General features: G+C 43.2%; 954 protein-coding genes, 3 tRNA genes, 2 other RNA genes, 5 riboswitches and 12 other annotated features (2 of these 976 running past the window's edge). Of the genes, 769 read left to right on the top strand and 190 right to left on the bottom strand.

Features of this window, described 5'->3' with window-relative positions; genetic code table 11:
* On the bottom strand, window positions 1–18 hold the 5' portion of the coding sequence (hisJ, locus tag QNH36_RS18410) for a histidinol-phosphatase HisJ (protein ID WP_283903942.1). It extends 822 nt beyond the left edge of the window; 18 of the gene's 840 nt are visible here — the first part of the coding sequence; it begins with the start codon at window positions 16–18; its stop codon lies beyond the left edge, outside the window.
* A 161-nt stretch (window positions 19–179) separates the two neighbouring features.
* Here hisJ and ezrA point away from each other — a divergent pair, with 161 nt between their 5' ends.
* The 7 genes from ezrA (at window position 180) to rarD (ending at window position 7,919) form a co-directional block, all read left to right on the top strand.
* Window positions 180–1,871: a septation ring formation regulator EzrA gene (gene ezrA / locus QNH36_RS18405; protein ID WP_283903941.1), complete on the top strand. Its 1,692-nt coding sequence runs from the start codon at window positions 180–182 to the stop codon at window positions 1,869–1,871.
* Between the two features lie 130 nt (window positions 1,872–2,001).
* Window positions 2,002–3,147: a cysteine desulfurase family protein gene (locus QNH36_RS18400; protein ID WP_283903940.1), complete on the top strand. Its 1,146-nt coding sequence runs from the start codon at window positions 2,002–2,004 to the stop codon at window positions 3,145–3,147.
* Entirely contained in the window at window positions 3,144–4,352 is a 1,209-nt protein-coding gene (gene thiI, locus QNH36_RS18395; protein ID WP_283903939.1) for a tRNA uracil 4-sulfurtransferase ThiI, read from the top strand. Before QNH36_RS18400 ends, thiI begins: the two co-directional genes overlap by 4 nt.
* 91 nt (window positions 4,353–4,443) lie before the next feature.
* Window positions 4,444–4,650, top strand: coding sequence for an alpha/beta-type small acid-soluble spore protein (locus QNH36_RS18390; RefSeq protein ID WP_125479516.1), 207 nt, complete (start codon window positions 4,444–4,446; stop codon window positions 4,648–4,650).
* A gap of 195 nt (window positions 4,651–4,845) precedes the next feature.
* Complete coding sequence (mbcS, locus tag QNH36_RS18385) at window positions 4,846–6,426, top strand: acyl-CoA synthetase MbcS (RefSeq protein ID WP_283903938.1); 1,581 nt, start codon at window positions 4,846–4,848, stop codon at window positions 6,424–6,426.
* Window positions 6,427–6,557: 131 nt separating this feature from the next.
* The gene (locus QNH36_RS18380; RefSeq protein WP_144477302.1) at window positions 6,558–6,878 is read left to right on the top strand and encodes an iron-sulfur cluster biosynthesis family protein; all 321 of its coding nucleotides are present in this window, start codon (window positions 6,558–6,560) and stop codon (window positions 6,876–6,878) included.
* 105 nt (window positions 6,879–6,983) lie between these two features.
* Window positions 6,984–7,919: an EamA family transporter RarD gene (gene rarD, locus QNH36_RS18375; RefSeq protein ID WP_251541144.1), complete on the top strand. Its 936-nt coding sequence runs from the start codon at window positions 6,984–6,986 to the stop codon at window positions 7,917–7,919.
* A 44-nt stretch (window positions 7,920–7,963) separates the two neighbouring features.
* On the opposite strand, the gene QNH36_RS18370 is transcribed toward rarD, so the two are convergent.
* Window positions 7,964–8,764 (bottom strand): NAD kinase, encoded by an 801-nt coding sequence (locus QNH36_RS18370; protein WP_144477308.1) that lies wholly within the window; start codon window positions 8,762–8,764, stop codon window positions 7,964–7,966.
* Between the two features lie 144 nt (window positions 8,765–8,908).
* On the opposite strand from QNH36_RS18370, the gene sppA reads away from it, so the two are divergent.
* The 10 genes from sppA (at window position 8,909) to QNH36_RS18320 (ending at window position 18,236) form a co-directional block, all read left to right on the top strand.
* Window positions 8,909–9,919, top strand: coding sequence for a signal peptide peptidase SppA (gene sppA / locus QNH36_RS18365; RefSeq protein ID WP_251541143.1), 1,011 nt, complete (start codon window positions 8,909–8,911; stop codon window positions 9,917–9,919).
* A gap of 401 nt (window positions 9,920–10,320) precedes the next feature.
* A complete protein-coding gene (locus QNH36_RS18360; RefSeq protein ID WP_283905437.1) occupies window positions 10,321–10,770 on the top strand; it encodes an RDD family protein in 450 nt (149 codons plus the stop codon).
* 71 nt (window positions 10,771–10,841) lie between these two features.
* Entirely contained in the window at window positions 10,842–11,540 is a 699-nt protein-coding gene (locus QNH36_RS18355; RefSeq protein WP_349654826.1) for a DUF2953 domain-containing protein, read from the top strand.
* A gap of 18 nt (window positions 11,541–11,558) precedes the next feature.
* Window positions 11,559–12,083, top strand: a complete 525-nt coding sequence (gene ytfJ, locus QNH36_RS18350) for a GerW family sporulation protein (protein ID WP_283903937.1) — start codon at window positions 11,559–11,561, stop codon at window positions 12,081–12,083.
* 140 nt (window positions 12,084–12,223) lie between these two features.
* Window positions 12,224–12,724 carry a thiol peroxidase gene (tpx, locus tag QNH36_RS18345; protein WP_144477317.1) on the top strand — a complete coding sequence of 167 codons (501 nt, stop codon included), beginning with the start codon at window positions 12,224–12,226 and terminating at the stop codon, window positions 12,722–12,724.
* Window positions 12,725–13,133: 409 nt separating this feature from the next.
* Window positions 13,134–14,123: a class I SAM-dependent methyltransferase gene (locus QNH36_RS18340; RefSeq protein ID WP_283903936.1), complete on the top strand. Its 990-nt coding sequence runs from the start codon at window positions 13,134–13,136 to the stop codon at window positions 14,121–14,123.
* A 259-nt stretch (window positions 14,124–14,382) separates the two neighbouring features.
* The gene (locus tag QNH36_RS18335; RefSeq protein WP_144477323.1) at window positions 14,383–15,570 is read left to right on the top strand and encodes an acetate kinase; all 1,188 of its coding nucleotides are present in this window, start codon (window positions 14,383–14,385) and stop codon (window positions 15,568–15,570) included.
* A 98-nt stretch (window positions 15,571–15,668) separates the two neighbouring features.
* The gene (locus tag QNH36_RS18330) at window positions 15,669–16,505 is read left to right on the top strand and encodes an EcsC family protein (protein WP_144477326.1); all 837 of its coding nucleotides are present in this window, start codon (window positions 15,669–15,671) and stop codon (window positions 16,503–16,505) included.
* 3 nt (window positions 16,506–16,508) lie between these two features.
* Window positions 16,509–17,021 carry a MogA/MoaB family molybdenum cofactor biosynthesis protein gene (locus QNH36_RS18325; protein ID WP_144477329.1) on the top strand — a complete coding sequence of 171 codons (513 nt, stop codon included), beginning with the start codon at window positions 16,509–16,511 and terminating at the stop codon, window positions 17,019–17,021.
* Window positions 17,022–17,723: 702 nt separating this feature from the next.
* Window positions 17,724–18,236 (top strand): GNAT family N-acetyltransferase, encoded by a 513-nt coding sequence (locus QNH36_RS18320; RefSeq protein WP_283903935.1) that lies wholly within the window; start codon window positions 17,724–17,726, stop codon window positions 18,234–18,236.
* A gap of 195 nt (window positions 18,237–18,431) precedes the next feature.
* On the opposite strand, the gene QNH36_RS18315 is transcribed toward QNH36_RS18320, so the two are convergent.
* Window positions 18,432–18,749 (bottom strand): hypothetical protein, encoded by a 318-nt coding sequence (locus tag QNH36_RS18315; protein ID WP_283903934.1) that lies wholly within the window; start codon window positions 18,747–18,749, stop codon window positions 18,432–18,434.
* A gap of 198 nt (window positions 18,750–18,947) precedes the next feature.
* Here QNH36_RS18315 and QNH36_RS18310 point away from each other — a divergent pair, with 198 nt between their 5' ends.
* Together QNH36_RS18310 and argH are read left to right on the top strand one after the other, a co-directional pair.
* Window positions 18,948–20,153, top strand: coding sequence for an argininosuccinate synthase (locus tag QNH36_RS18310; protein ID WP_283903933.1), 1,206 nt, complete (start codon window positions 18,948–18,950; stop codon window positions 20,151–20,153).
* Window positions 20,150–21,526, top strand: a complete 1,377-nt coding sequence (gene argH, locus QNH36_RS18305) for an argininosuccinate lyase (protein ID WP_144477337.1) — start codon at window positions 20,150–20,152, stop codon at window positions 21,524–21,526. The genes QNH36_RS18310 and argH overlap by 4 nt, the downstream gene beginning before the upstream one ends.
* Before the next feature lie 42 nt (window positions 21,527–21,568).
* Here argH and QNH36_RS18300 read toward each other — a convergent pair whose 3' ends face one another.
* Window positions 21,569–22,018: a universal stress protein gene (locus QNH36_RS18300; protein ID WP_144477340.1), complete on the bottom strand. Its 450-nt coding sequence runs from the start codon at window positions 22,016–22,018 to the stop codon at window positions 21,569–21,571.
* 105 nt (window positions 22,019–22,123) lie between these two features.
* Between QNH36_RS18300 and QNH36_RS18295 the strand changes: the two genes are divergently transcribed.
* The 3 genes from QNH36_RS18295 (at window position 22,124) to QNH36_RS18285 (ending at window position 24,883) form a co-directional block, all read left to right on the top strand.
* Window positions 22,124–22,279 carry a hypothetical protein gene (locus QNH36_RS18295; RefSeq protein WP_186326762.1) on the top strand — a complete coding sequence of 52 codons (156 nt, stop codon included), beginning with the start codon at window positions 22,124–22,126 and terminating at the stop codon, window positions 22,277–22,279.
* Window positions 22,280–22,672: 393 nt separating this feature from the next.
* Complete coding sequence (ald, locus tag QNH36_RS18290) at window positions 22,673–23,794, top strand: alanine dehydrogenase (RefSeq protein WP_251541133.1); 1,122 nt, start codon at window positions 22,673–22,675, stop codon at window positions 23,792–23,794.
* Window positions 23,795–23,953: 159 nt separating this feature from the next.
* On the top strand, window positions 23,954–24,883 hold the full coding sequence (locus QNH36_RS18285) for a manganese-dependent inorganic pyrophosphatase (protein WP_283905435.1): 930 nt from the start codon (window positions 23,954–23,956) through the stop codon (window positions 24,881–24,883).
* A gap of 80 nt (window positions 24,884–24,963) precedes the next feature.
* On the opposite strand, the gene QNH36_RS18280 is transcribed toward QNH36_RS18285, so the two are convergent.
* From QNH36_RS18280 to deoC, 3 genes are all read right to left on the bottom strand, one after another.
* Entirely contained in the window at window positions 24,964–25,578 is a 615-nt protein-coding gene (locus QNH36_RS18280) for an AmiS/UreI family transporter (RefSeq protein ID WP_283903932.1), read from the bottom strand.
* Between the two features lie 134 nt (window positions 25,579–25,712).
* Window positions 25,713–26,135: a cytidine deaminase gene (locus tag QNH36_RS18275; protein WP_144477349.1), complete on the bottom strand. Its 423-nt coding sequence runs from the start codon at window positions 26,133–26,135 to the stop codon at window positions 25,713–25,715.
* 36 nt (window positions 26,136–26,171) lie between these two features.
* Complete coding sequence (gene deoC, locus QNH36_RS18270) at window positions 26,172–26,846, bottom strand: deoxyribose-phosphate aldolase (RefSeq protein ID WP_283903931.1); 675 nt, start codon at window positions 26,844–26,846, stop codon at window positions 26,172–26,174.
* A 265-nt stretch (window positions 26,847–27,111) separates the two neighbouring features.
* Window positions 27,112–27,158: riboswitch (PreQ1 riboswitch) on the top strand.
* Between the two features lie 95 nt (window positions 27,159–27,253).
* Here deoC and queF point away from each other — a divergent pair.
* Complete coding sequence (gene queF / locus QNH36_RS18265) at window positions 27,254–27,751, top strand: preQ(1) synthase (RefSeq protein WP_251541123.1); 498 nt, start codon at window positions 27,254–27,256, stop codon at window positions 27,749–27,751.
* A gap of 290 nt (window positions 27,752–28,041) precedes the next feature.
* Here queF and QNH36_RS18260 read toward each other — a convergent pair whose 3' ends face one another.
* Window positions 28,042–29,139: a M24 family metallopeptidase gene (locus tag QNH36_RS18260; protein ID WP_144477358.1), complete on the bottom strand. Its 1,098-nt coding sequence runs from the start codon at window positions 29,137–29,139 to the stop codon at window positions 28,042–28,044.
* 210 nt (window positions 29,140–29,349) lie between these two features.
* On the opposite strand from QNH36_RS18260, the gene QNH36_RS18255 reads away from it, so the two are divergent.
* The 3 genes from QNH36_RS18255 to QNH36_RS18245 all read left to right on the top strand — a co-directional run bounded on the left by QNH36_RS18255 (window position 29,350) and on the right by QNH36_RS18245 (window position 31,850).
* Window positions 29,350–30,030, top strand: coding sequence for a metal-dependent hydrolase (locus QNH36_RS18255; protein WP_251541119.1), 681 nt, complete (start codon window positions 29,350–29,352; stop codon window positions 30,028–30,030).
* A gap of 102 nt (window positions 30,031–30,132) precedes the next feature.
* Window positions 30,133–30,381, top strand: coding sequence for a hypothetical protein (locus QNH36_RS18250; protein ID WP_251541118.1), 249 nt, complete (start codon window positions 30,133–30,135; stop codon window positions 30,379–30,381).
* Between the two features lie 149 nt (window positions 30,382–30,530).
* A complete protein-coding gene (locus tag QNH36_RS18245; RefSeq protein ID WP_144477366.1) occupies window positions 30,531–31,850 on the top strand; it encodes a CBS domain-containing protein in 1,320 nt (439 codons plus the stop codon).
* Window positions 31,851–31,912: 62 nt separating this feature from the next.
* On the opposite strand, the gene QNH36_RS18240 is transcribed toward QNH36_RS18245, so the two are convergent.
* Both QNH36_RS18240 and QNH36_RS18235 read right to left on the bottom strand, forming a co-directional pair.
* A protein-coding gene (locus tag QNH36_RS18240) for an IS3 family transposase (RefSeq protein ID WP_283903930.1) occupies window positions 31,913–33,249 on the bottom strand; the annotation gives its coding sequence in 2 pieces (ribosomal slippage) (window positions 31,913–32,836 and window positions 32,839–33,249; 1,335 coding nt in all).
* Window positions 33,250–33,367: 118 nt separating this feature from the next.
* Window positions 33,368–33,664: a YtpI family protein gene (locus tag QNH36_RS18235; RefSeq protein WP_251541115.1), complete on the bottom strand. Its 297-nt coding sequence runs from the start codon at window positions 33,662–33,664 to the stop codon at window positions 33,368–33,370.
* 369 nt (window positions 33,665–34,033) lie between these two features.
* Here QNH36_RS18235 and QNH36_RS18230 point away from each other — a divergent pair, with 369 nt between their 5' ends.
* On the top strand, window positions 34,034–34,969 hold the full coding sequence (locus QNH36_RS18230) for a DHH family phosphoesterase (RefSeq protein WP_283903929.1): 936 nt from the start codon (window positions 34,034–34,036) through the stop codon (window positions 34,967–34,969).
* A gap of 38 nt (window positions 34,970–35,007) precedes the next feature.
* Here the strand turns inward: QNH36_RS18230 and QNH36_RS18225 are convergent, their stop codons facing one another.
* The 3 genes from QNH36_RS18225 to ytrH all read right to left on the bottom strand — a co-directional run bounded on the left by QNH36_RS18225 (window position 35,008) and on the right by ytrH (window position 37,139).
* Window positions 35,008–35,331 (bottom strand): hypothetical protein, encoded by a 324-nt coding sequence (locus QNH36_RS18225; protein WP_144477375.1) that lies wholly within the window; start codon window positions 35,329–35,331, stop codon window positions 35,008–35,010.
* Between the two features lie 973 nt (window positions 35,332–36,304).
* Window positions 36,305–36,808 carry a sporulation membrane protein YtrI gene (ytrI, locus tag QNH36_RS18220; protein WP_144477378.1) on the bottom strand — a complete coding sequence of 168 codons (504 nt, stop codon included), beginning with the start codon at window positions 36,806–36,808 and terminating at the stop codon, window positions 36,305–36,307.
* A 1-nt stretch (window position 36,809) separates the two neighbouring features.
* Window positions 36,810–37,139: a sporulation membrane protein YtrH gene (gene ytrH / locus QNH36_RS18215; protein ID WP_144477380.1), complete on the bottom strand. Its 330-nt coding sequence runs from the start codon at window positions 37,137–37,139 to the stop codon at window positions 36,810–36,812.
* 169 nt (window positions 37,140–37,308) lie between these two features.
* Between ytrH and dnaE the strand changes: the two genes are divergently transcribed.
* From dnaE to QNH36_RS18175, 8 genes are all read left to right on the top strand, one after another.
* The gene (gene dnaE / locus QNH36_RS18210; RefSeq protein WP_283903928.1) at window positions 37,309–40,668 is read left to right on the top strand and encodes a DNA polymerase III subunit alpha; all 3,360 of its coding nucleotides are present in this window, start codon (window positions 37,309–37,311) and stop codon (window positions 40,666–40,668) included.
* A gap of 221 nt (window positions 40,669–40,889) precedes the next feature.
* On the top strand, window positions 40,890–42,128 hold the full coding sequence (ystJ, locus tag QNH36_RS18205; RefSeq protein ID WP_251541111.1) for an NADP-dependent malic enzyme: 1,239 nt from the start codon (window positions 40,890–40,892) through the stop codon (window positions 42,126–42,128).
* Window positions 42,129–42,135: 7 nt separating this feature from the next.
* Window positions 42,136–42,759, top strand: coding sequence for a FadR/GntR family transcriptional regulator (locus QNH36_RS18200; RefSeq protein ID WP_144477389.1), 624 nt, complete (start codon window positions 42,136–42,138; stop codon window positions 42,757–42,759).
* A 219-nt stretch (window positions 42,760–42,978) separates the two neighbouring features.
* Window positions 42,979–43,857: an acetyl-CoA carboxylase, carboxyltransferase subunit beta gene (gene accD / locus QNH36_RS18195; protein ID WP_144477392.1), complete on the top strand. Its 879-nt coding sequence runs from the start codon at window positions 42,979–42,981 to the stop codon at window positions 43,855–43,857.
* Window positions 43,842–44,819, top strand: a complete 978-nt coding sequence (gene accA / locus QNH36_RS18190) for an acetyl-CoA carboxylase carboxyl transferase subunit alpha (RefSeq protein ID WP_144477394.1) — start codon at window positions 43,842–43,844, stop codon at window positions 44,817–44,819. Before accD ends, accA begins: the two co-directional genes overlap by 16 nt.
* A gap of 381 nt (window positions 44,820–45,200) precedes the next feature.
* Window positions 45,201–46,160 carry a 6-phosphofructokinase gene (gene pfkA / locus QNH36_RS18185; RefSeq protein WP_251541107.1) on the top strand — a complete coding sequence of 320 codons (960 nt, stop codon included), beginning with the start codon at window positions 45,201–45,203 and terminating at the stop codon, window positions 46,158–46,160.
* A 33-nt stretch (window positions 46,161–46,193) separates the two neighbouring features.
* Window positions 46,194–47,954, top strand: coding sequence for a pyruvate kinase (gene pyk, locus QNH36_RS18180; RefSeq protein WP_144477400.1), 1,761 nt, complete (start codon window positions 46,194–46,196; stop codon window positions 47,952–47,954).
* A 502-nt stretch (window positions 47,955–48,456) separates the two neighbouring features.
* The gene (locus tag QNH36_RS18175) at window positions 48,457–48,843 is read left to right on the top strand and encodes an FxsA family protein (protein WP_144477403.1); all 387 of its coding nucleotides are present in this window, start codon (window positions 48,457–48,459) and stop codon (window positions 48,841–48,843) included.
* A gap of 97 nt (window positions 48,844–48,940) precedes the next feature.
* On the opposite strand, the gene ytvI is transcribed toward QNH36_RS18175, so the two are convergent.
* The gene (gene ytvI, locus QNH36_RS18170) at window positions 48,941–50,068 is read right to left on the bottom strand and encodes a sporulation integral membrane protein YtvI (protein ID WP_251541100.1); all 1,128 of its coding nucleotides are present in this window, start codon (window positions 50,066–50,068) and stop codon (window positions 48,941–48,943) included.
* Window positions 50,069–50,364: 296 nt separating this feature from the next.
* Between ytvI and QNH36_RS18165 the strand changes: the two genes are divergently transcribed.
* The 22 genes from QNH36_RS18165 (at window position 50,365) to thrS (ending at window position 75,024) form a co-directional block, all read left to right on the top strand.
* Window positions 50,365–50,823 carry a DUF441 domain-containing protein gene (locus QNH36_RS18165; RefSeq protein ID WP_283903927.1) on the top strand — a complete coding sequence of 153 codons (459 nt, stop codon included), beginning with the start codon at window positions 50,365–50,367 and terminating at the stop codon, window positions 50,821–50,823.
* 372 nt (window positions 50,824–51,195) lie between these two features.
* The gene (gene citZ, locus QNH36_RS18160; RefSeq protein ID WP_144477412.1) at window positions 51,196–52,311 is read left to right on the top strand and encodes a citrate synthase; all 1,116 of its coding nucleotides are present in this window, start codon (window positions 51,196–51,198) and stop codon (window positions 52,309–52,311) included.
* Window positions 52,312–52,482: 171 nt separating this feature from the next.
* Window positions 52,483–53,751: an NADP-dependent isocitrate dehydrogenase gene (icd, locus tag QNH36_RS18155; protein WP_283903926.1), complete on the top strand. Its 1,269-nt coding sequence runs from the start codon at window positions 52,483–52,485 to the stop codon at window positions 53,749–53,751.
* A gap of 91 nt (window positions 53,752–53,842) precedes the next feature.
* Window positions 53,843–54,781, top strand: a complete 939-nt coding sequence (gene mdh / locus QNH36_RS18150; protein ID WP_283903925.1) for a malate dehydrogenase — start codon at window positions 53,843–53,845, stop codon at window positions 54,779–54,781.
* A gap of 180 nt (window positions 54,782–54,961) precedes the next feature.
* Window positions 54,962–55,438 carry a MaoC/PaaZ C-terminal domain-containing protein gene (locus QNH36_RS18145; protein WP_144477421.1) on the top strand — a complete coding sequence of 159 codons (477 nt, stop codon included), beginning with the start codon at window positions 54,962–54,964 and terminating at the stop codon, window positions 55,436–55,438.
* A 135-nt stretch (window positions 55,439–55,573) separates the two neighbouring features.
* A complete protein-coding gene (locus QNH36_RS18140) occupies window positions 55,574–56,290 on the top strand; it encodes a response regulator transcription factor (protein ID WP_144477423.1) in 717 nt (238 codons plus the stop codon).
* Window positions 56,287–58,053, top strand: coding sequence for a two-component system histidine kinase PnpS (gene pnpS / locus QNH36_RS18135; protein ID WP_144477426.1), 1,767 nt, complete (start codon window positions 56,287–56,289; stop codon window positions 58,051–58,053). Before QNH36_RS18140 ends, pnpS begins: the two co-directional genes overlap by 4 nt.
* A gap of 73 nt (window positions 58,054–58,126) precedes the next feature.
* On the top strand, window positions 58,127–58,693 hold the full coding sequence (locus QNH36_RS18130) for a DUF4256 domain-containing protein (protein WP_395883515.1): 567 nt from the start codon (window positions 58,127–58,129) through the stop codon (window positions 58,691–58,693).
* A gap of 285 nt (window positions 58,694–58,978) precedes the next feature.
* The gene (gene hflK / locus QNH36_RS18125) at window positions 58,979–59,947 is read left to right on the top strand and encodes an FtsH protease activity modulator HflK (protein ID WP_251541092.1); all 969 of its coding nucleotides are present in this window, start codon (window positions 58,979–58,981) and stop codon (window positions 59,945–59,947) included.
* The gene (hflC, locus tag QNH36_RS18120; protein WP_144477799.1) at window positions 59,940–60,875 is read left to right on the top strand and encodes a protease modulator HflC; all 936 of its coding nucleotides are present in this window, start codon (window positions 59,940–59,942) and stop codon (window positions 60,873–60,875) included. The genes hflK and hflC overlap by 8 nt, the downstream gene beginning before the upstream one ends.
* 115 nt (window positions 60,876–60,990) lie before the next feature.
* Window positions 60,991–63,621: a DNA polymerase I gene (polA, locus tag QNH36_RS18115; protein ID WP_251541089.1), complete on the top strand. Its 2,631-nt coding sequence runs from the start codon at window positions 60,991–60,993 to the stop codon at window positions 63,619–63,621.
* 38 nt (window positions 63,622–63,659) lie between these two features.
* Window positions 63,660–64,487 (top strand): DNA-formamidopyrimidine glycosylase, encoded by an 828-nt coding sequence (gene mutM, locus QNH36_RS18110; RefSeq protein WP_283903924.1) that lies wholly within the window; start codon window positions 63,660–63,662, stop codon window positions 64,485–64,487.
* Window positions 64,488–64,572: 85 nt separating this feature from the next.
* On the top strand, window positions 64,573–65,205 hold the full coding sequence (gene ytaF, locus QNH36_RS18105; RefSeq protein ID WP_251541076.1) for a sporulation membrane protein YtaF: 633 nt from the start codon (window positions 64,573–64,575) through the stop codon (window positions 65,203–65,205).
* Window positions 65,206–65,230: 25 nt separating this feature from the next.
* Window positions 65,231–65,827, top strand: coding sequence for a dephospho-CoA kinase (gene coaE / locus QNH36_RS18100; protein WP_144477445.1), 597 nt, complete (start codon window positions 65,231–65,233; stop codon window positions 65,825–65,827).
* 347 nt (window positions 65,828–66,174) lie between these two features.
* Window positions 66,175–67,206: a glyceraldehyde-3-phosphate dehydrogenase gene (locus QNH36_RS18095; RefSeq protein WP_283903923.1), complete on the top strand. Its 1,032-nt coding sequence runs from the start codon at window positions 66,175–66,177 to the stop codon at window positions 67,204–67,206.
* Between the two features lie 385 nt (window positions 67,207–67,591).
* Window positions 67,592–67,972, top strand: coding sequence for an adenosylmethionine decarboxylase (speD, locus tag QNH36_RS18090; protein WP_144477460.1), 381 nt, complete (start codon window positions 67,592–67,594; stop codon window positions 67,970–67,972).
* A gap of 105 nt (window positions 67,973–68,077) precedes the next feature.
* Window positions 68,078–68,482 (top strand): hypothetical protein, encoded by a 405-nt coding sequence (locus QNH36_RS18085; protein WP_251541072.1) that lies wholly within the window; start codon window positions 68,078–68,080, stop codon window positions 68,480–68,482.
* Window positions 68,483–68,609: 127 nt separating this feature from the next.
* Window positions 68,610–69,068 carry a transcriptional regulator NrdR gene (nrdR, locus tag QNH36_RS18080; RefSeq protein ID WP_144477801.1) on the top strand — a complete coding sequence of 153 codons (459 nt, stop codon included), beginning with the start codon at window positions 68,610–68,612 and terminating at the stop codon, window positions 69,066–69,068.
* Between the two features lie 303 nt (window positions 69,069–69,371).
* Window positions 69,372–70,787: a replication initiation and membrane attachment family protein gene (locus QNH36_RS18075; protein WP_251541071.1), complete on the top strand. Its 1,416-nt coding sequence runs from the start codon at window positions 69,372–69,374 to the stop codon at window positions 70,785–70,787.
* A gap of 5 nt (window positions 70,788–70,792) precedes the next feature.
* Window positions 70,793–71,725, top strand: coding sequence for a primosomal protein DnaI (gene dnaI / locus QNH36_RS18070; protein WP_251541070.1), 933 nt, complete (start codon window positions 70,793–70,795; stop codon window positions 71,723–71,725).
* Between the two features lie 133 nt (window positions 71,726–71,858).
* Window positions 71,859–72,734 (top strand): sporulation protein YtxC, encoded by an 876-nt coding sequence (ytxC, locus tag QNH36_RS18065; RefSeq protein ID WP_251541069.1) that lies wholly within the window; start codon window positions 71,859–71,861, stop codon window positions 72,732–72,734.
* Between the two features lie 358 nt (window positions 72,735–73,092).
* Window positions 73,093–75,024 carry a threonine--tRNA ligase gene (gene thrS / locus QNH36_RS18060; RefSeq protein WP_283903922.1) on the top strand — a complete coding sequence of 644 codons (1,932 nt, stop codon included), beginning with the start codon at window positions 73,093–73,095 and terminating at the stop codon, window positions 75,022–75,024.
* A 407-nt stretch (window positions 75,025–75,431) separates the two neighbouring features.
* On the opposite strand, the gene QNH36_RS18055 is transcribed toward thrS, so the two are convergent.
* Entirely contained in the window at window positions 75,432–75,635 is a 204-nt protein-coding gene (locus tag QNH36_RS18055) for a hypothetical protein (RefSeq protein ID WP_144477483.1), read from the bottom strand.
* 255 nt (window positions 75,636–75,890) lie between these two features.
* Window positions 75,891–76,017 (top strand) — a sequence feature (ribosomal protein L20 leader region).
* A 131-nt stretch (window positions 76,018–76,148) separates the two neighbouring features.
* On the opposite strand from QNH36_RS18055, the gene infC reads away from it, so the two are divergent.
* From infC to QNH36_RS18030, 5 genes are all read left to right on the top strand, one after another.
* Window positions 76,149–76,652 carry a translation initiation factor IF-3 gene (infC, locus tag QNH36_RS18050; RefSeq protein ID WP_144477486.1) on the top strand — a complete coding sequence of 168 codons (504 nt, stop codon included), beginning with the start codon at window positions 76,149–76,151 and terminating at the stop codon, window positions 76,650–76,652.
* 16 nt (window positions 76,653–76,668) lie between these two features.
* Window positions 76,669–76,869: a 50S ribosomal protein L35 gene (rpmI, locus tag QNH36_RS18045; RefSeq protein ID WP_023627047.1), complete on the top strand. Its 201-nt coding sequence runs from the start codon at window positions 76,669–76,671 to the stop codon at window positions 76,867–76,869.
* Window positions 76,870–76,906: 37 nt separating this feature from the next.
* Entirely contained in the window at window positions 76,907–77,266 is a 360-nt protein-coding gene (rplT, locus tag QNH36_RS18040; protein WP_102263819.1) for a 50S ribosomal protein L20, read from the top strand.
* Window positions 77,267–77,652: 386 nt separating this feature from the next.
* A complete protein-coding gene (locus QNH36_RS18035) occupies window positions 77,653–77,928 on the top strand; it encodes a DUF1294 domain-containing protein (RefSeq protein WP_313959720.1) in 276 nt (91 codons plus the stop codon).
* 57 nt (window positions 77,929–77,985) lie between these two features.
* Window positions 77,986–78,558, top strand: a complete 573-nt coding sequence (locus tag QNH36_RS18030) for a TVP38/TMEM64 family protein (RefSeq protein ID WP_283903921.1) — start codon at window positions 77,986–77,988, stop codon at window positions 78,556–78,558.
* Window positions 78,559–78,619: 61 nt separating this feature from the next.
* Here QNH36_RS18030 and QNH36_RS18025 read toward each other — a convergent pair whose 3' ends face one another.
* On the bottom strand, window positions 78,620–79,018 hold the full coding sequence (locus QNH36_RS18025; RefSeq protein ID WP_144477492.1) for a sigma-w pathway protein ysdB: 399 nt from the start codon (window positions 79,016–79,018) through the stop codon (window positions 78,620–78,622).
* A gap of 175 nt (window positions 79,019–79,193) precedes the next feature.
* On the opposite strand from QNH36_RS18025, the gene QNH36_RS18020 reads away from it, so the two are divergent.
* A complete protein-coding gene (locus QNH36_RS18020; protein ID WP_144477495.1) occupies window positions 79,194–79,685 on the top strand; it encodes a dUTP diphosphatase in 492 nt (163 codons plus the stop codon).
* A 75-nt stretch (window positions 79,686–79,760) separates the two neighbouring features.
* Window positions 79,761–80,846, top strand: a complete 1,086-nt coding sequence (locus QNH36_RS18015) for a M42 family metallopeptidase (RefSeq protein WP_144477498.1) — start codon at window positions 79,761–79,763, stop codon at window positions 80,844–80,846.
* Window positions 80,847–81,132: 286 nt separating this feature from the next.
* Here the strand turns inward: QNH36_RS18015 and sspI are convergent, their stop codons facing one another.
* Window positions 81,133–81,345 carry a small acid-soluble spore protein SspI gene (gene sspI, locus QNH36_RS18010; protein ID WP_144477501.1) on the bottom strand — a complete coding sequence of 71 codons (213 nt, stop codon included), beginning with the start codon at window positions 81,343–81,345 and terminating at the stop codon, window positions 81,133–81,135.
* A 124-nt stretch (window positions 81,346–81,469) separates the two neighbouring features.
* Between sspI and QNH36_RS18005 the strand changes: the two genes are divergently transcribed.
* The 3 genes from QNH36_RS18005 to pheT all read left to right on the top strand — a co-directional run bounded on the left by QNH36_RS18005 (window position 81,470) and on the right by pheT (window position 86,066).
* Window positions 81,470–82,225: a TrmH family RNA methyltransferase gene (locus tag QNH36_RS18005; protein ID WP_144477504.1), complete on the top strand. Its 756-nt coding sequence runs from the start codon at window positions 81,470–81,472 to the stop codon at window positions 82,223–82,225.
* A 70-nt stretch (window positions 82,226–82,295) separates the two neighbouring features.
* Window positions 82,296–82,539: a binding site (T-box leader), on the top strand.
* Between the two features lie 55 nt (window positions 82,540–82,594).
* Complete coding sequence (pheS, locus tag QNH36_RS18000; protein ID WP_144477507.1) at window positions 82,595–83,632, top strand: phenylalanine--tRNA ligase subunit alpha; 1,038 nt, start codon at window positions 82,595–82,597, stop codon at window positions 83,630–83,632.
* A 19-nt stretch (window positions 83,633–83,651) separates the two neighbouring features.
* Window positions 83,652–86,066, top strand: coding sequence for a phenylalanine--tRNA ligase subunit beta (gene pheT / locus QNH36_RS17995; RefSeq protein WP_283903920.1), 2,415 nt, complete (start codon window positions 83,652–83,654; stop codon window positions 86,064–86,066).
* A 339-nt stretch (window positions 86,067–86,405) separates the two neighbouring features.
* Here the strand turns inward: pheT and rnhC are convergent, their stop codons facing one another.
* Complete coding sequence (gene rnhC, locus QNH36_RS17990; RefSeq protein WP_283903919.1) at window positions 86,406–87,335, bottom strand: ribonuclease HIII; 930 nt, start codon at window positions 87,333–87,335, stop codon at window positions 86,406–86,408.
* A gap of 132 nt (window positions 87,336–87,467) precedes the next feature.
* Here rnhC and zapA point away from each other — a divergent pair, with 132 nt between their 5' ends.
* The 21 genes from zapA (at window position 87,468) to QNH36_RS17885 (ending at window position 112,182) form a co-directional block, all read left to right on the top strand.
* On the top strand, window positions 87,468–87,728 hold the full coding sequence (gene zapA / locus QNH36_RS17985; protein ID WP_144477805.1) for a cell division protein ZapA: 261 nt from the start codon (window positions 87,468–87,470) through the stop codon (window positions 87,726–87,728).
* Window positions 87,729–87,735: 7 nt separating this feature from the next.
* Window positions 87,736–88,278: a CvpA family protein gene (locus tag QNH36_RS17980; RefSeq protein ID WP_283903918.1), complete on the top strand. Its 543-nt coding sequence runs from the start codon at window positions 87,736–87,738 to the stop codon at window positions 88,276–88,278.
* A gap of 147 nt (window positions 88,279–88,425) precedes the next feature.
* Window positions 88,426–90,147, top strand: a complete 1,722-nt coding sequence (gene polX, locus QNH36_RS17975) for a DNA polymerase/3'-5' exonuclease PolX (RefSeq protein WP_283903917.1) — start codon at window positions 88,426–88,428, stop codon at window positions 90,145–90,147.
* Between the two features lie 424 nt (window positions 90,148–90,571).
* Window positions 90,572–92,926: an endonuclease MutS2 gene (locus tag QNH36_RS17970; RefSeq protein ID WP_283903916.1), complete on the top strand. Its 2,355-nt coding sequence runs from the start codon at window positions 90,572–90,574 to the stop codon at window positions 92,924–92,926.
* Window positions 92,927–93,314: 388 nt separating this feature from the next.
* A complete protein-coding gene (locus tag QNH36_RS17965) occupies window positions 93,315–93,719 on the top strand; it encodes a DUF350 domain-containing protein (RefSeq protein WP_283903915.1) in 405 nt (134 codons plus the stop codon).
* Window positions 93,720–94,002: 283 nt separating this feature from the next.
* The gene (locus QNH36_RS17960; RefSeq protein WP_283903914.1) at window positions 94,003–95,706 is read left to right on the top strand and encodes a long-chain-fatty-acid--CoA ligase; all 1,704 of its coding nucleotides are present in this window, start codon (window positions 94,003–94,005) and stop codon (window positions 95,704–95,706) included.
* A 212-nt stretch (window positions 95,707–95,918) separates the two neighbouring features.
* Window positions 95,919–96,521, top strand: coding sequence for a fatty acid metabolism transcriptional regulator FadR (locus tag QNH36_RS17955; RefSeq protein WP_144477531.1), 603 nt, complete (start codon window positions 95,919–95,921; stop codon window positions 96,519–96,521).
* A gap of 122 nt (window positions 96,522–96,643) precedes the next feature.
* The gene (locus tag QNH36_RS17950; protein WP_144477534.1) at window positions 96,644–97,417 is read left to right on the top strand and encodes an enoyl-CoA hydratase; all 774 of its coding nucleotides are present in this window, start codon (window positions 96,644–96,646) and stop codon (window positions 97,415–97,417) included.
* Between the two features lie 87 nt (window positions 97,418–97,504).
* Entirely contained in the window at window positions 97,505–98,278 is a 774-nt protein-coding gene (locus tag QNH36_RS17945) for an electron transfer flavoprotein subunit beta/FixA family protein (RefSeq protein WP_144477537.1), read from the top strand.
* 38 nt (window positions 98,279–98,316) lie between these two features.
* The gene (locus QNH36_RS17940) at window positions 98,317–99,294 is read left to right on the top strand and encodes an electron transfer flavoprotein subunit alpha/FixB family protein (RefSeq protein WP_144477540.1); all 978 of its coding nucleotides are present in this window, start codon (window positions 98,317–98,319) and stop codon (window positions 99,292–99,294) included.
* 161 nt (window positions 99,295–99,455) lie between these two features.
* The gene (gene trxA / locus QNH36_RS17935; RefSeq protein WP_144477543.1) at window positions 99,456–99,770 is read left to right on the top strand and encodes a thioredoxin; all 315 of its coding nucleotides are present in this window, start codon (window positions 99,456–99,458) and stop codon (window positions 99,768–99,770) included.
* Window positions 99,771–100,003: 233 nt separating this feature from the next.
* Window positions 100,004–101,197 (top strand): hypothetical protein, encoded by a 1,194-nt coding sequence (locus tag QNH36_RS17930; protein WP_283903913.1) that lies wholly within the window; start codon window positions 100,004–100,006, stop codon window positions 101,195–101,197.
* A gap of 110 nt (window positions 101,198–101,307) precedes the next feature.
* Complete coding sequence (locus QNH36_RS17925; RefSeq protein WP_283903912.1) at window positions 101,308–102,261, top strand: NAD-dependent epimerase/dehydratase family protein; 954 nt, start codon at window positions 101,308–101,310, stop codon at window positions 102,259–102,261.
* Window positions 102,248–103,189 (top strand): lysylphosphatidylglycerol synthase transmembrane domain-containing protein, encoded by a 942-nt coding sequence (locus QNH36_RS17920; protein ID WP_251541055.1) that lies wholly within the window; start codon window positions 102,248–102,250, stop codon window positions 103,187–103,189. The genes QNH36_RS17925 and QNH36_RS17920 overlap by 14 nt, the downstream gene beginning before the upstream one ends.
* Before the next feature lies 1 nt (window position 103,190).
* A complete protein-coding gene (locus QNH36_RS17915; protein WP_283903911.1) occupies window positions 103,191–104,666 on the top strand; it encodes an alkaline phosphatase family protein in 1,476 nt (491 codons plus the stop codon).
* Window positions 104,653–105,432 (top strand): glycosyltransferase family 2 protein, encoded by a 780-nt coding sequence (locus QNH36_RS17910; RefSeq protein WP_283903910.1) that lies wholly within the window; start codon window positions 104,653–104,655, stop codon window positions 105,430–105,432. Before QNH36_RS17915 ends, QNH36_RS17910 begins: the two co-directional genes overlap by 14 nt.
* Before the next feature lie 50 nt (window positions 105,433–105,482).
* A complete protein-coding gene (locus tag QNH36_RS17905; RefSeq protein ID WP_144477561.1) occupies window positions 105,483–106,235 on the top strand; it encodes a hypothetical protein in 753 nt (250 codons plus the stop codon).
* Window positions 106,236–106,270: 35 nt separating this feature from the next.
* Entirely contained in the window at window positions 106,271–107,200 is a 930-nt protein-coding gene (locus tag QNH36_RS17900; protein WP_144477564.1) for an FTR1 family iron permease, read from the top strand.
* Between the two features lie 94 nt (window positions 107,201–107,294).
* Complete coding sequence (locus tag QNH36_RS17895) at window positions 107,295–108,755, top strand: hypothetical protein (protein WP_283903909.1); 1,461 nt, start codon at window positions 107,295–107,297, stop codon at window positions 108,753–108,755.
* 15 nt (window positions 108,756–108,770) lie between these two features.
* On the top strand, window positions 108,771–110,543 hold the full coding sequence (gene uvrC, locus QNH36_RS17890) for an excinuclease ABC subunit UvrC (RefSeq protein ID WP_283903908.1): 1,773 nt from the start codon (window positions 108,771–108,773) through the stop codon (window positions 110,541–110,543).
* Between the two features lie 69 nt (window positions 110,544–110,612).
* A riboswitch (Lysine riboswitch) is annotated at window positions 110,613–110,790 on the top strand.
* 159 nt (window positions 110,791–110,949) lie between these two features.
* The gene (locus QNH36_RS17885) at window positions 110,950–112,182 is read left to right on the top strand and encodes an aspartate kinase (protein WP_283903907.1); all 1,233 of its coding nucleotides are present in this window, start codon (window positions 110,950–110,952) and stop codon (window positions 112,180–112,182) included.
* A 246-nt stretch (window positions 112,183–112,428) separates the two neighbouring features.
* Here the strand turns inward: QNH36_RS17885 and QNH36_RS17880 are convergent, their stop codons facing one another.
* Entirely contained in the window at window positions 112,429–112,881 is a 453-nt protein-coding gene (locus tag QNH36_RS17880) for a YslB family protein (RefSeq protein WP_283903906.1), read from the bottom strand.
* 455 nt (window positions 112,882–113,336) lie between these two features.
* Between QNH36_RS17880 and QNH36_RS17875 the strand changes: the two genes are divergently transcribed.
* The 28 genes from QNH36_RS17875 to yihA all read left to right on the top strand — a co-directional run bounded on the left by QNH36_RS17875 (window position 113,337) and on the right by yihA (window position 146,148).
* Window positions 113,337–113,945 carry a succinate dehydrogenase cytochrome b558 subunit gene (locus QNH36_RS17875; protein ID WP_144477578.1) on the top strand — a complete coding sequence of 203 codons (609 nt, stop codon included), beginning with the start codon at window positions 113,337–113,339 and terminating at the stop codon, window positions 113,943–113,945.
* Window positions 113,946–114,039: 94 nt separating this feature from the next.
* On the top strand, window positions 114,040–115,797 hold the full coding sequence (gene sdhA, locus QNH36_RS17870; protein ID WP_144477581.1) for a succinate dehydrogenase flavoprotein subunit: 1,758 nt from the start codon (window positions 114,040–114,042) through the stop codon (window positions 115,795–115,797).
* Window positions 115,798–115,803: 6 nt separating this feature from the next.
* Window positions 115,804–116,565 carry a succinate dehydrogenase iron-sulfur subunit gene (sdhB, locus tag QNH36_RS17865; RefSeq protein ID WP_144477583.1) on the top strand — a complete coding sequence of 254 codons (762 nt, stop codon included), beginning with the start codon at window positions 115,804–115,806 and terminating at the stop codon, window positions 116,563–116,565.
* A gap of 190 nt (window positions 116,566–116,755) precedes the next feature.
* The gene (locus QNH36_RS17860; RefSeq protein ID WP_144477586.1) at window positions 116,756–117,337 is read left to right on the top strand and encodes a class D sortase; all 582 of its coding nucleotides are present in this window, start codon (window positions 116,756–116,758) and stop codon (window positions 117,335–117,337) included.
* 213 nt (window positions 117,338–117,550) lie between these two features.
* Entirely contained in the window at window positions 117,551–119,839 is a 2,289-nt protein-coding gene (locus QNH36_RS17855; protein ID WP_251541043.1) for a DUF8508 domain-containing protein, read from the top strand.
* A gap of 130 nt (window positions 119,840–119,969) precedes the next feature.
* Window positions 119,970–120,437: an acyl-CoA thioesterase gene (locus QNH36_RS17850; protein WP_144477591.1), complete on the top strand. Its 468-nt coding sequence runs from the start codon at window positions 119,970–119,972 to the stop codon at window positions 120,435–120,437.
* Window positions 120,438–120,695: 258 nt separating this feature from the next.
* Window positions 120,696–120,920, top strand: coding sequence for a spore germination transcription factor GerE (gene gerE, locus QNH36_RS17845; protein WP_019154738.1), 225 nt, complete (start codon window positions 120,696–120,698; stop codon window positions 120,918–120,920).
* 189 nt (window positions 120,921–121,109) lie between these two features.
* The gene (locus QNH36_RS17840; protein ID WP_144477617.1) at window positions 121,110–121,568 is read left to right on the top strand and encodes a MarR family winged helix-turn-helix transcriptional regulator; all 459 of its coding nucleotides are present in this window, start codon (window positions 121,110–121,112) and stop codon (window positions 121,566–121,568) included.
* A gap of 10 nt (window positions 121,569–121,578) precedes the next feature.
* Window positions 121,579–122,376 (top strand): glutamate racemase, encoded by a 798-nt coding sequence (gene racE, locus QNH36_RS17835; protein ID WP_251541041.1) that lies wholly within the window; start codon window positions 121,579–121,581, stop codon window positions 122,374–122,376.
* Between the two features lie 127 nt (window positions 122,377–122,503).
* Window positions 122,504–123,574 carry a GerMN domain-containing protein gene (locus tag QNH36_RS17830; protein WP_144477623.1) on the top strand — a complete coding sequence of 357 codons (1,071 nt, stop codon included), beginning with the start codon at window positions 122,504–122,506 and terminating at the stop codon, window positions 123,572–123,574.
* 113 nt (window positions 123,575–123,687) lie between these two features.
* The gene (rph, locus tag QNH36_RS17825; protein ID WP_144477626.1) at window positions 123,688–124,443 is read left to right on the top strand and encodes a ribonuclease PH; all 756 of its coding nucleotides are present in this window, start codon (window positions 123,688–123,690) and stop codon (window positions 124,441–124,443) included.
* 13 nt (window positions 124,444–124,456) lie between these two features.
* The gene (locus tag QNH36_RS17820) at window positions 124,457–125,050 is read left to right on the top strand and encodes an XTP/dITP diphosphatase (RefSeq protein ID WP_251541039.1); all 594 of its coding nucleotides are present in this window, start codon (window positions 124,457–124,459) and stop codon (window positions 125,048–125,050) included.
* 5 nt (window positions 125,051–125,055) lie between these two features.
* Window positions 125,056–125,580, top strand: coding sequence for a metallophosphoesterase (locus tag QNH36_RS17815; protein ID WP_251541037.1), 525 nt, complete (start codon window positions 125,056–125,058; stop codon window positions 125,578–125,580).
* A 120-nt stretch (window positions 125,581–125,700) separates the two neighbouring features.
* Window positions 125,701–125,777: transfer RNA gene (locus QNH36_RS17810), tRNA-Arg, on the top strand.
* Window positions 125,778–126,104: 327 nt separating this feature from the next.
* Complete coding sequence (gene ilvE, locus QNH36_RS17805; protein ID WP_251541034.1) at window positions 126,105–127,007, top strand: branched-chain-amino-acid transaminase; 903 nt, start codon at window positions 126,105–126,107, stop codon at window positions 127,005–127,007.
* Window positions 127,008–127,081: 74 nt separating this feature from the next.
* Window positions 127,082–127,318, top strand: a binding site (T-box leader).
* Window positions 127,319–127,403: 85 nt separating this feature from the next.
* Window positions 127,404–129,119, top strand: coding sequence for an acetolactate synthase large subunit (ilvB, locus tag QNH36_RS17800; RefSeq protein WP_144477635.1), 1,716 nt, complete (start codon window positions 127,404–127,406; stop codon window positions 129,117–129,119).
* A complete protein-coding gene (gene ilvN / locus QNH36_RS17795) occupies window positions 129,116–129,631 on the top strand; it encodes an acetolactate synthase small subunit (protein ID WP_144477637.1) in 516 nt (171 codons plus the stop codon). Before ilvB ends, ilvN begins: the two co-directional genes overlap by 4 nt.
* A gap of 38 nt (window positions 129,632–129,669) precedes the next feature.
* Window positions 129,670–130,692, top strand: a complete 1,023-nt coding sequence (gene ilvC / locus QNH36_RS17790; RefSeq protein ID WP_144477639.1) for a ketol-acid reductoisomerase — start codon at window positions 129,670–129,672, stop codon at window positions 130,690–130,692.
* Window positions 130,679–132,217, top strand: coding sequence for a 2-isopropylmalate synthase (locus QNH36_RS17785; protein ID WP_283903905.1), 1,539 nt, complete (start codon window positions 130,679–130,681; stop codon window positions 132,215–132,217). Before ilvC ends, QNH36_RS17785 begins: the two co-directional genes overlap by 14 nt.
* A gap of 33 nt (window positions 132,218–132,250) precedes the next feature.
* The gene (gene leuB / locus QNH36_RS17780) at window positions 132,251–133,363 is read left to right on the top strand and encodes a 3-isopropylmalate dehydrogenase (RefSeq protein ID WP_144477643.1); all 1,113 of its coding nucleotides are present in this window, start codon (window positions 132,251–132,253) and stop codon (window positions 133,361–133,363) included.
* Between the two features lie 73 nt (window positions 133,364–133,436).
* Window positions 133,437–134,846 carry a 3-isopropylmalate dehydratase large subunit gene (gene leuC, locus QNH36_RS17775; RefSeq protein WP_144477645.1) on the top strand — a complete coding sequence of 470 codons (1,410 nt, stop codon included), beginning with the start codon at window positions 133,437–133,439 and terminating at the stop codon, window positions 134,844–134,846.
* A gap of 209 nt (window positions 134,847–135,055) precedes the next feature.
* Complete coding sequence (gene leuD, locus QNH36_RS17770; RefSeq protein WP_283903904.1) at window positions 135,056–135,652, top strand: 3-isopropylmalate dehydratase small subunit; 597 nt, start codon at window positions 135,056–135,058, stop codon at window positions 135,650–135,652.
* A gap of 155 nt (window positions 135,653–135,807) precedes the next feature.
* A complete protein-coding gene (locus QNH36_RS17765) occupies window positions 135,808–136,830 on the top strand; it encodes a tetratricopeptide repeat protein (protein WP_283903903.1) in 1,023 nt (340 codons plus the stop codon).
* Window positions 136,831–136,987: 157 nt separating this feature from the next.
* Window positions 136,988–138,277, top strand: a complete 1,290-nt coding sequence (tig, locus tag QNH36_RS17760; protein ID WP_144477651.1) for a trigger factor — start codon at window positions 136,988–136,990, stop codon at window positions 138,275–138,277.
* 597 nt (window positions 138,278–138,874) lie between these two features.
* On the top strand, window positions 138,875–140,140 hold the full coding sequence (clpX, locus tag QNH36_RS17755) for an ATP-dependent protease ATP-binding subunit ClpX (protein ID WP_144477655.1): 1,266 nt from the start codon (window positions 138,875–138,877) through the stop codon (window positions 140,138–140,140).
* Between the two features lie 1,108 nt (window positions 140,141–141,248).
* The gene (lonB, locus tag QNH36_RS17750; protein WP_144477659.1) at window positions 141,249–142,916 is read left to right on the top strand and encodes an ATP-dependent protease LonB; all 1,668 of its coding nucleotides are present in this window, start codon (window positions 141,249–141,251) and stop codon (window positions 142,914–142,916) included.
* Between the two features lie 323 nt (window positions 142,917–143,239).
* Window positions 143,240–145,567 (top strand): endopeptidase La, encoded by a 2,328-nt coding sequence (lon, locus tag QNH36_RS17745; protein WP_283903902.1) that lies wholly within the window; start codon window positions 143,240–143,242, stop codon window positions 145,565–145,567.
* On the top strand, window positions 145,564–146,148 hold the full coding sequence (gene yihA, locus QNH36_RS17740) for a ribosome biogenesis GTP-binding protein YihA/YsxC (RefSeq protein WP_144477663.1): 585 nt from the start codon (window positions 145,564–145,566) through the stop codon (window positions 146,146–146,148). The genes lon and yihA overlap by 4 nt, the downstream gene beginning before the upstream one ends.
* A gap of 57 nt (window positions 146,149–146,205) precedes the next feature.
* Here the strand turns inward: yihA and QNH36_RS17735 are convergent, their stop codons facing one another.
* The gene (locus QNH36_RS17735) at window positions 146,206–146,691 is read right to left on the bottom strand and encodes a LiaI-LiaF-like domain-containing protein (RefSeq protein WP_283903901.1); all 486 of its coding nucleotides are present in this window, start codon (window positions 146,689–146,691) and stop codon (window positions 146,206–146,208) included.
* A 258-nt stretch (window positions 146,692–146,949) separates the two neighbouring features.
* Here QNH36_RS17735 and hemA point away from each other — a divergent pair, with 258 nt between their 5' ends.
* From hemA to ysxE, 8 genes are all read left to right on the top strand, one after another.
* Window positions 146,950–148,296, top strand: a complete 1,347-nt coding sequence (hemA, locus tag QNH36_RS17730) for a glutamyl-tRNA reductase (RefSeq protein ID WP_283903900.1) — start codon at window positions 146,950–146,952, stop codon at window positions 148,294–148,296.
* Between the two features lie 14 nt (window positions 148,297–148,310).
* Window positions 148,311–149,144, top strand: a complete 834-nt coding sequence (locus QNH36_RS17725) for a cytochrome C assembly family protein (protein ID WP_144477669.1) — start codon at window positions 148,311–148,313, stop codon at window positions 149,142–149,144.
* A gap of 13 nt (window positions 149,145–149,157) precedes the next feature.
* Entirely contained in the window at window positions 149,158–150,093 is a 936-nt protein-coding gene (hemC, locus tag QNH36_RS17720; protein ID WP_144477671.1) for a hydroxymethylbilane synthase, read from the top strand.
* Window positions 150,090–150,866, top strand: a complete 777-nt coding sequence (locus QNH36_RS17715; protein ID WP_251541017.1) for a uroporphyrinogen-III synthase — start codon at window positions 150,090–150,092, stop codon at window positions 150,864–150,866. The genes hemC and QNH36_RS17715 overlap by 4 nt, the downstream gene beginning before the upstream one ends.
* 3 nt (window positions 150,867–150,869) lie before the next feature.
* Window positions 150,870–151,850: a porphobilinogen synthase gene (gene hemB, locus QNH36_RS17710; protein ID WP_283905434.1), complete on the top strand. Its 981-nt coding sequence runs from the start codon at window positions 150,870–150,872 to the stop codon at window positions 151,848–151,850.
* Between the two features lie 77 nt (window positions 151,851–151,927).
* Complete coding sequence (gene hemL / locus QNH36_RS17705; RefSeq protein ID WP_144477675.1) at window positions 151,928–153,220, top strand: glutamate-1-semialdehyde 2,1-aminomutase; 1,293 nt, start codon at window positions 151,928–151,930, stop codon at window positions 153,218–153,220.
* A gap of 337 nt (window positions 153,221–153,557) precedes the next feature.
* The gene (gene spoVID, locus QNH36_RS17700; protein ID WP_283903899.1) at window positions 153,558–154,727 is read left to right on the top strand and encodes a stage VI sporulation protein D; all 1,170 of its coding nucleotides are present in this window, start codon (window positions 153,558–153,560) and stop codon (window positions 154,725–154,727) included.
* 162 nt (window positions 154,728–154,889) lie between these two features.
* Window positions 154,890–155,927, top strand: coding sequence for a spore coat protein YsxE (gene ysxE, locus QNH36_RS17695; protein ID WP_144477679.1), 1,038 nt, complete (start codon window positions 154,890–154,892; stop codon window positions 155,925–155,927).
* An 18-nt stretch (window positions 155,928–155,945) separates the two neighbouring features.
* On the opposite strand, the gene QNH36_RS17690 is transcribed toward ysxE, so the two are convergent.
* Window positions 155,946–156,140, bottom strand: a complete 195-nt coding sequence (locus QNH36_RS17690) for a hypothetical protein (protein ID WP_144477681.1) — start codon at window positions 156,138–156,140, stop codon at window positions 155,946–155,948.
* A 180-nt stretch (window positions 156,141–156,320) separates the two neighbouring features.
* Window positions 156,321–156,565, top strand: a binding site (T-box leader).
* A gap of 54 nt (window positions 156,566–156,619) precedes the next feature.
* On the opposite strand from QNH36_RS17690, the gene QNH36_RS17685 reads away from it, so the two are divergent.
* From QNH36_RS17685 to QNH36_RS17675, 3 genes are all read left to right on the top strand, one after another.
* On the top strand, window positions 156,620–159,262 hold the full coding sequence (locus tag QNH36_RS17685; protein ID WP_144477683.1) for a valine--tRNA ligase: 2,643 nt from the start codon (window positions 156,620–156,622) through the stop codon (window positions 159,260–159,262).
* 63 nt (window positions 159,263–159,325) lie between these two features.
* The gene (locus QNH36_RS17680) at window positions 159,326–160,636 is read left to right on the top strand and encodes a bifunctional folylpolyglutamate synthase/dihydrofolate synthase (RefSeq protein ID WP_283903898.1); all 1,311 of its coding nucleotides are present in this window, start codon (window positions 159,326–159,328) and stop codon (window positions 160,634–160,636) included.
* A gap of 82 nt (window positions 160,637–160,718) precedes the next feature.
* Window positions 160,719–162,437: a sensor domain-containing diguanylate cyclase gene (locus tag QNH36_RS17675; protein WP_283903897.1), complete on the top strand. Its 1,719-nt coding sequence runs from the start codon at window positions 160,719–160,721 to the stop codon at window positions 162,435–162,437.
* A 29-nt stretch (window positions 162,438–162,466) separates the two neighbouring features.
* On the opposite strand, the gene QNH36_RS17670 is transcribed toward QNH36_RS17675, so the two are convergent.
* Genes QNH36_RS17670 through QNH36_RS17660 form a run of 3 tightly spaced genes read right to left on the bottom strand, consistent with a single transcriptional unit; the run spans window position 162,467 to window position 164,303 of the window.
* Complete coding sequence (locus QNH36_RS17670) at window positions 162,467–163,441, bottom strand: hypothetical protein (RefSeq protein WP_283903896.1); 975 nt, start codon at window positions 163,439–163,441, stop codon at window positions 162,467–162,469.
* A 12-nt stretch (window positions 163,442–163,453) separates the two neighbouring features.
* On the bottom strand, window positions 163,454–163,882 hold the full coding sequence (locus QNH36_RS17665) for a PilW family protein (protein ID WP_283903895.1): 429 nt from the start codon (window positions 163,880–163,882) through the stop codon (window positions 163,454–163,456).
* A 4-nt stretch (window positions 163,883–163,886) separates the two neighbouring features.
* Window positions 163,887–164,303, bottom strand: coding sequence for a PulJ/GspJ family protein (locus QNH36_RS17660; RefSeq protein WP_283903894.1), 417 nt, complete (start codon window positions 164,301–164,303; stop codon window positions 163,887–163,889).
* A gap of 331 nt (window positions 164,304–164,634) precedes the next feature.
* Between QNH36_RS17660 and QNH36_RS17655 the strand changes: the two genes are divergently transcribed.
* From QNH36_RS17655 to pheA, 27 genes are all read left to right on the top strand, one after another.
* Window positions 164,635–165,987, top strand: coding sequence for a VanW family protein (locus QNH36_RS17655; protein ID WP_283903893.1), 1,353 nt, complete (start codon window positions 164,635–164,637; stop codon window positions 165,985–165,987).
* A 25-nt stretch (window positions 165,988–166,012) separates the two neighbouring features.
* Complete coding sequence (locus tag QNH36_RS17650; RefSeq protein ID WP_283903892.1) at window positions 166,013–167,674, top strand: GspE/PulE family protein; 1,662 nt, start codon at window positions 166,013–166,015, stop codon at window positions 167,672–167,674.
* Window positions 167,675–167,687: 13 nt separating this feature from the next.
* Window positions 167,688–168,728 carry a type IV pilus twitching motility protein PilT gene (locus QNH36_RS17645; RefSeq protein ID WP_283903891.1) on the top strand — a complete coding sequence of 347 codons (1,041 nt, stop codon included), beginning with the start codon at window positions 167,688–167,690 and terminating at the stop codon, window positions 168,726–168,728.
* Between the two features lie 2 nt (window positions 168,729–168,730).
* The gene (locus QNH36_RS17640; protein ID WP_144477701.1) at window positions 168,731–169,936 is read left to right on the top strand and encodes a type II secretion system F family protein; all 1,206 of its coding nucleotides are present in this window, start codon (window positions 168,731–168,733) and stop codon (window positions 169,934–169,936) included.
* Window positions 169,937–170,062: 126 nt separating this feature from the next.
* Window positions 170,063–170,527, top strand: coding sequence for a type II secretion system protein (locus QNH36_RS17635; protein ID WP_144477703.1), 465 nt, complete (start codon window positions 170,063–170,065; stop codon window positions 170,525–170,527).
* Window positions 170,528–170,531: 4 nt separating this feature from the next.
* Complete coding sequence (locus QNH36_RS17630) at window positions 170,532–171,284, top strand: prepilin peptidase (RefSeq protein WP_283905433.1); 753 nt, start codon at window positions 170,532–170,534, stop codon at window positions 171,282–171,284.
* Window positions 171,285–171,300: 16 nt separating this feature from the next.
* Window positions 171,301–172,296, top strand: coding sequence for a type IV pilus biogenesis protein PilM (gene pilM, locus QNH36_RS17625; RefSeq protein WP_283903890.1), 996 nt, complete (start codon window positions 171,301–171,303; stop codon window positions 172,294–172,296).
* Window positions 172,293–172,934, top strand: a complete 642-nt coding sequence (locus QNH36_RS17620) for a PilN domain-containing protein (protein WP_283903889.1) — start codon at window positions 172,293–172,295, stop codon at window positions 172,932–172,934. The genes pilM and QNH36_RS17620 overlap by 4 nt, the downstream gene beginning before the upstream one ends.
* Entirely contained in the window at window positions 172,931–173,752 is an 822-nt protein-coding gene (locus QNH36_RS17615) for a hypothetical protein (RefSeq protein WP_283903888.1), read from the top strand. Before QNH36_RS17620 ends, QNH36_RS17615 begins: the two co-directional genes overlap by 4 nt.
* Window positions 173,753–173,869: 117 nt before the next feature.
* Complete coding sequence (locus QNH36_RS17610; RefSeq protein WP_186326769.1) at window positions 173,870–174,991, top strand: SPOR domain-containing protein; 1,122 nt, start codon at window positions 173,870–173,872, stop codon at window positions 174,989–174,991.
* A 191-nt stretch (window positions 174,992–175,182) separates the two neighbouring features.
* Entirely contained in the window at window positions 175,183–175,755 is a 573-nt protein-coding gene (locus QNH36_RS17605) for a Maf family protein (protein ID WP_283903887.1), read from the top strand.
* A gap of 82 nt (window positions 175,756–175,837) precedes the next feature.
* Complete coding sequence (radC, locus tag QNH36_RS17600) at window positions 175,838–176,509, top strand: RadC family protein (protein WP_186326775.1); 672 nt, start codon at window positions 175,838–175,840, stop codon at window positions 176,507–176,509.
* Between the two features lie 161 nt (window positions 176,510–176,670).
* Complete coding sequence (locus QNH36_RS17595; RefSeq protein ID WP_283903886.1) at window positions 176,671–177,693, top strand: rod shape-determining protein; 1,023 nt, start codon at window positions 176,671–176,673, stop codon at window positions 177,691–177,693.
* Window positions 177,694–177,769: 76 nt separating this feature from the next.
* A complete protein-coding gene (mreC, locus tag QNH36_RS17590; RefSeq protein WP_283903885.1) occupies window positions 177,770–178,660 on the top strand; it encodes a rod shape-determining protein MreC in 891 nt (296 codons plus the stop codon).
* A complete protein-coding gene (gene mreD, locus QNH36_RS17585) occupies window positions 178,657–179,175 on the top strand; it encodes a rod shape-determining protein MreD (protein ID WP_144477721.1) in 519 nt (172 codons plus the stop codon). Before mreC ends, mreD begins: the two co-directional genes overlap by 4 nt.
* A gap of 330 nt (window positions 179,176–179,505) precedes the next feature.
* A complete protein-coding gene (gene minC / locus QNH36_RS17580) occupies window positions 179,506–180,186 on the top strand; it encodes a septum site-determining protein MinC (protein WP_144477723.1) in 681 nt (226 codons plus the stop codon).
* Window positions 180,187–180,188: 2 nt separating this feature from the next.
* Complete coding sequence (gene minD, locus QNH36_RS17575; RefSeq protein WP_144477725.1) at window positions 180,189–180,992, top strand: septum site-determining protein MinD; 804 nt, start codon at window positions 180,189–180,191, stop codon at window positions 180,990–180,992.
* A gap of 429 nt (window positions 180,993–181,421) precedes the next feature.
* Window positions 181,422–182,198, top strand: coding sequence for a M23 family metallopeptidase (locus QNH36_RS17570; protein ID WP_251541007.1), 777 nt, complete (start codon window positions 181,422–181,424; stop codon window positions 182,196–182,198).
* The gene (locus QNH36_RS17565; RefSeq protein ID WP_251541005.1) at window positions 182,191–183,057 is read left to right on the top strand and encodes a M50 family metallopeptidase; all 867 of its coding nucleotides are present in this window, start codon (window positions 182,191–182,193) and stop codon (window positions 183,055–183,057) included. Before QNH36_RS17570 ends, QNH36_RS17565 begins: the two co-directional genes overlap by 8 nt.
* A gap of 64 nt (window positions 183,058–183,121) precedes the next feature.
* Window positions 183,122–184,594 (top strand): Rne/Rng family ribonuclease, encoded by a 1,473-nt coding sequence (locus QNH36_RS17560; protein WP_283903884.1) that lies wholly within the window; start codon window positions 183,122–183,124, stop codon window positions 184,592–184,594.
* A gap of 70 nt (window positions 184,595–184,664) precedes the next feature.
* Window positions 184,665–184,744 (top strand) — a sequence feature (ribosomal protein L21 leader region).
* A 15-nt stretch (window positions 184,745–184,759) separates the two neighbouring features.
* Window positions 184,760–185,068 (top strand): 50S ribosomal protein L21, encoded by a 309-nt coding sequence (gene rplU / locus QNH36_RS17555; RefSeq protein ID WP_144477733.1) that lies wholly within the window; start codon window positions 184,760–184,762, stop codon window positions 185,066–185,068.
* Between the two features lie 16 nt (window positions 185,069–185,084).
* Window positions 185,085–185,417, top strand: a complete 333-nt coding sequence (locus tag QNH36_RS17550) for a ribosomal-processing cysteine protease Prp (protein WP_144477735.1) — start codon at window positions 185,085–185,087, stop codon at window positions 185,415–185,417.
* Window positions 185,418–185,429: 12 nt separating this feature from the next.
* A complete protein-coding gene (rpmA, locus tag QNH36_RS17545) occupies window positions 185,430–185,720 on the top strand; it encodes a 50S ribosomal protein L27 (protein ID WP_079509900.1) in 291 nt (96 codons plus the stop codon).
* Between the two features lie 168 nt (window positions 185,721–185,888).
* Window positions 185,889–186,428 carry a Spo0B C-terminal domain-containing protein gene (locus QNH36_RS17540; protein ID WP_283903883.1) on the top strand — a complete coding sequence of 180 codons (540 nt, stop codon included), beginning with the start codon at window positions 185,889–185,891 and terminating at the stop codon, window positions 186,426–186,428.
* Between the two features lie 49 nt (window positions 186,429–186,477).
* Entirely contained in the window at window positions 186,478–187,770 is a 1,293-nt protein-coding gene (obgE, locus tag QNH36_RS17535; RefSeq protein WP_144477739.1) for a GTPase ObgE, read from the top strand.
* An 89-nt stretch (window positions 187,771–187,859) separates the two neighbouring features.
* Window positions 187,860–188,312: an ACT domain-containing protein gene (locus QNH36_RS17530; protein ID WP_144477741.1), complete on the top strand. Its 453-nt coding sequence runs from the start codon at window positions 187,860–187,862 to the stop codon at window positions 188,310–188,312.
* 26 nt (window positions 188,313–188,338) lie between these two features.
* Window positions 188,339–189,184, top strand: a complete 846-nt coding sequence (pheA, locus tag QNH36_RS17525; protein WP_144477812.1) for a prephenate dehydratase — start codon at window positions 188,339–188,341, stop codon at window positions 189,182–189,184.
* Window positions 189,185–189,220: 36 nt separating this feature from the next.
* Here the strand turns inward: pheA and QNH36_RS17520 are convergent, their stop codons facing one another.
* Window positions 189,221–189,763, bottom strand: coding sequence for a transcription repressor NadR (locus QNH36_RS17520; RefSeq protein ID WP_144477743.1), 543 nt, complete (start codon window positions 189,761–189,763; stop codon window positions 189,221–189,223).
* A gap of 57 nt (window positions 189,764–189,820) precedes the next feature.
* On the bottom strand, window positions 189,821–190,960 hold the full coding sequence (locus QNH36_RS17515) for an IscS subfamily cysteine desulfurase (protein ID WP_283903882.1): 1,140 nt from the start codon (window positions 190,958–190,960) through the stop codon (window positions 189,821–189,823).
* A gap of 446 nt (window positions 190,961–191,406) precedes the next feature.
* On the opposite strand from QNH36_RS17515, the gene nadB reads away from it, so the two are divergent.
* The 13 genes from nadB to yajC all read left to right on the top strand — a co-directional run bounded on the left by nadB (window position 191,407) and on the right by yajC (window position 204,783).
* A complete protein-coding gene (gene nadB / locus QNH36_RS17510; RefSeq protein ID WP_283903881.1) occupies window positions 191,407–192,990 on the top strand; it encodes an L-aspartate oxidase in 1,584 nt (527 codons plus the stop codon).
* A complete protein-coding gene (gene nadC, locus QNH36_RS17505; RefSeq protein ID WP_283903880.1) occupies window positions 192,959–193,840 on the top strand; it encodes a carboxylating nicotinate-nucleotide diphosphorylase in 882 nt (293 codons plus the stop codon). The genes nadB and nadC overlap by 32 nt, the downstream gene beginning before the upstream one ends.
* On the top strand, window positions 193,812–194,918 hold the full coding sequence (nadA, locus tag QNH36_RS17500; RefSeq protein ID WP_144477751.1) for a quinolinate synthase NadA: 1,107 nt from the start codon (window positions 193,812–193,814) through the stop codon (window positions 194,916–194,918). Before nadC ends, nadA begins: the two co-directional genes overlap by 29 nt.
* Before the next feature lie 166 nt (window positions 194,919–195,084).
* Window positions 195,085–197,007, top strand: a complete 1,923-nt coding sequence (safA, locus tag QNH36_RS17495; RefSeq protein ID WP_283903879.1) for a SafA/ExsA family spore coat assembly protein — start codon at window positions 195,085–195,087, stop codon at window positions 197,005–197,007.
* Complete coding sequence (locus tag QNH36_RS17490) at window positions 196,997–197,980, top strand: aminoglycoside phosphotransferase family protein (protein WP_283903878.1); 984 nt, start codon at window positions 196,997–196,999, stop codon at window positions 197,978–197,980. The genes safA and QNH36_RS17490 overlap by 11 nt, the downstream gene beginning before the upstream one ends.
* A gap of 100 nt (window positions 197,981–198,080) precedes the next feature.
* Window positions 198,081–198,791 carry a YhcN/YlaJ family sporulation lipoprotein gene (locus QNH36_RS17485; RefSeq protein ID WP_283903877.1) on the top strand — a complete coding sequence of 237 codons (711 nt, stop codon included), beginning with the start codon at window positions 198,081–198,083 and terminating at the stop codon, window positions 198,789–198,791.
* A gap of 553 nt (window positions 198,792–199,344) precedes the next feature.
* Window positions 199,345–199,875: a BofC C-terminal domain-containing protein gene (locus tag QNH36_RS17480; RefSeq protein WP_395883516.1), complete on the top strand. Its 531-nt coding sequence runs from the start codon at window positions 199,345–199,347 to the stop codon at window positions 199,873–199,875.
* A 420-nt stretch (window positions 199,876–200,295) separates the two neighbouring features.
* Entirely contained in the window at window positions 200,296–200,904 is a 609-nt protein-coding gene (gene ruvA / locus QNH36_RS17475) for a Holliday junction branch migration protein RuvA (protein ID WP_251540983.1), read from the top strand.
* A 64-nt stretch (window positions 200,905–200,968) separates the two neighbouring features.
* On the top strand, window positions 200,969–201,970 hold the full coding sequence (ruvB, locus tag QNH36_RS17470; protein WP_144477761.1) for a Holliday junction branch migration DNA helicase RuvB: 1,002 nt from the start codon (window positions 200,969–200,971) through the stop codon (window positions 201,968–201,970).
* Window positions 201,967–202,173: a DUF2905 domain-containing protein gene (locus QNH36_RS17465; protein ID WP_144477763.1), complete on the top strand. Its 207-nt coding sequence runs from the start codon at window positions 201,967–201,969 to the stop codon at window positions 202,171–202,173. Before ruvB ends, QNH36_RS17465 begins: the two co-directional genes overlap by 4 nt.
* Before the next feature lie 45 nt (window positions 202,174–202,218).
* Window positions 202,219–203,247, top strand: coding sequence for a tRNA preQ1(34) S-adenosylmethionine ribosyltransferase-isomerase QueA (queA, locus tag QNH36_RS17460; protein WP_144477765.1), 1,029 nt, complete (start codon window positions 202,219–202,221; stop codon window positions 203,245–203,247).
* A 48-nt stretch (window positions 203,248–203,295) separates the two neighbouring features.
* The gene (gene tgt / locus QNH36_RS17455) at window positions 203,296–204,435 is read left to right on the top strand and encodes a tRNA guanosine(34) transglycosylase Tgt (protein ID WP_144477767.1); all 1,140 of its coding nucleotides are present in this window, start codon (window positions 203,296–203,298) and stop codon (window positions 204,433–204,435) included.
* Between the two features lie 75 nt (window positions 204,436–204,510).
* The gene (yajC, locus tag QNH36_RS17450) at window positions 204,511–204,783 is read left to right on the top strand and encodes a preprotein translocase subunit YajC (RefSeq protein ID WP_144477769.1); all 273 of its coding nucleotides are present in this window, start codon (window positions 204,511–204,513) and stop codon (window positions 204,781–204,783) included.
* An 85-nt stretch (window positions 204,784–204,868) separates the two neighbouring features.
* On the opposite strand, the gene QNH36_RS17445 is transcribed toward yajC, so the two are convergent.
* Window positions 204,869–205,255: a TIGR04086 family membrane protein gene (locus tag QNH36_RS17445; protein ID WP_144477771.1), complete on the bottom strand. Its 387-nt coding sequence runs from the start codon at window positions 205,253–205,255 to the stop codon at window positions 204,869–204,871.
* Between the two features lie 191 nt (window positions 205,256–205,446).
* Between QNH36_RS17445 and QNH36_RS17440 the strand changes: the two genes are divergently transcribed.
* Window positions 205,447–206,100 (top strand): DUF421 domain-containing protein, encoded by a 654-nt coding sequence (locus QNH36_RS17440; protein ID WP_144477773.1) that lies wholly within the window; start codon window positions 205,447–205,449, stop codon window positions 206,098–206,100.
* A 26-nt stretch (window positions 206,101–206,126) separates the two neighbouring features.
* Here the strand turns inward: QNH36_RS17440 and spoVB are convergent, their stop codons facing one another.
* Complete coding sequence (gene spoVB, locus QNH36_RS17435) at window positions 206,127–207,689, bottom strand: stage V sporulation protein B (RefSeq protein WP_283903876.1); 1,563 nt, start codon at window positions 207,687–207,689, stop codon at window positions 206,127–206,129.
* Window positions 207,690–207,807: 118 nt separating this feature from the next.
* Here spoVB and QNH36_RS17430 point away from each other — a divergent pair, with 118 nt between their 5' ends.
* The 8 genes from QNH36_RS17430 to dtd all read left to right on the top strand — a co-directional run bounded on the left by QNH36_RS17430 (window position 207,808) and on the right by dtd (window position 218,050).
* A complete protein-coding gene (locus QNH36_RS17430) occupies window positions 207,808–208,107 on the top strand; it encodes a post-transcriptional regulator (RefSeq protein ID WP_283903875.1) in 300 nt (99 codons plus the stop codon).
* Between the two features lie 220 nt (window positions 208,108–208,327).
* Window positions 208,328–210,598: a protein translocase subunit SecDF gene (secDF, locus tag QNH36_RS17425; RefSeq protein ID WP_283903874.1), complete on the top strand. Its 2,271-nt coding sequence runs from the start codon at window positions 208,328–208,330 to the stop codon at window positions 210,596–210,598.
* Window positions 210,599–210,760: 162 nt separating this feature from the next.
* The gene (locus QNH36_RS17420) at window positions 210,761–211,684 is read left to right on the top strand and encodes a cation diffusion facilitator family transporter (RefSeq protein ID WP_144476090.1); all 924 of its coding nucleotides are present in this window, start codon (window positions 210,761–210,763) and stop codon (window positions 211,682–211,684) included.
* 19 nt (window positions 211,685–211,703) lie between these two features.
* Window positions 211,704–212,021: a LapA family protein gene (locus QNH36_RS17415; RefSeq protein ID WP_144476091.1), complete on the top strand. Its 318-nt coding sequence runs from the start codon at window positions 211,704–211,706 to the stop codon at window positions 212,019–212,021.
* A 156-nt stretch (window positions 212,022–212,177) separates the two neighbouring features.
* A complete protein-coding gene (gene recJ / locus QNH36_RS17410) occupies window positions 212,178–214,547 on the top strand; it encodes a single-stranded-DNA-specific exonuclease RecJ (RefSeq protein ID WP_283903873.1) in 2,370 nt (789 codons plus the stop codon).
* A complete protein-coding gene (locus tag QNH36_RS17405) occupies window positions 214,538–215,050 on the top strand; it encodes an adenine phosphoribosyltransferase (protein WP_144476093.1) in 513 nt (170 codons plus the stop codon). The genes recJ and QNH36_RS17405 overlap by 10 nt, the downstream gene beginning before the upstream one ends.
* A gap of 316 nt (window positions 215,051–215,366) precedes the next feature.
* A complete protein-coding gene (locus QNH36_RS17400) occupies window positions 215,367–217,559 on the top strand; it encodes a RelA/SpoT family protein (RefSeq protein ID WP_144476094.1) in 2,193 nt (730 codons plus the stop codon).
* Between the two features lie 50 nt (window positions 217,560–217,609).
* The gene (dtd, locus tag QNH36_RS17395) at window positions 217,610–218,050 is read left to right on the top strand and encodes a D-aminoacyl-tRNA deacylase (protein WP_144476095.1); all 441 of its coding nucleotides are present in this window, start codon (window positions 217,610–217,612) and stop codon (window positions 218,048–218,050) included.
* A gap of 46 nt (window positions 218,051–218,096) precedes the next feature.
* Here dtd and QNH36_RS17390 read toward each other — a convergent pair whose 3' ends face one another.
* Entirely contained in the window at window positions 218,097–219,854 is a 1,758-nt protein-coding gene (locus QNH36_RS17390; protein ID WP_251540977.1) for an N-acetylmuramoyl-L-alanine amidase family protein, read from the bottom strand.
* A 182-nt stretch (window positions 219,855–220,036) separates the two neighbouring features.
* On the opposite strand from QNH36_RS17390, the gene QNH36_RS17385 reads away from it, so the two are divergent.
* From QNH36_RS17385 to QNH36_RS17365, 5 genes are all read left to right on the top strand, one after another.
* Window positions 220,037–220,213 carry a hypothetical protein gene (locus QNH36_RS17385; RefSeq protein WP_186326742.1) on the top strand — a complete coding sequence of 59 codons (177 nt, stop codon included), beginning with the start codon at window positions 220,037–220,039 and terminating at the stop codon, window positions 220,211–220,213.
* A 61-nt stretch (window positions 220,214–220,274) separates the two neighbouring features.
* Window positions 220,275–220,510, top strand: a binding site (T-box leader).
* Window positions 220,511–220,743: 233 nt separating this feature from the next.
* Window positions 220,744–222,021, top strand: coding sequence for a histidine--tRNA ligase (gene hisS, locus QNH36_RS17380; RefSeq protein WP_251540975.1), 1,278 nt, complete (start codon window positions 220,744–220,746; stop codon window positions 222,019–222,021).
* Window positions 222,022–222,034: 13 nt separating this feature from the next.
* Entirely contained in the window at window positions 222,035–223,810 is a 1,776-nt protein-coding gene (aspS, locus tag QNH36_RS17375) for an aspartate--tRNA ligase (RefSeq protein ID WP_144476097.1), read from the top strand.
* A gap of 62 nt (window positions 223,811–223,872) precedes the next feature.
* A non-coding RNA gene (ssrS, locus tag QNH36_RS17370) (6S RNA) lies at window positions 223,873–224,060 on the top strand.
* Between the two features lie 489 nt (window positions 224,061–224,549).
* Entirely contained in the window at window positions 224,550–225,311 is a 762-nt protein-coding gene (locus tag QNH36_RS17365; protein WP_144476098.1) for a tRNA threonylcarbamoyladenosine dehydratase, read from the top strand.
* 68 nt (window positions 225,312–225,379) lie between these two features.
* On the opposite strand, the gene QNH36_RS17360 is transcribed toward QNH36_RS17365, so the two are convergent.
* Window positions 225,380–226,654: a replication-associated recombination protein A gene (locus QNH36_RS17360; RefSeq protein ID WP_144476099.1), complete on the bottom strand. Its 1,275-nt coding sequence runs from the start codon at window positions 226,652–226,654 to the stop codon at window positions 225,380–225,382.
* Window positions 226,655–226,872: 218 nt separating this feature from the next.
* On the opposite strand from QNH36_RS17360, the gene cymR reads away from it, so the two are divergent.
* The 22 genes from cymR (at window position 226,873) to QNH36_RS17250 (ending at window position 249,313) form a co-directional block, all read left to right on the top strand.
* Entirely contained in the window at window positions 226,873–227,295 is a 423-nt protein-coding gene (gene cymR, locus QNH36_RS17355) for a cysteine metabolism transcriptional regulator CymR (protein ID WP_144476100.1), read from the top strand.
* Between the two features lie 85 nt (window positions 227,296–227,380).
* Window positions 227,381–228,535, top strand: coding sequence for a cysteine desulfurase family protein (locus QNH36_RS17350; protein ID WP_144476101.1), 1,155 nt, complete (start codon window positions 227,381–227,383; stop codon window positions 228,533–228,535).
* A gap of 41 nt (window positions 228,536–228,576) precedes the next feature.
* On the top strand, window positions 228,577–229,692 hold the full coding sequence (mnmA, locus tag QNH36_RS17345; RefSeq protein WP_283903872.1) for a tRNA 2-thiouridine(34) synthase MnmA: 1,116 nt from the start codon (window positions 228,577–228,579) through the stop codon (window positions 229,690–229,692).
* Window positions 229,693–229,790: 98 nt separating this feature from the next.
* On the top strand, window positions 229,791–230,450 hold the full coding sequence (locus QNH36_RS17340) for a tetratricopeptide repeat protein (protein WP_144476103.1): 660 nt from the start codon (window positions 229,791–229,793) through the stop codon (window positions 230,448–230,450).
* Window positions 230,451–230,483: 33 nt separating this feature from the next.
* On the top strand, window positions 230,484–232,919 hold the full coding sequence (gene recD2 / locus QNH36_RS17335) for an SF1B family DNA helicase RecD2 (RefSeq protein WP_144476104.1): 2,436 nt from the start codon (window positions 230,484–230,486) through the stop codon (window positions 232,917–232,919).
* 125 nt (window positions 232,920–233,044) lie between these two features.
* Window positions 233,045–233,521 carry a PRC-barrel domain-containing protein gene (locus tag QNH36_RS17330; protein WP_283903871.1) on the top strand — a complete coding sequence of 159 codons (477 nt, stop codon included), beginning with the start codon at window positions 233,045–233,047 and terminating at the stop codon, window positions 233,519–233,521.
* A gap of 9 nt (window positions 233,522–233,530) precedes the next feature.
* Window positions 233,531–233,722 carry a hypothetical protein gene (locus QNH36_RS17325; protein WP_144476106.1) on the top strand — a complete coding sequence of 64 codons (192 nt, stop codon included), beginning with the start codon at window positions 233,531–233,533 and terminating at the stop codon, window positions 233,720–233,722.
* 23 nt (window positions 233,723–233,745) lie between these two features.
* A complete protein-coding gene (locus tag QNH36_RS17320; RefSeq protein WP_251540968.1) occupies window positions 233,746–233,880 on the top strand; it encodes a YrzQ family protein in 135 nt (44 codons plus the stop codon).
* A gap of 280 nt (window positions 233,881–234,160) precedes the next feature.
* Complete coding sequence (locus QNH36_RS17315; RefSeq protein WP_283905432.1) at window positions 234,161–235,240, top strand: AI-2E family transporter; 1,080 nt, start codon at window positions 234,161–234,163, stop codon at window positions 235,238–235,240.
* 65 nt (window positions 235,241–235,305) lie between these two features.
* Window positions 235,306–235,518, top strand: a binding site (T-box leader).
* Between the two features lie 75 nt (window positions 235,519–235,593).
* Complete coding sequence (gene alaS, locus QNH36_RS17310; RefSeq protein WP_251540967.1) at window positions 235,594–238,227, top strand: alanine--tRNA ligase; 2,634 nt, start codon at window positions 235,594–235,596, stop codon at window positions 238,225–238,227.
* A gap of 80 nt (window positions 238,228–238,307) precedes the next feature.
* Complete coding sequence (locus QNH36_RS17305; protein ID WP_023627198.1) at window positions 238,308–238,577, top strand: IreB family regulatory phosphoprotein; 270 nt, start codon at window positions 238,308–238,310, stop codon at window positions 238,575–238,577.
* A 1-nt stretch (window position 238,578) separates the two neighbouring features.
* On the top strand, window positions 238,579–238,995 hold the full coding sequence (ruvX, locus tag QNH36_RS17300; protein ID WP_186326743.1) for a Holliday junction resolvase RuvX: 417 nt from the start codon (window positions 238,579–238,581) through the stop codon (window positions 238,993–238,995).
* A gap of 15 nt (window positions 238,996–239,010) precedes the next feature.
* On the top strand, window positions 239,011–239,298 hold the full coding sequence (locus tag QNH36_RS17295) for a DUF1292 domain-containing protein (RefSeq protein ID WP_023627201.1): 288 nt from the start codon (window positions 239,011–239,013) through the stop codon (window positions 239,296–239,298).
* Window positions 239,299–239,769: 471 nt separating this feature from the next.
* On the top strand, window positions 239,770–240,921 hold the full coding sequence (gene mltG, locus QNH36_RS17290; protein ID WP_144476109.1) for an endolytic transglycosylase MltG: 1,152 nt from the start codon (window positions 239,770–239,772) through the stop codon (window positions 240,919–240,921).
* A gap of 285 nt (window positions 240,922–241,206) precedes the next feature.
* On the top strand, window positions 241,207–241,845 hold the full coding sequence (locus QNH36_RS17285; RefSeq protein WP_283903870.1) for an O-methyltransferase: 639 nt from the start codon (window positions 241,207–241,209) through the stop codon (window positions 241,843–241,845).
* Between the two features lie 5 nt (window positions 241,846–241,850).
* Window positions 241,851–242,780 (top strand): peptidase U32 family protein, encoded by a 930-nt coding sequence (locus QNH36_RS17280; protein WP_283903869.1) that lies wholly within the window; start codon window positions 241,851–241,853, stop codon window positions 242,778–242,780.
* 27 nt (window positions 242,781–242,807) lie between these two features.
* The gene (locus QNH36_RS17275; protein WP_283903868.1) at window positions 242,808–244,076 is read left to right on the top strand and encodes a peptidase U32 family protein; all 1,269 of its coding nucleotides are present in this window, start codon (window positions 242,808–242,810) and stop codon (window positions 244,074–244,076) included.
* Window positions 244,077–244,079: 3 nt separating this feature from the next.
* Window positions 244,080–244,715, top strand: coding sequence for a uridine kinase (udk, locus tag QNH36_RS17270; protein WP_144476113.1), 636 nt, complete (start codon window positions 244,080–244,082; stop codon window positions 244,713–244,715).
* Between the two features lie 204 nt (window positions 244,716–244,919).
* Window positions 244,920–245,396 carry a transcription elongation factor GreA gene (gene greA, locus QNH36_RS17265; RefSeq protein WP_144476114.1) on the top strand — a complete coding sequence of 159 codons (477 nt, stop codon included), beginning with the start codon at window positions 244,920–244,922 and terminating at the stop codon, window positions 245,394–245,396.
* 57 nt (window positions 245,397–245,453) lie between these two features.
* On the top strand, window positions 245,454–247,235 hold the full coding sequence (locus QNH36_RS17260) for a peptidoglycan D,D-transpeptidase FtsI family protein (RefSeq protein WP_283903867.1): 1,782 nt from the start codon (window positions 245,454–245,456) through the stop codon (window positions 247,233–247,235).
* Between the two features lie 85 nt (window positions 247,236–247,320).
* Window positions 247,321–247,995 (top strand): YrrS family protein, encoded by a 675-nt coding sequence (locus tag QNH36_RS17255; protein WP_144476116.1) that lies wholly within the window; start codon window positions 247,321–247,323, stop codon window positions 247,993–247,995.
* Between the two features lie 160 nt (window positions 247,996–248,155).
* Entirely contained in the window at window positions 248,156–249,313 is a 1,158-nt protein-coding gene (locus QNH36_RS17250) for an acyltransferase family protein (protein ID WP_283903866.1), read from the top strand.
* An 82-nt stretch (window positions 249,314–249,395) separates the two neighbouring features.
* On the opposite strand, the gene QNH36_RS17245 is transcribed toward QNH36_RS17250, so the two are convergent.
* The gene (locus QNH36_RS17245) at window positions 249,396–249,614 is read right to left on the bottom strand and encodes a YrzA family protein (RefSeq protein ID WP_251540960.1); all 219 of its coding nucleotides are present in this window, start codon (window positions 249,612–249,614) and stop codon (window positions 249,396–249,398) included.
* A gap of 184 nt (window positions 249,615–249,798) precedes the next feature.
* Between QNH36_RS17245 and QNH36_RS17240 the strand changes: the two genes are divergently transcribed.
* The 3 genes from QNH36_RS17240 to QNH36_RS17230 all read left to right on the top strand — a co-directional run bounded on the left by QNH36_RS17240 (window position 249,799) and on the right by QNH36_RS17230 (window position 251,471).
* Window positions 249,799–250,503, top strand: a complete 705-nt coding sequence (locus QNH36_RS17240) for a 5'-methylthioadenosine/adenosylhomocysteine nucleosidase (RefSeq protein WP_251540959.1) — start codon at window positions 249,799–249,801, stop codon at window positions 250,501–250,503.
* A gap of 181 nt (window positions 250,504–250,684) precedes the next feature.
* Window positions 250,685–250,939, top strand: coding sequence for a YrhC family protein (locus QNH36_RS17235; protein ID WP_251540958.1), 255 nt, complete (start codon window positions 250,685–250,687; stop codon window positions 250,937–250,939).
* Window positions 250,940–251,333: 394 nt separating this feature from the next.
* Entirely contained in the window at window positions 251,334–251,471 is a 138-nt protein-coding gene (locus QNH36_RS17230; RefSeq protein WP_144476120.1) for a YrzI family small protein, read from the top strand.
* Window positions 251,472–252,027: 556 nt separating this feature from the next.
* Here QNH36_RS17230 and sigK read toward each other — a convergent pair.
* On the bottom strand, window positions 252,028–252,750 hold the full coding sequence (gene sigK, locus QNH36_RS17225; protein ID WP_144476121.1) for an RNA polymerase sporulation sigma factor SigK: 723 nt from the start codon (window positions 252,748–252,750) through the stop codon (window positions 252,028–252,030).
* 273 nt (window positions 252,751–253,023) lie between these two features.
* On the opposite strand from sigK, the gene QNH36_RS17220 reads away from it, so the two are divergent.
* From QNH36_RS17220 to QNH36_RS17205, 4 genes are all read left to right on the top strand, one after another.
* The gene (locus QNH36_RS17220; RefSeq protein ID WP_283903865.1) at window positions 253,024–253,425 is read left to right on the top strand and encodes a DsrE/DsrF/DrsH-like family protein; all 402 of its coding nucleotides are present in this window, start codon (window positions 253,024–253,026) and stop codon (window positions 253,423–253,425) included.
* A gap of 117 nt (window positions 253,426–253,542) precedes the next feature.
* The gene (locus QNH36_RS17215; protein WP_023627220.1) at window positions 253,543–253,782 is read left to right on the top strand and encodes a sulfurtransferase TusA family protein; all 240 of its coding nucleotides are present in this window, start codon (window positions 253,543–253,545) and stop codon (window positions 253,780–253,782) included.
* 112 nt (window positions 253,783–253,894) lie between these two features.
* On the top strand, window positions 253,895–255,031 hold the full coding sequence (locus QNH36_RS17210; protein WP_251540957.1) for an NAD(P)/FAD-dependent oxidoreductase: 1,137 nt from the start codon (window positions 253,895–253,897) through the stop codon (window positions 255,029–255,031).
* Between the two features lie 14 nt (window positions 255,032–255,045).
* Complete coding sequence (locus QNH36_RS17205; RefSeq protein ID WP_283903864.1) at window positions 255,046–255,606, top strand: helical membrane plugin domain-containing protein; 561 nt, start codon at window positions 255,046–255,048, stop codon at window positions 255,604–255,606.
* 30 nt (window positions 255,607–255,636) lie between these two features.
* Here the strand turns inward: QNH36_RS17205 and QNH36_RS17200 are convergent, their stop codons facing one another.
* Window positions 255,637–255,993 carry a group I truncated hemoglobin gene (locus QNH36_RS17200; RefSeq protein ID WP_283903863.1) on the bottom strand — a complete coding sequence of 119 codons (357 nt, stop codon included), beginning with the start codon at window positions 255,991–255,993 and terminating at the stop codon, window positions 255,637–255,639.
* A gap of 78 nt (window positions 255,994–256,071) precedes the next feature.
* Window positions 256,072–256,743 carry a response regulator transcription factor gene (locus QNH36_RS17195; RefSeq protein ID WP_283903862.1) on the bottom strand — a complete coding sequence of 224 codons (672 nt, stop codon included), beginning with the start codon at window positions 256,741–256,743 and terminating at the stop codon, window positions 256,072–256,074.
* Window positions 256,744–256,930: 187 nt separating this feature from the next.
* Here QNH36_RS17195 and QNH36_RS17190 point away from each other — a divergent pair, with 187 nt between their 5' ends.
* Together QNH36_RS17190 and QNH36_RS17185 are read left to right on the top strand one after the other, a co-directional pair.
* On the top strand, window positions 256,931–257,077 hold the full coding sequence (locus QNH36_RS17190) for a hypothetical protein (protein WP_186326744.1): 147 nt from the start codon (window positions 256,931–256,933) through the stop codon (window positions 257,075–257,077).
* Window positions 257,078–257,218: 141 nt separating this feature from the next.
* A complete protein-coding gene (locus QNH36_RS17185; protein WP_283903861.1) occupies window positions 257,219–258,997 on the top strand; it encodes a M3 family oligoendopeptidase in 1,779 nt (592 codons plus the stop codon).
* A gap of 108 nt (window positions 258,998–259,105) precedes the next feature.
* On the opposite strand, the gene pssA is transcribed toward QNH36_RS17185, so the two are convergent.
* The gene (gene pssA / locus QNH36_RS17180; protein WP_283903860.1) at window positions 259,106–259,645 is read right to left on the bottom strand and encodes a CDP-diacylglycerol--serine O-phosphatidyltransferase; all 540 of its coding nucleotides are present in this window, start codon (window positions 259,643–259,645) and stop codon (window positions 259,106–259,108) included.
* Window positions 259,646–259,948: 303 nt separating this feature from the next.
* Here pssA and QNH36_RS17175 point away from each other — a divergent pair, with 303 nt between their 5' ends.
* Entirely contained in the window at window positions 259,949–260,737 is a 789-nt protein-coding gene (locus tag QNH36_RS17175; protein ID WP_251540954.1) for a phosphatidylserine decarboxylase, read from the top strand.
* A gap of 88 nt (window positions 260,738–260,825) precedes the next feature.
* On the opposite strand, the gene QNH36_RS17170 is transcribed toward QNH36_RS17175, so the two are convergent.
* A complete protein-coding gene (locus tag QNH36_RS17170) occupies window positions 260,826–260,966 on the bottom strand; it encodes a sporulation histidine kinase inhibitor Sda (RefSeq protein ID WP_079510333.1) in 141 nt (46 codons plus the stop codon).
* Between the two features lie 427 nt (window positions 260,967–261,393).
* Between QNH36_RS17170 and QNH36_RS17165 the strand changes: the two genes are divergently transcribed.
* The 8 genes from QNH36_RS17165 to QNH36_RS17130 are packed head-to-tail and all read left to right on the top strand — an operon-like array spanning window position 261,394 to window position 266,435.
* The gene (locus QNH36_RS17165; RefSeq protein WP_251540953.1) at window positions 261,394–261,909 is read left to right on the top strand and encodes a YqeG family HAD IIIA-type phosphatase; all 516 of its coding nucleotides are present in this window, start codon (window positions 261,394–261,396) and stop codon (window positions 261,907–261,909) included.
* Between the two features lie 2 nt (window positions 261,910–261,911).
* Window positions 261,912–263,015 carry a ribosome biogenesis GTPase YqeH gene (gene yqeH / locus QNH36_RS17160; protein WP_144476131.1) on the top strand — a complete coding sequence of 368 codons (1,104 nt, stop codon included), beginning with the start codon at window positions 261,912–261,914 and terminating at the stop codon, window positions 263,013–263,015.
* Window positions 263,016–263,057: 42 nt separating this feature from the next.
* Complete coding sequence (gene aroE / locus QNH36_RS17155) at window positions 263,058–263,888, top strand: shikimate dehydrogenase (RefSeq protein ID WP_144476132.1); 831 nt, start codon at window positions 263,058–263,060, stop codon at window positions 263,886–263,888.
* Window positions 263,889–263,891: 3 nt separating this feature from the next.
* Entirely contained in the window at window positions 263,892–264,185 is a 294-nt protein-coding gene (gene yhbY / locus QNH36_RS17150; RefSeq protein WP_144476133.1) for a ribosome assembly RNA-binding protein YhbY, read from the top strand.
* A 19-nt stretch (window positions 264,186–264,204) separates the two neighbouring features.
* Window positions 264,205–264,774, top strand: a complete 570-nt coding sequence (locus tag QNH36_RS17145) for a nicotinate-nucleotide adenylyltransferase (protein WP_283903859.1) — start codon at window positions 264,205–264,207, stop codon at window positions 264,772–264,774.
* On the top strand, window positions 264,764–265,330 hold the full coding sequence (gene yqeK, locus QNH36_RS17140) for a bis(5'-nucleosyl)-tetraphosphatase (symmetrical) YqeK (RefSeq protein ID WP_283903858.1): 567 nt from the start codon (window positions 264,764–264,766) through the stop codon (window positions 265,328–265,330). The genes QNH36_RS17145 and yqeK overlap by 11 nt, the downstream gene beginning before the upstream one ends.
* A gap of 4 nt (window positions 265,331–265,334) precedes the next feature.
* Entirely contained in the window at window positions 265,335–265,688 is a 354-nt protein-coding gene (gene rsfS, locus QNH36_RS17135) for a ribosome silencing factor (protein WP_144476136.1), read from the top strand.
* Window positions 265,689–266,435 carry a class I SAM-dependent DNA methyltransferase gene (locus tag QNH36_RS17130; protein ID WP_283903857.1) on the top strand — a complete coding sequence of 249 codons (747 nt, stop codon included), beginning with the start codon at window positions 265,689–265,691 and terminating at the stop codon, window positions 266,433–266,435.
* A 106-nt stretch (window positions 266,436–266,541) separates the two neighbouring features.
* Here the strand turns inward: QNH36_RS17130 and comER are convergent, their stop codons facing one another.
* Entirely contained in the window at window positions 266,542–267,363 is an 822-nt protein-coding gene (gene comER / locus QNH36_RS17125) for a late competence protein ComER (protein ID WP_283903856.1), read from the bottom strand.
* A gap of 89 nt (window positions 267,364–267,452) precedes the next feature.
* Between comER and QNH36_RS17120 the strand changes: the two genes are divergently transcribed.
* The 3 genes from QNH36_RS17120 (at window position 267,453) to QNH36_RS17110 (ending at window position 270,923) form a co-directional block, all read left to right on the top strand.
* Window positions 267,453–268,052, top strand: coding sequence for a helix-hairpin-helix domain-containing protein (locus QNH36_RS17120; protein ID WP_260983575.1), 600 nt, complete (start codon window positions 267,453–267,455; stop codon window positions 268,050–268,052).
* A 99-nt stretch (window positions 268,053–268,151) separates the two neighbouring features.
* Window positions 268,152–268,562 carry a deoxycytidylate deaminase gene (locus QNH36_RS17115; protein WP_144476139.1) on the top strand — a complete coding sequence of 137 codons (411 nt, stop codon included), beginning with the start codon at window positions 268,152–268,154 and terminating at the stop codon, window positions 268,560–268,562.
* A 21-nt stretch (window positions 268,563–268,583) separates the two neighbouring features.
* Window positions 268,584–270,923: a DNA internalization-related competence protein ComEC/Rec2 gene (locus QNH36_RS17110; protein ID WP_283903855.1), complete on the top strand. Its 2,340-nt coding sequence runs from the start codon at window positions 268,584–268,586 to the stop codon at window positions 270,921–270,923.
* A 106-nt stretch (window positions 270,924–271,029) separates the two neighbouring features.
* Here the strand turns inward: QNH36_RS17110 and QNH36_RS17105 are convergent, their stop codons facing one another.
* Window positions 271,030–271,164 carry a YqzM family protein gene (locus QNH36_RS17105; protein WP_023627242.1) on the bottom strand — a complete coding sequence of 45 codons (135 nt, stop codon included), beginning with the start codon at window positions 271,162–271,164 and terminating at the stop codon, window positions 271,030–271,032.
* Between the two features lie 314 nt (window positions 271,165–271,478).
* On the opposite strand from QNH36_RS17105, the gene holA reads away from it, so the two are divergent.
* The gene (gene holA / locus QNH36_RS17100; protein ID WP_251540943.1) at window positions 271,479–272,498 is read left to right on the top strand and encodes a DNA polymerase III subunit delta; all 1,020 of its coding nucleotides are present in this window, start codon (window positions 271,479–271,481) and stop codon (window positions 272,496–272,498) included.
* Window positions 272,499–272,566: 68 nt separating this feature from the next.
* Here holA and rpsT read toward each other — a convergent pair whose 3' ends face one another.
* The gene (rpsT, locus tag QNH36_RS17095; protein ID WP_144476142.1) at window positions 272,567–272,827 is read right to left on the bottom strand and encodes a 30S ribosomal protein S20; all 261 of its coding nucleotides are present in this window, start codon (window positions 272,825–272,827) and stop codon (window positions 272,567–272,569) included.
* Window positions 272,828–273,049: 222 nt separating this feature from the next.
* On the opposite strand from rpsT, the gene gpr reads away from it, so the two are divergent.
* The 3 genes from gpr to QNH36_RS17080 all read left to right on the top strand — a co-directional run bounded on the left by gpr (window position 273,050) and on the right by QNH36_RS17080 (window position 275,826).
* The gene (gene gpr, locus QNH36_RS17090; protein WP_144476143.1) at window positions 273,050–274,174 is read left to right on the top strand and encodes a GPR endopeptidase; all 1,125 of its coding nucleotides are present in this window, start codon (window positions 273,050–273,052) and stop codon (window positions 274,172–274,174) included.
* Window positions 274,175–274,268: 94 nt separating this feature from the next.
* Complete coding sequence (gene spoIIP / locus QNH36_RS17085) at window positions 274,269–275,474, top strand: stage II sporulation protein P (protein WP_283903854.1); 1,206 nt, start codon at window positions 274,269–274,271, stop codon at window positions 275,472–275,474.
* Window positions 275,475–275,505: 31 nt separating this feature from the next.
* Window positions 275,506–275,826, top strand: coding sequence for a YqxA family protein (locus QNH36_RS17080; RefSeq protein WP_349654825.1), 321 nt, complete (start codon window positions 275,506–275,508; stop codon window positions 275,824–275,826).
* Window positions 275,827–276,702: 876 nt separating this feature from the next.
* On the opposite strand, the gene QNH36_RS17075 is transcribed toward QNH36_RS17080, so the two are convergent.
* Window positions 276,703–276,888, bottom strand: a complete 186-nt coding sequence (locus QNH36_RS17075; protein WP_283903853.1) for a hypothetical protein — start codon at window positions 276,886–276,888, stop codon at window positions 276,703–276,705.
* A gap of 23 nt (window positions 276,889–276,911) precedes the next feature.
* The gene (locus QNH36_RS17070; protein WP_283903852.1) at window positions 276,912–277,607 is read right to left on the bottom strand and encodes a nuclease-related domain-containing protein; all 696 of its coding nucleotides are present in this window, start codon (window positions 277,605–277,607) and stop codon (window positions 276,912–276,914) included.
* Between the two features lie 191 nt (window positions 277,608–277,798).
* Here QNH36_RS17070 and lepA point away from each other — a divergent pair, with 191 nt between their 5' ends.
* The 9 genes from lepA to mtaB all read left to right on the top strand — a co-directional run bounded on the left by lepA (window position 277,799) and on the right by mtaB (window position 289,033).
* Complete coding sequence (gene lepA, locus QNH36_RS17065) at window positions 277,799–279,634, top strand: translation elongation factor 4 (protein WP_144476147.1); 1,836 nt, start codon at window positions 277,799–277,801, stop codon at window positions 279,632–279,634.
* Between the two features lie 79 nt (window positions 279,635–279,713).
* Entirely contained in the window at window positions 279,714–280,853 is a 1,140-nt protein-coding gene (hemW, locus tag QNH36_RS17060; RefSeq protein WP_283903851.1) for a radical SAM family heme chaperone HemW, read from the top strand.
* A 76-nt stretch (window positions 280,854–280,929) separates the two neighbouring features.
* Complete coding sequence (hrcA, locus tag QNH36_RS17055) at window positions 280,930–281,961, top strand: heat-inducible transcriptional repressor HrcA (RefSeq protein ID WP_144476890.1); 1,032 nt, start codon at window positions 280,930–280,932, stop codon at window positions 281,959–281,961.
* A 159-nt stretch (window positions 281,962–282,120) separates the two neighbouring features.
* Window positions 282,121–282,714, top strand: a complete 594-nt coding sequence (gene grpE / locus QNH36_RS17050; RefSeq protein ID WP_283903850.1) for a nucleotide exchange factor GrpE — start codon at window positions 282,121–282,123, stop codon at window positions 282,712–282,714.
* Window positions 282,715–282,750: 36 nt separating this feature from the next.
* On the top strand, window positions 282,751–284,583 hold the full coding sequence (dnaK, locus tag QNH36_RS17045; protein WP_144476150.1) for a molecular chaperone DnaK: 1,833 nt from the start codon (window positions 282,751–282,753) through the stop codon (window positions 284,581–284,583).
* A 183-nt stretch (window positions 284,584–284,766) separates the two neighbouring features.
* Complete coding sequence (gene dnaJ, locus QNH36_RS17040; RefSeq protein ID WP_144476151.1) at window positions 284,767–285,891, top strand: molecular chaperone DnaJ; 1,125 nt, start codon at window positions 284,767–284,769, stop codon at window positions 285,889–285,891.
* Between the two features lie 19 nt (window positions 285,892–285,910).
* Window positions 285,911–286,849: a 50S ribosomal protein L11 methyltransferase gene (gene prmA, locus QNH36_RS17035; RefSeq protein ID WP_283903849.1), complete on the top strand. Its 939-nt coding sequence runs from the start codon at window positions 285,911–285,913 to the stop codon at window positions 286,847–286,849.
* 76 nt (window positions 286,850–286,925) lie between these two features.
* The gene (locus QNH36_RS17030; protein ID WP_144476153.1) at window positions 286,926–287,675 is read left to right on the top strand and encodes a 16S rRNA (uracil(1498)-N(3))-methyltransferase; all 750 of its coding nucleotides are present in this window, start codon (window positions 286,926–286,928) and stop codon (window positions 287,673–287,675) included.
* A 5-nt stretch (window positions 287,676–287,680) separates the two neighbouring features.
* Complete coding sequence (mtaB, locus tag QNH36_RS17025; protein WP_144476154.1) at window positions 287,681–289,033, top strand: tRNA (N(6)-L-threonylcarbamoyladenosine(37)-C(2))-methylthiotransferase MtaB; 1,353 nt, start codon at window positions 287,681–287,683, stop codon at window positions 289,031–289,033.
* A gap of 247 nt (window positions 289,034–289,280) precedes the next feature.
* On the opposite strand, the gene QNH36_RS17020 is transcribed toward mtaB, so the two are convergent.
* Window positions 289,281–290,207, bottom strand: a complete 927-nt coding sequence (locus QNH36_RS17020; RefSeq protein ID WP_144476155.1) for a Na/Pi symporter — start codon at window positions 290,205–290,207, stop codon at window positions 289,281–289,283.
* Window positions 290,208–290,418: 211 nt separating this feature from the next.
* On the opposite strand from QNH36_RS17020, the gene rpsU reads away from it, so the two are divergent.
* The 26 genes from rpsU (at window position 290,419) to QNH36_RS16890 (ending at window position 316,009) form a co-directional block, all read left to right on the top strand.
* A complete protein-coding gene (gene rpsU, locus QNH36_RS17015) occupies window positions 290,419–290,592 on the top strand; it encodes a 30S ribosomal protein S21 (RefSeq protein WP_015595024.1) in 174 nt (57 codons plus the stop codon).
* A 17-nt stretch (window positions 290,593–290,609) separates the two neighbouring features.
* The gene (locus QNH36_RS17010) at window positions 290,610–291,056 is read left to right on the top strand and encodes a GatB/YqeY domain-containing protein (RefSeq protein WP_144476156.1); all 447 of its coding nucleotides are present in this window, start codon (window positions 290,610–290,612) and stop codon (window positions 291,054–291,056) included.
* Window positions 291,057–291,303: 247 nt separating this feature from the next.
* Window positions 291,304–292,623, top strand: a complete 1,320-nt coding sequence (locus QNH36_RS17005) for an NfeD family protein (RefSeq protein ID WP_481825285.1) — start codon at window positions 291,304–291,306, stop codon at window positions 292,621–292,623.
* A 146-nt stretch (window positions 292,624–292,769) separates the two neighbouring features.
* The gene (gene floA, locus QNH36_RS17000; RefSeq protein WP_144476157.1) at window positions 292,770–293,765 is read left to right on the top strand and encodes a flotillin-like protein FloA; all 996 of its coding nucleotides are present in this window, start codon (window positions 292,770–292,772) and stop codon (window positions 293,763–293,765) included.
* 34 nt (window positions 293,766–293,799) lie between these two features.
* A complete protein-coding gene (locus tag QNH36_RS16995; protein ID WP_144476158.1) occupies window positions 293,800–294,360 on the top strand; it encodes a YqfB family membrane protein in 561 nt (186 codons plus the stop codon).
* A gap of 116 nt (window positions 294,361–294,476) precedes the next feature.
* Window positions 294,477–294,761, top strand: coding sequence for a sporulation protein YqfC (yqfC, locus tag QNH36_RS16990; RefSeq protein WP_079509795.1), 285 nt, complete (start codon window positions 294,477–294,479; stop codon window positions 294,759–294,761).
* A gap of 17 nt (window positions 294,762–294,778) precedes the next feature.
* Entirely contained in the window at window positions 294,779–295,966 is a 1,188-nt protein-coding gene (gene yqfD, locus QNH36_RS16985; protein WP_283903848.1) for a sporulation protein YqfD, read from the top strand.
* Between the two features lie 2 nt (window positions 295,967–295,968).
* Complete coding sequence (locus QNH36_RS16980; protein WP_283903847.1) at window positions 295,969–296,928, top strand: PhoH family protein; 960 nt, start codon at window positions 295,969–295,971, stop codon at window positions 296,926–296,928.
* Window positions 296,929–297,131: 203 nt separating this feature from the next.
* On the top strand, window positions 297,132–299,312 hold the full coding sequence (locus QNH36_RS16975; RefSeq protein ID WP_283905430.1) for an HD family phosphohydrolase: 2,181 nt from the start codon (window positions 297,132–297,134) through the stop codon (window positions 299,310–299,312).
* The gene (ybeY, locus tag QNH36_RS16970) at window positions 299,309–299,779 is read left to right on the top strand and encodes an rRNA maturation RNase YbeY (RefSeq protein ID WP_144476161.1); all 471 of its coding nucleotides are present in this window, start codon (window positions 299,309–299,311) and stop codon (window positions 299,777–299,779) included. The genes QNH36_RS16975 and ybeY overlap by 4 nt, the downstream gene beginning before the upstream one ends.
* On the top strand, window positions 299,763–300,146 hold the full coding sequence (locus QNH36_RS16965; protein ID WP_144476162.1) for a diacylglycerol kinase family protein: 384 nt from the start codon (window positions 299,763–299,765) through the stop codon (window positions 300,144–300,146). The genes ybeY and QNH36_RS16965 overlap by 17 nt, the downstream gene beginning before the upstream one ends.
* Window positions 300,147–300,568: 422 nt before the next feature.
* Window positions 300,569–301,498 (top strand): GTPase Era, encoded by a 930-nt coding sequence (gene era, locus QNH36_RS16960; RefSeq protein WP_283903846.1) that lies wholly within the window; start codon window positions 300,569–300,571, stop codon window positions 301,496–301,498.
* Window positions 301,499–301,668: 170 nt separating this feature from the next.
* Window positions 301,669–301,812: a YqzL family protein gene (locus QNH36_RS16955; protein ID WP_144476164.1), complete on the top strand. Its 144-nt coding sequence runs from the start codon at window positions 301,669–301,671 to the stop codon at window positions 301,810–301,812.
* 31 nt (window positions 301,813–301,843) lie between these two features.
* Window positions 301,844–302,596, top strand: coding sequence for a DNA repair protein RecO (gene recO / locus QNH36_RS16950; protein ID WP_144476165.1), 753 nt, complete (start codon window positions 301,844–301,846; stop codon window positions 302,594–302,596).
* Window positions 302,597–302,668: 72 nt separating this feature from the next.
* Window positions 302,669–302,841, top strand: a binding site (T-box leader).
* 91 nt (window positions 302,842–302,932) lie between these two features.
* Window positions 302,933–303,823: a glycine--tRNA ligase subunit alpha gene (glyQ, locus tag QNH36_RS16945; protein ID WP_144476166.1), complete on the top strand. Its 891-nt coding sequence runs from the start codon at window positions 302,933–302,935 to the stop codon at window positions 303,821–303,823.
* A complete protein-coding gene (gene glyS / locus QNH36_RS16940; protein WP_283903845.1) occupies window positions 303,816–305,891 on the top strand; it encodes a glycine--tRNA ligase subunit beta in 2,076 nt (691 codons plus the stop codon). Before glyQ ends, glyS begins: the two co-directional genes overlap by 8 nt.
* Before the next feature lie 292 nt (window positions 305,892–306,183).
* Complete coding sequence (ccpN, locus tag QNH36_RS16935; RefSeq protein ID WP_144476168.1) at window positions 306,184–306,816, top strand: transcriptional regulator CcpN; 633 nt, start codon at window positions 306,184–306,186, stop codon at window positions 306,814–306,816.
* Between the two features lie 31 nt (window positions 306,817–306,847).
* Entirely contained in the window at window positions 306,848–307,666 is an 819-nt protein-coding gene (locus tag QNH36_RS16930) for a pyruvate, water dikinase regulatory protein (protein ID WP_144476169.1), read from the top strand.
* Between the two features lie 520 nt (window positions 307,667–308,186).
* Window positions 308,187–308,636, top strand: coding sequence for a YaiI/YqxD family protein (locus QNH36_RS16925; protein WP_144476170.1), 450 nt, complete (start codon window positions 308,187–308,189; stop codon window positions 308,634–308,636).
* A gap of 15 nt (window positions 308,637–308,651) precedes the next feature.
* Window positions 308,652–310,457: a DNA primase gene (gene dnaG, locus QNH36_RS16920; RefSeq protein WP_144476171.1), complete on the top strand. Its 1,806-nt coding sequence runs from the start codon at window positions 308,652–308,654 to the stop codon at window positions 310,455–310,457.
* A 43-nt stretch (window positions 310,458–310,500) separates the two neighbouring features.
* On the top strand, window positions 310,501–311,631 hold the full coding sequence (rpoD, locus tag QNH36_RS16915; protein ID WP_144476172.1) for an RNA polymerase sigma factor RpoD: 1,131 nt from the start codon (window positions 310,501–310,503) through the stop codon (window positions 311,629–311,631).
* Between the two features lie 88 nt (window positions 311,632–311,719).
* Complete coding sequence (locus tag QNH36_RS16910; RefSeq protein WP_144476173.1) at window positions 311,720–312,247, top strand: hypothetical protein; 528 nt, start codon at window positions 311,720–311,722, stop codon at window positions 312,245–312,247.
* A gap of 98 nt (window positions 312,248–312,345) precedes the next feature.
* On the top strand, window positions 312,346–313,485 hold the full coding sequence (locus tag QNH36_RS16905; protein WP_144476174.1) for an acyl-CoA dehydrogenase family protein: 1,140 nt from the start codon (window positions 312,346–312,348) through the stop codon (window positions 313,483–313,485).
* Between the two features lie 182 nt (window positions 313,486–313,667).
* Window positions 313,668–314,030, top strand: coding sequence for a cytochrome c550 (gene cccA / locus QNH36_RS16900; RefSeq protein WP_144476899.1), 363 nt, complete (start codon window positions 313,668–313,670; stop codon window positions 314,028–314,030).
* A 156-nt stretch (window positions 314,031–314,186) separates the two neighbouring features.
* Window positions 314,187–314,897, top strand: coding sequence for a tRNA (adenine(22)-N(1))-methyltransferase (locus tag QNH36_RS16895; RefSeq protein ID WP_144476175.1), 711 nt, complete (start codon window positions 314,187–314,189; stop codon window positions 314,895–314,897).
* On the top strand, window positions 314,894–316,009 hold the full coding sequence (locus QNH36_RS16890) for a Nif3-like dinuclear metal center hexameric protein (protein WP_144476176.1): 1,116 nt from the start codon (window positions 314,894–314,896) through the stop codon (window positions 316,007–316,009). Before QNH36_RS16895 ends, QNH36_RS16890 begins: the two co-directional genes overlap by 4 nt.
* A gap of 107 nt (window positions 316,010–316,116) precedes the next feature.
* On the opposite strand, the gene QNH36_RS16885 is transcribed toward QNH36_RS16890, so the two are convergent.
* Together QNH36_RS16885 and vrrA are read right to left on the bottom strand one after the other, a co-directional pair.
* Window positions 316,117–317,070 carry a 4-hydroxy-3-methylbut-2-enyl diphosphate reductase gene (locus QNH36_RS16885; RefSeq protein ID WP_144476177.1) on the bottom strand — a complete coding sequence of 318 codons (954 nt, stop codon included), beginning with the start codon at window positions 317,068–317,070 and terminating at the stop codon, window positions 316,117–316,119.
* A gap of 107 nt (window positions 317,071–317,177) precedes the next feature.
* Entirely contained in the window at window positions 317,178–317,819 is a 642-nt protein-coding gene (gene vrrA, locus QNH36_RS16880) for a VrrA/YqfQ family protein (protein WP_283903844.1), read from the bottom strand.
* A gap of 246 nt (window positions 317,820–318,065) precedes the next feature.
* On the opposite strand from vrrA, the gene QNH36_RS16875 reads away from it, so the two are divergent.
* Window positions 318,066–319,382: a DEAD/DEAH box helicase gene (locus QNH36_RS16875; protein ID WP_144476178.1), complete on the top strand. Its 1,317-nt coding sequence runs from the start codon at window positions 318,066–318,068 to the stop codon at window positions 319,380–319,382.
* A gap of 21 nt (window positions 319,383–319,403) precedes the next feature.
* Window positions 319,404–320,294, top strand: coding sequence for a deoxyribonuclease IV (locus QNH36_RS16870; RefSeq protein WP_144476179.1), 891 nt, complete (start codon window positions 319,404–319,406; stop codon window positions 320,292–320,294).
* A 354-nt stretch (window positions 320,295–320,648) separates the two neighbouring features.
* On the opposite strand, the gene QNH36_RS16865 is transcribed toward QNH36_RS16870, so the two are convergent.
* Window positions 320,649–320,903 (bottom strand): DUF2624 domain-containing protein, encoded by a 255-nt coding sequence (locus tag QNH36_RS16865; RefSeq protein ID WP_144476181.1) that lies wholly within the window; start codon window positions 320,901–320,903, stop codon window positions 320,649–320,651.
* 151 nt (window positions 320,904–321,054) lie between these two features.
* Here QNH36_RS16865 and QNH36_RS16860 point away from each other — a divergent pair, with 151 nt between their 5' ends.
* Genes QNH36_RS16860 through zur form a run of 3 tightly spaced genes read left to right on the top strand, consistent with a single transcriptional unit; the run spans window position 321,055 to window position 323,110 of the window.
* Entirely contained in the window at window positions 321,055–321,849 is a 795-nt protein-coding gene (locus QNH36_RS16860) for a metal ABC transporter ATP-binding protein (RefSeq protein ID WP_144476182.1), read from the top strand.
* Complete coding sequence (locus QNH36_RS16855; RefSeq protein ID WP_144476183.1) at window positions 321,842–322,684, top strand: metal ABC transporter permease; 843 nt, start codon at window positions 321,842–321,844, stop codon at window positions 322,682–322,684. Before QNH36_RS16860 ends, QNH36_RS16855 begins: the two co-directional genes overlap by 8 nt.
* 12 nt (window positions 322,685–322,696) lie before the next feature.
* Window positions 322,697–323,110 (top strand): zinc uptake transcriptional repressor Zur, encoded by a 414-nt coding sequence (gene zur / locus QNH36_RS16850; protein WP_144476184.1) that lies wholly within the window; start codon window positions 322,697–322,699, stop codon window positions 323,108–323,110.
* A gap of 57 nt (window positions 323,111–323,167) precedes the next feature.
* Here zur and QNH36_RS16845 read toward each other — a convergent pair whose 3' ends face one another.
* Window positions 323,168–323,737, bottom strand: coding sequence for a 5' nucleotidase, NT5C type (locus QNH36_RS16845; protein ID WP_283903843.1), 570 nt, complete (start codon window positions 323,735–323,737; stop codon window positions 323,168–323,170).
* 159 nt (window positions 323,738–323,896) lie between these two features.
* Here QNH36_RS16845 and QNH36_RS16840 point away from each other — a divergent pair, with 159 nt between their 5' ends.
* The gene (locus QNH36_RS16840; protein ID WP_251540905.1) at window positions 323,897–324,451 is read left to right on the top strand and encodes a DUF308 domain-containing protein; all 555 of its coding nucleotides are present in this window, start codon (window positions 323,897–323,899) and stop codon (window positions 324,449–324,451) included.
* A gap of 49 nt (window positions 324,452–324,500) precedes the next feature.
* Here the strand turns inward: QNH36_RS16840 and ispG are convergent, their stop codons facing one another.
* From ispG to QNH36_RS16825, 3 genes are all read right to left on the bottom strand, one after another.
* Window positions 324,501–325,589, bottom strand: a complete 1,089-nt coding sequence (ispG, locus tag QNH36_RS16835) for a flavodoxin-dependent (E)-4-hydroxy-3-methylbut-2-enyl-diphosphate synthase (RefSeq protein WP_186326755.1) — start codon at window positions 325,587–325,589, stop codon at window positions 324,501–324,503.
* Between the two features lie 126 nt (window positions 325,590–325,715).
* Complete coding sequence (locus QNH36_RS16830; protein ID WP_251540903.1) at window positions 325,716–326,063, bottom strand: LysM peptidoglycan-binding domain-containing protein; 348 nt, start codon at window positions 326,061–326,063, stop codon at window positions 325,716–325,718.
* A gap of 174 nt (window positions 326,064–326,237) precedes the next feature.
* The gene (locus QNH36_RS16825; protein ID WP_251540901.1) at window positions 326,238–327,020 is read right to left on the bottom strand and encodes a DUF1189 domain-containing protein; all 783 of its coding nucleotides are present in this window, start codon (window positions 327,018–327,020) and stop codon (window positions 326,238–326,240) included.
* 215 nt (window positions 327,021–327,235) lie between these two features.
* Between QNH36_RS16825 and QNH36_RS16820 the strand changes: the two genes are divergently transcribed.
* Both QNH36_RS16820 and QNH36_RS16815 read left to right on the top strand, forming a co-directional pair.
* On the top strand, window positions 327,236–328,867 hold the full coding sequence (locus tag QNH36_RS16820; RefSeq protein ID WP_251540900.1) for a Na/Pi cotransporter family protein: 1,632 nt from the start codon (window positions 327,236–327,238) through the stop codon (window positions 328,865–328,867).
* 79 nt (window positions 328,868–328,946) lie between these two features.
* Entirely contained in the window at window positions 328,947–329,426 is a 480-nt protein-coding gene (locus QNH36_RS16815) for a DUF456 domain-containing protein (RefSeq protein ID WP_251540898.1), read from the top strand.
* 60 nt (window positions 329,427–329,486) lie between these two features.
* Here the strand turns inward: QNH36_RS16815 and QNH36_RS16810 are convergent, their stop codons facing one another.
* Window positions 329,487–330,179 (bottom strand): Crp/Fnr family transcriptional regulator, encoded by a 693-nt coding sequence (locus tag QNH36_RS16810; RefSeq protein ID WP_251540896.1) that lies wholly within the window; start codon window positions 330,177–330,179, stop codon window positions 329,487–329,489.
* 660 nt (window positions 330,180–330,839) lie between these two features.
* On the bottom strand, window positions 330,840–331,103 hold the full coding sequence (locus QNH36_RS16805) for a hypothetical protein (protein WP_144476198.1): 264 nt from the start codon (window positions 331,101–331,103) through the stop codon (window positions 330,840–330,842).
* A gap of 577 nt (window positions 331,104–331,680) precedes the next feature.
* On the opposite strand from QNH36_RS16805, the gene QNH36_RS16800 reads away from it, so the two are divergent.
* The 8 genes from QNH36_RS16800 to phoU all read left to right on the top strand — a co-directional run bounded on the left by QNH36_RS16800 (window position 331,681) and on the right by phoU (window position 340,696).
* Window positions 331,681–332,289, top strand: a complete 609-nt coding sequence (locus QNH36_RS16800; protein WP_144476201.1) for a superoxide dismutase — start codon at window positions 331,681–331,683, stop codon at window positions 332,287–332,289.
* 140 nt (window positions 332,290–332,429) lie between these two features.
* Window positions 332,430–333,647 carry an MFS transporter gene (locus QNH36_RS16795; protein WP_283903842.1) on the top strand — a complete coding sequence of 406 codons (1,218 nt, stop codon included), beginning with the start codon at window positions 332,430–332,432 and terminating at the stop codon, window positions 333,645–333,647.
* A gap of 179 nt (window positions 333,648–333,826) precedes the next feature.
* Window positions 333,827–336,007 (top strand): peptidoglycan D,D-transpeptidase FtsI family protein, encoded by a 2,181-nt coding sequence (locus QNH36_RS16790; RefSeq protein ID WP_481825284.1) that lies wholly within the window; start codon window positions 333,827–333,829, stop codon window positions 336,005–336,007.
* 220 nt (window positions 336,008–336,227) lie between these two features.
* A complete protein-coding gene (locus QNH36_RS16785; RefSeq protein ID WP_144476210.1) occupies window positions 336,228–337,181 on the top strand; it encodes a PstS family phosphate ABC transporter substrate-binding protein in 954 nt (317 codons plus the stop codon).
* Between the two features lie 114 nt (window positions 337,182–337,295).
* Window positions 337,296–338,270 (top strand): phosphate ABC transporter permease subunit PstC, encoded by a 975-nt coding sequence (gene pstC, locus QNH36_RS16780; RefSeq protein WP_144476213.1) that lies wholly within the window; start codon window positions 337,296–337,298, stop codon window positions 338,268–338,270.
* A gap of 1 nt (window position 338,271) precedes the next feature.
* Window positions 338,272–339,156, top strand: a complete 885-nt coding sequence (gene pstA, locus QNH36_RS16775; protein WP_144476216.1) for a phosphate ABC transporter permease PstA — start codon at window positions 338,272–338,274, stop codon at window positions 339,154–339,156.
* 18 nt (window positions 339,157–339,174) lie between these two features.
* Complete coding sequence (gene pstB / locus QNH36_RS16770) at window positions 339,175–339,999, top strand: phosphate ABC transporter ATP-binding protein PstB (protein WP_283903841.1); 825 nt, start codon at window positions 339,175–339,177, stop codon at window positions 339,997–339,999.
* Between the two features lie 37 nt (window positions 340,000–340,036).
* Window positions 340,037–340,696 carry a phosphate signaling complex protein PhoU gene (phoU, locus tag QNH36_RS16765; RefSeq protein ID WP_144476222.1) on the top strand — a complete coding sequence of 220 codons (660 nt, stop codon included), beginning with the start codon at window positions 340,037–340,039 and terminating at the stop codon, window positions 340,694–340,696.
* Window positions 340,697–340,946: 250 nt separating this feature from the next.
* On the opposite strand, the gene QNH36_RS16760 is transcribed toward phoU, so the two are convergent.
* Both QNH36_RS16760 and QNH36_RS16755 read right to left on the bottom strand, forming a co-directional pair.
* On the bottom strand, window positions 340,947–341,444 hold the full coding sequence (locus QNH36_RS16760; RefSeq protein ID WP_144476224.1) for an endolytic transglycosylase MltG: 498 nt from the start codon (window positions 341,442–341,444) through the stop codon (window positions 340,947–340,949).
* On the bottom strand, window positions 341,441–341,815 hold the full coding sequence (locus QNH36_RS16755) for a hypothetical protein (RefSeq protein ID WP_144476227.1): 375 nt from the start codon (window positions 341,813–341,815) through the stop codon (window positions 341,441–341,443). The genes QNH36_RS16760 and QNH36_RS16755 overlap by 4 nt, the downstream gene beginning before the upstream one ends.
* A 329-nt stretch (window positions 341,816–342,144) precedes the next feature.
* Here QNH36_RS16755 and QNH36_RS16750 point away from each other — a divergent pair, with 329 nt between their 5' ends.
* The 9 genes from QNH36_RS16750 to QNH36_RS16710 all read left to right on the top strand — a co-directional run bounded on the left by QNH36_RS16750 (window position 342,145) and on the right by QNH36_RS16710 (window position 349,380).
* Window positions 342,145–342,588, top strand: a complete 444-nt coding sequence (locus QNH36_RS16750) for a DUF4912 domain-containing protein (protein ID WP_144476230.1) — start codon at window positions 342,145–342,147, stop codon at window positions 342,586–342,588.
* Window positions 342,585–343,820: a glycosyltransferase family 4 protein gene (locus QNH36_RS16745; protein ID WP_251540891.1), complete on the top strand. Its 1,236-nt coding sequence runs from the start codon at window positions 342,585–342,587 to the stop codon at window positions 343,818–343,820. Before QNH36_RS16750 ends, QNH36_RS16745 begins: the two co-directional genes overlap by 4 nt.
* Window positions 343,792–344,424: a hypothetical protein gene (locus tag QNH36_RS16740; RefSeq protein ID WP_144476236.1), complete on the top strand. Its 633-nt coding sequence runs from the start codon at window positions 343,792–343,794 to the stop codon at window positions 344,422–344,424. The genes QNH36_RS16745 and QNH36_RS16740 overlap by 29 nt, the downstream gene beginning before the upstream one ends.
* Window positions 344,425–344,480: 56 nt before the next feature.
* Window positions 344,481–344,630, top strand: coding sequence for a 50S ribosomal protein L33 (gene rpmG, locus QNH36_RS16735; protein ID WP_084221782.1), 150 nt, complete (start codon window positions 344,481–344,483; stop codon window positions 344,628–344,630).
* Window positions 344,631–344,877: 247 nt separating this feature from the next.
* Window positions 344,878–345,447, top strand: coding sequence for a 5-formyltetrahydrofolate cyclo-ligase (locus QNH36_RS16730; RefSeq protein ID WP_251540888.1), 570 nt, complete (start codon window positions 344,878–344,880; stop codon window positions 345,445–345,447).
* Window positions 345,437–346,225 (top strand): DUF92 domain-containing protein, encoded by a 789-nt coding sequence (locus tag QNH36_RS16725; RefSeq protein WP_251540885.1) that lies wholly within the window; start codon window positions 345,437–345,439, stop codon window positions 346,223–346,225. The genes QNH36_RS16730 and QNH36_RS16725 overlap by 11 nt, the downstream gene beginning before the upstream one ends.
* Window positions 346,226–346,388: 163 nt before the next feature.
* Complete coding sequence (locus tag QNH36_RS16720) at window positions 346,389–347,339, top strand: L-lactate dehydrogenase (protein ID WP_144476242.1); 951 nt, start codon at window positions 346,389–346,391, stop codon at window positions 347,337–347,339.
* A 155-nt stretch (window positions 347,340–347,494) separates the two neighbouring features.
* Window positions 347,495–347,692, top strand: a complete 198-nt coding sequence (locus QNH36_RS16715; RefSeq protein WP_144476247.1) for a hypothetical protein — start codon at window positions 347,495–347,497, stop codon at window positions 347,690–347,692.
* A 149-nt stretch (window positions 347,693–347,841) separates the two neighbouring features.
* The gene (locus tag QNH36_RS16710; protein ID WP_349654824.1) at window positions 347,842–349,380 is read left to right on the top strand and encodes a rhomboid family intramembrane serine protease; all 1,539 of its coding nucleotides are present in this window, start codon (window positions 347,842–347,844) and stop codon (window positions 349,378–349,380) included.
* Here the strand turns inward: QNH36_RS16710 and QNH36_RS16705 are convergent.
* Window positions 349,352–350,233 carry a hypothetical protein gene (locus tag QNH36_RS16705; protein ID WP_283903840.1) on the bottom strand — a complete coding sequence of 294 codons (882 nt, stop codon included), beginning with the start codon at window positions 350,231–350,233 and terminating at the stop codon, window positions 349,352–349,354. The two genes, QNH36_RS16710 and QNH36_RS16705, sit on opposite strands and share 29 nt — an antisense overlap.
* A 166-nt stretch (window positions 350,234–350,399) precedes the next feature.
* Here QNH36_RS16705 and QNH36_RS16700 point away from each other — a divergent pair, with 166 nt between their 5' ends.
* The 6 genes from QNH36_RS16700 (at window position 350,400) to QNH36_RS16675 (ending at window position 357,108) form a co-directional block, all read left to right on the top strand.
* Window positions 350,400–351,860, top strand: a complete 1,461-nt coding sequence (locus QNH36_RS16700) for a spore germination protein (protein WP_144476914.1) — start codon at window positions 350,400–350,402, stop codon at window positions 351,858–351,860.
* A gap of 166 nt (window positions 351,861–352,026) precedes the next feature.
* The gene (locus tag QNH36_RS16695; RefSeq protein ID WP_144476256.1) at window positions 352,027–352,242 is read left to right on the top strand and encodes a YqgQ family protein; all 216 of its coding nucleotides are present in this window, start codon (window positions 352,027–352,029) and stop codon (window positions 352,240–352,242) included.
* Window positions 352,243–352,248: 6 nt separating this feature from the next.
* Window positions 352,249–353,226 carry an ROK family glucokinase gene (locus QNH36_RS16690; protein ID WP_283903839.1) on the top strand — a complete coding sequence of 326 codons (978 nt, stop codon included), beginning with the start codon at window positions 352,249–352,251 and terminating at the stop codon, window positions 353,224–353,226.
* Between the two features lie 272 nt (window positions 353,227–353,498).
* Window positions 353,499–355,388, top strand: a complete 1,890-nt coding sequence (locus tag QNH36_RS16685; protein ID WP_144476262.1) for an LTA synthase family protein — start codon at window positions 353,499–353,501, stop codon at window positions 355,386–355,388.
* A gap of 229 nt (window positions 355,389–355,617) precedes the next feature.
* Window positions 355,618–356,769, top strand: a complete 1,152-nt coding sequence (locus QNH36_RS16680; RefSeq protein WP_283903838.1) for a YqgU-like beta propeller domain-containing protein — start codon at window positions 355,618–355,620, stop codon at window positions 356,767–356,769.
* Between the two features lie 24 nt (window positions 356,770–356,793).
* Entirely contained in the window at window positions 356,794–357,108 is a 315-nt protein-coding gene (locus QNH36_RS16675; RefSeq protein WP_251540881.1) for an MTH1187 family thiamine-binding protein, read from the top strand.
* A gap of 62 nt (window positions 357,109–357,170) precedes the next feature.
* On the opposite strand, the gene QNH36_RS16670 is transcribed toward QNH36_RS16675, so the two are convergent.
* Together QNH36_RS16670 and QNH36_RS16665 are read right to left on the bottom strand one after the other, a co-directional pair.
* A complete protein-coding gene (locus tag QNH36_RS16670) occupies window positions 357,171–357,344 on the bottom strand; it encodes a DUF2759 domain-containing protein (protein WP_144476271.1) in 174 nt (57 codons plus the stop codon).
* Window positions 357,345–357,459: 115 nt separating this feature from the next.
* Complete coding sequence (locus QNH36_RS16665; protein ID WP_283903837.1) at window positions 357,460–357,939, bottom strand: hypothetical protein; 480 nt, start codon at window positions 357,937–357,939, stop codon at window positions 357,460–357,462.
* Between the two features lie 150 nt (window positions 357,940–358,089).
* On the opposite strand from QNH36_RS16665, the gene QNH36_RS16660 reads away from it, so the two are divergent.
* Entirely contained in the window at window positions 358,090–358,725 is a 636-nt protein-coding gene (locus QNH36_RS16660) for an MBL fold metallo-hydrolase (protein WP_283903836.1), read from the top strand.
* A gap of 170 nt (window positions 358,726–358,895) precedes the next feature.
* Window positions 358,896–359,987, top strand: coding sequence for a class I SAM-dependent methyltransferase (locus QNH36_RS16655; protein ID WP_283903835.1), 1,092 nt, complete (start codon window positions 358,896–358,898; stop codon window positions 359,985–359,987).
* Between the two features lie 56 nt (window positions 359,988–360,043).
* Here the strand turns inward: QNH36_RS16655 and QNH36_RS16650 are convergent, their stop codons facing one another.
* Window positions 360,044–360,289 carry a DUF2626 domain-containing protein gene (locus tag QNH36_RS16650; protein WP_079509735.1) on the bottom strand — a complete coding sequence of 82 codons (246 nt, stop codon included), beginning with the start codon at window positions 360,287–360,289 and terminating at the stop codon, window positions 360,044–360,046.
* 79 nt (window positions 360,290–360,368) lie between these two features.
* Entirely contained in the window at window positions 360,369–361,070 is a 702-nt protein-coding gene (locus tag QNH36_RS16645; RefSeq protein ID WP_144476282.1) for a helix-turn-helix transcriptional regulator, read from the bottom strand.
* 193 nt (window positions 361,071–361,263) lie between these two features.
* On the opposite strand from QNH36_RS16645, the gene QNH36_RS16640 reads away from it, so the two are divergent.
* Window positions 361,264–361,617, top strand: a complete 354-nt coding sequence (locus QNH36_RS16640; protein ID WP_144476285.1) for a Spx/MgsR family RNA polymerase-binding regulatory protein — start codon at window positions 361,264–361,266, stop codon at window positions 361,615–361,617.
* Window positions 361,618–361,807: 190 nt separating this feature from the next.
* On the opposite strand, the gene QNH36_RS16635 is transcribed toward QNH36_RS16640, so the two are convergent.
* Window positions 361,808–361,879 (bottom strand) — tRNA-Gln (locus QNH36_RS16635).
* Window positions 361,880–362,038: 159 nt separating this feature from the next.
* Here QNH36_RS16635 and comGA point away from each other — a divergent pair.
* From comGA to QNH36_RS16590, 9 genes are read left to right on the top strand one after another with little or no spacing between them, the layout of a single operon-like run.
* Complete coding sequence (gene comGA / locus QNH36_RS16630) at window positions 362,039–363,088, top strand: competence type IV pilus ATPase ComGA (RefSeq protein ID WP_283903834.1); 1,050 nt, start codon at window positions 362,039–362,041, stop codon at window positions 363,086–363,088.
* Window positions 363,075–364,106 carry a competence type IV pilus assembly protein ComGB gene (gene comGB, locus QNH36_RS16625; RefSeq protein ID WP_283903833.1) on the top strand — a complete coding sequence of 344 codons (1,032 nt, stop codon included), beginning with the start codon at window positions 363,075–363,077 and terminating at the stop codon, window positions 364,104–364,106. Before comGA ends, comGB begins: the two co-directional genes overlap by 14 nt.
* 36 nt (window positions 364,107–364,142) lie before the next feature.
* Window positions 364,143–364,448 (top strand): competence type IV pilus major pilin ComGC, encoded by a 306-nt coding sequence (comGC, locus tag QNH36_RS16620; RefSeq protein ID WP_283903832.1) that lies wholly within the window; start codon window positions 364,143–364,145, stop codon window positions 364,446–364,448.
* Window positions 364,445–364,897, top strand: coding sequence for a competence type IV pilus minor pilin ComGD (comGD, locus tag QNH36_RS16615; RefSeq protein ID WP_251540862.1), 453 nt, complete (start codon window positions 364,445–364,447; stop codon window positions 364,895–364,897). The genes comGC and comGD overlap by 4 nt, the downstream gene beginning before the upstream one ends.
* A complete protein-coding gene (locus QNH36_RS16610; protein WP_144476299.1) occupies window positions 364,881–365,216 on the top strand; it encodes a hypothetical protein in 336 nt (111 codons plus the stop codon). Before comGD ends, QNH36_RS16610 begins: the two co-directional genes overlap by 17 nt.
* Window positions 365,134–365,643 (top strand): competence type IV pilus minor pilin ComGF, encoded by a 510-nt coding sequence (gene comGF / locus QNH36_RS16605; protein ID WP_144476302.1) that lies wholly within the window; start codon window positions 365,134–365,136, stop codon window positions 365,641–365,643. The genes QNH36_RS16610 and comGF overlap by 83 nt, the downstream gene beginning before the upstream one ends.
* Before the next feature lie 29 nt (window positions 365,644–365,672).
* On the top strand, window positions 365,673–366,014 hold the full coding sequence (comGG, locus tag QNH36_RS16600; RefSeq protein WP_144476305.1) for a competence type IV pilus minor pilin ComGG: 342 nt from the start codon (window positions 365,673–365,675) through the stop codon (window positions 366,012–366,014).
* A gap of 15 nt (window positions 366,015–366,029) precedes the next feature.
* Complete coding sequence (locus QNH36_RS16595; RefSeq protein WP_251540860.1) at window positions 366,030–366,530, top strand: shikimate kinase; 501 nt, start codon at window positions 366,030–366,032, stop codon at window positions 366,528–366,530.
* Window positions 366,531–366,571: 41 nt separating this feature from the next.
* Window positions 366,572–366,757 carry a YqzE family protein gene (locus QNH36_RS16590; RefSeq protein ID WP_144476310.1) on the top strand — a complete coding sequence of 62 codons (186 nt, stop codon included), beginning with the start codon at window positions 366,572–366,574 and terminating at the stop codon, window positions 366,755–366,757.
* A gap of 72 nt (window positions 366,758–366,829) precedes the next feature.
* Here the strand turns inward: QNH36_RS16590 and QNH36_RS16585 are convergent, their stop codons facing one another.
* Together QNH36_RS16585 and QNH36_RS16580 are read right to left on the bottom strand one after the other, a co-directional pair.
* Window positions 366,830–367,621, bottom strand: a complete 792-nt coding sequence (locus QNH36_RS16585) for a YqhG family protein (protein WP_144476312.1) — start codon at window positions 367,619–367,621, stop codon at window positions 366,830–366,832.
* Window positions 367,599–369,287: a DEAD/DEAH box helicase gene (locus tag QNH36_RS16580; RefSeq protein WP_144476315.1), complete on the bottom strand. Its 1,689-nt coding sequence runs from the start codon at window positions 369,285–369,287 to the stop codon at window positions 367,599–367,601. The genes QNH36_RS16585 and QNH36_RS16580 overlap by 23 nt, the downstream gene beginning before the upstream one ends.
* A 172-nt stretch (window positions 369,288–369,459) precedes the next feature.
* Window positions 369,460–369,547, top strand: a riboswitch (glycine riboswitch).
* A 205-nt stretch (window positions 369,548–369,752) separates the two neighbouring features.
* Between QNH36_RS16580 and gcvT the strand changes: the two genes are divergently transcribed.
* The 3 genes from gcvT to gcvPB are packed head-to-tail and all read left to right on the top strand — an operon-like array spanning window position 369,753 to window position 373,684.
* Complete coding sequence (gcvT, locus tag QNH36_RS16575; protein ID WP_144476318.1) at window positions 369,753–370,859, top strand: glycine cleavage system aminomethyltransferase GcvT; 1,107 nt, start codon at window positions 369,753–369,755, stop codon at window positions 370,857–370,859.
* A gap of 22 nt (window positions 370,860–370,881) precedes the next feature.
* The gene (gcvPA, locus tag QNH36_RS16570; protein ID WP_144476321.1) at window positions 370,882–372,228 is read left to right on the top strand and encodes an aminomethyl-transferring glycine dehydrogenase subunit GcvPA; all 1,347 of its coding nucleotides are present in this window, start codon (window positions 370,882–370,884) and stop codon (window positions 372,226–372,228) included.
* Window positions 372,221–373,684: an aminomethyl-transferring glycine dehydrogenase subunit GcvPB gene (gene gcvPB, locus QNH36_RS16565; protein ID WP_144476324.1), complete on the top strand. Its 1,464-nt coding sequence runs from the start codon at window positions 372,221–372,223 to the stop codon at window positions 373,682–373,684. Before gcvPA ends, gcvPB begins: the two co-directional genes overlap by 8 nt.
* A gap of 605 nt (window positions 373,685–374,289) precedes the next feature.
* Here gcvPB and QNH36_RS16560 read toward each other — a convergent pair.
* Entirely contained in the window at window positions 374,290–374,670 is a 381-nt protein-coding gene (locus tag QNH36_RS16560) for a rhodanese-like domain-containing protein (RefSeq protein ID WP_144476327.1), read from the bottom strand.
* Window positions 374,671–374,842: 172 nt separating this feature from the next.
* Between QNH36_RS16560 and QNH36_RS16555 the strand changes: the two genes are divergently transcribed.
* The 5 genes from QNH36_RS16555 (at window position 374,843) to QNH36_RS16535 (ending at window position 381,912) form a co-directional block, all read left to right on the top strand.
* Entirely contained in the window at window positions 374,843–375,679 is an 837-nt protein-coding gene (locus QNH36_RS16555) for a lipoate--protein ligase family protein (RefSeq protein ID WP_144476330.1), read from the top strand.
* 354 nt (window positions 375,680–376,033) lie between these two features.
* Window positions 376,034–378,592, top strand: coding sequence for a vitamin B12-dependent ribonucleotide reductase (locus QNH36_RS16550; RefSeq protein ID WP_283903831.1), 2,559 nt, complete (start codon window positions 376,034–376,036; stop codon window positions 378,590–378,592).
* A gap of 154 nt (window positions 378,593–378,746) precedes the next feature.
* Entirely contained in the window at window positions 378,747–379,757 is a 1,011-nt protein-coding gene (locus QNH36_RS16545; RefSeq protein ID WP_283903830.1) for a DUF1646 family protein, read from the top strand.
* A 118-nt stretch (window positions 379,758–379,875) separates the two neighbouring features.
* On the top strand, window positions 379,876–380,901 hold the full coding sequence (gene splB, locus QNH36_RS16540) for a spore photoproduct lyase (protein WP_283905428.1): 1,026 nt from the start codon (window positions 379,876–379,878) through the stop codon (window positions 380,899–380,901).
* A gap of 126 nt (window positions 380,902–381,027) precedes the next feature.
* On the top strand, window positions 381,028–381,912 hold the full coding sequence (locus QNH36_RS16535; RefSeq protein ID WP_283903829.1) for a patatin-like phospholipase family protein: 885 nt from the start codon (window positions 381,028–381,030) through the stop codon (window positions 381,910–381,912).
* Window positions 381,913–382,129: 217 nt separating this feature from the next.
* Here QNH36_RS16535 and QNH36_RS16530 read toward each other — a convergent pair whose 3' ends face one another.
* Complete coding sequence (locus QNH36_RS16530) at window positions 382,130–382,495, bottom strand: SA1362 family protein (protein WP_283903828.1); 366 nt, start codon at window positions 382,493–382,495, stop codon at window positions 382,130–382,132.
* 310 nt (window positions 382,496–382,805) lie between these two features.
* Here QNH36_RS16530 and QNH36_RS16525 point away from each other — a divergent pair, with 310 nt between their 5' ends.
* The 4 genes from QNH36_RS16525 to efp all read left to right on the top strand — a co-directional run bounded on the left by QNH36_RS16525 (window position 382,806) and on the right by efp (window position 385,495).
* Window positions 382,806–383,321, top strand: coding sequence for a YqhR family membrane protein (locus QNH36_RS16525; protein ID WP_283903827.1), 516 nt, complete (start codon window positions 382,806–382,808; stop codon window positions 383,319–383,321).
* Window positions 383,322–383,400: 79 nt separating this feature from the next.
* Window positions 383,401–383,838, top strand: coding sequence for a type II 3-dehydroquinate dehydratase (gene aroQ, locus QNH36_RS16520; protein ID WP_283903826.1), 438 nt, complete (start codon window positions 383,401–383,403; stop codon window positions 383,836–383,838).
* 15 nt (window positions 383,839–383,853) lie between these two features.
* Window positions 383,854–384,915: a M24 family metallopeptidase gene (locus QNH36_RS16515; protein WP_283903825.1), complete on the top strand. Its 1,062-nt coding sequence runs from the start codon at window positions 383,854–383,856 to the stop codon at window positions 384,913–384,915.
* Between the two features lie 22 nt (window positions 384,916–384,937).
* Window positions 384,938–385,495, top strand: coding sequence for an elongation factor P (gene efp, locus QNH36_RS16510; protein WP_144476353.1), 558 nt, complete (start codon window positions 384,938–384,940; stop codon window positions 385,493–385,495).
* Window positions 385,496–385,586: 91 nt separating this feature from the next.
* On the opposite strand, the gene QNH36_RS16505 is transcribed toward efp, so the two are convergent.
* From QNH36_RS16505 to QNH36_RS16495, 3 genes are all read right to left on the bottom strand, one after another.
* Window positions 385,587–385,949 (bottom strand): rhodanese-like domain-containing protein, encoded by a 363-nt coding sequence (locus QNH36_RS16505; protein WP_283903824.1) that lies wholly within the window; start codon window positions 385,947–385,949, stop codon window positions 385,587–385,589.
* 189 nt (window positions 385,950–386,138) lie between these two features.
* Window positions 386,139–386,810 (bottom strand): SIMPL domain-containing protein, encoded by a 672-nt coding sequence (locus QNH36_RS16500; RefSeq protein WP_283903823.1) that lies wholly within the window; start codon window positions 386,808–386,810, stop codon window positions 386,139–386,141.
* A 96-nt stretch (window positions 386,811–386,906) separates the two neighbouring features.
* Window positions 386,907–387,059 carry a hypothetical protein gene (locus QNH36_RS16495; protein ID WP_186326749.1) on the bottom strand — a complete coding sequence of 51 codons (153 nt, stop codon included), beginning with the start codon at window positions 387,057–387,059 and terminating at the stop codon, window positions 386,907–386,909.
* A gap of 169 nt (window positions 387,060–387,228) precedes the next feature.
* Between QNH36_RS16495 and spoIIIAA the strand changes: the two genes are divergently transcribed.
* From spoIIIAA to QNH36_RS16455, 8 genes are read left to right on the top strand one after another with little or no spacing between them, the layout of a single operon-like run.
* Window positions 387,229–388,152: a stage III sporulation protein AA gene (spoIIIAA, locus tag QNH36_RS16490; protein ID WP_144476920.1), complete on the top strand. Its 924-nt coding sequence runs from the start codon at window positions 387,229–387,231 to the stop codon at window positions 388,150–388,152.
* A complete protein-coding gene (spoIIIAB, locus tag QNH36_RS16485; RefSeq protein WP_144476362.1) occupies window positions 388,153–388,668 on the top strand; it encodes a stage III sporulation protein SpoIIIAB in 516 nt (171 codons plus the stop codon).
* A 19-nt stretch (window positions 388,669–388,687) separates the two neighbouring features.
* Window positions 388,688–388,894, top strand: a complete 207-nt coding sequence (spoIIIAC, locus tag QNH36_RS16480; RefSeq protein WP_009794945.1) for a stage III sporulation protein AC — start codon at window positions 388,688–388,690, stop codon at window positions 388,892–388,894.
* 14 nt (window positions 388,895–388,908) lie between these two features.
* Complete coding sequence (gene spoIIIAD / locus QNH36_RS16475) at window positions 388,909–389,298, top strand: stage III sporulation protein AD (RefSeq protein WP_186326758.1); 390 nt, start codon at window positions 388,909–388,911, stop codon at window positions 389,296–389,298.
* 32 nt (window positions 389,299–389,330) lie between these two features.
* Window positions 389,331–390,530 (top strand): stage III sporulation protein AE, encoded by a 1,200-nt coding sequence (gene spoIIIAE, locus QNH36_RS16470; protein WP_251540839.1) that lies wholly within the window; start codon window positions 389,331–389,333, stop codon window positions 390,528–390,530.
* A gap of 12 nt (window positions 390,531–390,542) precedes the next feature.
* On the top strand, window positions 390,543–391,172 hold the full coding sequence (spoIIIAF, locus tag QNH36_RS16465; RefSeq protein WP_144476370.1) for a stage III sporulation protein AF: 630 nt from the start codon (window positions 390,543–390,545) through the stop codon (window positions 391,170–391,172).
* On the top strand, window positions 391,162–391,821 hold the full coding sequence (spoIIIAG, locus tag QNH36_RS16460; protein WP_144476373.1) for a stage III sporulation protein AG: 660 nt from the start codon (window positions 391,162–391,164) through the stop codon (window positions 391,819–391,821). The genes spoIIIAF and spoIIIAG overlap by 11 nt, the downstream gene beginning before the upstream one ends.
* A gap of 3 nt (window positions 391,822–391,824) precedes the next feature.
* Window positions 391,825–392,370, top strand: a complete 546-nt coding sequence (locus QNH36_RS16455; protein ID WP_144476376.1) for a SpoIIIAH-like family protein — start codon at window positions 391,825–391,827, stop codon at window positions 392,368–392,370.
* A 36-nt stretch (window positions 392,371–392,406) separates the two neighbouring features.
* On the opposite strand, the gene QNH36_RS16450 is transcribed toward QNH36_RS16455, so the two are convergent.
* On the bottom strand, window positions 392,407–393,888 hold the full coding sequence (locus tag QNH36_RS16450) for a methyl-accepting chemotaxis protein (protein ID WP_283903822.1): 1,482 nt from the start codon (window positions 393,886–393,888) through the stop codon (window positions 392,407–392,409).
* Between the two features lie 208 nt (window positions 393,889–394,096).
* On the opposite strand from QNH36_RS16450, the gene accB reads away from it, so the two are divergent.
* From accB to spo0A, 14 genes are all read left to right on the top strand, one after another.
* Window positions 394,097–394,603 carry an acetyl-CoA carboxylase biotin carboxyl carrier protein gene (gene accB, locus QNH36_RS16445; protein ID WP_144476382.1) on the top strand — a complete coding sequence of 169 codons (507 nt, stop codon included), beginning with the start codon at window positions 394,097–394,099 and terminating at the stop codon, window positions 394,601–394,603.
* Between the two features lie 12 nt (window positions 394,604–394,615).
* Window positions 394,616–395,971, top strand: a complete 1,356-nt coding sequence (gene accC, locus QNH36_RS16440) for an acetyl-CoA carboxylase biotin carboxylase subunit (RefSeq protein ID WP_144476385.1) — start codon at window positions 394,616–394,618, stop codon at window positions 395,969–395,971.
* A gap of 14 nt (window positions 395,972–395,985) precedes the next feature.
* Entirely contained in the window at window positions 395,986–396,396 is a 411-nt protein-coding gene (locus tag QNH36_RS16435) for an Asp23/Gls24 family envelope stress response protein (RefSeq protein ID WP_144476388.1), read from the top strand.
* 657 nt (window positions 396,397–397,053) lie between these two features.
* Window positions 397,054–397,446, top strand: a complete 393-nt coding sequence (nusB, locus tag QNH36_RS16430) for a transcription antitermination factor NusB (protein ID WP_144476390.1) — start codon at window positions 397,054–397,056, stop codon at window positions 397,444–397,446.
* 53 nt (window positions 397,447–397,499) lie between these two features.
* Complete coding sequence (folD, locus tag QNH36_RS16425; protein ID WP_283903821.1) at window positions 397,500–398,372, top strand: bifunctional methylenetetrahydrofolate dehydrogenase/methenyltetrahydrofolate cyclohydrolase FolD; 873 nt, start codon at window positions 397,500–397,502, stop codon at window positions 398,370–398,372.
* 162 nt (window positions 398,373–398,534) lie between these two features.
* On the top strand, window positions 398,535–399,890 hold the full coding sequence (xseA, locus tag QNH36_RS16420) for an exodeoxyribonuclease VII large subunit (RefSeq protein ID WP_251540826.1): 1,356 nt from the start codon (window positions 398,535–398,537) through the stop codon (window positions 399,888–399,890).
* On the top strand, window positions 399,883–400,116 hold the full coding sequence (locus tag QNH36_RS16415) for an exodeoxyribonuclease VII small subunit (RefSeq protein WP_144476399.1): 234 nt from the start codon (window positions 399,883–399,885) through the stop codon (window positions 400,114–400,116). The genes xseA and QNH36_RS16415 overlap by 8 nt, the downstream gene beginning before the upstream one ends.
* 2 nt (window positions 400,117–400,118) lie before the next feature.
* The gene (locus tag QNH36_RS16410; RefSeq protein ID WP_283903820.1) at window positions 400,119–401,012 is read left to right on the top strand and encodes a polyprenyl synthetase family protein; all 894 of its coding nucleotides are present in this window, start codon (window positions 400,119–400,121) and stop codon (window positions 401,010–401,012) included.
* 301 nt (window positions 401,013–401,313) lie between these two features.
* Entirely contained in the window at window positions 401,314–403,206 is a 1,893-nt protein-coding gene (dxs, locus tag QNH36_RS16405; protein ID WP_144476405.1) for a 1-deoxy-D-xylulose-5-phosphate synthase, read from the top strand.
* Window positions 403,207–403,209: 3 nt separating this feature from the next.
* On the top strand, window positions 403,210–404,058 hold the full coding sequence (locus QNH36_RS16400; RefSeq protein ID WP_144476408.1) for a TlyA family RNA methyltransferase: 849 nt from the start codon (window positions 403,210–403,212) through the stop codon (window positions 404,056–404,058).
* A gap of 168 nt (window positions 404,059–404,226) precedes the next feature.
* Window positions 404,227–404,676: a transcriptional regulator AhrC/ArgR gene (gene ahrC, locus QNH36_RS16395; protein WP_144476411.1), complete on the top strand. Its 450-nt coding sequence runs from the start codon at window positions 404,227–404,229 to the stop codon at window positions 404,674–404,676.
* A gap of 16 nt (window positions 404,677–404,692) precedes the next feature.
* A complete protein-coding gene (recN, locus tag QNH36_RS16390; RefSeq protein ID WP_283903819.1) occupies window positions 404,693–406,384 on the top strand; it encodes a DNA repair protein RecN in 1,692 nt (563 codons plus the stop codon).
* A gap of 124 nt (window positions 406,385–406,508) precedes the next feature.
* A complete protein-coding gene (gene spoIVB, locus QNH36_RS16385; protein WP_283903818.1) occupies window positions 406,509–407,795 on the top strand; it encodes a SpoIVB peptidase in 1,287 nt (428 codons plus the stop codon).
* Window positions 407,796–408,059: 264 nt separating this feature from the next.
* Window positions 408,060–408,854: a sporulation transcription factor Spo0A gene (gene spo0A, locus QNH36_RS16380; RefSeq protein WP_144476419.1), complete on the top strand. Its 795-nt coding sequence runs from the start codon at window positions 408,060–408,062 to the stop codon at window positions 408,852–408,854.
* Between the two features lie 202 nt (window positions 408,855–409,056).
* On the opposite strand, the gene QNH36_RS16375 is transcribed toward spo0A, so the two are convergent.
* Complete coding sequence (locus QNH36_RS16375) at window positions 409,057–409,197, bottom strand: YycC family protein (protein WP_283903817.1); 141 nt, start codon at window positions 409,195–409,197, stop codon at window positions 409,057–409,059.
* A 39-nt stretch (window positions 409,198–409,236) separates the two neighbouring features.
* Between QNH36_RS16375 and QNH36_RS16370 the strand changes: the two genes are divergently transcribed.
* Window positions 409,237–409,971, top strand: a complete 735-nt coding sequence (locus tag QNH36_RS16370) for a glycerophosphodiester phosphodiesterase (RefSeq protein ID WP_251540808.1) — start codon at window positions 409,237–409,239, stop codon at window positions 409,969–409,971.
* A gap of 5 nt (window positions 409,972–409,976) precedes the next feature.
* On the opposite strand, the gene QNH36_RS16365 is transcribed toward QNH36_RS16370, so the two are convergent.
* A complete protein-coding gene (locus tag QNH36_RS16365) occupies window positions 409,977–410,240 on the bottom strand; it encodes a DUF2627 domain-containing protein (protein ID WP_144476427.1) in 264 nt (87 codons plus the stop codon).
* Between the two features lie 213 nt (window positions 410,241–410,453).
* Between QNH36_RS16365 and QNH36_RS16360 the strand changes: the two genes are divergently transcribed.
* From QNH36_RS16360 to QNH36_RS16280, 17 genes are all read left to right on the top strand, one after another.
* A complete protein-coding gene (locus QNH36_RS16360) occupies window positions 410,454–412,514 on the top strand; it encodes a sigma 54-interacting transcriptional regulator (RefSeq protein ID WP_283903816.1) in 2,061 nt (686 codons plus the stop codon).
* A 134-nt stretch (window positions 412,515–412,648) separates the two neighbouring features.
* The gene (yqiS, locus tag QNH36_RS16355; RefSeq protein ID WP_144476433.1) at window positions 412,649–413,554 is read left to right on the top strand and encodes a phosphate butyryltransferase; all 906 of its coding nucleotides are present in this window, start codon (window positions 412,649–412,651) and stop codon (window positions 413,552–413,554) included.
* 28 nt (window positions 413,555–413,582) lie between these two features.
* The gene (bcd, locus tag QNH36_RS16350; protein WP_041967922.1) at window positions 413,583–414,677 is read left to right on the top strand and encodes a branched-chain amino acid dehydrogenase; all 1,095 of its coding nucleotides are present in this window, start codon (window positions 413,583–413,585) and stop codon (window positions 414,675–414,677) included.
* A gap of 203 nt (window positions 414,678–414,880) precedes the next feature.
* Window positions 414,881–415,966, top strand: coding sequence for a butyrate kinase (gene buk, locus QNH36_RS16345; RefSeq protein WP_144476436.1), 1,086 nt, complete (start codon window positions 414,881–414,883; stop codon window positions 415,964–415,966).
* 56 nt (window positions 415,967–416,022) lie between these two features.
* Window positions 416,023–417,444 carry a dihydrolipoyl dehydrogenase gene (lpdA, locus tag QNH36_RS16340; RefSeq protein ID WP_144476439.1) on the top strand — a complete coding sequence of 474 codons (1,422 nt, stop codon included), beginning with the start codon at window positions 416,023–416,025 and terminating at the stop codon, window positions 417,442–417,444.
* A gap of 66 nt (window positions 417,445–417,510) precedes the next feature.
* Window positions 417,511–418,506: a thiamine pyrophosphate-dependent dehydrogenase E1 component subunit alpha gene (locus QNH36_RS16335; protein WP_283903815.1), complete on the top strand. Its 996-nt coding sequence runs from the start codon at window positions 417,511–417,513 to the stop codon at window positions 418,504–418,506.
* A gap of 12 nt (window positions 418,507–418,518) precedes the next feature.
* Entirely contained in the window at window positions 418,519–419,502 is a 984-nt protein-coding gene (locus QNH36_RS16330) for an alpha-ketoacid dehydrogenase subunit beta (RefSeq protein ID WP_144476445.1), read from the top strand.
* Window positions 419,503–419,548: 46 nt separating this feature from the next.
* The gene (locus tag QNH36_RS16325; RefSeq protein ID WP_283903814.1) at window positions 419,549–420,847 is read left to right on the top strand and encodes a dihydrolipoamide acetyltransferase family protein; all 1,299 of its coding nucleotides are present in this window, start codon (window positions 419,549–419,551) and stop codon (window positions 420,845–420,847) included.
* Between the two features lie 185 nt (window positions 420,848–421,032).
* The gene (locus QNH36_RS16320) at window positions 421,033–422,988 is read left to right on the top strand and encodes a methylmalonyl-CoA mutase family protein (protein WP_283903813.1); all 1,956 of its coding nucleotides are present in this window, start codon (window positions 421,033–421,035) and stop codon (window positions 422,986–422,988) included.
* The gene (gene scpA, locus QNH36_RS16315; RefSeq protein WP_283903812.1) at window positions 422,975–425,155 is read left to right on the top strand and encodes a methylmalonyl-CoA mutase; all 2,181 of its coding nucleotides are present in this window, start codon (window positions 422,975–422,977) and stop codon (window positions 425,153–425,155) included. The genes QNH36_RS16320 and scpA overlap by 14 nt, the downstream gene beginning before the upstream one ends.
* Window positions 425,155–426,285, top strand: a complete 1,131-nt coding sequence (meaB, locus tag QNH36_RS16310) for a methylmalonyl Co-A mutase-associated GTPase MeaB (RefSeq protein ID WP_283903811.1) — start codon at window positions 425,155–425,157, stop codon at window positions 426,283–426,285. Before scpA ends, meaB begins: the two co-directional genes overlap by 1 nt.
* A gap of 215 nt (window positions 426,286–426,500) precedes the next feature.
* On the top strand, window positions 426,501–426,938 hold the full coding sequence (locus tag QNH36_RS16305) for a BrxA/BrxB family bacilliredoxin (RefSeq protein WP_144476459.1): 438 nt from the start codon (window positions 426,501–426,503) through the stop codon (window positions 426,936–426,938).
* Between the two features lie 218 nt (window positions 426,939–427,156).
* On the top strand, window positions 427,157–427,954 hold the full coding sequence (locus QNH36_RS16300) for a transporter substrate-binding domain-containing protein (protein ID WP_144476461.1): 798 nt from the start codon (window positions 427,157–427,159) through the stop codon (window positions 427,952–427,954).
* 83 nt (window positions 427,955–428,037) lie between these two features.
* The gene (locus tag QNH36_RS16295; protein ID WP_144476464.1) at window positions 428,038–428,697 is read left to right on the top strand and encodes an amino acid ABC transporter permease; all 660 of its coding nucleotides are present in this window, start codon (window positions 428,038–428,040) and stop codon (window positions 428,695–428,697) included.
* Entirely contained in the window at window positions 428,690–429,412 is a 723-nt protein-coding gene (locus QNH36_RS16290; RefSeq protein ID WP_144476467.1) for an amino acid ABC transporter ATP-binding protein, read from the top strand. The genes QNH36_RS16295 and QNH36_RS16290 overlap by 8 nt, the downstream gene beginning before the upstream one ends.
* A 165-nt stretch (window positions 429,413–429,577) precedes the next feature.
* Window positions 429,578–430,567 (top strand): aromatic acid exporter family protein, encoded by a 990-nt coding sequence (locus QNH36_RS16285; protein WP_283903810.1) that lies wholly within the window; start codon window positions 429,578–429,580, stop codon window positions 430,565–430,567.
* Window positions 430,568–430,593: 26 nt separating this feature from the next.
* Window positions 430,594–431,109, top strand: coding sequence for a L,D-transpeptidase (locus QNH36_RS16280; protein ID WP_144476473.1), 516 nt, complete (start codon window positions 430,594–430,596; stop codon window positions 431,107–431,109).
* Window positions 431,110–431,154: 45 nt separating this feature from the next.
* Here the strand turns inward: QNH36_RS16280 and prli42 are convergent, their stop codons facing one another.
* A complete protein-coding gene (prli42, locus tag QNH36_RS16275; protein WP_186326750.1) occupies window positions 431,155–431,250 on the bottom strand; it encodes a stressosome-associated protein Prli42 in 96 nt (31 codons plus the stop codon).
* Between the two features lie 219 nt (window positions 431,251–431,469).
* Here prli42 and mce point away from each other — a divergent pair, with 219 nt between their 5' ends.
* The 4 genes from mce (at window position 431,470) to QNH36_RS16255 (ending at window position 435,723) form a co-directional block, all read left to right on the top strand.
* On the top strand, window positions 431,470–431,883 hold the full coding sequence (gene mce / locus QNH36_RS16270) for a methylmalonyl-CoA epimerase (RefSeq protein ID WP_283903809.1): 414 nt from the start codon (window positions 431,470–431,472) through the stop codon (window positions 431,881–431,883).
* Window position 431,884: 1 nt separating this feature from the next.
* Window positions 431,885–433,435, top strand: coding sequence for an acyl-CoA carboxylase subunit beta (locus QNH36_RS16265; protein WP_144476479.1), 1,551 nt, complete (start codon window positions 431,885–431,887; stop codon window positions 433,433–433,435).
* Window positions 433,436–433,509: 74 nt separating this feature from the next.
* Window positions 433,510–434,631, top strand: a complete 1,122-nt coding sequence (locus tag QNH36_RS16260) for a tripeptidase T (protein ID WP_283903808.1) — start codon at window positions 433,510–433,512, stop codon at window positions 434,629–434,631.
* Between the two features lie 609 nt (window positions 434,632–435,240).
* Window positions 435,241–435,723, top strand: a complete 483-nt coding sequence (locus QNH36_RS16255) for a chemotaxis protein CheW (protein WP_144476485.1) — start codon at window positions 435,241–435,243, stop codon at window positions 435,721–435,723.
* Window positions 435,724–435,769: 46 nt separating this feature from the next.
* Here QNH36_RS16255 and QNH36_RS16250 read toward each other — a convergent pair whose 3' ends face one another.
* On the bottom strand, window positions 435,770–437,482 hold the full coding sequence (locus QNH36_RS16250) for a methyl-accepting chemotaxis protein (protein ID WP_144476488.1): 1,713 nt from the start codon (window positions 437,480–437,482) through the stop codon (window positions 435,770–435,772).
* Between the two features lie 180 nt (window positions 437,483–437,662).
* Here QNH36_RS16250 and QNH36_RS16245 point away from each other — a divergent pair, with 180 nt between their 5' ends.
* The 4 genes from QNH36_RS16245 (at window position 437,663) to QNH36_RS16230 (ending at window position 442,120) form a co-directional block, all read left to right on the top strand.
* Window positions 437,663–438,955, top strand: a complete 1,293-nt coding sequence (locus QNH36_RS16245; protein WP_283903807.1) for a DNA polymerase IV — start codon at window positions 437,663–437,665, stop codon at window positions 438,953–438,955.
* Between the two features lie 134 nt (window positions 438,956–439,089).
* Window positions 439,090–440,499, top strand: a complete 1,410-nt coding sequence (gene gndA / locus QNH36_RS16240; protein WP_283905427.1) for an NADP-dependent phosphogluconate dehydrogenase — start codon at window positions 439,090–439,092, stop codon at window positions 440,497–440,499.
* Window positions 440,500–440,681: 182 nt separating this feature from the next.
* Complete coding sequence (gene tnpA, locus QNH36_RS16235) at window positions 440,682–441,152, top strand: IS200/IS605 family transposase (RefSeq protein ID WP_144481521.1); 471 nt, start codon at window positions 440,682–440,684, stop codon at window positions 441,150–441,152.
* A 224-nt stretch (window positions 441,153–441,376) separates the two neighbouring features.
* A complete protein-coding gene (locus tag QNH36_RS16230) occupies window positions 441,377–442,120 on the top strand; it encodes an alpha/beta hydrolase (protein WP_144476494.1) in 744 nt (247 codons plus the stop codon).
* A 41-nt stretch (window positions 442,121–442,161) separates the two neighbouring features.
* Here the strand turns inward: QNH36_RS16230 and QNH36_RS16225 are convergent, their stop codons facing one another.
* On the bottom strand, window positions 442,162–442,896 hold the full coding sequence (locus tag QNH36_RS16225) for a YwaF family protein (protein WP_144476497.1): 735 nt from the start codon (window positions 442,894–442,896) through the stop codon (window positions 442,162–442,164).
* Between the two features lie 134 nt (window positions 442,897–443,030).
* Here QNH36_RS16225 and QNH36_RS16220 point away from each other — a divergent pair, with 134 nt between their 5' ends.
* Window positions 443,031–443,237: a zinc ribbon domain-containing protein gene (locus tag QNH36_RS16220; protein WP_144476500.1), complete on the top strand. Its 207-nt coding sequence runs from the start codon at window positions 443,031–443,033 to the stop codon at window positions 443,235–443,237.
* Between the two features lie 37 nt (window positions 443,238–443,274).
* On the opposite strand, the gene zwf is transcribed toward QNH36_RS16220, so the two are convergent.
* Window positions 443,275–444,741 carry a glucose-6-phosphate dehydrogenase gene (gene zwf, locus QNH36_RS16215; RefSeq protein ID WP_222125067.1) on the bottom strand — a complete coding sequence of 489 codons (1,467 nt, stop codon included), beginning with the start codon at window positions 444,739–444,741 and terminating at the stop codon, window positions 443,275–443,277.
* Between the two features lie 352 nt (window positions 444,742–445,093).
* On the opposite strand from zwf, the gene rnz reads away from it, so the two are divergent.
* From rnz to QNH36_RS16195, 4 genes are all read left to right on the top strand, one after another.
* Complete coding sequence (gene rnz, locus QNH36_RS16210; RefSeq protein WP_251540790.1) at window positions 445,094–446,023, top strand: ribonuclease Z; 930 nt, start codon at window positions 445,094–445,096, stop codon at window positions 446,021–446,023.
* An 18-nt stretch (window positions 446,024–446,041) separates the two neighbouring features.
* Entirely contained in the window at window positions 446,042–446,590 is a 549-nt protein-coding gene (locus QNH36_RS16205) for a histidine phosphatase family protein (RefSeq protein WP_144476509.1), read from the top strand.
* 87 nt (window positions 446,591–446,677) lie between these two features.
* Window positions 446,678–446,962, top strand: a complete 285-nt coding sequence (locus QNH36_RS16200) for a hypothetical protein (protein WP_144476512.1) — start codon at window positions 446,678–446,680, stop codon at window positions 446,960–446,962.
* Window positions 446,963–447,264: 302 nt separating this feature from the next.
* Window positions 447,265–447,894, top strand: a complete 630-nt coding sequence (locus QNH36_RS16195) for a class I SAM-dependent methyltransferase (protein WP_313959716.1) — start codon at window positions 447,265–447,267, stop codon at window positions 447,892–447,894.
* 271 nt (window positions 447,895–448,165) lie between these two features.
* Here QNH36_RS16195 and namA read toward each other — a convergent pair whose 3' ends face one another.
* The 3 genes from namA to proC form a co-directional block, all read right to left on the bottom strand.
* Window positions 448,166–449,188, bottom strand: coding sequence for an NADPH dehydrogenase NamA (gene namA / locus QNH36_RS16190; RefSeq protein ID WP_251540788.1), 1,023 nt, complete (start codon window positions 449,186–449,188; stop codon window positions 448,166–448,168).
* 80 nt (window positions 449,189–449,268) lie between these two features.
* The gene (locus QNH36_RS16185; protein ID WP_283903806.1) at window positions 449,269–450,417 is read right to left on the bottom strand and encodes a glycosyltransferase family 2 protein; all 1,149 of its coding nucleotides are present in this window, start codon (window positions 450,415–450,417) and stop codon (window positions 449,269–449,271) included.
* Window positions 450,418–450,474: 57 nt separating this feature from the next.
* A complete protein-coding gene (gene proC, locus QNH36_RS16180) occupies window positions 450,475–451,320 on the bottom strand; it encodes a pyrroline-5-carboxylate reductase (RefSeq protein WP_144476519.1) in 846 nt (281 codons plus the stop codon).
* A 524-nt stretch (window positions 451,321–451,844) separates the two neighbouring features.
* Here proC and QNH36_RS16175 point away from each other — a divergent pair.
* The 4 genes from QNH36_RS16175 to QNH36_RS16160 all read left to right on the top strand — a co-directional run bounded on the left by QNH36_RS16175 (window position 451,845) and on the right by QNH36_RS16160 (window position 455,578).
* Window positions 451,845–452,810, top strand: coding sequence for an MBL fold metallo-hydrolase (locus QNH36_RS16175; RefSeq protein ID WP_144476522.1), 966 nt, complete (start codon window positions 451,845–451,847; stop codon window positions 452,808–452,810).
* Window positions 452,811–452,821: 11 nt separating this feature from the next.
* Window positions 452,822–453,613: an SDR family NAD(P)-dependent oxidoreductase gene (locus QNH36_RS16170; RefSeq protein ID WP_144476525.1), complete on the top strand. Its 792-nt coding sequence runs from the start codon at window positions 452,822–452,824 to the stop codon at window positions 453,611–453,613.
* A 101-nt stretch (window positions 453,614–453,714) separates the two neighbouring features.
* Window positions 453,715–454,236, top strand: coding sequence for a sigma-70 family RNA polymerase sigma factor (locus QNH36_RS16165; RefSeq protein ID WP_283903805.1), 522 nt, complete (start codon window positions 453,715–453,717; stop codon window positions 454,234–454,236).
* The gene (locus tag QNH36_RS16160; protein WP_283903804.1) at window positions 454,229–455,578 is read left to right on the top strand and encodes a DUF4179 domain-containing protein; all 1,350 of its coding nucleotides are present in this window, start codon (window positions 454,229–454,231) and stop codon (window positions 455,576–455,578) included. Before QNH36_RS16165 ends, QNH36_RS16160 begins: the two co-directional genes overlap by 8 nt.
* Before the next feature lie 30 nt (window positions 455,579–455,608).
* Here the strand turns inward: QNH36_RS16160 and QNH36_RS16155 are convergent, their stop codons facing one another.
* Window positions 455,609–455,800 carry a YqzH family protein gene (locus QNH36_RS16155; protein WP_283903803.1) on the bottom strand — a complete coding sequence of 64 codons (192 nt, stop codon included), beginning with the start codon at window positions 455,798–455,800 and terminating at the stop codon, window positions 455,609–455,611.
* A 223-nt stretch (window positions 455,801–456,023) separates the two neighbouring features.
* On the opposite strand from QNH36_RS16155, the gene QNH36_RS16150 reads away from it, so the two are divergent.
* Window positions 456,024–457,283 carry a Y-family DNA polymerase gene (locus tag QNH36_RS16150; protein WP_283903802.1) on the top strand — a complete coding sequence of 420 codons (1,260 nt, stop codon included), beginning with the start codon at window positions 456,024–456,026 and terminating at the stop codon, window positions 457,281–457,283.
* 21 nt (window positions 457,284–457,304) lie between these two features.
* Entirely contained in the window at window positions 457,305–457,643 is a 339-nt protein-coding gene (locus QNH36_RS16145) for a YolD-like family protein (protein WP_144476534.1), read from the top strand.
* Window positions 457,644–457,696: 53 nt separating this feature from the next.
* Here QNH36_RS16145 and QNH36_RS16140 read toward each other — a convergent pair whose 3' ends face one another.
* Window positions 457,697–457,921, bottom strand: coding sequence for a CDGSH iron-sulfur domain-containing protein (locus QNH36_RS16140; protein ID WP_415816162.1), 225 nt, complete (start codon window positions 457,919–457,921; stop codon window positions 457,697–457,699).
* Between the two features lie 136 nt (window positions 457,922–458,057).
* On the opposite strand from QNH36_RS16140, the gene QNH36_RS16135 reads away from it, so the two are divergent.
* Together QNH36_RS16135 and QNH36_RS16130 are read left to right on the top strand one after the other, a co-directional pair.
* On the top strand, window positions 458,058–458,387 hold the full coding sequence (locus QNH36_RS16135) for an iron-sulfur cluster biosynthesis family protein (RefSeq protein WP_144476540.1): 330 nt from the start codon (window positions 458,058–458,060) through the stop codon (window positions 458,385–458,387).
* An 85-nt stretch (window positions 458,388–458,472) separates the two neighbouring features.
* Entirely contained in the window at window positions 458,473–459,018 is a 546-nt protein-coding gene (locus QNH36_RS16130; protein ID WP_144476543.1) for a hypothetical protein, read from the top strand.
* A 162-nt stretch (window positions 459,019–459,180) separates the two neighbouring features.
* Here the strand turns inward: QNH36_RS16130 and QNH36_RS16125 are convergent, their stop codons facing one another.
* From QNH36_RS16125 to QNH36_RS16115, 3 genes are all read right to left on the bottom strand, one after another.
* Window positions 459,181–460,116: an alpha/beta hydrolase gene (locus QNH36_RS16125; RefSeq protein ID WP_283903801.1), complete on the bottom strand. Its 936-nt coding sequence runs from the start codon at window positions 460,114–460,116 to the stop codon at window positions 459,181–459,183.
* Window positions 460,117–460,287: 171 nt separating this feature from the next.
* Complete coding sequence (locus QNH36_RS16120) at window positions 460,288–460,419, bottom strand: hypothetical protein (RefSeq protein WP_260983579.1); 132 nt, start codon at window positions 460,417–460,419, stop codon at window positions 460,288–460,290.
* A 73-nt stretch (window positions 460,420–460,492) separates the two neighbouring features.
* Entirely contained in the window at window positions 460,493–461,395 is a 903-nt protein-coding gene (locus tag QNH36_RS16115) for a hydroxymethylglutaryl-CoA lyase (RefSeq protein ID WP_283903800.1), read from the bottom strand.
* Between the two features lie 149 nt (window positions 461,396–461,544).
* On the opposite strand from QNH36_RS16115, the gene QNH36_RS16110 reads away from it, so the two are divergent.
* The 6 genes from QNH36_RS16110 to QNH36_RS16085 all read left to right on the top strand — a co-directional run bounded on the left by QNH36_RS16110 (window position 461,545) and on the right by QNH36_RS16085 (window position 465,922).
* A complete protein-coding gene (locus QNH36_RS16110; protein WP_283903799.1) occupies window positions 461,545–462,732 on the top strand; it encodes an acetyl-CoA C-acetyltransferase in 1,188 nt (395 codons plus the stop codon).
* A gap of 82 nt (window positions 462,733–462,814) precedes the next feature.
* Window positions 462,815–463,504 carry a CoA transferase subunit A gene (locus tag QNH36_RS16105; RefSeq protein ID WP_283903798.1) on the top strand — a complete coding sequence of 230 codons (690 nt, stop codon included), beginning with the start codon at window positions 462,815–462,817 and terminating at the stop codon, window positions 463,502–463,504.
* A 29-nt stretch (window positions 463,505–463,533) separates the two neighbouring features.
* On the top strand, window positions 463,534–464,202 hold the full coding sequence (locus QNH36_RS16100) for a 3-oxoacid CoA-transferase subunit B (RefSeq protein ID WP_283903797.1): 669 nt from the start codon (window positions 463,534–463,536) through the stop codon (window positions 464,200–464,202).
* A gap of 152 nt (window positions 464,203–464,354) precedes the next feature.
* Window positions 464,355–464,603 (top strand): YqkE family protein, encoded by a 249-nt coding sequence (locus tag QNH36_RS16095; RefSeq protein WP_283903796.1) that lies wholly within the window; start codon window positions 464,355–464,357, stop codon window positions 464,601–464,603.
* Window positions 464,600–465,124, top strand: coding sequence for a GrpB family protein (locus QNH36_RS16090; RefSeq protein WP_144476564.1), 525 nt, complete (start codon window positions 464,600–464,602; stop codon window positions 465,122–465,124). The genes QNH36_RS16095 and QNH36_RS16090 overlap by 4 nt, the downstream gene beginning before the upstream one ends.
* Before the next feature lie 63 nt (window positions 465,125–465,187).
* Window positions 465,188–465,922 (top strand): ZIP family transporter, encoded by a 735-nt coding sequence (locus tag QNH36_RS16085; RefSeq protein ID WP_251540773.1) that lies wholly within the window; start codon window positions 465,188–465,190, stop codon window positions 465,920–465,922.
* 65 nt (window positions 465,923–465,987) lie between these two features.
* Here the strand turns inward: QNH36_RS16085 and QNH36_RS16080 are convergent, their stop codons facing one another.
* Window positions 465,988–466,899, bottom strand: coding sequence for an aldo/keto reductase (locus QNH36_RS16080; RefSeq protein ID WP_283903795.1), 912 nt, complete (start codon window positions 466,897–466,899; stop codon window positions 465,988–465,990).
* Window positions 466,900–466,959: 60 nt separating this feature from the next.
* Window positions 466,960–467,106, bottom strand: coding sequence for a Z-ring formation inhibitor MciZ (gene mciZ, locus QNH36_RS16075; RefSeq protein WP_144476573.1), 147 nt, complete (start codon window positions 467,104–467,106; stop codon window positions 466,960–466,962).
* Window positions 467,107–467,181: 75 nt separating this feature from the next.
* On the opposite strand from mciZ, the gene QNH36_RS16070 reads away from it, so the two are divergent.
* From QNH36_RS16070 to QNH36_RS15980, 19 genes are all read left to right on the top strand, one after another.
* Window positions 467,182–467,733, top strand: a complete 552-nt coding sequence (locus QNH36_RS16070) for an NUDIX hydrolase (protein WP_144476576.1) — start codon at window positions 467,182–467,184, stop codon at window positions 467,731–467,733.
* On the top strand, window positions 467,734–468,900 hold the full coding sequence (locus QNH36_RS16065; RefSeq protein WP_283903794.1) for an endonuclease Q family protein: 1,167 nt from the start codon (window positions 467,734–467,736) through the stop codon (window positions 468,898–468,900).
* Between the two features lie 121 nt (window positions 468,901–469,021).
* Complete coding sequence (spoIIM, locus tag QNH36_RS16060) at window positions 469,022–469,663, top strand: stage II sporulation protein M (protein ID WP_251540769.1); 642 nt, start codon at window positions 469,022–469,024, stop codon at window positions 469,661–469,663.
* Between the two features lie 115 nt (window positions 469,664–469,778).
* A complete protein-coding gene (fur, locus tag QNH36_RS16055; protein ID WP_144476933.1) occupies window positions 469,779–470,237 on the top strand; it encodes a ferric iron uptake transcriptional regulator in 459 nt (152 codons plus the stop codon).
* A gap of 284 nt (window positions 470,238–470,521) precedes the next feature.
* A complete protein-coding gene (locus QNH36_RS16050) occupies window positions 470,522–470,749 on the top strand; it encodes a YqzK family protein (RefSeq protein ID WP_144476585.1) in 228 nt (75 codons plus the stop codon).
* Window positions 470,750–470,754: 5 nt separating this feature from the next.
* A complete protein-coding gene (gene xerD / locus QNH36_RS16045; RefSeq protein WP_144476588.1) occupies window positions 470,755–471,648 on the top strand; it encodes a site-specific tyrosine recombinase XerD in 894 nt (297 codons plus the stop codon).
* A gap of 237 nt (window positions 471,649–471,885) precedes the next feature.
* Entirely contained in the window at window positions 471,886–473,067 is a 1,182-nt protein-coding gene (gene deoB, locus QNH36_RS16040) for a phosphopentomutase (protein WP_251540768.1), read from the top strand.
* A gap of 12 nt (window positions 473,068–473,079) precedes the next feature.
* Window positions 473,080–473,904 carry a purine-nucleoside phosphorylase gene (locus QNH36_RS16035; RefSeq protein ID WP_251540767.1) on the top strand — a complete coding sequence of 275 codons (825 nt, stop codon included), beginning with the start codon at window positions 473,080–473,082 and terminating at the stop codon, window positions 473,902–473,904.
* Window positions 473,905–473,945: 41 nt separating this feature from the next.
* The gene (locus tag QNH36_RS16030; protein ID WP_144476936.1) at window positions 473,946–475,250 is read left to right on the top strand and encodes a pyrimidine-nucleoside phosphorylase; all 1,305 of its coding nucleotides are present in this window, start codon (window positions 473,946–473,948) and stop codon (window positions 475,248–475,250) included.
* A 135-nt stretch (window positions 475,251–475,385) separates the two neighbouring features.
* Window positions 475,386–476,564 carry a D-alanyl-D-alanine carboxypeptidase family protein gene (locus QNH36_RS16025; protein ID WP_222125066.1) on the top strand — a complete coding sequence of 393 codons (1,179 nt, stop codon included), beginning with the start codon at window positions 475,386–475,388 and terminating at the stop codon, window positions 476,562–476,564.
* A gap of 143 nt (window positions 476,565–476,707) precedes the next feature.
* Complete coding sequence (spoIIAA, locus tag QNH36_RS16020) at window positions 476,708–477,058, top strand: anti-sigma F factor antagonist (protein ID WP_144476600.1); 351 nt, start codon at window positions 476,708–476,710, stop codon at window positions 477,056–477,058.
* A 3-nt stretch (window positions 477,059–477,061) separates the two neighbouring features.
* Window positions 477,062–477,502, top strand: a complete 441-nt coding sequence (gene spoIIAB, locus QNH36_RS16015) for an anti-sigma F factor (RefSeq protein WP_144476602.1) — start codon at window positions 477,062–477,064, stop codon at window positions 477,500–477,502.
* A 13-nt stretch (window positions 477,503–477,515) separates the two neighbouring features.
* The gene (gene sigF, locus QNH36_RS16010; protein ID WP_144476605.1) at window positions 477,516–478,274 is read left to right on the top strand and encodes an RNA polymerase sporulation sigma factor SigF; all 759 of its coding nucleotides are present in this window, start codon (window positions 477,516–477,518) and stop codon (window positions 478,272–478,274) included.
* A 646-nt stretch (window positions 478,275–478,920) separates the two neighbouring features.
* Complete coding sequence (locus QNH36_RS16005; protein ID WP_144476939.1) at window positions 478,921–479,538, top strand: stage V sporulation protein AA; 618 nt, start codon at window positions 478,921–478,923, stop codon at window positions 479,536–479,538.
* Complete coding sequence (locus QNH36_RS16000) at window positions 479,528–479,950, top strand: stage V sporulation protein AB (RefSeq protein ID WP_144476608.1); 423 nt, start codon at window positions 479,528–479,530, stop codon at window positions 479,948–479,950. Before QNH36_RS16005 ends, QNH36_RS16000 begins: the two co-directional genes overlap by 11 nt.
* Before the next feature lie 29 nt (window positions 479,951–479,979).
* Window positions 479,980–480,558: a stage V sporulation protein SpoVABEA gene (gene spoVAEA / locus QNH36_RS15995; protein ID WP_144476611.1), complete on the top strand. Its 579-nt coding sequence runs from the start codon at window positions 479,980–479,982 to the stop codon at window positions 480,556–480,558.
* On the top strand, window positions 480,542–482,020 hold the full coding sequence (locus QNH36_RS15990; protein WP_144476614.1) for a spore germination protein: 1,479 nt from the start codon (window positions 480,542–480,544) through the stop codon (window positions 482,018–482,020). Before spoVAEA ends, QNH36_RS15990 begins: the two co-directional genes overlap by 17 nt.
* A 204-nt stretch (window positions 482,021–482,224) precedes the next feature.
* Window positions 482,225–483,544: a diaminopimelate decarboxylase gene (lysA, locus tag QNH36_RS15985; protein ID WP_283903793.1), complete on the top strand. Its 1,320-nt coding sequence runs from the start codon at window positions 482,225–482,227 to the stop codon at window positions 483,542–483,544.
* Between the two features lie 426 nt (window positions 483,545–483,970).
* Window positions 483,971–484,348: a GNAT family N-acetyltransferase gene (locus tag QNH36_RS15980; protein WP_251540765.1), complete on the top strand. Its 378-nt coding sequence runs from the start codon at window positions 483,971–483,973 to the stop codon at window positions 484,346–484,348.
* A 43-nt stretch (window positions 484,349–484,391) separates the two neighbouring features.
* Here the strand turns inward: QNH36_RS15980 and QNH36_RS15975 are convergent, their stop codons facing one another.
* Entirely contained in the window at window positions 484,392–484,916 is a 525-nt protein-coding gene (locus tag QNH36_RS15975) for a DUF309 domain-containing protein (RefSeq protein ID WP_144476623.1), read from the bottom strand.
* 130 nt (window positions 484,917–485,046) lie between these two features.
* Window positions 485,047–485,142 (bottom strand): YjcZ family sporulation protein, encoded by a 96-nt coding sequence (locus tag QNH36_RS15970; RefSeq protein ID WP_144476626.1) that lies wholly within the window; start codon window positions 485,140–485,142, stop codon window positions 485,047–485,049.
* A 188-nt stretch (window positions 485,143–485,330) separates the two neighbouring features.
* Between QNH36_RS15970 and QNH36_RS15965 the strand changes: the two genes are divergently transcribed.
* The 17 genes from QNH36_RS15965 to QNH36_RS15885 all read left to right on the top strand — a co-directional run bounded on the left by QNH36_RS15965 (window position 485,331) and on the right by QNH36_RS15885 (window position 501,832).
* A complete protein-coding gene (locus tag QNH36_RS15965) occupies window positions 485,331–486,074 on the top strand; it encodes a segregation/condensation protein A (protein WP_144476942.1) in 744 nt (247 codons plus the stop codon).
* A 4-nt stretch (window positions 486,075–486,078) separates the two neighbouring features.
* Window positions 486,079–486,672 (top strand): SMC-Scp complex subunit ScpB, encoded by a 594-nt coding sequence (gene scpB, locus QNH36_RS15960; RefSeq protein ID WP_283903792.1) that lies wholly within the window; start codon window positions 486,079–486,081, stop codon window positions 486,670–486,672.
* 136 nt (window positions 486,673–486,808) lie between these two features.
* Window positions 486,809–487,228: a hypothetical protein gene (locus QNH36_RS15955; protein ID WP_144476632.1), complete on the top strand. Its 420-nt coding sequence runs from the start codon at window positions 486,809–486,811 to the stop codon at window positions 487,226–487,228.
* Window positions 487,229–487,309: 81 nt separating this feature from the next.
* Window positions 487,310–487,798, top strand: a complete 489-nt coding sequence (locus tag QNH36_RS15950; protein ID WP_144476635.1) for a YpuI family protein — start codon at window positions 487,310–487,312, stop codon at window positions 487,796–487,798.
* A gap of 165 nt (window positions 487,799–487,963) precedes the next feature.
* Window positions 487,964–489,103 (top strand): D-alanyl-D-alanine carboxypeptidase family protein, encoded by a 1,140-nt coding sequence (locus QNH36_RS15945; RefSeq protein WP_283903791.1) that lies wholly within the window; start codon window positions 487,964–487,966, stop codon window positions 489,101–489,103.
* The gene (locus QNH36_RS15940; RefSeq protein ID WP_144476642.1) at window positions 489,096–489,683 is read left to right on the top strand and encodes a nucleoside recognition domain-containing protein; all 588 of its coding nucleotides are present in this window, start codon (window positions 489,096–489,098) and stop codon (window positions 489,681–489,683) included. The genes QNH36_RS15945 and QNH36_RS15940 overlap by 8 nt, the downstream gene beginning before the upstream one ends.
* A 6-nt stretch (window positions 489,684–489,689) precedes the next feature.
* Window positions 489,690–490,223: a spore maturation protein gene (locus tag QNH36_RS15935; protein ID WP_144476645.1), complete on the top strand. Its 534-nt coding sequence runs from the start codon at window positions 489,690–489,692 to the stop codon at window positions 490,221–490,223.
* Between the two features lie 425 nt (window positions 490,224–490,648).
* A complete protein-coding gene (gene rluB / locus QNH36_RS15930; protein ID WP_283903790.1) occupies window positions 490,649–491,374 on the top strand; it encodes a 23S rRNA pseudouridine(2605) synthase RluB in 726 nt (241 codons plus the stop codon).
* A 64-nt stretch (window positions 491,375–491,438) separates the two neighbouring features.
* Entirely contained in the window at window positions 491,439–491,960 is a 522-nt protein-coding gene (resA, locus tag QNH36_RS15925; RefSeq protein ID WP_144476651.1) for a thiol-disulfide oxidoreductase ResA, read from the top strand.
* Window positions 491,961–491,986: 26 nt separating this feature from the next.
* On the top strand, window positions 491,987–493,612 hold the full coding sequence (gene resB / locus QNH36_RS15920; RefSeq protein WP_283903789.1) for a cytochrome c biogenesis protein ResB: 1,626 nt from the start codon (window positions 491,987–491,989) through the stop codon (window positions 493,610–493,612).
* Window positions 493,613–493,624: 12 nt separating this feature from the next.
* Window positions 493,625–494,812 (top strand): c-type cytochrome biogenesis protein CcsB, encoded by a 1,188-nt coding sequence (gene ccsB, locus QNH36_RS15915; RefSeq protein WP_144476657.1) that lies wholly within the window; start codon window positions 493,625–493,627, stop codon window positions 494,810–494,812.
* A 112-nt stretch (window positions 494,813–494,924) separates the two neighbouring features.
* Window positions 494,925–495,641, top strand: a complete 717-nt coding sequence (locus QNH36_RS15910; RefSeq protein ID WP_079509602.1) for a response regulator transcription factor — start codon at window positions 494,925–494,927, stop codon at window positions 495,639–495,641.
* Window positions 495,638–497,425: an ATP-binding protein gene (locus tag QNH36_RS15905; protein ID WP_144476660.1), complete on the top strand. Its 1,788-nt coding sequence runs from the start codon at window positions 495,638–495,640 to the stop codon at window positions 497,423–497,425. Before QNH36_RS15910 ends, QNH36_RS15905 begins: the two co-directional genes overlap by 4 nt.
* Before the next feature lie 556 nt (window positions 497,426–497,981).
* The gene (gene sigX / locus QNH36_RS15900; protein ID WP_144476663.1) at window positions 497,982–498,533 is read left to right on the top strand and encodes an RNA polymerase sigma factor SigX; all 552 of its coding nucleotides are present in this window, start codon (window positions 497,982–497,984) and stop codon (window positions 498,531–498,533) included.
* Window positions 498,508–499,749, top strand: a complete 1,242-nt coding sequence (locus tag QNH36_RS15895; protein WP_283903788.1) for a GerMN domain-containing protein — start codon at window positions 498,508–498,510, stop codon at window positions 499,747–499,749. The genes sigX and QNH36_RS15895 overlap by 26 nt, the downstream gene beginning before the upstream one ends.
* A gap of 239 nt (window positions 499,750–499,988) precedes the next feature.
* A complete protein-coding gene (locus tag QNH36_RS15890; protein ID WP_283903787.1) occupies window positions 499,989–500,951 on the top strand; it encodes a peptidoglycan DD-metalloendopeptidase family protein in 963 nt (320 codons plus the stop codon).
* A gap of 68 nt (window positions 500,952–501,019) precedes the next feature.
* Window positions 501,020–501,832: a histidinol-phosphatase gene (locus tag QNH36_RS15885; protein ID WP_283903786.1), complete on the top strand. Its 813-nt coding sequence runs from the start codon at window positions 501,020–501,022 to the stop codon at window positions 501,830–501,832.
* A gap of 63 nt (window positions 501,833–501,895) precedes the next feature.
* Here the strand turns inward: QNH36_RS15885 and serA are convergent, their stop codons facing one another.
* Window positions 501,896–503,470: a phosphoglycerate dehydrogenase gene (gene serA, locus QNH36_RS15880; RefSeq protein WP_283903785.1), complete on the bottom strand. Its 1,575-nt coding sequence runs from the start codon at window positions 503,468–503,470 to the stop codon at window positions 501,896–501,898.
* 288 nt (window positions 503,471–503,758) lie between these two features.
* Window positions 503,759–503,890: riboswitch (FMN riboswitch) on the top strand.
* Window positions 503,891–504,053: 163 nt separating this feature from the next.
* Between serA and QNH36_RS15875 the strand changes: the two genes are divergently transcribed.
* Window positions 504,054–504,635 carry an ECF transporter S component gene (locus tag QNH36_RS15875; RefSeq protein WP_144476679.1) on the top strand — a complete coding sequence of 194 codons (582 nt, stop codon included), beginning with the start codon at window positions 504,054–504,056 and terminating at the stop codon, window positions 504,633–504,635.
* A gap of 110 nt (window positions 504,636–504,745) precedes the next feature.
* Here QNH36_RS15875 and QNH36_RS15870 read toward each other — a convergent pair whose 3' ends face one another.
* Window positions 504,746–504,994 carry a ferredoxin gene (locus QNH36_RS15870; protein WP_079509594.1) on the bottom strand — a complete coding sequence of 83 codons (249 nt, stop codon included), beginning with the start codon at window positions 504,992–504,994 and terminating at the stop codon, window positions 504,746–504,748.
* Between the two features lie 367 nt (window positions 504,995–505,361).
* Here QNH36_RS15870 and QNH36_RS15865 point away from each other — a divergent pair, with 367 nt between their 5' ends.
* The 5 genes from QNH36_RS15865 to QNH36_RS15845 all read left to right on the top strand — a co-directional run bounded on the left by QNH36_RS15865 (window position 505,362) and on the right by QNH36_RS15845 (window position 509,803).
* Window positions 505,362–506,393 carry a YpbB family protein gene (locus tag QNH36_RS15865; protein ID WP_260983580.1) on the top strand — a complete coding sequence of 344 codons (1,032 nt, stop codon included), beginning with the start codon at window positions 505,362–505,364 and terminating at the stop codon, window positions 506,391–506,393.
* The gene (locus tag QNH36_RS15860) at window positions 506,384–507,886 is read left to right on the top strand and encodes a RecQ family ATP-dependent DNA helicase (RefSeq protein WP_144476684.1); all 1,503 of its coding nucleotides are present in this window, start codon (window positions 506,384–506,386) and stop codon (window positions 507,884–507,886) included. The genes QNH36_RS15865 and QNH36_RS15860 overlap by 10 nt, the downstream gene beginning before the upstream one ends.
* The gene (locus QNH36_RS15855) at window positions 507,883–508,485 is read left to right on the top strand and encodes a CPBP family intramembrane glutamic endopeptidase (protein WP_144476687.1); all 603 of its coding nucleotides are present in this window, start codon (window positions 507,883–507,885) and stop codon (window positions 508,483–508,485) included. Before QNH36_RS15860 ends, QNH36_RS15855 begins: the two co-directional genes overlap by 4 nt.
* Entirely contained in the window at window positions 508,478–509,218 is a 741-nt protein-coding gene (locus tag QNH36_RS15850) for a LysM peptidoglycan-binding domain-containing protein (protein ID WP_144476689.1), read from the top strand. The genes QNH36_RS15855 and QNH36_RS15850 overlap by 8 nt, the downstream gene beginning before the upstream one ends.
* Window positions 509,219–509,344: 126 nt before the next feature.
* On the top strand, window positions 509,345–509,803 hold the full coding sequence (locus tag QNH36_RS15845) for a YpbF family protein (RefSeq protein WP_144476692.1): 459 nt from the start codon (window positions 509,345–509,347) through the stop codon (window positions 509,801–509,803).
* A 31-nt stretch (window positions 509,804–509,834) separates the two neighbouring features.
* Here QNH36_RS15845 and QNH36_RS15840 read toward each other — a convergent pair whose 3' ends face one another.
* From QNH36_RS15840 to QNH36_RS15830, 3 genes are read right to left on the bottom strand one after another with little or no spacing between them, the layout of a single operon-like run.
* Window positions 509,835–510,404, bottom strand: coding sequence for a manganese catalase family protein (locus QNH36_RS15840; RefSeq protein WP_144476695.1), 570 nt, complete (start codon window positions 510,402–510,404; stop codon window positions 509,835–509,837).
* A 26-nt stretch (window positions 510,405–510,430) separates the two neighbouring features.
* The gene (locus QNH36_RS15835; protein WP_144476697.1) at window positions 510,431–510,691 is read right to left on the bottom strand and encodes a spore coat protein CotJB; all 261 of its coding nucleotides are present in this window, start codon (window positions 510,689–510,691) and stop codon (window positions 510,431–510,433) included.
* A complete protein-coding gene (locus QNH36_RS15830) occupies window positions 510,688–510,918 on the bottom strand; it encodes a spore coat associated protein CotJA (RefSeq protein WP_144476699.1) in 231 nt (76 codons plus the stop codon). The genes QNH36_RS15835 and QNH36_RS15830 overlap by 4 nt, the downstream gene beginning before the upstream one ends.
* 144 nt (window positions 510,919–511,062) lie before the next feature.
* Between QNH36_RS15830 and QNH36_RS15825 the strand changes: the two genes are divergently transcribed.
* The 7 genes from QNH36_RS15825 to QNH36_RS15795 all read left to right on the top strand — a co-directional run bounded on the left by QNH36_RS15825 (window position 511,063) and on the right by QNH36_RS15795 (window position 517,166).
* A complete protein-coding gene (locus QNH36_RS15825) occupies window positions 511,063–511,695 on the top strand; it encodes a CBS domain-containing protein (protein WP_144476701.1) in 633 nt (210 codons plus the stop codon).
* Between the two features lie 59 nt (window positions 511,696–511,754).
* Window positions 511,755–512,147, top strand: coding sequence for a hypothetical protein (locus QNH36_RS15820; RefSeq protein WP_144476704.1), 393 nt, complete (start codon window positions 511,755–511,757; stop codon window positions 512,145–512,147).
* Between the two features lie 18 nt (window positions 512,148–512,165).
* On the top strand, window positions 512,166–512,954 hold the full coding sequence (locus QNH36_RS15815) for a metallophosphoesterase (RefSeq protein ID WP_283903784.1): 789 nt from the start codon (window positions 512,166–512,168) through the stop codon (window positions 512,952–512,954).
* 63 nt (window positions 512,955–513,017) lie between these two features.
* Window positions 513,018–513,929 carry a MerR family transcriptional regulator gene (locus QNH36_RS15810; protein WP_144476707.1) on the top strand — a complete coding sequence of 304 codons (912 nt, stop codon included), beginning with the start codon at window positions 513,018–513,020 and terminating at the stop codon, window positions 513,927–513,929.
* 66 nt (window positions 513,930–513,995) lie between these two features.
* Entirely contained in the window at window positions 513,996–514,574 is a 579-nt protein-coding gene (locus tag QNH36_RS15805) for a genetic competence negative regulator (RefSeq protein ID WP_144476710.1), read from the top strand.
* A 232-nt stretch (window positions 514,575–514,806) separates the two neighbouring features.
* Complete coding sequence (locus tag QNH36_RS15800) at window positions 514,807–516,084, top strand: Glu/Leu/Phe/Val family dehydrogenase (protein ID WP_144476713.1); 1,278 nt, start codon at window positions 514,807–514,809, stop codon at window positions 516,082–516,084.
* A gap of 110 nt (window positions 516,085–516,194) precedes the next feature.
* A complete protein-coding gene (locus QNH36_RS15795; RefSeq protein ID WP_283903783.1) occupies window positions 516,195–517,166 on the top strand; it encodes a YpdA family putative bacillithiol disulfide reductase in 972 nt (323 codons plus the stop codon).
* A gap of 280 nt (window positions 517,167–517,446) precedes the next feature.
* Here QNH36_RS15795 and QNH36_RS15790 read toward each other — a convergent pair whose 3' ends face one another.
* The gene (locus tag QNH36_RS15790; RefSeq protein WP_283903782.1) at window positions 517,447–518,418 is read right to left on the bottom strand and encodes an asparaginase; all 972 of its coding nucleotides are present in this window, start codon (window positions 518,416–518,418) and stop codon (window positions 517,447–517,449) included.
* Between the two features lie 104 nt (window positions 518,419–518,522).
* Between QNH36_RS15790 and prsW the strand changes: the two genes are divergently transcribed.
* The 9 genes from prsW to fni all read left to right on the top strand — a co-directional run bounded on the left by prsW (window position 518,523) and on the right by fni (window position 526,628).
* Window positions 518,523–519,194, top strand: a complete 672-nt coding sequence (prsW, locus tag QNH36_RS15785) for a glutamic-type intramembrane protease PrsW (RefSeq protein ID WP_144476720.1) — start codon at window positions 518,523–518,525, stop codon at window positions 519,192–519,194.
* 146 nt (window positions 519,195–519,340) lie between these two features.
* On the top strand, window positions 519,341–520,087 hold the full coding sequence (gene sleB / locus QNH36_RS15780) for a spore cortex-lytic enzyme (protein WP_260983585.1): 747 nt from the start codon (window positions 519,341–519,343) through the stop codon (window positions 520,085–520,087).
* Window positions 520,088–520,099: 12 nt separating this feature from the next.
* On the top strand, window positions 520,100–521,449 hold the full coding sequence (gene ypeB / locus QNH36_RS15775; protein WP_144476726.1) for a germination protein YpeB: 1,350 nt from the start codon (window positions 520,100–520,102) through the stop codon (window positions 521,447–521,449).
* Between the two features lie 487 nt (window positions 521,450–521,936).
* A complete protein-coding gene (locus QNH36_RS15770; protein ID WP_283903781.1) occupies window positions 521,937–522,596 on the top strand; it encodes a flagellar brake protein in 660 nt (219 codons plus the stop codon).
* 66 nt (window positions 522,597–522,662) lie between these two features.
* Entirely contained in the window at window positions 522,663–522,845 is a 183-nt protein-coding gene (locus QNH36_RS15765) for a YpfB family protein (protein ID WP_144476731.1), read from the top strand.
* Between the two features lie 156 nt (window positions 522,846–523,001).
* Window positions 523,002–523,676: a (d)CMP kinase gene (gene cmk / locus QNH36_RS15760; protein ID WP_283903780.1), complete on the top strand. Its 675-nt coding sequence runs from the start codon at window positions 523,002–523,004 to the stop codon at window positions 523,674–523,676.
* A gap of 2 nt (window positions 523,677–523,678) precedes the next feature.
* The gene (locus tag QNH36_RS15755; RefSeq protein WP_144476951.1) at window positions 523,679–524,260 is read left to right on the top strand and encodes a lysophospholipid acyltransferase family protein; all 582 of its coding nucleotides are present in this window, start codon (window positions 523,679–523,681) and stop codon (window positions 524,258–524,260) included.
* Window positions 524,261–524,415: 155 nt separating this feature from the next.
* Complete coding sequence (rpsA, locus tag QNH36_RS15750) at window positions 524,416–525,555, top strand: 30S ribosomal protein S1 (RefSeq protein ID WP_283903779.1); 1,140 nt, start codon at window positions 524,416–524,418, stop codon at window positions 525,553–525,555.
* An 11-nt stretch (window positions 525,556–525,566) separates the two neighbouring features.
* Window positions 525,567–526,628, top strand: coding sequence for a type 2 isopentenyl-diphosphate Delta-isomerase (gene fni / locus QNH36_RS15745; RefSeq protein ID WP_144476739.1), 1,062 nt, complete (start codon window positions 525,567–525,569; stop codon window positions 526,626–526,628).
* A gap of 72 nt (window positions 526,629–526,700) precedes the next feature.
* On the opposite strand, the gene QNH36_RS15740 is transcribed toward fni, so the two are convergent.
* Complete coding sequence (locus tag QNH36_RS15740) at window positions 526,701–526,844, bottom strand: YpzI family protein (RefSeq protein WP_144476742.1); 144 nt, start codon at window positions 526,842–526,844, stop codon at window positions 526,701–526,703.
* Window positions 526,845–527,060: 216 nt separating this feature from the next.
* Here QNH36_RS15740 and QNH36_RS15735 point away from each other — a divergent pair, with 216 nt between their 5' ends.
* The 13 genes from QNH36_RS15735 to QNH36_RS15675 all read left to right on the top strand — a co-directional run bounded on the left by QNH36_RS15735 (window position 527,061) and on the right by QNH36_RS15675 (window position 538,355).
* Window positions 527,061–527,672 (top strand): YphA family membrane protein, encoded by a 612-nt coding sequence (locus QNH36_RS15735; RefSeq protein WP_144476745.1) that lies wholly within the window; start codon window positions 527,061–527,063, stop codon window positions 527,670–527,672.
* The gene (locus tag QNH36_RS15730) at window positions 527,669–528,562 is read left to right on the top strand and encodes a YIEGIA family protein (RefSeq protein WP_144476748.1); all 894 of its coding nucleotides are present in this window, start codon (window positions 527,669–527,671) and stop codon (window positions 528,560–528,562) included. The genes QNH36_RS15735 and QNH36_RS15730 overlap by 4 nt, the downstream gene beginning before the upstream one ends.
* The gene (locus tag QNH36_RS15725) at window positions 528,559–528,744 is read left to right on the top strand and encodes a capping complex subunit for YIEGIA (RefSeq protein WP_144476751.1); all 186 of its coding nucleotides are present in this window, start codon (window positions 528,559–528,561) and stop codon (window positions 528,742–528,744) included. The genes QNH36_RS15730 and QNH36_RS15725 overlap by 4 nt, the downstream gene beginning before the upstream one ends.
* Before the next feature lie 207 nt (window positions 528,745–528,951).
* The gene (der, locus tag QNH36_RS15720) at window positions 528,952–530,262 is read left to right on the top strand and encodes a ribosome biogenesis GTPase Der (protein WP_144476754.1); all 1,311 of its coding nucleotides are present in this window, start codon (window positions 528,952–528,954) and stop codon (window positions 530,260–530,262) included.
* A 19-nt stretch (window positions 530,263–530,281) separates the two neighbouring features.
* On the top strand, window positions 530,282–531,328 hold the full coding sequence (locus QNH36_RS15715) for an NAD(P)H-dependent glycerol-3-phosphate dehydrogenase (protein ID WP_283903778.1): 1,047 nt from the start codon (window positions 530,282–530,284) through the stop codon (window positions 531,326–531,328).
* 257 nt (window positions 531,329–531,585) lie between these two features.
* On the top strand, window positions 531,586–531,786 hold the full coding sequence (locus tag QNH36_RS15710; protein WP_144476760.1) for a DUF2768 domain-containing protein: 201 nt from the start codon (window positions 531,586–531,588) through the stop codon (window positions 531,784–531,786).
* A gap of 27 nt (window positions 531,787–531,813) precedes the next feature.
* A complete protein-coding gene (locus tag QNH36_RS15705; protein WP_144476763.1) occupies window positions 531,814–532,524 on the top strand; it encodes a YphF family lipoprotein in 711 nt (236 codons plus the stop codon).
* Between the two features lie 295 nt (window positions 532,525–532,819).
* Window positions 532,820–534,298, top strand: a complete 1,479-nt coding sequence (gene spoIVA, locus QNH36_RS15700) for a stage IV sporulation protein A (protein WP_144476766.1) — start codon at window positions 532,820–532,822, stop codon at window positions 534,296–534,298.
* Between the two features lie 799 nt (window positions 534,299–535,097).
* Complete coding sequence (locus QNH36_RS15695) at window positions 535,098–535,370, top strand: HU family DNA-binding protein (RefSeq protein ID WP_079509561.1); 273 nt, start codon at window positions 535,098–535,100, stop codon at window positions 535,368–535,370.
* A 190-nt stretch (window positions 535,371–535,560) separates the two neighbouring features.
* Window positions 535,561–536,127 (top strand): GTP cyclohydrolase I FolE, encoded by a 567-nt coding sequence (gene folE / locus QNH36_RS15690; protein ID WP_144476769.1) that lies wholly within the window; start codon window positions 535,561–535,563, stop codon window positions 536,125–536,127.
* 173 nt (window positions 536,128–536,300) lie between these two features.
* Window positions 536,301–536,534, top strand: a complete 234-nt coding sequence (gene mtrB, locus QNH36_RS15685) for a trp RNA-binding attenuation protein MtrB (protein WP_144476772.1) — start codon at window positions 536,301–536,303, stop codon at window positions 536,532–536,534.
* 278 nt (window positions 536,535–536,812) lie between these two features.
* Window positions 536,813–537,649, top strand: a complete 837-nt coding sequence (locus QNH36_RS15680; RefSeq protein ID WP_144476775.1) for a heptaprenyl diphosphate synthase component 1 — start codon at window positions 536,813–536,815, stop codon at window positions 537,647–537,649.
* Window positions 537,650–537,653: 4 nt separating this feature from the next.
* Window positions 537,654–538,355, top strand: a complete 702-nt coding sequence (locus QNH36_RS15675) for a demethylmenaquinone methyltransferase (RefSeq protein ID WP_144476778.1) — start codon at window positions 537,654–537,656, stop codon at window positions 538,353–538,355.
* Between the two features lie 26 nt (window positions 538,356–538,381).
* Here the strand turns inward: QNH36_RS15675 and QNH36_RS15670 are convergent, their stop codons facing one another.
* Window positions 538,382–538,513, bottom strand: coding sequence for a hypothetical protein (locus QNH36_RS15670; RefSeq protein ID WP_260983581.1), 132 nt, complete (start codon window positions 538,511–538,513; stop codon window positions 538,382–538,384).
* 90 nt (window positions 538,514–538,603) lie between these two features.
* Between QNH36_RS15670 and hepT the strand changes: the two genes are divergently transcribed.
* From hepT to QNH36_RS15575, 19 genes are all read left to right on the top strand, one after another.
* Window positions 538,604–539,566, top strand: a complete 963-nt coding sequence (gene hepT / locus QNH36_RS15665; RefSeq protein ID WP_144476782.1) for a heptaprenyl diphosphate synthase component II — start codon at window positions 538,604–538,606, stop codon at window positions 539,564–539,566.
* A gap of 90 nt (window positions 539,567–539,656) precedes the next feature.
* Window positions 539,657–540,103: a nucleoside-diphosphate kinase gene (gene ndk, locus QNH36_RS15660; RefSeq protein WP_144476785.1), complete on the top strand. Its 447-nt coding sequence runs from the start codon at window positions 539,657–539,659 to the stop codon at window positions 540,101–540,103.
* A gap of 860 nt (window positions 540,104–540,963) precedes the next feature.
* Window positions 540,964–541,737, top strand: coding sequence for a CheR family methyltransferase (locus tag QNH36_RS15655; RefSeq protein WP_144476788.1), 774 nt, complete (start codon window positions 540,964–540,966; stop codon window positions 541,735–541,737).
* A gap of 227 nt (window positions 541,738–541,964) precedes the next feature.
* The gene (aroC, locus tag QNH36_RS15650; protein WP_144476791.1) at window positions 541,965–543,137 is read left to right on the top strand and encodes a chorismate synthase; all 1,173 of its coding nucleotides are present in this window, start codon (window positions 541,965–541,967) and stop codon (window positions 543,135–543,137) included.
* Window positions 543,138–544,232, top strand: coding sequence for a 3-dehydroquinate synthase (aroB, locus tag QNH36_RS15645; protein ID WP_144476794.1), 1,095 nt, complete (start codon window positions 543,138–543,140; stop codon window positions 544,230–544,232).
* Window positions 544,225–544,581 (top strand): chorismate mutase, encoded by a 357-nt coding sequence (aroH, locus tag QNH36_RS15640; RefSeq protein ID WP_144476797.1) that lies wholly within the window; start codon window positions 544,225–544,227, stop codon window positions 544,579–544,581. Before aroB ends, aroH begins: the two co-directional genes overlap by 8 nt.
* Window positions 544,582–544,693: 112 nt before the next feature.
* The gene (gene hisC / locus QNH36_RS15635) at window positions 544,694–545,797 is read left to right on the top strand and encodes a histidinol-phosphate transaminase (RefSeq protein WP_283903777.1); all 1,104 of its coding nucleotides are present in this window, start codon (window positions 544,694–544,696) and stop codon (window positions 545,795–545,797) included.
* Window positions 545,798–545,810: 13 nt separating this feature from the next.
* Window positions 545,811–546,917: a prephenate dehydrogenase gene (locus QNH36_RS15630; protein ID WP_283903776.1), complete on the top strand. Its 1,107-nt coding sequence runs from the start codon at window positions 545,811–545,813 to the stop codon at window positions 546,915–546,917.
* Between the two features lie 17 nt (window positions 546,918–546,934).
* The gene (gene aroA, locus QNH36_RS15625) at window positions 546,935–548,227 is read left to right on the top strand and encodes a 3-phosphoshikimate 1-carboxyvinyltransferase (protein ID WP_144476806.1); all 1,293 of its coding nucleotides are present in this window, start codon (window positions 546,935–546,937) and stop codon (window positions 548,225–548,227) included.
* A 323-nt stretch (window positions 548,228–548,550) separates the two neighbouring features.
* Entirely contained in the window at window positions 548,551–549,456 is a 906-nt protein-coding gene (locus tag QNH36_RS15620) for a hypothetical protein (RefSeq protein WP_144476808.1), read from the top strand.
* A gap of 68 nt (window positions 549,457–549,524) precedes the next feature.
* The gene (locus tag QNH36_RS15615; RefSeq protein WP_283903775.1) at window positions 549,525–550,787 is read left to right on the top strand and encodes a tetratricopeptide repeat protein; all 1,263 of its coding nucleotides are present in this window, start codon (window positions 549,525–549,527) and stop codon (window positions 550,785–550,787) included.
* Between the two features lie 39 nt (window positions 550,788–550,826).
* Window positions 550,827–551,381 carry a ReoY family proteolytic degradation factor gene (locus tag QNH36_RS15610; protein ID WP_144476816.1) on the top strand — a complete coding sequence of 185 codons (555 nt, stop codon included), beginning with the start codon at window positions 550,827–550,829 and terminating at the stop codon, window positions 551,379–551,381.
* A gap of 240 nt (window positions 551,382–551,621) precedes the next feature.
* On the top strand, window positions 551,622–552,077 hold the full coding sequence (locus tag QNH36_RS15605) for a YpiF family protein (protein WP_251540684.1): 456 nt from the start codon (window positions 551,622–551,624) through the stop codon (window positions 552,075–552,077).
* A gap of 155 nt (window positions 552,078–552,232) precedes the next feature.
* Window positions 552,233–552,739 (top strand): Rieske (2Fe-2S) protein, encoded by a 507-nt coding sequence (locus tag QNH36_RS15600; RefSeq protein WP_144476822.1) that lies wholly within the window; start codon window positions 552,233–552,235, stop codon window positions 552,737–552,739.
* A gap of 3 nt (window positions 552,740–552,742) precedes the next feature.
* The gene (gene qcrB / locus QNH36_RS15595; RefSeq protein ID WP_102263395.1) at window positions 552,743–553,417 is read left to right on the top strand and encodes a menaquinol-cytochrome c reductase cytochrome b subunit; all 675 of its coding nucleotides are present in this window, start codon (window positions 552,743–552,745) and stop codon (window positions 553,415–553,417) included.
* Between the two features lie 68 nt (window positions 553,418–553,485).
* On the top strand, window positions 553,486–554,244 hold the full coding sequence (locus QNH36_RS15590) for a menaquinol-cytochrome c reductase cytochrome b/c subunit (protein ID WP_144476825.1): 759 nt from the start codon (window positions 553,486–553,488) through the stop codon (window positions 554,242–554,244).
* A 514-nt stretch (window positions 554,245–554,758) separates the two neighbouring features.
* Window positions 554,759–555,361 carry a lipoprotein heptaprenylglyceryl N-acetyltransferase LhaT gene (gene lhaT, locus QNH36_RS15585; RefSeq protein ID WP_251541255.1) on the top strand — a complete coding sequence of 201 codons (603 nt, stop codon included), beginning with the start codon at window positions 554,759–554,761 and terminating at the stop codon, window positions 555,359–555,361.
* Window positions 555,362–555,431: 70 nt separating this feature from the next.
* Window positions 555,432–556,226 (top strand): sporulation protein YpjB, encoded by a 795-nt coding sequence (gene ypjB, locus QNH36_RS15580; RefSeq protein WP_144476828.1) that lies wholly within the window; start codon window positions 555,432–555,434, stop codon window positions 556,224–556,226.
* Between the two features lie 61 nt (window positions 556,227–556,287).
* The gene (locus QNH36_RS15575; RefSeq protein WP_144476831.1) at window positions 556,288–556,962 is read left to right on the top strand and encodes a zinc metallopeptidase; all 675 of its coding nucleotides are present in this window, start codon (window positions 556,288–556,290) and stop codon (window positions 556,960–556,962) included.
* Between the two features lie 184 nt (window positions 556,963–557,146).
* Here the strand turns inward: QNH36_RS15575 and QNH36_RS15570 are convergent, their stop codons facing one another.
* On the bottom strand, window positions 557,147–558,019 hold the full coding sequence (locus tag QNH36_RS15570) for a YitT family protein (protein WP_144476834.1): 873 nt from the start codon (window positions 558,017–558,019) through the stop codon (window positions 557,147–557,149).
* Window positions 558,020–558,336: 317 nt separating this feature from the next.
* On the opposite strand from QNH36_RS15570, the gene QNH36_RS15565 reads away from it, so the two are divergent.
* From QNH36_RS15565 to QNH36_RS15480, 18 genes are all read left to right on the top strand, one after another.
* Window positions 558,337–558,666 (top strand): nucleotide pyrophosphohydrolase, encoded by a 330-nt coding sequence (locus QNH36_RS15565; RefSeq protein WP_283903774.1) that lies wholly within the window; start codon window positions 558,337–558,339, stop codon window positions 558,664–558,666.
* A gap of 16 nt (window positions 558,667–558,682) precedes the next feature.
* On the top strand, window positions 558,683–559,483 hold the full coding sequence (gene dapB / locus QNH36_RS15560; RefSeq protein ID WP_283903773.1) for a 4-hydroxy-tetrahydrodipicolinate reductase: 801 nt from the start codon (window positions 558,683–558,685) through the stop codon (window positions 559,481–559,483).
* 10 nt (window positions 559,484–559,493) lie between these two features.
* The gene (gene mgsA, locus QNH36_RS15555; protein ID WP_144476843.1) at window positions 559,494–559,925 is read left to right on the top strand and encodes a methylglyoxal synthase; all 432 of its coding nucleotides are present in this window, start codon (window positions 559,494–559,496) and stop codon (window positions 559,923–559,925) included.
* Window positions 559,906–560,622, top strand: a complete 717-nt coding sequence (gene bshB1 / locus QNH36_RS15550; protein ID WP_144476957.1) for a bacillithiol biosynthesis deacetylase BshB1 — start codon at window positions 559,906–559,908, stop codon at window positions 560,620–560,622. Before mgsA ends, bshB1 begins: the two co-directional genes overlap by 20 nt.
* A complete protein-coding gene (gene bshA, locus QNH36_RS15545) occupies window positions 560,619–561,773 on the top strand; it encodes an N-acetyl-alpha-D-glucosaminyl L-malate synthase BshA (protein ID WP_283903772.1) in 1,155 nt (384 codons plus the stop codon). Before bshB1 ends, bshA begins: the two co-directional genes overlap by 4 nt.
* Complete coding sequence (locus QNH36_RS15540) at window positions 561,754–562,962, top strand: CCA tRNA nucleotidyltransferase (RefSeq protein ID WP_251541253.1); 1,209 nt, start codon at window positions 561,754–561,756, stop codon at window positions 562,960–562,962. Before bshA ends, QNH36_RS15540 begins: the two co-directional genes overlap by 20 nt.
* A complete protein-coding gene (locus tag QNH36_RS15535; protein WP_144476848.1) occupies window positions 562,923–563,918 on the top strand; it encodes a biotin--[acetyl-CoA-carboxylase] ligase in 996 nt (331 codons plus the stop codon). Before QNH36_RS15540 ends, QNH36_RS15535 begins: the two co-directional genes overlap by 40 nt.
* A 238-nt stretch (window positions 563,919–564,156) precedes the next feature.
* Complete coding sequence (panB, locus tag QNH36_RS15530; RefSeq protein WP_251540680.1) at window positions 564,157–564,993, top strand: 3-methyl-2-oxobutanoate hydroxymethyltransferase; 837 nt, start codon at window positions 564,157–564,159, stop codon at window positions 564,991–564,993.
* Window positions 564,990–565,838 carry a pantoate--beta-alanine ligase gene (gene panC, locus QNH36_RS15525; RefSeq protein WP_283903771.1) on the top strand — a complete coding sequence of 283 codons (849 nt, stop codon included), beginning with the start codon at window positions 564,990–564,992 and terminating at the stop codon, window positions 565,836–565,838. The genes panB and panC overlap by 4 nt, the downstream gene beginning before the upstream one ends.
* Window positions 565,839–565,860: 22 nt before the next feature.
* Window positions 565,861–566,247 carry an aspartate 1-decarboxylase gene (gene panD, locus QNH36_RS15520; protein ID WP_144476855.1) on the top strand — a complete coding sequence of 129 codons (387 nt, stop codon included), beginning with the start codon at window positions 565,861–565,863 and terminating at the stop codon, window positions 566,245–566,247.
* 272 nt (window positions 566,248–566,519) lie between these two features.
* Window positions 566,520–569,312, top strand: coding sequence for an ATP-dependent DNA helicase DinG (gene dinG, locus QNH36_RS15515; RefSeq protein ID WP_283903770.1), 2,793 nt, complete (start codon window positions 566,520–566,522; stop codon window positions 569,310–569,312).
* Between the two features lie 168 nt (window positions 569,313–569,480).
* On the top strand, window positions 569,481–570,311 hold the full coding sequence (locus tag QNH36_RS15510) for a ComEC/Rec2 family competence protein (RefSeq protein ID WP_283903769.1): 831 nt from the start codon (window positions 569,481–569,483) through the stop codon (window positions 570,309–570,311).
* A gap of 181 nt (window positions 570,312–570,492) precedes the next feature.
* Window positions 570,493–570,663 (top strand): YpmA family protein, encoded by a 171-nt coding sequence (locus tag QNH36_RS15505; RefSeq protein ID WP_283903768.1) that lies wholly within the window; start codon window positions 570,493–570,495, stop codon window positions 570,661–570,663.
* A 54-nt stretch (window positions 570,664–570,717) separates the two neighbouring features.
* Complete coding sequence (locus QNH36_RS15500) at window positions 570,718–571,230, top strand: cell wall elongation regulator TseB-like domain-containing protein (RefSeq protein ID WP_283903767.1); 513 nt, start codon at window positions 570,718–570,720, stop codon at window positions 571,228–571,230.
* 48 nt (window positions 571,231–571,278) lie between these two features.
* Complete coding sequence (locus tag QNH36_RS15495) at window positions 571,279–572,460, top strand: pyridoxal phosphate-dependent aminotransferase (protein WP_283905426.1); 1,182 nt, start codon at window positions 571,279–571,281, stop codon at window positions 572,458–572,460.
* A gap of 223 nt (window positions 572,461–572,683) precedes the next feature.
* Complete coding sequence (locus QNH36_RS15490) at window positions 572,684–573,391, top strand: DnaD domain-containing protein (protein WP_144476867.1); 708 nt, start codon at window positions 572,684–572,686, stop codon at window positions 573,389–573,391.
* 109 nt (window positions 573,392–573,500) lie between these two features.
* On the top strand, window positions 573,501–574,151 hold the full coding sequence (nth, locus tag QNH36_RS15485; RefSeq protein WP_283903766.1) for an endonuclease III: 651 nt from the start codon (window positions 573,501–573,503) through the stop codon (window positions 574,149–574,151).
* A gap of 38 nt (window positions 574,152–574,189) precedes the next feature.
* Window positions 574,190–574,525, top strand: coding sequence for a YpoC family protein (locus QNH36_RS15480; protein WP_283903765.1), 336 nt, complete (start codon window positions 574,190–574,192; stop codon window positions 574,523–574,525).
* A 51-nt stretch (window positions 574,526–574,576) separates the two neighbouring features.
* Here QNH36_RS15480 and QNH36_RS15475 read toward each other — a convergent pair whose 3' ends face one another.
* Together QNH36_RS15475 and recU are read right to left on the bottom strand one after the other, a co-directional pair.
* On the bottom strand, window positions 574,577–577,213 hold the full coding sequence (locus tag QNH36_RS15475; protein ID WP_283903764.1) for a penicillin-binding protein 1A: 2,637 nt from the start codon (window positions 577,211–577,213) through the stop codon (window positions 574,577–574,579).
* Window positions 577,214–577,245: 32 nt separating this feature from the next.
* The gene (gene recU / locus QNH36_RS15470) at window positions 577,246–577,863 is read right to left on the bottom strand and encodes a Holliday junction resolvase RecU (RefSeq protein ID WP_144481458.1); all 618 of its coding nucleotides are present in this window, start codon (window positions 577,861–577,863) and stop codon (window positions 577,246–577,248) included.
* Between the two features lie 123 nt (window positions 577,864–577,986).
* On the opposite strand from recU, the gene QNH36_RS15465 reads away from it, so the two are divergent.
* The 3 genes from QNH36_RS15465 to QNH36_RS15455 all read left to right on the top strand — a co-directional run bounded on the left by QNH36_RS15465 (window position 577,987) and on the right by QNH36_RS15455 (window position 580,469).
* A complete protein-coding gene (locus tag QNH36_RS15465; protein ID WP_144481461.1) occupies window positions 577,987–578,973 on the top strand; it encodes a DUF2515 domain-containing protein in 987 nt (328 codons plus the stop codon).
* A 404-nt stretch (window positions 578,974–579,377) separates the two neighbouring features.
* Complete coding sequence (locus QNH36_RS15460; protein WP_283903763.1) at window positions 579,378–579,632, top strand: hypothetical protein; 255 nt, start codon at window positions 579,378–579,380, stop codon at window positions 579,630–579,632.
* A 459-nt stretch (window positions 579,633–580,091) separates the two neighbouring features.
* Window positions 580,092–580,469, top strand: coding sequence for a YppE family protein (locus QNH36_RS15455; protein WP_283903762.1), 378 nt, complete (start codon window positions 580,092–580,094; stop codon window positions 580,467–580,469).
* A gap of 89 nt (window positions 580,470–580,558) precedes the next feature.
* Here the strand turns inward: QNH36_RS15455 and QNH36_RS15450 are convergent, their stop codons facing one another.
* Window positions 580,559–580,756 (bottom strand): YppF family protein, encoded by a 198-nt coding sequence (locus QNH36_RS15450; protein WP_144481454.1) that lies wholly within the window; start codon window positions 580,754–580,756, stop codon window positions 580,559–580,561.
* A 191-nt stretch (window positions 580,757–580,947) separates the two neighbouring features.
* Between QNH36_RS15450 and QNH36_RS15445 the strand changes: the two genes are divergently transcribed.
* Complete coding sequence (locus tag QNH36_RS15445) at window positions 580,948–581,493, top strand: YppG family protein (RefSeq protein WP_144481453.1); 546 nt, start codon at window positions 580,948–580,950, stop codon at window positions 581,491–581,493.
* A 42-nt stretch (window positions 581,494–581,535) separates the two neighbouring features.
* Here the strand turns inward: QNH36_RS15445 and QNH36_RS15440 are convergent, their stop codons facing one another.
* Window positions 581,536–582,006, bottom strand: coding sequence for an Hsp20/alpha crystallin family protein (locus tag QNH36_RS15440; RefSeq protein WP_144481452.1), 471 nt, complete (start codon window positions 582,004–582,006; stop codon window positions 581,536–581,538).
* 224 nt (window positions 582,007–582,230) lie between these two features.
* Here QNH36_RS15440 and hcp point away from each other — a divergent pair, with 224 nt between their 5' ends.
* Entirely contained in the window at window positions 582,231–583,532 is a 1,302-nt protein-coding gene (hcp, locus tag QNH36_RS15435; protein ID WP_283903761.1) for a hydroxylamine reductase, read from the top strand.
* A 54-nt stretch (window positions 583,533–583,586) separates the two neighbouring features.
* Here hcp and QNH36_RS15430 read toward each other — a convergent pair whose 3' ends face one another.
* Window positions 583,587–584,279: a Crp/Fnr family transcriptional regulator gene (locus QNH36_RS15430; RefSeq protein ID WP_144481450.1), complete on the bottom strand. Its 693-nt coding sequence runs from the start codon at window positions 584,277–584,279 to the stop codon at window positions 583,587–583,589.
* Window positions 584,280–584,470: 191 nt separating this feature from the next.
* Here QNH36_RS15430 and QNH36_RS15425 point away from each other — a divergent pair, with 191 nt between their 5' ends.
* From QNH36_RS15425 to QNH36_RS15390, 8 genes are all read left to right on the top strand, one after another.
* Window positions 584,471–586,747 (top strand): DEAD/DEAH box helicase, encoded by a 2,277-nt coding sequence (locus QNH36_RS15425; protein WP_283903760.1) that lies wholly within the window; start codon window positions 584,471–584,473, stop codon window positions 586,745–586,747.
* 14 nt (window positions 586,748–586,761) lie between these two features.
* Complete coding sequence (locus tag QNH36_RS15420; protein ID WP_144481448.1) at window positions 586,762–588,069, top strand: ribonuclease H-like domain-containing protein; 1,308 nt, start codon at window positions 586,762–586,764, stop codon at window positions 588,067–588,069.
* A gap of 384 nt (window positions 588,070–588,453) precedes the next feature.
* Entirely contained in the window at window positions 588,454–588,762 is a 309-nt protein-coding gene (locus QNH36_RS15415; protein ID WP_144481447.1) for a CotD family spore coat protein, read from the top strand.
* Window positions 588,763–589,065: 303 nt separating this feature from the next.
* The gene (locus QNH36_RS15410) at window positions 589,066–589,626 is read left to right on the top strand and encodes an SLOG family protein (RefSeq protein WP_144481446.1); all 561 of its coding nucleotides are present in this window, start codon (window positions 589,066–589,068) and stop codon (window positions 589,624–589,626) included.
* A 183-nt stretch (window positions 589,627–589,809) separates the two neighbouring features.
* Entirely contained in the window at window positions 589,810–590,109 is a 300-nt protein-coding gene (gene gpsB, locus QNH36_RS15405; protein ID WP_144481460.1) for a cell division regulator GpsB, read from the top strand.
* 83 nt (window positions 590,110–590,192) lie between these two features.
* Window positions 590,193–590,581: RNase P RNA component class B (gene rnpB / locus QNH36_RS15400), an RNA gene on the top strand.
* A gap of 134 nt (window positions 590,582–590,715) precedes the next feature.
* Entirely contained in the window at window positions 590,716–591,867 is a 1,152-nt protein-coding gene (locus QNH36_RS15395) for a THUMP domain-containing class I SAM-dependent RNA methyltransferase (protein ID WP_144481445.1), read from the top strand.
* 127 nt (window positions 591,868–591,994) lie between these two features.
* A complete protein-coding gene (locus QNH36_RS15390) occupies window positions 591,995–592,162 on the top strand; it encodes a hypothetical protein (protein WP_186326895.1) in 168 nt (55 codons plus the stop codon).
* 241 nt (window positions 592,163–592,403) lie between these two features.
* Here QNH36_RS15390 and QNH36_RS15385 read toward each other — a convergent pair whose 3' ends face one another.
* From QNH36_RS15385 to QNH36_RS15365, 5 genes are all read right to left on the bottom strand, one after another.
* Window positions 592,404–592,709, bottom strand: a complete 306-nt coding sequence (locus QNH36_RS15385; protein ID WP_144480011.1) for a metal-sulfur cluster assembly factor — start codon at window positions 592,707–592,709, stop codon at window positions 592,404–592,406.
* 13 nt (window positions 592,710–592,722) lie between these two features.
* Window positions 592,723–593,967 (bottom strand): hypothetical protein, encoded by a 1,245-nt coding sequence (locus QNH36_RS15380; protein ID WP_283903759.1) that lies wholly within the window; start codon window positions 593,965–593,967, stop codon window positions 592,723–592,725.
* Between the two features lie 5 nt (window positions 593,968–593,972).
* Window positions 593,973–594,188, bottom strand: coding sequence for a DUF2249 domain-containing protein (locus QNH36_RS15375; RefSeq protein ID WP_144480007.1), 216 nt, complete (start codon window positions 594,186–594,188; stop codon window positions 593,973–593,975).
* Window position 594,189: 1 nt separating this feature from the next.
* Window positions 594,190–594,429, bottom strand: a complete 240-nt coding sequence (locus tag QNH36_RS15370; RefSeq protein WP_144480005.1) for a DUF2249 domain-containing protein — start codon at window positions 594,427–594,429, stop codon at window positions 594,190–594,192.
* Window positions 594,430–594,534: 105 nt separating this feature from the next.
* On the bottom strand, window positions 594,535–595,224 hold the full coding sequence (locus QNH36_RS15365; RefSeq protein ID WP_144480003.1) for a Crp/Fnr family transcriptional regulator: 690 nt from the start codon (window positions 595,222–595,224) through the stop codon (window positions 594,535–594,537).
* A gap of 220 nt (window positions 595,225–595,444) precedes the next feature.
* On the opposite strand from QNH36_RS15365, the gene QNH36_RS15360 reads away from it, so the two are divergent.
* The gene (locus tag QNH36_RS15360) at window positions 595,445–597,808 is read left to right on the top strand and encodes a nitric-oxide reductase large subunit (protein ID WP_283903758.1); all 2,364 of its coding nucleotides are present in this window, start codon (window positions 595,445–595,447) and stop codon (window positions 597,806–597,808) included.
* Window positions 597,809–597,919: 111 nt separating this feature from the next.
* On the opposite strand, the gene QNH36_RS15355 is transcribed toward QNH36_RS15360, so the two are convergent.
* Complete coding sequence (locus QNH36_RS15355; protein WP_260983649.1) at window positions 597,920–598,054, bottom strand: hypothetical protein; 135 nt, start codon at window positions 598,052–598,054, stop codon at window positions 597,920–597,922.
* Window positions 598,055–598,248: 194 nt separating this feature from the next.
* Between QNH36_RS15355 and QNH36_RS15350 the strand changes: the two genes are divergently transcribed.
* The 4 genes from QNH36_RS15350 to asnS all read left to right on the top strand — a co-directional run bounded on the left by QNH36_RS15350 (window position 598,249) and on the right by asnS (window position 602,927).
* Window positions 598,249–598,482, top strand: a complete 234-nt coding sequence (locus tag QNH36_RS15350) for a DUF2249 domain-containing protein (RefSeq protein ID WP_144479999.1) — start codon at window positions 598,249–598,251, stop codon at window positions 598,480–598,482.
* A gap of 164 nt (window positions 598,483–598,646) precedes the next feature.
* A complete protein-coding gene (locus QNH36_RS15345) occupies window positions 598,647–600,155 on the top strand; it encodes a carboxypeptidase M32 (protein ID WP_283903757.1) in 1,509 nt (502 codons plus the stop codon).
* A 95-nt stretch (window positions 600,156–600,250) separates the two neighbouring features.
* Window positions 600,251–601,156: an EamA family transporter gene (locus tag QNH36_RS15340; protein ID WP_144479995.1), complete on the top strand. Its 906-nt coding sequence runs from the start codon at window positions 600,251–600,253 to the stop codon at window positions 601,154–601,156.
* Window positions 601,157–601,247: 91 nt separating this feature from the next.
* Window positions 601,248–601,481, top strand: a binding site (T-box leader).
* 54 nt (window positions 601,482–601,535) lie between these two features.
* Window positions 601,536–602,927, top strand: coding sequence for an asparagine--tRNA ligase (gene asnS / locus QNH36_RS15335; RefSeq protein ID WP_283903756.1), 1,392 nt, complete (start codon window positions 601,536–601,538; stop codon window positions 602,925–602,927).
* A gap of 521 nt (window positions 602,928–603,448) precedes the next feature.
* Here the strand turns inward: asnS and QNH36_RS15330 are convergent.
* From QNH36_RS15330 to QNH36_RS15320, 3 genes are read right to left on the bottom strand one after another with little or no spacing between them, the layout of a single operon-like run.
* Window positions 603,449–605,104 carry a b(o/a)3-type cytochrome-c oxidase subunit 1 gene (locus QNH36_RS15330; RefSeq protein WP_144479990.1) on the bottom strand — a complete coding sequence of 552 codons (1,656 nt, stop codon included), beginning with the start codon at window positions 605,102–605,104 and terminating at the stop codon, window positions 603,449–603,451.
* Window positions 605,104–605,580 carry a cytochrome c oxidase subunit II gene (locus tag QNH36_RS15325; RefSeq protein WP_251540641.1) on the bottom strand — a complete coding sequence of 159 codons (477 nt, stop codon included), beginning with the start codon at window positions 605,578–605,580 and terminating at the stop codon, window positions 605,104–605,106. The genes QNH36_RS15330 and QNH36_RS15325 overlap by 1 nt, the downstream gene beginning before the upstream one ends.
* 27 nt (window positions 605,581–605,607) lie before the next feature.
* Window positions 605,608–605,757: a cytochrome c oxidase subunit 2A gene (locus tag QNH36_RS15320; RefSeq protein ID WP_144479986.1), complete on the bottom strand. Its 150-nt coding sequence runs from the start codon at window positions 605,755–605,757 to the stop codon at window positions 605,608–605,610.
* Window positions 605,758–606,354: 597 nt separating this feature from the next.
* Between QNH36_RS15320 and QNH36_RS15315 the strand changes: the two genes are divergently transcribed.
* From QNH36_RS15315 to QNH36_RS15285, 6 genes are all read left to right on the top strand, one after another.
* On the top strand, window positions 606,355–607,128 hold the full coding sequence (locus QNH36_RS15315) for an SDR family NAD(P)-dependent oxidoreductase (RefSeq protein WP_144479982.1): 774 nt from the start codon (window positions 606,355–606,357) through the stop codon (window positions 607,126–607,128).
* Window positions 607,129–607,426: 298 nt separating this feature from the next.
* Complete coding sequence (locus QNH36_RS15310) at window positions 607,427–608,512, top strand: type III polyketide synthase (protein ID WP_283903755.1); 1,086 nt, start codon at window positions 607,427–607,429, stop codon at window positions 608,510–608,512.
* A gap of 1 nt (window position 608,513) precedes the next feature.
* Window positions 608,514–609,083, top strand: a complete 570-nt coding sequence (locus QNH36_RS15305; RefSeq protein WP_144479978.1) for an isoprenylcysteine carboxyl methyltransferase family protein — start codon at window positions 608,514–608,516, stop codon at window positions 609,081–609,083.
* Between the two features lie 325 nt (window positions 609,084–609,408).
* Window positions 609,409–613,077: a dynamin family protein gene (locus QNH36_RS15300; protein ID WP_283903754.1), complete on the top strand. Its 3,669-nt coding sequence runs from the start codon at window positions 609,409–609,411 to the stop codon at window positions 613,075–613,077.
* A 185-nt stretch (window positions 613,078–613,262) separates the two neighbouring features.
* Window positions 613,263–614,108, top strand: a complete 846-nt coding sequence (locus QNH36_RS15290; RefSeq protein ID WP_313959735.1) for a sulfurtransferase — start codon at window positions 613,263–613,265, stop codon at window positions 614,106–614,108.
* Between the two features lie 274 nt (window positions 614,109–614,382).
* Window positions 614,383–615,273: a 5'-3' exonuclease gene (locus QNH36_RS15285; RefSeq protein WP_144479971.1), complete on the top strand. Its 891-nt coding sequence runs from the start codon at window positions 614,383–614,385 to the stop codon at window positions 615,271–615,273.
* Between the two features lie 42 nt (window positions 615,274–615,315).
* Here the strand turns inward: QNH36_RS15285 and sspL are convergent, their stop codons facing one another.
* Window positions 615,316–615,447 carry a small, acid-soluble spore protein L gene (sspL, locus tag QNH36_RS15280; RefSeq protein WP_023627620.1) on the bottom strand — a complete coding sequence of 44 codons (132 nt, stop codon included), beginning with the start codon at window positions 615,445–615,447 and terminating at the stop codon, window positions 615,316–615,318.
* A gap of 153 nt (window positions 615,448–615,600) precedes the next feature.
* Here sspL and QNH36_RS15275 point away from each other — a divergent pair, with 153 nt between their 5' ends.
* Window positions 615,601–616,062, top strand: a complete 462-nt coding sequence (locus tag QNH36_RS15275; protein ID WP_144479969.1) for a divergent PAP2 family protein — start codon at window positions 615,601–615,603, stop codon at window positions 616,060–616,062.
* Window positions 616,063–616,117: 55 nt separating this feature from the next.
* Window positions 616,118–616,399, top strand: coding sequence for a DUF6123 family protein (locus tag QNH36_RS15270; protein ID WP_251540633.1), 282 nt, complete (start codon window positions 616,118–616,120; stop codon window positions 616,397–616,399).
* Window positions 616,400–616,575: 176 nt separating this feature from the next.
* On the opposite strand, the gene QNH36_RS15265 is transcribed toward QNH36_RS15270, so the two are convergent.
* On the bottom strand, window positions 616,576–617,514 hold the full coding sequence (locus QNH36_RS15265) for a DMT family transporter (RefSeq protein WP_251540631.1): 939 nt from the start codon (window positions 617,512–617,514) through the stop codon (window positions 616,576–616,578).
* The gene (locus tag QNH36_RS15260; RefSeq protein WP_283903752.1) at window positions 617,515–617,922 is read right to left on the bottom strand and encodes a reverse transcriptase-like protein; all 408 of its coding nucleotides are present in this window, start codon (window positions 617,920–617,922) and stop codon (window positions 617,515–617,517) included.
* A gap of 186 nt (window positions 617,923–618,108) precedes the next feature.
* On the opposite strand from QNH36_RS15260, the gene QNH36_RS15255 reads away from it, so the two are divergent.
* Together QNH36_RS15255 and QNH36_RS15250 are read left to right on the top strand one after the other, a co-directional pair.
* On the top strand, window positions 618,109–618,765 hold the full coding sequence (locus QNH36_RS15255; RefSeq protein ID WP_283905425.1) for a reverse transcriptase-like protein: 657 nt from the start codon (window positions 618,109–618,111) through the stop codon (window positions 618,763–618,765).
* Window positions 618,766–618,780: 15 nt separating this feature from the next.
* The gene (locus QNH36_RS15250) at window positions 618,781–618,954 is read left to right on the top strand and encodes a zinc-finger domain-containing protein (protein ID WP_144479963.1); all 174 of its coding nucleotides are present in this window, start codon (window positions 618,781–618,783) and stop codon (window positions 618,952–618,954) included.
* Between the two features lie 523 nt (window positions 618,955–619,477).
* On the opposite strand, the gene cspD is transcribed toward QNH36_RS15250, so the two are convergent.
* The gene (gene cspD / locus QNH36_RS15245) at window positions 619,478–619,678 is read right to left on the bottom strand and encodes a cold-shock protein CspD (RefSeq protein ID WP_144479961.1); all 201 of its coding nucleotides are present in this window, start codon (window positions 619,676–619,678) and stop codon (window positions 619,478–619,480) included.
* 338 nt (window positions 619,679–620,016) lie between these two features.
* Here cspD and QNH36_RS15240 point away from each other — a divergent pair, with 338 nt between their 5' ends.
* The 4 genes from QNH36_RS15240 to mntR all read left to right on the top strand — a co-directional run bounded on the left by QNH36_RS15240 (window position 620,017) and on the right by mntR (window position 624,168).
* Window positions 620,017–621,003: an HD-GYP domain-containing protein gene (locus QNH36_RS15240; RefSeq protein WP_283903751.1), complete on the top strand. Its 987-nt coding sequence runs from the start codon at window positions 620,017–620,019 to the stop codon at window positions 621,001–621,003.
* 59 nt (window positions 621,004–621,062) lie between these two features.
* Window positions 621,063–621,359, top strand: a complete 297-nt coding sequence (locus tag QNH36_RS15235; protein WP_144479959.1) for a hypothetical protein — start codon at window positions 621,063–621,065, stop codon at window positions 621,357–621,359.
* A gap of 138 nt (window positions 621,360–621,497) precedes the next feature.
* On the top strand, window positions 621,498–623,675 hold the full coding sequence (locus QNH36_RS15230; protein WP_283903750.1) for a DNA topoisomerase III: 2,178 nt from the start codon (window positions 621,498–621,500) through the stop codon (window positions 623,673–623,675).
* Between the two features lie 70 nt (window positions 623,676–623,745).
* Entirely contained in the window at window positions 623,746–624,168 is a 423-nt protein-coding gene (gene mntR, locus QNH36_RS15225; protein WP_144479955.1) for a transcriptional regulator MntR, read from the top strand.
* A gap of 38 nt (window positions 624,169–624,206) precedes the next feature.
* Here mntR and QNH36_RS15220 read toward each other — a convergent pair whose 3' ends face one another.
* Window positions 624,207–624,425, bottom strand: coding sequence for a DUF3892 domain-containing protein (locus QNH36_RS15220; RefSeq protein ID WP_144479953.1), 219 nt, complete (start codon window positions 624,423–624,425; stop codon window positions 624,207–624,209).
* Window positions 624,426–624,542: 117 nt separating this feature from the next.
* Here QNH36_RS15220 and QNH36_RS15215 point away from each other — a divergent pair, with 117 nt between their 5' ends.
* Window positions 624,543–625,226 carry a class I SAM-dependent methyltransferase gene (locus QNH36_RS15215; protein ID WP_251540627.1) on the top strand — a complete coding sequence of 228 codons (684 nt, stop codon included), beginning with the start codon at window positions 624,543–624,545 and terminating at the stop codon, window positions 625,224–625,226.
* Between the two features lie 38 nt (window positions 625,227–625,264).
* On the opposite strand, the gene metA is transcribed toward QNH36_RS15215, so the two are convergent.
* Window positions 625,265–626,173, bottom strand: a complete 909-nt coding sequence (gene metA, locus QNH36_RS15210; RefSeq protein WP_283903749.1) for a homoserine O-acetyltransferase MetA — start codon at window positions 626,171–626,173, stop codon at window positions 625,265–625,267.
* A gap of 181 nt (window positions 626,174–626,354) precedes the next feature.
* Here metA and QNH36_RS15205 point away from each other — a divergent pair, with 181 nt between their 5' ends.
* From QNH36_RS15205 to QNH36_RS15155, 11 genes are all read left to right on the top strand, one after another.
* The gene (locus QNH36_RS15205; protein WP_283903748.1) at window positions 626,355–628,043 is read left to right on the top strand and encodes a formate--tetrahydrofolate ligase; all 1,689 of its coding nucleotides are present in this window, start codon (window positions 626,355–626,357) and stop codon (window positions 628,041–628,043) included.
* 91 nt (window positions 628,044–628,134) lie between these two features.
* A complete protein-coding gene (locus QNH36_RS15200) occupies window positions 628,135–628,668 on the top strand; it encodes a hypothetical protein (RefSeq protein ID WP_283903747.1) in 534 nt (177 codons plus the stop codon).
* A gap of 165 nt (window positions 628,669–628,833) precedes the next feature.
* Window positions 628,834–629,682 carry a DegV family protein gene (locus QNH36_RS15195; protein WP_283903746.1) on the top strand — a complete coding sequence of 283 codons (849 nt, stop codon included), beginning with the start codon at window positions 628,834–628,836 and terminating at the stop codon, window positions 629,680–629,682.
* A 504-nt stretch (window positions 629,683–630,186) separates the two neighbouring features.
* Window positions 630,187–630,831 (top strand): HD domain-containing protein, encoded by a 645-nt coding sequence (locus QNH36_RS15190; RefSeq protein ID WP_283903745.1) that lies wholly within the window; start codon window positions 630,187–630,189, stop codon window positions 630,829–630,831.
* On the top strand, window positions 630,828–632,708 hold the full coding sequence (locus QNH36_RS15185; protein ID WP_283903744.1) for an ABC-F family ATP-binding cassette domain-containing protein: 1,881 nt from the start codon (window positions 630,828–630,830) through the stop codon (window positions 632,706–632,708). The genes QNH36_RS15190 and QNH36_RS15185 overlap by 4 nt, the downstream gene beginning before the upstream one ends.
* Window positions 632,709–632,807: 99 nt before the next feature.
* Window positions 632,808–633,938, top strand: a complete 1,131-nt coding sequence (locus QNH36_RS15180; protein WP_283903743.1) for a conserved virulence factor C family protein — start codon at window positions 632,808–632,810, stop codon at window positions 633,936–633,938.
* A gap of 162 nt (window positions 633,939–634,100) precedes the next feature.
* The gene (gene ilvD / locus QNH36_RS15175) at window positions 634,101–635,813 is read left to right on the top strand and encodes a dihydroxy-acid dehydratase (RefSeq protein WP_283903742.1); all 1,713 of its coding nucleotides are present in this window, start codon (window positions 634,101–634,103) and stop codon (window positions 635,811–635,813) included.
* 81 nt (window positions 635,814–635,894) lie between these two features.
* Window positions 635,895–636,329, top strand: coding sequence for a BrxA/BrxB family bacilliredoxin (locus QNH36_RS15170; RefSeq protein WP_283903741.1), 435 nt, complete (start codon window positions 635,895–635,897; stop codon window positions 636,327–636,329).
* A gap of 156 nt (window positions 636,330–636,485) precedes the next feature.
* Entirely contained in the window at window positions 636,486–637,283 is a 798-nt protein-coding gene (locus QNH36_RS15165; RefSeq protein WP_144479931.1) for a class I SAM-dependent methyltransferase, read from the top strand.
* 369 nt (window positions 637,284–637,652) lie between these two features.
* The gene (locus QNH36_RS15160; RefSeq protein WP_144479929.1) at window positions 637,653–638,234 is read left to right on the top strand and encodes a YpjP family protein; all 582 of its coding nucleotides are present in this window, start codon (window positions 637,653–637,655) and stop codon (window positions 638,232–638,234) included.
* A gap of 164 nt (window positions 638,235–638,398) precedes the next feature.
* Entirely contained in the window at window positions 638,399–639,187 is a 789-nt protein-coding gene (locus tag QNH36_RS15155) for a TerC family protein (RefSeq protein WP_144479927.1), read from the top strand.
* A gap of 167 nt (window positions 639,188–639,354) precedes the next feature.
* On the opposite strand, the gene QNH36_RS15150 is transcribed toward QNH36_RS15155, so the two are convergent.
* Window positions 639,355–639,615: a hypothetical protein gene (locus QNH36_RS15150; protein WP_144479925.1), complete on the bottom strand. Its 261-nt coding sequence runs from the start codon at window positions 639,613–639,615 to the stop codon at window positions 639,355–639,357.
* A 206-nt stretch (window positions 639,616–639,821) separates the two neighbouring features.
* On the opposite strand from QNH36_RS15150, the gene QNH36_RS15145 reads away from it, so the two are divergent.
* The 6 genes from QNH36_RS15145 (at window position 639,822) to QNH36_RS15120 (ending at window position 645,903) form a co-directional block, all read left to right on the top strand.
* Entirely contained in the window at window positions 639,822–641,459 is a 1,638-nt protein-coding gene (locus QNH36_RS15145) for a YceG family protein (RefSeq protein WP_283903740.1), read from the top strand.
* Between the two features lies 1 nt (window position 641,460).
* Window positions 641,461–642,363 (top strand): toxic anion resistance protein, encoded by a 903-nt coding sequence (locus tag QNH36_RS15140; RefSeq protein ID WP_283903739.1) that lies wholly within the window; start codon window positions 641,461–641,463, stop codon window positions 642,361–642,363.
* Between the two features lie 502 nt (window positions 642,364–642,865).
* Complete coding sequence (locus QNH36_RS15135; protein ID WP_144479919.1) at window positions 642,866–643,567, top strand: anthrax toxin lethal factor-related metalloendopeptidase; 702 nt, start codon at window positions 642,866–642,868, stop codon at window positions 643,565–643,567.
* Between the two features lie 143 nt (window positions 643,568–643,710).
* Window positions 643,711–644,505 carry a thymidylate synthase gene (locus QNH36_RS15130; RefSeq protein WP_144479917.1) on the top strand — a complete coding sequence of 265 codons (795 nt, stop codon included), beginning with the start codon at window positions 643,711–643,713 and terminating at the stop codon, window positions 644,503–644,505.
* Window positions 644,502–644,987: a dihydrofolate reductase gene (locus QNH36_RS15125; RefSeq protein WP_283903738.1), complete on the top strand. Its 486-nt coding sequence runs from the start codon at window positions 644,502–644,504 to the stop codon at window positions 644,985–644,987. The genes QNH36_RS15130 and QNH36_RS15125 overlap by 4 nt, the downstream gene beginning before the upstream one ends.
* A 184-nt stretch (window positions 644,988–645,171) precedes the next feature.
* Complete coding sequence (locus QNH36_RS15120) at window positions 645,172–645,903, top strand: lysophospholipid acyltransferase family protein (RefSeq protein WP_283903737.1); 732 nt, start codon at window positions 645,172–645,174, stop codon at window positions 645,901–645,903.
* Between the two features lie 93 nt (window positions 645,904–645,996).
* Here the strand turns inward: QNH36_RS15120 and QNH36_RS15115 are convergent, their stop codons facing one another.
* Window positions 645,997–646,218 (bottom strand): hypothetical protein, encoded by a 222-nt coding sequence (locus tag QNH36_RS15115; RefSeq protein ID WP_144479911.1) that lies wholly within the window; start codon window positions 646,216–646,218, stop codon window positions 645,997–645,999.
* Between the two features lie 165 nt (window positions 646,219–646,383).
* Here QNH36_RS15115 and ilvA point away from each other — a divergent pair, with 165 nt between their 5' ends.
* From ilvA to QNH36_RS15065, 10 genes are all read left to right on the top strand, one after another.
* Entirely contained in the window at window positions 646,384–647,652 is a 1,269-nt protein-coding gene (gene ilvA / locus QNH36_RS15110; RefSeq protein WP_283903736.1) for a threonine ammonia-lyase IlvA, read from the top strand.
* Window positions 647,653–647,824: 172 nt separating this feature from the next.
* Window positions 647,825–648,028, top strand: coding sequence for a twin-arginine translocase TatA/TatE family subunit (locus QNH36_RS15105; protein ID WP_079509461.1), 204 nt, complete (start codon window positions 647,825–647,827; stop codon window positions 648,026–648,028).
* A 105-nt stretch (window positions 648,029–648,133) separates the two neighbouring features.
* On the top strand, window positions 648,134–648,898 hold the full coding sequence (gene tatC / locus QNH36_RS15100; protein ID WP_144479907.1) for a twin-arginine translocase subunit TatC: 765 nt from the start codon (window positions 648,134–648,136) through the stop codon (window positions 648,896–648,898).
* A 238-nt stretch (window positions 648,899–649,136) separates the two neighbouring features.
* A complete protein-coding gene (locus QNH36_RS15095; protein WP_144479905.1) occupies window positions 649,137–649,388 on the top strand; it encodes a DUF2535 family protein in 252 nt (83 codons plus the stop codon).
* 204 nt (window positions 649,389–649,592) lie between these two features.
* Complete coding sequence (locus QNH36_RS15090) at window positions 649,593–650,435, top strand: DegV family protein (protein WP_144479903.1); 843 nt, start codon at window positions 649,593–649,595, stop codon at window positions 650,433–650,435.
* A 257-nt stretch (window positions 650,436–650,692) separates the two neighbouring features.
* Window positions 650,693–652,261 carry a sensor histidine kinase gene (locus QNH36_RS15085; RefSeq protein ID WP_260983647.1) on the top strand — a complete coding sequence of 523 codons (1,569 nt, stop codon included), beginning with the start codon at window positions 650,693–650,695 and terminating at the stop codon, window positions 652,259–652,261.
* 73 nt (window positions 652,262–652,334) lie between these two features.
* On the top strand, window positions 652,335–653,309 hold the full coding sequence (locus tag QNH36_RS15080) for a nucleoside hydrolase (RefSeq protein ID WP_144479899.1): 975 nt from the start codon (window positions 652,335–652,337) through the stop codon (window positions 653,307–653,309).
* A 96-nt stretch (window positions 653,310–653,405) separates the two neighbouring features.
* The gene (locus QNH36_RS15075) at window positions 653,406–653,990 is read left to right on the top strand and encodes an SCO family protein (RefSeq protein ID WP_395883525.1); all 585 of its coding nucleotides are present in this window, start codon (window positions 653,406–653,408) and stop codon (window positions 653,988–653,990) included.
* 159 nt (window positions 653,991–654,149) lie between these two features.
* The gene (locus tag QNH36_RS15070; protein WP_260983646.1) at window positions 654,150–654,956 is read left to right on the top strand and encodes an SGNH/GDSL hydrolase family protein; all 807 of its coding nucleotides are present in this window, start codon (window positions 654,150–654,152) and stop codon (window positions 654,954–654,956) included.
* A 27-nt stretch (window positions 654,957–654,983) separates the two neighbouring features.
* Window positions 654,984–655,568: a YpmS family protein gene (locus QNH36_RS15065; RefSeq protein ID WP_144479897.1), complete on the top strand. Its 585-nt coding sequence runs from the start codon at window positions 654,984–654,986 to the stop codon at window positions 655,566–655,568.
* A 91-nt stretch (window positions 655,569–655,659) separates the two neighbouring features.
* Here QNH36_RS15065 and QNH36_RS15060 read toward each other — a convergent pair whose 3' ends face one another.
* Entirely contained in the window at window positions 655,660–656,421 is a 762-nt protein-coding gene (locus QNH36_RS15060) for a DUF4397 domain-containing protein (RefSeq protein WP_144479895.1), read from the bottom strand.
* A gap of 331 nt (window positions 656,422–656,752) precedes the next feature.
* On the opposite strand from QNH36_RS15060, the gene rsgA reads away from it, so the two are divergent.
* From rsgA to QNH36_RS15040, 4 genes are all read left to right on the top strand, one after another.
* Complete coding sequence (gene rsgA, locus QNH36_RS15055; protein ID WP_144479893.1) at window positions 656,753–657,820, top strand: ribosome small subunit-dependent GTPase A; 1,068 nt, start codon at window positions 656,753–656,755, stop codon at window positions 657,818–657,820.
* Between the two features lie 135 nt (window positions 657,821–657,955).
* Window positions 657,956–658,495: a peptide-methionine (S)-S-oxide reductase MsrA gene (msrA, locus tag QNH36_RS15050; RefSeq protein WP_144479891.1), complete on the top strand. Its 540-nt coding sequence runs from the start codon at window positions 657,956–657,958 to the stop codon at window positions 658,493–658,495.
* On the top strand, window positions 658,492–658,926 hold the full coding sequence (gene msrB, locus QNH36_RS15045; protein ID WP_144479889.1) for a peptide-methionine (R)-S-oxide reductase MsrB: 435 nt from the start codon (window positions 658,492–658,494) through the stop codon (window positions 658,924–658,926). The genes msrA and msrB overlap by 4 nt, the downstream gene beginning before the upstream one ends.
* A gap of 31 nt (window positions 658,927–658,957) precedes the next feature.
* Window positions 658,958–659,458 (top strand): PTS sugar transporter subunit IIA, encoded by a 501-nt coding sequence (locus QNH36_RS15040; protein ID WP_144479887.1) that lies wholly within the window; start codon window positions 658,958–658,960, stop codon window positions 659,456–659,458.
* 20 nt (window positions 659,459–659,478) lie between these two features.
* Here the strand turns inward: QNH36_RS15040 and QNH36_RS15035 are convergent, their stop codons facing one another.
* Together QNH36_RS15035 and QNH36_RS15030 are read right to left on the bottom strand one after the other, a co-directional pair.
* On the bottom strand, window positions 659,479–660,084 hold the full coding sequence (locus QNH36_RS15035; protein ID WP_144479886.1) for a DUF502 domain-containing protein: 606 nt from the start codon (window positions 660,082–660,084) through the stop codon (window positions 659,479–659,481).
* Between the two features lie 126 nt (window positions 660,085–660,210).
* Window positions 660,211–661,305, bottom strand: a complete 1,095-nt coding sequence (locus QNH36_RS15030) for an SGNH/GDSL hydrolase family protein (protein ID WP_144479884.1) — start codon at window positions 661,303–661,305, stop codon at window positions 660,211–660,213.
* Between the two features lie 237 nt (window positions 661,306–661,542).
* Here QNH36_RS15030 and QNH36_RS15025 point away from each other — a divergent pair, with 237 nt between their 5' ends.
* The 16 genes from QNH36_RS15025 (at window position 661,543) to QNH36_RS14950 (ending at window position 677,740) form a co-directional block, all read left to right on the top strand.
* Entirely contained in the window at window positions 661,543–661,704 is a 162-nt protein-coding gene (locus QNH36_RS15025; RefSeq protein ID WP_144480049.1) for a YjcZ family sporulation protein, read from the top strand.
* Window positions 661,705–661,904: 200 nt separating this feature from the next.
* Complete coding sequence (locus QNH36_RS15020; protein ID WP_251540602.1) at window positions 661,905–663,371, top strand: NAD(P)/FAD-dependent oxidoreductase; 1,467 nt, start codon at window positions 661,905–661,907, stop codon at window positions 663,369–663,371.
* 91 nt (window positions 663,372–663,462) lie between these two features.
* A complete protein-coding gene (locus QNH36_RS15015; RefSeq protein ID WP_283903735.1) occupies window positions 663,463–664,443 on the top strand; it encodes a S66 family peptidase in 981 nt (326 codons plus the stop codon).
* Window positions 664,444–665,112: 669 nt separating this feature from the next.
* Complete coding sequence (locus QNH36_RS15010; protein WP_283903734.1) at window positions 665,113–666,474, top strand: aspartate aminotransferase family protein; 1,362 nt, start codon at window positions 665,113–665,115, stop codon at window positions 666,472–666,474.
* Window positions 666,475–667,167 (top strand): CoA transferase subunit A, encoded by a 693-nt coding sequence (locus QNH36_RS15005; RefSeq protein WP_144479876.1) that lies wholly within the window; start codon window positions 666,475–666,477, stop codon window positions 667,165–667,167.
* Entirely contained in the window at window positions 667,152–667,817 is a 666-nt protein-coding gene (locus tag QNH36_RS15000) for a 3-oxoacid CoA-transferase subunit B (protein WP_144479874.1), read from the top strand. Before QNH36_RS15005 ends, QNH36_RS15000 begins: the two co-directional genes overlap by 16 nt.
* Before the next feature lie 13 nt (window positions 667,818–667,830).
* Window positions 667,831–669,099: a peptidase gene (locus QNH36_RS14995; RefSeq protein ID WP_283903733.1), complete on the top strand. Its 1,269-nt coding sequence runs from the start codon at window positions 667,831–667,833 to the stop codon at window positions 669,097–669,099.
* A 130-nt stretch (window positions 669,100–669,229) separates the two neighbouring features.
* The gene (gabT, locus tag QNH36_RS14990; protein WP_144479870.1) at window positions 669,230–670,567 is read left to right on the top strand and encodes a 4-aminobutyrate--2-oxoglutarate transaminase; all 1,338 of its coding nucleotides are present in this window, start codon (window positions 669,230–669,232) and stop codon (window positions 670,565–670,567) included.
* Between the two features lies 1 nt (window position 670,568).
* Window positions 670,569–671,990 (top strand): aldehyde dehydrogenase family protein, encoded by a 1,422-nt coding sequence (locus tag QNH36_RS14985; protein ID WP_283903732.1) that lies wholly within the window; start codon window positions 670,569–670,571, stop codon window positions 671,988–671,990.
* 68 nt (window positions 671,991–672,058) lie between these two features.
* A complete protein-coding gene (gene ablB / locus QNH36_RS14980) occupies window positions 672,059–672,925 on the top strand; it encodes a putative beta-lysine N-acetyltransferase (protein WP_251540596.1) in 867 nt (288 codons plus the stop codon).
* A 46-nt stretch (window positions 672,926–672,971) separates the two neighbouring features.
* Window positions 672,972–674,369, top strand: coding sequence for a sigma-54 interaction domain-containing protein (locus QNH36_RS14975; protein ID WP_144479864.1), 1,398 nt, complete (start codon window positions 672,972–672,974; stop codon window positions 674,367–674,369).
* A 155-nt stretch (window positions 674,370–674,524) separates the two neighbouring features.
* The gene (gene kamA / locus QNH36_RS14970) at window positions 674,525–675,961 is read left to right on the top strand and encodes a lysine 2,3-aminomutase (protein WP_144479862.1); all 1,437 of its coding nucleotides are present in this window, start codon (window positions 674,525–674,527) and stop codon (window positions 675,959–675,961) included.
* Complete coding sequence (locus tag QNH36_RS14965; RefSeq protein WP_251540594.1) at window positions 675,961–676,242, top strand: YokU family protein; 282 nt, start codon at window positions 675,961–675,963, stop codon at window positions 676,240–676,242. The genes kamA and QNH36_RS14965 overlap by 1 nt, the downstream gene beginning before the upstream one ends.
* A 130-nt stretch (window positions 676,243–676,372) precedes the next feature.
* A complete protein-coding gene (locus QNH36_RS14960; protein ID WP_144479858.1) occupies window positions 676,373–676,564 on the top strand; it encodes a hypothetical protein in 192 nt (63 codons plus the stop codon).
* A gap of 117 nt (window positions 676,565–676,681) precedes the next feature.
* Entirely contained in the window at window positions 676,682–676,903 is a 222-nt protein-coding gene (locus QNH36_RS14955) for a YozE family protein (RefSeq protein ID WP_144479856.1), read from the top strand.
* 138 nt (window positions 676,904–677,041) lie between these two features.
* Window positions 677,042–677,740 carry a hypothetical protein gene (locus QNH36_RS14950; protein WP_144479854.1) on the top strand — a complete coding sequence of 233 codons (699 nt, stop codon included), beginning with the start codon at window positions 677,042–677,044 and terminating at the stop codon, window positions 677,738–677,740.
* On the opposite strand, the gene QNH36_RS14945 is transcribed toward QNH36_RS14950, so the two are convergent.
* A complete protein-coding gene (locus QNH36_RS14945) occupies window positions 677,737–677,907 on the bottom strand; it encodes a hypothetical protein (RefSeq protein ID WP_186326834.1) in 171 nt (56 codons plus the stop codon). The genes QNH36_RS14950 and QNH36_RS14945 overlap by 4 nt on opposite strands.
* Before the next feature lie 136 nt (window positions 677,908–678,043).
* Here QNH36_RS14945 and QNH36_RS14940 point away from each other — a divergent pair, with 136 nt between their 5' ends.
* Both QNH36_RS14940 and QNH36_RS14935 read left to right on the top strand, forming a co-directional pair.
* A complete protein-coding gene (locus tag QNH36_RS14940; RefSeq protein ID WP_144479852.1) occupies window positions 678,044–678,217 on the top strand; it encodes a YozD family protein in 174 nt (57 codons plus the stop codon).
* A 169-nt stretch (window positions 678,218–678,386) separates the two neighbouring features.
* Complete coding sequence (locus tag QNH36_RS14935) at window positions 678,387–679,157, top strand: sporulation protein (protein ID WP_251540589.1); 771 nt, start codon at window positions 678,387–678,389, stop codon at window positions 679,155–679,157.
* A gap of 41 nt (window positions 679,158–679,198) precedes the next feature.
* Here the strand turns inward: QNH36_RS14935 and QNH36_RS14930 are convergent, their stop codons facing one another.
* Entirely contained in the window at window positions 679,199–679,330 is a 132-nt protein-coding gene (locus QNH36_RS14930; protein ID WP_260983645.1) for a hypothetical protein, read from the bottom strand.
* 185 nt (window positions 679,331–679,515) lie between these two features.
* Here QNH36_RS14930 and deoD point away from each other — a divergent pair, with 185 nt between their 5' ends.
* The 7 genes from deoD to QNH36_RS14895 all read left to right on the top strand — a co-directional run bounded on the left by deoD (window position 679,516) and on the right by QNH36_RS14895 (window position 688,408).
* Window positions 679,516–680,220, top strand: a complete 705-nt coding sequence (gene deoD / locus QNH36_RS14925; protein WP_144479849.1) for a purine-nucleoside phosphorylase — start codon at window positions 679,516–679,518, stop codon at window positions 680,218–680,220.
* 737 nt (window positions 680,221–680,957) lie between these two features.
* Window positions 680,958–681,830 carry a M15 family metallopeptidase gene (locus QNH36_RS14920; protein ID WP_481825283.1) on the top strand — a complete coding sequence of 291 codons (873 nt, stop codon included), beginning with the start codon at window positions 680,958–680,960 and terminating at the stop codon, window positions 681,828–681,830.
* Window positions 681,831–682,049: 219 nt separating this feature from the next.
* Complete coding sequence (locus QNH36_RS14915) at window positions 682,050–684,446, top strand: heavy metal translocating P-type ATPase (RefSeq protein WP_144479847.1); 2,397 nt, start codon at window positions 682,050–682,052, stop codon at window positions 684,444–684,446.
* A gap of 27 nt (window positions 684,447–684,473) precedes the next feature.
* On the top strand, window positions 684,474–684,680 hold the full coding sequence (gene copZ, locus QNH36_RS14910) for a copper chaperone CopZ (RefSeq protein ID WP_144479845.1): 207 nt from the start codon (window positions 684,474–684,476) through the stop codon (window positions 684,678–684,680).
* 208 nt (window positions 684,681–684,888) lie between these two features.
* Entirely contained in the window at window positions 684,889–686,391 is a 1,503-nt protein-coding gene (locus QNH36_RS14905; protein ID WP_285847897.1) for a lmo1851 family serine protease, read from the top strand.
* 111 nt (window positions 686,392–686,502) lie between these two features.
* Entirely contained in the window at window positions 686,503–687,417 is a 915-nt protein-coding gene (locus QNH36_RS14900) for a CobW family GTP-binding protein (RefSeq protein WP_144479843.1), read from the top strand.
* A gap of 160 nt (window positions 687,418–687,577) precedes the next feature.
* On the top strand, window positions 687,578–688,408 hold the full coding sequence (locus tag QNH36_RS14895; protein ID WP_251540583.1) for a hypothetical protein: 831 nt from the start codon (window positions 687,578–687,580) through the stop codon (window positions 688,406–688,408).
* A gap of 77 nt (window positions 688,409–688,485) precedes the next feature.
* Here QNH36_RS14895 and QNH36_RS14890 read toward each other — a convergent pair whose 3' ends face one another.
* Complete coding sequence (locus QNH36_RS14890) at window positions 688,486–688,725, bottom strand: DNA alkylation repair protein (protein WP_144479840.1); 240 nt, start codon at window positions 688,723–688,725, stop codon at window positions 688,486–688,488.
* 113 nt (window positions 688,726–688,838) lie between these two features.
* Here QNH36_RS14890 and QNH36_RS14885 point away from each other — a divergent pair, with 113 nt between their 5' ends.
* The 11 genes from QNH36_RS14885 to QNH36_RS14835 all read left to right on the top strand — a co-directional run bounded on the left by QNH36_RS14885 (window position 688,839) and on the right by QNH36_RS14835 (window position 696,578).
* The gene (locus tag QNH36_RS14885) at window positions 688,839–689,123 is read left to right on the top strand and encodes a hypothetical protein (protein WP_251540582.1); all 285 of its coding nucleotides are present in this window, start codon (window positions 688,839–688,841) and stop codon (window positions 689,121–689,123) included.
* Window positions 689,124–689,340: 217 nt separating this feature from the next.
* Window positions 689,341–689,667: a rhodanese-like domain-containing protein gene (locus QNH36_RS14880; RefSeq protein WP_144479838.1), complete on the top strand. Its 327-nt coding sequence runs from the start codon at window positions 689,341–689,343 to the stop codon at window positions 689,665–689,667.
* A gap of 12 nt (window positions 689,668–689,679) precedes the next feature.
* Entirely contained in the window at window positions 689,680–689,943 is a 264-nt protein-coding gene (locus QNH36_RS14875) for a metal-sensitive transcriptional regulator (protein WP_144479836.1), read from the top strand.
* 121 nt (window positions 689,944–690,064) lie between these two features.
* Entirely contained in the window at window positions 690,065–690,430 is a 366-nt protein-coding gene (locus QNH36_RS14870; protein ID WP_144479834.1) for a rhodanese-like domain-containing protein, read from the top strand.
* 20 nt (window positions 690,431–690,450) lie between these two features.
* A complete protein-coding gene (locus QNH36_RS14865) occupies window positions 690,451–690,744 on the top strand; it encodes a rhodanese-like domain-containing protein (RefSeq protein ID WP_144479832.1) in 294 nt (97 codons plus the stop codon).
* Between the two features lie 171 nt (window positions 690,745–690,915).
* Window positions 690,916–691,398: an IS200/IS605 family transposase gene (tnpA, locus tag QNH36_RS14860; RefSeq protein ID WP_283903730.1), complete on the top strand. Its 483-nt coding sequence runs from the start codon at window positions 690,916–690,918 to the stop codon at window positions 691,396–691,398.
* A gap of 454 nt (window positions 691,399–691,852) precedes the next feature.
* Window positions 691,853–692,818 carry a YncE family protein gene (locus QNH36_RS14855; RefSeq protein ID WP_283903729.1) on the top strand — a complete coding sequence of 322 codons (966 nt, stop codon included), beginning with the start codon at window positions 691,853–691,855 and terminating at the stop codon, window positions 692,816–692,818.
* A 4-nt stretch (window positions 692,819–692,822) separates the two neighbouring features.
* Window positions 692,823–693,503 (top strand): response regulator transcription factor, encoded by a 681-nt coding sequence (locus tag QNH36_RS14850; RefSeq protein ID WP_144479828.1) that lies wholly within the window; start codon window positions 692,823–692,825, stop codon window positions 693,501–693,503.
* Window positions 693,500–694,900 carry a sensor histidine kinase gene (locus QNH36_RS14845; protein WP_283903728.1) on the top strand — a complete coding sequence of 467 codons (1,401 nt, stop codon included), beginning with the start codon at window positions 693,500–693,502 and terminating at the stop codon, window positions 694,898–694,900. The genes QNH36_RS14850 and QNH36_RS14845 overlap by 4 nt, the downstream gene beginning before the upstream one ends.
* 103 nt (window positions 694,901–695,003) lie before the next feature.
* Window positions 695,004–695,471 (top strand): FixH family protein, encoded by a 468-nt coding sequence (locus tag QNH36_RS14840; RefSeq protein WP_251540577.1) that lies wholly within the window; start codon window positions 695,004–695,006, stop codon window positions 695,469–695,471.
* 363 nt (window positions 695,472–695,834) lie between these two features.
* Entirely contained in the window at window positions 695,835–696,578 is a 744-nt protein-coding gene (locus tag QNH36_RS14835; RefSeq protein WP_144479822.1) for a CAP domain-containing protein, read from the top strand.
* 227 nt (window positions 696,579–696,805) lie between these two features.
* On the opposite strand, the gene QNH36_RS14830 is transcribed toward QNH36_RS14835, so the two are convergent.
* A complete protein-coding gene (locus tag QNH36_RS14830; protein WP_144479820.1) occupies window positions 696,806–697,279 on the bottom strand; it encodes an Hsp20/alpha crystallin family protein in 474 nt (157 codons plus the stop codon).
* Window positions 697,280–697,450: 171 nt separating this feature from the next.
* On the opposite strand from QNH36_RS14830, the gene QNH36_RS14825 reads away from it, so the two are divergent.
* Both QNH36_RS14825 and QNH36_RS14820 read left to right on the top strand, forming a co-directional pair.
* Window positions 697,451–698,224 (top strand): SDR family oxidoreductase, encoded by a 774-nt coding sequence (locus QNH36_RS14825; RefSeq protein WP_144479818.1) that lies wholly within the window; start codon window positions 697,451–697,453, stop codon window positions 698,222–698,224.
* A 496-nt stretch (window positions 698,225–698,720) separates the two neighbouring features.
* A complete protein-coding gene (locus QNH36_RS14820) occupies window positions 698,721–698,885 on the top strand; it encodes a hypothetical protein (protein ID WP_283903727.1) in 165 nt (54 codons plus the stop codon).
* A gap of 139 nt (window positions 698,886–699,024) precedes the next feature.
* Here the strand turns inward: QNH36_RS14820 and QNH36_RS14815 are convergent, their stop codons facing one another.
* On the bottom strand, window positions 699,025–699,585 hold the full coding sequence (locus QNH36_RS14815) for a GNAT family N-acetyltransferase (protein WP_283903726.1): 561 nt from the start codon (window positions 699,583–699,585) through the stop codon (window positions 699,025–699,027).
* A gap of 272 nt (window positions 699,586–699,857) precedes the next feature.
* Window positions 699,858–700,982 (bottom strand): amidohydrolase, encoded by a 1,125-nt coding sequence (locus QNH36_RS14810; protein WP_144479814.1) that lies wholly within the window; start codon window positions 700,980–700,982, stop codon window positions 699,858–699,860.
* Between the two features lie 366 nt (window positions 700,983–701,348).
* Between QNH36_RS14810 and QNH36_RS14805 the strand changes: the two genes are divergently transcribed.
* The 7 genes from QNH36_RS14805 (at window position 701,349) to QNH36_RS14775 (ending at window position 706,717) form a co-directional block, all read left to right on the top strand.
* A complete protein-coding gene (locus tag QNH36_RS14805; protein ID WP_251540569.1) occupies window positions 701,349–701,669 on the top strand; it encodes a DUF4870 domain-containing protein in 321 nt (106 codons plus the stop codon).
* 110 nt (window positions 701,670–701,779) lie between these two features.
* Window positions 701,780–701,980 (top strand): PLD nuclease N-terminal domain-containing protein, encoded by a 201-nt coding sequence (locus QNH36_RS14800; protein WP_144479810.1) that lies wholly within the window; start codon window positions 701,780–701,782, stop codon window positions 701,978–701,980.
* Window positions 701,980–702,888: an ABC transporter ATP-binding protein gene (locus tag QNH36_RS14795; RefSeq protein WP_283903725.1), complete on the top strand. Its 909-nt coding sequence runs from the start codon at window positions 701,980–701,982 to the stop codon at window positions 702,886–702,888. Before QNH36_RS14800 ends, QNH36_RS14795 begins: the two co-directional genes overlap by 1 nt.
* Window positions 702,885–703,664 (top strand): ABC transporter permease, encoded by a 780-nt coding sequence (locus QNH36_RS14790; protein WP_251540565.1) that lies wholly within the window; start codon window positions 702,885–702,887, stop codon window positions 703,662–703,664. Before QNH36_RS14795 ends, QNH36_RS14790 begins: the two co-directional genes overlap by 4 nt.
* 274 nt (window positions 703,665–703,938) lie before the next feature.
* The gene (locus QNH36_RS14785; RefSeq protein WP_283903724.1) at window positions 703,939–705,327 is read left to right on the top strand and encodes a S8 family peptidase; all 1,389 of its coding nucleotides are present in this window, start codon (window positions 703,939–703,941) and stop codon (window positions 705,325–705,327) included.
* Window positions 705,328–705,515: 188 nt separating this feature from the next.
* Window positions 705,516–706,307, top strand: coding sequence for a hypothetical protein (locus QNH36_RS14780; RefSeq protein ID WP_251540561.1), 792 nt, complete (start codon window positions 705,516–705,518; stop codon window positions 706,305–706,307).
* Between the two features lie 86 nt (window positions 706,308–706,393).
* Complete coding sequence (locus QNH36_RS14775) at window positions 706,394–706,717, top strand: four-helix bundle copper-binding protein (protein ID WP_283903723.1); 324 nt, start codon at window positions 706,394–706,396, stop codon at window positions 706,715–706,717.
* A 107-nt stretch (window positions 706,718–706,824) separates the two neighbouring features.
* On the opposite strand, the gene QNH36_RS14770 is transcribed toward QNH36_RS14775, so the two are convergent.
* Window positions 706,825–707,721, bottom strand: coding sequence for an IS3 family transposase (locus QNH36_RS14770; RefSeq protein ID WP_283905374.1), 897 nt, complete (start codon window positions 707,719–707,721; stop codon window positions 706,825–706,827).
* Window positions 707,722–707,732: 11 nt separating this feature from the next.
* A complete protein-coding gene (locus QNH36_RS14765) occupies window positions 707,733–708,041 on the bottom strand; it encodes a transposase (protein ID WP_283903722.1) in 309 nt (102 codons plus the stop codon).
* Window positions 708,042–708,313: 272 nt separating this feature from the next.
* Between QNH36_RS14765 and dapF the strand changes: the two genes are divergently transcribed.
* Window positions 708,314–709,294, top strand: coding sequence for a diaminopimelate epimerase (gene dapF / locus QNH36_RS14760; RefSeq protein WP_283903721.1), 981 nt, complete (start codon window positions 708,314–708,316; stop codon window positions 709,292–709,294).
* 46 nt (window positions 709,295–709,340) lie between these two features.
* Here the strand turns inward: dapF and QNH36_RS14755 are convergent, their stop codons facing one another.
* Window positions 709,341–711,173 carry a DNA ligase D gene (locus QNH36_RS14755; protein WP_481825326.1) on the bottom strand — a complete coding sequence of 611 codons (1,833 nt, stop codon included), beginning with the start codon at window positions 711,171–711,173 and terminating at the stop codon, window positions 709,341–709,343.
* 138 nt (window positions 711,174–711,311) lie between these two features.
* Here QNH36_RS14755 and ku point away from each other — a divergent pair, with 138 nt between their 5' ends.
* The 6 genes from ku (at window position 711,312) to QNH36_RS14725 (ending at window position 715,404) form a co-directional block, all read left to right on the top strand.
* The gene (gene ku / locus QNH36_RS14750; protein WP_283903719.1) at window positions 711,312–712,166 is read left to right on the top strand and encodes a non-homologous end joining protein Ku; all 855 of its coding nucleotides are present in this window, start codon (window positions 711,312–711,314) and stop codon (window positions 712,164–712,166) included.
* 126 nt (window positions 712,167–712,292) lie between these two features.
* Window positions 712,293–713,195 carry an NAD-dependent epimerase/dehydratase family protein gene (locus tag QNH36_RS14745; protein WP_251540551.1) on the top strand — a complete coding sequence of 301 codons (903 nt, stop codon included), beginning with the start codon at window positions 712,293–712,295 and terminating at the stop codon, window positions 713,193–713,195.
* 27 nt (window positions 713,196–713,222) lie between these two features.
* Window positions 713,223–713,720 (top strand): GreA/GreB family elongation factor, encoded by a 498-nt coding sequence (locus QNH36_RS14740; protein ID WP_251540550.1) that lies wholly within the window; start codon window positions 713,223–713,225, stop codon window positions 713,718–713,720.
* Window positions 713,721–713,906: 186 nt separating this feature from the next.
* Complete coding sequence (locus QNH36_RS14735; RefSeq protein ID WP_251540549.1) at window positions 713,907–714,428, top strand: hypothetical protein; 522 nt, start codon at window positions 713,907–713,909, stop codon at window positions 714,426–714,428.
* Between the two features lie 58 nt (window positions 714,429–714,486).
* Window positions 714,487–714,984, top strand: coding sequence for a metallophosphoesterase family protein (locus QNH36_RS14730; protein WP_144479789.1), 498 nt, complete (start codon window positions 714,487–714,489; stop codon window positions 714,982–714,984).
* A 24-nt stretch (window positions 714,985–715,008) separates the two neighbouring features.
* Complete coding sequence (locus tag QNH36_RS14725; protein WP_251540548.1) at window positions 715,009–715,404, top strand: cytosolic protein; 396 nt, start codon at window positions 715,009–715,011, stop codon at window positions 715,402–715,404.
* A 36-nt stretch (window positions 715,405–715,440) separates the two neighbouring features.
* On the opposite strand, the gene QNH36_RS14720 is transcribed toward QNH36_RS14725, so the two are convergent.
* Window positions 715,441–715,752, bottom strand: a complete 312-nt coding sequence (locus QNH36_RS14720) for a DUF6509 family protein (protein ID WP_144479785.1) — start codon at window positions 715,750–715,752, stop codon at window positions 715,441–715,443.
* Between the two features lie 98 nt (window positions 715,753–715,850).
* Window positions 715,851–716,471 carry a LysE family transporter gene (locus tag QNH36_RS14715; RefSeq protein WP_144479783.1) on the bottom strand — a complete coding sequence of 207 codons (621 nt, stop codon included), beginning with the start codon at window positions 716,469–716,471 and terminating at the stop codon, window positions 715,851–715,853.
* A 405-nt stretch (window positions 716,472–716,876) separates the two neighbouring features.
* Between QNH36_RS14715 and QNH36_RS14710 the strand changes: the two genes are divergently transcribed.
* Window positions 716,877–717,083, top strand: a complete 207-nt coding sequence (locus QNH36_RS14710) for a cold-shock protein (RefSeq protein ID WP_144479781.1) — start codon at window positions 716,877–716,879, stop codon at window positions 717,081–717,083.
* 1,018 nt (window positions 717,084–718,101) lie between these two features.
* Here QNH36_RS14710 and QNH36_RS14705 read toward each other — a convergent pair.
* Window positions 718,102–718,185 (bottom strand) — tRNA-Leu (locus QNH36_RS14705).
* Window positions 718,186–718,323: 138 nt separating this feature from the next.
* On the opposite strand from QNH36_RS14705, the gene QNH36_RS14700 reads away from it, so the two are divergent.
* The 7 genes from QNH36_RS14700 to QNH36_RS14675 all read left to right on the top strand — a co-directional run bounded on the left by QNH36_RS14700 (window position 718,324) and on the right by QNH36_RS14675 (window position 724,573).
* On the top strand, window positions 718,324–718,665 hold the full coding sequence (locus tag QNH36_RS14700) for a LysE family transporter (RefSeq protein WP_349654823.1): 342 nt from the start codon (window positions 718,324–718,326) through the stop codon (window positions 718,663–718,665).
* A gap of 175 nt (window positions 718,666–718,840) precedes the next feature.
* Window positions 718,841–719,593, top strand: a complete 753-nt coding sequence (locus tag QNH36_RS14695; RefSeq protein ID WP_144479777.1) for a DeoR/GlpR family DNA-binding transcription regulator — start codon at window positions 718,841–718,843, stop codon at window positions 719,591–719,593.
* Entirely contained in the window at window positions 719,590–720,504 is a 915-nt protein-coding gene (gene pfkB / locus QNH36_RS14690; RefSeq protein ID WP_283903718.1) for a 1-phosphofructokinase, read from the top strand. The genes QNH36_RS14695 and pfkB overlap by 4 nt, the downstream gene beginning before the upstream one ends.
* A gap of 11 nt (window positions 720,505–720,515) precedes the next feature.
* A complete protein-coding gene (locus QNH36_RS14685) occupies window positions 720,516–722,375 on the top strand; it encodes a PTS fructose transporter subunit IIABC (RefSeq protein WP_283903717.1) in 1,860 nt (619 codons plus the stop codon).
* A 126-nt stretch (window positions 722,376–722,501) separates the two neighbouring features.
* Window positions 722,502–723,299 (top strand): DUF2935 domain-containing protein, encoded by a 798-nt coding sequence (locus QNH36_RS14680; protein ID WP_283903716.1) that lies wholly within the window; start codon window positions 722,502–722,504, stop codon window positions 723,297–723,299.
* 102 nt (window positions 723,300–723,401) lie between these two features.
* Window positions 723,402–723,557, top strand: coding sequence for a putative holin-like toxin (locus tag QNH36_RS23990; protein WP_395883524.1), 156 nt, complete (start codon window positions 723,402–723,404; stop codon window positions 723,555–723,557).
* 245 nt (window positions 723,558–723,802) lie between these two features.
* A complete protein-coding gene (locus QNH36_RS14675; RefSeq protein WP_283903715.1) occupies window positions 723,803–724,573 on the top strand; it encodes an alpha/beta fold hydrolase in 771 nt (256 codons plus the stop codon).
* 32 nt (window positions 724,574–724,605) lie between these two features.
* Here the strand turns inward: QNH36_RS14675 and bcbE are convergent, their stop codons facing one another.
* Window positions 724,606–725,877 carry a bacillibactin exporter BcbE gene (gene bcbE / locus QNH36_RS14670; RefSeq protein ID WP_144479767.1) on the bottom strand — a complete coding sequence of 424 codons (1,272 nt, stop codon included), beginning with the start codon at window positions 725,875–725,877 and terminating at the stop codon, window positions 724,606–724,608.
* 178 nt (window positions 725,878–726,055) lie between these two features.
* On the opposite strand from bcbE, the gene QNH36_RS14665 reads away from it, so the two are divergent.
* From QNH36_RS14665 to trpA, 8 genes are all read left to right on the top strand, one after another.
* Window positions 726,056–726,697, top strand: coding sequence for an MOSC domain-containing protein (locus QNH36_RS14665; protein WP_144479765.1), 642 nt, complete (start codon window positions 726,056–726,058; stop codon window positions 726,695–726,697).
* Window positions 726,698–726,757: 60 nt separating this feature from the next.
* Window positions 726,758–727,005 (top strand) — a binding site (T-box leader).
* A gap of 75 nt (window positions 727,006–727,080) precedes the next feature.
* Window positions 727,081–727,335 (top strand) — a binding site (T-box leader).
* Window positions 727,336–727,392: 57 nt separating this feature from the next.
* A complete protein-coding gene (trpE, locus tag QNH36_RS14660; protein ID WP_283903714.1) occupies window positions 727,393–728,787 on the top strand; it encodes an anthranilate synthase component I in 1,395 nt (464 codons plus the stop codon).
* Window positions 728,771–729,373, top strand: coding sequence for an anthranilate synthase component II (locus QNH36_RS14655; RefSeq protein ID WP_283903713.1), 603 nt, complete (start codon window positions 728,771–728,773; stop codon window positions 729,371–729,373). Before trpE ends, QNH36_RS14655 begins: the two co-directional genes overlap by 17 nt.
* Window positions 729,357–730,382 (top strand): anthranilate phosphoribosyltransferase, encoded by a 1,026-nt coding sequence (trpD, locus tag QNH36_RS14650; protein ID WP_144479747.1) that lies wholly within the window; start codon window positions 729,357–729,359, stop codon window positions 730,380–730,382. Before QNH36_RS14655 ends, trpD begins: the two co-directional genes overlap by 17 nt.
* Before the next feature lies 1 nt (window position 730,383).
* On the top strand, window positions 730,384–731,178 hold the full coding sequence (gene trpC, locus QNH36_RS14645) for an indole-3-glycerol phosphate synthase TrpC (protein WP_283903712.1): 795 nt from the start codon (window positions 730,384–730,386) through the stop codon (window positions 731,176–731,178).
* Window positions 731,168–731,797 carry a phosphoribosylanthranilate isomerase gene (locus tag QNH36_RS14640; protein WP_144479743.1) on the top strand — a complete coding sequence of 210 codons (630 nt, stop codon included), beginning with the start codon at window positions 731,168–731,170 and terminating at the stop codon, window positions 731,795–731,797. The genes trpC and QNH36_RS14640 overlap by 11 nt, the downstream gene beginning before the upstream one ends.
* The gene (gene trpB / locus QNH36_RS14635; protein ID WP_144479741.1) at window positions 731,787–732,992 is read left to right on the top strand and encodes a tryptophan synthase subunit beta; all 1,206 of its coding nucleotides are present in this window, start codon (window positions 731,787–731,789) and stop codon (window positions 732,990–732,992) included. The genes QNH36_RS14640 and trpB overlap by 11 nt, the downstream gene beginning before the upstream one ends.
* Entirely contained in the window at window positions 732,992–733,762 is a 771-nt protein-coding gene (gene trpA, locus QNH36_RS14630; RefSeq protein ID WP_144479739.1) for a tryptophan synthase subunit alpha, read from the top strand. The genes trpB and trpA overlap by 1 nt, the downstream gene beginning before the upstream one ends.
* Window positions 733,763–733,873: 111 nt before the next feature.
* Here trpA and QNH36_RS14625 read toward each other — a convergent pair whose 3' ends face one another.
* Window positions 733,874–734,473: an SAM-dependent methyltransferase gene (locus QNH36_RS14625; protein ID WP_144479737.1), complete on the bottom strand. Its 600-nt coding sequence runs from the start codon at window positions 734,471–734,473 to the stop codon at window positions 733,874–733,876.
* Window positions 734,474–734,873: 400 nt separating this feature from the next.
* Between QNH36_RS14625 and QNH36_RS14620 the strand changes: the two genes are divergently transcribed.
* From QNH36_RS14620 to odhB, 5 genes are all read left to right on the top strand, one after another.
* Window positions 734,874–735,452: a hypothetical protein gene (locus tag QNH36_RS14620; protein WP_283903711.1), complete on the top strand. Its 579-nt coding sequence runs from the start codon at window positions 734,874–734,876 to the stop codon at window positions 735,450–735,452.
* A gap of 142 nt (window positions 735,453–735,594) precedes the next feature.
* A complete protein-coding gene (mnmH, locus tag QNH36_RS14615) occupies window positions 735,595–736,662 on the top strand; it encodes a tRNA 2-selenouridine(34) synthase MnmH (protein WP_251540517.1) in 1,068 nt (355 codons plus the stop codon).
* Window positions 736,663–736,787: 125 nt separating this feature from the next.
* Window positions 736,788–737,024: a hypothetical protein gene (locus QNH36_RS14610; protein WP_144479731.1), complete on the top strand. Its 237-nt coding sequence runs from the start codon at window positions 736,788–736,790 to the stop codon at window positions 737,022–737,024.
* Window positions 737,025–737,298: 274 nt separating this feature from the next.
* Complete coding sequence (locus tag QNH36_RS14605) at window positions 737,299–740,154, top strand: 2-oxoglutarate dehydrogenase E1 component (RefSeq protein WP_283905424.1); 2,856 nt, start codon at window positions 737,299–737,301, stop codon at window positions 740,152–740,154.
* Window positions 740,141–741,430, top strand: coding sequence for a 2-oxoglutarate dehydrogenase complex dihydrolipoyllysine-residue succinyltransferase (gene odhB / locus QNH36_RS14600; protein WP_283903710.1), 1,290 nt, complete (start codon window positions 740,141–740,143; stop codon window positions 741,428–741,430). Before QNH36_RS14605 ends, odhB begins: the two co-directional genes overlap by 14 nt.
* 930 nt (window positions 741,431–742,360) lie before the next feature.
* On the opposite strand, the gene QNH36_RS14595 is transcribed toward odhB, so the two are convergent.
* Both QNH36_RS14595 and sda read right to left on the bottom strand, forming a co-directional pair.
* On the bottom strand, window positions 742,361–743,167 hold the full coding sequence (locus tag QNH36_RS14595; RefSeq protein WP_283903709.1) for an NERD domain-containing protein: 807 nt from the start codon (window positions 743,165–743,167) through the stop codon (window positions 742,361–742,363).
* A 606-nt stretch (window positions 743,168–743,773) separates the two neighbouring features.
* Window positions 743,774–743,908, bottom strand: coding sequence for a sporulation histidine kinase inhibitor Sda (sda, locus tag QNH36_RS14590; protein ID WP_144479725.1), 135 nt, complete (start codon window positions 743,906–743,908; stop codon window positions 743,774–743,776).
* Between the two features lie 298 nt (window positions 743,909–744,206).
* Between sda and QNH36_RS14585 the strand changes: the two genes are divergently transcribed.
* From QNH36_RS14585 to QNH36_RS14545, 9 genes are all read left to right on the top strand, one after another.
* A complete protein-coding gene (locus QNH36_RS14585) occupies window positions 744,207–745,340 on the top strand; it encodes an MBL fold metallo-hydrolase (RefSeq protein WP_283903708.1) in 1,134 nt (377 codons plus the stop codon).
* A gap of 306 nt (window positions 745,341–745,646) precedes the next feature.
* Entirely contained in the window at window positions 745,647–746,216 is a 570-nt protein-coding gene (locus QNH36_RS14580) for an FAD-dependent oxidoreductase (RefSeq protein ID WP_283903707.1), read from the top strand.
* A 148-nt stretch (window positions 746,217–746,364) separates the two neighbouring features.
* Window positions 746,365–748,005 (top strand): AMP-binding protein, encoded by a 1,641-nt coding sequence (locus QNH36_RS14575; RefSeq protein ID WP_283905423.1) that lies wholly within the window; start codon window positions 746,365–746,367, stop codon window positions 748,003–748,005.
* 238 nt (window positions 748,006–748,243) lie between these two features.
* Window positions 748,244–748,795: a GNAT family N-acetyltransferase gene (locus QNH36_RS14570; RefSeq protein ID WP_283903706.1), complete on the top strand. Its 552-nt coding sequence runs from the start codon at window positions 748,244–748,246 to the stop codon at window positions 748,793–748,795.
* A 173-nt stretch (window positions 748,796–748,968) separates the two neighbouring features.
* Window positions 748,969–749,238 carry a hypothetical protein gene (locus QNH36_RS14565; protein WP_144479717.1) on the top strand — a complete coding sequence of 90 codons (270 nt, stop codon included), beginning with the start codon at window positions 748,969–748,971 and terminating at the stop codon, window positions 749,236–749,238.
* A 115-nt stretch (window positions 749,239–749,353) separates the two neighbouring features.
* On the top strand, window positions 749,354–750,022 hold the full coding sequence (locus QNH36_RS14560; RefSeq protein WP_251540510.1) for an SOS response-associated peptidase: 669 nt from the start codon (window positions 749,354–749,356) through the stop codon (window positions 750,020–750,022).
* A 553-nt stretch (window positions 750,023–750,575) separates the two neighbouring features.
* Complete coding sequence (locus QNH36_RS14555) at window positions 750,576–750,779, top strand: hypothetical protein (RefSeq protein WP_144479713.1); 204 nt, start codon at window positions 750,576–750,578, stop codon at window positions 750,777–750,779.
* Between the two features lie 70 nt (window positions 750,780–750,849).
* On the top strand, window positions 750,850–751,056 hold the full coding sequence (locus QNH36_RS14550; RefSeq protein WP_251540508.1) for a DUF6501 family protein: 207 nt from the start codon (window positions 750,850–750,852) through the stop codon (window positions 751,054–751,056).
* A gap of 165 nt (window positions 751,057–751,221) precedes the next feature.
* The gene (locus QNH36_RS14545; RefSeq protein ID WP_251540506.1) at window positions 751,222–751,800 is read left to right on the top strand and encodes a GNAT family N-acetyltransferase; all 579 of its coding nucleotides are present in this window, start codon (window positions 751,222–751,224) and stop codon (window positions 751,798–751,800) included.
* 95 nt (window positions 751,801–751,895) lie between these two features.
* Here the strand turns inward: QNH36_RS14545 and abc-f are convergent, their stop codons facing one another.
* From abc-f to QNH36_RS14530, 3 genes are all read right to left on the bottom strand, one after another.
* A complete protein-coding gene (abc-f, locus tag QNH36_RS14540; protein ID WP_283903705.1) occupies window positions 751,896–753,614 on the bottom strand; it encodes a ribosomal protection-like ABC-F family protein in 1,719 nt (572 codons plus the stop codon).
* A gap of 413 nt (window positions 753,615–754,027) precedes the next feature.
* Window positions 754,028–754,798, bottom strand: coding sequence for a membrane protein insertase YidC (yidC, locus tag QNH36_RS14535; RefSeq protein ID WP_144479705.1), 771 nt, complete (start codon window positions 754,796–754,798; stop codon window positions 754,028–754,030).
* A 26-nt stretch (window positions 754,799–754,824) separates the two neighbouring features.
* Window positions 754,825–755,103 (bottom strand): hypothetical protein, encoded by a 279-nt coding sequence (locus QNH36_RS14530; protein WP_144479703.1) that lies wholly within the window; start codon window positions 755,101–755,103, stop codon window positions 754,825–754,827.
* A gap of 177 nt (window positions 755,104–755,280) precedes the next feature.
* Here QNH36_RS14530 and QNH36_RS14525 point away from each other — a divergent pair, with 177 nt between their 5' ends.
* Together QNH36_RS14525 and QNH36_RS14520 are read left to right on the top strand one after the other, a co-directional pair.
* Window positions 755,281–755,598 (top strand): hypothetical protein, encoded by a 318-nt coding sequence (locus tag QNH36_RS14525; RefSeq protein ID WP_144479701.1) that lies wholly within the window; start codon window positions 755,281–755,283, stop codon window positions 755,596–755,598.
* A gap of 119 nt (window positions 755,599–755,717) precedes the next feature.
* Window positions 755,718–757,301, top strand: coding sequence for a cation:proton antiporter (locus QNH36_RS14520; RefSeq protein WP_283905422.1), 1,584 nt, complete (start codon window positions 755,718–755,720; stop codon window positions 757,299–757,301).
* Between the two features lie 29 nt (window positions 757,302–757,330).
* Here the strand turns inward: QNH36_RS14520 and QNH36_RS14515 are convergent, their stop codons facing one another.
* From QNH36_RS14515 to QNH36_RS14500, 4 genes are all read right to left on the bottom strand, one after another.
* Window positions 757,331–758,062 (bottom strand): urease accessory protein UreH domain-containing protein, encoded by a 732-nt coding sequence (locus tag QNH36_RS14515; protein WP_144479699.1) that lies wholly within the window; start codon window positions 758,060–758,062, stop codon window positions 757,331–757,333.
* Window positions 758,063–758,154: 92 nt separating this feature from the next.
* A complete protein-coding gene (gene pflA, locus QNH36_RS14510) occupies window positions 758,155–758,895 on the bottom strand; it encodes a pyruvate formate-lyase-activating protein (RefSeq protein ID WP_251540501.1) in 741 nt (246 codons plus the stop codon).
* 76 nt (window positions 758,896–758,971) lie between these two features.
* Window positions 758,972–761,197 carry a formate C-acetyltransferase gene (pflB, locus tag QNH36_RS14505; RefSeq protein ID WP_251540499.1) on the bottom strand — a complete coding sequence of 742 codons (2,226 nt, stop codon included), beginning with the start codon at window positions 761,195–761,197 and terminating at the stop codon, window positions 758,972–758,974.
* A 343-nt stretch (window positions 761,198–761,540) separates the two neighbouring features.
* Entirely contained in the window at window positions 761,541–761,990 is a 450-nt protein-coding gene (locus QNH36_RS14500) for a cupredoxin domain-containing protein (RefSeq protein WP_251540497.1), read from the bottom strand.
* A gap of 162 nt (window positions 761,991–762,152) precedes the next feature.
* On the opposite strand from QNH36_RS14500, the gene QNH36_RS14495 reads away from it, so the two are divergent.
* The 4 genes from QNH36_RS14495 (at window position 762,153) to QNH36_RS14480 (ending at window position 767,342) form a co-directional block, all read left to right on the top strand.
* Window positions 762,153–763,352 (top strand): DHH family phosphoesterase, encoded by a 1,200-nt coding sequence (locus QNH36_RS14495; protein WP_144479692.1) that lies wholly within the window; start codon window positions 762,153–762,155, stop codon window positions 763,350–763,352.
* Between the two features lie 564 nt (window positions 763,353–763,916).
* Window positions 763,917–765,080, top strand: a complete 1,164-nt coding sequence (locus QNH36_RS14490; RefSeq protein WP_251540496.1) for a D-alanyl-D-alanine carboxypeptidase family protein — start codon at window positions 763,917–763,919, stop codon at window positions 765,078–765,080.
* A gap of 156 nt (window positions 765,081–765,236) precedes the next feature.
* The gene (locus QNH36_RS14485) at window positions 765,237–766,622 is read left to right on the top strand and encodes an alkaline phosphatase (RefSeq protein ID WP_144479688.1); all 1,386 of its coding nucleotides are present in this window, start codon (window positions 765,237–765,239) and stop codon (window positions 766,620–766,622) included.
* Window positions 766,623–766,688: 66 nt separating this feature from the next.
* The gene (locus tag QNH36_RS14480) at window positions 766,689–767,342 is read left to right on the top strand and encodes a DUF4352 domain-containing protein (RefSeq protein WP_251540492.1); all 654 of its coding nucleotides are present in this window, start codon (window positions 766,689–766,691) and stop codon (window positions 767,340–767,342) included.
* Window positions 767,343–767,469: 127 nt separating this feature from the next.
* Here QNH36_RS14480 and modB read toward each other — a convergent pair whose 3' ends face one another.
* The 3 genes from modB to QNH36_RS14465 form a co-directional block, all read right to left on the bottom strand.
* Window positions 767,470–768,126 (bottom strand): molybdate ABC transporter permease subunit, encoded by a 657-nt coding sequence (gene modB, locus QNH36_RS14475; protein WP_251540490.1) that lies wholly within the window; start codon window positions 768,124–768,126, stop codon window positions 767,470–767,472.
* 6 nt (window positions 768,127–768,132) lie between these two features.
* On the bottom strand, window positions 768,133–768,906 hold the full coding sequence (gene modA / locus QNH36_RS14470) for a molybdate ABC transporter substrate-binding protein (RefSeq protein ID WP_283903704.1): 774 nt from the start codon (window positions 768,904–768,906) through the stop codon (window positions 768,133–768,135).
* A 177-nt stretch (window positions 768,907–769,083) separates the two neighbouring features.
* Window positions 769,084–769,335, bottom strand: a complete 252-nt coding sequence (locus QNH36_RS14465; RefSeq protein WP_251540479.1) for a YkuS family protein — start codon at window positions 769,333–769,335, stop codon at window positions 769,084–769,086.
* Window positions 769,336–769,430: 95 nt separating this feature from the next.
* Between QNH36_RS14465 and QNH36_RS14460 the strand changes: the two genes are divergently transcribed.
* Window positions 769,431–769,565, top strand: a complete 135-nt coding sequence (locus tag QNH36_RS14460) for a YuzL family protein (protein WP_251541238.1) — start codon at window positions 769,431–769,433, stop codon at window positions 769,563–769,565.
* A 46-nt stretch (window positions 769,566–769,611) separates the two neighbouring features.
* On the opposite strand, the gene QNH36_RS14455 is transcribed toward QNH36_RS14460, so the two are convergent.
* On the bottom strand, window positions 769,612–771,231 hold the full coding sequence (locus QNH36_RS14455; protein WP_144479678.1) for an ABC-F family ATP-binding cassette domain-containing protein: 1,620 nt from the start codon (window positions 771,229–771,231) through the stop codon (window positions 769,612–769,614).
* A gap of 325 nt (window positions 771,232–771,556) precedes the next feature.
* Between QNH36_RS14455 and QNH36_RS14450 the strand changes: the two genes are divergently transcribed.
* Window positions 771,557–771,694: a hypothetical protein gene (locus QNH36_RS14450; protein ID WP_023627787.1), complete on the top strand. Its 138-nt coding sequence runs from the start codon at window positions 771,557–771,559 to the stop codon at window positions 771,692–771,694.
* A gap of 131 nt (window positions 771,695–771,825) precedes the next feature.
* Here QNH36_RS14450 and QNH36_RS14445 read toward each other — a convergent pair whose 3' ends face one another.
* Window positions 771,826–772,425, bottom strand: a complete 600-nt coding sequence (locus QNH36_RS14445) for an SCO family protein (RefSeq protein ID WP_283903703.1) — start codon at window positions 772,423–772,425, stop codon at window positions 771,826–771,828.
* A gap of 200 nt (window positions 772,426–772,625) precedes the next feature.
* On the opposite strand from QNH36_RS14445, the gene QNH36_RS23985 reads away from it, so the two are divergent.
* Both QNH36_RS23985 and QNH36_RS14440 read left to right on the top strand, forming a co-directional pair.
* Complete coding sequence (locus QNH36_RS23985) at window positions 772,626–772,823, top strand: LrgB family protein (RefSeq protein WP_481825325.1); 198 nt, start codon at window positions 772,626–772,628, stop codon at window positions 772,821–772,823.
* A gap of 201 nt (window positions 772,824–773,024) precedes the next feature.
* Window positions 773,025–773,213 (top strand): LrgB family protein, encoded by a 189-nt coding sequence (locus tag QNH36_RS14440; RefSeq protein ID WP_283903702.1) that lies wholly within the window; start codon window positions 773,025–773,027, stop codon window positions 773,211–773,213.
* A gap of 88 nt (window positions 773,214–773,301) precedes the next feature.
* Here QNH36_RS14440 and QNH36_RS14435 read toward each other — a convergent pair whose 3' ends face one another.
* Window positions 773,302–773,976 carry a Crp/Fnr family transcriptional regulator gene (locus QNH36_RS14435; protein ID WP_283905421.1) on the bottom strand — a complete coding sequence of 225 codons (675 nt, stop codon included), beginning with the start codon at window positions 773,974–773,976 and terminating at the stop codon, window positions 773,302–773,304.
* 487 nt (window positions 773,977–774,463) lie between these two features.
* On the opposite strand from QNH36_RS14435, the gene QNH36_RS14430 reads away from it, so the two are divergent.
* Together QNH36_RS14430 and QNH36_RS14425 are read left to right on the top strand one after the other, a co-directional pair.
* Entirely contained in the window at window positions 774,464–776,383 is a 1,920-nt protein-coding gene (locus QNH36_RS14430; protein ID WP_283903701.1) for an endonuclease MutS2, read from the top strand.
* Window positions 776,384–776,734: 351 nt separating this feature from the next.
* On the top strand, window positions 776,735–777,574 hold the full coding sequence (locus QNH36_RS14425; protein ID WP_283903700.1) for a formate/nitrite transporter family protein: 840 nt from the start codon (window positions 776,735–776,737) through the stop codon (window positions 777,572–777,574).
* A 61-nt stretch (window positions 777,575–777,635) separates the two neighbouring features.
* Here QNH36_RS14425 and QNH36_RS14420 read toward each other — a convergent pair whose 3' ends face one another.
* A complete protein-coding gene (locus QNH36_RS14420; protein WP_144479672.1) occupies window positions 777,636–777,806 on the bottom strand; it encodes a XapX domain-containing protein in 171 nt (56 codons plus the stop codon).
* Window positions 777,807–778,011: 205 nt separating this feature from the next.
* Here QNH36_RS14420 and QNH36_RS14415 point away from each other — a divergent pair, with 205 nt between their 5' ends.
* The 3 genes from QNH36_RS14415 (at window position 778,012) to QNH36_RS14405 (ending at window position 779,714) form a co-directional block, all read left to right on the top strand.
* Window positions 778,012–779,187, top strand: coding sequence for an MFS transporter (locus QNH36_RS14415; protein ID WP_144479670.1), 1,176 nt, complete (start codon window positions 778,012–778,014; stop codon window positions 779,185–779,187).
* Window positions 779,188–779,326: 139 nt separating this feature from the next.
* Window positions 779,327–779,536: a YozQ family protein gene (locus QNH36_RS14410; RefSeq protein ID WP_313959736.1), complete on the top strand. Its 210-nt coding sequence runs from the start codon at window positions 779,327–779,329 to the stop codon at window positions 779,534–779,536.
* A 19-nt stretch (window positions 779,537–779,555) separates the two neighbouring features.
* The gene (locus QNH36_RS14405) at window positions 779,556–779,714 is read left to right on the top strand and encodes a hypothetical protein (RefSeq protein WP_283903699.1); all 159 of its coding nucleotides are present in this window, start codon (window positions 779,556–779,558) and stop codon (window positions 779,712–779,714) included.
* 266 nt (window positions 779,715–779,980) lie between these two features.
* Here the strand turns inward: QNH36_RS14405 and QNH36_RS14400 are convergent, their stop codons facing one another.
* The 3 genes from QNH36_RS14400 to yhfH all read right to left on the bottom strand — a co-directional run bounded on the left by QNH36_RS14400 (window position 779,981) and on the right by yhfH (window position 781,445).
* Window positions 779,981–780,232: a transcriptional regulator SplA domain-containing protein gene (locus QNH36_RS14400; protein WP_144479666.1), complete on the bottom strand. Its 252-nt coding sequence runs from the start codon at window positions 780,230–780,232 to the stop codon at window positions 779,981–779,983.
* A 56-nt stretch (window positions 780,233–780,288) separates the two neighbouring features.
* Entirely contained in the window at window positions 780,289–780,453 is a 165-nt protein-coding gene (locus QNH36_RS14395; protein WP_186326832.1) for a hypothetical protein, read from the bottom strand.
* Window positions 780,454–781,313: 860 nt separating this feature from the next.
* A complete protein-coding gene (yhfH, locus tag QNH36_RS14390) occupies window positions 781,314–781,445 on the bottom strand; it encodes a protein YhfH (protein WP_285847893.1) in 132 nt (43 codons plus the stop codon).
* Window positions 781,446–781,769: 324 nt separating this feature from the next.
* Here yhfH and QNH36_RS14385 point away from each other — a divergent pair, with 324 nt between their 5' ends.
* The 3 genes from QNH36_RS14385 (at window position 781,770) to QNH36_RS14375 (ending at window position 787,366) form a co-directional block, all read left to right on the top strand.
* Window positions 781,770–783,929, top strand: coding sequence for a PAS domain S-box protein (locus QNH36_RS14385; protein ID WP_144479662.1), 2,160 nt, complete (start codon window positions 781,770–781,772; stop codon window positions 783,927–783,929).
* 214 nt (window positions 783,930–784,143) lie between these two features.
* On the top strand, window positions 784,144–786,204 hold the full coding sequence (gene fdhF / locus QNH36_RS14380; protein ID WP_283903698.1) for a formate dehydrogenase subunit alpha: 2,061 nt from the start codon (window positions 784,144–784,146) through the stop codon (window positions 786,202–786,204).
* Window positions 786,205–786,601: 397 nt separating this feature from the next.
* Window positions 786,602–787,366 (top strand): 3D domain-containing protein, encoded by a 765-nt coding sequence (locus tag QNH36_RS14375; protein ID WP_144479656.1) that lies wholly within the window; start codon window positions 786,602–786,604, stop codon window positions 787,364–787,366.
* Between the two features lie 42 nt (window positions 787,367–787,408).
* Here the strand turns inward: QNH36_RS14375 and QNH36_RS14370 are convergent, their stop codons facing one another.
* Window positions 787,409–788,188 carry a hypothetical protein gene (locus tag QNH36_RS14370; RefSeq protein WP_144479653.1) on the bottom strand — a complete coding sequence of 260 codons (780 nt, stop codon included), beginning with the start codon at window positions 788,186–788,188 and terminating at the stop codon, window positions 787,409–787,411.
* A gap of 150 nt (window positions 788,189–788,338) precedes the next feature.
* Here QNH36_RS14370 and QNH36_RS14365 point away from each other — a divergent pair, with 150 nt between their 5' ends.
* Entirely contained in the window at window positions 788,339–789,094 is a 756-nt protein-coding gene (locus QNH36_RS14365) for a TraR/DksA C4-type zinc finger protein (RefSeq protein WP_144479651.1), read from the top strand.
* Between the two features lie 117 nt (window positions 789,095–789,211).
* The gene (locus QNH36_RS14360; RefSeq protein WP_144479649.1) at window positions 789,212–790,075 is read left to right on the top strand and encodes a YihY/virulence factor BrkB family protein; all 864 of its coding nucleotides are present in this window, start codon (window positions 789,212–789,214) and stop codon (window positions 790,073–790,075) included.
* A gap of 57 nt (window positions 790,076–790,132) precedes the next feature.
* Here QNH36_RS14360 and QNH36_RS14355 read toward each other — a convergent pair whose 3' ends face one another.
* Window positions 790,133–790,384, bottom strand: coding sequence for a sigma-G-dependent sporulation-specific acid-soluble spore protein CsgA (locus QNH36_RS14355; RefSeq protein WP_144480027.1), 252 nt, complete (start codon window positions 790,382–790,384; stop codon window positions 790,133–790,135).
* Between the two features lie 3 nt (window positions 790,385–790,387).
* Window positions 790,388–790,588 carry a hypothetical protein gene (locus tag QNH36_RS14350; protein WP_144479647.1) on the bottom strand — a complete coding sequence of 67 codons (201 nt, stop codon included), beginning with the start codon at window positions 790,586–790,588 and terminating at the stop codon, window positions 790,388–790,390.
* 147 nt (window positions 790,589–790,735) lie between these two features.
* Here QNH36_RS14350 and QNH36_RS14345 point away from each other — a divergent pair, with 147 nt between their 5' ends.
* The 4 genes from QNH36_RS14345 to QNH36_RS14330 all read left to right on the top strand — a co-directional run bounded on the left by QNH36_RS14345 (window position 790,736) and on the right by QNH36_RS14330 (window position 794,191).
* The gene (locus tag QNH36_RS14345; protein ID WP_283903697.1) at window positions 790,736–791,869 is read left to right on the top strand and encodes a zinc-dependent alcohol dehydrogenase; all 1,134 of its coding nucleotides are present in this window, start codon (window positions 790,736–790,738) and stop codon (window positions 791,867–791,869) included.
* Between the two features lie 162 nt (window positions 791,870–792,031).
* Window positions 792,032–792,625, top strand: coding sequence for a class I SAM-dependent methyltransferase (locus QNH36_RS14340; protein ID WP_186326831.1), 594 nt, complete (start codon window positions 792,032–792,034; stop codon window positions 792,623–792,625).
* 61 nt (window positions 792,626–792,686) lie between these two features.
* Window positions 792,687–793,115 (top strand): ferritin-like domain-containing protein, encoded by a 429-nt coding sequence (locus QNH36_RS14335; protein ID WP_144479641.1) that lies wholly within the window; start codon window positions 792,687–792,689, stop codon window positions 793,113–793,115.
* Window positions 793,116–793,258: 143 nt separating this feature from the next.
* Window positions 793,259–794,191 carry a c-type cytochrome gene (locus QNH36_RS14330; RefSeq protein ID WP_144479640.1) on the top strand — a complete coding sequence of 311 codons (933 nt, stop codon included), beginning with the start codon at window positions 793,259–793,261 and terminating at the stop codon, window positions 794,189–794,191.
* A gap of 43 nt (window positions 794,192–794,234) precedes the next feature.
* Here QNH36_RS14330 and QNH36_RS14325 read toward each other — a convergent pair whose 3' ends face one another.
* The 5 genes from QNH36_RS14325 to QNH36_RS14305 all read right to left on the bottom strand — a co-directional run bounded on the left by QNH36_RS14325 (window position 794,235) and on the right by QNH36_RS14305 (window position 798,378).
* Entirely contained in the window at window positions 794,235–795,011 is a 777-nt protein-coding gene (locus tag QNH36_RS14325; RefSeq protein WP_251540452.1) for an energy-coupling factor transporter transmembrane component T family protein, read from the bottom strand.
* Window positions 795,001–796,671 carry an ABC transporter ATP-binding protein gene (locus QNH36_RS14320; RefSeq protein WP_251540450.1) on the bottom strand — a complete coding sequence of 557 codons (1,671 nt, stop codon included), beginning with the start codon at window positions 796,669–796,671 and terminating at the stop codon, window positions 795,001–795,003. Before QNH36_RS14320 ends, QNH36_RS14325 begins: the two co-directional genes overlap by 11 nt.
* Window positions 796,655–797,251, bottom strand: a complete 597-nt coding sequence (locus QNH36_RS14315) for an ECF transporter S component (protein ID WP_251540449.1) — start codon at window positions 797,249–797,251, stop codon at window positions 796,655–796,657. Before QNH36_RS14315 ends, QNH36_RS14320 begins: the two co-directional genes overlap by 17 nt.
* Window positions 797,251–797,853 (bottom strand): YkoF family thiamine/hydroxymethylpyrimidine-binding protein, encoded by a 603-nt coding sequence (locus QNH36_RS14310; RefSeq protein WP_144479631.1) that lies wholly within the window; start codon window positions 797,851–797,853, stop codon window positions 797,251–797,253. The genes QNH36_RS14315 and QNH36_RS14310 overlap by 1 nt, the downstream gene beginning before the upstream one ends.
* Before the next feature lie 100 nt (window positions 797,854–797,953).
* A riboswitch (TPP riboswitch) is annotated at window positions 797,954–798,052 on the bottom strand.
* A 77-nt stretch (window positions 798,053–798,129) separates the two neighbouring features.
* Window positions 798,130–798,378 carry a hypothetical protein gene (locus tag QNH36_RS14305; RefSeq protein WP_144479629.1) on the bottom strand — a complete coding sequence of 83 codons (249 nt, stop codon included), beginning with the start codon at window positions 798,376–798,378 and terminating at the stop codon, window positions 798,130–798,132.
* Window positions 798,379–798,598: 220 nt separating this feature from the next.
* Between QNH36_RS14305 and QNH36_RS14300 the strand changes: the two genes are divergently transcribed.
* Both QNH36_RS14300 and QNH36_RS14295 read left to right on the top strand, forming a co-directional pair.
* Entirely contained in the window at window positions 798,599–798,787 is a 189-nt protein-coding gene (locus QNH36_RS14300) for a hypothetical protein (RefSeq protein WP_144479627.1), read from the top strand.
* A gap of 122 nt (window positions 798,788–798,909) precedes the next feature.
* Window positions 798,910–799,152: a hypothetical protein gene (locus QNH36_RS14295; protein WP_144479625.1), complete on the top strand. Its 243-nt coding sequence runs from the start codon at window positions 798,910–798,912 to the stop codon at window positions 799,150–799,152.
* 42 nt (window positions 799,153–799,194) lie between these two features.
* Here QNH36_RS14295 and QNH36_RS14290 read toward each other — a convergent pair whose 3' ends face one another.
* The gene (locus QNH36_RS14290) at window positions 799,195–799,353 is read right to left on the bottom strand and encodes a hypothetical protein (RefSeq protein ID WP_186326830.1); all 159 of its coding nucleotides are present in this window, start codon (window positions 799,351–799,353) and stop codon (window positions 799,195–799,197) included.
* 178 nt (window positions 799,354–799,531) lie between these two features.
* Here QNH36_RS14290 and QNH36_RS14285 point away from each other — a divergent pair, with 178 nt between their 5' ends.
* The 6 genes from QNH36_RS14285 to mug all read left to right on the top strand — a co-directional run bounded on the left by QNH36_RS14285 (window position 799,532) and on the right by mug (window position 805,523).
* Window positions 799,532–799,954 carry a hypothetical protein gene (locus QNH36_RS14285; protein ID WP_251540447.1) on the top strand — a complete coding sequence of 141 codons (423 nt, stop codon included), beginning with the start codon at window positions 799,532–799,534 and terminating at the stop codon, window positions 799,952–799,954.
* Between the two features lie 190 nt (window positions 799,955–800,144).
* Window positions 800,145–803,102, top strand: coding sequence for a formate dehydrogenase subunit alpha (gene fdhF / locus QNH36_RS14280; RefSeq protein WP_251540445.1), 2,958 nt, complete (start codon window positions 800,145–800,147; stop codon window positions 803,100–803,102).
* Window positions 803,095–803,649: a helical membrane plugin domain-containing protein gene (locus QNH36_RS14275; RefSeq protein WP_144479619.1), complete on the top strand. Its 555-nt coding sequence runs from the start codon at window positions 803,095–803,097 to the stop codon at window positions 803,647–803,649. Before fdhF (QNH36_RS14280) ends, QNH36_RS14275 begins: the two co-directional genes overlap by 8 nt.
* A gap of 130 nt (window positions 803,650–803,779) precedes the next feature.
* Window positions 803,780–804,604, top strand: coding sequence for a formate dehydrogenase accessory sulfurtransferase FdhD (gene fdhD / locus QNH36_RS14270; protein WP_251540443.1), 825 nt, complete (start codon window positions 803,780–803,782; stop codon window positions 804,602–804,604).
* Window positions 804,605–804,723: 119 nt separating this feature from the next.
* Entirely contained in the window at window positions 804,724–804,966 is a 243-nt protein-coding gene (locus tag QNH36_RS14265; RefSeq protein ID WP_283903696.1) for a hypothetical protein, read from the top strand.
* Window positions 804,967–805,004: 38 nt separating this feature from the next.
* Window positions 805,005–805,523 (top strand): G/U mismatch-specific DNA glycosylase, encoded by a 519-nt coding sequence (gene mug / locus QNH36_RS14260; protein ID WP_144479612.1) that lies wholly within the window; start codon window positions 805,005–805,007, stop codon window positions 805,521–805,523.
* A gap of 125 nt (window positions 805,524–805,648) precedes the next feature.
* On the opposite strand, the gene QNH36_RS14255 is transcribed toward mug, so the two are convergent.
* Together QNH36_RS14255 and QNH36_RS14250 are read right to left on the bottom strand one after the other, a co-directional pair.
* Complete coding sequence (locus QNH36_RS14255; protein ID WP_251540441.1) at window positions 805,649–806,122, bottom strand: GNAT family N-acetyltransferase; 474 nt, start codon at window positions 806,120–806,122, stop codon at window positions 805,649–805,651.
* Window positions 806,112–806,603 carry a VanZ family protein gene (locus QNH36_RS14250; protein WP_283903695.1) on the bottom strand — a complete coding sequence of 164 codons (492 nt, stop codon included), beginning with the start codon at window positions 806,601–806,603 and terminating at the stop codon, window positions 806,112–806,114. Before QNH36_RS14250 ends, QNH36_RS14255 begins: the two co-directional genes overlap by 11 nt.
* A 272-nt stretch (window positions 806,604–806,875) precedes the next feature.
* Between QNH36_RS14250 and QNH36_RS14245 the strand changes: the two genes are divergently transcribed.
* The 4 genes from QNH36_RS14245 to QNH36_RS14230 all read left to right on the top strand — a co-directional run bounded on the left by QNH36_RS14245 (window position 806,876) and on the right by QNH36_RS14230 (window position 810,636).
* Window positions 806,876–807,313, top strand: a complete 438-nt coding sequence (locus tag QNH36_RS14245; protein WP_144479606.1) for a peptidylprolyl isomerase — start codon at window positions 806,876–806,878, stop codon at window positions 807,311–807,313.
* Between the two features lie 183 nt (window positions 807,314–807,496).
* Window positions 807,497–808,231 carry a helix-turn-helix domain-containing protein gene (locus tag QNH36_RS14240; protein WP_144479605.1) on the top strand — a complete coding sequence of 245 codons (735 nt, stop codon included), beginning with the start codon at window positions 807,497–807,499 and terminating at the stop codon, window positions 808,229–808,231.
* Window positions 808,232–808,254: 23 nt separating this feature from the next.
* On the top strand, window positions 808,255–809,124 hold the full coding sequence (locus QNH36_RS14235) for a DUF3307 domain-containing protein (protein ID WP_144479602.1): 870 nt from the start codon (window positions 808,255–808,257) through the stop codon (window positions 809,122–809,124).
* A gap of 123 nt (window positions 809,125–809,247) precedes the next feature.
* Window positions 809,248–810,636 (top strand): FAD-binding domain-containing protein, encoded by a 1,389-nt coding sequence (locus tag QNH36_RS14230; protein ID WP_283903694.1) that lies wholly within the window; start codon window positions 809,248–809,250, stop codon window positions 810,634–810,636.
* On the opposite strand, the gene QNH36_RS14225 is transcribed toward QNH36_RS14230, so the two are convergent.
* The gene (locus QNH36_RS14225) at window positions 810,619–811,536 is read right to left on the bottom strand and encodes a DMT family transporter (RefSeq protein WP_283903693.1); all 918 of its coding nucleotides are present in this window, start codon (window positions 811,534–811,536) and stop codon (window positions 810,619–810,621) included. The genes QNH36_RS14230 and QNH36_RS14225 overlap by 18 nt on opposite strands.
* 112 nt (window positions 811,537–811,648) lie before the next feature.
* Between QNH36_RS14225 and pdxR the strand changes: the two genes are divergently transcribed.
* The 12 genes from pdxR to QNH36_RS14165 all read left to right on the top strand — a co-directional run bounded on the left by pdxR (window position 811,649) and on the right by QNH36_RS14165 (window position 827,648).
* The gene (gene pdxR / locus QNH36_RS14220) at window positions 811,649–813,058 is read left to right on the top strand and encodes a MocR-like pyridoxine biosynthesis transcription factor PdxR (RefSeq protein WP_144479596.1); all 1,410 of its coding nucleotides are present in this window, start codon (window positions 811,649–811,651) and stop codon (window positions 813,056–813,058) included.
* Between the two features lie 57 nt (window positions 813,059–813,115).
* Window positions 813,116–813,871, top strand: a complete 756-nt coding sequence (locus QNH36_RS14215; protein ID WP_144479594.1) for an exodeoxyribonuclease III — start codon at window positions 813,116–813,118, stop codon at window positions 813,869–813,871.
* A 284-nt stretch (window positions 813,872–814,155) separates the two neighbouring features.
* Window positions 814,156–814,803 carry a transcriptional regulator CcpN gene (gene ccpN / locus QNH36_RS14210; RefSeq protein ID WP_144479592.1) on the top strand — a complete coding sequence of 216 codons (648 nt, stop codon included), beginning with the start codon at window positions 814,156–814,158 and terminating at the stop codon, window positions 814,801–814,803.
* A 14-nt stretch (window positions 814,804–814,817) separates the two neighbouring features.
* A complete protein-coding gene (locus QNH36_RS14205) occupies window positions 814,818–815,630 on the top strand; it encodes a pyruvate, water dikinase regulatory protein (RefSeq protein ID WP_144479590.1) in 813 nt (270 codons plus the stop codon).
* A 4-nt stretch (window positions 815,631–815,634) separates the two neighbouring features.
* Entirely contained in the window at window positions 815,635–818,307 is a 2,673-nt protein-coding gene (gene ppdK / locus QNH36_RS14200) for a pyruvate, phosphate dikinase (protein WP_283903692.1), read from the top strand.
* Between the two features lie 228 nt (window positions 818,308–818,535).
* The gene (locus QNH36_RS14195; protein ID WP_144479586.1) at window positions 818,536–818,916 is read left to right on the top strand and encodes a hypothetical protein; all 381 of its coding nucleotides are present in this window, start codon (window positions 818,536–818,538) and stop codon (window positions 818,914–818,916) included.
* A gap of 105 nt (window positions 818,917–819,021) precedes the next feature.
* Window positions 819,022–821,598, top strand: a complete 2,577-nt coding sequence (locus QNH36_RS14190) for a DEAD/DEAH box helicase (protein ID WP_144479584.1) — start codon at window positions 819,022–819,024, stop codon at window positions 821,596–821,598.
* Window positions 821,599–821,715: 117 nt separating this feature from the next.
* Window positions 821,716–822,975, top strand: coding sequence for a LysM peptidoglycan-binding domain-containing protein (locus QNH36_RS14185; RefSeq protein ID WP_144479582.1), 1,260 nt, complete (start codon window positions 821,716–821,718; stop codon window positions 822,973–822,975).
* A gap of 828 nt (window positions 822,976–823,803) precedes the next feature.
* Window positions 823,804–824,187, top strand: coding sequence for a phasin family protein (locus QNH36_RS14180; protein ID WP_283903691.1), 384 nt, complete (start codon window positions 823,804–823,806; stop codon window positions 824,185–824,187).
* Between the two features lie 14 nt (window positions 824,188–824,201).
* Window positions 824,202–825,878 carry an ABC1 kinase family protein gene (locus QNH36_RS14175; protein ID WP_283903690.1) on the top strand — a complete coding sequence of 559 codons (1,677 nt, stop codon included), beginning with the start codon at window positions 824,202–824,204 and terminating at the stop codon, window positions 825,876–825,878.
* An 80-nt stretch (window positions 825,879–825,958) separates the two neighbouring features.
* A complete protein-coding gene (gene glsA / locus QNH36_RS14170) occupies window positions 825,959–826,885 on the top strand; it encodes a glutaminase A (protein WP_144479576.1) in 927 nt (308 codons plus the stop codon).
* Between the two features lie 106 nt (window positions 826,886–826,991).
* Complete coding sequence (locus QNH36_RS14165) at window positions 826,992–827,648, top strand: hypothetical protein (RefSeq protein ID WP_283903689.1); 657 nt, start codon at window positions 826,992–826,994, stop codon at window positions 827,646–827,648.
* Window positions 827,649–827,774: 126 nt separating this feature from the next.
* Here QNH36_RS14165 and QNH36_RS14160 read toward each other — a convergent pair whose 3' ends face one another.
* Window positions 827,775–828,149 (bottom strand): hypothetical protein, encoded by a 375-nt coding sequence (locus QNH36_RS14160; RefSeq protein ID WP_144479572.1) that lies wholly within the window; start codon window positions 828,147–828,149, stop codon window positions 827,775–827,777.
* 5 nt (window positions 828,150–828,154) lie between these two features.
* Window positions 828,155–829,345, bottom strand: a complete 1,191-nt coding sequence (locus QNH36_RS14155; RefSeq protein WP_251540431.1) for a ParM/StbA family protein — start codon at window positions 829,343–829,345, stop codon at window positions 828,155–828,157.
* A gap of 201 nt (window positions 829,346–829,546) precedes the next feature.
* Between QNH36_RS14155 and QNH36_RS14150 the strand changes: the two genes are divergently transcribed.
* The 3 genes from QNH36_RS14150 to QNH36_RS14140 all read left to right on the top strand — a co-directional run bounded on the left by QNH36_RS14150 (window position 829,547) and on the right by QNH36_RS14140 (window position 832,581).
* The gene (locus tag QNH36_RS14150; protein ID WP_283903688.1) at window positions 829,547–830,317 is read left to right on the top strand and encodes a CsxC family protein; all 771 of its coding nucleotides are present in this window, start codon (window positions 829,547–829,549) and stop codon (window positions 830,315–830,317) included.
* A 298-nt stretch (window positions 830,318–830,615) separates the two neighbouring features.
* The gene (locus QNH36_RS14145) at window positions 830,616–831,395 is read left to right on the top strand and encodes a CsxC family protein (RefSeq protein ID WP_144479567.1); all 780 of its coding nucleotides are present in this window, start codon (window positions 830,616–830,618) and stop codon (window positions 831,393–831,395) included.
* 145 nt (window positions 831,396–831,540) lie between these two features.
* Window positions 831,541–832,581 carry a hypothetical protein gene (locus tag QNH36_RS14140; protein ID WP_283903687.1) on the top strand — a complete coding sequence of 347 codons (1,041 nt, stop codon included), beginning with the start codon at window positions 831,541–831,543 and terminating at the stop codon, window positions 832,579–832,581.
* A gap of 122 nt (window positions 832,582–832,703) precedes the next feature.
* Here the strand turns inward: QNH36_RS14140 and QNH36_RS14135 are convergent, their stop codons facing one another.
* Together QNH36_RS14135 and QNH36_RS14130 are read right to left on the bottom strand one after the other, a co-directional pair.
* Window positions 832,704–833,438, bottom strand: a complete 735-nt coding sequence (locus tag QNH36_RS14135; protein ID WP_144479563.1) for a CsxC family protein — start codon at window positions 833,436–833,438, stop codon at window positions 832,704–832,706.
* 228 nt (window positions 833,439–833,666) lie between these two features.
* The gene (locus QNH36_RS14130; RefSeq protein WP_283903686.1) at window positions 833,667–834,707 is read right to left on the bottom strand and encodes a CotY/CotZ family spore coat protein; all 1,041 of its coding nucleotides are present in this window, start codon (window positions 834,705–834,707) and stop codon (window positions 833,667–833,669) included.
* Window positions 834,708–834,900: 193 nt separating this feature from the next.
* On the opposite strand from QNH36_RS14130, the gene QNH36_RS14125 reads away from it, so the two are divergent.
* From QNH36_RS14125 to selB, 7 genes are all read left to right on the top strand, one after another.
* Complete coding sequence (locus tag QNH36_RS14125; protein WP_283903685.1) at window positions 834,901–835,476, top strand: branched-chain amino acid aminotransferase; 576 nt, start codon at window positions 834,901–834,903, stop codon at window positions 835,474–835,476.
* 163 nt (window positions 835,477–835,639) lie between these two features.
* Window positions 835,640–836,074 (top strand): histidine utilization transcription antiterminator HutP, encoded by a 435-nt coding sequence (gene hutP / locus QNH36_RS14120; protein ID WP_144479557.1) that lies wholly within the window; start codon window positions 835,640–835,642, stop codon window positions 836,072–836,074.
* A gap of 101 nt (window positions 836,075–836,175) precedes the next feature.
* Window positions 836,176–837,696 (top strand): histidine ammonia-lyase, encoded by a 1,521-nt coding sequence (gene hutH / locus QNH36_RS14115; protein ID WP_144479555.1) that lies wholly within the window; start codon window positions 836,176–836,178, stop codon window positions 837,694–837,696.
* Window positions 837,697–837,726: 30 nt separating this feature from the next.
* Window positions 837,727–839,388 (top strand): urocanate hydratase, encoded by a 1,662-nt coding sequence (hutU, locus tag QNH36_RS14110; RefSeq protein ID WP_144480023.1) that lies wholly within the window; start codon window positions 837,727–837,729, stop codon window positions 839,386–839,388.
* Window positions 839,389–839,591: 203 nt separating this feature from the next.
* On the top strand, window positions 839,592–840,791 hold the full coding sequence (gene hutI / locus QNH36_RS14105) for an imidazolonepropionase (protein WP_222125082.1): 1,200 nt from the start codon (window positions 839,592–839,594) through the stop codon (window positions 840,789–840,791).
* Window positions 840,763–841,704: a formimidoylglutamase gene (gene hutG / locus QNH36_RS14100; protein WP_313959732.1), complete on the top strand. Its 942-nt coding sequence runs from the start codon at window positions 840,763–840,765 to the stop codon at window positions 841,702–841,704. The genes hutI and hutG overlap by 29 nt, the downstream gene beginning before the upstream one ends.
* A 245-nt stretch (window positions 841,705–841,949) precedes the next feature.
* Window positions 841,950–843,836 carry a selenocysteine-specific translation elongation factor gene (selB, locus tag QNH36_RS14095; protein ID WP_144479551.1) on the top strand — a complete coding sequence of 629 codons (1,887 nt, stop codon included), beginning with the start codon at window positions 841,950–841,952 and terminating at the stop codon, window positions 843,834–843,836.
* Between the two features lie 74 nt (window positions 843,837–843,910).
* Here selB and QNH36_RS14090 read toward each other — a convergent pair whose 3' ends face one another.
* A complete protein-coding gene (locus QNH36_RS14090) occupies window positions 843,911–844,417 on the bottom strand; it encodes a DUF3231 family protein (protein WP_144480019.1) in 507 nt (168 codons plus the stop codon).
* 614 nt (window positions 844,418–845,031) lie between these two features.
* A complete protein-coding gene (locus tag QNH36_RS14085) occupies window positions 845,032–845,235 on the bottom strand; it encodes a thioredoxin (protein ID WP_144479549.1) in 204 nt (67 codons plus the stop codon).
* Between the two features lie 238 nt (window positions 845,236–845,473).
* Here QNH36_RS14085 and QNH36_RS14080 point away from each other — a divergent pair, with 238 nt between their 5' ends.
* The 6 genes from QNH36_RS14080 to QNH36_RS14055 all read left to right on the top strand — a co-directional run bounded on the left by QNH36_RS14080 (window position 845,474) and on the right by QNH36_RS14055 (window position 849,588).
* Window positions 845,474–846,079 carry a class I SAM-dependent methyltransferase gene (locus QNH36_RS14080; RefSeq protein WP_251540429.1) on the top strand — a complete coding sequence of 202 codons (606 nt, stop codon included), beginning with the start codon at window positions 845,474–845,476 and terminating at the stop codon, window positions 846,077–846,079.
* A gap of 105 nt (window positions 846,080–846,184) precedes the next feature.
* Window positions 846,185–847,294 (top strand): DNA polymerase III subunit beta, encoded by a 1,110-nt coding sequence (dnaN, locus tag QNH36_RS14075; protein ID WP_283903684.1) that lies wholly within the window; start codon window positions 846,185–846,187, stop codon window positions 847,292–847,294.
* Window positions 847,295–847,315: 21 nt separating this feature from the next.
* Window positions 847,316–848,029, top strand: a complete 714-nt coding sequence (locus QNH36_RS14070; RefSeq protein WP_283905420.1) for a class I SAM-dependent methyltransferase — start codon at window positions 847,316–847,318, stop codon at window positions 848,027–848,029.
* Between the two features lie 196 nt (window positions 848,030–848,225).
* Complete coding sequence (locus tag QNH36_RS14065) at window positions 848,226–848,681, top strand: NUDIX hydrolase (RefSeq protein ID WP_251540428.1); 456 nt, start codon at window positions 848,226–848,228, stop codon at window positions 848,679–848,681.
* A gap of 63 nt (window positions 848,682–848,744) precedes the next feature.
* On the top strand, window positions 848,745–849,125 hold the full coding sequence (locus tag QNH36_RS14060; protein ID WP_144479543.1) for an HIT family protein: 381 nt from the start codon (window positions 848,745–848,747) through the stop codon (window positions 849,123–849,125).
* Window positions 849,106–849,588, top strand: a complete 483-nt coding sequence (locus QNH36_RS14055) for an NUDIX hydrolase (RefSeq protein ID WP_144479541.1) — start codon at window positions 849,106–849,108, stop codon at window positions 849,586–849,588. Before QNH36_RS14060 ends, QNH36_RS14055 begins: the two co-directional genes overlap by 20 nt.
* Window positions 849,589–849,805: 217 nt before the next feature.
* Here the strand turns inward: QNH36_RS14055 and QNH36_RS14050 are convergent, their stop codons facing one another.
* The 3 genes from QNH36_RS14050 to QNH36_RS14040 all read right to left on the bottom strand — a co-directional run bounded on the left by QNH36_RS14050 (window position 849,806) and on the right by QNH36_RS14040 (window position 851,336).
* Window positions 849,806–850,549, bottom strand: coding sequence for a class I SAM-dependent methyltransferase (locus tag QNH36_RS14050; RefSeq protein ID WP_395883526.1), 744 nt, complete (start codon window positions 850,547–850,549; stop codon window positions 849,806–849,808).
* A 126-nt stretch (window positions 850,550–850,675) separates the two neighbouring features.
* Window positions 850,676–851,101 (bottom strand): hypothetical protein, encoded by a 426-nt coding sequence (locus tag QNH36_RS14045; protein WP_144479538.1) that lies wholly within the window; start codon window positions 851,099–851,101, stop codon window positions 850,676–850,678.
* Between the two features lie 97 nt (window positions 851,102–851,198).
* Window positions 851,199–851,336 carry a hypothetical protein gene (locus QNH36_RS14040; RefSeq protein ID WP_251540422.1) on the bottom strand — a complete coding sequence of 46 codons (138 nt, stop codon included), beginning with the start codon at window positions 851,334–851,336 and terminating at the stop codon, window positions 851,199–851,201.
* Between the two features lie 199 nt (window positions 851,337–851,535).
* On the opposite strand from QNH36_RS14040, the gene QNH36_RS14035 reads away from it, so the two are divergent.
* The 6 genes from QNH36_RS14035 to argS all read left to right on the top strand — a co-directional run bounded on the left by QNH36_RS14035 (window position 851,536) and on the right by argS (window position 856,119).
* A complete protein-coding gene (locus QNH36_RS14035) occupies window positions 851,536–851,736 on the top strand; it encodes a hypothetical protein (RefSeq protein ID WP_186326826.1) in 201 nt (66 codons plus the stop codon).
* On the top strand, window positions 851,737–852,006 hold the full coding sequence (locus tag QNH36_RS14030; RefSeq protein ID WP_144479536.1) for an OsmC family protein: 270 nt from the start codon (window positions 851,737–851,739) through the stop codon (window positions 852,004–852,006).
* 115 nt (window positions 852,007–852,121) lie between these two features.
* Window positions 852,122–852,673 (top strand): RNA polymerase sigma factor, encoded by a 552-nt coding sequence (locus QNH36_RS14025; protein WP_251540421.1) that lies wholly within the window; start codon window positions 852,122–852,124, stop codon window positions 852,671–852,673.
* Window positions 852,657–853,565 (top strand): hypothetical protein, encoded by a 909-nt coding sequence (locus QNH36_RS14020; protein ID WP_251540420.1) that lies wholly within the window; start codon window positions 852,657–852,659, stop codon window positions 853,563–853,565. Before QNH36_RS14025 ends, QNH36_RS14020 begins: the two co-directional genes overlap by 17 nt.
* An 86-nt stretch (window positions 853,566–853,651) precedes the next feature.
* Window positions 853,652–854,128, top strand: coding sequence for a GNAT family N-acetyltransferase (locus QNH36_RS14015; RefSeq protein ID WP_144479530.1), 477 nt, complete (start codon window positions 853,652–853,654; stop codon window positions 854,126–854,128).
* 39 nt (window positions 854,129–854,167) lie between these two features.
* Window positions 854,168–854,381, top strand: a binding site (T-box leader).
* Window positions 854,382–854,421: 40 nt separating this feature from the next.
* On the top strand, window positions 854,422–856,119 hold the full coding sequence (argS, locus tag QNH36_RS14010; RefSeq protein ID WP_283903683.1) for an arginine--tRNA ligase: 1,698 nt from the start codon (window positions 854,422–854,424) through the stop codon (window positions 856,117–856,119).
* Window positions 856,120–856,190: 71 nt separating this feature from the next.
* On the opposite strand, the gene QNH36_RS14005 is transcribed toward argS, so the two are convergent.
* Window positions 856,191–856,487 carry a HesB/YadR/YfhF family protein gene (locus tag QNH36_RS14005; RefSeq protein ID WP_144479526.1) on the bottom strand — a complete coding sequence of 99 codons (297 nt, stop codon included), beginning with the start codon at window positions 856,485–856,487 and terminating at the stop codon, window positions 856,191–856,193.
* Between the two features lie 208 nt (window positions 856,488–856,695).
* Window positions 856,696–857,862 (bottom strand): TIGR04053 family radical SAM/SPASM domain-containing protein, encoded by a 1,167-nt coding sequence (locus QNH36_RS14000; protein WP_144479524.1) that lies wholly within the window; start codon window positions 857,860–857,862, stop codon window positions 856,696–856,698.
* A gap of 212 nt (window positions 857,863–858,074) precedes the next feature.
* On the opposite strand from QNH36_RS14000, the gene QNH36_RS13995 reads away from it, so the two are divergent.
* The 9 genes from QNH36_RS13995 (at window position 858,075) to gloA2 (ending at window position 863,333) form a co-directional block, all read left to right on the top strand.
* On the top strand, window positions 858,075–858,536 hold the full coding sequence (locus QNH36_RS13995) for a hypothetical protein (RefSeq protein WP_144479522.1): 462 nt from the start codon (window positions 858,075–858,077) through the stop codon (window positions 858,534–858,536).
* A gap of 149 nt (window positions 858,537–858,685) precedes the next feature.
* Window positions 858,686–858,889, top strand: a complete 204-nt coding sequence (locus QNH36_RS13990) for a DUF1657 domain-containing protein (RefSeq protein ID WP_144479520.1) — start codon at window positions 858,686–858,688, stop codon at window positions 858,887–858,889.
* A gap of 57 nt (window positions 858,890–858,946) precedes the next feature.
* Complete coding sequence (locus QNH36_RS13985) at window positions 858,947–859,150, top strand: DUF1657 domain-containing protein (RefSeq protein WP_144479518.1); 204 nt, start codon at window positions 858,947–858,949, stop codon at window positions 859,148–859,150.
* 11 nt (window positions 859,151–859,161) lie between these two features.
* On the top strand, window positions 859,162–860,022 hold the full coding sequence (locus QNH36_RS13980; protein WP_144479516.1) for a DUF421 domain-containing protein: 861 nt from the start codon (window positions 859,162–859,164) through the stop codon (window positions 860,020–860,022).
* Window positions 860,023–860,126: 104 nt separating this feature from the next.
* The gene (locus QNH36_RS13975) at window positions 860,127–860,561 is read left to right on the top strand and encodes a hypothetical protein (protein WP_144479514.1); all 435 of its coding nucleotides are present in this window, start codon (window positions 860,127–860,129) and stop codon (window positions 860,559–860,561) included.
* Window positions 860,562–860,954: 393 nt separating this feature from the next.
* Window positions 860,955–861,965 carry a C40 family peptidase gene (locus tag QNH36_RS13970; RefSeq protein WP_251540415.1) on the top strand — a complete coding sequence of 337 codons (1,011 nt, stop codon included), beginning with the start codon at window positions 860,955–860,957 and terminating at the stop codon, window positions 861,963–861,965.
* A 158-nt stretch (window positions 861,966–862,123) separates the two neighbouring features.
* Entirely contained in the window at window positions 862,124–862,528 is a 405-nt protein-coding gene (locus QNH36_RS13965) for an STAS domain-containing protein (protein ID WP_144479510.1), read from the top strand.
* A 4-nt stretch (window positions 862,529–862,532) separates the two neighbouring features.
* Entirely contained in the window at window positions 862,533–862,934 is a 402-nt protein-coding gene (locus QNH36_RS13960) for an anti-sigma regulatory factor (RefSeq protein ID WP_283903682.1), read from the top strand.
* A 12-nt stretch (window positions 862,935–862,946) separates the two neighbouring features.
* The gene (gloA2, locus tag QNH36_RS13955; RefSeq protein WP_144479506.1) at window positions 862,947–863,333 is read left to right on the top strand and encodes an SMU1112c/YaeR family gloxylase I-like metalloprotein; all 387 of its coding nucleotides are present in this window, start codon (window positions 862,947–862,949) and stop codon (window positions 863,331–863,333) included.
* A gap of 240 nt (window positions 863,334–863,573) precedes the next feature.
* Here gloA2 and QNH36_RS13950 read toward each other — a convergent pair whose 3' ends face one another.
* Complete coding sequence (locus tag QNH36_RS13950) at window positions 863,574–863,714, bottom strand: BA3454 family stress response protein (RefSeq protein ID WP_144479504.1); 141 nt, start codon at window positions 863,712–863,714, stop codon at window positions 863,574–863,576.
* 270 nt (window positions 863,715–863,984) lie between these two features.
* On the opposite strand from QNH36_RS13950, the gene QNH36_RS13945 reads away from it, so the two are divergent.
* From QNH36_RS13945 to QNH36_RS13930, 4 genes are all read left to right on the top strand, one after another.
* A complete protein-coding gene (locus QNH36_RS13945) occupies window positions 863,985–864,134 on the top strand; it encodes a hypothetical protein (RefSeq protein ID WP_186326825.1) in 150 nt (49 codons plus the stop codon).
* Between the two features lie 291 nt (window positions 864,135–864,425).
* The gene (locus QNH36_RS13940; protein WP_283903681.1) at window positions 864,426–865,031 is read left to right on the top strand and encodes a hypothetical protein; all 606 of its coding nucleotides are present in this window, start codon (window positions 864,426–864,428) and stop codon (window positions 865,029–865,031) included.
* Between the two features lie 645 nt (window positions 865,032–865,676).
* The gene (locus QNH36_RS13935; protein ID WP_186326824.1) at window positions 865,677–865,814 is read left to right on the top strand and encodes a hypothetical protein; all 138 of its coding nucleotides are present in this window, start codon (window positions 865,677–865,679) and stop codon (window positions 865,812–865,814) included.
* A 120-nt stretch (window positions 865,815–865,934) separates the two neighbouring features.
* A complete protein-coding gene (locus tag QNH36_RS13930; protein ID WP_283903680.1) occupies window positions 865,935–866,417 on the top strand; it encodes an STAS domain-containing protein in 483 nt (160 codons plus the stop codon).
* Between the two features lie 18 nt (window positions 866,418–866,435).
* Here the strand turns inward: QNH36_RS13930 and QNH36_RS13925 are convergent, their stop codons facing one another.
* The gene (locus QNH36_RS13925; protein WP_144480499.1) at window positions 866,436–866,861 is read right to left on the bottom strand and encodes a CBS domain-containing protein; all 426 of its coding nucleotides are present in this window, start codon (window positions 866,859–866,861) and stop codon (window positions 866,436–866,438) included.
* 255 nt (window positions 866,862–867,116) lie between these two features.
* Here QNH36_RS13925 and ltaE point away from each other — a divergent pair, with 255 nt between their 5' ends.
* Complete coding sequence (gene ltaE / locus QNH36_RS13920; protein ID WP_144480501.1) at window positions 867,117–868,142, top strand: low-specificity L-threonine aldolase; 1,026 nt, start codon at window positions 867,117–867,119, stop codon at window positions 868,140–868,142.
* 36 nt (window positions 868,143–868,178) lie between these two features.
* On the opposite strand, the gene QNH36_RS13915 is transcribed toward ltaE, so the two are convergent.
* Window positions 868,179–868,961, bottom strand: a complete 783-nt coding sequence (locus tag QNH36_RS13915) for a GNAT family N-acetyltransferase (protein ID WP_251540407.1) — start codon at window positions 868,959–868,961, stop codon at window positions 868,179–868,181.
* 165 nt (window positions 868,962–869,126) lie between these two features.
* Between QNH36_RS13915 and QNH36_RS13910 the strand changes: the two genes are divergently transcribed.
* The 10 genes from QNH36_RS13910 to QNH36_RS13865 all read left to right on the top strand — a co-directional run bounded on the left by QNH36_RS13910 (window position 869,127) and on the right by QNH36_RS13865 (window position 878,461).
* On the top strand, window positions 869,127–869,432 hold the full coding sequence (locus tag QNH36_RS13910; RefSeq protein WP_144480509.1) for an antibiotic biosynthesis monooxygenase family protein: 306 nt from the start codon (window positions 869,127–869,129) through the stop codon (window positions 869,430–869,432).
* Entirely contained in the window at window positions 869,429–869,782 is a 354-nt protein-coding gene (locus QNH36_RS13905) for a hypothetical protein (RefSeq protein ID WP_144480511.1), read from the top strand. Before QNH36_RS13910 ends, QNH36_RS13905 begins: the two co-directional genes overlap by 4 nt.
* Window positions 869,783–869,804: 22 nt before the next feature.
* Window positions 869,805–870,464: a cobalamin B12-binding domain-containing protein gene (locus tag QNH36_RS13900; RefSeq protein WP_251540405.1), complete on the top strand. Its 660-nt coding sequence runs from the start codon at window positions 869,805–869,807 to the stop codon at window positions 870,462–870,464.
* Window positions 870,451–871,197, top strand: a complete 747-nt coding sequence (locus QNH36_RS13895; RefSeq protein WP_251540403.1) for an STAS domain-containing protein — start codon at window positions 870,451–870,453, stop codon at window positions 871,195–871,197. The genes QNH36_RS13900 and QNH36_RS13895 overlap by 14 nt, the downstream gene beginning before the upstream one ends.
* A gap of 388 nt (window positions 871,198–871,585) precedes the next feature.
* Entirely contained in the window at window positions 871,586–872,860 is a 1,275-nt protein-coding gene (locus QNH36_RS13890; protein ID WP_144480516.1) for a S8 family peptidase, read from the top strand.
* Between the two features lie 197 nt (window positions 872,861–873,057).
* Window positions 873,058–874,278 (top strand): tetratricopeptide repeat protein, encoded by a 1,221-nt coding sequence (locus QNH36_RS13885; RefSeq protein ID WP_144480518.1) that lies wholly within the window; start codon window positions 873,058–873,060, stop codon window positions 874,276–874,278.
* Between the two features lie 347 nt (window positions 874,279–874,625).
* A complete protein-coding gene (locus tag QNH36_RS13880) occupies window positions 874,626–874,754 on the top strand; it encodes a hypothetical protein (protein WP_283903679.1) in 129 nt (42 codons plus the stop codon).
* 110 nt (window positions 874,755–874,864) lie between these two features.
* Complete coding sequence (locus tag QNH36_RS13875) at window positions 874,865–877,153, top strand: ATP-dependent DNA helicase (protein ID WP_283903678.1); 2,289 nt, start codon at window positions 874,865–874,867, stop codon at window positions 877,151–877,153.
* 161 nt (window positions 877,154–877,314) lie between these two features.
* Entirely contained in the window at window positions 877,315–877,839 is a 525-nt protein-coding gene (locus QNH36_RS13870) for a sigma-70 family RNA polymerase sigma factor (protein WP_283903677.1), read from the top strand.
* Window positions 877,829–878,461 (top strand): hypothetical protein, encoded by a 633-nt coding sequence (locus tag QNH36_RS13865; protein ID WP_283903676.1) that lies wholly within the window; start codon window positions 877,829–877,831, stop codon window positions 878,459–878,461. Before QNH36_RS13870 ends, QNH36_RS13865 begins: the two co-directional genes overlap by 11 nt.
* A gap of 78 nt (window positions 878,462–878,539) precedes the next feature.
* On the opposite strand, the gene QNH36_RS13860 is transcribed toward QNH36_RS13865, so the two are convergent.
* A complete protein-coding gene (locus QNH36_RS13860) occupies window positions 878,540–879,289 on the bottom strand; it encodes a hypothetical protein (protein ID WP_283903675.1) in 750 nt (249 codons plus the stop codon).
* 614 nt (window positions 879,290–879,903) lie between these two features.
* Here QNH36_RS13860 and QNH36_RS13855 point away from each other — a divergent pair.
* The 3 genes from QNH36_RS13855 to QNH36_RS13845 all read left to right on the top strand — a co-directional run bounded on the left by QNH36_RS13855 (window position 879,904) and on the right by QNH36_RS13845 (window position 882,113).
* Complete coding sequence (locus tag QNH36_RS13855; RefSeq protein ID WP_283903674.1) at window positions 879,904–880,662, top strand: MerR family transcriptional regulator; 759 nt, start codon at window positions 879,904–879,906, stop codon at window positions 880,660–880,662.
* A 229-nt stretch (window positions 880,663–880,891) separates the two neighbouring features.
* Window positions 880,892–881,167 carry a YkvA family protein gene (locus QNH36_RS13850; RefSeq protein WP_283903673.1) on the top strand — a complete coding sequence of 92 codons (276 nt, stop codon included), beginning with the start codon at window positions 880,892–880,894 and terminating at the stop codon, window positions 881,165–881,167.
* Window positions 881,168–881,282: 115 nt separating this feature from the next.
* Complete coding sequence (locus QNH36_RS13845; RefSeq protein WP_283903672.1) at window positions 881,283–882,113, top strand: STAS domain-containing protein; 831 nt, start codon at window positions 881,283–881,285, stop codon at window positions 882,111–882,113.
* Window positions 882,114–882,165: 52 nt separating this feature from the next.
* Here QNH36_RS13845 and QNH36_RS13840 read toward each other — a convergent pair whose 3' ends face one another.
* Window positions 882,166–883,908, bottom strand: a complete 1,743-nt coding sequence (locus QNH36_RS13840) for an AAA family ATPase (RefSeq protein WP_283903671.1) — start codon at window positions 883,906–883,908, stop codon at window positions 882,166–882,168.
* Between the two features lie 325 nt (window positions 883,909–884,233).
* Between QNH36_RS13840 and QNH36_RS13835 the strand changes: the two genes are divergently transcribed.
* The 6 genes from QNH36_RS13835 (at window position 884,234) to QNH36_RS13815 (ending at window position 890,631) form a co-directional block, all read left to right on the top strand.
* Complete coding sequence (locus tag QNH36_RS13835) at window positions 884,234–885,469, top strand: MFS transporter (RefSeq protein ID WP_144480536.1); 1,236 nt, start codon at window positions 884,234–884,236, stop codon at window positions 885,467–885,469.
* 438 nt (window positions 885,470–885,907) lie between these two features.
* Window positions 885,908–886,396 (top strand): CBO0543 family protein, encoded by a 489-nt coding sequence (locus QNH36_RS23980; protein ID WP_353056075.1) that lies wholly within the window; start codon window positions 885,908–885,910, stop codon window positions 886,394–886,396.
* 99 nt (window positions 886,397–886,495) lie between these two features.
* On the top strand, window positions 886,496–888,166 hold the full coding sequence (locus QNH36_RS13830; RefSeq protein WP_144480538.1) for a DUF6044 family protein: 1,671 nt from the start codon (window positions 886,496–886,498) through the stop codon (window positions 888,164–888,166).
* Window positions 888,167–888,184: 18 nt separating this feature from the next.
* Window positions 888,185–889,219 (top strand): glycosyltransferase family 2 protein, encoded by a 1,035-nt coding sequence (locus tag QNH36_RS13825; RefSeq protein WP_144480540.1) that lies wholly within the window; start codon window positions 888,185–888,187, stop codon window positions 889,217–889,219.
* Entirely contained in the window at window positions 889,176–889,670 is a 495-nt protein-coding gene (locus tag QNH36_RS13820; protein WP_144480542.1) for a GtrA family protein, read from the top strand. The genes QNH36_RS13825 and QNH36_RS13820 overlap by 44 nt, the downstream gene beginning before the upstream one ends.
* A gap of 133 nt (window positions 889,671–889,803) precedes the next feature.
* Window positions 889,804–890,631 (top strand): undecaprenyl-diphosphate phosphatase, encoded by an 828-nt coding sequence (locus QNH36_RS13815; protein WP_251540377.1) that lies wholly within the window; start codon window positions 889,804–889,806, stop codon window positions 890,629–890,631.
* 70 nt (window positions 890,632–890,701) lie between these two features.
* Here QNH36_RS13815 and QNH36_RS13810 read toward each other — a convergent pair whose 3' ends face one another.
* Window positions 890,702–890,854 (bottom strand): YpzG family protein, encoded by a 153-nt coding sequence (locus tag QNH36_RS13810; RefSeq protein ID WP_079509236.1) that lies wholly within the window; start codon window positions 890,852–890,854, stop codon window positions 890,702–890,704.
* A gap of 199 nt (window positions 890,855–891,053) precedes the next feature.
* Between QNH36_RS13810 and QNH36_RS13805 the strand changes: the two genes are divergently transcribed.
* From QNH36_RS13805 to QNH36_RS13795, 3 genes are all read left to right on the top strand, one after another.
* Complete coding sequence (locus QNH36_RS13805; RefSeq protein ID WP_144480546.1) at window positions 891,054–891,995, top strand: ABC transporter ATP-binding protein; 942 nt, start codon at window positions 891,054–891,056, stop codon at window positions 891,993–891,995.
* On the top strand, window positions 891,992–892,936 hold the full coding sequence (locus QNH36_RS13800; protein ID WP_144480548.1) for an ABC transporter permease: 945 nt from the start codon (window positions 891,992–891,994) through the stop codon (window positions 892,934–892,936). Before QNH36_RS13805 ends, QNH36_RS13800 begins: the two co-directional genes overlap by 4 nt.
* Before the next feature lie 69 nt (window positions 892,937–893,005).
* Window positions 893,006–893,566 (top strand): GNAT family N-acetyltransferase, encoded by a 561-nt coding sequence (locus QNH36_RS13795; RefSeq protein WP_144480550.1) that lies wholly within the window; start codon window positions 893,006–893,008, stop codon window positions 893,564–893,566.
* A gap of 56 nt (window positions 893,567–893,622) precedes the next feature.
* Here QNH36_RS13795 and QNH36_RS13790 read toward each other — a convergent pair whose 3' ends face one another.
* Together QNH36_RS13790 and QNH36_RS13785 are read right to left on the bottom strand one after the other, a co-directional pair.
* Window positions 893,623–895,737, bottom strand: a complete 2,115-nt coding sequence (locus QNH36_RS13790; RefSeq protein WP_283903670.1) for a transglycosylase domain-containing protein — start codon at window positions 895,735–895,737, stop codon at window positions 893,623–893,625.
* A 1,196-nt stretch (window positions 895,738–896,933) separates the two neighbouring features.
* The gene (locus QNH36_RS13785) at window positions 896,934–897,239 is read right to left on the bottom strand and encodes a hypothetical protein (RefSeq protein WP_283903669.1); all 306 of its coding nucleotides are present in this window, start codon (window positions 897,237–897,239) and stop codon (window positions 896,934–896,936) included.
* Between the two features lie 530 nt (window positions 897,240–897,769).
* Here QNH36_RS13785 and QNH36_RS13780 point away from each other — a divergent pair.
* Complete coding sequence (locus QNH36_RS13780) at window positions 897,770–898,708, top strand: magnesium transporter CorA family protein (protein ID WP_283903668.1); 939 nt, start codon at window positions 897,770–897,772, stop codon at window positions 898,706–898,708.
* Window positions 898,709–898,871: 163 nt separating this feature from the next.
* Complete coding sequence (spoIIP, locus tag QNH36_RS13775) at window positions 898,872–900,002, top strand: stage II sporulation protein P (RefSeq protein WP_283903667.1); 1,131 nt, start codon at window positions 898,872–898,874, stop codon at window positions 900,000–900,002.
* A gap of 216 nt (window positions 900,003–900,218) precedes the next feature.
* Here the strand turns inward: spoIIP (QNH36_RS13775) and corA are convergent, their stop codons facing one another.
* Together corA and QNH36_RS13765 are read right to left on the bottom strand one after the other, a co-directional pair.
* Window positions 900,219–901,169, bottom strand: a complete 951-nt coding sequence (gene corA, locus QNH36_RS13770; protein WP_144480561.1) for a magnesium/cobalt transporter CorA — start codon at window positions 901,167–901,169, stop codon at window positions 900,219–900,221.
* Window positions 901,170–901,265: 96 nt separating this feature from the next.
* A complete protein-coding gene (locus QNH36_RS13765; protein ID WP_283903666.1) occupies window positions 901,266–901,778 on the bottom strand; it encodes a CBO0543 family protein in 513 nt (170 codons plus the stop codon).
* A gap of 89 nt (window positions 901,779–901,867) precedes the next feature.
* On the opposite strand from QNH36_RS13765, the gene QNH36_RS13760 reads away from it, so the two are divergent.
* The 8 genes from QNH36_RS13760 to QNH36_RS13725 all read left to right on the top strand — a co-directional run bounded on the left by QNH36_RS13760 (window position 901,868) and on the right by QNH36_RS13725 (window position 907,706).
* A complete protein-coding gene (locus QNH36_RS13760) occupies window positions 901,868–902,251 on the top strand; it encodes a VOC family protein (protein ID WP_144480565.1) in 384 nt (127 codons plus the stop codon).
* A 91-nt stretch (window positions 902,252–902,342) separates the two neighbouring features.
* Window positions 902,343–903,071, top strand: a complete 729-nt coding sequence (locus QNH36_RS13755) for a ZIP family metal transporter (RefSeq protein WP_144480873.1) — start codon at window positions 902,343–902,345, stop codon at window positions 903,069–903,071.
* Window positions 903,072–903,192: 121 nt separating this feature from the next.
* Window positions 903,193–903,426, top strand: a complete 234-nt coding sequence (locus QNH36_RS13750; protein ID WP_251540365.1) for a group-specific protein — start codon at window positions 903,193–903,195, stop codon at window positions 903,424–903,426.
* 174 nt (window positions 903,427–903,600) lie between these two features.
* A complete protein-coding gene (locus QNH36_RS13745) occupies window positions 903,601–904,854 on the top strand; it encodes an MFS transporter (RefSeq protein WP_144480569.1) in 1,254 nt (417 codons plus the stop codon).
* Window positions 904,855–904,960: 106 nt separating this feature from the next.
* The gene (locus tag QNH36_RS13740) at window positions 904,961–905,521 is read left to right on the top strand and encodes a glycerol-3-phosphate acyltransferase (RefSeq protein WP_186326862.1); all 561 of its coding nucleotides are present in this window, start codon (window positions 904,961–904,963) and stop codon (window positions 905,519–905,521) included.
* Window positions 905,522–905,642: 121 nt separating this feature from the next.
* On the top strand, window positions 905,643–905,831 hold the full coding sequence (locus QNH36_RS13735; RefSeq protein ID WP_144480573.1) for a hypothetical protein: 189 nt from the start codon (window positions 905,643–905,645) through the stop codon (window positions 905,829–905,831).
* 116 nt (window positions 905,832–905,947) lie between these two features.
* The gene (locus tag QNH36_RS13730; RefSeq protein WP_144480574.1) at window positions 905,948–906,946 is read left to right on the top strand and encodes an NAD(P)H-dependent flavin oxidoreductase; all 999 of its coding nucleotides are present in this window, start codon (window positions 905,948–905,950) and stop codon (window positions 906,944–906,946) included.
* A gap of 190 nt (window positions 906,947–907,136) precedes the next feature.
* On the top strand, window positions 907,137–907,706 hold the full coding sequence (locus QNH36_RS13725) for an MEDS domain-containing protein (protein ID WP_144480576.1): 570 nt from the start codon (window positions 907,137–907,139) through the stop codon (window positions 907,704–907,706).
* A gap of 50 nt (window positions 907,707–907,756) precedes the next feature.
* On the opposite strand, the gene QNH36_RS13720 is transcribed toward QNH36_RS13725, so the two are convergent.
* A complete protein-coding gene (locus QNH36_RS13720) occupies window positions 907,757–908,731 on the bottom strand; it encodes a LacI family DNA-binding transcriptional regulator (protein WP_144480578.1) in 975 nt (324 codons plus the stop codon).
* A gap of 86 nt (window positions 908,732–908,817) precedes the next feature.
* Between QNH36_RS13720 and QNH36_RS13715 the strand changes: the two genes are divergently transcribed.
* The 7 genes from QNH36_RS13715 to QNH36_RS13685 all read left to right on the top strand — a co-directional run bounded on the left by QNH36_RS13715 (window position 908,818) and on the right by QNH36_RS13685 (window position 913,180).
* The gene (locus QNH36_RS13715) at window positions 908,818–908,943 is read left to right on the top strand and encodes a hypothetical protein (RefSeq protein ID WP_260983665.1); all 126 of its coding nucleotides are present in this window, start codon (window positions 908,818–908,820) and stop codon (window positions 908,941–908,943) included.
* 230 nt (window positions 908,944–909,173) lie between these two features.
* Window positions 909,174–909,614 (top strand): aminotransferase yhxA, encoded by a 441-nt coding sequence (locus QNH36_RS13710; RefSeq protein ID WP_144480580.1) that lies wholly within the window; start codon window positions 909,174–909,176, stop codon window positions 909,612–909,614.
* Window positions 909,615–909,629: 15 nt separating this feature from the next.
* The gene (locus QNH36_RS13705) at window positions 909,630–910,028 is read left to right on the top strand and encodes a DUF350 domain-containing protein (RefSeq protein WP_144480582.1); all 399 of its coding nucleotides are present in this window, start codon (window positions 909,630–909,632) and stop codon (window positions 910,026–910,028) included.
* Window positions 910,029–910,043: 15 nt separating this feature from the next.
* A complete protein-coding gene (locus QNH36_RS13700) occupies window positions 910,044–910,508 on the top strand; it encodes an RNA helicase (protein WP_144480584.1) in 465 nt (154 codons plus the stop codon).
* Between the two features lie 10 nt (window positions 910,509–910,518).
* Window positions 910,519–911,751 (top strand): glutathionylspermidine synthase family protein, encoded by a 1,233-nt coding sequence (locus QNH36_RS13695; protein ID WP_283903665.1) that lies wholly within the window; start codon window positions 910,519–910,521, stop codon window positions 911,749–911,751.
* A gap of 16 nt (window positions 911,752–911,767) precedes the next feature.
* Complete coding sequence (locus tag QNH36_RS13690) at window positions 911,768–912,796, top strand: ion channel (RefSeq protein ID WP_144480590.1); 1,029 nt, start codon at window positions 911,768–911,770, stop codon at window positions 912,794–912,796.
* Between the two features lie 183 nt (window positions 912,797–912,979).
* The gene (locus QNH36_RS13685) at window positions 912,980–913,180 is read left to right on the top strand and encodes a cold-shock protein (RefSeq protein WP_144480592.1); all 201 of its coding nucleotides are present in this window, start codon (window positions 912,980–912,982) and stop codon (window positions 913,178–913,180) included.
* 90 nt (window positions 913,181–913,270) lie between these two features.
* On the opposite strand, the gene QNH36_RS13680 is transcribed toward QNH36_RS13685, so the two are convergent.
* Window positions 913,271–913,792 (bottom strand): MerR family transcriptional regulator, encoded by a 522-nt coding sequence (locus QNH36_RS13680; protein ID WP_144480595.1) that lies wholly within the window; start codon window positions 913,790–913,792, stop codon window positions 913,271–913,273.
* Window positions 913,793–914,092: 300 nt separating this feature from the next.
* Between QNH36_RS13680 and QNH36_RS13675 the strand changes: the two genes are divergently transcribed.
* From QNH36_RS13675 to QNH36_RS13655, 5 genes are all read left to right on the top strand, one after another.
* Window positions 914,093–914,623, top strand: a complete 531-nt coding sequence (locus QNH36_RS13675; protein ID WP_260983666.1) for a YdcF family protein — start codon at window positions 914,093–914,095, stop codon at window positions 914,621–914,623.
* A 29-nt stretch (window positions 914,624–914,652) separates the two neighbouring features.
* Entirely contained in the window at window positions 914,653–915,357 is a 705-nt protein-coding gene (locus QNH36_RS13670) for a hypothetical protein (RefSeq protein ID WP_251540356.1), read from the top strand.
* 1 nt (window position 915,358) lies between these two features.
* On the top strand, window positions 915,359–916,108 hold the full coding sequence (locus tag QNH36_RS13665; protein WP_144480603.1) for a hypothetical protein: 750 nt from the start codon (window positions 915,359–915,361) through the stop codon (window positions 916,106–916,108).
* A 372-nt stretch (window positions 916,109–916,480) separates the two neighbouring features.
* The gene (locus QNH36_RS13660; RefSeq protein WP_283903664.1) at window positions 916,481–917,401 is read left to right on the top strand and encodes a DUF1002 domain-containing protein; all 921 of its coding nucleotides are present in this window, start codon (window positions 916,481–916,483) and stop codon (window positions 917,399–917,401) included.
* Between the two features lie 61 nt (window positions 917,402–917,462).
* Window positions 917,463–917,960 (top strand): GNAT family N-acetyltransferase, encoded by a 498-nt coding sequence (locus QNH36_RS13655; protein ID WP_283903663.1) that lies wholly within the window; start codon window positions 917,463–917,465, stop codon window positions 917,958–917,960.
* Between the two features lie 235 nt (window positions 917,961–918,195).
* Here QNH36_RS13655 and QNH36_RS13650 read toward each other — a convergent pair whose 3' ends face one another.
* Entirely contained in the window at window positions 918,196–918,759 is a 564-nt protein-coding gene (locus tag QNH36_RS13650) for a GNAT family N-acetyltransferase (protein WP_144480611.1), read from the bottom strand.
* Between the two features lie 436 nt (window positions 918,760–919,195).
* On the opposite strand from QNH36_RS13650, the gene QNH36_RS13645 reads away from it, so the two are divergent.
* Both QNH36_RS13645 and QNH36_RS13640 read left to right on the top strand, forming a co-directional pair.
* Window positions 919,196–919,666 carry a GNAT family N-acetyltransferase gene (locus QNH36_RS13645; protein WP_260983667.1) on the top strand — a complete coding sequence of 157 codons (471 nt, stop codon included), beginning with the start codon at window positions 919,196–919,198 and terminating at the stop codon, window positions 919,664–919,666.
* A 158-nt stretch (window positions 919,667–919,824) separates the two neighbouring features.
* Window positions 919,825–920,325, top strand: coding sequence for a hypothetical protein (locus QNH36_RS13640; protein ID WP_144480613.1), 501 nt, complete (start codon window positions 919,825–919,827; stop codon window positions 920,323–920,325).
* Between the two features lie 37 nt (window positions 920,326–920,362).
* Here the strand turns inward: QNH36_RS13640 and QNH36_RS13635 are convergent, their stop codons facing one another.
* Complete coding sequence (locus QNH36_RS13635) at window positions 920,363–922,453, bottom strand: peptidoglycan D,D-transpeptidase FtsI family protein (protein ID WP_481825282.1); 2,091 nt, start codon at window positions 922,451–922,453, stop codon at window positions 920,363–920,365.
* A 239-nt stretch (window positions 922,454–922,692) separates the two neighbouring features.
* On the bottom strand, window positions 922,693–922,746 hold the end of the coding sequence (locus tag QNH36_RS13630) for a VanW family protein (RefSeq protein WP_283903661.1). The gene runs 855 nt beyond the window's last position; the window shows 54 of its 909 coding nt (coding positions 856–909); the start codon falls outside the window, past its right edge; it ends in the stop codon at window positions 922,693–922,695.

Genomic DNA, 922,746 nt, shown 5'->3' with positions numbered 1-922,746 from the left:
TCTTTTGTAAGAATTCAAGTTAAATCGGCCTAATTCGGACAATTTCAACAAAAAATATGAATTTAATAGTCAAAAATTGTCGTTAACATGGTAATATAATTACATTATACACGCATTTATCAAGAGATTTTATATAGAAGGATTCAGAACTTGGAATTTGTGAGGCCAGGGGGATAATAATGGAGTACATAATTGGCGGTATCGCGATACTAATCATTCTTTTTTTAATCGGCTATTTTATGAAACGAAAATATTACAGTGAGGTCGATCGCTATGAGTCCTGGAAAATCGATATCATGAACCGGCCTGTACTGGATGAAATGTCAAAGGTAAAACAGCTGAACATGACCGGGCAAACAGAAGAGCTTTTTGAGCGCTGGCGCCAGGAGTGGGACGAGCTTGTTACTTCAAAGCTTCCGGGCATCGAGGATTACCTGTTTGACGCGGAGGAGTATATCGATAAGTACAGGTTCAAGAAGGCGAAGGAATCTCTGGAAGTCATTGACCGAAAGCTGACTGAAACAGAAGATAAGATCAAGAAGATTCTAGGCGAGTTGAATGAACTTGTAGGAAGCGAAGAAAAGAACCGTGAGGAAATCGATGGTCTTAAAGAGAATTATCGAGAGAATAAGAAAAACCTTCTCACGCATCGCCATAGCTATGGAAGTGCAGAAGCCAGCCTCGAGGCTGTGCTTGAAGAGATTCAGGCAAAGTTCATCGAGTTTGACGAGAAGACCGAAAACGGAAATTATCTTGAAGCAAGGGAAACGGTTCTGTCCATCCAGTCATTGCTTGAACAGGTATCCGCGAAAATGGAATCCATTCCTGCACTTCTGCATGATTGCCAGTCGGCCATCCCGGCCCAGGTCAGCGATCTGAAAGATGGCGTAAGAGAGATGAAGGAACAGGGCTATGTATTGGATCATCTGAATGCCGATAGTGAAATCGAGGAAATAAGCAATGAATTGGCGAGCTATCTTGGTTCTCTTGAAAAAGGTGATGTCGAGAACGCCGAACAGGGCATCCAGGGTTTGAAGGAGCGACTTGAAAAACTGTTCGACATGCTTGAAGAAGAAGTCCTGGCTAAACGATATATTACAAACACGGAACATGTTGCTAAAGAAGTACTTGTGAAAGCAATCACTGAAAACAAGACACTTAAGGAAGAAACAAAGCATATACAGGAGAGTTATCATCTGACTGAAAAAGATCTTTCGGCACAAACTCATGTTGAGCAGCAGCTCAAGGGCCTGCTAAAGCGCTTTGAACTGATCGACCATAGAATTACCGAAAACGATACAGCACAAAGCATGATCAAATTGGAGCTTCAAGAAGCGAAAGAACAGCTTGATCAGCTAGTAGTAGAGCAAAAAGAATTGATGGAAAAGCTAAGCGCCCTGAGAAAGGATGAATTGGCAGCACGTGATAAAGTAAGGGGACTTTCTAAAAAGATTTCCGAACTGATCCGCACTGTCTCCAAAAGCAATATGCCTGGCCTTTCACAGGAATACAAATACCTGCTGGAAGATGCGCATGAAAGCATCAAGCAGGTCAATGATAAGCTTGAGGAAAAGCCGCTGGATATTCCTGCTGTTCAGCAATATCTGGAAATCGCCGTCCTGACAGTTGAAAAGCTTGAAACCTCGACTGAGGAAATCGTCGAGACAGTCATGCTGGCTGAACGCGTCATCCAGTATGGCAACAGATACCGCAGCCGTTACCCTTCCGTCGAAAGAGGGTTACGTGAAGCAGAAGAGCATTTCCGGAATTACGATTATCGCGAAGCACTTGAACAGGCAGCTACATCTATTGAAGAAGTGGATCCAGGTGCAATAAAGAAAATAGAGCATATGCTCTCAGATAAAAAGTGATAAAGCATGGTCTCCGATTGGAGGCCTGTTTTTTTGGGAATGGATTTTAGAATTTTTCATCATTTCTCATTGAAATGTTATTATGATATGATTTTTAGTTAGCAAGGTCTTGGAGCAAGGGGGAACACTGATGATCTATCTTGACAACAGCGCAACGACCAAACCTTATAAACAAGTATTGGATTCATTTATAAAAGTCTCAGAGGATTTCTATGGAAACCCATCTTCACTCCATAAAATCGGAGGACAGGCAGAAAAGCTGCTTCAGCAGGCAAGGTCCCAGGTGGCCAGGCTGCTGAGGGTCAAAGAGACGGAAATCCTTTTCACCTCAGGAGGAACAGAGAGCAATAACCTTGCCATCAAGGGGATTGCGATGGCTCACCGGGAGAGGGGCAGGCATATCATCACGACAAGCATTGAACATGCATCTGTCCAAAACGCCATGGTACAGCTCGAATCGCTCGGGTATGAAATAACATATGTGAAACCAGATTCCACCGGTTTTGTCAGTGCGGATTCAATCCAGAAGGAACTTCGTGAGGATACAATCCTTGTGTCTGTCATGCATGTCAATAATGAAGTCGGCACAATCCAGCCAATCGAGGAAATCGGGATAGTTTTGAAAAAGTATCCAAAGGCATTTTTTCACGTTGATTTCGTCCAGGGAATTGGGAAGGTGCCATTGGACTTATACCATTCGGGGGTCCATTTAGCGACGATTTCCGGACATAAATTCCATGGGCTGAAAGGGACGGGGGCCTTGTTTATGAAAGAAGGGGTCCGGCTGTCTCCTTTATTATCCGGCGGCAATCAGGAATGGAAGCAACGGAGCGGGACCGAAAACGTTGCAGGAATGGTAGCCATGGCAAAAGCGCTCAGGATGACGCTTGAACTGCGGGCAGAAAAGCTGGATCAAATGAAGTCAGCAATGGAAATATTAAGAAACGGCATCAGCCATATCAAGGAAATTACCATTCACACGCCGGAGGAAAAAAGCGCTCCCCATATCCTGAATTTCTCCATCAGCGGATTGAAGGCCGAAACATTCGTTCATGCTCTTGAAGAGAAGGATATTTATGTTTCAACGACAAGTGCCTGTTCCTCGAAGAAAAAGGCTGCCAGCAAGACACTCCTGGAAATGGGAATTCCTGTCGCAGAAGCGGAAAGTGCGATCAGGATCAGCCTGACCTACAGCAATACAGCAGAAGAAGCAGAAATAGCGGCAAAGGCAATTGCCGGGACTGTAAAACATTTAAGCGAGGTTATAAAGAAATGATGTATGACCGTATATTGGTTCGGTATGGTGAAATATCGACCAAAGGAAGAAATAGAAATAAATTCATTGACCGCCTAAGAAAAAATATCAAAAGGGCATTGAGCGACTATCCAAACGCTGTCATCAAAGCGGAACGCGACAGGATGTTCATCCTGCTTAATGGTGAAGTCAGCGATGAAATTGGAAAGAAGCTCAAGGAAATATTCGGGATCCAGTCCTTCAGCCCCGCCGTTAAAGTGGACAAGGACCTTGAAAAAATGAAGGATGCTGCTCTGGAGCTTTTCAAGAAAATCCACCAGCCAGGACAGACCTTCAAAATATCCGCCAAACGATCTGATAAGACTTTTGAATTGGATACGAACGGAATCAATTCGGAATTTGGCGGCCATATACTGAGGAATGTGGAAGGCCTGAAAGTTGATGTGAGGAATCCTGATATCAACCTTCAGATTGAAATCAGAAAAGAAGCAGCCTATATTTCAGCGGAAACGATCAAGGGCGCAGGAGGGCTGCCTGCCGCGTCCGGAGGCAAAGGGATGCTGATGCTTTCCGGCGGGATTGACAGCCCGGTTGCCGGCTACCTGACCATGAAGAGAGGCCTTGAAGTGGAAGGGGTCCATTTTTTCAGTCCGCCTTTCACAAGTGAACGCGCCAAGCAAAAGGTAATCGACCTTTCTGAGAAGCTTGCCGAAGTAAACGGACATTTTGCGCTTCATATCGTACCTTTTACTGAAATCCAGCAAGCCATTCACAAGCAAATACCGGAAAACTATACGATGACTACAACAAGAAGACTAATGCTGCGTATAACGGACGCAATCAGGGAAAAGCAGGGAGGACTTGCCATCATAACTGGCGAAAGCCTTGGGCAGGTTGCCTCTCAGACACTTGAAAGCATGTACGCCATCAACGAAGTGACAACAACTCCCATTATCCGGCCGTTAATCACAATGGACAAACTGCAGATTATGGATATCGCCCATGAAATCGATACCCATGATATATCAATCCGCCCATATGAAGATTGCTGCACGGTCTTTGTCCCTTCATCGCCTAAAACGAAGCCTAAGCTGGATAAAGTCCAGAACTTTGAAAGCTTCTTCGACTTTGAAGAACTGATTCAGAGAGCTGTTGAAGGAACAGAGCGGATTATCGTCAAACCGGCTTCTGAAAGAGAAGATAATCCGGTGGATGATCTATTCTAACTTGTTAAAGATTTGTGAACATTTACCAATTAAAGTTTTGAATTAAGCCATGTGTTTCTACACACTCTATACTCACAAGGAGGTGAAACACATGGCAAACAACAACAACTCAAACCAACTTCTAGTTCCTGGAGTACAACAAGCTCTTGACCAAATGAAGTACGAAATCGCTACTGAATTTGGAGTACAGCTTGGCGGAGAAACTACTTCTCGCGCTAACGGTTCTGTAGGAGGAGAGATCACTAAGCGTTTGGTTCAAATGGCTGAACAACAACTTGGTGGCGGATTCTCTCGCTAATCAAAAAAAGAATAACATGGCTACAAAGAGCAGGGCGGATGCCCTGCTCTTTTTGTTGTGTAAAATTATTTCAGAATAACATTGTCATATAATTTTAAATTTTTTGAATAATTTAGTATAATGGGTTATGGGGATATGAAAGCTTGTTTTCTCATTCAAAGACAAGCGAAAAAAATGATAATCAGGGGGAAGAGTATGAAAAGGGAACAATTGATTGCACCTCAAAAGTATAATCTTGTATCAGAAATGGAGCGATTCGCCCAGGACCCGGCGAGAAAAGCGATTCTCTGGGAAAATGAAGCAGGAAGTACAAAAGAAATTACATACCAGGAGCTGCTAAAGAACGCCAATAAAATTGGAAACGTTTTCTTAGGAAATGGTTTGGCCAAAGGGGATGTAGTGCTTGTTGTCGTGCCAAGACTTATTGAAGCGTATCAGGTTTATATTGCCTCACTGAAAATGGGACTTGTTGTCATTCCAAGTTCAGAAATGCTGAGAAAAAAAGATTTTCAATATCGAATCAACCATGGCGATGTAAAAGCTATCATCAGTTATGCTCCTTTTACCGGCGAGTTCGATGGAATCGACGAAGTGGAAAAGCTGCCTAAGTTCATTATTGGGGCAGAAAAAGAAGGCTGGATTCAACTTGATAAAGAAATGGAAACTGCTTCCGAAGAGCTTCAGCTTGCCGACACCGATCGTGATGATATGGCATTCCTCAGCTATACTTCCGGTACGACGGGCAATCCGAAAGGTGTTGTCCATACACATGGATGGGCATATGCTCATTTGCGGACAGCGGCAACAAATTGGCTCGGCATAGAGGATGGGGACACTGTCTGGGCTACTGCCGGTCCTGGCTGGCAAAAATGGATCTGGAGTCCGTTCCTGTCCGTCATGGGAACGGGAGCTACAGGCCTCGTTTATCAAGGTAAATTCGAGCCGCAAAAATATTTATCGCTTTTGCAAAAGTATCATGTAAATGTTCTATGCTGCACCCCAACTGAATACAGGCTGATGGCCAAAGTCGAAAATATTGGTGATTACAGTTTGCCTGGTCTTCATAGCGCGGTATCCGCAGGAGAACCGCTGAACCGTGAAGTCATCGACACATTCAGAAAGCATTTTAATGTTGAGGTGCGCGACGGCTATGGCCAGACAGAAAATACACTGCTTGTCGGTGTAACAAAGGGCATGGAGTTAAAGCCTGGATCAATGGGTAAGCCTACACCTGGCAATCGGGTTGAAATTATCAATGAAAACGGAGAACCATGTGCACCGGGTGAAGTTGGTGATATCGCTGTCCATATTGAAACACCTGCTTTATTCAAAAACTATTACAAGGATCCAGAGCGGACAGCCATGCAGTTCCGCGGGGATTATTACGTAACAGGCGATAAAGCGAGTAAGGATGAAGAAGGATATTTTTGGTTTGAGGGACGCGGCGATGATATCATCATCAGTTCAGGGTATACGATTGGTCCTTTCGAAGTCGAGGATGCACTCGTTAAGCATCCATATGTAAAAGAATGCGCAGTTGTCGCGTCACCTGACGAAATCCGCGGACATATCGTCAAGGCTTTTGTCGTCCTGCGTGACGGTGTCAGCCCCGAACTGGAAAATCTAGTTTCTGATTTGCAGCAGCACGTCAAGGATTTGACCGCTCCATATAAGTATCCGAGGAAAATAGAGTTCCTTGAAGAACTTCCAAAGACAACTTCAGGTAAAATCCGCCGCATTGAGCTGCGCAAGAAAGAATTAGAAGGCGCAAGATAATAGAATGCCATGAAAAAGCAGGCCAAAAGGTCTGTTTTTTTGTTGGCATTCTCAAGATTTTACTTTTAGATTGAGAGATGAGTGACACAACAAAACTTGGGTATATTTTTAATAAGAAAGGGTGAGGCAATTTGAAAATCGATATAAAAGAGGCTGCATTGGAACAGTTAAAAAAAGTCCAATTCGGTAATGGAGAAGGCATAAGAATATTAGCGGAGTTTGTAGGCACCTGTTCCATCGCGACAGATATCCAGCTTCAAATCGAAGAAAAGCAGGAAGATGATGAAGTGATATCAGAATCAGGTATCCATTTTTTCGTTCCAAAGAAATCAGTTGAGTCCCTTCCAGGCAGAATCTTTTTGGATTTCAAGCAGGGGCTGGGCTATAAGATTTCCTCCCCGGAAGAAACATTTGGCTACAACTTTAAATTAAACCCACGAACCACGAAATAATTCCGGCTTTGAATATATTGATTCAAAAAAAATGATTGTCAGCCCGGAGCATCCCCCTTATAATTGATATTATTTCGAGTCTAGAAAGATTAGGGGGATGTTCGGATGAATAACAGGACCGAACAACAGGCTGGCGTCTTGTACGCAGCCTTTTCATATATACTATGGGGGATTCTTCCGGTTTATTGGAAGCTATTGCAACATGTGAATGCTGATGAAATTCTTGCAAACCGCGTGTTTTGGTCATTTTTCGTTGTTGCATTCATATTGCTCCTGAATAAAAAATGGAGTCTTTTTACAGGGACCCTCCGCGGGCTTTCGCAAAACAAAAAACAGCTGGCGGCACTGACAATCGCATCAATCCTGATCAGCATCAACTGGTTCATCTATATTTGGGCTGTCAATAGCGATCAAATGATCGAGGCAAGTCTCGGTTATTATATCAATCCGCTTGTCAGTGTGCTTTTAGGAATGGTTTTCCTTAAGGAAAGACTGTCCCTGCCGCAGTACCTGTCATTTCTCCTTGCAGCCATCGGTGTGCTGATCATGACGATTTCTTACGGGCAATTCCCGTGGATCGCTTTATCACTGGCCATTTCATTTGGCCTGTATGGACTTGCAAAGAAATTGATCAAAGTTGATTCTTCGGTCGGCCTCGCGCTAGAAACGCTGGTCGTGATGCCGCTCTCCGCCATTTACATTGGCTATCTAGTTGCCCAGGGGACAAATTCGCTGTTCTCAGGTTCGTGGACAACAACGCTGCTGCTTGTCGGAGCAGGAGCAGCAACGGCGGTTCCTTTGCTGTTTTTTGCGAAAGGTGCACAGAGAATCCCACTTGCTACACTTGGGATCTTGCAATATATCGCACCAACTTTGACACTTATTTTAGGGGTATTCGTTTATCACGAAACATTTTCGGCGGTCCATCTGCTTGCCTTTACCTTTATCTGGTCGGCACTGATCCTGTACTCACTATCCCGGACAAAACTGGCAGCGGCCCTGACCCTCAAGTTAAAAAAAGAAAAAGGCATGCATATGTAAAAAAGAGAGCTGCGGGGGATCCGCAGCTCTTTCTTAATAGGATTTTATAAAAATGTCCTTTTCACTTTTTCCCAGAAAGAATTGTCCTTGAGCTTAATTGTCTTGATGAATTTATTGCTCAATTTTACATCGAATTTTTCAACATGCTGGATGCTCAGCGCTTCGTTATCCATCCCCATGATTGGATAATCGTTGCCGTCCTGGGCAACCTTGAAGGTAAGCTTGCGGTCACCGCTAAGGATGAAGGATGAGCCGAGTGTCCGGTAATGATTATTGTTCACTGACGCAAGCTCACTCACCTGCATGCACGGCAGCAGCGGGTCCACAACCGCTCCGTTCACGGACTTGTTATAGGCGGTGCTGCCTGTTGGGGTTGCGACAATCATTCCGTCACCACGGAAGGTTTCAAAATGGTTGTCATCGATGAATACATCCATTACGAAAGCCTTTATAATCGCGGAACGGACGCTGAATTCGTTCAAGCATTCAAACGATGTTTCTCCGTCGATGGTTACCTCGATCGTCGGATAGCGCCTTACCTCAATTTCTGAATTCGTACTGGCCTGGATCATTTTATCAGTATCTTCAAGATGGAAATCACAGTACATATTGAGGGAGCCAGTGACTGATATGCCTGCGTACAGACAGTCATCGCGGAAACCAGTTTTCCTTACTGCCTCCAAAAAGGTACCATCGTTACCAATGCTGACAATGATATTGGCATTCTTGTGGTCAGTGACAATATTGAAATCATATCTGCGGGCTAGTTCGTAAAGGGGCTGTACTTTTTCCAGCATAGTTGTGTCAGGGGTATGGTGAAAATAAATATTGCGGCGATCTGGCATTACTGATTCCTCCAAACATTATGTATTTCTTCCAAATTTTTACCCACAATAAAAAACTTTTGCTAAAATATAGGTTATTGACATTAGTTTATCATTTTTTCATAAGGTTTTGAAAGTACAAGGAATTTTCAAGGGGGATTCAAAATGAATGGTAAAAGGTGGGCGGCATTAGGAATAGCCGCTGGTTTATTTATTGCGTCAATTGTGATTAATCTACTATCAACATTCGCATTCAGCGACGCGGAAAATGCGTTTGAAGATATGTTCGCTGTCTCGGAAGAAATGTTTGCTGAAGAAGTCATCGAAGAGGGTGACATGCTGAGCAAAATTGCGGTATTGACCATTAACGGAGTCATCCAGGATACCGGGGATGCACAATCGTTCTTTGAAAGCCCACTCTATAATCATCGGGTATTCATGGAGCAGCTTGATTATGTAAAAGAATCGGATGATGTGAAAGCCATTATCCTCCAGGTGAACTCTCCAGGCGGGGGTGTTGTGGAAAGCGCAGAAATCCACGATAAGATCAAGGAAATCCAGAAAGAAACGAAAAAGCCGATTTATGTATCGATGGGTTCAATGGCAGCATCAGGAGGATATTATGTGTCTGCTCCTGCCGATAAAATCTTTGCAAGTCCCGAAACACTGACAGGCTCACTTGGCGTCATCATGCAAGGCGTGAATTATGCAGGGCTTGCAGAAAAATACGGTGTCGAATTCACGACAATTAAGAGTGGTCCATACAAGGATATCATGAGCCCAACAAGACCGATGACGGATGAAGAACGGGAAATCCTTCAGTCCATGATCAACAACTCTTATGAAGGATTCGTCAAAGTCATTTCTGAAGGACGCGGCATGTCTGTCGAGCAGGTCAAAAAAATTGCCGATGGCCGCATCTATGATGGACGCCAGGCCAAGCAGCTGAACTTGATCGATGGATTCGGCTATCTGGAAGATGTCATTGACAACGTCAGGAAAGATGAGAAGCTTGGGGATGCGACTGTAGTAAAGTATACGGAAAGCATGGGCTTTGGTTCGTTTTTCAGCATGGGGGCACAGAAAATCATGGGGAAAGACGCAGAAATGGCAGGCCTGATGAAACTATTATCCCAGCCTAATTCTCCACGTCTAATGTACTTATACGCTGAATAAGGGGGGGACAAAAAATGAATTCCAAAGAATTTGATAAAGATGAAACGAAAGATTCGGCAGAACTTGGGCGGAATGATGTTCAAGGAGAATCTGGCGGCATCCCGTCTGATGCTGATCGTTTAGATCCAGAACGCGATAACAAACCTACAGACGCAGATCGTTTAGATCCAGAACACGGCAACATCCCTCCAGATGCGGATCGTTTACATCAAGAACATGACAGCATCCTAATGGATGGTGATCGTTCAAATTATAGAGAACATGACAGCATTGCGACAGATACTGATCGTACAAACCATAAAGAACATGAAAACATCCGACTTAAAGGCGACAGTACTCGTTATGCAGAATCTGAAAAATCGGCACCACAGGCAGATTATGCAAATGCCGTTAATGATGAAATAGGCAGGCCAACTGGAGAGAATCATTTATTCGCTGGCCAATATGCCGGATTCTGGACGCGTTTTTGGGCCTATTTGCTGGATTTGATTGTCATTGGGAGTATTAACAGGCTGATCATCAATCCTGTTTTCCGGGCATTGGATATCCCATTACTGGAGGAAGGGGTCTTTTCACCGATGACCATCGCCACGGCTGTTGTTTTCTATTTGTATTTTGTTCTGATGACAAAATATCTCGGCCAGACTCTAGGGAAAATGGTGTTTGGACTGAAAGTGGTGGAACTGGATGGCACAAGCCTGACATGGGGCACTGTCATTTTCCGCGAGTGGATCGGCCGCTTCATTTCAGCAACAATTTTTGTGCTGTATATTGTCGTTGCTTTTACAAACAAGAAGCAGGGATTGCATGACCTGTTCGCTGATACCACTGTCATATATGAACCACGCTAAAATGAACCTGCTGCGGCAGGTTTATTTTTTTGCCTTTTTGTTGATAATAATAGGCTGAAAGGTTGTGGAGGATGATGAAATGGATGCTGCTTGCCATACTGCTCTTAACAGTGCTGGCCATTGTAATCCTTTTTACTAGAGTTAAGATATTTCTGGATTATTTCCACGGCAATGATAATGATCATCTAAAAGTGACTTTAAAAGCCTGGGGTGGACTCATTAAATACAAAATTGACGTCCCGGTCATAAAAATTGATGACAATTCCCCTTCTATCGTTGCCGAGAAAAAAACGGAAACAGGTCCTGGTGAAACCCTCAAAAAAGATCAAACCACTCAAGTAGACAAAAATGATATTCTGAACAGCATCCATGATATCAGGCAGCTCCTTACACATATTGCTGGCTTCCACAAAATCATCAGGGGGTTTCTGAAGAAAGTAACGATCCGCAATATAGAATGGCATACAATGGTTGGCGTGGGTGACGCAGCAGCCACGGCAGTGATCACCGGTGCTTTTTGGGCGGCCAAGGGCGGTGTGATCGGGATTATGAGCCAGTATATGAAACTAAAAGAGATGCCGGTCATGACAATCACGCCAAGTTTTCAGCAAACCATTTCAATTACTAGTTTTAAATGTATGTTTCAAGTCAGAGTCGGGCATGCTATTTTAGCAGGAATAAAGCTGGTTAAATATTGGAAAGGCGGCTGGCCTGACTTCAAATCAAAGCAATTGTCCGCACTTTCCGGTGACAATACTAATTCTGTCTAAAATAAGGAGGAAACAGGAATGTCCGACCATCCAATTCAAGGACTAATGACAACTGCTATGGAAAGCTTAAAGGAAATGATTGATGTCAACACAATCATTGGGGACCCTGTAGAAACACCGGATGGAAGTGTAATCCTGACAGTTTCAAAGGTGGGTTTCGGATTTGCGGCTGGAGGCAGTGAATTCGTTTTGGAAAGTTCAAAGGGAGGATCCGGCGGCTCAGGCGGTTCTGGTGGCTCAGGCGGCTCAGGTGGCTCAGGAGGACAGCAAGGAGGACCACAGCACCCGTTCGGCGGCGGTAGCGGCGGAGGGGTTTCCATTACGCCAATCGCTTTCTTGATTGTAAGTTCAAGAGGCGTCAAGATGCTCCACCTAGATGAAAGCACGCATCTATACGAAAAGATTCTTGATCTGGCACCACAAGCAGTGGAAAAAATCCAGCAAATGATGTCCAAGAAAGATCAGGGCAGCCAGGAAGGCAACCAGAACAAGAGCCAAAACCAAAACGACTACAACGGACCAAAAACTGACCTAGAGTTTTAAGACCATGCTGCCTTTTCAAATTGAAGAGGCAGCTTACTTATGTCATTGGTGACGTCAGTACATTTTAAAATAATTGCAAAAAAATTCTTTAAAAGATATATTAACACTGTACATAAAATGGACAAGGAGGATGAGCAGGTATGGCATCTGTTACATTTAAGGGGAATCCAGTTACATTATTAGGAAATGAAGTAAAGGTAGGAGACCAGGCACCTGATTTCAAAGTGCTTGCAAACGACCTTTCTGAAGTCACTCTCCAGGATTCAAAAGGACAAGTACGACTAATCAGTGTGGTACCATCACTTGATACAGGTGTTTGCGACGCACAGACTCGCCGTTTCAACGAGGAAGCTGCGAACCTTGATAACGTCAAGATTCTTACCGTAAGCGTTGACCTACCATTTGCACAAAAGCGCTGGTGCGGAGCCGCAGGAATCGAGAACGTCCAGACTCTATCAGACCACCGCGAACTTTCTTTCGGTGAAGCATATGGAGTAGCGATCAAGGAACTTCGCCTGCTGGCTCGCGCAGTATTCGTTGTTGACTCAAACGACAAAGTAACTTACACAGAATATGTTAGCGAAGCAACAGACCACCCGAACTACGAAGCCGCAGTAGAAGCTGCAAAACAAGCAAACTAAAACAATCAGTCATCATGGAACAAGCCGCAGAATAAAACTGCGGCTTGTTTTGTTATTATTATGATTAAATAGACGGAATGCTGGAATCGAGAAAAAGGTCCGATAACAGGTCTTTAATGGACAAACGGAAGGCTGAAAAGGTGAAAAATGTCCGATAGAAGGTGTCTAACGGACAAGCAGAAGGCTGGGAACGAGAAAAGTGTTCGATAGAAGGTCTCTAACGGACAAACAGAAGGCTGGGAGCGTGTAGGATTTTCAAAAGAGAGTCATTTATGGATATACAGAAGACGAATCACGGAACTCTCATGACAACGCTATATGGCTTGAGACATTCCAGCCATATACCTTGTACAGAACAAGAAACATGGCTAAAATAGATAAATATCTATTCAAATCGGGAGGAAGTAAATTGAGTATGACTCCGGTCGAACAATTATTTACCGCATTCAATACTACAGCGGACATTTTAAAAGAAGAACTTTCATGTACATATTTAGAGGCGCTTGCTGAAACAGGGGAAAATATTTTCCAGGGCACGGTGCTTCAGGACGAATTAGATGAAGTCACAAAGAAAAGGCTTGAAAAAGCATACAAAGATATCAATCTTGATTCTTTTAGCAAAGAGGAAATTCGCAAAGGCTTCCAGTTGGCAATCCTGAAGGGCATGAAGGAGCATATTCAGCCTAATCACCAGATGACGCCAGATTCTGTCGGCATGTTCATCGGATATCTCGTCAGTAAATTTGTTGACAAGAAATCATTCAGGCTGCTTGATCCGGCTGTCGGCACGGGGAATCTGCTGGCCACGGTTTTGAACCAGCAGACCAATAAAGAAATTGAATCTGTAGGTGTTGAGATTGATGATCTCCTCATCCGCCTCGCATTCGTCAATGCCAATCTGCAGAAGCATCCGGTTGAATTTTTTAACCAGGACAGTCTTGAACCATTGTTTGTCGATCCGGCGGATGTGGTCATTTGCGACCTTCCGGTTGGCTATTATCCAAATGACCTAAGGGCTGCGGATTATGAGGTCAAAGCAGCAGAAGGACATACGTATTCGCACCATTTGTTCATTGAGCAAAGCACAAGGCACCTAAAAGATGGCGGGTACTTGTTCTTCATGATCCCGAATGGACTTTTTGAAAGCGAGCAAGCTCCAATGCTGCATGAATTCATTAAGGATCATCTGATTGTTCAGGGTGTTTTACAGCTTCCAGCTTCTTTGTTCAAAACCAAGCAGGCTGCTAAGAGCATCCTGATTCTTCAGAAAAAGGGTGACGAAGTGAAGCCTCCAAAACAGGCTCTCCTTGCCGAGCTGCCGAAATTCTCAGATGGGCCAGCAGTCAATCGGGTTCTGGATAAAATTGACCAATGGTATAAAGAGAATAAAAGGCAGTAAAATAACGAAAAGGACCGGTTATTGCCGGTTCTTTTGTCGTTCAAAAGGGTAAATACACCATGATAATATTTTTTTCTAATCCTTAGAAGTATCAGAATAAAAACTCATTTTGCGTTTAAGCAAGCTTTTCTTGAAATGTGAAAAAGACAGTGTTTAAATGGGGTATTGAGAGATATATTCACGGCCTGTGGCACACAATAAAGGTGTACTATTTCATTGGATTTTTAATAAGGTTGTTATATAAAAGGAGCGGTACAAAATGGCAAAAATCATTGCAATCAATGCCGGCAGTTCTTCACTTAAGTTCCAACTGTTCGAAATGCCGAGCGAAGAGGTTATCACAAAAGGAATCGTCGAGAGGATCGGTCTGAAGGACTCAATTTTCACAATCAGTGTGAATGGAGAAAAAAACAAAGAAGTTACCGATATTCCGAATCATGAGGTTGCGGTAAAAATCCTTCTTGATAAACTGACTACACTGGGAATTATCAAGTCATTGGATGAAATCGAAGGAATCGGACATCGTGTCGTTCACGGCGGCGAGGAATTCAGTGATTCTATCTTGATCACAGAAGAGGTTTTACAGAAAATTGATCAGCTTTCCGAGCTGGCACCGCTGCACAATCCAGCAAACTTGACTGGTATCCGTGCATTCCAGCAGGTACTGCCGAATGTTCCGGCGATTGCTGTGTTTGATACGGCATTCCACCAGACGATGCCTGAAAACTCATTCCTTTACAGCCTTCCTTACGATTACTATAAAAAGTACGGTATCCGTAAATACGGCTTCCATGGAACTTCACACAAGTATGTATCCCAGCGTGCTGCAGAAATGCTTGGCCGTCCTGTGGAGCACCTTCGCCTGATTTCCTGCCACCTTGGAAATGGAGCTAGTATTGCGGCAATCGAAGGCGGAAAATCTATCGATACATCCATGGGATTCACACCTCTAGCAGGTGTGACGATGGGAACTCGTTCAGGAAATATTGACCCTGCATTGATTCCGTACATCATGGAAAAAACAGATAAGAGTGCGGATGAAGTATTGAATGTCCTGAATAAAGAGAGCGGTATGCTAGGTGTATCCGGATTCTCAAGTGACCTTCGCGACATCGAAGACGAAGCCGAAAAAGGAAATGACCGTGCAGAGCTTGCGTTGAAGGTGTTTGCTGACAGAATCCATAAATACATTGGATCATACGCAGCCCGCATGTGCGGTGTGGACGCCATCATCTTTACAGCTGGTATCGGTGAAAACAGTTCAGCAATCCGTGCCCGCGTATTGCAGGGACTGGAATTCATGGGTATCTACTGGGACCCAGCTTTGAATAAAGTGCGCGGGGAAGAAGCATTCATAAGCTATCCTCACTCACCAGTGAAAGTAATGGTCATTCCGACAGATGAAGAAGTCATGATTGCACGTGATGTTGTGCGTTTGGCGAAATAAATTGATTTCAGGCAGGAGCTGAGTGCTCCTGCCTTTTAATGTTGAATCCGAATTTATGCTATACTGGAAGAAAATTCACACTAGCTGGAGGGTTTTCGATGCCTTTGACTCAACGGGAACAAAAGGTGCTGGATGAATTGAATGCTTGGGAAAACAAGCTGTATGACTATGAACCGAATGACTTTGAACTGGCATATGACCGATATCTTGAACGTTCTTTTACATCATTGCCAGTCGAGGTCCAGGAGCGCTTTTTTACGTTGTTCGACAGCTGGCTTTTCCACCTTCATTCTTTGATCCAGGGTTCGCAATTGCAAATGGATGCCAAGGAACGGATTCTTTCTGCTGGACGGGTATTCGATCCGGACTTAGATACGATCAAAGACCTGAGAGAACTGCCTATTGAGCAGCTGGAATTCATCGCCAAGCAGCAAATTGCCCGCCATAGACTCTATTCCTTTGTACAGGGAGGAATGTCAGGAAGCGGCGGAAACCTTGTGCTGGGGGTCGATATGCCGGCGATGGCGGTCATCAATCTGCGAATTGTTCAGCTTGTTGCGATGACATACGGTTTCGAGGTGAATACACCGTTTGAGATGATGGTCGCGCTGAAGGTCTTCCATACTGCCACAATGCCTTCGAGGATGCAAAGTGCCGGCTGGGAAGAATTGAAAAATGACCTTGACCAGGCAGAAGACTTCTATTTTTACGAAGGAAATGACGATCTTACAGACGTAACATGGCTTGAACAGCCAATTAAGCAAGTCTTCAAGGGTATGGCAATCTTGATGTTCCGCAAAAAGCATGTCCAGGGGATGCCGATCATCTCGATGGCAATCGGCGCAGGGGCAAACTATCAATTGACAAGGAGAGTCACCGATTTTGCCCATAGATTTTACCAAATGAGATATTTCAAAGAAAAAGGGGCATTGTAGGAAATGAGCATACAAGAGCATAAGCAGGCTGCACCAAGCCAAGTGCGCTGCAAAGTCATAACAGTAAGCGATACAAGGACACCCGAAACCGACAAAAGCGGAAAGTTGATGATGGAGTACCTTGAATCAGCAGGCCACAAAATCGTCGACTATGTGATTGTCAAAGATGAAGCAGAACCAATCAGGTCCGAAGTCCTGAAAGGCTCCGCCAACCCAGAAGTGGATGTCATCCTGACAAACGGCGGTACTGGAATCGCCAAACGTGACGTCACGATCGAAACGGTCCAGAGCCTCTTTGAAAAAGAAATCCCGGGATTCGGTGAGATCTTTCGGATGTTAAGCTATCAGGAGGATATTGGCTCAGCTGCATTGCTGTCAAGGGCCGCAGCAGGAGTCGTGAACGATCGGGCGGTCTTTTCAACACCAGGCTCAACAGGAGCAGTCCGCCTGGCCATGGAAAAACTGATTATCCCAGAGATTGGGCATGTTGTGAGAGAATTGAAGAAGGATTTATAATTACTAAGTGGATGGAATCTTAACGGATTTCATCTTTTTTTGTGGTGAAAAGGGATTTGGTAAAAATTGTAGAATTAAGTATAGAAGTTTCCAGAGAAAAGGAAGTTGAAGTGTTGATAAAAGGAGACTCTAAAGCCGACTGAGGTAGTCAATCATTTGATAGGTTAGAGAGAAAAACGGGGAAGCTGTAAAAAGAGCCTGGATTCTGACAGGTTTGGACCATTTGGTGTTATAACTGTCAAAATAAGTTCGGGATTATGACAGGTTTGAAGCAATAAGGGGAGAAGTTGTCAAAAAAAGTCCTGTATTCAGACAGGGTTGAAGCATTCAGAGGAAAAGCTGTCAAAAAAAGCCCTGGATTCAGACAGGTTTGAAGCATTCAGAGTAAAAGCTGTCAAAAAAAAGCCCTGAATTCAGACAGGTTTGAAGCATTCAGAGTAAAAGCTGTCAAAAAAAGCCCTGGGTTCAGACAGTTTTGAAGCATTCAGAGGAAAAGCTGTCAAAATAACCGCTGAATTTAGACAGGTTTGAAGCATTCGGAGGAAAAGCTGTCAAAAAAAGCCCTGAATTCAGACAGGTTTGAAGCATTCAGAGTAAAAGCTGTCAAATAAAGCCCTGAATTCAGACAGGTTTGAAGCATTCGGAGGAAAGGCTGTCAAAAAAACACTGGAATAGGTTGAAGGGAACAAGGGGGAACTGGGAATGTTTAAGTTAAGAGAAATAAATAAAGATAAAGAGTTATTAAACCAAGTAGCGGACTTATATCAACAAGTATGGGCTCAAGAGGACCTTTCAATCAAGGAACGAGTTACGAGGCATGCAGGCTATGCTGACTACAGAGGGTTTGTGGCAATTTCCAATCAGGGGGAAATTGCTGGATATGCATATGGCTATTCTTCTCTACCGGGTCAGTATTATCATGGATTACTCTCAGAAGCGTTAAATCCAGAAGAGGAACAAACCTGGCTGACAGATTGTTTTGAATTCGTTGAATTGGGTGTGCTTCCGGCATTCAGGAATCAAGGACTGGCAAAAGAGCTGGTAAATCACTTACTGGATGGAGCAGGTCATAAGACAGCGGTATTAACAACACAACTTGATAACGACTCTGCTAGGGGTTTATATGAAACATTGGGATGGCGCGTCATTAAACAGCCGTTTTACCCAAATGAAAATGGACAGCCTTATGTCATAATGGGAAAGCAATTGAGATGAAACTAATCATTGCGTTATTCATTGCCGTAATAGGAAATATTTTGATTGGTTCCTCTGTCAATGAACTCGGCCTGATGGGAAATGGCTGATTAAGGGTACGACTGTTCTTATTAGCGCGATCAATATAGGCAAAAAGCAGAGACACCAAAAATAGCCTGAGGCTCACCCAGGCTATTTTTTATGGAATTGAATGTGTTATCCGTGAATCTTCTCTGATGTAATATCCTGATGTGTTCGGTACCAGAGCCAGAGGTCGTTGATGATGGATGCGAGCTCGGCAATTTCGCTGTTTAATTCACAGGAGCGGATAAAGTTACTCTCATTTGAAAGCTCTGCTTGTTTATGGTTGATTGTTTTTTCGAGCTGGGCAATCCGGTCTGGAATGCTCCCGCGTATTTTTTCCCAGTGAAGCAGGATGGCGTGCTGTGTATCCAGGTCATATTCTTCCCAGTTCTTCTTAAAATCAGGCAGGGGTATGCCCAGTCGGCTGTTAAAAAGAAAATATTGATCCATTCGTGAAGCCCCCATTCCGGTAAACATGCTTACATTCTACTATACTTTTATTTCCTCTTCTACATTAGCCAATCAGAAGTTTTTTGGAAAATTAAAATTTTGCCTTGAAAAGTTCGATAAAACCTGTTAATTTTATAAACATGAATAAAAATTTATACACATGTATAAATATCCGAATTGGAAAAGGAGATCAACAAAATGACTGAAAACAAAGTGGTGCTTGCCTACTCTGGCGGGCTTGATACATCTGTTGCGATTAAATGGCTAAAGGATCAAGGATACGCGGTAGTAGCGTGCTGCCTTGATGTCGGTGAAGGTAAGGACCTTGATTTTATTAAAGAAAAAGCTTTGAAAGTAGGGGCAGTTCAATCATACGTTTTGGATGTCAAAGAAGAGTTTGCCACCGAATATGCACTTTTCGCCCTCCAGGCACATGCGTTATACGAAGGGAAGTATCCGCTTGTTTCGGCACTTTCTCGCCCGCTTATTTCTAAGAAACTAGTAGAAATTGCAGAAATGGAAGGCGCTGTTGCTGTAGCCCATGGCTGCACGGGCAAAGGGAATGACCAGGTTCGATTTGAAGTATCCATCAAAGCATTGAATCCTGAACTTAAGGTGATCGCTCCAGTACGTGAATGGAAATGGTCACGTGAAGAAGAAATTGCTTATGCGGCCAACAATGGCATACCGATTCCCATCAATCTGGACAGTCCATTCTCTATCGACCAGAACTTATGGGGGCGAAGCAATGAGTGTGGAATCCTGGAAGATCCATGGCAGGCACCTCCAGTCGAGGCATATGAATTGACTGCTGAGCTGGAAGATACACCTGATACCCCTGATGTCATCGAGATTGAGTTTGTTGAAGGAGTGCCGACTGCCATTGACGGCAAAGCATATCCTCTTTCAGAATTGATCCTTGAATTGAATGCCGTTGCAGGCAAGCATGGTGTTGGAAGGATTGACCATGTGGAAAACCGCCTTGTTGGCATCAAGTCGCGCGAGGTGTATGAAGCACCTGCTGCGATGACTCTGATCAAGGCACATAAAGAATTGGAAGATATCACACTTGTAAAAGAAGTGGCCCATTTCAAACCGGTAATTGAGAAAAAAATGACAGAATTGATTTATGAAGGCTTATGGTTCTCCCCGCTTCAGGAAGCGCTGGCTGCATTCCTGAAGTCAACCCAGAAGCATGTCACTGGCACAATACGCGTCAAGTTATTCAAAGGCCACGCCATCGTCGAGGGCAGAAAATCACCTTATTCTCTATACAATGAGAAATTGGCGACATATACTGCAGATGACGAGTTTGACCACAATGCTGCGGTTGGTTTCATCAACCTTTGGGGACTGCCAACAGTTGTCCACAGCATGGTCCAGGGCAAGAAGGTGACAGTGTGAAAAAATTATGGGGCGGCAGATTCACCGGATCTGCAGAAGAATGGGTAGATGAGTTCGGTGCATCGATCGGCTTTGACCAGGAATTGGCGAAGCAGGACATCGAGGGAAGCGTCGCTCATGCTACAATGCTTGCTGCCTGTGGAATCATCACAGAAGCGGAGGCGGACGAAATCATTCAAGGATTGAAAAAACTTGCGCAGCAAGCTGAGCAAGGTGAACTGGATTATTCAGCTAAACTGGAAGATATTCATTTAAATCTGGAGCATCACCTGACAGAATTGATTGGTCCGACTGGCGGGAAACTCCATACAGCAAGAAGCAGGAATGACCAGGTTGCAACTGATATGCATTTGTACCTGAAAGAGCAGGTGTCGGAAATCATTGCACTGATCACTGATTTCCAAAAAACACTCGTCGATCAGGCTGAGCAAAATATCGAGACACTGATGCCAGGGTACACCCATTTGCAAAGAGCACAGCCTATCTCGTTTGCACATCATCTCATGGCTTATTTTTGGATGCTGGATAGAGACAAACAGCGTTTTATCGATAGCCTGAAAAGGATCAATCTTTCGCCTCTTGGTGCCGGGGCACTCGCTGGGACTACTTTTCCGATTGACCGCCATATGACAGCTGAAATGCTGGGGTTTGCCGGTATTTATGAAAATAGTCTTGATGCGGTTAGTGATCGTGATTTCATTCTTGAGTTCCTGTCGGACAGTTCGATCTTGATGATGCACCTTTCAAGATTATGTGAGGAAATCATTCTCTGGACCAGCCAGGAATTCCAGTTCATCGAGCTCTCCGATGCTTTTACTACTGGAAGCAGCATCATGCCGCAGAAGAAAAATCCTGATATGGCCGAATTGATCCGGGGAAAAACTGGCCGTGTGTATGGCAGCCTGATGGGTCTGCTGACCGTATTGAAAGGTTTGCCTTTAGCCTATAACAAGGATATGCAGGAAGATAAAGAGGGAATGTTTGATACAGTCAAGACAGTCAGAGGCTCCCTGAAGATTTTTGCTGGGATGATCAGTACGATGAAGGTTAAGAAAGAGAAGATGGAAGGCTCTGTAAAAAATGACTTCTCCAATGCAACGGAATTGGCTGATTATCTAGCGGCTAAAGGAGTTCCTTTCAGGGAGGCCCATGAAATCGTCGGCAAGCTTGTGCTGACTTGCATACAAAAAGGCTGTTACCTTGCGGATCTCCCGTTAGAGACATATAAAGATATGAACCCTTTATTCGAGGAAGATATCTATCATGCATTGAATCCGTATAATGCGGTAGAACGAAGGAAGAGTGCTGGAGGCACCGGTTTTTCACAGGTCGAGGTTCAAATCGGAAAAGCAAAAGCGTCCATTAAAATGTAAGAAGCACGCAGCTTTTGCTGCGTGCTTTATTCATGATGGTAATTAATCATTTTTGTCTGTTCTAACAACCAGGACATCACAAGATGCATAGCGGGTAATATGTTCAGACACACTTCCTATAAAGAAGCGTTCCACTGCGTTCATTCCTGTTGCCCCGCAAATAATCAGGTCGGCGTTGTATTTTTTCGCAACATCCTTCGCAATCTTGACCTTGGGTGAACCATAATCGATTTCGTAGCTTACATCTTTAATGCCGGCATCGGTTGCCTGTTGTTTGTAGCTTTCCATCAGCTCAGTGGCAAACTGGTTCGCACGCTCAGAGATTGTGCGGTCATATGCCTCAACAGTGGCAAATGTGCGCAAATCGATGATATGGGTCATGACCAGTCTGGCATCGTTCCTTTTTGCGATTTCAATGGCTTTCTTGAAAGCCCATGCTGCTTCTTTAGAACCATCAACGGCAACTAAAATATTCTTATAATATAGCGCCATAGTTCTCGCCTCCTTTACCTATATTATACAACAGTTTCCTTGGTATAGCTGTGACAATCCAACGAAAACTATAAATGCAAGCATCACATCAAAGGAGGAACCAATATGGATAAAAAGGAGAGACAAGGCCGGTCATCCTATGATTATGATGACCAGGGTATTATGCAAGTCAGCCAGCAGATCATGGATTCCTACAACAGCGGAATAGTACCCCAGGAACAGATGAAAGCAGCCGCAGAAGCCGATGAGGAAATGAGATAGTTTTTAGGGAAAACAGCCTGAAAGGTCCTGCAAATTATAGAAAAAGTAGTAAGGGCTTGCTAATCTAGTGTTCTTAGCAAGCCTTTGACTTTTAAAAGGATAGCAATTTTTTTGCAAACGGAAGATGGCTGCAGTTGGAATAATGTAAAAGAGAGTGATTTTAAAAGTTAACCGTCAATATGAAATATAATTAAGAGAGATAATATCTTTAATATTCAGAATAGTATATTTTAGGGGAGTTCATACGAATTGTTTTGCCAAAAGCTCTTTTTTCTACTAAAATGAAAGTGTTTTCAATCTTGTTTCTTTTTACTTTTTTCCACTTCTTTTAAAATAGTATGAAGAAGCAGCTTGAAATGGAAGAGCAATCTAATACATAGGAGGTATGCAAGAATGCGTATCGGTGTACCTAAAGAGATAAAGAATAATGAAAACCGTGTGGCGATGACGCCTGCAGGAGTCGTCAACCTTGTGAATTTCGGGCATGAGGTTTATATCGAAACAGGTGCCGGAATCGGCTCAAGTTTTACGGATGAGGATTACAAAGCTGCTGGCGCTTTAATCGTCGAGAGCGCTCAAGAAGCATGGGCACAGGATATGGTCATGAAGGTTAAAGAACCTCTGCCAGAAGAATACGGATATTTCCGTGAGGGTTTAATTTTATTTACATATTTACACCTCGCTCCAGAACCTGAGCTGACAAAAGCATTGATCGAGAACAAGGTAGTCGGTATTGCTTACGAAACAGTTCAGCTGGCAAACGGCTCACTTCCATTGCTGACGCCTATGAGTGAAGTGGCTGGCCGTATGTCCACACAAATCGGCGCTCAGTTCCTTGAAAAGGTACATGGCGGAAAAGGAATCCTTCTTGGCGGAGTTCCTGGTGTACAAAGAGGAAAGGTTACCATTATCGGCGGCGGTGTAGCCGGGACGAATGCAGCGAAAATGGCAGTCGGACTTGGTGCTGAAGTTACTATGATCGACTTGAATCCTGACCGTCTTCGCCATTTAGACGATATTTTTGGATCTGATATTACAACTTTAATGTCCAATCCTTTGAATATTGCTGAAGCAGTTAAAGCTTCTGACTTAGTGATCGGTGCTGTGTTGATTCCTGGCGCTAAGGCTCCTAAGCTTGTGACTGAAGAAATGATTCAGTCCATGAACCCGGGATCAGTCGTTGTTGATATCGCGATCGACCAGGGCGGAATTTTTGAAACAACTGACAGAATCACGACTCACGACAACCCAACTTATGAAAAGCATGGTGTTGTGCACTATGCAGTTGCCAATATGCCTGGAGCAGTTCCACGGACAAGCACAATCGCACTGACAAACGTAACAGTGCCTTATGCTGTGCAGATTGCGAACAAAGGGTACAAGAAGGCTTGCCTGGATAATGAAGCGTTGCTGAAAGGAATCAACACGCTTAATGGCTATGTAACATACCAGGCGGTCGCTGAAGCGCATAACCTTGTATATTCTGAAACAAAAACATTATTGGAACAAATCTAATGATTCACTGAGATCCGGAGCCAAGCATCCGGATCTTTTTATATGGGCCAATTTTGGACAAAGCTGTTTAAAATCTTTCAATTTTAGCGTATATTATTTATGGGATACGGGTTCTTTAATGGAATGTCCGTGATAAATTGTAACTTGAGGAGTGTCATGATGGAAAAAGTACTTGTTTTTGGCCATAAAAATCCTGATACAGATACAATCTGCTCTGCGATTGCGTATGCAAACTTAAAGCAAAAGCTTGGTGTCGATGCAGAAGCAGTCCGACTGGGCCAGGTCAATGGAGAAACTCAATATGCACTAGATTATTTCAAGGCTGAGGCACCTCGCCTTGCTGGAAGGGTTTCTGAAGAAGTGGACAAGGTCATCCTTGTCGACCATAACGAACGTCAGCAAAGTGCGGAAGATATTACTGATGTACAGATCGTTGAAGTAATTGACCACCACCGTGTGGCCAATTTTGAAACAAGCGATCCACTTTATTTCCGTGTTGAGCCAGTTGGCTGCACAGCGACAATCCTGAACAAGATGTACAAGGAAAACAATGTTGAAATTGATAAGAACATTGCCGGATTGATGCTGTCTGCAATCATTTCCGATTCCTTGCTGTTCAAATCACCAACCTGCACAGACCAGGACGTGGCGGCTGCTCGTGAACTGGCTGAAATTGCTGGAGTGAATGCAGAAGAATACGGCCTTGAAATGCTGAAGGCTGGCGCTGATCTTAGCAGCAAAACGATTGAAGAGCTCATCTCCCTTGACGCAAAGGAATTCCAAATGGGTGAGTCAAAGGTTGAAATCGCCCAGGTGAACACAGTGGACGTCAATGATGTTCTCTCACGCAAGGTGGAGCTTGAGGATGCATTGAACAAGAAAGTGGCTGAGAAGAAGCTTGGTTTATTCTTGCTGGTCATCACGGATATTTTAACAAATGATTCTGCTGCACTTGCGATTGGTGAAAAGGCTTCAGCAGTCGAAGAAGCATTCAATGTGACGCTTGAAGACAATACAGCGACACTTAAAGGCGTCGTTTCCCGCAAGAAGCAAGTCGTTCCAGTACTGACAAACGTATTGGCTAAATAATCGCCAACAAAAGAAAACCGTCCATGCCAAATCGGCAGGACGGTTTTTGCTTTTTTGGGGGTCAGATAAACCCATCTTGGCTAAGCGAATCTCTCAGATCTTGCAGTTGCTTTTTTCAGCTTGAATGTAATATAGGCAAAATAGACAAAAGCTGCAATCGAGAAATAGATCCATGCTTGCGCTACCTGATCAGTCTTCCATAGGCCGGTCATGGACAGCAATGCCGGGAAAGTCAAAGTCAGCCATGACTGAACCATTGCTACCTTGCCGACGTACGCATCGATTTTTTTGTTTATTCCCATCGACAGGAAGAACAGGAACCAGAGATAGGCCCACATCAGCCAAGTAAGCGTATTGACGATGTCTCCAAAATGGATATATGCAACGAATGCGTAAATAAGGGCTATGACAGCCACCCAAAGAGAGTACCAGCCCAGTCCGCTGCCATCAAGGTCCTTCAATATGGTCATGCCAACATATAAATAAGTAAAGCCAAACAGAAAGATGCTGGCAAGACTGTATATAGTCCAATTGCTTTGGTCAGATGCGATGATTAAATAGAATGGAACGATGACCTGCATGGCTCCGATAAATAAATTGAATACTGCTACACTTTTCGCATTCGCTTTTCCCAGAAGCATCAAGCTGTTCAGGAAAAGTGCTGCGCCTGATAATAATAAACCTGCGTCTCCCATGATGTATGCCGTCCTGATGAATGGACGGCTCTTTCCTCCTTTATCGAGCAGCGATAGATTAAATAAGAAAGAGCAATTCCAAAACCCTATTTTCGAGGATGAAAGGAATTGCTCCTTATGTTAACTTGCAGCTATTAAACCATTTTCTTCGACTGATCGACTTTGTCCATATCCTTGGATGTAAAATATCCCGGCAGGATCTCATCAATTGTCGTTTCCTTCACATCACCGTTCAGGTTCGAAAGATAGATTTTAGTATCCTCAGTCGCAAATTCTGCAATAACCTGGCGGCAGGCACCGCAAGGAGAAACAGGACCTTCAGTATCAGCGACTACTGCAATCGCCTTGATTTCTGTATCACCCTCGGATACAGCCTTAAAAATGGCAGTTCTTTCGGCACAGTTTGTCAGTCCGTAAGAGGCATTTTCAATATTGCAGCCAAGATAGACATTGTCATTGCTCGTAATGATTGCTGCGCCAACCTGAAACTTAGAATATGGAACGTATGCTGTGCTTCTTGCTTCTATAGCTTTTTCAACAAGCGTCTTTTTATCCATCGTCCATTCCCCATTCCCAAATGGTATTTTTGTTGCTTAGTATGAAGAGTCAGAAGACAATCCGTTGACAATTGCTACGCCAGAGCTTGCACCAATTCTTGTTGCACCAGCTTCGATCATGCTTTGTGCATCCTCAAGGCTTCTAACGCCACCTGATGCCTTAACGCCGATATCAGGGCCCACTGTTTTTCTCATCAAAGCGATGTCCTCCACAGTTGCTCCTCCTGTTGAGAATCCTGTAGATGTCTTGACGAAATCAGCTCCTGCACTAACAGAAAGCTTGCAAGCCATTTCTTTTTCCTCATCAGTAAGAAGGCAAGTTTCGATGATCACCTTAGTCAATGCTTTGCCTTTTGCTGCGTCAACAACAGCTTTGATATCTTTTTCAACAAGGTCATACTGCTTGTCCTTCAAAGCACCAATGTTGATGACCATGTCAACCTCAGTCGCGCCATTTACAATTGCATTTTTTGTTTCGAATGACTTTGTTTCAGAAGTTGCAGCTCCAAGAGGGAAGCCGATTACTGTACAAACTTTTACACCTTCAGCATCCTTAAGAATTTCAGCAGCAGTCTTTACCCATGTTGGGTTAACACAGACAGAAGCGAATTTATATTCTTTTGCTTCCTCAGCCAGCTTTACAATCTCTGCTTCAGTTGCATTTGCTTTAAGCAATGTGTGATCAATCATACCCGCTAAATCTTTAATCATATAATTCATTCCCTTTCCAAAAAAATGTAATGAAACGCTTTCATAATGAGCAAAAATATATAGCACAAAGTTATTATGTGTTACTTACATGAATAATATATCAGGTGGTTGAACAAATGTAAATAACCTAATGAACATATGTAAAAATAAAAACTGGAAATACACGGGATTGTCATAACTCCTTTTGTCTTTGTAAAATTTTCTTTTGACTTTAACAGGACATTTCTTTATAGTGGCAATATAAATTGAATACAAATCCTGCATCGCGGGAGAGGTTCATAGCGGACACCCTCTATAAAAAACTATGGATTTGAATAATTTCAACCATATCCATGAGGATGTGGTTTTTTTATTAGCAGGGTTTTCGGCCTCGTTTAGCGTTTGCGGACATTAGTGGAGGCTTTATAATGGCAGGAAGAAAAGATGAGGAAATGAAAGATTTGACGTTACTTGGAAACCAGGGGACCAAATACTTATTCGAATACAGCCCTGAAATATTGGAAACCTTCGAAAACAAGCATCCATACAGGGATTATTTTGTAAAATTCAATACACCGGAATTTACGAGCCTGTGCCCGATCACAGGACAGCCGGATTTTGCTTCGATTTATATCAGTTACATCCCGGATAAGCTGATGGTAGAAAGCAAGTCCTTGAAATTGTATCTGTTCAGCTTCAGGAACCACGGTGATTTCCACGAGGATTGCATGAACATCATCATGAATGACTTAATCAAGCTGATGGATCCAAGATATATCGAAGTCTGGGGAAAATTCACGCCAAGAGGCGGAATCTCGATCGATCCGTACACAAACTACGGAAAGCCAGGAACAAAATACGAGGAAATGGCTAACTACCGGATGATGAACCACGATATGTACCCGGAAAAAGTCGATAATCGCTAATTAGGAAAAAGAGCAGCTGCAGATGCTGCTCTTTTTTAACTGGAAAAAAACACGGATTTTTTCCAACTCGCTACAAAAATTCAAAAGTCGCTATATAAAAAAGAAAGTCGCTATAAAAAAGAAATTTTCGCTATATAAACAGGAAAGTCGCTATAAAAAATTTTTTCGCTATATAAAAAAGGAAATTTCCGCTATAAAAAATTGAAACTCGCTAAAAAAGAAGCTTCCTCAATGAAAATCAAAAACAAACCGCCTGGATCACATGACAGCAGGCGGTTTTTGGGCTTATTTTACGATACAAATACCAATTCTTTAGGGTATTTCGTTAAAATTTCAATTCCATCCTCGGTGATGACCACATCATCTTCAATTCTTACGCCCGCGACGCCTGGCACATAGATTCCCGGCTCTGCAGTGAACACCATTCCTTTTTCCATTAGTAATGGATTCGTGCTAGTCAATGATGGATACTCGTGGACGCTGACTCCGAGTCCGTGGCCTAGGCGGTGCGGGAAGTAGTCGCCGTATCCCGCTTCTTCAATCACTTTGCGTGCAGCAAGGTCAACCTCTGAGCAGGCTATGCCGGCACGAGCTGTATCCAAAGCTTTCAGCTGTGCTTTCAACACGGTGTTGTAGATTTCTTCCTGCTGTTTATTAATCTCGCCATAGGCAACGGTCCTTGTGATATCTGAGCAGTAGCCATCCATCACAACGCCAAGGTCGAATAAGACGAGGTCGCCTTTCTTGATCTTTGTCAGCCCTGGAGTGCCATGCGGAGCTGCAGCATTCTTTCCTGTGAGTACCATTGTTGAAAATGACATTTCTGTAACGCCTTTTTTCTTCAATTCATACTCAATTGCAGCAAGGACATCCAGCTCGGTTTTGCCTTCCTTGATCTCGCTGACTCCTGTCTCAATCGCAAAATCAGCCAGTTCACAAGCTTTTCTGAGCTTTTGCAATTCTTCTTCAGTTTTCACCATCCGCATCAGGCGCAGTTTTTCCTCTGCTGAAACGAATTCACCATTGCCTACAAGTCCAGTCAGCTTCTCATAACGCTCGACATTCAGCTGTTCCTTCTCAATTGCAATCTTCTTGATGGAAGAAATACGCTTCTTCATCGCATTGAAGGCAAGTTCCATTGAATCATCTGTGTCGCTGTAGCCAAGGATTTCAAGCTCCCATCCGGCATTCTTGGCATTTTCCTTATCCATAGCCGGGCAGATCATGAAAGGCTCAGCATCCTGGAACACGGCAACAGCCAGTAATCTTTCGTGTGGATCGCTTAAAAATCCGCTCAAATAAAATACATTATCAGGGGATGTAATAAATGTGACATCCACATCATTGTCCTTCATCCATCCTGATAACGCAGCCAATCTTTCAGTCATAGATATTCCTCCTCTATATGTACATCACACTATGAGAGTAGCAATTACCTGGTCAAAAGTAAAACTTTTAATGATAAGAGTTGTTGGGTAAAAAGAAAATGGAAGCAGGAGATTGTCAAAGGGTGTTGAAATAGTTTATTTATATGGCTGATTTTTGCAAGGTTTCTAACGTGATTTTTGTGAAAATAGCCCAATGAAAGGAGCGATAATATGAAAGTATCTTATCACGGCCATTCTGTTGTTAAAATTGAATCGAATGGGAAAACCATCCTGATTGATCCATTCATTACTGGAAATGACCTGACCGATCTGAAGGTGGAGGATGTGAAGCCAGATGTGATTATCCTCACCCATGCGCATGGAGACCACCTCGGGGATACCCTTGAATTGGCGAAGAAACATGATGCTCTGGTAATCGCCAATTTCGAAGTCGCTACATATTTAAGCTGGAAAGGCCTGAACACACATGGGATGTCGATTGGCGGCGCGTATGAATTTGATTTTGGCAAAGTCAAGATGACCCAGGCCTTCCATGGAACAGGTATGGTCACGGAAAACAATGAAGTGATTTATGGAGGCATGCCTGCTGGCATCCTGTTCATGGCAGAAGGAAAAACAGTGTTCCATGCGGGCGACACTGGTCTGTTTTCTGACATGAAGCTGATTGGCGAAAGGCATCCAATTGACCTGGCATTCCTGCCGATTGGCGACAATTTTACGATGGGACCAGAAGATGCGGCACTGGCTGCTGAATTTCTAGGCGCAAAGCAAGTTGTGCCAATCCATTTCAATACGTTCCCGCCAATCAAGCAGGATCCCCATGCCTTCGTAAAAATGCTGAAAAACAATCAAGGTCGTGTCCTTGAAGCGGGAGAAGCGATCGAATTGTAATACCCATGGCTGCACAAAATTTGTGCGGCTTTTTTATTTACCATGCTTTTTTCTGCCTGTTAAGCATAGATATGAATTAAGACAACCTATAGGAGGGCAAGAATGAAGAAGAACCGTTACTTATTGTACCTGCTGTTATGCGGCGTCATGCTTTACATCGCATTGCCGGAGATTAATCTCCAGGCGGGAGGAAAGGAAGCCCTGTTTGCAGGCTCCTGGCTGTTTCTCGCTCTGCTGGTTTTTGCCGGGAATCTGGCGGCTTTCTTATACACGGCGAAAAAGAAGGCCGGCACAGGAAGCGGAAAAATGGGAAGCAACCAGAAAAGAAAATCGCGCGTCTACACTGGCTGATTTTAATCGGCCAGTTTTTCTTTTTAAGAGTATCATTCTTCTAAATTATGGCCTTGACCCTAATACAATTGAATCAAACCCTTTAAAACCTTATAATGTAAATGGATAGAGCTACATTGAACGGAAAATTATGATAAAGGGTGAAAGTCTTGGCAACTAAGCATGAACAAATACTTCAATATATAGATGAATTGCCAATAGGTGAAAAAATATCGGTGCGCCAAATCGCCAAGGCACTTAACGTAAGCGAAGGAACTGCATACAGAGCCATAAAGGAATCGGAAAATAAAGGGTATGTCAGCACGATTGAACGTGTCGGCACCATCAGGATTGAGCGGAAAAAGAAAGAAAATATCGAGAAGCTTACGTTCGCAGAAGTCGTCAACATCGTTGATGGACAGGTCCTTGGGGGACGCGGAGGGCTTCATAAAACATTGAATAAATTTGTCATCGGGGCGATGAAACTGGAGGCGATGATGCGCTATACGGGCGCGGGCAACCTGCTGATCGTCGGGAACCGCGATAAAGCGCACGAGCATGCGCTAAGAGCCGGAGCAGCCGTATTGGTGACTGGCGGTTTCGATGCCGAGGACCATGTCAAAAAGCTGGCCGATGAATTGCAGCTGCCGATCATCTCAAGCAGTTATGATACATTTACAGTCGCGACGATGATCAACCGTGCGATTTATGATCAACTGATCAAAAAAGAAATCATCCTTGTCGAGGATATCCTTACTCCGGTAGCCGAAACGGTTTTCCTTAAGGCGAATGACACTGTATCAGATTGGTATCGCCATAAGGACGAAACGCTGCACAGCCGTTTTCCTGTCGTCGACCACAATATGAAAGTGATTGGGATGATCACTTCAAAGGATGTCATGGGCCATGAACAGGATACCTTGATCGAGAAAATCATGACGAAAAGCCCAATGACCGTCAGCGGGTCGACGAGTGTTGCTTCATCTGCCCATATGATGGTGTGGGAAGGAATTGAGGTATTGCCAGTTGTTGATGATGGAAACAAGCTTCAGGGCATCGTCAGCAGACAGGATGTATTGAAAGCCCTTCAGATGGTCCAGCGCCAGCCGCAGGTAGGGGAGACGCTGGACGATACAGTGACGAACCAGCTTGTCCTGGCAAAAGGAAAAACCAAGGATGAAGATATTTTCCGCTGCCAGGTGACTCCGCAGATGACGAACCACCTTGGGACCATTTCATACGGTGTTTTTACAACCATCGTGACAGAAGCAGCGAACCGTGTGTTGCGAGGATATAAAAAAGGTGACCTGGTCGTTGAGAATATGACGATTTATTTTATCAAGCCTGTACAAATTGACAGTGTCATAGAAATTTATCCGAAGGTTCTCGAGGTAGGAAGGAAGTTTGGGAAGGTCGATATTGAAGCCTTCAATGACGGAGTTCTTGTCGGCAAGGCGATGATGATGTGCCAGCTGATCGACAGACATTAATAGATTAAAAAGCCGATCCGTGATTAATCTGTACCCCTTGTAAAGGACATTTTAAAAAAAGGCTAGGCTTCTACTTTAAGAAGGTGATCTCTGTATTGAACAGGGGTCATCTTATTCATATTCCATTGATATCTGTAGTGATTGTAGTAGTGGATGGCAGCTTTCACTTCTTGTTTTAGCTCTTCTAAGGTTTCACATGGTTTTATATCAGCCAGGTCCTTAAAATGACCAAAGAAAGATTCCTGTGGAGCGTTGTCCCAACAGTTTCCTCTCCTGGACATGGATTGTCCTAATCTGAATTTTTTAACCAGCTTTTGATAAACAGGGCTGGTGTAGTGACCTCCCTGATCAGAGTGGATATAAGCTCCTTTAGCCAGTTTGATTCTCCTGTTTTTCTTTAACTTCTTAAGTGTATCCGTAGCGATATCAAGAGTAACTCGATCAGAGACCTGATGAGCTAGGACTTCATTGGTGGAAGCGTCAATAATGGTTGATAAATAAGCCCTTTTTCCTTTTCCGAAATATAGATAGGTAATATCGGTAAGGAGGACCTTGAAGGGGATTCCTTGTTTGAATTCCCTGCTAAGCACGTTCGGGACGACCTTGTGTTCTTGGGTAGCCTTCATGATGCGCTTATAGGGATTCGCTCTCCTAAAAGGACTCTCAATTCCATACTTCTTCATGATTCTTCTGATTCGCTTGAGATTGAAGACAACACCAAACTGACCTGCCAATACCATCTTAATTTGGCGAGCGCCTTTCTTACGATTCTTAAAATTGTATGCTTTTAAAATCAGGTCCCGTAGGGATTCATCCTGTTTCTCCCGATCCTTCCTTCTCTCAACTTGTTTAGCTGAAAAGTAGTTATAGTAACCCTGACGGGACACGCCAGCTACTTTACAGAGGTAGGAAACCATTCCTTTTAGGTTGTATTTCTCAATGACGGAATGAATAAGGTTGAATTTCTGGTCAGCCGATAACTTTATTTCTTCTTCATCCCCCTTTCGGCAAATCGAATCTTTTTTAATAGTTCGTTCTCTGCTTTCAACAGGTTTGTTTCTGCCTCTAACCTTGCATATTTTTCTTCAAGGGAAAGCTCTCGTTCACTTGGTCTACCTGTGTTTACAGGCCTTGTATCACGAAGGCCAAGCAATCCATTTTTACGATAGGCTTCACGCCATCTTTTTCCCGATGAACGAATACGGCCAATACCAATGACTTCTTCATCAAAACCACACTCATCAAAGATTTCTCTAGGCGTCTTTCCCTGTTCATTTTGTGCAATGAATAGCTCCTTAAACTCATCAGTATAAGTAATCCCCTTTGAAGATACTGATTTGACATAAGTATTTTTAGAAAGTATTTGAATCTCTTTTTCCGTGAATAATTTTTTACTCATAATTGTTCTCCCATCCCCATTTTTTATCTATTGTACATAAAAAGACCCTGTGCAGTGGACTTTTTTAAAGTGTCTACTACACAGGGTACAGTTTAGATTGGATCGGCTTTTTTGAACGTTAATTTTCCTGCGCTTCCTTCACGGCATGGGGAAGATAGAACTTGTAGGCTTTAATCCCGCCCCATACACTCAATGAACCTATGGCAATGAATATAGCACCAACGATGTAGGTGACAGTTGTCTGGAAAAGGAATAGCTGGTTAATCCCGAAAAATGCGACGAAAAGTCCCAGGGCGATGCTGGATTTGGCAGAAAGCCATTTACGCTCCGCAGGACGTTTGCTGCGGACATATTTAATCTTGTAAAAGATATAAAAGACGAATGAAAGAACGATCAAAAGTACGAGAATAGGCATTGCAATTCCTCCAAATTCAATAATCTACTCTATTTTACCGTTTATTTAAGCAGAATGCCATACAGTTGTCCTTGTAGCGGCCTTATATAAAGGTTAAAATCTATTATTTTCGAATTAACTCCTTCCCACATAAGCAAAAGAAATAATTATGTCACGAAAAAATTATTTATTCGCAAAAAGATAATTTTAATCGCAAAAAAAGGACTTTAATCGCAAAAAAGAATTTTATTCGCCAAAACCACCATTCGCAAATTGGAAAAAAACACGGCTTTTTTTCAGCTCCACACTCCCCGTAAAATGTCTTCATGCTTTTCTTTTCCAAAAAATATGTTCATAATTGAGATATGAAAAAGGTGAAGGAGCATTTAAATGAAAGAGCAAATACTTGAGGCAATTGAAAATTATGAGACCATCATTATCCACCGCCATGTGAGGCCTGATCCTGATGCGTACGGTTCCCAGGGGGGACTTGCCGAGATTTTAAAGGCTTCCTATCCTGAAAAGAATATTTACACTGTTGGCGCAGAGGAACCCTCACTTCATTATCTGCGAAGGCTTGACTCTGTTCAGGACGATATTTTTAAAGGTGCGCTTGTCATTGTCTGTGACACCGCTAATGCCGAGCGGATTTGTGACGAGCGTTACCGCCTGGGAGAACAGCTTGTGAAGATTGACCACCATCCAAATGAAGATCCATATGGTAACCTTCAATGGGTTGATACTACAGCAAGTTCCACGAGTGAAATGATTTATGAATTTTACCTTACTTTCAAGGATAGGGGCTTAAGGATGTCTGATGAGGCAGCAAGATTGCTTTATGCCGGTATTGTCGGAGACACGGGCCGATTCCTTTATCCAAGCACGACCAATAAGACATTTGCCTTTGCGGGAGAACTGATTCACTACAATTTCTCACGCACAGAGCTATATGACAGAATGTATGAACTCGCACCTAATGTGGTGAAGTTGAACGGATACATCTTACAGAACTTTGAGTTGCTCGAAAATGGTGCTGCGAAGGTCGTAATGAAGCAGGAATTACTGGACCAGTATTCCGTGAAACCTTCAGAAGCATCGTTGCTTGTCAGTGAACTGGGCAATGTTGGGGGAATCAAAGCGTGGGTGTTCTTTATCGAAGAAGAAGACCAAATCCGTGTGCGTCTCCGCTCTAAAGGACCTGTCATCAATACGATTGCCAGGAAATATAATGGCGGCGGACATCCGCTCGCTGCAGGGGCGTCAATTTACTCATGGGATGATGTCGACCGTGTCTTGGCTGACCTTATCGAAGCTTGCAGAGAATAAAAATATGGTGCGTTTCATTCAGAAACGCACCTTTCCAATCATCTATTGTTAAAATAAACCCGCAAAGCATCAGCAATATCGGCATCCATTCCATCGGTTCTGATTGTATAATGGTCACCATCGAGGGACGAGGTAAAATCAGCGATGCCCTGCAGTTTTAAAAAGTCATCAATGTCGGATAGATGCTCACCCTGGTTCTTAAGGCTTTTTTGTCCGATAAAATCATCATTCACATAAACATCATACTGATCTTCATTTAGTTTTACCTGATTATCAGAATCAGCATTGTTCATCGCATAAGGCGGGAATAAACCACCTCCGACGCCGCTACCACTATTTCCAGCTCCGTTGTTAAAACTCATCTGAAATCCCTCCTGTCTATACTTGCTCTGATAATGTATGATTCCCGTATCTTGCAAGAGTCACACGAGTAGATAACGAATGGAATAAATTACCTTTGTTTATGGATATCGGGTGGGAAGCCCAAAACTGTCAAGAAAACGCGGTGATTGTGACAGGTTTCCGGGTTCAGTACCCAAAGCTGTCAAAAAAACGTAGTTATTGTGACAGGTTCCCGAGTTCAGAGGCCAAAGCTGTCAATAAAACGTAGTTATCGTGACAGGTTTCTGGGTTCAAAGGCCAAGGCTGTCAAGAAAAGGTAGTTATTGTGACAGGTTTCAAGGTTCAGAGGTCAAAGCTGTCAATAAAACGTAGTTATTGTGACAGGTTTCCGGGTTCAAGGGCCAAAGCTGTCAAGAAAACACGGTAATTGTGACAGGTTCCAAGGTTCAAAGGCCAAAGCTGTCAAGAAAACCTAGTTATTGTGACAGGTTTCAGGGTTCAGCGGCCAAAGTTGTCAAGAAAACATCGGTATTGTGACAGGTTACAAGGTTCAAGGGCCAAAGCTGTCAAGAAAACACGGTAATTGTGACAGGTTCCAAGGTTCAAAGGCCAAAGCTGTCAAGAAAACCTAGTTATTGTGACAGGTTTCAGGGTTCAGCGGCCAAAGTTGTCAGGAAAACACGGTTATCGTGACAGGTTACAAGGTTCAAAGGCCAAGGCTGTCAAGAAAACGTAGTTATTGTGACAGGTTTCCGGGTTCAAGGGCCAAAGTTGTCAAGAAAACATCGGTATTGTGACAGGTTACAAGGTTCAAAGGCCAAAGTTGTCAAGAAAACCAAGTTATCGTGACAGGTTACAGGGTTCAAAGGCCAAAGCTGTCAAGAAAACGCGGAATCGTGTCGGGTTTCCAGCCATCTTCCTATTCTTGTCCTTCAAGCTGTATCCTCCAATGAGGTGTCCGAGCTCTAACCAAAAACTGTCTCGCAAACCCGGTCAATCCAGACTGATTTCCACCAGTATGCTGACTGATGTATAAATGACCATTGATTTGATTTTCAGTTTATAGCGTTTGTCACTGATTCTGATTGATTTATTTTCAATCACCTTTGTAATCAGTTCCCTGCTTTTGAAAACAGAATCGAGGTCTTTGGCGAGGAGCATGTTTAATTGTCCTTTGGTCTCCTCCTCGATTTCGTAGATGCTGAGTGTATCCAGCTGTTTATACTTTTTATCATTGACGATTTTCACCTTGATTTCCTGCACGGTGAGCTTTTCCTGGTTCTTTTTGTTTAATTCTTCATAATCCTCCATCCAGATTTCGATGTCACTTTTCAAGTCTGCGATTTCATCTTTTTGCTGCTCGATCGTTTTCGCGTGTTTTTCCATCCATGCGCCATTCATATATAAAAACAAAACCCAGCTTACGAGTGCGCCAACTGCTGCACCGGAAAAGAATCGCTGCCATTCTGGCTTTCGGTAATAAGGAGGAACCCTCATATCAGACATGCTCCTGTGTCAGCCAGTCAATGAGAAGGGCCCCAGTCTGGGCACCGCCCATGGCAGTGAGGATCAATAGAAACTGTTTGAAAATATCCTTTGTTTCTCCGTGCAAAAGTCCCTTTTCAAAGCTGTAGACAGTATCAAATGTGCCGCCAATCGCAGCGATGATGGCCCAGATCCGAATGGAGCTGGAGAAACGGGCGATTTCCGTCATTAAAGGCTGTCCTGTTAAAAAAGCCGCTAACCCTCCGATCAAAGAGCCGCCCAGCAAAACGCCTAGCGCAATGAAATATGCTTCAAACAAACCCGGGATAAATGGCTGGTTCATCGTATACACCCTTTGTAAAAAGTCGATTTTTTACCTCGTACTTCATCATATGGACAATCAGCCTGCGATATGTTTAAACTTACGTGAATAAAGGAGAACATATTTTCTTTTTTGGTCTTAAAAGCCTATAATGAAAGAAGATGAACCTTACCTAAAGGGTGTGAGAGATATGCCGTTTATTCACCTTCATGTCTATAGTGCATTCAGCCTGCTCACCAGTACGGCTACAGTCGAGCAGCTTGTCCGCGATGCAAAGGCAAAAGGCTTTTCCGCACTCGCACTGACAGATCATAATGTAATGTACGGAACGGTTGCATTTTATAAAGAATGCCTGAGGAATTCAATCAAGCCATTGCTTGGCCTGACAGTTGATGTCGTCAGTACCTCTCTGGAAAATGAATCCTTCCCGCTTGTTCTCCTTGCGAAAAACAATGAGGGATTCCAGAATCTGATCAAGATTTCAAGTGCTGTACAGACGAAATCCCCCGAAGGAATTCCGGTGAAGTGGCTGAAGCATTATGCCGCAGGACTATTTGCGATGACACCAGGTACCAGGGGTGAAATAGAATATTATTTGGCAAATGAAGAAAAAGACCAAGCATTAAATACAGTTGCTTCATATAAACAAATCTTTGGAAACGATAACTTTTACCTGGCCATACAGGATCACGGTCTCCCCGGGCAGAAGGAGCTGGTCAAACAACTGGCTGGTCTAGGTTCGGAAACAAACACGCCATTGGCTGCTTCGAACCAGGTGCATTATCTGGACAAGGAGGATTCCTTTGCCCAGGAATGCCTGCTTGCGATCAAGAATGGCGATAAACTTCAGGATGATGCCCGCGAAAGGCTTGGCAGCAGCGAGTATTACCTGAAACCCTCAAAGGAAATGGGCGATTTGTTTTCGGAGTATCCAGAAGCCTTGGAAAACACGCTGAAAATAGCGGAAGAGTGCAATGTCATGCTTGACTTTGGTACAAGGCATCTGCCGAAGTTTCCGGTCGAACCGGGGAAAAGTGCCGATGGGATGCTTGAGGAACTCTGTTTCCAGGGACTCGAAAAACGTTACGGAAACCCGTCACGGCAGCATGTGGAAAGACTTGAATATGAATTATCCATCATTAAGAAAATGAACTTCAGCGACTATTTCCTGATTGTATGGGATTTCATCAAATATTCGAGAGAAAAGGGGATTCTGATCGGTCCTGGCCGTGGTTCAGCAGCGGGATCGATTGTATCCTATGTGCTGTTCATTACCGATGCCGATCCGATTGAACATAATCTTCTCTTCGAAAGGTTCCTGAATCCGGAACGAATTTCCATGCCCGACATCGATATCGATTTTCCTGATAATCGCAGGGATGAGGTTATAGAATATGTTGCAGCAAAATATGGGGAGCTGCATGTCGCGCAGATCGCTACCTTCGGAACACTTGCAGCCAAGGCGGCGGTCAGGGACGTAGGCCGTGTTTTCGGTCTGAACACTAAGGAACTCGAGAGGCTCTCCAGGCTTGTTCCATCACGATTGGGAATCACTCTGAAGGATGCCATCAATGAATCTGGCGGACTTAGGGAGTTTATCGAAGAATCTTCAAAGAATAGGAGAATCCTTGAAACGGCGATGAAACTGGAGGGCTTGCCGCGACATACTTCCACTCACGCTGCAGGTGTCGTCATCAGTGAACAGCCGCTTACGAATGTCGTTCCGATCCAATCAGGCCAGTCAAGAGTGTTCCTTACCCAATATTCAATGGATCATCTTGAAGAAATAGGTTTATTGAAGATGGACTTCCTTGGCTTAAGAAATCTGACTTTAATTGATTCCATTCTGCATTCGATCCAGCATAAAACCGGGCAAAAGCTTCTTGTCCATGATATCCCGGGTGAAGATAAACAAACGTTTCAATTGCTCGGCAGAGGCGAGACGACAGGTATTTTCCAGCTTGAGTCTGAAGGAATGCGGAAAGTACTGACAAGGCTGGAACCAACACGATTTGAAGATATCGTCGCAGTCAACGCCCTTTATCGTCCGGGCCCAATGGAGAATATTCCTTTGTTCATTGACCGCAAGCATGGGAGACAGGATATCGATTATTATCATAAGGACCTTGAACCAATCCTGCGCGATACATATGGAGTCATTGTTTATCAGGAGCAAATCATACAGATTGCCTCTAAGATGGCTGGTTTCTCACTCGGAGAAGCAGATCTGCTCCGAAGAGCGGTCTCGAAGAAAAAGAAAGAAGTCCTGGCTCAGGAACGGGAACATTTTGTGAATGGCGCGTTAAGAAAGGGATACGATACACAGACCGCGAATCTGGTCTATGATTTAATCGTCCGTTTCGCCAATTATGGCTTCAACCGCAGCCATGCTGTCGCGTACAGCATGATCGCCTATCAGCTGGCCTATCTCAAAACACATTATCCGCTTTATTTCATGGCTTCCCTGCTGACATCCGCCATCGGCAATGACACCAAAATTGCCCAGTATGCAAGGGAACTTCAGCAAATGGAAATCAAGCTTTTGCCTCCATCCATCAACAGAAGCGCTTTCAGCTTCCAGCCGGAAGGGGACAGTGTTCGATACAGCCTTGCAGGAATCAAAGGCGTGGGGATCGCATCACTAAAGGAAATATTTCAGGCGAGAAGAACAGGGCATTTCAAGGATATCTTCGACTTTTGCATCCGTGTGCCGCAAAAGGCCGCAACAAGAAAAGTGGTTGAAGCTCTGATCTATTCAGGTGCTTTCGATGAATTCGGGCAGGACCGTGCCGTCCTTTTAGCGACTATAGATGTGGCGCTTGAACACGCACAGCTCGTAGCTCCGGATGACAACGGGCAAATCGATATGTTCGCAGAAGCAGAGTTTTCCCTAAAGCCGAAGTATATAGAGGTTGACCCGATGCGAATAGAAGACAAGCTCAGCCTTGAAAAAGAGGTCCTGGGAGTCTATCTCTCCAGGCATCCTGTTTCCATCCATGAGAAGGAGTTCGAGGCCGCCGGGGTTAAAAAGATTGCGTCAAAGGCTCCAGGGAGCAAAATAAGGCTTGGCGTCTATATAACGGAACAGAAGAAAATCCGCACAAAAAAAGGAGAAGCCATGGCCTTCCTCACTCTCAGTGACGCAAGCGGAGAAACAGAAGCTGTTGTTTTCCCAACTGTCTACAAGCAGTATGGACATGTCTTGAAGCAGGGTGGGATGGCGCTTCTGGAAGGAAAGTTCGATGAACGGGATGGAAGGAGCCAATTTATCGTACAGCAAGTGCTTGACCTTGAAAAAGAAGCGAAAAACGGACAGAAAAAGCCGGTCTTGTATTTGCGAATCGCGAAGGGTGCCGAAAGCGCCGGTAAAATGAATGAACTTAAAGCTTTATTGAAAAAACATCAAGGCACTGTTCCGGTTATTGTGTATAACGAAGAGAACGAGAAATCGATGCTGTTGCCAAATGAGTTCTGCGTGAATCCCGAACGGGGAAGTGTGGGAGAATTAAAAAAGATATTGGGTGACAAGAATGTTGTCCTGAAAAATTAGTTCTTTACAAGTATAATAGATGTGTTATATTGGAAAAGGATATGTGTGGTCAGACCACTGAAGTAGGCAGCTTTTTTAAATAATCAGGCCGTTCGCCTATTATTGTGTCGCTGATCTTTCGCATTTTTCATCGAAGAGAATCTGCCGTAGTCAAGAGTGCGGAATATGATGAATGCAATGATATTGTCGGAGAGAGCCCATAATTAAGGAGTGGACCTGAGTTGACTTTACGTGAAGAAGCTTTGCACATGCATCGTGTGAATAAAGGGAAATTAGAGTCGAAATCGAAAGTGCCTGTAAGGAATGCCAGAGATTTAAGCCTTGCCTATTCTCCGGGTGTCGCGGAGCCTTGCAAGGAAATATATGATAAGCCAGAAACTGTTTATGATTATACAATGAAGGGCAATATGGTGGCGGTCGTATCCGATGGCACTGCTGTCCTTGGACTTGGAAATATCGGTCCTGAAGCCGCGCTGCCTGTAATGGAAGGAAAGGCTGTCCTTTTCAAAAGCTTCGCTGGTGTAGATGCTTTTCCAATCTGCCTAAACACAACGGATGTAGATAAAATTGTTGAAACGGTGAAGCTGCTTGAACCAACATTCGGCGGTGTCAACCTGGAGGATATAGCTGCACCAAACTGTTTTGCAGTAGAAGAACGTTTGAAAAAAGAGACTAATATCCCTGTTTTCCATGATGACCAGCATGGAACGGCAATTGTGACTGTGGCAGGTCTCGTCAATGCGCTGAAAATCGTCGGGAAAAAAATGAATGAAATCAAGGTGGTTGCCAACGGAGCAGGAGCTGCAGGAATTGCCATCATCAAGCTTCTGTATTCATACGGTGTCCGTGACATCATTATGTGTGATACTAAAGGCGCGATTTACGAAGGACGCCCAAACGGCATGAATGCAATCAAGGACGAAGTAGCGAAATTCACTAACCGCGACAATGTTGAAGGTTCCCTGGCTGATGCGATCAAAGGTGCAGATGTTTTCATCGGCGTTTCTGTTGCTGGAGCACTGACATCAGAAATGGTCGCAACAATGAATAATGATTCAATCATCTTTGCGATGGCTAATCCGGTGCCGGAAATCATGCCAGAGGAAGCAAAGGCTGCCGGGGCTGCTGTAATTGGTACTGGCCGCTCCGATTTCCCTAACCAGGTGAATAATGTTCTCGCCTTCCCTGGAATCTTCCGTGGAGCGTTGGATGCAAGGGCTACCCATATCAACGAAAAGATGAAGGTGGCTGCAGTGGAAGCAATCGCTGGGTTGATTGAGGAATCAGAACTCTCAAGCGATTATGTGATCCCCGGCCCATTCGATCCTCGTGTAGCACCTGCTGTTGCAGCAGCTGTCGCGAAAGCCGCGATGGAAACAGGGGTTGCACGAATCAAAGTGGATCCTCAGGAAGTCAGGGAGCGTACTGAACGCCTTGCATTGATTGGAAAAGGTGAGTGATTTCTTAGTGGCACAGCCTGAAAAGAGCACGAAAGTATATGTTGAAATCGTCAGGCAGCTAAGGGAAATGATTAATAAAGACGGCTTGAAGCCCGGAGATAAAATTCCTTCCGAACGTGAACTCTCAGAGCGCCTGAATGCTGGGCGCTCCTCTGTTCGCGAAGCCTTGCGCGCCCTTGAACTCCTCGGGCTGATCGAGACAAGAAGGGGAGAAGGAACCTTTATAAGGGACTTCCGCGGCAACCAGCTGGTCCAATTATTAAGTACCTTTATTCTGCAGGATAAAAAAGCCAAAGATGATGTGGTGGAAACGAAAAACATGATCGAGGCAGATTGTCTATATCTGGCTGCTGAAAAGATCCGGGAAGATGAAATCAGAAGATTAAAGGTCTGGATTGATGACCATAATTTTGAGGACGAGGAATTTTTCAGGAAAATTGCCGAACTTGCTGACAATCACCTTTTTTATCGAATTTGGTATATATTGAATGATTATTACAAGGCACTTGAGCTGAAAGCAATTCCAGCTGAAAAAGAAGAATACCATCTGTTGCTGGACTCGCTTGCAACAAAAAATGGAGAACTGATTCTGAATAGGCATCGCATGCTGCGGAAAATGTCGACGGAATGACGACATGAAGTAACATCTTTCGAAGAGAGGATGTTATATACTTGTGGACATGCTTATGGTGCCAGGATGGCAGTCTCTCTTTCTTTTTTGCTGTAGTGGTCTGACCACCTGGGGCTTTATGACTAAGGCTCTTTTCGCAACTGAAAAAACAAGTGGAAGATAAGCCTTACAATTTAGGATATTACAAAACAACCAGTATTATTCGGAGGGGGTTATACATTGCTTAAGGAACTTTTTACGAAAACGAAAAAGAAAAAGTACGCGACAATTCCTTCTGAAGCAGCAAAGCAGGATGTTCCTGAAGGAATCATGACAAAATGCCCGAACTGCAAAAAAATCATGTATACGAAAGAACTAAATAAAAACTGCAAGGTTTGTATACAGTGTGGTTATCATCATCAAATGAATTCTGCAGAACGAATCGAAAGTTTCCTGGATTCAGAAAGCTTCCGTGAACTGGATCGGGAAATGGTATCCGGCAATCCGCTCGGATTTCCTGGATACGAAGAAAAGCTTGAAAAGGACCGGGAGAAAACGGGTCTAAATGAGGCAGTAGTTACTGGCATAGGCACTGTGAACGGATATGATGTCGCCATCGCGATCATGGATGCTACTTTCAGAATGGGAAGCATGGGATCGGTTGTAGGCGAAAAGATTACGAGAGCGATCGAGAAGGCTGATGAATTGTCCATTCCATTCATCATCTTTACCGCATCAGGCGGAGCAAGAATGCAGGAAGGTGTATTAAGCCTGATGCAAATGGCGAAAACCAGCGTGGCTTTGAAAAGATTCAGCGATAACGGAGGGTTGATTATCTCCATCATGACCCACCCCACCACTGGAGGAGTTTCTGCAAGTTTTGCCAGTCTGGGGGACTATAATTTCGCCGAACCAGGAGCACTGATCGGCTTCGCAGGACGAAGGATCATCGAGCAGACAATTCGAGAGGAACTGCCGGAAGACTTCCAGACAGCCGAGTTTTTGCTGAAGCATGGGCAGCTTGATGCAGTGATTTCGAGAGTCGATATGAAGGAAAAGATTGCGGGAATACTTGAAATCCATCAGCCAGGAGGGACGTTCGAATGGCAGGAGAACTAGAATTCGAGAAACCGGTATTGGAATTAAGGAAAAAAATCAGTGAGCTAAAGGAATTCACCAAAAATACGGATGTGGATCTCACATCAGAAATAGATAAACTTGAAGCAAGACTGCAAAAGCTCGAATCAGAAGTTTATGAGAACATGAAACCGTGGGACCGGGTGCAGATTGCCCGTCACCCAAATCGTCCGACGACCCTTGAATATATCTCATTGCTGTTTACCGACTTCTTCGAATGTCACGGCGACAGATTATATGGAGATGATGAAGCGATTGTTGGGGGAATTGCCAAATTCCATGGCTATCCCGTGACAGTCATTGGCCATCAGCGTGGGAAAGATACAAAGGAAAATATCCGCAGGAATTTTGGTATGCCGCATCCTGAAGGTTACAGAAAAGCTTTGCGTTTGATGAAGCAAGCGGAAAAATTTAAGCGTCCGATCATTTGCTTCATCGATACTAAGGGTGCTTACCCTGGTAAAGCAGCAGAAGAGCGTGGGCAAAGTGAAGCGATCGCCCGTAATCTATTCGAGATGGCTGGACTTACCGTTCCAGTGATCTGTGTGGTCATTGGCGAAGGTGGAAGTGGCGGAGCACTGGCACTGGGTGTAGGCAATTATATTCACATGCTGGAAAACTCCACATATTCCGTTATCTCTCCAGAAGGTGCGGCAGCGATTCTTTGGAAAGATTCTTCGCTGGCGAAGAAAGCTGCTGAAACGATGAAAATCACTGCTCCTGACCTTAAAGGACTGGGGATCATTGATGAAATCATCCCAGAAGTAAAAGGCGGGGCACATAAAGATTTAAAACAGCAGGCAAAGTATATGGATAAAATTCTAAAAGACTCGATGTCAGAACTTCTGGTTTTGGATGAAGAGACATTGCTGAGCCAGCGCTATGAGAAATATAAACGAATTGGCGAGTTTTCGTTTCCAACGGAATTTATCGGGGTAAAATAAAACGTGCTATCGTGCACGTTTTATTTTTTTTTTGAGAAGGCTGCCAGGGCAGAATAAGGCGCTTTCGCGTTTCTTTTTCCATACAACCCTATAATAAAGCGCTTGCAATTACGTGATAATTCCAACTTATTGTCAATATTGAGGATTCAGTTGAGATACCGCACCCTACATGTTATTTTAGAAATATTCCCGGGTATTCTGTTCATAATAAGAGAAGCTAACAGAATACACAGTAATTAGTTTTATGTATGTTTTTCCGGATTCGTTGCTTTTATATTCAAGAGTAAATAATAGACTTCGATGAACTTTACAGTTGAAATATGGAAGGAACCATTCGAAAGAGCAGCAAAGTACATAGATATACCGAATGAGGTGAATGAAATGAAAAGAATTGGTGTTTTGACGAGCGGCGGGGATGCGCCAGGGATGAACGCTGCGATTCGTGCTGTAGTAAGAAAAGGTATTTATCATGATGTCGAAGTTTATGGCGTAATCGGCGGTTACGCTGGATTGATGAATGGAAATATCGAAAAGCTGGAGCTTGGTTCCGTAGGTGACATTATCCATCGCGGAGGAACATTCCTTTATTCCGCACGCAGTGAAGAATTCAAGACCAAGGAAGGCCAGCAAAAGGGAATTGAACAACTAAAGAAATTTGACATTGATGGCCTGGTCGTCATTGGCGGCGACGGATCTTATCGTGGTGCAAAGGCCCTGACAGAGCAAGGCTTTCCATGTGTCGGAGTTCCAGGGACAATTGATAATGATATTTCAGGCACGGAGTTTACAATCGGCTTTGATACTGCACTTAACACAGTAATCGATGCAATTGATAAAATCCGCGATACCGCCTCTTCACATGAAAGAACCTTTGTCGTGGAAGTTATGGGACGTAATGCTGGAGATATCGCACTGTGGGCAGGTTTGGCAGGCGGAGCTGAAACGATCCTCATCCCTGAAGACCCTCATGATATGAAGGATATTGCCAGCCGTCTTAAAAAAGGCCATGAACGCGGTAAGAAGCACAGCATCATCGTTGTGGCTGAAGGCGTCATGAACGGCTACGAATTCGCGAAGAAATTAAAGGAAGAGACAGATTTCGATACGAGAGTAACGGTTCTTGGACATGTCCAGCGCGGAGGCTCTCCGACTGCATTTGACCGTGTACTGGCCAGCCGTCTTGGCGCCCGTGCTGTAGAGCTTCTTTTGGAAGGAAAAGGCGGACGGGCTGTTGGTATGGAGAAAAACCAGCTGGTGGATTATGATATCATTGAAGCACTGGCAAAAGAACACACTCTTGATTTGAACTTATATAAATTATCAAAAGAGCTTTCTATTTAATTTCTTTTACAGTAAACCAGGAGGTTGCAATCTATGCGCAAAACAAAAATTGTTTGTACGATTGGTCCCGCAAGTGAAAGTGTAGAAAAATTAACTCAGCTGATTGAAGCAGGAATGAATGTATCCCGCTTGAATTTCTCTCACGGAAATCATGAAGAGCATGCAGCACGTATCAAAAATATCAGAGAAGCTGCGGAGAAAACAGGGAAGAAGGTAGGGATCCTGCTTGATACTAAAGGCCCTGAGATCCGCACAAATGATATGGAGAATGGTGCAATTGAACTGAAGACAGGCCAGGAATGCATCGTATCAATGACAGAGGTTCTGGGTACAGTTGATAAGTTCTCTGTTACTTATGACCAGCTGATCGATGATGTCCATCCAGGAGCCAAAATCCTCCTTGATGACGGCTTAATCGGTCTTGAAGTTATCAGCATCGACAAGGAAAATAATGAGATTAAAACCAAAGTCCTGAACACGGGTACGCTTAAAAATAAAAAAGGTGTAAACGTGCCGGGTGTTTCTGTGAATCTTCCAGGAATCACGGAGAAGGATGCTAAAGACATCCTATTCGGAATCGAGCAGGGAGTGGACTTCATTGCAGCATCATTTGTGCGCCGCGCAACTGATGTATTGGAAATCCGCCAGCTATTGGAAGAAAACAACGGATCACACATCCAGATCATTCCTAAGATCGAAAACCAGGAAGGCGTTGACAACATCAACGAAATTCTTGAAGTTTCCGATGGTCTTATGGTTGCTCGTGGTGACCTAGGAGTGGAAATTCCTGCAGAAGAGGTACCACTCGTTCAAAAAGACCTGATCAAAAAGTGCAATACACTAGGAAAGCCAGTCATCACTGCTACACAGATGCTGGATTCGATGCAGCGCAACCCGCGCCCGACTCGTGCAGAAGCGAGTGACGTTGCGAATGCGATTTTCGATGGAACTGACGCAATCATGCTATCTGGCGAAACAGCAGCTGGGCAATACCCAGTAGAAGCTGTTCAGACCATGCATAATATCGCTTCTCGTGCAGAAGAGGCGCTTAATCATAAAGAATTGCTGTCATTCCGCAGTAAAGAGACGGACCACAATATCACCGATGCCATCGGACAATCGGTTGCACATACGGCTCTTAATCTTGAAGTGAATGCCATCATCACACCAACTGAAAGTGGGCATACTGCACGTATGATTTCAAAGTATCGTCCAAAGGCACCGATCATTGCGGTTACTTCTAATGATCATGTGGTCCGCCGTCTTGCCCTTGTATGGGGAGTGTATCCACAGCTTGGAGAAAAGGCAGAAACAACGGATGAAATGCTTGCGAGCGCAGTCGAAGAAAGTGTCAACAGCGGACATGTTTCCCACGGTGACCTGGTAGTCATTACTGCAGGTGTACCAGTAGGTGAAGCAGGCACAACGAACTTGATGAAGATCCATGTGGTTGGCGATATCCTGGCAAAAGCACAAGGTATTGGCCGCAAATCTGCATATGGAAGAGTAGTCGTGGCAAAAGACGCACAAGAAGCGATCAGCAAGGTAAAACAAGGCAGCATCCTTGTAACAATTGGCTCTGACCGCGAAATGGTACCTGCTCTTGAAAAGTGCAGCGCGTTAATCACGGAAGAGGGCGGTTTGACCAGCCATGCTGCTGTTGTCGGGCTGAACCTCGGAATCCCAGTCATCGTAGGTGTAGAAAATGCGATGAGCCTGTTCAAGGATGGACAGGAAATCACCGTTGATTCTGCTAGAGGTGTCATATACAAAGGACATGCAAGCGTACTATAAGTAAAATAATCCTTCAAAAATATTTAGCGTGAAATCTACAGATTTCACGCTTTTATTTATAAAGGCTCCTTTCTCAAACTTTGTTGCTATTGACTACTAAATTGGATTGAATGACCTAGTTTTCTTTATAAAATTCAAGCTTATTATGAGAAAAGAGCTTGCACACTTAAAAACGAACTGCAAAATTGCTTATAGCACGTTAAAATCGCCTTTAAGATTTTAACAACAATCTTTACTAAAACAGCCTTTATAAATAACTCAATTCACTAAAGGACCCGAAAAAAATAGAGGGGTTCCATCGAGTGAATTGCTGGTCAAGGTTCGGACAAGACGGCAGCGGATTTTTGGGAAAGTATCCGAAGTCACCTCGCATTATATCTTTCTTGGAATCTAATACCAGTGTTCACCAAGCTTTCATGTCTGGGCAATCATATTATTGTATTATCGCCAGTTCGCCACGTATAATAGAAGGACAGCCTATTCCAACACATTGAGGTGGAAAATGAAGTACATTTTTATGTTTTTAATTATTATTCCGGCGGCTGAAATCGCTGTCCTGCTGCTTTCAGGGCAAACAATCGGCATTTGGCCTACGATTTTACTCATTATCCTTACAGGCTTCCTTGGCGCTTACCTTGCTAAGCAGCAAGGATTGGAAACCATCAGAAGAACACAGGATCAATTAAGGAGAGGCATGATGCCTGGAGATGTTATTCTCGATGGAGTAAGCATCCTTGTTGGCGGAGTCCTGCTTCTGACACCGGGATTCATTACTGACATTCTGGGAATTTTACTTCTGGCGCCACCTACAAGGAAATTTTTTAAAGCATTGATGTTAAAGCTGTTCCGTAACTGGATGGATAAAGGAACCATAAAGGTTATACGCTAATATAAAAACGCCAACATCTATTGTTGGCGTTTTGTTATTTACACGGTGAAAATTCCTGCTCTTCGGAATAAAAGCACGCAAGTCCCCTGTAATATAATTATTTGATAATCACTTCATCCTTCCCTTTGATGAATGTCCATACATCCTGGAATACATTTGCTCGTTGCAGGGTATTAAAGACAACCAGGACGACAGGACCGACAATCAGACCAAGGAAGCCGATGGTCTTGAATCCGACAAAAAGGGCAATCAAGGTTGCGAGCGGATCCAGCCCAATGCTGGAAGACAGGATTTTCGGCTCCATGACCTGCCTCTGCACGAGGACGACAATATATAAAACACCCAAACCAATTGCGGTAGCCATATCACCGGCGATTGCTTCATAGATGATCCATGGAACAAAAACAGCACCTGTGCCTAGATAGGGAATAATATCGACAATCCCTGTAACAAGGGCAATTGTGATGGCATAATCGATACGAAGGATCAGCAAGCCAATCAGGATGATGACCGTTGTGATCGATATCAGGGTAGCCTGAGCCTTCACAAAACCAAATAACGCCTTTTTTAAATCGATAAAAACGGTTCTGCTGCTTGTCCTTGCACGGTTCGGCAGCAGCCGGTTACTCAAAGCGGATAGTCTGTACCAGTCTTTGCTGATGAAGAAAGTCCCCAGCAGTGAGAAAATAAGAACGGTAGCTGCATTGGGAAACCATGAAAGGATGTTGGGAATTTTTTCGAAAAAGTTCTTGATGAAATTCCCTGCAGTGGTCCCGATGTTGGCGCCGACATTCTGGATATTACTCATGATCGTATCCTGCTGGTCCGCTTCAAGGTTCTGGAACATTCCAGCCAACTGGTTATAAAGCGGAATGAGCTGTGCAGCGAATAAGTGCTCTACGTAATCAATCAGTGTAACAAGGTGTTCGGGAACAACCTTCGCGAGATATTCGGCTCCAGAAGCGATTTCGACAATAAGCAAAGTAATCAGTCCGGCAAACAATGACATAATCAGGGCAAGGGCAATAATCACTGCCAGGGCCCTGGGCATTTTCACCCGTTCTTGAAAAAAGTTGACGAGTGGGTTCATCATAAATGCAATCAGAAACCCGATGATGAATGGATATGTGACCTTTGAGACAAAAAATAAGGCTAATGCTCCTGCGACAATCACGCTGATGACCAGAATAAAGCGCAGTGTTCGATGAAGATATACGAGGTTCAAGCAGGTTCCTCCTTTTGGAATGGCCAATCTGGCGGGGGTGTTTCCAATTGTACGTCCTGCAAACTTGATGCCAGTCCTGAAAGTTTTTCTACAATATACGGTCTGTCCATAAAAAAGATTCGACCTCTATATGAAAATCCCTTTAAAAACCTCTTCTGCATGAAGAATATAATAGTGAATACGGACAAAGAATTGCAGCGTATATTAATAGATGCAATGCCAGGGATACTACTTGCTTGGTGCAATATTTTAAATTATGTTACAATAGTTTTAACCGTGGAAGGATGACAAATTTTATGCTAGAGCCTATGCTATTTTTACTAACTTTGCTGGTGATTGCCTTTGTGGCCAAGAACCAATCATTAATCATTGCGGTATTGGTCCTCCTTGTAATGAAGATTGCTGGATTTGAGGGTAAAACGTTTTCACTTTTACAGGGAAAAGGAATTAACTGGGGAGTTACCGTCATCACGATCGCCGTCCTGGCTCCGATTGCGAGCGGGGATATTGGCTTCAAGGATTTATCAGGTGCGTTTAAATCGCCATATGCATGGATTGCCCTCATTTCAGGAATGGCAGTTGCTTTGCTTGCAAAAGGCGGGGTTACGTTGCTGGCTGAAGATCCGCATATCACTACTGCACTCGTCCTTGGAACGATACTGGCGGTTTCAATTTTCAAAGGTGTAGCTGTCGGTCCGCTGATCGGCGCAGGGATTGCCTATGCTGCAATGAAAATCTTTGATTTTCTTAAATAGCCTTTTTTTAAAATAATATTTTCTGCTGAATTAAGTTGTTTTCATTCACAAATGTCAGATAATTGTTTATAATAGGACTTGTAACTGCTTCCATTCTCTTATATAGGCTAAGGAGAGAAGCGGAATCCACGGTTTTATTCATTTCATAAAATGTAAGCATTTTCTTTTTTTTGACGGCTGCCTGAGCAAGCGCTCGATACCATCTTGTGTATGGCAAATCCGGTCGGAATCGGTCTGTCGCCGGCGTATGATTCGGCTTTTCGTATAAAGTGTCAGAAATTTCTTTTTTCTGATCGCTGTTCTGAACAGCAATTCAACATACAGACAAATTATGGGATATGGGGAAATTAAACTACAAAGGAGAGATTGAGTATGACAGTAACACGTGGTCTTGAAGGGGTAGTGGCAACAACATCTTCTATCAGTTCTATCATCGATGATACGCTGACTTATGTTGGCTATGACATTGACGATTTAGCTGAAAATGCTAGTTTCGAAGAAGTGATTTACCTATTATGGCACCGCAAGCTTCCTACAGCGGCAGAGTTGGACGAATTGAAGAAGCAGCTCGCAGAGAATGCAGCATTGCCAAAGGAAGTGCTTGAGCATTTCAAGATGTACCCGATCGATAAAGTCCATCCGATGGCTGCAGTTCGCTCGGCAGTATCTCTTTTAGGATTATATGATGATGAAGCAGATGTCATGGAGAAAGAAGCGAATTACCGCAAAGCAATTCGTCTTCAGGCGAAAATGCCAGCTATTGTTACCGCTTTTGCAAGAGTTAGAAAAGGCCTCGAGCCAATTGCTCCAAGGGAAGACCTTAATTTCGCAGCAAACTTCCTGTATATGCTGACAGGCGAAGAGCCTGAAGATGTAGCTGTAGAAGCTATGAACAAAGCTCTTGTCCTGCACGCTGATCATGAGCTTAATGCTTCAACATTCACAGCACGCGTATGTGTTGCGACACTATCAGATGTTTACTCTGGTGTAACCGCTGCTATCGGTGCATTAAAGGGACCTCTTCACGGAGGAGCTAACGAAGCAGTTATGAAAATGCTGACTGAAATCGGCACACTTGAAAATGTAGAGCCGGCAATCCGTGAAAAGCTTGCGAACAAGGAAAAAATCATGGGCTTCGGCCACCGTGTATATCGCCAGGGCGACCCTCGCGCAAAGCACTTGAGAGAAATGTCCAAGAGATTGACTGAACTTACTGGCGAACCACATTGGTACGATATGTCCACTAAGATCGAAGAAATCGTCACAGGCGAAAAGAACCTGCCGCCGAATGTGGATTTCTATTCTGCATCCGTATATCACAGCCTTGGCATCGACCATGACCTGTTCACGCCAATTTTTGCTGTGAGCCGTGTATCCGGATGGCTTGCGCATATCCTTGAACAGTATGACAACAACCGTCTGATCCGCCCTCGTGCTGATTATACAGGTCCTGGAAAGCAAGAATATGTTCCCGTTGAAATGAGATAATTTTTAGAAATAGAGGAGCAATATTTTACTTTTGGGTGAAAAATTGCTGTAATAGGAGAGTGAGGGCAGTCAGTCATTATTGCCTGGCTTCCCTGAGAAAAGGTTAGAGGCATACAAGCCTGCTAACCTTTGATTATGAATTGAATGAGGATTTTGGAGGGAGAGAAAACAATGCAAGGTGAAAAAATCACAGTCAAAGATGGAGTTTTAAACGTACCAAACAATCCAGTCGTTCCTTTTATCGAAGGTGACGGCACAGGTCCGGATATCTGGGCAGCTTCTGTCCGCGTTCTTGATGCAGCTGTTGAAAAAGCATACAAGGGTGAACGCAAGATTGTCTGGAAAGAAGTATTAGCTGGAGAAAAGGCATTTAACCAAACTGGCGAGTGGCTTCCAAGTGAAACATTAGAGTTGATCAATGAATACCTGATCGCAATCAAGGGTCCACTGACAACACCGATTGGCGGCGGAATCCGTTCTTTGAACGTTGCTTTGCGCCAGGAGCTTGACCTGTTTGTATGCTTGCGCCCTGTACGCTGGTTTGAAGGTGTTCCATCACCTGTAAAGCGTCCTCAGGACACTGACATGGTCATTTTCCGTGAAAACACTGAAGATATCTATGCGGGCATCGAATATGCAAGCGGATCTGACGAAGTCAAGAAGCTTCTTGAATTCCTGCAAAACGAAATGGGCGTAAATAAAATCCGTTTCCCTGAAACTTCAGGTATCGGTATCAAGCCTGTTTCCAAAGAAGGAACAGAGCGCCTTGTACGTTCAGCGATCAATTACGCCATTACAGAAGGCCGTAAGTCATTAACGCTTGTACATAAAGGCAATATCATGAAATTCACAGAAGGCGCGTTCAAAAACTGGGGTTATGAACTTGCTGAAAAAGAATTTGGTGATAAGGTTTTCACATGGGCTCAGTATGACAAGATTAAGGAAGAACAAGGTACGGATGCAGCAAACAAAGCTCAGTCTGATGCAGAGGCTGCTGGCAAGATCATCGTTAAAGATGCGATTGCTGATATCTTCCTTCAACAGATCCTTACACGTCCGAAAGAGTTCGATGTTGTTGCAACAATGAACCTTAACGGCGACTACATTTCAGATGCACTTGCAGCACAGGTAGGCGGTATCGGTATTGCTCCTGGAGCAAACATCAACTATGAAACTGGCCACGCTATTTTCGAAGCGACTCATGGTACAGCTCCTAAGTATGCTGGTTTGGATAAAGTTAACCCGTCTTCAGTAATCCTTTCAGGCGTCCTGATGCTTGAACACCTTGGCTGGACTGAAGCAGCTAACCTGATCGTCAAGTCAATGGAAAAATCAATCGCTTCAAAGGTTGTAACATATGACTTCGCACGTTTGATGGATGGCGCTACAGAAGTCAAGACTTCTGAGTTCGGCGATGAACTGATCAAGAACATGGGCTAAAAATGTACGGAAGGCTATCCTTTTATAGGATAGCCTTTACATAAATAACATATATTTTATTAAAATATATTCGTTCTGAGGAGGAAGCCTTATGTCATTGAAACGCAAAAAGATTTCGGTCATTGGTGGAGGATTCACAGGAGCAACAACAGCATTCTTGCTTGCACAGAAGGAACTTGGGGATGTAGTATTGGTTGATATCCCGCAAATGGAAAATCCGACAAAGGGTAAAGCGCTTGATATGCTAGAAGCAAGCCCTGTCCAGGGATTTGATGCGAACATTACCGGTACATCCAGCTATGAGGATACGAAAGACTCAGACATCGTTGTTGTCACAGCAGGCATTGCCCGCAAGCCAGGCATGAGCCGTGATGATCTTGTCCAGACTAACCAGAAAATCATGAAAAGTGTAGCCCAGGAAATCGCCAAGCATTCTCCTAATAGCTTTATCGTCGTTTTGACTAACCCTGTTGATGCGATGACTTATACTATTTTCAAAGAATCAGGTTTCCCTAAGAACCGTGTAATCGGCCAATCGGGTGTATTGGATTCTGCTCGTTTCCGTACATTCGTAGCCCAGGAATTGAACCTTTCCGTAAAAGATGTTACTGGTTTTGTCCTTGGAGGCCATGGAGATGATATGGTACCACTTGTGCGTTATTCATATGCAGGAGGCATTCCTCTTGAGACATTAATTCCAAAAGAACGCCTTGAAGAGATTGTAGAGCGCACTCGCAAAGGCGGAGGCGAAATTGTCAACCTTCTTGGAAATGGCAGCGCTTACTATGCACCTGCAGCTTCGCTGGTAGAAATGTGCGAAGCAATCCTTAAAGACCAGCGCCGTGTTCTTCCGGCGATTGCCTATCTTGAAGGCGAATATGGATATGAAGGAATCTATCTGGGAGTTCCAACGATTCTTGGAGCCGGGGGAATCGAGAAAGTAATTGAACTTGAACTGACAGAAGATGAAAAAGCTGCCCTCGATAAATCAGCAGAATCAGTCCGTAATGTGATGGCTGTTTTGGCATAATACGGTCATTCATTCGGGAAACTTTTTACATCACATGCTATGACTCAATCGGTTCGAAAACAGCCTAAAAAGAATCGGGGAACCTTCCCCGATTTTTTTCCAATATGGGACGTATATTGTTTTCGGACAGGGGAATATAATGCAACTAAATCGAACTTCTATTGCAAAGGGGTAAGTGCTATGCTGCTTGGAAGAAAACGTAAGCTTGGCAGGAAAATAGAAGAAATGACTGTCGGAGAAAAATTGACATTAACAGAAAAGATTGAGGATAAAGACCTTCTGTTGTATTTGGGTTTGACGAATGATGCGAATCCTTTGTATATCCAGCATGATTATGCTTCACAAACACCATATGAAAAGCCGATTGTTCCTGCAATCATGCTGAATGGGATCATCACTTCGGCTGTTTCCAAATATCTTCCGGGACCTGGAAGCCATATTCTTAAGCAGGATATAGAGTATTTGAAACCTGTCTATCATTATGGGACAGTGCAATTCTTGTTTGAAGTGACCGAAGTCATCAAGAGCAAGCATAATGTTGAGATCACGGTTACTGGAAAAAATGAAGATGATGAGACAGTGGTAAAAGGCCGGATGCTCGTCTGTCCGCCATATCCAGTACAGCGCTTGGACGGTAAGGCATTGGAGAATTTTTGAGTTTTGGGATGTACATTCATTTGTACATCCTTTTTCATTTTATTCTAAAATTTGATTTTAGACAGCGGGTTGATATTATAATGTAGATAGAGCTAATTGGATGAATCAGGGGTAATAACTTTTTTGGAGGCTTATATGAACAAGAAGGTCTTGGTTGTGGATGATGAACAATCTATTGTGACACTGCTGAAGTATAATCTGGAGCAGGCTGGTTATTCCGTTGTGACAGGAATGGACGGTGAGGAAGGGATTCGCCTTGCTGCTGAAGAAAAACCCGATTTGATGGTCCTGGACTTGATGCTTCCGAAGCTTGATGGCATGGAAGTGTGCAAGCAGCTTAGGCAGCAGAAAATCAATGTACCGATATTAATGCTGACGGCAAAGGATGACGAGTTTGACAAAGTACTTGGCCTGGAGCTGGGTGCAGATGATTACATGACGAAGCCGTTCAGCCCGCGGGAAGTTGTTGCAAGGGTAAAAGCCATTCTTAGAAGGGTGCAGGCAGTGCCGGATCCCGTCGAGGAGAAGCCTGAGGACGAAGCCCAGATCAAAATAGGCGAACTCAGGATCATGCCGGATTTCTATGAAGCCTATTTCATGGAAGACTTGCTCGAATTGACACCGAAGGAATTCGAATTGCTTCTCTATCTGGCCAAAAGCAAAGGCCGGGTACTGACGCGTGACCAGCTGTTAAGTGCGGTCTGGAATTATGATTTTGCCGGAGACACAAGAATTGTAGATGTACATATAAGCCACTTGCGCGAAAAGATCGAACAGAATACAAAAAAGCCGTCCTATATCAAAACCATTCGTGGTCTTGGCTATAAGCTGGAGGAACCGAAGGGAGAATGACAAAGTACCGGACACGACTTTTATTTGCCCTCATTTCCTTGATCATCATCGTGTTAATAGGCCTGGGCCTTGTGTTGGGGCAATTATTCAAGAATTATTATATCAATTCATTCAATGAACGCCTGATGATTGAAATGAATCTTTTAACTTCCAATATCGAGCAAAACGGAGGGCTTGATTCGCTGGATAAAGAAGAAATTTTAAGGATGAGCCGGTTGTTGAATTCAAGGATCACCATCGTTGATCTGGACGGCGATATTCGTTACGACACTGGTGAACTATCAAGTACCAAAATCAGCAGGCATAGGGATATTATTGGGGATATTGTGGAAAATCCACCGAAATCAGAGAGCGACCTTGAAGTAGGCGGAGGCTTCGACCTGCATTATTATTGGAATCCGCTCAGCCATGAAGGTAAAAAAGAAGGCTATGTATTTCTAACTACAAAAATCGATGAGCTGCAGAAAGCATATCGCCAAATCTGGTGGATTCTTACCGTTAGTCTTGGCTTGGCCTTGGTTGTGATCATCCTCCTCGGTACAAGGATTACGAACCGCTATACGAAACCAATCGAGTCTGCGACAAATGTAGCGATCGAACTGGCAAAAGGGAACTACCGTGCAAGGACTTATGAAGATCATATAGATGAAACGGGGATGCTCAGTTCGTCCATCAATATCCTGGCCAGAAACCTTCAGGAACTGATGAAGCTAAAGGAATCCCAGCAGGATAGACTGACAACATTGTTAGAAAATATGGGCAGCGGTCTGATCCTGATTGACAGCAGGGGATTTATCAACTTGATCAATAAGCCCTACAAGGAAATTTTCAATGTGGAACCTTCTGAGTATCTGTATAAACTTTATTATGAAGTCATTGACCATGAGGAAATAATCAGGATGGTCGAAGAGATTTTCATGACTGAGCAAAAAGTAAGGAAGCAAGTTGTTCTTCCGATTGAGATTGAAAGACGCCATTTTGAAGTTTACGGAGTGCCAATCATCGGGACAAACAATGTCTGGAAAGGAATTCTCCTTGTCTTCCATGACATTTCGGAACTGAAAAAACTCGAGCAGATGAGGAAAGACTTTGTGGCCAACGTTTCGCACGAGCTTAAGACGCCCATCACTTCGATCAAGGGCTTTTCGGAAACACTTCTGGATGGCGCGATGCATGATAAAGATACATTGGAAGCTTTCCTTGAAATCATCTTGAAAGAAAGTGACCGCCTGCAAGTATTGATACAGGAGTTGCTTGACCTTTCCAAGATTGAACAGCATGGTTTCCATCTGTCAGCTGGAAGTGTGGATCTCCGCCAGCAAGCAGCTGAAGTCATTGAGATTTTAGAAGGAAAAGCTGCACAAAAGGATATCGTGCTAACGCTTGACCAGAAAGACCGTCAGGCAGTCATTGAAGGAGATGCTGACAGGCTGAAGCAGGTACTGATCAATCTCATCAGCAATGCCATAACGTATACACCAAATGGCGGCCGTGTGGAAATCTCTTTAATTGATCAGGATGACACTGTGTCTATTCTGGTAAAAGATTCAGGTATCGGTATTGAAAAAAGTGAGATTCCAAGGATCTTTGAACGCTTTTACCGTGTGGATAGGGCAAGGAGCCGGAATTCTGGGGGAACAGGCCTTGGCCTTGCCATCGTCAAACATATCGTGGAAGCCCATAGAGGACAAATTGAGGTAACCAGTCAAGTCGGCAAAGGAACCACCTTTACCATCAAGCTTTATAAGAAGCTGCCTCAATAAGGAAATGGTTGAAGGTGTTCATTGCCTGCTTGGGAGAAGTGAAAGCAGAAACTTAATGAATAGGAGGATTGAAATGACAGACAAATCGAAGAAATTGCCTCTGGAAGAGCAAGAGCAACTGCTACTGATTTTAAAAACACGTTTTGAAAAAAATATGAATCGGCATAAAGATATTGTCTGGGAGGATGTACAAGCCAGGCTTGAATTGAACCCGGAAAAAATATGGTCACTCAACGAGATGGAAAGAACAGGCGGAGAACCGGATGTTGTTGGCACTGAGAAAGAGACAGGAGCATACCTTTTCTACGACTGCTCAGCTGAAAGTCCAAAAGGCCGCAGAAGTGTTTGTTATGACCGTGAAGCGCTTGAGTCCAGGAAAAAGCATCCACCTGAAAATAACGCCATGGATATGGCAGCTGACATGGGAATTGAACTTTTAACAGAGCAGCAATATAGAAAGCTGCAAGAGCTCGGGAATTTCGATTTGAAAACATCGAGCTGGGTGCAAACACCTGATCATATTAGAAGCCTTGGAGGCGCAGTTTTCTGTGACCGCCGCTACAATATGGTGTTTTTATATCACAATGGAGCAGATTCGTACTACGCTGCAAGAGGATTCCGCGGAGTCCTCAAGGTGTAAGTTCGCAATTGGCCAAAAAGCTTTGGTGAAGAGAGGTTTTTCCAAATTTACATAGTCTTAACAAGGGATTTAATTTTTCTTAACACTTTCTTGTTATCATCATTAGTGAAAACCCCTTCATCCAAGGAGCCGAAAGAAGCACAAGCAGACCCCGCTTGTGCTTTTTTCATACCCAAAAATTCCACTCCGGCAAAATAATATTACAAATCTCATGCATTTTGAAACTTTTCTGACTTATAAACGTAAAAATCAACATAGACAGAAACACAGGAAGAGGGGAATCAGATGGTGAGCCTAAAAAAGATTTACGTGACGAGCGGGATTGTCGTTCTTGCCATTATTTTAGGACTTTCTGCTTTTACGACCTGGTATACGGTCGATGAATCAGAACAGGCGGTCATTTTGACATTTGGCAAGGTGGAGGAAGGAATCAGCGAACCTGGCTTGCATTTCAAGCTTCCTTGGCCGATTCAGAGTATTGAGAAGTTATCGAAGGAAACATTCAGCCTTCAGTTCGGCTATGAAGAGAAAAATGGAGAAATCGTCGAGTTTCCAGATGAAACGAAAATGATCACCGGTGACGAGAATATTGTGCTGGCCGACCTAGTTGTTCAATGGAAAATTACTGACCCGGCAAAATATTTATACAATGCGGATAATCCTAGAGAAATTTTGTATGATTCAACTTCAGCGTCTGTCAGAAGTATCATTGGCAGTTCCAAAATTGATGATGCCCTTACATCCGGGAAGGCACAAATTGAAGCAGATGTCCGTGACTTATTGTCATCATTGATTGAAAAATACGATATGGGGATTTCCGTCCTTGGTGTAAAACTTCAGGATGTTGAACTGCCAAACCAAGAAGTCCGGAAAGCTTTTACCGATGTAACGGATGCCCGTGAGACGATGAATACCAAAATAAATGAAGCGAAGAAGTACCGTAACCAGAAACTGAACGAAGCACAGGGTGAAAAGGATGCGCTCATTTCAAGGGCAGAAGGTGAAAAAGCTGCAAGAATAGAAAGGGCGCGCGGTGACGTGGCCGTATTCAATAAGCTGTATGTTGAATATAAATCGAATCCGGAAATCACCAGACAGCGTCTAATATTGGAAACACTTGAGCAGGTTCTGCCGGGAACGGAAATATACATCATGAATGATGACGGAAATACAATGAAGTACTTCCCGATTCGCCCGCTTGAAACAGAAAAGCCTAAGTCAGAGAAGGAAGGCAGTGAGAAGAATAATGGCTGATCAAAAAGTGATTGATTTGAAGGAACGAGGCGGCGGTTCGTTCAATTGGAGAAATTATACCAAGATGGGGATTTTCCTGATTATTCTCATTGCCCTTCTTGTTTTCATTTTCACCAACGTTTTCGTGGTAAAACAAGGCGAGTACAAGGTCGTCAGACAGTTCGGTGAGGTCGTTCGGATTATTAAGGAACCTGGGCTTAACTACAAAGTCCCGTTTATCCAGAGCGTATCCACTCTGCCAAAGTATCAAATGACCTATGATGTCTCGCAGGCAGAAATCAATACAAAGGACAAAAAAAGAATCCTCATTGATAATTACGCGATCTGGCGAATTGAAGATCCGAAAAAAATGATTTCCAATGCAAGGACGCTTGAAGGTGCGGAATCGCGCATGGAAGAATTCATCTACTCTGTTGTCCGTTCTGAACTGGGGCAGCTAGACTATGATGAAATCATCAACGATGAAAAATCCTCACGTGGTTCATTGAATGACAGGGTGACTGAAAAGGTCAATGAATTGCTGGCTGGCGGCAACTATGGTGTCGTTGTTACAGATGTCCGGATGAAAAGAACAGATCTTCCTGCGGAAAACGAGAAATCGGTCTTCACTCGTATGATCTCCGAACGTGAAACAAAGGCGCAGGAATATCTATCAATGGGTGATGCTGAAAAGAACAGGGTCATTGCCCAGACAGACCGTGAAGTAAAAGAGATTTTGGCAAAGGCGACAGCTGACGCAGAAACCATCCGCGGTGAAGGAGAAGGGGAAGCCGCAAAAGTATATAATCAAACATTCTCAAAAGATCCAGAGTTTTATACCATGTTCCGTACCCTGGAATCCTATAAAAAGACAATCAACGGCGAGACCGTCATTGTCCTCCCATCTGATTCACCTTACGCAAGGATGCTGATGGGTTACACAGATTAATAGAAGGCTGACAAAGGCCGTTATTTTTCTTTCTATCATCTCTCATGATAAAATAGGAAGGAATCTAACGGTCTTTTTTTATATAAAATTCCCATGATACTGGAGGAGGAATGACATGTCCAAGAAGCTTGTATTGATTGACGGCAATAGTATCGCCTACCGCGCATTTTTCGCTTTGCCGCTGTTGAATAATGAAAAAGGGATACATACAAATGCAGTTTACGGTTTTACCATGATGCTGATGAAGATTCTCGAGGATGAAAAGCCTACTCATATTCTCGTTGCGTTCGATGCAGGAAAAACGACGTTCAGGCATAAAACATTCAGTGAATATAAAGGTGGCAGGCAAAAGACGCCGCCGGAGCTTTCCGAGCAATTCCCATTCATCCGTGAATTACTGACAGCATACGGGATCGCCCAATATGAGCTGGAAAATTATGAAGCCGATGATATCATCGGTACATTAAGTTTGTTTGCTGAAAAAGAAGGGTTTGAAACGAAGGTCATATCTGGTGATAAGGACTTGACTCAGTTGAGTTCTGACAAAACGACAGTCAGCATCACCCGGAAGGGCATCACGGATATCGAGGAGTACACCCCGGAGCATATCCTGGAGAAATACGGGCTGACAGCACAACAAATCATTGATATGAAAGGACTTATGGGGGATGCATCAGATAATATACCCGGAGTTCCTGGTGTAGGGGAAAAGACGGCTATCAAGCTGCTGAAAGAGCATGGCACGCTTGAAAAGCTGATTGAATCGATTGATCAGGTCAACGGGAAAAAACTCAAGGAAAAGCTTGAGGAATTCAAAGACCAGGCGATCATGAGCAAAGAACTTGCGACCATCACCCGTGAAGCTCCGGTGGGAATCGAGTTAAGCGAACTTGAATATGAAGGCGCAGAGAACGAGAAGCTGGTGAAGATGTTCAAGGAACTGGGATTCAACTCGTTATTGGACAAGCTTGGCGCGGAAGCAGTGACTGAAAATGTCGAGCTTGAAGACATTGAGTTCAAACAGCTCGAGGCAGTCGATCCAAACATTTTTGCGAAAGACAACGGCTTTTATGTCGAGGTGCTTGAGGATAACTATCACTATGCTGATATCATCGGTTTTGCGGTGGTGAATGAAAACGGGCACTATTATCTGCCTGTGCAAACCGCTTTGGAGTCTGAAGAGTTCAAAAAATGGGCAGAAGATGAGTCCAGCAAAAAGACAGTCTATGATGCGAAACGTTCCGAGGTTTCCTTGCGCCATCACGGAATCCATCTGAAAGGCGCCGAATTCGATGTATCACTAGCATCCTATATCATCAATCCTTCCGAATCGCCGGACGACCTGGCTGCCATAGCCAGGCAGCATGGCTTCATAAGCGTACAGTCTGATGAAGCGGTCTATGGAAAAGGAGCCAGACGGAAGATACCGGATGAAGCAATACTAGGGGAACACCTGGTGCGCAAAGCAGATGTTCTGGTGTCCTTAAAGGAAAAGCTTGAGCAGGAACTGTTGGATAACGACCAGCACGATTTGTTCAGCAGCCTGGAAATGCCATTGTCACTGGTGCTGGCGGATATGGAATACCTTGGCGTCAAGCTTGATATGGTCCGCCTTGAAAACATGGGCGAAGAAATCAAAGGGCGTCTTGCTGAAATCGAAATGAAGATTTTCGAAATGGCAGGAGAACAATTCAATATCAATTCACCGAAGCAATTAGGTGTCATTCTGTTCGAAAAACTGGGTCTTCCTGCTGCCAAAAAGACGAAGACCGGTTATTCAACTTCAGCAGACGTACTGGAAAAATTGGCGCCTAAGCATAAAATCATCGAAGAAATCCTAAATTATCGCCAGCTTGGCAAGCTGCAATCAACCTATATTGAGGGGCTGCAAAAGGTTGTAAATAAGGAAACCGAAAAAGTCCATACAAGGTTCAACCAGGCCCTCACCGCTACAGGGAGGCTCAGTTCAACGGACCCTAACCTGCAGAATATTCCGATTCGACTTGAAGAAGGCCGGAAAATCAGGCAGGCATTCGTTCCTTCAGAGAAAGACTGGGTGATTTTTGCGGCTGACTATTCGCAAATTGAATTGCGTGTCCTTGCCCATATAGCCGGGGACGAAAAACTGATCGATGCATTCCGCCATGACATGGATATTCATACTAAGACAGCGATGGAAGTTTTCCATGTCGGAAAAGATGAGGTCACTTCAAATATGCGCCGCCATGCGAAAGCGGTAAACTTCGGGATTGTTTACGGAATCAGCGATTATGGTTTATCCCAGAGCCTGAACATCACGAGGAAGGAAGCCGGAGAATTCATCGAACGCTATCTTGAGAGCTACCCTGGGGTAAAAGACTATATGGATGAAATCGTGATAGATGCGAAGGCGAAAGGGTATGTCCAGACATTGTTGCACCGACGCAGGTATATACCGGAAATCACTGCGCGCAACTTCAACCTGAGAAGTTTTGCGGAACGGACAGCGATGAATACGCCTATACAGGGAAGCGCTGCTGATATCATCAAAAAAGCGATGATCGATATGGCTGAAAGGCTGCGTGAAGAAGGCTTGAAGACTAGGCTGCTCCTCCAGGTGCACGATGAATTGATTTTCGAGGCGCCGCAGGATGAAATTGAGCAGCTGAAGAAAATAGTCCCGGATGTCATGGAAAATGCAATCGAATTAAAGGTTCCTTTGAAGGTGGACTTCTCATACGGTCCAACCTGGTATGATGCGAAGTAAAGGAAAGACAAGAGAGAAAAAAAGAAAGGCGGGATAGGATGCCTGAGCTTCCAGAAGTAGAAACCGTCAGGGGCACGCTTGAGGTACTTGCAGTTGGCAAAAAAATTAGCCAGGTGTCGGTTTTTTGGCCCAAGATGATCAAAAAGCCGAGTGAAGTTGAGCAATTTAATGATGCCCTACGCGGTCAGACAATCAGTGAAATCGGCAGGAGAGGCAAATTCCTGATATTTTATACAGATGACTATGCGCTTGTCTCCCATCTTAGAATGGAAGGGAAATACGGTTTGTTCAGCGCAGATGAACCTGTTGAAAAACATACCCATGTCATTTTTCATTTTACCGATGGGAAAGAATTGCGCTATAAGGATGTCCGCAAATTTGGGACAATGCACCTTTACGCCAAAGGGACGGAATTCGATTCGCAGCCGCTCGCTGATTTGGGACCTGAGCCATTTTCAGGAGACTTCTCAGTAGAATGGCTTTCGGAAAAGCTTAAAAGGACCAACCGGAAAATAAAGCCTGCACTGCTTGATCAAAAGATCCTTGTCGGTCTCGGGAATATTTATGTCGATGAGGCGCTTTTCCGGTCGAAAATCCACCCGGAACGAATTGCGAACTCATTGTCTCGGGAGGAAGAAGCTGTCCTCTACCGGGAAATTGTCAGTACTCTCTCTGAGGCTGTAGAGAAGGGCGGCAGCACAATCCGATCCTATGTCAATTCACAGGGGCAGATCGGCATGTTCCAGCTACAGCTGCTGGTGTATGGCCGAAAAAATGAACCATGCAAGGTGTGTGGCACACCACTGGAAAAAACAGTCGTCGGAGGACGGGGTACCCACTTCTGTCCAACATGCCAAAAACTGTGAACATATAATCGCCTGTTGATTTTCTCACCATATCTAGGCTCCTTCCATATACTAACGTAGCGATTGACAGGAAGGAGCTCAGTTTATGGCACAAATAATCTCCCTGCTTTTACTTGCATTCGCTGTCAGTCTTGACAGTTTCAGTGTAGGGTTAACGTATGGATTGCGGAAAATGAAAATCCCGGTTAAATCGATTGCTGTTATTGCGGTCTGTTCAGCGGCCGTTCTGATGGCTGCCATGATGATCGGACATTTTCTTGAGAGCTTTTTTTCACCTGAATTGGCAGAGACAATTGGTGGCACTGTCTTGATAGTATTGGGCGGATGGGTGTTATTCCAGTTTTTTCGCAATGACCAGTCAGAGATGCTCTGTCATGAAAAAATCATCCTGAATTTTGAGATTAAATCACTTGGCATTGTTATCAATATTTTGAAGAAGCCGATGTCGGCAGACTTTGACCGATCGGGTACAATCAATGGAATCGAAGCCGTCATGCTCGGTCTCGCCCTGTCTCTTGATGCATTCGGAGCCGGGATCGGTGCTGCCTTATTGGGCTTTTCGCCCGGCTATCTGGCTTTGACGGTTGCCTGTATGAGTTCATTGTTCGTCTATGCCGGCATGAGAATGGGCAGCTATTTTTCAGAGAGGAGCTGGCTGCAGAAGTTCTCATTCGTACCTGGAATCTTATTGATCATAATTGGACTGCTCAAGCTTTAGCGGTCTGTTTGAAAGGATAAAACAAATGTCATTAATCATTGGATTAACCGGAAGTATAGCGAGCGGGAAAAGCACGGTATCGGCCATGTTCACTGAGCTTGGCATCACTGTGATCGATGCTGATATCGAAGCGAGGCTTGCTGTTGAGCCAGGAGAAAAAGCATACAATGATATTGTCAGCCATTTTGGCACAGAAGTTTTAGAAGAAGATGGCACTATCAATCGCCCTGCCTTAGGGTCGATCATTTTTAACAATGAGGAAAAAAGGTTGCTGCTCAACTCAATCGTCCATCCCGCCGTACGTGAGAGGATGGCCATGAAAAGGCAGCAAGCTGAAGCTGCCAATGAAAAAGCAGTGGTCCTGGACATACCATTGCTGTTTGAAAGCAAGCTCACAGGCCTGGTCGAAAAGATCATCGTTGTCTACGTGGATGAGAAGACCCAACTGGAGAGGCTGATGTCCAGGAATGGTTTCTCCGAAGATGAAGCACTTTCAAGGATCAAGTCGCAGATGCCTTTGAAGGATAAAGTGGATTTGGCAGATGAAGTCATCGACAACACAGGAACAATTGAGCAATCAAGGCAGCAATTGAAGAAAATCCTGAATAAATGGGGAATCTAAAGAGCCGAATAGGCTCTTTTTTCTTTTGCCGTTAACCTGGTTATTGCCATATTACTAAAAGCCCTTCTGGTCAGTACACCTTCCGCTATGGCCGAGCTTCCGGTTATACCCCTGTTACAGCCCAAATAAATACCTGTTGGCTCAATATCATCTTTGTTTCAGGATTTTTAATCTTTGTTTCAATAAAATCCACTCAAGAAATACTTGTCTTTACTGATAATTATTATCAGAATTATTTTAAATTTTAAATGTGTGCAATTATATATCACAAATAATTTTTAATATGTTATACTAATACCATAACAAAGGGTTATTAAGTATAACACTAATTCGGAAGGGGCCGTACAATGAAGGCGAGAATAGCGATAAACGGTTTTGGGAGAATTGGCAGAATGGTATTCAGAAGAGCCATTCTTGAGGAAAATCTTGAGGTTGTAGCGATTAATGCGAGCTATCCGGCTGAAACACTGGCGCATTTGATTAAATATGATTCAACCCATGGTCAATTTGCAGGTGAGATTATCCCTGCTGATGATCACCTAGTAGTCAATGGGAAAACTGTCAAACTTTTGAGCAATCGCAATCCTGCTGAGCTTCCGTGGAAAGAAATGCAGGTTGATATTGTCATAGAGGCCACAGGAAAGTTCAACTCACGTGACAAGGCTGCACTTCATCTGGAAGCAGGCGCAAAGAAGGTCATTATAACAGCACCGGGCACAAATGAAGATATTACGATTGTGATGGGCGTAAATGAAAGCGCATTAAAAATTGAAGAACATGAGATCATTTCCAATGCTTCATGCACAACGAACTGCCTGGCACCTGTCGCAAAAATTCTGGATGATACTTTCGGAATTGAAAACGGATTGATGACAACTGTTCATGCCTATACAAATGACCAAAATAATATCGATAATCCGCACAAGGATTTGCGCAGGGCGCGTTCTTGCGGCCAATCAATCATCCCTACTTCAACAGGGGCGGCAAAGGCGCTTTCCCTTGTTCTTCCGCAGTTGAAAGGAAAGCTTCACGGCATGTCATTAAGGGTGCCGACGCCAAACGTTTCACTTGTAGACCTGGTTGTTGACTTGAAGCGAGAGGTAACTGTGGATGAGGTGAACGATGCGTTCTATTCTGCCGCAAAAGGAAAGCTTAAGGGTATACTGGATATTACAACAGATCCACTTGTATCCATCGATTTCAACACAAATGAGCACTCAGCGATCATTGATGGACTGTCTACAATGGTCATTGGCGCCAACAAAGTCAAGGTACTTGCGTGGTATGACAATGAATGGGGATACTCAAGCAGGGTGGTAGACCTGACAAAGCATGTTGCCCAGGCAATGTCGGCTTCACCCGCCGTGAAAGTTGGATAATTAGAATAGTCATTAAACAAGCCTGCCGCTCCCGGCAGGCTTGTTTAATGACGCTTTCGTGTTGTATCAGATTACCGTCTTCCCTCTTCAGAAAAACCTCTTTAATCTTACAAAGGTAATCAATCGATTCCCGGGGATATCCTTAAAATAGCTATCTAAAAACCTTTTGATATAGCATGCTGAAATTCATTGAAAAAATTTTATTTTCATGTGTTGCAAAAAAAATATAAACAAAGTATACTAGTCATCGTGAACTTCTTAATAACGGTACCAATTGGCTACTTAAAGGGTTAGGACCTCTCTGGACTAACTTTCCCCCGTGGTAGTTAAGATACCATTGAAACTAGGAATTTCATTCTAATATTGTTAGAGGGGGAAATTGAATATGGAAACAATGGGTCGTCATGTAATTTCTGAACTTTGGGGTTGCGACTTTGAAAAATTGAATGATATGAACTTTATTGAACAAACTTTCGTTTCAGCAGCTTTGAAATCTGGTGCTGAAATCCGCGAAGTGGCTTTCCACAAATTTGCACCACAGGGTGTAAGCGGAGTTGTCATTATCTCTGAATCTCATTTAACTATTCACAGCTTCCCGGAGCACGGGTACGCCAGCATTGATGTTTACACTTGCGGCGATCTCGATCCTAATATTGCAGCTGACTATATTGCTGAAGCTCTTAGCGCTCAAACACGTGAGAATATCGAAATCCCACGCGGCATGGGTCCAGTGCATGTGAAACAGGCACAAGCGAAGGCTCTATAATTGAAAATATGAAAAATTACAAGGGGTGTAGTGATACACCTCTTTTTATTTTGTGCGAAAATTAAGGTAAACTGTAAATAGAAATAATCTGCAGGAGGATTTTTGATGTCTTTTTTGAAATCCATAACAGGAAGATACGAGAAATTCAGCGGGACGAGTGAAAATAACAGCGATGAACAATTGCGGACCCATTACTATAAAGCAAATTTTAATCAGGTTTTCCAATCAGTCGAGGATCTGCTTAAAGCTGACCCTGCAGCCCGGATCACAAGTGTATCAAAGGAACATGGAGAAATCTCAGCTGAGCTAAACGGCAGGGTCAGGAGTTTTTTAACCGCGACTGTCATTACGACAAAACCCTTTGAGACAGCGGTCGATTTACATATCTCCACGGAAAAGTTTTCTATGGCAGGAATCAATCCTGCATTGAGACAAGAAGTAATCAAGGTATATGGAAAATTGGATAAAACACTTACGTTCATCGGTTCAGGTAAATATGGGAATCAATAGTCCCTCTTGTCCCATCAGCTTCTTTTTTATAAGATAATAGTAAGGATAATGCTTATGGACGTATTGGTGGATAAAGCGAATGGTCCTTCGCTCATTCTATATTTCAAAATATTCGGAGCTGATCGAGATGAAATGTCCAACTTGCCAAAATAACTCTACCCGGGTTCTTGATTCAAGACCGGTTGACGATAGCCGATCAATTCGACGCAGACGTGAATGTGAAGCTTGCGGATTTCGCTTTACCACTTTTGAGAAAGTTGAAGAAATCCCATTGATTGTTGTAAAAAAAGAAGGTACTCGCGAGGAGTTCAATCGGGAGAAACTCCTTCGCGGTTTGCTGAAAGCGTGTGAAAAAAGACCGGTCGCCCTAAAAGAGCTTGAGGATCTGGTCTCCGAGGTGGAAAAAGAATTGCGAAGCCATGGAGTATCCGAAGTCAAGAGCGAAGCAGTGGGCGAGATGGTGATGGACAGGCTGGCTAAGATCGATGAAGTCGCCTATGTCCGTTTCGCCTCTGTTTACCGGCAGTTCAAGGATATCAATGTATTCATCGATGAATTAAAAGAGTTATTGAAGAAAGAACAATGATAAAGCTGGGGTCCAGACCAATGAAGTATATTTACCAGGGCGCTTGCGCTTTATAAATTTTCACTTAGAGAATTGTCTAGCTCCAGCGCCTAGCCCCTCGAGACGTTTCGGTCCTGTCAATGAAGTCAAAGAGCGACTTCACTGCCAGGCCCCAACGCTTGTCGGGGCTGATCAGGCGCTTACGCTTTTCCATGAGGGAGCTGAAGGAAACTTCGGCTCTTTTTAAGGCGCGCGTGAACGATTTGATTTTCAGCATAGTGGTATTGTTATAGTTTTTAACCGGATAGAGTGGAGGGGAATAGGATGGCTCAGCATTGGCAGGAGACTTTGCCTGTAGACCAATATATTGTTGCATCCGGCGGCCTGCTGCATGATTATGATCGCAAGGTGCTCACCTTTTTGTACCAGCCGTTGATTGGGCCAGCTTGTTTGAGCCTTTATATGACCTTATGGGCCGAACTTGAAGAGAATCGGCTATGGTCACAGTCTGGTACCCATCATAACCTGATGACAATCATGGATATGAATTTGAAGGAGATTTATCACGCCCGCCAGAAGCTTGAGGGGATGGGTTTGCTGAAGACATATGTCAAAAATAGTGAAGATGGCCGTTCATTCATTTATGAATTACAGCCGCCGTTGACTCCTGAACAATTTTTCCTGGATGGCATGCTGAATGTCTATCTGTATCGAAAAATCGGAAAGAATCAGTTTTTGAGGCTTAAACGGTTTTTCAGTGACAAGCTGCCCGAGGCAGAGGAGGGATATTCTGAAATTACCCGGGCTTTTCAGGATGTGTTCCTGTCTGTTCCTCCTCAAGCACTCATGCATAATAGTGATTCAGCTGCCGACCTTGGAGAGGATGAAGCACAATCCTTCATCGGCAGGAGGGAGTCTGACAAAATACAGATTGACCCTTCGGAATTTAATTTCGATCTGTTATTGGGAGGTCTTCAGGATTCTTTGATCCCCAAAAAAGCTTTTACAACGAAGGTCAAAGAAGCGGTCAGCAATCTCGCCTTCCTTTATGGAATTGATGCGTTGAAGATGAAGAATATCGTCTTGAGTGCCGTAACAGCTGATAATGAAATCGATATCGAGGAGCTGAGAAAGGCGGCCCGGGACTGGTACCAATTTGAATACCAGGACCAGTTGCCGGCACTCTTGGACCGGACCCAGCCTCTTCAGCACAAAGCTGGAATCGAGAAGCCAAAAACAAAAGAAGAGGAATTGGTTCTCTATTTTGAAAAAACATCACCAAGACAACTGCTGATCGACTTATCAGGCGGTGCCGTGCCTTCAAAATCTGACCTGCAGATCATCGAAGAAGTGATGTTCAAGCAAAAGCTGCTTCCGGGTGTCGTGAATGTTTTGGTCCAATATGTTATGATCAGAACGGATATGAAGCTGGCCAAAGGCTATATTGAGAAAATCGCCAGCCACTGGTCGAGGAAGAAAATCTCGACTGTAAGGGATGCCATGGAGCTGGCGAAAAGTGAGCACAGGCAATACCTCGATTGGGCAGAAGGAAAGAAAACGACCGCTGCTTCAGGAAAACGGAAACCTGTACGCAAGGAAGTCTTGCCGGACTGGTTTGAGAAAAAGAGCGAGAATGGACCAGACCAGCAGCAAAGTTCTGCTGCCGGAGTGGACCCTGACTTTGAAATAGAAAAGAAAAAGCTTGAAGAAGAACTGAAAAAATACAAATCCGGGAGGTGATTCAGTTGCAAAACATAAATGAAACGCTGAAGAAGCTTGCTAATAACCAAAACTTCCAGGAACGTTATGAAACACTTAAAAGACAGGTCATGCAGGATCAGCATATAAAGCAATTCCTCGATGAAAATGCGGACTATATCACCAGGGAAATGCTTGACGGCAGCATGTCCAAACTGTATGAATTTTCTACCCAGAGCAAGGACTGTGATAAATGCGAAAGTCTCGCAGCCTGCAAGAATATGATCAAAGGCTATGAACCACAGCTTTTCATCAAAGGGAATTACATTGATGTCAAATATGACCGCTGTAAAAAGAAGGTCATGTACGATGAGCAGCAAAAGAACGCCCGGCTGATTAACAGCATATATGTGCCGAAGGAAATCCTGAAAGCGTCATTCGGGGATATTGAGCTTGATGACGCGGGGAGATTCAAGGCCATAAAAATGGCGAAGGATTTTGTTGAGAATTATGAATCCGGCCAGAAGCAAAAAGGTTTGTTCCTGCATGGGCCGTTCGGAACGGGTAAGTCATACCTGCTTGGCGCCATTGCGAATGAATTGGCACAGAAACAGGTCAGTTCCTTGATTGTATATGTTCCGGAGTTTTTCAGGGAAATGAAGAATGCGATCGGGGATCATTCGGTCAACGACAAGCTGGAAGCAATCAAAAAATCTGATGTCCTGATGCTTGATGATATCGGAGCGGAAACGATGAGCAGCTGGGCGAGGGATGAAATCCTTGGAACAATCCTGCAATTCCGCATGCTTGAGAACCTTCCAACCTTCTTTACTTCCAACTTCGACCTTAGCGGGCTTGAACACCATCTGACCCACAGCCAGCGGGGAGAAGAGGAACAGCTGAAGGCAGCGAGGATCATGGAACGGATCAAGTACCTGGCACAGCCGGTTAAAGTAGAAGGAAAGAATCGAAGAGTATAGCAATAGGCTGCAGCGAAACAGGCTGCAGCCTATTTTTTTTGCGCTTTAATCATCCAGCGGCGATATGGATACTTCTAAATTGTCCAAGTCCCCCATATATATAATCAGGGATTATTTAAAAGGGGGGATATGGTTGATTGAAATCATCTTCCAAAAAAAGCAGGATGCCTGGAATTTATACCATCACTTAGTCGCCAGGCTTGCTTCGTTGCAGGAAAAGAATTCAATTCTTCTTAATGAAGATCAAAATAGAGTCCTGATTCCAGAAGATTTTTTTATGAAAGAAAAAATACCGGAACTGAAGAAATGTGTATATGATTTTATTCTTAAGCTGAAACGGGATGACTGGTTAAGAAACATCCTTGCAGAATCTTTTTATTACACGGAAAGTGAAGAGCAGGATCAAATCCTTGATATCATTTACTCTGTCATGGAAGGGAACCGAAAGGATCTGGCACCTTTTATGGAGGGTGCCGAAGAACCAGGGATCGTTAAAAAAGCAATCAATGAAATACTTGATGAGAGAGTCTCATTTTCATTCGATTCCTTTGTCGTATTCAGGCTAAAATCATATTTTGAGCAGCTTTCGAATTGGGCAGAGGTCGCAATCGATGAGTATAAAATGGAACAGGAGTATCAGGTGTTCCTTCATACATTGAGAAGTTTTCTGAAAGGCAGAAAACCGCAAATGCCATATTTGTACTTGGTCATCGAAGAAAACATGACATTTTTTAATCAAGAGTTCACGGAAATGAAGCGGAGCGAGCTGTTTAAAACGATTGACCGGAGGCTGCTTGTCAATCACCCGGTCTACGTCGATTCCGGAACGATTGCGCCGCTCCTGTCGATCGCGCCACAGACGATTTTCCTGTATACCGATGATTCGCACCAGCCATTAGTGCGGACCATTATCAACCTTTTTGAAGAGCGGGTCAAGATTAAGCCAATTTCCGTTTTCGAAGAGGAAAGATTGGATTTTTTCAATGAGGATCATGAAAATATACGATAGCCCACTTGATTTTCAAAACATTACAAACTATAATTACGTACATACTAAAACAATAGTAAATGTAATGATGAGGATATGGGCATTCTTGAAAGGTTTGCAGAGAGGGAAGGCACGGCTGAAAACTTCCTAACACTAAAGAAACGCTTACCACCTCTGAACTCCAGCTATGAACGCCTGTAAGGCAAGTATTGGCTGGCGGCAGAAGCCGTTATCGCAACCAGAGCCATTCCTGCGTTCTTTATGCGCAAGAGTGGGAATTGGGTGGAACCACGTGTGATCAAACTCGTCCCTGTTTCAGGGACGGGTTTTTTTATTTTTTGCGCAAATATGCGCCACATTTCAAAAGGAGGAAAAGCCAATGGCAGACATGTTGAAAATATCGTTTCCAGACGGAGCAGTGAAGGAGTTTCCTGCAGGCACAACAACTGAAGACATTGCCGGTTCAATCAGCCCGGGCCTTAAGAAAAAAGCCATTGCCGGTATGGTGAATGGAAATCCGTATGATTTCAGGAGACCAATCGAGGAAGATGCTTCAATTGAAATCATCACTCCGGAACACCCGGAAGCACTAGAAATCCTGCGCCACAGTACAGCCCACTTAATGGCACAGGCAGTCAAACGCCTGTATAAAGATGTGAACCTCGGAGTAGGACCGGTGATTGAAGGCGGATTCTACTATGATATCGATATGGAGCATTCCCTTTCACCGGAAGATTTGCCGGAAATTGAAAAGGAAATGAAGAAAATCATCAATGAGAACATTGAGATTGTCCGTAAAGAGGTAAGTCGTGAGGAGGCTGTCAAATTCTTCAAGGAGCTTGGTGACCCATATAAGCTTGAATTGATTGAAGCAATTCCGGCCGATGAAAAAGTCACTCTTTATGAGCAGGGCGATTTTGTAGACCTTTGCCGCGGAGTCCATGTTCCATCAACTGGCAAGCTGAAGGAATTTAAATTGCTGAGCATTGCCGGTGCCTACTGGCGCGGCGACAGCGATAACAAGATGCTGCAGCGTATTTACGGAACAGCATTTTTCAAAAAGGAAGACCTGAAAGAGCACTTAAGACTGCTTGAAGAAGCGAAGGAACGCGACCACCGCAAGCTTGGCAAAGAGCTTAGCCTGTTCACAAACTCGCAGAAGGTTGGACAGGGACTTCCGCTTTGGCTTCCGAAAGGCGCGACGATCCGCCGCATCATTGAGCGCTATATTGTCGATAAAGAAGTCAGCCTCGGCTATGACCATGTTTACACTCCGGTAATGGGAAGTGTCGAGCTTTATAAAACTTCCGGCCACTGGGACCACTATCAGGACGATATGTTCCCGGTGATGGATATGGATAATGAACAGTTAGTATTAAGACCGATGAACTGCCCTCATCACATGATGGTGTACAAAAACAGCATCCATAGTTACAGGGAGCTTCCGATCAGGATTGCTGAGCTTGGAACAATGCATCGTTACGAAATGTCAGGCGCGTTGGCTGGCCTGCAGCGTGTCCGCGGAATGACATTGAATGACGCTCACATTTTCGTCCGTCCTGACCAGATCAAGGAAGAATTCAAACGTGTTGTGCAGCTAGTGCTTGAAGTCTATAAAGATTTTGACATGAATGATTATTCGTTCCGTCTTTCTTACCGTGATCCTGAAGACAAAGAAAAATACTTCGATGACGACCAAATGTGGGAAAAGGCACAGGCAATGTTAAAAGAAGCGATGGATGAAATAGGACTCGACTATTTCGAGGCAGAAGGCGAAGCGGCATTCTACGGTCCGAAGCTTGATGTCCAGGTCAAGACTGCGCTTGGCAAAGAGGAGACACTGTCAACTGTACAGCTCGACTTCTTGCTACCTGAACGCTTCGACCTGACTTATATCGGTGAAGACGGCAAGCATCACCGTCCGGTTGTCATCCACCGCGGCGTAGTATCGACTATGGAACGTTTTGTAGCCTTCCTGATCGAAGAATACAAAGGAGCGTTCCCTACATGGCTGGCTCCAGTCCAGGCGCAAATCATCCCGGTTTCACCTGCAGTCCACTATGACTATGCCAGGGAAATCCAGGATAAGCTGAAAGCAGAAGGCTTCCGTGTCGAAATTGACTGCCGTGACGAAAAAATCGGCTACAAAATCCGTGAAGCGCAAATGCAGAAAATCCCTTACATGCTGGTTGTCGGTGACAATGAAGTTGCAGACAAAGCAGTCAATGTCCGTAAATACGGCGAACAGAATTCAGAAACTATCTCCTTCGATGAGTTCCTTGAATCATTCAGGAAAGAAGCGAAGAAATAAGAAAAGCGGAGGGCGCCTTGATCAGCCCCGACAAGCGCTGGAGGGCCGCTCAGTGAAGTCGTTCTTTGACTTCATTGGGCGGACCGAATTCGAAAAGTATAGCCGACTGCCCAGAAACGCAGAAACTGGAGACTCCGACAAAGAAGCGCTTTTTGCTTCTGCCGGCGGAGTTGAAGTTTCGGAGTTTCTAGGAGGCGACACTAGACAATTCGAAAAGCGGAGGCGACTGCCCAACTCCGACAAGCGTTGGAGGGCCTGACAGTGAAGTCGTTCTTTGACTTCATTGGCAGGACCGAAACGTCTCGAGGAGTTAGGAGCCGCAGCTAGCCAAGCGTCTCAAGGGGCTAGGCGCTGGAGCTGGACAAAAAAATAAGAGGGGCCAACTGGCTCCTCTTATTTTTATGGGATTATTCAATAGGTTTGGAACAGGTGGGACATAGATTTTTTGTATAGCTGCGCTGGATTCTTTCACCGCAATTCCGGCAGGATTTTATATTAACAGGCGTGTTATCAATATCATTTGAAAAACCATAGCCAGTCCTGAAAAACTTCAATGCAGTACCAGCGAGCAGTCCAGTGACCACACCGGTAATGATAATTGCGATCAGCATTTGTACACCAGCTTTCTTGTATAATTCTACCAATCATTATAGCAAGAAAGAAGCAATTAGGCAGTGACAAATTAACGTATTGTTATGATCCTTCGACATATTTTTTTTCGGATAAATTTAATTTCGCCTGAAAAAAGTATTGCAGCCTTAAATCCTATCTGATACAATACTTTTTGTTGCAGTTAACGAAAAGTGATTCGTTTGACACATCAATTTCTTTATGCTATATTAGCAAGAGTGAACTGAATACAAGTTTTAGGAAAGAAGAAGCACCCGCTTCTCACCTGGCTGACGCAATAATGCTGTTGGCAGGTAATACGTAAACGTCTAATTATTTTGTTTCCGTAAGTGTGGGTGTCGTCGCCTGCACTTTTTTTATTGCAAAATAAAAATGGACCATATCGTATGTCATTGTGTGAGCAAGATAAAGGCTTTGTCCTTTCAATGTACTTCTTCTCCTTGACAATGTATTCGATAAAACCCTGGAGGTGGCTAATTATTAGCAAAGATGCGATGTTATTAAACGAGGGAATTCGTGCTCGCGAAATTCGTCTGATCGATCAAAACGGCGAGCAATTAGGAATCAAATCCAAAGCTGAGGCTCTTGAGATCGCAGCGCGCGTCAATCTTGATCTTGTGCTTGTTGCTCCGAACGCGAAGCCTCCTGTAGGCCGAATCATGGACTACGGAAAATTCAAGTTCGAACAGCAAAAGAAAGAGAAAGAAGCACGTAAGAACCAAAAAATCATCACAACTAAAGAAGTCCGTCTTAGCCCGACAATTGATGAGCATGACTTCAACACGAAGTTGCGCAATGCCATCAAGTTCCTGGAAAAAGGCGATAAAGTTAAAGCATCAATCCGTTTTAAAGGCCGTGCTATCACTCACAAGGAAATCGGTCAGCGTGTTCTTGATCGCTTCTCTGAAGCTTGCAAAGATGTAGCGACAATCGAATCACATCCAAAGATGGATGGCCGAAGCATGTTCTTGGTACTAGCACCTAAAACTGAAAAGTAACGAGGAGGAAGTCCCTATGCCAAAAATGAAAACACACCGCGGCACTGCCAAGCGTTTCAAGAAAACTGGAACTGGCAAGCTTAAGCGTTCACACGCTTACACTAGCCACTTATTTGCTAACAAATCTACAAAAGCTAAGCGTAAGCTTCGCAAATCTGCAATTGTTTCAAAAGGCGATTTCAAACGTATTCGTCACATGCTTGACAACATTAAGTAAACTCGAGGAATCTCGATTTATATAGGAGGGAAATTACATGCCACGTGTAAAAGGCGGTACAGTTACGCGCAAGCGTCGTAAAAAAGTCATCAAATTAGCAAAAGGTTATTTCGGTTCTAAACATACATTATACAAAGTTGCTAACCAGCAGGTTATGAAATCCCTAATGTATGCATTCCGCGACCGTCGCCAGAAGAAGCGCGACTTCCGCAAACTTTGGATTGCTCGTATCAACGCAGCAGCTCGCATGAACGGCCTTTCTTACAGCCGTATGATGCACGGCCTTAAGCTTGCAGGTATCGAAGTAAACCGCAAGATGCTTGCTGAACTAGCAGTAAGCGATGCAGCAGCATTCGCTCAATTGGCTGAAACAGCTAAGCAACAGTTCAACAAGTAATTAAACGATAAGATGAACCATTCTCATATTGAGGATGGTTTTTTCTTTTTAGATACATAAGCATTCGCGTATTTTTATCTGACAAGTGGAAGCGAAGTTTTGGGGAAAATGTCCGATAGAGAGGCTCTAATGGACAAACAGAAGCGAAGTCGTATGGAAAGTGTCCGATAGAAGGGCTTTAATGGACAAACAGAAGTGGAAGCACCAGAAAACTGTCCGATATAGGAGGTCTAAAGGACAAACAGAAGTCGAAACACGAGAAAAATATCCGATAGGCGGCCTCTAACGGAAAAACAGAAATGGAGTCTCGTGGAAAATGTCCGATACAGATGGATGGCGCGTTATAATGAAGCAGTACTAACATCATTTTAAGAGGACGTGAAGACGTGGAAATCTGGATATTGGCTGGTCTGATCATCGTAATGAGTCTTGCTGGCTTTTTGATTATGGGCATGGATAAAAAGCGGGCAAAAAACCATGATTATCGAATCAGCGAAAGAACGTTATGGACCATAGCTTTGCTTGGAGGGGCAATCGGGGCCACTGCAGGCATGAATCATTTCAGGCATAAGACGAAGCATGTGCAGTTCAAGTATGGCTTGCCGGTGCTGGCTGTTTTAGAGATTGGTATTTTTATATATTTATTTATGCTGTTGGCATAACAGCTTGGGTGATTCTATATGCTAGTAGCAACAGAGATTCGCAGGCAGGTGACATAAATGGATGATGCGTGGTCGATGCTGCTGATTATTGTGGAATCTGGAAGCTGGTTTGCACCAGTTTTGTTTGTATTTCTTCATGTTTTCCGTCAGTTTATACTCATTCCGCCTGCAGTTGTCTGCGTCGCGGGCGGTCTGCTTTTTGGGGTGGTTCCGGGAATCATCTATTCAATGCTTGGTTTGACGGGGGCCAGTATATTATTCTATTTCTTGATGGAAAAAATTCCGGACACCATGCAAAAGTTAAGCAGGTTGAAAAAGCGTCTGATGGGGCGATTCAGGGATCTGACCGTACTGCAGGTTGCGTTGCTGAGACTGATCCCGCTGATTCATTATCAGCTACTGAGCTTTTGCCTTTATGAGCGGAAAAAAGAGTTTAAGGAATTTATGATGGCATCTTTTTTAGCGAACATTCCATTCGTAATCTTTTTTACCATATTCGGGGAGCGCATTGGACGTTTTGATGCGCTTGCGGGCAGCTTTGTGGTTATTTGCCTGTTGCTGCTCACCTATCTGTTCAGAGAAAAGAGTACCCTCATTAAATGGCGGAAGTTTTTCGATACGACACCTTGAAGTAGGAATTTATGCACAAAGGAAAAGCGCCCGACTCATGTTCGGACGCTTTTATATTTGATTATTCCTCATCCTGTTCATGATTAGCCATAAATTCCTTGATCGGGCTTTTCCAGTCGATTTTGGCGACAGGATAGTTCTCGCGGATTTTTCGTTCGATGAATTGGAAGTCTTCAAGCACGAGTCCCTTCAAGGCAGACGTTTTTTTAGGCCAAATGAAAATGGAAACGACCTCAAACGCAGACGGAGTCGTACCTAAATACTTTTCACCCTCGAACAAAACACCCTTATAAGTGATCAAGAAGTTTTTGCGGACATTGTCCGGGTCATCCAGTAAAAAGAAGCGCTTCTGCTCATGAGCAAGCTCAAGCTTCCGTTTCGGGTGGAATAAATACTTTACCCCGCTGTATATCAGGAAAATGAATAATAGCAAGAAAATAAGACGTAAAAGCAGAATCATGACTGCCCCTCCAATGCGAACTTTCCTTATTTACGGATGAGATTCCAAATAGTTTCAACAAATTTATAATTAATATATACTTTTTATTGCAGAGCTGTGTTGTTAAAAGGAGAAAACCTGAATGGCGGAATCCAGAAGCCTGCTTTTAGTGATAATAAAACGATGGAGCTGAATCATGAATACAATAACACTATTTAAAATGCAAAAAGCACTCGACAGTCATATTGAAACGCAGCACAAGTTAGAGAATGATGATTTAATTGACAGAAAGGTCCTGGCGCTGCTTGTTGAAATCGGGGAACTTGCTAATGAGACAAGGTGCTTCAAGTTTTGGAGTGTGAAACCTTCATCTGAAAAGGATGTAATCCTTGAGGAATTTGTGGATGGAGTACACTTCATCCTGTCACTGGGAATTGAGTGCGGTTATGAAGATATTGAATACATTACCCCAGACAGACCAACGGTGACAGACACAAGCAACCAGTTCCTTGCAGTATATGAGTCGGTACAAAAATTCAGGGACAGCCGCAGCAAGGAAGACTATGTCCGACTTTTTGAAAGTTACATGAGACTTGCGGAACTGCTTGACTTGCACGAAGATCAAATTGAACAGGCATATATTCAAAAAAATGAAGTAAATTATGATAGGCAGCGAAAAGGGTATTAGGCAGAATTTTTTGTACATTGCACCTCTTGTCTAGTATAATAGGTTTCGGAAATACATATTAAGGGAGTCGAAATAATGGCTAAATTAGATGAAACATTAACAATGCTAAAAGATTTGACCGATGCCAAAGGCATTCCCGGCAATGAGCGTGAGCCAAGGGAAGTAATGAAGAAATACATAACTCCATTTGCTGATGAGGTAACAACAGATGGCCTGGGAAGCTTGATTGCGAAGAAGGTTGGAGATGCAAACGGCCCTAAAATCATGGTAGCTGGCCACCTTGATGAAGTAGGATTCATGGTGACAAGCATCGATGACAAAGGATTCATCCGCTTCCAGACAGTCGGCGGCTGGTGGAGCCAGGTTATGCTTGCACAACGTGTGACAATCGTAACCCGCAAAGGTGAAATAACTGGGGTGATCGGTTCTAAACCGCCACATATCCTTCCTGCTGAAGCTCGTAAAAAGCCTGTTGATATCAAGGATATGTTCATTGATATCGGTGCATCAAGCCGTGATGAAGCGAAGGAATGGGGAGTCACTCCTGGCGACATGGTCGTTCCTTACTTCGAATTCACAGTTATGAACAACGAAAAGATGCTGCTTGCAAAAGCATGGGATAACCGCATTGGTTGTGCGATCGCCATCGATGTCCTAAAAGGTCTAAAAGATGCTGAGCATCCAAACGTTGTCTATGGCGTAGGAACCGTTCAAGAAGAAGTTGGTCTTCGCGGAGCGAAAACATCTGCCCAATCAATCGAGCCTGATATCGGTTTTGGTGTCGATGTAGGTATTGCCGGCGACACTCCAGGTGTTACTGAAAAAGAAGCTCTAAGCAAAATGGGTGACGGTCCGCAAATCATCATTTATGATGCATCAATGGTGTCACACAAAGGCCTTCGTGATTTTGTAACGGATTTGGCAGACGAGCTGAACATTCCATACCAGTTTGACGCAGTAGCTGGCGGCGGCACAGACTCAGGTGCGATCCACCTTACACACCGCGGTGTACCTGCGCTGTCCATCACAATCGCGACACGCTACATTCATTCACACGCAGCGATGCTTCACCGTGATGACTACGAGAACGCAGTTAAATTGATCATTGAAGTCATCAAACGACTTGATAAAGAAACAGTTGAAAAACTTACTTTTGAATAAAAAATGAGATTTAGTTGTCCAGAAAATGTTTTCTGGACAATTTTTTTTGCCTATAAACGAAAGTTCTCTTTCATCACTACATTTTGGACCGGTATTTACTCCTGAGTTAGGGAAAGTCACTACGCAAATGACTATATTCTCTACGGAATTAATAATAATCTCTACAAAAACAGCCAGAATCTCTACGGAAATAACCTTATTCTCTGCTTTTTCCATAAAATAGAAAACGAGATGTTTACTTTATAAAAAAAGAACCCCTCAAACATTAAGGAGTCCTTCCAAAAAACTATTTCCCTTTTAAGCCTGATTCCAGAGCATCCAGCATTTCCTGCTTTTCTTGTTCAGAAGCATTCTGCCAGATGACTTCGAACAGCACTCCAAGTCCAGGAAGCATTTTTTCCTCGCCGTTCTGGATGGCATCGACGATTGTATCTTTAAGCTCGTCTTGCGTATTTCCTGCTACATTTGAAATTACAGCGTTTCTAAGGTTAAGGTTCATCTTTCCTCAAACTCCTTTCAAATTTCCATTGCTGGTTATAGCTTTAACAATTTTGGTTTTATTATGTATCCGTTTTGAGCTATAATAGTAAAATTGAACAAGCCATAATAAAGGAGAGCCAGAATTGAAGTACATTCAATCTGATAAAAATCCGCAAGTTAAACAGTGGAAGAAATTGCTTACGCGCAAGGAACGCGATAAGACCGGCATGTTCCTTGTTGAGGGCTTCCATTTAGTTGAAGAAGCACTATCGAAAAAAGAAGATGTTGAAGAGATTATTTTAAGCGAAAAAACGGAGTTGCCTTCCAGCCTGGATTACGGTTCCATTCCTGTTACGGTGGTAACGGATGAAATCAGCAGGCAGCTTGCTGACACTGAGACAACTCAGGGCATATTTGCTATATGCCGACAGCCAAAGAACCCGCAAACAAATGGAAAAACCTATTTACTTATTGATTCTGTCCAGGATCCGGGCAACCTTGGGACGATGATCCGCACGGCTGATGCTGCAGGGATTGATGCAGTCATTGTTGGGAAGGGCAGTGTCGATATGTATAATCCGAAGGTATTGCGCTCTGCGCAGGGAAGTCACTTCCATTTGCCGGTTATAAGTGGAGACCTTTCAGAATGGATTTCTGAACTTCAGTCTGAAAACATCCCAGTCTTTGGAACGGCTCTAGAAAATGGAGTTGTTTTTACAGAGGCTGAAAATAATGATGCCTTCGCCCTGCTCGTTGGAAATGAAGGAAGCGGCGTTAATAAAGAGTTGCTGGATAAAACAACGCAAAATCTTTATATCCCAATCTACGGCCAGAGCGAATCGCTGAATGTCGCAGTCGCAGCAGGTATCCTGCTATATTATTTGAAAACAGCAAAATAGGCTCGTTTTTTCATAAAACCATTTGATACTGCGGAAAGAATATACTATAATTAACAGCAAAATTAATATTTCAAAAACGATGACGGAGAAAAGTAGCTTGAAGATGGCCATTCAGGGAGAAAATGCCGGTGACTGGAAGCATTTTTATGGAACAGACAAGCGAAGTTCACCTCCAGAGTTGGCATCGGGACCGCTTTTTAGCGTAAAGATGCATCGGCACAAGCCGTTATCTCAATGAAGCGAACACGTAATACATAACTGTATTGCCTGTTAAAAAGGGTGGTACCGCGATAACCATGAACCTCGTCCCTTTATCCGGGATGAGGTCTTTTTGTGTTCAAAAAAGAGAAAATGAAGGAGGATTTACCAATGCAGGATCGGTTAAAAGAACTGCAGGCTGAGGCGCTTGAAAAAGTGGCCGCAGCTGCTGACCTAAAGGAATTGAATGATATTCGCGTTTCCTATCTTGGAAAAAAAGGTCCAATCACAGAAGTCTTGAAAGGGATGGGCAAGTTATCGGCTGAGGAAAGACCGAAGATGGGTGCCCTGGCCAACGAAGTCCGCGATGCGATTTCCGGCCAGATCGAAGTAAAGCAAAAGGATCTTGAGGAAGCAGCCGTCCAAAAGCAATTGGCAGCTGAAGAAATCGATATTACTCTTCCAGGAAGACCTGTTAAGACGGGCAGCCATCATCCGCTGACAAGCATCATCGAGGAAATCGAAGATCTTTTCATCGGCATGGGCTATACAGTTGAAGAAGGACCTGAAGTCGAAAAAGACTACTATAACTTTGAAGCGCTGAACCTTCCGAAAGGACATCCGGCACGTGACATGCAGGATTCCTTCTACATCACCGAAGAAACATTGATGCGCACACATACATCTCCTGTCCAGGCAAGGACGATGGAAAAACACCAGGGCAAGGGTCCTGTAAAAATCATCTGCCCAGGGAAAGTGTATCGCCGCGATAACGACGATGCAACTCACTCCCACCAGTTCATGCAGATTGAAGGCCTTGTCGTCGATGAGAATGTCAGAATGAGCGATCTGAAAGGAACGCTTGAAGTTTTTGCGAAGAAAATGTTCGGCGAAGACCGAGAAATCCGTCTGCGTCCAAGTTTCTTCCCTTTCACTGAGCCATCTGTCGAAATGGATATCTCTTGTAAAATTTGCGGCGGCTCAGGCTGCAGCGTATGTAAAGGAACTGGCTGGATCGAAATCCTTGGAGCAGGGATGGTCCATCCTAATGTACTTGAAATGGCTGGATACGATTCAAAGAAATACACTGGATTCGCGTTTGGTATGGGGCCTGAGCGTATTGCGATGCTCAAGTATGGCGTCGATGATATCCGTCATTTCTACACGAACGATGTCCGCTTCTTGAAGCAATTTTCGGTTGAAGAATAAGGATTAGGAGGGTAAAACCATGTTGGTATCATATAAATGGCTGCAGGAATATATCGATTTGGAAGGCGTATCTGCTGAAGAGCTTGCCGAAAAAATCACCAAAAGCGGCATCGAAGTAGAAGGCGTAGAAAAATTGAATGAAGGCTTGAAGGGCGTCGTTGTCGGGCATGTTCTTGAATGCGAGAAGCATCCAAATGCTGAAAAACTGAACAAGACACTTGTTGACATCGGTACAGGTGAACCGGTACAAATCATCTGCGGCGCACCGAATGTCGGCAAAGGCCAAAAAGTGGCGGTTGCAACGGTTGGTGCTGTTCTGCCGGGCAACTTCAAAATTAAAAAAGCAAAACTTCGCGGAGAAGAATCCCACGGGATGATTTGCTCACTTCAGGAACTTGGCATTGAAGGCAAGCTTGCGCCGAAAGAGTATGCAGAAGGAATCTACAATTTCACTCCTGAGACAGAAATCGGCCAGGACGCTCTTGAAGTCTTAAACAGGGATGATGAAATCCTTGAGCTTGGTCTGACGCCAAACCGTGCTGATGCGATGAGTATGCTTGGTGTTGCATACGAAGTTGGAGCCATCCTTGGAGAAGAAGTTAAGCTGCCAAATCCACAGCCTGAAACTTCATCAGAACAAGCAAGTAACTATATCAATGTGACAGTGGATGCAAAAGAAGATAATCCTCTATACGTTGCGAAAGTAATCAAGAATGTCAAAGTCGGTCCATCTCCAGTTTGGCTGCAAACAAGGCTGATGGCTGCAGGCATCCGTCCACACAATAACGTAGTTGATATCACAAACTTCATTTTATTGGAGTACGGACAGCCGCTACACGCATTCGATTACGATAAATTGGGCTCAAAAGAAATCCTTGTGCGCCGTGCGAAGGATGGCGAAGTGATTGAAACGCTTGATGATGTAAAACGTATGTTGACTCCGGACCACCTGGTCATCACAAACGGTACTGAGCCAGTAGCTCTTGCAGGTGTCATGGGCGGAGCGAATTCAGAGGTCAGCAGTGACACAACGACTGTCATGTTAGAGTCCGCTTATTTCACAGGAGGAGCGATCCGCAAAGCTTCAAAAGACCATGGCTTGCGCAGCGAAGCAAGCTCTCGCTATGAAAAAGGTGTGGATCCTGAGAGAGTCCGTCCTGCTGCAGAACGTGCTGCTGAACTAATGATCGAGCTTGCCGGCGGTGAAGTACTAGGCGGAGTTGTCGAAGCTGATGCTTTGGAGGTTAAGCCTGCAGTTGTTTCAACCACTCTTGGAAAAATCAATAAAGTTCTCGGTACAGAACTTGAAATGAAGCAGGTCGAAGAAATTTTTGCCCGACTGAAGTTCGAAACTTCCGTCGACAATGAGACAATCACGGTGACTGTGCCGACGCGCCGCGGCGACATCACCATCGAGGAAGATTTAATCGAAGAGGTAGGCCGTCTGTATGGCTATGACAATCTGCCGACTACTCTTCCTATAGGTCCATCCACACCTGGGCATCTTTCTGAATACCAGAAAAAACGCCGTGTGGTCCGCCGTTTCATGGAAGGAGCAGGCTTGTATCAGGCAGTCACTTATTCACTTACAAGCGCTGAAAAAGCAACACAGTATGCGTTGGACCAGCGCGAACCGGTTGAACTGGCAATGCCGATGAGTGAAGACCGAAGCCTTCTACGCCTGAGCATCGTGCCTCAGCTGCTGGAAGTGTTGAAATACAATAATGCTCGCCAGATTGATAGTGTCGCTGTTTATGAAACAGGAGCAGTCTTCCTGAAGAACAGCAATGACGAGCTGCCTGAAGAGCGAGAGCACCTGGCTGCCGCGATCACTGGCCTGTGGGAAAGCCATCCATGGCAGGGCGAGAAGAAGCCTGTTGATTTCTTTGTTCTCAAAGGAATCGTTGAAGGTTTGTTTGCCAAGCTTGGCCTAGAGAGCCAGCTTGGATTCCAGAAGGCTGAGCTTGATGGATTGCACCCAGGACGTACGGGTGAAATCTTGTTGAACGATAAAGTGATCGGCTTTATCGGCCAGGTTCACCCAACCATGCAAAAATCACTCGACCTGAAAGAAACATATGTTTTTGAATTGTCGCTTAAAGCTCTGTTGGAAGCTGAAACGGCACCGCTTCAATACACAGCAATCCCGCGCTACCCATCGATCACAAGGGATATTGCCCTTGTTGTTGACAAAGGGACGGCAGCCGGTGACCTGGAGAAGATCATCACCGAAGCTGGCGGATCACTTTTAAAAGAAGTAAATGTTTTCGATCTTTACGAAGGTGAAAAAATGGAGCAAGGCAAGAAGTCACTTGCGTTCTCCTTGAAATACTTTGATCCAGAAAAGACACTGACAGATGAAGACATTGCAAAAGCACACAATAAAGTCCTTGCTGCACTTGAAGAAAAAGCTGGAGCAGTATTAAGAGGATAAATGTTAAAAAGGCAGCCCGCGGGCTGCCTTTTTATTATGGGATTCTGAGGGAGAATCGCGAAAATATAATCCAATGACCAGGTGGAAATCTTGGTGAATAGCTAATCAACCGAGAAAATCAACGTGATTACAGTCAATTATAGCGTTTGAACTCTGCTAGCGATGGGATTCCGCGATCCAGCTAGGGATTCCCGCGAAACTTGATACTAATTCCGTGAAAATCCAGCATAATTCCGCGTACTGGAAAAAACAGCTCATTTTTTCCAGTTTCCAGGTCAACACCCGAGTGATTTTCCAATTACCAGGTCAACACCCGAGCAAAAAATTCCAGCTTTCGTTTTACACCCGCGCAATCTTCTTCGCTTTTTCAGTATTAGCAAAATGAAGTTTGACGAACTCGGGCAGCACATCCACACCTTTTTCAAGAATCAGCCTGGCCGCTGCCTTATCAACTGCAGCGCCGGCGCCTTTTGGAATGGTGAAACCTGCGCGTTTACTAAGGTTTTCAAAATGTCGAACAAAAGCATAACGGGCAATCATCGATGCGGCTGCGACCCCTAGATGGATTCCTTCTGCCTTTGTGCTGAACAGGACATTTTCCCGGATGATTTGACGTTGGCCTTTCAAATGTGCAAAATAAATAGGTTCTTTAGCGAATTCATCAATCAGGATCGCTTCCGGTTTTTCTGGGGCGATTTTATCAAGAACATGGTTGATGGCCTGATTGTGCAGCAGGGCTTTCATCTTCCCTTGTGACATGCCCTTCATTTGCATCTGGTTGTATTTTTCATTATGTAAGGTCAGCAGGCTGTGAGGCAAAAAGGTGACTAGCTGTCTCGCAATCTCAATGATCTTATCGTCCTTGAGATTCTTGGAATCCTGGACTCCAAGCTCTTTCAGCACAGGTATATCCTGTCTCCTGACATAGGCGGCGACAACCGTGATTGGACCGAAATAGTCGCCGGTGCCCACCTCATCGGAACCGATGATCGCCATTTCCCCGATATTTTTCGGCAAATGGGCACCCGGTGCTGGCGCAGCACTCTTTTTGGCTGCAGGTGCTGTTACAGTGCCCCACTTTGCTGCTTCACTTTCTCCGTCCTTTCCCTGGAATAAAACTTTCCCGGATTTATAGGCAGTGATCGCACAGGAAGGTGTTTTTGCGGCAAAAACACTGCCGGGCGGAAGTTTATCGATCAGGAACTTGCTGTAATACTCTTTCATCTTTCTGATTTCTTCCGGTCTTTTTTGAAGGACACTATTTCCCATGGCTCTACACTCCTTGTTAAAGTTAGACATTTTCTTCCAAAAACCATATCAATCTGACAGGCAACTACTTCCCAGCGTTTTACGTTCATGATATAGTATAGAATAGGATTCTTATGAATGGGGGCATAAATGTTGTCAGACACAAAAAAAAATCGGTCGACTGTCGATATATATGGACAGCAATATACAATAGTCGGCATAGAAAGCACCAGCCATATCCGGCTCATTGCCTCAATGGTAGATGATAAAATGCGGGAAATCGGTTCAGCGAATCCTTCACTTGATACTAGTAAATTAGCTGTGTTGACGGCTGTGAATGCTGTTAATGATTACATAAAAATGAAAGATCGTGTTGAATCGCTCGAAGCGGAAATTAAAAGGTTAAAGGACTGAATAATTCATGCTTGATCTTGCTGTTTTGGCTATATTGGTCATGGGCTTCATTGTAGGACTGAAGAGGGGGTTCATCCTGCAAACCATCCATTTGGCCGGTTTCATCGCAGCTTTCGTTGTTGCGTACCTATATTACGACCAGCTTGCTCCCAAGCTGACTCTATGGATTCCATATCCGAACCTCGGCAGCAATTCTACATTGAATCTCATATTTGAGAATGCCAATTTAGAAGATGCCTATTATCGGGCTATCGCGTTTGCGGCTATCTTTTTCGCGGTGAAAATCCTGCTCCAGATTATCGGATCCATGCTTGATTTTGTGGCACACCTGCCAATCCTGAAGCAGTTGAATGTCTGGGCAGGAGGGTTTCTAGGTTTTATCGAAGTTTACCTGCTGCTGTTCCTCGTTCTTTACATTGCAGCCCTGCTGCCAATCCAGGCGATCCAGGGACCATTGAACGATTCAATTCTAGCCGAAAACATCATAAAAAATACCCCGGTATTCTCTCAGCAAATCAAGCAACTCTGGATTGAATACATGGCTGCATAACTTCTCTATTGCGGAGAAGTTTTTTTTATCCGGCCGAAAAGTTTTCATTTAATTTCACAGTGGGGCTTGTTTTCTATAAAATAGAAGACAATGACCAAGTCGGGGTTATAAAAACCGGTCGAGAAATCGAGAAGGCAGGTGGAGTTCATGTCTGTTAATAAAAAGGATATCGTGCAATTACTTGAAACCATTGCTATATATATGGAATTAAAAGGTGAAAATCCATTTAAAGTATCCGCGTTCCGAAAAGCTGCGGCAGCTCTGGAGGGCGATGAACGGAGCATGTCGGAAATAGGCGATCTGACTGAACTCAAAGGAATTGGCAAAGGCACTGCAGGAGTCATCCAGGAGTTTATGGAAACAGGTCAGTCGACCGAGCTGAAAGAATTACAGGAAGAGGTACCGAACAGTCTCATTCCGTTGCTGCAGCTGCCTGGAATGGGCGGCAAAAAAATCGCCAAGCTGTATAAAGAACTGGGTGTGGAGAGTATCCATGACTTGGAGGAAGCTGCGAAGGCGGGGAAAATCCGGGACCTCGCAGGATTTGGCAAAAAATCAGAAGAAAAGATTCTCGCTGCGGTTGAAAATTTTGGAGTGAGACCGGAAAGGCTTCCGATTGCCTATATGCTTCCGGTTGCTGAATTAATTGAATCGTATCTTCAAAAGATAAAAGATATCGACCAATTTTCAAGAGCGGGCAGCTTGCGAAGGATGAGAGAGACAATAAAGGACCTGGATTTCATCATCGCTTCCACTGATCCGTCTGCTGTTAAGGACGAGCTGGTCAGGCTTCCAAAAATCAAAGAAATCATTGCTGCAGGCGATACGAAGGTTTCTGTTACCCTTGGGCTTGATTATGATGTCAATGTGGATTTCCGTCTTGTTGATCCTGAGGAATTCGCGACAGCCCTCCACCATTTTACCGGCTCAAAGGACCACAATGTGAGAATGCGGCAGCTGGCGAAGGAAAACGGAGAGAAAATCAGCGAATATGGTGTGGAGAACGTAGAGACGGGGGAAGTCACCACATTCAAGTCAGAAGAGGAATTTTATCAATATTTTGGGCTTCCTTTCATTCCGCCAGAATTACGGGAGGACGGCTCGGAAGTTGAGTTATACAAAAAAGATCTGGAACTCATTACACTTGATGCCATCAATGGGGATCTTCATATGCACTCAACATGGAGCGATGGCGGCCATTCAATTGAAGAAATGGCGATGGAATGTATCGCGAGAGGCTATAAATACATGGCCATCACCGACCATTCACAGTATCTGAAGGTAGCGAACGGCTTGACGCCGGAACGCTTAAGGAAGCAAATGGAAGAAGTGAAGGAACTGAATAAGAAATTCGATGACTTCACGATTTTGACGGGAATTGAAATGGATATTTTGCCGGATGGAACACTGGATTTCGAGGATGAACTGCTTGCTGACCTGGATTTGGTTATCGCGTCGATCCATTCCTCTTTTTCACAGCCTGTAGAAAAAATCATGAATCGGCTGAAGACTGCTTTAGAGAATGCACATGTTGATATCATCGCCCATCCAACTGGACGGCTGATTGGCCGCAGGGAGGGGTATTCTGTTGATATCGAGATGCTGATCAAACTCGCGAAGGAAACGAATACGGCGCTTGAACTGAACGCCAATCCTAACAGGCTTGATCTTGCGGCGGAGTACCTAAGAAAAGCGCAGGACGAAGGCGTTAAAATCGTCATCAATACGGACGCACATAAAGTGGACACGCTGGAACACATGGAAATTGGCGTAACGGCCGCCAGAAAGGGATGGATCAAGAAATCATCTGTCCTGAATGCTTTGGACTTGAAAGGTTTGCTAGATTTCCTGCACGGCCGGGATCAATAAGGGAATTTTAATTCTTTTGTAGAAATGTCTAGCTCCAGCGCTTAGCCCCTCGAGACGCTTGGCTAGCTGCGGCTCCTAACTCCTCGAGACGTTACGGTCCTGCCAATGAAGTCAAAGGACGACTTCACAGTCAGGCCCTCCAACGCTTGTCGGAGTTGGGCAGTCGCCTCCGCTTTTCGAATTGTCTAGTGTCGCCTCCTAGAAACTCCGAAACTTCAACTCCGCCGGCAGAAGCAAAAAGCGCTTCTTTGTCGGAGTCTCCAGTTTCTGCGTTTCTGGGCAGTCGGCTATACTTTTCGATTTCGGTCCTGGCAATGAAGTCAAAGAGCGACTTCACTTCCAGGCCCTCCAGCGCTTGTCGGGGCTGACCAAAGCGCTTACGCTTTTCTATTAACCTTCGCTTAGGAAGAAGGAGGAAATTTTTGTGCAGCAACGAGTTTTGAAAACATTGGAATTTGATAAAATCAGGAGCCAGCTGGTAGAACATACATCATCCACATTGGGGCGGGAAAAGGCAGTAGCCCTATTGCCTTCGGTCGATTTTGACGAGGTATCCCGTTTGCAGGAGGAAACAGATGAAGCAGCAAAGGTTCTAAGGCTAAAAGGGAATGTACCGTTAGGCGGCATTCACGACATCAGGCCACATGTGAAAAGAGCGCAGATTGGCGGGACGCTCAGTCCCCTTGAACTGGTGCAGGTGGCAAGCACGGTGCATGCCAGCAGACAGATGAAGCGTTTCGTCGAAGACCTTCAGGAAGTGACCGAAGTGCCGATATTGCTGAGCTACACTGAAGGCATCATCGTACTGGCGAACCTGGAGGAGTCGATCAGGAATGCAATCGATGAAGGCGGCGAAGTTCTTGATGGTGCGAGTGAAGCGCTTAGGTCGCTCCGCCAGCAAATGCGGACAAGAGAAGCAAGGGTACGGGAGAAACTGGAGAGCATGATCCGCTCATCAAGTGCTTCAAAAATGCTCTCTGATGCCATCATCACCATCAGAAATGATCGATTCGTCATTCCGGTCAAGCAGGAATACCGATCCCATTACGGCGGCATCATCCATGACCAGAGTTCTTCCGGCCAGACGCTGTTCATCGAACCACAATCGGTTGTCCAGCTGAATAATGAGCTGCAGAACATCCGGGTAAAAGAACAGCAGGAAATTGAACGGATTTTGTCTGAGCTTTCAGCCCTGACCGCTGAGCATCATGATGAGCTCCTGGAGATCGTGGTCATCATGGCCGAGCTTGATTTCATGTTTGCGAAGGCCCGATACGGAAGCAAGATCAAGGGTTCGAAGCCAATCGTCAATGACGAAGGCCGAATCAATCTTTTTCAGGCAAGGCACCCATTGATTTCAATAGACGAAGTTGTCCCGAACAGCATCACTTTAGGAAGTGACTATACGACGATTGTCATCACCGGCCCAAATACCGGGGGTAAAACTGTTACATTGAAGACAGTCGGCCTTTGTACACTCATGGCCCAGGCTGGATTGCAAATCCCCGCACTTGATGGGTCGGAAGTCGCTGTATTTGGTTCAGTATACGCGGATATCGGGGATGAACAATCAATTGAGCAAAGCTTAAGTACCTTTTCGTCCCATATGGTCAATATCGTTGAAATCCTTAATAAGGTGGACTATAACAGTCTTGTGCTTTTCGATGAACTTGGAGCTGGAACCGACCCGCAGGAAGGTGCTGCCCTGGCAATCTCAATCCTCGATGAAGTATACAAGCGCGGAGCAAGAGTCATTGCGACGACCCATTATCCAGAGCTGAAGGCATATGGCTATAATCGTGAGGGTGTCATCAATGCCAGCGTAGAGTTCGATGTCGAAACACTGAGCCCGACTTATAAACTCCTGATTGGTGTACCGGGACGAAGCAATGCCTTCGAGATTTCAAAGAGACTGGGACTGAAGGATTCTGTCATCGAAACAGCAAGGTCTTATATCAGCGCTGACAGCAATGAGGTTGAAAATATGATTGCTTCCCTGGAATCCAGCCGCAAGCAGGCGGAAAAGGACAGGGATGAGGCCCACCAGCTTCTAAAGGATGCCGAAAACCTTCATAGAGACATGCAGAAGCAGATGGCTGAATATTATCAGAAAAAAGAGGAACTTGCTGATAAAGCAAAAGTCAAAGCGGCATCCATCGTGGAAAAAGCAAAGGATGAAGCAGAAGAAGTCATTCGTGAGCTCCGGAAGCTGAGACTGGAAAAAGGGGCTGAAATCAAAGAGCATGAATTGATTGATGCCAAAAGGCGCCTAAGTGAGGCAACACCAGAGCAAAGCCAGGTAAAGAATGCTGGCAAAGCGAAGTCTGCCCGCCATGAATTCAAGCCTGGGGATGAGGTCAATGTTCTGACCTTTGGCCAAAAAGGGCACCTGGTGGACCGCGTAAATGATAAAGAATGGCAAGTACAGATTGGCATTCTTAAAATGAAAGTGAAAGAGTCTGATATGGAATATATCAATACGCCTAAGCCGGTGGAAACTAGACCGGTTGCCACCGTGAAAGGGAAGGACTTCCATGTAGGCCTTGAGCTTGACCTAAGAGGAGAGCGCTATGAAGATGCGCTTATGAGAGTCGAGAAATATATTGATGATGCCCTGCTTGCCGGCTACCCGCGCGTTAACATCATCCACGGAAAAGGAACAGGAGCCTTAAGGCAGGGAGTCCAGGAATATCTGCGCAACCATCGCTCCGTCAAGAAAATCCGCTTCGGAGACGCTGGAGAAGGCGGAACAGGTGTAACGGTAGTGGAATTCAAATAATGACACGATAAAGAAATGGCTCTGTTAAAGCCCAATGTTGATTTTGCACCTGTTGATTGTAGTGGAAGGCGCGTAGACTCCTCCGAAAATGCTAACGCATTTCCATCGTGCGTGGGCAGATTCGAGGAAGCTGTTCAGTGTCCTGCGGGCGCAGCTGGTCAGGTGAGACCCCGCAGGAGCAAAGCGACGAGGAGGCTCAGCGCCAGCCAAGAAGAATTTGGTCTTTGAAAAAGCTGGCACTTGAGCTTTTTCATAATTCTTCCCCCGCGGAAAGCGAAGCGCCTGGAACGAAAATCAACAGTCTTGTTTAACAGAGAAAAAAATATTAATCCACTCCAGAAACCATTATAATAGGCTTAGGGGTAAAATATATTCAGGGAGATTGGACATGAAGCATTTCTGGGAAAATGAATATGTAGTGACAGCAGGTTATTACAGTGTGGCGATTCTCTGCATGGTTGTATTCCTGGCTGTCTTTGAATTGGTCACTAAATACCGGAACTGGGATGAAATCAAAAAGGGGAATATTTCAGTCGCGATGGCGACCGGAGGGAAAATCTTCGGTGTAGCCAATATCTTCCGCCATTCTATCAACCAGCATGATTCACTTCTCACAATGGTCAGCTGGGGAGTTTTCGGCTTCTTGCTGCTTTTGATTGGATACTTTATTTTTGAATTCCTGACACCGAAGTTCAACATCGATATAGAAATAGAAAATGACAACCGTGCAGTTGGCCTGATTTCCATGGTCATCTCTATCGGCCTGTCGTATATCATCGGGGCGGGAATTTAAACAGGAGGATCTGAACAGATGGAAAAACTGGCAAAAATCTTGCTGATCCTATGCGGAGTATTTCTGTTGGTCGGCATCATCTATATGATGTTTTTTGCATAAAACTGTAGAAAACCGCCTTTTATGGCGGTTTTTTTAATGGGCAAATTGATTGCTATCTGATTATTTTTTGGGTGTTTGTCCCTATTATCCTACAAAAAACTATTCTAATTGTCATAAAAAGACCATTATATTATAATGGGAGATAGAATTTTCAAAAAATTTTAAATAAGGAGGCGTCAAGATGGAAGTAGAAAAGCCGTGGCTGTCGCAATACCCTCCGGAAATCCCTGCTCATTTGGATCTCCAAAAAGCAACTGTCCAGGATTACCTTAAGCAAACAGCTGAGAAGTACCCCGAGAAGGTTGCCATCCATTTCATGGGCAAAGAACTGACGTATAAGCAAGTCTACAACTATGCGAAGAAACTGGCTGCCTATTTACAAGACTTAGGAATTGAAAAAGGGGACAGAGTCGCGATCATGCTCCCAAATACTCCTCAGTCAATCATCAGTTACTATGCAATCCTGATGGCCGGCGGAATCGTTGTCCAAACAAATCCGCTGTATATGGAAAGAGAGCTTGAGTACCAGATGAAAGATTCCGGTGCCAAAGCAATTATCACCCTGGACATTTTATTCCCTAGGGTGTCAAAGGTCATCGCCAATACGGATTTAGAGAATGTAATTGTAACCGCTATCAAAGATTATCTTCCATTCCCAAAGAATCTCGTCTATCCTTACATCCAGAAAAAACAGTATGGCCTCATCGTGAACGTGAAGCATGAAGGGCAGAACCATCTTTTTACCGAGATTATGAAAAAGCCTGCGGGCAAGATTAAGGAATACGATCTTGATTTCGAAGAAGACTTGGCTCTATTGCAATATACAGGCGGAACAACCGGGTTTCCGAAAGGGGTCATGCTGACTCATAAAAACCTGATAGCGAATGCGGCAATGAGCAATGCCTGGCTGTATAAATGCAAAGAGGGACAAGAAACCGTCCTGGGGATCCTTCCGTTTTTCCATGTGTATGGGATGACAGCTGTTTTGATTTTGTCTGTCATGCAGGGACAAAAAATGGTGCTTTTGCCGAAATTCGACGCTGAAACGACGTTAAAGACGATTCAAAAACAAAAGCCGACACTTTTTCCTGGCGCGCCAACCATTTACATTGGGTTGTTGAATCATCCTGATATTAAGAAATATGATTTGTCCTCGATTGATTCCTGTATCAGCGGCTCTGCGCCACTGCCTGTGGAGGTCCAGGAAAGATTCGAGGAAGTAACAGGCGGGAAGCTCGTTGAAGGATATGGCCTGACTGAATCGTCACCGGTTACTCATGCTAACTTCCTGTGGGATAAAAAACGTGTGAAAGGAAGTATAGGCGTCCCGTGGCCGGATACAGATGCCGCTATATTCTCTATGGAGACTGGCGAGCCGCTGCCGCCTGGTGAAATCGGCGAATTAGCTGTAAAAGGTCCGCAGGTGATGAAGGGTTACTGGAACAGGCCTGAAGAAACAGAGCAGGTCCTAAAGGATGGCTGGCTGCTGACTGGCGACCTTGGCTATATGGATGACGAAGGTTATTTTTATATCGTCGATCGGAAGAAGGACATGATCATTGCCGGAGGCTTCAATATCTATCCGCGTGAAATCGAGGAAGTCCTCTACGAGCATCCTGCGGTCCAGGAGGTTGTAGCGGCTGGTATACCAGATCCTTACAGAGGAGAAACGGTAAAAGTCTATATTGTGCTGAAGGAAGGTGCAGAGGCGACCGAGGAAGAACTCAACGAGTATTCACGCAAGCATCTGGCGGCCTATAAGGTACCAAGACTTTATGAATTCAGAAAAGAATTGCCGAAAACAGCAGTGGGCAAGATTCTCAGAAGAGCACTTGTAGACGAAGAAAAAGCAAAAAGTTTAGAAGATCAGCAAAAGCGAGCTTAACACTAAAAGCCGGCTTAATCGGCTCTTTCTTTTTGACAAAGAAAGCTTGTCCAATTGAAACACATTTCCTTGACAGAAATGTGAGTGAATACTATTATAAAAATATGAATGACGATTCATTCAGTAAAAAGTAATGCAGACAAAATCGTAATCGGGAGTGTGCCACTTTAGCATTTATTGCTTGTGCTTTTCCTGGAGCGGGAGTGAGTGAATTGAAAAAAAACAGGCCGAAGTATATGCAAATAATTGATGCAGCAGTCGTCGTTATCGCAGAAAACGGCTATCACCAGGCGCAAGTGTCTAAAATAGCGAAGCAGGCTGGAGTGGCTGACGGGACCATTTATTTGTATTTCAAGAATAAAGAAGACATACTGATTTCTCTGTTCCAGGAGAAGATGGGTTACTTCGTAGAAAATATCGAAGAAAAAATTGCAGGAAAAAAGACAGCAACAGAGAAATTATACATGTTGGTCGAAACGCATTTCAAAATGCTTTCCCAGGACCGGCATCTTGCAATTGTGACCCAGCTGGAGCTAAGGCAGTCGAATAAGGACCTCCGTCATAAAATCAACGAGGTGCTGAAAGGCTACTTAATGCTGATCGACAAAATCATTTTGGAAGGCATAGAGAATGGAGAGTTTTCAGGCTCCCTGGATTTGCGTCTTGCTAGGCAGATGATTTTTGGTACGGTGGATGAAACTGTGACTTCATGGGTAATGAATGAACAGAAATACAATCTGCCAGACCTGGCTGAAGCGGTACACCAGCTGCTGATCAACGGCTGCGGTTACCACGGTGCCAAACCGGTCCTTTAATCAAGTCCTTTCCATCTTCCTGTTTATCAGGTCTTATGGAAACGGTACGTAAAAAGGCATGTATCGCACATGGGGCCCATCCCTTGTGCGAAACCTGTCTTAATGTAAAAGGAGGGGAAAATGTGGAGTATCTTAAATGGTCTACGGAGGACAGGATTGCAACAATTACGATTGCCCGTCCGCCAGCGAATGCCCTTGCTTCAGGACTGCTAAAGGAAATATCGGCAGTGCTTGATGAAATCGAGGGAAATGAAGAAGTCAGGGTCATCCTGATCCATGGTGAAGGGAGATTCTTCTCTGCAGGAGCAGATATCAAGGAATTCACCACAATCAAAACCGGTGAAGACTTTGGGAAGCTCGCAGAGTATGGACAAGATCTTTTTGAGCGCATGGAATACTTTCCGAAGCCGATTATCGCAGCTATCCATGGTGCTGCACTGGGTGGAGGACTGGAGCTTGCAATGGCTTGCCACTTCAGGCTTGTCGCAGAAAATGCTAAATTAGGATTGCCCGAATTGCAGCTCGGATTGGTTCCTGGATTTGCAGGGAGCCAGCGTCTTCCAAGATATGTTGGTGTTGCCAGAGCAGCGGAAATGCTGTTCACAAGCGATCCGATCACAGGGGTGGAAGCAGTACAATACGGCCTCGCCAACCACGCCTACCCAGAAGAGGAATTGCTTGAAAACGCATACAAGCTGGCCGGCAAGATTGCGAAGAAGAGTCCTGTATCCATTGGGGCAGCTATCAAACTCTTAAACTATACGAAGCATGAAGCCTTTTACAAAGGGGTCAAAGATGAGGCGAAACTCTTCGGCGATGTCTTCCTGTCAGAGGATGGCCAGGAAGGAATCAAGGCATTCCTTGAAAAAAGACAGCCGGAGTTTAAAGGCAGATAAGCAAACTTTTAGCATCAAAATTTTTTGTTATAAATTTTTCTAATCTTTAGAACAGCTAAAATGTTTGAATACTTAGGAGGGGAACAAATGAATATTTACGTTCTAATGAAGAGGACATTCGATACAGAAGAAAAAATCACGCTCTCAAACGGCAAAATCAATGAAGATGGTGCGGAATTCATCATCAACCCTTACGATGAATATGCAATCGAAGAAGCTATCCAGGTCAGGGATGCCCATGGCGGAGAAGTAACAGTTGTTTCTGTCGGAAACGAGGAAGCAGAGAAGCAGCTTCGTACAGCCCTGGCAATGGGAGCGGATAAAGCAGTATTGATCAATATCGAAGATGACATAGAAGACGGAGACCAGTTCACAACTTCAAAAATCCTTGCTGAATACCTGAAGGATAAAGAAGCCGACTTGATCCTTGGCGGAAATGTCGCAATCGATGGCGGATCCGGACAGGTAGGACCACGAGTTGCTGAACAACTTGGTATGCCTTATGTAACGACCATTACTAAACTGGAAATCAACGGAACTACTGCTACAATCACTAGAGACGTAGAAGGGGATTCTGAAGTCATTGAGACAAGCCTGCCGGTTCTTGTAACAGCGCAGCAGGGCTTGAACGAGCCGCGTTATCCATCTCTTCCGGGAATCATGAAAGCGAAGAAAAAGCCTCTTGAAGAGCTAGAACTTGATGATCTTGATCTTGATGAAGACGATGTGGAAGCTAAGACGAAAACAATCGAAATTTATCTTCCTCCGCAAAAAGAGGCAGGAAAAGTCCTTCAAGGTGAGTTAGCCGACCAGGTTAAGGAACTTGTCAGCCTGCTTCACACAGAAGCAAAAGTCGTTTAAGACATATAGGAAGAATAAATACGCAGGAGGTAAATCAAATGGCGAGAAAAGTATTAGTATTGGGAGAAGCGCGTGACGGACAGCTTAGGAATGTTTCTTTTGAAGCGATCGCGGCTGGAAAAACAGTTGCTGAGGGCGGAGAAGTAGTTGGAGTCTTGCTTGGCGAATCTGTAAGTTCTTTAGGCAATGACCTATATCAATATGGTGCCGACAAAGTTGTGGCTGTAGAAGATGCCAAACTGGCACAATATACACCAGACGGGTTTTCACAGGCATTGATGGCTGTCATCGAGCAGGAAAATCCTGAGGGCATCATTTTCGGACATACATCCCTTGGAAAAGACCTTGCACCGAAAATCGCAAGCAAACTGGGCTCTGGACTCATTTCAGATGCGGTAGCGGTAGAGGAAGCGGGAGGCAATCTTGTATTCACTCGCCCAATCTATTCAGGTAAGGCTTTTGAAAAGAAGATTGTCACTGATGGATTATTGTTTGCGACAATCCGTCCAAACAATATTGCTCCTTTGGAAAAAGATGCAGGCAAATCCGGTGAAGTATCAACTGTTTCAGCAGAAATCAAGGATTTAAGAACAATCATCAAGGATGTTGTCCGCAAAGCAACTGAAGGCGTAGACCTGTCAGAAGCAAAGGTCGTTGTAGCTGGAGGACGCGGTGTCAAGAGTGAAGATGGCTTCGAACCTCTCAAGGAACTGGCAGACGTCCTTGGCGGAGCGGTTGGCGCTTCCCGCGGTGCATGTGACGCTGACTATTGTGATTATTCACTTCAGATTGGCCAGACAGGCAAGGTTGTAACACCAGACTTATATATCGCTGCTGGTATCTCTGGAGCAATCCAGCACCTTGCAGGTATGTCAAACTCCAAAGTCATCGTAGCGATCAATAAAGATCCGGAAGCAAATATCTTTAAAGTGGCAGACTACGGAATCGTTGGTGACTTATTCGAGGTCGTTCCAATGCTTACTGAAGAGTTCAAAAAACTCAAAGTCAATGCTTAAAATAATACATTAAAACGGACGTGAACAGCGTCCGTTTTTTCATTTTTTAAAGAATATTCAAATGCAAAGAGGGTAAATTACAACAAGAGCATATAGATAGCATCAATTGGTAAACGATGATATACTGACGATATTATTCAGATTTTTTAGGAGGCATTCAAATGGCTATTACACATGCTACTGACGCAACTTTTGCTAACGAAACAGGATCAGGCCTAGTGCTTGTTGATTTTTGGGCACCATGGTGCGGCCCTTGTAAGATGATCGCTCCTGTGCTTGAAGAATTAGATTCAGAAATGGGCGACAAAGTGAAAATCGTGAAGCTTGATGTGGATGACAACCAGGAAACTGCAGCACAATACGGCATCATGAGCATTCCGACATTGCTTGTCCTTAAAGATGGACAGCCGGTTGATAAAGTAATCGGTTTCCAGCCAAAAGAAGCACTTGCAGGACGTCTTCAGCAGCATATCTAATCAACTAGCAACAAAAAAATCCCGCCATCTCATTGATGGCGGGATTTTTTTGCGTTGATGAAGATTCATCAGAAATTCTAACAATAGGGCATGATAATTTCAATGTTCATTAGTTTGTCAAAGTTTTCTCACAAAGTTCGTTGACAGTGAAAATCATTCTCGATTATAATAACAACTGTGATTGAAAATCATTATCATTTAAAAAAGAAATTATCAATTGGGGGCATACAATCATGAAAAAACGAGATCTTAAAATAGTTTTTGCTAGTTTCATAATGGCGAGTGCTGTATTGGCTGGATGTGGCGCGGATAAAGATACAGCTTCAAAGCCTGAGGATAAAAAGCAAGAAGAAACCGTAAAAAAGGAAGAAACGACAGAAGCTGAAGAAGCGGAAACAGAAGTCGAGTATGGTGATGTATATAAGGAAGCTGTCACCGAGCTTGAAAAAGCCAAGGAAAACAAGGATGTCGACTTTGATAAAGTAACAAAGCTTTATAACGAAAATCTTCAAAGTCTAGTCCAGAAGAGAGATCAGGAATTTGAAGATACAGTTGACCAGCACATCACGACAGCATTACAGGCTGGAAAAGATGGTTCAATGGATAAGGTAGTTGTTAAACAAATTTTCGATAAGCTTATGCAAAAAGTATTTTATACTACGATGAAACATGAATTTATCGAAGTGGCTGAAAACTGGGATGATAAAGAAGCAGTGAAGGAAGAAATTGAAGAGGCAAAAGAATTTTACGCAATCATTGAAGGTACAGTCCAAAAACGCGATGATGCTAATGGCACGAACATGAAGGATGCAATTTCCGGCGGGTTCGCTGAAATGGAAAAGGCTGTTGAGGCAGATGACCAATTAGCATTCAAGCTTGGACAACAAGTTGTCGATAAAACGTTAATGAAGACATTCTACCTTGCAACTGCTGCAGTTCCAAATGGTTATGCTACTAAAGCCGCAAATGAGGCAAAAGAAGATGCCGAAGCGGCTAAAGTTGAACAGGCAGAAGGATGGGCCTTCTACCAGTCAATTGCCAGCTACCTTGTAAAGAACGCACCGGAAGAAGCAGAGATTATTGAAAAACAGTTCAACCTGGAAACTGATGTGAAGACGATTGACCCGGCAGCTGTAAATAATGCTGCAGTCAGAGGTTTTGCGAAAATTGCTCTCCATGAATTAGAAGAAAGCGAAGAGAACTGGGGCGAGGATAAAGGGGTAATCACAGCTCTTGAAGGCGCTCTGTTCACTGACCTTATTGGTGAAGACATTAAGCGCCTGGTCGGTGAAGAGGTATATGCTTCACTTTCAGAGAACGCCCAAAAATATTACGAAGCTGCCAAAGCAAAAGATAAAGAAAATGGAGAAGCTTTGAGGAAAGAAGTAGAAGCAGCTCTTCAGACTGTAATCGATTCAGCAAAATAATGCTTGCCGGAAGAACCTTGTACCCTGACAAGGTTTTTCCTTTTTTACTCTGCTTCTAAATTTCTCTATAATATAGAATGGCAGAGACAATCGTGACTGAGGTGTATTCTTTGAAAATAATCGTTACAGGCGGTGCCGGTTTCATCGGCTGCCACCTATCAAGAAAGTTAGTGGAAGAAGGCAATGAGGTACTGGTCATAGATGCAATCCATCCTTATTACTCAAAAAAAAGGAAATTGGACCAGCTGCATTACATTGGAGAAGCGGGACCGTATCGATTTGAGGAAAAGAACCTGCTGGATGATGAGGAGGATATCCGGAGAATTTTCCTTGAATTTCAGGCAGACTGTGTAGTTCACCTGGCAGCATTGCCTGGAGTCAGCTACTCACTTGAAGCCCCCGGGCAATATGTCGATTATGACGTAAAAGCGACCGTCAACGTCCTGAAGTTCTCCGGCGAGTCGAATGTAAAGAAGGTCATTTACGCTTCCTCATCTTCTGTATATGGAGAACAGGCGAATAAACCATTAACAGAAGCAATGGCAACTGGCAAAGTGATCTCACCCTACGCTGCAGCTAAATATGGTGCCGAATCCTTTTGCCATGCATTCGCTAGCATGTACAAGTATGATATGACAATCCTTAGGTTCTTTACAGTGTATGGTCCATGGGGCCGGCCAGATATGGCGATCACAAAGTTTATAGAAAGAATTTTGAACGGTGAAGAAATCACGGTTTATGGCAATGGGACATCACGTGATTATACTTACATAGATGATATAATTGAAGGGATTTATGCAGCAATCCATAAAGCGCCTGGAACGAATATTATGAATTTAGGATCTTCCTGCCCAGTTTCCATCGAGGAATTGATAGAGGCTATCGCAAAACATTTTCCAGATATGAAGATTCACCATGCAGGGTTCAGGCAGGGGGATGTGACATCGACCTGGGCTGATACCTCCAAAGCCAAGGAACTGCTGGGTTTCCAGGCCAAAGTTCCTTTCGATGAAGGGTTGGCCAGAACAGTGAAGTGGGCAGTTGATTACTATGGCAAGGAATAAGTCCTTACTTTTTAAAATCGTTGGAATGATTCTCGTGATCATTTTTGCGATCCTATCATTCAGATACTTCCATATCGGCACATTGATAGACGAGAGCATCCATTTTTGGAGGTCAGGTTTTCTGTTATGGGGTGCCGCATTTACATACCTCCTTGCATTTCTAATCAGGGCCCTGGCATGGAAAGTATATATTCCGAAACAAGTGAAGTACTTGAACTGTGTGCAGGGTATATTTTTAAGTTTATCCATCAATCATATTACGCCTGTCAAAGCAGGGGATTTTTTTCGTGCGGGGTTCCTGGCCGCCAAGGAACAAGAATTGACCGTCGATGAATCCGCCAATTCCGTGATTTTTATGCGGTTCCTCGATATAGTTACATTGGCATCCATTACCGGAGCAGGATTATTGATCTTAGGCAAAGATCTTGTCTTCAATCTCTCCTTGCCATTATTGGCAGCTTTCGCGATTCTCGCTGTCATCGGAATTATGCTTCTAAACCGTTTTTTTTCTGGTTTTGTCCAAAAGCATCTGATAATGTTGAAGGATGCTTTGTCCCAAAAAAGGAGTCTCTATCTATTCCCATTGGTCATCATCAGTTGGGTATTGGAGAGCTTCGTCATCTGGAATGTCGCAAAGTCCATGGGGATCTCTCTTTCTTTCATTGAAGGCTTGTGGGTTAATTCCCTTACTGTTGGAGGCCAGGTTTTCCAAATTACACCTGGCGGAATATCAACGTATGAATCAGTTATGACATCCGCTTTGGCCATTTTGGGGATTGGGACCAGGGAGGCCTATACAGCTTCCATTTTAAGCCATGGCTTTAAATTTGTTTTTTCATATTTTACTGGCCTGCTGTTATTGATTTCCTCTCCTGCATATTTTCGCAGGGAACTAAGGAATTTCAGGTCAGGGAGAAAGAAGGATTAAAATGAAAAGCGCATCTAAATTTGAAAAATTTGCGGCCCGAAGCTGGAATCTGCTTAATGAGGGGAAGCCATTCACGCCAATTTTCACGATTGGCACCATGGTATTATTCCACCTCGGCGATTTGGGCAGCGCGGGAAGGTTCACAGAGTTCCTTTTCGCCCTGCTTACAGTCCTGCCGCTGTTTATCATGTATTTTATTTATGATTTTCCGTTGTTTTTGAGAAACTATCTATGGATTCCGTTTATCGTATTTATCGTTTTTTGGCCCGATCTTAACTTAAGTTTGCTGCTGTTTGCAGCTGGCCTTTATTTTTTCTTTACCGTGTTTTTCTGGGGGACGTTTTATTACCACTTAAGAATTGGCACTTCCTGGCTGAACTTCACGAGATTTTGGAAGCTCGTTTTAAAGAACAGTGATTCGACAAGCGGTAATGCCCAGGAGCAGCTTCCGAAGTTCTTGCTGCTGCTCTCCGTATGGGAATTGTCATATACCGCGATTTCTGGCGGCTCTGGTCTTCCCCTGGCGGATTTAGTGATCTTTTATGGCTTCATATTATTGTTTGCCTTTATTTTGCACAAATATTTATTCGACTGGAAACCAAAGGCTTATGAAACATATACAAAGGATGAGGGGCCTGATGTTCCTCAAAATGGCCTTTCCGATAAGGTGATTGTCATCGTCATTGATGGAATGCGCAAGGAACGTTTTTACGAGGCGAATACGCCTTTTCTCGACCAGTTAAAAGAGAATGGCACGGAATATCTGAATATGGAAACATTGTACCCTGCGAGAACCGTGGTGTGCTTCAGTTCAATGTTTACCGGTACCTATCCGTTTGAGCATGGCATAAAATCCAATATGGTCTATAAGCTTGGGGTCAATACGGAAACGATCTTTGACTCGCTGAGGAAAGTTGGCAAAAGGGGAAGACTGCTTGGCATAGCCCATCTGGTTGATGCAATGGGAAGCGATGTCGAGACCGTGACGGCTGTGATGCATAAGGATAAAGCTGACACTAATATGCTGGCCAGGGCAAGAAAAATCATGGACGAGCAGGACCCTGACATGTTTGTCGTGCAAATGATTGGGACAGACCAGGTTGGACACAGCCGCGGAGTCCTCTATGATGATTATATTGAAAAAATCGAGGAAGCCGACGCACTGATTAAGGAGTTTGTTGAATGGCTCGAGGCAGAAGGAAAAATGGAGAACACTACGCTTGTCGTTTGTGCAGACCATGGGCAGGCTGACGGAATCGGGGGCCATGGCCACCTTGATGAAGGTGAAAGATTTGTTCCATTTTTCATGCATGGGCCGCATATCAGGAAGGGAAATAAAGTCCAGGAAAAGCATAGCCTCGTCTCACTTGCTCCGACGATTTCCTATCTGATGGGAGCGCCGTATCCAGCAAGCAGCAGGGGCAAAGTCTTAATGGACGCAATCAAAGCAGAGAAGGAAGAGAATGAATTTGAATAAAGTGATCGTATTTTTACCGGCTTTTAATGAGGAAGAGTCAATAGCTGAAGTGATTGGCAATATACCGCGCAGTTTTGCCGGTGCTGCTCAGGTGGAAGTGCTGGTCATTGACGATGGATCTACCGATGGAACAGTTGCTGAAGCAAAAAAGGCAGGGGCAGACCATGTCATCAGCTTTGAAAAAAACCGCGGCCTGGGTGCCGCGGTCCGAAAGGGAATACAAGAGTGCTATAAGATGGGTGCAGATGTCGGTGTAATGATCGATGCAGATGGAGAATATCCAGCCTGGCAAATTCCAGACATCGTCAAGCCAATCATAAATGGAGAAGCTGATTATACGATGGGCTCTCGATTTATGGGCACAATAAAAGGAATGAAATTTCACCGCAGGATGGGGAATTATTTTTTTACATTTTTGCAAACCTTATTATTAAGAAAATGGCTTTTTGACGGACAATCGGGAATGAGGGCATTTTCGAGGCAGGTACTTAAGCATGCAGAAATCATCCATGATTACAATTATGCGCAAGTATTGACACTGAACCTTGTCCGAAAAGGCTTCAGGGTGCTGGAGGTGCCAATCCAATACCGCGTGAGGACAACGGGCACATCCTTTATTTCGTTCAAAAAATATATGACGAATGTGGTGCCTGCCGTCTACCGGGAAATGTCCAGGCCGGTATCTAAACTTGCTGGAGAAGAGATTTTTCAACGTAAAGGCAGTAAAAAAAGTGACAAAAAGGTGACGGTTATCAAATATGATTGACATACATAATGATAATCATTATCATTATCATTGTAGGAGGGAAACAACGAATGAAAAGAGCCATATTTTTTTGTTTTTCACTGATATTGATTCTCAGTAACATTCCGCTGTCTGCCAGCGCATATTCATATGGGGATCCCAATGAAGAAAAGGTTGCAGAAGTCTATAAGGAAATGCAATTGAAGCTGGATGAGAACCCTCCGAATTTCACAGCGGCAAAATCCCTGTTCGGAACAGTCAAGGAAGAAATTGACATGCATATGGGAACTGAGCCAGGAGAAGTCATCATGAAAAGCCTGGATGATGAAGATAAAGAAGCAACCATTGAGAATATGGAAAAACTCCTCGTATTGAATATAGCGAGAAGACTTGAAAGCATCGAAAAGAATTTTGAGGAATTTGACAACTCCAAAAAGCTCCTTGCGAAAGGATTTGCTACATATCAAGCGTTATCGCCAAAGGTAGAGGCGCAAAATGCTGAAGTGGACCAACAGATCAAAGCTGATTTTGATGCTGCACTGGAAGCATTGGGGAATCCCGGATTGTTTGGCGTCGGGAAAAAACCATCGGACATCGAGACTTTTAAAGAAAAAAAAGAAGCAATCCTCGATTCATTACAAAAGGAGTTCAATCTCGCCAGCCTGGAAGTAGGTCACTTTGCTGAAAGTGCAACTGAACAAGAAGGTACGGGCAAAAAGGATTGGACGGATTTATCGAATTTCCGCAACTGGATTCCAATCATCATCATCATTGGAGTGATTGCGGCAGTAGTGGCCATTGGCATAAAGAGAAGAAGAGCATAAATTTTGATGACACCTTGGAGAGGGGAGAATCAGCAATGGAAGTTCAAGCGTTATTGATTACTTTTCGTGAAGTATTGGAAGCATTATTAATTATCGGGATCATCACAACCTATCTAAAAAGGATGGATCATTCCAAATATACGAAGTATGTGTGGCTGGGAGCGGGTCTTGCCGTTCTTGCGAGCATCGGGGTAGCGATCCTGTTCCAGGTCGTGTTCACCGGATTCGCAGCGATGGGCAGCGAGATCTACCTCAAGATCGGAATCATGATTGTATCGACGGTCCTTCTGACCCAGATGGTATTTTGGATGGCGAGCCACAGCAAAAACCTTAAAGGCAATATGGAAGGGAAAATGAATAAATTCATCTCGACAGGCAATATTGTCGGTATGGTCATCCATTCATTCCTCGTTGTCTTGCGTGAAGGAATCGAGACAGTGTTCTTTTTTGCAGCGATCACCGGCGGTAACATCGGTGCTGCAATGCAGGGATGGGGAGCGATTACCGGAACACTGATTGCTGTAGTCGTTTCCTATATGTTCTTCAAAGGCACAATGAAGGTGAATCTCAAGACATTCTTCCAGATTACAGGAGCTTTCATCATCCTGATATCTGCCGGTTTGCTTGTACAGGCAATCTCAATGATGCAGGACATTAACTTGATTGGAAGCGTCATGTACCATGTTTACGATATTACATGGCTGTTGCCTGAACACCCGATTGATTATGCACACTATCTCCGGGACACCGGTGCAGCACCGCTCATATCCGGTGATGTCGGAATCTTCCTGAAGGCGTTGTTCGGATATTCTTCAATGCCATCCATCGAGGAAGTCATTGCTTATATTGGCTACTTTGCGGCAATTTTCCTGCTGACATCATCACGCAGCTCCAAGAAACAGCAGGCTGCTGAAAAAACGGCAGAAGCGAAGCAGGTCAATGTACTGAAGCCACAAGTAAAATAAAAGTTTTGAGGTGTAACTCTCCTCTCTCCAGAAAAAGTACAGGGATATTCCTTGTACTTTTTTCATACGTAAAAACAAAGTTGGTGTTTGTAAGATGAATTTCGCAAAAATAAACCGAGTCCTGATCTCAGGAGTGAGTTTGCTTGCTATCCTATATGTTTTCATGACGCAGCTTGGCAATCTGAATCCCTTCGTCTCATCCTGGGATCAGGTAGACTTTACCCTAGCGCTTGATCGATATGATTTAAGGGCAATGCAACCCCATTTTCCTGGCTATCCTTACTTCATTTTAGGTGGATTGCTCACGGATAAATTCGTGCAGAATCCAGGACAGGCGCTGGTAGCATTCAATGTGCTCGTATATGCGAGTTCGATACTGCCCGTGTACCTGCTGGCGTCAAAAGTCGTTTCAAAGGAAAATGCCTTTCTCGTTGCAGGCATTATTTACACAGCGAGCTATCCGTTGATTATCGTCAATCAGCCGATGTCTGAAGGTGCTGCACTCGCCGCATTCTGGTGGTACTTCTGGAGCATAGCAGCCGCAGAAACAAAACCTTCAGGGAAATGGATGCTCCTTCCCCTGTTTTTATTCAGTGTGCTATTGGGGATCAGATTGAGTTATATCCCGATGGGGATTGGCCTCATTTATCTTTTTTATAAAAAATGGAGGGAACAAGAGCTTACTTTGCCAGGTATGATAAAACTTACGGCCATTGCCGGCTTGTTCCAGTTGATTTGGGTTGGAGGTCTGATTCTCACCGAAGGAAGTGTCGCCAATTTCCTGGAGCTGGCATTCGGATTCACCGGCGGTCATTTTCAGGAATGGGGTGGCACCTCGGCATCGAATGAACTTTCCATTTTTGCAAGGTTGAAAGCATTCGTGTTTACCAACATTTTGTGGTGGGGAATATTTTCACGAACAACTGTTTTGATGGTATTATATATAGTTATTGGCAGCATTATTTTATGGCCATCCCGCAACAGCGGAATTTTTAAAGAAGGCAATGTCCAATTAAGTCTGCTGCTGTTGCTGGCTTATGGAGGCTGGGCGCTTTTTGCCCAGAATATTGACAAGCCGAGGCATATATTGCCCGTAGCGCTGCTGATTGTATTTTTTTGCTTGCTCGTCTTTTTTAAAAAAAGAGCAGAGAAATTTACACGCTATCTAGCGCTTGCTGTAATCATTGCCCAGGCAATTGTTTCATCAAGCTATGTGCAGGAACAGGCTGAGTTATCACCCGCTGTCTACCAGCTCGCGAATTATCTCGAGGAACAGCCTGATGAGTTTGTCCTTTATACATGGGAGGAAACAAGGGTGCTTCAGTTTTTGGGAATGCCTTATCCCCATAAACGAATCTATACTTATAAGATTTTTCTTCATGACCAGGGATTATATGAAGGAAAAACGATCTATTTAACAAATAGTGTAATAGACGGCTTCCGGTCCCAGGGTATCAATCCAGGCGGAAAGCTTGAAGAAGTGAAAACATTTTCGTCAAATGAAATTTTTGACCCGGTCTATCATGAGATTGTTTTATATAAATGGACACCGTAACAGGAGGTGAATGGCATGAATGAGCAAATCAGAAATAAGCTTGCCCTTCTCCCTGCGCAGCCAGGATGTTATTTAATGAAGGACAGGCAGGGAACCATCATTTATGTGGGGAAAGCCAAGGTCTTGAAAAACAGGGTGCGCTCCTATTTTACCGGATCGCATGACGGCAAGACACTTCGGCTAGTGAATGAAATCGAGGATTTCGAGTATATTGTCACCTCATCCGATATGGAGGCACTGCTGCTTGAAATCAATCTGATCAAAAAACATGACCCGAAATACAATATCATGCTCAAGGATGACAAGAGCTATCCTTTCATCAAGCTGACGGCAGAACGGCACCCAAAGCTGATCATCACCCGTAAGGTCAAAAAAGACAGCGGCAAATATTTTGGGCCGTATCCGAACGTCCAGGCAGCGAATGAGACGAAGAAGCTGCTCGACAGAATTTATCCGCTCAGGAAATGCTCGACGCTGCCGGACCGCGTCTGCCTCTATTACCATATGGGACAGTGCCTAGCACCCTGTATTAAGGACGTCGGCAAGGAAGAGTATAAGCAGATTACCGATGAAATCACAAAATTCCTGAATGGCGGTTATAAGGACATCAAGGTTGATTTGACGGCAAAAATGGCTGCCGCTGCCGAGGAACTGGATTTTGAGAGGGCAAAGGAATTCCGCGACAAGATTGCCCACATCGAGGCAACGATGGAAAAGCAGAAGATGACCACGACAGACTTTACCGACCGGGACGTGTTTGGCTATGCTGTCGATAAAGGCTGGATGTGTGTCCAGGTATTTTTTATCCGCCAGGGGAAATTGATTGAAAGGGAAGTTTCGATGTTCCCGATCCATAATGAACCTGAGGAAGATATTCTCACATATCTTGGCCAATTTTATTCGAAAAATGAGCATTTCAAGCCAAAAGAGATATTGGTGCCCGAAAGCGTCGATCTCGAAATGGCAGAGGGATTGCTTGGTGTAAAAGTACTTAAGCCTCAGCGCGGCAAGAAGAAAGAGCTTGTCCACTTGGCTTCAAAAAATGCCCGGATCGCCCTTCAGGAAAAGTTCTCCCTGATCGAGCGCGATGAGGAAAGGACCATCAACGCAGTTGAGAACCTTGGAAAACAAATGGGGATCTATACACCGCATCGGATCGAATCATTTGATAACTCCAATATCCAGGGAACTGACCCGGTTTCAGCGATGATCGTATTCATTGATGGGAAACCGGAGAAAAGGGAGTACCGGAAATATAAAATCAAATCAGTGAAGGGGCCAGATGACTACGAGTCGATGAGGGAAGTCGTCCGCCGCCGGTATACCCGGGTGTTGAGAGAGGGTTTGCCGCTGCCGGATTTGATCATCATCGATGGCGGAAAAGGGCATATCGAGTCCGCCCGGGATGTCCTGGAGAATGAATTAGGTCTTGATATTCCGATTGCCGGCCTGGCCAAGGATGATAAGCACAGGACTTCCCAGCTGCTATATGGCAATCCATTGCAGGTGATTGAATTGCCGCGGAACAGCCAGGAGTTTTACCTGCTGCAAAGGATCCAGGATGAGGTGCACCGCTTTGCCATCACCTTCCACCGGCAGCTGAGAGGAAAAAGCGCTTTCCAATCGATCCTCGATGATATCGGAGGCATTGGCGAAAAGCGGAAGAAAGCGCTGCTGAAACATTTCGGTTCAGTCAAAAAAATGCGAGAAGCCTCTGTTGAGGAATTGAGTGCAGCCGGGCTGCCGGCGAATGTTGCTCAGGAACTATATCAGAAATTACAGGATTAATGTAGCAATCTATTTTTTTGTATGCTATAATGATGGAAATTTCATATTGCTATCACTTTAGAGTATTAAAGTGAAGATAGAGGTGCAAGCTTCAAGAGTAAAAGGCCGGAGAATTATAGGATTCTGGGAAGGGCTTTGAAAGGGGATGCTTGCCGAAGTGGGGAGATGCCTATCCATTTTCTCGCTGGTCCTTCGTTGAATAAACGCTGGATTGTCAAGATTGCCATCTTGGAGTGCTATCTCATGTTGCAGCGTATATACACGTTTATTAAGCAATGGGAGCCACTTCCATTGCTTTTTCTGTTTTTACGGCTCTTTTTTTAAAAGGCTCGGGGAAAATACATATGCAGATAAGCCATGAAGCTCTTACAGAGGCAAAATACTGAAAAAGAGGCAGGGGAAACAAATGGGATTGATTGTACAGAAATTCGGCGGAACATCGGTTGGCAGTGTTGAAAAGATCAGGAATGCTGCCTCAAGGACAGCAGAAGAATTGAGGAACGGCAATAATGTTGTTGTAGTCGTATCAGCAATGGGCAAGACGACCGACCACCTAGTCGATATGGCGAACGATATTTCAAGGGCGCCATCCAAAAGGGAAATGGATATGCTTTTGACGACGGGAGAGCAAATCACCATCGCGCTTTACTCAATGGCTCTTGCACAGAGCGGAATAGAGGCCGTTTCTTTTACTGGCTGGCAGGCTGGAATCAAGACCGAAGGCATCCATGGAAACGCCCGGATCATCGATATTGATACAGAAAGGATTTCCAAAGAGCTGGAGTCAGGAAAGGTGGTCATTGTCGCCGGATTCCAGGGTGTAACAGAGGACGGGGAAATCACCACACTTGGAAGGGGCGGATCAGATACAACAGCCGTCGCGCTTGCAGCCGCATTAAAGGCTGACAAATGCGATATTTATACAGATGTAACGGGCGTGTTCACGACCGATCCAAGATTTGTGAAAAGCGCAAGGAAGTTACTGAGCGTCTCATATGACGAGATGCTTGAGCTGGCGAACCTGGGAGCAGGTGTGCTCCACCCGCGTGCGGTCGAATTCGCCAAGAATTACGGACTGCCGCTTGAAGTAAGATCCAGTATGGAAAAAGAAAGAGGCACAATGATCGAGGAGGAGAATGAAATGGAACAAAATCTAGTTGTACGTGGAGTAGCATTTGAAGACCAGATTACGAGAGTATCAGTACTGGGAGTAAGCACTTCTTTAAAAGGGCTTTCTACGATCTTCACAACACTTGCCCAAAATCATATCAATGTGGATATCATCGTCCAGAGCCGCACAGAAGCAGGCACGGCCAATATTTCATTCTCCATCAAGAGCAATGATCTGCCAGAAACACTGGACGTTCTGGAACGGAATAAAGAATCATTGAATTATCAATCCGTCGAATCAGAAACAGGCCTGGCAAAGGTATCGATCGTCGGATCAGGCATGGTATCAAATCCCGGAGTTGCCGCGAAAATGTTCGAAGTCCTCGAAGGAAACGGCATCCAGGTCAAAATGGTAAGCACATCCGAAATCAAAGTTTCCACAGTCGTAAACGAAAAACAAATGGTCCATGCCGTCGAATCACTCCATGAGGCATTCGAGCTTTATTCAGGAGCAGTTAAGACGAACTAATAAATCATGCTTAAAGCTTTCCTGGGTGCCCTCCAGGAAAGCTTTTATATATGCTGCTGTGTGATCGTAAAAGTGTCCCTCAAGAGTTTATAGGCACATTAGAGACGATTATGTGCGGATAAAAGGGCAGAATGAGAGTTTATCGTTACATTTAAGCGGATTATGTGCGGATAAAGGGCAGAAGAGAGTTTATCGTCACATTAAAGCGGAAGGGCACAGTAACGGTTTCACTGTGCCCTCTTATATTTACTCAATAATATCAGTCTTATCCCACTTGATTGTAAACTGGACTTTTGATGCTTTCTTATTGGGGTGCTCGAATGCTTCTGCTGTAAATTTTTTCTGGTGTTCCATTTGCTGGGCGATGAAACCGGCTTCCAGCTGGAATTTGGTATTTGGGTTTTTTTTCAGTCGGGAGGAAATCAGTTCACTGCTGAGTTCCAGCAGTATTTCTCTTCTGGATTCTTCTTTGATGGTGAGACGGCCCCAGCCGGCGTCCTGGAAAAACTGGATGGTCTCCTCCAAGTTGGACAAAAGATGTTTGCGGGCGAGGCGTTTACCGGCCCAGTAAAGGATTTCTGGAGTATCTTTGCCAAGCAGTTCGTTCAATAATTCTTCCCTGATCAATTCATATCCGAAAGCGCTGACAGCGAGTGGCTCGCTTTCGGTTTTTGGCTCTGAAGTTGTTATTTCGCTCATGTTCTCCCCTCTTTCTATGAATCTATTATAAACAATTTGCCAAAAAAACACTGGCGTTGATAAAAATAAATAACTGTTAATTTTTGTTTCCATAAAGAATTTTATAAATTTTTTCCATGTTTATACCATACCCGTAACTTGGAATTTCAAAAATTAATTTTGTGTCATTCGGCTGCAAAGGGCAATAGTATTATTTTAATATACTCTTTCTGAGGTGGGAATAAATAAAAAGTGGGATTTTTACGATATCAATATATTTTAAAAATTTTATTTATATAAGCATTTTTATGTATACGTTTTCTTGACGCTCCAATATGATGGGAGTAAAATGAACATGTCACATAATTGTAAGAAATGCTTATATTTTTGATGTGAGGCTGTTTCAATCTCTTAGGTTAATAGGGATGGGGAGAGAAGTCTTAACATCACGGCCAAATTTCAAGGGGGGTATACATATGGCAGGTAGACAAGAGTTTTATTGGCGGAGGCTGCATTCATTGCTGGGTGTAATTCCGGTAGGTCTTTTCCTCACGCAGCACCTTGTAGTCAACCACTTTGCTACTGGGGGAGAGGAATCATTCAACAATGCAGCACATTTCATGGAGCAGTTGCCTTTCAGGTATTTTCTAGAAGTTTTCATTATCTTCTTACCATTATTATTCCATGCTATTTACGGTCTTTATATTGCTTTTACAGCTAAAAACAATATAGGCCAATATGGCTATTTCAGAAACTGGATGTTCATGCTTCAGCGTGTGTCCGGGGTGATCACTTTAATCTTCGTTGCATGGCATGTGTGGGAAACTCGTATTGCTGCGGCTTTCGGTGCTGCTGTTAACTTCCAGATGATGGAGACAATTCTTTCAAGTCCATTCATGCTATGGTTCTACTTGATTGGTATCATTTCTACTACTTTCCACTTTGCTAACGGATTATGGTCATTCTTCGTAAGCTGGGGCATCACTGTTACACCGCGTTCTCAAGTGATTTCCACTTATGTCACAATCGGTGTATTCATTGCGCTTTCCATCGTTGGTGTCCGTGCGATCCTGGCATTTGTATAAGATTTTTTAAAAAATGAACAAGCTTATGCTAAAAAATAGATTTACCCATGAACGGATATGAAAGACAGACTTGGATTTAAGGGAGTGAGTCACGATGAGTAAAGGTAAGGTTATCATAGTCGGCGGCGGTTTGGCTGGCTTAATGGCTACTATAAAAGTTGCAGAAACAGGAACTCCTGTTGAACTGTTTTCTCTTGTGCCGGTAAAACGTTCCCACTCTGTTTGTGCACAGGGCGGAATCAACGGTGCAGTAAATACAAAGGGTGAAGGTGACTCTCCATGGGTGCACTTCGATGATACAATCTACGGCGGTGACTTCCTTGCGAATCAGCCTCCTGTAAAAGCAATGGCTGAAGCAGCACCGGGAATCATCCATCTTCTTGATCGTATGGGTGTAATGTTCAACCGTACACCTGAAGGATTGCTGGACTTCCGCCGTTTCGGAGGTACACAGCATCACCGTACAGCTTTCGCTGGTGCGACAACAGGCCAGCAGCTATTATACGCTTTGGATGAGCAGGTTCGCCGCCATGAAGTGGCTGGTTTGGTTACCAAGTACGAAGGATGGGAATTCCTCGGAATAGTTAAGGATGAGGAAGGTGTGTGCCGCGGAGTTGTAGCACAGAACCTGACTTCAATGGAAATCAAATCATTTGCTTCAGATGCCGTAATCATGGCAACTGGAGGCCCTGGCATTATTTTCGGTAAAACGACTAACTCGGTTATCAATACTGGTTCAGCAGCTGCGATCGTATACCAGCAGGGTGGTTATTATGCAAACGGTGAATTCATCCAGATTCACCCAACGGCAATTCCTGGCGATGACAAACTTCGTCTGATGAGTGAATCTGCCCGCGGTGAGGGTGGACGAGTATGGACTTACAAAGATGGTAAGCCATGGTACTTCCTTGAAGAGAAGTATCCTGCTTATGGCAACCTTGTACCGCGTGATATCGCTACACGTGAAATCTTTGACGTGTGTGTAAGCCAGAAGCTTGGCATCAACGGCGAAAACATGGTTTACCTTGACCTATCACACAAGGATCCTAAAGAGCTTGATATCAAGCTTGGCGGAATCATTGAGATCTATGAAAAATTCATGGGTGATGACCCAAGAAAAGTTCCGATGAAAATCTTCCCTGCTGTTCACTATTCCATGGGCGGACTGTGGGTTGATTATGATCAGATGACCAATATTCCTGGCCTGTTTGCTGCCGGTGAAGTTGATTACTCACAGCACGGTGCAAACCGTCTTGGCGCCAACTCATTATTGTCCGCAATTTACGGCGGAATGGTGGCAGGACCGAATGCAATCCGCTACATCAACGGGCTTGAAAAGAGCTCAGATGCTGTTTCATCAGCTCTGTTTGATGATGCAATCAAGATGGAACAGGAAAAGTGGAACAATGTTATGTCATTGGATGGAACTGAAAATGCATACGTCCTTCACAAAGAGCTTGGCGAATGGATGACAGACAATGTCACAGTTGTCCGCTACAATGACAGACTGAAGAAAACCGATGATAAAATCGTTGAACTGATGGAGCGTTACAAAAATATCAATATCAACGATACTGCAAAATGGAGCAACCAGGGTGCGGTGTTCACACGCCAGCTTCAAAACATGCTTCAGCTTGCACGTGTTATCACAATCGGTGCCTATAACCGTAATGAAAGCCGCGGAGCACACTATAAGCCAGAGTTCCCTGACCGTAATGATGACGAGTTCTTGAAGACGACTATGGCTAAGTTTGTTGATGCAAATTCAGCACCGGCTTTCCATTATGAAGATGTTGACGTTTCCTTAATCAAACCGCGTAAGCGCGATTATTCCAAGAAGAAAGGGGAGTAATAAGGTATGTCAGAGAAAAAGACTGTCCGTTTTATCATCAGCCGCCAGGAGACTCCTGATTCAGCCCCTTATCAGGAAGAGTTTGAACTTGAGTATCGTCCAAATATGAATGTCATTTCCTCATTGATGGAAATTCGCCGTAACCCGGTTAATGCTAAAGGTGAGGCGACAACACCAATTGCCTGGGATATGAACTGTCTTGAAGAGGTATGTGGTGCATGTTCGATGGTCATCAATGGCCGTCCGCGCCAGTCTTGTTCAGCGCTGGTTGACCAGCTTGAGCAGCCAATCAGACTTGAGCCAATGAGAACATTCCCGGTTGTCCGTGACCTTCAGGTTGACCGCAGCCGCATGTTTGACTCGTTGAAGCGGGTAAAGGCATGGATTCCAATCGATGGAACGTATGATCTTGGACCAGGACCTCGTATGCCGGAGAAAAAGCGTCAATGGGCATATGAACTTTCGAAATGTATGACTTGCGGTGTCTGCTTAGAGGCTTGCCCTAATGTAAACAGCAAATCAGACTTCATTGGTCCACAGTCATTATCACAGGTTCGTCTGTTCAACGCTCATCCAACTGGAGCATTGAACAAAGGCGAGCGCCTTGAAACCATCATGGGAGACGGTGGACTTGCAAACTGCGGTAACTCCCAGAACTGTGTCCAGTCCTGCCCTAAAGGCATTCCATTGACGACATCAATTGCTGCCTTGAACCGTGATACAACATTCCAATCTTTCAAGAACTTCTTCGGAAGCGACCAGGTGTAAAGAAAAGCCAAAGCGCCTTGGTCAGTCCCCGGCAAGTTCTGGAGCTGGAGTCTAATTGGATTTGAAAACTTTATCCATTGTAAAGCACAGCCTCCCTTTCTTTATGGAAGAGGAGGCTTTTCAATTTATGCTTTTTTTACATAAGTACAGCTTGGTATACTGAGACTAAGAACTCAATTAGGAGCAGTATATGAAACTAACAAAATTGTTGGCTATTGTAATTGTCATCAGTGGAATCTTGGTTCTCGGAATTGGTTTGTTCCAATTATGGGATATGAAGCGCCAGGAGCAGGCTTCGCTAAAAGCTGCCAGAGAATTGGTTAAAGAAGATCGAAAGTCCGTGAAAAATGAAGAATTTAAGCCGGAAACAGGTGAGACATCAGGCCTGCTATTAATCCCAAAAATTGAAGCAGAACTGCCGATTGTAGAAGGAACGGAACCGGATGATCTTGAAAAAGGTGTAGGCCATTTTAAAGACTCTTTTTATCCTGATGAAAATGGTCAAATCGTGCTTTCGGGTCATCGTGATACTGTTTTCCGAAAAGCAGGTGATTTGAAAGTGGGGGATCTTTTGACAGTGAAAATGCCGTACGGAGATTATTCATACGAGATCGTCAGCACAAAAATTGTCAGCGCAGATGATACCAGCATCATAACACTTCAGAATAATGAAGAAGAACTCGTGCTGACAACTTGCTACCCTTTCAGTTATGTTGGGGATGCTCCTGACCGGTATATTATCTATGCCAAGAGAATAGCAGAAGGTAATTAATCTAACAAAAACTGTCCAGGATCAAAAGTCCTGGACGGTTTTTAAAATGGTAAGATGGTAACTATAGGAATTGATAGCGTTTTCATACTATTGACTCATTTTTCAAAAAATAGTCATAATTTACAGTACCTTCATGGAATAGCTGATTTATCCATGTTATATTCCTTCTGACAAAGCTTTATATTTCATAAAAAAATCTGAGGAGGAATACATGTGGGGAAGATTCGACAGAAACTTTTTTCATTGCTGACAGCTGTTATTTTGGTGATCAGTATTGGTATGCCCTTTACAGGCCAAACATCTGCAGAAGGCATACTGACTGTCCAGCAGGCAATAGAAAATAATAGCGGTACCGGAACGGTTGAAGGATACATAGTTGCCCATACAACAGGAACTAATTCGTATGATTTTGAAGCTCCTTTCAAAGATGATTACAACTTTGCGCTTGCAGACAGCCCCGATGAAAAAGATGCATCAAAGATCCTGCCAGTCCAGATTAAGACTACTTTCAGGGCTGAATTTGGTTTAATGTCAAATCCGGATCTCATCGGTAAAAAAGTTCAGGTTACAGGCTCTCTCGAAGCTTATTTCACTGTACCTGGCCTCAAATCCCCAACAGCGATGCAATTTGCAGATGGCAGCGGCGGGAACCCTGGTGACCCAGGAGAACCTGAGCCCCCGGCTGTTACTAATTTAAAAATCCATGATATTCAGGGTGAAGGTCATATCTCTCCATATAAGGACCAGAATGTTGCCGGTGTAACAGGTGTCGTGACAAAAATAGAGGGTAATAGCGCCTTCTTTATGCAGGAACCACAAGGAGATGGGAACCCTAATACTTCTGAAGCTATCTACGTATACAAAAAATCTCATGGGCTTGCTGTGGGTGATTTGGTAAAAGTGGATGGACTCGTTAAGGAATGGGTTCTTGATGGGTACGGCGATAAGCTGCAAACGGATCTGGCGATGACTGAAATCAATGCGACTGCCGTAACAAAGCTGGCTTCAGGCACGGAGCTCCCCGAGCCGGTCATCATTGATCAAGATAGAATGCAGCCAACCAGGGTCATTGACAATGATCAGTTTGGTGTTTTTGATCCAGAAGAAGATGGGATCGATTTTTATGAAAGTCTTGAAGGCATGAGGATCGGGGTTGAAAGTCCCCAGGTAATCGGCCCTCAAAAGTATGGCGAAGTACCTGTCATCGCCAATCAGGTTGAAGGGAAGGTATATAGCCCTCAAGGCGGAATTTTGCTGACGAAGGAAAGCAGCAACCCTGAAAGATTGTTCCTGCTGATCAATCGAGACTTTATCGCAAAGGCAGGAGACCGTTTTGATGGATTGGTCACAGGTGTTGTAAGTTATAGCTTCTCCAATTTTAAGATATTGGTGGACCAGGAAACTCTGCCTGAGTTAAATGAAGCTGAATTTGTAGAAGATTATTCGGAGTTGGAAGCGGGAAAAGATCAACTGACAATCGCCAGCTATAATATTGAAAACTTCTCCGCTGAAACTGACGCAGCTAAGACAAAAAGAATTGCTGGTTCAATCATCCAAAATTTGAACTCGCCTGATATCATTGGATTGGTAGAAGTTCAGGATAATGACGGCCAGACAGCTAGCGGATCCGCAGATGCATCCCAGAGTTACCAGACACTGATCGATGAAATCGCGGCGCAGGGCGGGCCTGTATACAAGTGGACGGATATTGCTCCTGAATACAATCAGGACGGAGGGGCACCAGGCGGAAATATACGTGTCGGATACTTATTTAACCCGGAACGAGTGCAATTGAAAGATGCCCCTAAAGGCACTTCGACAGAAGCAGTTGCCTATGAGAATGGGGATCTGACATTGAACCCAGGAAGAATCGATCCGCAGAATTCTATTTTTGAAGACACTAGAAAACCACTGGCAGCAGAGTTTGAGTTCAAAGGGGATGATGTGGTTGTCATTGCCAACCATTTTAACTCTAAAGGCGGAGATGACCCAATATTCGGCAAAACGCAGCCGCCAGTACTTGATAGTGAAGTGAAAAGAATCGAGATTGCCAGATTGCTGAATGAATTTGTGGCGGGGATACACGCTCAAGATCCTGAAGCAAATGTAGTCGTACTTGGTGATCTGAACGACTTCGAATTTTCAAATCCAATTGATGCCCTTGAAAACGGTCAACTAACCAATATGATTGAAACATTGCCATCTGGGGAAAGGTTCACGTACAATTATCAAGGGAATTCACAGGTGCTGGACCATATTCTCGTATCCAACCACCTTGCAGGCAGCAGTGTTGCTGATATCGTCAATATCAATTCTTTGTATATGGAAGAACATGGACGTGCAAGCGACCATGATCCAGTATTGGTACAAATCGATTTTGGACAGAATCAGTGTCCGGAACAAAGTGGTAACCCTGCGAAAGACAAGGTAATGGATAATAACGGAAAACACTTGGGACACGATAAAAAAGCAAAGGCTTGCGGGTATAGAAGCGCAGGCTAATGAAAAGGAAGGATTGGGACTCCCAATCCTTCCTTTTCGTTTTTTCATCTATTTTTATTTCCAAAATTCATAAAAATACTTATAATAAAGAAAAGAATGAATGTTCATTCAGTTTTCGGGAGGTTTCAACATGAAGAAGATGGAATATATTGATGAGATTGTCAGCTGGGAAAAGGAATTTGATTTTTTTTACCAGGTGAAAGTGCGCTTTTCTGAAACAGATATGTTCGGACATTTAAATAACACCGTTCCGTTTACATATTTTGAACAGGCGAGGATTGAATATTTCAAGAGTCAGGGATTCATGCAGGATTGGGTAAAGCCGGAAAACAAAACAATCCCGGTTGTAGCAGATCTGCAATGCGATTATTTAAGCCAGATCTTTTTTGATGAAGACCTGAGGATTTTTGTCAAGGCCAACTCAGTCGGCAATTCCTCGGTAGACCTTCATTATATGGCAAAGAAAGCCGATGGTTCCATTTGCCTTACTGGCAGGGGGACGATTGTCCAGATTTCCAAGAAAACAGGCAAGGGCGAACCCTGGACAGAAGAAATGAGGGAGCTATTTTTAAAAAGCAAAAAATCCACCGTTCAATAAGGTGTTGTGAAATTAATTTTTCGTAAAGCTTAAAAAATTAATTTGCAGAGATTTTAAGTCTGCTGCTAGCGCCTGGTAAATCAATAAAATAAGGTATTTGAAAACGAATATGGACTTGGAATTTAGCCTAATTATAAAAATTGGCTGAAGTCCTTTAATTATTGTCACTCCACTACTTTCCTTCACATATGATATTTTGACTAAATTTATACCCACCCCGCAGTTCACAGCTGGCGAAGGCAAGGAGGGTTACAATACTTGAAGGAAAATGAATATACTCACAAGCCATTACTCACTAAACGCGAAAGAGAAGTTTTCGAACTGTTAGTACAAGACAAAACAACAAAAGAGATCGCTAGTGAATTATTTATCAGCGAAAAAACAGTTCGGAACCATATTTCAAACGCCATGCAAAAGCTTGGTGTAAAGGGGCGTTCCCAAGCTGTTGTAGAGCTCCTGCGAATGGGAGAGCTAGAACTTTAATCATGACCGGCCAACCCTAGAGGTGGGCCGGTTAAGATGTTTATAGGGGTAAAACAGGCGAGTATCGGAATTCTTTCTTGAAATTTGCTCGAAAAAAGTAGAAAATAAGGGCAATAGTAAAAATCATCTCGGCTTGGATACCAAGTTTTAATTGATTATAGAATTAGATTTTTTTAGGAGTTGTTACGGATGAAACTTGAAGGGGTAGAAAAAAATAAAGGGCTGGAGACGGTAGCTGGTATTGAAAAGGATCTAAGGTACATATCAGGAATCATTAAGCAGAAGGGCCGGGAGATCCTCAGCAATTACACCATTACACCACCCCAGTTCATTGCCCTGCAATGGCTGTTTGAAGACGGAGATATGACAATCGGGGAATTGTCGAACAAAATGTTCCTCGCCTGCAGCACGACGACGGACCTTGTTGACAGGATGGAAAAGAATCAGCTGGTTGTAAGGGTGAAGGACCCGAATGACAGGCGTGTGGTCCGCATCCATCTTCTGGAGGAAGGCGAAAGGATCATCGATGAAGTGATCAAGAAACGCCAGCTGTACCTTCAAGAGGTTTTGAAGGATTTCTCCGGCGAAGAAATCGTGTCGCTTAAGGAAGGCCTGGCAAAATTACATCAAGAAATGCGTGGAGAATGAGGCGAGTTTTTTGAATCGACCAATCGGAATCATTGATTCAGGAGTTGGCGGGTTAACCGTTGCCAAGGAAGTCATGAGACAGTTGCCATACGAACAGATCATCTACGTCGGTGATACTGCTCGTTGTCCCTATGGACCAAGGCCTGTTGAGGAAGTGAAAAAATTCACCTGGCAAATGACCCGGTTCCTGCTTGAGAAGAATATTAAAATGCTAGTCATCGCGTGCAATACAGCGACCGCGGTGGTTCTGGAAGAAATCAGGGAAGAGCTCTCCATACCGGTACTGGGTGTCATCCAGCCGGGCGCAAGGACAGCCATCAAGGTAACGGATAATTACAAAATCGGGATTATCGGGACGGAAGGCACGGTTAAAAGCCGTGCCTACGAGCATGCTTTGAAATCAATCAACCGAAAGACTGCGGTTGAAGCACTCGCCTGCCCAAAATTCGTGCCTCTGGTGGAAAGCGGGGAATTTGATGGCCGTGTTGCCAAGAAAGTCGTAACGGAAACCCTGAAGCCATTGCAGGGACAAGGACTCGACACATTGATCCTTGGCTGCACCCACTACCCTTTGCTTGAGCCGCTCATCAAAGAAGTCATGGGACCTGAAGTGAAGGTCATCAGTTCTGGAGAGGAAACCGCACGCGAAGTAAGTACGATCCTTGGCCACAACGATATGTTTGCAGACCGGGACGAGCTGCCTGAGCATTCATTTTACATGACTGGATCCAGAACGATCTTTACCACGATCGCTTCACAGTGGCTCGAACGGCCAATCGAGAACGCGGAGAAAATCAAATTAGGATGATGTTATAGACCTCCAGAGATGGAGGTCTTTTTGTTTTCAGTTTATACTAAAAATCTTACCAAAGAGGGTCTAAAATATCGAAAGGCTCGTATACATGATAGTACAAACTGTCTTTGGAGGGATTTATATGTCAAAAAATAAAAAGGCTGTGGTCGTTACAGCTGCTACATTGGCAACTACTGTATTCCTGTCAGGCTGTGGTCTATTCGGGGGCGAGGAGAAGAAGAAGATCGACCCGCCTCAGGACGTGACTCTCATGGAGAATGGGGAAGCGCTTGATGAAAATGTTACGACTGAAACAAAAGAGAATGGTAAAGAAGCGGTGGAGACATCCATCCAGACAGAACTGTACCTGATTGATAAAAATGGATATGTCGTCTCCCAGACGATGGAACTTCCAAAAACAGAGAGTGTCGCCAAGCAGGCATTGGAATACCTCGTGGCCAATGGCCCTGTGGAGCAAATGCTCCCTAATGGCTTCAGGGCCGTCCTCCCAGCTGACACGCAAATGACACTGAACATCAAGGACGGGACAGCAACGGTTGATTTTTCAAAGGAATTCGCAACCTACAAAAAAGAGGATGAGAAAAGAATCCTTCAAGCGGTGACCTGGACGCTTACACAATTTGATTCCATCGATGAGGTGAAACTCCAGATGAATGGCACGCCGCTCGAAGCGATGCCTGTGAATGGAACTCCAATCGGCGAAGAGTTGAGCCGTGCTGATGGCATCAATGTCGACAATTCAGATGTCGTAGATATCACTAATACGAAAGCAGTGACCGTTTATTATATTGGCGGTGAAGAAGGCGCGTACTACTATGTTCCGGTAACCAAGCGTGTCAGCAATGATCAGAAAGATAATATCACTGCCATTGTCAATGAGCTTGTTGAGGGTCCAGCATATGCTTCGAATCTGCTGTCGGATTTCCAGTCCGGTGTGAAGCTGCTTGATGAGCCAAAGATCGAAGATGGCAAGGTAACGTTGAACTTCAACGAATCTATTTTCGGAAGCCTGGAAGAAAAAATGGTATCTGAACATCTGCTGAATTCTCTTGTGTTGTCACTGACAGAGCAGGAAGGTGTCAAGAGTGTGGCACTGACGGTGAATGGAAAGGCAGATGTGCTGTCAGAAAAGGGCGAGAAACTGGCAGAGCCAGTCACAAGACCTGAAAAAGTAAACACAGGTAGTTTTTAATAACAAAATTTTGATATACTAATTAAAGACATTCAAAGAGGCAGGCGATTTTCCTGCCTCTTATTTATTGTTGTTCCAGGCAAACTGCTTGAACATGCTAAGGAGGGCTTTAAATGAGATACGATGGGCGAGAACCCTTACAATTAAGACCAATACATATAGAAACCGATTATTTAAAACACCCTGAGGGCTCTGTGCTGATTTCTGTGGGCGATACGAAAGTAATCTGTACCGCGAGCATTGAGGATCGGGTGCCGCCATTCATGCGCGGCGAGGGAAAAGGATGGATCACGGCTGAGTATTCCATGCTGCCTAGAGCGACAGAGCAAAGGAATATTCGTGAGGCGGCAAAAGGGAAAATTTCTGGAAGAACAATGGAAATCCAGCGTCTGATTGGCAGGGCTTTGCGCGCGGTCGTGAATCTGGAGGCTATTGGCGAGCGGACGGTCTGGGTTGACTGTGATGTCATCCAGGCAGATGGAGGCACCCGGACGGCATCGATTACAGGAGCATTTATTGCCATGGCACAGGCTCTTGAGAAGCTTAGTAAGCAAAAGAAGCTGTCTGCTTTCCCGGTAAATGATTTACTGGCAGCAACAAGCGTTGGTGTCTTGAAAGATGGAAAAGTTGTTGTGGACCTGAATTATGTAGAAGATTCGGCTGCCCATGTCGACATGAATGTGGTGATGACGGGCAATGGAGAATTCGTTGAATTGCAGGGAACAGGAGAGGAAGCTACATTTTCCTACAGTCAGCTGCAGGAGCTATTGAAGGCTGCACAGGATGGGATTACGGAATTATTCGAATTGCAAAAGTCTGCACTCGGTGAGGAATTGGCCGCAAAGATCGAGAGAGCAAAAAAGCGCTAGGGGAGATCTAAAAATGGAATCAGTTATTATCGCAACAAAAAATAAGGGGAAAGCAAAGGAGTTCGAGAAGTTATTTTTGCCTAAAGGACTTACTGTAAAAACACTGCTTGACTACCCGGAGCTTGAGGATGTTGAAGAAACTGGTTCGACTTTCGAGGAGAATGCAGTCCTGAAAGCCGAGACAATTGCCAGAGTACTCGGAGTCCGGGTGATCGCAGACGATTCAGGACTTGAAATTGACGCGCTGGATGGCCGCCCTGGTGTCTATTCGGCACGATATGCAGGAATTGAAAAGAATGACGAAGCAAACATCGACAAAGTTCTCGATGGACTTCAAAATGTGCCAGAAAACGAACGGACTGCCAGATTTTGCTGTGCATTGGCGATGGCTGAGCCAGGCAAGGAAACATTGACGGTTTTCGGGACATGTGAGGGGAGAATCCTTCGTGAACGAAGGGGCAGCAATGGGTTTGGCTATGACCCGATTTTCTTCGTTGAGACAGAAGGGAAAGGCATGGCAGAATTGACTTCAGAGCAAAAAAACAGCATCAGCCACCGGGCCAATGCGATCAGGAAACTGGATGAAGTTCTCAAGGAACGGGAGTAAACGATATGAGTAAAGTGCTGATTGTCAGTGACAGCCATGGGTCAACAGAGGTGCTGGAAGGAATCGAAAGAGAGCACGGAAGGGATGTAGACCTGATGATTCACTGCGGTGATTCGGAGCTTTCCGAGAAGGATCCTGCCATTATGAATTTCAGGTCAGTCAAAGGGAATTGCGATTTTTACGGCAATTATCCTGACAATGAAGTCCACGACTTAAGCGGCCTGAAAATTCTTGTGACACACGGGCATTTATACTCAGTGAAATCCACACTCGTGAACCTGTACTATAAGGCCAAAGAAGCAGAGGCAGATATTGTTTGTTTTGGACACTCGCATATTCTCGGTGCTGAAATGGTCGATGATGTGCTTTTCATCAACCCGGGAAGCATCAGACTTCCTCGCGGCAGAATTGAAAAGACCTATGTGATCCTCGAGCTGGACAGTAATAAAGTCTTATTAAGGATCTTTGACTATGGTAACGGAGAATTATCCGACTTAAGGCAGGAGTTTACACTTCACAAAAAAGACTGATACTACTATAATAGTTTTCTGAGGGGAATCAATCTTTCCCCTCGGAAAAAAGTTTAGGTTTCATATTGACATTTTGTTATTAGCCTAATATAATAAATCTTGTCTTTAAAAAACAACTATGTCCCAGTAGCTCAGCCGGATAGAGCATACGCCTTCTAAGCGTACGGTCGGGAGTTCGAATCTCTCCTGGGACGCCATTTAAACTACATACCTTAACTCACCTTCATGGAAGGTGAGTTTTTTTTATGCTCAGGAACCCTAAAGAGAAAAAAAATTAAAAAATTATAAATGTGAATATATCAACAATGTAAGCGTATACAGATTGGTCAACAAGTCAAAATTATCAAATAATTTAGAAAAAGGGTGTTGACGAGGCTGATAAATGGGCGTAAGATAATCCTCAAATATAAAAATACAAGTTTCACCAATGCAGTTTTTGCAACAGCCCATTGTGTAAAATTGTATTTTTTTTAAACCTAATTTTATTCATTTAAAGCGTCTATTCATTAAAGGAGTGTTGTGTTGTGCCCGAGCAGTGGATCTACTTAAACGGGGAATTCGTCACCAAGGAAAATGCTAAGATTTCGGTATATGATCATGGATTTTTATACGGAGACGGTATTTTTGAAGGGATACGGGTATACAGCGGCAATATTTTCAGGATGGAAGAACATATGGACCGTCTTTACCGGTCAGCTAAATCCATCATGCTGAATATGCCACACTCTAAAGAGGAGTTCACTGATCTTGTAGTAGAGACAGTAGAACGGAACCGATTAAGAGATGCCTATATCCGGGTGGTCGTGTCACGGGGTGTTGGTGACCTGGGACTGGATCCGTATAAGTGCCCTAATGCGAATGTCGTTATCATTGTGGAGCCGCTGTCCATCTTCCCGAAGGAATTGTATGAGAGCGGACTTGAGATTGTTACGGTGGCGACTAGAAGAAACCGTCCTGATGTTTTAAGCCCGAAAGTGAAGTCACTGAATTATTTAAATAATGTCCTCGTAAAGATTGAGGCGCATCTGGCCAATGTGAGCGAGGCTCTGATGCTGAATGACCAGGGCTATGTTGCCGAGGGGTCCGCGGATAATATTTTTATCGTAAGAGGCAACACTTTCCTTACCCCGCCTAGTTATGTAGGGGCCCTTGAAGGAATCACAAGGAGCGCGGTGATTGAAATTGCTTCTAAACTAGGATACGAGGTGAAGGAAGAACCGTTTACCCGCCATGATGTTTACACGGCAGATGAAGTGTTCCTTACCGGAACTGCAGCCGAAGTGATCGCCGTTGTCAAAGTGGATGGAAGAGTCATCGGCGATGGGATGCCAGGCGAGCATACCCAAAACATCCTGAAGGAATTCAGGGCTACTGTTGTAGCCGATGGCATCCAGGTCTATCCGGAGACAGCCCATCAAGTCAGTTAAATATAGTTTTATGTCAAGCTTAGTTGATTATGTTGCAAACAACATCAACCTATCTGGGTTTTTAATCGAATATAGATAAAGCGAAGACAGGGACAAGTAATTCAATGCGATCAGCATGCACAGAGAGCCGGGTTAGCTGGAAGCCGGTGATGCCGTATTGAATGAACTCACCCTGGAGCGCCAGTTTGAAAGGATACTAGTAAAACTGGTCGAGTGCAACGCACTTGTTATCAAAATCACGAGCGCACGCGTTAAGCGTGAAGAAGGGTGGTACCGTGGAACAAGGAGATAAAGCCTATTCCATCCCTTTGCCTGGGAAACCTTAGGCATATGGAGATGGATGGGCTTTTTTATTTTGAAAAAATACAGTGAATCCAAATATGGGAGGTTCGATAAATGGAAGCTGCCTTGAAGGAAACAAAGGCTAAAACGAGTAAAGTGAGCGGCGCAGATTTGCTGCTAAAGGCTCTGGAAAAGGAAAACGTCGAAGTCATTTTCGGCTACCCAGGAGGAGCTGTCCTCCCGATTTACGACAAACTCTATGATTCTAAGATCCTTCATGTGCTGCCAAGGCATGAACAGGGAGGAATCCATGCGGCTGAAGGATATGCGCGGATCAGCGGGAAACCGGGTGTGGTCATCGCAACTTCTGGACCGGGCGCGACCAACATCATCACCGGCATTGCCGATGCGATGATGGATTCGCTGCCGCTGGTCGTTTTCACCGGCCAGGTGGCGACAGGGGTCATCGGTACAGATGCCTTCCAGGAAGCTGACATTCTGGGAATCACCACCCCAATCACGAAGTATAACTATCAGGTCAGGGAGATCAAAGACATCCCACGGATCATCAAGGAAGCTTTTTATATTGCGACAAGCGGCAGGCCTGGTCCGGTGGTCATCGATTTTCCAAAGGACCTTGCGTCGGGAATACTGGCAGAACCGGAGTCGGCAGATCAGGAAATTTATTTACCAGGTTATCAGCCGACAACGGAGCCGAATTTCCTGCAAGTCAGAAAGCTGTCAGAAGCAGTCAGCAAGGCAAAAAGACCAGTCATCCTCGCTGGAGCTGGCATCCTTCATTCAAAGGCATCAAATCTATTAAAAGAATACGCTGAACAGCAGAACATTCCGGTGGTCCACACACTGCTGGGCTTGGGTGGATTTCCCGCAGGACATAAACAGTTTATGGGGATGGCGGGGATGCATGGCTGCTATACGGCCAACATGGCTCTCTATCATTGTGACTTGCTGATCAATATCGGGGCACGCTTTGATGACCGGCTGACAGGCAACCTGCAGCACTTTGCGCCAAAAGCAACTGTCGCCCATATTGATATAGACCCTGCGGAAATCGGGAAGAACGTGCCTACGAAGATTCCGGTTGTAGGAGATGCCAGGGAAGCTTTAAAACAGCTGCTCAAGCTCGAAGGGAAACCTCCGCAGCAGCAAGAATGGATTGAAACTCTGGAGTCCTGGAAAAATGAATTTCCTTTTCATTACGAAGACAATGAAATTCTAAAACCGCAAAAGGTCATGGAACTGCTATATGAAAAAACAGCAGGCGAAGCGATTGTCGTTACCGATGTCGGTCAGCATCAAATGTGGGCTGCTCAATACTATCAGTTCAAAACAGCTGATCGATGGGTCACCTCAGGAGGGCTCGGAACAATGGGATTTGGTCTTCCAGCCAGTATAGGCGCACAGCTGGCAGACCCGCAGGCTTGCGTAGTCGCCGTTCTCGGTGATGGCGGTTTCCAGATGTCAACCCAGGAGCTGGCTGTGATTGCCGAATTCCAGCTGCCGATCAAGATTGCGATTTTCAATAACAAGGCACTTGGGATGGTAAGGCAATGGCAGGAGATTTTCTACCAGGAAAGGTATTCTCACAGCAAAAATCCGATACAGCCATCCTTCGTAAAACTGGCTGAAGCATATGGCATCAAAGGGTTTGAAATCCACTCCGAAGCTGAAGCGCATGCCATCCTGGATGAAGTGCTCAATGACAATGAACCGGTGCTGCTCGATTTCAGGGTCGATGGAGCTGAAAATGTATATCCAATGATTGCCCCAGGAAAAGGAATCCACGAAATGGTGGGAGTGAGGAAATGAAGCGAATCATAACGATGACGGTCCTGAACCGGCCCGGAGTCTTGAACAGGATCACCAATCTTTTTACAAAACGAAATTACAATATTGAAAGCATTTCGGTTGGTCTTACAGAGCAGGAAGGAGTCTCCCGGATGACCTGTGTTGTCCATGTGGAGAATGACGGGATGGTTGAGCAGATCACGAAGCAGTTGAACAAGCAGATCGATGTGCTGAAGGTGGCGGATATCAGCGACCAGGCGATAGTCGCCCGTGAGCTGGTTCTTGTGAAAGTGCCGGTCCTTCCCCAGAATCGGGCAGAAATCTACTCCATCATAGAACCATTCCGGGCATCGGTGATTGATGTGAGTAAGGATAGCATCATCATCCAATTGACAGGTGAAACGGAAAAAATCGAGGCATTTATCGATCTGATCAAACCATATGGAATCAGGGAGCTGGCCCGGACTGGAACGACTGCATTCCCGCGGGGGAACCAGCGGACCAGCCAGCAAAAAACATTTTCTTTTGTCTGATCAAAAACCAATTTTTTAAATAGAAAGGGAGAGAGAATATGGCGAAAATGTACTATAACGGTGATGCAAATGAGGCTTATTTCAACGGAAAGAGGGTTGCGGTTGTCGGTTATGGCTCACAGGGACATGCGCACGCACAGAATCTCCGCGACAGCGGCGTTGAGGTTGTTGTTGGCTTAAGATCAGGAAAGTCATGGGAAAAGGCTGTTGAAGATGGCTTTGAGGTCAAGACAGTGGCTGAAGCAGTTGCCTCATCAGATGTGGTCATGGTACTGCTGCCGGATGAGCGGCAGACAGCAGTATACAAAAATGAAATTGAACCCCAGCTTTCAAATCAGGCTTTGATGTTTGCCCACGGATTTAATGTCCATTTTAACCAGATCGTTCCGCCGGAAACTTGTGATGTATTGCTGGTCGCTCCAAAAGGGCCGGGACATCTTGTCAGAAGGACATACGAAGAGGGGGCAGGCGTTCCAGCGCTTTTCGCCATCCATCAGGATGTATCGGGAGAAGCAAGGGAACTAGCGCTCGCTTATGCAAAAGCAATTGGAGCATTAAGGGCCGGAGCATTGGAAACAACCTTCAAGGAGGAAACGGAAACAGATCTATTCGGGGAGCAGGCTGTGCTTTGCGGCGGGTTGACTTCACTCGTTAAATCGGGCTTTGAAACACTTGTCGAAGCAGGATACCAGCCGGAGCTGGCATATTTTGAAACGATGCATGAACTGAAGCTGATCGTTGATTTGATGTATGAAGGCGGATTGGAAGGAATGCGCTATTCCATTTCTGACACGGCACAATGGGGCGATTTTGTCAGCGGGCCAAGGGTTGTAAATGATCAGGTGAAAGCGGAAATGAAAAAAGTTTTGACAGACATCCAGGAAGGAACCTTTGCAAAAGGCTGGATTGAAGAAAACGAAAACAACAGACCGGTCTTCAATGCGATCAATGAAAAAGAAAACAGCCACCAGATTGAAGAGGTGGGAAGAGAACTAAGAAAGATGATGCCGTTTGTCAACAAACAAAAGCAGAGAGAAGTGGCTGCCAGTGCGAAAAATTAAAATTTTTGATACGACATTGCGTGATGGGGAGCAGTCAGCCGGGGTCAATTTGAATTTCACGGAAAAACTAGAGATTGCCAGACAGCTTGAGCGGCTGAATGTCGATATCATTGAAGCCGGGTTTCCGGCCGCTTCCAAAGGGGATTTTGCCTCAGTTGCGGAAATTGCCCGTGAGATCAAAGGCTGTTCGGTGACAGGGCTCGCGCGCTCGGTTATAACGGATATTGACTCTGCGTGGGAAGCCTTGAGGCATGGTGCAGAACCAAGATTGCATCTTTTTATCGCAACTTCGCCTATTCATAGGGTCCACAAGCTGAAGCAGACCAAAGAAGAAGTGATCGAAACAGCGGTAAGAACGGTGAAATATGCGGCAGCCAAATTCCCGGTCATTCAATGGTCTGCTGAGGATGCTTGCCGGACTGAGCTTGATTTCCTGGCTGAGATTGTTGAAGAGGTGATCAGGGCAGGTGCAAATGTGATCAACATTCCAGATACTGTTGGATATATCTCTCCGCAGGAATATGGACAGATTTTTACTTACTTGCAGGAACATGTTCCTTCTATTAGTAAGGTCGAACTTTCAGCGCATTGTCATGATGACCTTGGGATGTCAATCGCCAACTCCCTTGCCGCTGTATCTGCGGGTGCTTCACAGGTGGAAGGAACCATTAACGGAATTGGCGAGCGGGCCGGGAATGCAGCACTCGAGGAATTCGCTGTTGCCCTCCATATCCGCAAAGATTTTTACGAGGCGGAAACAAGGATGAACCTCAAGGAAATCAGCAGAACAAGCAGCCTTGTCAGCAAGCTCACGGGTATGGCGGTTCCGGCGAACAAAGCGGTGGTCGGCCGGAATGCCTTCGCGCATGAGTCGGGAATCCACCAGGACGGAGTGCTGAAAGAGAAAACGACTTATGAAATCATTTCTCCAGAGCTGGTCGGCCTTCAGAAAAACTCGATGGTACTCGGAAAGCACTCCGGACGACATGCATTCCGAAACAGATTAAATGAAATTGGGCTATCTGTTCCAGAACACGAGATCAATCACTTATTCTCTGTATTCAAGGAGCTGGCAGACCGGAAAAAGGAAATGACTGATGATGACCTTGCAGCCATCATCCTCGAAGAGAAGCTGTCTAAAGAACAGCAGTATTACCGGCTCGATTCCATTCAGGTACAGTACGGGACCAACCAGGTACCTACTGCGACGGTCACCCTGTCTGGCTGTCAGAATGAAAAAATCCAGGAAGCTTCAACAGGCTCCGGAAGTATCGAAGCTTTATATAATACGCTTGAAAAATGCATGGAAGAAACAGCGAGCTTGTTAGATTACAGGATCCAGTCAGTCGGGGCGGGCAGGGATGCTCTTGCGCAGGTTTACGTGAAACTGGATTTCGGGGGAATCGAGACAAGCGGAAGAGGCCTCGCACAGGATGTGCTTGAAGCTTCTGCGAAGGCGTATCTCAATGCTGTCAACAGAGTCCTTTATATGGAAGAAACAAAGAAGGTTGCCGTTAACGGCTGATCAACAACTACTAAAAAAGTGGAGGCGAGTGTAATGGAAAAAAGGATCGCAATCCTGCCAGGAGATGGCGTAGGTAAAGAAGTAAGCAAGGGGGCGGTCACGATCCTCCAGGCAGTAGCCGAGCTTTTCGGGCACAAATTCCATTGTGTGTATGGAGAAATTGGCGGCGCAGCCATCGATGAGTATGGAACCCCGCTTCCGGAGCACACCCTGGATCTTTGTAAAACCAGCGATGCTGTTCTTTTAGGGGCAGTAGGCGGACCGAAATGGGATGGGATGCCCGGGCATCTGCGTCCTGAAAAAGGGTTGTTGAAAATCAGGAAAGAGCTTGGATTGTACGGGAATGTCCGGCCAGTCCAATATTACTCCAGTATTTCCGGTGTATCTCCGCTTCGCGAGGAAGTCGTCGAGGGTGCTGATATGGTCGTAGTCAGGGAACTGACAGGCGGGCTTTACTTCGGGAAACCGAGTGAGCGGACAGTCCAAAAAGGTGAAGCTTCTGTAGTAGATACTTTGTTTTACCAGAAAAAAGAGATGGAGAGAGTCATTCGCTACGCGTTCGAGCTGGCCGCAACGCGCAAAAGCAAGGTCACTTCAGTGGATAAGGCCAATGTCCTGGAATCAAGCCGAATGTGGAGGGAAACAGCTGAAGAAATCGCGAGAGAGTTCCCGGATGTGCAGCTTGACCATATGCTCGTGGATAACGCAGCAATGCAGCTGATCAAAAATCCTCGGCAGTTCGATGTAATTGTAACAGAAAACATGTTTGGAGATATTTTAAGTGATGAAGCCTCGGTGCTGACCGGATCGCTTGGCATGCTGCCGTCAGCCAGCGTTTCAGTCCAGGGACCATATTTATATGAGCCGATCCATGGTTCAGCACCAGATATCGCCGGAATGAATGCTGCCAACCCAATCGCGATGATCCTTTCAGCTGCGATGATGCTGAGAATGTCTTTTGGGCTGGATGAGGAAGCAGAAGCAGTCGAGAACGCCGTGAAGCAGGTTCTTGAATCAGGAAGCAGGACACGTGATATCGCTGTAATGGGAAGCTTCCCGGTCACAACTGAACAAATGGCCGAAGAAATCAAAGCTGCCCTTCTCGATAATGAAGCAATTTTCAATATCATGGGTGCTTATGCTTAAACCGGTGTTAATGATTCTAAGATCTTAACTGAGTATAAATCTATCTTATATACAAATGAAAGGGGAGGTTATTTTGGGAAAAACGATCATTGAAAAAATCTGGGAGAAGCACGTCGTCCATATGGAAGAGGGCAGGCCGGACCTATTATACATTGACTTGCATCTTGTCCATGAAGTGACCTCCCCGCAGGCTTTTTCAGGGCTGAGGATGAAAAATCGGACAGTAAGGAGGCCTGACCTGACATTTGCGACGATGGACCACAATGTTCCCACCCTTAATCGCCGGGAGATCAATGACCAGGTTGCCAGGAACCAGATGGACACATTAAGGAATAATTGCGAGGAGTTCGGAATTCCGCTCGCTGACCTTGACAGTCCGGAACAGGGAATCGTCCATGTCATCGGGCCTGAGCTCGGTTTGACGAAGCCAGGGATGACCATCGTCTGCGGAGACAGCCACACATCGACACACGGAGCCTTCGGTTCACTTGCCTTCGGGATAGGAACAAGTGAGGTTGAACATGTTCTTGCTACGCAAACGCTCTGGCAGACAAAACCGAAAACATTGAAAATCGAAGTTTCCGGCTCACTCGGGCCTGGAGTCAGCGCCAAAGATGTCATTCTGTTTATTATCGGTCAATATGGCGTCAAATTCGGTACAGGATATGTTATTGAATTTTGCGGCGATGTGATCAGGAATATGTCGATGGAAGAAAGGATGACGCTTTGCAATATGTCAATCGAGGGCGGGGCAAAAGCATCAATCGTTGCTCCTGATGAAAAGACTTTCGCCTACCTTAATGGAAGGAAGTATGCACCACAGGGAGATGCGTTTCTTGATCATATCCTTGAATGGCAGAAGCTTGCCTCTGATGAAGATGCGGAGCATGACGATGTGATTGAAGTTGATGGAAGAGAAATCGCACCGATGGTCAGCTGGGGAACGAACCCAGCGATGACGGCCCCGGTTACGGAAAGAGTGCCATATTTAGCAGAATGTGAAACGGATGCAGAAAAGAAATCCGTTCAAAGAGCCTTTGAATATATGGGACTTGAGGAAGGTCAGCTTATCAAAGATATCCACGTGACGAAAGTATTCATCGGTTCCTGTACGAATTCAAGGATCGAGGACCTCCGTGCTGCCGCCGAGATTGTCAAAGGGAAGAAGGTCGCTGCAGGAGTAAATGCGATTGTCGTACCAGGTTCCCAGCAGGTGAAAAAGGCAGCAGAAGAAGAAGGCATAGCCGCTATTTTTATCGAAGCAGGATTTGAGTGGAGGGAATCAGGCTGCAGCATGTGCCTCAGCATGAATGCTGATATCGTACCAGCCGGGGAGCATTGCGCCTCCACTTCAAACCGGAACTTTGAGGGAAGACAGGGTGCTGGAGCACGGACGCATCTAGTGAGCCCGGCTATGGCAGCTGCAGCTGCGCTTAACGGACACTTTGTTGATGTCAGGTCGATGGCTGGAGTAACGGTTTAGTGTTTATACCAAATAGTGACTGATGGCGCAATTAATGACCATGAGTATTGCAATTAACGGCACGAAAGACACTATTCTCGCTATCTTTTAATGCAAAGTCTTCCAGAAGAAAGAATAGCTTAAAAAATAGTCCGGAACTCTACGCAATTTCCGGCCGCTTCCTAAAAGTTAATTCGCAAGGAAAAATTTTACGATGAAAGGAGCCTGAAATGTCCAGTTTTAAAGAAATGACAGGAAAAGCTGCTGCAATGGACCGGACCAACGTAGATACAGACCAGATCATTCCGAAGCAATTCCTGAAAAGAATCGAGAAGACCGGGTTTGGTCAATATTTATTTTACGACTGGCGCTTCAAGCAAGATGGTGAACCAGATGAAAGGTTCGAACTCAACCACCCTGCCAGCCAGGGAGCATCGATTTTAATCGCCAACGAAAATTTTGGCTGTGGCTCCTCCAGGGAACACGCGCCATGGGCATTGCAGGATTATGGGTTCCGGGTGATCATTGCTCCATCATTCGCAGACATATTTAAGCAGAACTGCCTTAAAAATGGAATTCTCCCTGTGGTATTGTCTGAAAAGGAAGTAACCTGCCTGCTTGGAAAAGCAGCCGGGCAGGAGTATGAGATGACTGTTTCGCTTGAGCAGAAATGTGTTTATGATAATGAGGGTTTTAGGGCAGAATTTGAAATTCACCCTTACTGGTATAATATGCTACTGAACGGATGGGACGAAATCGAATTGACCCTCCAGCTCGAAGGAAGCATTAAGGAATATGAGGATGCGGTTGCGAAGATAGGATGCTAGTTTTGGCAACTAAACTTTATAGAAATTAGAAGATTCACAGGCTCTGCTTGTGAATCTTTTTGTTTTTTCCAGAAATCGTGCTACACTTTCTAAAAAGCTGAAGTGCAAAACGGATTACCAAATAGATATTTTTTTATAAGTAAGGCGGTATGTGTATGAAAAAACGGGATTCAAATAAGGATAATCTGATCCTGTTTCCCGGTCTGGGAAAGAGGCTTTTGGAAAAAGGCCTGGATTATTTAAAACAGCAAAAGTACAGGGAAGCCATTCAATGTCTGGAGCAAGCCCTGGAGCACGAACCTGAGAACAGCGATATATATGTAGGACTCATACTCGTCCATTATGAAACGGGCAACCTAAAGATGGCCAAGGAAATCGCGGCGGATATGCTAAAGAGCGGCCGAGGTGATTATATCCAGGTGATCGAAATGTATTTGATGATCCTCGTCCAGTTGAATGAGTACAGTGAAGTAGTTACTGCGATTGAAGCATTGCTCGAAGATCGGGAAATCCCTGTTGATAAGCATGAGCATTTTATGAAAATGCTTGAGTTTGGCCGAAAGATGAAAGATGGGACAGAAAAATATGAGACTGCTGAGATGGATGATGAACAACCAGAAGAACAGGAACTAGATCTGTTTGAATCGGAAGACATAAATAAGCAGGTTTTGGCTTTAGGAAGTCTCACCAATGTGAACATTCGTCCGTTCATCAAGGTTTTGAAAAAATTTGCAGGTTCAGAAGAGGGCCATCCCTTTATAAAAACCATGCTGGTCAATATATTGAGAGAACAAGAGTATTCAGAGGAAATTGGTGTAAGTAAATTCGACTGGAATGAATCTTTTACCCCCACTCATTTACCTGATGTGAAGGAGTACATTGAGGACAGCGGAGTGCTTCAGTTATTAGCCGATGAGATTGAAAATGATGATCCTGTATTGTATGAACAGGTGCAAAGCCTCGTTGAGCGGTATTTTTTTCTGGTTTATCCGTATAAAACTCCTGTCGGCAAGCCTGCTGCCTGGGCTGCTGCAGTTCATTTCACTGCCAACGAGTACTATGGATTTGATGATCCGCTTGAGGAGTTTGCTGATCTTTACGGCAGTCACCATGTTGAAGCAGCAAAGGTTCTTGAGTTTATCAGAGAGTTAGAAGAAATTTCTTACCCGATAATATAGTCCAAGCTGTTGAAACGAAATAAACCTGTGTTATAATGTAGTGGTTGTATTATGTAAAAATCATTCTATTTTACATTTAATCTGGAATATTGCTTGGTTAACAAGAGTATTCATCGTCGAATGAAAATGACAATAGATTATTGTTGGAGGGAACTGTATGTCTGCAAAGGTAGAAAAAAGAGAAGGGAACCAAACGGTTCTAACAATTGAAGTAGATGCAGAAAAGGTCAACCAGGGTCTTGACGCTGCATTCAAGAAAGTCGTTAAGCAAATTAACGTACCAGGATTCCGTAAAGGAAAAATGCCACGCCAAATGTTCGAAAAGCGTTTCGGCGTAGAATCTTTATATCAGGATGCAATTGATATCCTTCTTCCAGAAGCATATGCAAGTGCAATCGACGAAACTGGAATCGAGCCAGTTGACCGTCCTGAAATCGATGTAGAACAAATCGAGAAGGGCAAGAGCCTGATCTTCAAGGCAACTGTAACAGTTAAGCCGGAAGTGAAGCTTGGCGAATACAAAGGACTTGAAGTAGAAGCATTCGACACAAACGTTACAGATGAAGAAGTAGAGAACGAATTGAAAGCAATGCAAGAAAAGCAGGCTGAGCTTGTTGTTAAAGAAGAAGGCACAGCTGAAAATGGCGACAATGTTGTCATCGATTTCGAAGGATTCGTTGATGGCGAAGCTTTCGAAGGCGGCAAAGCTGAAAACTATGCACTTGAACTTGGTTCAGGTTCATTCATTCCAGGTTTCGAAGAACAACTAGTTGGAACAGCTACTGGCGAAGAAAAAGATGTAGAGGTTACTTTCCCAGAAGAGTACCATGCAGCTGAACTTGCTGGTAAGCCTGCAACTTTCAAAGTGAAAGTTCACGAAATCAAAGGAAAAGAACTTCCAGCTCTAGATGACGAGTTCGCTAAAGATGCTGACGAAGAAGTTGAAACTTTAGATGAGCTTAAAACAAAAATCAAAGATCGTCTTGCACACGACAAAGCGCACCAGAAAGAACATTTCGAGCGCGACACTGTTGTTGAAAAGGCAGCAGCTAATGCTGAAATCGAAGTTCCTGAAGCGATGATCGACACTGAAATCGACCGCATGGTGAACGAATTCGAACAGCGCCTGCAAATGCAAGGCATGAACCTTGACCTGTACTACCAGTTCTCAGGACAAGATGAAGCTGCTCTTCGCGAACAAATGAAAGAAGAAGCTGCTACACGCGTTCGTGTGAACCTGACTCTTGAAGCAATCGCAAAAGCTGAAAACATCGAAGTAACTGATGAAGAAGTAAATGCAGAGCTTGAAAAGATGTCTGAAATGTACAATATGACTGCTGACCAAATCCAGGCAGCACTAGGCGGAAGCCTTGAAGGAATCAAAGGCGATCTTCAACTGAAAAAAGCAGTTGATTTCCTTGTAGAAAACAGCAAAACTGTTGCATAATATTAGAAAAGCGTAAGCGCCTTGGTCAGCCCCGACAAGCACTGGAGGGCCGACCGGTGAAGTCGTTCTTTGACTTCATTGGGCGGACCGAAATCGAAAAGTATAGCCGACTGTCCAGAAACGCAGAAACTGGAGACTTCGACAAAGAAGCGCTTTTTGCTTCTGCCGCGGAGTTGAAGTTTCGGAGTTTCTAGGAGGCGACACTAGACAAGTGACTCGAGGGGCTAGGCGCTGAAGCTAGACATTTCTCAAAGTGAATTTTATACTTAGTATAAAAGATAGAAACAAGGCGCGAGTAAATCGTGCCTTGTTTTCTACCATTATCACCAATATACATACATAATTTTTTAGCAATTTCCTGTAAGCCGATTTAATGGCCGGATTTATGGTTAAGATGAGTTAGTACATATTTTTTTTTCGATTCATAAGCGCGAACCTGAAATAGCCGAGGGTTATTATTTCCTGTACCCTGGCAAAATATGATACAATGCAATACATACCTGCTACAATGCAGCAGAAAAACCGTCACTTAACTGTTCGTTTGCTTATGAATCGCAGCTTTATATATGTTTTAGAAGTTCTCAAGGGGTGAAGGCATTGTTCAAATTTAATGATGAAAAAGGACAGCTCAAATGTTCTTTCTGCGGCAAGACTCAGGATCAGGTCCGCAAGCTGGTAGCCGGTCCAGGTGTCTATATCTGTGACGAGTGTATTGAATTATGCACAGAAATCGTTGAAGAAGAACTTGGTACTGAAGAAGAAGTTGAGTTCAAGGATGTTCCGAAGCCACAGGAAATCCGTGATATCCTTAATGAGTATGTAATTGGCCAGGACCAGGCGAAGAAAAACCTTTCTGTAGCCGTTTACAACCACTATAAGCGTATCAACTCAAACAGCAAGATTGATGATGTTGAACTGTCAAAGAGTAATATTGCGATGATTGGGCCGACAGGTAGCGGAAAAACCTTACTTGCCCAAACATTGGCTCGTATTCTTAATGTTCCTTTCGCAATCGCGGATGCAACATCATTGACTGAAGCAGGATATGTCGGTGAAGACGTTGAAAATATCCTGTTGAAACTGATCCAATCAGCTGACTATGATGTGGAAAAAGCTGAAAAAGGAATCATTTATATCGATGAAATCGATAAAATCGCAAGAAAATCCGAAAACCCATCTATTACAAGAGATGTGTCCGGTGAAGGCGTGCAGCAGGCGCTCCTTAAAATTCTTGAGGGAACAGTTGCAAGCGTTCCGCCACAAGGTGGACGAAAGCATCCTCATCAGGAATTCATCCAGATTGATACAACGAATATCCTGTTCATTTGCGGCGGGGCATTTGATGGTATCGAACAAATTATCAAACGCCGCCTTGGCCAGAAAGTAATCGGCTTCGGCGGTTCTGATAAAAAAGAAGAAGACCTAGACAAGAAGGAATTGCTGTCAAAAGTGCTTCCTGAAGACTTGCTGAAGTTCGGTTTGATCCCTGAATTCATCGGCCGTCTTCCAGTGATTGCGAGCCTAACTCCGCTTGACGAAGAAGCACTGGTTGAAATCCTGACAAAGCCGAAGAACGCACTTGTGAAGCAATATCAGAAAATGCTTGAGCTGGACGATGTCGAGCTTGATTTTGAAGATGATGCTTTAATCGAGATTGCGAAAAAGGCAATCGAGCGCAAGACAGGAGCACGCGGACTGCGTTCCATTATTGAAGGCATCATGCTTGATGTCATGTTCGACCTTCCATCACGTGACGATATTGTTAAGTGCATCATCACGAAGGAAACAGTCGAGAACAACATGCCGCCAAAGCTAGTCCTAGAAGACGGTACAGTCCTGAAAGACGAAAGAAATTCAGCTTAATGCTTCCTAAATCCCGGTGAGTGCTCACCGGGATTTTTTAGTGTGAAAAATTCCGATTGCTGGAACGATCGGAGGTGAACTTCGGACAGGTTTGGTGGTAGAAGAGTAAAAGCTGTCCGAACTAGAGCCACCTTCGGACAGCTTGGATGGTGGAAGAGGAAAAGCTGTCAGAATCAGAGCCAACTTCGGACAGGTTTGGAATGAATAGAGGAAAAGCTGTCCGAACCAGAGCCACCTTCGGACAGCTTGGGTGGTGGAAGAGGAAAAGCTGTCAGAATCAGAGCCGACTTCGGACGGGTTTAGCGGTAGAAGAGGAAAAGCTGTCAGAATCAGAGGCAACTTCGGACAGGTTTAGCGGTGAAAGAGGAAAAACTGTCAGAATCAGAGGCAACTTCGGACAGGTTAAGTGTTAAGAGAGGAAAAGCTGTCAGAATCATGGCGAACTTCGGACAGGTTAAGTGTTAAGAGAGGAAAAGCTGTCAGAATCAGAGCCAACTTCGGACAGGTTTAGCGGTGGAAAGGGAAAAGCTGTCAGAATCAGAGCCGACTTCGGACAGGTTTAGTGGTAGAAGAGGAAAAGCTGTCCGAACTAGAGCCAACTTCGGACAGGTTTAGCGGTGAAAGAGGAAAAGCTGTCAGAATCAGAGGCAACTTCGGACAGGTTTAGTGGTAGAAGAGGAAAAGCTGTCCGAACTAGAGCCAACTTCGGACAGGTTTAGCGGTGAAAGAGGAAAAGCTGTCAGAATCAGAGGGAACTTCGGACAGGTTTAGCGGTGAAAGAGGAAAAGCTGTCAGAATCAGAGGCAACTTCGGACAGGTTTAGCGGTGAAAGAGGAAAAGCTGTCAGAATCAGAGCCAACTTCGGACAGGTTTAGCGGTGAAAGAGGAAAAGCTGTCCGAACTCGGGTCACCTTCGGACAGCTTGGGTGGTGGAAGAGGAAAAGCTGTCCGAACTACCTCAAACCCTCCCGGCAAAATGTCTACAATCCGCTATAAAACCCGGTCACTTCAGGCGGAAAAATTCACTTGAAAATATTGTTTATTCCAACACGCTCAGGGGGATACTAGGTGAAAGCGAATAGTATCAACTTACGGGAGGGAATGTATATTGAGTTGGACCGGAATCGCCTTATTTATACAGCTGTTTTTCGGTATCATCATTGGGCTGTATTTCTGGAATCTATTAAGGAATCAGAGGACGCAAAAGGTATCAATTGATCGGGAATCCCGAAAGGAAATGGAACAGTTAAGAAAGATGAGGTCGGTGTCACTGAGTGAGCCGCTTGCTGAAAAGGTCAGGCCTTCAAGCTTCAATGATATTGTCGGACAGGAAGATGGAATCAAGGCTTTGAAAGCAGCCTTGTGTGGTCCTAATCCGCAGCATGTCATCATTTACGGACCTCCTGGAGTAGGGAAAACAGCGGCAGCGAGACTGGTTTTGGAAGAGGCTAAGCAAAACCAAAAATCCCCCTTCAAAAAATCATCGGTATTCGTTGAACTGGATGCTACTACTGCCAGGTTCGATGAAAGAGGGATTGCAGATCCTTTAATCGGTTCGGTGCATGACCCGATCTATCAAGGAGCTGGAGCAATGGGACAGGCCGGTATCCCTCAGCCTAAGCAAGGGGCGGTCACCAATGCACACGGTGGAGTTTTATTCATCGATGAGATCGGTGAACTGCATCCAATCCAGATGAACAAGCTTTTAAAAGTACTGGAAGACAGGAAGGTATTTTTAGAGAGTGCGTATTATAATGAAGAAAACACGCAAATCCCGAGTCATATCCACGACATCTTCAAAAATGGGCTCCCGGCAGACTTCCGCCTTGTAGGCGCGACGACGAGAACTCCAAGCGAAATCCCTCCGGCAATTAGGTCAAGATGCATGGAAGTATTTTTCCGTGAGCTAACTCAAGAGGAAATTTCTGAAGTAGCGAGGAATGCAGCTGAAAAAGTACAGCTGTCGATGAGTGAAAAAGCGATTGAGATTTTGTCAAACTATGCACGGAATGGCCGTGAAGCAGTCAATATGGTGCAAATCGCCGCAGGGCTTGCCATAACAGATGACCGGACATACATCAAGGAAGAGGAAATTGAATGGGTCGTCCATTCAAGCCAGCTGACACCGAGGATGGAAAGAAAAATTAATGAAAAGTCAGCGGTTGGTCTGGTAAATGGCCTGGCTGTATATGGACCAAACACCGGCGCTCTTCTTGAAATCGAGGTAACGGTCATCAAGGCGAAGGAAAAAGGGTCCATAAATATCACCGGCATCGTAGATGAAGAAAGCATCGGCGGACAGGGAAAATCAATCCGCAGAAAAAGTATGGCGCGGGGTTCGATTGAAAATGTCATAACTGTCCTGAGGTCGATGGGCGTACCGGCAGATGAGTTTGACATCCATGTGAACTTCCCTGGCGGTACACCGATTGATGGGCCATCTGCCGGAATTGCCATGGCGACTGGAATTTATTCAGCCATCTATAAAATCCCAATGGACAATACCGTTGCGATGACTGGAGAAATCAGCATCCATGGAAATGTGAAGCCGATTGGCGGTGTCTATCCAAAAGTGAAGGCAGCGAAAAAAGCAGGCGCCACGAAGGTCATCATTCCAAAGGAAAATGTCCAGACCATCCTGAATGAGATCACGGGAATTGAAATCATTCCTGTTACCCATCTGGATGAGGTTTTTGAAATCGCTCTTTTAAAAGATCATCCGCGAGAGCAGATCATCAAGGCTGCGAGTGATCTAGCCCAAAAAGAGACTAGCTAATTGGATAATGTAAAAGAACGCGTGTCTGCGTTCTTTTTTTATGGAGCTTTTGTCTCATCATTTAAGTCTAGCAGCTAAATGTGTTTATTTTTGCCTGAAAAAGGAAAAGGTTTTGTACCAGTATTTATAGTGAAAGAAACTTCAATTTGAACCATAAAGTCAATCATGATTCGGACATATTTTAACAGGAATATCAGGATACTAATCATTAGAACTAAAACAGGGCAATCCGCTCTAGATATTAGACACTTGAAAACAAATACGATAGAATTGAACAACAAAGTATTATGGTTTGATACAATGCATGTTGGAGGTGCAATGTCATGGCGAACAAGAACGAGTACACAGTCCCACTCCTGCCGTTGCGCGGTCTGCTTGTGTATCCGACGATGGTCCTGCATTTGGATGTAGGGCGGGAAAAATCGGTACAGGCACTGGAGAAGGCGATGGTGGATGACCATTTGATCTATCTAACTACCCAAAAAGATATATCCATAGATGAGCCGGGAGAGGAGGACCTTTACCAGATGGGCACGCTAACCCGCGTCAAACAAATGCTGAAGCTGCCTAACGGAACAATCCGCGTACTGGTTGAGGGTTTATCCAGAGCTGAAATTATTGAGCTTTTCGACGAAAATGATCACTTCTCCTGTAAAGTCAGAACGTTTGAAGACGATGACAGCAAGGATGTCGAAGATGAAGCATTGATGAGAACGATGCTTGAGTATTTCGAACAATACATAAAAATGTCCAAGAAGATTTCTGCGGAAACGTATGCATCCGTTTCAGATATAGAGGAGCCTGGAAGGATGGCGGATATCATTGCTTCGCATCTTCCGCTGAAGTTGAAGGAAAAGCAGGAAATCCTTGAGACGATCGACATAAAGGACCGGATGAACCGAGTCATCGAAATCATCCACAATGAAAAAGAAGTGCTTGGCCTTGAGAAAAAAATCGGCCAGCGCGTAAAACGTTCAATGGAGCGGACCCAGAAGGAATATTACCTTCGTGAGCAAATGAAAGCCATCCAGAAGGAGCTTGGTGATAAGGAAGGGAAAACGGGTGAAATATCCGAACTTACCGAAAAAATCGAGCTTGCCGGAATGCCTGATCATGTGAAGGAAACAGCGTTGAAGGAGCTTGACCGTTATGAAAAGGTTCCAACAACCTCTGCTGAAAGCGCAGTGATCCGGAATTACATTGAATGGCTGGTTGCTTTGCCGTGGTCTAAATCCACAGAGGATGACCTCGATATCAGCAAGGCTGAGAGAATCCTTGATCAGGACCATTACGGACTTGAAAAAGTAAAAGAAAGAGTTCTTGAATATTTGGCTGTCCAGAAATTGACTAATTCCTTGAAAGGACCGATCCTTTGCCTGGCTGGACCTCCAGGGGTAGGGAAAACGAGTTTGGCGAAGTCGATTGCCAAGTCCCTGAACAGGAATTTTGTCCGCATCTCGCTGGGCGGAGTGCGTGATGAGTCTGAAATCCGCGGCCATAGAAGGACCTATGTAGGTGCGATGCCGGGACGGATCATCCAGGGCATGAAAAAAGCAGGAACCATCAACCCTGTTTTCCTTCTGGATGAAATCGATAAAATGTCCAGCGATTTCCGCGGCGATCCATCTTCAGCGATGCTAGAGGTGCTGGATCCGGAGCAAAACCATAACTTCAGCGACCACTATATTGAAGAGACGTATGATCTTTCAAAGGTCATGTTCATTGCTACTGCCAATAACCTCTCCACTGTTCCAGGGCCCTTGCTCGACAGGATGGAGATCATCAATATCGCTGGCTATACCGAGCTGGAAAAGCTGCATATTGCCAAAGACCATTTGCTGCCTAGACAGATCAAAGACCATGGACTGTCAAAATCCCAGCTTCAAATGAAAGATGAAGCGATCACAAAAGTGATTCGTTATTATACCCGTGAATCAGGTGTCCGCTCTCTTGAAAGACAGCTTGCCTCAATCTGCAGGAAAACGGCTAAAATTGTAGTTTCCGGCACGAAAAAGCGCGTAATTGTTAGCGAGAAGAATGTAGAGGAATTCCTGGGGAAATCCAAGTTCAGGTATGGACAGGCAGAATTGGAAGACCAGGTTGGAGTGGCAACCGGCCTTGCCTATACAACGGTCGGCGGAGATACGCTGCAGATCGAAGTTTCTTTATCTCCGGGCAAAGGAAAACTAGTGCTGACAGGAAAGCTTGGTGATGTCATGAAGGAATCTGCGCAGGCAGCATTCAGCTATGTCCGTTCTAAAGCGAAGGATCTGGACATCGATCCGGATTTCCATGAGAAAAATGATATTCACATCCACGTCCCTGAAGGAGCAGTCCCTAAAGATGGACCTTCTGCGGGGATTACGATTGCTACTGCACTCGTTTCGGCTTTATCAGGAAAGCCGATCCGCAGGGAAGTAGGAATGACAGGAGAAATAACATTAAGAGGACGGGTTCTGCCGATTGGCGGCCTCAAGGAAAAATCTTTGAGCGCACACAGGGCGGGTCTTACAAAAGTTATTTGTCCAAAAGATAATGAAAAAGATATTGATGATATTCCTGAAAGTGTACGTAAGGAGCTTGAATTTGTGTTAGTTTCACATGTAGATGAAGTATTGAAGCACGCTCTTGCCAGCGGTGATTATCAATGAAGGTAAACAGTGCAGAAATCGTAATCAGTGCTGTAAGGCCGAACCAGTATCCGGAAGGTAATCTTCCGGAGTTCGCTCTTGCAGGACGCTCTAATGTTGGTAAATCTTCTTTTATCAATAAAATGCTGAACAGAAAGGCTCTTGCCAGGACTTCCTCGAAGCCGGGCAAGACCCAGACCTTGAATTTTTATTTGATCAATGAAATGCTGCATTTTGTTGATGTTCCAGGGTATGGGTACGCGAAAGTATCTAAATCTGAACGTGAAGCATGGGGGAAGATGATCGAAACCTACATCACATCGCGTGAGCAGCTTAAGGCTGTGCTGCTAATCGTAGACCTCAGGCATCCGCCTTCAAAGGACGATGTCATGATGTATGATTTCCTAAAGCATTATCAAATCCCTGTCATTATCATTGCGACCAAAGCCGATAAAATCCCAAAGTCCAAGTGGCAAAAGCACTTGAAGATCACGAAAGAAACACTTGATTTAGACCCGGAGGATTCAATCATTCTTTTTTCGTCTGAAACAGGTGAAGGGAAAGACAAAGCATGGTCAGTCATGGGAAGCTTCATGAGATAAAGTGAATCTGAACAAAAAGAAAAACCCGCACCGTGATGGACCACAGTGCGGGTTTTCTTATTTTTTCTTAATGAATAACAAGTACAGTCCAATCACTATTAATGCCGCAGGCCAGAATTTCCATGCCGTCGCAACCCCATTTTCCAATAAACCGAGCCATGCAGTGACTCTGTCATAAAACAGCAGCAAACCTGCTAAAATGAGAAAGAGGACTCCATGGAACAACCCATTGCCGGTTTTCTGATAACGCAGCAAGAACCCAAGGGCGATGATCAAGATAAAGGCTCCAAGATGATCGGGCCACAGCTTGAACTTATTGACCACGTGAAAATGAACACCAAAGCCAACCAGGATCACGCCTGGGAAAATCGATTCATAATCCCTGCCCCAATATCCCTGGACTAAAAAGGCGGCTCCGACGATGATCAACAGTGTCGGCCACGTATAAAACTCGTTGAACAGTGAAATATTTTCCTGCTGGAGATAGAAATAGACCCCAAAACCTATGAGGATTATTCCGGGTATGATTTTCTGATTTTTCATTCTTCCACCACTTCCAATAAGGCTCACTTGAATTAAAGGACAAACTTTGATAAGGTACATTAGGGAGTATGTTTATTTGCTTAGTAGATAGTATAAAAGTATAACAAACATACAGGAAAAAATAGTTCAATTTAATCAATGCAATTATATAAATGTAATTTCAAGAGTTGTTCACATTTACAACGTTAAAAGTGGAAAAACTCATGTATAATTGCCTTAGCCAATTATGCAATTTCTCTGTGGGGGTGTCAATTCATAATGCATATTATCGTTGTCGGTCTTAACTATAAAACTGCCCCTGTCGAAATCCGCGAAAGGTTGACATTCAATGAAGCGAATCTTGGAGAAGCAATGAGCGCACTCCAGCAAAAGAAAAGCATCCTTGAAAATGTTATCGTATCAACATGCAACCGTACAGAAATATACGCCGTCGTGGATCAGCTTCACACTGGCAGATATTATATCAAAGAGTTTTTATCTGAATGGTTCGGGATCCCTCAGGCAGAATTCACGCCATTCCTGTTCATCTACGAACAAGATGGAGCAATTGAACACTTATTCAAGGTATCATGCGGCCTGAACTCAATGGTACTAGGTGAGACCCAGATCCTTGGACAGGTACGTTCAAGCTTCATGCTTGGACTCGAAGGAAACACGACTGGAACTGTTTTCAACCAGTTGTTCAAACAGGCTGTCACGCTCGCAAAGCGCGGCCATTCCGAAACGGATATTGGTGCGAACGCTGTGTCGGTCAGCTATGCGGCTGTTGAATTAGCCAAAAAGATTTTCGGAACTCTTGACGAGAAGCATGTGCTGATTCTCGGTGCCGGCAAAATGGGTGAACTTGCCATCCAAAACCTTCATGCAAATGGAGCGAGGAAAGTGACGGTCATCAACCGTACTTACCAGAAAGCGGAAGACCTGGCAAACCGTTTTTCTGGGGTTGCCAAAAGCTTGGATGAACTCCAGACTGCGCTGGCGGATGCGGATATCCTGATCAGTTCCACAGGAGCCAAGGATTTTGTTGTCACAAAGGAAATGGTGGCGATGGTGGAGCAAAAGCGGAAAGGGAAGCCGTTATTCATGGTGGATATTGCTGTTCCGCGTGACCTGGATCCGGAAATCGCAACATTGGAAAATATCTTCCTATATGATATAGATGACCTTGAAGGAATTGTCGAAGCGAACCTTCAGGAACGCCAGAAAGCAGCCGAGAAGATCCTGATCATGATTGAAGGGGAAATTGTCCAATTCAAGCAATGGCTGAACACTCTTGGTGTTGTACCGGTCATTTCCGCATTAAGAGTTAAAGCCCTCTCAATCCAGGAAGAGACAATGAATAGCATTGAACGGAAATTGCCGCACCTATCTGAACGGGATAAAAAGGTGCTTAACAAGCATACGAAGAGTATCATCAACCAGCTTCTGAAAGACCCAATCCTGCAGGCTAAGGAGCTAGCGGCAGGGCCGGATGCGGAAGATGCTCTGGACCTTTTCGTCAAGATTTTTAATATTGAACAGCTCGTCGCAGAACAAGAAGGAATGAAAACGGCTGAGACTAAGCAGGTAAAAGTTCCTTCGCCTCAGGCTTCTTTTCAGCCATAAGAGAGGTGTTGCCCATGGGTGATCTTTATATAACGCGTCTCCATGAAATAACCATTGTGATTTATGCGGCCAGCGTGCTCTTATATTTCATCGATTTTCTTAACCGTAACCGGAGGGCGAATAAAGTTGCCTTCTGGTTACTTGCATTTGTATGGGTATTCCAGACGGTTTTCCTGGTGTTTTACATGGTCGACACAGGCCGATTCCCGGTACTGACCCTTTTTGAGGGGCTCTACTTTTATGCATGGGTGCTGGTCACACTGTCGCTGGCAATCAATAAACTGCTGAAAGTGGATTTCATTGTTTTTTTTACGAATATCCTGGGGTTCATCATCATGGCGATCCATACCTTCGCACCGGTGCAATACGACTCCAATGTCATGTCTGAACAGTTGGTATCAGAGCTTCTGCTCATCCATATCACGATGGCGATCCTGTCTTATGGGGCTTTTTCGATCTCATTCGTCTTTTCGCTGTTATATCTCATCCAATATGACCTTTTAAAGAGGAAAAAGTGGGGTAAGCTGTTATGGAGGATATCTGATTTATCACGGCTTGACTACTGGTCTTACATATTGAACGTCATTGGGGTGCCGATGCTGCTCCTTAGCCTGATCCTTGGGCTGCAATGGGCATGGATCAAGGTTCCTGATCTTGCCTGGTATGATGCCAAGCTATTAGGCTCCTTCATCGTCCTTGCAGTTTATAGCATCTACCTGTATTTGAGGGTTGGCAAGGAGATGTATGGGAAAGCGCTGGCACTATTAAATATTGCGTCTTTCCTGATCGTACTGATTAACTTCTTTCTTTCTGGGAAATTATCATCTTTCCATTTTTGGTATCAATAAATAGGAGGCTGTCATGAGAAAAATTATCGTTGGCTCCAGACGGAGTAAGCTGGCATTGACACAAACAAACTGGGTAATACAGCAGTTGAAAAATTTAGGTGCTCCTTTTGAATTTGAAGTGAAGGAAATCGTGACCAAAGGAGATAAAATCCTTGATGTCACTCTTTCTAAAGTCGGAGGAAAAGGGCTTTTCGTAAAAGAGATCGAGCAGGCCATGCTTGATAAAGAGATTGATATGGCTGTACATAGCATGAAAGACATGCCTGCAGTATTGCCAGAAGGACTTGTCATCGGTTCTATCCCCGAGAGGGAGGATCACCGTGATGTCTTGATTTCAAACGGCCATGTTCCTTTCAAAGAATTAAAACCAGGTTCGGTTATCGGAACAAGCAGCCTTCGCAGGAGTGCCCAGCTTTTAGCTCAGCGTCCTGATCTTGAAATGAAATGGATTCGCGGAAATATCGACACAAGAATTTCAAAGCTGGAAACAGATGACTATGATGGCATCATCCTCGCAGCTGCTGGATTAAAACGGATGGGATGGGCAAGTGATGTCGTCACTGAATTCATCGATCCGGAAATCTGTGTGCCGGCAGTCGGCCAGGGAGCGCTTTCGATTGAGTGCCGCGGCGATGATACAGAACTTCTTGAGCTTCTTGAAAAATTCACTTCCGCAGAAACAAATGCGACAGTGAGAGCAGAAAGGTCATTCCTTCACAAGATGGAGGGCGGCTGCCAGGTTCCGATTGCAGGATATGCGCACATCAATGACAAGGAAGAAATCGTCCTGACAGCCCTAGTTGGATCTCCTGATGGAAAGACAATCTTCAAAGAGCAGGTAACTGGAACGAATCCAGAGGAGCTTGGAGAACTTGCTGCAGAAAAATTGATCAGCCAGGGTGCGAAAGAGCTGATCGACAAGGTAAAACAGGAGCTTGATAGTGAATGATAGCACCTTTTTCGCTGCAAAATAGAACAGTAATGAATCCAAGGGGAAAGGCACATTCTAAGCCTTTCTCCGAATTGGTTGCTAGAAATGGAGGGATTCCTGTGGAAATCCCTCTTATTGCCTTTCAGCCGGTTGCAGCTTCGGAAAAATTGGTTCATGCACTTGCAGGATTACATAATTATGATTGGATCATCTTCACCAGCAATGTAACGGTTGAAACCTTTTTTTCCTTTTTTGAAAAAAATAGGCCGTCCCTTCCTAAAATAGCGGTAATTGGTGACCAAACGAAAGCTTCCCTTGAAGAAAGGGGAGAACAGGTGGAGTTTACGCCTGAAGAGTATGTCGCAGAAGGATTCGTGGAAGAGTTTTTGCCTTATGTGAAAGCTGGCGACAAAATCCTCATCCCAAAAGGGAACCTTGCCAGGGACTATATCTCTAAGTCCTTGAAAGAAAAGGGAGCCATTGTCGAAGAACTCATTATCTATGAAACCTATCTTCCAGGAGAAAGCCGGGACAAGCTCGTTCAGATGCTAAGTGATGAAAGACTTGATATACTTACATTTACAAGCCCTTCTACCATTAATCATTTTATGGGAATCGTAGAAGAACATAATTTAAGAGGCAAGCTGGAACGTTGCCTCATTGCCTGCATCGGCCCTGTGTCTAAAAGGAAAGCAGAGCAATGGGGATTGACGGTCCATGCTATGCCTGAGAAATACACTGTAGAAGAGATGCTGAAAAGCGTTGCCGAGTATATACAAATTGGAGGGTAAATGATGAAACACCTTGAATTCAGCCGCCATCGCCGTCTTCGCCAGTCAGCGAATATGCGCGCACTAGTACGTGAAAACTATCTTCGAACTGAAGACCTGATCTACCCGCTTTTCATCGTTGAAGGAGAGAATGTGAAAAACGAAGTATCTTCAATGCCGGGAGTCTATCAATTATCTCTTGATAATTTAAAAGAAGAAATGACTGAAGTGGATTCTTTGGGCATTAAGTCAGTGCTGCTTTTCGGCGTTCCTGACGAAAAAGATGAAGTAGGCTGTCAGGCGTATCATGACCACGGTATTTTGCAGGAAGCAATCCGGGTCATCAAAAAAGATTTTCCTGAGATGATTGTCATTGCGGATACATGCCTTTGTGAATACACAAGCCATGGCCACTGCGGCGTCATCGAGGATGGCAAGGTTTTGAACGATCCATCTTTGGAGCTGCTTGGAAAGACAGCTGTCAGCCAGGCGAAGGCCGGAGCAGATATCATCGCACCATCAAACATGATGGACGGATTCGTTGCCGCGATTCGCTTTGCTCTTGATGAGGCAGGATTCCAGGATGTGCCCATCATGTCCTATGCAGTAAAATATTCTTCTGCATTCTATGGTCCATTCCGCGAAGCAGCAGAAAGCACACCGCAGTTTGGTGACCGCAAATCCTACCAGATGGATCCAGCAAATCGCATCGAAGCAATGCGCGAAGCTGAATCCGATGTAGTGGAAGGCGCTGACTTCCTGATCGTGAAGCCGGGCATGCCATACCTTGATATCGTCCGTGACGTGAAAAACAACTTCAACCTTCCAGTTGTCATCTATAATGTCAGCGGGGAATATTCCATGGTCAAAGCAGCAGCACAAAACGGCTGGATTGATGAGAAGAGCATCGTCATGGAAATGCTGACAGGAATGAAGCGTGCCGGCTCTGACCTGATCATCACTTACCATGCGAAGGATGCAGCGCGCTGGCTGAAAGAACAGTAATCAAGCTTCTTGCTGCAGGACATCAGATTAGCTGATGCTGTAAAAAAGAGGCACAATCAAAAGAAATGAGGGATATTATGCGCTCATATAATAAATCGATTGAAGCTTTCAAAGAAGCAAAGGAACTTTTGCCAGGCGGGGTGAACAGCCCGGTCCGCGCGTTTAAATCTGTCGATATGGATCCAATTTTCATGGAAAAAGGCAAGGGTTCAAAAATCTATGATATTGACGGCAATGAATATATTGACTATGTATTATCATGGGGACCACTGATCCTTGGCCACACAAATGATAGGGTCGTGGAAGGAATCAAGAAGGTAGCTGAGCTTGGTACAAGCTTCGGTGCACCAACTGTTGTCGAGAATGAGCTTGCACAGCTTGTCATTGACCGTGTGCCATCGATCGAAATGGTCCGGATGGTATCATCGGGAACTGAGGCAACGATGAGTGCATTGCGCCTTGCACGTGGATATACAGGCCGTAACAAAATCCTGAAATTTGAAGGATGCTACCACGGCCATGGCGACTCGCTGCTCATCAAAGCTGGCTCAGGGGTTGCTACACTTGGTTTGCCTGACAGCCCAGGTGTTCCTGAGGGTGTTGCTAAAAACACGATTACAGTGCCTTATAACGATCTTGAGAGCGTTCGTTACGCATTCGAACAGTACGGAGATGACATCGCCGGCGTCATCGTAGAACCAGTAGCGGGAAATATGGGTGTCGTGCCGCCAGTGGGAGGCTTCCTTGAAGGCTTGCGCGAAATTACTAGCCAGTACGGAACAGTATTGATCTTTGATGAGGTCATGACAGGCTTCCGTGTAGGCTATAACTGTGCTCAGGGATACTTCAATGTAACGCCTGACCTGACCTGCCTTGGAAAGGTAATCGGCGGAGGGCTTCCAGTAGGAGCTTACGGCGGAAAGCGGGAAATCATGGAGCAAATCGCCCCGAGCGGACCGATTTACCAGGCGGGTACACTATCTGGTAACCCGCTGGCCATGACAGCCGGACTCGAGACTTTAAAGCAGTTGACTCCAGAATCTTACAAGGAATTTGAGCGCAAAGCCGATATTCTTGAAACAGGACTAAAAGCAGCGGCAGAAAAATACGGAATTCCGCATACCATAAATCGCGCAGGCTCGATGATCGGCATTTTCTTCACCAACGAAAATGTCATCAACTACGAAATTGCCAGGACATCGAATCTGGAATTCTTCGCGGCCTACTACCGTGAAATGGCAAACGAAGGAGTATTCCTGCCGCCATCACAATTTGAAGGCCTGTTCCTGTCAACAGCACACACAGACGAAGACCTGCAAAAAACAATCGAAGCAGCCGAAAAAGCATTTGCCAAGCTGCAGAATAAATAAGCTCATTAGACACCTTTCAATTGAAGGGTGTCTTTTTCATTTTGCAGTAAAATTGAGGGGTTAGGAATATATTTTATTTTTAAGGAATATAATCGGTTTCTAAGGAATATATTTATTTTTTAAGGAATAAATTATCGGTTTTAAGGAATATATCATTACTTTTTAGGAATATAGCATTCTGCGTTATAAATTGGACCATATTCTTTCGAGATAGCAGTGTGGCTACGGCCACTACATCTCATTTTTATGTTCTAAATTATCATAAAAGCAAATACAGACTCATAAAGTGTTAATGACATAGTGATTTTACGTTTAAGGAATGAAAGGAGGAGTCGCTTTGTCTCAGGGGAATCAATCGTGCCTGCGATTTTCACTAGAGGAGTCAGTGTGGTTTCAAAGAGGACAGGAAGTCGCGGAGCTTGTCTCGATTTCACTCGATCCCAATATAACGATCCAGGAAAATGAGCAATATGTATCCATTCGCGGATCTCTGGAATTGACAGGGGAATATACTTGCTATGAACAGCAGCATGAGGAAGATGGGGAGGATCAGCTATCGACTCTAAAGTACGTCCATTCTGTCATGGAGAGGGATGAAGGAGTTTATGAATTCCTTCACCGGTTTCCGGTGGATATCACCATTCCGAAAAACCGGATTGAAAGCATCTATGACATCGATATCCAGGTAGAGGCTTTCGACTATGTTTTTCCGGAAAAGGAGCGTCTGAAGCTGAATGCCGATCTGGCGATTACCGGTCTGTACGGGGATCAGCAGCATGAAGCAGAACAGGACGGTGTTAACGAAGAAGCCCAGGAACTGGAAATCAGTTACCGGGAAGAAGCTACAGCAGAGTTGGCGGGAACAGACGCAGAGACAGACAATGATTATTCAGGAGAAGCAGTTGAACAGGATTTCCCGGATCCTCCGGCGTATTCCTTCGTTCAGCAGAATGAAACCTTGAATCATCAAGAAGAAGATTCCTATGAAGAAGAATTGTATGCACCGTTCAGGGCTGAAGCGAAGAAAACAGCTGCAGCGGAAGAGGCATCACAACCGGAACTGCAGGCCCAAAGGGAGCCCGAGCCAGAGTATGCTTTCAGTGATTTTAGAGGCGAGCAAGAGCCGGTTGCGGAGGTCGAGGTTGAGCAAGAGGAAGCAGAAGTGGAGGTCGAGCTGGAGGCTGAAGAAAAGGCCGTACCAGAAAGTATGCCTGCTGAAGTGGAAGAATCTCCTGAAAGCTCATCTTCTCCTTTACTGAAAAAGAAAAAGCCGAACATGAAAAAAGGGATTTCCATTGCCGAATTTTTAGCGCGGAAGGAAGAGGTTTCGGAGGTTGCCAAAATAAGAGTGTGCATCGTCCAGCAGGGAGATTCGCTTCAATCGATTTCGGAACGCTATGATGTGCCGGTACAGCAGCTTTTGAGAGTAAACCATCTGAGCATCGACCATGAAGTACATGAAGGCCAGGTATTATATGTTCCCGGTGTGGCTATTCACCAATCATAATCTTTAAAATGGAGCAATGCCTTGTCCAAAAGGAAGCTGGTTGTCAGGGCTGGCTTGGCTGCTGGCTGGGATTGTGACAGCACTAAGTATGGGCAGGTGTTTACAAGCACCTGCCCAACTCTATTCATGCATACGAGTTCCAGAAAGTAGGCGAGTGTTCCGATGGATGATCGCAATTTTTTAAAAGAAGAATCGGCAGTGTTGAAGCATTATCCAATCGAGCCGTATTTTGCGGAAGACTTTGGAAAAATAAAAAAGGTCTATACCAAATCAGGACCCTTTGCATTGAAGAAAATCCATCCATATGAAGGGACGGATTTTATCAAACATATCCAGACTCTTTATCAAAAAGGCTATAACAGGATTGTTCCCGTCTATCCGGCAAACGACGGCCGCTATGGAATTTTGCATAATAATTCACTGTATTATTTAATGCCCTGGATGCCAAATGCCATAAGGGAGGATCAATCTGAAAGGCATAAGCAGCTGTTCAGAGAGCTGGCAAGAATGCATACCCTGTCAGCCAAGGAGCTGGAAATCAGCCAGGAAGTTAAACAGGAGCATTATGAACAGACTTTGAAGGAATGGGAAAAAGAAGAAGAGTTTGTCAATGGTTTCCTTGAAAGCTGTGAGAACAGGGTATATATGTCCCCATTTGAACTGACTTTCTGTCTGTATTACATCCAGATTCGGCAGGCGATGCAGTTTGCCAGACAAAAGCTTGAGGCGTGGAGTGAAAAAACGAAAGATCAGAAGAAAACGAGGACTGTGACGCTTCATGGCAAAGTCTCGCCTGAGCATTTTCTGTTCGATGAAAGGGGATACGGTTATTTCATCAACTTTGAAAAGGCAAGGAAAGGTTCTCCAATTCAGGATTTGCTGCCGTTTCTGGCCAGGTCGTTAAAAACACAGCCGAAGTATGGTGATGAAATCATAGACTGGATTTATGTATACCTGAAGCATTTCCCCTTCCGTGATGATGAAATGCAGTTATTCATGAGTTATCTTGCCTTTCCGTCAGGCATTATCCGTGTCGCAGAAACCTATCATCAACGCAAGAAAGAAGTGGATGAAAGGAAATTTGTGCAAAAGCTTCAGCGCCAGTATTGGCTTTTGAGCAATACAGGTTATGTAGTTACCAAGATGGACGAACTCGAAAGGCAGAAGGAGCAGGCCAAACAAGAGGGAGCCCAGAGCTGAAAGCGGCTCTAAGGCTCCCTAAAATATTTCGAATTTGATTGCCAAAGCAATCAGGATGAAAATCGTTAACAGAAAGACATCGAAGGTCGACGGGAAGAAAAGGGTTCGTATTCCTTGAAATACACAAAAAGGAATGATCAGCTGTGCGCACACTGCCCTCGCCGTCCTCGCCCATCTGGGGAGTGAATACGGATTATACCTCTTTCTTTTCATTACCATCCCTCCAAGCATGTAAGATATCCCTTTTTTATTCTATGAGACATGGGCCTAAAATGTGCTGATTATTGTCACAGGATGTGGCATGAAGTATAAAATAATGAAAAATAGGAAATGATGATTGACGTCAATCATCTTTTTTAGGTAGTATAACTAATATACAAAAACCAAAAATAAAGCAAAGCATTGACAGGGAAGAGTACATGAGCAGCCAGCTTGAAGAGAGGAAGTCCAATTGCTGGGAGGACTTCTAAGCGGGAACCATGGAAGGTCGCCCTTGAGCATCGCCTGGGAACGGGATACTCTCAGTAACAGGCGACGGTGAAGAGCCGTTATCCATATTTGAGCCAGCAGCTGATCTCTGTTTTTACCGTTGCTGGGAAAAAAGGTGGTACCGCGAACATACTCCATTCGTCCTTTTATGGCGAATGGAGTTTTTTATTTTTCCAAAGAAAAGCATTTGAATGGAGGAAAAAATGATGGAAGAGAATTTGTCGATGCCGACCAAATATGATCCGTCTTCGATTGAGCAGGGACGCTATGAATGGTGGGTCAAGGGGAAGTTTTTTGAAGCAAAAGATGATGAAACAAAGAAACCTTATACAATCGTGATTCCGCCGCCAAACGTAACCGGGAAGCTGCACCTTGGCCATGCGTGGGACACAGCTCTCCAGGATATCCTTACGCGAATGAAGCGTATGCAGGGCTATGATGTTCTTTGGCTTCCAGGAATGGACCATGCCGGGATTGCCACCCAGGCAAAGGTTGACGAGAAGCTGCGCAGCCAGGGCATCAACCGCTACGAGCTTGGCCGCGAAAAGTTTTTAGAAGAAGCATGGAAATGGAAAGAGGAATATGCGCAGCATATCCGCAAGCAATGGTCAAAGCTTGGACTTGGACTTGATTACAGCCGCGAGCGCTTCACATTGGACGAAGGACTATCAAAGGCTGTTAAAGAAGTATTCGTTTCTTTATACCGCAAAGGATTGATTTATCGCGGCGAATACATCATCAACTGGGACCCGGCTGCTAAAACAGCTTTATCGGATATTGAGGTTATCCACAAAGACGTCCAGGGTGCTTTCTATCATATGAGATACCCTCTGGCTGATGGCAGCGGCCATATTGAAATCGCTACGACAAGACCGGAAACAATGCTTGGTGATACGGCAGTTGCTGTCCATCCGGAAGATGACCGTTACAAGCATCTGATCGGCAAGACGGTAATCCTGCCAATCGTGGGACGCGAGATTCCGATCGTCGGTGATGATTATGTTGACATGGAATTCGGTTCTGGTGCTGTAAAAATCACGCCTGCACATGACCCTAATGACTTTGAAATCGGCAACCGCCACAATCTTGAAAGAGTCCTTGTCATGAACGAAGATGGCTCAATGAACGCAAAAGCGGGCAAGTATCAGGGCATGGACCGTTTCGAGTGCCGCAAGCAAATCGTCAAGGACCTTCAGGATGCTGGCGTTTTGTTCAAAATTGAAGAACATATGCATTCAGTAGGACATTCTGAGCGCAGCGGGGCTGTAGTCGAGCCATATCTATCGACTCAATGGTTCGTTAAAATGCAGCCGCTTGCTGATGAAGCTATCGCACTTCAAGGCAAGGAAGACAAAGTAAACTTCGTTCCTGAGCGCTTTGAAAACACCTATATGCGCTGGATGGAAAATATCCGCGACTGGTGTATTTCCCGTCAGCTCTGGTGGGGCCACCGCATTCCAGCCTGGTACCATAAAGAAACAGGCGAAGTATACGTTGACCACGAGCCGCCAGCAGACCCTGAAAATTGGGAACAGGACAACGATGTTCTTGATACATGGTTCAGCTCTGCGCTATGGCCTTTCTCAACTATGGGCTGGCCGAACGAGGAAGCAGCTGACTATAAGCGCTATTATCCGACAGCTGCATTAGTAACAGGCTATGATATTATCTTCTTCTGGGTTTCAAGGATGATTTTCCAGGGACTAGAGTTCACGGAACAGAGGCCATTCGAGGATGTATTGATTCACGGACTCGTTCGTGCCGAAGATGGCCGGAAGATGAGTAAGTCACTTGGAAACGGTGTGGATCCAATGGATGTCATCGACCAGTATGGTGCCGACTCACTCCGCTACTTCCTGACAACAGGAAGCTCTCCAGGTCAGGACCTTCGTTACAGCACTGAAAAGGTTGAGGCAACATGGAACTTCGCGAATAAAATCTGGAATGCATCTCGTTTTGCGTTGATGAACATGAACGGCCTGAAATATGAGGAAATCGATTTGAGCGGTGAAAAATCTGTTGCCGACAAATGGATTTTGACAAGGCTGAATGAAACAATCGAGACGGTTACAAGACTTTCAGACCGATATGAGTTTGGCGAGGTTGGCCGTGCCCTTTACAACTTCATCTGGGATGATTTTTGTGACTGGTATATTGAAATGGCGAAACTGCCGCTTTACGGCGAAGATGAAGCAGCCAAGAAGACGACAAGATCCATACTTGCATATGTACTTGATAACACGATGCGCCTGCTTCACCCATTCATGCCATTCATTACAGAAGAAATCTGGCAGAACCTGCCTCATGAAGGTGAATCCATCACGGTTGCAAGCTGGCCACAGGTTGATGCAGCTCTTACAGACCAACAGGCTGCAGAAGATATGAAGCTGCTCGTTGAAGTCATCCGTTCTGTAAGGAATATCCGCTCTGAGGTGAACACGCCGCTCAGCAAAAAGGTTGATATGTTCCTGAAGGTGAAGGATGAAAAAACATTAAGCATGCTAGAAAACAACCGTGGTTACATTGTCCGTTTCTGTAATCCAGAGAACCTGGAAATCGGGCTTGAAGTCAACGCTCCTGAAAAAGCGATGACAGCGGTCGCTACAGGACTCGAAATCATCATGCCGCTTGAAGGCCTGATCAATATCGATGAAGAAATCGCCCGTCTTCAGAAGGAAAAAGAAAAGCTGGATAAAGAAGTAGAACGTGTCCAGAAGAAGCTTTCCAACGAAGGCTTCGTTAAAAAGGCTCCTGAGAAAGTCATTGAAGAAGAGCGCGCGAAGGAAAAAGACTACGTTGAAAAGCGTGCGGCAGTGGAAGCTCGCATCAATGAATTGAGAAGCTAATAAATGAAATACTGAAGACGAACCATTTTTGGTTCGTCTTCATCATGAATTGAGGTGTTTTACATGTTTGAAACATATGAGCAAGCGATAAATTGGATCCATGCAAGACTGCGTCTGGGCATGAAGCCAGGACTATCAAGGATGGAATGGATGCTTGAGAGACTGGAGCATCCTGAAAGAAGGATCAAGACAATCCATGTCGGCGGTACGAACGGAAAAGGCTCTACTGTCACCTTCCTTCGTTCGATTCTGCAGATAGCAGGCTACCGTGTCGGCACCTTTACCTCGCCCTATTTCGAACAATTCAATGAGCGGATCAGCATCAACGGGCAGCCTATCAGTGATGAGGAACTGGTTGAATTGACGAATGTGATCAAGCCGCTCGCAGACGAACTGGACCAGACGGAATTGGGCGGACCGACTGAATTTGAAGTAATCACCGCCATGTCGATCTATTATTTTGCAAAAATGTCTCCCGTTGACGTTGTCATTTATGAAGTGGGGCTTGGCGGACGTTTTGATTCGACGAATGTCATCCATCCGCTGTTGTCGATTATCACAAGCATCGGGTTGGACCATACAGCGATACTGGGTGATACATATGAACAAATCGCTTTTGAAAAGGCGGGCATCATCAAGAACGGTGTGAGTGTCATTACGGGAGTGAAACAGCCGGAAGCGCTCGAAGTGATCAAGAAAAAAGCGCAAGAAGGAAAATCACCGCTGTATGTGCTGGAAAAAGATTTTTCAACAAGTTCCAGGGAATCCTTGCAGCAAGGCGAGCGATTTTCCTTCTCAAGCATGTTCGGCCAGTTTAAAAATCTGGAAACTTCCATGATTGGTTCTCATCAGGTCGACAATGCGGCATGTGCTGTCATGGCGGCCCAGGTTCTTGCAAACTACTACTCCTTCATTATTGAGGGAAATGATGTCCGGGAGGGACTCACCAAAGCTTACTGGCCGGGACGTCTCGAAATCCTTAGTGAGGCACCATATGTCTTGATTGATGGTGCGCATAATGAGGAAGGAATAAATGCCCTTGCCAGTGAAATAAAATCTCGCTATGCCGATAAAAAGATTACCATCTTATTCGCGGCTCTCAAAGACAAGAAGTTCGACAAGATGATTGCAACACTGGAAGATGCAGCGGACTCGCTGGTATTCACAACATTCGATTTTCCGCGGGCAGCGTCTGCTGAAGAGCTAATAGAGGTTGGAAACAGCAAGAACCTTAGCATTGCTCCAGATTATCCTGACTTCCTTCAGGAGAAAATAAATGAGATAAAAACCGATGAAATCTTAATCGTGACAGGCTCTCTGTATTTTCTTTCTGACGCAAAGCCCAGGATTATCAACCTGCTGAAAAATAAATAAGAAAATTATGACATTCGACAAAAAGTTTGCTAAAATATTTAAAAAGTGAGACTTTTTACCCAGGGAGAAAGGAGGTGGATAGATGAAAATAACCCCTATGTTCAAAAACTCAATATGGTTTGCATGGCTGATGGCCGTTCCAGTGGGAATCTGGGTGATTTATCAAGTCTATCCACCTCCCAATATGAGCATCTGGGAAGTCATTCCCTTTCTTGTTCTGATGGCCGTGGTGGCTTCCATGCCGATGGTCGTCAACAATACGCCAATCTTCCTGATCCAATGGGTTTCACTCGCGGTATTCCTGAACTATGGAATTTTCATCGAAATGGTGCTAATGCAAATTTCGGTCTTGATCCTTCTAATGAGGCTGCGTGTACAAAAATCAGATATATACAGGTTTCCACTAAACTCGTTAATGTTCTTTATTGTATCATTGGTGAGCGGCCTGCTGTTTTATGCGCTTGGTGGTCGTGAAGGTGTTGATCTGGCAAAGAACCCATACACTTATGTCCTCGGAACTGTTTATGGCATTAGTAATTACGGGGTAAACACCCTATTCCTGTTATTTTTGCAAGCGGTAATCTTTAAACAGAAGGGTCAATATTTCGGGAAAGACTTCATATGGGAAACAGTCACAACATTTATTACATTCCCGATTGGCTTCGTGCTATATGAGCTGTATTTAAGTGAAATGGGACATTATTCGTTATTGTTCGTAGGGATTCCGTTCGCAAGCCTGTCTATCATTCTCAGTCTCTATTACTCCAGCGGCAAGGTGAACCAATTTTTACAGAATGCGGCGGAAATCGGACATCAGCTGGCAGAAAGATTAAAGGCGGATGAAGTGCTTGATCTTTTCGTCAAAAAGCTGATTGAAATGCTGCCGGTAGACTATGCTTACATATTGGATGTAGTGGAAGATAAGGAATTGAAACTGATCCATAAGGTTGAATTCGGGGAAGTACTGGAACCGATTGCGGAACCGCTTGAAAAAGGCAAAGGAATCAGCGGACTCGTCTGGGCAGGGAAAAAACCTATGCTCTTCCATTCCAGAAAAGAATGGAGCCACATAAATTCCGGCTACGTCCCAGCGGGAGCTGAAAGCATACTTGGCGTTCCCATTGTCCGGAACAACCAGGTTGTCGGTGTACTCGTCCTCGCCGCAAACAAAAAAAGAGCATTTGAAAAATCACAATTGATGATTGTCGACATCCTCTGCTCCCACTTCGCGATTGCCGTGGAAAATGCAAGGCATCATGAAAAAACGAAGGAAAACAGCGAGCGATGCGCGCTCACTGGATTGTATAATTACCGTTACTTCGAAAATAGGCTTACAACCGAATTCGAAAAATTGCAATTAGGCCAAAGGGAACTCCTATCCCTCATTCTCCTAGACATCGACCATTTCAAATCCGTAAATGATACATACGGTCATCAAAGCGGAAACGAAATCTTAATACAACTAGGGGAACGACTCAGGAAAAAAATCGGCAAAATCGGAACCCTTGCACGTTACGGCGGGGAAGAGTTCGTCATCCTGCTGCCCGACATGATGAAAGGTGATGCACTTAAACTCGCAGAACAAATCAGGCTGCTGATTGCCGATGAGGCTTTTATCCTCCTGCAATCAATGGATGAAGAAGGAAAGCAGCTGCATGTCAATATCACCGCCTCAATCGGCGTGGCAACAGCACCACAGGACGCCGATGATTCACTGGCATTGATCAGGCATGCTGACAGGGCCTTATATGTTGGAGCAAAGCGGTCCGGACGGAATCGGGTTGCGGAATATGTGAAATGAAGAAGGCTGATCCCCGTGGGATCAGCCTTTTAGTATTTTACATCTATACCTTCGTCAGGGTTGATGTACCATTGATCGTCATTTGGTCTTGGGCAGGATTTGTTTTGGCCTGAAGGGAAATCTGTGTATTCAATGAGTTTATTATTTTCGTCAATTTTATAGATGTTGCCGTAAATGCAAAATGAATAAGCATTTCCATTAAATTCAGGTGGGACAGCGAAAATTGCATCTCCGAATACTAAAATGTCTGCTGTACCAGAGAAGAGAACTTTTTCTTTAAAGTAGGCATTACCATTCACTTTGATAGCACGGTTACCTTGGATTTCAATTTTCTTTTCAAAGTAAGTGGATTGGTCAAAGGTCAGATGCTTATCCTGTCCTTTTAAGTTGATTTCCGTTGAATTCACGATTTTATAATCGGTTGGCAATGGTTTAGTTTCCCCAACCAGACTTTCGCCGTTCTTTTCAATAGTAATCATACTTTCCAAAACTTTATTTTCTTTCTTAGTTTTGCCATAACTTTTAAAGTTAACTGCGATAGTATCATCCGCCTTAATGTCTGAAATGGTAATATCCTTGACCTCGTATACATTATCTCCTTCAACGGTTCTTAAAAGAGAATTGTTGAGTGCATCAATTCTGAGTTTCAGATTTTTCAGGAAGTATTCATCATATTCGACAGTGCATCGGATTGTGTTTTTCTTACAAGTTTTTACTTTGCCCAGAGGGTGAGGTTTTTTGTTCCCGTTATTGTTCTTAATTGCTGTATCAGCCTGGGATTCCGCGTAGATGTTTGCCCGGCTAACAGCATTGGCAAGCCATGCTTCGTAGTGGGCGACTCCCATTTCTGCGATGTCGGTAGCCTTATTGGCCTCGTCTGTCTTATTAAATTGTTTGCGGGCAGACAATGCCATTCCACTCAATGAAAGAGCCAGGGTAAAGGTGATGGTGATAATCACCAGGACAAGGACAAGTGCGTATCCTTTTTGATTTTTTACTTCCAAAACGAGACCTCCCTAATATCTTTTTACGGTCGTTTCAACTTCATATGTCTGCCCCTTTTTATCGGTTAAGTTTAGATGAACTGTAAGTGGTTGATGAGCGTCTACTTTTATATTATTTATGGAAGCTGGTGCAGGATAGCCTGCCTTTAATTCAAGATCATAATTGGTTTCGCCAAGCAGGGTATCTGCAGAATCTTTGCCAATGTAGGCTCTCTTGTCTGAATCATCATAATTTATCCAATAGGAATCATTTTTCTGGTGATACTCCTTAATAGTTGCCAGGATCAGATTGGCTGTCTGACCCATGCTATTTTTATCGGAGATTTGATCGTAATTATTATTAAAACTGAAAAACACTCCGTATATTACTCCTGATATGATGAAAAGCACAGTAATTGCAGCGAGAAGTTCTACCAATGACAATCCCTTTTGGTTATTCATGTACTCACCTTCTTATATACGTATATGTTTCAGAGGAACTTTCAGGATCATCGTTGTCAAAGATTGTTACTTTGGTTTTAATCAAATTTTCTTCACCAAGCTTAAAAATTGCCGATATAGTATATGCACTATTGATAGCTTGGCCGGAAAGTGCTTCCAAGCTTTCTTTATTTAAGGCACAATCAAAATCAACACAATCAGTTACCGTTTGCAACCTACTCTTAGATATATATACTTCGATTAAATTTACAATTTGCTGGGCAGTCTGAGATGTTGATAGTTTCTCTTCATTTTTTTTGACGAATAATGCTGATTGGCTGAAGAAGCCAGCAAAAGAAGTAAGAACTATTGTAAGAATTACGATTGACAATAAGACCTCTAGCAACGTCAAACCACGCTGGTCATCCAACTTTTTTACCAAGACTTTCTTCCTCCATCTTCTAAATCTAGTAATTTTATTATACAATATTACTATGTGAAAATTGTCTAATTTTGAGAATCCAAGCAGAATATTCATATGAAATTTGTTGTAATCAGCGATTTATAGAAAAAAAGAAAATAATAGCATGTTTTTTTATAGGTATTTTGGTTCATAGTCATTCCAGGGATGATTAAGCTTCCGAGATAGCTACCTGGTAATTGAAGGCAATAAACCCTTTAGGTATGAGATCTCCTGCTTCAATCAAAAATCGGAAATACATAAGATTACACTCTTTAAATCTATTAAATTAATCTGCGGGGAGAAAAAATACATGAGAAAGCAGCAAATCATTAAATTTTCGCTAATCCTCTCTGTTTTTTCTGTGTTTATATTTAGTTTCGCCTATTATGGAATACCCGCATTCGGATTCCGCGCATCCAGTAACCAGGCATTCTCTGAAAAAACATACATAGGCACCGTGGACGTATCTAATAAAACACATGAGCAGGCAAAGGCAGCGGTTGAAGCGAAAGTGAACGAGTGGGCAGCAGCGACCAGAATCAGTCTGGTATTTAAAAGTGATACCTTTGCTGTTGATGCATCACAATTCATTTACTTAGTTGATGAATCGGTTGCTGACGCTAAAAGCGGAACTCAAAATGAGCTTTATGTAGAAATGAACGAAGGTATTCTAAGCAGGTTGACCCTGCCTGAAACTATAGTCAGGCATATAGAAAAAGAAATGCTTATGAATGAATTGCGTGCAGCCGGCCAACGTTTTTTACCATCATTGGAGATCAGCCTGGAAAACTTTCTTCCGGAAGAGGAGCCAGTAACGATATCAAAAACTTCCATTGATCTTCCTGATGAGAGCAATGAAATTAAAGAACTCGTGGAAGTGATTCAAAAAATAGAAATAGCTTCCGAATCTCCAGTCTCTTTAGTTAAAACTGCGTATGAAAAAGGGCTGATCGAAAAGTCTTCTTTTGCTTACAGTCAAATTGCATCTGCGATCTATAAAGCGGTATTGCCAACAAATTTTACAATTACAGAGAGACATATCAGTTCTGTATTGGCAGATAATATTGAGCTTGGTTTCGAGTCAAAGGTTGATTTTGCGAAAAGCCTTGATTTGAAATTTTATAACCCCAACAAAACACCCTACAGGATAGAGCTTACTATTGTTAATGAAGAATTGCAGGTAATGATTAAAGGAGCTCCTCTACTATATGAATATAAGGTTACAGCATCTGGGAAGCAGGAGTTCAAACCAAGAACAATAAAACAGTACTCCCCACTTTTACAGCCGGGTCAAAAGTCGGTAGAGAAAAAAGGTAAAGCAGGATACCTGATTACAGTCAACCGTGAAAAGTACGGGCAAAAAGGAGAGCTCCTTGAGTCCCAATTCCTTTCAGAAGATTTTTACCGGCCTGAACACAGAGTGGAAATACTGCCGGTGGCCCCTGCAGTTCAGCCTGCTAGCCCAGACAATAACAGCATTGGCACTGTAGCAGGACCGGCTGAAAACAAAACAACTACAACTGTTCTGCCCGGTGTTCCAGCAGGAGCGGACAGCACCGCACCAACTCAAGATCACAGCAATGACTCTCCAGGACAGGATACAAGCGCCGAAGTGGAAGACGATAGCAGTCTCTGGGGAAAGCCGAATGAGGAGCCAAAATAATCAGTAGGACCGGGAGCGAAAGAAGATGAGACAAACACGTAAGCGGCTTGGTGATTTATTAGTCGAAACAGGGATGCTTACAGCTGAACAGCTGCAGGCAGCCCTTGCTGAAAAAGCTGATGGCCAGAAGCTTGGTGATGCATTGCTCCAACAGGGCCTTATCACCGAACAGCAGCTGATTGAAGTACTGGAATTCCAGCTAGGCATCCCGCATATCAGCTTATATCGCTATCCGTTTGATACCAAATTGTTTACCCTCGTGCCAAAAGAATTGGCGACAAGGAAATTGGTCATTCCGCTGAAAAAAGAAGGCGATAAATTATTTGTCGCGATGGCAGATCCAATGGACTTTTTTACAGTAGACGATCTCCGGCTTTCGACAGGCTTTCAAGTCGAAACTGCTATTGCAACAAAGGACGATATCCTCAGGGCAATCAATAAGTACTACGATAGCAATGAAGGGTTTAAAGAGTTCATGGAGCTCAATGCTCCGGTTGAAACGATAAAGGAAGAAGTGCTGACTGAAGCAGATTCGCCGATCATCCGGCTGGTCAACCAGCTGCTTTCTGGTGCTTCCACTCTAAAAGCGAGTGATATTCATATAGATCCTCAGGAAACAAGAATAGTCGTCCGTTATCGAGTTGATGGAATACTCAGAGTTCAAAGAGTATTGCCTAAGCATATGCAAAATGTGCTGATTGCCAGGATTAAAATCATGGCGAACCTGGACATTACAGAGAATCGCATTCCGCAGGACGGGCGCATCAAGGTGAATATTGACTTCCATCCTGTTGATTTGAGGGTTTCGACAATGCCGACTGTATTTGGTGAAAAGGTTGTCATGCGGATCCTTGATATGGGAAGCACATTGAATGATATAGAAAAGCTTGGATTCAACAAGCAGAACGTTGATCGGTTCTTGAAGATGATTACTAAGCCAAATGGAATCGTATTAATTACGGGTCCAACAGGATCAGGAAAATCATCGACATTATATGCAGCTCTTAACAAGCTAAACAGCGAGGAAGTCAATATCATCACGATTGAAGACCCGGTAGAATACCAGCTTGAAGGCATAAACCAGATCCAGGTGAACCAGAATGTTGGAATGACATTTGCAGCAGGGTTAAGATCCATTCTCCGGCAGGATCCTGACATCATCATGGTTGGGGAAATACGGGACAAGGAAACCGTTGAGGTATCTGTTAGAGCATCCCTGACAGGGCATCTTGTTTTAAGTACGCTCCATACGAATGATGCACTAAGTTCAGTGACACGAATGCTTGATATGGGTGTAGAGCCTTTCCTGGTTGCATCATCTTTAAGTGGAGTAGTCGCCCAGAGACTTGTCAGAAAGGTCTGTCGGGATTGCGCCAAAGCACAAGAGCCAACAAAGCGGGAAATCGATATTTTCGCAAAAAGAGGAATTCAAATCGATACCGTCTGGAAAGGCAGTGGCTGCTCTTCCTGTAATATGACAGGATATCGCGGCCGGATTGCCATCCATGAGGTATTGGACATTAATGAAGAACTTCGTAAAGCTATCATGAATGAGGAGCCTGTCACCGTTCTTCGTGAAATTGCCGTTAAAAACGAGACCATCTTTCTTATTGACGATGGCTTGCTGAAGGTAAAGCAAGGTCTTACGACTACTGAGGAAGTATTAAGGGTGGCAATTACAGAGTAAGCGGGGATCGAAAATGAAAGAAAAAATCGAACATTTGCTGAGTACCGGATTTGAACGTAAGGCCTCTGACATCCACATTACAGTCGGTGTGCCACCCATATTGAGAATCAACGGTGAATTACAAAGATTTGGCACAGAGGCGATTTTGCCTGAAGATACAGAGGGAATGGCAAAAGCAATCATTCCTGCAAAACTATGGGACGACTTCAAGTCCAAGGGGGAACTGGATTTCTCCTACGGCATACCTGGCTTATCGAGATTCAGGGTCAATGCTTATCACCAGAGGGGAGGTGTCTCCCTCGCAGCACGTGTTGTCCCAACCACAATTCCTACTCTTGAGGAACTGGAACTCCCCTCGGTCTTGAAGAAGATTGCCGAGAAGCCACAGGGACTTGTACTCGTTACCGGGCCAACAGGAAGCGGGAAGTCAACAACACTGGCAGCAATGATACAGTACATAAATAAAAATATGTCGAAGCACATAGTCACACTAGAGGACCCAATTGAGTATTTGCATAAGCATGGGAACAGCATCATAGACCAGCGTGAAGTGGGCTTCGATACTAACAACTTTGCCAACGGATTGCGTGCCGCGCTCAGACAGGATCCTGACGTAATCCTGGTAGGGGAAATGCGTGACCTTGATACAATCCAGACGGCTATTACTGCTGCTGAAACAGGCCATCTCGTGCTGGGTACATTGCATACATCAAGTGCTCCGGCAACCATCAACCGGATTATCGATGTGTTTCCATCCGCCCAGCAAGCGCAAATCCGGATCCAGCTGGCTTCAGTCCTGGTTGCTGTTGTTTCACAGCGATTGTTTCCGACGGCTGATAAAAGAAGCCGCCGCGGAGCAACTGAAATCCTGATCAATAATGCGGCAGTGGCCAATTTGATCCGGAATGAAAAAATCCACCAAATCATCAGCATTATGCAAACATCAAAAGCATTTGGCATGCACACGCTTGAGATGAGCATTAAGGAACTGGTCATGCAGGGGATTATCTCGAGGGAATCAGCTGAACCATACTTACTGGAGAAGTTGGTGTAAGAATGGCGAGATTTAAATATTCCGGACGTGACCGGACAAAAAAACGCTCAGGGACCATTACTGCTGGCTCCAAAAGAGAAGCGCTCGAGAAGTTGCGGGCAGAAGGAATCCGCACTACAGATATCATCGAGGTTCCCGAGACACTGCTGACTAAGGAAATTTCATTTGGTAATCCTGTCAAACTCCAGCATCTAGTCATTTTTTTGCGCCAGTTCGCCACTTTGCTTAAAGCAGGAGTATCGGTTGTCGAATCGACGAAGATTCTTGCCCACCAGACAGACAGCAAAGCATTAAGGAAAGCACTGTTAGATATTGAAGCAGAGTTAAGAGAAGGAAACCAGTTATCCCAGGCTTCTAGCAGACATAGCAAAATTTTCTCTCCTATGTATATAAATATGATCAAAGCTGGTGAGGCCGGCGGCAATATGGATGAGACACTTGAACGTCTTGCCGATCATTATGAAAAACAGCATAGCACCAGGCAGAAGATTGTAGCCGCATTGACATATCCTGCAGTGATCGGCCTGATCGCTGTTGGCGTCGTAATCTTCCTGCTTGTTTCAGTAGTCCCAACATTTGTAGGGATGTTTGAAGATTTTGGCGGGGAACTTCCAGCTATCACAATGTTCGTACTTAAGGCAAGTGAGTTCATGCAAAGTTTTTGGTGGTTGCTCCTTCTGTTTTTTATTGGGTGTACTGTTTCACTAGTTTTAGCGAAGAAAAATAAGAAAAGTAAATATTACCTTGATTACGCCATGTTAAGAATGCCGATTTTTGGGAAGCTGATGCAAAAAGCAGTGCTTGCAAGGATGACCCGTACACTAAGTTCATTGTTCACAAGCTCAGTACCGATCTTGCAAGCGTTGTCCATTGTAGAAAATGTCGTCGAGAATGAAGTGATTGCCCGTGTCGTACGCGATTCCCGTGACGCTATGGAAGTCGGAGAATCCATGACTGGACCAATGCGCAGGCACTGGGCTTTTCCGCCACTCGTCACCCAGATGATTGCAATCGGAGAAGAAACCGGTTCACTTGACGGCATGCTCGGAAAAGTCGCAGATTTCTATGAAAAGGAAGTAGAGACAAGCACCGACCAGCTAAAGTCACTAATCGAGCCGATCATGATTGTCTTACTCGCTGGACTCGTCGGAACGATTGTCACCTCCATCATGGTCCCAATGTTCGACATATTCAATCATGTGAACTAGGAATTGGCAAATAAAGACAAAAAACAACCTAATTTATATATTAATTTAAAAGTCAATCAATTATAATACTGGTAGATACATAGTTCTTTTGTACCGGGAAAATAAAACTAAAAAGGAGAGGTTCGAATGTTAAAAGCGATTAAGAAAAAAATGAAAGATCAAAGAGGTTTGACACTTGTCGAACTTTTGGCGGTTATTGTTATTTTGGGGATTATTGCTGCGATTGCTGTGCCGAGTGTAGGTAGTATTATAGAAAATTCTAAAAAAGATGCTCACATCGCTAATGCTAAACAAATGGCAAATGCTGCTAGGTTGGCAGTAACTAATGGCACTATTACTGTCCCAAGTAGTGGATCAGTGAATATTGATTTAGGAGACTTGAAAACCGGTGGCTACATTGAGAATATTAAAAACCCTAGTAATAAAAGTGTTAATTACAATGACGATGCGAGTCTTGTAACCATTACCAAGGTTACTGGAGGATATAAATATAGAGTAACTTTAAAAAGTGGTTCTGATGCTAGTTTAATAAACCACATTACTGATGATGTAGACGCAAGCGAACTTGAAAGAACAAACGTTTCTTTATAATAATATGTATATTTTCTTATTTAGTTACGGCCTCCTTCTAGGCTCCTTCTACAACGTTGTAGGACTGCGAGTGCCGGAAGGCAAATCCATCGTAGCACCGCGCTCTTCCTGTCCGAAATGCGGGCACCAGTTGATGGCACTTGAGTTAATTCCTGTTCTATCATATCTATTCCAAAGGGGGAAGTGCCGCCAGTGCAAGGTCGGCATTTCTCCCGTTTATCCTTTCTTCGAGCTTTTGACGGGCTTGCTTTTTGCCGGAGCATTTCTGTTAAAGGGCTGGAACTATGAGCTTTTGATCGCTCTTACGCTCATCTCTTTGTTTATTATTATTACGGTCTCTGATCTGGCTTATATGATCATCCCTGATAGGGTGCTGCTGGTGTTCGCAGGGATTTTTGCTCTCGAGCGAATCAATCAGCCTCTTATGCCTTGGTGGGCTTCTCTTATCGGTGCAGCTGCTGGATTCATTCTCCTCCTATTAATCGCTTTCGCAAGTAAGGGTGGCATGGGCGGCGGTGATATCAAGCTTTTTGCGTTGATTGGTTTCGCTGTTGGTTTTAAATCGATGCTGCTCTCCTTCTTTTTTTCCACCTTCTTTGGGGCTTTTTTCGGAATCATCGGCCTGCTATTTGGTCTGGTAAAGAAGAAGCAGCCCATTCCATTCGGGCCATTCATCGGCATTGGCACGCTGACTGCATATTTTTTCGGAGAGAAAATAATAGATTGGTATCTGAATCTATTGCTTACAGTTTTTTAATAAGGAGTTTTTTGAAATGGCATTTCCTTTTTTTTCTGGCAGAAGCAAAGTTGTCAATATTGTCATCAATGACCATGCTATTCGTTATGTTGAATTAAAACAGAAGAATCCAGCCATTCCGCTTCATTATGGACAGCGCTTTTTGCCTCCGGGTGTCATTTCGGACGGAAAGATTCAAGATTTTGATACATTGGAGAATATCCTTGACGAATGCATTGAAGATTGGAAGATTGCTAAAAGGGAAGTTCGGTTCATAGTACCCGATTCCCTGGTGATGATCAGAAAGGTTTCTATTCCCTCTGATGTGAAAGAGGATGAAATCCATGGTTACTTATATTTGGAGTTAGGGACTTCAATCCACCTGCCTTTTGAGGATCCGGTGTTCGATATTGTAACCCTTGGCTCTGAGGGCAAACAACAAGAAGTTCTAGTTTTTGCTTCTCCTGAAAAATATGTGACTGAATACGCAGATTTGTTCAAAGCTGCCAGACTTAAACCGATTGCTGCCGATATCTCCCCGCTGGCGATATACAGGCTATATCACCAATCTGATTTATTCCGCAATCATGATGTCCTGCTGTCGGTCCGGTTTGACCTTGATGTTATCAGCATGTGTGTATTTGAGGAACATATCCCTGTTTTTATGCGTCATGTCCCTGGTGACTTGAAAGATAACTGGAAGGTCAAGTTGAGTAAAGGTGAAGTTTCTGAACAGACAATGGTGTATGAAGGAGAAATTTCCGAGCTATCCTTTCAGCTTGAGGATATTTACCGCGATATCATAAAGTTGATGGATTTTTACCGTTATTCACTTACCCAGGGTAAAAAAGAAGTAACAAAAATCCTGGTAACTGGGGACCATCCAATGCTTGAACGTGTAATTGCAGACATGAAGGAACAATTTGAAGTCCATGTGGATACCTTGAGTATCAATTTACCTGGAAGTGAGCAGGGTATCTTCCCTGATTCTTTTCATCTGGCGCTGGGCCTTGGATTAAAAGAGGTGCAATGATGCTTGTAGAGATTAATCTTTTACCTAAAAAAGAACATAAGAAATCCTCCGTACTCTTTATGGCACTGGCAGGAATTCTTTTAGTATCGGTAAGTGCCTCGGTTATTTTTTTTCAGGGAAGCAGCTACGAGGACAGGATGGCTTCTCTTAATCAACAGATTGTGAATGTTCAAAAGCTGAATGAAGTCCAACAGGCAAAATTAGCTGATGGAGATACAGGCAGTTCTGCTGCGATGCTTCAGCAAGCGGTGGAGTGGGCAGAACAATACCCAGTTGAAACGGTTCCGCTTCTGCAGAGGGTCATCGGACTTTTGCCGGAGCGAGGATTTATCCAGGAACTTGAATACGGTAATGCAAACTCTGTAGTGATTAAGATTCAGTTTGATGCCTCAAGAGATGCGGCATTTTATTTGAGTTCATTAAAAGACTCGGAGTGGGTTGAGAAAGTGATACTTTTGAATATTGTGGCAGAAACTGATGACCAAGTAACAAGTACCGCAGGAGCAACACTTTCTTCTTCTCAAGCGAGAGAAGAGGAAACCCTTCCGCGCTATAGTGCGGAATACGAAATCTTTTTCAAGCCTGAACAATTCAAAGGGCACAAGGGAATTGCTTCTAAAGAAGGAAGTGGCACATGAACCTCCAACTTGAAAAGAAACATATCATGACAATGCTTGCTACAGGATTGTTGGCAATATTGATCTATATAGGTGGTTTTGTTCTTTACATATCTCCTTTGAAAGGCAGCATCGCATTAAAAGAAAGCCAGCTTAAAACAGAGCAAAAGCTGAGCAAGACATTGGAGAGCCGTATATCCACAGCTAGTGGGAGTGATTTTAATAGTACTGTTGAACTTCAGAAAAAGCTCCCCGTCGACCCGATGACCGAACAGCTCGTGTTAGACCTTGAGAAGGCGGAGGTCATATCTGATAGTTATATCACTTCGATGGAATTCAATCATGACGGAGAAATCGCCAGTCACGAACAGGCTAGTAACAGCGGGAAGCAAAGTTCAGAGGAGGAAACTGCCAATGGCCAAAACCAGGGGGTGGAAACCATTTCTGCAAACAATGCGCCGCAGGTAAATCTTCCTAAAGGGGTTTCTAAATCCTCTGTGACGGTTACAGTTGAGTCCCACGGCTATTTTTCCCTCGAAAAATTCCTGGCCACTATGGAGGACTTACAGCGAATTGTTATGATTGAAGCCATGTCATTCAGCGGTCCTGAGGAAATTACTTCTCTTTCGGATAAAAATAGTAAAATTACGATGACCGTTACAATAAACACGTTCTATCTGTCAGGTGTTGATGACTTAAAGGCTGAAAGCACTAAGATCGAAACCCCAGCCCCGGCCAACAAGCGCAATCCGTTCCCGACTTTCGGAGATTATTCAGAAGATAATCTTATAGAGTCAGAAAAGTCTACTGATGAAACTAGTGAAATGGATGGCAACTAATCTAGTAAAAAAATTGACGAAAGCATTCTATAACAAGACGACAAAAGTCTTGTTATTTTTTTTTGTCTGTATGATAGGATGAAGCAAAACAGGAACGGGCAGGGGGAGGTACAAGCTTTGGACAAGCATGGCAAAACGATTACAATCAAGATTAATGGCAAGAACCGTCCGGTTCAGGAAGACAGGCAGGATCACCAAAACGGCATCGAAAAAAAGAAGCAGAAAGAAGATAAGGTTGAAAATAGTAAAATTGAAAAAGAAAATAGCGGCAAGTTCCCGATTAATGATCTTCGTGATGATCGGGGCAAGGTATATCCACTGGATAATGAAGCAGCGTTAAATGAAACTGCGGCTGCCCAGGAAAAGACTGAGGAAGACTTTGACTGGATTTTACCTGATCCCGTCGAACAGGAGATTGTCAAAGAATATAAAATCGCGCCAAAGCAGCAGAAGAAGAAAAAGAAAAGTCTGGGGATATCGGTTTGGAACACAAAAACAAAACGTAGCAACCGGTTTTACACGACAATTTTTGTGACGGTCTTTTTGGCGGTGTTGCTGGGAACGGCGTTTGGGATTACTTTCCTTAAGTTTGTCGCATCTGAACAAGACACGACTGCACTACCGACTGTGAGTGCCCCGAAAGAAGGCTCACCAGCGAAAAATCCGGCGAGCGGCGGGGAAGAGCTAAAACTAAAACCAATTCCAGTGTTCATCGTCCAGAACGGAATTTTCACGACCGAGGATGGTGCGAAGGAACGAGTGAAGCTGCTTGCAGATAAAGGAGTCACGGCTGAGCAGTTTTCTGTAAATGGCCAATTCGCTGTCTATTTAGGAACAGCCGGCAGCATCGAGGCGGCGAAACAACAGGCTGAGGCCCTCAAAGCCAAAGGTGTGGAGGTTTTTGCGAAGCCATTCGAAATTCCGGGAGGAACAGCCGCCGGTTTGAACGCAAATGAGGCAAAGTTCCTCCAACAAGCTCCGGAACTGTATTCAATCATGGTGAGCGGATCACAAGCTTCACCAGAGGAAGTGAAAAAGGCAGAAGATTTTAACGCACTCCTCGGAAAAATTGCGGACAAAAATATAAAGGATCAAAATATCTTAAAAGCGAAGGCCAGTATGGAGAAGGCAAGTGCTTCTTTCGCCAGCTACCAGAAGTCGAAGGACGCCAACCAGCTTGAGGAAATGGAGAAAAGCCTACTCTCATTCCTATCTGCCTATCAGGCCATTGGAAAATAAGCCATAGTAGTAACGAAGCCCCAAAAGAATATTTTCCGGGAAATTGTACAAATTAACAGAGCCTTCGCCATTTTGCGGCAGGCTCTGATTTTTTTTGCCAATTACTTGGCTAATTATTGTCGCAAATGGTGAACTCTGATAGTATTAGCTTGTGTCTCCCTTTGACGCAATAAGAAAAGAAAGGTGATTTTATGCAACGCCTCATTTTAGCCTCTTCTTCTCCACGGCGAAAAGAACTTCTTGAAAACCTCCGCTTGGAATTCGAAATCTCGAGCAGTGATGCAGATGAAAGTTTCAGTGAGACCCTAAGCCCATCTGAAGTAGTGATGGAGCTTGCTTCAAGGAAGTCAGGGACAGTAGCTCAACATTTTCCGGATTGTTTTGTGATTGGCTCAGACACTGTTGTGGTCCATGATGGAATGATTCTTGGAAAACCTGAAAGCGGACAAGAAGCTTCAAAGATGCTCAAAACGCTGTCTGGGAATACTCATTCAGTCTACACCGGAGTATCAATCATCTCCCCTGAGAAGGAAACGCGTTTTTATGAAAAAACAGATGTGACATTCTGGGATCTGTCAGATGAAGAAATCGACACCTATATAAAGAGCGGTGAACCATTCGATAAGGCGGGCGGCTATGGAATCCAGGGATTCGGCAGCATGCTTGTCAGGGAAATCAGTGGAGATTACTACACAGTTGTTGGACTGCCTGTATCAAGATTGATCAGGGAGTTAAGAAAAATCGGTTACAACCTTCCTTATTAAAAGAAAACCACAGAAACTTCTTCTACACTTCCCTCGTCATAATTATGACCGGGAGGAAAATGTATTGTCTACACATTCATTAATGATCAGAGATTATCCGCAAAATGAGCGGCCGAGGGAGCGCTTTGTCCAGAATGGCCCCCAGAGCCTTTCCAACCATGAATTACTTGCCCTGTTATTAGGCACGGGATCGCGGGATGAATCGGTCCTCCAGCTTGCGAACCGGATGCTTTCCCAGTTTGAGGGGCTGCGCCTGTTAAAGGACGCGACCCTCGAAGAACTGACCCAGATTAAAGGGATCGGCCAGGCAAAAGCGATCCATGTTCTCGCTGCCGTTGAAATCGGCAGGCGTATCGCCAATCATACCCTTGATGAACGCTATGTCATCCGCTCCCCGGAGGACGGTGCAAAATACCTCATGAATGATATGCGCTTTTTGACCCAAGAGCATTTCGTCTGCCTGTATTTGAATACGAAAAATCAGGTGATACACAGACAGACAATATTCATCGGCAGTCTTAACGCTTCGATTGTCCATCCGAGAGAAGTGTTCAAGGAGGCAGTCCGCAGGTCGGCGGCTTCAGTCATTTGCGTCCACAATCATCCATCCGGCGACCCGACCCCGAGCAGGGAGGATATCGAAGTCACCAAGCGGCTTAGTGAGTCGGGGAAAATAGTCGGAATTGAATTGCTAGACCATTTGATAATTGGGGAAAATAAATATGTTAGTTTGAAGGAAAAAGGGTATGTATGATACTAGGATTTTGATTGACGTTACGATATAATATAATTTATGATTTTTGCGGACGAGCTTAAAAACTCGTCGGAAAATCCGCCTATGAACATTCAACTAATTTTGTTATAGATTGCCTGTTCTTTTATTGCATTTTTTTGTTAAGAAAGGGAGATACAAATATGTTTGGGATTGGAACAAGAGACCTGGGAATCGATCTCGGTACTGCGAATACGCTTGTTTTTGTTAAAGGAAAAGGGATTGTTTTAAGAGAGCCATCCGTTGTGGCCCTGCAGACAGATACAAAAAACATCGTCGCAGTGGGAAATGACGCTAAGAACATGATCGGACGTACGCCTGGTAACGTCGTAGCATTAAGGCCGATGAAGGACGGCGTCATCGCGGATTATGAAACAACAGCGACAATGATGAAGTATTATATCAAGCAGGCTACGAAAAACAAAGGTTGGTTTGCCGGCAAGCCTTATGTAATGGTCTGTGTTCCATCAGGAATCACTGCGGTTGAAGAGCGCGCGGTAATCGACGCAACTCGACAGGCTGGCGCAAGGGATGCGTTCACGATTGAGGAACCGTTTGCAGCGGCCATCGGTGCCAACCTTCCAGTTTGGGAACCGACAGGAAGCATGGTGGTTGATATCGGGGGTGGAACAACAGAAGTCGCGATTATTTCCCTCGGCGGAATTGTTACATCCCAGTCTGTCCGCATTGCCGGTGATGAGATGGACGACGCAATCATCAACTATATCCGTAAAACGTATAACCTTATGATTGGTGAGAGAACGGCAGAAACGATTAAGATGGAAGTAGGTTCAGCAGGTGACGCCGAAAGAATCGAAAACATGGAAATCCGCGGCCGTGATTTGTTGACCGGTTTGCCGAAAACAATTGAAATCACTGCAGAAGAAATTGCTAAAGCACTTCACGATACAGTATACGCGATTGTCGATGCTGTTAAGCTGACACTTGAAAAAACACCGCCGGAACTTGCTTCCGATATCATGGACCGCGGAATTGTCCTGACAGGCGGAGGCGCATTGCTCCGTAACCTGGATAAAGTCATCAGTGAAGAAACAAAAATGCCAGTATTGATTGCTGAGGATCCTCTGGATTGTGTCGCTGCCGGAACAGGCAAGGCGTTGGATCATATCGATCTATTCAAGAGCAAAGCAAAAGAATCAAGATAATTTGAAGAAGGGAAGCGGAAATCATCCACTTCCCTCATCTTCTGTCATCCATATTTTTAGATTAGAGGTGTGAATCATGCCACAGTTCTTTTTTAATAAACGCCTGATAATGCTTCTTGTGAGCATTATAGTCCTCGTGGCATTGATTGGTTTTTCTTTGAGGGAAAGAGAAGAATTAACATGGCCGGAGCAATTTGTCAAAGACTCGACCAGCTGGGTGCAATCCATTGTATCCAGACCAGTTAATTATGTTGCAGGCTTTATTGAAAACCTTCAAGACTTGCAAAATACATATCAGGAAAACAAAGAGTTGAAGAAACGCGTTGATGATATGGCCCACCTTGAAGCCAAAGTATACTCCCTTGAAAAAGAAAACGAGGAGCTTCAGGAAATTTTAGATAAAAGAGAATCGCTTGCAGACTATGAACCAATCCAGGCCGTCAGGATTGCCAGAAGCCCTGAACGCTGGAATGAATTAATCATCATCAATAAAGGTGCGTCCAACGGTGTGGAAAAAAACATGGCTGTCATCACGTCTAAGGGGCTGATTGGCAAAGTAAAGAGCACAACGCCGTTTTCAGCCACAGTCCAATTGGTCAGCTCGATCGATCCTACCAACAGGATATCCGCCATCCTTCAGGCAGATAAGCCGCTTTACGGCACAATTGAAGGATATGACAAGAAAAAAGAACTGCTTTTACTGAAAGGCCTTCCGTACAATGCCAAAATCGAAAAAGGGCAAAACGTCGTTACGACAGGAATGGGTGGTATCTTTCCAAAAGACTTGCCGATTGGCAAGGTCGTCGATGTCGTCCCTGATCAATTTGGCTTGAATCAAACAGCCTATATAAAACCGGAAGCAAATCTCTATGATTTGGAACATGTCATGGTTGTCAAGAAATCCATGGTCTCTGTAGACCTTGAAGAAAGCTTGGAAGATAGCGAAGGTGAGGAGGAAGGCAATTGATCCGTTTCCTGCTCCCCGCGCTTTTCGTTTTCTTATTCATTCTGGAAAGTTTGTTTGTTGAACTGCTGCCAGCTGAATTATTTAATAGTGACCGTATCCTCGTGCCGCATTTCCTGATGGCTGGGATTTTGTTTCTTACCGCATATCTGAGTCCGAAACATGGAATTCTGTACGGAATCATTTTTGGACTGCTTTTTGATCTAGTATACACAGAAATTATCGGGATTTATCTTTTCATGTTTCCGGTCATTGCCTATTTGTTCACATACATGATCAGGATTCTTCAAACCAATGTGCTGGTTGTTTCCATCCTGTCTCTTCTGGGGATTGCGTTATTGGAACTCGGGGTCTATGAGATGATGCTGTTAATAAAAATTACTGACCTGGACTTTTCGACCTATGTTAAAATAAGACTAGTCCCTACCTTGATTTTGAATCTGGCCTTTATCATTTTGGCTGCCTATCCGTTCAAAAAGCAATTCGAGAACGCCGCAGACAGACTCAGGCATGATTAAGGGATCCATACGGAGATTTCAAAGGGACTTTACCATGGAATAGAAGCATTATGAAGAAAAAAGCAATCATGGATATGGAAATAAAGGAATTTGGCAGGCGATTGTCGAATTCCTTTTAGGTACTATATGAAATTTATTTTTTTAGCAGACAATTGTCTTGCGTTTTAAGTTTTACTTTTACACTTAGATTAGTGTCTAGCTCCAGCGCCTAGCCCTTCGAGACGTTTCAATCCAATCATTGAAGTCAAAGAACGACTTCAGTGGTAGGCCTTCTAACACTCGTCGAGGTACCAAGGTGCTTGCGCTTTTCGTTTGAGGTGAACATCCAGTATGAAGAAAACACAAAATGTGACAATTAAAGGGACAAAAGACGGTCTTACGCTCCATTTGGATGATACTTGTTCTTATGACGACTTGAAAAAAGAGTTGGAGAGGAAGTTATCGAATTCCACTCGTGTCCAGGAGGAGCAGCAGCTGCTTTCTGTTAAGGTGAAGGTAGGGAACAGATACCTTACGAAGACCCAGGAAGAAGAGCTGAAAGACTTGATCCGGCAAAAGAGGAATTTGATCGTTGATGACCTTGAGACGAATGTCATTTCCAGGGATGAAGCCGAAAAACTTCGCCAGGAAACGGAAATCGTTCCGGTTGCCAAGGTAATCCGCTCAGGCCAGGTCCTTGAAATAACGGGTGACTTGCTGCTCATTGGTGATGTTAATCCCGGGGGAACAGTCAAGGCTACCGGAAATATATTTGTCATGGGTGCGTTAAAAGGGATTGCACATGCAGGTTCGGCCGGCAATGATGAAGCAGTGATTGCTGCTTCTGTCATGAAGCCTTCGCAGCTTAGGATCAGTGACTGCATAAATCGCGCTCCGGACGAGGTGCCTGAGGACGAAAATCGTGCAATGGAATGTGCGTACATATCAGATACAAAGCAAATCGTTGTTGATAGATTGCAAGTTTTAATGAAAAAAAGACCTAATTTAACTAGATTCGAAGGAGGCCTTTAAAAGTGGGAGAAGCGATTGTAATTACATCCGGAAAAGGCGGGGTCGGCAAAACGACAACCTCTGCCAATATAGGTACAGCTTTGGCCCTTCAAGGCAAAAGAGTCTGTCTGATTGACACAGATATTGGGTTGCGCAACCTGGACGTTGTCATGGGACTTGAAAACCGCATCATTTATGATCTTGTCGATGTCATTGAGGGCAGATGTAAAATCCATCAGGCACTTGTAAAAGACAAGCGCTTCGATGATCACCTTTATTTGCTTCCAGCTGCACAGACAAGTGACAAAACAGCGGTCCAGCCTGAGCAAATGAGGAAATTGGTCAATGAACTTAAGCAGGATTATGATTATATCGTCATCGACTGCCCGGCTGGAATCGAGCAAGGCTATAAGAATGCTGTTGCCGGTGCAGACAAGGCAATCGTTGTCACTACACCTGAAGTTTCGGCTGTAAGGGACGCTGACAGGATCATCGGCCTGCTAGAAAAAGAAGAGAATGTTGAATCGCCGAAACTGGTCATCAACAGGATCCGCAGCCATATGATGAAAAATGGCGACATGCTTGATGTCGATGAAATCACCACACATTTATCCATCGATCTCATAGGGATCGTAGCGGATGATGATGAAGTCATCAAAGCATCCAATCACGGCGAACCAATCGCACTGAATCCAAACAGCAAAGCTTCCATCGCTTACAGGAACATTGCCCGAAGGATCCTCGGCGAATCCGTACCATTGCAACAGCTTGATACTGAAAGCAAAGGCGTATTTTCGAAGATCAAGAAATTCTTTGGTGTACGCTAAATATAAAGCACCTGCTTCCTCCCGGCTATCACGGGACAGTAGGTGCTTTTTACTTTTGTGGGGAGTAGTCCTCAGCTAGAACCAGTTCTCCCCCCGAAAAAGGACAAGTGGCCGGAATACGGTCGCAGCACAACCAATTCTCCGCCCGAAAAAAGACAAGTGGTGGAAATATGGTAGCAGCACAACCAGTTCTCCGCCCAAAAGAGAGCAAGTGGCTGGATTACGGTAGCAACCATAATGGTTTCTATTATGAAAAGTGTCAGAGTCAACCCACTTTTCTTACCCAAAGGGTCTCCAGCAGAAAAACTGTGAATTGATATTGGTTATTGAATTTTCTAAGCCTTCCATTCCCCCAAAAATGTCATACTCTTGTGGGACAGGTCATAAACTTGTACTAACATTGAGTACAAGGGGATTGGTGGGGATTGGATGAACTCGAGAGCTGACGATATACGAAGAAGGATGATGAAGCGGAAACGGGAGCGGGAGAGGATGGAGAAAACGAACCATAACCGTTTTTTCTCTACGGAGGAAGAACGGCATGGTTTTGACAGGCTCCCATCCTATGATATGGGTCCAGGGGAAGGGGGCCATCCGTTATTCAAGAAGGAAGTGTTTTTGTTCAAGGTGCTTGCATCTGCTTGCCTTGTTTTGATTGTGGCGATTATTTACCGGAGCCCTTCTGAAAAAGCTGTGTCGGTCCAGCAATACGTGAATCATACGATGGAGCAGGAGTTCCAGTTTGCTGCTGTTTCAGATTGGTATGAGGATCAATTTGGCAAGCCATTGGCACTTCTTCCGGCAAAAAATGCTGATGAAGATAGCGAGAATGAGGTTGCATCTGGCAGCCAATATGCGCTTCCTGCCTCTGGGAAGATTCTTGAGGATTTTGGCGACAATGGACAGAGGATCATGATTGAAATTGGCAAGGGTGCGGGTGTTGAGGCGATGAATGAAGGCCTTGTCCATTTTGTCGGCATGAAAGAGGGATTTGGTAAAACGGTGATTGTCCAACATGGGGACAAGAGTGAAACCTGGTATGGGAACCTGGACAAAATTGATGTGAATCTTTATGAGTACATTTCCAAAGGTGCGAAGGTGGGAACAGCGATGGACAGCGAGGACGGTCTTAAAGGTTCATTTTATTTCGCTATTAAAAAAGGGGATGATTTCGTCGATCCCGTCCAGGTGATCAAGTTTGAATAAAAACTTTGAATTATTGCGGAAAGTACAGATTCATCCTTTACTCTGGGTGGTCATCGCCCTTGCTGTTGCGACTGCGCATTTTATAGAGCTGATGATGGTGCTGCTGATAATTTTTGTTCATGAAATGGGACATGGTGCTGCAGCCTCTTTTTTTTCGTGGAGAATCAAGAAAATCGCCTTGCTGCCATTTGGCGGTGTCGCTGAGGTGGATGAGCATGGGAACAGGCCGCTAAAAGAAGAACTGGTTGTCGTGCTCGCAGGACCATTACAGCATGTCTGGATGTTGGGGCTTTCCTATTTGTTCTTCATCGCAGGGGTTTTCCCCGAAAAATGGCATACGTTGTTCATGGAGTATAATCTGATGATCCTGGTCTTCAACCTCATACCGATTTGGCCATTGGACGGCGGGAAGCTGATGTTCATTCTGCTATCGATGAACACCTCTTTCCAGGAAGCCCATCTGCGTACCTTATATGGTTCAGTTGCAGCGCTGCTGATCTTTTCTGCTTCCCTGCTGTTCATCGCACCGCAGACGTTGAATGTCTGGGTCATCATAGGCTTCCTGGCATTTTCGCTGTATTTTGAATGGAAGCAGCGGCGCTTTACATTCATGCGCTTCTTGATGGAAAGACACTATGGCAAGCAAGTGGATTTGCGCGAGCTGAAACCCATCAATACCAGTGAGAATGAAATGGTCGGCCATGTGCTCGAAAGGTTCCAGCGCGGCTGCAAGCATCCGATCATCGTCAAGCAGCAGAATGGAAAGGAAATGGTGATTGACGAGAATGAATTGCTCCATGCTTTCTTCAGTGAAAAATTACTGACCGCCAAAATAGGAGATTTGCTTTACACCTATTAAAATAGGATAATGAATGCAGCGCAGACACCTTTTGCGCTGTATTTTTTGTGAGTAGGGAGAAACGATGGACCAGTTAATCATCAATGCAAATTTAAGAGAGAAGCGCTTCGCTTTGGTTAAAAATGGTGAAGTTGAAAAAATATATATCGAGCAGCCGGGCCAGCAATCGCTGGTCGGAAATATTTATCTTGGTATTGTCGAAAAAGTGATTCCGGGAATGAATGCGGCGTTCGTCAACTTTGGCGAAGGAACAAGCGGATTTTTACAAAAAGACAAGCTATCTTCCTATGTTCTGTCAGACAAGGAAAACAAAGCGAATATCCCGCTTGGATCTTATGTCCATCAGGGCGAAAAGCTGCTAGTGCAGGTGGAAAAGGATGCGGCCGGGACCAAAGGAGCAAGACTGACAGGGGTCATCGAACTGCCGGGAGAGAATATTGTCTATATGCCGAGGGGCAAATACATAGCTGTTTCCAAAAAGGCAGATTCCAGTGAAACGAGAGCCAGATGGAAAGAATTTGCGAGCCAGGTAAAAACGGATGAAGAAGGACTCATTTTCCGGACTGAAAGCCTGAACCAGCAAGAAGAAGTGATAATCAGGGAGCTCGATCAGCAGCGAAGCCTGTATGCTGAATTAGAAAAGTCTGCTTCAGGAATGAAAAAGCCAGGTCTTGTTTTTAGCCGGGATTATTTTTTTGAACAGGCATTGTCCGCACTGGCAGCTGTTAAAAATGGAACTGTCATCGTGGACTGTCTTGAATTCAAGAAGAAAATTGACCTCCATGTTCCAGAAGGGGTTGAGCTTGAATTTTATAATGGAAAAGAACCTGTTTTTTCTTTTTATAAAATCGAGCCGGAGATTGAGCGGCTGCTGAAGCGAGTCGTCTGGCTGGATAAAGGCGCCTACATGGTTATCGACCAGGGTGAGGCGCTGACGATGATTGATGTGAACACGGGGAAGTTTTCAGGAAAAACGGATTTGCGTGACACGGTCATAAAAACGAATATAAAGGCGGCAGTGGAAGCAGCACGACAGATCAGGCTCCGGGATCTGGCTGGCATCATTCTGATTGATTTCATCGATATGAAGAATAGCGGAGAGCGTGACAAGGTGTTGAAAGCCATTCAGAAAGAACTGATCCATGATGATCGCCGCAGCCGGATTGTCGGTTTTACTGAACTTGGCATCCTTCAGCTGACAAGGAAGAAGACAAAGCAGTCAGTGGCCGAGACACTGACGGAAAAATGCGGGACATGCGGAGGAACGGGGCAGGTGCTCAGCTCGGAAACAGTGGCTTACAAGCTTGAGCGTGAGCTGTGGGAATATAAAAATTCCGATTACGAAGAAATGCTTATTTCCGCTACTGATGAAGTGATTCGCCATTTTTCCGGTGAAGCTGATATCCATAAATTGAGGCTTGAAAAAGCGCTTGGTTATAAGATAAAATTCTCGGTGTCAGACGCGGCGAGACCTTTTTTTGAAATTCTTCAGGCTGGTGCTTCGACAGAACAGGATCGAACCAAAGCTGGCCATTAAAAGAACATGGATTATATGTTGACACTTTTGCTCGGCATATGATAGTATTTTAATGTTATTGTTTGTAGCACCCGTGCTACAACCGCTCACAACAGGTAATTAAGCTTTGCAATCTGCAAACGCCTGCTGATGGCGAGTCTGAGTCTAATGAGGAGGTGCACTGGAATGTACGCAATTATCGAAACTGGCGGCAAGCAAGTAAAGGTAGAAGAAGGACAAGCAATCTACATTGAAAAGCTAAACGCTGCTGAAGGCGAAACTGTAACTTTTGACAAGGTTCTTTTTGTTGGTGGCGAGAACGTTAAAGTTGGAAGCCCTGTAGTTGAAGGCGCAACTGTAACTGCTAAAGTTGAAAAGAATGGCCGTCAAAAGAAAATCATCGTTTTCAAGTACAAAGCGAAAAAGAACAATCGTAAGAAGCAAGGTCATCGTCAGCCTTACACTAAAGTAGTTATCGAAAAGATCAACGCTTAATTAAAGGCGGATTGCTATGATTCGTGCAACGATTAATCGTACAAAATCCGGACGCATCCAGTCGTTTACAATCAGCGGCCACGCTGGATATGCTGCCCATGGCAGCGACATTGTCTGTGCAGGTGTTTCCACCATCTCGATTGGGACAGTCAATTCCATTATTGGATTGACAGGTGTCACCCCAGACATTGAACAAGGTGCCGATGGTTTTCTTCGCTGTGAAATTCCCGACAATTTGCCGGAGGAGACACAGGAGAAAATCCAATTACTCCTTGAAAGCATGGTCATTACATTGCAATCGATGGAACAAGAGTACGGAAAGCACATAAAATTAACCTTCAAAAAGTAGGAGGTGGAACAAATGTTAAGATTAGATCTTCAATTCTTCGCTTCTAAGAAGGGTGTAGGTTCAACTAAGAACGGACGTGACTCTATCGCAAAGCGTCTAGGCGCTAAGCGTGCAGACGGTCAATTCGTAACTGGTGGTTCTATCCTTTACCGTCAGCGCGGAACTAAAATCTACCCAGGTGTAAACGTGGGTAAAGGTGGAGATGACACTCTATTCGCTAAGGTTGACGGCGTCGTTAAATTCGAACGTCTTGGCCGCGACCGCAAGCAAGTAAGTGTTTATCCAGCAGCTCAAGAAGCGTAAGCTAAAGAGAAGCCCTAACCACTTCGGTTAGGGTTTTCTTTCGTTTTATGGCTTAGTGCTCTATAAATAAAAAAGGATCCAACTAACTTAAATACATAATTAGCTTACGCAGAATGGCTTTTTTGTTATACTTACACCAAGCAAGTCTTATGAGTAGGGAGTATGTGTATGAAAAAAGAGTGGGATACAATCGAGGTTTTGCGCCATGAGCGCCATGATTGGATGAACAAGCTTCAATTAATTAAAGGGAATTTATCGCTGAATAAAGTGGACCGGGCTAAAGAGATCATTGAAGAAATCATCATGGAAGCCAGGCAGGATGCAAAGCTATCAAATTTACGTCTTCCCCAGTTTGCCTCTACATTGTTAACCTGCAATTGGGAGAGTAATCATTTCCAGCTGGACTACGAGGTTATGGACTCCCAAAACTTCCACAGATTAGATGACCAGCTTTTGACAGACTGGACTAAGCAGCTTTTTGAAACATTGAATTCTTCAATTGAACCATATCAGGAAAATCATCTCTCCGTTACAATTGAACCGCAGGAGAAAGGAATCGGGTTCTTTTTTGATTTTAGCGGAATAATAAAGGATAAAAATCGCTTAGAAAGCTTCCTTGACCAGAAGCCGGGAAACAAGATAAAAATCATTTCCGATGGCGTGGTTGAAGGAGAACTGACAATCGAAGTTTTCGTAGAAACACTCTAGGGAAACATAAAAAGCGAATAACAAATTTAAGACAGGTGGTAATGACATAATGTTTGTCGATCAGGTTAAGATTTATGTAAAAGGCGGCGACGGCGGCGATGGCATGGTCGCGTTCCGACGCGAAAAATATGTGCCGAAGGGCGGCCCGGCTGGCGGCGACGGCGGTAACGGCGCAAATGTAGTCTTCCAGGTGGAAGAAGGGCTGCGCACGCTGATGGACTTCAGGTACCAGCGCCATTTCAAGGCACCGCGCGGCGAGCACGGAATGTCCAAGAACCAGCATGGCAAAAACTCCAAGGATATGATTGTCAAGGTTCCTCCAGGGACAATCGTATCTGATGCTGAAACTGGCGCGATCATTGCTGACCTGGTGGAGCATGGCCAGCAGGCTGTCATCGCTAAAGGCGGACGCGGCGGACGTGGCAACTCACGTTTCGCTACACCTGCCAATCCGGCTCCTGAACTTTCCGAAAAAGGGGAGCCAGGCCAGGAACGCGAAATCATCATGGAATTAAAGCTGCTTGCCGACGTAGGGCTTGTAGGTTTTCCAAGTGTAGGAAAATCGACATTATTATCCGTTGTGTCAGCAGCCAGGCCGAAAATCGCTGAATATCATTTCACGACTATCGCTCCAAACCTGGGCATGGTTGAAACAGAAGACGGAAGAAGCTTTGTTTTAGCTGATTTGCCAGGTCTTATTGAAGGAGCGCACTCCGGAGTGGGACTCGGACATCAGTTCCTGCGTCATATCGAACGTACAAGGGTCATCATCCATGTAATCGATATGGCTGCGACGGAAGGCCGCGATCCATATGAAGATTATCTGACAATCAATAATGAGTTGAAGGAATATAATTTAAGGCTGACGGAAAGACCGCAAGTCATCGTCGCCAATAAAATGGACATGCCAGATGCGGAAGAGAACCTTAAAGTGTTCAAGGAAAAAGTCGGGGATGAACATCCTGTTTTCCCAATTTCAGCTGTGACGAGGGAAGGCCTGCGTGAATTGTTATTCGCAGTAGCTGACCTGATTGAAAAGACGCCGGAGTTCCCTCTTATTGATGAAGAGGTATTGGAAAAAGACGAAAACCGCGTTATGTACAAGCATGAAAAAGCAGAACAGGAATTCCAGATTACTCGCGAACCGGATGGAACATTTGTTATCTCGGGTGACAGTATAGAAAGGCTGTTCAAAATGACTGATTTTTCAAGAGATGAATCTGTACAAAGGTTTGCCCGCCAGATGCGCGGCATGGGTATTGATGATGCTCTCCGTGAAAGAGGAGCAAAAGATGGAGATACGGTCAAGCTTCTGGAATATGAATTTGAATTCGTAGAGTAGGCCTCAGGTGGTGACAGGGAGTCGATTAGCCAAAAGGTTAATCGGCTTTCCTCTTTAAAGTAGGAAGCATTCTGATGGGGTGATTTGAGATGAAGGAAAATCAAGATAAAAAATTCTATCTCGTTCGGGAAGATGTCCTGCCGGAAGCAATGAAAAAAACGCTTGAGGCAAAGGAAATGATTGAACGGGGCAAAGCGGAGTCGGTCTGGGATGCAGTCCAGAGGGTCGACTTGAGCCGGAGCGCCTTTTACAAATACCGTGATACTGTTTTTCCGTTCCATACGGTTGTGAAAGAGCGGATCATTTCACTGTTTTTTCAGCTTGAAGACCGATCTGGGACACTATCGGAATTGCTGAGCACTGTTGCGGCTACTGGCTGCAATGTTTTGACCATCCATCAGACCATTCCTCTGCAGGGAAGGGCGAATGTGACGCTAAGCTTGAATATCACCGAAATGAGAGTCGAAATGGACGAGATGCTGACAAGGCTGAGAAAAATGGAATTTGTAGAAAAAGTTGAAGTGCTGGGAACAGGCGCTTAAAGATAACAGCAGGGGGAGGTATGGATTTGAAAGTAGGATATCTTGGACCAGAAGCGACGTTTACAGATTACGCAGCCAGGCAGTTGTTTCATGAAGCGGAGCGGATTCCGTTCGTCAGCATACCAGAATGCATGGATGCGGCCACAGAAGGGGAGATTGACGCAGCGATTGTCCCATTGGAAAATTCAATCGAAGGTTCTGTTAACTTAACAGTCGATTACCTTGTCCATGAAACAGATCTCCAGATTGTTGGTGAAGCGGTGGTGCCAATCAGGCAGCATTTGCTGGTACACCAGGACAATTTGGAAAACTGGAGAAATGCGGAGCTAATTTGCAGCCATCCGCACGCACTTGCACAGTGCCATAAGTTTTTACATAAAGAATTTAAAAAAGTACCGCACGAACATATGGCTTCAACAGCCGCAGCGGCCAAATTTGTCAAAGATCATCCGGAACGGAATATCGCGGCGATCGCAAACAGTCTTGCTGCACAAGAATATGAAGGACTGGCCATGGCTCAGCAAAATATCCATGATTATAGTTATAACCATACTGTCTTCGCAGTTCTCACAAAGCCGGAAAACAAGCTTCAACTCGACAAGGGCGAAGATTTCAAGACCAGCTTGATGATCACCCTGCCTTCAGATCAGGCAGGAGCATTGCATCAGGTCCTGTCGGCATTTTCATGGAGGAAGCTCAATCTTTCCAAAATTGAATCCCGCCCGATGAAAACCGGTCTCGGAAAATATTTTTTCATTATTGATATCAATTTTAAAATGGATGACGTCTTGATTCCAGGGGCCATAGCCGAACTGGAGGCACTGGGCTGCACCGTTAAAATGCTCGGAAGCTATTCCAGCCATAAAATATAAAAAGATCCATCAGCCACTGATGGATCTTTTGCATTTCTACTGTTCTAAATCAATAAGGAAATTTGCTTTTCTAAGCGTTTCTTCCGCTTCATCCAGTGCTTTTTCCGTCGGGGCTGAAATGCTGTGCAAGTGGATGCCGTCGGTCAATTCTGATAAATAGGAAGCATTGGTGGATTTTATTTTTTCCATGAACTGCTTCACTTCGTAACGGTTCGAGACCATGATGGAAGCGGTCAGGTCGCCATACACAGGATGCTCGATTTTCACGTCTTTTACCGTTACACCATGATCGACAAGGAGCAAAAGTTCTTCTTCAGTCCTTTCAGGGCCGTGTGAGCAGGCAATGATCCGTTCCGCCTCTGTTGGCCGGGAGGCGTGCATGTATAAATAACCCTGGCTTGTAGCGATGATAGGTTCATTTTTTGCTTTTAGCAGGGTGATATCACCGACAATGACTTGTCTGCTTACGTTCGTAATGGCTGCCAGCTCGCCGCCGGTAATCGGCTCACGGCTTTCCTGCAGGCGCTTCAGGATGAATTCCCGGCGTTCATCCCCAAGGATTTTCGTAGGTTCCTTCATAACCGATCTCTCCTTCGACTTCTTCATTCGTGAATTTTACCATAAATCAGCCTGAAGTTAAACGGCTGCGACCTTTCCAGAGATGACCGCCAGGAGTTTCCCAAGTTCGACCACATCATCGGCTGCAGTAGTCCGCCCGAATGAAATCCTGAAAAATTCCTTTGCTTCTTTGCCATTGATGCCCATTGCCGTCATGGTTCTGGCAGGGCTTAATAGTCCTGTGTGACAGGCTGTCCCGGTTGAAATCGCGAATCCCCTACGGTCACATTCCAGCAGGACAAATTGCCCCTCCACGCCTTTTATAGCCATTCCCACGATTCCTGGGAGCTGAGCGTCCCCTTCTATGCCAAAAATCTTATATGGGTTTTTTGATCCTGCAAGAAGATCAACAAGAATAGTCCTTAACTCTTTAAGTCGATCATTCTCCGTTTTGATCAGTGACTGCGCTTTTTGGGCAGCAACGGTCATGGCGGCTATTCCCGGGACATTGACAGTGCCGGGCCTGAAGCCTTTTTCATGCACGGTCCCATCAATATATGGCTTCCAGGCAAGCTTCGGATTGACATAGGCGACTCCAGTTCCTTTTGGTCCGTAAAACTTGTGGCCCGAAATAGACAGGGCATCCACGGAACGTGCAAGAGAGTCCATTGGTATCTTTCCAAAGGTTTGCACGCAATCTGTGTGGATCAGGATTCCATTGGTCCTGCAGTATTCAGCGATGTTTTTGACCGGCTGGAGGGTTCCGATTTCCGGGTTGCCATGCTGAATGGAAACGAGCACTGTTTCAGGCCGAACAGCTTTGATAAAGGTGTCAATCTTAATTCTTCCGTCCTCGTCCAATGGCAGGAATGTGATTTCCCAGCCTTCTCCCTCCAGCTTTTTCATCAAATTATAAACTGAGGAATGTTCAGCAGCACCGGTAATAATGTGGCGGCCGTTTTTTCTTTTTGCAGAGAGAAGCGCCATAATCCCAAGAAAATTCCCTTCAGACCCTCCGCTTGTAAAATATATCCCTGCTTCTTCGACATCAAGCAACCTGGCAAATTCCTGTCTGCAGCTCTCAAGGAGATTAGCCGCTGCAGAGCCCGCTTCGTGAAGACTCTGGCTGTTTCCAAAGTACTCTGCCGATGCTTTGATAAAAATATCTGCAGCATCCCGGTCAAGCGGGCATGTAGCAGCATAATCGAAATATTTCATAGGTTCGCTCCTCCGATTTGTTTTAATGATCATTCCCAGGGTCTGTTTCCAGGAAAGTGAAACATGTGCCCCCAAAAAAAAATCCCCGGCATTTCGGTCACAAAAAGCCGGAACATGTGCCCGAAAAGGAAAAATCCCCGGCATTTCGGTAACAAGAAGCCGGAACATGTGCCCGAAAAAGAGAAATCCCCGGCATTATGGTCACAAGAAGCTGGAACATGTGCCCGAAAAAGAAAAATCCTCGGCATTACGGTCACAAGAAGCTGGAACATGTGCCCGAAAAAGCGGTATCCTCAGCTATACGGTCACAAGCTGACAACACGTGAACTGCTTTGCCCCTTTTGCTTTCCTGTATTAGTTTCAAAGAATAAAAGTTCTTGTCAATAGTGTAAAACTGTGTAAATATAGATGTCAAGACACCTGTTAATCCAGGAGGCTATCAATCTATGAAACAATATGATGTGATTATTATTGGCAGCGGCATTGCCGCACTGCAATTGGCCAATAAGTTAACGAAGGATTTAAATGTGATGATTCTCACAAAAGAAAATCTGACAAAAGGAAATTCCTATCTTGCACAAGGCGGGGTGGCCGCAGCCGTTGCTCCGGGGGACGATCCTTACTTACATTATCTCGACACAATGGAAGCGGGAGCGCACCACAATAATGCCAAAGCTGTATTGGAAATGACGAAAAAGGCTCCTGAGCTGATCAATGGTTTATGGCAGTCAGGTTGCCGTTTTGATGAAGATGAAAATGGTAATCTGCTTTTGGGAATGGAAGGAGCACACAGTGAAAAGAGGATTGTCCACAGCGGGGGTGACGAGACAGGCAGGCATATGGTCGAGTTTCTGATTTCTGATCTGGCCTCCAATATAACCGTTGAACAATCGACTTTTGTTTATGACCTTATTTTAAATCAGGAAAAATCAAGATGTATCGGGGTGAAGGCGAAGCTGCCAGATGGATCAAATGAGATTTACCTTGCTCCACATGTGGTGCTGGCAACGGGCGGTTGTGGCCAGATTTTCTCTTTTACTTCCAATGCAGAAACGGCAAGCGGTGATGGAATTGCCCTTGCCTATAGAGCAGGGGTTGAATTGGCGGATATGGAGTTTGTCCAGTTCCACCCGACACTGTTATATGTGGATGGAAAGACGAGGGGGCTTATTTCGGAAGCAGTCAGGGGCGAAGGTGCGCTGCTGGTCACTGAAGATGGCAAACAAATCATGGCAGGCATTCATCCTTTAAAGGACCTGGCACCGAGGCATATTGTTTCGCAAACAATCTATGATTATTCTCGAAGAGGAATTCAAATTTATTTGGATATATCCTACATTGAGGATTTCAGCTCGAGGTTTCCCACGATCAGCAAGCTATGCACTCAGCATGGGATAGACATGGAAAAAGGTCTGATTCCTGTCGTTCCCGGCAGTCATTTTATCATGGGAGGAATTAAGACAGATTTGCAGGGACGAACAAGCATCCCAGGATTGTATGCAATCGGTGAGGCAGCGTGTACCGGCATCCACGGGGCGAATAGACTGGCAAGCAATTCTCTATTGGAAGGAATGTTTGTCGGCGGCAATCTCGCTGATTGGATCAACAGCCAACGGGCTGACAAGGAGACTGGCAACAATCTGCCTGTTCATGTAAAAACCTTTTTCGCTGGTAAACTGCCGGTTCCTGACATGCTAAAACAAACCATGATGGACAGAGCCGGGATTGTAAGGACTAAGGAACAGCTCACCCTTCAGGCTGAATGGCTTGCTCAATTTAATCACGATAAGTGGCTGGACGCTGACCTGGACCACTTATCGCCAGCACAATTAACCAGCCTGTTTATGTATATTACCGCCACCTTGGTCACCCAGTCTGCATTGGAGCGGACAGAGAGCAGGGGCGGTCATTATCGTGAAGATTTTCCATATGAAGATAATGCCAATTGGATGAAAAAACAAATCATCCATCAGCAAAAAAACCGAAAGGATGGTAAGCATGAATTCAATCAAACTGCGCTTGCTACTTGAACAATTTTTCATTGAAGATATCGGCGAGCGTGACGTCACCAGTGAATTGATTTTCGGAAATGAAAGTAAGGGAATCCTGGTGTTCATTGCGAAGGATGAAGGGGTTTTCTGCGGAGAGCAGATTATCGATCTTGGTTTCAGGCTGATGGATGAGAACAGCCAGGTTACCATGAAGGTAAAGGATGGCGAAAAGGTTGGCAAAGGTCAGGAACTGGCGTTGATTACCGGCAAGGTTTCCGCACTATTAAAAGCGGAAAGAGTCGTTTTGAACCTCGTGCAGCGAATGAGCGGAATAGCCACAAAAACAAACGAAGCTGTAAAAGCATTGGACAGCACGAAGACAAGGATTTGTGATACACGAAAAACAACCCCCGGCCTGCGGATGCTTGAAAAATATGCAGTTCGATGCGGTGGCGGGTTCAATCATCGTTACGGCTTGTATGACGCGGTTATGATCAAGGACAACCATATCTCTTTTGCGGGCTCGATCAGCAAGGCAGTGGAAGCAGTCAGGTCAAACCTTGGACATATGGTGAAAGTAGAGGTGGAAATCGAAACAAAGGAGCAGCTGCTTGAAGCGATTGAAGCGAAAGCAGATTGCATCATGTTCGATAACCGCACGCCGGAACAAATTGAAGAATGGATTGGCTATGTACCGGAAGGAATAGCAACCGAGGCCTCCGGCGGCATCACGCTCGATAGACTGCATAGCTACAGGAGTTGCGGAGTTGATTATATATCACTGGGATTCCTCACGCACTCTGTAAAATCATTGGATATTAGCGCAAAGGTCATGGCCGAAACGAAAGGGGATGTACAATATGAATATATTGGAGGCGCTCGAAGCTAAATCAAAAATGCTCCCTGAGAAATACCGGAACATGTCGGTTCAGGAGCTTGAGGGCATGATTAAGGACATTAAGGGCAAAATGGGCAAAAAGCTGTTCATACCTGGTCATCATTATCAAAAAGATGAAGTCATCAAATTTGCCGATGCGACAGGCGATTCACTGAAACTTGCCCAGCTGTCTGCCGATAACAGGGAAGCGGAGCATATTGTTTTTTGCGGAGTTCATTTCATGGCCGAGACGGCTGACATTTTAACAACTGAAAATCAGAAGGTCTACCTGCCGGATATGAGAGCCGGATGTTCAATGGCAGATATGGCTGATATTTACCAGACAGAACGCGCCTGGGATTACCTGCAGGTGCTGTTTGGAGATACGATTTTGCCATTGACCTATGTCAATTCTACTGCAGCAATTAAATCATTTGTCGGCGCTAATGGCGGAGCTACCGTTACATCCTCAAACGCCGAGAAGATGGTTCGCTGGGCTTTTTCAAAAAAAGAGCGTCTGCTTTTCCTTCCAGATCAGCACTTGGGCCGGAATACGGCTTTTAACATTGGAATTGGGCTTGATGAAATGGCCGTTTACAATCCGATTGAAAATATTCTTGAGTATGATGGCCCTCTTGAAAAGGTAAAAGTGATTCTTTGGAAAGGACATTGTTCGGTACATGAAAATTTCACGGTGGAAAATATCGCGGATGTTCGGGCAACATATCCTGATATGAAAGTCATTGTCCATCCAGAATGCCGTCATGAGGTAGTGGCATTGTCAGACATGGCAGGATCAACGAATTATATTATTGAGGCAATTGAAGCGTCGCTTGCAGGCTCATCGTGGGCGATTGGTACCGAAATGAATCTGGTAAACCGGCTGATTTCCCAGCATCCAGATAAAAAAATCATTTCATTGAATCCTCATATGTGTCCGTGCTTGACGATGAACAGGATTGACCTCCAGCACCTTGCCTGGAGTCTGGAATCGGCTATCCAGGGTCAGGAAATCAACCTCATAAAAGTCGATGAAGAAACAGCATTCAACGCAAAGCTTGCCCTGAATCGCATGCTTGTGCAATCATAATTGAAGTCCTTCCCATATCGGGAAGGATTTTTTTTATGGGAAAAGCTTAATCTTACGGCGAAAAACATATTTATTTACATAGAAGCATAAGTTTTTTTGAAGATTGTTAGCAATTTGCCCACACCAACATAGAATATATGGACTTATGCCATAGGAGGGAATCAGAGTGAAAATCCATATCGTACAGAAAGGGGATACTCTTTGGAAGATCGCCAAAAAGTACGGCGTGAACTTTGAAGAGCTGAAACAGATGAACGCCCAGCTCAGCAACCCTGATATGATTATGCCCGGTATGAAAATAAAAGTTCCAACTGGTGGAGGCACAATAAAGAAAGAAGCTCCCATCGCAGGTGGAACGCCTCAAGCAAAAATCAATATGGGTGGCAAAAAGGAAATGCCGATTGCCAAAGAGAAACCAATGCCAATTCCAGAAGTAAAGAAAGAAGCACCAAAAGAGGCTCCTGTTAAGGAACAGCCGAAGGTGGAAATGCCTAAACCTGCTCCAAAGGAAGAGCCAGTTAAACCATATAAACCTAAAATGCCTGTACAAATCAAGCCGGAAATTGATATTAACAATTACTATATGATGAATATGGCTAATATGCAGCTCCCGCCACAGCCAAAACCACAGCCAAAACCACAGCCAAAGCCACTGCCAAAAGCCCAGCCAAAAGCGGAGCCGCAGCTCCCGCCAAAACCAACTAACATTTTCCCGGAAGTTAAACCAGAGGCTAAGCAAATCAAACCACAGGTAAAATCGGAACTTAAGCCCCTGCCTCCAAAAGCAGAGGTAAAGCCAAATGTAAAATCAGAAATTAAACCAGATATAAAAATTGAAAAGAATGCTTACATGGATGAATCACCATCAATGATGCCATTCGTTCAAGGAGGTTACCAGCAGCCTATGATCCCATACCCATATAATTGTTATCCAGGTGCACCTTCAATGTCAGGTCCTGCTTATGGTTATCCAGGAACCCAACAAATGCCATACCCTCAGGTGCAGGGAATTTCCCAGTATCCAGATATGATGCCTAACATGGCATTGCCGGCAGAGGACATGGAATCCTCATCTTTCGCAAATATGCAGAGCCCGGTAATGGGTGAAAACATGCCACATTATGCTCCACCGCAGATGACTGGACCGACTTTTTATGGGGTGCCTATTTCACCTGTTATGCCTGGCCCAGGCTACATCCCTCAGCCGCAACAAATGCCATATATGCCGCAGGTCGGCGGAATGATGGATAATCAGCCAATGCCACAAGTAGGCGGCATGATGGAGGATGAATCATCTGAAATGCCAATGATGCCTCAGATGCCGCAAGTCGGCGGGATGATGCAGGGTCAGATGCCGATGATGCCGCAGGTCGGTGGAATGATGGAAAACCAAATGCCGCAGGTCGGCGGGATGATGCAGGGTCAGATGCCGATGATGCCGCAGGTCGGTGGAATGATGGAAAACCAAATGCCGCAAGTCGGCGGGATGATGCAGGGTCAAATGCCGATGATGCCGCAGGTCGGCGGGATGATGCAGGGACAAATGCCAATGATGCCACAAGTCGGTGGAATGATGGAAAACCAAATGCCGCAGGTCGGCGGAATGATGCAGGGACAAATGCCGATGATGCCACAAGTCGGTGGAATGATGGAAAACCAAATGCCGCAGGTCGGCGGAATGATGCAGGGACAAATGCCTATGATGCCGCAGGTCGGTGGAATGATGGATAATCAAATGCCGCATGTAGGCGGAATGATGGATAATCAAATGGCACCTCAAGTCGGCGGAATGATGCAGCCTCCAATGATGCCTAAGCAAGTTCCAGGTGCTGTTGCTGGAGGCGATTGCGGGTGTGGCGGCACAATGGGCAGCCATTATGGTATGATGGGTCCTGGAATGAACCCATACCAAATGATGCCTTACGGCGGCTATCCAGGTGCACCAGGAATGCATATGTACCCTCACCTTGGCAACCCAATGGGCATGGGACCACAGGGATTTATGAACCCTTATGAAGCAGGTCCAATGGGTGGAGGATACGGAATGCCAATGCCTAGATATAATGACGAAGAGAGCAATGAATATTAACATCAGGAGAGGGGGAGACGATTATTTTTTCAATCGTCTCTTCTCTTATTTCAACAGCGAACTGGATGTCAAAATTCATGGCATGAAACAGTTGAGGGGCAATGTCTATCTTGTTGAAACAGAGGACACCCGCCTCATTTTAAAAGGATATAAAGATTTACGAAAATTAAAGATCCATGAGGCATTTGCTTCCTCATTGAGGCAAACCGGCTTTGACTCCTCATACAGATTTTTAAGGATGAACACAACTCTTCAATTCAAGGGTTTATTTTACGGCTGTATTGAGTATATTGACCATCATGAAAATCGATTTGATTATGGGGAACAGGCGGACAGAAAAGAAGGAATCACGCTCCTGGATAAATTCCATGAACATACTTCATTGCTGGCACCTTCCTATGCAGGGATGCTTCCTAAAGCGGATTTGGCAAGAAAATGGGATCATCGAAAGAACGAATTCACCAAAAATTTGCAAGCTGTCCATTTTTATGTGAACAACGCCATCACAGATGAGCTCCTGGATTGGGCCGATGTTTCGTTAACACATTTTGATGCTTCAAAAAAAGAGCTTGAACAAGAACCGCCAGCAATCCTTCATGGCGATGTTGCCCATCATAATTTTCTTCGATCAAAAGAGGGAAAGCTGTATTTAATTGATTATGATTTGATCAGCCTGGGCCCGAGAGCGTACGATATGCTCCAGTATGCCAATCGAATCCTCCCCTTTCTGGACTGGGAATTTGACTCTCTGAAAAAAATCGGACATTTTAAAAAATGGCTCGGTTATGAATCGTTTTTATACGGCCTATTGTACCCGGCAGATATCCTGAGGGAATGGAACAGGATGTTCAGAGAAAGAAATCATTTATCACCAAACAGACTTTCTCCTCTGATTGATATGACGATAAACCAGTTCCAGCAAAGAAAAAAATTTCAGGTAGATGTTAAATCCCAGCTTAATACTTGGAAGTGATTTGGACGTATCTGTCAGAATGAAAACCCATCCCCATCCGCACTCTAATAAATGAGCATTAAGAAGAATGCTCATTTTAGCTAGGATGGGGGTTTTTCGTTTGAACAAGAAAATGATGTTCGTTCCTTTAGCCTCACTGCTTGCGTTAGGTCTGACAGCCTGCAACGGAAATAATGAGGCATCTGTTCAAAGTACGAACAGGAACCAGGCCCAGCCACTTGGTTATTATTCGAATGAAAAAGGAAACGAAGTCGATGTAATGGATGACAGGGAAGGGGCACTTACGGAGCTATTTGACCATAATTTTGGCAAAGAAGGTGCCGCTGAAGAAGATCGCAAGCGAAAGATGCTTCAGTCGAGGGATGAAAATGGGAATCCTCCAAACCCGACCGTTCCGCGTTCAGACCATGACCATAATTTTTTTCAAAAAGACAATAAATACAGCCGTGGAGATCTGAATTACCATGGACATTTAAGTGAGCACAGAGGGAGCGGCAAGGCAGGTATTTATTCCAATACCGGACAGGATAACAAACTTGCACGCAAGGTCTCGCTTGCAGCAGAGTCTGTCGATAATGTCGATAAGGTGAGGTCCGTACTGTTCGGCCGCGAAGTTGAAATTGCGGTATCCTACAAGGATAAGTCGCTGAAAAAACAAACAGATAAGAAAATTAAAAAAGCAGTACTGCCATATACCGAAGGCAGGGAACTTCGCATCATCGAGGATGAGGGAACCTTCAGCAGGACAAGGAATATTGATTATGACCGAAAAAATGGCAATCCGCGTGAAAGCATCAATATCAATCCTTGATAAATAATAGAAGGCAGATCACGATCTTGCCTTCTATTTTTATGCTCAAAGAAACATTTTTTGATTGAGCTTGGACAATAATCACATCAATGAGCAGATAAATAAGGCCAGAGCCGATTTATCATAACAATAATCGCATTAATGAGCAGATAAACAAGGCCAGAGCCGAATTATCGATACAATAATCACATTAATGTGCAGATAAACAAAGTCAGAGCCGAATTATCGTCACAAAAGTTCCATATATTCCTTCAATGTACCGATAATTTAAGTTAATTCTGCTTTTTCTTCATAATTAACACTTTTAAACTCCGATAATTTGTGGACGTGCCTTTATCTACCCTTAATGTCCGCTAATCTGCAAACAAACACTAGTTTTTTCAACATCATCCTCATTCAACCCAATCCTTCTATAACGGTATTCAAAAGCAATTATTCCAAGCAATACAGCAAAGGGATAATTAAAAGTCGATTGGCTATACTAGTAGTGAAAAAGAATTTAAACACTTTTGGCAAATAAGAGAGGTGGACGGCAATGGCTTCAATCAATTTAATCAAAGCGTTCAGCACTGCTGTATTGCTCCTAATCAGTTTATCAGGGGCTGGTCCAGTACTTCCCCCAGGGCAGGTTCATGCTGAGAAGCCTGGTGAAGCAGTCCATGAATTCAATGAACCTCTTAAGGTCACAATCATTTTGCAGAGAATCTATCTTGATGGTGAAATGAGTGAGGAAAAGGTCGTGGAGACGGTTTGGTCGTTAGAAGATTTTTGGGCTAAATATGATAAATGGCAGCTTGTAGATATGGATGCAAAGATGGCGGTATTCAGGCAGGATGTTGATGATATTTCACCGCTTCTGAAGGCAAATGGATATTTCGGCCTGTCAGATGAAGGGGTACTGACTATTTTTAATGGAAGGCCTGATGGTTCGAATATTATTCAATCGTTCTTCCAAATCGACCTTGGCAGACTTGAGAGCATCAAGCGGGATCAATTGAAAAAGGGAATTCCGATCCGCAGTAAACAATGCTATGAGGAGGTCTTGGAGACCTTTAAACCATATACGGTGAAAGACTTACATTGAAGAGCCGGGATGACTGGCTCTTATTTGCGTTTTCCAAGGTTTCTTAGAGATTTTATTACTGGATAAGAAAGTATAAATATATCCACTTAGATTAGAGCAGCTCGAGACGTTTGTCTAGCTGCGGCTCCTAACTCCTCGAGTCGCTTCGGTCCTGCCGATGAAGTCAAAAGAACGACTTCACTGTCAGGCCCTCCAGCGCTTGTCGGAGTTGGGCAGTCGCCTCCGCTTTTCGTTTTCGGTCCGCCCGATGAAGTCAAAGAGCGACTTCACCGGGCGGCCCTCCAACGCTTGTCGGGGCTGACCAAGGCGCTTGCGCTTTTCTTATAAATGATCATACGTTCGCCTTTTTGCATATTTTTGTTCATACCTTTAAAAAGAGTATGTTAAAATGAGTTACAGCAAAGCAGAGGGGCGAGAGTATTGTATGAATTCATAAAAGGTACCGTCGATTTTGTCGGTCCTGAATATATAGTGGTTGAAAACGGGGGTATTGGCTATCAAATAATGACGCCAAATCCTTTTGTGTTCACAAAAGAAGCAGGCAAAGAGGTTTGTATTTTTACATATCATTATGTCCGTGAAGACCTCATTTCGCTTTACGGGTTCAAGACCCGGGAAGAAAAGGCGCTTTTCACCAGGCTTTTGAATGTTTCCGGCATCGGGCCGAAAGGGGCACTGGCCATCCTTGCGTCGGGAGAACCGGGCCAGGTGGTCCAGGCGATAGAAAATGAGGATGAATCGTTCCTGGTCAAGTTTCCTGGAGTAGGCAAGAAGACTGCGAGACAAATGATTCTTGATCTAAAAGGAAAATTGCATGACCTGGTTCCAGATTACTTCCCTAATCTATTCAATGCTGATGAGGTGGCTGCGACAATTTCCCAGTCCAATGAGTTCGATGAAGCGCTACTGGCATTAAAGGCACTTGGTTACTCGGAAAAGGAAATCCGCAAAATCACACCAGATTTGAAAAAGGAACAATTGACAACAGACCAATACATCAAAAAAGCATTGCAAAAGCTTTTAAAGTAAACTAAGTGATAACAGACCAGTTGACCAGCAGGTTCGATTATCCAGCATAAAGAGGTGAAAACAGATGGAAGAACGAATCATCTCCAGTGAAGCGGGCGACCAGGATCTTTCATTTGAGCAAAGCCTGCGTCCCCAGACTCTAAGACAATATATCGGCCAGGATAAAGTGAAGGCCAATCTTGAGGTGTTTATTAAAGCGGCAAAAATGAGGCGTGAAACGCTTGACCATGTACTCCTCTATGGGCCACCCGGCCTGGGAAAGACTACACTGGCAGCGATCATCGCCAATGAAATGGGTGTCAATCTAAGGACAACCTCAGGGCCGGCGATTGAAAGACCTGGTGATTTAGCGGCTATTTTGACTGCTCTGGAACCTGGCGATGTTCTGTTCATTGATGAAATTCACAGGCTGCCGAGAACGATTGAAGAAGTGCTTTACCCAGCAATGGAGGATTTCTGCCTTGATATCGTCATCGGAAAAGGGCCGAGTGCCCGTTCTGTCCGGCTTGATCTGCCCCCATTCACGCTCGTTGGTGCGACAACCCGTGCTGGTTCTCTGTCAGCACCATTAAGAGACAGGTTTGGAGTATTGAGTCGTTTGGAATACTATAATGAGGTACAGCTAACTGATATTGTGGTCAGGACAGCTGAACTTTTGGAGACGGAAATTGACTGGCTTGCGGCCCAGGAACTCGCGAGAAGATCGCGGGGGACACCAAGGATCGCCAATCGCCTGTTGAAGCGTGTGCGTGACTTTGCGCAGGTGCGGGGCAATGGTGCGGTCGAGGAAACACTTGCCCGGGAAGCATTGGAGCTCATGCAGGTCGACCGTTTGGGCCTTGACCATATAGACCATAAATTGCTTAAGGGCATCATTGAAAAATACCGAGGCGGCCCGGTCGGTTTAGAGACGATTTCTGCTACGATCGGAGAAGAATCTCAGACCATAGAAGATGTTTACGAACCCTACCTATTGCAGATCGGGTTTTTGCAAAGGACCCCAAGGGGAAGAATTGTAACGGAGGCTGTATACCGACATTTTGAAATGGAGGTGCCAGAACGATGACAGGAGCAGCGAAATTCGTCATGATCGCCGGAGCAGTCATCTTCATCATTGGCTTCATTATGCAGTTTATCAATATAGGAAGATTGCCAGGGGACATTGTCATTAAAAAAGGAAACACAACCTTTTACTTTCCAATTGTCACTTCCATTCTGGCAAGTATCATCTTATCAGCGATCTTTTACTTGATCGGCCGATTCAGATAATCAAGGATCATTAAAAATTTATAGAAACTTAGTAAGGGTGACATCATGAAAGTAGATATGTTTGATTTTCATTTGCCGGAGGAACTGATTGCCCAGACTCCGCTTGAACAAAGAGCGGAAAGCAGACTGATGGTTTTGAATAAAGAAACGGGCAGCTTGGAACATGATATTTTCAAGAACATTAAAAACTATCTTATGCCAGGTGATTGCCTCGTCCTGAATGATACCAAGGTGCTTCCTGCAAGGCTTTTTGGCTTGAAAGAGGATACCGGAGCAAAGATTGAAGTGCTGCTTCTGAAACAGCTTGAGGATGATGAGTGGGAAACGCTTGTTAAACCGGCGAAAAGAGTGAAGGAAGGCACGAAAATCACTTTTGGCGACGGCCTTTTGACAGCGGTATGCACCGGAGAAGCCGAGCATGGCGGCAGGAACATGAAGTTCTCCTATGAAGGCATTTTCTATGAAGTACTCGAACAGCTTGGAGAAATGCCGCTTCCTCCTTATATCAAAGAGCAGCTGGAGGATAAGGACAGGTACCAGACGGTTTACGCAAGGGAAAGAGGATCTGCTGCGGCGCCGACTGCAGGCTTGCATTTTACAGAGAGCCTGTTGGAAGATATCAAGGAGATGGGCGTCCATATCGCTTTTATTACTCTCCATGTCGGACTGGGAACGTTCAGGCCTGTGAGTGTTGATTCCATCGAGGAGCACGATATGCACTCAGAATTTTACCAGGTAACCGAAGGTACGGCATTGCTTTTAAACACAGTTCGTGAACAGGGCGGCAGAATCATCACAGTGGGAACGACATCGACTCGGACACTGGAAACGATCGCCACAGCGAATGATGGTAAATTTGTCGCTGAAAATGGCTGGACAAGCATCTTCATCTATCCTGGTTATGAATTCAAGGCTATCGATGGGATGATCACCAATTTCCATTTGCCGAAGTCTACACTGATCATGCTGATCAGCGCTTTGGCTGGACGGGAAAATGTCCTGAATGCCTATAATAAAGCAGTTGAGGAAAAATATCGCTTTTTCAGTTTCGGAGATGCGATGCTGATTCTATAGTAAAAAACACATTAAATGAACTTTGGACTTCTGGAAGGAGCTTGAACATTGTCAGCAATCCGTTACGAATTAATTAAAACTTGTAAGCAGACAGGAGCGAGGCTAGGGCGGGTGCATACACCTCATGGCTCTTTTGAAACCCCTGTCTTCATGCCCGTTGGAACCCTGGCGACAGTCAAAACGATGTCACCTGAGGAATTGGTCCAGATGGGTGCCGGGATTATCCTGAGCAACACCTATCATCTTTGGCTGAGACCAGGCCATGAAATCGTCAAAGAAGCTGGAGGCCTCCATAAATTCATGAACTGGGACCGCGCGATTCTCACTGATTCAGGTGGTTTCCAGGTATTCTCTTTAAGCGAGTTCAGAAAAATCGAAGAAGAGGGCGTCCACTTCCGCAACCATTTGAATGGTGACAAGCTATTTCTTTCCCCTGAAAAGGCGATGGAGATTCAGAACGCTCTTGGATCCGATATCATGATGGCTTTTGATGAGTGCCCGCCATATCCAGCGGAATATGATTATATGAAAAAGTCAGTCGAAAGGACATCCCGCTGGGCCGAGCGCTGCCTGACAGCACATCAGCGTCAGCAGGACCAGGGATTATTCGGGATTGTCCAGGGCGGTGAATACGAAGAACTGAGGAAGCAGAGTGCAAAGGACCTGGTTTCTATGGACTTTCCTGGCTATGCAGTTGGCGGCCTGTCAGTCGGAGAACCGAAGGATGTCATGAACAGGGTACTAGAATTCACCACTCCATGGCTGCCATCCGACAAGCCTCGCTACCTGATGGGAGTTGGCTCACCGGATTCCTTGATTGATGGCGCCATCAGAGGTATCGATATGTTTGATTGCGTATTGCCTACACGTATCGCCCGGAATGGCACGCTGATGACAAGCGAGGGCAGGCTGGTTGTCAAGAACGCCAAGTTCGCGCGTGATTTTGGCCCATTGGATCCGAACTGTGACTGCTATACTTGCAAAAATTACAGCAGGGCATACATCCGTCATTTGATTAAAACGGATGAAACATTCGGAATTAGACTTACTTCTTATCATAATCTTCATTTTCTGATAAACTTAATGGAGCAGGTCAGACAGGCGATTCGTGAAGACCGTCTGGGGGATTTTAGAGATGAGTTTTTTGAGCAGTATGGTTTCAATAAGCCTAACGCCAAAAACTTCTAAATAAACTGCTTTTTAATGAGGCTGTTCTGGCATCAAAAGCTTCGGCAGCCTTGACCATGAAAGGAGGGGAAACGAATGGAAGGATTGGTAGGTACAGTATTCCCGTTATTGCTGATGTTTGTATTATTTTACTTCTTGTTGATCCGCCCGCAGCAAAAGAGGCAAAAAGCGGTTCAGCAAATGCAGAGTGACCTGCAAAAAGGGGATAAGGTAGTCACGATCGGCGGTTTGCATGGAATCGTTGATGGAATTGATGAAGGTACTGTTGTCATCAAATGTGGTGACGGAAGCCGTCTTACATATGACCGCGCGGCAATCCGCGACGTCAAAGAATCAGCGGGCGTATAATGTAAAGCGGATGCGCTCTTAACAGATTCAGAATGTAAAATGTTTTACTTGCGAAAAAAGAAGCGGACTTTTGCCCGCTTCTTTTTTATGCTTTAGAGGTGCCGCCTACGATGTTCACCCCGAGTATGCCGCCCATCATCGCGGTGAGGATGTAACAAACATGGTAGATGACTTGTTCCAGCGAAAATAGACTGTCATATCCCAGATACTGAAACAAGAAAATAATCAGGGAATAAGCCAGGCCTGTTCCTCCTCCAATTATCCACCCTTTCTCTTTGCCGTTCCCGCCGGTGATAAATCCCCCGATAAAAATCGATAAAAATGAGATGGATGTCATCACGTATTGAAGCGATGATTCCTGGACTGAAGTGAATTTCAGCAGAAGTGAAAATATAAAACTGCTCACGATTGCCAATAAAAAAATGGCAATCACTCCGTAAAGGACGGCCCTGCCCAAACTTTTCGATTCCATTAACCCCTCTCCTCTCTAGTCTCTGTTCCCCTGCAACCGGGAAAACCCTAGTACAAGCATATTCAGGTAAATGGACAATTAGAATCAGATTTTCATTAACAGTCAGTTGAAAAAGCAGAAACTGTCAGTATTTTTTCAGCGGAAAATAAAACACTAAGGAGGAATGCTTTAAGAAGAAGGGCGGGGGAAAAGTGGAACAGTACTTCATCATCCTTTTTAGGACATTGCTCCTTTACTTATTAATCCTGTTGATTTTTCGTTTAATGGGAAAAAGGGAAATCGGTGAATTGAGCATCCTTGATTTGGTTGTCTATATCATGATCGCTGAGATGGCTTCCCTGGCCATAGAAAACACGAAAGATCCGTTGATTAATACCCTTCTCCCAATCAGTATTCTTGTCATTATCCAGATTACATTGGCACTCCTTTCTCTCAAAAGCAAAAAGTTCAGGGATATTGTAGATGGAAAGCCGACAATCATTATTAATAATGGGAAGATTGATGAAAAGGCAATGCGATCGCAAAGGTATAACTTTGACGATCTGCTGCTTCAATTACGGGAAAAAGATGTTGGAGACATTTCCGATGTGGAGTATGCCATATTAGAGCCGTCTGGTACCCTATCTATATTCCAGAAAAATTATGATGATCAGCAGGACAACAGCAGTCTTGCCCTGCCGCTGATCATCGATGGCGAGGTTCAGGAAGATAATCTTGATATGATCGACAAATCAAGATCCTGGATGCTGGAGAAACTTAGGAATAAGGGGTATGAAGATCCCGGCGAGATCTCTTTTTGCAGCTACCAAAACGGAAAATTTTATATCGATCTCAAAGATAAATAAAAACGTGGATTCATTGTCCACGTTTTTTAACTATACGTCCTTCTAAAAAAAGACATTAGGACTGACCGCAGTTTCATAAGCTCATTTTTCCTGATTAAACCAAGAGCAACTGACAGTGATAAATAGAGGGTTGTAACCGCTCCAGCATTGGCAAGAATTCTTAATGATAGTCCCAGCTCTTCACCCTGCCAATCCCAGAGCAGGAAACCCAATGAGCCAGAAAGAATGATGATGGTAAATAACTTTAAATAATCTTTTACATAAAAGCTGAAGGAAACAGCCTTAAGCATCGTCGCAAAATGGAGAAGGGTAATCAGGACGATTCCCATGACCATTCCCAGGGCGACTCCATTGATGCCAAACGCAGGCTGGCTTGCCAGAAGGAAGATGACTGCGGTTTTTGCCAGGTTTCCGATCAGGCTGTTAATCATCGCTGCCCTTGCCAAATCAAGAGCCTGCAGTGCTGCCTGCAGCGGACCCTGGAAATAGTAGAACAGGAAGAATGGAGCCATCAGCTTGATGAATTGAGAACCATTTGAACTCCCGTACATTAACGTCATCAAAGGCTCAGCAAGTACATATAACACCACGATCGCAAGGCCGCCTGTTAATAAGGAGAAGCGCAATGATTGCTGAAGGAGGTGCTCAATCACCTTCATGTTCTTTTTTGAGTTCGCTTCACTGATTGCCGGAACAAGGGATGTGGACAGAGAATAGGTGATGAAGGAAGGCAATAACAGCAGCGGCATTGCGAAACCTGTCAATGCTCCATATTGTTTGGTAGCAGCAACAGCTGCCACACCGGCTATCGCAAGACTGTGAGCAACTACGATAGGTTCGAAAAACCAGGAAACTGAGCCAATCATTCTTGAACCGGTTGTTGGCAAAGCAATCCTCATTAATTCATTGAAGGTCGATTTTCCAGAATGGACAAACCCGAAAAAATTCTTCCGCAGCCGGAACTTTTTCCTGAGCTTAAAGGTGGTCATTAAATAAATCAAGGAAATTAGCTCCCCAATCACTGAAGCGATCATGGCACCTGCCGCAGCATATTCAATCCCATAAGGCATGAAGGTTTTTGTCAAAACAGCGATCAAGGTGATCCTTACAAGTTGTTCGATTACCTGGGATATGGCAGATGGCCTCATATTCTGCCGGCCCTGGAAGTAGCCGCGAAGAACGGAGGATACGGCCACAATCGGAACTATCGGCGCAATCGCCAATAGCGGCCACTGCGTTCTTGGATCTGTGAACAATGTTTCCGATAAGTATGGTGCAAGCAGGATGAGAGCAGGTGTAAATAAGATGGACAGTGAGACGGTCGTAGCCAGAGAAACGACAAGAATCTTCTTGATTTTTCGGGAATCACCCTTTGCCTCAGCTTCTGCCACATTTTTGGAAATCGCGACCGGGAGGCCCAGCTGGGTAATCGTCACAACGAGCACCATGGTAGGGAAGGCCATCATATAGAGGCCAACACCCTCTTCGCCAATAAAGCGGGCAATGACAATTCGATTTATAAAACCAAGGACCCTTGTGATGAGCCCGGCTATAAGTAAAATAAATGTTCCTTTTAAAAACTTCGACATTCCGCTCCCTGCCTTCTCAAAAATGCATATTTCATATACAATTAACTATATGCAGGAAAGTGGACAAAGCATGACAAGGTTAAAACATTAAACCAGAAAATTTGAACGAGGAGGCCAGATGATGGAAAAAAGCCATCAGTATGGACGGTATTACAAGCAAGTGAAGCCGGCTCTTGAAAGCAAAATCGAAGAATTCAAAATATTCGGTTATGACCAGGTGAATGGACCTGATCTATGGGCATACCTGACCAAGAAAAAGTGGAAAAAACCAAAAGAAGACATCCAACTATATGAAATTGTTGCTGATATCTTATCTGCAAAAATCGGTGACGTCATGAATTTCACAACAGTTGAAGCTTTCAAACTTGGAGATATTGCATTCGATAACGAAGAAGAGATGAAGGAATTGTTGAAGTAGCATTAAGTTTGTAATAGAACCCGAAAAAGACGGAACCCGATTTTTTCTTCTCATGTAAAGCTTTCTGATGAAGAGAACGGAAAAAGCCTAATTGACAGTTTTTTTAAACTGATACATAATTAGTATGCTATAAATTGGTTAAAGTTTTTTCATTAAGTCTTTTTTTTATTTGTCTGGCAGCATGTGTTTTTGTGCGAAGAATAAGGAGGATTTATACATAATGGTTAAACGCAGCCGCATCTTGGCCTTCTTTTTGCTGGTTATTTTAATCGGAAGTGCCATGGGTGCAACAACCCAGAATATATTGAAGAATATCAACCTTGGTCTTGATCTTCAGGGAGGCTTTGAAGTTCTTTATGAGGTCTCGCCTCTGCATGGAAAAGAAGGACAAAAAGTTGACCGGGAAACCTTGAAGAGTACTGCGGAAGCACTTGAACGCAGGGTTAACGTTCTAGGTGTCAGTGAACCGAACATCCAGATAGAAGGGGATGACCGGATCCGCGTCCAGCTTGCTGGTGTCAAGGATCAGAACAAAGCCCGTGAAATCCTTTCTACCGAAGCGAATCTTACCTTCCGTGACGTGAACGACCGCATCATGATGGATGGAAGTGACCTGGAGGAAAACGGTGCAAAGCAGAGCTTTGACCAGCAAAACAAACCTAGTATTTCAATCACTTTAAAAGATGGGGACCAGTTCGGTGAAATCACGAAGCAAATTCGTGATATGGCTCCTGAAAATCAACTGATTATCTGGCTTGATTTCGAGGAAGGAAAGGATTCCTACAAGGAAGAAAGGATGAAGCCTGATCCTAAATTCCTTTCCAATCCTAATGTAGATAAAATCCTGAATCAGAAAAATGTTGAAATTACCGGTAATTTCACAATCGAAGAAGCCCAGCAGCTTGCCTCTTTGCTGAACGCAGGCTCATTGCCGGTCAATCTAAAAGAAACATACTCAACATCTGTAGGCGCCAAGTTCGGTGAACAGGCATTGGATGAAACAATATTCGCAGGAATCATCGGTGTCCTTGCTGTATTCGTCTTTATGCTGGTTTTATATCGTTTGCCTGGTATAGTGGCAGCTATTACTTTATCTATCTACGTTTACCTGATCCTGCTCGTATTTGACTGGATGCACGGCGTCCTCACACTTCCGGGTATTGCCGCATTGATCCTTGGTGTGGGAATGGCTGTAGACGCCAATATCATCACCTATGAACGGATCAAAGAGGAATTGAAGGTTGGACGGAATATTAAAGCGGCTTTTGAAGCGGGAAGCAAAGGCTCCCTGTCGACGATATTCGATGCCAACTTGACAACATTGCTTGCTGCAATCGTATTGTTCGCATATGGGACAAGCTCTGTAAAAGGTTTTGCGACAATGCTGATTATCAGTATCCTGGCAAGCTTCATCACCGCAGTCTTCGGAGCCCGACTTTTCCTTGGCCTGCTCGTTAACAGCGGACTATTTAAGAACAAACCACAATGGTTCGGGGTAAAGCCAAGTGAAGTCCATGATATTTCTGAAGGTGTGGATACACTGGATTTGAAAACTAAATTCGACCGTTTTGATTTCATAAAAAACAGGAATAAATTCTTTACGGCTACAGCTGTATTAGTCATCATAGGTTTGATTGCGCTTTTCGCATTCCGACTCAACCTTGGGATCGATTTTGCGAGCGGGACCAGGGTGGAACTCCTATCTGACAGCAAGCTGACAGCTGAACAGGTTAAGGATGAGCTGAAAAAGGTAGACCTCGAGACGGATGATATCGTCATATCTGGCGAGAACGGCGAAATCGGTGTGGCCAGGTTCAAAGGAGTTCTATCAAAGGAAGAGATTTCTGAGCTGAAATCCCACTTTAAGGACGTTTATGGAGCAGAGCCGAATGTCGGGACTGTATCGCCGACAATCGGAAAAGAGTTGGCTAAAAACGCCATGATTGCTGTTGCCATCGCTTCCGTGGGGATCATTATCTATGTAACAATCCGTTTTGAAATTTACATGGCATTGGCAGCTGTCCTTGCACTGCTCCATGATGCATTCTTTATCATTGTTTTATTCAGCCTGACCAGGCTCGAGGTGGATATCACCTTCATCGCCGCCGTCCTGACGATTGTTGGTTATTCAATCAACGATACCATTGTTACTTTTGACCGGATGCGCGAGAATATGGTGAAGAAGAGACGTTTGAAGACACCGGAAGAAATTGCGGATGTCGTCAATTCTTCGCTTCGGCAGACACTAGGCCGCTCTGTCAACACAATTATGACTGTTGTCATAACTGTCGTTGCGCTGTTGATTTTCGGAAGTGCATCCATCTGGAATTTCTCATTCGCGCTTCTTGTTGGTTTGATTGCCGGTACTTATTCTTCCATTTTCATCGCGGCACAGCTGTGGTATTTATGGAAGGTCAAAGAACTTAAGAAAAAAGGCACCATCAAGACTTACAAGGAAAAGAAAGTCTACTCAGATGAGCCGCAAGTTTAATATAAGCTATAAAAAAATACCACGGGGTTTCCCGTGGTGTTTTTTCGTTTTTGGTTAGAACACCCAGTTTACAGGATAAAATAAAACGAATACCGAAAGAATAAAGATGGCAGAAAAGTATATCGATTGCATCAAAAGTCAGCGCAGGGAGGAATTTTCACATTGGAAAAAGATGTTCGATTTAAGAAGGCAGAGTTTGCTGCAATGGTTGGCGTGGTAGGTAATATTATACTTGCTGCACTGAAGTGGAGCATTGGCATATACGCTAACAGTAAGGCTCTTGTTGCGGATGCTGTCCATTCTGCCTCGGATGTTGCCGGATCACTGGCTGTATACATAGGTTTGAAGGCGGCGAAGGCTCCACCTGATGAAGATCATCCTTACGGACACGGTAAAGCTGAATCCATTGCGGCCATCATCGTAGCCGTCCTATTGATGCTTGTGGGTGTTGAAATCGGCAGATCGTCCTTTGAAGCCTTCTTCAAGCCCATCGAAGCACCTAAATCCATTGCCATAGTAGCTGTTATCGTTTCGATTATCGTAAAAGAGGGAATGTTCAGATATAAATATAGATTGGGGAAACAGCTGAAAAGTGATGCGTTGATTGTCAATGCATACGAGCATAGGTCAGATGTTTATTCCTCTATTGCCGCTCTTATTGGAATCAGTGCTGCTGTCCTGGGAGGCAAGTTTGGGATTGGCTGGCTTGAGTATGCCGATCCAGTGACAGGCTTGCTAGTTGCTTTGCTAGTTATCAGGATGGCCTGGAAGCTTGGCAAGGAGTCTATCCATAACACACTTGACCATGTACTGCATGATGAGGACACAGAGGAATTCAAAACCATCGTCCAATCGATCCCGGAAGTAAAGAAACTGGATGAGTTGCATGCAAGGGAGCACGGACACTATGTGATTATTGATTTGAAGATATCTGTCGATCCGCATATCACCGTTGAACAGGGCCACCGGATTGGAAAATGTGTGAAAAAGAAACTGATGGAGAACAAGAATGTCCAAAATGTCATGGTCCATATAAATCCATACAGTGAAAGTGGAACATTCGATGATAACGTAGAGATTCAATAGCAAAAAGGGAGGGGAAAACATGAAGTTTCAATGGACGTTGCTGCTGGGGTTTGCTTTTGCATTGATTGTTGCCGTATTTGCGGTCATCAATGTCGATCCGGTAACAGTGAACTATTTGTTTGGGGAAGCTAAATGGCCGCTGATCCTGGTCATTCTGGGTTCGGTATTGATGGGAGGACTCATTGTTGGTTCAGTGGGCCTGTTCAGGATGTTTGTCCTTCAACGTGAGGTAAAAACATTGAAAAAGAAAAACAGGTCATTGGAAGAACAGCTGGCCCAAAAGGAAACAGCTCAAGAGGAACAAGTACAAGAACAACAAATACAGGATATTCATTGATATCCGCAAATGGCAGCATGAAAAAGGCTGCCATTTTATATGCTTTTTTTAGGAACCGATGCATTCCGTGACACGAAATAATAAGCCGGTTAGCATTCATTGTCATTGAAACAGTCCTTTCGCTTTTGTATAATGATAAAGCTGAGAGGTGAACGTATGTTAAAGCCAAAATCAAGATGGATTGTTAAAGAATCCGATATGATAAAAATAGAGTCACTTGCAAAAGACCTGAACGTAACTCCTCTGACGGCTTCATTGCTAGTCAATCGCGGACTGGATACCGTGGAAGATGCCCGGTATTTTTTATTTGCGCAAAAAGGTGAGTTTCACGACCCTTTTTTGCTGAAGGATATGGACAAGGCAGTTGAGAGAATCAATAAGGCAGTTGAGACACAGGAGCCCATCTGGGTGTTTGGAGATTATGATGCTGATGGTGTAAGCAGTACGACGGTCATGATGAAAGCATTGGTTGAATTGGGTGCCAACGCCGACTACTACATACCGAACCGTTTTACAGAAGGATATGGCCCAAACGAAAAAGCTTTCAGAGCTGCTTCTGAAAAAGGTGTCGGGCTGATCATCACTGTCGATACCGGCATTTCAGCTCTTCATGAAGCAAATGTGGCCAGGGAATTAGGCATCGACCTTATCATAACCGATCATCATGAACCAGGTCCTGTCTTGCCTGATGCGTTTGCCATCATTCATCCAAAACTGGAGGACAGTGCTTATCCTTTTAAGGATTTGGCCGGGGTCGGCGTAGCGTTCAAGGTTGCCCATGCATTGCTTGGCCGACTTCCTGAGCATTTGCTGGAGTTTGCTGCCATAGGTACGATTGCCGATCTGGTGCCGTTGCTTGGGGAAAACAGGCTGATCGCAATTAAAGGCATTGAAAAACTGAAGTTAAGCCAGACGCCAGGTTTGAATGCGCTGCTTAAGCTCGCCAAAACAGACCGGTCATCAATTGATGAAGAAACGATCGGTTTCATGATCGGGCCGCGGGTCAATGCAGCAGGCCGTTTAGGAAGTGCAGACCCGGCAGTACAATTAATGATGACATCGGATTCTGAAGAGGCAAAAATGCTGGCCGAAGAAATTGATTCAATCAATAAAGAGCGGCAAAGTATTGTTGCCCAGATTGCAGAAGAAGCTATTGGTGAAGTGGAACAGCGTTATCCTATCGAAGATAATCCAGTACTCGTTGTGGGCAAGGAAGGCTGGAATGCCGGTGTAATCGGAATCGTAGCCTCCAAGCTGGTAGAAAAATATTATCGGCCGACGATTGTACTCAGTTTTGATGATGAAAAGGGGCTTGCGAAGGGATCTGCCCGAAGTATTGCCGGATTTGACCTCTTTAAAAATCTATCAACATGCAGGGATATCCTTCCACATTTCGGCGGTCATCCTATGGCTGCCGGCATGACACTGGAGCTTAAAAATGTCGATGAATTAAGGTCCAGGCTGAATGCGCTGGCAAAAGAGCAGTTGAAGGAAGAAGATCTGATTCCGGTGTCACATATAGATGCCAGAATAGATGTTAAAGAGATTACAATAGAAACGATCAATGAGCTTGGCCTCCTTTCTCCATATGGTGTCAGCAATCCCAAGCCAAAGGTGCTGGTTGACGGGGCGAACATTTCTACCCTCCGAAAAATAGGAGCGGACCAATCCCATCTGAAATTGGCGCTTGAGGAAAATGGTACGGTGATTGATGGAATCGGATTTGGGTTTGGCCACCTGCATGAGCATATTTCACCGAGCTCCAAACTATCGGTAATTGGAGAATTATCGATCAATGAATGGAACAATATCAAAAAGCCGCAGATTTTCCTTAGGGATTTAGCCGTAAGGTCATGGCAGCTATTCGATTTCCGCGGACTGAAAAGAATTGAAAAGCTTCCAGACATGATTCCAGGTGATCAGCCTGTTCACTGGATCCACTTCAATGCTGAATCGACAAATAAGTTTTCTCCGATTATCGGAGATTCATTGCAGCTTGTAGCGACCGATGAACAAGCAGAGCAGATTGTGCTGAACGATTCATTCGTTGTCTTGCTGGATCTGCCGCCTTCCAAGGATATTCTCGAAAGGTTATTCGCCAAAAAGAATCCAGAAAGAATCTATGCTCATTTTTACAAAGAAAATAGCGATTTCTTCACGACAATGCCGACCAGGGAACATTTCAAATGGTTTTATGCTTTTCTTTCCAAGAAAGGTCCCTTCGACCTCAAACGGTATGGTGATGAATTGGCCAAGCATAGGGGATGGACAAAAGAAACAGTAGAATTCATGTCGCAGGTGTTTTTTGAACTAGATTTTGTTAAAATAAACAATGGGTTTATTTCACTAAAAGAAAATGTCCCCAAAAGGGATCTTTCTGAATCCAAAACATATCAGCACAAGGTGCAAGCATTCACTCTTGAAAATGAATTGCTCTATTCATCCTATGAGCAGTTGAAGAACTGGTTTGACCAGTTCATTCAAGAGTCGGTGAAAAATGAGGAGGCAATTATTCAATGGATTTGAAACAATTCGTAACAATCGTTCCCGATTGGCCAAAGCCCGGCATTAAATTCAAGGACATCACTACCTTAATGGACAATGGTGATGCTTATAGATATGCTACAGACCAAATCGTGGCCTATGCCCGTGAAAAAAACATCGACCTTGTTGTCGGACCCGAAGCCCGTGGATTCATCATCGGCTGCCCGGTTGCCTATGCACATGGGGTAGGCTTTGCACCGGTAAGGAAGGAAGGAAAGCTTCCGCGCGAGACAATCAAGGTCACTTACGGACTTGAGTATGGCAGCGATGTTTTAACGATTCACAAAGATGCAATCAAGCCAGGGCAAAGAGTCTTGATCACCGACGACCTGCTCGCAACTGGAGGAACGATTGAAGCGACGATCAAGCTAGTTGAAGAACTGGGCGGGATTGTGGCTGGTATCGCATTCCTAATCGAGCTGACTTATTTGGATGGCCGCGAGAAACTTGAGGGCTATGATGTCTTAACCCTTATGGAATTTTAATCAAACGGGCGCTTCCTCGCGAAGTGCCCTTTTCTTATTGGGAATTGAGACACGGATAGAAAAGCTTGAGAATGGCTTTATAGGGCTAAATTGCCAGAAATTAAATATCTTTCGACAATTTTTTTAATTTCTGCTGTAAAATATCTTCCTTTCTCTTTACATCTTCGATTTTTTCTTTGATAATAGTAACAATCCTTTATAAGAATAATTATTGTATATAAAGGATTTTCATGTATATGTGTCGATTTTTTCCTTGGTGCCCGCTGGTGAATATAAAGCGGGTTAATATATAAAGAAATCTAAATTAGGTGATCCTATGGCGAATGACCAGGTAATGACAGCTGAACAAGTCATTGACTGTACAAAATCATATTTAAATGATCAACATGTTGAATTGGTAAGGAAGGCATATGAGTTCGCCAGGCAGGCTCATCACGATCAATTCAGGAAGTCGGGTGAACCGTATATCATCCATCCAATCCAGGTAGCGGGCATCCTTGCCGACCTTGAGATGGACCCGGCAACTGTTGCTGCCGGTTTTCTTCACGATGTCGTCGAAGATACGGAAGTGACTCTTGATGATTTAAGAGAGGCCTTCAATGACGAAGTGGCGATGCTTGTTGATGGCGTCACAAAGCTTGGTAAAATCAAGTACAAGTCCCATGAAGAACAGCAGGCTGAAAACCACCGGAAAATGTTTGTGGCGATGGCACAGGATATCCGTGTCATCCTGATCAAGCTTGCTGACCGCCTTCATAATATGAGGACTCTGAAACATTTGCCAAGTGAAAAGCAGCGCAGGATTTCCAATGAGACACTGGAGATTTTTGCTCCGCTCGCTCACAGACTTGGTATCTCCAAGATCAAATGGGAACTTGAAGATACGGCATTGCGCTATCTCAACCCTCAGCAATATTACCGGATCGTCAATTTGATGAAAAAGAAAAGAGCAGAACGCGAACAGTACCTTGATGAGGTCATTGATGAGGTAAGGGAAAGGATGAAAGAGGTTTCAATCAAGGCTGAAATTTCGGGAAGGCCGAAGCATATTTACAGCATTTATCGAAAAATGGTGCTGCAAAACAAGCAGTTCAATGAGATTTATGACCTGCTGGCTGTCAGGATTGTCGTTAACAGCATAAAGGACTGTTATGCCATCCTTGGAATCATCCATACCTGCTGGAAACCGATGCCTGGAAGGTTCAAGGACTATATTGCGATGCCAAAGCCTAATATGTACCAGTCGCTGCATACAACAGTCATTGGTCCGAAAGGGGATCCGCTCGAAGTCCAGATCAGGACCGATGAAATGCACCGGATCGCCGAATTCGGGGTGGCTGCACACTGGGCGTATAAAGAAGGCAAACCTGCTGACGGTTCCAATTTTGAAACGAAGCTATCATGGTTCAGAGAAATCCTTGAATTCCAGAATGATACCGCGAATGCCGAAGAATTCATGGAGTCTCTCAAAATTGACCTATTCTCGGATATGGTATTTATTTTCACCCCAAAAGGCGATGTCATCGAATTGCCTGCTGGTTCCGTCCCGATCGATTTCGCCTATCGGATCCACTCCGAAATCGGCAACAAGACGATTGGTGCGAAAGTCAATGGCAAAATGGTCACGCTTGATTACCAGCTGAAGACAGGGGATATCATTGAAATCCTGACGTCGAAACATTCTTACGGTCCAAGCAAGGACTGGCTCAAGCTGGCTCAAACTTCCCAGGCCAAAAACAAGATTCGCCAGTTCTTCAAAAAGCAGCAGAAGGATGAGAATGTTGAAAAAGGCCGGGAGCTTTTAGAAAAAGAAATCCGCAATATGGACTTCGATGTCAAAGAAATCCTGACCTCTGAAAATCTTAAAAAGGTTTCAGAGAAATTCAATTTTACCAATGAAGAAGATTTATTCGCTTCAATCGGCTATAACGGCATTACTGCGCTCCAAGTGGCGAACAGGCTGACGGAAAAGCTTCGCAAGCAGCGTGACCTTGAGCAGGAAAAGGATATCTCAAATGCCGTATCCGAGCTTAAGGCTTTCACACCTGCGAAGAAACGTGAATCTGGTGTCCGGGTCTCTGGCATCGACAATCTGCTCATCAGGCTTTCCCGCTGCTGCAACCCTGTACCTGGGGATGATATTGTTGGATTCATCACAAAAGGCAGGGGTGTATCCGTTCACCGTTCCGATTGCACGAATATCCACACAGAGGATGCGCAAGCAAGGCTGATTCCGGTTGAATGGGAAACCGCCCTTAACGACCGGAAAGAATACAATGTTGACATCGAGATCAGCGGCTATGACCGCAGAGGATTGCTGAACGAGGTACTTCAGGCCGTTAATGAAACAAAGACGAACATTACAGCCGTTTCCGGCAAGTCAGATAAAAATAAAATGGCGACCATCAATATGTCGATTGCCATCCATAATGTCAGCCACCTGCAAAAGGTCGTGGACCGGATCAAGCAGATTCCGGATATCTACGCTGTCAGAAGGGTCATGAGTTAATCCCTGATGCTAATGCGTTAAGGGAGACTTGACATGTAAGGAGAATCATAATGCGTTTAGTAATACAGAGAAGCAAAGAAGCAACAGTTACTGTTGATGGAGAAGTAAAAGGCTCCATTGAAAAAGGATTTGTCATCCTGGTGGGGGTTACCCATGAGGATACTGAAAAAGATGCTGCTTTCCTTGCTGAGAAGGCAGCGAATTTAAGAGTATTTGAAGATGAAGCCGGTAAGATGAATCTTTCCCTGCTTGATGTGGGGGGAGAGGTTCTTTCTGTTTCCCAATTTACCCTTTATGGAGATTGCCGCAAAGGGCGCCGTCCGAATTTCATGGATGCAGCAAAGCCGGACCATGCAGAAACAATCTATGAAGCATTCAACCGTTTTGTTGCCGAAAAGGGATTGAAGGTTGAAACTGGCGTATTTGGCGCCATGATGGACGTTCAATTGACCAATGACGGTCCGGTAACCTTGATCATCGACAGCAAATGAATCCAGGCGAAAAGAAGGGATCCCGAATTAGCGGGATCCCTTCTTTTTAATTGTTTTTAAAATAACGAGCCAGTCCTTCAAAAATACCATTCGCCACAGCTTCCTGGTACTGCTGTGTATTGACGAGCATTTCCTCTGCAGGGTTGCTCAAATAGCCTAATTCAAGAAGTACGGCTGCCTGTCTGTTTTCCCTGATGACATGATAGTCACCAAAACGGGAGCCGCGGTCTTTAAGCATCGTTTTGCTTACAACCGAGGAGTGGATTTGGTCGCCCAGGGGCTTTTGCTTTGAATTATAATAATACGTTGTCATCCCCCTGACAGTCCTGTCATTGATGCTATCATAATGAATGCTGATAAATGCGTCGGCGTTATGGTAATGCGAACTGCTGACTCTGGACCCCAGTGAGATGTATTGATCATTATTCCTGGTAAGGACGGCGTTCGTGCCAGCTGCTCTTAGCTTTTCGTATAGAAGCTGTGCTGTTTTCAAGGTGATCGTTTTTTCCAAAGATCCTCTCACGCCGGTTGTACCATTGTCACGGCCTCCGTGCCCGGGGTCAATGACAATCGTTTTATTTTTTGTATGCTTTTCTGCACCTGGCTTTTCTATTTGCGGTGCATTGCCCTGTACTGAAACGATCCATCCTGCTACAAAGCCTGTTGCTCCATTTGGAAGAGCGATTTTATACCAGTCCTTTTCGACACTTATGATTTCAAAGCTGTCTCCCTGGTTTGCACGAAAAATCACCGGTGTTCCTGTGCTTGGGCCTTTACGGATGTTTGTCCCATCATGGAGCATGGAAACGTTGCTGTTTTTTACTGGCTGGCTTGGCGCAGCCGTGGGGCCGCTTTTCTTGATATCGAAAAACCAGCTGGCAGCCCAGCCTGTTTTCCCTGACTGATATTCAATTTTGACCCATTTATTTTTTTCATCAAGGATCTTGAAATTCTGCCCCTTGGAAACAGAACCGATGACCGAGCCATTAAGTGAATTTTTGTCACGGACATTCAGGTTAGATGCCGTTACCGTACCCGTGAATTGATCAGCAGGGGCGGGCGAGGCACTGCCTGATGAAGGTGTTCCGCTGATTTTTAAATAATCAGCGCTTACCCAGGCCTTTTTCCCTGCATATGTAATCTCTGCCCAACCGTTGGACTGAGAGTGGACGGGAACTACAGCTCCATTGTTCAATTGTCCGACTCTGCTGGCGTTTAAAGATGGTTTCTCCCTTACATTCAGGGAGGTGGCAGTGACCGTCCCGCTTGATACAGCAGGTTTGGATGGTTGTGCCGTCGTTTCATTCTTTTTCGAATTTATGTACTCCATGGCAACCCAGCCTTGTAAAGCGGCAGTGCGCACTTCTGCCCAATTGCCTTTTGAACTGAGGACCTCGACAGCCTGTCCACGATTAAATGATCCAATTACATCATAATTGGTGCCCGGGCCTTTCCTTACACGCAGTCCATCGGCCGTAACGCTTCCCGAGTTGCCTGCTGGCTTTTGGGTAACTGCTGGCTTGACACCTTCCCTGACAGTGAACCACTGTGCTACCCAGCCTTTTTTGCTGCCTCCAAGACTGAGTTGGATCCAATCGCCTTCTTCTTTTATGATTGGAAATTTTTCGCCTTTTTTAACCGACCCTGTAACAGGGTAACTCAGTCCAGGACCATTTCTGACATTCAGGCTTGTGGCAGTAATCGATACACTGCCATTGTCTGCTTTGGCCGTCTCTAAAACGGGCAGGTTCCCAAATATAAGCATCAGGCAAAGGATGACAGGAACCATTTTCTTTCTGGGCATGATCTCCCTCCCTTATTCTTTATAGAGTCTTATAAAAATATATTACCGGAATTTACCGGCAAAATCACGAAGACTTTTTTCTTATATCGGAACCAATTAAGAAAATTCAATAGGAAAAAGCGTATATAAAATCGAAAAATGGTGGGAAGAATAATAGGCAATAAACAATGGAAGGTGATACCATGCGTTTCAGTGATAAAGGAATTTCCGCAGCAACCGGTGAGAACCAGCTATTCGGGGTGGATTTCCACGATTTCATTCAAAAAGAACAAAACGCACACGTCGTGGAATTGGCGTCGGAATTTGGCCTTTCACTCCGTGACGTGAGAAAATTGAAAAAACAGCTGGAACGTTATTGAATTGTGCTTGACATTGCTAATTGGACTCCGTATTATAATATAAATAAAATGTCATACGGAAAACATACCGTTGATGGAGCATAGTAGCCAGGAGACAATGGCAAGAGAGGAAATGCCGCGGCTGGAAGCATTTCTGCATGATGACCTGGTGAATGAACACTCCGAAGGATTTTCTCTGAACATCGGCAATGCCGTCAGTAGGAGAAGACGTAGGCAGGCGTTAACTGTTAAAGAGGAAGTGCCGATTGGCGCTTCAATTAGGGTGGCACCACGGGAATCAAAGCTCTCGTCCCTTGTTATTATAGCAAGGGATTGGGGGCTTTTTTGCATTCTTTTTTACGGGATAAGAAAGTATACAATTCACTTTGAGAATTGTCCAGCTCCAGCGCCTAGCCCCTCGAGACGTTTCGGTCCGCCCAATGAAGTCAAAGAACGACTTCACCGGTCGACCCTCCAACGCTTGTCGGGGCTGACCAAGGCGCTTGCGCTTTTCTATACATAAAGACCTATTGAATGGAGGAGGATGAACTGTGTCTAACCAAATCAAAATTCCACGCGGAACACAGGACATTTTGCCAGGCCAGACTGAAAAATGGCAGCTTATTGAGGCGAAAGCAAGAGAACTTTGTGAAAGATACCAGTATCGGGAGATCAGGACACCGATTTTTGAGCATACAGAATTATTCCAGCGAGGCGTTGGGGATACGACAGATATCGTTCAAAAAGAAATGTATACATTCACTGACAGAGGAGATCGAAGCTTGACACTGCGCCCGGAAGGAACAGCAGCGGCTGTCCGCTCTTTTGTCGAGAATAAAATGTTCGGAAATCCGAACCAGCCAGTAAAGCTTTATTATATGGGGCCTATGTTCCGTTATGAACGTCCCCAGGCAGGACGCTTCCGCCAATTTGTCCAGTTTGGCGTAGAAGCAATGGGAAGTGCGGATCCTGCGATTGATGCCGAGGTAATCTCGCTTGCGATGGGAATCTATCAGGAGCTGGGGCTAAAAAAGCTGAAGTTGGTGGTTAATAGCCTCGGAGACAAGGAGAGCCGTACTGCACACAGAGAGGCACTTGTGAGCCACTTCAAACCGCGGATCGGGGAATTCTGCAGCGACTGCCAGAACCGCCTTGAAAAAAATCCGATGCGGATCCTCGATTGCAAAGCGGACCGTGACCACGAGCTGATGAAGTCAGCACCATCCATCATTGATTACTTGACGGATGATTCAAGGGTATATTTTAACAAAGTCACAAAATACCTGACAGACCTGGGAATTGAATTCGAAGTAGATGCCAACCTCGTGCGCGGTCTGGATTATTACAACCACACGGCTTTTGAAATCATGAGCAATGCTGAAGGGTTCGGCGCGATCACCACGCTTTGCGGCGGCGGCAGATACAATGGCCTGGTTGAAGAAATCGGCGGTCCGGAAACACCGGGTATCGGTTTTGCACTGAGTATTGAGAGATTGCTTGCAGCCCTTGATGCAGAAGGTGTCGAACTGCCGGTCAAGGAGGAAATCGATTGCTATCTCGTTTCACTCGGCGATGAGGCAAAAGATTATACGGTAGGCCTGCTTCACAAGTTAAGGATGGCAGGATTCTCGGCAGAACGCGATTATCTTGATCGTAAAATCAAAGCTCAATTCAAGGCTGCAGACAGGGTCAATGCTAGGTACGTGGCCGTTCTGGGCGAAAATGAACTGAAAGAAAATAAAATCAATCTAAAATCAATGGCGGACGGGGAGCAGAAAGAACTGCCGCTTGAGAGCTTTATTGAAAAATTCAAGGAAATCTGCAGATAGTGGGGGAGTTTACATGTTTGGGAGATCATATTTTTGCGGTGAAGTAACAGAAAAGGCAGTTGGTGAAAAGGTTACGCTAAAAGGCTGGGTGCAAAAGCGCCGTGATCTGGGAGGACTGATTTTCATCGACCTCCGGGACAGAACCGGCCTTGTCCAGATTGTTTTCAATCCTGAAGTATCACCAGAGGCGCTTTCCATCGCCGAGAAGGTCCGTACAGAGTACGTCCTTGATGTAAAAGGGACTGTCATTGCCCGCGAAGCAGGCAGTGTGAACGAAAACCTTAAAACTGGAAAGATCGAAGTCCAGGTAGACGACCTGACCATTATCAATGAAGCGAAAACAACGCCGTTTGTAATTGCAGACAAAACGGATGTATCTGAAGATGTGCGTTTGAAATACCGCTATCTGGATCTTCGCCGCCCGGTCATGTTCGAGACTTTTAAAATGAGGCATCAGGTAACAAAAGCGATTCGCGATTACCTGGATGGCGAAGGGTTCCTGGATGTTGAAACACCAATCTTAACAAAGAGCACGCCTGAAGGAGCGAGGGACTATCTCGTACCAAGCCGTGTGCATCCGGGTGAATTCTACGCTCTTCCGCAATCTCCGCAGATTTTCAAGCAGCTGATGATGGTTGGCGGCTTCGAGCGTTACTACCAAATCGCCCGATGCTTCCGTGACGAGGACCTGCGTGCTGACCGCCAGCCAGAATTCACGCAGATTGATATCGAAACAAGCTTCATGAGCCAGGAAGAGATCATGGGCCTAACTGAAAAAATGATGCAAAAAGTCATGAAGGATGTAAAAGGATTGGAAGTGACATTGCCATTCCCTCGCATGAGTTACCAGGAAGCAATGGACCGCTTTGGATCCGACAAGCCGGATACACGCTTCAGCATGGAGCTTGTTGACCTTTCCGAAACAGTCAAGGATTCAGGGTTCAAGGTATTCGCATCTGCTGTCGCAGGAGGTGGCCAGGTCAAGGCAATCAATGTAAAAGGTGCGGCATCCAATTACTCACGCAAGGATATTGATGGCCTGACTGAATTTGTGGCTGTATACGGAGCGAAAGGCCTGGCTTGGCTGAAAGCGGAAGAGGATGGCCTAAAAGGGCCAATCTCAAAATTCTTTGGCGAAGAAGAGCAGGCTGATCTTCAAGCTAAGCTTGATGTCACGGCGGGTGACCTTCTGCTGTTCGTAGCGGACAAGAAAAATGTCGTGGCAGATGCGCTTGGTGCATTGCGCCTGAAGCTTGGAAAAGAGCTCGGACTGATCGACCAGAGCAAATTCAACTTCCTCTGGGTGACAGACTGGCCACTGTTGGAATTCGACGAAGAAGCAGACCGTTACTTCGCTGCACACCATCCATTTACGATGCCAGTCCGCGAAGACCTTCCAATGCTTGAGAGCGATCCAGCGAATGTAAAAGCACAGGCATATGACCTTGTTCTGAACGGCTATGAACTTGGCGGCGGATCCTTAAGGATTTTTGAAAGAGATGTCCAGGAAAAAATGTTCTCAGTGCTGGGATTCACTAAAGAACAGGCATATGAACAATTCGGCTTCCTGCTTGAAGCCTTTGAATATGGCACACCGCCACATGGAGGCATAGCGCTTGGACTAGACAGAATGGTGATGCTGCTTGCGGGCAGGTCAAACCTCCGCGACACAATCGCCTTCCCGAAAACAGCAAGCGCAAGCGACCTTTTGACAGACGCTCCTGGAGAAGTTAGCGGAGCCCAGCTGGATGAATTGCATTTGTCATTAAATGTTAAAAAAGACCAGTAATATCCAGCACCCATTTTCTTGAAGTTGATTCAAGCGTGTGATAATATAATAACAACAGATGAAGAGTCCTGATGTGTTCGTTGTTTAACCTGAAGTTTTGACCTAACATCTATCCTTCGGGAGCACGAGTTTTCGGGCCGCGTAAATGCCTCTGGCTAGAGGACTTACAGAAACCCGGAACAGGGCACCCACCTGCTGAGAGCGGGTTCAAGACGAAGGCATCCAACACGACGGCACGATTGGGACTCTTCCTACATACGTACACCAAAGCCATGCATCCGCATGGCTTTTTTGTTTTTATGGAACTTGGGTTTGGGGATTGCTTTTTTGATCTGGAATTTAGATGTTAATAGATTTTCGCCTAACGTAAAGTTATGACCGAGATAGGGTGTCTAATGGACAGATATCCGGGTTTTGGACTTACGTTTGTCCGATAGAGAGGGTCTAACGGACAGTTATCCGGTTTTTGGACTTGCGTTTGTCCGATAGAGAGCGTCTAATGGACAGTTATCTGGGTTTTAGACCTAAGTTTGTCCGATAGAGAGCGTCTAACGGACAGTTATCCGGTTTCGAACCTACGTTAGTCCGATGGAAAGGCTATATCTTTGCTAGAACTCTTCCATCACCATGCCAATACACATTAATTCCTATAAAAATACTTGAAATTAACGATAGGTATGTTATATTCGAAAGCGGGTATAGATAGTAACACCAATCTTAATATTTGGAGTGAGTCTGGATGCTTCATCAATTTTCTAGAAATGAACTGGCCATCGGCAAAGAGGGCCTTGATATAATGAAAAACAGTACGGTAGCTGTATTAGGAATTGGCGGTGTCGGTTCATTTGCGGCAGAAGCACTGGCACGGTCTGGAGTTGGCAAACTAATTTTGATTGACAAGGATGATGTTGATATCACGAATGTCAACCGCCAGTTAATTGCGCTGCTTTCGACAGTCGGCAAGCAAAAGGTCGAAGTGATGCGTGACAGGATTATGGATATTAATCCCGAATGCGAAGTTGTAGCGCTGAAAATGTTCTATACTGAGGAAACCTATGAAGAGATCTTTGGCTACGACCTTGATTTTATTGTCGATGCTTCAGATACGATTTCTTATAAAATCCATCTGATCAAGGAATCCATCAACAGGGGCATTCCGATGATTTCAAGCATGGGTGCGGCTAATAAAATGGATCCTACGCGTTTCCAGATTGCTGATATTTTCAAGACCCATACCGATCCGCTGGCGAAAGTCATCCGTACCCGCCTGCGAAAAGAAGGAATCAAAAAAGGAATCCCTGTTGTCTTTTCAGACGAAAGCCCGATTGTCATCAGGGAGGATGTACGGAAAGAGGTAGGAAATGACAATGCCGAAATCCGCAAGGCTAAAATGCCTCCGTCTTCCAATGCGTTCGTTCCTTCAGTAGCGGGACTCATCATGGCCAGCCATGTAGTCAGGGAATTATTAAAAGACATCGAAATTGAGCGAGTGAACAGCTAAGGAAAAATCGATTTCAGACCTATAAACAGCTGAAAAAGCGGCAAGGACCTCTAAAAAGGTCCTGCCGCTTATTTTTTGTGTCCGGTGATTTTTTCATAGATGGAGGCAATGGCCTGTTCGAACTTCCCGGTTTTCTTTGGTTTATAGTATACCTTGTTTTTGATTCTGTCCGGGAGATACTGCTGTTTGACCCAGCCACCCTCGTAATCATGCGGGTACAGATAGTCCACTCCTCTCCCAAGGTCCTTTGCCCCTTTGTAGTGGGCATCCTTTAAGTGATCAGGCACTTCTCCGCTGATGCCTGAGCGGATATCAGCCAGTGCTGAATCAATGGCGGCATAAGCAGAGTTCGATTTAGGGGACAGGCATAACTCGATCACCGCATTAGCGAGTGGAATCCTTGCCTCCGGTAAGCCGACTCTTTCGGCTGCTTCAATTGCTGCAAGTGTCCTTTGCCCAGCCTGTGGACTTGCCAATCCGATGTCTTCATAGGCAATCACCAGAAGTCTTCGGTTGATGCTGACAAGATCGCCTGCTTCAATCAATCTTCCAAGATAATGGAGAGCCGCATTCACATCGCTGCCCCTGATGGACTTCTGGAAACCTGACAGGACATCGTAGTGTGCATCACCATCTTTATCGTGAGAGAGACTCTTTTTCTGCATGCATTCTTCTGCTGCGCCCTCATCGATATGGATGATACCTTCTCCATTTGGTTCAGTGGATAAAACAGCAAGCTCCAGGGCATTCAAGGAGCTTCTCACATCTCCGCCGGAGGCTGTGGCGAAATGGGTAAGTGCCTCTTCTGTCAGCTCGATCTTCAAGTTGCCGAGGCCTCTTTCTTCATCGGCAATCGCTCTTCGCAAAGCTGTTTTTATATCCTCTGGTTCAAGCGGCTTCAATTCAAAAATCTGGCATCTTGAGCGGATGGCAGGATTGATCGCATGGTACGGATTGCTGGTTGTGGCACCAATCAGGACGATCATCCCATTTTCCAGATATGGAAGCAGGAAATCCTGTTTTGCTTTGTCAAGCCGGTGCACCTCATCAAGCAGCAGGATGACTTTCCCTGACATCTTCGCTTCTGCAGCTACTACTTCCATATCTTTTTTATTGTTCGTGACGGCATTCAGTGTCCTGAATGCAAAATTCGTGCTCCCGGCAATCGCACTGGCAATCGAAGTTTTCCCGATGCCAGGCGGTCCATATAGAATCATTGACGATAATTGTCTCGCCTTGACCATTCTGTTTATGATTTTTCCTTCAGCTACCAGGTGGGACTGGCCGATCACTTCCTCGATCGTCCGCGGCCTCATCCTGAAAGCAAGAGGTTTAAGGTTCATGCTCATCGCTCCAATAAAACGGAATTTCGTGTATATATACAATAACATGAACGGGGGACTTGCGCATTGTACATGCAATTTATGCTATAATGTCAAAAGCCTACCTATTGACTAAGGATTTTGTTAAAATTTATAGTGTGAGAATGCCATATGGGGCATTATGAATATATCAAATAAATATCAACCCATTTTAAAGAACTATGGAATAGAGGTGCAATATGAAAATATCCACGAAAGGGCGCTATGGACTGACAATTATGATTGAGCTTGCCAAAAAGTTTGGCGAAGGGCCAATTTCTTTAAAGTCGATTGCGCAAACGAATGATTTATCAGAGCACTATTTAGAACAGCTGGTGGCTCCCCTGAGGAATGCCGGACTGGTAAAAAGCATCAGAGGAGCGTATGGAGGATATATTCTTGGTTCTGAGCCTTCGCAGATCTCAGCAGGCGATATCATCAGGGTCCTTGAAGGCCCAATCAGTATTGTCGAAGGCATTGAGGATGAAGAACCTGCAAAACGCGAACTGTGGACCCGTATCAGGGATGCAGTAAAAGATGTCCTGGACAACACCACGATTGAAGATCTTGCCAATCACACCGATAATTTTGGCGAGTCTGATGCGTACATGTTTTATATATAAAAGCTGTTTTTACATTGACTTTTGAATGCAAAGCTGACGAACAGAGCCTATATAAACTAAAATATTCTGAAGAGAGGGTAAAACTTTGGATAGAATCTATTTGGACCATGCGGCCACAACACCGATGCATCCAGAAGTCCTGGCTGAAATGGTTAAAGTCATGGAATCTGAGTTTGGGAATCCTTCAAGCATCCACCATTTCGGGCGCGAGGCGAGAAAAATCCTGGATGATACTCGAGATGAACTAGCAAAAAGCATCGGGACAAAAGGGAACAATATCATTTTCACAAGCGGCGGAACGGAAGCTGATAACCTCGCTATTATTGGCTATGCCGAACAAAACCGCTCAAAAGGGCAGCATATCATTACGACGCAGGTTGAACACCATGCTGTACTGCATAGCTGTGAGGAGTTGGAAAAACGGGGCTTTGAGGTCACTTATCTCCCTGTTGATGAAAATGGCCTTGTTTCCATTAATGCTTTTGATGATGCGCTGCGGGATGATACGATTCTTGTGACCATCATGTACGGAAATAATGAAGTGGGGACAATTCAGCCGATTGCAGAAATAGGGAAGCGACTTGCCGGACACCAGGCCGTTTTCCATACGGATGCAGTCCAGGCTTATGGAATCGAGAACTTCAGCGTAGAAGAATTGAACGTGGATATGCTTTCTGTTTCGGCGCATAAAATCAATGGACCAAAAGGAATTGGTTTTCTGTATATCCGAGGTGGAATTAAGCTGGCTCGCCAGCTTTTCGGCGGGGAACAGGAGAGGAAGAGGCGTGCAGGCACTGAAAATGTTGCAGCAATTGCCGGATTCCGGAAAGCTGTTCGGCTATCGCAACAAGAGCTTGAGCGCAAGCGCGCCTTATATCGGGATTTGCAGAAGCGTTTCATCAGCAAGCTTGAAGAGAGCGGAATCTCTTTCCAGCTGAACGGATTGCTTGATAATTCACTGCCTCATATTTTAAACTTAAGCTTTCCTGGTACAAATGTCGAAGCCATGCTTGTCAATCTCGACCTGGCCGGAATTGCGGCATCAAGTGGTTCAGCATGCACAGCAGGTTCCATTGACCCATCACATGTGCTGGTTGCAATGTTCGGAAAAGATTCTGACAAGCTGACGAACTCAATCCGTTTCAGTTTCGGATTAAACAATACACCAGAACAGATTGACAAAGCAGCTGCAGATACAGCTAATATTGTCCAGAGGCTCGCGAAAAACCAACGGGCATAAGGGTAGACTAGTTTTAAAGGAAGAGAGTGAGGTGAAGCATAATGGAAAAATCACCGAAGGATACTAGAGTGGTGGTTGGAATGTCCGGGGGAGTCGACTCATCCGTCGCTGCGCTGGTCCTCAAGGAGCAGGGCTATGATGTGATTGGCATCTTCATGAAGAACTGGGACGACACCGATGAAAACGGCGTCTGTACAGCCACGGAGGATTATGAAGATGTCATCCGCGTGTGCAACCAGATCGGCATTCCGTATTATGCAGTCAATTTTGAGAAACAATACTGGGATAAAGTTTTTACTTATTTCCTGGATGAATATAAAGCAGGCAGGACGCCAAACCCTGATGTCATGTGCAATAAAGAAATCAAATTCAAAGCATTCCTTGAGCACGCGATGAATCTTGGAGCGGATTATCTTGCGACAGGCCATTATGCCCGCGTGGAAGACCGGGACGGCGAGCGGAAAATGCTTCGCGGACTTGATGAGAACAAAGACCAGACATACTTCTTGAATCAGCTGAACCAGAGCCAATTGGAAAAAGTATTGTTCCCCATTGGCGATATGGAAAAGTCCCGCGTGAGGGAACTGGCAAAGGAAGCAAATCTAGCCACAGCAACGAAAAAAGACAGCACTGGCATTTGCTTCATCGGCGAAAGGAATTTCAAGGAGTTCCTTGGGAATTACCTTCCAGCCCAGCCGGGAAATATGGAGACCATGAGTGGTGAAGTAAAAGGCAAGCATGACGGTCTGATGTATTATACAATCGGCCAGAGACAAGGTCTTGGAATCGGCGGTGCAGGCGAACCATGGTTCGTGGTTGGAAAGGACCTTGAACGCAATGTATTGCTAGTTGAACAAGGATTCCATAACGATCTGCTCTATTCAGACAGCATTACGGCTGTGAATATCAGCTTCGTATCCGACAAGCCAAAGCCAAAGACCTTTGAGTGCACGGCGAAATTCCGCTACCGTCAGCCTGATAATGCTGTAACGGTTGAGCTTCAGGACGATGGAACCGCAAAAGTGATTTTCAAAGAACCAATCCGAGCTGTTACCCCAGGACAAGCTGTCGTTTTCTATGATGGAGAAGAATGTCTTGGCGGCGGAACGCTTGATGAGATTTTCAAAAACGGAAGCAAATTGACATATGTCGGTTAATTCTGATTGATCCCCGGCGGGCCAGCTTCGCCGGGGATTATTTTGTGAGTTTGATTACATGATTGTGGTATACTGGCATGGAGAATGGAGTGTTCAAAATGGATAAAAACCAGACAGGTATTGATTTAATGAGAGAAGGAAAATGGGAAGAGGCTGCCAAGGCTTTCGCTGAAGCGATCGAAGAACAGCCAAAGGATCCTGTTGCATACATAAATTTCGGGAATGTCCTGACAGCAGTAGGTGATACCGAAAGAGCAATGAATTTTTACGATAAAGCAATCGATCTTGATGAAAATGCCCCTGCTGCCTATTACAGCAAGGGTGGCGTTTATTTTGACCAGCAAAATTTTGCTCAGGCTAAAAGTATGTTTGAACTAGCCCTGAAAAAGGGTCTCGAAACCGGGGATAACTTTTTCATGCTTGGCATGAGCCTTGCGAATATGGAAAACAGCAAGCTGGCATTGCCATATCTGCAGCGAAGCACTGAACTTCTTGAGGATGATGCTGAAGCGCATTTCCAATACGGGCTCTGCCTTGCGAGGGAAAACTTTATTGATGAAGCAATAACCGTACTTGATAAGTCAGTTATGCTTGACCCTGGACATGCCGATGCACTCTATAATCTTGGGGTTGCCTACGGTTTCAAAGAAGATGGCAAAAAAGCGCTTGAAATGTTCAATCGCGCATTGGAAGTACAGCCTGACCATCTGCTGGCCGGCCACGGAAAGAAATTGATTGAGGGACAAGAGAACCAGTAAATACGATGGATCAGCGGAAAGGGGGAAGGAACTTTGGATAAGCAGGACTCTCTAGATTTGTTTTCAGAGCAGGGGAAGTTCATGAAAGGAAAGCATTTAGTCACCATTTTCCATAATGAACAAAACCTTTACACCGTACTGAGAATCAGGGTCGAGGAAACAAATGAACAGTATGATGATAAAGAGGCAGTCATTACCGGGTACTTCCCCAGGATTCATGAGCAGGAGACATATATTTTCTTTGGTGAAGTAAAAGAACATCCCAAGTTTGGCGCCCAATTTCATGCAACGCATTTCAGAAAAGACCTTCCCCAGTCCAAACAGGGAATCATCAGCTATTTGTCCAGTGACCTTTTTAAAGGAATCGGAAAGAAAACGGCTGAAAAAATCGTTGAGACTCTTGGTGAAAAAGCCATCACGAGGATCATCGAGAATCCCTCTGTTCTGGACCAGATTCCGAAACTGGCACCTGAAAAGGCAAAGGACTTGTATGATACTCTGATGGAGCATCAAGGCCTTGAACAGGTGATGGTCGCTTTGAACGATTATGGTTTTGGCCCGCAGCTGTCGATGAAAATATATCAAGTATATAAAGAACAGGCCATTGAAGTGATCCAAAACAATCCCTATAAACTTGTTGAAGACATTGAGGGCATCGGTTTTGGCAGGGCTGATGAACTTGGAAGCCAACTGGGCCTGACGGGTAACCATCCTGACCGGATCAAGGCTGCCTGCCTTTATACCCTGGAGAATTCAAGCATACAGGGCGGACATGTCTTCATGGATGCGGAAGCACTGCTTGTAGATGTGAAAAAGCTGCTTGAAGACAATCAGAATTTCCAGATTGAATTTACGGATATCTCCAGGGAAATCATCAAGCTTGGTGAAGAAGGAAAGCTGATTGCCGAAGAGCAGAGAATCTATTTGCCATCGCTCTTTTATTCTGAAAAGGGACTTGTGGCGAATATCAAAAGAATCCTTGAGCAGACGGAGTATGAAAATCAATTTCCTGAATCCGAATTCCTCCTTGCGCTCGGGAATCTTGAAGAGCGTCTCAATGTCCAATATGCTCCGAGTCAAAAAGAAGCCATCCAGACAGCACTGATGTCGCCAATGATGATCCTGACAGGCGGTCCTGGTACAGGGAAAACGACCGTAATAAAAGGAATCGTGGAATTATACGGAGAACTCCATGGCTGTTCCTTAGAGCCAAAAGATTATAAAAAGGAGGAGCCGTATCCGTTTTTGCTTGCAGCTCCTACCGGCAGGGCCGCAAAACGAATGACCGAGTCCACGGGTCTGCCTGCCGTAACCATCCACAGGCTGCTTCGCTGGAATGGCGCTGAAGGCTTTGAACATAATGAGGATCAGCCGCTTGAAGGGAAAATCCTGATTATTGATGAGACCTCAATGGTCGATATCTGGCTGGCCCATCAATTGTTCAAATCACTGCCTGATAATATTCAGGTTATCATTGTGGGCGATGAAGACCAGCTTCCTTCCGTTGGTCCAGGGCAGGTATTGAAGGACCTGCTTGATTCCGGCAGGATTCCTACAGTGAGGCTGACCGATATTTACAGGCAGGCAGAAGGTTCATCAATCATTGAACTTGCCCACCAAATCAAAAAAGGGTATCTGCCTGAGGACATTTCTGCCCAACAGGCTGACCGCTCTTTTATAAGATGTTCGACAAACCAGATTCCCCAAGTAGTCGAAAAAGTTGTCGCAAATGCCAAGAAAAAAGGCTATTCGCCAAGAAATATCCAGGTTCTGGCTCCTATGTACCGGGGACCTGCAGGGATTGACCGGCTAAACGAGCTTTTGCAGAATTTATTCAATCCGAATGCAGACGGCACAAGGAAAGAGCTGGCCTTCGGCGATGTGAAATACCGGATCGGCGATAAGGTCCTCCAGCTGGTCAACCAGCCGGAAGCAAATGTGTTCAACGGGGATATGGGTGAGGTCGTCGCGATTTTTTACGCAAAGGAAAACACAGAAAAACAAGATCAGTTGATTGTTTCCTTTGACGGGATCGAAGTAACTTATAATCGTCCAGATCTTTCACAAATTACCCATGCTTACTGCTGTTCGGTGCATAAATCACAGGGGAGTGAATTTCCGATTGTCGTACTTCCGGTTGTGAAAAGTTATTACAGGATGCTGCGAAGGAATTTAATCTATACGGCCATCACAAGAAGCAAGCAATTTCTGATTCTCGTTGGCGAAGAAGATGCCTTGAAAATGGGCATCGAACGCGGAGAAGATACAGAGCGGAATACAACGCTTGTTGAAAAGCTAGTCGAGATGCTTCCTGATTTGAGCGGTAAGCAGACAGAGAAGGTAACTTTACCGGCTACACAAGAGGACAGTAAGCAGGTTGACTATCTGGAAATGATGAAGAGCGCGGACCCGATGATCGGAATGGAGAACGTGTCTCCTTATGATTTTATGGAAGAGAATAATGCATAAGAATCCGCAGCTATGTGGATTCTTTTTTATTTTTACAGACAGTGAAACGCTTTGGAAAACCTTACACATCATGATTTGCCCGAGACGGAGGAAACTAAGAGTGTTCGGAAAGGCGGGACACACTTTTGCGGACATTTTCACTTTTAAAGGGATTGCCTGTATATGAATTGGCGAGTGGTCAAAAACTGGGCGAAGTTTGTGATGTGAGCATTTCAAGCAATGGAAGCGTTGTAGGCTTACTTGTAAAAAAGGGTGCATTCATCAAGAAAACGTTTCAGGTCAAGATAGGTCAGGTTGAATCCTTTGGCTGGGATGGTGTAATGGTAAAAGACAAAGCAGCGTTGGAGCATTTGGAGGCAGAGCCTGAATATACGTTCGAGCATAATGATGGACTTGCTGGCAAGATCCTGTTATCAAGGGATGGAGAACAGCTAGGTTTGTTGGAAGACGTATATTTCATGGAAGAATTGGGCACGATTGTAGGGTACGAACTAACGGATGGCTTTTTTTCGGATATTATGAATGGAAAGCGTGTCGTCAAGACAACCGGTCCGCCTGCAATCGGAAAGGATGCCATCATCGTGACAGTTAAACCGAGATGAGGTGTCCTTATGTTAAGTTGTCCCAATTGCAGAAGCAAGGATATTGGCAAAATTGGCATCAACCAATATTATTGCTGGAATTGCTTCATAGAGCTGTCTTTGAATAAAGGTCTGATCCATACCCATCAAGTCGAAGAGGATGGAACCCTCAGCTCCCTTGATGACTTATTCGACGAAGATCAACGTCAATACGGCATGTAAAATAAACCGAAGAGGTGAAACACATGAACAAAATGTTAACCTCCGTGATCGCATTTGGCGCAGGTATGGCAGCCTATAACTATGCTTCCAACAACAATATGGTGTCTGGCAGGAAAATGAAGAAGCTAGGCAGAAAAATGACAAAAGCATTTCTTTAAAAAAGGAACCAATCCCCTGTAGTTTTTTATGCAGGGGATTTTCTAGTTGGGGAAATGGAAAAAAACCTCCGGAATTTTCAGTTCGCTATATTATGGCGAAAGTCGCTATAAATAGTAAAAAGTCGCTATAAAAACTAAAAAGTCGCTATAAAAAGCAAAAACTCGCTATAAAAAGTAAATTATCGGTCCTTTTTATTTAAAAAAATCCCGCCTCGGTACCAATAAAAGGTATAATCCGCTTCCTTTCTTTCAAGAATAAACAGGAGGGAGGGCGAACATGGTGAATATCCAAATGAAATGGTACTACCGGCTTGGATTTCTTCTCCTTTTGTTTATTGTACTTTTTGTTTTTATCAAGCTTCAATCTCTATGGGTACCTGTGCTTCAAATATTAATATCATTGCTGATTCCTTTTTCGATAGCTGCTTTCATTACATATCTGCTTCACCCGATTGTTGAATCCCTTCACCAAAGGGGCTTGCACCGGGGAGTATCGATTTTGATCATTTATATTTTATTTTTTGGCGGCGCAGGTTTTGCTTTTTATAAGGGTATTCCTGCTTTAATCCGCCAGCTGCGTGATTTGACGGAGAACGCCCCATATTTCGCCGAACAATATAAACAGATGGTTAACAATGTGGTTGACCAGACCTCGACATGGCCAGCAGGGATACATGAGAGGATCGAGGATGGAATCAACAGTATGGAGCAATGGCTTGATGGAGTGCTTGAAGGAACGATGTCTGTTTTGATGGGAATCATTAATTCCATTTTGACGATTGCGGTGATTCCGTTCATTGCCTTTTACATGCTTAAGGACTTCGATGCAATGAAAAAGGCAGCCTGGTACTTAACCCCCAGGCAATGGAGGCAGCCGGGCGCAAGATTTCTTCATGAAGTCGACAAGTCGCTCGGCAGCTATATACGCGGCCAGCTTCTCATCTGTCTGATCATCGGTGTGCTCTCCTCGTTGTTTTTCTGGCTTGCGGGTATTAAGTATTCGCTCCTTCTTGGAGCCATTGTCGGAATTACGAATGTGATCCCGTATTTCGGTCCGATCATTGGGGCAATACCGGCTGTCATCATCGCCGCAACAATGTCTATGAAAATGGTACTGCTGTCACTTGTGATCGTCTTTTCACTGCAATTTCTGGAAGGTAACATCCTATCCCCGCTGATTGTCGGAAAAAGCCTGCATATGCATCCTTTGATGATCATGTTCGCGCTTCTGGCAGGAGAAGAAGTAGGCGGCATCCTTGGGCTGATTTTGGCCGTTCCCGTACTGGTTGTTTTGAGGGCGGCACTGATCCACGCAAAAGACCACATCATTCTTGAAAGAAAAAAAGCACGTCCGACATAAATTTATGCCAAGTCGTTTGACAAACGCAATCCAGCTATATATAATTCGGCTATAGATTAATAATTCGAAAAATGTAGAAGGAACGAGTATGTTATAGACCATCGTCCAGAGAGGGATTGCCCAGGCTGAAAGAATCCCCGGTGAAGGATAACAGAAGGCTATTCCGGAGTGCAGGCAAAACCTGCCGTAGCAGCTGCGTTAAAGCGTCATTGAGAGATGGGCGTGCGTTTTTGCGTCCATAATCAGGGTGGTACCGCGAGCAAGCTCTCGTCCCTGTCCAGGGATGAGGGCTTTTTTTGTTGCCTAAAATCCCTGAAAGCTAAAATTTCACAAGGATTTAGGAGGTTTGTTTCATGAAGAAACTGACAGGTTCTGAAATCAGAAGAATGTATCTTGAATTTTTTAAGGAAAAAGGCCATGCCATAGAGCCAAGTGCTTCACTTGTTCCGCACGATGATCCGTCCTTGCTTTGGATCAACAGCGGTGTAGCGACATTGAAGAAGTATTTTGACGGCCGTGTTATTCCGGCAAACCCGCGTATCACCAATGCGCAAAAATCGATTCGTACGAATGACATCGAAAATGTCGGCAAAACAGCACGCCACCATACCTTCTTTGAAATGCTCGGCAACTTTTCGATCGGTGACTACTTCAAGGTAGAAGCAATTGAATTTGCATGGGAATTTCTAACGAGTGAGAAGTGGATCGGATTTGATCCTGAAAAATTATCCGTGACGATTCACCCTGAGGATGATGAGGCGTTTAACATCTGGAAAGATAAAATCGGCATTCCTGAAGAGCGGATCATCCGTCTGGAGGGTAACTTCTGGGACATCGGTGAAGGCCCAAGCGGTCCGAACACAGAAATCTTCTATGACAGAGGTCCTGAATACGGCAACGACCCTGAAGACCCGGAGCTTTATCCTGGCGGTGAAAATGACCGTTACCTCGAAGTATGGAACCTTGTGTTCTCTGAATTCAACCATAATCCGGATGGCACATACACGCCGCTTCCGAAGAAAAATATTGATACTGGTATGGGACTGGAGCGTATGGCTTCTGTAGTCCAGGATGTTCCAACAAACTTTGAAACAGACTTGTTCATGCCAATCATCAATGCAACTGAGGAAATCTCCGGTGAAAAATACGGACAGTCCAAAGAGAAGGATGAAGCATTCAAAGTTATTGCTGACCACATCCGTACTGTAGCTTTCGCTGTCGGTGACGGTGCACTTCCTTCCAACGAAGGCCGCGGGTATGTACTTCGCCGTTTATTGCGCCGTGCTGTACGTTATGCAAAAAAGCTGAACATCAACCGGCCATTCATGTTTGAATTGGTGCCGGTAGTGGGCGAAATCATGCATGATTTCTACCCGGAAGTAAAAGAAAAGACCGACTTTATCCAGAAGGTCATCAAAAATGAAGAAGACCGCTTCCATGAAACGCTGCACGAAGGCCTCGCTATTCTCTCTGAATTGATTAAGAAGGAAAAGGAAAAAGGCAGCGGCAAAATCCAGGGTGAGGATGTCTTCAGACTATACGACACATATGGATTTCCAGTTGAACTGACCGAAGAGTATGCAGAAGAAGAAGGTTTGAAGGTCGACCACGAAGGCTTTGAAAGAGAAATGGAACTCCAGCGTGAAAGAGCTCGTGCGGCACGCCAGGATGTTGGTTCCATGCAGGTTCAGGGAGGCGTTCTGGGGGATATTAAAGAAAGCAGCGAGTTCGTCGGATATGATAACTTTGAAACGAACAGCAAAATCGTTGCATTGATTAAGGAAGGCGAGCTTGTTGAGGAAGCGAATGCTGGCGACGAAATCCATTTCATCCTTGATGTCACACCTTTCTACGCTGAAAGCGGCGGACAGATAGCTGATAAAGGTACAGTCGAAGCAAATGGCGTCAAGCTGTCAGTGAAAGACGTCAAGAAAGCTCCGAATGGTCAAAACCTCCACAATGCAGTGGTGGTGGAAGGAACTGTTTCGAAAGGACTTGAAGTCACTGCAAAAGTCGATCAGGATAACCGTGCAAAAATCATCAAGAACCATACTGCAACACACCTGCTGCATCAGGCGTTGAAGGATGTACTGGGCACGCACGTCAATCAGGCAGGGTCACTTGTCGAGCCAGACAGACTCCGATTCGACTTTTCTCACTTCGGCCAGGTAACCGCTGAAGAACTTGAGCAAGTAGAAGCTATCGTCAACGAAAAAATCTGGAGAAGCATCCAGGTGGAGACGAGCTTCAAGCCAATTGCTGAAGCGAAGGCAATGGGTGCGATGGCATTGTTTGGCGAGAAATATGGTGATATTGTCCGTGTCGTAAAAGTTGGCGACTACAGCCTCGAGCTTTGCGGCGGATGCCATGTTCCTAATACATCTGTCATCGGGCTTTTCAAGATTGTATCCGAAGGCGGCATCGGTGCTGGAACAAGAAGGATAGAGGCTGTAACCGGCGAAGCGGCTTACAAGGTGCTTAACGACCAGATCGGCATACTGAAGGAAGCTGCTGGTAAGCTGAAGACTTCTCCGAGGGAAGTGGCGAACAGGATCGATTCACTGCTCACAGAAATGAAGCAGCTGCAGCGCGAAAATGAATCCCTTGCTGCTAAATTGGGAAATATTGAAGCAGGGAGCCTAACATCACAGGTCAAAGAAATTAACGGTGTCCAACTGCTTGCTGCACGCGTCCAGGCTTCTGATATGAACAGCCTGCGAAATATGGCTGATGACTTAAAGCAAAAACTTGGTTCTGCAGTCATCCTGCTTGGCATGACAGATGGCAGCAAGGTCAACCTGATTGCAGCTGTTACAGATGATTTGATCAAGCAAGGCTATCAGGCTGGAAAATTGATCAAGGAAGCAGCAGCCATTTGCGGCGGCGGCGGCGGAGGCCGTCCGGATATGGCCCAGGCTGGCGGAAAAGACCCATCAAAACTCGACAATGCGCTTCAATTTGCCGAAGAATGGGTAAAATCAATTTGATATAAAAGTAAAGTAGTGTAGAATGAAGGTATCTTGAAAGAAAATTTTACCTGCCATTTCTTAAAAGTGAGGTGCATTCGATGAGCTCTTTTGATAAAACGATGAGATTTAATTTTCCCGAAGAGCCTTTTGAGCATGATGCCAATGAAGTCCTGCTGCAGGTGTACGAAGCGCTGCAGGAAAAGGGATATAACCCGATCAACCAAATCGTCGGATATTTGCTCTCTGGCGACCCGGCCTATATTCCCCGCCATCGGGATGCCCGCAACATCATCCGCAAGCTGGAGCGGGATGAAATTATCGAGGAACTGGTTAAATCCTACTTAAGGAACCATCGAGAGGGGAAATAAATTGCGGATCATGGGACTGGATGTCGGATCGAAAACGGTCGGCATAGCCCTGAGCGATGAACTCGGCTGGACAGCTCAGGGACTTGAAACATTGAAAATCAACGAAGAAGAAAATGTGTTTGGTTTCGATGAAATTGGTAAAATAATAAAAGAGAACGAAGTCGGCAAAGTAGTCGTAGGTTTGCCGAAGAATATGAACGGGACGATTGGCCCGCGCGGCGAAGCAAGCCAGTTCTATGCCCGTGAGCTTGAAGAACGGTTTGGGGTTCAAACCATTTTATGGGACGAGCGTCTGACGACAGTGGCTGCCGAGAGAGTTTTGCTTGAGGCAGATGTAAGCCGCAAAAAAAGAAAGAAGGTCATCGATAAGATGGCCGCAGTAATGATCTTACAAGGCTATTTGAACAGCCAAAATTAAATTGAGGTGACTACAATGGATCACGGTGAAAACAACATTACAGTAGTAGACGAAAACGGCAACGAACAATTATGCGAAGTACTTTTCACATTTGATTCCGAAGAGTTCGGAAAATCATATGTACTTTATTATCCAGTCGGAGCAGAAGATAACGATGATGAGGAAATCGAAATCCACGCATCTGCTTTCACACCAACAGAAGATAATGAAGATGGCGAGCTCATGCCAATCGAAACAGATGAAGAGTGGGACATGATTGAAGAAATGCTCGAAACATTCCTTGCCGAGCAAGACGAAGAATAAGATTGTCAAATCTGGACCAGGCGAATGAAGCCTGGTCCTTTTATTTTTTGCCGGAAAAATATAAATGGACAATCAGTGGCATGATTCTTAGGTATGCGTCCGATAGAAGGCTCTAACGGACAAACAGGATGCTGTATCCCGAATAAGTGTCTGATAGAAGGGCGCTATCGGACAAACAAGGAGAAGAATCCTGAAGAAGTGTCCGATAGAAGAACTCTAACAATCAAACAAAGCTAAATCTTAAAATGTGTAATCAATATTTGCCTTCCACAATAGCACCTTCCATAAAAGGCACTGCATATGGGTGTCAGAACATATCTAACATCATTGTCGAATTTTTGGTTTGTTTGTCGTTCAAGGTATTTTTTCGTAATTATTTGCAAATAGAAATAGAAAATATAGTATAATGGTTCGAGATGTGATAATAGAGAGTATCCAGGAAGTATGTTTTGTTATCTGGAGGGGGAACTTATGTCTGACGAAAAGAATATACAGGATCCGAAAAAAGATAAGAAAAATTTGATTACTGAAAAGCTGATTGAGCAGCAGAAAGAAGCGAAAATTGTGAGGAAGATTGTTTTCATTACTGCAATCGTGGCCATCTTGCTCATCGGAGCGATCGGCGGCGGCGGCTATTATTACATAAAAGAAGCCATGAAGCCTGTCGAGGAAAACAGCAAGAAAACCATCGATGTCACGATTCCTATTGGTTCTTCTACTACAGGTATCGGGCAGATTCTTGAGGATAAAGGGGTCATAAGGGATGCCCGAGTCTTCAAATATTATGTGAAGTTCAAAAATGAAGCCGGCTTCATGGCCGGAGATTATAAAATGAAACCGTCAATGACGCTGCCTGAAATCATCACAAGCTTGAAAACAGGTAAAGTCATGCAGGATGTGGTCATGAAGATCACAATTCCTGAAGGTAAACAGCTGAAACAAATTGCCGGGATCATTGCTGAAAAAACACAGCAGGATGAAGCAGAAGTTTTCAAACAGCTGAACGATAAAGAATTCATCAAAAAAATGATGGAGAAATATCCGGATGTCCTTACTGATGAAATCCTGAAAGAGAATGTGAAGTACCCGCTAGAAGGCTATCTATTCCCTGCTACTTACCCATTTTACTCCGAAAAACCAACAATCGAGGAAATTGTCACTGTCATGCTGACAAAGACGAAGGAAGTGCTTGGTGAATTCAGGGGACAGATGGAAGAACAGGAAATGTCGACGCATGAATTAATGACGATGGCATCACTAATCGAAGAGGAAGCAACTGAGAAAGCAGACCGCGATAAGATTGCCAGCGTCTTCTACAATCGCCTGGAAGACGGAATGATGCTGCAGACAGACCCAACTGTCCTGTATGCCCACGGCGAACATAAAGAACGCGTGTATTTTAAGGATCTTGAAATCGATGACCCTTATAATACCTATAAAATCCAGGGGCTGCCACCTGGACCTATCGCCAATCCCGGGATCATGTCAATTGAAGCCGCACTGGCTCCAGCTGACACTGATGATATGTATTTCATCGCGACATCCACAGGTGAGGTGCTCTTCTCGAAGACTCTGGATGAGCATAATCGCAAAGTGAATGAACATATCACCAATAAAAAATAACAGCAATAAAAGGGAAATGCAGAAAGGTTCGCATTTCCCTTCTTATTGTGGTAAAATAATTCAAGTGTTTTTTTATAGTCATGTTACTGTCTGGCGGATGCTCTATTTGGGCGTCAGTGTTTATTCGATAGCGTGCATTGCAGATGAAGGAGTTTAAGCTTTTTAGCTAATGGACCTGTTTGGTTTTCTCTTTTAACCTGTGAACGCTATTTTTTTCATGCCTGTACAGTCATGTCAAAACCTACTCTGGCTTTCTTTAGAGCCTTTGAATAGAGGTGAGGCAGCTTGCTGAACGAAGAGCTGCAGAATTATATAGATTCTCTCATACAGCCCAGAGATGGCATACTATCCGAGATGGAAGAGTATGCGTTGCTTAACGGTGTACCCATTATGGAGCAGGCCGGCATAGAAACAATGCTCCAGCTTCTAAGAATCCAGCAGCCGGAAACAATCCTGGAAGTCGGGACTGCAATCGGCTATTCCGCAATGAGGATGGCATTTGCCCTGCCGCAGGCTAATATCATCACACTCGAGCGTGATGAAGACCGGTACGAGCTTGCCGTCGATTATATTAAAAGATCGGGCATGCAGGACCGAATCACCCAAATCAAAGGGGATGCGCTTGAGCTTGAAGTGGAAGTCGCGGCCCATGCTCCATTTGACGCTATTTTCATTGATGCGGCAAAAGGACAGTACAAACGATTTTTCGAACTGTACTCGAGTTACTTGAAACCCGGGGGAATGATCATCACGGATAACATCCTTTTTAAGGGGCTTGTATATAACCAGGAAGCAGAAAGCAGAAGAGTCCGCAGCCTGGTAAAAAAAATAGACGAATTCAACCGCTGGCTTGCAGCCAATGAGGAGTATGACACGATCATACTTCCGATTGGCGATGGCGTAGCGGTTAGTAAGAAGAGGTGAACGGAATGAAGAAACCTGAATTATTGGTAACGCCAACTAGTATAAATGATATTATCCCATTGGCAGAGGCTGGAGCTGATGCATTCCTGATTGGAGAGCAAAAATTCGGTCTTCGTCTTGCTGGTGAGTTCAACCGTGAAGACGTAAAACAGGCAATTGAATTGGCACACTCTAAAGGCAAAAAAGTATATGTAGCCATGAATGCGTTGTTCCACAACGAAAAAGTGGACTTGCTAGGCGACTACCTCACATTCCTCCAAGATGTAAAAGCGGATGCAGTTACTTTTGGTGACCCTGCTGTTTTGATGGCTGCTAAGGAATATACACCCGACATGAAGCTGCATTGGAGCACCGAAATGACAGGGACGAACTGGTATACGTGCAACTATTGGGGCAGGAAAGGTGCAAAGCGCGCTGTCCTTGCAAGGGAAATCAATATGGATGCCATCGTAGAAATCAAGGAAAATGCCGAGGTGGAAATCGAGGTACAGGTTCATGGAATGATGAACATGTTCCAGTCAAAGCGCCCGCTTCTTGGCCATTATTTTGAGTATCAAGGCAAGGCACTGGAGGTAGAAAATCGTAAGCAAGAACGTGATATGTTCCTCCACGATAAAGAGCGTGAGAATAAATACCCTATTTTCGAAGATGAAAATGGCACGCATATCATGAGTCCTAATGATATTTGCATTATTGACGAACTGACGGAGCTTTTGGAAGCAGGCGTCGATTCTCTTAAAATCGACGGTATCCTGAAGAGCCCTGAATATATATTGGAAGTTACAAAGCTCTACCGCCAAGCCATTGATTTGGCAATTGAAGATCCTGACCAATACGACGAAGAAAAAGATAGCTTGCTGGAAGCGGCAGAAGAACTGCAGCCGCCTAATCGCCCGCTGGATACAGGATTCTTTTTCAAAGAGACGGTTTATTAACAGGAAGAACTATGAGGAGGTTGCGTAATGGCAGCAGTAGCAGATAAAATTTCGCAAATTATCGATGGTAAACGTGTCATCGTGAAAAAACCAGAACTGCTAGCGCCGGCTGGAAATCTTGAAAAACTTAAGATTGCCGTCCACTACGGTGCAGATGCCGTTTTCATCGGCGGACAGGAATATGGTTTGCGTTCTAATGCGGATAATTTCACCTTTGAGGAAATGAAGGAAGGTGTCGAGTTCGCCAAGAAATACGGTGCAAAAATATATGTTACAACAAATATCTTCGCACATAATGAGAATATTGATGGACTAGAAGATTATATGATGGGGTTGAAGGAAGCAGGGGTACACGGAATCATCGTGGCTGATCCGCTCATCATCGAAACTTGCCGAAGGGTCGCTCCTGAGATCGAGGTCCACTTAAGCACGCAGCAATCTCTATCAAACTGGAAAGCAGTCCAGTTCTGGAAGGAAGAAGGACTCGAGCGTGTCGTACTGGCGCGTGAAACTGGTGCTGAAGAAATCAAGTTAATGAAGGAAAAGGTCGACATTGAAATAGAAACCTTTGTCCACGGAGCAATGTGTATTGCTTATTCCGGACGTTGTACTCTGAGCAATCACATGACTGCACGTGATTCAAACCGCGGCGGCTGCTGCCAGTCATGCCGCTGGGACTATGACTTATATAAACTCGAAGGAAGCGATGAGAACCCATTGTTCAATGATGGGGATGCTCCGTTCGCTATGAGCCCTAAAGACCTTAAGCTGATTGAATCAATTCCGCGTATGATTGAAATTGGCATTGACAGCCTAAAAATTGAAGGCCGCATGAAGTCGATCCACTATATCGCAACAGTAGTCAGCGTATACCGCAAAGTGATTGATGAATATTGTGCGGATCCTGAAAACTTCGTAATCAAGCAGGAATGGCTTGAAGAATTAGACAAATGTGCGAACCGCGAGACAGCAACTGCCTTCTTTGAAGGGGTTCCTGGGTATAAAGAGCAAATGTTTGGAAACCATAGCAAAAAGACCACTTTCGATTTTGCCGGTCTTGTGCTTGATTACGATGCTGAGACACAAATGGTGACACTCCAGCAAAGGAACTACTTCAAGCCTGGCGACGAGGTTGAATTCTTTGGACCGGAAATCGAGAACTTCACTCATGTGATTGACAAGGTCTGGGATGAAGATGGCAATGAACTGGATGTTGCCCGCCATCCGCTTCAGATCGTGAAGTTCAAGATGGACAAGCCTGTCTACCCAAATAACATGATGCGGAAGGAGAAGTAATAAATGGACCGCAAACCTGTTGTAATTGGTGTAGCCGGCGGCTCCGGCTCAGGAAAGACAAGCGTGACAAAAGCTATTTATGATAGCTTTAAGAGTCAATCAATTCTTATGATTGAGCAAGACTACTATTACAAAGACCAGAGCCACCTGCCTATGGAAGAGCGTTTAAAGACAAATTATGACCATCCACTGGCTTTTGACAATGATCTTTTGATAGAGCATATCCAGAAACTGCTTCAGCACGAGGCAGTAGAGAAGCCGGTTTACGATTATGCCATCCACACTCGCTCAAACGAAGTCGTACATGTCGAACCGAAGGATGTTATCATTCTTGAAGGGATTTTGATCCTCGAGGATCAGAGATTGCGGGATTTGATGGATATCAAACTCTATGTAGACACGGATGCAGATTTGCGGATCATCCGCAGGCTCCTGCGCGACATCAAGGAGCGAGGGCGCTCAATGGATTCGGTTATTGAACAGTACGTGAACGTTGTCAGGCCGATGCATAACCAGTTCATTGAGCCGACTAAGCGTTATGCGGATGTAATTATACCTGAGGGCGGTCACAACCATGTTGCGATTGACCTGATGGTAACAAAAATTCAAACAATTCTTGAACAAAAATCATTTTTGTGACACAATAGCATAGATAATATGGACATGGGAGTACTTGCAAAAAGTGCTTCCTTTTCTCCAAAGGTAAATAAATGGCCTGAAATGGCCCTGTTTAAACTGCGCGCCCTGATATAGGACGCGCTCCTGTATATTTTTCAGGATACATAATATAATATTACACAATCTATTTTGGGGATTTGTGAAGACTAGAAGGAGTGAAGTATTTTGGCTACAGAAAAAGTTTTTCCTATGACACAGGCAGGGAAAGAAAAGCTGGAACAAGAATTGGAACAATTGAAGACAGTTAAACGAAAAGAAGTGGTTGAGAGAATCAAGATCGCCCGCAGCTTTGGTGATCTTTCAGAGAACTCTGAGTACGATTCTGCAAAAGAGGAACAAGCTTTTGTTGAAGGCCGTATCACGACTCTTGAAAATATGATCCGAAACGCAAAAATCATCCAGGAAGATGAGTTGAGCACAGATGCTGTCAGCCTTGGCCGCACGGTTACATTTGTCGAGCTTCCTGATGGCGATGAAGAATCTTATACAATCGTTGGAAGTGCAGAAGCAGATCCATTTGAGGGCAAAATTTCAAATGACTCTCCGATTGCGAAAAGTCTGATGGGCAAAAAAGTGGGCGATCAAGTGGCTGTCCAGACTCCTGGCGGTGAAATGAGCGTTCGCATCACTTCTATTAAGTAATGATCTATAGGTTTGAAATTCCGGCACCTCGTCAACACTTTTGACGAGGTGTTTTTTATGCGTAAAAAAAGAATGGTAGCCTGGATTTCCATCTGTCTGGCAGGCTTTGGCCTGCTAATATTCCGGCTGGCTCAGCTGCAGCTGATCGATACAGAATCATTTTCAAAACATAGGATCAATTTAATCGAAGCAAGCGTCAAGCAAAGGTCACAGGAAATGGTCGTAGATAATGGCAGAGGAAATTTCCTCGACCGTCGGGGTGAACCATTAACCTATGAGACCTCGTCAGTGTTGGTTCTGTTTCCATTTTTAAAGAAAATGGACTGGGAGGCTGATAAGGTCGCACGAGCCATTGGTGTTTCTGAATACGCATTAAAAACTGCAGTTGAAGATTCCAAGGAACCATTTGCTTTTGGAGATCCAGATCCTGTAATCCTGACCAGAAGCCAAATGGAGGTCATCAATGGACTGGAAATCCCTGGTGTATTTGCTGTTGAGCGAAAATACCCTATGGAAAAAGTGCCAGCCACGCAGCTTGTGGGAATCATAGGCGAAAATGAAGATGCCCTGAGATCGAGGTATGGTGAGAAGGAGTTCCTGCCTAGGACCCTGATTGGCCTATCAGGTCTGGAAAAAAGCTTCGATGAATTCCTCGTAGCGGAAGGGAAGTCAAAGCTTGTTTACCATGTGGATGGAGAAGGGGCTCCATTATTCGGAATCAATGTGAAATATATCGAACCAGCCAACCCGTTCTATCCAATCAATCTGCAGACATCGATTGATAAGGATTTGCAAATGATCCTTGAGGAAAAAGTGGATCAGCATAAAATCAAAAAAGGCGGAGTCATCCTGCTGGATATTGAAACAAACAGCATTTTGGCAATGGTTTCGAGGCCAGTCTTAAACCCATCCAAACCCTATACGGATGAAGGGGTTGAAAATATGATGGTCAAGCAGCATATTCCAGGGTCGGTGTTTAAAACGGTGGTCGCTGCGGCTACGATTGATAAGGGGCTGGATGACCCGGCCAGGAAGTTTGATTGCAGCAAGACCATCAATGGTGAAAAAGATACGAAATATCAACACGGGATGCTCAATTTTCCTGAAAGCTTCGCAGTCAGCTGCAATCGAACATTTGGAGAAGTGGCCCAGGAATTACAGAAAGAGGATCCACATATTTTGGAAAGGTATGCTGAAATGCTTTCAATGACAGGCGGTACAGGCTGGACTGGAAATATTTTTCATATAGAGGGTTTCAGACAGCTTCAGGATGAGGAAACAGGAAGGGTTTTCCTGTCGGATGAAGCGAGGAAAGATAGGAATTTTGCCGCATTGTCAGGAATTGGCCAGCATGAAGTCAGGGTGTCTCCGCTTGCAGTCGCCAACATGATGGCGACAATCGCCAGGGGTGGTGAAAAAGATATGGTCAGGGCTGTCTTGTCGATCCAGTATCAAAATGGGACGAAAATGACCGAATTTCCCAAAGATAAACTTCCAGGGGAGCATATTTCCCCTTATACGGCCATGAAACTCCAAAAGCTTTTACGGGAAGTCGTTGTGAATGAAGAGGGTACTGGCAGGTGGTTCCGGGACTTGCCATATGATGTTGCGGGAAAATCCGGAACTGCTGAAACAGGCAGATACGAAAGCAAAAAGCAATTGCACAATAAGTGGTTCGCCGGATATTTTCCTTTTGAAAAGCCAAAGTATGCACTTGTGACTGTCAATTTAGGGGTCTTCGAGGATGAGGGCGGTGTTAACCCTCTTTTTGCAGATATAGTAAAGGAGGTCTATAATTTCAACCATGGAACACCCGCTGAAGGTCCTGAAAATGAGTGATACCAGATTAGACGAATATAAAATCCTTCAAGTTTGCCCCGAGTCATGGTAGAATGTTGACAACCTTGAAAGGGAGGGAAAGATTTTGAAGAATGATTATGACAGCCTAAATGAGGGGATGCGCTCTCAGAAAAGGGCGAAGCGCAGAAAAACGAACCTTATTTTAAATAGCTTGATTGTTATTGTGATTTTGTTAATTGGCATTGTTTCATTTAATATCTTTTTCAGCAATGATGAAAGCGCAGCTGACCAAAACGATGTAGCGACAGAAAAGAGTCAGTCCTCAGATTCTCCAGAGAAAAAAGAGGATAGCAAAGGCGCTGGCTCTAAAGATGATAAAGACTCCGAAAAAAATGCTGAGGAAAAATCCGATTCGGAAGAAGCAGATGAAGAGTCTGCCGAGGAACAGGCAGAACCGATCGTGACAGAGGGCGGCAGTGATGCCAACGTGAAACAAACGATTGAAAATCCTGAATGGAAGCCGGTTGGCACTACCCAAACCGGCGAACATAATACTGTATTCGACCAAAATGCAGCAGATTGGCAGGAAATGATTCTTGCCTATTCTTATGCAACCGGGATTGATAAAAATAACATGACGGTATGGTGGAATGAAAATGGCGGTGCGCCTAATACAGCAGTCGGAACGATCTCTGAAAAAGGCAGCGACCAGACATTCAGGGTGTGGATTCAATGGGTGGACGGCGAAGGCTGGAAACCGGTCAAGGTAGAAGAATTGATCCAAAATGATAAACGCTAACAACGATTCGTTATACGTCTAAAAAAGAATAGCGAAAGAGTTAATCATTAGCACTCTAATACACAATTTGGCAATGGAAGTTGTCACTTGTATTAGACTGCTATTTTTTTGTGCATTTTCCTTCAAAAAGATATATAGTTAACGTAAAGGGAGGGAATTTATGGAAGATAAAAATGTGTCCATCAGACATTTTTACCTTGACTGGATAAAGGTCTTGGCAATGATGATTGTGTTTCTTTATCATTGTTCAATGTTTTTTAATTCATTTGACTGGCACATTAAGAACAACATAATAAATCATACATATGTTGAGTTTTTTTCACTCTTAGTAGGAAATTGGATCATGCCAATCTTTTTTGTGCTTTCAGGAATGTCTACTTATTACGCATTAAAAAGAAGGGATTCTACAAGTTTTATAAAAGAAAGACTTTTACGATTGGGCATCCCCTTACTTTTAGGAATCTTTCTATTATCACCTCCTCAAGTGTATATTGAGAGAATCACGAATCTTCAATTTAATGGGTCATTCATGCAGTTCTATCCCCATTACTTTGATGGACTCTATTTGGAAATAGGGGGAAATGGAAATTTCGCTTTTTTTGGACATCATCTTTGGTACCTTTTAATGCTGCTGCTTTTTTCCGGCATCACGCTGCCGTTTTTTCTGAAAATAAGGCAGGACGCAGGGCGAAAGGAATTTAGTATCCTCCATTATTTGCTCATACCCATTCCTTTATCAATCGCTGCCTTGACTGTTAACAGCATTGTGAATTTAGGAAGTTGGGGAATTATCTTTTATTTATTGCTCTATATTTCCGGATTTTATTTTTTTGCTAGAGAATCATTAAGGCAGTTCGTGCGTAAAACAGGCCTTTTTGCGGGTGGGTTTAGCATCCTTTTTACAGCGATCTATCTAAATTGGGTTATCTTCTATGGGTTCCCGCTGAAAACAGGAGTGAGTTGGGCGATTTTTATGATTGTTCGTGTCTTATTGGTATGGAACACGCTATTCTTTATGCTTTTCCTGGGAGATAAATATTTGGACTTCACTAATCGAACATTAAAATATGCTAGTGAAGCCTCGATGCCTTTTTATATTCTTCATCAACCGATTATAATCGTAATAGGATACTTCATATATAGCATAGATTGGCCCATTCCATTGAAGATAATAGTATTGGTATCCTTATCATTTGCCCTCATCATGTGCATTTACCATTTTATGATTCGGAGAGTAAACTATCTGCGGCTTTTGTTTGGATTAAAAGAAGTCAAAGAAGTAAATATAGGAGAAACCACAAAGACGATTAAATTATAAATGTAGTTGGCCTCAATAGAAAAAACTTGGGATATCCCAAGTTTTTTTGTGTGCTTATTAGTGTAAATGCATAGGAAGACTCTTAGTTGTTCCTTTCCTTTTTAGCCTTGAAATGGACCGCTGCAGAATAGAACAGCCTGCCTTTATCATCAAGATGCATTTGATGGGACACATGATGGACGGATAGCATGATTGCTTTATTGATCTCGATTTGTTTGTTGATTTTTTGCTCAAGGGTTTTTAAATCGACCGCTTCGAAAAATTCAACTTTGTCTTCAATTAGTTCAAATTGGAAATCCATAGATTTTGCTCCTTTTGCGTACAAGAATTCTATACACAATAAAATAGCAAATTCTCTATAAAAATGATACGTTTTTTGATAAATTAAAACGATAGGCATATTTCGGGGGTTAACACCGAATTCTAGTAGTGCGTATGCGTAAAAGTATTTATACATAGTAGTAAATTTTTGGGAGGACGCAGTTATGAGCAGAATTGGTATTATTGGTGCAATGGATGAAGAAATAAAGCATATTCTTGATGCAATGAAGGATTATGATGAGAAAAAGAAAGCGGGCATTACTTTTTATGTCGGCACATTTAACGGATATGACGTTGTACTTTGTAAGTCAGGAGTAGGAAAAGTGAACGCGAGTGTATGTACACAAATCCTGATTGATGAATTCGCCGCTTCTAAAATTGTTTTTACAGGAGTAGCGGGAGCGGTGAATCCGGAATTAAGAATTGGCGATATCGTCATTTCAACAGATTGTGTGCAGCATGATATGGATGTCCGCGCACTAGGCTTCAAACTAGGGGAAATCCCTTATACGGAAGTCTCTGTCTTTAAAGCGGATAAGCAATTAATTGATTTGGCGTTAGCAGCAAGCAAAGAAATCGTTGAAGACAAGAAAATCGTCAGCGGCAGGATTTTATCAGGTGACCAATTCATCGCAGACCGGAAAAAAGTGAGATTCCTTCATGAGGAGCTTAATGGCTATTGCACAGAAATGGAAGGGGCAGCCGTCGGACAGGTATGCAGCATGAACAACATCCCATTCGTGATCATCCGTTCGATGTCCGACCAGGCAGATGGTTCAGCAGACGTGAACTTCCTGGAATTCACAAAGCTTGCCTCAAAGAATTCTTTTGAAATCGTCAATGAAATGGTGAAAAACTGGAAGCTTTAATGTCCGGATACATCAGGGGAAAAGGTTTTAATAGCGTGGAGCTTAATTCCACGCTATTTTTATGTTATCAGGTATGGAATAAGTTTGGACCTGGCAGTTTCCAAAATTTACATACCGTTAATATATTTAAAACATGTTAAAGTAGGGATGTGGTTAAGTCTAATAAATGCAGGTGATTAAAATGAAGGCTAAACAACTCTATGAAAAAATGGTTGATTACAAACAGTTTGGAACGATCCTCCTTGCTGTGGGAGTTTTCTTTTATCTTGGGACGATTCTTCCGTCAGAAACGAAAGTGATGACAGATATATATATTGCTATTGGTGCTTCAATGGGCTTCCTTGCTAGTTCGATCCTATTCTTTGCTGCTGCGAAAAAATACCGCAACCAGCTGATTGAATCAGAGGAAGGCCAGGAATTATTGATGAAGAAATAAGGATGGCTTGCTGAACTGCATTCCGGTTATTGGATTGATCCGATAACAGGAATGCAGTTTTTTTTGTTGAAATATGGCGAATGTTTTTTTGGAAAAAAAGGCCAAAAAAGGTTTACAAAGTATTGAACAGTGGATATACTTACCAATGTGAGTTAATAATTCAGAAGGAGGTCGAGTGAAATGATAATGAATGGATACTGGGAAAACGCACAAACTTCATATCGTAATACGCATTCGACCGGATCGGACTGGATTATTTAAGTTGCTTTATTGACTAATACATCCAAAGCCGCAGGGAGAATCGTGCCCTGTGGCCTTTTTGTGCCCATTTAAGCTGCAGGGGAGGAATCCTTGCGGCTTTTTGGGGTGGAATCAAAAGGAGGTGAACCCGATTATGACCTTAAATATCTTGTTTTTCACAATTACAATTAAAAAACGCCAAATGACTTTAGAAGAAATTCGCCATAATGAAATGGTTGAAAAAATGGTTGAAGAAAACAAAACTCGTCAATCAATGCTGCGCCAGTTTTAATTCATTTGAAAAATTAACGAAGAAAGGTGGAAAGAAAATGATTTATTTAATTCAAAGAAGACTGGCTAGCTTATGGGTGGAGAAGGACACCACCTAACGACGGAGTTGGGAGGTAATTTGATGTCATTGCATATATTGTTGTTAACGCTTGTTTTCAGGAAAAAGAAATTCCATCGTTAACAAAATGTTCACAACCCCGCCCTTTTAACACCGTACTTATATGATAAATTTGGTGTAACAATGGGTCTGTTAAAGGGGTGATGGGCATGTTCTTAATCGTCATGGGATTGGTGATCTGCGGCGCTGTCGGTTTGGTAGTGGCTGCAGAAGTGAGCGTGGAGTAGAAAGTCTAAGGGCATCAGCCATAAGTGGTTGATGCCTTTGTTGTTATAAAGGGGTGCATGCGTATTGCGTTTTTTTGCACCCACACCCTTATACCATTGAAGACTATTCCGGAGAGAAAAAAGCGGGAATATTGATGAACCGGAAAGCTGTTTTTACAATTTACGAAGTAGCATTCCATAAAAAAACCCGGAGCAACTGTCCGGGTTTTTCCTCATTGTCCTTTATTTTTCTTCTTTTCCTTTTCCGCACGGTAAAATTCATGGAACATTTTCATCAATGCCCGTTTTTCGATCCTTGATACATAACTTCTTGAGATCCCGAGTTCTTTGGCAATTTCCCGCTGTGTTTTCTCCTTTTTCAAATCAAGTCCAAAACGGCCAACAATGACCTCTTTTTCACGGTCATCGAGAACATCGATATATTCTTTCACTTTTTCAAGCTCCATATTGAGCTGGATCGTGTCAATTACATCCTCCGATTCAGACTTCAGGACGTCGATGAGCGAGATTTCGTTTCCTTCTTTGTCCTGGCCAATCGGGTCATGCAGCGAAACATCCTTTTTTGTTTTCTTCAATGCCCTCAAATGCATAAGAATCTCATTTTCTATACATCTTGCAGCATAGGTGGCAAGCTTGGTGCCCTTTCCTTCCGAATAACTTTCAATGGCCTTGATCAGGCCGATTGTTCCGATTGAAATCAAATCCTCAGAATCCTCGCCAGTGTTTTCGAATTTCTTCACGATATGCGCGACAAGTCTCAGGTTGTGTTCAATCAGCATGTTTCTTGCGTGTGGGTCGCCATTCGCCATCAACCTTAAGTACTTTCGCTCATCAGCAGCAGATAACGGTTGAGGAAATGCATTGTTTTTAACATACGAAACAAGAAGGATGACTTCTTTTACTAGATACCCGAGTGCTGTCAGTATGCCAGACATGTTTCCACCCCCGCTTTTTTAGGCTTTCGCCTATAATAAATTCCTATGTCTGATTAAGAGGGATTGTGTCTGTCCCAATAAATATTTTCTGTTGGAAATTAATACCATAAATTTGTTTTTGAGAAGGAATAGATAACCCTATGGACATTTTGTTTTGTCACTTTTTAGACCAATAACGTTCACATAAAAGAAACAGACATAGATATGGGGGTATGGGTATAATTCAAGTGTAAGGTAAATCAATCGAAAACATTTATTAGGAGGCAATAAATTATGGAACAGCAAACACCATCTTTAGCGGTTATTTTATTATCTGAAGATCTAGAAAAATTGCATGCTGGAGCACTTGTTGGATCGGTCGCATCTATGTCAGGAATGACAGTAAACGTGTTCGTGACAATGAATGCTCTTAAATCTTTCCGTAAAGACAGCTTCGACAACACAGACTTTATTACAGGAACAATCGGTAAGGAAATGCTTGCAAAGAAAATCCCATTATTCGATTCATTATTGCAGGAAGGCAAAGAGATGGGTGAGTTGAATATTTACGGATGCGCATTGGCAATGGACATCATGGATTGGAAAGAAGAAGATATGCTGGATGTATTCGATGGAGTCATCGGGGTAACGAAATTCCTGGGAATGACCCAGGGAGCAACAGTCATTACAATGTAACTGCAGAAGCAGGAAAAGTGATTTGGCGTGCAGGCCTTTCACACTTTCCCCTTCATGCAAAAATAAAAAATCTTTTCTTATTTTAACATAAAAATGAACTTACAGGAGGAATAAATCATGAGTGAAGTACAAGTAACAAAATCAATCGATGCAAGAGGAGCATATTGCCCTGGACCATTAATGGAATTGGTAAAAGGCATTAAAACAGCACAGGTCGGAGATGTAGTAGAAGTCCTTTCCACTGATAAAGGTTCAGCAGTCGATATCCCTGAATGGGTCAATAAAATGGGCCACGAAATTGCCTACCTCGAAAATGAAGGCGATGAATTCAAGATTGCGGTTAAAAAAGTAAAATAATTGATCGCTGTTTGACACAGGCTCTTTACGGTAACTTTAGTGTTTCAAGCCGTAAAAAAGTCCAGAAAAAACAACAGCCTTGATCAAGGAATCCAGTAAAGAGGTGGACGAAATGACAAAAAAAATCGTGGTTCTTGGAGCAGGCAGCGCGGGTACAATGGTTGCAAACAGGCTAGCCCGTCAGCTTGGCGAAGAAATTAAAAAACGGGAAGTCGAAGTCACTTTGATTTCCAATACAGAAAAACATATTTACCAGCCAGGATACCTATTCATTGCTTTTAATGAAAAACCGTCCGAGCATTTTATCAGAAAGCAGGATGCCCTTGTACACAGACATGTGAACCTTGTTTATGATGATGTTGAGAAAATCGATGTAGAGAAGAAGACGGTCAAAGGCAAAAAGCAGTATCAATATGACTACCTAGTCATCGCAACAGGATCACATCCTGACTTTGACAGTGTTCCAGGTTTACGGGAAGGTGCGCATAACTTCTATACACTCGAAGGAGCAGAACGCCTGCGTGATGACCTTGCAGCGATGGAAAAAGGGAAAATCCTGATCACCATCGATGTGCCGCACAAATGTCCAGCAGCTCCGCTTGAACTAGCATTGATGCTGGATGACTATTACCGCAAAAATGGAAGACGTAAGGATATTGAAATCAAATACGCCTATCCGATCGGCCGGATCCATTCATTGGTTCCAGTTGCAGAATGGGGACTGCCGCAGTTTGAAAAACGGGATATCAAGTATGAAACATTCTTCAATCTGGAAGAAGTGGATCCAAAGCGCAAAGTCGCGATTACAATGGACGGCTCCGAACATGAGTATGACATGCTCATTACGATTCCGGCGCATACAGGCGCCAAAGCTGTGATTGAATCCGGCATTGGCGATGAATCAGGCTTCATTCCGACAAACCGGACAACATTGAAAATGATTGGCCAGGATGATGTCTATGTAATTGGTGATGCAACAAACCTGCCAATCAGCAAAGCTGGATCAACTGCACACTATCAATCTGAATCCCTGGTTGCCAATATCATCAGCAGATTATCGGGGCGTCCGGAAACAGCTGTCTATAACGGCAAGGTGGCCTGCTTCCTTGAAAACAGCCTTGAAGATGCCAGCATGATTACGTTTGACTACAATAACCCACCGCAGCCAGCAGAGACTTCTGACCTGCTGCACTGGTTCAAAGCAGTATACAATGAGCTTTACTGGTTAAATGCCAAAGGGATTTTATAGAAGGGGTGGTTGAGATGGTTACAGAAACACCTCAAATACAGAAAACGGAACAACATAAGCTAGTCAGCTTCACTGATGCAGCCATGAATGCAGTAACCGGGGAAATGGTCTCGACCATTGCCGAAACAGGTGTCAAGATGGTCGAGATGGCTGATGACCTGCTTCAGCCTGAAACGATCTCACTATTAAAGGCCCTGCCTGAAGTAGCCGAGAACCTCGAGCGGACATTGATGGAAGTAAAACGAATGGAAGAAACAGGAGTCCTGAAATCACTGATGCAGCTTGCGGATATGGCTGCTGCCATGAAGGGAGCGATGACAGGACCGATGGTGACCGATATGGTGGAGAAGGCAATCAAAGGTGTAGAACTTGCGGATTCCTTCATCCAGCTGGGTGCCATCGACCTTGTTGACGGTATGCTGACTGCGTTCCATCATGCTCAAGAGGAAACGAAAGATAAAGAGCCTCTGACCTCCCTGCAGCTGATGAGAGCTGTCACACAGAAAGAAACAAGGGAAGGCATGACTCTGATGATTTCCTTCCTGCAAAACCTGCCAAAGCAATTAAATAAATAGAAAAAGAGAAGGGGCATCCCTTCTCTTTTTCTATTTATAAAGGATGTCATTTTTCATTTCTCTCAGTTTTGTGAGAACTCCATCGATATCTTGTTCCGAGACATTAAATTCCCTTAGGCTTTCTGCAAGGTGATTGGCGATCGCGCCAAAATGTTCATCATTAAGGTTCATGCCTTTATGCGCGAGCTCCATGCTTCTTCCGGAATACTGGTTTGGTCCTCCTAATGCCCAGCTGATGAATAAGGACTGATGTCGCCGCTGTTTTTCCATGTCTGTTTCCTTGAAAAACTGGTTGACCGTTTCATCAGCAAGCACCTTTTCGTAAAAAACATCAACAACTTTCGTAATTGCATCCTGTCCGCCAAGTCGGTCGTATAAAGTTTCCATTCAAGTATTCCTCCCTTTTGAGAATGACTTGCTTATTATCTCTTTTTATCCATAAGAATATGAATGAAACTTTTTTTCCTAATCAATCCACTTATATCCTACTCCCCAGACGGTAGCCAGGTATTCATCTGCGGCAAATCCGGCTTTCCGAAGCTTGTCCCTCAGATTCCTTACATGTGAATCAATCGTACGGTCTTCCGTTGCGACACCATATCCCCATATTGTAGAAATCAGATGTTCTCTTGTGAATACCTTGTTTTTGTTTTGCAAGAAAAGGCTTAATAATGAGAATTCCTTTGGTGTCAGTGGGATCAGGATACCGTCATGCTGAACTTCATACGATTCCATATTCAGATTCAGTCCTTTGAATGTAAGCATTTGGCTTTTGGATGAATGTCTTCTTAGCAATGCCTCAATTCTTGCAAGAAGTTCTTCTTCATCAAAAGGCTTGGTGATATAGTCATCAGCACCGATCTTTAAACCTTTGACGATATCCGGTTTCTCGCTCCTCGCGCTTAGCATGATAATCGGAATATCCCAGTGTTTCCGTATTTCCCCGCATGCCTCCCAGCCGTCCATCTCGGGCATCATCAGATCGAGTATGATAAGGTCTGCTCCATGATTCTCGAGGAAATCAATAGCCTCACTGGCGGATGTCTTCTTGATGCATTTATGGCCAGCCGGCTCCAGGTAAAGAGCAAGTAAGTCAAGCATCCTCATTTCATTATCTATTAGCAATATTGTCGGCATTATAATAATTACCCCTTGAAAATTTGAATTATCTTCATCTTACACTAAATAAGTGAAGAAATTGTGCACGCCACTCGTGCTTCGCTGATAAATTTGCAAATTTAACGGGAAGCTGCCCCAGAGCCCAAACCAAAATGGACAGAAACCCATAACCTGATAATAGGATAAAGAAAAGGAGGTTGAAAGTATGCCATACGGTTATTATCCGCCATACGGAGTTCCTTATGGAGGTTATCCCGGCTTTTACGGCGGGGGTGGTGCGTGGTTTGCACTATTCATCATTTTGCTTGTAATCGTCCTTATTTTCGGAGGATGGTGGTATTTCACTTGTTAAGAAGGTAAAGGGTTTATCCTGGATGGGATAAACCTTTTAATATGCCTTTTCTTGAATAGGGCTGGACTTGGTTTATGAAAAAATAGAAATTTTAGAAAAGTAACATTATAATAAATTAATATACATAAAGGGGGAAATGAAATGGCAAATACATATTCTGATGTTTGGGACCTCGAGGTGTTTTTTAAAGGGGGAAGCAGTTCTCCGGAATTCGCAGACCATTTAAAGGCCGCAGGGGGGCAAATCGAAAAGTTTAAAAAGGAAGTAGAGGGCTGGGAGCCAGTAAATCAGTCAACCGAGAGTGCGATGCTGGCAAATCTCGTAGGGCTGTTCGATGGAGCAGCGAAGAAGGTAAGGCAGGCTGGTGCATTTGTAAGCTGTTTGCATGCTCAGAACACGGATGATAAGAAGGCTGGGCAATTGAAGGCGACGGTCACCGAACTCAGTGCTTCATTGCAAACTGCACTGACTATTTTCGATCAGAAGCTTTCCAGCTTTTCAAAGGATGTTTGGGATGAACTGTTGCAGGACGGACTATTGAAGGAGCTCCGTTTTGTGCTTACAGAGCGGCGGGAACGTGCAGCTGAAAAACTTTCCGAAAGAGAGGAGTCGGCCATAAATGCATTAAGTGTGGACGGCTATCACGGCTGGGGCCAGATGTATGACCTTCTTGTGGGAAATACGAAAGTCCAGTATAAAGAGGAAAGTCTTTCTGTCGGCCAGGCTGCCAATAAGCTGTCAGACGCAGACCGTTCTGTCCGTAAAGAGGTTTTCGCGGCATGGGAAAAAGCATGGGGAGAGAAAGAGGATTTTTACGCAAAGACACTCAATCATCTCGCGGGCTTCCGTCTGAATGTTTATAAGCTGCGGGGCTGGGAGGATGTCTTGAAGGAGCCGCTTGATATCAACAGGATGAAAAAAGAAACACTTGATGCTATGTGGGAGGTTATTTCCGGCAACAAGGAGCCGTTTGTCCGGTTTTTGAACAGAAAAGCAGGGCTCCTGGGACTTGAAAAGCTGAGCTGGTTTGATTTGGATGCGCCAATTGGCAGTGCTGAATCGAAAATGTCCTATCAGCAAGGAGCTGGTTTTATTGTCGATAACTTCGCGCTATTTGGCAAAGAAATGGCCGATTTTGCAAAAATGGCATTTGAGGATAATTGGATTGAGGCTGAAGATCGTCCCGGCAAGGCTCCTGGCGGCTTTCATACCTTCTTTCCTGAGAGCAGCCAATCCAGGATCTTCATGACCTACTCTGGTACGCCGTCCAATGTCTCAACCTTGGCACATGAACTTGGACATGGTTTCCACACTTATGCAATGAGGGACCTGCATTTGCTGAATCGGAATTATGCGATGAATGTGGCAGAAACAGCTTCTACATTCGCTGAAATGATTGTTTCAGATGCTTCCGTGAAAAACGCACAGACTAAGGAAGAGAAGCTGGGTTTATTGGAGGATAAAGTCCAGCGTTCAGTCGCACTCTTGATGAATATTCATGCCAGATTCCTGTTTGAAACTAGGTTCTACGAAGAGCGCAAACAGGGAGTGGTCAATCCGGAAAGATTAGGGGAATTGATGAAGAATGCGCAACAAGAAGCATATGGAGGGGCCCTCGAGGAGTATCACCCACTGTTCTGGGCGTCCAAGCTGCATTTCTTTATAACTGGAGTACCATTCTATAACTTCCCGTACACATTCGGTTACTTATTCTCCCTTGGAATTTATGCAATGGCCCTGGAAGAAGGCAAGGGATATGAAGAAAAGTATATTGCTCTTTTGAAGGATTCAGCATCGATGACAGTAGAGGAACTGGCACAGAAACACCTGAACGTCGATCTTACGAAAAAGGATTTCTGGGAAAAAGCCGTACGCATGTGCGTGGATGATGTTGAGGAATTCATGGCTTTGACGGAATAGGCTTTAGTATCACTTTAGGTGCAACAGAGTCAGCATTTTAATAATATGGTGTAAGCAGGTTTAGCCAGAATCAGACAAACGAAAACCCAGCCCTTTTGAGGCTGGGTTTTATACTTTTCTTAGCTTGAATGGACTGATCATCAGCAGGCTGAGGAACAGCATAATGAATAAGAATGTCTGCGGGGGAATATGGGGGATGGCCAGAAAACTCAGCGTTGCCAGCACTCCTGCTGCGGTGATCGGCAATCCTGTGAAGTAGCCGTTATTCTCGGTAATATTGAATCTAGCCAGTCGGAATGCGCCGCAGCCTATATAAAAAACAATGAAAAACGCACCGGGAGCGCCAAACTCGGACAAAATTCCCTGATAGATTAATAGTGCAGGAGCCACACCGAATGATATAATATCACTCATGGAATCCAATTGCTTTCCAAGTTCAGATTCAATATTAAGCTTTCTGGCAACCATTCCGTCAAACCGGTCTGCCAGGGCAGCGATGAAAATCAATAAAAGGCTTAAGTTTAAATTGCCTTCCATGCCAACGATGATTGCAAATCCACCTAACGAAAGATTGGCCAGTGTCAGCACGTTTGCAGTCTGAGATTTTACTTTTTTGACAGTTGAGTCTAGTACATCGTGAAGAAACATATAATTCACTCCTCTTACTGGAAGACAGTTTCTGCATCGTTCTGCTTTCCGAAAGTATTCGGACACAATTTCAAATTTGCATCGAACCTTTTGAGCAGATTCATTCATAATCGTTTCAAAAAGATAAGAGCCTTATTGAAAAGGGAACTAGCACATTGGGTTATTATATAATAATATATAATTCTAAGCTGATTATGCTCTTTCGTAAAGATTTCTTTTTGGTATTTCCCGGAATTTTTAATCAATTACATTCATCAAAAAAAACAAAGCTAAGTCCCAATAATTTAATCGGAGGTATGTTCATTGCTCCAGTCTATATATCGCCTGCTTATAGAATTGACAAATGGGAAATGGACTTCGGCCATTTTGCATAAATTCGCAAAATCTAAAAACAGCAAAGTCATTATCCCTTCGTTTGCCAAAACTTATAACATCAATCAGGACGAAATGGAAAAATCGATAGAAGAGTACGAGAGCCTGCATCAATTTTTCATCAGGAACCTGAAAGAAGGATCAAGAATAGTAGATGAAGAGCCTTTGTCTGTTGTAAGTCCTGTAGACTCAGTGATTGAAGATATAGGTGAAATTGAGGCTGACAAAACGATTAACGTAAAGGGGAAAGTGTATTCGATTTCCGAGATGCTTGGTAATGATGAAGCGATGGCAAGGTATGAACAAGGCACGTATATGATATTTTACTTGAGCCCAAGCCATTACCACCAAATTCACAGCCCTGTTGCAGGCAATGTAGTAAATCAGTGGACCTTGGGAAGGAAGTCGTATCCTGTTAACAAGATGGGGTTGAAATACGGAAATTATCCATTGTCCAAGAACTTCCGTAAAATAACTGAAATCAGGCATGATTCAGGCATGATGGCAGTTATAAAGGTTGGCGCCATGTTCGTCAACTCGATTGAAACCACCCACGCCGGAACGAGCCTCGAAAAAGGCGAGCAAATGGCGTATTTTACCTTCGGCTCGACTGTTGTGCTTCTATTTGAAAAGGGGACAGTGAATCTACTGCCGAACATCACAGCGCCATATCCTATTAAATATGGCGAGAGAATCGGTACCAGGAATGGACAAGGATGACCAGCGAGGCACAGGTTTAATCTGTGTCTTTCGTTTTTGTTTTGTATTTATGCCACACAAAGCAAAAAAAAGAGCCCTTTTGGGGCTGTCAGGAAGAGACTTTGATTCGGTTAGATAATGACCGCCGGTGGATTTCCGTTTCAATCAAACGAATAAACTCATAGCTAAGGTTCAGTTCTCTTGCCTTGAAATAGGATTCGATCAACAGCTCGTCCGATAGCTTGCGCATTTCAGTCATTCACCCCCAAAAGGATCTTCTAAATCAGATTTTAACTGCATATAATTGTAAGTTGTTTCGTTTCTACCCTTACTCTAGCAGATTGAAACTTGCAGAACAACCGTTCTGATTATCCACAATTAGCAGTGGATAACCTGTGATTAAATTGTTTATAAATGGGAAATTTGTAAGAGAATCAATGTGTATATTGTGCATAAGGTTATCCACAGGATTGGAAATCGCTGGATTTTGTCGAAAAGTTTTTTGTAATACTTCGAAAATTTAACGCTTATAGCAGAAAATCGGTTGTTTTTGTCAATTTTAATCAGCAGACAGCTGTTAATTCGGGGAGATCTGTATGTTTGTTTTGAATACGAGGATAAAATTGGGTATGATGTTAACGGTATGATAGGAATTTAATTAATGAGGTGTTATAAAATTGCTAAAGCATTTTTTGCCTGACCAGCATGTGAAAAATATATTTGAAATCGAGCCGGATAGCCTGAAGGAAAAAGGCGTCAAGGGAATCATAACGGATTTGGACAATACCCTCGTAGAATGGGATCGGCCGACTGCGACCCCGAAGCTGATCGAGTGGTTTGATAATATGAGAAGAAATGAAATACTCATAACGATTGTTTCAAATAATAATGAGAAAAGAGTCAAGGCATTCTCTGATCCGCTTCAAATCCCTTTTATATTTCAAGCGAGGAAGCCAATGACCAAGGCGTTCAATAAAGCTTTGAAGCAGATGGGCTTGCGTAAAGAAGAAACAGTCGTGATTGGCGACCAGCTGCTGACAGATGTCCTTGGCGGCAATAGAAGCGGATTCCACACGATTCTCGTTGTACCGGTTGCCCAGACAGATGGGTTTGTGACCCGATTCAACAGGAAAGTGGAAAGAAGGATTTTAAATTGGTTCAAGAAGAAAGGAAAGCTGAATTGGGAGGACTAGATTTGAGTGAACAATTAATCTGTACAGGCTGTGGTGTGAAAATCCAAACTGAAAATCCTGAAGAACTGGGGTATGCCCCTGCTTCTTCCTTGGAAAAAGAGGCTATCGTCTGCCAGAGATGTTTCCGCCTTAAAAACTATAACGAAATCCAGGATGTAAGTCTCACCGATGATGACTTCTTGAAAATATTGAATGAACTAGGGAGCAGGGATGCCCTGATTGTAAAAATCGTCGATATTTTCGACTTTAACGGCAGCTGGCTTCCCGGGATCCAGAGATTCGCTGGAAAGAATCCGGTATTATTGATTGGCAACAAGGCTGATCTTGTGCCTAAATCGGTCAAGCAGCGCAAGCTGATTGACTGGATGAAGAAAGAATCCCGGGAACTTGGGCTCAATCCGATCGATGTCTTTCTTGTAAGTGCGGCAAAAGGGTATAACATCAGAGAAGCTGCGGCGGCAATAGATGAATACCGGAATGGCAAGGATGTTTATATTGTTGGCTGCACAAATGTAGGGAAATCTACTTTTATTAATCGAATCATTAAGGAAGTGACAGGCGAAGGAGACATCATCACCACTTCACATTTTCCGGGAACAACCCTTGATATGATCGAAATCCCGCTAGAGGACGGCAAAGCGATCGTCGATACTCCGGGAATCATCAACCATCACCAGATGGCTCATTATGTGGATAAGCGTGATTTGAAGTACATTACGCCTAAAAAAGAGATCAAGCCAAAGGTTTACCAGCTGAACGAACAGCAGACATTATTTTTCGGCGGCCTGGCACGGTTCGATTATCTGGCAGGAGGCAGAAGGTCTTTTTCCTGCTATGTACCGAATGAAATCAATATCCATCGTACAAAGCTGGAAAATGCGGATGAGCTGTATAAGAACCATGCGGGTGAATTGCTGACCCCGCCTCGGCCTGAGCAAATGGATGAATTCCCTGAACTTGTCCGACATGAGTTCACGATTAAGGAAGCCAAAACAGATGTCGTTTTTTCAGGGCTTGGCTGGGTGACAGTCAATGATGCGGGCGCAAAAATTGCAGCATATGTTCCGAAAGGGGTTCATGTGATGCTGAGAAGGTCTCTGATTTAAACTCTTCGAGATCCAAAAACTATGAGGAAAGGCGGGAGAAGCATGAAAAAATTGTTCGGCGTCATCGGTGATCCAATTGGCCATTCCATGTCTCCTGCCATGCATAATGATCTCTTTGATTTTTATGGAATCGATGCAGTCTATCTTCCCTTTCATGTCACCAAGGAAAATCTTGAGGCAGCAGTAAAAGGGTTCAAAGCATTGGGTGTTAGTGGCTTCAATGTGACAATCCCGCATAAAACTGATATCATGGCCTATCTCGATCAAATCGATCCTTTGGCAGAAGCGATCGGAGCCGTCAATACGGTCAAAAATGAACATGGCATTTTAACAGGCTACAATACAGATGGACCCGGCTTCGTCAAAGGACTTGAATCAATGGATGCTGATCCTGGTTCAAGGTCAGCTTTGATTATTGGAGCAGGTGGTGCTTCAAGAGCGATTTACTTCTCAATGGCCCAGGCAGGAATTCAGCGGATTGACCTGTATAACCGGACAGCCGGGAAGGCTGAGGAATTAGTCAGCTCCTGTCCCTTCAAGGTCCGTTCAAAGGTCCTTGACAGAAAAACAGCTGAAAAGTCACTGCATGAATATCAGTTGATCATCCAGACCACTTCCATTGGAATGTCACCTGACCTAGAAGGTTTGCCGCTTTCACCTGAGAATATTTCCAGGGATGCAATCGTCAGTGATATCATATATAATCCTCTGCAAACAAAATTTTTGGAGGAAGCGTCTAAAAAAGGAGCCGAAATCCAGAATGGCGTCGGGATGTTCGTTTTGCAGGGGGCACTTGCTTTCGAAAAATGGACCGGGATTTTTCCGGACACCGAGAGAATGAGAGCCAATGTTTTAAGAAATTTAGGAGGTTAACACATGTTAACAGGTAAGCAAAAACGTTTTTTAAGGTCAAAAGCCCATCATCTGACTCCGATTTTTCAAGTCGGCAAAGGTGGGGTAAATGAAAATATGATCAAGCAAATCGCGGATGTGCTTGAAGCAAGAGAGTTAATCAAGGTAAGCATCCTCCAGAACTGTGATGAGGACAGGGATACTGTTGGAGAGCAGCTTTCACGCGGAGCAAAAGCGGAGCTTGTCCAGGTCATCGGGAATACAATTGTTTTGTATAAAGAATCACGCGAGAATAAGCAAATCGTTCTTCCAAGATAAACAACTGGGAGGTGCCTGTTTGATGAAGGTTGGCATATTGGGCGGAACCTTCAATCCGCCGCACACCGGACATTTGGTCATTGCGAATGAAGTACTGCATGCTTATGGGCTGGATGAAGTTTGGTTCATGCCCAATCAGGTTCCGCCGCATAAAACAGTCAACATGCCTATCAGCAATTCAGACAGGCTTGAAATGCTCGAGCTTGCTATTGCCGACAACCAGAAATTCCGGGTGGAAAAAGCAGAACTCGAGAGAAGTGGTCCTTCTTACACGTATGAAACGATGAAAATATTAAAAGCTAAGAATAAAGAAATTGATTTTTATTTCATTATTGGCGGCGACATGGTTGAGTACTTGCCAAAATGGCATAAAATAGATGAGCTGCTGGAGATGGTGAAGTTCGTGGGGGTCAGCAGGCCGTCGTACACGACGGAAACGGAATATGATATTCTGTATGCAGAAACGCCACAGATGGACATCTCTTCTAGCATGATCAGAGAGAGAGTAAGGGACGGTATAAGCATTCGCTATCTGCTGCCCGAATCTGTCAGGCTTTATATAGAGGAGAATGGTTTATATGGATCGTGAACAAGCACTTGAGATTGTGAAGCCGCAGCTGACTGAACATCGATATGTGCATACTATTGGAGTGATGGAGACTGCCATCAGGCTGGCAGAAAAATACGGCGCAGACTGGAAAAAAGCAGAACTGGCCGCCATTTTCCATGATTATGCCAAATTCAGGCCAAAAGAGGAAATGAGGCAGATTATCGTTGACCAAAAAATGCCGGCCATCCTGCTTGAGTTCAACAGTGAGCTTTGGCATGCCCCTGTAGGAGCCTTTCTTGCCGAAAAAGAAGCAGGCATAAAAGACGGGGAAATCCTTGATGCCATCCGATTCCATACGTCAGGCAGGGTAGGCATGACCCTCCTTGATAAAATCATTTATCTGGCTGATTATATTGAGCCGGGCCGGCATTTTCCCGGGGTCGGTGAGGTAAGGGATTTGGCAGAGAAAGATTTGGACATTGCGCTGATCCAGTCAATGAAAAATACCATCCTATTTTTGATGAAAAAAAACCAGCAGGTTTTTCCAGATACATTTAACGCATATAACAGCATTGTAAAAAACTCAGGAGGGTGATTGAATGAACGATCGACAACTATTGATGACAGCTGTAAAAGCAGCAGACGATAAAAGGGCAGAAGATATTATGGTATTGAATATGAAAGGCATCTCGCTGATTGCCGACTATTTCATTATCTGCCATGGTAACTCGGACAAACAAGTGCAGGCAATTGCACGTGAAATCAGGGAAAAAGCAGAAGAACAGGGATATGGTCTGAAAAGGATGGAAGGGTTCGATGAAGCAAGATGGGTCCTGATTGATATTGGCGATGTGGTTGTCCATGTCTTCCATAAAGAAGAAAGAAGCTACTATAATTTGGAACGTCTCTGGGGAGACGCACCAATCGAGAATGTTCAAAGTGAGCTGAATTAAGTGTCCTACGAAAGATTCGCTTATTTGTATGATGAGCTCATGCAGGACGTTCCCTATGATGAATGGGTCAAAATCGTCGAAGCGTACAAAGAGAAATATCAAGTGAATGGAATGAAGCTTCTCGACCTCGCATGCGGCACCGGGGAGCTTTCTGTCAGATTTGCGCAAAAAGGCTATGATGTTACTGGCGCGGACCTGTCTGGCGATATGCTTTCGGTAGCCCAGATGAAGGCCCAGGCACAATCTATGCCTATCCAATTCTTCCAGCAGGACATGACAGAACTAGAGGAATTAGGTGAGTTTGATATCATCGGCATCTTTTGCGATTCCCTGAATTATTTGAAGGATGAACATGCAGTAAAGAAGACCTTTGAAGGCGTATACCGTCTTTTGAAAAAGGGCGGCTTGTTCATTTTTGATGTCCATTCCGTTTATAAGATGCGCGATATTTTTGCGGATGCTACATTCACATGGGATGACGAAGAGATCACCTATATCTGGAACAGCTTCAAGGGAGACGACCCGCATAGCGTTGAACATGAACTGACTTTTTTTGTACTCGATGAAAGAACCGGAAAATATGATCGTGTTGATGAAGTGCATTACCAGCGTACATATCCGGAAGCAATATATGTAGAATTGCTGAAGCAGGCAGGCTTTGAGAATATCGAAATCACCGGTGATTATTCACTTAAGGCTCCTGACTCAACAACTGAGCGATTATTTTTTGCTATGATCAAGTCATAATAGGATTTATATTCATTAGAAAAGCTCCCGATTCACACGGGAGCTTTTTTGTACCATTTCTGTCACAATTTTAAGGAAGGATTTTCGGGTTAAATGGAGAAAACTTTTAAGGACCGAATTGTTCCTTAATGCTTTCTAATTCTGTTGCGTATTTTTTATGTGTTGCCTGGAACAGCTTTTCAAACATATCTCCTGTTTCACGATCCAGTACCTTAATTCCTTCTCCAGTTATTCCGCCTTTCACGCAAACCTTTTCCTGCAAAGTCTGTAATGTATAATGATTTTGACTCAATAGTTCCCCTAAACCAATTAACATTTCGCTTGCTAGTTTGGTGGCGGTTTCCTGATCAATCTCCGTTTCTTTGACAGCACCATTGATAAAGCTCTGGACAAGGTGACTGAAGAAAGCTGGACCGCAGCTGACAATATCTGATGCTACTCTTGTAATGTTCTCCTCTATTACCAGCGGGACAGATACCTTTTTAAAAAGAGTAAACATAGCTTCCCGCCATTCCGTTGTGCATCGGGTGCCAAACGAGAAAAGCGATACCCCGGCAAGTGCTCTGCTTGTAATGCTTGGAATGATCCTCATGACTGAACAATCCACTTTGCTTTCAATTTGTTCCACACTGATTGGGCTTGTAATGGAGATTACACATTTATTCTTCGTAAGCACAGGATTGATGGTTTCAAGGACTCCCAATACATTATGAGGCTTCACGCATACGAAAATGGCATCGGCTTTTTCAGCTACTTCTATCGCATTCTTTCCAATGGCTAAGCCTGGATATATTTTTTGAGTCTCTAAAGCTTTTGATAAGGTCCTATTCGTAATCATCATTGAAGAAGGGGAAACGGCATTCCCATCAATGAGAGCTTCGGCGAGAATTCTCCCCATATTCCCTGTGCCTATTATCCCTATTTTCATAACCCTTCCCTCCTTCGTACATTTATTCTCCTATATCCATATGATTTTAATTTTTATTTTATGCCAATGAAGAAAGGTGTTGATGCTGCTTGGAATGGATCAAGGAAAACAAAATCTTTGTAATTGCAGGAATTGCGGCTTTGTTATTTTTTCTTTATTCATCATTCGATGAAGGGGATGAACTCACCGAGGAAAATGCCGTGGCGATGGTTACAGAACTGGAACCTGAGAAAGAGGCGGAAGTCGAGGAAAAAGAAATCATCATGATGGCAGAGATAAAAGGAGCTGTTGTTCATCCCGGTGTATATGAGGTAAAAGAGGGAGGGAGGGTGATCGACCTGATTGAGGTGGCTGGAGGGCTTGAAAAAGAGGCTGACGCGGCCGCGATTAATTTTGCCATGTATGTCCAGGATGAAATGTCAATTTATGTGCCGCGCATCGGAGAAGAAGTTCCTTCATCTTTGCCGGTACAGAATGAGGGTGAGGCGGCAAAGGGAAAGCTGGATTTAAATACTGCCCAATCAGCCGACCTCCAGACCTTGCCAGGAATCGGTCCGGCCAAGGCTGAAGCAATCATTGAGTACCGCGAAACGAACGGGCCGTTTAAAGCAATCGAGGATTTAAAAGAAATCAGCGGGATTGGGGAAAAAACTTTTGAAAAGTTAAAGGACTTGATTTCGGTTAAATAGCTGCCGTTGAAATTGAACTCTTTCAGCCAAAGACTTAAAATGGAGGATATAAAAAGGTTATAATAAATTATATTGAGTGTTTTTAAGGGGGATTACAGCATGGAACGAAAGAGTTGGGATGATTATTTTTTGGATATCGCCGAAGAAGTAGGCACGCGTTCTACCTGCCCAAGGCTGCATGTCGGGTGTGTCATTGTCAAGGACAAGCATATCGTTTCGACCGGATACAATGGATCAATCCACGGTCATGACCATTGTGAGGATGCCGGCTGCCTGATTAATGAGCAGGGTCGCTGCATCAGGACTTTGCACGCGGAGGAAAATGCGGTCCTCCATGCGGATAGAGGACTATTAAAAGGAGCAACGGCGTTCGTCACCCATGAGCCATGCGAAAAGTGCTCCAAGACCCTTGCACAATCAGGAATTGCCCGTATTGTTTATAAATCTGCGTATCCTAACAAATACAATGATCTCTTTTTAAGGGATGTAGAGGTTGTACATTTGCCATAATAAATCTAAAGGATTAATGACATGAAGTTTATACGGATTGCACCCATCAGGGGACAGTTGCTTTACTTTGCCGCTGTCTCACTGCTGGGCTTGCTGACAATTAAACAGAATCCACTTCTGTACGGGGCGTTGTTTTTGCTCACCCTCTTCTTTCTAAAAGAATTTAAGAAACTCCATGCATCACTCCTGGTGCTTATGAGTGCCTGTTATGCTGTATTTATGGCTGCCGGGTACTTTGATGATTTTGAAACAGTGTATACGGGCAGCGAAAAGAACTTCCTTGTTTTATTTGATGATGAAATCAAGGTGGATGGTGATTTGCTTTATGCCTATAGCAGATCACTGCCGGCCGATGAAAAACTTATCATCAAATACAGAATCAAAACCATTGCTGAAAAAGAAATCATCCAGAATCTCCTCAATCCGGGAACAGCCTGTTCAGCCTCCGGAATCCTCTCAAGCCCGCCGCCTGCCACAAATCCAAATGCTTTTGACTACAAAAAATTCCTTGAACGAGACAAAATATCATGGATTCTTGAAGCCGACCAGCTATCTTTGGCTACCTGCCATAAAAAGTCGCAAAGTATCTTGACAATGCTTAAAGGCTTCAGGCAAAAAGAAGTGCTGAGAATCAATCAGATTTTCCCTGACGAGACCTCAGCGCTTGCGGCAGCACTGATTTTTGGCGAAAGAGATTTCTTTAATCCCGAAACAGAACGATCCTACCAGAAAATAGGCATTGTTCATTTATTGGCGATTTCAGGACTGCATGTAGGCCTGCTTACTGGAATGCTCTACTTCATTAGTATCCGGCTTGGGGTGACGAAGGAAAAAACGGAGATGCTGCTGATGGCCTTCCTGCCGTTGTATACGGTCATGACTGGACTCGCACCACCGGTCATCCGGGCTTCCGCTATGCTTCTTCTATTGATTGGTTCAAAGCGCTATTCGGTCAAGATGAATCCGCTAGATGCCATTTCAGCTGCATTTATGATCATGGCGTTATTACAGCCAGGCATCATTTATGACACAGGTTTTCAGCTCTCTTATAGTGTCAGTTTCTCATTGATCCTTTCGGCGCCGGTTATCATGAAAACCTTCACATCACTTGCCGGGCAAACTGCTGCAGCTTCTTTTATCGCCCAAACCTCCAGTCTCCCGATCATCATTTCGTCCTTCCATGAAGTCTCTGTCATATCCATGCTCGCCAATCTTCTTTTTGTCCCTCTTTTCTCATTTGGATTGCTTCCAATTTTGCTGTTAACCTATATTTCCATCTTTTGGGCTTCACCGCCTTCGTTTTATTTAATCCTTCTGGAAACGCTGATACACAATGTTAACCTTTTTGCAGCGAGCCTTGCTGAGCTTCGGATATCGACCCTCGTGATTGGTAAGCTGGAGCCGATCCTCCTGATATTGCATATCCTTTTGATTCCGATTTTCTTTTATATGTGGGAAGGATTTTTAATAAGGAAGGCCAAACTGCCATTATGGATTTTTGCGCTTCCTCTCATTCCTCTTTTCATGCAGATTTTATGGCCCTATATGAGCCCATATGGAAAAATCGTATTTCTGGATGTTGGCCAGGGCGACAGCATTTTCATCAGGCTTCCGCATAACCAGGGGAATTATCTTATTGATACTGGCGGTGTCATCCCTTTTGCAAAGGAAGATTGGCAGCAGGGAAGGAGCCAGTATGATCCAGGCAAAAAAATCGTCGTCCCATTTTTGAAAAGCGAAGGAATCAGAAGCCTGGATAAATTGATTTTGACACACGGGGATGCCGACCATATTGGAGGGGCCAGGGCGCTGTTCGAAGAGCTGAAGGTCAAACAGCTGATTCTCCCGCGTGTCCCTGATCGATCGGACTTGGAAAACAGGATAATTGATGTTGCACACAAGGAGGGAACAGAAATCCAAGAAGCTGAGATGGGCACAACGTGGAGTTCCGGTGGAGGGGAATTCCTGATAATCAATCCAATTCGATCTCCAGCAGACCGTAATGACGGGTCAATTGTATTGCTCGCTGATCTTGGCGGGAAAAAGTGGCTTTTCACTGGAGATCTTGGTTTGGAAGGGGAAAGGCTAATGGAGCAGACCATTAAGGGACTTGATATCGATGTGTTAAAGGTTGGCCATCACGGCAGCAAATATTCCAGTTCGGAAAGCTTTCTGGAATGGACAAAGCCGGAATACGCGATCATTTCTGTCGGGAAAAAGAACAGGTATGGCCATCCAGGGAAGGAAGTGCTTGAAAGGTTGAAGGAAGCTGGGGCGGTTATTTACAGGACAGATGAAGGTGGTGCCATCACTTACAAGTTCAAAGGCAATTCAGGAACCTTTGGCATGCAATTGCCATAGTATAGAACAAAGAGCAAATACGTCTCTCCCCTTATAATCACATGAAAACGAAAAGAGACTGCATCTAAAAATGCAGTCTCCACAACTTTATCCTATGTAGCCGTGATTAACTCCCGATTAACTGCACGACTGTCGCAATAATGAACATTGTTGCAAAGAATCCAAAAGAAACGATGAATCCAACACCTGAGTCAACAGCGTCATTGCGATTGCTTTGGACATTCTCTTCGAATTGATTCACAGTCAATCCCCCCTATTAATTCTATAATAGTATAAGCGATTCAATTTAAAAAATCCAGTCTTCTCTTTACAGCTTATTTACCCAATGTACCAAGAGTTGACACAAATACTTTTCCCGGTTGGGGCTAAAATAATCTTAACTTCGATGCACCGCTGCCATATAAGTATCCTAGGCCTTATACAGCAGCGTTCAATATAGATAGGGGAATTGGCCGAGATAGTCGGAGGCCAATTCCCTTAGAATGCTTGTCAAAATGTCCAAGCTTCTTTACGATAGACATATGGGAAAACTGGAACTGAACGGAGCGGAAAAAAGTGGTATTGGACATTTGGAAAAAGATAAGCAAAAAACAGGTGGATTCTGTTTATTTATTGTATGGGACAGAAGCATTCCTAATAAATGAAACAAAACAGCTGCTGGTCGACAATGTTTTGGATGAAGAAGAAAAAGATTTCAATTTTTCGGTATACGATCTTGAGGAAACTCCCATCGAGGCAGCATTGGAAGACGCTGAAACCTTCCCGTTCATGGGAGAAAAGCGATTGGTCATCCTTCAGAATCCCATGTTTTTGACATCTGAAAAGTCAAAAGGAAAGATTGAACATAATCTCGCCAAACTGGAGGATTACCTTTCACAGCCTGCTCCCTACTCCATCGTCGTATTTTCTGCGCCATACGAAAAACTGGATGAACGCAAAAAAATAACCAAGGAGTTAAAGCGGAAAGCAACAGTAGTAGAAGCCAAAAAGCTGAATGAGCAGGAAATTAAATCCTGGGTAAAAGAGCGCGCTGAAATGCATGGGTCCGTCATAGAAAATGATGCGATTGAGCTATTGCTCGCACTTGCAGGGACGAACTTATTCATGCTCACTTCTGAAATTGATAAACTGGCTCTTTATGCGGGCGATAACCAGCCGATCACCAAGGACATTGTGGACCGTCTGACTGCAAGGTCTTTGGAACAAAATATTTTCACTCTGGTCGACAAGGTTGTCCACCGGAATGTAGAGGCTGCCTTGAGGATTTATTACGATCTTTTGAAGCAAAATGAGGAACCAATTAAAATCCTTGCGGTCATCACTGGCCAATTCAGGCTGATTTACCAGGTAAAGGAGCTTGCACGGAAAGGATATGGCCAACAGCAGATAGCCGGGACGCTGAAAATCCATCCTTTCAGGGTAAAACTTGCTGCAGGACAAGCAGGGGCATTTTCGGATGAAGAATTGACAAGGATCATGAAGCTTCTGGCAGACGCAGACTATCAAATGAAAACAGGCGGCATGAAAAAAGAAATGCTGATTGAAATGATCCTGTTCCAGATCAAAGGCAGGTAACTTACATAGAATGCAAAATAAAAAAACGACCCTGACAGGTCGTTTTTTTATTAGCAGTATGAAAAAAATTAGCCGTTAGCGTTCAATTTTTTCATAAGACGGGCTTTTTTGCGGGCAGCTGCATTTTTGTGGATAAGACCTTTAGCTGCTGCTTTATCAAGCTTGCTTGCTGCTTGAGCGTAAGAAGCTTTTGCTTCAGTATCGTTGTTCACGATTGCTGCTTCAGCTTTTTTAACTGCTGTACGCATAGTTGATTTAACAGTAATGTTGTGAGCTCTGCTCTCTTCACTTGTTTTTACACGTTTAATTGCAGACTTAATGTTTGGCATTCCGTTCACCTCCTAAAAAGCATCGAGATTTTATGGAACTCGACATTTCCAGTACATTTCTTATTTATTAAGAACAAATGATATTTTATCAAACAGGGGTGAATAATGCAATACTCTGCTTTAATTTATGTCCAGAGCTGCGTGAATGTTTTTTGATATAAAAGGAAAAGATAGGCAATAGTATGCTGTTTAGCAGCCAAACTGTTTGGGAGGAATGCGACCATGAAGGAACCAATCGACTTGAGCATGTATTCAATCAGGACTGACCTGGCTGTGGAAGCGAGGGAGATGGTGCTTGCAGACCAGGCATCAACCGTCCATACCGAGGAGAATCTCTCTCAAATTGAAGGCGTCATTATAAAAGAAAAAGAGGAAAATGATATAAAGATTTCTCTCGTTGAGGTAACCGCCGAGGGTGAGAAGAGCCTCGGTAAAAAGCAGGGGCAGTATTTGACAATCGAAGTTGTCGGCATCCGCCAGCAGGATACCGAGCTGCAAGGGAAAGTAGAGAAAGTCTTCGCCAATGAATTTGCCCAGTTTATCAAACAATCCGGGATTAAGGAGGATGCATCCTGCCTTGTTGTTGGGTTGGGGAACTGGAATGTGACCCCCGATGCTCTCGGACCGCTCGTTTGTGAAAATTTGCTTGTGACCAAGCATCTATTCGAACTGCAGCCTGAGTCTGTCGAGAAGGGGTACCGCTCTGTCAGTGCGCTTTCTCCTGGTGTGATGGGATTAACGGGAATCGAAACATCGGACATTATTTTTGGCGTAGTCGAAAAGACGAAGCCGGACTTTGTGATTGCAATCGATGCGCTTGCGTCACGCTCTATTGAAAGAGTCAATTCAACAATCCAGATATCCGATACGGGAATCCATCCCGGCTCTGGAGTAGGGAATAAAAGGAAGGAACTCAGCAAAGAGACGCTCGGGATCCCGGTAATTGCGATCGGCGTTCCGACAGTCGTCGATGCTGTTTCGATTACAAGTGACACAATTGATTTTATCCTGAAGCATTTCGGAAAGGAAATGAGGGAAGGAAACAAGCCTTCGAGATCACTTGTGCCTGCGGGGATGAGTTTTGGGAAGAGAAGGAAGCTGACGGACGAAGACTTGCCTGAGGCAGAACAACGTCAGACATTCATGGGAATGATCGGCACACTTGAGGATGAAGAAAAAAGGAAGCTGATTTATGAGGTTCTTTCACCATTGGGCCACAACCTGATGGTCACTCCAAAAGAAGTGGATGTTTTCATCGATGATATGGCGAATTTGATTGCCAGCGGACTCAATTCTGCGCTGCATTCGAACATCGACCAGGATAACACTGGTATGTATACACATTAGGTTATATTTCAAAATGATTACGATTGGAATCCTGGTTCTATCTTCTCTAGCAAAGTCATAACATTTACTAGACTTGCATGAGAGAGGTGGAGCAATGAGACTTAATAAACGTTCGGGAATAATTGTAGCTGTCCAGGGGACTCAAGTTGTAAAAGCCGCACTAGCATTTGTATTCTTTCTCATTGGGATTTTTTCGATAAGCGGGGCCATGACGACGCTGAGGCCGGAGCTTAGGCTTTCCTCCGATTCTGTCAATCAGGCTGCAACTAACCTGAACGGCCAGCTGCTGTTCAGCTTGATGGGGTGGGAAAATCATCAGTTCCTGCAGGCGCTGCCAGAGGAATATGAAGCTCCAAAGCTGACCAATGTCATTTTCAAGCTTACTACCAATATCAATCTGGATGATCCCAGAAGCATGCTGGGAAGGGAACTGCCTGGTTTCTCGCTTTTTGATGGGAAAATTCTGGTTGCGGGTAAGGGAACCAATTATACAAACATGCCGATGGAATCTGCTCCTCCGCTAGATGTGTTGAAAGCGGAGCAGGAGGCAGCCTTGCAAAATACCGAGGATCTTCCAGGTGCTTCGGAAGGAAGTACGGCAGCTCCGCCACTGTCAACCGGCGACCGTAAAGCTGTATATATTTATTTTACCCATACAAGAGAATCGTATCTTCCGTACCTTAAGGGTGTAACCGATCCGAATCAGGCATATCATTCACAGGTAAACGTGACCAGGATTGGTGATCATCTGAAATCAGGTCTTGAACAGCGGGGAATCGGAACGACGGTTGATAAAACCGATGTCATGGGAAACCTGAACAAGAAAGGGCTTGGATTTGGAAAAGCCTATCAGGAAGCACGCCCGGTAGTTGAAGCGGCCATGTCAGGAGACCGGAATCTGCAATACTTCATAGATATCCATCGGGATGGTTACCGAAAAGATAAAACAACCATACAAATCAACGGAAAATCCTATGCTAAACTGGCGTTTGTCATTGGCGGGGAAAATGCGAATTATGAGAAAAACCTAGCACTCGCACGCGAACTGCATAATCTCCTTGATAAAAAGTATGGCAAAGGACTCAGCAGGGGCGTCATAGAGAAAAAGGGTGCGTCAACCAACGGGAAATTCAATCAGGACCTTTCAGGGAATGCATTATTGATCGAATTCGGCGGTGTCGATAATACATTCGAGGAATTAAATAGGTCCGCGGATGCTTTGGCAGATGTATTCAGCGAATTTTACTGGCAGGCCGAAAAAGTAGGAGCGCCAGCCCAACAGCCTCCAGACAAGAAATAAAACCAGTCAGGTGATCGAGATGAAAATGTTCATGCTAAAAAGCTTAATGCTCGCTTCTTTAATGTTCATATCCGTATTGTTCGGCATGCAGCAGGCAAACGAAGGAATCCATAAAATGAAAGGGTATGATGATCCCGAATTCAAAAGTGCCCTCAGTGTAAAAGAAAACGAAAGTGGCAGCTTCGAGACCGCAATCCTGGGCAACGACATTTCCAGCCATGACCTTGAACAAAAGCGAAAAAAGCTAGAAGAAATGAAAGCATTCAACCTCTTTTCATCAATCGGAAAAAAGCTGGCAGACGGAATATCCGTTGTTATGGAAAAAACAGTAGAATTGATTACCGGGAAGTAGCGAGGACAGCGGGCTTGGGGCCTGCTGTTTTTCTTTTGTAAGGCGTGTTTGGGACTGTAAAACTCCATATAATGGAAAAAAAGTATCGTCAATAGACCATATTGGGACTGTGAAACTCCAGATAATGGAAAATAGTATCGTCAATAGACCATATTGGGACTGCTGAACTCCAGATAATGGGAAAAGGTGTCACCAATAGGGTGTATTGGGACTGTGAAACTCCAGATAATGGAAAATGGTGTCATCAATAGATCGCATTGGGACTGCGAAAATCCATATAATGGAAAATGGTGTCACCAATAGACCGCATTGGGACTGCTGAACTCCAAATAATGGGAAAAGGTGTCACCAATAGGGTGTATTGGGACTGTAAAACTCCAGATAATGGAACATAGTATCGTCAATAGACCATATTGGGACTGCGAAAATCCATATAATGGAAAATGGTGTCACCAATAACCGAATTGGGACTGCTGAACTCCAGATAATGGAAAATGGAGTCACCAATAGATCGCATTGGGACTGCTGAATTCCAGGTAATGGGAAATAGTGTCGCTAATAGACCACATTGGGACTGCAAAACTCCAGATAATGGAAAATGGTGTCACCAATAACCGCATTAGGACTGCTGAACTCGAGATAATGGAAAATAGTGTCACCAATAGAGCGCATTGGGACTGCAAAAATCCAGATAATGGAAAATGGTGTCCAATAACCGCATTGGGACTGCCGAACTCCAGATAATGGAAATTTGTGTCACCAATAGACCGTATTGGAACCCCTTTAACTCCAAAAAAAGAACGGAGCATCATTAAAGCTATGGACGCCCTAATACAAAATAATAGTCACCAATGAAAACCATTGGTGACCAAAAATTCATTCATAATATGACCATTGGCCATATCCTGAGACTATTAAATTCTCCTTCAATGTCTGTCTGATGGTTCTCTTGGGAAATAAATCACCAGTCCATTCATAGATTGTATTGGTGGATAACTTTTCAGACGGATATAGAACTTGATAATCCTCAATGCTTTGCACCAGCGCGCTTTTAGTATTCACAGGTTTTCCGCATTTTGGGCATGTTAGTATATGTGAATGATATTCTCCATTCCTGTCCCGCATTTCTGACAAAATACACCCTTTCTTAGCTGTGAATACTCAAAATGAGGCACCTTGCTAAAAGGGGATTTCGTAATATGGGATGCTAATAACTTTTCGGATAATCTTACATGCTGATGGTTCAAAGTAGTCTGCTGGTTATTCAATTGATGGATAAAGCGGTTCAGGTTTGTCGGGAGGATGATTTTCCTGTTAAGCGGGGCATGGTACAAAGTAAATTCGGGATTGACAAATACGAGATACGGCTCAATGGGGATTTTAATTCCGGAACTATTAAAAAATTGTCTTAGGAGTGAAACGTTCCTGTCTAGTTGCAGCAGTGGGTTTTTAACTTCGTTCCCGTTAATGGTTTTGAATGTATCACCTTCGAAATAATACTCTCCTTCAAAATTTTTAACTTCAAATAGGTAGGAAAGTCTCTGTATGATCATCAACGAGTCAATCTGGAAATGAGAATGATTCTGCTCAAGCAGCAAGTCATTTAAAATATATGACTGCATGGTTATTTGTTGCAGGTACCCGTCAAACATCACCTCGCCTTCAAATCCCTTTTGTAAATTTAAATAGTATTGTTTCTCTTTTTCGGATAAAACCATCCGTGTGTTCAATGCCTTCAAAACTTTTAATTCTTCAGACTCATAACGTTCTTTTAAAAACATAATTCATCTCCCTTCTACCATTCATTTTACTTAATAAGTTCCTAATATTCTGTGAACAATATATGGACGCAATCCTGCCGTGATAAGGCACCCTCCACGAGACTCTTCCTCCATTATTTATTGAATCTTGATATTCCTGCTGATATAATCAACAATAGTGTACATGCGCGAGTATAGTAGGAGTGAACGCAATGAGCAGAGAAGATAGACTTAATAGACAAAGTAAAATACGAAATTTTTCGATTATCGCCCATATTGACCATGGAAAGTCCACGCTGGCTGACCGGATCCTTGAAAAGACGAATGCCTTGACTGCGCGTGAAATGAAGGATCAGCTGCTGGATTCGATGGATCTTGAGCGTGAACGTGGAATCACGATAAAGCTGAACTCAGTACAATTGAAGTACCAGGCGAAAGATGGAGAGATCTATACTTTCCACCTTATCGATACACCTGGACACGTAGACTTCACTTATGAAGTATCTCGAAGCCTTGCAGCATGTGAAGGTGCTGTCCTTGTTGTCGATGCAGCACAGGGAATCGAGGCACAGACGCTGGCGAATGTTTACCTTGCAATCGATAATGACCTGGAAATCGTGCCGGTCATCAATAAAATCGATCTGCCGAGTGCGGATCCTGAACGTGTCAGAAACGAAATAGAAGAAGTGATCGGCCTGGATGCTTCTGAAGCTGTCCTGGCGTCCGCAAAAGCAGGAATCGGGATTGAAGATATCCTTGAGCAAATCGTCGAGAAAGTTCCTGCCCCTCAGGGAGATCCTGATGCTCCATTAAAAGCATTGATTTTCGACTCTTTGTATGACGCGTACCGCGGCGTAGTTGCATATATCCGCGTTGTCGATGGAACGGTCAAAGTCGGCGACAAAATCAAAATGATGGCGACAGGCAAAGAGTTCGAAGTAACTGAAGTCGGAGTATTCACACCAAAGGCCACCCCTTCACCTGAGCTGACTGTCGGAGATGTAGGTTTCCTGACAGCGGCAATCAAGAACGTCGGCGACACACGTGTCGGTGATACGATCACAAACGCGAAAAACGGTGCTGCCGAAGCACTTCCTGGATACCGTCGCTTGAACCCAATGGTATATTGCGGTCTGTATCCGATTGACTCAGCGAAATTCAATGACCTGAGGGAAGCACTTGAAAAACTTGAGCTTAACGATTCAGCGCTTCAATTCGAACCGGAAACATCACAGGCATTAGGCTTCGGTTTCCGCTGCGGATTCCTGGGACTTCTTCATATGGAAATCATCCAGGAGCGCATCGAGCGTGAATTCAAGATTGACCTGATCACTACTGCGCCAAGCGTTATTTACGATGTCATCATGACAGACGGCACTGAAATTAAGGTGGATAACCCTTCCAATATGCCTGATCCGCAAAAGATTGACCGTGTAGAAGAGCCATATGTAAAAGCAACAATGATGGCGCCGAATGATTATGTCGGAGCGATCATGGAGCTTTGCCAGGAGAAACGCGGTATCTTCATCGACATGCAATATATGGATGAGACACGCGTCAGCATCGTGTATGAAATCCCGCTGTCTGAAATCGTCTATGATTTCTTTGACCAGCTGAAATCAAGCACGAAAGGCTATGCTTCGTTCGATTACGAGCTGATCGGCTACAAGCCTTCCAAGCTGGTGAAGATGGACATCCTGCTTAATGCTGAAAAAGTAGATGCATTGAGCTTCATCGTTCACAGGGACTTTGCTTATGAACGAGGAAAAGTAATCGTGGATAAGTTGAAAGACCTTATTCCACGACAGCAATTCGAGGTGCCAATCCAGGCGGCCATTGGCCAGAAAATTGTTGCCCGTTCGACCATCAAGGCGATGCGCAAAAACGTACTGGCCAAATGTTATGGCGGGGATATCTCACGTAAGCGTAAGCTCCTTGAGAAACAAAAAGAAGGTAAGAAGCGCATGAAGCAGGTTGGTTCTGTAGAAGTGCCGCAGGAAGCCTTCATGGCAGTCCTGAAGATGGACGATAACAATACAAAGAAATAATATAGAGGGGAGGCTGGATGTGCTTGTTAACCAAGCGATTCTGGCCTCTTTTTTCAATAAACCAGGGAAGTGAAAATCAATGAAATCAGCATATATCCATATTCCGTTCTGCCATCATATTTGCCACTATTGTGATTTCAATAAAGTCTTCATGAAAGGACAGCCTGTTGATGACTATCTTGATGCCCTTGCAAAAGAAATGGAGTTAACAGTAAAACATGATCAGCATGTCCTTGATACGATTTTCGTGGGCGGCGGTACTCCGACTGCATTGGATGAAAGGCAGTTAGGCAAATTGGTCAAGTCAATCCAGGCAAAGCTGAACTTCAATAAAAACACAGAGTATACATTCGAAGCGAATCCAGGCGACTTGTCAAAAGAAAAGTTGGCCATCCTGAAAGATGCCGGTGTTAACCGCCTGAGTTTTGGAGTACAGACATTTAATGATGAACTTCTGAAAAAAATCGGCCGCAGCCACCGGGCGAGGGATGTATTTGAATCAATCGAAAATGCGAAAGCGGCAGGCTTCGATAATATCAGCATCGATTTGATATACAGTCTTCCCGGCCAGACGAAGGCTGACTTCATCGAATCCATCGAAACGGCCCTTTCTTTGGGCCTGGTCCATTACTCTGGTTATTCATTAATCATTGAACCAAAAACAGTATTTTATAATTTAATGCAAAAAGGGAAACTGCCAATCCCTGGCGAGGATGCCGAAGCGGAAATGTATGAAACGCTTATGGATCATATGGAAACAAACGGCTTCCATCAATACGAAATCAGCAATTTTGCGGTCCCGGGATATGAAAGCAGGCATAATCTAACCTACTGGAACAACGAGGAGTACTATGGTTTTGGTGCAGGAGCTCATAGTTATGTAAAAGGAATGAGACAGTCGAATTACGGCCCACTGAAAAAGTATATGGAACCGATCGACAGGGGAGAGCTGCCGCTTATGGATGTGCATAAGGTTACCCTTGAAGAACAAATGGAAGAAGAAATGTTCCTTGGATTAAGGAAGACAAAAGGTGTTTCCATTCGACATTTCGAAGAAAAATTCGGCCGCAATCCAATGCAATTTTTCGATGGACAAATTGAAGATTGGACCCGGAAAGGGCTGCTGGAAACCGATGATGACCGCATCTTCCTGACAAGGCAGGGACGTATGCTTGGCAATGAAGTTTTTCAATCATTCATTGGGGTATCAAATCATTGACATCCTTATCGATTACTGATAAATTATTTTTAGAATTAGCACTCGTTATTATAGAGTGCTAACAGAGGTGATGATGTTGTTAACAGATCGTCAGGTGCTTATTTTGCAGGTGATTGTTGATGACTTTATTCGTTCAGCTCAGCCGATAGGTTCGAGGAGCTTGTCGAAAAAAGAGGAAATTAATTTCAGTTCGGCGACAATCCGGAATGAAATGGCAGATTTGGAGGATATGGGATTTATTGAGAAGACCCATACATCCTCAGGGAGGATTCCTTCCGAAAAGGGCTATCGTTTTTATGTTGATAACCTTCTGCTGCCGCAAAAAGTGAACCGTTCTGATATGGCGGCGATCAAATCAATTTTTGCTGAAAGAATATACGAGCTTGAGAAAATCGTCCAGAAATCGGCAAAGATTTTATCTGAAATGACCAATTATACATCAATCGTTTTAGGACCGGCTGTAAAAGACAACAGGCTGAGAAAGCTGCAGATCGTTCCGTTGAATAAAGATACGGCGATCGCCATTATCGTGACTGATACAGGGCATGTGGAAAACAGGATGTTCCATTTCCCTACCAGCATTGATCCGTCTGATGTAGAAAAAATGGTCAATATCCTGAACGAGCGATTGGCCGGCGTCCCGCTTACCAATCTTAATTCCAAGATCTACAAGGAGATCGCTATGCTGCTGCGCCAGCATATCAGCAGTTATGACACACTCCTTAATACAATCATGGACACTTTGAATATGCCAGCCCATGAAAAAGTTTTCTTTGGCGGGAAGACGAATATCCTCAGCCAGCCGGAATTCAACGATGTTGAAAAAATCCGCAACCTGATGAATATGATCGAGCATGAGGATGGCTTATATAACCTCATCAGGAAAAACCCGGCCGGGATCAATGTCAGGATTGGTACGGAAAACGATAATTCAGCAATGGAAAATTGCAGTCTGATCACTGCCACTTATTCCATGGGTGAAGAAAAGCTGGGATCCATTGCAGTTTTAGGTCCGACACGGATGGAGTACTCACGGGTCATCAGCTTGCTTCAGTTGATCAGTACGGATTTGTCCAAGGTACTTACACAGCTGTATCAAAATAAATAAGCATGGAAATATTGATTAAGGGTGGAGCAGCCTGTTCCATCCTGAATCGTCATGTGTTTTCTACTGAAGCGATTATGCTTCGTTGAAATATATCCAGATTAACCTGGACAAAGCGGCCCGTGGATCCTTGCCGCGATACTTTTAGGGAGGTGAGTTGACGTGACAGAAGAGAGAAACAACACTGAGCAAGAATTGAACAGCCAGGCAGAAGAAGAAGCGGTTGAAGAGGTTTTTGCTGAAAATGAAGCTTCTGAACAGACTGAAGATATTCCGGCTCAAGAGGAAGGGCAACAAGATCCAATGGTGCAGAAAATTGCTGAATTGGAAGGCAAGCTTGAAGAAGCCGATAACCGTTACTTGCGCCTTCAGGCTGATTTTGACAACTTCCGCCGCCGTTCAAGGATTGAACTTGAAGCGAGCGCTAAATATAGAGCCCAAAACATTATTACAGATCTGCTTCCGGCCATCGATAACTTCGAGCGTGCATTGAAGATGGACGTGGATAATGAACAGGCGAAATCCCTTAAACAGGGAGTGGAAATGGTTTACCGCAGCTTGCTTGACGCCCTTAAGAATGAAGGCGTTGAAGTAATTGATGCAGTTGGCAAAGAATTTGATCCGCATCTTCACCAGGCAGTGATGCAGGCTGAAGATGAAAATTACGGTCCAAACATTGTTGTTGAAGAATTCCAAAAAGGCTATATACTGAAGGACCGCATCATTCGTCCAGCGATGGTAAAAGTGAACCAATAACAGTGGTTACATAAAAGATCCAGGAGGTAATTGAATATGAGTAAAATCATCGGTATTGACTTAGGAACAACAAACTCTTGTGTAGCCGTATTAGAAGGCGGCGAACCAAAGGTAATCCCGAATCCAGAAGGCAACAGAACAACTCCTTCTGTCATCGCGTTCAAAAACGGCGAACGCCAGGTGGGTGAGGTGGCTAAGCGCCAGGCAATCACTAACCCAAATACAATCATTTCCATTAAGCGTCACATGGGAACAGACCATAAAGTGGAAGTTGAAGGCAAGGAATACTCACCACAGGAACTTTCTGCTGTCATTCTTCAATACTTGAAATCTTATGCTGAAGACTATCTTGGTGAGCCAGTAACAAAGGCAGTCATCACTGTACCAGCGTACTTTAATGATGCTGAGCGTCAGGCAACAAAGGATGCAGGCAGAATCGCTGGCCTTGAAGTTGAGCGTATCATCAACGAGCCGACAGCTGCAGCACTTGCATACGGCCTCGATAAAATGGACGAAGACCAGACAATCCTGGTTTATGACCTTGGCGGCGGTACTTTCGACGTTTCCATCCTTGAACTTGGTGATGGCGTATTTGAAGTAAAATCTACTGCAGGTGACAACCGTCTTGGCGGTGACGACTTTGACCAGGTCATCATTGACTATTTAGTAGAACAATTCAAGAAGGAAAACGGAATCGACCTTGCTAAAGACAAAATGGCCCTTCAGCGTCTTAAGGATGCAGCAGAGAAAGCAAAGAAGGATCTTTCTGGTGTCACTTCAACACAGATTTCCCTTCCGTTCATCACTGCAGGGGAAGCTGGACCGCTTCACCTTGAATTGAACCTGACTCGCGCTAAATTCGAAGAGCTTTCTGCAGGATTGGTAGAGCGTACTATGGGACCTACTCGCCAGGCACTTAAAGATGCTGGCTTAAGCCCATCTGAACTGGATAAAGTTATCCTTGTCGGCGGATCTACACGTATCCCGGCTGTTCAGGAAGCAATCAAGAAGGAAACTGGAAAAGACCCTCACAGAGGCGTAAACCCTGATGAAGTTGTTGCAATGGGTGCTGCAATCCAGGGCGGTGTTATCTCTGGTGATGTTAAAGATGTCGTTCTTCTGGACGTTACTCCGCTTTCACTTGGTATTGAAACAATGGGCGGCGTATTCACAAAGCTGATCGATCGTAACACAACAATTCCTACTTCTAAATCACAGGTGTTCTCTACAGCTGCTGACAACCAGACTGCTGTTGACATCCACGTGCTGCAAGGTGAGCGATCAATGGCATCTGCCAATAAGACGCTGGGACGCTTCCAGTTGACGGATATCCCGCCGGCACCACGCGGAGTTCCTCAGATCGAAGTAACATTCGATATCGACAAAAACGGTATTGTAAACGTTCGTGCGAAAGATCTTGGCACAAACAAGGAACAACAAATCACCATCAAGTCTTCTACAGGATTGTCTGATGATGAAATCGACCGCATGGTTAGAGAAGCGGAAGAGAACGCAGAAGCTGACAAGAAACTCAAAGAAGAAGTAGAACTTCGCAATGAAGCTGACCAACTTGTCTTTACTGCCGAAAAGACCTTGAAGGATCTTGAAGGCAAGGTAGATGAAGAAGAAGTCAAGAAAGCAAACGAAGCAAAAGACGAACTGAAAGCTGCAATCGAAAAAGGCGAAATTGAAGAAATCCGCACTAAGAAGGATGCTCTTCAAGAAATCGTTACAAACCTGAGCGTCAAGCTATACGAAGAAGCTGCAAAGCAGCAGCAGGCTCAGCAAGGCGCTGAAGGTCAAGAAGGAACAAAGAAAGACGACAACGTCGTTGACGCTGAATTCGAAGAAGTAAATGACGACAAGTAAAAAAAATAAATAGAAATCAAAAAGTCAAAGTCAGGTATAACTTGGCTTTGACTTTTTTCATGTAATAGAACGTCAGCTAAAAAGGGAACTAAATTACCGCATAACAGATATTTTAATTATTGCGTATGAATATATGGAAATGTTAAAATTACCTTTATGTGAAAAGATTCGGGAGTGGTAATCATGAGTAAACGGGATTACTATGAAGTCCTCGGTGTCAGTAAATCGGCTACCAAGGATGAATTAAAGAAAGCCTATCGCAAGCTTTCTAAACAATTCCATCCGGACATCAACAAAGAGCCGGGAGCAGATGAAAAGTTCAAAGAAGTTAAAGAAGCATACGAGGTCCTTAGTGACGACCAGAAGCGCGCCCAGTATGACCAGTTCGGCCATGTGGACCCTAACCAGGGTTTTGGCGGAGGTGATTTCGGCGGAGGGTTTGGCGGTTTCGAAGACATCTTCAATTCCTTCTTCGGCGGAGGAGGCGGAAGACGCCGTGATCCGAATGCACCAAGACAGGGTGCTGACCTGCAGTACACGATGACATTGAAATTCGAGGAAGCTGTCTTCGGCAAGGAAACAGATATCGAGATTCCTCGTGAAGAAGAATGTGACACTTGTGACGGAACAGGTGCAAAACCGGGTACAAAAGTGGATACATGTAAACACTGTCATGGCAGCGGACAGATCAGCGTGGAACAAAACACGCCATTTGGACGTATTGTTAACCGCAGAGTGTGTCATTACTGTAATGGAACAGGCAAGGAAATTAAAGAAAAATGCACAACATGTTCTGGTACCGGGAAGGTTACGAGAAGAAACAAAATTCATGTTAAAATCCCGGCGGGTGTCGATGATGGCCAACAGTTGAGAGTGGCTGGAAAAGGGGAAGCTGGAATCAATGGCGGACCTTCAGGAGATCTTTATATTGTCTTCCATATCAGGTCGCATGAATTTTTCGAGCGTGACGGCGATGACATTTATTGTGAAATGCCAATCACATTCGTCCAGGCATCGCTTGGTGACGAAGTGGAAGTCCCGACACTGCACGGCAAGGTAAAGCTTAAAGTACCTGCAGGAACACAAACTGGAACCAAATTCCGCTTGAAGGGCAAAGGGGTTCCCAATGTCCGCGGCTATGGTACAGGAGACCAGCATGTCCTGGTACGAATCGTGACTCCGACAAAGCTGTCTGAAAAACAAAAGCAGCTGTTGCGCGAGTTTGCGGAAGTAAGCGGGCAATCTCCTCTTGGAGAGCAAGAGGAAAGCTTTTTTTCAAAAGTGAAACGCGCCATTAAAGGTGATTAATCGAATGGAGTTGGTATAAATGAAATGGTCCGAAATCAGCATTTTAACAACAAATGAAGCGGTTGAGCCGATTTCAAATATCCTGCATGAAGCAGGCGCAAGCGGCGTCGTGATTGAAGATCCACTTGAGCTTGTGAAGGAAAGAGAGGACCAGTTCGGGGAAATATACCAACTCAATCCAGATGATTATCCTGAAGAAGGCGTCATCGTCAAGGCGTATCTCCCTGTAAACAGCTTCCTGGGAGAAACAGTCGATGAAATCAAAGAAGCAATCAATAATCTGATCATCTACAATATTGATATCGGATTGAATAAAGTATCAATCAGCGAAGTGAATGAGGAAGAGTGGGCAACTGCCTGGAAAAAGTACTATAATCCTGTGAAGATTTCCGAAAAGTTCACGATTGTCCCTACCTGGGAGGAGTACACTCCAGTGAATACGGATGAACTGATCATCGAGCTTGATCCAGGCATGGCTTTTGGGACCGGGACCCATCCAACTACCGTCATGTGTATCCAGGCGCTGGAAAGAACAGTTCGTCCTGGCGACCGGGTCGTTGATGTTGGAACAGGTTCAGGTGTACTTAGTATTGCCGCAGCGAAACTGGGTGCTGAAAAAGTGGAAGCGATGGACCTCGATGATGTAGCGGTCCAGGTGGCAAAACTCAACCTTAAGCTGAACAAAGTCCATGATGTTGCAACCATTTCACAAAACAACCTTCTTGATGGAGTTGCAGAAGGGGCCGACATTGTTGTCGCTAATATTCTCGCAGAGGTCATCCTGCGTTTTGCGGACGATGCCGGAAAGATTGTCAAGAGTGGCGGTCATTTCATAACTTCAGGGATCATCCAGCAGAAGAAAGAAGTCGTCAAGGATGCAATGATCAATGCTGGCTTTGAAATAGAAGAGATTATGACAATGGAAGACTGGGTTGCGATTATCGGGAAAAAGAAATAATGAAGAAAAAAGGGGAACAGCTTAACCCCTTTTTTCTGTCTTTTTAAAACAGCTTTTTTCGAAAGCGGGTGCTGTGATGCAGCGTTACTTTATTGACGATCTAGAAAGTCAGGAGCAATTCCGTATTATCGGCGATGATTTTCATCACATTGTTCGAGTGATGAGGATGAAGACTGGGGATGAAATCATCTGCGTCAGTCCCAATGGCAAAAGCGCAGTTTGTCAGATTGAAGAAATTACCGATGAAATGGTTGTGGCAAACGTTGTAAAATGGGAGGAAGGGACGAGGGAGCTTCCCGTCCATGTCGTGATTGCGAGCGGTCTGCCCAAAGGGGATAAGCTCGAATTGATCATTCAAAAAGGCACTGAACTGGGTGCCTATGAATTTGTCCCCTTCACCGCATCCCGCTCGATTGTGAAATGGGACAGCAAGAAGGCTGGCAAAAAGGTTGAACGCTGGCAAAAGATAGCCAAAGAAGCGGCAGAACAGTCCCATCGCAATATTGTACCGTCGGTTAAGGAGCCGGTCAGCCTAAAACAATTAGTCAAACTTGCTGATGATTATACTTATAAGCTAATTGCCTATGAGGAAGAGGCGAAGGCCGGGGAAGCATCTGTCCTGTCTGCGACTCTCGCGAAAATGGAGAAAGATCAAAGTCTCCTGATTGTTTTTGGCCCAGAAGGGGGATTGACCGCTGAGGAAGTCACCCTTTTAACTGAAAATGGATTTTTGGCTTGTGGTCTTGGACCACGCATTTTACGTACTGAAACAGCACCGCTTTATGCATTGTCTGCTGTTTCCTATCATTTTGAACTATTGAGGTGAAGATCATGCCTGCAGTTGCTTTTCATACATTAGGTTGCAAGGTTAACCATTACGAAACAGAAGCCATCTGGCAATTATTCAAGGAACAAGGATACGAAAGAGTGGATTTTGAATCTACCTCTGATGTTTACGTCATCAACACATGTACGGTAACGAATACTGGGGATAAAAAGAGCCGCCAGGTCATCCGCCGCGCTGTCCGCAAAAATCCGGACGCTGTTATTTGTGTTACCGGCTGCTACGCCCAGACATCTCCAGCTGAAATAATGGCGATTCCTGGAGTTGATATTGTTGTCGGAACTCAGGACCGTGTGAAAATGCTTGAATATATCGAGCAGTACAAGCAAGAGCGACAGCCAATCAATGCTGTCGGCAACATCATGAAAAACCGTGTATATGAAGAGCTTGACGTACCTGCCTTCACGGATCGTACAAGAGCTTCATTGAAAATCCAGGAAGGCTGCAACAACTTCTGTACTTTCTGTATCATTCCATGGGCACGCGGTCTGATGAGATCCCGTGATCCGCAGGAAGTCATTCGCCAGGCTCAGCAGCTTGTTGATGCCGGCTATAAGGAAATTGTTCTTACAGGCATCCATACAGGCGGCTATGGTGAAGATATGAAGGATTATAATCTTGCAGCATTGCTTAGAGATTTAGAGGCACAAGTAAAAGGGATTAAGCGTCTGCGTATTTCTTCTATCGAGGCAAGCCAGATTACAGACGAAGTGATTGAAGTAATCGACCTGTCCAATATCATTGTCCGTCACCTGCACATTCCGCTTCAATCCGGCTCTGATACCGTTTTGAAAAGAATGCGCCGCAAGTACACAATGGAATTTTTCGGGGAGCGCCTTGATCGTCTGAAAGAAGTCTTGCCAGGTCTGGCGGTCACTTCTGATGTCATCGTAGGATTCCCTGGTGAAACAGAAGAAGAATTTATGGAGACTTACAACTTTGTGAAAGAGCACCAATTCTCAGAGCTTCACGTCTTCCCATATTCAAAACGAACAGGCACACCTGCCGCAAGAATGGAAGACCAGGTCGATGAAGAGGTAAAGAACGAACGAGTTCACCGCTTGATTGAACTATCTGACCAGCTTGCAAAGGAATATGCTTCACAGTTTGAGGACGAAGTACTGGAAGTAATCCCTGAAGAACTTTACAAAGAAGCTCCAGAAAGCGGGCTTTATGTAGGGTACACAGACAACTATTTAAAGGTTGTTTTCCCTGCTGCCGAGGATATGGTCGGCAAAATTGTCAAGGTGAAGATCGCAAAGTCGGGATATCCTTACAATGAAGGCCAGTTCGTACGCGTGCTTGAAGATGAAAACGCAGCAGAACAAGCTGTTATATAAGGGAAATGCAAAGAGCTGGCCAAATGCCAGCTCTTTTTGTTTTTACGCTAACTAAAGAACAAGAGTAATTCAGGTTTATTGTCCCTTATTAAAAAGATTTTGGCGAAAGTTTAATTATATCGACCACATTCCAAGTTTTATCGTCGGATTCTGAAATATATCGACCACATTTTAAGTTTATCGTCGGATCTTTAAATATATCAAACACATAGGGGTTAAAGTACATTTTACAGATGAATCGACCATCTCACCGACCCTTCCCATGAATCACTTCAATCATCACCCCGAATTTCTCCGCGACAGGCAGAACCAGCAATGAAGCGATTAGGTTATAAATGACGCTGACATGCGCCAGCTGGACATCTGGCCTTTCGGCAGTAAAAGGGGCCAGTGCTGCAATCTCGCCGATGAAGGGGAAAAATAAAGCGGCTCCTGCAATGTTCAGCCATACATGGGCAAAAGCTGTCAGTCTTGCCTCTTTGCCTGCGCCAATCGACGCAAGCAGGGCGGTAATGCAGGTCCCGATATTGGCGCCAAGCATGGCAGCTATGGCTGAGTCCATCGATAATGTTCCTTCAGACAGGAATCCCATCACGATGCCGGTCATTGCAGTACTGGACTGGATCATCCCTGTCACAATGGTACCAGTAAATATGCTGATCCAATGACTGTTGTTCAAGTTGGCGAGTGCATGTTCAACTGCCGGCAGACTTGTTACAGGGTCGGCGAGAAAGGTGAAACCGCGCATGGCTGCAAAAATAGCAGCGATGCCAAAAGAAATCGCGCCAAGATTTTGCCATGTCCGGTTGCGGAAAACCAATAGAATTGCCCCGATGATCGCAAAGGGCACAATGAAGGCATCAATATTGAAAGTTATGATTTCAAGAGTGAAGGTTGTCCCGATATTCGATCCAAGAATGATGCCGATTGATTGCGAGAATCTTAGCAGCCCAGCAGAAATCAAGCCGATAGTAATGACCATGACAGCAGAACTGCTGTGCAAAAGTGCGGTCACTGTCATTCCGGCTATCATACCCTTTATTGGTGTATCAGTCATGAGAGCCAGCCAGTTTTTCATCCTGCTTGCCGAAAGCTCGAATAAGCCTTTACGGAGCAGCGTCATGCCTCCGATAAATACAGCGAGGAAAACAATAAATAATAGCAGATAGACCATAAGCACCATCCTTTCATTTAAATGTATGAAAAGGAAAAAGGGACATGCATGGATTTTCTTTTTTTAAGGATCGTTGAGGGCGAAAATACATAATTTAAAACAAGGGCCAATTACAGTTGACCTCCTGCCAGTGATATATTATAATTGCAAGGTACATGGTTTCCCATGTGTTTTGGTGTTAGTGTGTTGTGCTCGGAGGGAGGGAAAGAGAATGTCTAAAACTGTCGTTCGTAAAAACGAATCGCTTGAAGATGCTCTTCGACGCTTCAAACGTACTGTATCTAAATCAGGTACTATCCAAGAAGCTAGAAAGCGCGAATTCTACGAAAAACCTAGTGTAAAGCGTAAGAAAAAGTCTGAAGCTGCTAGAAAACGCAAGTTCTAAGAGAGGGTGGAATTAACTTGAGCCTGCTCGAGCGTTTAAATAATGATATGAAACAAGCGATGAAGAACAAAGAAAAGGACAGACTCACGACGATTCGGATGGTAAAAGCTTCCTTGCAGAACGAAGCGATCAAGTTCGGCAAGCAGGAATTATCCGAAGAAGAAGAGTTAACTGTACTTTCTCGTGAAGTGAAACAACGCAAAGATTCCCTCCAGGAATTTGAAAAAGCTGGTCGTCAAGACCTCGTTGAAAAGATACAAACAGAACTAAAGCATGTCGAAATTTACATGCCACAGCAGCTTAGCGAAGAAGAAGTGACGGAAATCGTCAAAGAAGCTATCGCGGAGACCGGTGCGGCATCAAAAGCCGATATGGGTAGAGTAATGGCTGTCCTTATGCCTAAAGTAAAAGGTAAAGCAGACGGATCTCTCGTTAATAAACTTGTACAACAACACCTTTCATAAAAAGCTCGAAGGCCGCAGGATACTCTTGCGGCCTTTTTAGCGCATATTAAAAGATGTGCCAGCATGATTCATGTGTTATGTTTGTTGCGTGGTTCCCAGGACATTCTGCACTTCGGTTGGCTGGGATTCAAGAGGCCCCCATTCCAAAATACATAATTAACAAATCTGTAAAAAACATTGAAACCTTTTGGTGTACCTATGCGTATTACCAATATGGCCTTATTTTTTACAGAATGGAGGTGCCTAATTGAAAATCAAATCAGTGATTGCCAGCATCATCATCCTCTTGTCACTGGCCAGTCTGGTCAATCCTTTCACTGCGGATGCTGACCAAAAAGTGGTCTATGTCGTTCCGATTGAAGAAACAGTGGAAAAAGGCCTGCTTGCCTTCTTGAAGAGAGCTGTGGGAGAGGCGGAAGAGGCTGGTGCGGAAGCAATCATTTTTGATGTGAATACACCTGGCGGAGCTGTCGATGCCGCTGATGGGATTGGAAAATTGTTGACGGGAACTGACTTAAAAACGGTGTCATTCGTCAATAAAAAGGCGTTATCAGCGGGTGCCTATATTTCCCTGAATACAGATGAAATTTATATGGTTCCCGGAGCTACAATGGGATCGGCTGCGATCATCGACCAGCAGGGCAACACTGCTGGAAAGAAGGCGGAATCTTATTGGTTTGCAGCCATGAAAGCTGCGGCTGTCGAAAGTGGCAGAGATCCGATCTATGCCCAGGCGATGGCTGACGAAAGCATCGACCTTCCTGAACTGGGTGCAGGAAAAGGGAAGTTGCTTACCCTGACGGCAGAACAGGCACTTGAAGTGGGATATTCGGAAGGAACAGTCAAAAACCTCAATGACTTGCTTAATAAACTGGGCTATGAGGATGCCGAAGTCCGGAATGTAAATGAAACTTTCGCTGAAAAGCTGGCGAGGTTCATCACACATCCTATAGTGATCCCAATCCTTATGACAATAGGCAGTCTTGGTTTGGTCCTTGAGCTTTACTCACCTGGATTTGGCCTGCCGGGAATTGCTGGGTTGTCAGCGCTGCTATTATTCTTCTATGGACATATGGTTGCCGGACTGGCCGGTTTTGAAACACTGATCCTGTTTGCGCTCGGAGTCGGGCTAATCCTGTTCGAGTTGTTCATCCCAGGCGGAATTGCCGGAGTCATTGGTTTACTGGCCATTGTCGCGAGCTTTTTTATGGCATCGGATAATGTGGTCCATATGGGAATCTCTTTATTGGTTGCCCTGACAGCGTCCATTGTTTTATCTATTTTGATGATAAGGGTGTTTGGAAAAAAGATGAAATTTTTCAAAAGAATCATACTGACCGATTCAACAAGCACTGAAAAAGGCTATGTGTCTAACAAGAACCGTCTGGAACTGATTGGAGTAGAAGGGGTGACGCTGACACCTCTCAGGCCTTCAGGCACCATCATCGTGGAAGATGAGCGCATTGATGTGGTGAGCGAGGGCGGCTTTGTTCCAAAAGGAAAGAAAGTAAGGATTGTTAAAACGGAAGGCTCAAGAATCGTGGTAAGAGAAATTAATGAGATCTAATTTGTTTTTTTTCATTGTCATGTTCCAAAGCAAAACAATGAAAAACCATAACAAGTAGAGATAAAACCAAAGGTATTTGATCGATTGATTTTCTAACACTGAAAGATCAAAAGCCTGGGTAATATAATTCTTAGGAGGCAGTTCAAATGGATGCAGGTACAGCGTTTGTATTGATTGCGGTTGCACTTGGGATCATTTTCCTTGGTGTATTGCTGACATTCGTGCCGGTAATGCTATGGATTTCAGCATTGGCAGCGGGTGTAAGGGTCAGCATTTTCACGCTGATCGGAATGAGATTAAGAAGGGTAATCCCAAGCAGGGTCATCAATCCGATGATCAAGGCACATAAAGCAGGTTTGAATGTAACGACTAACCAGCTGGAAAGCCACTACCTTGCAGGGGGTAATGTTGATAGGGTCGTTAATGCCCTGATAGCTGCACACCGTGCGAATATTGAGCTTTCATTCGAGCGAGCGGCTGCGATTGACCTGGCAGGCCGTGACGTACTGGAAGCCGTACAAATGAGTGTTAATCCGAAGGTCATTGAAACTCCATTCATCGCAGGTGTAGCCATGGATGGAATCGAGGTAAAGGCAAAGGCGAGAATCACAGTAAGAGCGAACATCGACCGACTCGTCGGGGGTGCTGGTGAAGAAACGATTGTTGCCCGTGTTGGTGAAGGGATCGTATCGACAATCGGTTCTTCCGACAACCATAAAAAAGTGTTGGAAAATCCTGATATGATTTCACAAACCGTCCTTTCCAAAGGTCTTGATGCAGGAACAGCATTTGAAATTCTATCGATTGATATCGCGGACGTTGATATCGGCAAAAACATCGGTGCTGAGCTGCAGACTGAGCAGGCGGAGGCAGACAAGAAGATTGCCCAGGCGAAGGCCGAAGAGCGCCGTGCGATGGCTGTTGCACAAGAACAGGAAATGAAGGCGCGCGTCGAAGAAATGAGAGCGAAAGTGGTCGAAGCGGAAGCTACTGTACCATTGGCAATGGCCGAAGCGCTTCGTGAAGGGAACATTGGTGTGATGGACTATATGAATATCCAGAATATCGAAGCCGACACAGATATGAGAGGTTCCATCGGCAAGCTGTCAAACGGTAAAAAAGACGATAAGAATAATCAATGATGAGAGAACCCGATAAAAGAAAGGGGGGCTCCACATGCAAATTTTATTAGAATTATTCAGTAATCCAATAGCCCTGTTCATTCTGATCGGGGTAATCTCAAGTCTGTTCAATCAAAAAAAGAAGGATGGCAGCCAGCAACAGCAGCGCCGTCCTGTCAGGCCGCCCGGACCAGTCCAGCAGCCACGTCCGGCGCCTGTGAGAAGACAGCAGGCCGAAGCAAAAAGGGAGCCGCTCCGTCCTGAGATTGAAAAAGCTGATGATTACTATCCCCGGTCCGAGAACCGCAGACCTGCAGAACCAAGCAGGGACAAGAGAAGTCAGAGCCCGGCCGATTCAGGAGTTGAAGTCCTGACAGATATTCAAAAGAAATATCAAGAACGAAAGCATCAAACTGAAGAATCTGCAAAAAAACAGCAAACTGGCAGGATGTCGTCCAGTCAAACATCTGGCCGGCTGAACCAAAAGAGAGAACAGGTACAAACCGATGTCGTATTCCAGCCGGATAAAGACACTCTGTTAGAGGGATTGATCTGGGCTGAAGTCCTAGGAAAGCCCCGTGCGAAAAAGCCTTACAACCCGTCGAGGAGATATTAGGCAAAGGATTTTGACCGCTCCTGCTGGTTTGAAAGAATGCTTATGATAAAGTTAAAAATGGTGCTAGAACCTCCCTTTTTCTCATACATATGAGATGAAAGGGGGTTCTTTTTTTTATGGCAAAAAAATGGGGCCAGTATGTACGCAAATGGATGACACAAAAAATGGATCTTCCTCAAGATGTCATGATGGATCTCCCTAGAATCACGATGATTGGGCAAGTCCATATTTATATAGAAAATCATCGGGGCCTGCTTGCTTTTTCAGATGGTGAAGTGAGGCTTATGATCAAAGGCGGCCAGCTTCTGGTCAAGGGCAAGGCGTTCGTGATCAAGACAATATTGCCTGAAGAGATACTGCTCGAAGGAAAAATCGATCAGGTTCTATATATAAATGATTGAAGTTGAGGGGGAGCCAAATGAAAAACCAATGGATACACACCTTTTCTGGCACTGTGAAGGTGAAATTGACAGGCAGGGGCATAGAAAGATTCCTGAACCAGCTGACACGTAATGGCGTGTCAATTTGGAATGTGAAGAAACATGGTTCTGAGGCGGTTACTTTTTATGTCAATCTGCAGGACGTGAAAAAGCTGCGGATCCCGGCGAGGGACAGTCACTGCAAGATCAGGTTCCTGGAGAGGGCGGGTGGCCCTTTCTTTTTAAAGAAGTTATGGACAAACAGTGGGTTTTTAGCAGGAGCAATTTTGTTTTTTGCGTTGATCGTGCTCCTCTCAAACATGGTTTGGGGAATTGAAATAAACGGTGCCAGCCCCGCGACTGAATATCAAATTCGCAAGGAATTGGACAAGATGGGAATAGGTGTCGGTAAAATGCAGTTTTCGATTGACAATGTCGAAAGCATCCAGAAGGAACTGACAGATAAGGTAGGGGCTTTGACGTGGATTGGTGTGGAGCTGAAGGGGACGACCTATCATTTTCAGGCTGTCGAGAAAAGTGAGCCGGAAAAAGCGGAAGCAATTGGTCCAAGGCATTTAGTTGCGAAAAAGAAGGCGGCCATTGTCAAAATTTTCGTGGAGAAAGGGGATCCGGTGGTGGAAGTGAATGATTTTGTGCAGCCCGGTCAGCTCCTTGTATCAGGCTTGTATGGTAAGGAGAATGAGCAAAAAGTGGTAGCGGCCACTGGTGAAATCCTTGGGGAGACCTGGTATTCAACCAAGGTGGAATTGCCTTTAAAAAGTACATTCCAGGTCTATAACGGAAATGAAAAAAGAATTTATTCTCTGAAAATAGCCGGAAAAGCAATACCTGTATGGGGTTTTGGGAAGAATGAATTCAAGGAGTATGAAACCGAAGTCTCAGAGCAGCCAATAAAATTTTTCAAATGGGAGCTTCCGGCTAAAATCGAAAAAAGGACGATCAGGGAGCGGGAACAGGTTACCCGCATCTATACAAGGGAAGAAGCGATCGAAAGTGCAAAAGAACTTGCCAGGAAGGATATAAAAAACACGCTGCCTGAAAATGCTATCATAAAAGGGGAAAAAATTTTACATCAGTCAATTGAGAATGATAAAGTAAGACTAATCACACATTTTACAATCATTGAAGATATTGCAGAAGGACAACCAATTATCCAAGGAGACTGAGAATGACAGAAGACCTAAAGACGACTGAAATCCAACTAGCGAATCCAACTGAAGCCGTTTCATTATTCGGCAATGCAGATATCAACCTGAAATTGATTGAACAGGAGCTTGGAGTCTCGATTGTGACACGCGGTGAGACGATAGGGATTTCCGGGCCTGAGGAGCAGGTGGCACTGGCCCAGGCCGTTTTGGAAAACCTGCTTGCGGTGATCCGTAAAGGCATTAGTGTTAGCCAGAGAGAGGCTGTTTACGCTATTCAAATGGCTGAAAAAGGGACCTTGGATTATTTCAGGGATTTATACGATGAAGAAATCAGTAAAAATGTAAAAGGTAAATCCATCAGGGTCAAGACACTTGGCCAGAGACATTATGTGAATGCCATCAAAAGCCGCGACCTTGTTTTTGGCATCGGACCGGCTGGTACTGGGAAAACATATCTAGCTGTCGTGATGGCCGTCACGGCGCTGAAAAATGGAACGGTATCCAAAATCATTTTAACAAGACCGGCTGTAGAAGCAGGAGAAAGCCTCGGTTTCCTCCCTGGGGACTTGAAGGAAAAGGTCGACCCTTATCTCCGTCCGCTGTATGATGCTTTGCATGATATCCTGGGCACTGAACATACATTGCGTCTGATTGAAAGAGGAACGATCGAGATTGCACCCCTTGCTTATATGAGGGGAAGGACTCTTGATGATGCGTTCGTCATTCTCGATGAAGCCCAGAACACGACACAGGCTCAGATGAAGATGTTCCTGACGCGTCTGGGATTTGGATCCAAAATGATCATAACAGGTGATACCACCCAGATTGATTTGCCGAAAGGCGCTAAGTCAGGCCTGGTAGAGGCGGAGAATGTATTGCAGGATGTCTCCGGAATCTCTTTTGTGCACCTTGAACAGGCTGATGTGGTGCGTCATCCGCTTGTCGGACGGATCATTGAAGCATATGGAAAAAATGAATGAACAACCTCAGTCCGCTCCTGAAAAAATTGTGAGCGGACTTTTGCTTTTGCATGGAAAAGTACAATTTTACTCCTGTAAACGGCGGTTATTTCAATTAGTGATGAAACTTTGGATAAAAACTGATATGATGGTACTTAAAGTCAGGTGATTTCCCAGTTATTCTCAAACTGGCTCGATTTGTTTAGCGGGAGGGCAGTATGGATATGGAAAAGCTGCAGGTCCAATTAACAGCGATTTTAGACTTGTTGAATATAAAGATTTTCCGGGTTTTATTATTCTTGCTTATTGGTATTGTTATGTATTCTGCTATGTTCACCAATGTGAAGCCTGAAAAGCTTAATCTCGAGTTATTCTCTGTGGCAGAGAAAACCATCAGGTCCCCTATTACGATTGAGGATAAAGAAAGCACAGAAGCGAACCGCAGAGAAGCGGTCGAACAGGTCAATGACGTTTATCGGGTCAAGAGGGAATATGCCCAGAACAGGGTGGATCTGGTCACTTCGATATTTGGTTCTGTGTCTGAAGTCAATGCAGAAGCACAGGAAGAAATTGATAAACAGAAGACAGCCGCCGAGGCGGATGGGAAAGACGTTTCCGCACCTCAGGTCCCGACGATTGAGGAGAAAATCGAAAAGCTGAAAACCAAATTGACCGACAGTGAAACGAAGAGTCTTTCAGATGACGTATTCATTGCTTTACTGCAAGCCCCAAAGGAAGAACTGCAAGCTGCAAAGGACCTCACCGTCACGGCGATCAATAATACAATGAAGCATAGTGTTCCCGCGGATGAAGTGGAGAATGCAAAATTGAATGTTGAGGAAGAATTGAAGTATACCAGTCTAAACGGCAGCTTGAAAAGGGCTGTCATCGAAATTGGCCGTTATGCTGTCGTCCAGAATGAATTTTATGATCCTGAAGCTACCGAGGACCTGCGCCAGCAGACAATGGATAGTGTGGAACCAGTGAGGATTCTTGAAGGTCAAATTCTCGTGGATGAGGGACAACTGATCAGCAGGGATATCTATAAGAAACTGCAACTGGTCGGCCTGCTGGAAAGTGAAAATTCATATAAGCCGTTCATCGGGCTAGGGATGCTTACTGCATTAACCTTGTTTGGACTTTATGTCGTTTTTAATGAAATGGAAAACGCTGATAAAAAACAAAAGAACCTGTTGATTTTCAGTATTATTTTTATTACCGCGATTTTATTGATGAAACTGGTCAGCCTGTTCGATGAATTTGAATACTCCGAGATTGGATATATTTTCCCTGCAGCTATGGGAGCGATGCTGATCAAGATCCTGATCAACGAAAGGCTTGCCCTGCTGCAGGTGGCCATTCTTGCGGTGATCGGCACGATCATATTCAACGAAGGCATTACCGGGACATTGAATGTCTCCCTGGGAATTTATATTTTATTGAGCGGTTTGGCGGCGATCCTGTTTTTGCAAAAACAGAATCGGAGGTCCAAAATACTCCAGGCAGGTTTATTTGTCTCGGTGATCAACCTTATTGTCATTCTTTCAATTTTGTTCCTGAGGAATAGCCAGTATTCTGGATTGGAATATGGGTTTTATATTACTGCCGCGTTCGTTTCCGGAATTGTCTCGGCTGTACTGACAATTGGTCTGCTGCCGTTTTTTGAAGCGGGATTCGGCATTCTTTCTACCTTAAGGCTGATTGAACTGTCCAATCCTAATCACCCGCTCTTAAGAAAGATTCTTACTGAGGCTCCGGGAACATACCATCACAGTGTCATGGTCGCCAATCTATCGGAAGCCGCATGTGAGGCAATCGGTGCAAATGGCCTTCTTGCAAGGGTTGGATGCTATTATCACGATATCGGGAAGACGAAACGCCCGCAGTTTTTTATCGAAAACCAGATCAATATCGATAATCCTCATGATAAATTGCCAGCGCTGACAAGCAAAAATATCATCATCGCCCATGCGACGGATGGCGCAGAGATGCTTCGCAAACATCGTATGCCTAAAGAGATAATTGATATCGCTGAGCAGCATCATGGGACTACTTTGCTGAAATTCTTTTATCATAAAGCAAAACAAAATGGCCATGAAGTGAAGGAAGAAGATTTCCGCTATCCAGGGCCAAAGCCGCAGACAAAAGAGTCTGCGGTCATCGGAATTGCCGACAGTGTCGAAGCAGCCGTACGATCGATGAACCATCCAACCCATGAGCAGATCGAAACACTGGTCGACAACATTATCAGGGACCGGCTTCAGGATGACCAGCTGAGTGAATGTGATATCACCTTAAAAGAGCTGGACAACGTTGCTGATACTTTATGTGAGACATTAAAGGGGATTTTTCATTCCAGAATTGAATATCCAGAAATGAATAAACAGAAGGTGAAGCAGGCATGAGTTTAGAAATCGATTTTTTGGATGAAACAAATGAATTGGCAGAAGAGCAGATGATTGAAATTGAAAAACTTTTGAATCATGCTGCGGTGAATGAGAATGTCCAGGACGGAAGCGAGCTTTCTGTAACTTTCGTTTCAAATGAACGCATTCAGGAAATCAACAGGGAATATCGGGATAAAGACCGGCCGACAGATGTCATTTCTTTCGCATTAGAGGAAATGGGCGAAGGTGAATTGGAGATTGTCGGGGAGGATATCCCCCGCATCCTGGGGGATATCATCATCTCCATTCCTAAGGCAAGGGAACAAGCAGAGGAATACAACCATTCATTCATGAGAGAGCTTGGCTTTCTCACAGTCCATGGTTTCCTCCACTTATTGGGCTATGATCATATGAATGAAAATGATGAAAAACAGATGTTTGACAGGCAAAGGGAACTGCTCGAAGGATATGGCCTTGGACGCTGATAAACGGAGGAAGCATCCGTTGACTTCCTCCTTCAAATTTGGTTTTGAAGGAATTGCAGCAGCAGCCAGGGAACGAAATGTACAAATCCATTTCGGTATTTCAGTTTTCGTCGTTCTGTCTGGCTTCATTTTTGAGATTAACAAATACGAATGGATTGCGATTATTCTGTGTATTGGCGGAATGGTGTCGTTGGAGATGATGAATACGGCAATCGAGAGAACGGTTGATTTGTATACAGAAGAATTCCATCCGCTTGCGAAGCAGGCGAAAGACATTGCTGCCGGTGCTGTGCTCATTTTTGCGATTGCCAGCGTCATTATTGGTATGATCATCTTTTTGCCGAAAATTCCAGCATGGTTCAGTTAGTTGTCCGAACAGGGCAACTTTTCTTTTTTAAAGGCTGTTTTCGTAAAGATTGTTGTTAAAATCTTAAAGCCGATTTTAACGTGCTATAAGCAATTTTGCAGTTCGTTTTTAATTGTGCAAGCTCTTTTCTCATAATAAGCTTGAATTTTATAAAGAAAACTAGGTCATTCAATCCAATTTAGTAGTCAATAGCAACAAAGTTTGAGAAAAGAGCCTTTTTAAAAGGCTCCTATCGCGACAATAGCCAGTTACATGTTAGAACGATTTGAAAATAGGAAAGAACTTGAGTAAAATATCATCACAGTGTACAAACAGTGCTTGAATGTTTTTAGAAAATTTAAAAATTTATATTTCATTTTCGCTACAAACGATGAAATCACACTGGAAATAAGTTAAAATAAAGTGGAGAAGGGAATTACAGGATGAACTTTAATAATCAAGACTCAAATAATAAATCGCACAAATCAGGATTCATATCAATCATTGGAAGGCCAAATGTAGGAAAGTCGACCTTTCTTAACAGGGTAATCGGGCAAAAAATTGCGATCATGAGCGATAAGCCCCAAACGACCCGGAACAAGGTGCAGGGAGTATTGACACTCGATGATTCACAATTGATTTTCATCGACACTCCAGGAATCCATAAACCAAAGCACCGTCTTGGCGATTTCATGATGAAGGTTGCACAAAATACTTTAAAAGAAGTCGATTTGGTGTTATTTATGGTCAATGCCCAGGAAGGATATGGCCGCGGAGAAGAATTCATCATTGAAAAACTCCAAAATGTGAAGACGCCTGTTTTCCTTGTCATCAATAAAATCGATCTTATTCATCCGGATGAGCTGTTGAAACTGATCGAGTCCTACCAGCAGAAATTCAATTTTGCAGAAATTGTTCCGATTTCTGCGCTTGAAGGGAATAATATAGATCGGCTGCTTCAGCAAATCAAGGAAAAAATGCCGGAAGGACCACAGTTCTATCCAGCCGACCAGGTAACAGATCATCCGGAACGCTTCATCGTTTCTGAACTGATCAGGGAAAAAGCGTTGCACCTGACAAGGGAAGAAATTCCTCATTCACTCGCTGTCGTGATCGAAAAAATGGAACGCCAGCCTGAAAAGGAAATGGTGCATGTCATGGCAACGATCATTGTTGAGAGGGACTCCCAGAAGGGAATCATCATCGGCAAGCAGGGAGGCATGCTGAAGGAGATTGGCAAACGAGCCCGTCATGATATCGAAAGCCTCCTTGGATCAAAGGTATTCCTGGCGTTATGGGTCAAGGTCCAGAAGGATTGGAGAAACAAAGCCACTCAGCTTCGTGATTTCGGTTTCAGGGAAGACGAATATTAAGCCTGTTTGGCAAATGCTCCACCAATAACATATTAACGGATTCCAAATATTATTCATAAACAGGATTTACAATTTTTGCGTAACATGAAAATCTGATTGACAGGCTATGATATTCATAAGGATTTGGGATAGATGCATTGCTAGTGAAAAAATGAAAGGTGGGGTTTTCGATGTTGGATTTTACCTGGAAGGTGTTTTCGCAAACAGGTAACATTGACACGTATCTTCTCTTTAAGGAATTAGAGAAAGACAATCAAGAAATACCCGGTTATCAGGAGGATGAACTAGCACAAATTGATTTTCCAATCTCATAGGTTTGTCTGTAGTAATGGATGGTGACAACAGATGCTGCAGAAATGCGAAGGCATTGTCATTAGGACAACTGATTATGGCGAGAACAATAAAATTGTAACTTTATATACCAGGGAATTCGGAAAAGTTGGTGTGATGGCAAGAGGTGCGAAAAAGCCCAGCAGCAGGCTCGCTGCCGTCACCCAGCTTTTTGCGTATGGCCACTATCTTTTCCAGGCAAGCTCAGGACTGGGCGGATTGCAGCAGGGAGAGATGATTTCATCCATGCGGTCAATCCGGGAGGATATTTTTCTGACAGCCCATGCCAGTTATGTTGTAGATTTGACGGATAAAGTGACTGAGGATAAAAAATCGAATCCTTTTATGTTCGAATTGCTCCTTCAGACCCTCAACTATATGAATGAGGGCTATGATATGGAAATCCTCACATTTATCTATGAAATGAAAATGCTCAATGTCCAGGGACTGTATCCGGTTCTGGACAGGTGTACAAATTGCGGCAGCACAGAAGGAGAGTTCCACTTTTCAATCAGAGAGGGAGGGCTCCTGTGCCATCGGTGCTTTGAAACGGATCCGTACAGGATTAAAATCTCTCCTGGCACAGTCAGGCTGCTGCGGCTTTTTTATCTGCTGGACTTAAGCCGGCTGGGCAATATTTCGGTCAAACCAGAAACAAAAGCTGAATTGAAAAAGGTCATTTCCGCATACTATGATGAATATTCAGGTCTTTATCTAAAAACAAGAAAGTTTCTGGACCAAATGGATTCATTCAGGGACCGCCTTTAACTATTGACATTGCTGAATCTTTTCGCTATTATTCAAATCAATAGCTTTCTCAGATTTTTAATGACAATTACATATGTTGCTGTGAAGGAAAAGAGTACTTAACTCCCTCTGCATTAGCGAGTCCGGGTATGGTGTGAGCCGGGTGGCAGAAAGTAAGGAAGGCGTTCCGGAGCGACATCACTTTTAAAGTGGCTGCTTTCTGGCAGCAAATAGGGTGGAACCGCGGGTAAACTCTCGTCCCTATGCATGAAAACGATGCATAGGGGGCGGGAGTTTTTTTGTTGTAAAGATAATCGATCCATAAACTTGAACTGAAAATTTTCCGGAGGTGTAAAGATGAATATCCAAAACATGATTTTAACACTGCAAAAACACTGGTCTGAACAGGGATGCGTCCTTATGCAGGCTTATGACACCGAAAAAGGGGCAGGAACGATGAGCCCATATACTTTTTTGCGGGCAATTGGACCTGAGCCATGGAATGTCGCTTATGTAGAGCCATCACGCCGCCCGGCAGACGGCCGCTACGGAGAGAACCCGAACAGGCTTTATCAGCATCATCAATTCCAGGTGATCATGAAGCCTTCTCCAGACAATATCCAGGAACTTTACCTGGATTCCCTGAAAGCGCTCGGAATTGATCCGCTGGAACATGATATCCGTTTTGTAGAAGATAACTGGGAAAACCCGTCACTTGGCTGCGCTGGTCTTGGCTGGGAAGTATGGCTGGATGGAATGGAAATCACCCAATTCACCTATTTCCAGCAGGTAGGCGGGCTTGACTGCAAACCAGTATCTGTTGAAATTACTTACGGAATCGAACGCCTTGCGTCTTATATCCAGGATAAAGAAAATGTTTTTGACCTTGAGTGGACAAACGGTTTTACAGTGAGGGACATATTCGGTCAGCCTGAATATGAGCATTCCAAGTATACATTTGAAACTTCTGACAAAGATATGCTGTTCAACCTTTTCAATATTTACGAAAAGGAAGCGAATCGCCAGATGGATGAAGGGCTTGTCCATCCTGCCTATGATTATGTCCTGAAGTGTTCGCATACTTTTAACATTCTTGATGCGCGCGGTGCTATTTCCGTAACAGAAAGAACGGGTTATATTGCCCGTATCCGCAACCTTGCCAAGAAAGTTGCGAAGACTTTTTATGAAGAAAGAGAGAAACTGGGCTTCCCAATCATTAAAAGGAAGGAGCAGGTTAAAAATGACTAAACGGAATTTATTGCTTGAAATCGGTCTTGAAGAAATGCCTGCAAGATTCATTACCGACTCCATTAACCAGCTGGCTTCCAAAGTAGAGAACTGGCTGAATACAAATAATATTGGATTTGAGGGCATCAGCATCTTCTCGACACCTCGCAGGCTTGCCTTGCTTGTCGCGAATGTCGATGAGCGTCAGGAGGACAGCGAGGAAGAGGCAAAAGGACCTGCGAAAAAGATCGCTTTAACTGAGGATGGCAAGTGGTCCAAGGCAACAATGGGCTTCACACGCGGACAGGGAATGACGGTCGAAGATATTTATTTCAAGGAAATCAACGGCGTAGAGTATGCCCATGTAAAGAAATTTATCAAGGGGCAGGAAACCTTTGATCTTCTTGTTGAGTTAAAAGCGATTATCACAGGGTTGACCTTTCCGAAAAACATGCGTTGGGCAGATCTTGAACTTCGTTATGTCCGCCCGATCAAATGGCTTGTGGCTATGTTCGGCAACGACATCATTCCTTTTGAAATAGCCGGTGTTCAAACAGGCAGTACGACAAGAGGCCATCGCTTTCTTGGAGAAGGGGAAATTCAGTTATCAGCTCCTGAAGAATATGAAGAAGTATTATTGGGCCAGTATGTGGTCGCAGATGCACAAAAGCGCAAAGACGCGATTACTTCCCAGCTTGAAAAAATTGAGGAAGAAAACGGATGGGTAATCCCAGTAGATGAAGACTTGCTGGAAGAGGTCAATAATCTGGTCGAATATCCAACAGCCTTATATGGCCGTTTTGAAGAAGAATTCCTCGAAATCCCGAGTGAAGTCCTGATCACATCCATGAAGGAGCATCAGAGATATTTCCCTGTCAAGTCAGCAGAAGGGGAGCTTCTTCCTCATTTCATCACTGTCAGGAACGGTGACCACCTCCATATCGAAAAAGTGGCCCGCGGAAATGAAAAAGTATTAAGAGCAAGATTGGCTGATGCTGCGTTTTTCTATAAAGAAGATCAAAAAATGCAGATCGAATCAGCTTTAGAAAAATTAAAGAATATTGTCTATCACGAAGAAATCGGCACAATCGCTGAAAAATCAGATCGTGTCCGCAAGCTTGTCAGATTGATTGCTGAAAGAATGGATTTTGCACCTGAGATCGTAAGCGCCGCAGACAGAGCAGCGGAAATCAGCAAATTCGACCTGGTTTCACAGATGGTCTACGAATTCCCGGAACTTCAGGGAATAATGGGAGAAAAATACGCTTTGCAAAAAGGCGAAAGCCGGGATGTGGCAACTGCAATCAACGAGCATTATATGCCTCGCAATGCGGATGACTCTATTCCAGGATCACCTGCAGGTGCACTGGTTGCAATCGCCGATAAACTTGACACGATTGTTGCGTTTTTCTCACTTGGCATCATTCCAAGCGGCTCACAGGATCCTTATGCATTAAGGAGACAGGCGGCAGGTATTGTCCAGACGCTTATGGAAAAGAAGTGGGACATCACCCTTGAAAACCTTGTCGGCTTATCGCTTAACCTTGTGTCTGAAGCAGGAATCGGCAAGCGCTCTGAAGAAGAGGTATACCATGACCTTATCCAGTTCTTTAAGCTGAGAGTCAAGCACATGCTGCAGGAGCGGGGAATCCGCTACGATCTCATCGATGCCGTACTTGGCGGGGAAATTGGTATCGTTTCTGCCCTTATGGATAAAGCAGCGGCACTTCAGGATGCCAGCGGCAAGGAAGACTTTAAGGAAAATATGGAAGCATTGAGCCGGGTCTTGAATATTGCCAGCAAGAAAGAAGTGCTTGGTGAAATCGAACCGGAACGCTTCGAAAATGAGTATGAGCAAAAGTTATATGAAAAGTATCTTCAACTCGGCAAGAAGGCTGAAGATGGAATGGATGCAGCTTCCTATTATCAGCTGCTGGCTGAAATCAAGCCGGAAATCAATGATTATTTTGAGCATACCATGGTTATGGCAGAAAACCCTGATGTCCGGGAAAATCGCCTGAATCAAATGGCAGCACTAGCGGTTCTGATCATGAAACTTGGCAAGGTGAATGATATCGTCGTAAAATAGCATGCTTTATTCACAGAAACAGATCGGTGAACTGAAAGAGTGCCTTCCTGCATGGGAAGGCACTCTAATAAGTACTTTTTTATTAGGTATGATCTGTGAGAAGAGAAAAAGTCATTAGATTGATAAGAAGGTTATAAAAATTCTTTCTTTTGGTTACCTCATGTAGTATATAATAATCTTATTAAGCTTTTTTCGGGAAACCTGTAATACATAAATCCTCAGTGTCAGCTAATGAGGCTATCTCGGAAAAGCTGAAAACCAAGAATACGGGATAAATAGAAAATCCCGATGGGTGGTGAGGACAATCGAACTGAATAAACGACAGGAGCAGATCCTGCAAATCGTAAAGGATAACGGACCGATCACCGGAGAACATATAGCAGAAAAACTTAATCTGACCAGAGCTACCCTCAGGCCTGATCTTGCCATCCTGACGATGGCGGGATATTTGGATGCCAGACCTCGAGTCGGGTACTTCTATACCGGAAAATCCGGTAATCAGCTGCTTTCTGAGAATCTTAAAAAAATCCTTGTCAGGGATTATCAGTCCATTCCGGTCGTCGTCCCTGAAAATGTATCTGTCTATGATGCGATTGTTACGATGTTCCTTGAGGATGTAGGTACATTATTCGTGGTAGATAAGACTTCGAAACTCGTAGGTGTGCTGTCCCGGAAAGATTTATTGAGGGCAAGCATCGGGAATCAGGAGCTGTCCACGCTGCCAGTGAATATCATCATGACAAGGATGCCGAATATAACAGTTTGCAGGCGGGATGATCTGCTGATTGATGCTGCAAAGGAATTAATTGAAAAACAGATTGATGCCCTGCCGATCATCAAGGATACAGATGAAGGATATGAGATTGTTGGAAGATTGACAAAGACAAACATTACAAAGGCTTTTGTTGCCTTGGGAGAAGAATAAGAATCAAGGCGGAGAAGGGGTTGATTGGAGAATGAATAAAACACCTATTATTTATGTGGTTTCTGACTCTGTCGGCGAGACAGCAGAGCTCGTGACAAAGGCTGCCATCAGCCAATTCGAACATTTGGATGTATCTCTAAAAAGATTTCCTTATGTTGAGGATAAAATACATATCGATGAAGTCATCTCCATGGCCAAGCATGATGACGGAATGATCGCTTACACATTGGTTAAGCCTGAAATCAGCGATTATTTGCAGGAGTCTGCCAGTAAAGAGGGAATTTATGCATGCGACATCATAGGTCCGCTCATGCAGCAGATCCAGGTAGTTAGCGGCGAGACACCATTATATGAACCTGGTCTTGTCCGTAAACTTGACGAAGATTACTTCAAGAAAGTCGAAGCCATCGAGTTTGCGGTTAAGTACGATGACGGCCGCGACCCAAGGGGCATACTTAAAGCAGATATCGTCCTTGTGGGGGTTTCAAGAACTTCCAAGACGCCTTTATCACAATACCTGGCCCATAAGCGATACAAAGTGGCGAATGTGCCGCTTGTACCTGAAGTTGATCCTCCGGAAGAATTATTCCTTGTTCCAAAGGAAAAATGCTTTGGCCTTAGAATTACGCCTGATAAGTTAAACCAGATCAGGCGAGAAAGACTGATTTCCCTTGGATTGAATGACCAGGCAATTTATGCCAATATCGAGAGAATAAAAGAAGAAATACAGTATTTTGACGGAATTGTTGAAAAAATCGGATGCCCAGTAATCGATGTGACAAATAAAGCCGTAGAAGAAACGGCCAATGTCATCCTCCATACCGTCCGAAACAGGCAGATAGGCAATTAGCACATATTTTGTATGTGCTTTCTTTTTGCTCTGTTAAATTTTATGTCCTGTTAATTTAGTGCAGCGCGGAGACTCCTCGAAAAGGTTTACGTATTTTCTTCGTTCGTGGACAAGTTCGTGGAAGTTTCTCATTGTCCTGCGGGTTAAGCGCCACCCTGAGGACAACTAAGTGGCTGGATTAAGAATCAACAGTCTTGTTTAACAGAGCATTCTTTTTATGAAGCCATTTTGTTCTCGAAAATTTCGCGCACCTCAGCTTCCACTTCTAAACACTGATGATTTTCGAGAAAAAATAATGGAAAAATAGGCGTTCTTATACTATAATAAAAAATTGTGATAAAAATGTATCTGTTTAGGTTTAGACTTGACAGATTACGAATAAACTATTTACTATCAGTTGTCAAGATGTAGACCGCGAAAAAATTCGACAAAATTCCCTGTAAAAAATACATTCCTGAAGAAGGAATATGCGGAGTGATGTAGAATTAATACTAGTGAAATCAACAGTCAGTCCCTTTTTGTGGATGCAGACTCTTGCCCGGTCATAAAGGAAATTGTCGAAATTGCTTCGAAGTTTTCCATCGAAGCTGTTTTTGTGGCTTCATACGCTCATATGAAGAATGATCTTCAGGGGCAGAACTGGGTTTTTGTCGATTCCTATAAGGAGGCTGTAGACCTTTATTTAATGAATCACGTTAAGAAAGGTGATTTTGCAGTGACGCAAGACATTGGGCTTGCATCTACACTCATTGCGAAAGGGGTTTACACAATCTCCCCGAGGGGAAGTTTATACGAAGAAAAAGGAATCCAGACTGCACTTGAGCTTAGGCATATTTCTGCCAAGGCCAGGAGGCAGGGTTTTTACGGGAAAGGCCCAAAACCTTTCACCGAAAAAGACAGAGAAAAATTCATGAAGGAATTGAACATGCTTTTGTCGAATTTTAAGATATGTTCAAGGAATCACAACTAATATGGGGTCATGCATATGGCAGAGAGGATTGCCGAGGAAAAAGTAAATGAAATCCGGCAGGCGGTTGAAATAGTCGATGTCATTGGTGATTATGTCCAATTGAAAAAGCAGGGCCGGAATTATTTTGGGCTTTGTCCATTTCATGGAGAAAATTCCCCATCATTTTCGGTTTCACCTGACAAGCAGATTTACCACTGCTTTGGTTGTGGAGCTGGAGGGAATGTGTTTTCATTCCTGATGGATATCGATGGACTGTCTTTTCAGGAAGCTGCAGTAAAACTTGCCGAATTGGCAAATATTGAACTGAAGCTAGAAGGCACAACAGCCAGCAGGAATCCGCAATTGCCTGAAGGTTCGAAGCAAATGATCGACGCGCATGAACTCTTGCGTAAATTCTACCATCATTTGCTGGTAAACACAAAAGAGGGCCAGGATGCCCTGGAGTACCTTCTGAATAGGGGATTCACCGAGGAATCTATAGACAGGTTCCAAATAGGCTATGCATTGCCGTCCTGGGATTTTGCAGTGAAACTTCTTGAAAAAAGAGGTTTTTCGCCTGGGGTGATGGCTAAGGCAGGATTGGTCATCCAGAGGGAAAACGATGGGACATACTTTGACAGGTTCCGGAACAGGATTATGTTCCCAATCCTGGACCATCAGGGTAATACGATTGCGTTTTCAGGGAGAGCAATGGGGGACGAAGAGCCCAAATATTTGAATAGTCCCGAGACGCAGATCTTTAATAAAAGTAAAATTTTATATAATTTTCATCTTGCGCGCGGCTCGATCCGGAAACAGCAGCAAGCTGTTCTATTCGAGGGATTCGCGGATGTCATCTCCGCCAACCGTGCAGGGGTAGAAAACGGAGTCGCCACGATGGGGACTTCGTTGACCGAAGAGCATATTTCCTTGCTCAAAAGAAATGTGCAGGCTGTAACGCTATGTTATGACTCGGATAAAGCCGGTATTGAAGCGGCATTCAGGGCCTCTAACATGCTGTCGAAGGCAGGGTTCGCTGTCAGGGTAGCGACCATGCCGGACGGGATGGACCCGGACGATTTCATAAAGATGCATGGCGAAGAAAAGTTCAGGAACGATATTATTGGGTCCAGCTCCACTTTGATGGCATTTAAATTACTATATTACCGTCGAGGAAAAAACCTTCAGAATGAAGGAGATCGCCTTCAATATATCGAAGAAGTACTTAAAGAAATCAGCAAACTTGATAAGGCAGTAGAAAAAGATTTGTATCTGCGTCAGCTGGCAAATGAATTCTCGCTGTCGCTTGATGCTCTGATCCAACAGCTTAACCAGTTGGAACAGGCTTCAGCTCCCAGAAAACAAAACCAGCCACGTCCCGAAACAAGACCAGCGGCCTATACAAGGAAAGCAGAGCTTAAGCCGGCATACCATACGGCTGAGAGACGGCTGATCTTCCATATGATGAGAGACGCAGACGTCACCTACAAGGTCCAGGGAATGCTGGCAGGAAGCATGATGAATATTGATGAACACCAGGCTATTATTACTTATTTATTTGCATACTATGAAAAAGGACATGACCCTGATCCAAGTGCGTTCTTAAATTATCTTCAGGATAATAAGCTAAAAAGGGTTGTTGCTGATATTGAGATGATGCCTCTGAACGAGGAAATCAGCGATCAGGAATTATCTGATTATATCAAGCAGGTCTTGAATTATCAAAAAATGTTAAAAATAAAGGAAAAAATGGCAGAACAAAAACAGGCAGAACGTCAAAACGACATTTTGCGCGCTGCGGCAATCGCAACAGAGATTATCCAATTGCGCAAGACATTATAAAGCTTATGCTGATTGTTTTTGATTTTTGGAAGGAGGGGGACATATGGCTGAAAAGTCAGCCCGTTCTAAAGAAGTCACCGAAAATGAAGTGACAGTTGAACAAGTGAAAGACCAGTTAACGGCACTGGGCAAGAAAACAGGTGTCCTTGCTTATGATGATATTGCAGAGAGGCTTTCAAGCTTCGAACTGGATTCCGATCAAATGGATGAGTTTTACGAATTCCTCGGTGAACAGGGAATTGAACTTGTCGGCGAAAGTGATGAAGAGGAAGATCCGGACATCAAACAGCTTGCCAAGGACGATGAAGAATTCGACCTGAATGATTTAAGTGTTCCTCCCGGTGTCAAAATTAATGACCCGGTAAGAATGTACCTGAAGGAAATTGGCCGAGTAGACCTTCTTTCTGCAGAGGAAGAAATCAACCTCGCTGAAAGAATCGAGCAGGGCGATGAAGAAGCGAAAAGACGGCTTGCTGAAGCAAACCTTCGACTTGTCGTAAGTATTGCGAAACGCTATGTAGGCAGAGGCATGCTATTCCTTGACCTGATTCAGGAAGGGAATATGGGCTTGATCAAGGCAGTTGAGAAATTCGACTACCGAAAAGGGTTCAAGTTCAGTACCTATGCTACCTGGTGGATTCGCCAGGCTATCACTCGTGCGATCGCTGACCAGGCGAGGACAATCAGGATCCCTGTCCATATGGTCGAAACAATCAACAAATTGATCCGTGTGCAAAGACAGCTCCTGCAGGACTTAGGACGCGAACCAACACCTGAAGAAATTGGTGAAGATATGGACCTTTCACCAGAAAAAGTCCGTGAAATCCTTAAAATCGCCCAGGAGCCGGTCTCACTTGAAACACCAATCGGTGAAGAGGATGATTCACACCTTGGAGATTTCATTGAAGACCAGGATGCTACATCTCCTTCAGAACACGCAGCATATGAGCTGCTGAAGGAACAGCTGGAGGATGTCCTAGATACGCTTACAGACCGTGAAGAGAACGTCCTGAGATTGCGTTTCGGCCTGGATGACGGGCGCACACGTACGCTTGAAGAAGTAGGTAAAGTTTTCGGGGTTACACGCGAACGGATCCGTCAGATCGAGGCTAAGGCTCTGCGTAAGCTAAGACACCCTAGCCGAAGCAAGCGATTAAAAGACTTTTTAGAATAGGATTGCCAAGGAATAATTTACTTTTTAAAATAAGAGTAAATTATTCCTTTTTTTCTGTATAAATGTTTGAGACAGGATGTGCCGATAAATGGATGACCATCGCAGGAAAATCATTACGAATGAAATCAAATACTGGAAAGAAAGCAGGCTGCTGCCGGATCATTATTGTGACTTTCTCCTGAACCTATATACTGAAGGAGGTTCAGAGGGGGAGCCAATCAGCAAAAATAGCCATAGACCTTTGAATCTTCTTAGGATAATTTTGATTGGATTGTTATCGCTTTCAGTTTTTTTATTTTATTTTACTGAATTGTCCCTTTTTTTGCAAATCGGTTTGACAATATTTTTTGGAATAACATCCGTTTTAATCGCTGTTTATATGCTGAAGAATTCTTATCTTGATTTAGTCATTTTGCTATCTTCGGGACTCCTCTTATTGATCACATCCATTCAGGCGGGTGAAATACTATTTCCAGACAAACATGCTATTCTCTATTTGATCACTGCTCTCAACTGTCTGTTATGGCTTGCTGCAGGCATGAAGTGGAAGATGGTGTCATTCAAAGTTTCGGGAATTGCAGGATTAATTGTCCTGCTAGTTGCTATATTCATATAATAATTCAAAATTTAAAAGTTTTTAAATGTTGAGAAAATTGTCTGTTCACCTTTATAATGTAGAATGTAAACGCATTCAATGTCTTGAGGGGGATGGAAATGAATTTTGATTTAACATCAGAACAGGCGATGATTAAAAGGACGATTAGAGAATTTGCCGAGGAAGAAGTAGCTCCTGGAGCGATTGAGAGGGATAAAACGAAACAGTTTCCGACAGAAATTTTTAAGAAGCTGGGTGAACTCGGTATGCTCGGGCTGCCTTTCCCTGAGGAATATAGTGGAGCAGGCGCTGATACGGTCAGCTTTGCCATTGTAACCGAGGAGTTGAGCAGGGCATGTGCTTCCACCGGCATTACTTATTCAGCACATATATCCCTTGGCGGAGCTCCTATTAACCTATTCGGCACAGAAGAACAAAAGCAGAAATACCTGACACCTATTTGTACAGGTGAATCTTTGGGCGCATTTGGGCTTACTGAACCTAATGCTGGCTCGGATGCAGGCGGGACACAGACTACAGCCAAAGAAGTGGATGGTGAATACATCATCAATGGAAGCAAGAACTTTATCACTAATGCAAGTTATGCCAAACATCTTGCAATGACTGCCATCACAGGCAATAAGGATGGAGAAAAAGAAATCAGTGCAATTATTGTGCCTACAGATGCACCTGGCTTCACTGTCATCGATAATTATGAAAAAATGGGCCTGAATGCCTCGAATACAACACAGCTGGTGATGGAGGATGTCCATGTCCCGGTTGAAAACCTGCTTGGAAAGAAAGGGGAAGGCTTCAAGCAATTCCTTGTGACACTTGATGGCGGCAGGATTGGCATTGGTGCTATGGCAGTGGGAGTAGCACAGGCTGCTTATGAAAAGGCTTTGAAATATGCAAAGGAAAGACAGCAATTTGGAAGATCGATTTCCCAGTTCCAGGCAATCCAGTTCAAGCTTGCTGACATGGCAATGAAAATTGAACTTGCACGCAATATGGTCTATAAGGCGGCATGGCTGAAGGACCAGAAACGTCCGTTCTCGAAGGAAGCTTCGATGTGTAAGCTATATGCTTCAGAAATCGCGATGGAAGTTGCTGACCAGGCTGTACAGATTCATGGTGGATACGGATATATGCGGGAGTATGAGGTCGAGCGCTATATGCGGGATGCGAAATTGCTGGAGATTGGCGAAGGAACATCTGAAGTCCAAAGAATGGTGATTGCAAGATTAATTGGCTGCTAAAAGGGAAACCTAAATATGCCTTAATCATCAAAACTTCATCAATTGATGGAGTTTTTTGTCTAAATTGTGAACATGTGTGACAAAGTTTGCTTTTTTACTTTCCCTGTAAACGTTTTTCAAGTAAAATAATATCTGTGTGAAATCATTATTTAGTTGATGTTGTACATAAAGGAGGGTATATGATGAATCGTAATCCAATTATCCCGTTTGTATTGATCATGGTAATGGGGATCGGCTTGATGTTCCTGCTTTCTTTCAAAGGTCTTGGTGACGCTAAGGATCTTACGAAGGAAAAAGAAGGCGGCGGAAAGACCGAAGAAACTGCTGAAGTGAACCCAGAGGAGTTTTACCAGCAAACTTGTGCAGGCTGCCACGGCAACCAGTATGAAGGTGTATCTGGTCCCGCGCTAAAAGGTGTAGGCAGCAAGTACTCCAAAGACGAAATCAAAGACATTCTGACAAATGGTAAAGGCAACATGCCTCCTGGAATGGCTGCAGGCAAGGAAGAACAAATGGCTGAATGGATCGTAAAAGAATTGAAGTAATTTTTTAAAGGCTCTTTGCTTTTTGCAGAGGGCCTTTACTATTTTAAATAGTCCGCAATCCAGTTCTCTGCCGTCAGCTTTTTTCGATGATTGGACAAGGGGCGGGCGGTTTTCATATACTTATAAAAGTAAAATATGATTTAGTAGGTGACTTTTATGAATGCTGAAAAGCTCTCAGACCGGCTGAATGCCGTTGCAAACAATATTCCGCAAGGTGCCAGGCTTGCCGATATCGGCTCCGATCATGCCTATCTTCCTTGTTATGTAGTTAAAAAGGGGGCCGTTCCGAAGGCCATTGCAGGAGAGGTCGCCAATGGACCGTTCCAATCTGCCCTTGAGCAGGTTCGAGAGGAAAATCTAACAGACTGGATCACCGTCCGTAAGGGTGACGGACTCGAAGTGATTGATCCAGGAGAAGTGGATTGCATTACGATTGCCGGCATGGGCGGAACATTGATCTCATCTATTTTGGAAAAAGGGAAATCGAAGCTCGAAGGAGTCACCAGGCTGGTGTTACAGCCAAATGTGGGAAGCTTTGCAGTGCGCAGGTGGCTGATTGACAACGGATGGGAGCTTGTAGAAGAAGAAATCCTGAAAGAAGATGGAAAGATCTACGAAATCCTTGTTGCCGAAAAAGGCGAACCATTAAAAGCATATCAGGGCTTCAATCTCGAAAATGGCATTCTGTTTGGCCCAATTTTATTGAGGGAAAAATCTGCAATATTCATGGAAAAATGGAACGCAGAGATAAAAAATTGGCAGCGGATATTAAAGCAGCTGGATGAAGCTGTACAAAATGAAGAAACAGAAAGCAAGAAGAGGGAATTAGAGAAGAAACTTAAAATGGCAGAGGAGGCGTTCCAGTGAAAAAAGTAAATGGGCATGAAGTGATCCAGCTTTTCGAACAATTTTCACCCAAAGCCTTCGCGATGGAAGGCGACAAGATTGGCCTGCAAATTGGGGCATTGAACCAGCCGGTTGAAAATGTCCTGATCGCTCTCGATGTTACAGAGGAAGTGGTAGAAGAGGCGATCACAAAGAATGTTCAGTTAATCATTGCCCACCACCCGCCGATTTTCCGGCCATTGAAAAAAATCGCGACGGACACACCGGCAGGCAGAATGATTGCCAGGCTGATCAAACATGACATCGCGGTTTATGCTGCACATACAAATCTTGATGTCGCAAAAGGCGGAGTGAATGACCTGCTTGCGGAGGCACTTGGCCTTAAGGATCCCCAGGTACTGGTTCCGACTTATGAAGACCAGCTGAAAAAACTGGTTGTTTTTGTACCTGAGGAAAATGCAGAGCAAATCCGTGAGGCATTAGGAAATGCAGGGGCAGGGGCGATCGGTGATTATAGACATTGTTCCTTCACAGCCTCAGGAAAGGGACGATTCCTGCCCGGGGAAAACACGAACCCTCATATCGGCGAACAGGGAAAGCTTGAAGCAGTTAATGAAGTCCGGATTGAAACGGTTTTTCCGCAGAGTATCGAAAAGAAGGTAATCCAGGCTATGATCAAAGCGCACCCTTATGAAGAGGTCGCCTATGATGTATATAGACTGGAGAATAGCGGAGAACAGCTTGGACTGGGCAGAATCGGAAAAGTCGAGGAGACAACCCTGGGAGATTATGCAAACTTTGTGAAGGAAGCGCTTGGTGTCAACAAAGTGCGAGTAGTCGGGGACTTGAATGCTAAAGTGAAAAAAGCAGCTGTCCTTGGCGGTGACGGGAATAAGTACTTCACTCAGGCAAAGTTCCGGGGAGCTGATGTGTACATAACAGGCGATATCTATTATCACACTGCACATGACGCACTGATGGACGGCTTGAACATGATTGATCCCGGACATAATGTTGAAAAAATCATGAAAAAAGGAACCGCCAGCGTCATGGAAAGGCTCTGTAAGGAAAAAGGGTATGATGTCCAGTTCTTGGCTTCAGAAATTGACACTGACCCTTTTACTTTTATCTAATGCATCTTTTGCAGAACTAGGAGCTAACCCAAATCCAGAATGGAAGTCGGAAGCAGTAGCCTCTCGTACCAAAAAAGCAGCCCGAATTCTTTCGGGCTGCTTTCATCTTATACACTTGCTTCGGTTTTCTTAACCTTCGGCAGAATTTTAGAGAGTGGCACCTTTTTCTCTTTTACCCAGGTTGCTTCGTTTTCCTGGTCAAACTGTTCAAGGAAAGTGATGACTTCTTTTGTGATTGGTGTCGGAGTCGATGCGCCGGAAGTGACGGCTACTGTTTCGGCATCCTTGATCCAATCAATTTCAAGTTCGGTAATATCGGCAATCCGATAGGCTTTAGTACTGGCGATTTCTTGTGATACCTGGGCAAGGCGGTTGGAGTTATTGCTCTTTGGATCACCCACGACAATCAGGACATCCGCTTCTTTCGCCTGCTCTGCCACGGCCTCCTGCCGTACCTGTGTTGCCATGCAGATTTCTCTGTGCACCTCTGCGTGTGGATACTTTTCTTTTACTTTTTCCATAATCTCGGCAACGTCCCACTGGCTCATGGTTGTTTGATTGGTAACAATCAATTTCTCAGCATGTAAATTCAATGCTTCCACATCAGCTTCTGTTTCTACAAGATGGACGATTCCGGGAGCAACGCCAACGGCACCCTCTGGCTCTGGATGCCCTTTTTTGCCAATGTAAATGACTTCGCAGCCTTCTTTTTCCTTATCGCGAATCAGGTTATGGGTGTTCGTGACATCCGGACATGTAGCATCAATCGATACCAGCCCTTTTTTCCTGGCAAGCTCCCTGACCTCAGGGGAGATTCCATGCGCAGTGAAAATAACTGTCCCGCCCTCAACTTTTTCGAGGATCTCCTTACGGTTGTTTCCGTCCAGAGTGATGATGCCTTCTTCTTCAAATGCATCGGTAACATGCTTGTTATGGACAATCATTCCCAGTATATATATAGGTCGCGGCAAGCTTTTATCCAATGCAGCATTGCGGGCAATGACCATTGCGTCGACAACGCCGTAGCAATAGCCGCGCGGCGAAATTTTAATTACATTCATTGAGTCATCCTCCTAAGAATACCTCTGATTCTTTCTTTTATTATATAAGACTTATAGAAAGATTACAAAAGAGGATTTCCGGAAGGAAGAATTAACTATTCTTCAGACTAAATGAAAAGTTTTGGTGTTGATGCCCCGTTCTGCTTTTGGGCTGGTTTGTCTGATACAGCTGTGTTTTCGGCTTTCACTGGCTTCTTCTTGTTCTTACTCTTGCTCTTACTCTTGTTTTCGTTCTTGTTCTTTTCTGGCTGATTTGTCTCCGCTTCAGTTGTTTGTTCATCTGCATCCGGAAGATCCTTCAATCCTCGATAAAGTTTCCACATCGATGGCAGATTGCGGACAAGCGGACCATATTGCTGGATCATCGGACCGAACTGCTGTGCCGTGCCTAATACCTTTTGCGTGTTTGTAAGAAACCCGCTCAGTGCGGATGGGTCAGCGAGTGATTTAAGGATTCCGCCGCCTGAGCCGGCTCCCCGTGTCGCTGTATTGGCTCCAGTTAAGAAACCTGCTGGACCATTTTGCTGGCCGGTGCCTCTTCCCAATATCTTCGAGAGCAGTCCGCCTCCCTGGCTTGAGCGCATATTCCTGCCCCCCATTCGCGGCATCTGGCCTGGCGGCATCATTGGGCCTTGGGCGAATGGATTGGAATACATCTGACGCTGGCCCATCCCCGGCCCTCCCATCATGCGGGGGCCTTGAAAGCGATTCGGCATTCCGCGTGGATTCATATGGGGTCCTTGTAGCATTGAGACCCCTCCTTTCCCAATATATCTTCTCCTATTAGACTATGCGGGAAGTCCGGAATGGTTTAAGGAAAAAGTATGTAATGAAACAGGTTTGTTTTTTTCATAGGAAAGGTTAAGATAGTACTGATTGGAGATTTTCTGCAATCTTTATTATAATTACAGGATGAACCTGAAAAAGAACAGCTTACGGAACAGGCTGTAATCCCGGAAACACTTGCGGGACAGGGGAAAAAAAGGAGATTTTCAATGAGTGAAACGAAATTTACACGTTATGAACTGAAGCCGTTCATTATAGATGCAATCAATAAATTAGGCTTTTACGAGCCGACTGAGATTCAGGAACGTCTGATCCCGACTGTGCTGAAAGGTGACAGCGCGATCGGTCAATCACAGACAGGGACGGGAAAGACGCATGCCTATGTCCTGCCGATCATGGACAAGCTTGATCCTTCGCGCAATGAAGTACAGGCAGTCATCACGGCACCGACTCGTGAACTTGCCAACCAGATTTATCATGAAGTCCTTAAAATAGCTGAACATGCTCCGGAGGGAGAGCAGATCACTGCCCGCTGCTATATTGGCGGAACGGATAAGCAAAGAACCATCGAGAAGCTGAAGACCCAGCCGCAAATCGTGATTGGCACGCCAGGCAGGATCAACGACCTCGTGAAGGAAAACGCTTTGTTTGTGCATACAGCCAATACCCTCGTTATTGATGAGGCAGATTTGATGCTCGATATGGGATTCATCGAGGACATCGACCAATTTGCATCCCGCATGCCGGAAAAGCTTCAGATGCTCGTATTCTCGGCTACCATTCCTGAAAAACTTAAACCGTTTTTGAAAAAGTACATGGAAAACCCTAAATACGTCCAGATCGATCCTAACCAAGCTACAGCGGCGAAGATAGAACACATTCTCCTTCCTTCAAGGCACCGGGATAAAATTGGCCTTGTGCACTCTGCATTGCTGGCATTCAATCCATATTTGGGGATTGTATTCGCGAATACAAAGAAAAAAGCGGATGAAATTGCGGATGGTCTGATTCAAAAGGGCATGAAGGTCGGCAGGATCCATGGTGATCTCAGTCCGAGGGAACGTAAACGGGTCATGAAGCAAATCAAGGACCTTGAGTTCCAGTACCTGGTTGCGACAGACCTCGCTGCAAGAGGAATCGACATCGAGGGCATCAGCCATGTCATCAACTACGAGCTGCCAACGGACCTTGATTTTTATATCCACAGGGTCGGAAGGACTGCGCGTGCCGGGTCATCAGGGGTTGCATTGACAATCTACGAGCAGAGCGATGAAGATGCACTGGTTCGCCTGGAAAAGATGGGCATCACTTTCAAACACATCGACTTGAAAAAAGGTGAATTTACCGAAATAGAAGAGCGAAACAGAAGACAGAACCGCAAGAAGAAGGAAACAGCAGGCGAGGCGAAGGCAAAGACGCTTGTCTCCAAGCCTAAAAGGGTAAAACCAGGCTATAAAAAGAAGATGAAATATGAAATGGATAAAATCAAAAAACGCGAAAACCGTATCCAGAAGAGAAATAAATAAAGGGATTTAGGAGAGATCTAGATGTTAATTGGCTCACATGTTTCAATGAGCGGCAAGAAAATGCTGCTAGCAGCGAGCGAAGAAGCTGTCTCATATGGTGCAAATACTTTCATGATCTATACTGGAGCACCTCAGAATACTAGAAGGAAGAAAATCGAGGACCTGAATATTGAAGCAGGGCGCCTGCATATGGAGCAAAATGGCATCAGCGAGATTGTTGTCCATGCTCCATATATCATCAATATCGGGAACACCCAGAATCCTGACACCTTCGATTTGGGAGTCAGGTTTTTGCGGAGTGAAATCGACAGGACTGAAGCCATTGGAGCGAAGCAAATTGTGCTGCATCCAGGTGCACACGTAGGTGCAGGTTCAGACAAAGGAATCGAGAAAATCATTGAAGGCCTGAACGAGGTCCTTAGCGCAGAAGACAAAGTCCAAATCGCTCTGGAAACCATGGCCGGAAAAGGATCAGAATGCGGGAAGTCTTTTGAGGAGCTTGCGATGATCATCGACGGTGTCAAATACAATGACAAGCTTTCTGTCTGCTTTGATACCTGCCATACCCATGACGCAGGTTATCGAATCGTCGAGGATTTCGATGGCGTGCTGAACGAATTCGATAAAATCATCGGACTCGACAGGCTTAAAGTCATGCACATCAATGACAGCAAAAATGAGTTCGGGACAAGGAAAGACCGCCATGAAAATATCGGTTTCGGCCATATCGGCTTTGAAGCATTAAACTACATCGTCCATCACCCGCAACTGACGCAAATACCAAAAATCCTTGAAACCCCATTTGTCGGTCCTGACAAGAATAATAAAAAAGCGCCATACAAACATGAAATCGCGATGCTGAAAAACAAGAAATTCGAAGAAAACCTGCTAGACACAATCATGAATGACTAAACAAAAGCTGCGGACACTCCGCAGCTTTTTTCTTTTTGTTGAGGTTAAACGATAATGAGTATTACCTTTTAGAGGAAATAATAACAGTGATGATGGACATAGAGGGTGGAAGTGTCCGTCCTCGGGTTGATGATGGACAGAAATAGTGGAGAGAAGGAGAAAAGTGTCCGTCATCGGGTTCATGATGGACAAAAATGCCGGAGAGAAGGGAAAAAGTGTCCGTCATCAGGGTCATGATGGACAAAAGTGCTTGAGAGAAGGGAAAAAGTGTCCGTCATCAAGCCCATGATGGACAAAAACCCTAAAGAAAGACGAAAAAATGTCCGTCATAGATTTCTACGACGGACACAAACCCTATTTCGTGAATTTCACAAACAATTTATTGACTTCCCTTGCGGTTTCCGGGTTGGTGATTCTGGCAATTTGCTTAATGAGTGCCGTTCTTTCTGAATCATTAAAGATATTGACCTTTTTACCGCGTAAGTATCTGGCGATCTTATCTGCTTGTGCCTCTGTTATGGATATATTGAATTGAGAGGCGTATCTCAGCAGCTCATCCGCCGTTATGCTGCTTATTTTATGGTTAATGATATTTTCAAAAATAGCCAAAGATCATCACTCCTTCATAGTAGGGTATGTGCCCAGTTCTAAATTCGTGACAATTTTCTTGAGTGGAAAGTTCTTTTGTTTACTTTATGGGCAGTAAGAGATATACTACTTAAAGTAAATCGGAATGATTCTTATTTTGCAGGTGATAAAAGTGGATACGAATGATTACATCGTCCAGGTACAGGATGTTTATTACCGATACGATAAAGAAAATGTACTTGAAAATATAAATCTGTCTATTCTTCGAGGGAGCTTTTTGGCAATCGTTGGTCCTAATGGATCTGGAAAGTCGACGCTGCTGAAGCTGATGCTTGGTCTCATCAAGCCACAAACAGGCACTATCCGACTGTTTGGACAGGATATCAATAAGTTTAGGGAGCAGCATAAAATCGGGTTTGTGTCGCAAAAGGCCAATTCCTTCAACACGGGCTTCCCTGCTACTGTTTTTGAGGTGGTGGCCAGCGGGTTGACGAAAAAACTCGGGCTGTTCCATTTTTTAAAGAAGACAGACCATGCAAAGATTAAACTGGCGATTGAATCTGTCGGGATGGGAAAATTCCTGGACAGGAATATCGGTGAGCTATCCGGGGGCCAGCAGCAAAGAGTGTTCATTGCCAGGGCACTTGTGAGCGAACCTGAATTGCTGATTCTGGATGAGCCGACGGTCGGTGTCGACGTGCAGAATGTAAACTCCTTTTATGAAATGCTCGAAACACTTAACAAAGAGAAGGGAATTACTTTGCTTCTGGTGACACATGATATCGGCACGATTTCCGAAAAAGTCACAAATGTAGCATGCTTGAATAAAAATATGCATTTCCATGGAAGTGCCGAGGAATTCGAACAATTGAAGCTGAATGATGTATCAGAAATATATGGGCATGATGTGCATGTTTTGACTCATGACCATGATCATCATCACGGGGGAGGCCACCATCATGATTAGTGGACTGATGCAATACGAGTTTTTGCAGAATGCCTTTTTGACCGGCATGATCATTGGTGTGATCGCTCCCCTTCTCGGCGTTTTCATTGTTGTAAGAAGGCTTTCCCTTATAGCTGATGCCCTTAGCCATGTTACCTTGGCGGGAATCGCAGCAAGCCTGCTGCTTGAGAAAAAGTTCATGGTTTTCAGCGGCCTAAATCCGCTTTACATGGGGATGGCTTTTTCGGTTGGCGGATCGCTGTTCATTGAAAAACTCCGCACAGTTTATAAGCATTATCAGGAACTGGCAATTCCGATTATCCTTTCGGGTGGAATTGGACTCGGCGTTATTTTTATTTCACTTGCCGACGGCTTCAATACAGATTTGTTCAGTTATTTATTTGGAAGCGTCAGCGCTGTAAGCAGAGCGGATTTATGGACCATCCTGATTATTAGTATCCTGGTGATCGCACTCGTTGCTTTGCTGTACAAAGAACTGTTTCTGTTATCATTTGATGAAGAATATGCTAGGGCAACCGGAATTGCTGCAAAGTCATTGCACTTTATTTTCATCGTCATGGTGGCACTGGTGATTGCAGCTTCCATGAGGATCGTTGGCATCCTGCTTGTTTCGTCCCTTATGACTTTGCCGGTGGCAGCAAGCATCCGGTTCGCCAAAGGATTCAAGCAGACGATTTTCTTCTCCATCCTGTTCGGTGAAATTTCGGTGCTGGGGGGCTTATTCCTGTCATACTACATGGATCTCGCTCCCGGCGGAACCATTGTCATGATTGCTGTATTCATCCTTGTGCTGGCTATCTGGCTAAAAAAACGCAGTGCAACAAGATCCATTTAAAGAGGTGTTATCATGAATGTGAATGAAGCAATGAACCTGCTGAAGGAACAGGGGTATAAACATACAGGTAAGCGTGAGGACATGCTCCAGCTATTTTCCGAACATGATAAATATTTGACGGCACGTGATGTCCTTGAGCAAATGAAGGAGAATTACCCTGGGTTGTCGTTTGATACGATCTATCGTAATTTAAGTGTGTTTGTAGAGCTGGGGATTCTGGAGATGACTGAGCTGTCAGGAGAAAAACATTTCCGTTTTACCTGTTCACATAAAGAGCATCATCACCATTTCATCTGCCTTGACTGCGGAAAGACAAAAGAGATTGAGACCTGCCCAATGAGGAATATCGAATCAAGCTTTAAGGGCTATGATATTTCGGGCCATAAGTTTGAAATATACGGAAGATGCCCTGATTGCATACACTAGTGCCTCTATTATCAGTTCAATATTGAAATGGAAAAACGGCCATCCTCAAATGGCCGTTTAACTGTTTTCTATCCAATTTCTTACCCATTCATTGGCTTCCTGCCAGTTGTTAACTCGAATGACGCCATCAGGGATTGGCTCCTGGTTATACGGGGTGTCAAAAAGGATGACTGGAATTTTCAGTTCTTCATGCAGATTGACCGCATTATCATGTTTATCCTCAAAGAAAATATCTACATCATACTTCCGTGCTGCCTGAATTTTATCATGTGAACCAATCAGGTGAATATCATGATATTTAAGCTCATTGGCATTAAACCACTCTTGAGTTAGTTCAAGTAAATGTGTGCCCCTCGCGCTGATGAAATACAATTCATGTTCATTTTCCCAGCTCTTCAGGATTTCCTTTGCTCCTGCTGCTAAAGGGGATTTGGAATAGATAACCGGTTCCATTTTTTTGAACCAGGCTGCAAACTCTTTTTCACTTACTGTTACAAGCGGCATAAAATCATACTGCTTGATATCATCAAGGGTAATATCCAAATCGAATGCTTCGTTCAAATACGGTACAAATGTGGTGGGACAGGTGACTGTTCCATCTATATCTATGCCAAAACGTCTTTTCATCAGTCTGCTCCTTAACATTGATCTCCTATTAATTTTACCAAATATGGATAGCACGCAAAAGATTAACTTTTTCGTGCATCAGTCAAACATTGCCATGATGAAAATCAATCCACTCGTAAACAATAATAAATGCTCCACTTAAGAAAGCGAGGGATTAAAGTGGCAGACCAAGAGCGAAAACAGATTGGTACCGAATATATTACTGAACCTAAGCAGGATGTCATTACTATAAGGGATGCGCGTGACGAGATCTACCAGGAGGAAACAGCAACAGAGCTGTATACTCCTGAACGTGATGAGCATTATCAGGAAATGACGGCAATCGCCGGACCTGGACGTGATGAGCACTACCAGGAAATGACGGCTATCGCCGGAAGTGATCGTGATGATCACTATCAGGAGATGACAGCGATTGCGGTGCCTGTTCGTGAAGAACATTATCGTGAGGAGACAGCGGCTGAAATTGCTGCTCCTGCACCCCCTGCGATCAGAAGAAGGTCAGAAGAAGAAAGTACAACTGGAGGACGGGGGCTTGCATACTCGGCTCTTGCCCTATCGATCTTGTCGCTGTTTATTTTGCCTGTTCTTTTCGGAGCAGCTGGAATTGTCCTTGGCTTCATGGCCCGCCGTCGGGGTTCCGCTATCGGCAGCTGGGCGATTGGAATAGGGATAATCTCCATTCTGGTCGGCATCTTTATTCTTCCGTTCTTTTGACGGAAAATGCCAAAAAAATGCCCGGGATTCCCGGGCATTTTTTATATGCTTATTTTTGGAGGGCAGCTTCCTGAAGCTTCTCCTCGGCGATTTTATCGATTTCTTTCTTTAATTCTTCTACCATTGTTTCTTCAGGTACTTTACGGACAATTTCTCCTTTGCGGAAAAGCAGTCCTTCCCCTCTGGCGCCGGCAATACCGATGTCGGCTTCCCGTGCCTCACCAGGACCGTTTACAGCGCAGCCGAGCACGGCCACTTTGATCGGTGCTTTGATCTTTGAGATATATTCTTCCACCTCATTGGCGATGCTGATCAAATCGATCTCGATTCGTCCACACGTTGGGCACGAAATCAATGTTGCGGCATTGGCAGCCAGGCCGAAAGATTTTAACAGCTCTCTTGCTACCTTTACCTCCTCTACCGGGTCTGCACTTAGTGACACCCTAACCGTGTTCCCGATTCCTTTGCTAAGGATCGCCCCAAGGCCAGCGGCACTTTTTACAGTTCCGGCAAATAAAGTTCCTGATTCGGTGATTCCAAGGTGCAGCGGATAATCGAAGGCCTTTGCTGCTTTCTCATATGCTTCAATTGCAAGGTTCACGTCTGAAGCCTTCATGGAAACAATGATATTGTGGAAATCAAGATCCTCAAGGATTTTGATGTGGTGCAAAGCACTTTCCACCATGCCATCTGCAGTAGGGTAACCGTATTTTTCGAGGATTCGTCTCTCTAGTGATCCGGCATTTACACCGATTCTAATAGGGATACCCTTCTCTTTTGCTGCCTTTACAACAGCTTCTACCTTTTCGCGCTTGCCGATATTCCCGGGATTGATCCTGATCTTATCAGCTCCCCCTTCGATTGCTTTAAGCGCCAGGCGGTAATCAAAGTGGATATCAACTACCAAAGGTATATTGATTCGTTTTTTTATTTCAGAAATCGCATTAGCTGCTCTTTCATCCGGACATGCAACCCGGACAATCTGGCAGCCTGCTTCTTCAAGGCGTTTAATCTCGGCAACAGTCGCTTCGACATCATGTGTCTTGGTAGTTGTCATACTCTGGATGACAACTTCATTGTTACCGCCAATTGTTAAATTCCCAACCTTTATCGGGCGGGTTTTAGTACGATGTATGATTTCACTCAACAGTGATTCGCTCCTTTAAAAAATGGAATTCATGATAAATTTCCTTAAGATGCACAACCCCATTTTATCAATCTTTTGTTCAAATTGACAAGGAAAGACTTTCTTAGTTAGGCTTTGTTAATTTCGACTGCTGTAATCCGGGAATTTATAGGTATTGCCAAATTTGATTTTTTGGGGATCTGTCCCTCCATTAAGCTGTTTAAAGTCTTCTACCGCTTGGGAAACCGGGATTGCGAGAGGTTTTTTGGAATTGCTGTCGAGGACAGACAGTACTGTATCGCCAGGCTTGACTTCATGCTCGAAATAAGGAATCTTCTCCTCAGCCTGGCTTCCTGCTTCTTCCGATTCCGCTTCTACTAAAACTGGTTCTGACGTTCTCGCTGCGGGAAGCGTTCCTATGCTTAAATCATTATAAATCGCATATGCTAATACCAGGAAAACCAGGAATCCTGCCAATTTTTTCATGGAACCTTCCTCCTAAACAGCTTATACCATTATTTATGCAGGAAAAATAGAGTTAAGAACCAATTTGCTAGAAAAAATACCTATTAATTTATTTGGTCAGGAAGAAAGTGATTAAGATTTATTAAATCAGGGGAGATAGGTAGAAACTAAAAAAAATGCGCCCTTGGCGCATTTTTAAATCTCTTCATTCTTCTGTACAGTTGGTATTTCCTTTATAGCTAATAGAAGAATCATCGATGCTACAAACCAGTTAATCGCAAAACTAAATGGCACCGTCGTTTTAAGGAATGCCATCAATGTAAAAAATAGAGTAGGGAGAGTTGTACTATAGGCAGACATTCTCCATAAATGTCTGTATTGAAGTTTCCTTTCGGCAAGGTTTTTTAATAGTAAACCGAAAAGTGCAAGTATCGAGACCTCTATGAATTTCATTCCTGCAGAAAAGACAAAAATGATGATAAACAGTAATCCGAGCATGACTGGGAGAGAAGATTCCGCCGTTTCAATGAGGGATTGAACATCCTCTTTGGATAAGTTCCCAGTCGAGAAAAGGGAATAGGGCACCGTATGGGTTTGGCCGCCCGCACTAAGGACAACCTCATGCTCCAGCATTCCGATAGTAGTCTCCATATTTTTCATATCCTTTTCCTCTACGGCGCCCGTTGGATCGAAAATAATCGTGTAAAGATCTCTTTTCAAGGTGATCGGCGCCTTAATATCCGATTTTAGCACGCCTTCCTCTATGGAAAAGGGAGGCAGGTCATTTGAGACAACTTGCTTTGCCGAGTCAATTGCTCCAGAAATGGCAGTAAACATATAAAAAATAACTGGCAGAATGGATAGTAACGTTAATAAGAAAACAAATAGAATGGTTTTTCCGATGCCCTGAAAGCGGGTAATCGCAATATCTTTAGGTGAATACAGGCTTTTTGCCATTTGGGTAATAAGATTCATCATTACACGTCCTTTAATAGATTCCATTGTCTATTTTAGCTTTTTAAAGGAGATTATAACAAGCAATTCAAACTTCTCTTGTAACATTTCTGTAATATTACTCCTGAATGTTAAGGTATTGTAAATTCGGCTCTTAAACAGTTTACTTTTTATTAATAATTCCTTCATAATGATTGTGTTTGTAGATGTTTGTCGAAATAAATCTAGGGGTTGAAAAAATGGAATTGAATTTACAAGAAATGCTGTTTGAATTCTTTGGGGGTCTTGGAATTTTCTTATACGGCATTAAATTCATGGGAGATGGGCTGCAAAAATCAGCAGGGGATCGACTAAGGGATGTCCTGGACAAGTTCACGACCAACCCGGTAATGGGTGTACTGGCTGGTCTGATTGTTACGGTTTTAGTACAGAGCAGTTCAGCGACCACAGTTATTACGGTTGGACTGGTAAGTGCCGGTTTCATGACATTGCGCCAGGCAATTGGAGTCATCATGGGTGCGAACATTGGTACGACAATCACTGCATTTATCATCGGAATTGACGTAGGTGAATATGCGCTTCCAATCATTGCCGTTGGTTCAATACTTTTATTCTTCTTTAAAAGTAAAAAAGTCCATAACATCGGACAGATTGTTTTTGGATTCGGTGCGTTATTCTATGGATTGGAACTGATGAGTGGAGGAATGAAGCCTTTAAGGAGTCTTGAATCATTCCACGACTTGACTGTGGAATTAAGCTCAAATCCATTCCTTGGGGTTGTAATTGGTACTTTATTCACAGTGATTGTTCAGAGTTCGAGTGCGACGATCGGTATTCTTCAAGGTTTGCACGCTGAGAATCTGATCAATCTTCAGGGAGCTCTCCCTGTATTATTTGGTGATAATGTTGGGACAACCATTACAGCTGTGCTTGCTGCCATCGGTACTTCGGTTGCGGCAAAAAGAGCTGCTGCTACCCATGTATTATTCAATTTGATAGGTACAACGCTGTTTTTAATATTATTGAAGCCATTCACACTTTTAATAGAAATGCTCAGGGATCAACTTTCTCTTAACCCTGAAATGACAATAGCTTTTGCTCACGGTATTTTCAACTCAACGAATACGATAATTCAATTGCCATTTATTGCGGTTTTGGCTTTCATTGTGACAAAGCTGATTCCGGGAGAAGACTCAATTGTCGACTACAAGGCACAGCATCTTGATCCGGTATTCATCGAGCAATCACCGTCTATCGCTCTTGGCCAGGCTAAAGAAGAAGTTCTTCGCATGGGTAAGTTCGCATTAAAGGGACTTGAAGAAACGAATGAGTTTTTGAAAACAAAAAATACAAAGCATTCCGGGAATGCCTATCAGCTTGAGGAAGCCATCAATAATCTTGACCGCAAGATTACAGATTATCTGGTGGATCTTGCCACAAGCTCTCTATCTGAGCATGAGTCAGAAGAACACAGCATGTTGATCGACACTGTTCGGGATATTGAAAGAATCGGTGACCATTTTGAGAATATCATCGAACTTATTGAATACCAGCAGGCTAATAAAGTGAGAATGACAGACACAGCCATGGATGACCTGGAAACAATGTTTAACTTGACTGTCAGTACGGTCGAAGAGGCATTGCAGGCACTAGATCAGAAGAATCTTGATGCAGCCCGGGCTGTTGTAACAAAAGAAGATGAAATTGACGGCATGGAACGCAGATTAAGAAAGCAGCACATTATGCGTATGAATGAAGGTCAGTGTTCGGGCCAGGCTGGTATCGTGTTCGTCGATATCATCAGCAACCTTGAACGGATCGGCGACCATGCAGTAAATATCGCAGAGTACGTTTTGGGAGAACAAAAATAGTGGTAAAATAAGCAAGGGGAAACCCTTGCTTATTTTTTATCATTAGATTTCATAGTTTGCAGTGAAAAGGATGGATTGTATGGATGCATTATACTGGTCAATAATAGGGCTATTATTCGCAGGCGCATTTGCGAGCCTGGTAATACCGATTTTGCCTGGTGTTCTTTTCATGCTGGGCGGTTTTATTTTATATGGCGTTTTTTATTCCTTTGACCCATTTAACTGGTTTTTTTGGACGATTCAGGGTGCGTTCGTCGCCTTGTTGTTCGGTGCTGACTATATTGCGAACATCATAGGTGTGAAAAAGTATGGGGGAAGCAAGGCTGGTATCTGGGGAAGTACAATCGGACTGATCGTTGGACCTTTTGTCATCCCAATTGTCGGTATCCTTGTCGGTCCGTTTATCGGAGCGGCGATTGCGGAGTTGCTGGTCAATAAAAAGAACCTGAATGACGCGATCAAAATCGGTTTCGGTTCAGTGGTAGGATTTGTCAGCAGCGTAGTGACGAAAGGAATCATCATGGCAGTCATGCTTGTTTATTTCTTCCTGATCATATAAAAAAATCGTGCTGATGCAGCACGATTTTTTTATTCCATTTAGGTTGACCTGGCGCAGAGGTCAATTTAATCCGCAGATTTCAAATGAACAATTCTGGCAATCGACTTCCCGCTTTAAATAGCTAAGGTTTTTAACAGTGAATTTTAGCTGGTCGTAGGCAATGATGTCTTTTTCGCGCAATTCCTTCAGCATCCTTTGGATTACTTCACGCGTTCCATAGGTCAGATTGGCAAGTTCCTGGTGTGTGAGCGGCAAATCAATCAGGATGCCCTCATCTGTCATCACTCCGTAGCTGTTGCACAGCCTGATCAAAATGGAATACAATCCGCCTTTTTTACCGTTCATGATCAGATCCTGGCACTTCATTTGCGCCTTGAGGTATCTTGTGCTCAGCCAATTCACCAGTGCATTCATGGCGGTGTTATCATTAAGGACGAATTCCTCGAACTGTTCCCTTTTGATCATCAGGACCTCACAGTCTGTGAGAGTTTTTGCAGAAAAATGGTATCGTGGAGTATGTTTGAACAATTCATATTCTATGATCATTTCTTCGCCGTTCAGGATTTTGAGGATGAATTCCTTTCCCTTCATGTGGACGCGTCCGACAGAGACACTTCCGCTCAGGATAATATAAACGTTCTGAACATTTTCGTCTTCCTGAAAAAGGAGGGTATCTGCTTTAATTTTTTGGATTGTTTCCTTATCAATGAAGTTTTGTAAAATTAAACTGTATAATGATATATTTTTGTCCATCAGGATCGTCTCCTTATTATTCCTCTCTATACTTTGATTTAAAAGAATTGTTGCTACTGTGTCAATTGTGTTTTGGAAATAAATGGGTGTGTTTTTGGTGAGGTGCGACAAATATCGTTGACACGACTGCATTCGGGGAATATTGACGATTTTCTGAAACTTGTTTTAATTGGCTCAGGTAAAGATGAATGTAGATTTATAAACCCTGTGGATTGAAAAGAAAGGTGCGTAGACTGCTCCAAAAATGAACCTGTCTGAAATTAACTCTGCTTCGGACAGGTTTTCGCTGGTTTCCCCCAAACCTGTCTGAAGTTAGCTCTGGTTCGGACAGCTTTTCGCTGGTTTCCCCCAAACCTGTCTGAAGTTAGCTCTAGTTCGGACAGCTTTTCGCTGGTTTCCCCCAAACCTGTCTGAAGATGCCTCTGGTTCGGACAGCTTTTGCTGCTTTTCCCCCAAACCTGTCTGTAGATGCCTTTAGTTCGGACAGGTTTTGCTGCTTTTCCGCCAAACCAGTCCTAAGTTAGCTCTGGTTCGGACAGCTTTTCGTTGTTTTCCCCCAAAGCTGTCTAAAGTTGCCTCTGGTTCGGACAGGTTTTCGTTGATTTCCGCCAAACCTGTCTGAAGTTGCCTCTAGTTCGGACAGCTTTTCGTTGTGTTCCCTCAAACCTGTCTGAAGATGCCTTTAGTTCGGACAGCTTTTGCTGCTTTTCCGTCAAACCTGTCAGAAGATGCCTCTAGTTCGGACAGCTTTTCGTTGATTTCCCCCAAAGCTGTCTGAAGTTGCCTCTGGTTCGGACAGCTTTTGCTGCTTTTCCCCCAAACCTGTCTGAAGATGCCTCTTGTTAGGACAGCTTTTGCTGCTTTTCCGTCAAACCTGTCTGAAGGTGCCTCTAGTTCGGACAGGTTTTCGTTGATTTCCTCCAAACCTGTCTGAAGTTAGCTCTAGTTCGGACAGCTTTGCTGCTTTTCCGTCAAACCTGTCTGAAGATGCCTCTAGTTCGGAAAGGTTTTCGTTGATTTCCTCCAAACCTGTCTGAAGTTGCCTCTGGTTAAGACAGCTTTTCGCTGTTTTCCCTCAAACCTGTCTGAAGTTAGCTCTACTTCGGCCAGCTTTTGTATCCTTTCTCCCAAACCTGTCTGAAGTCGCCCCTGGTTCCTTATTTTCCTCGTGCGTGGGCAAGTTCGAGGCAGCTTCTTAATGTCCTCGGTGCAGCAGCTCTAGTGGGACTCCACAGGAGGAAAGCGGCGAGGAAAATCCGCTCCAGCCCTGCGGAACGCGAAGCGACTGGAGAGAAAATCATCAGCCTTGTTTATTAAAACCTTATGAATAAAAGTAGGGGGATCGGGGAAGTTTAATCTCGTTAAGCCAAAGCATTTTATTTGAAACCATTACCGTTCTTTGGTAATCTAATCATGAAGCACTTTTAGAACAATTCTAATTACTGAATTGTATGAAAGATTGTTCCGAAAGTGAAACACGATACATAGGAGGATGTTAAAAATGGCATTTGAATTACCGCAATTACCTTACGCATATGATGCACTTGAGCCACACATCGACAAGGAAACAATGAATATCCACCACACAAAGCACCACAACACTTACGTTACAAATCTTAACAACGCTTTGGAAGGAAACGAAGAGCTTCTATCTAAATCTGTTGAAGAAGTCGTTTCTAACCTGGATGCTGTTCCTGAAGCAGCACGTACTGCAGTTCGCAACAATGGCGGCGGCCATGCGAACCACTCTCTATTCTGGCAAGTCATTTCTCCAAACGGAGGCGGCGAGCCTACTGGAGAATTGGCTGAAGCAATCAACTCCAAGTTCGGCGGCTTTGAAGGTTTCAAAGAAGAATTCTCAAAAGCAGCAACTACTCGCTTTGGCTCTGGCTGGGCTTGGCTAGTTGTTAACAATGGCGAGCTAGAAGTGACTAGCACTCCAAACCAGGACTCTCCTTTAATGGAAGGCAAGACGCCTATCCTTGGATTGGATGTTTGGGAGCATGCTTACTACCTGAACTACCAGAACAGAAGACCAGAATACATTGGTGCATTCTGGAACGTCGTTAACTGGGAAGAAGTTAGCAAGCGTTTCGCTTCTGCGAAATAATAGAGTGAATATGCGAGAGGCTGCAGTTATTGCAGCCTCTCTATTTGTTTTGTCAGGTTTTCCTTTCAAAGACCCTTCAGAAAACTGAATAACCCCGATTGCTTTGTAAGAAACTACCCAAGAGAAAAGGGGAGTCGATCATGAGCAAAGTAAACAAATTATTAGGAGACATTGAACTGACAAAGGATTTGGCGCTCCTATTGATTATTGGGGGTTTGTACTCATTAAGCATTGCCCTTTCCAATACTTTTGTTAATATCTATTTATGGAAGCAATCCGGCGAGCTAGCGGATTTGGCAATGTATAATCTATCGATTGTCGTTGCCCAGCCTCTCACCTTTATCCTTGCTGGGAGATGGGCAAAGAAGGTCGACAGGGTCATTGTGCTCCGCATTGGTGTCATCTTTCTCGCGCTTTTTTATGTCACGGTATTGTTTGTGGGCACAAAAGCGTCCGACTTTTTATTGCTGCTTGGTGTCCTTTTGGGAATCGGCTATGGTTTCTATTGGCTTGCTTACAATGTCCTCACCTTTGAGATCACCGAGCCGGAAACACGTGATTTTTTTAATGGATTTCTTGGAATTCTAGGTTCTGTTGGAGGCATGATCGGACCGGTGGCTGCAGGTTTCATCATTTCAAGATTAGAAAAGCTGACAGGTTATACAGTGGTTTTTGGACTTTCACTGGGATTGTTTTCAATCGCTGTTTTATTGAGTTTTTTCCTAAAGCGCCGGCCAGCCCATGGCAAGTATTGGTTCAGGCGGATTATTACTGAAAGGAAGCATGACAAAAATTGGCGGATGGTTACGAATGCGCATTTCTTCCAGGGACTTAGAGAAGGGGTATTTGTATTCATCGTATCCGTTTTTGTTTTCATTGCCACAGACAGCGAAATGGCTTTAGGTACTTATGGATTGATTAATTCCGGGATATCCTTTCTTGCTTATTACTTTGTATCCCGTACTCTGAAAAAAGAATATCGGAAACAGTCAATACTGGTTGGCGGACTGATTCTGTTCCTGGCGATTTTCTTGATTATATTTGATATTAGTTATTTCCGGCTTCTATTATATGCTGCCATGATTGCAGTTGCTTACCCGCTGCTCCTTGTTCCATATGCTTCAATGACTTACGACGTGATTGGGCGCGGCTGGAAAGCGGCTGAAATGAGGGTCGAATATATTGTCGTCCGGGAATTATTCTTGAATCTAGGCCGTGTCTCTTCGATTTTATTATTTCTGCTGGCAACTCACCTGTTCAGCGAAAAACAGGCTATCCCCGTCCTTTTGGTCATCCTTGGAAGCGGGCATACAATGATTTACTTCTTTATAAGGAAAATTCATTTAAAACCTGCATAGCGGGGAGACTTATGAAATTACAAGCAAATGAACCGGGCGTAAAGCCCGGTTTTTCATTCTTTTGAAAAATGGAAAAATATTCTGCAGTTGTTTATTGATAGAAAATGATGAGGATTTTAGTTAAAATAAAGGATAGTGAATAAAGCCATGGACATACAGACTGAAGAGGTGGGAGAGGCTTGAACAAAAAGAAAAAGAAGAAAACGCATGTGCCATTCAGGCTGAATATGGTGTTTTTTGCGGTGTTTGTGTTATTTTCGATGCTGATTCTAAGGCTTGGTATCGTTCAGATTGTTTACGGTGAGGACTTCAAAAGGGAAATTGAACGGACAGAAGATGTGACCGTTAATAATCCTGTTCCAAGAGGGAAAATGTATGATCGGAATATGAAAGCTATTGTCGACAATACGCCGAGCAATGCAATCACGTATACAAAGAGCCAGAGCACCCAAACGAAGGAAATGCTAATGGTTGCAGAACGACTAGCAAAATTAATCGTCAAGGATACAGAAAATGACCTAAAGAAAGTCCGTGAAAGGGATAAAAAGGACTACTGGATTTTAAGGAATGAAGAGCGCGCACGAGAAAAAATCACAGAAAAAGAATGGGCGCAGTATGAGGAAAAAAAACTTGATGATAAAGCAATATACAATCTTCAGCTTGAGCGCATCACTGAAAATGAATTGAAAGAGTTAAAGAAGGATGATCTGGAAATCCTTGCAATCTTACGCGAGATGATGAGTGGATATGCTTTGTCCCCTCAAATCGTCAAAAAAGATTTAACACCTGAAGAGTTTGCCATTGTAAGCGAAAATCTTGAAATGCTGCCTGGTGTGGACACCACTACAGACTGGGAGCGTCAATATAGCTATGATAAAACACTCAAAACAATCCTGGGGAAGGTTAGTGATTCCGAAAAGGGACTTCCTAAAGAAAAGCTTGAGTATTATCTTGCCAGAGGCTATAGCAGAAATGACAGGGTAGGTTTAAGTTATATCGAGCAGCAATATGAAGATGTCCTGCACGGACAGAAAGCAAAGGTAAAGAACATCACCGATAAAGGCGGCAATGTTCTTGATACCCAGGTGATATCCGAAGGACAGCGGGGAAAGGATCTTGTGCTGACAATTGATATGGATCTGCAGCTTGCTGTTGATAAAATTATTGAAGAAGAATTACGGAAGGCGAAGCAGACATCAAGAACAGGGCTTCTTGACAGGGCATTTGTCGTGTTGATGGATCCCAATACTGGGGAAGTTTTGACACTTGCAGGGAAACAGATTGTCAAGGATGAAGATACAGGCAAGGATGTCATGCAGGATTTTGCGAGCGGCAATTTCACGACTTCATATAATGTCGGGTCTGCAGTAAAAGGTGCCACGATATTGACAGGTTTTAGCACCGGTGCGATCAGTCCGGGAACACAATTTTATGACACGCCTATAAAAATTAAAGGTACGAACCCGAAGAAGTCCTGGAAAGCGGGATTGGGTACTCTTGATGACCGTAATGCATTGAAGGTTTCCTCGAATGTATATATGTTCAGAACGGCGATCAATATTGGTAAAGGAAATTATAAGTATGATCAGCCATTGTATCTAGAGCCCGAGGCTTTTGATACCATGAGGAATCATTTCAGCCAATTCGGACTTGGTGCAAGAACCGGAATCGACTTGCCAAACGAAATGATCGGTTTTAAAGGAACAGAGAAAAGGCCAGGTCTCTTGCTCGACTTTGCCATCGGCCAGTATGACACGTATACTCCGCTGCAATTGGCACAATATGTTTCAACGATCGCAAATGGCGGAAATAGAATCCAGCCGAGAATTGTCAAGGAAATCAGGGAACCGGTCATGAAAAATGATGAGGTAGGTCCTGTCGTGAATGAATTTGAGCCTGTCATCCTGAATAAGGTCGATGCCAAGCCTGAATGGTTTGACAGAGTGCAGGAAGGTTTCAGGAGAGTCATGCAGGAACCGGGCGGTACGGCATATGGAGCATTTCATTCTGCGGAATATAAGCCAGCGGGAAAAACAGGGACTGCACAGGCATTCTATGATGGCCCAAAAAGGAAAAATTATGACATGCCGCCAGAAGTCATGAACTTAAGCCTTGTTGGATATGCCCCCTATGATAATCCTGAAATTGCCCTGGCAGTCATGGTCCCATGGGCGTATGAAGGCAATACGGGTCACCATGCAAATAATGATATAGGCCGAAGAGTCCTTGATACGTATTTTGATTTGAAAAAGAAACGTATGGAAGGGAACATGAACCCGGAACAACCGATACAGGAAGTTGAAAAGAAGGAAGCAGGAACTGAACTTTTAGAAGAAATTGCAGAAGATACCGAGCAATAAGAGTTTTTAAAAACTGTCTCACATGAGGCAGTTTTTTTTATCGTTTGGGAATACTATGCTTAACCGGCAAACCATACAATGCTTGTTTTTCGTCAATAGTATGCATCAATCCCGCAAATTTACAAAACCTTTACATTAAGTTAAAACATCCTTAAAAGAAAAACAGTATTCTTGGTCTTGTAGGACAAAACAACCACATCTCGTAGGGGGAATTCAAGAAATGAAGAGTCTTAAAAAGATGAGCCTGTTTTTAATGCTTGCAGCTGTTATGGTATTCACGGCAGCCTGCGGCGGTGGAGATAACGAAGGTGGAAACGGAGAAGAACTTGAAGGCAGCGTCGTAATAGACGGATCTGGCACAGTTTATCCTTTAATGGCACGTATGGCTGAGAACTATATGGGTGAACAGGAAAACGTATCAGTAGAAGTTAGCCGCTCCGGAACTTCAGCAGGTTTCAAGAAATTCCTTGCTAAAAACGGAACTGACTTCAACGATGCTTCCCGTCAGATTAAGGATGAGGAAAAAGCAAAAGCAGAAGAGCTTGGCATCGAAGTACAGGAAATGAAGGTTGCGCTAGATGGTATCACAATCGTCATCAATAAAGACAATGATTGGGCTACAGACCTAACTGAACAAGAAGTGAAAGATATTTTCCTTGCAAGTGCTGGAAAGAAGAAATGGTCTGATGTTCGCGCTGATTTCCCGGATGAAGAAATCAAGACTTATGGACCTAATGAAAACCACGGAACGTACGAATTCATGTTTGAAACAATCCTGGAAGAGCAGGATCTGCCGGAAAACATTAACTTACAGCAAGATTACTCTACTTTAGTAGACCTAGTTTCAAAAGATAAAAACGCGATTGGTTTCTTCGGATATGGTTACTATGAAAGCAATAAAGACAAGCTTTCAGCGGTTAAAGTAGACTTTGGCAACGGTCCTGTTGAACCTTCACTCGATACGATCAAAGAAGATGGCGACTATGCACCATTCACTCGTCCAGTGTTCACATATTTGAATGTAAATCAAGCTAAAGAGAAGCCACAAGTGCTTGATTATGCAATCTATACAATGAACAATGCACAGGATGTAGCAAAAGAAACTGGTTTCGCACCATTATCTGATGAAGACATCAAATCAACACTGGACACATTGAACGGCCTTAAGAAGTAAAGCCTTTACTAACGGGAGATGAGAGGTAAGACCTTCTCATCTCTTGCGTGTGTTTTTAATTATTAGATGGTCCCTGGGGTACTATAAGGGAAAGTTCTTTCTTGGATGAGAAGGATGAAAGGGGTTTTTTGCGTGGCAAAAAGCGTTGTTCACGAAGACGGCAAAAAGTTGAATGTTCGTGAAATGATATCAGAAAAGAAAAAGACAAAGAGCTTTACAAATTATACTGAAAAGTTCATACCAAAAATATTATTAGGGATTGCAGCAATCTCTGTCCTGACGACAATCGGAATTGTTCTTACATTATTAACGGAAACTATCGCCTTTTTTAAAGACGTTCCATTCATAGATTTCTTTACTGGCACTAAATTGAAGCCGCTAGGGGAAAATGCGGTATTCGGTGTTTTGCCTTTGCTGACCGGAACTCTCATTTCAACTGCTATCGCGATGCTTGTCGCGATTCCTGTTGGATTAATGACCGCCGTGTTCCTGAGTGAGTATGCTTCTGAAAAGACTCGAAGGCTGCTAAAACCAATTCTTGAAATTCTGGCAGGTATTCCAACGATTGTATATGGTTTCTTTGCCTTTACTTTCGTAACACCTTTATTAAGGTCATTCGTACCCGGACTGGAACCAACGAATATCCTTAGCCCGGGAATTGTCATGGGAATCATGATCATCCCGATGGTTGCTTCACTGTCGGAGGATGCAATGAGTTCAGTGCCAAATGCGATGAGGGAAGGAGCATTGGCCCTTGGTGCAACCAAGCTTGAGGTAACCTGGAAGGTTGTCATCCCTGCTGCGATTTCTGGTATTATTGCATCGTTCGTCCTTGGAATTTCCAGAGCTATAGGTGAGACGATGATTGTGACAATCGCGAGTGGCAGCTCCAAGAATTTTACTTTTGATGTCACGCAATCGATGCAGACAATGACAGCCTATATTGTAGAAGTAACCGGCGGAGAAGCAGCGGCAGGCTCAACTTTATACTACAGCCTATATGCAGTTGCCATGACTTTGTTTGTTTTTACATTGATCATGAACCTGGTCGCCCAGTTTATCTCTCGAAAGTTTAGGGAGGAATATTAATATGAAATATGTAGATTCCACTCAAGTCCAGAAAAAAATGGGCACACGGCTATTAGCGAATAATCTGGCAAAGGCACTCTTTTTCCTTGCGACCATGTTCGGACTTATGGTACTGATCGTTTTGATTTATCGAGTTCTTAAAGACGGATTACCTTGGATCAATATGGATTTTCTTATGAATCGATTATCGACTGATCCAGAAAGAGCAGGTATTTGGGGAGCAATCACAGGCACGTTTTGGCTTATGCTCGTAGTTGCCCCGGTAACAATGCTGCTTGGTATCGGTACTGCGATTTATCTGGAAGAATATGCGGCAAAAGGCCGTATAGCATCTTTCATTAAAACGAATATTTCCAACTTGGCCGGTGTTCCTTCCGTTGTGTTCGGAATCCTTGGATTAACAGTCTTTGCCAGAGCTCTCGATTTGGGATCCGTAGTTCTTGCCGGAGGATTGACAATGGCATTGCTGGTACTGCCAGTAGTAGTTGTGGCAAGCCAGGAAGCCATTCGCGCAGTACCACAATTCCTGCGGGAAGCTTCTTACGGTATGGGCGCCACAAAATGGCAGACAATCAAAAATGTTGTTTTGCCAGCTGCAATTCCGGGAATTCTTACTGGTGTAATACTGGCGCTTTCACGGGCAATCGGAGAAACAGCGCCACTTGTTGTTATTGGTATTCCAGCACTGTTAATACCTATTCCAGACGGAATCTTTGATAAGTTCACGATTCTGCCGGTGCAAATTTATTATTGGACAATTGACTCTGCCCTTGTTGCCGAATATGCCAACCTGGCAGCTGCGACAATTGTGATTCTGTTACTAGTGTTATTTGTGATGAATTCAATTGCCATTTTAATACGCAATAAATTCCAAAAGAGATATTAGTCTGGGAGGTTTTAACTTATGTCAGCAGTGACAGAGAAAACAAAAGCAACAGTACAATCCGACGCGGTGAATAATGCGCCAGAAAATTCAAAGGTTGTATATGAAACAAAAGACCTTAATCTTTGGTATGGTGAAGGACACGCATTAAAAAATATCAACTTAGTGATCAACGAAAATGAAGTAACGGCAATCATCGGCCCTTCCGGATGTGGTAAGTCAACTTACATCAAAACTTTGAACCGGATGGTTGAACTGGTTCCTTCTGTCAAGATTTCCGGTGAGATTTTATACAGGGGACGGAATATCCTTGAAAAGTCCTATCAAGTTGAGGATCTTAGGACGAGTGTAGGGATGGTCTTCCAAAAACCGAATCCATTCCCGAAATCAATCTATGACAATATTGCATATGGACCAAAAATCCACGGGATCCGTGATAAGAAAGTACTAGACGAAATTGTTGAGAAAAGCTTGCGAGGTGCCGCAATCTGGGATGATGTAAAAGATCGTCTGAATCAGAACGCATACGGCCTGTCGGGCGGACAGCAGCAGCGTATCTGTATCGCAAGGGCACTGGCAATTGAACCGGATGTCATCCTCATGGACGAACCGACATCAGCTCTTGACCCAATTTCGACCTTGAAAGTAGAGGAACTTGTACAGGAATTAAAGAAGGATTACAGCATCATCATTGTTACGCATAATATGCAGCAGGCTGCGCGTATTTCCGACAAGACTGCATTCTTCCTGAATGGAGAAGTCATCGAGTTTGCTGAGACGGATAAGATTTTCTCAAACCCGTCAGATAAGAGGACGGAAGATTATATTACAGGCCGTTTTGGTTGATGAACTAACTTGAAATTTGATTGGAAGGATGAGGACAATGGTAGTAAGAGGGAAATTTGACGAAGACCTGAAAACACTGCATGGAAAATTGCTTGAGCTCGGGAATTTTGCTGTCCATGCGCTAAACCAGTCACTGGTGGCACTTGAAAACAAGGATATCGAACTTGCACTGAAAATCCTTGAAGATGATGCTGAAGCAAATATCATGGAAGAGGAAATCAATGATTTTGCGATTCTGTTAATCGCAAAGCAACAGCCGGTTGCTGTCGATTTAAGAAGGCTGATTGTTGCGATCAAAATCGCGACTGATATTGAGAGAATGGCGGATTTCGCGGTAAATATTGCGAAATCGACAATCAGGATAGGAAAAGAACCGCTTGTAAAACCGATTGAGCACATCAAACAGATGCATCAATTATCAGTTGAAATGCTTAAACTTTCATTGGAAGCTTATAATGAAGAGGATCTCGGTAAAGCGAGACAGGTTGCGCAGATGGACGATCAAGTCGACGACCTGTATGGACAAACAATCAAGGAGCTGTTGAGCCTGGCCCAGACCAAGCCTGAACAGCTGGCCCAAATCACACAACTTTCATTCATCAGCCGTTATCTCGAACGAGCAGCTGACCATGTTACAAATATAGCAGAAAATGTTTTTTACTTAGTCAAAGGTAAGAGATATGATCTGAATCAATAAGGCGAAAGAGCAGGGGAATCCTTGCTCTTTTTATCATGGCTCTGTAAACAAGACTGTTTGATTTTAGTTCAAGGCTTCACTTTCCGTGAGGCTGCGCTAAGCCTCCACGAACTTGCCCACGCACGATGAAAATGCTTTGATTTTCGGAGGAGCCATTGCCTTCCACTACAAGCAACATTGGGCTTTAACAGTGCCTAAGCATAAAAAAAGACCCTCTAAATTGAGGGTCTTTTGCGTTTGTGGATTGTTATTATCTGTTTTTTGTAATGATCTTGGCAATTTGGTCGTAATCAAGACCGCTTTTTAATTCGTACTTGCCGATTTGTACCTTTGTATGGTAGCCCTTATCAATCAGGAATCTCTCGAATTTATTCTCATCATCGACGATTCCCTGGCTTGCTAGCATCGTGGCTACATCACCTGGTGACATGCCGCCTGCAATGATCAGTGTGAATGGTTTCTCCTCTTTTACTTCTTCCGCCTTCTCTGCAGGGGCTTCTTCTTTAGTTGTTTCTTCTTTTGGCTTATCTTCTTTAACAACTTCTGTTTTCTTTTCGTTAAGCTTCGCAAATTCGTTGTTGTTCAGCACCTTGTATCCTTTTTCTTCAAGAATCTTCTTAGCGTCTGAAACGGCAACTTTCTTTTCAGGTTCTTTTTCTTTTCCAGCGATCACGCTGCTGCCGGCCCATAGGAACACGGCTGCGAAAAGCAATCCTAATGCAAATGCTTGAGCTGTTCGTTTATTCATACGATCTGTCCTTTATCAACGAATTCATTAATGATTTCCTGAACTTCCTGAGTTGAAAGTGATGATTGCTTTGCGATCTGATTCAGATCCATCCCCTGCTGGGCAAGCGACCATACCTGGTTTTTGATGATCTCGTGAATTTGCTTTTTTCCTGTATTAAATGAAGATTGCCTGTCCAGGTTCGCATCGCCTACGAGCAATTCTTCTTCCAGTACTTTTAGTTTTTTCTTGATCTGGTAAAGATCTTGAATTTGCTGGATTGTCAGCTGGTCGATTTCCTCGCGCAATTCCTTGTATGGATCTTTCAAAAAGAAAGAAAGAGCGAAAAGGAGCGCGGCCAGGACAACCAGGCTAATGATGATGTAGCCCATCTATTATTCCTCCCGAGCTGTTATTAGAACACATAGAATAAGTTTACCATTCAAAATTCGAAAATTCGATTGATATTTTTTTCCTGAAAAAAAATGATAGTTTTGTCTTATTATGATTTCCATTCGTTGTAAACACTGTCGAATCACCGCCATATTTGTAATTCTAAATGACTATGGAAAAATAAATGGGCGTTTCTGCAAAGTGGATAAAGGACGCTGCAAATTACGACAATTTGCGTTCATTGTAGCAGTCATGAGAACGTGCTAACATAAATTTAATGAATATAATTCAATTTTCAATCATATAATGATGGTTTTGGAGGTCTGTCGTGACAAATAGCAATCAACAACTAAACAAGATTGAGGATCATTTAAAGGCGAAAATCCTCTCACCAGGCAAGTTATTTGTTTACTGGCACCTGCAGGAGGAAAAAGTACGTTTCATAGGCAAGTATTTTCTGATACCTGATGAACAGCTGATTCTGGCTTTACGCTTATCTGATCATGGCTCCCGAGCTGTCATCCATGAAGCAATCCTTCGCCCAGGAGTATCAAGCTGGCTGTTCAAGGGAGTCAACGCAACAAGCAACTACCAGGTTGAGTTGGGGCTCAGACACCAAACAGAAACATTCTTTCCAATGCTTCGATCAAATGTCATTATACAAAATCCCAACATCCAGATAGAGGAAGACAAACCGCTTTTGCCTGGATGGTCTGGAAAGGTGAGCACTTATACTTATTATGAAAACCTTGAAGGGAGCATCAACAAGTGAAGGGGTGGGGAGATCATGAAAAGAAAAAGATCCTTATGCTCACATGGGAGTATCCGCCGCAGATTATAGGCGGACTTGCGAGACATGTCCATGCTCTCGCAACAGAACTGGCAGCCATCCATCAGCAAATTCATGTTGTGACCAGCAAACAATCCTTCCAGTCAGATTATGCAAGAGATGGCCGTGTCCACATTCACCGTGTAGCACCACTAAATGCCCAGGATCCTGATTTCCTTTCATGGATAGGCGGATTCAATCTGGCTGTCATCGAAGAAGGATTGAAGTTGGCTAAACATGTTCAATTCGACCTTGTCCATGCTCATGACTGGATGACAGGTCCTGCAGCGGAATTTATCAGCAAAAAATTGGGGATTCCACTGATCGCAACAATCCATGGTACGGAATATGGCCGAAATAAAGGCATCTTTTCTGATCTCCAGCAATTCATATTCAAAAAAGAAAATGAACTCTGCCATCAGGCTGATGAAGTCATTGTCTGCAGCGATTATATGGAAGATGAGGTTAATACATTATTTAAAGTTTCAAAGGATAGAATCAATGTTATTCCGAATGGGACTAGATTAGAAGAAAAGCACAATCAGGATGTCGAGATTACAGAGATGTACCCATTTTTAACCAGAAAGAAACTGATATTTTCAATGGGAAGGATCGTCACGGAAAAAGGATTCGATACATTGCTTTCTGCGGCTGGACTTATGAGAAAGCATCATGATGTGTGTTTTGTGATTGCGGGGAATGGACCTTTATTGGAAACCTACAGGGATCAAGCAAGTAAGCTGGGACTTAAAGATTCTGTTCATTTTATCGGCTTCGTAAATGAAACAATCCGTGATGCGTTACTTATGAAAGCGGATATCGCTGTTTTTCCAAGTGAATATGAACCATTCGGACTTGCAGCAGCTGAGGCCCTTACCGCAGGGGTCCCGACTGTCCTGGCGAAAACAGGAGGCATGCAGGATCTGATTGAAGATTATAAAACCGGATTTTATATGCAGCCGGGTAATGAAAAAGATCTTGCGCTAACACTGGAATGGATTCTTGAAAATCAAACTGCGGCAAAGGAAATCGCCCGGACAGGAAGGATGAAAGTCCTTGAGAGGTTCAGCTGGGCACAAAATGCAAAGTCAACAGATAGTCTATATAAAAAGGTATTATCAAACAATCACAGAAGGAGGGTATTTAATGAAGATGAATGCTTATCTCCAAATTGACAATGAAGAGACTTACGAGCCAATCAAGAAACCATTGATATTCAGCCCTGGTTTATGGGTCAATGGAAAAGTGTACTGGCTAGGGAATATGTCGGAAAAACTTTTACCGCAGGAAGAATTATCAATAAAAATCAAGCTTGCAAATGTTCATTCAAAGGTTGAATTTTTTGAACTTTATGTTACGAACCATTCCAAAACTGAAAAGGAAGCCAAGCTGATCCTGATGCAGCGCCATGCTGAAAGTGCAAATGAACAATTCAGCTTTGTATCGCCGAATGAGAATGTCATTTATCACTTTGCGGATAAAAGAATCTACCTTGTCAATGGACTGAACAGCAGTGGCAGGATGAAGCAGTGCACTGTCCAGCCGATTTGGAATGTAAGCACTGAACGCCTTTGGAATTGCAGGGAGTCAGGGAAACTGAACTATCAACCAATGGCAAAAGGTTCTGCAGCCAGCCTGTTCTCGCTTGATCTGAAAATGAACCCCCGGGAAACCCAAAAAAGCAGCTGTTGGATCATTGAAGGAACGGAAAAAAACGCCGTTGTTCATTTGAATGCGCTCCTTTTAAAAAACACACTAGCAATCCCCGACAAAAAGTGATATTATAGAAAAGTCGTATGCACGAACCTAGCTTGAATAGTTTGGAGGGAAAATACATGCGTGTAAACATTACATTAGCTTGCACAGAATGCGGAGAGCGCAACTATATTTCTAAAAAAAATAAGCGTAACAACCCAGATCGTCTTGAGCTTAAGAAATACTGCTCTAGAGATAAGCGCGCGACAGTACATCGCGAAACAAAATAAGCAGCGGGATTTTTCCCAGCTGCTTTTTTGTTTGCCAAATTTCCATAGAGTGTTGGTCTTCCATGCACCATCGCATTTTAGGGTTTCAAGGCAAATACCGAAAGACTTCTGAACTGAACTATCTAAAAAGGCAGTCAATTTGCACATGAGCCTATCCAAAACCCTTTTTCCCACATGGTGTGAATGGTATTGTTAATACATAGATGTCAGGTACAAACAAAATAGCAAAGGGTTGGGGGAAAGAAGCATGGATACCAAAAAAAATCTCAGACAGTCGACAAAGGAAAAACTGTCAAAACTTAACCTGCCAGAATATGAAGATCAGTCCTATCAAATCGCACAGCAGCTGTTTCGTTCTGATGAGTGGATTTCAGCGACAACAGTAGCTCTCACTGTGTCGAAGGCTCCTGAAGTTGATACTTTTCAGCTCATCAGGAAGGGCTGGGAGCAGGGCAAAAGAATCGTTGTCCCTAAATGTGAACCTAAAACGAGGGGCCTTGATTTCAGGGAACTGAAGCGATTCTCACAGCTCGAAACCGTTTTTTATGGGCTGTTGGAGCCAATTGTCTCCGAGACCGTTTCAGTGGGCCGGGGAGAAATCGATTTGGTTGTGGTTCCTGGACTTGCGTTTTCGCATAACGGTTATAGACTTGGTTTTGGAGGAGGTTACTATGACCGTTTCCTGGCAGACTTCCAGGGAATGACAGTCTCCCTGGCTTTTAAAGATCAACTGGTTGATGAAGTCCCCGTTGAAAGCCATGACATACCCGTACAGAAAATCATTCACAGCGAAGGGGTAATCCATATTGGGAATTGATCAGATTTTGATCATAGGGTTTATCGCAGGAGTTGCTGGCATGTCTGCCTATTTTCAGCTTCTTAAACCATCTGGGGCTTTCGCGGCTTTTTTGACGGGTATATTGATATGGGCGGGATTTGGAATTAAGGGAATGATGTTATTGGGGGTTTTCTTCCTCACCTCCAGCCTGCTGTCCAAATATAAAAGCCAGCGCAAGGAACAATTGGGTGAATTACATGAAAAGGGCTCGGCAAGGGATTGGGCGCAGGTAGCAGCGAATGGGGGAACTGCAGCATTTGCTGGTCTGGCTAATTTCATATCCCCCGATCCTGTGTGGTTCATTGTTCTGGCGAGCTCCCTTGCCAGTGCTAATGGTGATACATGGGCTTCGGAATTAGGCGTATTGAGCAAAGTACAGCCATTATCGATCAAATCTTTTAAAAGGGTGCCAAGAGGAACTTCAGGTGCGATTTCAACTGTTGGAACAGCTGCAGCTGCGGGAGGTGCCTTGTTGATTGCCCTGACTGCTGATTACCTGTTTGCGATGGGCGCAGGGTGGACAGTGGCGGTTTTTCTGTTGGGTGTGACGGGAACGATGATCGATACCCTGCTCGGGGCTTATGTCCAGGCGGGATTCACATGCGTCAAATGCAATTTGCTCACAGAGAAAATACAACATTGCTCGGAACCAACCCGTCATGTTTCCGGGCTGGTCATGATGAATAATGATGCAGTCAATTTTCTCTCATGTTTTACAGCGGCCTTGGGGGGAATGTTATTATATAGCATCCTCTAACACACAGCTGAAAAGCTTTGATTTTTCTTCCTTAAATAAACTGGATTGAATTGTAACAAAGTGTTTATAATGATAACGTTTACTCTGTATAACAGCAATACATAATCATTGTGAAAAAAAGTACAATTAAGTCATCAATTATAATCTTAGGGGGAGATGCGATATGAAAAATCGTGTAAACCGTGTTGTTCTGGTTGGTACCGGCTTCGTTGGATCGAGTTATGCATTTGCGATGGTCAACCAGGGTGTAACAGAGGAATTAGTTCTTGTCGATCTGAATAAAGAAAAATCTGAAGGGGACGCAATGGACTTAAATCACGGGATGGCGTTCGCTCCTTCACAGACGAAAATATGGTTCGGTTCCTATTCTGACTGCAAGGATGCAGACCTGGTGGTACTCTGTGCAGGCGCAAACCAAAAGCCTGGCGAAACAAGACTGGATCTTGTGGAGAAAAACACGAGGATTTTTAAAAGCATAGTAGATGAAATTATGGCCAGCGGTTTTGACGGTATTTTTCTTGTCGCGACCAATCCGGTTGATATCCTTACCTATGCTGTCTGGAAATACTCGGGACTTCCAAAGGAACGAGTCATTGGCTCAGGGACCATCCTTGATACAGCCAGATTCAGATTCTTGCTTGGGGACTACTTCAAGGTGGATTCACGTAATGTCCATGCTTATATCATAGGGGAACATGGGGATACCGAACTGCCAGTATGGAGCCATGCGGATATTGGCGGGAAGCCGATTGCCAAGATGATTAAAGATCAGGAAGATTACAGGCATGATGACCTGGAGGAAATCTTCACGAATGTACGGGATGCCGCCTATCACATCATCCAGCGTAAAGGCGCAACCTATTATGGAATCGCCATGGGTCTTGTTCGATTGACAAAGGCCATCCTGCAGGATGAGAACTCCATCCTGACTGTATCCGCCCATCTGGATGGCGAGTACGGACACGATGATATCTACATTGGTGTACCAGCGATCGTCAATCGTAATGGAATCAGGGAGATCGTTGAATTGCCGCTGGAAAAAGAAGAACAGCAAAAATTTGACCATTCTGTAGAGGTTTTAAGAAAGGTCATGGATCCTGTCCTGAAGGCGTAAAAAAATGGGCTGTCCGTAAAGCAGCCCTTGTAACTTTTTTAAAAATTGAAACCGCTTTCTTCTATTATATATGGAACATTTTCTAACCCATCTTTTTTTGGTATGAAAGGATAAAAATGTGCTTTTATTCCTAAAATAAAAAGGGAGGGATATATATGGCAAGAAAAGTGGTTTCGATTTTTATGCTTGGCCTGGCGGGATACCTTGTATTCGGTAATAGATACCGGGTCATGAATATGCTTCTGGGAAACAGGTTCCTGCGCCGGGTGGCAGTGGGTTCGATCATGGGACTGCCCGGAATCAGAAGCAAGATGATGGGTTCATTATTTTCAGGACCTTCGGAATTCCAGTAAAAAGACCTTAAAAGGTCTTTTTCTGCTTTAAAGGCCTCTTTATATCTGGTATGAAGTTATTTGGTTTATAATAATTTTGGAGAGGAAAAAATATAGATAATACATAGTGGCCGGATTTTGGCGGGAAAGTAGGGGAGAAGTTGGCTTTTTTGGAAGAGTATTTGTTTTGGAAAGTTGCTGAATTCCTGATTGTAAAAAAGGAATACCGTATCCTGCAAGCATCACAGGATCAGGGAGAATTGTGGCTGGAGAAGACAGAAAACAAGCAAACGCAGGTTATTCGCCTGCTTCAATATAATCTTGACTGGAGCAACTGGCTTCAACGTGACATCATTTTGATTGCTGAAAATGGCGAGAGAATCCGCAGGAAGTTTGCTAAAAAGGACTTAAAGATCCTAAACCTATACTTTAGTGCATATCCACCTGTGGATGATTATGAATTCCGTCTTGCGGAGCCTTATCTTTCTGTAAATGGAAAGGTGACTGTTGAGTCCATTTTGGTAGAAAGGGCCAAGGCGGAGGAAGCTTTAGGAAAACTTGAAAGCAGGTTCAATGACCAATTAAGAATTGATCTTGCTGAGGAACATTCTGGAGAAGTAATCGAGGCCATTAAAAAAAATGCCCTTTTAAACGCAGTAGAAAGGGCAAAGGAAGAACAATCTGTTTTTCACTATGGAAAACCCTTTTTCACCTATATATTCATTGCCATCCAGGTACTAATGTTTCTCGTCCTTGAGGCAGCGGGGGGAAGCACGGATACTTCCACCCTGATTAAGTTTGGCGCAAAATTCAACCCTTTGATTCTTGAAGGTGAATGGTGGCGCTTTTTCACGCCGATATTCATCCATATAGGCCTGCTCCATTTGTTCATGAATACACTGGCTTTATATTATTTAGGAACAATGGTTGAAAGGCTGTATGGTAATTTTCGATTTTTGGTTATTTACATCCTGGCAGGATTCAGTGGAGTGCTTGCCAGTTTTATATACAGCCCGAATCTTTCGGCTGGTGCAAGCGGAGCGATTTTTGGCTGCTTTGGTGCCTTGCTTTATTTCGGTGTAGCAAAACCAAGGTTGTTTTGGCGGACACTGGGCCTGAATATACTTGTCGTACTTGGCATCAACCTGGCATTCGGATTTACCATTCCAGGAATCGATAATGCGGGCCATATAGGAGGCCTGATTGGAGGATTTGCAGCAGCAGGCATCTTCCATCTGCCAAAGAAAAGACGTATTTTGCTTCAAACCACCTTTCTGGCAGTGACGATTGGGGCTATCTTTTTCTCATTACAATATGGTTTTAGCGAAAAAGCAGATCTGGTCGATGAAAGGTCCATTTTAGTGCTTGCCCAGCAGCATGTTAAAGAAGAGGAATATCAGCAGGCAAATGACCTGCTTACAGAGTATGGCAAGTCGGAGCAGCTCTCATCAGAATCCTTATTCATGCTTTCTTTTACCGAAATCAAGCTGGGAAGGCTGGAAGAGGCCAAATCGAATCTCCTTAAAGTAATCGAGATGGAACCGAATTTCCATGAAGCGTACTATAATCTTGCCTTAATCTTTTTTGATGAAAAAAATCTTGATCTGGCACGTATATACGCTAAAAAAGCAGTAGAGCTGAATCCTGGAAAAGAAAGCTATAAAAAGACACTTGAGCAGATTAATTTCTATCTTGAAGAAGCTGCTTGAGGACGATGCTTTCTCCGGTCCTTGTCTGGGTGACAACCAGCAGATGGCTTTTATCCTTCGCAATCAAAATCAATGGCATGGTACTTCCATTTGGGTCAATGGCAGTGCCATCGCTTTTTTTTATGCCCAGATAATAATTCTTATACAATCCTTCCCACAATTTTCCCAGTATGTTGGCGGTTTCCTTTTTCGTAAAACCTGTTATAGACTGATCTTCATATTTCCTGATTGTGTCCAGGGGGACGGATAGATAATCTGCCGCCTTGAACCTGAAGGTGTTTTCAGCTATTTTCAAACTTCGGTTAAGCCTGTTCCTTACACTTTGGTCAAGCACTCTTTTCCATTCCTTCTCCTGCTTGCTTTTGGCGATGGTGAATGATTGGAGCGGGCTGAAATGAGAGTCGACCACATAGATCATGTCATCAGACATTTTTTGGGCACTTGTGATCCGGTTCCCGTCACCATGCAGCTCAGCATAGTGAAAAGAAATCGCGTCATATCTGGCGCTTTCTCCATATGAGATGAGTTCTTCCTGGGATAAATCTGACGTATCCTGCTCCCATTTGGCAAATTTCCCTTTTAAAAGCCCATTGACGAACAAAAGTCCCATATCCTGCCGGAGGTAAGCCTCACGGTCCAAACTTGAATGGACCTTCCAGTCAACCTGATGCTGATTGTTTACTTTATCTTTTAAAAGCGTTAGTGAGGTACTGGCACTTTTATACTTAACCGCATCATTCAAGGGGAAAAATGTGATTGTCTCGATGGAAGTGTTGCCAATCTGGAATTGGATCAAAAATGCAGAGACCATAATTGCCAATACACTTATACTCAAAAACCATAACTTTTTCATCCTGCTCATCCTTTTCCGATAATAGGGTATGTCGGTATAACCACTATATGATACTTGTCCGGATCACATGCCTTTAAGTATTTTTTTAGATTCTTTTGGCTAAGATGGAAAAAGGAATCGACAGGAAAATAATGGTCGGTGGTAATGAGAGGTGTTAGTAGATTATATGGCAGAAAAAAAGAAGCATCCGGTCCATACGAACTTGAAAGAAAATATCGCTTACTTAAGAGAAGAATTAGGAGTCGATAAAAGTTTCGACGTGATCCAGCTTGATGTCGAATATGCCGGAAGAGATATGGCGCTGTTCCTTGTAGATGGATTTGTCAAGGACGACATCATGCTCTATATCATGCAGTTACTGGCCAAGCTGGAACCAGGCGCCCTTGAAGCTGATACATTAAAAAAACTGGTCAAGACTTATATTCCATATGTAGAGGTGGAGACGACTGACAACCTTGATAAAGTTGTCGATATGGTACTGGCCGGCCCGACCGCTCTTGCAGTGGACGGGTTAACAGAAATCATCCTGATTGATGCGAGGACATATCCTGTACGCGGTCCACAGGAGCCCGATACAGAAAGGGTAGTGCGAGGGTCCAGGGACGGCTTCGTGGAGACTTTGGTCTTCAATACGTCGCTTACGAGAAGGAGAATCCGCGACCGTACATTGAGAATGGAATACATGCAGGTCGGCAGAAGATCTCAAACAGATATTGTTATTTGTTATATTGAGGATATCGTTGATCCTGAGATGGTAGAGAAAGTAAAAGACTCAATCAGCAAAATTGATACGGACGGGCTGCCAATGGCTGAGAAAACCATCGAGGAATTTATCTCGGGACGACATTGGAATCCATTTCCGACGGTAAGATACACGGAACGGCCTGATACAGCAGCTACTCATTTATATGAAGGGCATGTTTGCATTATCGTCGATGGTTCACCAAGCGTACTGATTACACCAACAACATTCTGGCACCATCTGCAGCATGCGGAGGAGTACCGCAATAAGCCTCTCGTCGGCGCGTATTTAAGGATGGTACGCTTCCTGGCAGTATGGTCTTCCTTATTTCTGCTGCCGTTATGGTATTTATTCGCCGTCAAGCCGGAACTGCTGCCAAAAGCGATGTCATTTATCGGACCAAATGACACCGGAGAGATTCCGCTGTTTTTACAGTTTTTCCTGATTGAAATTGGTATAGATGTTCTAAGAATGGCGGCCATCCATACACCAACCTCGCTGGCAACTGCCCTTGGCCTGGTGGCTGCGCTGATGATCGGGCAGGTGGCCGTGGAAGTAGGGCTCCTGACAAATGAAGTTATTCTGTATCTGGCTATCGCAGCGATTGGTACATTTGCGACGCCAAGTTACGAAATGAGTCTTGCAAACCGGCTCGTGAGGATTTTCTTATTGGTCATGACTGCGGCATTCCATCTTTATGGTTTCCTGATCGGCATTGTGATTTTCATCCTTTTACTGGCCAGGATGAAATCGTTTGGTGTACCGTATCTCTGGCCATTCATTCCCTTCAATCCACGGGCATTCAGGGATGTCCTTATCCGGTCACCGATCCCTCTGAAAAACAGGAGACCAAGGATATTGAAACCGCAGGACCCAGACCGTTAAACTATTTCTGTGAGAAGCAGCAATTCCGATTGCTGCTTTTTCCTTTTGCAAACTTGTGCAGGTTTTGTCAGAAAATCTTGTCCAGCCTACTTGAGAGGGCAAAAGGTATCCTTTATACTTAGTATGGTAACGCATGCTCTTATTTTCACAAATAGAGGGGATTAAGTTGAAGACAATTTATGATATCCAGCAGTTCCTTAAAAATTACGGGACATTCATTTACATAGGCGACAGGGTGGCGGATTTGGAACTCATGCACGCGGAGCTGAAGGAACTTTATAATTCCCAATTGATTGAGACGAAAGAATACCAATCTGCGGTTTTGCTCTTGAGGCAGGAAATTCGGATGGAACAAGAAAAAAAAGCAAAAGAGAAAAGGTGACGTTTGATGGCTGAAAAATGGCTTGTTGGTGTAGATTTAGGAGGAACGACAACGAAACTTGCTTTCATCAGTTTGTATGGAGAAATTCTTCATAAATGGGAAATTCCCACTGATGTTTCTAACGAAGGGAAAAACATAACTGTCAATATCGCAAAAACTATTGACACGAAATTGGAGGAGCTAGGGCATTCTAAAAGTGAAATCCTCGGAATTGGCATGGGAGCCCCTGGCCCTGTTGAGCTGGCTACCGGCGTTATTTTTGAAGCGGTGAATCTTGGGTGGCGAGAGCCTTATCCGCTAAAGGACTTGCTTGAAGTGGAAACCTCGCTTCCGGCAGTAATCGATAATGATGCAAACTGTGCGGCTCTTGGTGAAATGTGGAAAGGCGCCGGGAATGGCGCAAAGGATCTGGTATGTGTAACCCTTGGTACAGGTGTTGGCGGAGGAGTCATTACCAATGGCGATATTGTCCACGGAGTGAGTGGCGCTGCAGGTGAGATTGGCCATATTACTTCACTTGCAGAAGGCGGGGCTCCTTGTAACTGCGGAAAAACTGGCTGTCTTGAAACCCTTGCATCGGCTACAGGCATTGTAAGAATCGCTGTTGAATTATTGAATGCTCATTCTTCTAAAGGTGATCTTGCAGCAGTGTTCAAGGAAACGGGCATTGTAACGGCCAAGGACGTATTCGATTCAGCGAAACGGAATGATGAGTTGGCCCTGAAAGTCATTGATACAGTTGCCTTGCATTTGGGAATCGCCCTTGCAAATATAGCCAATACCCTCAATCCGGAGAAAATCGTTCTTGGGGGCGGAGTTTCAAAAGCTGGGGATGTCTTGCTCAACCCAGTAAAAGAACAATTCTTGCGTAATTCCTTTCCGCGTGTAGCGCAATCGACCGAAATCAGCATCGCTACCCTGGGGAATGATGCCGGCGTGATTGGTGCTGCCTGGCTTGTTAAAAATAAAATTGGACATAACTAAAATGTTGAAGGAGTTTTCTAGGAGAAAACTCCTTATTTTTTTGTGTTAAAAGTTTCAATTTTCGGAAATTGAACATATTTGAAACTTTTCCATGTTTAAGTCGTCTATAATAGTGGAAAATTACAATGAATGGTCTACGCTTTTTTAGCGTCTAATTTTGTTTGCTTTTTAGGAAAAAAAGTATTAAGATTATCTTTGATTCTTGAGAGAATGGAAAAATAAACCTAAAAATTCCCGGATCTGTTTATTATTAACAGGGAGGTACCAATCGGATGAAAAACAATAAATGGCCTAAAGTTTCTTTAGTTGCCATCGCCACAATCCTGCTTTGGCTGAAGACTTATATAGCCTATAAGACCAGCTTCGATATTAAAATTGAAAATTGGAGACAGGAGCTTATCCTGTTCATAAATCCATTGAGTTTCCTAATGATACTTTTCGGACTCAGCATGTTCATGAAAGAAAAAGCGCAGAAACGCTATATCATGGTTACTAGTTTCATAGTATCAGCAGTTTTGTTCGCAAATGTCGTGTTTTACCGCTTTTTCAATGACTTCCTGACCATTCCTGTGCTTTTCCAAACAAGCAATATGAGCGATCTGGGAAGCAGTGTGACCGAGCTGATCAACTTCAGTGATTTATTTTATTTTGCGGATATAATCCTTTTAGCCGTCCTCATGAAATTTAAACCAGCTCTTTTGGGATGGCGGGAATATAGCAAAGTGGACCGCCGGGCCTATTTCCTTGTTGCTGTCGCAATTGCTTTATTCAATATGGGAATGGCTGAAACAGAGCGTCCACAACTCTTGACAAGAACTTTCGACAGAGAAATGCTGGTCAAGAATATCGGGACATACAATTACCACCTTTATGATGCCTTCCTGCAGTCGAAGTCTTCTGCGCAGCGTGCAATGGCCGACGGAAGTGAACTGGCTGACATCGACAACTATGTGCGAGCCAACTATCTGCCGCCGAATGATGAGATGTTTGGAATTGCGAAAGGCAAGAACGTAATCCTGATTTCGCTTGAATCGACACAGGATTTTGTCATTAATCAAACCGTGAATGGCCAGGAAATTACGCCATTCCTGAATGATTTCATCAAGGAAAGTTATTACTTCAATAATTTCTATCACCAGACGGGTCAGGGCAAGACTTCGGATTCTGAATTCCTGGTGGAAAACTCCCTGTATCCATTAAGCCGCGGAGCAGTATTCTTTACGCACTCTGGAAATGAATATACCGCCACACCGGAAATCCTGAATGAAAACGGATATTTCACCGCTTCCTTGCATGCGAATAACAAGAGCTTCTGGAACCGGGACATTATGTATCAATCATTAGGATATCAGCGGTTCTACTCACTGCCGGATTATGAGGTGAATGAAGAAAACTCTGTTGGCTGGGGCTTAAAGGATATTGACTTCCTGCAACAGTCCGTTGATCACTTGAAGGCGATGCCAAAGCCGTTCTATTCGAAGTTCATCACATTGACGAACCATTTCCCATTCGAGTTGAGTGAGGAAGATCAATATATACAGCCATATACGTCAAATGATAAGACAGTCAACAATTATTTCCCGACTGTCAGGTATGAGGATGAAGCCATTAAGCAGTTCATCCAGAAATTAAAAGATGAAGGCTTGTATGAAGATTCGATCATTATTCTATACGGAGACCATTACGGAATCTCTGATAACCATAATAAAGCGATGAGTGAGTATCTTGGCAAGGAAATCACGCCATTTGAAAGCACGCAGCTGCAGCAGGTGCCGTTGATCATCCATATCCCTGGGCAGGAGGGCAAGACAATGACAACAGTCGGAGGACAGATAGACATCAAACCGACAATCTTGCACTTACTGGGAATCGACACTAAGAATAATATCGATTTCGGATCTGACCTGTTTGCCAAGGACCGGCGTGACTTTGCTGTTCTTCGCGATGGCAGCTTCATCACCAAGGATCATGTGTTCACTCGTGAGACCTGCTATGATAAAGACACAGGTGAACCGACAGATCAGGATGCGTGCGCACCTTATTTTGAATCTGCGGATAGTGAACTTGAGTACTCCGATAAAATTATTTACGGAGATTTACTGAGATTCTATGGTGAGCAAAGTCAAGGCAATGATCTTTCTGATTCGAATTCAAAAGAGTAATACCTGTAAAAAACCTGCGCCCCTGGAGCGCAGGTTTTTGTTATGCAAAGAAAATCAAATTGACTTGTGTTTTTTAAAATTGAGTTTTTACCTAAAGAGGTGTATGTTATCATCAATGGCGGTAACAAATGTAAATTTTATTGGATTTTTCGAAAATCATTGAAACATTTAGCTGTTCTTAACGTACAGATATATACATTGTCAAAAAGGTGGTGTAGGAGTGCAGCAAATGAAGGAAAATACATATAAAACACCTTATGTCAGATGGATTGTGCTCATAATCGCCACTTCTGCATACATCCTTTCCGGGTGCTCTCAGCTGCTGGATGTATCCCTCCATAAAGATGCCAGTCACAGCCTTGAGCGTATAAAAGAAACTCCAGGGATATCCTTTTTAGGATCTGAGGTCATTCCGATCAAGCTAGGCGTGCAAGAGGAATTTAGTAAGGCTTCAGGATGGCTGAGTAATACAGAGATACTTTATATTTCAAATAAAAACGAAAGCAGTTCAATCCTTTATTCTTACAGCCTTATAACAGGACAATCGACAATGCTGTACAAAAGCGGCCAGCCAATCATCACGGCTGAGATCAGTCCCAAAAAGGATAAGGTAATGATTCACAGTTCCGCATCTGAAGAAGGGGTTCTTACTGTCATCGATTTATCAGGAAAGGAATTATATTCTGGGAAAATTGAATCATATGAATTGACCTTTGAATGGAATCCTTTCAATGACGATTTACTTATTGTTTCTGCTTTTACAGAAGAATGGGATTTCAACACATATTTATTAAATTTAAAGGAGAACAGCCTGAAAGAACTCCAATTGCCTGAGCCTTTTGTCAGGTGGATTTCGGAGGATATGCTTGTATATCAACAATGGGATGAGAATGAAATATCGTTAAAGGCGCCGTTGAAGTCTTTTTCTATCAGCGGGAATCATTCTAAAACATTGTTTGAGGACGTGTATCAATTTGATTCATTAGGAAAGTATTTATTGACCATCGAGGTAGCTGAAGGCGAAAATCCAGGATTGGGATTATACACCTTCACCAGGGAAGGGATCCATTCTGCTGGCAGTTTAACCGCTCCTTTGCTGACATCTTTTTCTGGATGGGTTGTTCCTTTTTATGATTTAATGGATGATGGAAAGGCTTTTATGTATCTGCGGGCGAAGGAGCAGGGTGAGGCAGATCTTTATGAAGGCGGTTTTGACTTAATGAAGTATCAGTTTGGGGAGGATAAAGAGGAAATGGTTTTCTCTGAACTGGCAAATGAACCACTTTCCTGCTCGCCTTCCGGTGAAATGTGCCTGTATGGTTTCCAGTTAGAAAGAGTGATGAATATCGATACGAAGGAGATCATTGAACTCGTTCAATAATTCGTTCAGTAAGGAGAGATTAAGATGGCAATTGTAGATGTAACAGTGATTCCAATCGGAACTGAGACACCAAGTGTCAGTTCCTATGTGGCTGATATCCAGCGGATCCTAAAAAATTATGAAGAGCACGGTAAAATCCGTTATCAACTTACTCCCATGAATACATTGATTGAGGGTGAGCTGCCTGTTTTATTTGAAGTGGTCCAGGCAATCCATGAAGCGCCGTTCAATAAGGGCATTCAGCGGGTGGCCACTAATATCCGGATTGATGACAGACGGGATGTAAAAAGAAAGATGGAGGATAAAGTCAACAGGGTTAACGAATTGCTCAAGCAATAGCTTGAAATATGTAACAAATATAAAAGACCACCTGAGAAAGGTGGTCTTTTATTGTGGTTCGATTAGTGTGCTGTCGGGAATCCGTGGTTAAGGACTGTCATGACCGTGAACCAGCCAATAACGAGGAATGTTCCTCCGCCGAATACGATTCCAAGAATGTTTTTGTTTTTAAGTGCCGAGAAAGTTGCGTAACCGGCTAGCAGAGTAACTAAAGCGAAGATAATTGCCAATCCCATGATAAAGCCCCCTTCATAAATTAGGCAGACAATAAGTCTGTTTTTTGAAAAAATGTTTGGTTGTAATTTAGGCGGCAGCCTGTATGTAATGACAAGCATACACTCGTTTTTTATTTTATATTTTTTTACACCATTTGTCGAGGTCTAAAAATTCAACTTTCACGCCATATGTTTTTACTATACCCATTATTAGTTCAGTATAGTGGTTTGCCGCAAAATAAATTCCATTTGCAGCCTTAAATACGAGATGTTCCTCCAATTGAATCAGGGCCATCTCCATTTGAATGCCGGTGCCATCCAAAATTCGGAACGCTGACAGTTCATCAGCGAATAAATAGGTTTCGCCATCCACTTGGAAACCATAGTCGAAGAAATCTTCCCCGGCGCAGCCTTCTGTTTTGATCAGGAGATGTGTTGATTCAAGCAAGTCAGCTTCCCTGAGTAATCCAATCGCTTCATCTGCATCCTTTTGCTCGATATATACATAGTAATTTTCATAAATTAGATGCGGTGGAGCAACCTGCAAAAGTACTTCCTGAAAATCGGACAGCTGCTCAATAAAAGGGTTTGCTTCCATAGCAATGACAAAATTCATTTGTTTTCTCCTTATCCAATCAAGATCAATCCGAAAATTTCATGAGCACCCTTCCCGGCTTATGCTTTCTTATAAATTCTTAAAACTTGTCTAACATTAGTGTAAAATAAAAATATACATATTACAAAGAAGAAGCGGAGGCTGCTTACAATGAAATGGAAACAGATTCCTCTGGGTCCTTTGCAGACGAATTGTTATGTCGTTTACGATGAAAGTCATTCATGCCTGATTGTCGATCCTGGTGAAAACCCAAGGAAGTTGACTGCGGTGATCGAACAGCTCGAACTCAAGCCTGAAGCGATTGTATTGACACATGCACATTTCGACCATATCGGTGCAGTTGATAGAATAAGGGATAAGTATGGCATAAAGGTCTTTATCCATGAAAAAGAAAAAGACTGGCTCACCGATCCTGCACTTAATGGATCGAAACACTTTATGCTGAACGAGCCAATCAAAGCAAGAGCAGCGGACCATTTGTTCAAAGATGAAGGTGAGATGTCCATCGGGAATTTCAAGTTCGAAGTTTTGGAGACACCAGGGCATTCACCGGGGAGTGTATCCTTTTACTTCCCGAAGGCGAATTTTGTGCTGGCCGGAGATGCCCTCTTTCAGGGAAGCATAGGCAGAACAGACTTGCCGGGAGGAAACCATAACCAGTTAATCAAAAGCATTCACGATAAACTGCTGGTATTGTCTGAGGAAACCGAGGTACTGCCTGGTCATGGACCAGCAACGACGATTGGTATGGAAATGGACTCAAATCCATTTTTGAATGGGTTTTAATTTTTGAAAAATTGGGCTTGAAAACTAGAAAAACCCTTCTCGACTGAGAAGGGCTTTTCTGGGGGATGTTCTATTCATATCATGGGAGGGGATATAGTTAAGCTACTAGTAAAACTTTATAATAAAGAATACACTATGTCAATAGTGAAAACCTTTTTCAAGGAGTCATTATGAAAGAAATAATCAAAGAGTTTATTGCAGTCTCGCCAAAAAGGATGATCACATATGCGGACTATATGCAGCTTGCACTCTATCATCCAGAGGAAGGTTATTATATCAAGGAACGCCAAAAAATCGGAAAAAAAGGGGATTTTTACACATCAAGCAATGTATCTGATGTGTTTGGCAAATTAATAGGGAAGTGGTATGCGAAAAAATGGAGTGATTTCGGCCTTCCGCCATCTGTTTGTGAAATCGGAGCTGGAAACGGCCGTTTTGCACGGGCATTCATTGAAGGCTGGAGGGAAATGAACGCAGAAACACTGACATATTATATTGTTGAAAAAAGTCCTTATCATCGAAGTCTGCAGAATGCAGAGCTGGCAGGGCTTGAAGATGTCATCATCGTACATGGTGATACATATGCAGAAACAGAAATGCATAAGGGAATGATCTTTTCCAATGAGTTATTTGATGCCTTTCCTGTCCATGTCGTTGAAAAGATTGAAGGCATCGTGCACGAGGTCTTTGTTGCCAGCGAGGATGATCAATTGAAAGAAATAAAAGTTCCTGTTTCGGATGAACGGATTATTAGATTTCTTAATGATCAGCAATTCGTGCTTGCTGAAGGACAAAGGATCGAAATTCCACTTGCCATGGAACCATTCATTAACTCGATAGCAAAAAAACTGGATAAAGGCTTATTGGTGACGGTGGATTACGGATATACAAAGGATGAATGGATGCATCCATCACGGAGACAGGGGAGCTTAAGAGGCTATTACAATCATCAGATGTACCATGACATCCTGGAGCATCCCGGCGAAATGGACCTCACCAGCCACGTGCATTTTGATGCTCTCAAAGATATCGGTGAATCATTCGGTTTGGAATTCCTGGAGAAAATGAGGCAGGATGAATTCCTGATTGCTGCTGGCATCCTCGATGAACTAGGGCAGCATCAAGACCCGAATCCATTTTCCGAGGCAAGCAAAAGAAATCGTGCAATACGCAGCCTGATCCTCCCGGGCGGAATCAGCCAGTCATTTGATGTCGTCATCCAGGGGAAGGGCCTGGGGGAATCGGCACAAAAATTATTCTAAGAAATAAAAAAAGCGATGGATGACCATCGCTTTTTTTATTGAGCGTGCACAATGGATCAATGTCCAGCTCCACCTAGTGGCATCATAAATGTTGACCAGTAAGTAAAACCTGCAAAGAAAACCGTTAAGTATGCGCCGAAGACGTAGATGTACATACGCTCAGACAGTTTCAAGTAACTTAAAAGCAAGAAAAATCCAGTTTGACCAAAGAAAATCAAGGACGTTGTATACATGTCACCCAAGAAAAACATGACAGCAAAGATTCCCGTCCAGAATCCTAAAACTCTGTACATACGATCCAAAGATATCCCTCCTTTACCCTACATGTCCATCACTATCATATTATAAAGTAAAGTGGAGTGAAAAGTAAACAAGGATTGATTATTGTGCGATAACAGCCTGGTATGAACAAGAATCACAGCCTGTGAACATATTTTCTTTTTCAATCAGTTCAATTTCCCCAAACAGGGATTCAAACATTCCCCGCAAAAACTCATAATGCATATTGCACACCGTTTCAGTATGCTCCATGGCAACTTCCTTGAAAGGGCAGTTGAAAATCTGGAAATAAATTTTTGTCTTCTCACTATTAGGTTCAAATTCTGGATAGAAACCAGCAAGCGTGGCAGCATTCTTAATTGAGTTCAGTTTATGTTCAAACGTCATTTCTTCTGACAATTGCGGGTGACGTGACATCTCCTGTTCCATGAGTTCTGTGCCAAATCGCTTTCCGGTCAGATACAAAGCCTTCTTTCCGGCTTCACCGAGTGACATCATTGTCGTCATGGCGATTTTTGACAGCAGCTGATAATCACGGAATGGGAAATGCAGCTGGATGACTTCGTCTGACAAGCGGTATAGCCTGCTAGGGCGTCCCCCCTTGCCAGTCTTTTTTGTCTCCGAAATCAGCATGTTCACGTCTTCGAGCTTTGATAAATGCAGCCTTGCTACATTGGGATGAATTTCAAAATTGTCGGCGATTTCCTGCACAGTCACATCTTTATGCCTTTTTGTGATGTATTGATAAATATAATAACGCGTTGGATCAGACAATACACTTGTAATTTTTAATGTTTGCTCCACCTTATTTCACCTCAGACCACTAATTTGCCTTCATTATAATACAAGGGAAAATAAGGTTTACACTGTTTACACTATATGTTTAGAAAATGTTCACAACTAAATGGCGAAATGATGACAAAATACTATACAAAACTTATACAAAAGTTATACAATGTATTCAGAAGATAATTTTGTTCGCCAGGAGGTAACCTTAATGGAAGAGCTGACGTTTTTTTCTTATCCGAGCTGTACTTCATGTCGTAAAACGAAAAAGTGGCTGATTTCGAACAGCGTGAAATTCAATGAACGTCATTTGTTCAAAGATACCCCAAACCAGAAGGAATTGATGGAGATATTGACGTTGACGACAGAAGGCGTCGATGAACTGCTTGCGACCAGGGGAGAAACCTTTAAAAATCTCAAACTTAATGTCGATGAATTATCACTTTCAGAAGTGATCAATCTTGTGATTGAAGAACCCAAGCTTCTAAGGCGTCCAATTTTGACTGATGGGAAAAAGCTAATTGTTGGATTCAATCCTGATGCGCTGAAAAAAATCGCCAAATAAAAAAACGGAAGGAATGCTTCCGTTTTTTCTAGGGGTTGAATAAGATATTTTCGAATTCGATAATTGTCCAGCTTCAGTGCCTAGCCCCTCGAGTCGCTTCGGTCCTGACAATGAAGTCAAAGAGCGACTTCACTGTCAGGACCTCCAGCGCTTGTCGGGGCTGACCAAGGCACTTACGCTTTTCTATTAACTGGGCTAGCTGGATTCGAACCAACGCATGACGGAGTCAAAGTCCGTTGCCTTACCGCTTGGCTATAGCCCAATGATGAGGATATTGATGGTACGGTAGTTATTATGAATCGAACTGTCACTAATTATACACATTTACTCCATTTTTTTCGCAGGAACAGGAAGTGCTATGTAGAATCCCTTTGTATAACAAAAAAGGTGGTGCATCCCTATTGTAAAATCAATTGAACTATTGGCGGAAAATATTTTAAAAGATGCTTTAAAGAGCGGCGCTTCGGACATTCATATTATCCCGCGAGAGAGAGACACCCTGGTAAAATTCAGGCTTGGCAATCAGCTGCTGCCCCGGTACACCCTAGAACAGGTTGATTGCGAACGGCTCATTTCCCATTTTAAATTCACCGCTTCGATGGATATAGGCGAAAAGAGAAGGCCGCAAAGTGGAGCCTTTACTTACCAGGACCACGATCGAAAAATTGGTTTGAGAATCTCCACACTGCCAGCCTACCAGAACGAAAGCATGGTCATACGTCTCCTTCCCGAACAAAACCATATTCCTTCATACCAAATATCATTATTCCCATCCACATCGAAAAAATTAATTTCCCTTTTAAAACATGCACATGGTCTGATTATTTTTACCGGCCCTACAGGCAGCGGCAAAACCACAACATTGTATTCTATGCTGTCCGAAACATCGGAAATGGTTAATCGCAACGTCATCACACTCGAAGATCCCATTGAAAAACCGAGTGAATCAGTGCTTCAGGTCCAGGTCAATGAACGGGCCGGAATCTCTTATTCTGCCGGCTTAAAGGCAATCCTCAGACATGATCCGGATATCATTATGGTCGGGGAAATTAGGGATAAGGAGACTGCAGAGACAGCGATAAGGGCATCCTTGACTGGGCATTTGGTGCTGACTACGATGCATACACGGGATGCAAGGGGAGCAATCTACAGGCTGATTGAATTCGGGATCAATTGGCTTGAAATCGAACAGACCTTGATCGCAGTAACCGCACAAAGGCTTGTTGAACTGACATGTCCTTATTGTGAAGATGCTTGCTCGCCGTTTTGCTATTCCTCAGGAAGCGGCAAAAGAGGAAATGTGTTTGAAATTCTTACGGGACGGGATTTATCTGCTGTATTGAAGGAAGCAAAAGGTGAACATCAGAATTACCACTACAAAACGCTCAAAGATGCTATCAAGAAAGGCATCGCTCTCGGATTTATCAAGGAATCGGAATACCAGAGGTGGGTTCTAAATGAAGGAGAATAAGTGGCCTGTCGCAGAACAGGCCAGATTCCTGAAAAGGACAGGGGAGCTGCTTTCGCAGGGATATTCTTTAGCAGAAGCGATTGAATCGATGACTTTCCATCTGGAGATGAAGAGGAAAGCGGATATCAAAAGAAGTCTCGATAAGCTGCGTGAAGGCTTTCCTCTATATTTAATCCTTGCTGAATTAAATTTCAAAAGAGATTTGATCAGCTATGTTTATTTTGCCGAGCAGCACGGCGGGCTGGCCCATGCGGTCACTGAAGGATCAGATATGGTATTGAAACGTGAAGCCGATTATCAGAGGTTGAAAAAGCTGGCCGCTTATCCATTGTTCCTGGCAGCACTCACATTCATCTTATTTTTCTTCGTCAACAAGGTGTTGCTGCCGAAATTCACCTCTCTTTTTTCGGATATGAACATGGCACCGAATATTTTTATGGCAGCCATTGGTGCTGCTGATGACATTGTTCCCTTCCTATTTTATTTTCTTCTCAGCCTCGCTGTGCTGCTAACCCTCTATTACAAAATGAAATTCAGGAAACTCCCAGTCTTACAACAAAAAACGAAACTGGTGAAGCTTCCGTTTGCAGGCGGGTTGATCAAACTTCTTTATTCCCATTCCTTCGCAGTCCAGCTAAGCTATCTGTTTTCAGGAGGGCTTCCGGTTCACGATGCCTTAAAGGTCTTTGAGCAAAATCACCATGAACCATTTTCAAGTGAAATCGGAAAGGATATTATCTTGAAATTGGCAGCTGGTGAGGATTTTGACAGGGCGGTGGGTGATTATCCGTTCTTTGAAGCTGAATTGCCAAGAATCATCAGACACGGTCAAAAGAATGGAAAGCTGGATCAGGAGCTTTATTTTTACAGCCGGCATTGCCTTAAAGAACTTGAAGAAAAAATGGAGAAATCAATGAAAACGGTGCAGCCAGTGTTATACAGCTTCATTGGCCTGCTGGTCATCTCCCTGTATCTGGCTATCCTGCTGCCAATGTTCCAGATGATGAAAGGGATTTAAATCAGGTCAATTAGTTAAAAAAAGGAGAAATGAATAATGAAAAATCAAAAGGGTTTTACCCTGATTGAGATGATGATCGTGCTATTGGTCATTTCTGTGTTATTAATCATTACGGTGCCGAATATTGCTTCGCATAATAATAATATCAACAAGAAAGGCTGCGAGGGGTATATAAAACTTGTAGAAGCCCAGGTACAAGCTTATAAGATGGATAAGAAAGTCACTCCTACTTTTCAGCAGCTAAATGACGAAAAATATCTAAAAAGCCCTGATGCCGCATGTCCTGATGGTACAAAAATCGAGATTTTATCCGACGGGGCTGTCCAGAAATCTGCGTCATGATCTGGAAAATAAAGAACTCCGGCGGATTCACCATGGTTGAAATGCTCATAGTCCTATCAGCTTTCCTGGTGCTCTCTAGTACAACGGCCTTTCTTTTTACTCCGCATAATGACATCCTCGCAAAGGACCTTTTCTTCACCCAGTTTGAATCCGACCTCCTGTACAGCCAGCAATATGCTATTTCCCATCAGGAACAAATTACTGTCCACTTGATGCCAGAGTATAATCACTACTATATCCGCGGTACCGATTATGGATCGCCTTATCTGGTCAAAAGATATTATTCACCAGAAGTAAAAGTCAAAAAAGGGACAATGCAGTTACTGTTTCACTATATGCCGGATGGGAATATCGATAGCTTCGGCTCTATCTATATTACTGCCGGATCAAAGAAGTTTCGGATGATGTTCCTGATCGGGAAGGGTCGATTTTATGTTGTGGAAGAATGATCACGGTTTTTTCCTGGCAGACATGCTATTGTCCTTGGCTGCCTTTCTAATGGCCAGTGCGGTTTTGCTCCCATTGGCAATTGTGGTGATGGGAAAGACAGCAGATGTAAGGACCGAGGGAGACGCAGGCTCTATTTTATTTGACGAACTGATGTACTTGAAAGTTGCGGGATCAGCTTCTGGAAGAGACTGGATTACTCAAAACGGGAATCAGTATGAAGTGACAGTGACAAAGGATGAAAATGAGTCCGCATGGGAGGTATGTGTTCATTATGAAAGCGACCAGCAACATAAAAAAAAATGTTCCTCGACTGAATGAACTGGGATTTACCATGCTGGAGATGCTTTTATCATTGGTGGTGTTTTTATTGATTACATCAATGCTTCCTTTAGGGTTTAGAATCATCCTTGATGATAGTGTCACTGAAAAGGGAATAAGAAGGATGGAATGGGAAGTTTTCAGCAGCCAGGCAAGAAAGGAAATTCGTACTGCTGAACAGCTGACAGTCCAGCCTGATAAGCTGTTATTGAAAGTCAATGGCCAATTTATCCTTTACGAAAAGTACGGTTCCAGCATGAGAAGGAGAGTGGATTACCAAGGACACGAGATTTTAATGCAGAACCTTTCAAGCTTTACTTTTGAAAAAATTGCTGATGGCGTGATGATAAATGCAGTGGCTCTGGATGGAACCCACTATTCGGTTAAAGTCCACCAGTTTATTCAAACCGGGGGTGTTCAGCCATAAATGAAAAAGGGTTTATCTATCCATTAACGATGATCTTTTTACTCTTGATGTCCTTCTTTCTGTTGATTTTGACAGAGCAGCATATCGCAGAGAAAAAGTTTGCCAAAGAAACGAATAGCATTCGGCTCCAAGAATATTATATGCTGTGCTCTATCAAAGAAGCTGAGCATTTGTTAAGGGAAGGTAATTTGCCCGCTAGCGGTTTACTGTATTATAAATTTGGAAAAGTTGGCTTCCTGACCCAGTCTTTATCTGCCAACGTCGATGAAGTGACATTCACCCTTGAGCTCGACAGCGGAGAAAAAGGGGTCGGTTTTGGCCAATATGACAAGGAAAAGGGCATGATGATAAAATGGAGGGAAAAGAACTGACAGGGGATTAAAGATATGAGAGCAATTTATTTAATTGGGTTCATGGGTTCAGGAAAGACGACTGTCTCTCAGGAATTGGCCCGGAGACTGAATGTGGCAGTATATGATTCAGATGAGGAAATCGTTAAAAGAACAGGGAAGTCGATTAATGAGATCTTCGCTGCAGATGGGGAAGAAAAGTTCCGCCTTTTGGAGTCTGAGGTGCTGCGATCAATGCCTTCTAACGATGCCGTTATTGCAACCGGAGGAGGGATCATAGGATCGGAAGAAAACAGACGGTATCTAAAGGAAAAAGTGAATGTTGTCTATCTGCATGCAGACCTTGAAAACATCTTGGAAAGACTGAAGGATGACAATTCCCGGCCTTTATTGAGAAAGGACAAAATGAAAACAGCTGAAGCACTGTACATGAACCGACTTCCGTTGTATCGTGAAGCAGCGGGAATTGAAATCGATACCTCTGAGAAAACAATTCAGCAAATTGTCGATGGCATCACCCAGCGTATGAAAAAATAACACCTGGTTATACTTGATAACGTATGAAGGATGGTGTAACCATGAAAACAAATGATTACGTAAAATACCTTACCCAGACCGTTGTGAAATATATTGACCAGCCAAAAGAGGAACGACGGAAAATCAAACAGGCAAAAAAGGAAGCAGAGGCGACCTTTTTATTCAGATGGTTCGGTATACTTCCATTTATGCTGATGTCCGGAGTGAAAAAGAAAAAGAACAAATGACTTAAAGCCCGGCTAGAATGATAAGCCGGGCTTTACTATGTGCTTTTTCTGTTTGCAGGCAGTTCCTGAGTTTCACTTAATCGCGTTTTCAGTTAAATAAAACAGTCCGCCATTGATGATGGATAGTTGGACTTTTGGTTCATATTGTTCTTTTAAAGCTGTTTTTTCTGTTTCAAAACTATCGGATTTTTCTTCTGCATCTTCGTAAAAATGATGAAGTAAATCGAGGTCCTTCTGCCAGCGTTTTCGCGCATCCGCTGCCCAGGAATGGTCCTCTTGCTCGATATCGGATGTCAAATAAGCCTGGATCCTGTTTACGCCGCTCTTTGGCTTTATTAAAGGAGAAAGCGTATAGGCATAATCAGGTATTTTTGTTGTTAAAGGCAAGGTCAATAAACGTTCATGAAAGTTTTCTACCATCCTGCCGTTGATCAGGTGAAGTCCAATAGAATGGAAAACATCCCGTTTTCTGTCACATTGATAAGATACTTTTATATTGATTCCGATCCAGGGAATCAAAGCAGTTTGTGCAGGGTAGTGATTGTTTTCATATAACCGGATGAAGCCGGCAAGGTTCTTGGTCGATTCAAAGATTTGATGAAGACGGGGAGAACCAAAATGGACAATCTCTCCTTTCAAATCATCTGGAGCCTGTTGTTTGTCAGTAATGAAGGTAAGCTTCATTGGATTCGGTACTCCACCAGTTTTCTCAAGGTAATGCCAGTAAAACGGACGGTTCATTAATTCCTTATCAAGCTCTATGGTGAGCTGGACAGTCATGTATCCTTTGTCATTTTCAATCAGTTCACAATTATTAGCTGTGAAATACCTTTCCAGAAAATTATGGATTTCCTGTTGCTGCACGCTGATTTTCCCCCTTCATTTCTTCCGCGAACTGAATCATCGATGTCAAGTTTTCCATCTTGATTCGAATTTCCCCCTCTGATGAAGACTTTCCGAAGATATCAACCAAGTGGTCTTCGATATTGCCAAACTCCAATTTTGTCAGGATATCATCAAGTTCCCCGATCACTTTTTCGAACAGGTTGATCTTCTCGTAAAGCAGTTTCATAACATGTTCTTCAACCGTATCTTTCGTTGCGAAGTTGTATATTTTCACATCTTTTTCTTGTCCAAGACGGTGGATCCTGCCGATCCTTTGTTCCAGTCTCATTGGGTTCCAGGGAAGGTCAAAGTTGATGATATGACTGCAGAATTGCAGGTTGATTCCTTCGCCCCCAGCCTCGGTCGCGATCAGCACCTGGACATTCTTCTGGAAGAGTTCTCTCATCCAGTCCTTTTTACCGCGTTTGAACCCTCCGCGAAAGGGAACTGAGGTGATGCCATTTTGCTTAAGGAACCACTGAAGGTAAAGCTGGGTGGCCCGATATTCGGTAAATATGATGACTTTGTCATCAATTTGTTTGATCAACTCAAGTGCTTTTTCGGCTTTGGAGTTTTTTGTTACTGCCTCCACTCGTTTGATAAGCTCGGCAATCGTATTTTGGAAACCGACGGAGGGGTTTTCCTGCCGCTGCAGCATATTTCTCAGTGTATAAAAAACCGCCTCCCTGCTGCTGCAAGCCTCACGCTGGAGAGTCATCAGCGAGAACTGGCTTGAGGCTAGACCGCCAGCAGAACCTCTTAAGTCCATGATTGAGTCATATAAAGCCCTCTCCTCATTGGAAAAATGGATAGGAATGGTTTCTACATGTCGCTTTGTCCACTCGATTCCGGTATCCGAACGCCTGTTGCGGATCATCACTTTATTCACAAGTTCCCTCAGATGCTCATCATCATTGACAGACCGGGCATCCTTTTTGTATTTGTCAAAAAACGCTGTTTCACTGCCGAGATGACCGGGCTTCAACAGAGATACAAGATTAAATATTTCTTCGATCCGGTTTTGGATTGGAGTTGCGGTCAGCAGCAGACAGAACCGTTTTTTTAGGTTTTGGACAAATTCATAGTTTTTTGTTTTATTATTTTTCAATTTATGAGCTTCATCAATTATGATAAGGTCATAATTTAAATTGTTGATGATGTCACTGTGAGGGGCACGTTTGGCTGTATCAATCGAAGAAACCACCACATCGCATTGCTCCCACACATAGCTTTTCTTCTGGGCGATTGCGGGGATATGGAATTTGGTGTTCAATTCCATTGCCCATTGCGAGACCAGCGAAGCAGGGACTAAAATCAGGACCTTTTTCACCAGTCCCCTGATCATATATTCTTTCAAAATTAATCCGGCCTCGATCGTTTTCCCCAGTCCCACTTCATCAGCAAGGATCGCTTTTCCATTCATATTTTCGACAACCTGTTTTGCCACTTCAAGCTGATGCGGCAATGGGGTTAGTTCGGGAAGATGAACTGGTGCCTGGAGACCTTCAAATTCAGGGATAATGGTATGTTTTTCTATTTCGACGGCAAGTTTATACAGCTCCCAATTTCCCCAGGGTCCGTCCTTCTCAATTCTTTCAGCCATTTCGTCCTGCCAGAGAGAATCATAGTTAATTTGCACGGTCATTTTATCCACCTCTTTTAATATAAAAAATATTGCCCAAATCGCCTTTCTAATGGTAGGATGAAGGTAGCTTTTGAATGTTTTGAAATTTGTCACTTTATGGCCGAAAGCATCAGTTTGCAGACATAGGTAATAACGTCTAGCATGCCCAAATGTGAAAATAATATAAATGCGGATGACAACAAGGGGAGAGACTACTCCGGTAGCGCCGAAGGAGCAAGCAAAATTGTGAATCTCTCAGGCAAAAGAACTCTTGTTTGACGCATCTCTGGAGAGCGCTTCCATATGTGTAAGCCACCAAAGGGGAAAGCCTTTACAAGGTAAACTTTCAGGTGAAAGGACAGAGACCTTCTCAGATTAAGAGGGGGTGCTCTGTCCTTTTCTGCTTTCTTGACCGAATGCGCTGTCAAGAATGGTGCTGGGATGGATGTAAACTGATATTTTGGCGGAGACGAAGGGGGATACATAATGACGGAATTAAAACGGACACCGCTTTTTGAAGTGTATAAGGAATATGGCGGGAAGACAGTTGATTTTGGCGGCTGGGAATTGCCTGTCCAGTTTTCAAGCATCAAGGAAGAACACGAAGCAGTAAGAACAAAAGCAGGTTTATTCGATGTTTCCCATATGGGGGAAATCGAGGTGAAGGGCCCCGATAGTCTGGATTACTTACAAAAATTGATGACAAACGATGTTTCAAAGCTTAAGAACGGCGGTGCCCAGTACACAGCCATGTGTTATGAGAACGGCGGCACTGTGGATGATTTGCTTGTTTATAAAATCGAAGATGACCATTACCTCCTTGTAGTGAATGCCTCCAATATTGAAAAGGATTACGATTGGATGCAGAAACACCTTGAAGGTAATGTGAAAATTGAAAACTTATCCGAAGGTATGGCCCAGATTGCTATACAGGGACCGAAGGCCGAAGGGATCCTTCAAAAGCTGTCCGCGGAACATGATCTCGGCACTATTGGCTTTTTCAAGTTCAGTGAAGAAGTCGATCTGAACGGCAAGAAGGCGCTTGTATCTCGTACAGGGTATACAGGTGAAGACGGATTCGAAATTTACTGCGATTCCAATGACGCGGTCAGCCTCTGGAAAGAAATTCTTGTGGCCGGCAAAGAAGATGGCGTCATCCCATGTGGTCTTGGTGCCAGGGATACACTTCGTTTCGAAGCGAACCTTGCATTGTACGGCCAGGAGCTGTCGCCGGAAATCAGCCCGCTTGAAGCAGGGATTGGCTTTGCGGTCAAGCTTAACAAAGAAGCTGATTTCATTGGAAAAGATGCGCTAAAGCAGCAAAAAGAAAATGGCCTGCCTAGAAAGATTGTCGGCATAGAAATGATCGACCGGGGCATTCCGCGCCATGGCTACCCTGTTTATAAAGGGGATGTCAGGATTGGTGAGGTTACCACTGGAACGCAATCCCCAACGCTCAAAAAGAACATCGGGCTTGCACTCATTGATACAAAGGAAACTGAGTTAGGCAACGAAGTAGAAGTTGAAATCCGCGGCAAACGCTTGAAAGCTGCTGTTTCAGCTACACCTTTTTATAAAAGAGACAAAAAGTAAAAGCCGGAGAGGGGAAAGAGTTATGAAGCATCGCTATTTACCGCTGACGGAAAGTGACAAAAACGCAATGTTGGAAAGCATCGGCGTATCATCGATCGATGAACTGTTCAGCGATATTCCTGAAAAGGTCCGTTTTGCCGGAGAATACAATATTAAAAAAGCTAAGCCGGAAACAGCTCTTATGAAGGAGCTTGCCCAGATGGCTTCCAAAAATGCTGATTTAAAAATGAATACTTCATTCATTGGTGCAGGCGTATATGATCATTATATTCCGGTCATTGTCGACCATGTTCTGTCACGTTCGGAATTTTACACTGCCTACACTCCATATCAGCCGGAAATCTCACAGGGGGAACTTCAGGCTATCTTTGAATTCCAGACGATGATCTCCGAATTGACTGGCATGGAGGTAGCGAACTCTTCCATGTATGATGGCGGTACTGCACTGGCAGAAGCAGCTATGCTTAGTGCGGGCCATACCAGAAGGAAGAAGGTATTGATCTCAAGTGCTGTCCATCCGGAATATAAGGATGTCGTCAAAACTTATGCAAAAGGACAATACATTGATGTAGTCGAAGTGCCTCATAAAGATGGTGTAACAGACCTGGATGCATTGAAGGATATGGCAAGCGAAGATGTCGCTGCTGTCATCGTCCAGTATCCGAACTTCTTTGGCGGTCTTGAGTCAATGAAGGAAATTGAAGAAATTGTCCATGAGAACAAATCTCTTTTCGTAGTTTCGAGCAATCCGCTAGCGCTGGGGGCGTTGACACCTCCAGGCAAATTCGGCGCTGACATTGTGACGGGAGACGCACAGCCATTCGGGATCCCGACAGCATTCGGCGGCCCTCACTGTGGATACTTTGCAGTAACTGGAAAGCTGATGAGGAAGGTTCCAGGAAGACTTGTCGGCCAGACTAAGGACGATCAGGGACGCCGAGGATTTGTATTGACACTTCAGGCGAGGGAACAGCATATCCGCCGTGATAAAGCGACATCCAATATCTGCTCGAACCAGGCATTAAATGCACTTGCTGCCTCTGTGGCGATGACTGCAATCGGTAAAAAAGGCGTTCGTGAAATGGCTGTCGCCAATATCCAGAAAGCTCATTACGCTAAAAAGGCATTCAAGGAAAATGGCTTTGAGATTGCATTTGAAGGCCCATCCTTCAATGAATTCGTTGTCAAGCTGAATAAGCCGGTCAAAGAAGTGAACCAGAAGCTCCTCGAAAAGGCCATCATAGGCGGCTATGACCTTGGCCGTGATTATTCCGGACTTGAGAATCACATGCTTGTTGCAGTGACTGAGTTAAGGACAAAAGAAGAAATCGATACATTTGTAAAGGAAATGGGGGATATCAATGCATAAGGAAGATCAGCCACTCATTTTTGAATTAAGCACACCAGGCCGTGTCGGCTACAGCCTTCCGGAAATGGATGTTCCAGAAGCGGATTTATCAGAGCTTTTGCCTGAAGGATTCCTTCGTGAAGAGGAACCAGAACTTCCTGAGGCTTCCGAGCTTGATATCATGCGCCATTATACAGCATTGTCGAAACGCAACCACGGTGTTGATTCCGGATTCTATCCGCTTGGATCATGTACAATGAAATACAATCCGAAGATGAATGAAAATGTCGCTCGTTTCAACGGATTTGCACACTTGCATCCATTGCAGGATGAGAGTTCAGTGCAGGGGGCGCTTGAATTGATGTACGATCTGCAGGAACACTTGATTGAAATCACCGGTATGGATGAAGTTACCCTGCAGCCAGCAGCTGGTGCACACGGTGAGTGGACGGGATTGATGATGATCCGCGCTTTCCATGAAGCCAATGGTGACCAAAACCGTACGAAGGTCATCGTTCCTGATTCCGCTCACGGAACCAATCCTGCTTCTGCTACAGTCGCTGGTTTTGAAACGATTACGGTAAAATCTGATGAAAACGGCCTTGTTGACCTTGAAGACCTTAAAAAGGTTGTTGGGGAAGATACTGCTGCGTTGATGCTTACAAACCCGAACACGTTGGGATTATTTGAAGAAAATATCCTAGAGATGGCCGAGATAGTCCACGGCGCAGGCGGAAAGCTTTATTACGATGGAGCGAACCTGAACGCTGTAATGTCCAAGGCTCGCCCTGGCGACATGGGCTTTGATGTTGTTCACTTGAACCTTCACAAGACATTCACAGGCCCACACGGCGGCGGCGGCCCGGGATCAGGCCCAGTCGGCGTAAAAGCAGACCTTATTCCATTCCTGCCAAAGCCTATCGTTACAAAGCAGGATGGCGTATACAAATTCGATTACGACCGCCCGCAATCAATCGGAAGGGTTAAACCTTTCTACGGAAACTTCGGCATCAATGTCCGTGCCTATACATATATTCGGACAATGGGACCAGACGGCTTGAAGGCTGTAACAGAGTACGCGGTACTAAATGCCAACTATATGATGAGAAGGCTTGCTGAATATTATGATCTGCCATTCAACAGGCACTGCAAACACGAATTCGTCCTTAGCGGCAAGCGCCAGAAAAAGCTTGGCGTCCGTACATTGGATATTGCCAAACGCCTGCTTGACTTCGGTTATCATCCGCCAACCATCTACTTCCCATTGAATGTAGAAGAAGCGATCATGATCGAGCCGACAGAAACAGAATCCAAGGAAACCCTTGATGCGTTCATCGACGCGATGATCCAGATCGCACGTGAAGCAGAGGAGAACCCGGAAATCGTTCAGGAAGCACCTCACTCTACTGTTGTAGGCCGCCTGGATGAAACAACAGCTGCAAGGAAGCCAATCCTGCGCTATCAAAAAGCTGAATAGTTTTTTAAAAGTCCTGCCGGTTTGAAATTGGCAGGACTTTTTTTGATAATGATTATTTTTGGTAGCTGAGCCCGGTAGACTTCGGACAGATTTGGAGGGAATCAGCGAAAAGCTGTCTGAACAAGGTGCAACTTCGGACAGGTTTGGAGGGAATCAACGGAAAGCTGTCCGAACTTGGTGTAACTTCGGACAGGTTTGGAGGAAATCAGAAGAAAGCTGTCCGAACTAGGTCCAACTTCGGACAGGTTAGAAGGGAATCAGAGGAAAGCTGTCCGAACTAGGAGCAACTTCGGACAGGTTTGAAGGAAATAAGCAAAAAGCTGTCCGAACTAGGAGCAACTTCGGACAGGTTTGAAAGGAATCATCAGAAAGCTGTCCGAACTAGGTGCAACTTCGGACAGGTTTGGAGGTAATCAGTAGAAAGCTGTCCGAACCAGGAGCAACTTCGGACAGGTTTGGAGGAAATCAGCAAAAAGCTGTCCGAACCTAAGATGCAAAAGACATTTATTTTAGAACTAAAAGAAGCTAAACCGAAAAGAGTGTTATGACTTTAAAAGCTAACCCCCCAGCATTTCTGCTGAGGGGTGATTTTATGGAAAGATTGCTTATTTAGCTTTGATTTTGCCGCCCCATTTTTTGAAGCCGCCTTCAAGATGGGATAAGTCTTTATAGCCTTTTTTGTGAAGCAGCTGTGCAGCACGGCCGCTGCGTGATCCGCTCTGGCAATAAAGATAGACTGGCTTGTCCGGTCTGACTTCCTTCAGACGTGCTTTTAGCTGGGTAAGCGGGATGTTTCTTGCGCCAAGAATATGTCCGTTGGCAAATTCATTTGGTTCACGGACATCAATGAGCTGCGCTTTACGGTACCCTGCTTTGAATTCTTCCTCTGACAAAGTCTTCAGGATTTTCTTTTGGCGGAAATACATAAACACAGAGTAAAGAATCACCGCAACTGTCAGGACGATTAAAAAAATAAGTGTATCCAAAACATATTTCTCCTTTCAAGCTTAGCTGAGCCACCTTTAATTATATAAGCCTTCCTGGATAAGAGCAAAGGAATTTAACAAAATTCTTTCGAACAAGCTGCTTTGCTTTTGAAAATTTATTTGTTAGACTAAAAAAATCGTAGCTTTGAACAATTTTAAATGGGGTAATGCAATGGAAAAAGAGGTATGGAGATTTATTGATTCAGGAGACAATTCACCGTCATTCAATATGGCGCTGGATGAGGCGTTGCTCGATTGGCATGGTGCCGGAAAAATCCCGCCTGTTGTCCGCTTTTATGGCTGGAACCCGGCGACACTTTCAGTTGGCTATTTCCAGAGGATCGAGCGCGAGATTGATATGGATGCGGTACAGCATCATGGTCTCGGATTTGTGCGCAGGCCCACTGGAGGCAGGGGTGTCCTGCATGAACACGAACTTACATATAGTGTCATCGTTACAGAAGACCACCCTGAAATGCCGAAAACAGTCACTGAGGCATATCGCGTCATTTCAGAGGGGATTTTACTAGGGTTCCAGAAACTTGGACTGGAAGCTTATTTTGCCGTGCCAAAAACATCTGCCGAAAAAGATGCACTGAAGAACCCGAGATCTGCGGTTTGTTTTGATGCACCAAGCTGGTACGAGCTGGTTGTCGAGGGAAGGAAGGTCGCCGGAAGTGCCCAGACACGTCAGAAAGGTGTCATCCTTCAGCATGGATCCATATTGCTGGATTTGGATGAAGATAAACTTTTCAGCTTATTCAAGTACCCGAATGACAGAATCAAAGAAAGAATGCAGCGAGCCTTCAAGACCAAGGCAGTGGCAATCAATGAGATCAGCGGCCGGAAAATTGAACTAGAAGAAGCGAAGAAAGCCTTCAAAGAAGGTTTCGAGGACGGGCTTGGAATTATTTTGGAGCCTTATACCTTAAGTGAAGAGGAATTGGATTATGTGAATGCACTTGCCAAAAACAAGTACGAATCTGATGACTGGAATTTTAAAAGATAAAAAATTTTTAAAGCGGTTGAACCGCTTTTTTTCTTTTATCCAGTATTTTCTAGAGGTCGGGGGGATTGTAAAAAGTGCAACCCTCGAAATTTGTTGTTTTTTATCGTTTAAGGGAAAAATTCTATCTTTCTCTCTTTTTATCTCTCATTTTTAGTAGTTTTCATGTTTGACAAAATAAAGTTCTTTTGTCCTGAACACCATATATAGTATTGTCGAAAATAAAAAATACACTATATATTGATTTTTAATGTTTCGATATGATAACGTAAGGGTAATTCAAAAAAAGCAGCTAGAATTACATATTTCTAGTATCACATTAAAGAATGGATTTAAACCTTTGAAGGAGTTGTAGAAATGTCTGTTACTATTGGACAAAAAATGAGCCTGAATGTTGAAAGTCTGAATGAGGATATCAAGTTGTTCCCGCAGGTTCACCCCATCACACCTGAAATGAAACTTACCCACAAAGGCGTCTCCCGACTTGTCATGCTGGACCGCTATACTTTTAAAGACACCGAAAAAATCACACTCTCTAGTGGGGATTTTGTCGTCCTCACGATCAAGGAAGATCCAAAGTTCCCGGCACGCGGACTTGGATTCATACAAGATATTGATTGGGAGAACAAGACAGCGAAAGTTCTTGTAGAAGAAGAGTTTCGCGGAGTACTTGATGATCCCGAAGAATCAGCCACTGGCATTATCAAGCGTTCCCTGGACGTGATTGAAAAGCCGCTGGAAGTATTCTACGAGCAAATCGCAAAACGGAATGCGACGGGGCTGGCAGCTGTTGAAAAAACAGAAGAGAAGCGCCAGGAGTGGTTTGAAAAGTTCTATCAGGAACTAGTATCAATGAACTTCATTCCTGCAGGGCGTGTCCTTTACGGAGCAGGCGCAGACACAGACGTAACCTACTTCAACTGCTATGTAATGCCTTTCGTAAAAGATTCCCGCGAAGGCATCTCTGAGCATCGCAAGCAGGTCATGGAAATCATGAGCCGCGGCGGCGGAGTCGGAACGAACGGATCAACATTAAGACCGCGCAACACACTGGCCAGAGGCGTAAACGGAAAATCATCCGGATCGGTTTCATGGCTTGATGACATCGCCAAGCTTACACATTTAGTTGAGCAGGGCGGGTCAAGAAGGGGAGCGCAGATGATCATGCTTTCTGACTGGCATCCTGACATTGTGGAATTCATCATTTCAAAAATGCAGAACCCAAGAATCCTTCGCTTCCTGATAGAAAACACAAACGATGAGTCAATCAAGAAAATGGCTAAGGAAAAACTTAAATTCACGCCGATGACACTTCAGGAAGAAGCAATGTACCAGGGAATTGTGAACTACAAAACGATCCCAGGCTACGGTGGATTCAGCGCTGATATCATTAAATCTGCTGAAGAAAAGCTTGCAACAGGCGGAACTTATACTGTCCATAACTCAGAATTCCTGACTGGTGCAAATATCTCAGTCACATTGACAAAAGATTTCATGGATGCAGTCGACAACGATGCAGACTATGAACTTCGCTTCCCAGATGTAGAAAGCTACGATGCTGAGACGATGAAAATTTATAATGAAGAGTGGCATAAAGTAGGGGATGTTCGCGAGTGGGAAAAGCTTGGCTATAAAGTCCGTACCTATAGAAAAATCAAAGCCAAAGAACTATGGAACCTGATCAATATCTGTGCGACGTATTCTGCGGAGCCTGGCATTTTCTTCATCGACAATGCCAACGACATGACGAACGCACAGGCATATGGACAGAAGGTTGTAGCGACCAACCCGTGTGGGGAACAGCCTCTCGCACCAAACTCTGTCTGCAACCTGGCTGCTGTTAACCTTGCAGAAATGGCGGACAAGGAAACCAAAACAGTTAATTTTGAAAAATTGAAGCGTACTGTTGAAGTTGGTGTGCGCATGCAGGACAATGTCATCGATGCGACTCCATATTTCCTTGAAGATAATAAGAGACAAGCCCTGGGCGAACGCCGTGTCGGTCTAGGGGTAATGGGTCTTCATGATTTACTGATCTACTGTGAAACAGAATACGGTTCAGAGGAAGGTAACCAGCTTGTCGATAAGGTTTTTGAAACCATCGCGACATCAGCGTACCGTGCATCTGTTGAACTTGGAAAGGAAAAAGGAAGCTTCCCATTCCTTCAGGGCGGCACAGAAGAAGAAACAAACAGACTTCGTAAGGCATTCACAAATACTGGTTTCATGAAGAAAATGCCTGAGGATATACGTGAATCAATCCTTGAAAACGGAATTCGCAACTCGCACTTGCTGACTGTTGCTCCGACAGGATCTACTGGTACAATGGTTGGCGTATCAACAGGACTCGAGCCATACTTCAGCTTCTCTTACTTCAGAAGCGGCCGTCTAGGCAAGTTCATCGAGGTGAAGGCGGATATCGTCCAGGAATACCTTGATCGTCATCCGCAGGCAGATCCTGAGAACCTGCCGAACTGGTTCGTATCTGCGATGGAACTGGCGCCTGAAGCCCATGCTGATGTTCAGTGTGTCATCCAGCGCTGGATTGACAGCTCAATCAGCAAAACGGTCAACGCACCGAAAGGTTACAGTGTTGAGCAGGTGGAAAAGGTATATGAGCGCCTTTATAAAGGGGGAGCTAAAGGCGGAACCGTTTATGTTGACGGCTCCCGTGATTCCCAGGTATTGACGCTTAAAGCTGAAGAGAATTCAATGGATGATGAAGTTGAAAAGAAAGAAAAGCAAAAGCAGCATGTTGTGCTTGTCGATACGATCAATGAATTGCGTTCTACCAACGTAACGATCGGTTCTGAAGTCGGCAACACATGCCCGGTCTGCCGCAAAGGTGAGGTAAAAGAAATCGGCGGCTGCAATACTTGTACAAACTGTAACGCGCAATTAAAGTGTGGATTATAATATAAAATCAATAGTTTAGCCACGGCCCAGGCCGTGGCTATTTCTATGGTTAAATTCTGGTTTATTTCCATGAACCGAAAAAACTCCGTGTTCTAAATATTAGGTTTGCTCCTATTATATAGTAATAGAGGTAGAAAAAAGGACAGGGAAAGCGATGATTGGATTAATTATTATTTTGCTGTTGGTTTTGTTTTTGCCTTTTTCGATTAAAATGATTGAACATAATTTGGAGCTTTTTTTATTTACTATGGGCGTTGCGGCAGCAATTATTAGTGGCGTGATGGACCGTCCGCTCATTGAAAAAGCGGTGACTGACCCTATCAATATCACGATTGCAGTATTAGCAGCTGGTTTGCTTGCCAAGTGGTTTAAGGCGGAATTGGAAAAATCGATCCAATGGGGAAGCAGACTACTGTCTCCTAGATTATTTTTCGGTTTGACAGTTGTTTTTCTTGGACTGGCATCTAGTGTTCTAACTGCGATCATTGCTGCTATAATACTGGTTATGATTATAAAGGTCCTTCCGCTCGACCGAAGATCTGAAGTTCGTTTTACCGTATTGGCATGCTTCTCGATCGGACTTGGTGCTGCCTTGACACCGATTGGTGAGCCATTAGCCACGATCACAATCAGCAGATTGGACAAGGACTTCTTTTATTTACTGGAGTTGATTGGGAAAGAAGTTCTTCCAGCATTACTTATTTTTGGCCTGATGTCCATTATCATGGTAAGACCCGTTGGAGGAAGGAACGCTTTGAAGTCTGCCTCCCGTCCTGAGTCGTACGAGGAAATTGCTGTTCGGTCTTTTAAAATCTATGTCTTCGTAATGGGCCTTACATTTCTTGGACATGGTTTTGAGCCGCTTATCAAAACATACATTATTGGTCTTTCTCCAGCGCTGTTATATTGGATTAACATGACATCCGCGATCCTAGATAATGCTACCCTTGCTGCAGCAGAAATCAGCCCTGCGATGGACTCTGGAACAATCCGTGCGGTTTTGCTTGGCCTGGTCATTAGCGGTGGCATGCTGATCCCGGGTAATATCCCGAATATTATCGCTGCAGGAAAACTAAATATAACGAGCAAGGAATGGGCGGCATTCGGGGTTCCAGTCGGCCTGGTTACAATGCTCCTGTATTATATTGTCCTGTTTATTTTCTAACTGGTTAACCGTTCAGTAATCAATATGAACAAAAGGATGGAAATATTTTTTTCATCCTCTTTTTTCATTTCTGCCCATACTAACACTACTGATATATGGAATGAAATGAGGACTGATGATGAAAGCTTTTGTACCACAGCTTGTTTATATCGAGCCGAGGGCATTGGAATATCCGCTCGGGCGGGAATTAAAAGAAAAGTTCGAGAAAATGGGACTGGAAATCCGGGAGACAACTTCACATAATCAAGTGCGAAATATCCCTGGCGACAATGAACTCCAGCAGTACCGGAATGCCAAATCGACATTGGTTTTTGGTGTCAGGAAAACGCTGAAATTTGACACCTCCAAACCTTCTGCTGAATACGCCATCCCGCTTGCAACCGGCTGTATGGGCCATTGCCACTATTGTTATTTGCAGACGACACTTGGCAGTAAGCCATATATCCGTACGTATGTGAATCTCGAGGAGATTTTCGATCAGGCACAAAAGTACATGGATGAAAGAAAGCCAGAAGTCACCAGATTTGAAGCTGCATGTACATCAGATATCGTTGGCATTGATCATTTAACTCATGCTTTAAAACAAACAATTGAATTCTTCGGACAAACCGAATATGGGCAATTGCGTTTTGTCACGAAGTATCATCATGTTGACCATTTGCTCGATGCAAAACATAATGGCAGAACAAGATTCCGTTTCAGCGTCAATGCCCGTTTCGTGATCAAAAACTTTGAACCTGGAACATCATCCTTTGATGAAAGGCTGGAGGCAGCCAGAAAAGTGGCACAGGCAGGATACCCGCTTGGCTTCATCGTTGCGCCAATCTACATCCATGAAGGCTGGAGAGAAGGCTATCAGGAATTGTTCGAAAGGCTTAGCCATTCGCTGGAAGGAATCGACCTGACTGGACTAAGCTTCGAGCTGATTCAGCACCGCTTCACCAAACCTGCAAAAAATGTTATTCAGAAGCGTTATCCTAAATCGAAACTGGAAATGGATGAGGAGAAAAGGAAATACAAATGGGGAAGGTACGGAATTGGCAAGTATGTCTATCAGACTGATGAAGCAAAAGATCTTGAAGAAACAATCCGCGGCTATATCCATTCATTTTTTCCGGAAGCAGAAATACAATATTTCACTTAAGAAGAGTTTAGGGATTTAATTCGATTGTGTCCTTGAACCGAAATTTTCTACTTGTACGCCGTACTATTTTACAAATGAAGCGCTTAAAGATGTAAAGATGGGATTACATCGACGGGAGTGGCTCATATGTATATTGACGGCGTTTTTTCCGGCGGAGGAATCAAAGGGTTGGCACTGGTTGGTGCCTGTGCTGCGATTGAGGAGCGAGGGTTCCGTTTTAAACGGGTCGCAGGCACTAGTGCGGGTTCGCTGATCGCTGGCTTGCTTGCTGCCGGCTACACGAGTACGGAGATGGCGGGCATCCTGGATGAACTTGACCTGAAAAAATTTCTCGATTCCAGGAAAACGATCTTCCCATCAGCCTTGACTAAATGGCTTTTTGTATACTGGCGGCTGGGACTCTATAAAGGTGACGAATTAGAAAGCTGGATATCGGAGGTGCTGGCTGCCAGAGGGCTTCGCACCTTTGGCGATCTTGCCCCTGATGCATTGCGGATCATCGCCTCAGACCTCACAAACGGCAGGTTACTGATCCTGCCGGATGATCTTCCGAAGTATGGTGTTGATCCAAGGACTTTCCCTGTGGCAAGGGCAATCAGGATGAGCTGCAGTCTTCCTTTCTTTTTCGAACCGGTAAAACTGCGGGACCGGGTCGGTGCGAATATCGTGGTGGATGGAGGAGTGCTAAGCAATTTTCCGATGTGGTTATTCGACCAGGAGAATGTGAAAAAAGTACGTCCCGTACTTGGTGTCAAGCTAAGCCAAAACCTGATCCAGCAGCCAACGAATAAAATAAAAAATGCGCTGCAATTATTTGAAGCATTATTTGAGACGATGAAGGATGCCCATGACTCCAGGTACATTTCGCGAAAACATGAAAAGAATATCATATTCATTCCGACGGAGGGGAATTTGACAACAGAATTCCAACTCTCGGGTGAGAAAAAACAAGAGTTGATTGAACTGGGAAAGAAGAATGCTGAGAAATTTTTCAAATCATGGTGCTACTGATTCTTAATGGTTTTTCTCGTAAGAATTGTTGTTAAAATCCTAAAGCCGATTTTAACCTATGAAAAGGCATTTTGCTTGTCGGTATCTAGTTTGCAAGCTCTCTTCTCGTCTAAATCGTCCATTTAGCGAGGTTACCTAGGTCATTCCATGCAACTTTGCAGCAAATAGCAACAAAGTTTTAGAAAAGAGCCTTCCTTATAAAGCAAAAAATCGAGCTTTAAAAGGAAGCCCGATTTTTTTTTCTGCTTTTTTTACCGTCTATGACTGTTAAGTGCGAAGCGTCCTTCTTTTTCCGTGCCGATGCGAGGGATTTTATCTTTGAACGCTTTGAGGATGCATTTGCTTCTTTTGCCTGGAACCGTTTCTTGGACCGCTTTGCTGCCTTTTGGAAAGCACGCTTTTGCTCTCTGCCCGCACTTGATCCCGACAGGCGGGTCACAAGGAAATAGATTGCGGCACCAATCAATGCAATTGTTGCCAGTGTAACAAGAATACTTACAGGATCGGTAAACAACTGAAAGGCGAAACCAAAGATTGCAAGGACAATCAGCCCTGAAAAAATATACTTAAAAGTTCGACTCATCGAAGAAAGCCACCTCCCTACTAGCATCATGAGCAATTTCCACTGTTTTTAAACTTACCAAGGATTACTTTATACAAATTCTTCGATATTATACTCTTCTCCTGCTACTTTTTCCTTTTTAAAAGCGACTTAAACGAAAGATCTCCATTTTCATGGCATTTGGACACAAAGACGAGAAAGATTTCTGTTAATTTCATTTTACTAAAAATCAATAAAAACCTCTATATGAAGAACAGGCCGCCGTAACATTTTTTCCAGATATGCAATTCATTTGCACAACAGGGACATACTAAAACCGGAGGTGCAACAAATGGCAGAAAATCATGGCAATTTAGAACAGGATCAAAGGGAAAAACCGATGTCATTCATTGCGATGAGTATAGTTACTGGATTGTTCGGCGGGATTTTTTGGAGCGCTCTGGCTTATTTGGCCTATATATTTAATTTTACCGAGATCCGGCCAAACGTGATCCTGGAACCCTGGGCATTGGGAGAATGGAAGCAGCAGTGGCTTGGGACAGTCATATCAATCATAGCGATTGGCATTTTCTCAACAGGTGCCGCCATGGTCTATTATGTGACAATGAGGAAGCTGAATTCCATCTGGGCTGGTGCAGCCTTCGGAATTGCGCTGTTTTTCCTTGTATTCTATGTGCTCAATCCGCTCTTCCCCGGGATCAAACCTTTCTGGGACCTGTCAAAAAACACCTTGGTCACTTCGCTTTGTTTCTATGTTCTATATGGTGTGTTTGTGGGTTATTCTATATCCTATGAAGAAAATGAGAATCGTAACAAGGAGAAAAATCGTCAGGAGATCACCTCCTGAGCGGCTGAAAGTAGTTTTCACAAAAATAGTTATGATAGAATGTTCTTAGTGAACATTCTTTTTTTACGGGAGCCCGAACATGAAAAAAATACTTATGCTTAATGGTCCGAACTTGAACCGGCTTGGGAAAAGAGAGCCTGGAATTTATGGTGTCAGTACTTTGAGGGATTTGGAAGAACGGATGATCCAGCTAGGGACTGAAAAGCAGATGGAGGTTGTCTGTTTTCAATCCAATCATGAAGGGGAACTGATTGACAAACTCCATGAGGCAGAAGACACGTCTGTAGACGGAATCATCTTCAATCCCGGGGCATTCACCCACTATAGCTATGCCATCAGGGACGCAATAGCAGGAATTAGCTGTCCGGTTATCGAAGTACATATCTCGAATGTATATCAGAGGGAAGAATTCAGGCACAAATCAGTGATTGCTCCTGTATCCATGGGGCAGATTGCTGGCCTGGGGCTTCTTGGCTATGAACTGGCGCTTGAAGCATTCAAAAGAGAAGAAGAATAAGAGGAGGAAAAGGTTATGGAAAAAACACAAAAATTGCGCGAAAGCTTCCAAAGGCTTGGAATTGATGGAATGCTCGTTACAAGCGATTACAATCGCCGATATATGACGGGGTTCACTGGTTCGGCGGGCATGGTGCTGATCAGTGCTGATAAAGCTTTATTCATCACCGATTTCAGGTATACAGAGCAGGCAGCCAAGCAATGTGAAGGTTATGAAGTTGTCCTGCATAAAGGTTTGATCCAGGATGAGGTTGCCGAGCAGGCAAAAAAACTGGGGATTAAAAAGCTCGGCTTTGAAGAAAATCATGTTACATACTCAGCTTACAAAACCTTCGATAAAGCCGTGGAAGCTGAATTAGTGCCTGTATCGGGTGAAATTGAAAAGTTACGCTTGATAAAGACTGATTCAGAGATTAAGATATTAAAGGAAGCAGCAGCCATCGCAGATGCTGCGTTTACACATATACTTGAGTTTATCCGTCCTGGAAGAACAGAGCTTGAAGTATCGAATGAACTTGAATTTTTTATGAGAAAGCAGGGGGCAACCTCTTCATCATTTGATATTATTGTGGCTTCCGGCTATCGTTCAGCCCTTCCGCACGGAGTAGCAAGTGACAAGGTGATTGAAACAGGAGACTTTGTAACCCTGGATTATGGGGCATATTATAATGGGTATGTATCTGATATCACTCGTACAGTATCGATGGGAAATCCTTCCGAAAAGCTGATGGAAATCTATAATATTGTGCTTGAAGCCCAGCTTCGTGGTATGGCAGGCATCAAACCTGGAATGACGGGCAAAGAAGCGGATGCTTTAACAAGGAACTTTATTACCGAAAAAGGATATGGCGAGTATTTTGGCCATTCTACAGGCCACGGAATCGGTCTTGAAGTACATGAGGGACCTGGTCTTTCATTCCGTTCAGACACCATTCTTGAAACAGGCATGGTTGTGACTGTTGAGCCAGGAATTTACATCGCCGGCCTTGGCGGGGTAAGGATTGAAGATGATACTGTGATTACACTTGACCATAATGAGTCACTGACGCATTCTACGAAAGAACTCATCATTCTATAAGACGACATTAGGAGGACAAACAATGATTTCAGTAAACGATTTCCGTACGGGCCTAACGATTGAAGTTGATAACGGCATTTGGCGTGTACTTGATTTCCAACACGTAAAGCCAGGAAAAGGAGCGGCTTTCGTTCGTTCAAAGCTTCGTAATCTTCGTACAGGAGCAATCCAGGAAAAAACTTTCCGTGCAGGTGAAAAGGTAGCGAAAGCACAAATCGAGAACCGCAAAATGCAGTATCTGTATGCTAGCGGCGACCAGCACGTATTCATGGACAATGAGTCTTACGAGCAAATCGAATTGCCAGGAACTTCTATTGAATATGAGTTGAAATTCCTTAAGGAAAACATGGAAGTCTACATCATGCAATTCGGCCATGAAACTCTTGGTGTCGAGCTTCCAAACACTGTTGAATTGGAAGTAACAGAAACAGAACCAGGTATCAAAGGTGACACTGCTTCCGGCGGTACTAAGCCTGCGACATTGGAAACTGGCCTTACTGTACAGGTTCCATTCTTTGTAAACCAGGGAGACAGACTTATCATCAATACAACAGATTCTTCTTATGTATCACGCGCATAATTTTTCAGGAACCTGCTGCATTTGCCAGCAGGTTCTTTTTTATTCAAGCATAAAAAAAGCATCTCATGAATATTCACGAGATGCTTTTAATTTATTGTTCAAGATCAAACTTCCACTCATTCAATCCGCCAGTCATATTGTAAATATTCTTAAATCCGTTTTTTTCCAGAATTCCGCTAGCCTGGGTTGAACGATTGCCGCTTCGGCATACAACCAGATACTTTTCATCTTGATCGAGCTCTGAAAGCATGCTTTCGATGACTTGCAGCGGAACTAATTTTGCGCCGGGAATATGGCCAGCAGCGAACTCATCCGGTGTACGGACATCCAGGACCTGAACTTCTCCGCTATCAATCAATTCTTTTGCCTTGTCGACTGAAACATCGGTATAAGAGCCGCCAGAACAGCCGGTGATTAACAAGACGAACAGGAATGCTGCGAATAAATTCTTCATGATGAACCTCCTAAAAATACTTATAGAGGTATTTTAACTTAAAAATCAAAAAGTGGATATAGACAAATTGTGTCAGGAGATAAAGGTCATCCAGTTTTGGTGAGGGCTCTTTTTTCATTCGATAAGTGATTATCAGTCAAGTTATCAAGCAATGCAGAAGCCAGGCAGACAGCCTGGCTTTGCTTTTTATCAAGTAATATACGTTCCTGTCACGGTTGCTTTGATCTCCAGCTTGCCCGGTTCTATGGGCGTTCCTTTTGCGCTGCTAGTGTCCATTGAAGCAACCAGGAAGGGGCCGGGAGATCCCTTTTGGGTTTCCTCGGTAATGGAGAGAGGGGAAATGGAAGTATGGAATCCCAGTGTCCGGGCGATGGTTTGTGCTTTGTTGTATGAATCGATTACTGCAATTGAAAGTGCCTGGTTATATAAGGCCTGAGGCTCTGCGACTGAGAATTGGATGTTCATTACCTCATTCGCTCCATTGGCCACAGCCGTATCAATGGCCAATCCCGCCTGGGCAAGATTCCTGATAGTGACAGTATACAAATGTGTGACACGATACCCCTGAAATAGCTGCTTGCCTTCCTCATAGGTATAGATGGGATCGATCCGAAAATCTGCCGTTTTTATATCATCCTTTGCTATCCCGAGGTTCTGTAACGATTTTAACATTGAAGCAGAATTTTCCGCATTCTCTGTCTGGGCGGCTTGGAGGTTTGGATTTTCTGTCCGAACCCCTACTGTAGCTGTTGCCCTGTTGGGTGCGGAGTAAACAATCCCTTCGCCGCTGACTGTGATTTTTCTATTGTTTCCAGCATTGTTCGTATTATAGGCACCACATCCTCCATTAACCATCATCATCCCTCCACATTTATTGTCTCTTACCCATATCTATGTAAGAAAAGAAAAACAAATAACGAGGAGGGATCATATTGGTGAATCTTGAGGAAAAATCAATTACTCGCCGGCTCCGGGTGCTTTGTCCGTATCATTTTTGTTGTTATATTTTGGGTCGGTCATTGGCGATTCCTTGAGACTCCTGCCTCCTCCGAGGTAAGTAGCGCGGTCGGCCCTTTGCACTTTCTGGAACTTCTGATGATCCTCATTCATTTTGATCAACTCCTTTCAATACTAGTCTTTTCATTCAAAACTGAATTTATTTTTTCGTTTTGATCTTTATTGAAAAAACGATTGTGAAGCCGTTCTGAATGAATCTGCAGGTCATAAAGTGGCCAAGCAGGCATACATATTAAGTAAGCGAAAATCAGGAGGATCAATGATGGATGATATCTTATCTTTTTTGCCGAAACGGATTGCTGAATTGCTGGACGCAGTGCCTCCTAATGACAAAGATGGGATGGAAGAAGTGCGGATCCGGATCAACCGGCCGCTTGAAATAACGGTAAGAGGAAAGCCGAACTTCCTGCCGTATATCATTCCCCCTGAGGATGCTGTCCAGCTGTTGAATAAGCTCGGGCATTTTTCTATGTATACCCTGGAGGAAGAATTGAAGCGCGGTTATATTACTATTGCCGGCGGCCATCGAGTCGGGCTTGCCGGGAAGGTCATTCTTGAAAATGGCTCTGTAAAAGCAATCAGGGATATTTCTTCTTTCAATTTCAGGATTGCAAGGGAGAAAATCGGGATTGCTGACCCGCTGATGCCATATATATACCAAAACGGCTGGAAGCATACGATGATCATCGGTCCCCCGCAGACAGGCAAAACAACATTGCTCAGGGATATAGCCAGGATGATTTCAAGTGGTGTTCCTGACAAAAAAGTACCGCCTTTAAAAGCGGGGATTGTCGATGAAAGATCAGAAATTGCCGGATGTGTTAAGGGAGTCCCGCAGCTAACCTTTGGACCAAGGGTGGATATATTGGACTCATGTCCGAAAGCAGAAGGCATGATGATGATGATTCGTTCAATGAGTCCGGATATTCTTGTCGTGGATGAAATTGGCCGGAAAGAAGATGCCGATGCGATCCTTGAAGCTGTCAACGCAGGAATCAAGCTGATCATGACCACGCATGGGGAATCTCTTGAGGATATCCAAAAAAGGCCAACCTTGAAACCAATCCTAGAAATGGGCATCTTTGACCGGTTTGTGGAACTTGGAAGAATTTCAGGCCCTGGGACAATCACTTCGATTCGTGATGTAAGCGGAAATGAGATCCGCCAAAAAGTGAGAGTGACATAAATGATAAAAATAATCGGTGCTATATTGATTATCCTGTCGACAACCTGGACAGGTTTTGAGGCTTCGAGGCATCTTAGTGAACGGCCAAGACAGCTCCGGCTTTTGAAGTCGGCCTTGCAGTCACTGGAAGCGGAAATCATGTACGGGCATACACCTCTCCATGAAGCTTCAAGGAAGCTGTCTGAACAAATGGCGAAGCCCCTCTCATGGTTTTTTGAGACATTTTCCAAAAAGCTGACTGAATCTGAAACCACAGTCAAATCAGCATGGGAAGAGAGCCTGAAAGAAGTCTGGAAATTGACAGCCTTCAAACAGGGAGAATTTGAAATCATGAAGCAATTTGGAGAAACGCTTGGCAGGCATGACAGGCATTCTCAGCAAAAACAAATTCTCCTGACGATTTCCCATCTTGAACGAGAAGAAGCAGATGCCTGCGAGAAACAGATGAAATACGAAAAAATGGTGAAAAGCATCGGCTTTTTATCTGGCTTATTATTAATCATCTTACTGATGTAGCGTTTAGGAGGAGGACAAGATGGGTCTAGAAGTGGATATCATTTTTAAAATAGCAGGTGTAGGCATTGTTGTGGCATTTTTGCACACGATTCTCGATCAGGTGGGGAAGAAGGAATATGCACAGTGGGTAACGTTGTTTGGATTCATCTATATCCTTTTCATGGTTGCATCGATTGTTGATGATCTTTTTCAAAAAATCAAATCGGTATTCCTATTTCAGGGGTAAGGGAGGGCTTTGCGATTGAAATCCTTCAAATAACAGGTGTAGCACTGATCGCGACATTTCTGGCACTGATTGTCAAAGAGCAAAAGCCCAACTTTGCCTTTTTGCTGATTGTGTTCACAGGTTCAGCTATCTTCCTTTTTCTGGTAGATCAAATTTATCAGATCATTTCCATGATTCAGAAGCTGGCTGCCAATGCCAGGGTGAATGTTGTTTATGTGGAAACAATCCTAAAAATAATCGGCATCGCCTATATTGCCGAATTTGCGGCCCAAATCACAAAGGATGCTGGTCAAGGCGCAATCGCCTCAAAGATCGAACTTGGCGGCAAAATCCTTATTCTGGCCATGGCAATTCCGATTCTTACTGTAATGATTGAAACGATCATTCGCTTGATTCCGGGCTGACTAAATTCCCGCCCCTAAAGAGGTGAAAGAAGTTGAAGCAGCGTCTGCAGTTCATACTTGGCATTCTATTGATCCAGCTATTTTTTTTCATCCCGGGTGTACAAGCTGAGGGTAATGAACCGGAAATAAACCCGGTGGTCAACCCGGATAAAATCGCAAGAGCCCAGCTTGAAGATTTGAATATCGATGAGCTTAAGGGATTCTGGGAAGATATCATCAATAAATATGATGGTTATCTGCCAGAAAGCCAGAAAGGAAGCCTGTATGATTTTATAAGCGGTGAAAAGAAGTTCTCGTTGAAAGAGTGGTTCAAAGGCATCGTGAATTTCGCCTTTCATGAGTTCATAGTAAACGGAAAATTGCTGGGATCCTTGATCCTGCTGACTATTTTCAGCATGTTTCTTCAAGCACTGCAAAACTCCTTCGAAAAAAGTACGATCAGCAAGGTAGCCTACTCCATTGTGTTCATGGTTCTCATCATTATTGCGCTCAACAGCTTCCATGTAGTCGTAGATTACACGAATGACGCGATTGGGACAATGATCCAGTTCATCCTTGCCCTGATCCCGCTGCTGCTGGCATTGATGGCCACTTCCGGAGGTTTGATTTCAGCAGCATTTTTCCATCCCGTCATTCTGTTTATGATGAACACCAGCGGGATGTTCATCCAATATGTTGTTTTGCCATTGTTATTCTTATCAACACTTTTGAGCATCGTCAGTATCCTGTCCGAACATTACAAGGTTACGCAGCTGGCCAGCATGCTCCGTAATTGGAGCGTCGGCCTGCTGGGGATCCTGCTGACAGTGTTCCTCGGCGTCATTTCCGTCCAAGGGGCATCTTCAGCGATTACGGATGGAGTGACTGTCAAAACAGCAAAATTCATTACAGGCAATTTTGTTCCTGTTATTGGCCGCGTTTTTACAGATGCGACAGACACGGTCATCAGTGCTTCCATGCTTCTGAAAAATACGGTTGGAATAGCCGGTGTTGCCATTCTGCTAATCATCGCAGCCTTTCCGGCAATAAAGATCCTCATGGTTGCCTTTATCTATAAATTTGCAGCAGCAATCCTCCAGCCGCTTGGCGGCGGACCAGTCATAACCTGTCTCGATATTATCAGTAAGAGCATCATCTATGTCTTTGCTGCGCTGGGCATTGTTTCCTTGATGTTTTTCCTGACGATCACAGTCATTATTGCAGCAGGAAACTTAACAATGATGGTGAGGTAAGGAGGGGAAGAAATGGATTTTATAAAAGAGTGGGTCACGAATATTATCATCTTCATTCTCCTGGCGACCGTCCTGGATATGCTGCTGCCCAATTCGAGTTTCCAGAAATACACCAAAATTGTGACAGGGCTGATTTTGATCGCTATCATCCTGTCTCCGGTCATGAAACTTTTCAGTTCTGATTTTGAAACTGCAATCGCTAAAATGGGCCAGTTCAGCGGCCAGGGGGATGAAAAGATAAAAAATTCAATAGAAATTCAGAAAAAAGAAATACAAGCCTCTCAGCATGCATATATTTTAGAAACAATGGCTGTCCAATTGCAAACAGCCGCAGAGGAGGAGTTGATGGAACAGCAAGGAATGGAGATTGCTAATATCGAGCTTGAAGTAAATGATCAGGATCGGCGGCCTTTCCCAGAGAACCTGGAGTATATCATCGTCCATCTGAAAAAAGCAGAGGATGAGGGAGAGGCTGTGGCAGTAGTAAGAGAAGTAGAAATTGATACGAATGCACCCCTTCCATCAAAACAAACCTCTCAGAATACAGATCAAATATCTTCTCTTCTGTCAGAAAAATGGAATGTTCCTGAAAAGTCTATTCAAATAATGATAGAAGGGGGGAGTGACGAGCATGGACAATGAGAAAGGTCCGTTGAGCTGGCTCAAGAAACAACTGGGCAGCAAGGATGGGCCGCCGGACAAGAAATCCGGCAAATACCAATACTTAATAATTGTCGTCCTATTCGGCGCAGCCATCATGCTGATCGGCAATATCATCGGCGACCAGAATCCCGATTTGGCTGTTACTGCCACCAAGGAGGCGGAGACTGAAGAGGACACGGCTGTATTCGGTCAGAAAAAATCAGCAGGAAACGATGTCATTTCCGAATATGAAGAAGCATATGAAGCCCAGTTGACCGAAATCCTGGAAGGCATCAATGGCGTAGGGGATGTCACTGTTTTGGTGAATGTGGATGCTACTGAAAAGAAGGTTCTTGAGAAAAACACCGTCATCCAATCACAGACGACCGATGAAACTGACCGGGAAGGCGGCAAACGAAAAGTCCAGGATGCATCGCAAGACGAGCAGCTGGTCATCATCAGAAATGGTGAGAAAGAGGTGCCAATCGTACTCGAGACAAAAAAGCCTGAAATCAGAGGCGTGCTCGTGGTTGCGAAAGGTGCAGAAAATATACAAGTGAAAAAATGGATTATCGAGGCGGTCACAAGGGCATTGGATGTTCCGAACCACCGGGTGGCTGTCATGCCTAAAAAATCTAAGGGGGAATAATAGATGTTATTGAAAAAGCAAACAGTTTGGTTACTGACTATGTTGAGTCTTGTGGTTGTATTATCGGTGTATTATATCACTTCACCAGAGCAGCAGAAGTCCGATCTTGCAGGGGTTGAAGAGAAGAAAGCAGAAGGTAAGGAAACAGCAGCGACTGAAACGAAGGATGGCAAGACTGTAGTTTCCGGTGTCGCGAGCGATGAGAAGTTCGAAGCGCTTCGAATGAAGCTTGAAGAACAGCGCACAAAGCAAAAAGAAGAGCTGCAGACGGTAGCCGCAACAACTGACTTGCCAGCAGAAGAAAGAAGCGAAGCAATCGATAAAATGAATCAGCTTGATGCGATTTCACAAAAGGAACAGATTCTAGAAACATTGATTACATCAATGGGCTATGAAGACGCACTAGTGCGTGCGGATGGTGAAAATGTCAGGATCACAGTGAAAGCCAAGGAACATTCAGCTTCTGCTGCAAACGAAATCATCCAGATGGTCAGAACAGAGTTAGGCTCTTTCCAGCCTGTAGCAGTTCAGTTTGATCCTGCAAAATAAATCAATAAAGCATAAGGGAAGGCAAATGCCTTCCCTTTAATTTTGCTGCAGCCTTATTAATTGATCCAAAGATTGGTGAGCAACTTCGACTGATTTGAAAAGTTGTTCATGATGTTCGGTTTGCGAGACGGCTGAGGAGGAAATCTCCTCTAGTGCTGCACTGGCCTGCTGGATGACGGAGCTGAAGCCAGCAATTGAACTTTCGATTGCCACCGATGAATCGAGTATTGTTCTAGTCAGTTCATCCTGCTCCGAAATATCCGCCTTCAGGTCCTTGAAGGTCTGGTGGATACTCTTGAATGCCTCCATTGTTTCCGCAGCGAGTTCCAGGTTCTCCGTGAGCTTTTCGGCTGTCAGGTTAACGCCTGTTTTCGTATTTGATGTGTCACTCATGACACTTTTAAGGTTTTCAGTAATCTGGGTTGCTGTGTTGCTTGTGATGTCGGCGAGTTTTCTTACTTCTTCGGCAACAACGGCAAAACCCTTGCCGCTGTCTCCGGCCCTGGCAGCTTCAATCGATGCGTTCAGTGCCAGCAAATTAGTTTGTGAAGCGATACCCTGGATGTCAGATGCGAAGCTGGCTGTCTCCTTGATCAATGAAGATAGAGACAGGATATGTTCGTTGACATTCCTCATATTGTCATAAGATGCGGTCAATTCTTTTATCAGGTTGGACATCAACTCATCACCTCTTTCGGTGACACTCGCTGCTGCCACTGAATCGTGATGGAGTTTTTCGACAAGTGTCGATGTTCTGGCAATCACCTCGTTTGTCCTTTCAAGGGATTGAGTGATATCCGCAACAGAATCTGATTGAATGTTGATTCCTGCAGATATTTCTGTCACCGATTGGGTCATTTCAATAGAAGATTCGTAGTTCTCACGGCTTTTGAACTTCACTTCATCTATGAGGGTTGCGATACTCCTGGTACTGGATTTAATGACTTCTTTCGTCTCTGAATCCTTCGCTAATAGTCTCTCTGTTTCCTGCTGGGCAGAAACGATGGTCTCTGCAAGCTTTTTTGAGATCGAAAATTGAAACCCAAGCATGACTGTAACTAACATGTACAGAAGGTAGATGGTCACATAATTTTTAGGCTCCAATGGCAGTTCTTGCCCGTGTAGAAGCGTGAAAATCGTAATGAGCACAAAACCCAGCCCAGAAGCAAGAAACAGCAATTTCCTGTCCATATAGATTGCAGCAGCCGCCAGGATAAAATAAAGAAGTGAGAAGGCAGCGGGGGAAACACTGGTTTCCATAATCAGGTACAAAACGCCTGATACAATGAACACAGATAGATAGGGAATGAAGTTTGCCAGCTTGTTAGAATAGTGAAGCAAGGCGACCAGCCCCACACCCAATCCGCCGCCTACAATAATAGAGAGGATGACGGCAAGTTCTTTTTGCATGGCGATATCCACTGCAGCGGCCAAAATAACGGATACAAAAGTGGCTTTGACGGTTAAGGAATTTTTCCTTTGTAGATCCTCATGTTTAATTTCTTCGATTGTTTTCATATGTTCTAGTCTCCTCGCAAAAACAAACTAATGTTATATTCGCTAGAAATTTCGGGATTCCTGTCGTATGAATTCACTTTTTTTTCAGAAAATATTAAAATAGAGAAGGAAGACAAGAAACAGTGTTACATGTTGAATTTTTACATGGTATTATCGTATAGTGTTAGTATCTAGTCTTAATTATGAAATGGACAAGGGGTGCCTAAAGATGTTAAAAGTACAGGAAATCAGAGAGTTAATTAAATTAGTGGACCAATCAAGCATTGACGAGTTTTCATATGAATATGAAGGATCAAAGATCAAAATGAAGAAGCACGGAGCAGTGAAATCTGTGGTTGAACATGTTCAGCCAGCTGCAACGGCGCCTGCGCAGCAGCCAGTGCCGGCAGTACAGGAAGCTCCACGCCCTGAGCCTAAAGTTGAAGCGGCAGCAGTCCAGGAAGTGAAGCAGGAAGAAGTGCAGGATACTTCAAATTTACATAAGATTGTTTCACCAATGGTGGGGACCTTCTATGCATCCTCATCCCCAGAAGCAGATGCATATGTTAAAGCGGGATCCAAAGTGAGCAAGGATTCAGTTGTATGTATCGTCGAGGCGATGAAACTTTTCAATGAAATTGAAGCAGAAGTGAATGGGGAAATCGTAGAAATTTTAGTTAAAGATGGACAGCTTGTAGAATACGGCCAGCCTTTATTCCTGGTTAAGCCCGAATAAGGAGCGATATTGATGATAAAAAAAGTACTTATAGCCAACAGAGGAGAAATAGCCGTCCGCGTCATCCGTGCGTGCAGGGAATTGGGGGTTGAATCCGTCGCTGTTTATTCAGAAGCTGACAAAGAATCTCTCCATGTACAGCTAGCTGATGAGGCATACTGCATCGGACCAAAGGCTTCAAAGGACAGCTATTTGAATTTCACAAATATTATCAGCGTGGCCAAGCTAACAGGCTGCGATGCCATTCATCCTGGGTACGGTTTCCTTTCCGAGAATGCCGATTTCGCCGAGCTTTGCAGGGAGTGCAATATTACTTTCATTGGCCCTTCTCCTGAAGCAATCCAGAAAATGGGAACTAAGGATGTTGCAAGGGAAACGATGAAGCACGCGAATGTGCCGATCGTGCCGGGTTCACAGGGAATCGTTGAAAGCACGGAGGATGCGGTCAGCCTGGCGAATGATATCGGATACCCGGTCATCATCAAGGCGACGGCAGGCGGAGGCGGTAAAGGAATCCGTGTTGCCCGGACCGAGCAGGAGCTGATCAAAGGGATCAATATTACCCAGCAGGAAGCGATGACAGCGTTCGGAAATCCTGGAGTGTATATTGAAAAATATATTGAAGACTTCCGTCATGTTGAAATCCAGGTTCTTGCTGACAGCTACGGCCACACCATCCACCTGGGAGAGCGTGATTGCTCAATCCAAAGACGCCTGCAAAAACTGCTTGAAGAAACACCATCTCCGGCGCTTGACGGTGAAATCAGGGCAGAAATGGGTGAGGCAGCGGTAAAGGCTGCAAAAGCAGTTGATTATACCGGTGCAGGCACTGTAGAATTTATATATGACTATCGTGACCGCAAATTTTATTTCATGGAGATGAATACCCGCATCCAGGTTGAACATCCTGTAACTGAAATGGTAACGGGCGTCGATTTGATCAAGGAACAGATCAAGATTGCCTCCGGCGAAAGGCTGAGCCTTAAGCAGGAAGACGTCCAGTTCAATGGATGGGCGATTGAATGCCGGATCAATGCAGAAAACCCGGCGAAAAATTTCATGCCATCGGCGGGCAAAATCAAAATGTATCTCCCTCCAGGCGGTTTTGGTGTTAGAATAGATTCAGCGGCATATCCTGGTTATACAATCCCGCCTTACTATGATTCAATGATTGCGAAAGTCATTACTTATGGAAGCAGCAGGGAAGAAGCGATTGACCGCATGAAGAGGGCACTTGGAGAGTTTGTGGTAGAAGGAATCCACACAACCATCCCGTTCCATCTCAAGCTGCTGAATCACGAAAAATTCGTGGAAGGTCAGTTCAATACGAAATTCCTGGAAATGTATGACGTGATGTCAGAAGAATAATAGGAGGTCTAGCCATGAGTGAACAGCAACATTTACTTGAAATGAGCCATGATGAAAACGGCTTGGGCAAAGTAGAAATTGCACCCGAAGTAATTGAAGTCATTGCAAGCATCGCTGCATCAGAAGTAGAAGGTGTCATGCAGATGCGCGGCAGCTTCGCAGCTGGTGTAGTCGAAAGACTTGGAAAGAAAAACCACGGCAAAGGTGTAAAAGTTGAGCTTGTAGAAGACGGAATCAAGGTTGACGTATATTGCGTCATGAAGTTTGGCGTATCAATTCCTGTGGTAGCACAGAAAATCCAGGATAACATCCGCCAGGCATTATTGAACATGACAGCACTTGATGCTACAGAAGTCAATATCCATGTAGTCGGCGTTCAGTTCGAAAACCAAAAAGTAGAACCAGAAGTCGAACAGGAAGTCTAATCACCGAACCAAAGGCATAAATATACATGCCTTTGGTTTTTTTTATAGATTTGGTAGGTTAGGGCGAATTTTTTTAAAGCTGTACGAAGTAGGTTCAAGTTCGGACAGGATTGCGTATTTTCCGGTAAAAGCAGTCCGAAGCAGGCCGAAGTTCGGACAGGATATCGGTTTTAGCAGTGAAAGCTGTCCGAAGTAAGCCCGTATTCGGACAGGATTCCGGGTTTTCTAGTAAAAGCTGTCCGAAGTAGGTCCAAGTTCGGACAGGATCCCGGGTTTCCCAGTAAAAGCTGTCCGAAGTAGACCCGTGTTCGGACAGGATTCCGGGTTTTCTAGTAAAGCTGTCCGAAGTAGACCCGTGTTCGGACAGGATTTCAGTTTTTCTAGGAAAAGCTGTCCGAAGTGGACCGGAGTTCAGACACCATACTAGTTTTAGCAATAAAAGCTGTCCGAACCGAGCACACATAACCCCATCAATCAACCCAAGCACAGAAATGGAAAATAGCATCTGCAATTCTTTGCTTTGACCAGATATTTCCCTTTGTTTTGATTAACTTTTTTCTAAAAAGTGAAAAATAATAGGAAACCATGCTTTATCAGATGTGATATGCTATTATTTTGTTAGAATCAGACAAGCGATAAAAGGAGCTAAAGAATTTCATGAAAAGAAGAACAGCAAGAGAAAAGGCACTGCAAGCCTTATTCCAGATTGATATAAGCAAGGTGGAAGCATCGGATGCGATTGAGCATGTGCTCGAGGAAGAAGCCGGGGATGACTATCTGAACAAACTTGTGTATGGTACAGTGGAACATCAGCCGGAAATTGATGAGGAGATCAAGGTATATTTGGAAAAATGGTCCCTCGACCGTCTGGCAGCTGTAGACCGTAATCTGCTTCGCCTGGCCGTATACGAATTGAAATATTGCAATGAAGAGGTACCTATGAATGTCGTTCTTGATGAAGCGATTGAAATTGCTAAATTATATGGGGATGACCAATCAAGCCGGTTCATCAATGGTGTTCTGTCAAAAGTAAAACAAAGCATTTCCTGACACCATTGAAACATGCAGGTTGGCCTTTCCCTGATCACATAGGGGGAGAAAGTATGGCTGCTATAATTATTGATGGGAAAGAAATTGCTAAAAAGAAAAGACTCGAAATTGCGGATCAGGTTCAGGAGCTAAAAAAGCAGGGTATCACCCCAGGCCTGGCTGTCATTCTTGTCGGAGATAATCAGGCTTCAAGAACCTATGTCAACAGTAAGCAAAAAACAGCTAAAGAACTGGGTATGCACAATGTGCTGATAGAGTATCCCGTATCGATTACTGAACAGGAGCTTTTGGCAAAAATCGATGAATTGAATAATGATGAGGCCATCCACGGCATTTTGGTACAGCTGCCTCTTCCAGGTCATATCAGTGAAAAGAAACTGATCGAAGCCATTTCCCCTGAAAAAGATGTCGATGGCTTCCATCCAATCAATATCGGCCGGATGATGACCGGCCAGGATGCTTTTTTGCCATGTACTCCATACGGCGTGATGGTGATGATGGAGGATATCGGAATCGACCTGTCCGGCAAGCATGTAGTAGTGGTTGGCAGGAGCAATATTGTTGGGAAGCCGGCAGGACAATTGTTTTTAAATGAAAATGCAACGGTTACATATTGCCATTCGAGAACCAAGGATTTGAAAGAACACACAAAGCAGGCGGATGTCATTGTAGCAGCTGTTGGAAATGCCGGATTGATTACAGCGGAACATATAAAGCCAGGAGCTGTGGTCATCGATGTGGGCATGAACCGGAATGATGCAGGCAAACTTTGCGGAGATGTCGCTTTTGAGGAAGTAAAAGAAACGGCCGGCTATATCACTCCAGTACCGGGCGGTGTCGGGCCAATGACCATTGCCATGCTGATGTACAATACCCTTAAGTCGGCAAAAAATCATATGAACAGACTTCAAAATTCAAATCTATAAGGCATGATCCTGTCCATATCTGTTATGGTTAGAAACTGAAAATCCACTTATGTTAAGTGACGAATCGGGATTCTAAACTTATAATGGATATGGGCAGTTTTTTATGAAGCCTGAATCAATCTTTAACGGAATATTCATTAGTTCTACCAAAGGAGTTTTCCAATGGAGCAACAGCGTTATCTTACCGTCAATGCGTTAACTAAATACATAAAACGAAAATTCGATGCTGATCCGCATTTGCAGGGTGTTTATCTTAAAGGGGAAATTTCCAACTTCAAAAGGCATTCCAGCGGACATATGTATTTTACACTCAAGGACGAGAAAGCCCGAATCCTTGCTGTCATGTTTGCTGGATCTGCCCGAAACATGAAGTTCAGGCCCGAGAATGGGATGAAGGTGCTTGTCAGAGGAGATATCTCTGTATATGAAGGCAGCGGCCAGTATCAGATATACATAAAGGATATGAAAACCGATGGAGTGGGCGATTTATTCGTTGCTTATGAGCAGCTCAAGAAAAAGCTTGAGCAAGAAGGTCTTTTTTCACCGAAATTTAAACAGCCTTTACCCAAATACCCAAAAGCTGTCGGGATTGTCACATCCCCAACAGGGGCGGCGATACGTGATATTTTGACGACGATCAAAAGAAGGTATCCGATAACCAAGGTACTGATCTTTCCAGCCCTCGTACAGGGTGACCAGGGCGGCCCTTCTATAGTGAAGGCGATCGAGAAGGCGAATGAGCGAGGAGATCTTGATGTTCTGATCATCGGACGCGGAGGCGGATCGATTGAAGAGTTGTGGAATTTCAATGAGGAAACCGTCGCAAGGGCGATTTTTGCCTCTCGAATACCGATCATTTCGGCAGTTGGACATGAAACAGATTTCACGATTGCGGATTTCGTTGCAGATATGAGAGCACCGACGCCAACAGGTGCGGCTGAACTGGCTGTCCCTCATATCCAGGAATTGATCGAGAGGGTAATGAACAGGGAAACCAGACTGATGAGGGCTATGCGGGAAAAGGTGTTCTTCCAGCAGGAGCGCTACCAGCGGCTGATCAGGTCTTACGCCTTCCGCTATCCGAGGAAATTGTATGAGCAAAAGCTTGAACAAGTGGACAAACTGACTGAATCACTTACCCGCGGAGCAAAGAAGTTATATTCCTCAAAACACGATTCGCTGATTCAATTGAAACGAAGATTGGAGCGCAGCCATCCAGAGGAATTGAGGAAAATCTCTGCGGATAGACATATAAGAACAACGCGGGCATTAAACAGAGCCATGACAGCTGTTGTTTCAGAAAAGCGAAAAGAGTTCAACGGTATCTTATCTACACTTGAAGCATTGAGTCCGCTGAAAATCATGGACCGTGGATATAGTCTGGCCTACACTGAGGATGGAAGTTTAATCAAGACTGTCAATCAGGTAAAGCCTGAACGAAAAATATTCGTAAAGCTTTCTGATGGAAGCATTGAATGCGTCGTCACAGATATTGAGGAGAGTGAAAACAATGGCTGAAGAAAAAAAACTGAGCTTTGAACAGGCGATGGACCAACTGGAAAGCATCGTTGAAAAATTGGAAGAGGGCGATGTGCCATTGGAGGAAGCCATCTCGTTTTATAAAGAAGGAATGGAATTATCCAAGCTTTGCCATGATAAGCTAAAGAATGTGGAAGAACAACTGGCCCAGATCATTACTGAAGATGGACGGACTGAGAGCTTCTCCATAAATGAGGAGGAATAGTATTGCATCCTGTTTCACTAGAATCTTTTACAAAGAAATATAAGGCTCTTCTTGAGGAGCGGCTAAGGGATGCGGTTGGCTCCCTGGAGACTCCGGAAAACCTTGCAAAGGCCATGCTCTATTCTCTTGAAGCAGGCGGGAAGAGAATCCGTCCACTCCTGGTCTTTGCGGTGATTGACGCTTTTGGAAAAGACCCGATCCATGGACTTGATGCTGCTGCGGCAATTGAAATGGTCCATACTTATTCTTTGATCCATGATGATCTTCCTAGCATGGATGATGATGATCTAAGAAGAGGAAAGCCGACGAATCATAAAGTGTTCGGCGAAGCCACTGCCATTCTTGCAGGGGATGCATTATTGACGCTTAGCTTCAGAATAATCGCTGAAATGCCAGAGGGCTCAGCATCCGACAAAGTCAAGCTGGCATTGATCACCAGGTTATCAACTGCCGCGGGAGCCAATGGTATGGTTGGCGGACAAGTAGCGGATATGGAAGGGGAGCACAGGAAACTGACGCTCGAACAGATGGAATATATCCATATCCATAAAACAGGGAAATTGCTTGAGTACAGTATCATTGCCGGAGCAGAGATTGCAGGGGCAACCGCTGCACAAAAGGAAATACTGGCCAAGTTCGCTTATCATATTGGCCTTGCTTTCCAGATTCGTGACGATATCCTGGACCTTGAAGGAACAGAAGAGACGATTGGCAAACCCGTCGGCAGCGATACAGCGAACGAAAAAAGCACTTATCCAGCTTTGCTTGGATTGGATGGAGCCAAACAAGCCCTGCAGGATCACCTGCACAGTGCTAAGGATGCTCTGGAATCAACTGGACTTCAAGTGGGCGTCCTTTCACAAATTACCGATTTGATTGGATTAAGGAACCATTAGAAACCTTTGCCTCGTTGAAGCATTCTTCATTCGTGTGCTATAATAAGCTGTTAGCACCTTGGTGTTGGCGGCTTTTTTTATACATATTGTAAAAAATAGATGCCATATTTTAAGGTATAGCTTGAAAACCGTTCTTTATTTAATATATGTTATTACTAACAACTTTTTTAGAATAAGGTTAATTTAACCATATTGCTTGTAATGCGGTGTGATGCGAAGCAGGCAAAGCAATAGTCTTTAAAGGTACAGCCTAAATAAAAATGGCGGAATGATAAGTCAGAAATGAAAGTGAGTGGTCCGAATGGATCTTTTATCGATAAAAGACCCTTCCTTCTTGAAAAATCTTTCGAAAAAGGAATTGGAAGAGTTAAGCAGGGAGATTCGGCAGTTTTTGATAGAAAAATTATCGGTCACAGGCGGACATATTGGACCAAACCTTGGGGTTGTCGAATTAACGATTGCACTCCATAAATGCTTTGACAGCCCGAAGGATAAATTCCTCTGGGATGTTGGCCACCAGTCCTATGTCCATAAAATCCTGACAGGAAGAGCCTGTCAATTCGATACATTGCGGCAGCATAAAGGCCTCTGCGGATTTCCGAAAATGGTGGAAAGCGAGCATGATGTCTGGGAAACCGGCCATAGTTCAACCTCCTTATCAGCGGCGATGGGAATGGCAATCGCCCGTGATTTGAAGGGTGAAAACTCCCATATCGTACCGATCATCGGCGATGGTGCCCTTACAGGGGGAATGGCTTTAGAGGCGTTGAACCATATCGGCCATGAGAAAAAGAAGCTGATCGTAATTCTGAACGATAATGAAATGTCCATTGCGCCAAATGTAGGAGCCCTGCATAATGTGCTTGGACGTCTCCGGACCGCAGGTAAATACCACTGGGTAAAAGATGAACTCGAATACCTGCTGAAAAAAGTCCCGGCGATTGGCGGCCAGCTGGCAGCCACAGCCGAGCGGATCAAGGACAGCTTAAAATATCTCTTCGTTTCAGGCATCTTTTTCGAAGAGCTGGGTTTCACTTACCTTGGACCAGTCGATGGCCATGATTATGACGCTCTTTTCGAAAATCTTGCGTATGCAAAAAAGCAGGAAGGACCTGTATTGCTTCATGTCATCACGAAAAAAGGCAAGGGATACAATCCGGCCGAAAACGATAAAATCGGTACATGGCATGGAACCGGCCCTTATAAAATGGAAACGGGTGATTTTGTAAAACCTGAATTTTCACCGCCTGCCTGGAGCAAGCTTGTCAGTGAAACTGTGAGGAAAATCGCGCGTACGGATGAGCGGATCGTGGCAGTGACACCAGCGATGCCAGTTGGTTCAAAACTGGAGGGATTCGCAAGTGAGTTCCCGGACAGGATGATTGATGTCGGAATTGCTGAGCAGCATGCAGCGACTTTTGCCGCAGGTCTTGCGACACAAAAGATGAAGCCATTCCTGGCGATTTATTCAACCTTCCTGCAGCGTGCTTATGATCAGGTGGTTCATGACATCTGCCGCCAGAACCTGAATGTGTTCATTGGCATCGACCGTGCCGGACTTGTAGGAGCGGATGGTGAAACGCATCAGGGTGTATTCGATATAGCCTTTTTGAGGCATTTGCCGAATATCGTACTGATGATGCCTAAAGATGAAAATGAAGGCCAGCATATGGTAAACACTGCAATCAAGTATGATGATGGGCCGATTGCGATGCGTTATCCTAGAGGCAATGGTCTCGGTGTACCAATGGATGAGAAATTGAAAGAAATCCCGATTGGCAGCTGGGAAGTACTGCGCGAAGGAGAAGATGCAGCCATCCTAACATTCGGAACCACGATTCCAATGGCAATGGAAGCGGCAGATATCCTCGAAAAGCAAGGTGTATCCATCAAAGTTGTCAATGCACGCTTTATCAAGCCGCTTGATGAAGAAATGCTTACCGGGATACTGAGAGAAAACATGCCAATCCTGACCATCGAGGAAGCTGTCCTCCAGGGCGGATTCGGAAGTTTTGTGCTTGAAACGGCACACGACCTTGGCTATCAGCACGTCGAAATCGACAGGATGGGGATTCCGGACAAGTTCATCGAACATGGCAGCGTCGACAAGCTGCTTCAGGAAATTGGCATGACAACAGAAGATGTTGTCCTAAGAATGCAAAAGCTTGCAAGACAGAAACAAAAAAGGGCGTAAGCAATGAAAATAAAAAAGGAACGTTTAGATGTTCTGCTAGTCGACCGCGGACTTGCTGAAACAAGGGAGAAAGCGAAACGGACAATCATGGCAGGACTCGTCTATACAAATGAAAACAGGCTTGACAAGCCAGGTGAAAAGGTTAATATCGATATTCCCTTGATGGTGAAAGGAAATCTCCTTCCGTATGTCAGCAGGGGCGGGCTGAAGCTTGAAAAGGCTTTGAAGGTTTTTGACCTTGATGTCAATGGAAAAAAACTACTCGATATCGGGGCTTCTACCGGCGGATTTACTGATTGTGCTCTTCAAAATGGTGCTGAAATGTCCTATGCGCTTGATGTTGGCTACAATCAGCTCGCCTGGAAGCTCCGCCAGGATGAAAGAGTCGTCGTGATGGAGCGTACGAATTTCCGTTACGTTAAACCAGAAGATCTTGTAAAAGGGATGCCGGATTTCGCAAGCATTGATGTTTCATTTATTTCACTTCGTCTCATCCTGCCAGTCCTTAAAACATTGCTGGTAACCGGGAGCGATGTTGTTGCCCTTGTTAAACCGCAGTTTGAGGCAGGAAGGGAACAGGTAGGTAAAAAAGGAATCGTCCGCGACAGGAAGGTCCACGAACAAGTCTTGGACAGGATTATTTCTTTTTCGATGGAAGAGGGCTATGATGTCATGGACTTAAGCTTCTCGCCAATCACCGGCGGCGACGGCAATATCGAATTCCTCCTCCATCTCAGGTGGAACAATCCAGAGGATGAGAAAGGCAAATCAATGTTAAGGATCCTGCCTGAGGCAGTTGTGACGAATGCGCATGATGAACTAAAATCAAAACAAACCAGTGAGGAAGAATAGACTTTGACAGTCTGTTCTTTTTTTTATTTCAAGTGCTAATAGATGTTCACCACTTTGTCAATTCTGTCATGATCTTCTGATGAAAAACCACGAAAGATTGTACATTCTGTTGAAATCGGCTAACATATGAGTATATGAATGTTTCGGATTTATCCAGAGGTGATATGAATGAATAAAGGACAAAGACATATTAAAATCCGTGAGTTGATTGCGAGCAGGGATATCGAGACGCAGGATGAACTGGTCGACCGTTTGAAGGCGGCGGGTTTTAATGTTACACAGGCAACAGTTTCCCGTGATATTAAAGAGCTGCATCTTGTAAAGGTTCCTTTGATTGACGGAAGGTATAAATACAGCCTGCCAGCTGATCAGCGTTTCAACCCACTGCAAAAATTAAAAAGATCGCTGATGGATGCATTTATCCGGATCGACCAGGCTGGACATCTGTTAGTCATGAAAACATTGCCCGGCAATGCGAATGCGATTGGGGCGCTGATTGATAATCTTGATTGGGATGATATATTAGGTACGATTTGTGGAGACGATACCATCTTGATTATTTGCCGTACTCCAGAGGATACGGAGCAGGTCACAAATCGTTTTCTTGACATGCTGTAAATGAGGTGACGTTTGCTTGTTAAATGAATTATCAATACGTAATTTCGCCATTATCGAATCTTTATCTATATCTTTCAATAAAGGACTGACTGTTCTGACTGGAGAAACCGGTGCCGGTAAATCCATTATCATTGATGCAGTCCACTTGCTTGTCGGCGGGAGAGGTTCAGCTGAATTTGTCCGGCACGGCGAGGATAAAGCAGAGATTGAAGGCCTGTTTTTTATTGAAGGCGAAAACCATCCCTGTAAGTCGAAAGCAGCAGAATTCGGCATTGAAATTGAGGATGGGATGATCGTTTTAAGGAGGGATATCGCAGCCAGTGGCAAAAGTGTTTGCAGAATCAATGGCAAACTTGTCACCATCGCTGTCTTGAGGGAAGTCGGCTCAACGCTGATTGACATCCATGGCCAGCACGAACATCAGGAACTGATGGATGAAACAAGGCATATCAATCTTCTTGACCAGTTTGGCTCAGAGGAAATCCTGCCTGCCCTCCAGGAATATCAACAGGTATACAGATCATTTGAACAAACACTCAAAAAACTTAAGAGCCTCAGTGAAAATGAGCAGCAAATGGCCCACAGGCTGGACCTGATCCAGTTCCAGCATGATGAAATCCTGTCAGCGAACCTGATGATGAACGAAGATGAGGAACTGCTCGAAGAACGGCGGAAGCTTGCCAATTTCGAACGGATTTTCGAAAGCATCCAGACAAGCTACAATGCGCTGCACGGCGATCAGAAAGGGCTGGATTGGATCGGGATGGCTATGGATAATCTGCAGACGGCTGCTGAATTGGATCCTGAATATAAAACTGTCGCAGAATCTGTTGCAAACAGCTTCTATATGCTCGAGGATGCTGCGAGAACGATCAGAAATGACCTCGATTCCCTTGAGTATGACCCTCAGCGTTTGCTGGAGATAGATGACAGATTGAATGAAATCAACCAGCTTAAGAGAAAATATGGGAAAACGATTGAAGAGATCCTTGAATATGCTTCAAAGATCGAAGAAGAAATCGAAACGCTTCAAAACAAGGAAGTCCATATCGGCCAGATGGAAAAGGAATTGGCATCTCTCAAAAAAGATTTGCGCATCGAAGCCGATAACTTAACCGAAACACGCAAAAAATGGGCCAAGAAACTGACGAAGCTGATTCATAAAGAATTAAAAGAGCTTTATATGGAAAAAGCCGTATTTGAACTAAAGATCGATTCAGACCTCGATGTTTTCCATAAAAATGGAGCAGACAAAGTTGAATTTTATATTTCAACAAATCCTGGAGAGCCATTGAAGCCATTGTCCAAGGTTGCTTCCGGCGGAGAATTGTCAAGAATCATGCTGGCTCTAAAAAGTATCTTCTCCAAACATCAGGGTGTTACATCCATTATTTTTGATGAAGTGGATACAGGAGTGAGCGGGAGGGTCGCACAATCGATCGCTGAAAAGATCTACAATGTGTCGACAGGTTCCCAGGTGCTTTGTATTTCTCACTTGCCTCAGGTAGCTGCTATGGCTGATACCCATCTATATATTGCAAAGGTCATAAAAAATGGGCGGACAAAAACTTCTGTGACTCCGCTATCCTCATCTGATAAGGTGAAGGAAATCGGGAGGATGATTTCCGGAGTGGAAATCACGGAGCTTACAAAACAGCATGCAGAAGAATTGCTGCAGCTGGCACAGAATATGAAGGCTGTCACATGAAAAGCTATCCATAAAGGGTAGCTTTTTTATTTTTATACCGGTTATAAATGAGGCGAGTCGAGGCAAAATTAAAGGTGTAGCCATTTTTGATGTGTGTGGACTAGAAGCGAGGAGAGTGAATGGATTGAAAAAAGATTTTCTCAGAAAATTTATTGGTGGAATTCTCCTTGTTTCATTAATTGCTTTAGGATTTGCAAAGCCAGTACACGAATATTTATCTATTCCAGGAGATATAACTTTATTCGAGGGGCAAAAGCTTGATTTCCAGGCGAATGCAGTTCAAGTAACGGCTCCCTTAAATGATTCCAGCATCACGGTTGACCAGAAGGATCAAACGGTTTCTATTGAGGCCAAAAGGCATGGAAAGGATGAAATGGTCCTCGAGCTGGCCGGTTTCCCGGTGAAAAAGGTCGATGTGAATGTCCTTAAGGATTTCAAGGTCAGGCCAGGCGGTCAATCAATAGGGGTAAAACTTAATACGGTTGGTGTCCTTGTGGTCGGACATCATCAGGTTCAGGCAGATGAAGGAAAGGTATCACCAGGAGAATTGGCTGGTATCAAAAAAGGCGACATCATCACAGAAATCAATGGACAGCAAATAGAAAAAATGGCAGATGTCGGCCCTTTTGTAAAACAAGCAGGAGCGGATGGAAAGCCATTGGATGTAGTCATTAAGCGGGAAAATGAAAAAATCAAAACCCAGCTGCAGCCTAAGAAGGATGTAAACGAGAACACGTATAAACTTGGTTTGTATATACGTGATTCGGCAGCGGGAATCGGGACGATGACTTTTTATCATCCTCAGTCAAAAAAATATGGAGCACTTGGACATGTCATTTCCGACATGGATACAAAAAAGCCGATTGTGGTTGAAGATGGACAAATCGTTAGATCGACAGTTACTTCCATCGAAAAAGGCGGAAAAGGCAATCCTGGTGAAAAGCTGGCACGCTTTTCATCTGACAGAGAAGTAATTGGAAATATCCGCAGGAACAGCCCTTTTGGGATCTTTGGTGAACTGAACAAGGATATTACGAATGGAGTATTTGATAAGCCATTGCCGATTGCCCTTTCTCATCAGGTGAAAGAAGGGCCGGCGAAAATCCTTACTGTTGTGAATAATGACGAAGTCAATCTTTTTGATATAGAGATTGTCAGCACCATCCCGCAAAAATTCCCGGCAACAAAGGGGATGGTTATCAAGGTAACGGATCCAGAGCTTCTGGAGAAAACAGGCGGGATTGTACAGGGAATGAGCGGCAGCCCGATCATTCAGGACAACAAGCTGGTAGGTGCTGTGACGCATGTGTTCGTAAATGACCCAACAAGCGGATACGGAGTCCATATTGAATGGATGCTGAATGAAGCCGGGATTGACATCTACGAAAAACCAAGAGAGCAGGCAAGTTAAGCAGGAATTCGGCGGCGGCGTATGCCGCCTTTTCTTTGTTTCATTTTAAAGATTATTCGACAAATTCCCACTTGCTTTTTTGTCAACTATCGAAATAAGTCGAAAAACAAAGGAAATTGAAGCAAATATAAGAAAATATTACTTTTTTAAGAAAAAATTAAAAATAAGAGGAATTTCTGTTGCATTGTCGAATTAGTCATTTAGAATAGAATTTAGAGAAGATAATATTTGTGATCATAATTGGATTTGAGGAGGAACCAAGCAGTGAACAAAATAAAAGTATGTGTTGTAGATGACAACAGAGAATTGGTAGGTCTTTTGGAAGAATATATTTCTTCCCAGGAGGATATGGAAATTGTAGGGGTTGCCCATAATGGCCAGGAATGTTTGGAAATGCTGGAAGACACAGACCCTGATGTCTTGCTTTTAGATATTATCATGCCTCATCTTGATGGTCTGGCGGTGCTTGAAAAACTCCGTGAAATGAAAAAAGGAATCATCCCAAATGTGATCATGCTGACAGCCTTCGGTCAGGAAGATGTTACGAAAAAAGCTGTAGAGCTTGGAGCATCCTACTTCATCCTGAAACCATTTGACATGGAGCATCTTGCAGGCCATATCCGCCAGGTAAGCGGCAAGGCGAAATCAGTAGCAAGAAAGCCTTCTTCCATCAATTACGGAAGGTCAAATGCTGAACAGAAGCCTAAGAATCTGGATGCCAGCATTACAAGCATCATTCATGAAATTGGCGTTCCTGCCCATATTAAAGGCTATATGTACCTGCGTGAAGCTATTTCAATGGTATACAACGATATTGAACTCCTTGGCTCGATCACAAAAGTACTCTACCCGGATATCGCGAAAAAATTCAATACAACGGCCAGCCGTGTAGAACGTGCGATCCGACATGCTATTGAGGTTGCGTGGAGCAGAGGTAACATCGACTCGATTTCTTCACTATTCGGCTATACAGTAAGCATGTCAAAAGCGAAGCCTACAAATTCCGAGTTCATTGCGATGGTTGCTGACAAGCTGCGTCTGGAGCATAAAGCTTCTTGAAAGAGTTAGACAAGATTTAGCTATTTTTTCATATTTCATAACGACATCTTACTTGATTTCGATAAAAGTCGAAATCAAGTAAGATGTTTTTATTTTTTTAGAGGGTGAAGGTTTGTCTATGGCATGTCTGCATATTATGATATATATTGTGACCGGAGATGACTAACAAATAAAAAAAACGCCCATAGGCGCCTTAAAAAAGTCAGTTCTCCTTATCCTTGCCAAGTTCGGCAAGTTTTTGCAAAAGGATATGCTGTGGCATATGCATGATCTGTTCAACTGGAACTCCTAATTTTTCTGAGAGTTTGATTGCCGTCTCGGCAGAAATATGAAGTGGTCTCATTGTTACTACCTCCAAATAAAAAGATGGGTGTGATGGTTTATGACTTTAATTTTAGCACATCGTGGCTATGCTGCTGAATATCCGGAAAATACAATGCTTGCTTTTAAAGAAGCCGAAAAGGCAGGTGCCGATGGACTTGAGCTTGATGTCCAGATGACGAAAGACGGTGAGCTGGTAGTCATACATGATGAAAAGGTCGATCGGACAACGGGTGGGACGGGATTGGTTAAGGATTATAATTATAAGGAATTAAGGAAATTGGATGCTCGTTTTAAGTTCACTAAGCTATCTGAAAAACAGCAGATTCCTGCTCTCGATGAAGTCCTTGAGTGGCTGGCAGGTACGGCTTTGAACTGCAATGTAGAACTTAAAAACACCATTATTCCATATGAAGGCATGGAAGAAAAAGTGATAAATATGATAAGGGATTATCAATTATCTGACAGGATCATTATTTCATCCTTTAATCATTATAGCATTGTACATAGCTATATGATGGCACCTGATATTGAAATTGCTCCTTTGCTTTCTGAAGGCTTATATATGCCCTGGGTTTACGCGCAATCAATCAGGGCAAAAGGTTTCCATCCTCATTGGAGAGCGGCGCCGGACGAAATCATCAAAGCGTCACTTGAAAGCGGGATTGAAGTGAGGCCATATACTGTCAATAATGATGCCGAACTGGATAGATTGTTCAGGGTAAATTGCAGTGCGGTCATCACAGATGACCCGGCAAAGGCGTTCCAAATAAGGGGAAATAAAAAACAGGCCTGAGAAACTCAAGGCCTGTTTTGCTTTTTATTGCTATCAGGTATACGGAAGAATGCCTGTACCTTATTCCTCTTACGGTCACGATGCAGAATGAAACCTGCGATGAATCCCAGTCCGGCCAGGAAAAAGATGAGTCCGGCCAGGAACTGAAGCCATAAATAGGGAAAGGGTGACTGCAAAATCCCGAAAACCATATCGCGCATCAGTTTTACACCCAAAGCAGCAATGACACCTGGTATCAGCATGACGATTAACGCTACAATCCTGATCATTTGGTAACCCCTCGTAATTTGTCCTCTTAAGAAAGTATACTTAACGGGCGGTTTTTCCGCAATATATGTTGCTCATGGTATATTATCCGCATAAAAGTTAAAAAACAAAGAAATTTGTCAGCCCATTCAAAAAGCATTACAATATATTTGAAAGAATTTGCAGACTATAAAATGCAATCCATGAAATATTTTTCCGACATGTGGTGGACAATTATGCAAAGAATAATGATTGTAGGTGCAGGTAAGGGTGGGACGGCCATCCTGGACATTTTTAAACAAACGGCCGATGTAGCCGCTGTGGTGGACATTAATCCGAATGCTCCTGGAATACTGGCTGCGAAGGAAGCTGGTATTCCAACCGGGACAGACTGGCAAGCATATATGTCCGATGAATTGGACATTGTCATTGAAGTGACCGGGGATGAAAAAGTTTTCCGTGAATTAAGAGATGCACGCAGTAAAAACACTGTGCTGATCCCAGGAAGTGTCGCCTTCCTCCTTGCTACCTTGTTAGAAGAAAAGGAAGAGTTGATCAAGACTCTCAGAAAAATTACATATGAACACGATTTAATCTTTAATTCCTCAGGAGATGGCATGGTCGTCATCAATACAGAGGGAACGGTAACTTTGTTCAATAAGAGCGCAGAAAAAATCATCGGGAACAAAAGGGAGCTTGCTGAAGGACGGCATGTACTTGAGATTATTCCGACCAGCAAACTTCCGAGAGTCCTCCATACGAGGAAGGTAGAGTCCAATCAGGAATTATTGCTGCCCAATGGGTCGAAGATCATCACGACAAGAATTCCGATCATTGATGAGAATGACCAGCTGATTGGTGCGTTTTCCGTCTTCAAGGATATTACAGAAGTAGTCAATCTTGCGGAAGAAATAACAAACCTGAAAGAAATCCAAACGATGCTCCAGGCAATCATTCATTCCAGTGATGAGGCGATATCCGTAGTAGATGAAGATGGCCGGGGCATTATGATTAATCCTGCCTACACTAGAATAACCGGGCTAAAAGAAGAAGAAGTAATCGGACAGCCGGCAACTGCAGATATCTCCGAGGGAGAAAGCATGCATATGAAGGTTCTGAAGACAAGAAGGCCTGTTCGCGGAGCTGCCATGAGGGTTGGTCCGAATAAAAAGGAAGTAGTCGTGAATGTAGCCCCAATCATTGTGGATGGGAAACTGAAGGGGAGTGTAGGGGTCATCCATGATATGTCTGAGATCCAGAGTCTGAACAGGGAACTCAATCGCGCAAGGCAAATCATCAGGACCCTTGAAGCGAAATATTCGTTTGAGGATATAATCGGCCAATCGGAAGAAATGACGATTCCGATTGAACAGGCGAAGCTTGGTGCGAAAACACCTGCCACTGTCCTCCTCCGGGGCGAGTCAGGTACAGGAAAGGAGCTTTTTGCCCATGCGATCCACAATGCCAGTGACCGCAAGTTCAACAAGTTCATTCGTGTAAATTGTGCCGCTATTTCTGAGTCGCTGCTGGAAAGTGAACTTTTTGGTTATGAAGAAGGGGCTTTCTCAGGTGCTAAAAGAGGCGGGAAACGCGGTTTCTTTGAAGAAGCCAATAACGGAAGCATCTTTCTTGATGAAATCGGTGAGTTGCCGGCAAATACACAGGCTAAGTTGCTTCGGGTCCTGCAGGAAAGGGAAATAGTCCGTGTTGGAGGCACGAAACCGGTGCCAATCAATGTCCGGGTCATCGCTGCAACCAATATGAATCTTGAAAAAGGGATAGCGAATGGCAGTTTTAGGGAAGATTTATACTATCGTCTGAACAGAATGCCGATCCATATACCTCCTCTCAGGAGAAGGAAAGATGATATTCCGTTGCTTTGCGAAAGGCTGATCCGAAAAATTAATCAGGACTATGGACGAAATGTTGATGGTGTCTCTGATGAGGCCATCAAGAAACTAATGCAATATGACTGGCCAGGGAATGTCAGGGAACTGGAGAATGTGTTGGGCAGAGCGATCATCTTCCTTAATCATAACGAAACAATCATCCAGGAAGAACATTTACCCGAACTCCAGAATAGCCAGGCTAAGGAAAAGGAAGATGACTATGGCCAAACAATACCTTCAGAGACTCTGGCGGTCCAGTTGGAAAGATACGAAGCAAAAGTAATAAGATCTACCCTTAATGCGGTGAATGGCAATAAAACAGCTGCTTCTAAATTACTGGGCATCTCTGTAAGGAATCTGTATTATAAACTCGAAAAATATGGTATTGAAATGAATGGCATGCAATAAATTTCATACCATGCAATTTATTGCATAATACTTTTCGGGAAAAGTAAAGCGTTTTCACGATTTTTTGTTGGCACGCTTCTTGCATATATAAATAACGTGTGATGCGCAAAAGAAAGAAAGGGTTGACTCAACACATGAAACTTGACTCACTAATCAGCATGGCATCCCAAAATGGCAGGAAAACCATTGCTGTGGCAGCAGCAGAGGATACAGAGGTATTAGAAGCGGTTGCCGAGGCTGTTAAGAGGAACCTGGCCGATTTCCTTCTTTATGGAGATGAAGAGGAAATCAAAAGGATCATTGCCGTACAGCATCCTGAACTAGCAAGTCATAAAGGGATTGAAATTATCTCTGCACCTAATAATAATATGGCCGCAGAGATGGCAGTGAAAGCTGTCACTTCGAATGAAGCACAGGTAGTGATGAAGGGGAATATCCCGACGGCGGCAATCCTGAAGGCTGTCCTGAATAAGGAGTATGGCCTCAGAACGGGTGCGGTATTATCCCATGTAGCAGTGTTTGAAGTGCCGGGATATGATCGCTACACAATCGTTACCGATGCTGCGATGAATATAGCGCCGGATCTTGAACAAAAAGCGCAAATCATAAAAAATGCCGTCCGGGTAGCCCATTCGATCGGTATTGATATGCCAAAAGTAGCACCACTTGCAGCGGTGGAAGTAGTCAATCCCGCTATGCAGGCCACACTTGATGCAGCAGCATTGACGGTCATGAATCAAAGAGGGCAAATTTCCGGTTGTATTGTGGACGGCCCGCTCGCGCTTGATAACGCGGTTTCACAGCTGGCTGCAGAGCACAAGGGAATCAAGAGTGATGTTGCCGGGAAAGCTGATATCCTTTTAGTCCCTGCGATCGAAGTCGGCAATGTACTTTATAAATCATTAGTTTATTTTGCCAATGCAAAAGTTGGCGCAGTCATATCAGGGGCGAAAGCTCCAATCGTGTTAACATCCAGGGCAGATACAGCCGAAAGCAAGCTTTATTCTCTTGCGCTGGCGTTATGCTCTGCTGAAAAATAACCTACATAAATCAGAGGGGGAACTAGAAATGGAAATCTTCAAGTATCTTGAACAGTATGATTATGAGCAGGTAGTGTTTTGCCAGGATAAGCAATCAGGTTTGAAAGCGATTATCGCAATCCATGATACAACTTTAGGGCCAGCTTTGGGCGGTACCCGTATGTGGACTTACGCTTCAGAAGAAGCAGCGATCGAAGATGCTCTTAGACTGGCAAAGGGCATGACTTATAAGAATGCGGCAGCTGGCCTCAACCTTGGCGGTGGAAAAACGGTCATCATCGGCGACCCTCGCAAGGACAAGAACGAAGAAATGTTCCGTGCCTTTGGCCGTTATATCCAGGGATTGAATGGCAGATACATCACTGCTGAAGATGTTGGTACAACCGTGGCTGACATGGACCTTATCCATGAAGAAACAGACTATGTAACAGGTATTTCACCAGCATTCGGTTCATCAGGCAATCCATCACCAGTAACTGCTTACGGAGTATACAGAGGAATGAAGGCAGCTGCGAAGGAAGCATTCGGCACTGATTCTCTTGAAGGTAAGACGATCGCCGTCCAGGGTGTAGGGAATGTCGCATATAATCTATGCCGCCACCTTCATGAAGAAGGCGCTCAGCTGATCGTGACTGACATCAATAAAGAAGCAGTCCAGAGAGCGGTTGAGGAATTCGGGGCAAAGGCAGTTGAACCAGATGAGATCTATAGTGTTGACTGTGATATTTATGCTCCTTGTGCATTAGGTGCGGTCATCAATGATGAAACGATTCCTCAAATTAAGGCAAAGGTTATTGCCGGTGCAGCAAATAACCAGTTGAAGGATACCAAGCATGGCGACATCATCCACGAAATGGGCATTGTTTACGCTCCGGATTATGTCATCAACGCAGGCGGAGTTATCAACGTAGCGGATGAGCTGTATGGCTACAATGCGGAGAGAGCAATGAAAAAGGTTGAAACGATTTATAACAATATTGAAAAAGTTATTGAAATTGCCAAGAGGGACGGTATCCCTACGTATAAAGCGGCAGACCGTATGGCAGAAGAACGCATTGAGAGAATGCGCAATTCCCGCAGCCAGTTCCTGCAAAACGGCCACCATATCTTAAGCCGCCGCTAATCCGGAAGTTTTCAAGGAATGTTCTTTTCTCCATCTGTGTGAATATTAGCATGATTTCTGCGATGCGAAAAAAAGAAAACATGCCTTAATCAAAAATGATTTGCAGAGTGCGCTGAATCGACCCTTCGGCGCCTCTGCTGTTTCCTAAATGCTACTGACATTACGGATTGGAACCAGCCCGTAAGCAAATTGGAGGTTTAACTGTGCAACAAACAGAACATCGGATTCTAGTCATTAATCCAGGATCTACATCAACGAAAATAGGTGTTTTTGATAACGAAGTATCGATTTTCGAAAAAACAATCCGGCATGATTCAGCTGTCATCAACTCCTATGAAACCATCATCGATCAATACGAATTCAGGAAGAATACGATACTTGAAACGCTTGATACCGAAGGCATCAACATTTCAAAATTGAGTGCTGTTTGTGGGCGCGGCGGTCTTTTACGGCCAATTGAAGGCGGAACATATGCAGTTAACAATAAGATGCTTGAAGACCTGCGGGCAGGTTACTCTGGCCAGCACGCATCAAATCTGGGCGGTATCTTGGCTTATGAAATCGCTTCAGGCTTGAACATTCCTTCATTTATTGTAGACCCGGTCGTGGTCGATGAACTTGACCCGATCGCACGAGTTTCAGGGTTCTCGCTGATTGAACGGAAGAGCATTTTCCATGCTCTGAACCAGAAGGCGGTTGCGCGAAGGGTTGCCAGAGAGCTTGGCCGGAAGTATGAAGAGCTTAACCTCATCATTACCCATCTTGGCGGAGGTATCACTGTAGGAGCCCATAAAAGGGGCAGGGTTGTTGATGTGAACAATGGTCTGCATGGTGATGGTCCATTCAGTCCCGAACGCGCAGGCACAGTACCTGCTGGAGACCTGGTTCAGCTATGCTTCTCAGGAGATTTCTTCAGGGATGAAGTCATGAAAAAGCTTGTCGGCCAGGGAGGTCTTGTTGGCTACCTGGGCACGAATGATGCGGTCAAGGTCGAAAAGATGATCAAGCAGGGGGATGAAAAAGCGAAGCTTGTATATGACGCGATGGCATATCAGGTAGCCAAAGAAATCGGTTCTGCCAGCGCGGTCCTATCAGGAAAAGTAGACGCAATCGTCCTTACAGGCGGACTTGCGTACGGCAAAGAGTTCGTACAGGAAATTTCAGAACGGATCAACTGGATCGCAGACGTAATCGTCCATCCCGGTGAAAACGAATTGCAGGCCCTTGCAGAGGGAGCTCTTCGAATTTTACGGAACGAGGAAGATGTAAAGGAATATCCTGGCCGATAATCATGCATGGCTGAAGTTGAACAAAATTAGTTGATTTATATAGAGGAGGGATTCAGATGGCTCAAGAATATGATTTAGTCATTCTCGGAGGCGGTACAGGAGGATACGTAGCAGCAATCAGGGCTTCTCAGCTTGGGTTGAAAACTGCCATCGTTGAAAAGGGTAAGCTGGGTGGTACATGCCTTCATAAAGGCTGTATTCCAAGCAAGGCTTTACTAAGAAGTGCTGAAGTGTATGCAACTGCAAAGAAAAGTGAAAACTTCGGGATAACAGTTGGCGAGGTTGCGGTGAATTTCACCAAGGTGCAGGAAAGGAAAGAGAAGATTGTCGAGCAGCTCCATAAAGGAGTCCAGCACCTGATGAAACAGGGGAAAATCGATGTCTATGAAGGTTTGGGAAGAATCCTGGGGCCTTCTATTTTCTCACCTATGCCGGGTACGATTTCTGTAGAAATGAACAATGGCGAAGAAAACGAGATGCTAATCCCTAAAAATGTGATTGTAGCGACAGGGTCACGTCCAAGGACTCTGCCAGGGCTTGAAGCAGACGGCCAATATGTCATGACCTCTGATGAAGCACTTATCATGGAAGATCTTCCAAAGTCGATCATCATCGTTGGCGGAGGCGTCATTGGGATTGAGTGGGCTTCCATGCTTGCTGATTTCGGAACAGAAGTTACAGTCATTGAGTATGCTGATCGAATTGTCCCAACAGAAGACAAGGAAGTTTCAAGAGAGATGCAGCGCGCGATGAAGAAAAAGGGCGTGAAAATCATTACAAGCGCCAAAGTATTATCTGAGACACTTCAAAAAGGTGATGGAGTCACGATCAGTGCCGAGGTTAAAGGTGAAACGAAAGAATTCACCGCTGAAAAATTACTGGTCTCTGTTGGACGCCAGGCTAATGTTGAAGGAATTGGACTTGAGAATACAGAAATCCAGCTTGAAAGAGGCTTCATCCAGACAAACGAATTTTTCCAGACGAAGGAATCCCATATTTATGCGATTGGTGATGTCATTGGCGGACTACAGCTTGCGCACGTAGCATCTCATGAAGGGATTGTAGCTGTCGAGCATATTGCCGGGGAAAATCCTCATCCAATCGATTATACGCTAGTCTCTAAATGCATCTACAGCTCTCCAGAAGCTGCGAGCGTCGGTCTGACAGAGGATGAAGCAAAAGAAAAAGGCTTTGAAGTAAAGACTGGGAAATTCTCTTTTAAAGCAATTGGCAAGGCACTTGTTTATGGCGAATCTGACGGTTTTGTAAAAATTGTGGCTGATAAAGAAACGGATGATATTCTTGGAGTCCATATGATCGGGCCGCATGTTACTGACATGATCTCAGAAGCTGGCCTGGCAAAAGTTCTTGATGCAACTCCGTGGGAAGTTGCCCATACAATCCATCCTCACCCAACGTTGTCAGAGGCAATCGGTGAAGCGGCCCTGGCTGTGGATGGAAAAGCAATCCATTCTTAATTTTTTTTTGGGACAGAAACTCTTTTCCGAGGAGAAGAGCTGTACGAACAAATGGGAGGTATAAAAATGGCAGAAAATCGTCACGCTGCACTTGGCTTAAGTGATGAAAAGGTTATGGAAATGTATGAAACAATGCTTTTGGCCCGCCGGCTGGATGAGCGGATGTGGCTTTTGAACCGTGCCGGGAAAATTCCTTTTGTGATTTCCTGTCAGGGGCAGGAAGCAGCACAGGTAGGAGCTGCCTTTGCACTTGATCGCGAGAAGGATTATGTTCTTCCTTATTACCGTGACATGGGTGTGGTCTTAACTTTTGGCATGACGGCAAAAGATTTGATGCTTTCAGGTTTTGCCAAAGCGGAAGACCCAAACTCTGGAGGCCGCCAGATGCCTGGACACTTTGGGCAGAAGAAAAACAGAATCGTAACAGGTTCTTCACCGGTAACAACACAGGTACCTCATGCTGTTGGAATCGCACTTGCAGGTAAAATGGAGAAGAAGGACTTAGTGACATTCGTTACCTTCGGAGAAGGATCTTCCAACCAGGGCGATTTCCACGAAGGAGCTAACTTTGCGGGAGTCCATAAGCTTCCTGTCATTTTCATGGTTGAGAACAATAAATATGCAATCTCGATACCTTATGAGAGACAAGTCGCTGCAGAAAAAGTATCGGACCGTGCAATTGGTTATGGCATGCCAGGATTCACTGTGGATGGAAATGATCCTTTAGAAGTTTATAAAGTGGTAAAGGAAGCTGCTGACCGCGGACGCCTTGGTGAAGGACCGACTCTTGTCGAGGCAGTATCCTACCGTCTGACTCCACACTCATCAGATGATGATGATAGAAGCTACCGTGCGCCTGACGAAGTTGCACAGGCAAAGACGAAGGACCCTATCATTACCTTCGGCGCGTATTTAAAGGAAAATGGCCTCATGAACGATGAGAGTGAAAAGGAAATCAACGATCGAATCATGAAACTGGTCAATGAAGCAACAGATTATGCTGAAAATGCACCGTATGCAGAGCCAGAACATGCTTTGAAATACGTATATGCTGAAGAGTAAGGGGGAACGAAAATGGCGGTAATTTCTTATATAGATGCAGTGACATTGGCAATCAAAGAAGAGATGGAAAGAGACCCGAGAGTTTTTGTCCTCGGTGAAGACGTTGGTAAAAAAGGCGGGGTTTTCAAGGCTACGCAGGGCTTATACGAAAAGTTCGGGGAAGACAGGGTCATCGATGCACCGCTTGCGGAATCGGCGATTGCTGGTGTCGGAATCGGTGCGGCAATGTACGGCATGCGCCCGATTGCAGAGATGCAGTTCGCAGATTTCATCATGCCCGCTGTAAACCAGATCATCTCTGAGGCGGCAAGGATCCGTTATCGCTCAAACAATGACTGGAGCTGTCCGATGGTCATCCGTGCTCCTTATGGCGGAGGGGTCCATGGTGCACTTTACCACTCCCAGTCTGTTGAGGCCGTATTTGCGAACCAGCCTGGACTGAAAATCGTGATGCCTTCTACACCTTATGATGTTAAAGGTTTGTTGAAAGCTGCGATCAGGGATGAAGATCCGGTTTTGTTCTTTGAACACAAGCGCGCCTATCGATTGATCAAAGGCGAAGTTCCTGAGGACGATTATGTGCTACCAATCGGCAAAGCTGACGTAAAACGCGAGGGTGAAGATATCACCGTCATCACTTATGGCCTGGCAGTTCATTTTGCTCTTCAGGCAGCTGAAAGACTTGCGAAGGATGGAATTTCTGCTCACATTCTGGATCTTCGTACAGTATATCCATTGGACAAAGAAGCGATCATCGAAGCTGCATCCAAGACTGGAAAAGTCCTTCTTGTAACGGAAGACAATAAAGAAGGAAGCATCATGAGCGAAGTTTCTGCGATTATTGCTGAACACTGCTTATTCGAACTTGATGCACCGATCAAGAGGCTGGCTGGCCCGGATGTTCCTGCTATGCCGTACGCTCCTACTATGGAGAAATACTTCATGATCAACCCTGATAAAGTTGAAAAAGCAATGAGAGAGCTTGCTGAATTTTAACATAATCATATTGGAAATAGAGTGAATGGAGAAGGAGGGTCAACCTGTGGCGATCGAACAAATCAAAATGCCTCAATTAGGCGAGAGTGTTACAGAAGGAACAATCAGTAAATGGCTGGTTTCTGTAGGTGATAAAGTAAATAAATACGATCCGCTGGCCGAAGTCATGACTGACAAGGTAAATGCTGAAGTACCATCATCTTTTTCAGGAACAATCAAGGAATTGATTGCGAATGAAGGAGATACTTTTGCGGTTGGTGAAATCATTTGCACTATTGAAATAGAAGGCGGCAGCACCGAGGAAGCTCCAGCTGCAGAGAAACCTGCAGCAGAAGCTTCAACAGGTACTGCTGCACCAGCAGTATCCGGCAATGATGGAAACAGAGCAAGGTACTCACCGGCAGTACTGAAGCTTGCCCAAGAACATAATATCGACTTGACCATAGTTAATGGCACCGGGGCAGGCGGAAGGATTACCCGTAAAGATCTTCAGCAGATCATTCAATCCGGAAATATTCCTCAGCCGTCAGCCGAAGCACCTAAGGCTCAAGCTGCGGCACTGACAGAGGCTCCGGACAAGCCGGCTGCACCATCTCAGCCAGCAGCATCAGCAGCGGAAGCTCCTTCTGTACCAGTTGCTGCAGGTGATATCGAGATCCCAGTAACTGGAGTACGCAAGGCGATCGCTGCCAATATGCTGCGCAGCAAGCATGAAGCTCCGCATGCCTGGACAATGGTGGAAGTGGACGTTACAAACCTTGTAGAATACAGAAATGGTCTTAAGGATGATTTCAAGAAGAAAGAAGGCTTCAACCTTACTTTCTTTGCTTTCTTCGTTAAAGCTGTCGCACAGGCACTGAAAGAATTCCCGCAAGTCAATTCTATGTGGGCTGGCGACAAGATCATCCAGAAAAAAGATATCAATCTTTCAATCGCAGTAGCGACAGATGATGCCTTGTTCGTACCTGTCATTAAAAATGCAGACGAAAAGACAATTAAAGGCATCGGCCGTGAAATCAATGAACTTGCCCAGAAGGTACGTACCGGCAAGCTTCGTTCCGAGGACATGCAAGGCGGAACCTTCACTGTCAACAACACAGGTTCTTTCGGTTCTGTCCAATCAATGGGAATCATCAATTATCCACAGGCTGCCATCCTTCAGGTGGAGTCAATCGTTAAGCGTCCTGTCGTAATGAACAATGGCATGATCGCGGTTCGCGATATGGTAAACCTGTGCCTGTCACTTGACCATCGTGTACTGGACGGCCTTGTTTGCGGACGTTTCCTTGCAAGGGTAAAAGAAATCCTGGAAAACACATCAAAAGAGACGACATCAATCTATTAATTCAATCTAGCTAAAGACGCCCAGAACCATTCTGGGCGTTTTCCTATACGGAGTTAGATCGTTAATGTCCCTTCGTTGCTAGAATAGCATTCGTATACTAAAATAAAAGTGGAATATAAAAATTAGAATTTTATCACAATTTCATGAAGGGGGGAAGGCTGTCTGAACTTCGGACAGTGAAGTATATGACAATCGAGAGTATGAAGGCTGCCTCGTTCAATGATGCATTTTTTGAGGACTGGCAAAAGAAAGCTGCTGCTTCATTAAAAGGAAAGCCAATTGAATCACTTTATACCAATACATATGAAGATATCATGCTTAAGCCGCTTTACACAAAAGAAGATTTCCCGGATCAATTGGCTGGAGCTCTTCCAGGTGAACCAGGCTACAGGCGCGGCATCCATCCATTCGGGTATCAATCTGAGTCATGGCATATCTCGAATCGCCTTTTTTACAAGGATTTGACGGAACTGAAAGAAAAAATGGACTCTGCATTAGCAAAAGGACAAAACGCGATTTCTTTTGAGGTAAAACCTGATTTGTTCCTTGATCCTCGTGGATTGGCCGAATTCTTTGCTTCTTATAAAAATGACTACCCTTTGAGTTTGAATGCAGGATTGCTTCAAACACCGCTTCTTGCTGCATTGTCAGTTTCCTGCAAGGAGGCAGGGGCTTCAAGTGAGGTTTCAGGTTTTGTCGCAGCGGATCCTGTTGCCGAAGCGAGCCTAAATGGGGGACTTCCGAAAGAGGAACAGGAATTTTTTGCAGAATGGGCAAAGGTGCTGGAGGAAGCAGACCAGCAATTGCCACAATTAAAAACAGTGCTCGCTAATACCGTCCCTTATCATGACAGCGGAGCAAGTGCGGTTCAGGAACTTGCTGCCGGCATTTCCACCGGGGTATACCTGCTGCAGCAACTGCTTGACCAGGGCTGGGAATTGAAGAAAGCGTTGTCAAAATTCGTGTTCCACTTTGCGATAGGCTCGAACTTCTTCATGGAAACAGCCAAGCTCAGGGCTGCCAGGATTCTATGGAGTAAAATAGCGGAAGCATACGGTGCCGAACCAGGAGACCAGAAAATGGTTCTATCAGCTGAGACTTCAAGGTACACGAAAACGATCTTTGATCCATATGTAAACATGCTCAGGACTGGGAATGAGGCCTTTGCTGCAGTACTGGGAGGCATACAGTACCTGCACACTGGAAGCTTCGAGGAAGCAACAGGAACAGTTAGTGCCTTCTCTGAAAGGGTTGCCCGCAATACACAGCTGGTCCTTAAATCAGAGGCGCATCTCGAAAAAGTAGCCGACCCTGCAGGAGGATCGTGGTATATTGAATCGTTGACAAATGAACTGGCTGAAAAGGCGTGGAATCTTTTCCTTGAGCTGGATGGCATGGGAGGGATTTATGAGGCTCTGAGGTCCGGATGGCTCCAGGAACAGATTGCAAAGACGGCTGATGCCCGTGAACAGGATGTTTTTAAGAGGAAAAAGAGCATCATCGGGACAAATTTTTATGCCAATCTTTCGGAAGCTGTCAGCCAGCCTCTAGTTAAGGATAGAAAAAGCCAATATTTTGGAGGCACCCTTGCGGACAGTGTGAGAATGATTGAGTCAGGGGATTCTCTATTAAAAAGATTGGAAGAGATAGAACAAAGCTTCACGCCATTAGAATCCAAACGTTTATCACAACCATTTGAAAAACTGAGATTCAGGGCAAATGGACTTGAGAAAATGGGGCAGCGTCCGGTGGTTGGCTTAATCTGCCTGGATCAGCTGAAAAAGCACAAGCCAAGGGCGGATTTTATTTCGGGTCTTTTATCAGCGGGTGGCATTCATGCACTAAGGAGCGACGAAATCCATACAGTTCAGGAAGCGTTGGAATTCATCAAAGCATCGAGTGCAAAACAATTTATCATTTGCGGTGACCAGACTTCCTACAATTCATTCGGACCCGAGCTGGCGCTGGAAATCAAGAAAGAGTATGATGTAAAGCTTTATCTGGCAGGTATCCCAGAGGAAAGAGAAAGCGAATGGCACACTGCCGGAATCCAGGATTTCCTGCATGTAAGAAGCAATGCTTACCAGTCGCTATCATCGATCCTTCAAGAAATGGAGGCAGGCACCAATGCAAAAGCCTGATTTTACAAAAGTCACTTTATTTGCTGATGAGAAAAAGGAAGGCAAGGAGCAGGTTGACACTCATATAAAAGAAAAGCTCGAAGATTTGTTATTTGAGACAAATGAACAGATCAAAGTGAAGGCTGTATATACACAAGAAGATTTCGAGTCTGTTAAGCATCTGGATGGTATGCCCGGTCTGCCGCCTTACACAAGGGGACCGTATCCAGCGATGTATGTAAACCGTCCATGGACGGTAAGACAGTATGCGGGATTTTCAACTGCTGAAGAAAGCAACGCATTTTACAGACGGAACCTTGCGATGGGACAAAAAGGTTTGTCTGTTGCCTTTGACCTTGCGACCCACAGGGGATACGATTCTGACCATCCTCGGGTGGAAGGTGATGTCGGCAAAGCCGGTGTCGCGATCGACTCCATCCTGGATATGAAAATCCTGTTTGATGGAATTCCGCTAGACCAGATGTCTGTGTCAATGACAATGAACGGAGCTGTCCTGCCGATCATGGCATTCTTTATAGTGACAGCCGAGGAACAGGGCGTGACGCAGGATCAATTATCCGGTACGATCCAGAATGATATCCTGAAGGAATACATGGTCAGGAACACCTATATTTACCCGCCGGAAATGTCAATGAAGATCATCGCTGATATTTTCGAATACACGTCCAAATACATGCCTAAATTCAATTCAATCAGTATTTCAGGCTATCATATGCAGGAAGCCGGAGCACCGGCGGATATTGAACTGGCATATACCCTGGCAGATGGCCTTGAATATGTGCGGACAGGCCTGAAAGCCGGCATTGATATCGATTCATTCGCTCCGAGATTAAGTTTCTTCTGGGCGATTGGCATGAACTATTTCATGGAAGTCGCCAAAATGAGGGCGGCGAGATTTATTTGGGCAAAAATGATCAAGACGTTCAATCCGAAAAACGAAAAGTCAATGGCTTTGAGGACACATTCACAGACATCTGGATGGAGCCTGACCGAGCAGGATCCATATAATAACGTACTCCGTACATTGGTGGAGGCACATGCCGCTGCGATGGGCCATACACAATCCTTGCACACCAACGCACTTGATGAAGCAATCGCGCTGCCAACGGATTTTTCTGCCCGTATTGCCCGCAACACACAATTGTTTTTGCAGGAAGAGACCGGGATAACAAAAGTGATTGATCCATGGGCAGGAAGCTATTATGTAGAAAGCCTGACAGACGCACTGATTGAGAGAGCCTGGGAGCATATTGAAGAGATTGAAAATCTTGGCGGGATGGCCAAGGCAATCGAAACGGGTTTGCCTAAGATGCGCATTGAAGAAGCAGCTGCAAGACGCCAGGCTCAAATTGACTCTGGTAAGGAAACAATTATCGGGGTGAATAAATACAGGCTTGAACAGGAGGATCCTCTTGAAATACTAGATATTGATAACTCCGCTGTTCGCGCGAAACAGATTGAAAGGCTCAAGCAGTTAAAAGAAAATCGTGATGATGAAAAAGTAGAATCCGCTTTGAATGATCTGGCTGCTGTGGCTGAAACTGGAGAAGGCAATCTTCTCGAGTATGCAGTAAGGGCAGCACGGGCAAGGGCGACACTGGGAGAGATTTCAGATGCCATCGAAAAAGCGGCAGGAAGGCATAAAGCAGTGATTCGGTCAGTTAGCGGGGTATACAGTGCAGCCTTCACGAATGAAGAAGAAATTTCCGAAGTACAGCAAATGACGGCAGAGTTCCTCGAAAATGAAGGACGCAGACCGCGAATCATGATTGCCAAGATGGGTCAGGATGGCCATGACCGGGGGGCTAAAGTCATTTCAACCGCTTTTGCAGACTTAGGCTTTGATGTCGATATCGGGCCGCTTTTCCAGACACCGGAAGAAACAGCCATCCAGGCAGTGGAAAACGATGTTCACGCCATTGGAATCAGCTCTCTGGCAGCTGGGCATAAAACGCTATTGCCACAGCTTGTAAATGAGCTGAAAAAGCTTGGACGTGATGACATTGTCGTCATCGTTGGCGGAGTCATCCCTGCCCAGGACTACCAGTTTTTATATGATAATGGAGCCAGCGCGATTTTTGGGCCGGGAACGATCATTCCGGTTGCAGCCCAAAAAGTGTTGCGGACCATCTATGAGCGCCTGGGCTACGAGGAAGTGTCCCACTAATGAAGGACGAAAAAAAGCCTGAATGGTTTGACCCGGGGAAGGCTGATTCCTTTTCAAGCACCGTGAAGCCGGGAGTATCAGGGAATGGTCATGGTAATGAACTTCCTGCAAAAGCAGGACGTTTCATAAAAAAAACAGCAGCACGTAAAATAGATCCTGATTCTCTGGCGGCTGAAATCATGGATGGGAACAGGACGGCACTGGCAAAAGGAATCACCTTGATTGAAAGCAATGCGGAGCGTGATTTTCAATACGCGCAATCTCTTTTGCAAAGCCTTCTTCCTCGATCAGGAAAATCCATCAGGATTGGCATCACAGGTGTACCGGGAGCTGGGAAGAGCACCTTTATTGAAAGCTTCGGCAGCTATCTGTGCGAGCTGGGACACAAGGTTGCAGTACTCGCTGTGGATCCTACCTCAAGTTTGACGGGCGGAAGTATCCTGGGAGATAAAACTCGGATGGAAAAGCTTGCGAGAAATCCGCGGGCATTCATCCGTCCCTCTCCATCCGGAGGGAAACTTGGGGGTGTACACCGTAAGACGAGGGAAACGATGCTTGTCTGTGAAGCAGCAGGCTTTGATGTCATCCTGGTTGAAACGGTCGGTGTCGGACAGAGCGAAGTCATAGTCAGGGATATGGTCGATTTCTTCATGCTGCTTGTCCTCACGGGTGCAGGTGACGAACTCCAGGGCATGAAAAAAGGAATCATGGAACTTGCGGATTCCGTTATTGTCAATAAAGCAGATGGTCAAAATGAACAGGCTGCCAAAAAGACAAAAGAAGAATATAATAGGATTCTTCATTTCCTGCAGCCGGCAACGAAGGGGTGGCAAACGACCGCTTTAACGAGTTCTGCGCTGTATGATAAAGGGAACGACGAGATATGGAAAATGATTTCTGACTTCTCGAGCCTTACAAAGAAAAGCGGGATTTTTGAGATGAGAAGAAGGGCGCAGACTAAGGAGTGGCTGAATGATCTGATCATCGACCAGCTTCAGATGAATTTTTTTCAGCACTCAGCAATCAAAAGTTTGCTGCCGAAAATAGAAAATGAAGTGATTTCAGGAAACAGGCCAGTCGCCTCTGGAGTCGATGAGTTATTCAAGGCCTTTTTCGAAGCGAAAAAATAAGCTGTCCAATGTGGACAGCTTATTGATTTTCATCAAAAAAAAGCGGACAACGGAATATGCCGTTGTCCTTCATCTAGGGAGTTTAGGGGTATGGATCTAGCTGTATTGTTACCTTTCCCGGATTTCCTGGCAGTTAAACATACTTTGAAAAATTTATTTTAATTGGTATCATTATTTATGTACTATTTAATTCCGAGCAGAGGAGAGGTTGATCAATGAGCATGGATTTTAATTTTTTCATGAATGATGTAGTCCGCCAGGCACGCCAGGAAATCTCGGCAGCTGGATATACAGAACTGACCACTAGTGAAGAAGTAGAAGAGGCTTTGGCCAAAGAGGGTACGACACTTGTAATGGTGAATTCCGTTTGCGGATGTGCCGGGGGCATCGCCCGTCCAGCGGCAGCGCATTCTCTTCACTACGATAAACGCCCTGACCAACTTGTTACAGTTTTTGCAGGCCAGGATAAGGAAGCTACTGAAAAGGCTCGGAGTTATTTCACAGGATTTCCGCCTTCATCTCCTTCCTTTGCGCTTTTGAAGGATGGAAAGCTTTGCAGGATGATCGAGCGCCACGAAATCGAAGGCCACGATCCAATGCAGGTAGTGAATAAACTTCAGGATGCGTTCGAAGAATATTGCGAAGAAGTTTAATTTTTGGTTAGAATCCCATACTAAATGGGGTTCTTTTTTATTTTATTAGGATTATATTTAAAAATCATATTGCATAAATATAAGGATGTGTTAAAATGCATTATGTTGAATATTTATTATCAATTGTTTCTGCTTGAAAAAGTAATGAGTTTCGATAATAATATATTTATTATTTTAAAAAATAAGAAATTTTCGAAAAAATTATAGGAGGAAAACAAGTGAAAAAGTCATTATCTATTCTTATGATTACGATTTTAATGATGGGAGTTTTAGCTGCATGCGGTACCGCTACTGAGGAAAAAGAAAACGCAGGCGGAAATGGTGAAGAAAAGAAAGTTCTAACAATGGGAACTTCAGCTGACTACCCGCCATTTGAATACGTCGAAACAGCCAAAAGCGATGAAATTATCGGTTTCGATGTTGATCTCGCGAACCTGATCGCAAATGAATTAGGATACGAAGTAGAAATCAAGGACATGGACTTCAATGGATTGATCGGTGCTATCCAGGCTGACCGTGTCGACTTTGTCATGGCAGGTATGACTCCAACAGAAGAACGTAAAGAAAGCGTCGACTTTTCCGATGTGTATTACACAGCGAAGCATATGATCGTTTCAGCAAAAGACAGCAACATAAAGTCAATTGAAGACCTTGAAGGCAAAACAGTTGGCGTTCAGCTTTCTTCTATCCAGGAAGGCAAAGCAGAAGAAATCGGGAAAACAGTGAAAATCAAAGTTGAAAAACGCACAAGAATTCCTGAGCTGGTACAGGAAATCAAGGCTGGACGCATTGACGCAGCAATCATCGAGGATACAGTTGCAGAAGGATACTTCAAGAACAATCCTGATCTTGCAGGTTTCACAATCGAAGACGGAAATGAAGAAGAAGCCGGTTCAGCCATCGCATTCCCTAAAGGAAGTAAGCTGACTGAAGAGTTCAACAAAGTCCTTAAAGAAAAAATGGAAAATGGCGAAGTAGAAAAGCTGGTTATTAAATGGTTTGGCGGAGAAAAGTAAAATGGAAACTGGGCGTTCAGAGTGCATTTGACTTCTGGGCGCCTTTCTCCTTCATGAAATAAAAAGAGAGGGCTGTTACGATTATGAATCTCGATTTTACCGCCATACTTCCTTCAATGCCATATATTTTGAAGGGAATTGGCGTCACACTAAAAATAGTATTGGTTGCAGGCCTTCTTGGCTTTGCGTTTGGTATCATTCTTGCAATTTTTAAAATCAGCAAATTTAAAGCACTCAACTGGTTTGCAGATATTTATACATCGATTTTCCGCGGAACACCGCTTATTTTGCAGCTTATGATCATTTATTACGGAGCCCCGCAGATTATTGGCTTTGAGATTTCATCTTACACTGCAGCAGTTGCGTCTTTTTCTTTGAATTCTGCAGCATACATTTCTGAAATCATCCGTGCCGGAATTTTGGCGGTTGATAAAGGTCAGAAGGAAGCTGCAATGGCTCTTGGTGTACCTGGGAATAGAATGATGAAGGATATCATCCTGCCTCAAGCAATGAAAAATATCCTCCCTGCATTGATGAATGAATTCATCACTCTTACAAAGGAATCTGCAATCGTTACAGTCATTGCCGTTGATGATATCATGCGAAGGGCGTATATTGTTGGCGGTGAGCAGTATAGATTTTTTGAGCCGTTCATTTTTGCCGGTCTCATCTACTATCTCATGGTCATCTCCTTAACATTCATCGGTAAGCTAGTTGAAAGGAGAATGAGACAAAGTGATTAAAGTACAAAATCTTAATAAATCATTTGGCAAGCTTGAAGTTCTAAAAGGAATCTCAACGACAATCGATAACGGGGAGGTCGTTGCCATCGTCGGGCCTTCAGGATCAGGGAAATCAACGTTCCTCCGCTGCCTGAATTTACTTGAGCAGCCGACTAGCGGACAAATCCTGATTGGCGCCGATGATGTTACCGATAAGAAAACGAACATTATGAAAGTCCGTGAAAATGTCGGCATGGTGTTCCAGCACTTTCATCTGTTCCCGCATATGACCGTTTTGCAAAACATTACCTATGCGCCGATAAAGGTTAAAGGTATGTCCAAGGCAGAAGCAGAAAAGCATGGTCTTGAACTTCTTAAAAAAGTGGGACTCTCTGAAAAAGCAAATGAATATCCGAACAGATTGTCTGGAGGGCAAAAGCAGCGTGTAGCAATCGCCCGGGCGCTGGCGATGAACCCTGAAGTCATGCTTTTCGATGAGCCTACTTCTGCACTGGATCCGGAAATGGTCAAAGAGGTGCTTGAGGTCATGAAGTCTCTGGCTCACACTGGCATGACGATGGCCATTGTCACACATGAAATGGGCTTTGCACGTGAAGTGGCTGACCGCGTTCTTTTCCTGGATGGCGGTGTACTGGTGGAAGATGCTCCTCCAGCAGAATTCTTCAGCAGTCCGAAAAGCAGCAGGGCAAAAGAGTTTCTTGAGAAAATGCTGTAAATCCCTGCGGCTTGCTTTTATAAACGATGACGTATCTGATAAACTATGGATGATCATATCTGAATGGTATGATCATTTTTTTATTTGGTTTGATGATCAGCAATGAGACTGAAAGGACTCGCTTTCGTTGATCCAGTAAAAGTTTGATTGATAGGAGAATATACGGTGAAATTCAGAATTGGTTATCGGACTTTAAAAACAGCACTTGGTACGGCGCTCTCCATCGTCGTTGCCCAGCTTTTTGGCTTCGAGAATTACGTTTCAGCAGGCATCCTGACCATCCTCTGTATCCAGGTGACAAAAAAGAGGTCGCTGCAGGCATCATGGCACCGGTTCCTCGCCTGCATCATTGCGATGGCCTTCTCAGCGGTGTTTTTTGAGGGCATTGCCTACCATCCGCTTGTGATTGGATTGCTGCTGTTGTTCTTCATCCCGACCGTCGTCATGTTCAGAGCAAAAGAGGGAGTGGTATCCAGCAGTGTCATCATCATGCATATCTACTCTGCTGGAAAAGTAACAGGTGCTCTTTTATTCAACGAATTGGGAATCATCACAATTGGAATAGGTGTAGCGTTGATCATGAACCTTTATATGCCAAGTGTCGATTACAAGCTGGAGCATTATCAAAGAGAAATCGAGGCCCAGTTCAAGAAAATTTTCAGCGAAATTGCCAAATACCTTAAAAATAATGATTCCAGCTGGGATGGAAGGGAACTGACGGAGACTGCCGTGCTGATTGAAAAAGCAAAAGGCCTGGCGATCCAGGATGTCGAAAACAATATTTTGAGAGATGAGAACTTGTATTATCAGTATTTTAAAATAAGAGAAAAGCAATTTGAAATAATCGAGCGGGTGCTGCCATCGATCACCTCGATCCCTCAGCATGTGGAGCAGGCTAATATGGTCGCGGGGTTTATCGAGGATCTGGCTAAAGGAATCCATCCGGGTAATACGGTATTATTTTACCTGGAAAAATTGTTGAGGATGAAATCCGTATTTGAGAATATGGAACTGCCGAAAACCAGGGAGGAATTCGAGGCGAGGGCTGCCCTGCTTCATTTCGTCAATGAAATGGAACAGTTCCTTTTGTTGAAACGATCATTTAAAGGCCTGAATACTGGCAAGGATAAAAGTCAGCCTGCCGCGGCAAACTAACGGAAAAAGACGACGGAGGGATTAGCATGCCGGTGTTTATCTCCATGCTTCTAGCAGTTTTCATCTTTTCGCCTGTCTGGCCGCTGGGAACAAATCCGCTGCCGGGGGACCCATTTGTGATTGTGAATAAAAAAACGAACGAGGTCGCATTGATCAATGAGAACAGAGTGCAGACAGTTGTCAGCGCGGCAACTGGGAAATCAGAGGACCTGACACCTGAAGGTCTTTTCACAGTAACAGTTAAAGCTCCTGACCCGTATTATCGCAAGAAGGATATTCCGGGAGGTGACCCTAAAAATCCGCTGGGCAGCAGATGGATTGGGTTTGACGCTGAGAACACAGATGGCCGAACATATGGAATTCATGGAACGAATGACCCGGCAAGTATCGGCAAAAAAGTTTCCGGAGGGTGTATAAGGCTGCAGAACGAGGCAGTCGAATCACTATATGATTACATACCATTAGGCACAAAGATCCTCATTACATCATCACAGAAAAGCTTCATAGAACTGGGGCAGGAGCACGGCGCCATCAGTAAATAAAATAAAGGGCTGCCAGCTGGCAGCCCTTTGCTTATTTTATATACATTATAGGAAAGTAGCTAATCCCATTAGAAGGGTTGAAGCTAGCATAGTAAAAAGCATGACATATACTACGACCTTTCTGATATTCGGCTTTCGCATTAAAGAGATCCCCCTTCCAAAGCTTCAAATTCTATCTCTATTATTTTACATCCCCAGAACCATTTCAACAACCCTTTTAGTGGAAGCATTTAGACACGGTATAAAAGTATTATGTCAATCATAATGCAGAAATTACTATTTAAATAAGGAGGATTTGTGACATTTTTGTCGAATAATATAACAGTTAAATATATTTAAATAATATTTGGAGGGGATTACATGATTAAAAAGGTCGACCATATCGGCATTGCTGTCAAATCTATTGAGCATGCCCTCCCATTTTATACAGATGTGCTGAAACTGCCATTACTGGGGATCGAGGAAGTAGACAGCGAAATGGTGAAAGTGGCTTTCCTGAAAGCCGGAGAAACGAAGCTTGAGATTCTTGAGCCTCTATCGGAGGAAAGCGCAATCGCACGTTTTATTGAAAAGCGTGGAGAAGGAATTCACCATGTTGCACTTGGTGTGGAATCAATCGAGGAAAGAATCAGAGATATGAAGGAAAGCGGAATCAAGATGATACAGGATGTTCCGAAAAAAGGTGCTGGGGGAGCGCTTGTAGCATTCATGCACCCTAAATCTACCGGCAGCATTTTATACGAACTTTGCGAGAAAAACAGGGAGGCTGAATAAAATGCCAGACATCTATGAAAAAATCAATGAACTATATGATAGACGCAGGGAAATTGAATTGGGCGGCGGCGACGACCGGATTGAAAAGCAGCATGAAAAAGGCAAGCTGACAGCTCGTGAACGAATTGAACTTCTTGTCGATCCAGGAAGTTTTGTGGAATTGAATCCTTTTATTCAGCATCGGAGCACTGACTTTGGGCTTGAGAATCAGAAGGGTCCCGGAGATGGAGTGGTAACCGGTTATGGAAAAGTGAATGGCAGGCCTATCTATCTGTTTTCACAGGATTTCACCGTGTTTGGCGGAGCTTTGGGTGAAATGCATGCAAAGAAAATCGCCAATGTCATGGATCTGGCAGCCAAGAATGGTGCTCCCTTTGTCGGACTGAATGATTCCGGCGGGGCAAGAATCCAAGAGGGTGTTGTTTCTCTAGATGGGTACGGCCATATTTTCTACCGGAATTCGATTTATTCAGGGGTCATTCCGCAGATTTCTGTCATCATGGGACCATGCGCAGGGGGAGCCGTTTATTCACCGGCTATCACTGATTTTGTGTTCATGGTTGAAAAAACAAGTCAGATGTTCATCACCGGCCCTAAAGTAATTGAAACAGTTACGGGTGAAAAGATCTCCGCAGAAGATTTAGGCGGTGCAATCGTACATAATACAATCAGCGGCAACGCTCATTTCCATGGCCAGTCTGAAGAAGAAACATTGGGGCAGGTAAGATTGCTGCTGAGCTATCTGCCGCAAAGCTATGAAGAAAAGCCGCCGCGTCTTGAAGCGGATGAGCAGGATGATTACCGTCCGGACCTGACAGACGTGATTCCATTTGACGCTATCAGACCATATGATGTGCGCAAAGTAATCGAGCAGGTAGTGGATGCGGATTCGTTCCTGGAAATACAGAAGGACTTTGCCAAAAACATCGTGATTGGACTTGCAAGAATCAAAGGGGAAGTTGTCGGCCTAGTCTGCAACCAGCCAAAGGTGATGGCAGGAGGACTTGATATCGATTCTTCCGATAAAGCGTCTCGATTCATCAGATTCTGCGATTCATTCAATATCCCGATCATTACATTTGAAGATGTGACAGGATTTTTCCCTGGAATTAAGCAGGAGCATGGCGGCATCATCCGACACGGCGCAAAAATCCTCTACGCCTATTCAGAAGCGACTGTTCCTAAACTTACCGTAATTTTACGGAAAGCATATGGCGGCGCGTATGTTGCATTGAATAGTAAATCCATTGGGGCGGACCTTGTTTTTGCGTGGCCAAATGCCGAAATTGCAGTTATGGGGCCGCAGGGCGCCGCGAATATTATTTTTGCGAAGGAAATCCAGAACAGTGAAAATCCAGAACAGACAAGACAGCAAAAAATCGATGAGTATCGTGAAAAATTTGCGAATCCATATGTCGCTGCCAGCCAGGGCATGGTCGATGACGTCATTGATCCGCGTGACACACGAATCAAACTGATTCAGGCCCTTGAGATGCTTCGGACAAAGAAAGAAGATAGACCGGGCAAAAAGCATGGCAACATTCCGCTATAGGATTTAGGATTTGGTGTTGCCATTCAATTAGCGTTATACTCAAGTAGTATATACATAATTGGAGGTAGGCTTTGATGATTAACAACGAACGTTTATTGAATGAGTTTTTAGAGCTTGTCCAAATTGATTCTGAAACAAAGTATGAAACTGAAATCGCCCGCGTTCTCAAGCAAAAATTCGAGGATCTTGGGGTTGAAGTATTCGAAGATGATACGACAGCGCAAACGGGTCATGGTGCAGGAAATCTAATCTGCACATTGGAAGGGACAAAAGAAGGTGTTGATACCATCTACTTCACTTCCCACATGGATACAGTCGTACCCGCAAAGGGTGTAAAGCCATCCATCAAAGATGGTTATGTCGTAACAGATGGAACAACCATTCTTGGTGCGGATGACAAAACGGGACTTGCGGTCATGCTTGAAACAATCCGTGTCCTGAAAGAACAATCCATTCCTCATGGAACGATCCAGTTCATCATTACTGTCGGGGAAGAATCGGGACTTGTTGGTGCCAAGGCATTGGATTCTTCTCTGGTAAAAGCGAAATATGGATATGCACTCGACAGTGATGGGAAGGTAGGAAACATCATTGTCGCAGCTCCTACTCAGGCGAAAGTGTCTGCTGTCATCCATGGCAAAACCGCACACGCTGGTGTTGCTCCTGAAAAAGGTGTATCCGCAATCACAATTGCAGCCAAAGCAGTTGCCAGAATGCCGCTTGGCCGCATTGATGAAGAAACAACTGCAAACATTGGCCGTTTCCAGGGCGGAACACAGACAAACATCGTTGCCGACCGAGCAGAAATCCTTGCTGAAGCCCGTTCCCTAATCCCTGAAAAGATGGAAGCGCAAGTGGCGAAAATGAAGGAAGCATTCGAGTCAGCTGCACAGGAAATGGGCGGCAAAGCAGAAGTTGATGTCCAGGTCATGTATCCAGGCTTCAAATTCGGCGAAGGTGACCTGGTAGTCGAACTTGCTAAAAAAGCTGCCGCAAAAATCGGCAGAAGCTCTGAATTGCTTCACAGCGGCGGCGGAAGCGATGCAAACGTCATTGCTGGCTTTGGTATTCCGACAGTCAACCTTGCTGTAGGATATGAAGAAATCCACACAACGAATGAAAGAATGCCAATCGAAGAGCTGGAGAAGCTTGCCGAAATGGTCATCGCTTTGATTCAAGAAGTAGCAGCACAATAAACCAAATGGCTTCCCTGCAGGGGGAAGCCATTTTTTATACGAACATACAGTGTTTAATAGACATTTTGAAGAATGGCGATAGGCAAAATGTCCAAGAACTGAGCTTTAATAGACATTTCAGGGAAAGCGGCAGTCAAAATGTCCAAGAACTGAGTTTTAATAGACATTTTAGAGAGAAATGATGATCAAAACGTCCAAGAAACCAGTCTTAATAGACATTTCAGGCAGAAGCGGCAGTCAAAATGTCCAAGAACTGAGTTTTAATAGACATTTTAGAGAGAAATGATGATTAAAATGTCCAAGAACAGAGTTTTAATAGACATTTGAGAGAGAAATGATGATCAAAATGTCCAAGAAACCAGTCTTAATAGACATTTTGGGGAAAAGCTGCAGTCAAAATGTCCAAGTAATGTGTTTTTTAGACATTTCAAGGAGTAGTAATCGGCTAAATGTCCATATCCCCTTACTCATTTTTCATTAGTTCTAAAGATCGAACTGAAGAATCCGATATAATACTTGAAATGATCGACCTGATCAATCACCATGAACCCATTTTTAAAATCTATTATTACATAGGGATAGAACTATAAATAAAGGAAGTGTACTCCAATGGCTGAAAGTACTAAGACGGTTGTGTTCCAGGCAGGGAATGAAGAATATGCTTTTCCGATTCTTTTCGTCATATCGATTGAAAAAATGGAAGGGATGACTGCGATCCCCCATATGCCTGATTATGTCACCGGAATTACGAAGGTAAGGGGAGATCTAATTCCAGTTATAGATTTGGAAAAGGTCCTCTATAATCGGGATATTCAGGCGGACGACAAGACGAGACTGATTGTACTGGAGACATCGGATATCTCGTTGGGAGTCCTGGTCAGGGATGCGAAGGAAATCCTTGAGATACCTCAGGAGAATTTAAAACAACCAGGTCTGATCGCATATCAAAATACTAAATTCATCACAGGCATCGCCAATTTTGAGAAACGGATGATCATGGTCATTGATCCAGAAACCTTGATCCAGTCACTCGAGGGAATCAAAGAGATTAAGGACTATATGAAAAATCAAAAACAGGAATTACATAACTAGTGTGATATAAAAACAAGCTGACCCCACGCGGGTCAGCTTGTTTTAGTTATAGTTTGAAACTGGAGAATGACTTTCTCAGGTTCTCGGCCATGCTGGACAATTTGCTGGATGATTCCAACAGTTCTTGCATGGTTGCGTTTTGTTCCTCTGTTGTAGCTGCTACCTGCTCGAGGAATTGCGCAGACTTTGAAGATGCAGTGATGACCTCGGTCGCAGACTGCGCCATGAATTCAATCTTTTCATTCGCACTCGTGACAGCACTGCTGACAGTGTCTCCCTTCAAGCTGACTTCCTCGATTGATTGAGCTATTTCTGTGAAGGTGGCCGCAACTTTCTCAACAAGTTCATTGCCTTTTTGGACGGTCACCTGGCTTTCATCCATGACATTTACGGCCAGGTTCGTTTCTTTTCCAGTTTGTTCAAGGATTGTGCGGATGCTGTCTGCCGCTCCAGCTGATTGTTCGGCAAGTTTGCGCACTTCCTGGGCCACCACACCGAAGCCTTTCCCATGCTCCCCGGCTCTTGCCGCTTCAATCGCTGCATTCAATGCCAATAAATTTGTCTGGTTTGATATATCAGTGATAATTTCAATGATTCGATGAATTTCCTGAGAATTGTTTTTCAGGGAGTGAATCACTTTGGCCAGTTCTGTTACTTTTCCATTGATTTCATCCATTTGTTCCGTCACATTGATAGCATATAGTTTTCCCTGTTCAATCTTTTGCTTCGTATCTGAAGTCGTTTGCAGGGTCTCCTGCATTGATCCAGTAACTTCGATTAATTGTGAAGACACATTTTCGACTGCTTCATTGGTGCGTTCCGAAATCTTAACCTGCTCATCTGAGGCAGAGGCAACCTGCATGATTGATGTCGTAATTTCATTGTTTGCTTCTGTGGTGGCCTCCGCATTTTCCTTTAGATTTCTCGACATTTCATTTACCTGGTCAGATGACAAAAGTATGCTGGAAATGGAAGCTTTAAGGTTACCGGATAATTGATTCATTGCTTGGATGATCTGGCCGACTTCGTCCTTGTTCTTTGCCTGCAGCGCTTTTACATTCAGTTCCCCGGCTGCGAGCTTCTTGCAGTAAGCAACAACATCCTTAAGATTTTTGCTGATGCTGCGGGAGACAAAGTACATTGCCACAGAAGAGATGATAAAGGCGATGATGATAAGGATGAAAGTATTACGGATCATGGAAGCAATTGAAGAATGAGTTTCATTCATGATTGTCGTCCTGTCATCCAGGATTGCCGTCTGTAACTGGTTTAATTTCTCGATATTCATATCCCTGATGGTTTCAGCTTTGTTCGCAAGACTGATTTGGGTGAAGATATCAACCTGTTCTCCGTTTTGCCTAAATTCATCCACAGTCTTTAAAATTTCATCAGACCAGATTTTGTCCATATGCTTATCTGTTTTGACGATTGCCTCGAATAGCGTTTGTGCATTTTCCGTTTTCACATTTGCTTTCAGTTTTTCAGCTGAGGCATCAAACTGTTCCGCTTCTTTTTTATAAAGTGTAAGAAGCTCTGGTTTTGGTTCGGTTATGTAGTCAGTAATAATAATGTATTTCTGGCGAAAAGTGGCCCCCATTTCGCTGATCATGATAGCGTAATCACTTTTCTCCTCTGCAAGGTCGATCGCATCTTGTAGGTTGCTCAAAACACTGGACAAATAAATAAAGCTGCCCAGGAAAATGACCATGATAAATGCGAAAACGCTTGCATACTTTCTGCCAATGGACCAATGCTGCATAAAAACTCCCCCGTCTTTGTATATCTATTTATTGATTTTATCGGGTTTCCCAGCGGAATCTTTAATCTTTTCCATTTTATCTTCACATAAAATTCACATTTGCCATCCAAACTTCGATTAAGTATATGATCGCTATTTTTGATAAACTAGAATGGAACGTATATTTGGGAAGTGGCTGATATGAAAGAGATGTATCCAAAAAAGGGCAGAGTCATTTTACATGTTGATATGAACAGTTTCTATGCTTCCGTAGAAATGGCTTATGATTCTGAACTGAAGGGAAAACCCCTGGCCATTGCAGGCAACCCTGAGGAACGGCGGGGAATCATTGTAACTTGCAGCTATGAAGCAAGGAAATTCGGAGTAAAGACAACCATGCCGTTGTGGGAAGCAAAAAAGCTCTGCCCTGAGTTAATCATAAAAACACCGAATTTTGACAGGTACCGGGCTGCGTCTGGTGCTATGTTCGATATTTTACGCCAATATACCGAGCTGGTGGAACCTGTTTCCATTGATGAAGGGTATATGGATATTACGGATTGCGCTGACATCGGGGCACCATTGGAGATAGCTGAGAGCATTCAGAAACGGATTCTCGAGCAGCTTGATTTGCCATGCAGCATTGGAATCGCCCCTAATAAATTCCTGGCGAAAACAGCTTCCGATATGAAAAAACCATTGGGGATCACGATTTTAAGAAAACGGGATATCCCTCGGATCCTATGGCCGCTCGGAGCCGGAGAGATGCATGGAGTAGGAACGAAAACCGCGGACAAACTAAAAAGCATCGGTATTCAATCTATTGGCGACCTGGCAAAAGCAAATGATATCCAATTGAAAGCCCTGTTAGGGATTAATGGCCTGAAGCTGAAAAATAGAGCCAACGGTCAGGATAATAGAATGGTGGATCCCGAATCCGTCTATGACTTCAAGAGTATCGGCAATTCAACAACCCTGCCGAGAGATCTCTCGAATCAGCATGAACTCCTGAAGGTCCTTGATGGCTTATCAGAGCAGGTAGCTGCCAGGATGAAGAGAAAGGAAGCTGTCGCAACCACCATTAGCATCATGATCCGCTTTAAGGACAGAAAAACGATCACAAGAAGCCAAAAGCTCCCGAACCCGGTTTCAAAGAAAGACGACATTGCTGCTGCGGCAAAAGCTTTATTTTTAAAGCATTGGAACGGTGATCCTGTCCGCTTGCTCGGAATCACCGGAACAGATCTGCTAGAGGCAGATCAGGCTGTTAAGCAGCTCGACTTGTTTTCTTACGAACAGGATGCAAAAAAAGAGCCTTTGATCAATACGATGAGCCAGCTGCGTGAAAAATACGGTAAAAGTATTATCGAAAGCGCTGGTTTACAGGTGAAGAAGCACTCTTCAAGGGAAAACCCCAAGGCTGGCACAAGCTTTAATAAGGATTTTCTTCAGGACCGCAAAAGAAATGGCGATACCGAGAAAAAAGACTATTAAAGTTGTTTAGCTTCCAGAGGTTAAGTCAAAATATAGAGGGATGAAGCCTATTGTTTGCACCACCCTGGATTCATTGTTACATTAGTTTGTAAGTTTTTAAAAACCAGTTATGAAAAAGGAAGGAAGTTGGAATGATGTCAAAACAGCAAATCGGAGTCATTGGCCTCGCTGTTATGGGGAAAAACCTTGCGATGAATATTGAAAGCCGTGGGTATTCTGTTTCCGTTTATAATCGTTCTAGAGAAAAGACGGATGAAATGCTCGCCGAAACGGAAGGCAAGAACATTTACGGAACGTTTTCAATCGAAGAATTTGTTGAATCCCTCGAGAAACCGCGGAAAATCTTGCTGATGGTAAAGGCCGGGGCTGCGACCGACGCGACAATCGATCAATTGAAGCCTCATCTTGAAAAGGGCGATATCATCATCGATGGCGGTAATACATATTTTGCCGATACACAGCGGCGGAACAAAGAATTGAGCGAGCTTGGACTTCACTTCATTGGCACCGGGGTATCTGGAGGGGAGGAAGGCGCACTGCATGGACCTTCCATCATGCCTGGTGGGCAAAAGGAGGCATATGAGCTGGTTTCGCCGATCTTCCAGGATATTGCTGCTAAGGTCAATGGGGACGCGTGCACAACATATATTGGTCCTGATGGAGCGGGCCATTATGTAAAAATGGTCCACAATGGAATCGAGTATGGCGACATGCAGCTGATCGCAGAATCTTATTTCATGCTGAAGCATGTTCTTGGCTTGAGTGCTGAAGAGCTGCATGAAGTGTTCGCTGAATGGAATAAAGGTGAGCTGGACAGCTACTTGATTGAAATCACAGCTGATATTTTCACAAAAAAGGACGACGAAACAGGCAAACCGCTTGTCGACGTAATCCTTGATACTGCAGGCCAAAAAGGAACAGGAAAATGGACAAGCCAGAGTGCGCTAGACCTTGGGGTTCCGCTGCCTATCATTACGGAATCCGTTTTCGCGCGTTTTATTTCGGCCATGAAGCAAGAGCGGGTTGAGGCAAGCAAGGTACTTTCCGGACCAGAAGCGAAACCATTTGATGGTGACAAAAAGGGATTCATTGAATCGATTCGAAAGGCACTGTATCTGAGCAAAATTTGTTCTTATGCACAGGGCTTCGCCCAGATGAGAGCGGCATCAGAAGAATATGACTGGAACCTGAACTACGGAGAAATCGCGATGATTTTCCGCGGAGGCTGCATTATCAGAGCCCAGTTCCTACAGAAAATCAAGGAAGCGTACGATCGCGACCCTGAGTTGAAAAATTTGCTGCTTGATCCTTATTTCAAGGAAATCACTGAAGGCTATCAGCAGTCACTGCGGGAAATCATCTCCGCTGCTGTTCTTAACGGAATTCCGGTTCCGAGCTTCTCTGCTGCCCTTTCCTATTTCGACAGCTACCGGACAGAAACGCTGCCGGCCAACTTGATACAGGCGCAGCGCGATTATTTTGGCGCCCACACCTATCAGCGCATTGACAAAGAAGGAATCTTCCACACTGAGTGGATGGAATAAGACACTGTAACAGCGGATTTTGTATCCGCTGTTTTTTATTTGTTACTGTGTTAGAAAACCCCTGGCTATGCCGGGGGTTCCAGAGAGCTTATAGCGTGGTAGTAATAAAAAAACCTCACTTCATGGTAGGATAAAGTTGGTTTCCCGACCACTTCATCTCACCGTAGAAGGAGGTATGCCCTATGAAGGACATGAACAGTTTAGCACATACAACATGGAATTGTAAGTATCACATAGTATTTGCCCCAAAATACAGAAGACAAATCATTTATGGAAAATATAAAAAGAGTATAGGCCAAATTATCAGAGATTTATGTGAACGAAAAGGTGTTGTGATCCATGAAGCTAATGCCTGTCCGGACCACATTCATATGTTAGTTAGTATCCCGCCGAAATTGAGTGTGTCTCAATTCATGGGTTACTTGAAAGGAAAGAGCAGCCTCATGATTTTCGATCGACATGCCAATTTAAAATACCGGTATGGAAACCGGAAATTTTGGTGCCGAGGCTTCTATGTTGATACAGTAGGCAGAAACAAAAAGCAAATACAAGAATACATTCGAAATCAGCTCGTGGAAGACTATCAAGCTGACCAGTTAACATTGTTCGAAGAGTTTGATCCTTTCACAGGACAAAAAAATAAGAATAAATAAAGAAATTCTTTAGAATTGGTGAGTGAATGTGGTGCAGAAGGGAAACCCTTTCAGCGGGCCTTTAAGGCCAAGGCCGGTAAGAGAGGCTTTCAGCCGCAGAGCAAACCACCAGTTCACACTGGTGGTTTTGATTGTAAATAAAGGTGTTTTTCGTATGAAAGGAAGGGTTTGCCTCAAGATGAGTCGAAATCTTTTAAGTAGATAATTAGATTGGAGGGAATAGCATGGCAGATCGTTACCCTGTTCTTGAGGGAGCTGAACCATTCTATTTTGAAGGAAATAGAGTTGGTATCCTTGTATCTCATGGTTTTACAGGCTCTACACAGAGTATGAGGCCACTAGGGGAGGCGTATGCTGAGGCAGGATATACCGTATGTGGTCCCCGCTTGAAGGGACATGGTACACATTATGAAGACATGGAACAAACCTCTTATCGTGATTGGATTGCGTCGGTGGAAGAGGGATTTCAGTGGTTAAAAGATAGGTGTGACACGATTTTTGTGACAGGCCTGTCAATGGGCGGAACGCTGACGTTGTACATGGCTGAAAAATATCCTGAATTCCGGGGGATTGTCCTGGTCAATGCCGCTGTTGATATCCCGGCAATGGAGCCTGTCCGCCAATTGGAAGGCACCAGGTTTTTGGATGCAATTGGATCTGACATTAAAAAAGCGGGAGTAACGGAACTAGCTTATGAAAAAACGCCGGTCCAATCAGTAAAAGAAATTTTAACCTTCATGAAAGAAGTTAAAGATGACCTGGCGAAAATATCTTGCCCAGCTTTGATCTTTGTTTCTGAGGAAGACCATGTGGTGCCGCCGGATAATTCTCAAACCATTTATGAAAATATCAGCTCTGAAACAAAAGAAATCTATCCCTTAAAAGAAAGCTATCATGTTGCAACTCTTGACAATGATCAGCACATTATTATTGAAAAGACACTGCAGTTTATCAAAAGGAATCTTTAGAGGGCATTCAATTGCCTTCTTTTTTTTGGAAAAAGGAATGTTTAAGTCTCAGAATAAGAACTCCTTTTCTCTCCTCTTAGCCATAACCGCAAGCAGAGCCATGCAAGGAGACTTAATAAGACCAGCAAACTTTCCAGGGAAAAAATATACCATGGATAGGGACCGAGTAAATCCATGAAACTGGGGCTATCAGGTTTATGGCGCAAAAACCAATAGTTCCCGTCAGCGGTTTTATTAATTAACAGGATTACGGGCAGAAGCAGATTGATGAATAGAATGACCTTTAAAACTGAACTGAATGTAGGGTGAAATCCCTTTGCCAGAGTGAAATAAAGGGTCACCCATACAATCATCATATGGGCATAGAAAAAGTGAAAAAAGCGAAAATGAGGGAAGCCATAGGTTAAAGCAGGTGTGATGATCGCCTGGGTCGCACCCAATAAGGCAATGAAAAACAATAGCTCAAAAAAGAGTTTCTTTCTGGTTAACAGTAAACCAATAGCCAGGAAGAGACCTATATTACATAGTTCCAAGGGCATGGAGCGTCCTAGCTTCCAGACAGCATGTTTATACATCCAGTAATGATTGAAGAGCTCGATCAATATTAATGAGAATGCTGTCAGCAGCTCAGCTTTCCGCCACTTTTCATTACTTAATTTCCGCCTGTTTAAAAAAATTGCCGTATTTACAAATATGAAGATCGCTAAAATGGCAAGATGGCTCTCTGAAAACATGGCAAAGCTGAATGTCTTGTTGCTGTGTCCGAACCATCCCATACCTTTCACCTCTGTTTAGTTAATAAGACAAATATAAGTTTTCCTTTTCAGGATTTTTTTATGTGAAAAGGTGAAACCAATCTTTGGCAGATACGTAAAAGAAGTATAGTTAAAAAAAAGGGAGTTGGAAGACAATGACCGACAAAGGGTGCATAAAATGCGGGAGCACGGACGCAGCACAGAAGGATGTCGCGATGACTGGTACGGGATTATCCAAGATGTTTGATATCCAGAATAACCAGTTTACTGTTGTGTATTGCAAGAAGTGCGGATACTCCGAGTTCTATAACAAAGAGGTATCTGCAGGCTCGAATATCCTTGATTTCTTTTTTGGAGGTTAAACAAAAGGCCCGCCATGTAACAGGCGGGCCTTTTTGATCAGCAATTTTCTACATCGATTTCGGTGATTGGCCACCAGAAGAATCCATCTTTTTCGAGCAGCTTGTCTGCTGCATCAGGACCCATTAAGCCAGATTCATAGTTCGGGAAGGTCGGTTCTTTCGTGTTTTCCCATACTTCTGAGATGTTATCGACGAAACTCCAGGAGAGTGCCACTTCATCCCAATGAGTAAAGTTTGTTGCGTCACCGCGCAATGAATCATACAGAAGCTTCTCATATGCTTCCGGTGTATTCAGTCCATCGATCCCTTTATTGGCATAATTCAGTTTCACAGGTGTAGCATCTGTCCCCTGGCCGGATTTCTTGGCGTTCAAATGAAGCGTGATTCCTTCTTCAGGCTGGATATGGATCACAAGCAGATTTGGGTTGACCGTTTTTTCTGGTTTGTAATACAAATCCATCGGGATATCTTTGAATTGAATCACGATTTTTGTTGATTTTGCCTTCATTCTTTTGCCTGTCCGGATATAGAAAGGTACTCCAGCCCAGCGGAAGTTATCAATCATCAGCTTGCCAGCTACGAACGTCTCGGTATTGGAATCAGGGTCAACCATTTCCTCCTGACGGTAAGCAGGAACATCTTTCTCATTCATCGTGCCTTTACCATATTGGCCACGGACAAAATAGTCGTTTACTGCCTCTCCCGTGATCGGTCGGAGTGCACGGAACACTCTTACTTTTTCGGAACGGATTTCATCCGTTGTCAGCTTGATAGGCGGTTCCATCGCCAGCAAAGAGACCATCTGAAGCATATGGTTCTGGACCATGTCCCGGAGTGCACCGCTCTTTTCATAATAGCGGCCGCGTTCTTCTACTCCAAGTGTTTCACTGGATGTTACCTGGATGTTGGAAATGTAACGGTTATTCCAGAGTGGCTCGAACATCGCGTTCGCAAAACGGATGACTTCGATATTTTGAACCATTTCCTTTCCGAGGTAATGGTCGATCCTGTAGATTTCATCCTCGGAAAAAGCAGTTCGGATTTGCTTGTTCAGCACTTTTGCCGATTCAAGGTCATGTCCGAATGGCTTCTCGATGACGAGTCTCTTGAAACCAGGAACATTCGTCAGGTTGTCATTCTTTAAATGTTCAGCAATCGTTCCGAAGAATTCGGGTGCCATTGCCAGGTAGAAAATTCTATTGCCATCAAGTCCGTAATGTCCGTCGAGCTCTTCTGCCAGCTTGCCAAGTGCGATATAGGAGCTTGAGTCAGTAACATCATGGGAATGATAATAAAACTTGGAGACGAACTCATCAAGATTTGCTTCTGATTTTCCATGTTCAGTTACAGACTCTTTTACCCTAAGCTGAAATTCTTCATTTGTCAGTGAACGACGGGCAACGCCAACGACCGCGAACTTGTCCAGTTTCCCTTTTGCATACAAGTTGTAAAGGGAAGGAAATAGTTTTCGGTTTGCCAGGTCTCCTGTAGCCCCGAAGATCATGATTAAAGCTGTTGGTTTTTCGGTGTGTGCCACAATATAGAACCTCTCTTTTATGTGAATTTAGAAATATGTAGAAGGCTTTTTCTGTTAACTTTTCCGCTTTCTCGCCTGGAAAATGGAAAGCAACAATCTCTGAGAATAAAAAACACTTTACAAATACAAAATTGTATCGGTTTCGAGAACAATTAGCAACTCTTTTGGCCTGTATTAGTTTCTGCAAATTGTATCGGACTATCCCATTCTCATCAAATCAACGATCTGTTTAGATGGACGCTGATACATATGATATATTGAAAGGAATAATGAAATGGATTTGCGTTTGCAAGCGTATTGACAGGAGGATGTAAGGGATATGGATGTTTTTTTTCTGGGGACAGGTGCAGGGGTTCCAGCAAAATTAAGGAATGTGACTTCAATTGCACTGAAGTTACTCGAGGAACGGGGAGTTGTCTGGCTGTTTGACTGTGGGGAAGCAACCCAGCACCAGATTTTACATACAAGCATAAAGCCGAGAAGAATCGAGAAAATTTTTATCACCCATTTGCATGGTGATCATATCTATGGATTGCCGGGCTTGCTGTCCAGCCGTTCCTTCCAGGGAGGGGACTCCTTGGTTACTGTATACGGGCCGCCGGGGATCAAGGAGTATATTGAAGTATCCCTGAAGATTAGCAAATCGTATTTGAAGTATCCTATCGAAATTATTGAACTGGAAGAAGGAATCATATTCGAGGATGATCAGTTTATTGTGGAAGCAAGGCTGCTTGAGCATGGAATTCCTTCATATGGGTATAGAATCATTGAAAAGGACCGACCGGGCACCCTCCTTGCAGATAAGCTTCAGGCTGCAGGTGTAAAGCCTGGACCTGATTACAGGAAAATCAAAAATGGCGAAGAGGTCATATTGGACAACGGTACGGTGATTGACCCTGCTGAATTCGTCGGTCCCCCGCAGAAAGGCCGAATAATCTCCATTTTAGGAGACACAAGAGTTTGCCAAAATGCTCAATTACTTGCCCATAAGGCGGATTTACTTGTCCATGAGGCCACTTTTTCAGCAGGTGAAGAGTCGCTTGCTCATGAGTATTTCCATTCCTCTACACTGCAGGCAGCTGAAACTGCCTTGAATGCGGATGCAAAAAAACTGTGTCTTACCCATATAAGTTCGAGATATGACCGCAATGACTGGCAGCAGTTAGAAGCGGAAGCCAAGACGATTTTTGCCAATACTGTCATATCAGAGGACTTCATGGAAATCACGGTTCCGTATGACCACGACTGAATAAAAGGGGTGTGACGATTGAAAACAATCTATCTAGTACGTCATGCTAGTGCAGCTGGACAGCCAGTAGACTCGCCATTGACCGAACATGGCCGGAAGCAGGCGCTGGCGCTGGTTGACTTTTTTAAACATAAGGAAATAGATAGCATCTATTCAAGTCCATTTAAAAGAGCGATCGATACAATAAAGCCTTTGGCCAATTCCAAAGGAATAGAGGTTCTTGAGGATGAAAGACTTGGTGAAAGAGTGCTGAGCACAGTGAATCTGGAAGACTGGCGGGAAAAGCTGAAACAAACCTTCGAAGACTTCGAGCTTGTTTTTGAGGGTGGAGAGTCTACTTCTGCCGCGATGAAACGGGCTAAATCCCTGATTGAAGACTTACTATGTTCGGACGATGGTCATATCCTCCTTGTCAGCCATGGAAACATGACCACATTGCTCATGAGATATTTCAACGAAAGTTTCGGATACGATTGCCTGATGGAAATGACCAATCCAGATGTTTTTGAACTGGTTGTTTCAAGTGAAAGCACACTCCTGAATCGAATATGGGATGACCGGATTTAAAACCGTTTAAAAAATGACCCAGAGGGAAATGGAAGGTGATGGAACTATTTCCATCCATTCTTTCTATACGAAACTGGGGGAGTACGCTTGGAATTCTTACTTTTATTCGGTCTTCATTTTTTCATTATGGGTTCACTGGTCATGTTGTTTAGCGGGATTATCACTTTTCTCCTGCCGAGAATGCATTTCCTGATCACTATTTCCTTATTCGGGATTGTTGGGTTACTGTATGCTGTCATTTTTGAAGTGATGGATCTTGCAATATTCGCGGTTTTCTACAATATGATCTTTTCCCTGATCGCGGTTGGTCTCGTTAAATTAGGATTTTATTTTAAAAAGGTTGCTGACCGGCAGAGAGAAAAAATAGCCTAATCTTTAAAACCAGGAGAGAATCCTGGTTTTTTTATTGACATTCAAACGGTGGTTTGAATATTATATACTCAAATGATTATTTGAATGAGGTGGATGATAAGTTGAAGGAGCAGGATGTCTGTCAGGTCAATTGTGTCCATAGTGATAAGGTTGAAGAGGTAGCTGGGAAGTTTAAGGAACAAAATACTGCAGATTGTTATTCCTGGAGAAAAGATTGCTCTGGATGGAGAAGTGGTTGCTGGCTGCTGGGCTGCTTTTAGAGTCAAAAGTAATTAGAACTTTGCATTTGGGATCAGATTGGGGTGGACGCTATTAATAATTCCTGGAATAAGATCATTTACAAAGGCTGGGCGCCGATTTATGATGCGATTTTCAATGCCGGCCCTTTTTCCAAGGCGAGAGAGAAACTTTTTAAAGACTTACACTTGCAGCCTGGGGACAAAGTGCTTTTTGTTGGTGCAGGCACAGGAGCCGACATCGAGCGCTTGCCCTATGAACAGCTGGATATCACTGCAATCGATTATTCAGAGGATATGCTTCAGAAAGCAAAGGATAAATTCCAGGGCTCAAAGATTACTTTTTTAAAAATGGATGCCCAGCAGCTGGACTTTGCTGATGATGCCTTTGATTATGTTGTGGGAAGTTTAATTTTATCCGTCGTCCCCGACCATAGAAGGGCGTTTGCCGAGATGGTAAGAGTATGCCGGGAGGATGGCCTGGTGCTGGTCTTCGATAAGTTTGCTCAGCCAGGGAAAGGACTTTCCTTCGTCAAGAAAGCCTTCAGGCATGTGATCAAGCTGCTTGGGACCGACATCGGCGTATCCTTTGAGGAAGCCTGCTCAACAGAAAAAGACAGAATCCGATTGATTGCTGATGAAGGCGTTATGTTCGGGGATATGTACCGCAGGATTTTGCTGGTGAAGGGCAGTTAAATAAATGATTTCATGGAAAGAGGGGCTGTTTTGATGACAGTCTCTTTTTCTATGGGGTTACTGTATTAGTAAACTGATCTAAGACATATGACGGACAGAAATTCATGAAAAGCGCACGAAAGTGTCCGTCATCAAGGCTATGACGGACAGAAATTGGTGAAAAGCGCAGGAAAGTGTCCGTCATTCATATTAAACTCGTTTTAAGCAAAAAGAGGCATCCAGAGTATTATTCTGGATGCCTCTTTAGACACAATGATTATTTTAGTTTTGCTTAAAATATCCATCCTCGTTCATATTGCTTAGGCGATTCGATGCTTGTTCCAAGCTCTTTGGCCGCAGTTCTTGGCCAATATGGATCGCGAAGCAGTTCTCGGGCTATGAAAATCAGATCGGAGCGATCATTCTGCAGGATTTCTTCAGCCTGGATACCGGTTGTGATCAACCCGACAGCTCCGGTAGCCACATCGGCTCCATGTTTGATTTTTTCAGCAAACTTGACCTGGTAGCCTGGGTAGGCGTGGATTCTTGCTGGCACAACCGCGCCGGAGCTGACATCAATTAAATCAACCCCAAATTCTTTCATGGATGCACCAATTTTTACATAATCATCGGCAGTCAGGCCATCTTCCTGATAATCGCATGCAGAAACACGGACAAACAGAGGGCCGTCCCACACTGTTTTTACCTCTTCAAGGATTTCGCTAAGGAAGCGGAAACGGTTCTCGTCAGTGCCGCCGTATTCGTCTTCCCGTTTGTTTGTAAGAGGGGAGAGGAACTGGTTGATCAAATACCCGTGTGCCGCATGAATTTCTATCACATCGAAGCCTGCACGCTTAGCTCTTTCAGCAGCCTTCCTGAATGCCTCGACAGTTTCCTTGATTTCTTCCGCCGTCATTTCCTTTGGTTCCTTATACTTTTCATCAAAAGCGATTGCAGAAGGGGCGATGATTTCATCACGCAATGCTGCTTTTCGGCCGGCATGTGCCAGCTGGATACCAGCTGCGGCGCCGTTCTGCTTGATTTGTTCAGTCAGTCTTGTAAGCCCGGGAACATGCTCATCGCTCCAGATACCCAGGTCCTGATGCGAAATCCGGCCCTGCGGTGTGACTGCAGTTGCTTCGAGAATGACCAAGCCTACCTGGCCGACAGCACGGCTTACATAGTGAGTCATATGGAAGTCTGTGACGATCCCGTCTTCTTTTTCACATGAATACATGCACATCGGTGCCATGACAATCCTGTTTTTCAGGGTTAAATCTTTGATTTTATAAGGGGAAAATAATTTCTTTTCCAATCCAGCAGCCTCCTTTTATTTCGCTATCCAAAATATATTTTTAGTATAACAGGGCTTTAAGAGGAAAGGAAAAATTGTACTCACCGTAATGTGTTTTTTCTTAATTCCGCCAGCGTATATTTCGTTCCGCGCCAGATGATGCCGCCTCTTTTCATAGTCAGGTAGCTTGCTCTTAAGAGGGAGAAAATGAACAGCAGGGCCGTAAAGGGCAGGACAAGGAACAGCCATGGTGAAAATTGGGTCATTTTCTTGGTTACCATCACATACAGAACAGCCAAGAATGCGAGATTAACAGCACTAAGGATTGCAACAGACTGGTTACCCGAAAAAACAGTGAAGAACGGTAAGACCTGTGAAACAAAGACACCGAACACCGAAAACAGCACCATGCTGATCCTGTAGTGAAGGCCGGCGAAGGTGTTTTTCTCCAGCCCGCCTAAAGCCTCGCCGAGGGTTTGGTACCATTCCACTTCAATTAACGTCATAGCCGTGACAATCCGCTGCTTAAGACCCTGGCGCTTTACCATCATTCCCAGCTGCAAATCATCATCAGGCCGCATTTTTATATATTCATGTGTGCCGACTTTTTCATAAGCCGACCGGGTCATCATATTGAATGCACCGATGCCGACTCCCGTCTTCGCCCGGGGGTTATTGCCGAGCCACGGTCGCTTGTAATAAGAAAAGCCAAATAAGAAAAACGCTACGAAGGCCTTCAGCCAGAAGGGCTTTGCACTAAGGTTCGGGGCGGCGGTCAAATGATCGAGGCTATGTTCCTCAAAATAACCGACCGCTCTTGAAAAAGCCTCGGGATGATACATGACATCAGCGTCGGTAAATAAGATCAGGCGGCCCGACGCGAGCTGAAAGCCTTTATAGAGAGCGTGGTTCTTGCCGAGCCACCCTTCTGGCAGACTCTCGATATGAATCACTTGAATTCTTGTATCCGTGCCTTTCAGGTTTTCCATCACATTTCCGGTACCATCCTCGGATCGGTCATTGACAAGGATCCACTCGGTATTTTTATAGGTTTGCGCCAGCTGGGTGCGGACGCTTTGTGTTATATTTTCTTCTTCATTCCTGGCAGCCACGATCACGCTGAGGAGCGGTTCTTGGTCAGCACCCCCTGCTTTTTCGAGGGAATCCAATTTCCTGAAGCCAATCAAGGCATCGATTGTTGCCAATATCCAGATGACTAAAGTTAAAGACAGTAAAATTACAAGCACCATTCACACGTCCCTGTGTTTTTTCTCCATTGTAGAGAAACAGGGGACCGGTTTGCAATTTTAAAGGGGCCGGTTTGCGGCTGCCAGTTCATTGCCCAGCAGACGGCCAAGCTTTTTTGATTGGGAGGTGGCTTCCTTGATGCAGGATACAAAAGCGGACTGTACTCCGTGCTGTTCAAGTACCTTGATGCCTGCCTCAGTCGTTCCACCTGGGCTGGTTACCTCAAAGCGGAGCTGTGCAGGTTCCTTATCAGAGTGTGTCAGCATTTCCGCTGCGCCCAGCAGCGTCTGGATAATCAGCTGCTTTGCTGTCTGTTTTTCAAGACCTATTTCGGCAGCGCTTTTTTCCATTGCTTCGACAAGGTAATATATATAGGCTGGCCCGCTGCCAGATAATCCTGTAACGGCGTCCAGCTGATATTCCTCAACGATTGTCGTCAGGCCGATTGTGTTAAAAAGCTCCTGAACAAGCGTCTTCTGTACTTCACTTACACCGGAATTCACGGCCAGGGCTGTTGCCGATTTGCCAATCGCAGCTGAGGTGTTTGGCATTGCCCTGACCACGGCAAGGGACTTTTCGGCAGCCGTTTCAATGGCGTCAATCGAAACGCCAGCTAGGACGGAAATGATCAGCATCCCTTCAGATAAATATGGCTTAATCTCCTCTATCGCTCCTGCTGCATCCTTTGGCTTCATTGCCAGGACAATAGCATCCGCGTCCTTAAAAAGAATTCCACTATCATATGTCGCCTTTATTCCATATTTCTGCTCCAATGTTTTCAATCTGTCACTATCTTGTTTGTTTGTAACCCATATTTGCTCTCCCGGAAGAAGCCCGCTTGCCCCTATCCCGGAAATCATTGCTTCCGCCATCGATCCTGCTCCAACAAAAACAAGCTTCTTCATCAGATTCGCCTCCATAAGTTTATGTTTTCGGTTATTGAAATACAAAAAGGCCCTTCATCCATAAAAGGACGAAAGGCCATGCTTCCGTGGTACCACCTTCATTCACTTTTTCGGCGTTTGCCGAATAAGTGCAGCTCAACATCCGTTAACGCCGGTATACGTCCAGGTTTGCCTGGCAGCTCGCAAGGTAGGTTTCAACATGAAGAGGGCCGCGGAGCCTTTCAGCCGGTGGACTCCACTCTCTAACACCATTCCTGTCTACTCGTCTTGCTCAAGTGCTTTTGAAAAGTTTACGAAATTTTAATAGTGATTATGCAAGAAAGACAACCTCTGTGTCAAGAGAAAATTAAAAAGTTTTTAGTTTTTTCTGAAAGTAAAAGTTGAAAATAATGACTTTTGTTCATTTTAAAGGTAAACTTTATTTTATATTGAAAAAATACCAAGACCAATAAAGTTGAATGATTTCTTGAACAAACAATCACTTTACCTTATAGAAAAATAATGTTTTGGGGTGTATAGATAATATGGCTGAATGGAAAGATGGAATTGCCAAACTGACTTTGCCGACTCCTTTCCCGGTCGGTGATGTGAACGCATATTTAGTAAAAGGGGACAGGTTGACACTTGTTGACGCGGGTACAAAAACGGAAGAGTCCTGGGAGTCGTTCAAATCCCAGCTGGCTGATTTGAAACTGAAGCCGGAAGATATCGAGCAGGTCATCCTGACACATGATCATCCGGACCATGTAGGAATGCTGGACTACCTTTCACAAGATCTTGAGGTCTATGGACATCATCTGAATGAAAGGTGGATTAACAGGACTTCGGAATTCGAGAAGAAACATCAGGAATTCTATGAGAACTTCTTCTTGCAGTCGGCAATACCTGATCATTTTTTTGTGCCATCGATGAAAATCATGAAAAAGACATTAGTATTTTCTTGCAATCGCTCGTTGACCGGGACTATTTCAGAAAATGACATTCCCCCGGCACTGCCGGGATGGAGGGTGATCGAGACACCGGGACATGCACAGAGCCATATTGTGCTGCTGCGTGAAAAAGACGGCACAATGATTGCCGGTGATACGATTCTTGCCGGAATTTCGCCAAATCCATTGCTCGAACCGCCGCTGCCAGGTGAAACAGAAAGACCGAAGCCGCTGGTCCAATATAATGCAACCTTGAAAAAATTGCAGCAGTACCCGATAGGATTGGTATACACTGGTCATGGAACGGAGATAACGGATTTGCACAACTTGATTGAAAAGAGGCTCGCCCGCCAGCACGACCGTGCCATGCAGGTCAGAGGAATGCTCGGGGGCAGGGAGCTTACTGTTTTTGAGATCTGCAAATTGCTTTTCCCGACGGTATATGAACGTGAACTGAACCTGACGATTTCGGAAACCGTCGGACAACTTGATTATTTACAATCCCTGGACGCCATTTCAGCCAGGGAAGAAGGAACCTCCTTCGTTTATACAGCAAAATGAGGTGAAAGTGGATGCAATCTTTAAAAGGGAAAAATATTATTATCACCGGTGCCTCGGGCGGAATCGGGGCTGAGATTGCCAGGCTTTGCGCTGCGCGTGGAGCGAATCTTGTCCTTTTGGCCCGGAGTATCGATAAACTGGAAATATTAAAAAAAGAATTGCAATCGAAGTACGCCATTAATATCCATGCACGGCAGCTGGATGTTTCAGACCCAGAAGCAGTCAAGAAAGTTTTTTTTGAGGTGCTTTCTGACATCCGCTATGTCGACATATTGGTCAATAATGCCGGGTTCGGCGTTTTTGATTTTGCCCACGAAGTGAAAATGGATGAAATAAAATCGATGTTCGATGTCAATGTGGTCGGCTTGATTGCTTGCACTTCCATGGTTCTTCCAGGCATGAAGCAGCGGCAGAGCGGCCATATCATCAACATCGCTTCCCAGGCAGGCAAAATAGCTACGCCAAAATCAAGTGTCTACTCGGCAACAAAGCATGCGGTGCTCGGCTACACGAACAGTCTTCGCATGGAGGTTGCTGATGACCGAATCTTTGTCACTTCTGTCAATCCGGGACCGATTGAGACCAACTTCTTTAATATTGCGGATAAGCAGGGGACGTATGTGAAAAGTGTCAAAAGGTTCATGCTCAAGCCGGAATATGTGGCGAAGCAGGTAGTCGACCGGATGATGACAAAGACAAGGGAAATCAATCTGCCGCGATGGATGAACGCAGGCAGCAAATTCTATGCCCTGTTTCCCCGGACTTTTGAATTATTTGGCAAAAATATCTTCAATAAAAAATAAACTTTCAGACCGCCAGATTTTTTGGCGGTTTTTTAAATTTGATAAAACTTTTTTCCGGTTTTCAGGTCTAATAGATAGAGAAACGGTCAGGGGGAAACAATTTGGAGCTTCAAGAACTGGTACGAAGAGCTAAGAGAGGCGATGAAGCCGCGTTTTACGAATTGATGCAGCTGCATAAAGTACGACTGTACCGGATTGCGCTCAGCTATCTGAAAAACAGCGGGGATGCGGTCGAAGCCTTGCAGGAGGTTACCTACAGGGCGTATCGCTCAATCCGGAAGCTGAAGGAGCCGCAATATTTTACGACTTGGCTTACAAGGATCCTTCTTAACTACTGCAGTGACGAATTGAAAAAACGGAAACAGCTCCTTGTCAGCGATGACCTCATCAGCCTGATGGGGGCCGAGCACCAATCGAGCTGGCTGGAGGTCGAGGAAATCATCGCACAGCTTGATTCCAAAACGAGGCAGGTCATCGAATTGAAGTACGTGCATGATTTTAAAATAAAGGAAATTGCTGAGATTCTTGACTGTCCGGAAGGCACTGTCAAGACATGGCTCCATAAAGGGTTGAAGGAGCTTCGAGGCCAGCTCGAAGATAAGGGGGGATTGGGCTATGCATAATGCTGAAGAGGGAAAGCTGACAAAGGCTCAGGCTGCGCTTGAACATATTGAGGTTCCTGAGCTACAGCTGGATCAGGCAATCTCTGCCGGAATGAGCAAGGGAAAAAGGAAAAAGAAGAAAAACCTTTTGTATATCTGGACCTTTGCAGCTGCGGCTATCCTGATGCTTGCTTTTACAGCGATGCTGAGGACGTCAGAGACTTTTGCTTCGTATGTTACTTTGATTCCTGGTATGGAGAGGATTGTCGAGCTCGTCCGCTATGATAAGGGGCTGACTGCAGCCGTTGAAAATGACTTTGCGCTAAAAATTGGTGTATCCGATGAACATGACGGCCTTAAGGTCACATTAGATTCGGTGATTGTCGATGAGCAGATGATGGTGATGTTTTATAAAATTGATTCTTCAGGCGGACACAAGGAAATCTCTGTTGAAAATCTGAGGCTGACTGACACCGCTGGGAATACTCTTGAAGAAACAGTGTCCTCGTTCGGCGGCTGGGTAGAGGATGCACAGAATAATGAGGAGCTGCTTCAGGCAAGATATGAATTTTACGGGACAAAGCTGCCTGAAAATCTGCAGCTCAGCATTGAACTCGCTGAAGGAAGAACAGAAGATGGCCAGCCTCTTGCCAAGCTTGATGATACGTGGGTGCTTCCATTCTCGATTGATAAAGATGCTTTCCAGGATAAAAAAGAAGTGTTTGAGGTAAACAAGACAGTCGTGTTCGAAGGCCAGAAAATCACAATTGAAAAAGTGTCCGTTTATCCGACGAGAATTGGGGTGACAGCCCATTTTGATGAAGGGAACTCTAAGCAGATATTTGGATTTGAAGACCTGACGCTGGTTGATGAAACTGGCGAAGAATGGGCCGCGATCAATAATGGAACCACTGCCCGCCATATGGATGAGTATTCAAAGGAATTCTTCTTGCAAAGTAATTTTTTCAAAAAACCAGAAGAGCTTCACTTGCGCTTCAATTCCCTGCGCGCACTGGATAAAGACGAGGTAGAAATCATTGTCGACACCGATAAGCTGGAAATCGTAAAAGCTCCCAGCGACGGCCGATTGCAGAAAGTGGGCAGGGAAGAGGATAACTTGGTGCTCAATTTCCGCAGAGGCTCTGAAGGTGGGCTTGGAAATATATCACTAGATCAGGCAGTTGACCAAACTGGCAATGAAATCGGTGATGGCTCACAATCTGTCAGATCGAGCGGTGAAGGTGGATTTGTTGAAGTCTTGTTTCCTTATTTCGATGAAGGAGCAGCACCTGGCCCCATTACGGTAAAGCTGAATGACTATCCCGCAACAATTAAAGGTGAAGCAAATATCCGCCTAAAATAACGAAAAGGCTGTCCATAAAGGGCAGTTTTTTTATGTAGACAAAAATTCATAAACCGCATCATTGATGATGTCATGCAAATCCGCCTCGGGATCCTCGTTTTTCACTCCGGCTATCTTTTCATATATTTCTTCGAATTCTGCTTCTCCAAATGGGAGCGATTCATCATGCCGATACTGCACAAAGCACTTTTGGACCATTTTGCGAATGAGTTTTTTATCCATCGACAAACACCTCTTTCCCTGATTATAATCGGAAATCCTCACGGAAAACACCCTTCCGCAAAAATCTCCAATCCTGGCATGACTCCCCATTTTGCCCTTAATTAAGTCAGTCACCCGGAAAATTTCCATTGAAACCGAACGCATATTCGCTTAATATAATGGGTATAATGATACGGAACATGCGTTCTTATTTTTGAAAACTTGCCGAAAGGAGAGGGAAGACATGGTCGATTACAGCGAAATGCCGCAAAACAAAATTTTATGTGTGGATATGAAAAGCTTCTATGCGAGCTGTTCTGCCGTGATGCTCGGCCTTGATCCTCTTGATTGTTACCTGGCTGTCGTCGGGAATCTCGATCGTCCCGGGAGTGTCGTCCTCGCAGCCTCACCTCGTTTGAAAAAGGAGTTTGGCATCAAGACCGGATCACGCAAGTTTGAAATTCCCGACGATCCACGAATTGTCGTCGTTGATCCGCAAATGTCAACATACCTGCGAATCTCCACTGAAATCTCCCGCGTATTCAATCGCTATGTCCCAAAGGAAGCGATCCATACCTACAGTGTCGATGAAAGCTTCATAAAAGTGGACGGTGCTTCTAAGCTTTGGGGTGACGCTGCTTCCATCGCAAAAAAAATCAAAGATGATATCGAGCGCGAGTTCCAGCTTCCGTGCGCAGTCGGGATCGGCCCGAATATGCTGATGTCGAAATTATGCCTTGACCTTGATGCCAAGCACAAAGGGATTGCTGAATGGACCTATGATGATGTCCAGACAAAGCTGTGGAATGTCTCACCGCTGAGGGATATGTGGGGAATTGGCCGCCGCGTCGAAAAAACACTAAACAGCATGGGGATTTTCACAGTCGGCCAGCTCGCCCGTTATGACCTTGAAATCCTGGAGAAAAAATTCGGCATCATGGGCAACCAGATGTACTGGCATGCATGGGGAATCGATTTTTCCGATATTGGCGCTCCGATCATGGAAGGGCAGATCAGCTTCGGGAAAAGCCAAATCCTGCTTCGGGATTACAAAGAAGAGGAAGAAATCAAGCATGTCATCCTCGAAATGTGTGAAGAAGTCGCACGCAGGGCCAGAAGCCATGGAAAAGCAGGCCGGACAATCAGCTTCGGGGTCGGCTACAGCCAGGATGAATTTGGCGGCGGCTTCCACCGGTCAAGGACGATTGAGGAGCCGACCAATATTACAATGGACGTGTATCGTGTCTGCCTTGAACTTTTTGCAGAGAACTACGTTGGAAAAACGGTGAGGAGCATTTCGATATCGATTGGGAATCTCGTTACGGACAGTGAGTTCCAGCTCGACTTATTCGAGAAGAATGGCTGGAAAAAGAAAGAACTCGGCTATGCGATGGACCGGATCCGCAGCCGTTATGGATCCACGGCTCTCCTGAGGGCGGTTTCCTATACGGCAGCCGGAACAGCAAGGCACCGGGCTGCACTCGTTGGCGGACATAAGGGCTGATAATGTGAAGGAGGAGAAAAGATGATACGTGACCGCGGAAGAATCAAGTGGACATCGATGATGCTGCCTGAACATGTGAAAATGCTCCGTGACTGGGCACAGGAAGATCAATATGAAAAAGAGAAGCAGCTGGATGAGCAGCAGCTTGAACAATTGAATGAAACGATTCTCGAAGCGATGGAATATAACCGGCCCGTCAGCATCACTTATTTACGCCACCGCAAGTATGAACTGGTGATCGGGAAAATCCATTATTGGAACGAGCTTGGACAGAAACTCCATATTATCGATCGTTTTGAGGAGATTCATCGCATTGGAATCTCGGCAATTGCGGATGTCAGGCTTGCAGATGAATGGTAGCCAGCGACCCACCCCACAAAAAAGAGCAATGGATGTCCATTGCCCTCAGTACATTATTCCGTTTCTTCAGCTTGCGGCGCGCGCACAGCCGACTCGAATTTCCCTTTATGAGAAGCATCGCAGAACGGCATATTTTTGCTCATACCGCAGCGGCAAAGCGAGAACGCCGGCTTTGTCTCATACTTATTGCCGGCTCCATCCAGCAGCTCTACATCGCCGGAAATCCTTAAAGATCCATTATCATTCACCTTAATTGTCACTTTTGACAAAAAAAGCACCCCTTTCAAGTTGTCAGAATTATCTTTGATACTAAAAGTTAAACAGGAAAATTGCAAGACATTTTCACATAAGGGCTGTGAAACGTAAAAAAGTCACCTGTATGGTAAAATGAAAACTCGGAAAGGGAGTGCAATCATGAAATTGAAAATCACCGAAGCAGCATCAAATAAACTGAGCGAAAAAATCGCAGACAAAAAAGGGTATGTGAAATTAAAATACGATATAGACGGATGCGGCTGTGCAGTGAATGGCGTGGCTGCCCTCTGGTTTGAAAGTGAAAAAGAAGGGGAAGAGCACCGAATAGAAACAGGAGGTATCCCCATCTATATCGAAAAAGCGAAGGAAGTCTTCTTTGCTGAGGAAATGACGCTGGACTTCAAAGAAACCAACGGATGCTTCCAGTTGAAAAGCCCGAACGAGTATCTGAATCCAAGAATGAGTTTTTACGATAAAACAAAACTATAAGTTTACAAAAAATTGAAAAAAAGGGTAAAATAGAGAGAGAGTTGTAGAATTACATAGAAGTTTGGTGCAAAGGCAGGGGAGAGAGATGAGGAGATTGTGGAAAGCAGCCATGATCATGATCTGCACGTTTGTACTGTCAGCGTGTGCTTATAAAACTGCAGGAGAAGCAATCGAAAACGATATTCCGTTCAACATCAAACAAATCATCCACAAAGAAGAAGTGGAGGATGGCTGGCTCCTCTTTTACACAACAGAACAAAAAGAGGGCTCAAAAACATTCGATGCGCTGGCCGTCGCCTATATCAAGGGCAGCGAAAAAGAAGGCTGGGAAAATGCAGGGCACAACCACTGGACTTATTATAAAAATGATTTCATGCTCCTGTATGTCGATGCCTTCACGGTTTTTAAAGAAGATGGCAATTTGGATGTAAAAATTCCGGTTATTTTCGGGAAAGTATTGAATCCGGATATCAAAGCAATTGAAGCTGCAGGACCAGATGGCAAATTCACCAAAATAGAAATCGTTGAAAAAGAAAACGAACGCTACTATTACGCCATTGGCGACTATAAAGAAGTCAGGGCATTGAACGCTGAAGGCAAAGAAATCGACCGCCAGGGAGAAAAGCAGTAAAAGATTGGCTCCAGTTGAGCCAGTCTTTTTTTATCGGCAAAACGGAAGCCGGAACGAGAGAAAAGTGTCCGATAGAAAGATGTCCGATAGAACAGAGCTATCGGACATACAGAACCCGAAAACGAACAAAAGTGTCCGAGACAGGCGAGTTATATCATGTTATCAGTCCGCAGCAACAATTCCATCACCCGCAAAGACGTATTCCTCAAGGAATTCATCGAGTACCTTTTCGTATTGGTCCCGATTTTGACTGTAGGATTGGGCATGGAGGCCGTTTTCGGCCATGAACAGCTTCTTTGGTCCTTGTTTCTGTTCAAACAAAGCCTCGGTCATGGATGGCAGAATGAAATCGTCCATGCGGCTGTGGATGAACAGGATCGGGTTCTTGATATTTTCGATAACCGCAATCGGCGATACCTCACTCAAGGAGTATTTATCACGGATGCGGACAAACAGATTGGCAACCGGCAGCAATAGTTTTGGCGGCAGCAGCTTGACTTCTTCCTTGATGCGGTAGGCGAGCTGTTCGCTGAAGTCGGAAAATGGGCAATCAGCTACATAGAAATCGGCACCATCCTCAAGCATCCCGGCATACAGAAGCAAGGTCGCAGCACCCATGGATTCTCCATGAATGCCAAGCAGGAGGTCCGGTCCTTTTTCTTTTCTTAGCCAGTTTACCACCGATTGTAGGTCGAATTTCTCGTAATAGCCATAGCTTGTGGTTTTTCCGCCGGATTCACCGTGGCGGCGGTGGTCGTAAATAACCGCGTTGAAGCCTCTGTTCAGGAACAAATTCATATATTTTACGGAATTCGTCTTGCTCTGGGTAACACCGTGGGCAATGATAATATAACGGTTTGTGTCATTCGGTTCAACAAGGACAGCCTTCAATGCATAGCCAAAGGATGAAGGGATGGTAACTTCCCTTTTTGGCAGGGCATCGTACTCGTCAGGCACCAAATGGCCGGCCTCCGTTTCCCGGTTGAAAATCTCCTCGTCATCCTTCTTTTTTAAAAACATGACTTTATTTGATATGAATACGCCAAGTGAGGCAAGTAACAGTAAAAATGAAAATAACACACGGAACGCCTTCTTCATGCTAACCCCTCCGATTTACGGATATTCCCAGATGAACCAATGCCGATAAAGGCAGGCATTCCTGTCGTTTCGACTTTAAAAGGAACACTTCTTTATTTTACCATTATATGTGAAATGCAAACATGAAAAAACCGCCGGCCAGGGCGGTCAGAAAAATCTTATTAATTACGCTTATTGCTGGGAATTTTGTCCCTTTGTAGGATGGATGGCTTTTTCGAGATCCTCAGCAGCAATTTGCTGCTTGACTGTGTCAGCATTTGGTTTGCCTTGCTGGCTGTAACCCTTGTCACGTTTTTGGCTCATGTTAAAGGCTCCCTTCATCAAAATGACTTCATCTAATAAGATGGATTCAGGAACAGGAGCTTATGCAAAAAAGTTAAACATTGACGGAATTGAGCTTGAAATAACTGCTTTCGATCGGCCTCGAGATATGAGGCTGAATGACTTCTATTGCCTGGGTGAGTTTATCAAGATCAACACCGGTTTGGATGCCCATCCTTTGAAGCATATAGACAACATCTTCCGTCGCAGCATTTCCGGCAGCGCCAGGAGCGAACGGACAGCCGCCAAGTCCCCCGGCAGACGTATCAAAACGAGTGACACCAGCCTGAAGTGCGGCCAGGATATTGGACAGCGCGAGTTTCCTTGTATCATGGAAATGCGCGGTCATGAGCACATCTGGATACACATCAATCAATTTGGAAAATAAAGAATAAGACTCGTGGGGAGCCGCCATGCCAATCGTGTCGGCAACACTCAGTTCATCCACTCCAGCTTTAACAAATTCGCCGCACAGTGCGAGAACTTCTTCTTCAGCAATCTTGCCTTCATATGGACAATAAAAGGCGGTAGAGATACAGGCGCGTACAAAATAATCCTTTGCCTTCAGCTCCGAAATCAGCGGCAGTACTTCCGCAAGGCTTTCGGCCGTTGTTTTGTTGATATTCTTTTGATTAAAAGTATTGCTGACACCGACGAACACAGCAACCGCTTTGCAGTCCGTCATATAAACACGTTCAATTCCCTTTTTGTTTGGAGCGAGCACAATATTCCGGGTAGTTTCATCAAGGCAATCTGCGACAATCTCCGCCGCATCCCCCATTTGCGGTACCCATTTGGGAGATACGAAGGATGTAAGCTCCATTTCTTTGATTCCGGCATCCTTCAAGGAACTGATAAACACTTTTTTAACTTCAGTTGGAACGAAATTCTTCTCATTTTGCAGCCCGTCTCTTGGGCCGACTTCAATAATTTTTACCTTCTTGGGAAGCTGCAGCATTCGACATACCCTCCTCTTAAGATATCTTCATTGTAAATAGAATATTTTTAAAAATGCAAGAATAAATAAAATTTTGATAAAATAAAAGGGATTTGATTCAAATCAATCGAAGTAATTAAAATGTGAAGATCTGAGAAAGGGTGAGCACTTTGAGCAAGACTGAAGCAGTAATCGTATCTGCAGTAAGAACAGCAATTGGCAGCTTTAATGGAAGCTTGAAAAATATCTCCGCTCCGGAGCTGGGAGCTGCGGTCATCAAAGACGCATTGAAGCAGGCAGGAGTCAAACCGGAACAGGTAGATGAAATCATCATGGGCAATGTGCTCCAGGCTGGACTTGGGCAAAATCCTGCGAGACAGGCAGCCATTAAGGCGGGCATTCCTGAAAGCGCTTCCTCCATGACCATCAATAAAGTTTGTGGATCAGGCCTGAAGGCTGTCCATCTGGCTGCACAGGCGATTATCGCCGGAGATGCTGAAGTTGTCGTAGCCGGCGGGATGGAGAATATGAGCCAGGCGCCTTATTTACTGAAAAATGCTCGGGATGGGTTCAAGATGGGTGACCAGAAGCTTGTGGACAGCATGACTTCCGACGGACTCACATGTGCTTTCAATGACTACCATATGGGGGTTACGGCTGAGAACCTATGCGCAAAATATGAAATTGGCCGTGAAGAACAGGATGAGTTCGCAGCATCCAGCCAGGAAAAGGCAGCCAAAGCCATTGAGGAAGGCAAATTCAAGGACGAGATTGTCCCGATTGAAATCCCGCAGCGGAAAGGCGATCCACTTGTATTTGACACAGATGAGTATCCGAAAAAGGGGACAACAGCCGAAAAGCTTGGCGGACTGCGTCCTGCATTCAAAAAGGATGGCAGCGTAACAGCAGGTAACGCGTCAGGAATCAATGATGGAGCTGCTGCTCTGGTTGTCATGAGCCGGGCAAAGGCGGATGAACTTGGACTTAAACCGCTTGTGGTGATTAAAGGAAACGCAAGCGCCGGTGTCGACCCAAGCATCATGGGGATCGGTCCGGTTGACGCGGTAAAGAAAGCATTGAAGAAATCGGGCATGACAATGGACCAGATGGAGCTGATCGAAGCGAATGAAGCGTTCGCTGCCCAGTCTCTTGCTGTTGACCGCGAATTGAATTTCAATAAGGACATTTTGAATGTCAATGGCGGCGCGATTGCTTTGGGCCATCCAATCGGAGCAAGCGGCGCAAGGATCCTTGTTACGCTGATTCATGAAATGAAACGCAGACAGGCAAAGACAGGCCTTGCGACACTATGCATTGGTGGCGGTCAGGGTGTCGCCACCATAGTGGAACTCGTCTGATTCGATCACTTTTTAAAAGATTAATAGTCATTCCGGCAAGACAATAGTGCCGGTGCGAACATAGTCAAAAGGGGGAAGAACGATGAAAAGAATTTGCACATCCTTTCAAGACGCCGTAGCGGATATCCATGATGGAGCAACCGTGATGGTTGGCGGCTTCGGGCTCTGCGGGATTCCTGAAAATGCAATCCTCGCGCTTGTTGAAAAAGGAGTAAAAGACCTGACCGTCATTTCGAATAACTGCGGCGTCGATGATTGGGGCCTTGGACTGCTGCTTAAAAATAAGCAGATCAAAAAGATGGTAGGTTCATATGTTGGAGAAAACAAAGAGTTCGAGCGTCAGGTGCTGTCTGGCGAAATCGAAGTTGAATTAATCCCACAGGGCACGCTTGCCGAGAAAATCAGGGCCGGCGGTGCCGGTATCCCGGCATTCTATACGCCAGCTGGAGTAGGGACGCCAATAGCTGAAGGAAAAGAAACCCGCATGTTCAATGGCAAGGAATACCTCCTTGAAGAAGCGCTGACAGCCGATTTCAGCATTGTCCGTGCCTGGAAAGGGGATAAAATGGGCAACCTCGTCTACCATAAAACGGCAAGGAACTTCAATCCGATGATCGCTGCAGCCGGCAGAGTCACGATTGCCGAGGTAGAGAACATGTATGAAGTGGGCGAATTGGACCCGAACAGTATCCATACTCCAAGCATTTATGTCCAGACACTGATTGAGGGCAATCAGGAGAAAAGGATTGAAAGGCTGACAGTGAGAAGTTAACACTGGCTGATCATGAAAGGAGAAGGCAAATGATTAAAAATAAAGGGAATGTCCGGGAAAAAATCGCGCGCCGGGCTGAAAAAGAAATTGAGAATGGTTTTTACGTAAACCTCGGGATTGGGATGCCGACACTGGTGGCAAATTTCATTTCTGACGATAAACAGGTTGTCCTCCAGTCCGAAAACGGACTGCTTGGAATCGGGCCTTACCCGTCAGAAGAAAACGTTGATCCCGATCTGATCAACGCGGGGAAGGAAACGGTCACCGCCATTCCGGGATCAGCTTATTTTGATTCTGCCGAGTCCTTTGCAATGATTCGCGGAGGACACATCAATATTGCCATCCTTGGCGGCATGGAAGTCTCTGAAGCTGGTGACCTCGCGAACTGGATGATTCCAGGGAAGATGATCAAGGGAATGGGAGGCGCCATGGATCTGGTCCACGGTGCACAGAAGATCATCGTGATCATGGAACATGTCAACAAAAATGGGGACGCGAAAATCCTCAAGGAATGCAGCCTGCCGTTAACAGGCAAAAACGTGGTGAACCGCATCATCACCGATATGGCGGTCATCGATGTGACGCCATTCGGGCTGAAACTCGTTGAGGTAGCAACAGGATACACAGTGGAGGATGTTATTAAATCAACTGGACCAGAACTGCAGGTGGATGATGCGGTAAAACTGGACGCATACTGATTATCGGGAACGCCCTTTAATATAAAGGGGCGTTCCTTCTTTATTAGCGGCAGCTGATTTCAAAAATGAGCTTCCGGTGGTATAATCTTTTAACAAAACGGCTTTGCCAAATGAGCCGAACTCAGTAAATGCATAGAACCGGGGGATCAATCATGAAGAAAAAACAAAAACGCCAGCAGCCAGTAAAAAAAGACGAGAAACCGGCAACATTAGGTGACCTGCTGAATCAGGATATCATGCAAAAACTAAAAGCTCAGCAGCAAGAGCTGAAAGAAGAAGAAGAAAAGAAAAAGCAGGCCGACTTGCAGCGGAAAAAAGAAGAACAACGGTTAAAAGAGAAGAACAAGTCCTTTGAAGAACTGCTTTCCGAAAGTGATATAGATTGGAAAAAGTTCAAATGAAAAAACGAAGGGTAGAAGTTGTCCCGTATCGTGCCGAATGGAAAACTCTTTTTGAGAAAGAGAAAAACCTGATTGCCGAAGTTTTTAACCAGACAGAGGCTGAAATCCACCATATTGGCAGTACCTCTGTCCCCGGGCTGAGCGCCAAGCCAATCATTGACATCATGCTAGCTGCAGAAAGCCTCGAATCAGTAGAAAAGGCCACCCCTGCACTTGAGACTGCCGGATACGATGCCCGGGGAGAAAATGGCATTCCAGGCCGGCGATATTTTCAAAAATGTGATGAAAAAGGGATTCGAAAAGTGCATCTGCATGCGTTTGAAAAAGGCAGCCATCAACTATACAGGCATTTAGTTTTCCGTGATTACTTGAGGTCCCATCCAGAAGAAGCAGCCAGGTACGCAAGTGTGAAGGAAGAAGCAGCCCGTCAATATGAATATGAGATTGAATCCTATATTGCTGCAAAGTCTCCAACTGTATTGGAGATAGAGGAAAAAGCGAGACTCTGGAAACCCTTGTAAAGAACATGTTTTGCTTCCAATGCTAAAGGGCAACTAAATAAAAAGCGGCAAAGGAGCAATAACATGATTTTTACAACTTTCATCCTGGCAGCAGGTTTTGTTGCCGTTCATCTATTTTCTAGATATTTACCATTTCTTGATAACGTACCGAGAAGCAGGCTGCTGTCAGCAGCCGGCGGCATTTCGGTGGCGTACGTCTTCATCCACTTGCTTCCTGAACTGAATAAGCATAATGAGATACTGGATCGTAATATTCAGTCACAAGCCCTCATGTTCTTTGAGAACCATACATATATTGTCGCAATGCTTGGTTTGGCTTTTTTTTATGGACTGGAGCGCATGGTTAAAACATCAAAGAAAAAACAGCAGGAAGAGAATAATCTGAACCGGACATCAAAGGGTGTGTTCTGGATTCATATAACCTCCTTTTTCCTTTACAACGGATTGATTGGATATCTATTGCTGCATGGAGAACAAGAGTCCATCAAAGGGCTGGTTTTGTACTTCATCGCCCTTGCGGTACACTTCATCACAAGTGATCATGCTCTCAGGGAGGCACATAAGGAGATTTATGATAGGATTGGAAGATGGCTGCTGGCTGGTGCAATCATAACTGGATGGGCGATTGGCGTAATGGTGGAAGTGCATGAAAATATCATTGCCGTCCTCTTCGCATTGCTGGCCGGCGGTGTCATTCTGAATGTCATGAAGGAAGAGCTGCCGGAAGAGAGGGAAAGCAACTTTTGGTCCTTTGCGGCAGGCCTGGCAGCTTATACAATCTTGCTGCTGCTGGCTTAAAGAAAAGCTAGAATTTAAAAAGGACATACTCGCCGAAAAGACGAATATGTCCAAAACTTTATTGTTTATCTATGCTGATCATACTGGTTTGCTTTCGTAAGCGATTTGATTAAACGGATTTCTTCCGGAGAAAGTGGATTAGCTCTTGCTGCCCGGGCGTTTTCTCTTATTTGCCCGGGGCTGCTTGCGCCGGCGACAATCGAAGCAACAGCGGGGTCTGCCAGGTTATACTGAATCGCTGCTTCTGTAAGAGAATGGGAAGATGCCAGTTTTTCCTTCAATAACGGCAATACTTCCTGCAATTCATCATAGCTGTAATCAAGAAATCCTTTGGGAGGGGCCTTTTCAAGCAGCCTGTCGCTGAGCATCCCTTTTGCGACGGTTCCTCGGGTTACAACGCTGATCCCTTTTTCATCAAGAAGCGGAAGTGCTTCTTCTTCCGGACGTCTGTCGAGCATGCTGTATTGCATCATGACAGAGACAATATTGGATTTTTGTGCATATTCGCGGATGACATTGGGTCTGATCGAGGAAATGCCATAATGCTTTATAAAGCCCTCAGCTTTTAACTCTTCAAAAGCCTCGATCGTTTCGTCAATAGGATCCTCAATCGTCCCGCCATGAAGCTGATAAAGGTCAATATAATCGGTATCCAATCTTTTCAGACTTTGTTTGACAGCCTCTTTGATATGGCTTTTTGAGGGGTCCCAGGTCCAGCTGTCCTTCGTCTCGGTCCAGCGATTGCCGGCTTTCGTTGCAATGACAACCTGGTCCCTGACATTCCTCAGTGCCTGTCCGACAATCCTTTCATTTTCTCCAAAGTCATATAAATCGGCGGTATCGAAATAATTGATCCCTTCCTCGAGGGCAGCTTCGACCACTGCCTGTGCCTTGGAATAATCTGTACCAAGCGACATGCAGCCAAGACCAATTTCACTAACAAATAATCCAGAAGACCCTAATTGCCTTTTTTTCATTCCATCACTCCGTTCCACAATAATATCTCCATTTTATCGGAATGGAAGGAGCGGGTTCAACTAATCTGGACGGCCCACCGACTGACTGACTGCTTCAACCCAGTCTTTCACAAGATGATGCTTTTTGCCATACTCTTTTAAAATCGCTTTGATTTCCCACGCTTTGCCAGCAATCGTGAAGCCTTGACCATGCACGTACACTTTCATCGCCATACCCCTTTCAGATAAGTATGGTAAAATGTATGAGCATTTGATCTCGGATTAGAACAGGAGTGGACATGTATGAAATCTCTTGAAGAAAAAACATTGAAGACAGAACAGATTTTCACAGGAAAAGTCATCAGCCTGCAGGTAGACGAGGTGGAATTGCCGAACGGGAAAACTTCTAAACGGGAAATCATCAAGCATCCCGGTGCAGTGGCGGTGATTCCGGTTACTGATGACAATAAAATCATCATGGTCGAACAATACAGAAAGGCGCTTGAAAGGACCATCGTCGAAATACCGGCAGGAAAGCTCGAGGCTGGTGAAAAGCCGGAAATATGCGCTGCCCGTGAGCTTGAAGAAGAAACCGGTTATGAATGCGCCAGCATGGAGTGGATGATCTCCTTCTATACGTCTCCAGGGTTCGCAGATGAAATCATCCATGTCTATAAAGCAACCGGACTTGCGAAAAAAGCCAACCCGGCAGCAGCAGACGAAGACGAATTTGTCAATTTGATTGAAGTAAGTCTTGAAGAAGCCATCCAACTGGTAAAAGAACAAAAAATATATGATGCAAAAACGGCATATGCTGTACAGCATTTGCAATTGCAAGAGGCATTGGGTAAATAAATGCGGGAATACTTTGTCGATCTTCATATCCATATAGGCAGGACGAAATCGGGCAGGGCAGTGAAAATCACCGGAGCAAAGTCATTGACCTTCAGCAATATTATCCGGCATGCCAGGGATTATAAAGGGATGGACATGATCGGGATCATTGACAGCCATTCACCTGAGGTACTTGATGAAATGCAGAATTTGCTAATCGCAGGTGAACTTGAGGAACATCCCGATGGCGGCTTGAACTATGGCGGGATGAGCATCATCCTCGGGTCGGAACTTGAGATCAATGATGAGAGCACACAGGGGCCACTCCATGTCTTGTGCTACCTGCCAACCCTAAAAACCATGAGAATGTTTTCGATGTGGCTGGAGAATCACTTGAAAAACATTACCTTAAGCTCGCAGAGAATATATGTTACCGGGCGTGAATTGCAGAGGAAAGTAAAGGAACTTGGGGGGATTTTCATCCCTGCACATGTTTTTACTCCTTTTAAAAGCTTGTATGGAAAAGGTGTAAAACATTCTTTAACAGAAGTATTTGATCCCGAGATGATTGATGGCATCGAGCTGGGGTTAAGCTCAGATACAATGATGGCCGATCAGCTTTCCGAAATCCATCGTTATCCTTTTGTCACGAACTCGGATGCCCATTCCCTAGCGAAAATCGCTAGAGAATACCAGAAGATTGAAATGAAAGAGCCTTCTTTTGGTGAATTGGCACTAGCACTAAAGGAATCTGCAGGAAGACGGATAAAAGCAAATTACGGCCTGGATCCGCAACTCGGAAAATACCATCATACCGTCTGTGCAAACTGCCTGACTCCTATTCCGACCATTGATGAGGTCTGCAGGCAATGTGGCTCTGGCAAAATCGTCAAAGGGGTTGCTGACAGGATACGCGAACTCAAGACAGCAGATGGGAATAAGCCTGGGAGGCCGCCATATATCCATCAGGTTCCACTAGAGTTCATTCCTGGTCTTGGGCCGAAAATGCTGGAAAAGCTAATGGATCATTTCGGAACAGAAATGGCAGTCCTTCACTCTGTCCCTCTAGACTCCTTGAAACAGCTGATTCCTGAAAAGACGGCAATCACAATAGACAAGGCAAGAAAAGGACAACTTGGCTTCCTGGCTGGGGGCGGAGGAAAGTATGGGAAAATAGCAGATATGTAAATCCGGTCCAGACAGGCCGGATTTTTGTTTCTATTAAATAAAGCGAAAATTCTTCTTCCAGAGTCATAGACTTCCCGTCCAAGCATATGATGGTAGTAACCAATATGCAGGAGGAAAAGAGATGAAGAAACGAAGGTACCAGGACGTCGCAGTAAGCCATTTACGAGAATATTCCTCAATCTATCTTTTTGTCGTTGTCCTTTTTCTGATGGGCGTCATCTTTGGGGCAGTAATTGTGAATAGCCTCAGTTTCACTCAAAAGGAAGATTTATTCTATTATCTATCACAATTTTTTGGCCAGGCTGCTTCCGGTAAAGTAGCTGATGGACAGGATTTGTTTTTGCAAAGCTTTATGCATAATGGAAAGTTCATAGGCCTGATCTGGATTTTGGGGGTTTCCATCATCGGGCTTCCGGTTATCCTGGTTCTTTTATTCATGAAAGGAATGGTGGTCGGTTTCACAGTCGGCTTTCTTGTGAACCAGATGCAGTGGGACGGTTTCATGCTGTCATTTGTATCCATCCTGCCGCAAAACTTCATCATCATTCCTGTTTTCATCATTACTGCAGCGATGGCAGTCACATTTTCCTTGAAAATGATCAGGAATCAGTTCATGAAAAAAATCAGCCAGCCGATCATGCCTCAATTTTTTAGATATATCTTTTCTTTTTTAGCCGCACTTGTGTTTCTGGCAGTGGCAGCCGGAATCGAAGCATATTTATCCCCGTCATTATTGAAGGCTGTTATCAACTCGCTAAATTAAAATTATTATCAGTTTAAAATAACTGTTGTTTCTTATTTGTAATAATTTTATTTTGAATCTCATTTCCGTTCTGATATAATAAAAGAACAGTGGCGGGGGAGTGAGTACTATCGAAATGGAAAACAGGATCGAGAGAATTAAGAAACAGCTGCATTCGTCCAGCTATAAATTAACGCCGCAGCGCGAGGCTACCGTCCGCGTATTGCTTGAACATGAAGAAGACCACTTAAGTGCTGAAGATGTTTATTTGCTTGTCAAAGAGAAATCTCCTGAAATCGGACTGGCGACAGTTTACCGGACACTTGAACTGCTGACTGAACTGAAAATTGTTGATAAAATCAATTTCGGGGATGGTGTGTCCCGATATGATCTCCGCCAGGAAGGCGCTGCCCATTTCCATCATCACCTTGTCTGCATTGAGTGCGGAGCTGTAGATGAAATCCAGGACGATCTTCTGGAGGATGTTGAAGAAATCGTTGAAAGAGACTGGAAATTCAAGATTAAAGACCACCGCCTTACTTTCCACGGCATTTGTCACAGATGCCAGGAGAAAGATACGGCAGAAACAGAATAATTCGAGGCCCTTTTTCCGAATGGAGAAAGGGCTTTTTATTTATAATGGGAGCTGTTTCGCATGTTATGCGCTTGATCCTAACTAACCGCCTGCTTAATGGTATCAAGAAGGCTTACGAATCAGATAAGCCAAAGGTCCGTATTGTTTGATACTGAACGCAAAGAGCCACAATTATCCACTTATCTCAGGTATAATTCTTGTCCAAATTGGCATACAGATTAATAAATAAGTATAGCCGTGTGGACAGGGAATCTCTCTGTTACAACGAGTATGGAGGCAAGAAGATGAAATCGTGGTTCGGAATGGTCATGCATACATTAAAGGTGTTCATTTTGTTCACTGGATGCACAATTCTATTTTATTATGGTATCATGTGGATTAACGAAGAATATGAAAGTTATCATCGGTATGATGCACCTGAAGGGGCAGCCATCAAGGTGTCAGGAACCTTTGATGAAAAAGAAGGAAGCATGCTTGAAAGGCTGATACTGTTTTATCTGAATGGAGAGTAATAGAAATGGAAGACAGGCTTGACGACTTTATCCACTTTCTGGTTGTTGAAAAGGGACTATCAAAGAATACGATTGTCTCCTATAAACGCGATTTGAATAGTTATATTCACTATCTGAAAAATGTTGAACAGCTTGGGGAATTAAATGGAGTCCAGCGGCCGCAAATTGTACACTTCCTTAAGTTTTTAAAAGACTCGGGTAAATCCTCGAAGACCCTGGCCAGGCATATTGCCTCCATCCGGGCTTTTCATCATTTTCTCCTGCGGGAAAAGGCGGTCGACCATGATCCAACCGTCCATATTGAAAGTCCACAGCATGAGCGTTCTTTGCCTAAGGTGCTGAGCATGGAAGAGGTCGAGACGCTTTTAGAAAGCCCGAAACTTTCCGACCCTTTTGGGTATCGGGACAAAGCGATGCTTGAGATGATGTATGCTACGGGTATCCGTGTCAGTGAACTGATCGGACTAAAGCTGTCCGATGTGCACCTGACGATGGGATTTGTCCGCTGCATGGGCAAAGGGAGTAAGGAAAGGATCATTCCGATAGGGAAGACGGCTTCAGATGCGATCGAAGAGTACCTCGAAAAAGGAAGGCCAAAACTGGCTTCGAAAAAACATAAGGATGACTCTTTATTCTTAAATCATCATGGAAAAGGGTTGTCACGACAAGGGTTCTGGAAAATCCTCAAGCGGCTGACAGCAGACGCAGGAATCGAAAAAGAATTGACACCGCATACGCTGAGGCATTCATTTGCAACCCACCTGCTTGAAAATGGAGCAGATCTTCGCGCAGTCCAGGAAATGCTGGGACATGCAGACATATCAACGACGCAAATCTATACCCATGTTACAAAGACAAGGTTGAAGGATGTTTATACGAAGTTCCATCCCCGAGCATAGTTTGGGTTATTGGACGTGATTTTAAAGAGAACAGACAGATAGTTTCATAGAATTGTCAAAAAAGCCGCCGGAAAAGCCGGCTTTTTTTCTTGTGTTTTTAGATATATCTAGTAAAATGGAGATGTCAGACTTCTGACAAATGTAAACGCACGCATCCGATTATCATAAGCAAAAAAGGGTAACATAAAATTGTAAAATTGTAAGTAACGCATTCATACTTTTTAAGGAGGAGAAAGAATGTCGAATACATATAAAAGAGTATTTTTGATTGTGATGGATTCAGTCGGGATCGGAGAGGCTCCTGACGCAGAGAAGTTTGGAGACAATGGTTCCCATACACTTGGCCATATCGGAGAGAAAATGAACGGACTGAACATGCCGAATATGGGCAAGCTGGGCCTTAGCAATATCGAAGAAATTAAAGGTATCAGCCCTGCTGCGAAGCCAATGGCGTTCTATACAAAGATGCAAGAGGCATCGAACGGCAAGGATACCATGACAGGACATTGGGAAATCATGGGCTTGAACATCCAGACTCCTTTCCAGGTTTTCCCTGATGGTTTCCCTGATGAACTGATTTCCGAACTGGAATCACGCACTGGCAGAAAGGTCATCGGAAACAAGCCGGCAAGCGGAACCGAGATCCTTGTTGAACTAGGTGAGGAGCATATGAAGACAGGAGCTTTGATAGTGTACACGTCCGCAGATTCAGTGTTGCAGATTGCGGCACACGAAGAGATTGTCCCGATCGAAGAACTGTATGATATTTGCAAGATCGCCCGGGAACTGACACTCGATGAAAAGTACATGGTAGGCAGAGTCATCGCAAGACCTTTCCTTGGTCAGCCAGGTGACTTCAAACGTACTTCCAATCGCCATGATTATGCGCTCAAGCCATTTGGCAGAACGGTCATGAATGAGTTGAAGGATGAAGGTCTTGATGTGCTGGCGATTGGTAAAATTTCCGATATCTATGATGGTGAAGGTGTAACAGAATCCCTTCGTACAGTTTCAAATATGGACGGAATGGATAAGCTGCTCCAGACTTTGGGTCAGGACTTCACAGGACTGAGCTTCCTGAACCTTGTTGATTTCGATGCACTGTTCGGACATCGCCGCGACCCGGAAGGCTACGGTAAAGCCCTTGAAGAGTACGATGCCCGACTTCCTGAAGTCTTTGAAAAATTGAAAGAAGATGACCTGCTCATTATCACTGCAGATCACGGTAATGATCCTGTTCACTACGGAACAGACCACACACGCGAATATGTGCCGCTCCTTGTTTATTCAAAGGGAATGCAAGAAGGAAAAGAACTGCCGGTACGTAAGACCTTTGCTGACATTGGAGCGACGGTTGCGGAAAACTTTAACGTAAAAATGCCTGAGCACGGAACTAGCTTCCTGAAGGAATTGAACTAAGGAGTGGAATTCATGGATTATAATCAAATTCAAACAGCAGCATCGTATATCAATGAGAAATTAACTCAGCAGCCTAAAATCGGTTTGATTCTTGGCTCTGGGCTGGGAGTCCTGGCAGACGACATTGTGAACCCGGTCAAGATTCCTTACAACGAAATCCCGGGATTCCCGGTTTCAACAGTTGAGGGGCATGCCGGACAGTTAGTTTGCGGACAGCTTAGCGGCGTTGAAGTTATCGCAATGCAGGGGCGCTTCCATTATTATGAAGGCTATAGCATGGATAAGGTCACTTTCCCAATCCGTGTCATGAAGGAACTAGGGATAGAAAAGCTCATTGTTACAAACGCAGCTGGAGGAGTGAATGAAAGCTTCGAACCAGGAGATTTGATGATCATTACTGACCATATAAACAATATGGGCACAAACCCATTGATCGGGCCGAATGATTCACGTTTTGGCGTTCGCTTCCCGGATATGAGTGAAGCTTATTCCAAGAATTTAAGAGCGGTTGCGAAAGAAGTTGCTGAAAAGAACAACCTTACAATCAAAGAGGGCGTTTATCTTGGAAATCCTGGACCAGTCTATGAAACGCCTGCCGAAGTAAGAATGATTCGTACGCTAGGCGGAGACGCAGTCGGAATGTCAACAGTGCCTGAAGTCATTGTGGCAAAACATTCCGGAATTGAAGTGCTTGGCATTTCCTGCATTTCAAACATGGCAGCAGGAATCCTTGATCAGCCATTAAGCCATGATGAAGTAATTGAGACAACTGAAAAAGTGAAATCCAGCTTTCTTTTACTTGTGAATGAGATTGTAAAAACAGTAGGCCAAAAATAATCCATAGCTCTCCAGCTAAATAATGATAAGTGGTGATAATGATGAGAATGGTCGATGTGATAGAGAAAAAACGTGACGGACATGAGTTATCAACGGAAGAAATCCAGTTTTTCATTGACGGCTATACAGATGGCAGCATTCCTGACTACCAGGTAAGCGCGCTGACAATGGCGATTTTCTTTCAGGGAATGACTGAAAAAGAACGCGCAGACTTAACGATGGCAATGGTGAAGTCTGGAGACCAGATTGATCTTTCTGCGATCGAAGGTGTGAAAGTCGATAAGCACTCTACAGGGGGCGTAGGTGATACAACGACACTGGTACTGGGCCCATTAGTAGCGGCTTTAGGTGTGCCGGTAGCAAAAATGTCAGGGCGCGGGCTCGGACATACAGGCGGAACCATCGACAAGCTGGAAGCAGTAGAAGGTTTCCATGTCGAGATTGATAATGAGGAATTCATCAATCTTGTGAATAAAAATAAAATTGCGGTCATCGGTCAGAGCGGGAATCTGACTCCAGCTGATAAAAAGCTCTATTCATTACGTGATGTAACTGCAACTGTGGACAGCATCCCATTGATTGCCAGCTCGATCATGAGCAAAAAAATCGCTGCTGGTGCAGATGCAATCGTCCTCGATGTAAAAACAGGAGCAGGCGCATTCATGAAGACGCTTGAAGATTCTCGTGAACTGGCAAAAGCAATGGTTAGAATCGGGAACAATGTCGGCCGCAGGACGATGGCTGTCATTTCTGATATGAGCCAGCCGCTGGGCTTTGCAATCGGGAATGCCCTTGAGGTCAAGGAAGCAATCGATACCCTGAAGGGAGAGGGTCCTGAAGATTTAACTGAACTTTGCCTGACACTTGGAAGCCACATGGTCTTCCTGGCCGGAAAGGCAGAGTCCCTTGGAGACGCACGAAGCAAGCTTGAAGAAGTCATCAAGAACGGCACTGCTCTCGAAACCTTCAAAGTATTCCTTGCATCCCAGGGCGGAGATGCATCGGTCGTCGATCATCCCGAAAACCTGCCACAGGCGAAATACAAGTTTGAACTTGAAGCGAAAGAGGCAGGCTATGTATCCGAAATCGTCGCTGATGAAGTAGGAACAGCCGCCATGCTTCTTGGAGCAGGAAGGGCAACGAAGGAATCCGAAATCGATCTGGCAGTAGGGCTTATGCTGCACAAAAAAATTGGCGACAAGGTAGAAAAGGGAGAATCCCTTCTCACCATCTACAGTAACTTTGAAGATGTGAATGAAGTAAGAGAAATGCTGTATGAGAACATCAAAATCTCGAGTGAACATGTTGAAGCACCAATCCTCGTACATGGAGAAATAACAGAATAAAATCTTTGAACGAAAGCGGAGAGCTGACTCTCCGCTTTTTTATATACAAAAAATACCGGTTTTATCTGCCTTAGCTGTATAAAAGTGGATTGGTTGGATAAAAATAGAGCCTATAAAGATAGGAGGGTTATGGCCATGAATCTAAAAAAGTTTACGAGTTTACTGCTTGTTTTTATGCTGGGTGCAGCATTTATATCCCCTAAAGGATATGCCAATGAAGGAGACAAAGGACTGGCCAATGATGCCAGTTCAGCTATTCTGATTGAGCGTGATACAGGGCAGGTACTGTTTGATAAAAACAGCCATGAAAAGCTTCCGCCGGCAAGCATGACAAAAATCATGACAATGCTATTGATCATGGAAGCTTTGGATGAAGGAAGGCTGAAGCTCGACGAAAAAGTCCGCGCAAGTGAATATGCTGCTTCGATGGGAGGATCCCAGATATTCCTGGAGCCAGGAGAAGAGATGACAGTTGAGCAATTGCTAAAAGGAATCGCTATCGGGTCAGGTAATGATGCAGCAGTGGCAATGGCTGAGCGTATCGGTGGATCTGAAGAGGCATTTGTGAAAATGATGAACAAGAAGGTAAAGGAACTTGGCTTGAAGGATACCTTTTTTAAAAATACTACTGGCCTGCCTGTAGATGGACATTATAGCTCGTCATATGATATGGCCATGATGGCAAAAGAGTTGCTTAAGTACGAAAAAATAACCAAATACACGGGTACGTATGAAGATTACCTCCGTGAGGATTCGGAAAAGAAATTCTGGCTTGTGAATACGAATAAGCTTGTTCGTTTTTACCCGGGAGTGGATGGCCTAAAGACCGGCTTTACTAATGAAGCAAAATATTGTTTGACAGCTACTGCTCAAAAGGATGGCATGCGTGCGATCGCGGTCGTGTTTGGAGCACCGACATCCAAGGCGAGGAATGCGCAGGTAACGAAGATGCTCGACTATGCTTTCAGCCAGTATCAGACGCATCCAATGTTCAAAAAAGGGCATCCGCTCGGTAAAGCAGTCATCAGCAAGGGTGACAAAAAGTCAATCAACGCGGTCACCTCTGAAAGTGTTTCCCTCCTTACAAAAAAAGGAGTTGACATCAAGGATGTCAAACAGAAGATCACACTGAACAAAAGCCTTAAGGCTCCTGTCGAAAAAGGGGACAAGGTAGGAACTCTTAAGCTTGTGAAAGACGGCAAAACCGTAGCGGAAACCACACTTGTTGCGGATGCAAAGGTTAAAGAAGCAAGCTGGTGGATCCTGTATAAGCGCTCATTCGGAATGTTCACCAGGGCTGGAAGCCAAAAATAATGTCAGCCAGGTTCATGATTGTGTCGAAAACTCTGCCATTCCATCTAGTTTTAGCGAATTGGCACTAGTTTTGTTCTGAAGAAGGAATTGGCTGATTCAATGGAGAATTTGACTCACTATACCAGATAAGGAGGCTTTGGATAGTGAGTCTTAACATTGATATGGAAGTGAAGCATGACGTCTTATTGATAAGAATCAGTGGTGAATTGGATCACCACACTGCAGACCAGCTTCGCGAGCAGGCAACAAAAGCCATTGAGAACGAAGGAATCCGCCACATTGTCATGAACCTCGAACATCTCACCTTTATGGATAGTTCGGGACTCGGTGTAGTTTTGGGAAGATATAAACAAATCAAACAGCTTCATGGAGAAATGGTTGTTTGCGCAATCTCGCCGCCAATCAAACGGTTATTTGATATGTCGGGCTTATTCAAGATCATCCGTCTTGATCCGACGGAAGAATTTGCATTAGAGAGATTGGGGGTTGCATGATCCATGAAGAATGAAATGAATCTTCATTTTAGCGCGTTAAGTCAAAACGAATCATTCGCCCGCGTTACCGTTGCTGCCTTCATTGCGCAGCTGGATCCAACGATGGACGAATTGACGGAAATCAAAACCGTTGTATCCGAAGCGGTGACAAATGCGATTATCCATGGATATGAAAGCAATCCGGACGGAAAAGTGTTCATTTCCGTATTGCTCCAGGATGGGATGATCGAAATGCTCATTAAAGATGAAGGAATAGGCATTCCTGATATCGATGAAGCCATGCAGCCACTTTATACTTCAAAGCCAGAGCTGGAACGGTCCGGTATGGGCTTTACGATTATGGAAAATTTCATGGACGAAGTACAAGTGAGATCAGAGCCCGGCTTTGGGACAGAGATTCGTTTGAAAAAGCACCTGTCAAAGAGCAAAGCGCTGTGCAATTAAGGGAGTTCTGCCGATGGATGTGGAGGTAAAAAAGGATAATAGCCAAACGTATCTTAAGGACCATGAAGTCAAAGAACTGATTTTGAGAAGCCAGCAGGGAGACCAGGCTGCCAGGGATTTGATTGTCCAGAAGAACATGCGTCTCGTCTGGTCCGTCGTCCAGCGTTTCCTCAACAGAGGATATGAGCCAGACGACCTGTTTCAAATTGGCAGCATCGGCCTCTTAAAATCAGTTGATAAATTTGACCTCTCGTACGACGTAAAATTTTCAACATATGCCGTTCCAATGATCATTGGTGAAATCCAGCGTTTCATCAGGGATGACGGGACCGTGAAAGTCAGCAGGTCGCTGAAGGAGACTGGCAATAAAATCAGGAAGGCAAAAGACGAACTTTCCAAAACCCTGGGCAGGGTGCCGACTGTCAATGAAATTGCCGAATATCTTGAATTATCGCCTGAAGATGTAATCATGGCCCAGGAGGCAAGCCGAAGCCCGGCCTCCATCCATGAAACCGTCTATGAGAATGATGGCGATCCAATTACTCTGCTGGACCAAATCGATAATGGCGAAGAAGGACGCTGGTTCGATAAAATCGCCTTGAAAGAGGCTATCAACGAACTGGAAGAACGGGAAAAACTGATCGTTTATTTGAGGTATTATAAAGATCAAACCCAATCAGAAGTCGCAGCCCGGCTTGGCATCTCCCAGGTCCAGGTCTCGCGCCTCGAAAAGAAAATACTTCAGCAAATGAAAGGCCGTATGGATCTTTGAATCCATACGGCTTTTTGTTTTTCTGAAAATCTTGTGGGTAGGGACGAATTGGTGCCCTAAACACGGGAATTCGAAAAAAAGAGGTCACCCTTAGAGCTGATTGGTGCCCTGAAACACCAGAAACTGGAAAAACAGTGCACCAATAAAGCCGATTGGAGCCCTGAAACACCAGAAACTGGAAAAGTGGTACACCAATAAAGCCGATTGGAGCCCTGAAACACCAGAAACTGGAAAATTGGTACACCAATAAAGCCGATTGGAGCCCTGAAACACCAGAAACTGGAAAAGTGGTACACCAATAAAGCCGATTGGAGCCCTGAAACACCAGAAACTGGAAAATTGGTACACCAATAAAGCTGATTGGAGCCCTGAAACACCAGTAACTGGAAAAGTGGTGCACCAATAAAACTGATTGATGCCCTTAAACACCAGTAACTGGGAAAACGTGATACCAATAAAGCCAGTTGAAGCCCTAATACACCTGTAACTGGAAAAAGTACACCGATGAGTCCGTTAAATTCCCCAAATAAATCAACATCCCGGATCTATAAAGCACTCCATCTTAACCAATTATTGGACTTCATGAAAAGCACATAGCAATACATACTAAATATACGAGGAAAACACTGTGTTGGAAGTGAATCTGATGGAAAAAACGATTTATATCCGCATGCGGAATCGCGTACAGGTCAAGCCTGAGGAATCACTTTTATTGAAGGATATTGCCCAAATTATTGCCAGCGAAGAAATATACCAAGACCTGGCATCGCTTGAAGTAAAAAGAATTTCTCCAAAGGACCATATCCATATCATCGATGTCATGAAGGTCATTCATTTCATTACAGGGATATATCCGGATCATGAAGTCCAGGCTGTTGGACCGGCTCAAACGATTATTGAGGTGATCTACAAGAAAAAAGGAATGTCGATACCATTTTTTATCCTTGTGTGGTTTTTGCTATTTTTCGGTGCAGCATTAACCATCATGAACTTCCACGAGGATGTCAGCATGCAAACGGTGCATGAGCGGCTCTATTTTATCATGACGGGAAAAGAAGTCGCAAAGCCGCTGTTATTCCAGATACCTTATTCAATCGGCATTGGTGTTGGCATGATCTTATTTTTTAACCATGTATTCAAAAAGCGGCTTAATGAAGAGCCGAGCCCGCTTGAGGTTGAAATGTTCAATTATCAGCAATCACTTGATCAATATGTCATTCTGCATGAAAACAAGGAAAGTGTGAAACATCTCGATGACGATTAACATCTTGTTCATTATCCTTATTGGGCTGGCTAGCGGGCTTGCAGTAGGATCGGGTTTTGTAGCATTCTTATCGGTTCTGGGCGTGATTCCCAGGCTGACCCAGCTCACAAAGACAATGAAGCTGATTTCCTGGTATGAATGGGCTGTTGTCCTCGGTGCTTTGCTGGGAACTGCGGGAAGTTTGAGGGATCCCGTATTGAGCTTTTCTCCATACGTCACCATTCCTCTTGGACTCGCTGGCGGCATATTTGTCGGGATGCTGGCAGCTGCGTTAACAGAAGTATTGAATGTACTGCCTATCCTGGCAAAAAGGGTGAGGGTTGATGACAAGCTTGAAACATTGCTGATGGCCATTGTGCTCGGAAAAGTATTCGGGTCATTGTTTCACTGGATTTATTTTGTAGGGCAATAAAAATGAGGGAAGAGAAAGGACGGCAAATAATGGCCGAAAAAAGGAAGGTAATCCTAATTACAGATGGTGATGACTATGCACGGCGAGCTGTTGAGCGTGTTGCTGCCGATATTGGCGGACGGTGCATCTCTCTTTCTCACGGGAACCCTTCCGTCCTTTCTGGGCCCCACCTTGTTAAGTTAATCAAAAAAGCCACAAAGGATCCGGTGTTGGTCATGTTTGATGATAGTGGTTTTCTTGGAGAAGGAGCAGGAGAAAAGGCACTGAAATACGTAGCTGAGCATGAGGACATCCAGGTTCTCGGCGTTATCGCGGTTGCCTCGAAAACGCATATGGAAGAATGGAGCCGGGTGGATTTCTGCATCGACCGGGATGGTGAACTCACTCCCTATGGTGTCGATAAACATGGCCTTCCAGAGTTGGAAATGGGAAGGATCAATGGTGATACAGTTTATTGTCTGGACACGCTTGATGTCCCGTTGATCATCGGGATAGGTGATATCGGCAAAATGGCCAGGCGTGACCATTATAAAATAGGATCACCCATCACGAAGAAAGCAGTGGAAATCATCCTTGAAAGGAGCGGATTCTATGCCAAAGAAGAATGACAAACAGCCAATCCCGCTATCGTTGGACGAAGCTGAAAAGTACATGAAAGAGAAGGTTGGCCTGGGGGATAGTTTTGATCTGGGTGTCAGGAAGCTGAAAATCCTGAAAAAGGATGTTCACTTTTACTATGTAAATGGGTTGTGTGATACTAGCTTCATCGTACATATCGTTGAAGAGTTGGTGGATATCAATGATAATGAAAAACTTTCGACCCATTTGCAGGCTATTGTAGAAAACAGGATAACCCATCAATCTGTTGAAAAAATCAAAACAATGGATGAGCTCGTCGACCAGGTCCTTTCAGGTCTTATTGTCATCGTAGTGGAAGGGGAAGCGTCCGGATTAGTTGTGGACGTACGGAGCTATCCGGGAAGGCAGCCTCAGGAGCCAGATACTGAAAAAGTAGTGCGCGGGTCACGTGATGGCTTTGTCGAAAATATCATCGTCAATACGGCGTTGACCCGACGAAGAATCAGGGATGAGAATCTTCGTTTTGAGATGATGAAGATAGGCGAAAGGTCTAAGGCGGATGTTGCCCTTGGCTATATTAAAGATATTGCAAATCCAGGAATGATTGAGGTCATCAAAAAAGAACTTAATTCGATAAAAATCGATGGAATCACGATGGCCGATAAAACAATTGAAGAATTTTTGGTCAAGCAAGGATATAATCCATATCCGCTCGTCAGGTACACAGAACGTGCCGACGTCGCCGCTACCCACTTGCTAGAAGGACATATCCTTATATATGTTGACACTTCCCCAAGTGTCATCATCACACCAACGACCTATTTCCATCATCTTCAGCATGCTGAAGAGTACAGGCAGTCACCGGCGGTCGGAACAATGGTCCGATGGGTACGATTCCTGGGGGTCCTTGCCTCACTGCTGCTTTTGCCTTTATGGTATTTATTTGTGCAGAACCCTGACTTGCTCCCTGAAAAAATATCTTTCATTGGACCCAATGAAAAATCCAATATACCGGTCTTCCTGCAAATCATGATGGCGGATGGCGGCATCGAGTTCCTGAGGATGGCGGCCATCCATACACCGACACCGCTCTCTACAGCGATGGGTTTGATCGCTGCCGTCCTGATTGGACAAATCGCCATCGATGTTGGAATGTTCGTGCCTGAAGTCATACTTTATGTCGCTGTGGCTGCAATCGGTACTTATGCGACGCCAAGTTATGAATTGAGTGTAGCAAACAAAATAGGAAGAGTATTTTTGCTGATTGTAACTGCCATATTCCATGTCCCAGGGTTTATGATTGGTACAACCATTTGGCTGTTGTTTCTGGCACATATAAAATCATTGAACACTCCATATCTGTGGCCATTTATTCCTTTCCATCCTGTTGCTTTTATGCAGATTCTGATTAGAAGGACCGTTCCTGGCTCAAAAATCCGTCCAAGTATTGTGCATGCAAGGAATCGCTTCAAACAGCCTTCGAACTCTTGACGAGATTACGATTGCGCGTTGCCAGGAATTGTGGTAAAGTGTTTTTAATTTACTAAAGTCTTAAAGCGAAAAATAAATAGACAGTTCATCAAATGAACTGTCTTTTTGTTTATTAGATGCCCGAAAAGTGCAGGCTTCTTTTGAAAAAATGTGAAAATATTGTACCAGGGAATTGAATATTTTGGCAAGGGATGAGGGGACAACATGGAATTTCATGGAACGGCAAAAACTAACCGACTGGGACATTTGGAGATAGGCGGTGTAGATACAGTCCAATTGGCTGAAAAATATGGGACCCCGCTATATGTTTATGATGTAGCTTTAATCCGGGAACGGGCAAAAGCTTTTAAAAGAACTTTTGAAAATGCTGGAATCACCGCACAAGTAGCATATGCCAGCAAAGCTTTTTCAACGGTGGCGATGGTTCAATTGGCCGCTGAGGAAGGTCTCTCGCTTGATGTTGTTTCTGGCGGGGAGCTGTACACGGCACTTGCAGCCGGATTTCCAACAGAAAAAATCCACTTTCATGGAAATAATAAAAGCTATGAAGAGCTGGTCATGGCTATAGAGCACAATATTGGCTGCATTGTGGTTGATAATTTTTATGAACTTGACATGCTGAAGGATATTTGCAAGGAAAAGAACACGCCCACCAAGGTTTTATTAAGAGTTACACCTGGAATTGAAGCACATACTCATGATTATATTTTAACAGGCCAGGAAGACTCTAAATTTGGCTTCGATTTACAGAATGGACAGGCTGACGAGGCGATGCGCATTTCCCTGGAAGAAAAACTGATCGATGTGCTGGGATTGCATTGCCACATAGGTTCACAAATTTTTGAAACGACAGGATTCATCCTAGCTGCCCAAAAAATCTTTGAAAAATTGCATCAATGGAAGAATGAATTGTCCTTCGAATCCACTGTCCTTAATCTTGGCGGTGGTTTTGGGATTCGTTATACAGATGAAGATGATCCGATTCCAGCAGCGCAATATGTGGAAGAAATAATTGCTGAGGTGAAAAAGCAGGCTTCCCGATATTCAATGAAAACGCCTGAAATCTGGATCGAGCCGGGACGTTCGCTTGTAGGAGATGCTGGTACTACACTTTACCGCATAGGCTCCAGGAAGGATGTTCCAAATGTCCGCAAGTATGTCGCGGTTGACGGCGGGATGAGTGACAATATCCGGCCAGCTTTGTATCAGGCTAAGTACGAAGCAGTCCTTGCAAATAGAGTAATGGATAAACCTGAGGAGACGGTTTCGATCGCCGGGAAATGCTGTGAATCAGGGGATATGCTAATCTGGGACCTTCCGCTGCCAAAGACTGGCAACCACGACATCCTCGCAGTATTTTGTACGGGAGCATACGGCTATTCAATGGCAAACAACTATAACCGCCTTCCAAGGCCTGCAGTCGTATTTCTTGAAAATTCAAAAGATACGCTGGTTGTCCGCCGTGAAACATACGAGGATATGGTGAAATTAGACCTTCCGCTTAAAGAAAAGGTTAACAGTTAAAGCTGCATTTCCGCAGCTTTTTTAGCTGTTCATAGGGTGTTATTTAAAAATTGGCTAAAACCCCGGTCTTATTGTAGAATAACAGATTGGAGGGATTCTGTATGAAAAAGAATAACTGGCTATTGTTTCTGTTATTGCTATTGATGTCTGTTGGATGGGGAGCCTACTACTGGTTTTTTATTGTGCCAGGACAATAGAGCACAGATAAAATTTGAAGTATCTGCCCGGATTATGTATGATTATATCAATTCAATTTATATATGAACCAGAAAATGCAGAAAAACATATAATATCAAAATGGTGAATAGCATTTGATTACCGCGGTACTCGGTCTTGAGTAGCGAAGGTTTAAATTAGAAGGAAAATGGAAAAAATGGTGTTGGTATCATTCCGTTTATTACTGTCAAACCACGATGAGGGATATTTATGTTAATTCGATATAAAAAGGCATTCGAAAAGATTGCAATGGGCTTGTTATCTTTCATGCCAAATGAGAAGGATTTAAAAAAACTTCAGCAGACGATGAGGAATTACGAAACAGATGATTCATGGCAGCTGTTTTTATGGAAGGAAGGTGAAGATATCATCGGGCTTTTGGGTGTTAACTTCGCTGAGGATAAAATGATGCAGCTTCTCCACATATCTGTGAATCCATCCCATCGTCATCAGGGAATTGGGAAACGCATGGTCAATGCATTGCAGGAGATGTTTCCGGAATGGACGGCAATCGCAAATGCTGAGACGGCATCCTTTTTTGAAAAATGCAGCCAGGAAGATAATAGTGTTGAAGGCAGTGGATGTTAAATCCCTGCCTTTTCTTACTTTTTGGAGATGAAAACCTTCTATTTTACCTGCTTTTTCTTTCCTCCTGAGCCATCCTGCGTTCGGAGATCACCTCGGTCCGATCCCTTGTTGAGTGCCTGTGGATCAAGTCTGGATTGTCCATATCACTAGTCTTTCCCCATGTAAAACCATTCTGTTTGCATTCTTCAAGGCAAAGCTTTTTCAACTCAGCGTCAATTATGGGCAGATTGAAGCTTGTATATGGTACATTGTTGAGCAAGTTTTTTCTCCTCTTGCCGAGGAATTCGGTCAGCAGATCAGCGTCGATTCCCAAGCGGCGTATTGCCTGCATGTCTGACGAAAATAGCTCGATTGCTTTACCTAAAGTCCTAATAGCCCCTGAAAAGTTTTTCCGGCGATGGTGGTAATTAGAAACAGCGAGCAGAATCAGTGCGACCCAGATCGATTTTTTATTTCCAGCATCTGTAGCTTTCCAATATTCCTCTAAAATTTCATGGCATTCAAAATAATCCCTGTCTCCATGGAAATGGGCGAGATATTGTATATAGGAAACTGGATACTTAGTCATAATTAAACCCCCAATCAACTAACAATAGCTTAGCATATATTCCACCTATTCGTAGCATGGAAAAGCTGATTTAAAGAGGAAAATGCCCGGCTTTTGCCGGGCATTCCACAATTTTCACTGTTGCCTGGTTTTATAACCACGCTGCACCAATGATGATGAGCAAAATGAAAAGCACGATGATTAAAGCGAAACCTGCTCCGTAGCCATAGCCTTTACCATCAGACATTTAACATACCTCCTAATAGTGAAATAGCCTAATATACATTTTCAGCATATGCAGCAGGAAAGGAAATGGTTTGGGCGCTTGCGGATTTCTGAACGGAGCTGCTTCTAAATTAGTGATGGATAACATGGAGTTAATCTACTATACTTATATAATGATGCAGTTCAATATAGGAATTTTGGTGGGAAATGATGCAATATAATGTGAAAATCGAGGCCTTTGAGGGTCCGCTGGATTTACTTCTGCACTTAATCAATACTTTGGAGATAGATATTTACGACATACCGGTAGCGAAAATCACAGAACAATACTTAATGTATATTCATGCGATGAAGGAATTGCAGCTTGACGTGGCAAGTGAATACCTTGTGATGGCAGCAACACTTTTAGCAATCAAAAGCAAGATGCTGCTTCCGAAGCATGAAGAAGAGCTGGAAGATGAATTTGAATACGATCAGGAAGATGATCCCCGTAATGAGCTTGTCGAGAGATTGATTGAATATAAAAAATTCAAAGAGGCTGCCAGTGATTTGAAGTCACTTGAAGAGGAAAGAGGGCTTATGTACACGAAGCCTCCAAGTGATCTTACTGAGTACTCTAATGATAGTAAGAGCGATAACGCTGATCTTGATATCTCTTTATATGATATGCTGGGTGCTTTTCAGAAGCTTTTAAGAAGGAAAAAGCTCCAAAGGCCGATGTCCACCAAGATCGCGCGGCAGGAAATATCGATTGAAAAAAGAATGGACGAGGTCCTGACCTTCCTGAAAGAAAGCGGAACAAGGAAAAAATTCAATGATTTGTTCCCTGAATCTGACCGTGAGCATATTGTCGTTACGTTCCTGGCAATACTTGAGCTGATCAAGCGGAAGGAAATCGATGTCGAGCAGGAACAAAACTTTGCTGAAATTTATATGACATCAAGAAAGGAGTAAAGCGGTGGGAATTGTGAAGTGGAAAGGAATATTGGAGAGCCTGCTTTTTGCAGCTGGAGATGAAGGCTTGAGCCTTAAGCAAATCACCTCCGTGCTTGAGGTCGATGAAATCCAGGCCAATGAAATAATTGTCGGACTGCAGAGTGACTATGACCGGGATGAACAGCGCGGCATTACCATTGTCCAACTGGCAGGAGTATATCAGCTAGCTACAAAAAAAGAACATGCTGTATACCTTAAAAAGCTGGTTGAATCGCCTGGTACCGCTCATTTATCCCAGGCAGCCCTGGAAACCCTTGCGATTGTCGCATATAAACAGCCGATTACGCGCGCCGAAATCGAGGAAATCCGCGGAGTAAAAACAGAGAGGCCGCTTCATACGCTTTCTTCACGAGCCCTGATCAAGGAAGTTGGAAGGGCAGAAGGAACAGGCCGTGCCATTTTGTACGGGACAACAAAAGAATTCCTCGATTACTTCGGCTTGAAAAACATAAACGAACTTCCGCCACTGCCGGAAAATATTGAAGAAGACGAACTGCAGGATGATGCAGATCTGTTCTTCGAGAAATTCCAGGAAACAATGGAAATGGACCAATAGCAGTTGTGCACAAAGTTTGGAATTTATGATAAAATCAAAATAATCATTCAAGAAGTGCTTTGAATGTGAGACCAGTCTTTAAAGCATTTCTTGCTACATAAGGATTTAAGAATGAATGTCCAACGGGAGGAATAACATGCTTATAAAGCAATGTGTTGGTTATGAACTTGAAAAGGAAAAATCAAACACCTCAGAGGATTTTTTCAACCGGAGTGAAGTCACTTTTGCAGAAGATGGCACAGAGAAAACCCTGCATGTATTGTATGTCAGGTATTTTGATGAGCTGGTTGGAAGCATTACTCCATTCACTGAAAACCCAGTCTTTAAAGCAGGTAATAAGGAAGTATTCATGAAGGACCTGGTAGCACTTGCAGCACTTTTGAAAAATCCGGGATACAGACATCGTAAAAGGGTATATATAAATGAACAGAAAGAGTTCGCGGAAATTTTCAAGGGCCTGGATTTCAGCAAGATTCCCGGAATTTATGAGGGCATCGAGCAAAAAGGCGCATTTGAGGTGCGCTCTCCTTTAGATTATATTGTCCAGCCGGTATAAAGGACGGAGTGCGAAGGGGATAGGTGAAAAACATCACCTTAGCTATAACAGACATGGTCAAAATCCATTGGGGGTGTCATTTTGGGGAATACAATCGTAAAAACACAAATTGAAGAAGTAAGAGAATTCCTGTCCGCTACAGTCGTTAAGCTTGAGGGCTTTCTGAATGGAACAACGCTGGAGGGCTTAAAACAGGGCCAGCCAGCTGATGAGGAATATTATAAGTCCATCCTGTCAAGTCTCCGTAAGCTTGCGGTTTATTGTGAAGAAGGGCTGGATGCCTGCAAGGTAATCCTGCAGGCCGAAGTGTTTTCAAAACCAGCAGCGGAAAAGACATTATACAGAATCTACTATCAGTGCATTGAAGAATTCTTCTCTCCAAAAAATGATGCCTGGTACGAAGACAGCCGATCCGCTTATACCGGCAAGAATGCAATCAAGTTCAGGCAGCCAGTGGCAGCTGAACTAAGCGACTTGCTCGTCAGCCTGGAAAGCGGCTTCCAGAGGATTCGTGAAGAACTTGAATACTATGAAACGGATTACCGGACAAAAATGCTTCAATCAAGATAATCTTTCTAAGGAACAGCCAATATCAGGCTGTTCCTTTTCTTATTCCAACTGCCGAAAGCAGAAGTACAGAGCGTGAACATAGAGTTAAAACACTCCTTTTATGTCATAACATGCCTTGTCCCGCATAAACTTGTACAAACTGCCAAAGGAGACGAGGGTCAATCAATGAAAAGGATTTTGATGAAACTATTAATGATCGTCACTCTGTTGATATACGGCATACCCGGAACAGTCCAGGCCTCTGTTTCCGTAAGTGCCCGGAGTGCTATTTTAATGGAACAGGAATCTGGAAGGGTGTTATTCGAAAAAGATGCGCACAAGGTGAGCAGGATTGCCAGTATTACCAAAATCATGACAGCGATCCTCGCGATTGAATCGGGCAAGTTGGATGAAATGGTAAAAGTAAGTGATCGGGCAGTCCGGGCTGAGGGATCATCGGTTTATTTGAAGCCAGGTGAAAAAATCAGGCTCGAGGACCTGGTGTATGGACTGATGCTGAGATCAGGGAATGACGCAGCCGTCGCCATTGCGGAACATGTGGGTGGCAGTGTCGATGGGTTTGTATTCATGATGAATGAGAAAGCGCAGCAAATCGGAATGACAGATACTCATTTTGCCAATCCGCATGGCCTGGATGATCATGAAAATCATGTATCAACTGCATATGATATGGCGTTATTGACTCGCTATGCGATTAATAATGAGGAATACAAGAAGATTTCGGGAACTAAGATCCACCGGGCTCCAAACCCGACAGAAACCTGGGATAGGGTGTGGAAAAATAAGAACAGGCTCCTGACAGAAAAATACAAGTACAGCACAGGAGGGAAAACAGGTTATACAAAACGGGCAAAAAGGACGCTGGTATCTACTGCAAAAAGAGGCGACTTTGAAATGATCGCCGTCACTCTCAATGCACCCGATGATTGGAATGACCATATCCAGATGTTTGAAACGGCATTTTCCGATTATGATATAGCGGAAATTCTTTCGAAAGGTAAAGTGGATGGAATCAAGGAATCTCAATATAAAACCAAAGTCTATCTGGACCATTCCTTTGTTTACCCGCTTACTTCAGAAGAAGAAGAACTAGTGAGGGTTGAATATCGATTAAAAAAACTGGGGAAGGACCAGCGTGATCTGCAGAATCAGAAGATTGCCGGCCGGGCAAATGTTTTCCTTGACGATAAACAGATTGCCAGTTTGCCTGTTTATTACAAACTTGAAGAAAAAGAGCAAAAGTCATTTTTTGATTTTTTTAAAAATATTTTCACATCAATAGCAGGGGTCAAGGATCATGGTTAACTATATCTGGGTCGTAATGATCTTAATTGGCCTGGGATTTGCGATGATCAACGGCACAATGACAGAGGTGAACGAAGCGGTCTTTACAGGGGCGAAGGAAGCGATCACGCTGAGTATCGGCTTGATCAGCATCCTTGTTTTCTGGCTGGGCATGATGCGGATCGCTGAGGATTCAGGATTATTGTCCAAGCTTTCCAGCTTATTTAAGCCATTTATCTCCAGGCTGTTCCCGGAAGTTCCTCCAAGCCATCCTGCGATGGGCTATATCCTTTCCAACATGATCGCGAATATGTTTGGTCTTGGGAATGCGGCTACACCACTCGGAATCAAAGCAATGGAAGAACTGAAAGAGTTGAATGATGGGAAAAACGAAGCCAGCCGTTCGATGATCACCTTCCTGGCGATCAATACAGCGAGTATTACTCTCATCCCGACCACTGTAATTGCGATCAGGATGAATTATGATTCCGCAAATCCAACAGATATAGTGGGACCTACCCTTGTGGCAACTGCGGTTTCAGCAGTTGCAGCGGTACTGATTGACCGGTTCTTTTACTATAGACGGAGCAAAAAGGGGTAAATCAAAATGGAAATTGTATCCGCAATATCACTATGGTTCATCCCTGTCTTGATCGCTTTCATCCTGATTTATGGAACGTATAAAAAAGTCCCCACATATGAAAGTTTTGTAGAAGGGGGCAAGGAAGGGATCAAAATGGCCGTCTCCATCATGCCGTTCCTGGTAGGGATGATGGTCGCAATCGCAGTCTTCAGGGCATCGGGAGCACTTGATGTGATGGTGAGCTGGATTCGTCCCGGACTGGAGATGGCAGGGATACCTGCTGAAATCGTTCCGCTCGCGCTGATCAGGCCAATTTCAGGGACAGCGGCACTAGGAATAACGAGCGACCTGATTAGTGTCCATGGACCGGATTCATTTATTGGTACCCTTGCTGCCACACTGCAGGGAAGTACGGACACTACCTTTTATGTCCTCACTGTATATTTCGGTGCGGTCGGGATCAAAAAGATGGGTGATGCTCTCAAAGTCGGCCTCCTTGCTGACGCAGTGGCAATTATAACAGCAATCATTGTTGTGACATTAATGTTTTCAAAATAAGATATACGAATATGCAAAAAGAATAGTCAAATAGAAAATAGAGAAGCTTAGAATATATAATGTTCTGAGCTTCTCTATTTTTGTTAGCAATTAGGAACGTTTCCGCTCTTTTTGAATTCCCCACCCTTTTCTGCCTGCCTGTAATGTAATATTTTAACATAGGGAACTCCATGTTTATGTTCCTTTTTTAAATATGGACATAGCTTTGTTTAAAGCTGGATTTTCGCCAATTTGTGACCAAATCGACATTAGGAAGGTGAAGTTAGCGAAACAATGTTAAAAAAGTATTAACATTCCCGATTTATTTTTCGCTTTTTACACCATTGCTTACTTTGAAATAAGCGAAAGTTATGTCATAATTCATAAGGATGGATTAGATATTTACATAACCCACGGTTAATTGATATTAATTAGGAGTGACCTTCATGGAAAGACTGCAAAAAGTGATTGCTCATGCAGGAATAGCATCGAGAAGAAAAGCCGAGGAAATGATCCTCGAAGGCAGAGTCAAGGTAAATGGCAGTGTAGTCAAAGAACTTGGCCGCAAGGTGACTTCCTCTGACCGAGTCGAAGTGGATGGAGTACAAATTGAGGGTGAAGAACCGGTATATTTCTTGTTCTATAAACCTCGCGGAGTCATTTCAAGTGTCCAGGATGACAAAGGGCGAAAAGTCGTGACTGACTTTTTCCAGACCATCGAACAGCGCATATATCCTGTAGGGCGGCTGGATTTTGATACATCGGGGCTGCTTTTGTTGACGAACGACGGGGGATTCGCGAATTTGCTCATGCATCCCAGCAATGAAATTGACAAGGTTTATGTTGCAAAGGTTAAAGGGATTCCGTCGCGAGAAAAGCTGACAAGCCTGGCGCGAGGCATTATGCTCGAAGATGGCAAAACCGCACCGGCAAGAACCAAGATGCTGAGTGTGGATAAAAAGAAAGATACTGCTATTGTTGAAATCACGATTCATGAGGGTCGGAACAGGCAGGTCAGAAGAATGTTCGAGGCAATTGGCCATCCTGTATTGAAACTCAAACGCGAAAAATACGGATTCCTCACTTTGAATGGTCTGAGAACGGGGGAAATCAGGGAGCTTACACATCACGAAGTGAAACAGCTGCGTGTATTGGCAATGAAAAAATCCTGACTTTTCAACATGTAAATAGGTATAATGATATAATAAGGGAGAAATACGGTGGGAGGTTTAGGGAATGAAAAAAAAACGACTAATCACTCGGACAATCATTCTCGCAGTAATGGCTTTGGCTGTCGGTTATACCCTATATGCCAACATGAATAAGGATAAGAATCACAAAATCGTAGTTGGGAAACCTGCTCCAGACTTTGTCCTCGTTGATATGGAAGGCAATAAGCACAGGCTTTCTGAATATAAAGGGCAAGGGGTGTTCCTGAACTTCTGGGCAACCTGGTGCAAACCTTGCGAAAGGGAAATGCCTTATATCGAAAATCAGTACCAGCAGTTCAAGGATCAGGGTGTACAGGTGCTTGCGGTTGATTCAGGTGAAACAGAGCTGGTTGTCAACAGATTCATAGACCGAAAAGGACTGAGTTTCCCTGTCATGATAGACGATGGAGCAGTCCAGGCAGCATACGGAATCAATCCGCTTCCAATCACTTTTCTGATTGACAAAGAAGGCAATGTAGTGAAAAGTCATACCGGGGAATTAACTGAAGAAACAGTCCGTGAATTCATGGAACAGATTAAACCTTAAAGTAAGGGGAACAGGGAGTTTTTACTATGAAAGAAGTAAAATGTGAGTGCGGCCATGTCAATCCGCAGGGAACGATCCTTTGTGAATCTTGCGGAAGAGTGCTTGAGGAAAAAGAGAAAGAAAAGCAGCTTCTTGACATGCGCTATGAGGGAAGCGCCCGTCGTTCACAAACTTATAACAAGACGATAATCGATAAGATCTGGAATTTCTTTTCATCGGTGAAAGTGGGGGTATGGCTGATTGTCATCCTCCTGATTGCATCTTCATTAGGGACAATTTTCCCGCAGGAAATGTACATTCCGCCTGTAATGCCTGCCTCGGAATACTATGAAGAAAAATATGGCTGGCTTGGCAAGCTTTATTATGATCTTGGATTCCATAACTTATACAGTTCCTGGTGGTATTTGATCCTGATCGCTGCTCTTGGCATTTCACTTGTAATTGCTAGTCTTGACAGGGTGGTTCCATTATATAGGTCCCTGAAAAAACAAAGGGTATCAAGACATGAGAGTTTCTTGAAACGCCAGAGAATGTTCAGTGTGCATGAAGCTGAATTGTCTGGTGAGGGAACGGAGAAAATCAAAGGGAATTTAGAGAAAAAGGGATATAAACTGCGTGAGGAAAACGGTGATCTCCTTGCTGAAAAAAACCGCTTTTCCAGGTGGGGGCCTTATGTTAACCACCTCGGCCTGATCATTTTTTTGATTGGCGGTATGCTCCGCTTCGTACCGGGAATGTATGTAGATGAAATTCTTTGGTTAAGGGAAGGCGAAACGAAATCGATTCCTGGTACTGAAGGACGTTATTATCTGAAAAACAATCAATTTATCTTCGAAGTATATGACAAGGATAAAGATGAGAAAGTCTTCAAGGATGCCATCAATAAGGTTGGTACGGTTGTTAAAAACTATCAGACGAATGCCACTCTATACGAGAGGCAGGGGGATATTGTCCCTGGAGAAAAACCTGAGCTTGAAAAGGTCCGTGACCAGGCGATTCAGGTTAATAAGCCTTTGAAAGTAGATGGTTACGCCCTGTACCAGGTGGATTATAAGCTTGGTGAAATGAGCAAGATGGCATTCAAGCTCGAGAATAAAAAGACAAAAGAACAATTTGGCGATGTCCAAGTAGATTTATATGATCCTAAAATGAACTATGATTTAGGAAATGGATACAAGGTTGAAGTCATGAGCTATTTCCCGGATTTTGAGTTCAATGAAGATGGGGAGCCTGCGACGAAATCACGTATTCCAAATAATCCTGCCTTCATTTTCAAAATGTTCACCCCTGAAAAGCCGGATGGCGAAGTCAGCTTTGTTGCGATCAGGCAGAATCTTGAGCCTTTAGGCGAAAATGATTACAAGATGTCATTTGCAGGAATCGAAACGAAGAATGTAACGGCCCTGACTGTCAGAAAAGACCTCACACTGTGGATTATCGGTCTTGGAGGATTGATTTTCATGATCGGCGTCGTCCAGGGTGCATACTGGAACCATCGTCGCCTATGGTTAAGAAGAATCAATGGCCAGATTTGGACAGCCGCTCACACAAATAAAAACTGGCATGGTTTGAAGAGGGAGCTTGATGATGTCTTTGCTGATTCAGGAATCGATGCTCCAGAAGACCAGGACGCCGAAGATAAAAAGGAGTAAGGAGGGAATATAATGGTTGAGTTAAGTTCGAACTTTCTGTTTACAGCTTTTATCCTCTATTTAGTCGGTATTTTGTTTTTTGGGGGAGCGATCAAGGATAAGAGACATGCCGATAAAAAAGGTGGCCCGAATAGATGGGCAAAGATTGGAATCATTGTAACGATTGCAGGTTTCCTCTCCCAGTTGACATTTTTCATCTTAAGATGGATTGCATCCGGCCACGCGCCGGTCAGCAATCTGTTCGAGTTTACGACATTCTTCGGCATGTCATTGGTAGGCGCCTTTATCATTATTTATTTCATGTATAAAACGCCATTGCTGGGCTTGTTCACACTGCCGGTAGCTGCTTTGATCATTGCTTATGGAAGTATGTTCCCAAGGGATGTCACACCATTGATTCCGGCATTGCAGAGTTATTGGCTTCATATTCACGTAACCACCACAGCGATCGGGCAGGCAATCCTGGCAGTGAGTTTTGCTGCCGGCCTGATTTACCTTGTTAAAAGTGTAGACCAGACGAAGAGAACCAAAAGTAACATCTGGCTGGAAGTTGTCTTGTTTGGGTTGATCAGTACACTCGGATTTGTGTTTGTATCAAGCTACTTTGCAGCAACGGACTATTCAGCGAACTTCAACTATGTAAATAAAGAAGGTCAGCCTGCGACAGAGAAATACACGATTCCTGCCATCGTTGGACCTCATCAGTATGAACTTACTGACAAAAATCGTTTTGAACCAATGTTCGAGACACCTGCCATCATCAGTGCGAAGAAATTGAATACGGTTATTTGGTCACTTGCAGCGGGTATAGTATTATATGCTTTAATTAGACTTATCCTGCGTAAGCGCGTAGCAGCTGCCCTTCAGCCTTGGACGAAGAATATCAACCTGGATCTTGTTGATGAAATCGGCTATCGTTCCGTGCTGATCGGATTCCCGGTCTTTACGCTCGGAGGCCTGATTTTTGCCATGATCTGGGCACAAATTGCCTGGACAAGATTCTGGGGTTGGGACCCGAAAGAGGTTTGGGCACTGATCACCTGGCTGTTCTATGCAGCGTTCCTTCATTTGCGCCTTTCAAAAGGGTGGCATGGAGAAAAATCAGCATGGCTTGCGGTCATCGGTTTTATCATCATCATGTTCAATCTTGTAGCGGTTAACCTTGTTATCGCAGGACTGCATTCATACGCAGGTTCCTGATTTGTGTCAAAATATTGACAGCCTTCACTGTTTTAAGTGAAGGCCTTTTTTAAAAAAGCATGGAAAGAATACTCTTGTTTATGTAAAATAATCGCAGGGAGGGATATACCTTATGGAAAAAGAAGTGAAGATTTTAGTAGTTGATGATGAAGAAAGAATCAGAAGATTATTGAAGATGTATCTTGAAAGAGAGAACTATATAATTGATGAAGCAGAAGACGGAAATGAAGCGCTGGCGAAATCGCTTGCAAACGATTACGACGTCATCCTGCTTGATTTGATGATGCCAGGGAAAGACGGAATCGAGGTTTGTCGTGACCTTCGTGAAAAGAAGTCGACTCCTGTCATCATGCTCACAGCTAAAGGTGAGGAAGTGAACAGGGTACAGGGGTTCGAGGTTGGAACAGATGATTACATCGTTAAACCATTCAGCCCGCGTGAGGTCGTATTGCGTGTCAAGGCGATGCTCCGACGTTCTTCCAGCACCAGCTACCTGCAGACTGAAACGACTGCAAAAGATGTGATTGTTTTCCCTCATTTAACCATTGATAATGATGCCCATAGGGTTTTAGCAGATGGCAAAGAGGTTAGCTTGACTCCTAAGGAATATGAATTGCTTTATTTCCTTGCAAAAGCTCCGGATAAAGTTTTTGACAGGGAGCAATTATTGAAGGAAGTATGGCATTATGAATTCTTTGGTGATTTGCGCACAGTAGACACGCATGTAAAAAGATTACGTGAGAAGTTGAATAAAGTATCTGAACAGGCTGCTAAAATGATTGTTACAGTCTGGGGGGTTGGCTACAAGTTCGAGGTAGTCAATGAATGATGTTTTGGCGAAGCGTAGTAGGTAAGCTTTGGATTACCATTCTTTTGCTCGTTTCATTCGTATTGTTCATCCTGACAGTCATGCTGATGGAATTCTTTGAAAACTATCATATAAATGAGACTCGTAAAGATATGACCAATACGGCTGAAAAAATCGCCAGGGTGCTTGAAGACCACCCTGGCAACGAAGAAGGTCTAGGCCTTGAGATTGCATGGGAAATGGTCGATGACAATGCAAGGGTCACGGTCATCAGGGATCAAAATACTTATTTTTATTCCCCTGGCAGTGAGGAAGCAGCTCATGTGCCGATATCCTTTTTTACAAAAGACAAAGATCTTTCTGAAGTTTTCGAAAGAGACAAGACAGTGGATATTATTACTTCATTGCCCGGTGTTTCTAATAAGGTAGATGATACCCAATATTTAATGATTGGGGTACCGCTGCATCAGTATGAAAAAGGAAATGGCGCTGTTTTTATTTATCAGTCCTTAGCTGTCATGCAAGAAACAACACGCCTGACCACGAAGTTCATCCTGCTTGCAGCAGGTGTTGCGATTGTCCTTACGACCATCTTTGCTTTCTTCTTATCGACAAGGATTACCTCTCCATTAAGGAAAATGAGAGAGGCGGCCTTTGAAGTCGCCAGGGGTAAGTTTGACACTAAGGTGCCGATCCTCACCCATGATGAAATTGGCGAATTAGCCACGGCCTTCAATCAGATGGGCCGGCAGCTGAAATTCAACATGAACGCACTGAGCCAGGAAAAGGAACAGCTGACAAGCATCCTGAGCTCTATGGCGGATGGGGTAATCACCTTCAATCGCGACGGAACGATCCTGATTACGAATCCTCCTGCGGAGATTTTCCTAAGATATTGGTATTATGAGCAAGGCCTTGCATCAGAGAATACAGATGCGGTCCCTTCCGAAGTCATGGAGTTATTCCAGCTGGCAGTCAATACGGAGAAAGAACAAGTTGGCGAAATCACTGCCCAGGGAAGGACATGGGTCATCATTGTCAGTCCCCTTTATAATAAGCGGTTCATCCGTGGTGCAGTGGCCGTAGTAAGGGACATGACCGAGGAAAGAAAGCTCGACAAAATGAGGGAAGATTTTATCGCAAATGTTTCGCATGAACTGCGAACACCGATTTCGATGATGCAGGGGTACAGTGAAGCGATTGTCGATGATATCGCCCAGACAGATGAAGAGAAGAAGGAAATGGCTAAAGTCATTTACGATGAGTCCCTCAGAATGGGCCGTCTCGTTAATGAACTCCTTGATTTAGCCCGCATGCAAGCAGGACATATCCTGCTTAATGTGGAGTCAGTCGAATTGGAACCATATATCAACCGGGTCATCCGCAAGTTCCAAGGTCTTGCGAAGGATAAAGGAATTGACCTGTCTGCACAGCTTGAAGCAGAGGAACCGCACTTCCGCTTTGACCCCGACAGAATCGAGCAGGTACTGACGAATCTAATCGATAATGCCATCAGGCATGTGCCGGATTCAGCGGCAGTTGATATCAAAGCGAGAACCGACGAACGCGGCTTGTATTTCGAAGTCAGCGACCAGGGGCCAGGCATTCCTGAAGAAGACTTGCCGTTCCTGTTCGAACGCTTTTACAAGGGTGATAAGTCAAGAACACGAGGAGTTTCCGGAACGGGTCTGGGACTGGCTATCGCCAAAAATATCATCGACGCACATCGAGGTATTATCTCTGTAAAAAGCAAACTAGGACAAGGTACGACATTTTCCTTTTTCATCCCTCGAAATATCGAATAACTTGCCGACTATTCTTGATTCACAAGGAACAATGATTATTCCCGCAAGAGGCTGCCCAAATCTCATCAGATTGTGGAAGCCTCTTTGTATTTTCATCAGCTTATTTCGCTCCGTTATATTTTGGTGTTCGCGTATTGCTCTTGGCGAAGGGGATATTGTCCCACTGCCGGACAGGACCGGGAAAGAATCAGGAAAAGTGTCCGTCATCAAGGCTATGATGGACAGAAATAGCGAAGAATCCTGGAAAAGTGTCCGTCATAAAGGTGATGACGGACGGAAATAGCGAAGAATCATGAAAAACTGTCCATCATGAAGGTGATGACAGCCAGAATTAGCAAAGAATCCAGGAAAAGTGTCCCTCGTCTACGCGCTGACGGACAAAAACACTAAAGAAGCAAGAAAAAGTGTCCGTCATGTATTCATCTACTCACTACAAGACAAAAATATTTCCCTTCGGAAAAACCCTTTCATTTCCAATCTAAAAATAATATAGTTAATATGAAACTTTCTTATCTGTTTTACGACTAATCTAATGAATGCGGAGGCGAAAAGACCTATGAACTCCGTTTTTGATGAATTGTATCAAAAATATCATCATGACGTTTTTCAATTTTTATTTTATATGGTGAAAAGCAGGGAACTGGCAGAGGATCTTGTTCAGGAAGTATACATCCGTGTTCTCAAGGCTTATGACAGGTTCGAAGGGAAAAGCAGTGAAAAAACCTGGCTGTTTTCTATCGCGAAGAATGTCGCGATCGATCATTTCCGAAAACAGAAGGGCTGGAAGCAGCGATTGCTTGAAACCTTCGATATGTCTGCACGGCAGGTAAGGGATGAGCAGCCGCTGCCGGAGGAAATGGCGCTTCAAAGTGAAGAAATCCAAATGATGTACAAGTGCCTCGATCAATGCACAGTCGACCAGCGTATGGTCATCATCATGCGCTATATACATGAACTGACGATTTCCGAGACGGCCGAAGCTTTATCGTGGACGGAAAGCAAGGTCAAGACTACACAGCACCGTGCTTTGAAGACACTGAAAAAGCTTATGGAAGAAATGATTGAAAAGGAAGGGATGACTAGTGAAAAAGTCACAGCTAAGCGATAAGCAGCTAGAAGATCTCCTCGGCCAGATGCCAAAGATAAAAGACCATCGCGACTCTCGTGACATTTATCAGAATATCGCCCATCGAGTGGAAAAAAGAAAGAAAATGCCCACATGGATCATTCCGGGTGCGGCTCTCGCTGCGGTACTCTTCCTCGCCTTTATTCTTTCCCCAGGATTGTTGGGAAACAATACTTCTGAACAAATGAGCATGGACAGCAGTTCTGCTAAGGGAGAAAAATCATCCATAGAAATGGATACTGCAATCAGCGATGATTCAGCAAAGAAAAGTGCTCTTGAGAAGGAAAACACACTCTTGAGGGATTCAGCAGATAAGAAAGAAGAGGCTGAGGAATTCATCAAAATGGATAAAACCAATCCATATGACGGGCTGATTTCTGTATATCCAGATGAGTTCGATACAGAGGCTTCAGAAATCTTCACCTATGCAATTCCCGACCAGCAGGCGCAGGCTGTTGTGCCAGTTACGGTAACAAGGCCGAAGGAAACGGGGAAAACCTGGATCGAGAGCTATACGGAAACAATGCAAATGCTTAAGGAAGTGGAATGGGGGCTTACTGATTATTACCCAATGGATGCTTCCTGGAGCTATGAGGAAGCGACAAAAACATTGAGCATAGATGTTAAAGAAGATCACCCTTTTAGAAATGGAAGTACACCAAACGTAATTTTCGTTGAAGCAATGACACAAAATTTTTCTCGAGAAGGCATCGAGAGAATGATGTTAACAACAGAGGGTAACCCGGGGATTGACTTAGGGAACTATGGTCAAATGGAAGAACTTCCACTTAATGCAGAAACAACAAAAAGAAGAGCATACTTGTTCTTGTCGGTGGAAGGGATGCCAAATCCATACCTTGTACCGACAAAAGAACAGCATAAGACAATTACAGAAGCATTTGCGCAGATGTGGAAGGGAGATGAAATCGGGCATCTTGCACCTTCACTTCCGGAAAATTTCAAGCTTGCAAAAACTGAATCTAATGATAAAGTGCTCGAGATTACCTTGACGGATGAAACGAAGCTGCAGGAAGATTTCATGCCGAATCTCGAGGCAATCCTGATGACAGCGAGCGAGTTTGATTATAAAGGTGTAAGGTTTACTAATGCAAACATTGACCAGCTGGGGCCTTTCAATTTGAAAGAAGTATTACCGCTGCCACTTGCTCCAAACAAAAAGAATATCGAAAGTGAATAAATGAGCTGCTGTCTTTGAAAAAGCAGCTGAATATTTTTTTGAAAAAGGAAGGCCGTTCAGGTCTTCCTTTTTTGCGTTGTAGTGAATGCAACTAATTTTCCTTCTTTTGCATAAAAAAGCAGCTAACCACCAATTATAACGAATGTGCTTTTTAGCTGCTGCTTTTCCATACCGCAGTTCTATTTTCGTACAGGCTGTCATAGGGATGGAAAGGGAGTAAAAAGTTAAGGAGGAAGAAAATGCAGGATTATATAAAGCGATTGCTCATTGCCGGGTTAATGGCACTCTGTATCAGCTTGCTGTTTCTTGGCGGAAAGCACTCTCAGGCAGAAATGCTCGATATACCGGAACTGACTTCAGACTGGGTATGGCCGGCAGAAGGGGTCATTACAGACCTTTACGGAACACGCCATGGCCATCATAAAGGAATAGATATCGCAGGTGAGCTCAAAACACCTATACATAGTGTTGATCAAGGGATCGTTACAAAATCATATTATTCAGGTTCATACGGTCATGTTGTATTCATTAAGCACGATAACAACCTGGAAACTGTTTATGCGCATCTGAATAAAAGGAATGTTGAGGAAGGACAGGCTGTCAAGCAGGGAGATATCATCGGCCTTATGGGCAATACGGGAGATTCCTCAGGTGTCCATCTTCACTTTGAAATCCATAAGGAAAAATGGACATATGAAAAAGAAAATGCTGTGGACCCCGTTTTGGCGCTGGGAGACACTGCTGTAGGAGAGCCAGTTGACGCATTGGCAAAGGTGGAAGAAGTGACAATGGAAACAGTCGCCAGACTGCGGTTAGCTGATGATATTGCGATTAATGATCAGCATGGCAGTCTGAAAGCTGAATCTAAGGAAAAGGATCAACAGAAGTCGGGGGAAGCCATTCCGCAGCAACCTGACATAAAGCATACAGTCAAAGCTGGAGAGACTCTTTGGTCGATCGCAAAAATGTATCATACATCTGTAGAGTCAATCAAGCATAGTAATCAGCTTGATGGAGATCAGATATCCCGTGGTACAGTTTTGGTCATCGGGCAACCTGCTGACAATAAGTACGTCGTAGTTTCCGGGGACACTTTGATTTCGATTGCCAGGAAGACAAATACAACTGTCAGCCAGTTGAAAGCATTGAACAACTTGACTACGGACACAATCAAGCCGCAGCAAATATTGGATACCCGATAAGCAATTTCTTGTTCCTATCATCACTTGAAAGTATAATGGGGAAAAGAGTCGCAAAGGGGATGGGGACGATGCTGACGGATTATCATAATCATCTGGAAAGAGGCACATTGACACTCGATTATTTGAAGCAGTTTACGGATACAGCGAGCTCGAAAGGAATTCAGCATTTCGGGATTTCAGAACATGCATATCACTTTTATCAAACAGCGGACATTTTGCGAAATAGCTGGGTGGATGAACGAAGATTTTATGATATGGCTGATTATGTCGATCTATTTGAAGAAGCCTGGAGAAATGAAATTGACGTGAAGATGTCCATTGAGATGGATTACACCCCAGGCAAACATGAAGAAATGGAACGATTCATCAAAAGCTACGATTTTGATTATGTAATCGGATCGATTCATTGGATCGGCGATTTTGGGATTGACCTGGCTGAATATCGAAAAGAATGGGATAAAAGGGACGTAAAGGAAGTATACCGAAACTACTTCGACCAGGTCGTGACCCTTGCGCAGTCTGACTTGTTTGATATTATTGGACATATTGATCTTGTGAAAATCTTTAACTATGTCCCCGAAGATGAAAGTTTTCTATTGGAACAGTATGACAGGGCGACAACAGCACTGGCGCAATCAAAGACTTGCGTCGAAATAAGTACTGCTGGATTACGGAAACCTACTCAAACATTGTATCCAGATAAAAGGCTATTGCAAATGTGCCTTGATAAAAAAATTCCGATCGTATTATCATCGGATGCCCATGTCCCTGAACATGTTGGCGCGGATTTTGATCAGGCTCTTGAGCTTGCGAAAGAGGCTGGCTACAAAGAGATCATGACTTTTTCAAAAGGAGAACGAAAAGCTTTTCCGCTGGGTTAAGCCTGATTGACAGACGAATAAAAAACAGGCCTCCAATTCAGATTCGAGGCCTGCTTCGTGTATTTAGAGAATGATGCTATTGATTGTTACGATATCTTGCAGTGACCCGAGCTTGGCGATCATATCATTCGAAAGCGGCTTGTCAAAGGATAGGACCATTATCGCTTCTCCGCCAGCTTCCTTTCTGCCAACCTGCATGGTTGCGATGTTCACATCATGGTCGCCAAGTATCCTTCCTACATGGCCGATTACACCAGGACGGTCCATATGCTGGATATATAGCAGGTTGCCTGATGGATGGAAATCAATGTTAAATCCATCGAGACTGACAATCCTTGGGCCGTAGTTTTCTATATAAGTTCCTCTCACTGTAAAATCATCTCCGTCTCCGCTTGCGGTGATGGTCACGGTGTTTGCATAGCCGAACGAGTTTCCGGTCACTTTTTCCCCGACCATGATTCCACGCTCTTTCGCGATATGAATCGCATTCACTTCATTCACATTCACATCAATTCGATTTTCGAAAAAACCTGAAAGTAGTGCTTTTGTCAAAAAGGAGGTTTCAAGTTCAGCAGCCGTCCCTGAATAGGTGGCTGTCAATTCATTTACGCCTTTGTTATGGCATTCAGATACGATTTTCCCCATTTCCTTTGCAAGCTGGTGGAAAGGCTGTATTTTTTCATAAATTTCTTTAGACATGGCCGGCAGATTAATTGAGTTGGCAACAGGATTATTTTCAAAAAAAGTCCTGATTTCCCTGGCAACCTGAGTAGCGACATTCAACTGTGCTTCTTTCGTTGAGGCGCCAAGGTGTGGGGTGACAATGACGGAATCAAATTTAAGTAAAGGGTGTTCCCCTGGGGGTTCGACTTCGAAAACATCGAGGGCAGCACCTGCTACGTGGCCTTTTTCGATAAAGTGGGCGAGGGCCATCTCATCGATGATTCCGCCTCTGGCGCAATTGAGGAGATAGACCCCTTTTTTCGTCTGGCTCAAAGTCCTTTCGTTAAGAAGCCCTTTTGTTTCTTTCGTCAAAGGAGTGTGGACGGAGATGATATCCGCTTCCTGAAGAACGTTGTCGAAAGTAGATAATTGTACTCCTAAGACATCTGCTCGTTCTTTCGTTAAAAATGGATCGTACACCTTAACGGACATGCCGAAAGCCCTTGCCCTTTTGGCAAGCTCGGATCCGATCCTTCCTAATCCGATGATTCCCAATGTTTTGCTGTGAAGTTCATTCCCGATAAACTGATTTCTTTTCCATTCCCCATTTTTTACGGTTGAGTGTGCCTGCGGGATATTCCTCATCAATGCAGACATCATCGCAAAAGTATGTTCAGCAGTGGAAATCGTATTGCCGTCTGGGGCGTTGACGACGACAATCCCTCTTTTCGTCGCTGCGGCAATATCAATATTATCAACACCGACACCTGCACGTCCGATGATTTTCAGTGAAGGCATGAAGTCGAGCAGCTCGGCCGTCACCTTTGTCGCACTTCTTACTAATAACGCGTCGACTTTTTCCAAACTGACAAGTCCGGAATCAATTCCCCCTGTGTACACTTCTGCCTGCTCCCACTCCAGCAATGGCTGCAAGCCTTGTTCTTTGATTGAATCAGCAGCTAACACTTGAAACATTTTTGCCCACTCCCTTATGTAAATAAAAATAATTTTCTGATTATTTTACAAGACGAATATTCTTTTGTCAAATCCTCTTAATGTTCTTGAATTCAATGTAAACGCTCCCATAAAAAGAAGTCACTATTGGGATTTAAGGTTGATTTTCCGAATTTTGCAGGCTTTTCCTAATCATATTCAGCCAGGAAGGAGTATAGGATTGATTTGGTGCGGACATAAAAACGTCACAAGCAAACATCTTCACAAAAATTCTTTTTTTCAGTATAATAAACATGTTAATTAAATATGGTCTATCTTCGGGGCAGGGTGAAATTCCCGATCGGCGGTAATGAGTATCTTCTCTAAGCCCGCGAGCCTTTTGAGGCAGGATTTGGTGCGATTCCAAAGCCGACAGTATAGTCTGGATGGGAGAAGATGGAGGTTCTGCAGACGTTCAAAAAATGCAGGTTTGAACGTTTATTAAGCATGCCTTAGTCAATTCTCCCTCAAGCATAAAACTTGGGGGATTTTATTTGTCTATGGGTATGTGAATGCTGAACCTTTCTTCTTTATGTGAGATGGATCTCTATAAGGAGAGAGGGAAATGAAAAAATTTAGTGTAAAAGCAATGGTTTCAATTGGAATGTTGAGCAGTATATCTTATGTTTTAATGCTGCTGAATTTTCCGCTGCCGCCGTTTCCAAAATTCTTGATGGTCGATTTCAGTGATATTCCTGCATTGATCGCTGCTTTGATCTTCGGTCCGGCAGCTGGTATTTTAGTAGAACTTATAAAGAATATCCTTGATTACTTCATGACAGGCAGTGAAACTGGAGTGCCAGTAGGCCATGCTGCCAACTTTGCTGCAGGAGTTTTATTCATTCTGCCAACTTACTATCTGTATCAGCGGGTAAAAACTAAAAAGGGAATGACATTTGCCTTAGTGGCAGGGACGATCAGCATGGCCATTCTGATGAGTGTCCTTAATTACTATGTATTCCTGCCTGCTTATACATTGTTCCTGAATATGCCGGCAATGTCTGGTCCAGAAACAAAACAGTTTATTGTGGCGGGTATCCTGCCTTTCAACTTTGTTAAAGGCCTGATGATGTCTATTGTGTTCATGCTAATGTTCACGAGAATGAAAACGTGGATCGAAAGACAGCAAAATTATAAGAGTGCCTAATTTTATAATTGACGATATAAAGCAACGGCCTGCACCGTTGCTTTTTTGGTGTTTTTTCCCAGACACAATAAAAAAATTCCCGCTTAGGAAGCGGGAATTTATGTATGGTCTTATTCGAACTTCGTTGCGTCTCCGTCGAATGGCTCGTCAGCAACCTTGATTGAGTCAGTCGGGCATCCTTCAAATGCATCCATCATGTCATCGATCAATACGTCTGGAATTTCAACGATACCTTCGTTGTCATCAAGTGTTACGAATGCGATGCCTTCATCGTCGTAATCATAGATATCTGGAGCAGCTGCACCGCAAGCTCCACATGCAATACAAGTTTCTTTGTCAACAATTGTGTACTTAGCCATGATATAATTCCTCCCAAGTGTTTAACAATAATATGCTGTTTTCACCAATATCAGTGAAAACGTATTCCTCATATCTATTGTAAAACTGTATCGCCAACATTTCAATAAAAAAAAGTATTGAGAATGCTTATCAGATAAGGCGTTGAATGGATTTTACGCTGAAAATAAAACATTCTGCTCGACATTTTCATGTTAAAATAATGGTATATTATTTTTCTGCTATAGCAGGACAGGAATTTTTTCCGTCAGCTTTGTTTATTATACCCAAAAAATGTGGCAGGCAAATGGATGGAAAAATGTTTTAAGCCATCAAAGCATTAATTTCAAGGGTGATAGTATGAGGATAACCTATTTGGAGTCTGTTATTTTGTCGATATTGAAAAGAATCAATGGTGAGAGGACGATTTATTCTGTGTTTCACCTTTTACAGGGCAAACGCTCATCACAGACTATCCAGGATGCTCATCTATATAAAATCACCCCGTATTTCTCTACATACTCTTCTGTTACCCGGGATGGACTGGAAAAAATGGTCGGAAGGCTGAAGCACAGCGGTTTGGTAGAGGAGATAGCAGAATCGAAAGTTAAATTAACGTCCGGAGGGGAAGAGGTACTTGAACAGCGTTTATCTCAATGTACTCTCCCGAAATTTTTAAATGGCTGGAAGTACCATCAGGTAACTGAGTCCTTCTGGGAAAGATTGACTCTGCTCATCCAGGTGAGTTCGAATCTGATCAATCAAGAACGATCCTATATCCCCATCAGGAATAAACCGGAAACACTTAGCTGGGTGAAGAGATATATCAGACAGCAAAATGAAGATCGCTATTTACTGGCTGAAAGGCTGTATGAAGAACTTATTTCAGCACTTGAGAATGAGGGGACCAGACCGGAATTGGTCGTGTTAAGGTTAACCGGTTTCAAGAAGATCGGCTTGACGATCATGCAGGCTTCTGAACGGACTGGCATAGAACCGGCTCATTATCATTATGAGTTTCTGAATTGTATGCATGCCATGTTCGACAAGATTACCGGTGACCCATACGTATATCCGCTTTTGAGTGGATTGTTGAATAAGGCAGAACGAGAGGTGCCATTGACGCTTTCAACCGACAAAACGTATAAATTTCTTAAAAGGGGCTACAGCCTTGATGAAATAGCCGCTGTCAGAAACCTTAAGCACAGCACGATCGAGGATCATATTGTAGAAATTGTGCTTACAATAAAGGAATTTGATATAGATCACTTTGTACCATCTGATAAAAAGGAAAGAATATTGATGGCTGCACAGCAAAATTCCGCAAAAAAACTGAAACAAATTAAAGAACGCGTGGCTGATGCCTCTTATTTTGAAATCAGGCTTGTTCTCGCTAAATATGGTGATGCCGAATGGAACTGAAACATTATCTGGCTAAATATTTTCATTTTACTGATTTCCGTCCGGGACAGCGTGAAACAATTGAAGCTGTCTTAGAGAAAAATCATACTATATCGATGCTGCCGACAGGTACAGGAAAGTCACTTTGCTATCAGTTACCAGGTTACCTGCTTGATGGTCCAGTTTTGGTTGTATCACCACTTCTGTCGCTGATGCAGGACCAGGTTGAGCAAATGATGGCCATGGGTGAAAAGAGAGTGATTGCCTTAAATTCCTTCTTATCTCCGCGGCAAAAGGCCCAGGGACTTGAGCAACTCGAAAAATTCAAATATATTTTCATATCTCCTGAAATGCTGGGGATTGATTCAATATTGGATCGGCTGATGAAGCTGTCTGTGTCCCTTTTTGTTGTGGATGAGGCCCACTGTATCTCACAGTGGGGTTATGATTTCAGGCCTGACTATCTTAAGCTTGGGGAATACCGCAAGAAGCTTGGACAACCGTTGACGCTTGCATTAACAGCCACTGCCACAAAGGAAGTTCGCAGAGATATTGCTGAAAAGCTTTGTCTTGAGGAATGGAATGAGATAGTCTATTCGGTGGACCGTCCATCTATTTCGCTCACTCTCGAACAAGCATCGTCATTCCAGGAAAAGCTGGAAAGGACAACCGAGCTGGTGAAATACCTAAAAGGGCCTGGGATCATCTACTTTTCAAGCAAGAAAGTGGCTGAACAAACAGCCGCACATTTGAGGGAGAAGGGCAGCAAGAATGTCATGGCTTATCACGGAGGACTTGATTCGGAAAGCCGGGTCCTGATCCAGCAGCAGTTCATCAATGGTCAGCTTGATGTGGTTTGTGCCACCAGCGCTTTTGGAATGGGCATCAATAAAGATAATGTACGGTATGTAATCCATTTTCACATGCCAATGCAAATCGAATCGTATCTTCAGGAAATCGGCAGAGCCGCAAGAGATGGTTTGGATTCCATCGCCGTTTTGCTGTATTCTCCAGGAGATGAACAGCTGGCGTACCAGCTCGCCGAAGCAGAACTTCCAGATCAGTACCAGGTGGAACGATTGTTCGGATTTTTAATTGAACATCAAATACCTTACCATGATTTGGACCATCGGGCCGAAGAGCTATCAATGATATGCGGATTCACGGAGATACAATGGAGGATTGTCGAAGAATACCTGTCCAGTCTTGGGAATGTAAATTATAAAGCCGATTCGGAAAATATGATTCAATTGATTGATAACCGTTTGTCTGTGAAAAAGCAGAAGATCCGGAGCATGCTTGAATGGATCCAGACAAAGGAATGCAAAAGAGCATTTATCCTGGAAACATTCAATGAACAACTGGCAGGAAAGCCTGAGAATTGCTGCAGCTGCTGTGGTATAAATATGGAGCATTATAAAGAAACCAAATCATCCATTGAACATGAGGAAACTGTGATGGATTGGAAGCGTGATTTGGCTTCAATTTTATTGATAAGTGAGCGGATAGAATGAAAGATCGGTATAAGGAAACCGTGGCGGGGCTTACTGAAAAGGAACTGCTTTTCCATCTTGCGGCTACTCAAATTTTACTATTAACGATTTCGTCCATTTTGGGTATGATAGTGTTTGATAGTATAAAAGAATTCACGGAATTATTCGTTTGGGATGATCAGAATATTTTGACGTACGGTTTAGGGGCAGGGGCGGCAGTTGTCGCGCTGGACGTCGTCCTTATGAAATATCTGCCGAAATCGTATTATGACGATGGTGGGCTGAACGAAAGAATATTCAGGAATAGAAGCGTCTCCCAGATCATGCTGATTGCAGCGGTGGTTGCTGCCAGTGAGGAAATACTCTTTCGGGGAGTCATCCAGACAAATACAGGTCTGATCATTTCGAGCATCATTTTTGCAGTCGTTCATTACCGTTATTTGTTCAATTGGTTTTTGTTTACTAATATTATCTTATTGAGTTTCTTGATTGGCTTTATATATATGGTCACGCACAACCTGGCAGTGACCATTATCATGCATTTTGTTATTGATTTCATCTTAGGTTTGATCATAAAATTCAGAACTCATGCAGCAAATGGGGGTACAGGAAGTGAATAAGGAAAAACCGATCAGGGACCAGGCGGAGCGGCTGAGAAAAAGGGTAGAACGCAAGTCTGATAGTAAAGTTGAGAAAAAGGATGCACTGCCGCCAAGAAGTGAGATCCATAGACAAAAACAGAAAAAAACGAAAGTGAAAGTTAAATACCCGGTGATCAGGCTGATGGCATTATTTTTCATTTTGCTGCCCATTACCTTTTTCAGCATCCTTTCCTATCTGGATGGTGAAGGTGGACCCTTGAATAAAACGCTTGAACGGGCTGGCGTGGAAATGATCAATGTTGAGAGTAAAGAAGACTGGAAAGACATAAAACAGGAAGAAGAAGATGCGGCACCGGTGTTAGAAGAAGTTTCCGGACCAACAGATGAAATCGAGGCAGCAGCAGCTGCTGCGCCTTCACCTTCACCTGCATCTTCCAATAACAGCGACAAGGACTCAACAGACACTGGTGCGGGTGGAGAGAAGGAAACGGTGGAGGGACAAGCGGCAGCCACTCCTGATCATAAGGATGAACAGGCATCCCCGACGACCTCATCCAACTCTGATGAAGGAGAAACCGCAAGCGAAGAAACAATCCTCTATCATACAGTAAAACCGAGTGAAACTTTATTCAGGGTGGCGATGACCTATTATAAGTCCCAGGATGGGATTCCGATCATCCAGAAAGCGAACAACCTGAAGGGCAATGAAATCAAGGCAGGACAAGTTCTTAAAATACCGATTAAAAATTAGCCGGAGTGAAAACTTCCGGCATTTTTTATTTCCCAAACTGAAGTAATCCGAAGGCATGATTTTTTTTGCTGAACAACATAACTTCATGGACAAGTTCATAAAAATGTAATGAGGGGAGGGCTTGCCATGGAACAGGAAATCATGAATCTGGATGACCGTACAGATCCTGCGACTAAAAGGATGCTGCAAAATGTAATAGACCGGAAGAAAAAGTTCGAACGGTATAAATCAAGACATCTTTTATCCGTTTGGGCAACTATAGGGTTGATTTCGATTTATTTCTACTATCTTTATATAACGGTGATGAAGCCGTATTCTTATTCATTCGCCGAGATTTTTTCTGTTTATGTACAGAATTCTGCAAATCTATATTTCCTCATTTTTACGGTAGGAACCTACGGATTAATGATTCTGTTGAAGGAGAAACGTGAAAAGGCCGAGAAAGAATATCAGGCTTTACGATGTGAGATTGTTGACCGCAGCAAGGATTTATGGAAAAAAGAAGATGAATGGAAGAGCCGGCATATTGTATTCGATATGATGAAAAAGAAATATGATATTAATCTTTATCATGAAAACAAATAAGAAGCATCCAGTTCGGATGCTTCGGCGTTGTCTAGAAAACTTTCTTTTTGCCCTGGTCCTCCTTGATGATTTCCACTGCCTCACGGAAACGCTGGGAATGGATGATTTCACGTTCCCGAAGGTACCGCAACCCATCATTAAGGTCAGGGTCATCGCTCAAATTGATAATCCACTGGTAGGTTGCTCTCGCTTTTTCTTCTGCCGCTATATCCTCATATAAATCGGCGATAGGATCACCCTTTGCGGCGATATAGGATGCTGTCCAAGGTACTCCTGCAGCATTATGGTAAAAAATAGCACTATCATGATTCGCATAGTGGGCATCAAGTCCTGCCTGTTTCATCTGATCAGGGGTTGCATCCTTGGTCAATTTGTAAATCATAGTCGCAATCATTTCCAAATGGGCGAATTCTTCTGTGCCTATATCTGTCAATAATCCTATTACTTTATCAGGAATGGAATAACGCTGGTTCAGGTATCTGAGTGCCGCGGCCAATTCGCCGTCGGCCCCGCCATATTGTTCAACCAGAAATTTGGCGAGCATGGGGTTACAGGTGCTTACTTTTACGGGATATTGCAACTTCTTTTCATAAAGCCACATTTTCCTTACCCCCTCCTAAGTTGAATTTAAATTTGCCAAGGCCACGGACCTTCTGACCAGTTCCATGGATAACCGGAATAGCTGTTGCCATATTGCTGGAGAGGACCATACATGCTTTCAACAACCTTTTTCAATCTGCGCCTTTCTTTAGCGAACTGGTTGAACTGGTTGATGGCATCATAATCCTCAGGGTGGGTATCGAGATACAGGGTAAGTTCAACAAGAACAAAATCAACCGCCTGAAGTTCTTCCATCGCCGCATAAAATTCCTTCGGCAATTGTTTCATGAGTGGTCCTCCTCCGTTGGAGCCTCGTATGGTGAATACCAGGGATCATAGAACACCTTCCACAGGGTCCCTGTCCTCAATGCTTGCATTGGTGTGAACTGTTCAAGATTGGGCGGCTGGAAGCCCAGGAATAGATTCGGTGGTGTGGAATACGTTTTCGCCTTGATAGGCGGACAAGGATCGAAGGGACTGGCGTATGGGTACCAAACTCTTCTGTATGTTGACAAGCTAAGCCCTCCTCTATATAAACTTCATTTCATTTTATGAGCAAAGTTTCGTTTCATGTTAAATTTATATCTTCAAGAAGGGATTTTTAAAGATATGCAGAAATATATAAGGTATGGCAGTACTTTAAATTTGAGGTGAATGGAATGTTCGTTAAAAGTATCATGATACCGAAGTACAAATGTATAACTGCACAACTTGGTGATACACTGCAAGATGTGCTTGAAAAGCTTGATGGGAATGAAATTGATGGGGTTCCGGTTCTGGATGGCGACAAATATGCTGGTGTCGTCACAAGGTATGGGATTTACCAGGAATACTTCAAGACAGGCGGAGATAAGGACGAATTCCTGCAAAAGAAGGTGGCCGGGGATATACTATGCCTTCAGGATCAAATTCTCCATGGCATCGAGATTTTTGAAAACACCCTGGTCAAATTGAAGGATATCCCGCTTCTGGCTGTTATAGATGAACATGGGAAATTCCAGGGAGCTGTAACTCGCTCCGATGCCCTGGACCAATTCCAAAGTGCTTTTGGAGTACAAAGGGAGGGTGTCAGGATTGCGTTCACTTCTGTTGAAACAGAGGGAAGAATTGCTAGACTGGCTGATATTGCCCACCAGTTCCATGAACATATCATTTCATTGGTTACTTTCGATGAGACAGACAAGCTTGTCCGACGGATTGTCATGAAGATTGAAAAGAAAGACAATATAGACAAGTTTATCAAAAAGCTGGAGGATTCAGGTTTCCGGATCCTCGACATCCATGAAGTTTGATTTCCGATACGGAAATAAAGACAAGGGCCTTTCATACATTGAGTATGGGAGGTTTTTGTATGCTTTGGAAAGTGTTAAGGCTGGTAATCGGACTGGTTTCGGGTTACCTGGTGATCAATTGGATGACGACTGTCATTCCTCTCCACTCTGATGAATTTGTGAGTGAGTCCATCTTAAATCCTTTTGGGTTCCTTGCTGGTACGATGATACTGGCAGTCGGCATGCTTTCACTGGGCGGCTTGATTGGTACCGGCATTTTAGCAATCAAGAATATTGTTAAGGGAGATGAAGGATCGGTTACGGATATCACACTGGCAGTTATCTGTTTCGGTGGCTTTTTTCTGCTGTTTACCCTTGGGTGGTGGCAGGCAGCTATTTTTTTCGTTTTCTGTTTGCTTTATGGTATGATTTCACTTAGCTCAACTGGGAACAAAGAAAAAGGCCGGATTTAGTATTTGCAGGAGGAAGAGATGGAGATCATTTATATTCTACTGGGGATGCTGCTGTTTGGCGGCTTCCTTCTACTATATATGTATAGGCAGGCATTTGAGGACAGAGTTTTAAAGCAGGAAATCAGGCTGAAGGATTTCCCGGCAAGTTTTGGTACTGTGAGAATCTTTTTTATTTCAGATATCCATAAGCGTATTATTTCAGATTCAATCATCAATGAAGTAAAAGGAAAGCCCGACCTCGTCATCATTGGAGGGGACCTTGCGGAAAAAGGGGTTTCCCTTGAACGGATTTCCGCAAATCTTGAGAAGCTGAAAACAGTAGGTCCTGTATTTTTTGTTTGGGGAAACAATGATTATGAATTCAATTCCCATGAATTGGACTCTCTTTTGTACCATTCTGGGGTAAAGGTCCTGGACAATACTGCGGTTAAATTTGAATCAGAAGCTGGGGATATCCTGTATCTTTTAGGTATAGACGATTTCGGCCTTGGCAAAAGCAGGCTGGATCTGGCTGTGCGTGATGCTGAAGAAGAAGGGTTTCGCATTCTTGTAAGCCATAATCCTGCCATCGCCAACAGTTTAAAGTCAGAGGATGAGATCAGTCTTTTATTAAGCGGACATACCCATGGAGGGCAAATCAGGATCTTTGGATTCGGCCCTTATGAGTTGGGCGGGATAAAAAAGAAAAATGGCACTACGGTGCTGACAAGCAATGGATATGGCACGACAGGAGTTCCATTTAGGCTGGGAGCAAAAGCCGAGACCCATTTGATTACATTGGCTCCTGAACTTAATCCAGCAGATTGAAGTTTTACAACGAAATATATACCCGGATATAATCGGTACAACAGGTATATACGGAGGTTTTATATGGGGAACAGCACAGGGAAATACAATATTAAAGCAGCAGCGAATATGCTTGGAATCCAGCCTGGGACACTGAGGGCCTGGGAGAGAAGATACCAGATGATTGCTCCTGCCAGGAATGAGTCCGGCCATCGCTTATATACGGAGGAACACTTAAAAATCTTACGTTGGCTGATTTCCAAAGTGAATCAAGGCTTCACGATCAGCCAGGCTGTTTCCCTGCTTGAGAACACTGAGCCATTAATGGGACCTTCTGAAAGGCCGAAAAAGGACAAGCAGGATGAATTCAGGGAAGAGATTTTAACTGCACTTTTGGGGTTCAATAGTTCAAAAGCCCATGAATTGATCAACCAGGCCTTCAGTATTTTTACGATTGATAAAACGGTCATTGATTTATTAGGGCCAATTTTGATTAAAGTAGGCGATTTATGGGAAGAGGGAAGTATAACGACTGCACATGAGCATTTTGCTTCTTCGTTTCTTCGTTCAAGGATTGAAGGATTATCTAGTTCATTTCCGCATAGTTCGTTTCTTCCTAAGGTAATTGCTGTATGCGGACCAGGGGAGAGGCACGAGCTAGGTTTGCTGATCTATACAATGTACCTGAGGAGAAAGGGGTTCGAGGTTATCTTTCTTGGCACAAGTCTTGCTGAAAATGATATTGAAGCAGTGCTGGATAAGGTAAAACCCAGGTTCTTATTCTTATCATGCACATTGGAGGAAAACAGGGAAGCAACCTTGGAACTTGCCGGGACCATAAAGAAGAATTATCCTGGTCTTCATATCGGGCTCGGTGGCATAGCAATTGATTCCATGCCTGAAGGGCTGCAGAAAGAACATCAGGAACGCATTGTAGGGATCACAAGGGCGGAGTGGGAGAAATGGTTGAAAAAGCGCATCGATTCACTTAAATAACTCACCAACCTGCATTATTTTCATAAACTAAAATAAGAGCTTTGTCGATGGCAGGGGGCATGATTTATGCGCTTAGAACGATTAACCACCAATAAAATAAAGATATTCCTTACGATAGATGACTTATCCGACCGGGGTTTGACCAAAGAGGATATTTGGAAGGATTCTTTGAAGTGGCACCAGCTTTTTCACGATATGCTCGAGGAGGCCAGCGAGGAATTCGATTTGGACATAATCGGTTCAGTTGCAGTGGAAATTTTCTCATTGCATACACAAGGAATGGTCATGATTATCACGATGATTGAACAGGATGAAGACGAAGAACAATTTGAAGATGGGATCATTGAAATGCAGGTAACGGTCGATGGAAGCGAAGAGATTCTATTTCAATTCGATAACATCGAGGATGTAATCCAGCTGGCCAAGAGATTGATGCAGTCTGGTATTACGGGAGGCAGCCTGCACTATATGAATGATCAGTACTATCTGCTAATGAATGGAATCTTGCCTGAAGATGCAGAGAAGACCGTGTCTTTATTGGCTGAGTATGGGGTTCCATCCATTTTGAGCATCCACAGACTGCTCGAATATGGGAAGGAAATTATGGAGGAATCTGCAGTCGAAACTCTTGTCCATTATTTTTGATAATGATGGAAAGAGCTTCGGCTTTTTTATTACCTTCGCCCTTGCACAATGTCTTATAATTCAGTCAATTCCAAAGAGGTCAATCGTGATAAGGGCTTGGATGGCAGCGTTTTCATTTAATGGTCAAAAAATGCTGAAAACGGTTTTTTTCTTCTTGCATAAAAAAAACAAAGGTGTATACTAATCCATGAAAGCAGACAACATCCGCAAAAGTGATTTAGGAGGTTTATCAATGGTAGCCGCAAACGGTAATGAAAATCCAAATAAAGAAGACAAACATGACGTCTTACGATCTACACAAACTGTTATTCACAAGGCTTTGGAAAAACTCGGATACCCAGATGAGGTTTATGAGCTTTTAAAGGAGCCGCTCAGAATGATGACAGTGAAAATCCCTGTCAGAATGGATGACGGATCTGTTAAAGTCTTTACTGGCTACCGGGCGCAGCACAATGATGCAGTGGGTCCAACAAAGGGAGGAATACGTTTCCATCCAAACGTAACGGAGAAGGAAGTCAAAGCCTTATCAATCTGGATGAGTTTGAAATGCGGCATCGTCGACCTGCCTTATGGCGGTGGTAAAGGCGGGATCGTTTGTGATCCTCGCGATATGTCGTTCAGGGAACTGGAAAGATTAAGCCGGGGGTATGTTCGTGCGATCAGCCAGATCGTAGGACCAACAAAGGATATTCCCGCACCTGATGTTTTCACGAACTCGCAGATTATGGCTTGGATGATGGATGAATACAGTCGTATAGATGAATTTAACTCTCCAGGATTCATTACAGGCAAACCGCTGGTACTCGGTGGATCACATGGTCGTGAATCGGCAACTGCAAAAGGGGTCACGATTTGTATCCGTGAAGCTGCAAAGAAAAGAGACATCGAACTGGAAGGTGCAAGAGTAGTCGTACAGGGGTTTGGTAATGCCGGAAGCTACTTAGCCAAATTCATGCATGATGCCGGCGCAAAAATCATCGGTATTTCAGATGCATATGGTGCACTCCATGATCCGGATGGACTCGATATCGATTACTTGCTTGACCGTCGGGACAGCTTTGGAACAGTAACTAAATTATTCAATAATACCATTACAAATAAAGAATTGTTGGAACTTGATTGTGATATTCTTGTTCCAGCTGCGATAGAAAACCAGATTACTGAAGAAAACGCCCATAATATCAGGGCAAGCATCGTCGTAGAGGCTGCTAACGGACCGACAACATTGGAAGCAACCCAGATCCTTACGGAACGCGGCATCCTGCTTGTACCCGATGTCCTTGCATCTGCTGGCGGGGTAACTGTTTCTTACTTTGAGTGGGTACAGAACAACCAGGGATATTACTGGACAGAAGAGGAAGTCGAAGAGAAGCTTGAAAAGGTTATGGTGAAATCCTTTGACAGCATCTATGAGACGGCCCAGACACGCAGAGTAGACATGCGCCTGGCTGCTTACATGGTCGGAGTCAGAAAAATGGCAGAAGCAAGCAGATTCAGGGGCTGGATTTAAAGAAAAGGGTTCTTCATTGAATCTGAAGATAAAATCTCCTATCATTTAATGATGGGAGATTTTTTATTTTCCGGTTGATCAGTTAGAGTGATAAGGAGTGTTTCTAATATATGAAAAACGAAGATGTCATCATTATCGGCGGGGGGCCATGCGGACTTGCTGCAGCCATTGCCCTTAAGAAGAAGGGAATGAATCCGCTCATCATCGAAAAGGGAAATATCGTGAATGCGATATATAATTATCCTACTCATCAAACATTCTTCAGCAGCAGTGAAAAGCTGGCAATTGGAGATGTCCCATTCATTACCGAGAATCTGAAACCGAAACGGAACCAGGCGCTGGTATATTACCGTGAAGTGGTCAAGCGCGAAAAGCTCAGAATCCATAAATACGAAAAGGTGACGGAAGTTGTAAAACAAAGCGAATTACTTTTTAAAGTAACAACAAATAAACAGCAGTACACCGCAGAAAATATCGTCATCGCGACAGGGTACTATGACCATCCAAATCTCATGGGAATACCTGGCGAAGAGCTGACCAAGGTTTCCCACTACTTCAAAGAAGCACATCCTTTCTTTGATATGGATGTCGCCGTCATAGGGGGCAAAAACTCGAGTGTGGATGCAGCCATCGAGCTGGAGAAGGCTGGAGCGCGAGTGACCGTCCTTTACAGGGGGGCAGAATATTCTTCGAGCATCAAACCGTGGGTACTGCCGGAATTTGAAGCGCTTGTAAGAGCAGGGTCAGTCCAAATGGTGTTTAACGCAGAAGTAAAAAAAATCACTGACAGTACAGTGGTTTATGAACATGAAAGGAAAACGGTGAATTTAAAAAATGATCATGTTTTTGCCATGACTGGTTACCGGCCGGACCATGCTTTCCTTAAGAAAATGGGAGTGGGAATCGATGCTGAAACAGGTCGGCCGGACTTTGACCCAGAAACCATGGAAACAAATATACCAGGCATATTTATTGCCGGTGTGATAGCTGCCGGGAACAACGCAAATGAAATCTTTATCGAAAATGGCCGATTCCACGGAGGTCAGATTGCAGAAGCGATATCAAATAAGAGTGAAAAGTGACTTCAATCAAAAATATAAGCTGAATCACTGAAAGAAAGCGGTGCCTGATTGCATGCAAGGCACCGCTTTTTCATATACTTATGTTGTTGTTAAAGGCTGTTTTCGTAAATAGTGTTTTTAAAATCTTAAAGCCGATTTTAACGTGCTATAAAGCCATTTTGCTGTTCGTTTTTAAGTGTGCAAGCTCTTTTCTCATAATAGCTTTAATTTTATGAAGAAAACTAGGTCATTCAATCCCATTTAGTAGTCAATAGCAACTAAGTTTGAGAAAAGAGCTTTGTTAAAACATGAACATCTCAGCTATTTCATACATTTTGTCCGTTTTGGCAAGGGCGACGAGCAGTTTGATCCTCGCTTTCTGTCCGTTGAGGCCGTTTGAGAAGATGACACCCATTTCTTTCAGGTGTTTTCCTCCGCCTTTATAGCCGTATACATCCTGGACGATTCCAGCGTAACTTCGGGATACGATCACCACCGGGATATTATTCTCGATGAACTTTTTCACTCCTTCAAGAGCAGCCGGGGGGAGATTTCCCTGTCCAAGTGCTTCGATAACGACACCATCCACTTCCAGGCCGAGAATGGCATTCAAGAGAGAGGAGTCCATCCCTGCATGCGCCTTAATCAGGAATACGTTTTTGCTGATATCCTGCACAGGGTAATTTTCATGCTTCGTAGGAGTGTGATGGAAAAGAACCCCCCTTTTAGTCACAATGCCAAGTGGTCCATATTGTGGACTTTGGAAAGTTGAGATATTGCTTGTATGCGTTTTTGTAACGTTGACTGCTGTGTGGATTTCATCATTAAGAACAACAAGTACACCTTGTCCAATTGCCTCGGGACTGGAAGCGACCCGGATTGATGATATCAGATTATAAAGACCATCAGAACCTATTTCATTGCTGGAACGCATCGCGCCGGTTACAACAATCGGGAAGCCTGCCTGGCAGGTAAGGTCTAAAAAATAGGCTGTTTCTTCGAGTGTATCTGTGCCGTGGGTGATCACAGCTCCGTCGATATCCCCTTTTCTGCCATATTCCTCAAGGATAAGTTTTAACCTCATCATCTCTTTTGGAGTGATATGCGGTGAGGGCAAATTAAAAGGTTCTTCGATGATTAGATTGGCAATGCCTGACAGAAGTTCAGTGCCTTGTGTCAAAGGATTGTTTCTGCCAGGTTTTACTGCGCCGCTTGTATCCTCGCTCATGGAAATGGTTCCGCCTGTGTGGATCAATAAAATATTTTTCTTCAAGACTATTACCTCCGAAAAGACCAATCGAGAAAGAATAATAATCCATTTTCTTTCTTCTAATTACATGATACGATTAAAAAAACAAATTGAAAAGAGGACAGCATATGCTGGGAATAGTTACTGCCGGGGTAGCTCCGGGTCTGGCGCTGTTAAGCTATTTTTATTTGAAGGACCAATATGACTCAGAACCGCTATCTCTGGTGTTTAAAATGTTTATATTCGGTGCATTGCTTGTATTTCCCCTTATGTTCATCCAATACGTCCTTGCTGCTGAAGGACTGTTCCAGGGGGACTTTTCCAAGGCGTTTGGTACAGTTGGTCTTTTAGAAGAATTTTTCAAGTGGTTTATACTTTACTACACTATTTTCCAGCATATTGCATTTGATGAGCATTATGATGGAATCATTTACAGCGTTTCTGTTTCGCTTGGATTCGCGTCTGCGGAAAATATCTTTTACCTGCTTGCCAATGGACTCCAGGATGCAATAGGGAGAGCGTTGCTGCCGGTTTCCAGCCATGCGCTCTTTGGTGTCATCATGGGGTATTATATAGGGAAAGCAAAATTCGCCCCAGACTCACCAAAGAAATGGGTGTTGCTTTCGTTGTCAGTTCCAGTCCTGCTCCATGGGATTTATGATTTTATCCTGATGACGAGGGAAGACTGGATGGTACTGATGATCCCATTCATGATATTCCTCTGGTGGCTGGGCCTTAGAAAAGTGAAAAAAGCAAGAGTGCTGACACTGCAACACATTGATAAACAATTTCCTATCTAAAAAACTCTTCATTTATAAAAAATGGAGGGTTTTTTTGTTTTGTGGAATAAAAGTCATCTCTTAACAAAAAATAAGAGTAATCTTTTAAGTTCACATCTTTGGAGGTTGGCAAATCAATGAAGAATTATCGGTCTATCTTGAAGGTGATGGCCGCGTTGGCTTTGGTTTTGACTTTAGTGCAATTCAACAAGGTCGATCAACGGGCTGAAGCGTTTACGAGCCAGGTGCTGCAACAGGGGGCTGTAGGAGAGGATGTAATTGAACTTCAATCACGCCTTAAGCATATTGGCTTTTATACTGGCAAAATCGACGGAGTTTTTGGCTGGGGTACCTATTGGGCTCTGAGGAATTTCCAATATGAGTTTGGCATGAAGGTGGATGGGATTGCCGGATGGCAGACCAAAATCAAGCTGGCAAACGCGACTCCTAATGCCAAGATTGCCTGGGGAGGCGAAACTTCCGGCGCAGGAAAAGCAGCAGGCGGCCAAAATCAGGCAGCACCCAAACCAGCAGCGGCGACGAATACTCCGAAGGGGTTTTCACAGAATGATATTCAGCTTATGGCCAATGCAGTATATGGAGAATCAAGGGGTGAACCGTATACAGGGCAGGTTGCTGTTGCTGCAGTGATCTTGAACAGGCTGGACAGTGCAACTTTTCCAAATACCATTTCAGGGGTCATCTTTGAACCTCGGGCTTTTACTGCTGTTGCGGATGGCCAGATTTGGCTGACACCAAATGAGACGGCGAAAAAGGCCGTCCTTGATGCAATCAATGGCTGGGACCCGACTGGAAATGCTTTGTACTATTTCAATCCCGATACTGCGACCAGCGCCTGGATATGGGGAAGGCCGCAAATCAAGAAAATTGGGAAACATATTTTTTGCAAATAGGGGTGAGTTGGAATGCTAAGAGGAATAGCCATTGCAGTCCTCGTCATTGGGATTGCCGGAACTGCGTTTTGGGGTTATCAGGAGCACAGGGAAAAAACAGCCGTACTGATTAATGCTGAGAATAATTACCAAAGAGCTTTTCATGATCTGACCTATCAAATGGATGTATTGAACGATAAAATTGGCACAACACTTGCGATGAATTCCAGGAGCTCCCTGTCACCTCAGTTAGCAGAAGTCTGGAAAATCACATCAGAGGCTCATAGTGATGTCGGGCAGCTTCCCCTGACTCTTCTGCCCTTCAATAAAACGGAAGAGTTCCTTGCGAATATCGGGAACTTCAGCTATAAAACGGCTGTTCGGGACCTGGATAAAGAGCCGTTGAGCGATAAAGAATATGAAACACTAAAAACTCTATACGAGCAATCAGGTGAAATTCAGCAGGATTTAAGAGAAGTTCAGCATATGGTTCTCGAGAATAATCTTCGCTGGATGGATGTAGAGCTTGCTCTTGCTACCGAAAAAGGCCAATCGGATAACACTATCATCGATGGATTCAAGACGGTAGAAAGGACAGTGGAAAGCTATTCTGAAACAGATTTTGGGCCCGCACAGATCAATCTTCAGAAAAAAGATGAAAACTTTAAGAAGCTGCCAGGTAAAAAAATCTCAAAAGATGAAGCGGTCCGGATCACTCGGAAATATGCACCTGTCGGAAATGCGGGTGATGTGAAGGTCACACAAAATGGAAAAGGATCGGACTATGGTTTTTATAGCGTATCGATCCAGGATCCCAAAACAAAGCTTGAGGCAAATATGGATATCACCAAGAAAGGCGGATATCCAATCTGGTTTTTACTTAACCGTGATGTGAAAAATCAAAAATTGAGTCTGAATGATGCATCCAACAAGGCAATCGCCTTCCTGAAAGAGCATAATTTTGAAAACCTGGACCTGTTCGAAAGTGCCCAATATGATAATATCGGTGTCTTTACTTTTGTCGGTGTACAGGATGATGTCAGAATTTATCCTGACGCGATCAATATGAAGGTAGCGCTGGATAATGGTGATATCATCGGCTTCTCAGCCGAGGACTATTTAAAATCCAATAAAGCAAGGGAAATTCCACAACCAGGAATTACGAATGAAGAGGCAAAGAAGAAGGTCAATCCAAACCTGAAAATAATGGATGAGAAAAAGGCCATAATCATGAACGATCTTAATGAAGAGGTGTTGTGCTATGAATTCACAGGAACTCTCGGAAATGATACGTTCAGGATCTACATTAATGCAGAAGATGGCACGGAAGAAAAAGTAGAAAAGCTTCATAATGCAGAACCCGTTTATGAAAATGTAGTATAGGGAAAGCCAAGCTGCTTTCCCTTTTTTTTTGTGGCTCTGTTGAATCTGAATGTTGATTTCTAAATCCTGTTGATTGTAGTGGAAGGCGCGTAGACTCCTCGAAAATGCTAACGCATTTCCTTCGCGCGTGGGCAGGTTCGAGGAAGCTAATCAATAACCTGCGGGCGCAGCTGGTCAGGTGAGACCTAGGTGAAATGATTCACGTGAGGAATCATTTGCACCCCGCAGGAGCAAAGCGGCGAGGACTCAGCGCCAGCCCCAAGGAAGAATTGCTTATGTAAAAAGACGGCATTTGGTCTTTTTCATATTCTTCCAGCGGATAGCGAAGCGACTGGAATGAAAATCAACAGCTTTTTTTAAAAAGTTGATCTTGTCAAATTAATCCAATAAAGGACTATTGCACCAACTCGATGCAGCATGTCATAATAAAAATGATATAGACATAATGAACAACAGCCTAGACAGAATGTGGGGAAGTGGATTAGCAATGATAAAAATCGGTGACAACATAATCCTTGAGCATAAGTATTCCGATAGCTTTGAACAATATAAATGTAAACTTGTAGAAAAAAAAGGAAATGACCTGTATATTGATTATCCTGTGAATATGAAAACAAATAGAACAGTTTTCCTGCTTGAAGGAACGCCATTGAAAGCTAATTTTGTCACTGAATCGGGTTCGAGCTACACCTTTCATACAGAAGTAAAAGGAAGGATCAAGCTCAACATCCCAATGGTGATTCTTTCCTATCCAGGCAAGGACCATTTAATCAAGGTCCAGAGACGGCAATATGTACGGGTGGAAACTTCCATCGATGTGGCTGTCCATTCTGACAAAGGAGAATTCGCTCCTTTTACAACTGTCACTGATGATATCAGCGCTGGAGGATCAGCGCTGCTAATCGATAAGAATAGCAGCTTGAAACAGGGTATGGAGCTTGCGTGCTGGTTTGTCCTGCCGATGCAAAATGGTGAGTATGAATACCGGAAGTTCCGCGGAAGGATTGTGAGGATCATTGAGGGTCAAGGCCATAAGAACAAGGCTTCTGTCCAGTTTTTTGATACTTCTGGCACCGATAGGCAGGTTCTGCTAAGATTCTGTTTCGAACGACAGCTTGAAATGAAGAAAAAAGGACTCCCGATTTAAATTGGAATAAATGTTTCAGTTTGCTCCAATAATAGAATAAAAGTTTTAATACGGGAGCAAAAAGATATGAAAACATTTGAAAGAATCTTAATCAAAATCGCGATCATTCAATTTATCTTTCTCATCATAGCCCAGATATTTTTCCATAAACTCGATGCTTTTCCAGAACTGAAACAGATTACCCAGTACGAGGGAGTTACTGACAATAATCATTCAGAAGTCCTGAATTCAATCCGAAGCAAAGAATAAGCAGGTGGAAAGCCTGCTTATTTTAATGCACAGAAAACGAAACGGGTAAGTTTTCTAAAGTGACTTAAAAAAAGTCATGATGGACGAGGATGAACAGATTTTTGTGTTAAAATATAAGAGAATATAAATGAACAACAAGGAGTACCAGGAGGAAATATGAATAAACGAATTTCAATTGCCATTGATGGCCCTGCTGCAGCAGGTAAAAGCACGGTAGCTAAAATTGTGGCTGAAAAACTGACATATGTATATATTGATACAGGTGCAATGTACAGGGCTCTTACATACAAAGCTCTGCAAAAAGAAGCCCGGCTTGATCATGAAGCCCAGTTGATTGATATCTTAAATAATACGTTGATTGAACTTCAGCCAGGAGAAATGGGCCAGAAGGTGTTATTGGATGGAATCGAGGTCACTAATGACATAAGAAGCTCAGAGGTCACCAACCAGGTTTCTTATGTAGCCGTCCATGAATTGGTCAGGAAGGAAATGGTCAAGCGTCAGCAGGCCTTTGCCCGAGATGGCGGAGTAGTTATGGATGGAAGGGATATTGGCACACATGTACTGCCAAATGCGGAAGTAAAGGTCTTTTTGCTTGCAAGTGTTGAGGAAAGGGCACAGCGCCGACATGACGAAAACATCCAGAAAGGCTTCCCATCCGATCTTGAAAAGCTAAAAGAAGAAATCGCCGCACGGGACAAGATTGATTCCGAGCGGGAAGTAGCTCCTTTGAAAAAGGCAGGCGATGCAGTCGAAATAGATACCACTTCGCTCACGATTGCTGATGTAGTGGAAAAAATAATGAGTTTGGCGCTTGAAAGGATCGGATGAAAGTGACGGTTTATTCCTTTGTTAGGTCTTTAGTGAATGCTGTATTAAAACCAGTTTATCGTATTGAGGTAATCGGCAGGGAGAATGTACCTGCCGATGGCGGTGTACTGCTATGTGCCAATCACATCGACAATCTTGATCCCCCGGTTGTTGGCATTACCGCACCCCGTCCAGTCTATTTCATGGCAAAAGAGGAATTATTCTCCGTTCCCGTACTTGGGAAAATTGTTCCGCACTTGAATGCTTTTCCGGTCAAGAGGGGTATGAGCGACAGGGAAGCGTTAAGGAAGGGTCTTGGAATTTTAAAGGATGGAAAGGTTTTAGGTTTGTTTCCAGAGGGAACAAGAAGCAAGACAGGTGAAATGGGCAAAGGTCTAGCAGGTGCAGGCTTCTTTGCTCTCCGATCCGATGCACATGTTGTGCCGTGCGCGGTCATCGGTCCATACAAAGCATTCAAGAAATTGAAGGTGGTATATGGTAAGCCAATTGATATGGAATCCATTAAGGAAAAAAAATTAAATGCCGAACAGACCACTGATTTGATTATGGGAGAAATCCAGAAACTGATCAACGAGTACAAGTAAGGTTTCTTGCTTGACAAAAATGTCTGTTTGTAAGAAGTTATTAAGAAGAGATATTTTTAGAATTTTCACTTAGTGGCTAATTTAAGGTGTTTTTAAATGGCGTTTTCGCCATAATGCATATATTTGCAGCAGTCATGGATTAAGGAGGAGTACATATGTCAGAAGATATGAATCAAGTAGAAGTAAAGAATTTTGAGGCTGGCGACCGTGTCAAGGGCCAGGTAACAAAAGTGGAAGAAAAGCAGGTATTGGTAGATATCGAAGGAAGCAAGCTCGATGGAATCATTCCGATCAGTGAGCTTTCAAGCCTTCATGTTGAAAAAGCTGAAGATGCAGTTTCGGTAGGGGATGAACTGGAACTGGAAGTACAGAAGGTTGAAGAGGAAGCTTTAATCCTTTCGAAAAGAAAAGTTGACGCCGAGAAAGCATGGGAAGAGCTTAAAGGCAAGTTCGAAAGCGGAGAAGTTTTCGATGCTGAAGTTAAAGATGTCGTTAAAGGCGGCTTGGTTGTCGATCTGGGTGTCCGCGGTTTTGTGCCGGCATCCCTGGTGGAATCCCATTTTGTCGAAGATTTCTCTGACTATAAAGGAAAAACGCTAAGCTTTAAAATCGTGGAACTCGAGAAGGAGAAAAACCGTCTGATCCTTTCTCATCGCGCTGTCGTTGAGGAAGAGCAAGGGAAGAAAAAGCAGGACCTGCTCGCTTCCATCCAATCAGGACAGGTTATCGAAGGTACAGTCCAAAGGATTACTGACTTCGGTGCCTTCGTTGATATTGGCGGAGTTGATGGACTTGTTCATATTTCACAGCTATCCCACGAGCATGTAGAAAAACCATCCGATGTTGTCCAGGAAGGGCAGCAGGTCCAGGTTAAAGTCTTGAGCGTGGACCGTGACAATGAGCGTATTTCTCTATCAATTAAAGAAACACTGCCTGGACCATGGGCTGATATCGATGATAAGGCACCAAAGGGCAGCACACTGGAAGGTACGGTCAAGCGTTTGGTTTCTTATGGAGCGTTTGTCGAAGTATTCCCTGGAGTAGAAGGTCTGGTGCATATTTCACAAATTTCGCATAAACACATCGGGACACCGCATGAAGTTCTCCAGGAAGGGCAGACTGTAAAGGTAAAAGTCCTCGATGTAAACAAGGAAGACCAACGATTATCACTCAGCATGAAGGAGTTCGAGGAAAGAGAAAGCAATGAAGTTTTTGACTACGAACTTCCTGAAGAAACAAAAGGTTTCAGCCTTGGTGATATGATTGGAGACAAGCTAAAGAATCTTAAACAGTAATGGTGATAGATTTGTCGAGATCAAAAAGGAAATGGGACCATATTCAATATGCCCTCGAAACGGGCCAGAAGCTGCTAACCGGTTTTGATGATATTAAGTTTGTAAACCAAAGCTTGCCTGGAACTGATCTTGATTCAGTAAAATTGCAGACACAAATTGGCGAACTTTCTTTAAGTTCGCCAATTTTTATAAATGCAATGACAGGTGGCGGCGGGGAACGGACCTTCAGGATCAACCGTGAATTAGCTATAGCTGCAAGAGAGACAGGGTCGGCTATCGCTGTAGGGTCGCAAATGTCAGCCTTAAGAAATCCGGAAGAGCGGAGGACTTATGAGATTGTCAGGGAAATGCACCCTGACGGCATCCTGCTTGCCAATCTGGGCAGTGAAGCAACGGTCGAGCAGGCAAGAGCCGCGGTCGAAATGATCAAGGCCAATGGTCTGCAAATACATTTAAATGTTGTACAGGAATTGACAATGCCCGAGGGAGACAGAAAATTCATCGGTGCATTGGATAGAATTGCTGAAATTGAACAGAATATCGGCGTCCCTGTGATTGTCAAAGAGGTCGGGTTTGGCATAAGCGCAGAGACTGCAGCCAAACTTTTTGCTCATGGGATTCGTTATATTGATGTAGGCGGTTTTGGCGGTACCAATTTTGCGGAAATCGAAAATAAGCGAAGGGACCGGCTGCTCACATTTTTTGAGGATTGGGGAATCCCGACTGCAGCATCCATCATTGAAGCGAAGTCCGCTGTTCAGGACCTATCCGTCATTGCTTCAGGAGGAATCCAGACAAGCCTCGATATCGTTAAAGGGCTTGCCTCAGGTGCAGCCGCAGCTGCAATGGCAGGATCCCTTCTGAAAATTTTGATGGAGCATGGAACAGAGGGATTGATCAAAGAAATTTCAATGATAAAAGAAGAGATTGCCTTCATCATGACGGCCCTTGGTGTACATACAATCGATGAACTTCATCAGGTCCCTATTGTTATCTCAGGAAAAACACATCACTGGCTTGTCCAAAGAGGAATCGACACAAGATCATATGCTCAAAGAAGAAATTTTTACTAGGGAAGGCCCTCTGCCAATTGGCAGAGGGCCTTTTTTGGTTGCCTTGCATCCAAATTTGAAATTCCAAAAGTCTTAGCTATACTTTCCGTCATTCATAGATCGAGCTTCCTCGGGACTTTGCAATTTTGTCGCTCCAGGATAGTGCAGTGCCTGGTCGCGGTCAGATTCTACTCGTCCGCTTTTTTTCAGTTTCTTTTCCTGTCTATCTCGGCCCATCTAAGCACCTCCTTGTCATGGAATCCATACTACAAACCATAGCAGGGTGCGGCCAGTTTAAAGGACTTTCATCCCTTTGGTTTCTTCGATTCTGCCCGTTTTCCCTGCAGTATTAAAAATACTGCTTTTCTTAACATGGAACAGGCAAAAAATCTTATTCAAAAAAGATTAAAATACATAACAAATTACCATAATGGAAATGATAGGAGGGGTTGAATGGAAGGTCTTTACTTTTACTGGCTGGCCTGGATAGCGTGGATTTGGGTTACATTCATCATGGGTAAGAATCATCCTAACAGGCTGAAATGGGCCATTTGTCTGTTAGCTGTCATTATAGCTTCACCTTATAAAGTTGATTTCCTGTTTTTTAAGTTTCACTTGTCCGCTTTTCCGATCGCCATTTTCATTTTTATGGAAACAAAACGGAAGAAAACTGGTTCATTCCTGTACTTATTTTTAACTTCCTTCATCATTATGCTTGCCTACACAAGTTTTCTGATGTTCGAATTGTTTGATCCTGTCTGGGTATTGTTTGACCGGAAATTGATGCTTGGCGCGGCAGGTTTTTATTTGGCAATCTTGCTGCATAAAGGTGGACAGGATCGAATGCTGGCATTGGTGACAGGTTTTTTGCAGGGTGACATTTTATATTCCGCTGTTTTATGGCGATTTAATTTCCCATATGAAGTCGCTTCGATGACCTTTCTGGACATATTGTTCATTTCCAGTGGAATGCTTATCGCCTGGTCTGCTGTCGAATCACTCATCTCAATCATGTCCAAAACTACATTAAGTGAAGCAGAAGGGGAGGAACAGAAGACTTCATGAATGAATACACGATACCAATTGTTTTTGGAATTGCTATTGGAACAATGTCGAGGCTCCTGATGCTCCGGACTGATTATCGCCAATACCCTACATATTTGCATGGGAAAATCATTCACATAGCTCTCGGTTTCATTGCCGCAGCACTTGGAACGGTTGCAGGGCCTGCGATCATGGAAGAGGAATTTACGGCGGTGACTTTCTTGACCCTTGCCGCATCGCAATTCAGGGAAGTTAGGAATATGGAGAGAAATACGCTTACGGAACTTGACAGCTATGAACTTGTCTCTCGCGGGAAAACGTATATCGAGGGCATTGCGATAGCATTTGAAAGCCGCAATTATCTTGTAATTTTCACTTCGCTTGTCAGCACACTTGCCTATCTGATCTTTAATATTTGGGCAGGGCTCATTGCCGCGGTTTTGGCAGTCCTGATTTCAAAGAAGTTAATGGCGGGCGGCAAACTGAAAGATATCGTCGAGATCGAATATGTAGAACCAAGATTTGATGGTGCAGGATTGTATGTGGATAATATTTACATCATGAACATTGGTCTTCCAGAACGACAAAAAGAAGTGCTTCGCTACGGAATGGGATTTATCTTAAAACCGAAAAACATGAATGCACGGTCCACAATCGCTAATCTTGGCCAGAGGCAGGCTGTTCTTCACGATTTATCCACAGCACTCGGGGTATATCGTGATTCTGGAACACCTGCACTAGTACCACTGGCAAAGAGGGACCTCGATGATGGAAGAGTTGGGGTATTCGTTCTGCCGCAGGAACGGGATATCGAGCATGCCATAACGGTGATCGGTGATGTGCCGACATTGGAGAACGCAATCAGGATGCCTTCTGAGAAAAAAGACCGAGAAGGGAGTGGTTCTCAATGATGCTTGAAAAATTCGTCCTGGCCGCCATTACCACCAATCCAAAAAAGGCGCCTTCCGGTACCGCTGTATTCCATTGTGATTCAAAGGAAGAAATGGATCAGGTTGCGGCAAACTTGGAAGCTATCCTTGATGGTATCGCCCATTCTTTGACCGAGGATCTGTATATTATCGTGAAACATTGACAAGAAATGTTTTCATTGCCTGTTTACGGCATCTTTTGATAAACTGATTAAGCCAGACCCTTCTGTATACTAAAGAAGGGTTTATTTTATAAATGCCGTCCTCCATGATGGTATTTAATTAATAATTGAAAACTATTGATATGTAAGTTTGACATTGTTATGGCCTGGTCTGTGACCTGCAAATAGAATTTTGAAAGGGTGATGTTCATGACGAAACCAGTGGTAGCTATCGTTGGGCGTCCGAATGTCGGCAAGTCTACGATTTTTAATCGAATCGTTGGTGAACGTATTTCGATCGTTGAAGATATTCCTGGAGTAACGAGGGATCGTATATACAGTTCAGCTGAATGGCTGACACATGATTTTAACATTATTGATACTGGCGGGATTGATTTGGGGGACGAGCCATTTTTGGATCAGATCCGCCAGCAGGCAGAAATTGCGATTGATGAGGCGGATGTCATCATCTTCCTTGTCAACGGCAGAGAAGGAGTGACTTCTGCGGATGAAGAAGTGGCAAAGATTCTCTATCGCTCGAACAAGCCTGTTGTCCTCGCAGTCAACAAAATTGACAATCCGGAAATGAGAGACATGATATACGACTTTTATGCCCTGGGATTTGGCGAACCTTTCCCGATTTCCGGCTCACACGGTCTAGGTCTCGGTGATTTGCTGGATGAGGCTGCAAAACATTTTCCAAAGGCCAAGGAAGACCAGTATGATAAAGATGCAATCAAGTTTTCTTTAATCGGAAGGCCAAATGTAGGGAAGTCTTCACTGGTGAACGCAATTCTTGGGGAAGACCGCGTCATAGTCAGTGATATTGCGGGGACAACTAGAGATGCTATTGACTCCCAGGTAACGTATGATGGGCAAAAATATGTCATAATCGATACAGCTGGAATGCGCAAAAAGGGGAAAGTGTACGAAACGACTGAAAAGTATAGTGTTCTAAGGGCCTTAAGGGCGATTGAACGCTCCGATGTCGTTCTTGTCGTTATTAATGCCGAAGAAGGCATCATTGAGCAGGATAAGCATATCGCCGGCTATGCAGAGGAAGCTGGCCGTGCGGTCATCATCGTCGTAAACAAATGGGATGCGATTGAAAAAGATGAAAAAACAATGAAGGAATTCGAGGAGAAAATCCGTGCACACTTCCAATTCCTGAGCTACGCCCCAATTGTCTTCCTGTCGGCAAAAACGAAGAAGCGAATCCACACATTGATGCCGATGATCGATTTGGCTAGTGAGAATCATGCAATGAGGGTGCAGACAAACATTCTCAACGAGGTCATCATGGATGCTGTAGCGATGAATCCAACTCCTACGGACAAAGGAAAGAGACTTAAGATTTATTACGCAACACAGGTGTCGGTAAAACCGCCTACTTTTGTTGTCTTTGTCAATGAGCCAGAATTAATGCATTTTTCTTATGAGCGTTTCCTTGAAAACAGGATCCGGGATGCCTTTGATTTTACAGGCACACCGATCAAGATTTTTGCGAGACAAAGAAAATAAGATAAAGGTTGTGGTTTAAATGGAAAGGAAGAGAGAGAAAGTTGCTGTCCTGGGTGCTGGCAGCTGGGGAACAGCTTTAGCGATGGTTCTAGCCGATAATGGACATGAAGTCCGTTTATGGGGCCATAATCCAGCGCAAATTGATGAAATCAATCAAAATCATATCAACAAGAAATATCTTCCTGAAATTACGCTGCCTGAAACTATCAAGGGATACTCTTCACTTGAGGAGGCATTGCACGGGATCAAAACGGTGATTATGGCAGTGCCTACAAAAGCCATCCGCGAAGTAATCAGGAAAATGACAGAGATAACCACAGAATCTTTGGTCATTGTCCATGTCAGCAAGGGAATAGAACCTGATTCCCTGCTGCGCATTTCTGAAATGATTGAAGAGGAAATGCCAGCTGACCTTCTGGAAAGTGTTGTCGTCCTCTCCGGACCAAGCCATGCGGAAGAAGTAAGCTTGCGCCACCCTACGACTGTGACAGTCTCTTCGAAAAATATGGATGAGGCGGAAAAAGTCCAGGATTTGTTCATCAATAATCATTTCAGGGTATATACAAACCCGGATTTAATAGGTGTGGAGATTGGCGGAGCGCTGAAAAATATCATCGCGCTTGCTGCCGGCATATCTGATGGACTTGGGTATGGCGATAACGCAAAGGCTGCCTTGATCACGAGGGGACTTGCCGAAATAGCACGTCTTGGAGTCAAAATGGGCGCCAGCCCTTTGACTTTTTCCGGATTGACGGGGATTGGCGATTTAATTGTTACTTGTACAAGCGTCCATTCCCGTAACTGGCGTGCAGGCAATTTGCTTGGCAAGGGGCAGAACCTTGAGGAGGTCCTCGAGAATATGGGGATGGTTGTTGAAGGTGTGCGAACCACCAAGGCAGCTTATCAGCTTGCACAAAAATTTGAAGTCAAAATGCCAATTACCAATGCCCTTCATAACGTTTTATTTAACAACGTCAATCCAAAGGATGCTGTTGATGGGCTGATGTCCCGTGAGAAGACTCATGAGATGGAAGATTTGGCAGATATCCTCGGAGGAAGAAATTAAGCGAAAAATTTTTTTGCAATAATGCGTTCAATATAGGCATTCGAGGATGCGATTCTAACGATGTTTGCATAAGATGCAACGAAGCAAACTGGTGGTTTGAACTGGGTGATAGGGTATTTAGTCATTTAGCTGGAGTAAAGTTGACCGCCCCTTCTTTACTTCAGCTTTTTTTTTGCTTAATCAGAAGCCTGAAGACAAATTTGCAACAGTGATTGCAGATTATGATATAATACTGTTCGAAAAAGGGAGGGGTTCAGTTGTCACCCGCATTATTAAAAATGTATATTTCTTTTGTAGGCATGGGCAGTATGATTTTGTCCCTTGTTGCCATTTATCTTAGCCGTTATAAGTTAAAAGGATTTTTCAAGATTGCCACGGCTGTCATTGCATATATGTTAATGGTCCTGGCAGGCCTGATAATCTTTTTTGTTGTTTTCAGCGGCCCGACGAGCGAATAAAATACATAGAATTAAGGATTGGGATCAATGAATAAGAGCCGATTTTTCCTGCCGGTCATCATTGTGCTGTTTACTTTGACTGGCTGTATGTTTCCAGAAGAAAAATTAATGCAGAACCAGGTGCCCTATAAGGACCAGCTTGACAGTGTCCAGTCTGCAGTCGATCAGTATAAGGAAGCCAATGGCGGTTTGCTGCCAATCAAGACTAGAGATGCAAAAACACCGATTTATCAAAAGTACCCGATCGAGTTTAAGAAGGTCGTCCCTAAATTTATTGCTGAGCCGCCGGGGAATGCATTCGAAAGCGGCGGACTTTTTCAATATGTCCTGGTCGATGCAGAAACAAATCCGACAGTGAAACTGCTTGACTTAAGAATGGCAGATACGATCCGGGAAATCAAAATGCGGATCAAAGCCAATGGCTATCCTCCATTCAAGGACCAAATTGCTGAAAATGTGTATACCATCGACTTCAAAAAGATTGGTTATCAAGAGGAGCCTGTTGCAGTCAGCCCCTTTACAAACCAAAACTTGCATTTTGTCATTTCGACAGAGGGCGAAATCTATGTGGATTACCGAAGTGACCTTTTTCAGGCTATGAAATCCTCCGGGAAAGAACTCAAGGAAGGAGAGGATATCCGGGGCATCCTTGTGGAGAATTCCATGTTCGTGCCGGCATATTCTTTACCTTATACCATTGATAAAGAGACCAATGAACCAGTCTTTTTAGCAAAATAGTCATAACCCTGTTTCTGCAAAATATATTGTAGAAGCAGGGTTTTTTTGTCTTAAAAAAGATATCGACTGTCCTCATAAATGAGAATCGAGGAATCTTTTTATAAGGTTGTTTTGGATTTCGGAGATAAAATAATCAGCAAATAGACCAAAACTCCTTTGTTAAATCAAAATTAAGGAGGTAAAAAAATAAAAAATTGTCATATCGATATAGGACAACATCATAGATATATACTGTCCCAGATTACAAATTTGGATGAATTTATTCCCACTAACTCTATGATCGGGAGGGGATCACTTGGAAAAGGTAGATATTTTTAAGGATATCGCCGAGAGGACTGGCGGCGATATTTACCTGGGGGTTGTAGGTGCGGTCCGCACTGGAAAATCCACGTTTATCAAAAAATTTATGGAGCTGGTGGTTTTACCTAATATCAATAATGAGGCTGACAGAGCCAGAGCGCTTGATGAGCTGCCGCAAAGTGCAGCAGGTAAAACGATTATGACGACCGAACCTAAATTCGTGCCTAACCAGGCAGCATCCGTGCATGTGGATGAAGGGCTGGATGTGAATATCAGGCTGGTAGATTGTGTCGGCTATACAGTTCCTGGAGCAAAGGGATATGAAGATGAGAATGGGCCAAGGATGATCAATACACCTTGGTATGAAGAGCCGATCCCTTTCCATGAAGCAGCTGAAATTGGAACCAGGAAGGTTATTCAGGAGCATTCAACACTTGGCGTCGTCATTACGACGGATGGGACAATTGGGGAGATCCCAAGGCAAGATTACATTGAAGCAGAAGAAAGAGTAATCGAAGAACTGAAGGAAGTCGGCAAACCATTCATCATGGTGGTGAACAGTGCGCAGCCGTATCATCCGAATACAGAAACGTTGCGTGCACAATTGGCAGATAAATACGATATCCCAGTGCTGGCTATGAGCGTGGAAAGCATGCGTGAATCAGATGTTTTAAGCGTCATGAGGGAAGCTTTATACGAATTCCCGGTACTGGAAGTAAACGTCAACCTGCCAAGCTGGGTGATGGTTCTCCGGGAGAATCACTGGCTGCGTGAGAGCTACCAGGAAGCTGTCAAAGAGACAGTGAAGGATATTAAAAGACTTCGTGATGTTGACAGGGTTGTCCATCAATTCAGTGATTTTGAATACATTGACCGAGCCGGCCTGGCAGGTATTGAAATGGGCCAGGGTGTAGCTGAAATCGATCTTTATGCACCTGATGATCTTTATGATGAAATCCTCAAAGAAATCGTTGGCGTGGAGATTCGCGGCAAGGACCACTTGCTGGAGCTGATGCAGGAATTTGCATACGCAAAAGCGGAGTTCGACCAAATTTCAGATGCACTTAAAATGGTTAAGCAGACAGGATACGGGATCGCATCTCCTTCACTGACGGACATGAGCCTGGAAGAGCCGGAAATCATCCGCCAGGGTTCTCGTTTCGGAGTCAGATTAAGGGCTGTAGCTCCTTCCATCCATATGATTAAAGTGGATGTAGAGTCCGAATTCTCGCCAATCATTGGCACTGAGAAGCAAAGCGAAGAGCTTGTCCGCTACTTGATGCAGGATTTCGAGGATGATCCGCTGTCGATCTGGAACTCCGACATCTTTGGCAGAAGCCTGAGCTCGATTGTGAGAGAAGGCATTTCGGCTAAATTAAGCTTGATGCCGGAAAATGCCCGATATAAATTAAAAGAGACACTGGAAAGAATCATCAATGAAGGTTCTGGTGGACTGATCGCAATCATACTTTAATTTGACTCCTTTTTGGGAGTCTTTTTGTTTTTTGCTCTGGGAAGCTAAATGTTGATTTTTAAACCCTGGTGATGTAGTGTAAGGCGCGTAGATTCCTCGAAAATGCTAACGAATTTCCTTCGTGTGTGGGCAGGTTCAAGGTAGTTAAATCAATGTCCTGCGGGCGCAGCTGGTCAGGCGAGACCTAGGTGAAATGATTCACGTGAGGAATCATTTGCACCCCGCAGGAACGAATCGGCGAGGAAGGCTAAGCGCCAGCCCCAAGGAAGAATTGCTCATGAAAAAGACGGCAGTTGGTAATTTTCATATTCTTCCAACGGAAAGCGAAGCGCCTGGAACGAAAATCAAAAGCCTGTTTAACAGATTCTTGTTTTTTAAAGAAATCAGGCGATTTTTCAGGTAAGGTAAATTAATCTTCTAATATAATAAAAATTTCCTGGAACAAGCAAAAAAACTGGCAAGTAAGGGATAAATATATTATTTTATGTTTAAACCCCTCTGACAAGGGTAAGGAAAGAGGGTTAACTTATTACAAATATGTTTCAAAGAAGAAAAGATTCCCATTATTTCTTGAAATTATCTTGATAAGAGGAAAACATTATGATAATCTTTTAACAGAATTAGCGTTGTTGCTTAAAAACCCTTATGTAATAGGGGTTCAAGCGATTTTGGATGAATTTATCAACAAATGATAAATAAAATCTTCCAGCAACGTATAGAATTCATATGTTTTGTTTAGAAATGTAGTAAGATGCTTAATTTCTGAGCAATGGGATCTCTTTGGGAGGAGGTGAATGGCATGAACAAAACAGAACTTATCAATGCAGTTGCAGAAGCTGGTGAGCTTTCAAAGAAAGACGCAACAAAAGCAGTTGACGCTGTTTTTGATTCAATCTTAAATGCATTAAAAGATGGGGACAAAGTACAGTTAATCGGTTTTGGTAACTTCGAAGTTCGTGAGCGCGCTGCCCGTAAAGGACGCAACCCACAAACTGGTGATGAAATCGAAATCTCTGCAAGCAAGGTGCCTGCTTTCAAACCAGGCAAAGCGCTTAAGGATGCAGTGAAATAATTACATACGGCGCACTGAGCGTATGCTAAACCCCAAGGCCGCGACCCGTTCGCGGCCTTTTTCTATGGGGTGAAACATTTAGCTTTGCCTGCTTTGATTTGGTTATGCTAAGATGAAAATATTATAATCAAATAGTTGGAAGACTATACAAGATTATAATGAGATTGATGGACCATAGGAGGAAACGCAGATGTCAAACGTCAATCGTGCCCAAATCGAAGAAGCGGTACGTTTAATATTAGAAGCAGTCGGTGAAGATCCTAACAGGGAAGGGTTGCTCGATACTCCAAAGCGGGTTGCGAGGATGTATGAGGAAGTTTTTTCAGGCCTTAACCAGGATCCAAAAGAATATTTCGAAACCATTTTTGGTGAAGACCATGAGGAGTTAGTCCTGGTCAAGGATATCCCATTCTATTCTATGTGTGAGCACCATCTTGTTCCTTTCTTCGGCAAGGCTCATGTCGCATATATTCCAAGAGGCGGAAAAGTTACCGGTCTCAGCAAGCTTGCAAGGGCAGTTGAAGCGGTAGCTAAACGGCCGCAGCTGCAGGAGAGAATCACGTCGACAATTGCGAATGCGATTATGGAAAAGCTTGATCCGCATGGTGTCATGGTTGTGGTTGAAGCTGAACATATGTGCATGACGATGAGAGGAGTCAAAAAACCTGGCTCTAAAACAGTTACCTCTGCTGTGAGAGGTACACTGGCTGAGGATGTAAATGCTCGTGCTGAAATTCTCTCTTTAATCAAAGACTGATATATTAGTCTTAATCATAATCTATCTCCGTATCGATGATGGCAAGAACTCATGAAAAGATTTCGAAGGCTGAAAGAAACTCTTTTAGCCTTTTGTTTTATATGAACTGAAATTTGATACTTGATTTTGAAATGCAAGTCTCGTCATATTCTTTTTGGGGAAGGGGGATAATAATGGATAAGAAACAAACCTTAAACACCGATTATGTCATAATCAAAGCGATTGAGGATGGCGTGAATGTGATTGGGCTTACAAGAGGGACAGACACTCGTTTCCACCATTCAGAAAAGCTCGATCAGGGTGAAGTCATGATCGCCCAGTTCACAGAACACACTTCAGCTATTAAAATCAGAGGTCACGCCAAGATTGTCACACCTTTTGGCGAAATAGAGAGCGAGAAAAAGTAAAGCGGTTCAAAAAACAACTATTTTGTTACAAAATCATGCTCAATTTGTAGCAAATAGTGTTTAATTTATATTATCACGCCCATGTTTTTATCTTTTGTGATATAATTGTCACTGCTTTGGAATGTTCGGTATAGATTGATCAGGCGTTTTTTTTATGCCTGTCTTAAAATTTTCTATTTTTAAAAATGGGCTCTCCAGGCCTGAATGACAAGTATCTATTCTTGACTAAAACCAAGTTATGCCCGCTGCCGGCAATCCAATAAATAAGGGGAACAAGGGTGATTCATTTGCTAGATTTACAAAACAAATTAGACGGCATCAGGGAGCTTCTTATAGAAAAACTTTCACATCCTTACTTGCAGAAGCATGTAGAATCTCCTTTTATTGATGATGATCGACTCTTGCTGCTTACTTCATTGCTTGAACAGCAAGAAGGCAACCAGGAGAGAGCAACCAGTTACACCCTGACCACCATGCTCCTGCAAATCGCCCTTGATACCCATGAGCATGTTCGCAACTCCCTGCCAGGTGAAGGGGATGAAAGCCATAAGCAGCGCCAATTGACGGTTCTTGCCGGGATATATTACAGCGGTCTGTATTACAAGCTGCTTGCGGACCTTGAAGATACTGATATGATCAAACAATTGGCATCTGGTGTAAAAGAAGTGAATGAGCATAAAATATCCTTGTATCAGAAAGATCCTGTAGCAATCGATCAATTGATGGAAAGCTTAAAACTGATCGAATCTTCTCTCCTGGGCAAGGTTGCTGACCATTATCATGCGGCAGAATGGTATGAATTCGCTTCTAACTGGCTTTTCGTCAAAAGGCTGCTTTCTGAAGAAGCAATTTACATGAATACAGGGCATTCTCTGCTATTCAATGCGCTGAAGAAGATCGCACTCCCAAAAATGGATCAAAAGGCTGCTGAACTTTCTGCTGAGCAGCAAAAATACCTTTTGTCGATCTGTACAAGATACATGGAATTTTCAATGACAAAGATAAAAACAGCTTCGAAAAAGCTTTCTGGGATGAACAGCTTGCTGCTGGAACGGTTAGACCTGACCGCCGGGCAGTATCAGACCATGTCTAAAAAATTCGCGGAAGAAGGGTAATGCAATGCAGCAATCGAAAGAAGAACGTGTTCATGGAGTCTTTGAAAAAATCTATGAAAATTACGATCAAATGAACTCTGTCATCAGCTTTCAGCAACATATTAAATGGCGCAATGACACAATGAAGAAGATGAATGTCCAAAAAGGGGCTGCTGCCCTTGATGTGTGCTGTGGTACGGCTGACTGGACGATTGCCCTTGCGGAAGCTGTTGGCAAGGATGGCAAAGTGACAGGTCTTGATTTCAGCAAAAACATGCTGAAAATAGGTGAAGAAAAAATACAATCGCGCCACATGGACCAGGCAAACCTGATCCATGGGAACGCCATGGAGCTCCCATTCGATGACAATAGCTTTGACTATGTCACGATTGGGTTCGGATTGAGGAATGTCCCTGATTACAATCAGGTACTGCGGGAAATGCACAGAGTTCTTAAGCCTGGCGGTATGGCAGTATGCCTGGAAACTTCCCAGCCTACCATGCCGGGATTTAAACAAGCATACCGATTATACTTCAGGTTTATCATGCCAATGTTCGGAAAATTGTTTGCGAAAAGTTACGATGAATATTCATGGCTGCAGGAATCTGCTAAGGATTTCCCAGGAATGAAAGAGCTGGCCAAGATGTTCACGGAAGCCGGTTTCGTAAACGTCGAATACAAACCATACAGCGGCGGAGTTGCTGCTGTGCATATAGGCCGTAAATAATCCAATAGATTCTGGCTGCCCTTTTCTCATCGCTCGGCAAGGAAGGTCAGCCTGTTTTCATTTAAGGTCACTCTATTTATCCAGAATAGAACAGGGCCGGATGTAATTCTGTTGAGATTAAAAATGAAACTATTTGCCTGGGCATTAATTGCCCGCATAAAAGAAACCTCCTAATTGTGCAATGAAGCCATGAGGATGAGAAAGTCGCAACAATGGAGATCGAGAATGCAAAAGCTGGGTGGATAATAATGAAGATGAAGCTGTTATATACATATTTGAATTCTGATTTGACGTTAATAGAAAGAGAACTGGAAGAATCAATCCAGGCAGATTCCCATCTGCTTAGACAGGCAAGCCTGCACTTGCTTAAAGCAGGAGGGAAACGGATAAGGCCTGTTTTTGTGCTTCTCGGTGCGAAATTCGGTGATTATGATATCAATGTCATCAAGGATGTCGCGGTCTCTCTTGAACTCATCCACATGGCATCACTGGTACACGATGATGTGATTGATGATGCCGAATTGCGAAGAGGGCAGCCGACGATCAAGGCAAAATGGGATAACAGGATTGCCATGTATACAGGGGATTACATATTTGCGAGGGCGCTGGAGCTTATGACCGAAATTAAAAATCCGGCAGCGCACCAGATTCTCTCAGATACCATTGTCGAATTAAGTATTGGTGAAATTGAACAAATAAAAGATAAATATAATTTCGACCAAAACCTGCGCAATTATCTGCTCAGGATTAAGCGGAAGACAGCTCTTTTGATTGCTGCCAGCTGCCAGCTTGGTGCTGTTGTGGCAGGAGTCCCGAAAGAGGAGCATCACAAATTGTATAAATTCGGCTACTATGTCGGGATGTCCTTCCAGATTACGGATGATGTGCTTGATTTCACAGGAACAGAAAAGGAGCTTGGAAAGCCCGCTGGCGGGGACCTGCTCCAGGGTAACATCACCTTGCCAGTCCTGTATGCTATGCAGGATGAGTACATCAACAGCAGGGTCCGGACAGTCCATGAAGGAATGGAAAGGGCAGACCTGGAGGAAGTCCTGAAGCTGGTCCAGGAATCTGGCGCGATTGAAAAGTCTCTTGAAATCAGTGACCGGTATCTGGATAAAGCACTCGCCATCCTTGAGGAACTTCCGCCAAACAGAGCAAAGAAGTCATTGCGCGACATCGCCAAATTTATTGGGAAACGCAAGTATTAGCAAGTTGCGAATTTTTCAAAAAAATGATACTATTTCTAAGGATTGCTTTTGTAAGCGGTTCACATACATAGTGAAATAGGAGTGGAACTCATGGAAAAGACTTATTTGATGGTCAAGCCTGATGGCGTGCAGCGCAACCTGATCGGCGAAGTTGTAGCACGTTTTGAAAAGAAAGGCTTCCAGCTAGTTGGCGCAAAGCTTATGAACATCCCAAGAGAACTTGCTGAAGAGCATTATGGCGAACACAAAGAGCGTCCATTCTTCGGCGAATTGGTAGATTTCATTACTTCTGGTCCAGTATTCGCAATGGTTTGGCAAGGTGAAAATGTAATCACAACTGCACGCCAGATGATGGGTGCTACAAACCCTAAAGATGCAGCTCCTGGAACGATCCGCGGAGATTTCGGCGTTACTGTAGGAAAGAACGTCATTCACGGTTCAGACTCACCAGAAAGCGCAGAGCGTGAAATCGGACTATTCTTCAAACAGGAAGAGTTGGCTGAATACAGCAAATTAATCAACGAGTGGGTTTACTAATATAACCCCTGGACACTTGCTTATAGCAAGTGTCTTTTTTATTTGCGTCATTCTACTGCATCGGTGTACTGCTTTCGGATTATCGATTGGCATCATTGTGGACCCAACGGGGTTCGAGGCACCGATAGACTTCATTGGAGCAGTTATTTTCTAAAAAATGTAATATAAAGTAACCTACCGCCCTTATTGGGGCACTTGTTTTGCAAAAACTGTAATATCGGGGTACCAATAGCCCTTATTGGAGCACTGGTTATCCAGAAACTGTAATATCATGTCCCAATAGCCTTGATTGGAGCAATTGTTTACCAGAAACTGTAATAACATGTCACCAATAGCCTTGATTGGAGCACTGATTATCCATAAATTGTAATATCGTGTCTCTAATAGCCTTGATTGGAGCATTGATTATCCAGAAATTGTAATATCATGTCTCTAATAGCCTTGATTGGAGCATTGATTATCCAGAAATTGTAATACCGTGTCTCAAATACCCCTTATTGGAGCTTTAATTATCCAAAAACTGTAATATCGAGTCACCAATAGCCCTTATTGGAGCCCTGATTATCCAGAAACTGTAATATGCTATCTCCAACAGCCTTGATTGGAGCATTGATTATCCATAAATTGTAACACCAGGTCAACAATAACCCTTATTGGATCACTGTATCTCCAAAAAAACTATTAGTTCGGCTCAACAATAGCCATAATTGGGTTTCATGCACAAAGCTCCTTGTATCTAACTGAATTAAGAAAGGGAATTTGTGCTAAATAGGGATAGCAAAAAATAGTGCACCTATCTCAAAGATTTCCGCTATAATGAGATTGTCCAGATTTTTCTAGTACCGATAAGGAGCAAACTGATGCAGCAAGACTATGAAATCTTTATATCGAAAATCTACGAGAAGACAGGTATCAACCTTTCTCTCTATAAAGAAGCCCAGATGAAGAGAAGGCTGACTTCACTCTATCAAAAGAAAGGCTTTTCATCTTTCCAGGATTTTTATCAAGGGCTCGACAAAGATCGGCAGCTATTGAATGAATTTCTCGATCGCATGACCATCAATGTTTCCGAGTTTTACAGAAACGCAAAAAGGTGGGAGGTCCTGGATCAGACAATCCTTCCTGAATTATTGAGCAAAAATCCTAATCCGAAAATTTGGAGTGCCGCCTGCTCGACCGGAGAAGAGCCATATACTCTATCAATGGTGCTTTCAAAGCATATACCACTATCCCGGATTCAGATTCATGCGACGGATATCGACGAAAACGTATTGGCAAAGGCAAGGCTTGGTGTTTATTCAGAAAGGGCGCTGAATGAAGCGCCAAAGGATATGGTTAACAAGTTCTTCAAGAAGGAAGGGCCATATTATACGGTAGCTGATGAAATCAAGAGGACTGTTACCTTTAAAAAACAGAACCTGCTCGCCGACCGCTATGAGGGTCCGTTCGATCTGATTGTCTGCCGGAATGTCCTGATTTATTTTACCGAAGATGCAAAGGAAAGCATCTACCATAAATTCAGCTCGGCGTTAAGGCAGGGCGGCATTTTATTTGTGGGCAGCACAGAACAGATCTTTAATCCTAGTACATACGATTTTGAGACAGCGGAGACTTTCTTTTACAGGAAGAAATAACAGGAGGAGCCGGGTGACCGTGCTCCTTTTGTTATTTGTAAAATAAAATCACCTGATGTCTGCAGACAATAATACATGATGGTTTTTTTGCGAGACTGAAGGGTTCATGATAAAATGGCTTCATTCTTTAAAAGGAATCATACATATTTCGAAATTTTTAATTTATTTATTGGAAACTGTGTGATATAGTAAAACAAATCCTTTAGCGAGTTGAAGGGGGAAAGTATATGAGATATTTAACAGCGGGTGAATCACATGGACCGCAGCTAACAACCATAATTGAAGGAATGCCAGCAGGAATGCCGCTGGTAGCAGAAGATATAAACAATGAGCTTGCGCGCAGGCAAAAGGGTTACGGCCGCGGCAGAAGGATGCAGATTGAAAAGGACCAGGTCCAGATTACTGCAGGAATCAGGCATGGTCAAACTCTTGGCTCACCAATCGCACTGGTGGTTGAAAATAATGACTGGAAGCATTGGACCGGCATTATGGGCCAGGAACCGCTGGATGATCATTCATCCGAAGAAGTGAAAAGAAAGATTTCCAGACCGCGTCCCGGTCATGCTGATTTAAATGGAGCAATCAAGTATGGACATCGCGATATGAGGAATGTCCTTGAGCGTTCATCTGCAAGGGAAACGACGGTAAGAGTCGCAGCGGGTGCAGCGGCTAAAAAACTGCTATCGCTGTTAGGGATTGAGCTAGTTGCACATGTTGTAGAAATTGGCGGAGTAAAAGCAATGAAGCAGGACTTTTCCTCACTGGATGAACTTAGAGAGGTAACAGAGGAATCTCCAGTTCGATGCTTCGACACCGAAGCCGGAAAAGACATGATGGCAGCGATTGATGAGGCAAAGAAAAATGGTGACTCCATCGGCGGTGTCGTTGAAGTCATTGCTGAAGGAATGCCAGCCGGGGTGGGCAGTTATGTCCATTACGACCGCAAGCTAGATGGTAAGCTAGCCGCGGCGATTATGAGCATCAATGCATTTAAAGGGGTCGAAATCGGTATTGGTTTTGAAGCAGCCAGGAAGCCTGGCAGCCAGGTGCATGATGAAATTGCCTGGGAAGAAGAGCGTGGTTATTACCGAAAAACCAACCGGCTTGGTGGGCTTGAAGGCGGGATGACGACAGGAATGCCAGTCGTTGTACGTGGTGTCATGAAACCAATCCCGACGCTTTACAAGCCATTGATGAGTGTTGATATCGATACTAAAGAACCTTTTTCGGCTAGTATAGAACGATCCGATGCCTGCGCAGTTCCGGCTGCTGCCGTCGTTGCTGAAAATGTGATTGCGTGGGAGCTTGCTTCTGCCCTGGTTGAGCAATTTTACGCAGACCGTTTTGACACGCTGAAAGCGACCATCGAGGAACAAAGAAGGACTGCGAGGGATTTTTAAATGCAGCAGGTGAAAATCGTTACAAGTACTAACTTATATCCCGTCTATATTGGGAGCGGTGCGATCCATCTCTTGAACGATTTCATCCAGAAGGCAGCAGATTGCTATACATCAATCATGGTCATAACGGATGAAACAGTTGCAAAGCACCATCTGGATTCTTTTCGGGAGTCGGCCGGTTTAAGCGAGCTCATCGTAAAAATCGTACCTTCAGGTGAGAAAGCTAAAACATTTGATGTTTATTATGATTGTCTTTCTTACGCACTGGAAAACAAACTCGACAGGAAGTCGCTGATTATTTCCTTTGGTGGAGGAGCAGTAGGAGACCTTGCGGGATTTGTCGCTGCATCATATATGCGCGGGATTCGTTTCATTCAAGTACCGACCACGATTCTAGCCCATGACAGTGCAGTAGGAGGGAAAGTGGCTGTTAACCACCCGTTAGGGAAGAATATGATCGGTGCATTTCATCAGCCAGACGCTGTGATTTATGACCTTGATTACTTGAAGACGCTCCCTGCACATGAAGTGCGTTCAGGATTTGCTGAAGTGATCAAGCATTCTCTGATTAGTGATGAGACTTTTTATAGATGGCTAAAGGAACAAATCCATTCACTGGATGCAATAAGCAATTCCCAAATGCTTGAATTCCTGACAAAGGGTATTTCTATCAAAGGTTCCTTTGTTGCAGAGGATGAAAGGGAGAAAGGGATTCGCGCATTTTTAAATTTCGGGCATACGCTAGGCCATGCAATCGAAGCTGAGGCCGGTTATGGAAATGTCACGCATGGTGAGGCTGTTGCGATTGGTATGCTATTTGCCCTCGAATTAAGCAAGGATTTGCTTGGGCTTGATTTTAATTTGGATGAATTAAAGCTTTGGCTTAAAAAGCTTGGATATCAAACGTCCATTCCGAAAGGACTGGAAAGAGGGCAGTTGATCCAAAGAATGAAACAGGATAAAAAATCAGTGAGCGGTACCATTCGTTATGTTCTTTTGGAAGAGGTCGGCAAACCTGCGCTTATTGAAGTAGATGAAAGAACATTGATGACATATCTGAAGAAATTCGAAGAGGAGGTTGGGCTTGATGATTAGGGGAGTAAGGGGAGCCATCACGGTAAGCAGCAATGAAGAAAGGGAAGTTATTCTTGGTGCTGAAAGGCTTTTAAAAGAAATGATCGCTTCCAACAAGATTGCTCCGGGTGAAGTGGCCTCAATATTCATCTCTGCTACTGATGATGTCGATGCGGTCTTCCCGGCAAAGGCATTAAGGAACCTTGAAGGCTGGACCTATGTACCGGTCATGTGCATGAAAGAGTTATCCGTCACGGGCTCGCTTCCAATGTGCATCAGGGTGATGATCCATTTCAATACTGAAAAGAAGCAGGAAGAAATCAGGCACATATATCTTGAGGGAGCAGCTGGGCTGAGACCGGATTTGTAAAATTGTCCTTTTTTACTTTTTCTGCACCGTCAAACAGTGTATGATAAAAACATACTCTTTATTGCTTTAATTAGATAGAGGATTAAAGAATCAGATAGTTGAGGTGGATAAGATGAGATGGAAAGAGCAGCTTTTAAAGCTTAAACCGTACCAGCCAGGAAAATCAATCGGGGAAGTTAAGAGACAGTATGGTTTATCAGAAATCGTGAAACTGGCATCAAACGAGAATCCATTTGGTTCTTCAGAAAAAGTGAGGAATGAAATTGCAGGCTATGCAGGTAAATTTTCGGTGTATCCTGATGGTTATGCTACAGAACTCCGTACAGCTCTTGCAGAGTATTTAGAAGTAAAAGAGGAGCAGATTATATTAGGCAACGGTTCTGATGAAATAATCCAGATGATTGCAAGAGCACTGCTTTCACCACAAACCAGAACAGTGATGGCTGCTCCGACTTTTCCTCAGTATAAACACAATGGAATAATAGAAGGCTGCGAAATTACAGAGATCCCTTTAGTGGACGGTGCACATGACCTGGATGGTATGGCGGCTGCAATCGATGAGAAAACTTCAGTTGTTTGGTTATGTTCGCCGAACAATCCGACAGGGATCCATATAACAGAAGAAGAACTTACTGCATTTATGGCACGGGTTCCTGAAGATGTGCTGGTAGTGCTTGATGAAGCTTATTTTGAATATGTGGATGCTGAGGATTTCCATGATTCAATGCGCCTATTGCAGCAATATAAAAACTTGATCATTCTAAGGACATTCTCCAAAATCTATGGCTTGGCAAGTTTCCGCGTAGGATATGGCATTGCCCATGAGGATACCATCAGGGCACTAGAGCCGGCCAGGGAACCATTTAATGTCAACACATTGGCCCAGGCAGCCGCGATCGCTGCATTGGGAGACCAGAAATTCATAGAAGAATGCAGGCGAGAAAACAGAGAAGGATTACAGCAGTTTTACGATTTTTGTGATCATGCCGGATTAAAATATTATCCATCACAAGGAAATTTCATTTTGATTGATTTTAACAGGGATGGCCAGGAAGTGTTTCAGTTCCTGCTTGAAAGAGGATATATCGTCCGTTCAGGCACAGCGCTTGGATTTCCTACAAGTATAAGGGTCACGGTTGGTTCAAAGGAACAAAATGAAGGTGTAATTGGGATTATTAAAGAATTTCTGAATGTGGACACCGCAATATCTAAATAAGGATGTGGATTTTATGGAAGGCCGCGTATTGATCATTGGGCTAGGGTTGATTGGCGGCTCTCTGGGAATGTGTATTAAAGAAAAACATCCGGATTCAGAACTGGTAGGTTACGATTTGGACCAAAACCAGATGAACCTTGCCAAGATGCTTGGTGTAATTGACAGACCGGCAGGAGGCATTGAAGAAGAAGCTTCTGGGGCAGATTTGATCATCATAGCGACTCCAGTCACGATTGCAGGGAGGATCATCGAGACTTTGGCATCCTTGCCGCTGAAAAAGGAAGTCATTATTACAGACACAGGAAGCACCAAGGGGTATATCTCCCAAAAGGCATCCATCCTTTCCGACAAAGGGGTTTCGTTCGTTGGTGGCCATCCAATGGCAGGTTCCCATAAAAGCGGGGTAGCAGCTGCCAAGAAAATATTATTTGAAAATGCTTTTTATCTTTTGACTCCTGCCAGCAACGTCATGAATGAGACAGTCGATCGTTTAAAAGCCTGGCTTTCAGGTACGAAAGCCAGGTTTCTGGATGTTTCTCCTGAAGAGCACGATTATCTTACTGGTGTTGTCAGCCATTTTCCTCATATAATTGCTGCTTCGCTAGTGCATCAGGCAGCGCGGGCGGACAAAGAGAAACCACTTGTAAACCGCCTTGCAGCAGGTGGCTTCAGGGATATCACGCGAATAGCTTCCAGCAACCCCAGGATGTGGAGAGATATTTTGCTTCAAAACCGCGATGTCCTGGTTTCTTTGTTGAATGACTGGCAGGCTGAGATGGAACGGGTAAAGGAGTTATTGTCCGCAAAGGATGAAGACAAAATTTATGATTTCTTTGAATCTGCGAAAAAATATCGTGACGGTCTTCCTGTAAAGGATAAGGGAGCGATTCCAAGCTTTTATGACTTGTTTGTGGATGTTCCCGATTATCCAGGTGTGATTTCGGAAGTAACCGGGTACCTGGCAATTGAGAGAATCAGCATAACGAATATCAGAATCATTGAAACCCGTGAGGATATATATGGAGTGCTGGTGATCAGTTTTCAGACACCTGAAGATCGGGAAAAAGCAATGAAATGCATTGGGAAACACACGGAATTCGAGATGTCTGTTGCAGAGTAAATTGAAGGAGCAAAATTATGTCTACAAAAACACTTAAAACAAACAAAACCTCCCTGGAGGGTGAAATTAAAGTACCGGGAGATAAATCCATTTCACATAGGGCAGTCATGTTTGGCTCCATTGCTGAAGGGACCACCCAAATCGAGAATTTCCTTCCCGGAGAAGATTGTTTGAGTACGATTTCCTGCTTTCAAAAACTCGGAGTCGAGATTAACAGGAATGGAAATGAGGTTACTGTTTCAGGCAACGGAATCAAGGGCTTAAAGCCACCGGAAGAAACGCTGGATGTCGGCAATTCCGGAACGACCATCCGGCTGATGATGGGAATCCTTTCTGGACTGCCTTTCGAGTCCCGTTTGGAAGGGGACGAATCAATCGCACGGAGGCCAATGACCAGAGTAACTGTTCCATTGTCAAAAATGGGCGCAAGAATCGATGGAAAGAATAATGGTGAGTTCACTCCGCTGATTGTAAAAGGCGGGAAGTTATCGGGCATTACATATCAATTGCCTGTTGCGAGCGCACAGGTGAAATCGGCTGTTCTCCTTGCCGGTCTGCAGGCCGAAGGTGACACAGTCATCGTCGAACCAGTAAAGACAAGGGATCACACAGAACGAATGATTACGCAGTTTGGCGGCAAAGTCGAACGTGCAGGAGATTCGGTAAAGGTAGTCGGAGGCCAAACACTAAAAGCAGCTAATATAAATATTCCTGGTGACATCTCATCCGCTGCCTTTTTCCTGGTGGCAGGTGCTATAGTGCCAGGGAGTGACATCCTACTTAAGAATGTTGGGCTTAATCCGACAAGGACGGGCATCATTGATGTCCTTGAAGCAATGGGAGCAGATGTCAAGATTGAACCATATGATCAAGAGGCAGCTGAGCCTGCAGGAGATATTAGGATCAAATATTCAAAACTAAATGCTGCAACGGTTGAAGGAGACTTGATTCCCCGTCTGATCGATGAAATACCCGTCATTGCTTTACTTGCCACACAGGCCGAGGGCAAGACGATAATCAAGGATGCAGGGGAATTGAAAGTCAAGGAAACAAACCGAATTGATACTGTGGTAAATGAATTAAAGAAGCTTGGTGCGAATATCGAGGCAACAGAGGATGGGATGATTATTTACGGGCAGCAAAACCTTGCCGGCGGAACCGTTTCTGCTTATGGGGACCATCGAATCGGAATGATGCTGTCAATCGCTGCCCTGCTTTGCCAAAAAGACGTCGTCCTCGAACAAAGTGAGGCAGTCGCCGTTTCTTATCCTGGTTTTTTCGATGACTTGTATAGCTTAGTACAAGAATAAAATAGCAGGAATGAGGGCCATCAAGTAATAAGATGGCCCTCATTCATTTATTAAGGCTCTTTTCTCAAACTTTGTTGCTATTGACTACTAAATGGGATTGAATGATCTAGTTTTATTCATAAAATTAAGGCTTGTTATGAGAAAAGAGCTTGAACACTTAAAAACGAACAGCAAAATGGCTTTATAGCACGTTAAAATCGGCTTTAGGATTTTAACAACAATCTTTCCGAAAACAACTTTTATTAGAGGTAAAAGGAATACAAGCCGTTATATTCCCGGATTTTTTGCATAGTTTGTCATAAGACCGATAAAGGAGTGGTTTTATGGCATACATTATAGAAAATATCCACCTCATGAAGGGACAGGCCCTGATTAATACTAGCATGCTTGTAGAAGGTGACCGGATTATAACGACGACTTCGAGACTCAATCGGCATCAGCATATGAAGATGGATGCGGACAAATATATCATGACCCCTACACATGTCCTCTATGATTCCAATTTGCCTCTGGCAGGTTCCTTTAAAGACAGGAAAGAATATTACTTGAAGAACTTTATCATGAAGGGAAGCACTGTCATCTTCACACCTGTCCGAGTCGAATATGAACGGCAGCTTGAAGAAAAGCTGAAGCAGGCAAAAAGTGATTTGCTGGACAGTCCGATTGACTTTGTTCTTGGAATCTCCATTCCAGTAAGGTTGCTGAAACCCCAATTCATCCGCAAGTGCAAAAAGTTGAAGATACCGGCTATCTTTCTTGAAATCGATGAGATGTGCAGCTTGGAGACCATGCCATGGGGATGGATCAAGGAAGCCTTGTTTCCCTACAACTGTCCGATCATCCCGTTATTTTCAGAAAGCCACCACAAAAAAGAGAAGCAGCAACAGCTGCATGCCTGGAGCAATTTGATGAAAAAGGAGAAGGTTCCAGCCTTATACGAAGAATTGAAGGATGGCTGCCCTGTTTCAAGATCGGTTTTAAAAAAAACCGGTATTTTTCCGGGGAAATCGAATCTGCACAGTGGCGGGGAAGTCAGCTATAACCTTTATAATATTAGTGCAGAAACAAAACATCGTGATGAGCAGGGATTATTTTTTCAGTCCAAGCATTTAGTGGTGACTGTGGACAAAGGAAAAGTCATTCGTGCAGGAGATGAGGTTTATTATCGTCCAGGAAAGGGAGAGAATGTTATAATCAAGACACCAGGATTTTTTACTGATAACTACTAATTAGACGTTAAGGTACTGCCTGACTAAAAAAACGGACAGTGCCTAATTTTAAGGATAGGATGATAGCAATGGTCGCAGTAAATGAAATAACCAGTCTTATAGAAAATGGACAGCTTGAGAAAGCTATGTCTGCATATAGGGAAATTCTTGAACAAGGCAATGACGAAGAGAAATTCCTGCTTTCAGAGGAGCTTTTCCGTTTTGGGTTTATGGAAGAAACGGAAACTCTGATTGAAAGTTTATTGAAAAACTACCCAGAAGAGGGTGAACTCCATGTCCTGCTAGCAGAAACAAGAATTGAACTCGGTAAAGAAGAAGAGGCTATGCTCACTCTCGAAAAGGTAGACAAAGACGACCCTGCTTTCCCCCAGGCACTTCTTCTGTTGGCTGATTTATATCAAATGGAAGGTCTCTATGAAGTGAGTGAAAACAAACTCCTCGAGGCTAAAAGAATTTTACCGGATGAATCGGTGATAGATTTTGCTCTTGGGGAACTTTACGCTCATCAGGGAAAACTTGCGGAAGCGATTCAATATTACGAAACAGTCCTTAAGGTGCATGAAGAAATCGGCGGGGTAAACATCAACCAGAGGCTGGCTGAAACATTAAGTGCTGGTGGATCATTTGAAGAAGCGCTTCATTTTTACGATATAGCCCTCGAACAAAAGCTGGAAATCAATACTTTATTCGGTTATGCTTTTACAGCACTGCAGGCTGGCTATAATAAAACAGCAATCGAAAAATTCGAGGAATTGAAGACTCTCGACCCTGAATATCACTCATTATATCTCTATCTTGCCAAAGCCTATGAACGGGAAGAAATGGCGGAGGAAGCGTTTGAAGCTGTCAAACAGGGCATTGAGCAGGATGAATACAACAAGGATCTATACTTTTACGGCGGGAAGCTTGCCCTTAAGCTTCCGGATGAGGATACTGCCGAGAAATTGATACGGGAGGCCATTGCGCTGGACCCGGGATTCATGGAAGGAGTTCTTGTCCTGAACAAACTTCTGATGAAGCAGGAGCGATATGAGGATGTTCTGGAGCTGATCGGTGCGGCGGACTATAATGAAGAAGAAGAACCGCAAATCCTATGGGATGCAGCTATTGCATATCAGCATATTGAAGATTATTCACAGGCATTAAACAAATACCAACTAGCATATACTTTCTTTAAAGACAACAAAGAATTTTTGTCAGACTACGGATATTTTTTAATTGAAGAAGGAAAAATGGGCGAGGCCGCCGAAATTCTAAGTATGTTAGTTGAAAAGGAACCTGGCAATGAAGAATTCCGTGAAATGCTGGAGCGTTTGACGGAAAATCAGTAACCGAAAAAAATTTAAGTTATGCAGAGGAGGGATTCAAAAATGACAACCCCTGTATCTGTCAACGAGAAAAAGGATTTTATCCGCTGGTTTTTGAACCATTATCAGCTGAAAAGGCGGGAATGTGTTTGGATCCTTAACTACTTGATGAGCCATGATCAGCTGATGGAAAAGGTACACTTTGTGGATAATGCCCAGCATTGCCCAAGGGGATTAGTGATGTCGACACATTGCGTGGATGAAGTTCCATTCCGGTTCTTCAAGGAAAATGTGATGACGACCGATGCTGAGAAGTCTTTTCATGATATTCGTTTGAACAGGGAAGAAGAAATCTACATCCAACTGAATTTCCATGCTTCAAACAAAGCCCATCAATTTGCGGCCGTGCTGGAAGAAAACCCTTATATGCCAGGACAGCTCCAAATCAGCGAAAGCGACAAAATGGTGGCAGAAAGATTTCTGGAGGAAAGCATCCACAATTTCCAGAAAGACAAATTGTTATCCCTGATTGACCAGGCACTGGACAGCCAGGACCAGGAAGCCTTCGAACATCTTACAGAGCAATTAAAAAAATTAGGTGCAGTCAACTCTTTATAGCTTGCTAAAAAATAGCAGGCTTTTTATTTTGCCCGTTTTCAAAGTGGTTGGCAGTCTGAGTACGAATGGGTTTTCCCTGGATTATAAGGTTAGACCGTAAAAATAATTTACGCCCCATACGATTCGAAAACAGTATTTAATCATGATATTATAGAATGGATGTAAACAATGGGTTATGATTGCAGAAGATGGAAATCTATGTTTACGATTCTAGCCTAATTGAAAGATGGAGTTGGTATTATGAAATGGGTGGCAGCAGATGTTGAAATGTATCAAAAAGCTGCTGAGTACGTTGACACGGCAATCGTCCCGCTTTTGCCAGTTTCTTTTGGTGAGGACATGAAACAAAATGCTTCAATGGCTGAGTTCACAGGCATCCTTACATCTCAGCTGGAAAAGCAGTTTCGGGGGCGAATTTTCCTTTTGCCTGATTTTGTGTACATAAAGGAAGATGAGGGCAGCCTGGACGCTTTAAAGAATTGGGAAAATAGTCTATTGGACAAGCAGTTCAATCATATCTTTTATGTTACGTCTGACAGCCGCTGGAGGCATCGAGAAAAAGACCTTAATGGTAATGTGCTTTGGATGCCGTCCTTGTCCATGGATCAGATGCATGACCAGCAAAAGGTAGCAATCGTGGATGATCAAGTTAAGCAATTATTATCTTTGTTCACTGAGAAATGGGATGAAAAATAGCCCTCTGTTATTTTTATCACTGCGAAAAATGTTTTCAACATAGTATTATATTGATTTTGTAATGAGATTGATATATCATGGTTATGTCCTAGTTTTAAAATGTGTTTAAATTATGTCCGTTGGGGACTTAACTTGGGAATAGAGGGGGGAATAACGTGAGTAAGCATCGTGTTTCAAGACGTCAATTCTTAAACTATACTCTAACAGGTGTAGGCGGTTTCATGGCTGCGGGGATGCTGATGCCAATGGTTCGCTTTGCCGTCGATCCTGTGCTGAAGGGTGAAGACACGGGAGATTTCATCGCGACTCCATTGAAGATCGCAGAAATCAAGACTGAACCGCAAAAAGTCAATTTTAAATTCAAACAAAAAGATGCATGGTATGAATCTGAAGAAACAGGAACAGCCTGGGTTTTCAAAAATGAAGCCGGGGAAATCGTTGCCTTGTCGCCAGTGTGTAAACACCTTGGATGTGTTGTAGACTGGGGTACTGACAAGGAGCATCCTGAACAGTTCTTCTGTCCTTGCCACTATGGCCGTTATGAAAAAGATGGAACCAATGTTCCTGGTACACCGCCATTAGCACCTTTGGATGTGTATCCGACAAAAGAAAAAGATGGATTCCTTTATGTAGGAAAAGCTCAACCACGAAAGGGGGCGTAATCATTGTTAAACAAAATTTACGATTGGGTAGATGAGCGTTTGGATATTACGCCTTTGTGGCGCGATATCGCAGACCATGAGGTACCTGAGCACGTTAACCCGGCGCATCACTTTTCTGCGTTCGTGTACTGCTTTGGCGGTCTGACGTTTTTCATCACAGTCATCCAGATTCTTTCCGGTATGTTCCTGACAATGTATTATGTTCCGGACATCAAGAATGCCTGGGAATCTGTGTACTACCTTCAAAATCAAGTAGCGTTTGGACAAATTGTTCGCGGAATGCATCACTGGGGTGCGAGCCTTGTCATCGTCATGATGTTCTTACATACACTTCGTGTGTTCTTCCAGGGCGCTTATAAGAAACCTCGTGAATTGAACTGGGTTGTCGGAGTACTGATTTTCTTCGTAATGTTGGCTCTTGGCTTGACAGGATACTTGCTTCCGTGGGATATGAAAGCATTATTCGCAACCAAGGTTACATTGCAGATTGCAGAAGCTGTCCCATTGATTGGGCCATACATTAAAATTCTGCTATCCGGACATTCAACAATCGTTGGTGCCCAAACCTTGACACGATTCTTTGCGATTCACGTATTCTTCCTGCCTGCAGCACTATTAGGCTTAATGGGAGCACACTTCCTGATGATTCGTAAGCAAGGTATTTCTGGTCCATTGTAAAATTTGAATGAAAACGTTGCGCGAATTGAGATTCGTTCAACTATACGGAAAAAGGAGGGGATCGCTCGATGCATCGTGGTAAAGGTATGAAGTTCGTAGGAGACTCACGTGTCCCTGCAGAACGCAAGCCTAATATTCCGAAAGATTACTCGGAATACCCTGGCAAAACGGAAGCGTTTTGGCCTAACTTCCTATTGAAAGAATGGATGGTTGGTGCTGTTTTCTTAATCGGATACTTGAGCTTGACCATTGCTCACCCGTCTCCGCTTGAAAGGATTGCCGATCCTACAGATACGGCTTATATTCCATTGCCAGACTGGTATTTCTTATTCTTATATCAATTGCTGAAATATTCTTATGCTTCAGGTCCATATACTGTAATTGGAGCTATGGTAATCCCGGGTCTTGCATTCGGTGCATTACTGCTGGCGCCATTTATTGACCGCGGCCCTGAGCGCCGTCCATCAAAGCGTCCACTTGCTACAGGATTCATGCTGCTGGCAATCGCTTCTGTTTTCTACCTTACTTGGGAATCAGTTGCGACCCATGACTGGGAAGCTGCAGAGAAACAGGGGCAGATTGTGGATGTGGAAATCGATAAGAATTCTGATGGATACAAAATTGCCCAGGCACAGACATGTACTTCCTGCCATGGCGGGGAACTTGCCGGCGGTGCTGCAGCACCGAGCCTGCTTGAAACAAAATTGAACGCTGAAGAAATCGCAGATGTTGCAAAGAATGGTAAAGGTAACATGCCTGCAGTTTTCAAAGGAACGGACGAGGAACTAAAGACATTGTCTGAGTTCATCGACGGTCTAAGCGAATAATAACGAAAGGAACCTGTAATCAAACTTGCAGGTTCTTTTTTATTGTATAGGAAATTTTAAAAGCGTTTTTGTGTGGATAACTGCATATGGGTGTCTTAATCCAGCTCCAGCGCCTAGCCCCTCGAGACGCTTCGGTCCTGTCAATGAAGTCAAAAAACGACTTCACTGCCAGGCCCTCCAGTGCTTGTCGGAGTTGGGCAGTCGCCTCCGCTTTTCTAATTGTCTAGTGTCGCCTCCTAGAAACTCCGAAACTTCAACTCCGCCGGCAGAAGCAAAGAGCGCTTCTTTGTCGGAGTCTCCAGTTTCTCCGTTTCTGGGCAGTCGGCTATACTTTTCGATTTCGGTCCTGCCAATGAAGTCAAAGAACGACTTCACTGTCAGGACCTCCGGGTTGTCGGGGCTGAACAAGGCGCTTGCGCTTTTTGTTCTTGCACAAGAGCCATGAAGAACTTGGTTTATTTTCAATAAACTGTAATAATAGTGATAGAAAAAAAGGGAATGGAGTAGTTGTATGATAAAGAAAATATATCCTTTGCTAGGAAACAGGTCTATACTCTTGCTTTTATTCTGGGTAAATGTTCTGGGTACCGCTTACGGATACTATTGGTATAAATGGCAGCTGGTAGATACGCCGCCGCGCTTCTTGCTTTTTGTGCCTGATAGTCCAACAGCCAGCTTGTTTTTTGTATTCGTGCTTGGTGCTTTTTTGTTGGGGAGGAACTGGCCGCTAATGGAAGCGTTGGCAATCGTCAGCCTCGTCAAATATGGCCTATGGGCGGTTGTCATGAATCTGATGGTGTACTTCGTCTCTGGGCAGCTGGATTGGATCGGACTAATGCTGATGGCTTCACATTTTGCCATGGCAGTGGAAGGAGTCCTTTATGCTCCTTTCTATCGGATGAAACCGTGGCATCTGATTGTTGCTGCTGTGGTCGTCCTGCATAATGAAATCATCGATTATGTTTTTGGAATGATGCCAAGGTACCATACGCTAGATTTATACATGGACCAGATAGGATACTTTACATTCTGGCTGAGTATTTTCTCGATTGCGGTGGGATATTACTTCGGACTAAGGCCGGGCCGCTTCTTTCTTTCGCTAAAAAGATCAAGATAACACCTTGAATTTTGGTCTAACCTTGTCCACCCCTTCATACATTTTAATAGTATTTAGAGGGGGGACAGGAATGAAAGCAAAATTTATTATATTATTTTCGGTGCTGATGTTGATCGTGCCGTTCGCAGCATATGCAGAACCACAGTCGCCTGTAGAAGAACTGGACAATATATCAGACCAGGCCTTGCAGATGGTCAAGCTTCACCGTTATGAAGATGCAAACAGGCTGCTGGCCCATTTTTCAGAAGAGTTTTTGCTGGTGACAGGAACTGGCCGTCCGTTTAGCATGGATGAACTGCGCATCATTACAGTCGCACATGATGAGGCATTGGAGGCAGTAGCCAATGGTGATCTTGGACATGCTGAAAGAATGAACAGGGTGACAAAATTCCGGCTGGTGATTGATGCGATCGCTTCTACCCACCAACCGTTATGGGCTGAGATGGAAGACCCGATCATGACTGTTTTTAACAATATGAAAACGGCTGCCTATGAAGGTGACAACGATCAATTCGACAGTAATCTTAATTCCTTCCTTGCTTTGTATAATGTCATCCATCCAAGCATGAAAATAGATATCAATCCGGAAAGAATCCAAAAGGTCGATGCAAAAGTCAGCTTTATTGACCAGTACCGGCCGCAGGTCCTCCAGGAAGCTTCGAGCAGGGAAGAACTGGAGGCTCTAGAATCGGATTTGCAAAATATCTTTGATGATATGACGGAAGATGAAGCAGACCCTTCTCTATGGTGGGTCATGATTTCGACTGGCAGCATCATCATCCTTACATTGTCTTATGTCGGCTGGAGAAAATATAAAGGCAACAGTGAGAAAACAAAGAATGTCCAAAAAGAACGAAAAAATTGACAGCCTATTTAAGTATTAATAAAATAGTAATAACAGCTAGAGTTGTAAGAGGAGGTAACAGATGTATCTCATTTATTTCGCGATTATTATCTTGATCCCGATTTGGGCTCAATTCAAGGTAAAAGGGGCATACAAAAAGTACTCACAAGTGGCTTCTTCATCCCAGATGACAGGAGCGGAAGTCGCACGTAAAATTTTGGACGATAACGGTTTGTATAATGTGGGTGTTGAGGAAACCAGGGGTTATTTAAGTGATCACTATGACCCTCGTGCCAAAGTGGTCCGCTTATCATCAGGTAACTTTTTTGGTCATTCCGTTGCAGCGGCCGCAATCGCTGCCCATGAAGTTGGCCATGCCATCCAGGATGCCGAGGATTATGCATTCCTCCGATTCCGCCATGCGCTTGTGCCAGTGGCAAGTCTTGGTTCAAACTTCTCATGGATATTGATCCTGATCGGAATTTTTGCAAACTTAAGCGGAATGCTTCTGCTGGGAATTCTTTTCATGGCAGCTGCCGTTGTATTCCAGGTCATTACATTACCGGTTGAATTCAATGCTTCCAACCGCGCGATGGATCAAGTGGTGTCAGCTGGAATCATCCGCAATGATGAAGAAAGAGAAACGAAGAAAGTATTGAATGCAGCAGCTTTGACTTATGTAGCAGCCGCAGCTGTAGCGGTGCTGGAATTGTTGCGACTAGTAATGATCTACACTGGGATGACTAGTGAAGACTAAAAAAATCCGGACTTGTCCGGATTTTTTTTAGTGAGATAAGAAAGTATAATATAGACTTTGAGAATAGTCCAGCTCCAGCGCCTAGCCCCTCGAGACGTTTCGGTCCGCCCAATGAAGTCAAAAGAACGACTTCACTGGTCGGCCCTCCAACGCTTGTCGGGGCTGACCAAGGCGCTTGCGCTTTTTATCTTTCTATAGGGAGTTTGTTCTCATCAAGTGTGAATCCTTCGCCAAGGACATCATGGACGACCGTAACAGATACGAAAGCGTGTGGATCCACTGAGTTAATCACTGTCTTTAGGCGGACGATTTCGTTTTTTGCGACAACACAGTAAAGGACATCTCTTTCAGCCTTCGTATAGGAACCTACTGCTTTTAAACTGGTGACTCCCCGGTCCATTTCCTTCATGATTTTCGCAGCAATCTCTTCGTTTTTATCGGAAATGATCATGGCGCCCCTTGCGGCATAAGCGCCTTCCTGCATGAAATCAATTACCCTGGCTCCGACAAATACGACGACAAGAGTATACATCGCCTCCCGATAGTCTAAATATGTAATGAGTGATAGGGTGATAACCCCGAAGTCGAACATGAACATCGTCCGGCCCATTGTCCAGCCGAAATATTTCTGCGCAAGCCTTGCGATGATGTCAACTCCGCCAGTCGTTCCACCGTAGCGGAAAATGATTCCGAGCCCGATTCCAATAAAAACCCCAGCAAACAGTGCTGCTAAAAATAAATCTTCATATAAAGGCATGTCGATTTGATACTTTTGGAATATCCCTAAAAATATCGAAACACCAACAGTTCCGATGATTGTGTATATAAAAACACTCCGTCCAAGAAGCTTCCAGCCGAGGAAGAACAAGGGCAGGTTCAGCAGCAGGTTGGTGATGGAAGGGGACCAGCCAAACACGAAATAAAGCAAGAGTGTAATCCCTGTAAAACCGCCTTCTGCCAAATTGTTCTGCATATTAAAATGAACAAGTCCGAACGAGAAAATAGCGGAACCAAGTAAAATGAACAAGATGTTTTTAATTTTCAGGCCATTAAGCAAATGAATTCCCTCCTAGTGCCAGGAATAAAATCTCCTGATTGAAGCGCTTATATTATATAAAATATAGCAAGCAAGGGCAATCTTTTACAGGAGGGGCAATAAGAGTCGGAATTTTCTTTGTTTCCTCCCTTATTTTCAGAGAGTAACCCGAGATCTTTGATTGATAGAGAAAGTAATAGCTGCGAAATGAAAAGCAAATTGTCCAGCAATATACATGCAGCAGAAAAATTAACTCGAAATAAAAATATTTGTCAAAGCTACTCCGTTAAGCTAACATCGATATAGAAAAGCATACATAAAAAGGTTGGGTGAATCTTTTGAGTAACAAGACGATGAAAGAACTCCAGCAGGAAGTCGACGCTTATATAAGCCAGTTTAAAGAAGGATATTTCAGTCCACTTGCTTTGACGGCACGGATGACCGAGGAACTAGGTGAACTGGCCCGAGAAGTCAACCATTACTATGGAGAAAAACCTAAGAAAAAAGAGGAAGAGGAAAAAACAATTGAAGAAGAGTTGGGAGACATGTTGTTCGTGATGATTTGCTTCGCCAACTCGCTGAATATAGACCTTGAAGAAGCACACAACAGGGTCATGGAAAAATTCAATACAAGGGATAAAGATCGCTGGACAAGGAAAGACAGCTAAAAGGAGCGGGATTATATTGGAAAAAGTTAAAATTGTCATTGCAGGTCCACGGGGAAGGATGGGTAAAGAAGCCGTCAATCTCGTCCTTGGAACGGAAGGGTATGAATTGGTGGGAGCGGTCGACCGAAAACATGAAAGACTCAGAATTGGTGAACTTGATGGTTTTCCGGAAAGTGAAGCATTGATTTACACTGATTTCGAGAAATGTCTCCAGGAGACGGAACCAGATGTCCTGATTGATCTGACCACTCCAGAAGTGGGTATGTTCCATACAAGAACGGCTTTGAAATACAAAGTCCGTCCTGTAGTCGGTACAACTGGTTTTTCGGATGAAGACCTTGCTGAACTTGAGAAGCTTTGTGCTGTACAGGAAACAGGCTGTATCATTGCGCCAAACTTTGCTGTCGGGGCTGTATTGATGATGAAATTTTCACAAATGGCCGCAAAGTATTTCAATGATGTGGAAATCATTGAGCTTCATCATGACCAGAAGCTTGATGCCCCTTCAGGGACCGCAGTGAAAACAGCACAGATGATTTCTGATGTCAGGGAAGCAAAAAAACAGGGACATCAGGACGAAAAAGAAACACTAAAGGGAGCCCGCGGTGCTGATTATGAAGGGATGCATATCCATTCAGTAAGGCTGCCTGGTCTGATTGCCCACCAGCAGGTTCTGTTTGGCGCTGATGGACAAACGCTCACAATCCGCCATGATTCCTATAATCGCAGCTCTTTTATGTCAGGAGTAAAGCTGGCTGTTGATTCTGTGATGAAAATGGATGCTTTTGTTTATGGATTAGAGAATATCATCGAATAGGGGAGAGCTTATGAATATTGCCTTAATCGCCCATGATAAGAAAAAGGATGATTTAGTGGGGTTTACAGTCGCATATAAAGAAATCTTTGAAAAACATACATTATTTGCGACGGGCACTACTGGTTTGAGGATCATTGAAGCAACCGGGTTAGAGGTCCAAAGATTCCAGTCAGGTCCGCTGGGCGGAGACCAGGAAATCGGCGCACGGATCGCAAACGATCAAATGGACGCTGTATTTTTTTTCAGGGATCCGCTGACGGCCCAGCCGCATGAACCTGATGTCACTGCCCTTGTCCGTCTTTGTGATGTATACGCAGTACCCTTGGCAACCAATATGGGAACGGCCGAAATACTCGTAAAAGGAATCGAGCGAGGCGACCTTGATTGGAGAAACATAGTGAAAGAGAAATCTGGTGATAAAAATGGAAGCAATCAAGCTTGATATATTGGCTTTTGGCGCCCACGCAGATGATGTTGAAATCGGCATGGGCGGAACGATCGCCAAATATGCTGAAAAAGGAAAAATAATGGGGATTTGTGATTTAACAAACGCAGAAATGTCTTCAAATGGGAGTGTAGAGATAAGGAAACAGGAAGCGAAAGAGGCGGCGGATATCCTTGGAGTTCGGAAGAGGGAAACACTTGACCTGCCGGATAGAGGCCTGTTCCTTAAGGATGAATACATAAAGGAAATCGTTAGAGTGATTAGGCGGGATCGCCCGGAATTGGTCTTTGCACCCTATTTTGATGACCGTCATCCTGACCATGGCAGCTGTGCGCGCCTTGTCGAGGAGGCGGTCTTTTCGGCAGCCGTCAGAAAATATGATGAACAATCGGGGCTGGATGCCCACAGGCCGAAAGCCTTATATTTCTATATGATCAATGGTTTTCATAAGCCTGATTTTGTTGTGGATGTATCTAATTTTATGGATAAAAAAATTGATGCCCTTAATGCTTATGAAAGCCAGTTCAAGAAAAGCGACTCTACTTTTGAGACACCGCTTGTGAACGGCTATATCGAAACAGTTGAGGCCCGGGAAAGGTTATTCGGCAAGGAAGCAGGCGTGAGTTTCGCTGAAGGCTTCATGTCCAAAAAACCGCTGCTGATCCATAACGATTTGTTAGGGGAAGAAAAATGAAGAAACTTAAAATTGGCATCACCTGTTATCCGACAGTAGGAGGTTCAGGTGTTGTCGCGACAGAGCTTGGGAAGCTGCTGGCTGAAAAAGGTCATGAAATTCACTTCATCTCCTCGAGTCTCCCTTTCCGGCTGAAAAAGATGTATCGAAATATTTACTCGCATGAGGTCGAAGTCAATCAATACTCAGTGTTTCAATATCCTCCATATGATATCGCACTGGCAAGTAAAATAGCAGAGGTAGCCGTCCTGGAGAATTTGGATGTCCTGCATGTTCATTACGCTATACCCCATGCTGTCTGTGCGATCCTGGCACGACAGATGAGCGGAAGGGATTTGAAAATCGTTACAACCCTCCATGGAACCGATATTACCGTGCTTGGATATGACCCATCACTGACAGATGCCATCCGATTCGGAATCGAAAAGTCTGACTATGTAACGGCTGTTTCTGAATCATTGATTAAACAAACTTACGATTTAATCAAACCAAAGAAAGAAATTGACTGTGTATACAATTTTATTGATACTCGCGTCAACAAAAGGGTGGACACGTCCGACCTCAGGGATCAATTCGGGATTCTCCCTGACGAAAAAGTAATCATCCATGTTTCCAACTTCCGTCCTGTCAAAAGAGTTCCTGATGTGATCAGAGCATTTGCAGGGATTGCCGAAAAGCTTCCGGCAAAGCTGTTGCTTGTCGGGGACGGTCCTGAAATGAAGAAGGTATGCAGCCTGGCCAGCGAGTTGGGGGTTCGGGATCAAGTATTGCTGCTTGGAAAACAGGAAAGGGTGGAGGAACTTTATTCATTGAGTGATTTAATGCTTCTTTTGTCCGAAAAAGAGAGTTTTGGACTTGTAGCCCTTGAAGCAATGGCTTACGGCGTACCCTGCATCGGAACAAACGTCGGTGGCATTCCGGAGGTAATTGTCGATGGTGAGACAGGCTATATTTGTGAGCTGGGAAATATTGCTGAGATTACTGAAAAGGCGGTAGAAATCCTTGCAAATCCCGAAGCTCATAAACGATTTGCCGCAAACTCCCTGAAACGGGCTGAAAGAGATTTCAGCGCCGAACAAATCGTGTCAGAATACGAAAACATTTATTACAGCCTGCTGGAGAATGATGAAGATGATCCCAAATCTATTTAAAGAGGCAGCACCCGTAATTGAAAGGATTGAAAATGCTGGTTTTGAGGCTTATTTTGTAGGTGGATCTGTCAGGGACCACCTTCTTGGCCGTTCAATAGCTGATGTTGACATTGCTACGTCCGCTTTGCCGGAGGAATTGAAGCGGATTTTCAGCAAGACCGTTGACGTGGGGATTGAGCATGGAACCATTCTGGTCCATCACGGCCGGAGCCATTATGAAGTTACCACTTTTCGATCTGAAGCAGGCTATACTGACTTTCGAAGACCTGATAGCGTTTCTTTTATCCGCTCTCTGAAGGAGGACCTTCAGCGCCGCGATTTTACAATGAATGCCATAGCCATGGATAAAGATGGCCATATCATTGACCCTTTCGCAGGAAGAGATGCAATCGACCGAAAGATCATAGTCACTGTGGGTAATCCGGATGAGCGGTTTGGCGAAGATGCATTGAGGATGCTTAGGGCAGTCAGGTTCCAGTCCCAATTATCCTTTTCAATCGAGAAGGAGACTTTTGAATCGCTGGCGTCTCATTGCCATCTGCTACAGAACATAGCTGTCGAACGAAAATTAGTGGAATTCGAGAAATTGCTGCTGGGACCGGGAAGGCAAGAGGCAATCATGCTGCTGGCTAAAAGCGGTATCTCTCAGTATTTGCCTGGTATGAAAGGGAAGAATGGACAGCTGATGAATTTCTCATCACATTTGACCTCGGACCTTGAACTTGAGGAATTATGGGTACTGCTCCTTTTTGAATTAGAGCTGTCAGAACAAGAAGTTGACGGTTTCCTGAGGGAATGGAAGCTGCCTGTCCAGAAGATCAAGAAGTATAAGAAGATCCATTCATTGCTATTATATCGTCTTGAAAACCAATGGAGTCTGGAATCCGTCTATAAGGCCGGACAGGCCGATGCCATCAGCGCGGAAAAAGTATTTGGGACCCTTCGTGAATATGGAAGTAATCCTGAAGGTGTAACTCAATTGTATGACATGCTGCCTATCCAGAATCGCGAGCAATTAGCAGTTTCTGGGAACGACGTAATGACATGGATGGAAAAACAGCCAGGCCCGTGGCTGCGGCAGGCCCTTGATGAAATTGAACGATCTGTAATCTATGGCAAAGTGCCAAATGAGAAGGAGAAAATAAAGCAATGGCTGAACGCGCCCAATCAGAAATCAGGAAAAAATTGATCGATGCTTTTACCAATAATGAATCGGAATATTTATCTGGACAAAAGTTGGCAGACATCGCTGGCTGTTCAAGGACAGCAGTATGGAAACAAATCGAAGAACTTCGCAAGGAAGGATTCCAGTTCGAGGCGGTAAGGAGAAAAGGCTATAAGATTGTTTCAATACCTGCAGATATGACAGCAGATAAGATTACTCTGGGATTGAAGACAGAAATCCTGGGAAGGAATCTGCACTACCATGACAGCGTGGAATCGACTCAGAAAATTGCCTATAAACTGGCTTATGAAAATGCCGAAGAAGGAACAGTCGTCATAGCAGAAGAGCAAACAGCAGGAAGAGGAAGAATGGACCGTAAATGGCATTCACCCAAATACACGGGTATCTGGATGAGCGTTCTGCTCCGCCCAAAAATCCCCATCCCAAAAGCCCCGCAGCTGACACTGATCACCGCGGTAGGTGTGGTACAGGCCATAGAAGAAGTAACCGGTTTATTACCCGAAATAAAATGGCCCAATGATATCATGATAAACGGAAAAAAAATAACAGGAATCCTTACAGAACTTCAGGCGGAGTCAGACCGCATCAATTCTGTCATTATTGGTATTGGCATCAATGTCAATTCTTTGGCAGAGGACTTTCCTGAAGAAATACGGCCAATCGCTTCATCTCTGGCGATCGAGTCAGGCAGGACAATTGACAGGGAAGAATTGATCAGGACAATACTTGAAAAATTGGAAAAGCTATATTTTCTTTATCTGGAAAAAGGTTTTTTACCGATAAAATTGATGTGGGAAAGTTACGCAGTCAGTATTGGCAAACAGATCATTGCCCGTACGATTACGGGGGAAATCAGGGGAAAAGCTACTGGAATAACAGAAGATGGTGTTCTCTTGATTGAAGATTCTGCAGGTGCTGTCCACAATATTTATTCTGCAGATATCAAAATAGACGGATAATTTCATTATATAGCCAAAAAAGCAGTCTTTTGCTATAATCAATCTGGGCGGTATCGAGAGAACTGCACCTGAAGTGATGATTAAATAAAAATAGTTCTGCCTGGATCCGATTGCGGACTGGGACAGAGGGATGAAACAAATGCGGCTTCAAAGGGTCCTTCTGGCATAGATGGGTCCTTTTTTAGTGTCTTGCATTGATTGATTGTTTTATCTCCTCTTCAGAAAAGGAGGAATGGAAATGAAACAAACAACGGATTTCTTGAAAATGAAGCAAAGTGGCAGCAAGATTGTCATGGTGACAGCCTATGACTATCCATCGGCAAAACATGCTGAACAGGCAGAAGCTGACATGATTCTCGTTGGAGATTCATTGGGCATGGTCGTGCTGGGGTATGATTCCACGATTCCAGTGACAATGGAGGATATGGTCCACCATTCAAAAGCCGTCCGGCGCGGAGCAGGCAATACCTTCATTGTTGTCGATTTGCCATTTATGAGCTATCATCTGTCAATCAAAGACACATTATTAAATGGTGCCAGAATCATGCAGGAGACTGGGGCGAATGCCGTAAAACTTGAGGGTGCTGACGAGGTTATAGATCATATCAGCGCACTTACGAAATCAGGTGTACCGGTTGTTGCACATCTTGGCCTGACACCACAATCTGTTGGTGTTCTTGGAGGATACAAAGTCCAGGGAAAAAGTGCAGATGCTGCCAAAAAGCTGATCGAAGATGCAAAAAAATGTGAAGAAGCAGGTGCGTTTGCCGTAGTGCTCGAGTGTGTGCCTAAGCAGCTTGCTGAACAAATCAGCAAAGGTCTATCAATCCCGACAATTGGTATTGGCGCTGGCGCGGAAGTCGACGGCCAGGTACTTGTCTATCATGACATTATCACGTATGGAGTGGACCGTGTCCCAAAATTCGTGAAACAATATACGAATGTGAATGAACAAATTACCGCCGGGCTTGGTGCCTATGTTTCCGAAGTGAGGCATAAAGCATTCCCGGAAGATAAACATACATTTACGATGAAAGAAGAAGAATTGCAGGCATTGTACGGAGGAAGAGAATGAAAATCATCAGTACGATCACAGAAATGCAGCAACAAATGCAAAAATTAAAATCTGAAGGCAACAGCATTGGCTACGTGCCAACGATGGGATTCCTGCATGAAGGGCATATGTCCTTGATGAAAAGGGCGCGGAAGGAAAATGAAGTTGTCGTCCTGAGCATATTCGTGAATCCTCTCCAATTCGGCCCTAATGAGGATCTGGATGCCTATCCGCGTGATTTTGAACGTGATCATAGGATTGCCGAATCTGAGGGAGTAGATTATATCTTCTATCCTTCAGCAGAAGAAATGTATCCAAATAATCCTTCTGTTAAAGTGACCGTTGTTGATAGGACGAATGTACTTTGCGGCAAATCAAGACCGGGGCATTTTGATGGCGTTGCCACGGTGTTGATCAAGCTTTTCAATATCGTTCAGCCTACAAGGGCTTATTTTGGGCTGAAGGATGCCCAGCAGGTTGCTGTTGTTGAAGGTTTGGTCCAGGATTTTAATTTCCCGATTGAATTGATTCCGGTTGATACTGTCAGGGAAGAGGATGGTCTTGCCAAAAGTTCTCGAAATGTCTATCTGAATGAACAGGAGAGAGAACAGGCACCAGAGCTTAACAGAAGCCTTCTGTTGGCAAAAGCCGCCGTGGAGAGCGGTGAGCGGAATCCAGCAAAGCTTTCCGAAATGATGAAGAACCATATTAACGAAAATACGACCGGAATAGTCGATTATATTGAAATCTACTCTTATCCAGAGCTGCAATCCCTAAAGGAATTGACAGGCAGGATCATCATCGCAATGGCAGTCAAGTTTTCGAAAGCCAGATTGATCGACAATATCATTTTAAATGTAGAATAACTTTTTAGGGGGAGTACATTCCATGTTCCGCACCATGATGAACGGTAAAATACATCGTGCAAGAGTAACCGAGGCAAATTTGAATTATGTAGGCAGCATCACAATCGACAGTGATATACTTGATGCTGTTGGTATGGTTCCGAACGAAAAGGTACAAATCGTCAATAATAATAATGGCGCCCGTTTTGAAACATATATTATCCCTGGGGAAAGAGGCAGCGGGGTAGTGTGTCTGAATGGAGCAGCAGCCCGTCTAGTCCATGAGGGTGATGTTGTCATCATCATTTCATATGCCCTCATTCCTGAAGAGAAGGTAGCGACCCATCAGCCGAAAGTTGCATTGATGGATGAAAACAACCATATCGTTGAAATGATCCATGCTGAACCTGAGAAAACGGTATTTCTATAGAGCCAGAGAACTCCCGACCATCGGGAGTTTTTTCATACATATCTCACATGGCCGCTATACACGAAATTATGACATAAAGAAATTATATTGGTGATACTAGGATTAATAGATGGAATAAATTCGATAAAACACAAAAGCTTGTTTTTACGTAAATTAGTGAAAGCAACGTGGTATAAAAATGAGCCAGAAAAATACTGTAAAGCTCCTGCTTTCACTTTCATATTTTTTGTGATACGTTTTTGTTTGACTGAATGTTAGAGGTGTATTGAAAAATGAGCCAAAAATTTGTTGTGGTCGATTTAGAGACTACGGGTAATTCTCCAAAAAAAGGTGACCGAATTATACAGTTTGGTGCAGTTGTAGTTGAGGATGGCCGAATTACCGGCCAGTTCTCCTCTCTCGTCAATCCATTACAGAAAATACCCGTTTTTATTGAAGAACTGACAGGCATTTCGGATTCCATGGTTAAGGAAGCCCCATTATTTGAGGAAATCGCTCCGCAGGTTTCTGATATGCTTGAAGATGCTTATTTTGTGGCTCATAATGTATTATTCGACCTTTCCTTTTTACAGGAAGAATTATTAAATGCAGGCCAGGAAGGTTTTTATGGTCCGGTTATAGATACTGTGGAAATGGCGAGGATCTTGTATCCGACTGCCGATAGTTTTAAATTGACTGACCTTGCTGCAAGGGAGGATCTCCAACACGACCGTCCTCATCAAGCAGATAGTGATGCCCGGGTGACAGCAGAGCTTTTATTGATCATGCTCAATGCAGTTGGTTCGCTCCCTTTTGTCACAATCAAAGAGCTGGCTAAGCTTTCAGAAGGACTGAAAAGCGATCTTCATTTGATTTTTGATGAGATAGTGAATGTAAAGGAAAGCCGAATCGAGATTTTACCGGAGCATATAGAAGTTTTCCGCGGGATAGCTTTAAGAAGGAAACCCGTGATTGAAAATGATGAACAACAGGCAATTGATTATCCAAAGTCAATGGAAGACAAAAAAACCTTACTGCAAAAAGCTTTTACCGGATATGAAATAAGGCAAGGACAATTCGAGATGATGGACCTTGTTTATGATGCGTTCCATAAAAACGGCCATGCATTGATTGAAGCCGGAACTGGCGTAGGGAAGTCCCTGGGTTACTTGATTCCCTCAGCTGTGTTTTCGCTGGAAAGCAATAAACGTGTAGTGATCAGTACATATACCACCCAGCTGCAGGAGCAGCTTCTGACGAATGATGTCCCGAAATTAAACCAGGCATTGGGTAGAAAAGTGAAGGTTTCGCTGATCAAAGGGAGGAGCCACTATATTAATATGGCTCGCTTTGAGCAGTCTCTCAGGGAAATAGAAGAGAATTATGATACTGCCCTAACAAAGATGCAAATCCTTGTCTGGCTGACCCAAACCGAAACTGGTGACTATGATGAACTCAATTTGTCCAGCGGAGGAATGCTTTACTGGAATAAAGTGAAGAATGAGCGTTCCATCTTCATCAAGACAAAGCACTGGGAGGCATATGACTTTTATAAAAAGGCCATTGAAAAAGCGCAAAATGCGGATCTCCTCATCACCAACCATTCGATGCTTTTTGCCGACCTAGTGTCAGAAAATGGCCCTTTACCGGAGTATGAGCATGTTGTCCTTGATGAAGGTCATCAATTCGAAAAGGCAGCGGGCAAATATTTTGGAGAGTCCCTCGATTATATGTCAGTCAGGCTGGTGCTGAATCAAATCGGTCTTTACGAACAAAATCAGCTATTTTATAAGCTTGAATCCTTGCTGAACGAGATTGGAGTTCTTAATGGTGAACATCGTCATACCTTTGAAATCAATCATTTGATATCTGATTTAGTCTATGAAACAGAGGACCTATTCAAGCTTGCAGGTACCTATGCAAGGAAGGCGATGAAGAATAAAGTTGCTGGGAGCAAAATCCATGCAAGCATGGTTCCTGAAAGGGAAAATCGGATATGGACAGCATTGAGGACAACTGCTGAAAGGGTTTATTTTTATCTTAGAGATTTGATTGAAGCCCTTGAAAAAAGACTGGAAGATGCATGGAGAACCCCGGACAGCTTTTCAGCAAGGCAAATGGCGATACTGGAAGAGGTTGTTCAGGCCAAGGAAGATTTGGAACAAATTTGCATCACGGCCAAAAGACTATTTACAGATGAGAACAGGTATGTGAGGTGGATTGAAGCTGATACAAGGTCAATGCAAAATTCAACGGCTATCTTTTCACGTCCAGTTAATGTTTCCGAATATCTGGAGGAGCAATTTTTCTCCAGGAAGAAGAGTGTGGTCGTAACATCAGCGACTTTATCAGTTAATCATTCTTTCAGCTTCATCAAAAGGGAATTAGGGTTGCAGCAAGTGCTGTTTGAGAAGCACATCCGGTCTCCATTCTCCTATAAGTCACAAGTGAAACTCGTCGTCCCAGATGACTTGCCAGATATTAAATCTGTTTCTGATGATGACTATGTCGCAGCCATTTCGGAACATATCATTTCGATTGCAGAAGCCACAATGGGCAGGATGCTGATTTTGTTCACTTCGAATGAAATGCTGAAAAAGACATACAATCTGATCAAGGAAAGCGGCCTTCTGGAGGATTTTGTATTGATTGCCCAGGGGATTACGGCAGGCAGCAGAACGAGATTGACGAGGAATTTTAAAAGGTTCGATAAAGCGATCCTGTTTGGGACGAGCAGTTTTTGGGAGGGTGTGGATATACCAGGTGAAGACCTTTCATGTTTAATCATCGTCCGGCTTCCTTTTTCGCCCCCTGACGAACCACTTACAGCAGCAAAATGTGCATTGATAAAAGAGAATGGCGGAAACCCTTTTTCTGAGTTATCATTGCCGGAAGCAATTCTCCGCTTTAAGCAAGGTTTTGGAAGGCTGATTCGGACTTCCGATGATCGTGGCCTGATTTTTGTTTTTGACCGGAGGCTTGTAACGACAAAATACGGAAATGCCTTTTTAAGGTCAGTGGCTGACGTGCCGGTCGAAGAAAAATCAATTACTGATATTGTTGATTTGATTCATCATTGGCTGTAGGCGTGCATCAGAATGGTTTAGATTCCAGGTTCTTGAGCCATGCTGATTGCTCAGTCCCAGGAACGAACATCAACAACTAAATTGAAAAGAGTCAACTTTTCCAAAAGTCTTTTTATATTTTCAGCCAAATGACGCACTCTATAGCTAGAAGTAATTGGAGGAGTGTATATGAAGCTGATAATGGCAATCTTCGCCATCGTTAATTGGTACTATTTCCCGTATGAATCTCCTTCAGCTCCTGTCGAGGTGGAAGGAGTCGATGTCAACCTTAAAAGAGATGAACTGGCCTTCACTTTTCTTGCTTTGAGCGATGGGGAAGCTGCGCTGATCCAATACGCCACCGGCGAAAATATCCTGGTGAATACGGGTGGCAAAGGAACATTGAAGGAACTTGAAAGGCTGCTCGCTCTCTTTCATGTAAAAAATATATCTACAGTCATTTTGACATCAAGTTCGGAAATGGAAAACCTTGAGGAACTCATACGGAAATACGATGTTGGCAAAGTAGTGAGCGGAAAAGCCGGAGAGACTGCACTAATGGCGAAAGAAATCCCAGCTGGAGTTAAGGTGGAACAATGGAAGCAGGGGGATCTTCGAAAACTGTTGCCTGGGTTGACCGCAGAAGTTGTCTTCGATGGAGATAAAGAAACCGAGGGGACGGATATCTCTTTTCAATTTTTCCATCATCAAATTTTTTATATCAGTTCAGCAAGCCACCACTCGGAGCAGGCTTTTCTTGCTGAGCCATTAAGAAATGTCAATATCATTAAACTTCCCGCTTATGGTGCTAAGGGCTCGTTTTCCGATCTCTTGATCGAGCATATGGATCCGCAGTTGGCCATCATATTTAAATCAAATTCAGTAAAGCCTGATCCCGATTTAGTGGAAATGCTTCATGAAGCCTGGATTGATGTTTATTTCACAAAACAGCATGGTACTGTTACAATAAAGTTTACACAGTCTACTTATGATGTGATTACCATTATGGGTGAAGAATAAAAAACTGCGCATAAACTGCGCAGTCATTTTTGATGTGTGGGCTAGAATTTTTTTGTTTGATTTTGTTCTTATCCTTACAGTAAAGACCATCTCCTGATATAATGAGTGGTGTTAATTGTATTGTTTGCAGCGGGATGCTGTTCTATAAATGTCAAAAAATGTGCAAGGAGAGAGTTGCAGGATGGAAAGCAAAATCGAAATAATTTCTGCGGTTAAGGTCCAGAATAGTCCGGATCTATATAAAATAGTTGATGCCCTTAACAGGTCCTTGAAACATGATGACCTCATGTTTGGCCTGGCTTTGGACCAGGAGGATAAAGATAAGGCCGTCTTTACGATTTACCGTACCTAATGAAAACATCTTTTATTTTACCGCTTGTTCAACCAGGTTGAGGGGAGCGGTGAAGTGAGCTTACATAAAGAAGGGATACATGTGAAGAAGTGGATTTTATTGAGTGTGCTTTTTGTGGCAATCATCACGGGAATCCTGGTGAATGTTTACTTGAATGCGATGGAACCAGTTAGTGCCGCAGAAAATAAGGCTGTGAAGATTGCAGCGAAAGAAACGAGCCTGTCTGATTTCACTGACTTCAATCTTTACAGTGGTGAAGAAACTTATTATGTCATGACAGGGAAAAATGCCAGGCAGGAAGACGTATATGTCTGGATCAATGAAAAAAATGGTGAATTGATTACGAGAATTGCCAAAAATGGAATCACGAAAAAAGAAGCGTTAAATAAACTATATCAGGAAAAGAATCCTGATGAAATAATCGCTGTAAGGCTGGGCATGGCCAGAATCCAAAAGACGGACAGGCCGGCCTGGGAAATTTATTACCGTAAAAACAGCGACACCATCAATTATTATTATGTCGATTTCGAGACGGGCGAAAAATTGAGGGCTATTAATAATTTATAAACGTGTTCTATTGAACGCAATTAAAATATAGGGGGAAAAAGGATGGAGATCCAGTTAGCCGGCAGAGTGGGAGCACTCACACCTTCATCAACTTTGGCCATCACCGCCAAGGCAAAAGAATTAAAAGCACAGGGAAAAGACGTGATTGGACTTGGAGCGGGTGAGCCTGATTTCAATACACCGCAGCATATAATCGATGCTGCTGTTAAATCGATGAATGAGGGATTCACAAAATATACTCCTTCAGGCGGGCTTCCTGAATTGAAAAAGGAAATCGCAGCGAAATTAAAAGCAGATCAGGGTCTTGATTATCAGCTGAGTGAACTCATTGTCACCAGTGGTGCAAAACATGCATTGTACACATTATTCCAGGTTCTGCTTAATGAGGGCGATGAAGTCATCATTCCGATTCCTTATTGGGTCAGCTATCCAGAGCAAGTGAAGCTGGCAGGAGGAACCCCAGTCTATGTTGAAGGGCTGGAACAAAATAATTTCAAGATCACTCCAGCACAGCTGAAGGAAAAGGTGACGGATAAGACCAAAGCAGTCATCATCAATTCGCCAAGCAATCCTACGGGGATGGTTTATTCAAAAGAAGAATTGCAGGCAATTGGAGATGTTTGTCTTGAAAAGGGCATCCTGATCATATCTGATGAAATCTATGAAAAATTGATTTATTGTGAAGCTGAACATATTTCGATCGCACAACTATCAGACGAATTGAAAAAGCAGACCATCATCATCAATGGTGTTTCAAAGTCCCACTCCATGACGGGGTGGAGAATCGGGTATGCTGCCGGTGACAGCATCATCATCAAGGCTATGACTGACCTGGCAAGCCACAGTACCTCGAATCCGACTACTCCGGCACAATATGCGACAATCGCAGCATACGCTGGATCGCAGGAAGAGGTCGAGATGATGCGTTCCGCTTTTGAAGAAAGGCTTGAAATCATTCATCTTAAGTTGAATGAGATTCCGGGAATCAGCTGCATTAAGCCTCAGGGAGCATTTTATCTGTTCCCGAATGCAAAAGAAGCTGCCTTGATGACAGGCTGCAAGGATGTAGATGAGTTTGCGGAAATACTGCTGACTGAAGCAAACGTTGCAGTTGTTCCTGGCTCTGGTTTTGGGGCTCCGGACTTTATGCGCCTTTCTTACGCGACATCACTCAGCCAGTTAGAGGAAGCAATCAGCCGAATTCATGACTTTGTTAACAGCCGTGCATAAAAACAGCAGACGGAGAACTGTGAACCGGTTCTCCGTCTCTTTTTGAAAAGGCTCTGTAATTTCAGTGCCTGAAACGATAATCAGCAGCTTTGTTACACAGATTTTATGGTTTGAATTTGAATCGCCTTTTCGATATTTTTCGACTAATTTCCCTTTTTAATCTTTTTCTATTTTATTACCAGCCGGGCTTGTTCATGCTATACTATGAAAAGAGGTGTCCGGAATGAAAAAAGCAGATATGTTAGATTGGCTGAAAGAAGGGAATGTTACTATTCCTTCAGTATTGCTGACGCAGTACAAAGAAATGAGATTGAACGAACAAGAATTGGCATTATTACTCCATGTTTTCTATTTTTCTGAAAAAGGAAATGAATTTCCTACTCCCACTGAACTTGCAGCCCGCATGACGATATCCGCTTTCGAATGTACTGATTTGCTCCGTGCACTGATCCAGAGAGGGTTTATATCAATCATTGACGGAAATTCCACTGAAGGAATCAGATATGAAAAGTACTCACTCGAACCCCTTTGGGATAAGCTGTTTGACCAGTTCATGCTGAAACGTAAGCAGGAAAAAGAGCTTATGGAGCAGAAGGAAGAAACAGATTTATATACCGCGTTCGAAAGAGAGTTCGGCAGGCCATTATCGCCGTTTGAATGTGAATCTCTCGCAATGTGGATGGATGATGATCACCATGACCCGATCATCATTAAAGCTGCTTTGAGAGAAGCTGTGATATCAGGGAAATTGAATTTTCGGTACATAGACCGGATTCTTTTTGAATGGAAAAAGAATGGAATCAAAACAATCGAACAGGCTAAAAGTTACGGAAGGAAATTCAGGCAGCATCAGAGCACGCAGCGGGCAGCGAAGGAAGAGCCTAAAGTTTCCGCCAATCCTGTACCTTTTTATAACTGGCTAGAACAGTAATTGTTATGAGAGAATTCATTCATTCTCTCTTTTTTCATTTCATTTTGTTTTGTGAAAGTATGAAACCGAGCCCCAAAATTAACAAAATCGGAAATGTGGTGAAGAAATCATGTTAAATAAGCAGCAAATCAGGTTCTGCCTTGATGAAATGGGCAGGATGTTCCCAAATGCACACTGTGAGCTGGTCCACTCAAATCCTTTTGAACTTGTGATAGCAGTTGCATTGTCGGCTCAGTGCACTGATGCACTTGTCAATAAAGTGACGAAGAACTTGTTTCAAAAATATAAAGCTCCTGAGGATTTTTTGGCCGTGACATTGGAAGAATTGCAGCAGGATATCCGCTCGATTGGACTGTATCGTAATAAAGCGAAGAATATTCAAAAGCTTTGCAGGATGCTTATCGCTGAATATGGAGGGGTTGTGCCTGCAGACAGAGATGAATTGACAAAGCTTCCCGGAGTAGGCCGGAAAACTGCTAACGTCGTCGTTTCCGTTGCATTTGGAGTTCCTGCGATTGCAGTGGATACACATGTGGAGCGCGTCAGCAAACGGCTTGCTTTTTGCCGTTGGAAGGACTCAGTGCTGGAGGTCGAAAAGACTTTAATGAAGAAAATTCCTGAAGAAGAATGGTCAATTACTCACCACAGGATGATTTTCTTTGGCCGGTACCATTGTAAAGCACAGAATCCAAGATGTGAGACTTGTCCTTTGCTTGATGTTTGCAGAGAGGGCAAGAAGCGGATGAAGGATAAATTGTAAGGAAAAGGACTATTAACTCCGGGGAGAGGAACGCTGTTATGGAGAAAATCCTCAGTGATTGGAATCATTACAATTCAGAACTCCGCCATCACTTTACAAACAGGGATCGTGACCAGGCACTACCAATAATGAATAAGGCAATTGAATTATTCAAGCAATTTCTTTTCGCTACGAATGGACTGAATCAAGAGCTGCATTCGATTGAAGAGTGTAAACTCAAGCCCGTAAACGTCCTTGAAAGATTGGAGTTTGTTACATCAAGGCCTGGCCTTTTCCAATCCTATAAGCAACTGGCGGAACTATTTGCCGAACAGGAAAAGCAGTATGCCAGAAAGACAGCTTTAAATCATGCAAAAAATAAACGCCCTGACTAATCAGGGCGTTTATTTTTTATGGCTTTTTCTTATACGGCAAGGGGGTGAAGGTTAATCGCCGTCTCCAGTGCCGGTGCCAGTGCCGGTGCCAGTGCCGTCTCCAGTGCCGGTGCCAGTGCCGGTGCCGCCACTATCGTTATTGCTTCCTGCACCGCTGACATCGCCAGTACCATCTCCGGTACCTTCACCATTTCCGGTGTCGTTACCGTTACCATTACCGTTGCCGTTACCGTTGCCATTCCCGTTGCCATTTCCATTACCATTACCATTGCCATTCCCGTTTCCATTGCCGTCTTCGCCTTCATCACCTTCACCATCATCAGGCAATGTGACATCTGGGACTTCAATTTTTAGAGTGGCAGGTTCGGAACGCTGATCACCACGGATAGCGGTAACTTTAAAGGAATAAATCCCGCCTGGAACTGCGTTGGCAATTTTTAAACCGGTATCCGTTGTCTTCGTTAATTCTTGTTCAGGACCTTCATCAAGGGAAGCGGTCACCTCGAATTGGACATCTTCCTTGTTTTTCTGTTTGAAATCCCAAGTCAGGATGATTTCATTTTTCGCTTCATCGTACTTGGCTTCAAGCTTTGAAGGAGCTTCAAGCTTTTCGAATTTCTTTGACTTTTCCTTCGGCAGATTTCCTTTCACTGCCCACTCGTAAAGGATCTGATCCTTTGGAGTATACTCACTGGCAAGCTTGGCAGGCATAGTGCCTTTTTCAATTTTAACTCTTTCGACACTCTTCGGTACGGTGAAATCTGGAGTGTCTACGTCTTTAGATACATAAGACATCAGATCCTTGAATAGCATCTGGGATATTTTTTGTTCTGTACCGTAAAGTGCGGTTTTGCGATCACTGTAGCCGGTCCAGACAGATGCTGTATACCTAGTTGTATACCCTACAAACCAGGAATCTGGCACTCCGCCATCTTTGATTCCGAATTTATTGATATCCTCTTCGGTGTAATTCGTTGTTCCAGTTTTACCGGCAACATGAAGGTTGGAGATATTTGCGTACGTTGCACCAGTTCCTTGCGTGATTGCCGTTTTCAACATATCAGAAATCATAAAGGCAGTATAATCCTTCATGACCACTTCAGTCTCAGGTGTCAGATCAATTTCTGTCTTGTCTCGGAGTACTATTTTCTTGACTGAGTATGGCTCCGTAAAGAATCCATTGTTTCCGAATGCCGCATATGCACCAGCCATTTCAATAGGGGCAATTTCTTTAGAACCAATTGATGCTGATTCATAGAAAGGATCATCAAGTGTCAGTCCAAGATTACTGCCGAATTCCCTTGCTTTATCAAGACCTACAGCCTGGAATGCCTGAAGGGCAGGGATGTTGATTGATTTTGCAAGGGCCATTCTCATTGTCATGATGCCGTTATACTTATTGTTCCAGTTCCGGATTGGGTCACCAGTTGAATAAGTCATCGGTTTATCTTCAAGCATGTGGTAGGTACCCCAGTGCAAATATTCAATTGCCGGTCCATAGTCAAGGATAGGCTTAATCGTTGAACCCGGCTGTCTTTTTACATCAATAGCATAATTCAACCCACGCTTGACCTGCTGTTTGCGGCCGCCGCCAATCGCACGTATTTCCCCGGTTTGCGTGTCTAGAAGGGTGATGCCTGCCTGGAATTCATCATTTGGGAATTGTACCGCAGCATCGGTGTTCAGGATATTCTCAACATGAGTCTGGGCGTTAGGGTCTAGCGTTGTATAAATCTCAAGTCCATCGGAAAAAATATCGAAATCGGTTTTTTCGGTTACTTCATCAATGACCATATCGACAAACGCATCGAAAGGCTTTTCATCCTTGTTCTTCCTGTTTTCTTCCTTGACAAGACTGGATTCCACAGGAATCTTTTGAGCTTTTTCCATCTCTTCCTTTGATATGAATCCATGCTGGTGCATCAGGGATAAAACAATATTCCTGCGCTTCTCTGCTTTTTCAGGATTTGTAAAAGGATTGTAATTATTTGGACTTTGAGGCATTCCTGCAAGCAGAGCTGCTTCATGAAGCTCAAGCTGATCCAAATCCTTGCCAAAATACGTCCTTGAGGCGGTCAGGACACCATGCATGTTTTCAGACATATAAATTTTGTTTACGTACATCTCGAAGATTTGATGTTTCGTATATTTCTGTTCAAGCTGATAGGCGAGCCATGCTTCCTGTGCTTTCCTGGAGATGGTCTTTTCAAAACCAAGGAAGTAGTTTTTCACGACCTGCTGTGTGATGGTGGAAGCACCCTCAGATCCAAATCCATTCGTGACATTGGCAATAACTGCTCCGCCAAGACGGATGACATCGATTCCATTATGTTTGTAGAATCTGACATCTTCAGTTGCTAAAAAGGCGTTTTCTACTAGTTTTGGTATATCCTCATAAGCAACATAGTCCCTGTTTTGTGATCCTACTTCTGTTACAAGTTTCTTGTCTTTATCATAGATTTTTGATGAGATCGGGTCTTTGAGCAAGGATTCATCAAGTTTTGGTGTATCCTGTATCATGAATGCAAATGTAGCGATACCAGTCAGCATGCCAATGATGCCCAGGGCGATCAGCGTCAGGAAAATTTTCTTGAATATTCCTTTTTTCGCTTTCTTGCCTTTTGGCTTGTTGTTCTTGGCTGCCTGCTGTCTGCGTCGCTCCTCTCTTGTTTGAGGTTTCTGTGCCATATATAGTTCATTCCTTTCTCGCAATAGAAAAACTAACTAAGTGTATAAAGATAATCGATAACTTTGATATAGTCAATCCTCGGATGAAGACCAAGGGGGATTTTATGGCCGCAATTGATGACTTCTTCCTTGGTAATCGACTTCCTGCCGCCTTTGACCATTCTCTCCCAAAAAATAAGCAAATGGCTCGCTTCAAGGAAATAGATTTCCTCATCAGTAGAGAACCGGAGGATGACAAAACAGATTCCTCCTTGCTCAATGACGGCTTTCATATGGACAATTTGGTGTTCATGAAAGTTTTTTAATGGGAAAGATGTTGAAAACTTCGTCTCCTTTGCCTCAAAATCAATGTATTTTCCTTTATAAACGCCATTATAGTCTGTTGTAGAAGCTTGTTTAAAGTATGCCTCTTTAATGACCGCTGCACTCCTTCGCGGATAATCCACATTGACGATTTGGACTGGTGTAGGCTTTTTATGGATTACCGCAATGTTGCGGTCAAGGTAAAAGGAGTTGGTTTCATTGAGGTCCTCCTCCAATGTCATCCCTCTGTTGCTATATGCTGCATTCTTTTGTTTTTTTGTTTTTTGTGCTGTCTCTTTATTTGCAGCAGGAATATATTTTTTTCCGTTTGGATAATTGAAAATCAAGATGACCACCTCGCAGACTACTCTATATCATACCAAATTTAAACGTTTTTTGGTTGAATAAAAAGCCTCATTTCACTTCACTCTAAGAACAACCTATAGAAAAGGAAGAGAAACGGTGTGTCAATGACCCATTATCCCCAATTTTCACAACTGCCGGATGACGAAGCAGAGATGATCCAAAAGATCAGAATTGAAACGGCTAAAAAAAACCTGGACAATATCTCAAGAACACAAGCCTATCTGGATTTCTATCTGGAATATCCCGAGATGATTTGGTCCTTCCTTGCAAGCATGGTATCCAGAAATGGTGGCTATAATATGTGCGACCTGGAAGGTGACTGGTTTCCGAGAATGCTTGCTCCTGCTATCCGCAAACGATTATTCCTCACATATGAACGGGCGAATTGGCTGATTTTTCGTGATGCATATGCACAGCTGCTCTTGTACTCTTATTCGACGAAAAAAAGCACCCCAATGTTTCACTTGCTTCAATTTCTTGATGTATCGGCCTTTATGGAGAAAGAGTGGAAGGAATTTTGGAAGTATGGAGATAAAAGAAGGCTCATGGTCGCATTGATTATCAACGAACAAAATGTGATACAGGAGCCGGTAATCAAAGAACCGGTATATAAGAGAAGAGTTTTCAATACGTCAATGTTTTCTTTTGAAGATCACCTGCATTTCAGTACAGTCCTCTTTCCTACTTGTGAAGGTGAGCTGTACGGAGCAAGCGTTAATGGTTTCAAATTCATCAGCAAAAGGATCAATCTGGGAAAGAGGCTGGCATCCATACTATTTCACCCCGGGTATTACCCCTCATTTCTTGAATTCGCATTAAATACGGAACATACGGCATCCAGACATGATTACGAGAAATACTTCCAAAATCACAAAAAGCGGGACACGCCCTTCCTTAGAAGTACCTATCCAATCATCCTCCATCATTTTCGTGATCAGGGTGACTGGTATAGACAGCGAAAGTTTCACCGGGAATGGATCAATCCAGAAACCAAACATAGGCATCCTATCCATCTGACAGATTGGTATAAGAAAAAGCAAAAACAGCTGCATGCTTTAATAACGGTTAAAGAATTGTTCACCCCAGATTAATGCGGACAAATAAAAAAGCAAGGAATCCCTTGCTTTTTCTCATCATTCAGCCGGGCGGTTAGGTCCTTCAAGCTTTTTGTCACCATAGCCAGCTTTTTTCTCTGCCGTTTTATTCGGCTGCTGCGCGGTTTTACGTTGTTTTTTATTCATGTGAACACCTCCCGACCTTAGTTTGTTCATTTGTTCGGTTTTCATACGATTTGTCCATGTCGAAGGCTGTAAAGTTCACTGCTGAAAAACACTTTGTTTGCCGAATCCCTTCTAGTTTTGTCAACCATGAAGGAGGTTAAGTAAGAAAGGAGAATTTTACAATCAAGAGACTGGGATTCTATAAGGAAAGATTCATCGTCGTGCACCGGGTTCATTCTGCCAGACCTTAAAATACCAAGTTAGGAGAGATGATCATGAAGCCAGGAATTGAAAGGGAAGAGTTTTTAGGGATGTTGACTGAAATGGCCCTCTGCCTTGAAGAAACTGACATGAATTTGCATGAATCTTTGCAGGGAGTCCGGGAAAAAATGTACAAGGCCCATTCAGTACATTTAGAAAAAACAAGCATGCTTCTGGATAAAGTGGAAGGAGAAATTCCGCAAGCCCTTAATTCCTCAATACAGCCGATAAACGAGCAAGCCTCTTTAAAACTTGAAATGAGTTTTTAAAATATAATAGAATAGATTCAACATGAAGCAGCTTTTGCCATGAAAGCTGTTTTTTTTTGTGGCTCTGTTAAAGCTGATTATTGATTTTTAAACCCTGTTGATTGTAGTGGAAGGCGCGTAGACTCCTCCGAAAATGCTAACGCATTTCCATCGTGCGTGGGCAGATTCGAGGAAGCCATTCAATGTCCTGCGGGCGCAGCTGGTCAGGTGAGACCCCGCAGGAGCAAAGCGACGAGGAGGCTCAGCGCCAGCCCCAAGGAAGAATTGCTTATGAAAAAGACGGCAGTTGGTCTTTTTCATATTCTTCCAGCGGAAAGCGAAGCGCCTGGAACGGAAATCAACAGCCAATGTTAACAGAGTCCTTTTTGTATGGATCGCCCTGAAAAGCATACAGAAGACATGAAAAGAGCAGCGGAACTAGCTGCATCATAAAATAGAACCAGAGAAAGCGTGATTAACTTGGAAACTGACCAAAATCTTATTGCATTATCTGAAAGGTTGCTTGTGAACCTGGAATTTGCTCATCAACGATTTCAAAATTCAAAAGAAAAGCAAGTAAGAGGCGATTTTCATGAAGAAGTAAAGCCGTTTGCTGATGAGGTAAAGGGGACAACAGATACATGGAGGAAAGCAGCGTTCTATTGGGTAGGTCAGAACAGGCCGAAAAACCTTCATGTCAACCAGATTGAAACGGCCGCAGACTATCTGGAAGTCATTTCTGTACAGGCATTTTTTCCGGAAACAAGCAAAAAGCGATTCCTTGATCAACTACAATCAGTGGAATTCATCCTCAAGAGTCTGATCATTGCGGTTAACCAAACAGGCAGCCAAAAATAAAGAAGCACCAGAGCATTTGAACTGCACCTCAATTGTCAGCCAAGCCGGCAATAATGGGGGCGGTCCAAGTATTCTGGTGCTTCAACTTTTTAGATGGTCATTTCTTTCTGATCTTCGGGAATGAAAGCTCCTAGCAATTCCAGCTCACGAACAAGGTTCCGGTATTCCAGAATGGTGATCTCATTCTGAATATACGACTTTTTTGTAAAATCAAGCAATTCATTTACATGTTCCGGAGTGTATTCTTTTGTCTGGGCAAATAGATTCTTCAGTTCGTGAACGTTCATTTTTCATCCTCCTCCATCATTTGAGTCCATACTATCATGAAAAAGGAAGAGTCATTTATTTTTCAAAAATTGAAACTTCCGACAACATATTTCATTCTTAGACAAAACCGGAAGCCTTTTCCAACACTTTCACCCATTGGGCGGTTTGATCATATACTATCGTAATGAATTATTGGAGGAGGATGTTCGCCATGTTTGGCCGCAGAAATAAGACGAATGCCTACCAGCCCCAGTGGTGGGTGAATCAATACAGTCAAGACCCTTACCTATATAATGGGAACAATCACAATTTGAACCGGCAGCAACCGCTCCCTCAACCATATAACACACCATATTGGAATGCCATGCCGGGGAACTGGCAAAACCAATATTCTCCGCAAGGTTACCCTGTGAATCCTTATATCCAGGGGAACCCTCAGTGGAATCAGCCATACCCAATTGCCGAGAGCAAAAATAACTACCCGAAAATGCTTTTTCAAAATCCGCTAGAACCTGAAGATGACCCTATTTATGGTTACTATAACCCGCAGGCTGATTATCAGAATTATAACCCATATCCCCAAAATGCTTTTATGCCAAAGCAGCCATCAGGCATGCAGTCGATCATGAATTCGTTTAAAAGCCAGGATGGAAACCTGGATATCAATAAGATGGTCGATACAGCTGGCCAGATGATGAATGCAGTGACCCAGGTTTCATCACTTGTCAAGGGACTCGGCGGAATGTTCAAAGTCTAAAAAACAAGCAGGCACTTATGCCTGCTTGTTTTCGTTAAACAACTATTCATCAATAAAAATATCAATTTTCTTTCCCTGTTTTTTAGCGATTTTAATTTCAAGCAATCCATTGCGATAGGAAGCACGTGTCTTTTTATCATTTATAGGATGAGCAAATGGAATTGTCCGGCTAAACTGCCTGGAGGAGGCCATATGCATTTCTGTTTTTGCGATATCGTTGATTTCTGAAGTCATTTCGGTTTTATTTACAAGGATCGTCAGCGAGTTGTTGATGACATCAATCGAGATATCCTCTTTTTTGATCCCTGGCAATTCTGCGGTCACAACATATTCGCTCACTGTTTCATTTACTCGTACACCGAGGGATGTCTGGGCTAAGGGTTGCCTGAAAAAATCATCAATGCTTTGCAGGAAACCTTTGACAGGCTTCTCCTGCATCAACTGGTTCATTGATTTGAACCACTGTTCGAGAGTTTCATGTTTTTTTGGGCGATCAGGATGGTTGGTTGCCATCTTCTCACATCCTCCTCTGCAAAAATACTTATAATAGTCTATGTAGCATGGAATGTCCCTGTTCAAGAAGAGGGTATCTTTCAAATAAATGCACTTTCAACAGTTCGCCGTACTTTTTTGAACACTTTGTGAAAAATGCATTTAGTGTGATTTAGGTCACATAACCGATTTTTCAACCTCTGTATGCTGAAACAGTAAATAAAGCAGAAAAGGGGAATACACATATGTTTTGTTACCAATGTGAACAAACGCCAACAGGAGGATGTAAAGTTGTTGGTGTATGCGGAAAAGATGAAACAATCGCAAGTCTTCAGGATACGATCATTTTTGCACTGAAAGGCATTGCAGCCTATAGAACCCATGCGAATCAGCTTGGATTCACGGATCCGTTCGTAGATGCAACGACCCACGAAGCATTATATATGACGTTGACTAATTCAAACTTTAATGTCCAGGAACATATTGATATGGCGATGAAGGTGGGCCAATCAGCTGTACGCGTGATGGAAATGCTTGATGAGGCGCACACTAGCCGCCTTGGCATCCCTCAGCCTGTAAAGGTAAGCCAGAACAAGATAGAAGGCAAAGCGATCGTTGTTACGGGGCACAATCTATTCGCGCTTGAAGAATTGCTGAAGCAAACAGAAGGCAAAGGTATCAATATTTACACGCACTCTGAGATGCTCCCTGCTCACGGTTATCCAGCCTTGAAAAAATATCCTCATCTTAAGGGTAATATCGGGAAGGCTTGGTTCGACCAGCGCCGTCTGTTTGAAAAATTCCCTGGGGCAATCCTGGCAACGACTAATTGCGTGATGCCAATCAAGGGTTCCTATGCAGATCGTATGTTTACATACGAAGTTGCCGGTCTTGAAAATGTAAGGAAAATTGAAAATGAAGATTTCTCCATGCTGATCGAAAGAGCATTGGAGCTTCCAGAGGCTAACATGGAATCGGAAGAAACATTGGTGACTGGCTTCCATCACGAAACAGTGATTGGTCTGGCTCCTGAAGTCATAGAAGCAGTCAAATCAGGAAAAATCAAGCGTTTCTTCGTGATTGCCGGTTGTGATGCACCGGGAAAAGGCGGAGAATACTACCGCGAGCTTGCAACATCCCTTCCTCCAGAAGCGGTCATCCTGACAACTTCTTGCGGCAAGTTCCGTTTCAATGATGTCGATTATGGGGTAGTGCCTGGAACGAACATCCCTCGATATCTGGATCTTGGACAGTGCAATAACTCCGTATCTACAGTTAAAATTGCCAAGGCACTTGCGGATGCTTTTGAATGTGATGTAAACGAATTACCGGTGAGTATTGTCCTTTCCTGGTTCGAGCAAAAAGCGGTCGCAATCCTGCTTGGACTTTTCAGCCTTGGAATCCAGGACATCCGCATCGGGCCAAAGCCGCCTGAATTCATTTCCAATGGCGTGATGGAGGTCCTGCAGGAAACATTCAACCTGAAGCTGATCACATCTGCCCAGGAAGACTTGGAAACAATGATGGGTCTAAGCAAGACAGAATAACAGATTTAACGCCCGGGGCTAACTGCCTCGGGCGTTTTCATGCAGGTGAACTTATTAGACTAGCTCGTCCAGCAATACATCAGGATCCAAGATCATATTCCCGGCTGAATCAGTGGAAATTAGATTGTCTTTTTTCATTTTGGTCAGCGTCCTGCTGACCGTTTCCCTGGTGGTGCCAATCATATTGGCCAGGTCCTTGTTCGTGAAATCCGTCTTTAACAAAACAGTGCCATTTTCCTGCTTGTCTCCGTGAAGCTCACCCATCCTGATCAAAAGCTTAATGATTTGTTCGTAGGTGTTATTAAGGATTTGGGCTTCAAGTCTTTCCTGGAGGTCAACGATTTTCTCGCCAAGCACCTTGAATACCTTGATGCTTAAATGAGGGTTATCGACCAGCACCTTTTCGAATTGTGAAATTGGGACAACGACAAGGCTTGCTTCCTCCAATACCTCCGAATACCCTGGATAACCGCCTTTCCTGAAAAAGCCTACATGAGGGAACATTTCACCTTTTTTTAGGATAGCGACGATTTGCTCGCGGCCATTGGCATCACTTTTATAGACTTTTACCTTGCCTTCATTGATGAAATAAACATTTTCCAGCGGGTCATCCTGCATGAAGATATGGCTGTGTTTCTTCCACTGCCGCGAAATGGATATATCGACGATCTTGTCTAATTCATGGTCCTCAAGGTCCCTGAACAATGAGAATCTTGCCAGCACATTTTTTATTTCATTCTTTTCCAAAAGAAACACCTCTATATAAGCTGTAGTCCATTCTATTATTTTAGCAAAACGGGACCATAAATAACATAAGGGATTTCGCAGCCAGACAGTGAATAGAAATGTGAATGCCAAAAACTAGCAGTCTGGTCACAATAATTTTTCTTTTGTAACGAACGTTTATTCGCTAAAATAGAGTTAATGAGGTGAACGTGATGAAATTCAGGAAAAACATGCAAGAGATTTTGCAAGATTTAAAGGTTAGTGAATCGGTAAAGAAAAATATTGTCCACTGGCACACGATTGAGGAGAAAGAAGCCAGGACGGAAGACATGCCGGAAAATTTAAGCGGGATCCTGGAAAATGCACTCCAAAGGCGCGGGATATCCCGATTATATACACACCAAAAATCATCTTACGAACAAATCATGAGAGGACAAAGCATCGTTGCTGTCACACCGACAGCCTCGGGGAAAACGCTGTGCTATAATCTGCCCGTCCTGCAGTCAATCATCGATGATCCGAATGCAAGGGCTCTATACATGTTCCCGACAAAAGCTCTTGCCCAGGACCAAAAGAGTGAAATCAATGAATTGATCCAGGAGGCGGAACTTTCGATTAACAGCTATACATATGATGGCGACACACCAGCCAATATCCGTCAGAAGGTGAGAAGGGCAGGACACATCGTCATTACGAACCCGGATATGCTCCATTCAGCAATCCTGCCGCATCATACGAAATGGGTCTCGCTTTTTGAGAATCTTAAGTATGTGGTCATCGATGAACTGCATATTTACAGAGGAGTTTTTGGCAGCCATGTGGCAAATGTCATCAGGAGGCTGAAAAGGATCTGCAAATATTACGGTAGTGATCCTGTTTTTATCTGTACTTCCGCGACCATTGCCAATCCGTTGGAACTGGCTGAAGGCTTGACCGAAAAAGAGATGGTCTTGATCGACAATAATGGTGCGCCTTCAGGAAAGAAGCACTTTTTATTCTATAACCCTCCTGTTGTCAATATTCCGCTGAATGTCAGGAGGAGTGCGACACTTGAAACAAGAAAGCTTGCAGGAGAATTCCTGAGGAACAGGATCCAGACCATCGTCTTTGCGAGAAGCAGGGTGAGGGTGGAAATCCTGCTTACCTATCTTCAGGAGCTGGTCAAGCATAAGCTCGGTCCAAAAGCCATCAGGGGATACAGGGGCGGCTACCTCCCGACCGAAAGGCGTGATATTGAAAAAGGTTTGCGTTCCGGTGAAATTTACGGTGTTGTCAGCACCAATGCTCTTGAATTGGGTGTCGATATCGGACAGCTTCAGGTATGTATCATGAATGGTTACCCGGGTACGATCGCAAGTGCATGGCAGCAGGCAGGTCGGGCTGGCAGACGGCATGGAGAGTCTGTAGTCATCATGGTGGCAAGCTCAAGCCCGCTGGATCAGTATGTCATCCAAAATCCCGATTACTTTTTCAACCGCAGTCCGGAAACAGCCAGAATCAATCCCGACAACTTGATTATCCTGATTGATCACATCAAGTGTGCATCCTATGAATTGCCTTTTAAAAAGGGAGACACTTTCGGGGCAGCGGAAATTGAAGAAATTCTGGAATACTTAACGGAGGAGCGTATCCTTCATCAGAATGGCGACAAATGGTTCTGGATGAATGATGCCTTCCCGGCCCATAATATCAGCCTCCGCTCTGCTTCGCAGGAGAATGTCGTGATCATCGACCAATCAGATGTTGCAAATGTCAGGGTGATTGGCGAGATGGATACCTTCTCCGCAATGACATTGTTACATGAAGAAGCGATCTATCTCCACCAGGGCATTCAATTTCAGGTGGAAAAGCTTGATTGGGAAGAAAAAAAGGCGTTTGTACGTGAAGTTGATGTCGATTACTTTACCGATGCCAATCTCGCCGTCCAGCTCAGTGTTTTGGAGGAAGACAAACATAGGGGCAATAAAGATACAGAAATCGGTTATGGAGATGTGAGTGTCAGGGCGATGGCCACAATTTTCAAGAAAATCAGGTTTGAAACTCATGAAAATATAGGATCAGGTCCAATTTATCTGCCGGAGGAAGAACTGCACACGAGCTCAGCATGGATCTCCCTTAATAAAGAACTTTCCGAGTTTGCTGATGACCGGCTCGAGGAAGGGTTGATCGGTACATCTCAGGCTTTGAAACATATCGCACCATTATTCGTTATGTGCGACCCATCTGATGTCCATGTCGTCCCGCAGGTGAAGGCCGCCCATAATGAAAAGCCGACGATTTTCTTTTATGATCGTTATCCTGGTGGAATTGGCCTGAGTGAAAAAATCTATTCCGGTATTGAGGAGATTTTAAAGCAGACGAAGCAAATGGTCCTTAACTGCCAGTGTTCCGATGGGTGTCCATCATGTATCGGAACGGATACAACATCGATCCACTCAAAAAAAGATGTTGTGAAATTGTTGAATCTATTTCTTGAAGCCGCAGTATAGGAAGGAGGGGGAAAATGAGTTTAAAGAACAAATTGAACAGGCTGAAGCCGCATATCAAGAGCGGGGCCGATAAGCCAGGACCGTCAGCAGCCAGTAACAACATCCCTGAGCCAGAACCGGTAAATGCAGAATCGACACCTGACATACCGTTTCTCGATATCTGGGAGAAGGAACATGTTACCCCCTTCTATTTTGATGGCGAATACTGTCTGGTCAGGGAGGTTGTTTATCCGCTTGACCACAAACATGGCCACTATCAATTCAGTGATCTGCTTGAGGCTGTCTCCCTGTGGAATCAGGAACAGACCAATCACCCTCTTTCCGCCTCGGGCCATAGGGCAGGCGATTTAGTGTTTTTTGATACTGAAACAACGGGACTTGGCGGGGGAGCAGGGAATACGATATTCCTTTTAGGCCATGCGAGTGTTTCCGGTGATTGTGTAAAACTTAAACAGCATATCCTGCCAAGCCCTGGCGCAGAAGTAGCGCTATATCAGAGTTTTTTGGAAAATGCCGACTATACGACCCTGGTTACCTACAATGGGAAGGCTTTCGACTGGCCGCAAGTCAAAACCAGGCACACCCTTGTCCGTGACCATGTCCCAAAACTGCCATCGTATGGACATTTTGACTTGTATCATGCCGCCAGAAGAATGTGGAAGCATAAAATCGAACGAATGAAACTTAGCATCGTCGAACAGGAGGTATTGGGTCTTGAGCGGAAAGACGATATCCCAGGCTTCCTGGCACCGATGATTTATTTTGACTTCCTCGAGAGGAAGGACCCCGAGGGATTGCTCGGTGTCATCAGGCACAATGAAACAGATATTCTGTCACTGCTGACCCTTTATACACATCTAACCTTCCAGATACTCGGCCGTGACCAATCACAGACAGCACAGGAAACCTACGAAGTTGGACGCTGGTTTTCCTACCTTGGCGATACTGACAAAGCAAAGCAGGCTTTCACTGGACTATTGGATGAGGGCAATGATCAGGCAGTTTCTGCAAAGCACGCACTGGCTTTCGAACATAAAAAGCATAAGGAATGGCAGAATGCCGTTCCGTTATGGAAAGAAAGTGCGGAGAAGGGCAGCAATAAGCAGAGGAGAGAAGCATGCATCGAACTGGCCAAGCATTTTGAACATCGGGAGCGAAATTTCGAAATGGCTTTGAGGTATTGCCGGCTTGCTGAAGAGCATATTATCCAGGGAAAGCTGGCAACAAAAAAAGACATGATTTTTAAGGAAGAGCTCGAAAAAAGGATCCAGAGAATTTCCCGGAAAGCATTTCCCGGGCAAGCGCAAAATTCGTCAAATTGACCCTGTTTCAACAGGTTTCGCCAGGTTTTTTTCAATTGTAACAAAATTTTAACATTTAAATGCGCAAAACCTGTATTATCCTGTTGTATGTATGGTTCCGACATTGTAAAATGTAAAATTGTATGGTGTTAAAATCAATATAATTTTACGGGGCTGGTAAGATGTATAAAGCGGTTTTAGTTCTCTATTTTGTTGTCATCACTCTTATTGCTGTACTATTCAGCGGACTGAAGGACAACTTTTACACATTCCTTTAATAGATTAATAGGCGCTTGTATTGAAGAGAAACTTGAAAAAATAGGTGTTTTCATTAGTACAAGACGCATGACTCCTTCATAGGCTGTTAATGTAAAGAATAAGTCTAAACGAAAGGAGTTATGCACTATGTACTGCAAGCCAACCAATGTTTTGCCAACAGTAGTTCATCCTACTAAATGCTGTGTGAACCATAATTTTGTCAACAATGTGGTTCCGCATGTTCATCCATCACATACTACAAATGTAAATCACATCAATTATGATCATGTCCATTACTTCCCGCATACAGAATCAACAGTGAACCAGGTTACAAACCAGAACTTTTATGGCGGACCTGGTCCGGTTCCAGGCGGAGTAGCTCCAGTTGGTCCTGTTCCACGCCCAGGATTCGGCGGTCCAATGGGATATGGCCCGGGAATGGGATTCCGCAGATAATAAATGCAACAAGGGCTGAACAGCCCTTGTTTTTTTAAGATGGCTGTTTTCGTAATGATTGTTGTTAAAATCCTAAAGCCGATTTTAACGTATGATTAGGCATTTTGCTGGTCGGTATCTAGTTTGCAAGCTCTTTTCTCGTCTAAATCGTCCATTTAGCGAAGTTACCTAGGTCATTCAATGCATTTTTACAGCAAATAGCTACAAAGTTTTAGAAAAGAGCCTTTAAGATTAAAAGGTGTTATATAAATCGCCTAAAGGGAATAACTTCAATATGACAAAGATAATTCAAAGGAGTCAACCATGGTTAAAGTAGCCGCGATATCCGGGTATAAACCTTTTGAACTCGGGATATTCCAGCAAGACCATCCGGCAGCTGAATACATAAAAACAGCAATAAAGAAAACTTTAGTGCCACTGATCGAGGACGGCCTTGAATGGGTGATGATCAGCGGCCAGCTTGGTGTCGAATTATGGGCTGGCGAGGCCGTATTCGATCTTCAGGAAGACTATCCCGAACTTAAGCTGTCAGTATTCACGCCCTTTCTCAACCAGGAGGAAACCTGGAAAGACGCCAATAAGGAATGGTATGAATCTGTATTGGCTGGAGCTGATCATGTGGATTCGATTACCAAAAAGCCATATGAGAAGCCGTGGCAATTCAGGCTGAAAAATCAATTTTTTATTGAGAAAAGCGACATGCTGATATTGCTATATGATCCGGAAAAAGAAGGCAGTCCAAAATTCATTTACGAAACTGCGAAAAAGTATCAGGAAACACATCCATATGATACTCAGCTGATCACTTTATATGATCTGCAAATGGCCGTAGAAGAAGAACAATTAAGACAGCAGGGATTTTAATTAAAGAATCTGAAATGCTTGAAGCAAATTAATGATCAGTTGAATGTGATGGCTTCCGCGGAAAGCGAAGCACCTGGAACGAAAATCAACATCCTTAATTAACAAAAAACACAAGAAAATTGACAAATCCCGATGTTTTTGAAAAAATGAATGTGAAGATAGGGGTATATTGAGGTGAATGGAATGCTATCCGATAAAATACAATTAACTGCTAAAGATATTTTAGAAAAAGAATTCAAAACAGCAATGCGCGGCTACAAGCCAGAAGACGTAGATAAGTTTCTGGATACGATCATCAAGGATTATGAAATGATGCAACAGGAGATTGAAGAACTGCAGCAGGACAATCTCCGCCTGAAGAAACAGCTTGATGAGGCATCACGCCGCCCAAGTACACAGGCAGCTGGAACAACTAATTTTGATATCCTTAAAAGGTTATCGAACCTAGAGAAGCATGTGTTTGGAGATAAACTTTACGATTAATCCAGATTCTGCCGGTTTTTGAAATGTATTACCATTGCTTTTCATCCTGAACTTACATATAATATTTTTTGTAGCTGTTAATAACGTTCGGGTAATCGCTGCAGTTCTGCTGCAGAGGAAAGTCCATGCTCGCACAGGCTGAGATGCCTGTAGTGTTCGTGCCTGGCCAATTCATAAGCCAGGGCAGTCGGGCTCACGCCTGGCTGACGGCCGGGAAAATGCCTAAGTCGGCGACGATATGGCATGAATACCTATAAAAGTGCCACAGTGACGGAGCCTTCCAAGAAATTGGAAGGGTGGAACGAGGTAAACCCCACGAGCGAGAAACCCAAACGATGGTAGGGGCACTTTCCCAGAGGAACTGAACAAAGGGAAGGACAGATGATTATTCATCTGTAGATAGATGATTACCGCCGGAGTACGAGACTTTTGGTCGTTTGCAGTACGATGGTACAAAACATGGCTTACAGAACGTTATTAATGGGTTTGTATGAGTGTTTATTAAAGCTCTCCTTTTGCCAGGAGAGCTTTTTTTATGTATATTAAAGGTTATTGGGCAATTTAATAATTGGATTCATAAGTATATTGGATATAAAGGGTGAAACGATGAAGAATTTTGATATTATAGCAACCTCTGCTATGGGACTCGAAGCCATTGTTGCAAAGGAAGTGCGCGATCTTGGATACGAATGCCAGGTTGAAAATGGGAAAATTGCCTATAAAGGTGATGCACGCGCGATTGCAAGAAGCAATATGTGGCTCCGTACTGCCGACAGGGTCAAAATAAAAATTGGAGAATTTAAGGCATATACTTTTGACGAGCTCTTTGAAAAAACAAAGGCACTTCCATGGGAAGAATTTTTACCGGAGAATGCTGAATTCCCTGTTTCGGGCAAATCTGTTAAATCCAAGCTATTCAGCGTATCCGACTGCCAGGCAATTGTAAAAAAAGCTGTAGTTGAACGCTTGAGAACATCGTATAAAAAGACTGGCTGGTTTGAAGAAAACGGCCCTTTATTCAAAATTGAAGTGGCTCTGCTTAAAGATGTTGCTACAATAACAATCGATACAAGCGGCAGCGGTCTCCATAAGCGGGGATACAGAACAGGCCAGGGGGAAGCTCCGTTAAAGGAAACATTGGCTGCAGCCTTGGTCATGCTCACAAACTGGAATCCGGACAAGCCATTCGTCGATCCTTTTTGCGGTTCTGGAACGATCCCGATTGAAGCTGCTTTAATCGGACAGAATATCGCGCCGGGCTTCAATCGGGAATTCATATCGGAAGGCTGGGGCCTTATTCCCGATACAGTCTGGGAGGAAGTCAGGTTGGAAGCAGAAGATCTTGCGAATTATGACCAGCCGCTGGATATCAGTGGAATGGATATCGACCACAGGATGGTTAAGATTGCTGAGGAAAATGCTTTTGAAGCAGGTCTTGGTGATTTGATTTCCTTTAAGCAAATGCGAGTCCAGGATTTCACGACAAAAAAGGAGTATGGTGTTATTGTCGGAAACCCTCCATACGGCGAGCGCCTAGGTGAAAAGAAAGCTGTTGAAGAGATGTACAGTCAAATGGGACAAGCCTTTGCTCCGCTTGATACCTGGTCCATTTATATGCTGACCTCAAACGAGAACTTTGAACAAGTGTATGGAAAGCCAGCAACAAAGAAACGCAAGCTATTCAACGGCTTCATCCGTACAGACTATTACCAGTACTGGGGTAAACGCCCGCCACGGGCTAGTAAGGATGAATTATAATTTACCACAATAAAAAATGCGTTCCTCCTGTTTTGGACAGGGGGATTTTTTTCTTTGAGTTCCAAGAATAATTCAACGCTTTTTTGAATACAATAAATCCATATTTGCATAGAATGGAGGGATGGCAATGAATTATTCTTTTATCGATTTCCAGCGTATTTCAAAGGCACTTTCTTCTAGTAATGAGGCTTTGCGTAATGAATTCCCTTCTGACGATGTCCAATCGGCGGAATTGCAAGAAGCAGAAAATAACCTTCGTCAAGCATTGTCATTTGGCCTTTCAACTTCTAAATAAAAGGCTGTTTTCGTAAAGATTGTTGTTAAAATCTTAAAGCCGATTTTAACGTGCTATAAAGCCATTTTGGAGTTCGCTTTTAAGTGTGCAAGCTCTTTTCTCATACTAAGCTTGAATTTTATAAAGAAAACTAGGTCATTCAATTCCATTTTGTAGTCAATAGCAACAAAGTTTGAGAAAAGAGCCAAATAAAAAGCAAAGAAACGCTTGGAATAACAAGCGTTTCTTTTATTGGTCCCATTTAAAATCCCTGCAACAGTCTTTTTCCATCCTCTGTCATCCGGTCAGGTGTCCAGGCAGGCTCCCATGTCAATTGGACATCAGCGTGGTCAATTTCCTCCATTCCCTGAACACAATACTTAATTCCGCTGGCAATGCTGTCATGCAAAGGACAGCCTGGAGTCGTCAAGGTCATCAGAATTCTTGCAGTGCGTGGTTCCGGAACGTCAATATCATAAATCAGCCCCAAATCCACAACATTGATGTTTAATTCAGGATCATAGACGGTCTTTAAGTTTTCCCTGATTTTATTTTGTAAATCTGTCATCTTGAACTCCTCCTTAAATCGTTAACACTTTGGCTATGATATAGCTGAACAAAATACCTGCCATTAGAATCAAGCTTTGGGCAATATAGAAAATTGGCATCAGCTGGACAAAGAATGAGATGATTAACAGCACTGTTCCACCCGTGAACAAAGTGAAAAGTGGAAGTGCCAGCTTTTCATCCATCATATCTTTTAAGGCAGGTACTTGCTTTTTGCCGATTTCTTTGCTGTATTTATGAGTCCACCAGAGAAATGGCACGATTTTGTACAAGTATCCGATGATGCTGAATGCAATCCAGGCGATTAAATACAATAATAGAATGGGACCGGCGGTTTTTAACAGCAAATTTACTGAACTGGCCATAAAAGCGGCCAGGTGGATTGCTGCCCCGCAGCCAATCGCAAATAAAGCGAACATGAATGGGCGATCGAGCTTCCTTTTCACGCGTTTATCGATGATTTTTTTAACATGCCAGGTGAAAGCTAAAAATCCAGAAAGCAACAACAGCGTTCCAAGGATTTCCAGTAAATGACTGCCTGTAAAGAATGAAGCAACCATCATGATGATTCCGGCCAGGTAAAAGGTGAATACATAGGCTGCCGGCTTCATGGTAAATCCATGGGCAAGTGAGAACATTGGTACCATTTTATAAGAGAATCCAAAAATCAGCAGTGAGAACCATCCGACAGTGCCCAATAGAATGTGTGTCTTGAAAATGGCCTGGTAATATTCTGATGCATAGCCGGTTTTCATGCTGATTACCAGTGTGATTCCCAATGTGATGGTCAGCAGGAGTGAAAATAAAGCGCTGCCGACAAACAATGTGAGTATATTGGGTTTTGCCTGGCTTCTCAGGGTCATGAACATTTGAACAAGGAACATCAGGATTCCTGTCAAGGTCATGATTCCGGGAATAAGGGCATCCTGTGGACGAAGATAAAGTACTGTCGCAAATGTCAGGATTCCCAGGGCGGTAACGGTAAATTGCCAGAATCCGAATTTTTCGCTCCAGATAGGCGTCAGGAAAGCGACAGGCACAAGCTGGTACATAGCGCCCATTGCAACCATCAATGCCCATCCAAGGACAAATAAATGGGCAGCAGACCAAATGGCTGGCAAACGGAATGTGCCTGTTATCAGCATGTCGCCGTTCAGCAGGATCAGCAGCTGTGAAGATATCAATGCAAGCATGCTGAAAAAAATGAACGAAAAAGGAAGCTTAATATTTGTCTCGTTGCCTCTGCTTTGCTGAAACATTTAAATCACCCCGCTTTTCGGGAAATCGTCACACGGTAACTTCCGTCTTCCTGTTGTTCTGTCAAATAAAGGTACCCCAGTTCATCCAGCTGCTCGAACAGAAACATAGGTCGACGGTCATTTATGATGGTCAGTGTCTGTCCCTCATCAAGCTCCTCCAGTGCAGCGAGGGTCCGCATCATTGGCTGAGGCGGCTCTAGCCCTCTATTATCAAGTACCATCTTATTTTCCTCCCGTTTTGGTGAAAATGATTTTATAATGTTTAGCTTCAATTTTTTCAACCTCATGGTCAAACCCTTTTGCCCTTAAAACTCCATAGAGGGGAACAGGCTTGAAGGGGGCATGAAGCACAAGCACATCGTTCAAGTTCAACTCCCCAATCGCCTCCATGATTTTCTGGAAAGGCTCCAGCTTGTTATTGATATCTTCTCTGACATCCAGTTCAATCGTTTTTTGTTCCATTGGATTCCACTCCTCGATACGATAGTTGGTATAGTTAAATGATAATCATTTTCAATATAAACTTCCGTGATGTGAATCACTTAACAAGAGATTTTTTGCAAGTGGTCAAAATAATTCCTGATGCAATTTTTCATGGTCGATCAAGTAGGTGCCATCCATCTCAACACTTATAAATTCCTTCTTTTTTAAATAATTGATTGTCCTGCTGACGGTTTCGCGTGAGGTTCCAATCATGTTGGCGAATTCTTTATTAGTGAAATGGGTGGTCAATTTAAAGCCACGTTCCAGCTTTTCGCCATTTGTTTTGCAAAGCCTCAGCAAGAGCATAATGATTTGCTCGTACGTATTATGGAGGATTTGTTCTTCAAGACGAGCTTGTAAATCAATGATTTTTTCTCCCAGAACCCTGAATAACTTAATGGAAAGCTCGGGATAGGATACCAGGATTTCTTCGAATCTAGATATTGGCACGACAATCATTTGAGTGTCTTCCATCATTTCTGCATGTGCTGGATACTGACCTTTTCTAAAGAAGCCGGCATGAGGGAACATTTCTCCAGTCTCCAGAACGGAAACTATTTGTTCTCTTCCGGATGAATCGGTCTTATAGATTTTCACCTTCCCTGAATGGATGAAGAACACACGGTCAAGCGGGTCCCCCTGCATGAACGCATACATTTTATTTTTAAAGAATCGTGGCTGGGCAATTTCAACGATCGGATCAAGTTCCTCTGGAGATAGTTCTTTAAAAATAGGAACTGCCTTTAATTGCTGCCTGATTTGGGATATATGCATATGAATCTGCTCCTTATTTCGGTTTAAGTTTCTACTATAGATTTTATCAACTGCAAAGTGAGTGCTAAGTGACCTGAATCATATTTTGAAGTTTTCTTGAAAATAATTCTCACTGCTGTGGGAAATATCACACCTGCTGCATGAGGTAGTTCACAAACTCCATTTTCATTTCGCTTTAAGCTTGGTATGTAAAACAAATTAGGAAGGGGATGCAGGGAAGATGGAAATCCAGCATGGGACATCCACAAAGGCAGTAGTCAAGAAAAATAGAAACTCACTGCTGAAATCTGTACTCATTATTACTTTATTATTAAGCTTTACAGTACTCCTGACAGGGGGTTACTGGATCTTTAAAGAAATGGCTCCGAGGCCGCTTGAAGTTACAAGCGAAAAAGGGGATGTCATTTTTACGAAAGATAGTATCGTAGGCGGCCAGGCGGTATTCCAGAAGTACGGCCTGATGGATTATGGAACAGTGTTGGGCCATGGGTCATATATGGGCCCAGACTATACGGCAGAAGCGCTTGAGATATACACTGAAGGTATGCAGGATTTCAGGTCTCAGGAAGAATATCAGAAGGACTTTAAAGATTTGAACAAGGATGACCAGACAATCATCCGGGAACGGGTCATGAAGGAAATGCGGGAGAATCGTTATGATCCGGATGAAGACCATTTGGTATTGACTGATGCACAAGTGTTCGGGCATCAAAAGGTAAAAGAGTTTTACCATACTATTTTTACGAAGGGTGATAATTGGGGCCTTAAGGCAGGCTTGATCCAGGAAAAGCATATGCCGGATGGAGAGCGTGCCTGGGTAGCTAAGGGTGACCAGATTGGACAGATCTCTGATTTCTTCTTCTGGACAGCGTGGTTATCAAGTACCCAAAGACCTGATGATAAAATCACTTATACAAATAACTGGCCATATTATGAAGACGCTGGAAACACAATGTCATTCTCGGCCGTCTGGTGGAGCGGTGCAAGCGTAACCTTATTGATTTTCTTTGTAGGCTTGATCCTGTTTGTTTTCTATCGCTATCATCTTGGTATGCAGGAGGCATATACCGAGGGCAACTTCCCTAAGATTGATTTGAAGAAGATGCCGCTGACTTCTTCGCAAAGGAAAACAGCCAAATATTTTGCGATTGTATCTGTTTTGTTCTTTGTCCAGTCCATGTTTGGTGCATTATTGGCACACTATTATATCGAACCTGACAGTTTCTTCGGGATGAAATGGGTCCATGACATCCTTCCATTTAACATCACGAAAGGTTTCCACTTGCAGCTTGCTATTTTCTGGATAGCGACAGCATGGCTTGGCATGGGAATTTTCATGGCACCGCTTGTAGGAGGACATGAGCCGAAACGCCAGGGATTGCTTGTCGATATATTGTTCTGGGCATTGGTTGTACTTGTCGCTGGCAGCATGATTGGCCAATGGCTTGGTGCCAACGGTTACCTGGGCAACAATTGGTTCCTGCTTGGACATCAGGGATGGGAATATCTTGAACTTGGACGCATCTGGCAATTCATACTCGCTGTCGGCATGCTGATTTGGTTATTCATCGTATTCCGCGGCATCAAGAGCGGATTGAAGAGGGAGTCTGACAAAGGTGGCTTGATTCACCTGTTATTCTACTCGGCAATCGCAGTCCCGGCATTTTACTTCTTTGCTTTCATGATCAATCCGGGTACACATTATACTTTTGCCGACTACTGGCGCTGGTGGATCATCCATTTATGGGTAGAAGGAATTTTCGAGGTTTTCGCAGTCGTTGTCATTGGTTTCTTGATGGTGCAAATGAAGCTTGTGACAAAGAAATCGACTGTAAGGGCATTGTACTTCCAGTTGATCCTGCTGATGGGAGCAGGCGTCATCGGGATCGGTCACCACTACTATTACAACGGGTCAGCTGAAGTATGGATCGCATTGGGAGCAGTCTTTTCAGCACTTGAAGTCATTCCATTGACTCTGTTGATTTTAGAGGCGTATGAACAATATAAAATGATGCGTGACGGCGGTGTGGATTTCCCATACAAAGGCACGTTCTGGTTCTTGATTTCGGTAGCAGTTTGGAACCTTGTCGGTGCTGGTGTATTGGGCTTCCTGATCAACCTGCCGGCAGTCAGCTTCTTTGAACACGGACAGTTCCTTACTCCAACACATGGCCACGCTTCAATGATGGGCGTTTATGGCATGTTTGCAGGAGCGGTGCTGATCTACTCATTGCGTAATATCGTCAAGCCTGAAAAATGGAGCGATAAATGGGTCAAATTCATCGTCATCATGCTGAACGTCGGCCTGGCGGGCATGGTATTCCTATCCTTGCTTCCGGTTGGTTACCTTCAGATTAAAGAGGCTTTCTTTAATGGATATGCTGCTTCCCGTTCAGCTGCATTCCTGCAGCAGGATACAGTCCAAATGCTGCTGACATTAAGGGCCATTCCGGACACGATTTTCTTGATTGGTGTTGCAGCCCTGGCAGTATTCAGCATTAAGGCGCTTTTCAATCTGAGAAAAGTAACCCACAAGGAAGAAGAAAAGCTTCCTGTTAAAGACCTTGCAGTCGAAGAAGAATAAACAAAGAAACCGCAAAGTGATATCGCTTTGCGGTTTCTTTACTTGATCGGTCCGGCCAATTGAGTCAAAGAACGACTTGAGCTGGCCGAAAACGCGATTGAGACTTTCTGACTACGACTCTTCTTTGGTGTTTTTTTCGCATTCAAAACAAAGCAATTTACCATGTTCATGTATTCCATTCAAAAAGCCGTCCATGCAATAAATTTCTTTTCCGCATTTATCACAGTTTCCAACCAATTCTTTCAAATAGATCCCTCCCTATTAAAATAATTCTTGTTCTTGCCCGGAGTTCCTTTTTTAAAAGTCGATTTTTCGACTGAATTAAGGCAAGTCATGAATGAGGGATGTCATAGTAGAACTGTGACGGCGCTCACTACCTGGGGTACGGGTCGGTTCTATAATGAAAATGAAAAGAAAATAGATTCGAAGGAGAGAGGGAAATGACTTTCAACGTAATTATCAATGTTCCTGATTTTGCACCACGGGAAAAACACCCTACTATATTCCAAAACTTTGATTCACTTAAGCCAGGAGAATTCATGCAAATTGTCAATGACCATGACCCAAGGCCGCTTCAATATCAGTTCATGATGGAACGCCCAGAAGCTTTTTCATGGGAGTATCTTGAAGAAGGCCCGGAAACATGGCGTGTAGCAATCGGGAAAAGGAAATAAAAGAAATATAACCTCTGATTCCATGAAAACAACAGGTTCGCCTGTTGTTTTTTTATGCATTAAAAGCAACAAACAAGGCGAAAAAAGCCTTTCTGAATTTCGTAAACCAAAATATCAGAAAAGTATGATAAGATGATGGAAACAGATAAAATGGGGTGAAACGGATGAGTGAAGTAAAACAAACAGAAAAAAACTTCTTGGATTACGTAAAGAAAATGGCAGCCTATGGTGAGGCGCTTTCTTTGATTTATTGGGATTTAAGGACCGGCGCACCCAAAAAGGGAGCAGCTCAGCGATCCGAAGTGATTGGAGTTCTTTCATCTGAGGTATTCAATATGTCAACATCGGAGGAAATGGCTTCATACATAGCGAGACTTTCAAATGAACAAAATCTATCTGAAATTACGCGCAAGACGCTTGAAGAGTGCAGAAAAGATTATGACCGCAATAAGAAAATTCCTGCAGAAGAATATCGGGAATATGTAATCCTGCAATCAAAAGCAGAAACAGTTTGGGAAGAGGCTAAGGCTAAATCTGATTTTGAAATGTTCAAGCCATATCTTGAGAAACTGGTAAAAACGACAAATAGCTTCATTGAATATTGGGGTTATGAAGGAAATAAGTACAATACTTTGCTAGATATGTATGAACCAGGCGTCACCGTCGAGGTTTTGGACCAGGTGTTTGGTGACCTGCGCAAGAAGATTGTTCCGCTTGTACAGCAGATATCAAGCTCAACTGAAAAACCGGAGACTGGGTTCCTGTTCCGTCATTTCCCTAAAGAGAAGCAGCGTGCATTCAGCCTGGAAATCCTTGAACAAATGGGATACGATTTCGATGCTGGCCGTCTTGATGAAACGGTACACCCATTTGCGATGGGCTTAAACCCAGGAGATGTAAGGGTAACGACGAAATATGACGAATCAGATTTCAGGACAGCGGTATTTGGGACCATTCATGAAGGCGGCCATGCTCTATATGAACAAAATATTTCCGAAGATCTGGTCGGTACGCCTATGAGCTCTGGCACTTCAATGGGAATCCATGAATCACAGTCGCTTTTCTATGAAAACTTTGTCGGACGCAATTATTCTTTCTGGAAGCATAATTACAGTTTGCTTCAGGATTATTCAGAAGGGCAGTTTTCGGGAGTGGATGTCGAGGACTTTTATCGTGCAGTCAATGAGTCCAAGCCAAGCTTGATCAGAATTGAAGCCGATGAGCTGACTTACCCGCTGCATGTAATGGTCCGTTATGAAATTGAGAAAGGCTTGTTCAACGATGAGATTGAAGTCAAGGACTTGCCGCAGATCTGGAATGACAAGTATGAGCAATATCTTGGCATCAGACCTGAAAATGATGCAGTAGGTGTCCTTCAGGATGTCCACTGGGCAGGAGGCAGCTTTGGCTACTTCCCATCCTATGCCTTAGGATATATGTATGCAGCGCAATTCAAGCATGCCATGCTCAAAGACTTACCTGACTATGAGGAACTCCTGGAACAAGGAAACCTTCAGCCGATTAAAGAGTGGATGACTGAGAAAGTCCATAAGCATGGAAAAATGAAAAAGCCGCTTGAAATATTGACGGATGTAACTGGAGAGGGACTCAATGCCCAGTACTTAGTGGATTATTTATACGATAAATACAGCAAGGTTTATCAACTGGTCTAGTATCCAGGATTTTAACTAAACCAAATAATTTGTTTGAACAGCATTTAGAATATAAGATGACAGTCTTTCTGTCATCTTATCTGTGTGGTGAACGTATGAAAGGGAAAATGCCTTATTTTATGATCGCATTTGCAGCGGCTATGTGGGGCTTGATTGGTTTCTTTGTAAAAGGCCTGAACACTGCCGGTTTTAGTGCCATGGAGATTGTGGCCATCCGGGTTTTGACCGCAGCCATTGTTTTAATAATAGTCGGAATTGCTTTTTACCGAAGTCATTTAAAAATAAGGTTAAAGGATTTGTATCTTTTTGTAGGTACAGGAATTTTAAGCATTGTGTTTTTTAACTGGTCTTATTTTACGGCGATCAATCTGATGAATATTCCGATCGCAGTGGCTTTATTGTACACATCTCCTGCTTTTGTGGCGGTTTTGTCATTTCTTTTCCTGAAAGAAAGCATTAACAGAAAGAAACTGTTGGCGATTGTCATGACAGTCATTGGCTGTACACTTGCTGCAGGCATCACCGGGCAGGGAGGAACGTCTTTTTCTGTCTCCAGTATCCTGATCGGCCTTGGGGCAGGGTTCGGTTATGCTCTTTACAGCATTTTTGGGAAGGTGGCATTAAGGCGGTACCATCCATTTACAGTCACTTTGTACACCTTCCTTGTGGCCTCGGCTGCACTGGTTCCGACAACCGGTATAGCCAGTAAAGCTGCTGTCCTGTTCACCGGGGATGTGTGGCTTTATGCGATAGGGTTAGGGATTTTCCCGACCGTGGTTGCTTATTTTGCATACTCCTGGGGCCTTGAACGAACAGAAAGCAGTACTGCTGCTGTTGTAGCAACATTGGAACCTGTCATTGCCACCATGCTGGGATTGCTGGTGTATGGCGACAGGCTGGGCGGTATTCAGCTGCTCGGATCCGCGTTGATTATCATGTCAGTCATTGCTATCAATATCTCTATTCCAATCAGGAGGCAAAAAAAGCACTTCACTGTTTGATCAAAATAGTTATATAGCAGGGGCCAACTAGACAAAGGATGATATTATGTGATAAATTATTACAGTAAAAATCCTTTTATAAACTGCATATTTTAAATCGATGAAAAGGAAAGTAGTTTTTGCTATACTCAATAGCGAGCCGGGGATGGTGGAAGCCTGGTGATGATGCATAAATGAAGAACACCTTTGAGTTCTAACCGAAAGGGATATCATGAGTAGGCTTAGACGTGGCCAGCACGTTATAGACTGGGAAAAGTAATTATGAAGTTGGTCATTTTATGACAATTTGGGTGGTACCGCGGAAGTTCAGCCTTTCGTCCCTTTTTTGGGGGATAGAAGGCTTTTTTTAATGCAAAAAGTTACCATAAGGAGGCTTATTATGATCAAGACTGTAGTAAAAGATCTATACAGAAATCAAGATAGTTATAAAGACAAAACTGTTCAATTAACAGGATGGATCCGCACTCTTCGCGATTCCAAAACGATCGGCTTCATGGAGTTAAATGATGGTACATTCTTTAAGAGTGTACAAATTGTTTTTGAGGATACGCTTGATAACTTCAAAGAAATAACAAAGTTGCCTATCAGCTCTTCTGTTCTAGTGGAAGGTGAATTTGTTCCAACTCCAGAAATGAAACAGCCTTTTGAAATTAAAGCGACAAAAATTGTCGTCGAAGGTTTATCGGATACAGATTTTCCTATACAAAAAAAGCGCCATACGCTGGAATACTTAAGGACAATCGCTCACTTGCGTCCGAGAGCCAATGCCTTCTCAGCCGTTTTCAGAGTAAGATCTGTTGCATCCTATGCTCTTCATAAATTCTTCCAGGACAAAGGGTTTGTTTATGTACATACACCAATCATTACTGGAAGCGATACTGAAGGGGCAGGGGAAATGTTCCGCGTGACATCAATGGACTTGAACAAGCTGCCAAAAACAGAAGACGGTAACGTGGATGAAAGTGCTGATTTCTTCGGCAAAGAAACCAACTTAACCGTGAGCGGTCAATTGAATGCCGAAAGCTTTGCTCTTGCTTTCCGTAATGTGTATACCTTTGGCCCGACATTCAGGGCAGAAAATTCGAATACTGCACGACATGCTGCAGAATTCTGGATGGTCGAGCCGGAAGTTGCCTTTGCGGAATTACCGGATATCATGGACCTTGGAGAAGAAATGATTAAGTATGTCATTGATTACGTTTTTGAACATGCACCAGAAGAAATGGCCTTCTTCAACAGCTTTATCGATAAAACACTTGTTGAAAGATTGCAGAATGCATTAAATTCTGATTTCGGAAGGGTTACTTATAGCGAAGCTGTTGAATTATTAAAGAACTCTGGTAAGCAATTTGAATACCCTGTAGAATGGGGTACTGATTTGCAAACAGAACATGAACGTTATCTTAGCGAGGAAATTTATAAGCGCCCTGTCTTCGTAACTGACTATCCGAAAGACATCAAGGCATTTTATATGAGAGCGAATGAGGATGGCAAGACTGTTGCTGCGACCGACCTTTTGGTTCCCGGCATAGGCGAGTTAATCGGCGGAAGCCAGCGTGAAGAAAGAGAAGATGTCCTTGCAGAACGGATTAAAGAACTTGGTATGGCCGAAGAAGATTACTGGTGGTATCTCGAGCTTAGAAAATACGGCAGCACCAAGCATTCCGGCTATGGAATTGGGTTCGAACGACTTGTCATGTATTTAACCGGGATGAAGAACATCCGTGATGTCATTCCATTCCCTCGTACACCAGGGAATGCAGATTTTTAATTAAATCCATGTAAATAATGAACAATAGGATGCTGCGGCATCCTTTTGTTTTTTTTATATAGCTGGAATGAACATGATCCGGATGCAGACTAGTTAATTTAGCTCTTTGTTTATAATTTTTATGCCTTGTAACTAAAAGGCTCTTTAAAGCCTAATGTTGTTTTAACACCTGTTGATTGTAGTGGAAGGCGCGTAGACTCCTCGAAAATGCTAACTCATTTCCTTCGTGCGTGGGCAGGTTCAAGGAAGCCAAATCTATGTCCTGCGGGCACAGCTGGTCAGGTGAGACCCCGCAGGAGCAAAGCGACGAGGAGGCTCAGCGCCAGCCCCAAGGAAGAATTGCTTATGAAAAAGACGGCAGTTGGTCTTTTTCATATTCTTCCAGCGGAAAGCGAAGCGCCTGGAACGAAAATCAACAGTCTTGGTTAACAGAGCCAACTAAAAAAACAGGGTATGAAATCGAGACAGATTTCATACCCTGTTTTGCTTGGTTTTTTTTAAAAAAGAGAGCACATTCATTATTAGAAGAATTTGTATCCCTTCGACCCAATTGGTGCATTTTGAATCATATCGATGAACGGAATTGTGTACGCGAACAGAATCAAAAGAACAGTGATACCGAGCCATAACTTCCAGTTTTCGAATACCATTGGAGTTTTTTCAGCCTGATCAGCAACCTCTCCGACTGGGAATTCTTCTTCACCTTTTGGTGCGAAGAAAGCAAGGTTGATGAAAATGTATAGCATCAGGATGATTCCAAGGAACAGAATGGTTCCGCCAACCGCCTGTGCAATCTGGTATGGAATCCATTCTGCAGCTTGCTCTGAACCGCCGTAGGTTGAGAAAGATGAACGACGTGGAGCACCAAGCAGGCCGGCTGCGTGCATTGCACCTGACATGAAGGTCATGCCGATCGCCCAAATAACACCCTGGATAATCGCTAATTTATTCATTGCTTTTGTCAGGACTCTGCCGGTCAGGTGAGGGACCAGCCAATAGGAAATCCCGAAGAACGTCAATACAACAGAAGTTGCAAGTGTCAAATGGAAGTGTCCAGTAACCCAGATTGTATTGTGGACTACCTGGTTCAATTGGTGGGAAGCATTGACAAGTCCCCCGGCACCAGCTGGAATGAATGCAAGCATGCCGATGAATGGAACTGCGAAACGCGCATCTCCCCAAGGAAGCTTTTTCACCCAGCCGAATAGGCCAGTCGCCCCTTTGGAACGCCCAAACATTTCAAACGTAGCAAACAATGAAAATGCCGTCATTAGTGATGGAATGACAACTAGGAATGTCAAAATTACCTGAAGGAACTTCCATGCCGGATCAATTCCAGGTTCCATCAGCTGATGGTGGAAACCTACCGGGATTGAGAACAGCAGGAACAGGATGAAGGACATCCTTGCCAATGAGTCTGAGAAAATCTTTCCGCCAATGATCTTTGGAACGATTGCATACCATGCCATGTAGGCAGGCAATAGCCAGAAATACACAAGCGGGTGACCGAAGTACCAGAACAATGTACGGCTGACAAGGACGTCAACGCGATCAACAAGGCCCAATGACCAAGGAAGCAGTTGGAACAATACAGTTGCTGCTACGCCGATTGTTGCAACAATCCACATAAGTGTGTTGACAAGGGACATGAAAGTCAGCAGCGGACTAGGCTTTCCAGGGTTTGCTTTTCTCCATGAAGTGTAAGCCATGATGATTGCGGCACCGTCAATCCAGCTTCCGACAATCACGAGTGTAAGGCCCAGGTAAAAGAGTGCATGTGCCTGTAATGGAGCATAAAATGTATACAGGACAGAAGCCTGGTTGGTAAGGATCATGATGGCAGCCATTACTGTACCAATGGTCATGGTCCAGAAACCGATCCATCCGGTCAGGCGCTGTTTGTCAGTGAAGGTTCCTGATGTTTTGCTTACAAGAGCGAGCTGGAATCCCATAATGAAAAATGTTGTTAAGACAAGCCCAAGTACGACTCCATGTATCGTAAGGATCTGGTAATACCCAGTCCATGAAGGCAATTCGAATTTCCCTGAACGGACAAGTGTCTGCAGAAGGCCTGCTAACCCGCCGATGGCAAGTGCGGTGAAAGCGACATAAAAGTGGGCCATGGACAGTTTTCCGTCACGGCGGTCAACTTTTGGATTCATTGAATTAGTATTCATTATTCTACCACCTCGATTTTAGACGTCATCATGTGGTGGCCGACGCCACAATATTCATTACAAACGATCAGATATTCGCCAGCCTTGTCAAATGTAGTGACATATTCACTGATGAAGCCAGGCTCGAGCATCATATTGATATTGGTTCCTGCAACCTCGAAACCATGGATGACGTCTTTAGTTGTAGCGATGACTTTTACTTTTGCTCCCAGTGGAACTTCCACCTGTCCAGGGTTGTAAGAGAATGCGGATGCAACGTATACAAGTTCGTAATCCCACTCTTTTCCTTCAACCTTTTTCAATCCAGGCTCATTGAATGGTGCAGTGGTGTCAACTTTTTCCGGATTGATTGTTGCCAGACAGCTTGGAGGCTGGTTTCCGAGGTAAAAAGCGCTGACCCCGATGACAGTCAGGAAGACGATCAATGTCGTTATCCCGAAGATAAGCCAGATTTTCTCAAATTTATGAATATGCATAACTTCTTTCTCCCCTTTTGGTCTCTCTTAAAAACGATCTACAAATAAGAAATAAACGCCTAACCAAGTGACAATCAAAAAGAATCCTAATAAGAAAACGGATGCAAGTGTTCCTTTCAAGGAAGATCGATCTTCCACCTTTGTATGTGTTTTCTTCCCAATTCCAGGCTGCGCCATCCCGGTCCACTCCCTTCACATAAAATAAGTCCATTGATTAATTGATAAGTACATTCTCATCATACAAAACAATTTGGAAACGTAAATATGGTTTCGGACAGTTCACAAATTGTTCATACCTGACATATTTACTATGTTAATGGTGAAAACGCGTAAATACAGTGATTTAAGTCACATGGAACGTGGGGTAATTGTGAATAATCTGTGAAAATAGTTTTGTGATTATATGAGCAAAACGACATATGTCAAAACCAGTGTGTGACAAGAAGGCTTGACATTTTATTAACAGCAAATCTTAAAAAAGAATCACCATTCTGAGCAGGAATTAATATACTGTCAGAAAGAACATTTTTCGGGAAGTGAAATCATTGCAGAAATATTATTGTGATCATTGCCGACTTATCTATGATGAGAAAAGGATATGCATGAATTGCGGGGAAGCAGCCGAAAAACAGATCTGGATTGAAGTGCAGAAGCAGTCAGATGAGAACAACTAGCACCGAGAGGGGTGCTTTTGTTTATTGAGGTGTACATACAACAAAAGGCCACTGTACTATGGTAAAATGAAAGCAATTTTACATAGGGAGGCTGATAGGTATGTTCTTACCTTCATTTGATTTGAGCGGAAAAACGGCAATAGTGACGGGTGCAGGCCGGGGAATTGGCAGAGCGCTGGCGGTAGGGTTAGCTGAAGCCGGCGCTGATGTCGCACTTCTTGCCAGAACCGAAAAAGACCTCACAGAAACTGCAGGAATGATTGAGGAATTAGGAAAAAAAGCTCTTATACTTCCGACGGATGTCACTGAAAGGGAACAGATACATACTGCGATTGCTGAGATTGAAGCGAAATGGGGAAAGATTGATATTCTTGTAAATAATGCCGGGATGAATATCCGGTCTAAGGCTCTGGATGCGACAGATGAGGAATGGCAACAGATCATGGACACCAATTTGAAGTCTGCCTTCATGATGTCCCAGGAAGCTGGACGCATCATGAAAAGCCAGCAATCCGGCGGAAAAATCATCAATATTGCGTCAGTAGCCGGCCAGGTTGCTCTCAGGACTGGCGTCGTCTATGCCGCAACAAAGGCAGCTCTCATGCAGATGACTAAAGTCCTTGCAATGGAATGGGGACAATATGGCGTCAATGTAAATTCCATTGGCCCGTGGTATTTCAAAACACCATTGACTGAAAAACTTTTAGAAGATGAGTCATATGTAAAAGACATCCTTGCCGTCACACCCCTGAAAAGGATCGGCGAGCTGCCAGAGCTTGTGGGACCAGTGGTCTTCCTAAGCTCAGACGCCGGGAATTATGTAACAGGACAAACCCTATTTGTCGATGGTGGAATGACCATTCACGGTTTTTAAATAGGATTCCTCATTATCCGCTTCCAGCAAAAATGGAACGGTTTTTTGCCAGGAGTTGATTTCACTTGGCCATCACAACGTTGTCTCCCATTGTGCCTTTGTCAACTGGTAATGATTTAATAATGTACGGGCCTCAACTGCATTGTATAATGAACTTGCACAGCAACTCCTTCAAAACGTTAGGCTTCCTCCATCCCGGGGGAAGCTTTTTTTTGTTTTCAATCAATATTTGTTTGCTTGCATACTCTCAGGGTAAATGGAAAAAGTAACCGTACATATATGTGAGGAGAGTATTGTCATGCCCAGAATTATTTCCATCGCAGAAGCTGTTCCGCCGTTTTCAATTGAGCAGGATAAAGTCATGGACTTTGCCGAAAAGTTATTTAAAGAGTCCTTTAAGGACATACAACGTCTGCTGTCTGTATTCCAGAATGGCCAGATCGAGAAACGCCATTTTGCCAGGGATCTTGACTGGTTCGAAGTAGATCATACATTTGAGGAAAAAAATGATGCGTATATCGAAACGGCTGTAAAGCTTGGTGCGGAGGCAATCACGAATTGTTTGAAGAATGATGATTTCCTGAAAAATGAAATCCACTTTGAAGAAATAGACGCTATCTTTACAATCAGCAGTACAGGACTTTCGACGCCAAGCATAGATGCAAGAATCATGAATATCCTGCCGTCCTCACAATATACTAAAAGGATCCCGATATGGGGTCTCGGATGTGCAGGCGGAGCGGCAGGATTGTCACGTGCCTATGAATACTGCCTTGCATACCCAAAGGCAAAAGTCCTCGTGCTCTCCATCGAGCTATGCAGCCTGACTTTCCAGCGAAATGACCGGTCAAAAAGCAACCTGATCGGGACCTCTCTGTTTGCCGACGGAGTTGCATGTGCCCTTGTCTGCGGTGATGATTCGGGCTATGAAAAAATCACCAAAAAGAATGCAGCCCCTAATATAGTTGGAACTCAATCCACGACAATGCCGGATTCCGAGGATGTCATGGGCTGGGATGTGAAAAATGAAGGTCTTTATGTTGTATTTTCAAAGGATATACCAACTATTATTGAAAACTGGCTTCAGCCTAATGTACTGAGGTTTTTGAACTCAAACGGCCTTGATGTGCAGGATCTTGACCATTTTATTGCCCATCCAGGCGGCAAGAAGGTTATTGATGCATATGTTTCAGCATTAAAGCTGCCAGAAACCATGACAAAAAACTCCCTTGACGTCCTGAAAGAATTCGGGAATATGTCATCTGTGACAATTTTATGTGTGCTTAAAAGATTCATGGAAACTGCTAAGGAGGGCGATCTTGGACTGGGGGCAGCCCTTGGGCCTGGGTTTAGTTCAGAGCTGCTTTTAATGAGGTGGGAGTAACTTGGTATTCTATCTATTTGTCGGATTGATTATTTTCCAGAGAATAACGGAACTAGTGATTGCCAGAAAAAATGAGGCCTGGATGAAAAAACAGGGAGCAATGGAATTCGGGCAGGGCCATTATCCTGCGATGGTGGCGATCCACACTGCTTTTTTCCTCTTTTTTATTGCTGAAGTGACGCTGTTGAATAAACAGCTGTCGGATTATTGGCCTGTTCTGCTGGCGCTGTTTCTATTCGCACAGGGGATGAGGATTTGGGCACTTGCTTCATTGGGAAGGTTCTGGAATACAAAAATCATCATCCTTCCAGGAGCAAAAGTCATTAAAAGAGGACCCTATAAAATCATAAAGCATCCAAACTATTTGATCGTAACCATTGAAATTCTGGTCATTCCCCTGATGTTCAATGCCTATATTACGATGGCACTTTTCACCCTACTGAACATCCTGATTCTTTCAATCAGGATTCCTGCTGAGGAAAGGGCTTTGAAAGAGTTGACTAAATATGAATCAGCTTTCACGAATCAGGGGCGATTTCTGCCGAATTTGTTAAAGAAGTGTGACAATTAACCATCTCTCATTGAAAATGATAATCAATAGTGCTACACTTTCCTTAGGATGAAAATAGTTCTCAATCAAAAGAACTTCAAGGACGGTGTCGTATAAATGGTATCCATGCTAGTAGTTTCAACGATAGCTGCTTACTCCTTAGTTATGAAATATGTTTTGAGCAATGTTTTAAAACCTCACTAAACTTAAAATATTATTTAAATGGCGGCCCGGACATGATGTTCGGGTTTTTCTTTTTTTACTAGAAAAAATGTAATAATAGGAAAAGGCCGAAAAATCGTATAAAATAAAGTTATTCACAATTTTGTCACAAGGAGTTTGAGGAATGGGCCAGACTGTAGCACATCAAGATCATAAACTTCTCGGGAAGATTTTATCTTTATATCATTTATTAAAAACGAATCAAGATGGAGAAAGCGCTGAAAAAGTGAGGGAGCTGGGGAGGAAAGCGGTTGAAGAAGAATTTTCGATTGCCTTCTGCGGCCATTTTTCTGCAGGTAAGTCGAGCATGATCAATAAATTGATCGGCGACAATATCCTGCCATCAAGTCCGATCCCTACAAGCGCAAATCTGGTGAAAATTAAATCAGGAGCAGAATATGCAAAGGTCTTTTTTAAAAACGGAGGATCAAGGCTTTACCCTGCTCCATATGATTATGAAACGGTCAAAAGCTATTGTAAGGATGGTGACCAGATCCAGGCAATCGAAATCAGCCACAACGGTGCGGAATTCCTGCAGCAGGCTGTCATTATGGATACACCTGGAATAGATTCCACGGATGATGCACACCGGATCGCGACAGAATCTGCCCTTCATCTTTCAGACCTTGTTTTTTATGTCATGGACTATAATCATGTGCAATCGGAGCTGAACTTTCTTTTTACGAAAGAGCTGACCGATGCAGGAAAAGAGCTTTATTTAATTATCAATCAGGTTGATAAGCATCAGGATGCTGAGCTGTCATTTGAACAATTCAAGGAAAGTGTGGAAGTTTCTTTTTCAGATTGGGGAGTAAAGCATTCAGGAATTTTTTATACGTCGCTTAAAGTTCCTGAGTCGCCATTAAACCAGTTTGAAGAGCTTCGTGAATTCATCATTGAGCGAAAAAGCAAAAGGGCGGAAATTTTGCCTGTTTCAATCTTCAAGTCCCTGGAGAAGCTCTCAGAGGATCATTTAGGCCGCCTAAAACAGGATGTTTCGGCTCAGGTTGAACAATATGAATCCATTCTCGGAGATCTCTCTGAAAGCGAAAGGCAGCAGCTTTCAAACGAACTGGATCAAATAAGAAGCCATATTGCCAAAATCAAAATAGAGCAAGACCCAGAACAAGAGTTCAGGTCAGGCCAGAATGACATCCTGAAGAATGCATATCTTATGCCGTTCCAGACAAGGGAGCTGGCAGAATCATACCTGCAGGCAAGGCAGCCGGATTTTAAAGTAGGCTTGTTTTTTTCAAAACAAAAAACCGAACAGGAAAGAGCAGCCAGATTGGCCAGTTTCTATCAGGATCTCGAGGAAAAGGTCCAATCACAGCTAAATTGGCACATCAAAGACTTTTTGACAAAGCTATTTAAAAAACACCAATTATCACAACCTGATCTTCAGGCAGCTGCCAATGGTTTCAAGGTGGATTTTGGTGAAGAATTGCTGTCTGGAGCCGTCAAGTCTGGCGCCAGGCTGTCAGGTGATTATGTCCTGAATTATACGAATGATGTCGCTGAGGCCCTGAAAAACCTCGTGCGAAAAGAGCTCGAACCAATTAAAAAAATGTTCCTTCAATATGCAAAAGTCAATGATGATGAGCAAGTGAATGAACTTGTCGAGAAGGAACAGAAATATGAAAAGCTGTTGGACGCCTGGTCAGGTTTGTCCGCAATCAGGGAAAAAATAGACGAGGACAGAAGGCATGTTTCTGAGATTCTTTATGGAGAGCCAATTCAGTTAAAAGATGAGGACTTTAGCCTTTTCGATGCTGAACAGGATGAGCCGGAAGTGATCAGAAACCTGGATCCTGGCACACCGGAACCTGCCGAAGAAAAAGGTGAACCTGTAAAGGATGAGATATCTTCCATTGACCAGGAAGGTAATGATATAGAACAGTTCCATGAAGTGCAAAAAAATTTGGCGGGGAAATTAAACTTCACATCTGAACAGATTGAAGGGATTCCGGGACTGAAAAAGATTGCCCGCGAATTGAAGGATAAAGCAGTGCGGATCAAAGACAGGGAATTCACTGTTGCCCTTTTTGGTGCATTCAGTGCTGGGAAATCCTCATTTGCCAATGCGCTGGTAGGGGAAAGACTTTTACCGGTATCACCTAACCCGACAACGGCCGCAATCAATAAAATCAAACCGGTGACGCCAGAACATCCCCATGGTTCAGTTATTGTTAAAATCAAAACGGATAAAGAACTCACGAAAGAACTTGAACGTTCACTTGGATTATTCGGCGAGAATATCACTGATTTTGAGCGAGCGATCGATCAAATCAAAAGCATTAAATGGGAAGACAGCGGTTATAGTGCAATAGAAAAGACACATTACTCATTTCTCCAGGCCTTTGCGAAAGGATTTAATCACTTCAGGGGAAAATTCGGTGAACAGTTATCCGTTGACCTGGATTCCTTCCGGGAGTATGTAGCACAAGAGGAGAAATCATGTTTTGTTGAATGGATCGAAGTCTATTATGATTGCGAGCTGACAAGGGAAGGAATCACTCTTGTCGATACTCCAGGCGCTGATTCAATCAACGCACGCCATACCGGAGTTGCCTTTGATTATATCAAGAATTCTGATGCCATTCTTTTCGTCACCTATTATAATCACGCCTTTTCAAAAGCGGATCGGGAATTCCTGATTCAGCTTGGCAGGGTAAAGGACAGCTTTGAACTTGATAAAATGTTCTTCATCGTCAATGCAGTCGATTTGGCGAACTCAGTGGAAGAACAGGAGGCTGTTCTGGAATATGTTGAAGGGCAGCTTGTCCAGTACGGAATAAGGAACCCGCATCTATTCCCTGTATCCAGCTTAAAAGGGCTGAATGCAAAACTGCAGCCGGACAGTGGCGGTGACCAGCTCTTTAACTCATTTGAAAAAGCGTTTTATAGATTCATTGCCAATGACCTGATGAACATGGCTGTCGAGTCTGCTGAGGCTAAATGGCATCAGGCTGTGAGCATGATTGAAGAATTGATCCGTTCGGCAGAAGAAGATAAGGCAGCAAAAGCTGAGAAACGTCAAAACCTGCTATCTGAAAAAGAACGGTTGCTGGCTGTTCTGGCCCAGAAGAATCCCGCAATCCTTGAAGAGCGTTTGAAGCAGGAGGGGGACGAATTGACTTATTATATTCGCCAGCGTGTCTTCATTCGCTTTGGTGACTTCTTCAGGGAGGCGTTCAATCCTGCGCTTTTGAAGGATGATGGACGAAACTTGAAGAAAGCTCTGGAGTCGGCGTTGGATGATTTGATTGAAAGTATTGGATATGACCTGGCACAGGAAATGCGAGCAACTTCATTAAGGGTTGAAAACCATATTGCCCAGCTGCTCAAGGAATTCCAGCAAGCGCTTATAACTGAACTGTCAAAAATTAATTCTTCGGTATCCATTTCATTCACGGAAAATGGACCACTATCAGGAATTGAATTTGAGACAGCTTACCAGAGCATCGACCGTGCCATTTTCAAGAAAGCGCTAGGAATGTTCAAAAATCCGAAGTCGTTCTTTGAGAAAAATGAAAAAAGATATATGGCAGAGGAACTTGAACAGCTTTTACACGGACCTTCCGGGGAATATCTAGAGGAAGAGAATTCAAGATTGAAAGAACATTATATGCTAGAAATGAAGCGGGAGTTCGAAAAAGTACAAAATGACTTTTCAGAACAAATCCATGAGTATTTTGAAGGGGTCACCTCTGCGCTTGAAGAGAATTTCTCAATAGAAGTGGTTAAACAAGCACTAATGAAAATTGAAAACAACTATAAGGGTTTATTGTAAGCATGAGCGGCAAAAGATTCCATGCATGTGCAACATGTGTTAATTTCCAGGCTGTAAAACAGGATGGGAAAATGAAGTATTATTGCAGCAGGCTAGGGTATGAGACTAAGAGCCACTATCAATTTGACTGCTGGGATCCAAAAGAACATGTAAAGAAATTGATGGCTAAAACTAAAAGCTGAGGAGTGGTATCCTTGCAAAATTATGTAGACGCTGATTGGCTTAAGGAGCATCTTGACGAGAAGGATCTAAGAGTTGTGGATTGCCGGTTCAAGCTTGGAGATCCTGAAGAGGGCAGACAACAGTATGAACAAAGTCATATTCCTGGAGCAGTCTATTTCGATCTTGAAAAGGACTTGTCTGGCGCTGTCCGTGAGCACGGCGGCAGGCATCCGCTTCCTGATTTGAACCTGCTTAAAGATAAACTTCAGGCTGAAGGAATTAACAATGAAACAACAATCATTGCCTATGATGGCAAGGAAGGTGCTTTTGCATCCAGGTTATGGTGGATTCTGAAATACGTTGGCCATGAAAAGGTGTATATCCTGAACGGAGGCTTCGCTGGGTGGGAAAATAAAGGCTATCCAATTGATCGAACCAAACCCCAGTATGATAAAACAGCATATACCTTAACAGAGAAGAAAGATATGCTGGCCTCTTATGAAGAAGTAAAGGATATAGCACTCAATGGCTCAGGAAACGCGGTCCTGATCGATTCACGGGAAAGCAGACGCTATAAAGGGATTGAAGAGCCGATTGACAGAATTGCGGGCCATATTCCAACTGCCATCAATAAACCGTGGATGGAAGGCTTGGAAAATGGGTCTTTTAAGTCCAGGGAACAGCAAGAAAAGCGTTTTGCCGACCTTGACCGGAACCAGCCTGTCATCGTATATTGCGGATCAGGAGTGACAGCAACTCCTAATTATATTGCCCTGAAAGAAGCAGGATTCAAAAATGTCAAACTGTATGCTGGCAGTTATAGTGACTGGGTTTCATATAAAGAAAATCCTGTCTCCGGGGAAGAGTGAAACACGAAGAGTAAGTGATGTCGAAGGCCTCCACGGTCTGCTTCCGCAAAAAAATGGCGGTTGCGGGGCCGTGGAGTTTTTTAAAAATGCAATTTCCTGGTGTTTTCGTGATCGGAGGTTGATAGAGGCCCTCGTCTTTACATAGAACAATAGGCGTAATTTTCCGTGCGAAGTATGACCATGAGATATGTTATAATAAAAAAGTTGTATATTAAATATCGCCAAGCGTTTAACATAAAGACTTATCAAAACAATATTTTAAGGAGGCCTAGCTTTGGATACTAATAAATCGTCACTAATGCTAGTTGACGGAATGGCTTTGTTGTTCAGGGCATTCTTCGCAACAGCTGTTTCCGGACAGTTCATGATCAATTCCAAAGGGGTGCCGACCAACGCAGTCCATGGTTTCGTCAAGCATTTCGCGACTGCTGTTGCTAAATTCAAGCCTACCCATACAGCGGTTTGCTGGGATATGGGCAGCAAAACATTCCGCACTGAAATGTTTGATAATTATAAAGCAAACAGACCTGATGCACCCTTAGAGCTACTGCCCCAATTCGATCTTGTCAAAGAAGTAGTGGAAGCACTTGATGTTCCGAATATCGGCCTTCCAGGCTTTGAAGCAGATGACTGTATCGGCACGATTGCAAAGACTGCCAGGGAAGTGGATTCGATCACGATTTTGACCGGGGATAAGGATATCCTTCAGTTGATTGATGACCGGGTTTCAGTCATTCTGCTGCAAAAAGGTTATGGGAATTATCTGGTTCACAATCGAGATACTTTGTTTGCAGAAAAGGGAATTTGGCCTGAACAGATGATCGATTTGAAGGCATTTATGGGGGACCCAAGCGATAACTATCCCGGTGTCCGCGGTATTGGTGAGAAGACCGCCATTAAATTACTTCAGGAACACGGGAATGTGGAAGGTGTCATCGCTAACCTGCATCAATTGACGAAATCACAGCGTGCCAAAATCGAGGCGGACCTCGAGATGCTTCATCTAAGCAGGCAGCTTGCTGAAATCAAGTGCGATGTACCGGTTGAATGCAGGATGGACGATGCCCTATTTAGAATTGACAGGGATAAGCTTCTTTCCAAGTTTAATGAAGTAGAACTGCGAGGCTTGCACCGCCTTTTTGAAAACGATACAATGTACGCTTAATAAAACGGCTGGATTCTGCTCCAGCCGTTTTTATATTGCCAATTATTTTGTATTCTTCTTCTTGGCGGCATTCTCAAGCTTTGATTTCGGTTCTTCAGCAAATTCAGCATCCTGCCCGTAGCCCTGTGGATTAACTCCTGGTGCCTTTGTTCCTCTGTTTCCCTTTTTACTCATCGCAGTTGATCCCTCCAAAAAATTTTGTTTAAAACTTCATAGAAAAGTGAATTAACCTTAATAGGTTGTCTGCTTGAACAGCTTAATCCTTATTATGAACGGTCAAGAATAAAAGCAATCATTTTTCTTCAAAATAACATGGAGGTGACAGATATGAATAAAGGTGCAGTGATCGCGATATCAAGTATCGGCCTGGCTCAGGCTTTAAAAATACCGATTCATTATGCAAAAACGCAGGAATGGAAACCAGATTTGTTTTTGGCTACAGGAGGCATGCCCAGCTCACACTCAGCTGGTGTCTCATCCTTAACCACCTATGTTGCCCTTACAAGGGGAGTGCGTTCGATTGACTTCGCGCTTTCCCTAGTTTATGGCATGATAGTTATGTATGATGCCCAGGGGATCAGAAGGCAGACAGGAGAACTTACTTTAAAAGTGAATGACCTTGATGAATTGATTGATAAAATACATCAGGACGACCCAGTGGAGTTTGAGGAAAAGTCCCCGGATCCTTTGAAAGAAATGCTCGGGCATCAGCCGAAAGAAGTGCTTGGAGGCGCCCTTTTAGGTATGCTTATGGGATTTGCTGGTTATTATTTAACGAAAAAACGGTAGAAAAAGCTCGATTAATGCGGTAAAATTTTACTAGAAACGGCTTGAAGAGAGAGGATTGATTCAGTCAGTGCGGACAGTTGAAGATTATCTGCTTCATTTGAAGAGCAAGGGGTTCCTTTTTCGCGAAGATGCAATCGGCTTCATTTATTTCGGACAGCAATATACGAATTCCACCGATGAACTCGCGAATGCAGCCATTGAAATCACCCTGATGGCTCAAAAAGGTTTTGACGGGAGCTTTTATATTTCATTGCTTGAAACGTTCGCTTCTAATAAAATTGATTCCCGCAAAGCAGCATTGCAATTTGTCAAAAAAATCGAGCTTTTGGCCGTATGACGAAAAGCGGAAGCGCCTTGGCCAGCCCCGATAAGCTGCTCAGCGCTAACGCTTATCGCAATATACTTTAGAGAAAATTTAGCAAGAGGAGAAAACTGGCTATGCGCTGAACCCTGGCGATTCTCTAAGTGGAAATTATTCTAAGCTAGTTCCTAAAAAAGGCTGGTTCCAAAGCGTCATGCTTTGAAATCAGCCTCTTTTTTCGGGAATATTTTACGAACGAAGCTTTCGAATTTTCCTGATGGCAATTCAGCGAAGATCATTCCGGCAAAAATCAGCGCACAACCCGCCAATGCGCTATAGGTCAGGCGCTCATCTGCCCAAAAATAAGCGGTAATCGCTGCAAAAACAGGTTCCATTGCAAAGATCAGGGCAACTCGTGTAGCAGTCGTATGCTTCTGGAAATTCGTCTGGATGAAGAACGCAAGGGCGGTTGCAAGAATCGATGTAACCAATAAGGCTACCATCACATCCGCAGAAAAAATGACCTCTGGCTGAAAAACCCTTTGCCAGTCCTCGAAAAGGACAGAAGATACTGCTGAAAGAGCGGCAACAGTCGAAATCTGCACAGCTGTCAAAAGCAGTGTAGGATAACTGCTTGAAAACTTGCCGGTAAAAACGATATGGAGGGCGAAACCTGCAGCACAAATCAGCACAAAAGCATCCCCGATGTTAAGGCCCGACACATCTGACATCGTTAATAAATAGAGGCCGGTGGTGGCCGCTGAAACGCCTGCTATTGAGTTCATTCCAGGGCGCTGTTTCAAAATCCCAATCATCAGCAAGGGAACCAGTATGACGCTCAAGCCAGTGATAAAACCAGCCTTTGAAGAGGTAGTGTACAAAAGGCCAAGCGTCTGGAAGGCATAGCCTATGAACAGCCAAAAACCCAGCATGATCCCTGATAAAAGCAATCTCTTATCAACTTTCTGAAGTTGATGCCTTTCAAAGATCACTAGCCATAGTCCCAGCAGGATTGCGGCAATGCTAAATCGGACGGCATTAAACGCTAATGGCTCAAGGAAGGAGATGGCATTTTGTACGACGACAAAAGTTGCACCCCAGATAAGAGCAACAAATAATAAGCTTAAGTCTGCAAAAGTTGATGCTTTCATTTAGATATCGTTTCCTTTCGTATTGTTGTCTCTTATCGCTTTCCTGGCTAATTCATCAGCTGTTTTATTTTCGCTCGATGGAATCCATTTCATGAAGAACAGATCGAATTGCCCTGCAAGCATCAACGCTTTTTCAAGAAGTGGGGCGTAAAGTTTGTTTTTGACGAACTCCTTCTCGACCGCAGCATTGACCAGCTGTGAATCAGTCCTGAAGGAAACAACTTTAAAATCTTTTTCAATACAGATTTCCAATGCTTTTATAAATGCATGATATTCAGCTTCATGGTTTGACATGACGCCAAGAGGGATGGAATATCTAAAAACCTCCCCTTCCCCCTTAATAAAAATGCCAGCACCGCTTGGTCCCGGGTTGCCAGCACTTGCTCCATCGATATATACCTCGAACAAAAACGATCACTCCCGGTTGGTTTGTACAGATAATAGATAGTGTATCATAATAGGAGCGATTATTTATAAAAATATACAAATGCATTTTCTGCAGCAACAACTCTTTTTCATTGTAACGGTCATGGAAAATGGGTAAGATAACTAAAAATGGTGGAGACACAACTGATCGGAAAGTGGGGAGAAGTCTTGAAATATAAATTGGAATGGGAATATAAAACAAAAGGTCTGGCTCCTATCCTGTTCAGCTCTGATTATCTGGATGGAGAACATGCACTTCAGGCTGGTGAAGAACTCGAAAAATCGGGCAAAGCGTTGGAAATCTCCTTCATTGATGAAATTGGTACCTCCTGGTCAATCAAGGAAATGCGCAAACTTCTTGCAGAGGTGGAAGAAGAGCCTCATGACCTGACTGTTTATTTCGATGGAGGATTCGATAATGCCCATTATAAGGCCGGACTTGGCACAATCATTTATTACAAGCAGGGCAAAAAGAAATACAGGCTGCGCGCCAATGAAGTATTCGATGAGCTGGAAACGAACAATGAAGCAGAGTATGCAGCTCTTTATTTTGCGCTTTCTATCCTTGAGGAAATGGGCGTCAGGAACATGTCTTGTGAAATAAAAGGTGATTCCCAGGTGGTTTTGAAGCAGCTGGAGGGTGAGTGGCCTTGCTATGAAGAAACTCTCAACCGCTGGCTGGACCGGATCGAAAAGAAGATAAAGGACCTCGGATTGCACCCAAAATACAATCCGGTAGGAAGGAAAGAGAACAAAGAGGCTGACAAGCTGGCAACCCAAGCTTTGCAGGGGAAGATGATCAACAGCAAAATGCAAATAATATAGCCAGGAGGGAAACGATTGACTCGAAATGAAATCCTTGCTGAGGTAGAAACATTGCTCAATACATATTGCAATGGATGCTTCCTGAAAAAGCATAACCGGCAAGAACACGGAAAACGATCCGCACACCGGTTTTGCATAACAGAATGCACCGTCGGCGAGAAAATAAAAAAGTGCGGACAGAAATTATAATCATTGTGGTTTTAGTGGACATTTTAAGGTCATGAAGAAGGCGAAATGTCTAAGAAAATGGTTTTAATGGACATTTTGAGGTCATGAAGAAGGCGAAATGTCTAAGAAAGTGGGTTTAATGGACATTTTGAGGTCATGAAGAAGGCGAAATGTCTAAGAAAGAGGGTTTAATGGACATTTTGAGGTCATGAAGAATGCAAAATGTCTAAGAAAGTGGTTTTAATGGACATTTTGAGGTCATGAAGAAGGCGAAATGTCTAAGAAAGTGGTTTTAATGGACATTTTGAGGTCATGAAGAAGGCGAAATGTCTAAGAAAGTGGTTTTAATGGACATTTTGAGGTCATGAAGAATGCAAAATGTCTAAGAAAGTGATTTTAATGGACATTTTGAGGTCATGAAGAAGGCGAAATGTCTAAGAAAGAGGAATTAAAGGACATTTCAGGGGCATGGAGAATGCGAAATGTCTATAATCAAATACAATCAAAAAGGCTGGCGTCTGGCGCCAGCCTTTAACTTTTGGAATTATAGTTTCACTACGTTAGCTGCTTGTGGTCCGCGGTTTCCATCGACGATTTCGAAAGATACTTCCTGGCCTTCTTCTAATGACTTGTAGCCATCACCCTGGATCGCTGAGAAGTGTACGAATACATCGTCTCCACCTTCTACTTCAATAAAGCCGAAACCTTTTTCATTGTTAAACCATTTAACTTTACCGTTTTGCATGTTAAACTTTCCTCCCATGTCTTTCGCGACACAATGTCTGCGTCAAGTTGAATATTATCATCTAATTGGATACACCTGCATTCTCTGACATGGCAAATATATTCTATTAAATGATGTCTTAAATATACAATATTGGGATAGTCCTAGTCAAGATTGTAAGCGCTATTATACTGAAAATAATCTTAAAATTTAGTTAATTAAAAATAAGCCTCCAGGTTCCTATTTCCGGAAAAATTTGTTATTATTTTCTTATTAAAGTATTCCTTTTGAACTGCAAAAGTTTTAAGAACAGCAATCAACTAAAAAACAAGTCTATTATTAGCTTAGAGGAGGGTACTATGATGAAGACCACTCCATCAGCGTTCACGTCCTTATCTGATTATCAAATTGAGACATTATTGGATTCAATCAGGAACGGAAAGCCCGTTCAGGACCCTACATCACAGAATGCGGTAAATACTAAAATCAATGATATTTCAAGGAAACTTGACGCAGCTTCCATACAAATGGAAGAGATATTCGATGTAGTTGCGAAAACAGGCGTTGTACCTGTTTCCGAAATCAAGAATGAAATCATGCCAGCGATCAGACAGGCAGCAGAAATACCTCATATCTACCATCTTTTTTATGAACTTAAGTCAAAAGATGAGTATACTTACAGGCATACAGTTTGTGTCGGTATCATTTCAACATTGCTTGGAAAATGGCTGAATCTGAATCAGTCCGATTTGAATGATCTTTCTCTGGGAGCTACCCTTCATGATATCGGAAAGGCCAGGATACCGGCTGACATTCTCAATAAGCCAGGAAGGCTGACACTTGAAGAGTACGCCGAAATGAAACGGCATACTGTGTATGGATACAGATTGCTGAAGGATATACCCGAGTTGAATGACAGGGTTGCCCTCATCGCACTCCAGCATCACGAACGGGAGGATGGTGGCGGCTATCCGTTCAGTCTGCCCAGCGATAAAATCGACGAGTTTGCCAAAATTGTGGCGATTGCTGATGTCTATCATGCCATGTCGTCTTCGAGGGTTTACCATCAGGCAGAACCATTCCATATAGTCATTTCCCAGATGCAAAATGATGTTTTCGGCAAATTCGACCCGAAAATCATGCTGGTTTTTTTATACAGGATCATGGACAGCCTTGTCGGGAAACGCGTTCTTTTAAGCAATGGTGAAGAAGGGACAATCCTTATGGTCGATAAATTTGAACCATTGAGGGCTCTGATCAAGACCGATGATACTCTGATTGATTTGCGTCTCAACCGCGGTTTGAGAATTTCACGGGTCTTAAATGATTCAATCGTAGGGGTATAAAATATACCTGCCAATCATATCTTTTAATAGTCAAATATGATGAATAAAAGGGTGAGGGCATGTATCGCTTTTCGATTGGTGATGAGGACTGGATTATCATTTTTTCTCCGCATCTTTCCCTTGAACAAAAAGAAAAGGAAGAAATCATTCGTTCCATCGCCATCATGGGTCCGCAATGGGCTGCTTTCAGCCACGGCGAGTCATTCGTGATTTTCCAGGAGCTAGTCGGTGCGATCGTAGTCAGGATTGAAAAAGTTCCTTCATTGATTTTGACTGTTTCAGCAGTTGTTCATAGGGATCGCTGGTACATCAATGATAATAATAAAGTCGAGCCGTTCGATATTGAAAATTTTTAGAAGGCAGCTGAGCAATCAGCTGCCTGTTTATGTGTTTTAGATGCTGAGATAAAAGTCCTTTACGCTCTTGTCGAAAAAAAGATAAAATAGAATTTAGGTTTACACTACGCTCTTATAAAAGCTTTTCAGGAGGAAATTATGAAGTTGATCGTTGCGGAAAAGCCTGACCAGGGCAGAACGCTGGCCTCCGTTTTTAAAATGAAGAAGAAAGATGGATACATTGAGATCCTTCCAAATGAAATTTTTCCCGATGGTGCTTATGTATCCTGGGCAATTGGCCATCTAACGGAATTATCCGCGCCAGAACAGTACAACCCAACCTGGAAAAAGTGGTCCCTGAATACATTGCCGATCATTCCAGACCAATTCCAGTATGAAGTAGTAAAATCAAAAGCAAAGCAATTCAATATTATAAAAAGATTGGTTTCGGACCCCCAGGTAACTGAAATCATCCATGCAGGTGATGCTGGGCGGGAAGGGGAGCTGATCATCCGGAATATCCTTCGCCTTGCAAATTGCACGAAACCGATGAAACGGCTGTGGATTTCCTCCCTCACCCCAAAAGCGATAAAAGAAGGTTTTCAGAAATTGTTAAGTGAATCAGATACAAAGAATTTGTATTTTGAAGCTTATACCCGAGCTTGTGCTGACTGGGTTGTCGGCATGAATGCATCCAGACTTTACACTCTTTTATTGCAGATGAAGGGGTATTCAGATGTATTTTCCGTTGGAAGAGTCCAGACGCCCACACTTGCTCTCATTGTAAAACGTGAGCTGGAGATCGAAAACTTCGTCTCAGAACCATTCTGGGAGGTAATCGGGAAATTTAATATCAATGGCAAAAAATACACGGGCAAATGGGAAAAAGATGGTGACTCAAGGATCAAAACAAAAGAAATGGCTGAAAAAATTGCTGAATTCTGCAACGGCAAAGCTGCTGAAGCAGCAGAAGTCAATTCAGAGAAAAAAGAATTCCTGCCGCCATTATTATACAATCTTTCAGCGATTCAGGCTGAAGCAAACCGGCGCTTCAAGATGTCGCCGAAAAAGACGCTCGACATTTTACAAGGGCTCTATCAACGGGGAATCGTCTCTTATCCCCGTTCGGATTCAAGGTATGTGACTCCAGGCGAAGCGGAAGGGTTTCCGGCAATCCTGAATAAACTCAAGGCGATTCCTGATTATGGACCGTTATTTCCGTTGCCAGTGGAATCCATTGAAAATAATAAACGATTTGTAAATGAAAAAAAGGTGACAGACCACTATGCGATCATCCCCACCGAACAAGTTCCCAACTTGGGCAGGCTTTCGGGAGATGAGCTTAAACTATATGATTTGCTCGTGCGGACGCTGATCGCCGCCCACTATGGACCTTATATAGCGGAGTATACGACCATTAAGACCGTCGTGGATGGCAGGGCTGAATTTATCTCGAAGGGGAAAGTCCAGCTTGAGGAAGGCTGGAAGAAGGTGCTTCCGCAAAAAGACGCAGACAAAGAACCAGAGCTGCCTGCTGTTCAGCAGGGTGAAACGGGAATTGTCGTGAAAACTGAAGTGAAAGAAAGCAAAACACAGCCGCCAAAGAGACTGACTGAAGGACAGTTGATCACTTTAATGAAAACGGCCGGCAAGCATATTGAAGACAAGCAACTGGAAAAAGTCCTGATGAAGGCAGAAGGGCTTGGAACTGAAGCTACGAGAGCAGGAATCATTACCATGCTTAAGGACCGGGCCTATATCGAGGTCCGTAAAAATCTTGTATATGCCACAGCCAAAGCAAAAATACTCGTCGCCGCAGTTGGCGGACAAGTCCTTGCTTCACCGGAAATGACAGCTAAATGGGAACAGCGGCTGCACCAGATAGGCGAAGGGGAGGCATCGCCCAAACAGTTTATCGAGCAAACCTCAAAAATGATCAAGCACCTGGTTACGGAAACAACCGAAGGTTCAGCAAGCTGGACATTTTCCGAGGAACTCACCAACGCCTTTGTGCCCGGAAAAAAAAGCGGGAAGGCAAGGCGCGGAACGAATCTGGGGAAATGTAAGAAATGCGATGGCATGGTTGTGGACAAGGGGACGTTTTATGGTTGCTCCAACTACCAAAAAACAAAATGTAATTTCACCCTATCCAAACAGATCCTTGGAAAGACAGTGACCCAAAAAAATATAAAGAAGCTGCTGGCTGAAGGAAGCACAGATGTAATCGAAGGCTTCCAGAGCAAAGATCGAAATTTCAACGCAAAGCTTTACTGGGATACGGCCGAAAACAAACTGAAATTCGATCTGGCTCCACAGCCTGTCAATCAAGGGGAGTAGCGCCTTGTCACCCTTGTCCTTCTATAGTAAACTTTAATATGGCTATTGTATAAGCATTGGAGGTCATGGGATGCCAACACCTAGTATGGAAGATTATATTGAACAAATTTTTATTTTAATAGAACAAAAAGGTTATGCCCGGGTAGTAGATATCGCAGAGGCATTATCGGTCCATCCCTCCTCAGTAACAAAAATGGTCCAAAAACTTGATAAAGACCAGTTCCTGGTTTATGAAAAATATCGCGGGCTTGTGCTGACTCCTAAAGGATACAAAACTGGCAAAAGGCTGGTTTACCGCCATGAATTACTTGAGCAATTATTACAGGTAATCGGTGTAAAGGAAGAAAACATCTATAATGATGTCGAGGGCATTGAACATCATTTAAGCTGGGATGCAATCGACAGGATCGGTGACCTTGTCCAGTTTTTCGAAGAAGACAAATCCAGGGTCCAGGAATTAAGGGCGATCCAAAAACAAAACGATGACCAATAAAATAAACACCTGGCACTGCTGTCAGGTGTTTTTTGTCTTCAGTATATATCTGGATAAGTTTGAAAGTCGGAACCGTCTGCTGAAATTAATGAGGAAATCCCATTGGTTTCCTCATTTATGTTCACCCCGGAAATATTCCCGGCATACGCTTCCAACAAGGCTTTGCGATAAGAGATGATCCTCCCGCTTGAGGTCTGGAAGCTGATGATTTCACCAGCATTGTTTTTATGTACTGCGACTAACTGTTCTTGTTCCAATCCAATCTCTCCTTTCATCCACCTAGTCTTGCACTTTTCCTCGAAAAATAAACTTAACAGGAATTCTGCTTTTCTTGACGAATTAACTATTATTAGAAGAAATAGGCGGGTGAGCTTTTGAATACATCAGATTGGAAGAAGGAATCGGAAAAACTGTGGGACAGCATGGCAACATCATGGAATTCAAGAAGCAAGGGGATGTGGGAGGACGGAAGCCGTAAGGATATCGTTCCCTTCATCAAAAAATTTGTCTTACCAGGTGCGGCGATTTGTGACTTAGGATGTGGGGATGGTGTCGGCACAAGGAAGCTGGCGGAAGCAGGATTTGTGGTCACGGGAATGGATGTTTCCGGGGAAATGCTTGATAAAGCCAGGCAAAATTCAAGTGATTGTGATTTTATGAAGGGTAATTTAACTGATTGCGGAATAGAGGATAATACCTTTGAAGCAGTGATGGCAATCAACTCGATTGAGTGGACGGAAAGCCCGTTTGAATCTTTGAAGGAAGTTGCAAGGGTATTAAAGCCTGATGGATTTGCTTGCATTGCCATCCTTGGACCAACAGCTGCCCCGAGAAGGAACAGTTTCCGGAGACTGTACGGAGAAGAAGTGTTCTGCAATACAATCATGCCCTGGGAGTTGGAAAAACTGGCAGGGGAGATTGGATGGAAAAAGGTTGGGGAATATGGTGTCTACAAAAAAGCGGCCGAACAGCTTTCCCTGGGGTCCCTTCCGTTGGAGCTTCAGCAATCACTTTCTTTTATGTGGGTTTTCATGTTCCAGGTTCCTAAGCCAGTTTAGAGCACAAAGAAAGGCACCGAGATTTGTCGGTGCTTTTTTTAATTCCATTCAAAAGGAGTCTCCTGGTACACATAATAATTGAGCCAGTTTGAAAAAAACAAATGTGCGTGAGACTTCCAGCGATTGGCCGGTTTCTTTTCAGGATTGTTATCTGGAAAGTAATGCTCAGGAACCTGGATATCAATTCCCCTGTCCCTGTCTCGTGCATATTCCTCTGCTAGAGTTGCAGCTTCATATTCAAGATGGCCAGTAATCATGATTCTGGCCCCATCTTTGCTTGAAATGATCAAGGGACCTGCTTCTTCCGAGACCGACAGGATTTTTAACTCAGGATGCTCTTCCAGTTCTTTTAGGGAGATATTTGTGTTGCGTGAATGAGGCGCTGGAAACTCATCATCAAAGCCTCTTAACAATTTTTCCGTTTCATCCAATACTACATGATTGAAGACTCCGGAACATTTTTTTGGAAGGACGTATTTACCAATGCCATAGTGATGATACAAGGCAGCCTGTGCTCCCCAGCAGATATGCAAAGCAGAGGTCACGTTTTCCTTTGTCCAGTTGAGGATCTCCTTCATCTCATCCCAGTATTCCACATCTTCGAATTCCATTAGTTCGATAGGCGCACCGGTAATGATCATTCCGTCATATCTCTTTTCTTTTACCTGGCTGAAGGTTTGATAAAATTCCTCAAGGTGATATTGGGATGTGTTTTTTGAATTGTATGTAGCTGTTTTCAGAAAAGTGATATTGACCTGGAGTGGAGTGTTTCCGAGCAGTCGAAGCAACTGTCTCTCAGTCTTTTCTTTCTCAGGCATAAGATTCAGGATCAAAATATTTAATGGGCGGATATCCTGCCTTGAAGCGCGAGTGTCATCCATGATGAAAATGTTTTCTCTTTCCAATATTTCTTTCGCTGGCAAGTGCAGCGGGATTTTGATTGGCATAAAGTAACCTCCCTTTTAGCAAACTAAAGTCAGTAATTTTTATTATAGTCTGAATTCTTTCACGGAGCAATTGACTAAAGAGGAAATTTTATGACAAATAAATATTTTTTACCTGATAGTAATTTTCTGATGATAGAATATAAGATGGTAAGCACATAGATAATATCTGGGGGGATTAGGAATGGAAACAAATGTTCAGGTTAAGTCAGATATTGAAATTGCCCGTGAAAGCGAAATGAAGCCAATTGTTGATATTGCAGCGAGCATAGGCCTCGATGCCGATGATATCGAGATGTTCGGCAAGTATAAAGCAAAGCTGTCATCAGAAGCTTTGACAAAATTAAAGACAAAGGAAAGCGGCAAGGTTGTACTTGTCACAGCGATTAATCCAACTCCTGCAGGGGAAGGGAAATCGACAGTGACGGTCGGACTCGCTGACGCTTTAAATAAACTGGGACAAAAAACAATGATTGCCATGCGTGAGCCTTCACTCGGACCTACAATGGGAATCAAGGGCGGCGCAACAGGCGGAGGATTTGCCCAGGTGCTTCCGATGGAGGATATTAACCTCCACTTCACAGGGGACCTTCATGCCATCACCACCGCCAATAATGCGCTGGCTGCTTTGATCGATAATCATCTTCAGCAGGGGAACAAGCTGAATATCGACCAGCGGAGAATAGTCTGGAAGCGTGCTCTTGATTTGAATGACCGTGCCTTAAGGAAGGTTGTCATCGGACTTGGCGGGCCTCTTCAGGGTGTGCCTCGTGAAGACGGGTTCGATATCACGGTTGCTTCAGAAATCATGGCTGTTTTATGTCTTGCAAGCGATTTGAAGGATTTAAAGAGACGTCTATCGAACATGGTTGTTGCCTATAACTATGAAAAGCAGCCTGTCACTGTAGGTGACCTGGGTGTAGCAGGCGCACTTACACTTTTACTGAAAGAAGCCGTAAAACCAAATCTTGTCCAGACGATTGAACATACACCGGCATTAATCCATGGCGGACCTTTCGCGAACATTGCCCATGGCTGCAACAGTGTCATCGCAACGGAAGCGGCATCCAAGCTCGCTGATTTTGTTGTGACGGAGGCAGGGTTCGGGGCAGACCTTGGTGCTGAAAAGTTCCTGAACATCAAAGCAAGGACAGCTGGAATCGACCCATCAGCAGTTGTCATCGTCGCTACCATCCGAGCGCTGAAAATGCACGGGGGCATGAAAAAGACCGAGTTGGTGAACGAGGATGTCCAGGCCTTAAAGGACGGCTTCACGAACTTGAAAAAGCATGTTGAGACGATTGCCAGCTTCGGCTTGCCGTATGTTGTTGCAATCAATCGATTCATTACCGATACAGAGCTTGAAACGAATACACTGAAAGAAATGTGTGAGAATGCAGGCATACCAGTTGCGCTGACAGAAGTATGGGAAAAGGGCGGTGCTGGTGGAATTGAGCTGGCTGAGACTTTGCTCGATGTGATTGAAAAAAGTGAAAATTCCTTTGCCCATCTATATGACCTATCCGATACACTAGAGGATAAAATCAAGAAGATTGCCACTCAGGTATATGGTGCAGATGGAGTCGAGTTCTCAACAAAGGCTAAGAAACAGCTCCTGGATTTTGAAGGATTTGGCTGGGGTGTTCTGCCAGTCTGTATGGCTAAAACACAATACTCTTTATCAGATGATCCTCTAAAACTTGGCCGTCCGTCAGGGTTTACCATTACAGTCAGAGAATTGAAGCCATCGGTAGGAGCGGGATTCATCGTCGCCCTGACAGGTGAAGTCATGACGATGCCTGGACTTCCTAAAATGCCGGCTGCGCTGAATATGGACGTTGATGAAGATGGGAATGCAGTTGGCCTATTTTAGTCTAAATCGTCTCGAAATCTAAGTGCCAGCCTTCCATATGGGAGGCTGGTTCCTTAATATTGGATTTGAAATTTAAAGGAAGTGAACTGTTTTGTTTGATCCGACAGCTTTTGAAAACATAAAAGTCGTAATAGACGGCGAAATATATGACAGGGATTTGAGCGGGGAAATCAAAGTAGTTGATCGGAATGACTGGATCAATTCAGCCAAGCTATCGAGAAAATACGAAATTTGCTTCACTGTTAGTGGATACAATGAAAAAGAAATTGCGGCGACCTTGACTTTAGAGGCTGGTTTAGAGAATCTTTCCGCTGAATTATTAGGGAGCGGAGGCGCTAATCCCCTTGCAGGATGCATAGTCGACATTTCATTCTCATTGCTGCTGAGAAAAGAAGTTCAGGTTTATCAATCCATACAGGAAGAACTGGAAGATATCTGGGGAAAGGAAAGGGAAATCGTCCAATCCTTACAGGTTTCTCCGCTGGCAGAAAGTGAATGGATCAAAAATAATGCCAGGGTTTCATTTAACCGCCTCGTTTATGAGGAGCAGATTGATGATTTAACAGAAATGATCGATTATATGATTGACTCGTTGAATAAACTAAAAAAATTATTGGCTGAATAATAATTCCTGCTTTAATAGGCAGGAATTTCTATGTTGTTTTCAGAATAATCTATTATCAGAATGTTTTTAAACATTAATCTGCAGAAAACTATCTATGTTTAATATAAACTTTGGACATGTATAGCTGTCCGGGGAGAAAACAGGTTTTAAATGGGGGGAGATTGTTTGAAGAAAATAGCTTGGGTAACGGATAGTACTGCTTATCTGGATGAGGAATTGAAAAACAATCCCGATGTCTACCAGGTGCCAATGACAATTGTTTTGGATGATGTTGAATACCTGGATGGCAAGGACTTAACGGCAGAAGAATTATATGAAAAGTTAAAAGAGGTGAAGACGCCGCCTAAAACTTCACAACCGCCTGTGGGTGTCTTTATGGAGTTGTATGAAAAACTTGAAAAAGAATATGACCTTGTTTTCGCGGTTTTGATTTCCTCAAAATTGAGCGGAACAGTCGCTTCAAGTGTACAGGCGGCACAAGCTGTGAACATACCGGTCATCACTTTTGACTCGAAAATCCTCACTTATCCGCTGACATCACTTTTGAAAAAGGGGATTTATCTTGCTGAGCAAGGTGCCACCGTTGAGGTGATAAAGGAAAAACTTGAAATCATCCGTGATTCAAATGAAACCTATGTGATGATTGGGAATCTGGAACAGCTTCATCGCAGCGGAAGAATGTCGGGGGTGCAATTTTACCTCGGAAGTATGCTCAGCATAAAACCAATCATCAGCATTGAAGATGGCGGATTGAATACCAAGGAAAAGGTGCGAAGCGACAAGAAGGCCCGCGACAAAATATTCGAGTATCTAAAGGTATCTCATGAAAAATACGGAGTAGAAGAGGTATACATCCTCTATGGACTTCACAAAGAAGCTGCTGATGCATGGCAAAGCCAGCTTGAAGGAATATTCCCGGGTATTCAATTCCTCAGCTGCCCGATTGGAGCAGTCATCGGCGTCCATGCCGGTGAACATACCATCGGAATCAGCTGGAATAACGCAAAAGTCTAAGTGCCGATTTGGCACTTTTTCTTTTGTCTTTGGGAATAATAAGCTGAGATTAATAGACATTTCAACGCCGGGAAGAGATCAAAATGTCCAAGAAACCGATTTTTATAGACATTTAAACGCTGAGAAGAGGTCAAAATGCCCAAGAAACAAGTTTTAATAGACATTTCAACGTTGAGAAGAGATCAAAATGTCCAAGAAACCGGTTTTAATAGACATTTCAACGCCGGGAAAAGGTCAAAATGTCCAAGAACCGGGTTTAAATAGACATTTCAACGCCGGGAAGAGGTCAAAATGTCCAAGAACCGGGTTTAAATAGACATTTCAACGCGGGGAAGAGGTCAAAAAGTCCAAGAAACCGGTTTTAATAGACATTTCAATACGCGGAAAAAATCAAAATGTCTATAAGATGTAGATAAAGCCCTACTGTCCAATTCTGTACTTATACTCCCATCACCATCCGATTTATATGGTAAAATGAGTTCGGTAGGAAAGTAGGTGCTGAATATGAAAGAGTTAATAAAAATCACAGAGGAATTTGTGAAAAAGGAACTGGGCAGTGATTCTTCCGGACATGATTGGCATCATATTGACCGGGTGAGGAAAAATGCACAGCTGATTTGGGAGAAGGAAAAGCAGGGTGACTGGTTCATAATCGAAATGGCTGCCTTGCTTCATGATATACCGGATGATAAATTGAATGAATCGGAAGCAGCTGGATGGGCGAAGCTTGATTCATTTTTACAAAGCATAGAATTAGATGGTGACACTGCTTCTAGGATTAAGAGCTGTATTGAAACGGTTTCTTTTAAGGGCGGCAGGGTGCTGGAACTCGGCAGTATAGAAGCAGAGATCGTCCAGGATGCAGACCGCTTAGATGCCCTTGGTGCTATCGGGATTGCGAGGACTTTTGCTTTTGGAGGCAAGAAAGGCCATCCAATCCATGAACCCAGCCTTGGTGTCAGAGGAGAGATGACTCTTGAGGAATACCGGAATGGCAGCAGTTCTTCGGTCAATCACTTCTACGAAAAGCTTTTGAAGCTGAAAGATAAAATGAATACACCCCATGCAAAACAACTAGCTGAGGAAAGGCACCGTTTTATGGAAGCTTTCCTTGAACAATTTTACAGTGAATGGAATGGTAAGGCATGAAAATGATCACGATTGAAAACGTGACAAAGACATACGGAGAAAAAGAACTGTTCAAAGGAATAACATTTACGATAGGCGAGCGTGAACGGGTCGGATTAATCGGAGTGAACGGCACCGGAAAATCTTCTTTGCTGAGAATCGTGGCGGGGATTGACCAGCCGGACTCTGGAGAGTTGATTTTTGCAAAAGACTATAAAGTCTCGTTTTTATCCCAGCAGCCTGAAATGGAACCAGAGAAAACCGTCCTTGATCAGGTTTTCAGCGGAGAGGCTCCTATCCTGAAGCTGATGCGGGATTATGAATTGGTTCTCTCTGAGTTAGGCCAAAAACCAGATGATGAAGGAGTTCAGGAAAGATTTTACGAGTTGCAGCGGAGAATGGACAGTTCTGATGGCTGGGATGCGAATACGGCGGCAAAGTCGATTCTGATGCAGCTTGGGATCTCAGACTTCACACGAACAATGGGTGAGCTATCTGGCGGTCAGAAAAAACGTGTCGCACTCGCACAGGTGCTGATTGAATCTCCTGATTTGCTGATCCTGGATGAGCCTACCAACCATCTTGACTATGAAACAGTCAAGTGGCTGGAAGACTATCTTTCCCGATATTCCGGATCACTTTTACTCGTTACCCATGACCGGTATTTTCTTGACAGAGTGACGAACAGGATTTTTGAGCTGGACGGGGGAAGCCTATACAGCTATAAAGGAAACTATGCGAGTTTCCTTGAAGCAAAGGCAATCCGCGAAGAAAATGAAGCCGCGACACTAGAGAAGAAGAAGAATTTATTCAGACAGGAACTGGAATGGATCAGGAGAGGGGCAAAGGCCAGGACAACGAAGCAGAAGGCAAGGATCCAGCGTTTTGATAAACTGGATGAAGAAGTGTCGAATGTTAAGTCCACTGAAAAACTGGACATCTCCTTAAGTGGCAGCCGTCTGGGCAAGCAGGTGCTTGAACTGAAGGATGCAACCAAAAAATATGAGAACAAAATCATCCTGGATGATTTCAACCTTCTCGTGAAGCCGGGTGACAGGCTGGGAATCATCGGCCGAAATGGAACAGGGAAATCCACTTTACTGAATATCCTGTCGGGAAGAATAGAACTTGACTCTGGTGAAATCATCACGGGCCAGACAGTTAAAATTGCTTATTATACACAGGAAAATGAAGACATGGATGAGAATAAACGGGTAATTGAATACCTGAAGGAAACAGCAGAAATTGTCCATACAACCGATGGAAAAACGATTTCGGCTGCGCAAATGCTTGAACGATTCCTGTTTCCGCCATATGCACATGGAACTCCGATCAGAAAGCTTTCAGGAGGAGAGAAGCGCAGGCTCTATCTGTTGAAGCTGTTGATGGAGGAACCGAATGTCCTCCTGCTCGATGAGCCAACTAATGATCTGGATACACAGACTTTGACTGTATTGGAGGATTATCTGGAGGAGTTCCCTGGTGTTGTAATTACCGTGTCCCATGACCGCTATTTCCTTGATAAAGTCGTTGACCTGCTGCTTGTATTAGAAGGTGATGGCCAGACAGACCTTTATTACGGCAATTATACCGATTACCTGGAAAAACGCCCGAAACCTGATTCGGTTTCTTCCCAGCCGAAGAAAGAAAAGGCGGAGCAGCCTGAAAAAACGAAGAAAAAGAAACTAAGTTTCAAAGAGCAAAAGGAATGGGCAGAAATTGATGATAAGATTGCAGGTACTGAAGCCCGACTCGAAGAAGTACAGGGAGAAATGGCCAATATCGGAAGCGATTTCGAAAAAGGCCAGGCCTTGATGAAAGAAGAAGAAGAGTTGAATGAACAGCTAGAGTATTTAATTGAAAGATGGAGCTACTTATCTGAGCTCGCTGACGAATAAGGCCTGGATTCCAGGCCTAGTTTAATGTCTCCCAAATGCGATTGTTCATTTGTTATGTTAAAATGGCTTCATTCCTGAATAATATAAAGGGGTGGGAATGTGAAAATTTTATCGATTGAACCAACACCAAGCCCGAATACGATGAAAATCAATCTAGACGAAGAACTTCCTATGGGCAAGAGCAATAATTATAAAAAAGACTCGGCGGCTGGGGCACCGGAAGTCGTGTTGAACATATTGGATATTGAAGGGGTAAAAGGGGTCTACCATGTGGCAGACTTCCTGGCAGTCGAAAGGAATGCCAAATTTGACTGGAAGGTCATTCTTCCTGAAGTGAGGAAAGCTTTCGGCGAAGAGGCAGAAGAATCCGGGGATAGTTCACTTGAAATCAATGAACATTTTGGAGAAATCAAAGTGCTGGTCCAAATGTATAAAGGAATCCCAATGCAAGTGAAGCTAACGGATGGAACAGAAGAGAAGCGATTCGGACTTCCGGAATTATTTGTGAAAAAAATAGGAGAGGTACAGACTCCTGAGGATAACGTGGTCATGGTCCGTAGGTGGAAAGAACTTGGTGTCCGTTATGGCGAATTTGAGCACGTTGGAAATGAGGTTGTCGAAGAGCTTTTGGCAGCTTATCCTCCGGAAAGGCTGGAGGATTTGGTCAGATTAGCGCAAAATCCAGGACAGGAAGCCCAGTTGAAAGCGGCAAAAAAGAGGATCAGGCTAACGGAGGCAGATTTGGACAATCCTGATTGGCGCATCAGATATCAGTTCCTTGAACAAATGGACGACCCGACAATAGATGTCCTGGCTGTACTCGAAAAAGCGTTACAGGATGAGAAAGCATCCATACGCCGCCTGGCAACAGTGTATGTAGGAATGATTGAGGATAAAAAAGCACTGCCTTTATTGTATAATGCCCTGCAGGATAAAACTGTTACGGTTCGCAGGACAGCAGGAGATTGCTTATCGGATCTTGGGTTCCCGGAAGCGATGGACACAATGATGGAAGCTCTTAAAGATCAAAGCAAGCTTGTCCGTTGGCGTGCAGCCATGTTCCTGTATGAAGTTGGGGATGAGAGAGCCTTGCCTGCGCTAAAGCAAGCTGAAGATGATTCCGAATTTGAAGTAAGCATGCAGGTGAAATTGGCGATTGCCCGGATTGAACATGGCGAAGAAGCAAAAGGGTCAGTATGGAAACAGATGACAGAATCAAGAAAACAATAATTTATAATAGACACACAGGAATACTGCAATATTTCCTGTGTGTTTTCTTTTATTCAAATGAATCCGCTTACAAATATTCAATAATTAAAATATTTAGATTATTATTGCAATTGGACGAGAAAAGAGGTAAGGTAATGAATAAAAAATCGGGAGGGACAATCAATGGGAAAAGATTTAAGAATTAAAAGCCATGTATTCAGTGATGATGCCAGGAAGGCGCCAAACAGAGCAATGCTGCGTGCAGTTGGCTTCAATGATGAGGATTTTAAAAAGCCGATGATCGGGATTGCAAGTACCTGGAGCGAGGTAACTCCGTGCAATATACATATCGATAAGCTGGCTGTTAAAGCCAAAGAAGGTGCGAGAGCGGCAGGTGCTGCTCCCCTTATTTTCAATACGATCACGGTATCCGATGGAATCTCGATGGGAACAGAAGGGATGCGCTATTCACTTCCAAGCCGTGATTTGATAGCTGATTCTATCGAAACTGTAGTCCAGGGGGAAAGCCTTGATGGCTTTGTCGCAATTGGCGGCTGTGATAAAAATATGCCAGGCTGCATGATGGCGATCGCCAGGATGGATCTTCCTTCTGTTTTTGTTTATGGAGGGACAATCAAGCCTGGGAAGGTTGATGGCAAGGACATTGATATAGTGTCTGCGTTCGAAGGAGTTGGCCAATACAATAAAGGTGCAATCGGGGATGGACAGCTGCATAAAATTGAGTGTCATGCTTGTCCGGGTTCAGGTTCGTGCGGTGGTATGTACACAGCCAATACAATGGCCAGCGCGATTGAGGCTCTAGGGATGAGCCTGCCGGGAAGTTCATCCCATCCGGCAGAAACGGATGAGAAGCGGGATGATTGCTATAAGGCCGGTGAAGTAGTTTATCAGATGCTTGAAAAGGATATCCGTCCAAGGCAAATTTTAACGAAAGAAGCCTTTGAGAATGCGATTACCGTGGTAATGGCACTTGGCGGGTCCACAAATGCGGTACTCCATTTGATGGCAATCGCCAATGCGGCTGAAGTTGACCTTACCCTTGAAGATTTTAATAGAATTCAGGAAAAAGTCCCTCACCTTGCGGACCTGAAACCGAGCGGGCAATACGTCATGCAGGACCTTTTTGAAGCAGGAGGAGTCCCTGCTGTCATGAAGATGCTTTTGAAAGAAGGAATGTTTCATGGAGATTGTCTCACGGTCACTGGCAAAACAATCGCAGAGAACCTTCAGGACTTTCCGGACTTGAATCCAGGCCAAAAAGTAATCCGGCCGGTTGATCAGCCTTTCAGGGAAAATGGGCCGCTTGTGGTCATTAAAGGGAATCTTGCCCCATCCGGAGCAGTAGCAAAGGTTTCTGGCCTGAAAGTGAAGAGTATGACTGGTCCAGCAAAAGTTTTTGACGATGAAGAATCAGCATCAAAGGCAGTAATGTCCGATGAAATCGTTGCCGGGGATGTATTAGTCATTCGATATGAGGGGCCAAAAGGCGGACCGGGCATGCCGGAGATGCTGTCATTATCAGCCATCCTTGTCGGGAAAGGCCTGGGAGAAAGTGTGGCACTGCTTACGGACGGAAGGTTTTCCGGGGGCAGCCACGGTCTTGTCATTGGCCATATAGCTCCTGAAGCCCAGGTTGGCGGACCGATTGCATTGATACAAAATGGGGATATGATCACGATTGATAGTGAACAAAAGGTGTTATCTGTGGCACTGAGTGAGGAAGAGCTCGCTGCCCGAAAGCTGAATTGGACTCCGCCGGCACTGCCATCCAGAGGGACTTTGGCTAAATATGCACGACTTGTTTCCTGTTCTTCCAGAGGAGCTGTAACGGACCTGTTTGAAGGAGAAAAAGTACAGGAACCTGTTCATTCCTAAATCGAGACGTTCTTTTATTGCGTTGGGCCCAAATTATATAGTATGCTAACACTGCAAACCAATGTTTGGGAGGGATTATTTATGTCAATGGCATATGAAGAATATATGAAGCAAATGGTTAAGCCGATGCGTGAAGAACTGACTCGCGCAGGTTTCAAAGAATTGCTTACTGCAGATGAAGTAGAAGATTTCATGGAAAATGCGGAAGGTACCACTTTGGTCGTTGTTAATTCTGTATGTGGCTGTGCGGCAGGTCTTGCCCGTCCATCAGCAACACAGGCAATTTTAAGAAGTGAAAAGAAACCAGATCATCTTGGAACGGTTTTTGCAGGGCAGGATAAGGATGCAACAGCAAAAATGCGTGAATATTTTACAGACCTTGAGCCTTCTTCACCATCAATGGCATTGTTGAAAGGTAAAGAAGTAGTCCACTTTATCCCTCGTCACGATATCGAAGGCCAGCCAATGGAAACCATCATGGAGAATCTAACTTCTGCTTTTGAAGCTAATTGCTAAACTTAATGGCGGGATAACCCGCAGTTTGCACTTAGGATATTAGATTCAATCGTAATCTTTTACGATGGGCTTAAATCCATGTAAAATCAGATTTGCCAATCGGGAAAGGATGTCAAATGACGTCCTTTTTCTTTTTTTAGGCAGGAGGTGTATGTTGTGTTTGTGACTACAGCGGGCAGGACAGATGAACATATGACTGCCCAGGCAAAAGCGATTGCGGTCGAACTTGAAACAGAATTTATTCCAAGAAAAAAAAGATCAGTTTCCAAGATACAGGAACAGTTAAAGGACGACTGTCTGGTAGTTGGAAAGGAGAGGTTAGAGCTTTTTCCGCTTGGAGAGACCGAGCCGTTCTTTTTCCATCCCAACTCAGCGATGTTTCGAATAAAAAGACTTATGAACAGGGAAAGAGATCCTCTTATAGACGCGGCACAATTGCATGAGGGGATGAGTTTCCTTGATTGTTCGCTTGGTCTTGGTTCGGATAGTATCGTAGCCAGTTTTGCGGTCGGTGAACAAGGTTTTGTTACTGGAATAGAAGCAAGGCAGGAGCTTTCCTATTTAGTCAAAAGAGGCTTGCGTACATGGGATGCTGGCAATGAACTGATCAACAGGGCGATGAGAAGGATACATGTAATAGAAGGGTATTCACTGGATATCTTAAAGGGAATGGGCGATAACAGCATCGATTGTGTTTATTTTGATCCAATGTTTGACGAGTCGATCCTTGAGTCGGATGGAATCAGGAGCTTAACGAATTTTGCTGTTTATGAGGGACTTTCGGATGAACTGATGGACCACGCAGCACGTGTTGCCAGGAAGAGGATTATTTTAAAAGATCATTTCAGGAGCAGAAGATTTGAAGAGTATAGTTTCAATGTAATCGTCAGGAAATCGGCGAAATTCCACTTTGGGGTCATAGAAAAAGATGGTGGTTGTGAAGGGCATATTTAGAGTGAGTGACGGACAATAAATAGATCTTTACTGTCCGTCCACATAAACTCCACTGCTCAATCAGCAATGGCTAAATATACAAAATAAGCTAGCATAAATAGACTTACAGCTATAGTGATCCACTCCATATTTTTAGACCTCCCTTTTTAACTCGGTAATCAAACCTCTAATATTTCCTTATAACCATTTTTGAAAAATCTGAAACCCATTGCCCACATATACGTATAAACAAGTTATAATGATAATAAGCAAAAGTCCTGATATTATTTTCACCAGGACAGGCTGCATTAAACCATATTTTCACAATGACGATAGATTCCTATTTTAACAATTAATAATTTTCCCTATTTACATAAGGATGTGATCCAAATGCCTGCATGGCTCCGTAAATCGTTAGTTGTCTTGATATCGATTGTCACCTTTGGGATGGTATCTCCTGCACAGGTGAATGGGTTCCTGACAACCACAGCTGAAAGATCCGATAGATCGACTGCCGCTGAAACGGCATACCTTGATTCCCTTGATGACACTTTTGATGAAGATGCAGAACGGAACCGGTTCATTGACAGGGCAATGAGGGAAGCGGAACATCAGTCCTTCGAGAAATTCGGTGCCAAAATTGGCCCTGTGATTGAGGACGAATTCAGGCAGACCATCCTGCCAAACATTGAAAAGGCTATTGAAATGGTAGCTGTGCAATTTCCCGGCGAAAAACTCAATACATTGCAGATCACCGAAATGCCAGGCGGTGGCGAATCAGAAAAGATATTCCATATAATTGGAGATAATGGCAAGGACATTATCCGCTTCCATGTCAGAAGAGACCAGCCGCCGAAGGATGGCCACTGGTTTAACTTCCATTACCATACCTATCATGACGAGTTCCAGACTCATTATGAGCTGGGTAGGATTTTTTGGGCCAAAAACACTCCTCCAAAATGGAAAAGTTGAATCAAATCTGCCAGCAAGCACTGTGACTAAATGCTTCTCATTTTTTTGCTGCAATAGGACTTAAATTAAGTAAAACGAAATATGTTTTTAGTAAAGGCCCGGCGGATGCTGGGTTTTTCTATACTACATGGACCTACAGCTGAAAAATGGGAGGAACATCTAGAATGACGGACATCATACAAGGATTTGTTGATACATATGCCCAATTTTTCAATTGGGATATGTGGATCGAAGTATTAACGGACCCAGTCAGCTGGGGGCTGATCGGGACTCTCGTCATCCTTGAAGGACTTTTATCTGCTGATAACGCTTTAGTCTTGGCTGTTATGGTAAAGCATTTGCCAGAAAAACAGAGGAGAAGAGCGTTGTTCTATGGATTGCTCGGCGCCTATGCATTCCGGTTCATCGCAATCGGAATCGGTGTATACCTTATTGAATTCTGGTGGGTTAAAGTTCTTGGCGCAGGTTATCTGGCTTGGCTTGCGACTAAATATTTTTTGGAAAAGAAAAAAGGGGAGAGCCTTGAAAACGGTGAAATTCCTGAAATTAATAAAAGCGGGCTACTGATCCGAATGTTCGGGACATTTTGGGGCACGGTTGCCGCAGTGGAAATGATGGATATTGCTTTTTCCGTTGATAGCGTCCTGGCAGCTTTGGGCATCAGTGAGGAAGTTTGGGTATTGCTGCTTGGCGGGATGCTGGGTGTTCTAATGATGAGAGGTGTTGCAGGAATTTTCATCAGATTGATTGAGCGGATCCCTGAACTCGAGACAACTGCATATACCCTTATTTTTATCATATCTGCGAAAATGCTGGCCGGTGTTTTCGGCCTCCATATCGAACATGCACATTTTTTCATTCTGCTGCTAATCACATTCACAGCAACCTTTGTCGTTCACTACATGAACAAGAAAAAAGCTGCAGGAATTGAACAGCAAAAGAATGTCCAATAAAACGAGTTGTCGGGGAACAGAGGCATGTCTGTTCCTCTTTTAATGGACAGAAATCAGGAAACGGCCAGTAAAAGTGTCCGTCATAAGGTTCATGATGGACAGAAATCGGGAGTCGACCATCAAAAGTGTCCATCATCAGGTCCATGATGGACAGAGGTTTAGCAAACTCACTTTATATTAGTATCATCCTTTTCCTTCCCTGCCTTCCTGATCAATAGGAATAAGCAGACAAGTGAAGAATAGATAATAATGAATGTGCCGGTCAACCTGGTTATCGTAAAGGTTAGTGGCATGATCAGAAGGGTGAGAATGAACGAATAGAATAACAGATCAAATAATACCAGCCAGCCTGAAGACATAGCCTGCCAGACCTGTGATAATTCGTCTTCCATCTCGCCAATAGGCTGCCTCTTATATAAAAAGCGCATGTGCATCACCCTTCCAGATTGAAGTATTTATCTATATGCAAGGACGGCTTTGGAAGTGAAAATCAGGCATATTACTGATTCGTGAAACATTTTAAGAACCAGCACGTAAAGGTAGTAGAGGTCCGCAGATGGCTTTTCCAGTATAATGGAATCAGGCAGCTTGGCAGGGGCTTGTTAGAACTTTTTCTTCAGTGGGAAGTGATTCTATGTATCCATCAGAGTATCTTTTAATGAAGCATTCATTACCTATAACAGATGAGAACTGGTTGTCCATCTTAAAAACGCCTGGAAATGAGCGGCCGGCTTATAAAAAAGAGGGGAATATCCTACATATTGGACAGGTAGCAGCCAGTTTCACAGGTATTCCGTATGATGAGGATGAATATTATAACCAGTTATTTGATTATGTTCGCTCCCATAACCTGATTTTGTTAACTGAGGAGTCATTAGTCAACAGCTCGGAAGCTGCCCGTATGTCCACAATACAAAAAGCATTTTTCTCCTGCCAAAAAAGAAATGCGTCAACAATTGACTTCGTCTCAGTCCTCGAAGAAAAGGATTTGCTGCTGAAATCCGATCATCCCATCCTCAACAGCCAAGTAAAACTAGCACTAATTGAAATGCTTAAGCTATTCGGTAAAAATGAAGACTTCGGACTGGCGGGCGAGGATTCCATTAATATCCTTGACGATGTCCTCGGCTGGATCCAGAACCAACTCGGCCAATATTTGAGAAAAGCAGATCCGGAAAAGAACATGCCAGCATTTCTCTGGTATGGGAATTATACAAAAAGCCACCAGTACCTTTTGTTATTTTTACTGGAAATAGGCTGTGATGTCATTTCATTCACACCGTCAGGAAACGACGCACTTGAAATGGCTGTACAGCGGGAGCGTACCTGCTTTTTGCGTGTATATCCAGAAAAGCATGAGCCAGAAAGATTTCCCGCTGAATATAGAAACAGCAGTGCTACAGTAGCGTATCAGGCATCAAAAGAGATTGAAAATATTTTGACCGATTCTGGAAGCCTATTGTACAAAAAATGGCAGTTGAGAGACTATCTGCCTTCTGTTATCACTCTAAAGACAACTTACGAAGAATTGTTTCTGGTAGCAGAGGAAAAAGCAATGGTCAGGCCATATTTTGAAATGAAGGATAAAACAGTAAGGATTCCTGCGTTGTTTGCAAAAGTCAATGGGGTCAGCAATAACCGGCGAGAGTATTGGAAGCTGCTTCATCGGCTGATCCTCCAGGAGAATGCCTTACTCATTAAAACGCTCCCATTTTCCACAGGGGCAAATAGTGATTTCCGGTTCCATTATCACAAGGCTCTAGACAGAGAAGGACTTCTTGACCCGCAAAAGATGGCCGGCGCACACTATTGGAAGTATCAACACATGCCCGAATGGCTTCAAACAGCCATTGCTTCAGCAATCAGGAGGATTTGTGCCGACCCAAACCTGAAACCTCAAAACAATGAGAAAGTAGATGATTTAAGGGTCTATTTGTTTACACAGGCCATGCAGATACCAGAAAGTATATTGAAAATGCTGCAGAAGTTCGATTATTCCCAGGAAGTGCCCAAGGTGATCATATACAATAACGGGCTGAATGGAACTATTACCAGGCCAGATGCAGCCTTGCTGCTGTTATTGAACCAATTAGGCATAGATTGGATCATTTTTAATCCTGCAGGCCACAGCGATATAGAAAAATTCATCAATAAGAGAATCTTTGTTTCCCATTGGCTTGAGGACGTCATATTTGAACAGGAGATGAGGGAACCTTCTGTCTTGAAAAAAGTCATTGTTCAAGGACTATTCAAAAGTCTAAGGAGTGATTAAGATGATGTTTCCGATCAATGATCAAAATGTAAGCCCTTATTCTAATCATTCCCACGGGAAGTTGAACGATGCGAAGGTGTCCAAATTAAAGCAGGCTTTGAGGAATGAACAGGAGGTCCAGCATCTGGCCAGGAGCATAGATGACCAGGATCTTATTCATATCCTTGAATTTGGCATGAAACCTGCTGTTGATGTTTCCCGTTTCTCTGAACAGCTTCTTGATTTTATTATGAAGGATAACCAGGAGGATTTTGAGCACATACTCATTCAGCTGGGTAAAATTATGGATCGGTTTGACAGGAAGGATTTTCAGAAAACAGCAGTCGGATTGTTCAGCAGACTATTCAAGAAAACCGATAATATGATGGATAGGTTAATTAATAAGTATCTGTCGATTGGCAAGGAAATAGATCAAATATATGTGAAGATATTCAAATATAAAAGAGAAATGGCAGAAATGTCGAATAGACTGGGGCAGATGCTTGAACAAAACTACCAATATTACTTGACGCTTGAAAAATATATAGTGGCTGCCGAAATGAGGCTCAATGAATGGGCAGCAAGCAAAGAGATGAGGCTGGAACAACCTGCTGGAGATCTTATGGTCTCAACGGAAGTTGACACATTGCAGAATGCGATAAATGCCCTTGAGCATAGAATTTATGATCTTGAAATGGCTAAAATGGTTGCTTTACAGGCGGTACCTCAAATAAAGATGCTGCAGAGCGGAAATGACAGGCTGGTTGCCAAGATGAACTCGTCATTCATGAGCACCATTCCTATATTTAAAGATGGATTGATTCAGTCAATCGCTGCTAAAAGACAGAAGCTGGTTGGGGACTCGTTGAGGGAGCTGGGCAAAAGGACGAATGAGATCGTGAAAAACAAGAACATCAACCCGTAAAGTAGGGAAGTCCCCCCCGTTTTGGATGCGCCGACCATTGAGATCGAGCTGATTGAGGAATGTTATCATATTATTATGAAAGGTATGCAGGAAACCAGGTCAATTGAAGAGGAAAATAAGCGTGTGAAGGAAAAAAGCAGAGAGCGTCTGGTGAAGCTGCTAAAAACAATAAGTGCATCCCAATGATCAATCCTGTGGCATACTCATCCATTCTGACCGGATGAGTCTTTTTGCTTTTACTACAAATAATGATTGATACCGCAAACAAACTCTCTTTCAAATATTTTAATCCATCGTTCTCCCGCAATAAACTTATGATGCTCATCTTCCACTCTACATGGAAAATCCACAGAATAGAATGTTTCCTGAATTTCTCAGCCAGCAGGCAAGCGAACGTATGTTATAATTTTAATAGATTACTATTGGGAAATCCCTCACTCTATCGTTATCCACATCTATTGTTATTCGCCCAGAAAAAACTCTTCAGGAAAGGGGATAATACATGCGAAAAGTTTTTCAAATATTCGTTGTTATCATTCTTTCCTTCACACTACTAGGAAGCTCAAATGCCAATATGGATGGCATTTTTCTTTTTGAATACCCAAAACAATCATTACTATATGAATCTTTGGATCCTGAAGCAGCCAGTCTGGCGGGAAACTTGGTGGTGCTTCCGGAGGATGACTTCGATCAGGTGGAGGCAGCGAATATTATCGGGCGTCTCACCCTTTTGCCTGAATCCATGATCAAGAAAGCGATCAATCAAAATATCAAGGTTCGATTATTTGAAGGCAACCTCACTGATAATCCTACGGCCAGTCACTTAAAGGGAGTCATTCCGCGCGGCTACACATCGAAACGGACATGGGACCAGGTTCCGGGGATTGGTGGATCTAGAGTTGTGCTTGTGAAAATTGGAAGCAGTGAGAAGGGCAAGGGGCATGGGTCGGTCAACCTTGAATTGCACGAACTTGCACATTCACTCGATCGCCATGTCTATGACGGAATCAGGGAGGAAGAAAGGTTCCTGACTATATGGAAACAGGAAAGCCGCGTGCTTTTTCCCGGCAGGGCATATTTCCTGGATTATCCCGAGGAATATTTTGCCGAATGCTTTGCGATGTACTATATTGGCGGGATGCCGGCACGTTTGTTGAAGGAAGCAGCTCCGCAAACCTATCATTATATTGAAGCTCTTAAGTAGTATTTTTCAAGGATTCTGCTAAAAACAAGCAGGAATTTAGCTAGAGAACATCAAAGATAAAAGAGGAATATCCTTTATTCCATCCGTTATACTTGCTAAAATGAATAGAAATAAATCGTAGCTTTTGAAGGGCAGGGAAATTCATGAAACAATATCTAGAATTATGCAAACATGTCTTGGACACAGGTGTGAAAAAGGAAGACCGTACCGGTACAGGGACAATCAGTACATTCGGCTACCAGATGCGTTTTAATCTCCAGGATGGATTTCCACTGCTGACGACTAAAAAGCTTCACCTGAAATCGATCATCCATGAACTCCTTTGGTTTTTGAATGGTGATACGAATGTTAAGTACTTACAGGAAAATGGTGTGAGGATTTGGAATGAGTGGGCAGATGAAAAGGGTGAACTAGGACCGGTGTACGGACATCAGTGGCGCTCATGGGACGGTGCTGATGGGGAGACCGTTGATCAGATTTCCGAGTTGATCCATACTATTAAAACCAATCCAGATTCCAGAAGGATGATTGTCAATGCCTGGAATGTGGCGGAAATCAAGAATATGGCATTGCCGCCTTGCCACTGTATGTTCCAGTTTTATGTAGCTGATGGCAAGCTATCTTGCCAGCTGTACCAAAGATCGGCGGATGTATTCCTGGGGGTGCCATTTAATATTGCTTCATATGCGCTCCTGACAATGATGGTTGCTCATGTTTGCGATTTAGAGCCCGGAGATTTCGTGCATACCTTTGGTGATACGCATATTTACTCCAACCATGTTGAACAGGTTAAACTCCAGCTGACAAGGGATCCAAAACCTTTGCCGCAAATGAAACTGAATCCTGATGTCAAATCGATCTTTGATTTTAGATATGAAGATTTTGAATTAGTTAATTATGAAGCACATCCTCATATTAAAGGGGTTGTCAGTGTATGATTTCATTAATTTGGGCAATGGATGAAAATAGAGTAATTGGTTACCATAATCAGCTTCCTTGGAGGCTTCCCGAGGATTTAAAGTTCTTCAAGCGCGTAACGATGGGACATCCGATCATGATGGGAAGAAAAACATTTGAATCTATAGGGAAGCCGCTTCCTGGCAGAGAAAATATTGTCATAACACGGGACGAAAACTACAGGCCTGACGGCTGTACGGTCATGAACTCCATTGAAGAATTTAGAGAATATGCAAACCAAAAGGAACAGGAAATATTCGTCATCGGCGGTGCAGAGATTTTTAAGGAAGTTTTGCCGGAAGCGGACAGGCTTTATTTGACGATGATCCATCATCAGTTTGAAGGAGATACCTTCTTCCCGGTCTTTGACATAGAAAAGTGGAACCTCCAGACAAGGGAAGTCGGTCCAAAGAATGAAAAGAATCCATACGATTATGAATTCCTGATTTTTAAACACAAATAGCATGTACGTTGAAGCAATCCTCAAAAAGGATTGCTTTTTTCCTTTTGAGAGCAATGGAGGGGATTGCAAATGATCATAATCAGTTAAAAAAGTGAAAACACTTTTCTCATTAATTTGTTTAATCATATAGTCTTGATAAAACAAATCCATTATAATGGCAAAAGAATGTACTTAGGAGGAAACAATGCTTCGTTTAATTGCGTGTTTTTTGTATATGGGTGGCTATCTTGTCTGGAGTTTGCCAAAACTGTCAGGAATAAAAAGGTTGCCGGATGATATGGAGTTTGAGCAAAAGAAGCGGAGAATCCATGAAACGCCGAAAAACTGGTCAAAAACGTTCATGGCATTGACGGGTTCCCAGATTGAAGTACAGGGGCTGAACAATATTCCGTCAGGGCCTGTTCTGTTCGCCAGCAACCATGAAGGTAATTTCGATATACCGGTCCTGATTGGGGCCATTGATAAACCATTTGGCTTCATTTCCAAGATTGAAGTCAAGAAAGTTCCGATACTGTCTGCCTGGATGGAAGCGATTGATTGTGTGTTCATTGACAGGAAAAATCGCGAACGGGCGGCAGATTCCATTTTAACAGGAGTGGATTTGTTAAAGAAAGGTCATTCACTTGTGATTTTTCCGGAAGGAACTAGAAGCAAGGGGGGACCGGTAGGTAGATTTAAAGCGGGTGGCTTCCGTCTTGCCAAAGATTCTGGTGTCCCAATCGTCCCGATTTCCATTACGGGTACGGCTGATGTCTTTGAAAAGAATGGCCGTCTAGTCAAACCCGCAAAAATAAATGTTATCATCAGTCAGCCAATTTACAGTCGGCAATACAAGGATAAGGATTTAATCGCAATTGCTGATGATGTTCGAGACAAAATCATACGGTCTAGAGAAGAAAAAAGAATTGCTTCCTGATCTAATTCAAATTTCCACCAAGAAAGCCCCTGCTTTTCGCAGGGGCTTTGTCTTTTTATCTCGAAATCTGGCTGGACGAAGCAATGGATTTTATTATTCGAATTGTGAAAGGCTATTCATCATCCTGGTGAATTCTGAGGGAATGCAAAAATCCTCAGGCTTCAAATTATCGCGGATCCATTTCACCATTTCCATAGGACTGTTGAAAAACTCTCCACTAGTATCACTTTTGCGAATCATATAACGCCCGTTGTCTTCATCGAGAGTCACCTCTACTGGCAAAGCCCCGTCAAAACTGTTCAAAGAAAATTCCATTTTATAATTCCCTCCAGCGTATTTTCGTTATTATATGTTATTTTACTCTCATTTTATTCAATGTAAAGCCCGGAATTTCAAATATTTTAAAAATTCAATCGACAAATAATTTTTCTGTGATATAATGAACAAATTAATTATTTTGCAAAGTGAGGGTGACATGATATGGAACAGAAAACATTAAAAGGAAAATGGGTAAGTGTAGAGGATATTCTTATTGCCTATAGGCATCTTAAAGAGATTGTTGCCCATACTCCGCTGCAATTGAACCAACGATTATCAGAAAAATATGGAGCCGATATCTATCTGAAAAGAGAAGACCTTCAGCATGTACGTTCTTTCAAACTAAGAGGAGCGTATTATGCAGTCAGGTTGCTATGGGAACATGGATTGGAAAATGGAGTTGTCTGTGCAAGTGCAGGAAATCACGCCCAGGGTGTGGCGTACGCCTGCAGACAACTAGGTGTTAACGGGAAAATTTTCATGCCCGCGACCACACCGGGGCAAAAAATCAGCCAGGTGGAAATGTTCGGCCGTGAATTTATAGAAATCGTCCTCGTCGGGGACACTTTTGATGATTCATATCGGGAGGCACGGGAATGTGCCGAGAAAGAAGGCAGGGAGTTTATCCATCCATTTGATGATGAAAATGTAATTGCCGGACAGGGAACCGTTGCCGTGGAAATCCTTAATGACTGCCAGGATTCTGTGGATTATGTCCTGGCAAGTATTGGCGGCGGAGGCTTGATGGCTGGATTGAGCACATACATAAAAAGCGTGTCCCCTGCTACAAAATTGATTGGTGTTGAGCCAAGCGGTGCTGCGTCCATGAGTGCAGCGTTTGACAGGAATAGTGCAATTACCCTTGATAATATTGATACATTTGTTGATGGTGCCGCTGTCAAATGTGTGGGCAGCAAAACCTATGAAATTTGCAAAGAGCATGTAGACGGGCTGGTCGCGGTTCCTGAAGGGAAGGTCTGCACTTCTATCCTGGAATTATATAATGAGCATGCAATTGTTACTGAGCCGGCAGGTGCTCTGCCAATTGCCGCCCTTGACCTTCTGAAGGAAGAAATCAAAGGCAAATCGGTCGTTTGTGTAGTGAGTGGCGGTAATAATGACATAGGGAGGATGCAGGAGATCAAAGAAAGGTCTTTGCTCCATGAAGGACTGCTTCATTATTTCATAGTCAATTTTCCTCAACGGGCTGGGGCGCTGCGTGAATTCCTTGATGATGTTCTTGGACCAGGAGATGACATTACGAGGTTCGAATATACGAAGAAAAATAATAAAGAAAGCGGGCCGGCGCTTGTCGGTATTGAATTGAAAAATAAACATGAATACAATAGGCTTATTTCCAGCATGGAGAAAAAGGGCTTTGCCTTCATGGAATTGAACAAGGAACATCAATTGTTTAATTTACTGGTATAACATTAATAATAGATAATTGAGGACAAATGTTATAGAATAGGAAATGTCACAATTAGTTGGCACACTGTGCCCTTTGTGAATTTCTTATGAACTTTCGCAGCATTCCTCCACTTTGTGGATGAAAAGTACTATAATCATAGTAGATTTACAATATGAAAAAGGAGATGTTGATATGTTATCAAACATCGGAGTTCCTGGATTGATTTTAATCCTTGTCTTAGCCCTCATTATCTTTGGACCAAAGAAACTTCCTGAGATTGGACGTGCATTTGGCCAGACACTTCGTGAATTCAAGAAATCAACTCGCGAATTGACAAGTGATGTTATGGAAGAATTCGAAGATGAAAAAAAGGAAATTACTAAAGTCACTAAATAGGGTGTAAGATGCTTTTGTCTTACCCCTTTTTCTTTCGGAGGCTGAAGTTTACAGTCTTGATTATGAAATTGGAAATGCAGCAAATGGAATTGGCAGGGGATTGGTATGGAAGATAAAGAATTAAATCTGGTGGATCATCTTGATGAGCTGAGGAACAGGCTGATTGTTTCTGCTGTTGCCTTCATTATTTTCTTTGGCTTAGGCTTTTATTTTGTCAAAGACATATATCATTTCTTTGTCCGGGATTTGGACGTAAAGTTAATAGTCCTGGGGCCCAGCGATATAATCTGGATTTATTTCATGATCGCTACGATCATCGCTATTGCTGGTACGATACCGGTACTGGCTGTACAAATATGGCTGTTCGTCAAACCGGCTCTCAGACCAATTGAACGGAAACTTTCCCTTTCGTACATCCCGGCGTTGTTCATCTTATTTATCGTTGGTCTTGCTTTTGGCTATTTCGTGATTTTTCCTACAGTACTTAGTTTCCTGGTCGAATTGAGCGGGGACATGCTGGTCACAAATTTTACAGCGGAAAAGTATTTCAAGTTCATCATGAATATGACAATCCCGTTCGGAGTGCTGTTCGAGCTGCCAGTTGTCGTAATGTTCCTGACCTCACTTGGGGTCATAAATCCCTATGTTTTAGTGAAAGTCAGAAAGTATGCATACTTTATATTAGTTGTCATCTCAGTAGTTATTTCACCTCCGGATTTCATGTCAGATATACTGGTGACGATTCCGCTGCTGTTATTGTATGAGGTCAGCATCAACTTGTCTAAAGTGGTATACAGACGGAAGCTTAAGAAGGAAAAAGAGTGGCAGGAGAAATATGGAGATATGGATGATGAGGAAACCTCCTTTTAACATATGAGCTAATAAGGATCAATAGAAAAATAGTCTTAAAAACGTGTGGGCATCCCCATACGTTTTTTTGTCTTTTGTATATGTGCTGCCTAACATGCCGGAAATATAACGGCTTTTAAGGTTGTGAATATTTAAAGGGAAATGTGTTAATTTTTTTTGAATTCAGCGCAAACAGACACATTTCGACCAGTATTTAAGGTATAATATAAACAAACGGGGATAAAAGAGGATTGATATTTTGTTATTCAAAAGCCTGGAGTTCAAAAATGTTGTTGGACAGAAGGTTAAAGTCGTGGAAATTCCTGTGTTGGAAGAAGAGAGTTCTTTTTATTTTATGATCCAAGTCCGTTTGCAAACTTTTATTACAGCAATCTATCAGGAAAGAAACGCAAAAAAGTTTTATTCGTTCAAAGAGTATTTAAAGAGAGTCATGAAATGGCCGGATTATGAGCAGCTGTTCAAATCTGCCGAATTGAAAAATAACGCCTGAAGATTTATTTTTGAAGCGCCTCCTCGAAGGGCGCTTTTGTTCTTTTTGCAGTTCTGCCTGCCGGTATGGGTGGAATACGAGAAATTTCACTCGGGGTGAACATATAAAAAGGGTGCAGAGTCATAGGAGAGCAAGCAAATATTTTAAATTGTTATGACGAATAGGTATAATAGTAATAGTGTTTTTTGATAGGGATGTGATATTATGGCTAAAATTAAAATAGTAACGGATTCTACTTGTGATTTGAATGATGAGACCATTAAGAAATGGGATATCATCGTAGTCCCGTTATCCATTTCAATTGATGGAGAAAATTATCTGGACCGGGTGGACATCAGTCCAGGTGAATTCATGGAGAAGATGAAGGCTTCTTCTGAGCTGCCAAAAAGTTCGCAGCCTCCTGCTGGCGAATTCCTCAAGTTGTATGACGAGCTTGCTGCGGATGGATATGAAATTATCTCGATCCATATGACAGGCGGGATGAGCGGTACAGTACGCTCGGCAGAAAGCGCTGCCCAGATGTCCAGTGCGAAAGTGAATGTGGTGGACTCCCGGTTCATTTCGAAAGGATTGGCTTTTCAGGTACTTGAGGCAGCTCGAATGGCAGCCGCCGGGAAGTCAGTAGATGAGATTTTGACAAGACTGGATACAGTAAGAAAACAGACTCGCTTATTTGTTGTCGTTGATACACTTGAAAACCTTGTAAAGGGCGGAAGGATCGGTAAAGGAAAAGCGATGATTGGGTCATTGTTGAATATAAAGCCGATTGCCTCACTGGAAGGTGGAGAATACACTCCTGTATCTAAAGCAAGAAGTCATTCCCAAGTCGTTAAATATCTAAAAAAACAATTTACTGAAGATACTGAAGGGAAAATCATAAAAGGGGTAGGGTTGGTCCATGCGGAGGGGTTAAGCCTCGCTGAAAAGATTAAGGAAGCTGTCTTCGAAAGTTCAGGCTATGACCATTTTACCATTGAAGACACAACGCCCATCGTCAGCACCCATACTGGCCCCGGCGCAATCGGCTTCATGTATTACTTCGAGTGAATTACATAAAGAATGTGATACGGCCTGGGACCCTGAATCACAGGCCTTTTTGCATTCCAGCTAAAACCAAACTCGACAAAGGCAGTTTTAATATTATAAATTCGGTCAGTAAAGTTATTGAAGCATACAGGAAATCATAAAAAAATGTCGAATGTTTTTAACTATTCACTCTTGATGGAACGGAAAGTGACCATGAAAATATGAAATTCAATCTAAAAAACCTTTCAATATTCAATAAAGTATGGATGTTTTCTTATATGATTACAACAGTTGTAGTCGTTTCGATTATGGGGACAAGTTTTTACCTCCAGTCTAAACAGTTGAAAGACCAAATGGCTGACAAGGTTGAGGGGGTTGCGGGGCTTTGGTCATCGACAATTGACCCGGATGATATAAAAAATGCAGAACCTCTCAGGAATGAGACAAACCAATCAAGCGAGCGGCTTGAGAAAATATTGACCATGGTCGGAGAGAAAAGTGCTTCTTTCCTCGGAGCGTATGTCATACTGCCTGATGAATACCAGAACCAAAAAGTATACATCCTCGCCGCATCTGACATTTATCGCGATTATTCCTTTGGGTCTCAGATGTTTTACGACGCAGGTGATCAATTTCTAAGTGCTTTTCGCGCCAGCCGGGATCAGCATAAGGTGACAAGTACAGATATTTTCTCGGACCAGTATGGATCATGGGTTTCATCCTTTGCCCCTATCATGGATAATAGCGGGAAAGTAGTCGCGATTCTGGGGATAGATGCAGAGGCAACGATCATCAGGCAAAATCAGATGGAAATCCTTTTCCTGTTAATAGTCCAGATGTCCGCCATTTTAGTTGCGGTTTATATCATTTTGAATTGGGGCCTCAAAAAGGTGATGAAACCTGTAGATGACTTGTTTTATGGCATAAAGGAAATCAGTTCCGGCAATTTTACTGTACAGCTGCCTGTCCGCGACCAGTCTGAATTGAGTATATTGAGTGAACAGTTTAATGAGATGGCTTCCCAGCTTTCTCAGCTATTCAAAAGTGTATCAGCTGCATCAAGAGAACTGGGACAGTCTTCTCTCGAAGAGAATGAATCGATTTTGCTTGAGGAAGCAATTAACACAATAGAGGATATTTTTGAACGGACCAAGCTGCAGCAAGAGCTCCAGCGTGCTGAAAAGATGAACGCAATCGGCCAGCTTGCTGCTTCTGTTGCCCATGAAATCAGGAACCCCATGACGGTAGTGAAAGGATTCCTGCAAATTTTCCTCGCTAAGGACATGAGTGAAGAAGAGCATACATATTTAAAACTGATGATTGAAGAATTGAACAGGGCGGAAACGATCATCAATGATTATTTAAGCCTGGCAAAACCTGATGTAGGGAAGCTGGAAACCATCGAAGGAAAAGACTTGGCTGAGCAGGTAATGGATCTAATGAGCTCTTATGCGATGATGTCCAAGAATATATCCCTGCACACCGATATAAAGGAGCCCGTGAAAATCAAAGGTAACAAGAGCGAATTAAAACAGGTGCTGATCAATATCCTGAAAAATGGAATCGAGGCAATGGATGACGGAGGAAAGCTCAGTTTGACCGTTGAAAAACAGGGCGATTATGGTGTCTTCATAATCAAGGATACAGGGGTTGGGATGACGGCTGAGGAGCTCTCAAGGCTGGGAACGGCTTTTTATTCATTAAAGGAGCGGGGAACTGGCATGGGATTGATGGTATGTTACCAGATTGTAGAACGGATGAAAGGTCAAATTAAAGTGTCCAGTATCAAAGGAGAGGGAACCACTTTTGAGATATTGGTCCCGATCCTAACAGAAGGTCCTGAGTAAAATTCAGGGCTTTTTACTTTTTTGCCATTATTTTCAACCCTTTCAATATAATTTTACAAGGGGGTGCTTCGTTTTGGCGAAAAAGGTGCTGTTCTTTAGCGATTTTGGAGTTGATGATAATATTGCTGTATTATATGCTTTTTTCAACAAGGAAATTGATATGCTGGGCGTAGTGGCGGATTACGGGAATGTATCAAAACAGGATGCGCTCCGGAATGCCGCCTATTTGCAGGAGCTGACAGGAAGACATGATATTCCTGCCTTCGCTGGCGCAGAATTGCCATTAACAGGAGAGCCGCCTGAATATGTACCAGATGTGCATGGCGTTGAAGGGCTTGGCCCTATCATTCCTGATTTTGAAGTGGATGCTACACTTGAAAACTTTCATGGCATCCAGGAAATCATCGAAAAAAATCCAGATGAAATCGTGATTGTGAACGTCGGCAGGCTTTCATCACTGGCTGCTGCGTTCATCCTTTATCCTGAGACCATGAAAAAAGTAAAGGATTTTTACATCATGGGTGGTGCTTTCAATGAACCAGGGAATGTCACACCAGTCGCAGAAGCAAACTTCTATGGTGATCCTTACGCTGCAAATATTGTCCTGGCACAAGCAAAAAAACCAGTCAAAATCATCCCTCTCAATGTCACCAGCGGCGCCATTGTGACACCTGCGCTTATTGATGAGCTGGATGCATATTATCAATCAATCGGTAGTAAAGTAGGAAGCCTTGTAAAGCCCATGTACGATTACTACTATAAATTTTATAAGAAGCGGAATCCAGATTTGACAGGTGCGCCTCTCCACGATGTTCTTACTTTATGGGCATTATTGAATGAGGAGATGGTCGTTTACCGTAAAATCCCTGTCAAGATTGTCGTGAATCGCGGAGAGGCATTTGGACAGAGTATTGGAGATTTCAGGGACACGGTCAGCAAGGCTGAATTTAATGTCCATCAAGTCGCTGTTAACTTTAATTATACTGACTTCATCAAAGACTTTTTCACTACAATGAAAAATTCCCAAAGCCAAAATGGAACAAATTGAGTTTCGTCCTTTTCACAGTTTCCTCATATCTTTTTCTTTCTTCTCTCAAACTCGTCTGCTAGAATTGGATATGGACATTATAAGAAAATGCAGGTGATGAACGTGAAGAAGGGACTTTTGCTGATCATGATGGCTGCTGTTGCGGTTTTTGCAGCTGCCTGTGGAAACAGCGGATTAAAGGATGAGGTAAATTATCCGATTGAGGATTTTACATTTACGAATCAAGATGGTGAACAGCTTAGCAAAAAAGATTTAAAAGGGAAAGTATGGGTTGCGGATTTCGTTTTCACGAACTGTGCGGATGTTTGTCCGCCGATGACTGCTAATATGGCCAAACTTCAGGATATGATCAAGGAAGAAAAGCTAGAGAATGTAGAAATTGTATCATTCAGTGTCGATCCAACTGTCGATAAGCCCGAAGTTCTTAAAGAATATGGCCAGAAGTTCAATGTGGATTTCAGCAATTGGTCATTCCTGACTGGTTACAGCCAGGAAGAAATAGAAAAATTTGCGCTTGAAAGCTTTAAAGCCCTTGTTAAGAAACCTGAAGAAGGAGACCAGGTCATTCATGGAACTGACTTCTATCTGATTGACCAAGAAGGAGTAATGAGGAAGTATTATACAGGTCTGAAAGAAGTACCTTTTGATCAGATCGTCGAAGATATTAAAACACTTCAATAGGCCGCTTATGTGGCCTGTTTTTTTGCGGTCGGGACTGCCACACCGGCTGATTGCACAGATTAAAATAAAAGGTTGGGCCTAATGCATGCTTCTGCAAATGAACAAACAAAGCTATTAAATGTTATAATGATTATACTTTTCATAGGTAGGTGATAAAAATTGCTCAAAAAATTCACCTTACTTTATGTCCTGATGATTTTCTTTTTAGGTGCCTGCAATCCGTTTGAAAACCTGCAAAAAGGGAATTTCAATAACGTGAAGAAAACAGGGATGGAAATAAAGGAAGCCTTGCCGGATTCTTTTTTTCCAAGGGAGCTGCATATTGTTGCTGCCGGAGACTCTCTGACACAGGGGGTCGGTGACAGTACGAATTCTGGTGGATATATACCATATCTTGCAGATGACCTTGAAAGCGAAAAATCAATCAGGAATGCTAATTTTGAGAATTTTGGAGTTCGTGGCAACAGGACGGACCAGCTGTTAAAAAGGCTGGAGAATAAAAACTTGCAATCATCTGTAGAGGAAGCCGACTTAATCATTTTAACCATCGGCGGTAATGATTTAATGAAGGTAGTCAAAGAGAATTTTTCCAATCTAAGACTTGATCAATTCCAAAACGGACAGAAGATGTTCGCTGAACAGCTACAGGAAATATTCGCATCAATCCGCGATTTAAATCCCAAAGCCCCTATTGTGTTGGTGGGACTTTATAATCCATTTTACAATTGGTTTGCAGATGTGGATGAAATGAATCTAATAGTGGATGAGTGGAATGGGGAAAGCACTTCTATAGTGGAGAGGGACGGGAATGCGTTCTTTGTGGACATCCATGATATTTTCCTGAACAATGAAGAGAATCTTTTGTACACAGATTATTTTCACCCCAATGACCGGGGTTACCAATTAATTGCCGATCGGATATATGGACTGCTGGATGAACAGGTCCTTGATTCGCTGAATGAATAGAATTGAACAGAGGAGTTATAAAGACTGATGGTGAAAAATAAGTGGAAGATAGGATTCTTTATCCTGCTGGGTCTCATTGCAGCTTCGATTTTACTCTTTTGGATTCTGATCTCAATGCCTGCTGAGGAATCGAAGATAGAGCCTGACAGAAATAATGCGGCAATGGATGATGTTGCCTTTCATGTATCGACGAACAAACGGGACTTGAACAGGGTCATCAATCATTATTTAGAAGAAGAAATGAAAAATAGCCAGTTTGAATATCAAGTATTGCTAACAGATGAAGTTGAATTATATGGGACAATCCCAATCTTCAGTCAGGAGTTGGAATTGAAGCTGACCTTCGAACCGCAGGCTTTGGAAAATGGAGATTTAATCCTGAAACAAAGGTCAATATCAGTTGGAAGATTGAACCTTCCCGTTTCAACTGTGTTAAAGTTCGTTCGGGACAGCTACCATTTGCCGGAAGCTGTTGAAATCCAGCCCAAGGAAGAAAGGGTATACGTATCGATGCAGCGGCTTAAGCTGAAAAGTGATATAAAGGTACGTGTCAATGAATTTGATTTAAAGAAAGACAATATTAAATTTACACTGCTGGTTCCTGCAGATTAGAAAGGTGCTCTTTATGAGCGCCTTTTTGCATGACTTTTGCTGAATTGCAGTATTCATAAGCAAATAAGAATGGCCGGTCTCCCGGCCAGGATCATCCCTGCAATAAAAGTACTTCAAGCGGTGGCTCTCCCTTTGCTGTCCCAACAGCAATAATTGTATAGGCGTTATTTGGCAGTAGTTTGACATCCGGGATTGTCAATACGGTGTTTTTGGTGCCTGCAATTTTTGCTTCCAGTGTGATGGTCATTGGGGTCAGTGCCAGGTATGTGGTAGCTTGCTTAAAGGATACATTCGGGAAGATGATATCCCCATTCATTCCGGCTATGTCTACTGCCGGGGCGTCTGGTGAAAGATGGATAAATCTTGCTTTCGTTTCTCCGACAGGTGTTTGCGGGTGATCCTCAAATGTCAGCAGCTGAAGTTTATTGGCAGGTCCGGCGATTGCGGCAGTGTAAATCCTTCCTGGGTCGACAGTTATTTTTTTGCTGATGACGGTGGAAACGCTATCTCCTGCAGGATAGATGTCAACCTGATACTTTCCAGGCTGCAGCTGCATATGGCTGCTATTGTTTTTATACTCAAAGTCACGCAGTACCCGGCTGCCATTTAAATAAATATCTACAGCCTTTAGCCCGGGGGAAGCGTGCAAGAAGCGCAGCATTGACGGTAAAGTGTTTGGTGTACTAACTGGTGCACTATAGGAACGCATCAACTGTACTGCTTTGTTCAGGTTACGCAAATGTTTATGGTAGTACATGACATGCATATTCGGGTCAATATATTTATAGTAATTCGCCAATAAATCATACATGGAAGCTTTATGCAGGTACTCATTCTGATTTCTGGTGGACATACCCCTCACTCCTAAATAGAATACTCAAATGTAAAATATGCAAATTGGGCATGATCGGTGCGGAACTGTCGCTATGAACAGGGGGATTTATAAAAAAGGGTTTACATAGAGAAAATTTTTCCATATACTGAAGATAATTATACGAGAGGCAGGTGGAGTGCAATGAGCAGAATGTTAAATGTTTTTAAGATGGCCGTTACTTATTGCACGTCCCACTAACCTAAGCGGAACAATCGACTATTCGTCTTTTTTTCTACATGCTTATCAAACTACGGGACTGTGCATTCCTGTGTTTTTTTTTATTAATTAAGCATGATGGAGGAAAAATTGAATGAATAAACTTGAAAATATCGGAATGACTGCTGAAATAAAAAAGTTTTTCGAGGAAGGTCAATTCCAAGGTTACAAGCCTGGCAGGGTGGCGTTGGAGCACAAGCATAGTTACAGGGTATGGCTCGAAGATGGTGAATATCTCTGTACTCTTTCAGGCAAATTGACATATGAAGCAAATGGCAGGGATGAATTGCCGGCGGTTGGTGACTGGGTGGCCGTCAAGACCTCACCAGGTGAAATGCGAGGAACAATCCGGGGAATCCTGCCACGAAAAAGCAAGTTTTCCAGGAAGGCTGCAGGTCAGGTCACCGAGGAGCAGATTGTCGCTGCTAATATTGATACGGTGTTCATCGTAAATTCACTTAATGATGATCTGAATTTAAGGCGGATTGAAAGGTATCTTTTGCTTGCCTGGGAGAGCGGTTCGAATCCGGTCATCATATTGAGCAAAGCAGATTTGGAAAATGACCTTGAAACAAAGATGGAACTGGTGAGAGGGGTGGCCATTGGGGTTCCTGTCATACCAGTGAGTGTACTTTTAGGAACCGGCATGGAGGAAGTACAAAGATATCTAGGCCCGGGACGGACGGTCGCTTTAATCGGATCGTCAGGGGTCGGAAAATCAAGCCTGGTCAATTATTTCTCCGGATACGAAAAACAGCTGGTACAGGAAATTCGTGAAAGCGATGATAAGGGCAAGCATACGACAACACACCGGGAAATGGTCTTGCTGCCTTGTGGTGCAGTACTCATTGACACACCGGGTATGAGAGAGATTCAGCTATGGACAGGTGAAGAGGGTATCAGCGAAAGCTTTGCAGATGTCGATCAGTTCGCTGAAGAATGTAAATTTCGTGATTGTACCCATGGTAACGAGCCGGGTTGTGCAGTTCGTTCGGCGATTGATGAAGGTCTCCTGGATGTAAGCAGGCTGGCCAGCTATAAAAAGCTGCAAAAAGAACTGGCTTATATTGACCGGAAGGTGGATAAGAAAGCACAAGCTGAAGAAAAAAGGCACTGGAAAAATATTAATAAAGAAATTCGCAAAAAAACAAAATTCAAATAATCAAAAGCAAAAAGCCTCTTCTCCGGAAGGGGCTTTTACTGTTGAGTGTAATGAATGGGTTTTTTGCTTTAAAAGTTATACAATAGGGAATAAGTATTTAAGTGGAGTTATTTAGAAATTGGAAGAGGTGGAATCATGAATAAAGGAAATCGGGCGCTTGCGACATTTGCCGGAGGCTGTTTCTGGTGTATGGTGAAGCCATTTGATGAGCAGCCGGGAATCTACAGTGTTGTGTCGGGCTATACAGGAGGCACGAAGGAAAACCCTACATATGAAGAGGTCTGCAGTGAGACTACCGGCCATTATGAAGCTGTGCAAATTACATTTGATCCGGAGGTATTTCCTTACGAGGAGATTCTGAATTTATATTGGCAGCAAATCGATCCGACCGACCCGGGCGGACAGTTTTATGACAGGGGCCAATCATACCAGACCGCCATCTTCTATCATGATGAAGAACAGAGGCAGCTTGCTGAAGAGTCGAAAAGGAAGCTTGGTGAGAGCGGACAGTTCTCGAAGCCAATTGCGACAAAAATTCTGCCGGCGAAGACCTTCTATCCTGCTGAGACCTATCATCAGGGTTATTATAAAAAAAATCCGGAACGATATAATGCTTATCATAAAGGTTCAGGACGTGAAGCTTATATCCGGGAACATTGGGGGAGTAGAAAATGAAAAAGAATCAAGAAGATTTACAGAAAAGGCTGACGCCGATGCAATATGAAGTGACACAAAACAATGGGACAGAACCACCATTCCGGAATGAATATTGGAATGACCTGAGGGAAGGGATTTATGTAGATATCGTCTCAGGAAAACCGTTATTCAGCTCCCGGGATAAATATGATGCGGGCTGCGGCTGGCCGAGCTTTACAAAACCAATCCAAGAGGAAGAAATCATCGAAAAACAGGATTTGAGCCATTTCATGGTCAGGACCGAGGTGCGGAGCAAAAGTGCGGATTCCCATCTAGGACACGTATTCGATGATGGTCCGGGTGAAAATGGACTGAGGTATTGCATCAATTCAGCAGCGTTGAGGTTCGTTCCGAAAGAAAAGCTGGAAGAAGAAGGTTATGGTGAGTTACTAAAACTGTTCCAGGATTGAACATAAAAATACGCAGGAAGGAATGGTACCTATGTTTAAAAAGTTGTTTGGAAAAAAGGAGGAACCAATTAAAACAATCAAGCTTCTGGCACCAATTACCGGGAAAGCAGTCGATCTGAATGAAGTTCCTGATCCTGTTTTTTCTGAAAAAATGATGGGTGACGGTTTGGCGATTAAACCGGAAGATGGCATAGTTGTTGCGCCGGTAGACGGTGAAGTCATCCAAGTTTTCCCTACAAAACATGCGGTAGGGATCAGGGCTAAAAACGGGGCAGAGATTCTCATCCACATTGGGCTGGAGACGGTTTCCTTAAATGGTGAAGGCTTCGAAACACATGTGAAGCAAGGTGATCAGGTAAAGGCAGGGGATAAACTTGTATCCTTTGATATAGGGATCATCAGTGAAAAAGCGAAGAGTACTATAACCCCAATTATCATCACTAACACCGACCAGGCATCCTCATTAGAGAAATTGACTGAAAGCAATGTTGAGAAAGGATCCACTCCAATTCTTGAAGTGACCTTTGAATAGAAAACAGCCGCTGATTTATGTCAGCGGCTGTTTTGTTTCACATGTTTCTCTCCGTTTGAGGAAGTCATTCCTCCTGAAAGGATGAATTTCATTGCATCCTCAGGTTTTACATCGAGAATTTCGATGTCTTCTTTTGGAATCAAGAACGTAAAACCGGCAACTTGAAAAGTTTGAGGTACATAAACGGCAACATGACCTGATAATGGTTCATGAAACGCCTGAAGGTTCTCAGAAGTAATGAAACCGAGACTTTTCATGTTTGTTCCTGGGATCGTAACCAAAGCCACTTTTGAAAAGGACTTTTTATCCCCGAGAAAAGAATGGACAGTATCTTTGATGACAGAATAAATCGTTTTGACCAAAGGGATTTTTTCCAGAAGTCTGTCAACCAGCCTAATGATGCTGCCTGTAATGAACCGGGTCGACAGCCAGCCGAGGAATGTTATCAAAACCAATGTTGTCAACAGGCCGATACCTGGAATATAGCTTTCTTTTAAATGGGGCTTCAGCAAATTTCCAAGCAAACTGTCCAAAAACATAAAGGTTTTATAAATCACATAGATCACGAGTATGATCGGGACAATGGTAAGGATGCCGTTAATGAAATTTTTGAATATACTTCTCATAGTATCTCCTTCAGGAATTATTGCTGCCCTGCAAAAAGCTTCCCAAGTCACGGGACATTCATACAATTTGCTGTTAAGGTGGGCATATAGAAAGTATCATACACTTTCCTTTAGGAAATTTCTATATTATTTTTCTTCATCGACAGCGACGATGATCGAAGAAATCTGGATCATCGATATGTCACTTTTGTTATGCAAGGATGCCTCTTTTAGCGTTTCAAAACGGACCGTATGATGACCGTTCTCAAGGCCGCTTGCTATATATAAGAACCGCTCCCGTGAGAACGGCCACCAGGTAGAAAGGGTACTTACATAATTACCGTCTATATAAACTTTGACCATTCCACCGTCCTGGCTTCTTATTGCTGTCACCCCGAGAATGGAGCCCTCAAACTCATATTCCAGAAAATCCCCGGGACGCTTGCTTATATTTATACCATTTTGCCTTCGGAACCCTTTACGGGCAGAGAAATGTTTTTTTTCAGACAGAGAGATTGCTTGATTCCTGGTCAAGGGTTTAGGATATCCGGCAATATCCCTTTCCTTTTGGATATTATCTTTGATCAACTCCAGAATAGAGTACGCATAAAGTTGATATCCTTTTCCATTCGGATGCACCATATCAGTCGTCAGCTGTTCTGTCAGCATGCCAGATTCCTTGAAAGGAATTCGCATGTCTAATGGCTTAGCGCCGTAATGGTCAGAAACTCTGTTAATTGCGTCAGCAAATTCCTCCTGCTTTAAAGGATTCTCGATGATCGTGATCACTTCAGAGTTGGGATATCGCTCTTTTGCTTTTCTGATCAGTCTCTCATAGAAAAAAGTGAATTGCTCAGCGTCCATATATTTACGATCATTTTCGCCAAAAACAATAAAAATGAGGTCGACATCACTGAATTTTGGGGCTTTTTGCAGTTTGTATAATCCTTCAAAAGCAGTCGCTCCACTCTGGACAATACTATTTCGGCGTGCCCGGGATCCGCTGAAATCTTTTAGAAGCACCTCGAACTGGCTGTACCACCTAAGGTCTTTGCTTTCTGCTCCAGCACCCCGCCCAATACTGTCACCGATAATCAGGTAATTGATCGACGAACCGGCGGAGATTTTTTCATAAACATTTAAATCCTCGGACAAGTAATGTTCTGATTGAATCGCTAAAAAGGAAATCACTGCGGCCGTAAGGAAAAATAAGGTTAAAATTTTTTTAGCGTTAGATTTCATACTTGGCTGTACCCTCCGGACATTGGTTGCTATTATTCCATTTTAACCTTTACCCGCCATGAATGAATTGAAAAGTCGGCATGGCTGTGAAAAATGATAAATTAAAAAAAATAGGCTAATGCACAAACGGGTCAAGTACCCATATCATACCGTAAAGGGAAAGCAATTCAAAAACAAACGAGGAGTGGTTTTTAAATGTACGGATATGATAATGCCCCAATGCCTGTAACTGCCCCAATGGCAACAGCTCCAACTTATGGCACTTTCTGTGGCGGAGGTTACCCATATGCAGGAGTCGCAGGTGCTGGCTGTGGTTACGGATACGGCGGTTTTGCATTGATCGTTGTTCTGTTTATCTTGTTAATCATCATTGGTGCTTGCTGCAGCTATAACTGGTAAAAATATAGCAATTTAAAACGCCTTTTAAATAGTTTGCGAGGCTGTCTGCTAACAGACAGCCTCTTAATATGCCCTGGTTTAACACGAACATTTATTTTGCTTTTATTATTTATAGTTCGTGTTTTGGTTGACTGTGTGGGTGTTATTTGTTATATTTACCATTGGTTAAGCAAAAAACTGATAATGGCGGGGGATGCAGAATGAAAACAAACTATGATGTGATTGTCGTTGGAGCAGGCCCAGCAGGGATTTTCACTTGCTATGAATTATCGTTAAAGATGCCTGAAGCTAATGTTCTGTTAGTGGATAAGGGACATGATATTTATCGAAGGAACTGCCCGATTTTACAAAAGAAAATTGAAAAATGCCCGCCGCCAGCTGGAAAAAAGGATTTTGCAGGATGCCTGCCGGCGTGTTCGATCACCAATGGTTTCGGCGGTGCAGGTGCCTATTCAGATGGGAAATTCAATATAACAAGTGAATTCGGCGGCTGGATGACGGATTACCTGCCTGATTCAAAAGTTGTCGAACTGATAAAATATGTAGATGAGATCAATCTCAAGCATGGTGCAACGGAAAGTATAACTGACCCAATGACAGATAAAGTCCGTGAAATCGAACGAAGAGGTTATGCCGCTGGCTTGAAGCTGCTCAGAGCCCAGGTTCGCCACCTTGGTACAGAACAGAATCTTGAGATTTTAAAGGATATCTTTGAATACTTAAAAGAAAAGGTGGATATGGCGTTCAAGACAGAAATCGAGGATTTGATTACTGAAAAAACGCATGACGGCCATAAAGTCACAGGTGTTGAGCTTAGGAACGGGGAAAAAATTTATGCTGATAAAGTAGTAGTTGCCCCGGGCCGTGACGGCTCCAAATGGCTGACACAGCTTTTGAAAAAAAGAAGGCTTAAGATGATCAATAACCAGGTCGATATTGGCGTCCGCGTCGAAACATCCAATGTCGTCATGGAGGAAATAAATGAACATCTATACGAAGGAAAGTTCATTTTCAATACCTCAGTAGGGACCAGCGTTAGGACATTCTGCAGCAATCCATCGGGACATGTAGTTGTCGAGAATCATTCCGGAATCATGCTTGCAAACGGCCACGCCTATAAGGATCCAAAGCTTGGAAGCAACAACACGAATTTTGCCTTGCTCGTGTCCCATACATTCTCTGATCCGTTCGATAAACCGAATGAATACGCGCATGAAATATCCCGTTTGGCGAACAGCCTTTCCAACGGCGGGCTGATTGTGCAAAAATACGGAGATATTTTAAAGGGCCGCAGGTCAACGGAAAAAAGAATCAAAGAGGGATTCCTTGAACCTACCTTAAAGGAAGCAGTACCTGGAGATTTAGGTTTGGTCCTTCCGTATAACACCCTTAAGAGTCTTGTGGAAATGACGGAAGCATTGAACCAGGTTACGCCTGGACTTGCTTCTGAACATACGCTGTTCTATGGAGTTGAAGCGAAGTTCTATTCAGCACGGCCGAAGCTGAATGACAAGTTTGAAACAGAAATAAGCGGCCTGTATGTTGGCGGAGACGGTGCCGGCATCACTCGCGGACTTGCACAGGCAAGTGCCTGCGGAGTCTGGATTGCAACAGACATTATCGAGAAGTCAAAAACGGGACGAAAAACTGAGCCTGCACTTGTATAGATCCTGAGAACAAATTGAAAGACCAGAACATGCTTACACCCTGCCTTTTCTTTGATAAAATAGAAGATATCATTGAAGAGGCGGGGAGAATATGTTTGCACCCAAGTTAGTGCCTGGGGATGAGATTCGGATCATCGCACCAGCGACAAGCATGATCATTCTGAAGGGAGCTCAACTAGACCTGGCTGTTGAGAGATTGACGCAGCTGGGCTTTAAGGTGACGTTTGGAAAGTATGCAGATGCTCATGATGAGTTTTTCAGTTCTTCGATTGAGGAACGGATCGAGGACTTGCATGAAGCATTTACCGACCCGAATGTAAAAGGGATTTTAACGGCCATAGGCGGATACAATTCCAACCAGCTGCTGAAATACATAGACTATGATTTGATCGCTTCCAATCCGAAGGTTTTTTGCGGCTACAGCGATATTACGGCGTTGCAGCTGGCAATCTATAAGAAAACCGGGCTTGTAACATACTCAGGCCCACATTTTTCAACCTTTGGCGTGAAACATGGGTTGGAATATACATTGAATTCTTTTTTGGATGCAGTTACAAATGATGCACCATATGAAATTTCTCCTTCTGAAACTTGGTCAGATGACGCCTGGTATCTCGAACAGGAAAATCGGACGTTCCACGAAAACGATGGCTATATGGTCATCCGGGAAGGAGAAGCAAGCGGGAAGTTGATCGGCGGCAATCTTAGCACAATGAACCTGCTTCAGGGTACAGAATTCATGCCATCCCTGAAAGACAGCATCCTGTTCATTGAAGATGATGAAGAAAGCCATTCAAGAAGTTTTGACCGGGATGTCCAGTCACTTCTTCACCTACCAGACGCAGCCTCAATAAAAGCTCTATTGATTGGCCGTTTCCAAAAGAATTCCAATGTCACAGAAGAGGCATTAAGAAAAATCATCTTGAGTAAAGTAGAATTAAGGAATATACCGATCATCGCAAATGTCAATTTCGGACATGTCCAGCCATTTGCCACCCTGCCGATCGGGTCATTCGCTACCGTTAAGGCAGCCAGTGACAAAACTGAAATCTTTATCGAACAAGACGAATAGTTCATGATGGAGGCACCTTTTATAATGGTGTCTTTTTTTGTTATTTTTCTGTTGTACTATGGAGCACTTTGAACGGCATTTTATGAAAATTGAAACCGGAGCGGTCCGAAGTTCAGACCGCTTTTTGTGCATTAGGACCAAAGTTGTCCGAAGCAGCTCGTAGTTCGGCCAGCTTTTCGAGTAGTAGCCCCAAAGCTGTCCGAAGTAGCCCGAAGTTCGGACAGCATTTCGAGTAGTAGCCCCAAATCTGTCCGAAGCAGCTCCGAATTCGGACAGGTTTTCGTGTAGTAGCTCTTAAGTTGTCCGAAGCAGCCCTGAGTTCGGCCAGCTTTTCGTGTATTGCCGCCAAAGCTGTCCGAAGCAACCCTGGTTTCGGCCAGTTTTTTGTGCATTACCCCCAATGCTGTCCGAAGCAAGCCCAAGTTCGGCCAGCTTTACGAGTAGTACCCCCAATGCTGTCCAAAGCAAGCCCGCGGTCGCATTTCAAATAGTATAACCGCAGACTCCCTAAATGCAGGCTAGTACCGGACTCCATAAAAAATCCCCCTCACGTTAACGCCCTGGGCTGTATGGCGTAATTTTTTCATATATAAGAAAGATTCCCGTTTTGTTTTCATACAATTTACAGAATGTCCATTTGATTTTAATTGCGGTGAATGGAGTGAAATTATGAGGTCGTCCTATTTAATCAAACCTGCCCTGGATGAGAGCTATCCTGAGATTGACTATGGTAAAGGCATCTACCTTTTTGACAAAGACGGGAAGAAGTATCTTGATGCTGCATCCGGGGCTGTAACGGCAAACATCGGTCATGGAGTTCCGGAAATCATTCTTGCGATGTATGAACAGTCCAAGCGAGTTTCATTTGTCTATCGCTCTCAATTCACCAGTGAGCCGGCAGAAAAGCTGGCAGAAAAAATTTCTGATTCATTGCCTGGTGACCTGAATTGGAGTTTCTTTGTAAATAGTGGGTCAGAAGCGACCGAAACCGCTTTGAAAATTGCGATTCAGTACTGGCAGGAGAAAGGGATGAAGTCAAAAATCAAAATACTTTCTAGATGGGTCAGCTACCATGGTATCACGCTTGGTGCACTCTCGATGTCAGGACATCCCGGAAGAAGAGCGAGGTTTGTGCCATTGCTCGAGGAATTCCCGACGATTTCGCCTCCCTACTGTTATCGCTGTCCATACCAAAAATCAGCGCCGGAATGCGGTTATTTATGCGCCATGGAGCTGGAGGGGGCAATAAAAAGGATTGGAGCTGACCACATTGCCGCATTTATTGCAGAACCTGTGATTGGTGCAGCCGGCGGAGCGATTTCGCCACCGGAAGGGTACTACGAAACAATTAAAAAGATTTGTGATGAGAACAATATATTATTTATCGCAGATGAAGTAATGACAGGGTTTGGCAGGACTGGGTCGATGCTGGCAATGGAGCATTGGAATATCATTCCCGATATTGTCGCCCTTGGCAAGGGGATGGGGGCTGGTTATGCACCAATAGCAGCGACCGTTGTAAGTGACCATGTGATGGAACCGATCCTGAAGGGTTCCAAAGTGATCATGAGCGGTCACACTCTAAGCGCAAACCCTCAATCATGTGCAGCAGCTTTGGCTGTTTTGGAATACCTTGAAAACAATCATATTTTGAAAGATGTAGAATCGAGGTCTGTTTATCTCAAAAATAAGCTCGATCGCCTTAAAACACAATTCACTTTTATCGGGGATGTGCGGGGAAAAGGGTTGCTTCTTGGTATGGAGTTTGTCAAATTACCTGCAGCGAAAATTCCGTTCGACCAGAGTGTAAAACTGACGGAGCTGGTTGTCAGAACTGGCAGGGACCACGGGATATTGCTGTATCCTGCGGCGGCAGGCCTTGATGGGCTTTCAGGTGACGCGGTTATCATCGCACCCCCGCTTACAATCACGAAGCGTGAAATTGACGAACTGATTGCCCTTTTGAAAACAACATTGGTTGAAGTATATAAAACACTGGGATTTCCTTTTGAAAATGGAGTTGAAGAGTAGATGGAAAATCCATTTGGAAAAATTGCTGCGCTTGAGCAGGCAATGGAATATTTCTATGACGGAATGACCTTGATGTTTGGCGGGTTTGGAGGAGTCGGTTCTCCTCCAGCCCTGATAGATGGCATTCTGGAAAAGAACATCAAAAATCTTATGTTGATAGGAAATGATACAGGCTTTCCGGAAATCGGCATCGGTAAAATTGTCAGCCGCAGGAGGGCCAGGAAAGTGATTGCCTCCCATATCGGCTCGAATCCTGTTGCAGGCGACCTGATGACCAGAGGGGAACTGGAGGTCGAGTTCTCGCCGCAGGGCACACTTACGGAACGTATAAGGGCAGGTGGAATGGGGATTGGCGCTATTTTAACAGATGTTGGGGTCGATCATGATTTCGTTGCAAAGGGCAAACAAAAGATGACCCTTAACGGCAAAGAGTATTTAATTGAAACAGCGCTGACGGCAGATGTGGCAATTGTCTATGCCAAAAAAGCCGATCCATACGGAAACCTGGTTTTCGATAAAAGCGCGAGGAATACGAATCCGCTTGTGGCGATGGCGGGGAAGTTTACAATTGCCGAGGCTGAAGAAATTGTTCCGCTTGGCAGTCTGGACCCCGAGGAAATAGTGACGCCCGGTGTGTTCGTGGATATGGTGATTCCATCTTGTGGGGTGAATTGGAAATGGGCATGGGAATAGATGTCAGGAATAGAATGGCGAAGCGGGCTGCCGAGGAGATTACATCCGGGATGGTAGTCAATCTGGGCATTGGAATTCCTTCTCTTGTTCCTAACCACCTGCCACGGGAAACACAGGTAATGTTCCATGCCGAAAATGGGATAGTCGGAATGGGCGCATCCCCTGAAAAGGGATGGGAAGATGAAAATTTATGCAACGCGGGCGGGTTCCCGGTTACGGTCGTTGCAGGTTCTTCTTATTGTGACAGCGCGGTGGCATTCGGAATGATCCGACGCGGGCGGGTTGATCTTACCATACTTGGTTCTTTACAGGTAAGCCAAAAAGGAGACCTAGCGAACTGGATTGTCCCGGGTAAAAAAGTGCCGGGAATGGGTGGGGCGATGGAACTGGCACAAAAGGCCAGGAAAGTTGCCGTACTGATGAACCACACAGATAAGAACGGGGTGTCCAAATTGGTGAAGTCATGCTCCTTGCCATTGACTGCGGCAAACTGTGTCGACTTGGTGATCACCGACCTGGCAGTTTTTAAAATAAATGAAGGCTCCATGATTCTCTCTGAGCTTTTTGCGCCATATACCATTGCTGAGATTACTGCTAAAACAGCCTGTGATTTCTCGATCGCGGAGGATCTTCGGGTTATTGATTATTAAAGGGGTTGATATCGTGCAATCTGCTGAGGAAAAGGTGCGGAATTATATTAAGGAAAACAGAATCAAGGGAACACGCCTATTGCAAAAAATGGTGCAGGAGCCAAGTACGAGGGGAGAAGAAAGTGGAGCACAGGCTGTAGTGATTGAAAAATGCCGTGAATTAGGCTTTGAAATGGATATTTGGGAAATCGGAGGTGACGGATTGCCTGACCACCCGGCGTTTTGCTCTGATCGCAGCAACTTCAAAGGCAACCCTAATGCGGTAGGAATCATGAAGGGGACTGGTGGGGGGAAGTCGATGATCCTGAATGGCCATATCGACGTTGTACCAGCTGGTGACACCAAGGCTTGGGATCGGGACCCTTTCAGCGGATATATTGAAAGCGGCAAGCTTTTCGGCCGGGGTTCGACAGATATGAAGGGCGGAACTGCTTCCTTGCTGATGGCGATGGAAGCCATAAAGAATTCAGGGATCAAGTTAAAAGGAGATGTCATTTTCCAGAGCGTGATTGAAGAAGAAAGCGGCGGTGCGGGGTCGCTTGCTGCAGTCTTGAGAGGTTATAAGGCGGATGCCGCAATCATTCCGGAACCAACAAACATGAAGCTTTTTCCTAAGCAGCAGGGGTCCATGTGGTTCAGGATTTCAGTTAAAGGCAAAGGTGCCCATGGCGGCACAAGGTATGAGGGAGTCAATGCGATTGAGAAGGCGATGCAGGTAATTGATGGACTGAGAAAACTGGAGACGGAGAGAAACGAGAAAATAACAGATCCGTTTTTTGATAGTATTCCAATACCAATTCCAATCAATATCGGCAAAATTCAGGCTGGCGACTGGCCATCCTCTGTTCCAGACCTGGCGATCATTGAAGGCAGGATGGGGGTTGCGCCGAACGAAACCCAGGAGGAAGCAAAACGGGAAATGGCTGCAGCCTTATCGCAAGTAAGCAATGCTGATACATGGCTTGAAGAAAACAACCCTGTGCTAGAATGGTTCGGCGCAAGCTGGCTGCCGGGCGACCTGGATCCAGAGCATGAACTGATTCGAGACTTATCCGAAAGCTATAAAGGTGTCAAAGAACAGGAGCCTTTAATTGAAGCCTCCCCTTGGGCGACAGATGGCGGAATCCTTTCAAAAGTCGGCGGAATACCGGTTGTGGTTTTTGGGCCTGGGGTAACTGAAACGGCACATCAGGCAAACGAATATATCAGGCTTGAAGATGTATTTGAAACCGCCGAAATCATTGCCCTCACTTTGCTTAAATGGTGTGAAATCAGTGAATAACAGCTTTTTACTGGCATTGGGGTGAAGCAAGTATTATAAAGCTTTTAAACAATGAAGTTAGAAATGAAAGCAGACTTGTAAAACCTGTGTCAACCAAACTGCCATCATTTCAATTAGGAGGAGTCAAAAAGTGGGAGATATTAAGATCAAAACAGCCATTCCCGGTCCCAAGGCGAAGGCTTTGCTGGAAAGAAAAGAGAAGAATATTCCTGTTGGTCCATTTAATACGATCAAATCTTTTGCCGAAAGTGGCGAAGGTGCCCTGTTGACTGATGTAGACGGGAACACATTCATTGACTTTGCAGGTGCAATCGGCACCCTCAATGTTGGACATTGTCCGCCAGAGGTTGTAAATGCGCTCCATGAACAGATTGACCGTTATCTTCACCCATGTTTTCATGTGATGATGTATGAACCTTATATTGAACTGGCTGAAGTGCTGAACAACATCACGCCTGGAGACCATGATAAAAAGACCTTTTTTCTCAGCACGGGTGCAGAAGCAGTTGAGAACGCGATAAAGATCGCCAGGAAATTTTCCGGCAGAAAAGGGATCATTTCCTTTGAACGGGCATTTCATGGCAGGACGTATATGGCAATGTCACTGACAAGCAAGGTCAAACCGTACAAGTACCAGTTCGGCCCATTTGCACCAGAAACCTATAAATGGCCTTACCCTGTATATTCACAGGAGAAAAGCATGTCCCCCGATCAACTGGATGCTTATATCCTGAAGAAGTTTGAGACATTTTTCCAGAGTGAGGTGCCAGGCACGGAAATTGCCGCGGTCATCATGGAACCCATCCAGGGTGAAGGTGGATTTAACATACCATCAAAGCCCTTTGTGCAAGGTGTGAAAAAGATATGTGAAAAGTATGGAATCCTCTTTATTGCAGATGAAATCCAGACAGGTTTTGGCAGGACAGGGAAGATGTTCGCAATGGAACATTACGGAGTGATACCTGATCTGATGACCATGTCAAAATCGATCGCAGCCGGACTTCCAATCAGCGCGGTGACTGGACGGGCCGAAATTATGGATTCAGCCGGCATTGGAGAAATTGGCGGAACATATGGAGGAAGTCCTCTCGGTTGTGTTGCAGCGATCGAAGTCGTTAAAATGATAGAAGAGCAAAAACTTCTCGAGAAAGCAAACTTTTTTGGAGATAAGTTTCAGGAGAGATTCGGAGGGCTGGCAAAACAGTTTTCGGAGATTGGTGATATCCGGTCATTAGGAGCAATGTGCGCAATCGAATTTTTCGATGAAAATGGGCTGCCGAATGGACAGATTGTTAAGGAGGTGCTTGCGAAGGCTCATCAGCGCGGATTGATTTTAATGAGCGCTGGCTTTTATGGTAACGTCATCAGGCTTCTCGCTCCGCTTGTCATAACAGACGGGCAGATGGAGGAAGGGTTTGATGTCCTTGAATCCGTGATTTTTGAATGCTGCAAGCAGCAGGAGGGATAAGATGAAACAGAATTTATGGATAAATGGAGAAAGTGTGGAAACAGAAAATTACCGTCCACTGTTAAATCCGTATACAGGTGGACAAATAGCCGAAGTAGCAGAGGCTGCCAAAGAAGATGTAATAAGAGCGATTGACTCTGCAGCTGAAGCTGCGAGGGGCATGGCGGAAATGGATGCCCATAAACGTGCCGATATCCTTCGGAAAGTGGCCGATTATATCCAGGAAGACCGTGAAGAATGTGCAAGACTGATCGCTGAGGAATCCTCCAAACCATTGAAAGCGGCCCGGGCAGAGGTCGACCGGACTGTTATGACCTATACATTCGCCTCGGAAGAAGCCAGAAGGATCCAGGGAGATACCATCCCGATGGATGCTGCTCCCGGAGGAGAGGGACGGATCGCCTATACTGTAAAGGAGCCGCTTGGCGTCATCGCTGCGATTACACCATTCAATTTTCCAATGAACCTTGTAGCCCACAAGGTGGGGCCAGCGATAGCAGCAGGAAATACAGTCGTCCTGAAGCCCGCGAGCCAGACGCCGTTATCAGCTTATAAAATCGCCTCATACTTCCATAGGGCAGGATTGCCGGCAGGTGCTCTTAATGTAGTGACAGGCAGCGGGAAAAATGTGGGCGACGCCCTGATTGCCGATGATCGGGTAAAAAAAGTGACCTTTACCGGAAGTCCTGCAGTCGGTAAGTATATTCGTGAAAATGCTGGATTGAAAAGGGTAACGCTTGAACTGGGCTCAAATTCGGCATTGATAGTCGACGAAGGAACGGACCTTAGTAAGGTAATGCCAAGAATCGTGACGGGTGCCTTCTCAAATCAGGGGCAGGTATGCATTTCGATTCAGCGCATTTACGTGTATGAAACTATTGCCGAGGATTTTGTTTCACAATTCGTTGAAGAAGCGGGCCGTCTTAAAGTGGGAGACCCTCTGGATGAAGAAACAGATGTAGCTGCAATGATCAGTGCGGAGGATGTGGAAAGGGCCCAGTCCTGGATCAGTGATGCGGTGGGAAATGGAGCCGAACTGGTCCTTGGAGGAGAAAGTGAACAGCAGGTATTAAAGCCGACTGTGCTCCTCAATGCAAAACCGACTGATAAGATTTCCTGTGAGGAAATCTTTGCGCCAGTTGTCCATATCAACACGTTCATGGACTTTGATGAAGCAATCACTGAGGTCAATGAGTCGCAGTTCGGCCTTCAGGCAGGTGTTTATACAAATGATCTTCAAAAAGCCTTCAGAGCAGCCAGTAATCTGCACGTCGGCGGCGTGATGATCAATGATATTCCTACTTTCCGGGTTGACCATATGCCATATGGCGGTGTCAAACAAAGCGGGACTGGAAGAGAAGGGATCAAGTATGCTGTCGAAGAAATGACTGAACTGAAGCTTGTTTCATTCAAATTGGATTGAACCGTCAGCCTGGCCTAAAGCCAGGCTTTTGATTCGACAGAAGATCTTAGGGGATGGGGGAGAGGAAAATGCATTTAGGGAAAACAATCGTCTTAGCAGACAAAAATGGCAAGATGACTGTTTATCTTGACAAACAAAATAAACGGGTGAGAGTGGAGGATTATTTAGGCAGTTTATCGAATGCATTGAAATGCGCTGAAGAGCTGGCAGAGAGCGAAAAGGCAGATAAATTGATCATTAAAGGAAGAAGAGAACATTTCACACAGCTGCTTGAACACGGGTACAGTTTCGAGGCAAGCATTGACGGTTTTTTCCTTGGCTCCGATTGCGTGTTCTTTTCAAAGTTTCTAAGCGATGACAGAAAAGCAACGCCGCACTGGACCGAGGAGGACGGAATCATAAAAAGTGTCTATCATTTGGCAGAGCCCGCCCAGAAGATCACTCCGCCTGGCGATTATGTGATGAAGAAAATGGACAAATCGGATGCCCACGGCTTATCTGACTTATACAAAGAAGTCTTTCAAATCTATCCGACCCCGCTGAACGACCCGGAGTATATTGTCAAAACGATGACCGAAGGCACGATTTACTATGGATTTGTCCATGATGGCCAAATTGTAAGTGCTGCTTCCGCTGAGGTCGATCTTTTTTACAAAAACGCGGAAATGACTGATTGTGCGACGTTAAAAGAGCACCGGAAGCATGGCTTGATGAAAGTCCTCCTGGCTCGTTTAGAGGCCGAACTGATTGAGAACGGCATTTTTTGCGCCTATTCAATTGCGAGGTCATTATCTTTTGGCATGAATGCAGCATTGTATCAATTGGGCTATGCCTATCGCGGCAGGCTGGTGAATAATGTATATATTTATGATAAAATTGAGAACATGAACGTCTGGGTAAAAAATTTGGCAAAACCGCCAAATATTGGGCAGTAAAAGACAGTTTTTCGGCACGCTGTCATATACTTAATATGGGAGTGTGATGGGATTGAATTCAGTATCCAATGTTACCGAAGAAATCTTGAGCGCAATACTGAAGTGCATCGATGAGGCAATCCATGTCGTCAATACAGAAGGCATTACGATCTTTTACAATCAAGTTGCCGCCAGGCATGATGGATTGGAAATCAGTGAAGTCATTGGGAAGCCGCTCTTGAGTGTTTTTCCTTCACTGAATGATCAATCCAGCACCTTGCTGAAAGTGATAGAAACGAAAAAGCCAATCTATAATGAAACCCAATCCTTTGTTAACTTGCACGGAAGGAAAATTGAAACCGTCAATACAACTCTGCCAATATTTGTCCAGGGGCAACTGATAGGCGCTGTTGAAATCGCCAAGGATTATTCGCGGATCAAGCAGCTTTCTGAACGTCTGGTCGAAATCCAAAAGGGGTTGAGACTCAGTAATGGCAAGGCTGTAAAACAGCAGGCAGGCTATACGTTCAGTGATGTATTGACAACGAATAAGCATTTTATGTTGGTAAAAAAGAAGGCTGAAAAACTGGCAAAATCCGATTCTCCCATTCTTGTTTATGGGGAAAGCGGCACCGGAAAAGAACTCTTCGTCCAATCCATCCATAATGCATCAAAGCGGGCTGCTGGTCCGTTCATAGCCCAGAATTGTGCAGCGATACCTGAAAATCTGCTCGAAAGTATCCTGTTTGGAACCTCTAAGGGAAGTTATACCGGAGCGGTGGACAGGCCAGGTCTTTTCGAACTTGCAAACGGAGGGACGCTTTTCCTTGATGAGCTCAACTCGATGCCATTCGACCTCCAGGCTAAATTACTGCGTGTACTTGAGGATGGCGCTGTCCGAAGGGTCGGAAGCACGAATGTTACCTCAGTGAATGTCAGGGTGATTTCTGCGATGAATGTCTACCCGGGAAAGGCGATGGAAGAGAACCAGCTGCGGACCGATCTCTTTTACCGACTGAATGTCCTGACATTCGAATTGATCCCTTTAAGACAAAGAAAGGAAGATATTCTTTATCTGAGCGATCTTTTTATAAGCCAGTACAATCATGAGCTGAGGAAGCATGTAACCGGGCTCGATGAAAAGGCCAAGTCTGTTTTTCTTACCCATCAATGGCCTGGAAATGTACGCGAGCTGAAGCATACGATTGAGTACATGATGAATGTCTGTGAAGGTGAAAAGCTGACTGCCCATGATCTTCCAATGATGTTGAAAAACATTGCCCCAGAGCCAGTGAGCAGTGCTCCTTCACTGGTATTGAGAGAAAATCTGAAGGAGCTTGAAGTACAGTTGATTAAAGATGCGCTGGAAGCTTCAGGCGGAAATATCCAGCAGGCAGCCATCCTTCTGGATATACCAAGGCAGACACTTCAATATAAAATTAAAAAATTGAATATCCAGCCTTGAAACATAATCTGCCGAAATTTCAGCAGGTTATTTTTTTACCTAGGATTGTCCTGTTCTCCAATAACTCCTATTGCAAGCAATCTTCAGAATAATTCGCCAACTTGGCACGGAACTTGCATTGTAAATAGGTATAAAAATAGCTAGGGGGAAATTGGATGAAACAAACTTTATATAAGCCATCAAGACATTGGAAAGATATCGAACTCTGGAAAGATGTGACCGAAGAGCAATGGAATGACTGGCTCTGGCAGCTTACAAACACAATCAGGACGCTCGATGATCTGAAAAAAGTCATCAATCTGACTCCTGAGGAGGAAGAGGGGGTCCGGATCTCAACGAAAACAATCCCACTCAATATCACACCATATTATGCTTCATTAATGAATCCAGATGATCCTCGCTGCCCGGTAAGGATGCAGTCCGTCCCAATATCAAAGGAAATCCACAAAACAAAATACGATTTGGAAGATCCGCTGCACGAAGATGAGGATTCACCTGTGCCAGGCTTGACTCATCGATATCCTGACAGGGTGCTGTTCCTTGTTACCAACCAATGCTCGATGTACTGCCGCTACTGTACACGCCGCAGATTTTCCGGACAAATCGGCATGGGGGTAGCCAAAAAGCAGCTGGATGCGGCTATCAACTATATCAGGAACACTCCAGAAGTACGCGATGTGCTGATTTCGGGAGGGGATGGCCTGCTGATCAATGACAATATCCTCGAGTATATCCTGAAAAACCTGCGCGAAATTGATCATGTGGAAATTATTCGCATTGGCACCCGGGCACCTGTAGTATTTCCGCAGCGAATTACAGAGAATCTTTGTTCCATCCTCAAAAAATACCATCCAATCTGGTTGAATACACACTTCAATACATCAATCGAAATTACTGAGGATTCAAAACGGGCATGTGAAATGCTTGCGAATGCAGGTGTTCCGGTTGGGAATCAATCGGTCATCCTCGCTGGCATAAATGACAGTGTTCCAATCATGAAAAAGCTGATGCATGACCTTGTAAAAATCCGGGTCCGACCTTATTATATCTACCAGTGCGATCTGTCTGAAGGCATTGGTCATTTCCGAGCTCCTGTGACGAAGGGACTTGAAATCATCGAGGGCTTGAGGGGCCATACGTCTGGCTATGCTGTCCCGACATTTGTAGTTGATGCACCTGGTGGAGGAGGGAAAATCTCCTTGCAGCCAAACTACCTGATTTCGCAAAGTCCTGAAAAAGTCGTGCTGCGGAATTTCGAAGGTGTCATCACCTCTTATCCAGAACCTGAAAATTATGTTCCTGGCAGAGCGGAAGGATACTTCAAGCAGGTCTATCCTGATTATGAAAAGAAAAAATCCAATACCGGAATAGCAGCCATCATGAATGACAGTGAATTCAACTTAATTCCAGAAGGACTTGGCAGGATTGACCGCCGTGAAAAGTATGAGGAAGATCCAGCTCATGCATCACTCAAGGATAAGCGGGAAAAGCGGGATGAACTGAAAGAAAAGAAATTCATGGCTCAACAGAAAAAAACAACACATGCCCCTGATAGCCAGGAGACGATCCCCACAGCAAAGGGGAGTGAATAATGACTATTTGTGAATGGTGCAGCAGTGAAAATATCAAAGCAGTCACAGACAAAGTTTATTGGGAACTCCCTGATGGGACTAAAGCGATCCAAATTGATGATACACCAGCAGTCCATTGTCTCGACTGCCAAATGACCTATCAGACAGAGTTGATCACAAAGGAAATCGAAGACCAGCTGTTTTTAATCGATACGAAAAAACTCTCCAAAGTCATCACCTTCGAAGAATTGATGGAACAGCCAAGACTGCTGAAGCGAAATTACTTTGATTTTTCATCTTGAAATGAGGAGTGACAAAAATAACCTGAAACAGAAAGCTGTTCACAAAAAATTCAAATCTCCTTTTTATCCAGTTACTCCCTACTCTTTATAATAGAGTGGGGAGTATTCATATTGGAAGTGAGGAGATCTTGTGTATATCGCTTTATCAATCATGCTGATGGCGGCAATGTTGGTGTTGTTCCTATGCGGATACTATGTGAGGATGATCAAAGAGAAATTCGGGATGAACTGGCTTCATGCTGTTCCCATTACTGTGGCCATTTTAATGGTGAATATTATATGGGCATTGCTGGAGATGGCGAAATCAGCCAGATGGCAATAACGGCGGGCATCTTTCCTGGTAGGGAAGGTGCTCGATACTTTCTAATATGTGGACGGACAGTAAACTTTTCGTTATAGTATGGACAGACAAATTCTAAATTTAGGCAGGCGTTCATATATGTATAAAAGTTTTTACCACTTTCTCATGAAATACCGGTCCACGAAACCAAAGGATGCGATCAGCAGGTTCGCGAACTCTGCATACGACGATCTTTCCTTCCCTAAAAACTCGGAAGACTATGACGAAATAAGCTCCTATCTGGAAGTCAACGGACAGTATCCTGAAAGCATGGCTGTCTTTGATGAGGCATGGGAAGAATATTTGATAGCTGAAAGCTGAAAAGGCTGCTGCGCTCACACGCAGGAGCCTTTTGTTTTAATAATATATTCATCCTTCATCTGGGCGTGGCGATTTTCAGAATAGTGCATATACTGTGGTAATCACAATTCACGACTCATCGTTGAGGAGATGGAGGAAATGGAAAAACGGAAGAAACCTAAGTTTAACATCGGTGATACAGTCGTGATCACTATTTATGGTACCGTGGGGAAAGTGACAGATATAAAGTGGCTTGACGGCCTTCATGTATATGAGATAAATAAGAGCGAGGGCTTGTATTTAGAAACAAGTTTGCAGATGCTCTCTGAATATGATGGAAAGCTGATGGAAAAGGAACAAATCGATATCGAGTATAAATATTTCTTCGGGGATTTAGTCCAGGTAAAGGGATATGGTTCGGATCTGTTTAAAGTTGTTGGTTTCAGGACTGAAATCTGGCGTTATAAGGAAGATGCCTGGGAGGATGTCATATATGAACTCTCGAGGATTAAAGATGGAGAATGGCTTGAAGCCGGGGAAGAAGAGCTGACACTTGTGGCGGATTCAGAAAGCGCGGATACTTTCATCCAGAAGCTCGGACTTCTGTTTTCTGCCAATAAAGAAGTAAGGCCCTCTGTGAACCTCGATAAAAAATCCCTTCAGCCCCGTGCAGGCGAAAAGGAAGAGTTGCGGAAGATCAACCAGAGAAGGATGACCATCGATCATTTGCTCGATATATACAATGACTATCGAATTTTATATAAATGGTTCAATGATGATGAATATGCACATGTTATGAGGGTTATCATTCGGAAGCTGTCATTGCTTGTTAACAATGATGGAAAAAGCCATGTTTAAAGCCAGCCTGAAAACTCCAGCAGCACATAAACAAGAAAAGGAATTCCTGCCACTTGAATAACCTTAAATAATGAATTCACAATGCTGCCAAAAAACTCTACGATTACACTGTTTTCTTTATTGACATCAGCAACGAACATCTCTGCAAGCGTACTTATTGTCTTCATTAAGAATCACCCCGCCATTGATTTATTCCATTCTATGCTTGTCCAAAAGAGATAGAACGATTTTTCTGAAAAATCAATATGCTTGGCATGAAACAAGCACATATATCATACATTTGGAATAAAGGGGGGCGAATCTGTGAAAGAGATTGAGGTTATAATCGATACAGAGGAGATTGCTGAATTTTTCTTTCATGAACTTGTTAAAAGGGGATACGTTCCCACGGAGGAAGAACTTGAAGAGATGGCGGATATCACGTTTGAATATCTGATTGAAAAATGCATCATCGATGAGGAAGAAGACATAGATTAAGGCGATCTACCGATGGGAGGGCCGATTCGGACGAATCAGCCTTTTTATTTTGGAGTCATGCTCACTAATAAAGGTGAAAAAAAAATAATGTATTTTTATGAAACCCTGTTAACTTATAATCGTATACATAGTCGTAAAAGAAAATTGTGATTTCTGGGAGGCAATGAGGATGTCATTTTTTAATAAGGTGTTTGCAAGTGTTGGAATCGGAGCAGCTAAAGTCGACACGAAGCTTGAAAAGGACCGGGTTATGCCAGGAGAAGAGATACGCGGAATCGTTGAAATTCGCGGAGGCAGTGTTGAGCAGAATATTGATGACATCTATTTGAGTTTACATACCACTTATATAAAAGAGAGCGACGAGAGAAAGTATACAGCGACTGCCCAAATCGACCGCTTCAGGCTTACGCAGTCGTTTCTGATCAAAGAAAATGAAACAAAGGAAATCCCTTTTACCTTCAGGCTGCCATTGGAAATTCCGTTAACTATGGGAAGAACGAAGGTTTGGGTAACGACAGGACTTGATATCAAGAATGCGGTCGACCCCGGAGATAAAGATTATTTGACAGTAGTACCGAACCCATTGATGCAAGGGATCTTTAATGCCGTAAGCAATCTGGGCTTCCGGTTAAGGGAGGCTGAGTGTGAGCAGGCACCAAGGCATCTTCGCCGGAACCTGCCATTCGTCCAGGAGTTCGAATTCGTGGCTGCATCAGGTCCATTTAGAGGACGTCTGGATGAACTGGAGTTGGTTCTCTATCCAAACAGCGAAAACGAAGCGGAAGTATTGATGCAAGTTGACCGAAGAGCGAGAGGAATCGGCGGTTTCTTATCAGAAGCGATGGGCATGGATGAAACATATGTAAGAATGAATATCCATGTATCTGATTTGCCCTCCATACAGCAAAAGCTTCAGGATACAATTGCACGGTACTGCTGAAAATTTTGATGACGATGAAGCAAAAGCTTCATCGTCATTTTTTATCCTTGCTTCTTTCTTCCGTTAGCTGAGAACTCCTTGCCGTGTGCTTCTTGCTCGGCAACGATTGCATCAGGAGGGATATGATTGTTTTTCTTAGGCGAATTGATGCGATTGCGATGCTTTTTACCCATTAGCTCATTCTCCTTTATGTCAGTTTTTCTTTTACACCCAGGTAGAGAATTTTTTAATTCAGCTTCGGTAAAGCTATTTCTAGCTTGCCCGTTAACAAAATTGTCATGAAACTGAAGATTTTCCTGCTTAACTATATTGTGGTATAGTTTTGAGGTAGCAACCTATAGGATGGAGGATTATTTGAATGAGTGTACATATTGGTGCTAAAGAAAATGAAATCGCAGAAACGGTATTGCTTCCAGGGGATCCGTTAAGGGCAAAATACATTGCTGAAACATTCCTTGAAGATGCAAAGTTATATAATGAAGTCAGAAATATGTTTGGGTACACAGGTACATACAAAGGCAAGAGGGTTTCTGTCCAGGGCACTGGCATGGGCGTGCCGTCCATTTCAATTTATATCAATGAGTTGATGAATAGCTACAATGTCCAAAACCTGATTCGCGTGGGCACTTGCGGAGCAATCCAAAAGGATGTCAAAGTCCGTGACGTAATCCTGGCAATGAGCTCATCAACTGATTCCCAAATGAACCGCCTTACTTTCGGCGGAGTGGACTTTGCTCCAACAGCAAACTTTGATTTATTGTACAAAGCCTACAATACAGGTCTTGAAAAAGGCTTAAATCTTAAAGTAGGGAATGTGTTCACGGCTGACCAGTTCTACAATGATAATGCAGAATTGGAAAAATGGGCCCAATATCAAATCTTAGCGGTCGAAATGGAAACAACAGCCCTCTATACCTTGGCTGCCAAATACGATCGAAAAGCTCTATCTATCCTGACAGTCAGCGACCACATCCTGACAGGTGAAGAAACGACATCAGAAGAGCGCCAAACAACATTCAACGACATGATCGAAGTAGCGCTCGAAGCAGCAATCAAAGAATAATGAGTTGAAAACCCTTTCCCCTTGAGGAAAGGGTTTTATTATGTACACCCTTAATTAGGATCCCTCAGAATTCAAGGAAAGCCACAATGACTTAAAACCGAGTTTAAAGGATATTTTGAAGAAAGTGTAATCGAAATGACAAAGGAACTTTTTGTTTTATTAATAGTTCGAGAGCAGAGCGTCATTCAAATGTCAGGAAATTGTGTTTAATGGACATTTCGAGGTATTAAGAAGCCAAAATGTCTAGGAACCTGCGCTTAATGGACATTTTGAGAGTAAAGAGAAGCCAAAATGTCTAAGAACCTGTGTTTAAAGGACATTTTGAGGGTAAAGGGAAGCCGAAATGTCTAAGAAGCAGTGTTTAAAGGACATTTTGAGGGTAAAGAGAAGCCAAAATATCTAAGAACCTGTGTTTAAAGGACATTTTGAGGGTAAAGGGAAGCCGAAATGTCTAAGAAGCAGTGTTTAAAGGACATTTTTGAGGCAGAGATTAGCCGAAATGTCTAAGAACCTGAGTTTAGTGGACATTTTACATTCCAAACCCGATAACTGTCTCTGCCGATTATACTCTTTACTTTGAACAATGCTCCAAATCACTTCATCCAATTGGGGAAGTTTGCAATTTCCAAAACCAGGCATAATGATGAACAGGGATAATGGGAAAAAAGGCCATTCGAAAGTTTGTTGAAAAATGATAGAATGGTGTTATTGCCTTAAAATGTTGAAGATTGGTGGACATGATGAAAAAAATATTACCAGTAATCGCCTTGCCTATTTTATTGACAGGGTGTGCACCTGTTGAGCCTTATCTTGAGAAGATTCCTTACCTTGAGAAAATTCCTTATTTGGGAGAAAAACTTGTTGGACAAGATAAACAGGATGACCAGCCAGCGGAAGTAGCAGAATCAGATCAGAACAATATGGATAACGAGGATCCACAAGGGGACAAGCCTGAAGATGAAGCATTGACACTTGAAGCGGCTTATTTCAATGTGGTCCAGAATGCAGACGGAAAGAATGTCATCCAGAATCCGCAGAACACTTTGGCGCTTGTCAATAAGGTTTTTGGATTGCCAGGCAATTATATTCCCGGCGATCTGGTTCGGCCTAACGTTCCATTCTCTTTTGGAGATGCAAAGCTTGAGAAGAGCCTTATGAGGAAAGAAGCTGCGGATGCTATGGAAAAAATGTTTGCAGGTGCCAGGAATGACGGAATAGAACTAGCAGCTGTATCCGGCTACAGGTCATATGGCCGACAGGAAACATTGTTCAAAGCCGAGGTCAATAAGGTAGGCGAAGAAAAGGCCCTGGAGGCAGTTGCCAGACCTGGAAGCAGTGAGCATCAAACAGGCTTGACGATGGATATTTCAAGCAAGAACAATAATTTTAATCTGAATGAACAATTCGGTTCAACAAAAGAAGGAGTCTGGCTGGCCCACAACGCTCATAAGTACGGCTTTATCCTGAGGTACCCAAAAGGTAAAGAAGAACTGACAGGCTATATGTATGAACCGTGGCATTTTCGGTACGTTGGCATTAAAGCGGCTACCGAAATATATGAAAATGACTGGACACTTGAAGAGTATTTTGAAAATGTGAAGAAAATTTAGTGAGGAGCCTGGCCGCTAGCCGGGCTTTTTGTTTTAAAAATGTCATAACTTTCATGTCCATTCCCGGAAGATTAGTGATATTTTTAACAGTATATATTGTCAAACAGGGTAAAATAAAAAAAAACACAAACATTTCGGTTGATTAATATACTATACAGGGGTATAGTAAATAATGTAGATAAGATAAAATTAATCATCGATCGAAACGGGGTGTAATAGATGAAAGAACAAATAACTGTCGATATTACAGGCATGACTTGTGCTTCCTGTTCCACAAGGATCGAAAAAGTCCTAAATAAAATGGATGGAGTCGAAGCAACCGTAAACCTGGCTATGGAAAATGCCTCAGTACAATACGATAAAGAGAAAATCAAACCTGATGATATATTCAACAAAATAAATGACTTGGGGTACGGCGTCAGAAATGAAAAGATGGATTTGGATGTTTTCGGCATGACCTGCGCTGCCTGTTCCACCAGGATTGAAAAGGTCCTGAACAAAATGGATGGTATGGAGTCAGCGACCGTCAATCTGGCGACTGAATCAGCATCAGTTGAGTTCAACAGTGCGTTCCTGTCAGTTGGTCAAATCATCGCTAAAATACAGGATCTTGGCTATGATGCCAAGGAAAAAGTCCAGCGGGAAGCAAAGGCCCAGCAAAAAGAAGAGGAAATTAACGCAAAGAAAAGAAAGTTATTAATATCCATTCTTTTGTCCCTTCCGCTTTTGTACACCATGATTGGCCATGCGCCTTGGGATACGGGCTTGCCGATGCCGCATCTGCTGATGAATCCATGGTTCCAGCTGTTGTTGGCGACACCAGTCCAATTCTGGATTGGCGGCCAATTTTATATTGGTGCCTATAAGTCGTTAAAAAACAAAAGTGCGAATATGGATGTCCTAGTTGCCCTTGGAACATCTGCTGCCTATTTTTACAGTCTTGCAGAAGCAATAAAAACAATTGGAAACCCGGACTATATGCCGCATTTGTATTTTGAAACGAGTGCGGTACTGATCACTCTGATTCTTGTTGGAAAACTGTTCGAAGCGCTTGCTAAAGGACGGACAACTGAAGCAATCTCCAAGCTTCTAAGCCTCCAGGCAAAGGAAGCAACCGTCATCAGGGATGGCGAAGAGGTTAAAATCCCAATCGAGGATGTCAAAGTCAACGATACCATCCTTGTAAAACCTGGCGAGAAGATTCCGGTCGATGGCAATGTGTTAACTGGACAGTCCGCTGTCGATGAGGCCATGATAACTGGTGAATCCATTCCTGTTGAAAAATCTGCAGGCGACTCACTGATTGGCGCGACAATCAATAAAAATGGCACTCTGACAATGACTGCGACCAAGGTCGGAAAAGATACAGCCCTTGCAGGCATTATCAAGGTCGTCGAAGATGCTCAGGGAAGCAAGGCGCCAATCCAGCGTGTTGCTGACCAGATTTCTGGTATCTTTGTGCCGATCGTTGTTGCGATTGCTATTGTTACCTTTCTTGTCTGGTACTTCTTGATCACTCCTGGAGATTTTGCATCATCCCTGGAAACAGCGATCGCTGTACTCGTCATCGCCTGCCCTTGCGCACTAGGGCTGGCAACTCCTACCTCCATTATGGTGGGTACGGGAAAAGGCGCAGAAAACGGAATTCTGTTCAAGGGCGGAGAGCATTTAGAAGCTACCCATAAAATTAATGCTATTGTTCTAGATAAAACGGGTACAATTACTAAAGGGAAACCAAGTGTAACCGATATAGAAATATTTGGTGAAGAAGAAAAAGTCCTTAAGTATCTGGTATCAGCCGAGAAATCCTCAGAACACCCACTTGCCGAGGCGGTAGTAGAATATGGCAGCGCAAATAACGTTGAGGTCCTTCCGGTGGATCAGTTTTCAGCGATACCAGGCCACGGAATAGAGGCAGTCATCAATGGCGAAAAAGTATTGATAGGAACCAGAAAGCTGATGAAGCAGACGGGAGTCGTATTTGACATTCACGAAAATCAGCTTGAGAAGCTGGAGACTGAAGGAAAAACAGCCATGCTGATTGCCATTGATAATAAGGTGAACGGCATAGTCGCAGTGGCTGATACTGTGAAAGAAACAGCCAAAAAGGCTATTGAAGAGCTTAAATCCATGGGCATTGAAGTATATATGCTTACCGGTGATAATAAGCGTACTGCCCATGCTATTGCCTCACAGGTAGGCGTCGAAAATGTTATAGCGGAAGTATTGCCGGAAGAAAAGGCAAACCATGTAAAAGAACTACAGCTTAAAGGCAAAAAAGTTGCAATGGTCGGCGACGGAATCAATGATGCACCGGCACTTGCCCTTGCCGATATCGGGATTGCGATTGGTACAGGGACAGATGTTGCAATTGAAGCAGCTGATGTCACTATTCTTGGTGGGGAATTAACATTGATTCCTAAAGCAATCTCATTAAGTAAAAAGACAATGCAAAACATCCGCCAAAACTTGTTCTGGGCACTGGCATACAACTCAGCGGGTATCCCAATCGCTGCCATGGGACTACTTGCGCCATGGGTAGCAGGAGCGGCAATGGCATTCAGTTCAGTTTCTGTAGTGACTAATTCCCTTCGTTTGAAGCGGATTAAGTTATAAATTTTTTATAAGAGAGGAAGATTTGAAATGGAAAAAACAACTTTAAATGTATCAGGAATGACCTGCGGACACTGCGAAAAGGCAGTCAAAAACGCTTTGATGGGTGTAGACGGAGTTGCCAGCGTAGTCGTTTCATTATCAGAGGGAAAAGCTGAAGTAGAATACGATGCTTCGAAAGCAGAAGTCAGCAAAATGAAGGCTGCTGTTGAAGATCAAGGCTACGATGTAGAATAAGATTCAAAGAGGCTGATATAGGTCATGTTTTTGACCTATGTCAGCCTCTTTTTATTACATAATCAATTTTTGCTTGAGTAAACCTCTGTGTGCAGGGAAGGATACATCACATTTATTGTGCAATGCCTATTTTTCTGTTAATTTCACAGTAAAAATGTTATTCTAATCATTAAGGATTTTAAGCTTGATTGGAAAGTGGTGAAAAGGGTTGGATCAGCAAAATATAAATGAAGAAAACAAGGAAGAGCTTGAAGGCCAAAATAAGGCAGAAGAAACAGAGACCAAGAATAGTTTTCTTCGGATCAAAAAGTTCCACTTTGCAATGCTGTTGTTTTTTCTTGTCTTTTTAACAGCAGGAATCACTACCTTTGCGCTTGCTTTCGGTGAGGACAAGCCAGCAGTGCAGGTTATAAGGGATAGGGAAGAATTTGCAAAGCTATACGACGCATATGACACTTTGAAAAATGAATATTACCAGGATCTTGACCAGGAAAAACTAATCAATGGGGCGATAGATGGAATGCTTTCTTCTTTGGACGATCCTTATTCGGATTATATGAGCCAGGAAGATGCGAAAAATTTCCATCAGAGTCTGTCGTCATCATTTGAGGGGATTGGGGCAGAAATCCAGGAGAGAGATGGTTACATTTCCATCGTCACTCCGCTAAAAGGTTCTCCAGCCGAAAAAGCTGGACTCCAACCTGAGGATAAAATCATGTCGGTTGACGGCAAAAGTCTTCAAGGCATGAGTACGACTGAAGCCGTAGCTCTCATTAGGGGTGAAAAAGGGACTGATGTAAAGTTGTCCATACTTCGCCAGGGGGCCGAAAAGCCTGTCGATGTTACCATCACACGTGATACAATTCCGATTGAAACAGTTTATGGTGAGATGCTTGAAGATGGAATTGCTAAAGTCCAGATTACGAATTTCTCACAAAATACGGCTAATGAATTAGTAAATGTTTTAAATGACCTGCAAAAGCAGGGGATGAAAGGTCTTGTCCTTGATCTTCGCCAAAATCCAGGCGGACTTCTTGACCAGGCAATCAAAATATCAAGTCTTTTTGTTCCTGAAGGAGAGATCTTGTTCCAGGTTGAAGACCGCAATGGCAATGTGAAAAAATATCCTTCTGAAAATAAAAATGGCAACAAGCTGCCTTTAGTAGTAGTCATCGATAAAGGAAGCGCCAGTGCATCAGAAATCCTCGCGGGAGCTGTCAGTGAGTCTGCCGGCGTTCCATTGGTGGGTGAAAAGTCATTCGGCAAAGGCACTGTCCAGCGTGCGGAGGATTTTTCAGATGGCTCGAATATGAAATTCACAACAGATAAATGGTTGACACCAAAAGGGAATTGGATCCATAAGAAAGGCATCAAACCGGACTATGAAGTGGCTATGCCGGAATACGCTTCACTGCCATTTATCGATCCGGAAACTGAACTGAAAGTGTCAACAGCCTCTGAGCAGGTGAAATCTGCTCAAAAGATGCTGAAGGCGCTTGGATTTGACCCTGGAAGGGAAGATGGTTTCTTTGATGAAAAAACGAAAGAAGCAGTCAGCGAATTCCAGGAATCCAAAAAGATCGAACAAACGGGTATCCTGAAAGGAAGCACAACAATCGAGCTGATGAATGGATTGCGTGAACAGCTTAAGAAAGATGATCCGCAAGTCCAGAAAGCCCTAGAAGTGTTAAAGCAGGAGATGGCGAAATAACGGTTGGTGCACAGGAAAGCACCTTAAAATGCAAAGATGCAGTAACTTGAAAATCTCCAGCTTTGGCTGGAGATTTTCTATATTACTTAGGAAAGATGGGCGAATGTGAAAATGAAAAAAGCAGAAGTTTATGTTTTGTCAGGATTTCTGGGAACAGGAAAAACGACTTTATTGAAGCGTCTTTTACAGCATGAAAAAGACGCTGAACGGAATATCGCTGTGATGATGAATGAGCTTGGCAGTGTATCGATTGATTCGGATGCCGTCGATTCGGATGTCCCGTTGAAAGAGTTATTGGGAGGATGCATTTGCTGTACAATCCAGGATAAACTTGAATCCCAGCTACAAGGATTGCTTTTCGATCATGACCTGGATGCGATCTATATTGAAACAACGGGTGCTGCACATCCGGTAGAAGTTTTGGATGCAGTTCTGTCACCGCTGTTTGCGGACAAACTGATGATCAAAGGAATTATCACGACTGTGGATGGGCAGCAATGGCTTAATAGAACAAGTCTCGATCCGCAGGTCCATCAGCTTTTACTTGAACAGGTCAAGCATGCTGACCTGGTCATTATCAATAAATCAGATTTGCTCAGTGAATCGCAACAGGCCAAAATCAGTATGGATCTTCAAGGCCTTAATCCTAAAGCGAAATGTATTTTGAGTTCTTATTCCAAGATGCCAATGAAGCTTTTGGAAGGATTGGCCTATTCAAAAAAAGCCGAAAGTACAGATTCACATGTGTTGGCGGATTTAAGACTGAGTACCTTTGTTTACCGGTTCCAGACTGCGATAAACCAAAGGGCATTTGAAGATTTTTTAAGGGCACTTCCGGATTCCATTTATCGCATTAAAGGATATGTATTGTTTGACCATTCCCCATATCCCGACTTATTCCAGTATTCATATGGCATGCCGTTCTATATGAAGGAATACATGAAGATGCCACTGAACCTCGTTTTCATTGGCCAGGTTACAGATTGGAACAACATAGAACAGCAGCTAAGGAAACTTGAAGAATAATAATGATTGACCCTGCCCAGCTTGTCTGGGCTTTTTATTTTCAATTATTTCCCTGAATAGTAAAGGGTGTAAAAGCAAAAACTTTCATGTAGCAAATGAACTGAATGGTTCTCAGAATAAATCCAGATAAAAATACGCCAGGTTAAGAAGAGATGATCATATGAAAGTAATTAAAATTTTTATATTGGCCATGGTACTCCTAACATTTACAGACATAAGCGTAATGGCAAAGAAACAGCCGGACAAGGTTAAAATGCCACAGTGGGAAGAAGTAAATGAACTCCTGCCGAGGTACAGTAAGTTCACTGTCATGGACCTGGAAACAGGTCTCCGATTCCGGGTCCAAAGAAGAGCCGGAAGCAACCATGCGGATGTCCAGCCCCTTACATCGGAAGATACAGCGATCATGAAGAAAATATACAGTGGCAAATGGAGCTGGAAGCGCAGGGCGATAATCGTCATCTCGGAAAAGGGGAAAATCGCCGCTTCGATGCACGGAATGCCTCATGGAGGCGGAGCTTTGAAAAATAACTTTCCTGGCCATTTTTGCATCCACTTTTATGGAAGTACAACTCACCGTACAAATTTTATGGATTTATCCCATAAACTGATGATATTAAAGTCGGCAGGAAAGCTTGAGAAGTATCTGGAACAAACAGATCCATATGATTTGGTTAATGCGTATATCGCAGGAATCAAACAGCAGGATCCTTACATCGTTTCATTTATCTCTCTCCAGGATCTTAAATGGAAAAAGCTGCTGCCGCTAATTGAGAATATCAGCATAAACCGTATGGAGGTCTTGCCAGCTGAGGATGTGGGAGATCAATTGACTTTGACGGTACCTGTGGAAATAAATTGGCAGATAAAAGGAAGAGGCGGACGGAATTTCACAGGAGAGATTGTACTTGTCAGATTCTTGGGAAATGAACAATGGAAGGTTGATTCAACCCGTTTTCTTGAAGATAATAAAATAACGATACCTAAATGAAAAGCTTGAGAACTTGTCTCAAGCTTTTCATTGTTGTTCCTGAAGGGCAAGTCAAGGCTCGCTATATCCCTTTCACGTTAACTTTCACCGAATTTGGCAAAGGTTTTTTCATCTTCAACAAGACCGCAGGCTGCACATTGGATTTTCATTTCCGGACCTTTATAAGGAAGGTGGAAGGGATCCAATTGGTCATTAGAATACTGTTCCACAATCTCTCCTGATTGGGGGTTTAATTTTACAGGCTGAGGAACCTGGGAAATCATATTGAATCTGGTCCGATTGGTTTTGCAATTAGGACAACGATACGGTTTGCTCATAATATAGTCTCCTTTAAAGTCATTTATCTTTATTTTTTGCATTGTCGTGCTGAATTATGTAAATATACAAAGTAAGGACCTGAAACAGTCATTTTTGTACAGGAGGCAGTAAAGTGCAGACAGAAGAATATGAGAAATTACTTGATGAATACAGGATGATTTGGAACAATCGCCGGCTGGAGTCAGCGCAAGCGCCAGAAAAGATTCTTAGAGAGGCCATTCTCAGGGATCTAAGAGATGAGAATTCCCATCCGAGGGCCAGAAAATCACTAAAAGATAAATACTATCTTGCCACAAAAAGGATTATGGAATCATCATTGTCAACTGAAAGCAAAATCACTTTAATTCGATTACATCTGGAATTGACGGATGTTATTCAGCAGAATGACTCGAATTAGGGGACGAAATATGGGGATGAGGGCATATTGCTGGACTTCAGTTCTGAATGCAGTTGATGTGTTCCTGTTCTATAAAAGGAAGTGTGTGCTTCCTTTTTTTTATATGAGAAAAATGTCAAAAAATATCATCACAAGACTTGCTTTTATACCCCTTATGGTATAAAATTTATATTGTAAGTTCAGTGATGAACAAGAATTTATAAGAGGTGAAGTGTAGTTGCTTACTGGTTTTATCATCATTCTCCTTTTGGTCACCTTGATTTTCAACCGATATGTACCTGTGAGGAATCTTCGGGCGGTAAACGGCTATGAACATGAAGCGGTATTTGTCGACCTGAGGGATTATCAGGATTCAGCTAAAAATCCCGTCAATGGAGCAATTAATATCCCATGTGGATATTTAAAAAGATATATAAAGGAAATTCCGAACGAACAAATTGTGATTATTGCATCCAATGAAGTAGAAAAGAATTTTGGAGCAAGATTGCTTAAGAAGTATGGTTATGATATTAAGGGTTATACCATTACTGGACCATCACAATAGGAGGTGGCTAAAGTGGAGTACAATAAAGAAATAGTCAATCGCTTGAAAAGGATCGAGGGGCAGGTTCGGGGCAGCATACGCTTATTGGATGAACAGGAAGAATGCAAGTCGGTAGTGACTCAGCTGTCAGCAATCCGTTCTGCAGTCGATCGTACCATTGCCTTGATCGTCAGCAAGAATCTAGAACAATGCTTGATCAGTGATTTACAGGAAGGCCGGGAAACATCGCAGGCAGTAAATGATGCAGTAGAACTGCTTGTCAAGAGCAGGAAATAAATCGATTTCTGTTCTTGACAAGGCGATTTTTGTCACTTAAAATACCCTTATGGGTATATGGGTGTGTGAATCCAATCCTTCTCTATTATGATCTACCAAAAAGATAACGAGGTGTATATGGATGGATGTAATAATTAATGTGTTAATTGTTGTTTTAGCTGTAGCTTTCTTATGGAGCCGCTTAGCACCAACCAAAGGTGTGAATCAGATTACGACAGCACAGCTGCGTGAGATGGTGAAAACAAAGCCGGCAGGTACACAATTTGTTGACGTCAGAACTCCTGGCGAATATAAAGGAAACCATATTAAAGGGTTCAAAAATATTCCGCTTCAACAGCTGGCAAACCGCACAGGAGAACTATCTCAGGAAAAAGATGTAGTCGTCATTTGCCAAAGTGGCATGCGCAGCAGCCAGGCAAGCAAGTTATTGAAAAAAGCTGGATTTAAAAATGTTACAAATGTAAAGGGCGGCATGAGCGCCTGGTAATTAATAAGGGGGAAAAGAGAATGCGTCAAATGACACCAACAGAAGTGCAAAATAAATTAGGTACCAATGAATTTGAAGTTGTGGATGTTCGTGAGGTAAGTGAGGTTGCACAAGGAAAGATTCCAGGTGCGATCCACATTCCACTGGGACTTCTTGAGTTCAGGATGAATGAACTGGACAAGAACAAAACATATGTAATGGTTTGCCGTTCTGGCGGCCGCAGTTCTAGAGCATCGCAATTCCTTGATTATTACGGATATAATGTGATCAATATGCAGGGCGGTATGATGGCATGGGAAGGTCCAACTGAATAATACAGCAATAGAGACGGCGATGGCTGTCTCTATTTTTTATTGTGAAAATGAAAACCCCGGGCTAGGCCCGGGGTTCCAAAAAGCTTTCAGCGTGGTATTAAAAAAACTTCCCCACGGTGCTAAAATATTTTTTGGTTCGCCAACCAAAAATATCAGCACGGAGGAAGTCCTATGTCTAAAGACAATAACAGTTTAGCACACACTACCTGGAATGGTAAGTATCACATCGTATTCGCCCCAAAGTATAGGAGACAGATCATTTATGGGAAAATCAAAAAAGATATTGGGGAAATATTGCGCACGTTATGTGAAAGAAAAGGTGTAGAAATAATTGAAGCAACTGCGTGTAAGGACCACGTACATATGTTAGTGAGTATCCCGCCAAAGATAAGTGTGTCCTCTTTTGTCGGTTACTTAAAAGGGAAAAGCAGTTTAATGATATTTGATCGGCACGCAAACCTGAAATATAGATATGGAAATCGTAAATTCTGGTGTACAGGATATTATGTGGATACCGTCGGAAGAAATAAAAAGGTGATAGAGGAATACATTCGAAATCAAATACAAGATGATATAGTCGCTGAGCAATTAACGATGATGGAATACATTGATCCATTCACCGGAGAAGAAGTGAAGAAAAAGAAACGAAGTTAGAAAGGGAGAAGGCCTTTGAGGTCTGGCCAGTAGAAGTAGTACAATTGGCGAACCTTTCAGTAGCCCTTTAGGGTTTGGTCAGTAACAAAGGCTTTCAGCCGCAGAGAAAACCACCCGTTCTCACGGTTTTATTCTATAGGAAATTATAAAAGCATTTTTATGTGGATAACTACATATGGGTGTCTTAGTCTAGCTCCAGCGCCTAGCCCCTCGAGACGCTTGGCTAGCTGCGGCTCCTAACTCCTCGAGACGTTTCGGTCCTGCCAATGAAGTCAAAGAACGACTTCACTGTCAGGCCCTCCAGCACTTGTCGGGGCTGAACAAGGCGCTTGCGCTTTTTGTTCTGTAATCAAGACCATGACGTAAATAGGATTAGATACGTTCGATTTCATAGATTTATCACAAATTAGAGATATAATAATGTGAGATACTATTGGAAGAAAAGGAGTTAATTATGAAGCGGACCTATTTGTTGGCAGCGGTGGTTTTCACTGCTTTGTTATCTGCCTGTTCTTTCGAATCATATGAACCAATCCCAAAAGATTCTTCTATTATATCTACAGTGAACATAAAAGAAATGACCATTTCTTATTATGATATGGATAAAGAGGAAAAATTGCCTGATTGGAGGGTTGACCGTCCATATATAGGCGGAATGATCCTGCCTGATGGGGACACTCTCCTGCTTTACGGAAAAACCTTGGAAACGGTCGATCTCTATTCATTAAGCAAAGGGGAAAAAATCGATTCCTGGGAAACAGGTGAAGGGATCGTTAATTCTTTATTAGTTAGTGACGGAACGGAAATAGCCTTTGCTGATCAAAACAGGGAAAGCATCCGTTTTTTTGATGTTAACGGGAAAGAAGTGAAAGAGGTCAGGGCGGAGAAAGACCCTTTGACACTCCTTGAAGCGGAAGACAAACTTTATGTGATCAGCTATAACCAGGATATGCTCACTGTTATTGATGTGATGAATAAAGAAAGGCTCCCTGGATTTAAAGTTCATCCTGCGGCGGCAGGGGCAATAATGAGCACAGGAAAAGATGAGCTATGGATAGGCGGGCATGGCAAAGGAACCCAAATTGAAGAGCGAATACACATTTATGATCTGAAAACCGGGACGTTAAAAAAAGAAATACCAGCTCCTGTAATGCCAGTGGATTTTACCAAGAATGAAGACAATATTTTTGTTTTGAGCCATGGATCCAATACGCTGTATAAATTGTCAGGGGAAGGGACAAAGAAGGATTCGATCAAGGTAGGTGCCAATCCTTTTGAAATTGAGGTTTTTGAAGATAAGCTGATTGTTGCCGGTTATGATAGCAACGAGGTGTATATCATCAACCCCGAAAGCTTATCGATTGAAAAAACGCTGAAAGTCGGCGATGGCCCCTTTCAAATAGTTACGAGGGAGAGATAACAGGATGAATCCCGTAAATGTTCTGATCATTGATGACGAAGAGGATATGCGTAACCTCGTTCAAATGTATCTGGAAAACTCAGGTTTTACATGTGTTCATGCAGCTGATGGTGTGGAAGGATTGAGGAAGCTGAAAGAACAGAAATTCGACCTGGTGATTCTCGATATCATGATGCCATTTGAGGATGGCTTTGCGGTATGCGGAAAAATACGCGCTTTTTCACAAGTGCCGATTATATTTTTATCAGCAAAAGGAGAAGAATGGGATAAAGTGAAGGGCCTACAGCTTGGAGGGGATGATTATATCGTCAAGCCATTCAGTCCAGGTGAGCTGGTAGCAAGAATCAATGCGCTGTTAAGAAGGACATCTTTCGTTAAGAATGAAGATGAGACCGTTATTCTGGGTAAAATCACCATCGATAAAAAGGGAAGAAGAGTTAGTGTAGACAGTGAGATTGTTCCACTGACGCTCAAGGAATTCGAGCTGCTCGTCTTTCTCGTCAAACACCAGGGCCAGGCCCTGAGCAGGGAACAACTGCTTGAATATGTATGGGGGATGGATTACCATGGCAGTTTAAGAACGGTGGATACACATATTAAGACACTGCGAATGAAACTGGGTACAGGTGACTATATACAAACTATATGGGGTGTCGGGTATAAGTTCGAGGTGCCGGCAGGATGATTTCTTTTTCAGACAGCCTATTTAAAAAGCTATGGCTGACGGTTACAGCGACAATCTTGATTACCGTATTATATTCGTTTTTCTTATCTTACCTATTTTACGAGAAACTTTATGTCGATATTGTCGAAGAATCGTTAATGGCTGAAGGTAACCGGCTTGCGAGCGACTATAAGGGCGGACCACTGACAGATGAAATGAGGCAGCAAGTGGAATGGTACAATGAAAAATCAGAATCAGAGGTTTTTCTTGTCAGCAATCCCAAGGAGTTAAGTGCCTGCCTGCCCTATTCAATCGATTATGAGACGCTTATCGGACAAGAAGAACGGGAGCAGCTTTTGGAAGGTGAGCCTGTACTGAAATCTGGTTTTGAAGAGAGATTCGGCCGGAAAATACTTGCTGTTGCCATTCCTCTTCTTGATAATAGCAGACTTGAAGGGATTATATACCTTTACGTCCCGCTAGCCAAAATTTCCGAACTAACCGTTGATTTTTCATTTCTCTGGCTAATTGGTGGAGTAGTGTTCATTGTAATAGCTGCCTACCTTGGCTTTAAAATGCTTCACCGGCTTACGAGGCCTCTCGCAGCAATGAAGCAGGCAGCTGAAAAGGTATCTGATGGAGATTATTCGGCGCGTGTGGATATTCAGTCGAATGATGAGATTGGCGAGCTTGCAAAGGCCTTTAACCATATGTCAGAGTCTGTCCAAAAAGAGGATGAAAAAAAGAGGGAGTTCCTGGCTGATGTATCCCATGAACTCAGGACTCCTATCAGCTATATCAAAGGTTATAGTGAAGCAATGGAAGCTGGGATAATCAAAGATCCTGAAGAAAGAAATAAATACCTAAAACTCATCAACAGAGAATCTGCCAGGATGGTTAAAATTGTTGAGGACCTGCTTGATCTTTCAAGGCTGGATGCGGAAGAATACAAGCTGGTCAAAAGCCCTTTTTCGCTTGCGCAGCTTATCGATGATTTTATCATTAAGTATGAGCCGGCAATGAACGAAAAACATATCAGCCTGTCGCTTGATCTGGATCCGGATATTATCATCAATGGTGATGAAGGCAGACTGGAACAAATCTTTCAGAACATCATTGACAACTCCATTCGCTATACTGAAAAAGATGGAATGATATCAATCAGGCTGAACAAACATTCATTTGGCTGCAAAGTTGAAATCCAAGACACCGGTATTGGGATACCAGATGAAGATATTGCCAAGCTTACTGATCGCTTTTACAGGGTGAACAAGGCAAGGTCTCGAGCAGATGGCGGAACAGGCCTAGGTCTTGCCATCGTTGATAAATTAGTGAAGCTCCATAATGGAAAGATGGAAATTGCGAGCGAGCTTGGAAAAGGCACAACCATCAAGCTCTATTTTCCGGTAATAAAATGATCATCGTCCAAAATGACATATCTTGATTATAATTAGCTCATACTTTTAACACATTTTAAGGCTAGGATATCACTGTATTAATCTTAATTAAGGGGTAAAAAGAATGAAACGATTATGGATAACAATAATGGTGGTTCTGCTGGGACTGTTTGCAACGGCTTGTACGCAAGATCAAGCTGAAGAAGAGCCGCAATTTTTAGAAGTCGATCTCACTGCCAATCCTGAAAAAGCGGAGAAAGGTGAAGAGATTACATTTGAGGCCAAAGTTTCTTACGGACCGGAAGAAGTAGAAGATGCGGAAGAGGTTAAATTTGAAATCTGGCGTTCTCAGTCAGAGGACCATGAAAAGATTGTAGTAGACCATGCTGAAAATGGAGTATATCGATTGAAGAAGTCTTTTGAAGAAGAAGGGACCTACTATATTATTTCTCATGTCACGGCACGACGTATGCATAACATGCCAAAAATCGAATTTGTAGTCGGCAATCCAAGTGAGCCGGAAGAGGGCAACTCTGCTGACATGAAAATGGATGACAAGGATGAACATAATAAAGAAGAGAGCGGACACTGATTTTAAGCGGCAGTTGCCGCTTTTTTTTTGAGCCAAAATCCAATGATATCAGTGTAACACTTTTAACGTTTGTAATATGGTTGAAAAAAAAGTAAAGAATGAGGCTTTATAAAAAAAGTGTCAATAACTTTGTTTTTCCTTTTTGAGGTGAGGATGGTTATTAAATAAAAATATGGTTAATTGTGCCTAGATGAAAATTCCTTAAAACCCTTTTAAAATGCGGTGCAGGAATATATTTCAAATTATATTTTGATAGAATAGTAATATTACCATTTAAGACCAGATTTATTACAAAAAAGCCATGATATGATGAGTTTGTAAGCGAGAGATAAAAAAATTCATTATTTCGGGAGGAATTGGGGAATGAAAAAGAAATTGATCTTTTCAGTAGCAGCAGCTGCAGCATTATTCGCTGCTAATCCAGTTATGAATAAAGCAGATGCATCAACTATACAGACAAAGGTTTACTATTACCAAAGCGGGAATCTCAACGATCTGAATGTAGATTCTATTATGCAAAAGTATTTCAAGAATTATCAATTCTCTTGGAAACAAGCAGCGCCAGCTCAAAAGCAAGCAGCACCAGTTCAAAAGAATGACCAGAAGCAAACAGAAGCTCCTCAACCTGCAAAAGTTCAGCAGCCTGCGAAAGCACCGGCTCCTGCGCCAGTCAAGGAACCTGCAAAGTCTCCTTCACAGGTAGCCGCTAAAGCACCAGCTTCCTCAGCTGTAAGTGCTTATGAACAAAAAGTAGTAGAGCTGACAAACCAGGAGAGAGCTAAGAACGGTTTAAAACCACTTGCACTTGATACGGAATTGAGCAAAGTTGCCAGGGAAAAATCCCGTGATATGCAAAGCAAGGGCTACTTCAGCCATACAAGCCCAACTTATGGTTCACCATTTGATATGATGAAGAAGTTTGGCATCACATATCGCTCAGCTGGTGAGAATATCGCTATGGGCCAGCCAACACCTGAAGAGGTAGTGAAAGCATGGATGAACAGTTCAGGCCACCGTGCCAACATTCTTAACTCAAGCTACACTCACATCGGTGTAGGTCATGTAGCAAACGGCAATTACTGGACTCAAATGTTCATCGGCAAGTAATTCAATATACAAAAGGAGAACAGCCTGAAATGGCTGTTCTTTTTTTGTTTTTTAGTAAATTATAAATTTGTTTATTTGAATATTACTACATGTGGGATTCTTAATCCAGCTCCAGCGCCTAGCCCCTCGAGTCGCTTCGGTCCGCCCAATGAAGTCAAAGAACGACTTCACCGGTCAGCCCTCCAGCGCTTGTCGGGGCTGAACGAGGCGCTTACGCTTTTTATTCGTTAAGTCGAAATATCGATTTCGGAAAACTGGAGATCGACAATCTTGGGCAGCCGAAGCTCTAATACTCCATCCCGGTGGGTGGCGGATGCACCCTTGCGCTTCACTGTCGCTGGCAACACAATTGTGTGTTTATCAGAGAAGTCAGGTATGTGTTCAATGATTACCTGATTTGAAGTATAAAACATTTTCATTTGATTCAGCCATGTGTCATTTTTTAGAGGCACCCTTACATATACAAAGTCATGGGTTTCGAAAATTTCCGCGTTCAATTTATTTGTCGGTTTGTCTGATGGTGAAGCGTCTTGTTGCTGCATTCCTTTTAACCACTCTTCAGGCTTAAACATCCCTTTCATATCTGGCTGGAGCATTTTACCCATCATTTGCTGAACATAGTTTTCGATTTCTTCAGGTTTCATCTCCAGAAACTTTCTTTGTGAATTTTTATCGAACGGCAACATATTCCATGGAAACAATTATATCCCGCCTTTCAAACAGCCCATCATCGATATGTATAATATATGCAGGCAGATGCCCAGCGGTTAAAAGGTGTGATTTATTTCTCCTTAAAAGTTAAAAGTTGCAAAACAGCCATCTTCTTTTTAGTATAGTGATAAGTAGTCTAATGAAGATGAGGAGTACAGGTTGTGGAAAATAAAACTGCTTTGATTACCGGTGGTGCGGCCGGAATAGGAAGGCGGACAGCCCAGCAGCTTGCTGCCGAAGGGGTCAACACGATCATAAATTATCGGAACAGCAAAAATGAAGCAGAAGAACTTGCTGCCTATTTGACAGAAATGTACAAAACAAGGAATATTTGCATTCAAGGTGATATTACGGAATATGAGGCTTGTGGACAAATTGTTTCCCAAGCATTAAAGGAATTTCCCGCCATCGATATAGTCGTTCATAATGCAGGTCCATATGTTTCTGAAAGGAAAAAAATGGGGGAGTATAACATTGATGAGTGGAATTATATCATAAATGGAAATTTGAACGCTGTTTTTTATTTATCTAATCTTATTATCCCCTCAATGAGAAAGCGGAAATGGGGGAGAATCATAACGGTTGGTTTTGACAGGGTCGAATCTGCTCCCGGATGGATTTACAGGTCTGCGTTCGCAGCTGCTAAATCCGGTTTGGCATCATTGACAAAAACCATTGCTTTAGAAGAAGCGGAGAATGGAATTACCGCAAATATGGTTTGTCCTGGAGACATCGTTGGTGAATGGAAGGAGAAAGCAATCGAAGATTCCCTTCATAATGTCGATCCAACTGTCCCTGTAGGAAGACCTGGTACAGGAGAGGATGTTTCCAGAGTGATCAGTTTCCTGGCAAACGAACAATCCAGTTTCATTACCGGGAGCATCATTCCGATAACAGGCGGTAAAGATGTCCTGGGGAAAATCTTTCGGGAATAATCTTATACAGAAAAGGCTCTGGGCAAACCAGGGCTTTTGCTGTTTTATGAATAGTCTCTGTTAAAGCTGAAAGTTGATTTTTAAACCCTGTTGATTGTAGTGGAAGGCGCGTAGACTCCTCGAAAATGCTAACGCATTTCCTTCGTGCGTGGGCAGGTCAAGGAAGCCAAATCAATGTCCTGCGGGCGCAGCTGGTCAGGTGAGACCTAGGTGAAATGATTCACGTGAGGAATCATTTGCACCCCGCAGGAGCAAAGCGACGAGGAGGCTCAGCGCCAGCCCCAAGGAAGAATTGCTTATGAAAAAGACGGCATTTGGTCTTTTTCATATTCTTCCAGCGGAAAGCGAAGCGCCTGGAACGAAAATCAACAGCCATGTTTAACAGTCCCTATGAATAAGGAAATGATTGATGGGAAAGCTAATAACAAACAAATTCAAGTCGGTTTAAATTATCTAATTATTATTGCGATTTAGTTTATTTATTGAGGTGAACGAGATGGGAATAGGTTTCAATATGAATAGGATCAACCCGAATCAGACACAAATCTTTTTTGATGATGGACGTTATGAGACACTGACAGATGCAGAATTGGAGGCGTTCTTATCAGAAGCCTCACTACATGAACATGAAGAATCGCATATTCAGGATCCGTTTAATTGACGGAAGGAGTCCTTAAAACAGTGCAAGATGAAAAAGGCAATCCTTTTCCCGCTTATCAGTAATCTAAAGATCATTGCATACTGCCATCCAGAATAGAATTCCAGGACAAAATAAAAACGCCCTAAAAGGGCGTTTTTTGTTATGCTTCCAGCAATTGTACGGCTTCCTCTTCCTGTGGAACAGTCCTCTTCAGGTAAAGGGTATATTGATCTTTAGGAATTTCATAAAGATCATAAACCTCTCCGGCAGCATTAAGTTGTTCGTATATATTTCTTCGAGTATCGTTTGCTTTCACAATATAAGGCAGTTTTTCTGCCGCTTTGAGGGAGCGGATATTCACTTTCCTGATGCGCATGAAAATCGTTTCAATCCCCAGTTCATAAAATAATTCCTGGAAAAAGGCATCCTTTGCCAAGTTATTATAGCCCTTTCCATGGTATGGCTTGCCCAGCCAAGTACCTAAGAATCCTGCGCCTTCCTGAATGTCGTACAGATTGATTGTGCCGATTGGAGCACCCCATTCGTCAAGAATGGTACGGGATATCAGTTCACCCTGTTCTTCAGCTTCAATCGTTTGTTTTGTAATGAAGACGAATTCTTCATATGAATTGGCCTTTTGACGCACAAAAGGGAAGACATCCGGATGCGCCATCAGCTCAAATAATTCGTGGCAATCATGAAGATCGCGTTTCTTGAGCATTTGTATCCCTCCACACAGGGCAGTCCTGTCCCGTACGAATGTACTGTACGGCCACCCTCGAAATTTTTTGTAAGTTGCTAAAAAATTTCGGGGTGGGAATCGAACCCACTAGAACCAGGATACTGGTGGCGCACCATTTGCCTTCCCTAATCACTTTGCTTTATTAAATTTTATTTCCAAGAAGTATATTACAGGATAATCGCAAAAAAGCAAATAGGTTTTTTATCTTTTTTTTCTGCGTATTTTTGCCAAAAATCTACACTGTTTTTCGACTATTTTTGATAAACAATTTTGCCATTTATCATAGTCCATACTGGTTTGGCGCTATAGTGGAACGGATGCTGATTCCATAAGACCAAATCTGCGTCTTTCCCGCTTTCAATACTGCCGACAAGGTGGTCAACCCGTAAATTACGCGCAGGCAAAATCGTGATGCCCTCAAGTGCTTTTTGTTCGGACAAACCTTCACGGACTGCGATAGAGGCACACAGATTCAAGTACTGGATTGGTGTATATGGGTGGTCGGTCGTTACAGATACTTCAACACCCTGATTGGTCAATTCCTGATAAGTTTTCCAGCTCTTATTCTTGAGTTCGACCTTTGACCGGCGGGTAAGGGTGGGTCCGACAGAAACTTTTAAATTAAGTCCTGCCAGCTCTTCAGCTATCAAGTGTCCTTCTGTACAGTGCTCAATCCGCAAATCAAGGTTGAATTCATCGGCAAATCTGATTGCTGACATGATATCATCAGCTCGATGGGCGTGAACCCTCACTGGAATCTCCCTTTTCAAAGCTTGAATGATGGGCTTGATTCTCAAGGAATCTGGATTGTCGGCATGCATCGCTTCATAAAATGCTTCCCTCAGCATCCCCATGATTCCCATCCGGGTGATTGAATCTTTATTGCCCATACTGTGGATGCGCTTGGGGTTTTCACCAAGTGCGATTTTTAAGCCAGCCGTTTCCTGGATAATCATGTTTTTGATGTTTTTTCCAGCAGTTTTGATGACAGATGTAGTACCGCCAATCACATTTGCGCTTCCCGGCATAACATGCACAGTGGTAATCCCATATTTGAGGGCATCACTGAAAGCAGGATCGAGCGGATAAACACCATCTATCGCCCGTACATGAGGACTCATCGGCTCAATTGTTTCGTTGGCGTCATTACCTGCCCACCCCGTTCCCTCATCGTAGAGACCAAGATGGGTATGGACATCAATGAAGCCTGGAAGCAGGAAGTTCCCGGAGCAGTCTATAATCGCATCCCCTGATGCGATGGGGATATCTTCTTCGATCCTGGATATTTTCCCTTTTTCTATCAAAACATCACAATTTGATCTTTGTTCAGAAGTGATTGGGATTACATTGGCATTTTTCAATAAAATCCTGTTCATATTCCATCCTATCCTGTTTTTATTTTCTTGCATCTTTTAAAAATAAGGCTCTGTTAAACAAGGCTGTTGATTTTCGTTCCTGGCGCTTCGTTTTCCGCTGGAAGAATTGAAAAAGACCAACTGCCGTCTTTTTCATAAGCAATTCTTCCTTGAACCTGCCCACACACGAAGTAAATGCGTTAGCATTTTCGAAGAGTCTTCGCGCCTTCCACTACAATCAACAGGGTGTAAAAGTCACATTTGGCCTTATCAGAAACAAAAATAAAGACCTTTAACATTCATTATAATGAAAAAGTTCGGCAATCATGAAACTTTTTTACGGCCATTTCGTACAGTTAACTATAAGAGTATCAGGAGGAATAGACTATGCCAAAAAATGATGAACGGCTCTTAGCTGCTGGAATATATTTGATCAGTTTTTTCACCGCGTTTTTGGGACCGCTGATTATCTGGCTTGTGAAGAAAGATGATTCAAGCTATGTTGATTACCATGGACGGGAATATATGAACTTTTTCATTTCTTATACAGTATATGGAATTATCAGCGGAATTCTCGTCATCCTGCTGATAGGGATCTTTATGTTGTGGATCATCGGGATAATGGCCATGGTATTCACGATTGTAGGTGCAATAAAGGCTTACGAAGGGCAGGAATATCGAATTCCATTCATTTTCAGGATTTTGTAGTATAAAGATTTTAATGGATCCGGCAGAAATACTGCCGGATTATTTTTTTTTTTGAACGAATTTTCTTCTCATCCGTCTTATGAATGTAAAACAAATGAGGGGGTTTCAGAATGGAATTTTTAGCTGATGTGAACTGGGCACTAATTGCACCTATACTGGTCATTCAGGTTATTTTATTGATTGTTGCGCTGGTTGACTTGATAAGAATAGAAAAAACAAATGGACCAAAATGGCTATGGGCAGTGATCATATTGTTGATTAATATAATCGGGCCAATCTTGTACTTCGTGATTGGAAGGAGAAATCAGTAATGGCCTTAGTCCGTGTTGAAAATCTTGAAAAAAGCTTCAAGGATTTATTAGTGATAAAGGGGCTGAATTTTGAACTGGAAACCGGAAAATGTGTAGCTTTGATCGGAGCTAACGGAGCAGGGAAAACAACTACATTAAAGATGATTTCCGGATTACTTGAACCGACAAAAGGAAGGATTGTATTCGAGGGAGAAAAGCATGGAGATGATCATCGCCGGCTGATTGGTTATCTCCCGCAGCATCCTGTTTTCCATGACTGGATGACCGCCAGGGAATTCCTGGAATATGTCGGAAAGTTATCAGGATTGGAAGCGAAGGAAGCTAAAGCAAGGTCAGCAGAACTTCTCGAGCTTGTGGGTTTAACCGATGCAAAAAACAGGAGAATCGGCAAGTTTTCAGGCGGGATGAAACAGAGGCTAGGAATCGCCCAGGCAATCATCCACCGGCCAAAGCTGATCATGCTTGATGAACCAGTATCAGCGCTTGATCCTTTCGGGAGAAGAGAAGTGCTTGAGCTGCTGGATCGGCTGAAGAGGGATGCAACCGTATTATTCTCCACCCATATCCTTAATGATGCGGAAGAGGTTTGTGAAAGCATTTTGTTCCTGCATAATGGTGAACTGATCGAATCGGGGACAATGGAGGAATTCAGGGAGAAATATCATCAGTCCAAAATTGACCTTGTATTTAATCGGGAAGCAAAAGGGTTCCTGGATTCCTTTTCCGGCCAGGAGAAAATCACTTCCATTCAAACAGATGGATATAAAGCAAGTATATTTACGGAAGATCTGGAAGCCGTTAAGAATATGATTCTTAACCAGGCAGGCAATGACAACTGGCCGCTCATTAAATATGAAATAGGATCCATCAGCCTGGAAGATGTGTTCATGAAGGTGGTGCAAAAATGAAGCAGTGGTTCACGCTTTTAAACAAAGAATTCCTGGAAATGGCCAGAAACTACAAATGGATCTGGATGCCGCTTGCATTTATTCTGCTTGGGGTACTGGATCCGGTGACCACCTATTATTTACCTGAAATCATCAGTTCGTCAGGCGGCCTTCCCGAGGGAGCGGTTTTTGAAATGCCAGTGCCGTCTCCTGAAGAGGTATTCATCATGAGCCTTGGAGAGTATCAAATGCTCGGAGTATTATTTATTGTACTCTCATTTATGGGAACGGTTTCCAGCGAGCGAAAAAGCGGCGTTGCCCAGTTGATCCTTGTCAAACCTGTTTCGTATGTCGCCTATATCACTTCCAAATGGACAGCAGCCCTTATCTTAATCATTCTATCTTTCTTCCTAGGGATGTTGGCAAGCTGGTATTATACTGGTGTTCTATTCGAGTTTCTGCCTTTCAGCAGCCTGATGGAGGTAGTTGGTTTATACTCCCTTTGGCTCGTTCTTGTACTGTCTTTCTTAATTTTATGCAGTGCTGCGTTTATCCATCCTGGGGCTGCTGCGGTGACAGTCCTTGTAACGGTATTTGTTACTACGATGATCGGAGGATCTTTCCAGCATCTGATAGAATGGAGCCCTACGCAGCTCTTTTCTTATGCGTCCGAGAGATTGATTGCTGATTCTTGGTCAGAACATGTTTGGCCGGCTGCAGGCTTAACCATTACAATGATCATTTTATTCTTAAGCCTGGCAATCTACATTTTTAAGAAAAAGGAACTAGCGAATTAGGACTTGGTCACTGGCCAGGTCTTTTTTTAGTTGATTTAATTCTAGTACAGAAGAACTGTTTTTCATTTCGCGTTGTCGAAAAATATCATTCAGACCTTTGAAATAAATAATTCTTTCAACACATTTCTATGATTTTTTTATATAATAATTGGAAAAATATAGAGATAAAGACCTAAAATACCCCGTGAAGTCCTCCTTTCCTTGTCGAAATCATTAGATTGCTAAAGTTAAGTGATTGAATATAATGAAAATTAAGATAAAAAGGAGGGGTAATATGTCGACAAGAAAAAAGCTTTATGCAGGAACATTGGCAGTGCTCTTAGGGGCAGCAACCATTTTTAATGCAGGTGTTGGAAAAGGAGAAGCAGAAGGGAATACAGAAAATACATACCTTGTCGTTTTTAAAGATGAACAGGGACTTCCTGCAGGCTATGCAGATGCAATCAAAAAAGCTGGCGGAAAAGTGGAAGATAAGCTGGACAAGCTTGGAGCGGTTGAGGTCACTTCGAAAAATGCTAACTTCCTGAACGATGTGAAAAAATCATCCCTTGTACTGGAGGCGGGAGTTGAGAATACCGTTTATCCAGAACAAACGATTGATGGTGAAACATTAACGGCGGAAGATTTTGCTGAAGGAGCAGACATTTATAACAAATATATGTGGGATATCAAGCAGGTGACGAATGATGGCGAGTCCTGGAAGCTTCCAGGCGGAACTGGCTTATCTGCAGACGGGGAAGATATTGTTGTTGGTGTAATCGACACCGGGATTGATTACAATCACCCGGATCTGAAAGACAATTATGCCGGAGGAAAGTCATTCGTTCCTGGCTATGATGATCCAATCGACCAGAATAGCCATGGTACCCACGTTGCTGGTACAATTGCCGCTAAAGGAAGAGCACTTGGCGTGGGTCCAGATCTTAAAGTGGCATCTTATCGGGTGTTCGGGCCAACAGGCGGAGCAGCAACCTCCCATATTGCCGAGGCGCTGATGACAGCCGCGGACGATAATGTTGACGTAGTTAACATGTCCCTGGGAGGATATGACTGGTTCCAGGATCCTGCATATGCAACAAAAGACATTGTAGCGGATGTGCAATTGTTCAATCGTGCGATTCAGTACGCGATCAAAAACGGAGTGACGGTTGTCGGTTCAGCGGGGAACAATGCTGTCGATCTAAGCAGTCCGGGGAAATTGTCAGGTGATGACAAGGGGGCGACCCACAGAAGTCCTAGCAGCCAGACAATGATCAGGGTTTCTGCCGGCGGTGCTTTGAAGAATCTTGCCTTCTACTCTAACTATGGAGTTGGTAAAATCGATGTGATGGCTCCAGGGGGAGACCTTGGACCAAACTATGATCCTTCAACAGGGGCAGGAAGAGATAATAGCTATCTTGCATGGAGTACAGTGCCAGTACTTGATGCTGATAAAAATGTCGTTGGCCACGCATACGGCGGTAAGGGCGGAACTTCAATGGCTGCACCGAAAACTGCGGCTCTTGCAGGTGTAGTAATCGCAAAGCACGGCAAGGACCAGCTTACTCCTGCACAAGTAAAAGCAATCATCCAAAATTCTGCTGAAGATATCTTCAAGCCAGGATACGATGAAAATGCAGGACATGGTTTAATTAATGCAGTAAATGCTTTGAAATTGAAATAAGAGATTTGGGCAGACAGGGATTCCTGTCTGTTTTTTTATTCACCCGAGATATCACGTCCATTTTCTAGCTTTGAACAGCACGGCTCTTGCATAACAAATTGACTCATCAGAAAAACCTAGCATGATTGTCCTCCTTGATTAATAGACATAGAATGACGAAGTAGATTTTCTTCAAGGAGATAATAGATATGAGTATCCGGGAGTTTTACCAACAAAAAGCTTATATTAATTTAAACGGTTCTATCATATCAGCAGGGATCCTTTTGGTAACTTTAACGATCAGTCTGGTTTTTTCCTGGGATTTGCCTCTATTTCTTGTTTCGATTCCATTTCTGGCTGTAAGCCTTATCCATTATATCGGTTTTGTATTGTATAAAAATAAGACGGACGTGACACCAATACCTGTTCCCTTCTATGACGATAAGCAACTTTTCGAGCATAATAGCCTTCTTTTGGCGTTTGCCCCGGCACCCGCTTTAAAGATGTTTTTTTTTACTCCTGATGGCATGCTTGCTGGAGAAATGAGAGAAATCAAAGTTAGGAAATACAGGTGGTTTATCCCTGATTTTGCTGATAAAAAAATAAGGAAACGGATCGGAATTTATGACTCCCATGGAAGGATGCAAGGAAGCCTGGTCGAAGAGGGAAAAAGGATGAAATTACGGGATCAAAAAGGGGAAATCACCGGCTTATTTTATCCGGGAAAAAAGCAACCGGGAGCTGCTGGCATAGCGTTTGTTAAGAACGGAAAAAAGTTGAGAGTAAAAGAATCCTCCGGTCTGTATAATGATATTAAGTTGGTACGGGAAGAAGGGGAGGTCGCGGCAAGGCTTCAAAAAGGCTGGATGCCCCTTGAGTGGACCCAATATTTTAAAGAGGCAAATACACCAGTACTTGCCTTCGATTATAGTTTGAGCCAGGAAGAGCGGCTGACAGTATTTGCTGCCCTTGCTATTCGCTATATGTATTACGATCACTAGTTTGAAAATTATTCCACTTCTTTTTTTTCGTTTATCCAACCTTCTATCAGGTTACAGATAGATAGGAAACAAAAGGAGGTTGGAATATGGTAAACCAGCAATATCAGGATTGTATTCAGGCTTGTATTGAATGTATCGAAGCTTGTAATGTATGTTTTGATTCCTGCCTGAAGGAAGAGAATGTAAAAATGATGGCCGAGTGCATCAGGATGGACAGAGAATGTGCAGAAATCTGCGGCATGGCAGTGACAGCGATGCAGACCAACAGCCACTTCGTCAACCAGATCTGCGGTTTATGTGCGGATATTTGCGAAGCCTGCGGCAATGAATGTAAAAAGCATGATCATGAACATTGCCAAAAATGTGCGGAAGCATGCTTTAAATGCGAAGAAGTGGACTTCTGTCAATAAAATAGATTATTTTATGCCAGGGATTGGCGTATTTTTTATTCCGCACTCCGTTTACACTTCGTTTGGATGCCTCAGCCAAAAGGAAAAATCAAAAACCGATTATTCCTTTAGGCTGAGGGCAACTCTTTTTTATTGGCGTCTTCTCTTTGCGCCTTTTCGAACGCCAATTCACATTCAATTGGAGTGGCGTATTCAAGTGTGGAATGAATTCTTTTCCTGTTATAAAATTGCACATAAAACTCGACAGCTGCTACCGCGGCTGCCTTTGTGGGAAATACAAATTTATAAAGGTATTCTTTTTTCAATGAAGCAAAAAAGGACTCTACACAGGCATTGTCATAAGGAGTCGCTTTCCTGCTCATACTGATTGTGGCTTTAGCTGTCTTTAGGGCTTCGATATAATTGTTCGAACAATATTGTGATCCACGATCTGAATGGTGGATCCAACCCTCTTCGGGGTTTCGTAATGCAATAGCTTCATTTAAGGCACGGAGTGGCAGAGTATGCTCCATATTATCGTCTATGGCGTAGCTTATAACCCGGCGTGAAAATAAGTCAATAACAGGGTTCAAGTAAATAAAACCTTCTCCTGTATGGATATAGGTAATATCCGTTACCCATACTTTATTAGGCGCCTTGGGGTTGAAGTTACGGTCTAGTACATTTGGATATGTTCTCTTATCATGGTTTGAATCGGTAGTATGAACATATTTTTTCGGTGGCGTCGCATAGAGACCAAGCGCTCTCATACGATTGGCTACCTTCTTTTGTGAGACCTTTATATTATTCTCTGTCACAAGCTTTTTGTGGATCCTAGGACTCCCGAATGTAGAAAGGTTCTCATAAAAGTGGGAAATGATTAGTTTATCCAGATGAGTATCTTGTTTCTGCTTTTCCGTTTCGCCCTGTTCCTGACGCTTTAGCCATGCATAATAACCTGAGGTAGTAACGCCCAGTGCTTTGCACATCCTCACGATGGAGTGTTCATCCCTTTCTGAATGGATGAAAGCAAACTTTACTTCTTTTCTTGCGTGAAGATGTGCATGGCCTTTTTTAAGATTGTATTTTCCTCCTCCAGCTCCAACTTTCTTAATCTTTCTGCTTCATACAATTCTTTGTATTCTGAAGCAGTTAATAAGCGATTCTGGCGGTCTTTCTCTGCATCCTGTTGTCTTTTTCGATAGGCAGCTACCCATTTCTGTAGAGTGTCATACGAAATCTGAAGCTCGTTACTCACATCGACTATTTTTCGACCATCAAAAACAATCATTTTACAAACATACTCTTTAAATTCTATAGGATATTTCTTATATTTTTCCGCCATGTTTACACGTCCCTTATATTGTTGATTATGATTTAAACATGACGCCAATGCCTGTGTCCACTTTTTATACTAGCTTCAGAAGAATGCAGAAAAATGGCGTCATAATAACAAGAATGATCAGCTGCTATGCTGGTCATTTTTTTTTTTTTGCTTAGGACTGCCTAAAAGGGCAGGAGCAGGATTGATAAAGTGCTGCAAGATAGCATGTCTATTGAACAATTCGGATATTTATGGCATCTTGTAATATAACGAAGGATTTTGGGGGCGTAAACATGTTAATTGATTTAATTAAGTGCCATGGATCGAATAATGATTTCTTACTGATAGATGAAAGTGACCGCAACTATAAATTTGATGATTTTAAAAGGCGTGATTTGGCGTTGGCGCTATGTGACCGGGAAAACTCATTGGGGGCAGATGGAATCCTGTTCATCCGTCCCAGCAAGGTCGCAGATGCGCAATATCGCATCTTTAATTCGGACGGCACTGAAGCATCCATGTGCGGAAATGGACTTCGCTGTGCAGGCCGGTATGTATGCGAGAAGCTGGGAGTGGATGAAGCGGTCATTGAAACGATGAAGGCTAATCTGAAGGTCAGGAAGCATGAAGAAGTCTTCAGTGGAATTCCTACCTATCAAGTGGAAATTTCTCCGGTCACCTTTGACTTGAACGATTTGCCATTAAATTTGGATCAGGATACCCTCATCCAGGAGAGGATCCCCGCATTGTCAGAAGAATTAACATTTACCGCGTTGGCTGTACCTAATCCGCACCTAACAGCCGTTGTCAGCAAAGACCAGTTGGATTCTGATCTGCAGACTGAGCTAAGTGAAAAATTAAACCAGCCAAACGATTTATTTCCTGATGGTGTTAATGTCAGCTTCATCAGACTGCTGGAAAAGGGAAGCATTTTTGTCAGGACTTTTGAAAGGGGAGTAGGCTACACAAACGCCTGTGGCACAGCTATGTCAGCCTCAACTCTTGTTACATGCCTGATGAATGAAAATGAGTATGAACAGCCAATAGATGTGTACAACAATGGAGGAATGGTACAGTGTGCAGTCCATAAAGAAGGTGAAACCTTCACCATTGATTTGATTGGCAATGCCACGTTTGTGTACTCCGCCCAGATCGATATTGATTTTAATGCCGATGGAATCCTTACAGAGATTCTTGAACAGGAAGACTTCAATGAAGATTTGCAATATGAAAAGCTGCAGGAGCATGCCAAAAAGTATCTCAGCAGATTTTAAGAGGGATATGTATATCCATAAACCTGAAAAATCCTGAAGACCACCTTCAGGATTTTTTCTTTTTTAATACGTCTAAAACTGGTTCAAAGTCCTGTTCGGCTTTTGCAGCAAAGTAAGTCCGGAATGGGCAGCCTAATCTCTTTACACGCTCGATGATCGCCCCCAGATGGAAATCTTCAATCTTCAAATCCTCAGTCACTTCTTCCCAAAAGAGCGGTGTCGCCACTCCTGCATGAGATTTTCCGCGGGCGGAATAGGGGCTGACAATCGTTTTACCCTCAGCATGCTGTATATAATCCACATACAGCCTATTTCCCCTGTTTTTTTTCAGCCTCTCAATCGTAAAAGAATCAGGATCCTTTGAGACGAGATAGTTCGCGATAAATGCGGTGAACAATCTTGTATCATGATAGCTGTATACATTTGTAGGAAGCGGAACGTAAATCTGCAGCCCCTTGTTGCCAGATGTTTTTATAAAACTGATCAGCTTCAATTCATCAAGAACTTCCTTAATATCAATCGCAGCTTTAATTGCCAGATGAAAATATTCCCTGGATGGAGGGTCAAGGTCAAAGACTATTTCCTCTGGTCCTTTGCTATTGATTGTCTCAAAAGGAATGTGAAATTCAACTGCAATTTGGTTCCCCAGCCATAAAAGGGTCTTCATATTATTGCAGACAATATATTCAATGCCTTCCCATTTTGAGGTTTGAACAAATTCCGGTGCATAGTCAGGAACGTTTTTTTGGTAAAAGGCTTCTCCAAACATGCCATGCGGAAAACGGATCACCGTCAAATGCCTGTCTTGAAGGAAAGGGAGCATATAGGGCGAGATTTCCCTCAAATAATGGATATAGTCAATCTTTTGGATTCGCGGATCTTCCCAAAGCGGCTTGTCAGGATGCGTGATTTCGATATCCGGGGGCAAGTTCTTTTGCTGGAGAACGAATTTATCATACGTACAGGCAGATGGAGTTAAATCAAACCTGAATTGATGGAAATGAGGCTCACGAAGCTGATCCTCATAAACTTCAAGGTATTTTACCTCCAGACAAATCGCGGGCTCTACATAGATGAATTGGTGGTCTTCTCCGCTTTTGTTCTGCTTGATGATCTGATGAAGGGCATTTTTTTCCTCAGGCTTAAATCCAAAGATCACCAGGCCTATTTGGTATAATTCCCCTCCTTTATAAACAGAGATATAAAAATAACCATTCGATTTTTCATATGCAGTCACAAAACAGGATACATATTTCCAGTTTTTTGTTTTTATCCATGTCTCTGTACGCTTTCCTTCCTCCCATTTGCTATTGGCTTGCTTCGCAATGATTCCCTCTCCATCATAAATGACAACTTTTTCCCATACGCTATCCAGATTTTTTTCACTGCCGACAAGCTGTAAAAGGTCCGGATATTTAGGGTTTGGGGATTGAGGCAACTCAAGTTCAGTGAATAAAGTGCTGAGCTGATTGCGCCTGTCTTGGTAACTTTCAGCCTCCAAACTTTTGCCTTTTATTTTAAGAAGGTCAAAAACCATCAGCCTGCAAGGATTCCTCGCTGATTCTGTCCTGATTCTGTCCTGGGATCTCATTCTCCCCCTGATTTGGATGGCTCCGAAGTTCGCCTTGAACGGGTTTTCCAGGTAAACTAGTTCAGCGTCAAAAGTCAGCGGTAAATAGGGCGCGAACTTCTCCTTATTACCCAGCAGAAAGTCAGCGATTTCCGGAAACAAAGGCAGCAGCGCCTTTCCATTCCTGCTTGTCAATTCCAATTCATGATCCCATGTCAACAGCGCACGAAAACCATCATATTTGACTTCGTAACGCCATCCATCTCCCCGGGGTGCTTCAAATGCAAGTGTTGGGAGCATCGGTTTCAGCATTTTTCCCATCCTTTCCTCGGTCATATTTATAGTGTTCCTGATTGAGTGCAAACTAGTACGCTGGCAAATGTTTTAAGGAATGATTCATTGAATTCTAAAGCAAATTAGTAATAAAACGATAAGGTGGAGAACGCCATGCATACTATTTGGAAAGGGAGCATCAGCTTCGGTCTCGTTAATATCCCAATCAAGCTTCATGCTGCAACAGAAGATAAGGACATCAAGCTTCGGACACTTCATAAAGAATGCCACTCGCCGATTAAATACGAAAAAACATGTCCGGTTTGTGATAAAGAAGTAAAGAATGAAGACATTGTCAAAGCATATGAGTACACGAAAGGGAAGTTTGTCATCCTTGAAGAGGAAGATTTGGAAGCATTGAGGAAAGAAAACGAAGACAAGGCCGTCGAAATTATTGATTTTGTGAAAATGTCCGAAATCGATCCGATTTACTATCAGCGAAGCTATTTTATCTCGCCAAATGAAAGCGGCGGAAAAGCCTATTCCTTGTTAAGAAAGGCACTTGAGGAATCACAGAAGGTGGGCATTGCCAAAATCATGATCCGCGCCAAAGAGCAATTGGCTGTAATAAGGGTCTATGATAACACACTGGTCATGGAAACGATCCATTTTCCCGATGAAGTCAGGAAAACCGTTGACGTACCAAACGTCCCTGCAGATGACAAGGTGACCGAAAAAGAGCTGGAAACAGCCATTATGCTCATTGATCAGTTGACCACCGAATTTGAACCAGATAAATATAAAGACGATTATCGGACAGCATTATTAGAATTGATCGAAGCAAAGCGCACAGGCAAAGAGCTGGTTACACCAACAGAAAAAGAGCCAGTATCCAATGTGACAGATCTTATGGCAGCGCTGCAGGCTTCTATTGACCGGACGAAGCCTGAGAAAAAGAAAGAACCTGCAGCCGCAAAGAAAAAGAAGACAGCTGCAAAACCAAAAGCAAAGGAAAAGAAACAAGCCTGATAGAACTTGGAATCAACTTATGCCGGCCACCTTTTATGATGGCCGGTTTTTATCTTGTATTTAAATGAAAAAGGAAAATCCCCGATAAAAGAAGAATAAAAAGAATAAAGAAGAGGGGGGTTTATAATGAATAAGGTACTTGTCCTGGGAGGAACCCAGTATTTTGGGAAAAAGCTGGTCGAAATGCTGATTGACCATGGTAATGAAGTTACCATCGCCACGAGAGGAACTAAAGCAGATCCTTTTGGTGATAAAGTGAACCGGCTTAGGATTGATCGGGAAAAGAAAGAGACACTGGCAGAAGCCTTCAAAGGAAAGGAGTGGGATCTTGTCTATGACCAATCGTGTTTTTCGCCAACAGAAGCAAGAGATACTTCAGAATTGTTATGTGGACGTGTGGGTCGATATATTTTCACTTCTTCCCAGGCTGTCTATGAATTCGGCACGCTCCATAAGGAAGAGGATTTCAATCCATTTACATATCCGATCAAATACAAAGGGCGCAGGGAGTACCCTGGTTATGAAGGTTACAAAGAGGCGAAGCGTGCCTCTGAAGCTGTGTTCCACCAGCTAGGCCAATTTGAGACCGGCTCTTCCCGGTTCCCGATTGTCGTTTCTGAAGATGATTACACAGAGCGTTTGAAGTTCCATGTCGATAAAATACTTTCAGGCCAGGCGATTGGTATTCCGCAACCTGAAATGCGCTACAGTTTTATCGAGGCAGCTGAAGCTGCAAATTTCCTGGTGAACATCGGAAAGTCAGATTATACCGGTCCAATTAACCCAGGTTCTGCAGGGGACATCAGTCTGCAAGAACTGATCGATAAAATAGAATTGCTGACTGGAAAAGAAGCAATCGTTGATAAAAATCCTCCTTCGGACATTATGTCACCATATGCTTTACCTGGGTCATGGTCGATCGACACTTCTCGTGCGGCAGCACTGGGTTACGGATTTATGGATCTCCATCGTCTTCTGGATACATTAATCAAGCAATATATCATGGCATATGGTAAGATTAGCGAATAAAAATTTTGCAGTTAAAAGGAGAGTAACATGGCAGTTAAGATCACCCCATCGGGAGAGCAATTGATTTTGCAGCAAATAGCAAGGCTGGAACAAGAATTAAAGCAAGTACGTATGGATAAAAATATTGCCTTCAATGCTTGCGGGGATGATAAACTGGCTAATCCCAATTTTCATAAGTTAGAACAAGATGAGCGGATATTAATGGACCGTTTGAACGAAATACAACAAACGTACAAGACGGCTGAATTAATTGAGTTTAAGGAGAGAAATACAAAGGAAGTTGCGATCGGTTCAATCGTAAAGTGTTTATTTGAGTATCCGGCTGATTCAGAAGAAGAAACCTATGAAATCGTCGGTTATGGAGAATCAAATATTGATGAAAATAAAATTTACTATGATGCCCCCGTTGCCCAAAAACTAATCAGTTTAAAAGTAGGAGAAGAAACGATTCTCTCACTTCCCTCTGGCAAAATCAAGTGCAGGGTTATAGGGCTTTATAGCACTTGGGATGAAGCAGCAAAGTAATACAATGAGTTTGTTCTCCTATTCATAGAAATATCCCGGAGCTAAGTATGCCGGGATATTTTTTTTGCGCACGCCTGCTGGTCGTTACATGGTGTTTTCTTGCAGGGAATCAGCTGACTGCTGTCTAATTATATATGAAGGGCGGATTCAGTTTGAGTTGAAATAGGGGACATAGGGGGCTGACAGATGGAAAAGAAAAAAAATAGATGGAAACTCATGATCTTACCTGCCAGTCTGTTCTTGCTGGCTTTCGGATTGTATGCTGGCTATTCAATATGGGAAAACGGCAGCGGCAATCTTATCATGAACAGCAGCAATACAAGCGATCAGGGGAAGGGACAGACTGTTGCGGTGTTCCAGGAAGGATCAGATAACACTGGCTACTCATCTGTCGGGAGGTTTATTTCTGATTTTCACAAAAAATATAATGATACCCTTGGCTGGGGAAGGATCGACAAAGTTGACTGGGAAGAACAAAGGAAGATCGCAGGGGAAATTATATCGGTGATATCCACAGTAGAAACTGAAAATGCTTCTCTTCAGTCTGATTTTGAAACGATCGCCAACTATTCAAAAACGATCCAGGACGGCAGCAAAGATAAGAAGGTCCTGGTTCATCTTCACCGTTTTTTCCACGACCTTGATATTGAGGTCAATCAGTATAACAAAACAAATGATTATTTTAATGTAACCAAGTATAAAGGTTAAACCGGTTCACACAGGGTAACATAACAGGGAAAAGCAGGCGGGAGGGGTTTGTTACACCATGAAAGTTGTTGTCGTTTCCGACACTCATATGCCGAGGAAGGCGAAGCATCTGCCGACAATACTGAAGCGTGACCTGGAAGATTGTAGTTTCATCATCCATGCCGGAGACTGGCAAACGATCGAACTTTATCATGAACTGAAACAATATGCACCGGCCATCGGGGTAACCGGCAATGTGGATGGTCCGGAACTTAAAAGCCTTCTCAAATCAAAAGAACTGTTCATTGCGGGGGATTTCCGTATAGGGATTGTCCATGGACACGGCACAGGGAAAACGACAGAAAAAAGGGCAATAGATGCATTTGCCGATGATGCCGTTGATTGCATCATTTATGGCCATTCACATATTCCCGTCTTAAAGGAAAATAACGGAGTGATCATCTTTAATCCCGGATCTCCAACAGATAAAAGAAGACAGAAGGAATTTTCCTATGGTATCCTGACAATCGGGGAAAAAATCGAAGCAAAGCATATCTTTTTTGAAGATAAGCAATAAAATCAGAATGGAGTGTAATTTCTCTTGAAAATATTTGAAGTCAAATTTCATGCAGAAGATCAGGTAGAAACGATGAAGGTCCAAAAATTGAGCAGTGAAGATTACGACCAAGCGACTGAAGGGGGCACACGTCACCTTTTTGATTTGGACACAAATATAGGTTTCTTTGTTTTCTTTGATGCAGAAGATAAGGATGGCGAGGAATCCTATCTAATGCTCCAATATGAGGATGGCAGTGAAGAGCCTTCAAATTGCTATGGATTTGACCTCAAGGATTTCTATGAATTTTCTGCATTGTACCTGAATGACCTAGAATTCACGGAAGAACTGAACGAAGAAGAGGGAGAACTTGGCCCTGTTCAGCACCTTGCCCATCTTCTTTTTCATATACTTGAGGAAGGCAAGTCAGTAGAGGTATAAAAAAGAAGAGCAGGGTTTTCCTGCTCTTCTTTTCGTTTATTCCTGTTCGGTTTCGGTTTCTTCATCAGCCTGTAAGTGTTGTTCACAATACGCTTTTACCAGCTCTGCTTCATCATCCTCAAGTTCAAAATCGAGAACCGTTTCAGTTTCCTGTTCAATGAAGTAGCTTTGGAGAATTCGGCTGTTGTTCTCGTCCACGAGAAACAGGACCTTCAAAAGCAGCCCTTTATCAGTATAAAGCTCATCGTCTTCATCCACTTCAATATTTAAAAAATACTCATATCTATCTCCTGTCAGAAGTCCGAATGGATCTTCGAGGAGTTCGACGGTATGTCCGGTAATCTTCATGTACGTCTCATCCTTTTGGTTTTGTCCTTTCTATTATATATCGAAATCCCCATAAACAATCAAGGAAAAACCTCACTTAGAACAACCAATCAAAAAAATCACAGAAACAGCTTCAGCGCTTGATATCCAAAATAAAATGCAAATCCAATCAGAGAAACCCCTGATATAAGGGAAATGAAGGTCAATAGTCTTGATGTGAGCAGCTTGCGGAAGCTGCTAGAAATAGCGGCCATCACAATATCCCACATAAGGAGTCCGAGAATGATGCCGAAGCTGTATATAACAAGTTCACCGGTTCCATAGGAGGAAGCAGTTTTTGCAAGGACAGAGCCGTAAATTCCTAACCAGAATAACATGGTCAGCGGATTAGAAATTGACATTATGAAACCGGAGAAAAAAGACTTTATAATTGAGTCTCCTTCTCGATGATCCATCATGATTTTTCCAGAATTGATAATTGTCTCGATACCTGTGTACAACAAGACAAAGAATCCGAACAGCCAGAGGAAAGACTGCATGAATGGAGTTTCAAGATACTTAACAACCCCAAGATAGACAGTAAGCATATAGATAATATCGGCTGTCAAGGCACCAAGGCCAAAAAGCCATGCCTGTATGAAGCCGCTCTTGATCCCTTTGTCCATTTGTGCCGCATTGACAGGGCCAATAGGCGCGGCAAGTGACAGACCAAGGAAAATGTAACCCAGGAAGACACTCAATTTTAAGAAACCCCCAATAGCCAAGGCATGATTTGCTTGTACTATTTCTATTCAGGCAAAGGATGGTGTACAACCCTTTTTGTTAAAAAACAAATAAAATTTTGCCTTTCTAAATAAAAAATTGGGAAATGAATATACTATTTATTGTTGTTCGGGAACATCAGGGTGTCACTTTTGGTAAAAATAAGAAAGTGTGGTAAAATGGAATAGATATCAACTTTCGGACCATTCATTTATTATAAAAAGTATCAATTGCCGGCTTTTTATAATAAATGAATTTTTTTATCAATCGAACGATGATGAGGTTTTTCTCGAATGGAGTTGGTTCCAGGATGAATTTCGGGATCCTGCAAACAGGCATCTAAGAGAAAAAACCGTGACTAAAACGATAGGAGCGTGAGGAAATTGGCATTTGGAAGAAAACCGCCTGAAGAAATCGTCACAGCAGAAACGAAAATATGGGTATGTACTTCTGATGATTGCAATTGCTGGGTTCGTGACAACTTTAAAAGCAGCAATGTCCCCGCTTGCCCGATTTGCAAAAGTGATATGGAGGAAACGACCAAAGTACTCGAAGTGGTCAATAACCATAGTCAAAATCTGATCGGTTAACCAATGGTACAAACAGCCTGGGTTTCATCCAGGCTGTTTTTTTTATTCTGGAAGATGAAGCGAACTCAATAATATAGTTGATTCAGAAGGATTTTGAGATGTAGTGGCCCAGGCTGCCAGAAAAACGCTTTTAATTTGACAGTTTTATAGGTGGAGAAGGTGAAGCTGTCAAGAAAGGGTTAGTATTTTGACAGGTTTGCAGGCAGAAGGGCTAAAGTTGTCAAGAAAGCCCCATGATTTTGACAGGTTTGCAGGCAGAGGATCTAAAGCTGTCAAAAAAGCACCAAAATTTTGACAGGTTTGCAGGCAGAGGGGCTAAAGCTGTCAAGAAAGTCCCATGATTTTGACAGGTTTGAAGGTAGAGAAGCCATAGCTGTCAAAAAAGCCCCGTTATTTTGACAGGTTTGCAGGCAGAGGGGCTAAAGCTGTCAAGAAAGTCCCATGATTTTGACAGGTTTGAAGGTAGAGAAGCCATAGCTGTCAAAAAAGCCCCGTTATTTTGACAGGTTTGCAGGCAGAGGGGCTAAAGTTGTCAAGAAAGTCCCATGATTTTGACAGGTTTGAAGGTAGAGAAGCCATAGCTGTCAAAAAAGCCCCGTTATTTTGACAGGTTTGCAGGCAGAGGGGTTAAAGCTGTCAAGAAAGCCCCATAATTTTGACAGGTTTGCAGGCAGAGGGGTTAAAGCTGTCAAGAAAGCCCCATAATTTTGACAGGTTTGCAGAAAGAGGAGCTAAAGCTGTCAAGAAAGCCCCATGATTTTGACAGGTTTGCAGGCAGAGGGGCTAAAGTTGTCAAGAAAGCCCCATAATTTTGACAGGTTTGCAGATAGAAGAGCCAAAGCTGTCAAGAAGGCCCCATGATTTTGACAGGTTTGAAGGTTTAGGAGCCAAGGCAGTCAAGATCCCTCTTCCGCAGGATGGTCAATCAAATCTTTATCATATACCACACAAACGAGCTTTACTTAAAACTGGTTGAAATCACAAAAAAAGTGCCCTCTTAAAAGGCACCTTTTCTGTATGCGGATGAGAGGACTTGAACCTCCACGGTGTTGCCACCACTAGAACCTGAATCTAGCGCGTCTGCCGATTCCGCCACACCCGCGAATTAGTTATAAAAGAATTATATCATAAAAATAATTGATTTCAATTTATATTTTTAGGAAATCTGGTGCAATTTGTATTATTTTTCAACCTGCGCATATAAAATTTGCATAATTTATTTGTGGTGGAAGACGACAACTTGGGCATTGGACCGGTGAATTCAGCCAGGCTGGATAAGGTAATCAAAATTGGGTTCTGGCATGCATGGATTGTTGGTACAGGATCGATGATTGCTGATGCCATTTTAATTCTTCTTATCATTCTTGGGCTTGTGAATTTTTTGGACATGCCTCTCATCCAAATATTTCTGTGGTTTTTTGGCGGTTTCGTACTCATTTATTCGGGCATTGAATGCTTGCTGAAGGCAAATGATATCCATCTTGCCTTCAGCAGCGGGAGAGAGTCTTTATTTAAATGCTTCCTCACGGGATTCAACATATCGATCAGCAGTGCTTACCAGGGCATCAAAGCTTTATTTTAATAAAATAATATGTTTATAACCTCTTTTAAAAGAGGTTATTTTTATGAAAACATTCAAAACCAATCAATAATCTTGAGAAACTGCTCAATTATGATTGGTTTTGAAAGAAAATGATTGATTTTTGAAATCGATTACATTATGATGGACTTACGAAGCAATTTAGGAGGAATGGCTCATGTTAACACCTGAGCGCCACCAGCTCATATTACAGCTCATAAAAGAGAAACCAATCGTGAAAATTCAAGAACTTGTTGATATAACAGAAGCTTCCGAGTCCACTATACGTCGGGACCTGACAGTCCTTGAAGAGGGTGAATTCCTGAAGAGGGTACATGGAGGTGCTGCAAGACTGAGGGGGAAACTTCAAGAACCAAGCATGAATGAGAAATCCTCCAAAAACCTTCATGAAAAAAGGCAAATCGCCCAGTATGCTGCAAGTCTGGTAGAAGAAGGTGACAGTATTTATCTGGATGCAGGCTCGACAATCAAGGAAATGATCCCTTTCCTGCCTGTGAAGGATATAGTAGTTGTTACCAACGGATTCATGCATTTGCCGGCCCTGATGGAAAGGAATATTGAAACCTATGTCATCGGAGGTTATGCGAAGCCAAAGACAAATGCAGTGATTGGAAGAGGAGCATTGGCCAGTCTGGAACAATACCGTTTTGATAAATGTTTCCTTGGGGTTAATGGCATTCATCCTCATTCTGGCTTTACAACACCTGACCAGGAGGAAGCGATGATCAAATCCAAAGCGATTTCATTATCGCGTGAAGCATATGTACTGGCAGATGACAGTAAATTCTCGGAAATCACTTTTGCTAAAATAGCCGATTTGCATGAAGCTGGAATTATTACCAATATTCTTGAGGAAGAGACAAAAGGACAATATACCAGCAAAACTTCAATAAAGGTTGTGACACCATGATCTATACGCTGACACTTAATCCATCTGTCGATTATATCGTCGAAGCAGGCGAGATTGTACTTGGAACTTTAAATAGAACTTCCCATGAAACAAAACTTCCTGGCGGAAAAGGCATCAATGTTTCAAGGGTCCTGCGCTCACTAGGAATCGAGAGCAAAGCAACTGGCTTTTTGGGAGGCTTTACAGGCAAATACGTTGAAGAGTTCCTCAATAGGGAGGGCATTTATACGGGTTTTGTCAAAGTCGAGGGGGATACAAGGATCAATATCAAACTGAAGGCCGGAAAAGAAACCGAAATCAATGCAAGGGGCCCGGAAATATCCTCTCTTGCAATCGGATTATTGAAAGAAAAAATCCAACAGCTTGGAAAAGATGATTATCTGATCCTTGCTGGAAGTATTCCATCAAGCATGCCTCAAACGATTTATCAGGATATCGTCCGGATCTGTAAAAAAAACGGGGCAGAAGTAGTCATTGATGCAGAAGGTGATTTGCTTAAAACTGTGCTCGAATATAAGCCTTTTCTGATTAAACCAAACCATCACGAATTGGGACAGTTTTTCGACAGAGAGATATCAGGAGCGGAGGATGCCATTGTATATGGAAAAAAACTCGTAGAGGCAGGAGCAAAAAACGTCATTGTTTCTCTTGCTGAAAAGGGTGCTGTCTATATCAGTGAAACAGAAGCCTTTTATGCGACCGTTCCACAAGGGGAAGTCAAAAGCTCTGTGGGAGCAGGCGATTCGATGGTGGCAGGCTTCATGGCACAGTTCTTAAAAAGTAGTGACTGCAAAGAGGCTTTCCGTTTCAGTGTGGCATCAGGCAGCGCAACAGCCTTTTCAATCGGGCTATGTACACCTGGAAAAATAGAGACACTTCTTCCAGAAGTGGAAATTCACGAATACCAGTGAGGGGGAGAACAATGAGAATCACAGAATTGCTGACAAGAGAAACTATTCTTTTATCCATGACTGCCAAATCAAAGCACGATGCTGTCAATGAACTTGTCGGGGTACTTGATGCAGCCGGTAAAATCTCAGACCAGGAGATATTCAAGGAAGCTATTTTGAATCGCGAAAAACAAAGCACAACAGGTGTTGGGGATGGGATCGCTATACCACATGCAAAAACTCGAGTTGTGAAAGACGCTGCCATCGTATTTGGCCGCTCAGAGTCAGGGATCGACTATGAATCTCTTGATGGGCAGCCGGCACATCTATTTTTCATGATTGCAGCCCCGGAAGGTGCAAATAACACACATCTGGAGGCACTGGCACGACTATCGACCATCTTAATGAAGGCAGATGCACGTGAGAAGCTGATGGCTGCACAGTCAGCCGATGAAGTCATTGGTATCATTGACAGTTATGACCAGGAAGAAAAAGAAGAGGAATCTGTAGAGGGAAATAAAAAATACATCGTCGCAGTTACTGCTTGCCCAACGGGGATTGCCCACACGTACATGGCAGCGGATTCGTTAAAAGCGAAAGCGGCTGAAATGGGCGTAGACATCAAGGTAGAAACGAATGGGTCAGGAGGCGCCAAAAATGTCTTGACGCCGGAAGACATTGAAAGAGCAGAGGCTGTCATTATCGCTGCCGATACAAAAGTTGATATGGAAAGGTTCACAGGCAAGCCATTGATCGATGTACCAGTTGCCGACGGAATCCGCAGACCAAAAGATCTGATTGAAAAAGCGGTTAAGAAGGATGCGCCACTTTATAAGTCGACAGGCAATGCGCCGGCAGAAAAGAAAGAAAGCCGAGGCGGAATCTATAAGCATTTGATGAATGGTGTTTCAAATATGCTTCCATTTGTTGTCGGAGGCGGTATCCTGATCGCGATCTCCTTCATGTTTGGCTATAATGCCTTCAATCCTGAGGATCCATCCTATCATCCAATTGCCAAGGCCCTGATGGATATTGGCGGAGGAGCAGGAGCATTTGGATTGCTGGTACCTATTCTTGCTGGTTTCATTGCTCTAAGTATTGCTGACAGACCTGGATTTGCTCCTGGTATGGTTGGCGGTGTGCTTGCAGCAACAGGGGGCGGCGGCTTCCTTGGCGGTTTGGTAGCTGGATTCCTCGCAGGATATCTCGTTCTCGGTCTGAAGAAATTATTCGCTGGGCTTCCAGCATCACTGGAAGGGATTAAAACAATCCTATTGTATCCATTGTTCGGAATTGCCCTTACAGGATTCATTATGTTATTCCTGGTAAATAAACCGGTTGGTGCCTTGAACCAGGCTATTACAGACTGGCTGTCAGGGTTAGGGACAGGCAATGCTGTATTGCTTGGAATTGTCCTTGGCCTAATGATGGCATTCGACATGGGCGGACCAGTGAATAAGGCAGCCTATGTTTTTGGAACAGGCTTGCTTGCGAACGGGGTATATGAGCCAATGGCTGCCATTATGGCTGCTGGCATGGTCCCGCCATTAGGAATTGCATTAGCGACTACAATCTTTAGGAACAAATTCTCAAAAGAAGATCAAGATGCTGGAAAAGCGAATTATATCATGGGACTTTCCTTCATCACAGAAGGTGCAATCCCATTTGCTGCCGCTGATCCGCTTCGTGTGATTCCATCCGCGATGGCTGGAGCTGCAGTAGCCGGCGGATTGTCAATGATGTTCAATATCGGACTTAGAGCTCCTCATGGCGGTTTGTTCGTAGTTCCGCTTGTGGACGGCGGATGGTTGTTATACCTGGCCGCGATTTTAATTGGCTCAGCAATCACAGCAATCTTGCTTGGGTTATTGAAAAAGCCCGTAACAAAATAATAGTTGGCCTGCAGATTTTAGTATCTGCAGGCCTTTTATTTGTGATTTGTTTAGGGTAGTTGAATGAATAATTTACATGGGACACAGATATGCTTTTATGAAACCATTTTTGAGGAGGGGACTGGAATGGATCGGGATTTCAAGGAGGCGGCTGTTTTTGAGCATCGGTTTTGGCTTCAGGTTCTTGGGGATCATGGAAGATTCATGTTCGAGGCACTTGCTCCCATTGAACAGGAAGAAATTGATTCCTCGAAGTATTTCATCAATACTTTTGATAGGCTGCTGCAGAGAGTGGATACAACAGACTTAATCCATTTGAGTATGAGAGCGGATGAAGAAGCGAAGAAAATCAGGAAATTTAAATTAGAGCTCATTGAAAAAATGCTGACCGGAAAGGTAAAAATCCATTTAGGTCCTACTTTTGTCAATCACATGGTAAATGAGGTCGAAGAATATCTAAGGGTTCTTGAGTATCTGAAAAGGGGAGAGGTACCGCCCGTATTTCATGAGCTGCATCACCATACGGTCTGGCTGCTTGATGCAGCTGGTCATGCTGGTGCGATCCAAAGTAATATTGACCAGGTTGAAAAACGTTTGAAAGCTACAAGTGAGAAATTTGTAAAGCAATTTGAAGATTTTTACCTGAAAGCTGTGGAGCTGACTGGTTATCTGCGTACAAATTTAGCCTCTTTTCCAGCCCTGGAAAGAATGAACCATGAGGTTTCTATGGAAATTAAGGTGTTCATGAGATTTCTTGATGAATTAAAAGAACTTAGGTTGTCTGAACAGGCTTTAGGCAGTTTTGCGCCACTTATGGCTGACCATATGTTTAGGGAAGAGTGTTACTACTTATCGAAAGTGGCGGAAGCAACGGCAATGAAACAGCCTGGCTGTGATCCTGGCAAACCGAGGCTAACAGATTAATAAAAGGGTGGATACTGGATGGATGTCATTCCTGATCATCTAGTATCTTAGCCCTAATTTTTGGTTAATGACAGAACATGTGTTCTAGTTTAGGACGAGGGTATGTTATACTTGAGAAGCAATAGTCAAATCTATTGGATGGTCGGCGAACCCCGGAGGAAGGGGGTGATGCCTTTGACAGTATTCGAGACCTTTATGGCAATGTTTTCATTTGCCAGCCTCATCCTCGCAGTGCTGACGTTCAGCCAAAAAAAATAGACCTCCCTTAACCGAATTTGAGTGAGAGGTCCAGCAGATCCATGTCCGATCCTCAATGGGAACGGCTATTGCAATGGCTGCCGGTGGGCCAACACCGGCGGCCTTTTTATACATTTTTACAATACAAGAATACCATACAAGGCTGGCAATGTCACGGTTATATGATCCTTTATGCATGAGCAGATTTGCAAAATGGCTATACTATGAAAGTTATCTCAATCCGTGTATGAAGGAGTGAATTGGCGATGCCAGTATGCAAATTAGACTATGGTGATATTTTTTACGAAGAAGCGGGCGAAGGAGTCCCAATCATCTTCCTCCATCCGCCGGGTATGGGGAGAAAGGTATTCCATTATCAGAGGCCATTAAGCGAACGATTCAGACTGATCTTCCCTGACTTAAGCGGTCACGGAGAATCCACAGCCGTGCCGGAAAGAGTCACAATCCAGAAGTACGCGGAAGAAGTACTGAAGCTCGCAGACTGGATTGGCTTGGAGGAAGTAATATTGTGCGGATACTCCTCTGGCGGCAGCATCGCCCAGGAATTCGCGCTGACTTATCCAGAACGTACTAAAGGCCTGATTTTGTCTGGTGGCTTTGCGGAAGTAAAGTCCCCTGCGTTAAGGTATGAACATTTGCTTGGAATGTACTTTGTGAAACACTCTCCAAAAACGCTGGCAAAAACGATTGCAACTGCCCATACCTTCGATCCGGAATACAGGTCGGAACTTATTGAGCATATGTTGAAAACAGACATGAATACCTGGTTTCACTTTTATTACGAGTCATTAAACTATTCTTGTGTCGAAAGGCTTAAATCGCTGTCAGTTCCTTTACTGCTGATCTATGGTTCAAAAGATTTAATTAACCAGCATCTTAGGACCTATGAGAAAGAGCTTAAACATTTCGAAACAGCCATTATCCCAAAGGTCTCACATCAGGTTCCTGTAAAAAGGTGGCAGGATTTTAACAAGGAAATAACTAGTTTTTTGCTGAAAGAGGCTGCCAGGCTGTAAAAAAACGCATTGACACTGGTCAATGCGTTTCTCTATGCCTTTTTATCCGGTTTGATTGCCAGAAAAGTGGCAAGAGCTGCTGCTATACTTAATGATGCAAGTGTGATGAAAATGAGTTTGTTCGAATTCTTCATCATCAAAGCGATGATGGGAGGTCCTGCTGCGACGCCAATAAACCTCATCGAACTATAAATTGAGGTAATCGTGCCCCTTTCTTCCTTCTCGATACTTTCAGTGATTAGCGCATCAAGAGGAGGAAGGCTTGCACCGATTCCAATCCCGGCAAAAAGGAACATCGATATTAGAAACCACAATTCTTTAGAAAAGCTCAGCAGGATAACTGCGATCCCAAGGATCAACAAACTGGTAAAAGTTATCCATTTCATCAGCACCATATTTTTCTTAATGATTTTACCTGTAATAAAAGATGAAAGGCAAAGTGCCCCTAATGGCAAAGCAAGCAATAGCCCTTTCTTAAGATCCTTTATTCCATACTTGTTCTCAAGGATATCGGAAAGGTAAAACAATACTCCAAAAAGCACAAACATAACAATTGTACCAATAAAAAAGATGGCATACAGCCAACGTCCATTCTCAGTAAAAATCAGTTTTACTTTTTTGATGAAATCCTTAAAAGGCAATGGTTTATTCTTCTTTTTGGGACTTTTAACGAGAAAGATCATCAATATAATTGAAATTGCACAGAAGACCGGGATTGAGAAAAAAGGAATAAACCATATGAAACCTGCCAGGAATGAACCCAGCACTGGGCTAAGGACCTTCCCAAGTGTATTGGCTGTTTCAATTTCCCCAAGCACACCACTGACTTCATCATCGCTTTTGAACATATCCCCGACAAGTGGCAATACGATGGGGAAGGCTCCAGCTGCTCCCACACCCTGCAGAGCCCTGCCGATTAAAACAATCCAATATCCGTCGGTCATTTGCCATGAGGCCCATCCCGAGATGATTCCCCCGATACCAGTAATGATCAGGCTCGGAATGATGACTTTTTTTCGGCCGATATGGTCAGATAAATACCCGGCAATTGGGATTAAAAAGATTGCCACTATTGAATAGACAGTAATGATCAGGCTTGATTGGAATGCAGAAATGCCCATTCGCTTTTCAATAACAGGCAATACAGGAATCAGCATTGAATTGCCAAGAGTCATCACAAGTGGTATGGATGCAATCGATACGATCGCCCATTTTTGATTTTTGACAGGATCATCATTGGTATCCTTATCTTTCTTACCCGAAAGACTCCCGGATTTTGGAAACAAGTTCTCAATATGATTCATTTTCGAAACCTGCCTTTAATTCATACTATTTCTAGTGTGGTCGAAAACGGTTGAAAAAATGGTGTCTTTTTATGGTAATGTCCGTACATTTGATTTTATGGCTGAATTATAAATCTATATGGTATTTTTTTTGTGGAAAGGATAAAATAGTTGGAAAAGTCCGGAAGGGTGGAGGAACATGGCGAAGATCCTGTATTTAAATGTAGGGAAGCCAGAACTGAAGAACTGGAAGGGAAGGGAAGAACAATCTGCAATCTCGAAAAAGAGTGTGAAACAAGCCTATCTTACAAAGAATTCGTTCGAGGGTGATGGTGTAGCTGCAACAGAGTATCATGGTGGGCCTGACAGAGCGGTATGCTTTTACCCTTTCGAACATTATCAAAAATGGTCAGATGAATTCAATAAAAATATAGAAGCACCCACTTTTGGTGAAAATATTTCCGCATTAGGAATGAATGAGGATATGGTATACATAGGAGATATCTACCGATTGGGGGAAACGAAAATACAGGTGACGCAGGGCAGAATCCCATGTTCAAAAATTTCCAAAAATAATGATCTTGATCTGTTATTGAAAAGAGTAGTCCAGACTGGTTATACAGGTTATTTTTTCAGGGTGCTGGAGGAAGGTATCGTCAATGAAGATGCTGAAATCGTTTTACTGGAGCGGAAACAAGAGGATTTTTCCATTCTGATGGCCAATGAGATTCTTTTTCATCGCAGGAATGATATGAAAGCAATTGAATCACTCATAGGTACGGAAGGACTGGCAGAGGCCTGGAAAGAAGAACTAAATAAACTTTTAATCCAGAAAAATTAAAATTTTACATTTTTTTATTGACTTTTATATTTAATGCGCTTATTATTTTAAACAATATAACGCAAAGTGTTGACGAAGAGTAGTAACTGAAACGGGTACTCAAGAGAGCTGATGGTTGGTGAGAATCAGTGTAACTGTTGCAGCGAATGGACTTCCGAGCTTCCAAACCGAACCCATCAGGCAGTAGGCTTTGGCGAACAGGCCTTATCGTTACAAAAGGCAGGTATTAAGCAAATGATGCTTGATGCTTTAAAGTGAGCTGTTTTTACAGCTAATTAAGGTGGCACCACGGGTCTCTCGTCCTTATTTTCATATAAGGAGAGGGCCCTTTTTTATTTGCCTAAAAAGGGAACCAGTAGTGAAATAAATAATAAAATTATTATGTTAACTCGTTGATCAAGAAGAGTAAACAGGATATTTTCGTTTCAGAGAGCCGGGTATGGTGCGAACCGGTACGTAAATGCCTGTTGAATGGCCTTGTGAGAGGCGGCCTGAAATGACAGTAGGGCTGCCCGGAATCCTCCGTTAAAGGGATAGGGTATACCGAAATCGTTTTTAGGTTTCCTGTACCTGAAGAGAGGGAACTTTTGAGTTCCAACCAGAGGTGGCACCGCGGTCCAATCATAATCGTCCTCTATACAGCACAATTTCTGTGCATGTATAGGGGACTTTTTTATTTTCTAAGGAGGGTTTATATGAAAGTAGACACACCTGATGTTTATATTGAGGAAATTGAGGGAGATACATTAACCCCTATATCCGTGTATCAAATGATTTCCGGTACGAAAAAATTCCTTCTCGAAAGTTCCCATAAACATCATGATTCCGGCCGTTTTTCTTTTATTGGCTGTGATCCCGTTTATGAACTTTTAAATGAAAAGGGCGAGACCTATTTGGTGAGAGAGGGGTGCATGGAGCAAGCAGCAGGTTCATTTTCGAAGGTGCTGAAAGAGTTGCTTCCTCAAATAAAACCTGAACATGATATTCCTTTCATAGGGGGCGGAGTCGGTTTTGTAAGCTATGATTTCATTCGCGAGTTTGAAGAAATTGGTCCTCTTAAGGAAGACCCTCTCGCAATGCCAGAAGCGCACTTAATGTTCTTCAATGAAGTCATCGTATTTGATCACCTTAAACAAAAAATCAACCTGATCGGCATTCCCTTTCCGGGATATAGCAATGAGGATCTTTCTGAAAAAATAAAGAGTCGTAAAAAGGAACTTGATTCGCCAGTTACAAAACAGCCTGTCAATCCATTTTCACTATCAGAGTTTAAATCATCGCAAGAAAGAGAGGAATTTGAAGAATCAGTCAGGAAAGCAAAGATTTTGATTGAAGAAGGAGAGATTTTTCAGGTTGTGTTATCAAGAAGGCTTACGGCAACCGCAAAAGGAGATCCATTTTCATTTTACAGAAAACTGCGGATTGATAATCCCTCCCCTTATATGTACTTCATTGACTTTGAAAACTATATTGTAGCTGGTACATCACCCGAAAGCCTGGTGAAATACCGGGATGGAACGATGGTTACCAACCCAATTGCGGGAACCAGGCCGAGGGGAATTTCCGCTGATGAAGATGTAAAACTTGAATTGGAATTGAAACAGGATGAAAAGGAATTAGCAGAACACAAAATGCTCGTCGATCTTTCGAGGAATGATTTAGGCAAGATATGTGAAATCGGCAGTGTCAAAATTGATAAATTCCTGGCTGTTGAGAGGTACCAGTTTGTTATGCATCTAGTATCAGAGGTGAGCGGGAGACTCTTGGCAGGTGCACACCCGATTGACGGATTGGCGGCATGCCTGCCTGCAGGAACAGTGTCAGGAGCTCCGAAAATTCGGGCGATGCAAATCATCAACGATCTTGAGGCTGAAAAAAGAGGCGTTTATTCCGGTGCAGTCGGTTACTTCTCTGCTTGTGGAAGCATGGATTTTGCGCTCGCAATCAGAACATTGGTTATCAAGGATGGCAAAGGTTATCTTCAGGCGGGTGCTGGAATTGTATATGATTCTGATCCAGCAAAAGAGTTCGATGAAACGAACCATAAATTAAAAGCGTTGATGGAGGCGGCCAATGATACTACTGATTGATAATTACGATTCATTTACCTATAACCTTTACCAGTATCTCAGTGAACTTGGGGCTGAAGTGAGAACGGTCCGGAACGATAAAATTACGGTTCAGGAAATCGCACGAATGGAACCGGAAGCCATCGTCCTATCTCCTGGCCCGGGCAGGCCGGAACAAGCAGGGATTTGCGTTGAAGCTGTTAAACAACTGGCGTCAGACATCCCGATCCTGGGAATATGTCTTGGCCATCAGGCAATCGCACATGCATTTGGCAGTTCAATAATCAAGGCGAAAAAAATCAGACATGGAAAGGAATCCACGCTCCGCCATAACGGAACTTCACTCATGAAGGATCTGGAGGAGCATCCAGACGTAATGAGATATCACTCTTTAGTGATCGATCCCCTGACCCTGAATCAGGTTTTTGAGGTGCTTGCCCAAGCAGCTGATGACGATGAAATCATGGCAATCAAGCATAAAGATTATCATTTATACGGACTTCAATTCCATCCAGAATCAATCGGAACAAAGAGTGGAATGCAGATTTTAGCCAATTTTCTTAGCGAAATCAGAAAGGAGATTTTAACTTATGAAACATTATCTTGAAAAGCTGGTCGAAGGAAAATCGCTTTTGGAACATGAAATGGAGGAAGCTGTCCGGGGAATTTTCACACAGGACACGACTGACTCTGAGATTGCTTCTTTTTTAACCGGCCTTAAATCCAAAGGTGAAACAGCAGAGGAGGTTTCGGGATTAGTTAAAGCAATCAGGACTCATGCCCTGAATTTTACAAAGAAAATACCGAATGTTCTTGATAATTGCGGAACAGGAGGGGATGGATCCAAAAGCTTCAACATCAGCACTACTTCGGCATTCGTTATTGCCGGAGCTGGAATAACAGTAGCAAAGCATGGGAACAGAAGCGTTTCGAGCAAGACTGGAAGCGCAGATGTGTTGGAGGCTCTTGGTGTCAGCCTTGACTTCTCTCCAGAAGCAACAGAAGAAATCCTTGAACAGAATGGAATTGCCTTCCTTTTTGCACCACACGTCCATCCAAAATTGAAACAAATCATGAAGGTAAGAAGGGATCTGAAAATCCCGACGATCTTTAATTTAATTGGGCCATTGACGAATCCAGTACATCTTGATTACCAACTGCTTGGAATTTATCGCAGGGATATGCTCGATAAGTTTGCCCATGTGCTATCTAATCTCAACAGGAAACGGGCCATTGTCATTAATGGAGCTGGAGGAATGGATGAAGCATCTCTTGCTGGTGAAAACGAATTGGTCATCGTTTCAGAAGGAGAAATCGATCGTTTCAAACTCCAGCCTGAAGAAGTGAATTTGCCAGTATATGATAACAGCAGGATCAGGGGTGGTGATGCACGGGATAATGCGGAAATCCTGCTGCAGGTTCTTAAAAGTAAAGAAGGGGCACATCGGGATACCGTGCTGTTGAACGCGGGCCTCGGAATTTATACAGCCGGGAAGGCGGAAACGATACTGGACGGAGTGAACCTTGCGGCTGAAAGCATCGATTCAGGCAAGGCACTGGCCAAACTGGAGAATTTAATCAGCATCAGCAATCGAAACAAAAAGGCGGTAGGTTGAGATGGGAACAATACTTGATTCAATCATAGAACGAAAAAGAGTGGAAGTAGAAGAGTTGAAGAACGCTGAAATGGATATTAAGGAATCATCATTGCCGCCTAGGTCCTTAATCAAGGTTTTAAGGGAAGCCAAAAATATTGCCATTATTTCTGAATTTAAGAGAGCGTCACCCTCCAAAGGAGACATCAATCTTTCATTGGATCCTGCCCGGCAAGCTAAACTTTATGCCCGGGCTGGTGCATCTGCTATATCGGTGTTAACAGATGAAAAAGGTTTTAAGGGATCTTTCAGCGACTTGAGAAAAGTAAGGGAAGCAGTGGACCTGCCAATTCTTTGTAAAGATTTTATCGTTGATAAAATTCAAATAGATCTGGCCCGTTTCGCAGGAGCAGATGTCATTTTGCTTATCGCCTCAGCATTATCCCTTGAAGAGCTTACAGAGCTATACAAATATGCCTCTGAACAAGGATTGGAGTGCCTTGTTGAGATCCATGACGAAAAAGACCTGGAAAAGGCTATTAATATAAAAGCTCAAGTCATCGGAATCAACAATCGTGATTTAAAAACATTCGAGGTCTATCATGAAAATACCGAGAAGCTTGGACCGCTTGTTAAAAAAGCAGGAGCATTGCTGATCAGTGAAAGCGGCATGAAAACTAGGGGCGATATCGTCCGTGCAGCAGCGGCTGGTGCAAACGGAGTACTCGTTGGGGAGACATTCATGACTTCAGCCGATCTTAAGGAAACCTTCACTAAATTCACTGTTCCAGTCGTGAGGAATTATCATGAAAGTTAAGATATGCGGAATAAGAACGGTGGAAGCAGCACTGCACGCGGTTGAATGCGGAACTGACGCTCTTGGTTTTGTTTTTGCAAGGAGCAAAAGACAAACTACGGCTTTAGAGGCAAAAAAGATTATTGAAACTATACCGGAACATGTCTGGAAGGTAGGAGTATTTGTCAACGAGGATGCTGGAGAAATAGAGCGAATTGCTGAGTTTGTAGGACTCACCCATATACAGCTTCACGGAGATGAAGTTCCAGCTGACTATCAGTCAATTGGGCTGCCAATAATTAAGGCTGTCTCCGTTAAATCATTGGAAGACCTTGAGAGAATTGATGCACTCGAAGCTGACTATATCCTTCTTGACAGTCCTCCAACGGAATATCGAGGAGGAAACGGCTCGAGTTTTGAGTGGAATCTGGTTAAAGCAATCGGCAAGTCAATGAAGAATATAATTTTAGCGGGTGGATTGGACCCTGGGAATATCAGCAAAGCGATCTCAAAGGTCAATCCCATGATGGTTGATGTCAGCAGCGGTGTTGAAACAAACGGGGAAAAGGACTTTGCAAAGATACAAGAATTTATAAATAACGCAAAAAATGCGGGGGAGGAAGAGAAGTATGTCAACTAATACTTATAATTTGCCGGATGAAAAAGGACATTTTGGGAATTATGGCGGAAGGTTCGTTCCAGAAACACTGATGGAGGCTGTACTGGAATTGGAGAAAGAATATAACCGTGCATTGGTGGATAAGGATTTTCAAGAAGAACTGCAAAAGTTAATGAAGGATTATGTAGGGAGGGAAACACCCTTATACCTGGCAGGCAATCTCACCGAGCATGCCGGCGGGGCCAAAATTCATCTAAAGCGTGAGGACCTGAATCATACAGGAGCCCACAAAATAAACAATACAGTCGGTCAGGCCCTGCTTGCGGTCAGGATGGGCAAGCGAAAGATCGTCGCCGAGACCGGAGCAGGACAGCACGGGGTTGCCACAGCCACAGTCTGTGCCTTGCTGAATCTGGAATGTGTCATCTTCATGGGAAAAGAGGATATCAGGCGCCAGCAATTAAATGTCTTCAGAATGGAACTGCTTGGGGCAAAAGTGGTCAGTGTCGATGCCGGGAGCGGAACGCTGAAGGATGCAGTCAATGAAGCACTGAGATACTGGGTGACAAACGTCAGAGACACCCATTATATTCTGGGATCCGTGATGGGGCCACATCCGTTTCCTAAAATGGTCCGCGATTTTCAAAGTGTGATCGGCAGGGAAACGAAGCAGCAGTTTGTCGAAAAAGAAGGTAAGCTGCCTGATGCCCTTGTTGCCTGCATTGGCGGAGGCAGCAACTCAATTGGCCTGTTTTATCCGTTCATTGAAGATGAAAGCGTATCGATCTACGGGGTTGAAGCGGCAGGAATGGGGTTGGCAACTGACAAGCATGCAGCATCATTAACAAAAGGGAAGCCAGGAGTCCTGCATGGTGCAATGATGTACCTTCTTCAGGATGATGACGGGCAGATACAAGAGGCTCACTCGATCTCAGCTGGCCTGGATTATCCTGGTATTGGACCGGAGCATAGTCATCTTCATGATATCAACAGAGTCAATTACGAATCCGTTACAGACGAAGAAGCGCTGGAAGCCTTCCAGCTTCTGTCAAAGCTTGAAGGCATTATCCCGGCACTTGAAAGCGCGCATGCGATCGCGTATGCGGTCAAGCTCGCTGCCGGAATGAGCAAAGATGAAAACATCGTTGTTTGCTTATCTGGACGTGGTGATAAAGATGTACAGACGATTAAAGATCTAATGGGAGGAATGGAGTAATGGAAAGGATCGAAAAAGCCCTGACTGAAAAAAGAAAAAAGGTTTTCGTACCTTATATAATGGCAGGAGACGGAGGATTGGAAGCACTCAAGGAGAGATTGCTCTTCCTTCAGGACTCCGGAGCAGACGCGATTGAAATCGGCATTCCATTTTCCGATCCCGTTGCTGATGGTCCAACCATACAAAAAGCTGGCATCCGGGCGCTTGCTCGGGGTATCACTGTTAAAAAGGTGCTGAAAGATATTAAATCATATAAAACGGAGATCAAAATACCATTGATATTAATGACCTATGCAAATCCAGTAGTAGCGTACGGAATCGAAGCTTTTGCGGTTGATGCTGCAAATGCCGGGATTTCTGGCTGCATCATTCCGGATCTCCCGCTTGAGGAAGAAGAGTTGGTCCTTGCCCCTTTTAAACAGAATGATATATCCCTGATCAGGCTGGTCACTTTAACGACGCCAAAGGAAAGAATAAAGAAGATTGCTGAAAGTGCGGCAGGGTTCATCTATGCTGTAACAGTTACTGGAATCACAGGGTCACGAAACAAGTTCAGTGAAGATCTTGCTGAATTCTTGTCCTTTGTTAAAAGTGAGAGCCCCGTCCCAGTTTTAGCCGGATTCGGTGTCTCAACTGAAGAACAAGTCGAGGAAGTTTGCAGGCACTGTGATGGCGTGATTGTAGGCAGTAAGATCATTGATTTATTTGAACAAAATGATTTGGAAAAAATTAGGAATTTAGTTCTTTCTGCTGAAAAAATTAGTGTTTGATTTCAAGTGGATGTCTGTAATGCTACCCAAAGCGTACCAAGGAATGAAAAATAGAAAGCAAATTCGGCATTGATTGACAGAAAAAACCGCTGCTTGATTTTAGAGCAGCGGTTACTTTTTTTCTGCCGTGACGCATACTGTCAACACAGGTCTCACTTTTAAAAAAGAGATTTCCGGATTTGCGAAACCAGTGCTAAGTAAATCTTCTTTCATTTGTTCACCTAGTTGTTTTGCTGTATCGTCGGTGGATCCTTCTTCACGCGGCTGGACAGTGAGGACGATCCTTCCTCGGCTTTCGAGTAATTTATATAATCTCTTCAACGAAATTAACGGTTTTTCCCACAGGGGATAGTTATTGACAGAGATTATTTTACTGTAACAATGATCCGGTTGGTAATCGGCTACATCACCGGTGGTAAGGTGGACTTTACCAGTTTCAATCCATGCTTTATTTCTCCTTGTGGCTTCATCCCTCATCTTATCCGATAAGTCAATTCCATCCACTAAAATGGATCCGTAGCTTGACATCAATGTCTTAATTCCATATCCAGGTCCGTATCCAATCTCGAGAATACGGTCATTTTTTTCGACATGAAGCTTCCTGATACTCCACTTATTTATTTTTCTGTTTTCAAAATACATGACAGTCCCTGCGAGTTTTCCAAGGACTCCTTTAGGCTTCTCAAATTGCTTTGCAATTGAATCAATCATTCTATCTCACCTCTGAAGTACTTCTTCCTCTCTTTAATACCAGTTTTCGTTTCCTTTTAAACTCACCCTTCTCATTCCAATCAGTTTGAGAAGTTAGGATTACAGTCATTAATAGATGAAATCGCACCGAAAAATATATAAATTGCCGGTGTTTTCAATTTATTCTGAAAATTATTTCTCGGGAAAGCGCAGGATTTGACAATAAACTACCAAGATAAGTCGAGCATGGTAATAATATGACTATTTTTGTCACGGCTGACCATCGTTATTTTTTACAAAAACGTGCGATTTGTTACAGTACTTTATCATTATATTTATATATACTTTATTTAAAGTAGTGTTGCACACATGGGAAGATAAAAGACGAAATATTTAGTTATTACAAAGGAAGTTGACCGATATGAAAATATACGAGGCGATTCTCACAATACTCCAGGAAAAGGGAAACGCAACGATCCCAGTCATATGTGAGGAAATGAATGAGCAGGCACCAAACCTGCCCCGCGACAGAAATCCGATTCTTGAACCTTCTTATATTAAAACATTGATCAGCAGGAATACTGAATGGTTCGTTCTAAATGACGACACTGTATCCATCAGGCCTGACAAAGAACCAATGCTGCTGACCGTAGTACTGCATGGTTATCCTGGGCCTGAGATGAGAGTAAGAATAAATTTTAAAAGAAATATCTTCACGTATTTTGAATGGCATCTTGATTCAAAAGCGCCTGGGCCCCTAAGGACGGGAAACTATGGCAGTTTGCTAGAATTCAAAAAACTGCTGTATTCGTTTAAGTTGTGGGATTGGCAGGATGATTACCACACAGAGGGAATTGTCGTCGATGGTACCAGCTGGTCAGTTACTCTTAATACAAAAGGAAAGACCTATGAAAGTAAAGGCCTTGAAGCTTTTCCAAGGGAATGGGTGGAATTTTGCAAGGCCCTCAGCAAACTCGTTGGAATTGAGTTTTCGTGTTGACCGCAGACGCACTGCGGTTTTTTTCTTTCCCAAAATATGATACGATGGAGTTTATTAAAAAAGATTTAAGAGTAAAACTAGAACTATTTTTCAAATAATAGAAGCAGTTTTACTTTATGGACCATGGAGGTCAATTGGAAAAATGAAAGACATATCTGTACAAGAATTAATCAGCTCAAGTAAATATATCCCTGTTGATGTTAGAGCGCCAATTGAGCATAAGGAATCAGCGATACCCGGTTCTGTGAATATACCGTTGTTTACCGATGACGAAAGACAGGAAATTGGCACTCTATACAAAAAATCAGGAGAGGAAGCAGCTAAATGGCGGGCGATGGAAATTGTATCCCCGAAGCTGCCACGTCTTCTTGGTGAAATAAAAGAACTGAAAAAGACCGGTGCTGAGCCTATCATTCATTGCTGGAGAGGCGGGATGAGAAGCCGGTCCGTTGCTTCGTTCCTCGAATATGCAGGAATACCATCCTATCGGCTTGAGGGCGGATATCGCGCCTACCGGGAGTATATTTTGGAAAGAATCCCCGAAATATTACCTCAAAAGGCAGTTGTTTTGCACGGGATGACAGGGACAGGAAAGACAGATCTTTTGAAAGCTTTGCAGGAAAAAGGCTATCCTGTTGTCGATCTTGAACAAATGGCCAACCATAGGGGATCGATTTTTGGAATGATTGGGATGGGTGAAGCCCACAACCAAAAAACCTTCGATGCACTGCTATTTGATCGACTGAATGAAATAAAAGGAGCGAATTACTTTATCATTGAGGCAGAAAGCAAGAGAATTGGACGGGCTGCCCAACCTGATGAAATGATTGCCAAAAAGTCCGAGGGGATTCATTTCCTTGTCAAAAGTTCAATTCCCAAGAGGGTTCAGCGTATATATGATGAGTATGTACATCCTTTTAAAGAAGAAGCCTGGTTTGAAGAAGAAGTAAAAGAAAAAGTCACCAAGCTTCTTAGGCGGATTTCCCAGGATGCGGCAACATCACTTCAAGTTGCCTTGAAAGAAAAAAATTATCTGGATCTGATTGAAATCCTGTTAATTCATTATTATGACCCACGTTATGGACATGCACTTCAGGAGTATTCAGGTCCCTTTCATGAAATCGATGCTGATGCGCCTGATGTATTGGAGCAACTTGAGAAAAAAATCACACACGCTATTACTAATTCCAATAGTGGTTTAAAAATTTGATGGAATGGTAATTAAGTAAGGAGAGCAATTATTTTGCTTTCCTTTTCTTTATGAGTTTTATCACTGAATATTTAGATAATTTGATATATAATATAGTAAGGGACTATTTCGTGGGAGGCTGGAATATGAGCGAATCAAAAACTTGTCATCATCGTTTTTCAATGCATGAAGAAGGCGTTGGATTCACCAATAATGATGGAGTCGACATATTCAATGCAGGTTCAAGGTTCCAAAAAAGCATTACCTGTGGTCACAGTGAATTGCCTGTTGAACATAATGAAATGATTGAGGCAAATCAAATAGAAAAAAGAAATAACCTTTTTGCGCCGAAGAACATGTATGTCACCATGATGAATCTTTAAGAATATGAATGTCTTTATATATTTTTAACCTATAACCGGTAACCACCGGTTTTTTTTATTGTGTACATTTTTTTGAAATAATAAAATCCGGGAAATTATTTAACACTATAGTGATAGTCAAAACCTTTGGTTAAAAGAAAATATCATGTTAAAATATCAATGTAACCGTTTGATATCTGAATTATATTATTATTCTTTGATTTTACCGTTAAAAAAGAATACGACAGGGTAACAAATAATTAGCATACTTTACGAAAAGCAAGGGGGTTATATGATGAAAAAGCCTGTTACGGAACGTACAGAATGGCCGGGATTTTATGGGGCCAATCAAGGATATGTGGAAGAATTGTATGAATTGTACCTGCAAGACCAAAATGCGGTAGATCCTGAGATGAAGGCATATTTTGAACAGAACTCTAAGAAGAGAATGTCAGCAAATCAAGATGTCAATTTTCCGAAGTCAACGGCAGCATATACGTCTGGAAATCCAGCCAAAATCGCCGCCGTACTGAGATATGCAGATTATATTCGTTCGAACGGCCATTTATCTGCAAATATCTACCCTTTACAGTCAGGAAGTTTAGACACTGTGCTGGAAGGCCTGGAAAAGTGGGGACTGGCCGAAGAAGACTTAAACATGGTCCCTGTAGATCTCATATGTCCAAGTGCTCCTCCTGCTGTAAAAACTGGAAAAGAAGCCTTTGAATATCTGAAAAAAGTATATTCCAGTACAATAGCGTACGAATTTGAGCATGTAAATCAATTGGATGAAAAAGAGTGGCTAAGGAACAAAGTAGAATCAGGAGCACTGATTCCACAGGTGGAAGATGAAAGGAAGATTGGCTTATTTGAGCGCCTGGCAGAGGTCGAAAACTTCGAGAAATACCTGCACAGGACGTTTGTTGGGCAAAAACGTTTCTCAATCGAAGGCCTTGATGCAATGGTGCCGCTTTTGGATGAAGTTATAGCCGGAGCAGTAAATAATGGTGTTGAGACTATTAATATCGGAATGGCTCACCGGGGAAGGCTTAATGTCCTTGCCCATGTTTTAGGTAAGCCGTATGAGATGATTTTTGCCGAATTCCAGCATGCGCCAAACAAGGAATTGGTGCCTTCTGAAGGCTCGATTGGAATCAATTTTGGATGGACTGGAGATGTAAAGTACCATCTGGGAATTGACCGTAAAATCAAATCAGGTACTACCGCCAATGCAAGATTGACACTTGCCAATAATCCAAGTCACCTTGAATTCGCCGGCGCGGTTGTTGAAGGCTTTACACGTGCAGCGCAGGATGACCGAAATCTCCCCGGAAATGCAAAATATGATCCTGTTAAGGCGATGGCTATCCTGATTCATGGTGATGCGGCTTTTCCAGGACAGGGGATTGTGGCGGAAACCTTGAATTTAAGCCGCTTGCACGGATTCAAGACCGGCGGAACTGTTCATGTCATAGCAAACAATACGATTGGCTTTACAACAGAATCCATGGATTCCAGATCAACAAGGTATGCCAGTGACCTTGCAAAGGGATATGAAATACCAATCATCCATGTGAACGCCGATGATCCCGAAGCCTGTTTGATGGCAGCAAGGCTGGCCTTTGAATACAGGAAGACATTCGGCAAAGATTTCTTGATTGACTTGATTGGGTACCGACGATTCGGCCATAACGAAATGGATGAACCAATGACAACCAATCCGGAAATGTATAAGCTTGTCCACAATCACCCAACAGTCAAGGAGCTTTACGGGAAAAAGCTCGTATCTCAGGGTGTGTTCACTGAAGAAAAACGGGCAGAAATAGAAGATAAAATAAACTCAACCCTGAAAGCGGCCAATGAAAAAGTTCCAAAAGCAGAGAAAGAGGTTAAAAGAGAGCCTGATATTCCAGAAGTAGTTGAAATGGGCATTCCGAGGATCAATACAGGGGTACCGGCAGAGATTTTGAAGAAAATTAATAGTGACCTTCTTAAATGGCCGGAAGGCTTCAATGTTTTCAATAAATTGGCGAAAATCCTGCAAAGAAGGCAGGATGCATTCGCTGAAGACGGAAAAATCGATTGGGGCCTCGCCGAGACTCTGGCCTTTGCTTCCATTTTACAAGAAGGGACGCCAGTAAGATTGACAGGTCAGGATTCAGAGCGCGGAACGTTTGCCCAAAGAAATCTTGTGCTGCATGACAGTAATAGCGGGGAACAATTCTCGCCGCTCCATACTTTGCCGGATGCCAGGGCTTCTTTCTCCATCCATAATAGCCCTTTATCTGAGGCGGCAGTTGTGGGATTTGAATATGGCTATAATGTTTTTGCTCCCGAAACCCTGGTTCTCTGGGAAGCTCAATATGGAGATTTCGCGAATGCTGCTCAGGTCCTGTTTGATCAGTTCGTCGCAGCTGGAAGGGCAAAGTGGGGACAGAAATCAGGTCTAGTGATGCTTTTGCCGCACGGATATGAAGGACAGGGACCAGAACATTCGAGTGGCAGGGTTGAGAGATTTCTAACTTTAGCCGCAGAAAATAACTGGACTGTTGCCAATCTTTCCTCTGCGGCCCAATACTTCCATATCCTCAGGAGGCAGGCAAAGATTTTAAAACAGGAATCGGTTCGCCCTCTCGTGTTGATGACACCTAAAAGTCTGTTAAGGAACCCGCTGGTAGCGGCAGACCCAACACAACTGACTGAAGGAAGCTTCGAGCCAATTTTCGAACAGCCTGGACTTGGGTCTAAACCTGAGCAAGTGGAAAGGGTCGTGTTATGTTCCGGAAAAGTGAGCATCGATATTGCAGAGCAACTAAGTGGTGAGGACAATGACTGGCTGCATGTGCTAAGAGTTGAAGAAATCTATCCTTTCCCGCTGAATGAGCTAAAAGAAATATTAGGCCGTTATCCAAACTTAAAAGAAGTCGTTTGGGTCCAGGAAGAACCTAAAAATATGGGAGCCTGGACATTTGTTGAACCGCGGATCAATGAAGCGGCTCCAAAAGAAATCAAAGTAGCCTATATCGGACGCAGAAGAAGGTCCAGTCCGGCTGAAGGAGATCCTAATACCCATAAGTTGGAACAAGCAAGGATCGTTCGCGATGCACTGACTAAGACAAATAGAGGAGGAAACGACAATGGCAGAAATTAAAGTTCCTGAACTCGCTGAATCAATTACCGAAGGAACGATTGCCCAGTGGCTGAAACAAAAGGGTGACCAAGTCCAAAAAGGTGAATATATCGTTGAACTGGAAACGGATAAAGTCAATGTGGAAATTATTTCTGATTATGATGGAGTTTTGACAGAACTGCTTGCGGAAGAAGGCGATACTGTTAAAGTTGGGGAAGCCATAGCAGTTGTAGGTGAACAAGCTGGCGGAGAACAGATCAAAGCTGAGGAACAGGGCAAGGAAGCTGAATCCCCAGATGAACCTGCTGAAAATCAACAAACTCAGAGCGCACAACCTGAGAACCAAGCTGGCAGGGAAGAACATTCTGCAGATGATGACAGTCAGGGCCGGGTTATTGCTTCTCCTGCAGCACGAAAACTCGCGAGGGAAAAGGGGATCAACCTGAACCAGGTGTCTTCTCAGGATCCACTTGGAAGAGTCAGGAAGCAGGATGTTGAATCGTATACCCCTAACCAGCAAAAGCCAGAAGACAACAAGCCTGCAAATAACAGGCCGGAAAAAGCGGCACCCGCAGCTGCTGCCAATGAGGATAATACTCGCTTTGAACGCATCAAGATGTCAAGAAGACGGCAGACCATCGCCAATAGGCTGGTAGAGGTACAACAAACAGCAGCCATGCTAACAACCTTCAATGAAGTCGACATGACAGCCGTCATGGAATTGAGAAAGAAGTGGAAGGACCGCTTCTTTGAAGAAAACGATGTCCGCCTAGGCTTCATGTCTTTCTTTACAAAAGCGGTTGTCGCAGCATTGAAGAAGACACCGTATCTGAATGCAGAAATCCAGGGTGACGAGTTTGTCCTGAAGAAATTTTACGACATCGGTGTCGCTGTTGCTGCAGATGAAGGACTGGTTGTCCCAGTAATCAGGGATGCCGACAGGAAAAACTTTGCTGAGATCGAACGCGACATCAATGATCTCGCCGAAAAAGCGAGATCGAACAAGCTATCCCTGAAAGACCTTCAGGGTGGAAGCTTCACAATCACAAATGGAGGCGTGTTCGGATCATTGCTATCAACGCCAATCCTCAACGGCCCGCAGGTAGGCATCCTTGGCATGCACACCATCCAGCTTCGTCCAGTAGCAATCGATAAGGACCGCATGGAAAACAGGCCAATGATGTACATCGCCCTATCCTACGACCACAGGATCGTTGACGGAAAAGAAGCAGTTACCTTCTTGAAACACATTAAACAGCTCATGGAAGACCCAGAATCATTGTTGTTGCAGGGATAAGTATTGGAAAAGCATTGCCGAGGTTGGCAGTGCTTTTCGTCTTATTTGAGAATTGAGCGGTGGCTAGCGATCGAACTCTGGAGCTGTGAAGTTTGTCAAGAAATCGATGTTATTTTGACAGGTTTGGAGGATGAAGCCGCTAAGCTGTCAAAAAACCGATATTATTTTGACAGGTTTGGAGGATGAAGCCGCTAAGCTGTCAAAAAACCGATATTATTTTGACAGGTTTGGAGGATGAAGCGCCAAAGGTGTCAAGAAAGTGTTGTTATTTTGACAGGTTTGAAGGAAAGAGCGCCAAAGCTGTCAAGAAAGTGATGTTATTTTGACAGGATTGGAGGAGAGAGCGCCAAAGCTGTCAAGAAAGTGATGTTATTTTGACAGGTTTGGAGGAGGAAGCCGCTAAGCTGTCCAAAAAACGATGTTATTTTGACAGGTATGAAGGATGAAGCGCCAAAGCTGTCAAGAAAGTGATGTTATTGTGACAGGTTTGAAGGTTGAAGCCGCTAAGCTGTCCAAAAAACGATGTTATTTTGACAGGTTTGGAGGATGAAGCGCCAAAGCTGTCAAGAAAGTGATGTTATTGTGACAGGTTTGAAGGTTGAAGCCGCTAAGCTGTCCAAAAAACGATGTTATTTTGACAGGTATGAAGGATGAAGCGCCAAAGCTGTCAAGAAAGTGATGTTATTGTGACAGGTTTGAAGGTTGAAGCCGCTAAGCTGTCCAAAAAACGATGTTATTTTGACAGGTTTGGAGGATGAAGCGCCAAAGCTGTCAAGAAAGTGATGTTATTGTGACAGGTTTGAAGGTTGAAGCCGCTAAGCTGTCAAGAAAACGATGTTATTTTGACAGGTTTGAGGTTGAAACCGCTAAGCTGTCATGAACCGTGTCTAACCTTAGGATTTAAACCCCAGATAGTCACCAACTCAGCAATCATTCAAAATATACGTCTTTTGTCTTGCCAACTGTTTTATAGTTCTTCTTCAAAACTCTCAAGAATGTCCTCTTACTAACCTTCCCATTACACCAATCATAAATATTTTGTGTGGTGATTTTTATTTCAGGAAAAAGTACCTTGATTTCCTCTATATGTCGCAGAATCGCCTTTTCGATTCTTTCATGTGTTCCGCACTTTCCGCAAACGAGGTCGTAATGATCTACCTCAGTATTCAATGACCCACATTCCCGGCAATGCATTCCTTTTTCCAGCTGTTCATATTTGTAATTTGGAAAAGTGGAATATGGATTTTTAGTTTGATGCATTGAAAGCAGGGTTTGAGCTAGTTTCTGATGGCTCTTGTCCAATGCAGAGGGTGTGTTGTTTAGCTCTTTAATAAATCTTTTTACTTGTGTTGGTAGAATGATTGGCTGATCTATAGGGGCCTGGTAAAGGGTGAATTCAGGGTTGACGAAGACGGCGGAGGCACGGACGAGGTGGTCCATGTTAAGGTTTTGGAGCAGCTGACGGAATAGGGTTTCACTTCGTTTTAATTGGATGACAGGGTTTTTTTGCTCTCTTCCGCTATTGACGGATAACAATTTTTCTCCATCGATATAATAATCTCCTTCGTGATATTTCACATCGTTAAGATAAACCGCATCCTTGGAAATGATCACTTTATCAAGCTGGAAATATGAATTATTCACCTGGAGGAGCAGGTCGTCAATGATATACCTTTCTTCCGATAGGCTTTCGGTCATCCTGTCGAATATCAATTCGCCTGTATAACCTTTTTCCATAGACTTCAACCTGAATTTTTCATTTGAGGGCAAATCCATTCGTTTGTTCAAATACCTTAATGTTAATAATTCCAATGGCTCGGTGCGTACTTTAAGTAACATGGTCCACTTCCTTTCTATATTTTTATTGTAAGCTAATTGCTCACAGACATTTGTGAATTTTTTGTTAACAACATCCGACAAAAAAAACCGCTCCACTGCCAATCAGGCAGCAAAGCGGCGATTTTCTTAAGGTACTTTTCGTTATTTCAGTTTTCAATTCCAAATCACAAGCGACAATGTCAATAAGGTACTTTTCTTTTTGTCAGTTTCAATTCCAAATCACAAGCGACAATGTCAATAAGGTACTTTTCTTTTTGTCAGTTTTCAATTCCAAATCACAAGCGACGATGTCAATAAGGTACTTTCCATTTTTTCAGTTTTCTAATCCAATTCACAAACAGCGCTGTCACTTAGTTTCTTTTCAATATTCCAGTTTTCAATTCCAATTCACAAGCGGCAATGGTCATTAGGCTTTTCAATTGTTTACTTTTCCACCATAAATCAAGCTGCGTTGTTACTAGACATTCTTTCGTAGGTCTTCTTTCGCCAGTCTTCCAATTCGGTTTAACGGTTTTTAAATGGCTTGAGTCCTCTTTTGGATATTTCGGTTTTTAAAACCTTTGCCCATTCTTTATCACTTTCCGACTTTAATGCATCACGATACGAGACCACCAATTGTTCATTGCTCATAATTTTCATTTGCATTCCTCCTCGGTAAGAATGGATTGAATTTTCAAACTATATTGTATAGTTTCATTCATTGTAAAGGTTTATTAAGTATTTGAAAACCCATTATGAAGATTTTTTTTTAGCAATTTTTTCATGTTACAGAAGACAATCGATCGATTGCCTTATTTAATAGGTAAAACACCATTCGCACATTAGTAAACAAAAAAAGCTTGCAATTTTATTATCAACCATTTATTATATACCCATAAGGGTATTAGGTGGGGATCTGATACCATGACATATCTTTTATACAGGGAGGAATTTTAAAATGGGTATGCAAGCGATCACTGCTGAAAAACTAAATGAATGGGTAGTTAGCAAGAAGGATTTTTTCATTTTTGATGTAAGAAATGTTAAAGACTTTGAAGACTGGAAGGTTGAGGGTGAGAATATTGAATACCTCAATATCCCTTACTTTGAATTGATTGACGGCGTGGAAGAGGTTGTTGACCAGCTTCCTAAGGATAAGGATATCGTCGTTATCTGCGCTAAGGAAGGCTCTTCAGTCATGGTAGCTGAAATGCTTTCTGATGCTGGTTTCGAAGTATCATACCTTTCCGGCGGAATGAAGTCATGGAGCGAGTATTTATATCCGGTTGAAGTGTATAAGGATGACGAAATCAAAGTTTTTCAGTTCATCCGTGTTGGAAAAGGATGCCTGTCATACATGGTCCTTTCTGAAAACGAGGCGCTTGTTGTTGACCCATCAAGGTTCACAAACCGTTATACAGACGTTGCTGAAAAAGAAAATGTGAAAATCACTCACATCGTCGATTCACATCTCCATGCTGACCATCTGTCTGGCGGCAAGGAACTGGCTGACGTAACTGGAGCAAAATATTATCTAATGAAGAGTGAAGGCGCAGTATTTGACTTTGAAGCGCTGGAACAGCATGATAAAATTGAATTTGAGAACATCATTCTCGAAGTATTAGCTGTCAAAACGCCTGGACATACCCCTGGCAGTGTTTCGTTTTTCGTGAATAATAAACTTTTATTCTCTGGAGATACAATCTTCGTAAACGGTCTTGGCCGTCCAGATCTTGGCGGAAAAGCTGCAGAGTGGGCAAAAGACCTGTATGATACTGTGTATAGCAAAGTATCGCAAATTGCAGATGACGTGATTGTTTTGCCAGGACACTATGCTGCTTTTGACAACGAGGTGAATACGGAAGGTTTCATTGGAAGCCAGTTAGGTTTGATCCGCAAGCAAAATGAGATCATGGCAGGCAAGACAATTGAAGAGTTTGTCGACCATGTAGCACAATCTGCATCAAGCGAGACACCGCCAAATTTTGAAGATATTGTTGCAATCAACCGCGGTGTGAAAGAAGTGACAGCAGAAGAAGCAATGGAGCTGGAGATCGGTCCTAACCGTTGCGCTGTCCACCACACTCATTAAAAAATAAAAGAGGAGAGCACTGCTTTCCTCTTTTTATTGGTTTATACCAAAACGCATGTGAGGTGAGAATTTTTGGAAGAAGAAAAAAATAAAACAAATCAGTGTGCAGGCGGTTCCTGAGGAATCGGACCAAAACGTACAGGTGATGAAGGACAGGGGAAGTTTTCAGGCTTTCCTCCTATATGACCAGCCACGTACGTATGGCTCCTGGCAGGAGTCATTTATTTGATTTCTAAATTATTTTAAGCCTCCCTGTCAGGTTAGGGAGGATACATAAAGATGTAAACGAATTCGGGAGGAATATCTATGTTGAATGTTTTAGTGGTTGGCGGCGGGATTTCAGGTGGTTCTGCTGCCATTTACACTGCCCAGGGAGGATTGGACACCGCGGTCATCGATTCTGGAAAATCCCAGATTAAGCAGGTTTCAAAGGTGTTTAATTATCCTGGAATTAAAGAAATTACTGGACCAGAGCTGCTCGGAAACATCAAGGAACAAGCTGTTGCTGCTGGGACTGAATGGTTTGAGGGAACAGTACAATCTGTTGAACAGAAGGAAAGTGCCTTTGAAGTATCCTTGGCGGACGGAAGAAAGCTGGAAACGAAGTATCTTGTGGTCGCTACTAATATTCAGACATCCATTCTCGAGAGCCTTGGCTTTGAACTGGCTGTTAATGAGAAAGTGCCCAGCGGCAAAATAAAAAAGGTGCTTGGTATCGATCCGGACGGAAAAACCCATATTCCGAATCTATATATCACGAGCTTGCTTGCAGGTTTGTCAAGTCAGTCTGTCATTGCATCCGGGCACGGTGCCTCTGTAGGCATTTCAATTATGTCTATAGAGACAGGTAAATCCTATATGTGGCATGACAAATGATAAAGCAGGGAAATCTCCCTGTTTTTTTATTTTTTTCAGGAAAAAGGAAGGAATATATTTTAAAAAAATTGAATATTCAAACTTAGGTGATATAGTAAGTGGTAAACGCTTACACAATTTTACTTAAGGAGGTTATAGGATGGGGAATTTGCTGCCATATACTGTAGGGGAGTTACTGGAGGTACAAGCAAAAAGATATCCTGAACATGACGCTGTTGTTTATGCAGACAGGAATCTCAGGTTGAATTACAAGGAATTCAATGAGCTTTGCAGGAAAGCTGCAAGGGGACTGATGAAGCTGGGAGTTAGAAAAGGAGAGCATATTGCCGCCTGGTCTTCCAATACTCCAGAATGGGTGGTATCACAGTTTGCTTCAGGGAAAATGGGAGCGGTCCTGGTTACCGTCAATACGAACTACCGGACGGCTGAATTGGAATATTTGCTAAAGCAGTCAGATTCGACAACAATCATTCTGATGGAGCAGTTTAAGGATACTTCATACATTGATATGGTTTATGAAATTGTTCCTGAACTAAAAACGAGTGAACCTGGAAAGCTTGAAAGCGCCCGACTGCCATTTTTAAAAAATGTCATTGTCATGGGTGAAAAACGCTTCCCTGGTACATACAGCTGGCAGGATATTCTGGACATGGCGGATGGTGTTTCTGAAGATGAGCTGGACCAGCAGATGGCTACGTTAAAGCAGAGTGAAGTCATCAACATGCAATACACTTCGGGCACAACAGGTTTTCCGAAGGGTGTCATGCTCACCCACAGCAATATTGTGAACAATGCATATAATGTGGCTTCAGCTATGAAGCTGACTGATGAGGACAGGCTGTGCATCCCGGTACCGTTTTTTCATTGCTTCGGCTGCGTGATGGGTACACTTGCCTGCGCGACTGTAGGGGCAACAATGGTTCCTATACAGGAATTCAGCCCAAAAGCCGTCCTGGAAACGGTCGAAAAAGAAAAGTGTACTGCACTTCACGGGGTTCCTACGATGTTCATTGCCGAATTAAATGATCCAGAATTTGAAAAATATGATTTGTCATCTTTGAGGACGGGGATCATGGCAGGTTCGAATTGTCCGATAGAAGTGATGAAAGCTGTGAATGAGAAAATGGGAGCTTCTGAAATAACGATTGCCTATGGGCAGACTGAATCTTCCCCGGTCATCACACAGACAAGAACGAATGATCCGTTAGAATTAAGGGTAGAAACAGTCGGAAAAGCACTTCCGGAGGTTGAAGTGAAGATTGTCAAACCTGGCACGATGGAGGAGGTTCCACGCGGAGTACAGGGTGAATTATGCACACGAGGCTATCATGTCATGGATGGATATTACAAAAATCTTGATGCAACCAGGGAGGCGATCGATGAAGAAGGATGGCTGCACACGGGTGATCTTGCAGTAATGGATGAAAATGGATATTGCCGCGTGACCGGGCGATTAAAGGATATGATCATCAGAGGCGGGGAAAATATCTACCCGCGTGAAATAGAAGAATTTTTATACAGCCATCCGAAGGTTCTTGATGTCCAGGTGGTTGGAATACCGGATAGTGTTTATGGCGAGGAAGTGATGGCATGGATCATCATGAAAGAGGGTGAGAAGGCTACAGCAGGTGAAATCCAAGAATACTTCAAAGGGAAAATCTCAAAACACAAAATCCCGAGATATATTGAATTCACTGAAAGCTACCCTATGACGGCTTCGGGGAAAATCCAGAAATTCAAGCTAAGAGAACAAGCTATGGAAGCGGTGGAACAATTTAAAAGAGTATAAATGAGAAGGGATGGAATCAATAGATTCCGTCCTTTTCTATTGATTATTTTTTCCTAACTAACCTTAAGGAAAACCGGAGTCCTGGTTTATGGAATCTTGCCGGGCCCTCTTCATGGATTACCTGGCATTTATAATTCGATAACCAATCAATTTATGCGGAAATAAAAAATTTAAAATGATGTACAATTCAGCATGAAAAGATTAAAATCGTAAAGCAGGAAATTTTTGGAGGTAAACGATGCTGATAACCGAAAAAATTAAGAGTGTTAAAAACCTGACTTATACGATTAGATCGGCTGTTGAGGCAGATGGGGAGGCATTATCTGAATTAAGGCTGCAAATTGATGGGGAAACCGAAAATCTAGACCGTGAACCTGGTGAAGCTTATATTGATCCAAAAGGCTTTCAATCATTAATTAAAGCGGATTCAGATAGTGAGAGAAATCTATTTTTAGTGGCGGAAATGGATGGAAAGCTTGTTGGTTTTTCGAGGTGTGAAGGGACGGATTTGAAGAGATTCAACCATAAGGTTGAGTTTGGTGTAGGAGTCTTAAAGGAGTTCTGGGGCTTTGGGATTGGAAAAAGTCTGTTGCAGGAATCGATATCATGGGCTGATGAAAGTGGTATACATAAAATGACTTTGAATGTAATGGAAACAAATGAAGGTGCAAGGAAGCTATATGAAAGTCTTGGATTCGAAGTCGAAGGAATCCTAAAGAATGATAAAAAGCTCTCCGATGGAAAATATTATAATATGCTTATAATGGAGCGCTTGAACTTTCAAAAATAAGAAAGTGTAAATTAGCAAATTATATACACGTAATTACGAAATTTACAACATCTTTTTGAACTTTTTGTTACAACTCCAATGGTAGTATATTATTTAATACCATTACTCCCTATAATATAGTGTAAATACTTGTACCTGTAGCTGCAGGAATGAGAAAATGGGGGTCTGGTCGTATGAAATGGCTATTGGTTTTATTACTGACAACCATAAGTGTTTTATTTTTATTTAAAGGGCTCGAACTGTGGTCGGTCATTAACCATGTGGATGGAAATGGGATAAGGGTAAGCTTTTTGGGATTGGATATAAATGATCATGTATTGAATGAAAGTATATCAGGTTATGCCCTTGGGTTTACAATAGCATCGCTCATTCCTTTCCTGGTTGCGGCAAATATCGCGCTCAAAGCGAAAATCAAAAAGAATATAGATCCAAAGAACGTTTAAAGTAGCCTGGCTTAAAATAGAAGCTGGGCTTATTTTTTTCTATATGAAGGAATACGTTACTTTCTGAAAAGCAAAGGGAATGATATGAACAGTATAAAGATTGGAGGAAGACAGAATGTGTGGACGGTTTTCTTTGTTTGAAGACATAAACTCACTGAAGGGACAATTTCAATTCGAATTCCCTGAGGACATAGATGCCCGATACAACATTGCTCCCGGTCAGGACATTCTGACAGTGGTTGATCAGGGGGAAGGCAGGGGTGGAGCGAGGATGAGATGGGGGCTGATCCCTTTCTGGGCAGATGATGAAAAAATCGGTTACAGGATGATTAATGCTCGCGCTGAGACAGTCGATGAAAAAGCGAGCTTCAAGCAGGCGCTGAAACAAAGGCGGTGTCTGATACTGGCTGATGGATTTTACGAATGGAAAAAAGAAGGGAAACAAAAACACCCTTTTCGTTTTGGCTTGAAAAACAAGAAGCCCTTTGCTTTTGCAGGACTGTGGGAAAGCTGGAATAAAGGTGGAAGGAGCATTACTTCCTGTACAATCATTACGACAAAACCGAATGAAGTCACCGAAAAGGTACATGACAGAATGCCTGTCATTCTCCCGGAAAACAGGATTGGAATGTGGCTTGACCATTCAATAGATAACACTGATGAACTAAAAAAACTTTTGGTTCCCTATGAGGCAGGGGAGATGGAATCCTACGCGGTATCCACTGAAATTAACTCTGCAAAAAATGAGGGTAAAGAACTTATTGCACCATTAAACAGTCTATAATAAATGCTTTTGCGTACTTAATCGATGATATTTAAAGTGTCGGTTGATGTGTGTCTCAATTGTAATGCCAAAAGACCATGGGTATGAAAGATTCTAATTTTAAGGATCTGTTAAAGCTGAATGTTGTTTTTTAAACCCTGTTGATTGTAGTGGAAGGCGCGAAGACTCCTCCGAAAATGCTAACGCATTTCCATCGTGCGTGGGCAGATTCGAGGAAGCCATTCAATGTCCTGCGGGCGCAGCTGATCAGTTGAGACCCCGCAGGAGCAAAGCGACGAGGAGGCTCAGCGCCAGCCCCAAGGAAGAATTGCTTATGAAAAAGACGGCAATTGGTCTTTTTCATACTCTTCCAGCGGAAAGCGAAGCGCCTGGAACAAAAATCAACAGCCTTGTTAAACAGAGCCAATTTTTAAAAAAGAGCCTGTACAAAAACAAGTGCAAATCTTAAGAAAAATTTACCTTTTTCGCCGGATGTTTAATACAAGTCTTGATGGTGGTATAGATACTCACAGCCAAACACCAAGATGAAAACATCCTGGAAAGAGGGGTTAACATGAAGGGATTTTCCAAAACAGATTTTTATGAGCTGATTTATAAGAATGAACGGCTATCTTTCTTACAATATATTCGAAAAGATATCATTTGTGATGTTTGTTATATAACGCTGAAAAATGTGATTACAGGTGAAACCATGACATTTGATAAATCAGAAATCCGCGGGTTGCGCGTTGCTGGTGATGCAGCGAATGCCAGCTGAGTATTGCCTTTTCGATCACCTTATCCTTATACTATATAGTATGAAATTCAATTAAGGGAAGTGGCATAGGATGATCCATACAAACTGGCATGAACGTGAAACGATAAAGAAACTTAAATGCGTTCATACGAATGCAAAAAAATACATCGTCGATCAAAAGCTGACAACAGGAAAAATGTATGACGTGAAAAATGAAACGGAAGAGTTTTACTTCATTGTCGACAATTCCGGTAAAGTTGGCGGATATTATAAAGAGTATTTTGAAGAAGTGAAGTAAGACAATGGCTGCCCAGTTTACTGGGCAGTTTCTGTTTGTAAATAAGATATGCAAAGTGCTTGTTTCACGAATACAAGATTTAATAGAAAACTTTGAAAAAACCCTCCTGGAACATATTATTCAATGATATGATTATGAAATACAGATCGCTAGGGAGTGGGGAAGATGGACGATAGGCTCACGCTTGAAGGAGAAACAGTAAGACTGATCCTTATGAAACCCGACCAGCTGGATGACTTATGGGAAGCGGGCAAGAATCAGTCAATCTGGGAATTTACAGCATCAAAAATCCAAAGCAAGGAAGATATGAAAAAAGTTATCGAGGCCGCGATGATAGCAAAGGGTGAAGGGACACAAATTCCATTCACGGTAGTAGAGAAACAAACAGATAAAATCATTGGCAGCTCAAGGTATCTTGATCTTTCCAAGGTAAATAAATCATTGGAAATAGGCTGGACCTGGTACAATCCAGATTACTGGAGAACAAGAGTGAATACAGAAACAAAATTCCTGATGCTTCAGTATGCGTTTGAAAATCTCGATGTAAACAGGGTGCAATTTTGCACTGATTCAAGGAATGTACGTTCCCAAGCTGCAATTGCCCGTCTCGGTGCCAATAAAGAAGGTGTACTTCGGAAACATCGTATCATCGCCGATGGCTTTGTAAGGGATACCGTTGTCTTCAGTATCATCAAAGATGAGTGGTTAAAGTTGAAACCTATGCTGCTGGACAAGATGAAATAGATGGCGCTGGCAGTTCTGATTCTCTGAAGGCTTATTCATAGGGAGTGTGCACAAGCAAAAAAGCACCAAATGGTGCTTTTTTGTCATTTAATGGTTTACGCCAATTCCCTTTTCTTCCTAAATAGCTCTGCAAGCTTCTGGTCGAGTTCTTCGTAACCGGGCTCATCTTTAGTCATGTAGGAAAGCCTGCCGATAATAGCATTGATTTCATTCTGGAGGACCATCAGTTGTTCTGCTTTTTCCTTATCGTTATCCTTGCGTGTGTTTGCCTCATTATACTCCCGCATGCCAAATTCCTTTCTGGTTATTTTCCCATTTTCAATCACCAATAGTTTTTCGGTGATCTTCTCTAGGAAATAAACATCATGTGAAACAACCAGAAGCGACCCTTGAAAATCCAATAAAGTTTTTTCGAGGCTCTCCCTGCTCGCAAGGTCGAGATGATTAGTCGGTTCGTCCAGGACCAGCAAATCGAGTTCTTCAAGAAGCATCATGACAAGCTTCACTCTTGTCCTCTCTCCAAGACTTAATTGACCGATTGGAACGTTAAGCTTTTCTTCGTGGAGACCGATATTAGCAAAAATCGTTCTCGCTCTGCCGATTGCTTCGCGGTCTGTAAGTCCTGTGTATTCCATTGCCGTTTTTTCAGCAGGGAGGTCAGAAACATCCTGGCTTAGATAGCCAATTTTCAGAGATTCACTGAGCCAAACATCACCTGAAGATGCGTTTTCTTGACCAAGCAATATTTTCATCATGGTGGTTTTGCCGCTACCGTTTTGGCCGACCAATCCCATTTTTTCACCATGATTCACATAAAAATAGCTTTTATCAAACAAACAGCGATGGCCAAAATACTTTGACAGGGCAGCGGCTTCAATAATCCGTTTCCCCCGTTTTCGTCTGTCCTGGAATTCAAACTGTACCCTGGATTCCTCTTTAGGCTGTTTTACTTCCCCCTTTTCAAGTTCCTGGTTCAGGCGCTTCATCTTGGATTTTATTTGATTATCCATCTTCTTTGCCTTCATCCGATGGTATTCCTTATAGCCAATCTGCCTTCTTTCCGAAGCTGTACCTTGTTTCGTCGAATCCCGATGCGCTTTTTCAGACCAGCCCTTGAGGTTGGCAATTTGCTGCTGGATCTGCTGTTTGTGTTTTTGCTGCAATTCGTATTGATGCAGCTGAACTTGATACAATCTTTCCTTTTCCTGACGGTAAGCTGAATAATTGCCAGTGAATGATTTGGTTATGCCATCTTCCATTTCAATGATTTCTGAAACGGTTCTGTCCAGGAAATATCGATCGTGAGAAATAATTACAATGGCTCCTTTGAAAGCTCTTAGTTCCTCAATCAGCCATTCAACGCCCTGAAGGTCAAGGTGATTAGTCGGCTCATCCAGTATGAGCATTTCTGGCCTGCTGGCCCAGACACCAGCAAGCGAAAGTTTCAGCTTTTCACCGCCGCTTAAATTGCTCCAATTTCGATTGAACACATCAACTTCCTTTGTGAGTCCTAATTGGCTTGAATGATGGAAGAGGCCATTTTCCGCCAGGGGATATGCATCTTCTGTTTCAAGGAATGCTTGCTCTGTAGATTGTTTTAAATAGCCGATTTTTAGAGCGCCGTTAAACGTTTCGATGCTCCCTTTATCAGCGGGGAATTCACCATTGATTAGATTGGCCAATGTTGTTTTGCCGGCCCCATTGCTGCCTACCAGGCCGATCCGGCTGTCTTGTTTTATATCAAACTCCGCTTTTTGGATCACTATTCTTTCATTAAAGCTTTTCTGAATTCCTCTTATTTTCATGATTGCCATAATAATATTCCACCTTTCATTTTGTGATTAATGATTGAAGGTGAGTATGATATCCATTAAAAAAACCCCCCAGGTGTCCTGGAAGGTTCTGCTTGGCATTCAGACAGATTCAACGCCGAAATAGACATGGATGCCCCTGTTGGGCTTCATGCTTGTTTGGACGTATAAATCGACGAGGAATGGCAAATTGGGCAGACTAATCCTATCTCCAGGCACGCGTTTTTCGTATTAGAAAAATCGGGCAGAAAATAAGATTAGTATTTCATCGGCTCTTTACCATTCCCTTCGGTTTTTATTAAGTAAAAGTATAACTCCATAAATCCGCAGGTGTCAACCATATTATTCCACTTCTCAGAAAAGGGTATATGGGCATAAGAAAAGCCCAGGAAAGTCAATCCCGGGCCATTCAGATTTTAAAGCTGGTGTTCAACTTTAATGGTATTTTCTTTCTTGCCATAAATCTTTCTCCCAAGGAGTGTTTGTGCAATAAGGAAAATCCCGCCTACCGTCCAGTAAAGGGGAAGTGCGGATGGTGCATTTAATGAAAACATTACGATCATAACTGGTGACATGAGCCCCATTAGTTTCATTTGCTTTTTTTGATCCTCTGTAACATTTGACATCGATACCTTAAACTGCAGGTAATAGATGATTCCGGCTGCTGCTGTGATCCATATATCAGAATGCCCGAGATTGAACCAGAGGAAAGAGTGGCTGGCTATTTCAGCAGATCCGCGGATAGCATAGTATAACCCCATCAGGATTGGCATCTGAATGAGCATTGGCAGACAGCCGACAGATAGTGGGTTCACCCCGTGTTTTTGGTAAAGGCCCATCATTTCCTGCTGTAGCTTCCTTTGTTCGGCAGGATCCTTTGTTTGTTTAAGTTTCTTTTGTATTTCGTCCATTTCAGGCTTCAGTATTTCCATTTTTTCTTTCATATTCTGCTGGTTCTTATACTGTCTAAGCATAAGAGGCATGAGCGCGAGTCTAATGAGCATTGTAATCAAGATAATCGCAAGGCCATAACTTCCTCCTGTAATGCTTGCAAAAAAGTGGATCAGCCAAGCGAATGGATTGATAAATGTTGTCTGGAAAAAAGATCCCTCGCTTGTCATAGCCTGGCAACCAGTTAATAGTGTCGATAATAGAAGTACTATCATTATGGTGAATCGATTTTTCATTTTTCTCCTCCTAATTTTCAAGTTGTTCACATAAGGAGAAAAATGCTGTCTTCATCACCTGGATCTATCTTTATTTTAATCCGCTTAAGGATCAGAAGCTGAAATCTCGTTCCGAGTTCAGCTTTATTTTTAAACGCTTTTTCAGAAACGGATGGCTTAAGTTTGATCTGCAAATAACAAGATTCGATATAAGAGGTGTCACCTAATGCCCATAAGACGGACATTGACATGCTGATGAGCAGTGTTAAATAAACACTATACATTGCCGTTGCTTCGATCGACTGAGCGTAAATTTCCATAAGCATGCCATCACCTCTTCTCTTTCATTAATCAAGTATATTTTAAAATCCTGTTTTTAACAATCAGTATATATACGAAATAAAATGGAAAAAGTTCCGATTTCCATATACTGGAGGTTTCAAGAGTGAAAGGAGGGGCTAATTATATAGAACAAACTTCCCAAATCGAAAGGGGCAGCAAATATGAAAATAGTATACGGATTAATGGTCAATGCAGGTGACGCTGACGAAATGCTCTGGGACCATGGTGTATGGGAAACAGAAGAAGCAGCGAATGAATATATTGAAAATGAAATGTCGACAATCAGTGGTGTCTGGGTAGGTGAACTGAAGGTGAATGACGCAATCCCGGAAGCGGCTGAAGATTCAGAGGGAGAAATGGTAGAGTGCGACTTATGTGGAATCGAGTATAACCCTGAAGATGTCAATACTGAGGATTACGAAGATGCCGTGTGCCTGTATTGTGAGCCAGGGTATAAGGAAAATATGAATATTGCATAGATTACAACCATGGGAAAACCCCATGGTTTTTTTGATTTTTTTTGGAATTTCTATAAAAGTTTTTATAAGGATAGAAATAGGGGAAATTAGAAGTAGTGGAAGAGATTGGAGTGATTGTATTGGAAGAAGTGAATTTGCATGAAATATTTCAGACTGGATTCTTTTTAATCTTAATTGCAGCGGGAATCACAGCGATAGCCAAGAAAGTTAAACAGCCTTATCCTATTGCCCTGGTTATCGTTGGTGCAATAATTGGATTGTTGAATATACCTTTACTTGAACCATTGAAGATGTTCATTACAGAAGGGGAAATTTTTAATTTCGTCATCATTACATTATTTCTTCCTGCACTGCTTGGGGAAGCAGCATTAAAACTGCCATTTTCTCATTTGAAGGAAAACAAAGAACCGATCCTTGCATTGGCATTTGGAGGTACACTACTTTCATTTCTGCTGATAGGATTTACAGCACACTATTTTCTTGGGCTTTCGCTGCCTGCTGCATTTGTTTTTGGAGCATTGATGAGTGCAACGGACCCAGTAAGTGTCCTTTCCATTTTTAAAAGCGTGGGCGTGAAAAAGCGGCTTGCAGTCGTCATTGAAGGAGAAAGCTTGTTCAATGATGGGCTGGCAGTAGTACTTTTCAAAATATCTGCCTTATCATTGATTACATATCTGGACGCCGGGTGGTCTGGACTTGGCATGGGACTATGGGATTTTATCAGGGTCGTTTCACTCGGGCTGATCATCGGTGGTGCACTGGGATATGGTTTTTCCCTTTTGACGAAGTATTTTGATGATTATCCATTAGAAATTATTTTCAGCATCCTCTTATTTTATGGATCTTTTTTGATAGCAGAAAGCGTACATGCTTCTGGTGTTATAGCGGTTGTGGTTGCAGCGTTAATCTTCGGGAATTTCGGTTCTAGCATAGGAATGACACCGACTACAAAATTGAATATTAACAATTTTTGGGATGTTGCTGCCCTTTTGGCGAATTCGATTGTGTTCTTGATGATCGGGCTGGAGATAACAAGAATCGATATGCAGGATAAGTGGGAAATAATTTTCATTGCCATTATCCTTGTTCTTATTGCCCGTAGTGTAGCTGTGTATGCCAGCATGTCTGTCATCAGGGATTTCAGCATGAATTGGAAACATATTTTAAATTGGGGAGGGCTAAAGGGTTCATTATCAATCGCCCTTGTTTTGAGTCTGCCGAGGGACTTCCAGGGGAGAGAGGAACTATTGATCCTGGCCTTCAGTGTTGTACTCTTTTCACTTGTCGTTCAAGGCTGGACCATTAAACCTCTCATTTCTTTCCTTGGGATCAACAAAAAAGAAGAAGTATATTTTGAATATGAACAGCTGCTTTCAAAAATTCACAGATATGAAACGGCGATGAAAGAAATGATGGAAGCAAAAGGAAGATACTATCTGACAAAGACAATTACGGATGAGTATGTCCAAAAGTATCAACAGAAGCTGGAAATTGCAATTGCCGAAATGGAAGAATTGTACCGAAGGAAGCCTGAACTGAAAGAGAAGCAAACCGAAACATTGCGTAGAGTTGTTTTCTATGCAGAACATGAGGCTGTTGATAAACTGTCAATGGAAGAGATCATTTCTTCGGAAACAGCGGAAAAAGAACGAAAAGAGCTGACTGAGGCTTTAGTGAATTTGTCTCATGAAAAAGAAGGCTGACTTGAACGTCGGCCTTTTTGCTGTGAATTTTATACCCAATAAGTCAAAGTATCCATGATTCCGACCAAGATTAAAATATATCCTGCAGAAGTTTGCACCATAGCTCCTATTTTGCGGCTTTTTTTCATTAATGAACCATCAAGTCCCATGAAGGAGATGATTGCGGCAAATATAATCAGCGGGATTGAGGTGCCTGCTCCAAAAACGGCCGGCAGTACTGCGCCATATGATGAACTGAGCACAATGGGCATGAGAGTGAAGAAGAATAGTGAAAACATGGTTGGGCAGAATGCGATGGAAAAGCTTACCCCCATTAAAAACGAACCTGTCTTGCCTCTGCCTCCCCATTCAGGCAGGAAAGATGTTAAGCGGCTGATCCAATTGAATGCGAAGAGGCCTATAAGAGATAGGCCAATTAGAATGAATAGAGGGCCCATCAATTTGCGGAACCAGGAAAAGAATTCTGGAAGCATTTGCTGAAAACCATTTCCAACTAGCCAAACGGCAAGCCCCAGCAAAGAAAAGACCGTGATTTTGCCGAGTATGAAAAAGGACATTTCCGTCCAATGGCTCTTCGCCTGCAAGCTGCGATTGCCATAGTACGTGATGGCACCTATATTGGCTGAGAGCTGACATGGAGCAAGAGCACCTACAAGTCCCAGCAGGAAGCTTGCGAGTATGGGGATTTGTTCTGTCTGATTCACCAGAGTAAAAAAAGGTCCGCTTAAATAGTTGCTGATTTCCGAAAGCAATTGATACATCAATAAATCCTCCAATAAATGTATTAACATAATGATACTAGAGAAATATCAAGAACCTATGCAGAAAAAACAGCAGGAAAGAATTCCTGCTGTCATTTTAAGGCTGTCTTGGCTGTTAGTAGTCTATAAGCACGCTCGACCTCATCATCTGATGGAGGTTCCACATCATTTAGCGGATATTCAAGTCCCAGTGCCTCCCATTTGTACACCCCAAGTTTGTGGTAAGGCAGTACTTCCAGTTTGCGTACGTTTTCCAAAGTGCCTATGAACGCCCCCAGCTCGGTGAGGTCATCAATTTCATTGGTCACCCCGGGTACAAGTACGTGCCGGATCCAGATAGGGACGTTGTGCTGTGATAAGTAGCGGGCGAAATCGAGAATATGTTCATTCGCCATGCCTGTCAGCTTAATATGTTTCTTTCTGTTAATATGTTTTAAGTCCAGAAGGACCAAATCAGTATAGCGCAAAAGTTCGGCAAGCTGTTCCTGGAAAAGGGGAGCGCTTGAGTAACACCCGCCTGAAGAATCAATGGCAGTATGCAGTCCGAGTTTTTTGCACTCCTTGAAAAGCTCAGTGATGAAGGGGATTTGCAACAGAGGCTCTCCTCCGCTCACTGTGATTCCGCCACCAGAGGCTTCAATGAAAGGCAGATAAGACTTCAAATCATCAATGATTTCGGAAACAGACATTTGTTTGCCTGTGCCAATTTCCCACGTATCTGCGTTATGGCAGAACTGGCAGCGCAGCAGGCACCCCTGCGTGAAGATGACATAGCGGATTCCGGGTCCGTCTACAGTTCCGAAGGTTTCGATAGAATGAATGTTTCCGTTCATGATGATTTCTCCTTTCAATAAAACAGGAGGACCCGCCACCAGGGAGGGCAGCTCCTGTTCAGTTCACGATTGATGTCTACATTGTTTCATGGAAAGTACGGTTAATGACATCCATCTGCTGCTCACGTGTCAGCTTGATGAAGTTCACTGCGTATCCAGAAACACGGATTGTCAACTGAGGGTACTCCTCAGGATGTTCCATTGCGTTTAAAAGTGTTTCCCTGTTGAATACGTTGACGTTTAAGTGATGTCCATCCTTAATTGCATATCCGTCAAGGATGGATACAAGATTGTTCGTTCTGCTTTCTTCATCTTTACCAAGTGCTTTTGGTACGATGGAGAAAGTATTGGAAATGCCGTCCATTGCATAGCTGTATGGAAGCTTAGCCACTGATGAGAGGGAAGCAAGCGTACCTTTAGTATCGCGGCCGTGCATTGGATTGGCACCTGGTGCAAATGGTTCGCCTGCGCGGCGGCCATCTGGTGTATTGCCAGTCTTCTTGCCATATACAACGTTTGAAGTAATGGTAAGAATCGACATAGTATGGACAGAGTTGCGATATGTCGGGTGCTTGCGCAGTTTTGTCATGAAGCTCTTGACAAGCCCTACAGCAATGCTGTCGACACGGTCATCGTTGTTGCCGTATTTAGGGAAATCGCCTTCTGTTTCAAAGTCAACTGCAATGCCCTTCTCGTCACGGATAACTTTTACCTTTGCATGCTTGATTGCGCTCAATGAATCCGCTACGACACTTAACCCTGCAATCCCGGTTGCCATTGTACGGAGGACTTCTGTATCATGAAGAGCCATTTCAATCCGTTCATAGCTGTATTTGTCATGCATGTAGTGGATAACATTGAGAGTGTTGATGTAAAGGCCAGCAAGCCATTCCATAACATTATCGAATTTTTCCATTACTTCTTTATAGTCCAGTACATCAGAAGTAATCGGGCCGAAGGCTGGTGCAACCTGGATCTTAAGCTTTTCATCGACACCGCCGTTGATTGCGTAAAGCAAAGCTTTTGCCAGATTGGCACGGGCACCGAAGAATTGCATCTGCTTGCCGATTTCCATCGCGGATACACAGCAGGCGATCCCATAGTCATCACCATATTCACAGCGCATCAAATCGTCGTTTTCATACTGAATTGAACTTGTTTTAATGGACATTTCAGCACAATATTTCTTGAAGTTCTCTGGCAGGGCAGGGGACCATAAAACAGTCAGGTTAGGCTCCGGTGCGGGGCCAAGATTATCAAGAGTATGAAGGAAACGGAAAGAGTTCTTTGTCACAAGTGACTGCCCGGTATGGGCCATACCGCCAATTGACTCTGTTACCCAGGTAGGGTCCCCGCTGAATAACTCGTTGTAATCTGGCGTGCGCGCAAATTTCACGAGACGAAGCTTCATGACGAAATGGTCGACAAGTTCCTGTGCCTCTTGTTCAGTCAGGATTCCATTTTGGAGGTCGCGTTCAATATAGATATCCAGGAAGGTCGCGACACGTCCAAGGCTCATTGCTGCACCGTTCTGTTCTTTGATTGCTGCAAGGTATGCAAAGTAGACCCATTGAAAAGCTTCCGCTGCATTGGTTGCTGGCTTGGAAATATCATATCCATAGCTCTTAGCAAGCTGCTTCAATTCATTCAATGAACGGTATTGCTCAGAGATTTCTTCTCTCAGGCGCATTGTGTCTTCAGTCATGACACTGCTCGTCATTCCATGGTCTTTCTTCTTTTGCTCCATCAGGAAGTCGACGCCATAAAGAGCTACACGACGGTAGTCACCAATGATCCGTCCGCGGCCATAGGCATCTGGCAAGCCGGTAATGATGCCGGCTTTTCGGGCCTGGAGCATTTCTTTTGTATAAACATCGAAGACGCCCTGGTTATGTGTTTTACGGAAGTCAGTAAATATCTTCTCAACTTCCTTATCCAATTCGTATCCATACGCCTCGCATGCGGCCTTTGCCATGCGGATGCCTCCAAATGGCTGCATAGAGCGCTTGAATGGCTGATCTGTCTGGAAACCGACAACTTTTTCTTTTGTTTTATCAAGATAGCCTGGGCCATGTGAAGTGATGGTGGAAACCACTTCAGTATCCATATCAAGTATTCCGCCGTTTTCGCGCTCCTGTTTTGTCAATTCCATTACTTGCTGCCATAATTGGAGTGTTTCTTCTGTGGCACCTTCCAGGAAACTTGAGTCCCCGGTATATTCAGAGAAGTTCTTCAGGATAAAATCGCGAACATTGATTTCTTCTTGCCAAGCACCATTTTTAAAACCTTTCCATTGTTCCATTTTGGTTCACCTCTAAAGTGGATGTTTGTATAACAGTTATCACACTATTATCATACTACGAATATAACAGAATGAGTGTGACGTATTTGTGAAATTATGAACAAAACTATTAAAACAAGTTTTTAACGAAGTTTCTCTGTGAAGTGAAGTGAACTGTACTATAATTAAATGAAGTTTAAAAGAGTCTGTTATAAAAAAATGTTTATGTATTTATGCTATCAGGAAATGTTTGCACTGTGTTTATAGTGATTTGTATGTTTTGTGTCAATTTTAAATTTTAATGAGAAAACAACCTTCAATTAAAAGAAAAAACAGGAATCGGATTCCTGTTCTCGGATGGATTTCAATCCACTACAATATAAGCAATCATCGGCCCGTTGTGTTCAGCTGAAGGGTGGGTAAGGCAGATCAGTCTGTATGTTCCTTCCTTGTCAAATTGCAAAGGGACAAGGGTTTCTTGGCCTTTTTTTACAACTCCCTTGATTTCTGTTCCCTCAATGATGAAAGGATGCTCCTTGCCGTTCACGCCAAGAATTTTCAGGCTTACCTTTTCGCCTTTTTCAACGAAGATTGTACCTGGGTCCCAGCGGTATGCTTCAATTTCTTTACCATCGTCGGTATTCGATTTGAATTCTCCTGTCACGAGGTGTATTTCCCTGATTTGTTCATTCTGTCCGCCTATAGCTGGAGTGGATTCAGGTTTTAAATTCATCCAAATTGAGCCGATGATGGCAATGAAGACAATTAGGCCAATAAAATATAAAGTCCTTCTTTTAAATACAAAGAAATGCATGTTTTCACCTCCTTATAATCCTCTTTAAATATCTATGCTCGTCCCCTTGTTGAACTTGTCTAATTTTTTGGATTTTCTTTTGTATAGATTATCTTGCCAACAATAGACTATAAATTAGGCTCTTATAGAGTAAACAGCTTGGGAAAGTGAAGGTGGAAAACGATGTACCGTTTATTTACACATAATGATTTGGATGGAGTGGCATGTGGGATTCTATTCCGGCTTGCATTCGGTGAGCAAGCGGATATCCGCTATAATTCTGTATCTGGGTTGAATTTTCAGGTGGAGAAATATTTTGAGAGAATGAATGAGCGCTTGAAAAAGGAAGACCATCTATACATAACCGACCTTTCCGTCAACCACGAAGTAACGGAAAGAATCAATCGTTTCGTATCAGAAGGAGGGAAGGCTTACCTGATCGACCATCATAAAACGGCTTTGCATTTCAATGACTATAGCTGGGGATATGTAAAAGTGGAAGATGAATCTGGTACACTTACAAGCGCGTCTTCATTAGTTTATGAATACTTGAAAGACAAACGCCAATTGGCTGATAACGGTACACTTAATGAGTTTGTTGAGCTGGTCCGCCAGTATGATACATGGGATTGGGATATTCACCAGAATTTCAAGGCGAAAAATCTGAATGATTTATTTTTCATGGTTTCTATAGAAGAATTTGAAGAACGTATGATATCCAGGCTTCAAACAGATAATGGATTCGAATTCGATGAATTTGAGCAAAAGTTATTGGAAATGGAAGAGGGTAAAATCGAACGTTATATAAGGAGGAAGAAAAGGGAAATCATTCAAATGGAGCATGATGGACTCTATGGAGGAGTCGTCCATGCCGAATCCTATCATTCTGAGCTGGGTAATGAACTTGGGAAGGAGTTTCCACACCTGGATTATATAGCAATCCTAAATGTAGGTGGCAAGAAAATCAGTTTCAGGACAATTCATGATCATGTGGACGTTTCTGCTGTCGCAGGAGAATTTGGAGGCGGTGGACATGCGAAGGCTTCTGGATGTACGATAAATGGAGAGGCTTATAAACGTTATATTGATCAAGTGTTTCCCCTTGAAACGATCAAACATGACGCATTCAAAAATACTTATAATATAAAGGATTCTAAAAATGGCTGTCTCTATGAGAATAGGGATAGGGACTTGTTTTTCATCTTTAAGGATGGAACACGCTATATTATAAAGCTAAAGCATGAAGAAAGCCTGGGGCCATTTAATGATTTCCCAGAAGCCGAACGCTTCTTGAAGAGGAGGTATGGAGCAGCACTTGCGAGGGATGAAGTGTATGTTGGATACCTTGAAAGCATAGTCTATAATAAAGTTCTTCTTTCGTGAAGGTGTCATTAAGCAAAAAAAGAAGCCTCGCCACTGATTTCAAAGTAAATAACAAGAGGATGTCTCAAAAAATATAAACTTTTGGGCACCCTCTTTTTTTAGACTAGCTTCTAAATTTGGTCCGTTGATTTCCGTTTCAGGAGCTTCGATCCTGCGGGGTCTCACCTGAATGCTGATCCCTCAGGACACTGAATAGCTTCAACGAATGTGCCCACGCACGATGGAAATGCATTAGCATTTTCGGAGGAGTCTACGCACCTTCCACTCCAATCAACTCAAGTTTCTATATTCATTTTTCCTCACAAATATAAATACAAGAAAACCCCTTTTTCTAATTCTATACGGAAAAGTATCTTATTGTGGTTGCTATTCTGATTTTCTGTGCGTGGAGTCGATTTTACACATAAGTGTACAAGTCGTTGTCTGCGCATAAATCGAGGCTTCCTTTTTTGTCCTGCCAATGTTTCCTTTTGTTCCATTTGGGTTAAAAATTAATAACACTGGACCATTATAAGCCGGTTTCTGGTAAAATAATTGCAGAATTTTAAAATGGATGTGTTATGGATGAGAAAACTTTTGGCATTGTCAATGGCGGTTCTGATAAGCATGTACTCTTTCGCGCAATTTGTACATGCGGAGGAAGATGATCCTGTATTAACCTCTGAAGCCGCTGTCTTGATGGACACGCAGTCAGGTGCCATTCTGTTTGGGAAAAACGAAGAAAAACGAATGTATCCTGCCAGTCTTACAAAGATTGCCACAGCTATTTATGCGATTGAAAGTGCAAATTTGAATGACCAGGTAGTCGTTAGTGAAAAAATCAAGGAGATCGAAGGTACGAGAGTGTATTTAAATCCTGGAGAACGGGTGACTTTAAAGAAACTGATCCAGGGTATGCTGATCAATTCGGGAAACGATGCCGCATTGGCGATTGCTATTCATCTTGATGGGACAATGGAGAACTACTCCCAAAGCATTAATGAATACCTGGAAAATGAAATCGGAGTAAAAAACACCCATTTTGTCAATCCCCACGGCTTATTTGACGAGAATCACTATACGACTGCAAAGGATCTGGCTTTAATTCTGAACTATGCGATGAAAAACGAGGATTTCCGGGAGATCTTCGGGACCAAGGAATTGAAGTGGGAAGGTGAGTCATGGAATACACAGATTTTTTCCCACCATCGAATGTTAAAAGGTGAAATTCCATATGAAGGAGTAACCGGCGGTAAAACAGGTTTTGTTGACCAATCCAAACAAACGCTGGCTACGACGGCAGAGAATGGCCGAATGCAATTGACTGCAGTATTACTGAAATCTGAATTCAAAAGAGAGATTTATAAGGATACGATCAAGTTATTTGATTACGGTTTTGCTTCCTATAAATCGGCACAAATCAAAAAGGGTGAAACCTTCACAAGTGGAGAGCTCGAGTTCAAAGCAGGTGAGGATCTCTTTGTGACTGAACCAATCGAAAATGGGAAGAGAGTAGTCGATGATGACGGAGTTTTGAATATAGAGAGTGAAAATGGCAGGACCATTCAATCGGTTGAATTGAAACCATTGATTGAAAAAAAACCTGAAGTAAAAAAAACCACTCAGGAGCCGAAGCAAAGTGGACTGCTTTCTGCCAATGCTATTATTGGGGCATTTTTGGCTGCAGTCGCTATTCTATGGATCATGAATCGAAAGCAAAAGAAAAATAGAAGATTTAGAAGCAGGTAATCTTGCCTGCTTTTTTTATGGATTTTATTTGGAAAAAGAAGGATTGTAAATAGATTTTACAAGGACTTAAAACAACTTTACATTTTGTTAATAAGAGATTAATAGACAGGCATTATAGTAGGAAGCGTGGTAAATATCTTATCTGGAGGTCTTGAAATGAATAAAGCTAACTTTAAAAAGAAGATTCTTCCGCTCGCTGTCCTTTCAACTGTGGCGTTTGGCAGCTTAGTAGGAACTTTCAATGCAGAGGCAAAAAATGACCAGAACAATAATCGTGCAGAAATTAAGAATGTAATCTTCCTGGTTGGTGATGGAATGGGAGGCTCTTATACATCAGCATACCGCTACTTGAAGGATAATCCTGATACACCTGAGGCAGAGAGAACAGAACTGGATAAGTACCTTGTAGGTAACCAAATGACTTATCCTGAAGATCCTGAACAAAATGTAACTGACTCTGCTTCAGCAGCAACTGCCATGTCTGCAGGGATCAAGACTTATAACAATGCGATTGCAGTCGATAATGATGGTTCTGAAGTAAAGACAGTCCTTGAAGCTGCAAAGGAAAACGGAAAGGCAACTGGCCTTGTTGCAACTTCAGAGATTACTCACGCAACACCAGCTTCCTTTGGCGCGCATGATGAAAGCCGCAAGAACATGAATGCAATTGCAGATGATTATTATGATGAATTGGTAAATGGAGACCATAAAATAGATGTTATGCTAGGCGGCGGATTGAGCAACTTTGTGCGCAATGACAGAAACCTTACTGAAGAATTCCAGAAAGATGGCTATAGCTTTGTAAACAACAAAGAAGATATGCTTAATGATACGAATGATAAGGTTCTTGGCCTTTTTGCGGAAGGCGGAATGGACAAAATGATCGACCGAAGAGAAGAAACTCCTTCTCTTGAAGAAATGACAAACTCGGCAATCAATCGTTTGAATAAAGATAAAGATGGTTTCTTCCTGATGGTAGAGGGAAGCCAGATCGACTGGGCCGGCCATGACAATGATATTGTTGCGGCAATGAGTGAAATGGAAGATTTCGAGAAAGCATATAAAGCAGCTATCGAATTTGCGAAAAAGGACAAGCATACATTAGTCGTTGCGACTGCTGACCACTCAACTGGCGGATATTCAATTGGTGCCAATGGTATCTATAACTGGTTTGGAGCCCCAATCAGAGCTGCGAAACGTACGCCTGATTTCATGGCGGCTGAAATATCAAAAGGCGCTGATGCAGAAGCAACCCTGAAGAAATATATCGACTTTACATCTGTAGGACTGCCTGAGCTGACAACTGAAGAAATTGAATCTGTAAAAGCTGCAGCAGCTAAAAAACCTGTGGATATTGACAATGCTATTGAAAAGATTTTTGACAAGCGTTCAAACACTGGCTGGACAACCGGCGGACATACTGGGGAAGATGTACCTGTTTATGCATTCGGTCCTGGAAAAGAGCGTTTCTACGGCCATATCGAAAATACGGATAATGCGAAAAACATTTTTGATATACTATCAAACGGCAAAAGAAAATAATTAATTTTAAAATCTCCCGCCGGAACCTTGGACCAGCGGGAGATTTCTTGAAAAGGGGTTTTTGACATGAGGAAATATCTGCAATTATTGCTGGCTGCTACTTTACTGACAGGCTGTTCTTTTGCAGAGGCTGAGTCAAAAAAAGAGACGAAATCCTCAGAGGCGGCTATTGAGAAACCATTAAAGAAAAATACCGATGTGTATGTTCCTAACCCACAAGTTACGGAGGATATAAATCTTAAAAAAGCTGGCGATTCTTTGACTGACAATAAAGGTGAGTTAACCCTGAAAACAGTGAAAGAAGTCAATAAGACCTTTAATGTAAATGGTATTGAATATATTGTAAAAGATGTGAGGTTATTACATTTTGTACCTGCTTACAGCCTGATTGATTTCTTCCATGCCTATACACATGATGAAGAATTTGATTTTGTGAAGATAAATGTTGAAGTAAAGAATAATTCAAAAGAAAATTATCACTTTGGACCTGTGGCGATGGTGAATATCAATGATTCGATCCATAAGACATGGGAAGATGATTTTTATTTAGAAAACCTTAATGGCGAAATTTCAGCCGGACAAACGAAACGCGGAAATCTTGGTTTTATTGTTGAGGATATGGACAGCCTTAAGAAAGTAGAAATCCTGTCAGGTGATCTTGTTGATGAGAGCAAGAAGAAGGTCGCTGATCCTGTTAAGCTAGTTGTGAATGTTAACTAGGAAAATAGATATTTTACTGATTGTCGGTAAAATCAGCCATCTGGAGAATTCGAATCGTAAATGAACAAAAGGGGAAGCCAATTGAATTGGCTTCCCCTTTTGTTCCGGATAAATAAGGCAATCGGACTCACTGTTTTAAGAATGATGTTGAAAGCAACATAAGGAATGAGATGCCCACCATGGCAATAACCCAAAGCCAGGCAGCATCCAGATTCCCGGATTCAATCGCCATATAGATAGCCGTCGGAGCTGTCTGTGTTCTTCCGGGCAGATTGCCGGCAAACATGAGTGTTGCGCCGAATTCGCCGAGAGCTCTTGCAAAGCTGAGAATCAACCCTGTAACAATTGTTCTTGATGACAGGGGCAGCGTGACATACCAAAATACTTTCCATTCATTTGCTCCATCTACTCTTGCAGCTTCTTCTGCTCCTGGATCTACTTGAAGGAACCCAGTTTTAGCTGATTGATACATCAAAGGAAATGCCACGACTGATGCAGCGATTACAGCAGCCCACCAGGTAAACATGATGGTGCTGCCGAATAGATTTTCCACTGTTCTGCCTATCGGGCTGTTGATGCCAAAGATGATGATCAATATAAACCCGACTACCGTTGGCGGGAGTACTAAAGGCAATGTAAGGAGTGTTTCTGCTGCTGTTTTGCCAAAGAATTGCTTTTTCGCCATGAACCTGGCAGACAATAGGCCGAAAATAAAAACAAACACCACCGACATTGATGCAATCTCCACCGATAGTCTGATCGGGGTCCAAAAATCACTGCTCATAAATAATCATTCCAATGCTGCTTTAAAGCCATATTTTTCAAAAATTTCCATCGCTTCTTTTCCTTTCAGGAAATCGAGAAACCTGCTTGCTTCTTCCTTGTGCCTGGTTCCTGCAATGACCCCGGCAGGGTAAATGATTGGATCATGCAGAGCTTCTTTCTGAAAGGGTATAATTCTTACTTGATCAGAAACCATAGCGTCGGTTTTATAAACAATGCCGGCTTCCACATTCCTGGTTTCAACATAGGACAGAACCTGCCGGACGTCCTTTGTGGGGATGAGTTTTTGTTCAATCTCTTCCCATAAGCCTAAAGAAAGTAAAGCTTGTTTTGCATACATCCCTGCAGGGACAATTTCCGGTGTTCCGATTGCAATCCTTGAAATCTCAGCTTCTGCAAGTGATTTTACAGAATGAAGGTTTTCGTTATCTTTCTGGGTAATCAAAACAAGCTCGTTTTTTAATAGTTTTACACTATGGTTTTGATCTATAAGTTGTTTTGACCTCAATACATTGAATTGGTCCTGTGCTGCAGAAACAAATAAATCTACTGGTGCACCCTGGGAAATCTGCTGCTGTAGGGAACCGGACCCCCCAAAGTTATAAACAATCTTAATGTCTGGATTCTGGTTCGAGTAGGTTTTTCCTGCTTCCTCCAACGCCTCCTGAAGGCTTGCAGCAGCAGATACGGTAAGCTCAGTTCCTTTCGTATCGCTGTTGGCTCCGCAACTCGTCAGAACGGTAAGCAAAGCAGCGAAAAGGAATATATGTAATATTCTCAAACAAAGACATCCCCTTACAAAACTTTTAATCATATGCAATGGTTATAACTGATTATATCGGATATAGAAGGAAGCTACATAATGAAAATATCACAAGTTGGTGAAAATATCATGGATAGTGGAGCAGAAGGACTTGCGGGGAAAAGAAAAACTGCCTATCGGCAGTTTCGGTGATTCTTATTGGATTTGCCCTGACTTTTGATCAATCTGTCTTAGAATATCTTCAGCAGAAAGGCCGTTGGCTTCAATGACCGAACCCTGGGTCACAACATCCTGCATACCCATGATGTTTGAATCAATCCCGCTGATGACACAGAAATCGCAGCCCTGTGCATCTGCTTCCTGGCGAAGTTCAACAACGTCATAGCCTTTTTGGCGCAATGCTTCAGAGATATTAGATAAAGATTGTTCTACACCTACTCTTGCCATTCTCTACACCTCCTCACTCATTTAACTTGTCCGCGGCAAGAATAATTTATTCCCTGAGCTTCACAATATTAAATGCAGGTAAAGGAGGTGCGATGATGTCAAATAAGCGAAAAAAGGATCCATCAACCATCGGACTCAATTCAAGCCAGGTGGAGGGGCAGGGCACTACGGCAAGTGAAACCGGTAGCAAGTCTGCAGATTCCTCAAGAAGAAAGCAGAAAAGAGGCTGATATGTTCAAAGTAAAAACCCCCGGAGGAAATCCGGGGGTTTTTAGCTTACACATACATCTCAGCAATTTGCTTTTGAAGCTCTTCGTTTTCAAGATATTCGTCATACGTCATCTGCTTATCGACCAATCCTGTTGGAGTGATTTCCATGATCCTGTTTGCAACAGTTTGAACAAACTGATGGTCATGGGACGAGAAGATCATGGAACCCTTGAAGTTGATCATTCCATTGTTCAAAGCTGTGATGGATTCAAGGTCCAAGTGGTTCGTTGGTTCATCCAACAAGAGCACATTCGCACCAGAAAGCATCATCTTTGATAACATGCAGCGGACTTTTTCGCCTCCAGAAAGAACGCTTGCTTTCTTCAATACTTCTTCACCAGAGAATAGCATACGGCCAAGGAATCCTCGCAGGAAGCTCTCGCTGTCATCCTTTGGCGAGAACTGGCGCAGCCAGTCAACAAGAGTAAGGTCGCAGCCGTCAAAGTACTCGGAATTGTCCTTAGGGAAATATGCCTGGGAAGTGGTCACTCCCCACTTAAATGTACCGCTGTCTGGTTCCATTTCACCTGTCAGGATTTTGAACAGAGTCGTAATGGCAATTTCATTTTTCCCAACTAATGCGATTTTATCATCTTTATTCATGATGAAGCTGATATTATCAAGTACTTTTATGCCGTCAACCGTTTTGGTAATACCATCAACCCTTAATAAGTCATTACCGATTTCACGGTCAGGAGTGAATCCTACATATGGATATTTACGGGAAGATGGTCTGATATCATCCAGAGAGATTTTATCAAGCAGTTTTTTACGTGAAGTTGCTTGCTTTGACTTAGATGCGTTGGCGCTGAATCTAGCAATGAACGCCTGCAATTCCTTGATTTTCTCTTCTTTCTTTTTGTTTGTATCCTGCTGCATTTTCATTGCAAGCTGGCTGGACTCATACCAGAAATCGTAGTTCCCTACATAAAGCTGGATTTTGCCAAAGTCAAGGTCAGCAATATGTGTACATACTTTATTCAGGAAGTGACGGTCGTGGGATACCACGATAACTGTATTCTCAAAGTTGATCAGGAACTCTTCCAGCCATTGAATCGCAGCGATGTCAAGATGGTTCGTAGGCTCGTCAAGAAGGAGTACATCCGGTTTGCCGAATAATGCCTGGGCAAGAAGGACCTTTACCTTTTCTCCGCCACTGATATCCGCCATTTTCTTCGTGTGGAGGTCTTCGCCGATTCCAAGACCTTTAAGCAGGATGGCAGCTTCAGATTCTGCTTCCCAACCATTCAATTCAGCGAACTCTCCTTCGAGTTCCGCGGCTTTCATGCCGTCTTCATCGGAAAAATCTTCTTTCATGTAAATTGCATCTTTTTCCTGCATTACTTCATACAAACGCGCATGGCCCATTATGACGACTTTCAAAACTTCAACATCTTCATATTCAAAGTGGTTTTGCTTTAGTACTGCCATACGCTCGCCAGGAGTCATGGAAACATTGCCTGTCTGAGCTTCGATTTCACCTGATAATATTTTAAGGAAAGTGGACTTACCGGCTCCATTAGCACCAATCAAACCATAGCAATTTCCAGGTGTGAATTTAATATTAACATCTTCAAAAAGCTTGCGGTCACCATATCTCAGGCCAACATTTTGAACTGTAATCATTTATTTAGTAGCCTCCATTAATATATATCCCAAAGATTATAACATGTTTGAACCTTGTGAGCGAATTCTTTTACATTCAAATTGCGCAGGAAGGAAACATTTTTTCATAAAGGTGTTTCCACTGGAGGGAAAATGGGAAAAAGCAAGAGTAGTTTAGAAGGGATTTTGTCCATCTGGCTAACATAATATGGGGAAGAAGTATATTGGGAAAATAATGAAAAAACTTTTTGTCTGGATGTCAATTTTTTTGCTCATTTTCACACATTTTTCATATTTTTCATGTAGAATAATAATAGACAAAGATGGATAAAAAGGAGTTTTTGAAATGGCTAAAAAGCAGCTGGTTGATTTTGTGAACCGCCTAAAGGAATCAGGGATAAAAGTCAGCTTTACTAAGCCAAAATCAGAATTTTTCTCCCTGCAAAAAACAGAGAAACATCCCACCACTGTTAATTCACATTAAGAGATAGACTGGCTTTTTCCTCTTCGCGGTAAACTGCATCCAGCTACTTCACTCATTAATGAAGTAAAAGCCAATCTATTACGGTTAATAAAAATAAAAGAAAGCGGTGCAGCCACCGCTTTCTTTTATTTTTAAAGCTCATCCATAATGGCTTCGAAAACTTTATCTTTTTTAAAATCCTCACCCATAGGGAATTTCTTGATGAATTTATTATTTTCATCAATCAGGTAAGTAAAAGTACTGTGCACGTAAAAACCGTTTCCTGGGTCTCGGTACTGGAATTTAAATGTATCGGCAACATTCTTGATTTTTTGTTGTTCTTCTAGGGTATTGGCTGGGTCCCCGGTAAGGAATATCCAATTCCCGTCATTTTCAAGCCCGAAATTCTCCATGTACTTCCTTAAAACCTCTGGGCTGTCACGGTACGGATCAATCGTAATCGTTAAAAATTGGACTTTATCTCCATAAACGTTTTCTTTTATTAAATCATTCCGCAGAAGGTTCATCTCCTGGGTTGTCGTAGGGCAGATATCCGGGCAATTAGTATAAATAAACTCCACCAGCTTGATTGTGTCCGTATCTTCTCCGAATGTATATTTCTCTTCATCCATGGTTAACAGGGTAATGCCTTCTGGTATTTGTGCATTGGCATCCCTGACTAAAAAGTATGAGATTCCGGATGCAATACCAATTAAAACAATAAGTGAGCTAATAATATAGATTTTTTTCATAACGCAAGCCTCCCCCTTTATAAGATATAAGAAACACGAGGAAAATCATATGGACATTGTGTGAACTATGTTTATTCTTTTTGCCTTTTCAAAAGGTACGATCAATGAAAAAAGTAAACATTCTTGCAAAAAAGTAAACGAAATCTATAATTATAGTAATAATGTTTGGAACGAAAAAGGAGCCATTTTCTTGAAAGCGGATAAGTTCGTTATATACATATTGCAATTTTTTGAGTACAGTCATCGTGATCTGCGTTTTGCTGATCCTGAACATCCCTTACGAAGCAGCGAGCGAAATAATAACCTATTTTCTGGGACCGGCTACAGTAGCTCTGGAAGTGCCTTTATACAAACAAAGAAAAATAATTGCGTTCAACCTGCTTTGGCATGGCTTTTAACGGGAACTGTCTCGACTATTCTTTCAGCTGTCATGATAGGTTATTTACTGAACTTGACTAATATTATCCTGGTTTCATTGACAATCAAATTCATCACGATACAGCTTCCGAGGTTGCCAGGATTATAGGTGCTGATCCGATTTTGGTGGCAGCCTTTGTCATGATTACCGGATGACAGGAGAGATGCTGGGACCTTAGCTGATGAATGTCATGAAAATCCATGATCCTTTTTCAAGAGGACTGGCGATCGGCACAATCGCCTATGGGATCGGTACAGCCGAAGCTGCCAGAGAAGGGGAGCTTCAGGGGGCGGTATCAGGAGCAGCGATGGGATTGGCGGCGATCCTTACATCACTCCTGCTGCCCGTTATTATCCCCTTCTTTTTATAAGTGGAAATATTGGTGGAAATCTTGAAGCATTTTACGGAAAAATATAGAAAGGAAGCTGACAATTTATAAGCTTCCTTTTTTTAATGCTTCAATCCATGTTACAGAACTCAATGGGGCAATTTTCACACTGGATTTCACGTTTGAGGAAAGCAAGGTCATGTATGATAATCCTTTTTCTATTAATCGAAATAATTCCTTCGTCCCGCAATTCCCCGAGCATTCGGCTTACACTTTCCCTTGCAGTGCCACAATAGTTAGCAAGATCCTGGTTTGTAATTGGTACATTGATATGGATGCCATCTTCCTTTTTAATACCGTAGCTGTTACTAAGGCGGATCAAAGTGGAATACAAAGCGCCTTTCTTTCCATGCAGGACGAGATCCCTGAATTTAGTGATGGTCCGACGGATATGATCGTTCATCCACTTAAGGAACTGGTATGCCAATTGGCTATTGTTGAATAAGATGTTTTCCAGATTCTCGATATTGATTGCGGCTGCTTCACCGTCCTCAACAACTTTTGCATTGAACAGATACCTTGGCCCAACTGTAAAAAGAGTAAGCTCACCGACGATATCCTTTTTCTTGCACAGCCTTAAAAACAATTCTTTGCCCTCGGCGTTCATCTTGGAAACCTGCACTTTTCCTGAAAGGATGATATACATTTCTTTAGCTTCCAGACCCTCGCGGAATAAAAAGGTACCTTTTTTTAACTTAATGATCTTTTCCGATGCCTTGATCAGTTCGCTTATCTCATAATTCATATTGCTGATATTTTCCTGGCTGGCCACAAAATCTCCACCTTTTTCGACCTTTGGTTAACCCTAATTAAAATGAAATATAAACAACAGGTCAATAGAGAAAATGTGAACATTCTTTTTACAAATCATTTCTCGAAAAAATGGATGAATTTGGTTGACAAAAGAGGCTGAAACGACGTATCCTATTGAGGAGATTATTGATATGTAAGGAGTATGTTCTATGTTAGGTGTCGTTCTTAACTAAACCGTTAATTTCATACGGTCAATCCAGTTTGAAATGAAGCCTTTTTTAGGTTTATTTCTTTATGGCCTGGATTGGATGTTAAGAACAATGAACATAGAAGCATGCTTGATATTTGTGAGCAGAAGCTGTGTGCATATACACAGCTTTTTTTCGTAAATATTTTGCTCACAGCCCAGCTGTAAGCATTTTAAGCCGCTTTGGACTTGTCCATTGCGGCTGTTTTTTATTTTTAAGGAGGAATAAACATTGAACGAACAAACTTACACTGTTCTTGGTTATGACAAAATCAAAGAAGCCATTTCGGGATTCGCTTTAACAGAATCAGGCAGAAAGAAAGCTATGGAAATGGAACCATCCACGAACCTAAAGCAGATTGACGCATGGCATAAGGAAATTTCAGAAGCCATTGAGATTCTAAAAATCAGCTCAAGCGTTCCTATCCATGGTCTCGAAGGCATGGAAGCGGTAATGAATGGTTTTAACAAAGGAATCCCGCTGCGTGTAGATCAACTTGTACAGTTGAACTCATTCATTGACAGCTGCAGCAAGCTCCGCCGATTTATGAGGGATAAAGAGTATTGCGCACCTAGAGTATCCGCCTATGTCTATAGTATTGAGGAACTGCCAGAACTAGCAGCGGAAATCCAAAGGTGTATTCGCAATGGACAAATTGATGATTACGCATCAAAAGAGCTGTTAAAAGTCCGCAAACAAATTGGTATCCAGGAGGAGCGTTTGAAGGAAAAGCTTACACAATTACTGAAGTCAGCAAAACTCAAACCATTTCTTCAGGAAGCAGTCGTCAGCCAGAGGAATGGAAGGTACGTTATACCTGTAAAAAAGGAATATCGAGGGAAGGTAAGGGGGGCTGTGCTCGATACATCGGCTTCAGGTTCAACTCTTTTTGTCGAACCAGAAGAAATCGGCGTCTTTCAGGATCAAATGGAGTGGCTCTTCCTCGAGGAGCAGGCAGAGGTGGAGAAAATCTTATTTGCCCTTACCGGTCTGGCAGAAGGTAAAGAAAAAGAAATTAAGCTTGCGATCGAGACGATGATCCATTATGATTTTTTATTTTCAAAAGCAAAGTATTGTAGATCGATTGATGCAAAAAAAGTCGATATCGTGGATGATCAAGTGATTGATTATAAAAAGGCACGTCATCCGCTTCTTGGCAGGAATGCGGTCCCATTAACGCTCGAGATCGGAACGAACTACCATGCACTTGTGATTACTGGACCAAATACCGGGGGGAAAACGGTTTCTATTAAAACAGCTGGTCTGCTGGTGTTGATGTCCCAAAGTGGATTGCTCCTGCCGGTTGGAGAGGGCAGCAAATCAGGTATTTTTCATAAGATCCTTGTGGATATAGGGGATGGGCAAAGTATTGAGCAAAACCTAAGTACCTTCAGTTCAAGGATTGTGAATATCATTGAGATTCTAGAAAAAGCAAATGACAGGACCCTTGTCCTCCTGGATGAGCTCGGCTCTGGAACCGATCCTGGAGAGGGTATGGGATTGGCAACAGCCATACTTGAGAACCTGAACAATAAGGGAGCGACCATATTTGCTACAACACACTATAGCGAAATTAAAGAATTTGCGGATACACATGAAGATTTTATGAATGGCTCAATGGAATTCGATTTGGAGACATTGATGCCCACCTACCGGCTGCGCATCGGAACGGGAGGCGATAGCCAGGCATTTGCGATTGCCCTGAAGTTGGGAGTGCATCCAAAATTAATAGAACGGGCCCATATGATCACTTATAAATCAGAAAAGAATTATAGTGGTCTGTTTCAAGATAGCAATGAATTAAAAAGGCGGGAAAAGCAGCTGCTCGTCAATAAGCATAAAAGAAAAAAAACGGCCGATGCCAGCAAAACAATAAATCGCTACGAAATGGGTGATAGTGTTTATGTATCAAGTTCAGGAGAGCTTGGGGTCATTCACAAAGGGCCCGACAGTAATGGGAATTATATTGTGCAGATGAGAGATGGAAAAATAGAAGTAAATCATAAACGTCTGAAATTGAACATCCCTGCGGCAGAGCTTTATCCAGAAGACTACGATTTCAATATTTTATTCGAAACCAAAGAACACCGTAAGCTGCTCAACCAAATGGAGCGAAAGCATATTGAAGGAAGTATTATCAGGCAAGATTAATGGATTTTCAAAGGATTAAGGATGATGGGCCCCAAGGCGGCGCGGCTTTGGGAACCAAATAGTGCTGATCCAGAGAAGAATGCAGTATAGATTAATTCATGGCTACTACAGAAAGTTTTTCCTGAATCGCCCTGCTTTTATTGAAATTAGACGCTTAGGGGAAAGCCCCTATGAATTTTAAGAAAGTGACGGTGAAAACCGTTCAAGTTGCATTGATAATGATATGGAAACGCTTAATAAATGGTCATAAACATTTCATGTTTTTTTGTCTTAACAAACAGATAAATCAAGTATAAGATTAAACCAACACAAAAATGTGATTTATTTCACAAACTAAGTGAGGTCTTAAACTTGAGCAGACATCCTATCGACATTGCCATTGGTATTGCTTTGAAAAAGAAAGGTTATTTAAGTGAATCAAAGTTGAAATATTTAATGAGAGCAACACTTGCAGGTGTATACATCGGTTTTGGGATTATGGTCTCATATCGACTGGGGGAGTATTTTTTTGATGCGCATTCACCAGCAACTCCAATCGTAAGCTCGATCTTTTTTGGATTGGCTCTGGTCCTGATTTTATACGGCGGCGGGGAGCTTTTTACTAGCAATACAATGCTGATGACCATCAGTTCTCTTAAAAAGGTGACATCATGGAGGGATACCGCTGAAAATTGGATTGCTTGCTATGCAGGAAACATCGCAGGAGCTATATTTTTTGGGACGGTCATTATGTTGTCGGGGATTTTCCCAACACCTGAAAAAACGCAATATATGATGGAAACCGTAAGCATGAAGATGAATACCCCCGCAATCCAATTGTTTTTCCGTGCGATTCTGTGTAACTGGCTTGTGTGCCTTGCGGTCTGGGTACCTTACAATATTAAGGGGGATGGAGCAAAAATCGGGGTAATGATGCTGCTGGTGTTCGCTTTCGTCGTATCGGGTTTTGAGCATAGTGTCGCAAACATGGTTTTATTTTCGATTGCTCTTCTTGTTGAACATCCAGAGACCATTAGTTTTGGTTTAGGTATTCATAATCTCCTGACAGTTACGATAGGGAATATCATTGGCGGGGCAGTTTTCGTTGGATCAATTTATGTCTACCTGGATGCCACAAAGAATGCCGCAACAAAAAAGCAAGTGGAATCATCCGCTTTCTATGGACAAAACACCTTTAAACAATACTTTTAATATAAGAAAAAATCCGCGGTGACCCCGTGGATTTTTTTGCTAATCCTATTGATGAACGCCTTTATCCTTTAAAGCTGTTCAAAATCCACTCTCCAACAACTCCGCCTAAATAAACGCCGACAATTCCCAGTACACCTGCCAGCACTGGTGGTGCAGGGAGCGGAAGCTTGAGGAATTTAAATAAAATCCCAACGATCAAACCAGCAACCAGGCTCAATATTATTTCTCTCATGATTTCACCGCCTCTTATGGCATGATAGATTAAATCAATAGGTGAGCAGACGTCTGATCACTTAAAACAATATTATTTTAACATGACATAACTTAAATGAAAACGCTTTATTCTTTCTTTATTTTGAATAAAACGATTTTTTCTATTCTTATACTAAAATAGTGGTAAAATATAACTCTACATATTGACATCACGGAGGATTCAGATGGAAAAGCGAATAAAGCAGAATATCCTTACATTACAAGGATTTTATCTTTTTGTATTTTTCGGGATAGGAAGTCTCTTCCCCTTATTAAGTATATATTTAACCGAAGTGGAAAAATTGAATGGCTATCAGATCGGATTAATCTTGTCTGTTGGTCCTGTGATCATGATTTTTTTTCAGCCATTCTGGGGAATGCTTGCCGATATGAAAAATTATCATAATCGACTGTTAACACTTACGACACTAGTAACCGGGATTGCTGCTTTTGGTTATCTCGTGTTTGACAAATTTTTATTATTCTTAATTGCTGCCACAATACTTGCCATTTTCCAAAGTGCAATAATTCCTTTATCAGATAGTATCTCCTTAAAATATACTAGCAAAGTTGGTGTGAATTATGGAAATGTCAGGTTATTCGGATCATTGGGATTTGGCCTGGCGGTTTTCGTAATGGGGAGATTGTCTGAATGGAACCCAGAGATTATTTTTTATGCGTTCTTCCTGACATTAGTGATAGCCGCGGCTTTTTCAGTGAAAATGCCAAAAGAATCCTCTGACAGGTCCAGAAGTCTCTTTTCCGGTATGAAGGATTTATTGCGGATGAAGAAGTTTTTAGTTTTCCTGGGTGTAACGTTCATGATTTTTGGACCAAATCTAGCGAATAATTTTTATTTCAGTCTGTTTGTTGAGGATAGAGGTGGGACATATACAGGGATTGGCATTGCATTTCTTATCGCGGTGCTATCCGAGATTCCATTCATGAGGGTTGCAGGCAGCTGGATCCGCAAATTGGGGCTTCTTCAGGTTGCTTTAATCGCATCTCTTGTATCATTGATCAGATGGATGTTTTATTTTACCGAGCCTGCATTGGGTCTTGTCTATGCATCCGCTGTCATACAGGGATTTTCACTTGGGTTATTCATTCCGGCAGGATTGCAATATATACGCGACATTACACCTCCATATGTCACAGCCACGGCAGTGACGATTTACTCAGCTGTCGGCAATGGGCTGGGTAACTGGTTCTTTACATTTATTGGAGGTATCCTTTTCGAGGAATTTAGCATTTATGTTGTATATTTGTTTTTTGCTGCTTTAACTTTAATTGGCGTTTTGCTGACAGTCTGGCTTTTACAAGAGCATAAAAAAACGTCAATGGAAACAGGCATTCAGTAATTTTTCACCCCTTCTTATATGAAGGGGTGTTTTGGTTTTTTAAACGAATGTCGGGGGTTATGCGCCGCAAGACAAGTGAATTGTGGAGTATGGTTTATGAATTAATGTCAAAAAATAACCTGAGAAAACGAAAGGAGGGATTACCCTGAAAAAAGATAAAAATAAAAGTACAGAAGTAGCTGGCCGTATGTACGAGACCGCGGATTACCAAAGGAATGATGAACTTTCAAATGGGCTTGCCATGACCCACGAACAAGCTAGCGACAGTTATGCAGAGGGAGAAGTAGGCGGGGACATTGAACGCACATCAGCTGCAACTGACGAGTTGAATAGAAGAGGCTACCAATAGGAAGACAGGGGGGATAAGAATGTCCGAAAAAGGTGAATTCCAATCGAACGATCTACAGTATAAAATGCCAGATGCATTAAAGAAAAAGAAAGACTTCGTGTATCGCGTAGGCTATACATCAAGTACGGGGAATCAGACGAATAACGAAAAGGAACCAATTAAAAGGTCTGACCTCTAAAAAACGTAATTGCTCAAAGATAAAAGCACATCCTTATCGGATGTGCTTTTATTGAAAGAGGATTTGTGCATTTAAAGTTTTCCGCGTCGTATCACTTTGTTGGGGGTAAGGGTGCCTTTCTTTAGATAAACAAATCCTCCTTCGAGTGCAGAGCCAATGACAAGTTTAGAAGATGCTGAAAGAACTTTCATGTTCGGACCCTCCTAATAGAAATTGGCTTGCATTTGTAAAATACCCTTTAAAAAGAGGATAAAACCCCGTTTGGGTCACAACGCATCGTAGGGATCTACGGCCTCGCTGCAAGCTTTTTCCGCTGCGGCCTGTGTAGCGAAAAGAGCATCATCATCTTCAATAACATGCAAGGTCTCGTTTAGGAAAAGAGCCAGGGCATTGGGGTCTTTGGGATGTTGAACGATCTCACCGGCCTTGATATTTGAAACAGAAGGTACATGGGGGTTACGGTAAATAACAAAAACTTCATCACCATTTTTCAAATTTTTCGGGTCGATTAAATCCAAGCAGATTCCCTCTTTTCATTTTTGTGGTAACAGATTCCTTTTTGCAAACATCCGAACTAGAGATTTTCATTCTGTTGTTTTATTTCATCTCCAGTAAAAAAAATATTCGCAGCTTCGATATCCCGATGCTCATCTACAGATCCTCCAGGGACAAACCTTTGATTCGGAGTATATGTGGCTTTAAGATTCTTTTTGCTGCTATCCTCTTTTTTATAGTCCATGATCTCACCCCCTGGTATATATAGTTTCTGTAATCGAATTTAGGTTATACCGAAAAAATGAACTTCAAGTTAGAATGAAAAAGTCACCAAATCGTCACGGATGTAAGGGTTTACATTTTATTCAGGGTGGTATACTAAGAGTGTAAGAAGAAAGCCATTAACATCTTAGGAGGCTCAACCAATTGTGTTCGTTCCGTAGTGAACGAAAAAAAGGTTTATTCCTAAAGTTAAGTTAGCTATCATCAGATTGCCAGCATCACCAGCTACAAGAGTTCAACCTTAATCTAGTTAGCCAATAATTGTTTTGATCTTTAATCAGTACAACCAACAGGGAAAGAGCGGAAATTCAGCCTATTCAATTCTGATACGCCGAAAAGAAGCTTTTTACCAAAAGAGGATCCGTTAAGTTGTAAGGATGCTTGGGGAATAACAGATTAAAGACAGATCAAGCAAGGAAAGGGCGAAACGTTAATTAAGTTCTGAATTCTTGAATGCAGCGAACCAGTGTAATGGTGAGTAGGGATGCATGTCTAAATGATGATTATAGCTAAAAACTTCTAAGGGAATAATGAGTCTCTCGGTGATTATACCGAATCATGTGTTTGTTAAGGGTCAATCATAAAAGCTGGGTAAACCCTTTTATGATAGTAGAATCCTTAAATGCGGAACAAACACACATCGGCTATAGTAAGAGGATTTTACAACTCAATAGTTCCAAAAAAGTTTTGGGCTGATGCTGGTTGGGTCTCCTAAGATGTTAAAAAAGAAGCTCGTTTACGGGCTTCTTTTTTCTTTTGACCTGATATTATTCAATTCGCCAACCAAAAAGGCACCTTATAAACAAAAGGTGCCTTTGCTTCTTATTCCTCCTTTTTTGATAAGCAGCGATCACATTCCATCATGTAGGATTCTGCTTGCTCATGCATTCCTTCACCACATTCTGGACAAACCTTCTTTGGCAAGTTGCGAAAAAATTCAACCGGACTCATCATTAGTATTTCCTCCTTTTATAGTACAATTTATATTTTAATTAACCTGTTATAGTACAGTATAAACATAATTTCTGAATTTGTGTAGGCTTTTTTTAAAAAATTTTCAAAATTAGGTGTTTATACCTGTCTTTCCGAGGCAATAGCATAGGAAACTAACTGCAGAAGAATTTATGAAGTTGAAAAATATAGCTGTTATATTACAATGTTCGTTTAAGTCAATAGATAAAAGTGACAGGTTTATTACAAATTATTTAATAACCCCTTTTATTCTTACCATTTTTAACATACAATCGATATGAAACTTTAAGTGAGGAATGATGCTAAATGGATAATCTAGAATTATCCTTCAATCCAATTTTATTGCTGGTTGCGATTTTATTGACAATCATGTCATCATATACAGCACTGGACTTATTCAGTCTAATTAAATCTTCTGATCGGAATAAAAGGTTTTTGTTTCTGGGTGGGACTTTTTCACTTGGAATCGGAATCTGGGTAATGAATTTCTTTGGAATGCTTGCATTGAATCTCAATGTCAATATTTCTTATCGTATTCCGATTACCATCTTATCTATCATTCTGGTTATTTCTTTTACTGCGATGGCATTTTACACAATGACTGGAAAGAATGTTAAAAAGGGCGATCTACTGGTCGGCAGTTTATTCATGGTCCTGGCAGTTATGTCTGTCCACCTTCTGGGAATGTACTCAATGAGGCTGCACTTTACTTATCAGCCTGCGATTCTCCTTGTAGGATTAGCACTCGTATTCGTTTCATTTTACTTTTCATTCTGGATGCTTTTCTTCTCTAAAAATTTCACTCAGGGTTCGCATGGCTGGATTAAGCCTTTAAGTGCCCTGTTCGTGACAGCTGCTATTGTTGAGGGTCACTTTCTTTTAACCAGAGCTTCTATGATCAATCTGAATAATGGTTTAATTGAACAAAGTGGCATACCAGAGTCCTTGATCAGTTACCTGATAGCGTTTATTTCCATCGTTATTCTTGCAGGCTTAATTGGCTCCAGTGCATTGATCAGTAAAAGGCTTGCCGTTACTGACACAAATTTAAAGGATATTACGGACGCCCTTAATATTTCAGCGATTGTTGCCATTACAGATCCTAAAGGCAATATAACTTATGTAAACGAAAAGTTTGTTGAGATATCTGGATACAGTGAAGCCGAGTTGTTGGGGCAAAACCACTCTCTACTTAATTCTGGCCTTCATTCTAAAGACTTTTTCAAAGAAATGTGGAGAACAATAGGGGCAGGTAAAGTGTGGAAGGCTGAAATCCGCAATAAAGCGAAAGATGGTTCTTATTATTGGGTTGATACGACGATTGTTCCGTTCTTGAACAGTAAAGCAAGACCTTATCAATATGTCTCGATACGTTCAGACATAACACAGAGAAAGCAGGCGGAAGCCAGCCTCAAAGAAACTTTGAAAGAAGTCAGTGATATAAATTTTGCCTTGGATCAATCTTCGATTGTTGCTTTTACAGATGAAAAAGGGATCATAAAAAATGTAAATGACAAGTTTTGTGAAATCTCCAAGTATAGCAGAGAAGAATTGATTGGAAACGACCACAGGATTTTGAATTCTGGATTGCATTCTAAAGAGTTTTTTAAAAATCTTTGGAGAACGATTGGTTCAGGACAGGTGTGGAAAGGTGAAATTCGTAATCGGGCGAAGGATGGCTCCTTTTATTGGGTTGATACGACGATTGTTCCGTTTTTGAATGAAAACGGTAAGCCGTATCAATACCTTGCCATCAGGAATGATATTACTGAGAAGAAAAAATCAGAGGAAATGCTGCACCGTCAGGATAAGCTTGCCGCGGTCGGGCAGCTTGCCGCTGGTGTGGCCCATGAAATCAGGAATCCGCTTACTTCAATGAAAGGGTATGCCGAATTCCTCCAGCTCGACGAAACAGACCCACAGCGTCAGGAGTTTATCGAAATCATCCTTGATGAGATTGATCGAGTCAATAATATTGTAGAAGAGTTCATGGTCCTTGCTAAACCGAAGGCGGTTGAACTTGAGGAAAAGAACATCATCCCTATTGTCAATAATGTCGTTTCAATGCTTAAATTTGAAGCGAGAAAGAGAAATGTTAAATTGGAATTTGATGCTCCCGAAGAAATTATCCAGATTGAGTGTGATGAAAATCGGCTCAAGCAAGTCTTCCTGAATTTCATTAAAAATGGAATCGAAGCCATGCCCGAGGGTGGAGATTTAAAAGTTAAAACTGAAATTCAGGATGACAATGTTTTGATATCCATCAAGGATACAGGGGTAGGAATTCCGCCGGATACACTCAAGAAGATTGGTGAACCTTTCTATACTACCAAGAAAAACGGAAATGGGCTTGGCCTTATGGTAAGCTTTAAAATCATAGAGAGCCATAATGGCAGGGTATATATTGAAAGCGAGCAGAACAAAGGAACAACCTTCAAGATTGTCCTGCCCGCTAAAATTGCATAAGAATGGAACAAAGGCAGGAATTATCCTGCCTTTTTCTATTGTCTAAATCGAATATAACTCGAACTTGTATTCCATGCTGCAAGTCAGGGTCAATTTTTGTCGAGAAAATGTTGGTAATATGACAAAAAAATCTCTTTGAATTATCACATCGTCACAAAAATTTAGACTAATATGAATATAGGGGTTTGTATAAAAAGATAACGGAGGGGATACCATGTCATCGATAAGCCAGGTGAAAACTGTTTGTGGTTATTGTGGAACAGGCTGTGGGCTGATTTTGGAAGTGGAAGATAATAAGATTGTAAAAATCAGAGGGGATAAGGAAGCTCCTGTTAATAAAGGGCAGACATGTGTGAAAGGGGCCTTTGCCTATCAATATGTCCATGCGCCGAAAAGATTGAATACTCCATTGATCAGAAAGGCGGGCAAGCTTGTTAAAGCAACATGGGATGAAGCCTATGAGTATATTGCTAGCCATTTAACTTCTATTAAGAAAGATTTTGGGCCAGAAGCAATTTCAATGTTTGCTTGTGCCAGGACTACAAATGAGTCCAATTATGTTACCCAAAAGTTTATGAGAACAGCCATTGGCAGCAATAATATTGATGGCTGCAACCGAACCTGACACGCTCCTAGTGTCGCCGGTCTGGCGACTGTTTTTGGAAGCGGTTTCCCAACCAATACTTTAGAAGATATCGATGATGCCGAGGTTTTATTGCTGATGGGTTCAAATACGACCGAAGCTCATCCGATCATTGGAAATAGAATGAAGAAGGCGGCCAAGAGTGGACTTAAAATCGTGGTTATTGACCCGAGAAGGATTGATATGGTCAAATCCGCGCATAAACATTTGCAAATTAATCTGGGCACAGACATCGCACTGATCAATGCCATGATCAGAATCATCATAACCGAGAAATTATATGACCCGGGATTCATCGGCAAGAATACCGAAGACTTTGATTCCCTGCTGGCAAAGGTTGACCGATACACCCCGGAATATTCAGCAGAAATCACGGGACTGGCCGCAGAAGACATCATCGAGGTGGCACGCCTGTATGCAGCGTCAAATCGTTCGATGATTGCCTATACACTGGGTATCACTGAGCATCACTGTGGCGTGAACAATGTATTCGACATCGCTAACCTTGCCTTGCTCACCGGACATATTGGAAAGAAGGGGTCAGGCATTATGCCGTTACGGGGACAAAATAACGTCCAGGGTGCCGGAGATATGGGGTGCCTGCCTAACCAGCTTACAGGTGCAATCAGTTTACTTGATCATGACTACCGTTCACGATTCGAGAAAGCATGGAATACGGAAATCAGTCAAAAAGTAGGTGATACCCAAACAAGGACCTTTGACAAAATTGAGACTGGTGAGATCAAAGCTCTATATTGCATTGGTGAGAATCCATTGGTGGCAGATGTCCACATGAACCATACCAGGAAGTTACTGGAGAATCTCGATTTATTGATTGTTCAGGATATCTTCATGACAGAAACGGCTGAAATGGCTGATGTTGTGCTTCCTGCGAAATCATGGGGAGAGGTTGATGGCACTTATACGAACACTGATCGCAGGATTCAGCGGGTTCGCACCGCTGTAACCTCACAGCCTGGGGTGAAAGAGGATTGGGAAATCCTATGTGAGCTGTCTTCTAAGATGGGCTATCAGATGAGTTATAACTCCAGTAAGGAGATATGGGACGAAGTCAGGGAACTTGCCTGGGAGATGTATGGTGGAATTTCATACGAACGGCTGGAAAAGGAATATGGGTTACATTATCCGTGCCCAGACGATAATCATCCGGGTACAAAAATCATGCATGAGAGGTTCCATGCTGAAAAGGAAAACACCAAACGCTCCAGCTTCGTGCCTGTCGAATTCACGCCGCCGCTTGAAAGTCCGGATGAGCAATATCCCTTCACACTGACAACCGGCAGACGTTATGAATCGTATAATACCCATACTCAAACTCGCCATTACGCGCCAGGTGTCAAAATAAAGCAAACAGAAGAAACATTGGATATACACCCTGAAGATGCTTTGCGGCTAAAAATAACTGATGGTGAACTTGTCAGGGTAAGTTCCCGACGGGGTACACTCGATGTTAAAGTGAAAATAACTGAACAAGTGGTTCCTGGACTTGTGTTCATGAGCTTCCACTGGTCGGAGGTGCCGACGAACGTCCTTACTCTGAATGAATTTGATCCAATTTCCGGGACAGCAGAATTCAAAGCATGTGCAGTTAAGATTGAAAGAATCGCTTAAAAGAGCAAAAATCCCATTTCTATGGGATTTTTGCTTTTTTTAATAGAAAGGTTAATTGTTTTATCGCCAATGGTCAGATTTTTAGCTTAAATACTTAAGTATCATTCTTTTTTTTTAAAAGTTTAATGTCATGAACAGCGGTTATCTGCTCAAAAAATAAAAACAAACTTCAAGGGAAAAAATGGTTATATAGGAAAAAGATAGAATAATTTACAAAATAACTAGAAAACCTTGATAAAAAGGAATCATATTATTTGAATATTCAGATAATATGACATGTTCTCGTTATAATTCTGTTATTCTCGTAATTCAATTTAAATGTGCTTGTTCTTTTTCTCCGGAAATTCTATGTTACGATAATTCACGTGATAAAAATTAGCCGATGGGAGGCAAACAAATGAAAAAGTCATTATTATCTTTGGTTGCAGCAGCGGCAATTTCTGGAGCTGCCGGCACACAAGCACAGGCAGAGGAAATCGTCGTACATAAGGGGGATACACTTTGGGGTCTTTCTAAAGAATACGGCGTGTCAGTAGATTCATTAAAAAAATGGAATAAGCTTTCAAATGATGTAATCCACCCAAATGATTTATTAGAAGTATCTCCTATTAAATATGCACAGGTGAGAAAAGGGGATACACTTTGGAAAATTTCCAAAGCATATGGAGTTACCGTAGATGAACTGAAAAATTGGAATAAATTATCTTCTGACTTGATCCATCCAGGAATGAAGCTGGCAGTTTATACGGATATGCCTGCTGGAATGAAAGCAGAAAAAACTTCTGCCAAAAAGGAGGCAGCTACACCGGTGGCTACACCTGTATCTGCACCAGCAGAAAAAACAACAACTGCAGCCAAGCCTGCAGCTGCAACGAAACAAATAACTGTTGAATCGACAGCTTATACAGCAAATTGCACTGGATGTTCAGGGATTACTAAGACAGGAGTCAACCTGAAGACAAATCCTGATGCAAAAGTGATTGCTGTTGATCCTTCTGTCATCCCGCTGGGCTCTAAAGTTTATGTTGAAGGCTATGGATATGCCACAGCCGAAGATACCGGCGGTGCGATCAAGGGAAACCGGATTGATGTATTTATCCCTACACAAGAGGGAGCGCTTGAGTGGGGCAGAAAACAAGTAAATGTGACAATTCTTGATTAATATATAGTACAGATGAGCATTGGCATTGCCAATGCTCTTTTTTTATTTTTCCTGATTATTTTCTTTTTTAAACATTTTACCTCTGATTATTTTCTTTTGGGTGATATTTGGCACAATAAGGCTTAAAAGAAAATGTGTGAACTTTGAATACTGGTTTTCAAGCTTTTCAATAATTTCATTAGCTTTGGTTGACAATGAAGATTTTATTTCACCTAATTGATCTGAAATTCCTTCGCCCACAGCATCCTGTTTGCCAAGTTGTTCCATGACCGTTTCGTGGAAAATCCCTTGCAAATCAATGTGTTTTGCAATCATATCCTGCAGTTCTTCCTGCTTTTGTGCTTGAATGACAAGAGCTTTGGTGACATCCTCATACTCGAGCAGTTTTCTGTTTAAATCGATAATCATTGATTGCTGGCAGGCAAGCTGGTCCAATATGGCCTGACTTGTCAGTTCCTTGTTTAAAAGTGTTTTTGAAAACTGTTCATGCATTTCTTCAAGTTTAATCAATTTATCGTCCAGGTCAGAAGCCGATTCCTTTTGTTCGTATATATTCTCGATAACTTTCTCAGATAGGTTTTCCTGCTTTGCCAGTGAGGAAACCAGTGCATTAAAGTGTTTAATTTGTTCCTGTCTGTTCTGTTCAAGGGAGTTGTCAAATTTCATGACACTTCCAGACAACTCATGGTTTAACTTTCGCTGTTCATTCAACAACTCATGCAGGTAATTTAAGCGAAACTTTTCCTGATTTTCTGGATTTTCAACCTCCTTATTTTTGCTGAAAACCTGTGGGGAGACAAATCCATTGACAAATAAAGGCATAGGCATCACTCCAAATAATAAGTTTTCCTACATACTATGAGTTAGGCCATAAAATTGGTACTTGCGGGAGATAACACTTATTACCGTTAATGAAATAAAGCCAAATGCAGCAAGCTAATAAAAACCGTTACTAGGAAAGGGGCAGCAAATATGCTAACAAACGGGCAGTTGAGGGAATTCCAGGCAGATCTACTCAAAAACAAAAATGATCTTGAAGCCAATCTGGATGCTAACGATCATTTCGATTTAAGAAGTGGCCATGCCCACGAATCAACTGGAGAGCTTTCAAGCTACGATAACCATCCGGGAGATGAGGGGACAGAGTTATATGAACGCGAGAAAGATATTGCACTTAACGAGCATGTTGAATATCAACTCAAGAATATCGATCTTGCATTGCAGGCAATCGAGAGAGGAAGCTATGGAAAATGTGAGGTATGTGGAAAGGACATTCCATATGACCGTCTAAAAGCGGTGCCTGAAACGAGGTTTTGCATTGAACACACTCCAGACAGGACCGTATCACATAACCGCCCAATTGAAGAGGGGGTATTGATGCCGCCATTCGGTAAGTTCGATTTGGATAATAAAGATGAAAATGTTGCATTTGATGCAGAGGATTCTTGGCAGGCAGTAGCAAGTTGGGGCACTTCAGAAAGTCCCTCGGATTTCGTGAAACCACAGGATCATTATAATGACACGTATATTGAATCCGAAGAGAATATTGGATATGTCGAGGATTTCGAAAACTTTGTCGGCAACGATATTACCGGTAAAGAAATAACTATTTATCCAAATAAACAGCACGAAAAGTATGAAGAGGAGCTGGACAGGGAAGGGATTATGACATCCTTTGGAGACTTGCCTGCATTCGAACATGACCCATATGTTGAAGATGATAAGTAGATTTTTAAAAAGACCAGGGATGGTCTTTTTTATTTTACCGATATTTTAATCAGGATTAAAACTCCTGAAGTCGGGGAAAAGACAAGCATATTGCAATGGAGAAATGAGGTGCGTTTAGTGAAAGAGAAATTTAAGCACTATGGGAAAAGTTTGCTGGGAGAGCTGAAAAAAGACCGTGCAACTGGACTTGCTGCCCAGCAAGCATATTATTATATGCTGGCATTGTTTCCGATGATGATTTTGTTGATTGCCATCGTCCCTTACTTGAATATCGATCCACAAAAGGCAATCAATGTTGTCAATCAGTTATTGCCGGAAGAGTCTGCGCAATTATTGAGAGATAATGTGGTGAAACTTGTAAGTGAGCGAAATGGCGGACTTTTGACCTTCGGGATCATCGGGACAATCTGGTCAGCTTCAAACGGTATGAACGCCTTTATGAAAGCAATGAATATTGCCTATGATGTAAAGGAAACAAGATCTTTCATCAAAGCGAGGCTTGTCTCAATTTTTCTTACGATTGGTTTGATTCTGGCTTTTGTCATTGCGTTATTGCTCCCGGTATTCGGCAATGTCATCCTGGAAACGATACAAACAATCATCCCAATTCCTGAACCATATGATATTATCTTCAATGTGATCAGGTGGGTCATCGGGATTGTGGTCATGGTGGCAGTATTGACTGGTTTGTACCGAATCGCCCCAAACAAGCATTATCCTTTCAAACACGTCCTGCCTGGGGCAATTTTTGCCACTATTGTCTGGCAGTTGATTTCGCTGGGATTTTCATTTTATGTCAGCAATTTCGGCAATTACTCAGCCACATACGGAAGTCTTGGCGGCGTAATTGTGTTGATGCTATGGTTGTTCCTGACAGGGTTGGCGCTTGTGCTCGGCGGTGAAATCAATGCAATTTACCATCGGGAAAAGACGGGCGAAGAAGCAATTGATGAGGAACATACAGCTTCAGCCAACGGTTAAAAACAGCAGGATTCATTCCTGCTGTTTTTTCGTTTTCGGGAGAAGATTTCCAGATTTTCAATATAGAAGCTCATATACTTCGTTTAGCTGATAGGCGCGTTTTTCATCCTGTTCATTATTCGCATACTCAATCGCTTCCGGTAAGATCTTATTCAAAAATTCTATTTCCTCAGCTGTCAGGACTTTGACAAAATCACCTTCAGAAGCGTAATTTTCGCTTTCTAACCTTTGATAGATTTTCTTGCTGAGTGGATATGTCTCTGTATAATTGGATACAATTTCACGAAGATAGGCCTGTGTTTTTTCCATCATCTACTCCTTGAAGTAATTTCTGAATTCTTCCGGATCAGTTGGTTGATCAGATTGGACATAAGGATTTTCCTCTGTGACTTCACTGGGATCCAGGCTGGTCTTTATGACCAGTTGCGGGCCTGTTCCCGGATTTGCATGCACCCTGTCTGTCATCTCCTTGAAGTCAGGAAGACTGTTACTGCCAGGCTGTTTCGGTTCCATTTCATAAACACCTCCATTCAATAAGTTGCATTATTGCCAGATCAATTATGTATTGAGCTAATTATTGGAAAAACTTCCAAACGTGTTTTTTACGAATAACGATAGGGAAATCTTTAAATGTATTAAATAGGAATGGGGTGGCGAATATTGAAAGCAGTTACGTACCAGGGTTCTAAAGATGTCCAAGTCAAAAATGTAGAGGCGCCGAAAATTGAGCATGAAAAAGACATGATCGTGAAAATCACTTCGACAGCGATTTGTGGGTCCGACCTTCACCTCTACCAGGGCAATATGCCGCTGCGGCCAGGCTACATCATAGGCCACGAGCCAATGGGGATCGTTGAAGAAGTAGGACCAGGTGTCGAGAACTTGAAAAAGGGAGTCAGGGTCGTCATTCCATTTAACGTTTCATGCGGTGAATGTTTTTATTGTCAAAACCAAATGGAAAGTCAATGTGATAATACAAACGAGTACAAAGATACCGGTGCTTATTTTGGTTACACCGAGCAATACGGTAATCATCCAGGCGGACAGGCAGAATATTTGAAGGTGCCGTATGCTGATTTTACTTCTTTCGTTGTACCTGAATCTTGTGAGCTTGAAGATGAATCTTTATTATTTTTATCGGACGTTATACCAACAGCCTGGTGGAGTGTCGAACATGCAGGTGTGAAAAAAGGGGATACTGTCATTGTCCTGGGAAGCGGACCTGTTGGACTAATGACTCAGAAATTTGCCTGGATGAAAGGGGCAAAACGAGTTATTGCAGTTGACCATCTTGATTATAGGCTTATGCATGCCAGGAAAACAAACAATGTAGAAATTTTTGATTTCACTCAGGAGGATGATCCAGGGAAATTCCTGCAGGATCTTACGAATGGCGGGGCGGATGTCGTCATCGATTGTGTAGGGATGGATGGGAAAAAATCAGTGGTGGAAAAAGTTGAACAAAAATTGAAGCTGCAGGGCGGAACGCTTTCTGCGCTGGAAATTGCGCATACAGCTGTGCGCAAATTTGGTACAGTCCAGCTTACCGGTGTATATGGATTAAGATATAATATGTTCCCGCTTGGCCGATTTTTCGAACGTAATATTACGATGAAAATGGGACAGGCTCCGGTCATTCATTACATGCCAAAGCTTTTTGATATGGTTGTGAATGGAGAATTCGACCCAACTGATATCATTACCCACAAAATCCCGCTCGAAGATGCAGCGAAAGGGTATGATATATTTAACGACCGAAAAGATGATTGCATAAAAGTAGTTTTAAAACCATGATAAGACTTACTAAGGCAGCCTGATAACGGCTGTCTTTCTTCATGTCCAAGATCGTATTCGCGTTATCAATTGTTTCTTTAAAGGATATACCTGGCCTGGCATTAGCTATCAGGGGCCATTTTTTATATAATGAGGGAAATAAAACAGCGAGGAGCTTTTATTGTGGCAAAATTATTTGCTTCTTTTTATGACACGCTAATGAGTCCGCTTGAAAAAAGATGGATTGCGCATGTGAGGAAAAATATCATTTCTGGTCTAGAGGGGAAAATACTTGAGATTGGTGCAGGTACAGGGGCTAATTATCCATATTATTCAAAAGGAAAAGTGGATAGGCTTGTTTCCATTGAACCAAATCCGTATATGCTTGAGCAGGCACAAGAACAAGCTGAAAAGAATGGTTTGCAAGTTGAATTCCATAAGGGGATGGCCGAGTCGCTTCCATTTAGTGATGGAGAGTTCGATACAGTGGTCGCTACTCTAGTTTTATGTTCCGTCGAGGAACCCCGCCAAGTATTTAAAGAAATGAAAAGAGTATGCAAAAAGGGAGGCAGGATTGTCCTATTCGAACATGTAAGGACGGAATCCAAATCCCTTGCCGCCCTGCAGGATTTCCTCACGCCTGCTTGGAAGAGACTGTGTGACGGCTGTCATTTGAATCGGGATACCGGCCGTTACATGAGAGAATCCGGAATAGAGATGACAAGAGAAAAGAAATACTTCAAGGGTATCTTCGTTGAATACGAGGGAAAAGCATGATACAGGCACATCAGTCAGATCCTCTCCATACACTGTTATAAATAACTTGGGGAGGATTGAGATGTATCCTTATTATGATCATTATAGGCAAAATCAAAAATTAATCAATGACATAACCAAAGCCATCAATGGAGAATATACTGCTACGAAGTGTTACGCTGAGCTAGCAGCAATGGCACCGAATGAAGAACAGAAAAAGCGAATCAATGAAATATTGAATGATGAAAAAAAACATTTGCAACAGTTTTCTCAAATTTATTCCGCTCTTACGGGAAAGCAGCCTCAGCTTAAGATGACTGAAGAGTGCGCGAGGACTTACATCCAGGGACTTGAAGCATCCTTTAATGATGAACAAGTGACGGTAGATTTTTATCATGAAATTGGTGATGAAGCTGCCGACCCGGTCATAAAAGAGGTTTTCAGACGTGCGGCATATGATGAGCAAAACCACGCTGTATGGTTCCTTTATTTTTACGGGAAAGAGAAGTAGGAGCTGGAGAATTCCAGTTCCTATTTTTATAGTTTTCACTATTTTTACATATTTAATATATAAATAATGAAGCGTTTTATACTAGAATGGGTATAGGGAAAATGAAATGCAGATTTGGAAATGTTACATAGGGAGGAATAATTATGAAGAACAGTCTAGCAATTATTATTGGTTTTTTAATCTTTGGATCTTTATTTGTCGGCTGGAAAATCAGTCAGGATCTCGGACCTGCTGAAACAGCAACTGCTCCTCAGCAGTCAGAAGGGACAGCAAGCAATACCATTGAATTCAATCCGCCAAGCATGGAGGATGTTCCAGATGGGCCGCTGGGTGAAAGCATCAAATATGGATATGACTTAATGATGGAAACAAATACCCTCGCCGATGAGTATGTAGGCAATAATTTATCCTGTGCAAGCTGCCACGCAAACGGAGGCACAGTCAAGGATGAGGCGCCAATGATTGGGCTCACTGCTGTCTATCCAGAGTACAGGCCTCGTGAAGGAGAAGTATATACACTTGAAGATCGAATTAATGGCTGTATGATCCGCAGCATGAATGGAAAGATGATTCCTGAAGACAGTAAAGAAATGAGAGCGATGATTGCTTATTTGCATTATATGTCTGAAGGAGTACCTTCAGGGGCGGATATTCCCTGGAGAGCTGCAAAAGAGCCAAAACAATTTCCTGTTCCAAGCATAGAGGATGGAGAAAAGGTTTATGCACAATCATGTGCGGCTTGCCATGCAGCAGATGGAGGAGGAACTGGTACAAATACTGGGCCGGCTGTCTGGGGTGAACATTCCTTCAATGATGGAGCGGGAATGTCACGACTGACTAAAATGGCAGGATATGTCCAGAAGAATATGCCTAAGGGACAGGGAGGCACTTTGACTGACCAGCAGGCAATCGATGTAGCGGCGTATATCCTTTCACATGACAGACCAGAATTCACTGGGCATGAAGGAGACTGGCCAAAAGGCGGCAGACCAGCGGATATCATGAATAAAGAAAAACGTGAGCAGATTAAGAACGGAACAATCGACTGGGAAGCACTGGTTAGTGTAAAGAAATAAAGACGGGACAAACCCAGCACCTTTAATTAGGTGCTGGGTTTGTTCATAGCTGACCATTATAGAAATTCAGATAGCCGAACAGAAAAGAAACAGTTATGCTGATAAATACAATGCTGACGAGCACACAGGAAAGCAGCCAGTCTTTTTTTGAAATAGTGATGATATGATAATACTCTCTGTTTTTATCCCCTGTAAAACCTTTTGACTCCATCGCAATCGCTGTTCTCTCTGCTTTTCTGATCCCGTTTGCAAGCAAAGGGATGGTATATTTCTTGATTTGCCTGATTTTATCCATTATGGTTCTTGATCTCCCTGCTCCCCGCACAAGGTGAGCATTCCTGATAATCTCAAACTCTTCCTTTATCAAAGGAAGGAATTGATACCCAGCCATGATGGAATAGGCCAATTTGGGTGATAGCCTGCATTGCTGCATCAAACTGTGAAGAAAGCGGATGGGATTTGTCGTCAGGACAAATAAAAGTGAGAGAGAGGCGAAACTCAATATTCTTAATCCCAGTGCCAAACTTCGCAGGAGACCCTCTGAAGTGATCGAAATGAACTGCCATTGCCAGATGATATTGTCTCCAGGATATGTCCGTGGAAACAAAAGGGATGACCAGACATAGACAATACTCATAAAAATGAAAGGTGAGAATAGCAGAATCCATCTCTTTAAGCTGACTTTGCCCAAAACAAAAGTGATTGCTACCGTTAATATAAGACTAATCAATGGAGTGATGGGATCAAAAAACACAGAAAGCATGATGATGCCGATCAGGACACTAAAAGCCTTCAAACTGGGATTCATGTTATTTAGCAAGATAACTTCCCTCCAGATACATTTCCAGTTCCTTGACGAACGGCAGCCTGAGGTTAGCCCTGGCCAATAGATCTGATTGGCTCCAAAGGAGATGGGGAGTATCGTAAAATAGCATTTTTCCTCCGTCCATCACCAACACTTTATCTGCATGCTGCTCGATGATATCCATATCATGGGTGATCATGATGATACAGCCTGTTTCGGGTAAAGACTTTTTTATGAGATCAATCAGTTCTTTCGCTGTATTGGCATCCTGGCCGAATGTTGGTTCGTCCAGGAGAATGACTTCCTGACCATTGACGAGCATCGTCGCTACACTTAATCTCCTCTTTTGACCCTGGCTTAATGAAAAGGGGTGGCTGTATTCCTTATCCTCCATCCGCAGGAGTTTCAAAATTTCTTTTAATCTATCGTTTTGCTCATGTTTGTTTTGCCCCTTCAAGCTATAAAAGATTTCCTCTTTTACTGAATCCGTGATGAATTGATGTTCCGGGTTTTGGAAAACATAGCCCATTTTTCTCCATTTAGATGTTTCAAGCCAATCATCTAACCATTTTCCATAAAATTTTATTTCTCCTTCAAATTCGAGAAGGCCTGACAGACATCTTGAAAAGGTCGTCTTGCCCGAGCCGTTGGATCCTGCTATTGCTATAAATTCCCCTTCCTTTATAGACAAACTGATGTTTTCAATGATTGCTTTGTTGGTTTTTACATAGCTGACACCATTGGTTTCGAAAATGAATGCAGAGTGATCGTCTCTTTTCCTGTGCTCTTTACCTGAGAGGAGCTGGAGACATTTTTGGAAATCGTCTGTCTTCCTGATGATTTCAGCGATTGTAATGGGCAGGGAAGAGGTTGTGAGCAACCCGGCATTTCGCAATCTTAAACCAGCATCTACAGCCCTGGGGAGCCAGATTCCTTCCTTCGCCAGCATTTCTGCATAATCGGAAAAACAAATCCCTTCAGGTCCATCAAATATCAATTCACCCTCAGTGTTTAAAATCAGGCAGCGATCCATAAAATCCTGCCAATAATCAAGATTATGTTCGATGACAAGGATACTGAATGGGCGTTGCTTTTTCAAGCTTTTTAGCGTCCTGACAAGTTCAAAACTGGAGGCGGGATCAAGGTTTGCAGTTGGCTCATCAAGGATTAGCATCTCTGGCTCCATAGCCAGTGCACAGGCAATCGCGAGCTTTTGTTTTTGTCCTCCTGAAAGGCTTTGTATCACACGCTTCTTCATGGGAAGCATATCCACCAGTCCAAGAGCATTACGTATCCTTTGTTCAAATTCGGTTCTCGGAAGCCTGATGTTCTCAAGTATAAAGATTAATTCTTCTTCAACTGTCTGCATGCAGAATTGAGAATCTGGATCCTGCATGACCAAACCGATTTTTTGATTGATCTCTCCAGGAGCGAACGAGGAGATCTCAAGGCCTTTATATTGGATGCTTCCAGTTTTGATTCCGCCGATAGAGTCTGGATAAAGATTATTTAGACAATAAGCGAGGGTGCTTTTCCCGGAACCGCTTGGACCAAGTATAAAAATGTTCTCATTTTCATTAATATTAAAAGAGATATTTTCAAGTATGGAATCGTCCTCAAACTTGAAGTTTAAATTGGAGACTTCAAGCAAGGGAGTCTTATGCTGGCCGCTCATCGGCAAGCTTTTCCTTTCTTGCTTCTTTTCCAAGAGGGAAGCTATTCAGTGCCCCGGTCCTGGCAAGGCTGTCACTTATGTATTTGCCTGATAGTCCGGCTAGCAGTGCCCCGCTTAATAATCTTACAAAAAACATTGCTGCCACATAGCCTGGGGATAAAGCAGAAAATCCTCCCAAAAAATATCCCCAGACAAAACTGGTGATGGAAGATCCCATACCTGCAGTAATCAGTACCCATGTTGAGTAGTTTTTCCATTTTGTTGCGGCGAAGACTGCTTCAGCTCCCAGTCCCTGAATAAGACCTGCAAGGATCAGTCTTGGTCCTACGGCATTTCCAAGCATAACTTCTATTATGGCCGCTATGGTCTCTGACAGTACAGCTGCTCCAGGCTTTCTGATGATATAGGCAGCGATGATTGAAACAATGAACCAAATACCAAAAATCAAATCATAGCCTATCATACCGAATAACCCGACCAGAACATTTCCCACCTGTAAAAAAAGCAGGTACACGACACCGAAAACGACTGCAAGGACGGATAACACAATCACTTCACGAAGTTTCCAATTTTCGATCATTATTTTGCCTCCTTTCTTGAAGGACTATTTGCTGACATGGTTACAGTCATTACAATATGGGAAGAATCACTGGACCTCGCTCCGTCAAATGCTTTTTCTAAACCAGTGAATACCTGGTTCGCATCCCCATCAAGCCTGGAGGCATAATGCACTCCGCCACCGAACACACCTTGTTCCTCAACGGTCTTAATTTGATCCATGATTACCTCCATATAATTCGCTATTCCCAGTGGATAGAGTGCGAACTGGCAGGCAACTTCCTGGCTGATGCTGTTTGAGAGTTTTTCATTTAGCAATATGGAGTCTTCTGCCATCAAGGTATCGCCTGCAGAATCGCCAGGGCATCCATTTGAAAAGGTAGCATTCAGGACTACATGGTCTCCGCCTTTTGAAGCATTTAAAAAGATTGCTTTAACAACATCAAATACATGTTCAGACCGCCCGCGTGCACAGGTGCTAATATCATCTGTCTTCATCCATACTTTTGTTGTGTCTACTTCTTTCAGTGCTGACAGGATTATTTCCACGAATCTGTCTGACATGGGGTAAATCGAAAATCTTGCCCCAGTAATCTCGCTTGTACCGCACAAATTCTTTTCCATTTTCTCAACGACTCCCTTTTTTTAAGTCTCGGAAAAACAAAAACTGCATCCAGCGTGATGGATGCAGTCGAATACTATCGCTTATAAAAAAGGGGAACGATGAGTTTCTCCCGCACTTCCCCACGCTGGTATTATCCAGATCGAGTAATAAGGGTCAGAACAAAGTTCTTCTCAGCAAAAAGCTCCCCTAGTGCAAAAATCTATGCAGTTGTTGTTTCCAAAATTATCTTAAAGCAATTGTCCGGAATTGTAAATGGTTAATTATTTAAAAATAAATCATTCATAATCCTGGTGAAAAACCTTTCTAAGGCGGTATTCATCCAGAGTACCAAGTTCACTGTTGAGAAGCAATTCCATTTCCTCTAATGCACTTTTCGTAACCAAAGGATCACTTATGGCCCAGTTAACAGTATAAACGAAGTAATAATCTTTGATTTGGCGGAAAATAACTACGGAGTTAGGATACTTGTCAAATTGAGCTTTAATATTATATCTTTTTGTGTATGACCATATTGTCAGTTTCATAGATTATCTCCATCTTTTATCTTCTAAAAGGCATATATTTATAAGATACCCCTTGCGGATGGGGCGGAAACTGGTTCCGGGAACAACATAGTGTTTTATACTGAAGGAATATGCTAAAATAGAGGTCGTTGCAGTATAGTTAGCGACATATATCTACATAATATCAGATTGCTAGCAGATAGATAGAAGTTTTTGAAGGAGTTGGAGGGAAGTCAGCATTATGAATGAAGCCCAAAGGATTCAGTTAAACGTCAGGGTATCCAAAGAGACCTCGGACAAGCTTGATGAAATTGTAGAATACTATCAGGAAAATACGAAAATTGGCAGGATCTACAAAGGTGATGTTTTGACAGATATTATCGAAAAATCATATGAAATCATGCTCAAACAGAAGAGGCTGAATAGATAAAAACAGTGTGACAAATTGTCAATGAGTAAATGTGGCAAAATATTGAACAAAATAGTTGCGCTAATCAATAATTAGTCGTATTATTTAAATAATCTGAATAAACGATAAGGTGGTTATTGATTATGATGCGTATGGCAATTGCAGGTGTAGCCGGCTTTGTCCTTGTGTTCATTGAATCATATATTGTCATGGTCCTAAAAAATTATGAAGCGATCGATTTTGGGGGGATCGCCCCGTTTGTCAGTGTCTGGACAATGAATTTTTTCCTTGTTTTCTCAATTTTGACCCATATTAAATTTTGGTATGAAGACCGTGAAGCTCAGCGTGAAGAAGAAGCTGCAGAAAGAGATAGGTTCATCAGTTAATTAAGACGGAGAAAGGCAAAATCGCCTTTCTCTTTTTTTTTATTATGCATTTTCCCCATTTTCAATTCGGTCACGTTCTGCTTCTTCAGCCGCAATCCTTAATTCCTGGAAGAATAGCTGATCATTGCACACCATGCTGTGCTGCTGATCATGTTCAAGTTCCTGTTCAGATTTAATAATGTTGTTTTGCTCTCTTTTCACTTGATTCATCCTCCTTACTTTAAACTTCTCAGTGTTTAATTTCCCTTACCTGCAAAAATCATGCAAACATATTTCTATTTTCAAAGTATTTTCCCAATACCAATATTTATACAAACCTTTAATCAAGCTTGGCCGGATGAGGAAGACTATATCAAAAATAGTAAAGGAGTTAGCCCAAATGGAAGCCATTTATTATTATGATGATCAAGTTCATTATCTTAAAATTGAGATTTTAGCAACTTCTAAGGAATCATCTTGGCAGGCTTACGTTTTTGACGATAATTGGAATGATATCCTTAGCAGTGCTTCATCTATATCCGAGAGGTTCACAGAGACAATCGAGTTTGCTAAGGAAGCATTTGGCATCCGAGGAAGGCTATCTATAGTGGAAGATCTTCCTCTTGATAACTCGCTTAAGGAGGCATTGGAGATAATGTTATTCCATTTGCAGGCATTGCTATTTTCGTCAGCTATCTTAGTAGAAAACGACTGCGAAGCATTGGAACGTTATGGTTTTACAAAGGAAATCACAGCTGAGGGAAGAACTTTTTATCTCCTCGTCTCTGATGAAGCGGAACAGGACTCATGCAGGTTTTTATAAGCCAACACGAGCAAGTTGATTTATAAGAATGAAGCCTTTTCTTTTCTAAATGAAAAGTCTTTTTGTATGCAAGAGCAAAGATTATTGCCATGGCAGTGTTTTAAAAAACACCAATAAAAATGGTTAATGTTTATTCCTGAAAGGGTAGGAGAAAGGGGAATGATTTATATACAGAAAGGAAGATGAGGCTTTGTCTGGCAAAATTAATGTAACTATCAACGGTGCCGAAGTGACGGCTGACGGAAATCAAACAATCCTTCAATACCTTTCAGACAGCTCGATTGAGGTACCAAATGTATGTTTTCATCCAAGCCTTGGACCTATCGAGACATGTGATACCTGTATTGTAGAAGTGAACGGGGAAATGGTCAGATCGTGTTCGACCGTCCTTAAAAACGGCGATATCATCGACACAGTTGCGCCTGATGTCAAGAAGGCACAAACAATGGCAATGGATAAAATCCTTTATAACCATGAACTGTACTGTACAGTCTGTGACTACAATAATGGGACTTGTGAGGTACATAACACAGTCAAAGAAATGAAAATCAATCACCAGAGCATCCCTTTTGACCAGAAACCCTATGAAAGGGATGAATCCAACCCTTTCTATCGTTATGATCCGGATCAGTGCATTTTATGCGGCAGATGCGTTGAAGCCTGCCAGGACGTACAGGTAACCGAAACCTTGAGGATTGACTGGGAGCGTGACCGTCCTAGAGTCATTTGGGACAACGATGTGCCAATCAATGAATCATCGTGCGTGTCTTGCGGCCATTGTTCAACGGTTTGCCCTTGTAATGCAATGATGGAAAAAGGAATGGAAGGTGAAGCGGGCTTCTTGACAGGGATTGCGAAAGAAACATTGCGCCCGATGATTGAGATTACCAAGGGAGTGGAAACGGGATATGGATCCATTCTCGCGATTTCAGATATGGAATCGGAGATGCGTGACTCAAGAATCAAGAAGACGAAGACTGTTTGCACCTACTGTGGAGTTGGATGCAGCTTCGATGTATGGACGAAAGGACGTGAAATCCTGAAGGTTGAACCACAGGTTGAGGCCCCTGCAAATGGTATTTCTACTTGTATAAAAGGTAAATTCGGCTGGGATTTTGTCAATAGTGAGGAACGCCTGACTAAGCCGCTCATCCGTGAAGGCGACAGCTTCAGGGAGGCCGAGTGGGAAGAGGCATTGAACCTGATGGCAAAGAAATTCACTGAAATCAAGAATGAATTTGGCCCCGATTCCCTGGGCTTCATTACTTCATCCAAATGTACAAATGAAGAGTCTTATTTAATGCAGAAGCTTGCCAGGTCAGTAATCGGTACAAATAACGTCGATAATTGTTCAAGATATTGCCAAACCCCTGCTACAGTAGGACTGTTCAGGACAGTCGGTCACGGAGGGGATGCAGGGTCCATCAAGGATATCGCGATGGCTGATTTAGTCATCATTATCGGATCGAATACTGCCGAGGCTCATCCAGTCCTGGCAACAAGGGTAAAACGTGCCCAAAAACTTAATGGTCAAAAGCTGATTGTGGCTGATCTTCGCGAGCATGAAATGGCGGACCGTGCGGATATGTTCGTTAGACCTAAAGCAGGAAGCGACCTGGTCTGGATTTCGGCGGTAACAAAATATATCATCGACCAGGGCTGGGCAGATGAAGAATTCCTGAATAATAAAGTAAACGGTCTTTCCGAGTATGTTGACAGCCTGGAAGGATTTACGCTGGAATATGCGGAAAAAACATCAGGACTATCAAAAGAAACACTCATCGAGATCGCTAAAAGTATCCATGAAGCAAAAAGTGTTTGCGCATTATGGGCCATGGGAGTTACACAGCATCTTGGCGGAAGTGACACTAGTACTGCAATATCAAATTTGTTGCTGATTACCGGAAATTATGGTCGTCCTGGAACTGGTGCGTACCCACTGCGCGGGCACAATAACGTGCAGGGTGCAGGCGATTTTGGCAGCGCCCCCGATTCACTGCCAGGATATCAAAAGGTATTTGATGATGCTGCTCGTCAGAAATTCGAACAGGCATGGGGCACTAAGCTTCCGGCAGAGCCAGGCATCAATAATCATGACATGGTTGAAGGAATGCATGATGGAACGCTCAAAGCGCTTTACGTTAAGGGCGAAGAAATGGGACTTGTGGATTCCAACATCAACCATGTCCAAGCGGGCTATGAAAAGCTGGATTTCTTTGTTGTCCAGGATGTGTTCTTCTCAAGGACTGCACAGTTCGCTGACGTAGTACTGCCAGCAAGTCCTAGCTTTGAAAAAGAAGGTACGTTCACGAATACGGAGCGCAGGATTCAGCGCTTATACCAGGTGTTTGAGTCAATGGGTGAATCCAAGCCGGATTGGCAGATCTTGATTGAAGTGGCAAACCGCCTTGGCGCTGGATGGACTTATGAGCACCCAAGTGAAATTATGGCAGAGGCGGCCAGTATGATGCCGATCTATTCCGGTGTCACTTATGAACGCCTGGAGGGATACAACAGTCTTCAATGGCCGGTTCAGCCGGATGGCACTGACAGTCCTGTCCTGTATTTGGATGGATTTCCGTTCCCTGATGGAAAAGCAAGGCTTCATCCGGTTAAATGGTCCATTCCGGTTCAGTTTGGTGAAGAATATGACATCCACGTCAACAATGGCCGTTTGCTGGAGCATTTCCATGAAGGGAATCTTACCTATAAATCAGAAGGTATTTCATCAAAAACTCCAGAAACCTTCCTTGAAGTATCACCTGAGCTTGCCGAAGACAGAGGCCTGAAAGATGGAACACTGGTAAGATTAACCTCACCATATGGCAATGTTAAGGTCAGATGTGTGGTAACTGACAGAGTTCAGGGGAAGGAAGTCTATCTGCCAATGAATGACCAGGGTGATGCGGCAATCAATCTCCTGACAAGCAGCTTTGCAGATAAGGACACGGACACTCCTGCATATAAGGAGACGAAGGCAAAAATGGAAATCCTTCAATATGAAGGCGTCAATCCATTGCCAAGGAACAATTTCAGATATGGAAATCCACAGCCGCAAATCGGTGTACAAGTCCAGAAGAAGTGGGAGCGTCCAGATTATATCTTCCCTGGAGATCTTGTGAAAAAGGAGCGGACCCAGCATGGCTAAAGCAATCACAAATATTAAACGGATCGAGCTGACTGAGGAACAGAAAAGAAAGATGGATCTGGAAGAAATCGAGACTGCATTGCTAGATAACAAGGATTCGATTTTACAGTCACTAGACATCATCAAGCATATGAATGAGCGCGGCGTTTTGTCGCTTCTTGACGGATTGTTCAGCGAGGGGGATAAAGTCCTTAACGTCCTTGTTAAAGCGGCAGACAACACTGAAGCTACGAATACATTAAAGAACCTGCTGCTGATGGTAGGTGTTCTTGGAACCATAAATGTCCAGCAGCTCGAGCCGCTATTGTTGAAATTGAATTCCGGTATTGCCAGAGTGGCAGAATACCGTGATAGTGATGATGACAAGCTTGGTTATTTCGATATTGTCCGTTCACTGAAGGATCCGGAAATCAACCGTGCTTTGTCACTGCTCTTTGAATTCCTCAAAGGCATGGGTGAAAAAACGGAAGGACTGGAAAGGACGACCCAGCTTCCAGAAGATCAGGACATTCACCAGAGCAAGGATGGCCGGTTGGAGAATCGGTAAAAAAAATAATGCAGGGGGCATTCTGATATCATTTGATGTCAATGCTCCCTGCTTTTTTAGGTTTGATTTTTCTTTTATAGGTTAAAAGTAAAAGACTGTAAGGCGAACCCAAATAGAGAGGATGACAGCTGTGGAACCTGTCGAAGTTAAAAGGGAAATCCTTCGTTTCGGGAATGGCCAGGCTGAAAGACTGGAAGACAGCATTGTAACAGAATTCACTGTCACAGTGAAAGTGAATGGGGAAGAACTTGTAACGATGGTCTGCACGCCAGATTATATTGAAGAAATGGTCATAGGGTATCTCGCTTCCGAAGGAATCATCAAAAAATATACGGATATAGAAGATTTATGGATTCAGGAGAAAGAGGGATTTGTCCATGTGAAAATAACCTCGCGATCCAACTCTATTTATAGGAATCTGCAGGGGAAACGTTATTTAACATCCTGCTGTGGAGCGAGCAGGTCTGGATTTGTATTCGCTACTGATGCAATGACAGCCAAAAAACTTCACCAGATTGGAACTGAGCTCGAAGTTGAGGATTGCTTCAGGCTAATGGAAGAAATGCAGGAATCCGCTGAACTTTTTCAGAATACAGGGGGAGTCCATAATGCATCTCTTTGCAGTCTGTTTGGCCCTGTCGTTTCTCGAATGGATATAGGCCGCCACAATGCCCTCGATAAAATATATGGACATTGTCTGAAGAATGATATCTCGATACATGATAAAGTGATTGTTTTCAGCGGCAGAATTTCCTCAGAGATTTTATTGAAGGTAGCTAAAATCGGCTGTCCAATCGTACTGTCCAAGTCTGCCCCAACAGAACTTGCCCTAAAACTTGCTGATGAATTGGGGATCACCACTATTGGTTTTATCAGGAATCGATCGCTGAATGTTTATACGCACCCTGAACGTATTGCAGAAGCAAAATACGGAGTCAAAGAAAGTCAGGTATAAACCCCTGGCTTTTCTTTATTCCTTAGCTCATTAACATTCATAAGCTTCTCTGTATCAGCTTTGGTATAAGGGATGTAAAAGTATGGGAAAATGGAGGTGAAAGCTGAAGGAGTGATAGAATGGGTGAAAAAGAAATGCGAGAGATGTTCGAATGGGCAGGCCTCTCCACCATTAATGACCAACATGGCTACAAAATGTGGCTCAGCGGCCTTGAAGACAGCATTGATGCCGAACTGTTAGATCACTTTGCAGATGCATATTCATTTGAGAATGCCGAAATGTACTATGATGAATTCCTCTTCCATTTAAGGATTTTTAAGAACATCATAAAAAATAATGAGTTGCCACCCCGATATTGGTGAGCTCTACAGGTAGATATATATTGAGAGAGGAGAAAGGTATGCAGCCAATATCAGATCATTTAAAGAAAAAGCTGGATGTTGTCTTTGTCGGTTTCAATCCAAGCATACGATCATCCGAAACAGGGCATCATTACGCCAATCCAAATAACCGGTTTTGGAAAATTCTTTATGAATCTGGGATTACTCCTAGAAAATATGATTCATCCGAGGATTACAAGCTTTTGGAGCTCGGATACGGCATGACGAATATTGTCGCGAGACCGACCAAAGCAGCAGATGAAATTACGAAAGACGAATATCAGCAGGGAAAACTGGAGCTGAGGAAAAAAATTGAGGAATACCGTCCGAGAATTGTCTGCTTCGTTGGCAAGGGAGTTTATCAGCAATACAGCGGAAAAAAAGTTATACCATGGGGAAAGCAAGATGAATGCGTAGTGGCAGGAACAATCGATTTCGTCGCACCATCGTCAAGTGGCCTGGTCAGAATGAAAATAGATGAAATCGTCGAGATTTATAAACAATTGCCGGAGTGGATTGAGATATTAAATACAGATTAAAAGACTTTGGTTCGGGTAGAATGTCGTCCATCAAATCCGGAAAAGAGAAAAAGAGGTCACCAACAGGCTTAATTGGTGACCAACAAGAATTGCCTATGTGATAATGTAAGTCTTAATCCTAATATTTATCCTTTGTTTTCATTACTCAAACACATGGTCAATCTGATCATATCCCTGCAATGGATCCCGTTCTCGTATATGGGTTCAGGGTAATTACTCAAGAAAAAGTCCTGGATGATGCTGGTGATCCTGAAGCCAGCTTTCTGGTAAAGAGCAAGCTGGTTAATGCTCGAATTTCCTGTACCAATTTCGATGGTCTTATACCCCGTTTTTCTGGCCAATTGAATTCCATGTGCAATTAGGCTTTTTCCGATGCCTTTGCCTTGAGCAGGTTCAGCGACTGCCAGGTTTTTTATTTCTATGCTGTGTCCTCCTGCCGGCAGCAGCACGATTACTCCCAGGGTCTCACTGGCATCCGATTCAGCGACATAACACAATCCTTCTTCTAGATATTGAGATGCCATGTCCTGTGAAGGATCGGCAAGAAGCAGCAGATCCCAGGGAGGCTGTTCGCCTTGTTTCAGCCTCCTAATTTCCATCTTGAACCCCCCTCATAAAAAGCTGGTAAGTAATTCTGATTAGCACGTAGCCTATTGCTCCGCCCAGTGTGTTAAGAATTATATCATCAATATCAAAACTGCCGACCCTGGTAAAAAACTGGAGGATCTCGACCAGTGCAGTTGCGAGGAGAACAGTTCCGGTTGTCCTCCAAAATCCGATGAATCGCTCAAACAACCATGGGAGGAAGATGCCCAATGGCAGGAATGCCAGGATATTTCCAAACAGGTTGGAAATCCATATGCTTTGATTGATATGGGATGATGCTTTGATATAGTCTGTAATCGTTTTGAATGGAATGATGTTATAGGGGTTTGAGCCAGTAGTGTTCAGCTCGTATGCTGCCTGTCTGTAAGGACTGAGGAATAACAAAACGGCAGCAATGATGATATATAGCGTAAAGAGACTGTAAGAGGTGGCTGTTATCCATTTTTTGTATTTGGAATCTATTTGATTAATCATGTATTCTCCTAAAATCTTAATCTATATTTTGGTCATAAAATAAAAAACCTTACCATGGCAAGGCTTAGCAGATTATAACTATGAGCCTGCAAAGCAGGGCCTCTGCCGTCCGTACAGTGGTTAAGTGTCCCGCAACAAGCGAATGTCCGGCAGAGGCATTTTTATTTTAACACATACATAAAGGAAAAATACACTTTGAAAGGTGGATACTTTTATTTTTAAATCGAATAGTGGTATGATAACAGTGATTTTACATTAAGGAGATGATTTTCATGGCGAAAAAAGGATACATAGAAATGCAAAATGGAGAAAAAATCGAATTCGAACTATATCCAAACGAAGCACCTGGAACAGTTGCGAACTTTGAAAAGCTTGCAAACGAAGGCTTTTATAATGGATTGACTTTCCACCGTGTCATTCCTGGATTTGTTAGCCAGGGGGGATGCCCAAATGGAACAGGTACTGGCGGACCAGGATATACCATCAAATGTGAAACAGAAGGCAATCCGCACAAGCACGAACCGGGTTCACTTTCAATGGCGCATGCAGGTAAAGATACAGGCGGAAGCCAGTTCTTCATCGTACATGAATCACAGCCGCACTTAAACGGTGTCCATACTGTTTTTGGAAAAGTGACTTCCAACCTGGAAGCTGCCAAAGGGATGAGCAATGGCGATGTTATGGAAAAAGTCGTTGTAACAGAAGAATGATTGAGTATGAAAAAGAGCCCGCGGGCTCTTTTTTTATACTCAATTACCTATTGAATCGAACATACGCTCTTGTTAAGATGGAGAGGATAAATCTTACAGGCTAATATTCAATATATTTGACTATATTATCTAATATTGATTAAATTAGATTATAGAATCTAATTTATGATAGGTGGTCTGGCAATGATACCGGCTTCAGTTTTTATTATGGATGTATCAAACTCTTCTTCTGCTGATAATGGAGAAACATTGAGCCGCTATTTAAGTAAGCTTGAATCAACGGTCAAGTCTTGGTCTGGGAGGGTTCAGGTAAATCACAGGGCAGGCGATGAATTGATTGTACTGGCAGAAGGATATTCATCTGCTTTTATCATCGCCTTTTATATTAGCAGAATTTGGGGTTATCGTCTGAATGCTCCCTATTTTGGACTATCCTTTGGCGGCATAGAGAAGAACATCGATACAATTGATATCGAAAAATGGATCCACCCTCTGGTGAAACAGGCAAGAGACGCCAATGAATACCTGAAAAAACAAAAGGACAGGGAATCATTCCATTTTCAAAGTATTGATATTGAGCCCGAACTTCTGGATATGATGAATGGCGTGCTGAGCCTTCAGCATGTATTAAGCGCACAGCAGACTGAAATACAGCGTTTGGTTTGTTCACTGTATTTAATTTATGGCAAGCAGAATGCGGTAGCAGACCTCCTTGGCCGATCAGCACCTACTGTTTACAGTCATTTCAAGAAGGGGCATAGCGAACAAATTTTTCAAAGTTTCCGAGAAATTGTCGGTGTTTTGGAGTCCATTGAGGCTAAATCATTCCCGGACTTGAAGCTCCATAGGGAGAATGTCATACAAACTAATATTAAAAACGACATCAAAGGCCAGGTGCGGGAAGTTTTTAGACTCTAGGTTCAGGGGAAAGGAGAGGGAGCATGCTTTTATTAAGTCTTATCATCGCGCATTTAATAGCGGACTTTTACCTGCAGACAGATCGTATGGTAGAGGCCAAACTAAGGAGTTTGAAAAAGCATATACTTCATCATTTAATGGTGAACACTCTGGTCCTGGGAGCAGGCTGGTCCCTTTTTAATCAGGAAAATGATCCAGTAATGGCTGTAATATGGCCAGTCCTGTTCATTACATTCACCCATTTGATTATTGATCTATTAAAAATCAAACTCATTGATCAATATACAGCAAGCGGTCATCTCAATAAATTATGGTTCTTTGTCCTGGATCAGCTTCTTCATCTCACCATGCTGTTGGCTGCACTGCAATTGTTTTACAAAATTCCACTAGTTATGTATATAAAGAGATTTATAGGGCTTCTTTTCACAGAAGGCCGGCAATTGGATCCAGCCTCCATCTTGCTGGTTATTTTGGTCATTTTGATTCTGGGTACAACGGTAAGCGGCCATATTATCAAAATCCTGCTTGGCACACTGCCTGGCCAGCTTTTGACCTTTGAAGGGAAATATACTTTCAAAAACGAAATGACCGGCCCTTCATACCCAAAAAATAAGGGAGATAGCGGACTCTCTGAGCAATACAGCTACATGATCTTCAACAAACACGACCTTTCCCGCGGAAAACTGATTGGCTACATCGAAAGGCTGCTTGTCATCCTCCTTACTTATTATAGCTCATATCCGGCAATCGCCTTCATTGTGACTGCGAAATCAATCGCCCGCTTCAAGCAAATGGACGACAGGGACTGGGCGGAATATTTCTTGCTCGGCACACTGACCTCCATGTTCCTTGGCATCATGTTCGGGATTCTACTTAGAGAATTAATCAATTAACAAGAACTTGCCGTGCAAGTTTCGGCTTAAAATGAGGATTTATTTAATAATAGATTTTGATAACTGTTTACTGTGCTTGTTTTCAGTTTAGCCTGGAATAACTAGATTAACGGAGTGATCGGAATGAATATCATCCTTTTCGATAGAGACCTGCGCATATTTGACCATCAACCGATTGCAGAAGCAGCAAAGATGGGCGAAGTCTTGCCTCTTTATATAATTGAGCCATCACAATGGGAGGATGCTGCCTATTCAGTTCGTCATTTCCAATTTGTAGTTGAAAGTCTTGAAGACCTTTCTCATCAGATTGAAAAGCGGGGCGGCAAACTCTTTTTTTCCATCAATAAAATGTGTGATGTTTTCGAGAAACTGATGGAAGCTTATGAATCTATCAATGTCTTTATCCATCGGAATTCAAGGATTTTAAAAAAGGTTATCGAATGGATGGGGAAGAATCAGCAACGACTGTTTATTTATGGAGCAGAAATTGATCAGGTATCAGCCAGGGGTGTTAAAAAGCAGGTTCAGTCATATTTGGATGAGCCACTTATCCAAGCGCCAGACGAGATTCAGGTTCCTGAAGAAACGCCGTCAATTCTGTTCACAGATATGAAAAAAATCTATCATTTCCACGTAAAAGGCCAGAGAATTCGTTTTGGCCAACAAGGGGGCGAATCCCGGGCAATCGAGACGCTGGAATCCTTCCTTGAGGAAAGATGTGCGAATTATATTGTTAACCAGCATAAACCGCTTCCATCATCGTTTTCTTCTTCCAGGCTTTCCGCTTATATTTCCTGGGGGAATATCTCGGTGAGGACAATTTTACAGAAAACATCCGAAAAACTTCAATTATGCGAAAATGATGATGAAAAACTTCAGCTAGAAGCATTTTTATCAAAATTAACTTCCATGATGAGAACCGTCTGCCATCCACCGGAAGACAAGCAGATCGAAGAGGTATCAAGAATCAAGAAGGACTGGAATGAAGAGTGGTTCCAGCGCTGGATCGAGGGAATGACAGGAGTTCCTGTCATCGACGCTGCAATGAGAAGCCTGGTTAAAACAGGCTGGTTGAACTACACGTTAAGGGAAATGGTGACCTCATTTATTGCCAATACTTTATTGCTGGATGGGCAGAAACCCTCTGCAGTGCTTGCACAATTGTATTTGGATTACGACCCTGCATTACATGATTTTTATGTTCAGCAAATAACTGGCTTGAGGACAAAAAAGGTAAAAATCGCAAATCCAGTAAAAATCAGCAAGCAAATCGATCCGGAAGGAGGATTCATTCGCCGTTATATAAGTGAATTGGAAACAATTCCAGTAGAGTATGTTCATGAACCATGGCTTTATCCTGCTTTTTATCAACTAGGCTATCCACCTCCGATGATTGATGTCGTAAAAGCGAATAAGCTGGCGCGGCAAAGGTTTGATAGTCTAACGAAACAAAATAAACCCTCTGGAAAAAACGGTGAGGGCGAAACAGGCCAGCTATCCTTTGATATCTGAAAAGGGTTCTGGCACATTGCCCCATCCTTTCAGGTAAGTCAGGGAAACTCCTAAAAGAGTGATTATGCCGCCTGCAATGGTCAGGAAGCTTGGTACTTCTCCCAACCAAACCCAGGCTACCAGGAAAGAGGCGGCCGGAGTAAGGTATAAAGAACTGGCCGCTTCTGATGCACCTGATTTCGCGGTTATATAAGCTAAAGCGAAATAGGCTATTACGGTCGGAAAAACTCCAAGATAGACGGCGCTAATCGTTGCTCCGGAGGATGCTGAAGAAATTTGAGCTGAGAGATCGGAAGCAAAGAATCCCATGAAGATGGTAGCACTCCATATCGTGTAGGCAGTAAATGGGAGTGGTCCGTATTTATCCAGATGTTTTTTTTGGAACACGAAATATATGGATTCTGAAAATGAAGCAAGCAAGATCAACATCACGCCAATTCCTAAATCTAGACCTTTGCCGGAGCCAATTGAAATAAGGACGATTCCTGCCATGCTGATGGCAGCGCCAGTCCAGTACCTTTTTCCTGCACGTTCCTGAAAGAAAATCCTTCCTAATAATCCAATGAAAACAGGTGATGTAGATACAAGCAAACTTGCTGCCCCTGCACTGACTGTTTGTTCCCCGAAATTCAGGGCTGTTTGGTAGACCGCAAACCCCAGGAATCCAAACAGGAAGATGACAGGCAAATCTCTGACCTCCGGCATCTTCATCTTTGTAATGGCGGCATAGCAGACAAGAGTAATCGATCCCACCAAAAGCCGAAGAAAGGATAAGTGCTCTGCAGAATATCCCTCCAGTCCGTGTCTTATACCGGCGAATGCCGAACCCCATAAAAGGATGACGAGCAAGTGTGCTGTTATCAATTTAATATTCAAATCCTCCACCTCAATAAAAACCATCCAATTTAATCCTTATTAACCTTATGTCTTTTAAATATAATCGGGACTTGGTAAAATGTATCCAACCAATAGGGGTATATTGAAACCAACCAATTTTGAATGGAGCCTGTGAATGAAAGCACCGAAGTACAAGATGATTAAAGATTATATAAAAGAACAGATTACGAATGGTACTTGGCCGGTTGGCAGCAGGCTGCCGAGCCAGCGCGCTCTCGCCAGTCAATTCGGAGTAAACAGGAGCACGATTGTGACAGCGTTGGATGAAATGGCCGCCGATGGCCTGATCGAAGGGAAAACAGGGATGGGAACAATTGTTGTCAACAACACATGGACACTTATGCGATCGGAACCTCCATTGAACTGGAATGAACAGGTAGGACTGGGTACTCATCAGGCAAGCATGCCAACAGTCCAGGCAATAAACCAGGCAGAATCCAATGAAGGCTTGATTCAGCTAAGCAAGGGAGAGCTTTCAAAAGACTTATTCCCTCTTGAGGAGATGAGGGCTGTTATAACGAAAGTAGGACAAAATCTTGAACCTTTTGGCTACGAGGAACCGAAGGGGAATCCACAGTTGAGGGATGAAATTGCCAAATACCTTAGTCAAAAAGGGATCAATACTTCTTCGTCCTCAATCCTTATTGTTTCTGGTGCTTTGCAAGCACTACACCTTATTTCGATTGGGCTGCTGGAAAGAGGATCAACAGTGTTACTGGAAACTCCATCCTATGTGAATTCTTTATCGACCTTCCAATCCGCAGGAATGCAGCTTCAGGGAGTTCCGATTGACCATGAGGGCATCATTCCCGGGAAGATAGAAAAGATCCACCCAAGCAAGAACTCAGTGCTTTATTGTCATCCCACCTTCCATAATCCAACAGGGGCATTGATGGGGGAAAAAAGAAGACGGGAATTGTTGAGTTTGGCGGAAAATGCCCAGATCCCAATAATTGAAGATGATGTGTACGGTGATTTATGGCTCGACAGTCCTCCCCCTATGCCAATCAAATCCCACGATAGGCATGGCAATGTTTTATACTTAGGCAGCCTGTCAAAGAGCCTGAATCCGGGATTGAGAATTGGGTGGCTAGTAGGCCCTGAAGCTGTCATTGACCGCCTGGCAGACCTGAAAATGCAAACAGACTATGGCACAAGTTCCCTTTCCCAAAGAGCAGCGGCAGAATGGCTTTCAAGCGGACTTTACGAGAAGCATGTCACAGAGGTCAGGAAGCATCTGAAAATACGGAGGAATGCAGTGCTGCAAGCACTGGAACAGCACTTGAGCCGATATGCTGAGTGGGAACATCCTGCAGGCGGTTTTTTCATATGGGTTAAAATAAAGCAGGAAATCTCTTTGGCTGACTTATACCGCAAGGCACTTGCGAATGGGGTGCTGATCAATCCCGGCAGGATTTACACGAACCAAAGAAGCCTGCACTTCCGGCTTTCATTTGCCAACGCTCGGGTTAAAGATATTGTTAAGGGAATCGCAGTATTAGAATCGCTGATCGAAGACTGTTAGAATAGGAGAATACAAGTTTTCTGCAAGGCAGAATAATAATCGAGGAGAAAGTGGTTTATGAAATTAGTATCATGGAACGTGAACGGCATAAGGGCTTGTGCCCGGAAAGGGTTTTTGGATTTCTTCCGGGATGCGGGGGCGGATGTATTTTGCATTCAGGAAACCAAACTGCAGGAAGGCCAGATAAGCCTTGAAATGGAAGGGTATCACCAGTACTGGAACTATGCTGAAAAGAAAGGGTATTCTGGTACCGCTGTTTTCACCAGACAAAAGCCTATATCAGTAAAATACGGCATCGGATCAGCCGAACATGATCATGAGGGCAGGGCAATTACCGTTGAGTTTGATCAGTTTTATCTTATCAATGTTTATACGCCGAACTCTCAGCGTGATCTTGCCCGCCTCGGCTATCGTTTATCCTGGGAAGACAAGCTTAGGGATTACATGCTCGAATTGGAAAAGGAAAAGCCAGTTGTCCTGACCGGAGACCTGAATGTCGCCCACCATGACCACGACCTGAAAAACCCTAAATCGAATCGAGGGAATTCCGGGTTTACCGACGAAGAACGCGGGAAGATGACTCAACTCCTGAACAGTGGTTTTGTTGATTCTTTCCGATACCTTTATCCTGATGCCAAGGATGTATACACCTGGTGGTCTTATATGAGTAAAGTGAGAGAAAGGAATATAGGCTGGCGCATTGATTACTTCATTGTTTCAGAAAAACTGGCGCCTGCCATTCATCAAGCAGGAGCAGAATGTTTAATAATGGGCAGCGACCACTGTCCTGTGACACTCGAATTGAATGTATAAGGCCTATAGCTAGAATCCCCTGGGTAGTGTTACAGGGGATTTTTTGTATTATACAGACATCGAAGTGTTTAAGAGGATGCGGAAATTTAAACAGTATGACCTAATTCCAAACCTAATAACAGTGATAAACCATTTAAAGGCAGCATTTTTAAAAGAAAACTATAAAAATTAAAACCTTTTCTTTTGATTTTTCATTAAATGTTATATACTATAAATTAATAAGGATAACACATTTAAAAAATCCTTGATAATGTTACATAATTATTATTGGGGGTACGTTGGTGGTGAGTTCTATTAAACTAACAAAACGGCAGGAAGAAATCGTTCAAATTGTAAAAGAGGATGGCCCGATTACCGGGGAGCAGATTGCCGAAAAACTGAAGCTGACACGGGCAACCCTTCGTCCCGATCTGGCAATCCTTACAATGGCAGGAAGTCTTGAAGCGAGGCCAAGAGTCGGCTATTTTTTCAATAAGGATAAAGAGAGATTATTCGAACCGACAGAGGTACTGAATTTGAAGGTGAAGGATTATAAAGGCCATCCAATTGTGGTGCAAAAATCTTCCTCTGTATATGATGCGATCGTCCAGATGTTCCTTGAGGATGTCGGGACTTTGTATGCTGTTGATTCAGAGGGTTGCCTGGCTGGAGTCATTTCGAGAAAGGATTTACTGAGGGCTGCGATTGGAAACAAGAACCTCGAAGATCTTCCTGTAAGCGTCATCATGACGAGGATGCCTAACATCATAACGGTAAAACCTGAAGAAACGCTGCTGCAGGCTGCCAGGAAACTGGTGACGAATAGAATCGATTCTCTCCCTGTTGTACGTGAACTCAGCAGCAACCCCGATTCATATGAGGTTATCGGGCGAATAACCAAAACAACGATAACCAAGGTATATTTAGAAATCGCAGAGCAAAAATCTGTCTAGGAAGTGAGCGCACTTTGGATATGAAGGAAGTTGTCTATGTGGTATCCGACTCAGTCGGGGAAACAGCAGAATTTGTAGTTAAAGCTGTGGCAACACAGTTTAACGGCGGGCAGGTTGATATAAGAAGGAATTCATATGTTGAGGATGAGGAAGACATTGAGGACATTTTGATGATGGCCAGGCAAGGACATTCAATCATCGCATATACCATTGTCGTACCCGCCCTAAAAGCCTATCTGGACCGGAGAGCAAAAGAAGAGGGGATTTACGCAGTTGATTTGTTGAATCCACTTATGAACGCGTTTGAAAAGAAGTTCAACAAAGAGCCTAACCATCGTCCCGGCATGATGCGTAAATTGGACGATGAATATTTCCGCAAGATCGAAGCCATCGAATTTGCCGTAAAGTATGATGATGGCCGTGATCCGCGCGGGATATTGAGGGCAGACATTGTTTTGGTCGGTGTTTCCAGAACATCGAAAACCCCATTGTCAATGTACCTGGCACATAAGCGCTACAAAGTAGCCAATGTACCGATCGTACCGGAGGTCAAACCGCCGGATGAATTATTCCAGATTCCAAGAAGCAAATGTGTAGGTTTGATCATTTCACCGGATAAGCTGAACGAAATCAGGACGGAAAGGCTGAAGGCGCTCGGACTTGGAGCCAGGGCGAATTATGCCAGCTATGAGCGAATTCTCGAAGAGCTGGATTACGCTGAAAAAATCATGAAACGTGTTGGCTGCCCGGTCATCAATGTTTCCAATAAGGCCATTGAAGAAACAGCAGGACTGATACTTGATATTCTAAAAAGTGAGAGGAGTTAAGCGAATGTCTAAATTTGTGTATCTTTTTAATGAAGGAAACAGCGGAATGAAAGAAAAACTGGGTGGGAAGGGTGCAAACCTGGCGGAAATGACACGTATCGGTCTTCCGGTACCTTTCGGATTCACGATTTCGACAGAAGCGTGCAACTCCTATTACGATGAGGGGAAGACTATCCCGGCAGAAGTTCAGGCACAGGTTCTCGAAGCACTCGGTGAGCTTGAAAAGAAAACTGGAAAGGAACTTGGTAATCCGGAGAATCCCCTGCTAGTCTCTGTACGCTCTGGCGCAGTATTCTCAATGCCGGGAATGATGGATACAATCCTGAACCTTGGCATGAATGATGAGACAGTTGAAGGAATGGCGAAGCTTACAAACAACCCGCGTTTTGCGTACGATTCCTTTCGCCGCTTCATTCAGATGTTCAGTGATGTTGTCCTCGATGTTGATGTTTTCTTCTTCGAGCGATTACTGGAAGAAACAAGAGAAGCGAAAGGCTATAATTCAGACCCTGAGATGACTGCAGAAGATTGGAAGGAAGTAATCGAAGGATATAAGAATATCGTGACAAAGCATACGAGGAAGCCGTTTCCGCAGGATCCAAAAGAGCAGCTATTCCTGTCGATCAACGCAGTTTTTGACTCATGGAACAATCAACGGGCGATTGTTTACCGCCGTTTGAACAAAATTCCATCACATTTAGGCACAGCGGTAAATATCCAGAGCATGGTATTCGGGAACATGGGAGACGATTCAGGAACTGGTGTTGCTTTTACTAGGGACCCATCCACAGGCGAAAGCATTCTGTATGGAGAATACTTGATCAACGCTCAGGGAGAAGATGTTGTGGCAGGCATACGGACTCCTCAGCCAATCCAGACATTAAAAGATGAAATGCCTGCTGTTTATCAGCAATTCGTTGACACTTGCAACCGGCTTGAACAGCATTACGAGGACATGCAGGATATTGAATTTACTGTTGAACGCGGTGAGCTTTTCATCCTTCAGACACGTACAGGGAAACGCACCGCGCAGGCTGCTATCCGTATTGCAACAGAACTTGTGAAAGAAGGAATCATTGATAAAAAGACTGCCCTGCTCCGTGTTGATCCTGAACAGCTTGACCAGCTACTTCACCGCAGGATTGACGAGAATTATGAACGCAACCAGCTGGCTAAAGGCCTTCCTGCATCACCTGGTGCAGCAACTGGCAAGGTTGTTTTTGATGCAGATGAAGCAGAGCTGCTGGCAAATGAAGGCCAAAAGGTCATCCTGGTGCGTCCCGAAACCACTCCTGATGATATCCATGGCATCATTTCCGCCCAGGCTGTCGTAACCAGCCGTGGCGGTATGACTAGTCACGCTGCAGTAGTTGCTCGCGGAATGGGTAAAGCATGTATTTGCGGATGCGAAGCGATGAAAATCGATTTACACGAAAAGCAGTTCCGAGTCGGTGAAATTACCGTGAACCATGGGGATATCATCACGATTGATGGGGGAACAGGAGAAATCATGCTCGGCGAAATCCCGATGATTGAACCTGAGTTATCTGCGGAGTTCCAATTATTACTGTCATGGGCAGATGAGGAGCGTAAAATTGGCGTCCGCGCGAATGCAGATAATCCTGAGGATTCCGCGAAAGCTCTGGAATTTGGAGCTGGCGGCATTGGTCTTTGCCGTACAGAGCATATGTTCATGGACGCTGCAAGGGTGCCGATTGTTCAGAAGATGATCCTGGCAGAAACATTTGAAGAGCGGAACGCTGCTTTGGATGAACTCCTGCCGATGCAGCAGGGAGATTTTGAAGGAATTCTGGAAGTGATGCAGGGACTGCCTGTAACGATTCGCTTGCTTGACCCTCCATTGCATGAGTTCCTTCCTGATAAAGAAGAACTTTTGGTGGAGATTACAAAACTTCAAATCTTAGACCCGGAATCAAAGGAACTTAAGGAAAAAGAAGCATTGCTGAAGAAAGTGCGCCAGCTTGATGAGTTTAATCCGATGCTTGGCCATCGCGGCTGCCGACTTGGAATGATCCATCCTGAAATATATGAAATGCAGGCTAGAGCAATCTTTTATGCAGTAGCGAAACTGGCTGATAAAGGAATCGAGGCGAAGCCTGAAATCATGATTCCGCTAGTCGGCCATGTGAATGAACTGAAAGAAATGCGTGAACTTGTAAATGCAGCAGCACTTAGTATAAAAGAAGAAACAGGCAAGGAGTTCGAATATACAGTGGGAACGATGATTGAAATCCCGCGTGCAGCCCTGACTGCTGATCAGATTGCTGAGGAAGCAGACTTCTTCTCATTTGGGACGAATGACCTGACACAGACGACTTTCGGATACAGCCGTGACGATGCAGAGGGCAAATTCCTTCAGGCATATATCGAGCAAAAAGTCCTTCCTGAAAATCCATTTGCTGTCCTTGATCGCGAGGGAGTGGGCAAATTGGTGGAGACAGGTGTGGAACTGGGCCGAAAATCAAAGCCTGGTTTGAAGACTGGAATTTGCGGGGAGCATGGCGGAGAGAAGAGTTCGATTGAATTCTGCTATAATGCTGGACTTGACTACGTCAGCTGCTCTCCTTACCGGGTGCCGCTTGCAAGACTTGCAGCTGCACAGGCAACAATCCGTCACGAAAAAAATAATGAAAAAGAAGTTGTAACAGCTAAATAGTGAGTTATGGGAGCGTGTGTCAAAACCACGCTCCTTTATTTTTTAATTTTGGCTGACCGACAGAAGTTATTTATAGTCACTATAGAAGTTTATTGAATGCTTATTTCCTTATTAATAGGTAACTGATGGGAAAAAGGGTATACTAGAATTATATGTAATTCCTCGGGTCTTCTGGTGTTTCGACTTACCATGAGAAGGCGTGAGACCAAACCAGAGAGGATGAGGAAGATGTTAATCAAACTATATCAGGCAAAAGCTGGAGATGGCAGCAAAAAGAAGGGGCTTAGGAGGACGAAATCCTATTTTTCGACACCTGAGGATGCATTGTCAGAGGCTTTTGCATTAAAGGAAAAGATGGATTCGAGATATGAAAATGAAATAGAATGGGACTATCAAGGTGATTTTACAGGGACTCCGGAGAAAATGAAAATCCTCAGGGGATATTTAAATGGCAATCGGGAGAGTACAGCATTTTACCTTGAAATTCTAAGTATTGAAAATAACGATGGGATTAAACCTGTATCGCCTTATAAACCGAAGTCTGTTACGAAGGATGATAAGAAAATTTCTACTAGGGTAATGAAGAAGTTAAAGGTAAAGCAGGCATAGTAACACCCCATTCCTCTGATTTTACAGAGTATAGGATATGGAAGGGACGCACATTCCAATTGTGCGGCCTTTTATTTATATTAGGCAATCTTGAGGGGATCAGATATGAAACAAATTGAAACAATTTATCAGCAAGCAGTTGAGAATACGAAAAATAAGGTCATGGAAGACATTGCGAAATTCCTTGGCGAACAAGAGAGTCTTCCTGAATTGGAAGAATACCTGAAAACAAGAGCCACATATATTAACCAGATTTGGCTGAATGTTTGGCTGACGAAATCGACAAATGACTTTTCAAAGCGTGATAAAAAGGAATTTTTAAGTGAGCGGGATTATATTGTTGAAGGTGTCGACCGTAAACTCATCAATAAGCTTTTCAGGAATGAAATAAGAAGCTATCAGCCTTTTGACCCGAAAGATTGGATTGCTTCGGCCATCAGTGAGGACAACTGGCCTGATTTGTACGAGCAATCAAGAAAGAAGTTCCTGAAGAAAAAGGAAGAAGATCGCTTGCTTGAAAAAAAGGCCAAAATCATTGAAACGATCTATCAACATGCCCAGACAGTTTTAAATGATTTCCAGGAACTTGCCTATTTAAGAATCAGACATAGTATGGCTGTCGAGCTTAAAAGAATTTTTCAGGAAGAATCAAAATACAAGGATATAGACACATTCATGCTCGAGGAAAAATTGACGGTGATTGGTTCGTTCAACACAGAAGACTACAGGACAATGGCCGATTTTTTTGATGAGCTGACAGGGCAAATTCATCAGACCTCTCACTGGGGCCGGTATTATTTTGAGTATGAAACCTACCAGTATCATTTCGAAAAAGCGGTACTGGAATATTTTTCAGGCATAGCAGCAGAGAAGGTGCTGGAATGTCTTGACCAGGAATTAATCAACGGTTATCAAGTTGCATTCGACGATTCATTATCTATTCCTGAGATCTGGAGAAGCATCAGTGATTTGGCCGAAATTTATATTGACGGTTTCATGTATAAGCTTCAGGAAGAGTATATCAGTGATCTTTTAAGGTTGCAGGATATTACATTTGATTATGAAACTCATCAGGAAATTTATGAAAAGGACCTGGCAGAAAGAAAGCGCAGGAGGGTGGAAGAACAGGCAGAACTTGAAAGGAAAAGAGAAGAAGAAGCCCGAATGATGGAAGATATTTTCGGCAGGGAATACAACCCTTCACTCAGGCGCAATGTCCGGTACATTTTGCATATCGGTGAAACCAATACCGGCAAAACCCACCAGGCACTTGAACGGATGAAACAAGCAAAAAGCGGCCTTTATCTCGCTCCTCTGCGGTTGCTTGCACTTGAGGTATACGAAAAATTAAATGCTGAGGGCGTTCCATGCTCATTAAAGACAGGGGAAGAAGAGAAACCAGTTTCAGGTGCAAACCATATTTCCTGTACAGTTGAAATGTTCCATGAAAAAGACTTTTACCATGTAGTGGTCATTGATGAATCCCAGATGATTGCTGATAAGGACCGTGGCTTCTCCTGGTTTAAAGCAATTACAAAAGCAAATGCGGAGGAAGTTCATATCATAGGCAGCAAAAATATCAAGGCAATGATGATGGATCTTCTCGATGATGGGGTGGCAGAAATATATGAATACACCCGGGAAATTCCTCTCCAGGTCGAAAACAAGGAATTCAGCCTTAAGAATACCAAGAAGGGCGATGCACTGGTTTGTTTCTCACGGAAACAGGTGCTTGAAAATGCAGCTAAATTGCAAAACAGCGGCCGCCAGGTCAGCATGATTTATGGCAGTATGCCGCCAGAAACAAGGAAAAAGCAAATAGATCGATTCATCAACGGAGAAACAAGTGTCGTTGTAGCTACTGATGCTATTGGCATGGGATTGAATTTGCCGATCAGGAGAATCGTCTTCCTTGAAAATGAAAAGTTTGATGGAACGAGGAGAAGGAGGCTGACTTCCCAGGAAATCAAGCAAATCGCTGGCCGTGCAGGAAGAAAGGGAATTTACAATGTAGGCAGAGTGGCTTTCACTTCAGAAATTGACTTGATGTCCAGGCTGCTTGAAAAAGAGGATAAACTTGTAGAGACCTTTTCTATCGCACCTACTTCAGCCATTTTTGAAAGGTTCCAGAAGTATCATCGAACGCTGGCTGTATTCTTCGAATTATGGGATCAGTTCGAGAGCCCAAAGGGCACAAACAAAGCTTCTCTGTCTGAAGAAAGAGAACTTTATGAATACGTGAGGGACACCGAAATCGAGGCAAGGCTGCCAATGATGGAGCTATACGGATTCCTGCATCTTCCTTTTTCATCGAGAGAGCCAGCGCTTATCGAACAGTGGCTGGAAACGATCAAGGCGATTGTTGCTGGATATGAGCTGCCTGAACCTCCTGTAAAAACGGCCAGTCTTGAAGAGCTCGAGCTTTCTTATAAAGCGATCGGACTCCACCTTTTGTTTTTATATAAACTGGGAAGAAAAACAGAGGCTATTTATTGGGAAAGGGTCCGTACAGAGTTAAGTGATGAAGTACATGAGTTCTTAAAGGCAGAGGTGAAAAATTATAAAAAGAAATGCAGGCACTGCGGGAAGGGAATCCACACTGACTCTCCTTACCAGATATGTGATGCCTGTCATGCTGCAAGATACAGGAAACGCAGTGCTCCAAAGGACCGGTGGAGATGATTAATTATCAGCAGGGCTTAGTTGTTTAAGCCCTGCTTCTTTGGAAAACGAAAGTAATATATAACAGAACAACAGCCATATGATAAAAGAAGGATAAAATAAAAAAGGTGTGATTAAATGGCTGTCCACATCGTGAAATCAGGAGAAAACCTCTGGTCCATTTCCAAAACGCATGGGGTAACGATTCAAAATATAGTGGAAGTTAATGGTCTTCCTTCGGCAAATTTTATCGTTCCAGGACTTGCCCTTTACATACCAGACAAGCAACCGATCATCAGGTTTTATAAAATTAAAGCCGGTGACACATTGTGGAAACTTTCGCTGCAATTCAATACAAGTATAAACAATATACTAAATGCCAATCCCGGTCTGGATCCAAACAGATTATATATTGGCCAGAACATCAACATACCTTCTCCTATCAAACCACAGTTCTCCACTTTAGGATTTATCGTCCCTGGTTCTTCTCCAACATTCCTGAACGATTTAGCAGAAATTGCACCTCACCTTACTTACCTGGCAGTTGCAGCATTTTCCTTCACAGAAGAAGGATATGCGTATGTAACAGGTGATGATGTCCCTATCGTCATTCAAAGCAATGAATTGAATATCATTCCGTTGTTAATGGTTCAAAATACAACATCCGCAGGTTTTAGTAAAGAACTTGCAGGAAGAGTTCTGTCATCGCCAGCATATCGAAGGAATCTTGTGGCAAGCCTGGTCAATCTCGCTTTAAAAAGAGGATACCGGGGGATCAGCGTAGACCTGGAATTTATTCCGCCTCCTCAGCGAGAGGATTTCAATACATTCCTCAAGGAACTGAAAACAGCAATGGGCAGTCTTATCATGCATGTGAATGTCCATGCAAAGACTGAAGATATACCTTCCAATCCAATCATAGGAGCTTATGATTATAAGAAAATCGGTGAGATTGCTGATATCGTCGCTGTGATGACGATTGATTATGGGTATCCGAGCGGTCCGCCGGATCCAGTTTCGCCGCTTTGGTGGATCGCACTCGTTGTCAGATATTCATTGACCCTTATCCCTCGGGAAAAGTTACAGATTGGCCTTCCGCTATATGGACATGACAAAATAGTATCCTCTACTCAGTTTCGTGCCCTTTCCGTGCTGGATGCGCAAAATCTTGCCATCTCAACAGGTTCAGTCATTCAATATGATTCAGCAGCAAAGTCACCCTGGTTCAGGTACTGGAGAGGAACGGAGGAACACATCGTCTGGTTTGAAGATATCCGCAGCTATATCGAGAAATACAGGCTGATTGATTTATATGGATTGAATGGAGCAACCTACTGGCAACTAAGCTTCCGGGCTCCCCAAAACTGGGCTTATCTTGATAAGGCCGATATAGTTTAGATAGTGTTGGAGAGGTGTGTTTGTTTTAAAGTGGATAGAAGTTTTGTCAAAACACCTGGCTGTCACTGGAGCAGGTACAGGTTCGGACAAAACGTCGGCAGATCATGAAGAAAATGTCCGAAGCAGGTGGAAGTTCGGACAAAGCGCCCGTAGACCATGGAGGAATTGTCCGAAGCAGGTGTAAGTTCGGACAAAATGCTTGCAAATCATGAAGAAAATGTCCGAAGCAGGTGTAGGTTCAGACAAAACGTAGTCAGATCATGAAGAAAATGTCTGAAGTAGGTGGAAGTTCGGACAAAACACCGGGAGATCATGAAGAAAATGTCTGAAGTAGGTGGAAGTTCGGACAAAACGCCGGCAGATCATGAAGAAAATGTCCGAAGTAGGTGGAAGTTCGGACAAAGCGCCGGGAGATCATGAAGAAAATGTCCGAAGTAGGTGCAAGTTCGGACAAAACTGCTGCAGATCATGAAGAAAATGTCCGAAGAAGGGGTAGGTTCAGACAAAACGCCGGCAGATCATGAAGAAAATGTCCGAAGAAGAGGTAGGTTCAGACAAAGCGTAGGCAGATCATGAAGAAAATGTCCAAAGCAGGTGGAAGTTCGGACAAAACGTCGGCTGACCATGAAGAAAATGTCCGAAGTAGGTGCAGGTTCGGACACAACACCGCCAGAATAGAGTTAGTTCCCTTAAAAAATATGTACCAATCCAAAGTATCCAAGCACCTGGTTTTATCGAGCCAGCTGCTTTTTTTATGTAAAAGGGTAATTGTCCCTGGTTTTTGGGTATTAGATAAGTAAATATATTTTATATTGGAGGGCCTTATCAATGAATAATTTTCTAAAAAGTGGTTTTTTACTTGGGCTTGGAGCCGCGGTTGCAGGAAAGGAAAAAATTGATGAAACAATCATGAAGCTGGTCGAAAAAGGAAGTATGACACAGACAGAGGCTGATACGATTTTTGATGAACTTTTTAAAAAAGGTGAAAATAAAAGTGAGGAATGGAATGATGAATTTAAAAAGATGGCAAGAAGCCAGCTGAGCGAATGGGGATTTGTGACAAAAGAAGAATTAGATGTTGTCCAGGCCCAGCTTGCATTATTGAAGGAAGAAGTTTCATTGAATCGCAAAAATAAAATGAATACAGAATTCGACCAGGCGGAGAATGGGATGGAGAATGTCCCACCTGGTTTTTCAAAAGACATTGAATAGCAGCAGGTGATGGAATGTTGACGGACCGTTTGAGACGTTTAAATAGATACAAGGAGATTGGTTCCTTATTTGTGAAATATGGATTTGGCTATGTTTTGGAAGAAGTCGGCCTTTTCCATATTCTATCGCTAAAAGATAAAGTAAAAGCAGAAGTGAAAGATGGTAATACACAGGAAATGGGTTATCGCATCCGCTGTATGCTGGAGGAATTGGGCCCGGCCTTTATCAAGCTTGGACAGCTTCTCAGCATTAGGAGTGACCTGTTGCCCGATGAAATTGTAAAGGAATTGGAACTGCTCCAGGATCAGGTACCACCCGTCCAGGTAGAAGAAATAAAAAAGAAGATCAAGCATGAATTTGGCAGGCCTGTTACTGAAATCTTTCATTTTTTCAATGAAGATTATGTCGCCGCAGCTTCTATCGGACAGGTTCATGAAGCCGTTTTACACAGTGGAGAATCAGTCATGGTCAAAGTCCAGCGTCCGGGGATCAAGAATATTGTGCTTACTGACCTGGAGATTTTAAGGGATTTTGCAAAACTAATCGAACAGCGATACGACTGGGCGCAGTATTATAACATAACGGATATGGTTGAGGAACTTTCTGAATCAATCAGAAGGGAACTGGATTATTCTGAAGAGGCCCGGAATACAGATATGGTTCAACTGCAATTTGAGGATTGTGACTCAATTAAAGTTCCGCTAATCTTCCATGATTACTCCACAACCCAAATTCTCACCATGGAAAAGGCTGAAGGAATCAAACTGAATGAGTTAAACGCAATGGTTGCAGGAAAAGAAGAAAAACGAAAAATTGCAGATTTACTGGTAAGTGCATTTATAACTCAAATTCTTAAAGAAGGATTTTTTCATGGGGACCCGCATCCGGGTAATATCCTCTATAGCCTGGAAAAACAGCAGCTGGTGTTTATTGACTTTGGCCAGGTAGGAAGGCTTTCGGCAAGTATGAGATACCATTCCGCTTCGATGATGATGGGAATCATCCAGCAGGATACCCATCGCATTGTCAAGGCGATATTCCGGATGGCATATGTTCCATCCGACATAGATGAACAGCACTTTTATGACCACGTGGATGGCATCAGGAAAACAGTAGAACTCTCATCCAAAGATGGCCTGAGTCTAGGATTGACGGTCAAGGAGCTATTTGCGGCTGCCCAGGAACACCGGATTATCCTCCCAAAGGAAATGACGATGATGGGTAAAGCCCTGATCACAATAGAAGGGATCATTTCTGAGCTGGATCCAACCCTGGATATGATCGAGATTGCAAAACCTTATGGAGAACAGCTTATGAGGGAACGCTATGATCCGATCAAGATGGGGAAAAGGCTCTTGAATCAAGCAGAAGACTTATCAGATACATTTGTTAATATCCCAAATCAAGTTGAAAATGTCCTGGACAAGGCATCCAAAGGCGATTTAAAATTTGAAATCAGCCTTTCGGAAATCAATCGGATCCTCAATAAATTCGATCGGATCAGCAACCAGGTTTCTTTTAGCCTTACGCTGCTCGCCTTCAGTATTGTAGTCCTCGGTTTGATAGTAGGAGCGACTTTTGGGAATAATACGATATTGACTAGCGTACCTGCTATAGAAATAGGATTCTTCATAGCGTTCGGTATGTTTTTATTGATTATTTATTCGATTTTAAGATCGGGAAGATTTTAAGGCGATTCAGGCAATGGTCCTTTCATTGCCTTTTTCTATTACTAAGATTAATAATGCGATAAGATTCGGAGGAGTAGAGTATGCCATGCAGAACAACTGATGAATTGAATGAACTCGTTCAAAAAGCAAAACATTACACATTTGGCGGCAAGGTTGCAGATTATATTCCTGCACTGGCAAAAGCCAATCGTGAGGAGCTATCAGTCGCTATTTTCCATGATGACGGAACCTGTGTATCCGCTGGTGATATCCAGCAAAAGCTCTCATTGCAAAGTGTCTCCAAAGTTCTGACACTTGCACTGGCGCTGATGGATTATGGGGAAGAAGCAGTGTTTGATAAAGTGGGGTATGAACCAACAGGTGACCCATTCAATTCAATCGTCAAGCTGGAATTCAGTCCATCCAAACCTCTGAATCCGATGATTAATGCTGGAGCCCTTGCGGTGACACATATGATAAAAGGGGAGGATGCGGATGACAGGTTCAATCGAATCCTGACTTTTATCCAGGATCTTGCCGGCAATTCCTCAATCGGATATTCCAAGGAAATCGCCGATTCCGAATTCGAAACTTCCGACTTGAACAGAGCCTTAAGTTATTTTTTGAAGCAGCATGGCGTCATCGATGAAGATGTAGAAGAACTGCTGATGGTGTATACAAAGCAATGTGCGATTGAAATGGATTGTCTTGACCTTGCACGTATTGGCTGTGTCTTTGCAATGGACGGTTTGGAGCCTGTCACCAACCGCAGGCTGATTCCTGCACATGTGGCTCGCCTATGCAAGACCTTTATGGTCACTTGTGGAATGTATAATGCATCTGGAGAGTTCGCAGTCAGGGTTGGGATTCCTGCGAAGAGCGGAGTATCTGGCGGTATCATGGGCTCAGTACCGAACAGGTTTGGAATTGGCATTCTAGGGCCGGCACTTGATGAAAAGGGCAACAGCATTGGCGGTATCAAGCTATTGGAAATGATGTCTGCTAAATACGATATGAGCATGTTCTAGCAGGCTGAGATTTGTAAAAATCCAGACAAATATTACCCGTGCGAGTATTTTTTTGCATGGTAAGATAAGGGGGTGGTTTATATTAACTGAAAGGAGAGTTATATGTATGGTCACGGATCAAAAAGTAATTTCCATACAGGAACGATTAAAAGATCAGGCATTTGAGGAAATAGAGGAATTGTTTTATTTCGCCAATGAATATTTTGGTGAATATTTACTTCATTTAGTTGATGATTTCATTGAAACAGAACAAATACCTGAAAAAATAGCCTCTTCATTAATTCCTCATTTTATTTCCTGGGCAGTGTTTTGCCATCACCTCCCTGACACAAAGAAGACAATCTTAGAGCAATATCTAAATTCACCTGAATACAAAAGCAGAAGGAATCCCAGAATCCACAGAATCATCAGTGAATGGAAATACGCATCACCGGGATTTTACATAATTAATGAATTTTATGGTGACCGTTTGCTCGTTGTCCATGATGTATTGCGCATGAAGGAGAGGCTGGTTGCCATCTATAATGAAATATACCATCATCCTGGGGACCATGACTTACTTTTGGGGTATCTGCTTCCAGCGGGGGATGGTACTTATTCACCAATTATCGATTTTTTCCACATACCAGTTCATCACAAAAAAGAAGCGGTCCACAGAATCATTGATTTCTATAATAAAAAAGCCGATGCCTCTGATCTTGAATTCTACGTCCATCATTATCCTAAACTGCTTTCCATCGTTTCCGGCGCTCTTCAACAATGAATTTCCAGAATGACAATAGGTGGGGTTTGAAGCGGCTGCTAAAAAAACCTGTTGAGTATAAAACAAATACCTACTACTTCAAACAGTGAAGGACGAGTACATAAGTACCGTCCTTTCTTTGTATATTTAGCCCCCGAATGCATCAAGGATGTCCTCAACTTCCTTCATATCGAGCAATTTAGCTGCCTCAGTTTGCTCTTTTGTACCCCTTGATTTTACAGATGGCTGAATGAAAAAAGAGCCATTATCAAGTATCGACCGGATGTCAGCGAGCTGCTGGAGGATTTCAGCAGAACCCCCATTCACCGCAGGCTTAGGAGTAAGGTAATGATGGAGCGCAGCAAGGACGAGATGGCTCAAAGAATTGTTTTCTGCATGGTATTCAATTTGTTCAATTACCTTTGGTGATATTGAATAAGATTCGCCGGTTTTGACGTCAATATATCGATCAGGAACTGTTATCGCAACTTTATTAACATAATCCGTATAGGTGTTTGACATACCGATCACCCTTCAATGGGAATTAGTTCCTCGGTATTCTCATGTTGTTTCTTAATTTGATTCATTTTGGCTAGAATCATGAGTCCGAAGACATTCAGTTTTTCCAGGTTCTCAGGAAAAGTCAGTTCAATCGGTCGCCCTTTGTCAGCCCATCTTACCGCTGCTTCCTGTATTTGCTTTTGTGCAAGTTTAGCTGCACCGCCCACTGCAATATAGCGGGACGCCCCCTTGATTTCGCTGGAACTGCTCCTTGCACGGTCAAAATGCTCAAGGTATTTGATTGCCATGATTCTGAGTTGAGGGATAACGTACTTGCTTATATCTTTCCTGACACCTGCAAAAGGTTCAACATACCACTCTGATTGTCCTGCTGAAAGTTTCTCCTCGAGTTCAGACCTGGAATCGAAGGTATAGAGTTCATTCTTGCTTACCTTCTTTATGACTGTATCCAGGAACAGATTAATGCCAAAATGGTCACCTTCAACCGACGCCACAGGCTTGCTGTTTTTGATGCCGACAAAGTCCACCGAATCACCGCCCAGGTCACCAATGATGACTCCTTTCCTGGAATCTTTCACGAGACCGTCATCCTTAATGGCGAGTGTGTCAATGTCACGTATTAACCCTAGATATGCACATGCTCCTTCTGCACCGACAATCACATCTTTTATCTCAAGCTTGACGATCAGTTCTTTAGGTTCGGAAATGCCGGGTACCTTATGAAGGGTGATGGTATGGCTGCCAATTAAACGCTGTTTAAGTAATTCCTTTTTTTCCTTATATTGAGTTGTAGGAAGTGATACAGCTAATTGGTCCACACAGTAGCTTATTTCAATGTCCTCCGGATTTAAGTTGGAAGCATGATAGGCTGCAGCGGCGAATAAAAGGATATAGGTCCGGTCTTCGTCTGCTTTTTGATTATTGCTTGAGGTCAGGCTCACATTCCTCTGTCTTGCGGCAGCCTTTCCTGCGTAAAAGATTTCCCTTTTGTTTGTGACCGCCGGGCTTTTTATCTCTACGATCAAATTTTCTTCGAGTTCAATATCCTCTTCGTCATAGGGCTTTTCATAAAACTCATCATCGTATAGCGCGATTGCGTTTGGCATTTGGTATTCGCTCAACTGCCCATCATCAGAGGCCAGAACCTTATACCAGCTGTTGCCTATGTCGACTGCAAGATAATTATAATTGTTCATTTCATCCTCCTCCTTTTGAATCCTATGCAAAAGGTATGTTCCATTGTGCAAGTACCCAATAGAAATAGAAAAAGGAAGAAATAAAGAAAAAGCATGATAAAACCAAAAAAATCCGCGTTTGTTCTGATTGATTCATCTAGTCCAAAAAATCTAGAAAGAATAGGATAAATTGTACAAGAAATTTTAAAAGGAGGAACAAAAATGACTAATGACCATAAAGGTAAGCATGGATGTGTAAATGTAAATCAGTCTGCATCCAGAAGTGAGTGTGTCAACGTACCTACACCGGGTTTAGTGCCTTCTGCCAATGTTCCAGTAACTTTAGCAGATATTACAGTTTCAGATCATCTGGTTGCCGATATCCATTTTCCGGATCCGGTCTTGGAAATCAAGGACATTAAGAAGAGAGTAAAAATCGTACAGTGCAGATTGCTTATAGGACCTACTTCAGACGCTGCAACAGGAATTCCATTATTCATCAAAGGGTTCATTCGCAAGAATATTCAGTACGCAACACCATGTCCTCATTCATCAAGTGACTGTGTAGCGTCAGAAATGCGATCTCTTACTGTAGACGTACCGTTTGAGTGTGTAACGGTTATCACTGATTTCCTGACTCCCCCAGTAAATCCAGTTGTTAATACTCGTGCAGAATTCGATTTCTTCAGGGCACAGAACCTGGGACATGGATTTCCAGAAAAGGATCAGTTGCTATCCAGCGACTTATCACAATTCCATCAAGTGAGTACTCAAAACTACAATCAGATTCCATTCTGCGAACTGGTATCCAGCAGCATCGTTCAATGGGACGAAGCTATCGACCGTCAACCTTTAACACCACATCATTCACCATTTGAAGAAGGCACCTTCCACAAGATTGTGGAAAAAACTTTCCTTCAATTCCGTGTGAGAGTTTTACAGAACCAGCAAGTTGCCTTGAATGGAAATGGCGACGACAATGGTAATGGCTAACTACCACTACTATTAATAAGAAACAAAATGGCGAAGGCTATTGTCTTCGCCATTTTTTATGGACTCTTCTATACATATGCCGATTTTCTTCAGGCTGCTCGTATTCCTGACGTATAAAAAGTATCAAAAAAAATTTTTAGTTCTTTCCTGGCCAGTACATCGCTATGAAAATAAATGATTTAAAAAGGTCCATGCCCTTTTTTAACTCACATAGGGGGGGGCATACGCCTAGACCCAATAAATCAGGATGCATAGGATAGAACATCTTCACTCTAAGGAGTTTAAGGAGGAGCCATGTATGTTTGAATTAGATAAAAATAAAAAGCCCGATTATGAGTGTAAGCCTTCAAAAGACCATTTTGAATGCACACCAAAGCATCATCACCCACATGTAAGCTTAGGGAAGGTCGTAACGAAAGTTCCTGTTGTCCTTGCAGAGCTGACGCTGCACGTGAATTTGGATACGTTAATTAAATTTCCAGAACCAGTGCTTGAAATTAAGGATATAAAAAAGAGAATTAAATTGACTCAATGCCGATTGCTATTGCCGACCAATAAGCTGTTTATCAAAGGTTTTGTAAGGAAGAACATCCAATATGCCAGCCCTAGCCAGGAGATTGAAGCTTCATCATCCTCATCAGTAGCTTCTGACTTGCATTCCTATACAGTAGATATTCCGTTCCAAGTTGTGACAGAAGTCAAGAACTTCCTTTCACACCCTGTAATGCCGCAGGTGAATAATCGTAAGGAATTTGATTTCTTTGTATCCAAACCATTGTCAACAGGGTTTCCGGAAAAAGATGAGTTATTGACCAGCGACTTGAGCCAATTCCATCAGGAAAGCTCACAGCACTATAATGAACTGCCGTTCTGTGAATTAGTTTCCAGCCAAATTATTGAATGGGATGAGGCAATTGACCGTCAGCCGCTTCCAACCTCTTCACCGATCGACGAAGGATTTTTCCAGACAATTGAAGAAAAAATGGTGATCGATTTTACCGTACGCGTTCTTCAAAACCAGCAAATCCGGGTATCTTCTGCAACGAATGATCCTGATTGCTATGACGAATCAGAATAAATAACAGTAAAAGACGGGGTATTATACTAGGCAACTATAGTATATGCCCTTTTGCCTTTATATAGGAAGGAGGGCATGGATCGGTTTCAATTTGGAGGAGAACCATCCAGTTAAGATGGATAACACCAATAGAATGTTTCAAGAAATGAATTTTTTTACCGGAAGTTTGAGAAATCTCTCTGGAGGACGTAATAGAGGTTCGGAAAGTCTTGAGAATGATAGAAATAATACCAATTTAAGCAATAACCGAACAAGCAGGGATTCAAAGGGTTCGGGAAAACCTTTGATACTTTCTCCGCCGGTAATTAAAAGTGTTGAAGAAAAGACATCCCAGAAAAATACACTACAGATGGATGAAATAGAGGTCGAGTCAAGTGACAACAGGGATATTTCAGTTGTTGCCGAATCGGATGATATCGATCAGGAAGAAGTCAAGGAAAGTCCTGATGAAGAGATTAATGAAATATTAGTGGAATCCAGCGAATTCAATCATGATCAAGAATCTTACAATCAACCCAGAATGAACGAAGAGTCTCAGGAAGATGCAGATTTTGAACCTGATTTTCAGGATTCGAATGAATCCTATGAAGAGTCATCATCAGAGCCTATCCAATTAGCAACGGCTGCATACCGTGGAATTAATAAAACGTATGAAAGGACTAAGGTGAGGCTTCCTTTACAGTTGGCAGATGTCGATCTCGAAATAGACATATTTGATACATTCAAGCTCTCAAGACCCATCTCTTCTATATCAAATGTTCGATGCTCTTTGCAATCACTTGATGCAGAAGTATTGCTGCCATCGGCAAAGTTATTTACGAAGGGAATCCTTCTTTTGACTATGGATTATGTAAATAACGACGATCTAGGGACCTTGCATTCACTAAAAATCCACTTGCCATGGAAAAAAATCATCCCGGTTAATTGGATTCATCAGCCCGAACTTTCCTCAAAACACAGCAAAGAATATATGTTCACTTCCCCGCTGGGAATGGAAGCAGGATTTACGCGTGAATATAAAGAGAGTTTAGTGGAAAAGGTGGACTTCACTTTAGCGAATCTGCACTGTGTTTGGAATGAACAATTTGTTGACCAAGACAAAATCATGTTCCAGGGTACTGCACGGATGAAGATCGATCTTTTTCAGAAACAATGCCTGGACTTGCAAAAGCTACTTTCACAATAAATTTAAAAAGGGTGCCTCAGACGAGACACCCTTGCCTGTTTGCTATTCTTGATTCCGAATCTTTAAACCTTTCATCTGTCCTTCATGCTTCCAGGTTGTAATACCATATAGAAGTCTTAGTCTTAGGAAGAAGATTCGTCATATTCTGGTTCTGGAGCATTGCAATAATCCAGGTTAACCTGCTGCTTTTGCAGTAATTTAATCTTTAAACCGACTTCCATCTTTTCGGTGATGCGGCTGAATCTTCCCCAGTTGTCAAAGTCCTTGAAAAGATCAATGTCATTGACGAAAGAATAGAGCAGTTTGCATTTAATTGGCTCATTGAAATATTCTTCCGTAAAGGCACCCGAAGTGCAACGATCGGCACCAAGACCTTTTTTGTCGATGAACCTTCTTTCACTAATAGAATTCTTATTGCTCAAAATTTCTTCAGTAGGCTGATTGAAGACTTCAACTGCCTGAATACATGTAAACGGCACATCGACACTATGGTCCCGCATAAATCCGCTGCATTGATCTATATACTGGATATTTTTGTGAACAATACCGGAGACATAGAGTTTGACAGTTCCGCTATTCATTGAAGAAATGATTGCCTTACACTGGGTTAAGGAAACATTCCTTTTCATGTTCTTGATTTCTCGGGCTGGTGTTGGGAGATGAATATCACTTTCAACATCTACCTGAAGATCTACTACCGCAAGAGAAACATCGATATCAGCAACCGGGTATGTGAGGTCTACCCCAGTAGGTGGATTAGATACACTGTCGCAATCAACACGAAGCGTTTTTGCCTTATCGCATGAAGTCTGTGGCGGGCAGCCATGGGAAGTGTTGCAGCCTGTATTTTTTCTCATTTCTTTCACTCCTTATTTTTTTATATCAAAAGCTTCAAGGAACAGTCTGACTCTGCTCCTTTCTTTTGACTTACTATTGTATATGCCAGTACACCAATGATTGAATAGACGAATGATAGGGGGCATTCACATATTTTTACCGAAAAGTACAGATAAGAGAAATTGATAGGTATTTATGAACTAACAGTAAATAAACCCCACATAAGTGGGGCATTCAATCTATTGGGATCACCCGCGTCCAGAGCATAAGAGCTTATGTGGGTCCATTTTTTTGGCTTTGACTGGGGGAAAGCAGGTAATGCCTACGAAATCTTTTAAATCGACTTCAAAGCAAGCTCCTGTTCTGATAAAGCCTTCAATGCCATGATGCTTTCCTTCACATCTCTCAGGACAAAGCAGTTCGAGAATCGCGCAGCAGCTAGATCCTTTTACAAAATCAACAACGCGGAAAAAGGTAGATTTTATATCATAAAAACAGCCATCGATCTTCACTACTCCGGTACCTACAAATGTCTCACAGTTACCTTTGCTGCAACCGCATAATAATTTAAAGGGAATGGTATCAAAGTTTGGATGCTTGCCTTGCTGCAGCAGTTCCTGAATCGAACGCTCGCAGCTGACATCACAGCCGTTTTTCCTTTTTGATACCTTATGCTGAGCTTCATTTATATCCCTTACCTTTTTGCAAACGCAATTATGGGAATGTTTTTCATGGTGATGGTCTTTTTCACAGCCGCAATCATGGAAATCATCGTCCCAGTCCTTGTGTTTATCTTTTCCCCTCCATTTTTTACGATCCTTGTGGTCAAACCAGTCATCCGATTCGTTATGGTGGTCATGGTCCCAGTCCTTGTGTTTATCCTTATCCTTGCATTTTTTACGGTCCTTGCGGTCATCCCAGTCATCCGATTCATAATGGAAATCATGGTCCCAGTCCTTGTGTTTATCCTTATCCTTGCATTTTTTACGGTCCTTGCGGTCATCCCAGTCATCCGATTCATAATGGAAATCATGGTCCCAGTCCTTGTGTTTATCCTTATCCTTGCATTTTTTGGAATCCCTATGGTCGTCCCAGTCATCCGATTCGTAATGGTGATTATGGTCCCAGTCCTTGTGTTTATCCTTATCCTTGCGTTTTTTGAGGTCCTTGTGGTCATCCCAGTTATCCCATTGTTTATGCTGATCATGTTTCCGTTGTTTATTTTTGTCTTTGGAATGCCAGAGGTCATGGTCGTCTGGCCGATGGTCATCCTTGTAATAATAATTCATGAATTCGCCTCTCCTTTCATTCGAATGGTGGTGTAATAACAGGATATGGGGAAAAGCAGTGGAATGTATGGGGATGTGACTATACTTCCGTAAAACTTTAGTAAATTTGGGGAATAATGATCAAGAATATTTGCTATTTCCAAAATAACCATTCAATATAAATAACAGTTAACCAATTATGGAGGGTAATGAAATGCTGAAAAACCAGGTGGAGAATTATCTCACAACACAAGATGGGCCTGTCGAATTACATAATGTCGTAAAAGAATATGCGGAACGCCAAGGACTTCTCGAGGGAACAGAGGCAAAAGTTTTAGATTCGGGTACCCTTTTTGATCGTGCATATATTGAAAGAGGGGACAAAGAAACGGAGGAATTCCTTGGTGAGGAATCATTCGACTTCCTCGAGAAGCCAATCTCCTATTTTAAAGACCGGAAAAATGAATTCATGTACATGGAATCGAAATGGTTTGATTTGATCGGTGTCGATGCAGTAAGTTTTGAAAATGATGATGTATTTGGGACCTACGATGTCATGCTTGGCCTTAAACTGCAAAAAAAGATGGGGCCGGCCATCAAAAACTATCTTGAGCAGAGCCTTCATGATGCAGGATACGATTTAATGTTCGACGGCAATGAAGGATTATGGAGCCTCAATTTCGCATTGAATGGCCTGGAAGGATACAAGGAGAGCCTATCTATAAAAGATGCTTTTATTCTAATTTATGATTTTCTTTTCAAATTGGCGGAATCTATAGAAGATAAGTAATGTAAAGCGCCTTTGCGGTGCTTTTTTTATCGCTTTAACAGGGTATCATACTACTATATTAGAATACTAAAATTTTCCAAAGTGGTTGACACCAGCCATCAGGAAACATAAAATTAACGTAAGTTATTAGTCAATAGTTAAAATTCAGAAAATGGAGTTAGTGATGAGTAAAATTGCGATTGGGAAAACAGCGGTCCTGCTGGCATCTTTCACAGAAGAAGAGATGGTGTTTTTTCAGGATAGGTTGAGTGATGTAAGCTATTGTCTTGGCAAGGTAGGATCAATGAATTTACAAAAGGTAATTTCCGCAGTGGAAACAGCTGCCAAACGCCATGGACTCATTCATCCTCATTTATACCGTGAAACACATGCTCTGTACCATGCAATAATGGAAGGGATGGAAGGTGTTACACGCGGCCATCTATCTATTGGTGAAATGAGCAGGACAGTCGGTCTGAGATTTGCTGTCGTAAGGGGAACACCCTTCGAGGATCGTGCAGAAGGTGAATGGATTGCTGTTGCGTTCTATGGAACGATTGGCGCTCCAGTAAAAGGTTCTGAACACGAAACGGTTGGGTTGGGAATCAATCATATATGAAGTTGCATTGCCTATAGTCCACTAGTCATAAGGAGGCGATGATGGTTTAAGTATGCCATTATCGTCTCCTTTTTATTTTATCCGATCAGGGGGTAGCTTGAATGGTTGTATTAACGGGTGAATCATTAACCTTGGAACAAATCAGGCAGGTTTGTTATCAGGATGAAATCGTAGCGATCAGTCCGGAAAGTATGGAAAAGGTTGAAAAAAGCAGGGAAGCAGTAGAAAAAATCGTAGCGGAAAAGCGTACGATTTACGGAATAAACACAGGTTTTGGCAAATTCAGTGATGTCATCATCGATGAACGGGATGTTAACTCACTGCAATTGAATTTGATTCGTTCGCATGCCTGCGGCGTGGGGGATCCTTTTCCGGAAGTGGTTTCACGGGCAATGATTTTGCTGCGGCTTAACGCCTTAATCAAAGGATATTCCGGGATCAGGCCAGTGATTGTAGAACGATTAAAGGAATTGCTTAACCTGCAGATCCATCCAGTTGTGCCGCAGCAAGGTTCGCTTGGTGCTTCCGGAGATTTAGCTCCGCTTTCACATTTGGCACTTGTTCTGCTCGGAGAAGGGAAAGTTTATTATCAGGGCAAGGTATGCTCCACTTCCGAAGCATATGAAAAAGAAGGACTCGAAGCGATCGAGTTAAAAGCTAAAGAGGGTCTTGCACTAATTAATGGTACACAGGCAATGACGGCGATGGGGGTTGTCAATTGGCTGGAGGCAAACGATCTGGCATATCAGTCAGAGTGGATTGCTTCCCTTACTATGGAAGGACTGGAGGGCGTCATTGATGCATTCCATCCTGCTGTCCATTCGGCGAGAGGTTACCAGCAGCAAATGGACGTAGCTGAACGTATGAGAGACCTGCTTGCAGGGAGCAAGCTGACGACACACCAGGGAGAAAAACGGGTGCAGGACGCATATTCGCTAAGATGCATACCACAGGTGCATGGTGCTTCCTGGCAGGCACTTGATTATGTGAAAGAAAAGCTTGAAATCGAAATGAATGCTGCTACGGATAATCCTCTTATTTTTGACAGTGGTGAGACGGTAATATCGGGAGGCAACTTCCATGGCCAGCCGATTGCCATTGCGATGGACTTCATGAAAATTGCTGTCGCAGAATTTGCGAGTATTTCTGAAAGACGTATTGAGCGGCTGGTCAATCCTCAATTAAATGACCTTCCTCCATTTTTGAGTCCACAGCCTGGACTTCAGTCTGGTGCGATGATCATGCAATACAGCGCGGCCTCTCTTGTTTCCGAAAATAAGACGCTCGCACATCCGGCAAGTGTAGATTCTATTCCATCCTCAGCCAACCAGGAGGACCATGTGAGCATGGGGACCATTGCAGCCCGCCATGCCTACAGCATTATTCAGAATGTCAGGCGTGTGCTGGCCATAGAATGTATTTGTGCACTCCAGGCAGTCCAATACCGGGGAATCGAAAAAATGGCGCCAAAAACAAGAAGCTTTTACGAGGATGCCAGAAAGATTGTTCCTTCAATCACAGAAGATCGCGTTTTCTCTGAGGATATTGAGAGACTGGCAGAGTGGCTAAAAAAAAATAACTGGCAGTGGACAGCTATAAAAAAGCATGGGAGCTTAGTTTGATAATCTAATTTATTAAGAGGAGTGGAAATGATGACAATAAAAGCGAAACGCAATATTAAAGCGAAAAAGGGCCTGGAACTCGAATGTAAAGGCTGGGAACAGGAAGCGGCATTAAGAATGCTTTATAACAATCTAGACCCCGAGGTCGCAGAAAAACCGCAAGACCTAGTCGTTTATGGAGGAATTGGCAAAGCCGCGCGTAACTGGGAGGCGTTCGATGCAATTGTTGAAACGCTAAGAAGGCTCGAAAATGATGAAACAATGCTTGTCCAATCTGGTAAACCTGTTGCGGTATTCAAAACACACCAAGCAGCTCCCCGCGTCTTGATTTCGAATTCAGTATTGGTCCCTAAATGGGCAAATTGGGATCATTTCCATGAACTTGATAAAAAAGGTTTGATGATGTATGGGCAGATGACTGCGGGAAGCTGGATTTATATTGGTTCACAAGGGATTCTGCAGGGCACATATGAAACCTTCGCCGAGGTTGCGAGACAGCATTTTGGCGGTACGCTAAAACATACAATTACACTGACCGCGGGTCTCGGAGGCATGGGAGGAGCCCAGCCGCTGGCCGTCACGATGAACGGAGGTGTTTGCATTGCGGTGGAAATCGACCCGCAGCGTATCCAAAAACGTCTGGATACGCGTTATTGCGACAGGATGACCCATTCAATCGATGAAGCGATTCAATGGGCAAAGGAAGCGAAGCATAAGGGTACAGCACTTTCGATTGGTCTTGTAGGCAATGCAGCAGAAGTCCATCTTGAACTTTTGTCAAGAAACTTTCAAGTCGAAATCGTAACGGACCAGACTTCGGCTCACGATCCATTGAATGGCTATATACCTGTCGGGGTGAATCTGGAGGAGGCAGCACAACTGCGGGAAAATAACCCGGAGGAATATGTTAAGCAATCATCATTCTCAATGGCTAAGCATGTTGCATCCATGCTTGAGTTCCAGCGCCGAGGAGCGGTTACTTTCGATTACGGAAACAATATTCGCCAGGTGGCCAAGGACCATGGAGAAGAGCAAGCTTTTGACTTTCCTGGATTTGTCCCTGCTTATATCCGTCCGCTGTTCTGTGAAGGAAAAGGCCCTTTTCGCTGGGCAGCTTTGTCAGGTGACCCTGCTGACATCCATCGCACAGATGAACTAATCAAAGAACTTTTCCCTGAAAATGAAGCCCTCCAGCGCTGGATTGACATGGCTCAGGAAAAGGTTGAATTCCAGGGTCTGCCATCGCGGATTTGCTGGCTTGGCTATGGTGAGCGAGTGAAAATGGGATTGGCAATCAATGAGCTGGTACGAAATGGTGAATTGAAAGCTCCGATTGTAATCGGCAGAGACCATTTGGACAGCGGGTCCGTTGCTTCGCCAAACCGGGAAACTGAAGCGATGAAAGATGGCAGCGATGCAGTCGGCGATTGGGCAATCCTTAATGCACTAATCAATGTCGCTGCCGGCGGCTCGTGGATTTCTGTCCACCATGGAGGGGGAGTAGGGATGGGCTATTCTCTTCACGCAGGTATGGTTGCAGTTGCTGATGGAACGGACCTGGCGGAGGAAAGACTGAGAAGAGTCCTGACCACGGACCCTGGAATGGGCGTTGCCCGCCATGCAGATGCAGGTTACGAAAAAGCGATTGAAACAGCGAAAGAAAAAGGCGTAGATATTCCAATGCTTCCGTAATGTAGAAAAGAACGGGGAATTCGAACGAGTTCAGATTCTAACGTGTTTAATTGCTCTTTTCGAAGTTGCTTCCTAATTCGATATAGAGCCTTTTGAGTGTATATAGAAAGGGTGGGAGACCATTGACATATGATTTGATTCTATACAATATAGGGCAGCTCATTTTGCCGCTATTCAAAAATCGACCCTTAAAAGGGGAGGAAATGAAAGAACTGCATATAAGAGAGAATGCCGCAATGGGAATCATCGAAGGAAAAGTGGCCTGGCTCGGCTCAAGCGTGGAGGCTGAATCATTAAAAGCCTCTGAGCGAATCGATGTCCAGGGAAAAGTTGTTTCCCCCGGCCTTGTTGATCCACATACTCATTTGGTTTTTGGTGGCTCGCGTGAGCATGAGCTTTCGTTAAAGCAGGCCGGTGTTCCTTATTTGGAAATATTGGCTAAGGGCGGGGGAATTTTGTCAACTGTCTCAGCTACTAAAAAAGCATCCGAAGCGGAATTGCTCAAAAAGGCATCCTTCCACCTTGAAAGGATGATTTCTTATGGTGTGACAACCATGGAAGCCAAAAGCGGATATGGCCTGGATGCAGAGACAGAGCTCAAGCAATTGCAGGTGGTCAAGAGGTTAAAAGAAAAATATCCGGTTTCGATTGTATCAACATTCCTGGGAGCACATGCTGTTCCTCCTGAATTTAAGGGGAAAGAAGCTCAGTTCCTGGACCTAATGTCTGGTTTATTCGACGAAATCAAAGAAACTGGGCTGGCGGAATTCATCGATATTTTTTGTGAAACAGGGGTTTTTACGATTGAACAATCTAGGGAGTACTTACAGCTTGCAAAAGACAAGGGTTTTGGATTGAAGATCCATGCTGATGAAATCGATCCGCTAGGTGGTACTGAGCTGGCGGTGTCATTGGGAGCTGCAAGTGCGGACCATCTGGTTGCCGCTTCAGATGAGGGAATCAAACGGCTCGCTGAAGGCAGCACAGTAGCGGTTTTACTGCCAGGTACAACATTTTATCTCGGTAAAGACCAGTATGCTCGTGCAAGGAAAATGATTGATGAGGGTGCAGCAGTCGCCCTGGCAACAGATTTTAATCCAGGCAGCTGTGTGACTGAAAACCTGCAAATGATCATGTCACTCGCAGCTTTAAAACTGAAAATGGCAGCGGAAGAAATCTGGAATGCAGTTACGATCAATGCCGCCCATGCAATCGGTAAGCCCCAAGAGGCAGGGACACTTGAAATAGGACGCCCCGCAGATTTCGTGATCTGGGATGTGCCTAATTATCAATACATTCCGTACCATTATGGTGTGAATCATGCTCAAAGCGTTTTCCGTTCTGGCAAAAAACTTTGGGAAAGGATGGCTTATAGTGGAGTTCAGCTATCTTCAGCCAGGTAGGCAGGCAGTATTCAAGGACAATTTTGTCACCAAGGTCAATGAGTGTCTTGCATCCTATACAGACGGAGCTATAGGGGAGATTGGGTTGATCGGTCTTCCGTTCTCAAAAACTTCTATTTCTTTGTCACAGGCATCGGATGCGCCTAAATCTATAAGGGCATGCCTTAGTACATTCTCTACTTTTTCAGGGGAAAGAGACCAAGATTATAAGAATATTAAGGTCCTTGACTTTGGTGATGTGCAGGTGCATCCAACTGACATGGAGGAATCCATTGAAAGACTCCGTATAAGCGTCGGAGAAATGCTTGCAAGGAATGCCTGTAACAGGTATATCTTGCTCGGTGGGGACCATGGAGTCAGCTACCCTTCGATCCGTGCATTCAGTGAGCAATATGGTGAGATAGGTGTCCTCCAATGGGATGCACACCATGATGTCAGAAATCTGGAGGATGGCGGACGGACAAATGGCACTCCATTCCGCAGTCTCATTGAAGGAGGTCACCTTAAAGGTGAGAATCTTGTCCAGATAGGAATCCGTGATTATGCGAATGCCAAAGTCTATCATGATTATGCGAAGGATAAAGGGATTACCGTTTATACAATGGAAGATGTTGAGATTTCAGGCATAGTACCTATTATAAAAAAGGAACTGGACAGATTATCTAAAATAGTAGATATAATCTATTTATCGGTCGATATGGATGTCGTGGACCAGGCATTTGCACCAGGATGCCCGGCAATCGGTCCGGGAGGCATAACCAGCAGGGAACTGCTTACCAGCATTTCCGCTGCAGCCACTCATCCAAAAGTGAAAGCAATGGATATCGTAGAAATAGATCCTTCTAAAGATTTCCGTGATATCACAAGCCGACTTGCGGCTGCCGCCATGCTTCGTTTTATGTTTAATCAATGATTTATAGTAAAAATAGACCTGCAGACAAGCAAGAAAGTGTCTGCAGTTTTTTTATAACGAGAGTAAGAAGAGTTTAATTGACAAAAGACCCTGCCTGGATATGTAGTGACCAAGGTTCGGGAAGCAGATGTATCTTCACTTACAATTTATGTGAGAACCAGGATACTTGTCCCATTTCGTCGCTTGAACTATTTTCGATTTAAAGTTAGAGTTACTTTATACATAGTAAAAGAAGGTGTCAGCATTTGAGCAAGAGGTATTTTACCATCGGGATGGCAGGTCATATTGATCACGGGAAAACGTCGTTGACCAAGGCGTTGACAAATGTGGACACTGACCGCCTGAAAGAAGAAAAAGAACGGCAAATTTCGATTGAACTGGGCTTTGCGCCACTATATGAAGATGAAGAACTGCAAATTTCGGTGGTGGACGTACCGGGACATGAGCGCTTTATCCGCCAGATGATCGCCGGTGTAGCTGGGATTGATCTTGTCGTTCTTGTTGTCGCTGCCGATGAAGGGGTCATGCCGCAAACTCGTGAGCATCTGGACATTCTTGGATTTCTGGGGATTCGTTCAGGAATTATTGCAATCACAAAGATTGACAGGGTGGAAGAGGATTTCATCGAACTTGTGAAAGACGACATTCTTGGCGAGCTTAAAGGGACCGTTTTTGAAAATGCACCTTTTATGATGGTCGATAGCCTATCTAAAAAAGGAATCATCGAACTGAAAGAACTGATTATTGGTACGCTGAAAGAACAGGAAATGCGTGATGTAAAGGGAGCTTTCCGTCTGCCCATCGACCAGGTATTTTCGGTAAAAGGCCAGGGCACCGTTGTCAGAGGCACTGTTTACGAGGGGACGGTTGAAGAAGGGCAGCAATTAAAAGTCTTGCCATCAGGGCATGAAGTAAGGGCACGACAGCTTCAGGTACATCATCAGCCTGCCAAAAAAGCGTTCGCGGGTCAGCGGGCTGCCATTAATCTTTCAGGGGTATCGAGGGACGAGCTTGAACGGGGTGAGGTGCTGGTTTCTTCTGAGCATTTTATCGTTACCAATACAATTGACGTCGCAATCAGAGTCGTTGAGGACCTTGACCACCTGGTAAAACAAAGGACGCCAATAAAGTGCCATATCGGTACGGCCGAAGTAATGGGACGGATTGTCTTTTTTGACAGAAACGAACTAAAAGAAGAGAATGGGGAGATTCTTTGCCAGCTGCGCCTTGATGAAAAAATCGTCACTAAACGAGGAGACCGGTTCATTGTTCGCAGGCCAAGTCCGCAGGAGACAATTGGTGGCGGTTGGGTAATCGACCCACGTGGAAACAAGTATCGATTTGGACAGCAGACAATTGAGGAGTTGGAAAAAAAGAAAGCTGGAACACCGATTGAAAGAATGAACGCTGCCTTATATGAAGCAAAAAGCCTGACGGTCGAAGAGCTGATTAAGCGGACAGCGCTTGATGAGGGATCTATTTTATCCAATCTAAAAGATGACCAGTTTGTCAAAGTATCAAATAAAGAATATGCCCTGACATCAATCATTGACCTTATCGAAGAAGATATCATGGATCGATTGGAAGATTATCACGAGGAAAGCCCAATGCGTCCTGGCATGAATAAAGCTGAATTGTTGCAAACACTGCAAAAATCTTTTTCTAAAACGTTGCTGGAATTCATAATCGAAAATGGAATCAGCAAGGGGTTATTCATGAGAAAAGAACAATATATCTCGCTTGCAGCATTTGTTCCGCATGTCCCGAAAAACTGGGAAAAACGGACAGAGAATCTGATCAACGAGCTGAAGAAAGACGGCTTAAAGGTTGCTTATTTGCATGACTATATTAAAAATGCAGGCATACCTGACTCTATCTCCTTTGAACTAAAACGCTTCCTCGAAGACCAGGAAGTTATTGTTATGCTGGATGACCAATACGCCTGGTATGGAGAACATTTTGCTGATGCAGTGAGTAAGCTGAAAGAGCAAACGGGAGATGAATTTGAAGTCTCACAGGCAAAAGAAGCAGTGGAGTTATCACGTAAGTATATGATTCCATTCCTTGAACGTCTCGATGCACTTGGATACACGAGAAGGATCGAGAACAAAAGGGTTTGGAGAAAAAGTTAAACAAAAAACAGCAGAGCCATGGGTTCTGCTGTTTTTGTCTGGTTTTAAAAATTGTTTACATAATATGATTATTTTTACTCGGTAGATTTTACCTGTAGTGGAGGAGGAATCAGCCAGCCTTTTGTTTTGTTTAACTTTAGCATTTTAGCGCCAAATTGTGCCTTTGCCATATGGAATTGGCCGTACATCATCGCGATATCTTCTCTGATGGACTGGCCGATCATAGTACTCGCGGCAATCAGACCTTCTGCAACATCCTTTGAGACTGCCGCCGAAATTTCAGGGTCACTGAATCTTGCTCCAGGAGGAATATCTTCCAGATGGGCAACAGGACGTTCAGGTGAAGATGGAGGGAGCCCGATGCCATTCGTTTTTAGCAGTTCTTCAACCTGCTTATTTTCTTCCTGCATCGCCTCAATTGCTTCTTGGACAAGCTTTTTAAGATCCTCATCACCAATGTGATTGATAAAGGTCTGGTATGCAGCGATCAGACCATGATTGACTGATAAATGAGTCCAGGCCCCATATACCTCACCATAATGCATAGGTTCATCTTTTGGATTTCCGCTTAAAATTCCCATAACCGCACTCCTTATTGTGTTTATATTCATTTTGTTTCTCCTTAGGAAAGGAAATTGTCAACAAGGCTTATTTTGTTTAAAAGAGAACAATTCATGCATTAACCTAAGATTAATATTTAGAGGAGATAGAAGGGAATATCGGATTGGGAGTGAGAGGATTAAAACACAGAATTTATCGAAATCGGTATCGTGTTCAGACAAATTGTAGGTATCGGTGCAAGATTTCCTCCCAAGTTGAAATATAAAGTTATTATATTTCATAATTGATGGATCTTAACGAAAAATACCCTTAATATAAGGCTCTGTTAAAGCTCAATGTTGTTTTTACACCTGTTGATTGTAGGGGAAGGCGCGAAGACTCATGCGGGCGCAGCTGGACAGGTGAGACCTAGGTGAAATGATTCACGTGAGGAATCATTTGCACCCCACAGGAGCAAAGCGACGAGGAGGCTCAGCGCCAGCCCCAAGGAAGAATTGCTTATGAAAAAGACGGCAGTTGGTTTTTTAATATTCTTCCAGCGGAAAGCGAAGCGCCTGGAACGAAAATCAACAGTCTTGTTTAACAGAGCCAATATAAAAGAAAAACGAGAGCTTGGATTAACCAAGCCCCCCAATTATTCTCCAAAGAATCCTTCATAAATCCTGGAGACGTCTTCCCTGAGTTTCTCAACCTGGACGATTCTTGCCTCTCTTAAATACTCTCGTCCATCTGCATACAAGACTAAAACGGGTACTGTAAACGCCATAAGGAATCCCGCTATTTCTTCGACCTTCCCGGCATTGACCAGCCCAGTCTCGATTTTAGGGAAATCTTTCAAAACTTCCTCGACCTGAGGAAGCAATCCGTGACAGACACTTCAACCATCGGTCAAGACATAAATAAAACTTAATTCGTTATCATTGATTAAACTTTTTACTTCATCAATTGATGTTAATTCTTTCATTTAATTCAGCTCCTTTCGTTACTGATACCCACTTAAAAATAGAATAGCCACCTGAACTTTTATCATACTAAAAAAAGGGTAATGGGTATAATGATTAGGAAGGAGTGATCGTATGGGAAATTCGTGGCATGAACGTTTTGGTACCGAACAGTATGTATATGGTGAAGAACCAAATCAATTCATAAAAGAACAAGCACACAGATTAGGAAAAGGAAGTAAAATCGTGGCGTTTGCTGAAGGAGAAGGCCGGAATGCGGTTTATCTTGCACTGCAGGGGCATATAGTTACGGCTTATGATTATGCAGAAAATGGTTTGAATAAGACGAATGCATTGGCGGAGCGGCATAAAGTGAAAATCTCAACGGAACTAAAGAATTTAATACATGATGGGGTACCTGCTGAAGAATTCGATGCAGCCTTTATGGTATTTGGTCATTTTAGTAAAGATGATCAAAAAACCGTGATGGATAAATTGATTTCAACTGTCAAGCCGGGGGGCACCATCATGTTCGAGGTATATTCAGAAGACCAGGTCAAATACGGAACAGGCGGACCTAAGACGGTTGAGATGCTTTACGATCCATCTGATGTTTTAGAATGGATTAAAGGCTACAAAGTACTTCATTTCTTTTATGGAGAACAGGAAAGAGTGGAAGGTGAATTGCACACAGGCACCGGTCATGTTATTCAGGTTATCATCAAAAAAAATGCAAATTGAACAAAAGTGATTCTTCTTAAAGAGGGGTCACTTTTTTAATTTTTACAAGGATTTTCCAAAAATTTGTCGAATTTATAGTATATAGAAAGAGGAAAGGAAAGAAGCATGAAATTTATCATTAAGAGTGGCTTGTTTTATGAAGCACTATCGAATTTAAGCAGGAGTGTTTTGGCCAATCCTATTCCGCAAATTTTATGCGGCATTAAAGTAGTTGCCCATTCTGAAGGTTTGACTCTTATTGTCAGCAATCATAACTTTTTTCTGAAAAAAGAGCTGTTTGGTAATGAGGGAAACCTTGAAATCATTGAAAAGGGCAGCTTTGTTGCACCTGCTAAATATTTAGCAGAGTTAATTAAAAAATTGCCTGGTGAAATCACGGTGGAAACAGGGGATAATAATAAACTTATTATAAAGGCTGATGAGATAAAGATTCAGCTAAATGGTCTCAATGTTGATGAATACCCATCATTGCCAAAAGTGAATAGCGATGAAACCGTCCAGCTGCAGGCAAACCACCTCCACGAAATGGTTAAACAGACTGTATTCGCAGCTTCAGTAAAGGATTCTCGCCAGGTCCTTACAGGGATATCGATTTCGTTCCTGAACAACAAACTAAGATGTGCAGCCACAAATTCTCATCGATTGTCAATGAGTGAACTTGATTTTGAATCCCCTATTGCCGGTTCATACATAATTCCACTGAATTCAATAAGGGAATTCATAAGATTTTTCAATGATAGTACCGTTACAATCCATGTATCAGAAAATTACTTTGTCTTCGAGTCACAAGATTTATCCTTGTACTCAAGATTGATTGAGGGGAACTATCCTGACCTTTCAAGCATTATCCCATCAGAATCAAAAACATCAATGATCCTTTCTACCAGGAAGTTATTGAATGCTATTGACCGTGCCAGCCTGTTTACTCGCGACACAAGCAGAAACAAGGTGAAATTGAGTGTTTCGGAAGGGAGACTAATGGTTGCTTCCTATTCTTCAGATTTAGGGGGAACAGAGGAGACTATCCCTATCAGGGAACTCGAAGGAAATCCGGAGATTTTGATTTCATTGAATAATAGTTTTCTAATTGATGCTCTTAAATCAATTTCCGACGAAGAAATTGTGATGAGTTTCTCTGGGTCCATGAGACCAGTTGTAATTAAGCCAAACAGCGATAAACAACATTTGCAGATGATATCTCCAGTGATGGGATAAGGGAATTAAAGGAGGAAAATGATGAAAGAAAGTATATACAGCTATGATGATTTATTGGAGATGCTTGATCAGCTTTTGAGTGAGGAAAGGCAATTCAATTGGGACGTTTTTTATTCCGACAGAGACAGAGGAGTCCCTTTTTTTAAAAACTACCCTGATGAGAATCTGGCAGAGTATGTGGAAACAAGGAAATTAACTACTGGTAAAGTCCTGGAGTTGGGATGCGGTCCAGGAAGAAATGCTATTTATTTAGCTGGAAAAGGTTTTTCTGTGGATGCGGTGGATCAATCTGAAGAGGGGTTGAACTGGGGAAAAGAAAGGGCGCTTGATGAAAATGTGAAAGTGAACTTTCTAAAGCAAAATATTTTTGAATTGGATATAGAAGAGGGTTCATACGATCTAGTCTATGACTCAGGGTGCTTTCATCATATCCCTCCACACCGGAGAATGGATTATATTGACCTAGTAACTCGTGCTTTAAAGCCCGGAGGCCATTTCGCCCTTACCTGCTTTGTTGTGGGTGGAAAACTTGGCGGGTCGGACATTTCTGATTGGGAAGTGTACAGAGGGAGAAGCATGAAAGGCGGATTAGGTTTTACATTTGAAAAACTAACTAGAATCTTCAGGGATTTTGAAGTAGTGGAAATCAGGGAAATGAATGACAGGTCACCTGAAGAAGGCCTTTTTGGAACAAGTGAACTGTTGGCTGGATTATTTAAAAAGGCAGTTTCGTAAAGATTGTTGTTAAAATCTTAAAGCCGATTTTAACGTGCTATAAGCAATTTTGAAGTTCGTTTTTAAGTGTGCAAGCTCTTTTCTCAGATTAAGCTTGAATATTATAAAGAAAACTAGGTCATTCAATCCAAATTAGTAGTCAATAGCAAGAAAGTTTGAGAAAAGGGCCTTTAAAAAATAGCATGGAGTGAAACCATTGGAATATATTGCTGAGCTAAGAAAGTTGGTTGGCCATCGGCCACTGATTTTACCCGGGGCAGTTGTCATGATTTTTAATGAGAAAGATGAATTGCTTCTGCAGCTTCGGAGTGATGGTGGCTGGGGCCTGCCAGGTGGATTGATGGAGTTAGGGGAGAGTCTTGAGGAAACAGCAAGAAGGGAAGTAAAGGAAGAAACAGGGCTTATTATAGGCGACCTCAATCTCGAAGGCGTGTACTCAGGCGCTGACTTCTATTTAAAAGTGGCGAACGGAGACGAACTTTATTCTGTCACAACTGTTTATTCAACAAGGGAATATAAAGGGATTTTGGAAAAAGATGAACATGAATCAGTCGATCTTAAGTTCTTTCATTTGTACTTTTTGCCGAAAGATTTGCAGTCAGGTTATTTAAAATATATTCAAGGTTATCTTGATAAAAGTAATGAACCTTAATAGAACGGCAACAGGGATAAATAAACAGAAAAAACTAGATGGATGAAGAGGGGTGTTTGAAACGTGGCTAACAATCAATGGGAAGATTTTTATTGTTATGAGGTGCTTTCTGGCAAAACGGTTGTAAAGACCATCAAAGAAACGGAACATAGTCTCGCCTTTTACCATACCCGCCCTTATTATGAAGTACATATCATTGTCATTCCAAAAAAACATATACATTCTTTCTTGACTGTTACAGCCGAAGAAAAGGATTTATTGGAGGATGTGCTCCAGGTTGTCAGGGAAGTAGCAGTGAGGCTTGAAAAAGAATATGGAGCCTGTACCATTTCTACCAATGCAGGTAACTATCAAAGCAATAAACATATGCATTGGCATGTTCATTTTGGTGCAAGAGTAAGGGACGAAAAAGGACGGCTGCTTAATGGCATCACCTCAGAATAATGGTTTTGAATTGATTGAGTGCATAAGAATGAGTGAACGGGAAATAGAACATGTTCATCCACTGGCTGGGTCTTTTGCGATTGTTGAAAAGGAGGGGGAATATCTTCTGGGATACAACAGCTTGAGACAGCAATGGGAGTTGCCGGCTGGCAAAAGAGAAGAAAATGAAACACCATTGGAGTGTGCAAAAAGGGAATTGGTTGAAGAAACGGGACAGATTGTAGAAAGTATGCAATTAATCGGGGTAGCCAGGGTAAAAAATCACGTGACAAAGGCTGATAAGTTCAATCCTCTATACTTCTCTACGATCTATTCACTTATGCCTTTTATTCAAAACGAGGAGACTTCTGAAATAAAACTATGGGATTTAAAAGAAGATATCCAAATTGACCAGGTAGATTTGGGAATAATACGATTTATAGTTTCGTTCAGATTGGAGTTAGAGGATGAAAACCAAATTTAATCTTGACCAGGTCCTGTTCACAGGTTTTTTTGCTGCTACCATTCTGACGTTCGCCCGCGGATACGTATGGGAGAACAGAATATACTTTGGTATTATTGCCTTCATAGTCTATCTTTTAATAGCTTTTATTTCACAAAAACTCTTTAGAGATTGATTGAAAAAAGGACCTAGTCAAAAGTCCTTTTTTTATATTATCGTTGAAGTCTCGCTTTAATTACTATACTTTCGTGCATTTAAAAATAACGGTCGTCGGAACGGCCTTAACTTTCTCCCAGTTATACCACCTGTTAGAATCTCTGGACAATAGTTCTTCGGAAACCCTGATTTCCTCGATTATTTTTTCGATCTTAAAGCCAGCTTCGACTAGTGAATTGAGATAGGTGCTGATTTTATGCTGCTGCATGATGGCGGGATGGTTCCATGCTTCATGGTCATAGGGTCCTTCCTCATGATAAGACTTTGTGAGTAAAAGTCCATGCTCAGTATTTCGCACCCGGCTAAACAGAGGATGTTCCCAACTGAAAATAAACGCTCCGCCCGGCTTTAAATATTGATTGATGTTAATCAGCGTCTGTTCCAGATTGGTTGTCCAGCCTAAAGCAAAAATGGAGTATACAATATCAAAGTGGCTTTCGGGAATTCCAGGGTTCACTTCCATAGGAGATTGAAACAATTTGACATTCGTTCCTTTTAATAATTCTGTGGCTGCCTGAATTTGTGAGCTGGAAAGATCGAGGCCCCACAGCTCATCGGCCTTTTTTTCTTGCGTGTATTTCAGGGAGTGCCCGCTTCCGCATCCGATATCCAATACTTTTTTATGGTTTAAATCCCCGAATAGGTTCAGTTCCTTTTCGTCAGGAGCAAAGGGACCATATTCCGGCAAAGCCGTTCTCCCAAAAAAGTTTCGGGCCACCTCATCCCAGCTTGTTTTATTGATTGTCAAAGTGTCAGTATTCAAAATCAAAACCTCCATCGCATGATATGACCTTATTCTCCAAAAATCTGCCAAATCCTTCTCGGCGATCCTAAACAATAGAAAGAAACGAAAAAAGAGTTCTTCATATCTGGATGAAGGACTCTCAGTTTTTTACCGTCTCTTGCGGTGTTTAAGAGATTTTACTTCTGATTCCAGCGCAGTCAAACGCTGGTTCCTCTCTACTAACTCGGTTTTCACCTGTTTCAATTCCTCTTTTAAAGCATTCATGCTGGAGGTAAGCTCATCAACCGCCTGCCTGGAAATCTCTGATTTGTTACTTTGCTGCTTCAATGCATTTGAGAGAAGTGATAGAGTAGCAGGGTTGATGATACTTTGTGCTGTTGTCAACAATGATTGAATACTATCTTGGTTGAAAGTGGTTGTTTCAGCTGGTTTTGAATTTATCGGTTTCTCATCGTTTGTTTCTTGTGGCAGCTTTTTAAAAATGGCCTGGGTTAAATTAAGTACCTCATTCAAGGAGGGATCTTTTTTCAAACGGTCAATGTCAATGTCCAGATTTAGGTCATTCTCTTTCATCTTCACCGATCCTTTCGATATTTTGGGTCTCCCCGGCCAATACCGGTATAGCCAGGGAGCCAGTCACAAGGTCCAGGTTCTACATCATTTGAAGAGATTAAGCAACACCATTATCAACAGCAATAACTTCGCCGATGCATCTGTAGAGGACGTCAGCAAGTGCATCCTGATTCAACAAGATAGCAACGACCAAAGCCAGAGCCAACAATAGTACCACGATAGCAGTGATTAACATCTCCCCACCCCCTTCCTTTAAAGAAGATAGGTAAGATCCGAACCTTACAACAACATCATATGTAAAATTATCGGACGAGCATCAGCTTGTATCATAGGAATCAAAATAAGGGCTGCCTTTTTTATGCAAAGGACTTTATTTGAAAAATACTAATCTTTCTATTATGGTTGTAATAACTAAAAAAGGAGGGATCGTTTCATTGTCTGACCCAATTGCCTTAACAAAAATAACGGTAATTCAAAAAGATACTCCCAACAAAATTAGAGAAGCCTACATTGATGGTTTCCAGGAACCTTTGTTGTTCGGTGTACACGGCGGTGTAAAACAATTCTACGGTGTCAATCCTAAAGTGGAATACCCTTCAACCCTGGATCACATCGTTGCTGCTGCAGGGGGCTGACTGGTCGGCACCCTATCAGGCGCGCTGGAGGCGCGTAAAATACCGACTTCACCCGATAAAGTAAAGGCACAGGTACAAGGTACAATTGAAGCACCTGAAGGAGTATTGAAAATAACGAAAATCAGTTGTCACTATATACTTAAGATTCCAACTGGCAAAAGGGAAGCAGCCGAAAGGGCGTTGAATGTTTTCGAAAGAGGATGTCCGGTTGCACAAACATTAAAAGGCTGTATACAATTCGAACATACATGGGAAATAGAAGAAGATTAAAAAATGGGCCGTTATCTTAACAAGGTAACGGCCCATTTTATTTTATAATGGAAAAAAGAGGAGAAAAAGTGTCACATTATTGAATTTTCTTCGACCTATCGTATAGATAAAGGAAATGAGGTGGGCAACAATTAGCGATAACTTAAAAGAACAAAAAGTAATGGAATGGTATGAATTGTATTATAAAGATCTTTACCGTTTTATCTATTATATGCTGGGTGATCGCCAATCCTGTGAGGACCTCGTTCATGATACATTTCTGCGTGCTTATACGTCCTTCGAGAAATTTGAAAAGAGGGCGAGTGTGAAGACCTGGCTTTTTAGTATTGCAAAGCACCTCGTATTCGATGAAATACGCAGGCGGAAAAGAAGAAGGAGTATCACGTTATTTTCTGAGGGGAAAGACATTGCATCACCTTTAAATATCGAAAAATATATAGAAAACCGAGATACGGTAGAAAGGAGCCTTAAAGCAATTCAACAGCTTAAACCTGACCACCGGCTTGTGATCACGCTGAAAAAAATCGAGGATTGTTCCACTAAAGAAATTGTCGAAATCCTAGGCTGGTCTGAATCAAAAATAAGGAAAACACTATCCAGGGGACTTGCGGAACTAAGGAAAAAGGACATAGCGGAAGGAGGCGGACACAATGAACAAATTTTCTGATGAACAATGGGAATTGCTGAAAAAGCTGACACCAGGTGAATGCGAAAGGGATAGAATGAGGTTGAAAATAAGGTCATCCATTCGAACTATTAAAGCACAAAAAAAGAAGGAAAGAACATTCGATTTGAAAAACGTTGTATTTACGTCGCTATTTCTGCTTTTATCTGCTGGCTTGTTGTTTCAAGTTCAAAATTATGATCAACATGAAGACAGATCAGGTCAATCACATGCTGTAAATGAGTTCAGTCTGAAATGGGATTTAGAAACTATATATAGTGAAAGAAGTCCAGATGGTTATGAATTTTACAAAAAAGGAGAATCTGAAAAGGTTGGTTTTGCCGAATTCGTGAATGACCGTAAAAAGAAGGAAATCATCAGTTCCAAAGCGATGAATGTTGAAAAAGAACTGCAGAATTTTCCCTATCCTACAACATTATATATCGAACATGTAAAAATGATGGATGTCAGCCTCCGTTACCACTTTTTTGTGGAAGCGGGCAAGAATATTTTATATTTCAGCTTTGATTATCCAAAGCTTGAATATGCTGAAATATTTCAGATTATTGGGTCACTTGATCTTAAAAATCCAGCCCCTTATCAACACGAACAGCTGCTATATGTTGTGCATGGCTATGGGAAGCTCCCTTATCCAGTAGGGTTACGGCCGGCAGAAATCGATGGGGGCACAGAAAAATATACTTGGGACCGAGGTACCGATCAAAACATGAAAGATTATCTTGATAAGATCCAGGCAACAGGTGTTTGGAAGCATACTGGAGGTGAGGGACCATCCTATATTTTTGAATCTGCTGATGGGATGGAAATAGTTGAGATAACAAAAGATGAGAAAGAACTTACCTACCAATATTCATATCCTGACAGAGAGGAATAAAAATGAAAGCGGGTTAAAAGAGGATTTTCCTTTATTATCAACGAATAATTAAAATAAAAAATTCAGTTTCAAAAAGGGGAATCCTTGTGATCGATTTGGTACGTGTGAAACAGGAGGATGAAGCAGTCCTTCAGAATCTGATTCAATTCTATATCTACGAGTTTACGTTGTTTCAGGAAATCAGGCTTGAGGAGAACGGAAGTTACGCACCGTTTGATTTGAAACCATATTGGACTGATATGAATCTTCATGCTTTCTTCATCATACATGAAGGTGAATATGCTGGGTTTGCCATGGTTGAAAGCGGGGAACCCAATGTCATCCTCGAATTTTTTATCCTTAGGAAATTTTACAGAAGAGGGTTCGGCAGAATTGTCGCTACCAGGCTGTTTGATCAATTTCCTGGCGGATGGAGTGTCATCCAGGTCGAGAAAAACGAACCAGCGAGAAGTTTTTGGCGGAAGGTAATAGGAGATTATACAGGTGGAAATTATATTGAAACCTTTGATGATAACAATTGTTCAACCCAGGAATTTGATACAGTTTTGGCTGTGAAAAAATGATTGCAATCGATCATAGTTGTTGTTTATAACGGTAAAAATATCTAATCGATGAGAAAGAGAGTAGTTATCCTTTTTTGAGTTAGCGAGCCGGGGACGGTGAAAGCCTGGTGCAAATAGGGTAATGAAGCGCACTTTTGAGATGCCTTCCTGAAAACCATTAGGGATGGCCGGAATGAACTCCGTTATCAATGAAAGCAGGTTCCTTTCAGGAACAATTAGAGTGGTACCGCGGGATAAAACTCTCGTCTCTTTTTAGAGGCGGGGGTTTTTTATTTTTTAAAGGGAGGTCTACAATGAAATACCGTAAAAAATATTCTGGATTACTCGCTCAAGAACTAAAAGGAATACTATCTGATGAGAATATTGAACGTTTGATCGAAAAACCAAAATTTCTGAAACACGGAGATTTGGCCTTTCCTTGCTTCCAGATGGCAAAAGCCCTGAGAAAGTCACCTGTGGAAATTGCCAAAGACATTAGCCAAAAATTACAGTCCAAAAATGAATCTGACTTTGATCGTTTTGAAGCAATTGGCGGGTATGTGAATGCTTTTTTGGATAAATCAAAAGCAGCAGCTTATATCCTCAATGAAATTACAGAAAAGAAAAACCATTACGGGGACTATAATCGAGGACGTCAACATACGGTGACAATTGATCTTTCCTCCCCTAATATTGCCAAACCTTTTTCTATGGGGCATCTACGTTCTACCGTTATAGGAAATTCTCTTTCACTAATTTATGAAAAGTGTGGATTCAAGACGTTTAAAATAAACCATCTTGGAGACTGGGGGACTCAGTTTGGCAAACTAATTACGGCCTATAAGCTTTGGGGCAGTGAACAGAAAGTGAAAGAGAGTCCGATAAAGGAGCTTCTGGCCCTTTATATAAAGTTTCATGAAGCCGCAGAAACCAATCCTGAACTCGAGCAGGAAGGCCGAAATTGGTTCAGGCGTCTTGAAAACGGAGATGTAGAGGCACTCGGATTGTGGAAATGGTTCAAGGAAGAATCATTGAAAGAGTTCAAGAAGGTTTATGAGCTGCTGGGGATTGAATTTGATTCATATGCTGGAGAAGCATTCTATAATGATAAAATGGAGCCTATTGTTGAAATGCTAAGGAACAAAGAGCTTCTTGACGAATCAGATGGGGCTCTGGTCGTTCAATTGGAAGATATCGGCCTGCCACCCTGCCTGATTAAAAAATCAGACGGTGCCACATTGTATGCGACCCGGGATTTGGCCGCGGCCAAGTATCGATATGATCAGCATTCTTTTATTACATCTTTATACGTTGTGGGAAATGAGCAAAGTCTTCATTTTAAACAGTTAAAAGCGGTTCTTGCAAAAATGGATTTTGAATGGGCGGATGGAATCATCCATGTTCCTTTTGGAATGATGCTGAAAGATGGCAAGAAAATGTCAACGCGCAAAGGGAAAGTTGTTTTACTGGAGGATGTCCTTAAAGACTCGATTGAGCTGGCTAAAAAGAATATCGAGGAAAAAAATCCTTTACTCCCGAATCAGCAAGAAACAGCTGCTATGGTGGGTACAGGAGCAATCATTTTTCATGACCTGAAGAATTTTAGAATGAATGATATTGATTTTTCCTTGGAGGAAATGTTGAGGGTCGAAGGAGAATCAGCTCCATATGTACAATATACAAATGCCCGGGCTAAAACCATTTTAAGAAAGGCAGCAAGTCCAGTAACTGGTGTGGAAATCAAGCTTGAAGGTGCGGCTGAATGGCCAGTTGTCACAGAGCTTATGGATTTCCCTGAAACTGTCATAAGAGCCTGCCACAATAATGATCCATCTCAAATCGCAAAATATGTATTGAATCTCGCCCAGGCTTTCAATAGATATTATGGAGAGGTAAGGATCCTGAAAGAAAATGAGGAGAAAGATGCACGGCTGGCTTTGGTGAATGCAGTCAGCATCGTTCTCGAAGAAGGCCTGAGACTTTTGGGAATCAAGGCTCCAGAGGAAATGTAAGAAGAGCTCCTGGTTCTGCCAGGAGCCCCGCTTCATTTTAATGCAATGATTGTTGTTATATATATTGATGATCAATGATGCTCATTGTATTTGGTGAATATTTCACCGGCAGTATCACTGTACTTGATCTCTACATCTGTCTCATTAAAGAACCAGGTGTCATTTGACTCTACATAAAAGGTAATACCGTCAATTATCTGCTGTTCGGCGGCAATGGCAGGAGTTTCTAGCGAAAATGCCAGGCTATAGCCCTTATTCTTGTCGCCAAACCCGGCATATTGAGGATAAAGGCGGATGTGAAACGGTTTTGGTGTGTCGAATTCTCTTTCAAACCATTTAAATGCTTCTTGATCAATCTTGATTGTCATCTTTGCACCATCCTTTCGTTAACTTTATTGTAAAACTTGGTTGGTGGTGTTTTCCGTGCTTTATGTCACAGAAAAAAGGAAGTCATAAAAGTGTCAATATTGATCAAATAAGAATGTTGTGTTGCTATTCGACTCTCTTTAATGTTGTGGCTTGGGATTAGAACAGCATTCCAAATAAAAATAGCTCCTTTATCAGGAGCTATCGGCATTAGATTGGCGATTTCGTTTTGCGCATTGTCTCGGGGATATAGACACAGAATGGCTCACTGCCCATGTAGTCTCCTGTGACCGCATAGGTTCTTGAACGGGAACCCCCGCAGACATAGCGGAATTCGCAAACACCGCATTTTCCTTTGTATTGATCAGGATTACGCAGGTCCTTAAAGATTTGGGAATCGCGGTAAATGTCCGCTAAAGGCTTATCCCGAACGTTTCCGCCAACTAAAGGAAGCAATCCGGATGGCATCACATCTCCCGTATGCGAAATGAAAACAAAGCCGTTGCCATCATTGACCCCTTTTGGAGCACGTTTCAGGCCATCGATGACAGAAGCCATATCTTTCGTTAATGTGTCTTCATACCGGATTTCATCCTTGTTAACGCTATGTTCCCTGGTTTTTTGTTGGAAAACAACCCGGCGGTAATGCTGGGCTGCCGTCGTTTTAATATCATATGGAGCAGTCTTGCTTAATTCATACAGCCAACGGAAAACTTTTTCATGTTCTGCAGGTGTCAAGCAGGCATCCAGCTGGCCTCGGCCTGTAGGAACCAAAAGGAATATGTACCACATCACAACTTTAAGTTCTTTCATCAGTTCAGCCATTTGTTCAAGGTACTCATAATTATACCGTGAAATGACCGTGTTAAGCTGCAAAGGCATTTTTAATTCATTTAGGTATTTAACTTTTTCGATTGTCAGATTGAATGAACCGGGAGTTCCACGAAAATGATCATGGATTTCAGGAGTGGGACCATCCAAGCTGAAAGCCCATCTTGAAAGTCCAGCTTCCTTGGCTCTTTCCATTTTTTCTTTTGTAACATTATCTGTAGCGCTTGGTGTCATTGACACGCGCATGCCTTTCTTCACCGCATATTCAGCAAGTTCAAAAAGATCCTCTCGCATCATACAGTCTCCGCCTGTAAACACAAGCATTGGGTTACCCATCTCATAAATGTGATCGATCAGCTTCAGTCCTTCCTCCGGGCTTAATTCCATTGGGTCAGGCCTGTTTTGTGCATCAGCCCGGCAATGGATACATTTTAACTGACAAGCCCTTGTCACTTCCCAAATAACAATATAAGGATTCATGTTGAAATCAATTGCACCCGGATGGCTGCCAGTGGAATGAGCATGTCCAATTCCATGCACTTTCATCACCAACTTTTCATTATTTATTCATTCATTATAGTTTAGCCGGGTGAGTTTGCATGTAAGGAATGTTACACAATAATGACAAATGGTTTTTGAATATGAAGTACATTAAACAATCAGACACGCGAAATACTGGAAATATGAAACTTACTTCCCAGCGGAACCGTCTAAATAATAAGATGTGATATTTTTGATTTTTTGAAAGGAGGAGTTTGGTGAAAACAATATTTTGGGGAATCTCGGCTTTATTATTGTTCGCCATTATCATCGGCTGGAATACATATAAAAGCTATAAACCAACTCCTCCTGAATTAGAAATGACTGTAGACAGTCAAAAGGTGGAGGTAAAAGCTACGACCTACTCCTTGAGAAAATGGGGGAGGGCAACAGCGGCAGATTCCAATACCGATCCTGCTGTATTTGTAAGAGAATTTCCTCCCATTATGGTCAATCGCAATGACAGCATCAACATGCAATTTGAGCATTCACCAATTTCTGTTACTTGCTATTTATGGGATATGAATACAGGAGGACTCGCATATAAAAGCCTGGATGGATTACCATTAAATCTTGCCCAAGCAAAAGTCTCTTCGGGAGATTATGCAATGGAAATCCGGGCCAAATGGGAAGTTGGCTACGCACTTTACAACATCAGGATACAAGTGAATGAAGATTAATCCTAAAATCATAACGGCCGCAATGGCTTTTTTTTTGGATATAATGGTTTCAATTGGGAAATCGGAAAAAGATAAAAGCAGGGAATATTTCAAGGGAATGTAGCAATAATAAAACAGTACCATATTTATTTCAGAAAGCAGGGGATACGATGACAGTTGGTGCTCAGGTAAAACAAACATTGGCGGGTTTGAAAAGTGCCCAGGCTAGTTTGGAAACTTTTGCGCTCGGGACAGAAAATCAGCAGGCAAAGCAGCTTTACCAAACTGCTGCACAGCAGACACAAGCGGTTATTGACAGTCTTCAGCCTCGTCTGCAAGAAATTGAACAAGAGGAACCACAATATAATCAGTAGGCTGGACAGGGAGGGCAGGGCAACCCGCCCTCTTCTACATTATAGAGGTGATGATAAATGACAGTAGGTTCAAATGTGAATCAAGTTTTATCAACGATAAAAGGGATAGAAGCGCAACTGTCTGCAATGGCATTAAACTCAACGATTCCAGAAGCAAGCAGGGTTTTCCATGAAACCATGCTGGTCATCACGGAAATCAAAACAGATTTAGAAGAACGAAAAATCAAGGTGGAAATTGAAGAGCCCCAATATAAAAGCTAGAAGGTGAAGCAATGAATGATTACACACATATTTTCGTCTCATCTATATTGTTTGCAATCACATTGTACGCAATCACAAAGATAGGCGGAAAAAAACAGCTTTCAGAGTTGTCTTTTTTTGAATATATATCAGGCATAACAATCGGGAGTATTGCGGGCGAAGTTATCATGGGACTGGATGGTAATTTTTTTCATGGTGTTTTAGCGATTATGGTATTTGGTGCATTTACATATTTCCATGACCTTATTGGAATTAAGAGCAAAAAGTTCCGTGATATATTCGAGGGAAAAGCAACAGTTTTAATTAAAGACGGGAAAGTCCTTGAAGAAAATCTTAAGAAAGAAAAATATACGATCGATGAATTGAATTCTTTATTGCGTCAGAAGAATGTATTTAAAACAGCAGATGTTGAATTCGCAGTTCTTGAACCAAAAGGAGACTTAAGTGTCCTTTTAAAAAAAGAATTACAGCCTTTAACCGCTAAAGATTTGAATCTGACAGTAGCTCCAGAGAAAGAACCCTATACTGTAATCATGGACGGGAATATTCTGAACGATTCGTTAACTTCGGCGGGCAAGAACAGAGGGTGGCTGGATATAGAATTAGCAAACTTAGGTGTAACGCTTGATAATGTCTTTTTGGGACAGGTGGATTCATTCGGAAAGCTTACCATTGATACTTATGATGATCAGTTTGAGATTCCTTCTCCACAGCCAAGGAAGCTATTGCTCGCTATGATGAATAAATGCCAGGCAGATTTAGAATTATTTGCTCTCGGAACAGAGTCTTCTATAGTAAAACAAATGTATAGTAAAAACGCTGAAAAGTTGCAGCAGGCTATACACAAATTGAAACCCTACCTTAATGAGTAAACTGACTTCACTGTAAAACTTTTACCGGTATATTGAATGACCAGAACCTAATACTAAAGGGTGGAGGGGATATTTCCCCTCTAATTCATAAAGGGGTGCTGCCGATGAATAGATCCGCTTGGATGTCTGCGTTAATGAATTCGAATATACCTCAAAATCTGATGAAGATGTTCGGGTATAAACGCAAGAAATCTCGCTCCATGACGTATTCAGTAATGGGTGTTGTAGCAAGTGCTGCTGCTGCATTTGCTTTCCGTAATCGAATGGGAAATGGAATGAGGCAGCTTTTTCAGAATACAAACACGGGGAATTCACTAAATCGGGCCATTTCTCCGGGTTTAACGGAATTCGCAAAAGAAATTACTTCAGGCATGACTGATTCCAAAACAACAAATACTAATTCCGGTTATCATGCTTCAAGTTCCACTAACCCGGAAAGCAGCCAGTTAATCAGTCAAATTGCCTCTGCCGCTAAGCAGGAAGGAAACAGCCAGCAGGTTGACCAGGCTGCTGAACAGTTGATTAAACGAAATCTCTAACATGAAATGAAATAAAGTAAAGCCCACTGTGTGATTCTACAGTGGGCTTTACTCATTGCTAAACGATGAATTGTAATGAGAAAATTTCACCTTATTGACATGTTATTAGTTCTTTGTTCCCTTGTAATACAATCTTATAGGAACTGTTACATAGAGTAATTAAATTACAAAACAGTTAAGCTTATATTGCATTTTTGTTACAAATAATACAATACCAGTGGAAAAAACAGGCTGTTATCCCTGATATTTAAAGGATTAGTAGTATTTCTGGAAATAAAACCGAATATTTCACAGAGGAAAACATTTCCTTTGAAACCAAAATTTATAGATTCAAAACTAGTTTGGGAAACTCTACTATTAATTTGTAATCGAAATCAAAGGGAGTTGCTCAACATGAAAAAACAAATTCTGACGGTGGCTGCAACAGCCGGATTTTTATTTACATCATTCAATGGTTCTGCAAGTGCTCATGAAAAATTACACACAGTTCAATCTGGTGATTCTTTATGGAAGCTTTCTAACACATATAATGTTGCAATTAAAGATATACAAAAATGGAATAACCTATCAAGTTCTATAATCTATGTAAATCAAAAACTTTCAGTCCTGGCTCCTCATAGTCACTCAACCACTGCTGCAACAAGCACGACTGTCGATGGTTATATCGTGAAGTCCGGCGATACTTTATGGGGAATTTCAAAATTATACGGAATGTCTATCAGTGGACTAAAATCACTGAATGGACTAACTTCTGATGTCATTTTTCCTGGCCAAAAATTGAAGGTTTCAGGATCTGCGGCTGCACCAGCTTCTGTTGCACCTGCAAGTACATCAAGCACATACACAGTCCGTAGCGGTGATAATTTATCATCTATTGCAACTCGCCATAATGTATCGCTCTCGCAGTTGATGTCTATTAATAATCTTAAATCTGACCTTATTTTCCCTGGGCAGGTATTAAAATTATCAGGGGCGGCTGCAACTATTGTTGCTACAAAGGTCTCCACAGCATCTGCACCTGTAGTTGCATCATATAACTCAACTTCACAGGTGAATTCATTGATTGCTGAAGCAAAAAAATACATTGGAGTTCCATATGTTTGGGCTGGCAGCACTCCATCTGGATTTGACTGTTCTGGTTATCTGAACTATGTCTATAATATGGCGGGAATCTCCATTCCAAGAACAGTGGCCTCCATTTGGGATGCGACCAAGTCTGTTTCTTCACCACGTGTAGGGGACCTAGTATTCTTTGAAACATATAAAGCCGGTCCATCCCATGCTGGTATTTATCTCGGCAATGGCCAATTTATTCATGCAGGATCTTCCAGAGGAGTCGAAATCAGTGATATGAATAACTCTTACTGGAAACCTCGTTATCTTGGTGCAAAAACTGCTTTTTAACACATACCCGTTTTTTTGTGATTGAAACCTCCTTTTTGGGAGGTTTTTTAATTTTTTTATTCTTATTGGTCAAACCGCATTTAGTCATATAAATACTGCTTTTAATTTGTAATGCACTTATTACATAGCGTATAATCCAATTAAATTCTTCTTTGTAAATGCAAAAGTGGATTTCTGGTGAGTTTAATGATTTGGAGGCAAATAAAGTGAGGATTCCTATATTAAAATTAAAAGACTACCTGCTGGTTTCTGTACAAGTGGAATTGGATGACCAGACCGTACTGACGTTCCAGGAGGACTTGTTGAATAAAATAAAAGACACAGGAGCCAAAGGTGTTGTGATCGACCTGACTTCTGTAGATATGATTGATTCATTTATTGCAAAGGTTTTGGGTGATGTCATTGTCATGACAAGCTTGATGGGCACAAAAGCGGTCCTGACAGGCATACAGCCAGCGGTCGCCATTACTTTGATCGAGTTGGGCATCACATTGGAAAATGTCCACACTGCTCTGGATCTTGAACAAGGAATTTCGATATTAAGCCATTTGTTAGAGGTTTAGCCATATGACAGAATCGTTTGTAATAAACATAAATAATGAATTTGATATAGTACTTGCCCGACAAAAAGGGAGAGAAGTTTCAAAAGAGCTTCAATTTGGAGGGGTTGATCAGGCAAGGATCACGACTGCGATTTCCGAGCTTGCCAGGAACATATACCTTTATGCAGGCAGCGGCCAGATTACGATACAGGTCTTGAATGAAAATGGCCGAAAAGGAATCCAGATAACTGCGGCGGATAATGGACCAGGAATAAACGACATCAGGATGGTTCTGCAGGATGGTTTTTCGACGTCTGGGGGACTTGGTGCAGGCCTTCCGGGAGTAAAAAGGTTAATGGATAGTTTTGATATTGATTCAAAGCCAGGATCTGGTACGAAAATCACCATTACTAAATGGGCAAGGTAAAAGGAGATTGCGATGAAGTTAGAAAAAATTCATCACGTCGCCATTATTTGTGCTGACTATGAAAAATCCAAGGAGTTTTATACAAAGATCCTGGGCTTTAAGGTCATCTCGGAAGTATATAGGGAAGAACGTGAGTCATATAAATTGGATTTAGGTGTAGGTGACTATTTCCAGATTGAATTATTCTCTTTCCCGGAAGTGCCTGCGAGGGCGAGTTATCCGGAATCAGCAGGACTCAGGCATCTAGCTTTTGCTGTGAAGGACCTTTCTGCACATGTTGATTATCTTGCAAGTCAAGGGTTAAAAGTGGAGAAAATCAGGATTGACCCTCTGACTGAAAAACGATTTACATTCTTTGCCGATCCCGATGGATTGCCTATTGAACTGTATGAAGAGTAAAATACTGTCTCGAATTTTATTCCCCTTCTTCCACAAGGTATTTTTAAAATGCCATCTCCTTTTGTACATCCCCAGTTTATGAAAAACTAAAAAAGTACTTTAAATCAGCAATTTGAAAAAAGCCATTAAAGAAGGAGGTTCAGTCCTTGTAAACTGAACCTCCTTTTCGATTGTATAAATCTAATTAAGACCCATCAATGCTTGTTTGAATTCGAGTAAGCTACTGATTTGTGTGAATATTTAGGAGTAAAACAACCACTGTTCTTTAACTTGCTTTCTTGCCATCTCCATGATTTCTTCTTCGGATGTATCACGATCGGCAATAACATTCGTTAAATAATTTTTCCCCTGAAAGTCTACAGTTACTGTTATTTCTCTCATAAAACATTTTCCTTTCTAAATGTAGTGCAAATTGATAGATTACCTCTGTGTTATTTTTAATTACCATATAAACAGGGGAAGTAAACATAGTTCATATATAAATCCCCTTGAAGAACTTGATATCATATAAAATTTCAAAAAGGCCATGAAAGTGATGGCAGTTATGAAATGGATAATTCCCTTTCAAGATCTGGCAACAATCACAAGAGTCGTGTTTGGTCCCTTTTTGTAAGGGAATAGAATATTAACAATAACAAGGAGGGAAATGCCGTGGAAAACTCGCAAAAAAACCAGCAGAGCCTTGTCGAATATGAACGTGAAAAATTAGGTGAAGAAAAAAAGATCGATGAGTTCAAAGATCAAGGCAGGGTTCCCGACCAGCAAAACAGAATGAAGGACAAGGAAAATTTAAGAAAATAAATTGGAAAAACCAAGCCGGCAATGATTTCGGCTTGGTTTTTTTTTCAAATTTAGATGGTATTGTCATTTGGTAGGAAGTCTTTCTGCAGATCATGGGAAGTATCTTCCTTTACGTGGTAATTTCGTTGTGCATCAACAAAAATAGGGATATGTCCATAAATTCCTGCTGTCTCCACTTGGCTTCCTTGTTTTGGAATAATTTTAAGAAATAGTTGTTTCGGAGAAGGGAAATTTTTACTAATATTGAATATATATTATGGAGATATAGAAATAGAAAAGGGGAATAATGATTTGAGCGCACATAACGCTGATCGTGCAGGGAGTCTATTGATTACAGCAGCCGTAATCCTGCTCTTCGCATCTGTACCAATTGGAATCTTTATCGTTTCTTTCGTACATCAATCAATGTATTTGGAAAGGTCATATTGGTTTTTTGACAGCCCGATGTCTTCCTATGTAACAATAGTAGCCGTATTATTGATCATTCCGATCTTTCTGATCATTATCGCTATCTATCTTTTCAGGACAGATGAATCGAGGAAGAGAAATGTTAATGTTTTCATTGCATCTTTAGTAACATTGCTCGTAATGATTTCAGGCATCTACATGAGTCTTGACAATTATTATTATATCGATAAGAATGGATTGCATTATGACGAGCTTTGGAAGCTGGAGAAAAGCTTTTATTCATGGGATGACATAACCGCCATGAAGCAAATAAACAAAAATGATGGCGGGACGCTGACACCTGAAAAATTGGTTTTTACATACGGGATCGAAACCATTGAGTTACCATTGACTCCGAAACTAAGGAATGAAATCGACCCTGTCATTGACTTTGTTGAAAATGTCGAAGGAGTCAAGCTGGTCATGGAGAATATAACCACAGAAAATTAAAAAGGACCTTCCATTCTTTGTAGTGGAAGGTCTTTTACATTATCTCCTGGTGCTTCTAAAAAAATATTGGAAGCCATATGCCAGGATGGCAAAGGAATAAATAGTGCTGAAGAAATATAAAGGTTTGAACCTCTCCAATTGGTAAATATTCAGTTTCTTAAAGAGACTGCTAACCGGGTATGCTAATAAATAATCCATCACTAAATTAATGCCTAAGTATTGCCAGATGCTGCCGTAGGCGAGTCGGAACACCCAAAGATTAGCCACAAAGAAGGGTCCGAGAGTGAAGCTTAAATCATTGAAGATTTTTGACCGTAACCCTCCAGATACTCTCCATAATCTATAGGGATTCGATAAAATCAACAAAATAAATACCAGGCCTGTGACGAATACAGTTACAGGCAAAAATCGTTTAACTTCCCTTCTGGGATAAAGCAACAAAGTAGACCAGGATACTAAAAGCATAATTAACCTGAATATATTATGTACCATATCTGCTCCTTTAAAATTCGGTGTCATTAGGTATAGTTTCTCCAGAATTACAAAATATAATAATGTGCACTTGAAATTTTCTATTTTGTTCTGGAAATATTTATGTTAACTTAAACAACACATGACCTTTGTCCTATTAAGGAGAATTTTGCCATGATAAACGAAGAAGAAAAATTAATCTTTTTAAAAGAACTTGGACGTTTGATCGATGACTATAAAAGATGCTGTGATGATGAATATCAAGAGCAGATTTATGAAGATATCATGCAATTAATTAATGTGATTAATTAGATGTTTATAACTGCTTCCTTTAAGATGAGGTTTACTGGCTATACAAAGCTTTGGTATAAATGTATGATAGAAAGGTAGAAAAACAGAGATTACTGCGCTTTTTGGGAGGTTTAATACAGCTTGAAAACAAATAGGCTGAAAGAGCTCGAGGAAAAAATTCGAGAGTATGAAACAATTATTTCTGAAATGTCCGCGCCAATTATACCTTCTATCGTACCTCAAACGATCCTTGTACCATTAACTGGATTAATTCGAGCGGAGCGGTTCGATAAAATACGTGTAAAGTTGCTTGACTTTTGTCACAATAAAGATATTGAAACAGCAATTATTGATTTGACTGATATCAGTGGTGATAGGGTAGCCGGTCTTTGTCTTGAAGAGATTGGGCGAGAACTGCATGAAATGGCTTCATCTATGTCTTTGATGGGTGTAAGGACTGTATTTGTGGGTCTTAACCCGGGGCTTGTCAAGAAAATGGTACTCGATGGGATTCGATTGGAAGCGCAAACCTTCGCAACTTTTCAATCAGCATTATCTCATTTAATGAAGGAAAAAGGGTTGGAATTCAGAAAAATATCAGACTCAAAAAACCCCGTTATGTAACGGGGTTTTTTGAGTTTTTTATTTTTCAGGTTCTGAAGGAGTCGAGATATCCTCCAAGGCATTTCCTGCATCATCTTCTAGATTAGCGGTAACTGCAAGGTCTCCTAATGATACAATTCCGATCATTTTTCCATCTTCTACGATTGGCAGTCTGCGTATTTGAACATCTGCCATCAAATCTGCTGCTTCTTCTGCCGACATATGGATAGTGCCTCGGACAGGATCGGTTGTCATTACCTCTGATATCGGGGAATCCAATGAAGTATTTACTGCAACAGCCTTTAAAACTATATCTCTGTCAGTAGCCAGGCCTGCTAATTGCTCGCCCTCACAAATTGGCATGACTCCAACATCCAGTTCTTTCATTTTCGCTGCAACCTGATGAATCGGTGTATCAGGACGGCAATACTCTACATCTCTTGTCATAACTTTTTCTATATTCATAATAATAATCTTCCTCCTTGATGAATGTATAAAGGCTCTATTTAACCTTGTTGCTCTCTAAAATGGATAAGATCCGGTGACGGACAAGAGAAGCCCAAAGTCTGTTAATTAATATGGAAACAATCAATTTAAGAAGATTTAGCCTTTGTTAAGGAATTACCCGAAGGCAGTTGAAAAGAAACTGTTAGTTTTTTGCAGGTTGGGTTGTTAAAATAAATATAATAGTAAACTTTACATAGAAATGAGGGGTAAGGAATGATTGATTTAAGAAGTGATACAGTTACAAAACCGACTGATGAAATGCGCAGAGCAATGTATGCCGCAGAAGTGGGTGATGATGTATATCAGGAAGATCCCACAGTAAATGAATTAGAAGAAATTGCAGCTGAAATACTTGGAAAAGAAAAAGCGCTATATGTTACAAGTGGTACCCAGGGAAATCAAATAGCTGTGCTCTCTCATTGCCGGCCGGGTCAGGAATTGCTGCTTGAAGAAGAATCCCATATTTTTTATTATGAATCAGGTGCAGTAGCTGCACTTGCCGGAGTCCAGACGCGTACAATCGCGGGCAAAAAAGGGGCTATGGATCCAAAAGATGTTCTTAGTGCAATACGTACTGAAGATATCCATTACCCCGAAACAGGATTAATTTGCCTCGAAAATACTCATAACAGGGCAGGCGGAGCAGTAATTCCAGTCGAAAACATGGAAGCTATTTACAACGTAGCAAAAGCGAATAAAGTTCCTGTTCATCTCGATGGCGCGAGATTATTCAATGCTGCGGCAGCAGCTGGAGTCGATGTAAAGGAATTTGCTAAGTACACGGATACTGTTCAAATATGTCTTTCAAAGGGATTAGGAGCCCCAGTGGGTTCTATCATTGCGGGCAGTTCCGATTTTATAAAATCAGCAAGAAAATGGAGAAAACGTTTAGGTGGGGGAATGAGGCAGGCAGGTATCATCGCTGCACCGGGTTTAATCGCTTTGACGAAAATGAAAGATCGTCTTGGAGAAGATCAGTGGAATGCCAGGATTCTTGCAGAGGGAATCGAATCGATTCCAGGAATGAAACTTGCAAGACAGCCGGAAACAAATATTGTAGTTGCTGATGTTACAGATTTAAATATCACCTCTGAAGCATTTGTTGAGAAACTGCGATCAGAAGGAGTGATTTCAGGAACCTTTGGTCCAACATTCGTGCGTTTTGTTACGCATTACGATGTAAATGAGGATCAGATCCAGAAGGCAATTGAAGCAATTGCAAAGGTTGCCAAAAATTAAAGTCAGGGCTGGATGTTCAGCATCCAGCCCTGATTCTTATCTATACATTGTCCACATGCCGATATCTGTAAAGCCCAGCCGCTTATAAATCCTGCCAGCCTCAGGATTATCATAGAATAGGCATAGAAGCTTTCCTTCGTCCATAACATCTTTGAAAAGCTTTTGCATCACAGCTGTTGCAAGCCCTTTTCTCCTGTATTCTTTATGTGTACAAACACCAACGATCATCGCTGATTTTGAATTTTCAGCAGCAGTTGCTGCTGAAGCGGCCATTTTTCCATCCATTTCAATATAGTAAGTTCTCCCAGTGCCTGCTTCCAGCGACTGTAAAAAAATTTCTCGTGCATTCGGATTAGGAAAAAATTCGTCAATACTGGCCCTTAACTCAATAATACGATCAACATCTACAGGACCTGCTGTGAAAATATCAAGTTCAGTCTCTTCTAAGTAGGAATCCGTAGTGCATTCCGCGAAATAGGTGACCTGCTTTTTACCAAGGTCTAATCCATATATTTCCTCGAATTTTTCAACAAGTTCACTTTTTCCTGATAAAAAGATTTTTCCTGAGTATTTCTTGATAATTTCTGAGAATTCCTTCACAGGGAGCCTATCATTTTTTGCGTAAGGAATGAAAGAGTTATGGAATCGGAGCAGTACCGCTGATAGTTCATCATCCTCGAAGAAGCCCCATAATTCCTGGAAATCAGAATCGTATCCAAATGCTTCAATATCTCCAATGATAAAGAGGTTGAGGGCCGCATCTTCCATTAAAAAGTTCATTGCTATTTCATTATCTTTGTCAGTAAGTTGTCTGATCATACCAAAATCTCCCTTTAAATAGCTTTTTAGTATGATAGTCTAAATGGAGAAAAATAACAAGTTTTTTTTCAGTTGGGTATTCTGTAATATGCTTAATTTGATAGGCGGATAAAGGAAATGTATAATTGGACTATGTTTGCAAAAAAGAACAGGAGGAGATCGAACATGTATATCGTTCATTCAACAGTGGTTATTCCTGAAGATAAAGTTGATGAAGTGATTGGCATCTATCAAAAAAGATCAAGATTGGTAGATGAGTATGAGGGGTTCGTTTCCTTCCAATTGTTACAGAACGAAAATAACCCGACAGAACTGACCGTTCAGATATCATGGGATTCAAAAGAAAATTATATAAAATATATTACAAGTGATGCATACAAGAAAGTACATGAACTAGAGAAAAATTATCCTGACCAGGAACTTGCAGCAATCCGTCCCTCGGTAGGCCGGTATAAGGTGGTAGCAAAATGAATGAGGCTGTCATATCGTCGATCATTGAGGAAGTTACTGAGGGGATATACAATGATTTCCCTTTCCTGCTTGAAAAATACGGGGAGAGGGGACGCCAAAAGTGCAGAGAAGACAATGGACATCACATAAAATATATGCAGACTGCAGCAGATATGGATGATGACAAATATTTTATTGATTATGCACACTGGCTAAATGGAATTTTGACCTCCAGAGGAATGAAGACGGAACATCTGGTTGATAATTTTATGAGATTGAAGAAGGCATTTGAAAAAACAGATGAAGAGCTTAATGTAGTATTTATCAACATGCTTGAAAGTGCGATTAATTCATTAAGGGGTGTGAAATAACACCGGGATGAGGTGAGTGCCAATGGAAAAAGCAATCGAATTAGCCCAGCTTTTGCTCGAGGGCAATCAGGATGATTCATGGGCACTAATTGAACAAGAGTGCAAGGGATCAAAAGAAAGTTTATATATCTTTGAAAAAATAATCACCCCTGCAATGAGACAGATCGGTCATATGTGGGAAACAAACAAAATCACTGTTGCTGATGAGCATTTGGCGACATCAACATGTGATTTTTTGCTTGCCCGTTACAATTGGGAAAAAAGAAGAACACTGCAAATTTCTCCTAATGGGAGAAGAGCGATGTTTCTTTGCGTTGAAAATGAACAGCACTACCTCGGACTGAAAATGGCCAGCCAGCTATTCAATGAGTATGGTTGGGAAACAAAGTTCCATGGTCCCAATCTTCCGCTAGAGTATGTGGTGAAAGCTGCACAAGAATGGAAAGCAAATGTAATATGCCTCTCTTTTTCAATCCTGTATCATGCTGAGCATCTTAGCCCATATATCCAAGCATTGGAAAAGCTTCCAAACCAGCCGGTTGTAATCGTTGGGGGCAGGCTGCTGGATCAATATGAATTTCATCGCTACGGATCAGACCGTACTATTTTCCATAAAAATATGGATGATGTGAAAAATTGGCTTGGCCATCAGCATGGAGTGAAAATGAATGTCGGATCTTAAACATTTGCCATTACCATATTTTTTAATTGATATCGAATACAATATTCTTGCCTATTCTGCTGCAAGTGAAGATGTTTTTTCTGTTGGGAAAAAATTTCTGGAGCTAGTGGATTGGGAAAGCCATAAAAAGATTAAGACCCTTTTTGAACACAAAGAAAGCAAGGCAGAAGGCGAACTGATCATGAAAACAAAATTTTCCCCTTATGCCTTGTTTGACATTAGTGTAAATTGGCATGAAGATAGAGGACATGTCATTTGTATAGAAAAAGATCATCGATTATCTGAATTGGAAAATATTGTTGAAAAACATAGGGTTAGACTGGCAGAAACAGATTTGGAGCTGCTTGAAAAAAAAGAGCAGGTAGAAAAATCACTTCTTGAAATTAAAAGCCTTTCTTGTCCATTTATAAAATTAACGAAGACCTCAGCATTGGTTCCTTTATTTGGAAATTTAGATGAAAAATTGATTGGGCAAAACGAAGATAGAGTACTGAATCAATCACAGGAAGGTGGATATCAAGAGATCCTGTTTGATTTAAATGGGGTAGGAGAGCTGACCATTGAGGGAGTAGAAGCATTCATCTCCTTAGTTAAGGAGCTGCAAGTTATGGGTTTGCAACCGTCTATAATCGGTGTTAAACCCCACCATGCCTTTTTCCTGAACCATTCAACGGCCGTGCCAGATGTTCCGTATCTGAATAGTCTCAGCAAGGCCTTTAAAATATCGCATTAAAGATGAACACTTCGATGGAAATCGAGGTGTTTTTTCTTGCTCTTTTTTTACTGGACGAAAGGATAGGCAAGCGTTTTCCCAATAAGTTAAGCTTCGTTTTTTACCATTTTTTTGATTTTGTTTTTCAACTCTATTTTGACATTTTCATATTATATATATTGAAAAGGACAAGTTCAAGTTGAGGATTACTTAGTGGGAAAAATGGAAGATGAATTGGTAAATAACACCGGAAAGTTATGGTAAAAATGCATTGTTTTATCCTTCTTCCTTCTCGTTTTTCCCAATCATTTATGCCTATTTATTCGTTGATAAACACAGAAAATTTGCAATATACTTAATCCTGCAGCCGACAAGCTGCAAATTTCTTAAAGGTGAGAGGAGCAAAAGGATGAAGAAGAAAAGAGTTTTCGGATCCGCTGTACTTAGTTTGGCAATGGGTGTTTCCATGTTCGCGACTGGCGCTTTTGGTGCCGGTGCACAGGAAAGCCAGGATACTTATCGTGTGTTAATTCAGGGTCCGAGTGCAGAAAAAGCTAAAGTTAAAGAACAATATGGGAAACGCTGGGATTTTGGAGGCCAAGGTTTTACAACTGAAGTGAACAGCAAGCAATATCAAGCATTGTTGAAAAACAAGAATATTGAAGTGTCCCAGGTTGGCACGCATACAATCGATGCCCGAGTAGAAGCAAATGGAAAAGGCAAAGGTGACTATTCGACCATGGCATCTTATCCGTCAGACCAGACACCATGGGGCATTCAAGCAATTTATAACGATAACTACATCCAAGCGACAAGCGGTGGGGATGGAATCAAGGTAGCTGTCCTAGACACAGGCATTAACCGAAACCATATTGATTTGACAGACAATGTTGAACAATGTAAGGATTTCACCCAAACTTCTTCATCGATGGTTAATGGGACTTGTACTGACCGCCAGGGCCATGGTACACATGTTGCCGGAACTGCTGTAGCAAATGGGGGTTATGATGGAGCAGGTATCTATGGAGTTGCTCCTCAAGCAGAACTCTGGGGCTATAAAGTCCTCGGGGACAATGGATCCGGATATTCTGATGATATTGCTGGTGCCATCCGCCATGCTGCCGATGAAGGTGTCCGTACAGGATCAAAGGTCGTCATCTCGATGTCACTTGGTTCAAGCGGCAAGGATTCAATGATTGCAAGTGCTGTTGACTATGCATACAGCAAAGGTGCATTAGTGGTAGCAGCAGCAGGGAACAGTGGTCCGAGTGCCAATACGATTGGTTATCCAGGCGCATTAACAAATGCAATCGCTGTAGCATCACTGGATAATACATTTGTCAATGGAACACACAAAGTATCTGATTTCTCTTCTCGTGGCAACCCAAATACTGACGGCGACTACTACATCCAGGAAAAGGACGTTGAAGTATCAGCACCTGGCGGCGGAATCTATTCAACAGCTGTAGATGGAAACTATACAACAATGAGCGGCACATCTATGGCAACGCCACACATTTCAGGCCTTGCAGCTAAACTGTGGTCTTCGAATAAATCATGGAGCAACTCTCAGCTCCGTACAGAAATTCAAAGACGCGCGAAGCTTTATGACATCAAAGGCGGAACTGGAGCTGGAACTGGTGATGATTACGCATCAGGATTCGGTTTCCCTCGCGTAAAATAATTACCTAAAAAAATATAATGCACAAACTTGCAGGCCATCCGGATTAAATGATTGATTCGGGTGGCTTTATTATCTTATTTGAGGTAATATACGAAGAAACAATTTCTAATATATAGAATTTTATAAAAATAGTACTTTTGGACTGTTTAAATTGTTGGAAAAGATGGTAGATTAATAAGAAAACAGAAGGTGAACGTATGCAGTTTGGACCATTAATTAAATTTTACAGGATCCAGCAAGGTTTAACACAAAAGGAACTGGCTAATGGCATATGTTCAGTTCCCCACTTAAGCAAGATTGAAAGCAACTCTAAAGAAGCAAATGAAGAAACAATGGGCCTCCTTCTCGAAAGACTGGGAGTCAACCTTGCATCCATCACTGAAAATGAAGAACAGATTAAGCAGCTAATTAAAGAACTTAATGAAAAGATTGATTTTATTCAAGACGAAGAAGCAGATACAACAATGGAAATGCTAAAGGAATTTGAAGGAATTATTCCATTCACTACAAATCTACATACATATGAACTTACTAAATTCAGGTATTTAATCTTTAAACACAGATTTTCCGAGGCCCAAGAACAATACGAATTATTAAAGAAACAAAAGAAAATATTTTCCCAACCTCAAATGGCTTTATTTTCCTATCTGCATGCTGTAATGTTATTAAAAAAGAGAATTTATAAGAAAGCAGATCAGATCTTAGACACCATTGGCAGAGGATCTAAGTTCGACATACCCGATGGAGAAATACTTTATCATCGGGCTTTGGCTAAAACTTCTCCAGAAGATTTAGGATATGCCATTTACTATGGAAAGATGGCACTGCAAGAATTTATGGAACAACACAATTTTAAAAGAATTCTACATGTGTTGATGTTGCTTGGGATCAACTATACTAATTCCAAGATCTATGAAGAAGCCCAGGATTGCTATAAAAATCTCATCAGAAACGCAGAGATTTTACAGGAAAAAAATTTATTACCTGAAATATATCATAATATGGGTTACCTTCAAAAAAAGCTTAAGAACTATCGAGAGGCCATTTTCTTTTTTGAAAAAAGCCTATCTTTACAAACAAAAGGAACACAACACTATCTCATTACTCTTTATTCCATTGGAGAAATCCAATATGAGTTGCAAAATGAAGAAAAAGCAAGGGAAGCCTTTGAGGAAGTATACCAATTATCTAAGGATTCTGAAAACCGCAAGTATAGAATGTTAGCTAATTATTATTTAATGACTTTGGACTCTCCAGAAAAATCGCTAGATTACTCAGAAACTAAAGTAATACCATTTCTTGAAGAAAGCGATGGTAAAAGTGAAGAATTAATTTGGTTTTACAAAATGCTATCAAATCACTATCGGGAGATGGGAAGGTTTGATCAAGCAGTAAAATATATAGAAAAAATCAATTAAGGAGGAAATCCGTATGAAAAAGATGTTAACAGCCTTAATGACAGGTGCCATGGCTCTGGGTGTATTAGCAGCAAGCATGCCGCCAATTTTACCTCCAGCATGATTAACTACCAAAAAGGCCTTCTAATTAGGCCTTTTTGTTTTTTAAAAGGCATACTTCCATTTAAACTGATGCTTCTGTCTTCGAGTTTCATTTCTAAAAAGTTCTTAAATAATTGATTACTAATTAACAACTTGGGAAAATTTTCACTGCGTTAAATGACCCCCAGAACCCTCATATAATATACGAACTATTTTCACGAAGCCCGCATGGACAATGGATGGCTAAAATGAAGAGGAGGTTCGGTATGGGAAGAATTAGCATGGATATTGACGAGCTATTGGAAGATACAATGGAAATTGCTGAAGATGATTTAAGTTTTTCGCTGAACCCAATTGAGATTGACATTTTGCTTGAAAATACACGCCACTGGTAAAAAGATATCAATCCGTTCCAGGTTTCCTGGGACGGTTTTTTATTTTATTGAATAAAAGGGAACGTATGTACTATAATGGGGGAAGGGAGTCAAACAGGGAGGTGAGCAGGATGGAGCATGTAATAAAAATCCCGGTGAGGATGCTGGCTGAATATGTATTTAAAACAGGAAGCATTGAATCAGGTTTTAAAACGGCCTCATCATTCTCTGAAGGCTCAAGAATCCATCGGGAAGTCCAGAAAAATTATCAAGAGATGGATCAGAGTGAAGTCTATTTAAAAACAGAAATTGAATTTGATAACCTTTTATTTATTATCGAAGGACGCTGTGATGGATTGCTTTTTTCAGGGGAGAAAACAACGATTGATGAAATTAAATCGACTTCTTTGGCTTTGGAAAGTATCGAAGAGAACTCAAACCCTGCTCATTGGGCCCAAGCAGAATGCTATGGTTATATGTTCTTAAAGGAACATCAAAAAGACGAGATTGATATCCAGCTGACTTATGTTCATAAAACTTCAGGAGACAAGAAGTTTTTTAAAAGATCATTTACTAAAGATGAGTTGGAAAACTCCGTTAAAGGAATGGTCGCAGATTTTGCACCATATGCCCGATTGCAGGCGGAACATGGTTTGAAAAGGGATCAAAGCATTAAAAAGTTGGACTTTCCTTTTCCTCGATACCGACAGGGCCAGCGACAGCTTGCCGGGGCTGTCTATAAGACAATCGAGGAAGGAAGGACGTTATTTGCCAATGCACCAACTGGGATAGGCAAAACCATTTCAACTGTATTTCCTTCAGTTAAGGCAATAGGGGAGGAACAGATTAAGAAGTTATTTTATTTAACTGCCAAGACGACAACAAGACAGACCGCAGAGGAAGCGTTCAGTCTTATGATAAAAAAAGGCTTGGAGATTAGGACTGTTACAATAACCGCAAAGGATAAGGTATGTTTTACAGGTGAGGGAAAGTGCAGCAAGGAACATTGTGAATTTGCAGATGGATATTATGACAGGATTAACGGTGCGGTACTGGATATCCTCAGGAATGAAGCTATCCTGGATAGATGCTGTATTGAAAAGTATGCAAAAAAACATAGAGTCTGTCCCTTTGAGTTTTCATTGGATTTAGCATACGCAGCAGATGCGGTCATATGCGATTACAATTATATATTTGATCCAAAAGTCTCTTTGAAAAGGCTATTCGACGAACAAAAAAAGAAAACAGTCCTTCTTGTCGATGAGGCACATAATCTCGTTGACAGAGGAAGGGATATGTTCTCAGCTGCTCTGGAGAAATCACCATTCCTTCAGTTGAAAAGGGAGTTTAAAGAAAAGAATCATTCATTAGGCCATATATCCAAACGTCTAAATGACTATTTTATCCAATTAAGAAAGCAGGCTGGATTCTCAAAAACAATTGAGTACGTGGAGCCACTAGAGGAACTGAATCAGTTAATAGCAGAGTTTATGGAACATGCGGAAAAAGAACTCCTTAGAGGGAGTGCAGGAGAATCAGACTTGCTGCTTGAAACTTTTTTCGTTGCGCAAAATTGGCAAAGAATCAGCAGTTTATATGATGAACGCTTCATTGTATATGCTCTAATCGAAAAAAATGATGTGCGTATTAAACAATTTTGTCTGGATCCTTCTCATTTAATCAAACAGGCAGGAAAAAGCTTTAAGTCCCGAATCTTTTTTTCAGCTACTCTTAATCCTATGGGCTATTACAGAGATATGCTTGGCGGTGATAGCGAGGATTATGTCTCTTTGATTCCTTCTCCTTTTTCTAGTGAACAGACAGATGTGAAGATTCAATCCTTATCAACAAGGTACAAAGACCGGACAAGGTCAATTAAACCAATAGTCAAAACAATGTCTGATTTAGTTCACAATTATCCAGGTAATTATCTGTTTTTCTTTCCATCCTACCAATATCTTAATATGGTACTGGAGGAGTGGAGCATTTCCAATGAGGATATCTGTACGATTGTCCAGGGTACAGGGATGAACGAAGAAGAACGTGCCGCATTTCTGGAATCCTTCACAGCTGATAATCAAGGATCACTCGTTGGTTTTGCTGTTCTTGGAGGTGTATTTTCTGAAGGAATCGATTTAAAGGGGGACAGGCTTAACGGGGTTGTGGTTGTAGGTGTGGGTCTCCCTCAGATTGGGTTCGAAAGGGACTTGATTAGTAAGCATTTTGCTGCTATAGGTAAGAATGGTTATGATTATGCATACGTCTTTCCTGGAATGAATAAAGTACTGCAGGCCGGAGGAAGACTTATTCGGTCAGAAGATGACACAGGCAGAATTGTGTTGATTGACGACCGTTACCTGCACAATAAATATCAGGCACTTCTGCCCGATGCTTGGAAAAAATTCACGCTTCTGTATTGATGAACATCCTTTCTATAAAGGGTGTTTTTTCTTTTGCAAGACGTTTGGATTTACAGCTTGGTTTGATAGCCTAGACATTTGAATTTTTTTACAGGATATTAAAGCCAAACTGGCGAATCTAACGTCTAATGGATAACAAGGAGTACAAGGGAGTGCATCTAATGCTGAAATTAATAAAAAAAGCACAAAAAGGCAATGATAAGGCATTTTTGGAGCTGTTCCAGCTATATGAACAGGATTTATACAAAATGGCGTTTATCTATGTAAAAAACCAGAATGACGCAATGGATGTTGTCCAGGAAACTGCTTACAGATCATTCAAGTCCATCAAAGATCTTAAAGAACCCAAATATTTTAAAACCTGGCTGATGAGGATTGCCATCAGCTGTTCCATTGACCTATTGAGAATAAGAAAGAACATTGTACCTTTAAAACCAGAATTTGCGGAATATACAAAAGAAGCTGTTCAAGAAGATGATATCTTAGGAATCGATTTGAAGGATTTAATTGAAAAACTTCAGGAAGAAGAAAAAAGTGTCATTCTCCTGAAATTCTATCAGCAAATGACATTCAAGGAAATCGCCGATATTCTCCAGCTTCCGCTTGGCACAGTAAAGACAATTCTTTATCGCAGTCTTGGAAAACTTCGAAAGACATTAAAGGAGGATGAAGCTAATGAACAATAACATTCAATCAGAAATTAATAAAATCGAGATACCAGAGGGTTTAAGCAGAAGAACTGAACTGGGAGTCCAAAAGGCCAAGACAGAAATGAGCAGCAAAACAAAAAAACGGAAGTTGCTGGCAGCCCCTGCAATCGCAGCAGCCATCGCACTTTCAGTTGCCGGATCAGTCCTATTTTTAGAGAATACTCCGGGAAATCCGGAAGTACAGAACATCCCGGCGAGCTATGCATTTGATGTAACGGACCAAAAACAACTCGTTGGATGGGCGGATAATGTTTTTATTGGGAAGGTACAAGAGACGAAGGGAACAAGTAATGAAGATGGGATACTTGAAACTCAATATGAAGTTGAGGTTGCCGAAAATATCAAAGGCCAATTGAATGGCCGGATAACTGTGAACCAACAGGGGGGATACGAAGGAAACAAACTGGTCCTGGTTGAAAATGATCAACTTCTGAAAGAAGGTGAGAGCTATTTATTCGTGTCACGTCAAAACAAAAAACACGGATGGCACACTATTGTCCCAGCTTATGGGGATATTTTAATAGAGAATGAAAAGCAAAAGGAGGAATTGATCAGCATCTATAAAGCCGCCTATGACAATGAGGTTCCGTTTGAATAATGTGATTGGTTAAAATCAAATTTGTGGTTTGAGGCTATGGTTCATGGCCTCTTTTTTTCAATTTTAATTCCCTATAAGCTAGTTGTCTTTAATATTGGCCTGGAAAAAGGACTTAATGGTATTTTTCATTTTCTCTTTGTTAGTGGTAAATTGCTGCAGGCGGTGACCGTTTGCACCTGACGGGTGAGGGAATCCAAAGAGAATATTTCTTTCTTCCAGAAGGCCTTCACTGGCATACACCCTCATGATTTCTTCGACACTCTTTCCGAGCGGGATCACAAGCGTATTCCGAAGCATGGCAGCCTGTGGTTCAAAATATCCCTTTAAGAAACCCACAAGCATATTGTTCTTTAGAATACCAGGTTTATGTCCAGTGTAATTCTTCCCATCATTAAAAACCGCATATGGAATGAGAGATGTTGTATGGAGAAGGTTGTCATTTTCATCAAATAGTTGCGCGCAGGATTCCAATGAAAGCCATTTTTGTAAGCCAAGTTCATCAAGCATTTCAATGATATGATTACGAAGTATTCCGGAAAATCTCGCTTCACGCTTGCATAAATAAGGAATCACGGAAACTGGATTGTTTACTTCAATCAGGGAGCGGGCAACAGCGATTGATTTGCTCATTTGCTGGAAACCCGGTGTTATTCCTACGATAAATACTTTCGCATCTGGATTTACATACTCGTTATGCGTACAATAATAGACCGCAAGGCGCCCTTCATTAGCTAATAAAAAGTCCTGAGTCAAAAGTTCCTCCCGTGAATAACTGTCTTTTAAAGGGAGATCAGCAATCTTTTCTATATATTCAACCAGTCTAGGCATGAATGATCCCCCTTGGATTTAATAACTGTATTATGATCGTATCTGTTTAAAAATATCAATTAATTGAACTAGCTGGCAAAGGAGATTTAAGGGTGGGTAGTGTAAGAAACGGTCTTTATTAGACATTTCAGCAGAGTGAGCAGGGCAAAATGTCCGATAACCCCTATTTAATAGACATTTCAGCAGCGGCAGCAGGGCAAAATGTCCAAGAACCCCTATTTAATAGACATTTCAGCAGTGTGAGCAGGGCAAAATGTCCAAGAACCCCTATTTAATAGACATTTCAGCAGTGTGAGCAGGGCAAAATGTCCAAGAATCCCTATTTAATAGACATTTCAGTAGCGGCAGCAGGGCAAAATGTCCAAGAACCCCTATTTAATAGACATTTCAGAAGCCGGAGCGGGGCAAAATGTCCAAGAATCCCCATTTAATAGATATTTCAAGAAAGGGAGCATGCCAAAATGTCCATGAAAAGGAGAATTCACGAAAATCGATATAGCTTTAATGTCAAATGGATTATAAAAGTATTATGTAAACTTTAAAATAAATTCAGAACCCTGTTGACCCTGACGCAAGGTGATAGTTTACGCTATAGGTGTGGAGGTGATCAAGATATGTTCAAGGTGAAAGAAGTTGCCAACCTGACAGGAGTGAGTATTAGAACTCTGCATCATTACGACAGGATTGGTTTGCTGCAGCCAGAGGCTGTGACTGATGCTGGATATCGGCTTTATTCAGAAAGAGACCTAGAACGCCTGCAGCAAATATTGTTTTTTAAAGAAATGGATTTCACCCTGCAAGAAATTAAGGATATTTTGGACCGGCCCGATTTCAACAGGAAAGAATCCTTGAAGAATCATAAAGCTTTGCTTTTAAAGAAAAAGAAGCGGCTAGATGAGATCATCAGGACAGTGGAAAAGACGATTAATTCAATTGAAGGGGGATATCAAATGAAGGAGAAAGATATGTTCGAAGGATTCGATATGAAAGAAATTGAAGAACATCAGAAGAAATATAGTGAGGAAGCAAAGGCGAGATACGGAAAAGAGACAGTTGAAAAGGTAGAAAAGAGGACTGCGAATTATACTCCTGATGACTGGGGAAATATTCAGGCGAAAACAGAAGAGATATACCAGAGGCTGATTTCCGGTATGGCTGATGGCCCGAATGATCCGGCTGTTCAGGAAGCAGTTGCGGATTGGAGACAGTTCATCACAGATCACTATTATGATTGTACCATTGATATTTTTCGAGGGCTGGGGGATCTATATGTCGATGATCCACGCTTCACTAAGAATATCGATAAATATCAGCCCGGCTTGGCTGCATTCTTCAAAAGAGCGATCCATCATTATTGCGATGAACAAGAATAGTAAAGAAACTGGGCGGCCATTGAAATGGCTGCTTTTTTTAAAATCGGCAGTCCTTGGGCAAACGTTATTTTTCTTTTTTGGATGAACACTGTGATATTTACGAAAATAGACTTTGATAAAATGAAACGAAGCCACCTGCTGATCGTAAATAATTATGTCTTAAGGAGGTTTTAAAACTGACAAGTGGTGAAAGAAGGATATAATAGTCTCTATAAAAGAGGTGGATGAAATGAAGAAGTTTTTTAAAAGAATTCGGTTGGTTTTTAAAGTGAAAAAGTTCTTTCCCTTTCTTATAGAATTTTTTACTTCCGGAATTGTTCCGGTCAGGCAAAAAATAATTTCAGCGAGCTTGATCATTGGTTATTTTTTGCTTCCATTTGATATTATTCCGGACTTTTTGACACTAATTGGCATAGTTGATGATGTTGGTGTGCTATTAATTGTATTTCAACAAATTATTAAAATGGCACCTAAAGAATTAAGGGAGAAGCACAAATTGGAATAAAGCACCGGCGTTAAAATTTTTTAATAGGAGAATGTTTGTTATAATCCTTTTAGGCTGAGTAAAGGCTTACGAATATTTTGATCATCTGTTTGCTTCCAGACGAGGGGGGATTTCTTTGCATAGAAATCAGGAATTATACAATTTTTTAAGGGAAAATAGTCGGAATTTAACGGAGGAATGGCATCAAAATATCGATAAAGAAAATACCGCAGGTGTATACGCCTCTAGTGATCCAGATGTCGTTTCTGCGCTGAAAGAACAAAATCATGAATTTCACCTTCATTTCATTGAATTATTCAAAAAGGCAGAAGGGGAATTCTTTCAGGACTTTAAACCATGGATCGAGAAGATTGCAAGTGATGGCGAGCATGTGAAAACTCCGATTCAGTTTGTGATAAAGGAATTTAAAAATGTAAGAAACCAGTACTTTGATTATATCCGCCGATTTGCACAGTTACATCCTGAAATAGCAAGAGAAGAGGTCGATTTCTGGTATGATACCATCCTTAAAGAAATGGATGAGGTAATCCTGCGTTTTATAGAAGCTACGTATAAATATTCTCAGGGTGTGTTGAAAGCACAGCAGGAAACAATCAATGAATTAAGCGCCCCTGTCATTTCGCTGACGAACCGTCAAGGGTTGCTGCCGCTTATTGGGGATATTGATACATCAAGGGCTAAAATGATCCTTGAAAATACATTGCATCAGTGCACCCAAAGGGGAATCCAACATTTGTTTGTTGATTTATCAGGTGTTGCAATGATTGATACCATGGTTGCCCATCAGATATTCCAGTTGTTGAATGCCTTGAAACTAATAGGGGTAAATGCTACACTTTCCGGTATGCGCCCTGAGATTGCACAAACGGCTGTACAGTTGGGAATTTCCTTTAAAAAAATGGACATAAAAGCGAATCTTGCCCAGGCTATTGACCAGCGTAAATAAAAAAAGGATTTCCGAAATCTTATTCGGAAATCCTTTTTTATATAGAAATCTCTTATACCATTACATATCGATCTTCACGAAAACCAGATTTATCCTGGACAATTTCATCTACTTCCGAGCCTTCAAGTGTTTCTTTCTTTAATAATGCTTCGACAAGTTGTCCAAACTGATTTTGATGAGACCTGATAATCATTTCGGATTTTTCGAGCGCGTCATCAAAAAGTTCCTGCATTTTTGTTTCTTTTAATCCTTTGCTGAATGTGAGTGAGAAACCTTCCTGCAACAAACCAGTATCGACCATTTGTTCAATGATTTGTTTCGCCTGTTGAACATCTCCGCTAACACCAATACTGTGCTCCCCCAGGAACATTCTTTCAGCGACACCGCCAGCAAGGATCATCGCGATGCGGTCAATCAAATCGCTGTGCGTCGACAATTGAAGCTCTTTTGGAATCGGGGCTACATAACCAAGTGCCTGGCCGCGCGGAATAATGGTCGCTTTCCGGACAGAACCAGGTTTGGTGACAGCAGACACAAGGGCATGTCCAGCTTCATGAATGGCAACCCTGCGCTTAGTGTCGGCATCCTGAAGTGTCCTGGATGTGCTGCCAAGGATTGTACGGTCCAGGGCATAATCAATATCGCTTTTTGAAATGAAATCCTGTCCATTTCTCAATGCACGTCTGCTGGCAGTTTCAAACAATGAGTGGAGCTCTGCACCTGAAAAACCTGAAGTGCTTTCTGCCAGGTCATCCAATGATGAGAAGACATCTGGAGCAAGATTTTTCCCTTTAATATGGATATCAATGATTTCCCTTCTGCCTTTAGTATCCGGAAGAGGCACATTGAAAGAGAAATCAATCCGTCCAGGACGAAGGAATGCATCATCCAGCATGTCCTTTCTATTTGTGGCTGCAATGAACAGAATGCCATTGTTTGAATGTCCGCCATCAAGCTGGACCAGAAGCTCAGTGAGTGTCTTTTCGCCTTCTTCACCGCCATGTGGTTTACGCTTTCCGGCAAGTGCGTCGACTTCATCAATGAAGATGACAGCAGGACCTTGCTTCCGTGCACTCTGGAACAAGCTTCGCACCCTTGAAGCACCAACTCCGATAAACATTTCATTGAAAGCCGATCCGCTGGCTGAGAAAAAGTTTGCATTGAGCTCATGGGCAATTGCCTGGGCAAGAAGAGTCTTGCCGGTACCTGGAGGGCCGTATAAAAGAATTCCCTTAGGAGGTTTAATACCCATCCTTGCTGATTTTTCTGGGTTTTTCAGGATGGAAAGTGTTTGGCTTATTTCTTCTTTCATTTCCTCCTGTAAACCTCCAACATCAGTTAGCGTGATGGAAGGCAAAGGATTAGGCTTGGAAAGGCTGTTTTTCATTCGATTACCGGCACCAATTCCTCCGGTTTTCTTTTGGATTACAAATGCAGCACCCATCAAAAGCAGCAGAACACCGCCAAGAATCCAGGCACCATACTTACTATTATTCATATATTCATAACTGATATTATATTTTTCTACTAATTTATCGACCATATCACTGCCAGGGGGAACTTGGGAAACAAATGTTGAATCATTTGTTTTAAGTATGAGAGTTCCATCCATTTTTTCAATCAGGGTAGCCTCATCGCCGTTAAGACTTTCTACTGACTTGACAAGCGAATTAAATGGAACCGATACTTGGTCATCATTATTTTGAACGACTATTGTCGCTGCTATTGTTACCAATACCATAAACGCCGCAAAAAGCGGAAGGACCTTAGAAACAAATTTCGGATTTGAATTCATGCTTTCAGCTCCTTATCGAATCTATATACCATTATAAGTAATATACCGATGTTATAAATGGGTAAATTGTCGTGGAGGCGGTGGTAAATATATGAAACTTTAAATACAAGAGTTTAAGAGTGCTAAAAATGCGGGTATAAAGCATGTTTCAAATAATTTTGTTGGGAAAATTTATATGGACAAATTGTGACAAAGATTATATATGGAATAAATTGTAATTTATTTTGATTAGATACTTGAAACTTTTGGAAGTTACCGATAGGATGAAAGAGAAAAAAGCTTGATAAAATTCCGACAACTTTGTCTGTATTCAGGAGGGGTTTGCTTGAAGGGATGGAAAAATCCCATATTATTGATTCTTGGAATTGGGATTTCGAACATTGGCAACTGGATTTATTTTGTGGCAATTAACTTATTGGTATTAAAGATCACAGGCTCAGCTGCAGCTATTGCTGGCTTGTTTATTATCAGGCCCCTGGCGATCCTTTTGACCAATACATGGGCTGGAAGCGTAATCGATCGTGTAAACAAAAGAAAGTTGATGATCTGGATTGATATTATCCGGGGGATATTCATTGTAGCGATTCCTTTTTTTACGTCGCTTTTTCCTATTTATATCATCATGTTTTTGACTAATATTGCTGGCGCTTTTTTTGGCCCTACTTCTGAAACATACATAGCAAAGTTGGTTCCCCCGGAAAAAAGAAAACGGTTTAATTCCATTTTTTCATTCGCGACTTCAGGAGCCATGCTGGTCGGGCCAAGTGTCTCTGGCCTGCTGATCATGTATGGAAGCATAAATACCAGCATTTATATTAATGCAGTTACATTCTTTTTCTGTGCCGCGGCTATATACTTCCTGCCAGACGTCGATAGGGAAGAGGGAAAAGAAAAATACAGAGACAGTATCACTGTGAAAATGATTGCTGCTGATTGGAAGGCAGTGGCCGATTTTGGAAAGACAGCGGTTGGATTTATGGTGGTATTTATGATTTTCCAATTCATTACATTGATATCCTTTGCACTTGATTCACAGGAGGTAACCTTTATCCAGCAAGTCATCGGTTTATCAGAAAAAAATTATGGCTTGCTAGTCAGTCTTACAGGCGCAGGTTATATGGCTGGTTCCTTCGCAGTTTCTGCGTTGGCATCGAGGCTTTCAATTCGTACGCTGCTGGGTTTAGGGTCATTTTTATCGGTGACAGGATACTTTATGTTTTTTCTGGCAACTTCAGATACTGTTCCTATGGCTGTAATAGGCTTCATTATAATCGGATTCTTCTCTCCATTTTCATTTACAGGATACACGACCTTTTTTCAGAACAATGTCCCTCTGGATTTAATGGGAAGGTTTAGCAGCGCATTTGCATTTTTTCAGGCGATACTCCAAATCCTGTTGACACTCTTGTTGGGATACCTGGCTGAAACCTTAAAGCTGCAAACGGCTACCATCGGATTTGCGTCATTTGGGCTGCTCTTGGCAATAACGTTGACAGCAATGGTTTTCCTCCAATCCAAAAAGAATCTTTTTGTCCTGGAATCCGAGAGGAATTTGAATTGAAAGAGATTTGAAAGGCTGTAATGGCAATTTAATTGCCATTACAGCCTTTTTTCTTTATTCATAGATATTTGTTGGGCCATACATAAAAAATGAGAGAAAGTTCAAAAATACCTTTAATAAACGCGTTCTTCAATTGTGTTTCTGGAAAATGCACCTTTAGCAAATGCCTTGAGAAAGCACCCTTTTTTGAATCTGTTTTCGCTTTGATTGTTGCTTTTCAAATTTATACACTTTTCCTCTGTTAATAGGGTTACCGTGCTCTTTTCAACGATACTTCCGAATATGATAGGCAAAAATATTCGTAAAACCCAGAACCCGGTTTTTACAATTGATATGGATGTAACAAAATTTATGGGAAGAGCTTTGTTTTAAAATCTGGATGTTCCGAAGTTGCAAGGGTCCTTAGTAAAGGAGGTTGAAAGCTTGTTCCATGCTGCAGTGATAGTAAGCGGGGTTTTGTTTTCATTTGGTAAGGGGAAGTGGCAAAGATGGAGAGAGTTTTTACCAACCTTTTATTATTGGGCCTTGTTTAGTTGCTTCTATGAATATATATCATACATTGGCAAAAAACATTTGTGGGAGTTTGACAGAAATTTCATCAGTCTATTTGTAACGGAATCTTTATATACATTTTTGTTTTATCCGAGTATGATCGTTTTGTTTTTGGGAAATTTCCCTGAACATCGAAACAAACAGATTTTGCATTATTTCAAATGGATATCACTTTCCGTCCTGATAGAGGCACTGGCATTAAAGTATGGAGCCATTAAATTTGACCATGGATGGTCGATTATTTGGGAAATTTTCTTTTACAGTACGATGTATCCCATGCTAAGGCTCCACTATAAAAAGCCTTTAAATGCATTGTTCCTGTCAGTATTATTTGTACTTTTCTATCTGATTGTCTTTGATTTTGATGTTCTCTAAAGAAAAGTATTATGGAAGTTGTTTAACTGTTAAGGGAATATTTTCTGTCGTTGTGCAAATCTTAAAAAGGCGAACATGGAATATGAGGTGTAATGTGATTTGTCTTATTTGCAGGAAAAAGAGAGTAAATACATCATACTATCTCTTCTCGTGATTTCAGTCTTCGTTTCGCCGTATTTTATTTTGGGGGACGATGCCCATATTCGGGTCCATGATAATCTGGATTCCAATTTGGCATGGTATAAATTTCTTGCAGAGAGTGGTCAAATTGCTGGATCAGCAGAAACTGTTATTCCCCAAGTCATCAATGGGCTTCCAAGAAATGCGCTTGGGACTGAATTCAGCCTGATTGTTTGGCTATATGTCTGGTTCCCAACAATGATCGCTTATGGAATTAGCCAGGCAATTACTAGATTTTTCGCCTTCCTTGGCATGTATTTACTTTTAAAGGACCATTTTATTACAAGTAGGGAGAGAACCCTGATCCTCATTGGTACGGCATTGGCGTTTGCCTTAACGCCTTTTTGGCCCTCTGGGATGCTGAGTACCTTAGGGATGCCATTGGCACTATGGGCTTTCTTGCATATCAGACAAGGGAATGGAAAGTGGAGTCATTATCTTACCCTTACACTTTTGCCATTTTACTCTAGCATTGTTTTAGGTTTTTTCTTTTTCCTGAGCGCCATGGGTTTACTCTGGATTAGCGATGCCATCCGCCAAAAAGCGTTCAACTGGCGTTTCTTGATTGCGATTGTTTATATGACAGCGGTTTACCTGATTACGGACTACAGACTGGTATACTCTTTTCTGTTTGATAGTGAACCGAACAGCAGGGACGAATATTTTCACGCACGGCTGTCGTTTTTTGATTCTGTAAGACTCACTTTTAAAAACTTCATCTTCGGTCATACTCATGTCATGACGGTGCATACGTTTATCATTTTGCCGGTCATTATTGCTGCCATGCTGATTGTATGGAAGCACCGGAGATGGGAAAAAGAGCGCATATTTGTTTTTCTTTTCCTGCTGAATTTTCTATTATCGGCATGGTACTCATTCTGGTTTTATAAAGGCTGGGTTCCTTTAACTGAAAGATTCCACTTCCTTGATACTTTCAATTTTGCCAGATATCATTTTTTGCGGCCATTGATCATTTATATTCTTTTTGCGGTTGGGCTTAGGATTCTCTGGGAAGAAAAGTTATTTCAAAAAACTGTTCCATTCCTGATTGGAGCACAAATTATCTTATTATTGTTTAGCAATGAAGAGATCGTCCAGAGCAAAAAACCGAGTGTGAGTGAATTTTATGCTGAAAAACAATTTGAAGCAATAAAGGACCACATTGGGAAACCCCAAAGCAGCTACCGAATAGCCAATATCGGGCTGCATCCTGCTATCGCCCAATATAACGGATTTTACACACTTGATACCTATAATAATTTTTATCCCTTAAGGTATAAGCACCAATTTCGCAAGATTATCGAAAACGAGCTGGAAAAGAACCAGCAAATCCGTACTTATTTTGATGAATGGGGAGGACGATGTTACCTCTTCACAGATGAATTGGGCAAGCATTACATGTTCAAGAAAAACTCCAAAAAAAGAATCAAGAATCTGGATATCAATATCGAGCCATTCAAACAAATGGGTGGCGAATACATTTTTTCAGCGGTCCCGATCGATAATGCAATTGAGAATGATTTGAAGCTTGATGCCATCTTCACTTCAGATGCGAGTGCCTGGAAAATTTACCTATATCAGGTTTTATAACACCAAGGAGGCCCATCCATGAATTTGCCAATCTTATCTATTATCGTTCCCTGCTACAATGAGCAGGAAGTGTTGGAAGAAACTATTGAGCAGCTAACAATAAAACTTGAGCAAATGATAAACGAAAACCTGGTTTCGAAAAAAAGTAAAATCCTGTTTGTTGATGACGGGAGCAAAGACAATACATGGCACTTGATATACAAAGCCAGCCTTAAGAATGAATTAATAAAAGGCTTGAAGCTGTCCAAAAATGCAGGCCATCAAAATGCCTTGCTAGCAGGTCTTTTTGCGGCAAGAGATTCTTCAGATTGTCTGGTGAGCATTGATGCAGACCTTCAGGACGATATCGATGCAATCAATAAAATGGTTAGAAAGTACATTGAAGGATACGAAATTGTCTATGGCGTAAGAAGCAGCAGGGAGTCGGATACATTCTTCAAACGTTTGACCGCAGAAGGATTTTACAAGCTAATGGATAAACTGGGGGTAAAACTAATTTTTAATCATGCGGACTTCCGTTTAATGAGCAGGAGAGCGGTAGATGAATTGGAGCGATTTGCTGAGAGTAATATGTTCTTGCGAGGAATTGTTCCGTTAATTGGATTCAACTCAGCTAATGTCTATTATGAAAGAAAGGAAAGGTTTGCAGGGGAAACAAAGTACCCATTGAAAAAAATGCTTGCATTTGCCTTCGATGGAATAACATCGTTTTCGGTCACTCCAATCAGGCTCGTCATGCTTATCGGATGCCTATCATTTATTGTCAGCCTGATATCTGGCATTTACTTTTTAGCTTTAAAGTTTTTTGGAAATACAGAGCTTGGGTGGACGTCCTTGATCACATCGATTTGGCTTATTGGCGGCTTGCAGCTGATTGCCCTCGGATTGGTCGGAGAATATATTGGGAAAATCTACAAGGAAACGAAGCGCAGGCCAAAATATATTGTCGATGTTGACCTGTTCAACCTGCCCCTACCAAGAAAATTGGTGAACAAGGAGGAGGACGAGTATGAGTCAATCATTGAAACACGGAAGCTATCTGAGAACAACTAGCCATTTGAACAAGTGGATCGGAGGACGTTTTGTAAACTCCATGCAATTCTTGAGGTTCCTCATCGTCGGCATGTTTAACACCATGGTTGGAATGGGTTTGATGTTTTTGCTGAAAAATGGGCTTGACTGGCCATATTGGCATTCCACCTTTACCGGCAACAGCATAGGTGCTGCTGTCAGCTTCATATTAAATAGGGCATTTACCTTTCAGAGCAGCGTTCCAGTACGTGTTGGGGCACCTCGATTTGTTTTAGTGATCCTGGTCAGTTATATTCTTTCATTCTCGGTTAGTCATAGTATAACGGAAAGGATAAATGAAAGTACGATTCATGATCTATATTTGAGTTTAGACTCTATTGCAATTATTCTAGGATCTATTTTCTATACCATTACGAATTTTATCGGCCAGAAAGTATTTGTCTTTAAAGAAAGGGATTATTGCAGCTCTTGAGGCTGCATTTTTTTATTGACTATTTATCCTATAAGAGATAAAACTGAAAGAGTGCATGCTGTTTTGGTACCTTTTCATTACGAAAAGGGGAAACAGCAGCATACTTTCATCTTCTAAAGGAGTAATATACTTAATGGATATTTGGGAATTGTTTGTAGCATTCATACTTGGTCTGGTAGAAGGATTAACCGAATTTGCTCCTGTTTCATCAACAGGGCATATGATTATTGTCGATGACCTTCTTTTGCATTCTAAAGACATATTTACGGAACCTGTTGCCAATACATTTAAAGTCGTCATCCAATTAGGATCTATTCTTGCCGTAGTAATCGTGTTTAAGGATCGATTCATAAACCTGCTGGGCTTGCAAAAGGGAGTTTCTATCGCAGATTCCAGGGGAAGACTTAGTCTTTCAAAAGTAATCGTTGGTTTAATTCCTGCAGGTGTAATTGGTGTTTTATTCGAGGATTATATTGATGAGCACCTATTCTCTGTGGAAACCGTCATAATTGGGTTAGTAATCGGTGCCATCCTGATGATCATCGCCGACCGCCTGCACCCTCGTGTGGTTAAGATTGATGATGTTGATCAAATCAGCTATAAGCAGGCACTTGGGATCGGTTTATTCCAATGTCTTGGTTTATGGCCAGGGTTTTCAAGATCAGGATCCACGATTTCAGGTGGTGTACTGCTTGGTTTGAACCACCGTGCAGCTTCTGATTTCACTTTTATCATGGCAGTACCAATCATGCTTGGTGCAAGCGCGATCTCTTTAATGAAGAATTGGCAGTACTTTACGGTGGATGCCCTGCCATTTTTTACGGTAGGATTCATTAGTGCATTTGTATTTGCTTTACTTTTCATTCGATTTTTCCTTAAACTGATCAATAAAATTAAATTGGTGCCATTTGCGATTTATCGAATTATTTTGGCAGCTGCCATTTATTTTATTTTTCTTTAAACCTTGTTACTTTGAGTTTTTATGAGAAAAGACGCCCTGGGGCGTCTTTTCCTTTTTTTGTTTCAAAAATTCAAAATCGGTGTGCTTTCGCATTACTTCTTGCAAGTATAGTGTTTTTGGTTACCTGGGTTTCACCATTGACCTGCGAATTGGTATGCTTCCGCCTAGTCCAAGTGTGGTGGAATAGTTGTGAGTGTGGATCTAAATGATCTTTGTAACTCATACAATCACCTCATGATTGGATTTTTGAAACACAGGATATTCGCTTGAATATCAGTTATATCGTTTGTATTAATGACTGGCAATATACTGGCTATTCAGAAACGATATAGAATCTTTTCTATCTTTTTTGTAACTTTTTACAATATTTTTCGTATTAATCATTGGATATACGTATTTTTTTCATGAAGAGAGGAGATTCTATGTCGCATTTTGCATTAGAAGTAAAGTCACTGACTAAAACGATTGGTAAAAAGACAATCGTGGATGAAGTTAGCTTTCAAGTAGAAAAAGGCGAGATATTTGGACTTCTTGGCCCAAATGGCGCAGGGAAGACAACAATCATCCGTATGATTGTCAGCCTGATCAACCGTACGGGCGGGACAGTGCTTGTGAATGGGAACGATCTGGACAATTCTTTTACGGCAGCAATGAATGAACTTGGTGCCATCGTAGAAAACCCTGAGTTTTATAAGTACCTTAGTGGTTTTAAAAACCTCAGGCATTATGCCCGCATGGCTTTAGGTGAGGTAAGTGAAGAGCGAATCAATGAAGTCACAGAACTGGTAGGGCTGGAGAATGCAATACATGATAAAGTTCGAACTTATTCATTAGGGATGCGTCAGAGGCTTGGAGTAGCACAAGCTATTCTGCATAAACCTTCCATCTTGATTTTGGATGAACCGACAAATGGACTGGATCCCCAGGGCATCAGGGAATTCCGCGATTATTTGCGTTTACTTACCAGTCAGGGAACATCCGTATTGGTATCATCTCATTTATTGTCTGAAATGCAGTTGATGTGTGACCGATTCGCGATCATTGAACATGGAAAGCTCATACATATTTCATCCATGCACGAAAATGAAACGTCAGAGACAGAGAAGCCAAGAACGGTAGTTGTGGAAATATCAGACCCTGTCATAGCGGCCAGGCTGCTGGCAGAGCAAATGCCTGGGATTAAAGTGACATCAAAGGATGGTTCACGTCTGACATTATCAATGAGAAAAGAACAAATACCCGTTCTTAACAAGCTGTTAGTCGAAAATAAGATTGATGTTTTCGAAATATTGAATGTAAAAGCAACGTTGGAAGATCGCTTCCTGGAAATCACAAATAAGGACAGAAAGGAGCAAATGACATGATTGGATTAATCCAGAATGAATTAATGAAGATCTTCGGAAAAATGGCAAGCTGGATTTATATGGTCATTATTGTCCTGGCTGTTTTAATTGCAGGAATTATCTATATGAAGGTCAGTGCTGATCCAAATCCAAATTGGCGTCAGGATACGGAGGCGGAAATCGCCATGCTTGAAAACCAGCTGGCATCTGCCTCTAATGATGAAAAGGCAATGATCCAAAACCAAATTGATCAAACTCAGGAGTTTTTGGATGAGGACATCAATCCAAATGCAAAGACTAACTGGCACTTCATGAATGATGTCGTTGTTGGTGTCAGCTCGCTTGTTACTTTGTTCGTAGTTGTAGTAGGGAGTGCCAACGTAGCGGCAGAATTCTCTGATGGAACGATAAAGCAGTTATTGATTCGCCCTCACCACAGATGGAGGATCCTGCTGTCAAAGTACATAGCCGTCATCATCTATGCCTTGATGTTGGTCATTACGTTGATCGTATCCGGCTATATTATTGGTTTGGTTCTATTTGGAAGCGGTGATTTTAATATGAAGATTTTTGAAATCACACTAGAGGGAAGGAAGGTTGCCATTGTAGGTGAACAATTCCTTTTGAAAATGCTTTACTTCATTCCGAGCCTGCTCATGATCATGACGATTGCATTCATGCTTTCTACGCTATTTAAAAGCCAGGCTCTAGCAGTCGGTATCGGTATTTTTGTCCTTTTCTTTTCGTCTACACTGGGTGGCATAATCCTGATGCTTGCTGACAAGTATACTTGGGCAAAATTTTTAATTTTCCCTCATTTGGATTTAACAGTCTATGCTCTTCAGGAAAGGATCCTAGAGGATATAACACTGCCGGTATCACTGTCTATACTCGCTGTATATTACGCAATATTCATGATGTTAACCTTTTTCTTTTTTCAAAAGAGGGATATCAGCATATAGGGAGAATAATTAAAGAGCGGCTCTGGCCGCTCTTTTTTAATTGGGAAATTAGAGAAAGGAGAGGTCAGTATGGTAAACCCTATTTTATTGGAGTTTCCAGGTGAATTTGAAACAGACAGACTTTTGATCAGGATGCCGTTACCCGGAGATGGAGAGGTTACATGTCAATCCGTCAACGCTTCTTTAAAGGAACTTCAACCCTGGATGCCATTCGCCCAAAAGGAACAAACAGTTGAAGAAACAGAAGTGGTGATCAGGCAAGGCTACCTGAATTTTTTAAATCGTACAGACCTAAGGCTGCTGGTATTCAAGAAAGATACCGGGGAATTTATAGCCTCATCTGGTTTACATAGGATTGACTGGGACGTTCCTAAATTTGAAATCGGTTACTGGATCGACACACGTTATAGTGGGAGAGGATATATGACAGAGGCGGTACAGGGGATCACAGAGTTTGCGGTAAAAGAACTTAAAGCTCGCAGAATTGAAATCAGATGCGATTCATTGAATAGTAAAAGCAGGGCAATTCCCGAGAAATTAGGTTTCTCCCTTGATGGAATATTAAAAAACGATTCAGTTTCCGTTGAGGGTGATTTGCGGGATACTTGTATTTATTCTAAGACTTTTTAACTTAATAAGGAATATAAAAAAGAGAGCAGCCACATTTAACTGCTCTCACTTTGTCTTTACTGTCCTTTCCATTCACGTAGCTTATCAATGACTTTATCGCCGACTTTACCTGCATCCTCCTGCATCTGTTCAAAAACCTTTTTCCACTTCGGAGCTTCCTCTTTTAATTTTTCTTCAACCTTACCAGCGCGGACTTTTAATTCTTCTTCTAATTTATCTGCTTTATCCTTGATTGCCTTTTCGGTTTGTTTATAGTCAATGTCTCCAGTGTTGCTTTCATTGATTGATTTGACTGCGAATTCCTCATGTTCAACATGTGGCAAAGTTTCTTCCATAATGGCCCTGAATAAAGGAACCACATCCTTCGAGCTACTGCTGGATAAATAATGCTTTCGGTCTGTTTGATCATATCCGAGCCAGACAGCACCTACGATATTGGGGGTGTATCCAACAAACCATTGGTCCTTCGTCCCATTGATATCAGCATACGGCAGCTGTGTTGAACCAGTTTTTCCGGCAAGGTCGACTCCTTTTATATAGGTTCCTTTTCCAGTACCAGATTCCACTACATTCAACAGCATGGATGTCATTTTATTGGCCACCGACTTAGAGGTTACACGAGTGGTGGAGCCATCATGCTCGGCTATTACTTTTCCCGTAGGACCGACGATTTTCGTAATCAGGTGTCCATCTTGGCGTTTACCGCCGTTTGGAAAGGCAGAGTAGGCTTCGGCCATCTTAAGGGGTGAAACTCCATTATGCATCCCGCCTAAAGCCAGAGCCAGATTCTGGTCTTCTTTCTCGACCTTGATGCCAAACCTCCTGACAGCATCAATACCTTTATTCAAGCCAATTTCATTCAATAGCCAGACAGCAGGGAGGTTTATTGAATTTTCAATTGCCTCATACATTGGCACTTCTCCCTTGTAGGTATCTGAGAAGTTTTTCGGACTGTAGTTTTTAAAGCTCATTTTTTTGTCAATCAGCATCGAATCATACTCATATCCTTCTTCTAGAGCTGGTGTGTAAACAGCCAGCGGCTTCATGGTCGAGCCTGGCTGGGCCCTTAAATGTGTCGCCCGGTTGAAGCCACGGAAGACCTTATCGCCGCGGCCGCCGACCAGGGCTCGGACTCCGCCGCTTTTAGGGTCTAGAAGCACAGATCCGCTTTGTACCAATACATCACTCGTCCGATCAGGGAACAGATAATCCTGCCGGTATACCTTCTCTAAGCCGGATTGGATATTCTGGTCCAGTTCTGTGTAAATCCGGTAGCCTCTTGTCATGATTTCATCCTGTGTCAATCCGTATTTGCTAGTAGCTTCATCCAATACGGCATCTACATAGGAAGGATATTTCCGATCTGCAAGTGAACCGCCGCCGTCTTCTAATTGTATCTCTTCAGACTTTGCTGTCTTAAACTCCGAATCAGTAATCATCCCTAATTCGTTCATTTTTGCAAGAACCACATTCCGACGCTTGATAGCAGCATCGTAATTATTATAGGGATCAAGAGCGGAAGGAGCTTTAAGCAAGCCGGCGAGCAGTGCCGCTTCACTAATCGTCACATCCTGAATATCCTTGGCAAAATACTTCTTGCTGGCATTATTGATTCCGAATGCACCACTGCCGAAATAAACCTGATTTAGGTACATTTCAATAATTTCATCTTTTTCATAGACCTTTTCAAGTTCTACGGCTAGAAAAAGTTCTTCCACTTTACGTTTATAAGTCCGTTCAGAAGAAAGCAGGGCATTTTTCGTCAGCTGCTGGGTCAGCGTACTTCCGCCACCGGTAATCTGTCCTGCAAACAGGTTTCCGAAGAATGCACGCGCAATTCCCTTGATATCAAAACCATGATGTTCGTAAAATCGCTCATCTTCAATGGCGACTACCGCATTCGGCACATGCTCTGGCATATCTTCAATCGGCACCCCGCCAGTACGGTTTGTCGCAAGTTTGCTGGCTTCCTCTCCATTTTGGTCATAGATTGTGGTTGCCTGGCTTAAACCATCCTTTAACGTCTGGACATTGGCCCTGCTGGCAATAAAAGCAAACCAAAGGATGGACAGCAATATAAAAATCAATAAGATCAATAACAAAATTTGTGTCAGGTGGCGTCTTTTCCAGAATCGGACAATAGCCTCCCAGAGTCGTTGCAACAATTGCATAAAATTTCTCCTTTTGTGAATCAAACGTTTTAAAATCAGGTAGCTTTTTGACAGGTTTGAGCTCCATTGATGGAAAGCTGTCAAAATACCGATGTTTTCTTGACAGTTTTGAGCTCCATTGATGGGAAGCTGCCAAAATAAAGGTGTTTTCTTGACAGGTTTGAGCTCCATTGATGGAAAGCTGTCAAAATACCGATGTTTTCTTGACAGGTTTGATGTCCATTGATGGAAAGCTGTCAAAATACCGATGGTTTCTTGACAGGTTTGGGTTCCTTTGATGAAAAGCTGTCAAAATACCGATGGTTTCTTGACAGTTTTGAGCTCCATTGATGGAAAGCTGTCAAAATACCGATGGTTTCTTGACAGGTTTGATGTCCATTGATGGAAAGCTGTCAAAATACCGATGGTTTCTTGACAGGTTTGATGTCCATTGATGGAAAGCTGTCAAAATACCGATGGTTTCTTGACAGGTTTGTGCTCCATTGATGGAAAGCTGTCAAAATACCGATGGTTTCTTGACAGTTTTGAGCTCCATTGATGGGAAGCTGTCAAAATACCGATGGTTTCTTGACAGGTTTGGATTCCTTTTACGGAAAGCTGTCAAAATACCGATGTTTTCTTGACAGGTTTGGGTTCCTTTGATGAAAAGCTGTCAAAATAAAGGTGTTTTCTTGACAACTTCGGCTCCTGATCATGAAAACCTGTCAAAATAAAGACGGTTTCAAGACAATTTGAGTTACCCTTTCTTGAAACTTGTCAAAATTAAAATTAGGTTAGCAACCTAAAGTATCTTTCATTATATATTTTTTTTTAGTTTCGGAAAAGCTGGAGCCCTTTTGGCCTGTAGTTATTAGTATGACAATAAATGATAAATACTTGTATTATGCAGCAACTATATGACCTAGTAACGAATGGAACATGAACAAATAGCAGGGGATAATTAGCGCATATTCACTTTATTTTTACAAATATCTTAGAAGGGGAGAAGAATATCATACGTAACAATCCCATAAAAAGAGTAGAGGAAAACAAAAAAAGAATGAGATTTAGATGATTTTTTCGCATCAGCATAAAAGACTTTGTAAATAACTTTAAGAAAACAAACACCGGCAATCTATCATAGAAAAAAGGCGAACCTATAAAGTTCCGCCTTTTACATTCTTCTTACCAGCCTGCTGGAAGCATGGCTACAGGCATCAGGGATACTTGATATGTAACCCTCCATCTTTTGTACCGGTAGGCCATAATGAAGTGTAAATAACTTTGATGGAATTGTCCTGAGAGAATTCAGTTACATATACGACTCTGTCAGCCATGAAGCCGATTTGCTGTTCAGTCCAAAGGATTCTGTCAGCCATCATTCCAATTGAGCTGACAGTATAAAAACGCCGTCCAAATTTGGGAATAGGAATCTGCACCTTGTTGGCCGACAGTAACCAATACATCCGCCCGATTGTGGCAGCTTCAGCTTTTTGCTGTGGGGTACCACCAACGGCTGCCATGGAAAAACAAGCGTTAATGCCATAATCGTTTTACGACCATATACTTCATTAAGTTAGTTTCCTTCTCGTTAATACCGTACAGGGGTATATTAGGTATCTTCAAAATATACCCCTATATGGATATTATCAACATTTTTTTAAGAATTCCTGATGACTTTTTCTATATTGATATTCCATTAAGACTGTTTTCGTATTGATGGTTGTATCACCTTTATTAAAGTAACTATTTGCCGAGATGCCGCTCACTTGAATTGGTTGATACAGGTTTCATTATAGTGTTAAAGCAATAAAACCTACGAATAGAGCAGTGATAGAAAAATACCATTGTACTTTAACGCAGTCAGGAGTAATATGTAAGAGGTGAAAAAAGAGAGGAGTTGGTATCTTTGGGTTATTCAATAGAACCTGATCCCGATAGGCGCGGGGAAGTCGATAATCTAGTAGATTTGATACAATTGAAAGCTGGAAGACTATCAACTCTGATAAACGGTAATTGACTTCCTCAATTTAAAAACGAGGAGGTGGCGGAAATGTTAGAAATCTACAAAAGCAATGAAGATAGATGTTTAACACGTGTTGGAGAAATTTCAAAAGGCTGCTGGATCAATATGGTGCATCCTTCTGAGGATGAAATTACGAGAGTGGCCGGTGAAACGGGGATAGCGGTTGATTTTATCAGGGACGCCCTTGATGACGAAGAACGCCCTCGTATTGATAAGGAAGATGGCAATGTATATATTATTGTCGACTATCCATATATTACCCATGATGAGTCGGGTTTTCCAATTTATGAAACGATTCCTGTAGGAATTATCCAGACATCCAGCTGTATTATTACTGTTTCTTTAAAAGAGACACCAGTACTTGAGGAATTCCGCAATAACCGGGTAAAAGAATTCTATACATTCAAAAAAACCAGGTTTGCTCTGCAGATCCTTTACGTTATTTCAATTTACTATTTGCGTTATTTGAAACAGATTAATAAAAAGACGAATGAAATCGAGCGGGAACTGCACCAATCCATGAAAAACAAGGAATTATATGCCTTCCTTGCTCTCGAGAAGAGTCTGGTATACTTCACTACTTCATTGAAATCCAACAAGGTAGTGCTTGCAAAAATCATGCGCTTTAATTATTTGAAAATGTATGAAGAAGACAAGGATTTACTTGAGGATGTCATCATCGAAAATACGCAAGCAATTGAAATGGCTGAAACATACAGCTCCATTTTAAGCGGAATGATGGATGCTTTTGCCTCTATCATTTCAAATAATCTTAATATGGTGATGAAGTTTTTGACATCCATTACCATCATCCTGTCATTCCCAACAATGGTGGCAAGCTTTTATGGTATGAACGTTGAACTGCCTTTCCAGCACAATCCATATGCCTTCTTCCTGGCCATCAGCATGGCCGTGCTCCTGGCGGGGATCACTGCCTTCATTTTCTGGAAAAAAAGATATTTTTAATGTTATTCGCATACTAATTTTTGCAGGGTGTTATTTTACAGGATTCATTTTCACATAAAAAACAACGTCTGGACTTATGTCCAGGCGTTTTTTAGTCTAAAATCTTGTTTTTTACATATTCATGAATTAAAAGAATTCGTATCACATGTATAAGGGTGATTGAATGACTGAAATTTTTGTTAAAATATACAGAAAAATTTTGATGATTTTCCTCATTTTGATCAGCACAATAAGTTTGTTCCTGGCAGCAGGACTTCTTTCTTCTTCGAATATCAGCTTTTTTAAGTTCAAAGTCAACGGTGATATAGGTGCTGAGGTTTTCCTGCGTATCATCGGTTATGAGAATCCGCTTATAGGACATGCTTTAACGGGTGCAAATACTGATTACCCAATTTTTTCCACATGTTTCAAATTGCTTACAAATATTGAGACGAATGATATCAGGAGCCTGATTAGGAGTGAACTGCCAGGTTTCATGGCCTTTGATTCAAATTTCATCATCGCTGAAGAGGGTGTGGATTTTACGGATATACCGATTGAATCGGCTCCGCCTATTGATGTGCTTTTGCAGGAAAGGAATATGGCAGCGAATGAGCTGAAGGAGCTTAATAGTGGGAAGGTATATTCTGGGTCTTCACCATCAGAAAAATCTGTTTTCATTTATCATACCCATAGTTGGGAATCTTACCTGCCATTGCTTGGCATGGAGGGTGCGGAGAATGAAAACGAAGCGGTGGATGGGAAGACCAACATTACCATTGTGGGTGAACTGCTCGGACAGGAATTGGAAAAGCGCGGTGTTGGAGCGAGCGTGGATAAGACCAATATTGGCCAGGAGTTGGATAAAAAGGGCTGGCTCAGTTATAAATCTTATGAGATTTCACGTTCGCTGGTCCAAAAGGCGATGGCGGGGAATCAAAAATTGGATTATTTCATAGACCTGCACCGAGATTCAGTCAGAAAGGATTCAACCACTACTGTTATAAATAATCAACCATATGCGAGGATTGTCTTTGTCATTGGTGAGGAAAATAAGAACTTCCAAAAAAACCTCAAGTTTGCGAATAAGCTTCATAAAATCCTTAATAAGCAATATCCAGGCATAAGCAAGGGGGTCCTCCCTAAAAAAGGTATTGGTGTTGATGGGATCTATAATCAGGATTTGAATGCCAATTCTCTGGTAGTGGAAGTTGGCGGTGTCGATAATAATATGAAAGAATTAAAAAATACAGTGGAAGCATTGGCCGAAGCCATCAGCCAAATTTATTGGAAGGCGGAAGAGGTTAATGGCTGAGCATCGGGAAAAATACCTTTGGTTGCTTTTGACGGTTTGCTCTACGCTTTTGTCTTTTCATTATTTAACTTATGAGACCACTATTGCTTGTTTCCTGTCTGGACTTATTATAAGCAGTAAATGCCTTGTGGAGGATTTTATCAGGCTTGATAAAGATGAAGAATAGAAAAGCAAGAGACCATTGAAAACACTTCAATGGTCTCTTGCATAGGCACTTTATTTAAACCAGCCTTTTTTTCTGAACCAGAGAAACATGGCTATTCCAATGATGAACATGGCGAATAAAGCTCCAAAATAACCGAACTTCCAAGAAAGTTCTGGCATTTTCTCAAAGTTCATTCCGTAAATTCCGGCTATGAAGGTAAGAGGCATGAAAATGGTTGTGATCACAGTGAGTACTTTCATCACCCGGTTCGTTTCATGAGCGTTCATCGATAAATAGCTATCACGAATATCTGTTGTCAACTCACGGCTGGCTTCAACCTTTTCAGCCAATCTTAATAAATGGTCATGGATGTCCGCAAAATATTCTTTTTGCTCAAGAACACCAGAGAGACGATGAGAGTTGATCATTCTGTATGCCAGATCTCTCATAGGGGTGATGGTATGACGGAGTGATAGGAGCTCATGCCTTGTGTCGAATAGGTCCTCGAGCAATTCTTCCATTGACCGGTCTGCTGAATTTTCGTCTATTTCGTTCAACAAATCCTCGATGCGATAGACATGCGGAAAATAGTTATCAACTATTTTATCCAAAACATGATAAAGGACAATAGAGGGATTCCATTCTGCTGGTGTCTTGGAAAGCTCCAATCTCATCCAGACATCTTCAACTTCACGTGTGTTGTCACTATGGAAAGTGATGATATAGTTGGGGCCCAAGAATAGGTCGACCTCTTCCTTGTGCATGGTTTCTGGATTCAATGCCTGAAAAACAAAAAAATGATAATCATCATAGTAATCCAGTTTAGGTCTTTGCAAGGTATGGATACAATCTTCAATCGATAATGGATGGAATTTAAGAGGCTCTCTTAAAAATTCAATTTCTTCTTCTGTCGGTGCATTGAAATCAATCCAATACCATTTGTCATTTTCTGATAAAATTTTCTCTATACTTCGGCCAGTTTGAATCTGGTCAGAATGACTAACAGAAATTGTACGTATCATAAAATCTCCCTGAATGAAAGTTTCGTCTTTAATCACTTTTCATTATTATATTAACAAAAGCGAACAGGAAGCAAAGCTAAAGGCTGAGAATCTTAATTATTTTAAATCCATGAATGTTGGGTGGTGGAAATAGAGCAGAAGGATAATGATGGGAATCGAGATCAATATGCCTGCTAAAGGACGTTTATAATGAACCCAAAGCACAGTGAACATTATCCCGTTGAAGAGTGCTGAATCCATGATTTTCCATCCATTACGATAAATAAATAAGTCCATTTTCTGAAAAAAATACTCGATGACAGTAAACAGCACAACCCATCCTGTCCAATAAAGCAGTTTCTTTATAAATACCGCAGGGATATGTTCCAGATAGATCATAATGATGATCGGGATGATGATTAAACTGAAAACCAAATCTATAACCGTGTGATTCAGCCATGGAGTCCTTGGATTGTATGCCCACAAGGTATGGTTAAAGAAAATAAAGTTATACATTAAATTGCATATTATATAATATTGTATTGTCGGATAGAAATCCCGCCAACGTTTCCAGTCAACGACAAAATAGCCTAAAATAAGGAATATAGCTACGGTTACAACCAGATACATAACATGACGTCCTTTATCATTTTATGATATTGTTTCCAATTAAAAGGTTCCCGATACAAAAGGCGGTATTGGAAAGGGGGAGAAACCAGATGTTGCATCATGTCGAAATCAATGTAACGGACCTTAATCAAACAATTGCGTTTTGGGACTGGTTTTTAAGCGAATTAGGATACGAAGTCCATCAAAAATGGGATCGGGGAATCAGCTGGAAATACCAGTCGACTTATCTGGTCTTTGTACAGACAGAGGATCAATTTATTAAATCAGGTTATCATCGTTCCAGAGTAGGCCTGAACCATCTTGCTTTCCATGCAAGTTCAAGGGAACAAGTAAATTGGATGACAGAGAAGCTCAAGGAAAAAAACATCCCAATCCTATATCAAGACAGGCACCCTTTTGCTGGTGGGAATGGACATTATGCAGTCTTTTTCGAAGATCCAGATCGGATAAAAGTAGAATTAGTCGCACCATGAAAATACAAAGAATAATTTTTCCAAGTGTAATTTCCCTATTTAAGGGAAATAGTATTTTACTTTTGTAAAATAGGAGGCATTGGAAAAAATTATGGCTGAAGCTTTTTTGGGCATGGTCATCTCCGCGATGGCAACGGGTTTGGGAGCAATACCAGTTTTATTCTTAAATAATGTCTCTTCCAGAGTGAAGTCACTTCTTCTTGGTTATGCATCAGGCATTATGATGGCAGCGACAACATTCAGCTTGATACCCGAGTCTTTAAAAGCATCGAATATCTGGGTGTTAAGCGTTGGTATGCTGCTAGGGACATTTGTTCTGAATTTCATCAACTCAAAATCGGAAGATCTTGATACTAGTGACATTAAATTTTTATCAGGTGTTGATCGTAAAACATTATTGATTGTTACGGCGATCACACTTCATAACTTGCCCGAAGGTTTATCAGTCGGTGTCAGTTACGGATCCGGTGAGGATAATCTTGGTGCTATCATAGCCTTTGCTATTGGCCTGCAGAATGCACCTGAGGGATTCCTCGTAGGGATCTATTTAATACATCAGAATATGTCGAAACTGAAATCGCTTTTAATTGCTACCTTTACAGGGGCTGTAGAAATTGTAACAGCGGTAATCGGGTATTTTCTTGCAGCAGATGTTGATGGGCTGGTACCATACGGTTTAAGTTTTGCAGCTGGGGCGATGCTTTTTGTTATATATAAGGAACTGATACCAGAAAGCCAGGAGAAGCATATAAAGTTTCCAACATATTCTTTTATCCTCGGATTGATTTCAATGCTGTATCTAACGATTAAATTTGGATGAGTCAGGTTTGGAATATTCATCAGGATTAATAAAGGAATCCAAACAATTAATTAAGTGAATTGAAGATGCAATTGAGAGTCTGTTATGCTAACAGTATCCATTGTAAGGAGGGATTTTTGATATGGGAGAATGCAAAATTGACCATAGCAAGGAAGATGTCCAAAAAAAGTACGAGTCACAGAAGGAGTTCCTGCCGCAGGAAATCCAAGCCTCATTCAGCAATTTTCTGGAGGAAGAACATACCCAGGATATCCTGAACGAAGTGTTCCATCTCCTTAAAAAGTATGACCTTGCGAACGAAAAAGAAAAAGAAGAGCGTAACAACAGATTGAAATTGGTCTTGAATAACGTTTAATCGCAAAGGAGCCTTATGCTCCTTTTTTTCATGCCTCAAGAAAGAAATTCTCAGAATAATCTTTGTTTAAATAATGGATAAAATTCTTATTGCCAGTAAAAAACAGAAGGAGTAAAATTAGGTGGATATTTCGATTTACAAAATAATTTGAATCATTTGAAAGAGGAAGAAGATATGCAAAGTCCTTCTGAACAGGCACTCCGGAATGAAAAAAATAGTATCTTAAATGGTGTTGCTTCAACAATTGTAACCAGCATGAGCAATAATTATTTTGCTCTTTTCGCGATCGGTGTCCTTGGTGCAACGAATTACCAAGTAGGTTTAATTAGTTCGCTTCCGCAAATCGTAGGGATGTTCGCCATGATCCTCGGGACTGCAATCATGAGCCGGCTTCAGGAAAAGAAGAGGTTCACTGGCCTTTCAATCTTATTTACTCGCTTCTTTTTGCTTGCGATGTTCCTTGTCATTTACCTGCCTCAGGAGTACAGGGCATGGACGTTTGTTATTTTAATCGGCCTTATGAATCTTCCTGGTTCATTTGCGATGCTCAGTTGGCAGTCATTTATTGGCGATCTTATTTCTGATAGCAGGAGGAGCGGTTTTTTCAGTGAGAGGAACAGGATTCTGACCATTGCTGGCATGTTCACCACATTGATGATTGGTATTGGGCTTCAGTGGTTTGACAAAGCGAATCCTATGCCATATCAGATACTGTTTGTTCTGGCATTCTTCTTCGGTGTCGTGGAAGTGTTTTATTTGAATAAACATATAGAACCTAAAAAAGAAGTGAAAAAAGAATTGAAACGGGTGAATTTCGGCTGGGACGCTTATAAACATAAACCATTCATCTATTTTCTGATCTGCGGATTATTCTTCAACTTTGCCTGGCAGCTGGCTTGGCCGCTGTTCAATATTTATAATATTAAAATTGCGCATATGTCTGGGTTTTGGATCAGCATTATCACAGTGGCGAACCAGGTAGGACAAATCATCAGCTTCAAATGGTGGGGTAGGATGGCTGATAAGCACAGCAATGCCAAAATGCTTGCATTTACAGCGGCAGGCATGGCGACCGCACCTTTTTTAACGATCCTTTCGACGAATATGTACTATTTGACATTTGTGAATTTCACTTCAGGCTTGTTTGTTTCCGGAACTGTGCTTTTGCTATTCAATCAACTTCTTGAAGTTACATTGGAGGAAAATCGCAGCAGCTTCATTGCGCAATATAATATCATTTTAGCTATTATCGGTTTTGTCGCTCCGCAAGTTGGGGTATTTTTGCTGCAGTTTAGTTCAATCAATACTGCTATGAATCTTGCTGCCGGTATGCGTCTAGTCAGCGGTGCTGTTTTTTTAGTCTTCTACTATTATATGAGGAAGCAGCAATACTTCAGGGGCACTCTCGTGTCTGTTCAGAAATCTTAGAAGGGAGCCGGTCAAAGGCTCCTTTTTCTAATGGTTTCAGTTAAAGGAATTTATGTCTTTTTACCGAATAAACTTTAATAATAATTTAAGACAGGTTGTGTCTATTTTGGCTATAATTACTTTTTTTGTATGTTCATACTTGCTGGGAAGCTTGATGGCAGGATTTGTTGTAGTAAAGCTGCTGGGAAAAAAGGATATAAGGACTGAAGGCAGCCGAAATGTAGGGGCACGCAATGCCGGCCGGGTAAATGGGAAGTTGTCATTCATCTTAACATTTATTGGAGATGCCCTAAAAGGGGCGCTTGTCATTATCGCAGGCCATTACTTTGGATTTTCATCAGATTTAGTACTCGGAGGGTTAGGATTTGCAATCTTAGGCCATGTAAAACCCATTACTTTGAAATTTAAAGGCGGGATGGGAATCTCCACTTTCATCGGCGGGATGATCGCTTTTGAACCGTTTACTGCACTGGTCATCATCGGCGGCTTCCTATTACTCTATCCGTTTTTAAAAAGTTTTACGTTTGCCGGACTTGGTTCTTTTCTATTGATCCCAATCAGCTTTTATTTTCTTGGAACAGACACTGCAGTTATCATGATTAGCGGATTTCTCGTAATGGCAATCATTTATATTCACCGCGAAGATATCCTTGAGAGACTAAGGTAAGGAATGAAAATCTTCCTTCGGCGATGATCCTTTTTTCCATCAATACTGTCAATGTTTAACTCTTACACATGTTGAGGTAAAGAATTGAATAGGATAATATATCTGTTCGAAAGGAGCCTGAATGATGTGGACGTGGATATGGTATTTGATTCTGCCAATTGTATTATTGCTGTTAATAGAAGAGATCAGTCAGTTCATTTGGCGGCATTATTTAAAAAATCCGGAAGAAGATCATGAATCAATGTTTATTAGAATCCGAAATAGTATGAAAGGCACACTGAAAAAGTATCGAAAGGATCCTTCACATTAAGGTGGCGGATTCTTTTTTTAATATAATAAATTACTTGTCTTTGTTGAATTATTAAGTGTATTAAATTATGATATAGATATTCAGAAAATTTTGACATGTAGAGAAAGGATGATAATATGAGTAAAGTGGTTCCTGAAAGCTGGTGGGATCAACTGACAGTACCAGCTATAGCAGCACCGATGTTCCTTGTTTCCGGGCCTGACCTTGTGAGCGCATGCTGCAAAAACGGAGTGATTGGATCGTTTCCAGCCCCTAATGCCAGGCCAATCGAGGTACTTGATGAGTGGATGGGCAAGCTGAATGAAGATTTAGCAGATGTGAGAACTCATGAACCCGAACGGAAAATCGCACCATGGGCAATGAATATGGTCGTGCATAGTACATACAGCCGTCTTGACGAAGAGCTTGCATTATTAAAAAAGCATAAGCCGCAGCTCGTCATCACCTCTCTGGGAAGCCCAAGGAAAGTAGTGGAAATTGTCCACGAATATGGCGGATTAGTGTTTTCTGATGTGAGTGATGTGAAGTTTGCCAGGAAAGCGGCAGAGACCGGAGTAGATGGCCTCATTCTTGTTGCCAATGGGGCTGGAGGGCATGCTGGAGAATTGAACAGCTTTGCTTTTGTGGATTCTGTCAGGACCTTCTGGGATGGAATCATTGTGCTGGCTGGATCTATTACTACAGGAAAATCGATCCTTGCTGCCCAGGCCGCAGGAGCGGATCTTGCCTATATGGGAACAAGATTCATTGTAGCAGAGGAAAGTATGGCAAATGACGAATACAAGAAGATGGTAGTTGACGCAACACAAGAAGACCTTATCCTTACAGATGCTTTTTCAGGTGTAAAGGCCAACATGCTAATGCCAAGCATTGTGAAAGCTGGATTAAATCCAGAAACACTTAAGAAAAAGGAAAGTGTCAATTTTGATTCCATGCAGAGGGAGACCAATGCCAAGGCGTGGAAAGACATTTGGTCAGCGGGGCAGGGAGTTGGGGCCATCAATGAAATTCAGCCTGCATCTGAGATTATCAAACAATTAGAAGCTGAATATAAAGAGGCTTTATCTAGTCTTAATGGAAAAGCGGTCAAATTGGCAGCCAATGCTGTAAAATAAACACCAATTTATTTTATATAGTAAATGTTCATGAATATGGCGGATGCTTGATGTGGAAAATGGATCAGCCATTAAAATGAAAAACACGTTTAATCGATTAAAGGAAGGAAGTATGATATAATAAAGGTTATAGTTTGAATATGTGAATTCATTGTTTGTTTCCCTTGAATTCAGGAGGAGACTGATAACAATGCACAATAAAATCCTAAACCTGATTTCATCAGCGGAAGAAACCGGTGCCCATATCTTTTATTCATTCAGGGATGATCATAAATATATTAGTAATCTTTTTGTCTATTTAAATGCTGCGATTGCACTTGGCAACCATGTCATGATTATTGAAAATGACCGGTTTATGCCTGAAATCCAGAAAAGGATCAAATCTGAATTTGATGAGACGCAGAGAGATATGATCCATACCCTTAATAATTACGATTTCTACTGCTATCGAGGCAACTTCCATAAAGAAACGATTTTAAGTTATCTGGAAAATATGATTGAACCATTCCTGGAAAAAAATATTCCCATCCAGACTTGGGCCCATGTAGAATGGAGAGATCAGGATGAAATCTTCCAGAATCTTGGCGAATATGAAAGAGAAGCTGATATCATGCTTAAGGATACAAAGCTGATTACAATCTGCGCCTATGATTTCGAGAGGGTACCAGACTCACTTGAAAAGATACTTATGGATTGCCATGATTATCATATGACCGATGACAACATAGACCTTATAGAACGTAAAAGCAGTATAAACTAATACATCACCTGCCTAATATAGGCAGGTTTTTCTTTTATTGATAGCGTCCCTCAAACGGAACCTCTTTCGATTAATTGAAATGGAAGGGTGATCTTTTTCGCAAATCCTTTTTTCTCTGAGCGCTTAAGCAATGCTTGGAAGGCGGTGGTACCTAATTGTTTAGTGGGTATGCTTATTGTCGTGATGTCCATGATTTCTGAAATAGGGTGATTATCAAAGCTGATTATGGCCAATTCTCCGGGGATATCAACTCCATATTTTTTTGCCTCTGTCACCATGCCTGTCGCGACCTGGTCATTACCAACTATGAAGGCAGTCGGCCTTACCTCCATTTTTAAATACTGCTCAATCACTTCTTTTCCATCTTCTATCATTAAACATTGACCAAGGACCCACTCTGATCGCACATCCTCGCCAATCATCTTCATCTTTTTCTCGTAAGCATCTTTTCGTTTACGGCTATTTGTCCCTTCAAGCCTTCCCAGGCATATCGCTATTTTTTGATGACCTTTTAAGATTAAGTAGTCCAGCCCGAGATTGAACGCATCAACATGTTTTATCGATATTGAAGGAAACTCCTCCTGATCAGAGTCTTCACATAACACAATTGGGCCTGCACCTTTATAATTCATTAAAGTTCCAAATGGTATTGCCCGTGAAGCGAAAATGACTCCGTCAATAAGCTGGCCTCTTAATTGTTCCAATGCTTCGAACTCTTTTTCTTCACGGTAGCCTGTCTGGAAAATAACCAGCTGGATATTATGATTCATTCCCTCTTCAGCAATACCTTCGAGCAGCTCCGAAAAATAAGGATGGTTAATGGTTGGCAGTACGACTCCTACCATATTTGTCCTGCCGCGCGATAAGTGGACTGCATTAATATTAGGGCTGTAATCCAGCTTTCTCATCGTTTCCAACACTGCATCCCGTTTCTCCGGACTAACATAAGGATGGTTATTCAATACCCGGGAAACGGTTGAAACAGAGACTCCAGCCAGTCGGGCAATTTCTCGTATATTAGCCATTTAAAAAACCTCACAAAAATATTCTTGACCTGAAACGCGTTCCATAAATTATGGTATAAGCAAATAGAATTTAAGGAGCTGTCATTATGTTTACAGGAATAGTTACATTAACAGGATTATGCCTATTTGAAATTATTTTAGCAAAAATTGCATTGGGAAAGTCAGAAATAGAGGATTTTAATTTTGAAGAATTCTTTAATGGGGAATCTTAATTACAGATGGACTTTAGGTTTTAAATACTCAGAATGCGTAGCAGGAAGAAATGAGGACTTAGGGTAAAAGAACGACATATTGTGATGATCCGGTAGAGATAAGGAGATACCTTATTGTGCATCATTTCAACCAGGGAAATGTTAGAATGAATTAAAGTTTGCATGAAATTTTGAAACTTTTTTCTTAGGTTGCCGTAAATACATCTGTTGAATAGAAAGAGGTGAAAAATATGAACAAAACCAAAAAGGTTATGGCTGGGATTTCAGCTACAGCTCTTTTAATGGGAGCTACAGCATGTAATAATCCGCAGGTTTTACCAGACAGAGATTGGGATGAGGGTTCATCTGCAGGTGAGGGACAGGATTGGAGTGCATCACAGGATCAGGATATCCCTCCGGTACCAGAAGGGACAGATTGTAGTGACTGGGAATGGGATGCTGAAGATGGGGTCTGGGAATGTGATGATAATAATTCCCCATACTTTGGCCATTTCTTTTTTGCCGGTATGTTCTTTGCCAATCGATCGATGCTTTATAAGAGCAATGATTATATGAAGTATAAGAACAGCTCGTCATTTAAAGGGGCCAGGCTGGACAGCAATTACAAAAACAGGACGCCAAAAGGCAGCTCTGGATTCGGAAGCGGGTCAAGAAGCACGACTGGCGGCTAAGGGAGAGAATGAATAATGAATTTATATATAAATTTTGCCTCTTATTTAGGACTTGGACTGCTTTTGCTGACAGCAGGGGTAGGATTATTCGTGCTTGCTACTCCTAAAATCAAGGAATTTGAACTGATCGGCAAGAGAAATGTTACTGCTGCTCTTTCTCTTGGCGGGAAAATGCTCGGACTCGCCATTGTCCTTGGGGCTGCGGCAGAATATTCAATTTCCCTGCTTGATATGGCAATTTGGGGGTCTATTGGAATTTTCACTCAAATCCTCGTGTTTTTTGTCGCCGAGGTTGTAACAATCAGGTACAGCCTTCAAAAAGCGATAGAGGAAGATAATCGTTCTGTCGGTGTCATTCTATTTTCACTTTCACTTGCTGTTGGCTGGATTGTAGCCAAGAGTCTTTCGTATTAAGGAGATTTTAGTGCCATGAAAAAACTGACTTATTTTATCCATGATGGAAAAGGCGGCTACGAACCTTTATATGAATATACGACCGCGACTGTTGGCATAGATGAGTTTTATGCACGACAGTTATGCACCTATTTCGTGATCAAGGGAAACCAATATGAATTAGTGTCGAATGAAATGAACGGGGAAGAAGAAATCCTGGTTCTTGAGGACCGTGGAAGGAACAATTCAGTCATTGACGAGAAAAATTATAGGGGATTGGGCATTCACGTTGAATTTCGCAGGTATAGTGAATTTGAGAATTACAAATTGCTATCCACTGTTCCTTGCCAAACCCATCTCGATGTCATTCGTTATCTTTTAAAGGATGTAACGGATGTCCCGGAAATTGGCCAAATGTTGGTTACTTCTACTGAAATTGATGAGGACCGGGGAGTATACGTTCTGTATGTGAAAAATTTGCATGAAAACGACATGGAATAGGAGGCATTCCATGGAAGACCATCGAAAAAGACGAATGAATTTCTATAGAGGGATCAAGAATTTCTGGCCTGACTTATATGGGGAAGAATACGCTTTATACGATGTAGCAGCAATTTCCCAGAACGAAGCGGATGAAATCAGGCTTTGTACTTCCAGAGTTGGAAAAGTGTTTTTCAAAATCTGTGACCTGCTGAGAAAGGTGGATAAAGATACCTTACTTGAGTTAGGATTTCCTCACCAAACCGTAGATTTTATCCGGCTAAAAACCTTGAATCCAGAAAGTGTCATTGCAAGACTTGATCTCATAAAAACGGATGATACATACAAATGCATTGAAATTAATGCCGATACTCCTACTTTCATCAAAGAGTTGTTTCACGTAAATGGACTGGTGGCAAAGAGTTTTGGCTATGGAGATCCAAATGAATCAAAAGAAGAGCAGCTAGCCGCAGCTATCAGGAAAGCCGTTCATGCCTCTGCAAAATGGGTAGCCGAAGTGGAACCATACGTCGTTTTTACAGCGCATGAAGATAATATTGAGGACAAGAACACTGTTTTGTATTTACAAGAATTGTACGGATTACCTTCAAGGTTTATCTCATTGGATAAATTAAGAATCCAGCCAGGAGAGGGCCTTTTTGATGAATATGGACGCAAAATTGACATTCTGTACAGGCAAACTTTCCCGATTGAGAGCATGATCCTTGATGAAGACCATTCAGGGAATAGAATCGGGCTCTGGTTGATGGATCTTATAAAAACAAAGAAACTGGCTGTGATTAATCCTCCATCTGCGTTCTTGTTGCAAAATAAAGCAGTACAGGCGGTAATTTGGGGAATGCATGAAAATAAGGATCCTTTCTTCAGTAAAGAAGAGCACCAATGGATACACCAATATTTTCTTCCCACGTATCTGGAAGCAGACTATTTCCTCGAAAAAAAAATCCCTTATGTCAAAAAACCGATTTTTGGGAGGGAAGGAGACACAGTTCAGATTTTCGATTCGAGCGGTCAATTGGTTCTTGAGGAGCAACAGAAAAATTACGATCAAGTACCATCAATTTTTCAGCAGTATATCAAATTGCCTTCTGTCCAATACCTATCTGAAAATGGGAGACAAAACGGACATATACTGACCGGGAGCTTTCTTGTCTATGGTGAACCGTCCGCTTTTGGTTACAGGGTTGGCGGCAAGATCACAAACAACCTATCATGCTTTTTGCCGGCTGGCTTGATCGTTTAGGATAGGAGGTACATACATGTGGATTTTACAAAGATTATTCACAAAGATGATGAGAATCAGTCTGTGGAAAATCACACTGATTGTTTTGGCTGTGATCCTGTTAAGCAGTCTGATTATTAAAACTCTTGAACCTGAAACATTTCCAAGATATCTGGATGCCGTCTGGTGGACAATGACAACAGTCGTCACAGTTGGATATGGAGATTACTCTCCAAGCAGTGACCTCGGAAGGATTTTCACAATGGTATTGCTCTATACAGTTGGAATCGGAGCAATGGGCATCATAATTGGCAAAATTTTTGAAAGCCTGGCACTTTATAAAAAGATGAAGGAGGAAGGGGAATTGGCATACAAAGGCAAGGACCACTATATTTTGATTGGTTCCTCCAAAGATAAGCTGAAAAACGTTGTTGAAGAAATCCTGAACTCCAATAATAGATCTGATATCGTTATTGTCGACCACAGCAATGAATCACCGGTGAAGCATGAACGAGTCCATTTTGTCAGTGGCAACCCTGCAGAGGAAGAAGTGCTGATTAAGGCTAATATCCTGGAGTCAAAGTCAGTGGCAGTATTTACAGATGATCGTATCGGGCTGCCAGAATATGCTGATGGGAAAACTTTGCTTATTGCTTCAAGGGTGGAGCATATATCCAAACAGTCTGGAAAAAACATATACACAATCGCCGAGATTATGAAGGAAAAGCATATTGCACTGTTCGAACATGCAAATATAGATGAATTCATATTATCGAATGAATCAGTATCCAAGCTGATGGCCCAGGCGGCAATCTTTCATGGCTCAAGTAAGCTATTCAAACAATTGCTCAGTAACATGGAAGGTGAAAACTTGTATGAGGTCGAAAAGAAACCGCATTGGGGGACATACAAGCAGGCAGCGATGGAGTTGTTCGATTTAGGAGCGACGCTCATTTCAGACGGCCATGCACTTGATGTTGCCAGAAAGCATAATGAACCTATTCCAGACGGAGCAAAGATGTTTATCATCTGTGATGAAGAGACTTTTAGGAAAATCAGCAGTTGAAAATCAATAGAAAAGAAGCAGGTAAATGAAAGCAGCGTGTTTCTCGTTGCTCGTCTGGGAGATACTGGTTTTCAGTCCTTCCTAAAAAAAATCCTATTTTAGAGTTTAAAATATTCATGAATGGATATAATAATCACGCAAGGTTAAATTGCAATTTTCTTAAATCGCTAGGAGGCAACAATAGTGGAACGTGGTAAGGTAAAATGGTTTAACAGTGAAAAAGGCTTTGGGTTCATTGAGCGTGAAGGTGGAGACGATGTGTTCGTACATTTCTCAGCAATCCAGGGTGAAGGCTACAAATCTTTAGATGAAGGACAAGAAGTATCGTTTGATGTTGAACAGGGCCAGCGTGGTCCGCAGGCTACAAACGTACAGAAGCTCTAACTAAGGATATCCAAAACAGACTCAGTAATTTGGGTCTGTTTTTTTGTTTGAACAAGACCAAAAAAAAAACACATCCACGATGTGCGAGGCTTAAAATCCAAAAAAAGAACTAATGATGTTTTTCTTTTTGAATTTCCTTAGAGGTGAGAGCGACGATGACAATTCTGTCTTTACCTCGGTGGTTTCTTTTTCCCTCTCTGCGGCAGCTTCCTGCATGCTGATGATAAGATTCTTAAGAACGTCTATTTCATTCTGTAGCTCATCTATTTCCCTTCTGTGCTGGAGAATCTGATATGCAACCACTTCATCCGCCTTTCTTTCAAGCTTTTGATCAAATTCATCCATCCGCCTGACCAGCGGTCCAAGAGCCATCTCAGTTGATCCGCCTATTACGGTTGCTTTTCTTGGCTTTCTCCCTTTAATTTTTAAATCCTGAAGCAGAACACCGTTATTAAGCTGATCTTTGATATCTTTCAAGATTTCGATGCTCTCATCCGAAAATTGATAATGCCCTAGCTCTGTACGTTCCATTTGAAGGTTCGCCTGTTTCACCCAACGCTGTATCGTACTTGGCGAAACCCCAAGCAACTTTGCGACTGCACTAGTGTTCATGATCATCCCTCCCATAAAAAAATTTCGCTGTTATAATAGTCAATTCCTTTGTGCCTGACAAAACTAGTTGTCTTTCGTCAAAGATAGTGAAGAAGCAACAGAATATGATTGAAGAATCATTACTAGTGCTTAAAATCCTTTCCTAACAGTCAGATTTTTGTCATAATTTTACTGAATACCAAACAATTACACAAAAGGATGGTAATATGGTAGTAATTATTAGAAAGACAGGTAAATAGTATGAGGATAAAAGATAAAAGGTTTCTTAAAAGATGGTTAGTGGCTGGAGTGGTTCTTACCATGTTATACTTCGGCATACTCCATTATCAGATCATTCAACACGCTAATGAATCTGTGCCACAAAATGCAGATTACATGATCATTCTTGGTGCCCGTGTGAAGGGGGAAAACCCATCACTAGCGCTTCAATTCAGGATAGACTCTGCGGCAGACTACCTAAAAGAAAACCTAAACACAATTGCCATAGCTTCAGGAGGTAAAGGTCCTGGCGAGGATATATCCGAAGCAGAAGCGATTAAACGAGCTCTGATGGAATACGGCATCGAAGAATCCAGAATTCTTCTCGAAGATCAATCTACAGATACATATGAAAATATTCGCTTCTCTAAAAGGTTAATACCGAAAGATGCTGTGTCTGGACTTGTCGTAACAAATGATTTCCATATTTACCGTGCCGGCATGATTGCAGAAAAAGAGGGACTCGCGTTGAACGGACTCCCAGCTGAGACCCCAGTACAAGCAGTCGTAAAGTCGTATGCAAGAGAATATCTTGCATTGACCAAATATTTTCTGATCAATGCATTCAGATGAAATGATTTAGAGGGATTTGAGGTGTGTAGATGAACGTGACAATGTTTGTTATGAATTTTGTATCATGGATTCTGATTTTATTTATAGCTCTCAGGATTTACCGAGAGCAGGAAATTAAGCCAAAGATATGGAAGATGGCACTCGTAATTTTCATAGGGTTATTCTCATTTTCTATTAATCTTCCTTATATGGACCAGCAGATTAAAGTAGCTATACTTCCACTCGGAGTTTGGATTCTCTTTGCTCGATATAATAAAAGGAACGAAGGTACTGGCTGGTCCCGATACCGAAAATATGCATGGTTAGGATTCCTGGCTAATTATATTTTCCTTTTGTCAGCATTATTGAGTCCTCTGATTCAATCGAGCATTTATCCAAATGACAAGTTATCAACATACATTTCAGACATCAGTGAAGCATCCATCCTGAAAACTCATCCATCTGCGAACGAAAAAATGCTGGACGCAGAATCATTTCAATCTGAAATTCCAAAAATGGATAAAAAGAAAATTTCCAGCGATGCCTGGTATTATGATTCAATGGAGAACGTTGAAACGCAGGCTCAGGCCGATGAACGATTTGCATATCAAATAACCGGGGTAAAAGCCAGAATGGGCAGCGGGGTTCACCCGGTGATCTATGTAGAAGAGGATGGAAGAGGGATTTTAATTATAACACCACAGGAACAATTTTATTTCCGCTCAAAAGCCTCTTTTTTAAAGGAGGGGAAGTAGAATGGGAAATAAAAAAAGTATGCTGCTCCTTGGGGGGCTGGGGCTGACCCTATTGGTGATACTCGCTGGTTACTGGTTCTATTTCGCTCCCCCGGGTGGGTTTCCTGGCAAACAACAAGCCATTAATGAAATGATGAAGGAATTCCCTGAGGCAGACATAGAGTTGATTCAAGATATCATTTTTATTGATTCAAAGCATGTTCTGGCCCCTTTTATTACAAAAAATGAAGGATATGGTCTCAGTTTCTGGGAGTGGAGAAAACACAAGTGGGAATTTGCACGCATTGACACAGGTGCGACTCCTCAATTATGGAAAACAGACCCTAAAGATCCCGGGAGTTACTATATTATCTGGAATTTTCATCCGGATAATCAGCTTGCAAACCTGAACTTTTATTTAAAGAAAGACGGAAACTTCAGCATATCTGATGGAAAGCACCACTACTTTCCAAAGGTCCAAATGGAATTGGAAATAGAAGTAGGTGGAAAGTCCAGTTATGGTTTTACTAAAATTCCTGATGAATGGATTGAATTTATCACTGTAGAAAATCAGTTGACTGCTTCCAGTATGCCGAATTCGATTTTTTCTGATTTTTTTCCGCCTGAACAATACTATTTAGGATGGAGCTCCGTTAACAAGGATGGAAGCGATGAGTATCCGCCTTTACCAGGGAACTCACATGGTTTTGGGAGTGGAGAGAGCCATATTGAACATATCAGGTATTTGGATAAGAGGGAAATTTACCAATGATTTTCTCCAGGATTCTTTAATAGAGCAGAAAAATTTCATATTGAACTTAGTTGAAACTTTTATACCATTTTTATCGTACATATAGATGTACTGAAGGGTGGAGAAATGGATAATTGGCTGTTTATATTCATTGCAAATCTTTTTGGAGGTATTATATTATTCTATTTGTTAATGTTTTTATTTTCCGGGTTTGAAGTTGATTCTGCTTTGTTCGTGGGAATTTTCATGTTGATCCAGCTCAGTTTTATGACTGCTTTGATCTATAACTTAATGCACAAAGTTCAAAGGCTGGAAAGGCAAGTGGCCAGAAAGCTTGAATCTGGTGAAAAATAAGATTGTTTTATAAGAATTGGTTTGAAAAGGAGAATATATATGAAACCGAAATACTTGTTGAAAATCACAGCATTATTCAATCTACTCATTTTGTCTTTAGGGATGATTGCTGTACCAGCATTTGCGTCTAATGATAATGATGAGGATGCCATTAATGAAAAATATGGCCTTCCGATTGTTGTATACGGCGAAGCTCTTTCTGAAAAACAGAAGGATGAGGTCAGGGAGCTGCTGGGAGTGAAGGACCCATCAAAAGTTAAAGAAATAATTGTCACAGGAAAAGACCTAGTAAATTATATAGACGGTGACGAACATTCAAACATGTACTCGTCGGCGAAAATCACCAGGAAAGATACAGGAGAGGGACTGGTGATTAACCAGGTCACTCCGGAAAATATTACAGAAGTAACCGATGAAATGTATGCGAACGCCCTGTTGACTGCAGGAATCGAGGATGCAGTCGTGGATGTGGTTTCCCCGGTGAAGGTTACTGGTCACTCAGCACTCGTTGGAATTTACAAGGCGTATGATGAAGGTGAAGGAACAGAACTCAATAAGGACCGCACAGAAGTAGCGAATCAAGAATTGAACCTGGCGACAAAACTGGCTAAAAAGGATGGCCTTGATCAGGATAAAGTCAGTGAACTCCTGACTGAAATCAAGAAGGAAATTGCCGAGCAAAATCCGGCAACAAAAGAAGAAATCGAAAAAATCATTGATGATAAGTTAAAAACACTTGAGATTCAGGTAAGTCCTGAAGACAGGCAGCTCCTTATCGACCTGTTCAATAAGATGAGGGACCTGAATATAAATTTTGACAATGTAAAAACCCAATTAGAAACACTTTCGGATGATATCCAGAAAAGGATCGAGGAAGCAGTGGGTGATAAAGGGTTCCTGGAATCAGTCTCCAACTTCTTCAACGAACTAATAGAAAGCATCAAAAGCATTTTTTCATAAAAACAGAGGAATCTTTCCTCTGTTTTCTTTTTCTTAAAACTATAATGAAAGAGGTGTTTCCATGGAGATCAGACAAGCCGAGGAACGGGACGCAGATAAGTTTGCAACACTAATGCAAGAGGTGGAAAGTTCCTCAGATTTTATGCTTTTTGGGCCAGGTGAAAGAAAGTTCAATCCGGACACTCAAAAGAAATTGATTCATGTACTTATATCCGAACAAAACTCAAATATCTTTCTGGCGGAGACTGGTGGTGAATTAACCGGATATTTAATCGCCAAAGGCGGAAGTGCGCCCAGAATAAAGCATTCAGCATATCTGGTAATTGGGATAAAAGATCTATATCGCGGAAAAGGGGTTGGGACAAGTCTCTTCACTGAATTATTGGATTGGGCGAGCGGCATAGGACTGCGCAGACTGGAACTAACCGTGATAACAAAGAATCAGGGAGCCATTGCATTATACACAAAAATGGGATTTGAAATAGAAGGAACGAAGAAGGATTCAATGTTCAAGGATGGACAATTCTACGACGAATTTTATATGTCGAGAATCCTTTAGACCAGGGGATTTTTTCAGGATTATAGCTTGTTGAGCGTTAGGCATTCCATTGATGCCTACTCTTAAGTGATTCCGGAGATTCAGGTCACCAATAGACTTCATTGGTGCACACTTTTATGGGATTCCGGAAAGTAAGGTCACCATTCCGCCGAAAATCATTGAGGTCCATCAAAAAACGCCTGACAGAAGCCAGGCATTTTTCCTTTCAATCTGATAGGGATAATGATTTATAAGATTATCCCTGATACCGTTCATCCCATTCTTCCCTTAACAACCCCATTTTGATTGAATCATAGTATTTTCCGTTATATAGCCTGCACTTTCTGATTCTTGCCTCTTCAACCATGCCGAGTTTTTTGCCGACAGTCAGCATCCTGGCGTTTCCAGACCAGGTGGTAAAACCTATGCGGGGGATGGGGAAAGTGTCGAAAAGATGCTGGATCCAGGCTATTAGAGCATCTGTTCCATATCCACCATTCCAGAATTCAGGGAGATAGATGACGATCCCGATTTCAAGCCACTGAGATGATTCGTGCTCCCAATAATATGTGACCATTCCAATGATTTCATCATCGACTTTGATTAAATATTTCCGATCATAGCCCTGTTGGATCAGGTTGCTCATCTGTTCCCTGAATTTTTCATATTCAATATGCCTCAACGGATAATAAGGAGCATCCCATTTTTTCCACTCGGGGTGTTCATCATTATGGATAAGGCTCCACCATTTTTCTAAATCATCTTCTTTCACCTTGCATAGTGCCACTTGTTCTCCGGGCAATATATCTGGGGTTTGCATGAATCCGTACCTCCTTAATTGAAATGAGGCTAGCAGTTTATGCTTAAGTATTTCTCTTTTATTCTATTATTTCCTGCGACAGCTTAAAAATACAATAAAAGTTTCAAAATTGGCACAGAAAAAAGAGACGCTGCTGCAGCGTCTCTTTAGTTAATTGCTTCATCATCTATAAATGCATTTTCATCATTAACTGCAAAGAAATTTAAACCAGCGGCGATTGCGAAAGCTCCACCAAGTAATACAAATGTAGTCATCATTATGTAATCGCTCCTGTCATCGTTTTGTTACTTGTAATATTCCCATATATAAAACTATTAAACCTGATATTACAAAAGAATGACAAATCAACCTAAAAAATTTAATCTAAGGAAGGAATTTCATATTTTCTACTGAATTATTAAGTTTGCTTGCGAAAATAAAAAGGGGGGACATAAAGTTGGAATTCGTCAGCAACAAGATGACCAGGGACCTTGCAGTAACAATCCTGAACTGGGTATATGACTCGCCTTATGAACTTTACAATAATACTGTCAGTGAGGAATCAATAGAGGAGCTCTTGAATGAAGGTTATCGGTCTGTAGTAGATCAGGCAGGTACATTAATCGGTTTTTATTGCACAGGACCTTCTGCGCAAGTTCCTGCAGGAAGAGAGATCGGAGTTTATAGTGAAACGGCTATAGATATAGGGATTGGCCTGGCACCGGAGATGACAGGAAAAGGTTATGGTTTTCTTTTCTTTTCTTTTGTATTGAAAGATTTGGAGTCCAGCACACAGAACCAGCCGTTTAGGCTTACTGTAGCGTCCTTTAATATAAGGGCCATTAAGTTGTATGAAAAAATCGGATTCATGAGGGAAGCTGAATTCAAAACAATGACGAATGATTTTATTACAATGGTAAAGCGCTGAAAAGATAATGCATTGCTGCTTCAAAGTAAATAGGGACTTTTTTTGAAAAAACAAATAAAAAATTTGATTTTTGTTAAATAATCCCTATATAATGAAAAAGCTGTGTGAAATTCCGGTTTCACAACAAGCATATATATAGATTGAAGGGGAGTATCAGAATGAAAAAGTTTTGGATTTTACTTGCTGCAATTACTTTTGCACTTGGATTGACAGGGTGTTCGGCGGACAAAGAAGCAGAACCCGAAAAAGCTGAAACAGAAACAGCCGAAAAGCCGGCAGTAAACCCTAAGAGCGCCATGTACAAATTTTACATGAGCATTGTGAACACAATTAACGAGGCAGATGCTGACTTGAATGCATATGAGGGAGCAGAGGAGCCTAAACCGGAAGAGAAGGCAGCGGCAAGTGAATCAGCAGCTGCAGTTGCAACTAAAGTTGAAGGACTGGAAGTTCCTGCTGAATTGAAGGATCAAAAAGCAGACCTTGAAGCGGCTCTTAAAGATCTTGCAGAATCATATAATTTGAAAGCAGAAGAGCTGAAGAAGGATGCTCCAGCATTGGAAGCAGCCGATGAGAAATTCGCACAGGCTGAAGAAAAGATTGGTGCAGCATTTGAAAGTGTTGACATGAAAAAGCCTTCTCTAGCAAAGGAATTGTAAAAGAATAAGAAAAGCTGTGCCAGCCGGCACAGCTTTTTCATTGTTCATCATTCGGCTGCTTTGATGGGTTTTTCATATTGAAATATGCATCCATCACGGCACGGCCGATTTTTTTATTCGCTCCGTGGTCAACACTGCCCTGATAAGCCCATGGCACGATGACCGCCATGGCGATTTCAGGATTTTCCGAAGGGGCATAGCCAACTAGGCTAATATTCATTGTTTCGATGAGTGGGTCACCTTTTACTCTGTACTGGCCATCATAAAAGGCCTCCGCAGTACCAGTTTTTCCTGCCGGTGAATAGGTGGCATTGCCAAAATATCGATAAGCAGTACCTCCTGGTTCCTGCATGACTTTTTTAAAGCCGGTGTGGACGCGTGCAAGCCATTGATCTTCCATATCAATATCATTGAGAACTTTTGGCGAGAACGATTTATAAACCGGTCCGACCAGATCGCCGTTCATTGCTGGTTCACGTATTTCCTTGACAACCCTTGGCTGCATCCGGTGCCCGCCATTGGCAATCGTAGAAATATACTGGGCTAGCTGCATATTCGAATAGGTATCATACTGTCCAATTACCAAATCCAGCACTTTACCGACTGGAGAGTTTGCTCCTTTAGCTCCGGTTTGTTCGCTGGGCAAGTCGATACCTGTCCTGATACCTAAACCGAATGAAGCGAATGAGTTTCGGATTGTATCCCAAACCTGTGGGTCCAGATTCAACGGTTTTTGATAGCGATAAACTCCATTCCCGATCCTGATGGCGGTATGGAACATATAAACGTTGGAGGACTTTTTTAATGCATCAATATCATTCAATTCCCCTAAATAACTATAGGATTTTTTTATCGGTGTACCTTTAATGTCCAAAGCCCGATCATCGAAACTGGTCCAGGGACTGATTGCGCGTGTTTTATAACCAGTCAGGACGGTTGCTCCCTTGACAACAGATCCAACATTATAGGTGTTGATGATGTTACCTAATGCGTCATCTTGCATTTGGGCTTCATTCGTTTTTTTATCTTTTACGATCTTTTTTCCTGCCATGGTTAATACTTCACCGGTATTTGGGTCCATCAGCACGACATAAGCACTGTCGAGCAATCCGGTTCCTGGCGACCTCTTCGCTGCCCATAATTCTTTTTCAATGATATCTTCAACAGCCACTTGCAGGTCCATGTCTATACTGAGAATTAAATCTTTACCGCGCTGGCCTTCGGCTACTAATTCTTTCTCCAGGAGAACGCCTGCTTTATCGGTGATATTTATAACCCTCTCTTTTTGTCCTTGCAAAACATCTTCATATTCTTGCTCAAGGTAACTCTTTCCTACCCTGTCATTTCGGGTATATCCGCGAGAAATGTAATAATCAATCCTGTCAGCGGGGAGACCTTCACTGCTCGTCGTAACTTTGCCCAATACAGGCTTGAAGGTTTCTTCATATTTATACTCGCGGTCCCAGTCTGTTGTCGTTGCGTTGATGCCTGGAAGGAGGGTAAGGTTTTCGCTGACAATGGCAAATTCATCTTTTGATACATCTTTATTTTTAATGATCTGGGGAACGAACTTATATCCGTTGTTCATGATGCTGAAAATGGCCAGCTCCTCAATGTCCTGTTCACTTAATTGCTTGAGATGCTCCTCTGTAATCCTTTCAATTTGGAGTTTATATAAATCCTTGTTTTTCAGCTTCTTATTTCTGAATTGGTCCATTTCTTTTTCAGTTATAAGGTCTTTTGCTTCCTCCGGATGTTTGAGCATCCAGAAATCCTTCATATCTCTTTCACGGACTTTATCAGTATCTTTTTCGATGATTTTGGCCAGCTTTGCTGCTACATCGAGCATTTCCTCCTGGGAGGCACCTTCATTTGTATATGTAATGGCATTTAGAGGTTTATTGTCGACAATGAGCTCCAGGTTTCTGTCCAGCATTCTTCCTCGCGGGACCGGGTTATTGACCGTAACATCTTCTTTACGGTTGATTTCCCGTTTATAGTCCTCTCCATGGACTATCTGAACAATCCCGAGACGCAGGACCAGCAGTGAAAAAAGGATAAAAACAGAAAAGAACAAAACATTGACTCGAATGGGTGTAGTATTCTTTTTTTTTGGCAAATATCTCACATCCTATGCAATAATTCTATAAAACTAGTTCCTTGCATTTCTCTACTCTTCCAGACTTTCTGGGTTTGTTTATACTCCAGGAATTGAAGTGTGGGTAAGAAGAACTGTTATAAATATAATAATAAAAGACTATTGGGAAACCATCTTTTACCATTAGTTTACATAATTATTTACTGTGATGTAAAGGTTTTCCTGTTAAATAAAAGGAATCCCTTAATAAGTTGGGATTCCTCTGGTATTTATAAAGGTTCTTCGGGAATTATGGCGTTACTATCCGTACTGGGAACTTTACG

The organism is Mesobacillus sp. AQ2 (genome assembly GCF_030122805.1).
Classification (GTDB): domain Bacteria; phylum Bacillota; class Bacilli; order Bacillales; family Cytobacillaceae; genus Mesobacillus; species Mesobacillus oceanisediminis_A.
Note: the sequence above shows the minus strand (reverse complement) of the source record. Positions and strands in the feature narration are given on the sequence as shown.

Excerpts from the sequence above, each read along its gene's own strand:
- ezrA (WP_283903941.1), top strand. The coding sequence starts at position 180 with ATGGAGTACATAATTGGCGGTATCGCGATACTAATCATTCTTTTTTTA.
- QNH36_RS18400 (WP_283903940.1), top strand. The coding sequence starts at position 2,002 with ATGATCTATCTTGACAACAGCGCAACGACCAAACCTTATAAACAAGTA.
- thiI (WP_283903939.1), top strand. The coding sequence starts at position 3,144 with ATGATGTATGACCGTATATTGGTTCGGTATGGTGAAATATCGACCAAA.
- QNH36_RS18390 (WP_125479516.1), top strand. The coding sequence starts at position 4,444 with ATGGCAAACAACAACAACTCAAACCAACTTCTAGTTCCTGGAGTACAA.
- mbcS (WP_283903938.1), top strand. The coding sequence starts at position 4,846 with ATGAAAAGGGAACAATTGATTGCACCTCAAAAGTATAATCTTGTATCA.
- rarD (WP_251541144.1), top strand. The coding sequence starts at position 6,984 with ATGAATAACAGGACCGAACAACAGGCTGGCGTCTTGTACGCAGCCTTT.
- QNH36_RS18370 (WP_144477308.1), bottom strand. The coding sequence starts at position 8,764 with ATGCCAGATCGCCGCAATATTTATTTTCACCATACCCCTGACACAACT.
- sppA (WP_251541143.1), top strand. The coding sequence starts at position 8,909 with ATGAATGGTAAAAGGTGGGCGGCATTAGGAATAGCCGCTGGTTTATTT.
- QNH36_RS18355 (WP_349654826.1), top strand. The coding sequence starts at position 10,842 with ATGATGAAATGGATGCTGCTTGCCATACTGCTCTTAACAGTGCTGGCC.
- ytfJ (WP_283903937.1), top strand. The coding sequence starts at position 11,559 with ATGTCCGACCATCCAATTCAAGGACTAATGACAACTGCTATGGAAAGC.
- tpx (WP_144477317.1), top strand. The coding sequence starts at position 12,224 with ATGGCATCTGTTACATTTAAGGGGAATCCAGTTACATTATTAGGAAAT.
- QNH36_RS18335 (WP_144477323.1), top strand. The coding sequence starts at position 14,383 with ATGGCAAAAATCATTGCAATCAATGCCGGCAGTTCTTCACTTAAGTTC.
- QNH36_RS18330 (WP_144477326.1), top strand. The coding sequence starts at position 15,669 with ATGCCTTTGACTCAACGGGAACAAAAGGTGCTGGATGAATTGAATGCT.
- QNH36_RS18325 (WP_144477329.1), top strand. The coding sequence starts at position 16,509 with ATGAGCATACAAGAGCATAAGCAGGCTGCACCAAGCCAAGTGCGCTGC.
- QNH36_RS18320 (WP_283903935.1), top strand. The coding sequence starts at position 17,724 with ATGTTTAAGTTAAGAGAAATAAATAAAGATAAAGAGTTATTAAACCAA.
- QNH36_RS18315 (WP_283903934.1), bottom strand. The coding sequence starts at position 18,749 with ATGGATCAATATTTTCTTTTTAACAGCCGACTGGGCATACCCCTGCCT.
- QNH36_RS18310 (WP_283903933.1), top strand. The coding sequence starts at position 18,948 with ATGACTGAAAACAAAGTGGTGCTTGCCTACTCTGGCGGGCTTGATACA.
- QNH36_RS18300 (WP_144477340.1), bottom strand. The coding sequence starts at position 22,018 with ATGGCGCTATATTATAAGAATATTTTAGTTGCCGTTGATGGTTCTAAA.
- QNH36_RS18295 (WP_186326762.1), top strand. The coding sequence starts at position 22,124 with ATGGATAAAAAGGAGAGACAAGGCCGGTCATCCTATGATTATGATGAC.
- ald (WP_251541133.1), top strand. The coding sequence starts at position 22,673 with ATGCGTATCGGTGTACCTAAAGAGATAAAGAATAATGAAAACCGTGTG.
- QNH36_RS18285 (WP_283905435.1), top strand. The coding sequence starts at position 23,954 with ATGGAAAAAGTACTTGTTTTTGGCCATAAAAATCCTGATACAGATACA.
- QNH36_RS18280 (WP_283903932.1), bottom strand. The coding sequence starts at position 25,578 with ATGGGAGACGCAGGTTTATTATTATCAGGCGCAGCACTTTTCCTGAAC.
- QNH36_RS18275 (WP_144477349.1), bottom strand. The coding sequence starts at position 26,135 with ATGGATAAAAAGACGCTTGTTGAAAAAGCTATAGAAGCAAGAAGCACA.
- deoC (WP_283903931.1), bottom strand. The coding sequence starts at position 26,846 with ATGATTAAAGATTTAGCGGGTATGATTGATCACACATTGCTTAAAGCA.
- queF (WP_251541123.1), top strand. The coding sequence starts at position 27,254 with ATGGCAGGAAGAAAAGATGAGGAAATGAAAGATTTGACGTTACTTGGA.
- QNH36_RS18260 (WP_144477358.1), bottom strand. The coding sequence starts at position 29,139 with ATGACTGAAAGATTGGCTGCGTTATCAGGATGGATGAAGGACAATGAT.
- QNH36_RS18255 (WP_251541119.1), top strand. The coding sequence starts at position 29,350 with ATGAAAGTATCTTATCACGGCCATTCTGTTGTTAAAATTGAATCGAAT.
- QNH36_RS18250 (WP_251541118.1), top strand. The coding sequence starts at position 30,133 with ATGAAGAAGAACCGTTACTTATTGTACCTGCTGTTATGCGGCGTCATG.
- QNH36_RS18235 (WP_251541115.1), bottom strand. The coding sequence starts at position 33,664 with ATGCCTATTCTCGTACTTTTGATCGTTCTTTCATTCGTCTTTTATATC.
- QNH36_RS18230 (WP_283903929.1), top strand. The coding sequence starts at position 34,034 with ATGAAAGAGCAAATACTTGAGGCAATTGAAAATTATGAGACCATCATT.
- QNH36_RS18225 (WP_144477375.1), bottom strand. The coding sequence starts at position 35,331 with ATGAGTTTTAACAACGGAGCTGGAAATAGTGGTAGCGGCGTCGGAGGT.
- ytrI (WP_144477378.1), bottom strand. The coding sequence starts at position 36,808 with ATGAGGGTTCCTCCTTATTACCGAAAGCCAGAATGGCAGCGATTCTTT.
- ytrH (WP_144477380.1), bottom strand. The coding sequence starts at position 37,139 with ATGAACCAGCCATTTATCCCGGGTTTGTTTGAAGCATATTTCATTGCG.
- dnaE (WP_283903928.1), top strand. The coding sequence starts at position 37,309 with ATGCCGTTTATTCACCTTCATGTCTATAGTGCATTCAGCCTGCTCACC.
- accA (WP_144477394.1), top strand. The coding sequence starts at position 43,842 with ATGGCAGGAGAACTAGAATTCGAGAAACCGGTATTGGAATTAAGGAAA.
- pfkA (WP_251541107.1), top strand. The coding sequence starts at position 45,201 with ATGAAAAGAATTGGTGTTTTGACGAGCGGCGGGGATGCGCCAGGGATG.
- pyk (WP_144477400.1), top strand. The coding sequence starts at position 46,194 with ATGCGCAAAACAAAAATTGTTTGTACGATTGGTCCCGCAAGTGAAAGT.
- QNH36_RS18175 (WP_144477403.1), top strand. The coding sequence starts at position 48,457 with ATGAAGTACATTTTTATGTTTTTAATTATTATTCCGGCGGCTGAAATC.
- QNH36_RS18165 (WP_283903927.1), top strand. The coding sequence starts at position 50,365 with ATGCTAGAGCCTATGCTATTTTTACTAACTTTGCTGGTGATTGCCTTT.
- citZ (WP_144477412.1), top strand. The coding sequence starts at position 51,196 with ATGACAGTAACACGTGGTCTTGAAGGGGTAGTGGCAACAACATCTTCT.
- icd (WP_283903926.1), top strand. The coding sequence starts at position 52,483 with ATGCAAGGTGAAAAAATCACAGTCAAAGATGGAGTTTTAAACGTACCA.
- mdh (WP_283903925.1), top strand. The coding sequence starts at position 53,843 with ATGTCATTGAAACGCAAAAAGATTTCGGTCATTGGTGGAGGATTCACA.
- QNH36_RS18145 (WP_144477421.1), top strand. The coding sequence starts at position 54,962 with ATGCTGCTTGGAAGAAAACGTAAGCTTGGCAGGAAAATAGAAGAAATG.
- QNH36_RS18140 (WP_144477423.1), top strand. The coding sequence starts at position 55,574 with ATGAACAAGAAGGTCTTGGTTGTGGATGATGAACAATCTATTGTGACA.
- pnpS (WP_144477426.1), top strand. The coding sequence starts at position 56,287 with ATGACAAAGTACCGGACACGACTTTTATTTGCCCTCATTTCCTTGATC.
- QNH36_RS18130 (WP_395883515.1), top strand. The coding sequence starts at position 58,127 with ATGACAGACAAATCGAAGAAATTGCCTCTGGAAGAGCAAGAGCAACTG.
- hflK (WP_251541092.1), top strand. The coding sequence starts at position 58,979 with ATGGTGAGCCTAAAAAAGATTTACGTGACGAGCGGGATTGTCGTTCTT.
- hflC (WP_144477799.1), top strand. The coding sequence starts at position 59,940 with ATGGCTGATCAAAAAGTGATTGATTTGAAGGAACGAGGCGGCGGTTCG.
- polA (WP_251541089.1), top strand. The coding sequence starts at position 60,991 with ATGTCCAAGAAGCTTGTATTGATTGACGGCAATAGTATCGCCTACCGC.
- mutM (WP_283903924.1), top strand. The coding sequence starts at position 63,660 with ATGCCTGAGCTTCCAGAAGTAGAAACCGTCAGGGGCACGCTTGAGGTA.
- ytaF (WP_251541076.1), top strand. The coding sequence starts at position 64,573 with ATGGCACAAATAATCTCCCTGCTTTTACTTGCATTCGCTGTCAGTCTT.
- coaE (WP_144477445.1), top strand. The coding sequence starts at position 65,231 with ATGTCATTAATCATTGGATTAACCGGAAGTATAGCGAGCGGGAAAAGC.
- QNH36_RS18095 (WP_283903923.1), top strand. The coding sequence starts at position 66,175 with ATGAAGGCGAGAATAGCGATAAACGGTTTTGGGAGAATTGGCAGAATG.
- speD (WP_144477460.1), top strand. The coding sequence starts at position 67,592 with ATGGAAACAATGGGTCGTCATGTAATTTCTGAACTTTGGGGTTGCGAC.
- QNH36_RS18085 (WP_251541072.1), top strand. The coding sequence starts at position 68,078 with ATGTCTTTTTTGAAATCCATAACAGGAAGATACGAGAAATTCAGCGGG.
- nrdR (WP_144477801.1), top strand. The coding sequence starts at position 68,610 with ATGAAATGTCCAACTTGCCAAAATAACTCTACCCGGGTTCTTGATTCA.
- QNH36_RS18075 (WP_251541071.1), top strand. The coding sequence starts at position 69,372 with ATGGCTCAGCATTGGCAGGAGACTTTGCCTGTAGACCAATATATTGTT.
- thrS (WP_283903922.1), top strand. The coding sequence starts at position 73,093 with ATGGCAGACATGTTGAAAATATCGTTTCCAGACGGAGCAGTGAAGGAG.
- QNH36_RS18055 (WP_144477483.1), bottom strand. The coding sequence starts at position 75,635 with ATGCTGATCGCAATTATCATTACCGGTGTGGTCACTGGACTGCTCGCT.
- infC (WP_144477486.1), top strand. The coding sequence starts at position 76,149 with ATGTTATTAAACGAGGGAATTCGTGCTCGCGAAATTCGTCTGATCGAT.
- rpmI (WP_023627047.1), top strand. The coding sequence starts at position 76,669 with ATGCCAAAAATGAAAACACACCGCGGCACTGCCAAGCGTTTCAAGAAA.
- rplT (WP_102263819.1), top strand. The coding sequence starts at position 76,907 with ATGCCACGTGTAAAAGGCGGTACAGTTACGCGCAAGCGTCGTAAAAAA.
- QNH36_RS18030 (WP_283903921.1), top strand. The coding sequence starts at position 77,986 with ATGGATGATGCGTGGTCGATGCTGCTGATTATTGTGGAATCTGGAAGC.
- QNH36_RS18025 (WP_144477492.1), bottom strand. The coding sequence starts at position 79,018 with ATGATTCTGCTTTTACGTCTTATTTTCTTGCTATTATTCATTTTCCTG.
- QNH36_RS18020 (WP_144477495.1), top strand. The coding sequence starts at position 79,194 with ATGAATACAATAACACTATTTAAAATGCAAAAAGCACTCGACAGTCAT.
- QNH36_RS18015 (WP_144477498.1), top strand. The coding sequence starts at position 79,761 with ATGGCTAAATTAGATGAAACATTAACAATGCTAAAAGATTTGACCGAT.
- sspI (WP_144477501.1), bottom strand. The coding sequence starts at position 81,345 with ATGAACCTTAACCTTAGAAACGCTGTAATTTCAAATGTAGCAGGAAAT.
- pheS (WP_144477507.1), top strand. The coding sequence starts at position 82,595 with ATGCAGGATCGGTTAAAAGAACTGCAGGCTGAGGCGCTTGAAAAAGTG.
- pheT (WP_283903920.1), top strand. The coding sequence starts at position 83,652 with ATGTTGGTATCATATAAATGGCTGCAGGAATATATCGATTTGGAAGGC.
- rnhC (WP_283903919.1), bottom strand. The coding sequence starts at position 87,335 with ATGGGAAATAGTGTCCTTCAAAAAAGACCGGAAGAAATCAGAAAGATG.
- QNH36_RS17980 (WP_283903918.1), top strand. The coding sequence starts at position 87,736 with ATGCTTGATCTTGCTGTTTTGGCTATATTGGTCATGGGCTTCATTGTA.
- polX (WP_283903917.1), top strand. The coding sequence starts at position 88,426 with ATGTCTGTTAATAAAAAGGATATCGTGCAATTACTTGAAACCATTGCT.
- QNH36_RS17965 (WP_283903915.1), top strand. The coding sequence starts at position 93,315 with ATGAAGCATTTCTGGGAAAATGAATATGTAGTGACAGCAGGTTATTAC.
- QNH36_RS17960 (WP_283903914.1), top strand. The coding sequence starts at position 94,003 with ATGGAAGTAGAAAAGCCGTGGCTGTCGCAATACCCTCCGGAAATCCCT.
- QNH36_RS17945 (WP_144477537.1), top strand. The coding sequence starts at position 97,505 with ATGAATATTTACGTTCTAATGAAGAGGACATTCGATACAGAAGAAAAA.
- QNH36_RS17940 (WP_144477540.1), top strand. The coding sequence starts at position 98,317 with ATGGCGAGAAAAGTATTAGTATTGGGAGAAGCGCGTGACGGACAGCTT.
- trxA (WP_144477543.1), top strand. The coding sequence starts at position 99,456 with ATGGCTATTACACATGCTACTGACGCAACTTTTGCTAACGAAACAGGA.
- QNH36_RS17930 (WP_283903913.1), top strand. The coding sequence starts at position 100,004 with ATGAAAAAACGAGATCTTAAAATAGTTTTTGCTAGTTTCATAATGGCG.
- QNH36_RS17920 (WP_251541055.1), top strand. The coding sequence starts at position 102,248 with ATGGCAAGGAATAAGTCCTTACTTTTTAAAATCGTTGGAATGATTCTC.
- QNH36_RS17915 (WP_283903911.1), top strand. The coding sequence starts at position 103,191 with ATGAAAAGCGCATCTAAATTTGAAAAATTTGCGGCCCGAAGCTGGAAT.
- QNH36_RS17910 (WP_283903910.1), top strand. The coding sequence starts at position 104,653 with ATGAATTTGAATAAAGTGATCGTATTTTTACCGGCTTTTAATGAGGAA.
- QNH36_RS17905 (WP_144477561.1), top strand. The coding sequence starts at position 105,483 with ATGAAAAGAGCCATATTTTTTTGTTTTTCACTGATATTGATTCTCAGT.
- QNH36_RS17900 (WP_144477564.1), top strand. The coding sequence starts at position 106,271 with ATGGAAGTTCAAGCGTTATTGATTACTTTTCGTGAAGTATTGGAAGCA.
- QNH36_RS17895 (WP_283903909.1), top strand. The coding sequence starts at position 107,295 with ATGAATTTCGCAAAAATAAACCGAGTCCTGATCTCAGGAGTGAGTTTG.
- uvrC (WP_283903908.1), top strand. The coding sequence starts at position 108,771 with ATGAATGAGCAAATCAGAAATAAGCTTGCCCTTCTCCCTGCGCAGCCA.
- QNH36_RS17885 (WP_283903907.1), top strand. The coding sequence starts at position 110,950 with ATGGGATTGATTGTACAGAAATTCGGCGGAACATCGGTTGGCAGTGTT.
- QNH36_RS17880 (WP_283903906.1), bottom strand. The coding sequence starts at position 112,881 with ATGAGCGAAATAACAACTTCAGAGCCAAAAACCGAAAGCGAGCCACTC.
- QNH36_RS17875 (WP_144477578.1), top strand. The coding sequence starts at position 113,337 with ATGGCAGGTAGACAAGAGTTTTATTGGCGGAGGCTGCATTCATTGCTG.
- sdhA (WP_144477581.1), top strand. The coding sequence starts at position 114,040 with ATGAGTAAAGGTAAGGTTATCATAGTCGGCGGCGGTTTGGCTGGCTTA.
- sdhB (WP_144477583.1), top strand. The coding sequence starts at position 115,804 with ATGTCAGAGAAAAAGACTGTCCGTTTTATCATCAGCCGCCAGGAGACT.
- QNH36_RS17860 (WP_144477586.1), top strand. The coding sequence starts at position 116,756 with ATGAAACTAACAAAATTGTTGGCTATTGTAATTGTCATCAGTGGAATC.
- QNH36_RS17850 (WP_144477591.1), top strand. The coding sequence starts at position 119,970 with ATGAAGAAGATGGAATATATTGATGAGATTGTCAGCTGGGAAAAGGAA.
- QNH36_RS17840 (WP_144477617.1), top strand. The coding sequence starts at position 121,110 with ATGAAACTTGAAGGGGTAGAAAAAAATAAAGGGCTGGAGACGGTAGCT.
- QNH36_RS17830 (WP_144477623.1), top strand. The coding sequence starts at position 122,504 with ATGTCAAAAAATAAAAAGGCTGTGGTCGTTACAGCTGCTACATTGGCA.
- rph (WP_144477626.1), top strand. The coding sequence starts at position 123,688 with ATGAGATACGATGGGCGAGAACCCTTACAATTAAGACCAATACATATA.
- QNH36_RS17820 (WP_251541039.1), top strand. The coding sequence starts at position 124,457 with ATGGAATCAGTTATTATCGCAACAAAAAATAAGGGGAAAGCAAAGGAG.
- QNH36_RS17815 (WP_251541037.1), top strand. The coding sequence starts at position 125,056 with ATGAGTAAAGTGCTGATTGTCAGTGACAGCCATGGGTCAACAGAGGTG.
- ilvB (WP_144477635.1), top strand. The coding sequence starts at position 127,404 with ATGGAAGCTGCCTTGAAGGAAACAAAGGCTAAAACGAGTAAAGTGAGC.
- ilvN (WP_144477637.1), top strand. The coding sequence starts at position 129,116 with ATGAAGCGAATCATAACGATGACGGTCCTGAACCGGCCCGGAGTCTTG.
- ilvC (WP_144477639.1), top strand. The coding sequence starts at position 129,670 with ATGGCGAAAATGTACTATAACGGTGATGCAAATGAGGCTTATTTCAAC.
- leuB (WP_144477643.1), top strand. The coding sequence starts at position 132,251 with ATGGAAAAAAGGATCGCAATCCTGCCAGGAGATGGCGTAGGTAAAGAA.
- leuD (WP_283903904.1), top strand. The coding sequence starts at position 135,056 with ATGTCCAGTTTTAAAGAAATGACAGGAAAAGCTGCTGCAATGGACCGG.
- QNH36_RS17765 (WP_283903903.1), top strand. The coding sequence starts at position 135,808 with ATGAAAAAACGGGATTCAAATAAGGATAATCTGATCCTGTTTCCCGGT.
- tig (WP_144477651.1), top strand. The coding sequence starts at position 136,988 with ATGTCTGCAAAGGTAGAAAAAAGAGAAGGGAACCAAACGGTTCTAACA.
- lon (WP_283903902.1), top strand. The coding sequence starts at position 143,240 with ATGGCGAACAAGAACGAGTACACAGTCCCACTCCTGCCGTTGCGCGGT.
- yihA (WP_144477663.1), top strand. The coding sequence starts at position 145,564 with ATGAAGGTAAACAGTGCAGAAATCGTAATCAGTGCTGTAAGGCCGAAC.
- QNH36_RS17735 (WP_283903901.1), bottom strand. The coding sequence starts at position 146,691 with ATGAAAAATCAGAAAATCATACCCGGAATAATCCTCATAGGTTTTGGG.
- hemA (WP_283903900.1), top strand. The coding sequence starts at position 146,950 with ATGCATATTATCGTTGTCGGTCTTAACTATAAAACTGCCCCTGTCGAA.
- QNH36_RS17725 (WP_144477669.1), top strand. The coding sequence starts at position 148,311 with ATGGGTGATCTTTATATAACGCGTCTCCATGAAATAACCATTGTGATT.
- hemC (WP_144477671.1), top strand. The coding sequence starts at position 149,158 with ATGAGAAAAATTATCGTTGGCTCCAGACGGAGTAAGCTGGCATTGACA.
- QNH36_RS17715 (WP_251541017.1), top strand. The coding sequence starts at position 150,090 with ATGATAGCACCTTTTTCGCTGCAAAATAGAACAGTAATGAATCCAAGG.
- hemB (WP_283905434.1), top strand. The coding sequence starts at position 150,870 with ATGAAACACCTTGAATTCAGCCGCCATCGCCGTCTTCGCCAGTCAGCG.
- hemL (WP_144477675.1), top strand. The coding sequence starts at position 151,928 with ATGCGCTCATATAATAAATCGATTGAAGCTTTCAAAGAAGCAAAGGAA.
- ysxE (WP_144477679.1), top strand. The coding sequence starts at position 154,890 with ATGGATGATCGCAATTTTTTAAAAGAAGAATCGGCAGTGTTGAAGCAT.
- QNH36_RS17690 (WP_144477681.1), bottom strand. The coding sequence starts at position 156,140 with ATGAAAAGAAAGAGGTATAATCCGTATTCACTCCCCAGATGGGCGAGG.
- QNH36_RS17685 (WP_144477683.1), top strand. The coding sequence starts at position 156,620 with ATGATGGAAGAGAATTTGTCGATGCCGACCAAATATGATCCGTCTTCG.
- QNH36_RS17680 (WP_283903898.1), top strand. The coding sequence starts at position 159,326 with ATGTTTGAAACATATGAGCAAGCGATAAATTGGATCCATGCAAGACTG.
- QNH36_RS17675 (WP_283903897.1), top strand. The coding sequence starts at position 160,719 with ATGAAAATAACCCCTATGTTCAAAAACTCAATATGGTTTGCATGGCTG.
- QNH36_RS17665 (WP_283903895.1), bottom strand. The coding sequence starts at position 163,882 with ATGAATAACCAAAAGGGATTGTCATTGGTAGAACTTCTCGCTGCAATT.
- QNH36_RS17655 (WP_283903893.1), top strand. The coding sequence starts at position 164,635 with ATGAGAAAGCAGCAAATCATTAAATTTTCGCTAATCCTCTCTGTTTTT.
- QNH36_RS17650 (WP_283903892.1), top strand. The coding sequence starts at position 166,013 with ATGAGACAAACACGTAAGCGGCTTGGTGATTTATTAGTCGAAACAGGG.
- QNH36_RS17645 (WP_283903891.1), top strand. The coding sequence starts at position 167,688 with ATGAAAGAAAAAATCGAACATTTGCTGAGTACCGGATTTGAACGTAAG.
- QNH36_RS17640 (WP_144477701.1), top strand. The coding sequence starts at position 168,731 with ATGGCGAGATTTAAATATTCCGGACGTGACCGGACAAAAAAACGCTCA.
- QNH36_RS17635 (WP_144477703.1), top strand. The coding sequence starts at position 170,063 with ATGTTAAAAGCGATTAAGAAAAAAATGAAAGATCAAAGAGGTTTGACA.
- QNH36_RS17630 (WP_283905433.1), top strand. The coding sequence starts at position 170,532 with ATGTATATTTTCTTATTTAGTTACGGCCTCCTTCTAGGCTCCTTCTAC.
- pilM (WP_283903890.1), top strand. The coding sequence starts at position 171,301 with ATGGCATTTCCTTTTTTTTCTGGCAGAAGCAAAGTTGTCAATATTGTC.
- QNH36_RS17620 (WP_283903889.1), top strand. The coding sequence starts at position 172,293 with ATGATGCTTGTAGAGATTAATCTTTTACCTAAAAAAGAACATAAGAAA.
- QNH36_RS17615 (WP_283903888.1), top strand. The coding sequence starts at position 172,931 with ATGAACCTCCAACTTGAAAAGAAACATATCATGACAATGCTTGCTACA.
- QNH36_RS17605 (WP_283903887.1), top strand. The coding sequence starts at position 175,183 with ATGCAACGCCTCATTTTAGCCTCTTCTTCTCCACGGCGAAAAGAACTT.
- radC (WP_186326775.1), top strand. The coding sequence starts at position 175,838 with ATGATCAGAGATTATCCGCAAAATGAGCGGCCGAGGGAGCGCTTTGTC.
- QNH36_RS17595 (WP_283903886.1), top strand. The coding sequence starts at position 176,671 with ATGTTTGGGATTGGAACAAGAGACCTGGGAATCGATCTCGGTACTGCG.
- mreC (WP_283903885.1), top strand. The coding sequence starts at position 177,770 with ATGCCACAGTTCTTTTTTAATAAACGCCTGATAATGCTTCTTGTGAGC.
- minC (WP_144477723.1), top strand. The coding sequence starts at position 179,506 with ATGAAGAAAACACAAAATGTGACAATTAAAGGGACAAAAGACGGTCTT.
- QNH36_RS17570 (WP_251541007.1), top strand. The coding sequence starts at position 181,422 with ATGAACTCGAGAGCTGACGATATACGAAGAAGGATGATGAAGCGGAAA.
- QNH36_RS17560 (WP_283903884.1), top strand. The coding sequence starts at position 183,122 with ATGGACCAGTTAATCATCAATGCAAATTTAAGAGAGAAGCGCTTCGCT.
- rplU (WP_144477733.1), top strand. The coding sequence starts at position 184,760 with ATGTACGCAATTATCGAAACTGGCGGCAAGCAAGTAAAGGTAGAAGAA.
- QNH36_RS17550 (WP_144477735.1), top strand. The coding sequence starts at position 185,085 with ATGATTCGTGCAACGATTAATCGTACAAAATCCGGACGCATCCAGTCG.
- rpmA (WP_079509900.1), top strand. The coding sequence starts at position 185,430 with ATGTTAAGATTAGATCTTCAATTCTTCGCTTCTAAGAAGGGTGTAGGT.
- QNH36_RS17540 (WP_283903883.1), top strand. The coding sequence starts at position 185,889 with ATGAAAAAAGAGTGGGATACAATCGAGGTTTTGCGCCATGAGCGCCAT.
- obgE (WP_144477739.1), top strand. The coding sequence starts at position 186,478 with ATGTTTGTCGATCAGGTTAAGATTTATGTAAAAGGCGGCGACGGCGGC.
- QNH36_RS17530 (WP_144477741.1), top strand. The coding sequence starts at position 187,860 with ATGAAGGAAAATCAAGATAAAAAATTCTATCTCGTTCGGGAAGATGTC.
- QNH36_RS17520 (WP_144477743.1), bottom strand. The coding sequence starts at position 189,763 with ATGAAGGAACCTACGAAAATCCTTGGGGATGAACGCCGGGAATTCATC.
- QNH36_RS17515 (WP_283903882.1), bottom strand. The coding sequence starts at position 190,960 with ATGAAATATTTCGATTATGCTGCTACATGCCCGCTTGACCGGGATGCT.
- nadB (WP_283903881.1), top strand. The coding sequence starts at position 191,407 with ATGAAACAATATGATGTGATTATTATTGGCAGCGGCATTGCCGCACTG.
- nadC (WP_283903880.1), top strand. The coding sequence starts at position 192,959 with ATGAATTCAATCAAACTGCGCTTGCTACTTGAACAATTTTTCATTGAA.
- nadA (WP_144477751.1), top strand. The coding sequence starts at position 193,812 with ATGAATATATTGGAGGCGCTCGAAGCTAAATCAAAAATGCTCCCTGAG.
- QNH36_RS17490 (WP_283903878.1), top strand. The coding sequence starts at position 196,997 with ATGAATATTAACATCAGGAGAGGGGGAGACGATTATTTTTTCAATCGT.
- ruvB (WP_144477761.1), top strand. The coding sequence starts at position 200,969 with ATGGAAGAACGAATCATCTCCAGTGAAGCGGGCGACCAGGATCTTTCA.
- QNH36_RS17465 (WP_144477763.1), top strand. The coding sequence starts at position 201,967 with ATGACAGGAGCAGCGAAATTCGTCATGATCGCCGGAGCAGTCATCTTC.
- queA (WP_144477765.1), top strand. The coding sequence starts at position 202,219 with ATGAAAGTAGATATGTTTGATTTTCATTTGCCGGAGGAACTGATTGCC.
- yajC (WP_144477769.1), top strand. The coding sequence starts at position 204,511 with ATGGAAGGATTGGTAGGTACAGTATTCCCGTTATTGCTGATGTTTGTA.
- QNH36_RS17445 (WP_144477771.1), bottom strand. The coding sequence starts at position 205,255 with ATGGAATCGAAAAGTTTGGGCAGGGCCGTCCTTTACGGAGTGATTGCC.
- spoVB (WP_283903876.1), bottom strand. The coding sequence starts at position 207,689 with ATGTCGAAGTTTTTAAAAGGAACATTTATTTTACTTATAGCCGGGCTC.
- QNH36_RS17430 (WP_283903875.1), top strand. The coding sequence starts at position 207,808 with ATGATGGAAAAAAGCCATCAGTATGGACGGTATTACAAGCAAGTGAAG.
- secDF (WP_283903874.1), top strand. The coding sequence starts at position 208,328 with ATGGTTAAACGCAGCCGCATCTTGGCCTTCTTTTTGCTGGTTATTTTA.
- QNH36_RS17415 (WP_144476091.1), top strand. The coding sequence starts at position 211,704 with ATGAAGTTTCAATGGACGTTGCTGCTGGGGTTTGCTTTTGCATTGATT.
- recJ (WP_283903873.1), top strand. The coding sequence starts at position 212,178 with ATGTTAAAGCCAAAATCAAGATGGATTGTTAAAGAATCCGATATGATA.
- QNH36_RS17405 (WP_144476093.1), top strand. The coding sequence starts at position 214,538 with ATGGATTTGAAACAATTCGTAACAATCGTTCCCGATTGGCCAAAGCCC.
- QNH36_RS17400 (WP_144476094.1), top strand. The coding sequence starts at position 215,367 with ATGGCGAATGACCAGGTAATGACAGCTGAACAAGTCATTGACTGTACA.
- dtd (WP_144476095.1), top strand. The coding sequence starts at position 217,610 with ATGCGTTTAGTAATACAGAGAAGCAAAGAAGCAACAGTTACTGTTGAT.
- QNH36_RS17390 (WP_251540977.1), bottom strand. The coding sequence starts at position 219,854 with ATGCCCAGAAAGAAAATGGTTCCTGTCATCCTTTGCCTGATGCTTATA.
- QNH36_RS17385 (WP_186326742.1), top strand. The coding sequence starts at position 220,037 with ATGCGTTTCAGTGATAAAGGAATTTCCGCAGCAACCGGTGAGAACCAG.
- aspS (WP_144476097.1), top strand. The coding sequence starts at position 222,035 with ATGTTTGGGAGATCATATTTTTGCGGTGAAGTAACAGAAAAGGCAGTT.
- QNH36_RS17365 (WP_144476098.1), top strand. The coding sequence starts at position 224,550 with ATGCTTCATCAATTTTCTAGAAATGAACTGGCCATCGGCAAAGAGGGC.
- QNH36_RS17360 (WP_144476099.1), bottom strand. The coding sequence starts at position 226,654 with ATGAACCTTAAACCTCTTGCTTTCAGGATGAGGCCGCGGACGATCGAG.
- cymR (WP_144476100.1), top strand. The coding sequence starts at position 226,873 with ATGAAAATATCCACGAAAGGGCGCTATGGACTGACAATTATGATTGAG.
- mnmA (WP_283903872.1), top strand. The coding sequence starts at position 228,577 with ATGGAAAAATCACCGAAGGATACTAGAGTGGTGGTTGGAATGTCCGGG.
- QNH36_RS17340 (WP_144476103.1), top strand. The coding sequence starts at position 229,791 with ATGGATAAAAACCAGACAGGTATTGATTTAATGAGAGAAGGAAAATGG.
- QNH36_RS17325 (WP_144476106.1), top strand. The coding sequence starts at position 233,531 with ATGTTAAGTTGTCCCAATTGCAGAAGCAAGGATATTGGCAAAATTGGC.
- QNH36_RS17320 (WP_251540968.1), top strand. The coding sequence starts at position 233,746 with ATGAACAAAATGTTAACCTCCGTGATCGCATTTGGCGCAGGTATGGCA.
- alaS (WP_251540967.1), top strand. The coding sequence starts at position 235,594 with ATGAAGAAACTGACAGGTTCTGAAATCAGAAGAATGTATCTTGAATTT.
- QNH36_RS17305 (WP_023627198.1), top strand. The coding sequence starts at position 238,308 with ATGAGCTCTTTTGATAAAACGATGAGATTTAATTTTCCCGAAGAGCCT.
- QNH36_RS17295 (WP_023627201.1), top strand. The coding sequence starts at position 239,011 with ATGGATCACGGTGAAAACAACATTACAGTAGTAGACGAAAACGGCAAC.
- mltG (WP_144476109.1), top strand. The coding sequence starts at position 239,770 with ATGTCTGACGAAAAGAATATACAGGATCCGAAAAAAGATAAGAAAAAT.
- QNH36_RS17280 (WP_283903869.1), top strand. The coding sequence starts at position 241,851 with ATGAAGAAACCTGAATTATTGGTAACGCCAACTAGTATAAATGATATT.
- QNH36_RS17275 (WP_283903868.1), top strand. The coding sequence starts at position 242,808 with ATGGCAGCAGTAGCAGATAAAATTTCGCAAATTATCGATGGTAAACGT.
- udk (WP_144476113.1), top strand. The coding sequence starts at position 244,080 with ATGGACCGCAAACCTGTTGTAATTGGTGTAGCCGGCGGCTCCGGCTCA.
- QNH36_RS17260 (WP_283903867.1), top strand. The coding sequence starts at position 245,454 with ATGCGTAAAAAAAGAATGGTAGCCTGGATTTCCATCTGTCTGGCAGGC.
- QNH36_RS17250 (WP_283903866.1), top strand. The coding sequence starts at position 248,156 with ATGGAAGATAAAAATGTGTCCATCAGACATTTTTACCTTGACTGGATA.
- QNH36_RS17245 (WP_251540960.1), bottom strand. The coding sequence starts at position 249,614 with ATGGATTTCCAATTTGAACTAATTGAAGACAAAGTTGAATTTTTCGAA.
- QNH36_RS17240 (WP_251540959.1), top strand. The coding sequence starts at position 249,799 with ATGAGCAGAATTGGTATTATTGGTGCAATGGATGAAGAAATAAAGCAT.
- QNH36_RS17235 (WP_251540958.1), top strand. The coding sequence starts at position 250,685 with ATGAAGGCTAAACAACTCTATGAAAAAATGGTTGATTACAAACAGTTT.
- QNH36_RS17230 (WP_144476120.1), top strand. The coding sequence starts at position 251,334 with ATGACCTTAAATATCTTGTTTTTCACAATTACAATTAAAAAACGCCAA.
- sigK (WP_144476121.1), bottom strand. The coding sequence starts at position 252,750 with ATGTCTGGCATACTGACAGCACTCGGGTATCTAGTAAAAGAAGTCATC.
- QNH36_RS17220 (WP_283903865.1), top strand. The coding sequence starts at position 253,024 with ATGGAACAGCAAACACCATCTTTAGCGGTTATTTTATTATCTGAAGAT.
- QNH36_RS17215 (WP_023627220.1), top strand. The coding sequence starts at position 253,543 with ATGAGTGAAGTACAAGTAACAAAATCAATCGATGCAAGAGGAGCATAT.
- QNH36_RS17210 (WP_251540957.1), top strand. The coding sequence starts at position 253,895 with ATGACAAAAAAAATCGTGGTTCTTGGAGCAGGCAGCGCGGGTACAATG.
- QNH36_RS17205 (WP_283903864.1), top strand. The coding sequence starts at position 255,046 with ATGGTTACAGAAACACCTCAAATACAGAAAACGGAACAACATAAGCTA.
- QNH36_RS17200 (WP_283903863.1), bottom strand. The coding sequence starts at position 255,993 with ATGGAAACTTTATACGACCGACTTGGCGGACAGGATGCAATTACGAAA.
- QNH36_RS17195 (WP_283903862.1), bottom strand. The coding sequence starts at position 256,743 with ATGCCGACAATATTGCTAATAGATAATGAAATGAGGATGCTTGACTTA.
- QNH36_RS17190 (WP_186326744.1), top strand. The coding sequence starts at position 256,931 with ATGCCATACGGTTATTATCCGCCATACGGAGTTCCTTATGGAGGTTAT.
- QNH36_RS17185 (WP_283903861.1), top strand. The coding sequence starts at position 257,219 with ATGGCAAATACATATTCTGATGTTTGGGACCTCGAGGTGTTTTTTAAA.
- pssA (WP_283903860.1), bottom strand. The coding sequence starts at position 259,645 with ATGTTTCTTCACGATGTACTAGACTCAACTGTCAAAAAAGTAAAATCT.
- QNH36_RS17170 (WP_079510333.1), bottom strand. The coding sequence starts at position 260,966 with ATGCGCAAGCTATCGGACGAGCTGTTGATCGAATCCTATTTCAAGGCA.
- aroE (WP_144476132.1), top strand. The coding sequence starts at position 263,058 with ATGAAAAAATTGTTCGGCGTCATCGGTGATCCAATTGGCCATTCCATG.
- yhbY (WP_144476133.1), top strand. The coding sequence starts at position 263,892 with ATGTTAACAGGTAAGCAAAAACGTTTTTTAAGGTCAAAAGCCCATCAT.
- yqeK (WP_283903858.1), top strand. The coding sequence starts at position 264,764 with ATGGATCGTGAACAAGCACTTGAGATTGTGAAGCCGCAGCTGACTGAA.
- rsfS (WP_144476136.1), top strand. The coding sequence starts at position 265,335 with ATGAACGATCGACAACTATTGATGACAGCTGTAAAAGCAGCAGACGAT.
- comER (WP_283903856.1), bottom strand. The coding sequence starts at position 267,363 with ATGAAAATAGGGATAATAGGCACAGGGAATATGGGGAGAATTCTCGCC.
- QNH36_RS17115 (WP_144476139.1), top strand. The coding sequence starts at position 268,152 with ATGGAACGAAAGAGTTGGGATGATTATTTTTTGGATATCGCCGAAGAA.
- QNH36_RS17110 (WP_283903855.1), top strand. The coding sequence starts at position 268,584 with ATGAAGTTTATACGGATTGCACCCATCAGGGGACAGTTGCTTTACTTT.
- rpsT (WP_144476142.1), bottom strand. The coding sequence starts at position 272,827 with ATGCCAAACATTAAGTCTGCAATTAAACGTGTAAAAACAAGTGAAGAG.
- gpr (WP_144476143.1), top strand. The coding sequence starts at position 273,050 with ATGAAGGAACCAATCGACTTGAGCATGTATTCAATCAGGACTGACCTG.
- spoIIP (WP_283903854.1), top strand. The coding sequence starts at position 274,269 with ATGAGACTTAATAAACGTTCGGGAATAATTGTAGCTGTCCAGGGGACT.
- QNH36_RS17080 (WP_349654825.1), top strand. The coding sequence starts at position 275,506 with ATGCTAAAAAGCTTAATGCTCGCTTCTTTAATGTTCATATCCGTATTG.
- QNH36_RS17070 (WP_283903852.1), bottom strand. The coding sequence starts at position 277,607 with ATGTTTTTAAAAGAACGTTATGAGTCTGAAGAATTAAAAGTTTTGAAG.
- lepA (WP_144476147.1), top strand. The coding sequence starts at position 277,799 with ATGAGCAGAGAAGATAGACTTAATAGACAAAGTAAAATACGAAATTTT.
- hemW (WP_283903851.1), top strand. The coding sequence starts at position 279,714 with ATGAAATCAGCATATATCCATATTCCGTTCTGCCATCATATTTGCCAC.
- dnaK (WP_144476150.1), top strand. The coding sequence starts at position 282,751 with ATGAGTAAAATCATCGGTATTGACTTAGGAACAACAAACTCTTGTGTA.
- dnaJ (WP_144476151.1), top strand. The coding sequence starts at position 284,767 with ATGAGTAAACGGGATTACTATGAAGTCCTCGGTGTCAGTAAATCGGCT.
- prmA (WP_283903849.1), top strand. The coding sequence starts at position 285,911 with ATGAAATGGTCCGAAATCAGCATTTTAACAACAAATGAAGCGGTTGAG.
- QNH36_RS17030 (WP_144476153.1), top strand. The coding sequence starts at position 286,926 with ATGCAGCGTTACTTTATTGACGATCTAGAAAGTCAGGAGCAATTCCGT.
- mtaB (WP_144476154.1), top strand. The coding sequence starts at position 287,681 with ATGCCTGCAGTTGCTTTTCATACATTAGGTTGCAAGGTTAACCATTAC.
- QNH36_RS17020 (WP_144476155.1), bottom strand. The coding sequence starts at position 290,207 with ATGGTCTATCTGCTATTATTTATTGTTTTCCTCGCTGTATTTATCGGA.
- rpsU (WP_015595024.1), top strand. The coding sequence starts at position 290,419 with ATGTCTAAAACTGTCGTTCGTAAAAACGAATCGCTTGAAGATGCTCTT.
- floA (WP_144476157.1), top strand. The coding sequence starts at position 292,770 with ATGGATGCAGGTACAGCGTTTGTATTGATTGCGGTTGCACTTGGGATC.
- QNH36_RS16995 (WP_144476158.1), top strand. The coding sequence starts at position 293,800 with ATGCAAATTTTATTAGAATTATTCAGTAATCCAATAGCCCTGTTCATT.
- yqfC (WP_079509795.1), top strand. The coding sequence starts at position 294,477 with ATGGCAAAAAAATGGGGCCAGTATGTACGCAAATGGATGACACAAAAA.
- yqfD (WP_283903848.1), top strand. The coding sequence starts at position 294,779 with ATGAAAAACCAATGGATACACACCTTTTCTGGCACTGTGAAGGTGAAA.
- QNH36_RS16980 (WP_283903847.1), top strand. The coding sequence starts at position 295,969 with ATGACAGAAGACCTAAAGACGACTGAAATCCAACTAGCGAATCCAACT.
- QNH36_RS16975 (WP_283905430.1), top strand. The coding sequence starts at position 297,132 with ATGGAAAAGCTGCAGGTCCAATTAACAGCGATTTTAGACTTGTTGAAT.
- ybeY (WP_144476161.1), top strand. The coding sequence starts at position 299,309 with ATGAGTTTAGAAATCGATTTTTTGGATGAAACAAATGAATTGGCAGAA.
- QNH36_RS16965 (WP_144476162.1), top strand. The coding sequence starts at position 299,763 with ATGGCCTTGGACGCTGATAAACGGAGGAAGCATCCGTTGACTTCCTCC.
- era (WP_283903846.1), top strand. The coding sequence starts at position 300,569 with ATGAACTTTAATAATCAAGACTCAAATAATAAATCGCACAAATCAGGA.
- QNH36_RS16955 (WP_144476164.1), top strand. The coding sequence starts at position 301,669 with ATGTTGGATTTTACCTGGAAGGTGTTTTCGCAAACAGGTAACATTGAC.
- recO (WP_144476165.1), top strand. The coding sequence starts at position 301,844 with ATGCTGCAGAAATGCGAAGGCATTGTCATTAGGACAACTGATTATGGC.
- glyQ (WP_144476166.1), top strand. The coding sequence starts at position 302,933 with ATGAATATCCAAAACATGATTTTAACACTGCAAAAACACTGGTCTGAA.
- glyS (WP_283903845.1), top strand. The coding sequence starts at position 303,816 with ATGACTAAACGGAATTTATTGCTTGAAATCGGTCTTGAAGAAATGCCT.
- QNH36_RS16930 (WP_144476169.1), top strand. The coding sequence starts at position 306,848 with ATGAATAAAACACCTATTATTTATGTGGTTTCTGACTCTGTCGGCGAG.
- dnaG (WP_144476171.1), top strand. The coding sequence starts at position 308,652 with ATGGCAGAGAGGATTGCCGAGGAAAAAGTAAATGAAATCCGGCAGGCG.
- rpoD (WP_144476172.1), top strand. The coding sequence starts at position 310,501 with ATGGCTGAAAAGTCAGCCCGTTCTAAAGAAGTCACCGAAAATGAAGTG.
- QNH36_RS16910 (WP_144476173.1), top strand. The coding sequence starts at position 311,720 with ATGGATGACCATCGCAGGAAAATCATTACGAATGAAATCAAATACTGG.
- QNH36_RS16905 (WP_144476174.1), top strand. The coding sequence starts at position 312,346 with ATGAATTTTGATTTAACATCAGAACAGGCGATGATTAAAAGGACGATT.
- cccA (WP_144476899.1), top strand. The coding sequence starts at position 313,668 with ATGAATCGTAATCCAATTATCCCGTTTGTATTGATCATGGTAATGGGG.
- QNH36_RS16895 (WP_144476175.1), top strand. The coding sequence starts at position 314,187 with ATGAATGCTGAAAAGCTCTCAGACCGGCTGAATGCCGTTGCAAACAAT.
- QNH36_RS16885 (WP_144476177.1), bottom strand. The coding sequence starts at position 317,070 with ATGAATGTAATTAAAATTTCGCCGCGCGGCTATTGCTACGGCGTTGTC.
- vrrA (WP_283903844.1), bottom strand. The coding sequence starts at position 317,819 with ATGCTACAAGGACCCCATATGAATCCACGCGGAATGCCGAATCGCTTT.
- QNH36_RS16875 (WP_144476178.1), top strand. The coding sequence starts at position 318,066 with ATGAGTGAAACGAAATTTACACGTTATGAACTGAAGCCGTTCATTATA.
- QNH36_RS16870 (WP_144476179.1), top strand. The coding sequence starts at position 319,404 with ATGTTAATTGGCTCACATGTTTCAATGAGCGGCAAGAAAATGCTGCTA.
- QNH36_RS16855 (WP_144476183.1), top strand. The coding sequence starts at position 321,842 with ATGATTAGTGGACTGATGCAATACGAGTTTTTGCAGAATGCCTTTTTG.
- zur (WP_144476184.1), top strand. The coding sequence starts at position 322,697 with ATGAATGTGAATGAAGCAATGAACCTGCTGAAGGAACAGGGGTATAAA.
- QNH36_RS16845 (WP_283903843.1), bottom strand. The coding sequence starts at position 323,737 with ATGAAAAGACGTTTTGGCATAGATATAGATGGAACAGTCACCTGTCCC.
- QNH36_RS16830 (WP_251540903.1), bottom strand. The coding sequence starts at position 326,063 with ATGAAAAAATTGGCAGGATTCCTGGTTTTCCTGGTATTAGCATATGCG.
- QNH36_RS16825 (WP_251540901.1), bottom strand. The coding sequence starts at position 327,020 with ATGATGAATCTTATTACCCAAATGGCAAAAAGCCTGTATTCACCTAAA.
- QNH36_RS16820 (WP_251540900.1), top strand. The coding sequence starts at position 327,236 with ATGGAATTGAATTTACAAGAAATGCTGTTTGAATTCTTTGGGGGTCTT.
- QNH36_RS16815 (WP_251540898.1), top strand. The coding sequence starts at position 328,947 with ATGGATGCATTATACTGGTCAATAATAGGGCTATTATTCGCAGGCGCA.
- QNH36_RS16810 (WP_251540896.1), bottom strand. The coding sequence starts at position 330,179 with ATGGACAAAAATATATCATTATACAGTTTAATTTTACAAAACTTCATT.
- QNH36_RS16800 (WP_144476201.1), top strand. The coding sequence starts at position 331,681 with ATGGCATTTGAATTACCGCAATTACCTTACGCATATGATGCACTTGAG.
- QNH36_RS16795 (WP_283903842.1), top strand. The coding sequence starts at position 332,430 with ATGAGCAAAGTAAACAAATTATTAGGAGACATTGAACTGACAAAGGAT.
- QNH36_RS16785 (WP_144476210.1), top strand. The coding sequence starts at position 336,228 with ATGAAGAGTCTTAAAAAGATGAGCCTGTTTTTAATGCTTGCAGCTGTT.
- pstC (WP_144476213.1), top strand. The coding sequence starts at position 337,296 with ATGAAAGGGGTTTTTTGCGTGGCAAAAAGCGTTGTTCACGAAGACGGC.
- pstA (WP_144476216.1), top strand. The coding sequence starts at position 338,272 with ATGAAATATGTAGATTCCACTCAAGTCCAGAAAAAAATGGGCACACGG.
- pstB (WP_283903841.1), top strand. The coding sequence starts at position 339,175 with ATGTCAGCAGTGACAGAGAAAACAAAAGCAACAGTACAATCCGACGCG.
- phoU (WP_144476222.1), top strand. The coding sequence starts at position 340,037 with ATGGTAGTAAGAGGGAAATTTGACGAAGACCTGAAAACACTGCATGGA.
- QNH36_RS16760 (WP_144476224.1), bottom strand. The coding sequence starts at position 341,444 with ATGAATAAACGAACAGCTCAAGCATTTGCATTAGGATTGCTTTTCGCA.
- QNH36_RS16755 (WP_144476227.1), bottom strand. The coding sequence starts at position 341,815 with ATGGGCTACATCATCATTAGCCTGGTTGTCCTGGCCGCGCTCCTTTTC.
- QNH36_RS16740 (WP_144476236.1), top strand. The coding sequence starts at position 343,792 with ATGAAGATGAATGCTTATCTCCAAATTGACAATGAAGAGACTTACGAG.
- rpmG (WP_084221782.1), top strand. The coding sequence starts at position 344,481 with ATGCGTGTAAACATTACATTAGCTTGCACAGAATGCGGAGAGCGCAAC.
- QNH36_RS16730 (WP_251540888.1), top strand. The coding sequence starts at position 344,878 with ATGGATACCAAAAAAAATCTCAGACAGTCGACAAAGGAAAAACTGTCA.
- QNH36_RS16720 (WP_144476242.1), top strand. The coding sequence starts at position 346,389 with ATGAAAAATCGTGTAAACCGTGTTGTTCTGGTTGGTACCGGCTTCGTT.
- QNH36_RS16715 (WP_144476247.1), top strand. The coding sequence starts at position 347,495 with ATGGCAAGAAAAGTGGTTTCGATTTTTATGCTTGGCCTGGCGGGATAC.
- QNH36_RS16705 (WP_283903840.1), bottom strand. The coding sequence starts at position 350,233 with ATGAAAAAGTTATGGTTTTTGAGTATAAGTGTATTGGCAATTATGGTC.
- QNH36_RS16700 (WP_144476914.1), top strand. The coding sequence starts at position 350,400 with ATGGCAGAAAAAAAGAAGCATCCGGTCCATACGAACTTGAAAGAAAAT.
- QNH36_RS16690 (WP_283903839.1), top strand. The coding sequence starts at position 352,249 with ATGGCTGAAAAATGGCTTGTTGGTGTAGATTTAGGAGGAACGACAACG.
- QNH36_RS16685 (WP_144476262.1), top strand. The coding sequence starts at position 353,499 with ATGAAAAACAATAAATGGCCTAAAGTTTCTTTAGTTGCCATCGCCACA.
- QNH36_RS16680 (WP_283903838.1), top strand. The coding sequence starts at position 355,618 with ATGAAGGAAAATACATATAAAACACCTTATGTCAGATGGATTGTGCTC.
- QNH36_RS16675 (WP_251540881.1), top strand. The coding sequence starts at position 356,794 with ATGGCAATTGTAGATGTAACAGTGATTCCAATCGGAACTGAGACACCA.
- QNH36_RS16670 (WP_144476271.1), bottom strand. The coding sequence starts at position 357,344 with ATGGGATTGGCAATTATCTTCGCTTTAGTTACTCTGCTAGCCGGTTAC.
- QNH36_RS16665 (WP_283903837.1), bottom strand. The coding sequence starts at position 357,939 with ATGAATTTTGTCATTGCTATGGAAGCAAACCCTTTTATTGAGCAGCTG.
- QNH36_RS16660 (WP_283903836.1), top strand. The coding sequence starts at position 358,090 with ATGAAATGGAAACAGATTCCTCTGGGTCCTTTGCAGACGAATTGTTAT.
- QNH36_RS16655 (WP_283903835.1), top strand. The coding sequence starts at position 358,896 with ATGAAAGAAATAATCAAAGAGTTTATTGCAGTCTCGCCAAAAAGGATG.
- QNH36_RS16640 (WP_144476285.1), top strand. The coding sequence starts at position 361,264 with ATGGAAGAGCTGACGTTTTTTTCTTATCCGAGCTGTACTTCATGTCGT.
- comGB (WP_283903833.1), top strand. The coding sequence starts at position 363,075 with ATGAAGGAGAATAAGTGGCCTGTCGCAGAACAGGCCAGATTCCTGAAA.
- comGC (WP_283903832.1), top strand. The coding sequence starts at position 364,143 with ATGAAAAATCAAAAGGGTTTTACCCTGATTGAGATGATGATCGTGCTA.
- comGD (WP_251540862.1), top strand. The coding sequence starts at position 364,445 with ATGATCTGGAAAATAAAGAACTCCGGCGGATTCACCATGGTTGAAATG.
- QNH36_RS16610 (WP_144476299.1), top strand. The coding sequence starts at position 364,881 with ATGTTGTGGAAGAATGATCACGGTTTTTTCCTGGCAGACATGCTATTG.
- comGF (WP_144476302.1), top strand. The coding sequence starts at position 365,134 with ATGAAAATGAGTCCGCATGGGAGGTATGTGTTCATTATGAAAGCGACC.
- comGG (WP_144476305.1), top strand. The coding sequence starts at position 365,673 with ATGATCTTTTTACTCTTGATGTCCTTCTTTCTGTTGATTTTGACAGAG.
- QNH36_RS16595 (WP_251540860.1), top strand. The coding sequence starts at position 366,030 with ATGAGAGCAATTTATTTAATTGGGTTCATGGGTTCAGGAAAGACGACT.
- QNH36_RS16590 (WP_144476310.1), top strand. The coding sequence starts at position 366,572 with ATGAAAACAAATGATTACGTAAAATACCTTACCCAGACCGTTGTGAAA.
- QNH36_RS16580 (WP_144476315.1), bottom strand. The coding sequence starts at position 369,287 with ATGACCGTGCAAATTAACTATGATTCTCTCTGGCAGGACGAAATGGCT.
- gcvT (WP_144476318.1), top strand. The coding sequence starts at position 369,753 with ATGACGGAATTAAAACGGACACCGCTTTTTGAAGTGTATAAGGAATAT.
- gcvPA (WP_144476321.1), top strand. The coding sequence starts at position 370,882 with ATGAAGCATCGCTATTTACCGCTGACGGAAAGTGACAAAAACGCAATG.
- gcvPB (WP_144476324.1), top strand. The coding sequence starts at position 372,221 with ATGCATAAGGAAGATCAGCCACTCATTTTTGAATTAAGCACACCAGGC.
- QNH36_RS16555 (WP_144476330.1), top strand. The coding sequence starts at position 374,843 with ATGGAAAAAGAGGTATGGAGATTTATTGATTCAGGAGACAATTCACCG.
- QNH36_RS16550 (WP_283903831.1), top strand. The coding sequence starts at position 376,034 with ATGTCTGTTACTATTGGACAAAAAATGAGCCTGAATGTTGAAAGTCTG.
- QNH36_RS16545 (WP_283903830.1), top strand. The coding sequence starts at position 378,747 with ATGATTGGATTAATTATTATTTTGCTGTTGGTTTTGTTTTTGCCTTTT.
- splB (WP_283905428.1), top strand. The coding sequence starts at position 379,876 with ATGAAAGCTTTTGTACCACAGCTTGTTTATATCGAGCCGAGGGCATTG.
- QNH36_RS16535 (WP_283903829.1), top strand. The coding sequence starts at position 381,028 with ATGTATATTGACGGCGTTTTTTCCGGCGGAGGAATCAAAGGGTTGGCA.
- QNH36_RS16530 (WP_283903828.1), bottom strand. The coding sequence starts at position 382,495 with ATGAGTCGAACTTTTAAGTATATTTTTTCAGGGCTGATTGTCCTTGCA.
- QNH36_RS16525 (WP_283903827.1), top strand. The coding sequence starts at position 382,806 with ATGGCAGAAAATCATGGCAATTTAGAACAGGATCAAAGGGAAAAACCG.
- aroQ (WP_283903826.1), top strand. The coding sequence starts at position 383,401 with ATGAAAAAAATACTTATGCTTAATGGTCCGAACTTGAACCGGCTTGGG.
- QNH36_RS16515 (WP_283903825.1), top strand. The coding sequence starts at position 383,854 with ATGGAAAAAACACAAAAATTGCGCGAAAGCTTCCAAAGGCTTGGAATT.
- efp (WP_144476353.1), top strand. The coding sequence starts at position 384,938 with ATGATTTCAGTAAACGATTTCCGTACGGGCCTAACGATTGAAGTTGAT.
- QNH36_RS16505 (WP_283903824.1), bottom strand. The coding sequence starts at position 385,949 with ATGAAGAATTTATTCGCAGCATTCCTGTTCGTCTTGTTAATCACCGGC.
- QNH36_RS16500 (WP_283903823.1), bottom strand. The coding sequence starts at position 386,810 with ATGATGATGGTTAATGGAGGATGTGGTGCCTATAATACGAACAATGCT.
- QNH36_RS16495 (WP_186326749.1), bottom strand. The coding sequence starts at position 387,059 with ATGAATGAGGATCATCAGAAGTTCCAGAAAGTGCAAAGGGCCGACCGC.
- spoIIIAA (WP_144476920.1), top strand. The coding sequence starts at position 387,229 with ATGGATGATATCTTATCTTTTTTGCCGAAACGGATTGCTGAATTGCTG.
- spoIIIAB (WP_144476362.1), top strand. The coding sequence starts at position 388,153 with ATGATAAAAATAATCGGTGCTATATTGATTATCCTGTCGACAACCTGG.
- spoIIIAC (WP_009794945.1), top strand. The coding sequence starts at position 388,688 with ATGGGTCTAGAAGTGGATATCATTTTTAAAATAGCAGGTGTAGGCATT.
- spoIIIAF (WP_144476370.1), top strand. The coding sequence starts at position 390,543 with ATGGATTTTATAAAAGAGTGGGTCACGAATATTATCATCTTCATTCTC.
- spoIIIAG (WP_144476373.1), top strand. The coding sequence starts at position 391,162 with ATGGACAATGAGAAAGGTCCGTTGAGCTGGCTCAAGAAACAACTGGGC.
- QNH36_RS16455 (WP_144476376.1), top strand. The coding sequence starts at position 391,825 with ATGTTATTGAAAAAGCAAACAGTTTGGTTACTGACTATGTTGAGTCTT.
- QNH36_RS16450 (WP_283903822.1), bottom strand. The coding sequence starts at position 393,888 with ATGAAAACAATCGAAGAAATTAAACATGAGGATCTACAAAGGAAAAAT.
- accB (WP_144476382.1), top strand. The coding sequence starts at position 394,097 with ATGTTAAAAGTACAGGAAATCAGAGAGTTAATTAAATTAGTGGACCAA.
- accC (WP_144476385.1), top strand. The coding sequence starts at position 394,616 with ATGATAAAAAAAGTACTTATAGCCAACAGAGGAGAAATAGCCGTCCGC.
- QNH36_RS16435 (WP_144476388.1), top strand. The coding sequence starts at position 395,986 with ATGAGTGAACAGCAACATTTACTTGAAATGAGCCATGATGAAAACGGC.
- nusB (WP_144476390.1), top strand. The coding sequence starts at position 397,054 with ATGAAAAGAAGAACAGCAAGAGAAAAGGCACTGCAAGCCTTATTCCAG.
- folD (WP_283903821.1), top strand. The coding sequence starts at position 397,500 with ATGGCTGCTATAATTATTGATGGGAAAGAAATTGCTAAAAAGAAAAGA.
- xseA (WP_251540826.1), top strand. The coding sequence starts at position 398,535 with ATGGAGCAACAGCGTTATCTTACCGTCAATGCGTTAACTAAATACATA.
- QNH36_RS16415 (WP_144476399.1), top strand. The coding sequence starts at position 399,883 with ATGGCTGAAGAAAAAAAACTGAGCTTTGAACAGGCGATGGACCAACTG.
- dxs (WP_144476405.1), top strand. The coding sequence starts at position 401,314 with ATGGATCTTTTATCGATAAAAGACCCTTCCTTCTTGAAAAATCTTTCG.
- QNH36_RS16400 (WP_144476408.1), top strand. The coding sequence starts at position 403,210 with ATGAAAATAAAAAAGGAACGTTTAGATGTTCTGCTAGTCGACCGCGGA.
- ahrC (WP_144476411.1), top strand. The coding sequence starts at position 404,227 with ATGAATAAAGGACAAAGACATATTAAAATCCGTGAGTTGATTGCGAGC.
- QNH36_RS16375 (WP_283903817.1), bottom strand. The coding sequence starts at position 409,197 with ATGAGACCACTTCATATTTCTGCCGAGACGGCAATCAAACTCTCAGAA.
- QNH36_RS16370 (WP_251540808.1), top strand. The coding sequence starts at position 409,237 with ATGACTTTAATTTTAGCACATCGTGGCTATGCTGCTGAATATCCGGAA.
- QNH36_RS16365 (WP_144476427.1), bottom strand. The coding sequence starts at position 410,240 with ATGATCAGGATTGTAGCGTTAATCGTCATGCTGATACCAGGTGTCATT.
- QNH36_RS16360 (WP_283903816.1), top strand. The coding sequence starts at position 410,454 with ATGCAAAGAATAATGATTGTAGGTGCAGGTAAGGGTGGGACGGCCATC.
- yqiS (WP_144476433.1), top strand. The coding sequence starts at position 412,649 with ATGAAACTTGACTCACTAATCAGCATGGCATCCCAAAATGGCAGGAAA.
- bcd (WP_041967922.1), top strand. The coding sequence starts at position 413,583 with ATGGAAATCTTCAAGTATCTTGAACAGTATGATTATGAGCAGGTAGTG.
- lpdA (WP_144476439.1), top strand. The coding sequence starts at position 416,023 with ATGGCTCAAGAATATGATTTAGTCATTCTCGGAGGCGGTACAGGAGGA.
- QNH36_RS16335 (WP_283903815.1), top strand. The coding sequence starts at position 417,511 with ATGGCAGAAAATCGTCACGCTGCACTTGGCTTAAGTGATGAAAAGGTT.
- QNH36_RS16330 (WP_144476445.1), top strand. The coding sequence starts at position 418,519 with ATGGCGGTAATTTCTTATATAGATGCAGTGACATTGGCAATCAAAGAA.
- QNH36_RS16320 (WP_283903813.1), top strand. The coding sequence starts at position 421,033 with ATGACAATCGAGAGTATGAAGGCTGCCTCGTTCAATGATGCATTTTTT.
- scpA (WP_283903812.1), top strand. The coding sequence starts at position 422,975 with ATGCAAAAGCCTGATTTTACAAAAGTCACTTTATTTGCTGATGAGAAA.
- meaB (WP_283903811.1), top strand. The coding sequence starts at position 425,155 with ATGAAGGACGAAAAAAAGCCTGAATGGTTTGACCCGGGGAAGGCTGAT.
- QNH36_RS16305 (WP_144476459.1), top strand. The coding sequence starts at position 426,501 with ATGAGCATGGATTTTAATTTTTTCATGAATGATGTAGTCCGCCAGGCA.
- QNH36_RS16295 (WP_144476464.1), top strand. The coding sequence starts at position 428,038 with ATGAATCTCGATTTTACCGCCATACTTCCTTCAATGCCATATATTTTG.
- QNH36_RS16280 (WP_144476473.1), top strand. The coding sequence starts at position 430,594 with ATGCCGGTGTTTATCTCCATGCTTCTAGCAGTTTTCATCTTTTCGCCT.
- prli42 (WP_186326750.1), bottom strand. The coding sequence starts at position 431,250 with ATGCGAAAGCCGAATATCAGAAAGGTCGTAGTATATGTCATGCTTTTT.
- mce (WP_283903809.1), top strand. The coding sequence starts at position 431,470 with ATGATTAAAAAGGTCGACCATATCGGCATTGCTGTCAAATCTATTGAG.
- QNH36_RS16265 (WP_144476479.1), top strand. The coding sequence starts at position 431,885 with ATGCCAGACATCTATGAAAAAATCAATGAACTATATGATAGACGCAGG.
- QNH36_RS16260 (WP_283903808.1), top strand. The coding sequence starts at position 433,510 with ATGATTAACAACGAACGTTTATTGAATGAGTTTTTAGAGCTTGTCCAA.
- QNH36_RS16255 (WP_144476485.1), top strand. The coding sequence starts at position 435,241 with ATGGCTGAAAGTACTAAGACGGTTGTGTTCCAGGCAGGGAATGAAGAA.
- QNH36_RS16250 (WP_144476488.1), bottom strand. The coding sequence starts at position 437,482 with ATGCAGCATTGGTCCATTGGCAGAAAGTATGCAAGCGTTTTCGCATTT.
- QNH36_RS16245 (WP_283903807.1), top strand. The coding sequence starts at position 437,663 with ATGAAAGAGATGTATCCAAAAAAGGGCAGAGTCATTTTACATGTTGAT.
- gndA (WP_283905427.1), top strand. The coding sequence starts at position 439,090 with ATGTCAAAACAGCAAATCGGAGTCATTGGCCTCGCTGTTATGGGGAAA.
- tnpA (WP_144481521.1), top strand. The coding sequence starts at position 440,682 with ATGAAGGACATGAACAGTTTAGCACATACAACATGGAATTGTAAGTAT.
- QNH36_RS16230 (WP_144476494.1), top strand. The coding sequence starts at position 441,377 with ATGGCAGATCGTTACCCTGTTCTTGAGGGAGCTGAACCATTCTATTTT.
- QNH36_RS16225 (WP_144476497.1), bottom strand. The coding sequence starts at position 442,896 with ATGGGATGGTTCGGACACAGCAACAAGACATTCAGCTTTGCCATGTTT.
- QNH36_RS16220 (WP_144476500.1), top strand. The coding sequence starts at position 443,031 with ATGACCGACAAAGGGTGCATAAAATGCGGGAGCACGGACGCAGCACAG.
- zwf (WP_222125067.1), bottom strand. The coding sequence starts at position 444,741 with ATGATCTTCGGGGCTACAGGAGACCTGGCAAACCGAAAACTATTTCCT.
- rnz (WP_251540790.1), top strand. The coding sequence starts at position 445,094 with ATGGATGTTTTTTTTCTGGGGACAGGTGCAGGGGTTCCAGCAAAATTA.
- QNH36_RS16185 (WP_283903806.1), bottom strand. The coding sequence starts at position 450,417 with ATGGTGCTTGTAATTTTACTGTCTTTAACTTTAGTCATCTGGATATTG.
- proC (WP_144476519.1), bottom strand. The coding sequence starts at position 451,320 with ATGAAGAAGCTTGTTTTTGTTGGAGCAGGATCGATGGCGGAAGCAATG.
- QNH36_RS16175 (WP_144476522.1), top strand. The coding sequence starts at position 451,845 with ATGGCTGAATGGAAAGATGGAATTGCCAAACTGACTTTGCCGACTCCT.
- QNH36_RS16170 (WP_144476525.1), top strand. The coding sequence starts at position 452,822 with ATGCAATCTTTAAAAGGGAAAAATATTATTATCACCGGTGCCTCGGGC.
- QNH36_RS16160 (WP_283903804.1), top strand. The coding sequence starts at position 454,229 with ATGCATAATGCTGAAGAGGGAAAGCTGACAAAGGCTCAGGCTGCGCTT.
- QNH36_RS16155 (WP_283903803.1), bottom strand. The coding sequence starts at position 455,800 with ATGGATAAAAAACTCATTCGCAAAATGGTCCAAAAGTGCTTTGTGCAG.
- QNH36_RS16150 (WP_283903802.1), top strand. The coding sequence starts at position 456,024 with ATGGTCGATTACAGCGAAATGCCGCAAAACAAAATTTTATGTGTGGAT.
- QNH36_RS16145 (WP_144476534.1), top strand. The coding sequence starts at position 457,305 with ATGATACGTGACCGCGGAAGAATCAAGTGGACATCGATGATGCTGCCT.
- QNH36_RS16135 (WP_144476540.1), top strand. The coding sequence starts at position 458,058 with ATGAAATTGAAAATCACCGAAGCAGCATCAAATAAACTGAGCGAAAAA.
- QNH36_RS16130 (WP_144476543.1), top strand. The coding sequence starts at position 458,473 with ATGAGGAGATTGTGGAAAGCAGCCATGATCATGATCTGCACGTTTGTA.
- QNH36_RS16125 (WP_283903801.1), bottom strand. The coding sequence starts at position 460,116 with ATGAAGAAGGCGTTCCGTGTGTTATTTTCATTTTTACTGTTACTTGCC.
- QNH36_RS16120 (WP_260983579.1), bottom strand. The coding sequence starts at position 460,419 with ATGAGCCAAAAACGTGACAAGGGTTACAGCCAGCAAGGCAAACCAAAT.
- QNH36_RS16115 (WP_283903800.1), bottom strand. The coding sequence starts at position 461,395 with ATGCTGCAGCTTCCCAAGAAGGTAAAAATTATTGAAGTCGGCCCAAGA.
- QNH36_RS16105 (WP_283903798.1), top strand. The coding sequence starts at position 462,815 with ATGAAAAGAATTTGCACATCCTTTCAAGACGCCGTAGCGGATATCCAT.
- QNH36_RS16100 (WP_283903797.1), top strand. The coding sequence starts at position 463,534 with ATGATTAAAAATAAAGGGAATGTCCGGGAAAAAATCGCGCGCCGGGCT.
- QNH36_RS16095 (WP_283903796.1), top strand. The coding sequence starts at position 464,355 with ATGAAGAAAAAACAAAAACGCCAGCAGCCAGTAAAAAAAGACGAGAAA.
- QNH36_RS16090 (WP_144476564.1), top strand. The coding sequence starts at position 464,600 with ATGAAAAAACGAAGGGTAGAAGTTGTCCCGTATCGTGCCGAATGGAAA.
- QNH36_RS16085 (WP_251540773.1), top strand. The coding sequence starts at position 465,188 with ATGATTTTTACAACTTTCATCCTGGCAGCAGGTTTTGTTGCCGTTCAT.
- QNH36_RS16080 (WP_283903795.1), bottom strand. The coding sequence starts at position 466,899 with ATGAAAAAAAGGCAATTAGGGTCTTCTGGATTATTTGTTAGTGAAATT.
- mciZ (WP_144476573.1), bottom strand. The coding sequence starts at position 467,106 with ATGAAAGTGTACGTGCATGGTCAAGGCTTCACGATTGCTGGCAAAGCG.
- QNH36_RS16070 (WP_144476576.1), top strand. The coding sequence starts at position 467,182 with ATGAAATCTCTTGAAGAAAAAACATTGAAGACAGAACAGATTTTCACA.
- QNH36_RS16065 (WP_283903794.1), top strand. The coding sequence starts at position 467,734 with ATGCGGGAATACTTTGTCGATCTTCATATCCATATAGGCAGGACGAAA.
- spoIIM (WP_251540769.1), top strand. The coding sequence starts at position 469,022 with ATGAAGAAACGAAGGTACCAGGACGTCGCAGTAAGCCATTTACGAGAA.
- fur (WP_144476933.1), top strand. The coding sequence starts at position 469,779 with ATGGAAAACAGGATCGAGAGAATTAAGAAACAGCTGCATTCGTCCAGC.
- QNH36_RS16050 (WP_144476585.1), top strand. The coding sequence starts at position 470,522 with ATGAAATCGTGGTTCGGAATGGTCATGCATACATTAAAGGTGTTCATT.
- xerD (WP_144476588.1), top strand. The coding sequence starts at position 470,755 with ATGGAAGACAGGCTTGACGACTTTATCCACTTTCTGGTTGTTGAAAAG.
- deoB (WP_251540768.1), top strand. The coding sequence starts at position 471,886 with ATGTCGAATACATATAAAAGAGTATTTTTGATTGTGATGGATTCAGTC.
- QNH36_RS16035 (WP_251540767.1), top strand. The coding sequence starts at position 473,080 with ATGGATTATAATCAAATTCAAACAGCAGCATCGTATATCAATGAGAAA.
- QNH36_RS16030 (WP_144476936.1), top strand. The coding sequence starts at position 473,946 with ATGAGAATGGTCGATGTGATAGAGAAAAAACGTGACGGACATGAGTTA.
- QNH36_RS16025 (WP_222125066.1), top strand. The coding sequence starts at position 475,386 with ATGAATCTAAAAAAGTTTACGAGTTTACTGCTTGTTTTTATGCTGGGT.
- spoIIAB (WP_144476602.1), top strand. The coding sequence starts at position 477,062 with ATGAAGAATGAAATGAATCTTCATTTTAGCGCGTTAAGTCAAAACGAA.
- sigF (WP_144476605.1), top strand. The coding sequence starts at position 477,516 with ATGGATGTGGAGGTAAAAAAGGATAATAGCCAAACGTATCTTAAGGAC.
- QNH36_RS16005 (WP_144476939.1), top strand. The coding sequence starts at position 478,921 with ATGGAAAAAACGATTTATATCCGCATGCGGAATCGCGTACAGGTCAAG.
- QNH36_RS16000 (WP_144476608.1), top strand. The coding sequence starts at position 479,528 with ATGACGATTAACATCTTGTTCATTATCCTTATTGGGCTGGCTAGCGGG.
- spoVAEA (WP_144476611.1), top strand. The coding sequence starts at position 479,980 with ATGGCCGAAAAAAGGAAGGTAATCCTAATTACAGATGGTGATGACTAT.
- QNH36_RS15990 (WP_144476614.1), top strand. The coding sequence starts at position 480,542 with ATGCCAAAGAAGAATGACAAACAGCCAATCCCGCTATCGTTGGACGAA.
- lysA (WP_283903793.1), top strand. The coding sequence starts at position 482,225 with ATGGAATTTCATGGAACGGCAAAAACTAACCGACTGGGACATTTGGAG.
- QNH36_RS15980 (WP_251540765.1), top strand. The coding sequence starts at position 483,971 with ATGTTAATTCGATATAAAAAGGCATTCGAAAAGATTGCAATGGGCTTG.
- QNH36_RS15975 (WP_144476623.1), bottom strand. The coding sequence starts at position 484,916 with ATGACTAAGTATCCAGTTTCCTATATACAATATCTCGCCCATTTCCAT.
- QNH36_RS15970 (WP_144476626.1), bottom strand. The coding sequence starts at position 485,142 with ATGTCTGATGGTAAAGGCTATGGCTACGGAGCAGGTTTCGCTTTAATC.
- QNH36_RS15965 (WP_144476942.1), top strand. The coding sequence starts at position 485,331 with ATGCAATATAATGTGAAAATCGAGGCCTTTGAGGGTCCGCTGGATTTA.
- QNH36_RS15955 (WP_144476632.1), top strand. The coding sequence starts at position 486,809 with ATGCTTATAAAGCAATGTGTTGGTTATGAACTTGAAAAGGAAAAATCA.
- QNH36_RS15945 (WP_283903791.1), top strand. The coding sequence starts at position 487,964 with ATGAAAAGGATTTTGATGAAACTATTAATGATCGTCACTCTGTTGATA.
- QNH36_RS15940 (WP_144476642.1), top strand. The coding sequence starts at position 489,096 with ATGGTTAACTATATCTGGGTCGTAATGATCTTAATTGGCCTGGGATTT.
- QNH36_RS15935 (WP_144476645.1), top strand. The coding sequence starts at position 489,690 with ATGGAAATTGTATCCGCAATATCACTATGGTTCATCCCTGTCTTGATC.
- rluB (WP_283903790.1), top strand. The coding sequence starts at position 490,649 with ATGGAAAGACTGCAAAAAGTGATTGCTCATGCAGGAATAGCATCGAGA.
- resA (WP_144476651.1), top strand. The coding sequence starts at position 491,439 with ATGAAAAAAAAACGACTAATCACTCGGACAATCATTCTCGCAGTAATG.
- resB (WP_283903789.1), top strand. The coding sequence starts at position 491,987 with ATGAAAGAAGTAAAATGTGAGTGCGGCCATGTCAATCCGCAGGGAACG.
- ccsB (WP_144476657.1), top strand. The coding sequence starts at position 493,625 with ATGGTTGAGTTAAGTTCGAACTTTCTGTTTACAGCTTTTATCCTCTAT.
- QNH36_RS15910 (WP_079509602.1), top strand. The coding sequence starts at position 494,925 with ATGGAAAAAGAAGTGAAGATTTTAGTAGTTGATGATGAAGAAAGAATC.
- QNH36_RS15905 (WP_144476660.1), top strand. The coding sequence starts at position 495,638 with ATGATGTTTTGGCGAAGCGTAGTAGGTAAGCTTTGGATTACCATTCTT.
- sigX (WP_144476663.1), top strand. The coding sequence starts at position 497,982 with ATGAACTCCGTTTTTGATGAATTGTATCAAAAATATCATCATGACGTT.
- QNH36_RS15890 (WP_283903787.1), top strand. The coding sequence starts at position 499,989 with ATGCAGGATTATATAAAGCGATTGCTCATTGCCGGGTTAATGGCACTC.
- QNH36_RS15885 (WP_283903786.1), top strand. The coding sequence starts at position 501,020 with ATGCTGACGGATTATCATAATCATCTGGAAAGAGGCACATTGACACTC.
- serA (WP_283903785.1), bottom strand. The coding sequence starts at position 503,470 with ATGTTTCAAGTGTTAGCTGCTGATTCAATCAAAGAACAAGGCTTGCAG.
- QNH36_RS15875 (WP_144476679.1), top strand. The coding sequence starts at position 504,054 with ATGAAAAAATTTAGTGTAAAAGCAATGGTTTCAATTGGAATGTTGAGC.
- QNH36_RS15870 (WP_079509594.1), bottom strand. The coding sequence starts at position 504,994 with ATGGCTAAGTACACAATTGTTGACAAAGAAACTTGTATTGCATGTGGA.
- QNH36_RS15860 (WP_144476684.1), top strand. The coding sequence starts at position 506,384 with ATGGAACTGAAACATTATCTGGCTAAATATTTTCATTTTACTGATTTC.
- QNH36_RS15855 (WP_144476687.1), top strand. The coding sequence starts at position 507,883 with ATGAAAGATCGGTATAAGGAAACCGTGGCGGGGCTTACTGAAAAGGAA.
- QNH36_RS15845 (WP_144476692.1), top strand. The coding sequence starts at position 509,345 with ATGGAACAGGAAATCATGAATCTGGATGACCGTACAGATCCTGCGACT.
- QNH36_RS15840 (WP_144476695.1), bottom strand. The coding sequence starts at position 510,404 with ATGTGGCTTTATGAAAAGAAGTTGCAATATCCCGTAAAAGTAAGCACC.
- QNH36_RS15835 (WP_144476697.1), bottom strand. The coding sequence starts at position 510,691 with ATGAAACAATTGCCGAAGGAATTTTATGCGGCGATGGAAGAACTTCAG.
- QNH36_RS15825 (WP_144476701.1), top strand. The coding sequence starts at position 511,063 with ATGTTCGTTAAAAGTATCATGATACCGAAGTACAAATGTATAACTGCA.
- QNH36_RS15820 (WP_144476704.1), top strand. The coding sequence starts at position 511,755 with ATGCTTTGGAAAGTGTTAAGGCTGGTAATCGGACTGGTTTCGGGTTAC.
- QNH36_RS15815 (WP_283903784.1), top strand. The coding sequence starts at position 512,166 with ATGGAGATCATTTATATTCTACTGGGGATGCTGCTGTTTGGCGGCTTC.
- QNH36_RS15810 (WP_144476707.1), top strand. The coding sequence starts at position 513,018 with ATGGGGAACAGCACAGGGAAATACAATATTAAAGCAGCAGCGAATATG.
- QNH36_RS15805 (WP_144476710.1), top strand. The coding sequence starts at position 513,996 with ATGCGCTTAGAACGATTAACCACCAATAAAATAAAGATATTCCTTACG.
- QNH36_RS15800 (WP_144476713.1), top strand. The coding sequence starts at position 514,807 with ATGGTAGCCGCAAACGGTAATGAAAATCCAAATAAAGAAGACAAACAT.
- QNH36_RS15795 (WP_283903783.1), top strand. The coding sequence starts at position 516,195 with ATGAAAAACGAAGATGTCATCATTATCGGCGGGGGGCCATGCGGACTT.
- prsW (WP_144476720.1), top strand. The coding sequence starts at position 518,523 with ATGCTGGGAATAGTTACTGCCGGGGTAGCTCCGGGTCTGGCGCTGTTA.
- sleB (WP_260983585.1), top strand. The coding sequence starts at position 519,341 with ATGGCCGCGTTGGCTTTGGTTTTGACTTTAGTGCAATTCAACAAGGTC.
- ypeB (WP_144476726.1), top strand. The coding sequence starts at position 520,100 with ATGCTAAGAGGAATAGCCATTGCAGTCCTCGTCATTGGGATTGCCGGA.
- QNH36_RS15770 (WP_283903781.1), top strand. The coding sequence starts at position 521,937 with ATGATAAAAATCGGTGACAACATAATCCTTGAGCATAAGTATTCCGAT.
- QNH36_RS15765 (WP_144476731.1), top strand. The coding sequence starts at position 522,663 with ATGAAAACATTTGAAAGAATCTTAATCAAAATCGCGATCATTCAATTT.
- cmk (WP_283903780.1), top strand. The coding sequence starts at position 523,002 with ATGAATAAACGAATTTCAATTGCCATTGATGGCCCTGCTGCAGCAGGT.
- rpsA (WP_283903779.1), top strand. The coding sequence starts at position 524,416 with ATGTCAGAAGATATGAATCAAGTAGAAGTAAAGAATTTTGAGGCTGGC.
- QNH36_RS15740 (WP_144476742.1), bottom strand. The coding sequence starts at position 526,844 with ATGGGCCGAGATAGACAGGAAAAGAAACTGAAAAAAAGCGGACGAGTA.
- QNH36_RS15735 (WP_144476745.1), top strand. The coding sequence starts at position 527,061 with ATGGAAGGTCTTTACTTTTACTGGCTGGCCTGGATAGCGTGGATTTGG.
- QNH36_RS15730 (WP_144476748.1), top strand. The coding sequence starts at position 527,669 with ATGAATGAATACACGATACCAATTGTTTTTGGAATTGCTATTGGAACA.
- QNH36_RS15725 (WP_144476751.1), top strand. The coding sequence starts at position 528,559 with ATGATGCTTGAAAAATTCGTCCTGGCCGCCATTACCACCAATCCAAAA.
- der (WP_144476754.1), top strand. The coding sequence starts at position 528,952 with ATGACGAAACCAGTGGTAGCTATCGTTGGGCGTCCGAATGTCGGCAAG.
- QNH36_RS15715 (WP_283903778.1), top strand. The coding sequence starts at position 530,282 with ATGGAAAGGAAGAGAGAGAAAGTTGCTGTCCTGGGTGCTGGCAGCTGG.
- QNH36_RS15705 (WP_144476763.1), top strand. The coding sequence starts at position 531,814 with ATGAATAAGAGCCGATTTTTCCTGCCGGTCATCATTGTGCTGTTTACT.
- QNH36_RS15695 (WP_079509561.1), top strand. The coding sequence starts at position 535,098 with ATGAACAAAACAGAACTTATCAATGCAGTTGCAGAAGCTGGTGAGCTT.
- folE (WP_144476769.1), top strand. The coding sequence starts at position 535,561 with ATGTCAAACGTCAATCGTGCCCAAATCGAAGAAGCGGTACGTTTAATA.
- mtrB (WP_144476772.1), top strand. The coding sequence starts at position 536,301 with ATGGATAAGAAACAAACCTTAAACACCGATTATGTCATAATCAAAGCG.
- QNH36_RS15675 (WP_144476778.1), top strand. The coding sequence starts at position 537,654 with ATGCAGCAATCGAAAGAAGAACGTGTTCATGGAGTCTTTGAAAAAATC.
- QNH36_RS15670 (WP_260983581.1), bottom strand. The coding sequence starts at position 538,513 with ATGCGGGCAATTAATGCCCAGGCAAATAGTTTCATTTTTAATCTCAAC.
- hepT (WP_144476782.1), top strand. The coding sequence starts at position 538,604 with ATGAAGATGAAGCTGTTATATACATATTTGAATTCTGATTTGACGTTA.
- ndk (WP_144476785.1), top strand. The coding sequence starts at position 539,657 with ATGGAAAAGACTTATTTGATGGTCAAGCCTGATGGCGTGCAGCGCAAC.
- QNH36_RS15655 (WP_144476788.1), top strand. The coding sequence starts at position 540,964 with ATGCAGCAAGACTATGAAATCTTTATATCGAAAATCTACGAGAAGACA.
- aroC (WP_144476791.1), top strand. The coding sequence starts at position 541,965 with ATGAGATATTTAACAGCGGGTGAATCACATGGACCGCAGCTAACAACC.
- aroB (WP_144476794.1), top strand. The coding sequence starts at position 543,138 with ATGCAGCAGGTGAAAATCGTTACAAGTACTAACTTATATCCCGTCTAT.
- aroH (WP_144476797.1), top strand. The coding sequence starts at position 544,225 with ATGATTAGGGGAGTAAGGGGAGCCATCACGGTAAGCAGCAATGAAGAA.
- hisC (WP_283903777.1), top strand. The coding sequence starts at position 544,694 with ATGAGATGGAAAGAGCAGCTTTTAAAGCTTAAACCGTACCAGCCAGGA.
- QNH36_RS15630 (WP_283903776.1), top strand. The coding sequence starts at position 545,811 with ATGGAAGGCCGCGTATTGATCATTGGGCTAGGGTTGATTGGCGGCTCT.
- aroA (WP_144476806.1), top strand. The coding sequence starts at position 546,935 with ATGTCTACAAAAACACTTAAAACAAACAAAACCTCCCTGGAGGGTGAA.
- QNH36_RS15620 (WP_144476808.1), top strand. The coding sequence starts at position 548,551 with ATGGCATACATTATAGAAAATATCCACCTCATGAAGGGACAGGCCCTG.
- QNH36_RS15615 (WP_283903775.1), top strand. The coding sequence starts at position 549,525 with ATGGTCGCAGTAAATGAAATAACCAGTCTTATAGAAAATGGACAGCTT.
- QNH36_RS15610 (WP_144476816.1), top strand. The coding sequence starts at position 550,827 with ATGACAACCCCTGTATCTGTCAACGAGAAAAAGGATTTTATCCGCTGG.
- QNH36_RS15605 (WP_251540684.1), top strand. The coding sequence starts at position 551,622 with ATGAAATGGGTGGCAGCAGATGTTGAAATGTATCAAAAAGCTGCTGAG.
- QNH36_RS15590 (WP_144476825.1), top strand. The coding sequence starts at position 553,486 with ATGCATCGTGGTAAAGGTATGAAGTTCGTAGGAGACTCACGTGTCCCT.
- ypjB (WP_144476828.1), top strand. The coding sequence starts at position 555,432 with ATGAAAGCAAAATTTATTATATTATTTTCGGTGCTGATGTTGATCGTG.
- QNH36_RS15575 (WP_144476831.1), top strand. The coding sequence starts at position 556,288 with ATGTATCTCATTTATTTCGCGATTATTATCTTGATCCCGATTTGGGCT.
- mgsA (WP_144476843.1), top strand. The coding sequence starts at position 559,494 with ATGAATATTGCCTTAATCGCCCATGATAAGAAAAAGGATGATTTAGTG.
- bshB1 (WP_144476957.1), top strand. The coding sequence starts at position 559,906 with ATGGAAGCAATCAAGCTTGATATATTGGCTTTTGGCGCCCACGCAGAT.
- bshA (WP_283903772.1), top strand. The coding sequence starts at position 560,619 with ATGAAGAAACTTAAAATTGGCATCACCTGTTATCCGACAGTAGGAGGT.
- QNH36_RS15540 (WP_251541253.1), top strand. The coding sequence starts at position 561,754 with ATGATCCCAAATCTATTTAAAGAGGCAGCACCCGTAATTGAAAGGATT.
- QNH36_RS15535 (WP_144476848.1), top strand. The coding sequence starts at position 562,923 with ATGGCTGAACGCGCCCAATCAGAAATCAGGAAAAAATTGATCGATGCT.
- panB (WP_251540680.1), top strand. The coding sequence starts at position 564,157 with ATGAAACAAACAACGGATTTCTTGAAAATGAAGCAAAGTGGCAGCAAG.
- panC (WP_283903771.1), top strand. The coding sequence starts at position 564,990 with ATGAAAATCATCAGTACGATCACAGAAATGCAGCAACAAATGCAAAAA.
- panD (WP_144476855.1), top strand. The coding sequence starts at position 565,861 with ATGTTCCGCACCATGATGAACGGTAAAATACATCGTGCAAGAGTAACC.
- dinG (WP_283903770.1), top strand. The coding sequence starts at position 566,520 with ATGAGCCAAAAATTTGTTGTGGTCGATTTAGAGACTACGGGTAATTCT.
- QNH36_RS15510 (WP_283903769.1), top strand. The coding sequence starts at position 569,481 with ATGAAGCTGATAATGGCAATCTTCGCCATCGTTAATTGGTACTATTTC.
- QNH36_RS15505 (WP_283903768.1), top strand. The coding sequence starts at position 570,493 with ATGGAAAGCAAAATCGAAATAATTTCTGCGGTTAAGGTCCAGAATAGT.
- QNH36_RS15490 (WP_144476867.1), top strand. The coding sequence starts at position 572,684 with ATGAAAAAAGCAGATATGTTAGATTGGCTGAAAGAAGGGAATGTTACT.
- nth (WP_283903766.1), top strand. The coding sequence starts at position 573,501 with ATGTTAAATAAGCAGCAAATCAGGTTCTGCCTTGATGAAATGGGCAGG.
- QNH36_RS15480 (WP_283903765.1), top strand. The coding sequence starts at position 574,190 with ATGGAGAAAATCCTCAGTGATTGGAATCATTACAATTCAGAACTCCGC.
- QNH36_RS15475 (WP_283903764.1), bottom strand. The coding sequence starts at position 577,213 with ATGGCACAGAAACCTCAAACAAGAGAGGAGCGACGCAGACAGCAGGCA.
- QNH36_RS15465 (WP_144481461.1), top strand. The coding sequence starts at position 577,987 with ATGACCCATTATCCCCAATTTTCACAACTGCCGGATGACGAAGCAGAG.
- QNH36_RS15460 (WP_283903763.1), top strand. The coding sequence starts at position 579,378 with ATGAAGCCAGGAATTGAAAGGGAAGAGTTTTTAGGGATGTTGACTGAA.
- QNH36_RS15450 (WP_144481454.1), bottom strand. The coding sequence starts at position 580,756 with ATGAACGTTCACGAACTGAAGAATCTATTTGCCCAGACAAAAGAATAC.
- QNH36_RS15445 (WP_144481453.1), top strand. The coding sequence starts at position 580,948 with ATGTTTGGCCGCAGAAATAAGACGAATGCCTACCAGCCCCAGTGGTGG.
- QNH36_RS15440 (WP_144481452.1), bottom strand. The coding sequence starts at position 582,006 with ATGGCAACCAACCATCCTGATCGCCCAAAAAAACATGAAACTCTCGAA.
- hcp (WP_283903761.1), top strand. The coding sequence starts at position 582,231 with ATGTTTTGTTACCAATGTGAACAAACGCCAACAGGAGGATGTAAAGTT.
- QNH36_RS15425 (WP_283903760.1), top strand. The coding sequence starts at position 584,471 with ATGAAATTCAGGAAAAACATGCAAGAGATTTTGCAAGATTTAAAGGTT.
- QNH36_RS15420 (WP_144481448.1), top strand. The coding sequence starts at position 586,762 with ATGAGTTTAAAGAACAAATTGAACAGGCTGAAGCCGCATATCAAGAGC.
- QNH36_RS15415 (WP_144481447.1), top strand. The coding sequence starts at position 588,454 with ATGTACTGCAAGCCAACCAATGTTTTGCCAACAGTAGTTCATCCTACT.
- QNH36_RS15410 (WP_144481446.1), top strand. The coding sequence starts at position 589,066 with ATGGTTAAAGTAGCCGCGATATCCGGGTATAAACCTTTTGAACTCGGG.
- gpsB (WP_144481460.1), top strand. The coding sequence starts at position 589,810 with ATGCTATCCGATAAAATACAATTAACTGCTAAAGATATTTTAGAAAAA.
- QNH36_RS15395 (WP_144481445.1), top strand. The coding sequence starts at position 590,716 with ATGAAGAATTTTGATATTATAGCAACCTCTGCTATGGGACTCGAAGCC.
- QNH36_RS15390 (WP_186326895.1), top strand. The coding sequence starts at position 591,995 with ATGAATTATTCTTTTATCGATTTCCAGCGTATTTCAAAGGCACTTTCT.
- QNH36_RS15385 (WP_144480011.1), bottom strand. The coding sequence starts at position 592,709 with ATGACAGATTTACAAAATAAAATCAGGGAAAACTTAAAGACCGTCTAT.
- QNH36_RS15380 (WP_283903759.1), bottom strand. The coding sequence starts at position 593,967 with ATGTTTCAGCAAAGCAGAGGCAACGAGACAAATATTAAGCTTCCTTTT.
- QNH36_RS15375 (WP_144480007.1), bottom strand. The coding sequence starts at position 594,188 with ATGGTACTTGATAATAGAGGGCTAGAGCCGCCTCAGCCAATGATGCGG.
- QNH36_RS15370 (WP_144480005.1), bottom strand. The coding sequence starts at position 594,429 with ATGGAACAAAAAACGATTGAACTGGATGTCAGAGAAGATATCAATAAC.
- QNH36_RS15365 (WP_144480003.1), bottom strand. The coding sequence starts at position 595,224 with ATGCATATATCCCAAATCAGGCAGCAATTAAAGGCAGTTCCTATTTTT.
- QNH36_RS15360 (WP_283903758.1), top strand. The coding sequence starts at position 595,445 with ATGGAAATCCAGCATGGGACATCCACAAAGGCAGTAGTCAAGAAAAAT.
- QNH36_RS15350 (WP_144479999.1), top strand. The coding sequence starts at position 598,249 with ATGACTTTCAACGTAATTATCAATGTTCCTGATTTTGCACCACGGGAA.
- QNH36_RS15345 (WP_283903757.1), top strand. The coding sequence starts at position 598,647 with ATGAGTGAAGTAAAACAAACAGAAAAAAACTTCTTGGATTACGTAAAG.
- QNH36_RS15340 (WP_144479995.1), top strand. The coding sequence starts at position 600,251 with ATGAAAGGGAAAATGCCTTATTTTATGATCGCATTTGCAGCGGCTATG.
- asnS (WP_283903756.1), top strand. The coding sequence starts at position 601,536 with ATGATCAAGACTGTAGTAAAAGATCTATACAGAAATCAAGATAGTTAT.
- QNH36_RS15330 (WP_144479990.1), bottom strand. The coding sequence starts at position 605,104 with ATGAATACTAATTCAATGAATCCAAAAGTTGACCGCCGTGACGGAAAA.
- QNH36_RS15325 (WP_251540641.1), bottom strand. The coding sequence starts at position 605,580 with ATGCATATTCATAAATTTGAGAAAATCTGGCTTATCTTCGGGATAACG.
- QNH36_RS15320 (WP_144479986.1), bottom strand. The coding sequence starts at position 605,757 with ATGGCGCAGCCTGGAATTGGGAAGAAAACACATACAAAGGTGGAAGAT.
- QNH36_RS15315 (WP_144479982.1), top strand. The coding sequence starts at position 606,355 with ATGTTCTTACCTTCATTTGATTTGAGCGGAAAAACGGCAATAGTGACG.
- QNH36_RS15310 (WP_283903755.1), top strand. The coding sequence starts at position 607,427 with ATGCCCAGAATTATTTCCATCGCAGAAGCTGTTCCGCCGTTTTCAATT.
- QNH36_RS15300 (WP_283903754.1), top strand. The coding sequence starts at position 609,409 with ATGGGCCAGACTGTAGCACATCAAGATCATAAACTTCTCGGGAAGATT.
- sspL (WP_023627620.1), bottom strand. The coding sequence starts at position 615,447 with ATGAGTAAAAAGGGAAACAGAGGAACAAAGGCACCAGGAGTTAATCCA.
- QNH36_RS15275 (WP_144479969.1), top strand. The coding sequence starts at position 615,601 with ATGAATAAAGGTGCAGTGATCGCGATATCAAGTATCGGCCTGGCTCAG.
- QNH36_RS15265 (WP_251540631.1), bottom strand. The coding sequence starts at position 617,514 with ATGAAAGCATCAACTTTTGCAGACTTAAGCTTATTATTTGTTGCTCTT.
- cspD (WP_144479961.1), bottom strand. The coding sequence starts at position 619,678 with ATGCAAAACGGTAAAGTTAAATGGTTTAACAATGAAAAAGGTTTCGGC.
- QNH36_RS15240 (WP_283903751.1), top strand. The coding sequence starts at position 620,017 with ATGATGAAGACCACTCCATCAGCGTTCACGTCCTTATCTGATTATCAA.
- QNH36_RS15235 (WP_144479959.1), top strand. The coding sequence starts at position 621,063 with ATGTATCGCTTTTCGATTGGTGATGAGGACTGGATTATCATTTTTTCT.
- QNH36_RS15230 (WP_283903750.1), top strand. The coding sequence starts at position 621,498 with ATGAAGTTGATCGTTGCGGAAAAGCCTGACCAGGGCAGAACGCTGGCC.
- mntR (WP_144479955.1), top strand. The coding sequence starts at position 623,746 with ATGCCAACACCTAGTATGGAAGATTATATTGAACAAATTTTTATTTTA.
- metA (WP_283903749.1), bottom strand. The coding sequence starts at position 626,173 with ATGCCAATCAAAATCCCGCTGCACTTGCCAGCGAAAGAAATATTGGAA.
- QNH36_RS15205 (WP_283903748.1), top strand. The coding sequence starts at position 626,355 with ATGGAAACAAATGTTCAGGTTAAGTCAGATATTGAAATTGCCCGTGAA.
- QNH36_RS15190 (WP_283903745.1), top strand. The coding sequence starts at position 630,187 with ATGAAAGAGTTAATAAAAATCACAGAGGAATTTGTGAAAAAGGAACTG.
- QNH36_RS15185 (WP_283903744.1), top strand. The coding sequence starts at position 630,828 with ATGAAAATGATCACGATTGAAAACGTGACAAAGACATACGGAGAAAAA.
- ilvD (WP_283903742.1), top strand. The coding sequence starts at position 634,101 with ATGGGAAAAGATTTAAGAATTAAAAGCCATGTATTCAGTGATGATGCC.
- QNH36_RS15170 (WP_283903741.1), top strand. The coding sequence starts at position 635,895 with ATGTCAATGGCATATGAAGAATATATGAAGCAAATGGTTAAGCCGATG.
- QNH36_RS15160 (WP_144479929.1), top strand. The coding sequence starts at position 637,653 with ATGCCTGCATGGCTCCGTAAATCGTTAGTTGTCTTGATATCGATTGTC.
- QNH36_RS15155 (WP_144479927.1), top strand. The coding sequence starts at position 638,399 with ATGACGGACATCATACAAGGATTTGTTGATACATATGCCCAATTTTTC.
- QNH36_RS15150 (WP_144479925.1), bottom strand. The coding sequence starts at position 639,615 with ATGCGCTTTTTATATAAGAGGCAGCCTATTGGCGAGATGGAAGACGAA.
- QNH36_RS15145 (WP_283903740.1), top strand. The coding sequence starts at position 639,822 with ATGTATCCATCAGAGTATCTTTTAATGAAGCATTCATTACCTATAACA.
- QNH36_RS15140 (WP_283903739.1), top strand. The coding sequence starts at position 641,461 with ATGATGTTTCCGATCAATGATCAAAATGTAAGCCCTTATTCTAATCAT.
- QNH36_RS15135 (WP_144479919.1), top strand. The coding sequence starts at position 642,866 with ATGCGAAAAGTTTTTCAAATATTCGTTGTTATCATTCTTTCCTTCACA.
- QNH36_RS15130 (WP_144479917.1), top strand. The coding sequence starts at position 643,711 with ATGAAACAATATCTAGAATTATGCAAACATGTCTTGGACACAGGTGTG.
- QNH36_RS15125 (WP_283903738.1), top strand. The coding sequence starts at position 644,502 with ATGATTTCATTAATTTGGGCAATGGATGAAAATAGAGTAATTGGTTAC.
- QNH36_RS15120 (WP_283903737.1), top strand. The coding sequence starts at position 645,172 with ATGCTTCGTTTAATTGCGTGTTTTTTGTATATGGGTGGCTATCTTGTC.
- QNH36_RS15115 (WP_144479911.1), bottom strand. The coding sequence starts at position 646,218 with ATGGAATTTTCTTTGAACAGTTTTGACGGGGCTTTGCCAGTAGAGGTG.
- ilvA (WP_283903736.1), top strand. The coding sequence starts at position 646,384 with ATGGAACAGAAAACATTAAAAGGAAAATGGGTAAGTGTAGAGGATATT.
- QNH36_RS15105 (WP_079509461.1), top strand. The coding sequence starts at position 647,825 with ATGTTATCAAACATCGGAGTTCCTGGATTGATTTTAATCCTTGTCTTA.
- tatC (WP_144479907.1), top strand. The coding sequence starts at position 648,134 with ATGGAAGATAAAGAATTAAATCTGGTGGATCATCTTGATGAGCTGAGG.
- QNH36_RS15090 (WP_144479903.1), top strand. The coding sequence starts at position 649,593 with ATGGCTAAAATTAAAATAGTAACGGATTCTACTTGTGATTTGAATGAT.
- QNH36_RS15085 (WP_260983647.1), top strand. The coding sequence starts at position 650,693 with ATGATTACAACAGTTGTAGTCGTTTCGATTATGGGGACAAGTTTTTAC.
- QNH36_RS15075 (WP_395883525.1), top strand. The coding sequence starts at position 653,406 with ATGAACGTGAAGAAGGGACTTTTGCTGATCATGATGGCTGCTGTTGCG.
- QNH36_RS15065 (WP_144479897.1), top strand. The coding sequence starts at position 654,984 with ATGGTGAAAAATAAGTGGAAGATAGGATTCTTTATCCTGCTGGGTCTC.
- QNH36_RS15060 (WP_144479895.1), bottom strand. The coding sequence starts at position 656,421 with ATGTCCACCAGAAATCAGAATGAGTACCTGCATAAAGCTTCCATGTAT.
- rsgA (WP_144479893.1), top strand. The coding sequence starts at position 656,753 with ATGAATAAACTTGAAAATATCGGAATGACTGCTGAAATAAAAAAGTTT.
- msrA (WP_144479891.1), top strand. The coding sequence starts at position 657,956 with ATGAATAAAGGAAATCGGGCGCTTGCGACATTTGCCGGAGGCTGTTTC.
- msrB (WP_144479889.1), top strand. The coding sequence starts at position 658,492 with ATGAAAAAGAATCAAGAAGATTTACAGAAAAGGCTGACGCCGATGCAA.
- QNH36_RS15040 (WP_144479887.1), top strand. The coding sequence starts at position 658,958 with ATGTTTAAAAAGTTGTTTGGAAAAAAGGAGGAACCAATTAAAACAATC.
- QNH36_RS15035 (WP_144479886.1), bottom strand. The coding sequence starts at position 660,084 with ATGAGAAGTATATTCAAAAATTTCATTAACGGCATCCTTACCATTGTC.
- QNH36_RS15030 (WP_144479884.1), bottom strand. The coding sequence starts at position 661,305 with ATGAAATCTAACGCTAAAAAAATTTTAACCTTATTTTTCCTTACGGCC.
- QNH36_RS15025 (WP_144480049.1), top strand. The coding sequence starts at position 661,543 with ATGGCAACAGCTCCAACTTATGGCACTTTCTGTGGCGGAGGTTACCCA.
- QNH36_RS15020 (WP_251540602.1), top strand. The coding sequence starts at position 661,905 with ATGAAAACAAACTATGATGTGATTGTCGTTGGAGCAGGCCCAGCAGGG.
- QNH36_RS15015 (WP_283903735.1), top strand. The coding sequence starts at position 663,463 with ATGTTTGCACCCAAGTTAGTGCCTGGGGATGAGATTCGGATCATCGCA.
- QNH36_RS15010 (WP_283903734.1), top strand. The coding sequence starts at position 665,113 with ATGAGGTCGTCCTATTTAATCAAACCTGCCCTGGATGAGAGCTATCCT.
- QNH36_RS15005 (WP_144479876.1), top strand. The coding sequence starts at position 666,475 with ATGGAAAATCCATTTGGAAAAATTGCTGCGCTTGAGCAGGCAATGGAA.
- QNH36_RS15000 (WP_144479874.1), top strand. The coding sequence starts at position 667,152 with ATGGGCATGGGAATAGATGTCAGGAATAGAATGGCGAAGCGGGCTGCC.
- QNH36_RS14985 (WP_283903732.1), top strand. The coding sequence starts at position 670,569 with ATGAAACAGAATTTATGGATAAATGGAGAAAGTGTGGAAACAGAAAAT.
- ablB (WP_251540596.1), top strand. The coding sequence starts at position 672,059 with ATGCATTTAGGGAAAACAATCGTCTTAGCAGACAAAAATGGCAAGATG.
- QNH36_RS14975 (WP_144479864.1), top strand. The coding sequence starts at position 672,972 with ATGGGATTGAATTCAGTATCCAATGTTACCGAAGAAATCTTGAGCGCA.
- kamA (WP_144479862.1), top strand. The coding sequence starts at position 674,525 with ATGAAACAAACTTTATATAAGCCATCAAGACATTGGAAAGATATCGAA.
- QNH36_RS14965 (WP_251540594.1), top strand. The coding sequence starts at position 675,961 with ATGACTATTTGTGAATGGTGCAGCAGTGAAAATATCAAAGCAGTCACA.
- QNH36_RS14955 (WP_144479856.1), top strand. The coding sequence starts at position 676,682 with ATGTATAAAAGTTTTTACCACTTTCTCATGAAATACCGGTCCACGAAA.
- QNH36_RS14950 (WP_144479854.1), top strand. The coding sequence starts at position 677,042 with ATGGAAAAACGGAAGAAACCTAAGTTTAACATCGGTGATACAGTCGTG.
- QNH36_RS14945 (WP_186326834.1), bottom strand. The coding sequence starts at position 677,907 with ATGAAGACAATAAGTACGCTTGCAGAGATGTTCGTTGCTGATGTCAAT.
- QNH36_RS14935 (WP_251540589.1), top strand. The coding sequence starts at position 678,387 with ATGTCATTTTTTAATAAGGTGTTTGCAAGTGTTGGAATCGGAGCAGCT.
- QNH36_RS14930 (WP_260983645.1), bottom strand. The coding sequence starts at position 679,330 with ATGGGTAAAAAGCATCGCAATCGCATCAATTCGCCTAAGAAAAACAAT.
- deoD (WP_144479849.1), top strand. The coding sequence starts at position 679,516 with ATGAGTGTACATATTGGTGCTAAAGAAAATGAAATCGCAGAAACGGTA.
- QNH36_RS14920 (WP_481825283.1), top strand. The coding sequence starts at position 680,958 with ATGATGAAAAAAATATTACCAGTAATCGCCTTGCCTATTTTATTGACA.
- QNH36_RS14915 (WP_144479847.1), top strand. The coding sequence starts at position 682,050 with ATGAAAGAACAAATAACTGTCGATATTACAGGCATGACTTGTGCTTCC.
- copZ (WP_144479845.1), top strand. The coding sequence starts at position 684,474 with ATGGAAAAAACAACTTTAAATGTATCAGGAATGACCTGCGGACACTGC.
- QNH36_RS14900 (WP_144479843.1), top strand. The coding sequence starts at position 686,503 with ATGAAAAAAGCAGAAGTTTATGTTTTGTCAGGATTTCTGGGAACAGGA.
- QNH36_RS14895 (WP_251540583.1), top strand. The coding sequence starts at position 687,578 with ATGAAAGTAATTAAAATTTTTATATTGGCCATGGTACTCCTAACATTT.
- QNH36_RS14890 (WP_144479840.1), bottom strand. The coding sequence starts at position 688,725 with ATGAGCAAACCGTATCGTTGTCCTAATTGCAAAACCAATCGGACCAGA.
- QNH36_RS14870 (WP_144479834.1), top strand. The coding sequence starts at position 690,065 with ATGGATGTAATAATTAATGTGTTAATTGTTGTTTTAGCTGTAGCTTTC.
- QNH36_RS14865 (WP_144479832.1), top strand. The coding sequence starts at position 690,451 with ATGCGTCAAATGACACCAACAGAAGTGCAAAATAAATTAGGTACCAAT.
- tnpA (WP_283903730.1), top strand. The coding sequence starts at position 690,916 with ATGTCTAAAGACAATAACAGTTTAGCACACACTACCTGGAATGGTAAG.
- QNH36_RS14855 (WP_283903729.1), top strand. The coding sequence starts at position 691,853 with ATGAAGCGGACCTATTTGTTGGCAGCGGTGGTTTTCACTGCTTTGTTA.
- QNH36_RS14850 (WP_144479828.1), top strand. The coding sequence starts at position 692,823 with ATGAATCCCGTAAATGTTCTGATCATTGATGACGAAGAGGATATGCGT.
- QNH36_RS14845 (WP_283903728.1), top strand. The coding sequence starts at position 693,500 with ATGATTTCTTTTTCAGACAGCCTATTTAAAAAGCTATGGCTGACGGTT.
- QNH36_RS14840 (WP_251540577.1), top strand. The coding sequence starts at position 695,004 with ATGAAACGATTATGGATAACAATAATGGTGGTTCTGCTGGGACTGTTT.
- QNH36_RS14835 (WP_144479822.1), top strand. The coding sequence starts at position 695,835 with ATGAAAAAGAAATTGATCTTTTCAGTAGCAGCAGCTGCAGCATTATTC.
- QNH36_RS14820 (WP_283903727.1), top strand. The coding sequence starts at position 698,721 with ATGGGAATAGGTTTCAATATGAATAGGATCAACCCGAATCAGACACAA.
- QNH36_RS14815 (WP_283903726.1), bottom strand. The coding sequence starts at position 699,585 with ATGCTCAAGAAACGCGATCTTCATGATTGCCACGAATTATTTGAGCTG.
- QNH36_RS14810 (WP_144479814.1), bottom strand. The coding sequence starts at position 700,982 with ATGAACAGGATTTTATTGAAAAATGCCAATGTAATCCCAATCACTTCT.
- QNH36_RS14805 (WP_251540569.1), top strand. The coding sequence starts at position 701,349 with ATGCCAAAAAATGATGAACGGCTCTTAGCTGCTGGAATATATTTGATC.
- QNH36_RS14800 (WP_144479810.1), top strand. The coding sequence starts at position 701,780 with ATGGAATTTTTAGCTGATGTGAACTGGGCACTAATTGCACCTATACTG.
- QNH36_RS14795 (WP_283903725.1), top strand. The coding sequence starts at position 701,980 with ATGGCCTTAGTCCGTGTTGAAAATCTTGAAAAAAGCTTCAAGGATTTA.
- QNH36_RS14790 (WP_251540565.1), top strand. The coding sequence starts at position 702,885 with ATGAAGCAGTGGTTCACGCTTTTAAACAAAGAATTCCTGGAAATGGCC.
- QNH36_RS14785 (WP_283903724.1), top strand. The coding sequence starts at position 703,939 with ATGTCGACAAGAAAAAAGCTTTATGCAGGAACATTGGCAGTGCTCTTA.
- QNH36_RS14780 (WP_251540561.1), top strand. The coding sequence starts at position 705,516 with ATGAGTATCCGGGAGTTTTACCAACAAAAAGCTTATATTAATTTAAAC.
- QNH36_RS14775 (WP_283903723.1), top strand. The coding sequence starts at position 706,394 with ATGGTAAACCAGCAATATCAGGATTGTATTCAGGCTTGTATTGAATGT.
- QNH36_RS14765 (WP_283903722.1), bottom strand. The coding sequence starts at position 708,041 with ATGGCGGAAAAATATAAGAAATATCCTATAGAATTTAAAGAGTATGTT.
- dapF (WP_283903721.1), top strand. The coding sequence starts at position 708,314 with ATGTTAATTGATTTAATTAAGTGCCATGGATCGAATAATGATTTCTTA.
- ku (WP_283903719.1), top strand. The coding sequence starts at position 711,312 with ATGCATACTATTTGGAAAGGGAGCATCAGCTTCGGTCTCGTTAATATC.
- QNH36_RS14745 (WP_251540551.1), top strand. The coding sequence starts at position 712,293 with ATGAATAAGGTACTTGTCCTGGGAGGAACCCAGTATTTTGGGAAAAAG.
- QNH36_RS14740 (WP_251540550.1), top strand. The coding sequence starts at position 713,223 with ATGGCAGTTAAGATCACCCCATCGGGAGAGCAATTGATTTTGCAGCAA.
- QNH36_RS14735 (WP_251540549.1), top strand. The coding sequence starts at position 713,907 with ATGGAAAAGAAAAAAAATAGATGGAAACTCATGATCTTACCTGCCAGT.
- QNH36_RS14730 (WP_144479789.1), top strand. The coding sequence starts at position 714,487 with ATGAAAGTTGTTGTCGTTTCCGACACTCATATGCCGAGGAAGGCGAAG.
- QNH36_RS14720 (WP_144479785.1), bottom strand. The coding sequence starts at position 715,752 with ATGAAGATTACCGGACATACCGTCGAACTCCTCGAAGATCCATTCGGA.
- QNH36_RS14695 (WP_144479777.1), top strand. The coding sequence starts at position 718,841 with ATGTTAACACCTGAGCGCCACCAGCTCATATTACAGCTCATAAAAGAG.
- pfkB (WP_283903718.1), top strand. The coding sequence starts at position 719,590 with ATGATCTATACGCTGACACTTAATCCATCTGTCGATTATATCGTCGAA.
- QNH36_RS14685 (WP_283903717.1), top strand. The coding sequence starts at position 720,516 with ATGAGAATCACAGAATTGCTGACAAGAGAAACTATTCTTTTATCCATG.
- QNH36_RS14680 (WP_283903716.1), top strand. The coding sequence starts at position 722,502 with ATGGATCGGGATTTCAAGGAGGCGGCTGTTTTTGAGCATCGGTTTTGG.
- QNH36_RS23990 (WP_395883524.1), top strand. The coding sequence starts at position 723,402 with ATGTTATACTTGAGAAGCAATAGTCAAATCTATTGGATGGTCGGCGAA.
- QNH36_RS14675 (WP_283903715.1), top strand. The coding sequence starts at position 723,803 with ATGCCAGTATGCAAATTAGACTATGGTGATATTTTTTACGAAGAAGCG.
- bcbE (WP_144479767.1), bottom strand. The coding sequence starts at position 725,877 with ATGAATCATATTGAGAACTTGTTTCCAAAATCCGGGAGTCTTTCGGGT.
- QNH36_RS14665 (WP_144479765.1), top strand. The coding sequence starts at position 726,056 with ATGGCGAAGATCCTGTATTTAAATGTAGGGAAGCCAGAACTGAAGAAC.
- trpE (WP_283903714.1), top strand. The coding sequence starts at position 727,393 with ATGAAAGTAGACACACCTGATGTTTATATTGAGGAAATTGAGGGAGAT.
- QNH36_RS14655 (WP_283903713.1), top strand. The coding sequence starts at position 728,771 with ATGATACTACTGATTGATAATTACGATTCATTTACCTATAACCTTTAC.
- trpD (WP_144479747.1), top strand. The coding sequence starts at position 729,357 with ATGAAACATTATCTTGAAAAGCTGGTCGAAGGAAAATCGCTTTTGGAA.
- trpC (WP_283903712.1), top strand. The coding sequence starts at position 730,384 with ATGGGAACAATACTTGATTCAATCATAGAACGAAAAAGAGTGGAAGTA.
- QNH36_RS14640 (WP_144479743.1), top strand. The coding sequence starts at position 731,168 with ATGAAAGTTAAGATATGCGGAATAAGAACGGTGGAAGCAGCACTGCAC.
- trpB (WP_144479741.1), top strand. The coding sequence starts at position 731,787 with ATGTCAACTAATACTTATAATTTGCCGGATGAAAAAGGACATTTTGGG.
- trpA (WP_144479739.1), top strand. The coding sequence starts at position 732,992 with ATGGAAAGGATCGAAAAAGCCCTGACTGAAAAAAGAAAAAAGGTTTTC.
- QNH36_RS14625 (WP_144479737.1), bottom strand. The coding sequence starts at position 734,473 with ATGATTGATTCAATTGCAAAGCAATTTGAGAAGCCTAAAGGAGTCCTT.
- QNH36_RS14620 (WP_283903711.1), top strand. The coding sequence starts at position 734,874 with ATGAAAATATACGAGGCGATTCTCACAATACTCCAGGAAAAGGGAAAC.
- mnmH (WP_251540517.1), top strand. The coding sequence starts at position 735,595 with ATGAAAGACATATCTGTACAAGAATTAATCAGCTCAAGTAAATATATC.
- QNH36_RS14610 (WP_144479731.1), top strand. The coding sequence starts at position 736,788 with ATGAGCGAATCAAAAACTTGTCATCATCGTTTTTCAATGCATGAAGAA.
- QNH36_RS14605 (WP_283905424.1), top strand. The coding sequence starts at position 737,299 with ATGAAAAAGCCTGTTACGGAACGTACAGAATGGCCGGGATTTTATGGG.
- odhB (WP_283903710.1), top strand. The coding sequence starts at position 740,141 with ATGGCAGAAATTAAAGTTCCTGAACTCGCTGAATCAATTACCGAAGGA.
- QNH36_RS14595 (WP_283903709.1), bottom strand. The coding sequence starts at position 743,167 with ATGGAAAAAGGTTATACAGGCGAATTGATATTCGACAGGATGACCGAA.
- sda (WP_144479725.1), bottom strand. The coding sequence starts at position 743,908 with ATGAAAATTATGAGCAATGAACAATTGGTGGTCTCGTATCGTGATGCA.
- QNH36_RS14585 (WP_283903708.1), top strand. The coding sequence starts at position 744,207 with ATGGGTATGCAAGCGATCACTGCTGAAAAACTAAATGAATGGGTAGTT.
- QNH36_RS14580 (WP_283903707.1), top strand. The coding sequence starts at position 745,647 with ATGTTGAATGTTTTAGTGGTTGGCGGCGGGATTTCAGGTGGTTCTGCT.
- QNH36_RS14570 (WP_283903706.1), top strand. The coding sequence starts at position 748,244 with ATGCTGATAACCGAAAAAATTAAGAGTGTTAAAAACCTGACTTATACG.
- QNH36_RS14565 (WP_144479717.1), top strand. The coding sequence starts at position 748,969 with ATGAAATGGCTATTGGTTTTATTACTGACAACCATAAGTGTTTTATTT.
- QNH36_RS14560 (WP_251540510.1), top strand. The coding sequence starts at position 749,354 with ATGTGTGGACGGTTTTCTTTGTTTGAAGACATAAACTCACTGAAGGGA.
- QNH36_RS14555 (WP_144479713.1), top strand. The coding sequence starts at position 750,576 with ATGAAGGGATTTTCCAAAACAGATTTTTATGAGCTGATTTATAAGAAT.
- QNH36_RS14550 (WP_251540508.1), top strand. The coding sequence starts at position 750,850 with ATGATCCATACAAACTGGCATGAACGTGAAACGATAAAGAAACTTAAA.
- QNH36_RS14545 (WP_251540506.1), top strand. The coding sequence starts at position 751,222 with ATGGACGATAGGCTCACGCTTGAAGGAGAAACAGTAAGACTGATCCTT.
- abc-f (WP_283903705.1), bottom strand. The coding sequence starts at position 753,614 with ATGGCAATCATGAAAATAAGAGGAATTCAGAAAAGCTTTAATGAAAGA.
- yidC (WP_144479705.1), bottom strand. The coding sequence starts at position 754,798 with ATGAAAAATCGATTCACCATAATGATAGTACTTCTATTATCGACACTA.
- QNH36_RS14530 (WP_144479703.1), bottom strand. The coding sequence starts at position 755,103 with ATGCTTATGGAAATTTACGCTCAGTCGATCGAAGCAACGGCAATGTAT.
- QNH36_RS14525 (WP_144479701.1), top strand. The coding sequence starts at position 755,281 with ATGAAAATAGTATACGGATTAATGGTCAATGCAGGTGACGCTGACGAA.
- QNH36_RS14515 (WP_144479699.1), bottom strand. The coding sequence starts at position 758,062 with ATGTATCAATTGCTTTCGGAAATCAGCAACTATTTAAGCGGACCTTTT.
- pflA (WP_251540501.1), bottom strand. The coding sequence starts at position 758,895 with ATGAACGGAAACATTCATTCTATCGAAACCTTCGGAACTGTAGACGGA.
- pflB (WP_251540499.1), bottom strand. The coding sequence starts at position 761,197 with ATGGAACAATGGAAAGGTTTTAAAAATGGTGCTTGGCAAGAAGAAATC.
- QNH36_RS14500 (WP_251540497.1), bottom strand. The coding sequence starts at position 761,990 with ATGCATTTCTTTGTATTTAAAAGAAGGACTTTATATTTTATTGGCCTA.
- QNH36_RS14495 (WP_144479692.1), top strand. The coding sequence starts at position 762,153 with ATGTACCGTTTATTTACACATAATGATTTGGATGGAGTGGCATGTGGG.
- QNH36_RS14490 (WP_251540496.1), top strand. The coding sequence starts at position 763,917 with ATGAGAAAACTTTTGGCATTGTCAATGGCGGTTCTGATAAGCATGTAC.
- QNH36_RS14485 (WP_144479688.1), top strand. The coding sequence starts at position 765,237 with ATGAATAAAGCTAACTTTAAAAAGAAGATTCTTCCGCTCGCTGTCCTT.
- QNH36_RS14480 (WP_251540492.1), top strand. The coding sequence starts at position 766,689 with ATGAGGAAATATCTGCAATTATTGCTGGCTGCTACTTTACTGACAGGC.
- modB (WP_251540490.1), bottom strand. The coding sequence starts at position 768,126 with ATGAGCAGTGATTTTTGGACCCCGATCAGACTATCGGTGGAGATTGCA.
- QNH36_RS14465 (WP_251540479.1), bottom strand. The coding sequence starts at position 769,335 with ATGGCAAGAGTAGGTGTAGAACAATCTTTATCTAATATCTCTGAAGCA.
- QNH36_RS14460 (WP_251541238.1), top strand. The coding sequence starts at position 769,431 with ATGTCAAATAAGCGAAAAAAGGATCCATCAACCATCGGACTCAATTCA.
- QNH36_RS14455 (WP_144479678.1), bottom strand. The coding sequence starts at position 771,231 with ATGATTACAGTTCAAAATGTTGGCCTGAGATATGGTGACCGCAAGCTT.
- QNH36_RS14450 (WP_023627787.1), top strand. The coding sequence starts at position 771,557 with ATGGCTAAAAAGCAGCTGGTTGATTTTGTGAACCGCCTAAAGGAATCA.
- QNH36_RS14445 (WP_283903703.1), bottom strand. The coding sequence starts at position 772,425 with ATGAAAAAAATCTATATTATTAGCTCACTTATTGTTTTAATTGGTATT.
- QNH36_RS14440 (WP_283903702.1), top strand. The coding sequence starts at position 773,025 with ATGAATGTCATGAAAATCCATGATCCTTTTTCAAGAGGACTGGCGATC.
- QNH36_RS14435 (WP_283905421.1), bottom strand. The coding sequence starts at position 773,976 with ATGAATTATGAGATAAGCGAACTGATCAAGGCATCGGAAAAGATCATT.
- QNH36_RS14420 (WP_144479672.1), bottom strand. The coding sequence starts at position 777,806 with ATGAGAGAAATAATATTGAGCCTGGTTGCTGGTTTGATCGTTGGGATT.
- QNH36_RS14415 (WP_144479670.1), top strand. The coding sequence starts at position 778,012 with ATGGAAAAGCGAATAAAGCAGAATATCCTTACATTACAAGGATTTTAT.
- QNH36_RS14405 (WP_283903699.1), top strand. The coding sequence starts at position 779,556 with ATGTCCGAAAAAGGTGAATTCCAATCGAACGATCTACAGTATAAAATG.
- QNH36_RS14395 (WP_186326832.1), bottom strand. The coding sequence starts at position 780,453 with ATGGACTATAAAAAAGAGGATAGCAGCAAAAAGAATCTTAAAGCCACA.
- yhfH (WP_285847893.1), bottom strand. The coding sequence starts at position 781,445 with ATGATGAGTCCGGTTGAATTTTTTCGCAACTTGCCAAAGAAGGTTTGT.
- QNH36_RS14385 (WP_144479662.1), top strand. The coding sequence starts at position 781,770 with ATGGATAATCTAGAATTATCCTTCAATCCAATTTTATTGCTGGTTGCG.
- QNH36_RS14375 (WP_144479656.1), top strand. The coding sequence starts at position 786,602 with ATGAAAAAGTCATTATTATCTTTGGTTGCAGCAGCGGCAATTTCTGGA.
- QNH36_RS14370 (WP_144479653.1), bottom strand. The coding sequence starts at position 788,188 with ATGCCTTTATTTGTCAATGGATTTGTCTCCCCACAGGTTTTCAGCAAA.
- QNH36_RS14365 (WP_144479651.1), top strand. The coding sequence starts at position 788,339 with ATGCTAACAAACGGGCAGTTGAGGGAATTCCAGGCAGATCTACTCAAA.
- QNH36_RS14355 (WP_144480027.1), bottom strand. The coding sequence starts at position 790,384 with ATGGAAAAAACACAGGCCTATCTTCGTGAAATTGTATCCAATTATACA.
- QNH36_RS14350 (WP_144479647.1), bottom strand. The coding sequence starts at position 790,588 with ATGGAACCGAAACAGCCTGGCAGTAACAGTCTTCCTGACTTCAAGGAG.
- QNH36_RS14335 (WP_144479641.1), top strand. The coding sequence starts at position 792,687 with ATGTATCCTTATTATGATCATTATAGGCAAAATCAAAAATTAATCAAT.
- QNH36_RS14330 (WP_144479640.1), top strand. The coding sequence starts at position 793,259 with ATGAAGAACAGTCTAGCAATTATTATTGGTTTTTTAATCTTTGGATCT.
- QNH36_RS14320 (WP_251540450.1), bottom strand. The coding sequence starts at position 796,671 with ATGAGCGGCCAGCATAAGACTCCCTTGCTTGAAGTCTCCAATTTAAAC.
- QNH36_RS14315 (WP_251540449.1), bottom strand. The coding sequence starts at position 797,251 with ATGATCGAAAATTGGAAACTTCGTGAAGTGATTGTGTTATCCGTCCTT.
- QNH36_RS14310 (WP_144479631.1), bottom strand. The coding sequence starts at position 797,853 with ATGGAAAAGAATTTGTGCGGTACAAGCGAGATTACTGGGGCAAGATTT.
- QNH36_RS14305 (WP_144479629.1), bottom strand. The coding sequence starts at position 798,378 with ATGAAACTGACAATATGGTCATACACAAAAAGATATAATATTAAAGCT.
- QNH36_RS14300 (WP_144479627.1), top strand. The coding sequence starts at position 798,599 with ATGAATGAAGCCCAAAGGATTCAGTTAAACGTCAGGGTATCCAAAGAG.
- QNH36_RS14295 (WP_144479625.1), top strand. The coding sequence starts at position 798,910 with ATGATGCGTATGGCAATTGCAGGTGTAGCCGGCTTTGTCCTTGTGTTC.
- QNH36_RS14285 (WP_251540447.1), top strand. The coding sequence starts at position 799,532 with ATGGAAGCCATTTATTATTATGATGATCAAGTTCATTATCTTAAAATT.
- QNH36_RS14275 (WP_144479619.1), top strand. The coding sequence starts at position 803,095 with ATGGCTAAAGCAATCACAAATATTAAACGGATCGAGCTGACTGAGGAA.
- QNH36_RS14265 (WP_283903696.1), top strand. The coding sequence starts at position 804,724 with ATGGGTGAAAAAGAAATGCGAGAGATGTTCGAATGGGCAGGCCTCTCC.
- mug (WP_144479612.1), top strand. The coding sequence starts at position 805,005 with ATGCAGCCAATATCAGATCATTTAAAGAAAAAGCTGGATGTTGTCTTT.
- QNH36_RS14255 (WP_251540441.1), bottom strand. The coding sequence starts at position 806,122 with ATGGAAATTAGGAGGCTGAAACAAGGCGAACAGCCTCCCTGGGATCTG.
- QNH36_RS14250 (WP_283903695.1), bottom strand. The coding sequence starts at position 806,603 with ATGATTAATCAAATAGATTCCAAATACAAAAAATGGATAACAGCCACC.
- QNH36_RS14245 (WP_144479606.1), top strand. The coding sequence starts at position 806,876 with ATGGCGAAAAAAGGATACATAGAAATGCAAAATGGAGAAAAAATCGAA.
- QNH36_RS14240 (WP_144479605.1), top strand. The coding sequence starts at position 807,497 with ATGATACCGGCTTCAGTTTTTATTATGGATGTATCAAACTCTTCTTCT.
- QNH36_RS14235 (WP_144479602.1), top strand. The coding sequence starts at position 808,255 with ATGCTTTTATTAAGTCTTATCATCGCGCATTTAATAGCGGACTTTTAC.
- QNH36_RS14230 (WP_283903694.1), top strand. The coding sequence starts at position 809,248 with ATGAATATCATCCTTTTCGATAGAGACCTGCGCATATTTGACCATCAA.
- QNH36_RS14225 (WP_283903693.1), bottom strand. The coding sequence starts at position 811,536 with ATGGTTTTTATTGAGGTGGAGGATTTGAATATTAAATTGATAACAGCA.
- pdxR (WP_144479596.1), top strand. The coding sequence starts at position 811,649 with ATGAAAGCACCGAAGTACAAGATGATTAAAGATTATATAAAAGAACAG.
- QNH36_RS14215 (WP_144479594.1), top strand. The coding sequence starts at position 813,116 with ATGAAATTAGTATCATGGAACGTGAACGGCATAAGGGCTTGTGCCCGG.
- ppdK (WP_283903692.1), top strand. The coding sequence starts at position 815,635 with ATGTCTAAATTTGTGTATCTTTTTAATGAAGGAAACAGCGGAATGAAA.
- QNH36_RS14195 (WP_144479586.1), top strand. The coding sequence starts at position 818,536 with ATGTTAATCAAACTATATCAGGCAAAAGCTGGAGATGGCAGCAAAAAG.
- QNH36_RS14190 (WP_144479584.1), top strand. The coding sequence starts at position 819,022 with ATGAAACAAATTGAAACAATTTATCAGCAAGCAGTTGAGAATACGAAA.
- QNH36_RS14185 (WP_144479582.1), top strand. The coding sequence starts at position 821,716 with ATGGCTGTCCACATCGTGAAATCAGGAGAAAACCTCTGGTCCATTTCC.
- QNH36_RS14180 (WP_283903691.1), top strand. The coding sequence starts at position 823,804 with ATGAATAATTTTCTAAAAAGTGGTTTTTTACTTGGGCTTGGAGCCGCG.
- QNH36_RS14175 (WP_283903690.1), top strand. The coding sequence starts at position 824,202 with ATGTTGACGGACCGTTTGAGACGTTTAAATAGATACAAGGAGATTGGT.
- glsA (WP_144479576.1), top strand. The coding sequence starts at position 825,959 with ATGCCATGCAGAACAACTGATGAATTGAATGAACTCGTTCAAAAAGCA.
- QNH36_RS14165 (WP_283903689.1), top strand. The coding sequence starts at position 826,992 with ATGGTCACGGATCAAAAAGTAATTTCCATACAGGAACGATTAAAAGAT.
- QNH36_RS14160 (WP_144479572.1), bottom strand. The coding sequence starts at position 828,149 with ATGTCAAACACCTATACGGATTATGTTAATAAAGTTGCGATAACAGTT.
- QNH36_RS14155 (WP_251540431.1), bottom strand. The coding sequence starts at position 829,345 with ATGAACAATTATAATTATCTTGCAGTCGACATAGGCAACAGCTGGTAT.
- QNH36_RS14150 (WP_283903688.1), top strand. The coding sequence starts at position 829,547 with ATGACTAATGACCATAAAGGTAAGCATGGATGTGTAAATGTAAATCAG.
- QNH36_RS14145 (WP_144479567.1), top strand. The coding sequence starts at position 830,616 with ATGTTTGAATTAGATAAAAATAAAAAGCCCGATTATGAGTGTAAGCCT.
- QNH36_RS14140 (WP_283903687.1), top strand. The coding sequence starts at position 831,541 with ATGAATTTTTTTACCGGAAGTTTGAGAAATCTCTCTGGAGGACGTAAT.
- QNH36_RS14135 (WP_144479563.1), bottom strand. The coding sequence starts at position 833,438 with ATGAGAAAAAATACAGGCTGCAACACTTCCCATGGCTGCCCGCCACAG.
- QNH36_RS14130 (WP_283903686.1), bottom strand. The coding sequence starts at position 834,707 with ATGAATTATTATTACAAGGATGACCATCGGCCAGACGACCATGACCTC.
- QNH36_RS14125 (WP_283903685.1), top strand. The coding sequence starts at position 834,901 with ATGCTGAAAAACCAGGTGGAGAATTATCTCACAACACAAGATGGGCCT.
- hutP (WP_144479557.1), top strand. The coding sequence starts at position 835,640 with ATGAGTAAAATTGCGATTGGGAAAACAGCGGTCCTGCTGGCATCTTTC.
- hutH (WP_144479555.1), top strand. The coding sequence starts at position 836,176 with ATGGTTGTATTAACGGGTGAATCATTAACCTTGGAACAAATCAGGCAG.
- hutU (WP_144480023.1), top strand. The coding sequence starts at position 837,727 with ATGACAATAAAAGCGAAACGCAATATTAAAGCGAAAAAGGGCCTGGAA.
- hutI (WP_222125082.1), top strand. The coding sequence starts at position 839,592 with ATGAAAGAACTGCATATAAGAGAGAATGCCGCAATGGGAATCATCGAA.
- QNH36_RS14090 (WP_144480019.1), bottom strand. The coding sequence starts at position 844,417 with ATGGGAATTTTAAGCGGAAATCCAAAAGATGAACCTATGCATTATGGT.
- QNH36_RS14080 (WP_251540429.1), top strand. The coding sequence starts at position 845,474 with ATGGGAAATTCGTGGCATGAACGTTTTGGTACCGAACAGTATGTATAT.
- dnaN (WP_283903684.1), top strand. The coding sequence starts at position 846,185 with ATGAAATTTATCATTAAGAGTGGCTTGTTTTATGAAGCACTATCGAAT.
- QNH36_RS14070 (WP_283905420.1), top strand. The coding sequence starts at position 847,316 with ATGAAAGAAAGTATATACAGCTATGATGATTTATTGGAGATGCTTGAT.
- QNH36_RS14055 (WP_144479541.1), top strand. The coding sequence starts at position 849,106 with ATGGCATCACCTCAGAATAATGGTTTTGAATTGATTGAGTGCATAAGA.
- QNH36_RS14045 (WP_144479538.1), bottom strand. The coding sequence starts at position 851,101 with ATGAAAGAGAATGACCTAAATCTGGACATTGACATTGACCGTTTGAAA.
- QNH36_RS14040 (WP_251540422.1), bottom strand. The coding sequence starts at position 851,336 with ATGTTAATCACTGCTATCGTGGTACTATTGTTGGCTCTGGCTTTGGTC.
- QNH36_RS14025 (WP_251540421.1), top strand. The coding sequence starts at position 852,122 with ATGAGGTGGGCAACAATTAGCGATAACTTAAAAGAACAAAAAGTAATG.
- QNH36_RS14020 (WP_251540420.1), top strand. The coding sequence starts at position 852,657 with ATGAACAAATTTTCTGATGAACAATGGGAATTGCTGAAAAAGCTGACA.
- argS (WP_283903683.1), top strand. The coding sequence starts at position 854,422 with ATGAAATACCGTAAAAAATATTCTGGATTACTCGCTCAAGAACTAAAA.
- QNH36_RS14005 (WP_144479526.1), bottom strand. The coding sequence starts at position 856,487 with ATGACAATCAAGATTGATCAAGAAGCATTTAAATGGTTTGAAAGAGAA.
- QNH36_RS14000 (WP_144479524.1), bottom strand. The coding sequence starts at position 857,862 with ATGAAAGTGCATGGAATTGGACATGCTCATTCCACTGGCAGCCATCCG.
- QNH36_RS13990 (WP_144479520.1), top strand. The coding sequence starts at position 858,686 with ATGACAGTTGGTGCTCAGGTAAAACAAACATTGGCGGGTTTGAAAAGT.
- QNH36_RS13985 (WP_144479518.1), top strand. The coding sequence starts at position 858,947 with ATGACAGTAGGTTCAAATGTGAATCAAGTTTTATCAACGATAAAAGGG.
- QNH36_RS13980 (WP_144479516.1), top strand. The coding sequence starts at position 859,162 with ATGAATGATTACACACATATTTTCGTCTCATCTATATTGTTTGCAATC.
- QNH36_RS13975 (WP_144479514.1), top strand. The coding sequence starts at position 860,127 with ATGAATAGATCCGCTTGGATGTCTGCGTTAATGAATTCGAATATACCT.
- QNH36_RS13970 (WP_251540415.1), top strand. The coding sequence starts at position 860,955 with ATGAAAAAACAAATTCTGACGGTGGCTGCAACAGCCGGATTTTTATTT.
- QNH36_RS13965 (WP_144479510.1), top strand. The coding sequence starts at position 862,124 with ATGCAAAAGTGGATTTCTGGTGAGTTTAATGATTTGGAGGCAAATAAA.
- QNH36_RS13960 (WP_283903682.1), top strand. The coding sequence starts at position 862,533 with ATGACAGAATCGTTTGTAATAAACATAAATAATGAATTTGATATAGTA.
- gloA2 (WP_144479506.1), top strand. The coding sequence starts at position 862,947 with ATGAAGTTAGAAAAAATTCATCACGTCGCCATTATTTGTGCTGACTAT.
- QNH36_RS13950 (WP_144479504.1), bottom strand. The coding sequence starts at position 863,714 with ATGAGAGAAATAACAGTAACTGTAGACTTTCAGGGGAAAAATTATTTA.
- QNH36_RS13935 (WP_186326824.1), top strand. The coding sequence starts at position 865,677 with ATGATAAACGAAGAAGAAAAATTAATCTTTTTAAAAGAACTTGGACGT.
- QNH36_RS13925 (WP_144480499.1), bottom strand. The coding sequence starts at position 866,861 with ATGAATATAGAAAAAGTTATGACAAGAGATGTAGAGTATTGCCGTCCT.
- ltaE (WP_144480501.1), top strand. The coding sequence starts at position 867,117 with ATGATTGATTTAAGAAGTGATACAGTTACAAAACCGACTGATGAAATG.
- QNH36_RS13915 (WP_251540407.1), bottom strand. The coding sequence starts at position 868,961 with ATGATCAGACAACTTACTGACAAAGATAATGAAATAGCAATGAACTTT.
- QNH36_RS13910 (WP_144480509.1), top strand. The coding sequence starts at position 869,127 with ATGTATATCGTTCATTCAACAGTGGTTATTCCTGAAGATAAAGTTGAT.
- QNH36_RS13905 (WP_144480511.1), top strand. The coding sequence starts at position 869,429 with ATGAATGAGGCTGTCATATCGTCGATCATTGAGGAAGTTACTGAGGGG.
- QNH36_RS13900 (WP_251540405.1), top strand. The coding sequence starts at position 869,805 with ATGGAAAAAGCAATCGAATTAGCCCAGCTTTTGCTCGAGGGCAATCAG.
- QNH36_RS13895 (WP_251540403.1), top strand. The coding sequence starts at position 870,451 with ATGTCGGATCTTAAACATTTGCCATTACCATATTTTTTAATTGATATC.
- QNH36_RS13890 (WP_144480516.1), top strand. The coding sequence starts at position 871,586 with ATGAAGAAGAAAAGAGTTTTCGGATCCGCTGTACTTAGTTTGGCAATG.
- QNH36_RS13885 (WP_144480518.1), top strand. The coding sequence starts at position 873,058 with ATGCAGTTTGGACCATTAATTAAATTTTACAGGATCCAGCAAGGTTTA.
- QNH36_RS13880 (WP_283903679.1), top strand. The coding sequence starts at position 874,626 with ATGGGAAGAATTAGCATGGATATTGACGAGCTATTGGAAGATACAATG.
- QNH36_RS13875 (WP_283903678.1), top strand. The coding sequence starts at position 874,865 with ATGGAGCATGTAATAAAAATCCCGGTGAGGATGCTGGCTGAATATGTA.
- QNH36_RS13870 (WP_283903677.1), top strand. The coding sequence starts at position 877,315 with ATGCTGAAATTAATAAAAAAAGCACAAAAAGGCAATGATAAGGCATTT.
- QNH36_RS13865 (WP_283903676.1), top strand. The coding sequence starts at position 877,829 with ATGAACAATAACATTCAATCAGAAATTAATAAAATCGAGATACCAGAG.
- QNH36_RS13860 (WP_283903675.1), bottom strand. The coding sequence starts at position 879,289 with ATGCCTAGACTGGTTGAATATATAGAAAAGATTGCTGATCTCCCTTTA.
- QNH36_RS13855 (WP_283903674.1), top strand. The coding sequence starts at position 879,904 with ATGTTCAAGGTGAAAGAAGTTGCCAACCTGACAGGAGTGAGTATTAGA.
- QNH36_RS13850 (WP_283903673.1), top strand. The coding sequence starts at position 880,892 with ATGAAGAAGTTTTTTAAAAGAATTCGGTTGGTTTTTAAAGTGAAAAAG.
- QNH36_RS13840 (WP_283903671.1), bottom strand. The coding sequence starts at position 883,908 with ATGAATTCAAATCCGAAATTTGTTTCTAAGGTCCTTCCGCTTTTTGCG.
- QNH36_RS13825 (WP_144480540.1), top strand. The coding sequence starts at position 888,185 with ATGAATTTGCCAATCTTATCTATTATCGTTCCCTGCTACAATGAGCAG.
- QNH36_RS13820 (WP_144480542.1), top strand. The coding sequence starts at position 889,176 with ATGAGTCAATCATTGAAACACGGAAGCTATCTGAGAACAACTAGCCAT.
- QNH36_RS13815 (WP_251540377.1), top strand. The coding sequence starts at position 889,804 with ATGGATATTTGGGAATTGTTTGTAGCATTCATACTTGGTCTGGTAGAA.
- QNH36_RS13810 (WP_079509236.1), bottom strand. The coding sequence starts at position 890,854 with ATGAGTTACAAAGATCATTTAGATCCACACTCACAACTATTCCACCAC.
- QNH36_RS13805 (WP_144480546.1), top strand. The coding sequence starts at position 891,054 with ATGTCGCATTTTGCATTAGAAGTAAAGTCACTGACTAAAACGATTGGT.
- QNH36_RS13800 (WP_144480548.1), top strand. The coding sequence starts at position 891,992 with ATGATTGGATTAATCCAGAATGAATTAATGAAGATCTTCGGAAAAATG.
- QNH36_RS13795 (WP_144480550.1), top strand. The coding sequence starts at position 893,006 with ATGGTAAACCCTATTTTATTGGAGTTTCCAGGTGAATTTGAAACAGAC.
- QNH36_RS13790 (WP_283903670.1), bottom strand. The coding sequence starts at position 895,737 with ATGCAATTGTTGCAACGACTCTGGGAGGCTATTGTCCGATTCTGGAAA.
- QNH36_RS13785 (WP_283903669.1), bottom strand. The coding sequence starts at position 897,239 with ATGGCAGCCGTTGGTGGTACCCCACAGCAAAAAGCTGAAGCTGCCACA.
- QNH36_RS13780 (WP_283903668.1), top strand. The coding sequence starts at position 897,770 with ATGTTAGAAATCTACAAAAGCAATGAAGATAGATGTTTAACACGTGTT.
- spoIIP (WP_283903667.1), top strand. The coding sequence starts at position 898,872 with ATGACTGAAATTTTTGTTAAAATATACAGAAAAATTTTGATGATTTTC.
- corA (WP_144480561.1), bottom strand. The coding sequence starts at position 901,169 with ATGATACGTACAATTTCTGTTAGTCATTCTGACCAGATTCAAACTGGC.
- QNH36_RS13765 (WP_283903666.1), bottom strand. The coding sequence starts at position 901,778 with ATGTATCTGGTTGTAACCGTAGCTATATTCCTTATTTTAGGCTATTTT.
- QNH36_RS13760 (WP_144480565.1), top strand. The coding sequence starts at position 901,868 with ATGTTGCATCATGTCGAAATCAATGTAACGGACCTTAATCAAACAATT.
- QNH36_RS13755 (WP_144480873.1), top strand. The coding sequence starts at position 902,343 with ATGGCTGAAGCTTTTTTGGGCATGGTCATCTCCGCGATGGCAACGGGT.
- QNH36_RS13750 (WP_251540365.1), top strand. The coding sequence starts at position 903,193 with ATGGGAGAATGCAAAATTGACCATAGCAAGGAAGATGTCCAAAAAAAG.
- QNH36_RS13745 (WP_144480569.1), top strand. The coding sequence starts at position 903,601 with ATGCAAAGTCCTTCTGAACAGGCACTCCGGAATGAAAAAAATAGTATC.
- QNH36_RS13735 (WP_144480573.1), top strand. The coding sequence starts at position 905,643 with ATGATGTGGACGTGGATATGGTATTTGATTCTGCCAATTGTATTATTG.
- QNH36_RS13730 (WP_144480574.1), top strand. The coding sequence starts at position 905,948 with ATGAGTAAAGTGGTTCCTGAAAGCTGGTGGGATCAACTGACAGTACCA.
- QNH36_RS13725 (WP_144480576.1), top strand. The coding sequence starts at position 907,137 with ATGCACAATAAAATCCTAAACCTGATTTCATCAGCGGAAGAAACCGGT.
- QNH36_RS13720 (WP_144480578.1), bottom strand. The coding sequence starts at position 908,731 with ATGGCTAATATACGAGAAATTGCCCGACTGGCTGGAGTCTCTGTTTCA.
- QNH36_RS13715 (WP_260983665.1), top strand. The coding sequence starts at position 908,818 with ATGTTTACAGGAATAGTTACATTAACAGGATTATGCCTATTTGAAATT.
- QNH36_RS13710 (WP_144480580.1), top strand. The coding sequence starts at position 909,174 with ATGAACAAAACCAAAAAGGTTATGGCTGGGATTTCAGCTACAGCTCTT.
- QNH36_RS13705 (WP_144480582.1), top strand. The coding sequence starts at position 909,630 with ATGAATTTATATATAAATTTTGCCTCTTATTTAGGACTTGGACTGCTT.
- QNH36_RS13700 (WP_144480584.1), top strand. The coding sequence starts at position 910,044 with ATGAAAAAACTGACTTATTTTATCCATGATGGAAAAGGCGGCTACGAA.
- QNH36_RS13695 (WP_283903665.1), top strand. The coding sequence starts at position 910,519 with ATGGAAGACCATCGAAAAAGACGAATGAATTTCTATAGAGGGATCAAG.
- QNH36_RS13690 (WP_144480590.1), top strand. The coding sequence starts at position 911,768 with ATGTGGATTTTACAAAGATTATTCACAAAGATGATGAGAATCAGTCTG.
- QNH36_RS13680 (WP_144480595.1), bottom strand. The coding sequence starts at position 913,792 with ATGAACACTAGTGCAGTCGCAAAGTTGCTTGGGGTTTCGCCAAGTACG.
- QNH36_RS13675 (WP_260983666.1), top strand. The coding sequence starts at position 914,093 with ATGTTATACTTCGGCATACTCCATTATCAGATCATTCAACACGCTAAT.
- QNH36_RS13670 (WP_251540356.1), top strand. The coding sequence starts at position 914,653 with ATGAACGTGACAATGTTTGTTATGAATTTTGTATCATGGATTCTGATT.
- QNH36_RS13665 (WP_144480603.1), top strand. The coding sequence starts at position 915,359 with ATGGGAAATAAAAAAAGTATGCTGCTCCTTGGGGGGCTGGGGCTGACC.
- QNH36_RS13660 (WP_283903664.1), top strand. The coding sequence starts at position 916,481 with ATGAAACCGAAATACTTGTTGAAAATCACAGCATTATTCAATCTACTC.
- QNH36_RS13655 (WP_283903663.1), top strand. The coding sequence starts at position 917,463 with ATGGAGATCAGACAAGCCGAGGAACGGGACGCAGATAAGTTTGCAACA.
- QNH36_RS13650 (WP_144480611.1), bottom strand. The coding sequence starts at position 918,759 with ATGCAAACCCCAGATATATTGCCCGGAGAACAAGTGGCACTATGCAAG.
- QNH36_RS13640 (WP_144480613.1), top strand. The coding sequence starts at position 919,825 with ATGAAAAAGTTTTGGATTTTACTTGCTGCAATTACTTTTGCACTTGGA.